General features: G+C 61.0%; 802 protein-coding genes, 8 tRNA genes, 1 other RNA gene and 5 pseudogenes (1 of these 816 running past the window's edge). 424 read left to right on the top strand and 392 right to left on the bottom strand.

Annotation, left to right across the window (positions count from 1 at the left end; all coding sequences use genetic code 11):
- Together ACYVM5_RS14870 and ACYVM5_RS14865 are read left to right on the top strand one after the other, a co-directional pair.
- Positions 1 to 196 carry the 3' portion of a PASTA domain-containing protein gene (locus ACYVM5_RS14870; protein ID WP_198075881.1) on the top strand. Its footprint begins 566 nt before the window's first position, so the window shows 196 of its 762 coding nt (coding positions 567–762); the start codon falls outside the window, past its left edge; its stop codon occupies positions 194 to 196.
- A 148-nt stretch (positions 197 to 344) separates the two neighbouring features.
- On the top strand, positions 345 to 2,333 hold the full coding sequence (locus ACYVM5_RS14865) for a T9SS type A sorting domain-containing protein (protein ID WP_460618893.1): 1,989 nt from the start codon (positions 345 to 347) through the stop codon (positions 2,331 to 2,333).
- 92 nt (positions 2,334 to 2,425) lie between these two features.
- Here ACYVM5_RS14865 and ACYVM5_RS14860 read toward each other — a convergent pair whose 3' ends face one another.
- Positions 2,426 to 2,929, bottom strand: coding sequence for a fasciclin domain-containing protein (locus ACYVM5_RS14860; protein WP_460620189.1), 504 nt, complete (start codon positions 2,927 to 2,929; stop codon positions 2,426 to 2,428).
- A gap of 570 nt (positions 2,930 to 3,499) precedes the next feature.
- Positions 3,500 to 4,108, bottom strand: a complete 609-nt coding sequence (locus tag ACYVM5_RS14855) for a helix-turn-helix domain-containing protein (protein ID WP_460618892.1) — start codon at positions 4,106 to 4,108, stop codon at positions 3,500 to 3,502.
- Between the two features lie 194 nt (positions 4,109 to 4,302).
- Here ACYVM5_RS14855 and ACYVM5_RS14850 point away from each other — a divergent pair, with 194 nt between their 5' ends.
- From ACYVM5_RS14850 to ACYVM5_RS14645, 42 genes are all read left to right on the top strand, one after another.
- Complete coding sequence (locus tag ACYVM5_RS14850; protein ID WP_460618891.1) at positions 4,303 to 4,491, top strand: hypothetical protein; 189 nt, start codon at positions 4,303 to 4,305, stop codon at positions 4,489 to 4,491.
- Positions 4,492 to 4,495: 4 nt separating this feature from the next.
- A complete protein-coding gene (locus ACYVM5_RS14845) occupies positions 4,496 to 5,290 on the top strand; it encodes a phage antirepressor KilAC domain-containing protein (protein ID WP_460618890.1) in 795 nt (264 codons plus the stop codon).
- 132 nt (positions 5,291 to 5,422) lie between these two features.
- Positions 5,423 to 5,869 carry a hypothetical protein gene (locus ACYVM5_RS14840; protein WP_460618889.1) on the top strand — a complete coding sequence of 149 codons (447 nt, stop codon included), beginning with the start codon at positions 5,423 to 5,425 and terminating at the stop codon, positions 5,867 to 5,869.
- Positions 5,870 to 5,928: 59 nt separating this feature from the next.
- Positions 5,929 to 6,306, top strand: coding sequence for a hypothetical protein (locus ACYVM5_RS14835; protein WP_460618888.1), 378 nt, complete (start codon positions 5,929 to 5,931; stop codon positions 6,304 to 6,306).
- Positions 6,307 to 6,397: 91 nt separating this feature from the next.
- Positions 6,398 to 6,637, top strand: coding sequence for a hypothetical protein (locus ACYVM5_RS14830; RefSeq protein WP_460618887.1), 240 nt, complete (start codon positions 6,398 to 6,400; stop codon positions 6,635 to 6,637).
- 12 nt (positions 6,638 to 6,649) lie between these two features.
- Positions 6,650 to 6,952 carry a hypothetical protein gene (locus ACYVM5_RS14825; protein WP_460618886.1) on the top strand — a complete coding sequence of 101 codons (303 nt, stop codon included), beginning with the start codon at positions 6,650 to 6,652 and terminating at the stop codon, positions 6,950 to 6,952.
- 2 nt (positions 6,953 to 6,954) lie between these two features.
- Complete coding sequence (locus tag ACYVM5_RS14820; RefSeq protein WP_460618885.1) at positions 6,955 to 7,281, top strand: hypothetical protein; 327 nt, start codon at positions 6,955 to 6,957, stop codon at positions 7,279 to 7,281.
- Entirely contained in the window at positions 7,278 to 7,406 is a 129-nt protein-coding gene (locus ACYVM5_RS14815) for a hypothetical protein (RefSeq protein ID WP_460618884.1), read from the top strand. Before ACYVM5_RS14820 ends, ACYVM5_RS14815 begins: the two co-directional genes overlap by 4 nt.
- Positions 7,407 to 7,411: 5 nt before the next feature.
- Positions 7,412 to 7,804, top strand: coding sequence for a hypothetical protein (locus ACYVM5_RS14810; RefSeq protein WP_460618883.1), 393 nt, complete (start codon positions 7,412 to 7,414; stop codon positions 7,802 to 7,804).
- Positions 7,805 to 7,807: 3 nt separating this feature from the next.
- Positions 7,808 to 7,945 carry a hypothetical protein gene (locus tag ACYVM5_RS14805; RefSeq protein ID WP_460618882.1) on the top strand — a complete coding sequence of 46 codons (138 nt, stop codon included), beginning with the start codon at positions 7,808 to 7,810 and terminating at the stop codon, positions 7,943 to 7,945.
- A 20-nt stretch (positions 7,946 to 7,965) separates the two neighbouring features.
- Positions 7,966 to 8,823, top strand: a complete 858-nt coding sequence (locus ACYVM5_RS14800) for an adenine nucleotide alpha hydrolase family protein (RefSeq protein WP_460618881.1) — start codon at positions 7,966 to 7,968, stop codon at positions 8,821 to 8,823.
- Between the two features lie 84 nt (positions 8,824 to 8,907).
- Positions 8,908 to 9,456, top strand: a complete 549-nt coding sequence (locus tag ACYVM5_RS14795; protein ID WP_460618880.1) for a hypothetical protein — start codon at positions 8,908 to 8,910, stop codon at positions 9,454 to 9,456.
- Positions 9,449 to 9,652, top strand: coding sequence for a hypothetical protein (locus tag ACYVM5_RS14790; protein WP_460618879.1), 204 nt, complete (start codon positions 9,449 to 9,451; stop codon positions 9,650 to 9,652). The genes ACYVM5_RS14795 and ACYVM5_RS14790 overlap by 8 nt, the downstream gene beginning before the upstream one ends.
- Entirely contained in the window at positions 9,649 to 9,867 is a 219-nt protein-coding gene (locus tag ACYVM5_RS14785; RefSeq protein WP_460618878.1) for a hypothetical protein, read from the top strand. Before ACYVM5_RS14790 ends, ACYVM5_RS14785 begins: the two co-directional genes overlap by 4 nt.
- Entirely contained in the window at positions 9,868 to 10,461 is a 594-nt protein-coding gene (locus tag ACYVM5_RS14780; protein WP_460618877.1) for an ERF family protein, read from the top strand.
- Entirely contained in the window at positions 10,458 to 10,724 is a 267-nt protein-coding gene (locus ACYVM5_RS14775; protein WP_460618876.1) for a hypothetical protein, read from the top strand. The genes ACYVM5_RS14780 and ACYVM5_RS14775 overlap by 4 nt, the downstream gene beginning before the upstream one ends.
- A gap of 7 nt (positions 10,725 to 10,731) precedes the next feature.
- Positions 10,732 to 11,100 carry a hypothetical protein gene (locus ACYVM5_RS14770; protein ID WP_460618875.1) on the top strand — a complete coding sequence of 123 codons (369 nt, stop codon included), beginning with the start codon at positions 10,732 to 10,734 and terminating at the stop codon, positions 11,098 to 11,100.
- Positions 11,100 to 11,306, top strand: coding sequence for a hypothetical protein (locus ACYVM5_RS14765; protein ID WP_460618874.1), 207 nt, complete (start codon positions 11,100 to 11,102; stop codon positions 11,304 to 11,306). Before ACYVM5_RS14770 ends, ACYVM5_RS14765 begins: the two co-directional genes overlap by 1 nt.
- Before the next feature lie 485 nt (positions 11,307 to 11,791).
- On the top strand, positions 11,792 to 12,325 hold the full coding sequence (locus ACYVM5_RS14760; protein ID WP_460618873.1) for an HNH endonuclease: 534 nt from the start codon (positions 11,792 to 11,794) through the stop codon (positions 12,323 to 12,325).
- A 51-nt stretch (positions 12,326 to 12,376) separates the two neighbouring features.
- Positions 12,377 to 13,111, top strand: coding sequence for a DNA-methyltransferase (locus tag ACYVM5_RS14755; RefSeq protein WP_460618872.1), 735 nt, complete (start codon positions 12,377 to 12,379; stop codon positions 13,109 to 13,111).
- Positions 13,108 to 13,509: a hypothetical protein gene (locus ACYVM5_RS14750; protein ID WP_460618871.1), complete on the top strand. Its 402-nt coding sequence runs from the start codon at positions 13,108 to 13,110 to the stop codon at positions 13,507 to 13,509. The genes ACYVM5_RS14755 and ACYVM5_RS14750 overlap by 4 nt, the downstream gene beginning before the upstream one ends.
- The gene (locus ACYVM5_RS14745; RefSeq protein ID WP_460618870.1) at positions 13,506 to 14,465 is read left to right on the top strand and encodes a hypothetical protein; all 960 of its coding nucleotides are present in this window, start codon (positions 13,506 to 13,508) and stop codon (positions 14,463 to 14,465) included. Before ACYVM5_RS14750 ends, ACYVM5_RS14745 begins: the two co-directional genes overlap by 4 nt.
- A 2-nt stretch (positions 14,466 to 14,467) precedes the next feature.
- Positions 14,468 to 14,797 (top strand): hypothetical protein, encoded by a 330-nt coding sequence (locus ACYVM5_RS14740; protein WP_460618869.1) that lies wholly within the window; start codon positions 14,468 to 14,470, stop codon positions 14,795 to 14,797.
- The gene (locus ACYVM5_RS14735) at positions 14,761 to 15,975 is read left to right on the top strand and encodes a hypothetical protein (protein WP_460618868.1); all 1,215 of its coding nucleotides are present in this window, start codon (positions 14,761 to 14,763) and stop codon (positions 15,973 to 15,975) included. The genes ACYVM5_RS14740 and ACYVM5_RS14735 overlap by 37 nt, the downstream gene beginning before the upstream one ends.
- Positions 15,976 to 16,105: 130 nt before the next feature.
- On the top strand, positions 16,106 to 16,798 hold the full coding sequence (locus ACYVM5_RS14730; protein ID WP_460618867.1) for a hypothetical protein: 693 nt from the start codon (positions 16,106 to 16,108) through the stop codon (positions 16,796 to 16,798).
- Positions 16,795 to 17,106: a hypothetical protein gene (locus tag ACYVM5_RS14725; protein ID WP_460618866.1), complete on the top strand. Its 312-nt coding sequence runs from the start codon at positions 16,795 to 16,797 to the stop codon at positions 17,104 to 17,106. Before ACYVM5_RS14730 ends, ACYVM5_RS14725 begins: the two co-directional genes overlap by 4 nt.
- Before the next feature lie 97 nt (positions 17,107 to 17,203).
- Positions 17,204 to 17,488 (top strand): hypothetical protein, encoded by a 285-nt coding sequence (locus ACYVM5_RS14720; protein ID WP_460618865.1) that lies wholly within the window; start codon positions 17,204 to 17,206, stop codon positions 17,486 to 17,488.
- A complete protein-coding gene (locus ACYVM5_RS14715; RefSeq protein ID WP_460618864.1) occupies positions 17,485 to 17,691 on the top strand; it encodes a hypothetical protein in 207 nt (68 codons plus the stop codon). The genes ACYVM5_RS14720 and ACYVM5_RS14715 overlap by 4 nt, the downstream gene beginning before the upstream one ends.
- 117 nt (positions 17,692 to 17,808) lie before the next feature.
- On the top strand, positions 17,809 to 17,985 hold the full coding sequence (locus ACYVM5_RS14710) for a hypothetical protein (RefSeq protein WP_460618863.1): 177 nt from the start codon (positions 17,809 to 17,811) through the stop codon (positions 17,983 to 17,985).
- Positions 17,986 to 18,133: 148 nt separating this feature from the next.
- Positions 18,134 to 18,325 (top strand): hypothetical protein, encoded by a 192-nt coding sequence (locus ACYVM5_RS14705; protein ID WP_460618862.1) that lies wholly within the window; start codon positions 18,134 to 18,136, stop codon positions 18,323 to 18,325.
- Between the two features lie 12 nt (positions 18,326 to 18,337).
- Positions 18,338 to 18,751: a hypothetical protein gene (locus ACYVM5_RS14700; protein ID WP_460618861.1), complete on the top strand. Its 414-nt coding sequence runs from the start codon at positions 18,338 to 18,340 to the stop codon at positions 18,749 to 18,751.
- A gap of 96 nt (positions 18,752 to 18,847) precedes the next feature.
- Entirely contained in the window at positions 18,848 to 19,534 is a 687-nt protein-coding gene (locus tag ACYVM5_RS14695) for a hypothetical protein (protein ID WP_460618860.1), read from the top strand.
- A 1-nt stretch (position 19,535) separates the two neighbouring features.
- The gene (locus ACYVM5_RS14690; protein WP_460618859.1) at positions 19,536 to 20,270 is read left to right on the top strand and encodes a hypothetical protein; all 735 of its coding nucleotides are present in this window, start codon (positions 19,536 to 19,538) and stop codon (positions 20,268 to 20,270) included.
- A 3-nt stretch (positions 20,271 to 20,273) separates the two neighbouring features.
- Positions 20,274 to 20,423, top strand: a complete 150-nt coding sequence (locus tag ACYVM5_RS14685; protein WP_460618858.1) for a hypothetical protein — start codon at positions 20,274 to 20,276, stop codon at positions 20,421 to 20,423.
- A gap of 24 nt (positions 20,424 to 20,447) precedes the next feature.
- Positions 20,448 to 20,828 carry a DUF5681 domain-containing protein gene (locus ACYVM5_RS14680; RefSeq protein ID WP_460618857.1) on the top strand — a complete coding sequence of 127 codons (381 nt, stop codon included), beginning with the start codon at positions 20,448 to 20,450 and terminating at the stop codon, positions 20,826 to 20,828.
- Positions 20,812 to 22,290 (top strand): phage terminase large subunit, encoded by a 1,479-nt coding sequence (locus tag ACYVM5_RS14675; protein WP_460618856.1) that lies wholly within the window; start codon positions 20,812 to 20,814, stop codon positions 22,288 to 22,290. Before ACYVM5_RS14680 ends, ACYVM5_RS14675 begins: the two co-directional genes overlap by 17 nt.
- A gap of 301 nt (positions 22,291 to 22,591) precedes the next feature.
- Positions 22,592 to 22,831, top strand: a complete 240-nt coding sequence (locus ACYVM5_RS14670; protein WP_460618855.1) for a hypothetical protein — start codon at positions 22,592 to 22,594, stop codon at positions 22,829 to 22,831.
- A 50-nt stretch (positions 22,832 to 22,881) separates the two neighbouring features.
- Positions 22,882 to 24,750, top strand: a complete 1,869-nt coding sequence (locus ACYVM5_RS14665; protein ID WP_460618854.1) for a hypothetical protein — start codon at positions 22,882 to 22,884, stop codon at positions 24,748 to 24,750.
- Positions 24,751 to 24,762: 12 nt separating this feature from the next.
- The gene (locus ACYVM5_RS14660; protein WP_460618853.1) at positions 24,763 to 25,002 is read left to right on the top strand and encodes a hypothetical protein; all 240 of its coding nucleotides are present in this window, start codon (positions 24,763 to 24,765) and stop codon (positions 25,000 to 25,002) included.
- A 12-nt stretch (positions 25,003 to 25,014) separates the two neighbouring features.
- Complete coding sequence (locus ACYVM5_RS14655) at positions 25,015 to 25,278, top strand: hypothetical protein (RefSeq protein WP_460618852.1); 264 nt, start codon at positions 25,015 to 25,017, stop codon at positions 25,276 to 25,278.
- Positions 25,278 to 26,198, top strand: a complete 921-nt coding sequence (locus ACYVM5_RS14650; RefSeq protein ID WP_460618851.1) for a hypothetical protein — start codon at positions 25,278 to 25,280, stop codon at positions 26,196 to 26,198. Before ACYVM5_RS14655 ends, ACYVM5_RS14650 begins: the two co-directional genes overlap by 1 nt.
- A gap of 4 nt (positions 26,199 to 26,202) precedes the next feature.
- On the top strand, positions 26,203 to 26,430 hold the full coding sequence (locus ACYVM5_RS14645) for a hypothetical protein (RefSeq protein WP_460618850.1): 228 nt from the start codon (positions 26,203 to 26,205) through the stop codon (positions 26,428 to 26,430).
- Between the two features lie 98 nt (positions 26,431 to 26,528).
- Here ACYVM5_RS14645 and ACYVM5_RS14640 read toward each other — a convergent pair whose 3' ends face one another.
- A complete protein-coding gene (locus tag ACYVM5_RS14640; RefSeq protein ID WP_460618849.1) occupies positions 26,529 to 26,834 on the bottom strand; it encodes a hypothetical protein in 306 nt (101 codons plus the stop codon).
- A gap of 60 nt (positions 26,835 to 26,894) precedes the next feature.
- Positions 26,895 to 27,053 carry a hypothetical protein gene (locus tag ACYVM5_RS14635; RefSeq protein ID WP_460618848.1) on the bottom strand — a complete coding sequence of 53 codons (159 nt, stop codon included), beginning with the start codon at positions 27,051 to 27,053 and terminating at the stop codon, positions 26,895 to 26,897.
- 74 nt (positions 27,054 to 27,127) lie between these two features.
- Here ACYVM5_RS14635 and ACYVM5_RS14630 point away from each other — a divergent pair, with 74 nt between their 5' ends.
- The 11 genes from ACYVM5_RS14630 (at position 27,128) to ACYVM5_RS14580 (ending at position 36,819) form a co-directional block, all read left to right on the top strand.
- Entirely contained in the window at positions 27,128 to 27,427 is a 300-nt protein-coding gene (locus ACYVM5_RS14630; protein WP_460618847.1) for a hypothetical protein, read from the top strand.
- A gap of 2 nt (positions 27,428 to 27,429) precedes the next feature.
- Positions 27,430 to 27,651 (top strand): hypothetical protein, encoded by a 222-nt coding sequence (locus ACYVM5_RS14625; RefSeq protein WP_460618846.1) that lies wholly within the window; start codon positions 27,430 to 27,432, stop codon positions 27,649 to 27,651.
- A gap of 80 nt (positions 27,652 to 27,731) precedes the next feature.
- Positions 27,732 to 28,637: a hypothetical protein gene (locus ACYVM5_RS14620; protein WP_460618845.1), complete on the top strand. Its 906-nt coding sequence runs from the start codon at positions 27,732 to 27,734 to the stop codon at positions 28,635 to 28,637.
- Between the two features lie 24 nt (positions 28,638 to 28,661).
- On the top strand, positions 28,662 to 29,711 hold the full coding sequence (locus ACYVM5_RS14615) for a hypothetical protein (RefSeq protein ID WP_460618844.1): 1,050 nt from the start codon (positions 28,662 to 28,664) through the stop codon (positions 29,709 to 29,711).
- Positions 29,712 to 29,811: 100 nt separating this feature from the next.
- Positions 29,812 to 30,828, top strand: a complete 1,017-nt coding sequence (locus ACYVM5_RS14610) for a hypothetical protein (RefSeq protein ID WP_460618843.1) — start codon at positions 29,812 to 29,814, stop codon at positions 30,826 to 30,828.
- Positions 30,829 to 31,344 (top strand): hypothetical protein, encoded by a 516-nt coding sequence (locus ACYVM5_RS14605; protein ID WP_460618842.1) that lies wholly within the window; start codon positions 30,829 to 30,831, stop codon positions 31,342 to 31,344. It abuts the gene before it with no gap.
- Positions 31,341 to 31,601 carry a hypothetical protein gene (locus ACYVM5_RS14600; protein ID WP_460618841.1) on the top strand — a complete coding sequence of 87 codons (261 nt, stop codon included), beginning with the start codon at positions 31,341 to 31,343 and terminating at the stop codon, positions 31,599 to 31,601. The genes ACYVM5_RS14605 and ACYVM5_RS14600 overlap by 4 nt, the downstream gene beginning before the upstream one ends.
- 2 nt (positions 31,602 to 31,603) lie before the next feature.
- A complete protein-coding gene (locus ACYVM5_RS14595) occupies positions 31,604 to 32,230 on the top strand; it encodes a hypothetical protein (RefSeq protein ID WP_460618840.1) in 627 nt (208 codons plus the stop codon).
- Positions 32,224 to 32,583 (top strand): hypothetical protein, encoded by a 360-nt coding sequence (locus ACYVM5_RS14590; protein WP_460618839.1) that lies wholly within the window; start codon positions 32,224 to 32,226, stop codon positions 32,581 to 32,583. Before ACYVM5_RS14595 ends, ACYVM5_RS14590 begins: the two co-directional genes overlap by 7 nt.
- Positions 32,571 to 33,071, top strand: a complete 501-nt coding sequence (locus ACYVM5_RS14585; protein ID WP_460618838.1) for a hypothetical protein — start codon at positions 32,571 to 32,573, stop codon at positions 33,069 to 33,071. The genes ACYVM5_RS14590 and ACYVM5_RS14585 overlap by 13 nt, the downstream gene beginning before the upstream one ends.
- Before the next feature lie 160 nt (positions 33,072 to 33,231).
- Complete coding sequence (locus ACYVM5_RS14580; RefSeq protein WP_460618837.1) at positions 33,232 to 36,819, top strand: coiled-coil domain-containing protein; 3,588 nt, start codon at positions 33,232 to 33,234, stop codon at positions 36,817 to 36,819.
- A 147-nt stretch (positions 36,820 to 36,966) separates the two neighbouring features.
- Here ACYVM5_RS14580 and ACYVM5_RS14575 read toward each other — a convergent pair whose 3' ends face one another.
- Together ACYVM5_RS14575 and ACYVM5_RS14570 are read right to left on the bottom strand one after the other, a co-directional pair.
- On the bottom strand, positions 36,967 to 37,701 hold the full coding sequence (locus ACYVM5_RS14575; RefSeq protein WP_460618836.1) for a KilA-N domain-containing protein: 735 nt from the start codon (positions 37,699 to 37,701) through the stop codon (positions 36,967 to 36,969).
- Complete coding sequence (locus ACYVM5_RS14570; RefSeq protein ID WP_460618835.1) at positions 37,676 to 38,215, bottom strand: hypothetical protein; 540 nt, start codon at positions 38,213 to 38,215, stop codon at positions 37,676 to 37,678. The genes ACYVM5_RS14575 and ACYVM5_RS14570 overlap by 26 nt, the downstream gene beginning before the upstream one ends.
- A gap of 223 nt (positions 38,216 to 38,438) precedes the next feature.
- Here ACYVM5_RS14570 and ACYVM5_RS14565 point away from each other — a divergent pair, with 223 nt between their 5' ends.
- From ACYVM5_RS14565 to ACYVM5_RS14475, 19 genes are all read left to right on the top strand, one after another.
- Positions 38,439 to 38,825, top strand: coding sequence for a helix-turn-helix domain-containing protein (locus tag ACYVM5_RS14565; RefSeq protein WP_460618834.1), 387 nt, complete (start codon positions 38,439 to 38,441; stop codon positions 38,823 to 38,825).
- Positions 38,826 to 38,864: 39 nt separating this feature from the next.
- Positions 38,865 to 39,440 (top strand): DUF4468 domain-containing protein, encoded by a 576-nt coding sequence (locus ACYVM5_RS14560; RefSeq protein ID WP_460618833.1) that lies wholly within the window; start codon positions 38,865 to 38,867, stop codon positions 39,438 to 39,440.
- Positions 39,441 to 39,484: 44 nt separating this feature from the next.
- The gene (locus ACYVM5_RS14555) at positions 39,485 to 41,647 is read left to right on the top strand and encodes a hypothetical protein (RefSeq protein WP_460618832.1); all 2,163 of its coding nucleotides are present in this window, start codon (positions 39,485 to 39,487) and stop codon (positions 41,645 to 41,647) included.
- 4 nt (positions 41,648 to 41,651) lie between these two features.
- Positions 41,652 to 41,921 (top strand): hypothetical protein, encoded by a 270-nt coding sequence (locus tag ACYVM5_RS14550; protein ID WP_460618831.1) that lies wholly within the window; start codon positions 41,652 to 41,654, stop codon positions 41,919 to 41,921.
- On the top strand, positions 41,922 to 43,355 hold the full coding sequence (locus ACYVM5_RS14545) for a DUF5977 domain-containing protein (RefSeq protein WP_460618830.1): 1,434 nt from the start codon (positions 41,922 to 41,924) through the stop codon (positions 43,353 to 43,355).
- A gap of 38 nt (positions 43,356 to 43,393) precedes the next feature.
- A complete protein-coding gene (locus ACYVM5_RS14540; protein WP_460618829.1) occupies positions 43,394 to 43,972 on the top strand; it encodes a hypothetical protein in 579 nt (192 codons plus the stop codon).
- A gap of 138 nt (positions 43,973 to 44,110) precedes the next feature.
- The gene (locus tag ACYVM5_RS14535; protein WP_460618828.1) at positions 44,111 to 45,805 is read left to right on the top strand and encodes a hypothetical protein; all 1,695 of its coding nucleotides are present in this window, start codon (positions 44,111 to 44,113) and stop codon (positions 45,803 to 45,805) included.
- A 2-nt stretch (positions 45,806 to 45,807) separates the two neighbouring features.
- Positions 45,808 to 46,569: a hypothetical protein gene (locus tag ACYVM5_RS14530; RefSeq protein WP_460618827.1), complete on the top strand. Its 762-nt coding sequence runs from the start codon at positions 45,808 to 45,810 to the stop codon at positions 46,567 to 46,569.
- 5 nt (positions 46,570 to 46,574) lie between these two features.
- A complete protein-coding gene (locus ACYVM5_RS14525) occupies positions 46,575 to 47,282 on the top strand; it encodes a LamG-like jellyroll fold domain-containing protein (RefSeq protein WP_460618826.1) in 708 nt (235 codons plus the stop codon).
- A complete protein-coding gene (locus ACYVM5_RS14520) occupies positions 47,279 to 47,410 on the top strand; it encodes a hypothetical protein (protein ID WP_460618825.1) in 132 nt (43 codons plus the stop codon). Before ACYVM5_RS14525 ends, ACYVM5_RS14520 begins: the two co-directional genes overlap by 4 nt.
- A 49-nt stretch (positions 47,411 to 47,459) precedes the next feature.
- On the top strand, positions 47,460 to 47,906 hold the full coding sequence (locus tag ACYVM5_RS14515; protein WP_460618824.1) for a hypothetical protein: 447 nt from the start codon (positions 47,460 to 47,462) through the stop codon (positions 47,904 to 47,906).
- Positions 47,903 to 48,238 (top strand): hypothetical protein, encoded by a 336-nt coding sequence (locus tag ACYVM5_RS14510; RefSeq protein ID WP_460618823.1) that lies wholly within the window; start codon positions 47,903 to 47,905, stop codon positions 48,236 to 48,238. The genes ACYVM5_RS14515 and ACYVM5_RS14510 overlap by 4 nt, the downstream gene beginning before the upstream one ends.
- 79 nt (positions 48,239 to 48,317) lie before the next feature.
- Complete coding sequence (locus tag ACYVM5_RS14505) at positions 48,318 to 48,473, top strand: hypothetical protein (RefSeq protein WP_460618822.1); 156 nt, start codon at positions 48,318 to 48,320, stop codon at positions 48,471 to 48,473.
- 6 nt (positions 48,474 to 48,479) lie between these two features.
- The gene (locus tag ACYVM5_RS14500; protein ID WP_460618821.1) at positions 48,480 to 49,088 is read left to right on the top strand and encodes a hypothetical protein; all 609 of its coding nucleotides are present in this window, start codon (positions 48,480 to 48,482) and stop codon (positions 49,086 to 49,088) included.
- On the top strand, positions 49,085 to 49,243 hold the full coding sequence (locus ACYVM5_RS14495; RefSeq protein WP_460618820.1) for a hypothetical protein: 159 nt from the start codon (positions 49,085 to 49,087) through the stop codon (positions 49,241 to 49,243). Before ACYVM5_RS14500 ends, ACYVM5_RS14495 begins: the two co-directional genes overlap by 4 nt.
- Positions 49,240 to 49,398: a hypothetical protein gene (locus tag ACYVM5_RS14490; protein WP_460618819.1), complete on the top strand. Its 159-nt coding sequence runs from the start codon at positions 49,240 to 49,242 to the stop codon at positions 49,396 to 49,398. Before ACYVM5_RS14495 ends, ACYVM5_RS14490 begins: the two co-directional genes overlap by 4 nt.
- Position 49,399: 1 nt before the next feature.
- The gene (locus tag ACYVM5_RS14485) at positions 49,400 to 49,879 is read left to right on the top strand and encodes a M15 family metallopeptidase domain-containing protein (protein ID WP_460618818.1); all 480 of its coding nucleotides are present in this window, start codon (positions 49,400 to 49,402) and stop codon (positions 49,877 to 49,879) included.
- 28 nt (positions 49,880 to 49,907) lie between these two features.
- Entirely contained in the window at positions 49,908 to 50,078 is a 171-nt protein-coding gene (locus ACYVM5_RS14480; protein WP_460618817.1) for a hypothetical protein, read from the top strand.
- Positions 50,078 to 50,629, top strand: a complete 552-nt coding sequence (locus tag ACYVM5_RS14475) for a hypothetical protein (RefSeq protein ID WP_460618816.1) — start codon at positions 50,078 to 50,080, stop codon at positions 50,627 to 50,629. The genes ACYVM5_RS14480 and ACYVM5_RS14475 overlap by 1 nt, the downstream gene beginning before the upstream one ends.
- A 111-nt stretch (positions 50,630 to 50,740) precedes the next feature.
- Here ACYVM5_RS14475 and ACYVM5_RS14470 read toward each other — a convergent pair whose 3' ends face one another.
- The 7 genes from ACYVM5_RS14470 to ACYVM5_RS14440 all read right to left on the bottom strand — a co-directional run bounded on the left by ACYVM5_RS14470 (position 50,741) and on the right by ACYVM5_RS14440 (position 56,822).
- Positions 50,741 to 50,920: a hypothetical protein gene (locus ACYVM5_RS14470; protein WP_460618815.1), complete on the bottom strand. Its 180-nt coding sequence runs from the start codon at positions 50,918 to 50,920 to the stop codon at positions 50,741 to 50,743.
- Positions 50,921 to 50,939: 19 nt separating this feature from the next.
- Positions 50,940 to 51,218, bottom strand: a complete 279-nt coding sequence (locus ACYVM5_RS14465) for a hypothetical protein (protein ID WP_460618814.1) — start codon at positions 51,216 to 51,218, stop codon at positions 50,940 to 50,942.
- Between the two features lie 60 nt (positions 51,219 to 51,278).
- Entirely contained in the window at positions 51,279 to 51,599 is a 321-nt protein-coding gene (locus ACYVM5_RS14460) for a hypothetical protein (RefSeq protein WP_460618813.1), read from the bottom strand.
- 702 nt (positions 51,600 to 52,301) lie between these two features.
- Entirely contained in the window at positions 52,302 to 53,648 is a 1,347-nt protein-coding gene (locus ACYVM5_RS14455) for a hypothetical protein (RefSeq protein ID WP_460618812.1), read from the bottom strand.
- Positions 53,649 to 54,114: 466 nt separating this feature from the next.
- Positions 54,115 to 54,186: transfer RNA gene (locus ACYVM5_RS14450), tRNA-Arg, on the bottom strand.
- A gap of 161 nt (positions 54,187 to 54,347) precedes the next feature.
- Positions 54,348 to 55,544 carry a succinate--CoA ligase subunit beta gene (sucC, locus tag ACYVM5_RS14445; RefSeq protein WP_460618811.1) on the bottom strand — a complete coding sequence of 399 codons (1,197 nt, stop codon included), beginning with the start codon at positions 55,542 to 55,544 and terminating at the stop codon, positions 54,348 to 54,350.
- 105 nt (positions 55,545 to 55,649) lie between these two features.
- A complete protein-coding gene (locus ACYVM5_RS14440; RefSeq protein ID WP_460618810.1) occupies positions 55,650 to 56,822 on the bottom strand; it encodes a glycoside hydrolase family 113 in 1,173 nt (390 codons plus the stop codon).
- A gap of 135 nt (positions 56,823 to 56,957) precedes the next feature.
- On the opposite strand from ACYVM5_RS14440, the gene ACYVM5_RS14435 reads away from it, so the two are divergent.
- Complete coding sequence (locus ACYVM5_RS14435) at positions 56,958 to 57,617, top strand: ABC transporter ATP-binding protein (protein WP_460618809.1); 660 nt, start codon at positions 56,958 to 56,960, stop codon at positions 57,615 to 57,617.
- 120 nt (positions 57,618 to 57,737) lie between these two features.
- Here the strand turns inward: ACYVM5_RS14435 and ACYVM5_RS14430 are convergent, their stop codons facing one another.
- Complete coding sequence (locus ACYVM5_RS14430; protein WP_460618808.1) at positions 57,738 to 58,643, bottom strand: hypothetical protein; 906 nt, start codon at positions 58,641 to 58,643, stop codon at positions 57,738 to 57,740.
- A 577-nt stretch (positions 58,644 to 59,220) separates the two neighbouring features.
- Here ACYVM5_RS14430 and ACYVM5_RS14425 point away from each other — a divergent pair.
- Entirely contained in the window at positions 59,221 to 60,006 is a 786-nt protein-coding gene (locus tag ACYVM5_RS14425; protein ID WP_460620188.1) for a hypothetical protein, read from the top strand.
- 108 nt (positions 60,007 to 60,114) lie between these two features.
- Here the strand turns inward: ACYVM5_RS14425 and ACYVM5_RS14420 are convergent, their stop codons facing one another.
- Complete coding sequence (locus ACYVM5_RS14420) at positions 60,115 to 60,720, bottom strand: GrpB family protein (RefSeq protein WP_460618807.1); 606 nt, start codon at positions 60,718 to 60,720, stop codon at positions 60,115 to 60,117.
- A gap of 936 nt (positions 60,721 to 61,656) precedes the next feature.
- Between ACYVM5_RS14420 and ACYVM5_RS14415 the strand changes: the two genes are divergently transcribed.
- Both ACYVM5_RS14415 and ACYVM5_RS14410 read left to right on the top strand, forming a co-directional pair.
- Positions 61,657 to 62,808, top strand: coding sequence for a glycosyltransferase family 4 protein (locus ACYVM5_RS14415; RefSeq protein ID WP_460618806.1), 1,152 nt, complete (start codon positions 61,657 to 61,659; stop codon positions 62,806 to 62,808).
- Between the two features lie 47 nt (positions 62,809 to 62,855).
- Complete coding sequence (locus ACYVM5_RS14410; protein WP_460618805.1) at positions 62,856 to 63,818, top strand: glycosyltransferase; 963 nt, start codon at positions 62,856 to 62,858, stop codon at positions 63,816 to 63,818.
- On the opposite strand, the gene ACYVM5_RS14405 is transcribed toward ACYVM5_RS14410, so the two are convergent.
- A complete protein-coding gene (locus tag ACYVM5_RS14405; RefSeq protein ID WP_460618804.1) occupies positions 63,800 to 64,816 on the bottom strand; it encodes a UbiA prenyltransferase family protein in 1,017 nt (338 codons plus the stop codon). The genes ACYVM5_RS14410 and ACYVM5_RS14405 overlap by 19 nt on opposite strands.
- A 95-nt stretch (positions 64,817 to 64,911) precedes the next feature.
- On the opposite strand from ACYVM5_RS14405, the gene ACYVM5_RS14400 reads away from it, so the two are divergent.
- From ACYVM5_RS14400 to ACYVM5_RS14360, 9 genes are all read left to right on the top strand, one after another.
- A complete protein-coding gene (locus tag ACYVM5_RS14400; protein ID WP_460618803.1) occupies positions 64,912 to 65,742 on the top strand; it encodes an ABC transporter permease in 831 nt (276 codons plus the stop codon).
- Entirely contained in the window at positions 65,742 to 68,006 is a 2,265-nt protein-coding gene (locus ACYVM5_RS14395; protein WP_460618802.1) for a cytochrome P450, read from the top strand. The genes ACYVM5_RS14400 and ACYVM5_RS14395 overlap by 1 nt, the downstream gene beginning before the upstream one ends.
- Complete coding sequence (locus ACYVM5_RS14390; protein ID WP_460618801.1) at positions 67,999 to 69,237, top strand: ABC transporter ATP-binding protein; 1,239 nt, start codon at positions 67,999 to 68,001, stop codon at positions 69,235 to 69,237. Before ACYVM5_RS14395 ends, ACYVM5_RS14390 begins: the two co-directional genes overlap by 8 nt.
- 26 nt (positions 69,238 to 69,263) lie before the next feature.
- Complete coding sequence (locus ACYVM5_RS14385; protein ID WP_460618800.1) at positions 69,264 to 70,295, top strand: hypothetical protein; 1,032 nt, start codon at positions 69,264 to 69,266, stop codon at positions 70,293 to 70,295.
- Positions 70,296 to 70,301: 6 nt separating this feature from the next.
- The gene (locus tag ACYVM5_RS14380; protein WP_460618799.1) at positions 70,302 to 71,462 is read left to right on the top strand and encodes an acyltransferase family protein; all 1,161 of its coding nucleotides are present in this window, start codon (positions 70,302 to 70,304) and stop codon (positions 71,460 to 71,462) included.
- 98 nt (positions 71,463 to 71,560) lie between these two features.
- The gene (locus tag ACYVM5_RS14375) at positions 71,561 to 72,955 is read left to right on the top strand and encodes an MBOAT family O-acyltransferase (protein WP_460618798.1); all 1,395 of its coding nucleotides are present in this window, start codon (positions 71,561 to 71,563) and stop codon (positions 72,953 to 72,955) included.
- Positions 72,956 to 72,964: 9 nt separating this feature from the next.
- Positions 72,965 to 74,041 (top strand): hypothetical protein, encoded by a 1,077-nt coding sequence (locus tag ACYVM5_RS14370; RefSeq protein WP_460618797.1) that lies wholly within the window; start codon positions 72,965 to 72,967, stop codon positions 74,039 to 74,041.
- A gap of 232 nt (positions 74,042 to 74,273) precedes the next feature.
- On the top strand, positions 74,274 to 76,211 hold the full coding sequence (locus tag ACYVM5_RS14365) for a RecQ family ATP-dependent DNA helicase (RefSeq protein WP_460618796.1): 1,938 nt from the start codon (positions 74,274 to 74,276) through the stop codon (positions 76,209 to 76,211).
- A gap of 104 nt (positions 76,212 to 76,315) precedes the next feature.
- Complete coding sequence (locus ACYVM5_RS14360; RefSeq protein WP_460618795.1) at positions 76,316 to 77,209, top strand: alpha/beta hydrolase; 894 nt, start codon at positions 76,316 to 76,318, stop codon at positions 77,207 to 77,209.
- Between the two features lie 115 nt (positions 77,210 to 77,324).
- Here ACYVM5_RS14360 and ACYVM5_RS14355 read toward each other — a convergent pair whose 3' ends face one another.
- Positions 77,325 to 77,624, bottom strand: a complete 300-nt coding sequence (locus ACYVM5_RS14355; protein ID WP_198066519.1) for a rhodanese-like domain-containing protein — start codon at positions 77,622 to 77,624, stop codon at positions 77,325 to 77,327.
- Between the two features lie 174 nt (positions 77,625 to 77,798).
- Here ACYVM5_RS14355 and ACYVM5_RS14350 point away from each other — a divergent pair, with 174 nt between their 5' ends.
- Entirely contained in the window at positions 77,799 to 80,141 is a 2,343-nt protein-coding gene (locus tag ACYVM5_RS14350) for an endonuclease (RefSeq protein ID WP_460618794.1), read from the top strand.
- A gap of 65 nt (positions 80,142 to 80,206) precedes the next feature.
- On the opposite strand, the gene ACYVM5_RS14345 is transcribed toward ACYVM5_RS14350, so the two are convergent.
- On the bottom strand, positions 80,207 to 80,482 hold the full coding sequence (locus ACYVM5_RS14345) for a GNAT family N-acetyltransferase (RefSeq protein ID WP_460618793.1): 276 nt from the start codon (positions 80,480 to 80,482) through the stop codon (positions 80,207 to 80,209).
- A gap of 132 nt (positions 80,483 to 80,614) precedes the next feature.
- Here ACYVM5_RS14345 and ACYVM5_RS14340 point away from each other — a divergent pair, with 132 nt between their 5' ends.
- From ACYVM5_RS14340 to ACYVM5_RS14330, 3 genes are all read left to right on the top strand, one after another.
- Positions 80,615 to 81,061 carry a hypothetical protein gene (locus tag ACYVM5_RS14340; RefSeq protein WP_460618792.1) on the top strand — a complete coding sequence of 149 codons (447 nt, stop codon included), beginning with the start codon at positions 80,615 to 80,617 and terminating at the stop codon, positions 81,059 to 81,061.
- Between the two features lie 68 nt (positions 81,062 to 81,129).
- Positions 81,130 to 81,408, top strand: a complete 279-nt coding sequence (locus ACYVM5_RS14335) for a hypothetical protein (protein WP_460618791.1) — start codon at positions 81,130 to 81,132, stop codon at positions 81,406 to 81,408.
- 323 nt (positions 81,409 to 81,731) lie between these two features.
- Positions 81,732 to 82,286 carry a hypothetical protein gene (locus ACYVM5_RS14330; protein WP_460618790.1) on the top strand — a complete coding sequence of 185 codons (555 nt, stop codon included), beginning with the start codon at positions 81,732 to 81,734 and terminating at the stop codon, positions 82,284 to 82,286.
- Between the two features lie 72 nt (positions 82,287 to 82,358).
- On the opposite strand, the gene ACYVM5_RS14325 is transcribed toward ACYVM5_RS14330, so the two are convergent.
- Together ACYVM5_RS14325 and ACYVM5_RS14320 are read right to left on the bottom strand one after the other, a co-directional pair.
- On the bottom strand, positions 82,359 to 84,473 hold the full coding sequence (locus tag ACYVM5_RS14325) for a TonB-dependent receptor family protein (protein ID WP_460618789.1): 2,115 nt from the start codon (positions 84,471 to 84,473) through the stop codon (positions 82,359 to 82,361).
- Between the two features lie 147 nt (positions 84,474 to 84,620).
- Positions 84,621 to 84,953 carry a hypothetical protein gene (locus ACYVM5_RS14320; RefSeq protein ID WP_460618788.1) on the bottom strand — a complete coding sequence of 111 codons (333 nt, stop codon included), beginning with the start codon at positions 84,951 to 84,953 and terminating at the stop codon, positions 84,621 to 84,623.
- Positions 84,954 to 85,108: 155 nt separating this feature from the next.
- Here ACYVM5_RS14320 and ACYVM5_RS14315 point away from each other — a divergent pair, with 155 nt between their 5' ends.
- Both ACYVM5_RS14315 and ACYVM5_RS14310 read left to right on the top strand, forming a co-directional pair.
- Positions 85,109 to 86,719, top strand: a complete 1,611-nt coding sequence (locus ACYVM5_RS14315; protein WP_460618787.1) for a sensor histidine kinase — start codon at positions 85,109 to 85,111, stop codon at positions 86,717 to 86,719.
- Positions 86,697 to 87,752, top strand: coding sequence for a response regulator (locus ACYVM5_RS14310; RefSeq protein ID WP_460618786.1), 1,056 nt, complete (start codon positions 86,697 to 86,699; stop codon positions 87,750 to 87,752). Before ACYVM5_RS14315 ends, ACYVM5_RS14310 begins: the two co-directional genes overlap by 23 nt.
- A gap of 16 nt (positions 87,753 to 87,768) precedes the next feature.
- On the opposite strand, the gene ACYVM5_RS14305 is transcribed toward ACYVM5_RS14310, so the two are convergent.
- Complete coding sequence (locus ACYVM5_RS14305) at positions 87,769 to 88,530, bottom strand: SDR family NAD(P)-dependent oxidoreductase (RefSeq protein ID WP_460618785.1); 762 nt, start codon at positions 88,528 to 88,530, stop codon at positions 87,769 to 87,771.
- A 208-nt stretch (positions 88,531 to 88,738) separates the two neighbouring features.
- Between ACYVM5_RS14305 and ACYVM5_RS14300 the strand changes: the two genes are divergently transcribed.
- The 11 genes from ACYVM5_RS14300 to hemF all read left to right on the top strand — a co-directional run bounded on the left by ACYVM5_RS14300 (position 88,739) and on the right by hemF (position 100,181).
- The gene (locus tag ACYVM5_RS14300) at positions 88,739 to 91,261 is read left to right on the top strand and encodes a heavy metal translocating P-type ATPase (RefSeq protein WP_460618784.1); all 2,523 of its coding nucleotides are present in this window, start codon (positions 88,739 to 88,741) and stop codon (positions 91,259 to 91,261) included.
- A gap of 166 nt (positions 91,262 to 91,427) precedes the next feature.
- Positions 91,428 to 91,604 (top strand): cbb3-type cytochrome oxidase assembly protein, encoded by a 177-nt coding sequence (gene ccoS / locus ACYVM5_RS14295; protein WP_460618783.1) that lies wholly within the window; start codon positions 91,428 to 91,430, stop codon positions 91,602 to 91,604.
- Between the two features lie 90 nt (positions 91,605 to 91,694).
- Entirely contained in the window at positions 91,695 to 93,881 is a 2,187-nt protein-coding gene (ccoN, locus tag ACYVM5_RS14290) for a bifunctional cbb3-type cytochrome c oxidase subunit I/II (RefSeq protein ID WP_460618782.1), read from the top strand.
- Positions 93,882 to 93,951: 70 nt separating this feature from the next.
- Complete coding sequence (locus ACYVM5_RS14285) at positions 93,952 to 94,155, top strand: hypothetical protein (protein ID WP_460618781.1); 204 nt, start codon at positions 93,952 to 93,954, stop codon at positions 94,153 to 94,155.
- Positions 94,149 to 94,493: a hypothetical protein gene (locus tag ACYVM5_RS14280; protein WP_460618780.1), complete on the top strand. Its 345-nt coding sequence runs from the start codon at positions 94,149 to 94,151 to the stop codon at positions 94,491 to 94,493. Before ACYVM5_RS14285 ends, ACYVM5_RS14280 begins: the two co-directional genes overlap by 7 nt.
- Entirely contained in the window at positions 94,490 to 95,362 is an 873-nt protein-coding gene (locus ACYVM5_RS14275) for a cytochrome c family protein (RefSeq protein ID WP_460618779.1), read from the top strand. Before ACYVM5_RS14280 ends, ACYVM5_RS14275 begins: the two co-directional genes overlap by 4 nt.
- Positions 95,363 to 95,513: 151 nt before the next feature.
- Positions 95,514 to 96,923, top strand: a complete 1,410-nt coding sequence (ccoG, locus tag ACYVM5_RS14270) for a CcoG/RdxA/FixG family protein (protein WP_460618778.1) — start codon at positions 95,514 to 95,516, stop codon at positions 96,921 to 96,923.
- A 29-nt stretch (positions 96,924 to 96,952) separates the two neighbouring features.
- Positions 96,953 to 97,414: a FixH family protein gene (locus tag ACYVM5_RS14265; RefSeq protein WP_460618777.1), complete on the top strand. Its 462-nt coding sequence runs from the start codon at positions 96,953 to 96,955 to the stop codon at positions 97,412 to 97,414.
- A gap of 4 nt (positions 97,415 to 97,418) precedes the next feature.
- Positions 97,419 to 98,144: a sulfite exporter TauE/SafE family protein gene (locus ACYVM5_RS14260; protein ID WP_460618776.1), complete on the top strand. Its 726-nt coding sequence runs from the start codon at positions 97,419 to 97,421 to the stop codon at positions 98,142 to 98,144.
- 93 nt (positions 98,145 to 98,237) lie between these two features.
- Positions 98,238 to 99,170, top strand: a complete 933-nt coding sequence (locus tag ACYVM5_RS14255) for a universal stress protein (protein WP_460618775.1) — start codon at positions 98,238 to 98,240, stop codon at positions 99,168 to 99,170.
- Between the two features lie 48 nt (positions 99,171 to 99,218).
- A complete protein-coding gene (gene hemF / locus ACYVM5_RS14250; RefSeq protein ID WP_460618774.1) occupies positions 99,219 to 100,181 on the top strand; it encodes an oxygen-dependent coproporphyrinogen-III oxidase in 963 nt (320 codons plus the stop codon).
- On the opposite strand, the gene ACYVM5_RS14245 is transcribed toward hemF, so the two are convergent.
- From ACYVM5_RS14245 to ACYVM5_RS14225, 5 genes are all read right to left on the bottom strand, one after another.
- Entirely contained in the window at positions 100,178 to 100,342 is a 165-nt protein-coding gene (locus ACYVM5_RS14245; RefSeq protein WP_460618773.1) for a hypothetical protein, read from the bottom strand. The two genes, hemF and ACYVM5_RS14245, sit on opposite strands and share 4 nt — an antisense overlap.
- Positions 100,343 to 100,604: 262 nt before the next feature.
- Positions 100,605 to 101,444, bottom strand: a complete 840-nt coding sequence (locus tag ACYVM5_RS14240) for a universal stress protein (protein WP_460618772.1) — start codon at positions 101,442 to 101,444, stop codon at positions 100,605 to 100,607.
- 76 nt (positions 101,445 to 101,520) lie between these two features.
- A complete protein-coding gene (locus tag ACYVM5_RS14235) occupies positions 101,521 to 102,384 on the bottom strand; it encodes a universal stress protein (RefSeq protein ID WP_460618771.1) in 864 nt (287 codons plus the stop codon).
- A gap of 53 nt (positions 102,385 to 102,437) precedes the next feature.
- Positions 102,438 to 103,259: a universal stress protein gene (locus ACYVM5_RS14230; protein ID WP_460618770.1), complete on the bottom strand. Its 822-nt coding sequence runs from the start codon at positions 103,257 to 103,259 to the stop codon at positions 102,438 to 102,440.
- A 348-nt stretch (positions 103,260 to 103,607) separates the two neighbouring features.
- A complete protein-coding gene (locus tag ACYVM5_RS14225) occupies positions 103,608 to 105,077 on the bottom strand; it encodes a L,D-transpeptidase family protein (protein ID WP_460618769.1) in 1,470 nt (489 codons plus the stop codon).
- Between the two features lie 221 nt (positions 105,078 to 105,298).
- On the opposite strand from ACYVM5_RS14225, the gene ACYVM5_RS14220 reads away from it, so the two are divergent.
- Together ACYVM5_RS14220 and ACYVM5_RS14215 are read left to right on the top strand one after the other, a co-directional pair.
- Positions 105,299 to 106,111 carry a universal stress protein gene (locus ACYVM5_RS14220; protein ID WP_460618768.1) on the top strand — a complete coding sequence of 271 codons (813 nt, stop codon included), beginning with the start codon at positions 105,299 to 105,301 and terminating at the stop codon, positions 106,109 to 106,111.
- A gap of 69 nt (positions 106,112 to 106,180) precedes the next feature.
- The gene (locus ACYVM5_RS14215; protein ID WP_460618767.1) at positions 106,181 to 106,735 is read left to right on the top strand and encodes a hypothetical protein; all 555 of its coding nucleotides are present in this window, start codon (positions 106,181 to 106,183) and stop codon (positions 106,733 to 106,735) included.
- 6 nt (positions 106,736 to 106,741) lie between these two features.
- On the opposite strand, the gene ACYVM5_RS14210 is transcribed toward ACYVM5_RS14215, so the two are convergent.
- Positions 106,742 to 107,185, bottom strand: coding sequence for an energy transducer TonB (locus tag ACYVM5_RS14210; RefSeq protein ID WP_460618766.1), 444 nt, complete (start codon positions 107,183 to 107,185; stop codon positions 106,742 to 106,744).
- 192 nt (positions 107,186 to 107,377) lie between these two features.
- Between ACYVM5_RS14210 and ACYVM5_RS14205 the strand changes: the two genes are divergently transcribed.
- The 3 genes from ACYVM5_RS14205 to ACYVM5_RS14195 all read left to right on the top strand — a co-directional run bounded on the left by ACYVM5_RS14205 (position 107,378) and on the right by ACYVM5_RS14195 (position 111,023).
- Positions 107,378 to 107,686 carry a hypothetical protein gene (locus ACYVM5_RS14205; RefSeq protein ID WP_460618765.1) on the top strand — a complete coding sequence of 103 codons (309 nt, stop codon included), beginning with the start codon at positions 107,378 to 107,380 and terminating at the stop codon, positions 107,684 to 107,686.
- An 89-nt stretch (positions 107,687 to 107,775) separates the two neighbouring features.
- Positions 107,776 to 108,033, top strand: coding sequence for a hypothetical protein (locus tag ACYVM5_RS14200; protein ID WP_460618764.1), 258 nt, complete (start codon positions 107,776 to 107,778; stop codon positions 108,031 to 108,033).
- 149 nt (positions 108,034 to 108,182) lie between these two features.
- Positions 108,183 to 111,023 carry a S8 family peptidase gene (locus ACYVM5_RS14195; RefSeq protein WP_460618763.1) on the top strand — a complete coding sequence of 947 codons (2,841 nt, stop codon included), beginning with the start codon at positions 108,183 to 108,185 and terminating at the stop codon, positions 111,021 to 111,023.
- Positions 111,024 to 111,075: 52 nt separating this feature from the next.
- Here the strand turns inward: ACYVM5_RS14195 and ACYVM5_RS14190 are convergent, their stop codons facing one another.
- Both ACYVM5_RS14190 and ACYVM5_RS14185 read right to left on the bottom strand, forming a co-directional pair.
- Entirely contained in the window at positions 111,076 to 112,410 is a 1,335-nt protein-coding gene (locus ACYVM5_RS14190) for a Y-family DNA polymerase (protein ID WP_460618762.1), read from the bottom strand.
- Positions 112,411 to 112,518: 108 nt separating this feature from the next.
- Positions 112,519 to 112,920: a LexA family protein gene (locus tag ACYVM5_RS14185; RefSeq protein WP_460618761.1), complete on the bottom strand. Its 402-nt coding sequence runs from the start codon at positions 112,918 to 112,920 to the stop codon at positions 112,519 to 112,521.
- Between the two features lie 292 nt (positions 112,921 to 113,212).
- On the opposite strand from ACYVM5_RS14185, the gene ACYVM5_RS14180 reads away from it, so the two are divergent.
- On the top strand, positions 113,213 to 113,461 hold the full coding sequence (locus ACYVM5_RS14180) for a hypothetical protein (protein ID WP_198066551.1): 249 nt from the start codon (positions 113,213 to 113,215) through the stop codon (positions 113,459 to 113,461).
- A gap of 163 nt (positions 113,462 to 113,624) precedes the next feature.
- Here the strand turns inward: ACYVM5_RS14180 and ACYVM5_RS14175 are convergent, their stop codons facing one another.
- Positions 113,625 to 114,314 (bottom strand): DUF2459 domain-containing protein, encoded by a 690-nt coding sequence (locus tag ACYVM5_RS14175; RefSeq protein WP_460618760.1) that lies wholly within the window; start codon positions 114,312 to 114,314, stop codon positions 113,625 to 113,627.
- 18 nt (positions 114,315 to 114,332) lie between these two features.
- Entirely contained in the window at positions 114,333 to 114,737 is a 405-nt protein-coding gene (gene yiaA / locus ACYVM5_RS14170; protein ID WP_342296703.1) for an inner membrane protein YiaA, read from the bottom strand.
- A gap of 136 nt (positions 114,738 to 114,873) precedes the next feature.
- On the opposite strand from yiaA, the gene ACYVM5_RS14165 reads away from it, so the two are divergent.
- The 4 genes from ACYVM5_RS14165 to ACYVM5_RS14150 all read left to right on the top strand — a co-directional run bounded on the left by ACYVM5_RS14165 (position 114,874) and on the right by ACYVM5_RS14150 (position 118,589).
- The gene (locus ACYVM5_RS14165) at positions 114,874 to 116,457 is read left to right on the top strand and encodes a P-loop NTPase family protein (protein ID WP_460618759.1); all 1,584 of its coding nucleotides are present in this window, start codon (positions 114,874 to 114,876) and stop codon (positions 116,455 to 116,457) included.
- A 65-nt stretch (positions 116,458 to 116,522) separates the two neighbouring features.
- Complete coding sequence (locus ACYVM5_RS14160) at positions 116,523 to 117,284, top strand: glycosyltransferase family 2 protein (protein WP_460618758.1); 762 nt, start codon at positions 116,523 to 116,525, stop codon at positions 117,282 to 117,284.
- Positions 117,285 to 117,317: 33 nt separating this feature from the next.
- Positions 117,318 to 117,740 (top strand): hypothetical protein, encoded by a 423-nt coding sequence (locus tag ACYVM5_RS14155; RefSeq protein ID WP_460618757.1) that lies wholly within the window; start codon positions 117,318 to 117,320, stop codon positions 117,738 to 117,740.
- A gap of 96 nt (positions 117,741 to 117,836) precedes the next feature.
- Positions 117,837 to 118,589, top strand: a complete 753-nt coding sequence (locus tag ACYVM5_RS14150) for an EcsC family protein (RefSeq protein ID WP_460618756.1) — start codon at positions 117,837 to 117,839, stop codon at positions 118,587 to 118,589.
- 580 nt (positions 118,590 to 119,169) lie between these two features.
- Here ACYVM5_RS14150 and ACYVM5_RS14145 read toward each other — a convergent pair.
- From ACYVM5_RS14145 to ACYVM5_RS14135, 3 genes are all read right to left on the bottom strand, one after another.
- The gene (locus tag ACYVM5_RS14145) at positions 119,170 to 119,994 is read right to left on the bottom strand and encodes an alpha/beta fold hydrolase (protein ID WP_460618755.1); all 825 of its coding nucleotides are present in this window, start codon (positions 119,992 to 119,994) and stop codon (positions 119,170 to 119,172) included.
- A gap of 41 nt (positions 119,995 to 120,035) precedes the next feature.
- On the bottom strand, positions 120,036 to 120,509 hold the full coding sequence (locus tag ACYVM5_RS14140) for an SMI1/KNR4 family protein (RefSeq protein ID WP_460618754.1): 474 nt from the start codon (positions 120,507 to 120,509) through the stop codon (positions 120,036 to 120,038).
- A 92-nt stretch (positions 120,510 to 120,601) separates the two neighbouring features.
- Positions 120,602 to 122,881, bottom strand: coding sequence for an aconitate hydratase (locus ACYVM5_RS14135; RefSeq protein ID WP_460618753.1), 2,280 nt, complete (start codon positions 122,879 to 122,881; stop codon positions 120,602 to 120,604).
- A 223-nt stretch (positions 122,882 to 123,104) separates the two neighbouring features.
- On the opposite strand from ACYVM5_RS14135, the gene ACYVM5_RS14130 reads away from it, so the two are divergent.
- Together ACYVM5_RS14130 and ACYVM5_RS14125 are read left to right on the top strand one after the other, a co-directional pair.
- Positions 123,105 to 124,427, top strand: coding sequence for a peroxiredoxin family protein (locus tag ACYVM5_RS14130; RefSeq protein ID WP_460618752.1), 1,323 nt, complete (start codon positions 123,105 to 123,107; stop codon positions 124,425 to 124,427).
- 240 nt (positions 124,428 to 124,667) lie between these two features.
- On the top strand, positions 124,668 to 125,522 hold the full coding sequence (locus ACYVM5_RS14125; protein WP_460618751.1) for a universal stress protein: 855 nt from the start codon (positions 124,668 to 124,670) through the stop codon (positions 125,520 to 125,522).
- Between the two features lie 36 nt (positions 125,523 to 125,558).
- On the opposite strand, the gene ACYVM5_RS14120 is transcribed toward ACYVM5_RS14125, so the two are convergent.
- Positions 125,559 to 126,974 (bottom strand): cytochrome P450 family protein, encoded by a 1,416-nt coding sequence (locus ACYVM5_RS14120; RefSeq protein ID WP_460618750.1) that lies wholly within the window; start codon positions 126,972 to 126,974, stop codon positions 125,559 to 125,561.
- 138 nt (positions 126,975 to 127,112) lie between these two features.
- Here ACYVM5_RS14120 and ACYVM5_RS14115 point away from each other — a divergent pair, with 138 nt between their 5' ends.
- Positions 127,113 to 127,415, top strand: a complete 303-nt coding sequence (locus ACYVM5_RS14115; protein ID WP_460618749.1) for a hypothetical protein — start codon at positions 127,113 to 127,115, stop codon at positions 127,413 to 127,415.
- A 206-nt stretch (positions 127,416 to 127,621) separates the two neighbouring features.
- Here ACYVM5_RS14115 and ACYVM5_RS14110 read toward each other — a convergent pair whose 3' ends face one another.
- Positions 127,622 to 128,629, bottom strand: coding sequence for a polyprenyl synthetase family protein (locus ACYVM5_RS14110; protein ID WP_460618748.1), 1,008 nt, complete (start codon positions 128,627 to 128,629; stop codon positions 127,622 to 127,624).
- A 125-nt stretch (positions 128,630 to 128,754) separates the two neighbouring features.
- On the opposite strand from ACYVM5_RS14110, the gene ACYVM5_RS14105 reads away from it, so the two are divergent.
- Together ACYVM5_RS14105 and folK are read left to right on the top strand one after the other, a co-directional pair.
- Positions 128,755 to 129,615, top strand: a complete 861-nt coding sequence (locus tag ACYVM5_RS14105) for an alpha/beta hydrolase family protein (RefSeq protein ID WP_460618747.1) — start codon at positions 128,755 to 128,757, stop codon at positions 129,613 to 129,615.
- Positions 129,612 to 130,112 carry a 2-amino-4-hydroxy-6-hydroxymethyldihydropteridine diphosphokinase gene (folK, locus tag ACYVM5_RS14100; RefSeq protein ID WP_460618746.1) on the top strand — a complete coding sequence of 167 codons (501 nt, stop codon included), beginning with the start codon at positions 129,612 to 129,614 and terminating at the stop codon, positions 130,110 to 130,112. Before ACYVM5_RS14105 ends, folK begins: the two co-directional genes overlap by 4 nt.
- Here folK and ACYVM5_RS14095 read toward each other — a convergent pair.
- From ACYVM5_RS14095 to ACYVM5_RS14080, 4 genes are all read right to left on the bottom strand, one after another.
- The gene (locus ACYVM5_RS14095) at positions 130,059 to 131,402 is read right to left on the bottom strand and encodes a hypothetical protein (protein ID WP_460618745.1); all 1,344 of its coding nucleotides are present in this window, start codon (positions 131,400 to 131,402) and stop codon (positions 130,059 to 130,061) included. The genes folK and ACYVM5_RS14095 overlap by 54 nt on opposite strands.
- A 100-nt stretch (positions 131,403 to 131,502) precedes the next feature.
- The gene (fabD, locus tag ACYVM5_RS14090; protein ID WP_460618744.1) at positions 131,503 to 132,393 is read right to left on the bottom strand and encodes an ACP S-malonyltransferase; all 891 of its coding nucleotides are present in this window, start codon (positions 132,391 to 132,393) and stop codon (positions 131,503 to 131,505) included.
- Positions 132,394 to 132,586: 193 nt separating this feature from the next.
- Positions 132,587 to 135,544: a T9SS type B sorting domain-containing protein gene (locus ACYVM5_RS14085; RefSeq protein ID WP_460618743.1), complete on the bottom strand. Its 2,958-nt coding sequence runs from the start codon at positions 135,542 to 135,544 to the stop codon at positions 132,587 to 132,589.
- Positions 135,545 to 135,790: 246 nt separating this feature from the next.
- Entirely contained in the window at positions 135,791 to 138,748 is a 2,958-nt protein-coding gene (locus ACYVM5_RS14080) for a T9SS type B sorting domain-containing protein (protein ID WP_460618742.1), read from the bottom strand.
- 283 nt (positions 138,749 to 139,031) lie between these two features.
- Between ACYVM5_RS14080 and ACYVM5_RS14075 the strand changes: the two genes are divergently transcribed.
- From ACYVM5_RS14075 to ACYVM5_RS14065, 3 genes are all read left to right on the top strand, one after another.
- Complete coding sequence (locus tag ACYVM5_RS14075) at positions 139,032 to 139,790, top strand: succinate dehydrogenase cytochrome b subunit (protein WP_342296729.1); 759 nt, start codon at positions 139,032 to 139,034, stop codon at positions 139,788 to 139,790.
- 102 nt (positions 139,791 to 139,892) lie between these two features.
- Positions 139,893 to 141,827 (top strand): fumarate reductase/succinate dehydrogenase flavoprotein subunit, encoded by a 1,935-nt coding sequence (locus ACYVM5_RS14070; protein ID WP_460618741.1) that lies wholly within the window; start codon positions 139,893 to 139,895, stop codon positions 141,825 to 141,827.
- Between the two features lie 129 nt (positions 141,828 to 141,956).
- A complete protein-coding gene (locus ACYVM5_RS14065; RefSeq protein WP_460620187.1) occupies positions 141,957 to 142,712 on the top strand; it encodes a succinate dehydrogenase/fumarate reductase iron-sulfur subunit in 756 nt (251 codons plus the stop codon).
- Positions 142,713 to 142,885: 173 nt separating this feature from the next.
- Here the strand turns inward: ACYVM5_RS14065 and ACYVM5_RS14060 are convergent, their stop codons facing one another.
- Complete coding sequence (locus ACYVM5_RS14060; protein ID WP_460618740.1) at positions 142,886 to 143,755, bottom strand: aldo/keto reductase; 870 nt, start codon at positions 143,753 to 143,755, stop codon at positions 142,886 to 142,888.
- Positions 143,756 to 143,940: 185 nt separating this feature from the next.
- On the opposite strand from ACYVM5_RS14060, the gene ACYVM5_RS14055 reads away from it, so the two are divergent.
- Both ACYVM5_RS14055 and ACYVM5_RS14050 read left to right on the top strand, forming a co-directional pair.
- Positions 143,941 to 145,191 carry an MFS transporter gene (locus tag ACYVM5_RS14055; RefSeq protein ID WP_460618739.1) on the top strand — a complete coding sequence of 417 codons (1,251 nt, stop codon included), beginning with the start codon at positions 143,941 to 143,943 and terminating at the stop codon, positions 145,189 to 145,191.
- Positions 145,192 to 145,263: 72 nt separating this feature from the next.
- Entirely contained in the window at positions 145,264 to 145,791 is a 528-nt protein-coding gene (locus tag ACYVM5_RS14050) for an NADPH-dependent FMN reductase (protein ID WP_198075053.1), read from the top strand.
- 50 nt (positions 145,792 to 145,841) lie between these two features.
- On the opposite strand, the gene ACYVM5_RS14045 is transcribed toward ACYVM5_RS14050, so the two are convergent.
- Entirely contained in the window at positions 145,842 to 146,387 is a 546-nt protein-coding gene (locus tag ACYVM5_RS14045) for a DUF2062 domain-containing protein (RefSeq protein ID WP_460618738.1), read from the bottom strand.
- A gap of 105 nt (positions 146,388 to 146,492) precedes the next feature.
- On the opposite strand from ACYVM5_RS14045, the gene ACYVM5_RS14040 reads away from it, so the two are divergent.
- From ACYVM5_RS14040 to ACYVM5_RS14025, 4 genes are all read left to right on the top strand, one after another.
- Positions 146,493 to 147,428, top strand: coding sequence for a YihY/virulence factor BrkB family protein (locus ACYVM5_RS14040; protein WP_460618737.1), 936 nt, complete (start codon positions 146,493 to 146,495; stop codon positions 147,426 to 147,428).
- 84 nt (positions 147,429 to 147,512) lie between these two features.
- Positions 147,513 to 148,964 (top strand): DEAD/DEAH box helicase, encoded by a 1,452-nt coding sequence (locus ACYVM5_RS14035; protein ID WP_460618736.1) that lies wholly within the window; start codon positions 147,513 to 147,515, stop codon positions 148,962 to 148,964.
- A 134-nt stretch (positions 148,965 to 149,098) separates the two neighbouring features.
- The gene (locus ACYVM5_RS14030; RefSeq protein WP_460618735.1) at positions 149,099 to 149,434 is read left to right on the top strand and encodes a low molecular weight protein tyrosine phosphatase family protein; all 336 of its coding nucleotides are present in this window, start codon (positions 149,099 to 149,101) and stop codon (positions 149,432 to 149,434) included.
- A gap of 52 nt (positions 149,435 to 149,486) precedes the next feature.
- A complete protein-coding gene (locus ACYVM5_RS14025; RefSeq protein WP_460618734.1) occupies positions 149,487 to 150,428 on the top strand; it encodes a zinc-dependent peptidase in 942 nt (313 codons plus the stop codon).
- Positions 150,429 to 150,437: 9 nt separating this feature from the next.
- Here ACYVM5_RS14025 and ACYVM5_RS14020 read toward each other — a convergent pair whose 3' ends face one another.
- Together ACYVM5_RS14020 and ACYVM5_RS14015 are read right to left on the bottom strand one after the other, a co-directional pair.
- Complete coding sequence (locus ACYVM5_RS14020) at positions 150,438 to 152,000, bottom strand: alpha/beta hydrolase (protein ID WP_460618733.1); 1,563 nt, start codon at positions 151,998 to 152,000, stop codon at positions 150,438 to 150,440.
- A 117-nt stretch (positions 152,001 to 152,117) separates the two neighbouring features.
- On the bottom strand, positions 152,118 to 153,113 hold the full coding sequence (locus ACYVM5_RS14015) for a fasciclin domain-containing protein (RefSeq protein ID WP_460618732.1): 996 nt from the start codon (positions 153,111 to 153,113) through the stop codon (positions 152,118 to 152,120).
- A 211-nt stretch (positions 153,114 to 153,324) separates the two neighbouring features.
- Here ACYVM5_RS14015 and ACYVM5_RS14010 point away from each other — a divergent pair, with 211 nt between their 5' ends.
- The gene (locus ACYVM5_RS14010; RefSeq protein ID WP_460618731.1) at positions 153,325 to 154,230 is read left to right on the top strand and encodes a hypothetical protein; all 906 of its coding nucleotides are present in this window, start codon (positions 153,325 to 153,327) and stop codon (positions 154,228 to 154,230) included.
- A gap of 91 nt (positions 154,231 to 154,321) precedes the next feature.
- Here ACYVM5_RS14010 and ACYVM5_RS14005 read toward each other — a convergent pair whose 3' ends face one another.
- From ACYVM5_RS14005 to ACYVM5_RS13970, 8 genes are all read right to left on the bottom strand, one after another.
- A complete protein-coding gene (locus ACYVM5_RS14005; RefSeq protein WP_460618730.1) occupies positions 154,322 to 155,044 on the bottom strand; it encodes a pirin family protein in 723 nt (240 codons plus the stop codon).
- Positions 155,045 to 155,175: 131 nt separating this feature from the next.
- Positions 155,176 to 156,009 carry a helix-turn-helix domain-containing protein gene (locus ACYVM5_RS14000; protein WP_460618729.1) on the bottom strand — a complete coding sequence of 278 codons (834 nt, stop codon included), beginning with the start codon at positions 156,007 to 156,009 and terminating at the stop codon, positions 155,176 to 155,178.
- A gap of 117 nt (positions 156,010 to 156,126) precedes the next feature.
- The gene (locus ACYVM5_RS13995; protein WP_460618728.1) at positions 156,127 to 156,933 is read right to left on the bottom strand and encodes a hypothetical protein; all 807 of its coding nucleotides are present in this window, start codon (positions 156,931 to 156,933) and stop codon (positions 156,127 to 156,129) included.
- A gap of 88 nt (positions 156,934 to 157,021) precedes the next feature.
- Positions 157,022 to 158,011 (bottom strand): hypothetical protein, encoded by a 990-nt coding sequence (locus ACYVM5_RS13990; protein ID WP_460618727.1) that lies wholly within the window; start codon positions 158,009 to 158,011, stop codon positions 157,022 to 157,024.
- Positions 158,012 to 158,057: 46 nt separating this feature from the next.
- Positions 158,058 to 158,948: a hypothetical protein gene (locus tag ACYVM5_RS13985; RefSeq protein ID WP_460618726.1), complete on the bottom strand. Its 891-nt coding sequence runs from the start codon at positions 158,946 to 158,948 to the stop codon at positions 158,058 to 158,060.
- On the bottom strand, positions 158,945 to 159,619 hold the full coding sequence (locus ACYVM5_RS13980; RefSeq protein WP_460618725.1) for a DUF2306 domain-containing protein: 675 nt from the start codon (positions 159,617 to 159,619) through the stop codon (positions 158,945 to 158,947). The genes ACYVM5_RS13985 and ACYVM5_RS13980 overlap by 4 nt, the downstream gene beginning before the upstream one ends.
- Before the next feature lie 87 nt (positions 159,620 to 159,706).
- Complete coding sequence (gene recQ / locus ACYVM5_RS13975; protein ID WP_460618724.1) at positions 159,707 to 161,944, bottom strand: RecQ family ATP-dependent DNA helicase; 2,238 nt, start codon at positions 161,942 to 161,944, stop codon at positions 159,707 to 159,709.
- Between the two features lie 57 nt (positions 161,945 to 162,001).
- Entirely contained in the window at positions 162,002 to 163,180 is a 1,179-nt protein-coding gene (locus tag ACYVM5_RS13970) for a THUMP domain-containing class I SAM-dependent RNA methyltransferase (protein WP_460618723.1), read from the bottom strand.
- A gap of 34 nt (positions 163,181 to 163,214) precedes the next feature.
- On the opposite strand from ACYVM5_RS13970, the gene ACYVM5_RS13965 reads away from it, so the two are divergent.
- From ACYVM5_RS13965 to ACYVM5_RS13940, 6 genes are all read left to right on the top strand, one after another.
- The gene (locus tag ACYVM5_RS13965) at positions 163,215 to 164,024 is read left to right on the top strand and encodes a TMEM175 family protein (RefSeq protein ID WP_460618722.1); all 810 of its coding nucleotides are present in this window, start codon (positions 163,215 to 163,217) and stop codon (positions 164,022 to 164,024) included.
- Between the two features lie 133 nt (positions 164,025 to 164,157).
- Positions 164,158 to 165,552, top strand: coding sequence for a sugar MFS transporter (locus tag ACYVM5_RS13960; protein WP_460618721.1), 1,395 nt, complete (start codon positions 164,158 to 164,160; stop codon positions 165,550 to 165,552).
- 48 nt (positions 165,553 to 165,600) lie between these two features.
- Positions 165,601 to 166,161, top strand: coding sequence for a hypothetical protein (locus tag ACYVM5_RS13955; protein WP_460618720.1), 561 nt, complete (start codon positions 165,601 to 165,603; stop codon positions 166,159 to 166,161).
- Between the two features lie 52 nt (positions 166,162 to 166,213).
- Positions 166,214 to 167,254, top strand: a complete 1,041-nt coding sequence (gene murB / locus ACYVM5_RS13950) for a UDP-N-acetylmuramate dehydrogenase (protein ID WP_460618719.1) — start codon at positions 166,214 to 166,216, stop codon at positions 167,252 to 167,254.
- 116 nt (positions 167,255 to 167,370) lie between these two features.
- Entirely contained in the window at positions 167,371 to 168,372 is a 1,002-nt protein-coding gene (locus tag ACYVM5_RS13945) for a fibronectin type III domain-containing protein (protein WP_460618718.1), read from the top strand.
- Between the two features lie 123 nt (positions 168,373 to 168,495).
- On the top strand, positions 168,496 to 170,868 hold the full coding sequence (locus ACYVM5_RS13940) for a phospholipase D-like domain-containing protein (RefSeq protein WP_460618717.1): 2,373 nt from the start codon (positions 168,496 to 168,498) through the stop codon (positions 170,866 to 170,868).
- Positions 170,869 to 171,002: 134 nt separating this feature from the next.
- Here the strand turns inward: ACYVM5_RS13940 and ACYVM5_RS13935 are convergent, their stop codons facing one another.
- A complete protein-coding gene (locus ACYVM5_RS13935; RefSeq protein WP_460618716.1) occupies positions 171,003 to 173,444 on the bottom strand; it encodes an endonuclease MutS2 in 2,442 nt (813 codons plus the stop codon).
- 188 nt (positions 173,445 to 173,632) lie between these two features.
- Here ACYVM5_RS13935 and ACYVM5_RS13930 point away from each other — a divergent pair, with 188 nt between their 5' ends.
- Together ACYVM5_RS13930 and hmpA are read left to right on the top strand one after the other, a co-directional pair.
- Positions 173,633 to 174,082 (top strand): RrF2 family transcriptional regulator, encoded by a 450-nt coding sequence (locus ACYVM5_RS13930; protein ID WP_211531806.1) that lies wholly within the window; start codon positions 173,633 to 173,635, stop codon positions 174,080 to 174,082.
- Between the two features lie 55 nt (positions 174,083 to 174,137).
- A complete protein-coding gene (hmpA, locus tag ACYVM5_RS13925) occupies positions 174,138 to 175,343 on the top strand; it encodes an NO-inducible flavohemoprotein (protein ID WP_460618715.1) in 1,206 nt (401 codons plus the stop codon).
- 111 nt (positions 175,344 to 175,454) lie between these two features.
- Here the strand turns inward: hmpA and ACYVM5_RS13920 are convergent, their stop codons facing one another.
- Complete coding sequence (locus tag ACYVM5_RS13920) at positions 175,455 to 176,036, bottom strand: HPP family protein (RefSeq protein WP_460618714.1); 582 nt, start codon at positions 176,034 to 176,036, stop codon at positions 175,455 to 175,457.
- 353 nt (positions 176,037 to 176,389) lie between these two features.
- Here ACYVM5_RS13920 and ACYVM5_RS13915 point away from each other — a divergent pair, with 353 nt between their 5' ends.
- Positions 176,390 to 176,812, top strand: a complete 423-nt coding sequence (locus ACYVM5_RS13915; protein WP_460618713.1) for a nuclear transport factor 2 family protein — start codon at positions 176,390 to 176,392, stop codon at positions 176,810 to 176,812.
- 37 nt (positions 176,813 to 176,849) lie between these two features.
- Here the strand turns inward: ACYVM5_RS13915 and ACYVM5_RS13910 are convergent, their stop codons facing one another.
- From ACYVM5_RS13910 to ACYVM5_RS13895, 4 genes are all read right to left on the bottom strand, one after another.
- A complete protein-coding gene (locus ACYVM5_RS13910; protein ID WP_460618712.1) occupies positions 176,850 to 177,542 on the bottom strand; it encodes a hypothetical protein in 693 nt (230 codons plus the stop codon).
- A gap of 165 nt (positions 177,543 to 177,707) precedes the next feature.
- Entirely contained in the window at positions 177,708 to 178,394 is a 687-nt protein-coding gene (locus tag ACYVM5_RS13905; RefSeq protein WP_460618711.1) for a hypothetical protein, read from the bottom strand.
- Between the two features lie 38 nt (positions 178,395 to 178,432).
- Positions 178,433 to 179,185 carry a DUF2400 domain-containing protein gene (locus tag ACYVM5_RS13900; RefSeq protein ID WP_460618710.1) on the bottom strand — a complete coding sequence of 251 codons (753 nt, stop codon included), beginning with the start codon at positions 179,183 to 179,185 and terminating at the stop codon, positions 178,433 to 178,435.
- A gap of 139 nt (positions 179,186 to 179,324) precedes the next feature.
- On the bottom strand, positions 179,325 to 180,263 hold the full coding sequence (locus tag ACYVM5_RS13895; RefSeq protein WP_460618709.1) for a LysM peptidoglycan-binding domain-containing protein: 939 nt from the start codon (positions 180,261 to 180,263) through the stop codon (positions 179,325 to 179,327).
- 190 nt (positions 180,264 to 180,453) lie between these two features.
- Here ACYVM5_RS13895 and kdsB point away from each other — a divergent pair, with 190 nt between their 5' ends.
- Entirely contained in the window at positions 180,454 to 181,203 is a 750-nt protein-coding gene (kdsB, locus tag ACYVM5_RS13890) for a 3-deoxy-manno-octulosonate cytidylyltransferase (protein WP_460618708.1), read from the top strand.
- Here the strand turns inward: kdsB and ACYVM5_RS13885 are convergent.
- The 4 genes from ACYVM5_RS13885 to gap form a co-directional block, all read right to left on the bottom strand.
- Complete coding sequence (locus tag ACYVM5_RS13885) at positions 181,200 to 181,640, bottom strand: DUF1622 domain-containing protein (protein WP_460618707.1); 441 nt, start codon at positions 181,638 to 181,640, stop codon at positions 181,200 to 181,202. The two genes, kdsB and ACYVM5_RS13885, sit on opposite strands and share 4 nt — an antisense overlap.
- 57 nt (positions 181,641 to 181,697) lie before the next feature.
- Positions 181,698 to 182,033: a translation initiation factor gene (locus ACYVM5_RS13880; RefSeq protein WP_460618706.1), complete on the bottom strand. Its 336-nt coding sequence runs from the start codon at positions 182,031 to 182,033 to the stop codon at positions 181,698 to 181,700.
- A gap of 146 nt (positions 182,034 to 182,179) precedes the next feature.
- Positions 182,180 to 183,049, bottom strand: coding sequence for a diacylglycerol/lipid kinase family protein (locus ACYVM5_RS13875; RefSeq protein ID WP_460618705.1), 870 nt, complete (start codon positions 183,047 to 183,049; stop codon positions 182,180 to 182,182).
- Positions 183,050 to 183,236: 187 nt separating this feature from the next.
- A complete protein-coding gene (gene gap, locus ACYVM5_RS13870) occupies positions 183,237 to 184,244 on the bottom strand; it encodes a type I glyceraldehyde-3-phosphate dehydrogenase (protein WP_342298406.1) in 1,008 nt (335 codons plus the stop codon).
- A gap of 316 nt (positions 184,245 to 184,560) precedes the next feature.
- On the opposite strand from gap, the gene ACYVM5_RS13865 reads away from it, so the two are divergent.
- Both ACYVM5_RS13865 and ACYVM5_RS13860 read left to right on the top strand, forming a co-directional pair.
- Positions 184,561 to 184,632, top strand: a tRNA-Glu gene (locus tag ACYVM5_RS13865).
- A gap of 346 nt (positions 184,633 to 184,978) precedes the next feature.
- Entirely contained in the window at positions 184,979 to 185,755 is a 777-nt protein-coding gene (locus ACYVM5_RS13860) for a porin family protein (protein ID WP_460618704.1), read from the top strand.
- A gap of 6 nt (positions 185,756 to 185,761) precedes the next feature.
- On the opposite strand, the gene ACYVM5_RS13855 is transcribed toward ACYVM5_RS13860, so the two are convergent.
- Positions 185,762 to 186,370 carry an HlyD family efflux transporter periplasmic adaptor subunit gene (locus ACYVM5_RS13855; protein WP_460618703.1) on the bottom strand — a complete coding sequence of 203 codons (609 nt, stop codon included), beginning with the start codon at positions 186,368 to 186,370 and terminating at the stop codon, positions 185,762 to 185,764.
- A gap of 170 nt (positions 186,371 to 186,540) precedes the next feature.
- A complete protein-coding gene (locus ACYVM5_RS13850) occupies positions 186,541 to 189,297 on the bottom strand; it encodes an MGH1-like glycoside hydrolase domain-containing protein (RefSeq protein WP_460618702.1) in 2,757 nt (918 codons plus the stop codon).
- Between the two features lie 96 nt (positions 189,298 to 189,393).
- Here ACYVM5_RS13850 and ACYVM5_RS13845 point away from each other — a divergent pair, with 96 nt between their 5' ends.
- Positions 189,394 to 189,840, top strand: coding sequence for a DUF4174 domain-containing protein (locus ACYVM5_RS13845; RefSeq protein ID WP_460618701.1), 447 nt, complete (start codon positions 189,394 to 189,396; stop codon positions 189,838 to 189,840).
- Positions 189,841 to 189,851: 11 nt separating this feature from the next.
- On the opposite strand, the gene ACYVM5_RS13840 is transcribed toward ACYVM5_RS13845, so the two are convergent.
- The 5 genes from ACYVM5_RS13840 to galK form a co-directional block, all read right to left on the bottom strand.
- A complete protein-coding gene (locus tag ACYVM5_RS13840) occupies positions 189,852 to 191,765 on the bottom strand; it encodes a DUF294 nucleotidyltransferase-like domain-containing protein (protein ID WP_460618700.1) in 1,914 nt (637 codons plus the stop codon).
- Positions 191,766 to 191,800: 35 nt separating this feature from the next.
- A complete protein-coding gene (locus tag ACYVM5_RS13835) occupies positions 191,801 to 192,529 on the bottom strand; it encodes a 3'-5' exonuclease (protein ID WP_460618699.1) in 729 nt (242 codons plus the stop codon).
- A 20-nt stretch (positions 192,530 to 192,549) separates the two neighbouring features.
- Positions 192,550 to 193,575, bottom strand: coding sequence for a LacI family DNA-binding transcriptional regulator (locus tag ACYVM5_RS13830; RefSeq protein WP_460618698.1), 1,026 nt, complete (start codon positions 193,573 to 193,575; stop codon positions 192,550 to 192,552).
- 108 nt (positions 193,576 to 193,683) lie between these two features.
- Positions 193,684 to 194,733, bottom strand: coding sequence for a UDP-glucose--hexose-1-phosphate uridylyltransferase (locus ACYVM5_RS13825; RefSeq protein WP_460618697.1), 1,050 nt, complete (start codon positions 194,731 to 194,733; stop codon positions 193,684 to 193,686).
- A gap of 141 nt (positions 194,734 to 194,874) precedes the next feature.
- Positions 194,875 to 196,041, bottom strand: coding sequence for a galactokinase (galK, locus tag ACYVM5_RS13820; protein ID WP_460618696.1), 1,167 nt, complete (start codon positions 196,039 to 196,041; stop codon positions 194,875 to 194,877).
- A gap of 300 nt (positions 196,042 to 196,341) precedes the next feature.
- Here galK and ACYVM5_RS13815 point away from each other — a divergent pair, with 300 nt between their 5' ends.
- The 3 genes from ACYVM5_RS13815 to ACYVM5_RS13805 all read left to right on the top strand — a co-directional run bounded on the left by ACYVM5_RS13815 (position 196,342) and on the right by ACYVM5_RS13805 (position 202,300).
- Positions 196,342 to 198,930, top strand: coding sequence for a glycoside hydrolase family 5 protein (locus tag ACYVM5_RS13815; RefSeq protein ID WP_460618695.1), 2,589 nt, complete (start codon positions 196,342 to 196,344; stop codon positions 198,928 to 198,930).
- Between the two features lie 197 nt (positions 198,931 to 199,127).
- Positions 199,128 to 200,870, top strand: a complete 1,743-nt coding sequence (locus ACYVM5_RS13810) for a glycosyl hydrolase 53 family protein (protein WP_460618694.1) — start codon at positions 199,128 to 199,130, stop codon at positions 200,868 to 200,870.
- A gap of 302 nt (positions 200,871 to 201,172) precedes the next feature.
- Positions 201,173 to 202,300 (top strand): T9SS type A sorting domain-containing protein, encoded by a 1,128-nt coding sequence (locus ACYVM5_RS13805; protein ID WP_460618693.1) that lies wholly within the window; start codon positions 201,173 to 201,175, stop codon positions 202,298 to 202,300.
- A gap of 78 nt (positions 202,301 to 202,378) precedes the next feature.
- Here ACYVM5_RS13805 and ACYVM5_RS13800 read toward each other — a convergent pair whose 3' ends face one another.
- The 6 genes from ACYVM5_RS13800 to ACYVM5_RS13775 all read right to left on the bottom strand — a co-directional run bounded on the left by ACYVM5_RS13800 (position 202,379) and on the right by ACYVM5_RS13775 (position 209,798).
- Complete coding sequence (locus tag ACYVM5_RS13800) at positions 202,379 to 202,594, bottom strand: heavy-metal-associated domain-containing protein (protein WP_460618692.1); 216 nt, start codon at positions 202,592 to 202,594, stop codon at positions 202,379 to 202,381.
- Positions 202,595 to 202,731: 137 nt separating this feature from the next.
- Positions 202,732 to 202,965, bottom strand: coding sequence for a heavy metal-binding domain-containing protein (locus ACYVM5_RS13795; protein ID WP_460618691.1), 234 nt, complete (start codon positions 202,963 to 202,965; stop codon positions 202,732 to 202,734).
- Positions 202,966 to 203,075: 110 nt separating this feature from the next.
- On the bottom strand, positions 203,076 to 205,565 hold the full coding sequence (locus ACYVM5_RS13790; RefSeq protein WP_460618690.1) for a TonB-dependent receptor: 2,490 nt from the start codon (positions 205,563 to 205,565) through the stop codon (positions 203,076 to 203,078).
- 195 nt (positions 205,566 to 205,760) lie between these two features.
- Complete coding sequence (locus ACYVM5_RS13785) at positions 205,761 to 206,876, bottom strand: cytochrome-c peroxidase (protein ID WP_460618689.1); 1,116 nt, start codon at positions 206,874 to 206,876, stop codon at positions 205,761 to 205,763.
- An 8-nt stretch (positions 206,877 to 206,884) separates the two neighbouring features.
- Positions 206,885 to 207,694 (bottom strand): MbnP family protein, encoded by an 810-nt coding sequence (locus ACYVM5_RS13780; protein WP_460618688.1) that lies wholly within the window; start codon positions 207,692 to 207,694, stop codon positions 206,885 to 206,887.
- Positions 207,695 to 207,812: 118 nt separating this feature from the next.
- Complete coding sequence (locus ACYVM5_RS13775) at positions 207,813 to 209,798, bottom strand: sensor histidine kinase (protein WP_460618687.1); 1,986 nt, start codon at positions 209,796 to 209,798, stop codon at positions 207,813 to 207,815.
- Between the two features lie 141 nt (positions 209,799 to 209,939).
- Here ACYVM5_RS13775 and ACYVM5_RS13770 point away from each other — a divergent pair, with 141 nt between their 5' ends.
- Entirely contained in the window at positions 209,940 to 210,419 is a 480-nt protein-coding gene (locus ACYVM5_RS13770; RefSeq protein WP_460618686.1) for a hypothetical protein, read from the top strand.
- A gap of 384 nt (positions 210,420 to 210,803) precedes the next feature.
- Here the strand turns inward: ACYVM5_RS13770 and ACYVM5_RS13765 are convergent, their stop codons facing one another.
- The 4 genes from ACYVM5_RS13765 to ACYVM5_RS13750 all read right to left on the bottom strand — a co-directional run bounded on the left by ACYVM5_RS13765 (position 210,804) and on the right by ACYVM5_RS13750 (position 217,287).
- Positions 210,804 to 212,108 (bottom strand): type IIL restriction-modification enzyme MmeI, encoded by a 1,305-nt coding sequence (locus ACYVM5_RS13765; RefSeq protein ID WP_460618685.1) that lies wholly within the window; start codon positions 212,106 to 212,108, stop codon positions 210,804 to 210,806.
- Positions 211,999 to 213,639 (bottom strand): type IIL restriction-modification enzyme MmeI, encoded by a 1,641-nt coding sequence (locus tag ACYVM5_RS13760; protein WP_460618684.1) that lies wholly within the window; start codon positions 213,637 to 213,639, stop codon positions 211,999 to 212,001. The genes ACYVM5_RS13765 and ACYVM5_RS13760 overlap by 110 nt, the downstream gene beginning before the upstream one ends.
- Positions 213,640 to 213,777: 138 nt before the next feature.
- Positions 213,778 to 214,212, bottom strand: coding sequence for a hypothetical protein (locus ACYVM5_RS13755; protein WP_460618683.1), 435 nt, complete (start codon positions 214,210 to 214,212; stop codon positions 213,778 to 213,780).
- Between the two features lie 51 nt (positions 214,213 to 214,263).
- Positions 214,264 to 217,287 carry a CheR family methyltransferase gene (locus ACYVM5_RS13750; protein ID WP_460618682.1) on the bottom strand — a complete coding sequence of 1,008 codons (3,024 nt, stop codon included), beginning with the start codon at positions 217,285 to 217,287 and terminating at the stop codon, positions 214,264 to 214,266.
- 126 nt (positions 217,288 to 217,413) lie between these two features.
- Between ACYVM5_RS13750 and ACYVM5_RS13745 the strand changes: the two genes are divergently transcribed.
- Positions 217,414 to 218,430, top strand: coding sequence for a chemotaxis protein CheB (locus ACYVM5_RS13745; protein ID WP_460618681.1), 1,017 nt, complete (start codon positions 217,414 to 217,416; stop codon positions 218,428 to 218,430).
- Between the two features lie 26 nt (positions 218,431 to 218,456).
- Here ACYVM5_RS13745 and ACYVM5_RS13740 read toward each other — a convergent pair whose 3' ends face one another.
- Positions 218,457 to 218,813: an STAS domain-containing protein gene (locus tag ACYVM5_RS13740; protein WP_460618680.1), complete on the bottom strand. Its 357-nt coding sequence runs from the start codon at positions 218,811 to 218,813 to the stop codon at positions 218,457 to 218,459.
- A 465-nt stretch (positions 218,814 to 219,278) separates the two neighbouring features.
- On the opposite strand from ACYVM5_RS13740, the gene ACYVM5_RS13735 reads away from it, so the two are divergent.
- Together ACYVM5_RS13735 and ACYVM5_RS13730 are read left to right on the top strand one after the other, a co-directional pair.
- Positions 219,279 to 219,650 carry a DoxX family protein gene (locus ACYVM5_RS13735; RefSeq protein WP_460618679.1) on the top strand — a complete coding sequence of 124 codons (372 nt, stop codon included), beginning with the start codon at positions 219,279 to 219,281 and terminating at the stop codon, positions 219,648 to 219,650.
- Between the two features lie 138 nt (positions 219,651 to 219,788).
- Positions 219,789 to 221,579, top strand: a complete 1,791-nt coding sequence (locus ACYVM5_RS13730) for an ABC transporter ATP-binding protein (RefSeq protein ID WP_460618678.1) — start codon at positions 219,789 to 219,791, stop codon at positions 221,577 to 221,579.
- A 47-nt stretch (positions 221,580 to 221,626) separates the two neighbouring features.
- On the opposite strand, the gene ACYVM5_RS13725 is transcribed toward ACYVM5_RS13730, so the two are convergent.
- Together ACYVM5_RS13725 and ACYVM5_RS13720 are read right to left on the bottom strand one after the other, a co-directional pair.
- Positions 221,627 to 222,457 carry a polyphosphate kinase 2 family protein gene (locus ACYVM5_RS13725; RefSeq protein WP_460618677.1) on the bottom strand — a complete coding sequence of 277 codons (831 nt, stop codon included), beginning with the start codon at positions 222,455 to 222,457 and terminating at the stop codon, positions 221,627 to 221,629.
- Positions 222,458 to 222,611: 154 nt separating this feature from the next.
- Entirely contained in the window at positions 222,612 to 223,340 is a 729-nt protein-coding gene (locus ACYVM5_RS13720) for a VIT1/CCC1 transporter family protein (RefSeq protein WP_460618676.1), read from the bottom strand.
- A gap of 117 nt (positions 223,341 to 223,457) precedes the next feature.
- Here ACYVM5_RS13720 and ACYVM5_RS13715 point away from each other — a divergent pair, with 117 nt between their 5' ends.
- Positions 223,458 to 224,171, top strand: coding sequence for a Dps family protein (locus ACYVM5_RS13715; protein ID WP_460618675.1), 714 nt, complete (start codon positions 223,458 to 223,460; stop codon positions 224,169 to 224,171).
- Positions 224,172 to 224,244: 73 nt separating this feature from the next.
- Here ACYVM5_RS13715 and ACYVM5_RS13710 read toward each other — a convergent pair whose 3' ends face one another.
- On the bottom strand, positions 224,245 to 224,709 hold the full coding sequence (locus ACYVM5_RS13710) for a low affinity iron permease family protein (protein WP_460618674.1): 465 nt from the start codon (positions 224,707 to 224,709) through the stop codon (positions 224,245 to 224,247).
- A gap of 198 nt (positions 224,710 to 224,907) precedes the next feature.
- On the opposite strand from ACYVM5_RS13710, the gene ACYVM5_RS13705 reads away from it, so the two are divergent.
- Positions 224,908 to 224,989 (top strand) — tRNA-Leu (locus ACYVM5_RS13705).
- A gap of 80 nt (positions 224,990 to 225,069) precedes the next feature.
- Here ACYVM5_RS13705 and ACYVM5_RS13700 read toward each other — a convergent pair.
- From ACYVM5_RS13700 to ACYVM5_RS13680, 5 genes are all read right to left on the bottom strand, one after another.
- On the bottom strand, positions 225,070 to 226,701 hold the full coding sequence (locus ACYVM5_RS13700; protein ID WP_460618673.1) for an NFACT RNA binding domain-containing protein: 1,632 nt from the start codon (positions 226,699 to 226,701) through the stop codon (positions 225,070 to 225,072).
- A 9-nt stretch (positions 226,702 to 226,710) separates the two neighbouring features.
- A complete protein-coding gene (locus ACYVM5_RS13695; protein WP_460618672.1) occupies positions 226,711 to 227,229 on the bottom strand; it encodes a hypothetical protein in 519 nt (172 codons plus the stop codon).
- Positions 227,230 to 227,239: 10 nt separating this feature from the next.
- Entirely contained in the window at positions 227,240 to 228,007 is a 768-nt protein-coding gene (locus ACYVM5_RS13690; RefSeq protein WP_460618671.1) for an MBL fold metallo-hydrolase, read from the bottom strand.
- Positions 228,008 to 228,092: 85 nt separating this feature from the next.
- Positions 228,093 to 228,479 carry a response regulator gene (locus ACYVM5_RS13685; RefSeq protein ID WP_198067298.1) on the bottom strand — a complete coding sequence of 129 codons (387 nt, stop codon included), beginning with the start codon at positions 228,477 to 228,479 and terminating at the stop codon, positions 228,093 to 228,095.
- A gap of 56 nt (positions 228,480 to 228,535) precedes the next feature.
- On the bottom strand, positions 228,536 to 232,186 hold the full coding sequence (locus ACYVM5_RS13680; RefSeq protein WP_460618670.1) for a PAS domain S-box protein: 3,651 nt from the start codon (positions 232,184 to 232,186) through the stop codon (positions 228,536 to 228,538).
- Positions 232,187 to 232,315: 129 nt separating this feature from the next.
- Between ACYVM5_RS13680 and ACYVM5_RS13675 the strand changes: the two genes are divergently transcribed.
- From ACYVM5_RS13675 to miaA, 3 genes are all read left to right on the top strand, one after another.
- A complete protein-coding gene (locus tag ACYVM5_RS13675) occupies positions 232,316 to 233,443 on the top strand; it encodes a glycosyltransferase family protein (protein ID WP_460618669.1) in 1,128 nt (375 codons plus the stop codon).
- A 182-nt stretch (positions 233,444 to 233,625) separates the two neighbouring features.
- Positions 233,626 to 235,596 carry an OmpA family protein gene (locus tag ACYVM5_RS13670; RefSeq protein WP_460618668.1) on the top strand — a complete coding sequence of 657 codons (1,971 nt, stop codon included), beginning with the start codon at positions 233,626 to 233,628 and terminating at the stop codon, positions 235,594 to 235,596.
- Between the two features lie 60 nt (positions 235,597 to 235,656).
- Positions 235,657 to 236,574 (top strand): tRNA (adenosine(37)-N6)-dimethylallyltransferase, encoded by a 918-nt coding sequence (gene miaA / locus ACYVM5_RS13665; protein ID WP_460618667.1) that lies wholly within the window; start codon positions 235,657 to 235,659, stop codon positions 236,572 to 236,574.
- A gap of 139 nt (positions 236,575 to 236,713) precedes the next feature.
- On the opposite strand, the gene pfkA is transcribed toward miaA, so the two are convergent.
- Positions 236,714 to 237,685 carry an ATP-dependent 6-phosphofructokinase gene (pfkA, locus tag ACYVM5_RS13660; RefSeq protein WP_460610388.1) on the bottom strand — a complete coding sequence of 324 codons (972 nt, stop codon included), beginning with the start codon at positions 237,683 to 237,685 and terminating at the stop codon, positions 236,714 to 236,716.
- Between the two features lie 231 nt (positions 237,686 to 237,916).
- Here pfkA and ACYVM5_RS13655 point away from each other — a divergent pair, with 231 nt between their 5' ends.
- Positions 237,917 to 238,375 (top strand): tellurite resistance TerB family protein, encoded by a 459-nt coding sequence (locus tag ACYVM5_RS13655; RefSeq protein ID WP_460618666.1) that lies wholly within the window; start codon positions 237,917 to 237,919, stop codon positions 238,373 to 238,375.
- A 116-nt stretch (positions 238,376 to 238,491) separates the two neighbouring features.
- Here ACYVM5_RS13655 and ACYVM5_RS13650 read toward each other — a convergent pair whose 3' ends face one another.
- The 5 genes from ACYVM5_RS13650 to ACYVM5_RS13630 form a co-directional block, all read right to left on the bottom strand.
- On the bottom strand, positions 238,492 to 239,703 hold the full coding sequence (locus tag ACYVM5_RS13650; protein ID WP_460618665.1) for an aspartate aminotransferase family protein: 1,212 nt from the start codon (positions 239,701 to 239,703) through the stop codon (positions 238,492 to 238,494).
- Between the two features lie 180 nt (positions 239,704 to 239,883).
- Complete coding sequence (locus tag ACYVM5_RS13645; protein ID WP_460618664.1) at positions 239,884 to 240,345, bottom strand: hypothetical protein; 462 nt, start codon at positions 240,343 to 240,345, stop codon at positions 239,884 to 239,886.
- Positions 240,346 to 240,386: 41 nt separating this feature from the next.
- Positions 240,387 to 240,854, bottom strand: coding sequence for a hypothetical protein (locus ACYVM5_RS13640; protein WP_460618663.1), 468 nt, complete (start codon positions 240,852 to 240,854; stop codon positions 240,387 to 240,389).
- 66 nt (positions 240,855 to 240,920) lie between these two features.
- Complete coding sequence (locus ACYVM5_RS13635) at positions 240,921 to 241,469, bottom strand: RNA polymerase sigma factor (RefSeq protein WP_460618662.1); 549 nt, start codon at positions 241,467 to 241,469, stop codon at positions 240,921 to 240,923.
- Positions 241,470 to 241,669: 200 nt separating this feature from the next.
- Complete coding sequence (locus tag ACYVM5_RS13630) at positions 241,670 to 242,050, bottom strand: hypothetical protein (RefSeq protein WP_460618661.1); 381 nt, start codon at positions 242,048 to 242,050, stop codon at positions 241,670 to 241,672.
- A gap of 505 nt (positions 242,051 to 242,555) precedes the next feature.
- Here ACYVM5_RS13630 and ACYVM5_RS13625 point away from each other — a divergent pair.
- Positions 242,556 to 244,343: a serine hydrolase gene (locus tag ACYVM5_RS13625; RefSeq protein ID WP_460618660.1), complete on the top strand. Its 1,788-nt coding sequence runs from the start codon at positions 242,556 to 242,558 to the stop codon at positions 244,341 to 244,343.
- Between the two features lie 104 nt (positions 244,344 to 244,447).
- Here ACYVM5_RS13625 and ACYVM5_RS13620 read toward each other — a convergent pair whose 3' ends face one another.
- The 7 genes from ACYVM5_RS13620 to ACYVM5_RS13590 form a co-directional block, all read right to left on the bottom strand.
- Positions 244,448 to 245,404, bottom strand: a complete 957-nt coding sequence (locus tag ACYVM5_RS13620; RefSeq protein WP_460618659.1) for a transketolase family protein — start codon at positions 245,402 to 245,404, stop codon at positions 244,448 to 244,450.
- An 18-nt stretch (positions 245,405 to 245,422) separates the two neighbouring features.
- Positions 245,423 to 245,995, bottom strand: a complete 573-nt coding sequence (locus ACYVM5_RS13615) for a hypothetical protein (protein WP_460618658.1) — start codon at positions 245,993 to 245,995, stop codon at positions 245,423 to 245,425.
- A 10-nt stretch (positions 245,996 to 246,005) separates the two neighbouring features.
- Complete coding sequence (locus tag ACYVM5_RS13610; protein WP_460618657.1) at positions 246,006 to 247,415, bottom strand: vWA domain-containing protein; 1,410 nt, start codon at positions 247,413 to 247,415, stop codon at positions 246,006 to 246,008.
- Positions 247,416 to 247,431: 16 nt separating this feature from the next.
- Positions 247,432 to 248,319 (bottom strand): transketolase, encoded by an 888-nt coding sequence (locus ACYVM5_RS13605; RefSeq protein WP_460618656.1) that lies wholly within the window; start codon positions 248,317 to 248,319, stop codon positions 247,432 to 247,434.
- A 92-nt stretch (positions 248,320 to 248,411) separates the two neighbouring features.
- Complete coding sequence (bcp, locus tag ACYVM5_RS13600) at positions 248,412 to 248,861, bottom strand: peroxiredoxin (RefSeq protein ID WP_460618655.1); 450 nt, start codon at positions 248,859 to 248,861, stop codon at positions 248,412 to 248,414.
- Between the two features lie 223 nt (positions 248,862 to 249,084).
- The gene (locus ACYVM5_RS13595; RefSeq protein ID WP_460618654.1) at positions 249,085 to 251,088 is read right to left on the bottom strand and encodes a M23 family metallopeptidase; all 2,004 of its coding nucleotides are present in this window, start codon (positions 251,086 to 251,088) and stop codon (positions 249,085 to 249,087) included.
- 155 nt (positions 251,089 to 251,243) lie between these two features.
- Positions 251,244 to 251,858, bottom strand: coding sequence for a fumarylacetoacetate hydrolase family protein (locus ACYVM5_RS13590; RefSeq protein WP_460618653.1), 615 nt, complete (start codon positions 251,856 to 251,858; stop codon positions 251,244 to 251,246).
- A 180-nt stretch (positions 251,859 to 252,038) separates the two neighbouring features.
- Here ACYVM5_RS13590 and ACYVM5_RS13585 point away from each other — a divergent pair, with 180 nt between their 5' ends.
- Complete coding sequence (locus ACYVM5_RS13585; protein WP_460618652.1) at positions 252,039 to 252,836, top strand: M48 family metallopeptidase; 798 nt, start codon at positions 252,039 to 252,041, stop codon at positions 252,834 to 252,836.
- 90 nt (positions 252,837 to 252,926) lie between these two features.
- Positions 252,927 to 253,487 (top strand): hypothetical protein, encoded by a 561-nt coding sequence (locus ACYVM5_RS13580; RefSeq protein WP_460618651.1) that lies wholly within the window; start codon positions 252,927 to 252,929, stop codon positions 253,485 to 253,487.
- Between the two features lie 123 nt (positions 253,488 to 253,610).
- On the opposite strand, the gene ACYVM5_RS13575 is transcribed toward ACYVM5_RS13580, so the two are convergent.
- Both ACYVM5_RS13575 and ACYVM5_RS13570 read right to left on the bottom strand, forming a co-directional pair.
- Positions 253,611 to 254,321, bottom strand: coding sequence for an alpha/beta fold hydrolase (locus ACYVM5_RS13575; RefSeq protein ID WP_460618650.1), 711 nt, complete (start codon positions 254,319 to 254,321; stop codon positions 253,611 to 253,613).
- A gap of 2 nt (positions 254,322 to 254,323) precedes the next feature.
- Complete coding sequence (locus ACYVM5_RS13570) at positions 254,324 to 255,718, bottom strand: UDP-N-acetylmuramate--L-alanine ligase (RefSeq protein ID WP_460618649.1); 1,395 nt, start codon at positions 255,716 to 255,718, stop codon at positions 254,324 to 254,326.
- Between the two features lie 396 nt (positions 255,719 to 256,114).
- Here ACYVM5_RS13570 and dnaB point away from each other — a divergent pair, with 396 nt between their 5' ends.
- From dnaB to ACYVM5_RS13555, 3 genes are read left to right on the top strand one after another with little or no spacing between them, the layout of a single operon-like run.
- Entirely contained in the window at positions 256,115 to 257,650 is a 1,536-nt protein-coding gene (gene dnaB / locus ACYVM5_RS13565; protein ID WP_460620186.1) for a replicative DNA helicase, read from the top strand.
- Positions 257,651 to 257,653: 3 nt separating this feature from the next.
- Positions 257,654 to 258,073, top strand: a complete 420-nt coding sequence (locus tag ACYVM5_RS13560; RefSeq protein ID WP_460618648.1) for a hypothetical protein — start codon at positions 257,654 to 257,656, stop codon at positions 258,071 to 258,073.
- 15 nt (positions 258,074 to 258,088) lie between these two features.
- A complete protein-coding gene (locus ACYVM5_RS13555) occupies positions 258,089 to 258,874 on the top strand; it encodes a sulfite exporter TauE/SafE family protein (protein ID WP_460618647.1) in 786 nt (261 codons plus the stop codon).
- A gap of 71 nt (positions 258,875 to 258,945) precedes the next feature.
- Here ACYVM5_RS13555 and ACYVM5_RS13550 read toward each other — a convergent pair whose 3' ends face one another.
- The 4 genes from ACYVM5_RS13550 to ACYVM5_RS13535 all read right to left on the bottom strand — a co-directional run bounded on the left by ACYVM5_RS13550 (position 258,946) and on the right by ACYVM5_RS13535 (position 265,373).
- Positions 258,946 to 259,893: a T9SS type A sorting domain-containing protein gene (locus ACYVM5_RS13550; protein ID WP_460618646.1), complete on the bottom strand. Its 948-nt coding sequence runs from the start codon at positions 259,891 to 259,893 to the stop codon at positions 258,946 to 258,948.
- Positions 259,894 to 260,285: 392 nt separating this feature from the next.
- Complete coding sequence (locus tag ACYVM5_RS13545; RefSeq protein ID WP_460618645.1) at positions 260,286 to 261,524, bottom strand: PepSY-associated TM helix domain-containing protein; 1,239 nt, start codon at positions 261,522 to 261,524, stop codon at positions 260,286 to 260,288.
- Positions 261,525 to 261,579: 55 nt separating this feature from the next.
- Positions 261,580 to 264,054: a TonB-dependent siderophore receptor gene (locus tag ACYVM5_RS13540; protein ID WP_460618644.1), complete on the bottom strand. Its 2,475-nt coding sequence runs from the start codon at positions 264,052 to 264,054 to the stop codon at positions 261,580 to 261,582.
- A gap of 266 nt (positions 264,055 to 264,320) precedes the next feature.
- Positions 264,321 to 265,373 carry an LLM class flavin-dependent oxidoreductase gene (locus ACYVM5_RS13535; protein WP_460618643.1) on the bottom strand — a complete coding sequence of 351 codons (1,053 nt, stop codon included), beginning with the start codon at positions 265,371 to 265,373 and terminating at the stop codon, positions 264,321 to 264,323.
- A gap of 135 nt (positions 265,374 to 265,508) precedes the next feature.
- Here ACYVM5_RS13535 and ACYVM5_RS13530 point away from each other — a divergent pair, with 135 nt between their 5' ends.
- Positions 265,509 to 266,222: a dienelactone hydrolase family protein gene (locus ACYVM5_RS13530; RefSeq protein WP_460618642.1), complete on the top strand. Its 714-nt coding sequence runs from the start codon at positions 265,509 to 265,511 to the stop codon at positions 266,220 to 266,222.
- Positions 266,223 to 266,298: 76 nt separating this feature from the next.
- Here ACYVM5_RS13530 and ACYVM5_RS13525 read toward each other — a convergent pair whose 3' ends face one another.
- A complete protein-coding gene (locus ACYVM5_RS13525) occupies positions 266,299 to 267,351 on the bottom strand; it encodes a bile acid:sodium symporter family protein (protein WP_460618641.1) in 1,053 nt (350 codons plus the stop codon).
- A 210-nt stretch (positions 267,352 to 267,561) separates the two neighbouring features.
- Positions 267,562 to 268,065 carry a hypothetical protein gene (locus tag ACYVM5_RS13520; RefSeq protein ID WP_460618640.1) on the bottom strand — a complete coding sequence of 168 codons (504 nt, stop codon included), beginning with the start codon at positions 268,063 to 268,065 and terminating at the stop codon, positions 267,562 to 267,564.
- A gap of 189 nt (positions 268,066 to 268,254) precedes the next feature.
- Here ACYVM5_RS13520 and ACYVM5_RS13515 point away from each other — a divergent pair, with 189 nt between their 5' ends.
- The 6 genes from ACYVM5_RS13515 (at position 268,255) to ACYVM5_RS13490 (ending at position 273,005) form a co-directional block, all read left to right on the top strand.
- On the top strand, positions 268,255 to 269,313 hold the full coding sequence (locus ACYVM5_RS13515; RefSeq protein WP_460618639.1) for an SDR family NAD(P)-dependent oxidoreductase: 1,059 nt from the start codon (positions 268,255 to 268,257) through the stop codon (positions 269,311 to 269,313).
- 94 nt (positions 269,314 to 269,407) lie between these two features.
- Entirely contained in the window at positions 269,408 to 270,157 is a 750-nt protein-coding gene (locus ACYVM5_RS13510) for a prolipoprotein diacylglyceryl transferase (protein ID WP_460618638.1), read from the top strand.
- A gap of 62 nt (positions 270,158 to 270,219) precedes the next feature.
- Complete coding sequence (locus tag ACYVM5_RS13505) at positions 270,220 to 270,819, top strand: tetratricopeptide repeat protein (RefSeq protein ID WP_460618637.1); 600 nt, start codon at positions 270,220 to 270,222, stop codon at positions 270,817 to 270,819.
- Between the two features lie 52 nt (positions 270,820 to 270,871).
- Positions 270,872 to 272,278, top strand: coding sequence for a radical SAM protein (locus tag ACYVM5_RS13500; protein ID WP_460618636.1), 1,407 nt, complete (start codon positions 270,872 to 270,874; stop codon positions 272,276 to 272,278).
- Positions 272,278 to 272,607 (top strand): hypothetical protein, encoded by a 330-nt coding sequence (locus tag ACYVM5_RS13495; RefSeq protein ID WP_460618635.1) that lies wholly within the window; start codon positions 272,278 to 272,280, stop codon positions 272,605 to 272,607. The genes ACYVM5_RS13500 and ACYVM5_RS13495 overlap by 1 nt, the downstream gene beginning before the upstream one ends.
- A gap of 101 nt (positions 272,608 to 272,708) precedes the next feature.
- A complete protein-coding gene (locus tag ACYVM5_RS13490) occupies positions 272,709 to 273,005 on the top strand; it encodes a hypothetical protein (RefSeq protein ID WP_460618634.1) in 297 nt (98 codons plus the stop codon).
- On the opposite strand, the gene mutM is transcribed toward ACYVM5_RS13490, so the two are convergent.
- The 3 genes from mutM to ACYVM5_RS13475 all read right to left on the bottom strand — a co-directional run bounded on the left by mutM (position 272,961) and on the right by ACYVM5_RS13475 (position 275,959).
- Complete coding sequence (gene mutM / locus ACYVM5_RS13485) at positions 272,961 to 273,827, bottom strand: Fpg/Nei family DNA glycosylase (protein WP_460618633.1); 867 nt, start codon at positions 273,825 to 273,827, stop codon at positions 272,961 to 272,963. The genes ACYVM5_RS13490 and mutM overlap by 45 nt on opposite strands.
- Before the next feature lie 129 nt (positions 273,828 to 273,956).
- Complete coding sequence (locus tag ACYVM5_RS13480; protein WP_460618632.1) at positions 273,957 to 274,871, bottom strand: PhzF family phenazine biosynthesis protein; 915 nt, start codon at positions 274,869 to 274,871, stop codon at positions 273,957 to 273,959.
- A 131-nt stretch (positions 274,872 to 275,002) separates the two neighbouring features.
- Positions 275,003 to 275,959 carry a M48 family metalloprotease gene (locus ACYVM5_RS13475; RefSeq protein ID WP_460618631.1) on the bottom strand — a complete coding sequence of 319 codons (957 nt, stop codon included), beginning with the start codon at positions 275,957 to 275,959 and terminating at the stop codon, positions 275,003 to 275,005.
- A 364-nt stretch (positions 275,960 to 276,323) separates the two neighbouring features.
- Between ACYVM5_RS13475 and ACYVM5_RS13470 the strand changes: the two genes are divergently transcribed.
- The 3 genes from ACYVM5_RS13470 to ACYVM5_RS13460 all read left to right on the top strand — a co-directional run bounded on the left by ACYVM5_RS13470 (position 276,324) and on the right by ACYVM5_RS13460 (position 281,799).
- A complete protein-coding gene (locus tag ACYVM5_RS13470; RefSeq protein WP_460618630.1) occupies positions 276,324 to 276,788 on the top strand; it encodes a hypothetical protein in 465 nt (154 codons plus the stop codon).
- A 115-nt stretch (positions 276,789 to 276,903) separates the two neighbouring features.
- Positions 276,904 to 277,419: an MOSC domain-containing protein gene (locus tag ACYVM5_RS13465; protein ID WP_460618629.1), complete on the top strand. Its 516-nt coding sequence runs from the start codon at positions 276,904 to 276,906 to the stop codon at positions 277,417 to 277,419.
- Positions 277,420 to 277,593: 174 nt separating this feature from the next.
- Complete coding sequence (locus ACYVM5_RS13460; RefSeq protein WP_460618628.1) at positions 277,594 to 281,799, top strand: DUF4394 domain-containing protein; 4,206 nt, start codon at positions 277,594 to 277,596, stop codon at positions 281,797 to 281,799.
- 208 nt (positions 281,800 to 282,007) lie between these two features.
- On the opposite strand, the gene ACYVM5_RS13455 is transcribed toward ACYVM5_RS13460, so the two are convergent.
- Entirely contained in the window at positions 282,008 to 283,408 is a 1,401-nt protein-coding gene (locus ACYVM5_RS13455) for an RtcB family protein (RefSeq protein WP_460618627.1), read from the bottom strand.
- A gap of 1,312 nt (positions 283,409 to 284,720) precedes the next feature.
- Entirely contained in the window at positions 284,721 to 286,244 is a 1,524-nt protein-coding gene (locus ACYVM5_RS13450; RefSeq protein WP_460618626.1) for a TROVE domain-containing protein, read from the bottom strand.
- Between the two features lie 739 nt (positions 286,245 to 286,983).
- On the opposite strand from ACYVM5_RS13450, the gene ACYVM5_RS13445 reads away from it, so the two are divergent.
- Together ACYVM5_RS13445 and ACYVM5_RS13440 are read left to right on the top strand one after the other, a co-directional pair.
- Positions 286,984 to 287,886 carry a histone deacetylase family protein gene (locus ACYVM5_RS13445; protein WP_460618625.1) on the top strand — a complete coding sequence of 301 codons (903 nt, stop codon included), beginning with the start codon at positions 286,984 to 286,986 and terminating at the stop codon, positions 287,884 to 287,886.
- 25 nt (positions 287,887 to 287,911) lie between these two features.
- Positions 287,912 to 288,922: a J domain-containing protein gene (locus ACYVM5_RS13440; RefSeq protein WP_460618624.1), complete on the top strand. Its 1,011-nt coding sequence runs from the start codon at positions 287,912 to 287,914 to the stop codon at positions 288,920 to 288,922.
- A gap of 7 nt (positions 288,923 to 288,929) precedes the next feature.
- Here the strand turns inward: ACYVM5_RS13440 and ACYVM5_RS13435 are convergent, their stop codons facing one another.
- The 3 genes from ACYVM5_RS13435 to ACYVM5_RS13425 all read right to left on the bottom strand — a co-directional run bounded on the left by ACYVM5_RS13435 (position 288,930) and on the right by ACYVM5_RS13425 (position 291,392).
- Positions 288,930 to 289,853, bottom strand: a complete 924-nt coding sequence (locus ACYVM5_RS13435) for an alpha/beta fold hydrolase (protein WP_460618623.1) — start codon at positions 289,851 to 289,853, stop codon at positions 288,930 to 288,932.
- 93 nt (positions 289,854 to 289,946) lie between these two features.
- Positions 289,947 to 290,540 (bottom strand): TetR/AcrR family transcriptional regulator, encoded by a 594-nt coding sequence (locus ACYVM5_RS13430; protein ID WP_460618622.1) that lies wholly within the window; start codon positions 290,538 to 290,540, stop codon positions 289,947 to 289,949.
- A 126-nt stretch (positions 290,541 to 290,666) separates the two neighbouring features.
- Complete coding sequence (locus ACYVM5_RS13425) at positions 290,667 to 291,392, bottom strand: exonuclease family protein (RefSeq protein WP_460618621.1); 726 nt, start codon at positions 291,390 to 291,392, stop codon at positions 290,667 to 290,669.
- A 160-nt stretch (positions 291,393 to 291,552) separates the two neighbouring features.
- Between ACYVM5_RS13425 and ACYVM5_RS13420 the strand changes: the two genes are divergently transcribed.
- Both ACYVM5_RS13420 and ACYVM5_RS13415 read left to right on the top strand, forming a co-directional pair.
- Entirely contained in the window at positions 291,553 to 291,975 is a 423-nt protein-coding gene (locus ACYVM5_RS13420; RefSeq protein WP_460618620.1) for an EamA family transporter, read from the top strand.
- Positions 291,976 to 292,374: 399 nt separating this feature from the next.
- Positions 292,375 to 293,775: a hypothetical protein gene (locus tag ACYVM5_RS13415; protein ID WP_460618619.1), complete on the top strand. Its 1,401-nt coding sequence runs from the start codon at positions 292,375 to 292,377 to the stop codon at positions 293,773 to 293,775.
- A 54-nt stretch (positions 293,776 to 293,829) separates the two neighbouring features.
- Here the strand turns inward: ACYVM5_RS13415 and ACYVM5_RS13410 are convergent, their stop codons facing one another.
- The 6 genes and pseudogenes from ACYVM5_RS13410 to argB all read right to left on the bottom strand — a co-directional run bounded on the left by ACYVM5_RS13410 (position 293,830) and on the right by argB (position 298,678).
- On the bottom strand, positions 293,830 to 294,693 hold the full coding sequence (locus ACYVM5_RS13410; RefSeq protein ID WP_460618618.1) for a hypothetical protein: 864 nt from the start codon (positions 294,691 to 294,693) through the stop codon (positions 293,830 to 293,832).
- A gap of 33 nt (positions 294,694 to 294,726) precedes the next feature.
- Positions 294,727 to 294,951, bottom strand: a pseudogene (locus tag ACYVM5_RS13405) (TonB-dependent receptor plug domain-containing protein); the annotation flags it as partial.
- A 91-nt stretch (positions 294,952 to 295,042) separates the two neighbouring features.
- Positions 295,043 to 295,339, bottom strand: a complete 297-nt coding sequence (locus ACYVM5_RS13400) for a hypothetical protein (RefSeq protein WP_460618617.1) — start codon at positions 295,337 to 295,339, stop codon at positions 295,043 to 295,045.
- A 184-nt stretch (positions 295,340 to 295,523) separates the two neighbouring features.
- Positions 295,524 to 296,825, bottom strand: coding sequence for an argininosuccinate lyase (gene argH, locus ACYVM5_RS13395; protein WP_460618616.1), 1,302 nt, complete (start codon positions 296,823 to 296,825; stop codon positions 295,524 to 295,526).
- A 15-nt stretch (positions 296,826 to 296,840) separates the two neighbouring features.
- Entirely contained in the window at positions 296,841 to 297,887 is a 1,047-nt protein-coding gene (locus tag ACYVM5_RS13390) for a M20 family metallo-hydrolase (protein WP_460618615.1), read from the bottom strand.
- 8 nt (positions 297,888 to 297,895) lie between these two features.
- The gene (gene argB / locus ACYVM5_RS13385; protein ID WP_460618614.1) at positions 297,896 to 298,678 is read right to left on the bottom strand and encodes an acetylglutamate kinase; all 783 of its coding nucleotides are present in this window, start codon (positions 298,676 to 298,678) and stop codon (positions 297,896 to 297,898) included.
- Positions 298,679 to 299,102: 424 nt separating this feature from the next.
- Here argB and ACYVM5_RS13380 point away from each other — a divergent pair, with 424 nt between their 5' ends.
- From ACYVM5_RS13380 to ACYVM5_RS13330, 11 genes are all read left to right on the top strand, one after another.
- Entirely contained in the window at positions 299,103 to 299,735 is a 633-nt protein-coding gene (locus tag ACYVM5_RS13380) for a GNAT family N-acetyltransferase (RefSeq protein WP_460618613.1), read from the top strand.
- A 2-nt stretch (positions 299,736 to 299,737) separates the two neighbouring features.
- Positions 299,738 to 300,928: an argininosuccinate synthase gene (argG, locus tag ACYVM5_RS13375; protein ID WP_460618612.1), complete on the top strand. Its 1,191-nt coding sequence runs from the start codon at positions 299,738 to 299,740 to the stop codon at positions 300,926 to 300,928.
- Positions 300,918 to 301,898, top strand: coding sequence for an N-acetyl-gamma-glutamyl-phosphate reductase (argC, locus tag ACYVM5_RS13370; protein WP_460618611.1), 981 nt, complete (start codon positions 300,918 to 300,920; stop codon positions 301,896 to 301,898). The genes argG and argC overlap by 11 nt, the downstream gene beginning before the upstream one ends.
- Before the next feature lie 18 nt (positions 301,899 to 301,916).
- Positions 301,917 to 302,300 carry a hypothetical protein gene (locus ACYVM5_RS13365; protein ID WP_460618610.1) on the top strand — a complete coding sequence of 128 codons (384 nt, stop codon included), beginning with the start codon at positions 301,917 to 301,919 and terminating at the stop codon, positions 302,298 to 302,300.
- A 4-nt stretch (positions 302,301 to 302,304) separates the two neighbouring features.
- Complete coding sequence (locus ACYVM5_RS13360) at positions 302,305 to 303,444, top strand: aspartate aminotransferase family protein (RefSeq protein WP_460618609.1); 1,140 nt, start codon at positions 302,305 to 302,307, stop codon at positions 303,442 to 303,444.
- A 472-nt stretch (positions 303,445 to 303,916) separates the two neighbouring features.
- Positions 303,917 to 304,993: a carbamoyl-phosphate synthase small subunit gene (carA, locus tag ACYVM5_RS13355; protein ID WP_460618608.1), complete on the top strand. Its 1,077-nt coding sequence runs from the start codon at positions 303,917 to 303,919 to the stop codon at positions 304,991 to 304,993.
- 50 nt (positions 304,994 to 305,043) lie between these two features.
- A complete protein-coding gene (locus tag ACYVM5_RS13350; protein WP_460618607.1) occupies positions 305,044 to 305,613 on the top strand; it encodes a hypothetical protein in 570 nt (189 codons plus the stop codon).
- Positions 305,614 to 305,696: 83 nt separating this feature from the next.
- Entirely contained in the window at positions 305,697 to 308,942 is a 3,246-nt protein-coding gene (gene carB / locus ACYVM5_RS13345) for a carbamoyl-phosphate synthase (glutamine-hydrolyzing) large subunit (RefSeq protein WP_460618606.1), read from the top strand.
- Between the two features lie 20 nt (positions 308,943 to 308,962).
- Positions 308,963 to 309,340: a hypothetical protein gene (locus ACYVM5_RS13340; protein WP_460618605.1), complete on the top strand. Its 378-nt coding sequence runs from the start codon at positions 308,963 to 308,965 to the stop codon at positions 309,338 to 309,340.
- Complete coding sequence (locus tag ACYVM5_RS13335; RefSeq protein ID WP_460618604.1) at positions 309,340 to 309,609, top strand: hypothetical protein; 270 nt, start codon at positions 309,340 to 309,342, stop codon at positions 309,607 to 309,609. Before ACYVM5_RS13340 ends, ACYVM5_RS13335 begins: the two co-directional genes overlap by 1 nt.
- Before the next feature lie 371 nt (positions 309,610 to 309,980).
- On the top strand, positions 309,981 to 310,925 hold the full coding sequence (locus ACYVM5_RS13330; protein WP_460618603.1) for a Rossmann-fold NAD(P)-binding domain-containing protein: 945 nt from the start codon (positions 309,981 to 309,983) through the stop codon (positions 310,923 to 310,925).
- A 232-nt stretch (positions 310,926 to 311,157) separates the two neighbouring features.
- Here the strand turns inward: ACYVM5_RS13330 and ACYVM5_RS13325 are convergent.
- Positions 311,158 to 311,230, bottom strand: a tRNA-Lys gene (locus tag ACYVM5_RS13325).
- 282 nt (positions 311,231 to 311,512) lie between these two features.
- On the opposite strand from ACYVM5_RS13325, the gene ACYVM5_RS13320 reads away from it, so the two are divergent.
- The 3 genes from ACYVM5_RS13320 (at position 311,513) to ACYVM5_RS13310 (ending at position 313,741) form a co-directional block, all read left to right on the top strand.
- Positions 311,513 to 312,073 (top strand): hypothetical protein, encoded by a 561-nt coding sequence (locus ACYVM5_RS13320; RefSeq protein WP_460618602.1) that lies wholly within the window; start codon positions 311,513 to 311,515, stop codon positions 312,071 to 312,073.
- A 76-nt stretch (positions 312,074 to 312,149) separates the two neighbouring features.
- Positions 312,150 to 312,974, top strand: a complete 825-nt coding sequence (locus ACYVM5_RS13315; protein ID WP_460618601.1) for an MOSC domain-containing protein — start codon at positions 312,150 to 312,152, stop codon at positions 312,972 to 312,974.
- 89 nt (positions 312,975 to 313,063) lie between these two features.
- Complete coding sequence (locus ACYVM5_RS13310) at positions 313,064 to 313,741, top strand: DUF2461 domain-containing protein (protein ID WP_460618600.1); 678 nt, start codon at positions 313,064 to 313,066, stop codon at positions 313,739 to 313,741.
- Between the two features lie 85 nt (positions 313,742 to 313,826).
- Here the strand turns inward: ACYVM5_RS13310 and ACYVM5_RS13305 are convergent, their stop codons facing one another.
- Positions 313,827 to 314,450 carry a deoxynucleoside kinase gene (locus ACYVM5_RS13305; protein ID WP_460610331.1) on the bottom strand — a complete coding sequence of 208 codons (624 nt, stop codon included), beginning with the start codon at positions 314,448 to 314,450 and terminating at the stop codon, positions 313,827 to 313,829.
- 126 nt (positions 314,451 to 314,576) lie between these two features.
- Between ACYVM5_RS13305 and ACYVM5_RS13300 the strand changes: the two genes are divergently transcribed.
- Positions 314,577 to 315,002 carry an STAS/SEC14 domain-containing protein gene (locus ACYVM5_RS13300; protein WP_460618599.1) on the top strand — a complete coding sequence of 142 codons (426 nt, stop codon included), beginning with the start codon at positions 314,577 to 314,579 and terminating at the stop codon, positions 315,000 to 315,002.
- An 83-nt stretch (positions 315,003 to 315,085) separates the two neighbouring features.
- On the opposite strand, the gene ACYVM5_RS13295 is transcribed toward ACYVM5_RS13300, so the two are convergent.
- Complete coding sequence (locus ACYVM5_RS13295) at positions 315,086 to 315,544, bottom strand: hypothetical protein (RefSeq protein ID WP_460618598.1); 459 nt, start codon at positions 315,542 to 315,544, stop codon at positions 315,086 to 315,088.
- Between the two features lie 117 nt (positions 315,545 to 315,661).
- Here ACYVM5_RS13295 and ACYVM5_RS13290 point away from each other — a divergent pair, with 117 nt between their 5' ends.
- Both ACYVM5_RS13290 and ACYVM5_RS13285 read left to right on the top strand, forming a co-directional pair.
- Positions 315,662 to 316,189, top strand: a complete 528-nt coding sequence (locus tag ACYVM5_RS13290; protein ID WP_460618597.1) for a GNAT family N-acetyltransferase — start codon at positions 315,662 to 315,664, stop codon at positions 316,187 to 316,189.
- 143 nt (positions 316,190 to 316,332) lie between these two features.
- Positions 316,333 to 316,563, top strand: coding sequence for a CDGSH iron-sulfur domain-containing protein (locus ACYVM5_RS13285; RefSeq protein WP_460618596.1), 231 nt, complete (start codon positions 316,333 to 316,335; stop codon positions 316,561 to 316,563).
- A 73-nt stretch (positions 316,564 to 316,636) separates the two neighbouring features.
- Here the strand turns inward: ACYVM5_RS13285 and ACYVM5_RS13280 are convergent, their stop codons facing one another.
- The 3 genes from ACYVM5_RS13280 to ACYVM5_RS13270 all read right to left on the bottom strand — a co-directional run bounded on the left by ACYVM5_RS13280 (position 316,637) and on the right by ACYVM5_RS13270 (position 320,892).
- Positions 316,637 to 319,312 (bottom strand): hypothetical protein, encoded by a 2,676-nt coding sequence (locus tag ACYVM5_RS13280; RefSeq protein WP_460618595.1) that lies wholly within the window; start codon positions 319,310 to 319,312, stop codon positions 316,637 to 316,639.
- Positions 319,313 to 319,500: 188 nt separating this feature from the next.
- On the bottom strand, positions 319,501 to 320,550 hold the full coding sequence (locus ACYVM5_RS13275; protein WP_460618594.1) for a hypothetical protein: 1,050 nt from the start codon (positions 320,548 to 320,550) through the stop codon (positions 319,501 to 319,503).
- A gap of 87 nt (positions 320,551 to 320,637) precedes the next feature.
- The gene (locus ACYVM5_RS13270) at positions 320,638 to 320,892 is read right to left on the bottom strand and encodes an acyl-CoA-binding protein (RefSeq protein ID WP_460618593.1); all 255 of its coding nucleotides are present in this window, start codon (positions 320,890 to 320,892) and stop codon (positions 320,638 to 320,640) included.
- A 73-nt stretch (positions 320,893 to 320,965) separates the two neighbouring features.
- Here ACYVM5_RS13270 and ACYVM5_RS13265 point away from each other — a divergent pair, with 73 nt between their 5' ends.
- Both ACYVM5_RS13265 and ACYVM5_RS13260 read left to right on the top strand, forming a co-directional pair.
- Entirely contained in the window at positions 320,966 to 322,264 is a 1,299-nt protein-coding gene (locus ACYVM5_RS13265; protein ID WP_460618592.1) for a metal-dependent hydrolase family protein, read from the top strand.
- 99 nt (positions 322,265 to 322,363) lie between these two features.
- Positions 322,364 to 322,888 carry a CinA family protein gene (locus ACYVM5_RS13260; protein WP_460618591.1) on the top strand — a complete coding sequence of 175 codons (525 nt, stop codon included), beginning with the start codon at positions 322,364 to 322,366 and terminating at the stop codon, positions 322,886 to 322,888.
- A gap of 20 nt (positions 322,889 to 322,908) precedes the next feature.
- On the opposite strand, the gene ACYVM5_RS13255 is transcribed toward ACYVM5_RS13260, so the two are convergent.
- Positions 322,909 to 323,523 carry a hypothetical protein gene (locus ACYVM5_RS13255; protein ID WP_460618590.1) on the bottom strand — a complete coding sequence of 205 codons (615 nt, stop codon included), beginning with the start codon at positions 323,521 to 323,523 and terminating at the stop codon, positions 322,909 to 322,911.
- Between the two features lie 133 nt (positions 323,524 to 323,656).
- On the opposite strand from ACYVM5_RS13255, the gene ACYVM5_RS13250 reads away from it, so the two are divergent.
- Together ACYVM5_RS13250 and ACYVM5_RS13245 are read left to right on the top strand one after the other, a co-directional pair.
- The gene (locus ACYVM5_RS13250) at positions 323,657 to 324,862 is read left to right on the top strand and encodes a zinc dependent phospholipase C family protein (protein WP_460618589.1); all 1,206 of its coding nucleotides are present in this window, start codon (positions 323,657 to 323,659) and stop codon (positions 324,860 to 324,862) included.
- A 124-nt stretch (positions 324,863 to 324,986) separates the two neighbouring features.
- Positions 324,987 to 325,730, top strand: coding sequence for a peptidylprolyl isomerase (locus ACYVM5_RS13245; protein WP_460618588.1), 744 nt, complete (start codon positions 324,987 to 324,989; stop codon positions 325,728 to 325,730).
- A 152-nt stretch (positions 325,731 to 325,882) separates the two neighbouring features.
- Here ACYVM5_RS13245 and ACYVM5_RS13240 read toward each other — a convergent pair whose 3' ends face one another.
- Both ACYVM5_RS13240 and ACYVM5_RS13235 read right to left on the bottom strand, forming a co-directional pair.
- Complete coding sequence (locus ACYVM5_RS13240) at positions 325,883 to 327,985, bottom strand: M13 family metallopeptidase (protein WP_460618587.1); 2,103 nt, start codon at positions 327,983 to 327,985, stop codon at positions 325,883 to 325,885.
- A gap of 158 nt (positions 327,986 to 328,143) precedes the next feature.
- The gene (locus tag ACYVM5_RS13235; protein WP_460618586.1) at positions 328,144 to 330,216 is read right to left on the bottom strand and encodes a M13 family metallopeptidase; all 2,073 of its coding nucleotides are present in this window, start codon (positions 330,214 to 330,216) and stop codon (positions 328,144 to 328,146) included.
- Positions 330,217 to 330,390: 174 nt separating this feature from the next.
- Here ACYVM5_RS13235 and xseA point away from each other — a divergent pair, with 174 nt between their 5' ends.
- From xseA to ACYVM5_RS13205, 6 genes are all read left to right on the top strand, one after another.
- Positions 330,391 to 331,782 carry an exodeoxyribonuclease VII large subunit gene (gene xseA / locus ACYVM5_RS13230; RefSeq protein ID WP_460618585.1) on the top strand — a complete coding sequence of 464 codons (1,392 nt, stop codon included), beginning with the start codon at positions 330,391 to 330,393 and terminating at the stop codon, positions 331,780 to 331,782.
- 25 nt (positions 331,783 to 331,807) lie between these two features.
- Positions 331,808 to 332,095 (top strand): exodeoxyribonuclease VII small subunit, encoded by a 288-nt coding sequence (xseB, locus tag ACYVM5_RS13225; protein WP_460618584.1) that lies wholly within the window; start codon positions 331,808 to 331,810, stop codon positions 332,093 to 332,095.
- A gap of 102 nt (positions 332,096 to 332,197) precedes the next feature.
- On the top strand, positions 332,198 to 332,512 hold the full coding sequence (locus tag ACYVM5_RS13220) for a hypothetical protein (RefSeq protein ID WP_460618583.1): 315 nt from the start codon (positions 332,198 to 332,200) through the stop codon (positions 332,510 to 332,512).
- Positions 332,513 to 332,545: 33 nt separating this feature from the next.
- Positions 332,546 to 333,250, top strand: a complete 705-nt coding sequence (locus tag ACYVM5_RS13215; RefSeq protein ID WP_460618582.1) for a hypothetical protein — start codon at positions 332,546 to 332,548, stop codon at positions 333,248 to 333,250.
- Between the two features lie 181 nt (positions 333,251 to 333,431).
- Positions 333,432 to 334,235 (top strand): sensor histidine kinase, encoded by an 804-nt coding sequence (locus tag ACYVM5_RS13210; protein WP_460618581.1) that lies wholly within the window; start codon positions 333,432 to 333,434, stop codon positions 334,233 to 334,235.
- Positions 334,232 to 334,642: a response regulator gene (locus ACYVM5_RS13205; RefSeq protein ID WP_460618580.1), complete on the top strand. Its 411-nt coding sequence runs from the start codon at positions 334,232 to 334,234 to the stop codon at positions 334,640 to 334,642. Before ACYVM5_RS13210 ends, ACYVM5_RS13205 begins: the two co-directional genes overlap by 4 nt.
- Before the next feature lie 95 nt (positions 334,643 to 334,737).
- Here the strand turns inward: ACYVM5_RS13205 and ACYVM5_RS13200 are convergent, their stop codons facing one another.
- On the bottom strand, positions 334,738 to 337,467 hold the full coding sequence (locus tag ACYVM5_RS13200; protein WP_460618579.1) for a TonB-dependent receptor: 2,730 nt from the start codon (positions 337,465 to 337,467) through the stop codon (positions 334,738 to 334,740).
- A gap of 299 nt (positions 337,468 to 337,766) precedes the next feature.
- Here ACYVM5_RS13200 and ACYVM5_RS13195 point away from each other — a divergent pair, with 299 nt between their 5' ends.
- Positions 337,767 to 339,137 carry a hypothetical protein gene (locus ACYVM5_RS13195; protein ID WP_460618578.1) on the top strand — a complete coding sequence of 457 codons (1,371 nt, stop codon included), beginning with the start codon at positions 337,767 to 337,769 and terminating at the stop codon, positions 339,135 to 339,137.
- Positions 339,138 to 339,140: 3 nt separating this feature from the next.
- Here ACYVM5_RS13195 and ACYVM5_RS13190 read toward each other — a convergent pair whose 3' ends face one another.
- Positions 339,141 to 339,497 (bottom strand): MGMT family protein, encoded by a 357-nt coding sequence (locus ACYVM5_RS13190; RefSeq protein WP_460618577.1) that lies wholly within the window; start codon positions 339,495 to 339,497, stop codon positions 339,141 to 339,143.
- A 199-nt stretch (positions 339,498 to 339,696) separates the two neighbouring features.
- On the opposite strand from ACYVM5_RS13190, the gene ACYVM5_RS13185 reads away from it, so the two are divergent.
- The 3 genes from ACYVM5_RS13185 (at position 339,697) to ACYVM5_RS13175 (ending at position 345,730) form a co-directional block, all read left to right on the top strand.
- Entirely contained in the window at positions 339,697 to 340,905 is a 1,209-nt protein-coding gene (locus ACYVM5_RS13185) for an efflux RND transporter periplasmic adaptor subunit (RefSeq protein WP_460618576.1), read from the top strand.
- Between the two features lie 157 nt (positions 340,906 to 341,062).
- A complete protein-coding gene (locus ACYVM5_RS13180) occupies positions 341,063 to 344,167 on the top strand; it encodes an efflux RND transporter permease subunit (RefSeq protein WP_460618575.1) in 3,105 nt (1,034 codons plus the stop codon).
- Between the two features lie 183 nt (positions 344,168 to 344,350).
- Positions 344,351 to 345,730, top strand: coding sequence for a TolC family protein (locus tag ACYVM5_RS13175; RefSeq protein WP_460618574.1), 1,380 nt, complete (start codon positions 344,351 to 344,353; stop codon positions 345,728 to 345,730).
- A gap of 217 nt (positions 345,731 to 345,947) precedes the next feature.
- On the opposite strand, the gene ACYVM5_RS13170 is transcribed toward ACYVM5_RS13175, so the two are convergent.
- On the bottom strand, positions 345,948 to 346,844 hold the full coding sequence (locus ACYVM5_RS13170; RefSeq protein WP_460618573.1) for a T9SS type A sorting domain-containing protein: 897 nt from the start codon (positions 346,842 to 346,844) through the stop codon (positions 345,948 to 345,950).
- Between the two features lie 196 nt (positions 346,845 to 347,040).
- The gene (locus ACYVM5_RS13165) at positions 347,041 to 350,349 is read right to left on the bottom strand and encodes a pectinesterase family protein (protein ID WP_460618572.1); all 3,309 of its coding nucleotides are present in this window, start codon (positions 350,347 to 350,349) and stop codon (positions 347,041 to 347,043) included.
- A 299-nt stretch (positions 350,350 to 350,648) separates the two neighbouring features.
- Between ACYVM5_RS13165 and ACYVM5_RS13160 the strand changes: the two genes are divergently transcribed.
- Positions 350,649 to 351,128 carry a cupin domain-containing protein gene (locus tag ACYVM5_RS13160; protein WP_460618571.1) on the top strand — a complete coding sequence of 160 codons (480 nt, stop codon included), beginning with the start codon at positions 350,649 to 350,651 and terminating at the stop codon, positions 351,126 to 351,128.
- Positions 351,129 to 351,276: 148 nt separating this feature from the next.
- Positions 351,277 to 353,052, top strand: a complete 1,776-nt coding sequence (locus ACYVM5_RS13155; RefSeq protein WP_460618570.1) for a T9SS type A sorting domain-containing protein — start codon at positions 351,277 to 351,279, stop codon at positions 353,050 to 353,052.
- Positions 353,053 to 353,109: 57 nt separating this feature from the next.
- Here ACYVM5_RS13155 and ACYVM5_RS13150 read toward each other — a convergent pair whose 3' ends face one another.
- The 3 genes from ACYVM5_RS13150 to ACYVM5_RS13140 form a co-directional block, all read right to left on the bottom strand.
- Positions 353,110 to 358,359 (bottom strand): IPT/TIG domain-containing protein, encoded by a 5,250-nt coding sequence (locus ACYVM5_RS13150; protein ID WP_460618569.1) that lies wholly within the window; start codon positions 358,357 to 358,359, stop codon positions 353,110 to 353,112.
- Between the two features lie 156 nt (positions 358,360 to 358,515).
- Complete coding sequence (locus ACYVM5_RS13145) at positions 358,516 to 359,778, bottom strand: zinc dependent phospholipase C family protein (protein ID WP_460618568.1); 1,263 nt, start codon at positions 359,776 to 359,778, stop codon at positions 358,516 to 358,518.
- A 78-nt stretch (positions 359,779 to 359,856) separates the two neighbouring features.
- Positions 359,857 to 360,939, bottom strand: coding sequence for a cellulase family glycosylhydrolase (locus tag ACYVM5_RS13140; RefSeq protein WP_460618567.1), 1,083 nt, complete (start codon positions 360,937 to 360,939; stop codon positions 359,857 to 359,859).
- A gap of 406 nt (positions 360,940 to 361,345) precedes the next feature.
- Here ACYVM5_RS13140 and ACYVM5_RS13135 point away from each other — a divergent pair, with 406 nt between their 5' ends.
- The 4 genes from ACYVM5_RS13135 to ACYVM5_RS13120 all read left to right on the top strand — a co-directional run bounded on the left by ACYVM5_RS13135 (position 361,346) and on the right by ACYVM5_RS13120 (position 364,791).
- Complete coding sequence (locus tag ACYVM5_RS13135) at positions 361,346 to 362,308, top strand: glycoside hydrolase family 43 protein (RefSeq protein ID WP_460618566.1); 963 nt, start codon at positions 361,346 to 361,348, stop codon at positions 362,306 to 362,308.
- A 151-nt stretch (positions 362,309 to 362,459) separates the two neighbouring features.
- Positions 362,460 to 362,900 (top strand): MarR family winged helix-turn-helix transcriptional regulator, encoded by a 441-nt coding sequence (locus tag ACYVM5_RS13130; RefSeq protein WP_460618565.1) that lies wholly within the window; start codon positions 362,460 to 362,462, stop codon positions 362,898 to 362,900.
- A gap of 20 nt (positions 362,901 to 362,920) precedes the next feature.
- The gene (locus ACYVM5_RS13125) at positions 362,921 to 364,180 is read left to right on the top strand and encodes an MFS transporter (protein WP_460618564.1); all 1,260 of its coding nucleotides are present in this window, start codon (positions 362,921 to 362,923) and stop codon (positions 364,178 to 364,180) included.
- Positions 364,181 to 364,215: 35 nt separating this feature from the next.
- Positions 364,216 to 364,791: a cysteine hydrolase family protein gene (locus tag ACYVM5_RS13120; RefSeq protein ID WP_460618563.1), complete on the top strand. Its 576-nt coding sequence runs from the start codon at positions 364,216 to 364,218 to the stop codon at positions 364,789 to 364,791.
- A gap of 25 nt (positions 364,792 to 364,816) precedes the next feature.
- Here the strand turns inward: ACYVM5_RS13120 and ACYVM5_RS13115 are convergent, their stop codons facing one another.
- The 7 genes from ACYVM5_RS13115 to ACYVM5_RS13085 all read right to left on the bottom strand — a co-directional run bounded on the left by ACYVM5_RS13115 (position 364,817) and on the right by ACYVM5_RS13085 (position 376,249).
- Positions 364,817 to 366,862: a glycoside hydrolase family 127 protein gene (locus ACYVM5_RS13115; RefSeq protein WP_460618562.1), complete on the bottom strand. Its 2,046-nt coding sequence runs from the start codon at positions 366,860 to 366,862 to the stop codon at positions 364,817 to 364,819.
- A gap of 11 nt (positions 366,863 to 366,873) precedes the next feature.
- The gene (locus tag ACYVM5_RS13110; RefSeq protein WP_460618561.1) at positions 366,874 to 368,709 is read right to left on the bottom strand and encodes an NPCBM/NEW2 domain-containing protein; all 1,836 of its coding nucleotides are present in this window, start codon (positions 368,707 to 368,709) and stop codon (positions 366,874 to 366,876) included.
- Between the two features lie 78 nt (positions 368,710 to 368,787).
- A complete protein-coding gene (locus ACYVM5_RS13105; RefSeq protein WP_460618560.1) occupies positions 368,788 to 370,860 on the bottom strand; it encodes an alpha-L-arabinofuranosidase C-terminal domain-containing protein in 2,073 nt (690 codons plus the stop codon).
- A gap of 91 nt (positions 370,861 to 370,951) precedes the next feature.
- Complete coding sequence (gene araA / locus ACYVM5_RS13100) at positions 370,952 to 372,439, bottom strand: L-arabinose isomerase (RefSeq protein ID WP_460618559.1); 1,488 nt, start codon at positions 372,437 to 372,439, stop codon at positions 370,952 to 370,954.
- Between the two features lie 79 nt (positions 372,440 to 372,518).
- Positions 372,519 to 373,220: an L-ribulose-5-phosphate 4-epimerase gene (locus ACYVM5_RS13095; protein ID WP_460618558.1), complete on the bottom strand. Its 702-nt coding sequence runs from the start codon at positions 373,218 to 373,220 to the stop codon at positions 372,519 to 372,521.
- A complete protein-coding gene (locus ACYVM5_RS13090; RefSeq protein ID WP_460618557.1) occupies positions 373,217 to 374,974 on the bottom strand; it encodes a ribulokinase in 1,758 nt (585 codons plus the stop codon). The genes ACYVM5_RS13095 and ACYVM5_RS13090 overlap by 4 nt, the downstream gene beginning before the upstream one ends.
- A 78-nt stretch (positions 374,975 to 375,052) precedes the next feature.
- Complete coding sequence (locus ACYVM5_RS13085) at positions 375,053 to 376,249, bottom strand: aldose epimerase family protein (RefSeq protein WP_460618556.1); 1,197 nt, start codon at positions 376,247 to 376,249, stop codon at positions 375,053 to 375,055.
- Positions 376,250 to 376,497: 248 nt separating this feature from the next.
- Between ACYVM5_RS13085 and ACYVM5_RS13080 the strand changes: the two genes are divergently transcribed.
- On the top strand, positions 376,498 to 377,730 hold the full coding sequence (locus tag ACYVM5_RS13080; RefSeq protein ID WP_460618555.1) for an NADP-dependent isocitrate dehydrogenase: 1,233 nt from the start codon (positions 376,498 to 376,500) through the stop codon (positions 377,728 to 377,730).
- Between the two features lie 155 nt (positions 377,731 to 377,885).
- Here ACYVM5_RS13080 and ACYVM5_RS13075 read toward each other — a convergent pair whose 3' ends face one another.
- From ACYVM5_RS13075 to mltG, 8 genes are all read right to left on the bottom strand, one after another.
- Positions 377,886 to 378,203, bottom strand: coding sequence for a hypothetical protein (locus ACYVM5_RS13075; RefSeq protein ID WP_460618554.1), 318 nt, complete (start codon positions 378,201 to 378,203; stop codon positions 377,886 to 377,888).
- Positions 378,204 to 378,403: 200 nt separating this feature from the next.
- Positions 378,404 to 378,886, bottom strand: a complete 483-nt coding sequence (locus tag ACYVM5_RS13070; protein ID WP_460618553.1) for a hypothetical protein — start codon at positions 378,884 to 378,886, stop codon at positions 378,404 to 378,406.
- A gap of 138 nt (positions 378,887 to 379,024) precedes the next feature.
- A tRNA-Ser gene (locus tag ACYVM5_RS13065) sits at positions 379,025 to 379,109 on the bottom strand.
- 74 nt (positions 379,110 to 379,183) lie between these two features.
- A tRNA-Ser gene (locus ACYVM5_RS13060) sits at positions 379,184 to 379,270 on the bottom strand.
- A gap of 106 nt (positions 379,271 to 379,376) precedes the next feature.
- Entirely contained in the window at positions 379,377 to 380,354 is a 978-nt protein-coding gene (locus ACYVM5_RS13055) for a YihY/virulence factor BrkB family protein (RefSeq protein WP_460618552.1), read from the bottom strand.
- A gap of 83 nt (positions 380,355 to 380,437) precedes the next feature.
- Positions 380,438 to 380,929 (bottom strand): acyl-CoA thioesterase, encoded by a 492-nt coding sequence (locus ACYVM5_RS13050; RefSeq protein ID WP_460618551.1) that lies wholly within the window; start codon positions 380,927 to 380,929, stop codon positions 380,438 to 380,440.
- A gap of 3 nt (positions 380,930 to 380,932) precedes the next feature.
- Positions 380,933 to 381,202 (bottom strand): hypothetical protein, encoded by a 270-nt coding sequence (locus ACYVM5_RS13045; protein WP_460618550.1) that lies wholly within the window; start codon positions 381,200 to 381,202, stop codon positions 380,933 to 380,935.
- A gap of 82 nt (positions 381,203 to 381,284) precedes the next feature.
- Entirely contained in the window at positions 381,285 to 382,373 is a 1,089-nt protein-coding gene (gene mltG / locus ACYVM5_RS13040; RefSeq protein WP_460618549.1) for an endolytic transglycosylase MltG, read from the bottom strand.
- Between the two features lie 205 nt (positions 382,374 to 382,578).
- Between mltG and ACYVM5_RS13035 the strand changes: the two genes are divergently transcribed.
- Positions 382,579 to 383,211: an L-threonylcarbamoyladenylate synthase gene (locus tag ACYVM5_RS13035; protein ID WP_460618548.1), complete on the top strand. Its 633-nt coding sequence runs from the start codon at positions 382,579 to 382,581 to the stop codon at positions 383,209 to 383,211.
- A 228-nt stretch (positions 383,212 to 383,439) separates the two neighbouring features.
- On the opposite strand, the gene ACYVM5_RS13030 is transcribed toward ACYVM5_RS13035, so the two are convergent.
- Together ACYVM5_RS13030 and ACYVM5_RS13025 are read right to left on the bottom strand one after the other, a co-directional pair.
- Positions 383,440 to 384,354, bottom strand: coding sequence for a lysophospholipid acyltransferase family protein (locus tag ACYVM5_RS13030; protein WP_460618547.1), 915 nt, complete (start codon positions 384,352 to 384,354; stop codon positions 383,440 to 383,442).
- A 2-nt stretch (positions 384,355 to 384,356) separates the two neighbouring features.
- Positions 384,357 to 385,226, bottom strand: coding sequence for a hypothetical protein (locus ACYVM5_RS13025; RefSeq protein ID WP_460618546.1), 870 nt, complete (start codon positions 385,224 to 385,226; stop codon positions 384,357 to 384,359).
- A gap of 180 nt (positions 385,227 to 385,406) precedes the next feature.
- Between ACYVM5_RS13025 and ACYVM5_RS13020 the strand changes: the two genes are divergently transcribed.
- The 10 genes from ACYVM5_RS13020 to ACYVM5_RS12975 all read left to right on the top strand — a co-directional run bounded on the left by ACYVM5_RS13020 (position 385,407) and on the right by ACYVM5_RS12975 (position 402,158).
- On the top strand, positions 385,407 to 385,823 hold the full coding sequence (locus ACYVM5_RS13020; protein ID WP_460618545.1) for a hypothetical protein: 417 nt from the start codon (positions 385,407 to 385,409) through the stop codon (positions 385,821 to 385,823).
- A 148-nt stretch (positions 385,824 to 385,971) separates the two neighbouring features.
- Positions 385,972 to 390,669, top strand: coding sequence for a CusA/CzcA family heavy metal efflux RND transporter (locus tag ACYVM5_RS13015; protein ID WP_460618544.1), 4,698 nt, complete (start codon positions 385,972 to 385,974; stop codon positions 390,667 to 390,669).
- 56 nt (positions 390,670 to 390,725) lie between these two features.
- Positions 390,726 to 391,910: an efflux RND transporter periplasmic adaptor subunit gene (locus ACYVM5_RS13010; RefSeq protein WP_460618543.1), complete on the top strand. Its 1,185-nt coding sequence runs from the start codon at positions 390,726 to 390,728 to the stop codon at positions 391,908 to 391,910.
- A 169-nt stretch (positions 391,911 to 392,079) separates the two neighbouring features.
- The gene (locus ACYVM5_RS13005) at positions 392,080 to 392,751 is read left to right on the top strand and encodes a WbqC family protein (RefSeq protein ID WP_460618542.1); all 672 of its coding nucleotides are present in this window, start codon (positions 392,080 to 392,082) and stop codon (positions 392,749 to 392,751) included.
- Positions 392,752 to 392,911: 160 nt separating this feature from the next.
- Entirely contained in the window at positions 392,912 to 395,521 is a 2,610-nt protein-coding gene (locus tag ACYVM5_RS13000; RefSeq protein WP_460618541.1) for an ATP-dependent Clp protease ATP-binding subunit, read from the top strand.
- A gap of 144 nt (positions 395,522 to 395,665) precedes the next feature.
- Positions 395,666 to 397,810 (top strand): S9 family peptidase, encoded by a 2,145-nt coding sequence (locus ACYVM5_RS12995; protein WP_460618540.1) that lies wholly within the window; start codon positions 395,666 to 395,668, stop codon positions 397,808 to 397,810.
- A 193-nt stretch (positions 397,811 to 398,003) separates the two neighbouring features.
- The gene (locus tag ACYVM5_RS12990) at positions 398,004 to 399,572 is read left to right on the top strand and encodes an acyl-CoA carboxylase subunit beta (RefSeq protein ID WP_460618539.1); all 1,569 of its coding nucleotides are present in this window, start codon (positions 398,004 to 398,006) and stop codon (positions 399,570 to 399,572) included.
- Positions 399,572 to 400,114: a GNAT family N-acetyltransferase gene (locus ACYVM5_RS12985; protein ID WP_460618538.1), complete on the top strand. Its 543-nt coding sequence runs from the start codon at positions 399,572 to 399,574 to the stop codon at positions 400,112 to 400,114. Before ACYVM5_RS12990 ends, ACYVM5_RS12985 begins: the two co-directional genes overlap by 1 nt.
- 39 nt (positions 400,115 to 400,153) lie before the next feature.
- Complete coding sequence (locus ACYVM5_RS12980) at positions 400,154 to 401,224, top strand: M42 family metallopeptidase (RefSeq protein ID WP_460618537.1); 1,071 nt, start codon at positions 400,154 to 400,156, stop codon at positions 401,222 to 401,224.
- A 124-nt stretch (positions 401,225 to 401,348) separates the two neighbouring features.
- A complete protein-coding gene (locus ACYVM5_RS12975) occupies positions 401,349 to 402,158 on the top strand; it encodes a TroA family protein (protein WP_460618536.1) in 810 nt (269 codons plus the stop codon).
- Here ACYVM5_RS12975 and ACYVM5_RS12970 read toward each other — a convergent pair.
- A complete protein-coding gene (locus ACYVM5_RS12970) occupies positions 402,142 to 403,386 on the bottom strand; it encodes a 3-phosphoshikimate 1-carboxyvinyltransferase (RefSeq protein ID WP_460618535.1) in 1,245 nt (414 codons plus the stop codon). The genes ACYVM5_RS12975 and ACYVM5_RS12970 overlap by 17 nt on opposite strands.
- A 111-nt stretch (positions 403,387 to 403,497) precedes the next feature.
- On the bottom strand, positions 403,498 to 404,544 hold the full coding sequence (aroB, locus tag ACYVM5_RS12965; protein ID WP_460618534.1) for a 3-dehydroquinate synthase: 1,047 nt from the start codon (positions 404,542 to 404,544) through the stop codon (positions 403,498 to 403,500).
- Between the two features lie 121 nt (positions 404,545 to 404,665).
- On the opposite strand from aroB, the gene ACYVM5_RS12960 reads away from it, so the two are divergent.
- Entirely contained in the window at positions 404,666 to 405,088 is a 423-nt protein-coding gene (locus ACYVM5_RS12960) for a hypothetical protein (protein ID WP_460618533.1), read from the top strand.
- Between the two features lie 11 nt (positions 405,089 to 405,099).
- Here ACYVM5_RS12960 and ACYVM5_RS12955 read toward each other — a convergent pair whose 3' ends face one another.
- A complete protein-coding gene (locus ACYVM5_RS12955; RefSeq protein ID WP_460618532.1) occupies positions 405,100 to 406,227 on the bottom strand; it encodes a chorismate mutase in 1,128 nt (375 codons plus the stop codon).
- 147 nt (positions 406,228 to 406,374) lie between these two features.
- On the opposite strand from ACYVM5_RS12955, the gene ACYVM5_RS12950 reads away from it, so the two are divergent.
- The 6 genes from ACYVM5_RS12950 (at position 406,375) to lysS (ending at position 414,815) form a co-directional block, all read left to right on the top strand.
- Positions 406,375 to 407,574, top strand: a complete 1,200-nt coding sequence (locus tag ACYVM5_RS12950) for a proline dehydrogenase family protein (RefSeq protein WP_460618531.1) — start codon at positions 406,375 to 406,377, stop codon at positions 407,572 to 407,574.
- Positions 407,575 to 407,833: 259 nt separating this feature from the next.
- Positions 407,834 to 408,202, top strand: coding sequence for a hypothetical protein (locus tag ACYVM5_RS12945; RefSeq protein WP_460618530.1), 369 nt, complete (start codon positions 407,834 to 407,836; stop codon positions 408,200 to 408,202).
- 208 nt (positions 408,203 to 408,410) lie between these two features.
- The gene (locus tag ACYVM5_RS12940) at positions 408,411 to 409,262 is read left to right on the top strand and encodes a hypothetical protein (protein ID WP_460618529.1); all 852 of its coding nucleotides are present in this window, start codon (positions 408,411 to 408,413) and stop codon (positions 409,260 to 409,262) included.
- A 243-nt stretch (positions 409,263 to 409,505) separates the two neighbouring features.
- A complete protein-coding gene (locus ACYVM5_RS12935) occupies positions 409,506 to 411,671 on the top strand; it encodes a carboxy terminal-processing peptidase (RefSeq protein WP_460618528.1) in 2,166 nt (721 codons plus the stop codon).
- 262 nt (positions 411,672 to 411,933) lie between these two features.
- Positions 411,934 to 413,022, top strand: a complete 1,089-nt coding sequence (locus ACYVM5_RS12930; protein WP_460618527.1) for a hypothetical protein — start codon at positions 411,934 to 411,936, stop codon at positions 413,020 to 413,022.
- Between the two features lie 242 nt (positions 413,023 to 413,264).
- On the top strand, positions 413,265 to 414,815 hold the full coding sequence (gene lysS, locus ACYVM5_RS12925) for a lysine--tRNA ligase (RefSeq protein WP_460618526.1): 1,551 nt from the start codon (positions 413,265 to 413,267) through the stop codon (positions 414,813 to 414,815).
- 277 nt (positions 414,816 to 415,092) lie between these two features.
- On the opposite strand, the gene ACYVM5_RS12920 is transcribed toward lysS, so the two are convergent.
- Together ACYVM5_RS12920 and ACYVM5_RS12915 are read right to left on the bottom strand one after the other, a co-directional pair.
- Positions 415,093 to 415,455, bottom strand: coding sequence for a YtxH domain-containing protein (locus tag ACYVM5_RS12920; protein ID WP_460618525.1), 363 nt, complete (start codon positions 415,453 to 415,455; stop codon positions 415,093 to 415,095).
- Between the two features lie 126 nt (positions 415,456 to 415,581).
- Positions 415,582 to 416,019: a CsbD family protein gene (locus ACYVM5_RS12915; protein WP_460618524.1), complete on the bottom strand. Its 438-nt coding sequence runs from the start codon at positions 416,017 to 416,019 to the stop codon at positions 415,582 to 415,584.
- Positions 416,020 to 416,268: 249 nt separating this feature from the next.
- On the opposite strand from ACYVM5_RS12915, the gene ACYVM5_RS12910 reads away from it, so the two are divergent.
- The 7 genes from ACYVM5_RS12910 (at position 416,269) to ACYVM5_RS12880 (ending at position 420,597) form a co-directional block, all read left to right on the top strand.
- Positions 416,269 to 416,520, top strand: a complete 252-nt coding sequence (locus tag ACYVM5_RS12910) for a Kazal-type serine protease inhibitor family protein (RefSeq protein WP_460618523.1) — start codon at positions 416,269 to 416,271, stop codon at positions 416,518 to 416,520.
- A gap of 12 nt (positions 416,521 to 416,532) precedes the next feature.
- Complete coding sequence (locus ACYVM5_RS12905; protein ID WP_460618522.1) at positions 416,533 to 417,471, top strand: GNAT family N-acetyltransferase; 939 nt, start codon at positions 416,533 to 416,535, stop codon at positions 417,469 to 417,471.
- Positions 417,472 to 417,653: 182 nt separating this feature from the next.
- On the top strand, positions 417,654 to 418,025 hold the full coding sequence (locus tag ACYVM5_RS12900; protein WP_460618521.1) for a cupin domain-containing protein: 372 nt from the start codon (positions 417,654 to 417,656) through the stop codon (positions 418,023 to 418,025).
- A gap of 31 nt (positions 418,026 to 418,056) precedes the next feature.
- Positions 418,057 to 418,914 carry a dienelactone hydrolase family protein gene (locus ACYVM5_RS12895; protein WP_460618520.1) on the top strand — a complete coding sequence of 286 codons (858 nt, stop codon included), beginning with the start codon at positions 418,057 to 418,059 and terminating at the stop codon, positions 418,912 to 418,914.
- A 53-nt stretch (positions 418,915 to 418,967) separates the two neighbouring features.
- Positions 418,968 to 419,270, top strand: a complete 303-nt coding sequence (locus tag ACYVM5_RS12890; RefSeq protein ID WP_460618519.1) for a hypothetical protein — start codon at positions 418,968 to 418,970, stop codon at positions 419,268 to 419,270.
- A 305-nt stretch (positions 419,271 to 419,575) separates the two neighbouring features.
- On the top strand, positions 419,576 to 419,977 hold the full coding sequence (locus tag ACYVM5_RS12885; RefSeq protein WP_460618518.1) for a hypothetical protein: 402 nt from the start codon (positions 419,576 to 419,578) through the stop codon (positions 419,975 to 419,977).
- A gap of 125 nt (positions 419,978 to 420,102) precedes the next feature.
- Entirely contained in the window at positions 420,103 to 420,597 is a 495-nt protein-coding gene (locus tag ACYVM5_RS12880; RefSeq protein WP_460618517.1) for a hypothetical protein, read from the top strand.
- A 94-nt stretch (positions 420,598 to 420,691) separates the two neighbouring features.
- Here the strand turns inward: ACYVM5_RS12880 and ACYVM5_RS12875 are convergent, their stop codons facing one another.
- Positions 420,692 to 422,917 (bottom strand): xanthine dehydrogenase family protein molybdopterin-binding subunit, encoded by a 2,226-nt coding sequence (locus ACYVM5_RS12875; protein WP_460618516.1) that lies wholly within the window; start codon positions 422,915 to 422,917, stop codon positions 420,692 to 420,694.
- A gap of 166 nt (positions 422,918 to 423,083) precedes the next feature.
- Positions 423,084 to 423,353, bottom strand: coding sequence for a hypothetical protein (locus ACYVM5_RS12870; protein ID WP_460618515.1), 270 nt, complete (start codon positions 423,351 to 423,353; stop codon positions 423,084 to 423,086).
- 399 nt (positions 423,354 to 423,752) lie between these two features.
- On the opposite strand from ACYVM5_RS12870, the gene ACYVM5_RS12865 reads away from it, so the two are divergent.
- The 6 genes from ACYVM5_RS12865 (at position 423,753) to ACYVM5_RS12840 (ending at position 429,115) form a co-directional block, all read left to right on the top strand.
- Positions 423,753 to 424,079: a ribonuclease E inhibitor RraB gene (locus ACYVM5_RS12865; RefSeq protein WP_460618514.1), complete on the top strand. Its 327-nt coding sequence runs from the start codon at positions 423,753 to 423,755 to the stop codon at positions 424,077 to 424,079.
- 143 nt (positions 424,080 to 424,222) lie between these two features.
- Positions 424,223 to 426,037, top strand: a complete 1,815-nt coding sequence (locus tag ACYVM5_RS12860; protein WP_460618513.1) for an ABC transporter ATP-binding protein — start codon at positions 424,223 to 424,225, stop codon at positions 426,035 to 426,037.
- An 18-nt stretch (positions 426,038 to 426,055) separates the two neighbouring features.
- Positions 426,056 to 426,808, top strand: a complete 753-nt coding sequence (locus tag ACYVM5_RS12855) for a hypothetical protein (RefSeq protein WP_460618512.1) — start codon at positions 426,056 to 426,058, stop codon at positions 426,806 to 426,808.
- Positions 426,805 to 427,071: a barstar family protein gene (locus ACYVM5_RS12850; RefSeq protein WP_460618511.1), complete on the top strand. Its 267-nt coding sequence runs from the start codon at positions 426,805 to 426,807 to the stop codon at positions 427,069 to 427,071. Before ACYVM5_RS12855 ends, ACYVM5_RS12850 begins: the two co-directional genes overlap by 4 nt.
- A gap of 105 nt (positions 427,072 to 427,176) precedes the next feature.
- Complete coding sequence (locus ACYVM5_RS12845) at positions 427,177 to 428,160, top strand: ABC transporter ATP-binding protein (RefSeq protein WP_460618510.1); 984 nt, start codon at positions 427,177 to 427,179, stop codon at positions 428,158 to 428,160.
- Between the two features lie 145 nt (positions 428,161 to 428,305).
- Positions 428,306 to 429,115, top strand: a complete 810-nt coding sequence (locus ACYVM5_RS12840) for an SDR family NAD(P)-dependent oxidoreductase (RefSeq protein WP_460618509.1) — start codon at positions 428,306 to 428,308, stop codon at positions 429,113 to 429,115.
- Between the two features lie 170 nt (positions 429,116 to 429,285).
- Here ACYVM5_RS12840 and ACYVM5_RS12835 read toward each other — a convergent pair whose 3' ends face one another.
- Complete coding sequence (locus tag ACYVM5_RS12835) at positions 429,286 to 430,332, bottom strand: hypothetical protein (RefSeq protein ID WP_460618508.1); 1,047 nt, start codon at positions 430,330 to 430,332, stop codon at positions 429,286 to 429,288.
- 359 nt (positions 430,333 to 430,691) lie between these two features.
- On the opposite strand from ACYVM5_RS12835, the gene ACYVM5_RS12830 reads away from it, so the two are divergent.
- Positions 430,692 to 431,630: a D-2-hydroxyacid dehydrogenase gene (locus tag ACYVM5_RS12830; protein ID WP_460618507.1), complete on the top strand. Its 939-nt coding sequence runs from the start codon at positions 430,692 to 430,694 to the stop codon at positions 431,628 to 431,630.
- 27 nt (positions 431,631 to 431,657) lie between these two features.
- Here ACYVM5_RS12830 and ACYVM5_RS12825 read toward each other — a convergent pair whose 3' ends face one another.
- Entirely contained in the window at positions 431,658 to 432,605 is a 948-nt protein-coding gene (locus tag ACYVM5_RS12825; RefSeq protein WP_460618506.1) for a pectinesterase, read from the bottom strand.
- Between the two features lie 101 nt (positions 432,606 to 432,706).
- Positions 432,707 to 433,654, bottom strand: coding sequence for a pectinesterase (locus tag ACYVM5_RS12820; protein ID WP_460618505.1), 948 nt, complete (start codon positions 433,652 to 433,654; stop codon positions 432,707 to 432,709).
- A gap of 163 nt (positions 433,655 to 433,817) precedes the next feature.
- On the opposite strand from ACYVM5_RS12820, the gene ACYVM5_RS12815 reads away from it, so the two are divergent.
- Positions 433,818 to 434,735 carry a carboxypeptidase-like regulatory domain-containing protein gene (locus tag ACYVM5_RS12815; RefSeq protein ID WP_460618504.1) on the top strand — a complete coding sequence of 306 codons (918 nt, stop codon included), beginning with the start codon at positions 433,818 to 433,820 and terminating at the stop codon, positions 434,733 to 434,735.
- A 63-nt stretch (positions 434,736 to 434,798) separates the two neighbouring features.
- Here the strand turns inward: ACYVM5_RS12815 and ACYVM5_RS12810 are convergent, their stop codons facing one another.
- The 8 genes from ACYVM5_RS12810 to ACYVM5_RS12775 all read right to left on the bottom strand — a co-directional run bounded on the left by ACYVM5_RS12810 (position 434,799) and on the right by ACYVM5_RS12775 (position 442,981).
- Positions 434,799 to 435,629: an enoyl-ACP reductase FabI gene (locus tag ACYVM5_RS12810; protein ID WP_460618503.1), complete on the bottom strand. Its 831-nt coding sequence runs from the start codon at positions 435,627 to 435,629 to the stop codon at positions 434,799 to 434,801.
- Positions 435,630 to 435,738: 109 nt separating this feature from the next.
- Positions 435,739 to 437,409, bottom strand: a complete 1,671-nt coding sequence (gene recN, locus ACYVM5_RS12805; RefSeq protein WP_460618502.1) for a DNA repair protein RecN — start codon at positions 437,407 to 437,409, stop codon at positions 435,739 to 435,741.
- Between the two features lie 89 nt (positions 437,410 to 437,498).
- On the bottom strand, positions 437,499 to 438,422 hold the full coding sequence (gene porD / locus ACYVM5_RS12800) for a DUF4835 family protein (RefSeq protein ID WP_460618501.1): 924 nt from the start codon (positions 438,420 to 438,422) through the stop codon (positions 437,499 to 437,501).
- Positions 438,419 to 439,069 carry a phosphopantothenoylcysteine synthetase/decarboxylase family protein gene (locus tag ACYVM5_RS12795; RefSeq protein ID WP_460618500.1) on the bottom strand — a complete coding sequence of 217 codons (651 nt, stop codon included), beginning with the start codon at positions 439,067 to 439,069 and terminating at the stop codon, positions 438,419 to 438,421. The genes porD and ACYVM5_RS12795 overlap by 4 nt, the downstream gene beginning before the upstream one ends.
- A 71-nt stretch (positions 439,070 to 439,140) precedes the next feature.
- On the bottom strand, positions 439,141 to 439,731 hold the full coding sequence (locus tag ACYVM5_RS12790; protein ID WP_460618499.1) for a phosphopantothenoylcysteine synthetase/decarboxylase family protein: 591 nt from the start codon (positions 439,729 to 439,731) through the stop codon (positions 439,141 to 439,143).
- 138 nt (positions 439,732 to 439,869) lie between these two features.
- Positions 439,870 to 440,217, bottom strand: coding sequence for a DNA-directed RNA polymerase subunit omega (locus tag ACYVM5_RS12785; RefSeq protein WP_460618498.1), 348 nt, complete (start codon positions 440,215 to 440,217; stop codon positions 439,870 to 439,872).
- A 19-nt stretch (positions 440,218 to 440,236) separates the two neighbouring features.
- On the bottom strand, positions 440,237 to 441,067 hold the full coding sequence (locus tag ACYVM5_RS12780; protein ID WP_460618497.1) for an outer membrane protein assembly factor BamD: 831 nt from the start codon (positions 441,065 to 441,067) through the stop codon (positions 440,237 to 440,239).
- A 105-nt stretch (positions 441,068 to 441,172) separates the two neighbouring features.
- The gene (locus tag ACYVM5_RS12775; protein WP_460618496.1) at positions 441,173 to 442,981 is read right to left on the bottom strand and encodes an OstA-like protein; all 1,809 of its coding nucleotides are present in this window, start codon (positions 442,979 to 442,981) and stop codon (positions 441,173 to 441,175) included.
- Between the two features lie 88 nt (positions 442,982 to 443,069).
- Here ACYVM5_RS12775 and tilS point away from each other — a divergent pair, with 88 nt between their 5' ends.
- From tilS to ACYVM5_RS12760, 3 genes are all read left to right on the top strand, one after another.
- The gene (gene tilS, locus ACYVM5_RS12770) at positions 443,070 to 444,401 is read left to right on the top strand and encodes a tRNA lysidine(34) synthetase (protein ID WP_460618495.1); all 1,332 of its coding nucleotides are present in this window, start codon (positions 443,070 to 443,072) and stop codon (positions 444,399 to 444,401) included.
- A 140-nt stretch (positions 444,402 to 444,541) separates the two neighbouring features.
- On the top strand, positions 444,542 to 445,486 hold the full coding sequence (gene mdh / locus ACYVM5_RS12765; protein ID WP_198066863.1) for a malate dehydrogenase: 945 nt from the start codon (positions 444,542 to 444,544) through the stop codon (positions 445,484 to 445,486).
- A 167-nt stretch (positions 445,487 to 445,653) separates the two neighbouring features.
- The gene (locus tag ACYVM5_RS12760) at positions 445,654 to 446,220 is read left to right on the top strand and encodes a macro domain-containing protein (RefSeq protein WP_460618494.1); all 567 of its coding nucleotides are present in this window, start codon (positions 445,654 to 445,656) and stop codon (positions 446,218 to 446,220) included.
- Between the two features lie 15 nt (positions 446,221 to 446,235).
- Here the strand turns inward: ACYVM5_RS12760 and ACYVM5_RS12755 are convergent, their stop codons facing one another.
- Together ACYVM5_RS12755 and ACYVM5_RS12750 are read right to left on the bottom strand one after the other, a co-directional pair.
- Positions 446,236 to 447,210 carry a hypothetical protein gene (locus ACYVM5_RS12755; RefSeq protein WP_460618493.1) on the bottom strand — a complete coding sequence of 325 codons (975 nt, stop codon included), beginning with the start codon at positions 447,208 to 447,210 and terminating at the stop codon, positions 446,236 to 446,238.
- Between the two features lie 133 nt (positions 447,211 to 447,343).
- Positions 447,344 to 448,006, bottom strand: a complete 663-nt coding sequence (locus ACYVM5_RS12750) for a helix-turn-helix domain-containing protein (protein ID WP_460618492.1) — start codon at positions 448,004 to 448,006, stop codon at positions 447,344 to 447,346.
- Between the two features lie 170 nt (positions 448,007 to 448,176).
- Between ACYVM5_RS12750 and ACYVM5_RS12745 the strand changes: the two genes are divergently transcribed.
- Positions 448,177 to 448,581: a hypothetical protein gene (locus ACYVM5_RS12745; RefSeq protein WP_460618491.1), complete on the top strand. Its 405-nt coding sequence runs from the start codon at positions 448,177 to 448,179 to the stop codon at positions 448,579 to 448,581.
- A 10-nt stretch (positions 448,582 to 448,591) separates the two neighbouring features.
- Here the strand turns inward: ACYVM5_RS12745 and ACYVM5_RS12740 are convergent, their stop codons facing one another.
- From ACYVM5_RS12740 to mutL, 3 genes are all read right to left on the bottom strand, one after another.
- On the bottom strand, positions 448,592 to 449,527 hold the full coding sequence (locus ACYVM5_RS12740; RefSeq protein ID WP_460618490.1) for a rhomboid family intramembrane serine protease: 936 nt from the start codon (positions 449,525 to 449,527) through the stop codon (positions 448,592 to 448,594).
- Between the two features lie 82 nt (positions 449,528 to 449,609).
- Complete coding sequence (locus ACYVM5_RS12735) at positions 449,610 to 450,404, bottom strand: rhomboid family intramembrane serine protease (RefSeq protein WP_460618489.1); 795 nt, start codon at positions 450,402 to 450,404, stop codon at positions 449,610 to 449,612.
- Positions 450,405 to 450,444: 40 nt separating this feature from the next.
- Entirely contained in the window at positions 450,445 to 452,517 is a 2,073-nt protein-coding gene (mutL, locus tag ACYVM5_RS12730; RefSeq protein WP_460618488.1) for a DNA mismatch repair endonuclease MutL, read from the bottom strand.
- A 289-nt stretch (positions 452,518 to 452,806) separates the two neighbouring features.
- Here mutL and ACYVM5_RS12725 point away from each other — a divergent pair, with 289 nt between their 5' ends.
- Positions 452,807 to 455,833: a glycoside hydrolase family 3 N-terminal domain-containing protein gene (locus ACYVM5_RS12725; RefSeq protein ID WP_460618487.1), complete on the top strand. Its 3,027-nt coding sequence runs from the start codon at positions 452,807 to 452,809 to the stop codon at positions 455,831 to 455,833.
- A gap of 96 nt (positions 455,834 to 455,929) precedes the next feature.
- Here the strand turns inward: ACYVM5_RS12725 and ACYVM5_RS12720 are convergent, their stop codons facing one another.
- On the bottom strand, positions 455,930 to 456,349 hold the full coding sequence (locus ACYVM5_RS12720; protein WP_460618486.1) for a VOC family protein: 420 nt from the start codon (positions 456,347 to 456,349) through the stop codon (positions 455,930 to 455,932).
- A 347-nt stretch (positions 456,350 to 456,696) separates the two neighbouring features.
- Between ACYVM5_RS12720 and bshA the strand changes: the two genes are divergently transcribed.
- A complete protein-coding gene (gene bshA, locus ACYVM5_RS12715) occupies positions 456,697 to 457,833 on the top strand; it encodes an N-acetyl-alpha-D-glucosaminyl L-malate synthase BshA (RefSeq protein ID WP_460618485.1) in 1,137 nt (378 codons plus the stop codon).
- Between the two features lie 202 nt (positions 457,834 to 458,035).
- Here bshA and ACYVM5_RS12710 read toward each other — a convergent pair whose 3' ends face one another.
- A complete protein-coding gene (locus tag ACYVM5_RS12710) occupies positions 458,036 to 458,572 on the bottom strand; it encodes a DUF7935 family protein (RefSeq protein ID WP_460618484.1) in 537 nt (178 codons plus the stop codon).
- A gap of 165 nt (positions 458,573 to 458,737) precedes the next feature.
- Between ACYVM5_RS12710 and ACYVM5_RS12705 the strand changes: the two genes are divergently transcribed.
- The 3 genes from ACYVM5_RS12705 to ACYVM5_RS12695 all read left to right on the top strand — a co-directional run bounded on the left by ACYVM5_RS12705 (position 458,738) and on the right by ACYVM5_RS12695 (position 461,616).
- Entirely contained in the window at positions 458,738 to 459,085 is a 348-nt protein-coding gene (locus tag ACYVM5_RS12705) for a HesB/IscA family protein (RefSeq protein WP_198066873.1), read from the top strand.
- A 93-nt stretch (positions 459,086 to 459,178) separates the two neighbouring features.
- Positions 459,179 to 461,374, top strand: a complete 2,196-nt coding sequence (locus tag ACYVM5_RS12700) for a penicillin acylase family protein (RefSeq protein ID WP_460618483.1) — start codon at positions 459,179 to 459,181, stop codon at positions 461,372 to 461,374.
- A gap of 53 nt (positions 461,375 to 461,427) precedes the next feature.
- On the top strand, positions 461,428 to 461,616 hold the full coding sequence (locus ACYVM5_RS12695) for a hypothetical protein (protein WP_342300892.1): 189 nt from the start codon (positions 461,428 to 461,430) through the stop codon (positions 461,614 to 461,616).
- Positions 461,617 to 461,766: 150 nt separating this feature from the next.
- Here the strand turns inward: ACYVM5_RS12695 and ACYVM5_RS12690 are convergent, their stop codons facing one another.
- The 9 genes from ACYVM5_RS12690 to ACYVM5_RS12650 all read right to left on the bottom strand — a co-directional run bounded on the left by ACYVM5_RS12690 (position 461,767) and on the right by ACYVM5_RS12650 (position 469,523).
- A complete protein-coding gene (locus tag ACYVM5_RS12690; RefSeq protein WP_460618482.1) occupies positions 461,767 to 462,273 on the bottom strand; it encodes a cupin domain-containing protein in 507 nt (168 codons plus the stop codon).
- A gap of 59 nt (positions 462,274 to 462,332) precedes the next feature.
- The gene (locus ACYVM5_RS12685; protein WP_460618481.1) at positions 462,333 to 462,758 is read right to left on the bottom strand and encodes a GNAT family N-acetyltransferase; all 426 of its coding nucleotides are present in this window, start codon (positions 462,756 to 462,758) and stop codon (positions 462,333 to 462,335) included.
- Positions 462,759 to 462,787: 29 nt separating this feature from the next.
- Positions 462,788 to 463,672 (bottom strand): ChaN family lipoprotein, encoded by an 885-nt coding sequence (locus ACYVM5_RS12680; protein ID WP_460618480.1) that lies wholly within the window; start codon positions 463,670 to 463,672, stop codon positions 462,788 to 462,790.
- A gap of 154 nt (positions 463,673 to 463,826) precedes the next feature.
- Positions 463,827 to 465,221 carry an ABC transporter permease gene (locus ACYVM5_RS12675; protein ID WP_460618479.1) on the bottom strand — a complete coding sequence of 465 codons (1,395 nt, stop codon included), beginning with the start codon at positions 465,219 to 465,221 and terminating at the stop codon, positions 463,827 to 463,829.
- Positions 465,222 to 465,230: 9 nt separating this feature from the next.
- A complete protein-coding gene (locus ACYVM5_RS12670) occupies positions 465,231 to 466,184 on the bottom strand; it encodes an ABC transporter ATP-binding protein (protein ID WP_460618478.1) in 954 nt (317 codons plus the stop codon).
- A 145-nt stretch (positions 466,185 to 466,329) separates the two neighbouring features.
- Positions 466,330 to 466,971 (bottom strand): hypothetical protein, encoded by a 642-nt coding sequence (locus ACYVM5_RS12665; RefSeq protein WP_460618477.1) that lies wholly within the window; start codon positions 466,969 to 466,971, stop codon positions 466,330 to 466,332.
- A complete protein-coding gene (locus tag ACYVM5_RS12660) occupies positions 466,971 to 467,480 on the bottom strand; it encodes an RNA polymerase sigma factor (RefSeq protein ID WP_460618476.1) in 510 nt (169 codons plus the stop codon). The genes ACYVM5_RS12665 and ACYVM5_RS12660 overlap by 1 nt, the downstream gene beginning before the upstream one ends.
- A gap of 163 nt (positions 467,481 to 467,643) precedes the next feature.
- On the bottom strand, positions 467,644 to 468,786 hold the full coding sequence (gene dnaJ, locus ACYVM5_RS12655; RefSeq protein WP_460618475.1) for a molecular chaperone DnaJ: 1,143 nt from the start codon (positions 468,784 to 468,786) through the stop codon (positions 467,644 to 467,646).
- A gap of 146 nt (positions 468,787 to 468,932) precedes the next feature.
- Positions 468,933 to 469,523, bottom strand: a complete 591-nt coding sequence (locus tag ACYVM5_RS12650; RefSeq protein WP_460618474.1) for a nucleotide exchange factor GrpE — start codon at positions 469,521 to 469,523, stop codon at positions 468,933 to 468,935.
- A gap of 150 nt (positions 469,524 to 469,673) precedes the next feature.
- Between ACYVM5_RS12650 and ACYVM5_RS12645 the strand changes: the two genes are divergently transcribed.
- Entirely contained in the window at positions 469,674 to 470,360 is a 687-nt protein-coding gene (locus ACYVM5_RS12645) for a GIY-YIG nuclease family protein (protein WP_460618473.1), read from the top strand.
- A 115-nt stretch (positions 470,361 to 470,475) separates the two neighbouring features.
- Here the strand turns inward: ACYVM5_RS12645 and obgE are convergent, their stop codons facing one another.
- The 6 genes from obgE to ACYVM5_RS12615 all read right to left on the bottom strand — a co-directional run bounded on the left by obgE (position 470,476) and on the right by ACYVM5_RS12615 (position 477,633).
- Complete coding sequence (gene obgE, locus ACYVM5_RS12640; RefSeq protein ID WP_460618472.1) at positions 470,476 to 471,540, bottom strand: Obg family GTPase; 1,065 nt, start codon at positions 471,538 to 471,540, stop codon at positions 470,476 to 470,478.
- A gap of 150 nt (positions 471,541 to 471,690) precedes the next feature.
- Positions 471,691 to 472,314: an adenylate kinase gene (locus ACYVM5_RS12635; protein ID WP_460620185.1), complete on the bottom strand. Its 624-nt coding sequence runs from the start codon at positions 472,312 to 472,314 to the stop codon at positions 471,691 to 471,693.
- A gap of 75 nt (positions 472,315 to 472,389) precedes the next feature.
- A complete protein-coding gene (locus ACYVM5_RS12630) occupies positions 472,390 to 472,929 on the bottom strand; it encodes a phosphoribosyltransferase (RefSeq protein ID WP_460618471.1) in 540 nt (179 codons plus the stop codon).
- Positions 472,930 to 473,157: 228 nt separating this feature from the next.
- Positions 473,158 to 475,398 carry a proton/sodium-translocating pyrophosphatase gene (locus ACYVM5_RS12625; RefSeq protein WP_460618470.1) on the bottom strand — a complete coding sequence of 747 codons (2,241 nt, stop codon included), beginning with the start codon at positions 475,396 to 475,398 and terminating at the stop codon, positions 473,158 to 473,160.
- 95 nt (positions 475,399 to 475,493) lie between these two features.
- A complete protein-coding gene (locus ACYVM5_RS12620) occupies positions 475,494 to 476,636 on the bottom strand; it encodes an acyltransferase family protein (RefSeq protein WP_460618469.1) in 1,143 nt (380 codons plus the stop codon).
- 82 nt (positions 476,637 to 476,718) lie between these two features.
- Positions 476,719 to 477,633 (bottom strand): M20/M25/M40 family metallo-hydrolase, encoded by a 915-nt coding sequence (locus tag ACYVM5_RS12615; protein WP_460618468.1) that lies wholly within the window; start codon positions 477,631 to 477,633, stop codon positions 476,719 to 476,721.
- 159 nt (positions 477,634 to 477,792) lie between these two features.
- On the opposite strand from ACYVM5_RS12615, the gene ACYVM5_RS12610 reads away from it, so the two are divergent.
- Together ACYVM5_RS12610 and ACYVM5_RS12605 are read left to right on the top strand one after the other, a co-directional pair.
- Entirely contained in the window at positions 477,793 to 479,007 is a 1,215-nt protein-coding gene (locus ACYVM5_RS12610) for a tol-pal system protein YbgF (protein WP_460618467.1), read from the top strand.
- A 10-nt stretch (positions 479,008 to 479,017) separates the two neighbouring features.
- Positions 479,018 to 480,379 (top strand): hypothetical protein, encoded by a 1,362-nt coding sequence (locus ACYVM5_RS12605; RefSeq protein ID WP_460618466.1) that lies wholly within the window; start codon positions 479,018 to 479,020, stop codon positions 480,377 to 480,379.
- Between the two features lie 11 nt (positions 480,380 to 480,390).
- Here ACYVM5_RS12605 and ACYVM5_RS12600 read toward each other — a convergent pair whose 3' ends face one another.
- The 27 genes from ACYVM5_RS12600 to asnB form a co-directional block, all read right to left on the bottom strand.
- Positions 480,391 to 481,461 (bottom strand): glycosyltransferase family 4 protein, encoded by a 1,071-nt coding sequence (locus ACYVM5_RS12600; RefSeq protein ID WP_460618465.1) that lies wholly within the window; start codon positions 481,459 to 481,461, stop codon positions 480,391 to 480,393.
- A gap of 160 nt (positions 481,462 to 481,621) precedes the next feature.
- Positions 481,622 to 482,473 (bottom strand): methionyl-tRNA formyltransferase, encoded by an 852-nt coding sequence (locus tag ACYVM5_RS12595; RefSeq protein ID WP_460618464.1) that lies wholly within the window; start codon positions 482,471 to 482,473, stop codon positions 481,622 to 481,624.
- A 60-nt stretch (positions 482,474 to 482,533) separates the two neighbouring features.
- Positions 482,534 to 483,460 carry a glycosyltransferase family 2 protein gene (locus tag ACYVM5_RS12590; protein ID WP_460618463.1) on the bottom strand — a complete coding sequence of 309 codons (927 nt, stop codon included), beginning with the start codon at positions 483,458 to 483,460 and terminating at the stop codon, positions 482,534 to 482,536.
- Between the two features lie 29 nt (positions 483,461 to 483,489).
- A complete protein-coding gene (locus tag ACYVM5_RS12585) occupies positions 483,490 to 485,010 on the bottom strand; it encodes a glycosyltransferase family 39 protein (RefSeq protein ID WP_460618462.1) in 1,521 nt (506 codons plus the stop codon).
- Positions 485,011 to 485,019: 9 nt separating this feature from the next.
- Complete coding sequence (locus ACYVM5_RS12580) at positions 485,020 to 486,120, bottom strand: glycosyltransferase family 4 protein (protein ID WP_460618461.1); 1,101 nt, start codon at positions 486,118 to 486,120, stop codon at positions 485,020 to 485,022.
- A 70-nt stretch (positions 486,121 to 486,190) separates the two neighbouring features.
- A complete protein-coding gene (locus tag ACYVM5_RS12575) occupies positions 486,191 to 487,459 on the bottom strand; it encodes a glycosyltransferase (RefSeq protein ID WP_460618460.1) in 1,269 nt (422 codons plus the stop codon).
- Between the two features lie 36 nt (positions 487,460 to 487,495).
- Positions 487,496 to 488,698, bottom strand: a complete 1,203-nt coding sequence (locus ACYVM5_RS12570; protein ID WP_460618459.1) for a glycosyltransferase family 4 protein — start codon at positions 488,696 to 488,698, stop codon at positions 487,496 to 487,498.
- 45 nt (positions 488,699 to 488,743) lie between these two features.
- Positions 488,744 to 489,550 carry a glycosyltransferase family 25 protein gene (locus ACYVM5_RS12565; RefSeq protein ID WP_198066901.1) on the bottom strand — a complete coding sequence of 269 codons (807 nt, stop codon included), beginning with the start codon at positions 489,548 to 489,550 and terminating at the stop codon, positions 488,744 to 488,746.
- A 249-nt stretch (positions 489,551 to 489,799) separates the two neighbouring features.
- Positions 489,800 to 490,945, bottom strand: coding sequence for an acyltransferase family protein (locus ACYVM5_RS12560; protein ID WP_460618457.1), 1,146 nt, complete (start codon positions 490,943 to 490,945; stop codon positions 489,800 to 489,802).
- A 6-nt stretch (positions 490,946 to 490,951) separates the two neighbouring features.
- Positions 490,952 to 491,950, bottom strand: a complete 999-nt coding sequence (locus ACYVM5_RS12555) for an NAD-dependent epimerase/dehydratase family protein (RefSeq protein WP_460618456.1) — start codon at positions 491,948 to 491,950, stop codon at positions 490,952 to 490,954.
- Between the two features lie 125 nt (positions 491,951 to 492,075).
- Complete coding sequence (locus ACYVM5_RS12550) at positions 492,076 to 493,047, bottom strand: glycosyltransferase family 2 protein (protein ID WP_460618455.1); 972 nt, start codon at positions 493,045 to 493,047, stop codon at positions 492,076 to 492,078.
- A gap of 142 nt (positions 493,048 to 493,189) precedes the next feature.
- Positions 493,190 to 493,819, bottom strand: coding sequence for an LbetaH domain-containing protein (locus tag ACYVM5_RS12545; protein WP_460618454.1), 630 nt, complete (start codon positions 493,817 to 493,819; stop codon positions 493,190 to 493,192).
- Between the two features lie 3 nt (positions 493,820 to 493,822).
- The gene (locus tag ACYVM5_RS12540) at positions 493,823 to 494,899 is read right to left on the bottom strand and encodes a DegT/DnrJ/EryC1/StrS family aminotransferase (RefSeq protein ID WP_460618453.1); all 1,077 of its coding nucleotides are present in this window, start codon (positions 494,897 to 494,899) and stop codon (positions 493,823 to 493,825) included.
- A gap of 33 nt (positions 494,900 to 494,932) precedes the next feature.
- A complete protein-coding gene (locus ACYVM5_RS12535; protein WP_460618452.1) occupies positions 494,933 to 496,708 on the bottom strand; it encodes an ABC transporter ATP-binding protein in 1,776 nt (591 codons plus the stop codon).
- Positions 496,709 to 496,867: 159 nt separating this feature from the next.
- Positions 496,868 to 498,652 (bottom strand): hypothetical protein, encoded by a 1,785-nt coding sequence (locus ACYVM5_RS12530; protein ID WP_460618451.1) that lies wholly within the window; start codon positions 498,650 to 498,652, stop codon positions 496,868 to 496,870.
- Between the two features lie 71 nt (positions 498,653 to 498,723).
- Positions 498,724 to 499,860 (bottom strand): dTDP-4-amino-4,6-dideoxygalactose transaminase, encoded by a 1,137-nt coding sequence (gene rffA, locus ACYVM5_RS12525; RefSeq protein ID WP_460618449.1) that lies wholly within the window; start codon positions 499,858 to 499,860, stop codon positions 498,724 to 498,726.
- 109 nt (positions 499,861 to 499,969) lie between these two features.
- The gene (locus tag ACYVM5_RS12520) at positions 499,970 to 500,644 is read right to left on the bottom strand and encodes an acetyltransferase (RefSeq protein WP_460618448.1); all 675 of its coding nucleotides are present in this window, start codon (positions 500,642 to 500,644) and stop codon (positions 499,970 to 499,972) included.
- Positions 500,637 to 501,578 carry a glycosyltransferase family 2 protein gene (locus ACYVM5_RS12515; protein ID WP_460618447.1) on the bottom strand — a complete coding sequence of 314 codons (942 nt, stop codon included), beginning with the start codon at positions 501,576 to 501,578 and terminating at the stop codon, positions 500,637 to 500,639. Before ACYVM5_RS12515 ends, ACYVM5_RS12520 begins: the two co-directional genes overlap by 8 nt.
- On the bottom strand, positions 501,575 to 502,309 hold the full coding sequence (locus tag ACYVM5_RS12510) for a WbqC family protein (protein ID WP_460618446.1): 735 nt from the start codon (positions 502,307 to 502,309) through the stop codon (positions 501,575 to 501,577). The genes ACYVM5_RS12515 and ACYVM5_RS12510 overlap by 4 nt, the downstream gene beginning before the upstream one ends.
- A 177-nt stretch (positions 502,310 to 502,486) precedes the next feature.
- Positions 502,487 to 503,416, bottom strand: coding sequence for a glycosyltransferase family 2 protein (locus tag ACYVM5_RS12505; RefSeq protein WP_460618445.1), 930 nt, complete (start codon positions 503,414 to 503,416; stop codon positions 502,487 to 502,489).
- A 60-nt stretch (positions 503,417 to 503,476) separates the two neighbouring features.
- Entirely contained in the window at positions 503,477 to 504,577 is a 1,101-nt protein-coding gene (locus ACYVM5_RS12500; RefSeq protein WP_460618444.1) for a DegT/DnrJ/EryC1/StrS family aminotransferase, read from the bottom strand.
- Positions 504,578 to 504,602: 25 nt separating this feature from the next.
- Complete coding sequence (locus ACYVM5_RS12495) at positions 504,603 to 505,562, bottom strand: GNAT family protein (protein WP_460618443.1); 960 nt, start codon at positions 505,560 to 505,562, stop codon at positions 504,603 to 504,605.
- Positions 505,544 to 505,966: a sugar 3,4-ketoisomerase gene (locus ACYVM5_RS12490; protein ID WP_460618441.1), complete on the bottom strand. Its 423-nt coding sequence runs from the start codon at positions 505,964 to 505,966 to the stop codon at positions 505,544 to 505,546. The genes ACYVM5_RS12495 and ACYVM5_RS12490 overlap by 19 nt, the downstream gene beginning before the upstream one ends.
- Positions 505,967 to 505,972: 6 nt before the next feature.
- Complete coding sequence (locus tag ACYVM5_RS12485; protein WP_460618440.1) at positions 505,973 to 506,929, bottom strand: UDP-glucuronic acid decarboxylase family protein; 957 nt, start codon at positions 506,927 to 506,929, stop codon at positions 505,973 to 505,975.
- Between the two features lie 121 nt (positions 506,930 to 507,050).
- Complete coding sequence (locus ACYVM5_RS12480) at positions 507,051 to 508,394, bottom strand: UDP-glucose dehydrogenase family protein (protein ID WP_460618439.1); 1,344 nt, start codon at positions 508,392 to 508,394, stop codon at positions 507,051 to 507,053.
- Positions 508,395 to 508,537: 143 nt separating this feature from the next.
- Positions 508,538 to 510,112: a hypothetical protein gene (locus ACYVM5_RS12475; protein WP_460618438.1), complete on the bottom strand. Its 1,575-nt coding sequence runs from the start codon at positions 510,110 to 510,112 to the stop codon at positions 508,538 to 508,540.
- A 4-nt stretch (positions 510,113 to 510,116) separates the two neighbouring features.
- Positions 510,117 to 512,021, bottom strand: a complete 1,905-nt coding sequence (gene asnB / locus ACYVM5_RS12470; RefSeq protein ID WP_460618437.1) for an asparagine synthetase B family protein — start codon at positions 512,019 to 512,021, stop codon at positions 510,117 to 510,119.
- 138 nt (positions 512,022 to 512,159) lie between these two features.
- On the opposite strand from asnB, the gene ACYVM5_RS12465 reads away from it, so the two are divergent.
- Both ACYVM5_RS12465 and ACYVM5_RS12460 read left to right on the top strand, forming a co-directional pair.
- Complete coding sequence (locus ACYVM5_RS12465; RefSeq protein ID WP_460618436.1) at positions 512,160 to 512,594, top strand: acyl-CoA-binding protein; 435 nt, start codon at positions 512,160 to 512,162, stop codon at positions 512,592 to 512,594.
- A 189-nt stretch (positions 512,595 to 512,783) separates the two neighbouring features.
- Positions 512,784 to 514,439 (top strand): amidase, encoded by a 1,656-nt coding sequence (locus ACYVM5_RS12460; RefSeq protein ID WP_460618435.1) that lies wholly within the window; start codon positions 512,784 to 512,786, stop codon positions 514,437 to 514,439.
- 56 nt (positions 514,440 to 514,495) lie between these two features.
- On the opposite strand, the gene ACYVM5_RS12455 is transcribed toward ACYVM5_RS12460, so the two are convergent.
- A complete protein-coding gene (locus tag ACYVM5_RS12455) occupies positions 514,496 to 515,917 on the bottom strand; it encodes an FAD-binding oxidoreductase (RefSeq protein WP_460618434.1) in 1,422 nt (473 codons plus the stop codon).
- A 53-nt stretch (positions 515,918 to 515,970) separates the two neighbouring features.
- Here ACYVM5_RS12455 and ACYVM5_RS12450 point away from each other — a divergent pair, with 53 nt between their 5' ends.
- The 3 genes from ACYVM5_RS12450 (at position 515,971) to ACYVM5_RS12440 (ending at position 520,514) form a co-directional block, all read left to right on the top strand.
- Positions 515,971 to 516,588 carry a C40 family peptidase gene (locus ACYVM5_RS12450; protein WP_460618433.1) on the top strand — a complete coding sequence of 206 codons (618 nt, stop codon included), beginning with the start codon at positions 515,971 to 515,973 and terminating at the stop codon, positions 516,586 to 516,588.
- 148 nt (positions 516,589 to 516,736) lie between these two features.
- The gene (locus ACYVM5_RS12445; RefSeq protein WP_460618432.1) at positions 516,737 to 520,255 is read left to right on the top strand and encodes a TonB-dependent receptor; all 3,519 of its coding nucleotides are present in this window, start codon (positions 516,737 to 516,739) and stop codon (positions 520,253 to 520,255) included.
- Positions 520,256 to 520,440: 185 nt separating this feature from the next.
- A tRNA-Ala gene (locus ACYVM5_RS12440) sits at positions 520,441 to 520,514 on the top strand.
- Positions 520,515 to 520,643: 129 nt separating this feature from the next.
- Here the strand turns inward: ACYVM5_RS12440 and cysK are convergent.
- Positions 520,644 to 521,567 (bottom strand): PLP-dependent cysteine synthase family protein, encoded by a 924-nt coding sequence (cysK, locus tag ACYVM5_RS12435; protein WP_460618431.1) that lies wholly within the window; start codon positions 521,565 to 521,567, stop codon positions 520,644 to 520,646.
- Between the two features lie 77 nt (positions 521,568 to 521,644).
- Entirely contained in the window at positions 521,645 to 522,493 is an 849-nt protein-coding gene (locus tag ACYVM5_RS12430) for a serine O-acetyltransferase (RefSeq protein ID WP_460618430.1), read from the bottom strand.
- 162 nt (positions 522,494 to 522,655) lie between these two features.
- Between ACYVM5_RS12430 and ACYVM5_RS12425 the strand changes: the two genes are divergently transcribed.
- On the top strand, positions 522,656 to 523,000 hold the full coding sequence (locus ACYVM5_RS12425) for a cupin domain-containing protein (RefSeq protein WP_460618429.1): 345 nt from the start codon (positions 522,656 to 522,658) through the stop codon (positions 522,998 to 523,000).
- 114 nt (positions 523,001 to 523,114) lie between these two features.
- Here the strand turns inward: ACYVM5_RS12425 and ACYVM5_RS12420 are convergent, their stop codons facing one another.
- The 6 genes from ACYVM5_RS12420 to ACYVM5_RS12395 all read right to left on the bottom strand — a co-directional run bounded on the left by ACYVM5_RS12420 (position 523,115) and on the right by ACYVM5_RS12395 (position 532,970).
- Entirely contained in the window at positions 523,115 to 526,309 is a 3,195-nt protein-coding gene (locus ACYVM5_RS12420) for a PAS domain S-box protein (RefSeq protein ID WP_460618428.1), read from the bottom strand.
- A gap of 208 nt (positions 526,310 to 526,517) precedes the next feature.
- Positions 526,518 to 527,333, bottom strand: a complete 816-nt coding sequence (locus tag ACYVM5_RS12415) for a mechanosensitive ion channel family protein (RefSeq protein WP_460618427.1) — start codon at positions 527,331 to 527,333, stop codon at positions 526,518 to 526,520.
- Positions 527,334 to 527,488: 155 nt separating this feature from the next.
- Positions 527,489 to 529,513, bottom strand: coding sequence for a peptidylprolyl isomerase (locus tag ACYVM5_RS12410; protein ID WP_460618426.1), 2,025 nt, complete (start codon positions 529,511 to 529,513; stop codon positions 527,489 to 527,491).
- A gap of 191 nt (positions 529,514 to 529,704) precedes the next feature.
- Positions 529,705 to 530,814, bottom strand: coding sequence for a glycosyltransferase family protein (locus tag ACYVM5_RS12405; RefSeq protein ID WP_460618425.1), 1,110 nt, complete (start codon positions 530,812 to 530,814; stop codon positions 529,705 to 529,707).
- 61 nt (positions 530,815 to 530,875) lie between these two features.
- On the bottom strand, positions 530,876 to 532,453 hold the full coding sequence (locus ACYVM5_RS12400; RefSeq protein ID WP_460618424.1) for a T9SS type A sorting domain-containing protein: 1,578 nt from the start codon (positions 532,451 to 532,453) through the stop codon (positions 530,876 to 530,878).
- A gap of 22 nt (positions 532,454 to 532,475) precedes the next feature.
- Positions 532,476 to 532,970 (bottom strand): thioredoxin domain-containing protein, encoded by a 495-nt coding sequence (locus ACYVM5_RS12395; RefSeq protein ID WP_460618423.1) that lies wholly within the window; start codon positions 532,968 to 532,970, stop codon positions 532,476 to 532,478.
- A gap of 201 nt (positions 532,971 to 533,171) precedes the next feature.
- Here ACYVM5_RS12395 and ACYVM5_RS12390 point away from each other — a divergent pair, with 201 nt between their 5' ends.
- The 7 genes from ACYVM5_RS12390 (at position 533,172) to ACYVM5_RS12360 (ending at position 540,329) form a co-directional block, all read left to right on the top strand.
- Positions 533,172 to 534,107, top strand: a complete 936-nt coding sequence (locus ACYVM5_RS12390) for a hypothetical protein (protein ID WP_460618422.1) — start codon at positions 533,172 to 533,174, stop codon at positions 534,105 to 534,107.
- Positions 534,108 to 534,290: 183 nt separating this feature from the next.
- A complete protein-coding gene (locus tag ACYVM5_RS12385; RefSeq protein ID WP_460618421.1) occupies positions 534,291 to 534,767 on the top strand; it encodes a nucleoside deaminase in 477 nt (158 codons plus the stop codon).
- A 131-nt stretch (positions 534,768 to 534,898) separates the two neighbouring features.
- Entirely contained in the window at positions 534,899 to 536,440 is a 1,542-nt protein-coding gene (locus ACYVM5_RS12380) for an FAD binding domain-containing protein (RefSeq protein WP_460618420.1), read from the top strand.
- A gap of 34 nt (positions 536,441 to 536,474) precedes the next feature.
- Positions 536,475 to 537,035, top strand: coding sequence for a hypothetical protein (locus ACYVM5_RS12375; protein ID WP_460618419.1), 561 nt, complete (start codon positions 536,475 to 536,477; stop codon positions 537,033 to 537,035).
- Positions 537,032 to 539,323: a xanthine dehydrogenase molybdopterin binding subunit gene (locus ACYVM5_RS12370; protein WP_460618418.1), complete on the top strand. Its 2,292-nt coding sequence runs from the start codon at positions 537,032 to 537,034 to the stop codon at positions 539,321 to 539,323. The genes ACYVM5_RS12375 and ACYVM5_RS12370 overlap by 4 nt, the downstream gene beginning before the upstream one ends.
- Positions 539,324 to 539,331: 8 nt before the next feature.
- On the top strand, positions 539,332 to 539,730 hold the full coding sequence (locus tag ACYVM5_RS12365) for an STAS domain-containing protein (RefSeq protein WP_460618417.1): 399 nt from the start codon (positions 539,332 to 539,334) through the stop codon (positions 539,728 to 539,730).
- Positions 539,731 to 539,777: 47 nt separating this feature from the next.
- Entirely contained in the window at positions 539,778 to 540,329 is a 552-nt protein-coding gene (locus tag ACYVM5_RS12360) for a hypothetical protein (protein WP_460618416.1), read from the top strand.
- A gap of 81 nt (positions 540,330 to 540,410) precedes the next feature.
- Here ACYVM5_RS12360 and ACYVM5_RS12355 read toward each other — a convergent pair whose 3' ends face one another.
- Positions 540,411 to 542,819, bottom strand: coding sequence for a glycoside hydrolase family 3 protein (locus tag ACYVM5_RS12355; protein WP_460618415.1), 2,409 nt, complete (start codon positions 542,817 to 542,819; stop codon positions 540,411 to 540,413).
- Between the two features lie 284 nt (positions 542,820 to 543,103).
- Here ACYVM5_RS12355 and ACYVM5_RS12350 point away from each other — a divergent pair, with 284 nt between their 5' ends.
- Positions 543,104 to 545,041 (top strand): hypothetical protein, encoded by a 1,938-nt coding sequence (locus ACYVM5_RS12350; protein WP_460618414.1) that lies wholly within the window; start codon positions 543,104 to 543,106, stop codon positions 545,039 to 545,041.
- Between the two features lie 166 nt (positions 545,042 to 545,207).
- Here the strand turns inward: ACYVM5_RS12350 and ACYVM5_RS12345 are convergent, their stop codons facing one another.
- From ACYVM5_RS12345 to allB, 7 genes are all read right to left on the bottom strand, one after another.
- Positions 545,208 to 546,641 (bottom strand): DUF6986 family protein, encoded by a 1,434-nt coding sequence (locus tag ACYVM5_RS12345; RefSeq protein WP_460618413.1) that lies wholly within the window; start codon positions 546,639 to 546,641, stop codon positions 545,208 to 545,210.
- Between the two features lie 147 nt (positions 546,642 to 546,788).
- Positions 546,789 to 547,127, bottom strand: a complete 339-nt coding sequence (gene uraH / locus ACYVM5_RS12340; RefSeq protein WP_460618412.1) for a hydroxyisourate hydrolase — start codon at positions 547,125 to 547,127, stop codon at positions 546,789 to 546,791.
- Positions 547,124 to 547,633 carry a 2-oxo-4-hydroxy-4-carboxy-5-ureidoimidazoline decarboxylase gene (gene uraD / locus ACYVM5_RS12335; RefSeq protein ID WP_460618411.1) on the bottom strand — a complete coding sequence of 170 codons (510 nt, stop codon included), beginning with the start codon at positions 547,631 to 547,633 and terminating at the stop codon, positions 547,124 to 547,126. Before uraD ends, uraH begins: the two co-directional genes overlap by 4 nt.
- Positions 547,620 to 547,889 (bottom strand): hypothetical protein, encoded by a 270-nt coding sequence (locus ACYVM5_RS12330; protein ID WP_460618410.1) that lies wholly within the window; start codon positions 547,887 to 547,889, stop codon positions 547,620 to 547,622. The genes uraD and ACYVM5_RS12330 overlap by 14 nt, the downstream gene beginning before the upstream one ends.
- Before the next feature lie 11 nt (positions 547,890 to 547,900).
- Positions 547,901 to 548,647, bottom strand: coding sequence for a (S)-ureidoglycine aminohydrolase (gene allE, locus ACYVM5_RS12325; RefSeq protein WP_460618409.1), 747 nt, complete (start codon positions 548,645 to 548,647; stop codon positions 547,901 to 547,903).
- A gap of 1 nt (position 548,648) precedes the next feature.
- On the bottom strand, positions 548,649 to 549,905 hold the full coding sequence (locus tag ACYVM5_RS12320; RefSeq protein WP_460618408.1) for a M20 family metallo-hydrolase: 1,257 nt from the start codon (positions 549,903 to 549,905) through the stop codon (positions 548,649 to 548,651).
- Between the two features lie 4 nt (positions 549,906 to 549,909).
- The gene (gene allB, locus ACYVM5_RS12315) at positions 549,910 to 551,247 is read right to left on the bottom strand and encodes an amidohydrolase family protein (protein WP_460618407.1); all 1,338 of its coding nucleotides are present in this window, start codon (positions 551,245 to 551,247) and stop codon (positions 549,910 to 549,912) included.
- Positions 551,248 to 551,424: 177 nt separating this feature from the next.
- Here allB and ACYVM5_RS12310 point away from each other — a divergent pair, with 177 nt between their 5' ends.
- Both ACYVM5_RS12310 and ACYVM5_RS12305 read left to right on the top strand, forming a co-directional pair.
- The gene (locus ACYVM5_RS12310) at positions 551,425 to 552,846 is read left to right on the top strand and encodes a urate hydroxylase PuuD (protein WP_460618406.1); all 1,422 of its coding nucleotides are present in this window, start codon (positions 551,425 to 551,427) and stop codon (positions 552,844 to 552,846) included.
- A gap of 1 nt (position 552,847) precedes the next feature.
- Complete coding sequence (locus ACYVM5_RS12305; RefSeq protein ID WP_460618405.1) at positions 552,848 to 553,846, top strand: XdhC family protein; 999 nt, start codon at positions 552,848 to 552,850, stop codon at positions 553,844 to 553,846.
- A 7-nt stretch (positions 553,847 to 553,853) separates the two neighbouring features.
- Here the strand turns inward: ACYVM5_RS12305 and ACYVM5_RS12300 are convergent, their stop codons facing one another.
- The gene (locus ACYVM5_RS12300; protein ID WP_460618404.1) at positions 553,854 to 554,468 is read right to left on the bottom strand and encodes a DUF4136 domain-containing protein; all 615 of its coding nucleotides are present in this window, start codon (positions 554,466 to 554,468) and stop codon (positions 553,854 to 553,856) included.
- A gap of 84 nt (positions 554,469 to 554,552) precedes the next feature.
- Here ACYVM5_RS12300 and ACYVM5_RS12295 point away from each other — a divergent pair, with 84 nt between their 5' ends.
- The gene (locus ACYVM5_RS12295; RefSeq protein WP_460618403.1) at positions 554,553 to 554,696 is read left to right on the top strand and encodes a hypothetical protein; all 144 of its coding nucleotides are present in this window, start codon (positions 554,553 to 554,555) and stop codon (positions 554,694 to 554,696) included.
- Here ACYVM5_RS12295 and ACYVM5_RS12290 read toward each other — a convergent pair.
- The 5 genes from ACYVM5_RS12290 to ACYVM5_RS12270 all read right to left on the bottom strand — a co-directional run bounded on the left by ACYVM5_RS12290 (position 554,693) and on the right by ACYVM5_RS12270 (position 559,517).
- The gene (locus ACYVM5_RS12290) at positions 554,693 to 555,295 is read right to left on the bottom strand and encodes a histidine phosphatase family protein (protein WP_460618402.1); all 603 of its coding nucleotides are present in this window, start codon (positions 555,293 to 555,295) and stop codon (positions 554,693 to 554,695) included. The genes ACYVM5_RS12295 and ACYVM5_RS12290 overlap by 4 nt on opposite strands.
- A 204-nt stretch (positions 555,296 to 555,499) precedes the next feature.
- Complete coding sequence (locus ACYVM5_RS12285) at positions 555,500 to 557,383, bottom strand: ABC transporter ATP-binding protein (RefSeq protein ID WP_460618401.1); 1,884 nt, start codon at positions 557,381 to 557,383, stop codon at positions 555,500 to 555,502.
- A gap of 149 nt (positions 557,384 to 557,532) precedes the next feature.
- Positions 557,533 to 558,159, bottom strand: coding sequence for a hypothetical protein (locus ACYVM5_RS12280; protein ID WP_460618400.1), 627 nt, complete (start codon positions 558,157 to 558,159; stop codon positions 557,533 to 557,535).
- Positions 558,160 to 558,351: 192 nt separating this feature from the next.
- A complete protein-coding gene (locus tag ACYVM5_RS12275) occupies positions 558,352 to 559,110 on the bottom strand; it encodes a DUF72 domain-containing protein (protein WP_460618399.1) in 759 nt (252 codons plus the stop codon).
- A gap of 128 nt (positions 559,111 to 559,238) precedes the next feature.
- Positions 559,239 to 559,517, bottom strand: coding sequence for a DUF1294 domain-containing protein (locus ACYVM5_RS12270; RefSeq protein WP_460618398.1), 279 nt, complete (start codon positions 559,515 to 559,517; stop codon positions 559,239 to 559,241).
- 463 nt (positions 559,518 to 559,980) lie between these two features.
- Here ACYVM5_RS12270 and ACYVM5_RS12265 point away from each other — a divergent pair, with 463 nt between their 5' ends.
- The 3 genes from ACYVM5_RS12265 (at position 559,981) to ACYVM5_RS12255 (ending at position 561,742) form a co-directional block, all read left to right on the top strand.
- Complete coding sequence (locus tag ACYVM5_RS12265) at positions 559,981 to 560,787, top strand: DUF4468 domain-containing protein (RefSeq protein WP_460618397.1); 807 nt, start codon at positions 559,981 to 559,983, stop codon at positions 560,785 to 560,787.
- A gap of 15 nt (positions 560,788 to 560,802) precedes the next feature.
- A complete protein-coding gene (locus ACYVM5_RS12260; protein WP_460618396.1) occupies positions 560,803 to 561,177 on the top strand; it encodes an eCIS core domain-containing protein in 375 nt (124 codons plus the stop codon).
- Positions 561,178 to 561,268: 91 nt separating this feature from the next.
- A complete protein-coding gene (locus ACYVM5_RS12255; RefSeq protein ID WP_460618395.1) occupies positions 561,269 to 561,742 on the top strand; it encodes a mercuric transporter MerT family protein in 474 nt (157 codons plus the stop codon).
- Here the strand turns inward: ACYVM5_RS12255 and ACYVM5_RS12250 are convergent.
- Positions 561,652 to 562,086, bottom strand: coding sequence for a hypothetical protein (locus ACYVM5_RS12250; protein ID WP_460618394.1), 435 nt, complete (start codon positions 562,084 to 562,086; stop codon positions 561,652 to 561,654). The two genes, ACYVM5_RS12255 and ACYVM5_RS12250, sit on opposite strands and share 91 nt — an antisense overlap.
- A gap of 515 nt (positions 562,087 to 562,601) precedes the next feature.
- On the opposite strand from ACYVM5_RS12250, the gene ACYVM5_RS12245 reads away from it, so the two are divergent.
- The 4 genes from ACYVM5_RS12245 to ACYVM5_RS12230 all read left to right on the top strand — a co-directional run bounded on the left by ACYVM5_RS12245 (position 562,602) and on the right by ACYVM5_RS12230 (position 570,226).
- Entirely contained in the window at positions 562,602 to 563,846 is a 1,245-nt protein-coding gene (locus ACYVM5_RS12245) for an MFS transporter (protein WP_460618393.1), read from the top strand.
- Between the two features lie 223 nt (positions 563,847 to 564,069).
- Entirely contained in the window at positions 564,070 to 566,133 is a 2,064-nt protein-coding gene (locus ACYVM5_RS12240) for a DUF3857 domain-containing protein (RefSeq protein WP_460618392.1), read from the top strand.
- Between the two features lie 59 nt (positions 566,134 to 566,192).
- A complete protein-coding gene (locus ACYVM5_RS12235) occupies positions 566,193 to 568,244 on the top strand; it encodes a DUF3857 domain-containing protein (protein WP_460618391.1) in 2,052 nt (683 codons plus the stop codon).
- A 41-nt stretch (positions 568,245 to 568,285) separates the two neighbouring features.
- The gene (locus tag ACYVM5_RS12230) at positions 568,286 to 570,226 is read left to right on the top strand and encodes a DUF3857 domain-containing transglutaminase family protein (RefSeq protein ID WP_460618390.1); all 1,941 of its coding nucleotides are present in this window, start codon (positions 568,286 to 568,288) and stop codon (positions 570,224 to 570,226) included.
- 217 nt (positions 570,227 to 570,443) lie between these two features.
- Here ACYVM5_RS12230 and ACYVM5_RS12225 read toward each other — a convergent pair whose 3' ends face one another.
- Both ACYVM5_RS12225 and ACYVM5_RS12220 read right to left on the bottom strand, forming a co-directional pair.
- On the bottom strand, positions 570,444 to 572,534 hold the full coding sequence (locus ACYVM5_RS12225) for a hypothetical protein (RefSeq protein WP_460618389.1): 2,091 nt from the start codon (positions 572,532 to 572,534) through the stop codon (positions 570,444 to 570,446).
- A gap of 77 nt (positions 572,535 to 572,611) precedes the next feature.
- On the bottom strand, positions 572,612 to 573,559 hold the full coding sequence (locus tag ACYVM5_RS12220; protein ID WP_460618388.1) for a hypothetical protein: 948 nt from the start codon (positions 573,557 to 573,559) through the stop codon (positions 572,612 to 572,614).
- Between the two features lie 106 nt (positions 573,560 to 573,665).
- Between ACYVM5_RS12220 and ACYVM5_RS12215 the strand changes: the two genes are divergently transcribed.
- The 3 genes from ACYVM5_RS12215 to ACYVM5_RS12205 are packed head-to-tail and all read left to right on the top strand — an operon-like array spanning position 573,666 to position 575,595.
- Positions 573,666 to 574,400: a M48 family metallopeptidase gene (locus ACYVM5_RS12215; protein WP_460618387.1), complete on the top strand. Its 735-nt coding sequence runs from the start codon at positions 573,666 to 573,668 to the stop codon at positions 574,398 to 574,400.
- A gap of 20 nt (positions 574,401 to 574,420) precedes the next feature.
- Entirely contained in the window at positions 574,421 to 574,645 is a 225-nt protein-coding gene (yidD, locus tag ACYVM5_RS12210; protein ID WP_198066967.1) for a membrane protein insertion efficiency factor YidD, read from the top strand.
- A gap of 44 nt (positions 574,646 to 574,689) precedes the next feature.
- Entirely contained in the window at positions 574,690 to 575,595 is a 906-nt protein-coding gene (locus tag ACYVM5_RS12205) for a hypothetical protein (protein ID WP_460618386.1), read from the top strand.
- 96 nt (positions 575,596 to 575,691) lie between these two features.
- Here ACYVM5_RS12205 and lgt read toward each other — a convergent pair whose 3' ends face one another.
- The 7 genes from lgt to ACYVM5_RS12170 all read right to left on the bottom strand — a co-directional run bounded on the left by lgt (position 575,692) and on the right by ACYVM5_RS12170 (position 582,591).
- On the bottom strand, positions 575,692 to 576,684 hold the full coding sequence (gene lgt, locus ACYVM5_RS12200) for a prolipoprotein diacylglyceryl transferase (RefSeq protein WP_460618385.1): 993 nt from the start codon (positions 576,682 to 576,684) through the stop codon (positions 575,692 to 575,694).
- A 98-nt stretch (positions 576,685 to 576,782) separates the two neighbouring features.
- Positions 576,783 to 577,061: a hypothetical protein gene (locus tag ACYVM5_RS12195; RefSeq protein WP_460618384.1), complete on the bottom strand. Its 279-nt coding sequence runs from the start codon at positions 577,059 to 577,061 to the stop codon at positions 576,783 to 576,785.
- Positions 577,054 to 577,695 carry an RNA polymerase sigma factor gene (locus tag ACYVM5_RS12190; RefSeq protein WP_460618383.1) on the bottom strand — a complete coding sequence of 214 codons (642 nt, stop codon included), beginning with the start codon at positions 577,693 to 577,695 and terminating at the stop codon, positions 577,054 to 577,056. Before ACYVM5_RS12190 ends, ACYVM5_RS12195 begins: the two co-directional genes overlap by 8 nt.
- Before the next feature lie 206 nt (positions 577,696 to 577,901).
- A complete protein-coding gene (gene nadE / locus ACYVM5_RS12185) occupies positions 577,902 to 579,818 on the bottom strand; it encodes an NAD(+) synthase (protein WP_460618382.1) in 1,917 nt (638 codons plus the stop codon).
- Positions 579,819 to 580,034: 216 nt separating this feature from the next.
- Positions 580,035 to 580,760, bottom strand: coding sequence for a ribonuclease III family protein (rnc, locus tag ACYVM5_RS12180; protein ID WP_460618381.1), 726 nt, complete (start codon positions 580,758 to 580,760; stop codon positions 580,035 to 580,037).
- 178 nt (positions 580,761 to 580,938) lie between these two features.
- A complete protein-coding gene (gene fabF / locus ACYVM5_RS12175) occupies positions 580,939 to 582,189 on the bottom strand; it encodes a beta-ketoacyl-[acyl-carrier-protein] synthase family protein (RefSeq protein ID WP_460618380.1) in 1,251 nt (416 codons plus the stop codon).
- A gap of 165 nt (positions 582,190 to 582,354) precedes the next feature.
- The gene (locus ACYVM5_RS12170) at positions 582,355 to 582,591 is read right to left on the bottom strand and encodes an acyl carrier protein (RefSeq protein ID WP_019948606.1); all 237 of its coding nucleotides are present in this window, start codon (positions 582,589 to 582,591) and stop codon (positions 582,355 to 582,357) included.
- A 162-nt stretch (positions 582,592 to 582,753) separates the two neighbouring features.
- Here ACYVM5_RS12170 and ACYVM5_RS12165 point away from each other — a divergent pair, with 162 nt between their 5' ends.
- Positions 582,754 to 583,182, top strand: coding sequence for an IPExxxVDY family protein (locus ACYVM5_RS12165; RefSeq protein ID WP_460618379.1), 429 nt, complete (start codon positions 582,754 to 582,756; stop codon positions 583,180 to 583,182).
- Between the two features lie 264 nt (positions 583,183 to 583,446).
- A complete protein-coding gene (pyk, locus tag ACYVM5_RS12160; protein ID WP_460618378.1) occupies positions 583,447 to 584,886 on the top strand; it encodes a pyruvate kinase in 1,440 nt (479 codons plus the stop codon).
- An 81-nt stretch (positions 584,887 to 584,967) separates the two neighbouring features.
- Here pyk and ACYVM5_RS12155 read toward each other — a convergent pair whose 3' ends face one another.
- Together ACYVM5_RS12155 and rpsT are read right to left on the bottom strand one after the other, a co-directional pair.
- On the bottom strand, positions 584,968 to 586,503 hold the full coding sequence (locus tag ACYVM5_RS12155) for a hypothetical protein (protein ID WP_460618377.1): 1,536 nt from the start codon (positions 586,501 to 586,503) through the stop codon (positions 584,968 to 584,970).
- A 200-nt stretch (positions 586,504 to 586,703) separates the two neighbouring features.
- Complete coding sequence (gene rpsT, locus ACYVM5_RS12150; RefSeq protein ID WP_168674786.1) at positions 586,704 to 586,955, bottom strand: 30S ribosomal protein S20; 252 nt, start codon at positions 586,953 to 586,955, stop codon at positions 586,704 to 586,706.
- Positions 586,956 to 587,231: 276 nt separating this feature from the next.
- Between rpsT and ACYVM5_RS12145 the strand changes: the two genes are divergently transcribed.
- Positions 587,232 to 588,212, top strand: a complete 981-nt coding sequence (locus ACYVM5_RS12145; RefSeq protein WP_460618376.1) for a YheT family hydrolase — start codon at positions 587,232 to 587,234, stop codon at positions 588,210 to 588,212.
- Positions 588,213 to 588,419: 207 nt separating this feature from the next.
- On the opposite strand, the gene rsmG is transcribed toward ACYVM5_RS12145, so the two are convergent.
- From rsmG to ACYVM5_RS12130, 3 genes are all read right to left on the bottom strand, one after another.
- Complete coding sequence (gene rsmG / locus ACYVM5_RS12140) at positions 588,420 to 589,037, bottom strand: 16S rRNA (guanine(527)-N(7))-methyltransferase RsmG (protein ID WP_460618375.1); 618 nt, start codon at positions 589,035 to 589,037, stop codon at positions 588,420 to 588,422.
- A 215-nt stretch (positions 589,038 to 589,252) separates the two neighbouring features.
- A complete protein-coding gene (locus tag ACYVM5_RS12135) occupies positions 589,253 to 589,876 on the bottom strand; it encodes an RNA polymerase sigma factor (RefSeq protein ID WP_070728736.1) in 624 nt (207 codons plus the stop codon).
- Positions 589,867 to 591,015 carry a glycosyltransferase gene (locus ACYVM5_RS12130; RefSeq protein ID WP_460618374.1) on the bottom strand — a complete coding sequence of 383 codons (1,149 nt, stop codon included), beginning with the start codon at positions 591,013 to 591,015 and terminating at the stop codon, positions 589,867 to 589,869. The genes ACYVM5_RS12135 and ACYVM5_RS12130 overlap by 10 nt, the downstream gene beginning before the upstream one ends.
- Before the next feature lie 171 nt (positions 591,016 to 591,186).
- On the opposite strand from ACYVM5_RS12130, the gene tgt reads away from it, so the two are divergent.
- The 3 genes from tgt to ACYVM5_RS12115 all read left to right on the top strand — a co-directional run bounded on the left by tgt (position 591,187) and on the right by ACYVM5_RS12115 (position 594,603).
- A complete protein-coding gene (gene tgt / locus ACYVM5_RS12125; protein WP_460618373.1) occupies positions 591,187 to 592,317 on the top strand; it encodes a tRNA guanosine(34) transglycosylase Tgt in 1,131 nt (376 codons plus the stop codon).
- A 134-nt stretch (positions 592,318 to 592,451) separates the two neighbouring features.
- A complete protein-coding gene (locus ACYVM5_RS12120) occupies positions 592,452 to 593,531 on the top strand; it encodes an LptF/LptG family permease (RefSeq protein ID WP_460618372.1) in 1,080 nt (359 codons plus the stop codon).
- Positions 593,532 to 593,655: 124 nt separating this feature from the next.
- Entirely contained in the window at positions 593,656 to 594,603 is a 948-nt protein-coding gene (locus ACYVM5_RS12115) for a DMT family transporter (protein WP_460618371.1), read from the top strand.
- Between the two features lie 84 nt (positions 594,604 to 594,687).
- Here the strand turns inward: ACYVM5_RS12115 and ispE are convergent, their stop codons facing one another.
- Positions 594,688 to 595,509 carry a 4-(cytidine 5'-diphospho)-2-C-methyl-D-erythritol kinase gene (ispE, locus tag ACYVM5_RS12110; protein ID WP_460618370.1) on the bottom strand — a complete coding sequence of 274 codons (822 nt, stop codon included), beginning with the start codon at positions 595,507 to 595,509 and terminating at the stop codon, positions 594,688 to 594,690.
- A 186-nt stretch (positions 595,510 to 595,695) separates the two neighbouring features.
- Here ispE and ACYVM5_RS12105 point away from each other — a divergent pair, with 186 nt between their 5' ends.
- From ACYVM5_RS12105 to ACYVM5_RS12090, 4 genes are all read left to right on the top strand, one after another.
- Entirely contained in the window at positions 595,696 to 596,337 is a 642-nt protein-coding gene (locus tag ACYVM5_RS12105) for a sugar transferase (protein ID WP_460618369.1), read from the top strand.
- A 9-nt stretch (positions 596,338 to 596,346) separates the two neighbouring features.
- A complete protein-coding gene (locus ACYVM5_RS12100) occupies positions 596,347 to 597,024 on the top strand; it encodes an acetyltransferase (RefSeq protein WP_460618368.1) in 678 nt (225 codons plus the stop codon).
- Positions 597,025 to 597,185: 161 nt separating this feature from the next.
- Positions 597,186 to 598,346 (top strand): DegT/DnrJ/EryC1/StrS family aminotransferase, encoded by a 1,161-nt coding sequence (locus tag ACYVM5_RS12095; RefSeq protein ID WP_460618367.1) that lies wholly within the window; start codon positions 597,186 to 597,188, stop codon positions 598,344 to 598,346.
- Positions 598,347 to 598,367: 21 nt separating this feature from the next.
- Complete coding sequence (locus ACYVM5_RS12090; RefSeq protein ID WP_460618366.1) at positions 598,368 to 598,607, top strand: hypothetical protein; 240 nt, start codon at positions 598,368 to 598,370, stop codon at positions 598,605 to 598,607.
- 116 nt (positions 598,608 to 598,723) lie between these two features.
- On the opposite strand, the gene ACYVM5_RS12085 is transcribed toward ACYVM5_RS12090, so the two are convergent.
- Positions 598,724 to 601,009 carry a pectate lyase family protein gene (locus ACYVM5_RS12085; RefSeq protein ID WP_460618365.1) on the bottom strand — a complete coding sequence of 762 codons (2,286 nt, stop codon included), beginning with the start codon at positions 601,007 to 601,009 and terminating at the stop codon, positions 598,724 to 598,726.
- 262 nt (positions 601,010 to 601,271) lie between these two features.
- On the opposite strand from ACYVM5_RS12085, the gene ACYVM5_RS12080 reads away from it, so the two are divergent.
- Positions 601,272 to 601,874 (top strand): hypothetical protein, encoded by a 603-nt coding sequence (locus ACYVM5_RS12080; protein WP_460618364.1) that lies wholly within the window; start codon positions 601,272 to 601,274, stop codon positions 601,872 to 601,874.
- On the opposite strand, the gene ACYVM5_RS12075 is transcribed toward ACYVM5_RS12080, so the two are convergent.
- Together ACYVM5_RS12075 and ACYVM5_RS12070 are read right to left on the bottom strand one after the other, a co-directional pair.
- Positions 601,869 to 603,017 carry a glycosyltransferase family protein gene (locus ACYVM5_RS12075; protein ID WP_460618363.1) on the bottom strand — a complete coding sequence of 383 codons (1,149 nt, stop codon included), beginning with the start codon at positions 603,015 to 603,017 and terminating at the stop codon, positions 601,869 to 601,871. The genes ACYVM5_RS12080 and ACYVM5_RS12075 overlap by 6 nt on opposite strands.
- A complete protein-coding gene (locus ACYVM5_RS12070) occupies positions 603,010 to 604,629 on the bottom strand; it encodes an MAC/perforin domain-containing protein (protein ID WP_460618362.1) in 1,620 nt (539 codons plus the stop codon). Before ACYVM5_RS12070 ends, ACYVM5_RS12075 begins: the two co-directional genes overlap by 8 nt.
- A 363-nt stretch (positions 604,630 to 604,992) precedes the next feature.
- On the opposite strand from ACYVM5_RS12070, the gene ACYVM5_RS12065 reads away from it, so the two are divergent.
- Entirely contained in the window at positions 604,993 to 606,780 is a 1,788-nt protein-coding gene (locus tag ACYVM5_RS12065) for a glycoside hydrolase family 15 protein (RefSeq protein WP_460618361.1), read from the top strand.
- A gap of 166 nt (positions 606,781 to 606,946) precedes the next feature.
- Here ACYVM5_RS12065 and ACYVM5_RS12060 read toward each other — a convergent pair whose 3' ends face one another.
- Positions 606,947 to 609,124 (bottom strand): bifunctional alpha,alpha-trehalose-phosphate synthase (UDP-forming)/trehalose-phosphatase, encoded by a 2,178-nt coding sequence (locus ACYVM5_RS12060; protein ID WP_460618360.1) that lies wholly within the window; start codon positions 609,122 to 609,124, stop codon positions 606,947 to 606,949.
- 288 nt (positions 609,125 to 609,412) lie between these two features.
- On the opposite strand from ACYVM5_RS12060, the gene ACYVM5_RS12055 reads away from it, so the two are divergent.
- Complete coding sequence (locus ACYVM5_RS12055) at positions 609,413 to 610,759, top strand: DUF389 domain-containing protein (protein ID WP_460618359.1); 1,347 nt, start codon at positions 609,413 to 609,415, stop codon at positions 610,757 to 610,759.
- A 12-nt stretch (positions 610,760 to 610,771) separates the two neighbouring features.
- Here ACYVM5_RS12055 and ACYVM5_RS12050 read toward each other — a convergent pair whose 3' ends face one another.
- From ACYVM5_RS12050 to atpD, 4 genes are all read right to left on the bottom strand, one after another.
- Positions 610,772 to 611,902 (bottom strand): trans-sulfuration enzyme family protein, encoded by a 1,131-nt coding sequence (locus tag ACYVM5_RS12050; protein WP_460618358.1) that lies wholly within the window; start codon positions 611,900 to 611,902, stop codon positions 610,772 to 610,774.
- 54 nt (positions 611,903 to 611,956) lie between these two features.
- On the bottom strand, positions 611,957 to 613,012 hold the full coding sequence (locus tag ACYVM5_RS12045; protein ID WP_460618357.1) for an AI-2E family transporter: 1,056 nt from the start codon (positions 613,010 to 613,012) through the stop codon (positions 611,957 to 611,959).
- A gap of 135 nt (positions 613,013 to 613,147) precedes the next feature.
- Positions 613,148 to 613,396, bottom strand: a complete 249-nt coding sequence (atpC, locus tag ACYVM5_RS12040) for a F0F1 ATP synthase subunit epsilon (protein ID WP_460618356.1) — start codon at positions 613,394 to 613,396, stop codon at positions 613,148 to 613,150.
- 93 nt (positions 613,397 to 613,489) lie between these two features.
- Positions 613,490 to 614,995 (bottom strand): F0F1 ATP synthase subunit beta, encoded by a 1,506-nt coding sequence (gene atpD / locus ACYVM5_RS12035; protein ID WP_460618355.1) that lies wholly within the window; start codon positions 614,993 to 614,995, stop codon positions 613,490 to 613,492.
- Positions 614,996 to 615,270: 275 nt separating this feature from the next.
- Between atpD and ACYVM5_RS12030 the strand changes: the two genes are divergently transcribed.
- From ACYVM5_RS12030 to pth, 6 genes are all read left to right on the top strand, one after another.
- Positions 615,271 to 615,343: transfer RNA gene (locus tag ACYVM5_RS12030), tRNA-Gln, on the top strand.
- Positions 615,344 to 615,489: 146 nt separating this feature from the next.
- Positions 615,490 to 616,416: a ribose-phosphate pyrophosphokinase gene (locus ACYVM5_RS12025; protein WP_460618354.1), complete on the top strand. Its 927-nt coding sequence runs from the start codon at positions 615,490 to 615,492 to the stop codon at positions 616,414 to 616,416.
- Between the two features lie 224 nt (positions 616,417 to 616,640).
- Complete coding sequence (locus ACYVM5_RS12020; protein ID WP_460618353.1) at positions 616,641 to 617,702, top strand: DUF6340 family protein; 1,062 nt, start codon at positions 616,641 to 616,643, stop codon at positions 617,700 to 617,702.
- Positions 617,703 to 617,845: 143 nt separating this feature from the next.
- A complete protein-coding gene (locus ACYVM5_RS12015; RefSeq protein ID WP_460618352.1) occupies positions 617,846 to 618,301 on the top strand; it encodes a hypothetical protein in 456 nt (151 codons plus the stop codon).
- Positions 618,302 to 618,393: 92 nt separating this feature from the next.
- Positions 618,394 to 618,966: a 50S ribosomal protein L25/general stress protein Ctc gene (locus ACYVM5_RS12010; RefSeq protein WP_460618351.1), complete on the top strand. Its 573-nt coding sequence runs from the start codon at positions 618,394 to 618,396 to the stop codon at positions 618,964 to 618,966.
- A gap of 213 nt (positions 618,967 to 619,179) precedes the next feature.
- Complete coding sequence (pth, locus tag ACYVM5_RS12005; protein ID WP_460618350.1) at positions 619,180 to 619,746, top strand: aminoacyl-tRNA hydrolase; 567 nt, start codon at positions 619,180 to 619,182, stop codon at positions 619,744 to 619,746.
- A 77-nt stretch (positions 619,747 to 619,823) separates the two neighbouring features.
- On the opposite strand, the gene metG is transcribed toward pth, so the two are convergent.
- The gene (gene metG / locus ACYVM5_RS12000) at positions 619,824 to 621,866 is read right to left on the bottom strand and encodes a methionine--tRNA ligase (protein ID WP_460618349.1); all 2,043 of its coding nucleotides are present in this window, start codon (positions 621,864 to 621,866) and stop codon (positions 619,824 to 619,826) included.
- Between the two features lie 236 nt (positions 621,867 to 622,102).
- Between metG and ACYVM5_RS11995 the strand changes: the two genes are divergently transcribed.
- Complete coding sequence (locus tag ACYVM5_RS11995; protein WP_460618348.1) at positions 622,103 to 622,843, top strand: hypothetical protein; 741 nt, start codon at positions 622,103 to 622,105, stop codon at positions 622,841 to 622,843.
- Positions 622,844 to 622,931: 88 nt separating this feature from the next.
- On the opposite strand, the gene ACYVM5_RS11990 is transcribed toward ACYVM5_RS11995, so the two are convergent.
- The 3 genes from ACYVM5_RS11990 to msrB all read right to left on the bottom strand — a co-directional run bounded on the left by ACYVM5_RS11990 (position 622,932) and on the right by msrB (position 624,874).
- The gene (locus tag ACYVM5_RS11990; protein ID WP_460618347.1) at positions 622,932 to 623,303 is read right to left on the bottom strand and encodes a hypothetical protein; all 372 of its coding nucleotides are present in this window, start codon (positions 623,301 to 623,303) and stop codon (positions 622,932 to 622,934) included.
- 72 nt (positions 623,304 to 623,375) lie between these two features.
- Positions 623,376 to 624,167 carry a DUF3050 domain-containing protein gene (locus ACYVM5_RS11985; protein ID WP_460618346.1) on the bottom strand — a complete coding sequence of 264 codons (792 nt, stop codon included), beginning with the start codon at positions 624,165 to 624,167 and terminating at the stop codon, positions 623,376 to 623,378.
- A 158-nt stretch (positions 624,168 to 624,325) separates the two neighbouring features.
- The gene (gene msrB, locus ACYVM5_RS11980; protein ID WP_460618345.1) at positions 624,326 to 624,874 is read right to left on the bottom strand and encodes a peptide-methionine (R)-S-oxide reductase; all 549 of its coding nucleotides are present in this window, start codon (positions 624,872 to 624,874) and stop codon (positions 624,326 to 624,328) included.
- 228 nt (positions 624,875 to 625,102) lie between these two features.
- Here msrB and typA point away from each other — a divergent pair, with 228 nt between their 5' ends.
- The 3 genes from typA (at position 625,103) to galB (ending at position 630,036) form a co-directional block, all read left to right on the top strand.
- Positions 625,103 to 626,914, top strand: coding sequence for a GTP-binding protein TypA/BipA (gene typA / locus ACYVM5_RS11975; RefSeq protein ID WP_460618344.1), 1,812 nt, complete (start codon positions 625,103 to 625,105; stop codon positions 626,912 to 626,914).
- Positions 626,915 to 626,996: 82 nt separating this feature from the next.
- Positions 626,997 to 627,512: a DUF6630 family protein gene (locus ACYVM5_RS11970; protein ID WP_460618343.1), complete on the top strand. Its 516-nt coding sequence runs from the start codon at positions 626,997 to 626,999 to the stop codon at positions 627,510 to 627,512.
- A 73-nt stretch (positions 627,513 to 627,585) separates the two neighbouring features.
- Positions 627,586 to 630,036, top strand: a complete 2,451-nt coding sequence (gene galB, locus ACYVM5_RS11965; RefSeq protein ID WP_460618342.1) for a beta-galactosidase GalB — start codon at positions 627,586 to 627,588, stop codon at positions 630,034 to 630,036.
- Positions 630,037 to 630,054: 18 nt separating this feature from the next.
- Here the strand turns inward: galB and ACYVM5_RS11960 are convergent, their stop codons facing one another.
- On the bottom strand, positions 630,055 to 630,882 hold the full coding sequence (locus tag ACYVM5_RS11960; protein WP_460618341.1) for a TrmH family RNA methyltransferase: 828 nt from the start codon (positions 630,880 to 630,882) through the stop codon (positions 630,055 to 630,057).
- Positions 630,883 to 630,963: 81 nt separating this feature from the next.
- On the opposite strand from ACYVM5_RS11960, the gene ACYVM5_RS11955 reads away from it, so the two are divergent.
- The 8 genes from ACYVM5_RS11955 (at position 630,964) to ACYVM5_RS11920 (ending at position 639,229) form a co-directional block, all read left to right on the top strand.
- A complete protein-coding gene (locus tag ACYVM5_RS11955) occupies positions 630,964 to 632,457 on the top strand; it encodes a sensor histidine kinase (protein ID WP_460618340.1) in 1,494 nt (497 codons plus the stop codon).
- A gap of 120 nt (positions 632,458 to 632,577) precedes the next feature.
- Complete coding sequence (locus ACYVM5_RS11950) at positions 632,578 to 632,988, top strand: response regulator (RefSeq protein WP_460618339.1); 411 nt, start codon at positions 632,578 to 632,580, stop codon at positions 632,986 to 632,988.
- 181 nt (positions 632,989 to 633,169) lie between these two features.
- On the top strand, positions 633,170 to 634,150 hold the full coding sequence (locus ACYVM5_RS11945; RefSeq protein ID WP_460618338.1) for a hypothetical protein: 981 nt from the start codon (positions 633,170 to 633,172) through the stop codon (positions 634,148 to 634,150).
- A 178-nt stretch (positions 634,151 to 634,328) separates the two neighbouring features.
- Positions 634,329 to 635,087 carry an endonuclease III domain-containing protein gene (locus ACYVM5_RS11940; protein WP_460618337.1) on the top strand — a complete coding sequence of 253 codons (759 nt, stop codon included), beginning with the start codon at positions 634,329 to 634,331 and terminating at the stop codon, positions 635,085 to 635,087.
- 125 nt (positions 635,088 to 635,212) lie between these two features.
- Complete coding sequence (locus tag ACYVM5_RS11935) at positions 635,213 to 635,479, top strand: DUF167 domain-containing protein (RefSeq protein ID WP_460618336.1); 267 nt, start codon at positions 635,213 to 635,215, stop codon at positions 635,477 to 635,479.
- A 57-nt stretch (positions 635,480 to 635,536) separates the two neighbouring features.
- Entirely contained in the window at positions 635,537 to 636,910 is a 1,374-nt protein-coding gene (locus ACYVM5_RS11930) for an ATP-binding protein (protein ID WP_460618335.1), read from the top strand.
- On the top strand, positions 636,910 to 638,154 hold the full coding sequence (locus ACYVM5_RS11925; protein ID WP_460618334.1) for a tetratricopeptide repeat protein: 1,245 nt from the start codon (positions 636,910 to 636,912) through the stop codon (positions 638,152 to 638,154). The genes ACYVM5_RS11930 and ACYVM5_RS11925 overlap by 1 nt, the downstream gene beginning before the upstream one ends.
- A gap of 37 nt (positions 638,155 to 638,191) precedes the next feature.
- The gene (locus ACYVM5_RS11920; RefSeq protein WP_460618333.1) at positions 638,192 to 639,229 is read left to right on the top strand and encodes a tetratricopeptide repeat protein; all 1,038 of its coding nucleotides are present in this window, start codon (positions 638,192 to 638,194) and stop codon (positions 639,227 to 639,229) included.
- A 68-nt stretch (positions 639,230 to 639,297) separates the two neighbouring features.
- Here the strand turns inward: ACYVM5_RS11920 and ACYVM5_RS11915 are convergent, their stop codons facing one another.
- The 3 genes from ACYVM5_RS11915 to ACYVM5_RS11905 all read right to left on the bottom strand — a co-directional run bounded on the left by ACYVM5_RS11915 (position 639,298) and on the right by ACYVM5_RS11905 (position 643,413).
- The gene (locus ACYVM5_RS11915; RefSeq protein ID WP_460618332.1) at positions 639,298 to 641,130 is read right to left on the bottom strand and encodes a polysaccharide deacetylase family protein; all 1,833 of its coding nucleotides are present in this window, start codon (positions 641,128 to 641,130) and stop codon (positions 639,298 to 639,300) included.
- Between the two features lie 111 nt (positions 641,131 to 641,241).
- Positions 641,242 to 642,444, bottom strand: coding sequence for a PALP domain-containing protein (locus ACYVM5_RS11910; RefSeq protein WP_460618331.1), 1,203 nt, complete (start codon positions 642,442 to 642,444; stop codon positions 641,242 to 641,244).
- A gap of 63 nt (positions 642,445 to 642,507) precedes the next feature.
- Entirely contained in the window at positions 642,508 to 643,413 is a 906-nt protein-coding gene (locus ACYVM5_RS11905; protein ID WP_460618330.1) for a LysR family transcriptional regulator, read from the bottom strand.
- Positions 643,414 to 643,506: 93 nt separating this feature from the next.
- Here ACYVM5_RS11905 and ACYVM5_RS11900 point away from each other — a divergent pair, with 93 nt between their 5' ends.
- Both ACYVM5_RS11900 and ACYVM5_RS11895 read left to right on the top strand, forming a co-directional pair.
- Positions 643,507 to 644,010, top strand: a complete 504-nt coding sequence (locus tag ACYVM5_RS11900; protein ID WP_460618329.1) for a hypothetical protein — start codon at positions 643,507 to 643,509, stop codon at positions 644,008 to 644,010.
- 10 nt (positions 644,011 to 644,020) lie between these two features.
- Positions 644,021 to 645,421: a M64 family metallopeptidase gene (locus ACYVM5_RS11895; protein WP_460618328.1), complete on the top strand. Its 1,401-nt coding sequence runs from the start codon at positions 644,021 to 644,023 to the stop codon at positions 645,419 to 645,421.
- Between the two features lie 74 nt (positions 645,422 to 645,495).
- Here the strand turns inward: ACYVM5_RS11895 and ACYVM5_RS11890 are convergent, their stop codons facing one another.
- Positions 645,496 to 646,125: a CatA-like O-acetyltransferase gene (locus ACYVM5_RS11890; RefSeq protein WP_460618327.1), complete on the bottom strand. Its 630-nt coding sequence runs from the start codon at positions 646,123 to 646,125 to the stop codon at positions 645,496 to 645,498.
- 43 nt (positions 646,126 to 646,168) lie between these two features.
- On the opposite strand from ACYVM5_RS11890, the gene ACYVM5_RS11885 reads away from it, so the two are divergent.
- The 5 genes from ACYVM5_RS11885 to pbpC all read left to right on the top strand — a co-directional run bounded on the left by ACYVM5_RS11885 (position 646,169) and on the right by pbpC (position 656,270).
- Positions 646,169 to 646,864 (top strand): HAD family hydrolase, encoded by a 696-nt coding sequence (locus tag ACYVM5_RS11885; RefSeq protein WP_460618326.1) that lies wholly within the window; start codon positions 646,169 to 646,171, stop codon positions 646,862 to 646,864.
- A gap of 74 nt (positions 646,865 to 646,938) precedes the next feature.
- The gene (locus ACYVM5_RS11880) at positions 646,939 to 647,565 is read left to right on the top strand and encodes a DUF4269 domain-containing protein (protein ID WP_460618325.1); all 627 of its coding nucleotides are present in this window, start codon (positions 646,939 to 646,941) and stop codon (positions 647,563 to 647,565) included.
- A 99-nt stretch (positions 647,566 to 647,664) separates the two neighbouring features.
- Positions 647,665 to 653,193 (top strand): alpha-2-macroglobulin family protein, encoded by a 5,529-nt coding sequence (locus tag ACYVM5_RS11875; protein ID WP_460618324.1) that lies wholly within the window; start codon positions 647,665 to 647,667, stop codon positions 653,191 to 653,193.
- 148 nt (positions 653,194 to 653,341) lie between these two features.
- Positions 653,342 to 653,899: a transposase gene (locus ACYVM5_RS11870; RefSeq protein ID WP_460618323.1), complete on the top strand. Its 558-nt coding sequence runs from the start codon at positions 653,342 to 653,344 to the stop codon at positions 653,897 to 653,899.
- 82 nt (positions 653,900 to 653,981) lie between these two features.
- On the top strand, positions 653,982 to 656,270 hold the full coding sequence (gene pbpC / locus ACYVM5_RS11865) for a penicillin-binding protein 1C (RefSeq protein WP_460618322.1): 2,289 nt from the start codon (positions 653,982 to 653,984) through the stop codon (positions 656,268 to 656,270).
- A gap of 57 nt (positions 656,271 to 656,327) precedes the next feature.
- Here the strand turns inward: pbpC and ACYVM5_RS11860 are convergent, their stop codons facing one another.
- The 4 genes from ACYVM5_RS11860 to ACYVM5_RS11845 all read right to left on the bottom strand — a co-directional run bounded on the left by ACYVM5_RS11860 (position 656,328) and on the right by ACYVM5_RS11845 (position 660,197).
- Complete coding sequence (locus ACYVM5_RS11860) at positions 656,328 to 657,200, bottom strand: SMP-30/gluconolactonase/LRE family protein (protein ID WP_460618321.1); 873 nt, start codon at positions 657,198 to 657,200, stop codon at positions 656,328 to 656,330.
- A gap of 10 nt (positions 657,201 to 657,210) precedes the next feature.
- A complete protein-coding gene (locus ACYVM5_RS11855) occupies positions 657,211 to 658,203 on the bottom strand; it encodes a 2-dehydro-3-deoxygalactonokinase (RefSeq protein ID WP_460618320.1) in 993 nt (330 codons plus the stop codon).
- Between the two features lie 93 nt (positions 658,204 to 658,296).
- Complete coding sequence (gene dgoD / locus ACYVM5_RS11850; protein ID WP_460618319.1) at positions 658,297 to 659,445, bottom strand: D-galactonate dehydratase; 1,149 nt, start codon at positions 659,443 to 659,445, stop codon at positions 658,297 to 658,299.
- A gap of 125 nt (positions 659,446 to 659,570) precedes the next feature.
- A complete protein-coding gene (locus ACYVM5_RS11845; RefSeq protein WP_460618318.1) occupies positions 659,571 to 660,197 on the bottom strand; it encodes a bifunctional 4-hydroxy-2-oxoglutarate aldolase/2-dehydro-3-deoxy-phosphogluconate aldolase in 627 nt (208 codons plus the stop codon).
- 105 nt (positions 660,198 to 660,302) lie between these two features.
- Here ACYVM5_RS11845 and ACYVM5_RS11840 point away from each other — a divergent pair, with 105 nt between their 5' ends.
- The 7 genes from ACYVM5_RS11840 to ACYVM5_RS11810 all read left to right on the top strand — a co-directional run bounded on the left by ACYVM5_RS11840 (position 660,303) and on the right by ACYVM5_RS11810 (position 668,059).
- Positions 660,303 to 660,908, top strand: a complete 606-nt coding sequence (locus ACYVM5_RS11840; protein ID WP_460618317.1) for a 2,3-bisphosphoglycerate-dependent phosphoglycerate mutase — start codon at positions 660,303 to 660,305, stop codon at positions 660,906 to 660,908.
- 112 nt (positions 660,909 to 661,020) lie between these two features.
- Positions 661,021 to 662,340 (top strand): glycoside hydrolase family 1 protein, encoded by a 1,320-nt coding sequence (locus ACYVM5_RS11835; protein ID WP_460618316.1) that lies wholly within the window; start codon positions 661,021 to 661,023, stop codon positions 662,338 to 662,340.
- Between the two features lie 161 nt (positions 662,341 to 662,501).
- Positions 662,502 to 663,245, top strand: coding sequence for an SDR family NAD(P)-dependent oxidoreductase (locus tag ACYVM5_RS11830; protein ID WP_460618315.1), 744 nt, complete (start codon positions 662,502 to 662,504; stop codon positions 663,243 to 663,245).
- Positions 663,246 to 663,380: 135 nt separating this feature from the next.
- Positions 663,381 to 664,127 carry a DUF4197 domain-containing protein gene (locus tag ACYVM5_RS11825; protein WP_460618314.1) on the top strand — a complete coding sequence of 249 codons (747 nt, stop codon included), beginning with the start codon at positions 663,381 to 663,383 and terminating at the stop codon, positions 664,125 to 664,127.
- A gap of 72 nt (positions 664,128 to 664,199) precedes the next feature.
- Complete coding sequence (locus tag ACYVM5_RS11820) at positions 664,200 to 664,670, top strand: MaoC family dehydratase (protein WP_460618313.1); 471 nt, start codon at positions 664,200 to 664,202, stop codon at positions 664,668 to 664,670.
- A gap of 117 nt (positions 664,671 to 664,787) precedes the next feature.
- The gene (locus ACYVM5_RS11815; RefSeq protein WP_460618312.1) at positions 664,788 to 666,830 is read left to right on the top strand and encodes an alpha/beta fold hydrolase; all 2,043 of its coding nucleotides are present in this window, start codon (positions 664,788 to 664,790) and stop codon (positions 666,828 to 666,830) included.
- Between the two features lie 158 nt (positions 666,831 to 666,988).
- Entirely contained in the window at positions 666,989 to 668,059 is a 1,071-nt protein-coding gene (locus ACYVM5_RS11810) for a WD40 repeat domain-containing protein (protein ID WP_460618311.1), read from the top strand.
- Here the strand turns inward: ACYVM5_RS11810 and ACYVM5_RS11805 are convergent.
- The 3 genes from ACYVM5_RS11805 to ACYVM5_RS11795 all read right to left on the bottom strand — a co-directional run bounded on the left by ACYVM5_RS11805 (position 668,056) and on the right by ACYVM5_RS11795 (position 670,592).
- On the bottom strand, positions 668,056 to 668,454 hold the full coding sequence (locus tag ACYVM5_RS11805; protein WP_460618310.1) for a DUF779 domain-containing protein: 399 nt from the start codon (positions 668,452 to 668,454) through the stop codon (positions 668,056 to 668,058). The genes ACYVM5_RS11810 and ACYVM5_RS11805 overlap by 4 nt on opposite strands.
- A 32-nt stretch (positions 668,455 to 668,486) precedes the next feature.
- Positions 668,487 to 668,834: a hypothetical protein gene (locus ACYVM5_RS11800; protein WP_460618309.1), complete on the bottom strand. Its 348-nt coding sequence runs from the start codon at positions 668,832 to 668,834 to the stop codon at positions 668,487 to 668,489.
- A gap of 228 nt (positions 668,835 to 669,062) precedes the next feature.
- Positions 669,063 to 670,592: an aldehyde dehydrogenase family protein gene (locus ACYVM5_RS11795; protein ID WP_460618308.1), complete on the bottom strand. Its 1,530-nt coding sequence runs from the start codon at positions 670,590 to 670,592 to the stop codon at positions 669,063 to 669,065.
- Between the two features lie 165 nt (positions 670,593 to 670,757).
- On the opposite strand from ACYVM5_RS11795, the gene ACYVM5_RS11790 reads away from it, so the two are divergent.
- Complete coding sequence (locus ACYVM5_RS11790; protein WP_460618307.1) at positions 670,758 to 671,693, top strand: helix-turn-helix transcriptional regulator; 936 nt, start codon at positions 670,758 to 670,760, stop codon at positions 671,691 to 671,693.
- Between the two features lie 53 nt (positions 671,694 to 671,746).
- Here the strand turns inward: ACYVM5_RS11790 and ACYVM5_RS11785 are convergent, their stop codons facing one another.
- Positions 671,747 to 672,673, bottom strand: a complete 927-nt coding sequence (locus ACYVM5_RS11785; RefSeq protein WP_460618306.1) for a bestrophin family protein — start codon at positions 672,671 to 672,673, stop codon at positions 671,747 to 671,749.
- Between the two features lie 43 nt (positions 672,674 to 672,716).
- Positions 672,717 to 673,241, bottom strand: coding sequence for a GreA/GreB family elongation factor (locus ACYVM5_RS11780; RefSeq protein ID WP_460618305.1), 525 nt, complete (start codon positions 673,239 to 673,241; stop codon positions 672,717 to 672,719).
- Positions 673,242 to 673,362: 121 nt separating this feature from the next.
- On the opposite strand from ACYVM5_RS11780, the gene ACYVM5_RS11775 reads away from it, so the two are divergent.
- Positions 673,363 to 674,574 carry an MFS transporter gene (locus tag ACYVM5_RS11775; RefSeq protein ID WP_460618304.1) on the top strand — a complete coding sequence of 404 codons (1,212 nt, stop codon included), beginning with the start codon at positions 673,363 to 673,365 and terminating at the stop codon, positions 674,572 to 674,574.
- 4 nt (positions 674,575 to 674,578) lie between these two features.
- On the opposite strand, the gene rfbD is transcribed toward ACYVM5_RS11775, so the two are convergent.
- The 4 genes from rfbD to ACYVM5_RS11755 form a co-directional block, all read right to left on the bottom strand.
- Positions 674,579 to 675,442: an SDR family oxidoreductase gene (gene rfbD / locus ACYVM5_RS11770; protein ID WP_460618303.1), complete on the bottom strand. Its 864-nt coding sequence runs from the start codon at positions 675,440 to 675,442 to the stop codon at positions 674,579 to 674,581.
- A gap of 42 nt (positions 675,443 to 675,484) precedes the next feature.
- Positions 675,485 to 676,375: a TIGR03915 family putative DNA repair protein gene (locus ACYVM5_RS11765; RefSeq protein ID WP_460618302.1), complete on the bottom strand. Its 891-nt coding sequence runs from the start codon at positions 676,373 to 676,375 to the stop codon at positions 675,485 to 675,487.
- 111 nt (positions 676,376 to 676,486) lie between these two features.
- A complete protein-coding gene (locus ACYVM5_RS11760) occupies positions 676,487 to 676,765 on the bottom strand; it encodes a hypothetical protein (protein WP_460618301.1) in 279 nt (92 codons plus the stop codon).
- 7 nt (positions 676,766 to 676,772) lie between these two features.
- Entirely contained in the window at positions 676,773 to 678,041 is a 1,269-nt protein-coding gene (locus tag ACYVM5_RS11755; RefSeq protein ID WP_460618300.1) for a putative DNA modification/repair radical SAM protein, read from the bottom strand.
- 219 nt (positions 678,042 to 678,260) lie between these two features.
- Here ACYVM5_RS11755 and ACYVM5_RS11750 point away from each other — a divergent pair, with 219 nt between their 5' ends.
- The gene (locus ACYVM5_RS11750) at positions 678,261 to 680,192 is read left to right on the top strand and encodes a BamA/TamA family outer membrane protein (RefSeq protein ID WP_460618299.1); all 1,932 of its coding nucleotides are present in this window, start codon (positions 678,261 to 678,263) and stop codon (positions 680,190 to 680,192) included.
- A 72-nt stretch (positions 680,193 to 680,264) separates the two neighbouring features.
- Here the strand turns inward: ACYVM5_RS11750 and ACYVM5_RS11745 are convergent, their stop codons facing one another.
- Positions 680,265 to 680,717 carry an energy transducer TonB gene (locus ACYVM5_RS11745; RefSeq protein ID WP_460618298.1) on the bottom strand — a complete coding sequence of 151 codons (453 nt, stop codon included), beginning with the start codon at positions 680,715 to 680,717 and terminating at the stop codon, positions 680,265 to 680,267.
- Between the two features lie 363 nt (positions 680,718 to 681,080).
- On the opposite strand from ACYVM5_RS11745, the gene ACYVM5_RS11740 reads away from it, so the two are divergent.
- From ACYVM5_RS11740 to ACYVM5_RS11720, 5 genes are all read left to right on the top strand, one after another.
- The gene (locus ACYVM5_RS11740; protein WP_460618297.1) at positions 681,081 to 681,422 is read left to right on the top strand and encodes an ArsR/SmtB family transcription factor; all 342 of its coding nucleotides are present in this window, start codon (positions 681,081 to 681,083) and stop codon (positions 681,420 to 681,422) included.
- A 52-nt stretch (positions 681,423 to 681,474) separates the two neighbouring features.
- Entirely contained in the window at positions 681,475 to 681,936 is a 462-nt protein-coding gene (locus ACYVM5_RS11735) for a DUF6428 family protein (RefSeq protein WP_460618296.1), read from the top strand.
- A gap of 42 nt (positions 681,937 to 681,978) precedes the next feature.
- Positions 681,979 to 682,401, top strand: coding sequence for an arsenate reductase ArsC (locus tag ACYVM5_RS11730; RefSeq protein WP_460618295.1), 423 nt, complete (start codon positions 681,979 to 681,981; stop codon positions 682,399 to 682,401).
- 103 nt (positions 682,402 to 682,504) lie between these two features.
- The gene (locus ACYVM5_RS11725; RefSeq protein WP_460618294.1) at positions 682,505 to 683,014 is read left to right on the top strand and encodes a GNAT family N-acetyltransferase; all 510 of its coding nucleotides are present in this window, start codon (positions 682,505 to 682,507) and stop codon (positions 683,012 to 683,014) included.
- Positions 683,014 to 683,709: an MIP/aquaporin family protein gene (locus tag ACYVM5_RS11720; protein WP_460618293.1), complete on the top strand. Its 696-nt coding sequence runs from the start codon at positions 683,014 to 683,016 to the stop codon at positions 683,707 to 683,709. The genes ACYVM5_RS11725 and ACYVM5_RS11720 overlap by 1 nt, the downstream gene beginning before the upstream one ends.
- 197 nt (positions 683,710 to 683,906) lie before the next feature.
- On the opposite strand, the gene ACYVM5_RS11715 is transcribed toward ACYVM5_RS11720, so the two are convergent.
- The gene (locus ACYVM5_RS11715) at positions 683,907 to 685,364 is read right to left on the bottom strand and encodes an OmpA family protein (protein WP_460618292.1); all 1,458 of its coding nucleotides are present in this window, start codon (positions 685,362 to 685,364) and stop codon (positions 683,907 to 683,909) included.
- Positions 685,365 to 685,613: 249 nt separating this feature from the next.
- On the opposite strand from ACYVM5_RS11715, the gene ACYVM5_RS11710 reads away from it, so the two are divergent.
- The 3 genes from ACYVM5_RS11710 (at position 685,614) to ACYVM5_RS11700 (ending at position 687,684) form a co-directional block, all read left to right on the top strand.
- Complete coding sequence (locus ACYVM5_RS11710) at positions 685,614 to 686,450, top strand: CvfB family protein (protein WP_460618291.1); 837 nt, start codon at positions 685,614 to 685,616, stop codon at positions 686,448 to 686,450.
- Positions 686,451 to 686,555: 105 nt separating this feature from the next.
- Positions 686,556 to 686,924: an endonuclease domain-containing protein gene (locus ACYVM5_RS11705; protein WP_460618290.1), complete on the top strand. Its 369-nt coding sequence runs from the start codon at positions 686,556 to 686,558 to the stop codon at positions 686,922 to 686,924.
- A gap of 106 nt (positions 686,925 to 687,030) precedes the next feature.
- A complete protein-coding gene (locus ACYVM5_RS11700; RefSeq protein ID WP_460618289.1) occupies positions 687,031 to 687,684 on the top strand; it encodes a Rossmann-fold NAD(P)-binding domain-containing protein in 654 nt (217 codons plus the stop codon).
- A 106-nt stretch (positions 687,685 to 687,790) separates the two neighbouring features.
- Here the strand turns inward: ACYVM5_RS11700 and ACYVM5_RS11695 are convergent, their stop codons facing one another.
- Together ACYVM5_RS11695 and ACYVM5_RS11690 are read right to left on the bottom strand one after the other, a co-directional pair.
- A complete protein-coding gene (locus ACYVM5_RS11695) occupies positions 687,791 to 688,396 on the bottom strand; it encodes an MAE_28990/MAE_18760 family HEPN-like nuclease (protein ID WP_460618288.1) in 606 nt (201 codons plus the stop codon).
- 32 nt (positions 688,397 to 688,428) lie between these two features.
- Positions 688,429 to 689,547: a GmrSD restriction endonuclease domain-containing protein gene (locus tag ACYVM5_RS11690; RefSeq protein WP_460618287.1), complete on the bottom strand. Its 1,119-nt coding sequence runs from the start codon at positions 689,545 to 689,547 to the stop codon at positions 688,429 to 688,431.
- Between the two features lie 361 nt (positions 689,548 to 689,908).
- On the opposite strand from ACYVM5_RS11690, the gene ACYVM5_RS11685 reads away from it, so the two are divergent.
- The 9 genes from ACYVM5_RS11685 to ACYVM5_RS11645 all read left to right on the top strand — a co-directional run bounded on the left by ACYVM5_RS11685 (position 689,909) and on the right by ACYVM5_RS11645 (position 698,933).
- Entirely contained in the window at positions 689,909 to 691,234 is a 1,326-nt protein-coding gene (locus tag ACYVM5_RS11685) for a glycoside hydrolase family 28 protein (RefSeq protein ID WP_460618286.1), read from the top strand.
- Positions 691,235 to 691,487: 253 nt separating this feature from the next.
- On the top strand, positions 691,488 to 692,090 hold the full coding sequence (locus ACYVM5_RS11680) for a peroxiredoxin-like family protein (RefSeq protein WP_460618285.1): 603 nt from the start codon (positions 691,488 to 691,490) through the stop codon (positions 692,088 to 692,090).
- A gap of 27 nt (positions 692,091 to 692,117) precedes the next feature.
- Entirely contained in the window at positions 692,118 to 692,804 is a 687-nt protein-coding gene (locus ACYVM5_RS11675) for a spondin domain-containing protein (RefSeq protein WP_460618284.1), read from the top strand.
- A 192-nt stretch (positions 692,805 to 692,996) separates the two neighbouring features.
- Positions 692,997 to 693,596: a hypothetical protein gene (locus tag ACYVM5_RS11670; protein WP_460618283.1), complete on the top strand. Its 600-nt coding sequence runs from the start codon at positions 692,997 to 692,999 to the stop codon at positions 693,594 to 693,596.
- A 145-nt stretch (positions 693,597 to 693,741) separates the two neighbouring features.
- Positions 693,742 to 694,389, top strand: coding sequence for a zinc ribbon domain-containing protein (locus tag ACYVM5_RS11665; protein ID WP_460618282.1), 648 nt, complete (start codon positions 693,742 to 693,744; stop codon positions 694,387 to 694,389).
- 104 nt (positions 694,390 to 694,493) lie between these two features.
- Positions 694,494 to 694,856: a glyoxalase superfamily protein gene (locus ACYVM5_RS11660; RefSeq protein WP_460618281.1), complete on the top strand. Its 363-nt coding sequence runs from the start codon at positions 694,494 to 694,496 to the stop codon at positions 694,854 to 694,856.
- Between the two features lie 64 nt (positions 694,857 to 694,920).
- The gene (locus ACYVM5_RS11655; RefSeq protein WP_460618280.1) at positions 694,921 to 697,509 is read left to right on the top strand and encodes a PAS domain-containing sensor histidine kinase; all 2,589 of its coding nucleotides are present in this window, start codon (positions 694,921 to 694,923) and stop codon (positions 697,507 to 697,509) included.
- Positions 697,510 to 697,539: 30 nt separating this feature from the next.
- A complete protein-coding gene (locus tag ACYVM5_RS11650) occupies positions 697,540 to 697,944 on the top strand; it encodes a response regulator (protein ID WP_460618279.1) in 405 nt (134 codons plus the stop codon).
- Positions 697,945 to 698,486: 542 nt separating this feature from the next.
- Entirely contained in the window at positions 698,487 to 698,933 is a 447-nt protein-coding gene (locus ACYVM5_RS11645; RefSeq protein ID WP_460618278.1) for a hypothetical protein, read from the top strand.
- Between the two features lie 102 nt (positions 698,934 to 699,035).
- Here the strand turns inward: ACYVM5_RS11645 and ACYVM5_RS11640 are convergent, their stop codons facing one another.
- Positions 699,036 to 700,025, bottom strand: coding sequence for a GlxA family transcriptional regulator (locus ACYVM5_RS11640; protein ID WP_460618277.1), 990 nt, complete (start codon positions 700,023 to 700,025; stop codon positions 699,036 to 699,038).
- A gap of 195 nt (positions 700,026 to 700,220) precedes the next feature.
- On the opposite strand from ACYVM5_RS11640, the gene ACYVM5_RS11635 reads away from it, so the two are divergent.
- Genes ACYVM5_RS11635 through ACYVM5_RS11620 form a run of 4 tightly spaced genes read left to right on the top strand, consistent with a single transcriptional unit; the run spans position 700,221 to position 702,050 of the window.
- Positions 700,221 to 700,643, top strand: a complete 423-nt coding sequence (locus ACYVM5_RS11635) for a DoxX family protein (protein WP_460618276.1) — start codon at positions 700,221 to 700,223, stop codon at positions 700,641 to 700,643.
- A 46-nt stretch (positions 700,644 to 700,689) separates the two neighbouring features.
- Positions 700,690 to 701,112, top strand: coding sequence for a VOC family protein (locus ACYVM5_RS11630; RefSeq protein WP_460618275.1), 423 nt, complete (start codon positions 700,690 to 700,692; stop codon positions 701,110 to 701,112).
- Positions 701,113 to 701,133: 21 nt separating this feature from the next.
- A complete protein-coding gene (locus ACYVM5_RS11625; RefSeq protein ID WP_460618274.1) occupies positions 701,134 to 701,667 on the top strand; it encodes a dihydrofolate reductase family protein in 534 nt (177 codons plus the stop codon).
- Between the two features lie 5 nt (positions 701,668 to 701,672).
- Positions 701,673 to 702,050 carry a VOC family protein gene (locus ACYVM5_RS11620; protein ID WP_460618273.1) on the top strand — a complete coding sequence of 126 codons (378 nt, stop codon included), beginning with the start codon at positions 701,673 to 701,675 and terminating at the stop codon, positions 702,048 to 702,050.
- Between the two features lie 66 nt (positions 702,051 to 702,116).
- On the opposite strand, the gene ACYVM5_RS11615 is transcribed toward ACYVM5_RS11620, so the two are convergent.
- From ACYVM5_RS11615 to ACYVM5_RS11515, 21 genes are all read right to left on the bottom strand, one after another.
- Complete coding sequence (locus ACYVM5_RS11615; RefSeq protein WP_460618272.1) at positions 702,117 to 703,913, bottom strand: HAMP domain-containing sensor histidine kinase; 1,797 nt, start codon at positions 703,911 to 703,913, stop codon at positions 702,117 to 702,119.
- A gap of 65 nt (positions 703,914 to 703,978) precedes the next feature.
- Positions 703,979 to 705,145, bottom strand: a complete 1,167-nt coding sequence (locus ACYVM5_RS11610; protein ID WP_460618271.1) for a sensor protein KdpD — start codon at positions 705,143 to 705,145, stop codon at positions 703,979 to 703,981.
- Positions 705,146 to 705,292: 147 nt separating this feature from the next.
- Positions 705,293 to 706,420, bottom strand: coding sequence for a porin (locus ACYVM5_RS11605; RefSeq protein ID WP_460618270.1), 1,128 nt, complete (start codon positions 706,418 to 706,420; stop codon positions 705,293 to 705,295).
- A gap of 23 nt (positions 706,421 to 706,443) precedes the next feature.
- A complete protein-coding gene (kdpC, locus tag ACYVM5_RS11600; protein WP_460618269.1) occupies positions 706,444 to 707,004 on the bottom strand; it encodes a potassium-transporting ATPase subunit C in 561 nt (186 codons plus the stop codon).
- Positions 707,005 to 707,038: 34 nt separating this feature from the next.
- The gene (gene kdpB / locus ACYVM5_RS11595) at positions 707,039 to 709,084 is read right to left on the bottom strand and encodes a potassium-transporting ATPase subunit KdpB (RefSeq protein ID WP_460618268.1); all 2,046 of its coding nucleotides are present in this window, start codon (positions 709,082 to 709,084) and stop codon (positions 707,039 to 707,041) included.
- A gap of 134 nt (positions 709,085 to 709,218) precedes the next feature.
- Positions 709,219 to 710,919, bottom strand: a complete 1,701-nt coding sequence (gene kdpA / locus ACYVM5_RS11590) for a potassium-transporting ATPase subunit KdpA (RefSeq protein WP_460618267.1) — start codon at positions 710,917 to 710,919, stop codon at positions 709,219 to 709,221.
- 51 nt (positions 710,920 to 710,970) lie between these two features.
- Positions 710,971 to 711,048, bottom strand: a complete 78-nt coding sequence (gene kdpF, locus ACYVM5_RS11585; RefSeq protein WP_460610562.1) for a K(+)-transporting ATPase subunit F — start codon at positions 711,046 to 711,048, stop codon at positions 710,971 to 710,973.
- A 358-nt stretch (positions 711,049 to 711,406) separates the two neighbouring features.
- The gene (locus ACYVM5_RS11580) at positions 711,407 to 712,537 is read right to left on the bottom strand and encodes a redoxin domain-containing protein (RefSeq protein WP_460618266.1); all 1,131 of its coding nucleotides are present in this window, start codon (positions 712,535 to 712,537) and stop codon (positions 711,407 to 711,409) included.
- A gap of 159 nt (positions 712,538 to 712,696) precedes the next feature.
- Complete coding sequence (locus tag ACYVM5_RS11575; protein ID WP_460618265.1) at positions 712,697 to 714,049, bottom strand: sigma-54-dependent transcriptional regulator; 1,353 nt, start codon at positions 714,047 to 714,049, stop codon at positions 712,697 to 712,699.
- Positions 714,050 to 714,133: 84 nt separating this feature from the next.
- Positions 714,134 to 714,511, bottom strand: coding sequence for a cupin domain-containing protein (locus tag ACYVM5_RS11570; RefSeq protein ID WP_460618264.1), 378 nt, complete (start codon positions 714,509 to 714,511; stop codon positions 714,134 to 714,136).
- Positions 714,512 to 714,533: 22 nt separating this feature from the next.
- Entirely contained in the window at positions 714,534 to 715,133 is a 600-nt protein-coding gene (locus ACYVM5_RS11565) for a hypothetical protein (protein ID WP_460618263.1), read from the bottom strand.
- A gap of 176 nt (positions 715,134 to 715,309) precedes the next feature.
- Entirely contained in the window at positions 715,310 to 715,600 is a 291-nt protein-coding gene (locus tag ACYVM5_RS11560) for a hypothetical protein (RefSeq protein ID WP_460618262.1), read from the bottom strand.
- 90 nt (positions 715,601 to 715,690) lie between these two features.
- Positions 715,691 to 716,671: a DUF4249 domain-containing protein gene (locus ACYVM5_RS11555; RefSeq protein WP_460618261.1), complete on the bottom strand. Its 981-nt coding sequence runs from the start codon at positions 716,669 to 716,671 to the stop codon at positions 715,691 to 715,693.
- A gap of 12 nt (positions 716,672 to 716,683) precedes the next feature.
- Positions 716,684 to 719,053 carry a TonB-dependent receptor gene (locus tag ACYVM5_RS11550; protein ID WP_460618260.1) on the bottom strand — a complete coding sequence of 790 codons (2,370 nt, stop codon included), beginning with the start codon at positions 719,051 to 719,053 and terminating at the stop codon, positions 716,684 to 716,686.
- A gap of 312 nt (positions 719,054 to 719,365) precedes the next feature.
- On the bottom strand, positions 719,366 to 720,061 hold the full coding sequence (locus ACYVM5_RS11545; protein ID WP_460618259.1) for an OmpH/Skp family outer membrane protein: 696 nt from the start codon (positions 720,059 to 720,061) through the stop codon (positions 719,366 to 719,368).
- Positions 720,062 to 720,311: 250 nt separating this feature from the next.
- Positions 720,312 to 721,274 (bottom strand): succinylglutamate desuccinylase/aspartoacylase family protein, encoded by a 963-nt coding sequence (locus tag ACYVM5_RS11540; protein ID WP_460618258.1) that lies wholly within the window; start codon positions 721,272 to 721,274, stop codon positions 720,312 to 720,314.
- Positions 721,275 to 721,518: 244 nt separating this feature from the next.
- A complete protein-coding gene (gene rimK, locus ACYVM5_RS11535; RefSeq protein WP_460618257.1) occupies positions 721,519 to 722,472 on the bottom strand; it encodes a 30S ribosomal protein S6--L-glutamate ligase in 954 nt (317 codons plus the stop codon).
- Between the two features lie 165 nt (positions 722,473 to 722,637).
- Entirely contained in the window at positions 722,638 to 723,114 is a 477-nt protein-coding gene (locus ACYVM5_RS11530; protein ID WP_460618256.1) for an ATP-dependent zinc protease family protein, read from the bottom strand.
- Between the two features lie 174 nt (positions 723,115 to 723,288).
- Positions 723,289 to 723,600, bottom strand: coding sequence for a 2TM domain-containing protein (locus ACYVM5_RS11525; RefSeq protein ID WP_460618255.1), 312 nt, complete (start codon positions 723,598 to 723,600; stop codon positions 723,289 to 723,291).
- A gap of 300 nt (positions 723,601 to 723,900) precedes the next feature.
- Positions 723,901 to 724,638 carry a hypothetical protein gene (locus ACYVM5_RS11520; protein ID WP_460618254.1) on the bottom strand — a complete coding sequence of 246 codons (738 nt, stop codon included), beginning with the start codon at positions 724,636 to 724,638 and terminating at the stop codon, positions 723,901 to 723,903.
- A 50-nt stretch (positions 724,639 to 724,688) separates the two neighbouring features.
- On the bottom strand, positions 724,689 to 725,744 hold the full coding sequence (locus tag ACYVM5_RS11515) for a hypothetical protein (protein WP_460618253.1): 1,056 nt from the start codon (positions 725,742 to 725,744) through the stop codon (positions 724,689 to 724,691).
- Positions 725,745 to 725,851: 107 nt separating this feature from the next.
- Here ACYVM5_RS11515 and ACYVM5_RS11510 point away from each other — a divergent pair, with 107 nt between their 5' ends.
- The 3 genes from ACYVM5_RS11510 to ACYVM5_RS11500 are packed head-to-tail and all read left to right on the top strand — an operon-like array spanning position 725,852 to position 727,694.
- Positions 725,852 to 726,472: a class I SAM-dependent methyltransferase gene (locus ACYVM5_RS11510; RefSeq protein WP_460618252.1), complete on the top strand. Its 621-nt coding sequence runs from the start codon at positions 725,852 to 725,854 to the stop codon at positions 726,470 to 726,472.
- On the top strand, positions 726,466 to 726,972 hold the full coding sequence (locus tag ACYVM5_RS11505) for a hypothetical protein (protein WP_460618251.1): 507 nt from the start codon (positions 726,466 to 726,468) through the stop codon (positions 726,970 to 726,972). The genes ACYVM5_RS11510 and ACYVM5_RS11505 overlap by 7 nt, the downstream gene beginning before the upstream one ends.
- Positions 726,969 to 727,694 carry a glycosyltransferase gene (locus ACYVM5_RS11500; protein WP_460618250.1) on the top strand — a complete coding sequence of 242 codons (726 nt, stop codon included), beginning with the start codon at positions 726,969 to 726,971 and terminating at the stop codon, positions 727,692 to 727,694. The genes ACYVM5_RS11505 and ACYVM5_RS11500 overlap by 4 nt, the downstream gene beginning before the upstream one ends.
- A 15-nt stretch (positions 727,695 to 727,709) precedes the next feature.
- On the opposite strand, the gene ACYVM5_RS11495 is transcribed toward ACYVM5_RS11500, so the two are convergent.
- The 5 genes from ACYVM5_RS11495 to ACYVM5_RS11475 form a co-directional block, all read right to left on the bottom strand.
- Positions 727,710 to 728,591: a 4-hydroxy-3-methylbut-2-enyl diphosphate reductase gene (locus tag ACYVM5_RS11495; RefSeq protein ID WP_460618249.1), complete on the bottom strand. Its 882-nt coding sequence runs from the start codon at positions 728,589 to 728,591 to the stop codon at positions 727,710 to 727,712.
- Between the two features lie 210 nt (positions 728,592 to 728,801).
- Complete coding sequence (gene cmk, locus ACYVM5_RS11490) at positions 728,802 to 729,494, bottom strand: (d)CMP kinase (protein WP_460618248.1); 693 nt, start codon at positions 729,492 to 729,494, stop codon at positions 728,802 to 728,804.
- Positions 729,495 to 729,525: 31 nt separating this feature from the next.
- Positions 729,526 to 729,930, bottom strand: a complete 405-nt coding sequence (locus ACYVM5_RS11485; protein ID WP_460618247.1) for a hypothetical protein — start codon at positions 729,928 to 729,930, stop codon at positions 729,526 to 729,528.
- Between the two features lie 32 nt (positions 729,931 to 729,962).
- Positions 729,963 to 730,772, bottom strand: a complete 810-nt coding sequence (locus tag ACYVM5_RS11480) for a hypothetical protein (protein WP_460618246.1) — start codon at positions 730,770 to 730,772, stop codon at positions 729,963 to 729,965.
- 34 nt (positions 730,773 to 730,806) lie between these two features.
- On the bottom strand, positions 730,807 to 730,956 hold the full coding sequence (locus ACYVM5_RS11475) for a hypothetical protein (RefSeq protein WP_460618245.1): 150 nt from the start codon (positions 730,954 to 730,956) through the stop codon (positions 730,807 to 730,809).
- Between the two features lie 87 nt (positions 730,957 to 731,043).
- Here ACYVM5_RS11475 and ade point away from each other — a divergent pair, with 87 nt between their 5' ends.
- Positions 731,044 to 732,711 (top strand): adenine deaminase, encoded by a 1,668-nt coding sequence (gene ade / locus ACYVM5_RS11470; RefSeq protein WP_460618244.1) that lies wholly within the window; start codon positions 731,044 to 731,046, stop codon positions 732,709 to 732,711.
- A gap of 85 nt (positions 732,712 to 732,796) precedes the next feature.
- On the top strand, positions 732,797 to 733,300 hold the full coding sequence (locus ACYVM5_RS11465) for a hypothetical protein (RefSeq protein WP_460618243.1): 504 nt from the start codon (positions 732,797 to 732,799) through the stop codon (positions 733,298 to 733,300).
- A 122-nt stretch (positions 733,301 to 733,422) separates the two neighbouring features.
- Here the strand turns inward: ACYVM5_RS11465 and ACYVM5_RS11460 are convergent, their stop codons facing one another.
- Positions 733,423 to 733,821: a response regulator gene (locus ACYVM5_RS11460; RefSeq protein ID WP_460618242.1), complete on the bottom strand. Its 399-nt coding sequence runs from the start codon at positions 733,819 to 733,821 to the stop codon at positions 733,423 to 733,425.
- An 86-nt stretch (positions 733,822 to 733,907) separates the two neighbouring features.
- A pseudogene (locus tag ACYVM5_RS11455) lies at positions 733,908 to 734,882 on the bottom strand (PLP-dependent cysteine synthase family protein); the annotation flags it as partial.
- 265 nt (positions 734,883 to 735,147) lie between these two features.
- On the opposite strand from ACYVM5_RS11455, the gene sucD reads away from it, so the two are divergent.
- From sucD to ACYVM5_RS11430, 5 genes and pseudogenes are all read left to right on the top strand, one after another.
- Positions 735,148 to 736,029 carry a succinate--CoA ligase subunit alpha gene (gene sucD, locus ACYVM5_RS11450; protein ID WP_460618241.1) on the top strand — a complete coding sequence of 294 codons (882 nt, stop codon included), beginning with the start codon at positions 735,148 to 735,150 and terminating at the stop codon, positions 736,027 to 736,029.
- A gap of 125 nt (positions 736,030 to 736,154) precedes the next feature.
- Positions 736,155 to 737,069, top strand: coding sequence for a glycosyltransferase family 2 protein (locus ACYVM5_RS11445; RefSeq protein ID WP_460618240.1), 915 nt, complete (start codon positions 736,155 to 736,157; stop codon positions 737,067 to 737,069).
- A 500-nt stretch (positions 737,070 to 737,569) separates the two neighbouring features.
- Positions 737,570 to 738,340 carry a hypothetical protein gene (locus ACYVM5_RS11440; protein WP_460618239.1) on the top strand — a complete coding sequence of 257 codons (771 nt, stop codon included), beginning with the start codon at positions 737,570 to 737,572 and terminating at the stop codon, positions 738,338 to 738,340.
- A 9-nt stretch (positions 738,341 to 738,349) separates the two neighbouring features.
- A pseudogene (locus tag ACYVM5_RS11435) lies at positions 738,350 to 738,493 on the top strand (succinate--CoA ligase subunit alpha); the annotation flags it as partial.
- Positions 738,494 to 738,608: 115 nt separating this feature from the next.
- Complete coding sequence (locus ACYVM5_RS11430; protein ID WP_460618238.1) at positions 738,609 to 740,294, top strand: IPT/TIG domain-containing protein; 1,686 nt, start codon at positions 738,609 to 738,611, stop codon at positions 740,292 to 740,294.
- A gap of 170 nt (positions 740,295 to 740,464) precedes the next feature.
- Here the strand turns inward: ACYVM5_RS11430 and ACYVM5_RS11425 are convergent, their stop codons facing one another.
- Both ACYVM5_RS11425 and ACYVM5_RS11420 read right to left on the bottom strand, forming a co-directional pair.
- Positions 740,465 to 741,244, bottom strand: coding sequence for a hypothetical protein (locus ACYVM5_RS11425; RefSeq protein WP_460618237.1), 780 nt, complete (start codon positions 741,242 to 741,244; stop codon positions 740,465 to 740,467).
- A gap of 206 nt (positions 741,245 to 741,450) precedes the next feature.
- The gene (locus ACYVM5_RS11420; protein ID WP_460618236.1) at positions 741,451 to 742,185 is read right to left on the bottom strand and encodes a hypothetical protein; all 735 of its coding nucleotides are present in this window, start codon (positions 742,183 to 742,185) and stop codon (positions 741,451 to 741,453) included.
- Positions 742,186 to 742,344: 159 nt separating this feature from the next.
- Here ACYVM5_RS11420 and ACYVM5_RS11415 point away from each other — a divergent pair, with 159 nt between their 5' ends.
- On the top strand, positions 742,345 to 743,745 hold the full coding sequence (locus ACYVM5_RS11415; protein ID WP_460618235.1) for a mercuric reductase: 1,401 nt from the start codon (positions 742,345 to 742,347) through the stop codon (positions 743,743 to 743,745).
- Between the two features lie 19 nt (positions 743,746 to 743,764).
- On the opposite strand, the gene ACYVM5_RS11410 is transcribed toward ACYVM5_RS11415, so the two are convergent.
- From ACYVM5_RS11410 to ACYVM5_RS11390, 5 genes are all read right to left on the bottom strand, one after another.
- Positions 743,765 to 744,166 carry a hypothetical protein gene (locus ACYVM5_RS11410; RefSeq protein ID WP_460618234.1) on the bottom strand — a complete coding sequence of 134 codons (402 nt, stop codon included), beginning with the start codon at positions 744,164 to 744,166 and terminating at the stop codon, positions 743,765 to 743,767.
- Between the two features lie 325 nt (positions 744,167 to 744,491).
- Positions 744,492 to 745,535, bottom strand: a complete 1,044-nt coding sequence (locus ACYVM5_RS11405; protein ID WP_460618233.1) for a hypothetical protein — start codon at positions 745,533 to 745,535, stop codon at positions 744,492 to 744,494.
- 69 nt (positions 745,536 to 745,604) lie between these two features.
- A complete protein-coding gene (gene icd, locus ACYVM5_RS11400) occupies positions 745,605 to 746,870 on the bottom strand; it encodes an isocitrate/isopropylmalate dehydrogenase family protein (RefSeq protein ID WP_460618232.1) in 1,266 nt (421 codons plus the stop codon).
- Positions 746,871 to 747,010: 140 nt separating this feature from the next.
- Positions 747,011 to 750,019, bottom strand: coding sequence for a M16 family metallopeptidase (locus tag ACYVM5_RS11395; RefSeq protein WP_460618231.1), 3,009 nt, complete (start codon positions 750,017 to 750,019; stop codon positions 747,011 to 747,013).
- 245 nt (positions 750,020 to 750,264) lie between these two features.
- Entirely contained in the window at positions 750,265 to 752,343 is a 2,079-nt protein-coding gene (locus tag ACYVM5_RS11390; RefSeq protein WP_460618230.1) for a DNA polymerase III subunit gamma/tau, read from the bottom strand.
- 334 nt (positions 752,344 to 752,677) lie between these two features.
- Here ACYVM5_RS11390 and ssrA point away from each other — a divergent pair.
- Positions 752,678 to 753,050, top strand: a transfer-messenger RNA (tmRNA) gene (ssrA, locus tag ACYVM5_RS11385).
- A 101-nt stretch (positions 753,051 to 753,151) separates the two neighbouring features.
- Complete coding sequence (locus tag ACYVM5_RS11380; protein WP_460618229.1) at positions 753,152 to 755,269, top strand: glycoside hydrolase family 97 protein; 2,118 nt, start codon at positions 753,152 to 753,154, stop codon at positions 755,267 to 755,269.
- Positions 755,270 to 755,357: 88 nt separating this feature from the next.
- On the opposite strand, the gene ACYVM5_RS11375 is transcribed toward ACYVM5_RS11380, so the two are convergent.
- The 3 genes from ACYVM5_RS11375 to ACYVM5_RS11365 all read right to left on the bottom strand — a co-directional run bounded on the left by ACYVM5_RS11375 (position 755,358) and on the right by ACYVM5_RS11365 (position 758,506).
- Complete coding sequence (locus ACYVM5_RS11375; protein WP_460618228.1) at positions 755,358 to 757,277, bottom strand: right-handed parallel beta-helix repeat-containing protein; 1,920 nt, start codon at positions 757,275 to 757,277, stop codon at positions 755,358 to 755,360.
- A 73-nt stretch (positions 757,278 to 757,350) separates the two neighbouring features.
- On the bottom strand, positions 757,351 to 757,734 hold the full coding sequence (locus ACYVM5_RS11370) for a DUF3037 domain-containing protein (protein WP_460618227.1): 384 nt from the start codon (positions 757,732 to 757,734) through the stop codon (positions 757,351 to 757,353).
- Positions 757,712 to 758,506: a HipA family kinase gene (locus ACYVM5_RS11365; protein WP_460618226.1), complete on the bottom strand. Its 795-nt coding sequence runs from the start codon at positions 758,504 to 758,506 to the stop codon at positions 757,712 to 757,714. The genes ACYVM5_RS11370 and ACYVM5_RS11365 overlap by 23 nt, the downstream gene beginning before the upstream one ends.
- Before the next feature lie 337 nt (positions 758,507 to 758,843).
- On the opposite strand from ACYVM5_RS11365, the gene ACYVM5_RS11360 reads away from it, so the two are divergent.
- Complete coding sequence (locus ACYVM5_RS11360; protein WP_460618225.1) at positions 758,844 to 761,546, top strand: T9SS type A sorting domain-containing protein; 2,703 nt, start codon at positions 758,844 to 758,846, stop codon at positions 761,544 to 761,546.
- A gap of 70 nt (positions 761,547 to 761,616) precedes the next feature.
- Here the strand turns inward: ACYVM5_RS11360 and ACYVM5_RS11355 are convergent, their stop codons facing one another.
- The 9 genes from ACYVM5_RS11355 to ACYVM5_RS11315 form a co-directional block, all read right to left on the bottom strand.
- Positions 761,617 to 764,190 carry a DUF5916 domain-containing protein gene (locus ACYVM5_RS11355; RefSeq protein WP_460618224.1) on the bottom strand — a complete coding sequence of 858 codons (2,574 nt, stop codon included), beginning with the start codon at positions 764,188 to 764,190 and terminating at the stop codon, positions 761,617 to 761,619.
- 315 nt (positions 764,191 to 764,505) lie between these two features.
- Complete coding sequence (locus tag ACYVM5_RS11350; RefSeq protein ID WP_460618223.1) at positions 764,506 to 765,204, bottom strand: DUF4097 family beta strand repeat-containing protein; 699 nt, start codon at positions 765,202 to 765,204, stop codon at positions 764,506 to 764,508.
- A gap of 82 nt (positions 765,205 to 765,286) precedes the next feature.
- Positions 765,287 to 766,054 carry a DUF4097 family beta strand repeat-containing protein gene (locus tag ACYVM5_RS11345; RefSeq protein WP_460618222.1) on the bottom strand — a complete coding sequence of 256 codons (768 nt, stop codon included), beginning with the start codon at positions 766,052 to 766,054 and terminating at the stop codon, positions 765,287 to 765,289.
- A 179-nt stretch (positions 766,055 to 766,233) separates the two neighbouring features.
- Entirely contained in the window at positions 766,234 to 767,082 is an 849-nt protein-coding gene (locus ACYVM5_RS11340; protein WP_460618221.1) for a HEAT repeat domain-containing protein, read from the bottom strand.
- A 4-nt stretch (positions 767,083 to 767,086) separates the two neighbouring features.
- Entirely contained in the window at positions 767,087 to 767,641 is a 555-nt protein-coding gene (locus tag ACYVM5_RS11335) for an RNA polymerase sigma factor (protein WP_460618220.1), read from the bottom strand.
- A gap of 252 nt (positions 767,642 to 767,893) precedes the next feature.
- Complete coding sequence (locus tag ACYVM5_RS11330; RefSeq protein WP_460618219.1) at positions 767,894 to 768,760, bottom strand: DUF4097 family beta strand repeat-containing protein; 867 nt, start codon at positions 768,758 to 768,760, stop codon at positions 767,894 to 767,896.
- Between the two features lie 21 nt (positions 768,761 to 768,781).
- Positions 768,782 to 769,663, bottom strand: a complete 882-nt coding sequence (locus ACYVM5_RS11325) for a DUF4097 family beta strand repeat-containing protein (protein WP_460618218.1) — start codon at positions 769,661 to 769,663, stop codon at positions 768,782 to 768,784.
- A complete protein-coding gene (locus ACYVM5_RS11320; protein ID WP_460618217.1) occupies positions 769,611 to 770,549 on the bottom strand; it encodes a HEAT repeat domain-containing protein in 939 nt (312 codons plus the stop codon). Before ACYVM5_RS11320 ends, ACYVM5_RS11325 begins: the two co-directional genes overlap by 53 nt.
- The gene (locus ACYVM5_RS11315) at positions 770,539 to 771,090 is read right to left on the bottom strand and encodes an RNA polymerase sigma factor (protein ID WP_460609926.1); all 552 of its coding nucleotides are present in this window, start codon (positions 771,088 to 771,090) and stop codon (positions 770,539 to 770,541) included. Before ACYVM5_RS11315 ends, ACYVM5_RS11320 begins: the two co-directional genes overlap by 11 nt.
- Before the next feature lie 286 nt (positions 771,091 to 771,376).
- On the opposite strand from ACYVM5_RS11315, the gene ACYVM5_RS11310 reads away from it, so the two are divergent.
- Both ACYVM5_RS11310 and ACYVM5_RS11305 read left to right on the top strand, forming a co-directional pair.
- Entirely contained in the window at positions 771,377 to 771,724 is a 348-nt protein-coding gene (locus ACYVM5_RS11310; RefSeq protein ID WP_460618216.1) for a hypothetical protein, read from the top strand.
- Positions 771,725 to 771,816: 92 nt separating this feature from the next.
- A complete protein-coding gene (locus ACYVM5_RS11305; RefSeq protein WP_198067146.1) occupies positions 771,817 to 772,197 on the top strand; it encodes a hypothetical protein in 381 nt (126 codons plus the stop codon).
- A 92-nt stretch (positions 772,198 to 772,289) separates the two neighbouring features.
- On the opposite strand, the gene ACYVM5_RS11300 is transcribed toward ACYVM5_RS11305, so the two are convergent.
- The 5 genes from ACYVM5_RS11300 to ACYVM5_RS11280 form a co-directional block, all read right to left on the bottom strand.
- Positions 772,290 to 772,643, bottom strand: a complete 354-nt coding sequence (locus ACYVM5_RS11300; RefSeq protein ID WP_460618215.1) for a hypothetical protein — start codon at positions 772,641 to 772,643, stop codon at positions 772,290 to 772,292.
- 49 nt (positions 772,644 to 772,692) lie between these two features.
- Positions 772,693 to 773,679, bottom strand: coding sequence for a UV DNA damage repair endonuclease UvsE (gene uvsE, locus ACYVM5_RS11295; RefSeq protein WP_460618214.1), 987 nt, complete (start codon positions 773,677 to 773,679; stop codon positions 772,693 to 772,695).
- 36 nt (positions 773,680 to 773,715) lie between these two features.
- Positions 773,716 to 774,390, bottom strand: a complete 675-nt coding sequence (locus tag ACYVM5_RS11290) for a carboxypeptidase-like regulatory domain-containing protein (protein WP_460618213.1) — start codon at positions 774,388 to 774,390, stop codon at positions 773,716 to 773,718.
- 140 nt (positions 774,391 to 774,530) lie between these two features.
- The gene (locus tag ACYVM5_RS11285) at positions 774,531 to 775,199 is read right to left on the bottom strand and encodes a hypothetical protein (protein WP_460618212.1); all 669 of its coding nucleotides are present in this window, start codon (positions 775,197 to 775,199) and stop codon (positions 774,531 to 774,533) included.
- Between the two features lie 150 nt (positions 775,200 to 775,349).
- Positions 775,350 to 776,588 (bottom strand): metallophosphoesterase, encoded by a 1,239-nt coding sequence (locus tag ACYVM5_RS11280; RefSeq protein ID WP_460618211.1) that lies wholly within the window; start codon positions 776,586 to 776,588, stop codon positions 775,350 to 775,352.
- Between the two features lie 126 nt (positions 776,589 to 776,714).
- On the opposite strand from ACYVM5_RS11280, the gene radC reads away from it, so the two are divergent.
- The 11 genes from radC to ACYVM5_RS11225 all read left to right on the top strand — a co-directional run bounded on the left by radC (position 776,715) and on the right by ACYVM5_RS11225 (position 791,293).
- Positions 776,715 to 777,446, top strand: a complete 732-nt coding sequence (gene radC / locus ACYVM5_RS11275; protein WP_198067153.1) for a RadC family protein — start codon at positions 776,715 to 776,717, stop codon at positions 777,444 to 777,446.
- An 11-nt stretch (positions 777,447 to 777,457) separates the two neighbouring features.
- On the top strand, positions 777,458 to 778,069 hold the full coding sequence (locus tag ACYVM5_RS11270) for a DUF1684 domain-containing protein (protein ID WP_460618210.1): 612 nt from the start codon (positions 777,458 to 777,460) through the stop codon (positions 778,067 to 778,069).
- Positions 778,070 to 778,174: 105 nt separating this feature from the next.
- The gene (gene pheT / locus ACYVM5_RS11265; protein WP_460618209.1) at positions 778,175 to 780,610 is read left to right on the top strand and encodes a phenylalanine--tRNA ligase subunit beta; all 2,436 of its coding nucleotides are present in this window, start codon (positions 778,175 to 778,177) and stop codon (positions 780,608 to 780,610) included.
- A 93-nt stretch (positions 780,611 to 780,703) separates the two neighbouring features.
- Entirely contained in the window at positions 780,704 to 783,715 is a 3,012-nt protein-coding gene (locus tag ACYVM5_RS11260; RefSeq protein ID WP_460618208.1) for a M16 family metallopeptidase, read from the top strand.
- Positions 783,716 to 783,911: 196 nt separating this feature from the next.
- Positions 783,912 to 785,471, top strand: coding sequence for a hypothetical protein (locus ACYVM5_RS11255; protein WP_460618207.1), 1,560 nt, complete (start codon positions 783,912 to 783,914; stop codon positions 785,469 to 785,471).
- A 276-nt stretch (positions 785,472 to 785,747) separates the two neighbouring features.
- Positions 785,748 to 786,044 carry a hypothetical protein gene (locus ACYVM5_RS11250; protein WP_342296880.1) on the top strand — a complete coding sequence of 99 codons (297 nt, stop codon included), beginning with the start codon at positions 785,748 to 785,750 and terminating at the stop codon, positions 786,042 to 786,044.
- A gap of 40 nt (positions 786,045 to 786,084) precedes the next feature.
- Positions 786,085 to 786,378 carry a cell division protein ZapA gene (locus ACYVM5_RS11245; RefSeq protein WP_190922794.1) on the top strand — a complete coding sequence of 98 codons (294 nt, stop codon included), beginning with the start codon at positions 786,085 to 786,087 and terminating at the stop codon, positions 786,376 to 786,378.
- Positions 786,379 to 786,525: 147 nt separating this feature from the next.
- Complete coding sequence (gene rny, locus ACYVM5_RS11240) at positions 786,526 to 788,196, top strand: ribonuclease Y (protein WP_460618206.1); 1,671 nt, start codon at positions 786,526 to 786,528, stop codon at positions 788,194 to 788,196.
- A 167-nt stretch (positions 788,197 to 788,363) separates the two neighbouring features.
- Entirely contained in the window at positions 788,364 to 789,287 is a 924-nt protein-coding gene (locus ACYVM5_RS11235; RefSeq protein WP_460618205.1) for an N-acetylmuramoyl-L-alanine amidase, read from the top strand.
- 79 nt (positions 789,288 to 789,366) lie between these two features.
- Positions 789,367 to 790,611 (top strand): pyridoxal phosphate-dependent aminotransferase, encoded by a 1,245-nt coding sequence (locus ACYVM5_RS11230; RefSeq protein ID WP_460618204.1) that lies wholly within the window; start codon positions 789,367 to 789,369, stop codon positions 790,609 to 790,611.
- 19 nt (positions 790,612 to 790,630) lie between these two features.
- Positions 790,631 to 791,293, top strand: a complete 663-nt coding sequence (locus ACYVM5_RS11225) for a cytochrome b/b6 domain-containing protein (RefSeq protein ID WP_460618203.1) — start codon at positions 790,631 to 790,633, stop codon at positions 791,291 to 791,293.
- Positions 791,294 to 791,517: 224 nt separating this feature from the next.
- On the opposite strand, the gene ACYVM5_RS11220 is transcribed toward ACYVM5_RS11225, so the two are convergent.
- A complete protein-coding gene (locus ACYVM5_RS11220; protein ID WP_460618202.1) occupies positions 791,518 to 793,881 on the bottom strand; it encodes a M1 family metallopeptidase in 2,364 nt (787 codons plus the stop codon).
- Between the two features lie 167 nt (positions 793,882 to 794,048).
- A complete protein-coding gene (locus ACYVM5_RS11215; RefSeq protein ID WP_460618201.1) occupies positions 794,049 to 794,645 on the bottom strand; it encodes a HupE/UreJ family protein in 597 nt (198 codons plus the stop codon).
- A 75-nt stretch (positions 794,646 to 794,720) separates the two neighbouring features.
- Here ACYVM5_RS11215 and ACYVM5_RS11210 point away from each other — a divergent pair, with 75 nt between their 5' ends.
- Positions 794,721 to 795,662 (top strand): hypothetical protein, encoded by a 942-nt coding sequence (locus ACYVM5_RS11210; RefSeq protein WP_460618200.1) that lies wholly within the window; start codon positions 794,721 to 794,723, stop codon positions 795,660 to 795,662.
- A gap of 68 nt (positions 795,663 to 795,730) precedes the next feature.
- Here ACYVM5_RS11210 and ACYVM5_RS11205 read toward each other — a convergent pair whose 3' ends face one another.
- The 7 genes from ACYVM5_RS11205 to ACYVM5_RS11175 all read right to left on the bottom strand — a co-directional run bounded on the left by ACYVM5_RS11205 (position 795,731) and on the right by ACYVM5_RS11175 (position 802,303).
- The gene (locus tag ACYVM5_RS11205; RefSeq protein WP_460618199.1) at positions 795,731 to 796,171 is read right to left on the bottom strand and encodes a hypothetical protein; all 441 of its coding nucleotides are present in this window, start codon (positions 796,169 to 796,171) and stop codon (positions 795,731 to 795,733) included.
- A gap of 126 nt (positions 796,172 to 796,297) precedes the next feature.
- Positions 796,298 to 798,907 (bottom strand): ATP-dependent Clp protease ATP-binding subunit, encoded by a 2,610-nt coding sequence (gene clpB / locus ACYVM5_RS11200; RefSeq protein ID WP_460618198.1) that lies wholly within the window; start codon positions 798,905 to 798,907, stop codon positions 796,298 to 796,300.
- A gap of 115 nt (positions 798,908 to 799,022) precedes the next feature.
- Positions 799,023 to 800,084: a DUF262 domain-containing protein gene (locus ACYVM5_RS11195; RefSeq protein WP_460618197.1), complete on the bottom strand. Its 1,062-nt coding sequence runs from the start codon at positions 800,082 to 800,084 to the stop codon at positions 799,023 to 799,025.
- 4 nt (positions 800,085 to 800,088) lie between these two features.
- Positions 800,089 to 800,673 carry a hypothetical protein gene (locus ACYVM5_RS11190; RefSeq protein WP_460618196.1) on the bottom strand — a complete coding sequence of 195 codons (585 nt, stop codon included), beginning with the start codon at positions 800,671 to 800,673 and terminating at the stop codon, positions 800,089 to 800,091.
- Between the two features lie 150 nt (positions 800,674 to 800,823).
- Positions 800,824 to 801,084 (bottom strand): type II toxin-antitoxin system YoeB family toxin, encoded by a 261-nt coding sequence (locus ACYVM5_RS11185; protein WP_460618195.1) that lies wholly within the window; start codon positions 801,082 to 801,084, stop codon positions 800,824 to 800,826.
- Positions 801,084 to 801,302, bottom strand: coding sequence for a hypothetical protein (locus ACYVM5_RS11180; RefSeq protein ID WP_460618194.1), 219 nt, complete (start codon positions 801,300 to 801,302; stop codon positions 801,084 to 801,086). Before ACYVM5_RS11180 ends, ACYVM5_RS11185 begins: the two co-directional genes overlap by 1 nt.
- 302 nt (positions 801,303 to 801,604) lie before the next feature.
- Positions 801,605 to 802,303 (bottom strand): DUF4142 domain-containing protein, encoded by a 699-nt coding sequence (locus ACYVM5_RS11175; protein ID WP_460618193.1) that lies wholly within the window; start codon positions 802,301 to 802,303, stop codon positions 801,605 to 801,607.
- Positions 802,304 to 802,812: 509 nt separating this feature from the next.
- Between ACYVM5_RS11175 and ACYVM5_RS11170 the strand changes: the two genes are divergently transcribed.
- The gene (locus tag ACYVM5_RS11170) at positions 802,813 to 803,454 is read left to right on the top strand and encodes a T9SS type A sorting domain-containing protein (protein ID WP_460618192.1); all 642 of its coding nucleotides are present in this window, start codon (positions 802,813 to 802,815) and stop codon (positions 803,452 to 803,454) included.
- 81 nt (positions 803,455 to 803,535) lie between these two features.
- Here ACYVM5_RS11170 and ACYVM5_RS11165 read toward each other — a convergent pair whose 3' ends face one another.
- Positions 803,536 to 804,465: an aromatic alcohol reductase gene (locus tag ACYVM5_RS11165; protein WP_460618191.1), complete on the bottom strand. Its 930-nt coding sequence runs from the start codon at positions 804,463 to 804,465 to the stop codon at positions 803,536 to 803,538.
- A 498-nt stretch (positions 804,466 to 804,963) separates the two neighbouring features.
- On the opposite strand from ACYVM5_RS11165, the gene ACYVM5_RS11160 reads away from it, so the two are divergent.
- Together ACYVM5_RS11160 and ACYVM5_RS11155 are read left to right on the top strand one after the other, a co-directional pair.
- Positions 804,964 to 810,357: a carbohydrate-binding protein gene (locus ACYVM5_RS11160; RefSeq protein ID WP_460618190.1), complete on the top strand. Its 5,394-nt coding sequence runs from the start codon at positions 804,964 to 804,966 to the stop codon at positions 810,355 to 810,357.
- A 242-nt stretch (positions 810,358 to 810,599) separates the two neighbouring features.
- On the top strand, positions 810,600 to 812,246 hold the full coding sequence (locus ACYVM5_RS11155) for a T9SS type A sorting domain-containing protein (RefSeq protein ID WP_460618189.1): 1,647 nt from the start codon (positions 810,600 to 810,602) through the stop codon (positions 812,244 to 812,246).
- 140 nt (positions 812,247 to 812,386) lie between these two features.
- Here ACYVM5_RS11155 and ACYVM5_RS11150 read toward each other — a convergent pair whose 3' ends face one another.
- Positions 812,387 to 813,403 (bottom strand): LacI family DNA-binding transcriptional regulator, encoded by a 1,017-nt coding sequence (locus ACYVM5_RS11150; protein WP_460618188.1) that lies wholly within the window; start codon positions 813,401 to 813,403, stop codon positions 812,387 to 812,389.
- A 307-nt stretch (positions 813,404 to 813,710) separates the two neighbouring features.
- On the opposite strand from ACYVM5_RS11150, the gene ACYVM5_RS11145 reads away from it, so the two are divergent.
- The 9 genes from ACYVM5_RS11145 to ACYVM5_RS11105 all read left to right on the top strand — a co-directional run bounded on the left by ACYVM5_RS11145 (position 813,711) and on the right by ACYVM5_RS11105 (position 829,177).
- Positions 813,711 to 816,935 carry a SusC/RagA family TonB-linked outer membrane protein gene (locus tag ACYVM5_RS11145; RefSeq protein ID WP_460618187.1) on the top strand — a complete coding sequence of 1,075 codons (3,225 nt, stop codon included), beginning with the start codon at positions 813,711 to 813,713 and terminating at the stop codon, positions 816,933 to 816,935.
- A 68-nt stretch (positions 816,936 to 817,003) separates the two neighbouring features.
- Positions 817,004 to 818,509, top strand: a complete 1,506-nt coding sequence (locus ACYVM5_RS11140) for a RagB/SusD family nutrient uptake outer membrane protein (protein ID WP_460618186.1) — start codon at positions 817,004 to 817,006, stop codon at positions 818,507 to 818,509.
- Between the two features lie 166 nt (positions 818,510 to 818,675).
- Positions 818,676 to 820,544: a glycoside hydrolase family 2 protein gene (locus ACYVM5_RS11135; RefSeq protein WP_460618185.1), complete on the top strand. Its 1,869-nt coding sequence runs from the start codon at positions 818,676 to 818,678 to the stop codon at positions 820,542 to 820,544.
- Entirely contained in the window at positions 820,544 to 821,986 is a 1,443-nt protein-coding gene (locus ACYVM5_RS11130) for a hypothetical protein (protein ID WP_460618184.1), read from the top strand. The genes ACYVM5_RS11135 and ACYVM5_RS11130 overlap by 1 nt, the downstream gene beginning before the upstream one ends.
- Positions 821,987 to 821,989: 3 nt before the next feature.
- Complete coding sequence (locus tag ACYVM5_RS11125) at positions 821,990 to 822,859, top strand: sialate O-acetylesterase (RefSeq protein WP_460618183.1); 870 nt, start codon at positions 821,990 to 821,992, stop codon at positions 822,857 to 822,859.
- Positions 822,860 to 823,113: 254 nt separating this feature from the next.
- A complete protein-coding gene (bglX, locus tag ACYVM5_RS11120) occupies positions 823,114 to 825,387 on the top strand; it encodes a glycoside hydrolase family 3 protein (RefSeq protein ID WP_460618182.1) in 2,274 nt (757 codons plus the stop codon).
- A gap of 92 nt (positions 825,388 to 825,479) precedes the next feature.
- Complete coding sequence (locus ACYVM5_RS11115) at positions 825,480 to 826,301, top strand: SDR family oxidoreductase (RefSeq protein WP_460618181.1); 822 nt, start codon at positions 825,480 to 825,482, stop codon at positions 826,299 to 826,301.
- 154 nt (positions 826,302 to 826,455) lie between these two features.
- Positions 826,456 to 827,622 (top strand): mannonate dehydratase, encoded by a 1,167-nt coding sequence (gene uxuA / locus ACYVM5_RS11110; protein WP_460618180.1) that lies wholly within the window; start codon positions 826,456 to 826,458, stop codon positions 827,620 to 827,622.
- An 88-nt stretch (positions 827,623 to 827,710) separates the two neighbouring features.
- Positions 827,711 to 829,177 carry a hypothetical protein gene (locus ACYVM5_RS11105; RefSeq protein ID WP_460618179.1) on the top strand — a complete coding sequence of 489 codons (1,467 nt, stop codon included), beginning with the start codon at positions 827,711 to 827,713 and terminating at the stop codon, positions 829,175 to 829,177.
- Positions 829,178 to 829,180: 3 nt separating this feature from the next.
- On the opposite strand, the gene ACYVM5_RS11100 is transcribed toward ACYVM5_RS11105, so the two are convergent.
- The 3 genes from ACYVM5_RS11100 to ACYVM5_RS11090 form a co-directional block, all read right to left on the bottom strand.
- Positions 829,181 to 830,518, bottom strand: coding sequence for a PQQ-dependent sugar dehydrogenase (locus tag ACYVM5_RS11100; protein WP_460620184.1), 1,338 nt, complete (start codon positions 830,516 to 830,518; stop codon positions 829,181 to 829,183).
- A 107-nt stretch (positions 830,519 to 830,625) separates the two neighbouring features.
- On the bottom strand, positions 830,626 to 831,027 hold the full coding sequence (locus ACYVM5_RS11095) for an NUDIX hydrolase (RefSeq protein WP_460618178.1): 402 nt from the start codon (positions 831,025 to 831,027) through the stop codon (positions 830,626 to 830,628).
- A 41-nt stretch (positions 831,028 to 831,068) separates the two neighbouring features.
- Positions 831,069 to 832,181 carry an acyltransferase family protein gene (locus tag ACYVM5_RS11090; protein WP_460618177.1) on the bottom strand — a complete coding sequence of 371 codons (1,113 nt, stop codon included), beginning with the start codon at positions 832,179 to 832,181 and terminating at the stop codon, positions 831,069 to 831,071.
- A 106-nt stretch (positions 832,182 to 832,287) separates the two neighbouring features.
- Between ACYVM5_RS11090 and ACYVM5_RS11085 the strand changes: the two are divergent.
- A pseudogene (locus ACYVM5_RS11085) lies at positions 832,288 to 833,025 on the top strand (DUF72 domain-containing protein).
- 29 nt (positions 833,026 to 833,054) lie between these two features.
- On the opposite strand, the gene ACYVM5_RS11080 reads toward ACYVM5_RS11085, so the two are convergent.
- Entirely contained in the window at positions 833,055 to 834,170 is a 1,116-nt protein-coding gene (locus ACYVM5_RS11080) for an extracellular catalytic domain type 1 short-chain-length polyhydroxyalkanoate depolymerase (RefSeq protein WP_460618176.1), read from the bottom strand.
- A gap of 223 nt (positions 834,171 to 834,393) precedes the next feature.
- Between ACYVM5_RS11080 and ACYVM5_RS11075 the strand changes: the two genes are divergently transcribed.
- The 3 genes from ACYVM5_RS11075 to ACYVM5_RS11065 all read left to right on the top strand — a co-directional run bounded on the left by ACYVM5_RS11075 (position 834,394) and on the right by ACYVM5_RS11065 (position 838,031).
- Positions 834,394 to 834,753, top strand: a complete 360-nt coding sequence (locus ACYVM5_RS11075; RefSeq protein WP_460618175.1) for a winged helix-turn-helix domain-containing protein — start codon at positions 834,394 to 834,396, stop codon at positions 834,751 to 834,753.
- 66 nt (positions 834,754 to 834,819) lie between these two features.
- Positions 834,820 to 835,353, top strand: coding sequence for a molybdopterin-dependent oxidoreductase (locus ACYVM5_RS11070; RefSeq protein ID WP_460618174.1), 534 nt, complete (start codon positions 834,820 to 834,822; stop codon positions 835,351 to 835,353).
- A 98-nt stretch (positions 835,354 to 835,451) separates the two neighbouring features.
- Positions 835,452 to 838,031 (top strand): TonB-dependent receptor, encoded by a 2,580-nt coding sequence (locus ACYVM5_RS11065; RefSeq protein WP_460618173.1) that lies wholly within the window; start codon positions 835,452 to 835,454, stop codon positions 838,029 to 838,031.
- Between the two features lie 204 nt (positions 838,032 to 838,235).
- Here the strand turns inward: ACYVM5_RS11065 and ACYVM5_RS11060 are convergent, their stop codons facing one another.
- From ACYVM5_RS11060 to nuoK, 3 genes are all read right to left on the bottom strand, one after another.
- The gene (locus tag ACYVM5_RS11060) at positions 838,236 to 839,819 is read right to left on the bottom strand and encodes an OmpA family protein (RefSeq protein WP_460618172.1); all 1,584 of its coding nucleotides are present in this window, start codon (positions 839,817 to 839,819) and stop codon (positions 838,236 to 838,238) included.
- Positions 839,820 to 840,131: 312 nt separating this feature from the next.
- Positions 840,132 to 842,084: an NADH-quinone oxidoreductase subunit L gene (nuoL, locus tag ACYVM5_RS11055; protein ID WP_460618171.1), complete on the bottom strand. Its 1,953-nt coding sequence runs from the start codon at positions 842,082 to 842,084 to the stop codon at positions 840,132 to 840,134.
- Positions 842,085 to 842,204: 120 nt separating this feature from the next.
- Positions 842,205 to 842,549 carry an NADH-quinone oxidoreductase subunit NuoK gene (gene nuoK / locus ACYVM5_RS11050; protein WP_460618170.1) on the bottom strand — a complete coding sequence of 115 codons (345 nt, stop codon included), beginning with the start codon at positions 842,547 to 842,549 and terminating at the stop codon, positions 842,205 to 842,207.
- A gap of 496 nt (positions 842,550 to 843,045) precedes the next feature.
- On the opposite strand from nuoK, the gene ACYVM5_RS11045 reads away from it, so the two are divergent.
- A complete protein-coding gene (locus tag ACYVM5_RS11045; protein WP_460618169.1) occupies positions 843,046 to 851,109 on the top strand; it encodes a beta strand repeat-containing protein in 8,064 nt (2,687 codons plus the stop codon).
- 495 nt (positions 851,110 to 851,604) lie between these two features.
- On the opposite strand, the gene ACYVM5_RS11040 is transcribed toward ACYVM5_RS11045, so the two are convergent.
- Entirely contained in the window at positions 851,605 to 853,719 is a 2,115-nt protein-coding gene (locus ACYVM5_RS11040) for an IPT/TIG domain-containing protein (RefSeq protein ID WP_460618168.1), read from the bottom strand.
- A 389-nt stretch (positions 853,720 to 854,108) separates the two neighbouring features.
- On the opposite strand from ACYVM5_RS11040, the gene ACYVM5_RS11035 reads away from it, so the two are divergent.
- The 6 genes from ACYVM5_RS11035 to ACYVM5_RS11010 all read left to right on the top strand — a co-directional run bounded on the left by ACYVM5_RS11035 (position 854,109) and on the right by ACYVM5_RS11010 (position 857,575).
- A complete protein-coding gene (locus tag ACYVM5_RS11035; RefSeq protein WP_460618167.1) occupies positions 854,109 to 854,678 on the top strand; it encodes an RNA polymerase sigma factor in 570 nt (189 codons plus the stop codon).
- A 104-nt stretch (positions 854,679 to 854,782) separates the two neighbouring features.
- Positions 854,783 to 855,160, top strand: a complete 378-nt coding sequence (locus ACYVM5_RS11030) for a hypothetical protein (RefSeq protein WP_460618166.1) — start codon at positions 854,783 to 854,785, stop codon at positions 855,158 to 855,160.
- Between the two features lie 106 nt (positions 855,161 to 855,266).
- A complete protein-coding gene (locus tag ACYVM5_RS11025) occupies positions 855,267 to 855,521 on the top strand; it encodes an autorepressor SdpR family transcription factor (protein ID WP_342295971.1) in 255 nt (84 codons plus the stop codon).
- Between the two features lie 27 nt (positions 855,522 to 855,548).
- Entirely contained in the window at positions 855,549 to 856,211 is a 663-nt protein-coding gene (locus ACYVM5_RS11020) for an SdpI family protein (RefSeq protein WP_460618165.1), read from the top strand.
- Between the two features lie 239 nt (positions 856,212 to 856,450).
- Positions 856,451 to 856,855 (top strand): peptidase associated/transthyretin-like domain-containing protein, encoded by a 405-nt coding sequence (locus ACYVM5_RS11015; protein ID WP_460618164.1) that lies wholly within the window; start codon positions 856,451 to 856,453, stop codon positions 856,853 to 856,855.
- Positions 856,856 to 857,098: 243 nt separating this feature from the next.
- Positions 857,099 to 857,575: a carboxypeptidase-like regulatory domain-containing protein gene (locus ACYVM5_RS11010; protein WP_460618163.1), complete on the top strand. Its 477-nt coding sequence runs from the start codon at positions 857,099 to 857,101 to the stop codon at positions 857,573 to 857,575.
- Between the two features lie 96 nt (positions 857,576 to 857,671).
- On the opposite strand, the gene ACYVM5_RS11005 is transcribed toward ACYVM5_RS11010, so the two are convergent.
- A complete protein-coding gene (locus tag ACYVM5_RS11005; RefSeq protein ID WP_460620183.1) occupies positions 857,672 to 859,366 on the bottom strand; it encodes an outer membrane beta-barrel family protein in 1,695 nt (564 codons plus the stop codon).
- Between the two features lie 96 nt (positions 859,367 to 859,462).
- Positions 859,463 to 860,161, bottom strand: a pseudogene (locus ACYVM5_RS11000) (carboxypeptidase-like regulatory domain-containing protein); the annotation flags it as partial.
- Between the two features lie 538 nt (positions 860,162 to 860,699).
- On the opposite strand from ACYVM5_RS11000, the gene ACYVM5_RS10995 reads away from it, so the two are divergent.
- The 4 genes from ACYVM5_RS10995 (at position 860,700) to ACYVM5_RS10980 (ending at position 866,514) form a co-directional block, all read left to right on the top strand.
- The gene (locus tag ACYVM5_RS10995) at positions 860,700 to 863,390 is read left to right on the top strand and encodes an RCC1 domain-containing protein (RefSeq protein ID WP_460618162.1); all 2,691 of its coding nucleotides are present in this window, start codon (positions 860,700 to 860,702) and stop codon (positions 863,388 to 863,390) included.
- A 91-nt stretch (positions 863,391 to 863,481) separates the two neighbouring features.
- Positions 863,482 to 864,279, top strand: coding sequence for a 3'-5' exonuclease (locus ACYVM5_RS10990; protein WP_460618161.1), 798 nt, complete (start codon positions 863,482 to 863,484; stop codon positions 864,277 to 864,279).
- A 39-nt stretch (positions 864,280 to 864,318) separates the two neighbouring features.
- The gene (locus ACYVM5_RS10985) at positions 864,319 to 864,843 is read left to right on the top strand and encodes a hypothetical protein (protein ID WP_460618160.1); all 525 of its coding nucleotides are present in this window, start codon (positions 864,319 to 864,321) and stop codon (positions 864,841 to 864,843) included.
- 117 nt (positions 864,844 to 864,960) lie between these two features.
- Positions 864,961 to 866,514: a serine hydrolase gene (locus tag ACYVM5_RS10980; RefSeq protein ID WP_460618159.1), complete on the top strand. Its 1,554-nt coding sequence runs from the start codon at positions 864,961 to 864,963 to the stop codon at positions 866,512 to 866,514.
- Between the two features lie 80 nt (positions 866,515 to 866,594).
- On the opposite strand, the gene ACYVM5_RS10975 is transcribed toward ACYVM5_RS10980, so the two are convergent.
- The 3 genes from ACYVM5_RS10975 to ACYVM5_RS10965 all read right to left on the bottom strand — a co-directional run bounded on the left by ACYVM5_RS10975 (position 866,595) and on the right by ACYVM5_RS10965 (position 869,100).
- On the bottom strand, positions 866,595 to 867,647 hold the full coding sequence (locus ACYVM5_RS10975; protein ID WP_460618158.1) for an NAD(P)-dependent alcohol dehydrogenase: 1,053 nt from the start codon (positions 867,645 to 867,647) through the stop codon (positions 866,595 to 866,597).
- 168 nt (positions 867,648 to 867,815) lie between these two features.
- Entirely contained in the window at positions 867,816 to 868,529 is a 714-nt protein-coding gene (locus ACYVM5_RS10970; RefSeq protein ID WP_460618157.1) for a DUF1990 domain-containing protein, read from the bottom strand.
- Positions 868,522 to 869,100 (bottom strand): DUF1990 domain-containing protein, encoded by a 579-nt coding sequence (locus ACYVM5_RS10965; protein WP_460618156.1) that lies wholly within the window; start codon positions 869,098 to 869,100, stop codon positions 868,522 to 868,524. The genes ACYVM5_RS10970 and ACYVM5_RS10965 overlap by 8 nt, the downstream gene beginning before the upstream one ends.
- Positions 869,101 to 869,200: 100 nt before the next feature.
- Here ACYVM5_RS10965 and nfi point away from each other — a divergent pair, with 100 nt between their 5' ends.
- Both nfi and ACYVM5_RS10955 read left to right on the top strand, forming a co-directional pair.
- The gene (gene nfi, locus ACYVM5_RS10960; protein ID WP_460618155.1) at positions 869,201 to 869,890 is read left to right on the top strand and encodes an endonuclease V; all 690 of its coding nucleotides are present in this window, start codon (positions 869,201 to 869,203) and stop codon (positions 869,888 to 869,890) included.
- 155 nt (positions 869,891 to 870,045) lie between these two features.
- On the top strand, positions 870,046 to 871,101 hold the full coding sequence (locus ACYVM5_RS10955) for a T9SS type A sorting domain-containing protein (RefSeq protein WP_460618154.1): 1,056 nt from the start codon (positions 870,046 to 870,048) through the stop codon (positions 871,099 to 871,101).
- A gap of 13 nt (positions 871,102 to 871,114) precedes the next feature.
- Here the strand turns inward: ACYVM5_RS10955 and ACYVM5_RS10950 are convergent, their stop codons facing one another.
- A complete protein-coding gene (locus tag ACYVM5_RS10950) occupies positions 871,115 to 872,023 on the bottom strand; it encodes a nucleotidyl transferase family protein (RefSeq protein WP_460618153.1) in 909 nt (302 codons plus the stop codon).
- Complete coding sequence (locus ACYVM5_RS10945; RefSeq protein WP_460618152.1) at positions 872,023 to 872,889, bottom strand: GNAT family N-acetyltransferase; 867 nt, start codon at positions 872,887 to 872,889, stop codon at positions 872,023 to 872,025. The genes ACYVM5_RS10950 and ACYVM5_RS10945 overlap by 1 nt, the downstream gene beginning before the upstream one ends.
- A gap of 106 nt (positions 872,890 to 872,995) precedes the next feature.
- Between ACYVM5_RS10945 and ACYVM5_RS10940 the strand changes: the two genes are divergently transcribed.
- The 5 genes from ACYVM5_RS10940 (at position 872,996) to ACYVM5_RS10920 (ending at position 879,514) form a co-directional block, all read left to right on the top strand.
- The gene (locus ACYVM5_RS10940) at positions 872,996 to 874,330 is read left to right on the top strand and encodes a serine hydrolase (RefSeq protein ID WP_460618151.1); all 1,335 of its coding nucleotides are present in this window, start codon (positions 872,996 to 872,998) and stop codon (positions 874,328 to 874,330) included.
- Positions 874,331 to 874,432: 102 nt separating this feature from the next.
- A complete protein-coding gene (locus ACYVM5_RS10935; RefSeq protein WP_460618150.1) occupies positions 874,433 to 875,899 on the top strand; it encodes a complex I subunit 4 family protein in 1,467 nt (488 codons plus the stop codon).
- A 171-nt stretch (positions 875,900 to 876,070) separates the two neighbouring features.
- Positions 876,071 to 877,471: an NADH-quinone oxidoreductase subunit N gene (locus tag ACYVM5_RS10930; RefSeq protein WP_460618149.1), complete on the top strand. Its 1,401-nt coding sequence runs from the start codon at positions 876,071 to 876,073 to the stop codon at positions 877,469 to 877,471.
- Between the two features lie 483 nt (positions 877,472 to 877,954).
- On the top strand, positions 877,955 to 878,761 hold the full coding sequence (locus ACYVM5_RS10925) for a T9SS type A sorting domain-containing protein (protein WP_460618148.1): 807 nt from the start codon (positions 877,955 to 877,957) through the stop codon (positions 878,759 to 878,761).
- 102 nt (positions 878,762 to 878,863) lie between these two features.
- Complete coding sequence (locus ACYVM5_RS10920) at positions 878,864 to 879,514, top strand: M15 family metallopeptidase (protein ID WP_460618147.1); 651 nt, start codon at positions 878,864 to 878,866, stop codon at positions 879,512 to 879,514.
- Between the two features lie 87 nt (positions 879,515 to 879,601).
- On the opposite strand, the gene ACYVM5_RS10915 is transcribed toward ACYVM5_RS10920, so the two are convergent.
- Positions 879,602 to 880,141, bottom strand: a complete 540-nt coding sequence (locus tag ACYVM5_RS10915; RefSeq protein ID WP_460618146.1) for a Riean_0653 family protein — start codon at positions 880,139 to 880,141, stop codon at positions 879,602 to 879,604.
- A gap of 190 nt (positions 880,142 to 880,331) precedes the next feature.
- On the opposite strand from ACYVM5_RS10915, the gene gndA reads away from it, so the two are divergent.
- Genes gndA through pgl form a run of 3 tightly spaced genes read left to right on the top strand, consistent with a single transcriptional unit; the run spans position 880,332 to position 884,114 of the window.
- The gene (gene gndA, locus ACYVM5_RS10910; RefSeq protein WP_460618145.1) at positions 880,332 to 881,834 is read left to right on the top strand and encodes an NADP(+)-dependent, decarboxylating phosphogluconate dehydrogenase; all 1,503 of its coding nucleotides are present in this window, start codon (positions 880,332 to 880,334) and stop codon (positions 881,832 to 881,834) included.
- Between the two features lie 37 nt (positions 881,835 to 881,871).
- The gene (zwf, locus tag ACYVM5_RS10905) at positions 881,872 to 883,389 is read left to right on the top strand and encodes a glucose-6-phosphate dehydrogenase (protein WP_460620182.1); all 1,518 of its coding nucleotides are present in this window, start codon (positions 881,872 to 881,874) and stop codon (positions 883,387 to 883,389) included.
- Between the two features lie 2 nt (positions 883,390 to 883,391).
- A complete protein-coding gene (gene pgl / locus ACYVM5_RS10900; protein ID WP_460618144.1) occupies positions 883,392 to 884,114 on the top strand; it encodes a 6-phosphogluconolactonase in 723 nt (240 codons plus the stop codon).
- A gap of 96 nt (positions 884,115 to 884,210) precedes the next feature.
- Here pgl and ACYVM5_RS10895 read toward each other — a convergent pair whose 3' ends face one another.
- From ACYVM5_RS10895 to purH, 8 genes are all read right to left on the bottom strand, one after another.
- On the bottom strand, positions 884,211 to 885,083 hold the full coding sequence (locus ACYVM5_RS10895) for an EamA family transporter (protein WP_460618143.1): 873 nt from the start codon (positions 885,081 to 885,083) through the stop codon (positions 884,211 to 884,213).
- Positions 885,083 to 885,832, bottom strand: a complete 750-nt coding sequence (gene rpiA / locus ACYVM5_RS10890; protein ID WP_460618142.1) for a ribose-5-phosphate isomerase A — start codon at positions 885,830 to 885,832, stop codon at positions 885,083 to 885,085. The genes ACYVM5_RS10895 and rpiA overlap by 1 nt, the downstream gene beginning before the upstream one ends.
- A gap of 83 nt (positions 885,833 to 885,915) precedes the next feature.
- Complete coding sequence (locus ACYVM5_RS10885) at positions 885,916 to 886,632, bottom strand: SDR family oxidoreductase (RefSeq protein WP_460618141.1); 717 nt, start codon at positions 886,630 to 886,632, stop codon at positions 885,916 to 885,918.
- A 157-nt stretch (positions 886,633 to 886,789) separates the two neighbouring features.
- Positions 886,790 to 888,649, bottom strand: a complete 1,860-nt coding sequence (mrdA, locus tag ACYVM5_RS10880) for a penicillin-binding protein 2 (protein ID WP_460618140.1) — start codon at positions 888,647 to 888,649, stop codon at positions 886,790 to 886,792.
- Positions 888,650 to 888,790: 141 nt separating this feature from the next.
- On the bottom strand, positions 888,791 to 889,177 hold the full coding sequence (locus ACYVM5_RS10875) for a hypothetical protein (protein WP_460618139.1): 387 nt from the start codon (positions 889,175 to 889,177) through the stop codon (positions 888,791 to 888,793).
- Positions 889,178 to 889,314: 137 nt separating this feature from the next.
- The gene (gene mreC / locus ACYVM5_RS10870) at positions 889,315 to 890,253 is read right to left on the bottom strand and encodes a rod shape-determining protein MreC (protein WP_460618138.1); all 939 of its coding nucleotides are present in this window, start codon (positions 890,251 to 890,253) and stop codon (positions 889,315 to 889,317) included.
- Between the two features lie 170 nt (positions 890,254 to 890,423).
- Positions 890,424 to 891,449 (bottom strand): rod shape-determining protein, encoded by a 1,026-nt coding sequence (locus tag ACYVM5_RS10865; protein ID WP_208177625.1) that lies wholly within the window; start codon positions 891,447 to 891,449, stop codon positions 890,424 to 890,426.
- Between the two features lie 298 nt (positions 891,450 to 891,747).
- Positions 891,748 to 893,283, bottom strand: coding sequence for a bifunctional phosphoribosylaminoimidazolecarboxamide formyltransferase/inosine monophosphate cyclohydrolase (gene purH / locus ACYVM5_RS10860; protein WP_460618137.1), 1,536 nt, complete (start codon positions 893,281 to 893,283; stop codon positions 891,748 to 891,750).
- A 184-nt stretch (positions 893,284 to 893,467) separates the two neighbouring features.
- On the opposite strand from purH, the gene ACYVM5_RS10855 reads away from it, so the two are divergent.
- Genes ACYVM5_RS10855 through ACYVM5_RS10845 form a run of 3 tightly spaced genes read left to right on the top strand, consistent with a single transcriptional unit; the run spans position 893,468 to position 896,018 of the window.
- On the top strand, positions 893,468 to 894,649 hold the full coding sequence (locus ACYVM5_RS10855; RefSeq protein ID WP_460618136.1) for an acyl-CoA dehydrogenase family protein: 1,182 nt from the start codon (positions 893,468 to 893,470) through the stop codon (positions 894,647 to 894,649).
- A gap of 32 nt (positions 894,650 to 894,681) precedes the next feature.
- A complete protein-coding gene (locus ACYVM5_RS10850) occupies positions 894,682 to 895,425 on the top strand; it encodes a PIG-L deacetylase family protein (protein WP_460618135.1) in 744 nt (247 codons plus the stop codon).
- A complete protein-coding gene (locus tag ACYVM5_RS10845; protein ID WP_460618134.1) occupies positions 895,422 to 896,018 on the top strand; it encodes a class I SAM-dependent DNA methyltransferase in 597 nt (198 codons plus the stop codon). The genes ACYVM5_RS10850 and ACYVM5_RS10845 overlap by 4 nt, the downstream gene beginning before the upstream one ends.
- Here the strand turns inward: ACYVM5_RS10845 and ACYVM5_RS10840 are convergent.
- The 4 genes from ACYVM5_RS10840 to ACYVM5_RS10825 all read right to left on the bottom strand — a co-directional run bounded on the left by ACYVM5_RS10840 (position 896,015) and on the right by ACYVM5_RS10825 (position 899,580).
- Positions 896,015 to 897,253: a glycosyltransferase family 2 protein gene (locus tag ACYVM5_RS10840; protein WP_460618133.1), complete on the bottom strand. Its 1,239-nt coding sequence runs from the start codon at positions 897,251 to 897,253 to the stop codon at positions 896,015 to 896,017. The genes ACYVM5_RS10845 and ACYVM5_RS10840 overlap by 4 nt on opposite strands.
- Before the next feature lie 215 nt (positions 897,254 to 897,468).
- A complete protein-coding gene (locus tag ACYVM5_RS10835; RefSeq protein WP_460618132.1) occupies positions 897,469 to 898,713 on the bottom strand; it encodes a BamA/TamA family outer membrane protein in 1,245 nt (414 codons plus the stop codon).
- A gap of 125 nt (positions 898,714 to 898,838) precedes the next feature.
- Positions 898,839 to 899,162 (bottom strand): (2Fe-2S) ferredoxin domain-containing protein, encoded by a 324-nt coding sequence (locus ACYVM5_RS10830; protein ID WP_460618131.1) that lies wholly within the window; start codon positions 899,160 to 899,162, stop codon positions 898,839 to 898,841.
- Positions 899,163 to 899,190: 28 nt separating this feature from the next.
- The gene (locus tag ACYVM5_RS10825; RefSeq protein ID WP_460618130.1) at positions 899,191 to 899,580 is read right to left on the bottom strand and encodes an ArsR/SmtB family transcription factor; all 390 of its coding nucleotides are present in this window, start codon (positions 899,578 to 899,580) and stop codon (positions 899,191 to 899,193) included.
- A gap of 102 nt (positions 899,581 to 899,682) precedes the next feature.
- On the opposite strand from ACYVM5_RS10825, the gene ACYVM5_RS10820 reads away from it, so the two are divergent.
- Together ACYVM5_RS10820 and ACYVM5_RS10815 are read left to right on the top strand one after the other, a co-directional pair.
- Positions 899,683 to 900,372: a carboxypeptidase-like regulatory domain-containing protein gene (locus ACYVM5_RS10820; RefSeq protein WP_460618129.1), complete on the top strand. Its 690-nt coding sequence runs from the start codon at positions 899,683 to 899,685 to the stop codon at positions 900,370 to 900,372.
- Positions 900,373 to 900,448: 76 nt separating this feature from the next.
- Complete coding sequence (locus tag ACYVM5_RS10815) at positions 900,449 to 901,822, top strand: NAD(P)/FAD-dependent oxidoreductase (RefSeq protein WP_460618128.1); 1,374 nt, start codon at positions 900,449 to 900,451, stop codon at positions 901,820 to 901,822.
- 74 nt (positions 901,823 to 901,896) lie between these two features.
- Here the strand turns inward: ACYVM5_RS10815 and ACYVM5_RS10810 are convergent, their stop codons facing one another.
- From ACYVM5_RS10810 to ACYVM5_RS10795, 4 genes are all read right to left on the bottom strand, one after another.
- On the bottom strand, positions 901,897 to 903,207 hold the full coding sequence (locus ACYVM5_RS10810) for a M16 family metallopeptidase (protein WP_460618127.1): 1,311 nt from the start codon (positions 903,205 to 903,207) through the stop codon (positions 901,897 to 901,899).
- A gap of 68 nt (positions 903,208 to 903,275) precedes the next feature.
- Entirely contained in the window at positions 903,276 to 904,499 is a 1,224-nt protein-coding gene (gene porV / locus ACYVM5_RS10805; RefSeq protein WP_460618126.1) for a type IX secretion system outer membrane channel protein PorV, read from the bottom strand.
- A 49-nt stretch (positions 904,500 to 904,548) separates the two neighbouring features.
- Positions 904,549 to 908,568 (bottom strand): type IX secretion system sortase PorU, encoded by a 4,020-nt coding sequence (porU, locus tag ACYVM5_RS10800; protein WP_460618125.1) that lies wholly within the window; start codon positions 908,566 to 908,568, stop codon positions 904,549 to 904,551.
- Positions 908,569 to 908,716: 148 nt separating this feature from the next.
- Positions 908,717 to 909,412 carry a CDP-alcohol phosphatidyltransferase family protein gene (locus ACYVM5_RS10795; RefSeq protein WP_460618124.1) on the bottom strand — a complete coding sequence of 232 codons (696 nt, stop codon included), beginning with the start codon at positions 909,410 to 909,412 and terminating at the stop codon, positions 908,717 to 908,719.
- Positions 909,413 to 909,465: the final 53 nt, after the last annotated feature.

Raw genomic sequence — 909,465 nt, 5'->3', positions numbered from 1 at the left:
GCCCAACCTCATCAACATGCCCGAGGATGAAGCCATCACGCTGCTCGTAGGCCAGGGCCTGCAAAAAGGCGAAGTATTTGAGCAGCCCGCCGAAGAAGGCCAGACGGCCGGCACGGTGGTGCGCCAGCGCCCCGTGGCCGGCCCCGATGCCACCATCCGGATGGGCCAGCTGGTGGATATCTGGGTGGCAAAATAAGCTGTTAATTTTCAGCGCAAAGCGGTGCTTTGCGTCGCCGCACCCGGGCAGCTTTTTTCGCCGGGACGGCGGCGCGGGGCACCGCTTCGTCGTAATGCACTTTTCCGGACGCTTTGGTCGTTAGGCTCTCAACCTTCTGCTAACTATTATGATGACACGATTCCACACGTTGTCCCGGCTTTTACTGCCGGCGCTGCTGCTGAGTGCGGGCACGGCTGCAGCCCAGCTTTCCCCATCCGAGCCCCTATCGGCCGACCCGGGCCGGGCCTCTTTCGCGCCCGCGGCCGCCACCCGCGCCCAGTTGCGCGGCACTGCGGCACTGACTCTGCCTTTCTTCGACGACTTTACCACGCCGCTCAACGGTGCGCCCAACCCGCTGAAATGGGTGCCCACCGGCGGCGCGTTTGTGAGCAACCGCCTGGCCATTCAGCCCCTTACCCGCGGGGCCGCTACCCTCGATGGCCTCCGTGCCAATGGCCAGAGCTACAGCGGCCAGGTCAATAGCGTGTATGGCCCCATCGACTCCCTGGTGTCGCAGCCCATTGGCCTGGGTGGCCTCACGGCCAACGACAAAGTGGCGCTCAGCTTTGCCTGGCAGGCCGGCAGCATCGTGAGCGCGCCCAACGCCAACGGCAGCACCACGCCCGTGCGGCTGGAGTTGTTTGTAAAAACCGATGCCAACGCCTGGGAGCAGGTCTGGGTGTACAATGCCCAGCGCGTGCGCACCGGCTTCCGGCAACAGGTGGTGCTGCTGGACCAGGCCAAATACCTGCACGGCAACTTCCAGTTCATGTTCGTTGCCAGCGGCAACAACTCCGATAATCACGACAACTGGAGCGTGGACTATATCCTGCTGGACCGGGGCCGCACGGCCGGCTTGGCCGATACCACATTTCTGGACTCGGGGGCCGGGGGTGGCCTCACGGGCGGCAATCCTTCGGGCGGAATGCGCAGCCCTCTGCGCCGGTTTGCCTCGATGCCGGTCTGGCAATTCAACGCCGCCTCGCCGCCCAGCAGCGAGTTGACCGCCAGCCTGGGCGTGAACTACAGCAACCTGCGCAGCAGCCTGGCCCCGCTCAACGTGAACGTGCTGGGCACCGTGCAGCAGTTGCCGGCCGGCCCGGTGCTGGGAAACTGGCTGCAACGCAGCCTACCGCTGGGTACGCTGCCCCGCCTCACGCCCGTGACCGGCGCGGCCAGCGCGGTGGCCCTGCCCGCTACCCCCGATGCCAAGCGCCTGCGCTATACCATGGCCCTGAACTCGCAGGAGCAAAACCCGCTCACGCTTTCCAACGACACGATTTATCGGGATGTGGAACTGGCTAATTACTACGCTTATGATGATGGCACCGCCGAAAGCTTCACCAACCTGCTGCCCTACCCCACCGGCCAGCAGTCGGCCTTCGCCTACCGCTTCGACCTGAACCAGCCCGACTACGTGCGCGGCCTGCGCCTGTACCCAGTGTACCCCGGCTCCACGGCGGCGGCCGGCAACCGGACGTTCGACTTTGATGCCCGCCCCGTCACCATCAGCGTGTGGGGCGATTTGAACGGCCGCCCCGACCCCACTCCCCGGGCGTCCAAAACGGCCACCATCCCGGCCGCGGCCACTATTTCGAGCGGCTGGCAGTACTATCAAATTGACTTCGACCAGCCCGTGCCGGTATCGGGTATCTTCTACGTCGGCTTTTCGCAGCCCTCCACTTCGGCCGGCCGCATCCTGCCCTACGGCCTCGACCTTAATAGCAGCTTCCCGGCCCAGCACTTGGTACGCCGCGACAACGCCGGCGTGTGGGACACCACCAATTTCGCCTCCGGCCGCGGCGCCCTCATGATGCGCCCCGTGATGACCAACAACGTGGCCACCGCTACCACCGCCGCCCGCACCGCCGCTGCCTACAGCCTTTACCCCAACCCCGCCTCTGCCGGGCACGGCCACGGTACCGTAAGCATCGCCGGGCCGGGATTTGCGCGGGCCGCGCTACTCGATGCGCTGGGCCGTGTGGTGTGGGAGCAGCCCGCGGCCCAGGCCGGCAACGCCACCCTGCCCCTGCCCGCACTGCCCGCCGGCCTCTACACCGTCCGCCTGACCCTGGCCGACGGCCGCACCATCGGACGAAAGCTGGTGCTGGAATAGCCCCGCCCGCATTTGTCAATCAACAAAAAAAAGCCGCCCGGACAATCCGGACGGCTTTTTTTGTTGGGGTGGAGAAAGCCGATTTGGCTGATTTATTTGGCCGGCATCAGCACGGTGTCAATTACATGGGTCACGCCGTTGCTCGACATTACGTTAGGGATGGTCACGGTGGCCATGCCGCCTTTGGCATCTTTCAGCATCACGCCGCTGCCGGATTTCATCACCGTCAGCTGCTCGCCTTCCACGGTGGTCAGCACCTGGCCATCTTTGAGGTCGGCGGCCGTGAGGCGACCGGGCACTACGTGGTAGGTTAGGATTTTGGTGAGCGTGGGCTTCATTTCGGGCGTCACCAGCGAGTTCACGGTGCCGGCGGGCAGCTTATCGAAAGCCGCATTGGTTGGAGCGAACACGGTGAAGGGGCCGGCACTTTTCAGGGTCTCAACCAGGCCGGCAGCTTTCACAGCGGCTACCAGCGTAGTGTGGTCGGCGCTGCCGCCGGCATTGTCCACGATGTCTTTGTCGGGGGTCATCATGGCCCCGCCCACCATCACGCCGCCGGTGCTGGTGGTGCTCATGGCGTCGCCGGTCATGGCCATATCGCCTTTGCGGGGCGTGGTTTTGGATTTCATCTTATCGCCGGCGTCCGATTTGCCTTTCACTTTCATCTTGCCATCGTCGGCCATTTTGGTCTTCGTCGTCATGCCGTCGGCTTTCGTCTTGGTCTTTTCGTCGTCGCTTTTGGTCTTCATGTCCTGCGCGAAGGCGGTGGCCGAGCAGGCCACGGTGAGGGCGAGGGCCGCAAAGAATGGTTTCGTGTTCATGGTGGTGGGAGTTGGAGTGAGAGAAATAGTTGTTATCCAGCCTATACGGCAGCGCAGCAGCATTGGGTTTTATACCTCTGAACTTACCCGCATTAATAATTTATATATAATATATAGAATAAATATCATTTACAAAGCACTCTTCTGCCCGATATTCACTGGTGCCTACATTTCCTTAATCCAGTACAAAGCCTGCCTAATGGCAGATGAAATAAAAAACCCCGTTTCCAGCTTGGAAACGGGGTTTTTGGTGGCCACGTTAGAACGAAGTCTTTTGGCCGTACCGGATTGGTCTTTAGCAGCTTAGCGCCCGCCTAACCAGCCAGGAACCCGAATTGGGACCCGTTAGGCTGTTTTTTTTAGGAGGTAGCCTTCCACGGTGAGCGGTTGGGCCAGCGCCTCATCGACCCACGCGTAGCGGTGGCCCGGGGCCACGCGCATGTGGGTGACTTGGCGGCCGGCTTGCTGGAACCCCACCTCGGGGCTCAGCGCAACCGCTGCGTACTCACCGTAGACGCTCTTTCCCGGCGCGTCGGCCAGGCCCGGAAACTGCGGGGTCAGCAGCTGCTTGAGCAACTCAATGGTTTCGGCCCGTTCGGCGGCTATCTGCTTCCAGTAGTTGCCGTCCTCCCCTTCGCGGTTGATGCGCAGGGTGCCGGGGGCGGGCTTGGCCTCGCTGGGCACGGCGGGCGGGAGTTGGGCGGCAGAATCCATCTTTGGATTTACGCCGGTGCGCGGCTCGCCTTTGCCGGTCAGCAGCCAAACGGCTGTGTCGGGGTAACGGTCCGCGATGGCCTCCAGCGTATCGAGGCTCGGGCGATTCTTCCCGGTCAGGACGTTGGAAATGGTTTGGTGGCTTAGCCCGGTCTGTTTGCCGAACTCATACGGGGTGATGTCCAGCTCCTCAATGAGCCGGGCCACCCGTTGCGCCGCAGTTAACGGTTGGGGTTCCATAAAGTGTGAGGTTGGTGAAGACAGTGTGAAAGTTCTTGCGCGTTCAAAACTTATTGCCTAGCTTTGCGTAGTCAGTAAGCAATAAGCTTACGCGATTGACGTTGCGAAGGTACAAGACTTTTTGAACATACAATAAACTTTTTCCTATAATGGCAATACCCAAAGCAGAAGGCCGCGATGAATTCAACGCTGTTATGGACAAACTGCTGCCCGACCTAAAGGCCGGAGGCCGCGACTATTCGCGTGAGGCTGCGCTACTTACGCCCAACATTGACCGGGCTAAGCTGCAAATGGCCGTCAACAAGCGCACGGTGTATTGGGAGGCAATTCCCGCCCTGAAAAAACTTCTTGAAAAGCGTCAGCAAACCTTTCAAACGGCATAATCTTATGGAATCACTCATCACCCTCGCCAACGGCGATGTGACCGCCCCCGACAAGCTGCGGCACTATTTTGATACGGTTTTCGCGGCGGAGGATAGCGGCGAAGAGTTCCCGGTTACCATGTCGGGCGGCATTTGGCGCATTGGCTACACGCGCAAGGACAATGCCGTGGCCGCGCTTCGCAAAACGTTTGTCGAAGGCGTTGATTATCAAGTTTCCCTGAAAGTTCAGGAAAACCCCGAAGGCGGCCGGCCCGAAGAAGAATACAGCCTCACCACCTCCTGTGCCGAATACTTTGCTGTGCGGGCCAACCGGGAGGTGTTTGAGGTGTACGTGAATTGCCGGAAGGCCATTAAGAACATCTTGCGGGGCAACATGCCCGATTTCTCCGACCCGGTAGCGGCTGCCCGCGCCTGGGCCGATGCCGAGGAAGGAAAGCGCAAGGCATTGGCAGAAGCCAGTGTATCGGCGGCCCAACTTGAGCAGGCCCGGCCAAAGATTGAATTTGCGGAGGCCGTAGCCATTGCCGCCAACTCCGTGCCCATGTCAGCCGCCGCCAAGTACCTAAAGCTGCCCGGCGTTGGCCGCAACAAGCTGTTTCGGATGCTGCGGGCCGATAGAATCCTGCAAGCCAACAACGAGCCGTACCAAAGCCAGATTGATGCGGGGCATTTCGAGGTTGAGCCGCAACATTATAAGGCTGGCGAAAAGGGCGAGCGAATTGCTGGCACCACGCGGGTAACCGGGAAGGGATTACAGTACCTGCAAAAGCGGTATAAGAAGCCCGTGGGAAACATTTGACCGTATATGCCCGAACTTTTGAATATCTTTCTTGCACGTTCAAAACTTCTTGCATAATATTGTCGTATCAAAAGGCACTCCCGCCACCCCCACCCCGCCGCCGCTCGTGCGGCACTAGCCCCAGAAGAAGCTATGAGTAACCAGACCGCTGCCGCCATCCCTGCCGAAATACTTGCGATTGCCCAGCAGGTGCAACAGCAGGATAATTCTTGGCACATAACCAGTCACCCGCAATATGAGGTGCGCCACAAGGAGCGTGTGTACGGGTCTGATTTTCAAGAGGAGGATGGGGTAGTGTGGATTGATAAGCGGATAAGCGAGCCAGCCGGCCAGAGCACGGCCAACCTAATGGAGGCGCGCTATCGGAAGGACTACACCACCGAGACGGAGAATTTTCGCCGCTGCCCTTACAAGGAGGTAGACCAAACCATTCAGGTATTCTTTTCCGAGGCTGCCGCGCGCCGATTCATGCAGCGCAACGCCCACAATTACAGCCCTATGCACCTCTACGTGGAATCAGGATGCCGCAACGAAGAGTGGCAAACTATCCGCAACTGGCTGCTTTCCCTCCCCGCCTAGCCTCCCCCATACACACGAAGCCCGCCAAAAATCACTGTTCACTTTTTCATTTCAACGCCATGCCCCAAGATACTCGCATTCAAGTCCCCATAGTTTACAGCGCTGGCCTTTCGCTGGAACAAATCATCAGCATGCCAGTGGCCCCGATGTATCGCCAGCCCGAAGCAGGCGAGCGGACGTGGTTCGTGAATAGCCCTGTCAAGTGCAAAGACGGCACGACGCTCAGCGTGCAGGCCAGCGAAGGCCACTACTGCACGCCGCGCGAAAACAACCCGCCTTACTCCGCCGTGGAGGTTGGCTTTCCGACTGCCGACCCCGGCGCGGACTGGCTGCAACACAAAGACAATCGGCACAGCGGCGATTTCAAAGACGTGTACGCCTACGTGCCCGTCTGGAAAGTGCGTGCCTTCATCGAAGCCCACGGCGGCCCCGCCTAGCCCCTCCTAAACGCACACAAGGCCCGCCGCGGACACGACGAGCCTTGTAAACCACTGTCAAAACTCTCATTTCAACAGCCGCAAAGTTACCATGAAAATCAACACTGACCCAATTGAAAAACCCCGCGTCAACCTCGCCGAACTCAATGAAGTAGTGGCCCGCTTGGCGGCTGCTGACTTCCCCGGCCGCAAAGAGCATCACGTCGAAGCTCAAGGCGCGGCCCTGGTGATGCAGGAGCCCCGCTACAAAGAGGAAGTGCCCTACTACCTCTACCACCGCCGCGCCCGCCTCACGCGCTTCACGCAGGCCGCCTCTTCCCTCTCTGCTTAATCACTGGAAGCCATGACCGAGCAAGAACGCCAAAAGCTGCAGGTAAAGGTAGCCAGTTGCCCCACCTGCAAGGGCTGGATTACACAGGCCGCCTTCCCGTGGTGCGAAGAAGATGCCGACAGCCAGCAGGGATTCGCCGCCCACATCAAAGACGGCGATACCGTCGAAGTAATGACCGTGGGCGAGGGAATGCTGCTTTCCTATTGCGAGTGCTACAAGCTGCGCAAAGCCGAAGCCGCCGCCTCTAAAGCAACCAAGAAAATGGGCAAGGCTGCTGCCAAAACAGCCAAGTTATTCAACTCATTCAGCCTGTAGCCATGCAGACGCCTTCCTATCCCATGATGCCCGCCATCCCCGCCGGCAACTACAGCCCCCTTTCGCCGCTCACCGATGCCGTGAAAGCCTACACCGAAGCCGCTATCAGCCTCTGCGCCCCGCACGGCCTGCGCCCGGTCTGCTTCATCGAATCCGACAATACCGGCCTGCACATGAACATCGAGGCCCGCGACAAAGAAGACAACGTGTACTGCACCGGCATGGGCACTGACCCGCTGGTGGACCTGCAGCGCCAGTTGCCTCAGTCGCACGCCGCCGCCTGCGACCGGCAGGAGCGCACCACGGGCTTCATGCAGCGGAAAGCATGAAAGTGCCCGCTGACTTCACCTACCACGGCCCTGTCTGGGGCCTGCGCCCCGCCCTGATAGCGGCCGTGAAAGCCGCCCATGCTGCCGCAACCGCCGCCGCCCTTCCCCACCCGCTTATCCGCTAACCGTCATGTCTGACTGCAACAACCTTCTTCGCCAAGCCGGGCTGGCCTTTATCGGCCTCACGGTAGAAGCCTCCATTTCCGGCAAAGCCAACGGGCTGCATCTGCCTGTGCTGCGCTACTCCCTCACCGTGTCGGGCAAAGGCCTGAGTGAGTCGATTACCACCACGGCCGCCACGGAAACGGACGCTATTGCCGAGGCCAAGCGCCGGGTGGCCATCAACAAGCGCAGCACGGCCACGCTTGACGTGTTGCGCCAGCTGCGGGGCGATTGGGATGCCGACGAGCGCGAAGATGCCCGGCACAAGATGCTCACCGCCCGCACCTACACCGACTTCTGCGAGGTCGTGAAGAAAGTCCAGATAGCCGACCAGCAGAAGCGCCAGCAGCAAACCGCCTGAGCCATGCCCGACTACGACGACTACACCCAGGCCGACCACGAAGCCGACACGGCCGGCGGGCGCTTCTGCGATGCCACCGAGGCGCTGGCCTATCACTGCTACGCCTGCCCGCTGCTTGATGAACCCGAGCTGCTTTTCTAAACCGCTTTTCACTTACTCCAATGATGCCCGAAACCCCACGAGTAATCAGCAACAGCGGTGGCCGCACGTCGGCTTACCTAACGCTGCGCGAAATGGAAAAAGGGCTAGGCCCGAACGATTACGTCATTTTCTGCAACACAAGTAAGGAGCGGGAAGAAACGTACGAGTTCCTACACCGCCAAGAAACGGAACTAGGGGTGCCGCTCATCTGGCTCGAATACTGCCGCTTCAACAAATGGAAGCGCGTCAGCTACGAAACGGCCAAGCGCAACGGAGAGGTATTTGAGGAAATGCTTCAGAACAGGCGACTTTTTAGTCGCCTGTTCCTCCCTCACGCGCTGGCCCGCTTTTGCACAGTTGACCTGAAAATTAAGGTAATCGAGGCCTTCATGCGCAGCCAGGGCCACGGACTTCAAACCGTGCGCAACGTCGGCAAGCGCAAGGCCATTATCAAGAAAACCGGCGACTACGAACAGTACGAAAACCTGGTGGGCATCCGGCATGATGAGCCCCACCGCTGGCACTTGCAGGATGAGGAAACCAATCGGATGTACAACGTGCTGCCGCTGGTTCGGGGTCGGGTAACCAAGCCCATGATACTCAATTTCTGGGCCAACCAGCCATTCGACTTAGCCCTGCCCCCCCACCAATCCAATTGCGACCTCTGCTTTCAGAAGGGCTATTTAGAAATCCTGGCCGACCTGCAACGGGAGCCCGAGCGCGGCCAGTGGTGGGCCGACGTGGAAGAAGTAGCCAAGGGCACTTTCCGCAAAGAACACCGCATGAAAGACCTGATGCACCGCGCCAAAACCCAAACGCTGATACCGCTGGACGTGCTCACCAAAGCGCCTAGCATAAGCTGCTTTTGCGGCGACTGACCCCGCCGCCGCCCACTAACCACACGGCCCGCCTGAATCAGAGGCGGGCCGCTCAATCACTTCACTTAAACAGCCGCAAAGAACATGGATTTACACGACTTAATTACCGCCCTCGAGAAGCAAGACCCCTCTATTGTTGTAAAGCACGGCTTTCACAACCCGCATTCGTGGCGCGGCATTTACAGTGAGCTGGCCTTTGAGCCGACCGAAAACATCAGCGTTGGCGACATGCTGGCTGCCGCTAAGTCGGCACTGGGCACAACCTATGAAGGCTGGAAAGGCGGTGACTTTGTAATGCAAGGCTATACCGAAGTTCACATTGCCAACGAAGGCGAAGGCAGCGACATGGCCCTGCGTCTACTGGTGCAATCATTTGCCAATCGGTCGGCCGCTCTCTCTGCTCCAGTAGGAGGAGACGTGGCAGGGCAGGCCGATGAGGCGCTGATGGATGCAGTTGCAGAGCTATTGGAAGTCGCAACCCTTCGGGGCGACAACGAATTGCCCCACCCAGGCGATGACCCGAAAACGTGGACTAGCCGAATGCAAGCTGCTTGGCATGGGTTGGCCGATGCCTATCAAGCCGCCCTGCCCACCGCCCCACTAACGGAGAAAGGAGCCGGCACCCATGCGTAGCATCTCCGAAGCCCGCGACCGCAACGACTACTACCAGCCCGCCCCCGAAGAACTGCCGGCTGCCCCGAAGCATCCCCGCCTGCTGGCCCTGGTGCTGCTGGCCCTGCTGGCGGCCGGCTGTGTCGCCAGCAAGCCCGAATCTCATTCCACTGCCGCCGAATCGGCCGTGCCTACTGTGTTAACTACTGCCAAATGACTGCTGACCAACTAACCATCGGCACTGTGCTGAAATCGCTCACCGAAAGCAAGGTGACCCGCACCATCGAGGACTTCCGCCCCGCCGAGGGCCGCCCGTTCCGGCAGTGGTTCATCAATAGCCAGTGGCTGAACTACGCGGAAATCGACGCCCGCTTCTCCCTTTTCAAGCCAAAGCAGAAGCCCGCCGCGCCTACTGTGTTAACTGCCCGCTAAATGGAAACGTCTGCCACCACCACCGAAATCACCGCTGCCCTACTCTGCTTCCATCAAAAGGCGCTGGTTATTGGTAAGAACAGCCAGAACCCGGCCTTTAAATCCGGCCCGAATGGCAGCGCCAGTAAATACGCCAGCCTCGCCCATATCCTGGAAGGCATTGCCGCCCCGCTGGGCGAGTGCGGCCTGGGCTTTGTGCAGTTCCCCGATGGGGACGGGCTTACCACCCGCCTGCTGCACAAGTCGGGCGAATGGATGCAGGCCAGTATGACCATGCGCCCGGTGCAGAACACCCCGCAGGCGTTGGGCAGCGCCATTACCTATTCAAAGCGGCAATCATTGGTCGCCATTTTGGGCCTGCGCATTGATGGGGACGATGACGGGAATGCGGCCAGCGCCGCCCCTGCCGTCGAAACAAAGCCGCCGGTTACGGAAGCCCAAAAGAGGGAGGTTATCACCTTGATAGCGCACCCCTGCTTCACGCATGAAGCCCGGGCCAACGTGCTCACGGCCCTGAATGGCTGGACGCAGGCCCGCGCCGACAAGGCATTGGCGCAGATAAAAGAGCGGATTGCTGAGTCCGAAGCCGCATGAAGCGCCCCGCCTACTCCAGCGCCACCCCCGGCGCACTGAACCGCTTCCCCACCCCCGAAGCCCGCGCCGAGCCACCGCCCGGCTTCTACACCGATTCCATCGGCACCCTCTACGAGGCCACCAAATCCAAAGCAATGGGGTGGATGCTGCAAAAAGTAGCCCGCCCCGGCCAGCTCTCCACACCCTCCCCCTTTGCCCGCGAAGACTTTCCAACCGCTGTAGCGCGGGGCCTTTTCACCTACCAGCCTAACCCTCTTACCTGAAGCCGTTATGAACCAGTATCATCCTGAAATCAACACCGCCGCCTACTCAGTTGAATGGCTGCAAACCCGCCGCGAACACTTGGCTAAAATTGGCCTGTACGGCTCCATCAACGAGAAGAAAAGCGCCCACCGCAAAGCCGAACTGGCCGCCATCGATACCGGCTTGAAGGCCCGGGGCGAAAAGGCCATGCAGGTACGCCGCCCCAACCGCGCCGCCCGCCGACTGCCCGATTCCGGCCCCGCCGATGTGGCCCGCCCGCGCCTTGACTGCTTCCCGCCCCCGGCCCAGCGGCCCCTGGTCAGCACCGGCTACTCCTCGGCCGTGAACGCGGTGAACAGCGACTATCAGCCCCGCAAAAACTCGGTCTACGCCTGATGCTGCCCGCTGCCACATATGCCGCCCGGCTCAGCGAAGCCGTTGCCACCTACGAAGCGGCCCCCTCGCCCGCTACTTACGCCCCGGTCGCCGCATTGGCTACGACGGTGCGCCGCCGCTGGCCGGAAGCCGTGCTGCTGTTGCCTCTGCCGCCAGCACCAACGGCTTACGGCAAACACGGGCCGCGCCTGCGCCTCAACCCGTAGCCGCTTCCCGCCCCGCTGCCTAGCCGGCTGCGCTGGTGTTCCCAGGAGCGGAAGGGGCGGCGTCAGATTGGTTCGGAGCCAGGGCCAGCACCACGAATTGGTGCCCGCGAATCTTCAAGCCTTCCGCCTTGCCCTCATTGATTCGGCGGTGGACTTGCACCACGCTAATGCCCTCTAATACAGCATACTCCTTAACGGTTCGCAAGCGGGCAAGAAAGGAGTTTATGGCTGGGGTCAGGCTGGGCATAGTGGACTGGCTGAAAAAATAATTTGGGCAAAGGTAAAGAATTGCCGTTAGTCGTATTACCGTTACATATATAACCGTTATATTTGTAACGTAGCAGGGAGGCAAACACGTCGCCCACGGTCGCCCACACGACCCGCACCGTCTTAACCCCGCCGGCTCTCTGTTGAGCACGGCTTTAGACACCCCGTTCTGTTCGGCCTGTGGGGGCTGGATGGACGGGGTTTGTCTTTTCTAAGCCATGCCGTACGATTCAGTTGCCGACTACCATAAGGCCGTGCTGGCCTTCGACCCCACCGACCTACTGGCCCGCCTGAAGGAGCGCGGCAAAATACGCCCGTTCAGCCGCCGACAGGATTTGGCAGCCGATGACGTTATCCCTGCCACCCCGCCCGGCTTCTGTGCCTGCGGGTGCGGGGAGGCGATTCGGCCGCCCCGCCGAAAATGGGCCTCTGAAGAATGCACTTGGTTCTGCTATGCTGTGCAAGGCATCCTGTTGGGCGACACAAAAAGCATTGGCAACTGGCTCAAGCGGCAACACCGCGCCGCTGGCGAGCCGATTTGCTGCCAACACTGCGGGGAGAAGGCCACGGCTTATGAAGTAGACCACAAGCTAGCAGTGGCGCTGGGCGGCGGCGGGCGCTGGTTAGACAACTACCAACTGCTTTGCCACGGCTGCCACGTCAAGAAAACGACCAACGACCTGCGGCTGATTTCAGCCCTTAGAAAGAGCCAGCAGCAAGCCCGGATTGTCCAAAAAAGCCTGTTCGCCTAGCCCTCCCCACCTACCGGGAGCCGCCCCTTCACCTCTTATTTTCTGGAAAGCATGACAACGAATATCATTCACCACGGCGATTGCCTCGACGAACTGCGAAAGATGCCCGATGCCTGCGTGGACTTCGTGATTACCAGCCCACCCTATAACAAGGCGGAAACCACCAACGGGGGCGGACTGCTGCCCCGCTTCATGGATGGTTACGAGGGCTACCACGATAACATGCCCTTTGCGAAGTACGTGGAATGGCAACAGGCCGTGCTCGTCGAGTGCTGGCGTGTCATCAAGCCGACCGGGGCTATTTTCTACAACCACAAGCCCCGCCCGTTTGAAAAGCAAATCCAGTTGCCGACGCTTTTCAACCCGGGCCTGCCACTGCGCCAAGTCGTTATCTGGCATACTACGTGGGGTGTAAATATGTCGCCCGCCCATTTCTGCCCCTCGCATGAATGGATAATGGTGTTTGCTGGCCCTGCTTTCAACCTGCGCAACCGCAATGCCAGCGCCTATACTGACGTGTGGCGCATCGCCCCGGAGCCTAGCAAGAATCATCCGGCTCCGTTCCCGCTGGCCCTGGCTCGTCGAATCCTGTGCAGCGTTGGCCCCGGCGGCATTGTCCTAGACCCGTTCATGGGCAGCGGCACTACCGCCATAGCCGCTGTACGGGAAGGATACCAGTACATCGGCATTGAGCAAAACGCCGGGTATATCAAGCTGGCCGAAGGCCGATTGCAGGCCGAAGCCGCTGCGCCTTCCCTGTTCACGCCCGATTTGGCAGCGGCATGAACCAGCATAACTCCCGCCTCAAGCGCGGCACCAAGCCCCTGCAGCGCCACTCCCGCTTAGCGCCTGTCTCCGCTACCCACCGGGCCGGACGGGTGGAACAAGCCAGGGTGTACAAGGCGGTGGATGCCGCCGAATCGCCCTGGTGTTTGGCCTGTGGCAGCCCCGGCCCGCTCGACCATTCCCATTGCCTGACCCAAAAGCAATGGCCCGCCCACAAGCTCAACCCGGCCAACATTCATTTAGAGTGCCGCCGGTGCCACGAAATGTGGGAGAACAACAAACACGCCTACGCCCGGCAATACCCGCTGGCCTGGGCCGCAAAAATGGCCGTGATGCGCCGGCTTGAACCTTCCTACTACGCCGCTTTTCGGATGAAGAATCCAACCCTTCCCACATGATAAAGAGCCCCGCATTTCAATGGTACCCGGCCGAATACCTGGCCGACGAGCGGGTAACGCTGCTCTCCCTCGAATCCGAAGCGGCCTACGTTCGGCTGCTCAACTACTGCTGGCGCGAGGGCAGCATCCCCGCCAACCCGGCTCTGCTTTCGGCCATGTGCAAGTACGCCGACGTGAAAGTGATTAAGCCCGCGCTGGCCTTGTTCATCAAGTCGCCCACGCAGCCGGGCCGTCTGATTCACAAGCGACTCGAAGAAGAACGAAGCAAGCAAGAAGCCTTCCGCACCAAACAGGCTGATAATGGGCGCAATGGCGGCCGACCAAAGAAAGCGGTGGGAAAGCCAAACGAAACCCAAACAAAAGGCCTGGGTTTTTCTGGCGAAACCCAAACCGAACCCAAAAAAAGCTCTTTATCTTCTACTTCATCTTCTAGTACTACTGACGTAGTACCGCACGAGGAGGCGACGACGGCGACACCACCTGAGGTGCCAGCCAAAACACCCAAAGAAGTAGCTGGGCTGCTCGCCGCCGACAACGACCAATTCACGGCGGCCACCGTGCCGATGCTCAATGACCCGCGCCTGTTCGCCATCGTGATTGACCGGCTGGGCTACACGCCGCACGACCTGGACATTGAATTTTACCGCAAGCAAATCCGCACGACGGCCGAATCGGCCGGGATGGAAGCCGGGGTGCTGCAGTTCCAGAACTTCGTGAAGAAGTACATCAACAACGACAAGGCCAGCAAAACCGGCCTTATCAAGCCTGCTGCCCGGGTCGTGCCCCTGGAACAGTCGGACAAGGCCATTCGGTTTGAGAAAACCCCCGAGGCGCTGGCCCGCGAACAAGCCGCCCAATCGCAGCTGCACGCGGACATGATAGCGCGGAACCTGGCTCGCCACGCCCGCAACGACGGCCAGATGCCTACCGGTCAGCACATCGGCCAAGTCAACTAGCCATGAGCGACTACGTCCAACGCGCCGCCCAATTCCGCGCCGCCCTGCTGCCCCTTCGGGATTACGCCCAACGGGAGCGTGGCAAAATCGACCTGGCCGACCCCAAGCAGTCCTTCCGCTTTCGCCATGTGCAGGCCCTGGAAACCGCCCTGGAAACCGCCGTCAGCTTCGGGGCCACCGTGCACCAGTTGCTCCACCCGCCGCCCACCCCTGCCTTCCTGGCCCTGCAAGCCCGCGTGCTGCGCTGCCACGCCATCCAGCAAAACCCTTCCCTGGCCCACAACCCCGCATTCCCATGCCCGCGCCCGAATCCAACCCCTTCGCTGACCTGAGCCCCGCCGCCGACTTCGCCGCGCAACCGGTGGAGCCCGCCCGCATCGACCCCATCCACGCGGTGCAATCGCTCGACGGGGCCACGTGGGACAAGATGGCGTTTTACTACGACTATCCCGAGCAGCGGCCCCGGGGCGCGACCACCTTCGTGCCCGAGCTCGACGCGCATTTCAAGTGGATGCCGGGCTATACCAACCTCTGGACGGGCTGGCCGGGGTCGGGCAAGTCGGAGTTTATGCGCCAGTTGCTGCTGCTGCAAGCCGTGTTTGGGGAACGCAAGTCACTGCTGTTTGCCCCCGAGGATATGCCCAAAGAATCGCTCTACGACGCGCTGATTCATTCCCTGACCGGGCAGAACCCCGACCCCGAAGTGCCGGGCCACCTGCCCCGGGCCTACTACCACCGGGCGGCTGAGTACATCCGCGAATTCATCTACGTGGTGGTGTGCCCCAAAACCTACGGAAAGACGCCGGGCCATATCCTCGATGTGTTCGAGTCGGCCCGGGCCCAGCGGGGCATTTCGCACTTCGTGCTCGACCCCTGGAACAAGTGCGACCATTCGGGGATGCAGGCCGCCGGCGGGTTCCAGCCCTACCTGGTGAAAGAGTTGGGGGCTTTCACCGACTGGAGCGTGGAAACCCAGGCCTACCTGAACATCGTGGCCCACCCCAAAGGCCAAATCCGCCCCCGGGGGGAAGCCCGGGCCGTGCCAGATAGCGACGGGGTATCGGGCGGGGCAACGTGGGACGACATGATGCACTGCATCAACGCCATCTACCGGCCCAACGTCCACAAGTCCCGCAACGACCCGGCCGTGGCTTTCTACAACCACAAAATCAAGTCCCACCGCCGCATGGGCGCCAAGCCCGGCAGCATCGGGCAGGACAGCGAGAACCCCGACGTGCTGATTGAATTCGACTGGAAAACCGCCCGCTACACCTTCAACGGTATCACCCCGCTATCCGCCCCCGCCGTGCAAAGCATCTACGCACCGGAGTTGGTGGCCCTCACGCAGGCCCCGCCCACGCCCACGCCCACCTGGAAAGAGCGCAGCATCCCGGCCGCCTCGCAGTTTGAACATGAGCCCAGCCCCTACAACATCGCTGCCGCCGCGCCTGCCGTGGGCATCCGGTTTGGCCCGACGCCGGTAGCCGAAACCGACCAAGCACCCTTCTAGCCCCCGCCCGCCCACTCCCTCCCAGTAGTACCAGACACCGCCCGAAGAATGGGCAAAAGCCGGGCTATTTTGTGGATAAATAGTTGTCTGATAATTTGTTAAATACCTAAACCCTTCGTAAATTCACAGCATGGAAGAGCCCGCCAACTATGCCGCCTCAGTAGACGGCCAAACCCACGCATTCACCCGAATCGCCACCCCTCTCCCGCCCCTGGCTGGTACAGGAGGAGGCGCCGTGACCGCAGCGAAGCATCTTTTGCACACCCGCCTGAATGAGCCGTTCTATGCCGCCTCTGGCGAAAACAGTGGGCAAGGCGGCTACGATGCCGACGACGTGGAAGGCCTTGTTGCCGAGCTATTGGCCGAATCCGCCACCCTCCGTCACCGCCTCGGGGAAGCCGAAGCCGCCTTAGCCCGTGCCGAGAAAGCCGAATCGTTGATCGCCACAGAAGACGAACAGGAGGTTGACAAGTTGGGCCTCCTGCTAGAGAATCAGAAGTTGTGTGAGGAACTGCGGGGGCTGCGGGCCCGACTTGTCGAATTGCAGGCTAAGTTCTGCCCCAACTGCGACCGCGCGAACTGGGAAGAAATGGTGCCCAACTACGGTTGCAACATCTGCAAGATTGACCTGTCTGGTGCCCCGGCCCCCGAACAATCCCCCATTGAAGAGCAATATTGGGCCAACGGCGACCACTGTAATCGATGCAAAACGCTTGACTGGCAGGCCCGTTATGAAGTAGGCTGCAACCTGTGTGCTGGGAAAGATGCCCCGGCGGCGGCCCCCATACAGGGAGAAGAAGCCGGGAAGGAGGTGCCATCATGAGCGGATTCAAAGTAACATGCCCCAAGTGCCGTGGGCTTGGCCAGCGTCGCTACGTGGTGCTGTCAGCCGACCGTCGCAGCCAGCGCGATGCTTGCACCTACTGCCGAACCTGTAAAGGCACAGGGCAGGCCAGCAGAAAGACCGTCTCGGTGAAACTGCCCGCTGATAGCGTGAACGTGTTGCTGAGTTGCCTGGATGAAATTGAATACCTCAACTCCTTTGGTGCGCATACGGCAGTGTTTTCCGAGTTGAAGCAGGCGCTTTGCGAACGGATGGGATTTGAGTACGAAAAAAACGCCGATGAATAGCCCCTCTCCCACCCCCGCCACCCCTATAGCGAAGACACCCCCAGCCGGGCGGCGTTCGTCGCTCCTGAGCGATAAAATCAACTAAATCCGCCCATCTATGCGAACCGTTGCCCGTGTTGACAGTAACCAGCCGGAGATTGTGAACGCCGTGCGCCGGATTGGGGCCAGTGTGTTGCACCTGCACCAGCTGAAGAACTGCTTCGACCTGCTGGTGGGCTATCGGGGCAAAACCTTCCTGATGGAGGTGAAAGACCCTTCGCAGCCACCGAGCAAGCGCCAGCTGACCGAGGGCGAGGCCGCCTTTCGGGATTCGTGGCGCGGCTCCGCTTACCACATTGTTCACACGGCTGATGAAGCCATTAAAATCCTGACTGCATCATGAAAATCATCGAACGCCGCGAATACACGCCCGCCACCGCCCGCCTCACTTGCGCTAAATGCCATTCGGTTATGGAGGTGACCAAAGCCGATGTTTCCAGCGACCGGGACGGCGACTATATCAAATGCCCGGTTTGCGACAAGTTTAACGGGGTGCCGTTGGATTTGAATCCCAGCAAGTTGGCCAAGGCTTATTACAACAAATAGCCCCGTCCAGCGCACCGTTATCCGCACACCGATTTACCAACCGGAACCCAGCCCGCCTAAATTATGCCCAACTACACCGACTACCTCCCCACCTACATCCCCCAGCGATTTCACCGAATGCTGGACAGCCAACTGTACGCGCGCATGAACGCCATCGAGCGGGAATGCAAACAAGCCTGCGACCCGCAGCGGCTGGCGGCCGCCCCGTGGCCGGAGCTGGGCCAGGAGTATGCCATCTGCAAGCATGTGGCCGCCTCCCGCCCCGGCTATGCCCACCCCGCCCCCACGTACTAGCCACCCTCACCGATATACCCGCCTAAGCCATGAGCCAAATCACCCAGTTTCTAGATTCCATCATTGAAGACTTTCCCGTTGTAGTCGCCCTGGTTATCGGGCTTACGACGGCCCTGTCCTGCACACTCGCTTATTTCGCCACTGCCCCATGAGCGAAACACCCGAAGCCCGGCCCGCTTGGCTCCCCTTTATCGGGGAATACGAAAAGGAATTCTATGATGTGCGCACCACAGATGGCAAGGAACATTTGGAGTGCTGGCCCAATGCGGGCTACTTCCATGCCCGCAATCACGACGTTATCCCGTCTGCCGATGTGACGCATATCCGCCTTGCCGAATAATAACCGCCTAACATGCAAACCCCCAACGCCTTCCACGGAGCCCCCAGCCTACACCCCCACCACCCCGCCCCAACCCCTGGGCAGGGATGGGAGCCGGGGCTGGTGCGGCGTGCCGTATTGCCGCGGGCGGTGCCCACGCTTACGGTGTACGCCGACGGCTTTAGCTGTTTGAATGCGGAGGGCTCGGGATTGGTGGCGGATTTCAAAGACGGGCTATGCCTGCATGCCCCGGCCCCGGTACGCACCGGCCGCCAGCCCAAGCTGTGGGAGGTGAGCGCGGGCAGCTGCGCGGTGCTGTCGGCGCACCCCGATAAGCTGGCTCAATTGCGCTTCCGCGTTCCCCCGTCTGAGGGTCCGCCGCCCGGCCGGTATGCGCTGCTGCCCATTGCCGGAGAACCCCACAGGTTCAGCCTGTGGCCCATCTGAGGGCTTCGTGTGCCTTTGGCAGGCGATTGATAGCTATTTCGTTTCGGGGCGGGCGGTGTTTTGCGTTGTCGAACGCACACCCCGAAGCCCGAAACCATGGCCGCTACCACCCTTGCCCCGCGCCGCGCCCCGCTGGCCGGCTGCCCTACCTCTGGCAGCGCGGCTGTGCTCGAATCCCGGTTGCTCAAAGCCTACCGCGCCCTGTTGCCGACCCTCACCCGCCGCGTGGCCCACATCGAAGCGTTGTGCCTGGCTGCCTTCGGCCCCGCCACGGACCGCTACGGCCGTGCCCTGGGCGAAGCCGCCGCCGACCGGCAAACCATCACCCGCCTCGAACGCCTCACCGACGTGGTGCCCGAGCTGCTGATGCTCCTCAGCCCCGAGGAACAACAAGCCATCGCCCCGCTGCTGCTCGACGCCCAGGACCTGCCCGCCTTCGCCAAAGCGGTAATGGCCTACAACGGCGCGGGCAATGCGCTCTACAACCGCGAGCCCGAGCCCAAGCTCAACGACGCCCGCACCTTCGACGTGCTGGCCAAAGTCATGGGCTTCGGCAAACTGGCCCAGGCCGATACCGCCAAAGCCACCGCCGCCAGCCGGGTACTGCGCGGACTGCTGCCCACCGGCGGGCCGCCCCTGGTGCTGGTGCCGCCGGTGTACACGGCCAAGCCCAAGCTGCGCACGGGCAAGCGCCGCCGGGGCCTGCACCCGCTGACGCTGCCGGGGCAGTTGGTATTCCAGTGGCCGGTTTCGGCTGCGCGGGCCATGGAGGGAGGTTTGTAGCATGGCCACAGGGTTCAAAGCCGACTTCACCTTCAACCAGGATGCCTTTTCGGGCCTTCACCCCGACACCATGCCCAGCATCTTCGACGAGCCGCGCTACAGTGCGCCCCGCGCCTGCAAGGACGTGCCGGAGGAGCTGACCAACTACGCGAAGGCGGAAGACATGGCCCGCGGCATGGCGCTTTCCCCCGGTTGCCGGCATTACCAGATGGTATCGGGCGGCTTCATCTTCGGCGACTTCATCGAGGCCCTGCTACGGGAGCAGCACATTCAGGCGGTCGAAATGACCATCAGCACCTACTCGCTGAGCCGCAACAACATCGACAGTCTGCGCGGGCTGATGGACTCGGGACACATCGAAAAGCTGAGCCTCATCATATCGGCCGGCCAGCACTCCCACGAGCTGCACGGCCTGGTTCCCTACGCGCTGGAGCAGCTGGACCTCGACAACCGGTTTCAGTACGCCGCCGCCGGGACGCACTGCAAGCTCTGCATCTTCGAGACGCTGCAGGGCAACAAGGTCGTGATGCACGGCAGCGCCAACCTGCGCAGTTCCGGCAACATTGAGCAGTTCATGCTGGAAGAGAACCCGGCCCTCTACGACTTCAATCACGCCTACCAGCAGCGCATCCTCACGCGCTACGGCGTTATCAATCACAACAAACCCCTGCGCGGCACCAAGCCCCTGCGTCATTCGGCGCTGTGGGCAGAAGTTGCCCCGGAATCAACCCCGTAACCCATGGCATCCGGCTCAGCAAAAGGCGGCACCAGCTCCGCCGGCACCAAAGAAACCCGCGCCGCACGGCGTAGCAGTCTGTTGCGCGCCGGCTCCGGCCGTAGCACGTTCCAGACCAGCAACCCCAACGCGGCCAACTACTCCCCCTTTTAATCACTACAGGGAATCTACAGCGAAATGCCAGAAGATGCAGTGGGCTACAAAAGCCCCCCGAAAGAGCACCAATGGAAGCCCGGCGAGTCAGGTAATCCCGACGGCCGGCCCGCCGGCGTGCCCAATCGTGGCACCGCGCTGAAGAAGTTTTTGAGTGCCCCGGCTAAATTCAAAACCCCGCCATCGGCTGGATTTCCCGAGGGAGAAGAAATTGAAGGCACGGCCGAGGAGATGATGGCCATGGCCATGATTGCCGCCGCCAGCATGGGCGACGTGAACGCCTTCAAGGCCGTGATGGATGACGTGTACGGTAAGCTGACGGACAAGGTGGAAACCACGACGGTGCGCAAGATTACCCGCAAAATCGGTGGCCGAACCGCCGCGCCCGATGAGCCCGGAGCTTGAGCTTGAGATTCACCCCGACGCGGTAAACGCCGCCTTCTGGCCGTACCTGGACAGCCGCGCCCGGTTTCTGCTGTTCTGGGGCGGCCGGGACAGCTCCAAAAGCGACTTTGTGGCCCTCAAGCTGCTACTCGACTGCCTCACGCTGCCGTACTTCAAGTGCGTGCTGGTGCGCAACGTGTTCAACACCATTGGCGGCTCCATGGTGGCCACGCTCAGGAAGGTGGCCGAGCGCGAGGGCATTGACGACTTGTTCACCTGGGGCGTGTCCCCGCTGGGCATTAAGTGCAAGGAAAACGGCAACAGCTTCGTGCCGCACGGCATGGACAACCCCGGCAAGCTCAAGTCCTTGTCAGACCCGACCCATGCGTGGTACGAGGAAGCCAACCAGATAGCCAAGGCCGATGCCGAGGTGCTGAGCAGCAGCTTGCGCACCTCCGAGCCCGGCACCTACCTGCAGGAAATCTATTCCTTCAACCCCGACCACGAAGGCGACTATAAGACGTTCTGGCTGTGGCAGAAGTTTTTCGAGGGCACCGGCCACGGCTCCGACCTGAGCTTTGGCGGCCGGCTGGCCATCGACGTGAGCGGCCAGCTTATTGAAATGCCGTTCGAGGTGCTGCACACCACCTACGCCGACAACCGCTGGTGCCCGCCGGAACGGGCTGCCCTGTACGAGTCCTACGCCGCCGCCGACCCCTACCGCCACCGCGTATGGGCGAAAGGCCTCTGGGCCACCAAGCAGACCGGCAACGAGTTCTATCCACAGTTCAGCCGAGCCAAGCACACGGCTAAGATTGACTACCTGCCTACCCTCCCCATCTGGCAAAGCTGGGACGCCAACAGCCTGCCCTACTGCGCCATGTTCTGCGGCCAGAACGACGACCAGCGCACCCAGGGCGGCAAGCGCACGCTCCGCATCTTCCGCGAGTACGCCATTGGCAGCCCCAACAGCGGCCTCCGGAACACCGGGCACGCCTTCCTGAAAGACCGCCGCACGTTCGGCTGGATGGATAGCGCCGTGATGCTGACGGGGGACGCGAGCATGCGCGCCCGCAAGCCCAGCGATGAGCGCAGTACCGCGCTAGGCGACGTGCTGGCCGCGCTCAATGGCTTCACCGATACCGACGGCAAGCCGGTGCCGGGCTGCCTCAATGGCCGGTCAGATAGCTTCTGGCCGAAACGCAACCCGGAGGTGGAGCGGCGGCGCGACTTTGTGAACTACGTGCTGGCGGGCGGGTTGCCCGAAGTGCAGGTGCTGATTGATGCATCTTGTACGAACCTGATTGCAGATATGGAGTTGGTGCAATTGGGTGTTGATGGGAAGCTGAAAGAGATGTACACCGATAAGGCGCTAGGTGTGCGTTACCAGATTCGGGGCCATTTTTCGGATATCTGTGAGTATTGGATAACCACTATATTACAACCCGAATACGAGGCCTTTAAGGCGGGGCGTGGCGGGTGACAATCATTTGCTAGTCTGGTGTTTATGTCGTATATTCGGGCATGAATGAGAAGCCCTTTACCCCTGCCGACTTGCCCAATTGGATAGCCTGTGTTCGGGCCGAAATACGCGTGGGCGTTGGCCATATAACATGCCCCGCCTACCCGTTGCTTGAGCTATTGCAGGAACTAGAGAAGCGGCGGGGCGCCGATGCGCCGGGCAAATGCCAAAATGAATTTGGGCCATGCGTTGAGCATTGCGGGCGGTGCAAGGATGCGCCAGTTGATAATTGCTGGCTAACCGCCGAAAACCGCTAACGCCCATGAAAAGCTACTACTGCTACCGGGGCGACAAGCACACCGATGAGGCGCTAAAAGGCAAGCCGTGCCGCGCCGTTAAGAATGTCGCTGGCAAGTGTATTCGTGGTAAAAACGCCAATATGCTGGTTGAGTTTGCGGGCGGCATTCGGCATGTTGTGCTGGCTCGACAGTTGCGCAAGATTTGGGAATGGGCACCGGACGGCACAGAAGAGGCATTCGGATTCGCGCCGATTCTGACCTAGTTTCCGGCCGGGCCGCTCCCCCCCGCTCCTTTGTGCTACGCCCGTAGCCCATGACGCCCGACCAAAGCATTCCCCTCATCTCCGCCATGCTGCTGCAAGGAAGCAGCGCCTGGCACCCCGACTACACCCGCGTGGTCGATTACGCCATTGAGTGCCGCAAGTTCGCCACCGGGGACGTCACGTCCCTGTTGCGCGTGTACTGGCAGGGCGAGTCCGAAGAAACGCTGCAACGGCTGTTTCGGCTCTACGTGGCGACCTGCGAGGCGGCCTGGGGCGAGCTGGCTACGCAGTTCTACAAGGTAGCCCGGCTGCGGGATGGGCAGGTCGAGCGCAAGATTGTGTACGATGAAGCCCTGGGCGAAGCCGAGCGCGCCCGCTTCACGGCGGCCGTGACGCAGGCCCTGAACGGCTACTACAACAACAAGCCGCTGCAGGACTACCTGGCCGAACACATCGCCCAGACGGTGGCCATGACCGACCCGAACGCCTGGCTACTCACCGCTTTCGACCCGTTCGACTACCGCATCCAGAAGGCCCGCCCGTACCCGGTGCTGCTGCCTTCGTCGGCCGTGGTACACTTTACCCGTTCGGCGGGAGAGGTAACCAGCATGACGGCCCGCTACGCCATCAGCAACGCCGACAACACCGAGGCCCTGCACCGCTACACGTCCTACCTGCCCGACCATGCGGTAGACTACTGGCCCGTCGATAGCGGCAACGTGCATACCATTCCCGGCGGCCCCGAAGCGGCTACCGGCGTGGTGATGGAGGCCGACAAAGTGAAGTACCACTACCAGGTATTCGAGCACGGGGCCGGCCGCGTCCCCGCCTCCCCGCTGGGCTACGTGCCCGACCAGGGCGCGCAGGGGCTGGTGTTCATTTCCCCACTCCATCGCGCCATTTCGTGGCTGAAGCTGGAGCTAAAGACCGGCCATGAGCTGCAGATTGTCATGCGCAACATGGCCATGCCCCGGCAGTTGCAGTACACGCAAGCCTGCACCGGCTACGACGAATACGGCGGCTGCGACAAGGGCCTGTGCCGCAACCCGGCCAGCAGCAACCCGAACGACTTCCGCTGCCCCAAGTGCCACGGCAGCGGCCTGGAGCGGCTGAGCAAGAGCGCGAGCGACGTGATTGAAATCCCGCTTTCGCCCAACCCCGAAGAAAACAAGCTCAAGCTGACCGACATGCTGGCCTTTGTCGGGCCGGATGCGAGCATCCCCGAGTTCCAGCTCAAGTTTCAGGACTGGCTGTCCGATAAGGTGTACAAGGCCGTCTTCGGCCGGCAGGTGCAGCAGAAAACCACCGGGCCAGCTACGGCCACGGAGGTAGCCGACATGGCCGACCAAATGGCCGTAGCCCTCACGCCGTTCGCGGATTGGTTCAGCGGGGCCTACGTGCACCACGGCACCGTGGCGGCTGCCTACGTGGATGCCGGCAAGGGCCTGACGCTGATTTACGACTTCCCCGACGGGCTCGACCTGAAAAGCGAGACGGACCTGTACAACCAGCTGGCCGCCGCCGTGGCCGCCGGGGTGCGGGCCGACGAGATTACGCGCATTCAGAACGCCATCATGCGCAAGACCCACGCCAACGACCCCGAGGGCTTGCGGCGCTACCTGGTGCGCAGCCGCTTCATTCCCACGCTGGGCATTCCGGACCAGTTGTTTATTCAGTACGTGGCCCTGGGCAAGATCCCTGAAGACGACCAGCTGATTCGCATCAACGCCGACCGCATCTTCTACGATGCCGAGCTGGCCGACAAGAACTTCTACAAACTTACCCCCGAAGCGCAGGCCGTGGCTGTGCAAGCCCAGATTGACATCATCAAGGGCAAGCTCACCGCCCCGGCGGCTGCTGGAAGCTTCGGCCGGCTCAATATGACGCCATCCGCGCAGGCAGCGGCGGTTCCCGCGTAAACAAACAACGCCATGAGCTTAATCAAGACCGAAGGGATAACGGTGTACTACATCGATTTTAAGCTGGCAAAAAACAAGGCGATGGCCATAAAAACCATTGCCCATAACAAGCGCGCCTATGTTCAGCAGCTTAACATCCACGAACGCATCAATCTAAAAAGCGCCTACGGGTTGATAGAAACCCCGCTTTTTGAAAAACTGCACTTGATTAACATGGTATTCGCGGAACAGCCTTACCATAATCGATTTTAAGCAACTGGCTCCATGACAACCGAAGAACTTGAACCACTGCGCGAAGCCCTCGGAAGCGACCAATGGCAGGCTGGAATGCTAGCGGATATTGAGAAAATGAACGTGGCAGCAGAGCGCGCTACGGAATCGCTGCATGACATGCGTCTCAACATACAAGAACGGCTAGAGCGCTCTAGGCAGTTCGATACGGCGGCCGGCAACAGGTACGCTGTGCTAGCTCAGGCTTACTGCAGGCTACAGGCTGCCGCGAAATTGCTCATGCAAAATACTGAGTAGTGAAAACGCCCGAAGAAGCCGCCCGCTCCCGTTCCGCCGCCATTCAGACGCTGGAGGACCTGCTGAACCAGCACGTCGAAGAGGCGCAGAAACTGCTGTGGGAAGGCCTGCTTGCCCGCCTGAAAGACCTGCACGCCGACGCGGCCCTGCTGCCCGCCCTGCTGGCCGAATACGCCAACACGGTGCTGGCTCCCCTGGCCGCCTTCTACGGCCAGTCGCTGCTGCATCTGCCGGGGCTTCAGCTCGATTACTTCGCCGCGCTGGGCCTCACGGATTACCAGCGGCTAAAAGCGCCCCTGACGGGCTTCCTCACGGCGCGGCTCGGGCTGGATTCGTCGGGCCAGCTGGTGCCCGGCGGCTACCTGTCGGCCACGATGGGCGCGGTGAAGGACGGACTCACCAAGCAGGTTTTAACCTACGCTTATTCCGCACAGGCTTCCGGCGTGGGGCTGAACGGCTACAGGGATGGGCTCAATGCACTGGTGTTGGGCAGTGGGCCAGGCTCGGGCAATGCGCTGGGCGTGGTGCAGGAGTTGTACCGCAGCGCACCAGAAGACTTTGCCAAAGCTGACCGGATGCTATCGGTTTTGTCTGGCAAAGAATTAGGATTAACTGCCTACCTCTACCAAGGAGGACTGATAGAATCAAGTCGCCCATTCTGCATTGCCCGCAATGGCAAAGTATTTCTAGATTGGGAAATAGAACTATTCGGGACTAGCAAGGATAAATACACGGGGTATACGAACAAAAAAGAAGGATTATTCGCAGGAAAGCCCGACCCTTACGATTCTTGGAGCGACCTAGGCGGCTACAATTGCCGGCACCACCTGCACGCCATTCCGGCCAACGTGGCTACGCGCATACGGCCCGAATTAGCAGAGGATAAAGACGGCAAATTGTACATCAAGCCAGTATCTTAGCAGCATGGAACTCACTCCCGACCAACAGGCCACGTTCATCTACGACACCTTCCTAAAAGCCAGTGGCGAGCCCGACTTACGGCCCGCCGATGAGGCCACGCTGTTGGCTCAGGTGACCGGCTGGAAGGATGGGCTCTTTCTCGACTCCATGCAGCACGTAGCCCAGCAGCGCGCCATCAAGGCCAAAGCGCCCACGAAAAAGAATCTGATGCAGAAGCTGTTTCGGAAGTAGTTGGGGCGCATTGCCGGCAGCGAAGCCCACGGGCCAGCATAAGGCCGGACCCCACGAAAAAGCCCCAGCAGCAATGCCGGGGCTTTTGTTTTGGCTGATTACGGAATCAATATAGCCTCTCGAATGTCACGCCACTCTGATTCGAACTTGTTTTCAAGCGAATAGACGATGTAAGACACCCGCGGAACAGGTCGGTCTTCGCGGAGTTCGCCCCAATGGGACTCGTTGTCTTTTGGAGCGATGGCCACACGAACCTTTGTGCCCCCGTTTCTGCCATCCCCCTCGGTTAGTTCGAGATAGTAGCGCTTGCCGACTTCGGGCAATTGGCAGAGGTCCTCTGGAGTGTATTCATGCTCGGTGAAGGGTCGGCCGGCGAATGTGGCAAATAGCTGCTTAACGGGCATTACGAATAGGTGTTGGTGAAACCCCAAGTAACGAAAAGAAACGGAAGCACCAACTGCAACCTACCCCATCCCCAACTCCTTTAGCGTCTCCTTTACCTCCAAGTCCCACAGCATACGGCCCAGGTCCAACGAGAAGCCGAGGCCCAACGGTAGCGCGGTAATGGTCAAGTCCAGCGGCAGGCGCGGGCGGTAGCGACGGCGAACAGCAGGATAGCGCATGGGCGTTTCGGGCAGCGTGTGGCCGCTGGGGAAGTTTGAGGAGCGAAAGATACTTCACCTCAACCCCTTGCCCTATGGATACCCCAAAGCCCGGCGCACCCGACTTCGACGTCGATAATGCGTCCGAGAAAGACTACGAGAAGCACCTTCAGATTCTCAAGCGCCGCGCCGATGTGGCGGCTCTCACGCCCACGGCGCTCACGGCCGAAACTACCACTGGCACGCCCTATATCCCCGCCCCCGATGACGTGTACGCTGTGCACCCCGAACTGGGCAACCGCTACTTCTCGAAGCTGGCCTGGGACACCCTCGAAACCAAAGGCGCGCACGGCGGCTGGGAAGTAGCCGTGGACAAGCCGGCTGACCTGAAATAGGCATGAGCACGAAGCCCGCCTATACCCACACGGTTCGCGTGAAAGGCAGCGATGCCACGCCCGAACACGCCACCGACGCTGACATCGAGGCCATGAAAAAAGGGTTCGGTGAGCGCACGTTCAAAACGAAATACGAGGTGGTGAAGCTGGCCGAGAAGCCCGCCGACCTGCCGACCACCGCCGAAAAACCCGCCAAAGCCGAGAAGGCCGAGGACAAGAAGTAGTCCCGAAGCCCGGGCCGGCTGCCCGGGCCTTTGGCCGCTCAAGTTGACGCGGTTGCTATCCTAATGGCTTAGGCCCCATCATGGAAGACCAATTTAAACGCCTTGTCGGGCAGGTAGCCCGAGCGCTGAACATTCCAGCCGAAACCGTTGCCGATTACGCTGAATCGGATGAAGCCATCAAAGGCTTGTCGAAAGCATTCAAAGACAACCGCGAAACCTTGGATACGGCCGGCTACCAGCGGGCCGAGGGCAAGATTAAGCAGGACGTGGAGAAGGCCCTGAAAACGCGTGGCGTTGAAGCCCCGTCGTTCGACAAGCTCAGCGAGGGTTTAGACCAACTCGAAACCGTAGCTGCCAGCAGGTCGGGCAATACCCTGACCGAAGACCAGGCCCGAGAGAATCCCATTGTGAAAAAACTCCTTACGGACGCTCACAACGAGAAGCTTTTGGCCGTGGCTCAAGCTGGCAAGGATGCGGAAACCGCGTTGGAAGCCAAGCGCACTGCCTTTTTGAAGGAGCAGGAAGATGCACAGTTAGAGACTCAGGCCCGCCGTTACATCACGGAAGAGCTGAACCCCAACCTGAACACTGACCCCGCCAAAGCAAAGAAGCAGGTGGACCGCATGGTAGCTGAGATTCTGGCCCACCCCCGCAAGAAAGAAGCCGACGGAAGCTTCGCCCCCATCGATGCTTCGGGCAAGTTGCTCGACAACGGAGCAGGCGGAAGCAAATCCTTCACTGAATTCATGCGCGACGTGGTGACCACTGATTTTGGCTTTGACCTCCCCGAGGCGAAGAAGCGTGACCATGTACCCAATGGCACTCCCGCCCCCGGCACGCCGGGCAAGTTCGAGTTCAAGGAGTACAAAGGCGCGCCCCCCACGACCGAGGCCGAAGTTTTGGCAATCCGCGCCGACCAGCGCCTGCCCCTTGCCCAGCGGCAGGAGGTGAAAGCCTACTGGGAGGGCCGGAACCCAACCACCTAACAACGAAACCCCCAACCCGCCACCATGGCTGATTTAAGTGCCCTTTATGTCCTGAACGTGCGCGAGCGCGCCGAGCAGGTTTACGCCGAAACCCTGCAGGGCCTGGCCTTCAATGAAGTAATGGCCGACACCGCCAACGCGGTAAAAGCCAACCAGCAGGCCGCCCGCGCCCAGGAGCTGCTCACCGCCTCGCCCACGGACAACGTGGACATCGTGTGGGAAACCGACGACAACGGCGCGACGCAGGATTGCACCAGCGACTGCTCGTTCACCGGCACGCCGGCCACTGGCAACGCCATCAACATTGCCGTGCCCAAGTGCATTGAAACCATCTTCTCGGTTTCGGCAGAATCGGCCCGCCGCATGGGCCGCACCATTGAGGAGGAAACGGCTTTTCTGTTGGCCCGCCGCATGATTGCGATGGACAACGCCGTGAACGCCTACACCCTGGCGCGCCTGCTGGCCCTCTCCGATGCCGCCGTCACCGGCACGCTGCCCGCCTACGCCACGCAAGCCGCTGGCGTTATCACCGTGCCGAGCGCCAATTGGGGCCTGAGCATGTACGCCGACCTGAAGCTCATGGGCGTAAAAAACCGCATGGGCATGCCCTACGTGATTGACGACGGCGCGCTGTACACCTACCTGGAAAATGCCCGCCTGAACCAGGGCAACGACACCGGCAAGGGCGACGCTGCCCGCGCTGCGGCCCTGGCTCCTTACGAGGATATTCTGGGCTTCACCGCTGCCGGCATCACCACCGCAGATGATTTTATCATCAAGCGCGGTGCCGTGGCCTTGTTTTACAAGACGTTCAACCCGTCGGCCCCTGAACTCATCGGCGGCACGGTGCAGCAGGTGCGCAGCACCATGGCGTCGCAGGCCATCACGGCCGGCGGCGGCATCAGCTACGACCTGTTTTCGACGCTCGGTTGCTCCGACATCGCCGGCGGGTTCTCCCACTCGGACATCGGCTACACCTACAAGCTGAAAGCCAACCTGGGCGTGTACAAAGCCCCTGGCGTTGGCACGTCGGTAGGCCGCCCCGGTATCCTGGCCGTGAAGCGCGGCGCGTAGGCCATCCTATCCGCTATGCTATGAAAGCCCCGGCCCGATACAGCCGGGGCTTTTTGCGTCAGGTTTCCGGCCGGGCGGCCCCTGCTGGCACCTTTGAGCCATGCCAACCGAGCCGCTCAACTGCCTAGAATCCCTTGTGGGCCTTGCCCCCGAGGCGCTGCCGTGCTTCCCATTCCCCAGCGGCGATACCGACTGGATTACCACCAGCAGCCGCACCGGCAGCGCGGCCGGGGGCGTGTTCGTCTCGCAGCTGGCCGGCCTGAGCTTCCAAGCCGCCAAGGGTGACCCAGGCACCGACCTGTACGACCGGCTGGCCAAAGCCCGCACCAGCGCCGCCTCCTACGTGCGGACAGCCATTCAGCAGGGCCCCAAATACGGCTTCGGACAAGCCCGTTTCACCGCTTCCGGCCAATTGGGCAAGCCCGGCAACGGCAGCGTGTACCAGGGCGCGCCGGCCCTCACGCTCACCACCGGCTACGCCGAGGGCGGGGCCTACCGGGTAACGGCGCTGGCCCTGCAAACCACCGTGGCCGTGGCCGACGTGGTGATTCAGTTGGACGGGGTACCGGTCGCCACCATCACCACCGGCGGCCCGCTTGCGCCCATCACCCCGTTTCTGATTCCCTTCGACGGTCAGGCGCACACGCTCACGGCCGTGCTGCCCGACGGCGTGCGGCCTCTAACCGGGCAGGTGTATTGCTTTTGCGGCGGCGGCCCCTTCACGCAGTCGATTCGTGCATACCTACCAGCCGTTACCAGCCAAACCAACAACGCGGGCTTCCTGCTGCGGGTAGAGGAAGTCTGCGGCACTAGCGAATCGGACATGCTCTGCTATGCCACCACGGCCAACGCGGAGCTAGCCGACTCGCTGGCCAAAGCCGTGCAGGCCATGAGCGGCTACTACTTCCTGATGGACTTGTTCAGCCAAGCCAACTACAGCCGCTACACGCTGCTTGACACCAAACAGATGGACTACCTGGCCAACAAGGAATTCAAGCCCTACGCCGACCAGATGATTGCCTGGCTCTCGCAGCCCGCCGGCCTGGGCCGCCTCACCCATCCCTGCTACACCTGCGCCCCGAACCCCTGCGGGCCGCGCATCACCAAAACCTACTAAGTGGAAACGCTGTCCTCCCGCATTGACAAGGCCCGCGAGGCGCTGACGCTGGCCGGCCCCCGGTTGGCGCTCCTCTACGCGTCTACCGTGCTGGCGCTGGTGACGCTGCGGGTGCAGTCGCAGGGCCTGACGGGCAAGCTCTACAGCTCGCGCCCGGTGCCCACATTCTTCTTCACCAAGGAAGCGCTGAACGCGGGCGGCCGGAACTACATCAAAAAGAACCGCACCGGCACCTGGGCGGGCCTGCGGGCTGCGGAAGGGCTGCCGGTTGATGCCGTGTACCTGACGCACAGCGGGCGCATGATTCGGGCGCTTACCACAACCGGCGCGGGCAACCAGGGCGCGGTGTTCTTCGCCCGCATCATCGCCGCCGATGCCGAAAGCGCGAGCAAGGTCGAGCACAACCTCAAGCGGTACGGGAACTGGCTGCTGCCGACTCCGAGCGAAGAGGCCGAGGCGCAGGCCGCGGTGCAAGCGGAAGTAGTGCGAATCCTAAAGACGGTCTTTCAAGCATGAGTATTCGGCAGGCTGTACGCATCGCAGAAGATGAAAACACCAAAGAGGTGACTGGTAGCCGCTGCGCATTTCTTTGGGCAGACGTGTATGCGGTTGAAGACGAAACCGGCCGGGCATTCCCGTGGCCCAGCGAGTTGACCTGGATTCGCACCGTGCACGGGTGCTACTACATTGAAGGCCCTTTTCTGCAAATACTAGCTGAGTGGGATGCCTTTCGCAAGGCCAATGATTTCACTTTATGCTTTAGCCGCTCCTAATCGTGACCACCGAACTAGCCGCCTTCCTCGCTGCCCGCCTGCGCCCGCTGTCCTTTCTCGAACGGGTGGTAGGCCTGGCGCGCCCCGTCGATGAGAACAAAGAGGAAACGTTTGGACCGGAAGCCCAGGCCCGGCGCATCAAAACGCCCGTAGCCCTGGCTTATCCCGATGATGCCGAGGAATGCGTGAAAGATGAGCGCTACCTGCTGCCCGACCAGAACACGGCCAGCATCGTGTTCTTCGAGGACCAGGGCACGACCGGCTACACGCTGCCGGGCACCAACATCAAGGGCAAGGAGTCCACGCTGCGCCTGTTGGGCTGGTTCAACCCGGCCCTGTTCAGCGCACCCCTGCCCGAGGCGGCCATGATTGACGCCATCAACAAGGCGCTGAACGTCGATTACCGCTACATGGCCGGCACGTCGGGCGAGTACGAGGGGCTGCTCATCACGGCTTCCATTCTACCCGCTGAGGCCGCCCTGTTCAGCAAGTACACCTACGCGGCCGACCTGAACCCCATGCTCTACCCGCCTTACCGGCTACTGGGCCTGGAGTTGAAATGCCGCTACGCCTACCGCCCGGCCTGCCCTGCCGATGAACTGCCCACCATTGTACCCCGCTCATGCTAACCGCACTCACGCCTGCTTATTGGATTTACGCCCTGCTACTGGCTTCGCTGGCCGTGTGCTGGGCCGATGTGCTGGTGCGGCCCGGGATGCTGCTGGCGCCGGTGCAGGCGTGGGCGCGGGCGAAGTATCGGCGCCTGCCCTCCGCGGCCAGTTGCGAGCATGACGGCCGCGAAATAGAAGACGCGTGGTGGTGGGGGCCCGCCTGGGGCTGCTTCAAGTGCTGTGCCGGGCAGTTCGCTTTCTGGGGTTACCTGCTACTGTTTCCGCTTTCCGCCTACCACCTGCTGGCCCATTTGGGCTTTACGGCCATCACCATCATTCTTTCAATCATCGTCAACAAGTGGAGCCAGTAACCCCGCCCGCCATCATCTCCCCGCCCCTGAACTGCGACAGCTTCGAGGCCGGCGGCGTGACCTACACCCGCACGCCCACGCTGGCCTTGGGCCGCGCCCGGCTGTTGCAGCGGTTCCAGACGGAGCTACAGTTCAACATGGGCATCCCCGCTGTGCAGCGCGCCCTGGTGGAAGTAGTAGCCGACCTGAACGGCTTGAAGCTGGTGGATGGGTGCGCCAAGCTGCGCCGCCTGATGGACGGGGCCGACCTGCTGGGGGCCAACCGGATGCGCGAGGCCGAGATTGTGGCCCTGTTCTACAACGCCCCCGACGAAGACCCCACCACCTACGACCACGCCGCCATCACCCGCAAAGTAGACACGGCATGGGGGGCTGTGGATGCTGATTTTTTTACGCGTCAAGCCTTCGCGCAACTGCTTCGTACCTCGACTCACTACCCAAGTCTGGAAGAAGTAGCAGCGGAAGCAGCCCAACCGGACCCCGCCTAGCCGATAAGCTGGCCGCCCTCGATGCCTATTGGGCCGATGTGCTTTTCCATGTGGGCGGCGGCCGGCCCGAAGCCTACGCCTCCCTGATGCAAATGCCCGCCCCTGATTTCTACGCACTTCTTGACGCTCACCGGCGCAACACCAAAACCACCCCGTAACCATGAGCGACCTGAGCACCGGAAGATTAGGCGTAGATATTCAGCCCTTTCTCGACCAGCTGGGGCTTGGGGAGAAGGCTGCCAACCAATTAGCCCAAGCCGCTCAGGCCGCCGGCGATGCCACCACCAAGAGCTTCGCCGCTGCCGCTGCTGAGGCCGTCAACTACTCCAACCGCATCGCCGCCGGGGCCGCCGAAGTACGCAACGCCCAGGCGGCCACCAAGTCGGCGGCTGATGAAGTGCGCCGCCTGGTTGATGCCAACCGCGAACTGGCCGCTGCCCAAAAAGCCAGCACCAGCACCGCCGAATACAACCGCCTGAAAGGGCTGATTGCCGAGAACACCCAGAAAATCAAGGAGGCCAAAGCGGCCATCTTAGAAAACAAGGCTGCCACCGACCAGGAGCGGGCCAGCGTGCAGGCCGTGCGCGATGCCCGCCGGGAGGAAACCAACCAGACCAAGCTGGTGGCCGCGGCTGCCCGCGATGCCGCCGCCGCCGCCAAACAGGAAGCCGCCGCCCAGAAAGAGGCGGGGGCGGCTACGGCCAGCGCAGGCAATTCAGGCGGCTTTTTGTCTACTGTACTAGGAAAGGTCGCGGGTGCATTTGCCGGGCTGTTTGCCGTCAATAAGCTCAAGGAGATTGGTGACGATATTATCGAAACCACGGCCGAATTTGAGCGGCTAGGGGCAGTCCTGACAACCATTGAGGGCGGCAACAAGGAGTTGGCCCAGGCGCGCTTTGCCCAGTTGCGGAATTTCGCACTGACGGCTCCCTTCGAGGTCAAGGAAGTAACAGAGGCATACACATTATTGCGAAACGTGGGCATCAACCCTACGATTCAGCAACTAAAGCAACTGGGCGACTTAGCCGCCGCCTCTGGCAAGGACTTTGATACGGCCGCCAATGGGCTCCTCGGGGCTACTACGGGCCGCTTCGTGCAGCTCAAGCAGTTTGGTATTACAGCCAAGCAACAAGGGGATTCTGTAGCCCTAACCTTTCGCGGTGTTACTACCGTAGTAGAGAAAAGCCAGCAGGCTATTTCGGATTACATCTTTGGGCTTGGCGAATTAAATGGCGTGCTGGGGGCCAGTGACCACATTGCGGCCACGACTGGCGGCAAAATATCCAACCTCAAGGACAGCTTTACAGAGCTTTTCAACACTATTGGCGAAGGCAATAGCGGTGTAATTCACAATTTTATCACGGGACTAACCCTTGTAAACAACAAGGTCAACGATTTCCTGAAAAGCAACGACCAGCGCGCACAGGATGCGGCCGGCCCTAGCGTTGATATTTTCGAGCGGGTTATTACCGAACGGTTTGCGAGAGTAGCGGCCAGCGCAAAAGCGGCAGGCGAAGATGTGGCGCTGGCTGTGAATGCCTTTGCGGCCGACCAAACCAAGCTACAGGAGCGGCTGCTGAAAAAAGCCGAAGACGACCTGATTGTCTACAACACCAAAAGGGCTGCTGCTGCAAATGTGGCACGCAATTTCCCGTTCATCCCAACAAACGCACAAGATGCGGCGCTGGTGCAGGCATATGGTGGGGACCGGGGACAACAAGAGGAGGTTGCGCTAAAATCTGTTGTTCAGCAACGCAAGGCTGCGCTGGGACTAATTCAACAGCAGAGTATTGCAGTTCGGCAGGCTATTAACGACGAAAGCGAACTAGGCCTACTGGCTGCCGCCCGCGCCAAGCTGGCGGCCGATGAAAAGCTGCGCGAGGAGAACACCGACAAAACCAAGTCGCACGCGCTGAATCTGCTCATCATTGCCGACCAGAAGGTGATTGATGACCTGCTGGAGAAGCAGACCAAAGCCCGGCAGAAGGCCGCCCTCTCTTACGAATCCCAACTGCGCGCCCTGCTACAGGAGCGCGCCACCCTGACCAGCCTCGCCGCCAAAGCCGCGGCCGAGTCGGCCGACGATGCCGCCGGGAAAGCCCGCGCCGTATTCGAGGAGTCGTTGCGCCAGGTGGACGCGGTAAAAGCCAAGCTGGAGCAGCGCGAGCTGGATTTGCGCAAGCAGGCGCTCAAAGCCGGGGGTAGCGCGGCCGTGGGCCGATTGGGCGAAAAGGCCGACGGCACCGTGGACGGGGTGCAGGCCCAGCAGCTAACCGCCCTCCGGCTGACTGCACTGGATAAGTACTACACCGACCTCTACAAGATTACCGCCGAGCGCGAACAACGCCTGTTCGACTTGCGGGCCGATAACGACGAGAAAGAGGTTGAAGCCATCGACCGCAAGTTTGACAAGCTCATCAAGGCCAACACCGACGGCATCGAACGGCAGGCCCTTGAGGAAGCCCGGCAGCGCGAGCAGTTGGCCCTGAAAGCCCAGCAGGAGCAAAACCGCATTCAGCGCACCGCTACCCTTGCCAGCAGCAACGCCCAGGCCGTCGGGCAGGTGTTCGGGGCCGGTACGGGTATTTCGGTGTTCGAGGCCGCCCGCGCCGAAAAGCAGGCCCTGCTGGACATTGAGAAGAAGGCCGCCGAGGACAGCCTGAACAACACGCTCAACAAAACCAACAAGGAGGGCGAGATTGAGCGGGCCGCGCTCCGGGCACAGTTGGCGCGCATTGCCAACCAGCAGAAGGAACTGGATGCCGAGCAGAAGCGCAGCACCTTCAGCATCTACAAGCTGGTACTGGGCGAGAACGACAGCCCCGCACTCCGGCAGGCCCTGGACGAAGTAGCCAGCAGCGTGCTTTCGTCGCTGGGCACCATCACGCAGGCCGAACAGCAGGCCGCCGCCACCAAAGCCGGCACCGCCACGCAGAACATCAACGAACTGCAAAGTTCGCTCAGTGCCGAAATCGCCCTCAACCGCGAAGGCAGCGCCAGCAACATCAAGGGCTTGCAGGACCAGATTGCCGAACAGAAGCGCGTGCGCAAGGAAGCGCTGGCTGACCAACGCAAGGCCGCCCAGGAGCAAGTCGTGATTGACACCATTACCCAGGCCAGCAGCATCGCCACGGCCGCGGCCAACGTGTTCGCGGCTTTCTCCGCCATCCCCTTTGTGGGCGTGCCGCTGGGCATCGGGGCCGCTGGTTTGTTGGTGGCCGCCTTCGTCGCCAGCAAAGCCAAGGCATTCCAGGCCGCCAGCCAGATTGGGGCCGGTGCTAATGGCAGCTTCTTTAAAGGCGGATTGGGTAGCACGGGGTACACCGGCGACGGCAACCCGCACGAAGAAAGCCAAGCATTGGGGCGCAAGGATTACACCTACCACAAGCGCGAGTTTATTGCCAATCACGAACTGACCGACCAGTATTACAAATCGCTGTTCGCCCCGCTTCATGCCGGCCGGCCGCAGGACATTGACTGGAGCGCGCCGGCCATGCAGCAACTGTTGCCCGACCATGCTTTGCCGGGCCAGTTGCGCCAAGAGCGAGCCGCTCATGTCGAACACAGCTACCGGCTGAGCATGGAGCCGCTACAGGCCAAATTCGACGGGCTGGAAAGCAAACTGGCAAACATCGAAAGGAGCAACCAGCAAATGGCCGATAAATGGGACAGCCACACGCTGCCCGACGGGCGCATTGCCCTGATTGACCCCACCACCAAAAGCATTCACATAATCACGCAAGCATGAAAAAGCCCACGAAACCCAAGCCCAGACAGGGCGTGTACGTCCCCGCCGGCATCCCCGCCGGACCACCCCCGAAAAACCCGTGGAAGAAATAAGAAAAAGCCCCGCCAGTCACGGCGGGGCTTTTTCGTGGCATCATTTCAAATAAGCTCAGGGGATAACCTGCCGCAATACGTCAATATGGTAGCTGTTCACGGCCCCGTAGCGCGCATCTGATACCTTGCCCACGTCGTAGCCCTGTGCTTTGCTGAGCGCCGCAGCCTTCCGGCCTAGCGCGTTAGCCGTGGACGTGGGCACTGACTTCTTTTGCAGGGAAGCCCACCCGGCCACCGTAAAGAAGTCGGTGTTGACCGTCGTAACGCGGGCCGTGACCTCTGCTACTTGCCGCTCAATCTGATTCACCTGCTGCTGCTGGCTGGCGCTGGCTTGCTCGACAGCCAGCAGGCGCTTTTCATTGGCAACATTCTGTTGGGCCAGCATCAGGATTAGCTCGCCCTGCGTTTGGGGAAGGGTTGGTGCCATCTCAACCTTGCCAGTGCGCAGTAGTTCAGCTACCCATTCGTCGCACTTAATCTCGAAGTCTACATTCAGCCACGCGGCCAGCTTCAAAATGAGGCGTTCGTTTATCCAAGTGCCTGGGTTGCTGCCGCCCTGCCGAGTTTCTACCAAAGCCGGAATTTCCGGCTTAGCTTCTAATGCGCTGATGTACCGCTTTGTCTGGCCCAAGTCAAGCCAGTGTTGAGCCCGCTTGCCGAAAGCTGTGCACATGGCCGTAGCATTCGCCATCAGCTGGCCGTCGATGAGTTCGAACTCAATTTCGAAGCCGTTCCAGTCTTTTTTGATTAGCTCTTGCATGGCCTTATCCTTGGGGTAGGTTGGTGGCACGGGCGACAGCATGGGCAGTGCTACCGCTGTTCATGGGAACCAGCAGGGCTGAATGCGCCACCTCTTCCGAGGTCACGCGGCATGGCAGGGCAGCAGATTTGCGGGGTCGGCCAACTTTGGGCATAGCAGCGGGCACAGCCGCAGCCGCTTGTTGGGCAAGCTCTGATTGAATGTATTCCCGCCGCTCAGCCTCGCGCTCTTTTTCGCGGGCAGTCCATTTTTTCGCCTCCTCTTCTCGTTCAGATACGAGGTTCTCCCCAACGTTGATAGTGTGGCGCTCAATGTCTGCCTCAATACGCGATAGTTTGTTGCTGATTGCTTCAATGGCAGCTTGCGAAGCATCCATGCCATCTAGCTGAATGGTTAGCTCAATATTCTGGCTGCGAATCGTAATCTCGAACACGCCTTCAACCTGGGCTAACAGTGCATCGGTGTATTGCTTCATCAGTTCCGCGTGACGTTTACGGAGAACATCGGCCTGAAGCGTGGGCCATAAATCTTGGTGGCTGTACATTTGTGTAGTGGAAATCAGGTTTGAAAAAATCTGGTTCGAGGGGGTTGGCCGTTACAGCGGTCAGCCCCCTTTTTCGTTGGGCAGGATTTGTGGAGGGGGTCTTGACATTTTATTTGTTAAAAAGGATTTTTGTTGCGTAACAACAGTATCTTTGTTGCGTTACGAATACAAATATACGCAATCAAAGCATATTGTGTTCGCATAAACGAAAAATTGCTTAAAAATGGAAAATCAACTTGGGTATAGGTTTCGGCAGATTGCCACGTTAAAGGGGCTTAGTATATCTGCTTTGAGCGACCATATCGGCGTTAGCAACAGCGCCCTTCATGCTGTCGTGACAGGCAGGACAAAACCCAGCTTTGATATGGTGTCAAAGGTGGCTGAGTCATTCCCAGATATTAGCATGGAATGGCTCATTCGGAACGATGCGTCAATGATTCGCGGCACCACCACAAGCGACCCCGCTTGCTGGGATTTGTTACAGCGCGAGGAGGAGCAACACAAGGTTTTACGAAACGACTACAATGAATTAAAGGCACAGTTAAGAAGAGCAAAGGCCGAGCTAGTACTTACTTCCCTAGAGCTTGAAGAATTGCGCGGCGGGAAGTAGTGACAGGCTGGCAATTTCTTAGCCGCTATATTGGCGGGTATGAAATGTATTCTACCCGCGCTCATATCTCTTTTCGCCTCATTTGCCCTTAAGGCACAAACAGCCCCGACTGTATCAACAGACGAAAGCGGGCGGGCGCAACTCGTGCTGGTTATGCCGGCAACAGGTTCCCAAGATGACCTTTTTATAAAGGGTAAGGACTGGGTATTCAAAACGTATAACTCTGGCAAAACCGTAGAGCAGTATGAAGACAAGACTGCTGGCCGGCTTGTTGTCCACGCGAGAGCCATTAGCCTGACGTGGAAAGCGGGGCTTGGCATTGTGAACGATGCTGGCGCATTCACCTATGACATGGCCCTTGATTTTAAGGACGGCAAGACCCGAATGCTAATTGATAATATCAAGTACAAGAAGGGAGAGCTGAACAATTCTATGGCCCTCCCATCTGGCGCAGACCTAGCAGATACATACCCCGCCAACTGGCCCACATTAGCACGTAAGGCTATGACAGCGCGCTGGAATGGGATGCAGGAAACAACTAAGGCCGACCTTATGGCACTTGCTTCTTCGTTCCAGTCGGCGATAATTGCGCAAAACAAAGGGAAAGACTGGTAACCGCCTGGTTTCCGGCCGGGCCGCCTCCCAAATGACTTTTGGGTATGGCATTGCCCATTCCCGCGCCCGACACCGCTACTATTCGCTTCTCCCTTATCCAAGGGAGTCGAACCCGTGTGTGCCAGCCCCGCCTAGCGACTGGCGGCGGGGGCACGTTGGTAATGGAGCCGGGCGAAAGCAGTAACGCAGGGCCGTTCTATTATCGGAAGAAGCTCAGCAAAGGCCTCATTTTCACCGGCAACGATTACCTGTTTTTACTAGGTATCGAACAAAGCAATGCCCGCTGTCAATCTATTGGCTTGCTGCTCGAAACCCGGCCGCACTCTTACGCCAACTTTGAGCACGAAGAACAGTTTGTCTTTACGTGCAACGAAATCGCTTGGGACTACAATGCTGGCACGGCGACAGTAACCCCTGCTACCGATGATGCTTACCGGGTTTTCCTAGAGAACTACGACCAGGAATACAACATTCTGGCGACGCCCAATGTGCTTCAACGCGCGCAGGTAACCGCCGAACTCGCCACGCTCGCCAGCTACATCTTTGTCGAGTTTCAGCGCATTGACATTGCCGACCAGGCCGATTACATCGGCACCGATGGGTGGGGCATTTTTCTGACCAACACCAGCTGGATAACCGGTACCCTCACGCAGGGCGGGCGGCACGACAGCACCATGTTGCTGTTTCGCTACCGGCTCAAAAACGTGCCCATGACGGCCGCCACGTCGGGCGGGGTCACCTCCTACACGATTGTAGACAAATCGGGCGCAGGCTGGCAGGTATTGCAGGAGAATACCACCCCCGCACACACCGTTGACTACGTTAAAAGTCCGTCAATCAGCGGGTTTAAGTCGTACAAAATCACCAACTACGGCAACTGGAACGACCCGGACAATCCGGCCTCCCTGCCGATTTATGGCGACCAGTTGCTGCTGTTGCCCTGCTACACCACGCCCAACGATTACGGCTACGACCAAAGCAAGTACCTTAAAATCACTGGCACCGGCGAAGGCCAAAGCCTGGGCGGGGCTTATAATAGTGAGGCTGATGGTGGGCTGTGCCTGAACGTGCGCCGCACCATTGACCAGGGCGGCAGCGCGCCTTCCAACTCGAAAAGCCTCTGGTGGAAGTTCGGCACGTTTGCGTTCGGAAGATGCTTCCCCCTGCTTGACGGCGTGCGCTACCTGCTCCAGCAAACGGCTATGCCCGTTATCAACGGCACCGCCCAGCCCATCCCGGCAGTAGCGGCCCTGATTCCCCCCACGGCGGCCCTGCTGAGCCAGTTCTATTCGGCCGACGCCAACCCGGCCACCGGCGAAACCGGCACCGCCAACGAGCTGCCGCGCCTGCTGCTTTCCGCCGCTTCCGACGTGAAGCGCTACGGGGCCAGCGAGGCGGCTACGCGCCTGCTGATAAGCCTGAAAACGTTGCTCTCGGACCTTTCGGCCCTGCACGACGTGGGCTGGTTCATCGACCCGGTGACCGGCTGGCTTCGATTAGAGCACCGCGCCTACGTGGACAACAGCCGCGCCGCCGGGGCCGTGCTCGACCTGACCGCTATTGAAACCGCGCAACTGCCCGCCGCCTACACCTACCGCACCGGCCAGCTGCCCCGCTACGAGGAACTGACCATTACGGCCGCCACCACGGAAGACCTGGACCGGGGCATCTTCTTTGGCAAGGCCAGCCTCGACTACGGCACGGGCGGCTGCGTGAACACCCGCGAGGGCCAGAACAAAACCACCCGCACCAGCACCCGCCTCACCGGCGATGTGGCGGCAGCCGTTTTATCCGGCGACACCATCCCCGACAGCGCCCTGGTGCTGCTGGCCCCTGATACTAACGGCGTGCTGACCGATGCCAACCGGCAGTTATCGGCCTCCGAGCTACTGCGCCGCTACCATGGCTTCGGGGCCGCAACCTACAGCGCTACCGTGGCCGGGCAGGCGGTGGACGTGCAATCCGTGCGCCCCGCCCGCGAGCAGGCCAGTTGTTCCGTGCCCATGTGCACGCTGCGCGGCCTGGACGGCACCACCCGGCTAACGACTTCGCTGGGCATCGGCGGGCAGATTGGCAAGGCCGAACTCGACCTGAACGGCGGCACCGTGAAGTTCACGCCCTGGATGCCCACCCCCGCCTACACCGCCGACGCGCCCGCGCTGCCCACCCGCGACTTTTCCGAGCAATTCACCGAGAAATTCAGCTAGTAATATGACCTCACGCGACTTTGCCTATTGGCTCCAAGGCTTCTTTGAAATCAGCGGCGAAAGCCTCGAAACGATTCAGAAACCACAGCTCGAACAGATTCAGAAACACCTCGCCATGGTCTTCGTGCATGAAATCGACCCTAGCCACGGCGGGCCGGAGGAACAGGCCAAATTAAATGCCATTCACAATCCCGGTGGGCTAACCCACATGGAAGCGATACAGGCCCACAATGCCACCGCTAAAGCCAACGGACAACCATTAATGCGCTGCTAAGTGCCCAACCCTCACGTATTCCCCCTGCTTGACTACCCCGGCCCCGCGCCGGAACTGGCCGCCCGCTCCGGGCAGGGCAATTGGGAGCCGTATGCGCTGGCGGCCCCGAACGATAGGCTGCTGCCGTTCGTGGTGACGCGCCTGCAGGTGCCCGGCCAAGCCTCCTGGCTGAACTGCGCGAGCATCGTGGACGCCGACACCGAGGAGCTGCTGTTCCCGCTCACGCCTACCGGCCCGACCGCCGGCAGCCCCCCCGCGTTGGGCCTGGTGTTCGACAAGATGCCCGACTCCGCCAACGGCGTGGACTACTTCATCTATTATGGCGCGCTGATTCCCGGCCTGACGCTGCCCTGTGGCCGCGCCCTGCGCCTGCTGGTGGATAACCAGTGGCAGAGCCCGCGCTTCTTCGCCGTTACTGACCTGAGCGGCTACCAGCGCCTGGAATGGAGCCACCCCGGCCCCTTCTCCGGCGTGCCCTACGGCACCGGCTTCACGCAGCGCCTGTACGTGGACAACGGCGGGCTGCAGTTCGCCGCGCCCCGCACCGTGGAAACCAGCACCCAGGACGCCGTGACCGGGGCGCTGCGCACCGACTCCTTCGCGGCCTACGCCGTGCGCACCGGCACCGTGGGCGTGGCCCCGCTGTACCTGGCCGATGCCTTATCCGTTGCCAAGGCCCATAAAACCTTCACCATCGACGGCGAGCTGTGGCGGCTGACGGAGGCCAAGCCCGACCCGGTAGGCCCCGACGGCGGGCGCTCCACCTTCACGCTGACCGTGGAGGGCTTGACCCCGATTCAATCCCGCGCTGCCTGTTCGGCCCCGCCGCTGGCCCCGGCGGCCTTTGACCCCGTGGCCGACGCCCCGCGCCCCTGGCGGTGCGGCGATGCGAGCGATACCGCGCCCGACTTCCAGCCCACCGGCGCGTTTACCTGCGACGTGGACGAGAACGGCAATACGGGCTATGCCGACCTGACGACACAGGACCTGAACCCGAACAGCGCCACCTACGGCGCAACGGCCACCCGGCCCGGGGCCTTCGACCCGGTGCGCTGCCCGATTCCGCCCACCTACTACTCGGCGGCCGTGAGCGGCACCGCCCCCCGCAACGACTGCCCGAGCGGGCAGACCGGCACCGAGGTGCTCTACACCGTGCCGGCCGGACAGTTCAGCAGCCGGCTTAGTCAAGCCGATGCCAACGACCAGGCCACGGCCTTCTACAACGACAACCGGCAAGCCTACGCCAATGCGCAGGGCAGTTGCTCCGGCGGCGGCGATACCGGGTATGGCCCGGTGTACGACGGCGGGGGCTGCTTCACCTGCCAGATGGAGAACCGGGCCGATGCGGGCGACGTGCGCGACGCGACACTAGCCGAAATCCGCGCCTACTTCCGCAACACCGACAACGACGGCGCGCCCTGCGCGCCCTGCTAATATTTTTCATTCACCCCAACCCCAACCCCTTTTTTATCATGGCTGTAAACCCCGATGACCCCACCATTCCAACGACCTGCGAGGACTTCGCATTCGACCCGGACCTGAACCCCGGCGATTGCTACACCCCCGCGGTAAACGTTGGCCCCGGCCTGAACGCCTACGCCTTCGATGAGCCGTTCGCCGCCGCGCCGACGGCAACTGAAATTGCCACCCGCCTCACGGCCGGCACCGGCATCGGGCCGCTGATTGGCACGTTCAGCAAAGCCGCCAACACGGCCTCGACCATTCGCGTGGATGGCCGTGACGTGACCATTCCCTCGAATCAGTCGTGGGCGGTGAAAATCACCAACACCAAGCCCGTGTACCGCGAGCTGGCCCGCCAAACCCAGAACGGCGGCATCTCGAAGCACTGGTACATTGTGGACGCCAACAACCAGTGGTTCGGCGGCCAGAACGGCATCTGCCCCCGTGCCGACGGCGGCCCGGCCAGCCTCGTGCTGAGCCAGGTTATCCCCACCGGCGAGCAGGAGCCCCAGACCATCGAGGGCACCATCTCCGCGTTCGGCAAATTCGACGCGAAGGTGATTGTTTCGCCCGTGGCCCTGGTGAACTAAGCGCCTACGCGCCAAGCAGCGCCCGCCCTCTGCCAGCCCTTCCGGCTGCGCGGGGGGCGGGCGTCTATTTGGGGCATGGCACAACGCACACGGGCACAACTTCAAGCACTTCGGGAATCGCTCATTCCTGACAACCCTTTGCACGTCATCACGCCCGCCAACGTGCGGGCCTACGAAAAGGAAGTAGTCGATTCAGCCTTGATTCTGGCCGATGACGGCCTGCCTGCCACCCCTGGCGCAGCTACTTACGGCACCATCGCCGGCTCCCCCTTCGACAGCGTGGCCTTGGCTGCTGCCTTGAACCGCTCGCCCAACCACCGCCCCGGCGGCCACTTTGAAGCCGTCTACGCCACCGACGCCGACGCCACGGCCTTCAACGATACGGGCGCTGTGAGTCTGGAATCATTGGTGCGCACCCGCGCCAGCCTATGCCACCTGCGCATGCCGCTCACGGCCGAGCTGACCCTGAACGGGGCCGGCCACGACTACACGCTGGTGTACGACGGCGCCCCCCGCCCGGCCGGTACGGGCCTGCAGGTGTTTAAAAACGGCGAAATGCTGCCCGGCGACCTCGTGCCCGCCGTGCTGGTGCCGATTGATTCGCCCCAAACCGTGGCCACGCCCTACGCCAGCGTCAACGGGGCCACCTACGCCTGGAAGCTGGGCCAGTACGCCAGCGCCTACGTGGGCAGCCCACTGAGCATTCAGTTCTTTCTGCCCCGCGCGGCCGGCGTCCACCCTGCCCCTGCGGAGGGCGGCGACGCGACCCATTGGGAACCCGTGAGCCCGCAGGGCGTGGTCGTGCCCGGCAGTGCGCCCGTTGGCCGCACCCTCCCCCTGGACGATGCCCGCGCCCTGCAAGCCGCCGCGCAGGACGGCACCGATTTGGGCAAAGACTGGCAGTTCTACACCATCATCCGCGCCGACGGCAACGTGACGGTGCAATGGCTGCCGGCTGACGGGGCCAACGACCGGCCGGCGGGGTTCTCCCCGGTGGGCATCTGGCAATCGGAAGCCGGGCCAACGTTCGCAACCTACGATGTGGACAGCGACGAGGTGCAGCCGCTGGACTTTGCCCGCCTCTCGCCCGTGGCCGTGGCCGCCAGCACCGGCGGGCTGTTTGGCTACCAAACCATTGCCGCCGCCGTAACCAGCGGGCAGCTGGTGGACGCCACGGCAACGCTCAACGCCAACTTTACGGCCCCCGACCAAGTACTCGACAGCCTGCTCGAACTGCGCGGCAACGGCAACGTGCTGGGCGGGGAATCCGGCCACCCGCTGGCCCTGACCGCCAGCAAGGTATCGGACGTGGTGCTTTACAACACCGTGCTGGCCGCCGGCAGGGTGTTTAACAGCCAGCTCAACCAGGTGGAATTTGCCCTTGGCGCGGACTGCCTGGCCTTTGACTGCGATTTTGGCGCGGGCTGCACGGCGAGCGCTGGTACGCTGCGCATTGGCGCGGGCTGCACGGGAGACATTGCCGGCATCGCCACCAGCGGGACCGGGCAGGTGGTGGACGAGCGCACGCCTGCTCTGTCCACCCGCGACCCCTACGCCGTGGCTACCGGCGTGCGCGACGCCGTGCGCGACCCCGGCAACACCTGGGCCTACGGGGACTTGACGGACTTCAACGACGCGGGCCGCCTGAGCGCGGGCGCACCGCCGGCCGTGTCCGGGCAGGCCACCGGCATTCTGGTGGGCACGGCCGACGTGAAGGCCGGCGACTGCTTCGACGCCTTTGAAACCGGCAGCACCGCCGTGGCCTGGTGCTACACCTACAAGCGCCGCAACGACGGCACTTCCGGCTGGACGCGCTTACCCAAAACCGCTTAGTCATGGCTACTGCTCCCGTACACCCCGCCCTGCAACCCGCCGTGAGCGCCGCCGTGGGCGAAACCAAAGGCGCGGACACCGCCCCCACCACGGCCGACCTTGACGCCAAGCTAACGGCCACCATCGGCCAATCTGCCCAGCCGCCCAAAACCGGGGCGTGGAAGATGAGCAACAACCAGCTCAGCAAGCGCGTGGATGCCTTAGAGGCCGCACAGCCCGTCATCGGGCCAGCGGGGCCGACTGGCCCAAAAGGGGATACCGGTCCCGCTGGAGCGGCGGGCGCACCGGGGCCAATTGGGCCAACCGGCCCGCAAGGCCCGAAGGGCGACCCCGGCGCAACGGGAGCCGCAGGGCCGCAGGGCGTGGCGGGCTCCGCCGGGGCGACCGGTCCGCAAGGCGCCAAAGGCGATACGGGCACGGCGGGGGCCACGGGTGCCACCGGGCCGAAAGGTGACGCCGGGGCAACGGGGGCAACCGGCGCGCCCGGCGTTGATGTAACCAACCCGAAAATCCGCACCAAGCGCGTGGCCACGCCGGCCATGCTCATCAGCGCCAACCCCGTCATCACAGCCGCTTGGGATACGCCTTTTGCCGACACCAACTACACCATTCAAGCTACGCTGGAAAGCGCCAATTCCGGCCTGCTTGGCCTCATCCCCACGGTAACCGCCAAAACCGCTACCGGCTGCACCGTCACGCTCAAGGTCCTCATTGCCCTGGCGGCTGGACAGGGCACGATTCACCTTTTCGCCCTTCACGACTAGCCGCCATGCTCGCCCCCTCCTACCTGCTGGCCCCCGGCGGCCAACTCAGCACACCGGGCGGCATCGCCCTGGCCCCGGCGGCCGTGTACGCGGCCTACGACGGCACGGCCCCGCTCCCCAACCGGGGCCTGCAGTTCGCGGCCGGCAGCCAGCAATACGCCGTGCTGCCCGACGCCGGCTCCGCCACCGCCCTGAGCGGCACGAGCTGGGGCCTGAAGGTACGGGACCGCCCCGACAGCGGCGCGGCCGGCTACGTGCTGAGCCGCAACAACGGCACGCTCAACGAATACGCCATCATCTACGGCTTTGCCACCAACACCTTCGAGTTCTACTCCTACCAGCAGAACAGCACCGGCGGCACCATTCGCCTGCCCTTGGGCACGGCCACCCCGCCCGGCTCCTTCTACGAGGTGGAGTTCACCTACGACGGCACCACGCTGCGGGGCTACCTCAACGGCGTGCTGAGCGCCAGCCTGACGGCCTCCTTTACCCTGAACTCGGCCGGCACGGCGGGCCTGCTGCTCTCGGCCACGATGGGCACGACGGCCACGGAATATCACCTCTCCCACACGTTGGACTACCTGCGCCTGACCCGCGATAGCGCGGCCATTGTGGCGCTGGAGCTGAACGAAGCCACCCCGCCCTACGCCAACACCGGCACGGCGGGCGGGGCCCTGGCCCTCTACAATAACCCCACCTCGCTACTGCTATGACCTACATCGTGCTGAAAGACTTTACCTGGCCGCCCGGCCCGCCCCACCACGCTGGCGAAACCATCATGACCACCCCCGAAGCCGCCGCCCCGCTGCTGGCCGCCGGCCTGCTGGCCCCGGCTTCCTAGTCCCGCCTTCCCCCTGCCTGCTACCAGCGCCCCTGCCTTTTCTGCCCCTATGGCCGCCACCCTGCTTCAAGCCGCTCCTAACGTTTCTACCATGCCCACTTGGCTGGCCTATGTGGGCCTGTTTTCCCTTATCGTCAGCCTTATCAGCATCCTGTTAAACGTGGTGCTGGCCCTGCGCAAAGAAAGCCGGGAAGATGGCCTCACCACCACGCAGCGACTCAAAAAGCTAGAGACGGCGGCGGGCCTGCACGACGCCAACACAACCCTGCTGCAACGACAAATCGAAGACTTTACCGGCAAGCTGCACACGGAACTGGAGCAACACGCCAAGGAGACTGACCGCCGGTGTGCCCTGTTGGAAAAGGAGGCCGACAAAGTACAAACCCTTAGCCAGGACGTGGCCGTGATGAAGCGCGACATCGAGCGCATCCCCATGATTGAGCGCAAGCTAGACGAGATGATTACCCTGCTTACCAAAACGCTGGCCGCCAAATGAGCCCCACTGAATTCTTCCGCAAGTCCTTCTGCGATGCCAAGGGCAACCCCGACGGGAAGCTGCTGACGCTGTTCGGCCTTTCGGCCATGCTGTTGGCCAGCTTCCCGATTGGCTGGGTTTGGGGCCGCTGGCTGCCCGATGGCGTGCTGAGCAACACCTACCTGTTTCTGGCCACCGGCTTTGGCATTGACGCTTTCGTGACCGGGAGGAAGATACTGGCCGATGCCAACGTGGCCACTGCCTCAATCACCGGTCAACAGCCCGGCGCGGCCCCCGCCGTGGGCTCTGCTGATAACGTCACCATCAATCCGCCGAACACCCCCACCGAATGAAGCCCACGCCCGCCAAAAAGCCCGAACCCGCCAGCAAGGCCAAACGCGCCGCTGCCACCAAAGCCAAAGCCCCGAAGAAATGAAGTACCTGGCTATCGCTCTAATCATCATCGCCCTACTGGCTGCCGGGGCATACGTGGCAGTTCGCTTAAATCAGCCTGACTACTTCGGTTATACGCTGCTGGCCCTGTTTGCCTGTGTGTTCTGGATAGCAATAGGCGACGGATTCAAATAACCCATCATGAGCTACCGCCTCTTACTCGCCTTCCTGCTGGCCGGCCACATCACCGGCTGCGCTTCCTCGAAAGTCGGCACCACCGATGACCGCTACAATGCCGAGCTGCAAGCCCCGGCGGTGAAGCTGGATAGCACGGCCATTCCCCGGTTGCCATCGGCAGTGTCCACGCCGCCGTCGACTGAAAAGTCCGGCCTGCTTCGTCGACTATTCCCCGCCAAGTCGACGGCCGCCGTTTCGTCGACGGGCTACAAGAAGTGCAAGGGGTGCACCATCAATTACGTGCAGGGCAACCAATCGAACTCTGTAGTTGGCAAAAAGTCGACAGCGGCCGTGGGCGACGGTGCTACGTCAACGGTCACCGGCAAGAAGTCTGGGCCAGCCGTGATAGCCTCCGATTCCGTCGACCAAAACACGGCTGGCCCCAACAGCCAGCAAACCACGACCACCGGCAACGGGAATCAGGTCGACGCCAAAAAGCAGGACACGACCAAAGAAGCCCCGGGCGTGCTGGCTACGATTGCCGACAACCTGACCGGCCCGCTTGGCTGGATTCTGGGCGGGGTCGTGGTGCTGGTGCTGATTTCGTGGTACGTCGAAAAGAAAGCCGCATGAACACCATCCAACAACGCCTTATCGACATCAACCGCCAAATCATGGCCCTGATGAACAAGCGCGACCGGCTACAGGCCCAACACGACCGCGCCCGCAGCCGCGCCCGCGCCAAAGCCAGTCAGTTGCCTTTGGCCTCTGGCCTTTACGACGCATGAGAGCCCCGCGCCTAAACGCCCTGGTGACGCTATCCAGTGGCCACCAGGTCTACTTTCTCGGGCTGTTGGCCGAAGGTCGGATGCGCGTGAAGTCGAAAAAGATGCTGATTGAATTTGAAACCGATTCCTCACGCCTGCCCTACATCCCCTGGTAATATGCCGACGCACAACGAAATCGAACTGCTGCACCCGCTGCTGGCGAAGGTGTACACGGAAGCCAAAGCGGCCTACATCGCCGCCCACCCCGGCGGGCTACGGCCCCGGCTTGGGGAAACCTACCGCCCCGCCAATGTGCAGTTGGCCTACCACGCACAGGGCCGTAAGCCACTGGCTGAAATCAACCAGTTGCGGCACATCGCCGGGCTTGCCCCTATCGGCCCAGTAGAGGCCAAGCGCATCATTACCCAAGCCCTGCCGGGCCAATCGGCCCACGGCTTCAACCCTTCGCGGGCCTTTGATGTGCAGTTGCTCAAGCCCACCGGGGAAATCGATTGGACGGATTCAGCCTACATGCAGTTCGCGGCCTACGTGAAAGTAGCGGCGGAAAAACTGCGTGTGGCCGTGAGCCAGGGCGCGTACTGGCCCAAATTCAAAGACTATCCACACTGCGAGCTAGTCGGCTGGCAGCGCATGTAATTCACTTTCACCTCTAAAAGCAAACGCCATGTTCACCCCCGCAATCCCCGCCGTTCTTGCCGTTCTGGTTTGGCTCGGCCTCTATTTCACCGGCAACGACACGCACACCGCCGATGGCATTGTCTTCGTGCTGGCCGTGCTGGCTACTGGCTGGCTGCTGTTTCGCAAGCAGTCGCTGAACGATAAAGCCGGCAAGTAGTGGCCTGGCTCCTGCTTACCCATGGGCTTGCGCTGGCCCTGCTGGCATATGCCCCGTTCTGGTGGATAAAGCGTGACGCGGCCGACTTTGCGCGCAACCCGGCCGATGATTCATACCATGGTGTTTTCCACCGGCAGCGCGCGACGTGGCGGGCAGCTTTTACCATGGTAGTAGCAGGGGCGGCATCACTGCCCATGGTATCGCACCCATGGTATTGCTTCGCCCTGTCCATGGGCGGGCTACTGGCTATTGGCACGGGCTGGTTCGCCTACGTCTTCAATCCGGGCATCAACCGCGCGCGCAATCTGCCCTATGTCGGCCCCTACTACGTGAGCCCCGACCCGCGCGCGGCCTTCTTTCCTGACCGGCTTATTTGGAACCGGAGCGCCGCGCGCGCCAAAGCCTTTCTGCATGGGTTCGGCACCGCGCGCGACAATCAATTACTGGCTGCCCAATACGCCGCCGCCACCTTGCGCCACCTGCTAATGGCTGCCCTCATTGCCGGCTGCCTCATCTACGCCGCCGCCGTGGCTGGGCTGCTCCTGCTATAGGAGTGGAGACGGCCAGCTGTGAGGCTTGGGATTCTAAAAACCAGCAGAACCGATAAGCCGCGACGCTTGCTTTCGCAGCGCACCAGCCCGGCAGCAAAAAGCCCCGACCATTCAAGGCCGGGGCTTTTTCGTGCTCAGTTCTATCTCCCGCGCCAACCGCTCATTGGTGGCCCGCGTCTGGGCCTGGCTGTCCCGCACCACCCGGTAGACGCCCACCGCCAGGGCCAGCAGCACGGCAAAGGCCAGCAGCTTCTTCAGGGCTTCGAGTAGGGTGTCGAGGTAGCGGGGCATGGCGGCGAAGGTAGCGGGGCTAGGCGGCAGCCCGCTCAGTAACCGGCCGAAGGGATAATTGACCGACTAGCGGCCTATATAGCTTGAAGCCGCTATCTCTTAGATTGCTCAGGTTCCACCATGCCGTGCCTGCCAGCCGACCATTGCGCGCATAGAGCTGGCAGTGGTTGACCACATTCAGGTTGACGTTCTTCTTTTTGGGTGGCCCCAAGCGATAAATGCGGCCTGTCTCGGTGGATTGCACCAGCGCGGCACTGGTCAGGTCTTCGGCGCGAAGGGTTTTGCGTTGCTTTGCCATAACTGGAAAATTTGTGGTGTCTCGCTCTCTATAGGTGGGGGGGGGTGGGGTGGGGAGGGGCTAGGCGGCAAGCCAACGGCGACGGTTGTAGCGGATAATGTTCGCCTGCATGTCCCGAACCAGCGGCATCTTTTGCTTACTGAGCGCCCGCACTTCGGGGAAGTTCAGCCGCAGCCCGCCTGCGAAATACCCTTTGCGGTACTTGTAATAGCCCAGCGCCCGCTTCACGTAATAGAAGGCCCAAGTGGTGGGCTGGTTGCGGATTTTGCTCAGCCACAATTCCCAAAGCAGGCCCGCCCCGAAGTATAGAACGAAGCCAGCAAGGGCCAACGCGGCGGCCCATGTCACGGCAAATCCGACCCAATGATATATCGTTTCCATAATTGCTGGCTGTGTCGCTCTGTGTAAGTTCGGCTAATCCTGTTCGCTGGTAATCTTTGGGCTCAAGGCCAGCAGGGCGGCCCGTGCCTCCATGAAACCCGGGGTTTGACTCGGCTTAATGGGCAAGCATTCCGGACCACCATACAGCAGGCAGCCCACGGCCTCAACGCCATATGTGCCCCACTGCTCTATAAATGGCACCGCCCAATGAAAGTCAGTGTCCTCCAGCTTCACCGTATCGCTGCTAGCATAGCAGAAGAAATCGCAGTAGTGCAGGTGGATATACGCCGCCCAATTCAATATGCGCCGGGGTGCAGTGGGGTACTCTTCGGGGTCTGTTCCTAACCATTTTACCATACGCGAATATACAACCGCCGATGGGGATTAACAACTTATCAACCAACTATTTAACACCCATTTCGACTATTCTTTTCAGCCGTTCCTCGCCCATCCAAACCGCTACCCCCAACCGCCGAACCGTCCACCCCCGGCACCCGCTTTTGGTCTTCATCCGCACCACCCGCCGCTTGTGCTGCCGATTGCAGCGGTCCCGGTGCGCCTCACACAGCAGTACCTGTCCCACGGCATCCCATACGTAGTGCTCGAACCCTGGCACGGGAAGCGTATCGGCCGGCCGGGGCAGGGACTGGCCGCGCGGCCAGGCTTGGGGGCGACTAGGGTCTGTGGTGAGCGGGAGCATGGTCAGGCAGCACGGTGTAGGGGCGAATCATCCGGGCCCAGCAGGTGCGCGCCCATCGCCTGCACGATTGTGGCCTCCCTGACCGAACTGTATTCCTTGTTCACCATTCGCTCAGTGTTGCCCATCATGGCCGCAATCACGGCGCTCGATACGCCCCGGTCCCGCCAATGCTGCGCGAAGGTGCTGCGGGCATCCTTAAACGTGAGGTCGGGCAACGAGAGGCCCAGCTCGGCGGCAATGTCTTTCAGGTAGCGGTTGGCGTTGGCGTTCAGGCGCACCGGCAGCCGCCCCCGCCGTTTCACCAGGATGCCGGCGGCCTCGTCAAAAAGCTGCACCGAAAAGCCGTCGGCCTTGCGCTTGCGCATCTTTTGGCGCGTCATGCGCAGCCACACCAGCGGCACCGGCCGGCCCTGAATCATGGTCGCTTCCTGGAACAGGTACTTGCCCGGGCTTTTGGTGAAGGCCACGTAGTCCACGTAGGACAGGCCGGTTGAGACGCAGAAGAGAAACATGTCCTTCACGGCATTTAAGTGGTCATCCACAAAGACGGCCGCGCGCAAGGCGCTCAAATCATCCGTCGTTAAGAAGCGCGGCACCGTAGGCTCGGGCGTGCTCTGGTACTTGTAGCCGTGCAGGGCGTTGGCCGGCACCAGGCCTTCCATTGCGGCATGCGAAACCACCATCTGCAGCATGTTGACTTGCTTGCGCATGGCGACGTGCCCGAAGCGCGGCTGCCCGGTGGCCGGGTTGTTGGCCAGGCACCACCGTTCCAGGGCCCTGCCCACCGGCAGTTTCACTTCCTCCAGCGGAAAGGCCGCCCCTTTCGGAATGCTCCGCCCCTGCTCAGCCGCCAGCTGCTTCGTGTAGTCAGCGAAGAACAGGCCCAGGTTGGTGGCCCGGGTGCGGTAGGTCAGGCGGGTGTTGGCGCTCTTGCCGATGCCCTGCCCATCCATGTGCTCCAGAAACAGGGCCAGGCCCTGCGCGACGGTCAGCGCCGGCCCGGCTTGCGCCGCCAGGGCGCGGGGCTTCAAGGCCAGCTTTACGTCTTCCGCCGTTACGTTGGGGTTGTCCTTCTTCAGGGTCCGGTAAAATTCATCGGCGGCCTGCTTCCAGTCGGTGAGCTGGCCGTTGCTCAGGGCGGCGCGGGCGCTGTTGCCCCGCACCTTCTGCGCGTCCTGGTCCCATTCGGCGGCTTTGGTCAGCACGCCCGTGGCGACCTCCCGGCGCATGCCCTCCCGGCGCTTGCCCGGCCGGTCCGGGCCAAAGCCCAGGGTGATGCGCAGGTAGATGGGGGCGGCCCCGGTCAGTGGATTTTCTTTGTGGCTCTCCCGCGTAAAGAGTATTTTCATACGGTACGGGGAGAAGAGGCGAACAGGGAAGGAAGGAGCAAACATGCAGCGCCGATTCCAGGGGAAAAACCTGAAACGGGATGCCAATGTAACGTACTAATTTTATTAGCCATATAACCGGGCAGTAATTGGCTCATCTATTGCCATCAGAAGAAGTTAAGAGGCAAATGGTTGACCGGAAAAGAAATTTTTGACCGCCGTTTTAAGCGTCGCCAATGCGAACCAGTTTAGCAACCTTATGGAACGACGACGGCCCGGGTTTCGTGTGGCAGGGACCCGAATAAAGTTGGGGAGTGGCCCCAGAACCCGAAAAAGGGGACCCGACCCGCCAAACGCCCCGGCCTGCGCCCCGAATCGGGTTCCGCCGCCCGCCCATCGGAAAGGGCCAACAAGAAGCCCCTGCCTACGTTTTGTAGACAGGGGCTGCTAAAAACCCCGGTACGGGGACCCTGGGCGGGTTTTCATGTGGCCACGTTAGGAATCGAACCTAAATCAAGAGCTTCGGAAACTCTCATACTATCCGTTGTACGACATGGCCAGTACTCGATAGGACTGCAAAAGTAGCCGCAAAAGCCTCGGCAGCCAAATACTGAGGCCGTTTTTCTATTCCGTCGCGGCATCTGTGCGGCGACGGGACCGCCCAAAAAAGCCTCGCCGACACAACATCGGCGAGGCTCTTAATTTCGAAGCGTCAGCAGCTTAAGCGTTAGCCAGCACTTCTTTCACGCGGGCAGCAGCGTCCTTCAGCAACGTGGCCGAATACACTTTCAGGCCGCTCTCATCAATGATGCGGGCACCTTCTTCGGCGTTGGTGCCTTGCAGGCGCACGATGATGGGCACGCGGATGTCGCCGATTTTCTTGTAGGCTTCCACCACGCCGTTAGCCACCCGGTCGCACCGCACGATGCCGCCGAAAATGTTAATCAGGATAGCCTTCACGTTCGGGTCCTTCAGGATGATGCGGAAACCCGCTTCTACCGTCTGGGCGTTGGCTCCCCCCCCTACGTCGAGGAAGTTGGCAGGCTCGCCACCCGAAAGCTTGATGATGTCCATAGTGGCCATGGCCAGGCCGGCGCCGTTCACCATGCAGCCCACGTTGCCGTCGAGCTTCACGTAGTTCAGGTTGCTGTTCGAAGCTTCCACTTCCAGCGGGTCTTCCTCGTTGAGGTCGCGCAGGGCCACGAAATCCTTGTGGCGGTACAGGGCGTTTTCGTCCAGCGTCACCTTGGCGTCAACGGCCAGGATTTTGTTGTCCGACGTTTTCAGCACCGGGTTGATTTCGAACATGCTGGAATCGGTTTCGTCGTAAGCCTTGTACAAAGCCGTTACGAACTTCACCATTTCCTTCTGCGCTTCGCCCTCGAGGCCGAGGTTGAAGGCAATTTTGCGGGCCTGGAAGCCCTGCAGGCCCACGGCGGGGTCCACGTGCTCGTGGTGGATTTTCTCGGGGTGCTGCTCGGCTACCTCCTCGATGTCCATGCCACCCTCGGTGGTGTAGATGATGACGTTTTTGCCTAATGCGCGGTCCAGAAGCACGCTCATGTAGTATTCCTTCGGCTCCGAAGCGCCGGGGTAGTACACGTCCTGCGCCACCAATACCTTGTGCACTTTGCGGCCTTCGGCGCCGGTCTGCTTGGTGATGAGCTGCATGCCGATGATGTCATTGGCAATGTCCTTCACCTTGTCGATGCCTTTGGCGAGCTTCACTCCGCCCCCTTTGCCCCGGCCCCCGGCGTGGATTTGCGCCTTGATGACGTACCAGCTGGTGCCGGTGTCGGCGGTCAGTTTTTCGGCGGCGGCCACGGCCTCCTCGGGAGTATCGGCCACGATGCCTTCCTGCACGCGGACGCCGTATTTTTTCAGGATTTCTTTGCCCTGATATTCGTGAATGTTCATAAAAACGGGTAAGGGGTGGTTTTGAGCTACGCGACCTTGCGGTTGGTGGCACGAAAGTACGGCGGCCGGCCCTGATTGTAGCAAACGAATGCGCGCCGGGCGAACTTACTGCCCGTACCAGCGGGCCAAAACGGCCTCGGCGGGCTTGTGCTGGGGCGTGAAGTCGGCGTGGCGGCGGGCCGGGCCGTCGGCCGCCAGGCCCGGGTACCACTTCCAGATAAACATGCCTTTGAGCCACGGTAGCCCCCAGCAGGCCCGGAACAGCGCCTCGTAGCAGCGGGCCTGGGTGGCTTCGTCGGGCGTTTGCAGAGCGGCCGTGCGCTCGGGCCATTCCCAAGGCCGGGCGGCAGCATCGGGCGTGGTTTTGTAGCCTACTTCGGTAAAGACTACCGGCTTTTTGATTTTTTTCTGCCACTGAGCAAGCTTTTGCAGGTGCGGCTGCCAGCCTATTAGTAACGCATCAAGCGAAGGACTCTCAGCCGAACTAAGCGGGAAATAGGCCTGAATGCCCACGTAGTCGAGCGCGTCCCAGAACCGGATTTGCTCGTACTCGCCGCTCCAGTTGGCGGCGTAGGTGAGCGGGCCGTGGTACACCCGCCGAACCTGGCGGATGAGGCTGCGCCAGGCCTTTTCATGCGCCGGCTCGGTGGCGTGCTGCAACTCGGTGCCGATGCACAAACCATCGAGATGCGCGGCCTCGGCCAGCGCGGCGTAGTGCAGAATGAACGTGGCGTAGCTGGCAAACCACGCATCCCAGGCCGCCGGGCTGGTCATATTAATATCGCCGGGCCAGGTGCTGCGGCCCCGCACCCACAGGTGCGGCTTGAGCAGCGTGCGGATGCCGTGCTGCCGCGCCAGCCGGGCGGTGTATTCGATGCCGGCGTCGCTTTCACCCCACAGGCCGAAGCGGCCACCGGGCCGGGTGGTGTGCATTTGCACGGCCGGCTCGGCGGGACCGGACTGCCAGCCGAAGGGCATCTGGGCAATCCACCCGATGTGGTCGCGCAGCAGCGGGGCCAGCTCGGCTTCAGTCACGGAATCGCCGCCCACCCAGTTTACCCCGCGCAACCGCGTGCTATCCGATAGTACCGCACCTTGGCTGAGCGGCGCGAACGCTGCCCCAAAGGCCGACGGCATTGTGGCTAAATCCTGCATTTGCCGGGCAGCTTCGGCGGGGCTGGCGGCGCGGCGCGGCCACTGCCAAAGCACCAGCAACGGCAGCAGGGCCAGCAACGCCAGCGGCCACCAGCGGCGCACCGAAGAAAAAGGTGGCGACATCGAAGAAAAATGCGTCAAGGCGGGGAATGGATTTGCGCTTAATCGGCTGGCTACGTATAGGGGGCGGCATGGCACCGCCCGGATTGTGCGTAGCTTTGCCACTACCGCATTACTCACGTCTATCGCTGCCCGCCGTTGCTGCAAGCTATCAACATTCACAAGAGCTACAATTCCCTGAACGTACTCAAGGGCATCGATTTGACGATTGAAAAGTCGGAAATCGTGAGCATTGTCGGTTCCTCGGGGGCCGGCAAGAGCACGCTGCTGCACATTCTGGGCACGCTGGACTCGCCGGATTCGGGCGATATCCTCTTCGATGGTGAGTCGGTGAGCTCGTTGGGGCGCAACGATTTGGCCCGGTTTCGCAACCGCCACATCGGCTTCATTTTCCAGTTTCACAACCTACTGCCCGAATTCACGGCCCTCGAAAACGTGTGCCTGCCCGCCTACCTGGCCGGCCGCTCCGAGAAAGAAGTGCGGGTGCGGGCCCGCGAATTGCTCGGCATGCTCAACCTGGAGCACCGCGCCGAGCACAAACCCAGCGAAATGAGCGGCGGCGAGCAGCAGCGCGTGTCCGTGGCCCGCGCCCTGATTAACTCGCCCGAAATCATCTTCGCCGACGAGCCCAGCGGCAACCTCGATACCAAAAACGCTCAGGAGCTGCACCAGATTTTCTTCCTGCTGCGCAAAGAGTTGGGCCAGACCTTCGTCATCGTGACGCACAACGACCAGTTGGCCGAAATGGCCGACCGCAAGATTGTGATGCGCGACGGCCACATTCTGGAAGGCGGCTAAGGTCCGTTTTCCAATCGTTAATTACCAAAAAAGAACGTCAGGCTGTGCCCGCCGTCGCCCTCCTGCAATAGGGCGGCCGGCAGGTTTGGCCTGACGTTCTGGTTTTATTCGGGGCGGGCCTTAGGGCGCAGCCACGTACCATTTATCGCCGGAATCGTCGAAATCATGGCCTTCGGCGTGGCCGCGGGTGGCGTTGTCGCCGGCGTAGTAATAGAGCGGGTGGCCTTTGTAGGTGAGCTGCTCGCGGGTGCCGGTGCTGTTGCCGTAGGGGCCGGTCGCAACGCTGGCTTCGCGGGTAATGGTAGCGAAATCAGTCGTTTTCAGGGATGAGGGCGCAACCGGCATGCTTAGGTATAAGGCGGGCCAGATGGTGGCGCAGCCCCCGGTGCAGTTGGTGGGCTGGGTGGTGGGGCTGCTATTGTCCTTGGCGAAGTAGTACAGCGTGCGGCCCTGCCCGTCCACGAGGAAGGTTTTGCTGGTTACCACGTGCGTAGTTTTGTCCTCCACGTTTTTGCTGGCCAGCAGCACGTTGTAGGCCGGGTTCACCACGTGCCAGATGCCGCCAATGGCATTGCCGCCGGTGAGGCCGGGGGCCTCGCGGGTGTTGGCGCCGCCACTGGTCGCCGGGGCATAGTAGTAGAGCGGCCAGCCCTTATAAGTGGTTTGCGGGCGGCCGTCGGGGGTGTTTTTGGTGGCGAAATCAGTTGCGTTCAAGGCTTTGGGCGCTTTCAGGCTGGCTTCGTAGTACACCGGCCACTGAGGGTTGCAGGTGGCGCTGGTGCAGGTGTTGGTGCCGTCGATGTCGCGGGCGAAAAAATAGAGCGTGTTGCCGTTGGCATCGGTGAGGTAGTTGCCGAGCGTGGCCGAGGTGGCCACTTTCACATTGGCCACGGCATCCGGGTCGTCGGGCGTGGTGGTGGAGTCCTTTTTGCAACTGATAACCGCTAAGCTCAGCAGGCACAAAAGAGCAAGACCAAGGCTAAGCGACCACAGACGCGACGACGGAAAATTCATTGATTTTTGCATGATGATTATGGGGTAAGCAGCTGTTGTAAAAGTGGTTGCAGTAAAAAATTCAAGAAAAAAACAGGCACAAAGAGCCGCTCACTTCGCCGGCTGGCAAAGCCGGGAAGCAGCCTCGGCAGCGCCGGGGTCAGGAAAGAGTCAGATGAAGGCGCTAGGCAGCACCGCGAGCAGCCGGGAACGTAGCGCCGGTTTCCCAGGCCGGGCGCTGTTTGGCGGGCTTCGCTGAGCGCATCTCCACGCGGGCTTGGGAATGGCCTGCGGGCGTCGGGGGTACAACCTCCTACTCGGAGTGGGTCGGCAAAAGGTTGTTTGAACGACGGTAAAATCAATTAGCCGGCCCCGATGACTCCCAATTTCGGGACGGCATGCCTGTGGACGGGCTGTTGGCAAAGCCTGTTTTTGCCAGCATGGCACACATCCCAAGTGTATTAGTCTCGCATAATTTTATTAATACCCGCAATCAACTGATATACAGTGATAAATTTTACTAAAAATTCTGGCTTTTTTGGCACGTTTCTTTCTAACTTTCGGTTATAAACCCGAACATCAGTTGGACACATTGCTAAAGAACAAAGCCATGAACGAGGCCCCTAAAACCACCAAGGACATTACCAAAAAAGTAAAAGTCGAGAGCTTCGATATCGCTCGCTCCGATGAAACGCTGGATTTGGCGAAGGACCTCGCTAAGTTCATCAAGGAGAATAAGCTCACAACCAACGTACAAGGCAAGGAATTTGTGAACGTAGAGGGCTGGCAGTATGCCGGTTCGCGCCTGGGCATCGTGCCCATCGTGGAGCACGTCATCAACGTGAGCAGCCCCGAGGAAATGAAGTACCAGGCAAAGGTGACGCTGTTTGACCTGCGCCACGGCGCCACGGTGGGCGCTGGCTTCGCGGTGTGCTCGAACAAAGAGAGCGGCAAGAAATTCTACCAGGAATTTGCCATCATGAGCATGGCCCAGACCCGCGCCATCGGCAAAGCCTACCGCAACTGCTTGGCCTGGATTATCCGCGCCGCCGGCTATGAGCCCACGCCCGCCGAGGAAATGGATTACAACACCAACACTCAAGCGGTGGCTGCCGCGCCGGTAGTGGCCCAGCCCGTACCTGCCATGCAGGTAGTTCCCGCCGAGGCTCCGGCTGTAACGGCTGAAGCGCCCGCTGCTGCGCCCGTGCAGTATGCCACGGCTTCGCAGAAGGAGGAAATCATCCGCCTGCTTAACCACCCGGTGATTACCCGCCCCGAGAAAACCAAGATGCTGCTCAACATCAACCGCCTCGATGAGGAGCGTGCGGTGCAGGCCATCGCCAAGCTGCGCAAGGCCATCGACGACCGTGAGAACGGCGAGAAAGTGGCTGCTTAATTATTGTTCTTTCTTTCTTCTGCCAGCCCGGTGCCGTGAGGTGCCGGGCTTTTTGTTGCATGTCTAGGTATACCACCGTTCCGCTGAATCCACTGTACCGGGCGTGGCCTAGCCTGACAAACCGGGGCACTGCCACCCGACGTGCCGGGCCCAGAACTCGGCGGCGGAATAGAGCAGATAGAAGGCCGGTTCTTTGAGGTAGAGGTACCCATCGATGCTGTGCGGGAAAAGGGCTGCGGCGCGCGCTTTGAGCAGGCCGTAGGCATGGCAGGCGCTGGGCTCGGCGCGCAGGTAATCTCGCATCAGCAGGGCGAAGCGGTGGTTAAAGCGGCCCGATTCGCGCACGTGCAGGTGCACGCGGCGCTCCCCGGCGGGCTCACGCCCGTAACACTTGCGCAGGTCGGGGGAATGGACCGGCAAGCCGGCAAACACGTCGTACGCGTACCCCTTCCGGACTTGGAACCCGCCCCGGGCCAGTCCATACGCCAGCTCGACGGTCTGCGTCACGTCCGCCACCGTGAGCTGCACATCGAGCACGTCTTTGGCCGCCAGCCCCGGCACGGCGGTGGACCCGATGTGGTCGAGGCGCAGTAGCGAGGGGCCAGCCCAGGCTGCCAGACGTGGGGCCAGGGACGCAAATTCGGCGGCCCAGCGCGGTTGGTGGGGCAGCAGAATGACGGGCCTGGAAAGCGAAAACGGTGGCGTATTGGCCATAGCGGCAAGGTAGTGAGTATGCACTCGAAACCGCGGGGTGTTTATCATTTTGCCGATGCTCCGTAAACACACATCCCACCGTTTCGCTGAATAGCAGGGAGTAAAGAATAATGGCTTGCGCTAGGCGGTTGTTATAATGCTACTTTACATGTTTATATGCACGCCCCCATGCACCTTCCGGCTCTTATTGCTTCTTTTATCCTGCCAGGCACAAGGGCTTGTCGCCCGCACAACCAGATTTCAACTTTACCGAATCCAACCCAGCGAGTGGCAATAACCCCAAATGTATTGTGCGCTACTGAGCTGTTATTGTGACCAAGCAGCAATCGCCTCAGATAGAAATTGCTGGGGTGCCAAATTGCTTCTAAGGACTCGATGGTCTTCTGGCAAGGTCGCGTATTTATCAGTTGGATAAGTCCACGCTATTCCCAGAAATCCGTGCGCTTTTTTCTGCGAAAGAGTCAATTGAACGACTCGGTTGATTGGCAACGCATATTTACCCCGCAGGTTCCTGTAGCGGCCCCGCCCTACGCCGTTCGCCTCTGCCACAATCGGTTGCGGGCCGTAGTGCACACCGACACCACGGCCCGCAATTTGCATAACCTATCCATCGTATCGGAGCCGGTCGCCTTGCGTTCCAAACAAAAGATTGTGTACTATAAGATGGGCAGTGCTCCACCAAAATGATAGCGGGAGTGTTGTTGCTGTGCGCCAAACTAGCTGGCAAGCATCGCTTGATTGCCGAACCAATGAGGTGAATTAACTAACTGGTGTAATAATAACGAGGACTGCCCAACAAACAGCTTCGATGAAATCCCTCATTTGTGTATTAAATAATCCTCAAAACAAATGAGAATTATTCTAGCATTTTTATGCGATATTGCCGCCTCGGTTTGTCCTGTACTTTTGACGCAATTAATACCTTAAACATTTTTCATGCGTTTCAGCATAATTAGTTCTTGTATTATTCCATGGGGTGGCAGCGAGGAATTATGGGCAGGAGCAGCACTTGCTTTGCGAGCAGCAGGGCATGAGATTACCGTTTTAAAAACAGCTTTTGATGCACAGCATCCCCGTATTCAACAACTGCAGGCGGCAGGTTGCACAGTTGTTGGACTAAGGTCATACCCCAAACTGGTTAAACGCATGCTCAATCGCATGCTGCCCACGCGCCGACAGTGGACGCTCAGCGAAAATCAGTTCACCCAAATTAGGCAGCATCTTCGGCAACAGCAGCCTCACTTGGTAATAGTAGCGCAAGGCTCAAATTTTGATGGCATTGAGTTCGCCGATGTCTGCCGCCGCGCTAACGTCCCTTTTGTATTAGTGTCCCAAAAAGCGGCTGAAATATTCTTTCCGCCGGTGCACCAGCGTGCCATGGCCCGTCTGGCCTACGGCGCGGCCCGCCATTGCTACTTCGTCTCACAGCATAATATGACGGTAACTCAGCACCAGTTGGGTTTGGCCTTAGACCACGCCAGCGTGGTTTACAACCCATTTAATGTGCCGTATGCGGGGGAATTACCTTGGCCCACCTCTCCCATCGGGATACGTTTGGCATGCGTGGCCCGGCTAGAGGTATTGGATAAAGGACAGGATATTTTACTGCAGGTGTTGGCGCAACCAAAGTGGCAGCAACGTGCCCTGCACGTCTCCTTTTTTGGAAGTGGAGGCGATGAGCCTGCCTTGCGAGCAATGGCAGAGTTGCTCGGCCTGAACGACCGCGTGACTTGGGCTGGCCAGGTGCCCGATATTACGGCAGTATGGGCCAACCACCATGCCTTGGTCCTACCATCTCGTTACGAAGGCTTGCCGCTGGCTCTAGTGGAAGCCATGCTATGCGGCCGACCGGCCATTGCCACGGCGGCCGGTGGAACGGCCGAGTTCCTCGGTGACAATGAAACGGGCTTTGTGGCCGCGGCGGCTACTGTCGCAGCGCTCGATGAAGCCCTTGAGCGCGCGTGGAGTAGCTACGCTGACTGGCCGGGCATTGGCAGTAGAGCCGCTGCCTATGCCCGAACCCACATTCCACCTGAGCCCGGCGCATTATTTAGCCAAAAACTAATGCAAATAGCTGATGATTATTGATTTGCATCACATAAAAAATATTGCTTTAATTAACGGTTAGCCACTACATGCAACTAGGTCTGGTTTCTATCATTATTCCAACGTACAACCGGGCACATCTACTTGCGGATGCCATTCGCAGCGTCCTAGCTCAGGATTATCCTTACAAGCAAATTATCGTTGTCGACGATGGCTCTCAGGACGATACGTGCCAGTTGGTAAGCACCTTTGCGGATGTAGAATACATCTACCAGACTAATCAAGGCCAAGCGGCGGCTCGCAACACCGGCCTGCGCCAGTGCCAGGGCGAGTATGTGGCTTCGCTTGATTCCGACGATATCTGGGACGCTGATTTTTTAAGCAGTGGCATCGAGCAACTGCTGCCCGCACTAAGCCTGGTGTTTATGAACTGGCGGTCCGACGAGCAGTACAACGGTATGGAAAATTTTTTTCGTCAAGTGGGGGCGCAGCAACGCTACTTGACGCAGGCGGTTGGCGACTGGTGGTACCTCAACGCGGCCCAATCACGGCGCTTGATGCTCGAAACCTGCCCGGCGCCTTCTTCTGCACTCATCATTCGGCGCACTGCTATGCAGGGAGGCTGGAATGAAAGGATGCTAATTGCTGACGATTGGTGCCTTTTGCTTGATATTGTGATGCAGCAGCCCGCCGCTGCGGCATTCACAATGGCTCCTCACTGGCTAAAGAGAGTGCATGGAGACAATATCTGCGATGGGCGCAACTATATAGCGCTGGCGAAAGAACTAAGCTTTCACGATGAACCGCTGCTACTGCAGCGTCATCAAGCGCAGTTGCAATGGTCAGAAGTAAATATTTTTCGGCAACGGCAGGCCAAGCATCATTTTCATTATGCGTATGCTAGCTATAAGCACGCTGAAAAAAAAGCCATGTTCCGCCATATGGCCACTGCCTTCCGGCTAGCCCCTTTGGCTACCAGCCGACTCATTGCTTTAGAGGTAGCCAATTACGCACGAAATTATTACGCCAAAAGCTATGCGCCGACCCGTTGAAGCAATTGCCGTACTTTGCCTCTAAATACAGCCATGGCTGGCCCCCACCAGTACAACTGCTCCCAGGTGTGCAAACCAAACAACACGCCGTGCAGTGCCAGCACCCACGCGTCGTTGGGGTAGCGCCATACCTGCGCCAGCAGCAGGGCCAGCGGATAGTATATCTCGTAGTATTCGTTGAGCAGGATGTGCTGGCCAGGGCGAGGCTGAGCTACCACCACTGGTTGCCGCCACACACGGATGCGCAGCAACGTGAGGCCGCCATACAGCCCCAGGGCCAGATAGGCCAGCGGTTGCCGGAGCAGGTAGAGCAGCAGCACCAGACCGGCTACTTCCAGCATCAGTGCGGCCATGGCCAAGCGCCGGCCGGCCGGCGCGCCGAAGCGCACCACAAAAGTGCCTACGCCCGCCTGCGCGTCGTTGGCCGCATCGCCCAGCTGGTGCCACAAAATGTTGCGCAGCCCGCATCCCAGGGCCCAGGTACCCACGGCCGCCAGCCACTGCCCCGAGGGCTCCGCGCCCGCCCACCGGCTAACCAAGGCAGCCGTGAGCAACTGCGGAAACAGATGGGCCCCGGCAGTGTCGGCCAACAGGCCCCAGATACTGCGCGCCTTAAGGCGCAACGGAGGCAGCGAATAAAGCGAATAGGCGACCCAAGCCCCCAGATAAAAGATTGCGGCCCAAGGAAAAAGTGTCCAAAAATATCTGCCAAGCGCAAGGCCAGCCATGGCGCACCCGACCAGAGCAACCAGCACCATACGGCCCGACTGCCCGGCCAGGCGATTGGCCTTGCCGGCGGTGGCATCGTCGGCGCGGTCGGTCCAATCGTTGAGCAGGCTGACGTAGGTAGCACCTACCGTCAGGGCCAGTAGCAACAGCAGCAACCGGAATAGCAGGGGCCACAAGGGTACTTGCGTAAAGGCCGCGGTAGCGTAAGCGGTGGCAAGAATTGGAGCGAACTTGTAGGCCCACCACTCGCTGGCGCGTGCCTTCTGCATCAGTGTAAACGTTGCCCCTGATTCTGACTGCACCATCTCATTTTTTGTTATTTAACGGCCTTGGCAGCAGCTCCGCCGTCGCAGCTTTACCCCAAATGAAAGAAACAATCTACACTTCGCAGTCGCCCCTGCAAACCCCGCGGGTATTCCTGCGTGGGGTGCGGGCCGATTTGGAAGTGGTGTACCGTATCGGCTGGCAGCTGTTTGTGCGCAACCTGAAGGTGCAGGTGCGCCAAAGTCTGCTGGGCTACGCCTGGCTGCTGCTGCCGCCGCTGGTGACCGGGCTGGTGTGGGTATTCCTGGGCCACAGCCGGGTGCTGAACGTGGCCTCCGGCAACGTGCCCTACCCGGCCTTCGTGCTGGCCGGCGTGTTTCTGTGGCAGGGCTTCGTGGAGGCGCTGAATTGCCCCTTGCAGCAGCTCTCCACCGCCAAAGCCACCCTGGCCAAGGTGCGCGTGCCGCACGAAGCCTTCGTGGCGGCCGGCGCGGCCGTGGTGGTGTTCAACAGCCTGCTGCGGCTGGGCGTGCTGCTGGGGCTGATGCTCTGGTTCGGAGTGCCGCTGACGGGCACGCTGGCCCTGGTGCCGCTGGGCCTGGCGGCGCTGCTGCTGCTGGGCCTGGCGCTAGGCTGGCTGCTGGCGCTGCTGGGGCTGCTGTACGCCGACGTGGCCCAGGGCCTGCCCGTGGCCCTGAACCTATGGTTCCTGATTACGCCCGTGGTGTATTCGCCGTCCGCCGCTTTTGCCTGGTGGTTTAACCTGAACCCGGTGACGCCACTGCTTACCACCACCCGCCACTGGCTGCTGGCCGGCCCGGTGGCTCCTGCTCCCGGCTTTGGGCTGGTGGCCGGGCTCAGCGGGGTTTTCTTTTTGCTCACCTGGCTGACCTACCGCCTGGCCCAGCCTCACCTCATTGCCCGCCTCTGATGCTTCGTATTCTCCGTCCGCTGCTGACCCGGTACGCCCCTGCTTCATTCAAGCAACTGGCGCGGCGCGGGCAGCAGCAGCTAAGGCAGCTACGCCACGGCCGGCCCGCCCCGCCCTGCTTGTTTGTATTCGGGGGCCGCACGAACACCTGGCCCGAGCTGGGCCGCGAGCTGTACGCCCGCGACCCGGCCTTCCGCGCCACCGTCGACGCCTGTGAGCTGTTCACCACCCAGACGCTCCAGGGCCCTTCCCTGAGTGCGCATTTTACCGGCGCAGCGGACCCGGATTTTCTCCGCGATGAGCCACGCCTTATGCACGGTGGCCTGGTGCTGCAGTTAGCTCTGGTCGATATGTGGCGGGCGCGGGGCATACAGGCTGATGCTGCGCTGGGCAGCAGCCTAGGGGAAATTGCCGCCGTGTATGCCTGCGGCGGCCTTAGCCTCTCCGATGCCCTGCGAGTGAGTGCGTGCGCCTACACCATCAGCCAGCGCACTACGCCCACCCACGGGGTGCTGCTAGTGCCCGGCAGCGAGGCCGCGCTGGCGGAGCTGATACCCAGCAGCCCGATTAAACTCTCGCTGCTGCTGGTGCGGGATGCAACCAGCTGCCTGCTGCTCTGCCGATTCGACGAGCTGGCCCAGGGCCAGGCCTACTTGTTGGCCCAGGGCCTGCCCAGCCAGGTGCTGAGCGACTCGCCCATCCGGCCCTACCATACGCTCCTGCCGACGCACCTGGCCGCCATGCGTCGGCCCCTGGCCGCACTGCAGCCCCTGCCCCTGGCGCGGCCCTGCTACCTGGCCACGCGGGGCGGCCGGGTAGCGGCCGGCTCCGTGCTGGGTGCTGAGTACTGGCTGGCGGTGTTCCAGGGTGCGGTGCAACTACATGGCGCGCTGACCAGCGCCCTCGCCGACGGCTACCAACTGCTGCTCCCGGTGGGCAGCCACCCGTTCCCGGTCTATAACAACGAGGAGCTGGTGGCCCGGTTGGGTGCGGCCCAGCTGCTGCCTGCCCTGCAGGCCGGTCAGTCGGAATGGGCCGTGGTGGAAGCTAACTTCGCTCATCTCCAGCGGCAGCGCGTGGTAGTGGCGCCCGGGGCACCCCGCCGGGAAATGACCTACGCCGAGTTCACGGCGCAGTTCCGGCTGCTGGACCCCGGCTTTACCAACGACCTCACCCCTGGCTTTGCGTACCTGCGGCGGCAGGGCCCGCTGCATTTTCTGACCGCCGAAAACAGCTGGCTGGTAGTCGACGCCGACCTCATCAACGAGGTGCTGCGCGACCCGCAGGTGTATTCCAGCAGCCCTAACGGCCCTATCGATACCCTGCTGTCGGGGGCCGACCCGCCCCTGCACACCGATACCAGGACCCTGATACAACCCTACTTTTCGCCCAAGAAGCTGGGGGCGCTAGCCGAATTTGCCAGCGACGGCATTGCCGAACTGGGGGCCACGCTGCTGGCTCGGGGCGCTTTCGACTTCGTAGATGACTTCGCCCTGCCCCTGACTCAGGCCATGAGCGGTGAGCTGCTGGGCCTGACGCCGGCCGAGCGACAGCGGCTGAGCAGCCGCTTGCCCAGCCACCTCTACCGGTTCGAGTACTTCAACGTGCTGACGACGTTCTTCGAGGAGTGCTTCGAGCAGCGGCAACCGGCGGCCGAGCCGGTGCTGATGGACCAGTTGGTGGCCCACTGGCGGGCGGGCCGGTTTTCGCTCGCCGACGCGGTTGATTTGGCCAAAACCGTCTGGCTGGCAGGCCTCACCACCACCAGCATGCTCATGAGCAGCGCCGCCTACCACCTGCTGGCGCGCCCCGAGGTGGCCGGGCAGCTGCGGGACGCCCCCGCGCTGGTGCCGGCCTTCGTGGAGGAAATGCTGCGCCTGGAGTCGCCGCTGCACACCTTCCCCCGGCGCACCACCCAGCCGGTGGTGCTGGGCGGCCAGGCCCTGCCCGCCGACGCGCTGATTCTCTGCTGCGTGGCGGCGGCCAACCGGGACCCGGTGCGCTTTCCCGCGCCCGAAGTGCTGGACTTGCAGCGCAAACCCACGCGCCACCTCGCGTTCGGGGGCGGCGTGCACGCCTGCATCGGGGCCCACCTGGCCCGGCTGCAGGCCCGGCTGATGGTGCAGTGGCTGCTGGCCCAGGGCCCGCGCCTGCGGCTGGCCAACGCCCGCGCCCTGCCCGAATACCTGCCGTCGCAAATCCTGCGGGTGCTGCACCGGCTGCCGCTGCTGGCTTCGCCCCTTCCCGCCGCGCCCCATGACTGATGCTGCCCCCGTGGTTACGGTGCGTAACCTGTCCAAGAAATTCTGCTCCCAACTGCGCACCTCGCTCTGGTACGGGCTGCGCGACATTGCCGCCGAAGCCTGGCCGGGCGCCGCGCCCGCGGCGGGGCTGCGCCGGGCCGAGTTCTGGAGCCTGCACGATTTGTCGTTTGAGCTGCGCCGGGGCGAGGCGCTGGCCATCATCGGAGCCAACGGAGCCGGCAAAAGCACCCTGCTCAAGCTGCTCAACGGCCTCATCAAGCCCGACGCCGGCTCCATCCACCTGCGGGGTAGGGTGGGGGCCCTCATCGAGCTGGGCGCGGGCCTCGACCCGGTGCTGACCGGCCGCGAAAACATCTTTATGCGGGCGGCGCTGCTGGGCGTGGGCCGGGCCCAGGTGCTGCCGCTGCTGCCCGCCATTATCGACTTCACGGGTCTGGGCACGGCCATTGAGATGCCCGTGCAGTTTTACAGCTCGGGCATGCTGGCGCGCCTGGCCTACGCCGTGGCCGCCCACCTGCACCCCGACGTGCTGCTGGTGGACGAAGTGCTGGCCGTGGGCGACATCGACTTTCAGCGCAAGTGCATCCACCACATGATGAGCTACCTGGCGGCGGGCGGCTCGCTCATTCTGGTGTCGCACCAGCCCCACCACATGCAGGCCGTGTGCCAGCGCGGCTTGGTGCTGGAAAAGGGCCGGCTGGCGTTTGCGGGTACCACCACGGAGGCGCTGGACTATTACTTCTCCCACCAGGCCGGGGCGGGCTCCCCGACGGGCCTGCCGGAACGGGTCACGCCCACCCTGAGCGAGGCGCGCCCGGTTGTTATCGAGCACCTGGAGCTGGCCGGGCCCGGGCCGGTTATTCAGTCCGGCGATGATGTGCTGATTACCATCACCTACCAGTCCCTGCGGCCGGTGCCTAGCGTGATATGGGGCTTCTTTATTTACACCGGCGACGGGAGCGTTTGCATCACGGCCGCATACCCGCCGGAGCCCCTGACGCTGGCCCCCGGCCGGCACCAGCTCAGCTGCCGCCTGCGCGGCCTGCCCCTTACGGCCGGCGACTACCTGGTGAAATCGGCCATTTCCGGTTTTGAGCATTTGAACTCCATTGCGCTCCGGGGCTGGGAAGACGCGCCCGGCCGGCTCCACGTAGAAGAGGCCTCCAGCGTCACGAAAAATGTTCAAAAAATGCTCCAGCAGCTCGTTACGGTTGAAGTAGAATGGAACTAGCTGCCAACCCAACCCTTCCGCTGGAAATGGCTGAGCTGACATCGGCCATTGCCCGGGGCCTCGATTACCTGCACCAGCACCAGTACCCCAACGGGGAGTTTTGCAGCTACTTCGCCCCCGATGCGGCCATGCAGCAGTGGTGCGTGCCCGACAGCTGCATATTCCCCACGGCGCTCATTGCCAGCAGCCTGCTCTTCTTGGCTGAACGCCCGCAGGCCGAGGAAATGCTGACGCGCACGGACGGCTTCCTGCAGTACCACATGAACCGCGGGGGGCTGTGGCACCACTTCACCGGGCTGCACCCGCTGCGGGGCCCGCTGCCGCTGGATATGGACGACACCGCCTGCGTGTCGGCCCTGCTGCGGGACCGGGGCGTGAACTGCCCCACGCCCACCAACGTGCCGCTGCTGCTGGCCAACCGCAACCGGCAGGGCCTGTTCTACACCTGGTTTGTGGCGCGGGGCTGGAACGCCAACCGCACCCACTGGCGCATCACGCTGCCCCGGCTGGTGCACCCGCTGCGCAACCTCATGCTCTGGCGCAGCGTCGAGGCCGAGCCGGGCGACGTCGACCCCGTGGTCAATGCCAACGCGCTCTACTACCTCGGCGACATCCCCGAAACGCAGCCCGTCGTTGCCTGGCTGCTGCGCCTCATTGCCGAACACCGGGAAGCAGGGTGCGACAAGTGGTACCCCGACCCGCACGTGGTCTACTACTTCATATCCCGCAACTACTTCCGCGGCATCACCGGGCTGGAGCCCGCCCGGCAGCCCGTCATCGACCGGATTGTGGCCGCCGCCCGGCCCGACGGCCGCCTGGGCGAAACCGTGCTCGACACGGCCCTAGCCATTTGCACCCTGCTCAACTGGGGGGCGCAGCCGCCGGAGCTGCGGTCGGCCGTGCAGTTTCTGCTGGATGCCCAGCGGCCGCACGGCGAATGGCCCCGCTGGCTAGTGTACTACGGCGGCGCCAAAAAACTAGTCGGCTGGGGCTCCGAGGAAATGACCACCGCTTTTTGCCTGGAAGCGCTGGTCCGCTACCAAACCACTTTTAGTTAATATGCCATGATTCTACTGCGCTCCCAATCGGCCGCCACCTCGCCTGTCCTGCTCCAGCACAATGTGAAGATTGATGTATTGCGCGGAGTGGCTATTATGCTGGTATTCAGCTGCCATGCCCTAGTGGCCATCTTTGGAGAGTACGAAATCATCGATTTCAGTCCTTCCGGGCTTTGGACAGACTTCAGCCGGTATGCGCCGGGGAGGGTGTTGCTGAACGTGACGCCCTGGGCCATGGGCGCGCATGGCGTGACGCTGTTTCTGGTTATTTCAGGCTTTCTCATTCACTGGGGCTTTCTGAAAAGCGGCGCAGCTTTTCGGCTTGGTGAGTTCTTCAATAAGCGTTTTTGGCGCATTTACCCGCCTTACCTGGTCGCGATGGCGGTGTTCGGCCTTGCCTTGGGCACGGGCGGCGTGTTCAGTGTGCTCACCCATCTCACGCTCACCCACAACTTATTCGGCCGTTCCATTTACACCATCAACCCCGACTTCTGGTCGCTGGGCCTGGAAATGCAGTTTTACCTGCTCTATCCGCTCTTTTTGCTGTTGCGCCGCTGGCTGGGCATTGGCAGGGCCACGCTGGCCGTGGCGGGGGGCACAGGCCTCGTGCTGGTGCTGTTGCTGAGTTTTCACGTGCGCTCCCCCGTTCTGTGGCTTTCTCCACCCAACCTTTGGCTGGTCTGGGTAATCGGGGCGTGGTTTGGCGAGCAGTATTTCCTGGGCCAGCGCGTTTTCACGCGCAGCCCCGGCTACTTGGTGGGCTTCTACGTGCTGCTCTCCCTCTCGAAGTTAACGCTGGTTTATTGGGTGCTGGGGCGAGTGCTGTTCAGTTTGTTTTTTGTGTGCCTGATGGACTGGTACCTGCACCAGAAGGCGCCGGGCACATCGGCAATAGTCAGGGCGCTGACGAGGTTCACGGCGCGAGTGGGCCTTTACAGCTACAGCATCTACCTGTTTCACCATCCCTTTTTGCATCGGGTCATCACTTTCCTCAGCTTCGGGCAGCATAATAAGCTGGTGCTGGGCCTGGCTGTGGTGCTTGCTTTCGGCATCGTGTTCGTCATCGCCCACATCACCTACCACTGGCTGGAGCTGCCGGCCATCCGCTGGGGCAAAGCGTTATACGCCCGGTGGCAGTACGCGCACCAACTGAGGAAGTCCAGTTAAGCGGAACCGCCCCACCGCGATAACCCTACGCTGAATGCATGCTTTTTAACTCGCTACAATTTCTTGTTTTTTTCCCGGTCGTCACCGCGCTGTTCTTCATGCTGCCGCACCGGTTCCGGTGGTTGCTGCTGTTGGGGGCCAGCTGTGGGTTTTACATGGCTTTTGTCCCGGCCTACATCCTCATCCTGCTCTTCACCATTGTCATCGATTACTGGGCTGGGCTGCTGATTGAAGCCGCGCGGGGTTCCCGGCGCCGGTTTTACCTCGCGCTGAGCCTGGTGGCCAACCTGGGCGTGCTGGGCGTTTTCAAATACTACAACTTCTTTATCGGCAACGTTGGGGCGCTGCTGCACTGGAGCGGCAGCACGGCGGCGCTGCCGCTGCTGCACCTTGTGCTGCCCATTGGCCTTTCGTTTCACACGTTTCAGGCCATGAGCTACACCATCGAGGTGTACCGCGGGCGCCAGAAAGCGGAGCGGCACTTCGGCCTGTACGCGCTCTACGTGCTGTTTTACCCGCAACTGGTGGCCGGGCCCATCGAGCGGCCGCAGAACATGCTGCCCCAGTTTCGCCAAAAACAGTATTTCGACTACGACCGGGTGGTGAGCGGGCTACGCCTGATGGCCTGGGGGCTGTTCAAGAAAGTGGTTATTGCCGACCGCCTGGCCCGGCTGGTCAACGAGGTGTACGACGCGCCCACTCACTACCGCGGCCTGCCGCTGCTGGTAGCCACCGTGTTCTTTTCCGTCCAGATTTACTGCGATTTTTCGGGCTACTCGGATATTGCCCGGGGCAGCGCCCGCGTGATGGGCTTCGAGCTGATGCGGAACTTCGACCGACCGTATTTTGCCCGGAGCCTGCCGGAGTTCTGGCGCCGCTGGCACATTTCGCTCTCCACCTGGTTTCGGGATTACCTTTACATTCCGCTGGGCGGCCGCCGGGTAGCGCTGCCGCGCGCCAGCTTCAACCTGTTTTTCGTGTTTCTGGTCAGCGGCCTGTGGCACGGGGCCAACTGGACGTTCCTCATCTGGGGAGCCTTGCACGGGACCTACCTGGTGGTGGGCATGCTCACCCGCACCAGCCGCCGACGGCTGGTGGAGCGGCTGCCGCTGCTGGGCAGCCCGGTGCTCAACGTGGCACTCACCTATGTGCTGGTGGCCTTCGCCTGGATTTTCTTCCGCGCCAACTCCGTGCCTGACGCCCTCTACGTCGTCCGGCACCTCTTCGACACAAGCACGGCACTGCGCGAGGGCACCCTTTCCCACGGGCTGGCCGCCGTGAAAGTATTCTACCAGCGCTACGAGTGGCTAGCGCTGGCCGGGGCGCTGCTGGGGCTGGGGCTGGTAGAAACCGCGCAGGCGCGGGTAGCTGTGGGCGGCTGGGTGGCCCGGCAGCCCACGCCGGTACGCTGGGCGCTATACTACGGCATCGTGCTGTGCATTGCCCTGCTCAGCCCCATGGAGCGCGTGCAGTTCATCTACTTCCAGTTTTAATTCGCCCCGATGCCGACGGTCACGACTACGCCTACCCCCGCGCTCCGGCCGCCCACGCGCGGCGTGGGCAAGCTGCTGCTCAACGTTTTCCTGCTGACGCTGCCCTTCAGCGCGGTGGTGGCCAGCTACCTGGTGCTGGACCCGTTTCAGGTGCTCTACCACTACGACGCCTTTGCCACGCAGGTGATTCCGAACCGGGACTACGTCAGCACCGAGATGTTTGTCAACAACTACCCGCGGCATCGGTACCAGTCCTTTATTCTGGGCAACTCGCGCACGCTGGCCTTTGCCGTGCGCGACTGGGTGAAATACACTCACGACCCGCTCAGCTTCCACTACGACGCGCTGGCCGAGTCGCTGTTCGGGGTGTGGAAGAAGCTGCAATTCCTCGAAAACCAGGGCGCCGGGCTCAACAACGTGCTCATCATCTGCGACCCGCAGCTGCTCGCGCAAACCCGGGACGTCGACTCTCACCTGTTTCGCAAAGACCCGCGCCTGACCGGGGAGTTGCCCTTCCGCTTCCAGCTGTCGTTTTTTCGGGCCTACCTCGCCCGGTTCTTCTTCTTTCATTTCTGGAAGCTGAAGCTGACCGGGCAGGTGACGCCGGGCATGGAGGACCTGTTCAACACGCGGGGCGGAGGTATTGCGCCGGTTACCAACGACATGCTCCTGACCGAGGCGGAGCAGCAGATTGCCACCGACTCGGTGGGGTTTTACGCGCACAACCCGGGCCTGCCGCCGCGCCCGGCCCGGCCACCGGTCAGCCCGGCGGTTATCGGGCCCGAAGCCAAGCAGCAGCTGGTGGCTATTCAGACCATTCTGGCACGCCACCATACCAAATACCACTTCATCATCAGCCCGCTGTACGACCAGGCGGCCCTCAACCCGGCCGACCTAGCCTACTTGGTTCGCATCTTCGGGCAAACGCATATTCATAATTTTAGCGGCGTAAATGAGTTCACCAGGTACCCCGGCTATTACTACGAATCCTCGCACTATCGTCCACTGGTGGGCCGCAAAATCATGCAACTGATTTACACCTTGCACTCGACGGACATCAGGCCAAGGAATGGGGAGGATAATTAAAAGCTCCTTGTTGGCAAACCACCACAAATAGGGCTTTGCGGCTTGGCGAATGTGCCCTGCTGTCAAGCTTAAGTTCAAGAAACTCATTCGCCTTTCCAAGTTTATGAAACTCGAAGTAGGCCTGTAATGTCATGAACTCCTTGCTAACGCGCTTCTCCGCTCCTTTTTCGGCGTACCAGGATGCTGGCCGGAAAGCAGCAGGTGCATAAAAACGAGGCAGTATCTTCGCCTCATGTCCTCCACCCCTACCAACACCTCGCCCCTGGCGCTGCTGCGCGAGCATTGGGGGCACACGGCGTTCCGGCCGGGGCAGGAGGAAATCATTGCTTCGGTGCTGGCGGGGCACGATACGCTGGCGCTGCTGCCCACGGGCGGCGGCAAGAGCATCTGCTTTCAGGTGCCGGCGCTGGCGCGGCCGGGCATCTGCATCGTGGTGTCGCCGCTGATTGCGCTGATGAAGGACCAGGTGGACAACCTGCGCCGGCGCGGGCTGAAAGCCGAGGCCATCTACGCGGGCATGAGCCACCAGGAAATCGACCACGCGCTGGACAACTGCGTGTACGGCCGCAGCGTGAAATTCCTGTATGTGAGCCCCGAGCGCCTGCTCACGGAGCTGTTCCAGGTGCGGGTGGCGAAGATGAACGTGGGCCTGCTGGCCGTGGACGAAGCGCACTGCCTTTCGCAGTGGGGCTATGATTTCCGGCCGCCCTACCTGCGCATTGCCGAGCTGCGCGAGAAGCTGCCGCCGGGCACGCCGGTCATCGCCCTCACGGCCACCGCCACGGCGCAGGTGCAGGCCGACATCGTGGAAAAGCTGAAGTTTGGGCCGGGCTCGGGCGTGTTCCGGCAGAGCTTTGCGCGGCCCAGGCTCTCGTACTCGGTGCTGCAAACCGAGGACAAGCTGCGCCGGCTGCTGGAAGTGGTGCGCGGCGTGGGACCCAACAAAACAGCCATCGTGTACGCCCGCACCCGGCGGCAAACGGAGGACACGGCCACGTTTCTGCAGCAGCACCGGTTTGCGGCGGCGGCCTACCACGCGGGCCTGCCCTCGGAGAAGCGCACCCAGGTGCAGCAGGACTGGATTGCCGACAAAGTGCGCCTGATTGTGGCCACCAACGCTTTCGGCATGGGCATCGACAAGCCCGACGTGCGCCTCGTGGCCCACCTCGACGCGCCCGACACGCTGGAAGCCTACTACCAGGAGGCCGGCCGCGCCGGGCGCGACGGCCAGTACGCCTTCGCCGTGCTACTGGCCGGCCCGAACGATGCCGACGAGCTGCGTCGCCGCACCAACCAGTCGTTTCCGCCCCTCGATACCGTGCGGCGCGTGTACCAGGCGCTGGCAAATTATTCGCAAACGGCGGTGGGCGGCGGCGAGCTGGCGGCGTTTGAGTTTGATATGCAGCAGTTTGCCGAAACCTACCGCATCAAGGCCGTGGACGCGCACAACTCGCTGAAAATTTTGCAGCGCGAAGGCTTTGTGCAATTGAACGAAGCCGTGAACCAGCCGGCGCGGGTACACCTGATTATGAACCACCAGGATTTGTATGCTTTTCAGGTGGCCAATGCGCAGCACGACTTGCTGATAAAGGCGTTGCTGCGGCTGCACGGCGGCGAGCTGTTTTCCGATTTTCAGACTATTTCGGAGAATGCCCTGGCTACGCACCTGCGCCGCAGCGTGGTAGAAGTGCGCCAGCAGCTGCGCTACCTGCACACGGCCGGCATTCTGCACTACCAGCCCAAGCAGGAATCGCCGCAGGCCATGTTCACCACGCCGCGCTTCGACTCGTCCAAGCTGCCCATCGACCAGGTACGCATGACGGCCGCCCGCGACCTGGCCCGCGCCAAAACCCACGCCGTGGGCCAGTACCTGAGTGGCACTCGCTGCCGCCAGGTTCTGCTGCTCACGTACTTCGACGAAGCCGACCCGGCCCGCTGCGGCGTGTGCGACATCTGCCTGGCCGAGAAGAAAGCCGCGCAGGCCGCCGCCCAGGTGCCGTCGCTGCGCGAGCCGCTGCTGGCGCACATTCGGCAGGCGGCGGTTTCGCCGCGCGAGCTGCTGGCGGCTTTTCCGCCCGCGCAGGCAGGCGCCATCACGGCAGCGGTGCGCGAGATGGTGGACCGGGGCGAGCTGACCTACGCGGCCGATGGCAGGCTGATGGTGCCATAGAGACGCATATTTGCGTCTCGTCGGCTGCGCCGCGTGGCCGGTCGTTCATCAATACCGTTCAACGACGAGACGCAAATATGCGTCTCTACAATTGTTCTATTCCCATGGCTTTTCTTCATTGGCTGGCCGCACTGCCGCTTTTCGCCGCCCTCATTGGTGCCGATGTGCCCAGCCCAGCCAACCCCGGCCGGCTGGAGCACCTGGCCGATTTCCCCTCCAAATTTGTGAAGGCCCGCCACGTGGATGTGTGGCTGCCCAAGGGCTACCCGCAGCCCGGCACCCGCTACGCCGTGGTGTACATGCAGGACGGCCAGAACCTGTTCGACCCCAAAAACGCCTACGGCGGCGTGGCCTGGGAAGTAGACAGCACGCTGGCCGCCCTGGGGCCGGCCGTGCGCCCCTGCATCGTGGTGGGCATCTGGAATACCGAGCGGCGCTTTCCCGAATACACCCCGGCCAAGCCCTACGCAACGATGAGCGCCGCCCGCCGCGCCCAGATTGAGCAGGAGCGGCCGGGCGCACCGCTCTCCGATGCCTACCTGAAATTTGTGGTGCAGGAGCTGAAGCCCTACGTGGATAAGCACTTCCAGACCTCGCCCCGGCGGGCCGATACGTTCGTGGCCGGCTCCAGCATGGGCGGGCTGATTTCGCTGTACGCGGCGCTGGAGTACCCCAAAGTTTTTGGTGGAGCGGCGTGTTTCTCCACGCACTGGCCGCTGAGTTTGAAGGAAAACATGCCGGATTTCACCACGGCGATGGTGCAGTACCTGGATAAGCAACTGCCCCGCAGTGGTAAACCCAAAATCTATTTCGACCACGGCTCAGCGACGCTGGATGCGTGGTATGAGCCGCACCAATTGCGCATCGATAGCGTGATGCGTGCGCACGGCTACAATGCCAGCAACTGGCTGAGCCGGAGCTTTCCCGGCGCGGCGCACAACGAGGCCGCTTGGAAAAAGCGCGTGGGGCCAGCGCTGCAGTTTATGCTGGGGCGGTAGAAATGAATGTCCTGTCATCCTGAGCGCAGCGAAGGACCTTACCACGCGCGAACAATTAAATTTCTGGCGTGATAAGGTCCTTCGCTGCGCTCAGGATGACGGGGTTTTTCGTCCGCTAACCGGCCGAATACTCGGTGAAGCCGCCGAGCAAATTCCGCACGTTGGTGAAGCCTTGCTGGGTGAGGTAGGCTTTGGCCTGCGAAGAGCGGCCGCCGCTTTTGCAATGCACAATGACCTCCTGGTCCTTCCAGGCGTCGAGGTCGTCGAGCTTGTCGGGCAGGGAGCTGAGGGGGATGTTCTGGGCGGTGTCGATGCGGCCTTCTTCGTGCTCCCAGGGCTCGCGCACGTCGATGAGGTGGGGGGTTTCGCCGGCTTGCAGGCGCTGGCGCAGTTCGGTGGTGGTGATGTCGGCCATGGAATTAGGGCGGAGTGAAATTGGAGGAAATTGGTGCGGCAAAAGTACGGCCCAAGTCTTCTTGGTTTCGTAATGGCCGGGCGGTCAGCCACCCGGCCCGAATCCGTTATATTTGTTGCTTCCCTCTGCCCCCGCGCTTATTCTCCATCCCAATATCTCTTTCTTCAGTTTCGTATGAAACAATTCTTCGCTTCGCTGCTGGTGGGGCTGGCCCTGGTGCCCGCCGCGCTGCAGGCCCAAACCTTCCCGGCCATGCCGGCGGCTCCGCCCACCAATTTGCAGGGCCAGGCCCTGCGCGACTGGCTCCGCACCAACTGGTACGACGGCAAGCGCACGGTGCTTTCCTACGCCGGAGCCCGGGCCAAAATGTATAACTACGCCGACAACTACAACAACTCGGTGACGTGCGTGTACTCGGGCTACAACACCCCGGTGCCGCTCAATTTCAACAGCTCGAACTCGTCGCCGGCGGCCAACATCAACTGCGAGCACAGCATTCCGCAGTCGTGGTTCAGCTCGGCCAACCGCATGGTGTCGGACATGCACCACCTCTACCCTACTTACATTCAGTGGAACTCGAACCGGGGCAACAACCCCTATGCCGACATTCCGGACGCCACCACCACCCTCTGGATGCGCAACACCAGCAGCCAGACCACCATCCCCACCACCAACATCGACGAGTACAGCGAGGACACCAACTCGCAGTTTGAGCCCCGCGAAGACCACAAGGGCAACGTGGCCCGCACGGCCTTCTACTTCTACACGATGCACGACACCCAGCCGGAGCTAATTGCCACCGGCCACCAGAGCATCACCTCGCTGGCCCCGCTGGCCACCCTCTACGCCTGGCACCTGGCCGACCCGGTGGATGCCCACGAGATTGAGCGCAACCGCCGCGTGGCCGCCAGCCAGGGCAACTACAACCCCTACATCGAGCACCCCGAGCTGGTGGCCCTGGCCTACGGCCTGGCGCCTCCCGGCCCGGTGTTCACGTTTGCCAGCGCCACGGGTACCATCACCGAAGGCAACACCGGTACCAGCACCTACACGTTTACCGTGAACCTGGCCCCGGCCGCCACCACGGCCACCACCGTGCAGGTAAACTTTGATGCCATGAACTCGACCGCCACCAGCGGCACCGACTTCACCTTCGCCTCGCCCGCTACCGTGACCTTCCCGGCCGGCAGCACCAGCCAGACCGTGACCCTGACCGTAACCGGCGACACCCAGCCCGAAGCCGATGAAACCGTCGTGCTGAACCTGAGCAACCCGGCCACCGGCACCAGCCTGGGCGGCCCCAACGTGCACACCCTCACCATCACCAACGACGACGGTACGCCTTCCACCGTGAGCTTTGCCTCGGCTACCGGCGCCATCGCCGAAGGCAATACCGGCACCAGCACCTACACCGTGAACGTGGCCTTGACCGGCGCGGCCATCACCAGCGCCCTCACGGTGCCGGTGAACGTAGACGTGGCCAGCAGCACCGCCACTTCGCCCTCGGACTACACCCTGAACACCACCAGCGTGACCTTCGCCGTGGGCGGGGCCACCACCCAGGCCGTGACCGTAACCGTGAACGGCGACGTGACCTTCGAGCCCAACGAAACCGTGCGCTTGCGCCTGGGCACGCCCTCCACGGCCACCGTGCTGGTGGGCCAGCCCAACGCCCACATCCTCACCATCACCAACGACGACGCGGCCCCGGTGGGTGCGCCCTGCACCAAGCCGTACTTCTCGCAGTACACCGAGTCGAACACGGGCAACACCAAGGTGCTCGAAATCTACAACCCCACCAACGCGCCCATGCCCCTGGCCGGCAAGAGCGTGGTGCTGTACGCCAACGGCGCTACCACCCCCACCACCACCCAGGCCCTCACCGGCACCATTGCCCCCTACGATGTGTACGTGATTGCTAACACCGGCGTGACCGATGCCGGCGTGGCGGCCCAGACCGACCTGCAAAGCGGTGTGGCCTTCTTCAACGGCGATGACGCCATTGCCCTCTTCAATGGCACCGATACCCTCGACGTGATTGGCGTGATTGGCCAGCGCCCCACCGAATGGACGGTGGCCGGCGGCGGCTCGACCCTGAACAACACCATGGTGCGCCTGCCCAACACCAACCAGGGCGGCCGCTGGAACGGCCCCTACGGCGCTGCCACCTGGACCGGCAACGGCGTCGACGTCTTCACCGGCGTGGGCAGCTACACCAGCACGGCCTGCGGCACCACCACGGCCACCCGCACCGCCGCCGGCCTGCGCACGGCCCTCGAAATCTATCCCAACCCGGCCTCCAGCAGCGTGCAGCTTCGCCTGCCCGGCCAGTCGGCGGCCCTCTCTGCCACGGTGGAAGTGCGCGACATGCTGGGCCGCACCGTGCGCCAGCGCACCGCTCTGCTCAGCGCCACCGAGGCCGCCTCGGTGGACCTGCGCGGCCTGCCCGCCGGCCTCTACGCCGTGCGCGTGCTCTCTGCTGGCGTGGAGTATGCTGGCCGCGTGGTGGTGCAGTAAACTGCCTCGCTTCGCTCAACAAAAAAGCCCCCGGCCGGTTGGTCGGGGGCTTTTTTGTTGCGGTTTCAGGCCAGGATATCAGCGTATTCGGCGTGGTGCTTTTTCACGAAACCCTTCATGAAGGTGCAGCTGGTTTTCACCTTGAGTTTTTGCTCGCGGGCGAAGGCCAGGGCGGTGCGGGCCAGCTCATCGGCCAGGCCCTGGCCGCGCAGGGCCTCGTCCACGAAGGTGTGGGTGAAGTCGATAATGCCCTCGGCGGGGCGGGCGTAGGCCAGCTCGCCGTCGTGGCCGTCCTGGCTGATGGTGAATTCCTGATTTTCGGGGTCGTGCTTGATGGGCATGGGGTTGGGCGAATGAAGGGGTAAAAGCTGCGGCCTATACGCAAAAGCCAACGGCCGCCGCCGAATTGCGTACAGGGATACCAAAGCGGGCCCGGCCCGTTTGGTTTTCAAATCCCCTTCATTTTCTTCTGCATGGATACGCCCACCTCCTCCCTCCCGCCCGACAACGACCACCGTCCCCTCGACCAGCAGGACCGCGCCGCTGCCGCCCGCCTCAACCCCAACGACCCGGCCGTGACGGCTGGCAGTCCCGGCTACGGTAGCTTTGGCCACGCCGCCAACACCCCCACCAACGAAGGCCCCGGCCGCAGCGGGGCCAACGACAACCCCGACGAGTTCAGCGAATTTGCGGACCGCGAAGAGGAGGCCCTGAACGCCCCCGACAACCCCGAAGACCAGCCCGGCCACGTCACCCAAAACCAAAACCCGGAACTGGTGCGCCAAGTACAGGCCGAAGGCGGCGACAACGAGGAGCTGCGCAAGGCCTGGGCCGAAGACGACCCCCGCTACGCCGGCGGCGGCACCCACAACACCCGCGAGGAACCCGCCGACGCCAACTACCCCACCAAAGACGAGTAAATAGTTACTCGGTGAGCAGTTATTGTTGTTCACCGATGGCTGCTCACAATTCACTGAATAACTGCCCCATGCCTACTAATCCCAACGACACGTTCGACCAGGAGCCTTCGGAAGACGGCGCTTCGACCCCCATGCTCAATGCGGCCACCTACGGCCAGCAGCTCGACGACAACAACGCCTCGGGCCAGGAGAAGGCCGACGAGATGGACGACTCCCTCCGCTCCGACACCGCCGAGATGCGCGCTGCCAACGGCCCCGCCCCTGCCTCGTCCGACAACCTCCCCAAGGAGCTTACCGACCCCAGCGACCGCGCCTTCACCCTGCCCGAAGAGCAGGAGCCGAAGTAACCAGCTTCCCTTTCCAAAAAAGGCTTTCATCAAACGATGAAAGCCTTTTTTTATGCCCGTTCAGCGGCACGGCCAGCAGTTTGGCCCTGCCTGCAAGCTCAACTTTATGCGCTTCTTCCTATCTGATGAACTTTTGATTACTACCACTTGCTTAGAATATAAATAATATTGTATATTTATTATATTCAGAACACGTCAGAAATAATCCCGCATCCTGGAATTGGATGGGGGCACACAGCATAGCCACAGTGCTGAGCCGGATGTATGCGCAGCCACAAACCCAAGCCCGTTCGTTTGTTTTTCACCCTTTTTCTCTCCTCCCAATGGACACGCCAGAAGCCCCCACCCCGGCACCCCTCCCCACCAACCAAGCCACCGCAAACCAAACGCCGGCCGCTCAAGCCGCTGCTCCCGCTGCCGAAGCCAACCCCGCTCCTGCTGCTCCGACGGCCGCAACAGCCGCTGCTGACGCTACTGCGGACGCCCCAGCGCCAGCGGCTATCATTATCAATGCTACCGCTGCGCCGGCCACAGCCGCTACGCCCGCGCCGGCAGCGGCCGTAGCGGCGGCGGCCCCAGCCGCGGCTGCTATTCCGGCCACAGAGGTCACCGCCCTTAACCACCTGGAGGTAGGGACCGCCGCGGCAGAGGCCGCCACGCGGCTCACGTTTTCCATCCCGATAGAAATATCCGTGAGTACCCCGCTGCAACACCCGGCCAACTCGCTGGAGCAACCCACTAACGTCGCCCCTACCGCTGCGCCCGAGGTGCCAGCCCCCGAAAAAGGAGCCATCGGTTTCCAATACGCTGCCGCCCGCGACGATGAGCCCGACACCCCGAACGACCAGGTAGCACCTGCCGAGCCAGCGCCCCTGTAAATACTTGTCCCTAACCGCAAAAAAGGCTTTCACCCACTGGTGAAAGCCTTTTTTGCGCCTGTCTACCAACTGCTACCACCGCCAACCCACCTGCACGCCACCGTACCATGCCCGCCCCGGCGCGGGCTGGAAATACCGCCCGCCAAAGGCATTTAAGTCATTGCCCAGGCTGTAGCGGCGGTCCGTGGCATTATCAATACCCGCGTAAATATTGGTTTCGAGATGCCGGCCCAGCGTGCGCCGCCAGCCGCCCCGCGCCCCAAACACCCAGTAGCCCGCCGCTTCCTCCGTATTGGCATCGTTGAGCACGATACGCGCCTGGTGGCTCAAGCTGGGGCTGAGGTAGAAACCCCACCGCTGGTTGAAATTCAGTCCTGCGCTGAGCGTACGCGGCGTGGTGCCGGTGAGGCGGTTGCCGCTCAGGTCGGCCCCGCCGCTGGTGTAGCTGCCGAAACGGAAGTCGTTGTAGGCGTAGCTGGCCCAGGCGCGGAGGCCGGTTCCGGTCGTCTGCACGTCGTCGGGAGCGTTGGGCACGGGCTCTACTTCGCGCCACAGCCAGCCGCTCAGGGCCGCTTCGAGGCCGCGCTGATGGGTGCTGCCGGTATTGCGGAAGACGACCGTGCCTTGGTCGGCGGTGCTGCTAACGATGGTTTGGCGCAGTTCCAGGTCGAAGAGGTTGACTTCATAAGTCAGGTGCTGATGGAAGAAATTGCCCCGCGCGCCCACCTCGTAGCTGGTGCCGCGCTCGGCCTGCAGGTCGCCGTTCAGGCTGCCATCCGAAGGCCGGATTTCATCCACCGTGGGCGGCGAGAAGCCGGTGCTCACGCTGGCATATACAGATAAAATGGGGCTAAACTCGCGCAGCAGCGCCACGCGGGGCGAGATTTCGGGCCGGAAATCGCGGCTGAGCTGGTAGCCGGTGGGGTTGGTCGCGGCGTTGCTCACCCGCGCAATGCGGTGGCGCAGGCGGTTGTAGCTGGCAGCCACGGTCAGCTGGAAATTGGCCGGCAGTTCATAATCGGCCTGGGCAAAAGCGAAGCCGGTGGTAATCGTGATTTCGTCGTCGTAGCGCAGTGCGCCGGGCGTGCCGCCGTTGTTCTGGTAGCTGCGTCCGTCGGTGAAGCCGGCCTGGAACTCGCCGCCGCCCTGCAGTCGCAGCACCCGGCCGGCCAGCGCGGTGCGGTAGCTCAAAGCCGTGCGCCCGCCCAGGCCTACGCCGGTATTGCTTTCGTAGTCGACCAAATAAGGCGTCCGAATCACAGTGCCGCTGCCGTACAGCGTGGTTTGCAGTTCCAGCTTCTCGGTGAAGCGATACTCGTGCGTCAGGCCCAGCAAGCCCGTGCGCGAGGCATAAAACGCCTGCTGCGCCACGGTGCCGGGCGCGGCAGCCGTGCCCGGCCGCGCCTGCCGGGGGTCGGCTGCAAACTGGGCGCGGGTGAGGCCGCCGGGCAGTTGGTAGCTGATGTCGGTATAGAGCAGATGGGCGGCCAGCGTAGTTTTGGGGCCGGCCACGGTGCGGGCATCAAGGGCCAAAACGTCGCGCTGCAGGGCGCTTTGCTGGCGGTATCCTTCCAGGCTTTGGTGGGCGTATTGGGCGCGGATGCTGCTGGTGGCGCTGCCTGTTTCGGCCGTGATGGTGCTGCGGCGCAGGCCGTAGCTACCCACCGTGGCCCCGGCTGCCACCCGGCTCACACCTGCCTCTACCGTCGGCGTGCCGAACAGTGCCACGCCACCCGTGCCCGCGCCGTACACGCTGCCGGCCGGCCCCTTCAGCACCTCGAGCCGCCCAATGATGGCCGGGTCGAGCAGGTTGAGCGGCGTGCTGCCGCCGGCCTCGGTGAAGGGGATGCCGTTGTAGTACACCTTCACGTTGCGCACCCCAAATGGCGAGCGCAGCGTACTGCCCCGAATGCTGAGCCGGTAACTGGCCGTGGCGCGCTCTTCCAGCCGCACGCCAGGTAGCGTATTCACGGCCTGCGTGAGAGCCACAGGGCTGAAGTGCTCAATCACATGGGCATCAATCACGCCCACGGCGGCGGCCGTGCGGCGCAGTGGCAGCCGCTGGCCGTAGCCGGTTACGGTAGCTTCGGGCAGGGCCACGGCGCGAGCGGTATCGGGCCGGGTTTGAGCGCGGGCGGGTAGAAGCGGCAGCCAAAGCAGCAATGGGAAGGTGTATCGAAAGGGCATAAGGGTTAGGTCAAACGGCACGACGCAGACCAGCGGAGTACGCGAATTGTTGCCGGCTGACGAATTGTAGCGCGAACTTTTAGTTCGCGTCCCCGCGCCGTTCGCATCGTTTAGGTTTCTGCCGGGGACGCGAAGTAAAAGTTCGCGCTACGCCCCCGCCGTACCGTTCCTATCCCCCAGCAGCGCGTCAATTTCGGCCGCGTCGGGCAGGCCGGGGCGACGCCAGAGCTCTACGCCGTGATGCATGAGCACGCTGGTGGGCAGTTGGGCCGGCGCGAAGCTGCGCAGGATGGCGGGGTAGCTGGCTTCGTCGATTTGCAGCACCTGCACGGCGGCCCCCAGGCGGTTTTGCAGCATGGCGAGTTCGGCCGCAAAAATGCCTTGGGACGGCGCCAGCGAATGCCGGGCTGGCGGCGGCAGCATCACCAGCAGCACGGCCGCCGCCGGGCGCTCGGTCTCAACGGCGTGAAAGCCAGTCATGGCAAAAGGGCAAAGCTTGAGGTAAAAAGTGTGCTCCAAAACTAGCCGGGCTCCGGAACCCCGCACATGACGGCCGTCAGACCGGGGCGCTGACATCCATCAGGGCGCTGTGCAGGCCGCGTTCCGGTGTTACTTTACCGCATCAATTGCCCGCCATGCCACTCGACTTTTACCGCAACCCACTCACCGACATTCTGTTTGAGCAGACCAGCAGCTTTGTGGGCCTGTACGACGTGAGCGCGGCCTGGTTTACGCGCGTGAACACCGCCGGCTACCGCCAGCTGGGCTACCCCTCGGCCCAGGCCCTCTACGACGACCCCGTCCGGACCCTGCTGCTGCACCGCCTCAGCCCGGCCGAGTGGGAGCGGCTGCGCGATGAAACACTAGCCGCCGGGCACTACGAGCAGGAAGTGGAAATCCGGCGGCACATGGGCACCCCGTTCTGGGCCTACCTCGAACTCACCAGCCTGGCCCTGGAAGGAAAAGATTATTTCCTCGTGCGCCTCACCGATACCGGCCGGCTGCACGAGGCCGAGCGCAACCTGGCCCAGAGCGTGCGGCGCTTCGAAGCCGTGTTCACCCACGCCACCATCGGCATCATTGTGGCCACGCGGCAGGGAAATATCGTGCTGGCCAACGAAAAATCGCACCAGCTGTTCGGCTATCCGGCCGGGGCATTGGCCGAGCAGTCCATCGAGGTATTGGTGCCCGATGCCGTGCGGGGCCGCCACGAGCACCTGCGCGAGTCCTTCAACGCGCACCCGGCGGTGCGGGCCATGGGCTCGAACCGGGCGCTGCTGGCCCGCCGCCGCGATGGCTCGGTGTTTCCCGTCGAAATCAGCCTGAGCTATTTCCACCTCGATGAGGAGCTGTACGTGGTGGCTTACGTGGTCGACATCAGCGCCAAGCAGGAAGCCGAGCAGGCCCTGCAGGCCGAGCGCCAGCGCGTGGACCGCCTCAACGCCGAGCTGGAGCAGAAAGTGGCCGACCGCACCCACGCCCTCATGACCACCCTGGCCCAGCTGGAGCACCGCTCCGAAGAGCTGGCCCAGGCCCTGGCCGCCGAGCAGGAGCTGGGCGAGCTCAAGTCGCGCTTCGTGGCCATGGCCTCGCACGAGTTCCGCACGCCGCTCACGGCCGTGCTCACCTCGGCCACGCTGGTGGAGAAATACCCGGCCGCCGAGCAGCAGCCCCAGCGCCTGCGTCATTTGGACCGCATCCGGGCCTCGGTGAAGCATTTGACCGATATTCTGGAGGAGTTTCTGTCGGTGGGCAAAATTGAGGAAGGGAAGATTGAGGCCCACCCGGCCCAGCTGGCCGTGCCCGCCCTGCTGCGCGAAGCCGTGGCCGAAGTGCAGGGCCTGCGCAAGCCCGGCCAGCACATCGAGCTCAGCACCGACGGCCCTGAACTGGTGTGGCTCGACGCCTCGCTGCTGCGCAAAGTCCTCGTCAACCTACTTTCCAACGCGCTGAAATATTCGGCCGAAAACACCACCGTCCGGCTCAGTGCTACCGGCCGGCCCGGCCGCCTCACGCTGCAGGTGCAGGACCAGGGCGTGGGCATTTCGGCCGAAGACCAGGAGCATTTATTCCAGCGTTTTTACCGGGCCCGCAACGTGGCCAACACGCCCGGCACCGGCCTGGGCCTCTACATCATCACCAAATACCTGGAGCTGATGGGGGGCACCATTGCGCTGCACAGCGAGCTGCACGTGGGCACCACCGTCACCATTACCCTTCCCTATGAAAACCATTCTGCTGATTGAGGACAACGACGTTATCCGCGAAAACACGGCCGAGATTCTGGAGTTGGCCGGCTACGCCGTGCTCACGGCCGAGAACGGCAAAGTAGGCGTGGAAAAAGCCCTGGCCACCAAGCCCGATTTGGTGGTGTGCGACATCATGATGCCCGTGCTCGACGGCTACGGCGTGCTGCACATCTTCAACCAGAACCCGCACCTGGCGGGGGTGCCATTCATCTTTCTCACCGCCAAAACCGAGCGTACCGACCTGCGCCGCGGCATGGAGCTGGGAGCCGACGACTACCTCACCAAGCCCTTCGAGGAAACCGAGCTGCTGAGCGCCATCAGTAGCCGCCTCCACCGCTTCGGCAAGCTGCAGGCCGACTACGACCTGCGCGTCCCCGAAGGCCTGGGCAATTTCCTGGACGATGCCGCCGCCGCCGGCCAGCTCAGCGACCTCACCATCGACCGCCGCCCGCACTCGCTACGCAAAAAGCAGGAAGTGTACGCCGAAGGCGACGAGCCCACGCGGCTATACTTCGTGCAAACCGGCCGCGTGAAAACCGTGCGCCGCACCCCCGGCGGCAAGGAATTAATCACGGGCGTGTACGGCCCCGGCGAGTTCTTCGGCTACCTGCCCCTGCTGGAGCAAGTGCCGCACGCCGACACCGCCCTGGTGCTGGACGACGCCACGTTGCTCTACATTCCGAAGGCTGATTTCATGGCCCTGCTGCACCGCAACGCGGCCGTGGGCCAGCAGTTTGTGCGCCTGCTGGCGGGGCGGGTGAGCGAGCGCGAGGAGCAGCTGCTGGGCATGGCCTACGGCTCCATCCGGCGGCGCGTGGCCGATACGCTGCTGCGCCTGCACGAGCAGGCCGGGGCCGCGCCGGAAGCCCTCATTCAGCTCTCGCGCGACGATATGGCCGCCGTGGTGGGCACCGCCCCGGAGTCGCTCATCCGTACCCTGAGCGAGTTCAAGCAAAGCGGCCTGATTGAACTGAGCACGCATGGCATCAAGCTATTGCACCCCGAAAAGCTGCGCCAACCCAACTGGTAGGCGGCGCGGCAGCGTTTTACTGTGCCAGGTAGCCGCCATCGACCACAATGGCCTGGCCCGTGACGAAGGAAGCCTGCTCCGAGGCCAGCCACAGCAGCGCGCCCGTTATTTCCTCGGGCCGGCCCAGGCGGTGCAGGGCGTGCCTGGCGGCAATCTGCTCGTGCATCTCGTTGTGGCCCTCGATTCCGGCCTTGGTGAGCATGGGCGTTTCGATGAAGCCGGGGCACACGGCGTTAATGCGGATGCCCTGCGGGCCGTATTCGAGGGCGGCGGTTTCGGTGAGGCCGATGAGGCCGTGCTTGGCGGCCACGTAGGCACAGGCCCCAGGAAAGCCGACTTTGCCCAGAATGGAGGCCATGTTGATGATGCTGCCGCGCCCGGCGGCCACCATGGCTTGCAGCTCGTATTTCTGGCAATACCACACGCCACTCAGGTTGATGCCGAGCACGCGCTGCCATTCCTCGTCGGGGTAGTCGGCGCTGGGGGCCGAGGCACCGCCCACGCCCGCGTTGTTGATGGCCACATCGAGCCGTCCAAACTTGGCCAAGGTGCGCTGTACCAGCTGCTGCACGCTGGCCGGTGAGGCCACGTCGCAGGCTACAAACAGGCTTTCCGGGCCGGTTTCGCTGAGCTCCTGGGCCAGCGCCTGGCCGGCGGCTTCGTCCACATCGGCCACCACCACGTGCGCGCCGGCCTGCGAAAAAGCCTCGGCCGCCGCCTTGCCAATACCGGACGAAGCGCCCGTGATGAGCACTACCTGGTTGTCAAATGTTTTCATATCGTGCAAAAGGGAAAGGAAGCGGGGACTGAAGCCGGGAGCGCGCCGAAGGAAAAGCCCCCGTTTCTTAAGCTACTCAGCGACACAAAATTGCCGCCCACCCGCTGCCAGCCCGCTGAGATTAATCAGGCTCTTGGGCTGACATTCATCAGGCGGGCGGCGGGCGGCGGGCCGGAGCTTTGGGGTTGCCATCAGCCCCTTTTTGCCCGTGCCTTTTGCGCCTGCCCTTGCCCCTCCCCCGCCATACGCTGACGTTGCTTGCACGCACTGCGGCGATGCTTGCCCCGACACCCCCATCCGCCTGCCGGCCGAGCCGGAGCTGGCCTTTTGCTGCCAGGGTTGCCGCGCCGTGTACGAGCTGCTGGCCGCCAACCGCCTCTGCACCTACTACCGCCTCGACGAGCATCCCGGCCAGAAAATGAAGGCCGTGGAGCTGCCCGGCCGCTTCGACTACCTCGACGCCGAGGCAGTGCAGGCGCAGCTGCTGTCCTTCCGCTCGCCCACGTTGGCGCGGCTCACCTTCAGCATTCCCCAGATGCACTGCGCCTCGTGCATCTGGCTGCTGGAGAACCTGTTCAAGCTAAACCCGGGCATCTCGGCATCGCGAGTCAATTTCCTGCGCAAAGAGCTGACGGTAAGCTACCAGCCCGCCACCACGACCCTAAAAGAAATAGTGAAGCTGCTGGCCTCGGTGGGCTACGAGCCGCAGATTACGCTGGCCGAGCTGGGCGCGCAGCCCCACGCCGCCAGCCGCACGCTGTACTACCAGCTGGGCATCGCGGCCTTCGGCTTTGGCAACGTGATGCTGCTGGCTTTTCCCGAATATTTTTCCTTCACCGAGCAGCTGCAAAGCACGTTTGGGCAGTTTTTTGGCGGGCTGAGCTTGCTGCTGGCCTTGCCGGTGCTGCTGGTGAGCGCGCGCGGCTTCTACCGCTCAGCCTGGCAGGGGCTGCGGCAGCGCTACATCAACCTCGATTTTCCCATCAGCCTGGGCCTCACGGCGCTGTTTGTGACCAGCGTGTTTGAAGTGCTGACTCAGCGCGGGCCGGGCTATTTCGATTCCTTCACCGGGCTGGTGTTTTTCATGCTCATCGGCAAATGGGTGCAGCAGCGCAGCTACGACGCCCTGCGCTTCGACCGCGACTTCACCTCCTACTTCCCAGTGGCCGTGACGCGGCTCACGCCCGCCGGCGAAGAATCGGTGTCGGTGAAAGAGCTGCGGGCCGGGCAGCGCATCCGGGTGCTGCACCAGGAAATCATTCCGGCCGATGCCGTGCTGCGGCGCGGCGCGGGCCAGATTGACTACAGCTTCGTATCGGGCGAGAGCGAGCCGGTGGCCCGCCAGGCCGGCGACCTGCTGTATGCCGGCGGCCGCCAAATGGGCGAGGCCGTGGAGCTGGAAGTGGTGCGCGAGGTGTCGCAGGGCTACCTCACCCAACTCTGGAACAACCCCGCCTTTCAGAAGGAAAAGCAGCCTTCGCTGGAAACCTACGCCGATAAAGTGGGCCGCTATTTCGTGGGCCTCACCCTCACGCTGGCGCTGGGCGCGGTGGCCTATTGGTACCCGCAAAGCCCGGCCATGGCGCTGCGGGCCTTCACCTCGGTGCTCGTCATTGCCTGCCCGTGCGCGCTGTCGCTGGCCACGCCGTTTGCGCTGGGGGCCGCGCTGCGGGTGCTGGGCCGCCGCAAGTTCTACCTCAAAAACTCCGCCGTGGTAGAAACCCTGGGCCGCGCCGACACCATCGTATTCGACAAAACCGGCACCCTCACGGATGTTAAAAAATCGGGGGTGGAATACCTAGGGCCGCCGCTCAGCCCCGGTCAGCAGCAAGCCGTGGCGGCCGTGGTGCGCCAGTCCACGCACCCGCTCAGCCAGCGCCTGGCGGCAGAGTTGCCCGCTAGTTCATTGGCCGTAGCGGATTTTGTGGAAGTACCCGGCCAGGGCGTGCGCGGCACCGTGGCCGGCGTGGTGGTGCGGGTGGGCACGGCGGCATTTGCCGCGTTGAACAATTGTAGAGGCGCGACACTTCGCGTCTCCGCGTTGAACGAGGCGATAACGGACGATGCCAACGGTGCGGACGCAGAGACGCGAAGTGTCGCGTCTCTACACCAAACGGCCAACCTGCAATCCTGCGTGTACATCAGTCTCGACAATCGCCTGCATGGTCACTATCGGTTTCGCAACGTGTACCGCGACAGCCTGCGGCCGGTGCTGGCCGCGCTGGGCACGCGCTACCGCTTAGCGGTGCTCTCAGGCGACAACGACACCGAGCAGGCCCGGCTGCGCGAATTATTCGGCCCGACGGCCGAAATCCACTTCCGTCAAACCCCGCAAAACAAACTCGATTACATCGCCAAGCTCAAGCACGAAGGCCGCACCGTAGTAATGATAGGCGACGGCCTGAACGACGCCGGTGCCCTCCAGCGTGCCGATGCCGGCATCGCCCTCACCGACACGCTCACCAACTTTTCCCCCGCCTGCGACGCCATTCTCGAAGCCGGCAATTTCGGGCAACTGGCCACCATGCTGGGCTTCTCGCGGGCCTGCCTGCGCATTGTGCTGGCCACGTTCGCGCTGTCATTCATCTACAACGGCATTGGGCTCACGCTGGCAGTGCAGGGCCGGTTCACGCCCATTGTGTCGGCCATTCTTATGCCCATCAGCTCGCTGAGCGTGATGGTTTTTGCCACGCTGCTGGTGCGGCTGGCCGCGTGGCGGCGAGGGCTTTGAAAGGATGCCAGAACGGTCTAGAGACGCAATATTTTGCGTCTCGTCGTTGAACGACCGGCACTGCGCCAAACCACCTGCGACCGTGCAGCTATAACAACATCAGCAACGACGAGACGCAAAATATTGCGTCTCTACATCATTCAAACCGCGTCCGTCATTTCTACTTATGTCCATCATCTTCCTGCTTATCGGTATCAGCCTGCTGGTGGCGCTCACTTTTCTGGCGGCGTTTTTCTGGGCGGTGCGCTCGGGACAATACGAGGACGACTACACGCCCGCCGTGCGGATGCTGTTTGAGGATGAAACGGAGCCGGATATTCCGCCCGGCGGTTCGGCCGCCTGACATCAATCACGCCGTCGGCCTGACTTTTGTCAGCTTTTCGACACCAGCCGGCCGGGACCTTTGGGGTAATAATAATTCAATTCCCCCTTTATGCAGGCCGAACCGCTAGCTCCCGTTGCTGCCCCCCGAGCGCCCCTGATTCCAAGCGCTGTGAACCGGGCCGTTGACACCTTTTTCTACGATAATCAGATTGTCCGCGACTTCGGCATTGCCACCGTTATCTGGGGCATTATCGGCATGGCAGTGGGCGTGCTGGCCGCTTTTGAGCTGGCCCGGCCCGAGGTGAACATGGGTACGGCCTACACCACCTTCGGCCGCATCCGGCCGCTGCACACCAACGCGGTGATTTTCGCATTCGTCGGCAACGGCATTTTTACCGGCGTTTACTACTCGCTGCAGCGCCTGTGCAAGGCCAGGATGTTTTCCGACGTCCTTAGCAAAATCCATTTCTGGGGCTGGCAGCTGATTATCCTGTCGGCGGTGGCGACGCTGCCGCTGGGCTTCACCACCAGCAAGGAATACGCCGAGCTGGAATGGCCGATTGACATCGCCATTACTGTGGTGTGGGTGGTGTTTGGCTGGAATATGTTCGGTACCATTGCCAGGCGGCGCGAGCGGCACCTGTACGTGGGCATCTGGTTTTACATCGCCACGTTCATCACGGTGGCCGTTTTGCACCTCGTCAACTCGGCCGAAGTGCCCGTGAGCTGGCTCAAAAGCTACTCGGCCTACGCCGGCGTGCAGGACGCGCTGGTGCAGTGGTGGTACGGCCACAATGCGGTGGCTTTCTTCCTCACCACGCCTTACCTGGGCCTGATGTACTACTTCATGCCGAAGGCGGCCGAGCGGCCCATCTACTCCTACCGCCTGAGCATCATTCACTTCTGGTCGCTTATTTTCATTTACATCTGGGCCGGGCCGCACCACTTGCTCTACACCGCCCTGCCCGATTGGGCTCAGAGCCTGGGTGTGGCCTTCAGCATCATGCTGATTGCGCCGAGCTGGGGCGGCATGATAAACGGCCTGCTGACATTGCGCGGCGCCTGGGACAAAGTGCGCGAGGAGCCCGTGCTCAAGTTCTTCGTGGTGGCCATCACGGCCTACGGCATGGCCACTTTTGAAGGCCCCATGCTCTCGCTGAAAAACGTAAATGCCATTGCGCACTTCACCGACTGGATTGTGGCGCACGTGCACGTGGGGGCCCTGGGCTGGAACGGTTTCCTCACCTTCGGGATGCTGTACTGGTTGTGGCCGCGCCTTTATAAAACGCCGCTGTCCTCGAAGAAACTGGCCACTACGCACTTTTGGCTGGGCACGCTGGGCATCCTCTTCTACGCCATTCCGATGTACTGGGCGGGCTTCACGCAGGGCCTGATGTGGAAGCAGTTCAACGCCGAGGGCATGCTGCAATACCCCAACTTCCTCGAAACCGTGATTCAGCTGGTGCCCATGTATTACCTGCGCGGCATCGGCGGGGTGCTCTACCTCAGCGGCGTGTTTTTGCTGATGTACAACCTGTATAAAACGGCCCAGGCCGGCACGCTGCTGGCCAACGAAAAGGCCCAGGCTCCGGCGCTGCTGCCCGAAGCCCAGGACCCGCACGTGCAGGCCGGCCACTGGCACCGCTGGCTCGAGCGCCGGCCCTTTCAGCTGGCCGTGGGCGCCACGGTGGCCATTGCCATCGGCGGGGCAGTGGAGATGATTCCGACCTTTTTGGTGAAGTCGAACGTGCCCACCATTGCCTCGGTGAAGCCCTACCGGCCGCTCGAATTGCAGGGCCGCGACCTCTACATCAAGGAAGGCTGCTCGAACTGCCACACCCAGATGGTGCGCCCCTTCCGCTCGGAAACCGAGCGCTATGGCGAGTACAGCAAAGCCGGCGAATACGTGTACGACCGGCCCTTCCTGTGGGGCAGCAAGCGCACCGGGCCCGATTTGCAGCGCGTGGGCCAGAAATACCCCAACTCCTGGCACTACAACCACATGATGGACCCCACCAGCATGTCGCCTGGCTCCATCATGCCGCCCTACCCGTGGCTGTTTGAGAATGAGATTGATTACAGTACGCTGCCCAACAAAATCCGGGTGTTGCAAGGCCTGAACACGCCCTACCCCGCTGGCTTCGATAAGCTAGCCGTGGCCGATGCGCAGAACCAGGCCCGCGGCATCGTGGCCGAGCTGAAAAAGGAGGACATCGAGGTGAAATCGGACAAGGAAATAGTGGCCCTGATTGCCTACCTCCAGCGCCTGGGCACGGACATCAAGGTGAAACAGTAGCGCGGACTTTGTAGTTCGCGACCTCCCTACAACCTCATTACTCGCGGACTACAAAGTCCGCGCTACAACTATGGACAAGAACGTTTTGCAATCCATCGCCGGGGTAGAAATCTATCCGCTTATCTCGCTGGGCATCTTCGTGCTCTTCTTCCTGGGGCTGCTGGTGTACGTGCTGCTGAGCAGCCGCCAGCACCTGCGCACCATGAGCGAGCTGCCCCTGCTCGACGACGAGGCAACCATCCAATCATCCCTAAACCACGACGTGTTATGTTAACCACTCGCACCTTCTTGCTGACTTTCCTGGGCCTGCTCACCAACTTCGCGGCCGCCGCCCAATCTGCTACCCCCAACGAGGCTCCCAATTCAACTACCGTGCTGAGCTGGGTGGTGTGGTGGGCCGCCGGCGTGGTGCTGCTGATGGCCGTCGTAACTGCCGGTTCGGTGACTTCGGCCGCCAGGTACCGGTACGAGGCGCAGCAGGCCGAGCCAGAAGCGGCTGTCGCCACTGAAGCCGCTCCCGCCATCGCGCCCAGCCAGGCCGTGCCCGTTGCAGCGGCGCCGGTTGAGGCCGCGCCGGTCAGAATTGCCACCCAGGAAGAGGTTTACGCATGATACGCCCCCACCAATTGCTACTGGGGGTTGGGGCGGCGCTATTGGCTGCCCGCCCCGCCCTGGCCCAGGCGGCCGAAACCGGCGCGCTGGCAAGCCCCGATTCGCAACGGGCCATGCTCTGGTTTGTGCTGAGCACGCTGGTGCTGGTGCTGATGGTGTTTTTGCTGCTCTTCGTGGCCGTAATTGCCTGGCTGCGGCCGCAGCTGCGCCAGCTCTACGCCCTGCCCACGGTGCACGACACCTGGAGTGGCCGCGTGCTGGGCCTGCTGGTGGGCGATGCTCGCCTGGTGCAGGGCGACGTGCGCGACGAGCTGATGGACCACGAATACGACGGCATCCACGAGTTCGACAACGACCTGCCGCCGTGGTGGAAGTACGGCTTTTATGCCACCATCGTCTTTGCTATCGGCTACCTCACGTACTACCACGTCCTCAAAACCGGCCAGCTCCAGGGTGCCGAATACGCCACCGAAATGCAGCAGGCCGCCCTGCTCATCGCCGCCACCCCCGACGACCCCAACCAGCTCACCACCTACCAGCCCCTGCTGGTGCCGGCCGAGCTGAGCAGCGGCAAAAGCATCTTCGCCACCAACTGCGCACCGTGCCACGGGGCCAGCGGCGAGGGCAAAGTCGGACCCAACCTGACCGACGAATTCTGGCTGCACGGCGGCGAAGTGAACCACGTCTACAAAACCATCAAGTTCGGCGTGAACGGCAAGGGCATGGTGGCCTGGAAAGGCAAGCTCTCGGGCAAGCAGATTCTGCAAGTGGCCTCTTACGTGCTGAGTTTGCAAGGTACCAAGCCAGCTAATGCCAAGCCGCCGCAGGGCGAGAAAGAAACGCCGGGCAAGACGGTGGCAAAGCTGTAGCCCAGACACTCACACCGCCGGGCCCTCTCCCGCGGAGAGGGGAGCATAACGATTGTAGCGCGGACTTTCAGTCCGCGAGTGACCTGTTCAAAACAACTTATGCGCGGACTAAAAGTCCGCGCTACTCCCGCACCGCTTCCCAACCAGCAAAATGCCCGCCACTCAATTCAAGCCCGACGATTCGTACCGCGATTCGCTCTCCACGATAAGTGCGGCGGGCGAACGGGTGTGGCTCTACCCCAAAAAGCCCGCCGGCCGCCTCTACCGTTACCGTAAGGCGCTGAGCTACGGCTTTCTGGCGCTGCTGTTTGCCGGACCGTGGCTGCGCATTCAGGGGCTGCCGGTGCTGCTGCTCAACCTGCCAGCCCGGCGCTTCATCATCTTCGGGCAGATTTTCTGGCCCCAGGATTTTTTTATTCTGCTGCTGGCCACGCTCACGTTTCTGGTGTTCATCATCGTGTTCACGGTGGTGTACGGGCGCGTGTTTTGCGGCTGGGTTTGCCCGCAGACCATCTTTTTGGAGATGGTTTTCCGCCGCATTGAGTACTGGCTGGAAGGCGACGCGCCCCAGCAAAAAGCCCTCGACCGCCGCGCGCTGGACTGGGACAAATTCTGGCGCAAAGCCACCAAGCACGCGCTGTTTCTCGGCATCTCGTTTCTGATTGCCAATACCTTCCTGGCCTACATCATCGGCACCGAGGAGCTGCTAAAAATCGTAACCGATTCGCCCACGGCCCACCTGGGCGGGCTGGCGGCGCTTACGGTTTTCACCGGCCTGTTCTACGCCGTGTTTGCGCGGTTTCGGGAGCAGGTGTGCACCATTGTGTGCCCATATGGGCGGTTGCAGGGTGTTTTACTGGATAAGGACAGCTTGGTGGTAGCTTATGACTACCATCGCGGCGAACCCCGCGAAAAGCTGCGCAAAACCCAGCTGCGCACCGCCGGCGACTGCATCGACTGCCACCAGTGCGTGCAGGTCTGCCCCACGGGCATCGACATCCGCAACGGCGCTACCCAGCTCGAATGCACCAACTGCACGGCCTGCATTGATGCCTGCAACAACATCATGGCCCTGATTGAGAAGCCCCCGGGCCTCATCCGCCACGCTTCGGTGAATGGCATTGCCGAGGGCACCAAATTCCGCCTCACCGGCCGCGTGAAGGCGCTTTCCGGCGTGCTGGCCGGGCTGCTGATTGTGCTCACTGGCCTGCTGGTGTCGCGCTCCAACGTGGCGGCCACCGTGCTGCGCACACCCGGCCAGCTCTTCCAGAAAACCGACCACGGCACCATCACCAACCTCTACAACATCTCGGTCATCAACAAAACCAACCAGCCCTACCCCCTCACCCTGCGCCTGCTGGAACCGGCGCAGGGCACCATTTCCCTGGTCAGCACCTCCACCCTCACCCTGCCCGCCCAGGGCATTGCCGAGGGCGTGTTTTTCGCCGAGCTGCCCCGCACCGCCCTCCACCACACCAACCAGAAAATCCGCATCGGCCTGTTCAGCGGCCCCACGCTGGTGGCCGAGACAAGCACGAAATTCCTCGGGCCAGTGCAGTGAGCCGCATGATGTTCCAGCAAACAACCCCCATGACAACCACTTCCAAACCCCGCACCATCTGGCCTTATGCCATCATTGCCGTGTTCGTGGTCTTCGCCGGCTACATCGGTTTTATGGTGCAGCAGGCCATGCGGACCACCGTCGACCTCGTCAGCCCCGACTATTACAAGCAGGAGCTGGCCTACCAGCAGCGCATGGAATCGGTGGCGCGCACCGCCGCCTTGCCCGCGCCCGTGCAGCTGCACCACGAGCCCGCCGCCCAGCGCCTCACCCTGCAGCTGCCCGCCACCCTGGCCGGCCAAACCGTGCGCGGCAACATCCACTTCTTCCGCCCTTCCGACCAGAAGCTGGACTTCGCCCTGCCGCTGAAAACCGGCACCCAGCAACAGTTCAACACCGCCAAAATGCGGCCCGGCTACTGGCGCGTGCGGGTCGATTTCACGGCCGACAATCAGGCTTATTTCGTCGAGAAAGAACTAATTATCCGCTAAAACCATGCTGTGGGCCGGCTTTTTATTCGGGTTGCTGGGCAGTTTCCACTGTGTGGGCATGTGCGGGGCCATTGCGCTGGCGCTGCCCGGGCCGGCGGCCGGCACCAGCCGGCTTCGCTACGTGGGCAGCCGCCTGCTCTACAACCTGGGCCGGGCCGCCACCTACGCCACGCTGGGCGCGGGCGCGGGCCTTTTGGGCCAGGGGCTGCGGCTGGCGGGCGTGCAGCGGGGCCTGTCGATTGCCTCGGGCGTGCTGATTTTGCTGCTGGTGGCCGTGCCCGAGCGCCACACGGCGCGCGTGGCCAGCCTGTTGGGTTTCAGTCGGCCGCTGGCTTGGGTGAAGAATACGCTGGGGCGGTTATTCCAGAAGTCGTCAGGGCCGGCGCTGTTTGCCACCGGGTTGCTCAACGGCTTGCTGCCCTGCGGCCTGGTGTACTTGGCCTTGGCTGGCGCGCTGAGCGCGCCAGGGGTGGCGGGCGCGGCGGGCTATATGGCCCTATTTGGCCTGGGCACGCTGCCGCTCATGCTGGGCCTTTCGCTGAGCGGGCAGCTGGTGCCGCTGGTCTGGCGCGGGCGCATGCGGCAGGCCGTGCCCTACGCGGCTTCGGTGCTGGCGGTGCTGTTCATCGTGCGGGGGCTGGGGCTGGGCATTCCTTATCTGAGCCCGCAATTGCAGGCCTCGGCCGTAGTGGCCGGGCATCAGCCAACCACCGTGCATTACTGTCATTGAAGCATTTACAAACACCCTTCAACTGCTTAAGAAGCAGCTTTTCAGTCATTTAACCCGGCATTCTGCGCCGCCAAAACCGCTTCCCGCTGCTCCATGAAAACCATTCTCGTCCCCCTCGACCACACCGCCGCCACCGAAGCCACCCTCGCCTACGCCAACAAGCTGGCCGTGCGCTGGCCGGCCGAGATTGTGCTGCTCTACTGCCAGCCCGCGGATGTCGTGACCACCCTCGAAGCCCAGGAGCAGCACCTCCAGAGCCTGGTGGAGCGTCTGCGCTACCAGCAGCTCACGCGGCAGGACGGCCGCCGCATCCGCTACCACTACCGGGTGCTGGCCGGCTGCCTGCACGACCACATCCGCGCCGAGGCCACCCGCTGCGCCGCCGACCTCGTGGTGATGGGCCTGGAGCACATCGACTGCGGCCGGCAGGAAGCCCCCGGCAACCACGCCGCCGCCCTCACCGAGCTCGTGGCCTGCCCCGTGCTGGTGGTGCCGCCCGGCCGCCGCGCCCTGCCCCAGCGCCTGGTGTTCCTGGCCGATTTCGGCACCCTCAACCCCACCGTGCTGCCCCGCCTGGCCGCCCTGGAAAGCGCCTTCCCCACCGCCCCGCTCGACCTAGTGCAGTTCTACGCGCCGGCCCAGCGGCCGCAGCGGCGCAGCCTGCGCCAGGGCCTGGCCAAAGCCGCCGCCCAGCTGGCCTGGGCGGCCCCCAGCGCCCTGCACCTGCTCGAAGACGACGCCCCGCTGGAAGGCATCAGCGAGTTCTGCGCCCACATTCAGGCCCAGCTTTTAGTGATTGCGCCCGCCAGTCCGGCCCAGCTGCTGCGCTATTTCGATGCCTGCTACACCACCACGCGGGCCTACCACACCCAGATTCCGGTGCTGGTGCTGCGCGCCGCCGAGCGCCCGCCCGCCGTGCAGTGCTGCGACAAATGCGCCGAGCGCCTGGCCCGGCAGGCGGCACCGGCCCGGGCCACGGCCACCGCCGGCAGCCGCGCCGCCTACCACGGCGTGAATTGGGTGTAGCCGCCGCGCCCGCCTGTTTTCTCTTCTTGTTTTTTGCTGATTTCACTTATGGAACCCTCCGTTTTACAACCACCAACCCTCTCCGCCACCACGCCGCGCATCATGGTCGAGCAGTGGATGCGGCAGTTTCAGGACTGGCTGTGCCACCGCCTCGAAACCGCCGACGGCAGCGGCCACCGCTTCACGCCCGAAGACTGGACCCACGCGGGCGGGGGCGGCGGCATCACCCGCGTGCTCCAGCACGGCAATATTCTGGAGAAGGGCGGCGTGGCCTTCTCGGCCGTGTGGGGCGAGATGAGCGAAGCCGCCGCCCGCCAGCTGCTCATGCCCGACCGCCGCTACTTCGCCACCGGCGTGAGCGTGGTGCAGCACCCGCGCAGCCCGCGCGTACCCATCTCGCACATGAACGTGCGCTACTTCGAGGCCGGCAACGGCGAAGCCTGGTTTGGCGGCGGGCTCGACTTGACCCCGATTTACGTGGATGCGCAGCAGGCCCGCTGGTTTCATGAGCAGATTCGGGAAGTGTGCCAGCGGCACAACCCCGACTACTACCCCCGCTTCAAGGCCTGGGCCGATGACTACTTCTACCTGCCCCACCGCCAGGAAACGCGCGGCGTGGGCGGCCTTTTTTTCGACCGCCTCACGGTGGGGCGCGACGGCTTGTTTGAGGAATTGTTCGCCTTCGTGCAGGACGTGGGCGAGGTGTACGGCCGCACCTACAGCGCCATCATGCGGCAAAACGCCTCCCTGCCCTACACCGAGCGCGAGCAGCAGTGGCAGCGCGTGCGCCGGGGCCGCTACGCCGAGTTCAACCTGGCCATCGACCGGGGCACGCGCTTCGGCCTCGAAACCGGCGGCCGCACCGAATCCATCCTCATGAGTCTGCCCCCACAGGCCGACTGGCACTACAACCTCACGCCCGCGCCCGCCTCGCCCGAAGCCGCCTCGCAGCAGTGGCTGCGCCAGGGCATCGACTGGCTGGGCGTGGATGCGGACGGAGCAGCGGCTTAGGCGGGCACCACCGTCAGGCGCACCGTCACTGGCGTGGGGGGGATGGAGAGCTGGCCCACACGCGGGGCTGGCACCGTGGTGGCCACCCACCCCACGCCCCATGCCGCCGAAACCGTGGACGCCACAAAAACCAGTTGCAAATGGTCGGCAGAAACTTGCATACGCCTGGCAGGAAGCCCTCCCGGAATTCCTGCATTAATGGATAAAACAGCCCGATTTAGCGCAGCCCCAACCCGTCAGCTGACTGGGCCCTCAGGGTGCGCAACCCGCCTCGTGAGCACAGCCCTAAAACTGCCTTATCCACCTTTAATATTCCATAACCAGCATCACATCAAAAGCTGATTTTTATCACTTTCTCCAGTCGATGACCGTTTGGAGCTGGGCGGTAACGGCAGTGGTTCAGCTGGTCACACCGTCCCGCGCTCAGCCACGCGGGTGGGCCGAGAGCAGCAGCACCGGCACCTTGGTATAGCGCAGCACGTGGTCAATCACGCTGCCGCTGACCAGCTTGTGCATCCAGCCGTGGCCCTGGTCGAGCAGCACCAGCAGGTCGGCGTTCAGGTCGTGCACCGCTTGCAGCACGCCCGACGCGGGCAGCTCGCTCCGCACCGGGTGCAACTCGCTGCCGGGTGCGGCAGCCGCCAGCCCGCACGCCTGCGCCGCCGCATAGCCAGCCCCGGTGCCGGCCGGAGCCCCTGGCGGCTGCACCGTTACGGGCAGGATTTCGCATTCCAGGGCATGAAGCACCGGGATTACGGCCGTGGCCGCTGGCTCCAGCAGAAAGGCCTGGTCGGCCTCCAGGGCCAGCACCACGCGGCGGGGCGGGTGCATGGCGGCATCGGGCAGGTGCTCGGGCACGAGCAGCAGCGGAAAGTTGGTTTGGCGCACCAGGGGCAGGGTGCGGTTGCTCAGCCACTCGTCGATGTAGCCGCTGGTGGCCGTGAGGCCGGCCACCAGCAGCAGCGGGTGGTGCTGGCTGAGGGCTTGCTCGATGGCGCTGGGCCAATCGGCCTCCAGCAGCTCGGCGGTGGTGTGCACGGGCATGGCATTGGCCACCTGCTGGAGGCTGCGGCGGGTGGCGGGCACGTACTGCTCGTCGAGCACGGGCAATACCGTTCCGTATTCGCTGACGATGGGCTGCGGCAGGAAAACGTGTATCAGGTGCAGGTCGGCCTTGAGGGGCGTGGCCAGGGCCGCTGCGTACACCCGGGCGCGCTCGGCCGCGAGCGAAAAATCGGTGAGGACAACGAAGTTGGGTTGCATGGCGAAGGGAAGAAAAGAGAGCAGAGCAGCTTGGTCATCAGTTCAGCAGTAATGTCTTGGCCTAGGCCGAAACGCCTTAGCTCATGCTGGGCATCCAGTCGGGCAGTTCGGGGGCTTCGGCGGGCAGCAGCAGCACCGGCACGGGGCTGTGGCGCAGCACCTGGGCCGAAACGCTGCGATGAAACAGCCGCCCCAAAAAGCTGCGCGTGCGGGCGATGAGCACCAGCAGGTCGATGCGCGGGCCATACAGTGCCTCCACAATGCCGGTGGCCGGAATGGGGTGGTGCGACTCCTGCAGCACCAGCGACGTGGCGGGCGGCAGCAGCTGGCTGGCCCGCACATCGGCCAGGGCCATGCGGCTGGACAGGGCCAACGGCTCGGGAGCGGCCGTGACGTGCACCACCGTGTAGGAAGCATGCCAGGCGGCCATGAGCGGAGCCAGGGCCCTGGCAGCGGCGTTGAGCCGGAAGGGCTCGGCATCGACGGCGATGACCACCCGGCGCGGCAGCCGGGGCTCGGGCGCGTCTTCGGGCACCAGCAGCAGCGGGCGGTGGGTGGCGCGCAGCGCGGGCAGGGCGCGGTTGTGCAGCAGGTGGTCGAGCAGGGTGTGCTCCTCGCTCAGGCCCAGGGCCAGCAGCAGCGGGTGGTGCCGGTGCACGGCCGCGGCCACCGCTTCGGCCAGGGGCTCCTGGGTGATGGTGACCCCGGTGGGCGTGGCCAGCTGGTGGCCCAGGGCTTCCAGGGCCTGCGCCGTTTCGGCCTGGCTACTGTAGGCGTGGATTCCGGCCAGCGTGGCCGGCTCGGGGTCCGACTCCGGGCCCTGGTAGAGGTGCAGCAGCTCGAGCCGGGCCTGGAGCGGGGCCCCCAACACGGCCGCCCACCGCGTGGCCTGCGCTGCCGAGTCCGACAGATTGGCGAGTACCAGAACAGAAGGATTCATGGCCGTGAACCGAAAAAAATGACGTTGAAATGTGCCGCACGCCCCTGCCCGGGCTACTCCTCGGCGGGCAGCACCAGCACCGGAATGGGGCTTTCCTGAATGAGCTGCGCCGTGACGCTGCGATGGAACAAGCCGCCCAGCAGGCTGTGCCGCCGGGCCACCACCACCAGCATATCGGCCTCCATGTCGGCGGCCTGCTGCAGCACGCCCCCCACCACGGTGGGCTGCTGGATGTGGTGCATCCGGTGGGCGTCTACCTCCTTCAGCATGCCGCGCTGATAAACGCTGGCCAGCACGTCCGGCGCATCGTCCGGCGCGGCTTCGGTGGCCACATGCACCACGTCGAGCGTGCCCTGGTTGGCCCGCAGCAGGCGCGACAGCAGGTGGTGGGTTTCGGGCAGCTGGAAGGGTTGCCCATCCACGGCCAGCAGCAACCGGCGCGGCGGGCGCACGTCCCAGCTCACGGTGGGCACCACCAGAAGCGGAAAGGGCGCGTGCCGCAGCAGGTCCATGGCCGTGTTGGTCACAATTTCGGCCGGCATGGTGGCCGAGCCGGGACGGCCCAGCACCAGCAGCAGCGGATGGTGGCGGCGCACCACGTCCTCCACCGCTTCGGGCAGAAAGTCCTCCGAGATATCTACTTCGGTGGGCACGTCCTGGCCGGCGGCCAGGTGCTGCAGCTGCTTGGCCGTTTGCCGCTCGGTGCTGGTGGTGTGGTGGCTGTATTCGGCCGGGGCCAGCAGGCCGTCGCGGCGCACGTGCAGCAGCACCAAGTGGGCGTGCAGCGGCACCGCCAGCCCGGCCGCATACGAGAGCGTGCGGTTGGAAACTGCAAAAAAATCGGTGAGGACGACGAGGGCGGGCGAATGATTCATGGCCAGAAAAAAAGCAAACGGAGCAAGTGAAAAGCAGGGAGCGCCCGGCCAGCGAAGGCCACCGCCGGAAACGAGCCGGCAGACCGGAACCGGTAGCAGCTCGGGGGCGCTAAGCCGAACGGCGGGCGTTGGCTTCCAGGCGCCAGCCCAGCAGGGTTAGCACCCCGGCCAGCAGCACCGAACACAGGAGAAGCAGCGGTTGCATAAGCAGCATTATGGGGGCGGAGAGAACGAGTTGGCGTTGAGCAGGTGTCCATTCAAATATCGAGAAGTCACCCCCTCGCCGCCGTGATGTTAATCGCCTTACTGTATGATTTTCATCATAAAGCAGCCGGTGGCAAAACCAGGCTAGGGCCGCAGGCCGAACAGCGCCTGCCGCAGGGATTCGTCGCGGTGGTACACATCGGCCATGAAGCGGAGCCGGCCGTTTTCGGCGGTGCAGGTGGCGTAGCGCACGTACAGGGGCAGGGGGCGGTTCAGGCGCACGTCGCGCGGGCGCGGCATCTCGGCGCACTCGTCTTCGGTGGGCAGCTGCACGGGGCGGCCTTCGCGGCGCAGCAGGTAGGCGGCCAGCTGCATGGGGTTCTGCAGCCGGATGCAGCCGTGGCTGAGAGCCCGACCGGCCGACTTGAACAGCGCACGCGCCGGCGTGTCGTGCAGGTACACGGAGTAGGGGTTAGCAAAGCGAAACACGATGTTGCCCAAGGCATTATCGCAGCAAGCCGACTGGCGAACGGTGTAATTGAAATTCTCTTCCGTGACCTTGGCCCAGTTGATGTGCCAGGGGTTGCGGCCCCGGCCCTGGGCATCGGTGAGGCGGTAGTTGTTGCGGTACAGGTAGCCGGGGTCTTTCTTGAGGCGGGGCAGGATTTCCTTGGTGGCAATGGACTGCGGCACGTGCCAGTCGGGGGCCAGCGTGAAGTAGCTGAGGCGGCTGCTGAGCGTGGGCGTGGGGGTTTCAGGCTTGCCCACCACCACGCGGTGGCGGCGCTGCACCGAGTCGCGGGCCACCACTTCCAGCTCGTAGGCGGGCAGGTTTATCAGGATGTATTCGGCTTCGGGGATGTCGTCCCAGCGCCAGCGTTCCAGGTTCAGGGCCACCTGCTCGTACTGCGCCCGCCGCCGGGCCGCCGAGTCGGGCAGCACCGGGGCGGCCAGCCACTGCGCCAGCGCCTGCTGCAGCTGGCGGTACTCGCGGTTGGCGGGCTGGCTGGCTTGCAGGGCGGCGGGCACATTGTGGCTGGCCAGGGCAGCACGCAGCACCGGGGCCGGCTGTGCGGCTGGCCCGGCCGCTTTCTCCCCCGCCGATGCCGTGTAGGGCCGCAGCCGCCCGCGCCGCAAATCGCGCAGGAAGGCCAGCACCGCGTCGCTGAGGTACACCTCGAGGCGGGCCTGCTGGGCGGCGGCCGGGTGCCGGGCGCGGCCCACCGAATCGCGCAGGGCCCGCAGTTGGTTGAGGCGGTAGTCGTCGGCGCTCAGGCCGTGCTCGGCGGCGCGGGCCAGCAGGGCCAGGGCGTCGCGGGTGTTGAGGCTATCGGGGGTGATGCCCCAGGCCGGCGCATAGTCGGCCCCGAAGAATGCCCGCACGGCAGCCCCGGCCTGCAAGCCCCGGGACTCGTCGGCGGCGCGCAGGCTGCCGGCGGCCGTGGTGTCGAGCAGGGCCTGAATGTAGTGGGCCACGGATTCGGTGGGTGGTGGGCTGGCGGGTTTGGTAACGGCCGGAGCTGGCCGCAGCACCTCCCAACCGGGCACAAAGTTGCCCCCCGGGGCCGTCAGGGCCAGGCACAGACAAACCGGCAGGAAGCGGAGGGCAGCCATCGGAAACAGCAGGCGTAATTCTTTATAATAGTAATTAATATATATTACTTAAACAAATTAGGCGGCCGGGCTTTCGGGCCGGAGCCGGAGATGCAGTATAAGGTCAGCTTCGCCCTGCGGAACATGATAAAAATCAGGCGTTTTCACTAACTTATTATAGCTGACCGGCATAACGCAGGCCGGTTCTTTGTCCTGCTCACTTTCACCAGCCTTTCCCGCTCATGACGGCCTCCCTGCTCATCCTCACCGACTTTTTTCAGGCCGCCAACCAAGCCCTGGACTACGCCACCAACCTGGCCCGCCCGCTTCATGCGCGCCTGGTGTTACTGCACGTGCGCCGCGATTCTGCACTCGACCCGGAAGCCCTTACGGGCAATTTTTCGAACCTGAGCAAGGAAGCCGTGGCGCTGGCCCTCAACAGCGTGGCGCGCGGCCTCCCCGTGCCCGTGGTGGCCGAAGTGGGCTACGGCCGCGTGGAAGTGGCAGTGGCCGATGCCGTGGCCCGGCACCACCCTGCCCTGATAGTGCTGGGCCGCCCCGACCACTCGGACCTGCCCGATGAGCTGGTGCAAACCACCTCACTGGAGCTGTTGCGTCACAGCCCCTACCCCATGCTGGTGGTGCCCCACCTGATGACCAGCACCGCCCCGCCCCGGCGCGTGCTGATGGCCGTGGACGGGGAGCCCTTTAGCCTGGGCGCGCACGCCGGCACCATGCAGGAAATCTTCACAAATCTGAAGGCCGAAGTGACCGTGCTGAACGTATCGGCCGGCCGCCACGAGCTGGACCCCGCCGCCCTGGAATCGGTGCGGCAAACCGGCCTGCTGCTCGACCTGCCTCCGGCGCACGCCCGCAGCGTGACCAACGCCAATCCGGTTCGGGGCATTCTGCAGGTGGCCCAGCCCCACGACTTCGATTTGCTGGTGGTAGTGGCCCGCGAGCGCAGCTTCCTGGGCAAGCTGTTTCACCACAGCGTGACGGCGCAGCTGCTGCTGGACAGCGCATTGCCCGTGCTGGTGCTGCCGGCGAAGTAGCCACCGCGGCACCTTCCGGGCGCGGGGCGCGTAGTTTGCGGCTGAACCCCGCCCGTGTAGCGCCTGCCCATGCCCGCCCTTTCGCCCGACCTCCGCAAAGCCCTTCTTCAGCTGCCGCAAAAAGAAAAAGACCAGCTCCTGGCCCGCCTCGTGGCCCAGGATGCAGTGCTGACCGAACAGCTGGCCTTTCGATTGCTCGAAGGCCCTGAGGCGCTGGAAACCCGCCGCACAGCCCTACGTGCTCAGGTCGACGACCCGGTGCGGGGTTTCCACCAAACCCCTAATGACCTGCTCGTTATCCTGCGGCAACTGCAGGCCCGGCTGGCCTACCACGCCAAAATCACCGACGATGCCTTTGGCGAAGCCGAGCTCAGCTGGCGCTTGCTGGCCAACGTGTTTCGGCACCAGGCCGCCAGCACGGCCCGGCTGCACGGCCCCACCCAGCCCCTGCTGCAGCACCTGGCCAAGCGTACCCAGGAAGCCCTGCGCCAAACCATGCGCCTGCACGAAGACTTCCACCTGGAACTGGCCGAAACTGCCAACGCTGTGCTGGCCGCGTTGTGGGAGTCGGGCGCGGCCCCGCTGGCACGGGAACTGGGCCTGCCGCGGGCTTTTGGCGGCTGAGAAATGTTAGAGCGCCCGAAACACGATGGGCATGGTCACGCTCACCCACACGGGCTGGCCGTGGACTTTGCCGGGCGTCCACCAAGGCATGAGGCGCACGAGGCGCAGGGCTTCTTCGTCGAGGCCGCTGCCCAGGCCGCGCACCACGCGCGGGTCGTGCAAATGGCCAGCGGGGTCCACGGTGAAGGTGACGTGGACTTTGCCCGACAGGCTGCGGTCGAGGGCGGCGGCGGGGTATTGCACCCTGCTGCTCAGGAACTTCACCAGCGCCGCATCGCCGCCGGGGAAGGCCGGCATTTCTTCGGCGGTGAAATAAACCGTGGGAGCCGCCGGCGGGGCGGCCGTACCGCCCTCGGTTTGGGCCGGCACATCTGCCGAAGCCGTCTGGGCCTGAGCCAAACTACTGGCCGCTGCACTCAATCCAGCAACCAGAGCGAAACGGCAAAGCATAAGGTGGTCTGGCTAAAGTTCTATGGCACAAAGCTACAGGTCCTCGCTACCGGCTTAGAAGCCTCAGAATTATCCTTTTGTTGTGGTAATGTTGGCAACATGGCCAAGTGCCGGGCCGCAGCCTTGGGCAGCATCCTTTCAGAGCCAAACTCAGTACAATACCCTGCTAGCCCGCCCCTTACTCCGCCGCTTATGGTCCCCTCCCCTACTTCCGACGCGTCCGCTCCGCGCGACCCGCAGCTTTCGGCCACCAACCTGCGCCTGGCCCTTGATGAGCTGGACGCCAAAATCAAGACCCTGCACAACCGCGCCCACGCCACGGCCGCTGGCTCGGCCAATACTTACGAGGCCCACGCCGCCACCCTCGAAGCCAAGCGCGCCCGCCTGGCGACGCAGCTCGCGCAAGCCGGCACTCCGGCCACCGGCTCCGAGCCCGGCCCCTGGCAGCAGCTGCGGCAAGACATCGAAAACCTGGGGCACGACGTACAGGCCTTATTGTAGCTGATTGCGGTTGATTAACGGCTTCATTCTCTTCAAAAGCATTTCCCAAACGCGTTTCCTCCCTTCAGTCCCTTGTCTTTTTTACCGTTATGCACAAGATTTTCTCCCTGCTCCTTCTGGGCTTCGGCCTGAGCCTAGCTCTGCCGGCCACCGCGCAGTCGCGTCCCAAGCTGAAAAAGCGCGCATTTTCCCATACTTCAGAATCAAGCAAGGGTAAAAATAACAAGGCCCACTTCCGCCCTGAAAACGGCGGCAGCCGCCCGGTTATCGACCTGAAGCCCCACAAGCTGGAATCCTTCAAAACCACTAAATCGCCCAAGCCTTACAAATACTACAATCCCAAGTAAGGTCCGTCTCGCGGTCATTGTCAGCCAAAGCCGTCGCTTCTGCCGAAGCGGCGGCTTTGCTTTTTCATTTCCCACCAATAATCCGAACCGCGTAGTAAGTCCGTAAGCACTTATCTTTAACTACAATATCCACGCGACGCTTCTGTCTGATGAAAAACACATTACGCGCACTATTTTTCCTATTGGTAATAGGAGTTGGGCAGTCGGTCAGCGTTTGGGCTGCGCCACCTACCATCCCCGGCCGCGTGGTGCTGAAGCTACGGTCCGGCCAGACTCCGGCCGTCCTGGAGGCCGCGCTTAACGCCTTGAATGCCCAAGGCCTGCGGCAGAAATTCCCGCACACCCAGGCCCCCAGCGCCGAGCGGCCCGGCAGCGTGGATTTGCGCGGCATTTATCAGGTTGAGCTGCCCGCCACCATGTCGCTCGACCGCGCCCGAACCGTGCTGCTGGGCACCGGCGCCGTGGAGTACGTGGAGCCGCTCTACATTCGCCGGCCGATGTACCAGCCCAACGACCCCCGGGCCGACTCCACGCTCACCAGCCTCACGGCCAGCCAGTTCTACCTCAAGCAAATCCGGGCCTACCGCGCCTGGGACGTAACCCGCGGCGACAGCAGCATCGTCATCGGCATCACCGACGGCGGCGTGCGCCTCACCCACGAGGATTTGCGCCAGCAAATCAAGCATAACTACGCCGACCCCGTGAACGGGCGCGACGACGACGGCGACGGCTACGTAGACAATTTCACCGGCTGGGACCTGGCCAACAACGACAACGACTGCGGCTACGACATCAACATCATCCACGGCTCGCTGGTGGCCGGCGTGGCCACCGCCCGCACCGACAACGGCCTCGGCATTGCCGGCCTGGGCAACCAGTGCCGGTTTCTGCCCCTGAATATTTACCCCAACACGCCCACGGGCAGCTTTGCCGGCTACGAGGCCATTGTGTACGCCGCCGACCACGGCTGCCAGATTATCAATATGAGCTGGGGCGCGCCGGGCGGCTACTCGCGCTTCGAGCAGGACGCCATCACCTACGCCGCCGTGAACCGCGACGCCGTGGTAGTGGCCGCCGCCGGCAACACCAGCGCCGATATCCTGTTCTACCCCGCCTCCTACGACCATGTGCTGTCGGTGTCGGGCGTGAGCAGCACCGACCAGAAAAGCCCCGCCGCCACCTTCAACCACCGCGTGGATATGGTGGCGCCGGGCCTGAGCATCCTCACCACGCAGGGCTACCACACGGTATCGGCCGGCGGCGTGGCCGATGCTGACTACGTTGCGGTGGGCGGCACCTCGTTTGCCGCGCCATTGGCGGCAGCAGCGGCGGCGCTGGTGCGCTGGCGCTTTCCGCAGCTCACGGCGGCCCAGGTGATGGCCCGCCTGCGCCAGACCACCGACAACATCGACGCCCTGCCCGCCAATGCAGCCTGGGCCGGCCGCCTTGGCACGGGCCGCCTCAACGTGCTGCGCGCCCTCACCGCCAACCCCAAGGAAGCGCGCGTAGTCGCCAGTACCTTCCTGCCCGCCCGGCCCGCCTATGCCCCCGGCGACACCCTGCGCCTGGCCGTGGACGTGCAGAACCTGCTGCAGCCGGTGGCCGGACTCACGGTTACGCTCACCTCGCTGTCGCCCTACGTCACGGTGCGGCAGGGCAGCTTTGCGGTGGGCAACATGGCCACGCTGGCCCGCGCCACCAACTTCACCGTGCCCTTCCGCCTGGCCGTGGCCGCCACCGGCATTCCGCTCAACACCACCGCCACGCTGCGCTACCACATTACCGATACCGGCGGCTTTCAATACGACCAGTACGTGGACCTGATGCTGAACCCCGACTACGTCATTCTCAATGCCAACGACCTGGCCCTCACGCTTACCAGCCGGGGCAATCTGGCTTTCGATAACCTGGCCGGTACTGTGGGCGCGGGCCTGAGCTACCGCACCAGCGGCAACATTCTGAGCGAGGGCGGCCTGCTACTGGCCACCACGCCCACCCGCGTGTCGGACCGGCTGCGCACCAGCGGCGGGCAGTCGCGGCAGTCGTTTTTCAGCCTGCGCCAGGCCACCCGCCAGCAGCCCGGCCCCCGCGCCGACCAGGAAGCCCGCGTAGCTTTTCAGGACACTATTCCGGTAGCGGGCAGCCGCGTGCGGAGCGTGGGCGTGGCCGTGCGCCAGCGTGCCTACGCCTGGGCCACGCCCGGCCGCCGCGATTTCGTGGTGCTGGAATATTCGCTCAAAAACCTCACCGCCGACACCCTCAAACCGTTCTACGTCGGCATTTTCACCGATTGGGACCTGCCCAACCCCGACGGCGCGGCCCGCAACGCCGCCGCCTACGATACCGCCCGCGCCCTGGGCTACTGCTACGCGCTGGGCGGCCCGGCCGGCACCACGCCCCCAGTGGCCTATGCGGGCGTCCGGCTGCTGCGCGGTGGCGCACTGGCCGTGTATTCCATTGATGGTGGTGCGCCCGCCGGCTCCCCCATCCGCCTGGCCGACGGCTTTTCATTGGCCGAAAAATTCCTGGCCCTGAGCAGCGGCACCGCCCGCGCCCAGCGCACCGCCGGCCTGCCCAATGGCGCCGATGTATCGCAGGTGGTGGGCACCCGCCTGGCCCGGCTGGCCCCCGGCGACTCCACCACGGTGGCCTTCGCCGTGCTGGCCGCCCCCACGCTGGCCCAGCTGCAAGCCTCGGCCGATGCGGCGGCGACGGTTTACGGCGCGGTTTTGCCCACGCGCCCGGCCGCTTTGGCAGCAGGCTTTAATGTTTACCCTAACCCTACTACTGGCTTGCTGCGGGTTGAACTAGCGGCAGGATTGGGCTTGCGCGAGTTGCTGCTCTGCAACGCGCTGGGGCAAGTGGTGCGCCAGCAGGCGGCTAGCGGCACGGCTGCCACCCTCGACCTGGCGGGGCTGGCGCCGGGGCTGTACGTGCTGCGGGAGCAGGGCACCGGCGGCGTCCTTACCCGGACGGTGGTGCTGCGCTAGCAGGCTGCCACTCGCGTCAGCAATGTCACGACCCAGGTCATTTATCGACCGGTTAATGCACCATCCAAAGCTCGTTCCAGCCGGTGGTGTAGCGGGGCGACCGATGTGCGGAGCGCCCCGCCCAGGCCGGTGCCAGCGGCTGGCCCGACGACGATTTAACCCCAACGGCTGCCGCCAACTGCACCAGTGGCCGGCCGTAGCGGTTGTTCAGCGCATCCAAAGTTGTCATCAATTGTTGGCGTCGCTGCTGGTCGGCTGCCGGGGCGCTGAACAGCCCCAGCTGCGCCTGCCCCATCGGCTCCAGACCACTGAGCAGGATGCCCGCCCGGTGGTAGGCCACGCCGGGCCGGGCCAGCTGGCGCAGGCCGCGCAGGGCTGCCTGCGTGAGCACGGCAGTGTCGCTGGTGGCATCGGGTAAATTGACCACTGCGGTGCGGGTGGCCGGGCCGGCCGTGGGCGCGTAGCGGTCGGTGCCCAGAACAATGGTTACCAAGTACGCAGCCAGGCCGTGGCGGCGCAGCTTCACGGCCGCTTTGGCGGCGAAGGTGGCCATTGCCTCGGCCAGCACGGCGGCCTCGTGCTGCGGCCGGCCGAAGGAACGGGTGCAGGTGACGCTGTGGCGGCTGGCCGTGCCAGAGTTCAGCGGTTCGCCGTCGTCGTCCCATTCGGCAGGGTTCCAGCCGAGGCAGGGCTGGCCGTGCAACTCACGCCATAGCCGCTGGCCCACCACGCCACCCAAGTGGCGGCGCAGCCAGTGCTCGGGCAGGGCCGCCAGGGCCGCGCCCGTATCAACATTCATTTCCAGCAATTTGCGCGCGTAGCGCCGGCCGATGCCCCACACGTCGGCAATGGCGGTTTGGGCCAGGGCGGCCTCGCACTCGGGGGGCGTGGCCAGCACCAGTACGCCCGTAGTGCGCTGGCGGCGGGCCAGGCGGTTGGCCAGCTTGGCCAGGGTTTTGGTAGGGCCGATGCCCACGCAGACCGGAATACCAGTGTGCTTTATCACCGTTTTGCGCAGCTTCCGGCCGTATTGCAGTAAGTCAGGCGCCAGCATGCTCATTCCCCGAAAATCCAGGAAGGCCTCGTCAATCGAATAGACTTCCACGCCCGCCGCGAAGTGGCTCAGTACCTGCACCACCCGTCGGCTCATGTCGCCATACAGGGCATAATTGGAGGAAAACACGCGCACCTGGTGCTGCTCCAGCAGCGGGCGCACGAGGTGGTAGGGCTCGCCTATTTTCAGGCCCAGGGCCTTGGCTTCGTCGGAGCGCGAAATTAGGCAGCCGTCGTTATTGGAAAGCACCACCACGGGCCGGCCCTCCAGCTGCGGCGCAAACACCCGCTCGCAGGAAACATAGAAGTTGTTGCAGTCGACGAGAGCGTACATAGACCTGAAGGCTTGATTCGGCGGGAAAATCCCCCCATCTATCGGTTTATAACCATGCATGAGAATGCGGGCTCTACGTTTGTAGTGCACCCGGGCGGCGGTGCCTGGCTACTGTCGGCCAGCCCCCGCCCCGTTATTGCCCAGCGAATGAATGACGTGCGTGACCACTCCCCACACCACCAGGCCCATGTCGCGGCTCACGGCCAGGGGCGGGTAGCGGGCGTTTTCGGCCACCAGCCAGGGCTGCCCGGCCCGCAACTGCAAGCGCTTGAGGGTGTGCTCGCCCTCCACCACGGCCACCACAATGCTGCCGTGGGCCGGGCGCAGGGCGCGGTCCACGGCCACAAGGTCGCCGGGCTGGATGCCGGCCCCGGTCATCGAGTCGCCGCTGACGCGGGCCAGGAAAGTAGAGGCCGGATTTCGGAACAGGAGTTGCGTGAGGTCAAACGGCGCGTCGAGTTGGTCGTCGGCGGGCGAAGGGAAGCCGGCCGGCACCGGGCAACTAAACATTGGCAACTCCCGAGTGCTAAAATGAGAAGCAGCGATAAAATCGCCAATACATGCAGTCATAACAATATTTAGGATATTCAGCAGCACCGTACCGCGGCCCTAATTACTAAATAAATTAGCTAATTGTTTCACCTCACCCTCCCCATTGCACAACAAAATTTTATTAGCCGATTTAAAACCTTCATGGTATAATCATGTTGTAAATACTAAATTCATCAACTAATCCCCAAAAAAGCATAAATAAAATTCTTTCCAATTTTTTTAGTTTACCGTAATAATTGTATCTTTGGGTATGTCAAACGTCAAGCTCCCTACGCCGCTGCCCGTGCAGCAATTTGCCCGTTGCGTGAACGACGCGCAACGTCCGGCCGACTACGTTGGCGACTGGCCCGAGGCCGGCCGCGTGTATGCCGTGCGCGTGTTGCCGCACGTGCGCACCGGCCATCCGCAGGTCCACGTCCTTGGTTTCTATGCCGAGCGTCCCTACGGGGCTTTTGCCGCCCACCGCTTCGAGCAAGTGGCGGACGTATGGTTGAACTAGGCCGCGCCGGCCGTTCGCCCGATGGTTTCATCCCTTAAGACCCCGCTGGTTTCATCGCCGGCGGGGTCGGTTTGTTTTAGGGGGGTGGATAATCACGGATAAAAGAACGTCATGCTTCGCTGCGCTCTGCATGACGTTCATTATGTCTATTCCAACACCCCGGCTACCGGCCGTAGATGTGGAAAATCCCTTTATCCGAAGGCGTCCAGAGGCAGGCGCGCTGGCCGCTGGCTTTCAGGGCGTTGTTGGTCCAGGTGTTGCAGGTGTAAAGGAAGCTGTAGACGCGGTGGGCCTCGTAGAAAGCATCGTCCTGCCCGTAGCTGTGGCCTTTGATGTGCTGGGCGCGGCCGGCCGCATCGAGGGCGAAGCTGCGCTGGATGTAGGCAATCAGGCGGGCGTATTCGGCGCGGCTGAGGTGAAGCGGGATGGTTTCGGGGCCGGGCGCGAGGCTGTGGAAGTAGGTGGTGTGCATGGCCGAGGAGCCCAGCCAGAACGCCGCCACTAAGGCAGTGCTGAACTTGAGGTCGGCCCAGGTGGGCGTGTCGAGGTAAAAGCCCTTATCGCCCCAACCGAAGGCGATGTAACGCATGGTACTGTCCTGCGAGGGAATGTTGGCGATGGGCAGCGACTGGTTCCAGTCAATCTGGTCGGTTTTGATGGGCAGCACGATGTCGGTGTGCACGCCGTTGGTGTGCAGGAAAACGGTGACATCGGCCGGGGCGTTGGGGTCGGTTTTGGCTACCGGGATGGCGGACAGCACCAGGGCCGTGCCCACGTAGAGCGCCGCCACGCCGATGATGCCGCCAATGGTATATCCAGTGAATTTTAGGGTTTTGCGAAGCGTAAGCGGCATGGATTGGGGTAAGCGGATTTATTGAGCGACACCCGAACGCTGGCTGTCGCGGGTGTTCTTCTGCACGGCAATGGCCGCGAACATGCTCAGCAGAAACGACATGGCGTAGAAGCCTTTTTCGCTCAGGGTAAGCGTGGCGTTCCAAAGCCCGACGGTGAGCAGCAGAATGCACAGTACGGTAGAAAACCAGCTCAGGCCGTAATAAATATTGGTGACGGGGATGCCTTCGAGGCGGTCGCGCACACTTTTTTGCAGGGAAATGGCCGAAAACAGGCCGTACATGAGCACTGTGAAGTAGTAGCCTTTCTCGTTCAGGGGCATGGCGGCGTTCCAGAGGCCGATGATGAAGGCGGCCAGGCCGGCCAGCAGGGCCACCCAGGAAGCAGCGATAAAGGCATTGGACGGTTGCGGTTGGGGGTTCATAGGGCGTGGAAATGGTTGAGTTTAACGCCGCCAAGTACGGCATAAACCGGGGAAGCCCCGGGCTGGGGCCAACCGGCCGCCGCCTGTACTTTTGCCCGGCTGCTGCCAGTTGCGGCGGCCTCTCCCTCCCCTTTCCATGTGGACTTCGACCTCCGAGCGGCTGGCTGCCCTCGATGCCGAATGGCGGCAGCCCACGGCCCGCTTTCGCAACTTCCCGCTCATTGCCCGCTACCACGCGGCGGTGCAAGCCGAGCCCGCCTACCACCGCCTCGACCAGCAAACCTGGACCGACCTGAACGGCGACGAGCTATTCACGCTCCTCGACGGCACCGTGAGCCGCGTGGGCCAGCAGTGCCTCTACCACCGCCTGCGCAGCCCGCTGAATGATGCGGCGGCCCTGCAAGAGTTCGACAAAGCAGTTGGGTTCTTTGCCGCCCACCCCACCGAGCGCGGCCAGGTGCAGCTGGCACTCAGCCGCCTCACCTCCACCGAAGCCTATTACCTGACGGACCTGCTGGCCGGCGAGGCCCTACCCGAACTGCCCTGGGCGGCCACCGCCCCGGTGCTGGTATTGCTATTGCTGGCCACGGCGGTGGGCGGTTTTTGGGAGCCGGCGCTGTGGCTGCTCACGGCGGGGCAGTTGCTGGTGCACACGCTGCTGCACTTCTGGAACCGGGCGCGGGTGGTGGCCGGGGTGCGGCCCATGCTACAGCTGGGCAGCCTCTACCGCGCCGGGCGCGACCTGAGCCGCCTGGGCCTGCCGCTGCCTGCGCTAAGCGGGCTGGCCGCGCCGCTGGGCCGGCTGGGCTCCATCGTGAACAAGGTGGCTTTTTTGCAGTTTGAGGGCCAGCTGCAATCGGACCTGGCCGCCCTGCCGTGGCTGATATTGCAGTACATCAAGATTGTGCTGCTGCTCGATTTCATCGTGTACCACCGCTGCCGGCGCGACGTGGAGCAGCACGCCGACGCCATCCGGGCCGTATTCAAAGCGGTGGGCTACGCCGATTGCGCGGTGGCGGTGGCCGGGTTTCGGGCCAGGTTTCCGCACTGCGCCCCGGTTTTTACAACCGAAGAAACCGGCCTGCGCCTCACCGCTGCCTACAACCCGCTGGTGCCCGGCTGCGTGCCCAACAACCTGACCGTAACCGGGGCCAGCGTGCTGCTCACGGGCTCCAATATGTCGGGCAAAACCACGTTTATGCGCACCACTGGGCTCAATACGCTGCTGGCCCAGACCATTGCCACCTGCCCGGCGGCGGCCTACGCGGCCCCGTTCCGGCGGGTGGTGTCCAGCATCAACCTGGCCGACAACCTGCCCGAGGGCAAGAGCTACTACTTTGCGGAGGCCGAGGCCGTGCTGGGCTTCATCCGGCAGGCCGAGGCGGGCGGCTACCTGTTCATTCTCGATGAGCTGTTCAAAGGGACCAATACGGTGGAGCGCATTGCGGCCACGCAGGCGGTGCTGGCGCACCTGCAAATGCGCAGCCTGGTGGTGGCCTCCACGCACGACGGCGAATTGGGCGCGCTCCTGGCCCCGGCCTTCACCGAGTACCACTTCTCCGAAACCGTGACCGAGACCGACTGGTACTTCGACTACCAGCTCAAGCCCGGCCCGCTCACCACCCGCAACGCCATCCGGCTGCTGGCCCGGGCCGGCTACCCGGCCGGCATCGTGCAGCAGGCCCTGGCCCTGAGCCACACGCTGGATGCGGCCGGATGAGCGAGTTACGCCCTGCAACGGTTGAAACGGCAACTTTTTAGCCATGCAGACCGAACAAGCAGGCTATGAACTTTGCCGTTATCACCCCCACCCATCAGCGCCGCGAGCTGCTGCCCGAAGCCGTGGCCAGCGTGAGCGCCAGCATCAGTGCCCCGCTTAATTTCTCCTTCGAGCACCTGATTTACGACAACGGCTCGCGCGATGGCACGGCCGCCTACCTGCGCGAAGCCGCCGCCCAGCCCGGTGCGCCGCTGCGCCACTGGCACTCGACCGGCCGCCAGCTGGCTGGCGCGGCCCGCAACCGCCTCATCGCGGAAGCCGCGCCCGAGGCCTGGATTGTGCCCCTCGACGACGACGACATCCTGCTCCAACGCACGCTGCATAATTACGCCGCCCAAATCCAGGCCCACCCCGGCCGGCCGTGGTTCGTGGCCGATTTTCTGCGCGTGGACGAAACCGGCCGCTACCTGCCCAACGAGGATTACTACGCCTGGCAGTTTGAGTCGCCCACGGCCATGCTGCAAGCCATTTTCCGGGCCGAGCATTTTATTCAGGGCAACGTGTGCTACCGCCGGGCTTTGGTGGATGAGGTAGGCGGCTACGACGGCGAGCTAAAGATGGCCGAGGACCTCGACCTCTACGTACGCTTTTTGCTGGCCGGGAAGCTGCCCGTGGTGTGCCCGCACATCAGCCACCTGCACCGCTTTCATACCCGCAACGTGAGCATTGGGGTGGATGCCGAGACGCACAACGCCGATTTGCGGGTGATTTATCAGAAATACGCCAAGCAGCTAAAAGCCCTGGGCGTAGCTGCGCCCGGAAAGTAGCGCGCGCCTTATTTTTGGGCTTTTGCCCGCCCCATGTCCGCTCCCGCGCCCCAGGTTCAAGAAGAAGTATACGCCATCCCGGCCGCTTACCGGAAAATGGAGAATACCCACATCCTGTTCTGGCTGCTCAAGGACATTGCCTGGTGCATGGTGTGGCGGCCGCTGGGCCTGCTCATGGTGCTGCCCACGCTGGGCATTGCCCTGGTCATTGCCTGGCGCACCCGTGCCTACGCATCGGAGCTGGCCCACAACCTAGCCATCGTGTTCTGGATTACGGCCAACTCCTACTGGATGACCAGCGAATTTTTTGGGTTCGATACCGTGCAGGTGGCCCCGCACGTCACGGGCAAGCACCTAGCGCTGGTGCCGTTTCTCATCGGGCTGGGCATTTTGCTGTACTATTATCTGGTGACGAAGCCCCGCGAAACGCGCGCCAGCCAAGTAGCCACGCTCTAAGTAGCGCGGACTTTGTAGTCCGCGTCACCGCGCCGTTACGGTTGTTCGGATTTCCGTCGGAAACGCGGACTACAAAGTCCGCGCTACATTTCACCCATGAATTCCGACGACGAACAACAAGCCCGTATCGAGCTCCGTGCCTGGCAGCTGAGAATGCAGCGGGCGCCCTCGTTTCTCAACAACTTTGCCCGGCGCGTACAAGTGCGCCTCAATGCCTTCCTGCCCGAAAAGGTGCACCAGGCCATCACGGCCGCCATCAAGCAGATGGTGCGCGGCGTGCTCTTCGGCTCGCAGCACACCACCGGCAAGGTGCTGGCCGATGCCACCTTCGCACAGCGCGAAACGGCCGTGCGCGCCCAGATTCGCAACTACCGCACCATGGCCACCGCCGAAGGGGCCATGACCGGCGCGGGCGGCTTCCTGCTCGGCCTGGCCGATTTCCCGCTGCTGCTCGGCATCAAGCTTAAGCTGCTGTTCGACGTGGCCGCCGCCTACGGCTACGACGTGCACGACTATACCGAGCGCCTCTACCTGCTCTACGTGTTCCAGCTGGCCTTCAGCAGCCAGCACACCCGCAACGCCACCTACCACCGCCTCGCCAACTGGGACGCCTACCGCCTCACCCTGCCCCTGAAACCGGAGGAGTTCGACTGGCGCACCTTCCAGCAGGAGTACCGCGACTACATCGACCTCGCCAAAATGGCCCAGCTCCTGCCCTTCGTGGGTGCAGCCGTGGGCGCCGTGGCCAACTACAAGCTCATCGAACAGTTGGGCCACACGGCCCAGAACTGCTATCGGATGCGGCACTTTGCGGCTACCGCCGAGCAAGCCTGGCACTTGCCCGAATAATCCATTCGGCAAGCTGCTGCAGCAGAGCCGTGCTTCTCACAGGCCTTGCTCATCGAGATACAAGCCACAGTGCGAACACGCCCTGATGGTGTAATGCCGGCCCTTTCCCCGGCGCATCTTCTTCCCGCAAGCAGAGCAATGGGGCGATGAGAACCACCCGCCGGGCTCCAGGCCGGCACTGCCGCACTCGGGGCAGTATTCGCCAATCTTCTCCATGTTTTGCAGGCAGCCCGGGCAAACGAGCATATTGGCCATCCGTACCGCTGATACCACCAACACGCCCATAGTAACCATCCCGCCGATGGCTAGCAGAGGCCCTAATGCCTCGCTAAACCGTTCCGGCACGACGGAACTCAGCAACATTGCCCCAATCAAGCCGCCAACGCACCAAAACACAAGGCGCTTTTGCCGGCGAAACCTGGCAGCTACCAGCGCAAACTCTGCCCGCAGCCGAATTTGCTCGTCGGCAGTGTAAGGCGCGTTGGTTATGGGGTTGAAAGGTGGTTTAAACACGGGGATACAGCTGGGGTGTGATGCAAAATCAATTTTTTACGGGTTGAAATTATGAGTTGGCCCGCCCTTACTCTTTCGCTCGAATCGTTTTCGACCGAAAAAACTCGTCGGTTTTGTGGTTGAATTCCTCCGCGTGCTCCTGCAAGGTGGCGTGGCCGCTGTTGGGCACTATCCACAGCCACGCGTGGGGCAGGTGGCGGTAGATGGCCACCGTATGCTCGGGCACTATCACGTCGCGGTCGCCGGCAATGATGAAGGCCGGCACCCGGATGCGCTGCAAGGCCGCAAGCGGAATATTGGGCTGAAACACATCCAAGCAGAATATTTTCCAGTCATTTCGGCGTTTCGGGTCGGTGATTTTGGTGTTACGGTTCTCCTGGTAGCCGCGCTGCTGCTGGCGCCACAGGCTGGGCATGAGGGCCGTGGAATCGGGCGAGAGGTTGGCCCCGGTAGCCACCAGCTTCTTCACCTTTTCGGGGTGGCGCAGGGCCAGCACCAGCGCGTTGATGCCGCCGTCGCTCCACCCCAGCACATAGGCCGAATCAATTCGCAAACTCGTAAGCAGGCCGGCAAAATCATCGGCCATCATCTCGAAGCTCAGCGAGTCGCCGGGGTCAACGGATTTGCCGTGGGCCCGGCTATCCACCGCAATTACCCGGTAGCGCTGGGCGAAATAGGGAATGTTCTTCGCAAAGGCCGAGATGTTGTCGCCGTTGCCATGAATCAGGAGCAGCGGCGGGCCCTGGCCGTAGGTTTCGTAGTACAGCTTCACGCCACGTACCAGCTGGTAGTGCCCGGCGGCGGGGTTTTGGCCGTAGGGCGGGGCGAGTGTTTGGGCAGAGGCGGTGAAGTTGTATAGAAGGACGGCAAACAGTAAGAGTTGTGCTTTCATAGTTAGGTGAGATTGGTCGCGCCAATTCAATTAATATATCCCTACTCAGTAATTTCCTCCTGCCACTTATAAAGTCCTCCATCATTGAATACTCCCCCTTCTAAAAATTTGCTTAAAAACTCCGCCAGAGAGTTGGTCAGCATTATTCCGGGCTCACCACTGATATTTGGCCCTGCATAGATTCTATAACTGTTCGGATGGTGCGAATCGATTTCAATTTTCCACGAGTCGCAGTAAATCAAATACTCAGCGAAATAAAGTTGATTGGACTGAGTACCATAGTGCGCTCTATCATAATCTACCCGTTCTAATATTTCATCAGTTGGCACTATCCGGAATAAATCCTCAGCCGATTCAAAACCATTGCAGAACTGGTAGAAAACTTTTAAATCGGCAGGCAAATTGAATCCCATCCGCTTCTCGAAGTCATCAATTAAGCTTTGTTCAGCTCCGGGATATAGCGTAATATCATTTGGACCGGCTTTAATGGCGGCAATTATTCCATGTATATTCATTTGCTGTCGAATTAGACAACTAAATATAACCAAAACGGCCGCCCCAGTTTCCTGAGGCGGCCGTTGCAATTTAAGCTGCTAGTTGGCGGAAATTATACCGTCTGGCCAGCTTCTTTCAAGCGAATCAAGTTCAGAGCCGAGCCGGCTTTGAACCACTCAATCTGACCTTCGTTGTAGGTGTGGTTGAGGGTAATGAGGTCGGTGTCGCCGTCGGCGTGGTGCAGGCGGGCCTGCAGGGGCTGGCCTTCGGTGAAGGTGGTCAGGCCGAGGATGTCGATGGTATCGCCTTCCTCAATCAGGTCGTAGTCGGCCTTGTTGGCGAAGGTGAGGCCGAGCATGCCCTGCTTCTTCAGGTTGGTTTCGTGGATGCGGGCGAAGCTCTTCACAATCACGGCGCGCACGCCGAGGTGGCGGGGCTCCATGGCGGCGTGCTCGCGCGAGCTTCCTTCGCCGTAGTTCTCATCCCCAATCACCACGGTGCCGATGCCGGCGCTCTTGTAGGCGCGGGCCGACTGCGGCACGGTGGTGTAGCCGTCGCCCTGCACCGCGAAGTTGCGCACCGAGTTGGCCTCGCCGTTGAAGGCGTTGGTGGCCCCGATGAGCATGTTGTTCGAGATGTTGTCGAGGTGGCCGCGGTATTTCAGCCACGGGCCGGCCATCGAAATGTGGTCGGTGGTGCACTTGCCCTGGGCCTTGATGAGCAGGCGCAGACCCAGCAAATCGGTGCCTTCCCAAGCCTTGAAGGGCTCCAGGAGTTCGAGACGGTCCGAAGTCGGGCTCACCAGCACCTGCACCGTGCTGCCATCGGCGGCGGGAGCCTGGAAACCGGCATCCTCCACGGCGAAGCCCTGCGGGGGCATTTCCACACCTTGGGGCTCGTCGAGCTTCACGGGGCCGTTTTTGCCGGGCAGCGTGTCGGTGAGGGGGTTGAAGGTCAAGTCACCGGCGATGGCGAAGGCCGTCACAATTTCGGGCGAAGCCACGAAGGCGTGGGTGTTGGGGTTGCCGTCGTTGCGCTTGGCGAAGTTGCGGTTGAAGCTCGTGATGATGGAGTTCTTGCGCTTGGGGTCGTCGGTGTGGCGGGCCCACTGGCCGATGCACGGACCGCATGCATTGGCGAGCACCACACCGCCCATGTCGGCGAAGGTGTCGAGGAGGCCGTCGCGGGCCACCGTGTAGCGCACCAGCTCCGAGCCAGGCGTGATGGTAAACTCAGCGTTCACGGTCAGTCCTTTGTCAACAGCCTGCTTGGCAATGCTGGCGGCGCGGGTGATGTCTTCGTAGCTCGAATTGGTGCACGAGCCGATGAGGCCCACTTCCAGCTTCTCGGGCCAGCCGTGCTCCTTTACAGCGGCGGCGAATTCCGAGATGGGCCAGGCGGCATCCGGCGTGAACGGGCCGTTCACGTAAGGCTCCAGCGTGTTGAGGTCGATTTCGATGAGCTGGTCGTAAAACTTGCCCGGGTCTGCGTACACTTCGTCGTCGGCGCGCAGGTGCTGGCGCACGGCGGCGGCAGCTTCCGCGATTTCGGCACGGCCGGTGCCGCGCAGGTAGTCGCCCATTTTCTCGTCGTAGGAGAACACCGACGTCGTGGCACCGATTTCAGCGCCCATGTTGCAGATGGTGCCCTTACCGGTAGCGCTCAGCGCCTCCGCGCCATCGCCGAAGTACTCGATGATAGCGCCAGTGCCGCCCTTCACGGTCAAGATGCCGGCCACTTTCAGAATCACGTCTTTGGCCGAAGTCCAGCCGTTCATTTTGCCGGTCAGCTTCACGCCGATGACTTTCGGGAACTTCAGCTCCCAGGCCATGCCAGCCATTACGTCCACGGCATCAGCACCACCTACACCGATGGCAATCATGCCCAGGCCGCCCGCGTTGGGCGTGTGCGAATCGGTGCCAATCATCATGCCGCCGGGGAAGGCGTAGTTTTCGAGCACTACCTGGTGGATGATGCCCGCGCCGGGTTTCCAGAAGCCGATGCCGTATTTATTGGAAACCGAGGCCAGGAAATCGTACACTTCCTTGTTTTCGGTGTTGGCTTCGGCCAAGTCAGCCGTGGCGCCGTCTTTAGCCTGAATAAGGTGGTCGCAGTGTACCGTGGAGGGCACGGCAGCCGTGGGCTTGCCGGCCTGCATGAACTGGAGCAGGGCCATTTGGGCGGTAGCGTCCTGCATGGCCACGCGGTCGGGGGCGAAATCGACGTAGGAAACGCCGCGCTCATAGGCCTGCTTTACTTCGCCGCCGTAGAGGTGGGCGTAGAGGATTTTCTCGGTGAGGGTGAGCGGGCGCGCCACGGCGGCGCGGGCCGCCTCGATGCGGGAACCCATGCCGGCGTACACCGTGCGAATCATTTCCAGGTCGAAAGCCATAGGATGCGTGTTATATAAAGAGTGGTGGCGCAAATGTAGCACCTGCTGTAGGTTATGCCTAATTTGGCGCGCAGATGCCGTTTTTAAGTGGTAAACGTAGGGGCGGCACCCGTCGTTTTGATGAAGTTGGTCTGGCTCGGCCCAAAAGTGCGGCCGGGTGGGCGGCAACCTATCGGGCCAGCTGGTGGTTGTGGAGCTTCTGTTCGCATTTTTGCGCTTACTTATGAATAACAATCTTTTCCGCCTAATGGCTACGGCCACGCTGGGCCTGGGCCTTTTCGGCTGCTCTTCCAACACTTCTACTTCCGAAACGGCCGCTACCAGCGGCGCGGCGGCTCCGGTGCTCACACCCGGCCCCTGGCGCGGCGTGCTGGCCACGCAAGGCCAGGAAATCCCCTTCCTGTTCGAGGTGAAAGAAGAAGCTGGCCAACCGGTGGTTTACCTCATTAATAAAGGCTTGAACGGCGAGGAGCGGCTGCGCTGCGAGGACATCAAATCGGCCGGCGACTCCACTACCATCCGCATGCACGCCTTCGATGCCGCGCTGGTGGTGCGCGTCGATGGTGCGGGCAAGCTGAAAGGCACCTGGGTGAAGTACGACTCGAAGACGCCTTACCGGGTGCCGGTGACGGCCACGGCTGGCGCGCAGGAGCTGTTCTCAACTGCTAAATCAGCCGAAAAGCCGGGCAATTTTGGCGGCACCTGGCGGGCCAACTTCGGCGAAGGCAAGGACAGCTACCCGGCCACGGGCGTTTTCACGCAGCAAGGCAACCACCTCACGGGTACTTTCCTCACCACCACCGGCGACTACCGCTACCTCAGCGGCACCGTGAGCGGGCAGAAAATGGCCGTTAGCACCTTCGATGGCAGCCACGCCTTCCTGTTCACGGCCCAGAACGGGCCGAAGGAGCCTATTGACATCACCAAAGAGTACGCGCCCAACACGCTGTTCGGCGACTTCTACTCCGGCAAATCCGGCCACGAAACCTGGACGGCTGTGCCCGACCCCAAGGCTAAGCTGCCCGACGCCGATACCCTCACCTACCTCAAAAAAGGCGAGAGCCGGCTGAATTTCAAGTTTCCGAACGTGATTGAAGGCAGCAGCATCTCCCCCACCGATGCCAAATACCGGGGCAAGGTGGTGGTGCTGCAAATCCTGGGCTCGTGGTGCCCCAACTGCATGGACGAGACCAATTTCCTGGCCCCGTGGTACGAGAAGAACAAGGCGCGCGGCGTCGAAATCATCGGCCTGGGCTACGAGCGCAAGCCTGACTACGAGGTATCGGCGGCCAAGCTGCGCAGCATGCGCGAGCGGTTCAAGATGGGCTACGACGTGGCCTTTGCGGGCGTGGCCGACAAAGATTCGGTGGCGAAGTCGCTGCCGCAGCTGGCAAAGTTTCTGGCCTTCCCGACCACCATTTTCCTCGATAAAAAAGGCAATGTGCGGAAGATTCATACCGGCTTCTCGGGGCCGGGCACGGGCAAGTATTACCAGGAAGAAATCGACGGCTTCAACAAGACCGTGGATAAACTGCTGAAAGAATAAGCTGGGCTGAATAAGTATAGCCTACCTGAAAGGGGCTTGTCATTCCGACGCAGGAGGAATCTGGATAAAATCACCGGATTCCTCCTGCGTCGGAATGACAAGCCCTATTTTTTTATGCGTGGCCGAGAATAATTCGGGGAAAATGCGTAGTATATTGTGATATAACATTATTTCTCCAGCCGTCGCCCGGCGCGGCGGCCGGAGAGGCGGCAATTTTCCCTCACCTCATTTATTCCGGCCATGAAAAACATCCTGGTTTGCACCGATTTTTCACCCGAAGCCCACAATGCTTTTGAGGTAGCCTTGCAGTTGGCCAAGCGCACGGATGGCCGCATCATGCTGCTGCACGTGCTGGAAGAAGCCGAGGGCGTGTCGGGCGGTTTCAGCACGATGGGCTCGTCGGCAAGCGGCCACAGCGTCGACCGGATTTTCACCATCAAACTGCTGGAAACGACCAAGCGGCGCATGCACCTCCTGCGCGATGAAGCGGCCATGCTGGCCCCTGAGGTACCGGTGCAGGACGAAGTGGAAATTGCCCGCGTCGGCGACGGGATTCTGCACGCCATCCACCGCGACCACCCCGACCTGGTGGTAATGGGTGCGCGCGGCCACGGCGCGGTAGAGCACTTTTTTGTGAGCTCCACCACCGAGCGCGTCATTCGGCTGGCGCCCTGTCCGGTGCTCACGGTGAAGCACCCGCACACCGATTTCGACGTGCAGAACATCGTGTTTCCGTCCGATTTTGCTGCCGATGCCGCCAGCGCCCTGGAGGGCCTGCGCCAGGTGCAGGCCGACTTCCCCAACGCCACGCTGCACCTGCTGCACGTGGCGGCCGGTGGCAGCGGCCACGTGGCTCAGCAGCAAATGGAGGCTTTTGCCCAGCAGCACCACCTCCTCAACTGCCAGACGGCCGAAGTAGATGCGGAGCGCACCAGCGTCGGCATTGAGGAATACGCCCAGAATGTGGGGGCCGATATGGTGGTCATTCCTACCCACGCCCGCTCGGGCCTGAGCCGCTTCCTGCGCACCAGCATTGCCGAAACCGTGGCTACCCACGCCTTCCCGCCGGTACTGACGTACCACTTGGCGGCATAGGAACCGGCAGTTTAGTAGTTGCGTCTATTCGCTTTTCTATCCCCGCACCTGCAGCCGGACCTGGAAATCGTGCTTCGGGCGGAGGGTGATGAGCGGCTGCACGGCCACGGGCGGCTGGCCGGCCACCCACTCGATGTCGAACTGCCGCAGCAACTCCAGCGTCACGAGCTGCATTTCGGTGAGGGCGAACTGCATGCCGATGCACAGGCGCGGCCCGCCGCCGAAGGGCACGTAGGCATTGGCCTGCACCGGCCGCGCCTGGCCGGGCGCAAAGCGGCCAGGCCGAAATTCTTCGGGTGCGGACCAATACTTCGGGTCGTGGTGGAGGCCGTGGAAATAGAGCGAAAACAGCGTGCCCTGTGGGATGCGCAGGCCCTGGTATTCATCATCGGCCAGGGCCACCCGGTCCACCATCCAAGCGGGCGGGTAGTGGCGCATGGCCTCCTGCACGGCATTCAGGGCGGTGCTGAGGCGCGGCAGGTCCTCAAACGCGGGGGCGCGGCCGGCCAGTACGGCGGCCATTTCCTGCTGAATGACCACGGCCTCGGCCGGGTGGTGGGCCAGCAGGTAGGTGAGCCAGGTGAGGGCGTTGGCGCTGGTTTCGTGGCCGGCCACGAGCAGAATGAGGGATTCGTCGATGAGCCGGTCGGTTGGCATGGGCTCGCCGGTGTCCTCGTAGCGCACGTCGAGCAGCATTTGCAGCAGGTCGTCGGGCGGGGTGCTGCCGGGGCGGGCGTTGGCCTGCTGGCGCTGGGCAATGAGGCCGCCCAGCAGCGCGCGCAGCTCGGCGGCCAGTGCATCATGATATGTAAACTGCCCCCGCAGCCGGAACCATGGCTTGAGGTAGGGCTGCCGGATGGAGCGCACGAAAAACGCCTGAATCTCGGTAATCAGCCCCGCCAGCCGGTCCAACTCGGCCTCCGGAAAATTGGTACTGAACACCGAGCGGGCGATGATGCGAAAGGTGAGCCGCGTCATCAGCTCGTGCACGGCCACGGGGGTAGCGCCGCCCGTCCCCGTGGCCTGCGCCACCAACGGGGCCAACGTTTCGGCCGTTATTTCCTGCATCAGGCCGGTGAGGCCAGCCACCCGCTGCCGGTGAAAACCGGGCTGAATGAGCCGGCGCTGCCGCAGCCAGTCGGGGCCGTCATTCGTGAGCAGGCCGTGGCCGATGTAGCGCGAAAAGCCCCGCGTGAACTTTGACTTGGCGTAGTTCCGGTTGTTTTTCTGCAGCACGTGCTGAATCAGGCCGGGGTCACGGGTGAGGATGCTTTTTTCGACGCCGCCGATGAATAGCTCCACCGTGTCGCCGTAGCGCGCCAGCGTGTCGTTCAGCACCGGCAGCGGGTCCTTGGCCAGCGCAAATGAGCGCAGCAACGAGCGCCAGCGCGGCAGCCGGGGCAGCCGAAACGCATTTCCCGGAGCTTTTTCAGATGCGGGCAGCTCAATCATAACACCGGGCCACACTAGGATGCGGCCCCCAAAAATAACCCGGCGCGGCGGGCAGCTCATCTTTTTTCAAACCAGCCGCGTACAGCCAGATAAGGCCCCGTGCCAATACACTTTCTTTCTCCAAACCTCCCGCTCCTTATGTGGATTCATCAGCAACCCAACGCCCCCGCCCCGCTCGCCGACCTGCAAGGCCGCACCGTCGGCCTCAAGTTTGAGTGCAACAAGTGCCACACCGAAGTCTTCACCGACCTCATCGGTGTGCCCGCCCCCAACGACCAGGCCGACTCGCCCGCCCATGCCGACAACCACGAAATCGAGGAGGTGAAGTGCCCCGGCTGCAACATGACCCACACCCTGGAAGTCGACAGCACTTTCGATGGCGTTACCTTCAAAGTGAGCGAAGTGAAGCCCGGCAGCGTGAGCTATCAGGTGTCAAAATAGGACCACGGATTCGCTCGGATTTTTCGGATTTCCCGGATTTTGTAGTCGACTGCTGACTTTAATCGACGACATTCACTACAATAAAAAAGCCTCTCGTACAAGAAGCTTTTTTATTGTTCTTTTTTCTCAATTCAGGACCCAGAATAACTACAGGCGGTCGACTACAAAATCCGGGAAATCCGAAAAATCCGAGCGAATCCGTGGTCTTATTTCTCCCGCTCAATCGTGTAATTAATCAGCGCTTCCAACGACGTGCGGCTGGGCGATTCCGGGAAAGTATGCAGAATGGCGAGGGCCTCGTCGCGGTAGCGTTTCATGGTTTGCACGGCATAGTCCAGGCCACCCGATTTTTTCACAAATTCAATGACCTGCTGCACCCGGTCGCGGTGGCCGTCGTTGTTTTTTACGTTGAAAATAACTTTGCGCTTTTCCAGCCAGGAAGCCTGTTGCAGGGCATAAATGAGCGGCAGCGTCATCTTCTTTTCCTTGATGTCGATGCCCACGGGCTTGCCAATTTCGGTGGTGCCGTAATCGAACAAATCGTCTTTAATCTGGAAGGCAACACCAACTTTTTCGCCGAATAAGCGGGCGCGTTCAATCACCTCTTTATCGGCCCCGACGGAGGCCGCGCCCACGGCCGTGCAGGATGCAATTAACGAAGCGGTTTTTTGCCGAATTATTTCGAAATAAACATCTTCGGTGATGTCTAATTTGCGGGCTTTTTCGATTTGCAATAATTCGCCTTCGCTCAATTCGCGCACGGCGTTGCTCACGATTTTCAGCAGGTCGAAATCGTCGTTTTCGAGGGCCAGCAGCAGGCCGCGCGAGAGCAGATAGTCGCCGACCAGCACCGCGATTTTATTTTTCCAGAGCGCGTTGATGGAGAAGAAACCGCGCCGGTAGTTGCTCTCGTCCACCACGTCGTCGTGCACGAGGGTGGCGGTGTGCAGCAGCTCGATGAGGGCGGCGCCCCGGAAGCTGGCATCGGGCAGCGGGTCGCCGGTGGCGGGCTCGGGGCGGGTGGCGCGGGCCGTGAGAAACACGAACATGGGCCGAATCTGCTTGCCCTTTCGCTTCACGATGTAGCCCATTATCTTGTCGAGCAGCAGCGCTTTGGTGCGCATCGACTGGCGGAATTTGTGCTCAAACTCTTCCATTTCGGCCGCGATGGGGGCCTGAATCTGGTCGAGGGACAAGGAGGAGTACTGGGGCATTGCGGCGACAATGATACGGCAGAACGGCGGAGAGGCCACCAGCGCGGCCCCAACCTTTTGGCCCGGCTACGAATTATAACTGCGTCGGCGGCCATTTGGCTGCGCTTCGCTCCTACCTTCGCCGTATGCTCACTCACGCCTCCTTCCTGCTCTCGGGCACTGCCCACGGCCGGCCCTTCGAGGCCGATGCCACGTATCAAGCCACCGGCCACGCCAAGCCCGTGCTGCTGTTCGTGCACGGCTTCAAGGGGTTTAAGGACTGGGGGCACTTTCCGCTGCTGGCCGATTATTTCGCTAAGCAGGGTTTTGTATTCGTGAAGCTGAACCTGTCGCACAACGGCATCGTGGTGGGCGGCACCGGCGATTTGGAGGATTTGGACGCTTTCGGCCGCAATAATTTCAGTATTGAGCTCGATGATATCGGGCAGGTTATCGATGCGCTTTTTACGCCGGGGGCCACGCCTGTGCCAGCGGCCGAGATGGATTTGCAGCGGTTTTTCCTGGCCGGCCACAGCCGGGGCGGCGGCCTGGCGCTGCTGAAAGCCGCCGAAGACCCGCGCGTGCGGGCCGTGGCGACGTGGGCCGCCATTGCCGAAGTGCATCCGCAGTGGCCGCAGGCGGTGTTTGATGAGTGGCAGCGCACGGGCGTGCTGCACGTGCCCAACACGCGCACCGGCGTGGAGCTGCCCATGCACTACCAGATTGTGGAGAATTACCACGCCAACCGCCCGCGCCTCGACATTCCGCACAATGTGCGCCGCAAGCTGAAACAGCCGCTGCTCATCATCCACGGCGACCAGGACGAGACGGTATCGGTGGATGCGGCCCACAAGCTACAGCAGCTCAAGCCCAATGCCGAGCTGCTGCTAGTGCCGGATGCCACGCATATGTTCGGCGGCGCGCACCCCTGGCCCGAAACTGACCTGCCGGCCCCCGCCCGCCACGTAGCGGAGGCCACGGCAGCCTTTTTCAAGCGGCAGAAATGAGCCGCCAACCCGTGCTGGCCTACCTGCTGCTGGGCTCTAACCTGGGCGACCGCGCCGCGCTGCTGGCGCAGGCCCGCGCCCGGCTGGCGGCCACGGCCGGGGTCCTCGTGGCCGAATCCGGCATTTATGAAACGGCCGCCTGGGGGCGCGAAGACCAGCCAGCGTTTCTGAATCAGGCACTGGCGTTGCGCACTGCTTTATCGGCTGAAGAGTTGCTGACGGCGTGCCTGGACACGGAGCGGGCCGCTGGTCGCGAGCGGCGCGAGCATTGGGGCAGCCGCACGCTGGATGTCGATATCCTGTTTTTGGGGCCGGAAATAATTGCGACGCCGGCGCTGAGCGTGCCACACCCGCGCCTGGCTGAGCGCCGCTTCGCACTGGTGCCGCTGGCCGAAATCGCCGGTTCGCTGGTTCATCCGCAGCTGGGCGAAACGGTGGCGGCCCTACTCGCCCGCTGCCCCGACCCCTTGCCCGTGCGGCGCTGGAATGCCGAATGAGCCGGCTGGCAGCGGTGGCACTCGGCGCAGCTCCTGCGCTACGTGCCCCACCCGCACCGCTGCGCCCAGCAGCCAGATGGCCACCAGCCCTGCCCCCAGCCAGCGCGGCGCCCGGGCCGGCCACGCCGCCAGCACCAGCACCACCACGGGCGCAAACAGTACGCTGGCGTACCGCTCGGCATCATGAGTGCCGGCGGCGCTTTGGGCAAATACCGTGAGGCCCGCCACGAGCAGAATAAGGGTTACGCTGGCGCACCAAAGCGTTTTCAGCATCAGGTGAAGGCGGGAATCAGACTCAGTTTGTGAGCTGGGAACCGTAGTTGGGCGGCGTAACGAAGCCGTCATTGGAGCAGCTTCGGGAAGGGTGTCCGCACCATGAGCAGCGGCCGTTTTGGCCGTAACAGCTCTGCGATTCGGCCACAATAGCCAACCCAGCAGCAGCAGCCCGACCGCCCACACCATCACAGGCAGCAGAGTCCGGCCCGAGACCGGTAGCGGCAGTAGCCAGCGCGTCAGCACAAAACCGTAGTCGGCCGCCGAGCTCAGCAGCTGGCCTCCGCCCCGGCTGGGATGATAGCGGCTGGGGCCGGCCACCAGCAGCGCGTACCACTGCCACAGCACGCCGGCGGCTCCACTTATCAACAAGTGTAAAAAAAGCATTGCCCGGTCACGCACCGAAAGCCTGCGCCACCCGCCCATCAGCAGCCCCGCTCCCACCCCGGCCAATAGAAAAAGGCCCAAAGTGCGCTGCAAAGGCATCAAAATCCCAGCGGCTGTGAGCAAGCCCCACCACTGCCATTGGGCCGTGCGCAGCCATTGCCACAGCACCACCGCATAGGCCGCGAACAGCAGCAGAAAGACACTTTCGGCCCATACAAATTTGCTCACCAGCAGCCACGGCGTGCTCAGGGCCAGTAGCATGGGCAAGACCAGCGCCCGGCGGGCCGGCAGGAGCTGCCGGCCCAGCCAGCTCCACAGCAGCAGGCTGCCCAGCAGGCACACACCGTGCAAAAGCCGCAAATCCGCCAGTGAGCTGCAGACGCTCAGCAGCAGTGGGAATAACGGCGGCCAGTAGCGGTACGGCGTGCCGTCGGGATTGAGCAGGTGGCCGGTTTCGCGCAGCGTGTGGGCGGCGTAGAGGTAATAGTGCGAGTCGCCGGTGCCAGCCAGGCCGGGCGCGGTGGTGTAGGCAAACAGGGCTAATTGCAACAGCCCGGCCGCCAGCAGCCCCGCAAAGGGCCACCAGTAGCGCCGGGCTGCGGCAGAATCAGAGAGAACAGTTTGGGCCATCGGAAGCGGAATGTAGCGCGAACTTTTAGTTCGCGCCCCCGCGCCGTTATAATTGTTTGGGTATCGTTCGGGGGGCGCGGACTAAAAGTTCGCGCTACAGCTAGAAGCTACCGACTGTCGCAGTGGGCACAATTTTCTTCACCAGGCCTTGCAGCACTTTGCCGGGGCCGCACTCCACGAAATCGGTGGCACCGTCGGCGGCCATGCGCTGCACCAGCTGCGTCCAGCGCACAGGGGCAGTGAGTTGGGCCAGCAGGTTGGCTTTGATTTCGGCCGGGTCGGTGTGAGGCAGCGCGTCCACGTTCTGATACACGGGGCAGCGGGCGGGGCTGAAGGTGGTTTTCTCGATGGCCTCGGCCAGGGCGGCGGCGGCGCTTTGCATCAGGGGCGAATGAAAGGCTCCGCCCACGGGCAGCGGCAGGGCACGCTTGGCGCCGGCGGCTTTCAGGGCTTCGCAGGCCTGGGCCACGCCTTCCGTTGAGCCGGAAATGACGAGCTGGCCGGGGCAATTGTAATTGGCGGCCACCACTACATTGCCGGCGGTGGTGATTTCCTGGCAGATGCGCTCCACGGTGGCATCGTCGAGGCCGAGGATGGCGGCCATGGTGCCGGGCTGCTCCTCGCAGGCGGCCTGCATGGCTTGGGCGCGGCGGGCCACCAGCGGCAGCGCGTCTTCAAATTTCAACACGCCCGCGGCTACCAGGGCCGAGAATTCGCCTAGCGAATGGCCCGCCGTGCTAGCTGGCTGGAAATCGGGCCGCGCCACAAACTGCGCCACCGAATGCACAAAAATGGCAGGCTGCGTAACGTCGGTGCGGCGCAGGTCCTCTTCGGAACCGCTGAACATAATGTCGGTGAGGCTGAAGCCCAGGATGTCGTTGGCGCGGGTGAGCAGGGCACGGGCGTCGAGGTTCTGGTCGAACAGCTCGCGGGCCATGCCGGGAAACTGGCTGCCCTGGCCGGGAAAAAGCACGGATTGAGTCGGATTCATCGGAAGTCGCGGATTGGCGGTTTTTCGGGTGGTGGGAATTGGCAAATGGCGGCCCGCCGCCACCTCGGCAGCGGCAAAGCGGGCGCAAGCTGCACAAAAAGCGGCATTGCCCAAAAAAAGCGGAGCCGACCACCGGGCCGGCTCCGCTCAATTCACAATTTACAGCAACTGGATATTTCGGCTAATTCCGTGATTAGCGGACAATTTCGACCCAGCCTTTATAGGTGCGCTTGGTGTTGGCGAAATCGGCAAACTCGACCTCAGCCAGGTAGAAATACACGCCGTCCACGGTTTTCACTTTCGTGTTTTTCTCGCCGGTGGGGCCGCCGCCGTCCCAATTGATGAGGATGGGGTCATCGGCCGTGGTGGTGTTTTCGAATACCTTGGTGCCCCAGCGGTTGAAGGCCTGGAAGTGGACGCGCTGCACCGGGCTGCTGTTTTTGGGCCGGAACTGGTCGTTGGAGCCATCGCCGTTGGGCGTGAAGATGTTGGGCAGCTTGAAGAACACACAGTTGTCCTGGCAGGCCACGTTGCTCGTGTCGCTCACCGCGCCGCTGCTGGCCACGGCCTGGATGGCGTAGCAGCCACCCGAAAAGGCGAGGTTGCCGTGCACGTAGCTGGTGGTAGTGGTGGTGCCCAGCAGGGTGAAGCGCCCCGTGGGCGTGGGCCGATAATACACGCGGTAGCTGGCCGGGGCCGCGTCGCAGCCGGCCGGGGTGTTGCCCACCGTCCAGCGCAGGCGGTTGCTGTACTTCTCGCCCTGGCGCGGAAATTCATTCAGGCTGGCCAGGCTGTCGCAGTTGGTGGTCAGCAGTTTGAGCACCGGCGTGCAGGGCGGCGAGATGAGCGTGAGGCAGCGCTCCTGGCTGCGGTTCAGCAGCGAGCTCAGGAAGCCGAAACCAGGGTAGCGCCCATTCGTTTCCACATAGTAGCAGTAGTCCTGGCCTTTCACCAGCGCGGGGTCGCGGTCGGCGTAGGTGCCGCCGGCAGCCGTTGAAGGTGCCGTGCCGATGCGCACATAGGGCCCGGCATTGCCGGTGCGGCGGTAGATGGTGGTGGGCTGCGTGGCGTTGTCCCAGGGCACATTATATGTCCAGTTCACCGTGATGGCCGTGGCGGCCACGTTGGCGGGCAGGGCGCTCACGCGCACACTGCTGGCCGTAGGCGAAAACTCGCTGATGGGCGTGGCCAAGACCTGCACAAACTCCAGCTTGTAGGTGTACTGTTTGTTCTGGGTGTCGAGGTTCTGGTCGACATAGCTCGTGTCGGCCAGGGCCGTGAAGGGGCCGTGGGCCACCGCCACAAAGTCGGCGGCAGCCGGAGTCAGCCCTTCGGCGCGCGACAGGTTATAGCGCACCGGGCTGGTAAAGGTGCCGCTCACCGGGCGGGGCTGGGTCCAGCGCACGTTTATCTGGCCGGTGGTGGCGCTGGTGGTGGCCACGTCCACGTTGGTGAGCATAGCACCCCGGCCGGCCACTTGGGCGCAGGCTTCGTTGGAGGCCAGGCTCTCGCCGCCGGCCGGCAGCGGGAAATCGGCATAAATGCGGTAGCAATAGTTCTGGCCGCGGTCCAGGCCGCGATTTACTTTCGTCACCGGGTCCGTATTCAGGTCCGTGAAGGTGGTCACGTTGGGGCCCACCGTGCCGATGCGCACGTAGCCCGACGATGCCGGAATGCCCGTTTCGCACCCGCCCGGCACAGGGCCGGGGTTCACTTTGCGGTAGATGTAGAAGTTGGCCGCATTGGCGCAGGTGTAGGTATCCCAGTTCAGCACCATGCTGTTGAGGCCACCCGCTGCCACGGCGGGCGTGGCGCGCAGATTCTGCGGGGCCGGGCCCACCACCGTAATGCGCCAGGTTTTTTCGTCTATCAGCGCCGGGTTGGTGGTAGAAGAGCCCGCCGGATTGTCCTGGGCCTTAAACACAACCAGGTACGGGACCTTGGCCACGTTGCTGCACGTTGTTTGCCAGCTGAACGTACCCGTGGCCTGCGGCGGGCCGGTCGTGGTTTGGCGGAACGTAGCAGGCGGAATAATGCCACTATAGGCAAAGAGCGTGATGGGCGACTGCGGGCTACTGGGCGAAGCCGCGTCCACGGCCGTCACGGCACCCGTAATACGTGCTCCGGCCACCACGCAAATATCCTGCGGAATGGTAATGGTAGGACGCAGGTTGGTCGAGGCCGTCACGATTATCTGCATGTCCCGAATCACTTTACCGATGAGCCGCCGCCCCAGCGGTACGCGCCGCCATTCTTCTACCTCAAACGCGACGTTGTAGAAGCCCACCGCCACGGGCGCGTTCCAGGTAATCTGGCCGGTGTTCACGTCCTGCTCAAAAATGGCATCAGCCCCAGGCACCCCTAGGGGCACGCCCCCGTAAGCCACCTGTACGGCCCGGGGGTTTCCGGCGGTGATGGCCTGGTCGTTGGGGAAGCGAAAATTGGGCACGGATTGTGGTACAGGGGTATTGTTGCCCGTGCCAGCCCCCTGCCCCGAACAGGGAAAGCCGCCCACTGACCCGCGAATGCCTGCGGGCACCTGCTGGCTGGCCCGCAGGTGGAAAGCCAGCGAATCCTGGTCCGCATCATATGCCCCGGGATTATGCAGAAACACCTGGCTTGTGGCCGCTTTGTCAACAGCCGGGGCCGTGAAGACGGGCGAATGGTTCAGCCCCAGCGCCGGGTCGATGTAAACATAAGTTCGGATGTAGAATGACTGGTTTTTTGAGTCGGTCATGTTTATCACGCCGTCGTTGCGGTTTTCGCCGATAAACTCAACGTTGTAGCCCCCGGTAGCCGGGTAAATATGCTCGAAATAGTAGATATTGACGCTGGTATCCGAGTTGCCCGGAATGGCCCGCTTCACGGCCCGCGGTATGCCATCGATGCAACTGGAAGTTCCGTCGCCAAAAAAGATGGTGGCCGATGGCTGGTCTACCGGCGAGCTGTTATCCGTATAGAGCACCATCTTGAAGAAAATGCGGCGCGGGTTAGGAGGCGTTGTAGTATCCACCTTGGCCTGAATATCGCCGGCGCGCAGGTGCGACGCCTGAGCCACGTTTGGGCGCAGACTCAGCCCGGTTAGCATCAGTACCAGCAACAGCGCCAGCCGTGCGCCGGCTCCACCCCGGAGTAGAAGAAATTGTATCATATAATGTCGAACAGAGGAAAGAAAAACCGTTGGCCTTACGCTGATTCGGGCCCCAAAGGCTGGCCCGGCAACGCGAAGCTATACGAGAAGTAATGGGAGAAGGAAAAGTTACGCCGCCTGCAGCCGAAAGCCAACCACAACCCGTCGCCTTCAGCGCCCGGATTGCACTAAGCAGCCCCGCAAAAACCGCTCCGAGCAGGGCGTTTTTGCGGGGCTACCGATATAATTAAGCTGAAAAAGCGGGCGCTAGCGAATGATTTCAACCCAGCCCTTGTAGGTGCGCTTGGTATTGGCAAAGTCCGCAAACTCGACGTCGGCCAGGTAGAAGTACACGCCGTCGCTAACTTTGGCGCTGGTGCCGTTGCCCGATTCGCCCGTGGGCCCGCCGCCGTCCCAGTTGATGAGCACGGGGTCGTCGGCGGTGGTCGTATTCTCGAAGACTTTAACCCCCCAACGGTTGAAGGCCTGGAAATGGATGCGCCGCACCGGGCTATTGTTCTTGGGCCGGAACACCGAGTTCTGGCCGTCGCCGTTGGGCGTGAAGATGTTGGGCAGCTTAAAAAACAGGCAGTTATCCTGGCAGGCTACGTTGCTCGTGTCGCTCACCGCGCCGCTGGCCACCACGGCCTGCAGGGCGTAGCACCCGCCCGAAAAAGACAGGTCCGAATGCACGAAGCTGGTAGAGGAGGTGGTGCCCAGCAGGGTGAAATGCCCCGTGGGCGTGGGCCGGTAATACACGCGGTAGCTGATGATGTTGGCATCGCAGCCAGCGGGCGTGGTGCCCACCGTCCAGCGCAGGCGGTTGGTGTAGCGCTCCCGCAGGCCCGGGAACTCGGGCAGGTTGGCCAGGCTGTCGCAGTTGGTGGGCAGCAGGGTGAGCACCGGCGTGCAGGGCGGCGAGTTGAGGGTGAGGCACTGCACCTGGCTGCGGTTCAGCAGCGAGCTCAGGAAGTCGAAGCCGGCGTAACTGCCCTCCGTCTGCACGTAGTAGCAGTAGCTCTGGCCCTTCACCAGCGTGGGGTCGCGGTCGGTGAATGTGCCACCGGTAGCTCCCGTCGGGGCAGTGCCAATCTGCGCCAGTGCGCCCGTGGCGCCGGTGCGGCGATAGATGGTAACCGGCTTGCCCGAGTTATCCCACGGCACCTGGTACGTCCAGTTCAGGGTGATGGCCGTGGGCGGGTTGTTGGCCAGTGCCGTGAGACGGACGCTGCTAGCCGTGGGCGAGGCTTCCGTGAGCGTGGTGCCCTGGCCCGGGGCGAAGGTGCGCACAAATTCCAGCTTATAAGTGTATTGCTTGTTCTGGGTATCGAGGCCTAAGTCGACATAGCTCGTGTCGGTGAGGGCCGTGAATGGGCCGTGCGCCACCGGCACAAAAGCGGTGGCGGCCGGCGTCAGCCCCTCGGCCCGCGACAGCACATACGACGGAGTGCCCGTGAATGTGCCTCCGCCAGTTGGGCGGGGCTGGGTCCATCGCACGTTTATCTGGCCGGTGGTGGCACTGGTGGTGGCCACGTCCACGTTGGTCAGCATGGCACCGCGTCCGCCCACTAGGGCGCACGCCTCGTTCGAGGCCAGGCTTTCGCCGCCGGCCGGCAGCGGGAAATCGGCATAAATGCGGTAACAATAGTTCTGGCCCCGGCTCAGGCCGATGGTGGTGCCAGTGGCGGGGTCAACGTTCAAGTCCGTGAAGGTGGTCGCGTTGGGTGCTACCGTGCCAATGCGCACGTAGCCCGCCGAGGCCGGAATGCCGGTATCGCACGGCCCCGGCGTGAACGTGGAGGGGTTCACCTTGCGGTAGATGTAGATGTGGGCCGCGTTGGCGCAGGTATACGCATCCCAGTTCAGCACCATGCCGTTGTAGCCGCCCGGCGCGGCGGTAGGCGCAGCCCGCAGGTTTTGGGGCGGCGGCCCCACCACGGTGATGCGCCAGGTCTTCTCATCAATCAGAATCGGCGTTGGGGCATTGGGGCTGTCCTGGGCTTTGAACACCACCTGATACGGCAGGCCAGCCACGTTGCTGCAATTGGTTTGCCACTGAAAGGTGCCGGTGGCCTGCGGCGGGCCAGCCGCCGTTTGGCGAAAGGTAGCGGGCGGAAAAATTCCCCCGTAGGCAAACAGCGTAATCGGGGTTTGGGGGCTGCCGGCGGTCACGCCGTCCACGGCAGTCACGCTGCCGGTCACCGTTTCCCCGGCCACCACGCAAATGTCGGGCGGAATGGTCAGGGTGGGCCGCAGGTTGTTGGTGGCCGTAATGGCTATCTGCATGTCCCGAATTACCTCCCCAATAAGCCGACGGCCGAGGGGCGTGCGCCGCCATTCCTCCACCACCATCGCCACGTTGTATAAACCCACCGCTCCAGGGGCGTTCCAGGTAATCTGACCGGTATGCACGTCCTGCACGAAGATGGCCGGAGTTCCCCCTGAGCTCGATGGTACACCACCGTAGGGCACCGTCTGACTACTTCCAAGGGCCGGGTCGTTGGGGTACTTGAAATCGGGCACCGTCACGGGCCGGGGCGAATTGTCGCCGGTGGCACCGGGGCAGGGCGGGCCCACGATAGTAGACGCCAGCCGGGGCTCCTTCTGGCTGGTGCGCAGGTGAAAGGCCAACGAGTCGTGGTCGGCATCATATGCTGCCGGATTGTGCAGAAACACCTGCCCCATAGCACCTTTATCAATGGCCGGGGCCGTCAGCACCGGCGAATGGTTCAGCCCCAGCGCCGGGTCGATGGTGATTTTGGTGCTGATGTAAAATGACTGGTCGAGCGGGTTGCTCATGTTGATGACGCCCCCGTTGCGGTTTTCGCCCACAAAGCTCACCGTATAGCTACCAGTAGCCGGGTAGGTATGCTCGAAGTAATAGATACTGAGCGCCGTATCGGAGTTGCCGGGAATGGGCAGCCGCCCACCCGGCCGGGCAATGCCGGGGTTGCAACTCGACGTACCGTCGCCAAAAAAGATAATCGCATTCGGCTGGTCCACCGAAGTTGGCCCCCGGCTGATGTCGAGGTATAGAATCATCTTGAAAAAGATGCGGCGCGGGTTCGGGTTGGCCGTGGTATCCACCTTGGCCTGAATGTCGCCCGCCCGGATGTGGGTGGCCTGCGCCACCTCGGGCCGCAGGCCCAGGCCTGCCAGTAGCACCATCAACAGCAGCGCAGCCCGCGCCAGCGTTCCAGCCCGCGGAAGAGTAAACTGTACCATACCAACTCAGTTACTAAGAAAGGAAAACCGTGATGCAGGCCCGGGCGCCCGGCAGAGGGGCCGGCTTTCGAAACCGTACTCTGGCAGCCTTCGCTATGTGCTAAGCCACACGCCCATGCGTGTTAACGATGCCAGCCGCGGATAGATTCACCACGTCCCTGCAATGTTTTTTTGGAAGGGGCGCGCTTGCAAGAATCGGGCCCGCCCGTTGCCCGGTTAGCGGGTGGGGGCTACCTTTGGGCGACCTAAACACACCTCTTCACTTCCCTAGTTTGGCTACTTTATGAGTTGGATAACAAAAACATTAACCAGCAGCATCGGCCGGAAGATAATAATGGCCGTTACCGGCCTGTTTCTGTGCTCGTTCCTGGTGGTTCACCTGATTGGTAACCTGCAGTTATTCAAACACGACCAGGGCGCGGCCTTCAACACCTACTCCCACTTCATGGGCACCAACCCCATCATCCGCACCATCGAGTGGGGCCTGGTGCTGGGTTTCGGCTTCCATATTTTTGAAGCCCTCGTGCTCACCCGCCGCAACAAAGCGGCCCGGGGCGCGCAAGGCTACGTGAGCAACCACTCGGAGCAGAACTCGGAATGGACCTCGCGCAACATGGGCATTCTGGGCAGCATCATCCTGATTTTCCTGATTGTCCACCTCTACAATTTCTTCTGGCGCGCCCGCTTCGCCGGCGACCTGCCCAAAATGGGCGGTGCCGACCCGCTGACCAGCGACTACGACAACCTGTACATGGCCGTGGTGTCGTCGTTCCACATCTGGTGGTACGTGCTACTGTACGTGGCTGCCCAAATCAGCCTCGGCTACCACTTGTGGCACGGCTTCCGCTCGGGCTTCCAGACGCTGGGCCTGAACCACCGCAAGTACACCCCGCTCATCAAATACGTGGGTTACACCTTCGCGGTAGTGGTGTCGGCGGGCTTTGCCTCTATGCCACTCTACTTCTTCCTGTTCACCAATGCGCAGGGAGAAATGGCCGCCAACGCCCCAGCCTTCCTGCACACCGTGGCCTCGGCTTTTTAATTGATTAGGAGCAATAAAACCGGCTGGCTGCGCTAACACCTGCGGCGTTCGGCGGTTATCTTATTGCTCTATCACTCAGTCATTCCATCACTCCGTCGCTCTATGCTGTTGGATTCCAAAATTCCCGAAGGCTCCCTCGCCGAAAAATGGGACAAGCACAAGTTTAACGTCAAGCTCGTGAACCCCGCCAACAAGCGGAAATACGACGTGATTGTGGTCGGCACGGGCCTGGCCGGCGGTGCCGCCGCCGCCTCGCTGGCCGAGCTGGGCTACAACGTAAAAGCCTTCACCTACCACGATTCGCCCCGCCGCGCGCACTCCATCGCCGCGCAGGGCGGCATCAATGCTGCTAAAAACTACCAGAACGACGGCGACTCCGTGTTCCGCCTGTTCTACGATACCATCAAGGGCGGCGACTACCGCGCCCGCGAAGCCAACGTGTACCGTCTGGCCCAGGTATCGGTCAACATCATCGACCAGTGCGTGGCCCAGGGCGTGCCCTTCGCCCGCGAATACGGCGGCCTGCTGGCCAACCGCTCCTTCGGCGGTGCCCAGGTGAGCCGAACCTTCTACGCCCGGGGCCAGACCGGCCAGCAACTGCTGCTGGGGGCCTACTCGGCCCTGAGCCGTCAGATTGCTTACGGCAAGGTGAAGATGTACACCCGCTCGGAAATGCTCGACGTGGTGATTGTGGACGGACAGGCGCGCGGCATTGTGACGCGCAACCTGGTGACCGGCGAAATTGAAACCCATGCCGCCCACGCGGTGGTGCTGGCCACCGGCGGCTACGGCAACGTGTTCTACCTGAGCACTAACGCCAAGTATTGCAACGTGACGGCCGCCTGGCGCGCCCACAAAAAAGGCGCGTTCTTCGCCAACCCCTGCTTCACCCAGATTCACCCCACCTGCATCCCCGTGAGCGGCGACTATCAGTCAAAGCTCACGCTGATGTCGGAATCGCTCCGTAACGACGGCCGCGTGTGGGTGCCCAAAACGGTAGAAATGGCTGAGCGCGTGCGCAAAGGCCAAATCAAGCCCCAAGACATTGCCGAGGATGACCGCGACTACTTCCTGGAGCGCAAGTACCCTGCCTTCGGCAACCTGGTGCCGCGCGACGTGGCTTCGCGCAACGCCAAGATGATGTGCGACGAAAACCGCGGCGTAGGCAGCACCGGTCTGGCCGTGTACCTTGATTTCTCCGATATCATCAAGCGCACGGGCGCGGAGGCGGTAAGCCAGAAGTACGGCAACCTCTTCGACATGTACGCCAAAATCACCGACGAGAATCCGTATGAGATGCCCATGCGCATCTACCCGGCGGTGCACTACACCATGGGCGGCCTATGGGTCGACTACAACCTGCAAACCACCGTGCCCGGCCTGTACGCTACCGGCGAGTGCAACTTCTCGGACCACGGCGCCAACCGCCTCGGCGCGTCGGCCCTGATGCAGGGTCTGGCCGATGGTTACTTCGTAATCCCCTACACCATTGGTGATTACCTGGCCAACACGCCTCCAAAGCCGGTGGATACCAACCACCCCGCCTTCGCTGAGTCGAAAGCCTATGTGCAGGCCCGCACCGAGCAGCTGCTCGGCATCAAAGGCAACCGCACACCTGATGAATTCCACAAGGCGCTGGGCCACTTGATGTGGGAATACTGCGGCATGGCCCGCACGGCCGAAGGCCTGAAGTTTGCCAAAGAAGCCATTGCGCAGCTGCGCAAGGAGTTCTGGCAGGATGTGAAGGTGGTGGGCACTGGCGAGGAAATGAACCAGGCGCTGGAAAAAGCCGGCCGCGTGGCCGACTTCCTGGAGTTGGGCGAGCTGATGGTGGACGACGCCCTGAACCGCAACGAAAGCTGCGGCGGCCACTTCCGCGAAGAGTACCAGACCCCCGAAGGCGAGGCCCTGCGCGACGACGAAAACTACGCCTACGTGGCGGCATGGGAGTATCAAGGCGACAACCAGCCCGAGAAGCTCAACAAGGAAGAGCTTGTATTTGAAAACGTGAAGCTGACCCAGCGCAGCTACAAATAGATAATAGACATGAGACCTTAGATATGAGACTGAAGAATGCCATGGCTTTGGCCGCTTTCTCCAATCTCATATCTCGTGTCTCTCACTTCTCATAAAAAAATGGCCGGTTCCAACCCCAACGCTAAACCGATGAACCTGACCCTGAAAGTGTGGCGGCAGCCCAACCGCCAGGCCCAGGGGAATATTGTGGAGTACCACGTGAAGGACATTTCGCCTGATATGTCGTTCCTGGAGATGCTCGACGTGCTGAACGAAGACCTGCTGCACGCCGGACAAGACCCGGTGGCCTTCGACCACGACTGCCGCGAAGGCATCTGCGGCTCGTGCGACTTGTTCATCAACGGCCGCAGCCACGGCCCGGAGAAGGGCACTACCACCTGCCAGTTGCACATGCGCAAGTTCTCGGACGGTGACACCATTACCATCGAGCCCTGGCGCGCCAACGCCTTCCCGGTGAATAAGGACCTGAGCGTGGACCGCTCGGCGTTCGACCGCATCATTCAGGCCGGCGGTTACGTGAGCGTGAACACCGGCGGCGCCCCCGACGGCAACGAAATTCCAATTCCGAAGGAGATTTCGGACCGCGCTTTCGAGGCCGCTACCTGCATCGGTTGCGGCGCTTGCGTGGCGGCTTGCAAAAATGCTTCCGCAATGCTGTTCGTATCGGCCAAGGTTTCGCAGTTGGCCTTGCTGCCCCAGGGCAACGTGGAACGTAAAACCCGGGTTGAAAACATGGTGGCCCAAATGGACAAGGAGGGCTTTGGCGCCTGCACCAATATTGGCTCATGCGCAGCGGAGTGCCCGGTAGGCATCTCGCTGGAGAACATTGCTATTCTGAACCGTGAGTTCCTGGCGGCTAAAGCTACTTCGAACAACCTAGCGTAATTCAGTTGAAACACTAGTAACAGAAAGCCCCGGCAGTAACTACTGCCGGGGCTTTCTGTTACTGAACGGTGTAAAGACGCATACTTACATCTCGTCGTTGAACAGTGTTAACTGAAAGAAACCTAGATAGTACAGACGATGAGACGCAGCTATGCGCCTCTACACCGTTCTGACTACGCCGGCTGGACGGCATCCAGCGCCTTCATGTCTTCAGTTGACAGGTGAATGTCGGCTGTTTTCATGTTCTCTTCCAGATGCTTCACTTTGGAGGTGCCGGGGATTAGCAGGATGTTGGGCGAGTGGTGCAGGAGCCAGCTCAGGGCAATTTGCTGGGGCTTCACGCCGTGCCGGGCGGCAATCTGGTCCAGCGCTTTGAGGGCATCGGCATTGCCGCCGCCGAGCGGGAACCACGGAATGAATGCGATATTTTGCTCGCGGGTGTAATTAAGTTCGGCCTCCCACTTGCGGTTTTCGACGCTGTACATGTTCTGCACCGACACGATGGGCACAAATTCCTGCGCCTTTTTGATGTCGGCCACGCTCACTTCGGACAGGCCGATGTGCTTGATACGGCCATCCTGTTGCGCTTTTTGCAGGAATTTCAGCGTATCCTCGAAAGGTACTTTAGGGTCGATGCGGTGGAGCTGATAGAGGTCGATTTGCTCCACTTTCAGACGCTTGAGGCTGCCATTGAGAGCTTCTTCGAGGTGCTTGGGGCTGGCATCGATGGGCCATTCGTTGGGGCCGGTGCGGAGTAGACCGCCCTTGGTGGCAATTACGAGACCTTTGGCGTAGGGGTGCAGGGCTTCGGCAATCAGCTCTTCCGACACATTGGGGCCGTAGCTATCGGCGGTGTCGATGAAGTTGACGCCCAGCTCCACGGCCCGCTTCAGCACGCGGATGGATTCGTCGTGGTCGGCGGGCGGGCCCCAGATGCCTTCGCCGGTAATGCGCATGGCTCCGTAGCCGAGACGGTTGACGGCAAGGTCGCCGCCGATGGTGAAGGTGGCGGGGTAGGTAGCGGCAGTGGTTTTATCGGACATAAGAAATGACTTGGAATAGGAATCCCCGATGCAAATAGTGCGGGGCGCATTCTAGGACTATTGAGACGCGGAATTGTTTGAAGAGAGCCGTAGCGTGGTCTGTGCGAATCCGCGCTTTTAGGCAACGAAACTTGACTAGGCACGGACTCGCAGAGTACGCGCTGCTCCTCCCCTACTTTTGCGCCGTGCCCCTTTTGCCCACCGACCGTCGCCTGCCGCTGCTCTATGCTATAATTCTGGTTGATGTGATTGTAGGGGCGGCGGTGGGGCCGGTGCTGCCGGAATTTGTGCGGGGGCTGCGGCAGCCGCAGTTGTGGCTGAGCGTGGGCACGGGCATATTTCTGGGTGTACAACTGTTTTCGGCCCCGCTGCTGGGGCGGCTGAGCGACGGCTACGGGCGGCGGCCCATTTTTATCGTTTCGGCGGTGGGCACGCTGCTGGCCAATGCGCTGCTGCTGCCGGTGCGGGCGGGGCTGTACTTCGTAAATCGCGTGTCGGACGGCCTCACCAACGGCATGTATGCCACAGTGCGCTCGGCCATTACCGATATTTCATCGCCCGGGCGGCTGTTTCGCAACCTCGGCATCGAGGGGGCAATCATCTCGCTGGGCTTCGTGCTGGGGCCAATGGCGGCCGGGGTGTTGCTCACGGTGCTGCAAGTGCCGCCGGCCCAACAGGCCACTTATGTGGTGCGGTTGGCCGTGGCCTTGGCGGCTCTCAACATCCTGCTCAGCCTGTGGCTGCCCGAAACCCACGCCGGACGTGGCGGAGTGCGCGGGGCCGAGCTACGCGCCGAACTAGCCCGCAGTGTCAATCCGCTCACGCTCTGGGCCCGGCTACGTGAGAAAGATGAGCAGAACCCCGGCGTGCGGCGCATCGTGCTTACCCAAGTGGCCCTCACCCTCAGTACGGGCTATTATTTCTACTTTGTGCCCTTCGCCAGCCTGGGGCCACTGCACCTGGATGCGCGGCAGATTTCTTATTTCTTCATGTTTTTCGGGGCGCTGAGCGTGGGGCTTAATTACGTGTTCTACAGCTATTTTGCCGACCGGATAAACCAGCGCCGGGCTATTGTGTGCCTGGCCGCGCTAGGGGTGCCGGTGCTGGCCGGCTATGGCCTGATGGGCGCGTCGAAAGTAGCGCTGTACGTGCTGGTCACGCTGGACTGCCTTACGCTCTCGCTCATCCAGGGCTTGCTGGAAGGCCGGCTGGCCCACCGCACCACCGAGGCCGACCGGGGCGAAATCTTTGGCCTGAACCAGGCCTTTCAGTCACTGGCCAGCTTCGGCACGGCGCTGGTATTCGGGGGCTTGTCGGTATTGGATTTGCGGCTGCCGTGGGCGTGGTTTGCGCTGTGCCTAGCGGCGGTAGCAGGACTGGCGGCTACGGATAGGGACCCTAAATACCCACACAAGGTGCAGGACCGAGAAGTGTAGGAGTTACTAACCCGTAACCAACGGCCGCCCCAACCAGTTAGCAGCACGGTTTCCATCGTTAGCCCTCTTGTTTTGATTACCATCCTTGCCGGCACCAACCGGCCCCACTCGCGCGCCCGCCGCATTGCCGATTACTACCGCGCCCTGCTTGCGGAGCTGGGGGCCGAAAGCCATATACTGGACCTGGCCGAGCTGCCGGTTGACTTCATTACCACCGCGCTCTACGCCAACGTGGGCACGCACCCGGAATTCAACCGCCTGGCCACCATGCTCGATGCAAGCGACAAGGTGGTTATCGTGGTGCCCGAGTACAACGCCTCGTTCCCCGGCGTGCTGAAGGCGTTTATCGACGGCCTCTCCTATCCCGGCGGCATCCAGGGCAAAAAGGCGGCACTGGTGGGCCTGAGCAGCGGCGGCCAGGGCGGCCTGCTGGCCATGGCCCACCTCACCGATGTGCTCATGTACCTCGGCACCACGGTGCTTCCCCAGCGGGTGCGCCTGCCCTTCATCAACCAGGATTTGAACGCCGAGCACGGGCTGAACCACGACCTGTCGCGGCAGTTGCTGCGCGAGCAGGCTACCGCGCTGCTGGCATTTTGACGCTTCGCTTAATGAAGAGTGGCGGACCCATCCGGTCATTTCCCAATTCCTCATTCTTCATTAAGCGAAGCGTTTTTAGCCAGCACGCGCCGGAACACTACGCGCAACACGAAATACAGCAAGACCACCAGCGGCACCATGGCCCCTGCCCACAGCAGCAGTGCGCCCAGTTCGGCCCGCCACAATAGTTTGCCCACCGCCGACCAGCCTTCGTGGTCGATGAGTTGGCGCAGGCTGGCCACGGTGAGGTGCGCCACCTTATCGCCCTGGCCCATGAGGCCGGCCCCGGCGCGCAGAAACGGAATGAGCAGCGCCAGCTGAAAAAACGTCATCAGATGAGTGGCCAGCTGCATGGCGGCCACGTTGAGGCGCAGACGCAGGGCCACGGCGGCGCTCAGGATGGTGGTGATGCCCAGGGCAGGAATCAGCCCGATGGCCACGCCCAAGCCCACGGTGAGGGCCAGCTTTTCGGGCGAGAGGCCGGTTTTGAGCAGGTCCAGCAGCGGGTCGGCCACGCGACGGCGCAGCCAGGAGCGCGGCGGCAGCGGGGCGGGCGGGGCTACCGGCGGCGTCAATTGGGTTTCGGAAGGCGACATACAGAAAAATAACGGGGCCGAAAGCCGGGCCGCACGGCAGCCCGTACCTTCGTTGGGGGCCTGCTTCTTACGGCTACGCGCCAGAATGTTGCCCCTCGGGTATTTATGACAAAGTTAGATTCCCCGGCCGAGTTGCCGGGTCCGTGGTGGCGCGAGCTGCCCATCTTGCTGCACCGCGCCGGCCGCGAATTAGGCCAAAACGACCCGCTGCGGCTGGGCGCGGCCACGGCGTTTTTCACCTCGTTTGCCCTGCCGCCCATCCTCATCATTCTGGTGCAGCTGCTGAGCTCGCTCTACCCTTCGTCTATTGTGCGGATGATGCTGCTGGCCAAGGTGAGCAACTTGGTAGGAGCCCCGGCCGCTGGGCTGGTGTCGCAGATTGTGATGAACGTGGCCGACCCCAGCCGCAGCCGGCTGGTGACGGTGGTGGGCTTTGCTTTCCTGCTGTTTGTGGCCACCACGCTGTTCACCATCATTCAGCATTCGCTCAATCAGCTCTGGCAAATCCGGCCCAAGCGGGGCACAGGCAAGGTGTCGCAGGCCGTGCGCGAGCGGGTGCGCTCGGGCGGCATTCTGCTGGCCACGGCGGGGCTGTCGGTGCTGGCCTTCGGGGCCGATGCTGCCCTGAGTCTGTTTGCCGAAAGCATCCGGGACTTCGACGCCACCTTCGCCTATTTCGTGGTGCGAGGGTTGAATGCCGTCATTGCCTGGCTGATTCTGGCAGCGTGGTTTGGCGTCACCTTCCGCACCCTGAGCCTGGCCAAAGTGCCGTGGCGGGCCGTCACACGCGGGGCAGCGCTCACGGCCCTGCTCATCAGCCTGGGCGAAGTGGTGCTGGGGCAATTGCTGGTGGCGCGGGATTTGGGGCCGGTGTACGGGCCGGCATCCAGCCTGGTGCTGGTGCTGCTGTTCGTATTTTATTGCGCCATGATATTCTACTTCGGGGCGGCCTTCACGAAGGCTTATGCCCATCGAATCGGGTTGGATATCCGGCCCAAAAAGTCGGCCGTGCGCTACCGGCTGGTGAACGTGGAGGAGTAATGGGGTGCGGCAAGAAAATGCTCGGCGCTTGCGGGCTTGCCTACCAAAACAAGCGGCTCTTGCCCCAAGCCGTACCTTTGTCCCGTGCAAACTCCTGATACCTCCGCCGCTGCCGGTGCTTCGCCGGCCCAGCCCACCGCCAAGCCCACCCTGCAATTCGCCGATTTCGGCCTCTCCCCCGCCCTGCTGGCTGGCGTGGCCGAGCTGAATTTTACCCAGCCCACCCCCGTGCAGCAGCTGGTGCTGGCTCCCGCCCTCGAAGGCCAGGACGTGGCCGGACAGGCCCCCACCGGCTCGGGCAAAACCGCTGCCTACGGCCTGGCCGTGTTGCAGCAGATTGACGTGACCTCGGCTACCATGCAGGCGCTGGTGCTGGTGCCCGCCCGCGAGCTGGTGATGCAGGTGCGCGATGCCCTGCGCAGCCTCGGCAAGCACATGCCCAACCTGCGCGTGGCCGGCTACTATGGCGGCCACGCCATGCGCGAAGAAGTGAAAGGCCTCCAGCAAATGCCCCACGTAGTAGTGGCCACCCCCGGCCGCATGCTCGACCACCTCGAACGCCGCACCATCGTGCCGAACCGCCTGAAAGTGCTGGTGCTGGATGAGGCCGACAAGCTGCTGGAGCTGGGTTTTCAGGAAGAAATGGCCACCATCATCAGCCGGCTGCCCCAGCGCCGCCAGACGCTGCTATTCTCGGCCACCATGCCCGACAAGGTGCTGAACCTGGTGCGCGAGTACCTCACCCGCCCCCGCGTGATGAACGTGGGCGGCTCCAACGCCACCACCCTGCCTGAGACACTGGTGCTGCGCGGCCACGTGGTGAGCGCCGCCGACCAGAAGCCCGCCGCCCTCTACCACCTCATCAGCCAGCCCGCCGCCGGCCGCTCCCTGGTATTTGCCAACACCCGCGACCGGGTGGAGGAGCTCACCCGCTTCCTGCGCGGCCGGGGCCTGGCCGCCGAGGCCCTGCACGGCAAGATGCTGCAGCCCGAGCGCGACAAGAGCATGATGAAGCTGCGCAACGGCTCGGCCACCGTGCTGGTAGCTACCGACGTGGCCGCCCGCGGCCTCGACGTGAATGAGCTCGACACGGTGGTGCAGTTCGACCCGCCCCACGAAACCGACACTTTCCAGCACCGCGCCGGCCGCACAGCCCGCGCCGGGGCCACCGGCACGGCTCACCTCATCGTAACGCCCTTCGAGCAGGAAAAAATCAAGAACTGGCCCACGGCCAAGAACGTGCAGTGGGCCGGCCTGCGCCCGCCCGCGCTGCCCGCCGCTGCGCCCAAAGCCCCGCGTCCGAGCACAGTCACGCTGCACGTATCGGCGGGCAAGAGCGAGAAAATCAGCCGGGGCGACTTGGCCGGGGCCTTCGTGAGCGTGGGCGGCCTGGAGCGCGACGCCGTGGGCCGCATCGAAGTATTCGACCACCACAGCTTCGTGGCCGTGCCCGAGGCCCAGGCCGAAGAAGTCTTGGCCCGTATGCAGGGCGCGAAGGTGAAAGGCAAAAAGGTGAAAGTGGCGCTGATTCGGTAGTAGCATATTCGACTGTCATCCTGAGCGCAGCGAAGGACCTTATCACCGCAGAACAATTAATGCTCAAACGTGATAAGGTCCTTCGCTGCGCTCAGGATGACAGTCGAATTCGTTTCAAGTAACCGCCCCTACCCTTGCGCCTCCTCTTCATCTGCAGCCAGAACAAGTGGCGCAGCCTCACCGCCGAGCGGCTGTTTGACGACCATCCGCACCACGAAGCCCGTTCGGCCGGTACCGAGGCGGGGGCTCGGGTGCGCGTCACGGCCGGGCACCTGGGCTGGGCCGAACTCATCTTCGTGATGGAGCGCCGCCACGCCGACCGCCTGCGCGAGAAATTTGCCGATGAGTTGCGGGACAAAACCATGGTCACGCTGCGCATTCCCGATAAATACCCGTTTCAGGACCCCATGCTGGTGGCGCTGCTGCGCGAGAAGCTGATGGCACATTTAGGGCCGGAAGTATTGAAGTAGTCTTTGCTACCACGATGCCCAACCCGAACGGGACCAAGCCGTTTAACCGGCCATGCCCTATCTGATTTCCCTGGCCGTTCTGGTGGCCATTATTTATGCGTTTTACCAATACGCTACCGCCGACTCGCGCCGCCGCACGGCCGCGTTGGCCGAGGAATTTCCCGCCGCCTGGCGACAGATTTTATCTGAGCAGGTAGCCTTCTACCTGGCCCTGACGAATGATGAAAAGGTCCGCTTTGAGAAGCAGACACAGGTTTTTCTGGCCAGCACGCGCATTACCGGTGTGCAAACGGAAGTGGACGACACCACGCGCCTGCTGGTAGCCGCCTCGGCCATCATTCCAGTGTTTGGCTTTCCCGATTGGGAATATCGCAACCTGGGCGAAGTCCTCATTGTGCCCGATGCCTGGCAGCTGGGAAATGACCCTACCAAGGAAGTAAAGCCTTTGCAGGGAACTCTACTGGGCTCGGTGCAGGGATTCCAGAACCAACACTACATGCGCCTGTCCAAGGTTTCCCTGGAACAAGGCTTCCGCGACGCGGTAGACCGTCAGAACGTGGGCATCCACGAATTCGCGCACCTGCTCGACGAGGCCGATGGCGTGATTGACGGCCTGCCCAAAGCCGCTATGCCGCCCGAGCTACTCCAGTCCTGGGCGGCGGTGATGCAGCGCGAAATTGCGGCCATTCAGGCCGGCAAGTCCGAAATCAACCCTTACGCCGCCACCAACGAGGCCGAGTTTTTCGCGGTGGTCACGGAATACTTTTTCGAGAAGCCCGAAAAGCTCCAGGAGCACCATCCCGAACTATACGAACTGCTCAACCAAGCCTTTCGGCAGAACCCCAAAAAGCGCTTTCTCCGCTTCGCCACCGACCCGCGCGAGTGGCTGAAAACCCTGCGCAGCCGCCGCAAATTCGGCCGCAACGCGCCCTGCCCCTGCGGCAGCGGCCGGAAGTACAAGGACTGCCATTTGGCGGCCCAGGCGGCGGCCTAAAACCGGCTGCTACTTGCTTCCCTGCTGCAACACCCAGTCGCGCACCGTGGTCAGCAGCACCGGGGCAATCAATGGGTCAACCGTTCCATCATCGGTAGCAATGAGTTCGGCGGCGGGCGTCTGAAACCAGTGGTTGAGGCCCGGCAGCCGGCGCACGCTCACGCGCTTGTTGCCTTTGAGGCCTTTTTCGAGGGCCGTCAGATTAGTGGCGGCATTCACCTCGGCATCGTCGGTACCATTGAGCAGCAGCACGGGACACTGAACATCGGCGAGGCTGGCCTGGGGGTCGAATTTGAGGTAGTAACGGTACCAGGGCGTGAGCAGGTCGGTGGCACGGGCTCGGGCCAGGGCGGGGTCCTGGTCGGGGTAGCGCTGGCGTAGCATGTTCATCACAATGGCCTGGGCCTGGTCGTTGCTGGCCGTCTGGCGCACAATCTCCAGCATGGTCCGCCGGAATTTGAGGGTGGCCTCGGCCTGTTTGCGCTCCTCACTCTTGATTTTGAGGCGCTGCTGTGCCACATAGGTTTCCACCTGCGCCGAATTGGAGCCGCTGGTGCGCAGCTTGGCGGCCTTGGCCATTACCTCGGCCCAGGCCCGGCGGCGGGCTTCGCCAATGCGGGTCGTGTCGGCGGCGCTCAAGGGCTCGGCCTGGTTGGCCAGCAGGTCCAATCCCACTAACCCAGATGCCGCCAGCGCCACCACAAAGCCGGGCGGCACGGGCTGGGCTGCCGCCAGCAGGGCCACATTGCCACCCTCGCCGTGCCCGATGAGACCGGTGCGGGCCGGGTCAATACTTGGCCGGACGCGCAGGAAACTCAGACCGGCCTCGGCATCACGCACCAGACTGGCCGTGGTGGCCTGGGTACCATTGCCGCCCGACTGGCCCACGCCCCGGTCATCGAGCCGCAGCACGGCAATACCCTGACGCGCCAGCGCGGCGGCGATATCGGCAAAAAACCGGTAGCTCCCCTGCCGCGAGTCGCGGTCCTGGCTGCCCATATCGCTGAGCAGCACGGCGGCCGGAAACGGGCCGGCCCCGTCCGGAATGCTGAGCGTGCCGGCCAGCGCTACATTGTCAGGCTGGCTGGTCAGGGTCACGGTTTCGATGTGGTAGGTGGTGGCTTTCACGGCCACCGTCTTCTCCGCGCTTGCCGTACTGGCGCTACCAAGGTCGGCACGTTGCAGCACCAGCGGTACCCGCAGCCCGGGCTGCGACCACACGCCGCGCAGCTCCTGCCCAGCCTCGCCGGCCTGCCTACACACAAAGCGGCAGTCCACGGTGGCGGCGTAGAAGATAAGGGTATCGCCCCGCAGCGTGAGCGAAGCCGGCACTTTATTCAGGCGCTTAGCGGGCAGGTCGAGCGTGGCAATCAGCTTGTTGGCTGCTGGCTGAATGATGCTGATTTGGACTGGCAGTGCCCCTCCGGGAATGGACAGCGGCCCCTTCCAAATACCGGCCGGGCCGGGCATTCCCACCACCGTCACCGGATGTTGCGCCGCCGAATCGGGGCGGATGGGCGTGTTGGTTTGCCCCAGCGCCATCGCCGGCCACAGTCCTATGCCAACTATCAATTTTCCCGCACTGCGGAGAAACAACCTTATCATATCAATCTTAAACAACCTTCTTGCCGCCCCCACTGCGATTGTTAGGGGCACGCCGGGCAAACCCAACCCCGAACTATGGGCCTATTACGGCAGCAGAACCCGGTCAATCACGTGCACCACGCCATTGGTGCACTGCACGTCCGGAATCACCATGTTGGCGGGCACAGTGTTGCCGCTTCCTTTCACAGTTATCACCCCGCTTTTAAAGGCTCCCAACACGACGGGCGCGCCACCAGCCGAAGCTATCGAAGTATTTTCGGGCAACTCCGGCGTGAATTTTCCGCCCTGCGTTCCCCCCACCACATGGTTGAGGAGCACCGCCGTTACCGTGGCCACGGGCAGCTTGCGGATGTCGCTGGGCTGGTTCAGGGGGACACCCAGCAACACGCCCAGGTCCTTGAAAGCCTGGTCGGTGGGTGCAAATACGGTCAGAGGCGCGCTACCGGGAGTGGCTTTGAGTGCATCCTGCAGGTTGCAGTACACCACGGCTTCAACCAGAAAAGTCAGCTCCGGCTTCACAAAAACATTGCCGCCCTGCAGGGCCAGCGCCGAATTGAGCACATCGGCTTTGGTAGCCAGCAACACTTTATCAATGGGATGAACCAGCCCGTTGGCCGCCTTCACATCGGTGCTCACAATCTGCGAGCCGTTGACGTAGAGCGTGCCATCGGCCCGCCGGATGATGCGCCGCGTCACGCCCAGCGCAGAGTTCGACGTGCTGCCCGACGTGAGCGCACTGCCCGCTAATGAGCCGCTATAGACATGATAGTAAAGTGTATTCTGCAAAAATGACTGTTGCAGCACAGCCAGGTCCTGAGCCGTGTTGAGGCCCAGGCGGCTGAAGGCAGCATTGGTAGGAGCGAAAACCGTGTAGTTGCCCTGCGGGTCGTTCGGGTTTTTGTTGCCGAGCAACACAGCCACGTCGCCACGAATGGCCGCATCTTCCAGTTCCTGAAAGTCGGGATTGGTAACGGCAATATTGGTGATGGACGGGTCGACTTCTTTATTCTTAGCGCAGCCATTTAAAGCCAAGAGGCCCAATGCCAGCAAACCGGCTTTAATGGGAAAATATTTTTTCATCGGGCGAATTATTGTGTTTATCGTGCTGACGAGTGCGTTCAACTCAAATCGTTGAATATAAACGGATTTATAAAGCCAGCGGATTGCGCTAAGGTAAATCCGCTCCCCCAAACTCACCCGTAGATTGCGATAAAATAGACGGTTTAGCTGTTTTTGATTGGCCGTGCCGAACCCGTCTGTTCCGTGTGATAATTCCTTATTTATTGCTTTTATGCAAAATCTTTCTACACTGTTTTGTAGTGCTCTTTTAGTTGTTGGTGTTGCCACTACCGGGCAGGCCCAGAGCCTGGTAAGCGGTTTTATGGCGGGCAAGGGCCACGGTTCGGTGGTGGTATCGGGCACGGCCGAGCGCTACGACGATGTGTACCTGGCCCCCGAGAAAATTTCGGGCGTTCCGATTTTTCAGGAGGTGCGCGTCAATTCCCTCAACCTCTATGGCACCTACGGCCTCTCCGATAAGATTGACGCCGTCATCAGCCTGCCCTACATCCAGTCGAAAGGCCGGGCGCCGGGGGCGGTGATTGATAACCTGAACTCCTATTACTCCACGCAGGGCTACACCAATGTGCGCCAGGGCCTGCAGGACCTTACTGCGCTGTTCAAATTCAAGTCCTACAGCCGCGAAATCGGCAGCAGCATTCTGGATTTGTTGGGCGTGGTCAGCTTCAGCACCCCGGTGAGCGACTACCAGACCAACACCGGCTACGGCTATATCATCGCCATCGGCAACCGGGCCACCAAGTACACGGCAGCCGGCGTGGCACACCTCAAAACCAGCTCGGGGGTGTTTGCCACGGGCCAGGTGGGCTACAGCCTGCGCACCGGCCCCGTGCCCGACGCTCTGGTGGGCGAGGTCAAGCTGGGTTACGCCGGCCCCAAAGTCTATCTGGAAGGCAATGCCTCCTTCCAGGAATCGAACGGCGGCACCGACATCGCGGCCCAGAATTTCACCGGCTTTTTCCCGTCCACGCGGGTCAACTACATCCGCTTGGGAGCCAGCGCCTACCGGCCCATCACCAACGGCTTCGGCCTGACGCTGGGGGCCAGCACCTACGTGGCCGGCCGCAACATTGGCAAATCCACCGGCTATTCGGCCGGCATCACCTATAACTTCTAATTCGTTAGTAGTCTTTATTTTAAAATAATGAAAAGCGCGCCCAAACCCGGAAACTATCCAGGTTTGGGGGCGCTTTCTTGTTTGACTTAATTTAATAATTCGACTCCGAAGAAGGCAGGTCAATCAGGATGAACTGAGCGTCTTTGGCGGCGCGGATTTGCACCACGTCGTCATCGGTCATGCGGGCCTGGTCGTTGGGGCCGAGTTCGGTACCGTTCACGAAAATGGTGCCCTGCTTCACGTAAATGAAGGTGAGGCGGATGGGGAAGGTCTTAAATTCAATTTCCTCACCCTCATCCAGATTAGACCAGTAAACTGTGCTGTTGGAATTCATGTACACCACGTCTTCCAGCACTTTCTGGCCAGTCACGAGGGGCACCAGCTCGTTCTTGTTGCCGCTGATGAAGCCCAGGTCTTTTTGCTCGTAGCTGGGGGCCAGGCCCTTTTGGCCGGGAATGAACCACAGCTGGTAGAGGTGCAGGGGCTTGTCTTGGCGGTTAAACTCCGAGTGGGCCAGGCCGGTGCCGGCGGTCATGCGCTGCACTTCGCCGGCCTTGATGGTTGTTTTGTTGCCCATCGTGTCCTGGTGCGTGATTTCGCCGTCGAGCACCAGCGTCACGATTTCCATTTCGGAATGCGGATGCTGCGGAAACCCTGACTGCGCGGCCACATTATCGTCGTTGAACACGCGCAACGGCCCGAAGTGCATGTTGGTGCGGTCGAAGTAATCGGCAAACGAAAACAGGAAGTAGCTGCTGAGCCAAGCTGCGGGAGCAGCGTGGTGGCGGTCGGCGGCGGAAATGTACTTGAGCATAGCTTGGGAACGAGAGAATATGGCGTGCCTCCCATACGCGCAGGGCGGGCCGGAAGTTGGCCCCACCCCGCACAGCAAAGCCCTTCCGGAGTGCGGAAGGGCTTGCGGCATTTTCAAACAGGAGTTCCGGGCTACGCTTTCTTCAGCAGCGCCACCTGCTGTTGCAGGTCGAGCACGAGGCTGGCCACGCGCTCCAGCGAGAGCTCGGCAATGGGGAACGTGCTGCTGATGTAGCTTTTAGCTTCCCAGATTTCGAGCACGTCATCGGCCTTCACGTCGTAGGGCGAGAAGTTCGGGTTGTCGGAGTGCAGCACGAACATGGCCCCGGAGCGCATCTTATTGAAGACGCGCTTGAACACGATGCCGTCGCGCGAGCTCACCACGATGCAGGGCGTGCCGTCCTTGATGCTGGTCCACTCCTCCACGTAGCGGCCCACGATGACGGTGCCGCTGGCAATGGGCAGCATCGAGTCGCCGGCAATTTCGAAGGCGCGGTAGGTGCCCGTCTGCGAGAGCATGGGCAGGCGGAACTTGGGCAGCACCTCCAGGTATTCGCGGTCGGCGTAGCCGTTGAGGTAGCCGGCGGCGGCTTTCTGGGGCACCAGCTCGATGTTCTCGTTCTGGTCCTTGTCCACGGTGAAGGCCAGCACGCGGAGCTTGCCGCCGGCGGCCGGCGTGGGCGGCTCGGGGTTGTCGTCGGCATCGGCACCGGGCGCGTTGGGGTCGGGCGCGGGCAGAGAACCGATGATTTTGGTGTTCTTTTTCTTGCTAAAGTCGGTGGTTACGAGCTGGTCGAGCGTGATGCCGAACAGGCGGGCCATGTTGACGAGCGTGGCGAGGCGGGGCTCGGCGCGGCCCTCTTCGTAGGCACCCACCAGGGAACGTTTGATGCCGAGCTTCTCGGCCATCTGGGCCTGCGTGAGGGCGAGCTCGCGCCGGCAAAACTTGAGGTTGGTATTAATCATCGGTGGGGGGCAGCAGCCGGGAGCGGCGTTGGACTTAACGCAGATTCGGCTGGTGAAGTTAGCAACGCAAGCGCGAAGTTACTAATTCACTTAGCTAATAAATTTCTGCCCACCACTTTAGCGTTGAGCAATTTGTCTTTCGGCCCACCATTCGTCGTTTTTCCAGAAATTATTCCATCCCACGCGGGCGTATTTGGGGTTGATGTGGGAGTCCCGCTCGCCGATTTCAAAGCGCGTGAGCACTTCGTGCGTCACGGCAATGCCCTGTTTCCAGAGCACGGGCGTGGTTTCGCTGCCCGGCCCATCGGCCCAGCTCCCCTCGAAGAGCAGCCCACCGTTGCGGGTGTCCGGGTTGGCGGTGTTTTCCATCAGCACGGCGCGGCGGCTGGGCGTGAGCTGAAAATCCAATGCGATGCGGCCCGTGAACTGCCCGCCCAAGCCGTGGCGGCTGGTGGCCTGCAGCGCAAAACCGCCCGTAGCGCAGTACGTGGGCGCAGCCGACTCTTCATAACCCGGCGAATACACCTTAATAGCCGCCGGCAGGCGCTGCACCTGCTGCAACTCGATGCTGCCGCGAAAGGGCGTGACGTCGCCGTAGCAGCGGAATTTGCCGGCCACGAGATAGCGGCCGGGGCTATGGGCGTCGGGCTGCACGGTGGTGAACACGAACTCCAGCCGCCGCCCGTCATAGCCGAAGCAGCCGTTGAGCACGTCTTCGGTGCCGCTTTGGGGCTGGTGCTGCCATAGTTTCCCTAAGTTGGTGCGGGCCAGCAGGGCCGTGCGGGTTGCGTTGGGGAGCACCGCGCCGGGGGCGGCCAGCGGAGCCGCCGGGCTGGCCGTTGGCCCCGAAAAGCTGGGCAGGTGCTGGGGTTGGGGCGCAGCAAAGAGCAGCGCAGGCGCTGTGAGAAGCAGGAAGTACCGCATACAACCGGAATAGAGGGGATTTTTAAGGCCAGCTATATTGCTAGATGGCGCTTATGAATTCTCAACGGTGGCAGTGGTCGGTTTAGTATCAGAGGTTGAGTTTTGGTTTGGGGGATTTGGCCCACCATTCGTCGTTCTGCCAAATGGTGTTCCAGCCCTGCCGGGCATACTTCGGGTTGATATCCACGTCCCGTTCGCCAATCATCAGGTCAGAATAAATAAACGGGCTGTAGCCAGTAATGTCCTTCACCCACACGGTAGGGGTTACCTGCCGGGTTTGATAGGTGGTCCAGGCTCCGGTATATTTCTGCGCGCCGCCCTGCGAAGGCCCGTGCAGAAAGGGCGCGCTGCTGTCAAGCCGGCCTTTGTTGCTCAGGTCCAGCTCCATCACGCAGCGCCCTTCAAATGCGGCCCCCTGAGGGGCATTTTTGTCTTCGGCCAGCCGAACGTGGCCAGCCACGGCATAACGCTTCACTGTAAAGTCGTTGTCGAGCCGGACCGTCTGAAGCATGGTCCATTCATCAATGTCCTTTTTGTCCTGTGCCGTCAGCATGGGCTCCGCTGAAAGCGAATCGAACACGACCTCTCCCTGAAAGCGCTGGATGCGCCGCCGGGTGCGCGTGAGGCCCCGCAGCAGATAGGCGGCGGGATTGCGAGGGTTGCGGCGCACGGCGGTGATGGCCGTTTCGGTGCGGTAACGGTCGGCGCCGCGGAATCCATTCATTGCGTAATCATACGATTGGCCCGTCACAGTTTGCAGGAGTGATGCCAGGTTGTGCGCGGCAAAAAAGCGCCTGATTTCGGCTGTGTCCAATACGGGCTGTGACCGGATATCGGCCCGCAGCACTTTGCCGAACCGCACCGGAATTGGAGGCGCTGCTTCGGGAGGCAATTTGGCAATTTGGGCTGCAATAGCTTCGTGCGCCGCCAGCGAATCGGGCAGCTTGGCAGCTGTGTTGTGAATATCCGGCGACTGAGCTTCGGAATTACCTCTACCCGCTGTAACGGGTTGTTTTTCGTGGTATTGGCAAGCAAAAACAGCCGTCGCCAACGCGAGCATGAGGAAAACATTTTTCATACAGACGTCACGAATACTTTAGCTAAAAATTGCCTGTAGCTTATCCTCAAAGGCTGAGCTTGGGTTTGGGCGAATCGGCCCACCATTCGTCGTTTTCCCACAGCTCGTTCCAGCCCAGCTTGGCGTATTTGGGGTTGATTTCGCCGCCCCGGTCGCCGATGCCAAAGTCTTTGTAAACATCGGCCGCAGCGGCAATTGCCCACGGTGCTACCACAAATCCCTTCACTTCCCGGGTGGAAAGATTGCGCCGACTTCCGCGCACCAGCACGCCGCTGCCCCGCGTGGGGGTCGATTCGTTGATGCCGTCGGCTAGGGAGGTAACATAGCCCATTTTGGCCGGGGGCGCTACGTAAAAATCCAGTAATGCTTCCCCTTCAAAAACGCCACTATTGGTTTGCTTGTCTTCCTGAAAGCGCAACTGCGCGCGAGCCGTGTACATCCGCCCATCCACCGAATCGGCGGCGGTGGAATCGTTCATGGCCATTACCTGCAGAAAGTAAGGATAATCAAGGTCGACCAACTGCCGGATGGTGAGGGTACCCGCAAACGGGCGAACATTCTTGCGGTAGTGGCATTTGCCCCGCACCATATACATTTCAGGGTGCTGCTGGTCGCGCTTCACCTCGTTAAACACCATCGCAAAACGATAGTGGTCAGGTCCAAAAAAGCCTTCCATGGTAGGATTAGTGCGCCGGATTCCCTCACTGCCCTCCCACAGCCGCGACAAGTCAGTGTGGCGCAGCAACTCACGGGCAGGCTGCGTCAGGGTATCGGCAGCGGTAAACAGGCTCGGTAATTCCGGCTCGGCAGCGGGCACTGCCGGAAAGGATGGTGCCGTCACCTCGACTGTAGCAGCAGTAGCTTGGGCAGTTGGCTTTTGCTGCTGGCAAGCGACAACCAAGAAAGCCAATAAAAACGGGTAGAACGTCTTTTTCATGCCGCCAATTTACGCCGCAAGTCCGGCATAAATTCCTGCAAAAAGTATCGTCCCAATCCCACTTCCAGCAGGATTTCCACCAGAATCAAATTGCCCACCCACGAGAGCCACGTCACCGTCAGATACGTTTCAATGGGCTTGGTTTCAAACACGTAGTACATCACGTAGCTCTCGCCGCGCAGGGCCAGGGCGGCCAGCGTCACGGCGAAGGAGCGCAGCATCCAATCCACGTGCAGGCTCCATTGGCGCTGGCGGGCGGCGCGGTAGGACTTCCAGGTGCACAGCCACCACACCAGGCATTGCAGCGTGAAGCCCACCTGCGCGGCCAGACCGCCATTGGCAAAGCGCGCCAGAATGAGGCCCGACGGCGCCGCCAGCGCCAGAATGCCTACCACGTAGCACTTGCCCAGCTGCCGGTGCAGCCCCGGCCCGCGCCGCGCCAGCACCGGCAGAAACTGCAGCAGCCCGGCCACCAGCACCAGCAAGCTGGTGGTGATGTGCACGTAGAAACCCAGCCGAAACACGGGGCTGTCGTTGGTTTCGTCGCTCTTGGTGGTAAGGAAATGGATGCCCTTCTCGAAGGTGTAGTAGGGCAGCGTTTTGGTAAGCATCAGGCCCGCGAAGGCGGCGATGATGAGGGCCACGAGGGCGAGTAAGAGTTTTCGGGCCATGCAGCGCAAGAGAATCAGGCGGGAACCTACAAATAAAAAAGCCCGCCGTTGCTAACGGCGGGCCTTCTCAGTTTATTGGCTGACACGCTACTGCCCCCGCAAGCGCTTATGATACAGCGCGGCCATACGCAACTGGAAGTAGTCGTACTTCTCGCGCAGGTGGTCGAACAGGTCGCGGAGCGTGGGGTCGCCGCCGAGCTGGGCGCGGGCGGTGAAAATTTCGGCTAGCTCCTTGTCGCTCACGAAATCGTGGATGCGCAGCTCGCGGCCCTTGGCGTAGGCGTTGTAGAGGTGGGTTTTCACGGTGCTCAGGGCCAGGCCGCGGCGCTCGGAAATGTCCTCGGGCGTGAGGCCCATCTGATGAAACTGGATGGTGGCGTCCTCGGAGTCGCTCACCGGCTTGTCGCCTTTGTCGGCGGCCGTCAGGCGCGGGCGGGGCTCGTTGAACATGCTGTCCGAATCGGAAGGCACATACTGGCCGCCCCCGCCGTGCTCCAGAATGAGGCGGATAAAGGCTTCGCCGTAGGTTTCGAACTTCTTCATGCCCACGCCCGAAATGCCCAGCATGCCCACGCGGCTCACGGGGCGCTCGGCGGCCATTTCCTGGAGCGTGGCATCGGAGAATACCACGTAGGGCGGTACGCCCTGCTCGTCGGCAATCTGCTTGCGGAGCTTGCGCAGCTTGTCGAACAGCTGCGCCTCGGGCGTGCCAATGGTGGCGGTGACGGCAGTCTTTTTGCCGGCGCGGGTGGGCTTTTCGGCCTTCTCGCTGGGCTGGAATTTCTTGAGCGGCAGCGTGAGCTGGCCTTTCAGCACTTCGTGGCCGCGCTCGGTGATTTTCAGGGCGTAGCCTTCTTCGTAGGCAATGTAGAACAGGCCGTCGTTCAGCATCTGGTGGATGTAGCTGTACCAGTCGAGGTAGGGCAGGTCGGAGCCCGCGCCGTAGGTCTTAATCTGGTCGTAGCCGCCTTGCAGCACGGCCTGGTTGCGCATGCCGCGCAGGATGTCAATCAGCAGGTTGATAGCCACTTTCTCCCGGCTGCGGAACACGGCGGAGAGAGCTTTCTGGGCAATCAACGTCCCGTCAAACGTGGTGGGCGGGTTGCGGCAGATATCGCAGTTGCCGCAGTCCTCCCGCAGGTTTTCGGAGAAGTAGTTGAGCAGGATTTTGCGGCGGCAGCTGGCGGCTTCGGCAAACTGCTGCATGCGCTCGAGCTTGGCGGTGTTGAGCTGGGCCTGGCGGGCGGGCACGTCTTTGGTCACCATCTCGCGCATCTGCATCACATCGGCGAAGCTGTAGAACAGGATGGCGGTGCTCGGCGCGCCGTCGCGGCCGGCGCGCCCGATTTCCTGGTAATAGCCCTCAATGTTTTTGGGCAAGTTGTAGTGCATCACCCAGCGCACGTTGCTCTTGTCGATGCCCATGCCAAAGGCAATGGTGGCCACAATCACCTGAATATCATCCTGCAAAAAAGCTTCCTGGGCCTTGCCGCGTTGCACGGGCGTCATGCCCGCGTGGTAGTGCGAGGCTTTAATGCCCTTGGCAATGAGCTTCTGCGAAATGGTTTCGCAGGTTTTGCGCGAAAGGCAGTAGATGATGCCGGGGTCCTGCGGGTGGCGGCCGATGTAGTCGATAATCGAGTTGATACGGTCCTGGCCGCCGCGCACAATCAGGTTGATGTTCGGCCGGTCGAAGCTGGACAGAAACACCCGGGGCTCGCTGAGGTTGAGCTGGGTAATGATGTCGCGCTTGGTGAGGCGGTCGGCCGTGGCCGTGAGGGCGATGATGGGCGTGCTGGGGAAGTGGTTCCGCAGCTGGCCCAGTTGGGTGTATTCGGGCCGGAAATCGTGGCCCCAACTCGAAATACAGTGCGCCTCATCAATGGCAAAAAGGCTGATATTTACCCGGGTCAGAAACTGCAGAAAGCCGTCGCTCAGCAACTTCTCGGGGCTCACGTAGAGCAGCTTGAGGTAGCCGCCGGTGGCGGCGCGGGCAATGTCGTTGGCTTCGGACTGGCCCACGCTGCTGTTGATGTAGGCCGCCGCAATGCCGTTGGCTTTCAGGGCTTCCACCTGGTCCTTCATCAGGGCGATGAGGGGCGAAACCACTACGCAGGTGCCTTCGCTCACCACGGCCGGAATCTGGAAGCAGACCGATTTGCCGCCCCCCGTGGGCATGAGCACCACGGTGTCCTTGCCGCCCAGGATGTGCTGAATAATGTCGCCCTGCATGGGGCGGAAGTTGTCGTAGCCGTAGTACCGTTTCAGGGCCTGGCGGGCGGCGGGCAGCAGGTCGGGAGTGGCGGTAGATAAGGTGTTGGACATGACTTGCGAATAGTAATCAGTTGAAATAACGTGACGGGGCCGGAAGTTCCAAGCAGCTTAGTTTTTGGCCGGCCCTTCATTCAGCTTAGGTTCCCGCCGGCTCCCCCGGTACAGCTCATACTTCAGTAGCCGGCAGTCAATCGGCCCGTTGAACAGCGGAATCCGCCGCGCCGGCTTCAGCCCGATGCTTTTGGCCGCTTCCAGATTGCCGGTGAACACAAAGGCATTGTAACCCTGGAAACCCGTTTTCAGCGTGTTGCCAATCGTCTTATACAGCGCCGCCATCTCGGCCTCCTCCCCTATTCGCTCCCCATACGGCGGGTTCATTAGCACGATGCCGGGTTCCTCCTTAGTGGGGGCCACGGCATCTTTTACATCGCGGACGGACAAGCGAATAAAGTCTTCCAGGCCGGCGGCGGTAATGTTGGCCGCAGCTAGGTCGATGGTTTTCGGGTCGAGGTCGGAGCCGGCGAGGTAGGCCTGTGGCTCTTCCAGGCGCTGGGCCTTGGCTTCTTCGCGCACCTGGTTCCAGAGCTCGGAGTCGAAGTCGTACCAGTTTTCGAAGCCGAACTTGCCCTGATGAAACAGGCCGGGCGCGATGCGCTGGCTGATGAGGCCCGCCTCGGTGAGGATGGTGCCCGAGCCGCACATGGGGTCGATAAGGGGCTTTTTGCCATCCCAGCCCGAAAGCAGGACCAAGCCAGCGGCCAGTACCTCGTTCAGAGGGGCCTCATTGGTGCCTTGGCGGTAGCCGCGGCGGTGCAGCGAGTCGCCGGCCGCGTCGAGGCTGAGGATGACTTCGTTTTCCGTCATGCGCAGGTGCAGGCGGATGTCGGGGTTGCGCGTATCGATGCTGGGCCGCTCGCCGGTGCGGGCCCGGAACTGGTCCACGATGGCGTCCTTGGTGAGCTGGGCCACGAAAAGCGAGTGCTCGAAGGTGGAGCGGTTCACCACCGGGGTGATGGCGAAGGTCTGGCCCGGGCCAATGAAATCCTGCCAGTCGATGCGGCTCACTTCGCGGTACAGCGCCTTTTCATCGGCGGCGTAAAAGGCGGCGAAGGGACGCAGCAGGCGCATGGAGAGGCGGCTCCAGAGGGCCACTTCATACAGCAGGCGGTGGTCGCCGATGAACTCGACGGCGCGGGAGCCAACGTGCGTGATGTCGGCCCCGAGGGCGTAGAGCTCGTCGGCGAGCAGTTCTTCCAGGCCGAACTGGGTGGTGGCGGTGAGGTGCATAGTCCCGCAAAGGTCGGGCACAGGGGCCTTAGGTTTGGCTTCACCCAGAAACCACCCGTCGAATTCCAGCAGCCGTGCTCCGGCCGGCTATATTTACGCAGCACCATCGCGGGCATCATCCCCTTTTAGCGGCTTTCTCGCAATTGGCTGTTTCGAGGCAAAGACCGACGGTTATTACAACAGCATGAGCGATATACAGAAAAAGGAAATTCCCTTTGAACGGGTCTTGTTTTTCAGCGATGCCATTGTTGCCATTGCCATCACCTTGCTGGCGCTGAATCTGAAGCTGGATTTGCCGGAAGGCCATCACCTTACGTTCCACGATTTGCTTTTGCCCTGGAAGAACTACCTCGCATTTCTGCTGTCATTCATCAACATTGCCAGTTTTTGGCGCATGCATCACCAGATGTACAGCTACATTCACAAGATGAATGGGTATGCAATGGGTTACAATATTTTGTGGCTCTTCTTTATCGTTATTCTTCCTTTTTCTACCAGTCTATTAAGCACGCATTTTGGCGACTCGGCGGCCATCTTTTTATACAGCTTAAATATTCTGGCCCTATCCATATTTCAAAATGCTATTTGGGATGGTGCTGATATAAAGCATAATTACATTGACACCGAGAAAATATCCGATGAAGAGCGCAAGCGCTTTCGGCTCATGTTCAATTTCGATATGGCAAATGGTTTAATCTGCACCGTGTTGAGTTTCTTCGTTCCTAAAATCGCATTCTTTCTGCTATTTTTTAAAATACCTGTCTTGTTTTTTGTCATGGTTTACATAGCCAGTCAAAAGCGAAAAGGTATTAGCCCTGGTAGGGTAAGGACAACTAATTTTTGATTGTCTGTTTTCCGCCAATCAGGCTACCGCCCAGCAGTTCCCCAATCGTACGAGGCGGCCCGGTATTGGTGGCGCGCGTGTTTCTTCACCTAACCGGCCCCTGTGGCCGGTTTTTTTGTACCTTCCGCCGCGTATGGCTATTCCTGTTTCTTCGGCGGCTACGACTGCTGCGCCCGCTCGCTCCTACGCCGGCCCCATGGTGCTGATGACCACCCTGTTCTTCCTATTTGGGGCGGTTACCAATTTCAACGACGTGCTCATGCCCTACCTCAAGGACGTGTGCCAGCTTACCGATTTGCAGTCCTCGGCGGTGCAGTCGGCTTTTTTCGGGGCTTACTTTCTGATGTCACTGCCGGCCGGCTGGGTCCTGAAAAAGCTGGGCTATCAGCGCGGCATCGTGGTGGGCCTGCTGGTGATGGCAGGCGGTGCACTATTGTTCATTCCGGCGGCCGACTCGCGGGCCTTCGCACTGTTTCTCACGGCATTGGCTACGCTGGGTGCGGGCATCACGCTGCTGCAAGTGGCGGCCAATCCTTACGTGAGCATCCTAGGGCCGGCACGCGGCGCGGCGGCGCGGGTGAGCGTGGTGGGCGTGGCCAACAACTTTGGCGGGGCCCTGTCGCCGCTGGTGGGCGGGCTGGTGCTCTTTGGCGGCTCGGTGGCGCTCAAGGCCCGGCTGGCCGCGCTGCCCCTGACGGAGCGGCTGGCCGAGGAATCGCAGCTCGTGAAAGGGCCGTATATCGGCTTGGCTGTGTTTCTGGTACTGCTGGCGGCGCTGTTTTTCTTCCTTGTCAAGCTACCCGACATCGAAGGCATTCCCGAAGAGGCGGCCGAAGAAGCACGGCCTATGGCGGCGGGACGTACTTCGGCGCTGGCGTTTCCGCACCTGGTGCTGGGCATCGCGGCCATTTTCGTGTACGTGGGCGTGGAGGTTGGGCTGGGCTCGTTTCTGATTCGCTACGGCGAATCGCAAGGCATTCGGCAGCTTTCGGCCTTCACCCAAAGCCTGGTGCAGGGCCTGAACGTGGCCACCAACTACGCGCTGGTGCTGTTCGGGAAGGAGCCCTCGGCCATCGATACCACGGCCGGCTTCACCAAAGCGGTGGGCGCGGTGCTGGTGTCGTCGTATTGGTTTGGCTCGCTCATTGGGCGGGTGGTGGGCATTCCGCTGCTGCTCAAATTCCACAACCGGGTGCTGCTGGTGGCAGTGTGCGCGGCCGGTACGGCGCTGGTAGGCGCGAGCATTCTGAGCACCGGCGAAACGGCCCTGTGGCTCATCGTGCTCTGCGGGCTGATGAACTCCATTATGTGGCCCGTCATTTTCCCGCTGGCCATCACCGGGCTGGGGCCGTTCACCAAGCAGGGTTCTTCTTATTTGATTATGGCCATTGTGGGCGGGGCGCTCATTCCGCCGCTCATGGGCTTCATTGCCACGCATGGCGGCGGGCTGCGGGTGGCCTTTGTAGTGCCGGCGCTGTGCTATTTGTACCTGCTGTTTTATGCACTAAGTGGCTACCGGGTACGTTAGCCCGCCAGCCGGTTCTACTATCACCATCTCCAAACCGGCTCTAATTCTATGAAAAGAAATATCCCTTTTTCCGCGCTTTTTCTGCTGGCCCTGCTGCTGGGCACTGTTGGCTGCAAAAAGATTCTGGACCTGCTGACCTTCCAGATTAACGACTCCTCTACCTTCCAGCTGCCGGCTACCGGCCCGCTGCCCATCGGCACTGCCGGGCCAGTTATTGCGTTGCCGGGCGTCACGGTCAACTCCACCGCCAACAGCACTTATCAGAACAACAACACGGCCGCCGACTACGTGAAGGACGTCACCCTCGACCGCCTGGCCCTGACGGTTACGGACCCAGCCGGGCAGAACTTTGACTTCGTAAAAAGCATCAGCATCTCGATTGCCTCCGATGCGGCCGGCACCAATAAAGTGCCGCTGGCCTCCCTCAGCCCCGTGCCCACCGGCCAGACCACCATCGAGCTCACGCCCTCGGGCCAGAAGCTGGATACCTACCTGCGCAGCGGCAGCTACACGCTGTTCACCACCGTGGAGATGACCCAGCTGGGCCTGAGCAAAGCCACCACCGTGCGCGCCGACTCGCGCTTCAACGTGAAGGCCGACCCGAAGTAAGGGAATCTGGGCGTGCTGCCCACGCTACGGTGCGGCCGCTACCTTTGCGGCCATGATGCCTACACTCGCAGAAAACTTTTCCCTCCGCCCCTACAACACTTTCGGCCTTGACGTGCAGGCCCGCTACTTTGCCCGCTTCGCCTCGGCCGATGAGCTGCGCCAGTTGCTGAAACTGCCCGCTGTGCAGACGGCCGACAAGCTCATCCTCGGCGGTGGCTCCAACCTGCTTTTCACCCAGGATTTTCCGGGTGTGGTGCTCAAGAATGAGATTCGCGGCCTGGAAATCATTTCGGAAGACGGCGACACCGGCACGGCCCTCGTCCGCGCCGGGGCCGGCGAAAGCTGGCACGGCCTCGTCGAATATGCCCTCGACCAGAACCTGAGCGGCATCGAAAACCTCTCCCTCATTCCCGGCACGGTGGGCGCGGCCCCACTCCAAAACATCGGGGCCTACGGGGCCGAGCTGCGCGACACCTTCGACCACCTGGAGGCCATTGAAATCAGTACCGGCGCGGGGCGCGTGTTCACGGCCGGCGAGTGCGGTTTCGGCTACCGCGAAAGTGTGTTCAAAAACGTGCTCAAAAACCAGTTTGTGGTCACGGCCGTGGTGCTGCGCCTGCACCGCCAGGCCCGGCCCAACGTGCGCTACGGGGCCATCGCCGAAACCCTGGCCGAGCTGGGCATCGAAGGCGAGCCCACCCCGCACGAGGTGAGCCGGGCCGTGGTGCACATCCGCCGCTCCAAACTGCCCGACCCCGCCGAAATCGGCAACGCCGGCTCCTTCTTCAAAAACCCCGAAATTTCTCAGGCCCGGTTCGACCACCTGCACCGCCAGTACCCCGACCTGCCCGGCTACCCCGTGCCCGGCGGCGTGAAGGTGCCCGCTGGCTGGCTCATCGAGCGGGCCGGCTGGAAAGGGCTGCGGCGCGGCCCCGGCGCGGGCACCCACGGCGTGCATGCCCGCCAAGCCCTCGTGCTCGTGAACCACGGCGGCGCCACCGGCAGCGAAGTGCGCCAGCTGGCCGAAGAGATAATCTCGTCCGTCCGCCAGCAGTTCGGCATCGAGCTGCACCCGGAAGTTAATATTTTGTGATTGAATAGCACACTGGCCAGCAATCTGTATATATTGCTGAGAATGCTAAATGATGCGTAATTTGTCCCACCATTTGCATCAGTCATTTCTTTGCCGGTCTGCTTATTCTTCAATTTATGAACTTCGCTTTGCTCTTTCTCGCCGGGGTGTTTTCCGGCCCGGCCCTGGCTTCTCCTCCCACGCCCCCCACTCCCCCGGTACTCACCCTGAAAGCAGCCCGCGCATTGGGTGCCGGCAGCACCGTCACGGTGCGGGCCGTGGTGCTGAACGGGGCCGAAATGGGCAACCTCCGCTTTGTGCAGGATGGCGAGGCCGGCCTGGCCCTCTACGCCCAGGCTGCCAAGCTGCCCGGCTACGGCGAGTTGCAGGCCGGCGACAGCATCCAGGTCACGGGCCAGCTCAAGGTTTACAATGGGCTGATGGAAATGGACCCCATCGCCTCGTTTCATAAGCTGGCCAGCGGCCAGCGGCTGCACCCGGTGCGTGTGCCCGTAGCCCAGGCCACCACCGCCTTCGTGGAGGCCAACGAGGGCCGGCTTATTGAAATTAAGGGCGTGACCCGCCTGCTCACCCCGGCCGGTGCCCCCGCTGAGGCGCTCGTCGGCAACGCCAACTACTTGCTCGACGGCACGGCCGGCGCGTTGCTGCGTGTGGGCGCGGCCAGCACCGGGCCTCAGGGCCTTATCGGGGCCACGGCCCCCACGGGCGAGCCGTTCGACGTGCGCGGCGTTATGAGCCAGTACTCGCCGGGCGGCACCGGCGGCTATCAGCTGCTGCCCCGCCTGGCCACCGATTTTGTGCGCGGCAGCGGCCTGCCCCGCCTCACCGAAGAGCCCGTGCCCGTAAACGTGAGCCCGACCGGCTTCACCGTTGTGTTCTCGACCCTGAACGCCGGCGATACCCGCGTGCGCTACGGCCTCGATGCCAAGCAGCTCAAGGAAAGCCGCGTCGACGATGCCCTCACCACCCACCACAGCCTCACCCTGAACGACCTGATTCCGGGCACCACCTACTACGTGGAAGTGAGTTCGCGCAACGCCGCGGGCACCGAAACGGCCACGCCCGTGCCGTTTATTACCACCGGCGGCAAGCGGGTGCGGGCGGGCGGCAAAAATTAAGTTTGCGTTACACGGCACTATTGAGGTCTGGAGGCGGTTCGTTTCGCTGAAATTCAGCATCTTTGTAATTCCGTCTCCCACCTAATCTTTAAAAATTAACCGTTTCGTAACTCTGTTTTTTTCATGAAGAAATTTACTCTGTTGGCGTTGCTGGCGTGTGCCACTTCCTGGCACGCGGCCTCGGCCCAAACCTCCATCACCATTGCGGCCGCACGGGCGCAGCAACCCACCACCAACGCCACGGCGGGGGCCACCGTCACGGTGCGCGGCATTGCCACCAACGGCAACGAGCTTGGTCCGATTCGCTACTTCCAGGACGGTACCGCCGGTATCGCAGCCTACGGCGGCACCACGGGCGCGGCCGGCACTTCGCCCGCTGTAGCCGCGGTGCTGAACTCGGTGCAGCCCGGCGACAGCATTCTAGTAACGGGCCAGCTGAAGCAATTTTACGGCTTCCTGGAAATCGACCCACTCACGAGCGTAACCATCCTGGCCGGCAACCGGCCGGTGGTGCCGGTGAGCTTCCCGGCCGGCAGCATCACCCCGGCATTTGCCGAGCAGTATGAGGGCCAACTGGTGCGCATCAACGGCATCACGTCCATCAACACCAGCACGGGCGCGCCCGTGACGGCATTTGCTTCGGTGTCGGCAGGCTACCGCATCAACAACAACGCAGCCACCCCGCTCTATATCAACGCGGCCAGCACCGGCCCGTACGGCCTCATTGGCAAGCCCGCTCCTACGGGCCAGTACGATGCCATCGGGCTGATTAGCCAGCACATGACGGCCAACACTGGTACCGTGAACACCACCACCGGCTACCAGCTGCTGCCCCGTCTCTACGCCGACTTCATTCAGGGCCTGACGCCTAACGTCATTGGCACTCCGACTACCTCTAACATCACCACCACGGGCTTCACCGTGAACTTCCTGACCCAGAACGCCGGCAATACCCAGCTGAGCTACGGCCTCACGCCTACCGGCCCGTTCACGACCGTGACCGATGCCGCCAGCGTGACTACCCACGCCTTGGCCCTGACCGGCCTGCAGCCCGCCACGGTGTACTACGTGCAAGCTATTTCGGTAAACAGCGTGGGCCAGTCGCAGTCGCGCGTGGTGCCAATGATTACCCAGTCGCTGTCGAGCGGCAAGATGCGCGTATACTTCAACAATCCGGTGGATAACACGCTGGCCCTGCCAAATAACAACGCCGTGTACCTGCCCAGCGGCCACATTGCCGACACGCTGGCCAGCTACATCAACAAGGCCCGCAAAACCGTCGACCTCGCCATCTACAACTGGAACAGCACCGTCATCCTGAACTCGGTGAACGCGGCTCGCGCCCGGGGCGTGAAGGTGCGTGTGATTTACGAAGATGACAACGCCAACGTGAGCATCAACTCGCTCAACGCCGCCATTCCGCGTGTGGGCCGCCCGGCCCAGGCCGGCAGCAGCGGCAGCGCCATCATGCACAACAAATTTGTGGTGATTGACGCCGACACCAACGTGGCCTCTACTCCCTGGGTGTGGACGGGCTCGACCAACTGGACTTCCGCCCAGCTCTCGACCGACCGCAACTCGGCCATTGCCATTCAGGACCAGGCGCTGGCCCGCGTGTACACCCTCGAGTTCAACGAGATGTGGGGTAGCACCACCCTGACGCCCGGCACGCTGCTCTTCGGCAACCGCAAAACCGACAACACGCCGCACTACCTGCGCATCGGCAACCGCGACGTGCAGTCTTACTTCTCGCCCACGGACAACGTGAACGGCCGCCTCATCGAAACCGTGCAAACGGCCGATAACGACCTGCACTTTGCTTCGATGCTCATCACCCGCGCCGACATTGCCCGCGCCATCCGCGACCGCGTGCAGCTGCGCGGCATTGCATCCTGCACCGAGGGCGTAACCAACGACACCAGCGCCACCGACGGCTCGGGCAACAACTTCCGCATCATCCGCTCGGCCATCGGCACGCGCATGATTAAGAAAGTGGGTTCCTACATCTTCCACCACAAGTACCTGATTGTGGACGCCGGCAACTCGCAGTCGGACCCCACCATCTTCCTGGGCTCGCACAACTGGACCAACTCGGCCGATAACGAGAACGATGAAAATACCCTCGTTATCCACGACGCCAAGATTGTGAACCAGTACTACCAAGAGTTCTCGACCCGTGTGTCGGAGCAGAACATCGCCGGTGTGGCCGTCTGCCGTCTCGTGCTTGCTACCAAAGCTGGCAGCATCCAGGCCAGCACCCTGCAAGTATATCCGAACCCCACCAGCGGCAGCTTCCAGTTGCACCTGGCCAGCACTTCGGCCCGCACTGCCACCATCGTGTTGCGCGACGTAACCGGCCGCGTGGTACTCACCCAGACCCAGCCCCTCACCGGCACCGACCTCAACATCGACGCCACGTCGCTGAAATCGGGCCTGTACATGGTGCAGGTAACCACCCCCGAGGCCGTGCAGACGAGCCGCGTAGTAGTGGAATAAGCTGAGTGAAACCAACGCAAAAAAGGCGGCTCCCGAATCGGGGGCCGCCTTTTTTATTGTGCACCATAAAGCTTTTAAAGGCCGTCATACTGAGCGCAGCCGAAGCATGACGGCCTTTATAAAACCATTCTCTGCTACTTCAACACGGCAATGGTAACGCCGTCGCCGCCGCGGTCGGCGTGCTCGTCGGCCACGCTGGCCACGGCGCGCTGCGAGCGCAGGTAGTCGCGCACCACTTGCCGCAGTACGCCGTTGCCGCGGCCGTGCAGGAATTTGATTTCGGGCATGCCCAGCATCACGGCGTCGTCTACGAAGCTCATGGTTTTGGTGAGGGCGTCTTCGGCGCGCTCGCCACGCAGGTCGAGCGTGGGGCTGAAGCCGGCCATGCGGTCGGTGATGTTCACGCCGTTGCCGCCGGAGCTGCCGCCGCTCAGCTTCGACCGCTGGGCTTTGGCGGCCTGCTCGCGCTCGCGGATTTCGGCGCGGCCCAGCTTTTCGAGCTGGCTGAGCTTGGTCAGCGTTTTCAGGCCGCCGAACATAACTTCGGCGGTCTGGCCTTTCACGCTCACCACTTCGCCGTGGCCTTCCTGGCCAAACAGCGCCACTTTATCGCCGGGCCGGAGGTCGCCGGCTTCGGCGCGCTCGCGGGTGGCTTTGGGCTTGGGCGGCTCAATTTGCAGCTCCTTCTTGACGAAGTTATCGAGCTTTTCGCGGGCGGCTTTGTTGGTTTCCTTCTCGGCATTGCCGCGCCGGATTTCGCCGATGGTGGCTTCGATTTGCTGGTTGGTATTCACCAACAGCGCCTTGGCCTGCTGCTTGGCCGTGCGCAGGGTTTCGATTTTGGTATCCTCAATGTGCTGCTTGAGGTCCTGGTATTCCTGGGCAGCGCGCTTGAGGCGCTTTTCGGCTTTGGCGGCTTCGGCGGTGCGGGTTTCGAGCTCGGTTTTCTCCTTTTCGAGGCCTTCGAGCAAACGGTCATAGCGGATTTTATCCTTGCCCACCAGTTGCGTGGCGCGCTCCACCACCTCCTTCGGCAAGCCGATTTTACGGGCAATTTCGATGGCGAACGATGAGCCCGGCTTGCCCACTTCCAGCCGGTAGAGCGGCTGCAATTTCTCCGGGTCGTAGCGCATGGCCCCGTTCACGAGGTGCGGGGTGCGCTCGGCGAAGTTCTTGAGGTTGGTGTAGTGGGTAGTGATGACGCCGTACACGCGGCTGCGGTTCAGCTGGTCGAGCACGGCCTCGGCGATGGCGCCGCCCAGGCTGGGCTCGGTGCCGGTGCCGAATTCGTCAATCAGCACCAGGCTTTTCTTACCGGCCAGCAGCATGAACTGCTTCATGGCCAACAGGTGCGACGAGTACGTCGAGAGGTCATTTTCCAGGCTTTGCTCGTCGCCGATATCCAGGAAAATGTCCTCGAATACGCCGGCTTCGGAGTTGTCGGCGCAGGGAATCAGCAGGCCCATTTGCAGCATGAACTGCACGAGGCCCACGGTTTTCAGGCTCACGGATTTGCCGCCGGCGTTGGGGCCGGAAATGACGAGGATGCGCTGCTCGTGGTTCAATTCCAGGTCCAGGGGCACCACTTCGCGGGGGTCGCCGTTGTCGCGCTTGTGCTGGGCAAAAGCCAGCTGCAGCAGCGGGTGGCGCACTTTCACCCACTTCAGCAGGGGCTTGTTGTGCAGCACGGGTAGGCGGCAATCGAGCGTGACGGCCAGCCGGGCTTTGGCCCGGATAAAGTCAATCAGCCCGAGGTAAGAATAGGCCTTGCGCAGGTCCGGGATGTGGGGCCGGAGCTGGTCGGTGAGGGCCGTCAGGATGCGAATCAGCTCGCGGTGGTAGGCGTTGTCGAGGTCCTTGATGTCGTTGTTGAGCTCAAAAACGGCTTCCGGCTCGATATACACCGTCTGGCCCGAAGCCGATTCGTCGTGAATCAGCCCCTTCACCTTGCGCTTATGCTCGGCGATGACGGGCAAAACCAGCCGCCCGCCGCGTATAGTGGGCTCGGAATCGGATGGAATCCAGCCCTCGTTTTTGGCGTGGCGCAGGATGCCGGCAATCTGCTTGCGCAGCTGCCCCTGGCGGGCAATCAGCTCCTGCCGAATCTGGCGCAGCAGCGGGCTCGCGTCGTCGCGCACGGCACCTTCATCGTCCACCACTTTGTCCAGCGCGGCCAGCAAATTGCGGTCGACCTGAATGCCAATGCCCAACAGGCGCAGCGTAGGGTACAGGCCGGGGTCGGCATCGGAGAAGAAGCTCAGGGCCTGCCGGATGGTGCGCAGGCTCATCTTCACCTCGAAGAAAGCCGCCACGTCCAGGTAGGCGCCCGGCAGGGCGGCGCGCTTGAGGTGGGCCTGGGCGTCGTGGTAGTGGGAGGCCGGAAAATCGGCCCCGGAGCGCAGCAGGTAAGTGAATTCGTCGGCTTGTTGCAGCAGTTTCAGCAGGGGCTCGTGCTTGGGTTGGAACTCCATGCGGGCCACGTACTGCCGGCCCAAGGCGGAAAGGCAGTTGGCCTCGAGCTGCTCGCGCAGGGTGGTGAAGCCGATTTTTTGTTCGAAGTGTTGGGGTAACAGCAAGTAGTTGAGCTTATCGGTAGTTGTAATTGGGTACGAAGGTAAACAGCTAAGCGGGCGGGAAGATTCGCAGAGCACCGGAGTTGTTTGCCCCCTTCGCTCCCCCTGCCCGGCATTAAACCCATCTTCTCTCAAAAAATATATCGGACAAAATTGTCCGATATAAAATCACTCCGTACCTTTGCTTCACCATGGCAATGTTCTCGAAGGCGTGTGAGTATGGGATTCGGGCCGCGATTTATATCGGGCAGCAGTCAACCGATTCCGGCCGTCGCGTGGGCCTGAAGGATATTGCCGCTGAAATCGGCTCGCCGGAAGCCTTCACGGCCAAAGTGCTCCAGCAGCTGGTCCGCGAGCAGCTCGTAACGTCGGTGAAAGGCCCCACCGGTGGCTTCGAGCTGACGGCGGAGCAGCTGCGCACCGTGACGCTCCGTCAGATTGTGGTGGCCATCGATGGAGGGGCCATGCTTCAGGGCTGTGCCCTGGGCCTGCCGCAGTGCTCGGCCAAGCAGCCCTGCCCCATGCACTACCAGTTTCTGCCCATCCGCGACCAGCTCAATGAGCTGCTGCGCACCCACACCATCGGCGAGCTGGCCAGCAAGGTGCACGACGGGCTGGGCTTTTTGAAGCAATTCGGTTAACCTTTTTTTATCTAAATACCGGACATATTTGTCCTTTACTAAATTCTTTTTACGCATGACCCCTGACCAGAAAGCCCTCGTCACGGCTACCGTGAGCACCCTCAAAGAGCACGGCGTGGCCCTCACCACCCACTTTTACCGCCGCATGTTCGAGCACAACCCCGAGCTGAAGAACGTCTTCAACATGGGCAACCAGCAGAACGGCAAGCAGCAAATGGCGCTGGCCATGGCCGTGCTGGCCTACGCCGAAAACATCGAAGACCCTTCGGTGTTGGTGCACGCCGTCACCAAAATCGGCCACAAGCACGTCAGCCTCGACATCCGGCCCGAACACTACGCCATTGTGGGCCGGCACCTCATCGCCTCCATTGGCGAGGTGCTGGGCGAGGCTGCCACGCCCGCGCTGCTCGATGCCTGGGCCACTGCCTATGGCGAGCTGGCCGGCCTGATGAGCGGCTTGGAAAGTGGCCTGTACCAGCACGCCGCCAATCAGGAAGGCGGCTGGACGGGCTGGCGCCCATTCACGGTGAAGCAGAAAGTGGCGGAGTCGGCCGAAATCACCTCGTTTTACCTCTACCCTGCCGACGGCGGCAAGGTGGCCGATTTCCAGCCCGGCCAGTACGTGAGCCTGCGCTTGTTTTTGCCCGAGTTGAACCTGTTCCAGCCGCGCCAATACAGCCTATCCAGTGCCCCCAATGGCAAATACTACCGCATTTCGGTGAAGAAAGAAGCCGGCAGCCAGCACCCCGATGGCATGATTAGCAACCGCCTGCACGACTTCGTGGCGGAGGGCGGCATCGTGGAATTGGCTGCCCCGGCCGGCGACTTCACCCTGGAAACCACCAAGCAAACGCCCGTGGTGCTGGTGAGCGGCGGCGTGGGCCAGACGCCCCTGCTGAGCATGTTGGAGTACCTGGTGGCCACGGGCAGCAGCCGCGAAGTGATGTGGGTGCACGGCAGCCGCAACTCCCAGGTACACGCCTTCCGCGAGCCAGTAGCGCAGCTGGCCGCCCACCACGAAAAGGTGCAACACCACATTTTCTACGACACACTGGCGCCGGGCTTGGAGCAGGAAGGCTACTACGAAGGCATCGTGGACCTGCACAAGCTGAATGGCGGCAGCCTGATGCCGGAAGCCGACTACTACGTGTGCGGCCCGGCCCCCTTCATCCGCAAGCAGGTACAGGACCTGTCGGCGCTGGGCGTGCCACGCGCTGCCATTCATTTTGAGGAGTTCGGCCCAGCGACGCTAAGCGTATAGCCAGCTGGGGTTGAACCCCAAGTGCCAGAAATCCTGGCTGGAAGGCAACTGCCTTTCAGCCAGGATTTCTGCTTTATAAGCCCTTATTCCCTGACGCTGGCCTACGCCAACCTACCTGTGGTATCGGCGTTGCCAGAACCGGTACCAATGCTTGTTGGCAGGATAGTGGCGCGTGGCGGTGAGGTTGTTGAAGAGCAAGGCGACCACCAGCAGAATCAGCACGCCGGAGAAGACGGGCATCAGCACATATCCGTAGCCCAGGGCCTTGAGCTGGGGCGAACCAATGACGGCGATGAGGGCAGTTGCCCCGCCCGGCGGGTGCAGGGTTTTGGTGATTTGCATGCCCACGATGGACAGCGCAACCGCCAGCGCCGCCGCCAGCCACAGCTCCTGCGGCAGCCAGCGGTACACCGTGACCCCGATGAAGGCGCTAAGCACGTGCCCGCCCAGCAGGTTGCGGGGCTGGGCCAACGGGCTGTTGATGACCCCATATATCAGCACTGCCGACGCCCCGAAAGACCCGATAAGCAGGGGCGCATCGGCGGGGAGGCGGGTGCGGTTGAGCAGGCCAATGAGGGCAATGCCCACAAACGCGCCTAAAAACGTCCAGCAGTGCTCTTTATAATCGAATAATGTCTCCTGATAGACAATCACCTTTATCCGGCGGGCGTGCCGGCGTAGCCTCGTGCGCATGGTTCCACAGCAGCGTTGGCGGCTGCTTTTAATTCGGACGCAAAGGTACAAGCGGTGGCCATGGGCACATAAATGGAAGGTCTACGGCAGATTAGTCATCAAAACCCTGTGGCCCAGCTGCAGTGAAAATCACTGATGAAAGCCGCTCAACCCTGTGAGGTTAATCATTTTCTCCCGCCTGCCCGACGGCTATTTTAGCTAAGCAGTCAAAGCCATGAGGAACGACAGCCAAGCTGCCCGCTGAACGGGCCTCACGAGTGTGGCTTATGCTGCAAAAAGCGTCTGTTGCCGATGGGGTTGCGGGAAGAGATGAGACGTGCAACAGCCCTTCATTAGTTATCAATCTAACGGCCATGAACGAGCAACAGAACACCCAGACGGTACAAGCCGGGTACGCCCTTTTCGGCAAAGGCGACATTCCTAACTTATTGAAATTGTACACCGAAGACATTGAGTTTGTTATTCCGGGGGCACCGCAGGCCATCCCGTATGCTGGCGTCTACCGCGGCAAGGAGGCGGTGGCCACGTTCTTCGCCAAGCTGCACGAGGCCGTGGAATTTGAGCGTTTTGAGCCCACGGAATACATCGCGCATGACGATAAACTGGTGGCACTGGGCTACGGCAAGGCCCGGGTGAGGGCCACGGGCCAGTCCGAAGAGGAAGAATGGGCGCACGTCTTTCAGATGCGGGACGGAAAGGTGTCGCGCTTCCAGGTGTACACGGATACGGCCGCGGTGGCGCAGGCATTCCAGCACAGCAGCCAGATGGCCATGTAAGGCGGCAACATAACTACCCTGCCCGTGCGGCAGCGGGCTACGCCGTTGGCGCGGCCCGCTGGTTGCGGCGGTACAGGCCCAGGTACAGCGCCGTGAAGGTGAATAGGCGCAGGCTCACCGTCCAGTCGATGCCGGGCACCAGCAGCAGCCCCACGGCCAGGGCCATTAGCGCGTAGCACAGCCAGGCCAGGGCGCGGCCGAAGCCGCCCTGGTAGAAATTGGGGCGGTGCAGGATTTCATCGGGTGTGCCTGCGGCGACCATCTGGCCCTGCAGGGTGCGGCCGAGGGTGAGGGCATCCACGAGCCCGGGTAGGCTGGCCTCTGCGGTGGGGATGCCCCGTTTGGGGCGGTCGGCCAGTTGCAGCATGGGGCCGTGACTGGGGTAGAGCTTGATGTGGGCGCCGCCCTGCGAGGCCAGCTCGCCGTAGCCCACGATTTCGCTCAGCGGGTAGTCGGTCGACGGTACGCCGTAGGTAATACTACGGTCGCGCGGCTCCAGGCGCAGGTTTTTGGGCGTGAGGGTGGCCAGCACGGGCAGCATGCTGCGCCGCAGCAAGGGCCAGGCCACGGCCAGCAGGAGCCCACTGGCCAGCAGCAGCCCGCCACCCCAGGTGCGGTCGCCGTCGCTCAGAAACAGGCAGGCGGCTACCAGCAGCACCAAGCCCAACGTGGGCAGCAGAATGCCGGCCAGCATCAGGCCCATGCGCACCTGCACCAGGTGGCTACGCAAGGTGACTGATGAATTAGCAGATGATTTGGCAGCTACAGATACCGGGGCGCTCATGCGATAAAGCATTGGGATAAAGGAGAAGCCAAATTATCAGTTTGCCATGGAAAATGGAAATCGGAATTACTTACACTCCGCTTCTACTACCGCTCGCCCGCGGCAGGCAATTTACTTTTCGTTTCGCTGCTCACGGGCGGCAAGCCACGCAACCAGATAGGCCCCAAAAATTCCCCATGCTGAGAAAAAACTACCAGAAATATGGTGGCGGTGCATCTGCTCCCAAGTCATCCAAACCATCGTTGCTGCAAATGGAGCAAGTAAAATCGTTGAAATAGGCTTTTCAAAGAGCGTCTTTTCGCGCAAGGCGACCGGTTGCTCATCCGAGGGTGACTGTTTCGCTATAGCCGTTTCAAGTGCCGTCACCATCGCAGCAAAATGCGGGCTCTGCCCCCCATGAAAGAAGTCGCTAATGACAAGCCTTGTGCGCGTACCATCACGCATTTTCAGGCGCAAAATATCGTCCGAATTATAAGTTGAATGACGGTAGGCAATAATAGAGGCCAATGGGATTTGCTTTTCCGTTCCCTCATCCGAACGAGCAATTACTACCTTATCCAACGAGATTGTAATTAATGCCTCTTCCCCGCTAAACTTCTTCAGCAGTCGATAAAGCAGGTACAAGCCTCCCGCCATCCATACAACAAATATCAGCAGCTTCACATCCTTGCTGATTGCCAACGGCACAGTTAGCGTGTCGGCAGCTTTCAGGCCAAACATCAGCAGCAATAGGCCCCCAAGCATTAGCCCGGCCAGTTTTATACGATTGGTCAGGGTGAAATGGAATTGCTCTTCCATGCTTGTTCAGTGGGCTACTTGTTCAGTGGGCTAATAAACTACTTATCAACCCCCGCCCCGAACAGGGCGAAGTCGTACTTCACCGGGTCCGTAGGGTCCAATAACCGCAGATTAGCCGTCAGTTCTTCGGCGGCTTCCCAGTCCACGAGCTTGCGGGTGAGCAGACCCAGGGGGCGGGCCTGACGCTCGACGTGCAGGTCGATGGGCATGATAAGGTCGGCGGGCGAGAGGCGGGTCCAGAGGCCGAAATCCACGCCGTGGGCGTCGCGGCGCACCAGCCAGCGCAGGTACATGTTCACCCGCTTGCAGGCCGACTTGCGGGCCGGCGTGGCCACGTGCTTGCGGGTGCGCTGGGGCGCATCGGGCAGGCTGAAGAAGTGCTGGTGGAAGTTTATCAGCCGCTCGCGCTGCGTGTGCCCCACCAGAAACGCGGTTTCCAGCGTCTTGTGCTGCCCGTACCAATGGCGCAGGAAATGCACGAAATACAGCAAGTCGGTATCGCAAAACGTGCGGTGGCAGAAGCCGAGGAGCTTTTTCAAATCCTCGTCCTGGTGCTGGGTGATGAATTGGTACGGCGCATCGTCCATCCGGCGCAGCAGCTCGTTGCACTTGTTGATGATGGTGGGCCGCTGCCCCCAGGCCAGCAGCGCCGCAAACAGGGCCGCGATTTCAATATCCTGCCGCTGAGTGAAGCGGTGCGGGATTTGGATGGGGTCGTTCTGAATGAACTCGGGGCGGTTGTAGCGCAGGTATTGCGCATCGAGCTGGCGGCGGAGCTGGGCGATGTTCATGGGATAGCTAATGGGCTAATAGAAACGCCTGTCATCCTGAGCGCAGCGAAGGACCTTATCAAGCCTGAACCAGTTGTTCAAACGTGATAAGGTCCTTCGCTGCGCTCAGGATGACAGGCGTGTTAAATTGTTCAACCGCCTACTGCGGAATGTAGTTCGTCTCCACCCGGAAGCGGGAGTCGGTGGTGCCGAGCTTTTGCACGGCGCGGGGCGAAAGGCGCACCAGAATGTTGTTGTTCTCGCCCGTATCAGGCAGCTTGCCAATGACGCGCACGTACACCGAGAGGCCGTTGCCGCTGTTTTTCACCTGCATGATGGTGCCCACAGGGGCCGTTTTGTGCAGGGCGAGGTACTTGTCGGTAATGCTTTTTTCGATGGGCGCACCGAGGCCGGACTCCACCACGCGGGCCAGCACCTCGCTGGCGCGGCTGGGGGTGTGGTCTTCTTTTTCCTCTTTCTCATCGGGCCGTTCGGTCACGGTCGCAATCTGAGCGGGCTTGTCGGGGGCCGGGGCTTTGGCGGGCGTGGCGGGCACGGCTTCCACCTCTACCGGGCGCACGGGGGCGGCTTTGGGCGCAGTGGTGGCGGCAACTTGGGTTTCAGCCGCGCCGCTGAGGATGAGTTGCTGGCCCACGCGCACGGTGCCGCCGGCCGGCAGCTTGTTGAGCCGAATCAGTTCATCGGGCGTGAGCTGAAACTTGCGGGCAATGCCGAACAGGGTTTCGCCCTTGGCCACGGTGTAGCGGGCAGGCACCGTTACGGGCGCGGCAGTTTTGTCGGGCGCGGCGGCGGCTGTGGCTTTGCCGGCAGCCGGACGGGGCACGTACACAATCTGGCCCACGCCGAGGCCATTTTTAATCTGCGGATTGGCCGCGTTGAGCTCGGCCAGAGTGACGTGGTAGCGGCGCGTGAGGGCGGTGAGGGTTTCGCCGGCGGCCACGCGGTGCTTCACGAAGCGCTGGCCGCCGCGCATTTCCTGGCCAATGGAGTCGGCCGGGGCGCTTTTGGTGTGGCCGGGTTTGCCCGGGCCGGGGCCGCCCAGGGCCAGCAGCGTCAGCAACGAAAGAATTACAGTCATATAAATAAGCCTTCCAAAATTCACTTTGCCCCCGCCCGGGAGCGCCGGCCAGGCAGCCCGCGGAGGCAAAATAACGCAATAACCGGCGGGAAATTGAGCCCGGCCGGTTTCAACCCCGCCCCGTTCCGTTATTTGGAGCTTCGTAGCGGGACTTTTCCCGTTTCCCGCTCCTCATTTCGCGCTTCCTGCTATGGTTCTCGGCCTGATTCCCGCCCGTTTCGCTTCCACCCGCCTGCCCCGCAAGCCGCTCGTCGATTTGGGCGGCCAGAGCATGATTCATCGCGTGGTACTGCAGGCCCGGCAGGCCAACCTGGCCCGCGTGGTGGTGGCTACGGATGATGAGCGCATCCTGCACCACGTCCAGGATTTCGGGGGCGAGGCCGTGCTTACCCGCCCCGACCATCCCAGCGGCACCGACCGCCTCTGGGAAGCCTTCCAGCAGCTCGGCAGCCCGGCCGATGTGCATTGCATCGTCAACATCCAGGGCGATGAGCCGTTCATCCACCCCGCCCAAATCAACGCCCTGGCCGATTTATTTGCCGATACTGCCACTGCGCCCGCCATCGCCACGCTGGTGAAGCCGGTGCTCACAGAGGAAGAATTATTTAGCCCGCACCTGCCCAAAGTGGTACTCAGCCAGCAGGGCCACGCCCTGTATTTCAGCCGCCACCCCCTGCCCTATCAGCGCGGCCGCGAGCCCGCCGAATGGCTGGCCCACCACCGCTACCTGCGCCACCTGGGCCTGTATGCCTACCAGCCGCAAGTGTTGCAGCAGCTCACGCGCCTCCCCGTGTCGCCCCTCGAAGCGGCAGAGAGCCTGGAGCAATTGCGCTGGCTGGAAGCGGGTTTTCAGATTCGCTGCGCGGAGACGGAGCTGGATGCGTTCGGCATCGACACGCCGGAGGACGTGGAACGGGCCCGGGCGCGTTTGCGCGGTTAGTCGGCGCGCTCCACTACAGGCTTTTCGGCGCTGGTCTGGTGGCGTTCGTCCCGCATCTCGCGGGAGAGAAAGTAGTTGAGGGCTGTACGAATGATGGCAATGGCCCCGAGCTTGCCCAGTTGCTCCCAAGTGGGCGAAATAGCCGTGGACAGGATATCGGCCCCGAGCTGAAACTCCAGGGCCAGCGCCAGGTAGCGGGCCAAAGTCAGGCGGATGGCCGTAAAATCGGCCGTCTGGCCCTTGCTCAAGGCTTTCAGCAGCAGCCAGCCCGCGCTGAGAATGCCCAGCGCGATGATAACCGCGCCCACCATTTCTACGCCCAGCTTCAGCCACAGCACCGCGTCGATGACCGTGCTTTCGGCTCGGCCGTGCAGGGAAGTCACGTCGCGGGCTGCTTCGGGCAGAATTGATAAAAAAGAGGTGAGCAGTACAAGCATAGGCGCATAGAAAGCAACAACGAGCGGGATACGGCCCAGGCCGACTCGTAGCCGGAATCAGCCGCCGGCTTTTTTGGCTTTGTAGCCTTCCTTCAGCAACACTTCCAGCACTTTGTCGCGGAAGTCGCCCTGCACCACAATTTCGCCGTCTTTGGCGCTGCCGCCCACGCCGCACTTGGTTTTGAGGAGCTTGCCGAGGGCCTGCAAATCCCCATCGGTGCCCACAAAGCCGGTTACGAGGGTGACCTGTTTGCCGCCGCGCTGCTTTTTGTCGAGTTGCACGCGCAGCTGTTGCTGCTGCGGGGGCAGGGTTACGGCAGCGGCCGGCTCATTGCTCTGGTAAGCGAAATCGGGGTTGGTGGAATAGACCACACCGGTGCGGTTCTGTTTCATCTTGATGGTTAGTTGTTTTCCTTGTCATCCTGAGCGCAGCGAAGGACCTTATCGTGCCTGAACAGCTTGCAGTAATTCAATCGGCGCAAACGTGATAAGGTCCTTCGCTGCGCTCAGGATGACAAGGAGTAATCAGATTATCTCTTCTAAACTGCCACCGCCAGCGCCAGCGGCATTAGCTCCACGTCGAATTCGGTGGCATGGCCCAGGTAGTCGCCATCGACGTGGAAGCCAATGGGTGCGGCGGCCACCACCCGGGCGCGCGGCACCCGGAAATACTCGGCCGCCTTGCTCTGGGGCAGGGTGCCGAGGGCCATGGCCAGGCTCACGCGAAAGGCCCGAAACACGGGCAGCGCATCAATCAAGCACACGTCGAGCAGGCCATCGCGTAAGTCGGCCAGGGGCGCGATGTAGGCGTTGTTGCCGTATTGTGAGGCGTTGGCGAAGGCCAGCACGTAGCAATCAGTGCCGATTTCCTGGCCGTCGAGGTTGGCCTGCACTGCTACCGGACGGTAGCGCCGGTACTCGCGCAGCGTCACCTGCAAGTAGGTGCTCAGGCCCCGCGAGCCGGCCTGGGCGAAGTGCTGGCTCACGTGCGCATCGAATCCCAGCCCGGCCGTGCAGAAAAACGGGTGGCCGTTTATTACGCCTACGTCCATGCGGCTGAAGTCGGGCGCGGCCAGCCGGCGCAGCGCGTCGGGCAGGCCCAGCGGCACTTTCAGGTGGCGGGCCAGGCCATTGCCCGAGCCCTGGGGGATGATGCCCAAGGCAGTTTCAGTGCCCAGCAGGCCCCGGCCCACCTCGTTCACGGTGCCATCGCCGCCCACGGCCGCCACCACTGCAAAGCCTTCGGCTGCTGCCTTTTGGGCCAGTTCCACGGCGTGGCCGGCGTACTCCGTCGGGCGGATTTCATAGTCTTGCTCCCGCGCGCCGAAATACCGCGCAATCAGGGCAGGCATGTCGTGGCGCTGGCTGGGGCCGGCCTTGGGGTTCAGGATGAAGCAGGTTTTGGGCATGGGAGACGCCCAGCAAAGGCTTGGCGGAATATCGTAGAAAGCAGTGCGTATTCGCTGGGGCGCAAGAAGATTAAAATCTGCTGATTTCTCACCACCTAACTCCCATTACGCTTTACGTACAAATAAAAACGCCGCCCGCTCCGCCACAAATGGCAAAGCGGACGGCGCTTATTTACGGGAGCGACAATTAGCCGTTCATCTTCTCGCCCAGCTTCTGAATCAAATCAGCCGTGCGGGTCGAGTAGCCGGTTTCGTTGTCGTACCAGCCAATGACCTTGGCCAGCGTGCCGTTGGCCGACGTCAGCTCCGAATCGAAGATGCAGCTGTGGGGGTTGCCCACGATGTCGATGCTCACAATCGGGTCGGTGGTGTATTCGATGATGCCTTTCAGGGGGCCTTCAGCGGCAGCTTTCAGGGCAGCGTTGATTTGCTCCTTGGTCGCCTCCTTTTTCAGGATAACGGTCAGGTCGGTCATCGAGCCATCCGGCACGGGCACGCGCATGGCGAGGCCGTCGAGCTTGCCCTTCAGCGTGGGCAGCACCAGGCCCACGGCCTTGGCCGCACCGGTGCTGGTGGGGATGATGCTGTAGGCAGCGGCGCGGGCGCGGCGCAGGTCCTTATGTGGAGCATCTTGTAGGTTCTGGTCCGAGGTGTAGGCGTGCACCGTGGTGATGTAGCCTTTCTCGATGCCGAACGCGTCGTCCAGCACTTTGGCCATGGGGGCCAGGCAGTTGGTGGTGCAGCTGGCGTTCGAGATGATGGTTTCCGAACCGGTGAGGATGTCCTCGTTCACACCCAACACTACGGTAGGGATGTTGCCGGTAGCGGGAGCCGAAATCACAACTTTCTTGGCACCAGCGGTGATGTGCTGGCCAGCACCGGCCTCGTCCACGAAGCGGCCGGTCGATTCGAGCACCACGTCAACGCCCATTTTGCCCCAGGGCAGCAGCTTGGGGTCGCGCTCGGCGAGGGCGGCGATTTTCACGCCGTTTACCGTCAGGCTTTCCTCGTCGTAGCTCACGGTGCCGTCGAAGCGGCCGTGTACGGAGTCGTACTTCAGCAGGTGGGCCAGCGTTTTGTTGTCGGTCAGGTCGTTGATAGCAACGATTTCCACATTGTCGCGGCCAAGCAGCGACTTGAAGGTGAGGCGGCCAATGCGGCCGAAGCCGTTGATGGCGACTTTAATTTTTGCCATTGTACAAACAGGTGGGGATTAGTGGCCAGCCGCCACGCTGGCGGCCGGTTGAAACACGGGGCGAAGATAGCAGGCGGGCGCGGGTTGGCCCACATTCAATTCCGACCTTAATGAGAGTTCGACTCCCCTACGGACTACAGCACGGTTCAGCGAATAATTGTTAGGGCACAACCGTTTCAGCAAACGGGCAATAGCACCTTGCGGAAATTTTTCAGCCTGAAAAACAGGATACTTTGGTCTCAGTAGCACTTTTTTTTCTCCCAGGACTTGCACGAAACGAAGCGCGCCGTACCTTTGCATCATCAAAACGAACAACGGTCCGTTCGTCTAGGGGTTAGGACAGTAGATTTTCATTCTACCAACAGGGGTTCGATTCCCCTACGGACTACACAAAAGGCCCTCACAGCAATGTGATGGCCTTTTTTTATTGCACTGTTTTATTCTCACACTCCGCATTTGCTCCAGGCCGGGAGCTGTGCCCAGCGTGGGAGCAAGGTAGCTATACGGCATCTGTCGTCTTTTATCACTTGGGTCCGCCCTGTATTGCGCTGAACGCTGCAGGGTGAATTGTGACGCGGCAACTCGCGCGACATTCAAACGGCCACCTTCACCCCAACTACTTGCTAAGGCAAAGTAGGGCTGTCGGCAAACATTGTCGGCTTACTTATCTTGGAGTACCGAATCGGTTTTTAGATGCGCGCCCGCTCGCGCTACGACCTCGTTTCTGCCTTGCTATGAAGTCTTTTCAACTCCTTGCGACGGCCATAGCTGCGGCCGGGGCATTTCAGTCCGGCACAGTCCAGGCACAGGTACGGGTTAGCATTGGCCCCCAGCTGGGAGTTAACATTTCATCTACGCCCTACGCTACCCATTACCGCCCCGATGGCTTCCATACCGCGGCCCGCATCGGCATTGAGGTGGGTGCGGTGGCTTCTGTTAGCACAGGGCATTGGGCCTTGCAGCCCGCGTTGCTTTTCTCGCAAAGAGGTTTCAAAATCGACGACGAGTACACCCAGGAAAGCAATGGCTATTACAGTTGGAACAGCACTAAAAATGACTACTGTTTCAACTACCTGACCCTGCCGCTCAGCCTGGCTTACCTCCAGCGGGCCGATGGCCAGGGCTTGCAGGCGTTTGCCGGCCCTTACCTGAGTTTATTGCTGGGTGGGCATTACACATCCACGCTGGGTTACTCTTACCGAACGCCCCATTCTGGCGGCGGCAATTCTTCGCAAACGAGCGGGGCCGTTGTGGCTTATGCAAACCCATGGCCCAACACCGTCAACAACGACGTATTCTACACCCAGCGCTTCGATGCCGGCGTGCAAGGCGGGCTGGGGTATGGTTATGGCCGGGCGCTCCTCCACATCGGCTATAGCTTGGGATTGCGCAACTTAGGCAAGGAATACACGGTGAGCGGCAACGCTGGCAGCGCCACTATTTCCGCATCAATTTACCACAACAGTGCATTTCAGGCTACGCTGGCTTACTGGCTGTTTGCGAAGCCATAACCCTGTCTAGCGTTTCAACTGCACGCTGGCGGCCTCGCCCAGACGCAGCGGGGCGCGCGAGGTGAGCTGAATTTCGAGAGTGATGCCGCCGGTGGTGTCTTTGGCGGGGGCGACTACGCCGGTTACCACGCGAGTGGGGCGGCTGGTGGCCCACACGCGCACCGAGTCGCCGGGTTGCACACGGGCGGGGCTGCCGGCGGGCACGGCAACGGGCACCAGCAGGTAGCCGCGTTTCGTGATGGAGGTGACCACGGTACCGGGCTTCACGTACTCGCCTAGCGAAATCTGGCGCTCGCCCAGGAACCCGTCGTGCGGGGCAATCACGAAGTTGTAATCGGCCAGCTTGGCGATGATGGTACCGCGCCGCACGTACTTGCCCGCATCGAAATAGATGCTGCGAATGCGGCCGGGCTTGTTGGCAAGTACCGGTTCGGTGCCACCGGCTCCTACCCGGCCGCTCAGCACTACCGTGGTCGAGTCGGGGATTAGGGCGGCAGGTGTGGGACCGGCGGCCAGCGCGGCCACTTCATCGGTGGATTTCCACCACCAGCGGCGCCCCATCACGGCCACTCCAATCAGCAATAAGGTAATGGCAACGAGGAGTGGTTTTTTCATATAAAAAAGCATCGCGAAAACAGCTGGCCGAAACGCCCGCCCGGCCGACCAGTGAGGCCGGCAGATTCCTATACGGCAAAGCAGAACATAACAGCTAACCGGTTTTCCGGCGGCTTTCTGCTCTTGTGAAGTGCAACTCAGATGGAGCAATCAGGCCAATCTACCAAACCTTACTCCACCCGGCGCACGCGCAGGTAGTCCAGCATGGCCTGGTTCGTGGTGCCGTTCATGTTCTGGTTGGCGGGCTCGTAGGCCAGCGTGAGGGAGTGGGAGCCTTTGTCGAGGCGCACCCGGATGGGGTTCGAGAAACCCCAGTTGCTCCACTCGGCCACGCCGCGCTGGGGCAGCACCACGGTGCCCAGCAGTTCCGGGCCGCGCCGCAGCGTGCGAATGGCGCACTGGTTGTTGGTGTTGATGGGGCCGTTGCCGTTGGCATAGCGGAAATCGAGGGCGTACACGCCGCTTTCGGGCACCGTGACGGGGATGGTGAGGGTGGTGTTTTTGGTGGTCGAGGTTTCCACGAAGCCCTTGCCGGCGTAGCCTTTGTAGGGCTGGGTGGCCTTGGGGGCTACGGTTTCGAGTTGTATCTGCTGGATGAACAGGCCGGGGCCAACGGCTATGGGCTCACTGGCAAAGGACTGTAGCCCCTGCCGGTTCACAGCAATGACTTGATAATCATTGTATCCATCAAAGTCCGGAGCAGGAAAAACCTTAACCCCTATGCTGTCGGCAGGATTACTGCTACCATCGCCCTTACCATTTCGCAGGATTAAGTAGAAATTGCTCCCTTTAGTTGACTCCCAGCGCAAATAACCGTTGCTATAGGTCACGATGGGCGTTTCGGGCGAAACGGCATCGGCCACGTGGTTCACCGGTTGGGCAGCCGGGGCTTCGCTGCTGAGCACGATTTTTACAGAGTGCCGCCCGCTGATGCTGGCCGGAATGGCGGCATCGGCCAGCGGCTGGCCATCGAGCGTGATGCTTTTGAGGACGTTGCCGAAGCCGGTCATCTCCACATCAAGCACCGCCCGGCGGTAGTTGAAACCGGTGAGGCGGCGTGCCCCCGCAAACGCCTGCGGCACGAAGGGCCGGAACACCAGCCGCTCATCCTCATACCGCAGCCCAAACAGCACCTTATACACCAGGCTCAGGCTGCCGGAAAGGCTCCAGAGCATGTTGCTGCTATTGATTTGGGTGCCGGCGTAGTCGCCGGTGCGGGCCACGAAATTCTCCTTATTGGTCAGGAACAGCGCCGCCGGCCGGTAGATGGCGGCCATGCTCTCCGTCAGCGATGCCTCGTTGCCGACCTGTGCCGCCGCCAGTGCCCAGAAGCTCTGCACAAAGGGCCACACGGCATCGTTATGGTACGGCGGGATGCCCGGAATCTGGGGGTAAATGCACGGCACGCCGAAGGGCACGGTGGGCGTTTTGCTCACCACCTCCCGCGCCCGCTCGCCCTCGGCCACGCCGAAGAGTACGCACAGGGCCTCGCCCAGCGCCTCGGCTTTCGGGGAGAGAATCAGTGCAGTGCGGCCGTACAGAAACTGGCCGTAGTAGCCCTTTTGGGCCTGCCAGAGGTGCTGGTTGATGGCATCTTTAATGCCGGCGGCCCGGCGCTGGTGCTGCGCGGCGGTGCCGGGGTCGCCGAGGCGGGCGGCCATGCGGGCCAGCACCAGGTTGGCCTGATAATGCACGGCGTTGGTGCCCAGGTTTTCGGACTGGTAGATGTCGACGGGCTGCATCCAGCGCGGATAAGTCTGCTCGCGCCAGTCCAGAAACGACGACTCGCCGCGCACCAGGCCGGTGGCGGGGTCGTAGGCGTTCTGCACGTCGTCGGCCAGGCTTTGCTTGATGATGGGGTACACCTTGCGCAGCCAGGCCTCGTCGCCGGTGGCTTGGTATACTTCCCAGGCCGCCGTGGCCCAGATAACGCGGTCCGTCGAGCACGGGTAGGCCCCGCCCGTGCCGGTGTCCTGAATGATGCGCCCGGTGGGGCTCACCTTGCGCAGGAGGCTATTTATGGCCACTTTCGGCTGCAAGCTGGCCTGCGCCAGAATGATGCTGTAGCTCACATCGCGCGTCCAGACGCCGGCCCACTCCTTGCCGGTGCGGAAGGTGCTATCCGGCTCCACGGCGCGGCGGGCTTCCTCCAGGGCCAGGTTGTAGAGGGCATCGGCGAGGGGGTAATCGGAGGAATATTGCGGGAAGTCGTCAGTGTTGATGGTCTTTTTCCAGCTCGCGGCGGTGGTTTTGGCAGCGGTGGGCTGGTTCAGGGTCAGCGTGGCTTCGTAGATGCCGTCGCCGTCCGGGTCCTTCATTTCCAGCTCCGGCTTGTTGGTCAGGTTGTCGAAATCCCAGCTCAGCGGCGCGGTGCCCCCGGCAATATAAACGTGCTTGAAATCCTGCTGATACAGCTTCTCGCCCTTGAAGGTGGTGTAGAAACCCTGCTTCTTGAACGCTGCCAGCACCGGCCGCAAATCCAGCCGGATGCGCACTGGCGTGTTGGGGGCCAGGTAAGTATCGGCGGCGGCCGGCGTGGCATCCGCGTAGCGCTGCCCGAATACGATGGGCGGCGTTTCGATGGGTCCGCCGCCGGGCCGGGGCACGGCCACCAGCAGGTGGTTGAGGCCCGGGGCCATCTCATTGTCCTTGCCGTTGATGCTGAACTTGAACTCGACGCGCGGGCTCTGCCGGTCGTTGGCCGGGCTCACGTAATTCGAAACCAGTTCGGTGGCGGAGAGGGCGCGGGCCTCGTGTGGGCCCTGCACCACCCGGTCGCGGTACAGACTGTAAGCGTCGGATTGCCAGATGGGAGTTTGCACGGCGGGGGTAGTTGCGGTGGCAGGAGCGGCCGGCTTGCTGGTCTGACAGGCGGTGAGCAGGCCGAGCGTGAGCAGAAAGCCGGTGGCGAGGTGAGTGGATTTCATCGGGGAAGGGCGGCGAAAGTGGCGGGAACGTGCAAATTACAGCACGTTTCACGCGCTCTACCGTTACTACTAACGTGTCACTTTTGCTCAATGCTCATGAAACGACTGCGCTTTTTGCTCCTCGCTTCGCTCCTCTTGCTGGGCCTCTTGCTGGGCCTCTTGTTCACCGCCCAAACATCCAAACCCATGCCGCTGGAACAAACCCTGCGCGAATATCGCTGGAAGAAACGCGTGCTCCTACTAGCCGCCCCCACGGCCGAACAAGCCGATTTCAAAACCCAAAAAGCCCTGCTGAACGCCGAAAAGGCCGACATGACGGCCCGCGATTTCATCGTGCTGGAAGTGCTTTACAACCAGCTTACCGCTGCCGACCAGCAGTTCCTGGCGAAGAAAATCGGGGTTTCGCACCCGCAGTTCGCGGCCGTGCTCATCGGCAAAGACGGCGGCGTGAAGGAGAAAAGCAGCCGCCCAATTCCCCCCGCCGATTTGTTCGGCACCGTGGATAAAATGCCCATGCGCCAAGCCGAAATGCGAAAGAAATAGCCACCGGTTTCCTACCCCAACGACTTCGTGAACCCGACCTTAATCTTCAGCTGAAAATCAGCAATGACCTTGAAAATCTCCTTCAGCGTCACCTGTTCCACCTTCGTCAGCGTCTTCGGGTCGAGGTAGTTGTCGGGGGTCACGTTGTCGTTGATAATCTGGGCGGCCTGCTTTTTCAGGCGCACGCCCATGAGGTAGTAGTAGGATTGAAGCAGCTCGTGGGCCTCGCGCTCGGTGAACACGCCGAGCGCCTTGAGGGCCTCCAGCCGCTCGCCGGTGTTGGTGGCGAAAATGCGGTGCTTGAGGGCGTACATGCGCACCAAATCGACGATGGGCGACATGGTTTTCTTGAGGTTAAACACCTTATGCGCGCCGTGGGCGAAGGTGCGGATGTTGTTGAAAAACGTGAGCGGCGGCTCGTATTGCAGCGCGTTCACAGCCATGTGGTGATAGAAGCGCTCCACCGGCTTTTGCAGCTCCACGGCCAGGAAATCGTGCAGCTCGTCCATGATGGCGGGGTCGCCGTAGATGTAGCGGCAATCGAACGAGGCGGCGAACTGCATCCCGGTTTCGGGGTTCGATTCGGTCATCCACTCCACGTAGTTGCGCTTCCAGTGCGAGAGCGAGTGCGTCCACTTCGGGTTTTTGGCCATGAAGCCGCCTTCGCAGTAGCTGAACCCGATTTCGTTGAGCTGGTCGCTCACCATCTCGGCAAATTTCAGGAAGTAGTCGCGCACCAGTTCGCGCTGCTCGTTGGCCTTGTCCTCGTAGATAATGGCGTTGTCCTGGTCCGTGAGCAGGGTTTGTTCCTTGCGCCCCTCGCTGCCCAGCACCATGTACACGAACTTAGCCGGCGGCGGCCCCAGCTCGGCAATGGCCCCTTCAATCAGCTTCAGCGCAATGGCATCCGACACGGTGGTGATGACCTGGTTCACGATTTCGGGCTTCACGCCGCGGTTCAGGAGCTGGTACACCATTTCCGGCACCTGCTCCCAGCGGCGCTTCAACTCGGGCACGGCCTGGGCCTGCTTCACCGACTGAATGAAGATGAACGGCGACTGCGCCTGGTCGTCGGTCAGCAGCTTGTTGCGGCTCAGGAAGCCTACGTATTCACCATCGGTTTCGACCAGCAAATAGCGCGTCTTGGTCCTGAACATCAACAAAATAGCCTCGTACACAAACGCCCGCGAGCTGATGCTGACCACCGGCGCATCCACAATGGTTTCGACGGGCAGATTGGCATCGGCGCAGGTGGCTACCACCTTATCGCGCAGCGTAATGTCCGTTACGTAGCCGATGATGTGGCCGTCCACGTCGGCATTGGTGATGAAGTAGCAGCTGGTGCGGGCGGCGGCCATGCGCCGGGCCACTTCGTGGATGGGCGTGTAGGCGGCGCACACGTCGAGCGGGCGCAATTCCAACGTTTCAATACGACGCGAAAACAGCTGGTCCGAAGCCAGGTAGCTGGAGCCGGAGCTGGTGGCGGGCCGCACAAAGTGGGCGTATTCCTCATTCAGCATCCGCTGCCCGTAGCGCGTGGTGAAGAAGTGGAAGAAGCTCTCGTAGCCCTGGCACAGCGCCAGAAACTCGCGCCGGTGCAGGAAATACACGCGGGTATGGCGCTTGGCCACCACCGTGCGCAAGGATTTTTTCTTGTTGAGCAGCAGCGAAATACCGCCGTAGCACTCGCCGCGCCGGGTGAGTTCCACTACGCGCCGGTTCTGCTGGCTGTCGTAGAAAAACGTCTCGTACTCGCCTTCCACGATGATGTCGAGGCCCCGCAACTTCGTCTCATCCTGGTAGTAGATAACGCCCTCACGGGGGTGGCGCACTTCTTCCAGGCCCTCGGCCACTTCGGCCAGCACGTCTTCGGGCAGCCGGTCGAAGGGCTTCACGGTGCGGAGGAAATCGAGTTTTTCGCTCATGGGGCAGGGCAGCTTGGGGAGTTAAAAGGAGAACATCACATCAGTAGAAACACGGCCAGCAGCACCAGCGCCACACCGGCCAGCAGCAGCCACGGTGCCACCCCAATGCGCAGCTTACGCCGCCGACGGCGTGCCAGCCGGGCCTGCGGCGTGGGCAGCCCGATGGGCACTTGCTGGGCAATGATTTCGTCGGTAATCACGCCCTGCTCCCGCATGCGGAAGTAGCAGCGGGCCGTGGCGCGGGCATCCACCAGGGCATCGTGCTCACGCAGCAGGGGCTCCTGGAACAGGCGCTGGTGCAGCTCGCCGAGCCGCAAGAAGCCCTGGGTGCTGTGGCGCAACAGCGGACCAGTGGCCCGCATGGTGCAGAACTGAGGTAATTCCGGCAAGGGGTTTTTCAGGCCAGCCCGGTGGAAACCCACGCCCAGCATGTGGAAATCGAGCTGCATGAAATGGGCCACCACGCGGGGCTTGTAATGCAGCAGGTCGCGCTGCAGGCGCTGCATCACAGCGTGGCGCGAGCGGCCGTTAGCCTGCAAAAACTCCGGCGTGAGGCCGTGAATTTTGCCCGACTCCGGGCTCATGTCGTAGTCGTTGGGGCGGATGTAGTGGTTTTCGGCCTTCACTTCCTGGCCATCGGGCGTGCATATCACCCAGGCCAACTGCACGATGTGCGGCCAATTGTCGCGGCTGGTGTACGGCTGCGTCCAGTCGCGCGGAATACCCGTGGTTTCGGTATCGACGAACAGCAGGTAGTCGTTCACGGGGCCGGGCGCGGCGTTTATTAGGGCTGCTGGTGCCAGAGCGACGACTCCCGCTTTATCAGCCGGGGCTGAATCACGATTTTGCGGGGAGCCTGCTCGTGCTCCTGCACCATTTCCAGCAGCAGGCGCATGGCGGCCAGGCCCATTTCCTCGCAGCATTGGTCCACCGAACTCAGGTTGGGCTCGGTGAGGGAGCAGAAGCTTTCGTTGCTGAAACCCGACAGTGCAATGTCCTCGGGGATGCGCAGCTTGCGCTCCTTAAGCACGCGCATAGCGCCCACAATGGAAAAGTCGCTGGCCGAAAACACGGCCTCGGGCGGCTTGGGCAGGGCCAGCAGCTGCTCCATGCCGGCGCGACCATCGGCCTCCCACATCTCGCTGAACAGCACCAACTCTTCCTCAATCGGAATGCCGTACTCCTGCAAGGCCTGCCGGTAGCCACCGAAACGGTTGATGTAAATATTAAGGTGCTGCGGCCCGCCAAAGTGGGCAATGCGACGGCAGCCCTGCTCCAGCAGGTGCTTGGTAGACTGGTAACCGCCCTGGAAATCGTCGAGCTCCACGGCATTCACCTCCGGGCTGTCCAGAATCCGGTCGAAGAACACCAGCGGAATATCGCGCTTCTTAATCTTGTCGAAGTGCTTGTAATCGTGCGTGGTACGGGCCACCGACACCATGATGCCGTCGACCTGCGCGTTAATCATCGTGTCCACGTTCTTCTGCTCCTGGCCGTAGTCTTCGTTCGACTGGCACAGCAGCACGTTGAAGCCGGCGCGGTTGGCCACGGCCTCGGCCCCCTTCATCACCTGCGAAAAGAAGTGCCCGTCGATGTGGGGCACAATGACGCCCAGCGTGTTGCTACGTCCCTTGCGCAGGGCCGCCGCCAGGGCGTTGGGTTGGTAATTGAGCTGTTCGGCCAGTTTCCACACGCGCTTGCGGGTGGCTTCGCTGATGCGCGAATGGCCGCTCAGCGCCCGCGAAACAGTAGAAACGGCCAGGTTAAGCTCCTTGGCAATGTCCGAAATAGAGGCGCGTTTTTGAGCCAAAGCGGAAACGAAAAAAGTGAGTACGGGGCTAAATGTAACCCCGTGCGCCTATAACACCAGTGAAACGCGGAACGTTGGCCGCATTTATTATTTCTGCCGCTGGCCCGGCTACTGCGCGGCGTTGTAGTGCACTTCGGACTGCTCGCGCAGCCGCCCGGCGCTGAATTCGGGCGTGATGTCGCGCTGCGGGTCGCCCAGCATCTCGTAGCCCACCATGAACTTGCGCACCGTGGCCGAGCGCAACAGCGGCGGGAAAAAGTGCATATGCAGGTGCCATTCGGGGTGCTCCTGCCCATCGGTAGGCCGCTGGTGTAGGCCGGCCGAGTACGGGAAGGAGATGCTGAACAGGTTGTCGTAGCGAATGGTAAGGCGGCGCAGAATGTCGGCCAGCGCGTCGCGCTCATCAGGCGTGAGTTGGGTCACGTCCTGCACCGGACGGCGGGCAATGACGATGGTTTCGAACGGCCACACGGCCCAGAACGGCACCAGCACCACGAAATGCTCGTTTTCGATGACGACCCGCTCCTTTTTTTCCAGCTCGATTTTGAGGTAGTCGCTCAGCAGCGTGCGGCCGTGTTCCTGGAAGTAGGCCAGTTGCTGCACCGTTTCCTTGGCGGGCTCGCCGGGCACAGTGCGCTGCGCCCAAATCTGGCCGTGCGGGTGCGGGTTCGAGCAGCCCATCATCGGGCCCTTGTTCTCGAAAATCTGCACGTAGTTGATGTCCGGCCGTGCCCCGAGCGTGGTAAATTCCTCCACCCACAAATCCACCACCTTGCGAATGGCGGAGGTTTCCATCTGCGGCAACGTCAAGTCGTGGCGCGGCGAGAAGCAGATGACGCGGCACACGCCCGACTCGGCCTCAGCCCGCAGCAGGCCGCCCTCGTTGATGCCGCCGGTGGGCACGTCGGCAGTCAGCGCGCCAAAGTCGTTGTTGAAAACGAACGTGTCGGTGTACTTCGGGTTCACCTCGCCGCCCACGCGCACGTTGCCGGGGCAGAGGTAGCAGGTGGGGTCGTAGGCGGGGCGCTGGTCCTGCTCGGTTTCTTCCTGCTGGCCCTGCCAGGGGCGCTTGGAGCGGTGCGGCGACACCAGCACCCATTCGCCCGAAAGGGCATTGAAACGGCGGTGCGGGTGTTCAGTGGAATCGAAGGAAGACATAACGAGTATTTTTAGAACGGGGTAGAGACGCAATATTTTGCGTCTCGTCGTTGCTGATGTTGTTTAGTTGTTTGTGAGAACGGCACGGCTCCGGCCGTTCAACGCGGGTCGTTCAACGACGAGACGCAAAATATTGCGTCTCTACACGACCACCGCCCCTACCCCGCCCACAATCGTAGTCTGGTAGGTTTCCAGCTTCATCCCGAACTTCTCCTGATACGCCGCGCTCACGCTGGCGATGAAATCGTCCACCTTGTCGGGTGCCACCAGGTTGATGGTGCAGCCGCCGAAACCGCCGCCCATCATGCGCGAGCCGAACACGCCGGGCGCTTTCTGCGCTGCTTCCACCAGCACGTCGAGCTCTACGCAGCTCACTTCATAATCGTCGCGCAGGCCAGCGTGGCTGGCGTACATCTCTTTGCCGAAGGCGGTGAGGTCGCCGGCTTCGAGGTGGCGGCAGGCGTCTACTACGCGAGTGTTTTCCTGTACCACGTAGGCGCAGCGGCGGAAAACCGTGGGGCCGAGCTCGTCGCGGTGGGCTTCGAGTTGGGCCAGCGTGGCATCGCGCAGGGCCGCGATGTGGGGGTAGTGCTGCTGGAGCACCGACACGCCGCGCTCGCACTCCTGGCGGCGGGTGTTGTAGGCCGAGCTGGCCAGGCTGTGCTTCACGCCCGAGTTGCAGAGTACAATGCGACAGGCCGTGGTATCGAAGGGAAAGTACTCGTAATCAAGCGAGCGGCAGTCGAGGCGCACGACGTGGCCTGCCCGACCGAACGTGCTGGCAAACTGGTCCATGATGCCGCACTGCACGCCGGCGTAGGTGTGCTCGGCCAGCTGCGCGATGCGGGCCAGCTCCATCTTGTCGAGGTTGGTGCCGAGGAAATGATTGAGCGCGAAGGCCAGCCCGCACTCCACGGCGGCCGACGACGACATGCCCGCGCCCATGGGCACGGTGCCGGCAAACACGCAGTCGAAGCCCGGCACGGCGTGGCCGCGCAGCTGGAACTGGGCTGCCACGCCCAGCAGATAATTGGCCCAATGCACGTCGCTGGGACTGATTTCGGCGGCGTTGGCCAGCTCAAAACTTTCGCCCAAATCATAGGCCACGAGGCGGATTTTCTCGCCCCCGTTCAGGCCCACGGCGAAGCTCATTTCCTTATCCACGGCCGCGGGCAGCACGAAGCCGGCGTTGTAGTCGGTGTGCTCGCCGATGAGGTTGACGCGGCCCGGCGCGCGCACCAGCAGCGGCGCGTAGCCAAAGCGTTGTTGAAAATCAGCTTGAACGGCTTGGATGAGCGGAGTGGGCATAGAAAAATTCAGAGACGAAATAACCGGACGAAAACCACCTGCAAACGGCGTTACAACACTACGCAACTTTGGGCCGGGTGGCCAAACCATCACATTTGCGGGCCGAAAAGTACGGCAGAAGAGTTACATTTGCGCAATCGTTTGTCTTAAAATAACAGTCAAAACCCTTTAATTACGCTGGCTGTGACAACAAACTGTGGAGGTACAAGGCGGTTCACAACCATAATTTAGATAAACGATGGCCTGATTTCGGCGTCTATCCATCTCATCCGTATTCTTACGGCTTTCTCGCTTCCAATTATGTCCTTCCGGTATTCATTTCTGCTGTTCCTCGGTTTCTTTTGTCAGGTGCTCATCACCTCCCCGGTTTACGCGCAAAAAGCCGCCAAAGAGCCTTCGGGCGACGTTTTCGTGGACAAAAAAGGCGTGCTGCGCTGGCAGAAAACCCAGCAGGAAGTGGCGCTATTTGGGGTGAACTACACCGCGCCCTTCGCCTACTCCTACCGGGCGCACCAGAAGCTGGGCGTGAACCTGGAGCACGCCATCCGGCAGGACGTGTACCACCTGGCCCGGCTGGGCGTCGATGCGTTTCGGGTGCACGTCTGGGATGTGGAAATCACCGACACCACCGGAAATCTGCTTGATAATGAGCACCTGCGCCTGTTTGATTTTCTGGTGAATGAGCTAAAGCAACGCGGCATCAAGCTCATCCTCACGCCCATTGCCTACTGGAACAACGGCTATCCGGAGAAGGACAGCGGCACCGGTTTTTCCAGCATCTATTCCAAGGGCGAGGCCTACACCAACCCGCGCGCCATCGCGGCTCAGGAGCGGTACCTCACGCAGTTCCTCAACCACCGCAACCCCTATACCAAAAACCTCAACCGTGAGGACCCGGACATTCTGGCTTTTGAGGTGTGTAACGAGCCGCGCTACCACAAGCCCGAAGCACAGGTGACCAGCTTTGCCGACCGCATGGCCGCCGCCATCCGGGCCACGGGCTGCCGCAAGCCGGTGTTCTACAACGTGTCGGAAAACCCCGACGTGTACCAGGCCGTGCTCAACGCCAAAGTCGATGGCCTGACCTACCAGTGGTACCCGCAGGGCCTGGTGAGCAACCACACGCTGCGCGGCAATTTCCTACCCTACGTGGACCAGTACCCCATTCCGTACCGCACGGATGCGCGCTTTTTGAGCAAGGCGAAAATGGTGTATGAGTTCGAATCGGCCGATATTATTCAGCCGGTGATGTACCCGTTTATGGCCCGCAGCTTCCGCGAGGCCGGGTTTCAGTGGGCCACGCAGTTTGCCTACGACCCGCTGGCCATTGCCTACGCCAACACAGAATATCAAACTCATTACCTGAACCTGGCCTACACGCCGGCCAAGGCAATAAGCTTACTCATTGCGGGCAAAGCGTTTCGGAGCGTGGGGCGCGGGCAGTCGTTCGGGCGCTACCCACAGGATTCGGTTTTTGGCAATTTCCACGTCAGCTACCGGCTGGGGCTGAGCGAAATGAATTCACCCGAGGAATTTTACTACACCGCCAACACCTACACTGCACCCCGGCAGCCGGCCAAGCTGCAGCACCTGGCGGGCGTGGGCTCCTCCCCGGCCGTGAGCTACGGCGGCACCGGCGCGTACTTTCTGGATAAGCTGGCCTCCGGCGTGTGGCGGCTGGAAGTATTGCCCGACGCCGTAGCCATCCGCGACCCGTTCGAAAAAGCCTCGCTGAGCAAGCCGGTGACGCAGATTTTGTGGAACAATCAGCCGCTGTTTGTGTCGCTGGATGAGCTCGGCCATAACTTTTCAATCAAGGGCTTAAACGAAGGCAATACCGTTCAAACCAAAGCCGCTGGCAGCTACGCCACCGTGCGCCCGGGCGTGTACCTGCTGGCCGCCGCTGGCAAATCCACGGCCGCCTTCACCGCCCAAACGGCCTTCAACCATATCAAGCTAGGCGAGTTCGTGGCCCCGAAACCCAGCGACCTCGGCCCGCAGGTGCGGCACACCGCGCCGGCCCAGGCTGCCGCCGGTCAGCCCCTTCGCATTACCGCTACCATCAGCGGCCTCACGCTGACAGACAGCGTATTCCTCGTGGCGCAGCATTACTACGGCCAGACGCGCACCCTGCCCATGAGGACCCGCAGCTACGCCACGCTGGAAGCCACCGTGCCCGCCGAGCTGCTCTATCCCGGCCAGCTACGCTACTGGTTGGTGGTGCGGAAAGGCACGCAAACGCTCACCTTCCCCGGCGGCTTCAGCGGCCAGCCGCGCGACTGGGACTTTGCCCACGCCGAGCATTACGAAGTGCCCATTGTGGCAGCCGGCGCGCCGTTGCCCCTCTTCCAGGCCAGCCGCGACCAAGAGCGCATCGAAGCCCACGGCATGGCCCCCATGACCTGGACCGACTACGTGACCCTGCCCGACGGAGCCTTAGCCCTGCGCCTCGTGCAAGGACCGCCCCGGCCCAACCAGCCCATCGCCACTGGGCCAGCCGTCAGCCTGCGGGCATTTTTTGGCGATAAGTTGGCCGGCCGTGCCACCGATTTGGCCGGTTTCAGTACCGTGGTGGTGCGGGCCCGCAGCAGCCAGCCCGATGCCAAAATCAGCCTCACCCTCACTACTAAAGATGCCGTGGCCTACGCCGCGCCGCTGGCACTGGGCCCGGAAGTTCGGGAAATTCGCCTGCCGCTCAGCGCCTTCCGGCCGGCCGCGCTGCTGCTGATGCCCCGGCCCTACCCGGGCTTCCTGCCTCTACAATACCAGGCCCCGGCCGCAGGTGGTTTGAAAATCGCGGAGGCCGAAGTGCTGCATCTGACCTGGGAAGCCACTACTGTTACGGGCAGCCCGGTGAGTGTGGATGTTGAGTCGATTTCGCTGCAATAAGCGGGAGTCGGTGTTTGATTCTCTTTCCCGTAGTGGTCCGCCATATTTTCCGTTGAACAACACTGCGAGCCACTGCTTTACCACTGCGAACACTGCGGGAAATATTTCCTGTGGCACAAAACGCTCTGACCAAATACTTTTTCCATAGAACCCCGTAAAAATCTTCCCATTAGCCGCCGATGTTTCCTTCCCCAATAATGAAAAATTTACTACTGCTACTGCTAATGGGAGCCTTCCTCGGGCTGCCGCGCTACACCGTGGCCCAAACCACTACGCCCTTTGCCAAAGGGGCCGATGTGAGCTGGGTGACCCAGATGGAAGCCTCCAACTACCGCTTCTACAACGAGGCTGGTACGCAGCAGGACCTGTTTCAGCTGCTGCACGACCACGACATGAACACCATCCGGCTGCGGGTGTGGGTGAACCCCGCCGGCGGCTGGAACGGCAAAAACGATGTCATCGCCAAGGCCATCCGGGCGCACAACCTGGGCTTCCGGCTCATGATTGACTTCCACTACAGCGACTCCTGGGCCGACCCCGGCCAGCAAACCAAGCCTGCCGCCTGGGTGGGCCACACCCTGGCCCAGCTGCAAAACGACGTGTACAACCACACCTACGACGTCCTCGACTCGCTGAAAGACAACAACATCGTGCCCGAATGGGTGCAGGTGGGCAACGAAACCAACGACGGCATGCTCTGGCCCGAAGGCCGCGCCTCGACCAACATGGCCAACTTCGCCAGCCTCGTCGACCGGGGCTATGCGGCCGTGAAAGCCGTGAACCCCACCAGCAAGGTCATCGTGCACGTTTCCAACGGCTTCAACAACAGCCTCTTTCGCTACCTGTTTGACGGGCTGCGGACCAACGGAGCCCGGTACGATGTCATTGGCATGTCGCTCTACCCCACGGCCGCTAACTGGCCCACGCTCACGGCTCAGTGCCTCGCCAACATGAACGACATGGTGGCCCGCTACCCCGGCAAGGAGGTGATGGTGGTGGAAACCGGCATCGCGGCCAACGTGCCCATCCCCGCCCAGCAAATGCTGCTGGACCTGATGGCCAAAACCCGCTCGGTGCCCAACAACAAGGGCCTGGGCGTGCTCTATTGGGAGCCGCAGGCGTATAACTGGATGGGTTACGGCCTGGGCATCTGGGACAGCAACGGGCGGCCCACGGTGGCCATCAATGCCTTTCTGAACAACCCACCCAGTTCCGGTCTGGTCTACAACCCCGGCTTTGAGTACACCGCCGCCACCCAAACGCCGCTGGGCTGGAGCACCGCCTCCACCACCGATGCCGACGCCGACCTGACGCAGAACCCCGGCTACGCCAGCTCCTACCAGTTGGGCCACCAGAAGGCCACCGCCTACCAGGTCCGCACCTACCAGCTGCTCACCAACGTGCCCAACGGCACCTACACCCTACGCGCCTGGGCCCAAAGCAGCGGCGGCCAGACCCAGTGCCAGCTCTATGCCAACGGTTTCGGCGGCACCGAGCTGGCCACTACCCTGCCCACTAGCAGCACCTGGACGCGGGTGCAGGTCAGCGGCATCGTGGTGAGCAACGGGCAGTGCGAAATCGGGCTGCGCTCCACCGCCCACGCCGGCGAAACCGCCAGTCTTGATGACGTAGAATTCGTATCCTCATCCGCAACTTCTTCTGTTTCTGCCACTACCGATATTGGCTTCTCGGCTCAGGTGTTCCCGAACCCGGCTGCCGGTGCCCGCACCGTGGCTCTGGTGCTCGACCGTGACGAAACCGTGCAACTCACCTTGTACACCCTCACGGGGCAGCTGGTGCGCACCCTGGCCCCGGCCCAGCGCCTCACGCGGGGCCCCCATCAGCTTGCGACCGACGCAACCGGCATTGCGCCCGGCACTTACCTGCTGAAAATCACTCATGGCGACCAGGTTGCGATGCGACAATACGTGCAGCTGTAGCCGTCTACATCTCCCACTGTTTTCCATCGTTTCATTCTCAAACCCGTTTTGCCGCCCACCATCGCGGCCCATTTTACACTCGCCATGGTACGGCACCGCCCAAAGGTGGTAATACAGTAGTCTACTCCCGAACCTTGCTCAGAAGGGCGGCTCCAGCGTGGAGCCGCCTTTTTTTTATTTCTAACAAATGGTTTTTTTGCAATATGCAATGATATTTATGCACATCTTAATTAAAAATTCATTTTTAAAGACGAGGTTTTACATATATTTATAAATGATTTTAACCTTTTATCTCCCACCTCATGAAACAGTTTTCGACACTTGCTGCGATTGGTATCCTTACCATCGCCTCGCTCACGGCCAGGGCCCAGTTCGTTGTAGACGGCAGGGCGACAGCGGCTGAAATTGGTACCGGCATGGGCAAGTATCAATTGGCCGCCACCTACACTGGCTCCCATCTCGATGCCGACCGGGGCATCCAGTCACTCTATGTGGGCTACACCGCCACCACGCTGAATATCATGCTGGTGGGTTCGGCCGAGGCGGCCAACAGTACCACGTCATCGGGCGGGTACCGTTCCCTCATTGTGTACCTGAATACGCCCGCCCGGCCGGGCGCACCGGCCGGTACGGCCCTGCCCGGCGGCAGCGACCCACAGTCGCCGCTCAAGCACCATCCCACCATGGACAACCCCACCGACTATGGCTTTCGGGTATCGGTGGGCCCCGCCTCTGCGACGGCTAACGATGTGTATTTCAGCCGGGTTTCCTACGTGACCGGCACAACCGTGACGCCCGGCACCGATACGTTTATTGCCGCCGGCACCAAGGCCGGCGGGCAGGTGACGTGCACCACTGCGATGGATTTGGGAGGCAGCAAATTTGCTTACAATAACACCGCCACCCTCAGCGGCAATACCACCAATTCGGGGTTTGAGCTGGAAATCCCATTAGCCGACCTGGGCACTGCGACGGTCCCCATCACGACGGGCACAAACATTGAGCTGGTAGCGGCCTACACCGACGGCGACGGCATTTTCTTCTCCGATGTGATTCCCCAGATTGCCGGCCGGACCACCGCCCTGGGCAGCAACCCGGATTTTTCAGCTATTCCGGGCAATCAGTTTCTCACGGATGCATTGGGCACGGGCGTGCTGGCCAGCCGCAGCGCCGTGGCCAGCAGTTTTGATTTCCAGGTGTATCCCAACCCGGCCTCGGCCACTTCCACCATTGCCTACACCGTGCCGGCCGGCCGGCAGCCCGTTTCGCTGGCCGTGTACAACGCCCTGGGCCAGCGCGTGCGCTCGCTGGCTAGCGCCGAGCAGGCCGGCAGCCAGCAGTTTGCCCTCGGCAGCCTGCCCGCCGGCGCCTACCTCGTCAAGCTCCAAATCGGTGACCAGCTCACCAGCCGAAAGGTCGTCGTGCAATAGCTGGGCTGGCGCTGAAATGGCACAAAAAAGGCGGTTCCAGTATGGAACCGCCTTTTTTATTGGTTTTGACTGAACGCCTTACGCCACCAGCGGCTGAATCTCGAATCCGGCGTCCTGCACGGCTTTCACTACCTGAGCGGCGGTGGCGGTGGGCGAGCTCACGGTCAGGATTTTGTCGGCGTTGGCGGTGTCGACCTGCCAGTTATTGGCCCCAACTTCCTGGTTGAGCGCGGGCGTGACGGCCTTGATGCAGCCGCCGCAGTTGATGGTGGTTTTGAAACGAAGCGTTGACATGGAATTGACCAGTGAAGTAGCGGGAAAGCGCCCGGCTGCAAACAGGGGGCGACACAGTAAAATTACCACCGTGCCCGCTGCTCGCCATCATAGAATTTTCGCGCAAAGCTGTAGAATCCTGATGCTGGCGGCTTTTGCTACGTTTTTTTGACCAGTTCCATCTCGCAGGTGGGGCACTTGCCGGGCTTGCTGCTTTGGCTGCCGGCGCAGCCCATCGGGCACTCGTAGCGGGCCTCGGCCACGGGCGTGGCGGCGGGCTTGGCAGCCGGCGCGGCGGTGGCGGCAGCAGGCTTCTGGCCTTCGCAGCTGCTCAGCAGCAGGGTAGCGGTGCACAGGGCAGTCAGCAGGAAAGCGGGAATTTTCGGAAACATGAGCAAATCAGAAACAAGAGGCAATGGAACAACGGCCGCGCCAGCGGCGGCAGCCGAACGGCAAATTTAACGCCGAAGGTTCCGGATGGCACGCTTGCGCCCGCGGCACTTTACTCGAAGCCGCCCCGGCCGCTGTCGTCGGCCTGGTCGTCTTTGCGCTTGGGGCGGGGGCTTTCGCCCGCGTTGCCGAAGCGGTAGGTGAAACCCAAGTACAGGATGCGCGACTCGCGCTTGTTGCGGGCCAGTGACTCGAAACCGGGGCCGTAGGCGTTGAAATTGAATTGCAGCGTGTTGAAGATATCGGACACCCGCAGCGTGATGCTGCCTTTGTCCTTGAGCACGCTTTGCTTGGCGGCAAAGTCGGCATTGAACTGCGTGAGGCGCTGGCCCTGCGCCGATACCACCGGCGAGCGGTAGTTGGCCGAGAGCTGCAAATCGAGCTTTTTGGTGGGCGACACCGTGGTATTGAGCCGGCCCGTGTACACGATGTTGCTGTTGTTGAAATCCAGATTCGTCGGCACCGAGCCTTTGATGATGCGCCGGAACGCCGAGGCATTGGCACTCACCTTCCAGATGCTGGTGACCGGGGCTGTGGCCACCAGCTCCAGGCCGTAGTTGGTTTCCTGGCCCACGTTGAGGCGCGTGGTGTTCGTGACGAGGGCGTTGGTGACGGGGTCGCGGAAAAACGGGTCGCGGATGTTGGTAATCGTGTTTTCTTCGAGCCGGTAAAATGCCGTGGCGCTCACCGAGCTGCTGGCTCCGAAAAACCGCTGGTTGCCCAGCTCCAGCGAGTGCACGAACTCGGGGAACAGCAATGGGTTACCGGTGCGCAGGTTCAGCGGGTCCGAGCGGTCGGTGAAGGGGTTCAGCTCGTCGGCGCTGGGGCGCTGCACGCGGCGCGAGTAGCTGAGCTGCACGCGGTTTTCCTTGCTCACATCGTAGGCCAGCACGGCGCTGGGGAACAGGCTCAGGTAGCTGCGCGTGAAGTGGGCGTTGGGCACGTCCGTCGACTGGTCACCGCGGGTGTTGGTTTGCTCCAGGCGCAGGCCAAACTGGTAGCTGAACGCGCCGGCCGCGTTGGCATACGTGCCGTAGGCCGCCTGAATGAACTCGTGGTAAATGAAGCGGTTCGAGGGGTCGAAGGCCAGTGTGGGGCGGCTGGTGTACTGGTAGTCGTTGTCGGAGCGGCGCGAAATGCTTTTGGCCCCCAGCTCGTAGCGGCCCTTGTCCCCCACCGGCATCACGTAGTCGATTTGGGCCGAGGCCAAGTCGTTCTGCGTGTCGAACTGCTGGTGCTGGTTGCCATTGGTCTGGTCGCGGTAGTTCACGTCTGAATTCACCCCAATGCTGTTTTGCACGGGTGTGTAAATGGCATTGGCCGTCAGTTCGCGGCCCTTCTGGGCAGGCCAGAGGTGGCGGTAATCGAGGCTGAAATCGGCCTGCCTGGCGGTGCCGGCGTTGGTCACGTAGCGGGTGCTGTTGCCCAACGGCGGCGCGAAGCCGGTTATCAGGTTGGTCTGGGTCGAGATGATATTTTCCTGGTTGTCCTGGCTGTTGTAGCGCGGCTGCACGGTCAGCGTCAGCGTCTGGTCGGGTGTGAGGGCGTAGTCCAGCCCCAGGCGCAGGGCGTGCGAGGTGCCCTGAAACACGCCGGTGCGGTCCTGGTTCAGCACCACGGTGGTGTCGAGGCGGGTGGTGCGCTGGCGCACCGAGCCATAGCCCGTGCGCCGGTCATCGCGGAAATCGTAGGAGCCGAACACGTTGAACTTGCCCTTGTGGTAGTTCAGGTTCAGCGAGGTGTTGTATTTATCGCCGGTGCCGGCGGTGGCGGTGGCCTGGCCGTTCCAGCCGTCCTGGCGCTCTTTTTTCAGCACAATGTTGATGATGCCGGCCGAGCCCTCCGCGTCGTAGCGCGAGGAGGGATTGGTCACTACTTCAATGTTCTGGATGGAGCTGGCCGGCAGCTGGTCCAGCGTCACGCCGGTGGGCTTGCCATCCACGAAGATGCGCACGTTGGTCGAGCCGCGCAGGCTCACCGCGCCGCTCTGGTCCACGGTCACGGAGGGCACGTTCTGGAGTACGTCCACGGCCGTGCCGCCGGTGGCGGTCAGGTCCTTGGTCACGTCGATGACCTTCTTGTCGAGGTTATCGGTCACGATGGCGCGCTGGCCTTTCACCACTACTTCGGCCAGCTTGGTGGCGGCCACGCGCAGCCGCAGCGGCCCCAGCTGGAGCGCGGGCGCAGCGGCCGTGAGGGCCACGGCGCGCTGCCCCGTGCGGTAGCCCACCACCGAGGCCCGCAACACGTAATTCCCAAACGGTACTTTTTCGATGGCAAACGCGCCGCTTTCCAGCGTCTGCGCGCCGGCCACGAAGCTCGAATCCGTGGCGCGCAATAGCACCACGCCGGCAAAGGGCAGCGGCTCGTTATTGGCCGCGTCGAGCAGCTTGCCGCTTATGCTGCCGCCGGTTTGGGCCTGCGCCCCCAGCGGGCCGGCCAGCCCGGCTACCAACATTACCCCGCCTACCAGTTGCTGCTGCCCAAACCCAACGGCGCGGGCACTAAAAAACCGCACGAGGGCGGTGAGTAAAACTTTCATATCCCTAAAAATCATTCATCAACTGCGGCCAACAGACACTATCCGCCCTGGTTTAGCTGCTTGCTTTCGATACAAAATTGCAGCACGAACCTGTGATAATTCTGTGCCAGGACCATTTCCATCCGCCAGAAAAAAGCCGTCGCGGCTACGAATATCGCAGCCGCGACGGCTCAGCATTTTACTACTCGGCCCGTGCTATGGCTTGGCGAAGCGCCGGTCGTGGGTGAAAGTGGTATCGGTGAGGGTTTGCAGGAAGGCTACGATTTTGGCCTTCTCGTCCTTAGTCAGGCCCAGGGGGTGGCCGGCGCCGAGCTTGTTGTTGCTGCCGTTGAGGATGAGCGGGTCGAGGTTGGGGCTGGCCGTGGCAATGTGCTCGTTGTAATGGCTCAGCACGCTGTCGAGGTTGGGAAAGCGGCCATCGTGCATGTAGGGGGCCGTGAGGGCAATGTTGCGCAGCGAGGGCACCCGAAACTTGCCGTTGTCGGTGGGCTTGCCGGTTTGCAGGCCCAGGCCCAGGTCGGTGAGCGTGGCGTCGAGGCCGTTGTTGCGGAAGGCGTTATCGGTTTGCAGGCTACCGTCGTGGCAGTCCTTGCAGTTGCCGCCCCGGATGCCGGCCGGGCCGTCCGGGTGCGTCACGAACAGTACCAGGCCCTGCTGCTCGTAGCTGGTGAGGGCGGCCCGGTTGCCGGCCAGGAATTTATCATAGCGCGAGTTGCTGGAAACCAGGGTGCGCTCGAACTGGGCCAGGGCCTTGAGGGTATTCTCCTCGGTGATGGTGCTGCTGCCAAACGCTTTGCGAAACAGCGGCGGATACGTGCTGGTGGCTTGCAAGCGGGCCACGCCGGCGGCCAGCGTCTGGTGCATCTCGGCCGGGTTTTCGATGGGAATGCGGGCCTGGGCTTCGAGGCTGCTGGCGGCCCCGTCCCAGGTGAGCTTGGGCTCCCAGGCCAGGTTGGCCAATGACATGGCGCTGCGCGGCGTGGTGCTGCCGTTCACGCCCTGGGCGTGGGCCAGCCCGTCGGTGAAGGCCAGCTCCTGGCGGTGGCAGCTGGCACAGGAAATCGTGCTGTTCACCGACAGGCCTTTCTCGTAGAACAGCTGCCGGCCCAGCGCCACGCCCTCCACCGTCAGGGGGTTGTCGGCGGGCTGGGCGGGCAGGGCTGGGAAGTTGTCGGGCACCACAAAGTTGTAGGCCGTGGGCGCTACTACCGGGCCTTCGGGGTCCACGGTGTCGCTGTCGTGCTTGCAGCTGGCCAGGGCCAGCAGGCCGGCTCCCAGCCAGGCCAATGTCGTCTTTGGAATCCTCCGCATACCGGCGCTTAGTTGGCGTGAATGTGCTCGACCGTGAACATGCCGGCCGCGTAGTTGTCGGCCATCACGGTTTTCCAGGGGCTGCTGGTGTCCACGATGTAGGTGGTGGCAAAGTTGATGTTATTGGCCGGCGTGGCGCTTTCGAATAAGCTCTGCACGTTCATACTCAGGTGGATGGCGGGCACGTGGCCGGCCACCACGGGCAGCACCACGCCTTTGTCGAACGCGGGCGACACCACCCGCAGGGCGTTGCTGCCGTTGATGTCGTAGGTCAGGAAATGGCTGCTGCTGGCCGGGGCCTGGGGCGAAGTGCCGGCCATGGTCAGAAACACGTATTCGCCGCCCCACTCCCAGTACATCTCGCTGGTGTGCACCAGGGCGCCGCCCTTGGCGGTGGCGTTGTTGTGGGCGTCGTCCACGCCCACCGCGAAGCTAATGCCGGTGTAGTCGCCCACGGGCACCTTGTCAATCAAAATCTGATACGACTTGGGGTCGGCGGCGTCGAAGAGGTAGTAGCCATCGGGCACGGCGAAGGCCGAGCCGTCGGCCTTGGTCAGCTTCACGTTCGAGAGCATCACCAGGAACTTCGACACGGTGAAGGCCTGGCCGTCGGCTTTGGTGTAGGTTTTGGTGTTGAGCTCCAGGTCGGCGGTGCCCACCACGGGCTCCAGCTGAATGGCGAAGCTGCTGGTGGGCGCTTCGGGCTCCACGGTTTTTTTGCCGCAGCTGCCCAGCACGGTGGCGGCCAGCAGCGGGGCCAGCAGCAAGTGGGTAAACGTCGACGATTTCATCTTCTTCCGGGGTAAAGTATTGGTCATGTGCAGGGGTTGTTTGCAGAAGCGCGGAAGCCGCGCATAGGTTCCGGCGGCCCGAAAATACGGGAGCGGGGCTGGCGAACGGCTGCGCAATAATCAGGCCGCAAGCCGCTTCTCGTCCTCACACGTCCAGCTCGAAGCTGATGATGGTGCCCCGGCCCAGGCGCGAGTTGATGGCCAGCCGGCCGCCCAGCAGGGCCACGCGGTTGCGCACCCCGGCCAGGCCAATGCCGGCCAGCGGCTGCCCCGCCAGTGCGGCCGGCTCGAAGCCGCAGCCGTTGTCCTCCACGCTCACCTCGAGGCGGCCGTTTTCGTGGGCCACGTGCACCACGGCTTCGGTGGCGTGGGCGTGCTTCATCACGTTATTCAGCAGCTCCTGCACCGTGCGGTACACCCCGATTTCGACCGGCGGGCTGAAGCGGTGGCCCAGGCCCAGCAGGTGCAGCCGAATGGGCAGGCCGGCCGGCGCAATGCGCTTCACCAGCTCCTGCAGGGCCGTTTGCAGGCCAAAGTCCTCCAGCACGCCGGGCGTGAGCTCGAAGGAGATGGTGCGCGTGGCCCGGATGGCTTCCTGCAGCAGATTCAGCGCCCCATCGGGTGCCCCCGCCACCCCGGCCCGGCCCGCCAGGCTGAGCTTGGCGGCGTAGAGGAGCTGGCCCAGGCCGTTGTGCAGGGCCTCGGCAATGCGCTTGCGCTCGGTTTCCTGGGTGGCCAGAATGGCGGCCAGCACTTCCTGCTGCTGGCGCAGGCGCATCTGGGTGGCTTCCTCGGCCAGGCGGTCGCGCTCGGTCACGTCGCGCACCACCGTGAGCACGCCGCTGGGCCGGCTTTCGCCGCTGTGGTAGAGGGGCACCACGTGGGCATCGTAGCGGCCGGGACGCGCCTGAAACCCGCGGCTGAACAGGTCGATGCGCTCGCCGGCCAGCGCCCGCCTCACCATCCCGTGCGATTCGTCGTCGAGGTAGGGCAGCACCTCTGCTAAAGGGCGGCCCAAAACCGCGGCGGCATCGTGCCCAAAATAGGTGGTGGCCTGGGCGTTCCAGGCCGTGATGCGGCGCTGGTTGTCGACGGCAATGATGCCGTCGACGGTGTTATCCAGTAGGCTTTCGGTGAATTCCTTGCTGCGTTGCGCCTGCTGCAGGGCCTGCTTGGCGGCCGTGATGTCGCGCCACAGAATGTGCACCACCGGCGCGGCCCCGTCCAGCTCGATGGGCGTGAGCACGGCCTCAATCCACACCAGCTCGCCCGTGAGCCGCTGCATCTGGGCCTCGCAGCGTTTCGAGCCGTTGCGCAGGGCGTCTGCCATGGCTTCCTGAATCAGGTCGACGGTGCGGCGGCCGTCGGGCTGCCGCTCGGGGGCGTGGGCCCAGGCCGGCTGGCCCACCAGCTGCTGCCGGTCGGCGGTGCCCAGCAGGCGCAGGGCGGCGGCGTTGCAGTCCACCACCTGGTAGCCCTGCAGCAGCACCACGGCCGTGTAGCTCTCGCTGAACAGCTTGCGGAAGCGGGCCTCGCTGGCGGCCAGGGCGGCCGTGGCCCGCTGGCGGGCGGTGGTGTCGAGCACGGCCAGGCGGCACTGCGGGCCGGCCGGCGTGTCTACCCGCAGGCCTTCGAGCTGGCCGAAAAACGGGGTGCCGTCTTCCTGCTGCAAGGGCAGCTCCAGGCTCTGGGTGCTGTCGGCGCCAAACACGCGGGCCAGAAACTGCCCAAACGCCAGGCGCTGGGCCGGCTCCACAAACAGGGCAAAGCGCCGCCCCGCCAGCCGCTGGCGCACGGTGCCCAGCAGCTTGGCCCCGCAAAAGTTGAGCTGCTCGATGAGGCCGGCTTCGGTGAGGGTGAAGTAGCCCACCGGGGCGTAGTCGTAGAGGTCGGCGTACTGGCTGCGGGCGGCCTGGGCTTCGGCCTGGGTCAGCAGCAGCTCTTCGTACTGCATTTCCAGCTCTATCTGCTGCACTTGCAGCTCCTGCACCAGGCGCTGCATTTCCTGGGGCGTTTGCTGGGCGGTGGTCTGGGTGACGAGCTGCCGGCGCTGCTCGGCGCGGGCGCGCAGCTCCAGCAGCGAGGCGTGCAGGTCGACGGGGGGCGGGGCGGGCGGGGTGGTGGGCAGCATGAGCAGAAAGGCGAGGAACGCAGTGAAGATAAGCAGGCCGCGGCGGAAGGCCGGCCCCCGGCCGCCAACCCCACAAAAACGCCTACCTTCCGGCCGCCAAGTGGCACCCGTATTTCACGCTTACCCAAAACCCCTAGTCGCATGCCCAACGAGTTCCATTCCGACATTCCTGCCAAGGTGCTGACCGACGTGCAGGCCCACTTCGACGCCATCCGCACGGCCCTGGCCCCCTACCTCCTTTCCCTCACCCCCGACGAGCGCAAAACCATGCTGCGCATGGCCGACAAAACGGTGGCCTTCGTGAGCAAAACCACCGACTACGCCACCGCCACCCCCGCCTTCGTGCCCGCCTTCGTCGACCTGGCCGAGCTCAAGCAGGACACCGCCGGCATGGCCGCCCTCACGCCCCTGCGCCAGCAGTGCGAGCAGCTTGCCCTCGACCTGGATTCCACGGTGATGGTGGCCGGCTCCGAAGCCTACGCCAACGCCCTCACCGTGTATGGCAACATCAAGTTTCTGGCCAAGAACAAGCAGCCCGGCGCCCAAACCGCCTACGACGACCTGAGCGTGCGCTTCCCCGGCAACGCCAACGCCGGCCGCAAACCCACCGTCAAAGGCTAGTTTCCGCCCCGGCAGGTAGGGGCGGGGCTTGCCCCCGCCCGGACGTTTGCATCGTGGCCACGATTCCGTGCAACGACGGGCGGGGACAAGCCCCGCCCCTACCCAATCGGGCTGCCGTGGGCCGATTTCGTTCAACGGCCGGGCGGGAACAAGCCCCGCCCCTACCCAATCGGCCCACAGTGGGCCGATTCCGAGCCAAAAAGGCCCGATTTTGAGGAAATAGCCCTCGAAATCGGGCCTTTTTGGCTCGATTTCGGGCCAACGTGGACGGCAATCGGGCCAGGTTGGGTCGAAATCGGGCCAATGTGGACGGAAATCGAGGGTCCGACCCTCGAAATCGGGGGTCCGACCCTCGATTTCGGCCCCCGGCGGCGGGGGGCGGGGCTAGGCGGCCGGGCCGGCGGGCCGCCGCCGGGCCTTGGGCGGGGGCGGCAGCAGGGGGGCCTGCAAGGCCCGGTAGGCGGCAAACAGAAACTCGAGCCGCGCCAGCTCGGTGGCGAAGGCGGCCGGGCGGTAGCACAGGTCCACGGCCTTGTCGAGGGTGGCGTGGGCGCGCACCAGGGCCGGCGGCATGGTGAGGGGGTCGTAGAGGGTGGCCAGGCTCTCGGCGGGGAACTCGGCCCGGGCCGCCAGCACCTGCGCGGCGGCGGCTTCCACGGCGGCGGTTTGCTTCGGGCTGGGCGCGGGCGGGAAGGGGAACGTGTTATAAACAACGTTGCCCGAATAGCTGTACCGACTTTCTAATCGCCCTGCAACTACTCTCATCCAAGCCATGTGCATGGTCGAAGTAAGAACGCCGAACAAGTAAGGTGTCGCATTTGCAATCAATCGTAGCTTGTCACCACACATAAATTCCGGCGTAAGAAACGCAATTGGAATAAACCTACGGCGTTCCGAAGAAACTTGGGGAATTGCTAGAAACGGTTTGTCAGCAACGAATGAAGTATGAAACAAGGTGGGTGTGGCAGCCAGCTTTTTAGTCGGGAGACTGTTGCTCGAAGCCCGAAAATCACGCACTGCTTCAATCAGTTTCTTAGCCTCTGGCAGCTTCGAGAGTTCCGAAGGCGAAGTATCTCCCAGCCACAAGCACCACCGCTCGGTTCCGTTTATAAATTCCTCGCCACCCAACCAGCGCTTGAAATAAGGGGCAGCTTGAGGTTCTTTTTGCAGAAATTCAGCTTTCCGCTCCGGTGTGAACAGATAGTTGCCGCCATCAATTGGCTTGTTTCCCGAAACCATTGCGGGCACATCACAAAGCGGCATGCTCCTACTTCTAACCAAAACGTTTTCGGCATCAATCAAATAAGGATTGATGTTTTTCACCTTCAGCTCGTGCGGCTCGCTTTTGGGCGTGGCGTAGTCGAATAGCCGACGCGTGGGCGGGGCTTCCAGCCCAAAACCCACAATCACGCAGAACACGTTGGCATTGCCGCGCGCCTCATTGCTCCACTTAAAGGTGCGGTGCGCGAACTGAATGTGAATGTGGTAGCGGTTCAGCATCTCGCCCCACAAAATGCTCACCTGCTCGCCCTGCGTGATGCTGTTGGTGCTCACGAAAGCCGTTCGTACAGCATATTCATCAGCCAATTGAGCTGCTTTCAGGTACCATGCAGCCACGTAATCCAATACTCCAGCGCCTTGCAGATTTCCAGCAACTGCTAACAATTCTCGCCGCTGCGCCTCGCTCATCATCTTTGAACCAATGAACGGCGGATTGCCCAAGACATAGGTATCTCCCGCGTTCCCGCGTTCCCGCGTTCCCGCGTTCCCGCGTTCCCGCGTTTTTATCATCAGTCCTTAAAAAACTATGCAAATTGAGCACATCAGCCCAATTCTCCAACAACGCATTACCATAAATAATCTTGGCCGTGCGCGTGAGCGGGAAGCGCATATATAAGTTGCCAAAGGCTTCGGAGAGGCGCAGGTTGAGCTGGTGGTCCATGAGCCACATGGCTACCTCGGCAATGCGGGCCGGGAATTCTTCCACCTCGATGCCGTAGGCCTGGTCCACCTGCACGCGGGCATAGAGGGCCAGGTCGATGGTTTGGCCGGTGGCGCGCTGGCTCACAAAGAGGCGTTCGAGGATTTCCTGCTCCAGCAGGCGCAGCTCGCGGTAGGTCACCACCAGGAAGTTGCCGCAGCCGCAGCTCGGGTCCAGAAACCGGAGCTGCTCGAGCCGCCGGTGCAGGGCATCGAGCCTGGGGCGGCTCTGGCCCGCCGTGGCCAGCTCCTGGCGCAGCTCGTCCAGAAACAGCCCCTGAATCACCTTCAGAATGTTGGCCTCCGAGGTGTAGTGCGCCCCCAGGTTGCGCCGCTTCACGGGGTCGGTGACGGACTGAAACAGCGAGCCGAAGATGGCCGGCGAAATCCGCGACCAGTCGAAGTACGTGCACCGGATGAGCCGCTCGCGCAGGGCCGCGTCGAAGCTCGGGAAGGGGAAGTATTCCGTGAACAAGGCCCCGTTCACGTAGGGCAGCTGGGCCAGGTAGTCGGGCAGGTGGCGCTGGCGCTCGGCGGGCGGCTGGTCGAGTATCGAAAACCATTCGGCCAGGCGGGTGCCCACGTCGGCGCCGTCGGGCCGGGTCTGGGCCTCCAGAAATTCCTGAAAGGCATTCTTCTCGAAGATGGCCGTGTCCTCGGCAAACAGGCAGAACAGGATGCGCACCAGCAGCACTTCCAGCTTGTGGCCGTGGTAGCCGCCGGCAAGCAGGGCGTCGTGCAGCTCGCCCATCAGCTCGGCCGCCCGGATGTTGGCGGGGTCTTCGGGGCGGTACTCGCGCTTCTGGTAGCCCGTGAGGAAGGCAAACAGGTGCAGGTGCTGGTGCAGCTCGGCCAGCCCGAATTCGTGCTCCGTGCCCTCGTCGAGGTCGTAGAGGCGGAAGCGGGCGAAGTCCGACACCAGAATGTACTTGGGCAGCTCGTGGTCTTTGAGGCCGGGGAAGTAGTCGCGGGCCTGCTGGCCGGCGCGGTCTAGGTCGCGGCCCCGGCTTTTGTGCTCCACTAGCAGAGTGCCCTTCCAGAGCAGGTCGATGAAGCCCTGCCGCCCGTCGGCCTTCTTGATGGGCACCTCGAAGGAGGCCACCCGGCGGCGCTTCACGTCGAAAACGTGGAAGAAATCAATCCAGAACGCCTGGGCGTCGGCGCGCTCGTCGGCGGCGGTCTGCCACTCCTGGGCAAAGCGAATGGCGCGGTCTTTTAATTCGGAAAGGGAAAGGGGCATACGGAACCAACCGGGGTAGAAATGAAGCCGGAAGATAGGGCCCGCCCGGCGGTGGGCCGCGCAATCCCGCCACTGGCCCCGCCGCTGGCGCGCGCCAGCCGTTGGACGGCGGCAGAAACCGCGCCGCCCGCCCCCGCCCTACCCTGGCTGGCTCATCAGCCAGGCCATGGCCGCCCCTTCGTCATAAAACAGGCCCGCCTGGTAGGGGCGCTCATCGGCCAGGGCCTGGCACACGGCGCTGGCCACGGTGTCGTCGGTTTGCAGCTGCTGAAAGCGGGCAGCGGAGCAGATGACGCCCAGCCGCAGCGGGTGCGGGGCCAGCCCGACCGCCACCGCTGGCAAAAATTTATAGGTGAGCCACTCCGCCACCTCCAGGTTGAGCGGGCCGGTGTGGCGGGCATCGAGCAGCCAGCGGGCGCAGCCGTACCGCAGGGCCAGCGCCAGCGTCGCCTGGTACGATTTGCGGGCCTCGGCTACGGTGTACGGCTTGAGCCAGCGCAGCACCACCACCTGGAGGCTCTCCTGGTAGGCCAGTGTATAGGCGGGTACAGAAAGGACGGGGACGGTTTGCATGCCCCAATATAGACAAACAATTATATTACCACCTATTCCACCCCCGGCCACCTACGCGCCCACCTCTTCCACGCCCAGCAGCAGGCGGCCGGTGCGCGCCCCGCCGCTGGTAAGGGGCCGCCCAAACAGCCGCAGCGTGCGCAGCCCGGCCGTCGGAAACTCGGCCGTGTAGATAAAGTCGGTGAAGGACTGCTCCGGGTGGCGCAGGGTGGTTTCGAGGCGCTCGCGCAGGGCGGGCTGCTGCCAGGCGCCGCCATCCAGCTCGCGCAGCAGCTGGCCCAGGCTGCGCTCGCGGTCGAGCCCAAACAGCGTGGCAAAGGCTTCGCTAATGGCCAGCACCCGCTGCTTGGCATCGAGCACGAGCAGGGGTTCGCGCAGGGTTTCGGCAATGCTTTCGGCAAAGCGGGCGCTTTCCTGCAGCTGGGCCTCCAGGGTTTTGAGGTGGGTGATGTCGGTGAAGGTGATGACGGCCCCGCTGATGTAGTTGTCGAGGGTGCGGTAGGGCAGGATGCGCATCACGTACCACTGGCCCTGGGTGGTCTGGATGTTGGCCTCCACGGTCACCAGCTTGTCGAGCACCTGGCGCACGTCCTGGGCCAGGCTTTCGTGGCGCAGGGTGGTGGCAAAGTGCAGGATGGGGCGGCCCACGTCGCCGGGCAGCAGGTTCACGATGCGGTGCACGGCCGGCGTGAAGCGCTTTATCACCATGTCGTTGTCCAGGAAAATGGTGGCGATTTCCGTGGCATCGAGCAGGTTTTTCATGTCGTTGGCGGCCTGGCTCAGCTCCTCGGTTTTGGTGAGGTACTGCATGTTGAGGGTCATGAGCTCCTCGTTCAGGCTCTGCATTTCCTCTTTGTTGGTCATGGCCTCCTCGTTGGTGCTTTGCAGCTCCTCGTTGGCGCTTTGCAGCTCCTCGTTGGTGCTCTTGAGCTCTTCCACGCTGCTTTCCATCTCCTCGATGGTGGTCTGGAGGCGGTGCTTGGTGTAGTGCAGCTCCTTTTCTAGGGCTTGCACCTGGGCGTCGTGGTCGGGGGCCAGGGTGGCCTTGCCCAGGCGCACCTTGCGGGGCGTGGGCTGCTCCTCAAACACCACCAGCAGCAGGCCGGCCAGGGGCTCGCCTTCTTCCAGCACCTTCACCGTGAGGCGCAGCAGCTGCACGCCGGCGTCGAGGCGCAGCTTCACGCCCTCGGCCACCACGTCCTGGCGGGTGGCCACGGCCTTGTGCACGGCCTCGCTCAGCTCGTAGTTGAGCTCTTCGCGGGCCATGTCAAACACGTTCATGGCCCCCAGGCCGGGGGCGGGCTCCAGGTAGCGGCCGGTGCGGCCGTTCACGTACAGAATTTCACCCTTGGGGTTGATGACCACGGCGGGCGGCGTGTATTGGCGCAGCAGCACGCGCTGAACCAGCGCGGCAAACGGGCCTTCTTTGCGGTTATTATGGGATGTCATGGGGCCAGTGGTAGAAACGGGCGCGGCCTGGGCATGCTGCCGGGCCAGCGCAAAAGGGAAATTGGCCAGCCGCGTGAGCGACGACGGCACATCGGAGCGGCGCGAAATCTTCCACTTCACATCCAGCGGCAAAAACAAATCCTGGAAGCCCGTGAGGTTTTCGCTGGGCCCGAGAAACAGCAGCCCGCCCGCGTTCAGGGCGTAGTGGAAGATGGGAATGAGGTTTTTCTGGAGCTCGGCGCTGAGGTAGATGAGCAGGTTGCGGCACACCAGCAGGTCGAGCTTGGTGAAGGGCGCGTCCTTGTTCAGGTCGTGCACGGCAAACACCACCACGTCGCGCACCTCCTTCTTGATGCGGTAGCCGTCCTCGGTTTTGGTGAAGAAGCGCCGCAGCCGCTCGGGGCTCACGTCGGCCGTCACGTTTTCGGGGTACAGCCCCACGCGGGCATAGTCGATGGCGTCGGGGTTGATGTCGGTGGCAAAAATCTGGAGCTTGAGGTAGCTGGTGGGCGTCATCTCGCCCAGGCATTCGAGCAGGGTGATGGCCAGGCTGTAGGCTTCCTCGCCCGTGGAACAGCCGGGGGCCCACACCCGCACGGTGCTGTCGGCGGGCTTGGCGCGCAGCAGCGGCAGCAGGCGCACCCGGAGTTGCTCAAATGCCTCGCGGTCGCGGAAAAACTTGGTCACGCCGATAAGCAGCTCCTTAAAGAGGGCATCCACCTCGGCCGGGTTCTCCTGCAGGTAGCGCACGTACTGCGTAAACTCCCGAATCTGGTGCGAGTTCATGCGCCGGTCGATGCGCCGAAACACCGTGTTGCGCTTATAAAAGCTGAAGTCGTGCCCGGTTTTGGCCCGGATGAGGTGAAAAATCTTTTGCAGGGCGTGGGCCGGGCGGCTGCTGCTGTCCATTTCCTCGCGGCGGGGGCGGGTGTCGGGGTGGCGCACGTAGTCCAGCAGCTTGGCCGGCAGCTGCTCGGCGGGCAGCACAAAATCCACAAACTCAGTGGCCAGCGCCGAGCGCGGCATCGAGTCGAACTCGGCCGTTTCAGGGGCCTGCACCATCACCATCCCAAAGTTTTCCATCACCATTTTCAGGCCCAGCGTGCCATCCGAGCCCAGCCCCGAGCAGATGATGCACACCGCCCGGTCGCGCGCGTCCTTGGCCAGGCTCTGGAAAAAGAAGTCGATGGGCAGCCGGTGGCCCGCCGGCTGCGTGGGCGCAAACAGCAGCAGCATGCCGTGCAGAATGCTCATGTCGCGGCCGGGCGGAATCACGTACACCTGGTTGGGGCGCACCCGCTGGCCGTCGCTGGCCTCGCACACCGGCATTTTGGTGAAGTGCTGGAGCACCTGCGCCAGCTCCGAGGGCTGGTCGGGCAGCAGGTGCGTCACCACCATAAAGGCCATCCCGCTATCGGCCGGCATGGCCCGAAAAAACCCTTCAAACGCCGCCAGCGACCCCGCCGAGCCGCCCAGCGCCACCAGCGGAAACTTTTCGGCCGCGTGTTCGGGGTGCCGGGCCAGGGCGCCGGCAATGGGCTCGTCGCCATCTCGGGAAATTTCGCCGGACGGGGTGGTGTGGATGCCGGGTTCGTCGGGCGCGGACGCCGAATGGGTGGGATTCATAAAACAGCGGGCGTGAAAGCCCCCGCTCCCTTTGGAGCTGGGCCAAAACAAATTTACCGTAAAAAGCCCGGGGCCTTCGCCACGCCCAGGCTTTTGCCGTAGTAAATCCTATTTCCCCCACTCCTCATGGCAGCTCCGACTTATCTTATTGTGGTGGGCGCTTCGGCCGGCGGCATGCCCGCCCTGGTCGAATTTGTGGCCTACCTCCCGGCTGCCATTCCCGCTGCCATCCTGGTGGTGCAGCACTTTGCTCCCGATTTCGACGGCCAGCACCTCGTAGACCGGCTGGGCCGCCACACCGCCCTGCCCTGCCGCCTGCCCGCCGACGGCGAATCCCTGAAGGCCGGCACCCTCTACCTGGCCCCGCCCGACCGCCACCTGCTGGCCAAAGACGGCAGTGTGCCCCACCTGCTCGTAACCAAAGGCCCGCGCGAAAACCACTACCGCCCCGCCGTCGATGCCCTGTTCCGCTCGGCGGCCGTGGCCTATGGGGCGCGCACGGTGGGCGTGGTGCTCACGGGCATGCTGCACGACGGCACCGCCGGCCTGGAGTTTATCAAGCGCTGCGGCGGCGTAACCATCGTGCAGGACCCCGGCGAAGCCGAATTCCCCAGCATGCCCGAAACGGCCCTGCTCAACGTGGACGTGGATTACGTGGTGCCCCTGGGCCAGATGGCGGCCCTGCTCGACGAAATCACCCACAGTCCCGTGCCCCAGCACCAGCCCGCCATCCCCGACGACCTGAAGCAGGAAGCCGCCATTGCGGAAAGGGTGGTGGGCGATACCGTCGCCGTCGACAGCATTGCCCACTTGGTGCCCCTCACCTGCCCCGACTGCGGCGGCAACCTCTGGGAAGTGAACGAGGGCAAAGTGCTGCGCTACCGCTGCCACACCGGCCACGCCTACACCGCCGACAGCCTGCTCCACAACTCTCAGCAGCACCTCGAAGAAACCCTCTGGGTGGCCCTGCGCATGATGGAAGAGCGCAAAAACCTGCTCACCGGCATGGCCGCGCGCAACGAGGGCTCCTACTCGGTGCAGCGAAAAGAAAGGCTGGAAGAAATCAAAAAGCACATCAACCGGCTGCGCGAGTTTCTGCTGGCCGGCAGCAGCCCCACCACCATTACCACGCCCGAAGACTAAGGGCACGGGGATAGGCGGGCGCGGGCTTAGGCTTCCAGGCTCCAGTCGTGCCAGTGGGCCTGGCGGGCGGCGTCCAGCAGCGTGGGCACCATGCAGGGTGCGGGACCCAGCTCCTGCTCCAGCAGTTCGCGCTTCACCCGCTCGGGCACGTGCACCAGCACCAGCTGGGCGTGCTTTTCCTGCAGCTGAAAGTGCGAGTTCCACAACAGCCGGGCGGCTTCGGCCGACAGCGATTCCAACATGCCGCAATCGACCCACACGGAGTGCTTGCCGCTGCGCTGCGCCCGGCGCAGCCAGCGCGCCAGCACCGCTTCCGATTTGCCCTGCCGGCCGGGTGCTAGAATAAGCAGGTAGCTTTCCGGCAGCATTTCATGGTATATCACGTGCATAACGAATAGAACTTAGGCATCAACCAAAGAGACATAAACAAGATATTCCAATACAATGCGGTAAGACATCATGTAATGTTGCTACAAATTTCACCAATAAGATAAGTTAACAACAGGTTAAAAATACGGGTTTTGCTATGTATAACTACTTAACTATTGCGGGGATAAATCTCATTTCCGCTCGTTCCTCCCACATGATACTGCCTGACCCGGAAAACTATTGGCTCAGTGCGTTGCAGCAAAGAGAAGCAGAGAAGCCAACCGAAATAAAGTTAAACATATATTTATTACAATACAATGATTAAAATTTGGATTTCCATGTCGGCCCCGGACTGCTAAAACATTGGGGCACCAAAATCATCTCCATTCTGCCGACCTTGGCGGCGGAACCAGTGCTAACACGCCGCATCGCCGGCCAAAATCCTCACATCACCCTTTTTCACCTTTTCCCATTTCACTATGAGCCCTTCTGTACGCAACATCATTGCCTGGATTTTGCAGGCCCTGCTGGCCGCCATGTTCATCTTTGGCGGCTTCAGCAAGCTGAAAGACCTGGATGGCACTATGAAAATGTTTGAGGGCCTGGGCCTGCCGGGCTGGTTCGGCGGCTTCATTGGCGGGGCCGAATTGCTGGGCGGCATCGGCCTGTTGGTGCCGCGCACGGTGCGCCCGGCGGCCATGGGCCTCATCATCATCATGATTGGGGCCGTGTTTATGCACGCCACCAAAATCCCCGGCGGCCTGGCCAAGGGCGTGCCGGCCATTGTGGCGCTGGTGCTGCTGGTGGTGGTGCTGGTGCTGCGCAGCCGCCCCGCCGTCCGGACGGTGTAATCGGCCACGCAGACCGTCATGCAGTGCGCAGCGCAGCATGACGGTCTGTTTGATTGCAGTCTTCCAAACCATTGCCGCCCGGCCGGGTTGCTTGCCTTCTGGCCGGCCCGGCCGGGCTACTTGCGTGTTCTCGTCATCATGAAAATCCTTTATAGCTACCTGCGCAACTACTGGCCGCTGCTGGTGCTGGCCCTCGGGCTGGCCGCCGTCAACCAAGTATTTTCGCTGCTCGACCCGTATTTCTTCCGCCAACTGGTGGACCACTTCACCGCCAAATACCCGGATATTTCGGGCGTGCGGCTGGTACAGTTCTGGCCATTTTTTTGGGAGGCGATTCCGCTGGTAGGCATTATGCTGGGGGTGGCCATGGTGTCGCGCATCGCCAAAAACTTCCAGGACTATTACGTCAACGTCATCACCCAGCGGCTGGGGGCCAAGATGTATTCTGACGGCCTGCGCCACTCATTGGAGCTACCCTACCAGGTGTTCGAAGACCAGCGCTCCGGCGAGACGCTGGGCAAGCTCCAGAAGGTCCGCATCGACGTAGAAAAGCTGATTCAGGCTTTCGTAAACGTGGTGTTTACGGCGCTGGTGGGCATCACCTTCGTGATGTGGTACGCCATTACGGTGTACTGGCCCATTGCCCTGGGCTACTTCCTCACCATTCCGCTGCTGGGCATTCTGAGCTTTTTCCTAAGCAAGCGCATCAAGGTCATTCAGAAAACCATTGTGGCCGAAACCACGGCCCTGGCCGGCTCCACCACCGAGAGCCTGCGCAACATCGAGCTCATCAAAAGCCTGGGCCTGGCCCAGCAGGAAACCGAGCGCCTGAACGGCACCACCGCCAAAATCCTGAAACTGGAGCTGCGCAAGGTGCGCTACCTGCGCTCGCTGAGCTTCGTGCAGGGCACTTTTGTGAACCTGCTACGCAACATCATCATCATGCTGTTGCTGTACCTGCGGGTGCAGAATCACATCAGCCTGGGCGAATTTTTCTCGTTCTTCATCTACTCGTTCTCCATTTTCGGGCCGTTGCAGGAGCTGGGTTCCATCATCGGGGTGTACCGCGAAACGGAGATTTCGCTGGGCAACTTCCAGACGATTCTCGACACGCCCAAGGACGTGAAGCCGGCCCATCCCAAGTCGGTGGCCCACATCGACAACCTGGCGTTCGACCACGTCAGTTTCCAGCACCTCACGGCCAAGGGCAAGGCGCTCACCAACATTTCCTTCGGGGTGAAGCTCGGCGAAACCATTGCCTTCGTGGGGCCGTCGGGCTCGGGCAAAACCACGCTGGTAAAGCTGCTGGTGGGCCTCTACCCGCCCCTCTCGGGCGAGATTCGCTACAACGGCATCCCCGGCAATGAAATCGACCTCGACGAATTGCGCGAGCAAATCGGCTTCGTGACGCAGGACACCCAGCTGTTTGCCGGCACCATCCGCGAAAACCTGCGCTTCGTGGCCCCCAACGCGACGGACGAGGAATGCCTCACGGCCCTGCGCCAGGCGGCGGCCGATACGCTGCTGGCCCGCGCCCCGCTGGGCCTCGACACCGTGATTGGCGAGGGCGGCGTGAAGGTGAGCGGCGGCGAAAAGCAGCGCCTCAGCATTGCCCGCGCCCTGCTGCGCAAGCCCACGCTCATGGTGTTCGACGAAGCCACCTCGGCCCTCGATTCACTCACCGAAGAGGAAATCGGCAAGACGGTGCGGGAACTCTCGGGCTCGCGCCAGCACATGACCATCCTCATTGCCCACCGCCTCAGCACCATCCTGCACGCCGACCGCATCTTCGTGCTCGAACGCGGCCATATTGCCGAGCAGGGCGGCCACGCCGAGCTGCTGGCCCAAAAAGGCCTCTACTACGCCATGTGGCGCCAGCAGATTGGCGAGCGCAAGGAGGCCGAAGCCACCAGCGCCGTGGCCGTTTAGGCCCCCTGTCATTGCGAGGCCTGCGGCCTCGCAATGACAGGGGGCTGCTATTCAATCACCTGCGCTTTGGGGTCGAAATCGACGGTGGGCGGCTGGGGGTTCATGTCCTCCAGGGCGGCCACCACGATTTCGGTGATGGCCAGGTCGCGGCCCCACTTGTGGTTGGCGGGGATGACGAACCACGGCGCATCGGCCGGCGAGCACCGGCGCAGGGCCTCCTGATAGGCAGCCTGGTAATCGTCCCAATAGGCGCGCTCCTTAAGGTCGTTGGGGTCGAATTTCCAGTTTTTGCTGGGGTCGTCGAGGCGGGCTTGTAGGCGCCGGGCCTGCTCCTCTTTGCTGATGTGCAGGAAGAATTTGAGGATACGCGTGCCGTTGTTCAGCAGCAGCTGCTCAAAATTGTTGATGTCGGCGTAGTGCTGTTCGCAGGTTTTCTCGTCAATCATGCCGTGCACGCGGGTGATGAGCACGTCCTCGTAGTGCGAGCGGTTGAACACGCCGATGTGGCCTTTTTTGGGCGTCTGGGCGTGAATGCGCCACAAAAAATCGTGCTTCAGCTCCTCCGACGTAGGCGCTTTGAAAGTGGCCACCTGCACGCCGGCCGGGTTCACCCCCGTGAGCAGGTTCTGGATGGCCCCGTCCTTGCCACCCGTGTCCATGGCCTGCAGCACGATGAGCAGGCTGCGCGAATGCTCGGCATAGAGCAGCTCCTGCAATTCGCTCAGGCGCTGACGCAGCTTGAGCAGGCGCGGGCTGGCCTCCAGCTTGTCGTCGGGCTGGTTCTTGAAGGGCGTGATATCGGCCGGGTCCACGTCGGCCAGGCGGAAGGACTTGCTGGTGACGGGAACGGCGGGGGTTTCGGGGAGCTTGAATTTCATGCTTGGGGAGGGTGTTTTTACTGATTTGGATATGGTCCAATTCGTCATCCTGAGCGCAGCGAAGGACCTTTTCACGCCAGAATAGTTTGCAGTAATTCTAATCGGCGCAGCCGTGATAAGGTCCTTCGCTGCGCTCAGGATGACAGGCGAAACCCTACGCCCCGCTCACCAGCCGCGCAATGCCGAAGGCGGCGGCCGCCGCCAGCGCGCCCACCACGGCCATTTTCACGGCGCCGGCCACGGGCGGCTGCCCGGTCATGCGGCTCTTGAAGTAGCCAAAGATGAGCAGGCACACCAGCGTAATGGCCGCCGACCACGCCAGTCCTCGCTGAGGCGAATCGGTGACGAAATAGGCGCTGAGCGGAATCAGCCCGCCCACGGCATAGGCTACGCTGATGGTGGCTGCGCTTTTGGGGGCCTGTTTGGGGTCGGGCTCCTCCAGGCCCAGTTCGTACTTCATCATAAACTTCACCCACTGCTCGGGGTCAGCGGTGAGCTCGGCCACGGCCTGGCGGCGGGTGGCTTCCGAAAGGCCCATGTCGGCCAGTAGTTCGTCGACTTCGGCGCGCTCCTTATCAGGTACTTCCTGCACTTCGCGGTGCTCGCGGCCCAACTCGGAGGCGTAGTGCTCTACCTCAGTGCGGCCGGCCAGGTAGCCGCCCAGGCCCATCGCAATGCTGCCAGCCACGATTTCGGCCAAGCCCGCCGTGATGACCAGGCCGGACGACGAAACGGCTCCGCTCAGGCCCGCCGCCAATGCAAAGGGCACGGTGAGGCCATCGGAGAGGCCAATCACCACATCCTGCAGCATGGCCGAGCTGGTAAGGTGGTCTTCGGGGTGCACGTCGTGCGGCAATTGGGTGGTCGTGGTTGGCTCGGTCATAAAGCAGAATTTAAGAATGCGGCCTGAACCCGGCAGGGTGCTTTACGTACGCAGAAATAGAATTTTCGCTGTCGAAATGTTTCGGCCGCCTCCCTCACCTCACTCGTTTTTATCATTATGGCTGCTCCCGCCAAAACTGCCGCTCCCAAAACCGCTGCACCCAAAAAAGCTGCCGCCCCGGCCGCCAAAAAAGCCCCCGCCAAAGCCCCCGCCAAAGCCGCTGCCACCAACACCGGCAAAGGGGCCGGCACCAATGCCGCCGTCGACATTCAGCCCATCCTCAACCAGCAGAACCACGCCCCCTCGCCCACCCAGCGCTACGGCACCGTGAGCCAGCGCCTGCCCATCGGCCTCGACGAGCAGACCCGTCAGAGCAGCGTAACCATGCTCAACCAGCTCTTGGCCGATACCATCACGCTGCGCGACATGTACAAAAAGCACCATTGGCAGGTAGTAGGCCCCACCTTTTACCAGCTGCACCTGCTGTTCGATAAGCACTACGAAGAGCAGGCAGTGCTGGTCGATGCCATTGCCGAGCGCATTCAGATTCTGGGTGGCGTGGCCGTGGCCATGGCCCACGACGTGGCCGAGCTCAGCAGCATCCCCCGCGTGCCCCGCGACCGCGAAGAAGCGCCCGTGCAGGTGTCGCGCCTGCTCGATGGCCACCAGCGCCTCCTCAAAAACTGCCACGATTACGCCAGCAAATCCGACGAAAGCGGCGACGACGGCACCAACGACCTCATCGTGAGCCAGCTCATCCGCACCAACGAAATGCAGGTATGGTTCGTCTCGGAGCACGTGGTCGAGTCGCCCCTCACCCGGGCCGAATAGTCGGCTCAAATTGAGCCAGTAAAAAAGGCTGCCGCATCATCTGCGGCAGCCTTTTTTCTGTTGATTCCAGTCGTTAGTCGACTTGCGCGGCCAGCTTTTCGCTGTGGTTGTCCTCGGCTTCTTCTATCGAATGGGTTTTGCCCAGGTCGTTGTCCTTTTTGGCCAGCTCGGCCAACAGGCAATAGAAATCGTGCAGGGTCTTGATTTCTTCTTCCGAAAAATCCTGGGCGTTGATAAGGCGGTTGCTGGCCCCCTGCTGGGCGGCAATCAACTCGTTCAGCTTGAGGTGTAGCACCAGCGAATCCTTGTTTTGCGCCCGCTGAATGAGAAACACCATCAGAAAGGTGATGATGGTGGTGCCCGTGTTGATGACCAGCTGCCAGGTTTCGGAATAATGAAACAGCGGCCCCGTGACGCCCCACACCAGCACAATGCCCGCCGCACTCACAAAGGCCGCCGTAGAGCCCGAAAACTTGGTGATACTCTCGGCCATCCGGCCGAAAAAGGAGTTTTTGGTGGGCAATGGGGAGGTATTCATGGCGTATTTTCTGAAAAAAGGACGAAAAGCACCCTAATGTTATTACGAAACCACAAGATAACCAGTTCAATGGTGGACGGCGGATGAAAAAGGGTGCTAAAAGGTTGTGTGGCCCAAATCCTCCGGCTATCTTTGCACCCGCTTCGCCACCTCAGCGACGCCGGCTTCGGCCGAATACCCGGTTTAGTTGCTCTATTTGCGCACGTGGTGAAACTGGTAGACACGCCATCTTGAGGGGGTGGTGCCTTCGGGTGTGGGAGTTCGAATCTCCCCGCGCGCACGCAAATCAAAAGCCCGCTGCAAGCAATTGCAGCGGGCTTTTTCGTGCTGTAGCGTGAACTAAAAGTTCGCGCTACGGTGCTACTCCCGCTCGAACGGGTTGCCGGGCTTCACCAGCACCACCCGCTCGCGCTCTACCACTACTTGGCCCGGCAGCGCCCCTTTGGGCTTGCGCACAAACTTCTTGGGCGTGACCGTGACCGGGCACAGCGTGTCATGCTGCCGGCGCGAGTACCAGCCGGCCAGCATGGCGGCATGCTCCACCACGGGCTCAGGAATGGTCTGGCCAGACTTGTGGCGGATGACGACGTGCGAACCCGTCACGTCCTTGGCGTGTAGCCAGAGGTCGTCTTTGTGGGCATATTTCTGGGTAAGCAGGTCGTTATTCACCGCGTTGCGGCCCACCAGAATGGTGAAGCCCCGGTCCTCAAAAACCTTGAAGGGAAGCTCCGTGGCCGCTTTGGTGGCCGTGGGCGTGGGGTCGAGGCTGTGCTGCTTGCGCCAGGTGCGCAGGCCGCGCAGCTCGGCCAGGGCGGGCTGGGTGTCCATTTCTTCGAGGCGCTCCAGGGCGGTGAGGGCTTCGGCCTCGCGGCGGGCGATGCGCTCGGCGAGCTGGCGCTCTTCGATTTGCTGGTTTTTGCCCTTGCGGTAGAGGTTTTCGGCCGTGAGCTGGGGCTTTTCGGTGCGCTTCAGCTTGATGGTTTTGGGCTGGTTGGTGTAGAAATCCAGCACTTCGATTTGGGTGGCCCCGGCCGGAATCTCGTGCAGGTGCGCCATGATGAGGTCGGCGGTGTGGCGGTAGCCGGCCTCATGGGCCAGGGCGTGGAGGCGCTGGCGGGCGTGAGCGGCGGCGGTGCCGGCCTCGTCGGCGCGGCGCTCCAGCAGTTGGCGCAGCTGCTTGGTTTCCATTTCGAGGGCGCGGCGGCCCAGCGCCATGGGCACGAAGCGGCGCAGCGCGACCACAGGGTCGTCGCCGGCGAAGGTTTCGAGCACCTCCCCCAGCGGCAGCAGGCTGAGGCGCGTGCGGCCGTCGAGCTGGATGATGTAGTAATGGGCCGGCCTTTCAAGCTGGGCCAGCACCTGGTTTACCTGGCGGGTTTTGGCTTCGGGTGTGGCTTCGTCATAGCCATGCTGGCGCAGGTAGCGCAGGGGCAGGTCGGCCAGCGGCGGGGGGAGTTTTTGGACCGCAGATTTAATGGATTTGACGGATTGGCTACCGCCCCCCTTCGGTTCCGCAGATTCAGACGGGGCTGAAGTTTCGACTGGCGACGGCATGGATGCAGGTTGCGGACGCAGGTCGGCATCAGCCAGCAGCTTTTGATGGAAAAGCTGAGCTTTGCCATCGGGCGACGTGCGGAAAATGGCGTTTGGGCGCGGGCCGTAGAGCTTGAACACGAGGCGGGCACCGCTGCGGAAATTCACTTGCAGCACTCGGTCCTGGGGCCAGGCAACCACGGTTTCGACCTGCTGGCCCAGCATGTCCGGGAACAAATCGACGGAGTTGGCGCGGGCGCGTTGGAAGGTTTCGGGCAGGGCCAGGGCGGGGAAATTGGCCCCCAGTTGCGCTTTCAGCCAGAACTCAGCTGTGCCGTTGGTGATGGCGATGACCAGCTCATCCTTCTCCTGGGTGAAGCACACGGCCACGCGGTAGCCCCGCAGCCGCTCGGTGAGCGCGGGGGCCAACTGGCGTAGGAAATAGTAGTTGGTGTGCATGGGAAGAATTTATACGGCAGTTTCTTTCAGTGCCAACAGTCGCGCTAGCAACGGCTGAACCGTATCAAGTTCACCCTTGAGTTGTAAATACTGTCCCACAATCGCGCAAACTGGCAATACAAAATAAATCAGGCCCAATGGGTTGACTGTCCCCATCCGCTGCCAGTCCTGCACAATGCTTGCCACCGCCAAGCCGGCAGCCATCAAACTTAATCCCCCAATTAGCCTCAGCATGGCCGGATTGTAGTATCGAACTCGAATTTCGCTGCCCTCACGGCCCGGTGCCGTGCTTACCCAACCCTTGATTTTTGGTGGCGTGGCATGGCGCACCTGAAAAACGCTGAGACGCACTATTTCAAATGAATCGGCCCCAACTACGCCCTGAAAAGGCTGGCTTTGGTCAACTTGGTAATCATCACGCCAACTGTCATTAGCCAGTGGCAGCGTACTGGCTTGCACCCGCCGCATTATTTCAGCCGGGGCCAGCGGCGAACTATATTCTTGGCTGATGTAGGAAAAAACACGCATTGCCACAGGGCTACACTTCCACTTTCAGCCCATCATACGCCAGCCGAATCCAGCTGGGCAACTCGGCTTCTACCTCGCGGTGCAGGCCCAGCTGGTGGCTGATGTGGGTGAGGTAGGCGCGTTTGGGCGCGGCTTCTTCGAGCACGGCCACGGCCTGGGCCAGGGTGAAGTGCGAGATGTGTTCCTCGCGGCGCAGGGCGTTGAGCACGATAACGTCGGCATCTCGAAGCTGGGCGCGGGTTTCGGGGCCGAGGTGGTTGGCATCCGTCAGATAACAGAAGCCGCCGATGCGGAAGCCCAGCACCGGCAGGCGGTGGTGCATGGCCCGGAGGGGCAGCACGGGTACGCCCAACACGTCAAACGGCTCATCATCGCGCACGATGGGGTGCAGCACCACGCGGGGCACGCCGGGGTACTTGTGCTCAGCAAAAATGTAGGCGAACTCCTGCCGGAGCTGCTGCAGCACGCGGGGCTCGGCAAAAACCGGCATGTCGGTCTGCTGCCGGAAGTTGAAGGCCCGGATGTCGTCGAGGCCGGCGGTGTGGTCCTTGTGCTCGTGGGTGAAGAGCAGGGCGTCGAGGTGGGTGACGCGGGCGCGCAGCATCTGCTGGCGGAAATCGGGGCCGGAATCGACCACGAAGCTGCGGCCGTCCACTTCCAGGTGCACGGACACGCGCAGGCGGTGGTCGCGGTGGTCGAGCGAGCGGCACACCACGCAGGTGCAGCCAATCATCGGCACGCCCGAAGACGTGCCCGTACCTAAGAACGTTACAACCATTTTAATGAGGAATGAGGAATGAGGGATGAAGAATTAGAAGCCGCAGAAGCAATTCCTCATTCCTCATTCTTCATTCCTCATTTTACTACCCTACGTACTGCTTCACTACGCGCACCAGGGCGTCGAAATCGAGCGGCTTGGGCAGGTAGTCGGTCACGCCGGCCTCGCGGAACTGGTCCATCGAGTAGTTGTTGGCGTTGCCGGTGATGGCGATGATGGGCAGCTTGTTGATTTTGGGGTCGGCGTGGGCGCGGATTTCGCGGGTGCACTGCATGCCGTCTTTCACGGGAATGTTGATGTCCATCAGCACGCAATCCACCGGGTTGCTTTCCAGTTGCTTCAGCACTTCGCCACCGTTTTTAGCCAGCACGATTTTATACTTCTGCAATTCCAGGATTTTGCGGGTAAGATTGAGAATTACCGAGCTGTCTTCGGCAATCAGGATGGTTTTGGTTGAAGGGTCGGCGGACATTGGCGAAGGGGTTTGAGTTGGGTTCATAGGGTAGAGCAATAGGGAATTTGCCGCGCTCAAGCGGCCGAGGGGTCAGCGGCGCGCTCCACTGCGCCGGGATATTCGGCAACGAACTGCGCAAAGTAATGTTCCAGAAGTTGAAAACCCACGGAACCTTCATCCAGCCGGCCCTCTTTGAACTGATGCTCAAGGTGCCGGGCCTGCGCGGCCAGCGCCACCCCGCCCAGCGTAGCGGCCGTGCCCTTGAGCTGGTGCAGCATGGGCAGCAGCTCGCGGAAATTGGCCTCGGCCACCACGGGGGCAGCATCGCGCAGCAAGTCGCCGGCCTCCTGCTCGAATTCTTTGTAGAGGTCAGACGTGAATTCGGCTCCGCCCAGCTCTATCAGCTGGTGCATGATGTTCACGTCGAGCGTGGGTTCGTGCGTTTCGGCCGGTATTGGCGTAGTCGGCGTGGCCGGGGCGGTGCCACTGGTCCCGACGGCCGCGGCCGGAGACGTAGCGGCGGGAGTGGCACGTGGCCGGAGCCAGCGGTGAAGAACTTCGTAGAGGTGGCGGCTTTTCACGGGCTTGCCCACGTAGTCGTCGAGGCCCTGGCTCATGAAGCGGCCCGCATCTTCCTGCATGGAATAGGCCGTCATGGCCACTACGGGCGGGCAGGCGCTGCCCAGCAAGCGCCGGATTTCGGCGGTGGCGGCCACCCCGTCCATATCCGGCATCTGGATGTCCATGAAAATAATGTTGTAGCTGGCCCCCGGCTTGCTCACCAGGGCAATGGCTTCGGGGCCGCCGCCGGCAATGGTCACATCGCAGCCCAGCTTGGTGAGCAGGCGCTGCCCCACCTTCTGGTTGATGGCATTGTCATCGACCAGCAGCACCCTCGGGGCAGCCTCAAAGGGCTGAAACGCCGCCTCGCGCAATGGGGCCATTGCGGGCAGGTCGATGTGCTGGGCCTCGCGGGCGCTGATGGTGAACCAGAACACCGAGCCCTCGCCTTCGTCCGATAGCACGCCGATTTCGCCGCCCAGCAGCTCGGCCAGCTGCCGGCTGATGCTCAGGCCCAGGCCCGTGCCGCCGTAGGCCTTACTGGGCGTGGTGTCGAGCTGGGTGAAATTGGTGAAGAGCAGGCTGGCGTTGTCGCTCGAAATGCCAATGCCCGAGTCCTGCACCGCGAAGCGCAGGGTGTGCAGCTCGCCGTCGGTACTCACGCTGCTCACCACGATGCCCACAGTGCCTTCGTTGGTGAACTTGATGGCGTTGGCCACCAGGTTGCTCAGGATTTGGAGCAGGCGCACCTCGTCGGTTATCACGTAGCGGGGGGTGTGCGGCGTGATGTGGTAGGTGAAGCGGATGTGCTTCTGCTCGGCCCGGTAGATGAACAGGGCGCGAATGCGCTCCATCACGGCCTGCAGCTCAATGGGCGTTTCGTGAATCTGGAGCTTGCCGGCCTGGATTTTCGACAGGTCCAGAATGTCGTTGAGGATGGTGAGCAGGGCATCGGAGCTCTTGCGCAGCGTGTCCACGTAGTCGAGCTGCTCGTCGGTTTCCACGGTCTGGTCGAGCAGGTCAATCATGCCGATGATGCCGTTCATGGGCGTGCGCAGCTCGTGGCTCATGTTGGCCAGGAACTGGGTTTTGGCCTCCAGGGCGGCTTCGGCTTCGTCCTTGGCCAGGCGCAGGTCGTCCTGCATCTGCTTGATTTCGGTCACGTCGCGGGCAATGCCCTGGGTGCCGGCATCGCCGCCGCCCACGATGCGCGCATTCACCAGCACGCTCACCGGGTAGCCGTCCTTGTGCCAGAGCTGGGTTTCGAAGTTGCGCAGCCCGCCGCTGCGGTCCACCTCCTCGGTGGCGCGGGGCCGGTCGGCGGGCTCGACGTAGAAATTCACGATGGGCTGCCCCACCACTTCTTCGGGCTCGTAGCCCAGCACGTCGCGCACCGAAGGGCTAACGATGGTGAGGATGCCTTCCTCGTCGGTGCGATAATAAATGTCCTGGAACGACTCGAAAATGGAGCGAAACTTCTCCTCCTGCCCTTCCAGGGCCAATTGGGCGCGCTTTTGCTCGGTGATGTCGTGGGCAATGGCCGAAATCTCCTCAAACGAGCCGTCACCCAGGTAAATCGGGTTCAGGTAAATATCGGTCCACACGTCGTGGCCGCGAGAATCGCGCAGGCGCATCTCGAAGCGCTGGGCCTGGCCCTTGGCGGCCGCGTCGTAATGCTGCACGAAGGTGTCGCGCTCGTGGGCGGGCATGTTTGCCAGGTCGGCCTTCCACAGGTTGAGGCCGCGCACCGGGTAGGTGCCGTTGCGCCGCAGGAACAGGGCCGCGTAGTTGCGGTTGAAGTTCATGAGGTTGGCGCGGGTGTCCACCGTCCACATCACGTGCGAGCCGCTCTCGAAAATGGCATTGAGGCGGGCCGTTTGCTTGCCAATCTGCTCCTCGTTGCGCTTGCGCTCGATGGCCAGCGCCACCTGGTTCGAGATGAAGTGCAGCACGTCAAGGTCACCGGGCGTGTAGGCGTCGGCGCGGCTGTAGTCCTGCACGGCCAGCACGCCAATAATGCGGTCACCGATGCTGAGCGGCGAGGCCAGCATCACCTCCGGGGCCTGCCCGAAGGCCGTGACGGCCCCGCTGCGCACCAGCTGCTGGTAGTCGGTGTGGGTGAGGTAGCGCGGCTGCCCGCCGGCAATGATATATTCCGACACGCCCGCCGAAAACGGCCGCGTGCCCTGCGGCCGAGCCTGCGGGTGCTGGTCGACGTGGTACACGAACTGCAGCTGCGTGCGAGCATCGTCGCAGAGGGCGATGAACAAGTTGCTGGTTTCAATAATCTTGCTCAGCTCGCGGTGAATGGCCCCGTAGAGGCTGGGCAAGTCCTTGGCCGAGATGGCCAGGTTGGCGATGCTGTAGTAGACTTTCTGGAGCCGCTCAGCTTTGATGCGGTCCGTGATGTCGTGCAGAATGGCGCGACTGCTCACCGGCTGGCCTTCCTCGCGCACCACGTTCATGCTCCCGATAAGGTGCACGGGCTTGCCCTGACTGGTCAGAAACACGGTTTCAACCTTGTTCACCGGCTCGCCATCATACAGGTTGCGCAGCTGGTAGAGCAGCTTGGCCTTGTAATAGGGGTGCACCACATCGGCCAGGGTGCGGGTGGCCAGTTCGGCATCGGTGTAGCCCAGCTTTTCCTTCCAGGCCTTATTCACAAACAGGAAGCCGTTGTCGGCCCCGAGGTGCTGCACCAGGTCCTGGGCGTTGTCGAGAAAGTCCTGGAGGTGGGTGCTGTCGCCGGCCAGGGCCGGACTAACCACGCTGTTACTGGCCACTTCCTGGCCGGCCATCCACAGGCCCGTCACGCCCCCGGCGGCATCGTGCGCGAAACCGGCCTGCCAGTTCAGGTAGCGCAGCTGGCCCGTGCGCGTACTTACCGACCGTTCATAACTGGCCGCCACATTCTGATGCTCAATTATTTCCAGAAACTCGCGCCGCCGTGCTTCGCGCTCAGTGGGCGGGGCAAAAAGCTGGTAGCAGTGCTGGCCCAACACCTTATCGCGGGTGTAGCCCGTGAGGGCCAGCAGGGCCTCATTGACCTCAACGATGGTCCCCTTCAAATCGGCCAGCATGTACACCTGGCCAAGCTGGTCGAGCAGCGCCGCCAAGGGCGGCGCTACGGGGCGGGCAGTGGAAGTAGCCGAGAAAGGAGCCATAAACGACACGAACTACCGGTTGATATTTCCGGCTAAGATAAGCCAGCGCGCTGCGAGGCGGCGGTGTAAATTTGGCAAAATATAATTACTCCCGGCCGTCCCCGCGCGGCTGCCCCTCGCTCCCTGCCATTGCCGCTCCCATCCAAGCCGCTGCTTTTCACCGTCACCACCGATTTGTGCTTCGACCAGCGGATGCAGCGCATCTGCGGCAGCCTGGCCGCCGCCGGCTACCGGGTGCAGCTGGTGGGCTGGCAGCGGCCCACGTCGCCCCCGCTCACGGCGCAGCCCTACCAGCAGCACCGGCTGCGCGGCTGGTTTCAGAAAGGCAAGCTGTTTTATCTGGAGTACAACCTGCGGCTGTTCATCTACCTGCTGGGCCAGCGCGCCGCCGCCTGGTGCGCCTGCGACCTCGACACCGCCCTGCCCGTGTGGCTGCGCGCCAAGCTCGGCGGGCAGCCCTTTGTGTACGATGCCCACGAGCTGTTCACGGAAGTGCCCGAGGTGGTGGCCCGGCCGGCGGTGCAGCGCATCTGGCGGCGGATAGAGCGCTTTATAGTGCCGCGCGCCCGGCTGGCCTACACCGTGGGCCCGGCCCTGGCGCGGGTGTTTGAGCAGCGCTCCGGCCGGCCTTTCGCCGTGGTGCGCAACGTGAGCCGCCTGCGCACCGGCGAGGTGCTGCCGCCGGTCCCCACCGCTGCCCCGCCTTCCGCCTACATCCTCTACCAGGGCGCGCTGAACATGGGCCGGGGCCTGGAGCAGCTCATCGATGCCATGCCGCAGGTGGCGGGCCGGCTGGTGATTTGCGGCGAGGGCGACCTCTCGGCCGCGCTGCGCCAGCGCGCCGAAAAACTGGGTTTGCTGGCTTCCGGCAAAGTTGAATTTCGGGGCTTCGTGCTGCCCGAAGCGCTGCGCGATGTGACACGGCACGCGGCCGTAGGCATCATGCTGCTGGAAAATATCGGCCTGAGCTACTACTATTCGTTGGCCAATAAATTCTTCGATTACGTGCACGCTGGCATCCCGCAGGTGCTCATCGACTTCCCCGAATACCGCGCCCTCAACGACCAGTTCGACGTGGCCGAGCTGGTGACCAATCTGGAGCCCGCCACCCTGGCCGCCGCCCTCAACCGCCTGCTGCGTGATGAGCCCGCCCGCTACCAGCACCTGGCCGCAAACTGCCGCCGCGCCGCGCCCCAGCTCAGCTGGCAGCACGAAGAGCAAGTGCTGCTGGAACTGTTCGAGGGTCTGTTCGCGTAGCCTGACTTGCGCCTGAATACCGGGTCAATGCCTTAAATCACGGGCTTGCTTGCGCCAACGCTCCGGCCGCTTGCGGCCCGGAAGGCGGCTGTGGGCGTTATCTTGTCGGCCCAATGGATGGCACTACGCGCCGAAATTATTGTTTTGTAGCTGCTTACCTTGGTTTCCCGTTGCTCCGGCCTATGAAGATTTTTCTGACGCTGGTCTTGTTGGTTTGCCGGTTGGGGCTGAAGGCGCAACCCACGCCGCCCGCCGCCATCCCATACACTGACGCGCAAGCCCGCTACCAGCTGGCCTATGCGCCGGGCTGGGTGCCGCCCCGGGCCACGGGCGGGCAGGTGGCCACGTTTACAGCCGGCGCACCCGCCATCGTCGCGATGGTGAAAGTCAACCAGCAACCCCTGCCCGATGACCGGCGCGACCTGCGCTTGCTGGGCGCGGGCCGACCCGATTCGGTCTACCAACGCATCCAGCGGCTGCCCCGCGTACAGGTGCTGCGCCTCGACCAGCACAGCGCCGGCCCCACCGATGAAGTTGATTACGAATACACTTACGCCCCGCCCGCCCCGGCTCCGCGCACTCATGTAGTGGGCCGGCAGCTCTGGCGCGGCGGTTACGAGTTTCGGGTGGAATACCGCGCCCACACCGACCAGGACGGCCGCTACCTGGCCGAGGGCCGGCAGCTGGTCGAATCATTCGCTTTCACCACCGCGCCCTGGCCCAGCCGCCGCTACGCCGACCAGATTTGCGACGGCAAAATGTACGGCATCGCCGCCCTGCGCTACCACGACGGTCAGTGGGAAGACGACTGCCGCACCATCCACGAGTTTTCGAATTCTGACCCCACAGCCAAACCCCGTGCCCACCGCCGGGTGCTGCCCTTCCAGTCCTACGCCCTGGCCAAGGGGTTCGACAACTGCCTGTATTCCGTCACGAAAGCCCCCACCAACGCCCCCGAGCGCGTATACCGCTACGACCCCGCCGCCCGCCGCGGGGACTACACTAAATGGCAGCTCCCGGCCCAGGGCCCCGAAAACGTCTGGATATCCGCCGCCACCGACGACCACGGCGACCTATATTTCATGACTTCCGACGCCAACCTGCTGGTGCGCGTGAGCCCCCACGAGGGCCGCGTGAGCGTGGTGTGGGCCACCGACCCCATTCGCAAAGCGCCCTATTACCCCCTCATCGGCTTCGCCAGCGCGGGCACGCACGGCAATTTTTGCCTCGACGATGCGAATACGATGTACATGGTGTACAGCACCGATGGCTCCTTGCTGAAAGTAAACCTCAACACCAAGCAGCCCGCCCCCGAGCGCATTCAACTAGACGGTCTACCCGTGCGCGGCGGCTACAGCGACCTGCTGATGCAGAACGATGCCGCCGGCCGCCGCCGCATGTACCTGGCCGGCCCGCACGGGCTTTATCAAGTCGATTTGGCCCGCCGCCAGGCCACCCGCGTGCGCGGCGGCACCTACACCGATTTGGCCGGCTGCAACCTGTTTGGCGTGGTGCAACCGGCCCCGCCCGCGCCGCCCCCCACGCCCACCACCGCCATCTGGGAAGGCCGCGTGCTCGACGCCACTACTTCGCTGCCCCTACCGCAGGCCCAGTTGCGCCTCGACCACGACGAGGTGGGCACGGCCGTGCTGCTGTCGGTGCGGGGTAATTTCACTTATACCTCGAAGCCGGGCATTCCTTACCAATACCACGCCCAGCACCCCGGCTATTTCTCCACCGATAGCACTTGGGCCGCCGCGCCCGGCCCGCTGGTGCGCGACATTCTGCTTCGCCCGCTGGCCGTGGGAGCTACTGAACAGCTCGCCAACGTGCAGTTTGAGCAGGGCAAAGCCGCTATGCTGCCCTCGTCGGCCGCCGCTCTCAATAAGCTGGTGCGCCTGATGATTGACAACCCCGGCCTGACCATCGAGCTGCGCGGCCACACCGACAACGTGGGCCCGCCCGAGAAAAACGTGGTGCTCAGCCAGCAGCGCGTGGCCGCTGTGAAAGCCTACCTGGCCGACCACGGCGTGGCCGGCAGCCGCATCACCGGCCTGGGACTGGGAGGGGCCGAGCCCATTGCCAGCAACGACCAGGAAGCCACCCGCCGCCTCAACCGCCGCGTCGAATTCCGCATCGTGGGGCTGCAATAGCGCGGGCGGCGCGAACTTTGCGACCCGCGCTGCCGGTTTTGGCCGTGCGTTATTTCCGCCGTGTCCGCACTTCCTCCCGAAATCCTCGCCCAGCTGGCGCCCACCGCCGCCGACCCGCGCCCCGTGCTGCTCACCATTGCCGGCCCCACGGCCGTGGGCAAAACGGCCCTGTGCGTGCAGCTGGCCCAGCAATTCCACACCGAAATTGTCTCGGCCGACTCGCGCCAGTTTTTCCGCGAGCTCAGCATCGGCACGGCCAAACCCACGCCCGCCGAAATGGATGGCGTACCCCACCATTTCATCGACAGCCACAGCATCACGGAGGATTACAGCGCCGGCCGCTTCGCCACCGATTGCTTGGCCGTGCTCACCGACTTATTCCAAAAACACCCGTTGGTCATCCTTACCGGCGGCTCGGGGCTTTACGTGCAGGCCGTAACTGATGGGCTGGACGAGCTGCCCAGCGTGCCGCCCGAAGTGCGGGCCCAGCTCCACGCCGAGCTGGCCGCCCACGGCCTCCCCCACCTCGTGGCCGAGCTGGCCGAAACCGACCCCGTGGCCCACGCCCGCATCGACCAGCAAAATCCCCAGCGCGTGGTACGCGCCCTCGAGATTACCCGTGCCACCGGCCGGCCGTTTTCCAGCTTTCATACCGCCGGCCCGCCGCCCGAAAACCCACTGTTCCGCAACGTGAAAGTGGCCCTCACCCGCGAGCGGGAAGAATTGTACCAGCGCATCAACCTTCGCGTGGAGCATATGCTTGAAGCCGGCTTGCTCGATGAGGTCAAATCCGTCCTGCCCTATCGCCACCACCACGCCCTGCAAACCGTGGGCTACCAGGAAATTTTCGGCTTTCTGGACGGCGAGTATGACTGGGCCGAAGCCGTGCGCCTGCTCCAGCGCAACACCCGCCGCTACGCCAAGCGCCAAATGACCTGGCTGCGGCGGGACCCGGCGTATCAGTGGGTGCAGTTGTAACCAGCTCATTTTACCAGAAAGCCCCGGCACTACGCGGTACCGGGGCTTTTTCACATTATAGAGCTGGACGCTGAGAACAGGACGGATTGCTTCGTCGCCGCTTGATGCGCGGAATGCTCGCTATGACAGCTGTCGAAGACTACACGCTCAGAATCTCCACCATCCGCATAAAGCTCTGGTTGATGAGCTTCTTCTTGTTAATGGTATCGGTGAACGGTGTGTACACCAGCTTCTTATCCACGATTCCGGCCATTACGTTGCGCATGCCGTTCATGAGGCCTTCCACGGCGGCGATGCCGATTTGGGAGCCCAGCAGGCGGTCGGCCGCCGTGGGCGAGCCACCGCGCTGAATGTGGCCGATAACCGTGACGCGGGTGTCGAGCTGCGGGATGGCTTCCTTCACGCGGGCGGCCGTGTTGGTGGCGTTGCCCTCTTCCTCGCCCTCGGCCACGATGACAATGAACGAGGTTTTGGAGCGCTGCCAACCCGCCTGCAGCGTGTCAATCACCACATCGGCGCTCATCTGCGTTTCCGGAATCATCACGATTTCGGCCCCGCCGCCAATGGCGCACGGAATGGCGATGTAGCCCGAGTCGCGGCCCATCACTTCCACGAAGAAGCAGCGGTCGTGCGAGTCGGCCGTGTCCCGGATTTTGTCGATGCACTCCAGGGCCGTGTTCACGGCCGTATCGTAGCCGATGGTGTAGTCCGTGCCGTAGAGGTCATTATCAATCGTGCCCGGCGCGCCCACCGTTGGAATGCCGAATTCTTCCTCAAAAATCATGGCGCCGGTGAAGGTGCCGTTGCCGCCAATGGCCACCAGGCCTTCAATGCCATTGTTTACCAGTTGGTCGAAGGCCTGCTGGCGGCCTTCCTTGGTCATAAACTTCTGGCTGCGCGCCGATTTCAGTATGGTGCCGCCCTTCTGAACCGTGTTGGATACTGAAGCCGAATCGAGGCGCACAAACTCGCCCTTAATCATGCCACTGTAGCCCCGCATAATGCCGTAAACCTCAATGCCGTGGTAAGTGGCCGTGCGTACCACCGCCCGGATGGCAGCATTCATGCCCGGCGAATCGCCTCCACTCGTAAAAACCGCTATTCTCTTCATCTTGCCTATCAAAAATGCGACGGAGCGCGCAAATGGCGTCCAAACCTCGCAAAGTTGGCGAAATGAATGCAAACCCTCAACCCAGGCCCAGAAATTGCCGTTATGGAAACGTTTGTATTTCTCTTAGCAGAACAATAATTTGCTAACAAAAAGACGATTTTTCGTGTATCTTACCCCGAAAATCGCGGTTTCACGCACAAAATCATCTCCCACTTCTTAATTCCCACGTTTATGTTCGGTTTTTTCGAAAATGAGCAGGCTAAAAAAATCAAAAGCCACCTGTTGAACCTCGCGGCGCTGGCTAAAGCCGATGGCCACATCGACGCCCGGGAGATGAATTTCATCCTTGCGGTGGGCAAAAAGAACGGCATCAGCAGCTCCGAAGTACAGGCACTGGTGTCGGGCTCCAAAGGCAGCAGCAATGACCTGCCCACCACCGATTCGGAGCGGTTCGACCAGATTTTCGACCTCGTGGACATGATGCTGGCCGATGGCATCGTGGACGAAACCGAGATGGATTTCTGCATCATGATGGCCGAGAAGCTGGGCTTCCGCAAGGCCATTGTGGGCGTGCTGGTTCGCAAGATTTCGCAGGGCGTGAAAGACGGCCTGCCCAAGGACCGCATCAAAGAAGAAAGCACGTCTTTCTTGAATTACAATGAGTTGCCCCGTCCCAACGTGACGGTGTAATGACTTTTTCATCGGGTAGCCCGAAACAAAAGCGGCCCTTTAGCAGCCCCACTGCGGGTTGCCAAAGGGCCGATTCTTGTTGATACACCGAATCGGCTGCTGGTTCGTTAGTCGCCTCAATCCGTTCCGCCCCCACCGGCAATGTGCTCGATGGCCCGCAGCAGCGCGGCGCAGGCTTCGTCAATCTCGGCCTCGCTGATGGTGAGCGGCGGGGCCAGGCGCAGGGAGTTGTCGCAGAACAGGAACCAGTCGGTGAGGATGCCTTCATGCGCCAGGGCGTGGTCGATAATGGGTTTGAGCACGGCGAAAGAGTCAAACTCCACAGCCATCATCAGGCCGCGGCCGCGCACCGCCCGGATGGCCGGGTGCCGCAGCTGCGCCCGAAACCGCTCCGCTTTCGCAGCTATGCCTTCCGCCAGCCGCTCATCCTGAATAATTTGCAGCGTGGCCAGGGCCGCCGCGCAACTCACCGGGTGCCCGCCGAAAGTGGTGCAATGGCCCAGAATGGGGTTGGTTTTGAAGCCCGACATGATTTCGGTGCTCGAAATAAACGCGCCGATGGGCATGCCGCCGCCCATGCCCTTGGCGCACACCAAGATGTCAGGCTCGATGCCGAACTGCTCGAAGGCCCACATGGTGCCGGTGCGCCCGTAGCCGCACTGGATTTCGTCGAGAATGAGCAGCGCGCCTACTTCGGAGCAGCGGGCGCGCAGGGCGGGCAGGTAGCCGGGGCTGGGCACGCGCACGCCGGCTTCGCCCTGCACGGTTTCGATGACCACGGCGGCGGTGCGCTCGGTGATGAACTCCAGGTCGGCCAGCTCGTTGTGGCGGATGTGGCGCACGTCGGGCAGCAGCGGGCGGAAGCTGTTTTTGAAGCCCTCGGAACCGGTGATGGACAGCGCACCGTGCGTGGAGCCGTGGTAGGCGTTGAGGCAGGAAATGAGCTCGGTGCGGCCGGTATGGCGCTTGGCCAGCTTCAGCGCGCCCTCGATGGCCTCGGTGCCGGAATTGGTGAAAAACACCGAATCCAGGTGCGCGGGCAGGGTTTTGTGGATGGCCTCGGCCAGCTGGGCGGGCACGGCCTGCACCAGCTCGCCGTACACCATCAGGTGCAGGTATTTGTCGAGCTGAGCCTGAATGCCGGCCAGCACGCGCGGGTGGCGGTGGCCCACGTTGCTCACACCGATGCCCGAGATGAGGTCGAGGTAGCGGCGGCCGTCGGGGCCGTACATGTACACGCCTTCGGCCCGCTCAATTTCCAGCAGCAGCGGAAAATCGGATGTTTGGGCCTGGTGGCGCAGGAATAATTGGCGGGGTGTTAGGACCACGGATTTATCGGATTTGACTGATTTTGTAGTCGATTTCGCGTCTGTCATCCTGAGCGGAGCGAAGGATGACAAATGGAAGCAAGTGCTAAACCAACAGCCGCTGGTTTCGATTATCCCGCAAAAATAAAGAAGCCGCTGCGAGGGCAGCGGCTTCTTGGTATAGCTCAGAAAGAATCGGCCTCAGTTGGTATCAATGGCGGGCTGAGCACCGGTGCCAGCCACGCGCTTGATAACTTCTTTGGTGAAGTCGCGCTCGGCCTGAAACAGCTGGGCGACCTGGCGCAGAGAAATGACTTTCTGGAATTTATCGAAATACTCCTTTTCCAGGTTCAGCTCCTGCTGGCGCATGTTGAAGGCTTGGGTGAAGTTGTCGCGGATTTGCTGGTCGGTCATGCCCTCGGTCACGTCGCGGCGCAGCAGGCGGCCGTTGCGGTTGAGCTCACGGCGGTGGTCGGAGAATTCATTGTAAATCGGCCAGAACTTCTGGGCCTGGTCCTGAGTGAGCGATACGCGGTTGGTGATGAAGGCAATTTTGGCGTTTTCGAGCTGGCCGAGGCGTTGGCCCCGGCGGCCACCGCCCTGGGCGTGCGCGGCAGGTGCCAGCACCAGCAGCAAGGCTGCTATGCTTAGTAAACGAAGCATGGATGATAAAACGGACATGATAGCAAAGTAGGAATACAGAATTAGAGGTACGTGGATTCGTCGGAAGGTTGCGCGTCCAGTGCATCGTTTAGCTCCTCTTCCGAGGCCTGCAGGAAGCCCTTGGTGATGGCCGGATGCGCGGCGGCGAGCACGGCCAGGTCGGAGTTTTCGACGCGGGCCCCGCTCGTGAGCAGGTAGCCCACTAGTTCGGTGCGCGGCACGGCATCGAGCGAGGCCGTGGCGGCCGTGGCGGGCACCAACGGCGCGCTGCCGCTCATGTAAAACGAGGCGGCAAACCCGCCCAGCACGGCCACCGAGGCCAGGCCAGTGCGCAGCGCCGGCGACAGGAAGCTGAGCCAGCCCCGGCCCAGCGCAGTTTCGCGGGCATCGGCCTGGGGCAGCCGGGCCATTATTTGGGTCGGCAGTTTATCGAAGTAGCCCGCGGGCGGCTCACTCAGCAGCGGGCGGGGCCGCCGGGGATGCGCGTCGAGCTTGAAAGCAGTTTTCATGATGGTTGGATGAAAAGGCGGGGGCAGCGTTTAATTCCGCCAGTAAAAAATTGTGCGGGGGCGGGGTTAGTCGTCGGTGGTGCGGGTCACGTACTCTTCCACTTTCTTCACGGCGTGGTGGTAGCTAGCTTTCAAGGCCCCTACGCTGGTGCCCGTTACTTCGGCCATTTGCTCGTAGGGCATCTCGTCATAGTAACGCAGGTTGAAGACGAGGCGCTGCTTATCGGGCAGGCGCAGAATGGCTTTTTGCAGCTTTAGCTCAATCTCGTCGCCAGCAATGGCGGGGTCGGCTACGATTTTGGCGGCCAGCTCGGCTCCCACATCGGTGAGGGGCAGCAGGAACTTGCGCCGCTTGCTGCTAAGGAAATTCAGGCACTCGTTGGTGGCAATGCGGTAAATCCAGGTGAAGAGCTGGGCATCCTGGCGGAAGTTTTCGAGGTGCTTCCAGACCTTTACAAATACGTCCTGGGTGAGGTCGTCGGCGTCGTCGTGGTCCACCACCATCTTGCGCACGTGCCAGTACACCTTGCTCTGGTACTTGCGCACGAGCTGGTTGAACGCCAGATTGCGCGAGGCCGGGTCTTGAAACTTGAGCAGGATTTCGTGGTCTTCCAAACGCGAAGGGATACTTGCCAGGGCGGCAAAAGCAGGGGTTGGATGGCAAAGCCGGGACTCAGTTTAATGCCTACCCGCGAAAAGGGAGCGGCAAGCACCAGAAATCAGGGCCGACCAGGATGCCAACTCGTTCGCCACGCCCGCAATAATAAGCCCGATACGTCCTTCAGGTCAGGCTTTTTACTGGCTTATTCAAGCGCCTATTTCTCAACGCATGTGCACGTCCACCGATAATCGGGAATGGTGGGAAACACCAGAAAAAACTTATTGGGACGGTCTATTTTTGTCGCCTTGCCCTTGTCGAGATAACCGCCGGTGAACAGCAGGTTGCCTTCTTTATCAACGCTGAATTTGCCTTTGCTGGGCGTTTTAAACCCTGAATAGAAATAGGTGCCGTCCGGGTTTATCGTGAACGAGCCGTGGGGAGTGAATTCGTAGAAGCCCCCGTGGTATTTCGTGGAAGTGCAGCCGTATTTCCCGTATTTGAGCGTGGTTTTTGGCGCGTTCTGCGCCGTAGCGTCAACTGCAAGCGCCGACAATACCGCGCAGCTGATTCCTACGATTAAGGTTCTTTTTTTCATCTCAAATAGCAGCAGTTTTTAAAAGGCCCAGGTGCGAACCAAAAATAAGTATAGCCCCATAAAACGCAACAGGCAGCTCATTTTTATGCGCCAATCAAGCATCAAAAGCCCCCGCAGCTTCTGAAGCTGCGGGGGCTTTTGATAAAACTGAACTGAGATTAATTCCTTACGCTTCATTATGGCTTCCACGGCGGCTACGCTGAAGGCTGCTCATCAGCTTGTGGAATGCATTTCCGCTTCCTTGCTCAGGAAATCGAGGCAGTCACTGAATCAGTTATTCAATAGCCACAACCAAGCGCATTCCCTCAATGGCGCGGGTATCCCCGCTACCTAGCTGCCCGTCACTGTCACCTAGCGTTATTACCGGCTATTGAGATGGTATCTGACAAGACATTTCGCCAGTGAAATAAAAGCAATAAATTATTGATATTATACAATATTAATGAAATATATGGCTACATTTGAACGCTTGGCATAAGTCAGGTTCAACTCATTTACTAGCTGCATGAAAGTAAGACTACACTTCTACTTGTTGGGGCTGCTGCTCCTGACGGGTGGCCAGGCCAGCGCCCAGCAAAAGCTGGACGTCAAGAAATCGCTCAACGGATTCGACAAAACCGTGGCGCAGCTGCTCAAGGACTGGAATGTGCCGGGCTGCGGCGTGGCGGTGGTGGTAAAAAACAAGCTGGTTTTTGCCCAGGGCTACGGCTACCGCGACTTAGAAAAAAAGCTGCCCGTAACGCCCAATACGTTGTTCCCCATTGGGTCGAACACCAAGCTTTTCACCGCCACCGCGGTGGGGCTGCTGGTGGAAGAAGGCAAACTGGACTGGGACAAACCGGTGAAAAACTACGTGCCGCAAATTCAGTTCTACAACGACGAGCTGACGGCCAACATCACCATTCGGGACATGCTTTCGCACCGCACCGGCATGTCGCGGCACGACAATATTTGGTACAACTCGGACTTTAGCCGGCAGCAGTTGTTCGAGCGGCTGAAGTACTTGGAACCCAACCTGCCACTACGCCAGGGGTATTTGTACAACAACATGATGTATGCCGCGGCCGGGCACATTGTGGAGCAGCTATCGGGGCAAAGTTGGGAAGAATATGTCCGCACCAAGTTCTTCGAGCCGCTGGGCATGTCCCGAACTGTTTCATCTACTGAAGCAATGCTGAAACAGCCGGATTTTCTCACTGCCTATTATGAAAAGCACGACACGACCACCCTGTTGCCGTACTCTTTTTACACCCGCTGGCAAGGCCTGGGGCCAGCGGGGTCTATCATTTCCGACCTCGGCGACATGTCGCATTGGTTGATTGTGCAAATGCACGGCGGCAAATACAACAGCAAGGTGGTTGTGCCGAACGCCATCGTTCAGGCCACGATGCAGCCAGCGGCGCTTGCCGCCACCGTTCCACAAAAAGAATTCGAATCTATTAATTCGATGTATGGGATGGGCCGGTCAACTTCCAGTTACAAAGGACACTACCGGACTGAGCACGGCGGGGCAATAAACGGCGTTTATTCACGCGTATCTTTTTTGCCCGCCGATAGCATCGGAATTATTGTATTTGTTAACGGAGCCCACGGGAGCCCGATGACGAATATTCTGACCAACATCGTCTACGACCGGGTGCTGGGCCTGCCGCCCACGCCCTGGAACGAGCGAAACCTGAAAAACTACCGCCTTGGCAAGGCCACGGCCCGCGCCGCCCGCAAGAAGCCCGACACCGACCGGGTGCCTAACACCACGCCCTCGCACCCGCTCGCCGACTATGTGGGCCAATACGAAGACCCGGCCTACGGCGTGCTGGACATCAGCCTGGATGCCGGCAAGCTGCGCTTCACCTTCAACCACCAGAGCCTGCCGCTGGAACATTATCACTACGACCGTTTTTCCTCCGCCGACGATGAATTTTTTGGCACCAGTTCCTTCACGTTTGCTGCCGATGCCCAGGGCAACATTCAGCAGGCCAAAATCAGCATGGATGAAAAGGAAGTGGTGTTCATTAAAAAAGCCGATGCCCACCTACTTGACCCCAACTTTCTAAAAACCCTGGCCGGCCAGTATGAGCTAAACGGCAACACCACAAACGTAATGTTTGGCAACAAAGAACTGACCTTAAGCACCTCGCCCATGATTCACCTGGATGCTTACAAAAACAATACCTTCCGCATGCGCGAGTTTTCTGACCAAACCGTGCAGTTTTCGCTGGATGCTAGTGGCAACCCCACAGGTTTCAATGTGACACAGGACGGTATTACCACCCGCTTCAGTCGCAAGAAATAACCGTTCGCAGTTTCTTTTTCTGCTTATGATTGGCATCCTTTCCCATCAAAAAAGCCCCTGCAGCCAAGTTGCTGCAGGGGCTTTTTTGATGTACTCAGACCACGTTATTTCTTCCGCTTCATAACCGCTTCCACGGCTTCCACAATGGCCTTATCGGTGAGGCCGTATTTCTCCATTAGCTGGTCGGGGGTGCCGCTTTCGCCGAAGCTGTCGTGCACGGCCACCATTTCCAGAGGCAGAGGCTCTTCGCGGGCCAGCAGCTGGGCGATGCTGTCGCCGAGGCCGCCGTTCATCTGGTGCTCTTCGGCGGTTACCACGCAGCCGGTTTTGCGGGCCGAGGCTAGGATGGCTTCGGCATCAAGCGGCTTGATGGTGTGGATGTTGATGATTTCGGCATTGATGCCCTTCTCGGCCAGGAGCTTGCCGGCGAGCACGGCTTTCCACACGAGGTGGCCGGTGGCGAAAATGCTCACGTCGGTGCCTTCGTTCATCAGCCAGGCTTTGCCGATTTCAAATTTCTGGTCAGGGGCCGTGAAGTTGGGCACCACGGGGCGGCCGAAGCGCAGGTACACGGGGCCTTCGTGGTCGGCAATGGCGATGGTGGCGGCTTTGGTCTGGTTGTAATCGCAGGGGTTGATGACGGTCATGCCGGGCAGCATTTTCATCATGCCGAGGTCTTCCAGAATCTGGTGGGTGGCGCCGTCTTCGCCCAGTGTGAGGCCGGCGTGCGAGGCACAGATTTTCACGTTTTTGCCGGAGTAAGCAATGCTCTGGCGAATCTGGTCGTAGACGCGGCCGGTGCTGAAGTTGGCAAAGGTGCCCGTGAAGGGGATTTTGCCGCCAATGGTCATGCCGGCGGCTACGCCCATCATGTTGGCCTCGGCAATGCCAACCTGGAAAAATCGGTCGGGGAAAGCCTTTTTGAAGGCGTCCATCTTGAGCGAGCCGGTGAGGTCGGCGCAGAGGGCCACAACGTTGGGGTTGCTGGCGCCCAGCTCAGCCAGACCAGCGCCGAAGCCGCTGCGGGTGTCTTTGGATTCGGTGTAGGGGAAGTCTTTCATTGGGAAATTAGAAATCAGTTATTGCGTGTGTTGTTGGGCTTGCTGCTGACGCCGGTAGTCGTCGAAATCTGCCTGATAAATTGGGTCGCCAGGGTGAGCCTCTTTGGCGCGAAATTTATCAATCATAACGGAATCGTTCGGATGATGAATTTCGAATAAGGTGGTCGTATTGGTCAAGAAAAGCACCACTCCTAAACCCACCCATATGGCAATACGCCGTAGAACACTAACCATGCTGTATTCTGCAAAAGTCAAGGCAATAGCAGCAATAGCCACTATTGCTGTACTGCCTAAGCCAGCTAAGAGCATAATGGCCGCCCCATTCCACAGCATGAATTTGAATAGGAGCCCGATTACTAAAATTGAGAGGGTAAAGCCGCTCGCTATTTTGACCAAAGCCAATTTGGCTGAGTTCTTCTGCCCCGCTTTAGCTGGCTGAAAATAGCCGCCAACGAAATACAGGAGCGACAGAAAAGCTAACCCGAGTACCACCATGATGGGGCCACCTGTGGTAGAGAAAAGAATTAGCACGAAACCGATGGCAGCTACGCCAACCAATACCCGCTCTAGCCATGTAAATGCTTTCTGCATAGTCGTACTACTACTTTCCAAAAATGGCTACTGAAGTCGTTTGCCCGCTGCGGATACTGAAATTGCGCACGTCCGTGTACTTGCTGCCGTTGCTAGTGGCGGTACGGAATACTAAGCGGTAAGCCCCGGGCTGCATAGGCAGGTTTATTTTGCTACTCCCACCCTGCGACAGGTCATAAATCCAGGTTTGCGACTCATCATCGTTCAATTGATAGATGCTGCCGTAGCCTTTCAGGTCGGAGGTGATGTTGAGGGTGCCGGGGGCGTCGTAGGTGAAGGTGTATTCCTGACCTTGCTTGATGGTGAGGCGGCGCACGGTGCGCGGTAGCGTGAGAGCTTCCACTTCGTAGTTGCCGGCCAGCAGCTTCTGGCGGGTGCCGAAGGTGCCAGCCGTGACGGTAGCGCCATTCGGGCTGCGCACTACGGCGCGGATGGTGCCGTAGGGGTTGGGCGAGAGCGGCGGGTTTTGCAGCCAGAGGGTGCCCTGCGGAGTTTTGTAGGTGAGCACGTTGGCCTTGCCGGGAGTGATGGGAATGTTGGCCTGGCGCACGGGCGGGACGGTGTTTATCACGAGGTCGTAGCTCTGGAGGGCGTCGATGTCGAGCACGTCGGCCTTGCCCTGGGCGTCGCGGTAGTGCACGTAGTTGTACTCCGGCTGCTCGGTCACGTTGTTCACGAAGGTCATGTTGACGTTCGTTTCCACAGGCTTGCCGTTGGCGTCGGTGAGGTTCACCGAGACGGTGGTTTTGCTCAGCGTTTTGGCGATGACGTCGTTCATCACCGTGCGGAAGGTCTTCACCTCGGCGGCGTTGTAGTACTGGCCGAGGCATTCGAGCTGCTTGCCGAAATCCCGCTCAGCCCCGATGCCGATGACGAACGGCTTGAGAAAAACGTGCTTGCGCTGCAGGGCCAGGGAGGCCGCGCAGGGGTCGCGGTTGCACGATTCGAGGCCGTCCGTAATCAGCAGCAACACATTGCGCGACTGCTTATCGGTGGGGAAATCGTTGGCCGACTGCTCCAGCGAGTACGTGATGGGCGTGTTGCCTTGCGCCTTGAGCGTAGTTAGCTTCTTCTTGATGGCGGCGGCGTTGCGGGGTGCGAAGGCCACTTCGAGCTTCGAGTCCTGGCAGTTTTTCTCCGAGTTCGGGTACTGGTGGCCGTACACGCGCAGGCCCAACTCCAGGTTGGGATAGGCGTTGAGCGAGTCGACCATTTTGCTGAGCATGCGCTTGGCCACCTCCCAGCGGGGCTGGCCTTCCCAGGGCGCCATCATCGAGCCCGAGGCATCGAGCAGGAACAGAATGCGGGTAACCTTGGGCTTTTCGGGCGGGGCATTTTGGGCATGGGCGTCCTGTACTGGCAGCCCCAGAGGGGCCACCAGCAACAGGAAACACAAGGCCCGGAGCAAGCGCGGCAGCATGAGCAACAGCCGCGACCTAGTAATCGCCTTCGGTGCCTACTTTCAGCTCATCGAGGGCCGTGGCCAGCTGGGCATCATTCGGAGCGACGCCGTGCCACTTGTGGCCGTCCATCATAAAATCGACGCCGAAGCCCATTTTCGTGTCCATTACGAACATGACGGGCTTGGCTTTGCCGGTGGCGGCTACGCAGTTTTCGAGGCTGGGGATGAGGGATTCAAAATGGTTGCCGTCGCCTTCGATGACGTGCCAGCCGAAGGCTTTGAACTTCTCAGCCACGTCGCCAAGGCCGCCGATTTCGTCGGTCGAGCCGTCAATCTGCTGGCCGTTGCGGTCCACGATGGCCACGAGGTTGTCGATTTTGTGGTGGCTGGCGTAGAGGGCGGCCTCCCAGTTCTGGCCTTCTTCGAGTTCGCCGTCGCCCATGAGCACGAACACGCGCTGCTTGTCGCCGTTCATTTTTTTGGCCTGGGCCGCGCCGCAGGCCACGCTCAGGCCCTGGCCCAACGAGCCGGAGGCCACGCGGATGCCGGGCAAACCCTCGTGGGTGGTGGGATGGCCCTGGAGCCGCGAATTGAGCTTGCGAAACGTGCTCAGCTCGCTGACGGGGAAGTAGCCGGAGCGGGCCAGCACCGAGTACCAGGTGGCCGAAATGTGGCCGTTGGACAGGAAGAAAATGTCCTGGTCCTTGCCGTCCATGTCGAAGGGCTCGGGGTGGTGCTTCATCACCTTGAAGAAGAGGGCCACGAACAAATCGGTGCAGCCGAGCGAGCCGCCGGGGTGGCCCGAGTTCACGGCGTGCACCATGCGCACGATGTCGCGGCGCACCTGGGTGGCAATTTCCTTCAGCTCTTCGTTCGATTTCTCGGGCTGCTCAACGGTTTTGGTGGTGGTGGTATCGGCCATGTGGGAATAGTTGGGTTCGGTGGGTAAAGGTAGTAAATGGCGGGATGGGCTAACCGCCCTGTTCCGGGGCGAAGCACTGCCACTTATCAGGGCTACTTCAGCAGTTGGGCGGCGTGCTCTTTGGTGTCGACTTTCTTGATAATCTTCTCAATCAGGCCGTTTTCGTCAATCAGGAACGTGGCGCGGACGGTGCCCATGTAGGTCTTGCCGTAGTTTTTCTTTTCCTGCCACACGCCGTAGGCCTGCACGATGGTCTTGTCGGTATCGACGAGCAGCGGAAAGGGCAGGTCGTACTTGAGAGCGAATTTCTTATGCGCGGCCTCGCCGTCAATGCTCACGCCGATAACCTGGATGTTGTGGGCTTTGAGCTCTTCCTGATGGTCGCGCAGGTTGCAGGCCTGGGCGGTGCAGCCGGGGGTGTCATCCTTGGGATAAAAGTAGAGGGCGACTTTCTGACCGTGGAAATCCTTCAGGGAAACAGTGTTGCCGTCCTGGTCCTGGGCGGTGAAATCGGGGGCGGGTTGGCCGGGTTCGAGGGGCATGGTGTAGGTGGTTGATTAACGAAGACGAAAGAACGGAAAACTCCCCTCCTTACCAAGGAGGGGATGTTTCAGCGAAGCTGAAACGGGGGTGGTTGTGGGCGTTGAATGGCGGTACTGGACTGGTTCGGGCGCTGTTCAACGCCACAACCACCCCAGCCAGCGCTTTGCGCCGGCATCCCCTCCTTGGTAAGGAGGGGAGTATTCCGCTTACTCCTCTCCGCCCCTACAAGCTCAGGGGAATCACCCGCTCGTTGCCGGCCTGGTCCGTCAGGCGTAATTCGGCGGGACCTTTCAAACGGGCACCAAGCGTATCCGTCGCCACCGAAAACAGCGTGGAATGCTTGTGCTCGAAGCGTAGCAAACGGAACTTGCCACCCACCAACAGGCGGTAGCTGGCCAGGCCGGAAAGGTCGTCGCCGACGCGGAAAAGCACCTGCCCGCCGGGCCGCCCGATGAGGCTGCCTTTGGGGGCCACGGTATCGGTGAGAATGCGGTAGGAGCCGAACTGGCGGATATTGGCCGTGATGTTGCCCTGCTCGTCCCACTTGCCGCCGAGGTAAGCCTTGCCGCCGGCCGCGGTAGCCGCGTAGATAGCGGTGCGGGCCGGGTCGGCGGGCGGGGCGACGGGCTTGAGCGTGAGCACGGCCGTGTGGTAGAGCGGCAGCAGCGGCGAGCCCACCGTCCAGAAGCCGCTGCCAGTGGGCTCGGGCTTGTAGCTGGTGCCCAGGTAAATGTTGCCAAACAGCGTTTCCTTGCCAAACATGACGTTGAGCTTGGCCGTGGCGTAGTTGGTTTCCTTGCCGGCCGGAATCATCACCTGCCGGTCGAATTTCTTCGTGATGCTGCCGAAGCGCAGGGAGTCGGGCAGGCCGGCGCGCAGGTCGTACAGGTACACGTTTTCGCTGTTCTGGGTGTAGCTGGGCTTTATTTCGAGGCGGCGGTTGCCGCGCAGCAGCACCAGGTTGGCCCCCACGGAGTCGGTGCTCGGGTCGGCGGCCACGGCTTTTAGCAAGTTGCGCGTCACCTCGAAGCGCAGAGCCGTCTTCTTCACCGTGCCGGAGCGGGTTTTGAAGTATTCGGGCTGCTCGCCGCGCAGCACCAGATGCAGGGGCGTCTGGTTGTTGTAGGAGTCGGCCAGGGTGATGTCGACGTTGTAGATTTTGCCGGCTTCCACGTTCAGGCGGCCCTTGCCGGGGCTGGTGGTGGCGTACATCAGCAGGTCGTTGCCGTCGTCGACCCACAGCTTTTGCAGGGTGCGGCCCTGGGTGTTCTGGTACAGGAAATCGACGAAGTTGCCCACCTGCCGGGTGCCCGTCGGGAAGGGTATCGCGTCGATGTTGTGCTGGTAAAACGGCTGTCCGTTCACCTTCACCGCCACTCGCTGGATGCCGTTCTTATTCCAGGCATTGTCAAATCTATCAAAGCCCTGAATCAGCAAGCCCACCGTGCCGAAACAGCTGATGGTATCTGCCCAGTTGGTGGCCACGCCCGGCCCCGGCTGCACCTTGGGCACAAACAGCGCCTTGGCAAACACATTCTTTACCCGCGCCTCAATGCCGAGCGGCTCCAGCGCAAACGCCTGCATGGTGGGCGCCACGTGGTCCTGAATCTCAGGGAAGCCGCCCCATTGCAGCGGGTTGTACTGCCGGTCCTGGGCGTCGCGCACTTCCCAGTGCAGGTGCGGGCCGGCCGAGCCGCCCGTATTACCGCTCAGCGCCACCAGTTCGCCCTTCTTCACCGGAAACCGGTCCTTCTCGAAGAAGCATTCCAGCTCGTAGCTCTGCTTGTCGTACTGCCGGCGCAGCAGCTCTGCCGCAAACGCGCCCTTGAACTCGTTCAGGTGCCCGTACACGGTGGTCAGGCCATTCGGGTGCGTGATGTAGAGCACGTTGCCGTAGCCGAAAGACGACTGCTTGAGGCGCGACACGTAGCCATCGGCGGCGGCGTACACGGGCTGGTTCACCCCGCCGCCGGTCTTGATGTCGAGGCCGCCGTGGAAGTGGTTGGGCCGAAGCTCGCCCATGCTCCCGGCCAGGAAGCCCGGCTTGCCCGGCGCAATGGGAAACATGAAATACCCCGGAGCCACGGTGGGCCGCCCGGCATTCAGCAGCTCGGTCAGGCTGTGGTCGTGGTCGGAAGAATCGGCCTCCTGCCCCCCTACCCGCCACGCCAGCAGCACCAAAAACACACTTACTATCAACCGCACACTCAGCTTTCCCTTTTGCACAATAACGCTTCTTTTAATTCAGCTAATTCTTGATGTCGATGAACGGGTGTAGAGACGCATACTGGCGTCTCGGCGTTCGCGCCGTCTGAACGCGCCTGGCGCCCCCATTCAACGCCGAGACGCCAGTATGCGTCTCTACACCCGTCCCTAATATTCTAACGAATCCCCAGTTCCAGCAGCTTCTCCCCTTCCAGAAACCCTTCCAGCTGGTCGCCCATTTTCACGGGCCCCACGCCGGCGGGCGTGCCGGTGAATATCAGGTCGCCCATTTTCAGGGAGATATATTTCGACACGAAGGCGATGATTTTGGCGAAGGGGTGCAGCATCAGGCCGGAGTTGCCGGTCTGGCGGGTCTCGCCATTCACCGTGAGATGAAAATTGATGTTGGCCAGGTCAGCAAACTCGGCCACGGGCTTGAAGGTGGGCGAAATCGGGGCTGAGCCATCAAAGGCTTTTGCCAGTTCCCAAGGCAGGCCTTTCTTCTTGAGCTCGGCCTGCAGGTCGCGGGCCGTGAAGTCGATGCCCAGGCCGATGGCGTCGAAGTAATTGAGGGCAAATTGCTCGTCGATGTGGCGGCCGTTCTTGCTCACGCGCAGCACCAGCTCCAATTCGTGGTGAATGTCCTGCGAGAATTCGGGGATGAAAAACGGCTGGCCGCGTTGCAGCAGCGCCGTTTCGGGCTTCATAAAGATGACCGGGGCGCTGGGCACCTCGTTGTGCAGCTCGGCAATGTGGTCGGCGTAGTTGCGGCCGATGCAGATGATTTTCATGGCGACGGGAAAGGCGGGTCGTAGATATGTCAAAACTACGGCTCCCCGTTGGCTTACGGCAATCGGACGGCTGGTTTTTCCGGCCCGGTAGCCGGATAAAGCCAAAACTTTACCCCGCCCTGCTGCCGTATAGGCCGCAACGGCAGCCCGCGCTGCCACCCATCTTTCTTTCTCACTCCCATGCTTAGAAAACTCACCCTCGTAGCCAGCCTAGCCTTTCTGGCTGCCTGCTCCACGGTGCCCATCACGGGCCGCCGCCAGCTCAGCCTCGTAAGCGACAGCGAAATCAACACCCTGGCCGCCACGCAGTATCGCGACGTCATCGCCAAAGGCCCGCTCTCCAATAACTCGCAGCAGGTGGCCATGGTACGGAACGTAGGCCAGCGCATTCAGGCGGCCGTGGAAAGCTATTTCCGCCAGCAAAACGCCTCCGACCAGCTGGCCGGCTATCAGTGGGAATTCAATGTAATTCAGGACGATGCCCAGCAGAATGCCTGGTGCATGCCCGGCGGCAAAGTGGCCGTGTACACCGGCATTCTGCCCATCACGCAGGACGAGAACGGCCTGGCCGTGGTGATGTCGCACGAAATTGCGCATGCCGTGGCCAAGCACGGTTCCGAGCGCATGAGCCAGGGCCTTGTGCAGCAGCTGGGCGGGCAGGCCCTATCGGCCGCGCTCTCCACCAACAGCGCCGCCACGCAGCAATTGGCGTTACAGGCCTTCGGTGTGGGCTCTCAGGTGGGCTTGCTGAAATACGGCCGCAACCAGGAATCGGAAGCCGACCACTTGGGGCTGATTTTCATGGCCATGGCCGGGTACAATCCCGACGGCGCCATTACGTTCTGGCAGCGCATGGATGCCCGCGAGAACCAGGCTTCGCCGCCCGAATTCCTTTCCACTCACCCTTCCAATGGCACCCGCATCGCGGATATTCAGCGCGAATTGCCGGAAGCCCGTAAGTACTACAAGCCCCGCTAGCACGCGGCACTCAATCAGCACTGAGGAATGAGGAATTGCCGTTCAACCAATTAATTCTTCATTCCTCATGCTTCATTCCTCATTGCCTTTATGAAATATCTGCCTCGTCTACTCGGTTTGAGCCTGTTGAGCATTTTAGTAATGCTGCTGGCCATGTCGTGCGAAAGCACCAAACCAGCCGAGTTCGGCAGTCCCAACCGCATCAAGGGCGAGGCCATTGCCAAACCCGAAAGCCGGCAAATCGTGCATTTCACCGACAGCTCCACGGAGTACACCACGCCCCGCAGCGAGCTGGCCAAAGCCTTCATCCGGCAGTTCGGCGACGGCACGGTGGTCGATAAAATTCAGGTGCGCAAAGCCCCCGCCGGCCCCGACGAGCCGGTGAGCTACTACCTCATTGGCATGGGCCTGCGCAATGGCATGTTCCGGGCAATGGCCCTGCCCCTCACTGCCGGCGGCGACAACACTTACTACCTGCGGCCCACCGCCGAGCGCTACACCATCACCGGCCAGGGCTGCCCCATGTGCTTCTTCAATTTTGAAAACGGTCGCATCGTGGGCAGCACCTGCGGCGAGAAAGTGGGCGGCAGCACCTGCGACCTGAAAGTGGACACCAACAATTCTCTCTTTTCCTCGGCCGCTGCAAAATGAACACGCGCAACAAATGGCTGCTACGGGCCGCCCTCACGGCACTGGCACTGCTCATTACCACCGATAAGAAACGGCCGCCTGCACCCATCGAACCAAAAAAGCCCGCTGAATAGCGGGCTTTTTTTATCCTTTCTGCCCCGGATTTCCCAAGGCAAAATTCCGGATGCAAGCCGCCAGCAGCTCCGGATTAGCCTGCTCCAGCGGATGCCCAGTGTCGGGCAGTAGCTCGAAGCGGGCCCGGGGCAGCCTCGCCGCCAATGCCCGGCCCGTCGGGCTGCCGGCCGTGTGGTCGGCATCGCCCACCAGCAGCTGCAGCGGCACGGGCAGCGCCGCCAGCGCCTCGGTGGAGAGCGGCGGACTGGCCCCGGCGGCCGTCATCAGGGCGGCAGTGGCGCGTAGCACGGCGGCCCAGTCAGCGGGCGCATGGCGCTGACGCAGGGCTTCGGCGAAGGCCGGGACCTTGGCCAGTATCTTTTCGGGGTCGAGAAAACGGGTTTCGGCAGCGGCTGATTCCGGCGACCAGTCCAGTTTGGTGCCCAGTGTGCTGACGCTGGCGAACCGGGCGGGCTCCTGCGTGGCGCCCAGCAGGGCTGCATAGCCGCCCATGCTATAGCCGAATACGTGCGCCGGACCGGCTTCGTGCTCCGCTAAAAACGTCAGCACTTCATCGGCAAAGTGCTGCAGCTTGAACGTATCGGGCTGGACCTCCCTCCCACCGTGGCCCGCAAACGCCAGCATTTTCACATCGAAGTCGGCCGCCAACAGCCCGGCCAACGGCTTCAGGGTTTCGGGGCTGCCCAGCGCCCCGTGCAGCAGTAGCAGCGTTGGTTTCATGCTTAGCCGGTGATTTCGGCGGCCAGCCCGGCCAAGTCCAGCCCGTCGAACGTGCCCGAGGACATGAGCAGCAGGTTGGCATTGTCCCAGGACTGGCTTTTCAAAAACGCGGCCAGCTCGGCGCTATTGGTAATAACTTTGATATCAGGTCGCTGGAAGGCTTCGGCCACGGTAGCGGCAGCCAGCGGCGGCAGGCGCTTGTGCTCCAGCACGTGCGGGTTGAAGTACACCACCGCCACGTCGGGCGCATCGAAGCAGTGCGCATACTGCGGCAAAAAGGCCGGGTTGAGGCTGCTGAAGGTGTGCAGTTCCAGACAGGCCACCAGGCGGCGCTGCGGAAACTGCTTTTTCAGGGCCGTGGCGGTGGCTTTGAGCTTGCTGGGCGCGTGGGCGAAATCTTTGTAGACCACCGAGGTAGCACCTTCACGCACCAGTTCCAGCCGCCGCGCCGCGCCGGGGAACGTGGCCACCGCCCGGAAGAAATCCTTGCCTTTGATGCCCAGCTGCTTGCACACTTCCTTCGCGGCCGAAATATTACGCAGGTTGTGCTCGCCAAATACCTGCACGGGCACCTCTTCGTCCTTTTTGGTGATGAGGAACGTGCGGCCGTCGCGGATAACGTGCTCGTGCGGCCCGTAGCCGATGTAGGTGACGTCGGGGTTGGTGGGCACGCTCACGAGTTGCACCTGCTCGTCGTCGCGGTCGTAGATAAGGACGCCGGCTTTGGGCGTCATATCGGCAAAAATGCGGAACTGCTCGCGGTAGATTTCCTCGGTCGGAAACACGTTGATGTGGTCCCAGCTGATGCCCGAAATCACGCCAATGTGGTGCTGATAGAGATGAAACTTGGGCCGCCGGTCCACCGGCGACGACAGGTATTCGTCGCCTTCGATGATGATGATGGGCGCATCGTCGGTCAGTTGCACCATCAAATCGAAGCCCGCCAGCTGCGCGCCCACCGCATAGTCGAACTTGCGATTGTGGAACCGCAACACGTGCAGAATGCAGGCCGTGATGCTGGTTTTGCCATGCGAGCCGCCGATGACGATGCGCTGCTTGTCGCGGCTGGCCTCGTAAATGTATTCGGGGAAAGAGTAGATTTTCAGGCCCAATTCCTGAGCCCGGAGCAGCTCGGGGTTGTCGGGGCGGGCGTGCATGCCCACGATAACGGCCGTGAGGTCGGGCGTGATGCGGGCCGGGTCCCATCCTTCCTGGGCCGGCAGCAGGCCGGCGGCGGCGAGGCGGCCTTTGGCGGGCTCGAAAATTTCATCGTCGGAGCCCGTGACGCGGGCGCCGCGGCGGTGCAGGGCCAGCGCCAGGTTGTGCATGATGCTGCCGCCCACTGCGATGAGGTGAATGGCTTCGGGGGAGGTGGCGGGGCTGGAGGAGGATTCCAAATCAGGGTTGTCGTTAGTTGTCTTTTGCTCGTTGTCGGTTGTTAGTCAGGGTTTGGCGGGGAACAATATTCCGGCGCGGCGCGGGCCAACGCACAAAACGGCCACCGCCAACGAGCCCCTGACAATCAGAAAGCAAGGGCGCGAAAGTACAAAGGCCGGGCCGCCGCCGCCATTCCCGGCCCGAAAGAATAGCGGGCGCGAGCCAATCTTTTCCGTATCGTCGGGGTTAACTTTGTGTATATCGTGGCCGGCTCGGTTTTATTTCCCGGGCCGGCCTCGTTGTCCCCGCTATTTCGTTACCTTAGCTAGCCACCTTTCCCTATGCCCGACCAAATGGATGACCGCCTGAAGCAATCCGCCGCCCGTGCCAAGGCGGCTTGGACCAATCGGGGCGGCATGGTGGTCCCCCAGAATGCCAGTGCGGCCGGCAAGCTGCCGCCCCAGGCCCCCGAGCTCGAAATGGCCGTGCTCGGCGCCCTGATGCTGGAAAAGGATGCCCTCACCTCGGTGATTGACCTGCTCAAGCCCGAGAGCTTTTATAAAGACAGCCACCAGCGCATTTACCGCGCCGTCATTCGGCTGTTCGATAAGTCGGAGCCCATCGACCAGCTCACCGTGGTGCACGAGTTGCGCGAGATGGGCGAACTCGAGGCCGCCGGCGGCCCCTTCTACGTGGCCAACCTGACGCTGAAAGTGAACTCGGCCGCCAACGTCGAATACCACGCCCGCATCATCACCGAAACCGCCATCAAGCGCGAGCTGATTCGGATTTCGAGCGAAATTCAGCGCGATGCTTTCGAGGACACGACGGATGTGTTCAAGCTGCTCGATGATACCGAGTCGGCCCTGTTTGAGGTATCGGAATCGAACATCCGCAAGAACTTTGATGACATGCGGAGCCTGATGGGCAAGGCCATCAAAGAGCTTGAGGAAAAGAAAAACCAGTCGGATGGTTTGACCGGGGTACCCACCGGCTTCTCGGCCCTGGACCGCGTCACGAGCGGCTGGCAACCGTCTGACCTTGTGATTATTGCCGCCCGCCCGGGCATGGGCAAAACCGCCTTCGTGGTATCGGCCATGCGCAACGCGGCGGTCGATTTTAAGAAAGCCGTGGCCATTTTCTCGCTGGAAATGTCCTCGCTCCAGCTTGTCAATCGTCTGATTTCGGCCGAAGCAGAGCTGGATTCTGAGAAAATCAAGAAAGGCAGCCTCGCCGACCACGAATGGCAGCAGCTCAACCACAAAATCACGGCCCTCTCGGCCGCGCCCATCTACATTGATGATACGCCGGGCCTGAGCATCCGCGAGCTGCGCACCAAGTGCCGCCGCCTGCGCTCGCAGAAGGACGTGCAGATGATTATCGTCGACTACCTGCAGCTGATGAGTGGCAACACCGACGGCCGCGGCGGCAACCGTGAGCAGGAAATCGCCAGCATATCGCGGGCCCTCAAGGGCATTGCCAAGGAGCTGAACGTGCCCGTACTGGCGCTGTCGCAGCTTTCGCGCTCGGTGGAAACGCGGGGCGGCGACAAGAAGCCGCAACTGAGTGACCTGCGTGAATCGGGCTCCATCGAGCAGGATGCCGACATGGTAATCTTCCTCTACCGCCCCGAATACTACGGCCTCGACCAGGACGCCGAGGGCAACTCGACCCAGGGCGTGGGCGAAGTCATCATCGCCAAGCACCGGAACGGCTCACTCGAAACCGTGCAGCTCAAGTTCATCGGCAAGTTCACCAAGTTCGCCGACCTCGACGGTGTGGGCGGCGGCTTCGACCCCAGCGGCTACCAGCCCATGGGCCTGCCCGCCAGCAACTTCGACAACGAGCCGAGCCCCTTCGCCCCCACGACCATTCGTCTGGGCTCGAAGATTAACGAGTCGCCGGTGCCTTTCCCGAAGAGCAACAGCTTCGGCGAGGAGCCACCGTTCTAGGCCATGCAGTTTGGCAGCGCAGTAACGGCGCATCCCCCACGCCGTCCTCTTTATTCGGCGGGGGGCATTCGGCTTTTATCGCTGCTGTTCAACCCCGTAGTGGGCGGAGCAATGACCGCGCGGAACCTGAAAGATGTGCAGCAGCCGGGAACTGCCCGTATGGCTTTGGTCTGCTGCATCCTTTACACGGTGCTCACAATGTACCTGTTTGCCCGCTTTTTGCCATTGCTGTTTATGCCGTGGTTTTCTTGGCTCACCAGCATACTGGCTGGGCTGGCGCTGGAGACTTACGCCAAGCGTTTTATCACTGATTGGCACACACTTCCAGTGAAAAGCAACTTTAAGCCAATAGTTATTTGCTTGCTTGTACCCGGGCTGCTATTCGGGCTGGCTTTTATTGCCGCGCCGCAACATGCTCGTTAGTTTACTTACCATTATATGACTGATAGCATTGCCGTGCCCGTGTTGGCACTGTTAAGCTTTTTCGCCTTTCTGGCCGGTTTTATCGACTCGATGGTGGGTGGCGGTGGGCTGATTCAGCTGCCGGCCCTGCTATTGCTACTTCCCAACGTGCCCGTTCCCACCGTGTTGGGCACTGGCAAGGTGGCCAGTCTGGCGGGCACGTCGGCCTCGGCATTTCGCTATTTAAAAGGCCTCACAGACGTACCCATTCGTTGGCGCACGGTGGCGGTGGCGGCCGTGGTGGCGGGCTGCTTCGCGCTGCTGGGGGCCCGCGCCGTGAGCGGCCTCAACAAAGAACTGGTGAAGCCGCTGGTACTGGCGCTGCTGGTGCTCATGGCCGCTTACACCTTCTGGCGCAAGGACTTTGGCAGTTTGCACGCACCGCGCCTGCACGGCCGCCGCGAGTTGTGGACGGGCGTGGCCCTGGGGGCGAGCATCGGGTTTTACGACGGTTTTTTTGGGCCGGGCACGGGCAGTCTGCTGCTGTTTGCCTTCGTGGGGCTGTTTGGCTACGACTTTCTGGCGGCTTCGGCCTCGGCCAAAGTGGTGAACGTGGCCACCAACATTGCCGGGCTGGCCTACTTCGTCTCAACCGGGCAGGTGCTGTACCAGGTGGCGCTGCCCATGGCGGTGTGCAACGTGCTGGGCTCCATGCTGGGCACGCGGCTGGCCATGCAGCGCGGCACAGGCTTTGTGCGCGTGCTGTTTCTGGTGGTAGTCAGCGTGTTTATCCTGAAATTGGGTTGGGAGACGTTGGCCTGAAACAGCAAGTGCCCCGAATTGCGATATTCGGGGCACTCGGTTAAGCAGTTAGCCGGCGGTTCTGGCCGGTTCTATTCAGCAGCGGCCCTCACGAAGCGGGTGCTGCTGCCGGTGCTCAGGTCACGGACAAAGTACACGCCACCGGGCAGGGCACGCACATCGAGCACTGGGCCGGCGCCATTTTGCACCTCCCCCGCCTGCAACTGTCGGCCCAGCTGGTCAAATAAGGCGTAGCGAGTGCCAACGGCTCCCGTAATCACCACGTTTTCAGTGGCCGGGCTGGGATACACGGCCAGCGGCTGGCTGAAAGCGCTGCTCTTCACCACCACCACGGGGCTGAAGCTGGTGATGCCGTCGCGGTCTACCTGCCGCAGCCGGTAGTAGCTGAGCGCCGCCGGACGGGCATCCACAAAATCGTACTGGGTGCGCTGCGACGTGGTGCCCGCCCCCTGCACCTGGCCAATGGCCCGGAAATTCTCCGGCGAATCGGCGGCCCGCTCCACAACGAAATGGTCGCTGTTGCGCTCCGAGGCCGTGCTCCAGGCCAATGCCACACCGCCCGCCGTGCTTTTGCCCTGAAAAGTTGCCAGCTCTACCGGCAGCGGCGTGAATGTACCGTAGGCCGAATACACATCGACATCGAAGCTCGCGTTTAGCAAACCCGAGATGCGCAACTCAACCTGATTGAAGGCTTTGTTCACCGGAAACTCCACGGTGGTCTTGCCCGCGCCCGCGCTTAGCGCACTTAGGCTGATGATGCTATTGAGCGGCATGCTCTCCTCATACGACGCATTCGAGCCCATATAAGTACGAATGGTCATGTTGCTCAACAGCGATAAATCCAGATTAGAGCCGGCCTGGATGATGAGGCCGGCCACGCCGCCCTGCGGCACCACCGAACCAAAACCCAGACGCAAACGGGCACTGCCAAGCAGTGCTGGAGCCGTCAGAGTGGCCGCCGTCATTGCTGAGTTGTCGATGGCATGCGCTGTATTGGCCGTATTCAGCGAGGAAGCCACGGCGCTAACGTATTGAAATTGAGCAGCCTGTGCTTGCCAAGCTGCGCAACATAGCAGAAGTGCCAATAAAATGATTCGAATAGAAGCGTATAGATTGAACATAAGCAGATGATTTAGTGAATCTTCTACCCGCGATGCAATCCATTTGCCAACTCATTCTTTTCATGGCAACTATTTGATTACCAATTATATAATATTATATAATTATTTTATAATCAGTACCAAAACTGGAAACCTGCTCCAAAATGGGAAGCCATTTTTATAATTATTCGTTTTACGCAACCTTTCTACTAATGGTTACAACAATCTATTCATCAGTAAATAGCGTAGGCAAAACCAAAGGCTTATAATATAATTAATTTAATAATTTTAATTCACAAAGCATTTCTTGCTCATCCTGCTACGTTTAGCGCCACAGTTTTTGGCTGCATTTTGCGGCGGCTTTTGCGCCGCCGGTTCAGCCACATGATGGTGCCGGTGATGGGGAACGTGGCCCCCAGCAGGCCAATAACAAAAGCCAGAATTTTGGTGGGCAAGCCAAAGATGGCCCCGGTGTGCACCGGCTTGAACAGGCCGCGAATGCGCTGGCCTACCGGGCGCTGCGCATACGTCTGACTGCTGATGACGCGCCCGGAATACTGGTCGAGGTACACTTCATCGGCGGCGTTTTCGGTGATGGCGCCGGGGCGCAGAATGGCTACGCGAATGCTGCCGGCAGGCTCTTTGGGCATCTGCACGGAGAATGACTCGGCATCCGGGGCTTGCTGGCGGGCCAGGGCCAGCACGGCATCAGCCGCGAAGGGGGCCGTGCCGGCCACAGCGGGCGCGGTTGAAGCAGGCGGCTCGGGGCGCTTCAGGGGCGAATGGGTGAGCTTGTTGATGCCCGCGCCCACCCAATCGAACGACATGCCCACGCCCGTGAGGGCCATGATGAACAGGAATACGGAAGCATAGAAGCCCAGCGAGATGTGAAAATCGTGGTTCAGGCGCTTCCAGCCACTGCCCCACTTCACCTTCAGGCGCGGCGTGAGGGCTTTGCGGGCGGTGGGCCACCACAGCACCAGCCCGGTGCCGAGAATGAACAGAAACACCGTGGCGCTCACACCCATCACGAGCTTGCCGATTTTGCCGGCCACCAGGCCGCGGTGCAACTGCTCCACGGTTTTGAAGAAGTTGTCGCGGGGGTTCAGCTCGCCGGTGATGGCGGCCGTGTAAGGGTTCACGAATATGCGGGGGCCACCGCCATCGCCTTTGCCGCCCTTGCCGCCTTTCTCAGGGCCTTTGCCAGGCATCCGGCTCTGGCTGCCGCGCTGGCCACCTTTGCCGTTCTTGCCCCCGGCATCGCCGCCGGCCAGGCTCACTTCCACGGTGCGGGCGGGGTCGGCGTAGAGCTTGAAGCCGCCGATTTTGGCTTTGGGCTTGTGGGCTTTCACGGCCTCAGCCAGTTGCGCCAGCGACAGGCGCGGCGTGGTAGCAGGAGCCACGAAGTAGCGCGCCGGGTGCCAGGCCTGCTCGATTTCCTGCTCGAAAGCCAGCACACTGCCCGTGAGGCATACAAACACAATAATGAGCCCCGAGGCCAGGCCCAGCCAAAGGTGAACGGTACGGAAAGCGGATTTAACCGGGGTCATAAGCTTGGGCAGGCGAGTTGTTTTGAAAGCGCGGCAATGCTGACAATGCGACCGATTACAGCTTGTAGGTGAGCGTGGTGGAGAAGGTGCGGGGCGCAATGGGGTTGGCGCTGTTGTCGTCGTGCAGGTTGTAGCTCAGCTGGTTGAGCAGGTTGGCCATTTTAAAGCGCACCGAGAACCGCTCGTAGGCGTAGCCCACCGAGGCATCGAACAGGAAGTAGTTGGGCAGGGCCAGGTACTTGTTGGTGTCCGTCACGGGGTTGCCTTTGGCGTCGTAGATGAGGCGCGGGTTGCGGCCGGCCAGGCGGTCGCCCACGTAGTAGCCGGTGGCGCCGGCACTCAGGCCGCGCAGGAACACATTGTCCCCAAACACCTTACCAAAGGAATAGAACAAGCTCAGGTTGGCGGTGTGGGCGGGGTTGTAGCGCAGGCGGCTGCCGTCCACGTAGAGCGTGCTATGGGTGTAGGCGGTGTTGTTGTAGCTGTAGCCGGCGATGAGCGAGATGCCGTTCACGGGGCGGCTCTGCACGTCTACTTCCACGCCCTTGCTCGTGACTTCGCCAGCCAGCTCCTGGGCACTGGGGAAGTTGGCGTTGTAGTTCGGGTTCAGGCCGCTGCCGAGATACTGCTGAATGGTTTGGGCCTGGTTGTTATTCACAATGTAATAAGCCGTTACATTGGCCGACAACGCGCCTTTGAACAAGTCATTTTTGATGCCGGCCTCAAACTGGTCAATCATTGAGGGGGGCAGGCTGCCGCCCTGGTTATCGGTCACGGTGTTGGCCTGGGGCGCGAAGGAATTGGAATAGGAAGCGAAGATGGCCGTGGTTTTGACGGGCTGGTACACCAGGCCCAGGCGCGGCGAGAAGGCGTTGTCGTAGCGGCGGTTTTCCTTCACCGTGGCCGGGTTGGTGGCGGGAGCAGTGAGGGCGGGGTAAGTGTACACGTCGCTGGGGGTTTCCTGGTAGCTCCAGCGCAGGCCGGCCAGCAGCTTCACGTTGTCGGTCAGGCTGATGAGGTCCTGGGCGTAGAAACCGGCGCGGCGGGTGTTGCCCAGCGTGCGGGTGTTGTAGCGCAGGGCATTGTAGCCGGTGGTGGTGCCTTTGGGCTGGCCCAGGCGGCGGCTGGGGTTCAGGATGTTGACCGAGTCAAACGCCTGGGTGGTGTATGCCAGCGTATTGGTGTTGTACTGGTCGGCATCGGCCCCCACCAGCAGCGTGTGGCCAATGCGGCCGGTACGGAAATTCCCCGTCAGGTCCACCTGGGCGAGGTAGTAGTTTTCGCCGGTTTCGGTGCGTTGCAGGCTGCGGAGCCAGTTGCCGTAGCTCTGACCGGGCTTGATGACGTTGGCGGTGGGCCGGCTGGCACTTTTCAACTCGTTGGCGTAGCGCTGGAACGCGCCCACGGCCCGCACCTGCCAGGTGCTGTTGAGGCGGGTGGTGAGGGTGGCGGTGGCGCTGGTCTGGTTGGTGGCGTTGGTGGCGTCGGCCGTGTTCAGGAAGCGGCTGCGCGAGTCCGAAATCTGGTAATCGACGGTGCCGATACCGAAATCCGGCGTGCGGTTGTCGCGCAGGTAGTCGCCTTCAATCACCAAATCGGTTTTGGGGCTGAGGCGGAACAACAGCGAAGGGTTGACGTACACGCGGTTACTCTTCACGCCGTCGCGGTAGCTGTCGGCCCGCTCCCAGGTGCCGTTCAGGCGGAAGGCTACTTTCTGGCTCTCTCCCACCGCGCCGTACACATCAAACTGGGGCTTCACGAAGCCGAAGCTGCCCACCCGCAGCCCTACCGAGCCGCCGCGCTCAAACTGCGGCTTCTTGGTCACCAGGTTCAGGATGCCACCCGCTGCCACGTTGCCGTATAGGATGGCCGCGCTGCCCTTCAGCACCTCCATGCGCTCCAGGGAGCTTACTTCCGGCATGATGCCGTTGTTGAAGCGCACCCCGTTTTTGAAGGTATTGGCGCTGGTATATGCAAAGCCGCGACTGGCGATTTCCTCCTGGGTGCCGCCGGTGGCGCCCATGACGTACACGCCGGCCACGTTGGCCAGCACGTCGCTCAGGCGCAGGGCCTGCTGCTGCTCCAGCACCGGCCGCTCGATGGTGAGCGTGGCCTGCGGGTTGTCGAGGGGCGCGATGGGCATTTTGCCCACGCTGGGGGTGCGCTGGTTCAGGCTTTTGGCACCGGTCACGGTTACTTCCTGAAGCTGCTGCTCGCCGCGGGCCAGCGTGAAGGGCGGCAGCGTGGCCGTCTGGCCGGGCTGCACTTCTACTGCTACTTCCTGGGCCTGGCAGCCCAGGCAGCTTACCACAAACGCCTGCCAGCCGGCCGGCACTTTCAGGGTGAAGGTGCCATCGGCGGCGGTCACGGTGCCGCGCTCGCTGCCTTTGAGGCGCACCGAAACCTGCTCGGCGGGCTGGCCATCGGCCAGCAGCACGCGGCCCGTCACGCTACCGTTGTTCTCACTGCTATGCTGCTGCTTATGATGCCGCATCGGCATATTCTGGGCAAACCCGGTGGCAGGCAACAAAGCAACAGAAAGCGACAGGAGCGGGACGAAGTACCTCATGAAGTTATTTAGACAGATTCAAAATAGAGCACAAAGGTGCAGCCTATTTAGAATCATTCCAAACTCTATTTAGAGTCATTCTAAATAATAATGTTGAGTTATTCGCGGCAAACCGGCCGATTTCATCAATACTATTTTGGAATATTCTAAAAATCAGATGACTACCAACAAAAACACCCGGCTGATGAGCCGGGTGTTTCACAACCATAAATCGATGGTAGGGCTGGCTATACCAGAGCGGCTTCCCGCTCCGCCGCCACCGGAGCGGGCAATTCGAAGACTTCAGCCAGCAACTCATAGGAGCGCAGACGGTCCTGGAAATCGGCGGTGATGGTGACGGCCGTGATTTCGTCCACACCATATTCGGCCGCCATTTGGGTGAACTGGGCGTGCACCTGCTCGGGGGTACCGCTCACCACGCGGTTGCGGTTGAAGGCGAGATGGGCCTGGTCTTCGGTAGAGAAGCGGTGGCTGCGCACCTCCTCAGTAGAAGGGAAGGTGCGGAATTCGCCCTTATTGAAACGAATCAGCTGCATGTCCATGGCTTTGCGCAGCTCGTCGGCCTTCTCCTCGGTATCGGCACAGAAGGTGAACACGGCCACGTTGGCCAGCGGTGCGGCCAGCTCGCGGCTGGGCCGGAACCGCTCGCGGTACTGGCGCACGGCCGCCGGGCCGCCGGCCCCGTTGATGAACTGGGCAAAGGAAAACGCCATGCCCAGGTGCGCGGCAAACAGGCCGCTCTGGCCGCTGGAGCTCAGCAGCCACAGCTCCGGTGCGGTGGCAGTGGAGGGAATGGCCATCACGCGCTCGTGAATGGTGTCGGGCACTTTCTCGTCGCGCAGGTAGGCTTGCAGGTCCATTAGCTGCTCCACGAAGTCCTGCTCGCTGAAAGTGTTGCTGGGGTTGAGGGCGTGGGCGGTGAGGCGGTCGCCGCCGGGAGCGCGGCCCATGCCCAGGTCGATGCGGCCGGGAAACAGGTTTTCGAGCAGGCGGAAGTTCTCGGCCACTTTCAGGGCCGAGTAGTGGGGCAGCATCACGCCGCCCGAGCCCAGGCGCAGGTGCTGCGTCTGGCTGCCGAGGTGGGCAATGAGGACTTCGGGCGTGGAGCCGGCCAGCGTGTTGGTGTTGTGGTGCTCGCTCACCCAGAAGCGGGTGTAGCCGAGGCGGTCGGCCAATTGGGCCAGCTGCACGGTTTCGAGCAGGGCCTCGCGGGCGGTGCTGCCGGGCCGGATGGGCGACTGGTCGAGGACGTTGAGACGGATTTTGGAAGTGGATTTCATAGCCGGGATATTTGAACAAGGAGGTAAACCGCTCCCAGCCTCATACGGTTTGGAACGGCGCACTGGATGGGCCGGGCGATGAACAATTGCCCGCTCAGCTGTTAAGGGCCGAAACAATTCTTTCCCCTTTATATAATGAGCGACCAAAACTTCGTCACCCTCACCGTGGCCGACGGTACCGAAATGCGCGCCTACACGGCTTTCCCCAGCAGCACCGGCCCCGTGCCGGGCATCATTCTGCTTCAGGAAGCCTTTGGTGTGAACCACCACATTCGCAGCGTGGCCGACCGGCTGGCGGCGGCCGGCTACGCCGTGGTAGCGCCCGAGTTATTCCACCGCACCGCCGCGCCGGGCCTGGAAATTGCCTATTCCGATTTCGGCACCGTGGCCATGCCCCACTACAGCGCCATCAACAACACCGACCTGACCTCGGACCTGCAGGCGGCCTACGACTGGCTCACATCGCAGCCGCTGGTGAAGGCCGATAAAATTGGCAGCATCGGCTTTTGCCTGGGCGGCCGGGTATCGTTTCTGGCCAATGCGGTGCTGCCGCTGGCGGCGGGCGTGTCGTACTACGGCGGCGGCACCCACACTATTGCCGACCGCGCCAAAGACCTGCACGGCACGCACCTCTTCTTTTGGGGCGGGCTCGATGCGCACATCGGCAAAGAGCAGATTAATCAGGTTATCGAGGCCGTGGAAGCAGCGAAGAAACCTTACATCAACACCGTCATCTCCTACGCCGACCACGGCTTCAACTGCGATGAGCGGCCCAGCTACCACCCCGAAGCTGCCAAGGAAGCCTGGGCGCTGACGCTGGCGTTTTTTGGCGAGAAGCTGGGCGCGTAGCTTCTGTAGGGAACAAAGAAGACCCGTCATGCTCATCGGGCGTCCGCGCAGTCGAAGCATGACGGGCTTTTTGGTGTTATCGAACTCTGACTACTGCCGCAGGCTCAGGCTCAATAACCACCGCCTGCCGGCCCAGGTACTGCGCCATGCTGCTGGCCAGAATAATCTGCAAGGCATGATAGAGCATCAGCGGCAATAGAATAAGGCCGGTGGCCGCGCTGGCCGGAAACAACAGGCTGGCCATGACGCTGCCGTGCACTAATGACTTTTTCGAGCCGCAGAACACGGCCACCACTTGGTCGGCGCGGGGGAAACTCAGGGCGCGGCTCAGGCCCCAGATGATGGCGAATACTAATAAGTACAGTACCACCATGCCCGCCCCCAGCTTGAAGACATCGGCCGGGCGGTAGCGGCTGAAAATGCCATCAGCGAAGGAATCGCAGAAGGCGGTGAAGACGATGAGCAAGATGGTGACTTGGTCGAAGATGCGCAGGGCAGCCTTGTGGCGGTCGGCGAAGGCGTGGAAGCGCGAGTTGAGCAGTACCCCCGCCCCTACCGGCAGCACCACCTGCCACAGCAGCTGCACCGCCAGGCTCCAGAGTTGGCCGCCGCCCGTGCCGGTGTGCAGAAACAAGCTGCACAGCAGCGGCGTGAGCACGATGCCCAACAGGCTGGAAATACTGGCGTTGAAAATGGCCGCCGGCAGGTTGCCACCCGCAATGCTCACCATCACCACCGACGTGGAAACCGTGCTGGGCAGCGCGCACAGAAAGAAAATGCTTTGCCAGAGCATCTCGCCGCCCTCGGCCCCGAAAAACGGCCGCACCAGCAGCGCCAGCGCCGGAAACAGCACAAACGTGCTGAGCTGTACCAATGTGTGCAGCTTCCAGTTGCGCATGCCATCGCGCAGCTTTTCAAAGCTCAGCTTGAGGCCATAAAAGAAGAAAACCAGCGCTACGCCCACCGTGGTGATGCTGTGCCAGGGCACTGGACTGGCCTTGCTGCCCAGGCCGGGCGCGAAATAAGCCAGCGCCACCACGCCCAGCAGCGCCAGCAGGAACCAGTCGAGCCCGGCGCGGGCTAAAAGGGCAACGAGGCGGTTTGGGGCTGGCGGCGGGGCTGGAGTCATGGGCAGGGATACGCCGGGAGCGGCGGTTGTGATGCGGGTGAGACAACGAAAAAGCGTCAGCCTCCTGAGAGCCTGACGCTTTTTCGGCATTGAATGATGAATCTGCTGTCATCCTGAGCGGAGCGAAGGACCTTATCACTGCTAAACAGTTTATTCTGATGTGATAGGGTCCTTCGCTCTGCTCAGGATGACAGTTTGAAGGCTAGGCTATTACTCGCCGGGTACGCCGCTGCCCAGGCCAGGGGCGGCGTTGCCCTGCACGCCCTGCACATTGGGTACGCCCATTTTCTCTTCGCGCTTGCGCTGATACTTGCCAAACTGAGCGGGGTTGAGCACGTCTTTCAGGGCTTCGAGGCGCGAGCGGCCGGCGCTTTCTACCACGCCAGCCAGCTTGCGCGGGTCGGCTTTGTAGCGCAAGCGGCCGGTTTCGACCTGCTCCACGGCCCGGCGGTTGATGACGCGCACCTTCTCGGTTTGCTGGGGGGTGAGGCCCAGGTTCTGCTGCATGTTGGCGGTGAGGGCATTGGCCTTGGCATCAACAACGGCATCAGGCGGTGCCACTATGGGGGGCTCGTCGGGTACGGTGGTTTTGGTTTTCACGCTGGGCTGGCCGGCGGGCTTCACCTTGGTTTTGACGGTGGCCTGCGCGTGGGCGGCCGGAGCCGCCGACAACACGGCCAGGGCCAGCAGCGGCGAGAGCAACAAGAGTTTCATAGAAAAGCGAAAAATCAAAAAACAGCGCCCGGAAACATAGCGCTATGACGGAGTAAATATCGGCCAAAAAGCCGGCTCATTTCATCCCGAACGCAGTGTTAACCACCTTTCGTGCCAGCCTGGGTTTAAAATTCGGGCCTCCGCTTCCGGCCTTGCAACCTTTCAGCCGCTTTTTCCATACTATTGACCATGAAACACGTGACCATGAAACACGCCAAACGCTCCAAATCCAACTGGCTGCTGGCCGCCGGCCTCGGCGCGGCTACCCTGGCCCTCACCATGTGGGGCAACCGGCGCGGCTCCTACGACCTGAGCGGCCGCGTGGTGCTCATCACTGGCGGCTCGCGGGGGCTGGGCCTGGTGCTGGCCCGCCAGGCCGTAGCCGAAGGGGCCCGCGTGGCCATCTGCGCCCGCGACGAGGCCGAGCTGGCCCGCGCCCGCCAGGACCTGCTCATGGCCGGCGCGGCCGAAGCCGACGTGCTGACCCTGGCCCGCGACATCACCAACGAAATAGAAGTGCGCACCATGGTGGCCGAAGTTGAAACCCGCCTCGGCCCGGTCGACGTGCTCATCAACAACGCCGGCATCATCACGGCCGGCCCGCTGGACAACATGGACGCGCGCGATTTCGAAGACTCGATGGCCGTGCATTTCTGGGCCCCGCTGCACGCCATGCAGGCCGTACTGCCCAGCATGCGGCGCCGGAGCGCGGGTCGCATCGTAAATATTTCGTCGCTGGGGGGCAAGGTGGCGCTGCCACACATGGCCCCGTACAGCGCCAGCAAGTTTGCGCTGGTGGGCCTTTCCGAAGGCTTTCGGGCCGAGCTGCACCAGCACGGCATTTCGGTAACCACCGTGTGCCCCGGCTTGCTGCGCACCGGCAGCCCCGACCATGGCGAGTTCAAGGGCCAGCAGCAGAAGGAGTTTGCCTGGTTCAGCATTGCCGATTCGCTGCCTGGCTTCACGCTCAGCGCCGAGCAGGCCGGCCGCCAAATCTGGAACGCCTGCCGCCGCGGCGACGGCGAGGTCATTCTCTCGCTGCCCGCCAAGTTTCTGGCCGCCTTCCACGGCTTGCTGCCCGGCACCACCACCGACATCTTGAGCTGGATGAACCGCGCCCTGCCCGCCACCGGCGAAAGCCCCGCCGCCAACGTGCGCCGCACCGGTTTCGAGAGCGAATCGGACATCACCCGCTCGCCGCTTACGGCCCTCACCCGCAAAGCCGCCGCGAAGAATAACGAGCTGTAGAGACGCATCTTTGCGTCTCGTCGTTTGCGCCGCGTGCTTTCCATCGTGCCGGGGCCTCGTTCAACGACGAGACGCAAACATGCGTCTCTACCTCATGCATTTCCCCGTCGAGCTAGCCCTGGGTCCTGCCCGCCTGCCCGTGCACCTGTTGTGCGAGGTGCTGGCCTACACCCTCGGCTTCCGCCTCTACCAGCACCTGCGCACCGGCACTCGCGACCGCATCAGCGACGCGCACCGACAATGGATTTTTGTAGGCGCCGCCGCCGGGGCCCTGCTCGGCTCGCGCCTATTGGGCCTGCTCGAGCACCCCGAGCTGCTGGCGCACCCGCCCGGCGGCTGGCTCTACTACTTCACCAACAAAACCATTGTGGGCGGCTTCCTGGGCGGCCTCATCGGCGTGGAGCTCACCAAAAAGCGCCTGGGCGTGAAGGCCAGTAGCGGCGACCTCATGGTGTTTCCTATCCTACTGGGCCTCGCCATTGGCCGGCTCGGCTGCTTTTTCAGCGGCCTGGAAGACGGTACCTACGGCACGGCCACCACTCTGCCCTGGGGTATCAACTTCGGCGATGGCGTGCGCCGCCACCCCACCAACATCTACGAAATCCTGTTTCTGGGGGCGCTGGCGCTGCTGCTGTGGCTGCTGGAACGGCGCACTTCTTTGGCCGATGGCCGGCGGTTTCAGCTGTTTCTGAGCGGCTATTTGCTGTTCCGGCTGCTGGTGGAGTTTATCAAGCCCACCGCGGCACTGCCGGGGCTGGGACTTACGGCGATACAGTGGGCATGTGTGGCGGGGCTGGGGTATTATGTTTGGGGGTGGAGTGTACTGAGGAGCAGTAGGTATTGAAATTCAAGCTGCATGTTCACGTAGTCGCATTGAAAAAACCTATAATTTGAAAGCAGACAAAAATGAAACAGATAATAACTTTAATTGCCTTATTAACGGCTTCATTTTCACAGACTGTATTTGGGCAGACAAACTACTTAGCTAACGGCAACAAATACCTTGCAAACGAGAAATACTCTGCTGCTGAAAGGGTTTTTAGAGAAGCTGTTAAAGCAGACAGCTCAAATTTAATTTATCAGTGCCAGCTTGCTTTATCATTGACACAACAAAGCAAATACGAGGAAGCAAATCATGTAATTGACAAAGTTCTTTCAAAGGACCCATCAAATATCGGGGCTTTGTGGTATGGCGGAGTAAATGGTTTCTCAAACGAGAAAGCAGAGTTCAGAAAGACAATAAGTTATTTCGAGAGAGTATTGCCCTTGCTTAAGGAAAACCAAGGTCAATTTTACTCTGCTAATTGGTTTATCGGCAAATCTTATCAAAACCTGCTTCAAACTACTGGAATCAGTTATGATGAAGCTTCTAGAATGCTGGAATGCTACGCTCTATATGTGCGACTACAACCAAATGCTGAAGACGCTTCTAAAATAGCAGCATTCGTCCAACACATAAAAGAGATTAGACCTCCAAATAATGTAAAGCTGTGGGTTAATAAGTAAGTTTTTAATTCATTCTGACCAATTGGCACACTACTGAATCAATAACATTCCCATGCCTGAACGTCCCTACACCTACTACGATTTCACGCTGAGCCTGTGCCCACAGTGCCTGCGCCGCATCGAGGCCAAAATTGTCTTTGAGGACGGGAACGTGTTCATGCTCAAGCGCTGCCCCGAGCACGGGCGGCAAAAGGTGCGTATTGCCACCGATATTGAGTATTACAAAAGCATCCGCAACTACGTGAAGCCCAGCGAAACGCCGCGCCGCTTCAACATGGCCACGCATTTCGGCTGCCCGTATGACTGCGGCCTGTGCACCGACCACGAGCAGCACAGCTGCCTCACCGTCATTGAGATAACCGACCGCTGCAACCTCACCTGCCCCACCTGCTACGCCGAAAGCAGCCCCACCCACGGCCGGCATCGCACCCTGGAAGAAGTGGAAGCCATGGTGGACCTGGTGGTGTCCAACGAAGGCGAGCCCGACGTGGTGCAGATATCCGGCGGCGAGCCCACGCTGCACCCGCAGTTCTGGGAAATTCTGGATATGTGCAAGCGCAAGCCCATCAAGCACCTGATGGTGAACACCAACGGCGTGCGCTTGGCCAAAGACGAGGCTTTCGTGGCGCGGCTGGCCACATATGCGGGCGCGTTTGAGGTGTATCTGCAGTTCGATTCCTTCCGCGAAAACGTGCTGATGACCATGCGCGGCCGCGACCTGCGCGAGGTGCGCCGGCAGGCTATTGAACATCTCAATAAGTACAACCTCAGCACCACGCTGGTCGTGACGCTGCAAAAGGGCCTGAACGACGATGAGATGGGCGAAATCATTGACTACGCGCTGAAGCAGAAGTGCATTCGCGGCGTCACGTTTCAGCCCACGCAGGCGGCCGGGCGGCTCGACAATTTCAACCCCGAAACCGACTCGTTTTCGCTCACCGAAGTGCGTCAGGGCATCATCGACCAAAGCCCGGTTTTCTCGGCCGAAGACCTGCTGCCCGTGCCCTGCAACCCCGACGCGCTGGCCATGGCTTACGCGCTGAAGCTTGATGGCGAGGTATTCCCCCTCACCCGCTACGTGGACCCCGCCGAGCTGCTCCAGAGCGGCGGCAATACCATTGTGTATGAGCGCGACCCGCGCCTGCGCCAGCACATGCTCAAGCTCTTCAGCACCGCCAATACGGTGGATACGGTGGTGCCCGAAATCAACCAATTGCTGTGCTGCCTGCCGCAGGTTTCGGCGCCCAATCTAGGCTATGATAATTTGTTCCGAATTATCATTCTGCAATTCATGGATGCGTATAATTTCGACGTGCGGGCGGTGAAAAAATCCTGCGTGCACATCGTGAGCAAGGATTTGAAAATTATTCCGTTTGAAACAATGAACATCTTCTACCGCGACCAGGAGAAACTGGCGCGGCTGGAAGAATTACGGACCGAGCGCACGGGAATTATCTAATGGCACCGAACCAGGAACCCGGACCACCGCCCGAACGCCCACGAGGCAGCGTAAGAGGCCCGCTGCTGCTCAATGCGGGCCTGATGCTGGTGCTCTATGTGGTAGCTTTTGCCGCAACCAGTGGCCGGCCCAGTGAAACGGCATATGCTTATTTCTTCGCGTTGACGGGTTTGTTTTGCCTCAACGTTTTGGCGGCCATCGGGCTGGCGTTTACGGGCCGCAGCCAGACGGTGATGGGCTGCATTTATTCCAGCATCGGCATTTTCCTAATTGGGCTGGGAAGCTGCGCCTACTCGCTGTCCCACATGCACATGGGAAGCATGCAGTGAGCAACAGGGGCACGCAGCCGTGCCCTGCCAATCGGCTGGCCCAAACACAGGATTTGCGGCATATCTTGTAGCATCAATTGCCAATCAACAAGCCGCTTATCATGCCTCCTACCTTTGGCAGCATTGTGCGCAACAACTTGCTGGCTGTGCTGGCAGCGGCCGTAGTATTCGGGCTGGCCGCGAAGCTCGTCAACCAGGCAGCGGCTTTCATTTTCGCGCTGGTCTATTTGGGGCAGGCATTGTTCAATCTGATTCTGGGGTTCACACACCTCGGCAGCAAGCCCGGTGAGCCCGGGGCCGCGCCCTATTTCCTGAGCATGCTGCTGGTGCTGATTATTGGGTTTGGGGCGTGCTCAGGCATTTTTGCGCTCGGTGGCGGGCTCGGCAATATGCACTGAGGCCGGCGCGGGCTGGCACTTGGGGCAGGTATAAGTTGCCCGGCCGCCCACGTATTCTTTCTCGATTTTCACCTTGGCATGGCGCGGGCAGAAGGTATGTGCATCAGAACCAGGCGTGGCCGATTCGTCCCACTCACGGGCGTGGATGAGGAAGGATTTGGGGAAATACTTATAGTTGGCTTCGTGTTCGATGGCCGTGGTCAGCACCAACTGAATGGCGGCGTGCAGGGCCTTGAATTCCTTCTCGGTGAGCGAGGAACCCAGCCGCTCCGGGTTGATTTTGGCTTGGAACAGCACCTCGTCCACAATCCAGTTGCCGAGGCCGGCAGTGATGCTTTGGTCGAGCAACAGGGGTTTCAGCAGCGTTTTGCGGCGGCTAAGCTTCTGGTGCAGTTCGGCCGTGGTGATGGCGAGGGCGTCGGGGCCAATTTTCTTAGCGGCCTGGTGGGCGGCAGCGCTATCGGCCAGCCGGATGCGGCCGAATTTGCGCGGGTCGATGAAGGCCAGGCGCAGGCCGGAATCGTCCAGGTGCAGGGCCACGCGGGTGAAGCGCGGGGCGTCGGGCTCGTCGCGGTAGGCCCCGATGTCGCCGGTCATCCCGAAATGCAGGACGAGAACTTTGCCGTTATCCAGCTCCAGAAAGCAGTTTTTGCCCAGCCGGCTGGTGCCCGTAATTGTGCGGCCCACGAGGCCGGCGCGGAGCTGGTCTTCGGGAGTGGCCAGCACGTGGGCATCGTTTACCTGCACGGCGGCAATGGTTTGGCCCACGGCGATTTCATCAATAAAGCGGCGGTAGGTTTCGACTTCGGGTAGTTCGGGCACAGAGGGAAGTGTTGAGTTTTGAGGGTTGACTGTTGAGTTTAATTGACCCTCATGCTTCGACTGCGCTCTGCATGATGGCCTTTTCGTTACGTTCTAACACCCCAAATCCAACTCCGGTTGCCTTTCCGGTTATAATTCCCCGCGCAGCCCGCCTTCCAGCAACACCACGCCGGTGCCACCAATCTGCACCGATTCAATGGCCTCGCGCACGCCCTGAATCCGCACCTGCACGGCGCCGGCGCGGCCCATGTCATGGCCCTGCTCAGCGATAAACTCGGGCGATTCGATGTAGCCGTGGTGCCAGAGGTAGGCCGCCATGCCGCCCGTGGCCGAACCCGTGACGGGGTCTTCCGACACATCGGGCGGGGTGCCGAAGTGGCGGGCGAAGGTGTGGCCGGCCGCGGTCGCGCCGCCCAAGCAAAACAGGTGCGGGCTGAAAAAGTCGCTTTCGGCGCGGTAGCGGCCTAGGGCGGCGGCATCGGCTACGTGGGCGCGGCGCAAAGCAGCGTGGTCGCGCAGCAGAATCATGAGCTGCGGCGTGCCGGTGCTCACCGTTTGGATGGGCGCGCCGGGCAGCAGGTCATCGGGCGTGAGGCCGAAGAGCGGCAGTACTACTTCCGGCACATGCGTAGCCCCGAAAACAGGCCGACGCTGCGTCATCCAGACCATGGCCGGGGTACCGGCCGCCCCCGGCAGCACATCCACCCGAATGGGGCCGTGCAGCAGGTTCAGCGTAAGCGTAAGGGCTTCGCCGGAAGTGGGCAGCACCACCCGGCCGGCGTGTAGCAACGCGGTGACGGTGGCAATGGTGGGATGCCCGGCCAGCGGAATTTCCTCTGCCGGTGTGAAGAAGCGCACCGTGAATTCGGTGCTGCCAGGCGCGGCACGGTTCACAAAAGCCGTTTCCGACTGGTTGAACTCGCGGGCCAGGCGTTGGCGCAACTTGGGGTCGAGGTCATCGGCATCGAGCACCACGGCGCAGGGGTTGCCACGCAGGGGCTCGGTGGTGAAAGCATCAATCAGCAGAAATGGCAGCGAAGACATAAGCAATGAAATGGTGGGGTGGGAAACCGGCCACGAAGGAACAACAGTCCATTGGAACCCGGCCCGCCAGCCCACAAAAAAGCCGGTCCGCTAACGTGCGAACCGGCTTTTCATTGATTGCAAATGGCGTTTTACATCGTATCGTGCAGCTTGGCTACGCGCTGGCCGGCCTTGTCGTACACATCGCCGCGGGCGGTGATGAACAGGCGGCGCTGCTGGCCGTCGGTGAGCACGAAGGGGAAGGTCTGGCTGGTGGTGCGGGTGACGCGGCCTACCACTTCGGCGTTGTCGTCGTCATCCACGCGCACCACTTTCAGGGCGTTGGTGAGGTAGTAGCGCTGGCTGGGGTCGTTGCGGAAGGTAAGCTGGCCTACCAGGCGCACGGCATCGCCGGTGTTCTGGCTCACGGCCACCATTTCGCCGGCATCGTCCGGCACCGAGGGATATTGACGGGCCTGGCGGGCAGGAAGTTCGCGGGTCGGCTGGGCCATGGGTGCGGCGGCAATCACAGCAGGAGCGGCCGAGGGTGCGGCAGTGCGGGCACTGGCCACAATCTGACCATTGGCCCGCTGCCAGCCCTGGCTGATGGCCGTGAGGCGCGGCGTGCGGCCGGGGTGCGTACTCGAGCCTTCGTCGTCGGCCACGGTAGCCATGGCGGCCTGGGCCTGGGCCAGACTGGCCCCCAGCTTGCGCAGCACAAAGCCGGAAAACTCATCGGCCTCCAGCTCATCGGCGGGTTGCGAGCCGCCGGCGCGCAGGGTGTGGCCGTTGAGGTGGTGGCCCATTTCGTGGGCCAGGATGCTGATGCCGGCCCAGTCGGTGTGGCCGGCGCGGTTCACGGCATTCAGAAAATCGGGGTTGTAGAGCAGGTAGCGCTGGCCGTCGTAAACCACAGCGGCGGCGTTGTCGACCTCCCGCGTGGCCCGCAGCTGGAAGCGGGCCTTGAGGCCCACGGCATCGGTGATTTCGCGGATAACGTCGGTGGGCGCGGGGGCGGTTTGGGCCTGCGCGGGCGCGGCCAGGGCCAGCGGCAACGCGAGCAGCAGCGGGGCCGCCAGGCGGCTGATGAAACGAGGAAGGAAAGCCATATCGGGGAAGAAGAAAGGAAATGACTGTTAATTCAACCCCAAAGGCAAGCGCAATGCCAGCTTTTCGGGCAAAAAACCAACTGCAGTGCCTGTTTGCAACCGGGGGAGCTACGGCAGTAAACCAATTTTAGCGCAACAGAAATTGAGCTGGTAATCAAGCAACGGCAGAGCTCATTTTTATTGCTTTGCCGCTACCGCCAGCCCATCCGCGAGCGGGGTGCCAGGCTATTGAAACAACGATTCTGCCCTGCTGGCAGTTCACTAAACGAGAGTCGGGGACCGGCAAAAAGGGTTGCGTGATTCCGACCCGAAGTAGCTTTGCGCCCCGGCCGCCGTAGCCCCGCCAGTTTTCCGTTTCGCGTTGATGAATCAAGCCCACCTGCACCTCATTGTCAACCATGTGCCCATTGTGGGCAGCCTTTTTGCCGCCGTGCTACTGGGGGCGGGCGTGCCCAAGCACAATCTCGACCTGACCAAAGCCGGCCTAGTGGCCGTGCTGGCCGCCGGCCTGCTGTGCCTACCGGCTCAGCTCACCGGCGAGGGCGCGGCCGCCATTGCCCAAAACCTGCCCCGCGTGAGCCGCGCCCTCATTCACAACCACGAAGAAGCAGCCGAGCTGGGTTTCTGGGTGCTGGAAACAGCGGCGGCGCTGGCGCTGTTCGGGCTGCTGTTGCTGAAAAACAATTCGCCCAAATCCCGCCTGGTAGCCCTGCTGGCACTGGCGGCCACCGTGCTCAGCTTCGGCCTGCTGGCCCGGGCCGGCAACCTCGGCGGGCAGATTCGGCACACCGAAATCCGCGAGGGTTACGGCACGGCCGATGAATTGTAACTATAGTAGTTAGTGGTCAACGGTGAGTGGTTAATAACCATCCATCAACCATTAACAATCAACCACTAAACATTGGCAATTAACCGTTGACAACTAATCGTTAACCACTAATACTATGCCCTTTCCCTTTTTTGGCGACGATAAATCGACCGTGGCGCGCCTGCTGGCCACTTTGCCCCAAACCGGCACCCTAGAATGGATTGGCCAGCGCCCGGTGCGCCGCGAGCCGCTGGTGTCAGTGTCCGAGGCAGAGCTGAAAACCGACTCCCACATGCTCGGCGACCACGCCCGGCCCAAAGCCGGTGGCAAGCGGCAGGTCACGCTCATTCAGCAGGAGCACTTGGTGGCTGTGGCCGGCTACTTGGGGCTGGATGCGCCGCTGGACCCGGCCCGCCTGCGCCGCAACCTGGTGGTGCGCGGCCTGAACCTGCTGGCCCTGAAAAACCGCCAGATTCGTATCGGCGAGGACGTCATTCTCGACATCACCGGCGAGTGCCACCCCTGCTCGCGCATGGAGGAAGAGCTGGGCCCCGGCGGCTACAACGCCATGCGCGGGCACGGCGGCCTCACGGCGCACATCGCGCAGGGCGGCATCATCCGGGTGGGCGACGTAGTGCGGGTAGTGAGTTGATTTTCTCGAATATTTTATTATTTTTAAGTGCGTCGCAGGCGTCGAGCAAACGGCTCAGGCATACTTTTTAAACTCGTTTTCATCCGGGCACCGGGCTGCAATCGTATGTGCCGCCAACGGCGGCGCTGCCAGCCTGTTCTTGTTGGTTTTAACCCCTCCATTTTCTCTTACCCTATGTCCAAACTCCTACTTTCGCGGTCTGCTTTGGGCCAGCGACTAAGTCGCTTTCTGCGCCTTGCTCTGAGTGCGGTGCTATTGCTGACTGGCTTGGCGGCTCAGGCGCAAACCACCATTTACGGCATCGGCACGGTCACCCATACTTTTGCCTACTCGCCCATTTATCCGGCCGGTGCCACGGCGGGCTCGCAGGGCCTGGCGGCATTCGACCCGGCAACCGGAGGCCCTAACAACAACTTATTCTTAATCACGGGCGTGGTGGGCAACCAGAAACTGGTAGGCATTGATTTTCGCCCCCTGACGGGGCAACTTTATGCTTTAGGCTACGACCCGGCCCTGACAACCAATAACGCCCAGCTTTATACCCTTAACCCCAGAACCGGGGTGGCCACGGCCGTGAGCGCCTCGCCGATTTCCCTGATGCTTGGCGACGCCACAGAGCGCATTGGCTTCAATTTCAATCCAGTAGCCGACCTGGTGCGGGTGGTGAGCTCCAACGATGCCAACTACCGGATTAGCCCGGCGACGGGCCTGGTCGTCACCACCGGCGGCGTTGATGGGCCGCTGGCCTACGCTGCTGGCGACCCCAACGCCGGGCTCAACCCGCGGGTGGGCGGTGCGGCTTACACCAATTCGTTCGCCGGCGCGACCAGCACCATTCTCTACGATGCCGAGAACAAAAACGACTTCTCTGCTCCTTCCGGCATTTTGTCGACGCAGTCGCCGCCTAATGACGGCACGCTCAATACGCAGGCCGATATCAGACTGGGCTCGAACAGCGGCCCGTTTTTCGGCATCGACGCGGCGGCCCGCATCAACCTTGATATTTTCTGGACTGGCACTTATAATAAGGGCTATTTGCTGGAACTAACGGCTCCTAACGGTTCGGGCTATTCGAGCAGCAACCTCTACGATTTGTCGCTGCCGGCCAGCGCAACCAGCCCGCCCGACCCCACCAACGCCAACCCGGTCGGCTACGGCAGCAACAAGCGCACCCTGGTGCCCGCCAACTTCCTGACGCCGTTCAACCTGCTGTCGATTGCCGTGGCCCCCACGCCCACCATCACCAGCCTGTCGCCCCCCTCGGCCGAGGTGGGCACGCCCGGCCTGACGCTGACTATTAACGGCACGGGCTTCGTGAACTCGACTACGGTGCAGTTCAACGGTTCGGACCGGACGGCCACCTACGTATCGGCCACGCAGCTGACGGCGGTGTTGACGGCTGCCGACCTGGCCACGGTGGGTGCTTACAACGTGACCGTTACCAACCCGCCTTTCCCAAACACGCCGCCCTCGGCCCCGGCCACGTTTACGGTGACGCCCACCTGCGCGGCGCCGACCAACCTGACGGCGGGCAGCATCACCAGCAGCTCGGCCACGGTGTCGTTCACCGGCAACGGCTCGGCCACGAGCTATACCATGACGACCTCGCCGACGACCACCACGCAAACCCTGCCCGGTACGGCCACTTCGGTAACCCTTACAGGCCTGACGCCTAATACCAGCTACACGGTCAGCATCACCACCACCTGCCCGAGCGGCACCACCGGCCCGGCCACCGTCACCTTCACCACCAGCCCGGCGGCCGCCACCCTGGCCGTGAGCCAGGGCGCCACCAGCTACCCCAGCGGCGGCACGGCCTATGGCTTCGGCAACCAGACGGTGAACACGACCAGCACGGCCGTATCCTTCACCCTCACCAATGGCGGCACCGACCCGCTGACCATCAGCAGCATCACCACCACCGGCAACTTCGCCGTGAGTGGCACGGCCCCGACCAGCGTGCCCGCTGGCGGCACGGCCACCGTGAACGTGACGTTTACCCCCACGGCGACCGGCACCCGCACCGGCACGTTGGTTATCAACTCAAACGCCACCAACGGTGCCACGTACACTGTGAACCTAACCGGTAACGGCCAGGCCGCCACCCCCAACCCGCAGATTGCTGTCAGCCAGAGCGGGACGGGCATTGCTAACGGCGGCACCTTTACAGGGTTTGCCAGCACGCAGCAGGGCAGCACGTCGGCCCCGGTTACGTTCACCATCAGCAACGGCAGCGCCACGGATGCCCTTACGCTGGGGGCTTTCACCTTCAGCGGGCCGTATGCCCTGAGCGGCACGGCCCCAACCAACGTGGCCCCGGGCGGCACGGCCACGTTCGGCGTCACGTTCTCGCCCACAGCCACCGGCACCAACACTGGCGCGGTGAGCATCGCTAACAACAGTCAGGCGAATAACCCCTACGTTATTAACTTCAGCGGCCAGGGCACTTCGCAGGATTTGGTGGTGAGCACGCCGCAGGCCGTGCAGGGCAGCTACCGCAACGTGACCATTGTGGGTCCCAACGGCGTCGCTACGCTGAGCGGCCCGCTAACCGTAAGCGGTACGCTGGCCGTGCAGGCGGGCGGCTCGCTCATTCAGAACTGCCAGACCATTACGGGTGGAGGTAATTTTGACCTGCAAGCCGGTGGCGCCATTGCCATCTGCGACGCAGCCGGGATTGCAACCAGCGGCGCCGTAGGCGCGGTGCAGGTAACGGGCTCGCGCAGTTTTAGCCCGCAGGCCAGCTACCTCTACAACGGCACCGTGGCCCAGGCAACGGGTACGGGCCTGCCCGCGCAGGTGCTGAACCTGGGCGTGCTGAACACCGCAAACGTGACGTTGACCCAGGCCGTGGCCGTGGCCGGCGTGGTGCGCCTGCAAAGCGGCAACCTGAACACCGGCGGCCGCACGCTGACGCTGCTGTCGTCGGCAGCCGGCACGGCACTGGTTGATAATACGGGCGGTGCAGTGGTTGGCACGGCCACGGTGCAGCGCTACATCACGCCCACCTTCAACGGCACGGGCTACCGCCACTACTCCCCGCCCGTGAGCGGCAGCAACGTGAACGACCTGACCACGGCCGGCTACACGCCGGTTATCAACCCGAGCTTCAATACCATTGGCAAATCGGTACGGCCCTTCCCCACGGTGTTTAGCTACGACGAGACGCGCGTGAACAGCAGCGGCAGCGCCGGCTCCATCGATTTCGACAAGGGCTACCTCTCGCCCGGCTCGCTCTCGGATGCGCTCAACCCTACGCAGGGCTACACGGTGAACATTTCGGCGGCGGCCAACGTGGACTTTGTAGGCACGCTCAACAACGGCAACTACACGGCCAGCAACCTTACCCGCGGCCCGTACACCGATGCCGGCTGGCACTTCCGGGGCAACCCCTACCCCGCCCCGCTCGACTGGCAGGCGATGGTGAGCGCCGGCCGTCTGACGAACATGGAAAACGCCCTGTACGTGTTCAAAAGCAATGGCTTGTACACCGGCACGTATGCCAGCTACATCAACGGAGTAAGCGCCAATGGCGGCACCAATATTCTGCCGTCGTCGCAGGGCTTTGTCGTGCGCACCATTGCAGCCGGGCAAGTGGGCAGCATTGCCTTCACCAATGCTGAGCGCCTCACCACCACCAACAACACGCCCTTCCAGCGCGGCACCGCCGACACCCGTACCCAGCTCACCCTAAGCCTGCGCAATGCTACTGCCGCCACCCAAACGGCCATTTATTTCGACCAGGGCGCTACGGCTGGGTATGATGCCGCCTTCGATGCCGTGGCGTTGCCCTCCTCCAATGGCCTGACCCTGGCCACCGATGCCAATGGCCAGACGGCCTCCATCAACGGGATGCCCACCCTGGCCGGCACTACCGATGTGATTTTGCCCATGTACTTGAGCGCGGCCACTGCCGGCACGTATACGCTCGGTGTTGATAACCTCGCCAACCTGCCTACCGGCTACCACGCCTACCTGCGCGATGCCCTCACCGGCGCATACACCGACCTGGCTACCACGCCCACCGTCAGCCTGACGCTGGCGGCCAATACCGCCGCTGCCGGCCGCTATGCTGTACTCTTCACAACGCAGTCCCGCGTGCTGGCTACCGCGCCCGCCGCCTTGGCCCGTCTGGCCAGCGTGTACCCCAACCCGGCCCACGCCTCGGCCACGCTGCTGCTGCCCGTGGCCTTACGCGGCACCGCCGCCACGGTCGTAGCGGTGGTCGACAACCTGGGCCGCACGGTGCTCACGCGTACCCTGGCCGCCGGCACCGCCGAAACCCTGGACCTGCCGCTGACGGGCCTGGCTCCCGGCGTGTATTCGGTGCAGGCCCGCACGGCCGCCGGTCTCGTGGCTAAGCGCCTGGTAGTGCAGTAGGGCCGCGACCTGTTCCGGGATAAAAACACAAAGCCCCGGCCGCAATGGCCGGGGCTTTGTGTTGCGGGGCAACCCTTCTTCCCCAAATTTAAAAAACCTCCCGCCAAGGGCGAGAGGCTTTCCAAGCTATGAAAACAACTGTCCCCTGTAAGAGACACGTAGTTATGTACGAACGGCACCAGACATTTGGATTGACTTTCGGCAGTAATTAAGCGCCGTCCATCCGCACAATTTTGGGGGTGAAGGAGCCAAGTACGTCCACCAGCTCGCGCTGGCTGGCCATCACGGTGCGGATGTCTTTGTAGGCCATCGGCGCTTCATCCAGCCCGCCACCGATGAGCTCGATGCCGTGGTCGGCGAGGTACTTGCGCACCTGCGCTTCGCCCAGCTCGGCCTTGGCGCGGGTACGCGACATGAGCCGGCCCGCCCCGTGCGAAGCCGAAGCCAACGACTCGGCCACGCCCCGCCCCCGCACAATGAAGCCGGGAGCCGTCATCGAGCCGGGGATGATGCCGAGCACGCCCGCGCCGGCCGGCGTGGCGCCTTTGCGGTGGGTGATGACCTCGCGGCCATCGGCCAGCCGCTCCTTCCAGGCGAAGTTGTGGTGGTTTTCCACTTTTGCCAAGGGCTTTTCGCCGAGGGCGCGGGCCAGGCGGCGGTGAATCTGCTCGTGGCAGGCCGAGGCGTAGTCGCCGGCCAGCGTCATGGCGGCCCAGTATTCCTGGCCGGCTTCGGTGTCGAGCCCGAGCCAGGCGAGGTGCTGGGCTTCGCCGGGCAGCTGACACACGTCCTTGGCGAGCTTGGTGTAGCGCTCGGCAATGCCCGCGCCCAGCCCCCGCGAGCCGGAGTGCGAAAGCACGCCCAAATACTGCCCCACGGGCACGCCCAGCTCGTTTTCCGCGTCGGTAATTTCGACGATGCCGAACTCCACAAAGTGGTTGCCGGAGCCGGAAGTGCCGACTTGCTCGGCAGCTTTATCGAGCTTGTTTTTCAGGAATGGGATTTCCTGAAATTCGGCCCGGTCGAGCACGGCGTGGTCCATGCGCTGGCCCCGCTCGAAGCCCCGGCCGCTACCGAAACGCGTGTTTTCGAGTAGCAGGCTGCGCAACTCCTGGGTGCGTTGGGTGAGGTATTTGGGCGGCAAATCGAACACCGACAACGCCATGCGGCAGCCGATGTCCACGCCCACGGCGTAGGGAATCACCGCATTATCAGTAGCCAGCACGCCGCCGATGGGCAGGCCGTAGCCGTGGTGGGCATCGGGCATGAGGGCTCCGGCCACGGTCACGGGCAGTTTCATGGCCGTTTCCATCTGATGGATGGCGCCCGGCTCAATGTGCTCAGCCCCGAACACGGCGTATTCCTTGCGCTCAACCAAAGCAATGTGGCGGTTGGGCGGAGGCAGCAAAGCGGCGGCCGTGTGGCTCCAGTCGAGGTGGGTGAGGAAGTCGGTGGGGTTGGCAATAAGTTGACCTAGCAAAGCAAGCTGGTCGGTTTGGGAGAGTTTTTTGAGGTGCTTGCGCTGCAATTGAGCCAGCGCAAGCCCGATGGCCCGACCTTCGGGAAACCCGAGGGCACGAAGGTCGTTGCCGCGTAATATGTTGGCCATAAAAATGGTTGTTGCACGGTGTAGAGACGCGACACTTCGCGTCTCCATCGTTGATGAAAAGAAAGATAAAACGGGGCCGGGCAACAGGCGCATCACCTACGTAATGTGCTCTAACCAGCTGAGCTACTGCGGGCCAAAACCCACAGGCCGGCCTCGAACCGGCGACCCCATCGTCCCTAACGAAGTATGGCGGTGCTACGGCACCAGCCCGTTTTATCAGCAAAAAACCTGTTCGGGGCAACAAGCGCCTGGCCTTCTGGTCCTGCTCTAACCAACTGAGCTACGGTGACTGCTTTGGGGCAGCTTCCGGCGGGGCTCGAACCCGCGACCTGGGCATTAAAAGTGCGAAGTATGGCCGGGCTACGACACCCGAATAGGAGTTGAATAAAAATGTATCGGGGCAAAAAGCAGCGGGTGACTTTAATTTATTGTGCTTTCGACCACTCAGCCACTTCAACTCTTACCAATTGAAGGAGGGATTCGAACCCCCGGTTCCTAACGGAACAGACGAAGTAACACCAGCTTACGGCACCCAATACACATTTTTGTTTCCGGCTGGGGCAACAGGCGCCCGGCCAACTGGCGCGGCTCTACCAATTCGTATTTGCCCTGCCTCACGGCAGCACTTCGGGAGTCGAACCCGCAACCGCACCTATTAGGGACGAAGTAAGGCCCGGCTACGGCACCCATCCGGAAACGTATTTCACTCGGCTTTCTCCGAAAATTCGGGGCAACAGGCGGCAGGCGTGTCAACCGCAGCCGAAGCTGCGGAAGGGGAGTCGAACCCTAAGCGGAGCCTCCGAAGAAGCCCCCTTTCACCAACGAAGTAACGCCGGCCTACGGCACCCGAACCATGCGGAGCTGGCCGAGGTGGGATGCGCCCTCGCAAGCGAAAGGCAGCATCCCGGTCGGCGACTGCCCCAAGTGGGCAGCCGTCTTCCTCATGTCGGCAATTTTTAAACGTGAGTCATGTCGTTTTTATTTTAAAAAATCTGTAAGCTGGAGCAACAAGCGGCTGGCGCAATGTTTTCGTCCTCCGCCCGAAGCGGAAACGGGATTCGAACCCGCGAGATGGAAAAAATTCCACCCGAAAACTTTACCACGAAGTAGCGCCGGCCTACGGCACCCAACTCAGACAGCAACAACCGGGCAATAAGCGCTGGACTAACGGATTCCGGGCCATTACACCCGGCGAGACACTTAAGCCTCTAGCGTGTTTTCAGGACGAAGTATGCCGCAGCTACGGCACCGGTTATTTCATTTTTTTTAGCGGCCGGGGGTTCCGCTTTACTGCCCGGCCGTTCCGCAGTTCTTACAGGTCAATTTTCTCAATTTCGGTGAGGGCCGAGCCGCCGTTATCCAGCGCGCTCAGCACGTCGAACACCTTATCGGACCAGCCGGCGATGAGGGCCACGCCCGTTTCGGGGCGCACCTCCAGCGGGGCGGTGCCGTGCCCGGCCAGGTCGAAGAGGTAGAGGCGGGCATTGGGGGCCACGGTGCGGCGGTAATCGGCCCAGATTCGGCCGAATACGCCCCCATCGCCGGTGCTGTTCCAGAGCTGGCAGTCGGTGAAAATCATCACCTTATCCACTACCTCACGGCGCAGCAACAGCTCCTGCACTACCAGGTGGCCGTTGGTGGAGTAGCCCACTTCGCCTTCGCGCTGGTAGAGCTCGTCCACGTTGCGCAGCACCGGGCCGCGGGGCAGGCTTATGCGCTTCCAGACGTTGCCGAACATGCCGGTAACCACGTTCTGACAGCGGCTCTGCAGCAACATGCTCAGCACCAGGCCCACGTCGTAGAGCAGCACTTTGCTGCGGGCCGAAATGGGCTGTTGCATCGAGCCTGATACGTCGCAGGCCAGCACCACGCGGGTGTCGTGCCCGAAACCGCGCAGGTTCACGGCGCTGTGCGCAATGGCCGTTTCCAGGGCCGACAGCACGCCGGCCACATGGCCGCTCGGCAAGGCTTTCACCTCACGGTAGGCGGCCAGGAAGCGGAACGGCAGCTGCTTGCTGCGCGCCACCGCAAACCGGTCGGCCAGCGTATCACACACTTTCTCCATCGTGGCCGCCGAAACGTTGGCTTCGAGGATGTTGCGCAGGTTACGCAGCAAGGCCATATAGCCGAGCTTGCCGCTGGTAATCAGCGTTTCCCACGTCTGGCGGACAGCCGTTTGCCGGTCCGCATCGGTGGCGTAGCTCCCCTGCCCGACCGCCGACAGCTCGGTTTCCCAGGTGTAGGGCGTGGGCAATTCGCCGCGCACCAGCTGGTTGAACAGCGCTTGCTGGGCCTCATCCTTGGCATTGGGGTGCACGAGGAAGAGGGCATCGCGCAGGCGCACCGCGCCGTCGCGGTCGTACTTGGCCAGCTGGTAGCCGTCGAAACGGTTGAAGCTGAGGGCCAGCCCTTTTTGCAGCTGCTTGGAGAGGCGGTTGAGGACTTTGGTCCCGCTCCGGCCGTTGGCCTGGGCGTAGAAGGCCAGCAATTCCGTGATTTCGTCGGGGCGTTGCACCACGCGGGCCACCAGGCGGCTCACGAGGCTGTCGCCGCGGTGCAGCTGGGCCAGTTCCACGCACAGCACCAGCGGCACCGAGCGCAAATTCAGCACTTCGCGGGCATACACCGCCAGCTGGGCCACGAACCGGGGCTCGTTTTTCGCCACCAAATCGCGCAAACGCTGCAGGCGGGTGTCGGCCGTTTCGTAGAACTGGTCGCTGAGTGCGGCCGTAGCCACGGCGGCGTACAGTTCCAGCTGAGGCGTGAGGGTGAAGGCGGGCGCCCCTTCGTGGTTGACGGTGGGCGCAGTGTTTCGGGAGAAGAAGTTGAAGCGCATAATGAGGGAAATTTGGAAAGTGGAAGGGAAGGAATTAAGCAGATTGGTTAATTCAGAAATTAATTCACTGGCAATTATTATCTCAATAATTAATTCCCGAATTGAATTAGACGCACCTCTTCCAGTCAAATAAAAGCTTGTTTTTATTTGGGAATTAATGACACGAAAAAGCCCGGCTTTTGTGGGCCGGGCTTTTCTTTTTCGCGGGAATTACGCCGATTTTATCGACGCATCCAACCAAGAAAAAAAGCACGGCCGCGCCGATTCAGCGAGCCGCCATCGAGGCGGAGCTGGAACTGTTTAGGCAGGTATTCGGGGCGGATACTGTGCATGGGGGAACTGAGCTAAGCGGTTGATAAACCGCAAAAAACAAAAAAACCCGAGCGTTATGGGCTCGGGCGTGGCGGGTTTCAGGCGAAGCTGAAATCAGGCAAACATACCGAGCGGAGACAGCCGTTCTGGCTGTTTCTTATCCGAATTGCTGGTGAATGTGAAGTGGCGGTACATGGCTGTTTGCTTTTGGTGTGACAAAGGTTGAGCATTAATTTTAATTGCGCAAATAATTTTTGAAAATATTTATTAATTATTTTTACAAAGTTCAATTCCGTGAAAATTATCGACTTTTTACGGATAATTAATTTCGTTGATTGGCAAGCTGGCACGCATTCCAAATGATAGTACCAGGTACTATCGAGGGATTTCTTGCGTATTGCTATTTGCTGCCTGCGCCTTTCCGTATATGCCCCGCCTCGCTACTTCCGACCATTATACCCTCGACCTGCCGGCCGGCCACCGCTTCCCCATCGCCAAATACGCCATGATTCGGGAGCAACTCCTGTGGCAGGGCATCGCCGAGCCGGCCGATTTCTACGAGCCCGGCCTGTGCGCCGAGGAAGATGTGCTGCGCGTGCACACGCTCGCCTACTGGCACCGCGTGCGCGACCTGCAGCTCACGCCCCGCGAAGTGCGCAACCTGGGCCTGCCGCAAAGCCCGCAGCTGGTGCGCCGCTCGCTGAGCAGCAGCGCCGGCACGCTGCAATCGGCCCGGAATGCCCTGCGCGACGGCATTGGCCTGAACCTCGCCGGCGGCACCCACCACGCCTTTGCCGACCGGGGCGAAGGCTTCTGCGTGCTAAACGACCAGGCCATTGCCGCCGCGTACCTGCTGGCGCACGGGTTGGCAAAACAGATTTTGATTGTGGATTTGGACGTGCACCAGGGCGATGGCACGGCGGCCATTTTCCGGAATGAGCCGCGTGTATTTACGTTTTCAATGCACGCGGGGGCCAATTATCCCCTGCGCAAAGAGCAGTCGGACCTGGATATTCCGCTGGCGCTGGGCACCGGCGATGCGGAGTATCTGGCGCAGCTATCGGCCACTCTGGAGCCGCTGGTGGAGCGGGTGCGGCCGGATTTTATCTTCTACCAGGCTGGTGTGGATGTACTGGCTACCGATAAGCTGGGCAAGCTGGCGCTCACGCCTGCCGGCTGCCGGCGACGTGACGAACTGGTGCTGGGCCTGTGCCGGGCACGGGGCCTGCCGGTAGCCGTGAGCATGGGCGGCGGCTATTCAGAAAAGCTAGCCGACATCGTGGACGCGCATTGCAACACGTTTCGGGTGGCGTTTGAGCTTTGGCCGTAGCGCCAGGCCGTACCTTTGCTATCAAATGAAAAGAGCTGATTCTGCGCACCCTGACCGTATTACCGTCCCGGTGCTAACCGCTGAGCAGCCCGCCGGGACGCTCGCCCAGCAAGCTTTCCGGCAGGCAATTCTCGACGTGGAAAACCTGCGTGAGCGGCTGCGCGACCTGCGCGCCGAGCAGGCCGAAGCCCGGCGGCGCTACTGGCAGCAGGTAGGGCCAGCCGCCACCGCCGTGGTGGCGGCGCGCCACGCGCTGTATGCGCCGCTGGAAGAAGCGCTGCTGCTGAGCTACTTCAGCCGGTTGGAGGAAGCTCAGATTACGAACGTAATTCTGGGCAACGCCCGCACGTTGGAAGACCGGTTCGGAGAAGACGAGACGGCCATCATCCGCAAATACGCCCCGGCCGGGCACCGCTCCGCAGCGGCTAAAACCACTACTGAGCGCGAAAAAACAGCAGGTTCGGCACCGGATTTTATCCCCGACCCTGCCCTGCCGCCGCACGAGCAGGCCGCCGCCGCCCGTGCCCGCCGCAAAACCAAGGCCCAGCGCCAGCAGGAAGCCGCCGCGCAGGCCGACCAGAAACAGCTCGAAAGCAACGCCAAAACCATCTACCGCCAGCTGGCCCGCACCCACCACCCCGACCTAGAGCGCGACCCCGAAAAGCACGCCGACAAAACCGCCCGGATGCAGCGCATCACCGAGGCCTACGAGGCCGATGACCTCTACACGCTGCTCCAACTGCTGGCCGAATCTGGCCCCGCCGACGCGGCCGCCGACGATGTACTGGCCCGTTACACCCGCGCCCTGCTCCAGCAGCAAGTCCAACTGAAGCAGGAAATGAACGAGCTGAAATACGGGCCCAACGGCTTCGTCACGGCCTCAGGCAAAAAGCAGGAGTTGGAGTTGCGCCAACTCAAGCGCGACCTGCGGGCCGAGGCCGAGTACGTAGCGCACGTCGGTCGCGTGATAAGCGAAGCTGATGGACTGCGCGAAGTGCTGCGGCAGCTGGCAGCTGAAGGGTTGGAAACTATCTGAGCCGGGCTCAGCCAATAAAATCCACGGCCAACTGCACCACGTCGGCATCGCGCAGAATACGGTTGTGGCCCAGGCCGCGCGTGGCGTGCAGCCGGGCGCCGGGCCAGGCCGCGGCAATGTGCTGGCCTTCGGCGAAGGGGATGATTTCGTCTTCTTCATCGTGAAGCACCAGCACCTGCTCGGCCCCAATGCCCGGCCCGGCCGCGGCCACCGCAAACGAATCGGCCGTCCGGCCGGTGCTGCGCTCAATGTGCCCGGCAAAGCGCAGTACCAAATCAGCGGGCAAGTGCAGGAAATCGGCAAACCGTTCGGCCACCGGCCGCGGCCCTTCCGGCGCGCTGATGAGCACCAGGCGCGGCAAGACCGCGCCTGCCGGCAGCCGTACCGGCAGCCCCGCCACCGACGCTGCTCCAAACGAATGCGCCACAATGGCGCGCACCTTCCCTATGGTATCCACCACCGCCTGCACGGCCCCGCCGAAGTCGGTGAGCGTGGTGCGCCGGCCAGCCGAAGCCCCATGTGCAGGCCCATCCAGGGCTACCACGCGGTAGCCGGCCGCCAGCAATGGCCCCACCCAGGCCCGCCAAAAGCTCGCCCGGTGTTCCCAGCCGTGCACGAGCAGCACGGCGGGCGCGGCTGCCGGTCCCCATTCGTACACGGCGATTGGGCCGGTGGCGGTGGCCACGGTCCGACGGCGGGCGTCGGCCAGCGCGGGTGCTTCCCAGGCTTTAATGGGCAACTTGCGCGGTGTGGTAAACACCCGCCACGCCTGCCGGAAGCCCAACGCCGGCGACAACGCCCACAGCGCACCCAACTGCCAGCGGAGCCACCGCAGGCCCGCCGGCTCGGGGTAGCGTATGGCCAGCGCTGGTGGCGCGGCGGGCGTTTCTTCAGCGCACAAAAAATAAACGGGCGAATAGGTATTGGTCATGAGGCAGGTTGGGTTGGTGCGGGCAGAGACTTATGCAATAGCCAGAGATGGATGGAGATAACGGCTGGGCAAGTGGCGAAAAAAGGCTCCCGGTTACGCCAGCAGCTCCAGTCGCAGCTGGCCCACTATCACCTGAAAAGGCGTTTCGTCGTGCACGCGGGCTACTTGCAGCGCCCCGGTCAGCGTGGTGAGCACCTGCGCCGCTTTGGCCGCTGGGCTGCCCACAAAACGCAGGGTGCCCGTGGCCCGGCCCACGGCCAGCACCTGGGCCAGCCACTCGGTCAGCTCGCGGTTGAAGGTGCGCAGCTCGGCCTGCATGGGCGCGGGCAGGGTCCGGAAATCGGCCGCCAAGGCCCCGAACAGGCACACGCGGCGCTCGTGGCCGAGGTGCGTATCGTACACCGCCAGCAGGGCTTCGAACTGAGCGACGGGCGGCAGGTCGGCCACGCGGGGCAGGTCGCGCCACTTGCGCAGGCGGCGCAGCTGCCGGGCCACAATGGCCGTCCCCAGGTCGTCCTTACTCGGATAATGGTAATGGATGGCGGCCGGCTTCACCCCCAGCTCCTTGGCCAGGTGCTGGTAGCTAAAGGCATTGAAACCACGCTCTAACAACAGCCCTTCCGCCAGGTCGAGGATGCGGGTGCGCGTATCGGGAGGTAATGTGATGGGCAGAGGTGGTGTTGTCATAAGTAGGACAAATATACATTTTTCAAACTTACTAACTAGTAAGTAAGTAGAAATACATCTGTTTCCACAAAAAAAATCCCCGCCTGAATTGGGCGGGGATTCTTGTTGTCTTGACTTAGCGCGGGCTTATTCGTCGTCCGAATGCTGCCCCAGCGCGTCCACGGCGGCTTGCACAGCTTCGGCGCGGTAGGCGGGCGCGGTGCCGGGGGCTTTCAGCAAACGTAACAGGCGCTGATACTTCTGGCGGCCCTCGGCCAGCATCTGCTCGCTCACTTCGATGGTGAACACCCCGAAGGGCTCGTTTTTCTGCACCCCTACTAATAGGAACCGTTCAGCGCGCAGCGCATCGGTGTAGAAAGCGGCTTGGCGGTCATAGTCGTAGGCTGAGCACTGCCAGAGAAAATGGTCGGCATCGCGGGCGTTGGTGGTTTTGAAGTCGATGATGGTGAACGGCTCCTCCGGGTGGGCTACTACGAGGTCGGCCCGCAGCTTGCAGAGCGTATCGGTGGCAGGTTCGGTGAAGAGCACGCTCACTTCGGGGGTACCACGCTCCAGCAGCCCGGCCAGTTGAGTGTTGAGTTTGACGCCCTCCACCAACCACCACACCAGGGTGTCGTTGAGGCCGGGCTGACCGGCTACGTAGTCGGCAGGCTCCAGCAGGGCGGTGTGGAAGGCCGTGCCAAAGCTTAGCGCGCCTTCGTTGGCGCTGGTTTGGGGGCGGGGCGGGCGACCGTCGAGGGCATCGCGCAGGCGCGAGAGGTCGGAATTGGCAATGGCCGGCAGGGCGCGGTAGGTGTCGTAGTCGAGGCGCAGCAGGTCGGGCCGGCGGAAGTCAGGGGCAGATTCGGGCACAGGATTCGGGATGGGTCGAAAAGGTAACAGAAAAACCTGCGAAATGGCTTCACCGACCGGCAATTTTGCCCGGCCATCAGCGCTGGCAAGTCGGCTTACGTACCCGTGAAATGGGCGGTTATTTCCGGCCCCGTTCGCGTCGATTTCTTCCCCCTTGCTTATGGCCTCCTGGATTCCCTACGCCCTGCTTTCGGCCCTGTTTGCGGCCCTCACCGCCATTTTTGCTAAAATCGGCATCAAGGGCGTCGATTCGGATTTGGCTACCGCGATTCGCACCGTGGTGATTTTGCTGCTGGCCTGGGGCATTGCCATCGCACGCGGGGCCACGGCCGGACTGCCGGCCCTCACGGGGCGCACCTGGCTGTTTCTGGTGCTGTCGGGGGTGGCCACGGGGGCGTCGTGGCTGTGCTACTTCCGAGCCCTCAAGCTGGGGCCGGTAGCCAAAGTGGCCCCGGTCGATAAGCTGAGCGTGGCGCTGGCGCTGCTGCTGGCGGTGGCATTTCTGGGCGAAACCATCAGCCTGAAAGGTGCGCTGGGCGCGGGACTGATTCTGGCCGGGACCGTGGTTCTGGTATGGAGCTGAGGCGCAAAAAATGAACAGAAAAAGCAGGCAATGCTGCCATCGGCATGAGGCCTAACGATTTAGCAATGTAATAAAACAAAGTATTTTCATTATATAAGCCGATTCTCATCTGCTCGCAGTAGGGCCAATGCTGCGTTTAGGGCACATTGGGAGTTGGAAGCTTCAGCTTATAATAAATGCTTCTTACCTGAGTCAGATTGCCACATAGGTCTAAAAAACAATCATTTAACCTCAATATTATGCTTAATAATATTTAATAATTTGAATAATAATATAAAATACCTGAACAAATTCACCTACGCATAATTATTGCATTTTTCAAATTATATTTTTTATTTATCACATAATTTAGTATATTTAGTAATGTCTTAAAGCTTATCATTCTTTTTCCCATGCGCCATGAAAAAGTCATCACTCATTGCATTGATTGTCAGCGCATTTTTTTCGGGAATGCAGATGCAGGCAACAGCGCAATGCACATACCGCGTAACTCAGGACGGCTCCCTGACCGACCCTAACACCTTTGCAGCGCAAACCACGGGCTCGGGTTGCTCGGCCCTGCCAGCCTCGGGCAGCAATGCCAGAATCGTTATTGGCAATCACAACGTGACGCTGTCGAGTGCCTACTCGGTGGGCAACGGGGGAAGCATTTCGGTGGATGACGGGGCGCTAACCATTCTCAGCGGCGGCTCCATTACCGTAGCAACCGGCGGCAATATTACTGTATCGAGCCGAGCATCACTTAATTTGTCCAATGGGGGCACTATCAATGGCAATGCCATTTTTACTCTGGGCGACGGCACTAGTTCGCTAAGAGCGACCAACCTCCTCGTAGGCGCGGGGAGCAGCGTTCGAGTCGACAAGATGACCGTTGACAAAGCGACCGTTAGCATTGCTGCCGGGGGCTCGGTCACTACTGGCTGCAACTTGGTGCTGCTCAGTTCCAACATTGTTTCCGACGGTTCCCTGAATATTGGAGGCAACCTGGACCTATCGGTTGGTGGTGCCAATAACACCCTGTGCGGCAGCAATAACCAATTCTCCGGCTCCTTGGTAGTGACGGGGTGCGTGTATGGAGGCAATGGTGCTACTACGCACCTCTTGAATAACTGCGCGGCCGCGGCCATATCGGTCTGCGTGCAACGCACTCCTTCCGCTGGGTGCGGGGGGGCGCTGGCCGCGGCAAATACCAACGAAGCCAATTGCGATGCGGAAGCGCCCAGCATCCGCTGCAAAGCCCTCCCGGTTGAGCTGGTGCTTTTTAACGCTCAGGTTTTGGATGACCAGAAAGTAGGCCTGGACTGGGTGACGGCGTCGGAAAAAAACAGCCGGGCCTTTGTAGTTGAACGCTCGTCGGACGGTAAAGTATTCCGTGAGCTGAGTTCGGTAGCGGCCGCCGGCACCACCCAGCAGCAGACTACCTACCACGCCACGGATGAACAGCCGCTGCCAGGAACCAGTTACTACCGCCTGCGGCAGATAGATTTAGATGGCACATACGATTTCTCGCCGGTGCGCGCCGTGAAGGTTGGCCGTTTTGGCAGCGGTTTCGCCGTGTACCCGGGCTACTCGGCCCAGGAATGGGTGGTCAGCACTTCGCTGCCCGTCGAAACCCTGGCGCAGGGCCCCGCCACCGTGCGGGTATTGGATGCGCTGGGACGCCTGCTCCAGGTGCCCTGCGCTGGCGATGCGGCCCAGCCCGGCCAGTGGGTACTGGACCTGCGCTCGCTGCCCACGGGCGTGTACGTTGTGCGGCTGCTGACGGCGGCCGGCTCCTTCAGCCAGCGCATCGCGCAGTAGCCCCCAATCAACAAGTTAAAAAAGGTCGCCTGAGCTTTCGAGCGCGGGCGGCCTTCATGTTTTTGCCCAGCGCCACGTCAGCGACACGTTGAAGACGCCGCCTTCTACGGGCGCCCACAACTCGCGGAAAACAGGGTTATCCAGCGGGGACAGTACTGCTTTTTCTCGACGGGTTTGGCGGTAATCGAGCACATTTTCGCCGTTCAGAGCCAGGGTAAAATTGTCTAAACGGTAGCGCAGCAGCGCGGCAAATAGCGGGTAGCCGGGCGTAGCGCTACCATCGGAGCGGTATTGCTGGCCGATGTAGGAGGCTTCGAGGCCCGCGCTAAAATTGTCCGTGAATTCGACCAATCCCACGGCGGCAAACTTGCGGCGCAGGCCGGCCGCGTGCAGGTAGCTGGCCTCGGTGTAGTAGGTGGTTTGGTAGGCGGTGAAGGCATCGGAATTGGTGTTCACGTCGCGCACAAAGTCCGTAATGGTGCCCTTGACGGTGAGGCGGCCGTCGGCCAGCTCGTCGCTGGTGTAGAGCAGGTCGGCGGTGTTGCGCAGGCTGGTGTTATCGACGTAGAAAACGTGCCCGCTCACGGGGTCGAAGCCTTTTTTAAGAACCTCCAAATCGCCGGCCCGGCGGCTTTCCAGGGTGCCGGTGTAGCCCAGCGCCTCCTGGCTGTGGGCATTGGGGTAGAAGAACAGGCGCGGGTGCAGGTTGAGGCTACGCACCCGGGGCACGTCCACGAAACCGTCGCCGTCCACGTCCTTTTCCTTTTGATTGACCAGCCCCACGAAGGCCGAATAGCACCAGCGCTGCCCGCGCCGGGCCACAAATCCGTTCAAATCCGTCTCGCGCAGCGTAGTCTGGTTATAGCTGGCGGCGTACTGCGGCGTGCCCAGCGTGGGCGTTTTGCTCACCAGGTTCACCAAGCCGGCAATGGCCCCGCCGCCATACAGCGTCTAGTTTGAGCCTTTAATGACTTCGACCTGCCGCAAATCGAGCGGTGGCACTGTGAGCAGCCCAAACGAGCCCGCGAAGCCACCGTAAAGCGGCACCCCGTCGCGCAGAATCTGGGTGTACTGGCCCGGCAGGCCCTGCAGGCGCAGGTCCAGGTTGCTGGTAGTGGGCGAAGTAGGCTGAATCTGGGTGCCCGCAATGTCGCCAAACAGACTGGCAATGCTGGCTTGATGCTGCTTTCCTCTTCCATTTCCTCGGCCCCCAGCACCTCCACCCGCGTGGACAGGTCCTCGATGCGCGAATTGGTGCGCGTGGCCGTCACCAGCACTTCTTCTTCAATTTCAAGCCCGCCCGGCGCGAGCAACAGCGCCAGCCCTGCCCCCACCGCCGGGGCCGCCACCAGCCGCGGCCGGTAGCGGCAGTGCCCGTGGCATCGGTAGCCGCCCCAATGCTGGTGCCCGGCACCACCACGCTGGCCCCAATCAGCGCTTCGTGCCGCAACGAGTCGCGCACCTGCACGTGCAGCGTCTGGGCATGGCTGGCCGTGGGCACCAGGACCAGCAGCAATGCCAGCCAACCGCTATTAACCTCCCGCACAATAAATCGAGCAACCATACCAGAATTATCAACCCAATAATCTGTAAAAGTATGGTGTGCTATTACGCCTATTCTGTGCAGAATCTGTTGCAATCTGGCTTAAAAGCAACAGCTCCAGCACGGCTTCGCACTGGAGCTGCATAGAAATTCACTAATTATACCAAAAACAACGGATGCACTTCATTCATAAATATTTACCTGCTTATTTAAACAACTCGCTTCCCTGTTTCCACTGCTGCACCTTGGCCGCAATTTCGGCCAGCCCCAGGTTGTGAATACTGCCCAGGTGCGTGGTCTGAAACGCGCGGTGTGGCACGTAGCTGCCGTCTTCCACGGCCCGCCCCACCTGCTGGTAGGCATCCCGAAACGGTACGCCGGCAATAATGAGCTGATTGATATTTTCGACCGAAAATATCGGGTCATATTTCGCCTGTTCAATCACGCCGGATTTAATCTTGATTTCGGGCAGCGCAAACAGCAGAATGTCCAGCAAATCGGCAAACTGCATCATAGGGCCAAAGAGCAATTCTTTCAGCAGTTGAAAATCGCGGTGGTAACCGCTGGGCAGGTTGCTGGTGGCCAGAATAATGTCGTTGGGCAGTGCCTGGAGACGGTTGGCGTGGCCGCGCACCAGCTCAAACACGTCGGGGTTTTTCTTGTGCGGCATAATGCTGGAGCCCGTGGTGAACTCCTTCGGCAGCGTCACAAAACCCAAATCCTGGCTGTTATACATCACCAGGTCATACGCCAGCTTGCCCAGCGTACCCGCCGCGCCCGCAATGGCAAAAGCCAGGGTTTTCTCGGTTTTGCCGCGCAGCATCTGCGCGCCCACACTGCTCACCGCCACGCTGCCAAAACCCATTTCCCGGGTCGTCATTTTGCGGTCAATCGGGAAGCTGCTGCCAAAGCCTGCCCCCGAGCCCAATGGGTTCTGGTCGGCTACCCGGTGCGCCGCCTCAAACAGAGCCAAATCCAATAGCAAATGCTCGGCATACGCCGAAAACCACAGGCCGAAGCTGCTGGGCATGGCCGCCTGAAAGTGCGTGTAGCCCGGCAGCAGGTCGTTTTTGTGTGCCTCGGCTTTTTGCAGCATTACCTCCACCAGCGCCAGCATCTGGGCGGAAATCCGCTCGGTGTAGTCCTTCAAAAAAAGCTGAATTGCCGTCAAAACCTGGTCATTGCGTGAGCGAGCCGTGTGAATTTTCTTGCCCGCGTCGCCAAACTTCTCCGTCAGGTAAGACTCTATTTTGGAATGAACATCCTCAAAGTCATCCTCAATTTGGAACGTGCCCGCCGCCACCTGCGCCAGCAGCTCATCAAGGCCGGCAACCAGCTGTTGCCGTTCTACTTCCGAAATCAGGCCCACTTTGGCCAGCATATTGGCCTGGGCTTTCGAGGCCCGCATATCGAACGGGGCTAGGTACATATCGAGCACCCGGTCGTGGCCCACAGTGAATTTTTCGATGGTATCATTAACCGAAAATCCTTTTTCCCAAATTTTCATAGCGTACTCCGGTAATTAAAATCTAAAATCAGTCAGCAGTTCAATGTAATCCCGAATACCCGCCCGAATTTCACTTACCAGAATGAATTCGTCTGGCGTGTGCGAGCGCGCACTTTCGCCGGGTCCCATTTTCAGGGTTTCAAATGGCATCATCGACTGGTCCGACAGCGTTGGCGAGCCGTAAGCCGTCTTCCGCATCGCCAAGCCCCGCTTAATTAGCGGGTGATTTTCGCTGATGCGCGAGGAATTTAAATGCGTGGAGCGCGGCACAATTTCGGACTGCAGCTTCGAGCGCAAAAAATCAATAATTTCCTGGTTCTGGTACAGCTCATTTGTGCGCACATCAATCACAAACTGGCACCGGTCCGGCACCACATTGTGCTGCGTGCCGGCGCTAATCTGTGTCACGGTCATTTTTACCGGCCCCAATAGTGGCGAAACTTTCGGAAACTGGAAGCTGCGCAGCCACTGAATGTCGTCCAACGCCTTGTACAAGGCATTTTCGCCTTCATCGCGCGCGGCATGCCCCGTTTTGCCATAGGCGGTGCAGTCCAGTACAATCAAGCCTTTTTCGGCAATAGCCAGGTTCATGCCCGTAGGCTCGCCAACAATTCCGAGGTCAATTTTTCCGAATTCCGGCAGCACGCTTCTGATTCCGTTCGCCCCCGAAACTTCTTCCTCTGCCGTGATGGCGCAGATTAAATTAAACGGGTTTTTGCTGCGCTGAAAATACAAAAAAGCAGCCAGCAAGCTCACGGCCGAAGCACCTGCATCATTACTCCCCAAGCCGGTCAATTTATCGCCTTCCAGCACCGCCCCGAACGGGTCGTGCGTCCAGCCGGCCCCGGCTTTCACCGTATCGTGGTGCGAATTGAGCAGTACCGTTGGTTTGCTTGCGTCGAAATGCGCTGAAATAGCCCACACGTTATTCTGTTGGCGCTTCGATGTTACGCCGTGCGCCGTAAGAAACTCCTGAATCAGCGTAGCCGTACCGCCCTCTTCGCGGGAGAAAGAAGGAGTTTGAATTAGCCGAATTAATAATTCAACGGCTTCGTCGCTCAATTGAGTTATCAAGTCAGGCATAGCGTTGTTTTCATAACGTCGTTGATGTGCAGTGCGTGTTCAATAATTACTTTATCAACCCCGAACTGCAACGCGTCAAATGCATTTTCCAATTTAGGCAACATGCCGTCAGCAATTATTCCGCTTTCCTTCAATTCGGCGTAATCCATCAAACTAATTTTGGATATTACCGAATTATCATCATTCACATCAGCCAATACACCGCGTTTTTCAAAGCAGAAATGCAATGCCACCGCGTATTCCTTACTCAACGCCTTCGCTACAGAAGCCGCAATGGTATCGGCATTGGTATTTAATAACTGGCCGTGCCCGTCATGGTTAATTGGGCAGAAAACCGGCATCAAACCCAGGCCCAGGAATTGACATATCAGTTCACTGTTCACGCTGGCCTCGCTCAAATCACCCACGAAACCGTAATCTATCTCGCGCACCGGGCGCTTCACGGCCCGAATCACGTTGCCATCGGCCCCGCTGAGGCCCAATGCGTTGACGCCCCGGCTTTGCAGGGCCACCACAATTTGCTTGTTGGTTTTGCCGGCGTAGAACATGGTCACCAAATCCAGCGCCACGGCATCCGTAATTCGGCGGCCGTTTACCATGCGCGGTGCAATGCCCAGGTTTTTCATCATTTCGCTGGCGCCTTTCCCACCACCATGTACGAGGATTTTCGGGCCACTGACTTCGGAAAGTAGTCGCACGAATTCCAATAAATCGGATTCGCTGTCAATTATACCGCCGCCTATCTTAAATATTTTTAACTCGGGCTTCATCACTGCTTCACATACGCGCAAACCCAGTATTGGGCCAGCGTCATTTCAAAAAAACCACGGGAAATGTTGCAGGCAAAAGTAGGGGCTTTTACCTTTGCGGCAGAATTGAACCTCTTGGTTCGCTGCTTCGTTAAAGCGCCGAATCGACTTAGTTTTCGCCATGTCCCTCCCCGTTTCCACGTCTTCGATGCTTACTCTGGCCAACCGGCCGGGTATGGCTGGCGTGCGCCAAACGACGTGCGCGCTGGTGCGACGACCCTAGCGGCTTCAGCAGCCGCATGTTGGCCCCTTGGCCAGCCCCTTTGAGCCGGGCTAGTATCCGCTCAACTTACAGACAGGTTTGGGCTTTAGCAGGAATTTCCCGTACACAATACTTCGGGTTTTCCGGACAGCCACGCATCTATCCCTAAGTTTCTAATAATCAATGACAATTCGGGTTGCAACGGCAGCGGACGCTCAGTACGCTGAACAATTATGCCAATGGTACGTCGAGTCGGCCAAAACGCGGGGCACCGGCATCGCCAAACGCGAGCCGGACTACGTGGCCAAAAAGATGGCCAGCGGCGACGGCATCATCGCCTTCGTCGATGACGAGCTGGCCGGCTTCTGCTACATCGAAACCTTTGACGATAAGACCTTTGTCGTTAATTCAGGTCTGATTGTGAACGCCGAAATCCGCAAGGGCGGTGTAGGCCGGGCCATCAAGCAGGCCGTGTTCGAGCTGTCGCGCACCAAGTATCCGCAGGCCAAGATTTTCGGCATCACGACCAGCCTGGCCGTGATGAAAATCAACACCGACCTGGGCTACGAACCCGTCACGTTTTCGGAGCTGACCACCAGCGAAGACTTCTGGAAAGGCTGTAAAAGTTGCAAAAACTACAGCATCCTGATGGAGAACGAGCGCAAGATGTGCCTCTGCACCGGTATGCTATACGACACGCACGAGAAGCAACTTGTGCAGGTGCAAGTGCCTGACTTTGCCGCGCACATTACGCCGCCGCTGCCCATTGGCGCCGACCCCGCCCCTACTCCTTCTGAAACCGATTCTGCTCAGTAATAATGAAGAAAAAAGCCATTCTCGCCTATAGCGGCGGCCTCGACACCTCGTTTTGCGCCGTATATCTGTCGCGCGAGCTTGATTTGGAAGTGCACACCGTCATCGTCAATTCCGGCGGCTTCACGGCCGAGGAGCTGGCCGCCATCGAAAAGCGTGCCTACGAATTGGGTTCGGTGAAGCACGAGGTGATTGACGTGACCACGCGCTTTTATCAGGATTGCCTGCGCTACCTGCTGTTTGGCAATGTGTTGAAGAACGACACTTACCCGCTGAGCGTGAGCGCCGAGCGCATGTTCCAGTCGCTGGCCATTGCCGAGTATGCTCGTGCTAATGAGGCCGATTACATCGTGCACGGCAGCACCGGTGCTGGCAACGACCAGGTGCGTTTCGATGTGGCTTTCTCTGTTATTGCCCCTAAAACGGAAATTCTGACGCCCATCCGCGACCTAAAACTCTCGCGCCAGGCTGAGATTGAATACCTGCAGAAACAGGGCTTCGAAATGAGCTGGGAGAAGGCGAAGTATTCCATTAACAAAGGCATCTGGGGCACCAGCGTGGGCGGCGTCGAAACGCTGACCTCGCACGAGGCCCTGCCGGAAAGCGCCTACCCCTCGCAATTGCAGCGACATGATTCGGAGCGTGTGGAAATCACCTTCGATAAAGGCGAGCCCGTGGCGCTGAATGGCGAAACGCTGGCCCCGGTGGCCCTGATTCAGAAGCTAAACGAGTTGGGCTCGGCCTTCGCCATCGGCCGCGACACGCACGTGGGTGATACCATTCTCGGCATCAAGGGCCGCGTGGGTTTTGAGGCGCCCGCGCCGCTCATGCTCATCAAGGCGCACCACCTGCTGGAGAAGCACACCAGCACCCGCTGGCAGCTGCTGCACAAGGACTACATCGCCAACTGGTACGGCACACTATTGCATGAAGCTCAATACCTTGACCCGGTGATGCGCGACATGGAAGCCTTCCTGGAATCGTCGCAAAACCACGTTTCGGGCAAGGTGTTCGTGCAGCTCAAACCTTACCAGTTCGACCTGCTCGGCGTGGAGTCGAAGTACGACATGATGCAGTCGAAAGTGGCCACCTACGGCGAGGAAAACAACGCATGGGATTCCCGCGACGCCCGCGGTTTCATCAAAATTTTCGGCAACCAGCTGAAAATTAGCGCCAGCCTGCACGATGAAAATTAAGGCCGGCATCGTGGGCGGGGCCGGCTACACGGCCGGCGAGCTTATCCGCATTCTGCTGCACCACGAGTTTGTGGAGCTGGGCGGCATCGTCAGCTCGTCGAACGCGGGCAACCCCGTGTACCAAGTGCACGACGACCTAGTGGGCGAGACTGACCTGGCTTTCACCTCCGAATTGAACGGCGATGAGGACGTGGTGTTTCTGTGCCTCGGCCACGGCAATTCCAAAGCATGGCTTCAAAAAAACACCCTACCCGAAACCACGCACATCATTGACCTGAGCAACGACTTCCGCCTGAACGCGGATGCCGAGTTTGAAGGCCGCGAGTTTGTGTACGGCCTGCCGGAACTGAACAAAGCCCGCATCCAGCAGGCCCAGAGTATTGCCAACCCCGGCTGCTTCGCCACGGCCATTCAGTTGGCGCTGCTGCCGCTGGCCAAGGCCGGCAAGCTTACCGACGACATTCACGTGTCGGCCATCACCGGCTCGACCGGCGCGGGGCAGAGCTTGTCGGAAACGGTGCATTTCTCGTGGCGCACCAACAACGTGTCCATCTACAAGCCCTTCACGCACCAGCACCTCGGCGAAATCGGCGAGAGCCTGGCGCAGCTGCAGCCGCAGTCGGAGGCCGAGATGCACTTCATTCCCTACCGCGGCAATTTCTCGCGGGGCATTTTCGCCAGCGTCTACACGCCGTCGGATTTGACGCAGGACGAGGCGCGGGCGCTGTACCGGCAGTTTTACGCCGACGCGCCGTTCACCACGGTTTCGGACAAGGAAATTCACCTCAAGCAGGTGGTGAACACCAACAAATGCTTGCTGCACGTGCAGAAACAGGGCAAGCAGTTGCTCATTACCTCGGTTATTGATAATCTGGTAAAAGGTGCCTCGGGCCAGGCCGTGCAGAATATGAACCTATTGTTCGGGCTGCCTGAAACGACGGGGTTGAATTTGAAGGCAGTTTTATTCTAATTCTCTTTCTAGCTGCTCATGTTTGAAGAATTATTTATTTCAGCAGGCAAGATTCGGCTAGGCAGATTAGTAGGATTAATATCTTTTATCCTTTTAATGATTTGGTTTGAATTTAGCATTCCAAATTCAATCGGTGTAATGAAGCAGGCATTTGACCAGTTCAACGGTGCTTCAATCTGTGGGCGAATCACAGAAATCCATTTGACAAAAACAGGTATTGGACTAAGCGTTAATGGTAGTGCTTTTGAATTTACTCCGGTACTAAATGGACGCTCAAATGATTTCAAATCATTTGATGCTATAGCTGCAATAAATGATTCTATTGTGAAACCGTCTTACGCCGACACGGTACACCTTTTCACAAAAAATCGAGTGTATAAGTGCACTTTCAGAAAATACTAGCCTTATGGAGCTTTTCAACGTTTATCCCCTCGTCAACATCACGCCCGTGAAAGCGCTGGGCGCCAAGCTGTGGGACGACCAGGGCCAGGAATACCTGGATTTCTACGGTGGTCACGCCGTTATTTCCATCGGCCACAGCCACCCGCACTACGTGCAGCGCCTCACCGAGCAGCTGCAGAACATCGGCTTCTACTCCAACTCGGTGCAGATTCCGATTCAGACGCAGCTGGCGCACAAGTTGGGCCAGGTGTCGGGCTACGAAGACTACGCGCTGTTTCTGTGTAACTCCGGGGCCGAGGCCAACGAGAATGCGCTGAAGCTAGCCTCCTTCCACACCGGCAAAACCCGCGTGGTGGCGTTTAAAGGTGCGTTTCACGGCCGCACAAGCGGCGCGGTAGCGGCCACGGACAACCCAAAAATCGTCGCGCCCTTCAACGCGGGCCACGCCATCAGCTTCCTGGAATACGACTTGGCGGCGGTAGAAACCACGCTGCAAGGCGGCGACGTGTGCGCCGTAATCATCGAGCCGATTCAGGGTGTGGGCGGCATCATCATGCCCTCCGATGAGTTCCTGCAAGGTTTGGCAGCACTGTGCAAGCAATATGGCGTCATCCTGATTGCCGACGAGGTGCAGAGCGGCTACGGCCGCAGCGGCAGGTTTTTCGCGCACCAGCACGCCGGCATCCGGCCCGATATTATTTCCGTGGCTAAGGGCATGGGCAACGGCTTCCCCATCGGCGGCATCCTAATTGCGCCGGAGCTGAAGGCCTCCTATGGCCTGCTCGGCACTACCTTCGGCGGCAACCACCTAGCCTGCGCCGCCGCCCTGGCTGTGCTCGAAGTCATCGAGGACGAACACCTGCTGGCCCACACCACCGAAATGGGCGACTACCTCCGCACCGAGCTGCTGGCCCACGCCGGTGCCGAAGAAATCCGCGGCCGCGGCCTGATGGTGGGCATCAAGTACGACTTCCCCATCAAGGACGTGCGCGACAAGCTGCTCTCGGAACACCACATTTTCGTGGGCAACGCCTCCGACCCCACGGTGCTTCGCCTGCTGCCGCCGCTCAACATCACGAAGGCCGAAATCGACCGGTTTTTGCAGGCCCTGTACACACTTATTCCGGCCGAGGCAAGGAAGTAAGCGGCTTGAGAACTAACTTGCAGCCCCAATGAGTAGCACGATGAAGTTTACGAGCCTAGCTCCCCTTCTGATTAGCTGCACGCTGCCATTGGCCTCCGTTGCGCAGCCGCCGGCTGGCTCTTTCCCCGAAGGAGCAGCCTCCCCTTTTTCTTTCCAGCAGTTGTGCCCGCCCGACTTCCCGATGCCTGACATCTGGAATCGGCAGTGCGCGGAGCCGATTGATTTACTCGCCTTCGCTCCCGTTCGGCATCCCTCCTGCATCGGCTGGAACAGACCCCTGATTAATGGTCCTGTTCCAGCCGAAATTGTATCGGACCGGCTGCAAAAGTCGCGTAATGAACTACGAGCGCGATGTAGAGACGCGACACTTCGCGTCTCGTCGATGAACGGCTTATGCCAAAACGACCCAGAATAAACAATGTCAGCAACGATTGAGACGCAAAATATTACGTCTCTACAATCACAACGATAGATGTCTCAAATAGTAAAACTCATCCTCGAAGACGGCACCGAAATCCAGGGCGAATCATTCGGCACCTTCACTTCCGCCGCGGGCGAAGTGGTGTTCAGTACGGCCATGACCGGCTACCCCGAAAACCTCACCGACCCGTCCTTCGCCGGCCAGATTCTGGTGCTCACCTACCCCATGGTGGGCAACTACGGCGTGCCCGGCGAGGAGCTGTACGAGTCAATTTCGAAGATTTTCGAGTCCGATAAAATTCACATTGCCGGGCTGGTGGTGAACTACTACTCCGAGGAGCACAGCCACTGGAACGCCGCCAAAAGCCTCGGCGACTGGCTTAAAGAGTATAACATCCCTGGCATTTTCGGCGTCGATACCCGCATGCTCACCAAGAAGCTGCGCGAGAAAGGCGCCATGCTGGGCAAAATCGTGGCCGAAGAGGACGTGCCCCTGCACGACCCCAACCTCGACAATTTGGTGGCTCAGGTGAGCCCGGCCGGCGTGCAGCACTACGGCCACGGCCAACACAAAATCGTGCTCGTGGACTGCGGCACCAAAACCAACATCATCCGCTGCTTTCTGGAGCGCGATGTGGAGCTGATTCGGGTGCCCTGGGACTACGATTTTACGACCCTCGATTACGACGGCCTGTTCCTCAGCAACGGTCCCGGCGACCCTAAAATGTGCGAAGCCACCATCCAGAACCTCCACAAAGCGCTGCAACAGGACAAGCCGATTTTCGGCATCTGCCTGGGCAGCCAGCTCATGGGCCTGGCCGCGGGCGGCGACACCTTCAAGCTGAAATACGGCCACCGCAGCCACAACCAGCCCGTGAAGCTCACCGGCACTCAGCACTGCTACATCACCAGCCAAAACCACGGCTTCGCGGTGGATACCGAAACCCTGCCCGCCGAGTGGGACATGCTGTTCGAGAACCTGAACGACGGCACCTGCGAAGGCATCAAGCACAAAACCAAGCCGTTCTTCTCCACTCAGTTTCACCCCGAAGCCGCCGGCGGCCCGCAGGATACGGAGTTTCTGTTTGATGATTTTTTGAAAGCGGTGGTGGAGTATAAGTCGAAGTAGAGACGCATAATTGCGTCTTGTCGTTGAACGACTTTTAAGCCTGATTCTCCATGAAACTTAAGCGGCTATTGTTTCTCTCGCTGATTGTTTGTTCGGCCTATTCTTTTGTAGGTCAAAACACTCGGCATTTGAAAAAAGCAGCCGTCGGCTCTAATTTTTGCTTAGCAGATTCACTAAAGCAAATACTGGCTTCTCTGCATCACAAAGCAGATGCTGTCATGACGTTTCAATATTACTACGACAATGGAGTACCGGAGTCTGCAACAGTATTTTGGCAAGCATCAGGCAAGACGTATTCTAAGTCTCTTCAAAATTGCCAGCCGTCCATTTTGGTAAAATATCAGCACGCTGATACGCTGTTTTCATTTTATCGAAAACAGCGAATTGCTGACTTACCCAAAATGGAAATTCCAGATAGCGCGCCTTCGCATGGCATGGCATACTTCATCGGGGTTTATTCCCCAGGAAACACGCGCTTTTACAACATTAAAGAATGTCAGCGGCATCTTCTCATGTACCCAAATCAAACTGATTTGTTGCCTGGAGAAAAACCAGTTGAAGCCAAAGAAGACCCACGCAGCATTTGGGTCGATTTATTTGAAAAGGTAACGAAGCGGTAGAGATGTTTCGACTTCGCTGCGCTTCGCTCAACATGACGTGCTGATTGTTCCGCCAGACGCTCAAAAAGAATACAACTCTTAGAATGAACAAACCCAACAAAGTTCTCATCCTTGGTTCCGGCGCCCTCAAAATCGGCGAGGCCGGGGAGTTCGATTATTCCGGCTCGCAGGCCCTCAAGGCGCTGAAGGAGGAAGGCATCCGCACCATCCTCATCAACCCCAACATTGCCACCGTGCAGACGTCGGACAACATTGCCGATGACGTGTACTTCCTGCCCGTGACGCCCTACTTCGTGGAGGAAGTCATCAAAAAAGAGCAGCCCGATGGCATTCTGGTGGCCTTTGGCGGCCAAACGGCGCTGAACTGCGCCGTGGCCCTGTACCGCGCCGGCGTGTTCGAGAAGTATAACGTGAAGGTGCTGGGCACGCCCGTACAGAGCATCATCGACACCGAGGACCGGGATATTTTCAAGGAAAAGCTGGAGCAGATTGGCGTGCTCTCGGCCCGCAGCGTGGCTGTAACGACTATGGATGACGCGCTGGCGGCGGCCGAGAAAATTGGTTTCCCCATCATCGTGCGGGCGGCGTTTGCGCTGGGCGGGCTGGGCAGCGGCTTCGCCAACAACATGGACGAGCTGCGGGCGCTGGCCCAAAAATCCTTCACTACCTCCGACCAGATTCTGGTGGAAGAATCGCTGAAGGGCTGGAAGGAAGTGGAGTACGAAGTGGTGCGTGATGCTTACGATAACTGCATCACGGTCTGCAACATGGAGAACTTCGACCCTATCGGCATTCACACCGGCGAGAGCATCGTGGTGGCCCCGTCGCAGACGCTGAGCAACCGCGAGTACCACAAGCTGCGCAGCATCGGCATCAAGACCATCCGCCACCTGGGCATCGTGGGCGAGTGCAACATTCAGTACGCGCTGGACCCGGTTTCGGAGGATTACCGCGTGATTGAGGTGAACGCGCGCCTGTCGCGCTCCTCGGCGCTGGCCTCCAAGGCCACGGGCTACCCGCTGGCTTTCGTGGCCGCCAAGCTAAGTTTGGGCTACTCGCTGGCCGAGCTAAAAAACAGCGTGACACAGACGACTTCGGCCTTCTTTGAGCCAGCCCTCGACTACGTGGTGGTGAAGCTGCCACGCTGGGACTTGGGCAAGTTCGCAGGCGTTAACCGCCAGATTGGCAGCGCTATGAAGAGCGTAGGCGAGGTCATGGCCATCGGCAAATCCTTCGAGGAAGCCATCCAGAAAGGCCTGCGGATGCTGGACACCGGCAAGCGCGGCTTCGTGGCCAACCGCCCCGAGGAGGACTTGGATAACGCCGCCATCGACCAGCTCCTGAGCGAGCCGAACGAGGAGCGCATCTTCGCCATCAACAGCGCCTTCGAGGCCGGCTACACGCTGGAGCAAGTGCACGAATTGACCAAGATTGACCACTGGTTTTTGCAGCGCCTCTACGGCATTTTTGAATTGGGCAATCAGCTCGCCGCCGGCCGCAGCGTGGGCCTTGACGGTCTGGAAACCAAGCTACTGCGCGACGTGAAGAAAGCCGGTTTCTCGGACCAGCAGATTGCGGTGAAGCTGCTGGGCGAGGGCGACGACACACACGGCACCAAAGCCGACGAGCTGCTGGTACGCGCCCGCCGCAAGGCCCTGGGCGTGCTGCCCGTGGTGAAGCAGATTGACACGCTGGCGGCCGAATTCCCGGCCAAAACCAACTACCTCTACACCACTTACCACGGCACCGAAAACGACCTGGCGCGCGAAACCGCGCAGTCGGTGGTGGTGCTGGGCTCGGGCGTGTACCGCATCGGTTCGTCGGTGGAGTTCGACTGGTGCGGCGTGCAGGCCGTGCAAACGGCAGCGGCCGAGGGCTACAAAACCATCATTATCAACTACAACCCCGAAACCGTTTCGACCGACTACGACGTGTCGGACCGGCTGTACTTTGAGGAGCTGAGCTTTGAGCGGGTGATGGACATCCTGGATTTTGAGCAGCCCGGCGGCGTGATTCTGAGCACCGGCGGTCAGATTCCCAACAACCTCGCCACCCGTTTGGCCGATGCCGACGCGCCCATCTTGGGCACCGCGCCGGCCCGCATCGACGAGGCCGAGAACCGCCACAAGTTCTCCAGCATCATGGACGAGCTGGGCATCGCGCAGCCGCGCTGGAAGGAGCTGACCTCGCTGGCCGCCATGCAGGAATTCGTGCGCGAAGTCGGTTTCCCGGTACTCATCCGGCCGAGCTACGTGCTGTCGGGCGCGGCTATGAACGTGGTTTCCAACAACTTCGAGCTGGAAGAATTCCTGAAAACAGCCGCCGAGGTCAGTGCTGAATACCCGGTGGTGGTGTCCGAGTTCATCCAGGAAGCCAAGGAAATTGAACTGGACGCGGTGGCCGACCACGGCGACATTGTGAGCTATGCCATCTCGGAGCACGTGGAGTTTGCCGGCGTGCACTCCGGCGACGCCACCATGTACTACCCGCCCCAACGGGTGTACGTGGGCACCATTCGCAAGCTGAAAATCATCGCCGAAAAGATTGCCAAGCGCTACGAAATCAGCGGCCCGTTCAACATTCAGTTTCTGGAAAAGAACGGCGAAATCCGCGTGATTGAGTGCAACATCCGGGCCTCGCGCAGCTATCCGTTCGTGTCAAAAATCTCGGGCAATAACCTTATCAAGAAGGCCACCCAGGTGCTGCTGGGCAAACACGTAGACCGTGACGAAAGCGAGCGGGTTTACGACCTGCCCTTCGTGGGCGTGAAGGCTCCGCAGTTCTCCTTCACCCGCCTGCCCGGCGCCGACCCGGTCCTGCGCGTCGACATGGTGAGCACCGGCGAAGTAGGCTGCCTGGGCGACACCGCCGAGGAAGCCCTGCTGAAATCGATGCTGAGCGTGGGCTACAAAATCCCGCAAAAATCGGTGCTGATTTCCGGCGGCCCCATCATCTCCAAAGTGGCGCTGCTCGCGCCCGCCGCGCTGCTCATTAAAAAGGGTTATACCGTGTACGCCACCCAGGGCACGCACCGCTTCTTCGCCGAAAACGGCATCCCCAGCAGCCTCCTCTTCTGGCCCGATGAGCTGCAGGAGCCCAACGTGCTGACGTATCTGAAGGAAAAGAAAATCGACCTGGTCATTAATATTCCCAAAAACCTGTCGAAAGGCGAGCTGGATAACGACTACAAAATCCGCCGCACGTCCGTGGATTTCGGCGTCGGTTTGCTGACGAATGCGCGGCTGGCGAAGGCGTTTATTCAGGCCTTCTGCACACTGGAAATGAAGGATTTGAAGATTAAGAGCTGGAACGAGTATAAGGCGATGTAAATCGTTGAACGACAAACAGAATGGCCTTACATCTTTCGCTTCAGGAATTAATTGCTCGTGTTCATCTTGGAAAGCAAGTTGAACAATGGCTTTCCCATTACAATGAAGCTGATTACACAGTCATTAGATGGATATCTGTAGCGAAAGAAGAAGGGAAATTCGGCGTGACTTATTTTGAGTCATTCGATGAAGGTGACGAAGAATTTCACGACGTCCATGAATTCAGCGTAATTGACCCAGAGGATGAGCAGTATGGCACCACGCATCTTTTTGATTCTGTAGAAGCAGCAGTTGCTTTTGCTATTGAGAATTATGGCGCTTCTGCGGAAAAATTTGTCGCTAGTGGAATGATTGTGGAAGAATACAGAGCATATCTACAAGAAAAATCCCAGTCATAGTGCGTCCCGACGATTTACCTGAGCGCTGGAAATTGAAGCTTCAAGAGCATCTGATTGCCAAAGGAAGCACTAAGCCCGAAAAGCTTAGTGCTTCTGAGTTTCCATCAGAAACTACTGTTAGTATTCGGTTTGAAGATGGTTCGCACGTCGAATTCAAATATGCTTCTGTAATTGAAGCGTCTGAGTTTCGGGAATTAGCCGTTTTCACGGAACACTGCGGTTATCATCTATTTCCGCTTTATGATGGACTATCGCTGATAGTAGAATAGCTCTATTGGCCTTTTACTTTTGCCGTACCGCACGGTTTTTCCACCTCACCACACGGCTACCCCTGAAAAGGTGAAGCCCTCGGTACGGGAATACCAAGGGCTTCGAGGAAGAAGGTGGAATCGCACCTAACTTCTCGGTCAGATGAGCAAGAAACGTGCGGCGAAGATACGGAAGAAACCCGTGCTTCGTAAACCCATACCATCGGCGGCCGAAAAAGGTTTCTGGTGGTGGCTGGTTCTGGAAACGGTCAAGGTGGCGCTAGCCGCTGCGGCCCGACACTGGATAAGCTAACGGGTTGGCAAGGGGCGGGGCCGAAAGGCTCGGCCCCTTGTTTTTTTTACTCTAACATTCTCGACACAACAGTTTTAAAATGAAAAACTTCACCTCCTTCGCCGATGCCGGCGACTACAAAGCCCTGCTGCAGCAAGCACTGGAAATCAAAGTCAACCCCTACGGCTACCAGCACATCGGACGCAACAAAACCGTCGGGCTGATTTTCTTTAACCCCAGCCTGCGCACCCGGCTCAGCTCGGTGAAGGCGGCGTACAACCTGGGCGCGCAAGCTTGGGTGCTCAACGCTGGAGCCGACTCCTGGACCCTGGAGATGGCCGATGGCGCGGTGATGAACGGCGGCACCCAGGAGCACATCAAGGATGCCATCGCGGTGATGAGCCAGTACTGCGACGTGCTGGGTGTGCGCACCTTCCCCACCCTCAAGGACAAGGCCGAGGATTACGGCGAAGTCGTGTTCAACAAGATTCTGCAATACGCCACGGTGCCCGTCATCAGCCTGGAAAGCGCCACGCTGCACCCGCTGCAGTCGTTTGCCGACCTGATTACGGTGGCCGAAACCAAGCAGAAGGAGCGTGTGAAAGTGGTGCTTACCTGGGCCCCGCACGTGCGCGCCCTGCCCCAGTGCGTGCCCAATTCCTTCTGCGACTGGTTCTCGGAAATCGATTGGGTTGATTTCGTTATCACCCATCCCGAAGGCTACGAGCTGGACCCCAAATTTACCAAAGGTGCCCGCATCGAGTACGACCAGAAAAAAGCCCTGGAAGGCGCCGACTACGTGCAGGCCAAAAACTGGAGCAGCTACCTCGACTACGGCCAAGTGCTGGGCAACGACCCCGCCTGGATGCTCACCCCCGAGCACATGGCCCTCACGGACAGCGCCAAATTCCTACACTGCCTGCCCGTGCGCCGCAACGTGGAAGTGTCCGATGCCGTGCTCGACGCGCCCGGCTCGCTCATCATTCAGGAAGCCGGCAACCGGACCATTTCCATGCAAACGGTGCTGCACGAGTTGCTGAAGTAACAGAAGCACCTTAGCAAAAAGCAGACTGATGCTCAAAAAACGGTTATCCGCCGTATGGCAATCTGCTATTAGTCCAAAGTAAAGGCCCACGGTTATTAGCTCACCGCTAATGGCAGTGGGCCTTTTTGTGCTCTAGCCTATACATTAGCAAGCTCTCATTCCGAAGCAGTTGCAGCTTGACCAAGCCCAATGAAAAAGCCCCATCCTGTTTCCAGAATGGGGCTTTTTGCTGTGATCCCGCTGGGATTCGAACCCAGGACCCGTACATTAAAAGTGTACTGCTCTACCAGCTGAGCTACAGAATCGGTACCTTTACCTTGGAAGGGCGTTTCCTTCTTTGGTGGCACAAAAGTACTATAGCCTCCGGAACTACACAACCCTGACTTTAAAAAAAAGTCACCCTCATTGCTGTGCGCATCCTTTTCTGCTTTCTAATCTTCCTGCCTATCTGTGCCTTGAGTGCAAATTCACCGGCAAAAAAAAATTTAGCAAGTAACCTTTCCAGTGCGCCTGCTGACCTGCGGCGGGCTGATTCCCTCTTCGCAGCGGGGCAATACGAAGCTTCTTTTCCTGATTATCGGCAGCAGGTGTGGCAGCAGCGGCGCGTTTCGCCCGAGTTGCTGCTGAAAATGGCTTATGCGCAGCAGCAACTCGGGCACTACCCGGCGGCGCTGCTCTACCTGAGCATGGCGCAGGCACGGCAGCCCCGGGTGCGCACGTGGCGGCAACTAGTGGCATTGGCCACCCAGCACCGACTGGTGGGCTACCCGGCTACCTGGCAGCAGGAACTGCGGGTGCAGGCGCAACGGTATTTTTATCCGGGGTTGCAGGCATTGCTGGCGGGCGCAGTGTTGGGTGCAATGGCCCTGCTGTGGCGCCGCAGCCCGCGCGGCGCGTGGGTGGGCTATGCCGCCTACGTCGCGTTGCTGGGCGCCTACCTGCACTTTCTGCGACCAACGCCAACGGGACTGGTGGCACGCTCCGGGGCGGCGCTGATGGATGGGCCGGGGGCCAGCGCGGCCTGGCTGAGCACGGCTGCCATGGGCGACCGGCTGCCCGTGCTGGGCCGCCAGGATATCTGGTACCGGGTGCAGTGGCAGCAGCGCGTGGCGTTTGTGCGGGCCGCCGACTTGCTGGTGGTAGAGTAGCGCAATGGCGGGTTGGTGGGCAGGTGGAATCCTTTTTTTACTCCATCACTCCAACAACCCGCCTACTTTTGTGGCTATGTCTGCTTCCCTTTCCCTCACCGGCCTTTTCCTGTACCCTGTCAAATCCCTCGGCGGGTATGCTGTGGCCGAAGCCGAGGTAACGGCCCGTGGCCTGCGCCACGACCGTCGCTGGCTGCTGGTAGACGAGCGCAACCGCTTCATGACGCAGCGGCAGCAGCCGGAGCTGGCCCTGCTGGCCGTGGCTCCGGCCTACAATGGTTTTCTGATTTCGCATCGCCAGCGGCCCGATTTGCTGCCGCTGTTCATTCCCTTCGAGGCCACGCCCGACCGGACGCTGTTTGTGACCGTGTGGGACGATATTCTGTGGGCCTGGCGTGGCACGCCCGAGGCCGATAAGTGGCTGGCGGAGGCGCTGGGCCGCCCCTGCCGGCTGATGTATATGTCGGACATGGTGCGGCGCGAGGTGGAGCCGGAACTCAACCCTGAGGGCAAGCTGGTGAGCTTCGCCGATGGCTACCCCTACCTGCTGGCGGGTGAGGCGGCGCTGGCCGACCTGAATACGCGCCTGGCCGAGCCGGTACCGATGAATCGGTTTCGGCCCAACCTGGTGTTTGGGGGCGGCGAGGCCTATGAGGACGATGCCTGGGAGCAGTTTCAGATTGGCGAGGTGCCGTTTCGGGCAGTGCGGGGCTGCGGGCGCTGCGTGCTCACGACCATCGACCAAGCGACGGCCCTCAAAAGCCCGGTGGGCGACCCGCTGCGTACGCTGGCTACCTATCGGAAAGCCGAGAACAGTACGTTATTCGGACAGAACGTGACCGGGCCAGCCCGAGGCTACTTGCGCGTGGGGGATGCCGTGACGGTACTCAGCCGGAAATAATGCCGGTGGGGTTCGCAGGCTGACTGTTTTGCAACTCCTGCCCTTGCGGGTGCGTTGGGGAAAGCCGGGCCTGATGCCCGGCTTTTTTTATGGAACTGGAGTATCTGTTGAATTTCATGGCCCGGCTGGCGGCCAACAACACCACGGCCTGGATGGCCGAGCACCGCCCCGAGTACCAGCGCGCCCGCGCTGCCTGCACCGAGCTGGTGAATCAGGTATTGACCCGCGTGGCGGCCACAGACCCCGATTTGGCCAACCTCACCACAACCGACGTGATGTTTCGGCTGCACAAGAACGACCGGGCGCACCGCGACCCCGAGCCCTACAAGCGCCGCATGGGCGCGGGCCTAAAACGCGGCGGCCGCCACGCACCCCGGGCGGGCTATTTCCTGGCCATTCAGCCGGAGGGGCGCAGCTGGCTGGGGGCGGGCACCTTCCACCCTACTCCGGAGCTGCTGGCCGCCATCCGGCAGGAAATCCACTACAGTAGCGACGAGTTTCATCGGCTGCGGCGGGCGCCGGAGCTGCTGCGCTACTTCCCGGACGGCCTCGACACCACCGGGCCGCAGCTGACGCGCCCGCCGCGCGGCTACGCCGCCACCGACCCGGACGTAGCGTGGCTGCGGCTCAAGACCTTTGGGGTGGGCCGCTTCTATACCGATGCCGAGGTGCTGGCCCCCGGCTTTGTGGACGAACTGGTGGCCGGCATTGCAGCGGCCCGGCCGCTGGTCGATTTTTTCAACGCGGCTATCCCGGAGCCGGCTTAGAGCCTACGGATTGCGGCACACCAAAACGCCCCGCTCTCCGTGATGGAAAGCGGGGCGTTTTGCTTGGGCTGGCTTGGCGTATGCCTTAAAACAGGCCGAACAGCGTGTTATCAATCTTCTCAATGATGGTACCCAGGTCTTCGGGACGACGCACGTAGTCGAGCTCGTTCACGTCCACGATGAGGGAGCGGCCGGCGTCGTAGGTGCTAATCCACTTCTCGTAGTGTTCGTTGAGGTTTTTGAGGTATTCGATGCTGATGGTGTTTTCGTAGTCGCGGCCGCGCTTCTCAATCTGGCCGATGAGTTTGGGCAGGTCGGCGCGGAGGTAGAGCAGCAGGTCGGGCGGGGCCACCAGGTCCACCATCGACTCGAACAGGGCGTAGTAGTTGTTGTAGTCGCGGGTTTCGAGCAGGCCCGACTGGTGCAGGTTGGCCGCGAAGATGTGGGCATCCTCGTAGATGGTGCGGTCCTGGATGATGCCGCGCCCGGCTTTTTGCAGCTCCTTGATGTGCTGCGTCTGGCGGAAGCGGCCGTTGAGGAAATACACCTGCAGGTGAAAAGCCCAGCGGGGCATGTCGTGGTAAAAATCCTTCAGGTAAGGATTGTCGTCCACATCTTCCAGAAATACTTCCCAGCGGAAATGCTGGGCCAACTTATGGGCCAGCGTGGTTTTACCGGCTCCAATGTTGCCGACGATGGCAATGTGCATGCGCTACGAACGAAAAAGACGAGTGATAAGCAGAACCCCAAAGGTAGTAGCGCGGCCCGCATTGGCTCAACGATTTAGGCCCGTTATTATGTAGTATGTTTGATATCCAATATTAGTTTACCTGCCATGTTAACCGCCGAAGCCGTTCACCTGAGCACCATCGCCGACAGCTACGGAGCACCGTTGGCCGAATATTATTTTTTTCCGGACCATGCCTTGCTCTACATTCGCTGGCACGGCCAGCTCACGGCCGCCGAAGTCATTCGCGGGGTGCTGGAAGGCACGCGCCTCATCGAAGACCACCGTTTTGAGCGGGTGCTCAACGACAAGCGCGACACCGGCGGCGACTGGAGCGAAGCGCTGCCCTGGCTCGAATACGAATGGCTCCCCAAGGCCGTAGCCGCGGGCTTGCGGGCCGTTGCCTACATTCTGTCGCCCAACCCAGAGGCCCAGATTGTGAGCCAGGAATTTGTGGCTGCCGTGCGGGGCCAACTCGATATTTCACTATTTACCAGCGAGGAAGACGCCCGGGAGTGGCTGGAAACGAAGTAGCTAACGGTTGTCATTCCGACGCAGGAGCAACCGGAGGGATTTAATTTTATCCGATTCCTCCTGCGTCGGAATGAAAATTTGCGCTAATCGAGCTTTTCCTTCACCTGCCGGGCACCGCGCAGGGTGTGAAACTCGCCTTGGAAGGAGCGGATGCGGATGCGCTCTTCGAGCGGCAGCGTGGTCCGCACCTGCTCGTAGCGCTGGTTGAGGCGGGCCAGGACCTGGCCGGCACCGTCCCACTGCTCGTAGGTCCAGGTGCGGCGCTCGTCGCGGGTGGTGGCGATGAACCGCTCGTAGAGGTTGGGGAGCTGGTCGGCGCTGGCCTGGGCCAGGTTCACGTCGGTTTGCAGCAGGTGCTGCTGCACGGGGTCGGAGGAAGTATTGGCGGCGCGGGCGGCAGTTTGGCGGGCCTGGCTGCGGGCAGTGGTGGAGGGGCGGGAGCCGGTGAGTTCGCCGCGGCGCAGCAGCTCGGCCTGGGTGGTGGCTTGGGCCCGGCTGGCGAAGGGCAGGCCGGCAAGGAGCAGAACGAATGCAGATTTCATGGTCAGAACGAAGAAAAAACGAAGGTTTGCGGGCTTAAACGCAAGGAACGGGCCAACCGTATGCTTGAGGACGGGCCGGTTTCGGTTTTTTCGCCGCAATTTCGTGTTTTACCGCTTATGACTTCTGACGCCCCTGCCGCGCCGCCGCGCATTGAGCCCGCCACGCTCAACGACATTCCGACCATTATTCAACTGGCCGAGGCTACCTGGGAGCCTACCTACCGCTTCATCATTTCGGAGGAGCAGCTGGAATACATGTACCGGGTAATCTACTCGCCGGCTGCGCTGAAACGGCAGATGGTGGAGCAACACCACGTATTCCTGCTGGCGCGGGTGGAGGGCGAGCCGGCTGGCTTTGCCTCCTTCGGCCCGCTGCCGGCCGAAGACGGCAGCGGCACCGGCTATAAGCTGCACAAGATTTACGTGCTGCCCACGCGCCAGGGCCAGGGCTTGGGGGTGCACCTCATCGAGGCGGTGGAAAACGCGGCCCGCGTCGCCGGCGGCCAGTTCCTAGACCTGAACGTGAACCGCTACAACCCCGCCATTGCTTTCTACGAGCGGCGCGGCTTTGTGCGCCAACGCGAGGTAGACGTGCCCATCGGCCCGTATTTCATGAACGATTACATCATGCGCAAGGCGCTATAATTTCCGTTTGTCATCCTGAGCGTAGCGAAGGACCTTATCAGGTTAGCGCACTTTATGTGAGCGTGATAAGGTCCTTTGCTGCGCTCAGGATGACAGTTACCAACTAACTCAACCTTCAACCCTTAAAACTCAACCCTCCCAAAATGGCCACCAAACTCACCGTCCTTTCCAACGGCTCCCTCCGCGTAGAGGGCGAAGACATCGAACTCGTGGATGCCCAGGGCCAGCCCTATGGCCTCGGCGGCCGCCAGCGCATCAGCATCTGCCGCTGCGGGCTTTCCAAGCAGAAGCCTTTCTGCGACGGCTCGCACAAAGGCCACTTCGAGCACGCCGCCGTGGCGTTCGATTTGCCCGCGCCCAAGCCAGCCGTATAATCCGGCATCTGCATCATAAAAAAGCCCGCTGACCAATTGGCCAGCGGGCTTTTTGCTGTTGAATGAGTTTTGTTTACTCCACCACCAGGCGCTGGGAAAGCTCGCCGCAGCGCACCACGTAGGTGCCAGCGGGCAGGCCGCGCAGGTCCAGCTCGGCCTCGGCAGCGGTTGGGGCGGGGTAGCGGCGCACGGGGCGGCCCAGCGCGTCGGTGAGCAGCAGGGGCTGGCGGGGCGCACCGGTGGGCAGGCGCAGCGTGGTCGTGCTGTGCGCCGGGTTGGGGAAGAGCTGCGCGGCGGGTGTGGCGCGGGCGGCCGGCACTGTGCCTAGTGTCGCGGCAGGGTCGTAGATAGCAAAGTAGGGAGTGGCTTTGCGACCGTCGCCGGTGGTGGTGAAGATGCCCCCAGCATAGAGCTTTCCATTGGCCCCCACCACCAACTTTGTGGGCGTGTTGTTTAGCCCGGTGCCGAGGGCACTCCAGGCCGTGCCATTCCACCGGGCGATGTAGTTGGTGGCAACGCCTCCGCTTTGGGTAAACTGGCCCGCCGCATAAAGGTCGCCGTTGGGGGCTACGTCCAGCGCCAAACCGGCATCGGACACCAAGGTGCCCAAGCCGGTGCCGAGGGGGCTCCAGGTGCTACCATTCCAGCGGGCCACCCGATTGGCCGTGATGCCGCCGGCCTGGTTGAAGGAACCAGCGGCGTAGATGTCGCCATTGGTCGCCACGGCCAGGGCAATGATGTTGCTGTTGGTGCCATTGGTGGCTCCCGTGCCAAGGGCGCTCCACGCCGTGCCATTCCACTTGGCTATGTAGTTGATGGCCATGCCGCCGGCCTGGTTGATGTAGCCCGCCACATACACGTCGGCATTGGGAGCGAGGGCAATGGCCTGGGTTGTTCCGAACACGCCATTGGCGGTGCCTGTGCCCAGCGAGTTCCAGGCGGTACCGTTCCAGCGGGCCACGAAGTTGGCCGTTACGCCTCCTATCTGCACAAAGTTGCCGCCGGCGTAGATGTCGCCGTTCGGGGCCGCGGTCAGGACCGTGACAAAGGCCGCACTGGCATTATTGGTGGCCATGCCCGTGCCGAGGGCGCTCCATGCCGTGCCATTCCACTTGGCCACGTTGCTCACCGCCACGCCTCCGGCCCGGGTAAAGCTGCCCCCGGCGTATACGTCGCCATTGGCGGCCACGGCCAGCGCCGACACCCGAGGCGCGGTGGTTCCACTGGTGGCCATGCCCGTACCGAGCGCGCTCCAGGCCGTGCCGTTCCACTTGGCAATGGCATTGGCGGCCACCCCACCGGCCCGGCTAAAGAGCCCGCCCACGTACACGTCGCCATTGGGAGCTATGGCCAAGGCCGAAACCGACGCATTTACTCCGCTAATCTGGTTGGTGCCGGGTGCGGAGGTCCAGGCCGCGCCGGTCCAGCGGGACAGGTTTTCGGACGGTACCCCGCCGGCCTGGCCAAACTGCCCGCCCGCGTACACATCGCCGTTGGCCGCTACGGCCAGGGCTTCCACGCCCAGGCCCGTGCCCACGCCGGTGCCCAAGGCTACCCAGGTCGTACCGGTCCAGCGAGCCACGCGGCTAACCGCCGTCAGGCCGGCCTGGGTAAAAATGCCTCCCACGTAAAGGTCACCGTTAGGAGCCAGGGCCAGCGAATACACGTTACTGTTCACCCCATTGCCCTGGCCGGTGCCGGGGTTGGCAATTAGGGCACTCCACGTCGTGCCGTTCCACTTGGCAATGGCATTGGCGGTGACACTGCCCGCCCGAACAAAGCTACCCGCCGCGTAAAGGTCGCCGTTGGCCGCTACGGCCAGGGCGGCCACGACGTCGCTGCCCACACTGCCGATGCCCGCGCCAAGGGCGCTCCACGCCGTGCCGTTCCAGCGGGCAATGCGATTGGCATTAACCGCCCCGGCTTGAGTAAACTGCCCACCTACGTACAGGTCGCCGTTGGCCGCCAACGCCAGAGAGTTGACGTTGCTGTTTACGCCGTTGTAGGTAGTGGTGCCGAGAAAGCCCCAGGTCGTGCCATTCCATTGGGCAATGCCTTGGGTAGCCACCCCACCAGCCTGGGTAAAATTTCCACCCGCATACATGGCCCCGCCGGGGCCAGCCAGCAGGGCGTAAACGGCCGAAGCCCCCCCTCCATTCCGGTACAGGCCCGCACCAAGGGCACTCCAGGCCGTACCGTTCCACCGGGCCACGTTGGTCGCAGGTAACCCGCTGGCTTGGGTAAACTTGCCGCCCGCGTACACATCGCCGTTGGCCGCTACGGCCAAGGCATACACACCTCCATCCACGCCTCCATATACGCTTAAGTCGCCTACCCCCGCTCCCAGGCCACTCCACGTCGTGCCGTCCCATTTTGCCACGCACCGGGCCGGCACCGTTCCCACCACCGTGAAGGAACCCCCAATGTAGATATTGGTGCCAACCGATAGCACAGCCAGAACTTCTGCATCGGTCCCATTCGGCAGTCCAAATCCGTCCTGCCACCGCTCATCGCCGGCCCCGGCCACGCCGGCTGGCCGGAACACTGGCCGCCCATCCGGCGCAGTCTGCATCCGAAAAGCGCGGGCGTCAAATGAGCCATTCATTCCGGCCTTTAGGGTGCCGTCAGGGTTGAGGGCTTCGGCCAGAGGGCGGCCAGTAGTAGGCGGCGGGGTAGCGCTGCGGGCCGGGCCGTACAGGGTCAGCAACAAGAGCAGCGAAAGCAACGCGGGCAGTAGAGGTTGTTTCATCAGGAATAAAAGGTGGAAAGGAATTGAAATAAAGAGGGAAGATACACCACCCGAACAGCAAAACGCCTCCGGCTGCGGAGCCGGAGGCGCTAGCGGGCCATTCCTTTTTCGGCCCGTGACAGGCTTTCTGATACTGCGCCACCAGCCTGCACCAGTCGGTCGTCCGTTATCAGAAGCGCCCACGCCCCCTACCCCGCCGCCCGAAACGCGCCGCTGGCCCCCAGCATCAGCCACAGGTTCTGGCGCACCACGTCGCCCATCGAGTCGCACTTCTCGAAGGCATCGGTGTGGTGGTAGCGGTTGAGCTCGGCCTTGAGCTGGGCCACTTTGTCGGGCGGGGCCAGGTCGTGGCGGCGCATGGCTTCCAGCAGGTCGCGCAGGCGGTGGCGCTCGGCGCGGGCGCGGCGGGCCATCAGGGCACGCTCCTCGGTCTGGTACTGGCGCAGGGTTTCGGGCTTGAGGTGGCGGGCGCACATGGCCACCACCTCGGCGTTGTCCTTGAAAAACTGGGGCAGGTACATCACCCGGCGGCCCTCGTAGCTCTGCTGGTCGAAGTCGATGGCCCGCACCCGGTACTGCTCGTCTTCGAAGTCGGGCGTCACGGCAATGACGTAGTTATACGCCCGCATGTCGCCCAGCAGCCGCACAAAGCAGCGCTCGTTAAACTTCACAAACTCCTTGGCAATGCGCACCTGGTTGAGGTGCGGCTGGCTGAGGTGGTGCCGGATGAAGTCATCGCCCGGAATGCCCACGATGTGCTCCTCAATGAGCGTGTCGCCGCTCACCAGAAACGTGAGCGAGTTGGGCGAGAGCAGGTGCTCCAGCTCCAGGCCGTAGAGGCGCGAGGCGTCGGCCTGCTTCACGTAGAAGTAGTCGTAGTTGTCGTTGAGCTGGTTCACGATGCGCACCCGGAACGGCCGCGAGTTGCCAAACTCGCAGTAGTCAATCCGGTCGGCCACGAGGTGCTCGGAGAAGGACAGGTCGCCGGCCGTTTTCAGCAGCGCGTACACCTCCGTCAGGCCCTGGCTGAGCTCGCGCAGGGTTTGTGGCTCGAAGTACACCGTTTGCCAGAGCGTGTCCTTCCCGGTCCGGTCCAGCAGCGGAAATGAGCCCGTGAACTGCCGCAAATCGGCGTAGGTCACGGGCAACTGGGTGTCGCGGTCGTAGGCGCGCAGGTAGCGGCGCAGGGCCGGCGTGATGGGGTACGGTGGCTTTTTGCGGGAAATGTCCACTTGCATTAGTGGTTAATGGTGAGTGATTAGTGGTTAATGTTTTCGAGCCAATTAGCCACTAACCGTTAACCACTAATCACTCAGCGCTAAAACCTACCCCGCAAGCTCGCTCACCAGCTCCACGTATTGCTGGCGGGCGGCGTCTTTGCTGGTGCCTTTCAGGCTGTTCCAGGCATCGAATTTGGCAATGGCTTTGAAGTCGAAGCCACCGGGGCGGTCGCCGGTTACATCGCCGTCGGTGGCCTGCTTGTAGAGGGCGTAGAGCTGCAGCAGAATCATGTTGGAAGGCTTGGTGGGCAACTGCTGGGCGCGCTGGCTGGCCGCGTCGAATTCTTCTTGCGTGGTCATAATAAAAAGGGGAAATGCGGTGGGTTTATGGGGAACGCGCCGTTGTACCTTGGCGGCTCATTTACACAAACGTATGACGCGCAAATCTATTCCCGCTTTCGCCACGGCCGTGTTTCTGCTGGCCGCCCCGGCCGCTTTCGCCCAGAAAACCTACCTGCACTGCGGCCACCTGCTGGACGTGCGCAGCGGCAAGCTGCTGGCCCAGCAAACGATTGTGGTTGAGCGCGACCGGATTACGGCCGTGCAAGCCGGCTACACCGCCGCCAGCAGCCCCCAGGACAAAGTAATCAACCTCGAAAGCCGCACCGTGCTGCCCGGCCTCATCGACTGCCACGTGCACCTCGAATCGGAATCGAGCCGCAATAATTTCCGCGAGCAGTTCACCCTCAACCCCGCCGATGTCGCCTACCGCGCCCAGGGCTACGCCCTCACCACGCTGCGGGCCGGCTTCACCACGGTGCGCGACTGCGGCGGCTCGGGGGTGAACACCAGCCTGCGCAATGCCGTGGCCCAGGGCCTGGTACCGGGGCCACGCATCTTCTCGGCGGGCACGGCCATTTCGGCCACCGGCGGGCACATGGACGAAACCGACGGCCTCAACGAAGACCAGCTCATCAAAGCCGGCCACCCCATTTACCTCGCCAATGGCCCCGACCAGTGCCGCCAGGCCGTGCGCGAGCAGTTCAAGCGCGGGGCCGACCTCATCAAAATTGCCAGCACCGGCGGCGTGCTCGACCTGAGCAAGGACGGCACCGGCGCGCAGTACACCGAAGAAGAAATCCGCGCCGTGGTGGAAACCGCCCACGATTTGGGCCTGCGCGTGGCCTGCCACGCGCACGGCGCCGAGGGCATCAAGCGGGCCGTGCGGGCCGGCGTGACCAGCATCGACCACGGCTCGCTGATGGACGACGAAGCCATCCGGCTCATGGCCAAAAGCCGCACCTGGTACGTGCCCACGCTCATCGCCGGCAAGTCGGTGGCTGATACTGCGCGGCTGCGGCCCGGCTACTTTCCGCCCGTTATTGCCCGCAAAGCCCTCGATGTGGGCACCAAGATGCAGGGCACGTTCAGCCGCGCCACCAAGGCGGGCGTGCGGGTAGCGTTTGGCACTGATGCCGGCGTGTACCGCCACGGCCAGAACGCCCGGGAGTTCGGCTACATGACGGAGGCCGGCATGAGCCCGCTTGAGGCCATCCGCACGGCCACCCTCAACGCCGCCGAGCTGCTGGGCGAAACCACCGATTTGGGGGCCATCGAAGCCGGCAAGATGGCCGACATCGTGGCGCTGGATGGCGACCCGTTGCAGGATATTTCGGCCCTGATGCGGCCGAAGTTTGTGATGAAAGCCGGCGTGGCTTATCGGCAGGAATAGCCCGCCGGTGGCGCAGGTTCAGGCCCTGCCAAAGGTAAGCTCGGCCGCAACCTGGTCCGCCCAGGGGGGCGTATGCAGAGGCATTACCTCTCGCTCCTTATGAAAACCTCCGATTTGAATGACCTGGTGGAGCTGTTCTTACAGCAAAAGCTAACCCTGGCCCTGGCCGAGAGCTGCACCTGTGGCCTGGCGGCTTCGCAGCTGGCGGCAGCTACCGGAGTGAGCGACGTGCTGCTGGGCTCCATCGTCACCTACCACACCGAGGCCAAGCAGCGCCTGCTGGGCGTGAAAAAATTCACGCTTGCCACCTACTCGGCCGAAAGCCAGCAAACCACCAACGAAATGGCGCTGGGCCTGCACCGTCACCTTCCGGCCGATGTGTGCGTGGCCGTGACCGGCCTGTGCGGCCCCGGAGCTTCGGCCACGCCCGACAAACCCGTGGGCACCATCTTCATCACCATTTTGCTCGATGGCCACGCCCACGAATACCGCACCCACGTCACCGGCAGCGCCGAAAAACTGCGGGCGCAGGCCGTGGACTTCATTTTCGAGAAGCTGACCGAACTGCTCCAACGCCGGCAGGCGGCCGCTACGGCAGCAAAGACCCGGGCCGTGGTTGATTAGAGCTGCCGCAGCAGCTGGCGCTATTTGCCGGCCCCGTCGCGATACAGCGTGGTCACGCGGAACAGGCCGGTTCTGCGGTCGAAATCCACCAGGCTCTGGCCAATATTCAGCTTGCCGATGGCGGTGATAAAGCCGGGGTTGCTGGCCCCGTAGGCTTCGCGCAGGTAGCGCGTGTTGAGCGGGAAAATGAGCCCGTTGAGGCCCCGGCTGAAGAAATAGCGCGGTGCCGTGTATGGCCCCAGAGCATTGGCGCCGGGCGTGCGCAGGTTGTTGCCATCACGGTCGCTGCCAGCCATGATGTTGCTGCTGCTGTAGATGCAGAGCGTGTCGGCGTATTCGAGGCGGTATTCCTCGCTGCGAAACAGGCGGAAGGTGCGGCCTTTGCCCGACACGTAGCCCCACACGCTGTCGGGGGCCACGCGCAGCTTAGCGGTTTTGGTGCCGCGCGGCACCACTACCACCAGCTGGCCGCGCTTGTCGGGGTAAGTGGCGTCGAGGCCGGCGGGCTGGGGCTGCTTGCGATGGTAGGCCGCGCCCGTGCGGTAGGCCCCGGGCGGAATGGTGAATATCTGGGCTGCGGCCGGGCCGGCCAACAAACTCAATACTCCGATTAACAAGCGACGCGTGTAGTTCATATCAGCTATTTGAGCCGCGAAGGTACGGGACGCCCCAGTGGCGCACCCCAGGGCCAGGGCTTCTGAATGTGGCGGCCATTGCCGAACTTTGGCCAGGGGAACTATCCCGGGTCCCGTAATCATTCCCGCATTCATGAAAAAAACGTTGTTGCCGCTGCTGCTCGCGGCCCTCATCCTGGCCCACGGCACCGCGAGCGGCTGGGGCTTCTTCGGCCACCGCACCATCACGCAGATTGCTGTGTACGAGCTGCCGGCCACCATGCAGGCTTTCTACTTCCGCCACATGGCCGAAGTGGTGCGCCTGAGCACGGCCCCCGACGAGCGCCGCAACGACGACCCCACCGAGGCCCCCAAGCACTACATCGACATGGACCATTATTCCGAAAGCAACCCTTTCGGTAAGATGCCGCGCCAGTACGACGAGGCCGTGGCCAAGTTCTCGGCCGATACGCTCAAGAAGTACGGCACCGTGCCGTGGGTGATTATGGAGATGAAGGACAACCTGACCGAGGCCTTCCGCCAGCGCGACACGCTGAACATCGTGAAGTACTCGGCCGAGCTGAGCCACTACGTGGGCGACTCGTTTGTGCCGCTGCACACCACCATCAACTACGACGGCCAGCTCACCGACCAGAAAGGCCTGCACAGCCTCTGGGAAAGCCAGCTGCCCGAGAAATACATCAACGACTACAACCTCACGGCCGAGGATGCCAAGTACATCAAAGACCCGCTGAATGCCGTCTGGACCACGCTGCAGCGCAGCTACGGCTTTTTGGGCGAAACCTTTGACCGGGCCAGCAAAATTGAGAAGGTGATGAAGCCCGACGTGCGCTTCACGTTCTCGCACAAGTACGGCAAAACCTCGCGCCGCTACTCCGACGCCTTCGCAGCCGAGTACGAAAAAGAGGTGGGCGGCATGGTCGATAACCGCATGAAGGAGGCCACCACCATGGTGGCCTCGCTCTGGCTCACGGCCTGGCAGGACGCGGGCAAGCCCGACCTCGGCAGTATGATGACGCCCAACAAGCCCACCAAAGAGGAAAAAGAAAAGCTCAGCACCGAAGTTTCGGCCTGGAAAAAGAACACCCTGGCCCAGGACCAGCTCCTGCTGGCCCAGCAAAAGGTGAAAAAGGTGGAAGCGGTGGACGAAATCAAATCGGCCAAAGACATGGCCGAGCCGCCCGCCGAAGCCGAAGCGACACCTGCGCCCACGCCCGCCGAGCCCGTTCCAGCCGCCGCCGCCACTCCCACCGCCCCCGTGGAAAAAGTGAAGGTGAAGGTAAAAACCAAGGCCGGCAGCGAAAAAGCCAAGCAGAAAGCCAGCACGCCGTCCTGGTAAGCTCGCCTGAGTAATAGTTTCGACCTCAAAGCCCGCGCCCCATAGCGCGGGCTTTTTTGGGTTTGAGCCAACCGACAGGGCCGGCTCCTCGTCTTACCTTGGGCCACTTTTCGGCCCCACCGCTATGCGCATATCTGTTTCTTCTGCTGGCCGGCTGCTGCTCGGCCTGGGCCTGCTGGCCGCCTGCAACCAGGCCCCGCCAGCCACCGCCCCCACCGCCACCAAACCCGTGGTGCCCGGCCCCGACCTCGCTACGCTCACCGACAGCGCCGCGCCGGCTGCGCTGCTCGCCTACGGCAAGCAATACCCCGGCTCCGAGGTGCTGGTGAAGACGCGCCTGGGCAATATCCGGGTGCGCTTGTACGACGACACGCCCATCCACAAGGCCAATTTCCTGCTGCTGGCTCGCAAGGGCGTGTTCGACGAAACCATGTTCAACCGCGTGGTGAAGAACTTCGCCGTGCAGGGCGGCCAGACCTACAACGCCCGCACCATCCGGCTGAAGCGCTACCGCCTGCCGCCCGAAATTCGCCCCGAGCACTTCCACCACAAAGGGGCCCTCGGCATGGCCCGCTACGACGACGAGCAGAACCCCGGCCGCCTGTCCTCCAACACCGACTTTTACTTTGTGGTGGGCGAAAAGATGGCCCCGTTCCAATCGCAGGCCATGGCCGGGCGCAAGCTCACCCCCGCCCAAGTGAAAGCCTACGCCACCGTGGGCGGCGTGCCCTCGCTCGATGGCCAGTACACGGTTTTCGGCGAAGTAATAGAAGGCCAGGACGTGGTGGACAAGATTTCCAACGAGCCCGTGGAGTCCGACAAGTGGCCCGTTAAGGACATCACTATGAAGGTGGAAGTGGTGAAATAAGTCGGTCGCCTGTCATTGCGAGTGGAGCGCAGCGCACCACGGCAATGACAGACAGCCATTAAAAAGGCCCGCCCCCAGGGGGAGCGGACCTTTTCGTATCGGGCGCGGAAACAGTTTTCCGTGCGTGATTCGCAATCACCTATGCAAACAGCTTACCAGATTTTGGCGCGGTCGGCAGCCGAGCGCACCATCTTGTCGCCTTCCTTGCAGCCGAAAGCCGCGTGGAATTCCGGCATGTTCTGCAGCGGGCCGTTGGTGCGGTACTGGCCGGGCGAGTGCGGGTCGGTCTGAATCTGCTGGCGCAGGGCTTCCGGGCGCTGGTTTGAGCGCCAGATTTGGGCGTAGCCCAGGAAGAAGCGCTGCTCCGGCGTGAAGCCGTCAATTGACTTGCCGGCCTTGGCCTGGGCCGTTTTCTGGAAGGCCTGGTGCGCGATGGTGAGGCCGCCGAGGTCGGCCAGGTTCTCGCCCATCGTCAGGTTGCCGTTCACGTGCACCGAGTCGAGCGGCGAGAAGGCATCGAACTGCTTGCCCACCACGGCCGCTTTGGCCATGAATTTTTCGCCGTCTTCCTTGGTCCACCAGTCGCGCAGGTTGCCGCTGGCGTCCGACTTGCGGCCCTGGTCGTCGAAGCCGTGGGTCATTTCGTGGCCAATGACCGCGCCAATGCCGCCGTAGTTCACCGCGTCATCCGCCTTGGGGTCGTAGAACGGGGGCTGCAGAATGCCGGCCGGAAACACAATTTCGTTCATGCTGGAGTTGTAGTAAGCATTCACCGTGGGCGGGGTCATGCCCCACTCGGTGCGGTCAATCGGCTTGCCAAACTTGCTCAGGTTGTCTTTCGAAGCCCATTCGGCCGTGGCAAACAGGTTATTGAGCGCGCTTTCGCGCGAGATTTTCAGCGCCGAATAATCCTTCCATTTGTCGGGGTAGCCGATTTTCACGGCGAAGGCGTTGAGCTTTTTCAACGCCTCGGCTTTGGTGGCGGCGCTCATCCACTCGGTGGCCTGAATGCGCTCGGCGTAGGCCTGGCGCAGGTTTTCCACCATCACCTTGGCGCGGGCCTTGGCGGCGGGGCTAAAGGCTTCGTCAACATACAGCTGGCCAAAAGCCTCGCCCAACGCACCGTCGGTGGCGCGGAGGGCGCGCTTCCAGCGGGGCTGCTGCTGCTTGGCGCCCGTAAGCACCTGGCTGAATTTAAAGGCTTCGTCGCCGTAAGCTTTGGGCAGGGCCGAGGTCACGCCGCTCACCAAGTGCCAGCGCAGATACTGCTTCTGGTCGGCCAACGGCTCTTCCTTGAACATGGTGCTCACCTCGGTCAGGAACTCGGGCTGGCCCACGATGATTTCCTTCACGTTGTTCAACCCGCTGTCCTTGAGCAGCAGCGGGATGTTTAGGTTCGGGTAGTCGGCCGTGGCCTGCTCCACCGTCATCTTGTTGTAGTTCTTCTCGCGCTCGCGCAGGGCCACGCGGCTGCGGGATGCTTTGGCGAGGCGGGTTTCGATGCGGGTGACGGCGGCGGCATTTTTCTCGGCCGTGGCCTGGTCGTCGCCCAGCATCTTAAACACGTTCACCTGATAGGTCTGGTAGGCGGCGCGAATGGCTTTCGAGCGCGCATCGTCCTTCAGGTAGTAGTCGCGGTCGGGCAGCGTGAGGCCGCCCTGGCCCATGCGCACGGCGTATTGCGTGCTGTTTTTGCTGTCCTGGCTCACGCCGAAGCCGTACCAGCCGGTCCCGAACGAGCGGGGGTCGGCCAGGTAATGCTGCATGGTGGGCAGGTCGTTGATGGCCGCAATCTGGTTGAGGCGCGGCTGCAGATACTTCAGGCCGGCTTTCTCGATGCCCATCGAATCCATGGCGGCGGCGTAGAAGTCGCCCACTTTCTGGAGGTTGGTGCCGGGCTTGGCCATCCGGTCGTTAGCGGCTTTTTCCAGAATCCGGCGCTCGATGGCCTGGTTGTGGTCGGCCAGCTCGTTGAAAGCGCCCCAACGGGTTTCAGCGGCCGGGATGGGGTTGTTTTTCAGCCAGGTACCCGAAGCAAACTGGAAGAAGTTGTCGCAGGGCGACACCGACTTGTCCATGTTGGCCAGCGAAATGCCGGTGCCCGTTTGGCCCACAGTGGCCGGCACGGTGGTCTTCTGCTTGCCGTCGCTGCTGCTCTTGGTTTTGATTTTGGTCTGGGCCTGCGCCGCGCCGGCGGCCAAGGCCAGTACCGCCGCCGACAGCGCCACGCGGCCGGCAAAGGAATGGTTAGACATAATTGATTGGGAAGAAAAAGATTAGAAACAAAAAAGAACGTCATGCTGAGCTTGCCGAAGCATCTCCACTGCGCAAGTAAACAATTTTACTCTTGCGGTAGCGATGCTTCGACTTTGCTCAGCATGACGTTCTAAGGTTTTCGCTTAAACCAACCGGACTACCAGATTTTGGAGCGTTCGGCCGTGGGGCGCATCATCTTGTTGCCGTCCTGGCAGCCGAAGGCTTTGTAGAACTCGGGCATGTTCATCAGCGGGCCGTTGGTGCGGTACATGGCGGGCGAGTGCGGGTCGGTCTGCACCTGCTGGCGGATGTACTCGTCGCGCGTGTTGGTGCGCCAAATCTGGCCGTAGGCGAGGAAGAAGCGCTGCTCGGGCGTGAAGCCGTCGATTTTCTGGCCGCCTTTGGCCTGCGCCGTCTTCTCAAATGCCTGGTAGGCGATGGTGAGGCCGCCGAGGTCGGCCAGGTTCTCGCCCATGGTCAGCTTGCCGTTCACGTGTACCGAATCCAGCGGCGTGAAGGCATCGAACTGCTTGCCTACGATGGCCGCTTTAGCGTTGAACTTGTCGGCGTCTTCTTTGGTCCACCAGTCTTTCAAATTGCCTTTGGCGTCGTACTGGCGGCCCTGGTCGTCGAAGCCGTGGGTCATTTCGTGGCCAATCACGGCGCCGATGCCGCCGTAGTTCACCGCGTCGTCGGCCTTGGCGTCGAAGAAGGGCGGCTGCAGAATGCCGGCCGGGAACACAATCTCGTTCATCGGCGGGTTGTAGTAGGCGTTCACCGTGGGCGGGGTCATGCCCCACTCGGTGCGGTCAATAGGCTTGCCAAACTTGCTGATTTCCTCCTGGTTGGCCCACTCCTGAGCGGCAAACAGGTTGTTGAGGTAGCTTTCGCGGCTGATGTTCAGCTTCGAATAGTCCTTCCACTTGTCGGGGTAGCCGATTTTTACGGTGAAGGCGTTTAGCTTGGTCAGGGCCTCCTTTTTGGTGGCGGCGCTCATCCAATCAGTGGCCTGAATGCGCTCGGCGTAGGCCACGCGCAGGTTTTCAATCATCTGCTTGGCGCGGGCCTTGGCAGCGGGCGAAAACGCCTTGTCCACGTAGAGCTGGCCGAAAGCCTCGCCCAGGGCGCGGTCCGTCGAGCCCAGCATGCGCTTCCAGCGGGGCTGCTGCTTTTTGGCCCCGCTCAGCACCTGCTGGTACTTGAAGGCTTCGTCGCCGTAGGCCTTGGGCAGGGCGGCGGTGGAGCTGCTCACCAGGTGCCAGCGCAGGTACTGCTTCTGGTCGGCCAAGGGCTCGTCCTTCAGCATCACGCTCACTTCCTTCAGGAAATCGGGCTGGCCCACAATCACTTCCTTGGCCGCGCCCAGGCCGCCGTCCTTCAGCAGCATGGGCAGGGCCAGGTTGGGGTAAGCGGCGCTGGCGTCGGCCACCGTCATTTTGTTGTAGTTGGCGTAGGGGTCGCGCAGGTCCACGCGGCTCTTGCTGGCCTTGGCCAGGCGGGTTTCGATGCGGGTAACGGCGGCGGCGTTTTTCTCGGCCGTGGCCTGGTCGTCGCCCAGCATCTTGAAGATGTTGACCTGGTAAGTCTGGTAGGCGGCGCGAATGGCTTTCGAGCGGGCGTCGTCCTTCAGGTAGTAGTCGCGGTCGGGCAGCGAAAGGCCGCCCTGGCCGAGGTACACGGCGTACTGGGTGCTGATTTTCTCGTCCTGCCCCACGCCCGAGCCAAACCACACGCTGCCGGCGTGGGCTTTGGGGTCGGCCAGGAATTTCTGCTCGTCGGCCAGGCTGTTGATGGCCATGATGCGGTCGAGGTGCGGCTTGAGGTATTTCAGGCCGGCGGCTTCGATAGCCGCCGAGTCCATAGCCGAGGCGTAGAAGTCGCCTACTTTCTGGGCGTTCGAGCCTTTAGTAGCTTTCGGGGCATTCTTGGCCGCCTGCTCCAGAATGGCGCGCAGCGTGGCGTTGTTGTTGTTGGCCAGTTCGTTGAACGAACCCCAGCGCGACTCAGCGGCCGGAATCGGGTTGTTTTTGAGCCAGTTGCCCGAGGCGTAGTGGAAGAAGTCCTCGCAGGGCTTCACCGAAGGGTCGATGTTGGCGATGTTGATGCCGACGCCTTTCTGAGGGGGCGTGGGACCGGTTTTGGTGGGCGGGCCGGCGGCTACCGTAGCAGCCAGACTGCCCAGGCCGAGGGCGGCCAGACTCAGCCGGCGCACAAGAGAAGTTGCAAACATGAAGATGGAAATTGTTGGGTTGGGAGTTGAAGCCGTGAAGGTACAGACGCGAGGCAAAAGAGGCAGTTGCACCCGCGCCGCAAAGATTGGCATAGGTGGCGAAATATTAGCACGGTCCGCGTGCAGCCCGGCCAATTGTCGCGTCGCACCCTCCCCTGCCCGTAACTTGCGCCCATGCCGCTCTACAACCGCCGTCCCGAACTAGCCCCCCAGCCTGCCCCTGCCCCCCTGGGCCTGGCCGAGCTACTGAGCTACGTGCGCCTAGCCCTGCAGCAGCAGCTGGCCGACTCCTACTGGGTAGTGGCCGAAGTTTCTGACCTCACCCTGCCCCGCTTTGCCGGCGCGCACTGCTACCTCACCCTCACCGAGCAGGGCACCGACAGCCGCGGCATGCCCATGAAGGCCCAGGCCCGCGCCACGCTCTGGAGCCAGCGCTACCAGCAACTGGCCCCCGCGTTTGAGCGCGCCACCGGCCAGCCGCTGCGCACCGGCCTCAAGCTGCTGCTGCGGGTGCAGGTGCGCTTTCACGAGCAGTATGGCCTGAGCCTCGACGTGGTGGCCATCGACCCGAGCTACACCGTGGGCGAGCTGGCCCTGCTCCGCCTCAAGACCCTGCGCCAACTGGAAGAAAAGGGCCTGCTGGAACGCCAGAAGCAACTGCAACTGCCGCTGGCCCCGCAACGACTGGCCGTCATTTCGTCGCCCACGGCGGCGGGCTTTCAGGATTTTGTGCAGCAACTACAGGAAGCGCCCTATGACTTTGCGCTCACGCTGTTCCCGGCCATCATGCAGGGCAATGAATCCCCGGCCAGCATCCGGGCGGCGCTGGATGGCGTGCGGGCGCGGCGCGGGCAGTTTGATGCCGTGGTGATTATCCGGGGCGGGGGCAGCCGCACCGATTTATTGGCGTTTGATGAATACGGCCTCGCGGCGGCCGTGGGCGCGTTTCCGCTGCCGGTGCTCACGGGCATCGGGCACGAGCGCGACGAAGCCCTGGTGGACCTCACCGCCCACCGCGCCCTGAAAACGCCCACCGCCGTGGCCGCCTTCCTCGTCGAGCGCCTGGCTCGCCTCGAAGCGGCCGTGTTGGGCCTGGGCGAGCAGGTAGTGGCCCTGGCCCGCCGCCAGCTCAGCCAGGGCCACGCCCGCCTCGACCAACTCAGCGGCCGAAGCCGCTACGCCGCCCACCGCCAGCTCGATGCCGCCCGCGATGCCCTGCGCGCCCGGGCCCACCAGGCCACCCTGGCCCCGCGCGAGCAGCTGCGGCAACTGGCCGCGGGCCTCGGGCGCTTCCGGCACCAGCTGCCCCGCGCCGCTCGCCGCACCCTAGCCCGCGAGCAACGCGGCCTGCGCCAGCGCGGCCGGCTGCTGCTGCGACGCTTTGGGCGGCACCACCAGCGGCGGCGCGAGGCCCTGCTGCGCCAGCGCTACCAGTTGCAGCTGGCCCTGGAGCGCCAGCTGCACCGCGCCGAACTGCGCCTCTGCCAGCTGGCTGCTCATCACGAGCTGTCAGCCCCACCAAAGCGCCCCATTAAGCCCGCAACCGGCCAAGCCAACAATCAATAAATTTTTCTACAGATAACTGAAATACATGACTTACCGCGAAGCCATCGAGGAGCTTGAAACCATTCTCCGCGCTTTGGAAACCGACGCCGTGGACGTGGACGACCTCACCACGCGCGTGGAGCGCTCGGCCGAACTTATCCGTCTGTGCCGCCATAAGTTACGTCACGCCGAAGCCTCGTTAGACCGCGTGTTTGACACGCTGGACGAAGAGGAAGAAACCGAAGAGGATGTCGACCCGGAGGAAGAGGAGGACGACGACGACGATGAAGACGACCACGACCACCTGCCCGGTGGCCCCGGACGGGGCTGGTAAATATTTTCGGGTGGTGATGTCATTCTTCGGGCATACCGCTATATTTGACACCTCCATCCAATACAAACTTCTTTTTTTTCAATTTCTTCAAAACGACACTTTATGCCCTTTAATGGAAGCGAAAGCCGTGCGATTGACCCCAGCAAAGCCAGCGAATGGACCAAGAGCTTTCGCGAAAAGAACCCGGGGAAAATCATCGCGCATTTTTTTGGTCGCGACATCCTGACGGACATTCTCAACCAGGAAGGCTGCCAGGGCATTCGTTTTTACTACGGTTCGGACGGCGGCGTACCGCAGTTAATAGCTGTGGGAGCCGATGGCGACGAAAACGACCAACTGGGCGAAAACCGCATCGTGGCCGATGAAGCCTGCACTTGCCCAGACCGTTGCAGCCAACCCAACATTCTCAATAGCTAGTTCTGATTTTTATTTCACCGGCCGCTGCATACCATGAGTTTTGAACAGTTTGACGCATTTGTGTTTCGGCTGGTAACGGTAATGCAATTCAGTATTCTGGTGCCGATGGTGGTGGTATGGTGGCGGCGGCGCAATTTTTCGCCCCCGGTTAAAGTACTGAGTCTGTATGTGTACATATCAGCCTTTTTCTCACTCAGCGCCCGGTTATCTGCCATTTACCTGCACAACAACCTCCCCTTTCTAATCGGGTTCAACGTCACCAAGGTGTTACTGCTTGCGGCAGTGTACCGGCTGGTCCTAACGGCTCCCCGCACGCGGCGAATGCTGGCAGTGGCCACGCTGGTGGCGCTTGGCATCGTAGGGGCATCCTTCGTCCTGGGCCTCCCGCGCGCCGTAACGGTGAGCCGGGTGGTGCAATGTGCGCTACTGGCAGGTTTTGCGCTGGCGTATCTGGAGCAAGGGTTAAATCGCACCGACAACCGCAAGTTCAGCCGCGACCCCATCTGGCTTTTGAGTGTGGGCCAGCTCATTTATTCGGCCACTACCGTTTCGGCTTTTAGCATTGAAATAGTCACGCTTTTTAAGGGGTCAATCTTTGACACGTTTTCAGCCCTCTCTTTTTCGCTTGCTTCCTTAGTATTCAACTATTTTCTTACGCTGGCTTTTCTACGGGCCACACCCGGGGTGCCGGTTTCGAATGTAGCTGACGGCGTCGAGAGCCGGTTGGTTGCTTCCTGAACTGGCCCCTACCAAAGCGTGGCGATACCCTACAACTGCCTGCCACAACTTTCACCGTAACCTGAACCGTCTGCCCTACGCTACCCCCCTGCTGCCCTTGGACCTCTGACCAAGGATATCCTTTTTCCTTCTTTTGCGCACCCACTCTGCCGGGTGCCTTCACGTGACAAATCTTTTACCGTTGTTACTCCTCACTCCTACTTTGCTCCTGCTGGTGCTTGGGCTGGTGTGGTTTGTGGTACGGTACCAACGGGGACAGCTGCGGCAGCAGCAGGAGCTGGCCCAGGTGCAGGAGGCGGCCCAGCAGCAGGCACTAGCCGCCGCCCTGGTGGCCCAGGAAGACGAACGCCAGCGCATTGCCGCCGAGCTGCACGACGGCGTGGGCACCATTCTGGCTTTGGCCAAGCTGCACCTGTATGCGCCCGGCAGCCAGCCCTCGCCCGAGGCCAGCGCGCTTATTGACCAGGCCGTGGCCGAAGTGCGCCGCATTTCGCGCAACCTCCAGCCGGCCACGCTGCAGCAGCTGGGCCTGGCACAGGCGCTACGGGCGCTGGTGCAGGCCGTGCCCACCGACAATGGCCCCGAAGTACGTCTGGAGCAGGAAGGCCCGCTGGGCCGGCTCATTCCGCCGCATGAGCTGATGGTGTACCGCATTGCTCAGGAGTTGCTCACCAACGGCCTGCTGCACGCCGAGGCGGCCCACATCGTGGTGCACGTAGCAACAGTGCCCGGTCTGCTTACCCTCACTTATTCCGACGACGGCCAGGGTTTCGACCTCGCGGCCCTGGAAGAGCTGCCGCCCCCCGGCCCCCACGGCCAGCCCGTGGGCATGGGCCTCATCAACCTGCGCAGCCGTGTGGCAGTGCTGGGCGGCCAGCTGCATTATCATTCTGAGCCTGGCGTGGGTACTCGCGTCGAGGCTGTACTGCCCGTCACGCTGTTGCCGGCAGGCACGCCAAATCCTTCTTTTTCCCTTAACTCATGACCGCCATCTCCGCTTCCCCAACCGGGGCAATTCCCGTGCGCCTGGCCATTGTCGACGACCACATCCTCTTCCGAAAAGGCCTACGGGCCTTGCTCAGCGGCTACGCGGGCATTGAAGTAGTATGCGAAGCCGGCAACGGCCAGGAACTGCTCGAACTTCTGGACCAAGGCAGCAATCCTAACGTGATTCTGATGGACATGCAAATGCCCATTCTCGACGGCCTGCAAACCACCCGCCTGCTGCGCACCCAGTTCCCGGGGGTGCGCGTGGTCATCATCTCCATGCACGACGACCCCTCGCTGGTGAGCACCGTGCTGGCCGAGGGCGCGCACAGCTACCTGGTCAAAAACACCTCGCCCGAGGAAATGCGCAGCGCCGTGCTGGCCGCTGCCGCTGCCGGCCGATAAGCTCGAATCACTGTTCCTCGCCAACAAAAAACGCGCATCCTGCCTGGCAGGATGCGCGTTTTTTGTTGGCGAGGAACAGTGATTCCTTGTGAGAATTACAGCGTGGCCGAGAGGCCCACGGTGAAGGTCCGGCCGCGGTTGAAGAAGCCCTGCAGCAGCGACGGGTTGGTGGCCGACGTGCTGGCGGGTACGTCCGTGATATAGAACTCATTGAGCACGTTGAGCACGGAGCCTTTGAGACCCAGGCGAACTTTGTCACCGAACAGGCGCTTAGGCAGGTCGTAGCCAAGATGTATGTCGAGGTTGCGCGAGGTAGGCACGCGGTAGGTATCGGTGCGGCTGGCTTCGTTGATGAGAGTAACCGGGTCGAAACCAGCGTAATACTTGGTAAAGAGCAGGAACGAGGGCCGGATGTAGAAGTTGTTCACCGGCTCGTAGCGCAGGCCAATCTGGAACTGATTCTGGGCGGCATCGCCCACGTGCACGCCTTTGAGGTAGATGGGGGTATCGGGGGTGCCAATTATCTGGTTGTTGTCGTCGGTCTGGTTCAATACGCCGTTGCCGGCCCAGCGCCAGTCGCCGAGGCTGATAGCAGCGTTGAGCTGCAGGCGGCGGCTGATTTCCTGGGCCACGCTCATCTCAATGCCCATGTGGCGGGCATCCACGTTGCGCACGTTATTGTAGATGCTACCACCAGCCGGGTTGGCGCTGATGGAGTTGCTGCTTTTGTTGGCCCAGTAGGTATAGTAGGCATTCAGGCTCACTTTCAGGCTGGGGTAGCTGATGCCGTAGCCCAACTCAAACGAGGTTATGCCTTCGTTGCGGATGTCGTTGAATTTCTGGCCGCTGTTGTTGAATACAAATTGATAAAACGGCACCTTGCTATTGTAGCCAATGTTGGCAAACAGGTTATCGTGCTCGGTCAGGTTGTAGTTGGCTCCGCCTTTGATGCTGTAGCCGGTGATGTTCACCCAGTCATTTTCGAGGTAGTGGCCGTCGGCGTTGGTGTAGCTCTGGCCGTTTATCACCAGGGGAGTTGCGCCGTAGGGCACATCGTAGCTCTTGCCATCCACGGTCACCTGCTTGGAGCGGAAGTAGTCGATGCGGGCGTAGCTGATGCGCGAAACCGTGCCGCTAACTACCGCGGAAAGTAGCGGGGTTTTGTATTCGAGCTGGCCGTAGCCGCCCAGCCAGCCGGTTTTGCTATCGTTGTAGAAACCGAACTTGTCGCCCACTTTCAGGCGGGTGTTAATGTCGGCGTTGCGGTTGATGGCCGAGCCGGAACCCAAGGCGTAATTGCCACCCAGCAGGTCCCGGATTTCGCGGTAGTGGATGCCGTAGTAATAACGGGCATCCACGCCGGCCGACAGCGTGAGGCTGGGTTTGAGCAGGTAGTCGAACCCGGAAACCAAGCCATACCAACGGTGAGAGTTCACGTTGTTTACCAAGTACTGCGTGGACAGACGCTGGCCGTCGGTACCCACGTTTTTGTAGTTGGTGTCATAGGCCCGCTGAAAATCGTCCTGGCCCGCGGCATCAACCGACAACGTGCTGCCGGCCGCCTGGGAGCCGCCGCCCGTACCTTTGGAAGCGTACAATACGGTGGAGACGAACAGCCGGTCGGTTACATTCCAGAAGTGGTTGAGGTTGACCTGGGGCTTGAAGAAATAGTTTACCCGCTCGTTCACTACTTCCTGGCCGTGGCTGATACGGTTGCCGCTGCCATCTAGCGTGTAGCGGTCAAGGTAGCCCCAGCCCTTGTTGTACTTGAAGCCCTTGTCGCCGCCAGGTTGGGGCGTAGCGCCCAGTTCCTGTGCTTTCTCGTTGGAATACACCCCAATGCGCTCGCCAAACGGAATGCGCTGGCCGTGGCTCTGGGGCGAGCCCATGCCCGTGAGCGAAAAAGTGTGCTTGCCCACGCGCTTGCTCACGGTGCCGAAGAAGGTCCAGGCATCGTCAAACGTCTTGTCGACCCAGCCGTCTTGGGTGCGGCGTGCGCCGTAGGCCGTCACGGCCCAGTCGCCCTTGAGCTGGCCGCTGCTGAGCATGAGTGAGTACTTCTGGTAGTTGTTCGAGCCGGTTTCGGCGCGGGCCACTACCGAGCGTTTGTCATCGAAGCCCTTCGTAAGCACGTTAATGGTGCCACCTACCGAAGGGACGGTAATTTTGGAAGCGGAGAGGCCGCGCTGCACCTGCAGGGACTTTGTCACGTCGCCCAGGTCCCAGTTTGACCAGTACACCTGGCCGTTCTCCATGTCGTTTACGGGCACGCCGTTGATGAGTACGGCCACGTTGCGCTGGTCGAAGCCGCGCACGTTGATGCGCGAGTCGCCGGTGCCGCCGCCCGCGCCCTGGGTGGCATACACGCCGGGCGTCTCGTTGAGAATCATCGGCAGGTCGCGGTTGGAGAGGGTTTCGCGCAGTTTCACCTCGTTCACGGCCGCGAAGGCCACGGGCGTTTCGCGCTCCTGGGCCTGGCTGGCCACCACCTGCACCTCGTCGAGGCTGGCGTTGTCGGAGGCCAGGGTAAAGGAGGCCACCACGCTTTGGGTCGATATTTTGACCGTTTGGGTGGTCGGCTTGTAGCCGATGAAGCTGGCCTGCACTGTGTAGGTGCCGGCGGGCAGGTTGCTTACTTTGTAGCTGCCGTCGGCATCGGCCCCGGCGCCGGTGCTTTTGCCGTTGCCGGTAACTTGCACGGTAGCTCCGGGCAGGGTTTCGCCGGTCACCTTATCGAGCACGCGCCCACGAATGGAAAACGTGGTTTGGGCTAGCGCGGGCAGGGTAAACAGAATGACTAAAAAAGCAGTAACGAAGTGCTTCATACTTATTTAAATACTCCCCGGCACATTCCGGGACAACAAATATACAGATTAGCCGGGGTCGACAGTAGTGTACCGCCTGTAAAGGTTTGGTGAAGAAAAAAAAGGACGTCCCTGACCCGAATCCGGCCGGGGCCGTCACCGCTCCGCAGAGTCATTACTTCGGATTACTCACCGGGAGCCCTAGGTTTGCATTCTACTGCTTCCTTCGCGTTATCCTTCCTTTCCATATGTCCTTTTCACTTTCATTCCATGGCCGGCCTCGGCCTATTTGGTTTTGCCAAGGGCTGTGCCTGCTGCTATTGGCCCTTTGCAATCGACCGGCGCTGGCCCAGGTTTATTACCTCGACCTCAGCAAGCAGACGCTGGCTCTGCCTGAGCGCGCCGTGTATGTGGAGCAGGTACTGGACGGCCGGCCCGGCAAGCCCGCCATTGGCACGGTGTATCGGGGCCTGCAAACCCAGCCGCAAGCCGTGGTTTTCCAAAAAGGAATAGAGCCGGAGCTAACCGTATATCTCCAGCGCCAGCTTCCCCGCCGGCCCGGCGACCACGATGCCGTGCTGTGCGTGCGGCAACTGGTGGTGAATGAAGTCATGCGTGCCTTCTCTGAAACGGCCACGGCTGATTTATCGGCCGACGTGTACACCCACCTGCCCGATGGCTACCATTTTGTGCGCACTGTGGCCAGCCATATTGATGAGCGGGCGCTTGAAACCACGGCCCGCCACGCACCCCACGTTGCGCTGCTGCTACAAAAGTGTCTGGCACAGCTAGCCGATGCCGACTGGGCGCAGGCCGCGCAACGCCCGGCCCGCACCTTGGCGCAGCTGCCCACCGAGCAGCCGACGGCCGCCACCAAGCCCGCTATTTTGCGAACGGCTACGCCAAAGGCCGGCCCCTACAACACCTTCGAGCAATTTTTGGCCAACCAGCCCGAGGCCATTCCGCTGGCTTTCGATACGGTGCGCGCCCACACGGCCGGCTGGGAAGGCACCGTACTGATTCGGCCCAGTGTGCGCAACCTCAACGGGGGCCACACCGCATTGCCCAAAGTTTGGGGATTTTCGGATGGGCAGCAGCTCTACGTGCGCTACCACAACCACTACCGACCGTTGCACCGGCAAGGCAGCTTTTTCACCTTTGTGGGTCCGGCCCCGCGGGATATGGCGGCGGCCAGCCAGCGCGCCTTGGGCTACAACGTGCCGCGCGCCAACGGTATGGGCATGCGCACGCCGGCCACCGGCGGCGCTTTGACATCAAATGGCACCGAAGACACCAGCGGCCTGCCCATGGTTTTTGCGCTTGATATGCACTCGGGTGAGCCCATCCCCTACCCGCTGCCCGGCCAGGCTCAGCGAGCCGACACAGCGTTTATGTACGTGTACCGGCCTTTGGGCGGCAGCCCGGAAGCATTGCGCATTTTTATGAATGACCGCGAGGTAGGCCAGTTGCGGCCCGGCCAGTACCTGGAGCTTTATTCGCCCCACTTTGTGCACGCTGTGCGCCTGAGCGCGGGCACGGCCGGCGGCCCGGCCTTTTATTTTGTACCCAATACGGCCACCGCTAACTATCTCAAGCTGGTATCGTCGGGCACGGCGCTTACCCCCTGGCAGGCTATGCCCACGCGCCAGGGCGAAGCCGAAGTAGATGCGCTGGAAAAGTCGCGACGGTAGGCGCTACGCCAGCTCCACAGCCGGGTCCCAGAGCAGCTTATCGAAATCGACCACCCGGTCTTCCACCACGCGCACGCCTTCGGCTTCCAGGGCTTCCTGCATGGCGGTGGGCGTGGCGAAGTGCATGCGTCCGGTGAGGTGGCCCAGGCGGTTGACCACGCGGTGGGCGGGCACGTACTGGTCGGCGGTGTGGGCGGCCATCATGGCATAGCCCACGGTGCGGGCCCCGTGGCGCGCGCCGAGGTAGTGGGCAATGGTGCCGTAGGTGCTCACGCGGCCGGCCGGAATGAGGCGCACCACTTCGTGCACGTCCTGGAAAAAATTGCGCGGCTCGGGCACGGCGGGGGCGGTTGGCTTCATCGGGACGAAGATAGTTTCGGTCAGGGTGATGCTGGGCTACGTCTATTTATAGGGCAGCAAAGCAACCTTTTGGCCGAAATTTGCACTATGTCCTTTCGGGGCGGCCGGGGCACACCCGCTAAGTGAACGCCTAACGGGTTGATTTCAGGTCATTGACCGTCCCCGAACATCTACCCATCGCCGCACGTTCTTGCTTACTATGCCATTGGAAACCAACACCGCTGCCCCGCCCAAAACCTGGGATACCACTACCACCACGCCCCCGCAGGCCCCGGCTCCTGAGCCCGCCCCCCGCCCCGCCCCCTCGGGCAAGCGCGGCTGGTTGGGCTGGTTGATAGCAGCCCTCATTATCGGCGGCATGGCCTGGGCCAAAATGAAGTATTTCCCCAGCCCCACGGCCGGCGAAAAGGGCGGCGGCAAAGGCGGTGCGGCCGGAGCCAAAGGCGGCAAGGGTGGAGCGGGCGGCCCCGGGGCCAAAGTACCGGTGCAGGTGTATGTGGTAGCCGCCACGCGCCTCTCCGACCAGGTGGCCGCCACCGGCTCCATCATCGCCGACGAGTCGGTAACCATCCAGAGCGAGATTTCGGGCAAGATTACCAGCCTCAATATTCAGGAAGGCAAGCCGGTACGCAAGGGCCAGCTGCTGTTCACCATCAATGCGGCAGACGTGCAGGCCCAGCTGCAAAAGCAGGAATACAACATCAAGCTTTACCAGGACCAGGAGAAGCGCCAGCGCACCCTCCTAGCCAAGGAGTACATTAGCCGGCAGGAATATGAGCAGTCGCAAAACGCCCTGCTTACGGCCCAGGCCGACCTCGCCGCCCTGCGTGTGACGCTGCAAAAAGCTTACGTGCGGGCACCATTCGATGGTATTCTGGGGCTGCGCAATACCTCGGTGGGGGCATATGTGTCGCCGGGCACGGCCATCACCACGCTCTCGCGGGTACAGCCGGTGAAGGTCGACTTCAACGTACCAAGCCGCTTCGCCCAATCGGTGCGGGTGGGCGACCCGGTGCTGGTAACGGACGAGGCCACAACCCAGAAAATCGAAGCCAAAGTGTATGCCATCAACCCGCAGATTGACCCGGTATCGCGCACGCTGCCGGTGCGGGCCATCTATGCCAACAAAAACATGGAGCTGCGCCCCGGCGGCTTCGTAAAAGTGAACCTGGAGCTGGGCGAAACCGCTGAGGCTCTGCAAATTCCGACCGAGGCCGTGGTGCCGGTGGCCAGCGGCTACACCGTGTTCACGGTGAAGAACGGCAAGGCCGCCATCCAGCCCGTGAATATCGGCGTGCGCTCGGACAAGGTTATTCAGATTACCAAGGGCCTGGCCGTGGGCGATACCATTATCCGCACCGGTATTCTGTCGGTGAAAGCCGGTGACCGGGTGAGTGTTCAGAAGTAAGGATTTATTAGTGGCCGCCTGTCATCCTGAGCGCAGCGAAGGACCTTATCACCGCTGAACGATTTGCAGTAATCAAACTAAGCAAATGCGATAAGGTCCTTCGCTGCGCTCAGGATGACAAGCGAAAAAACACTTTCTAAACAGTCCAGATTAAAAAATGAGCCTTTCCTCCGTCAGTATCAACCGGCCGGTGCTTGCCATCGTGATGAGCCTGCTCATTGTGATTTTCGGTGCCATCGGCTTCCGCTCGCTCGCCATCCGCGAGTACCCGAGCGTCGACCCGCCCATCATTACGGTGCAGACCAGCTACACCGGGGCCTCGGCCGATGTGATTCAAAGCCAGATAACCGAGCCGCTGGAAGAAGGCATCAACGGCATCGCGGGCATTCGGAACCTGTCGAGCACCAGCCGCGACGGGGCATCTACCATTACGGTCGAGTTTGACCTTGGCGTGGACCTGGAGGCCGCCGCCAACGACGTGCGCGACAAGGTATCGAGCGCCCAGGGCCGCCTGCCGCGCGACGTGGACCCGCCCACCGTGAGCAAGGCCAACGCCGACTCCTCCCCTATCATCCTCAGCTACCTGAGCAGTTCCTCGCGCACCCTGCTGGAGCTGACCGACTACGCCAACAACGTGCTCAAGGAGCGCCTGCAGACTATTCCCGGCGTGAGCGAAATCCGAGTCTGGGGCGAACGCAAATACTCGATGCGCCTCTGGCTCGACCCCGTGAAAATGGCTGCCCTCGGCATCTCGCCCGTGGACGTGCAGCAGGCCCTGGCCCGCGAAAACGTGGAGCTCCCCAGCGGCGCGGTGCAGGGCCAGAGCACACAGCTCTCGCTCCGCACCATGGGCCGCCTGGCCTCGGTGGAGGACTTTAACAACCTGATTATCCGCAACGACCCTACCTCGCTGGTGCGCCTGACGGATGTGGGCTACGCCGAGCTGTACCCTGAAAATGACCAGACCATCCTGCGCCGCAACGGCATTCCGATGGTGGCCGTGATGGCCATTCCGCAGCCCGGCGTGAACCAGATTGCCATCACCGACGAGTTTAACAAGCGGATGAAGCAATACCAGAACGACTTGCCTAAAGACCTGAAGGTCAGCACTGGTTTTGACAACTCCGTATTCATTCGGGCCTCGATTGCGGAGGTGGAGGACACCATTATTGAGGCCTTCGTGCTGGTGGTCGTCGTGATTTTCCTGTTTTTGCGCGACTGGCGCTCCACCATCATCCCGGTGGTGGCCATCCCGGTTTCGCTGATTGGCATTTTCTTCGTGATGGACGTGATGGGATTCACCATCAACGTGCTGACTTTGCTGGCCATCGTGCTGGCCATCAGCCTGGTGGTCGATGATGCCATTGTGGTGCTGGAAAATATTTACAGCCGAATTGAGGAGGGAGAAACCCCGCTCGAAGCGGCTAAAAACGGCTCGGAAGAAATTCTGATGGCCGTAATTTCCACCACCATTGTGCTGGCGGCGGTGTTTCTGCCGGTGGTGTTTCTGTCGGGCATCACGGGCAAGCTGTTCCGCGAGTTCGGCATCGTGCTGGCCGGTTCGGTGCTGATTTCGGCCTTCGTGTCGCTCACGCTCACGCCCATGATGTGCTCGAAGCTGCTGAAGCGCGAAGGCGGTCACAACTGGCTGTACCGCAAGACCGAGCCCTTCTTCCAGAGCCTCACCAACGGCTACCGCAACGCCCTCATCGCCTTCCTCGACCGTCGCTGGCTGGCTTGGGGCCTGGTGGCGCTCACGGGCGTGGGTATTTGGTTTTTCATGAAAACCCTGCCCACCGAGCTGGCCCCGGTGGAAGACCGCAACCGTCTCAGCATCAACGCCACGGCTCCGGAAGGAGCGTCGTTCGAGTATATGGACGACTACATCAACCAGTTGACCAAGGTGCTGCAGGACAGCTCGCGGGAGGACGCCGACAACATCCTGACCGTGACCTCGCCCGGCGGCGGCAGCAGCGGCGGCGCGGCCAACTCGGCCATTGCCCGCGTGCTGCTAAAGGACCCTACCGACAGGCCGCACTCGCAGCAGCAGCTAGCCGATATCCTCACGGCCAGCGTGAAGAAATACACCGGCGCCCGCGTATCGGTGGCTCAGGACCAGAGCATTAGCTCCGGCGGGGGCGGCAAAGGCGGCGGCCTGCCGGTGCAGTTCGTGGTGCAAACCCAGGATTTTGAGAAGCTCACCGCCGCTGTACCGAAATTTCTGGAAGCCGCCCTAGCTGATAAAACCTTCAGCTTCGTGGACGTGAACCTGAAGTTCAACAAGCCCGAGCTGCGCGTGGTGATTGACCGCGAGAAGGCCCAAAGCCTGGGCGTGAGCGTGCAGGACATCAGCCAGACCCTGCAGGCGGGTCTCAGCGGGCAACGCTACGGCTACTTTATCCGCAACGGCAAGCAGTATCAGATTATCGGCCAGGTGGCCCGCGAAGACCGCAACCAGCCCCTCGACGTGCGCACCCTGAACGTGAAAAACCGCAGCGGCAAGCTCGTGCAGCTCGACAACGTGATTCGGCTCGAAGAAAAGAGCACGCCGCCCCAGCTCTACCGCTTCAACCGCTACAACGCGGCCACGTTCTCGGCCTCGCTCGCCAAGGGCAAGACGCTGGGCGAAGGCATCGCCGCTATGCAGGCCATTGCCGATAAGCAGCTGGACGACTCGTTCTCCACCTCGCTTTCGGGCCAGTCGCGCGACTTTGCCGAAAGCTCGTCGTCGGTGCTGTTCGCCTTCGGGCTGGCGCTGGTGCTCATTTACCTGATTCTGGCCGCGCAGTTCGAGAGCTTCCGCGACCCCGGCATCATCATGGTGACGGTGCCGCTGGCCCTTTCGGGCGCATTGTTCAGCCTGTGGTATTTCAACCAAACCATGAACCTGTTCTCGCAAATTGGCATCATCATGCTGGTGGGCTTGGTGACGAAAAATGGTATTCTCATCGTAGAATTCGCCAACCAAAGTGTGGAGAAAGGCGCCGATTACATGACTGGTCTGATTGAAGGCTCAGCCGCTCGTTTCCGGCCCATTCTCATGACCAGCCTGTGCGCCGTGCTTGGCATTCTGCCCATTGCGATGGCGCAGGGGGCGGGCGCACTGGGCCGCCGGGCCATGGGCATTGGCGTGGTGGGCGGGCTGCTGTTTGCCACGGGCCTCACGCTGTTTGTGGTGCCGGTGATGTACTCGTATTTCGCCACGGCTAAGAAACATAAGCCGAAAGTGGCCGAAGCTGAGCCGGCAGCGGTAACAGCTTAACTCCCCTCCTTACCAAGGAGGGGATGTTTCAGCGCAGCTGAAACGGGGGTGGTTGTGGGCGTTGAACGGTGTTACGTGCTTCGTTCAGTCAACTTCAAACGCCAACAACCACCCCAGCTGCCGCTTCGCGCCAGCGTCCCCTCCTTGGTAAGGAGGGGAGTTTGATGTTCTGATTTTCCTTTCATGAAATTCCCCCAGCTTCTTTTCCTTTCCCTCCTCCCCTTCGCCGCTGTGGCGCAACAGGTGCCCAAGGCCCGGCCCAACCAGCTGGCGCGACCGGCTTCGGTGGCCACAGCCCCGGCGCTGTCGCTGCAGCAGGCCATTGCCGAGGCCTTGCAGCACAACTACGGCATCCTGCTTTCGCGGCAGGATGTGCAGATTGCGGAGAACAACGTGACCCGGGGCAACGCTGGCCAGCTGCCCAGCCTCACCGGCAACCTGACCCGGACGTTCAACAACAACAACATTAACCAGCGCTTTGGCGAGGCCGACCCGCGCATTGTGAACGGGGCCAGCTCCAACGCCTTCAACACGAACGTGACGCTGGGCTGGACGATTTTTGACGGCCTGGGCATGTTCATAGCCTACGACCGACTGAAAACCCTGCGCCAGCAGCAGCAGCAAATCACCCGCGCCACGGTGGAGGAAACCGTGGAAACCGTGACCAACGCCTACTACGACGTGGTGCGCCAGGCCGGCAAAATCACCTCGCTCGAAGAAGCCCTGAAAATCGGCCAGGCTCGCATCGACCTCACTCAGGCGCAGGTGGATGTGGGCGTGAGCGCCAAGGTAGAGGTGCTGACCGCCCGCGTGGACTACAACGCCGACCGCAGCCTGTTTCTGCAGCAGCAGCAGGCACTGACGGCGGCCAAAATCACCCTCAACAATCTGTTGGGCCGCACACCGCGCCAGGATTTCGAGCCCAGCGACAGCCTGACCGTGACCCGCGACCTGCGCGAGGACGTGATTACGGCCGGCATTAAGGCCAATAATCCGCGCCTGGCGCAGGCCAAGCTGGGCGTTGATGTGGCCACGTATGACCGCCGCCTCATTCGGGCCTCGCGCTTCCCGCAAATTGGGCTGGTATCGGGCTACGGCCTCACCCGCAATATCAATAACGCGGCGTTTGCCGGCACGGTGCTTACCACCAGCACCAACTCCGTGCAGGGCCTGAACTACGGCGTAACGGCCTCGGTGCCCATCTTCAACGGCTTCAACATCCGCCGGCAGGAACAGAATGCCCGCGTGGTAGAAGAGCAGAGCAAGCTCAGCCTGGCCCAAACCGACCTGCAGCTCGACGCTGATGCGGCCACGGCCTTCGCTCAATACCAGAACTTTATCCAGCTACTCGACCTCGAAGAAACCAACATCCAACTGGCCCGCCAGAACGTGGACATTGCCCTGGAGCGCTACCGCCTGGGCCTGCTCACGCCCCTGGCCCTGCGCGAAGCCCAACGCAACCAGCTCGATGCCGAAACCCGCCTGCTGGACATCCGCTATTCGGCCAAGCAGGCCGAAATTGCGCTGCAGCGGCTGAGCGGCGGGCTGGTGCAGGCCCAGTAGCTGTCATTGCGAGTGAAGCCGAGCAGAACGCGGCAAACGAAGGTCAGTGGAACGAATCTGGCCTCTTGTCTCATAAGCAACCAGCCCTGAGATATGACAACGACTTCGTTGATACCAGAAAGCCCCAATACTTCACAGTATTGGGGCTTTCTGGTAAAAGCAAGTGCTTGGTTTTGACAGGACGGATTGCTTCGGCTACGCCTCGCAATAATAGGCGTTACTCCTTCACAAAGCGCTTGGTTTGGGTGCCGCCTTTGGTGGTGATTTTGTAGAAATACGTGCCAGCCGGTACATCATGCAAATCGAGCTGCTGGGTTTGCGGGCCTTTTTCCTGGCTGGCTTCCGATACCAGCGTGCGCAGCTTGTTGCCATCCTTGTCGAGCAGGTCGATGGTGACGGGGCCGGTTTTCTTCACCTCGTAATCGAGCTGGCTGGTGGGGGCGGCCGGGTTCGGGTAGAAGTTGGTGTTGCCCACGCCAGGCTCCATTTTGTTGGCAGCGGGGGCATTGGGGTCCATTAGCAGGAACATGGCAGGCTTGAAGAAGCGACGCAAACCGCTCCGCTCGTGCTGGCGGCCCTGCATGGCGGCCAGTTTCTGCTGCTGTTCGGGTGTGGCATTTTTCGCCACGATGGCCTTGATATCGGTGGCCCATTTTTCCTTTTGCGGGGCTACTTCCTGGGTGAGCTGCGCGATGGGCGCGTCGTATTTTCGGGCCATCTGGGCCACGTTCAGCATGATGCCCCGAGCCTGGAAGCGCAGGTCGTGGGCCTGCTTCTGCTGGGCTTCGCTGAGCGCGGGGCGAGTGGCGGGAGCAGCGGTGCCCTCGGGCGCCACGCTGTGGCGCAGGGCCTGGCCCTGCTCCTTCAGGGCTTTGAGCTGGATGCGGTAGGCGGCCAGTTGGGTGCGGTCGGCGGCGGTGAGCTGGGGCTCCAGCTTCTGGCGCTGCTGCTGCAGCACGGGCAGCACGTTGGCCTGGAAGTAGGCGCGGACTTCACGGCGAATGGGCCGGTCTCCGGGCTGGCGGTGCCGGCCGCCGCGCGCCACACCCGCTACCGTAGCCGACAGAACAACCAGCAGCAGCAAAGCCAGAATTTTAGGTACGTTCGATTTCATAATGATTCAGGAAGGAATGATTAACAGGTTTTACTCTCAATAGACCAAATGGTCGTGGTGGGGTTTAAGCCTGCCTCTATCTTTCTTACCGGCAGTACGAAAAGTCTGTTTTGCACATTCCTACACCGGGCAACAAGCAAAAAGAGCCGGCCCATTCGGGCCGGCTCTCTTCTGGTTTCGAGGCAGGTATTCTAATCTACTCAACCACCACCTTGCGCGTGATGGGCGTGCCTGCCACGTCGAGGCGCAGGTTGTAGATGCCGGGGGCCAGGCTGTGCACGTCAACCTCGGTTTCTACGGCGCGGCCGGCGGTGGCGGGCATATTGCGCGTGAGCACCTGTTGTCCAACATTATTGAACAGGCGCAGCGTGATGGGCAGCTGGGCGGCCGCGCCACTCAGCTGCGGCAGTTGCAGGTAGAAGCGGCCAGCGGCCGGGTTTGGGTACAGCTGCACCTGGGCCGCCAGGGCCTGGGCGGGCGTGGTGGCCAGCACAGCCTGCGCCGCGCCTTTAAAGCGCACGTTTTTCAGGAAAGCGTAGCGCGGGGTGCCGGTGCTGCCGCAGGCGAAGTACAGACGCACGGTCAGGGTCTGGCCGCTGCCCAGGGTTACGCCGCCGTTGCGCAGGGCCACGCGGTAGAGGTCGGTGTTGGCTGCCGTGCGGTTCAGCAGCGGGAACGAGTTAGTAAAATTGCCGCTGGCGCTGAGCACGAGCGCGCCGTTGGGGCCGGTGCCACCCACGATTTCCGTCGAGTCGGCGGGCGTGGTGAAGCCGTTTAGCGAGTACACCACGGCCATTTTGGTATTGGAACTGGTGTTATAGAACGCCGAGTTGAACAGCAGCGAATCGACCCGCGCCGACGAGCCGGTGGCCATGGTCAGGGTGAACTGCTCGTAGTACATGCGGTTCAAGGTGCCGCCTACCGTGGTCCAGGTCCCGTCGCCGTTGGCCGAAGGCCCGAAGGCCTGACCGTAGAGGTTGGAATAAGCAGGGATGGAAGCCATAGTGGTGCCGTTGGACAGGTACAAACGTTTGAGCGTGGGCGTGGTGGGTACCACGCGGCTGCTGCGGGCCTGGGTGCTGTCGGCGTTGTTCACACGTAGGGGCCAGTGCTCCAGCACCGTCGACACGATGGGGGCGGCTACTACATCGCCCTTCACGCGGAAGTTTTTCAGGAAGGCATAGCGCGGGGTGCCGGTGCTGCCGCAGGCGAAGTACAGGCGGATGGTCAGCGTCTGGCCGCCGGCCACCGATACGCCGCCGCTGGGGTTGGTGGTACTGGGGCCGTTCAGGGCCACGCGGTACAGGTTGGTGTTGGCGGCCGTCTCGTTCAGCAGCGGGAACGAGCGGTTGAAGGTGCCGCTGGCGGTGAGGGCCAGCGCCCCGCCGGGACCGGTTGCACCCGAAATCTCGGTGGAGTCGGCGGGCGTGGTGAAGCCGTTCAGCGAGTACACGATGCCCATTTTGGTGTTGGAACTGGTGTTGTAAAAGCCCGAGTTAAAAATCAACGAATCGACGCGCACCGTGGAAGCACCAGCGGGCACGTTCACCGTGAACTGCTCGTAGTACATGCGGTTGAGCGTGCCGCCTACCAAGGTCCAGGTCCCGTCGCCATTAACCGAAGGCCCAAAGGCCTGACCGTACAGGTTGGAGTAGGCCGGAATAGTGGCCATGGTAGTGCCGTTGGACAAATACAGGCGCTTGAGCGTGGGCGTGGTGGCGGCCAGGCGGGCGTTGCGGGCCTGGGTGCTATCCGAAGCATTCACGCGCAAAGGCCAGTACTGCAAGATGTTCGACGTAACCGTGGGCGCTACAATGGCCGTGCCGTTCAGTGTCAGGCGCACGGTGGTGGCGTTGGTGCTGGTGAGGGTGAGCGTGCCGGGATAGGTGCCGGCCGTGGTGGCGTTCAGGCGCACGTAGACCGGGGTGCTGGCTACCGCGCCGGTGGCGGGGTTCAGGCTCACGCTGCTGGCATAGGTACCGCCCGAAGTCAGCGAAACCTGGTAGTTGGCCGATGCCGTGACCACGATGGGCGCAGTCAAATCGGAGCCCGAAACGGCCACGCTCTGGGCGGGCGAGCCGGTGCCCAGCTGCTGGGTAAAATTGCCCAGCGTGCCTGTGGCCACGATGGTGGGGGCGCTGGTGATGGTCACGGTGTCCGACGAAATCTGGTTCGGGGTGACGCTGCCGCGCACGAAGTACTTATACAGGCTGCCGGAAGCCGGAATGGCATCGGAATACGAGTAGTTGAAAACCGTGTCGCTGGGCTCGGTCTGGGTGCTCACCACGGCAAATGCGCCGAGGACAGCGGGGGGCGTAGCTGTGGCGCGGTACACGCTCAGTACGTCGCCGCTGATGGGCCAGCTCGTATTCCAGGTGAAGGCCGACGTGGTCGCGCCTTTCACGCCCCGAAAGTTGTTGACGATGACCGATTTCACAAACGGCGTGGCGCAGTCAATCAGCGTGCAGGGGTCCCAGGTGCCCAGGATGTTGGCTTTGGTGTAGGTGGCAGCTTCGGCGGCGGTGAGCTGCGAGGAAGGCTGCACGGGCGTGAGGCCCTGGCCCGAGAGCACGCGGCTGCTCACGTTGATGGCCTTGCCGTTGAAGTGCGTGTTCTGGTACTCCACAAAATACGAGTCGCGGATGGTGGCCGTGCCGGCCGAGCTGGTGGGCGACCAACCCTCGTCCAGAATGATGGGCGTGGACAGGTTGCAGTTCAGGAACGCCGCTTTGGGGTTGGCCTGCCAGGGGCGGCCCAGGTCGTAGCGGGTGCCGCCGGCCACCGAGTGCCCGGTCACGTTGCAGTTCTTGAACACGAGGCCAAACGCCTGGCCGGCCGGCGTGTTGGGCACGGCAATGTAGGAGGTGCTGGTAGTGGTTTTGTTCTTCGCGTAGATGTTGCAGTTCTCGAACAAGGCAATGGCGCTGCCGAAAATGAAGTCGGTATTGCCCTCGATGTAGCAGTTCACGAAATACTGACGCGGCGTGCCATTGCCCTTGAGGTACATGGTGTCTTGGTTGCCCAGGAAGCGGCAGTTGCGGAAGGCCGCCCGGTCGTTGTTCACCAGAATAGCCACGGCCTGCCCGCCCGAGGAGGCTTCGCCAAACGAGTTTTCGAAGGTGATGTTGAGGGCCGAGAAATCGGTGGCGCTGATGGTAACCGAGGCCGAGTTCTGGGTGCCCAGCGCCACGCCATTCACGAGCGTGCCGGCCGAGTTGTTGTAGGTGAGGATGGTGTTGCCCACGCTCTCGCCCACCAGCTGGATGAAGGGCTTGGTGGCCGGCACCACAATCAACTCCTTGTACTTGCCATTCTTAATGAAAATGGTGAACGGCGCGGTGCGGCCGGTGGGAGCCGCGTCGATGGCGGCCTGCACGGTGGTGTAGTTGCCGGTGCCGTCTTTGGCCACCGTCAGGTCGTAGGCGTACAGCCGGGGGCACAGGGCCAACAGCAGCAGCACGAGAGCACCGGTAAACGCGGTGCGCAGGGTAAGTAATCGATTCATGAATGAAGGGTTGGTGTTGGGCAGGAATTCCGTGAATTAGCGGTAAGAAAGGTAGGCTCCAACCTGCCCGTACTGTACCGAATCAGGCGATTAAATCCTCGCAATCGATGCCGGGAACGTTCCCAGCGCGTCAGTTGGGGCAGCACACCAGCACCAAAGTCGCCCCCTTCGGCAGTGGGGCACTTCGTGCGAAAGCAGACCATTGGGGGCCGTTGTTCAACCCCTTCTGCCGGGTGTAGAAGCGTCGGCTACAGTAGTATCCCTCCTACTCTGCGCAACCGCTGTTTACTTTCGCCACCATGACTACCGCCCACGACCTCATTCAGCAGCTGCACCTGCAGCCCCACCCCGAAGGCGGCTACTACCGCGAAACCTACCGGGCCCGCCTCCACACCACGGCCGCGAGCGGGGCGCAGCGCAGCGCAAGCACCGCCATTTATTACCTGTTGGAAAACGAAAATAAGTCGCACTTCCATCGCATTCAGTCGGATGAGCTGTGGTTTTTTCATCAGGGCCAACCTCTGGAAGTGTTGCTGCTGGAAAACAACCAGCTTACCGTCCTCACGCTGGGCCACGACGTAGGGCGGGGCGAAATGCCCCAGGCCGTGGTGCCGGCCCATACGTGGTTTGGCGCCCGGGTGCAGGGCGGCGTTGGCTTTTCGCTGGTGAGCTGCACAGTAGCGCCGGGCTTCGATTTTGCGGATTTCGAGCTGGCCGACCGCGCCCAACTAACCCACGAGTTTCCAGCGCAGGCCGCAGTTATCGAACAATTCACTTAGCGCCATGCTCACGGCTCCTGCGGGGCTGGCGCATCCGGCGGCGGGCGTGGGGCCGAGGGATGCATTGGACTTTGTGCTTGCATAGCTGAAGGGCCAGCCTAATTGCGTCAGTACCTTTAGGGCCTCCTTTTCACCTTCCCTACCGGCTATGATTTCTGTGGTACTTCCGGGCGTTTCCCGCCGGGGCCTGCTGCTGCGTTCACTTCTGCTACTCTTTGTCGTACTGCTGGCTTGCTCCGGTGCCCGGGCTCAGTCGCCCACCTGGCAGTCGGCCATTGCCGTGACAGAGTCGGCCAGCGGCTCCAATTCGTCCAGAGTAGCAGCTACGGCCACCGACGTCAGCGGCAATGTGTACCTGGCCGGCACCTTTTCGGGCACGGTGTATTTTGGCGCTTTCATGCTGACCACTGCGCGGGGCGAAAGCGTGTTTGTGGCCAAATGGAGCCCTACCACCGGCAATTTTGTGTGGGCCGAACCAGCGCCGGCTTACGCCAATAGTGTGAACGGAATAGCCGTGAGCGGCAGCAGCGTGTACGTGTGCGGCACATTTTACGGGCCGGCTACTTTCGGAAACACCACGCTCATCAGTTCCACCCCGAATACCAGCGAAGTCGATATTTTTCTGGCCAAGCTCACCGACGCGGGCAGCTCCGCCAGCTTTACTTGGGCGAAGCAAGTCGGCGGCCTGGATAGCGACTATGCGTCGGGCCTGGCCGCCAGCGGCAGCAGCGTGTACCTCACTGGCTATTTCCAGAGCCCAACAGTGGCCTTCGGGGCCACCACCCTTACCAAAGCCAGCCCCCAGAATTTTTCCGCCGATGGCTTCCTGACCAAGCTCACCGACACGGGCAGCACCAGCAGCTTTGCCTGGACCCAGCACCTGAGCGGCACCGCCAGCGACAACTGCCGCGCCGTGGCCGTGAGCGGCCCCAACGTGTACCTGACCGGCAGCTTCAATAGCCCCACGCTGAGCCTCGGCAACCTGAGCTTGCCCAAGGTGGGTAGCAGCTACAGCGTGTACGTGGCCAAGCTTACCGATACGGGCGCGACACCGGACTTTGCCTGGGCGCGAAACCTTGGCGAGGGCACGGGTGAATACGTTAGCGCACTGGCCGTCAGCGCATCTGGTATTTACGTGGCCGGAGGCTTCGATGCTGCGACGTTGCGCATTGGGGGCGCCACCCTTGCCAACGCCGGCCCGGCCGCGACGCTTGATGTGTACCTGACTAAGCTCACCGACGCGGGCAGCACCGGCACCGTGGCCTGGGCACAGCGGCTGGGCGGCGCCGAAAACGACTATGCCACCGCCCTGGCCGTGAGCGGCGCGCAGCTGTACCTGACGGGGTATTTCAACAGTGCAGATGCTGATTTTGGCCCCCTTTCGCTCAACAACTACGGCGGCGGCAACGGCTACCCCGACATCTTTGCCACCCGTGTCACCGACCTCGGCGGCAGCGCTCGGTTCGATTGGGCACAGCAGGCCGGCGGGCGTCTCACCGACCAAGCCTATGCAGTTACGCTCAGCGGCACCACGCTCTACATTGCCGGTGCGGTGTACACTCCGGCCAGCTTTGGCACCATCCCCTTTGTGTACCCGGCCACCAGCTACGTGCCATTTCTGGCGGCGCTCGACGATGCGGCCGTGCTGGCCACTGCAGCCGCTGCGCCGCTGGCGGGCCTGAGCCTGGCTCCCAACCCGGCCCATACCGCCACCACCGTGCACATCCCGCCGGTGTTAGGTGCCACCGAGGCCATACTCACGCTTTCCGACGGCCTCGGCCGGCAAGTCCGCACCCAACGTCTGCTGATTTCCGCCACCGGTGCCCGCGCCGAGCTACCGCTAACCGGTCTGGTTCCCGGCCTTTATCACCTGCAAATCCGGGCCGGAACGCAGCGTACCAGCCGCCCGCTCACGGTAGACTAAGACAACAAAAAGGCCGCCCCTGGTAGGGGCGGCCTTTTTGTTGTTAGTGAATGTGATTTATTCCACCACCACCTTGCGCACCAGCAGGGTGCTGTCCACGGTCAGGCGCAGGGTATAAACGCCGGCCGCCAGGGCGTGCACATCAAACTCCGCGTCGATGGCCTGGCCGGCGGGTGCGCTCAGCGAGCGGCTCAGCACGGTTTGGCCGAGGGCGTTGGTGAGCGTGGCCGCTACTACGGCCTTGCTGCCCAGCACCGGCAGCTGCACCCGGAACGAGGACGAAGCCGGGTTCGGGAATAGCTGAACCTGGGCCGCCAGCGCCTGGGCCGACGTGGTAGCCAGCACACCGGCAGGCCGGAACTCCACGGCAAAGCGCCCGGTGGTGGCAGTGCCGGCTACGGTGAAGGCGTAGGTAGTGCCCGGCGTCAGCACCGTGCGGGTGTTGCTGAGGGCATCGAGCAAGGTCACGGTCCCGGTGAAATTGGCCACCTCGGCGGCACTGAAGCTGTAGCTGCCAGCCTGCGGTACGCCCACCGTGAGCGGCACCACCACGGCCGCACTGCCCAACAGTGGCAGTCCGTTGATGGCTGTAGAATTCGCGCCAACCACCGAAGACAGGTTCAGGCCGGTGGGATTAGCCAGCTTCACGGCATCAAAATCGGCATCGAGGCCCGCTGTGGCCCCAGCCTGGAAGTACACGTAAGCATCGTCGAGGCCGGTGGTGCCGCGCAGCTGCAGCTGTAGCTGAGGGCGGGTATCGGCGAGGCCGCGCCCGAAGGCCGGCTGCGCCCCGAAGGTGAGGACGCGGTTGGTGTTGGTGAGGTTCACGGCGCCAGCCGTGCCAGCAGTGGTCACGCGGGTGAAGTAGCCCGAGGCCGCGTCAATCAACGGCGAGGTGCCCATGCCATTGGTGTAGGTGCGGTAGCTGCCGCCGTACTGGCCGCTGCTTTGGAAGACGTACATGGCGGCATCCATGCCGGGGCGCTGGGCAACGGTCACCGTGCTCCAGTCCAGCGGGGCCGGGTACGGGTTGCCGAGGAACTGCCAGCCGGCATCCGCATCGGGGCCGCGGCTGAGCACACCGGAGCTCTGCACGCCATTATTCAACGTGCCCACAAAATCGACGAGGGCGGTGTTGGGCGCGTTCACGGTGTAGCCGCGGTTTACCGTCATGGCATCATTGGCGGAGGGTGAGAACCAGCCTTTATCGAAGGCGCTGGCATTCGATGTCACCGTGGCAATGCGGCTCTGGTCGTAGCCAAACACCGTGGGGAAAGGCCGGACGGCTCCCGGCGTGGGGCTGCTGTTATAAGCCGTGTTGAAGGTGGGCGTGAAGCCTGCCGTGGCCAGGTCGCTGAGCGTGGTGTTGCTCACCGGAGCCGAATAGTGGCGGTAGCCCACGGGGTTGGCATTGTCGATGTAGCGCTGCACGGTAGCTGTGCCATTCACCACGCCGCCGGTGTTATCGACCACCGCCGTGCCCGCGGCCGATGACAGCAGCGTGAACGGCAGGCCGCCGGTGTTGAGGTTGCCGCGCTGCAGGGTCACCTGCTGGGCCACAGCCACGCCCTGGCTCAGGGTCACGCCAGCGGGGTTATCCACGCCCAGGCCGAAGATTTGGGCGGGCAGGCCCGGGCCGGTTACCTGAGCCGCGGCCGGATTATTATAAGCATAGCCCGCCGCGGGGCTGAACGTGCGCAGGCCCGTAACCTGCACCGCGCCCACCGCGCCCGTAGTGTAGATACCGGCCGGGTCGCAGATGCCCAGCAACGCGCCGGCCTGCACCTCAAAGCTACCGGGGCCGCTGATGGTCTGGCAGTTCTGCGACAGCACGCCGCCCGCCTGAATCACCAGCGCCCCGCTCACGACCAGCGGGCCTACCACCAGTGCCCGGCCCGTGCCGGTCACGGTCACGTTGCGGTAGCTGCCCGCGATGGGCTGCGTGGTGCTCACCGTGAGGTCGGTCGGGGTGGCAGAGGTGCCCAGGCCGCCCAGGTTGATGACATAGGGGTTGTTGGTCTGGCTGTTGTTCGGAATGGTGAGCGTGCCAATATTGGCCCCCGTGGCCGTGGGCGTAAAGGTGAGGCTGAACGTAGCCGTGCCATTTGCGGCCACGGCCACGGGCTGGGTGCCGCTCAGGGCGAAGGGGCCCGTCAGCACGAAGGTGCCGAGGGTCAGATTATCAGTAGCGCTGGCATTGGCAATGCTGAACGTGACCGGGGCCGATGTGCTGCCCACCGCCGTACTGGCAAAGCCGCTGTAGCTGCCGCCGTTGGCGATGCCCGTGCCGCCCTGGCTCACCGCAATCTGCGGATTGGCCACCACCGGCACGCCCGTACCCGTGAGCGTGAGCTGGAAGCTGGCGTTGCCATTCGTGGCATCGCTGGTAATGCTGATGGTGCCCGACTGCGGCCCGGTGCCCACCGTGTACGTTACGGTGAGGGTGGTGGTGCCGCCGTTGGCTGCCAGCGTGGCTGGGGTGGTGAAGGGCTGGAAGTTGAACACCGTCGCATTGGTGGCACTGATGCCGCTGATGGTGAGCGGGTCGGGGCCAGAGTTGGTCAGCGTGAAGGTGGCCGTTTGGGTAGTGCCGGTGGGCTGATTGCCGAAGCCGTAGCTCGGGCTGCCGTTGTTGGCCACGGGCGAGCCACCCTGCGTCACGACCAGTGCCGGCGCGGCGGCCGACGTGCTGAAGCCTACCGTAGCCGCGCTGGACGTAGCGCCGCCCGCGCAGTTGCTCACGATGCTCACCGTGTAGCCCGTGCCCGGCGTCAGCCCGGTGAAGCTCACCGAAGTAGCCGTGCCAGCCAGCGTCTGGGTAGTAGAAACCGGCACCGTGGTCACGGTATAACCCGTGGCCGTGCCGCTGCCCGTGAAGCTGACCGTAGCGCCCGTGCTGCTGATGCCGCTGGTGCCCAGGGCCGTGGGCGCATTGCAGGGCGCTACCGGATTGGCAGTCAGCGAGAAGTCATCCACGGCCAGGCCGTCATCGTTGCCGCTGATGTCCGAATCAACCCAATGGATGTAGAACGTGGCCCCGGGCGCGATGCTCAGGCCGGAGATGGTAGCGGCCAGGGCCGCCTGGTTGGTGGTCTGGTTGCCGTCGCGAGTGCCGGCGGTGCCGGTGGTGTTGGGCGTGGTGAAATCCAGCGCCGGGAAGGCCGTGTAAGTAGCCGTGGCAAACGTGCCGCCGCCCGTGCTATAGCCAAAAGCCAGATTATCAGTCCGACCGCCGGTCGCACCGAGTCGCCACAGCTCGCCGGTGTAGGCAATGCGCAGCGACGTGATGGTGGTGCCGGTGTTGTTGGTGTACGCCGCGCCCAGAGTGCTCTGCAGGCTGCCGGTAGCCAGCGAGCCAAATGCCCGCTCGGTGCCGCCGGTAGCGCCGTAGCTGTAGGTGTCGCCGGTGGTGGAGCTGCCGGTGTTGGCCGTGTACTGAGCATCGGCGTTGGTGTCATTCTCTACGAAAGCCCAGCCGCCGGGCAGCACGTTGCTGCTGCTGGTACTGGCCAGGGAGTTGAAATCTTCGGCATAAGGCGTATTCACCGCCGTGATGCTGGTGGGCACCACTGGCAGCGCCGTGCCGGTCACGGTGAGGGTGCGGGTGCCGCTGGTGCCGCCCGGCACAGTCACTGATACGGGGAACGTAGCATTGGCACTCGAAAAAGGGGCCGCAATATCAGCCGTCAGGCTGGTGCTGCTCACGAAGGTGGTAGCCACGCTGCCGCCGTTAAAATTCACCGTGGCCCCGCTCACGAAATTGGTGCCCGTGAACGTAACCGTGGTGGTTTGTCCGGCCGGAATGCTGGTGGGGTTGATGCCGGTGAGCGTGGGCGCGGGTGGGTTAACGGTGAAAGTGGCTGGGGCCGTGGTGCCGCCGCCGGGGGCGGGGTTGGTCACGGTCACGTTGTAAGCGCCCGCCGTGGCCTGGTCGGCGGCCGTGAGTTGAATGGTCAGCTGCGTGCCCGACACGACGGTAGTGGCACGGGCAGTCCCGTTGAAATTCACCACCGAGGTACTAATGAAGTTCGTGCCGTTCACGGTTAGCGTCTGGCTGGCGGCCCCAGCCGTGGCCGAGTTGGGCGACAAGCTGCTGATAGTCGGCACCGGATTGCTGGTGACCGGGCTCACGGTGAAAGTGGTAGCCGCCGTGGTACCGCCGCCCGGCGTGGGGTTCGCCACGGTAACATCATAGGAGCCAGCCGTGGCCAGGTCGGCCGTCGTGAGCTGAATAGTGAGCTGCGTGCCCGACACATACGTGGTGGTGCGGGCCGTGCCGTTGAAATTCACCACCGATGCGCTGATGAAATTCGTGCCGTTCACGGTCAGCGTTTGGGCAGGGTCGCCGGCCGTAGCCGAGCTGGGCGACAGGCTGGTAATGGTGGGCACCGGGTTGTTGGTCGCGGCCGGATTCACCGTGAAGGTGGCCGGGGTCGTGGTGCCACCGCCGGGCGTGGGGTTGGTCACGGTCACGTTATAAGACCCCGCCGTGGCTTGGTCGGCGGCCGTGAGCTGAATGGTGAGCTGCGTGCCCGACACATACGTGGTGGTGCGGGCCGTGCCGTTGAAATTCACCACCGAAGTGCTGATGAAATTTGTGCCGTTCACGGTCAGCGTCTGGGCGGCCGCGCCGGCCGTCACCGAGCTGGGCGAGATGGTGCCGATGGTGGGCACCGGGGTCGGGCACAGAGATGCCGGGCTGGAGAGGTTGCGTGGGTTCGGGGCGCCGGTAGCGAAATCAGTATTGTTAGCGTTGTTATCGGTGCAGCCGCCAGCTCCCCGAATGTCGGCGGTGGTGTTGCTGGGTGCGGGCGCAACGGCCCCCTCAAAACAGTTCGCGGTTGAGCCGTAGCCAATCAAATCAAGAATAGCCGCCGATGTGGGGCAGGCGCCCGACAAAGCGGTGGTATTATTCACCAGGGCTACTTTGCCCGCCGTGGCGCTCATGGCAATGGAGCCGGTGGCATTGGCAGTCACGGGCAGCGGAGCCAGACCGGCGCTGGTAGACTCCGCCACCAGGTAGTAGCCCCCGGCCGGAATGCTGACTGCTGTCAGCGCCGTTGGGGTCCAGGTAGTGCCGGCAGCCGATGCGTACTGCACCGAATACCCGGTGAGCAGCACGGGCGCGCTGGAGTTGTTGTGCAACTCAATGTAATCCGTAGTATAGGTGCCGGAGGCGCTGCCCCCGCCGCCATATACCTGGCTGATGACCACCTGCGCGCGCCCGGCCAGGGGCAGCAGCACCAATAACGCCAGCAGCCACGTCCAGCGCAGCAATGGCATTTCCCTCGAGTAGCGTTTCAACATAGAAAAGGACTGGTAAGTGAGCGGATGAAATTAGGTGAGCGAAAGCAATAAAAGCAGGCCGAACAGGCTTAAAAAAAGAAAGGTATGTAAAAAAGCCAGCCTTACAAGCACTGGCTTTTTTACATACCCCTATTCGCGGCAATGCGCTTTTTTCTCTTAGTGTAGCGTGCGAAGCTGCTCCAGCGCGGTCTGGGTTTCCTGCTGCTTGCTGCCCTCTTTTTCCTCCTGCGAGGCCGGGGTTTTGGGCTGGGTGCCGTAGAAGGCGAGGATGTTTTGGCGGGCCACGGGGCTGAGGTTTTCGAACTTCTTGCCGGCCAGCTTGCGCAGCCATTCGCCGTAGGTTTCGTCGGCCAGGCCGTACTCACCGGCGCGGGTGGGGTGGCCGGTATCGAAGTCGGCGTTGGCCAGGGTGAGGGGCGCGGCGGTGGTATCGGCGGGCTGGCGGGCCACGTTGGCGCAGTAGCTGGCCATCACCTTGCGGAAGCTGGCCCGGAAAATCTGCTCAGCTTCCGGCGTGGGTAGCTTGAAGGCAAAGGGCTTCAGCGGCCCAATCTTGGGCAGCACCCGAATGAAATACGATATGATGCGGGCCCCAAAACCCGGCCTATGGTATTCCTTTCCATACTCCTGCTCAAACTTCTTGGGCTGGTTGCGTTTCATATAGTCGCGCCGCCGGGCCCCGGGGCTTAGCTTCATGATGTCCTTGCGCTTGTAGTGCCAGGCGGCCCGCGCCGCTGTGGGAATGAGCTGGCTCACGGCAAAGCGGTAGCTGGCAATGCTCAGGTCCACGTTCACAATTACCTGGCCCAGCTCTAGGCCGTAGGTTTTCAGGAAGGCCCGCTCCAGTGGCGCTTTGCTCACCTTAAAGCCGATTTTCTGGTGGTAGTCCTGGCTGTGGTACTTGCCGCTGGCCAGCTGCACCACATCAAAGGAAAACTCCAGCTGCCCGTGCTGCTTGCGTCCCTGCTCGTAGGTCACCACGTCGCCATATTTTGCTTTCAGGTCGGGATACACCAGGGGCACGGCGCGGTTGGTGCCCTCGGCATGGCCGTTGAGGTCGGCCGAATAATGGGCCAGCGCGCCCAGGGCGAAGGCGTAATCGTTCAGGTCGCGGGACTCGTCGATGAGGTTGCGGATGAAGTCGCCGGAGCGCACGTAGTGCGTCAGGTTCGTGAACAGCACCGAGCCGAAGGGATAGTAGCCCATGTCCTGGATAATGGCCCCGCCGTAGGCATACGCCTTGGCATCAACCAGTTGCTCGGGCGTCGAGCCGGGGTAGCGCTTCAGAATGGCCGGTACCAGGCAGCGCTCCCAAGTCGAGTCGATGTTGGCCTGGTGGGTGAGCACGGCGTAGCCGGCCGCCGGACGGCTGGTCAGGGCCAGCAGCACAACCAGCACGAATGAATAAAAGCGAAGCATGGGGGAAATAACGGTAAGCACAACGTTGGGTGCTTGCAACGGCAAACGGGCCGACCGCGTTGCCGCCCCCGGCGGCCGCTATTTGCTATTCAACTTTTTAATCAGCTCCGTTTCGTCGCACCGATACGGGGTGCCATCGCGGCGAAACACTTCATGAAACCATTCCACCGGCTCGCTGCCGTCGGCCAGGGGCGTGTCCCAGGCGTACTTAGTGTTGGTTTTGCCCTCCACCAGGCCCCAGCTGATGGCGCCCACATTCTCACGTTTCAGCAGCGGCATGATGGTGGAAAAGCGGCTGTTGCGGGGGCGGGCCATGTATTCGGTGCACACCAGCGGCCGGCCCGTGGTGTGCAGCAGCTGAATCACGCGCCGGTGCCAGGCCTCGTCCTCGTAGTCGTGGTACGTCACCACGTCGGAGTTGCCAACCTGCAAGGCGTTGAGGGCGGTGAAATCCCAGGCCCAGATGCCTGACGTGAGGGGCTGGGTGGGGTTCACCTCCCGGGCCCAGGCAAATACGTTGCGCACCAGCGGCAGTGAGGCCGTGCGCTTATCGGAGTTGCCGGGCTCGTTATACAGGTCCCAGAGCAAAATGCGCGGGTCGTTCCGGAAAGCCGTCAACACGTCGTGCACATATGGTTTCAGCTGGCTGAAGGCGGCCGAATCGCGTGAGATGGGCTCGCCGGGGTCCTGCACCCAGCCCGAGTTGTGCACCCCGATGCGGGGCGCAGGCTGCAGGCCGGCCTGGGGCACTTTGTTCCAGCAGTCGTCGAAAAACACAAAAATGGTCTGAATGTGGTGCTTATCGGCCAGGGCCAGGTAGTCGTTCACTCGTTTCTTAAAGCCAGCCGGGTCCTCCTTCCAGGTCAGGCTGTGCAGAAATACCCGCATGGTGTTGAAACCAATGCCTTCGGCCCAGCCCAGCTCCCGGTCAATAGTGGTGGGGTCGAAGGTGGCGGCCTGCCACATTTCCAGCTGGTTGATGGCCGTGCTCGGGATAAAATTGACCCCGCTAATCCACGGATGAGCCCGGTACCAGGCCTGCGCGCGCGCCACCGGCCACACCTGCCCCGCCCCGGCCCGGGCTTTGGAGCACACGGCAACGGGCTGCGCAAAACCACTGCTACCGACCAGCAAAAACCACAGGACGAGTATTCTTTTCATGAGTCGGAATAGGAAAAGCATGATTTAGCAATGACGCCGAAAATGAGATTATTGCCCCCTTTTCCCGATGTGCTCGCTCACTGAAGCCTAATCCGGCTGGCACTAAAATACGGTACACACAGAAGCATCATATACAGTCAATGTGCACACAAACGATTGTGCGAAGGAATTTAAGTTAATTGCAAACAGAAGCCAATGCTTTGCTGCTTCCAGAACAAAAGCAGCAGGTGAAATGACAAACTCATGCTGACTTACACAATCGTTCGTGCAATGCATCGGCATCGCACAACTCACCTTTTGCCTGGTCCTCCAGCTTCTACGGGGGGGCCACCTGAAGCTGCATACCAAACGCACATGCCAAATGGCCGCACGTCTTCGCCCAAAGTACTTCACCCTCTATTTTGACATGAAACCGATACTCTCCGCGCTGCTCCTGATGGCTGCCCCGGTCGCCGCCCAAATGGCCCCCGCTCCCACCCCGGCCGGCAACCCCATCATCCGCAATAAGTACACGGCCGACCCCAGCGCCCTGGTGCAAAAGGGCACCGTGTACCTTTACACCGGCCACGACGAAGCCCCCGCCCGCCAGGAGCGCTACGTGATGCACGAGTGGCTCTGCTATTCCAGCACCGATATGGTGAACTGGACCGAGCACCCGGTGCCGCTCAAGGTGTCGGATTTTGCCTGGGCCAAGGACGATGCCTGGGCCTCGCAGGTGATTGCCCGCAACGGCAAGTTCTACTGGTACGCGGCCGTGGAGCACGGCAGCATTCACGGCAAGGCCATTGGTGTGGCGGTGGCGGACAGCCCCACCGGGCCGTTCAAAGATGCGCGGGGCTCGGCCCTGATTGCGCCCGACGCGACGCCCGACGACAAAATCAGTTGGGCCGATATCGACCCCACGGTTTTTATCGACAGCAAGGGCCAGGGCTACTTGTTCTGGGGCAACACCACCTGCTACTACGCCAAACTCAAGCCCAGCATGACGGAGCTGGACGGCCCCATTCAAACCGTGAAAGGCTTGCCGCGCTACACCGAAGCCCCGTGGGTGCACGAGCACAACGGCTGGTACTACCTCAGCTACGCTTCCGAATTCCCCGAAAAAATAGTGTACGCCATGAGCCGCAGCCTCGAAGGGCCATGGGAATACAAGGGCATTCTGAACGAGTTGGCCGGCAATTCCAACACCAACCACCAGGCAATCATCGACTTCAAAGGCCATTCCTACTTCATCTACCACAACGGCGGCGCCAATACCGACGGCGGCAGCTACCGCCGCTCGGTATGCATCGACAACCTGTATTACAACAAGGACGGCACGATGAAGCGCGTGGTGATGACCACAGAAGGCGTGAAAGCGGCAAAATAATCCGGACCAAAACGAAGATGGAACGCCCTGTTGCCCACGGCCTAAGCGCAATGCTTGGGTTGTACGCAGCAGGGCGTTCTGCATTGGTGCGAACTACACTGGGCGGGCAATTGTCTATTTGTTAAGTAAACTAACAAGTTTACCTGTTGATATGCCCGACCAATCCGACACCCTGCACCTGGCCGCCGAACTGCGCACCGTTGTTTCCAGGCTGGTGAAAAAGCTGCGCAGCCACTCCCAAACGCATTCTTCCCTGTCGCTCACCGAGCGGTCGGTAGTGAAGCTGCTGGCTCAAAACGGGCAAATGTTGCCCAGTGAGTTGGCCGCGCAGGAGAAGGTCACCACCCAATCCATGTCGCAGATACTGAGCCACCTGGCAGAGCTGGGCTACATCACGCGCCAGCCTTCGGCCACCGATAAGCGCAAGGTGCTGATTGGCCTGTCGGCGGCGGGCGAAGCGCTGATTCCTGCCGTGCAGCAGGAAACGAATGAGTGGCTGCACCAGGCCCTGCAAAAAACCTGCTCGGCCCAGGAGCTGGCCAGCCTGCGTCAGGCGCTCCCCGCCCTCACCAAACTGGTTGATTTTGAATAGACACCCCACGCCTACTCTGCATGAATTCGGACATTTTTCGCGCCTTCCGCAGCCGCAACTACCGCTATTTTTTCGCCGGGCAATCCCTGTCGCTGCTGGGCACCTGGATGCAGAAAACTGCCGTGAGCTGGGTGGTGTATGCCCAAACGCAGTCCAAGTTTATGCTGGGCGTGAGCGTGTTTGCCACGCTGTTTCCGTCGGCCGTGTTCTCGCTGCTGGGCGGGGTGGTGTCGGACCGCTACAACCGCTACCGCGTGCTGCTGCTCACGCAGGTGCTATCCATGGCACAGGCCCTGCTGCTCACGCTGGCGGTCTATTTCAAGCAGGACGCGGTGTGGGAAATCATTGCCCTGAGTGGCGTGCTGGGCATTATCAATGCCTTCGACGTGCCGGCCCGGCAGGCGCTGGTGTACGACCTGGTGGACGATAAGCAGGACCTGCCCAACGCCGTGGCCATGAACTCAACCATGCTGAACCTGACCAAGCTGCTGGGGCCGGCCGTGGCCGGCTTCGCCATCGAGCAGTTGGGGGCGGTGGCCTGCTTTGGGCTGAATGCGCTCAGTTTCGTGGCCGTCATCGGCTCGCTGCTGGCGCTGCGGCTACCGGCGTATGTGGCCCGGGTACGCACCAAAAACATCATGGGCGAGCTGGCAGAAGGATTTCAGTACGTGAAGGGTACGCCCACCATTCGCTTTCTCATCATCATGCTGGGCATCACCGGCCTGCTGGTGCTGCCCTTCACCAACCTGATGCCGGTGTATGCCAAGGACATCTTTCGGGGCACCGCCACCACGTTTGGTCTGCTCGATGGGGCCATTGGCCTGGGCGGCCTGATAGCGGCGCTCTACCTGGCCGCCCTGAAGCCTAGCCAGGACCTGAACAAGGTTCTGATGACAAATATGTTCGTATTCGGCGGGGGGCTGGTGCTGTTTTCCTACACGCCGTGGTTCTGGCTGGCGCTGCCGTTTCTGGTGGTGGGCGCGTTTGGCATGATGTCGCAAACCACCATCAGCATTACGCTGCTCCAGACGCTGATGCTGCCGACCATGCGCGGCCGGGTCATCAGCATTTACGTGCTGGTTTATACGGCGTCAGTGCCGTTGGGCAGCCTGCTGGTGGGGGCGGTGTCAGAGCGCATTGGCGTGCAGCCCACGGTGCTGGCCGAAGGCCTGCTGGCCCTGCTGATTGCGCTGCTGTACGTCCGGAATCTGCGCCAGGTGGCAGCGGCCCGGTCGGCCGTTGCCGAGCCGCCTGCCGCTGAAGTAGCAGCAGCCGCTTAATCTTTTCTTATTCACCTTCTTCAATTCTTGCTGATATGGTTACCGCCCTCGACCCCAACACCGCCCTCGTTCTGATTGACTTGCAAAACGGCATTATGCAGTTTCCCGTCATCGGCTCTACCAGCGACGTTCTGGCCAATGCCGCCAAGCTTGTGGCTGCCTTCCGGCAGGCCGGTCAGCCCATTGTGCTGGTGAGCGTGAACCCTAGCGCCAACCCGAACCCGGACGTGCGCAACGATGCCAAACGGCCACGTCCCAGCGCTTTACCCGCCGAATGGCTGGCGCTGGCGCCGGAAATTCAGGCCCAGCCGGAGGATATCCGCATCACGAAGTACGCTTGGGGCGCGTTCCACAACACCGATACCGACCTGCATGCGGAACTGCAGAAGCGCAACATCACCGGCACTGTGCTGGCGGGCGTGAGCACCAGCATTGGGGTGGAAAGCACGGCCCGGGCCGCCTTCGAGCGGGGCTACAACCTCACCTTCGCCCAGGATGCCATGACCGATACGGTAGCCAGCGCCCAGGAAAACAGCCTGAAGGTCATTTTCCCGCGCATCGGCGAAATTGACACCACAGATAATATCATCAAAGTGTTGGCAGCCCGCTGAGAATCTACCGGGAGTGATTGCACGCTTATTTTCCCACCGTTGCCTCCTGAGCGGTGGGCTGGCTGAGCAGGTCTACGGCGGTGACGCGCTCGGGAAACCAGACAGTCATTTCGCCCTTGCCGCGGTTGGCCCAGGCATAGTACGGGATGGCCATGAATGCTTGCGGCACAGTGCGCACGGATGTGGCCTCCACTTCCACGGCCGGCACGGTGGCCGTTAGCGTCATCACGCCGTTGAGCAGGGCGGGCTGGAAGGCGGTGCTGAAGGCCGCGCCGGCGGGCACGATGAGGTTGCTGGTTTTGCCATTGTTGTCCTTCCACTCGGCGCAATAGATGACCGGGCCGCGCTGCAAAGCCACTTTGCCCAGGTCATCCTTCACCTGGGCGTTGGCCAGCACGCGGCGCACTTCCATGGGCAGCATCAGGTCGACAACGTCGCCCTTGCGCCACTTGCGGGCCAGCACGGCGTAGCCGTTTTGCAGGGTATAAGCCACGGGCCGGCCGTTGATTTTGACGGTGGCCACCTGGCTGGAGGGCGTGGCAAACGTGTATAGGCTGGAGGGCATGGCCTGGTTGCGGGCCCAGCCGGGAATGCGCAGCCGCAGGGTGAAATCGGTGGCGGTGGCAGGGTTCACGGTGAATTGCAGGCCGCCGTCCCAGGGGTAATTGTTTTGCTGGGTGATGCCGACGCTTTGCTTGCCGATGCGCAGCGTGGTGGTGCCGCTCACAAACAGATTCACATACAAATCCCTGTCTTTCTGCGCGTACACGTAGCCGGGCAGCGCGGGCATGAGGCGGGCCAGGTTGGTGGGGCAGCACGAGCACTCAAACCAGCCCGCCCGCGCCGGCTCGGTGTCGTGGTAGCCCATGGCATTCTTAATCTGCATCGCATTCGAGTAGAAAAAGCTTTTGCCATCGAGGCCCACGCCCGAAATCAGGCCGTTGTAGAGCACCTTTTCCATCACGTCCACATACTTGGCATCGCCGTGGAGCTGGAACATGCGCTGGTTCCAGTACACGTCGGCCACCGAGGCGCAGGTTTCGTTGTAAGCCGTGGTGTTGGGCAGCTCGTAGTTGGCTCCGAACCGCTCGCCACCGGGCACCGCGCCGGTGCCGCCCTGCACATACATCTTCTTGCCCACCATGTTCTGCCAAATGGTGTCCACGGCGGCCAGCAGCTTTTTATCGCCGGTGAGGGCGGCCACGTCGGCCATGGCAGCGTACAGGTATTCGGCGCGCACGGCGTGGCCTTCGGCTTCGGTTTGGGCCGTCACAGGCTTGTCGTCCTGCCAGTACTGGCCATTTTTGAAGGGGTCGGCGCTCTTGGGGTCGTAGCCGTTGTACTGGCCGCGGGCTTCGATGAAAAACTTCGCCGTGCTGAGGTATTCGGGCTTGCCCGTGGCGCGGTAAAGCTTCACCAGGCCCATTTCCACGATTTCGTGGCCCGGGGCCACGGTGCGCTTGCCGGGGCCGAAGACCGAGCACACCAGGTCGGCATTCCGGAGGGCAATAGTGAGCAGGGTTTTCTTGCCGGTGGCCTCGTAGTGGGCCACGGCGGCCTCGTAGAGGTGGCCGGCGTTGTAGAGCTCGTGGCTCAGCTCGCGCTCCTTTACCCAGCGCTCCGGGCCGGCCCAGGGGTGCGGGTGGGCGGGGTCGATGGTGCGGGCGGTGTAGAGGTAGCCGTCGGGCTCCTGGGCCGCGCCCACTTTCTTGATTAGCTCGTCGACGTAGGCATCCAGCCTGGCATCGGGGTACACACTCATGGAGTACGACGCGCCTTCGATGGTCTTGTAAATGTCGGTGTCATCGAAGGGGTAAACCGTGGCAAACTTGCCCGATTTCGCCGCCGCCATCTCGAAGTTTTTCACCCGGTTGGTGGCTTCGCAGCGGGCGAAAGACGCGGGAATGGTGACGTCGGTGTTGGTTTTGAGGCGCAGCAGCCAGAAGCTGTCGGTCAGCTTCACTTTGGTGAAGGGCACGGCCTGGATGGGGTAGTCGGCGGTCTGCTGGGCCTGGGCACGCATGGTGGTACCCAATCCCAGAACCAGCAGGAATATATTCGAAGTAGTCATGAGAAATTTCGTTATTTCCTGGGGATTGAAATGCGGTACAGGGCCGCACCGTGCCGCCGGACGTAAGGCGCAAACTCGTTTGTGAATTTACCAATTGGCCGGCCAGTCCACAGGTCGGTCACCGTCGCTTCGGCAGCCACTCCCAGTTCCTGCCGCGTCACCGGCACCCGTACCGAATCGGCAGGTGCGGGCCGGTAGGGCGACTTGGTGAATACCAGAAAATCAAGCGTACCGCCGGTGTTCTGCACAGCTGCCGCGTTGTCGAGCCCCACCGTGGTGCTGAGGCGGGTGGTGCCAGCCGGCAAGTCGTATTCAATAATGGAATTGGCATGGGTGCCGATGCCAGCTTCGTAGGTTTTGCCGGCCACCAGCAGCGACGCGCCCGATACGCTATTGTTGAGCGTGGGCTTGCCCCAGCCGGCGGTGGCGCTGCGCCACGACTGCTGGCCGAGCGGAATGGATTTGCCGTCGCTGGTCAGCAGTACCGGGTTTAGCCAGTCGGCATGGTCCCAGGCGGTGCCGTCACCGCCGTCGCGCACGTTCAGGTAGAGCTTGGTAGCGCCTTTAAGGTTGATTTCGGCCGTCTGGGTGGGATTCTGGCGATTGATGGGGCCACTGGCCCAGGCGGCTTCGCCGGCGGGAGCCAGTTCCTGGTCCTGGGCGTTGAAAAGGGCCAGGAATTTATCGCCGGTGACGGGGTCGTCGGCCGTCCAGGCCACGAGGTCGCCGCGGCGAAACAGCTGGCGGTTGTGGGTGCTGCGTTGGTTCACGGCCAGCACGCGGGGGTTGGTAATCAGGGCCAGCGTGGCCGCGTCGTTGCTGGGTAGGTCGCCGCCGAACATGAGCGGCGAGCGGAAGATGCTCCAGAGTGTCATCAGGGTGCGCTGCTCGTCGGGAGTGAAGCGGGTCATACGGTCGTCGCCCCGCTCGGCCCGAATGCCCAGACGGCCCAGCGGCAGCATATCCGCATCAGGGAAAGCGCCGGGCTGAATGTGCGGAGCCCAGCGGTTGCAGACCTCAAAATGCTCCTTCAGTTGCTCCCAGCTGTCCCAGAAGTCGCCCACGGTGCGCCACATATTGGCATTGGCGGCCACGTGCGCGGCCTCCGCAATCGGCGTTTCGCCGGGCGAAGTGCTGAACACAATCCGGCGGCCCGACTTATCAATGGCCCGCCGAATCATCTCCACTTCCGGCTTGTGGTAGGGCTCTGAAAGGTCATCGACTTTCACAAAATCCAGCCCCCACGAAGCGTAGAGCTTGAACAGCGAGTCGTAGTATTCCTGCGCGCCCGGCCCGGTTTTCACCGTGTACATATCGTGCAGCCAACGCGCCTGACCCTCCTTGCTGTAAATGTCGGCGGCCGTGAGCTTGGTACCGAGGATGGGCAGCCGGCGCTGCACCGCCACCACCGGTACGCCGCGCATGATGTGAATGCCGAATTTCAGGCCCTTCCCATGCAGGTAATCGGCCAGTGGCTTAAAACCTTTGCCGCCGGCCGCCGAGGGAAACCGGTTCACGGCCGGGACGAAGCGGCCGTATTCATCGATGTTCCAATCGGGGTTTTTCTCGTTGTAGCCATGAGCCGTGTCGTTGCCCACGTACCAGCGGATATCCACCACCACGTACTCCCAGCCGCTGCTTTTGAGGTTTTTCGCCATGTAATCGGCATTGGCGCGCACCTCGGCTTCGGTCACGGTAGGGCCGTAGCAGTCCCAGCTGTTCCAGCCCATGGGCGGCGTGGCGGCCCACTGATGGAAGTCGGGTTTTGGGGCGGCTTTTTGGGCGTGAGCGGCGGGATTGCCGTTGAGTAGAACGGTTAGGGCCAGTAGGCGGCGGGCGATGTTCATGGGTCGACTTTTGTTTGAAAAACAGAACGTCATGCCTCGGCTGCGCTCGGCATGACGTTCAGAATCTGTCCGTGGCCCCTACCGCTGGCCCGGAATACGCAGCACCGTGAGCGAGTTCGGAGCCAGCGTATAATTCACCACTGACCCGGCCACAGCGAATTTCGACTCCTGCGGCGTGAGCTTCTTCGGTTCCTGGAGGCTGTTCTGGGTGTTCAAATCGTCGGAGGCCATCACCAGGGCGCGGCCGGTTTTGCCGAGCTTTTTGGCCCCGGCCAGGCTCACTTTCACGGCACGGGGGGCGGCGGAGTAGTTCACCAGCTTCACCACGAGGTCGCCGGCCGCGTCGTCGGCCACGGCGCTGGCGAAGAGGTTGTCGGTGCCGTTTTTGGCGTTGGCGGGCAGCTGCACGGGCAGCATGGTGGTGCCTTTATTCTGGCTGAAAAGCTGCTGCACGTAGTAGTTCACCGTGCCGTAGGCGTTCAGATTGTCGAACCAAATGAGGTTCGGAGTCCATTGCCAGGCATCGACGTGGGCAAACAGCGGCGCGTAGGACGCCATGGCCACCACGTCGGCGTTGCGCTCCAGACCGGTCATGAAGGCGGCTTCGGAAAGGGCGCAGTCCCAGTTGTTCTTGTTTTCCTGGCTGGCAATGCCGGCGCTCTGGGCGGCGTACTCGCCGGCGAAGATTTTAGAGCCGGTGCGCGGGTAGTTGTCGTAGCGGTCCACGTGCTGCCGGAACCACTCCGGCCTGGCGTAATAATGCTCGTCGATAAAGTCGGCCTTCTGCGCCCGCAGCGTGGCCGTGGCTTTGTCGAACAGCTCACCCTCCGGCGAAGGACCAGCACTGCTCACAATCTGGATGGCCGGGTATTTGGCTTTCAGCGCCTTGGCAAATGGCTCGTAGCGCTCCAGGTACTGCGGCCCCCACTGCTCGTTGCCGATGCCAATCATCTTGAGGTTGAAGGGCGCAGGATGGCCCATGGCTACGCGTTTGGCCCCCCAGGTGGAGGTAGCGGGGCCGTTGGCAAATTCCACCAAATCCAGCGCGTCCTGAATGAAGGTATCGAGCGTGGGCTCGTCGCCCGCGCCAGCCGCGTTCGGCCCCTTGGCCGTGCTGCCCAACGGGGCCAGCTCGGCTGAGTTGAACTGGCAGGCCATGCCCACGTTCAGAATCGGCAGCGGCTCGGCCCCAATGTCTTCCGCCAGCTGGAAATACTCAAAGAAGCCCAGCCCGAACGACTGGTAATAATCGGGCGTGTAGCGCTGCTTGAATTCTTTGTTCCAGCGGTTTATCATTGGTTGGCGGCTGGCCACCTCGCCAATGGTTTCCTTCCACTGGTAGCGGTTATCTAGCGTCATGCCCTCCACAATGCAGCCGCCGGGGAAGCGCAGAAAACCGGGCTTCATGTCCTTGAGCAGCTGCACGAGGTCGGGCCGCAGGCCGTTTTCGCGCTTCAAATACGTGTCCTTCGGGAACAGGGAAACCACGTCAATATCGGCCGTGCCGGTGCCTTCCACAGTCAGCTTGAGGCGCGCTTTGGCCGCCGTGGCTGTAGGCCGGAGCACCACGCTATACTTCTTCCACTCGCCGGTGAGGCCCGTGATTTGGGCCTGGGCCAGCACTTGGCCCGAGGCGGCCGTTTCCGGGCCACCGGCGCGGCGGCCGGGCTCTTCCAGCGTCACATTCAGGGCCGAGATGCTGCCGGCACCGCGCCGCAGATACACCGAAAACGTGTATTCCGCGCCCTGTTTCACGCCCATACCCCGGAAGCCTTCGTTCACGAAGCCGGCATCGGGGCCGGCGGTTTTCACGCTCAGGCGCAGAAAGTGGCGGTTAGTGTTGCCAATGGGCTGGTCGCCCGACACGCGGTAGTCGGCCAGGCCGGCCGCGCCCCGAATGGCCTTCCAGCCGATGAGGTGGTCGTCGTATTCAAACGATTTGTTCTTCACCAGCTCAGGATACAGCCCGCCGTCGGCCGCGAAGTTGATGTCCTCGAAAAACAGGCCGAACATATTTTTCGGCACCGGCGCGCCGGGCTTGCCCACCTGCACAATGATGGTGGCGGGGGCCGTTTGGGCCAGAGCAGCCGGGCTGGGCAGCAGCCTCAGCAGGACTAGAAATGCGGGCAGGCCAGCGTTGGGAATTCGCATGATGAGGGGAAGAGCAGCAGGAAATTGGAAGTAGTAAAAAGCTCGTCATGCTGAGCGAAGTCGAAGCATGACCGTTCATTATCCACAACTACTAGTCGCGAAAGGCTACTTCATTGTACCGCAGCTCGTTCTTGAAGGTCCGCAACTTGGTATCCGCATCGATAATCACAAATTCAATCCCGGCCATTTCGGCGAAATCTTCGAGGTATTCGGCGGTCAGGTTCTGGCTGTAGCCGGTGTGGTGGGCGCCGCCGGCCATAATCCAGGCGGCCGCGCCCACGGTCAGGCTGGGCTGCACTTTCCAGAGCACGCGGGCCACGGGCAGCTTGGGCAGGTCGGCGGCGGGCACCACAGCTTCCACCTCGTTCACAATCATGCGGAAGCGGTTACCGAGGTCTACAATAGTCGCGTTCAGTGCCGGGCCGGCGGGGCAGTTGAAGACGAGGCGGGCCGGGTCGGCCTTGCCGCCGATGCCCAGCGGGTGCACCTCCACTTTCACCTTGCCAGTGGCGATGCTGGGGCAGATTTCCAGCATGTGCGAACCCAAAACCTGCTCGTTACCGGGCTCGAAGTGGTAGGTGTAGTCCTCCATGAAGGAGTTGCCGCCGGGCAGGCCCGCGCCCATCACCTTCATGGCGCGCACCAAGGCCGCCGTTTTCCAGTCGCCCTCGCCGCCGAAGCCGTAGCCCTCGGCCATCAGCCGCTGGGTGGCAATGCCGGGCAGTTGGGCCATGCCGTGCAGGTCCTCGAAGGTATCGGTGAAGCCCTTGGCGCCCTTGTCCTGCAGGAATTTGCGCATCCCGGCCTCAATGCGGGCGGCCTCGCGCAAAGAATCCCGCTTCGCACCGCCGGCTTTCAGGTCGTCGGCCAGCTCGTATTCTTTTTCATAAGTGGCCAGTAGCTCGTCAATCTGCGCGTCGCTCACCTCATTCACCACGGCTACCAAATCACCGATGCCGTAGGTATTCACCTCGTAGCCAAACTTGATTTCAGCTTCTACTTTGTCACCTTCGGTCACGGCCACGTAACGCATGTTGTCGCCGAAGCGGATGAATTTCGCGCCCTGCCAGTCGGCCCAGGCGGCAGCCACGCGGCTCCAGATGCTCAGGCGCTCGTGCACGGCGGCACTCTGCCAGTGGCCCACCACCACCTTGCGCTTCAGGCGCATCCGGGCCCCGATGAATCCAAACTCCCGGTCGCCGTGCGCCGATTGGTTGGTGTTCATGAAGTCCATGTCGATGTCGGCCCACGGAATGTCGCGGTTGAACTGGGTGTGCAAATGCGCCAGCGGCTTTTGCAGGATTTTCAGGCCGTTAATCCACATTTTGGCCGGCGAGAAGGTATGCATCCAGGCAATCAGCCCCACGCAGTTTTCGGCGGTGTTGGCCTCCTGCATGAGCTTGTAAATCTCCTGCGGGGTTTTCAGAATGGGCTTGTAGACGATTTTGATGGACAGCCTGGTGCCCAGCTCTTTCGCGATTTCCTCCGAGTGGCGGGCCACTTCTTCGAGGGTTTCGGGGCCGTAGAGGTGCTGGGTACCGGTGATGAACCAGGCTTCGTAGTGCGAAATGTCAATCATAGAAGTAGCGCGGACTTTGTAGTCCGCGAGTGAAATAGATAAAAGGTATGGGGGTGCTTTCGCGGACTAAAAGTCCGCGCTACTGCTGCCCGTAGTAGGAATTCACGCCATGCTTGCGCTCGTAGTGCTTGCGAATGAGGGCATCTTTCAGGCGCGGCACATCCGGCCGTAGGGTGCAGCTCAGGTAGGCCATGCGGGCAATTTCTTCGAGCACAGCGCTGTTGTACACGGCTTTATCCACGGTTTTGCCCCAGGTGAAGGGGGCGTGGTTGGCCAGCAGCATCATTTCCACTTCGGTGGGCGAAAGGCCGCGGCGTTGGAATTCGTTAAGGATTTGCCAGCCGGTCTGGTGCTCATAGTCGCCGACAATCATGGCGTCGTCCATGGGCGGGGCGCAGGGTATGTCGGTAGTAAGGTGGTCGGCGTGGGTGGTCCCTAAAATCGGAATATCCAGCTGGGCCTGGGCCCAGGCGGTGGCGTAGGTGCTGTGCGTGTGCACAATGCCGCCGATGTGCTCCCAGTGGCTATAGAGCACGGCGTGAGTTTTGGTGTCGGACGAGGGCCGCTTCTCCCCTTCCAGCACGTTGTTGGCGAAATCGAGAATAACGATGTCCTCGGGCTTTAGCAACTCGTAAGGCACGCCACTGGGCTTGATGGCAAACACGCGCTTTTCGCGGTCGACCACGCTGGCGTTGCCGAAGGTGAAGAGCACCAGCCCGAGCTTGGGCAGTTGCATATTGGCCTCGTAGCAGGCTTGTTTCAGGGCTTGATATTGGCTCATTGGGCGGTCTGTAGCGTGGACTCTGCGAGTCCGCGCATGGTGGAAGTCGTTTGGGTGTCGTTCATGCGCGGACTCGCAGAGTCCACGCTACGGGCCTCCACAAACCGACCAAATGCTTGGTACTGTGCGTAGCGGGCGGCGTAGTCGGTCACGCGGGCGGGGTTGGGCAGGTAGGTTTCGGCGAAGCCGGAGCCCATGGCCTTCTGGGCCGTCTGCACATCGGGCTGAATGCCAGCAGCCACGGCGGCGTACATGGCCGCGCCCAGCGCCGGAGCCTGCTCCGATACCGCGATTTTGATGGGCCGGTCGAGCACATCGGCCAGCGTCTGCATCACAAACTGCGACTTCTTGGCCACTCCACCAATGCCGATAACCTGCTTCACGGGAATACCTTCGGCCTCAAACCGCTCCACAATCTGCTTCGAGCCGTAGCAGATGGCCTCCACCAGCGCCCGGAAAATCTGGGGAGCATTGGTGCCCATCGTGAGGTTCATGATGGCGCCTTTCAGCGCCTGGTTGGCATCCGGCGTGCGGCGGCCGTTCACCCAGTCGAGGGCCAGGACGGCGCTTTCGGCGGGGTCTACGGCGGCAGCGGCTTCGCTGAGCTGCACCAGCAGTGCGTCGCTCATTTCGTCGCGCAGGGCAGCTTGCAGCTCCGGCGTGAGGACTTTGGAATGCGGCAGCACGTTGTGCAGCGGCCACTCTACGATGTTGCGGAACCAGGCCAGCAAGTCGCCGAAGGCCGACTGCCCGGCTTCCAGCCCCAGCATGCCCGGAATCACGGAACCATCTACCTGTCCGCAGATGCCGGCCACGAGGTGGTCGCCGACTTCGGCCGTGGGCGCAACCACGATGTCGCAGGTCGAAGTGCCCATCACCTTCACCATCGAATAGGCTTCGATTTCGCCCGCAATGGCCCCGGCGTGGGCATCAAAAGAACCTACCGCTACCACGGTGTCAGTAGTCAGGCCCAGACGCTGCGCCCACTCTTCCGAAAGGTGCCCAGCCACCTCATCAGCAGTATAGGTTTTGGTGAATAATCGATTGTGTAAACCGGCCAGTTTTGGTTCGAGGTGCTGGAGAAACTGCTCGGAGGGCAGGCCACCCCAGCTCGCGTGCCACATGGCCTTGTGGCCGGCGGCGCAGCGGCTGCGCTTGAAGGTGGCCAGGTCGCCGCCCGTCAGCAGCAGGGTCAGCCAGTCGCAGTGCTCCATCCAGGAGTGCGCGGCGGCAGCCACGGCCTCATCCTCGCGCAGAATGTGCGTGATTTTGGCCCAGAACCACTCCGAGGAGTAGATGCCGCCCTCGTATTTGGTGTAATCCTCGCCGCCCCAGGTGCGGGCTTTGTGGTTGATTTCGGCGGCTTCGGCCAGGGCCGTGTGGTCTTTCCAGAGCACGAACATGGCGTTCGGATTATTCTCAAAGCCGGGCGTGAGCGCTAGGGCCACACCCTGCGCGTTCACGGGGCCGGGCGTGGAGCCGGTGGTATCCATGGCCAGGCCTACCACCTGGGCGGCCGGTACGTGCCCGGCCACGCGGCGCACCACGGCCTCCAGTCCTTCGATGTGGTCGAGCGGGTGCTGGCGGAACTGGTTGCGCGTGGGGTTGCAGAACTGCCCGGTTTTCCAGCGGGCGTAGTGGTGCACGGCCTGGGCTATTTCGGTGCCGGTGCGGGCGTCCACGAGCAGGGCCCGGACGGAGTCGGTACCGTAGTCGATGCCGATGACGTAGGCGGGGGTTGGGGTGGGTTGCATTGGGATAGTAGCGCGGACTTTTAGTCCGCGATAGAGGAGTCTGGTTAATCAGTCGCGGACTAAAAGTTCGCGCTACACCTACTTCCGCACGCCGAACGTGTAGGTGCTGGTGGTGCGATAAGTCTCACCCGGATGCAGGATGGTGCTCGGGAATTTCGCCTGATTGGGCGAGTCGGGGAAGTGCTGGGTTTCGAGGCAGAAGCCGGCGTGCAGGCCGTACACAGTGCCGCCTTTGCCTTTGAGGCTGCCATCTAGGAAGTTGCCGGTATAGAACTGGATGCCAGGTTGGTCGGTGGTCACCTCCAGGGTGCGGCCCGAGGCGGGGTCGTACACGGTGGCGGCGGGGTGCTGGCCAGTTTCGGCGTTCAGCACCCAGTTGTGGTCGTAGCCGCCGGGCACCTGCGCAATGCGCTCGCCGATGGCGTGGGGCGTGGTGAAATCGAAGGGCGTGCCCTTCACCGAGCGTAGCTCGCCGGTCGGAATCAGGCCCGCATCCACCACGGTGTAGCGGTCGGCGGGCAGGGTTACTTCGTGCTTGAGAATGTCCTTGCTCACGCCGTGGCTCAGGTTAAAATAGGCGTGATTGGTGAGGTTGACCGGCGTAGCCTTGTCGGTGGTAGCGGTGTAGTCGATGCGTAGGGCGTTGGCGTCGGTCAGGGTGTAGACCACCGTAATCTGCAGGTTGCCGGGGTAGCCTTCCTCGCCGTCCTTGCTCAGGTATTTCAGGGTCAGGGTCTGGCCATCGGACGAGGTGCCGGGCGTGGCTTCCCATACTTTCTGGTCGTAGCCCACTTTGCCGCCGTGCAGCGAGTTGGGGCCGTTGTTCACGCCCACCTGGCAGGTTTTGCCGTCGATGGTGAATTTGCCCTTGGCAATGCGGTTGCCGTACCGGCCGATGAGCGCGCCAATGTAGGGGTTGGCCTTGCGGAAGGCCGGGCTCTGGTAGTCGCTCACATTATCGAAACCGAGCACCACGTCACCCATTTTGCCGTCCCGGTCGGGCATCATCAGGCCCACGAGGGTACCGCCGTAGTTACTGATAGTGGCTTGGGCGCCCTGCTTGTTGGTGAGGGTGTAGAGCTGGATTTCGGTACCGTCGAGGGCTTTGCCGAAGGAGGCGGAAGTGGGCATGGCAGCGGCTTTCGTTTGGGTGGAGTCGGCGGCCGAAGCCGTCGTGGTGGTTTGCTCTGCGGGTTGATTGGACCCGCAGGCGGCCAGCAACAGCAGGCCGGGCAATGTTACGGCCAGCAGCCCGGAACGACGAAATGACATCATGGATTGAAGGAAAAGTTACTCACTCACACAATCGATTGTGCATCCAAAGATAAACAAAGCTCGCCAAGACCAAAATCTAAATTTTCGAAGCCTCCCGAAATCCCTGAAAATGCGCTAAAGGGCGCCCTCCGCTACCATTTGCAAACCACTGGTGTGCGGCAAGCCCGCTTTCCTCCCTTAATATTGTTGTCGAACTGGAAAACCCAGCGTACCCATTGCCCCAAATCAAACGATAAACCATAGCGGAAATGACCAAAATTAAAGTAGCCAACCCCGTAGTAGAACTCGACGGCGACGAGATGACGCGCATCATCTGGAAATTCATCAAGGACAAGCTCATCACGCCCTACCTCGACCTCGACATCAAGTACTACGACCTCGGCATCGAGTACCGCGACGAGACCAACGACCAGGTAACCATTGACTCGGCCAACGCCATCAAGCAGTACGGCGTGGGCATCAAGTGCGCCACCATCACCCCCGACGAGGAGCGCGTGAAGGAGTTCGGCCTGAAGCAGATGTGGAAGTCGCCCAACGGCACCATCCGCAACATCCTGGACGGCACGGTGTTTCGCGAGCCCATCGTGATGAGCAACGTGCCCCGTCTGGTGCCGAACTGGACGGCCCCGATTTGCATCGGCCGCCACGCTTTCGGTGACCAGTACCGCGCCACCGATTTCGTGACCAAGGGCAAAGGCAAGCTGACCATCACCTTCCAGCCCGAGGACGGCGGCGAAACCCAGTCATTTGAGGTCTACAATTTCAAGAGCGACGGTGTGGCCCTGGCCATGTACAACACCGACGAAAGCATCCGCGGCTTCGCCCACGCCTGCTTCAACCAGGCTCTGAGCAAGGGCTGGCCGCTGTACCTGAGCACCAAAAACACCATCCTGAAGAAATACGATGGCCGCTTCAAGGACATCTTCCAGGAGATTTATGAGCAGGATTACCTGGCTAAGTTCAAGGAAGCCGGCATCACCTACGAGCACCGTCTGATTGACGACATGGTGGCCTCAGCCCTGAAATGGAACGGCAACTTTGTGTGGGCCTGCAAAAACTACGATGGTGACGTGCAGAGCGACACCGTAGCCCAGGGCTTCGGCTCGCTCGGCCTGATGACCTCCGTGCTCGTGACGCCCGACGGCGGCACCATGGAAGCCGAAGCCGCCCACGGCACCGTGACGCGCCACTACCGCGACCACCAGGCCGGCAAACCCACTAGCACCAACCCCATCGCCAGCATCTTTGCCTGGACGCGCGGCCTGGAGTTCCGCGGCAAGCTCGACGGCAACCAGGAGCTCATCGACTTCTGCCACGCGCTGGAGCAAGTCTGCATCGAAACCGTGGAAAGCGGCAAGATGACCAAGGACCTCGCCGTCTGCATCCACGGCAACAAAGTGGAGCACGGCCGCGACTACCTCTACACCGAGGAATTCCTGGCTGCGCTGGACGAGAACCTGAAAGCCAAGCTGGCCAAGTAGGTTTTTGACTGCTTTGCAAGAAAAATCCCCGCCTAACCGGCGGGGATTTTTTTGTGGGCAAACGGCAGCGATGGTCGGACCGGTGCAAACGAAACGCAAACAGCCCCGGACTTCTGGCGAAATCCGGGACTGCTTCAGAAGCTAAGCGCACTCAATTAGTGGTGGTTGTAGCCGTAGCTGTGGCCGCGGTCGTTGCGGTGCTGGGCTTCCCAACGAGCGCGCTCGGCGGCTTCGCGCTGGGCGGCGAGGCGGGCGCGGTCCTGCTCGAGGCGGCGTTGGTTGGCTTCGTAGCGGGCCCGTTCCAGGGCAATGCGGCGTTGTTCCTGTTGGCGTTGGGCGGCTTCGTAGCGGGCCCTTTCGATGGGCGACAGGCGGCGCGGGTCTTTGTCGTGGTCGAAAGCGGGAGCGGCCGAGGCAGCAGTGGCAACAAAGAGCAGGCCGGTGGCGAGGAGCGAAAGCAAGGAGGTTTTCATGACGAAAAAAGAAGTTGAAGTGTGAATGGAGATTGTGACGGCGTCTGTCTCTCCAAACGCAAGCGCTGTGCCAGGGCCATAAATGGCCAAAAACCGCATTTTCATCAATCAATTATTCCCCAGCAACTTACCCCAATACCGCCCCTCTTAACCGTCGACCAAGCCGCCGAGTCTGCCGACCAACTCCTTCGCGGCCGGCCTCAGATACCACCCAATAAGCCCGCAATTCCTTTGATATTGAGCCGGGCAAATTTCTGCACCCGCGCAAATCGGTCGGTGGTTTCGTCCAGGTCCTCGTCCTTGGGCTGGCGCACGGGCACCTGGGTGTGCAGCCGCGCGAAAATCGTGGCGGCAATGTCCATGTAGCCCAGCAACAGCAGGTACAGCTGTTTTTTCTCGTCCTCGGCGTAGCCTTTCAGGCGAATGGCTTTGACGAGGGTATCGAGCTGCGTGGTTTCGTCGGTGAAGAGGTCGCGCAGGGCGCGGCGCTGCTGCTCGTAGTCGTACAGTTGCTGCTCGCTGCCCGCCGAAGCCGGAAAAGGGAAACTATCGGTGAAGGCCACGGCCTTGACGAAGGCGCTTTCGGCGGCGTACACCGTGGTCAGGTGCTTCTGGAGGCTGGTCCAGAGCCCGGTGCGGGCTTTATCGAAAGCGCTGGGGCTGGCCGGTTCGGTACCGTTCATCGGGAGGGCGGACTGGGGTAAGAAAGCGGCAAAGGTACTCCGGCTGCCGGGCTGGGCGCCACGTTGGACCAGATAGTAGTGGTCATCACCGCCGGAAAAGCAAAAACCCCGTTTCCATTGCGGAAACGGGGTTTTTCGCAGAGAAGGAGGGATTCGAACCCCCGGACCTGTTACAGTCAGCGGTTTTCAAGACCGCCGCAATCGACCACTCTGCCACTTCTCTGGGTCAATTACTCGCGCGCTGTGGGTATGAAACCAACAAAAAAGGCTTTTTCCAGCGCAGAAAAAGCCTTTTTGTAGAGAAGGGGGGATTCGAACCCCCGATACCGTTGCCGGTATAACGGTTTTCGAAACCGTCGCATTCGACCACTCTGCCACCTCTCTATAAGGCCCCCGAGTGATTGGGGAGTGCAAAAGTAAAAAGGAATCTGCTACGGTGCAGCCTCCGCGCAGATTTTTTTTTTCGGGCGGCCGTTTTTTTGATTCTCCCCTACTGGGTTTTGGTGGCCAGCTGCTCCTGCAGCATCTGGCGGCGGCGGCCGGTCACGGCATCCATGCTCACGTTCACTTCGAACCCGATAATCAAGGTCATACATACAAATTCGAGCCAGACCATGAAGCCCACCAGTGCCCCGATGGAGCCGTAGAAATGGTTGTACGAATCGAAAATCCGGACGTAGAGCGTGAAGAGAAACGACACCAAAAAAATGAGGAGCGTGGCCACAATGGCCCCGGCCGATACCAGCGGCCACTTGTCATGCACGGGCGGTACGAAGTAATAAATGACGCAGGTGGTACTCAAAAACAGTCCAATCAGTGAGCCGTAGCGGATGAGCGTGAGCACCAAGTCGGTGAACCGTTCGGGCACGATTTCATAGAACACCAACCCATCGATGAGGTAAGTGCCGAAGAAAATACCCGCGATGGAGAGCAGTAGTATCAGGGCCAGCACGAACGTCAGCCCCGTAGCAATCATACGCTTACGAAGGTAGCTGCGGTGCTTGAACCACGGATATTTCTTCTCGAAGGCATCGAGCAGGGCCATGATGCCGTTGGAGCTGAGCACCAGCGCCGTGCCGAAACCGAAGGATAGCAGGCCGCCGTGCGGAATGTTCACAATGTCCTCGATGGTGCTGGCGGTGGCCGCGTACAACTCGCGGGGCATGAAATCGGCCAGGAACTGGAGAATATCCACGTTCAGGTTCGGCACGGGGATGTACGGAATGAGCGTGAACAGGAAAATGATGGTGGGGAACAGGGCCACCGTGAGGTTAAAGGCCATGTAAGCGGCGCGCTTCTCCAGCGAGTCGAGCCGCAGCTCGTGCAGGATGCGGTCGAGCACGTCGTAGAGCGAGGCGTGGCCGCCGGGCAGCCGCAGCCGCTTCAGGCCCACAATGGCCCGCCGGTACGGCCGTTGCTGGCGCACATCGGGGAAGCGGGCACGGCGGATGGCGGCGGGGGCTTTCACAAGGAGTTTTGAATGTTGAGGGTCGAGTTTTGAGTGAATCAGCCGGGTTAAACTCAGCCCTTAGCATTCAAAACTCAACCCTTTTATTTTCTAAACGCGGCCGGTGCGGGCGCATCAGGCAGGATGGCCCCGGGCTTGGGCAACACCGGGCTTTCCAGGTCGTCTTCACTAAAATACGGCAGCAGCTGCTGCTGGATGCTTTCGGGGATGGGTACGGGCCGGCCAGTGGTGGTTTTCACGAACACCATGAGCGTGTGGCCCTCGGTGAGCAGCTCCTGGGCTTCGTTGTAAATCTCGTACTCGAACAGCACCCGCGTGCCTTCGGGCGGCTGGCGCAGCAGCAGGCGCACGGTCAGCAGGTCGTCGTAGCGGGCAGGGCGGCGGAAACGGGTGCGCAGTTCCCCTACTGGCATGCCCACGCCGTCGGCCTCCAGCTCTTTGTAGCTGATGCCAAGCTTGCGAAAGGCTTCGGTGCGAGCCACTTCAAAATACGCCGCGTAGTTGCCGTGATAGACATAGCCCATCTGGTCGGTTTCGGCGTAGCGGACGCGGATTTGGATGTCGGATTGGTACATGGGTTATTCCGCTTCTTCGTCCAAGCCATACAGCTTGACTAAATCAAGTAGATGGTGGCCATAAATTTTAGGAGTACTTGTTTCTATTACAACTACTAAAACAACATTTTTATCTTCTGTTGCAATAAGTACGTGTAGATAGTTACCATCTGGGTTCAGATATACGTAGGCTACATCTCTCAATGTGAAGCCTTCTAAATCTTCCTGTGGGATTGCATCTACATAAGGCCAGATGTCTACTATTTCCTCAGCCGTATCAGTCACATTTTGCATGGGTGGCTGGAACGTCTGATTGAAAATGTCTTCGCTTAGCCTTTCTGTCTTCATAAAAAAACGCCGAGTCAGATACCCTTTCCTACTTGATTCCCGCCCGGTTTAGTGCCGCCTGATAGCGACGTGCATTGGCAATATGCTCGGCTTCATTAGTAGCAAAAGCGTGGTAGCCGCTGAAATCCTCTTTAGCGCAGAAATACAGGTAGTTATTACTCTCCGGTTTCAGCACGGCGTCGATGCTGGCGATGCTGGGCAGGTTGATGGGGCCGGGCGGCAAGCCGGCGTACTTATAGGTGTTGTAGGGCGAATCCTTTTGCAGGTGCACGTTGAGTACGCGCTTGATGGTGAAGTCGTGGTTGGCGTAGACCACCGTCGGGTCGGCCTGCAGCTTCATGCCGCGCTTGAGGCGGTTGAGGTACACGCCGGCAATGCGGGGCCGCTCATCGGCGTGCTGTTGCTGCTCGGCTTCCACGATGCTGGCCAGGGTGCTCACCTGGGCACGGGTGAGGTGGAGCTTTTCGCGCTCGGCATCGCGGGCAGGCGTCCAGAACTGTTCGTAGGACGTTTTCAGGCGCTGCATCAGGCGCTTGGCCGAGGTGTTCCAGTACACGTCGTAGGTGTTCGGGATAAACATGGTGAGCACCGTAGTGGTGTCGAAGCCCAGGCTCTTGGTATAAGCCGGGTCGCGCAGCAACGAATCGAGCCGGGCGGCGGGCACGTCGACCTGGCTGGCGAGTTTGGTCACCAGTTCATTGCGCAGACGCACCGTGTTGAAAGTCAGTTTTACCGGCGACTGGGCCCCGCTCTTGAGCACGTTGATGAGCTGACGATTGGTGAAGCCATTTTTGAGCTCGTAGTTGCCGGGCTTCACGGCGCCGGGCTTGTCGTATTTCATAAGGCGGGCCACGAAATGCAGCGAGAGCTTATCGACCACGGTGCCGGTTTTGTCGATGGCCGCGAGGGCCGATTTCCAGGTGGCGCCGCGGGGGATTACCACGTAGGTCGGCTTGCCCTTGGTTTCGATGTTGGCGGTGAAGAACACCTGGTAGAAATAATAGGAGAAGCAGACCAGCGCGAGCGTGAAAACAACGCTCGCGGCCCCCCAACGTTTGCGGCGTTTGAGGGCATCGTCGCGGCGTTCGAGGATGGACTTTTGGGCAGGTTTGGCCATGATATATAAAGCGGAGGTCAGAGGAGCGGCGCCAAAAGTACGAACGCCGGCAACCGCACGGCGCAGACGGCGGTTGAGTTGTTTCGTTTCGGCCGGGCGTAGTACCTTGCCCGCGCCTTTGGCCCGGCGGGTTGCCCGCCGCCGTGGGCCGTGGCCGTAGCAACGCCCCATTTTGCATCTAATTTATTAACCTTCAGCTGTATCTATGCCCGCCACCCTTCTCCGCATCCACCCCGAAAATCCGCCGCAGAGCCGCATTCAGCAAGCCGTTGACGTATTGCGCAAGGGGGGAGTCATTATTTACCCCACCGATACCGTCTATGGAATCGGCTGCGACGTGACCAATGCCAAAGCCGTGGAAAAAGTCTGCCGCATCAAAAAACTGCTGCCCGAAAAGGCCAATCTGAGCTTTATCTGCTACGACCTGTCGCACATTTCCGACTATGCCCACGGCATCACCACGGAAACGTACAAGGTCATCAAAAAAGCCCTGCCCGGCCCGTTCACTTTCCTGTTCGAGGCCAGCGCTAACGCGCCCCGCTTCGGTGGCACCAAGCGCAAAACCGTAGGTATCCGCGTGCCCGACAACCAGATTATCCGCCAGCTGGTGAAGGAGCTCGGCAACCCCATCGTGAGCACCTCGGTGCGCGAGGACGAGAACACGCTAGAAGAATACGTGACCGACCCGGACCTGATTTTTGAGAAATACCGCCTGCTGGTCGACCTCGTTATTGACGGTGGCTTCGGCGGCAACGTCCCCAGCACCATCGTGGACTGCACGAACGACGATTTCGAACTCGTGCGTCAGGGTGCCGGCGACATTGAACAGTATTTGTAGAAGCACCCGTCCATCATTGCGAGGCTGCAGGCTGTAGCAAACGAAGTTCGGCGTAGCTAAGCCGTCCTGTACTAACCAGACACCTCCTTTTACCAGAAAGCCCCGGCACTTCGCAGTGTTGGGGCTTTTTGTTGTTGAAAGGGGCTTTGTCACATCTTAGACTTGGTCCCATCGGGAGGAAGGATTGCCGCGTTCCGCTGCGCTCCACTCGCAATGACAGACGAATGTCTACCGCTTATGCTTCCAGCGTCGGTGCGTCCACAAATACTGTTCCGGGGAGGCGCGCATGTCCGTTTCCAGCTGCCGGGCAAAGGCTTCGGTGATGGGAAACGTGCCGGCGGGCGCGTCTTTCGCGGCCCGGCCAGCGGGCAGTTCGGTGAAAGTGACTTCGTAGTAGCCGCGCCGCACGCGGCGGATGCCCACGTAGAGCACGGCGCAATCGAGCTGCACGGCCAAACGGTCGGCGCTGGTGTAGAAGCTGGTATCCTGGTTGAGGAACTGGGTCCAGTAGGGCCGGTCTTCGGGGCCGGCGGCCTGGTCGGTGAGCAGACTGAGGGTGCGGCCCTCGCCGCGATGCGCCACCAGGTAGCGCAACGTGGCCAGCATGGGCACGGCATCGGCCCCGAAACGGGTGCGCAGGCGGCGCATCAGGGTTTCAAAAAACAGGTTGTTGAGCGGCTTGTACACGCCGGCGGCCCGGCCGGGAAACTCCAGCGCCGCGCCGTTTAGAATCCATTCCCAGTTGCCCATGTGCGAACCCAGCGAGAGCACCAGCCGGTTTTCGGCGAAGTGGCGCGTCATCAGCTCCGGGTTGGTGAAGCGCATGCGCTGCTGCAATTCCATCGGCGAAATGGCGGCCAGCTTCAAAATCTCCACCACCACTTGGGCAAAATGACGGTAGAAGGCTTTGCCGGTGCGCTCGATTTCGGCCGGCGTTTTCTCCGGGAAAGAGTTGCGCAGGTTTTCCGTGACCACGCGCCAGCGGTAGCGCACCACGTAGGCCAGCAGAAAATAAATTGCCTCGGCGAATAAATACAGCGCCGCCAGCGGCAGGTGCGCCAGGCCCAGCAGCAGCCACCACAGCGGCTCGAAGTACCAGGCGTAGGGCCGGCCGGTGGTAGCGATGGTTCCTTTGGTGGCCATGCTTAGCGGGGCACGGCAGCGCCGGCGGGCGCGTATTCGGCGGCGGAGTGCTCGCCAATGGCGCGGTGGCCGGCTATCAGCTTCTTATTGCCGGGGCCGCCGTACACTTCCACAAACAGCGTGAACGGGCCATCGGGCAGCGGGCCCATCGGTAGCTGCCCGGCAATGCTGGTGGGGCGACCGGATTGGGGCGTGAGGGTGGCATCGGCATCGGCGGCCGAGCCGTCGGGCGTGGTGAGGTGGTAGTGCACGCGCAGGGCCTGGCCCACGGGCGCGTTGTGCAATTCGGTGTAGAAGAATACATTGTCCGCCCCCCGGCCGTAGCTGCCGCCGGGCGCGCGGGTGAGGCGAAAGCCACCCCGGGCGAAATTATCGTCGCCCCCGCTCTTGGCGGCCGGGCGCGAAAGCAGCACTACATCACTCAGGAATGGGCCAGTGGGGGCTTCCAGCACCAGCGGTTTTTCGACGGTGGTTTCGCCGCCCGTGCTGCGGTACTGGTCCTTCACGGTGCCGCGCAGAGTGTATTTGCCATCGGGCAGCATAATTCTTTTCAGGAAGCTCTGCGGGTTTTTGATGGCAATGGTGGTGTCGGTAAGCACCGGCGGCTTCAGGGTGATGACTTCGTGGTAGGCGGAAGTGCCGTCGGCTTTCAGAATATCAAGCGTGACAAGGGCCGACGATTGAAACGCCTTGGGCGCGCGCTGTCGGTACTGCAGCGACTGCGTGGGCACAGTGACATAGATTTCGACTTCGGCACCCTTTTCCACCTTGTTCAGGTTGCGGAAGCGGGCCACATCGAGCAGTAGCTGCGGCGGTCCGGCTTGGGCGGCCAGCGTGGCAAAAGTGGCAAGTAGGGTGATGAGGTAGCGCATGGGGCAAAAGTACGGCGGGAGAAAAGGAAGGATTTGCGAATAGGCGCTGGTGGCTGTCGCGAGTCGCGGATGCGCGCCAGCTCCAGGTTGTTCGGCAGAACGCTCTTCCGGCTTGACAATCTATTTTTGTGCCAGCAACACGCCAAACATTTACCGCACCCGCTTCGTTTACCCGCCGCTATGCGTGCCACCTTTGCCTTCTTTCTGGGAATACTGATGCTGCTGGGCAGCTTCGTGCCCGAGAATGACCTGGGCGAACTGGCCAAGCTACCGCAGCTGGTCGAGCATTATGAATACCATCACTCGGCGGCGGGCGGCGGGTTGAATTTCGGCCAGTTCATTGCCGAGCACTACGGCGCGGGTACCAAGCACTACGACGGCTTCAGTCTTTCGCCGCGCCACCAGCAAGACCACCACAACCTCCCCCTGCGCTGCCACCACGGCTGCGTTACGCTGAGCTTTGTGGTGGCTCCGGTCACGCGGCTACTGTTCGTGGCCCGGCCGGAAATAGTGGCTGCGCCGGCGTACCGTGCCGCTGCTGCTCCGCGCTACGCCTTCGTTTTTATTGCTTCGCTGGGCCAGCCACCCCGAGCCTAACCCCGTTGCGCCCCCGGACGCAGTGTGCCCGCGCTATTGGTAGCACCGGCCCTGAATATCCGGCCCCTCCCCTCTCTTATTGGATTGATAGCGCCTCCCCGGCTGGCCAATGGCCGCGTCCGGGCCGCGCCACATTGCACCGTATCGCATGATTTCGGCAATTATTAATTTCAGCATCCGCAACAAGCTGCTGGTGGGGCTGATGCTGGCCGGGCTGATTGCCTGGGGCGGATTTTCGGCCGCCAGCCTGCCGCTCGACGCCATTCCCGACGTTACCAACAACCAGGTTCAGGTCATCACCCAAAGCCCCGCGCTGGCCGCGCAGGAAGTCGAGCAGCTCATCACCGTGCCGCTCGAACTACAGCTGCGCACCATCCCGGGCGTCACGGAAATCCGGTCGATTTCCCGCTTCGGGCTGTCGGTGATTACCGTGGTGTTTGAGGAAGACGTGGACACCTACCACACCCGGCAGCTGGTGGCCGAGAAGCTGAAAGTAGCGGAGGCCGACCTCGGCCAGGGCCTGGGCGCGCCGGGCATGGCGCCCATTACCACCGGCCTGGGCGAGATTTACCAGTACACCATCAAAGTCAAAAAGGGCTACGAGAAGCAGTACGGCCTGGCTCAGCTGCGCGAAATCCAGGACTGGCTGGTGAAGCGCCGCTTGGCCGGCGTGAACGGCGTGGTCGACGTAAGCAGCTTCGGCGGCTACGTGCGGCAGTACGAGGTGAGCGTGGACCCCGCCCGCCTGGCCGGCGCGGGCGTGAGCATGGCCGAGCTCTACGAGGCCCTGCAGGCCAACAACGGCAACGCCGGCGGCAGCTACCTCGAGCGCGGCCCACGGGCGTTTTTCATCCGGGGCGAGGGCCGGGCTACGTCGTTGCAGGACATCGGCAACATTGTGGTGAAGCCCGTGGGCACGCCCGGCCGGGGCGGCGCGCCGCTGCTGGTGCGCGATGTGGCGGCCGTGCGCTTCGGGCACGCCGTGCGCTACGGGGCCATGGACCGCGACGGCCTGGGCGAAACCGTGGGCGGCGTGGTGCTCATGCTCAAAGGCGCCAGCTCCGAAGCCACCATCAAAAACGTGAAAGCTCGGGTAGCCGAAATCCAGCAAACGCTGCCCAAAGGACTGGAAATCGACCCGTTTCTGGACCGCACCAAGCTGGTGGATAAGGCCATTCACACAGTAGTAAAAAACCTGATTGAAGGTGGCGTTATCGTGGTGGTGGTGCTGCTGCTGCTGCTCGGCAACCTGCGGGCCGGGCTGGTGGTGGCGGGCATGATTCCGCTGTGCATGCTCTTTGCGCTGGGCATGATGCGGACTTTCGGTGTGTCGGCTAACCTGATGAGCCTGGGCGCGTTGGACTTCGGTCTCATCGTCGACGGGGCCGTGATTATCGTGGAAGCCGTCATCGCCCACCTGCTGCATGAGCGCCTCAAAGCCGCCCACGAAACCATGGACGACATCACCGAGGGCGTCACCAACCGGCTCATGAAATCGGCCCTGTTTGGCCAGCTCATTATCCTGATTGTGTACCTGCCCATCCTTTCGCTCACCGGCGTGGAGGGCAAGATGTTCCGGCCGATGGCGCTGACGGTGAGCTTCGCCATTCTGGGCGCCATGATAATGTGCCTGACCTACGTGCCGGCCGTCACGGCCTGGGCCCTGAAGAAGAATATCAGCGAAAAGCCTAACCTAGCCGACCGCATCGTGGGCTTCCTGCACAAGTTGTACGACCCCATTATTCGGGCGGCGCTGGGCGCCCGTTGGCTGGTGGTAGGCGTGGCCGTGGCGCTCCTGGCGCTGGGTGGCTTCGTGTTTTCGCGGCTCGGCGGCGAGTTCATTCCACAGCTTGACGAAGGCGATTTTGCCATGAACGTGACGCTTGCGCCGGGTTCTTCTTTGGATGAAAGCATCCTGCTCACATCCCGGATTCAGCGCATCCTGAAAAGCCAATTCCCAGAAGTCATTCAGGTGGTGGGCAAAATCGGCACCTCGGAAATCCCCACCGACCCCATGTCGCTGGAAGACAGTGACCAGATGATTATCCTGAAAGACCACGCCGGGTGGACCAGTGCCAGCACCCGCGAGGAACTGGCCAACAAGATGCAGACTGCCCTGGCCGGCGTGCCCGGCGTGAGCCTGGAATTCCAGCAGCCCATCCAGATGCGATTTAACGAGCTGATTTCGGGCGTGAAGTCGGACGTGTCGGTGAAGATTTACGGCGACGACCTCGACGTGCTCAAAGCCAAAGCCGATGAGGCCGCCGCGCTTATTCGCCCCTTACAGGGCGTGGGCGACATTAAGGTGGAGCAAATCATTGGCCTGCCGCAGCTGCGCGTAAGCTACGACCGCGCCAGGCTGGCCCAGTACGGCCTGCGCGTGACGGACCTCAACACGCTGCTGCAAACCGCTTTTGCCGGCCAAACCACCGGCCAGGTGTACGAAGGCGAACGCCGCTTCGACCTCGTGCTGCGCCTCGACTCGCTGCACCGCCGCGGCCCCGACGACCTCAACCAACTCCTTGTATCGCTACCCGACGGCAACCAGATTCCGCTGGCCGAGGTAGCTACCGTGGCTCTGAAACCCGCTCCCGCGCAAATCTCGCGCGACGATGCCCGCCGCCGCGTCAACATCGGCGTGAACGTGCGCGGCCGCGACGTGCAAAGCCTCGTGCAGGACATTCAGGGCAAGCTAAAAGCCGGCCTGCGACTGCCGCCCGGCTACAGCATCACCTACGGCGGCCAGTTCGAAAACCTGAACCATGCCAAGGCCCGGCTGGCCATCGCCGTGCCGGTGTCGTTGGTCTTGATTTTCATGCTCTTGTTCCTGGCCTTTCGGTCAGTGAAGGAGGCACTGCTGATTTTCACCGGTATTCCGTTGGCAGCTATCGGCGGTGTGCTGGCGCTGGGTATCCGGGGAATGCCGTTCAGTATTTCAGCCGGCGTGGGCTTTATCGCGCTGTTTGGCGTGGCGGTTTTGAATGGCATTGTGCTGGTGGCCAGCCTGAATGAACTGGCCACGGCCGGCGTGCGCAAAATCCGTGAGCGGGTGCTGCGGGCTACCGAGGAGCGGTTCCGGCCGGTACTGCTCACGGCTTCGGTGGCCTCGCTGGGCTTTTTGCCGATGGCACTGTCCAACTCGGCCGGCGCGGAGGTACAAAAGCCGCTGGCCACGGTGGTTATTGGCGGGCTGATTACGGCCACGCTGCTCACGCTGGTGGTACTGCCGGTGCTTTATACCTTCTTTATGAAAGATGACGAGCCCAGCCCTGAAGTAGCCGCCGAGGAAGCGGAAGAGGCGAAAATCAAGGCTGAAACCGGCGGCGAGCCGGCGAAGGAATCTGATAATAAATCGGATTCGCCGAAAGACAAATCGAATCCGGCCAACCAACCCAAAACCAAAGCCTCAAAATCCAATATCCCTGATGCAGACGAAAAGGGTTCTGGAGATGCTGCTGCTTCCGGCGGTGCGACAGTATCGTTCAACGGTTTTGTAAACTGGCTTGAACGGGGTAGAGACGCAATATTCTGCGTCTCGTCGTTGAACGACTGGTACCGCGCCGTGCGCACGTTTTTCACCGCGCAGCCTAAACAACATCAGCAACGACGAGACGCAAAATATTGCGTCTCTACCCCGTTCTGGCTTCTCCTAACAGCCGCCCTGCTGCCTGCCACCGCCCGCGCCCAGAAGGCTCCGACTGACGCACCGCTTAGCATTTCGCAGGCCCTGACTACCGGCCTGGCGCAAAGCCCGCTGGTGCAGGCGGCCACTCTGCAGGCCCAGCAACAACAGGCCCTCACCCGTACCGGCTACGACCTGCCGCGCCTCGTGTTCGACTATCAGTACGGCCAGATTTCCGGGCCGCTGGCCGACCACAGCTTCAACGTGATGCAGCAGTCGGCCTTCCCTACTGTGTATGGTGCTCAACGTAAAGTTCTGCAAACCAGCGCTGAGGCCGGCACCATCCGGGCCCGCGCCCAGCGCCGTGAGTTGAGCCGCAGCATCCGCTCGGGCTACTATAATCTGCTGGTGACCTACCGCCTCGTGGCCCTGCTGCGCCGGCAGGACAGCCTCTACCAGCGCGCTGCCTGGGCTGCCCGCATCCGCTATCAGGTGGGCGAAACCAACCGCCTGGAGCAGGTTTCGGCCGAAGCTCGGGCCCGCGAATTGCAAAACCGCCTCGCCACCCTGCGCTCCGAGCTGCTGGTGCAGCGCCGGCAGCTGGCCCTGTTGCTGGGCCAGCCCAACCTGGCCAGCATCGACACCACCGCCAGCCCCCGCGCCGTGCTGCTGCCCGCCGATACGGCCGCCCTCACGCCTGCTACCAACCCCACACTGGCCCTCTACCAGCAACAGCTTACCCTCAGCCAGCAGCAGACCAAGCTCGAAAAGCTCCGCCGCCTGCCCGACCTCCGTGCCGGCTACTTCAATCAGACAATCAACCAGGAAAGAGGCTTTAATGTAGCCCAGGCCGGCATTGCCGTGCCGCTACTGGGCGGCGCCCAGCGTGCGCGCATTGCTGCCGCCAAAATCGGCGAGGAAGCTGCGCAGGTACAGTTGAACTACGCCAACACGCAGTTCGGCACCCAGCTCAGCACTTTGCGCCAGCAGCTGACCCGTGCCCAAGCATCGCTACTCTACTACGAAAACTACGCCCTACCGCAAGCTCGCCTCATCCTCGACACCGCCGAAAAAAGCCGCCGCGCCGGCGATATCGAGTACGTGGAATACGTGGTGAATACGCAGCCCGCCTGGCAGATTCAAGAGGCGTATTTCGAACAGCTGCGGCAGTACAATGAACTGGTGGCCAATATCCAGGCTTTGGCCGGGGCAGATAATCAATAAGCCGTCGTGCAGCAAACCGCGAGCTACAAAGGCAAAAAATATCACAAAACCGTCTTATGAAATTCCTCCCCTACAGTGCCCTGCTTCCATTTCTCATCGCCTGTGGCGGCAAAGCCGAAAAGGCTGCTGATACACCCGCCACTCCCCCACCTCGCGCTCCAAACGAAGTTTTTCTCAGCCGAGCCCAGATGCAAGCCGCCGGTATTGAGCTTGGCACCTTCACCCGGCGCGACCTCGGTACCGAGGTACAGGCTACCGGCCAGATTGACGTGCCGCCCAGCCACAAAGTATCCATCACGGCCGTGATGGGCGGCTACGTGCAGCAGCTCCCGGTACTACCCGGCCAGCACGTATCACAAGGCAGTGTGCTGGCCACCCTGCGCAATCCCGACTACCTCAAACTGCAGCAGGACTACCTCCAAAGCCAGGCCCGCATCGTGTTTCTGAAGCAGGAAACCGCCCGCCAACAAGTCCTCAACGACGAAGATGTGGGCGCCCGCCGCAAGCTCCAGCAGGCCACGTCCGAGCTGCGCACCGAGCAGGCTGCGGCCGGTAGCCTCGCCGCCCAACTCCGCCTCATCGGCCTGAAACCGGAGCGCATCTCCGCCACAAACATTCAGGCCAGCGTGCCGCTCATCGCGCCCATCAGTGGCTTCGTGAAGGCCGTGCTGGTAAACCCCGGCCAGTTTGTCAATCCGCAGGACGTGCTGATTGAACTCGTCGACCGCTCCGATTTGCATCTGGAGCTCAAGGTTTTTGAGCGCGACATTGCGAAAGTAAAAGTGGGCCAAGACATCCTGTTCCGCGTGCCGGCCCAGGGAGCCAGCGCCCAGCCACTACCCGCTACGGTATTTCTGGTTGGCAAATCGTTCGACGACGACGGCCGCACCGTGCCCGTGCATGCCCACCTGCACGAAACCGGCCCCGATGCCGCTGCCACCGCCGCCCTGCTGCCCGGCCAATACGTCAGTGCCCGCATCCTCACCGGCCGCACCCCGCAGCGCACCCTGCCCGAAGATGCGCTGGTGCCCGGCGGCGAAGTCAGCTACGGCTACTATCAAATAAAAACGGACGGCAAAGGCAGCACCTTCCGCCGCTTCAGCCTGCGTCCTGGCGCCACCGACCAGGGCCAGGTAGCCGTGCGCCCACTGGATAAGCTGAGCGACACTACGCAACTAGTTATTAAAGGAGCGTATTTTTTGGATGCCGAGCGCAGCAAAGGCCAAGGCGGCGATGAGTAGCGCGCATAGCAGGTTGTAGCGTGGACTCTGCGAGTCCGCGTATCGTTAGGGCCGCCTCGCCCGGGCGCGGACTCGCAGAGTCCACGCTACAACCTGCGCCAGACCGGTGCCCCCTCTCCGCGGGTCAGGGCGTGAGGTTTCGTCTGGTCGATTCCGTTATTTGCGCCCCATGATTCTCCTCACCGAACTCCACTACCATCCGCCGGCCGCCCTTTTCGCCGAGCTGCTCCGTGCCGACAGCATCCTGCTCGAAGCCCACGAGCACTACCGCAAGCAAACGTTCCGCAACCGCTGCCTCATCCGCACCGCGCAGGGCGTGCAGCCGCTCACAGTGCCGGTTATCGATGGCAACCGGGCCGAAAAGGTCAGCGTTTCCGAAATCGAAATCGACTACCGGCAGAACTGGATTCACCGGCACTGGCGCACGCTGCAAACGGCCTACGGCAACAGCCCTTATTTTGAATTTTATGCCGACTATCTGCGTGATATTTACGTAAGTAAACCAGCATTGCTTTTCGACCTAAATCAGCAGTTTTTACGTTTACTGTTGAGGTGTTTCCGCATCACCCTGCCCCTGCACCTCACCACCGAATACCACGCCCACTACCCCGCGCAACCTTCTGTCGGGAATTCCGGTCTTCTTGCTACCCAGCCCATCGCCGACCGGCGCGACTGGCTGACACCCAAAGCCGCTACCAAAACGCCTGAACCTGACACTCCGGCAGCCTCTGCGCTGGTGCGGCCCTATCCGCAGGTGTTTGGCCCAGGTTTTGAGCCCGGCCTGAGTGTGCTGGACCTGCTGTTTTCGCAAGGCCCGGCCGCCGGCCGCTATTTGCAGTAACCCGTAGATTTCGGCCGACGTTAGGTTAATAATGCCGGGCCGCAACTTAGTCCGAACCTTCGCCCGAACCGGCTTGTTTTCAAGTCACATCGGCCCAACCCGTTATTCGTGTTACTTGCCCGACGCGGGGCTTATCTGATTTTTCACTACGTTTATTGGCATGGAAGCTAAATTCTCAAACCGCGTCAAAGAGGTTATTTCCCTCAGTCGGGAAGAGGCCATTCGTCTCGGCCACGACTACATTGGTACCGAGCACCTGTTGCTCGGGATGATTCGGGAGGCCGAAGGCACCGCCCTTGGCCTCTTGCGCAAGCTGGGCGTGAGCATCGATGAGCTGAAGTTCTCATTGGAGCAAGCCACCCGCAACACCGCCACCCAGGGCACCAGCATCACGGGCTCGATTCCGCTTACCAAGCAGACCGAGAAGGTGTTGAAAATAACGTATTTGGAGGCCAAAATCTTCAAATCCGAAATCATTGGTACCGAACACCTGCTGTTGTCCATCCTGCGGGACGAAGACAACATTTCTTCCCAAATTCTCAGCAAATTCAACGTGAACTACGAAACTGTGCGCGACTCGCTGGATTACCACGGTAACGCCGGCGCGGCCCCGCAAAACCGCACGCCCGATACGGACGACGACGACAACGACAAACTCTTTGGCTCGTCGGGCCCCGGCGGGCGCGGTGCCGGCACCGGCGCCGGTGCCAAGAAACCCGGCGAAAAATCGCGCACCCCGGTGCTCGATAACTTCGGCCGCGACCTCACCAAGCTGGCCGAGGAAGACAAGCTCGACCCTATTGTGGGCCGCGAAAAAGAGATTGAGCGCGTAGCTCAAATCCTGAGCCGCCGCAAAAAGAACAACCCTATCCTCATCGGTGAGCCCGGCGTGGGCAAAACGGCCATCGCCGAAGGCCTCGCCCTGCGCATCATCCAGAAAAAGGTAAGCCGCGTGTTGTTCAATAAGCGCGTCGTTACGCTTGACCTCGCGTCGCTGGTAGCCGGCACCAAGTACCGCGGCCAGTTCGAAGAGCGCATGAAGGCCGTGATGAACGAGCTGGAAAAGTCGCCCGACGTAATTCTGTTCATTGACGAACTGCACACCATCGTGGGTGCCGGTGGGGCTTCGGGTTCACTCGATGCCTCGAACATGTTCAAGCCGGCTTTGGCTCGCGGCGAGATTCAATGCATCGGCGCTACCACGCTGGACGAGTACCGTCAGTACATCGAGAAAGACGGCGCCCTGGCCCGTCGTTTCCAGATGGTGATGGTGGACCCCACCACGCCCGAGGAGACTATCGAAATCCTGCACAACATCAAGGACAAGTATCAGGACCACCACCACGTGGTGTATACCGATAAGGCCATTGAACAGTGCGTGATGTTGTCGGACCGTTACATGTCCGACCGTTTCCTGCCGGACAAGGCCATTGATATTCTCGATGAGGCTGGTGCTCGCGTGCACATCAACAACATCGTGGTGCCCGAGGACATTCTCACGCTCGAAGAGCAGATTGAGAACATCAAAGGCGAGAAAAACCGCGTGGTGAAATCGCAGAAATACGAGGAAGCCGCCAAGCTCCGCGACACCGAAAAGAAACTTCTGGACCAACTCGAAACGGCCAAAAAGAGCTGGGAAGAGGAAACCAAGAAGAAGCGCTACACGGTGAAAGAGGAAAATGTGGCCGAGGTTATCGCCATGATGACCGGCATCCCCGTTTCGCGCGTGGCCCAGAACGAAAGCCAGAAACTCCTCAACATGAACGAGGAATTGCAAGGCAAAGTAATTGGCCAGGAAAAAGCCATCAAGCAGCTGGTGAAAGCCATTCAGCGCACCCGCGTTGGCTTGAAGGACCCCAAGAAGCCCATTGGCTCGTTCGTATTCCTCGGCCCGACGGGCGTAGGTAAGACGGAACTGGCCAAGGTGCTGGCTACCTACCTCTTCGACAAGGAAGATGCGCTGGTGCGTGTCGATATGTCGGAGTATATGGAGAAGTTCAGCGTATCGCGCTTGGTGGGCGCGCCTCCCGGCTACGTGGGCTACGAAGAGGGCGGCCAGTTGACGGAGAAAATCCGCCGCAAGCCGTACTCGGTAATCCTGCTGGATGAGATTGAGAAGGCGCACCCAGATGTGTACAACCTACTCCTGCAAGTGCTGGACGATGGTATCCTGACCGACGGCCTCGGCCGTAAGGTGGACTTCCGCAACACCATCATCATCATGACCTCGAACATCGGGGCGCGTGACCTGCAGGACTTTGGCGCCGGCATCGGCTTCGGCACGAAGGCTCGCCAGGACAACATGGACGAGCTGACCAAAGGCACTATCACCAATGCCTTGAAGAAGACCTTCTCGCCCGAATTCCTCAACCGTTTGGATGACGTCATCGTCTTCAACTCGCTGGAGAAAAAGGACATTCACCGCATCATCGACATCAGCCTCAGCAAGCTTCTCTCGCGGGTGCAGGCGCTGGGCTACCGTGTCGAGCTGACCGAAGCCGCCAAGGACTTCGTGGCCGACAAAGGCTACGACCCCAAATACGGTGCCCGTCCGCTGAACCGTGCCATCCAGAAGTACATCGAAGACCCGATTGCTGAGGAAATCCTCAAAGCCCAGGTTGTGCACGGCGACGTTATTACTGCCGACTATACCGAAGGTGCCGAGGAGCTGACCTTCGCCGTGAGCAAGAGCGGCGAGGCCCAGAACCTGGCCAGCGACGAGCGCCCCGCCGAAACGCCGGAAGCGCCCGATACGGACGCGAAGAAGTAAGTTTTAGTACAAGCATTGGCTTGTGCGTAGTTTGAGAAGGCCGGCTCCTGAAAAGGGGCCGGCCTTTTTTGCTATATGCCTAGTAACTTGCACCTTGATTTCGACCACGATTGTTGAAATTTTGGCAGTCTTACTCCCTTCTTCATGAATTTTCTGCAAAGAGCGGCCCTTGCCGGAGCTGGAGCGGCTATTTCCAGCGGCGCGCTGGCCCAGTCGGCCCCGGTGGCCCCCATCAAGCCCAAGGTTTTTACGGATTTTGGCATCACCCGCACCGACAATTACTACTGGCTGAACCAACCGACCGACCCGGCCGTCCTCAAGTACCTCAACGCGGAAAACGCCTACTACGACCAGCAAATGGCCGGGGCTAAGGAAAACCAGAAGAAGCTGGCCCAGGAAATCAAGAACCGCATCAAGCAGGAAGACGCCTCGGAGCCGTATCGCGACAACGGCTACTATTACTATTCGCGCTACGAGTTTGCGTCGGAATATCCGGTGTATTGCCGCAAGAAAGGCAGCGTCATCAACCCGGAGGAAATCCTGCTGAACGGCGATGAAATGGGCACGGGCCAGGCCTACTTCCAGATTGGCGACTGGGCGGTGAGCGACAACAACCAGCTGCTGGCTTTCTCGGTGGATACCGTGAGCCGCCGCCTCTACACGCTGCGCTTCAAGAACCTGGCTACCGGCAAGAATTACCCGGAGCGCATTGCCAACACCGGCGGTGAAGTGGTGTGGGCGGCCGACAACAAAACGGTTTTCTACACCAAAAAGAACGTGACCACGCTCCTGCCCTACCAGGTGTACCGGCACGTGCTGGGCACCGACCCCAAAGGCGACGCGCTAGTATATGAGGAGCGCGACAACACGTTCAATGTGCATGTGAACCGTTCGAAATCACGCAAATACATTGGCATCGAGCTGGTCAGCTCGTTGTCGTCGGAGTACCGCTATGTGGAGGCCAATGCACCTACTGAGCAGCCCAAAATATTTGCGCGGCGCGAGAAGGACCACCTCTACCAGGTGGAGCACCTGGGTGATAAGTTCTACATCCGGACCAACTGGCAGGCCCCGAACTACCGTCTGATGACCACGCCCGTGGCCACCACCGGCAAAGCCACCTGGACCGACGCCCTGACCCGCCACCCCGAAATCTTCCTCGATAATTTCGAGCTGTTCAAGGATTACCTCGTGCTGAATGAGCGCAAAGGTGGCCTGCGCCAGCTGCGCGTAGTGAGCATGAAGGACAAACAGGAGCATTACCTGCAATTCGAAGAGCCGGCCTACACCGCCACCATCGGGGTGAACCGTGAGATGGACACGCCCGTGCTGCGCTACAACTACACTTCGCTCACCACGCCACCGTCCATTTTTGAGTACGACATGGGCACGCGCACCAGCACTCTGCTGAAGGAGCAGCCGGTGCTCGGCAACTACAATAAATTCGACTACGTGACAGAGCGCGTGTTCGTAAAATCGCGCGACAACAAGTTTATTCCCATGTCCCTCGTGTACAAGAAGGGCACGAAGCTGGACGGGAGCGCACCGCTGCTGCAGTACGCCTACGGTTCCTATGGTTTCTCGCAGGACCCCACCTTCAGCGCCGCCCGCCTGAGCTTGCTGAACCGGGGTTTTGTGTACGCGCTGTGCAACATTCGCGGGGGGCAGGAAATGGGGCGACAGTGGTTTGAGGACGGCCGGATGCTGCACAAAATCAATAGCTTCAACGATTTCATCGACTGCTCGGATTATCTGACCAAACCGCACGATGCCACCGTTGGCAGTGCCAAAGTCAAGCAGCAATACACTTCGCCGGCCACGCTTTTTGCGATGGGCGGTAGCGCCGGGGGCCTGCTCATGGGGGTGGTGCTCAATATGCGGCCCGACCTCTACAAAGGCGTCATTGCGGCCGTGCCGTTCGTGGACGTGGTCACGACGATGTCAGACCCCAGCATCCCGCTTACCACCAGCGAGTACGACCAGTGGGGCAACCCTGCCGAGGAAGATTATTTCAAGTACATGCTCTCGTACTCGCCCTACGACAACGTGAAGCGCCAGGCCTACCCCAACATTCTTGTTACCACGGGCTTGCACGACTCGCAGGTGCAGTATTTCGAGCCGGCCAAATGGGTAGCCAAGCTGCGCGCCATGAAAACCGACAAGAACCTGCTACTGCTGCATACCGACATGGCTGCCGGCCACGGCGGGGCCTCGGGCCGCTTCAAGTCGATTGACGACACGGCGCGGCAGTACGCGTTTATGATGATGTTGCTGGGCAAGAATTTGTAGCGTACCTGTCATGCTGAACGCAGTGAAGCACCTTATCACGTCCGAACATCTCGTTCAGCAGTGATAAGGTGCTTCACGGCGTTCAGCGTGACAGATGATTGTAATTCCAACCTGCCGCCCGTAATCTGCCCGTAACCTACCTTTGGCCTCCCATTCCCGCGCACCCATCCCACCCGCGCGCTAACCCCTGCTCATGCCCGACCCGCACGCCCACGCCCACCTTTCCAAAACCGAACTGCTGGCCCGCAAAAACGAAGAAGCCCTCCTTGGGGGCGGCCAGGCCCGCATCGATGCTCAACACAAAAAAGGCAAGCTCACCGCCCGCGAACGGGTTGATTTGCTGCTGGACGAAGGCTCCTTCGAGGAAATCGGCAAGTTTGTGATGCACCGCTCCAAGGACTTTGGCTTGGACAAGGAACATTATCTCGGTGATGGCGTGATAACCGGCTACGGCACCGTGAACGGCCGCTTGGTGTACGTTTTCTCGCAGGATTTTACGGTTTTCGGGGGCTCGCTGAGCGAAACCCACGCCGAGAAAATCGTGAAAATCATGGACCTCGCCATGAAGAACGGCGCACCCGTAATTGGTCTCAACGACTCGGGCGGGGCCCGCATTCAGGAAGGTGTGGTGAGCCTTGGTGGCTACGCCGATATCTTCTATAAAAATACCCTGGCCTCGGGTGTGGTGCCGCAGCTTTCGGCCATCATGGGGCCGTGCGCGGGCGGCGCGGTGTATTCGCCCGCCATCACCGACTTCATTCTGATGGTGGAGCACACGAGCTACATGTTCGTGACCGGCCCCAACGTGGTGAAAACCGTGACCCACGAGGAAGTAACCAGCGAAGAGCTTGGTGGGGCCAGCACCCACTCGGCAAAGAGCGGCGTGACGCATTTCTCGTGCGCCAACGAAGTGGTGGCCATCAACCACATCAAGCAGCTGCTGAGCTATATGCCGCAGAACTGCGAGGAAACTGCGCCCGCACAGCCCTACGAGGCCAACGGCAACGAAAGCCGCCCGGCACTGGATAAGTTGATTCCAGAGAATGCTAACCAGCCCTACGACATCCGCGAGGTGATTGAGGGCATTATCGACACCGATTCTTTCCTCGAAGTCCATCAGAATTTCGCCGAGAATATTGTAGTGGGCTTTGCGCGGCTGGCGGGCCGCAGCATTGGCATTGTGGGCAACCAGCCGGCCGTGCTGGCCGGCGTGCTCGACATCAACGCCAGTACCAAAGCCGCCCGTTTCGTGCGTTTCTGCGACGCCTTCAACATTCCGCTGCTGGTGCTGGAGGACGTGCCCGGCTTCCTGCCCGGCACCGACCAGGAGTGGCGCGGCATCATCACCAACGGCGCTAAGTTGCTCTACGCCTTCTGCGAAGCCACCGTGCCGCGCATCACCGTGATTACCCGCAAAGCCTACGGCGGGGCGTATGACGTGATGAACTCCAAGCACATCGGGGCCGACATGAACTACGCCTGGCCCACCGCCGAAATTGCGGTGATGGGTGCTAAGGGCGCGGCCGAAATCATCTTTAAGCGTGAAATTGCTCAGGCTGAAGACCCCGAAGCCAAACTCCAGGAAAAAGTAGACGAATACCAGGAGAAATTCGCCACGCCTTACCGCGCTGCCCACCGCGGCTTCGTGGACGAGGTGATTCTGCCTTCGCAGACGCGCCAGAAGCTGATTCGCGCCTTCAAGATGCTGGAAAACAAAGTGGACACCATGCCCCGTAAGAAGCACGGGAATATTCCGCTGTAATGGTTGCTGAAAATTTCATCACCATTCGCCCGTCGACACCCGCTGATGCGCCGGCCGTGCGCTCCCTCTACCAACGGGTAGCCCGCGAAAGTGGTGGTATTGCCCGGCAGGCCGACGAAGTAACCGACGACTACGTGCAGCACTTCCTAAGCCATGCGCAGGCGCAGGGCATTGGCCTGGTGGCCGAGCAAGATGGGCAGGTAGTAGCGGAAATCCATACCTACGCCGCTGGGTTGCGGATTTTTGCCCACGTACTAGGCGACCTTACGGTGGCAGTTGCGGCCCCGGTGCAGGGCATGGGCGTGGGACATCGGCTATTCGAGGCATTGCTGATGGAGGTGCAAACGCGGTTCCCGCATGTCAGCCGCGTCGAGCTGACGGTGCGCGAAAGCAATGTCCGCGCCATTGCGCTGTACGAGAAATTGGGTTTTCGGCAGGAAGGGCGCTTCGAAGGCCGCGTTGCCGGTATGCACGGCTTGGAGGCCGATATTCCGATGGCTTGGCATGCGCCGCCCCCAACACAATCACTTCAAACCTCGTAGCTTGCTGATTAAATTATCGTCTTTGTATTTATTCTGCTAATGCGTCCCGAATCCTTCACTTTCCTCCAGAACTACCTCAACAATCCCTCCCCCACCGGCTTTGAGAAAGAAGGCCAAAAACTGTGGCTGGAATACCTCAAGCCCTACATCGACGAGTATTTCGTGGATACCTACGGTACGGTAGTGGGTGTGATTAACCCGGAAGCGAAATACAAAGTCGTTATTGAGGCCCACGCCGATGAGATTTCCTACTTCGTGAACTACATCACCAAGGAAGGCTACCTCTACCTGCGCCGCAACGGCGGCTCCGACCCACTAGTGGCCCCGAGCAAGCGCGTCAACATTTTCGGCGAAAAAGGCATTGTGAAGGGCATTTTCGGCTGGCCCGCCATTCACGTGCGCAAGGTGGAGCAGGACAAGGCTCCGACCATTGAAACTGTGTTTCTGGATTGCGGCGCGAGCAGCGCCGACGAGGTGGCCGAAATGGGCATCCACGTGGGGTCGGTGGTGACGTTTGAGGACGAGTTCACGGTGCTGAACGACAAGTTTTACGTGGGCCGCGCGCTCGACAACCGCGTGGGCGGCTTCATGATTGCCGAGGTGGCCCGCATGCTGAAGGAGAACAACAAAAAGCTGCCCTTCGGCCTCTACATCGTGAACGCGGTGCAGGAGGAAATCGGCCTGCGCGGGGCCGAGATGGTGGCCCACCGCATCAACCCCGATGTGGCCATCATCACGGATGTGACGCACGACAGCCAGTCGCCGATGTATGAGAAAAAGACGGCCGGCGACATCAGCTGCGGCAAAGGCCCGGTGATTACCTACGGCCCGGCCGTGCAGAACAACCTGCGCGACCTCATCATCGATACGGCCAAGCAGGCCGACATTCCCTTCCAGCGTGCTGCTGCTACCCGTGCCACCGGCACCGATACAGATGCATTTGCCTATTCCGGCTCGGGCGTGGCTTCGGCCCTTATTTCGCTACCACTCAAGTATATGCACACTACTGTAGAAACAGTGCATAAAGACGACGTGGACAGCGTGACGCGCCTGATTTACGAGACGCTGCTGCGCATTGAGGACGGCCACGATTTCCGATATTTCAAATAAGCCCTTTCCGTTTGTCATCCCAAGCATTCTGCGCATCAAGCAGAGACGAAGGACCTTAGCACGGCTGAACAAATAGCTTCACCGTACTAAGGTCCTTCACTGCGTTCAGGGCAGTGCTTTTTATATGGAATTACCAATTATTCCTTCGCTCCCGCTCAATGTAACCGACCAGATGGGCCGGCGCGTGGCAGTGCCGTTTCCGCCGCAGCGCATTGTGTCGCTGGTGCCTTCGCAGACGGAATTATTGTTCGATTTGGGGTTGGGAGAGAAGGTAGTGGGCGTTACTAAATTCTGCATTCACCCCGCCGAGGCGCGTACAAAGGCTACGGTAATTGGCGGCACCAAAAATTTTGATTTCGATAAAATAGCCGTGCTGAAACCTGATTTAATTATCGGTAATAAGGAGGAAAATTATCAGGACGGCGTTGCCCAATTAGTCGCTAAATATCCGGTTTGGATGAGCGACATTAGCAATTTATCGGAAGCGCTGGACATGATTCGGCGCGTTGGTTTCATTACCGGCGCGAAAGAAAAATCCGCCGCGCTGGCAAATGAGATTGAGGTTTCTTTTGCTTCTTTGGCAGCTTCCGTTGCTACGGCTACGCCCATTTCGGCCGCTTATTTCATCTGGCGCAAACCTTACATGGTGGCTGCTGAAGGCACTTTTATCGACGACATGCTGCGCCGAGCGGGCTTTGCCAATGTGTTTGCCAACCAAGCACGCTACCCGGAGATAACGGCTGAGCAATTAGCCGCGGCTGCGCCGCAACGCATATTGTTATCTTCCGAGCCGTACCCGTTTGGCGAAAAACATCTGGCCGAGTTTCAGGCAATTTGTCCTGCCGCAAAAATTGAGATTGTCGACGGCGAATTATTCAGCTGGTATGGCAGCCGCCTGCTGGAATTCGCGGCGTATTTCAGTCAGCTTCGCTAACGGCGAAACCACTTTTTGCTAATTCCTTCCAGAACTGCGGGTACGATTTCCTCACTACCGTAGGCGACTCTATGGTGAGCGGGCCACGCATGGCCAGCGGCGCGAAGGCCATGGCCATGCGGTGGTCGTGGTAGGTGGCTACCGATTGATTATTGACATCGAAATCTGTTGACTCGGCTCGGAAACGGCCTTCGCCCAGGTCACGCAAATCGCCGCCGAATTTGGCCAGCTCGGTTTGCAGCGCCGCAATGCGGTCGGTTTCCTTGATGCGCAGGCTTTCGAGGCCGGTCATGTCTACCGGGCGGGCCAGAGCGGCCGCCACTACGGCCACGGTCTGGGCCAGGTCGGGGCAATCGGTGAAATCGAAGGTCTGGATTTCGGTTTGGGGCGCGAGGTAAACCTGGCGCAGGTGCACGCCGTCGGGTAGGAAGGTAGTTTCAACGCCGAATTGCGTCATCATTTCGGCAATGGCCTGGTCGCCTTGCAGCGACTCCTGGCGCAGGCCGGGCAACGTGATTTCGGAGCCAGCCGGAGCCAGCGCCACCAAGGCATACCAATAGCTGGCCGCCGACCAGTCCGACTCAATCGTATAATCAGTAGGCCGATACCCCCCCGGGCGCACTGTCAGCACGTCGCCCTTGGCTGAATAATCGGCTCCGAAGCGCTGCATCAGGGCCACCGTCATGTTGATATAGGGGCGCGAGCCGATGTGGCCGGTGAGCGTGAGGCGCAGGCCGCCGGGCAGGCGCGGGCCGACCATCAGCAAGGCCGATATGTACTGGCTGCTGATATCGCCGCGCACGGATAATTCGGTGGGCTCGGTCGTTTCAGGTGCCGCCGTGAAGCCGGCGATTTCCAGCGGCGGGTAACCGTCGTTGTTCAAATAGCTGATGCTGGCGCCGGTTTGGCGCAGGGCATCAACGAGTACCTTGATGGGCCGCTCCTGCATGCGCGCGGTGCCAGTGAGGCGGCCGCGCCAGTTCGTAACGGCCAGGTAGGCCGTGAGGAAGCGCATAACGGTACCGGCATCTTCGGCGCTGAGCGCAGTAGTGCCGGGCGCGGCGGCCAGCAGGCGCTGCATCAACTGCGTGTCGTTGGCATCGGATAGGTTGCTAAGGATGCCACCGCCGGCTAAGGCTTGCAGAATGAGGGCGCGGTTGGCTTCGCTTTTGGAAGCCGGGAGTTGGGCGGTGCCGCGCAGCGGGCCGCCGGGCCAGGATAATTGCATATGACTCGTAGCGCACGCTTCAGCTTGCGCCAGTAATGAGGGCACTTGCATCGCAAGCGCTATTGGAGGATGGTTTTCGACCAAGCGCAAGCTAAAGCGTGCGCTACAAGTCTAGGCTTGCAGCCGATGATAATAGCGGAGCGACTCGGCAATTTCGGCCACCGTCACCGCTTGGTCATATATACCGTGGCCGATGCCGCTGAGCAGCGTGCAGTTGATGGTGGCACCCGCATTTTTCTTGTCCTGGAGCGTGAATTCGGCAATGGCGTTGGTTTCCAGCGTCACAAAATCCAGCTTGTCGAACACCGAAAACACGAAGGTTTCGATTTTGTCCAGCTCCTCGGCGCTTAGCAGGCCGCGCTGCACCGAGAGCCAGCTTTCGCAGACGAGGCCGGCGGCCACGGCCTCGCCGTGCAGGGCCTCGCGGCCGGGCTGGGTGAGCAGGTAGCTTTCCAGCGCGTGGCCCACGGTGTGGCCAAAGTTTAGCAGCTTGCGTGGGCCGGCTTCGAGCGGGTCTTCGGCCACGATGCGCTGCTTGAGCGCCACCGATTCGCGGATGATGTCGGTCCAGTCGTCGGTCAGCCAGCCCAGGCGGCGATTGGTATTGAAGGCTTCGGCATCGGCAATGACCCAGTGCTTGATGACTTCGGCATAGCCTGATTTGAGCTGGCGCGGGTCGAGGGTTTGCAAAAATCGCGGGTCGACAAACACGCCGGCCGGCTCCTGAAACACGCCCAGCTGGTTTTTGTAACCCTGAAAGTCAACCCCGGTTTTGCCGCCCACGCTGGCATCTACCTGCGCCAGCAGCGTGGTGGGCACCTGCGCAAACCGGATGCCGCGCTTGTACAGCGCCGCCGCGAAGCCACCCAAATCGGTGACCACGCCGCCGCCCAGGTTCACGAGCACGGCGTGGCGGTCGGCGCGCTGCGCGGTGAGTTCGCTCCACACGGTATCGCAGCTGGCCAGGGTTTTGTATTCCTCGCCAGCGGGGATTTCGATGAGCTTATAATCGGCTGGCAGGTGGCTTTCGAGCAGCGGCAGGCAGAGGCGGGCGGTGTTGCTGTCGGCCAGCACAAACACGCGGCTCACGGCGGGGCGATGCAGCAGCTCGGCCAGGGCAGGCATGGCCTGGGGGCCAATGATGACGGAATTATCCATGGGGCAAAAGTCGGCACAAAAAATTGTGGGTTGGCCACTGCCTACGCAACCCTGGCGGTGGCTGGCCGGTCAGGGCAGTATTCAGCGAGCTTCTTCCTTTCTCACTTTAAACTTAATTGCCATGCGCTTCGCCACTTCCATCCTATTGCTGCTGGTGTCGGCCAGCTGCAGCAGCTGCAAAAAAGACACTGACCCGCAAGCCGATACCGGACTCATCGGTACCTGGCGCCTGGTCAGTCGCCAATGCTACTGCGCCCCTACGCCTTTGCCCAATGAAACCCTGACGCTTACGGCCACCACATTTGCGTTCAACCGCGTAGGGCCACAACCGGGGGCCGGGCCTTACACCAACGGTTCGTATCAACCCGCCGCCGTGGCCTTGTGCGGCCTCCCTAATACAAGCGCGGGCATACGCCTGACCGACGCAGTGGCCAACATCGGGCCGCGCGACGTGCAATACACACTTCAGGCCGATACACTGAACCTGGACTACGGCAGCCCCTGCGATGCCCCGCGCGACACCTACGTGCGGGTGCAGCCGTAGTTCCAGCCCGCCTACAGCCCCGGCCCGAGGTGCTCCACGCCGTCCACTTGCGGGCGGCCGTTGAGCACCTCGGTTTGCTTGCGGATGCTTTCGAGGTGAATGAGCTTGTAGAGCTCAGCCACGAATTTGTCGTTTACGTTCAGCTTGCTGGCCCAGTCGGTGCGGGTGCGGAAAATCTCCTGCCAGCGGTCGAATTGCAGGATTTTTACGTTGTTTTCCTTTTTGTATTCGGCCAGTTCCTCTACCAGCGCCATGCGGCGGGCCAGGGCTTCCACAATCTCGCGGTCGGCCACGTCCATTTTCTGGCGCAGTTCCTCGGCTTTGTTCAGGTAGTCGGCGTTGTTGCTGGAGCGGTAGCGGTATTTTAATTCGTTGAGGATTTCGCCCAGGCGCTGGGGCGTCACCTGCTGCTCGGCATCGCTCAGGGCGTGGTCGGGGTCGGGGTGGGTTTCGATGATGAGGCCATCGTAGTCCAAATCCAGAGCCTTCTGGGCAATGGGCAGCAGCAAATCGCGCCGGCCGCCAATGTGGCTGGGGTCGCAGATGAGCGGAATGTGCGGAAACCGCGTTTTCAGCTCAATGGGCAGAATCCAGGTGGGCGCATTGCGGTAGCGACTGGGCGCAAACGTGCTGAAGCCCCGATGAATAGCTGCCAAATCGGTAATTCCGGCCCGCTCCATGCGCTCCAGCGCACCGGCCCAGAGGGCCACGTCGGGGTTCACGGGGTTTTTCACCATCACGGGCACGCCGGTACCGGCCAGCGCGTCGGCCAGTTCCTGCACGGCAAATGGGTTGACGGTGGTGCGCGCGCCAATCCAAAGCACGTCGATGCCATGCTGCAGGGCTTCCTCTACGTGGCGCGGTGTGGCTACTTCTATGGCCGTCGGGATGCCGGTTTCGGCCTTCACGCGCTGCAGCCACGGCAGTGCCACCGCCCCCATGCCCTCGAACGAGCCCGGCCGGGTGCGCGGCTTCCAGATGCCGGCCCGGAACAAATCAATCTTCCCCAACGCTTTCAGGCCGTGAGCGGTGGCCATCACCTGCTCTTCGGTCTCGGCCGAGCACGGCCCGGCAATCAGTAACGGCTGACCTTTCTGGGCCAATAAACGGGTGAAATACGTATCAGTATCGGGAAGCATTCTGCGAAAGGACAAATAATAGCCGGCGGCCAGCCAGCCACCGAAAAGTCCGGCAAACGTAACTCGTTTCCCCGAAACGTTGTTTGCTTTCTACCTTCGCGCCCCATTCCCACCCCGCCCAATTCCCACGCTTTTAAGTTGCAGCTTATGTCCATTGCCCCCCCTACCCAGGCCCCGCCCGTTTCCTTCGAAGATACCCGCGTCGCCTTCGCGTCCAAGTCCGATGCGCAGCTGCGCAAGGTGTATGCCCTGTTCGCCGCCATGAACAACGGCAGCCTCGTGAAAACCGGCAGCGGCCTCATGAAAGCGGCCCTCAAGTGGGGAATTCCCGGCACCAAATTCCTCATCAAGCACAGCATTTTCGAGCAGTTCTGCGGCGGTGAAACCATTGCCGAATGCCGCCCCGTGACCGCAGAATTGGGCAAATACAACATCGGTACCATCCTCGACTACTCGGTGGAAGGCGAAGGCAGCGACCAGAGCTACGACCGCACCCGCGACGAAATCCTGGCCACCATCGACGAGGCCCACCGCTCCAGCCACATCCCGTTCTCCGTCTTCAAAGTAACGGGCGTGGCCGATGTGGCCATTCTCGAAAAAATCCAGGCCGGCCAGCTCCTCACCCCTGCCGAGGAAGCCGCCCATACCCGCGCCGTGGCCCGCGTAGAGGCCCTGTGCGCCCGCGCCCACCAGCACGGCGTGCGCCTGTTTGTCGATGCAGAAGAAAGCTGGTTCCAGCACACCATCGACCTGCTGGCTTACGACATGATGGCCAAGTACAACCGCGAGAAAGCCATTGTGTGGAATACGTACCAACTCTACCGGCGCGACCGGCTCGAGGCCCTGCAAGCTGCCCATGACCACGCCGCCGAAGCCGGCTACTATATGGGCGCCAAGCTGGTACGCGGCGCCTACATGGAAAAAGAAGCCCGCGTGGCCAAGCAGCGCGGCTATCAAAACCCCATCAACCCCACCAAGCAGGCCACCGACGACCTCTACGACGAAAGCCTGCGCTACTGCATCGACCACATCGACCGCATCAGCATTTGCGCCGGCACGCACAACGAGGCCAGCTCGCTGCTGCTCACCCAGCTCATGCAGCAGGCCCACATCGCGCCCAACGACCCGCGCGTGTGGTTTGCCCAGCTCTACGGCATGAGCGACAACCTCACCTACAACCTGGCCAACGCCGGCTACAACACCGCCAAGTACCTGCCCTACGGCCCCGTAGCCGCCGTGATGCCCTACCTGCTGCGCCGTGCCGACGAAAATACTGCCATCGCGGGCCAGAGCAGCCGGGAATTTTTGCTCATTCAAAAGGAAATTCGTCGCCGCAAAGGGCAGTAATTCTGAAGGAAATCTGTAGTTGCAAAAAGCAATAATTTTGTAAGTCGCGCACTTGATTTTTGCGTCTGGAAGCAGTCTAAAAAAGCCTGTCTGTGGGGTCTGAAAGGGCGTCTTAAGAATTTAGGAACGATTGTGGCATGAGAAAAGCCGCGGGGTTGGAAATTATTGGTTAGTAACATTGCCAGCGGCTTGCATTAGGCAGTTAAAAATCGTTAATTTTCAGCCCCAAAACGGTTTTTTGTTCACTTGTAACCCTGCCATGATTGGTCGTATTCGCACGTATTTAATTCGTTATTCCCGGCTTCAAACCGGCACCGTGAGCTACCTTACACTGGTACAGGAAGCCGAATTGGGACTCAATCTGGATATTTCACACGAAAAATCCCGGCTCAACGAAATGCTGGCCGAAATCTCCGCCACCGAGCACGAAGCCGGCCGCCCGCCCCTGAGCGCGCTAGTGAAAGTGCAGGGCTCGAAAGGCCAGGGCGACAACTTTTACAAGCTCTGCGAGAAGCTGGGGATGGGCGAATGGCGCAGCCTAAAACAGGACGAGGATTTCCTTAAAAATCTCATCCGCGACTGCCGGGAATTCTGGCGTGACGAGGCAAATTTTCAGAAATTTTCCTGATTTGCCCTAAAAAATAATTCAACGGCAGTGCATTCATTATGAGCACCTTGCTCTATGAGTGCACTGTTTTCTTATGCCCGGTAGTTAGTATAGAAAGAAGAAGGAATAGAATTCGGGCTTGCCGCAACCCCCGTCAAGGTGCCCCCGTTGAAGGGACATATTCCAGCCGCTATGACTGGTTTTCACTCTCACATTCCATTCCCTTCCCATGAACACCAACGATTCGAACAACCCGCAAAACACTGGCACCGGCGCAGGCTCTAACTACGGCACTCAGAACACCGGCACCGGCATGGGCAATAGCACCGGCCTGAGCAACGAAGGCACCAGCTACAATGCAGGTACCGGCTCTACGTCGGGCACGGGCGTTTCTTCTTCTTCGGGAGCCAGCGTTTCCAACGCCGTTGACGGCGACGATTTCAGCGCTACTGCCAAAGGCGCGGCCATTGCCGGCACCCCCGGAGCTGTAGTAGGCCGCGCCATTGATGGCGTGCAGAACACGGCCGACAGCGCTGCCCACGCCGTAACCGGCGAGCCTTACCGCGATGGCAGCACGATGAGCGGCATGTTCCGCGACCGGACCAGCGCCGAGAAAGCCTACAGCGCCCTGCATTCGCGCGGCTACGGCAAAGACGACGTGAACCTGCTCATGTCGGACGAAACCCGCAAAACCCACTTCGGTGACGACACCGCGCATACCGACCTCGGCGACAAAGCCATGGAAGGTGCCGGCGTAGGCTCGGCCATCGGTGGCACGGCTGGTGCTATCATCGGCGCCATTGCCGCCATCGGTACTTCGGTAGCTCTGCCCGGCCTGGGCCTGATTATTGCCGGCCCGCTGGCTGCTGCTCTGGCTGGTGCTGGTGCTGGTGGCCTCACGGGTGGCTTGGTAGGTGCCCTGGTAGGCTCGGGCATCCCCGAGGAGCACGCTGCTGAGTACGAAACCGGCATTAAAAACGGTGGCATTGTGATGGGTGTGAAGCCCCGCAACGCCGAGGATGCCAAATACTTCGAAGACGAGTTCCGCCGCAACAACGGCGACAAGATTTACAAGTACTAGTCTCGTCGCAGGTTCCGGCCTGTTAGTCATCAAAAAAGCCTTTCCCGTCTGGGAAAGGCTTTTTTATTGCAACCTTAGGTCAGTTTAGTGAGTTTGTAGACTGGTAGGAGCTTATTGGCAACCATTTACAAAACCGGGCACTTATTCCCCCCGCAAGGGCGTTTTTGCGGCAGGGATTTCGGGCTCGCGTTGCCTGGCAATCTCCGTATATTTGATTTTCATCCCGTTTTTTATTTTTAGCAGATGTCATTTCCCCGCTTGAAGGTCGGGCTGTACGCTTTTTTGGTGGCAGCTGTGTTTGTTCTGGCTTCGTACCGGCTGTTCCGCCGGGCCGACTCGGCGGCACCGAGCAAGGACCAGGTGCTCATCGGCACCATGTTGCAGGGCTTATCGGCGGCCCATTACCAGCCCGAAAAAGTTGACGACGCTTTCTCCAAGCGCGTGTTCGACCTGTACTTGAAGCACCTCGACTACCGCAAGCAGTTCCTGCTGGCCAGCGACGTGGACCAGTTGCGCCGCTATCAGACGCAGATTGATGACGAGGTGAAGAACGGCACCCACGAATTTCTCGACCTCAGCACCAAGCTGATGGCCGAGCGTACCAAGGAAATGCAGGGCCTGTACCGCGACATTCTGGCCAAGCCCTTCGATTTCACGACGGACGAAACCTTCCAGACTGATTTTGAGAAAGCTGCCTTTCCGGCCGACAAGGCAGCCCAGCGCGAGCTGTGGCGCAAGCTGCTGAAGTACGAAACCCTAACCCGCGTTTCGGAGATGATGGAAGCGCAGGAAAAAGCCAAGGAAGCCAAGCCCAGCGGCGCTACCGCCGCGCCCGCCGCCGCCGATGCCTCGGCCCCCACTGCCGCCGAGCCTGTGCGCACCCCCGCCCAGATGGAAGCCGAAGCACGCAAACGCGTGCTGAAATACTACGACGACCAGTTCGACGAAATCAACGACACCGACGCTAATGAGCGGCTGGCGACTTACGCCAACACCATTGCCAATACTTACGACCCGCACACGGAGTATTTCGCCCCCAAAGCCAAAGAGGATTTCGACTACGAAATGACCGGCCGCTTTGAAGGCATCGGGGCTACGCTGCGCGAAAAGGACGGCCTGATTTATATTGAGGAAATCATGCCCGGCTCGGCTTCGGCCCGGCAGGGTGATTTGAAAAAGGGCGACGCCATTCTGCGCGTGGCCCAGGGCGCGGCCGAGCCGGTAAGCATCGAAGGCTGGCACACGACCAAAGCGGTGACCTTGATTCGGGGCAAAAAAGGTTCGGAAGTGCGTCTGACGGTGAAAAAGCCGGACGGCAGCACCAAGATTATTCCGATTATCCGTGACATCGTGGTGGTGGAAGACAAGTATGCGCAGTCGTCGATTATCACCGACAAAGGCCAGAAAATCGGCTACCTGCGTCTGCCCGGCTTCTATGCCGACTTCAACGACAACGGCGGCCGTAGCTCGTCGGATGATGTGAAGAAGGAGCTGGCCAAGCTGAATGCCGAAGGTGTGAAAGGCATCGTGATGGACCTGCGCTTCAACGGCGGCGGTTCGTTGAGCGACGCCGTTTCAATGGCGGGCTTATTTATGCCCAGCGGCCCCATGGTGCAGGTGCGCGACGGCCAGGGCCACACCCAGGTGCTGACCGACAACGACCCCCGCGTGCAGTACAGCGGCCCGCTGGTGCTGCTGGTGAACAAGTACAGCGCCTCGGCTTCCGAGATTCTGGCGGCAGCCATTCAGGACTACCACCGTGGTGTAATTATGGGCTCGACCAGCACTTACGGCAAGGGCACGGTGCAGCGTATCTTCGACCTTGACGAAGCCCTGCCTTCCGAACTCAATAGCGTGAAGCCCATTGGCTCGCTCAAACTCACCACTCAGAAATTCTACCGTGTGAATGGGGGCTCGACTCAGTTCAAAGGCGTGGCTTCTGACATTGTGGTGCCGGACTTGTATTCGTACCTCGATGAGGGCGAAAAAGAGTCGGACTATCCGCTGAAATGGGATGAGATTCAGCCCGCTCGTTACCGCACCTGGGATGCCGCACCGTCGCTTGACAAGCTGCGTGCCGACAGCAAGGCCCGCGTAGCCACTAATCCTAGCTTTAAAGTGATGGATGAGATGGTGAAGAGCATGCGCAAGCGCAAGGACGAAACCACGGTTTCGCTCAAACTCAGCGCCTACCGCGCCGAGCAACAGGAGTCGAAAGCTATTTCGGACCGCTACGAAGCTGCACAAAAGACCAGCACCGCCCTGGCTTTCTCGCCTCTGGCCGCCGATGTGCGCGCTGTGGGAGGCGATACGGTGAAAGTGAACCGGGCCGCCCGCTTCACCAAGAGCCTGAAGAAGGATATTACCATCGGCGAGGCCGTAGCGGTGATTCAGGACGAGATAAAGTAGTGTCTGATGATGGAGCGGTTCTGCCGCTACCAGCTTTAGCAATAGCCCGAGAAGCCTCCGCCTCACTTGAAGCGGAGGCTTTTTTAGGTCTTGATTTCGGCTGGTCAACCCTGTTAGTAAACATCCTATCATAATGCACTTGAAAAAATCTCATACATAGCCCAATAACTGATTGATTATCAATGCAAATTACTTTAGTAAATTTTGTCAAAAAAATTAGCAAACAGGCAACTAAAAGCATGCCTCTTGCTGTTTATCTGGCATGACTACTCAAGAGGAAACCCGCATCATCCCGCTCAACCCGTCGGTAGCTGCTATCGTCGATGAGCAACAGCAGAAGCTAGCTGATGAAACCTGGCGCAAATCAATCCCGGCGCAGGTTTTCCTCAACTACTTCTTCGCCATCAACTATCACATTCAGGAAAACGACGACGCCCTCGGCGGCTTGCAGAACCTGCCGTTCTTCCGCAGCCACTCGGCTGAGTTGAACGACGCCGACGTGGCTGCACTCACCAAGCTGCTGCACACCAGCTGGAGCACCGAGTACGCGCTGCGTGCCACGGCCGAGCTGGGTGACGACAACTTCCTGCGCAATGCCCTGCACTGGACGTTCCCGCAGGCGTACCACGCCATCTGGTCGGGCCTGCAGGCATTCCTGTACACCACCGGGGTGCGCTCGAACAACGGCCAGCTAATGCGCCGCGAGGTGGGCCGGCTGGTGGTGAAGAATGCCTACCCGCGCCCGGTTTCATTTTACGCGGCCGGGGCTTACGGCGACTTCAGCATTCACCGCTTGCCGCTGGCGGGCTACAAGGCCGGGCTGCACATTGCCAGTAAGGAGATTGACGCTCAGGCTCAGGTAGGCCAGTTCCTGCGCACCACGCGCAAGATGAAGGCGCAGTGGACCCGCGCTCAGGTGCAGGCCAACCCCAACACGGCCATTCGCAGCCAGAAAACCGGCCGCCCGCTGGACAAGTGGACGGCGTCGCACTGGCAGCAGATTACTTGGCGCCTGGGCTATACCACCATTTTCGACCTGCTGGGCCGCCTGCGCATTTCGCAAACCAGCCGCGAGATTGAGCGCTACGTGGAGGCCGATATCGACTTCCGGCTCTTCCACGCTTCATTGCTCAACATTGTGAGCTACCTCAACGGCGTGCACGAAACTTATGTAGCCAAGGCTCTGGGCCTGGAGCGTTACCGCCAGCTGGTGGCCGAGCTGCCGCTGCATTTGCAGTCTGGCTTCGTGCAGGAGCGGTTGCGTACCCGCGTCGAGCCGGTGCTGGCCCCTACCCCGCCCAGCGCCCCGGCCATTGCCGCCGAAGCCACGCAATACCGTATGGCTGCCTAAACCACAGATTGGCTTCGCCGACCTTCGGTTCGCTCGGATTTTTCGGATTCCTCGGATTTTGTAGATGTAAATAATAGCGGAAAGCCGCTCCGGTTTCGGAGCGGCTTTTTCGCGCCGTACTTTTGTGGTTCACTTTTTACTTACCGCGTCTGAGCACTTGGCCTCTAAGTGTTCCGATTGGCTCGCTGGAATCGTCCACAAAGTCCGTGGAATCCGAGCCAATCCGTGGTTCAGAATACTTTATGCAACACCTCAGCGAACAAGAAATCCTGCGCCGTCAGAAACTCGAAGAACTGGAAAAGCTGGGCATCGAAGCGTACCCGTCGGCTCTGGTGGACGTGACGTTTTACGCCAAGGAAATCCACGACAACTATCATCCCGAGCTTAATAACTTCCAGGACGTGACGCTGGCCGGGCGGCTGATGTCGTCGCGGGTGATGGGCAAAGCCTCGTTCGCCGAGCTGATGGACACCACCGGCCGCATTCAGCTCTACATCAACCGGGACGAAATCTGCCCCGGCGAGGACAAGACGCTGTACAACGTGGTGTTCAAGAAGCTGCTCGATTTGGGCGACTTCATCAGCGTGAAAGGCCACGTGTTCAAGACGCAGGTGGGCGAAACCTCGGTGCACGTGACGGAGCTGAAACTGCTCTCGAAAGCCCTGCGCCCGCTGCCCGTGGTGAAAACCCAGAAGGACGAAGCCACCGGCGAAACCGTAACCTACGACGCCTTCACCGACCCCGAGCAGCGCTACCGCCAGCGCTACGTGGACCTGGCCGTGAACCCGCAGGTGCGCGACACCTTCATCAAGCGCACGCAGCTGGTGCAGTCGATGCGCAATTTCCTGAACGACAAGGGCTATCTGGAGGTCGAAACCCCGATTCTGCAGCCGCTGTACGGCGGCGCGGCGGCGCGGCCCTTCACCACGCACCACAACACGCTGGACATGACGCTGTACCTGCGCATTGCCAACGAGCTGTACCTCAAGCGCCTGATTGTGGGCGGGTTCGATGGCGTGTACGAGTTCAGCAAGGACTTCCGCAACGAAGGCATGTCGCGCTTCCACAACCCGGAGTTCACCCAGATGGAACTCTACGTGGCCTACAAGGACTACGCTTGGATGATGGACCTGGTTGAAGAAATGGTGGAGCGCGTGGCCCTGGCCCTGCACGGCAAAACCGAGGTACAGGTGGGTCCGAACGTCATCAACTTCCAGCGGCCCTGGCAGCGCTACACCATGTTCGAGGCCATTGAGAAGTACACCGGCAAGGCCATTGGCGAGATGGACGAAGCAGCCCTGCGCGCCACCGCCCAGGAGCTGAACGTACACGTGGACCCCAGCATGGGCAAATCCAAGCTCATCGACGAGATTTTTGGTGAGCATGTGGAGCCCAAGCTCATCCAACCCACGTTCATCACCGACTATCCGGTGGAAATGTCGCCGCTGGCCAAGAAGCACCGCGACCGTCCGGGTCTGGTAGAGCGTTTCGAGGCCGTGTGCAACGGCAAGGAAATCTGCAACGCTTTCTCCGAGCTCAACGACCCCATCGACCAGCGCCAGCGCTTCGAGGACCAGCTGGAGCTGGGCAAGCGCGGCGATACCGAGGCCATGGTGCTGGATGAGGACTTCCTGCGCGCCATCGAGTACGGCATGCCGCCCACGGCCGGCCTGGGCATCGGCATCGACCGCCTGAGCATGATTATGACCAACTCGCCCTCGATTCAGGACGTGCTGTTTTTCCCGCAGATGAAGCCGGAAAACGTGCAAAAAGAGAAGCACGAGGAGAAGTAAGCCAGAAACGGCCTAAAATCGGAAAAGCCCCGCACGAAATGTCGTGCGGGGCTTTTCTTTTTACAATCTCCCTACCCTTCAAACCGCTTTTCTTGCCAGAAATTTGCGATGGAACGTCTGATTTTACTACCGAGTTGTTTGACCAATTTCAGTAGAAGCTCCTACGGCCGGCAATCTTACTGTCAATATTTTCGGCCTTCTTTCAAGGCGATTGTAGGGAGTTTTACGAAGCTGAATGGGAGCGGGTTACGCTGCGCTCAAATAAAATTCGGGCATCTTACAGGTTGGGCTGATGGCGGGTGTCGTCGCCAAAACCGTCGTAGTCGGGGTTATCCTCGTTATGGGTGTGGGCGGTGGAGGGCGTGCCGGTGCTCAGACCTTGCAGCAGGCGGTCGGCGGTCTGCTTGTCTTCGCTCACAGCGGCGTCGGGGTTGGTGTGGCCGGCGGTGGGCTGGCCCTGCACTTTGGCCAGGGTGTCGGTGGCCAGCTTGCTGAGGTCGCCGGCCCATTTGGCGGCTGATTTGCGCAGGTTGGAGCGGGTATCGTCGCCGGTTTCGGGGGCCAGCAGCAGGCCGGCCACGATGCCGGCGGTAGCCCCGGCGATGAGCGAGAAAATGACTTTGCCTTTGTCGTCTTTCATGGGTTTTGCAGGAAAATGGAAGTAATTGATTATTCGCTAACGGGAAAGCGGCCCGGGTGGTTGGGGCCGCAAAAAAGCCCCGCACCTTGCGGCACGGGGCTTTAAATAATCGGGCTGAAAGCCAGATTACATGTCGTTCAGCATTTTGGTGATTTCGGCTTTGCCTTTGCCAAGCTTGTCCTGCAGTTTGCCAACCAGCTCGTCGCCTTTGCCTTCGGCGTAGGTCAGGTCCTCATCGGTCAGCTGCGCATACTGCTGCTTCAGCTTGCCTTTGATGTCGTCCCAGTTGCCTTTGATTTTCAGGCTGCTGCCGGGCAGGGTCACGCCCATGTCTTCCAGCTTGCCAGCGTATTCTTTGAATTTATTTTCGAGGTCGGAGCCCAGCTTGGTGGCTTGCTCGCCGAGCTGGCCGCTGTATTTGGAGGCCACGCCTTTCCAATTTTCACGGGTGGCCGAACCTTTATCGGGAGCCAGCAGCATACCGGCAATAATGCCAGCACCGGCACCGGCGAGAGCAGCTAAAAGGATTTTACCGGCGTTGTTGTCTTCTTCGTGGTACGACATGGTGTAGGGTAATGAAGGGTGAATGGGGGTGAAAGTTCGTTTAGAGCAACGCGGGGCCGAATTCAAAACCAAGTGTTTTGTTTGCGGCGGCGTTTGGTTCTGGCTGACTATACGAAACGCTCCGTCGGGGGTTGAGCTTGGCGGCAAATTTTCCTGCGGACATTCGGATTCCTCGATATCCGGCTTTACGGGCGGGGCCAAATCCCCGGCGGGCGGTGTAGCTTCGCCCCTTTCCTAGTTTCTGGCACTATGATAAAGCATTGGATTTGGGGTACGGCCCTGCTGCTGAGCGCGGCTTCCTGCCAGCGCCACGCCGTGCCCACGGCCACCGCTGCCGACTGCATCGACGCGAGCAAAATCAACCCGCAGGGCATCTGTCCCATGAACTATGACCCCGTGTGTGGCTGCGACGGCAAGACCTACCCCAACCTCTGTGCGGCCACCAACGCGGGCGTCCGCACCACCACGCCCGGCCCCTGCGCCACCGCTCCGGTCAAGTAAATCAGTCCGTTGATGTCCGCCAAAGCCCGCTACCACGATTTCTGCCGCACCGCGCCCGACGTGCCGGTGTTTGCGCAGCCGTGGTACCTGGATGCCTGCGCCGAGGGTGGCACCTGGGACGTGGTGCTGGCCGAGGAAAAAGGCCGCGTGGTGGCGGCGTTGCCGTTTTTCATTAAGCAGAAAGGCCCATTTCGGTACGTCACGATGCCGCCCTTCGTGAAATGGCTGGGACCGTATGTACTGCCCGAGTTCCGGGGCCGGCTGCCGAAGGAGCATGAACTGCTACAGGCGCTGATGGCGCAGCTGCCGGACGTTGCAGCGTTCAAGCAGAACTTCTACCCGACGGCCACCAACTGGCTGCCCTTCTACTGGGAGCAGTATAAGCAGACTACTTTTTACACCTACCGTCTGCACCAGCTGCGCGATTTGCAGCGCGTGGAAGCGGGCTTGAGTACTGGTATCCGGCGCGATATCCGGCTGGCCCGCCAGAAAGTGCGTTTGGTCCACGATTTGTCGCTGGACGAGTTTTACCGCGTCAACCTGCTCAGCTTTACCCGCCAGGGCTTGCCTGCGCCGTATTCGGCTGCACAGTTCCGGCGGCTCGATGCGGCGCTGGCGGCGGCCGAGGCCCGGCAGCTGTTTTTTGCCGTGGATGAAGGCGGCCGGGTGCATTCGGTGGCGTATTTGATTTGGGATGCCACCACGGCGTATTTCCTGCTGGCCGGCGACGACCCGGCCCTGCGCGCCAGCGGCGCGGGCGTGCTGCTGGCCTGGGAGTGCATTCGCTACGCCAGCGAGGTGCTCAAGCTGGATTGCTTCGACTTTGAAGGCAGCATGCTACCGGGCGTGGAGCGCATCCGCGTGCGCTTCGGGGCGGTGCAGACGCCTTACTTCTTTGTCTGGAAATACAATTCGCGGCTTTTTGAGTTGCTGGAGAGGCTGAAGCCGTAAAAGTTGACGGCACTTAGCACAAAAAGACGGTCATGCTGAGCGTAGCCGAAGCATCTTGCGTGCTACCACTAAATCCTTTTTTCACGATTGAATTACTATTGCGGTAGAGATGCTTCGGCTGCGCTCAGCATGACGTTTTTCAATAATCTTAATTCCAACTTACTTCTCCCCATTCCCCAACCATGTCCGAAAAACGCTACGTCCTCAACCCCGCTCCTTTTGTAGTGCCCACCACCGACGGCAAGCTCATTGAAGAGCACGTGGGCGGGGCCAGCACCGGCACCTCCGCTTACAGCTTGGCCCACATGGTGGCCCCGCCGCACTGGAGCGAGCCCCACCAGACGCCCACGTTCGATGAAATCACGATTGTGGTGCGCGGCCGCAAGCGGTTTGAAATCGACGGCGACGTGGTGGAGCTGCAAGCCGGCCAGGCGCTGCTGATTAAGGGCGGGGCGCGGGTGCGCTACTCCAATCCGTTTGATGCGGAGGTAGAATACTGGTCGATTTGTGTGCCGGCTTTCAGCCCCGACACGGTGCACCGCGAAGAAGAATAAATCAGGCCATAAACCTCCTACATTTAGCCTCATGGACCAGCGCATCATTAATCTTTTCGACGAGTACACCCACGCCCCGCTCACCCGCAAGGAGTTTATGGACCGGCTGATAAAGCTGGCCGGCGGTACGGCGCTGGCCCTCACGGCGCTTTCGGTGCTGGAGCCGGGCTATGCAGCGGCGGCCACCATCGCGCCTGAGGCCGATGATTTGGAAGCCGAGGAAGTGACCTGGATTGGCGATGGCAGCCCCGTGCGCGGCTACCTGGTGCACCCCAAGGGCCGGCAAAAACGCGGCGCGGTGGTCGTCATCCACGAGAACCGGGGGCTGACGCCGCACATCAAGGACGTGACGCGGCGCGTGGCCCAGGCTGGCTACCTGGCCCTGGGCGTGGATGCGCTGTCGGTAGTGGGCGGCACGCCGACCGATGAGGACAAAGGCCGCGAGCTCATTGGGCAGCTCGACCCGGTGAAAAACCTCAATAACTACCTCAAGGCGCTGGATTACCTGCGCGCCCGGCCCGACTGCAACGGCCGCACGGGCGCGGTGGGTTTCTGCTGGGGCGGCGGCCTGGTGAACCAGTTGGCCGTGCACGACCCCAAGCTGAATGCTGCCGTGGCCTACTACGGCCAGCAACCCAAGCCCGAGGAGGTGCCCCAGATAAAAGCGGCCGTGATGCTGCACTACGGCGGCCTCGACCAGCGCATCAACGCCGGCATTCCGGCCTACGAAGCGGCCCTGAAAGCGGCCGGCACTAAGTACGAGCTGTACGTGTACGAGGGCGTGAACCACGCCTTCAACAACGACACTTCGCCCGCCCGCTACAACGCCGAAGCCGCCAAGCTGGCCTGGGACCGTACTCTGCGATTATTCAAGGAAAAACTGGGGTAGCTGGGCAACGGCGCGGCATTTTGCGGCATCTTTGCAGTGTCCATCCGCTGCCCATGTCGCTCAGGAAATTACCCTTTCTGCTTCCGTTTCTGCTACTGCGGGCTGGCGGGGCGCTGGCCCAAACCCAGCCCCCGCCGCCGCCTGACCCTGACTATGAGCAGGTAAGCGTGCCGGTGCCGCGCGCCGTGTCGCTGATTGCGGACGCGGCCAGCGTGTTGTTTTCGCGCAACGAGGACGAAAACAAGGTGCAGGCGCTGGTGGACCGCCGCCGCGAACGGTCGAGAAAAGGCGACCAGAGCCTGCGTTTTACCATTCCGAAGAATAAGCTGACCCGCACGCTCGGGCTGGTGGAGTAATACAGGCTGTCATTCCGACGCCGGAGGAAGCTGAATAAACCCGTTGAAAGACGGAATTCAGCTTCCTCCGGCGTCGGAATGACCATTTTCGGCCTGTTCAAATAGGGGTTTCAGTCCGCGAAGTGGGCGTTCTGGTCGGGGTTTCCGGCCCGTCCGTCCACCTTTTTATTTCCGGGCGTGATGTGGCCGGTGGTTTGCAAATACCCTGGCAGGATGAGTCGATTCTCACATTCCGGAGCCCGCTGCCTGCAGCAACCGAGCCCACTGCTTCCACCCCATTTTCCACTCCCCCTCACTCAGAAATCATGAAAGCTTCCTTGTTTTCCATCATCGCCGCCGCTGCCCTCTTTACTTCAACCGCTTCGTTTGCTGCAGCCGGCCCCTTCGACCACCGCTACGACGACCGCAACAGCAAAGACTTTAACTACGGCTACGACCGCAACCACCGCGTAACGGCTTCCGAACGGGCACGCTGGGAAGCCGCCCACCGCGACAACAAAGACGACCGCCGCGACGCCAAAGACGATATCCGCGAAGCCAAAGCTGACTTGCGGGATGCCAAAGGCGACCTGCGAGACGCCCGCCGCGATGCCCGGGACGACCGCAACAGCAAAGATTTCAACTACGGCTACGACCGCAACCACCGCGTATCGCCCCAGGAGCGGGCCCGTTGGGAAGCCGCCCACCGCTACGACGGCCGCCGCTAAACCTTAGCCACTAACCATGGTCCGAAAAGCCCCGTTCAACCTCTATGGAACGGGGCTTTTTCGCGCCAACTCTTTTCCTATTTCTGTTTTCTTTTCGTTTTAACAACCTTCCCTAAATCATTGCCATGAAAAAGTTTCTGTTTCCCTTGCTGGCTGTTTGTGCGCTCACCGTAGGCACCGCCGCCGCCCAAACCACCACGACCTCCCCCGACGCCGGTGCCATGCAGGGCCGCGGCCGTATGCAAGGCAACCCCGATGAAATGGCTAAGCGCCAAGCCGACCGCATGACCCAAGAGCTGGGCCTGAATGCCGACCAGACCGCCAAAGTGCAGCAAATTCTGCTGGCCCGCGGCCAGGAAATGCAGGCCAGGCGCGGCCAGGCCCGCGACGCTGGCAACCGCGAGCAAATGCGCGAGCAAATGCAGGCTGGCCGCGCCAAGTACGACGCCCAGTTCAAGGAAGTGCTGACCGCCGACCAGTACACCAAATACACCACCATGCAGGCCGACCGCATGAACCGCGGCGGTGGCCCCGGCATGGGCATGGATGCTTCGGACGTGAAGAAAATGAAAGCCAAATCGACCGACGGAGATAAAATCAAAGTGAAAGCCGACAAATAAGCCAGCTTCAATAGAGGAAAAAACACCGCCCCGGCCAGATGGTCGGGGCGGTGTTTTTTTAGGGGTAGAAAAATAGCAAACTGCCCTTACTCTATCACACCAGCTTATCCGCGGTAATGGGCAGCTCACGCACGCGACGGCCGGTGGCGTGGTACACGGCGTTGGCCACGGCGGCAGCAAAGCCCACCAAGCCGATTTCGCCCAGCCCTTTGGCTCCCATGGGGTCGAGCGTGGGGTCGGGCTGGTTAATGAATTCAACCTCAATCTGAGGAATGTCGGCGTTCACGGGGATGTGGTACTCGGCCAAATCGCGGTTCACGATGCGGCCGTAGCGGTGGTCGAGGCGGGCATCCTCCATCAGGGCCATGCCTATTCCCCATACCACCGAGCCCAGCACCTGGCTGCGGGCCGTTTTGGCGTTCAGCACCCGGCCCGCATCTACCACCGCTACCACGCGGCTCACGCGCACGGCCCGCGTGAGCGGGTGCACCTCTACTTCCACAAAACTGGCGCAAAACGACTTGCCCGAGTAGTTTTTCATTTCCGGCGACTCTTCCGCTTTGTGCATCACTTCCAAAGCCGGCAATTGATGCTGCTTCAGTACCTCGCCATAGCTCAGGCGACGACCACCCTTGCGGCTGGAATGAATAAAGCCGTTTTCGGTGGTTAAATCCGGCTTTTCTACTTTGCCCAGAACCTTGCCGGGCAGGTGCAGCGCCAAATCCAGCAATTGCTGCTTCAGCGCGGCGCACACCTCGTGTACGGCCGAGCCCACCGACGTCGCGGTGTGAGAGCCGGCCTGTAGCGGCGCTTCGGGCAGGGCCGAGTCGCCCAACTCAAACCGGATGTTGGCCGGAGCCACACCGCTGGCGTCAGCCGCAATCTGGGTCATGATGGTGGCGGTGCCGGGGCCGGTATCGGCGGTGGCGCTTTGCACCAGCAGGGTACCGTCGGGCAGCAGGCGGGCGCGGGCGGTGGCGGCGCTCCGTTCGGCTTTGTAGATGCCCGTGCTCATGCCCCAGCCCAGCAGGTGGCCATCGGGCGTGCGCATGGAGCGCGGAGCGGGAGTACGCCTACTCCAGCCGAACAGGGCGGCCCCGCGCTCATAGCACTCGCGCAGGTGCTTGCTGCTCCAGGGCTTGTCGTTCTCGGGGTCGCGGTCGGCGTAGTTTTTCAGGCGCAGGGCCAGCGGGTCCATTTCCAGAGCTTCGGCCAGTTCGTCCATAGCACATTCGAGGGCAAAGGAGCCGCTGGTTTCGCCGGGGCCGCGCGTCCAGCAGGGCGTGCTCACATCGAGCGGCACAAGGCGGTAGCGAGTGTTGAGGTTGGGCACTGCGTAGGCCGACTTGCTGGGGTGCACGATGCGCTCCTCGAACTGCTCGTGCTGTGAAGTCATGCCGTAGGCCTGGTGCGTGATGCCCACCAGCGTGCCATCGGGCGTAGCACCCAGGCTTATTTTCTGAATGGACTGCGGCCGGTAGCCCACCATGTTGAACTCCTGGTCGCGGCGGCCCATCACCTTCACCGGCCGGCCCACTTTTTTGGCCGCGATAATGGCCGCCATTTCCGGCGGCCAGATGCGCGACGAGCCCCCAAACGCCCCGCCCACGAACGGCGAATGCACCTGCACGCGCTCGGCCGGCAGCTGCCACATCCGCATCAAGTCCTGCTGCGCCAGCTTCGGCCCCTGCGTTTTGTTGTACACGGTCAGCTTGTCGCCCTCCCACAGGGCAATAGCGGCGTGCATTTCCATGGGGTTGTGCACGTGGACGGGCGTGCGGTACTCCTGCTCCACGCGCACGGGGGCCGTTTTGTAAGCATCGGGCTGGCCCCGGCGGTACTCGGCTTCTTTCTTGGGGGCAAGGTTGGCGGCCAGGTTCTGGGCCAGGTTGGTGTGGTGCGCGGCGGCTTCGTATTCGACCCGAATCAGTGACGCGGCAAACTGTGCCTGCTCCAGCGTTTCGGCCACGGCCAGCGCCACGGGCTGGTTGCTGAAATGCACCTGGTCGTCGAAGAACACCCGAAACTCCTGGCCTTCCACGCGGGGGTTGTGGTTGGTTTCGGCGCTTTGGTAGCCGGGCACTTGGGGCGCGTTCAGGTGCGAGACAATGGCTAGTACGCCGGGAGCTTTCCCCGCTGCCGCCACATCCAAGCGCTTGATACGGCCCTTGGCGATGGCACTGCACACCAGTACACCGTGCACGCAACCCGGCACAACGTGCTCAGCGGCGTAGCGGGCCTGGCCGGTCACTTTCAGGCGGCCATCGACGCGGCTGAGCGGCTCGCCGGTGCTGGGCGGCAGGGGCAGATTATCATCCATAGCAATTGCGGCAAAAGGCCGACGGCTCTACGGCCGCCACGATGGCCACGTTTCAACGGCTTGGGCATAACCGCTTTGGGTCCTGTTCATTTCCCCGAAAAGCAAAAGGCTACTCCTGTAAACAGGAGTAGCCTTTTGCATCAGTAGTTCTCGGGAAAGCCACGCGCTACATGGTGCGGTGCGGACGGCCGCCCCGCATCACCCGCGGAGCCGAGGCGTGCCGCTTGGCGGCCTTGGAACGATGCTTGAACAGGCCAAAGAAGCCGCTTTTCTGGCTGCTGTGGCCGCGGTAGTAGCGGTACACCGGCACGTAATTACCGGCAGTAGGCTTGCGCCGGTGGATGGGCCGCGACGTGGCCGAAACGGCCGGCGCAGCGTAAGATTCGGAGGCTAAGAACCCCAACATGCAGAAAAATAACAGAGCGGTACGCAGCATAAAAAAAGGTGGTAATGGTGGTACGTGCACCTGGCGTTTTGCGCCAGCGGTAGCGGTTTGCTACTGGCTTACTAACCTCGAAAACGGGAGAATTATTACCCGCGTTGCTCATTTTATCGACCAGCCAACGTTTTGAATCGACAGATTCAGCGCCTGAATGGCTGAAAATGAGTGGCTAATAGCTTATATTATTTTTCTTTATTTTCAATAACAATCAACAGATTATGTGATAGTTGATATTTTTTACGAGTTATATTGGCACTCAATTAATTATTTATTGAACATTAAGTACTTGTATTCCGTGATAAATAATCCTTTGCTGGCGCAATTTTAACGCAACGAAACTCGCGCCAGCAAAGCGTCACAGGATGTTCTTCAAATTGAGAAGTAATAGAAAGAATGAATGCTCTGCTGGGACCCATAAAGAATATGTTTCGCAAAATGACTGCGGAAGGATGGGACGTTAACTCAGCTTTGAAGTGGGGATTCTTTTTTATTGACAAAGACAAGAATAAACTTCTGGAAATATTTACAGAGTTAGAAGACCATTCTTATAGCATTGAAGAATTCCACCAAGCAGATGATGGTAACTGGGTACTCCAAGTTTCCAAAATAGATACCCTCACTCCCGAGAAGCTCCATAGGCGCAATCTTGCTTTTAATGAATTAGCCATCCAATATGGTGTTGATTTATACGATGGCTGGGACGTGGGAAAAGTAGAATAGCCCAACCCCACCCCCGCCCCGCTCGTCTAACCGGCTCCACTGTAGGGTGCGGGGCTTGCCCCCGCCCGTCGTTTGGGTCGAAAAACGGTTCTGTGCAACGGCGGGCGGGGGCAAGCCCCGCACCCTACAAAAAGCCCAATTAGATGAGCCTCTGGCAGATTATCCAACGCCTGCTGCCTTTTGTGCGGCCCTACCGCCGCCTGGTGATTGCCACGCTGCTGCTCACGCTGGTGGGCTCGCTGGCCGCGCAGGTCAACCCCTTCGTGCTGCGCTACACCGTGGACACCGTGCAGGGGATGCTGGACAAGGGCCAGGGCCTGGCCGAGGGCTGGACGCTGCTGGCCTGGGTGAGCGGGCTGCTGCTGGGCAAGGAAATCATCAACACCTTCATCCAGTTCGGGCAGAAATATTACGGCGAAAAAATCCGCATCCAGATTTCGGGCGTGCTGGCCCAGACGGCCGTGAGTAAAATCCTGAGCTACCAACTCGGCTTTTTCTCCGACGACGGCAACCAGACCGGCAAGCTCCAGACCCGCATCGACCGGGGCGTGGAGAGCCTCATGAAGCTGGTGCAAAACTTCTTCATCGACATCATGCCGCTCTTCGCCAACGCCATCGTGGCGCTGGTGGTCATTTTCCTCAACAACAAGTGGGTGGGACTGGTGGCGCTGGCGGTGTTGCCGGTCTATTTCTGGCTCAGCTACGCGCAGGCCGAGAAGTTGCAGGGTGTACGGCGCGGCCTCCAGCGCCTGCGCGAGGAGAAAAACCACGGCCTCATCAGCATCATCGACAGCATTGTGGTCATCAAAAGCTTCGTGCGCGAGCAGTACGAAGGCCAGAAGCAGGCCAGCGTGCAAAGCCGCCTCGAAGGCGCCCAGCTCCTGACCCGCAAAACCAACTTCCGCTTCGACGGCCTCAAAACCTTCGTCGAGCAGATTGGCGTGGTGGCCATCATCGTACTCACGGCATACCTCGTGCTCGGCCGCCAGATTTCCATCGGGGCCATCATGTTCCACATCCTGCTGTTCAACAACGTGTCGGCGCCCATCCGGCAGCTCCACCGCATCTACGACGAGATGAACGAGGCCCTCACCTACTCCGAAGGCTTCTTCGCCATCCTCGACGCCGACGACCAGCGCGAGCGCCCCGGCCAGCTCGAACCCGGCGACAACCTGCGCGGCCAGTTCGAGCTGCACAACGTCAACTTCACCTACCCCAGCGGCACGGCCGCCCTGCACGACGTGAGCCTGACCATTCAGGCTGGCAAAACCACCGCGCTGGTGGGCCTCAGCGGCGCGGGCAAAAGCACCATCATCAACCTGCTCTGCCAGTTCTACCGCCCCGACAGCGGCGAAATCCGGCTCGACGGCCACCCGCTGGCCCAGTACGACACCTTCGCCCTGCGCCAGGAAATCGGCCTGGTGCTCCAAAAAAACCACATTTTCAAGGGCACCATCGAAGAAAACATCCGCTACGGCGACTTTACCGCTACCCAGGCTCAGATTGAGGCCGCCGCCCGCCAGGCCTACCTCCACGACCAGATTCTGGACCTGCCGCGCCAGTACGAGTCCGATGCCCAGCAGCTCAGCGGCGGCCAGCAGCAGCGCATCGCCATCGCCCGGCTCTTCCTCAAAAACCCGCCCATCATCTTCCTCGACGAGCCCACCGCCAGCCTCGACGCCATCGCCACCGAGCAAATCAAAAACTCGCTCGACGCCATCAAGCAGGGCCGCACGGTGGTCATCATCTCCCACAGCCTCGCCCAAATCGTGGATTCGGACTGCATCTACGTCATGAAAAAAGGCCACATGGTGGAAAGCGGCACCCACAACGAGCTCTACGACCTGAAAGGCACCTACCGCGAGATTTTCGACGCCTCGGCCCGCAGCTTAAATATCGAGAAGCTGGCCAAAACCATGGCCGATGACGGCGACGACGTGCTGGATACGGCTTCGTGAGGGCAGTACATTTGAGTTATGGCTCTACGATATACCAGCAAACTCTTTCGCGCGCTCTGGCTCTGCGTTTTAATTTTCGCTTCTTCCTGCGAGATTAAATATTCCAGTGAGGTTACAAACACCGACAAAAAGGAGAAATCAATTGCAGAGATGAGCCAAGAAGCTTGCGATTGTTTTAGCAAGCAAAAAGGTGATATTGATGCCCGTATGGCACCGTGTATAGAGAATGTATCTTATTCTCAGACAGTCAATCTCCCTGAAGGTTATAGCCTGCAAGATTCAGTTTTAGCAGTGGGCAAAATAAAATCTAAGATGGATTCTATTAATGCTAAGAAAGTAGCTGACTTATCCACTATGACGCGGTATATGGCTGTTTCATGTGATGCTTTTGGCTCAGAATTAGAAATACTGTACGACAAATGGTATCCTATCGACAGTTCAGCAGCTAATCTGGATTCAATCAAAAGTTTAGACAGCAAATTCCGAATGCTGGCAGTCTCAGACACGGCAAAAAAAACGGTATTGCACAAACTAATTTCAAAAAATATTGAAGCCAGAAGATTAGAGGAAGGATTGCGGAGATGTCAACAAATGAAACAGCTCTTCAAGAATGAGGGAGGCGCATATTATGCAAGCGCGTTCATATACAACTTGCAAAAAAAATATCCCGAGGCAATCAGTGAATTGAAGCAAGAAATATCTATCAGTGGCGATAAGAACCTTGAGCTAATTGTCGCTGTAATTAAAAGGAAAGCACAGCGTAATAAATGACCATCGACCTCACCGGCATCGACACCAAAGCAGCTTTTCACCAGACGATGAAACGCGAGCTGGGCTTTCCGGACTGGTACGGCGTGAGCTGGGACGCTTTCTGGGATGCCATCATCGCCGTGGTCGAAATGCCGGATACCGTGATGTTGCAGCACTGGCAAGCCTTCGCCCAAGCCTGCCCCCACGACATGGCCATCCTGCGCGACATCATCGCCAACTACCCCCACGAGAAGCCCGGCAAGCAGCTACTGCTCGCTCCGTAAGCCGCTGTCAGAGGCTGCAAATCGACTTACATACGCTGCGCGGTCAAATGACGATGTTCTGACCGCTGCTGACGCGCGGCGGCCAGCCCCGTTCTTTGCGGCCGCATGGACATCCTCACCGTCACCAACCTCAACCTCACCGAAAACGGCTTTACCGCGCTCCAGCCCATCAGCTTCACCCAAAAAGCCGGGCAAAAGCTGGCCTTGGCCGGCGAAAGCGGGGCCGGCAAAAGCACCCTGCTGCAACTCGTGGCCGGCCTCATCCAGCCCAGTACCGGCGTGGTGCACGCCAATGGCAGCCGCGTGCGCGGCCCGCAGGATGTATTGGTGCCCGGCCACCCCGGCGTGGCCTACCTCTCGCAAAAGTCAGATTTGCCGCAGTTCCTGCGCGTCGAGCAGGTGCTGCGCTACGCCAACAAGCGCCCCGAGGCCGAGGCCCAGGCCGTGTACGCCCTCTGCCGCATTGCCCACCTCATGCCGCGCCGCACCGACCAGCTTTCCGGCGGCGAGCAGCAGCGGGTGGCGCTGGCCCGGCTGCTACTGGGCGCGCCCCAGCTGCTCCTCCTCGATGAGCCGTTCTCGAACCTCGACCGCACGCACAAACGCCTGCTGCAGAGCATCATCGAAGACCTGGGCACGCGGCTGGGCATCACATGCCTGCTCGTCTCGCACGACGCGGCCGATGTGCTGGGCTGGGCCGATGAAATCCTGGTGCTGCACCGGGGCCGGCTGGTGCAGCAGGGCACGCCCCAGCAGCTCTACCACCAGCCCGTGGACGAGGCCACGGCCGCGCTGTTCGGCGACTACAACCTGGTGCACGGGGCGGGCCGCCGCGCCCTGCTCCCCGGCAAGCGCTTCAAGAAAGATACCGCGCTGCTGGTGCGTCCCGAGCAGCTACGGCTGGAGCCAGCGGCTGGCGGGGCCGTGGGCACGGTGCGGGCCGTGCGGTTTCTGGGCAGCTATTACGAAGTAGAACTGACGCTGGCGGAGAATATTTTGCGCGCCCGAACGGACAAATCGGACTGGCAGCCGGGCGAGAAAATAAGCGTAGCGCTAGCCACTGGCGGGGGCTGGAATATCAGCGTGTAGCGGGGGCATTGCGCGGCGGCGCGGGAGTACAAAACCTGCCGCTACGGACTCGCGAAGCGTGTGCTACGAGGCTAAGCCCGACAATAACCCGGTTTTGGTGGGTTGCGTTAGGATTTATTCCAACCTAATCAAACCACCCTTTCTCATGGCAGACCAAACCCAAACCGCCCTTATCACGGGCGCCAGCAGCGGCATCGGCCGCGAGCTCGCCAACTGCTTCGCGCAGGACAAATACAACCTCATTCTCGTGGCCCTGGAGCCCGATTTGCTCGACAAAGCTGCGTCGGAAATCCGCCAGCAATTTGGCGTTCAGGTCACCACCATCGCCAAAGACTTGTTCAAACGCGACGCGCCGTTTGAGGTGTACAACGAAATCAAGGCCAAGGGCACTCGGATTGACGTGCTGGTGAACGACGCCGGCCAAGGCCAGTACGGCACCTTCGACACCACTGACATCAACCGCGAGCTGGACATTATTCAGCTGAATATTGGGGCGTACGTGGTGTTTACGAAGCTGTATCTGCAGGAATTCAAGGCCCGGAACGAGGGCAAAATCCTGCTGGTGGGCAGCATCGCGGGCGAGCTGCCCGGCCCGCTGCAAGCCGTGTACCACGGCACCAAAGCCTTCGTAAACTCCTTTGCTGAGTCGATTCAGGAGGAGAACAAGGACAGCAACGTCACCATCACCAACCTGCTGCCCGGCGTCACCAAAACCGACTTCTTCAACAAAGCCCACATGACGCAGGCTAAAAACGTGGCCGACGGCCAGGGCATGGAGCCCGCCGACGTGGCCCGCGACGGCTACAAAGCCCTGATGGCCGGCGAGCATCGCGTCATTTCCGGCATCATGAACAACGTGCAGGTGGGCGCGAGCAAGGTAATGCCCGACCCGTTGGTAGCGGCCCAGGTGCACAAGCAGAGCGCCCCCGTCGACGGCGACGAAAGCGCCCGCTAGATTACGGGAATGCGTATAAAAGCAAAGCCCGGCCGTATTGGCCGGGCTTTTTGTTGTTTTCAGAACGAGGTAGAGACGCAATATTTTGCGTCTCGTCGTTGAACGGCTCGCGCTGAACGGTGCCGCCTTACGCTAACGGCGCGAACGCCGAGACGCAAAATATTGCGTCTCTACATGCGGGGGTGCACCTTGGTCTTCAAGGGGCCAGCCTTGGCCTTGCCCGGGGCAGCCTTATCGGCGAAGGCCGTGGGGCGCGCCTCAAGAATCTGTTCGGCGGCCACGCGCTGCAAGCTGATGGCCTCGGCCGGGCTAACGCCCAGGGCGGCGGCGGCCTGCTCGGCCCCGCCGAGGGCGCGGGGGTCGTGGCCGGTGATTTCGCCAAACAGCACGCAGGCCGTGAGGTAGGCTCCCCAGTTGCTGGGGTGGTAATGGTCTTCGGCCCAGAGGTCGAATTTGCCGGGCTCGGGCGCGTAAGGGTTGCGCTGGGCCACGCCGGTTTGCACGGCGCGCAGCCAGGCATCGCCGGCCGGCGCAATGCTTTTGAAGCCCGAGTTTTGGGCCAGCAGGCCGTAATAAGAGGCGTGCAACTCTTGGGCCATCGAGTCGATGGGCAGGCCGGCGAAGGGCTTGCCAGCCTGGTAGGTGAGGTCGGCACGGGGCCAGGTCTGGAAGAGGAACACGCTGGCGGCGGGGTTGGCCGCGTGCACGGCGCGCTCCAGCCGGGTAGCGTAGTCGCGGAACAGGTCGGGGTGGCCGCCGTGGCGCGGGGGCAGCGCCCACTGGCTGTGCTCCTGCAGCACCACCGTGTGCCAGCGCGGCTGCTGAATGATGCTGAGCGCGTGCTCGTAATGGTATTGCAGCGGCCGGGCGTTGATTTCCTCGAAGTGCACTTCGTAGCTCAGGCCGGCTTCTTCGGTGAACTGCTGGAAGATGCCGGGGATGCCGCCCCACACCACGGGCTCGCCGGTGGTGGTTTCGCAGCGCGGGTCGGTGGCGGGCAGGCCGTAGTTTTCGTCGGTGACGTGGGCGGCGTTGTAGGCCAGCACGGGCTGGTACTTGCCGTGAAAAAAGCTGTTGCCGACGAACAGAATGGTCTTGACGGGCGGAGCTGCCGCCGGAGTGCGGACGGGCCGTGCCTGCGCCCCAGCCGGGACGGGCAGGACCGGCAGCAGGCCCGCCACAGCCACCACCAGCAGCTTTCGTAACGTTTGAATCACAGAATAGAAGTAAGTAACAGGGGCCATTGCAGCAGCCCACCCCACAAGGCCGGCTGTCGCAATTACCCCGAAGAGCGGGAATTTGGGGGCGCAAGAAACGGCTTTTTTAGCACACAGCCCCCGTTTCCATGCATTCGCTCCCTCACAGCAGCTTCTGCACCTGGGCCACTTCGGAGCGCGCGGGCATCCAGGCTCTGGGGTCAGCCGGGTACGGAGGCCGGCCCGGACACGTCTACCCCCACCCGCATTCGGACCATTCCTTCATAAAAAGTACGCCGTCCGGGCAGCAATTTTGTTCATCATTCCGTTTCAGGCACTCACGCTTGCCAACTACCCGCGGCCGTACCGGCTGCTCCCCCATGCATCTTTTCGTTTATTCTCCCCTCAGCGCCTCAGCCCGCGCCTACCTTCAGCAACAGCTTCCCGCCGACGTAGAAGTCACTTTCAGCCACGATTTAGCCCCCGAAGACCAATTCCCCGCTTTCCAGGAAGCCGAGGTGCTGCTTGGCAATCCGCCGCCCGTGTGGCTGGCAGCCGGCCCCTCGCCCCGGCTGCGCTTCTGGCAGATAGATTCGGCCGGCTTTGAGCGCTACCGCCACCTGCATTTGTCGCTGCCCGTGGCCAACATGGGCGACTTCTTCGCCTGGCCCTGCGCCGAAACCATGGTGGGCGGCCTGCTGGCCCTCTACCGCCACCTGGGCGAGCTGGCTGTGCTGCAGGCCGAGAAAAAGTGGGTGGGCGGGGCCTATGTGCGCAACCGCGCCGGCCTGTTGCGCGGCAAGCGCGTGGTGGTGCTGGGCGCGGGTGCCATCGCGCTGGCTGTGCGCCAGCAGCTCAGCGGCTTCGAGTGCCCGGTGCAGCTGCTGGCCCGCACCCACCCCGAGGCGCAGCTCCATTCCAAAGAAGACCTGAAAGCCGTGCTGCCCGAAACCGACATCGTGATAAATACCCTCCCTGGTAGTGCCGAGGGCTTTTTCTCGGCCGATTTGGTAGCGGCCATGCGCCCGGGCAGCATCTACGCCAGCGTGGGCCGCGGCAACACTACCGACGAGCCCGCCCTCATCCGCCTGCTGCAGGCCGGCTACCTCGGCGGGGCCGTGCTCGATGTGACAGCCATCGAGCCCCTGCCCGCCGACAACCCGCTCTGGACCCTGCCCAATGTGCTGCTCACCCAGCACACCGGCGGCGGCCAGCACCACGAAGACGAAAGCAAAGTCGACGTACTGCTGCGCAACCTAGAGCACCTACGCCACGGCCAGCAACTGGATAACCTGGTGGATTTGAGCCGGGGGTATTAGCCGGAATTCCAGCAATCCATTACCCTACTACTTGCCCGGCACCCACGGCACCTCCGCCGCAAAAACGGCCTTTAACGTGTAGCCCTTCGCCTCCTTCGCCGTGAGCTGGTGCGACCACGGCACCCGGGCCGCCGGGTTAGCGCCCGGCCCGGTGGAGCGGTATTCGGCGAAATAAGCCGTCTTTTCATTGGCCGGATTCTTCCAGTTGTCCCAGCCGGCGGGCACGATGTGGCCACCCATTTCGGTATTCAGATACGCGACTTTGGCATTGGGCCGCCAGGGCCGGCCGAGGTGCACTTTTTTCGCCAGGGCGGTATCAGCCGTGAGCTTGCAGTTCATAAACACGAAGCCGAAGGGTTGCTGCTCGGGCGTGGAAGCGGCCGTGATGAAGGAGTTTTTCTTGCTTTTGATAACGCAGTGGTCGAACACGGCCGTGCTGGCCCCGAAGATGAAATCCGTCGTGCCTTCGAGGTAGCAATCCTGGAAATACTGGCGGGTGTGGCCAGCGGCCAGAAACAGAATGTCCTGATTGCCCACCACGCGGCAGTTTTTAAACGCGCAGCGGTCGCCCTCCACGTGCAGGGCCACGGCCTGGCCGGCGGTGTAGCCGGCGTTGTTTTCGAAGGTGAGGTTTTCGGCGACGAAATCGTTGGCCTGCACCAGCGCCGAATACGAGGTATAGGTGTTGTGCCCGCCCGCGTCGCCGGTGTGGTCGTTGAAAGTGAGGATGGTGGTTTCGGCGTTTTCGCCCACCAGTTTGATGTGCGTTTTGAGCGTATTCACCACCAGTTTTTCGCGGTAAGTGCCCGGCTTGATACGGATGGTCACCGTGGCTTGCGACTGGTTGGGCACGGCATCCACGGCGGCCTGCACGGTGCGGTAGGTGCCGGTGCCATCCTGCGCCACGGTGATGGGGTCGGCGGGCGTTTGGGCGAAAGAGGGGGCGGCGAGGAGCGCGAGGAGCAGAAGTTTCATAGAAATGTAGCGCGGACTTTGTAGTCCGCGTCCGCCGCGGAAACCTAAATAAAATAATACCCGAACAGCGCGGGGACGCGGACTACAAAGTCCGCGCTACATCACTCTGCCGGCTGCCAGCCGTGCAGCACGTTGTCGCGGGTATACAGCCGTGACTCCGCCTCCGTCAATTGATGCGACCACGGTACCCGCTTGGTAGGTGCGGCCCCCGGCCCATTCGACTTATACTCGGCGTAGTAAGCTGTTTTCTTGTTTGATTGCTTGTCCCACGGGTCCCAGCCTTCGGGCCGAATCATGGCCCCCAGCTCGCAGTTCAGGTACACGGTTTTGGCGTAAGGCCGCCAGGGCCGGCCCAGCCCGAAACTGCCCGCCGGCGCATCGCCGGTTATGCGGCAACGGCTGAACACGTAGCCAAACCGGGCCGTGTCGGGCGTGCTACCCGCCGTGACGAACCCACCGCGCTTGCAGAAAATCTCGCAGTCCTCAAACCACGCTGTGCTCGAACCGAAGATGAAATCCACCGTGCCCTCGATGTAGCAGCTCTTGTAAAATTGCCGGCTGCCGCGCCCATACGTGTAGAGTGTGTCCTGAAAGCCCAAAAATCGGCAGTTCACAAACGCTGCTTTGTCACCATCCACCCACACCGCCACCGCCTGCCCTACCGGCCCCGACGAGTTCTGGAACGTCAGGTTCTCGGCCGAAAAATCCGACCCATAGATATAGCAGCTCGCTGAGCCCGACGTGCCTTTGTCTTCGCCAAAAATGTTCTTCTTCTGGTTATAGTCGTCGTAGGTCAGGATGGTCAGGTCCCGGTCTTCGCCAATGAGCTTCACCAACTGCTTCGAGCCAGCCAGCACCAGCTTTTCCTTGTAAATGCCCTTTTTGATGAAGATGGTGGTGACTTTTTTCCGAAAATCGGGCACCGCATTAAAGGCTTCCTGCACGGTGCGGAACCGGCCGCTGCCGTCCTGCGCCACCACAAAATCGTAGCCCCAGGCGCGGCCCAGCCCGCCAAAAACCAAGAGCACCAGCAGCAATAGATTCTTCATGATTCAGCGCTAAGTATGCCGCAAACCTAGCGGCTGGCCGGGCCGAAAGCACGGACTTTCTGCGCAATCGTTGCCGGCCATATCGCGGCATTTCTTATTTCCACATGTGCAATCAGGCCACTGCGGGCATCGGAAAGGCACTGCTACACTTCAATAGGCATTTATGCGACTACTCTTACTTCTCTGCATCTGCCTGTGGTCCTCCCTTGCCTTCAGCCAAACCACTATTTCCGGCCGGGTGCTGGACGCGAAATCCGGTGATGGGCTACCCGGCGTCACCGTGCTGCAAACGGCCACTATCAATGGGACATCTTCCGACGCCCAGGGCTATTTCTCCTTCACAGTACCCGAGCAGTCCGACAGCGTGGCGCTCACGGTTTCATCCATTGGCTACGTCACGCGGCGTTTCCGCGTAGCGGCGGGCAACGCCCCCGTCACAGTCCGGCTGGCAGTCGACCTGAAGCCTGCGCCCGTTTGCTGCTTTGCCCCAGCCTGGCTGCAACTGTCCTTACTCAGCGGCGTGCGCTATGCTCCCGTTGGCGCGAGTGTGTTGCTGGACGGTTCCGCTTGCATTCGCGTGCCGCTCACGGCCACCGCCAGTTACCAAACGAATTTTGCCCGCAACCACGCTCTGCACATTGGCCTGGGCCTGCCATCTATTCGGCGTTTCCGCGCCCCTAGCATCACCGAAAACCTGGATTACCAACAACTGCGCGTACCCGCCGCCAACACAGTATTTGACAGCTACACCGCCGACCTGGGCTTCTACCTCGGCTACCTTGGTGGCGTGCGGCTCCCCACCTTTGTGCTGGGCACGGGCTATGCACGCTGGCGCCAAAACGAGGCCGACCTTTCGTCCACAAGCACGGGCTATGGCTACACGTTTGGGCTGCGGTTCAGTGCGTTTCCGGCACCATTCAACGTATATGCATCAGCCAAAGCCACTCATTGGCCAACTTATTGGCAGTGGCAAGGAAGCCTCACGCACGGCCTGCCCCGCAATTTTCAAGCCGGCGTCGCATTGAATCAGGTGCGCAATTATACTGAATTGTCTCTCCTGCTGACCCGCTATTTCTACTAAGTCAACCACAAAAAAGCCCGGCCAATTGGCCGGGCTCTTTTGGCAAGAAATTAAGCCGAAGAATTATTCCTGCATGCCCGACACCTTCGTCAGCACGTCCACAATCTCGGCCGAGATGCCGGTGGTGCTGAAGCCGCCGTCGTGCATCAGGTTCTGCATGGTCACGTAGCGCGTCAGGTCCGAAAACAGCGAGATGCAGTAGTCGGCGCAGGCTTCGGCCGGGGCGTTGCCCAGCGGCGACATCATGTCGGCGAAGTTATAGAAGGCATCGAAGCCGGTGATGCCGGTGCCGGCCGTGGTTTTGGTGGGCGACTGCGACACCGTGTTCACGCGCACCTTTTTCAGCTTGCCAAAGCGCTGGCCATAGCTGCGGGCAATGCTTTCGAGCATGGCCTTGGCCTGCGTCATGTCGGTGTAGTCGAGGAAGGCGCGCTGCGAGGCGATGTAGCTCAAGGCCACGATGCTGCCCCACTCGTTCATGGCGTCCTGCTTCTCAGCCACGGCCATCATCTTATGAAACGACATGGCCGACACGTCAATCGTCTGCTGGAAGAATTTGTAGTCCAGCTCGCCGTAGTGCTTCTTTTTACGGATGTTGGCGCTCATGCCAATGCTGTGCAGCACGAAGTCAATCTTACCGCCCAACTTCTCCTGCGCCCCCGAAAACAGAGCATCCAATTCCTCCGTCGACGTGGCATCGGCCGGGATGATGGGCGCGTTGCACTCCTCGCTCAGCTTGTTGATTTCGCCCATCCGCATGGCCAGCGGCGCATTGGTGAGCACGAAGCGCGCCCCTTCGGCGTATGCCCGCTGGGCCACTTTCCAGGCAATGGAATGTTCGTTGAGCGCGCCGGAAATGATGCCGACTTTGCCGGCGAGGAGGTTGTTAGCCATTGAGTGACTGAGTAATGGAGTGACTGAGTGAAGGCAGCAGACCGTTGGCCCGGCTGGGATTACGGCGCAAGTTAGCAATTCACTCAGTCACTCAGCCAATCAGTCACTCTTATGCCGCCACCTCGCCCCGCAGCGCCAGCAGTTCGCGGGCGCTCTGGAAGGCGTTTTCGCTGGGCTTGGCGCCCGCAATCATGTGCGCGATTTCCTTGATGCGGTCGTCCTGGTTCAGCTCGCGAATGCGGCTCACGGTGCGGTCGGCGCGGTCTTCCTTGTACACGAAGTAGTGCACGTCGCCGGCCGCTGCCATTTGCGGCAGGTGCGAAATGGCCACAAGCTGGTGCTTCTGTGCCATTTGCTGCATCATGCGGCCCACTTTCACCGCGATTTCGCCCGAAATACCGGTATCAATCTCATCGAATACAATCGTGGGCAAAGCCGTCTTATCGGCCAGCATATATTTGATGCACAGCATCAAACGCGAAAACTCGCCACCCGAAGCAGCCTTGCTCAGCGTCTGGGGCTGCGCGCCCTTATTGGCCGTGAAGAGGATGCTCACCACGTCAATGCCGCTGGTAGCTGGCGCGCCGGTGCTGTGCTGCACCACAATGCGGGCGTTGGGCATGCCCAAATCGGCCAGCAGCAAGCCCAACTGCTTCTCGAAATGCGGAAACGACTTGCGCCGGCTCTCCGACAGCTTGTTGCCCTGTTTGGTCACGGCCGCCAGCGCGGCATCTGAATCTTTGCGCAGGCGGGCAATTTCCTTGTCCAGGTTCAGCACCGAGCTCACCTTCTGGCGCAGGCTGTCGCGCACCTCTATCAGTGCGGGCAGGTCGCGGGCCTGGTGCTTGCGCTGCAGGGTGTAGAGCACGTTCAGGCGGTCCTGGAGCTCCTCGGCGCGGGCGGGGTCACCCTCGGTGCGGCGCTCAGCAGTTTCTACCTCGTCGGCGATGTCGTGGAGCTCAATCAGGCAGCTGTTCAACCGCTCGCGCAGCTCTTTAAAGGTATCGGCGTAGCTCGACACCTGGCCCAGCAGGCCCACGGCCTCCTTGAGGTTGCCGGTGGCGCAGGTTTCGCTGTCGCGCAGCCCGTGCAACGCCTGGCTCAGCTTGTACTTGATTTCTTCGGCATGCTCCAGTTGCTTGATTTCCTGCTCCAGCGCGTCCTGGTCTTCGGTATCGAGGCGGGCTTCCTCCAGCTCATTCAGCAGAAAGCTGTTGTAATCCAGCTCTTTGCTGGCCTGGGCCGCTTGGCTTTCCAGCGCCTGCAAGTCCGTTTCCAGCTTGCGGTACTGCCGGAACGCGTGGCTGTACATGGTGCGCTGCGGCACCAAGCCGGCGTACAAATCCAACAAATTCAGCTGAAAAACGCCGTCACCCAGCAGCAGTGTATCGTGCTGCGAGTGGATATCCATCAAATTGGCCCCGATTTTCCGCAGTGCTTCCAGCGTCACCGGGGTGTCATTTACAAAGGCGCGTGATTTACCATTTGGGCTGATTTCGCGCCGCAGAATGCAGTGCGTATCATAGTCCAAATCCTCAGCCTCGAAAATATCCTGGAGCTGATAATTCGCAATATCAAACTGTCCCTCAATCACGCACTTGCGCTCGGTATCGAACAGCATCCGCGAATCGGCCCGGTTGCCCAGTAGCAGGCCGATAGCGCCCAGCATAATGGATTTACCGGCCCCGGTTTCACCCGTAATAATGTTTAACAGTGGCGAAGGGCGCAATTCTAATTGCTCAATCAGCGCGTAATTATTAATCCGTAAATCGACTAACATTATAATTAATTATGAATGTTGAATTATGAATTATGAATTAGAAAATCACCCAAACGGCAACTCATGATTCATAATTAATAACTCATAATTTACTTGAGTACTGTTTGATATTTCGCAGAATTGGTCGGGTCTACTTCTGTGAGCATGGTCACAAGCTGCTGCTTCTGCTGCTGGTCCTGACTAGTGCGGAAAATATTGGCAATTTCATCCGACTTCGCATCGAAAAAAGCGCGGGCAAATAAGGTTCCGGGGCGCGTGAGGGCAGCTTTTTGCACGCCCGTCAGGGCCGCCATCACCGAGGTGCGGGCTTCTTCGGGCTTCTCGATGAAGATGTCCATGCCCTGGCGATAGTAGCCGTAGAGCCCCGTGCGGAAGGCTTCGAGCTGCGGGTCGGTCAGGTTATCGAGGATGAAATGGCGCTCGCGTGAGCCGCTGCCGCGCCAGCCTTCGTCGGTTTCGTTGGTCTGGGTTTGGTTGGCCGAATAGTTGACCACGTTGCGGGCCAGCTCATAATACGGCGTGCCGCCCAGCCGGGCATACGTGTCGCGGTCAATCCCGATGACGAGGTAGGCGTAATACCCCAGCAGCGACGACAGATTGGAAACGAAGCTGTTGGGCGAAAAATCCAGCGGGTTTTGCGGCGAGTAATTGAAGTTAAAGCTGCGGTCTACAATGCTCACCACGTTGGTTTCGTAGCCGGTGCCGTACACCGGGCGAGTCGAAATCAGGCGCATGGTAGTGTTATAAGTACCGTTCTGCGGGATGGCCGTGATGCCAACAAAAATCTTCAGCCGAATCCGTTCCTCGGGACGGTAAGTTTGAGTGGTCCACGCCCGGTTGTTGAGGAAGGTGCGGATGTCGTTCTGCATCTGCGTGACGATGGTGGGGTCCGAAATCGTCACGTTTTCAGTCGACACGCGCACTTCGGCCAGCAGCTCCTGGGCGCGGGCAGTGGGGCCGGCCAGCAGTAGCAGGGCAAATACGGGCAGCGCCACGAGGAATTTTCGCATCATGAGGAAGGGGCCAGACGGGCCAGAATCAGGCTAACCAGTCCGCGGGCCACGTCGGCTTTGGACTGCAACTCAAAATTAACGATTTGGCCGGCCGCATCCAGCACAGTCACTTTGTTGGTGTCGTGGCCGAAACCCGCGCCCGCGTCGCGCAGGGAATTCAGCACGATGAGGTCGAAGTTTTTTCGGTGCAGCTTGTCCTGGGCGTGGGCCAGCTCGTTCGTTGTCTCCAACGCAAAACCGACGGCAAATTGTTCAGCCCGCTTACGCTGGCCGAGCGTGGCGGCAATGTCCACGTTTTTCACCAGCTCCAGCGTCAGCGTTTCGCCCGATTTCTTGATTTTATCAACCGCGACGTGGGCCGGTCGGTAGTCGGCCACGGCCGCCGCGAACACCCACACGTCGGCCTTATCCGCCACTTCGGCCGCCGCAGCAAACATCTCCGCCGCCGTTTCCACCCGCACCGTGCGAATGCGCGGATTGGCAGGGTCTGGTAACTGGCTGGGGCCGCTCACCAGCGTCACGTTAGCACCGTGCGCGGCAAAGGCTTCGGCCAGCGCGTAGCCCATTTTGCCCGTTGAGCGGTTGCCGAGAAAACGGACGGGGTCGAGCGGTTCGTAGGTTGGGCCGGCCGTGAGGAGAACGTGCATCAACTATCTAAGTGGATTGAGGGAAAACGAACTCAAAGAACGTCACGCTTTGGCTACGCTCCGCACGACATTCATTTAGCCCCAGTATTAGCAAAATGCTGCTCCATTTCCGCCACAATATCTTCCGGCTCCAGCATACGGCCCTGGCCGCTGAGGCCACTGGCCAACTCGCCGCTGGGCGAATCAAAAACGTGGTTGCCGAAGGAGCGCAGCCGCGTCAGGTTTTGCGTCACGGCCGGGTGAGCGAACATATCCAAATCCATGGCCGGGGCCAGAAACACCGGGCAACGGGCCGACAGATACACAGCGCACAGTAAATTGGGGCACAGGCCATTGGCCAACTGCCCAATAGTATTGGCGCTGGCGGGCGCAATCAGCAGCGCATCGGCCCAGAGGCCCAGCTCGACGTGGTTATGCCATTCGCCGGCGGCCGCATCACGCAAAAAACCCGTCAGGACGGGCTTTTTGGAGAGGGTTCCCAGCGTGAGGGGCGTCACGAAAGCCGTGGCGGCTTCGGTGAGGATAACCTGCACTTCGGCTCCGGCTTTGATGAGCAGGCGCGTGAGCGGAGCGGCTTTGTAGGCAGCAATGCTACCGCTGACACCCAACAGGATGCGCCGACCGGCCAGAGAAGAAGATTGCAGGTTACTGATTTCAGGCATCACCGAGTAAAATCAAAAAACGTCATGCTGAGCGCAGCCGAAGCATCTCGCGTGTGGTAGTAAATAAATTACTTACACGGTAGAGATGCTTCGGCTGCGCTCAGCATGACGTTCTATTATTGAACTACCGTAGTTCGTTTAGAACAGCTCACGGGGCACCGGAACTTCTTCGGGTGCGGGCGTGGAGTAGTAGATTTTGCCTTGCAGGAACTCCTCAATAGCCAGGCTGGTAGGCTTGGGCATGCGCTCGTACTGCTTGGAAACCTCGATTTGCTCGCGGTTTTCGAACACTTCTTCCAGGTTGTCAACCGTGGAGGCGAACTCGGCGAGGCGGTCGTTCAGCTCTTCTTTCAGCTTCACCGACAGTTGGTTGGCGCGCTTCGAAATCACGGCAATGGCCTCGTACACGTTGCCGTTGTCGCCGGTGATGTCGGCTACGTTGCGCGTGATGATGGAGCTCGACGTGGTGTTGGGATTAGGTTTCATGGGCTGATTTAGTGACTAATTAGTTGGCGGCGGCCGTGGGCACGGCCTTCAGGCGAACAATCTCGGCCTGGCTGAAATCGTACATATCCTGCGCGGCTTTCAGGCTCTTGCTTTTGGGGTATGTATCAAGGAACTGCTGGTAGAAGTTCACCGCGTCGAGGAAACGTTCCCGCTGCTTCGATTCGATGCTTTCCTTGGCCCAGGCGTATTGGGCGCTCAGGCGCAGAAAGGAGGCCTGCTCGGCGTAAGCCGAAGCCGGATAATTGAGCTGAAAATTGGTGAGGGCCACCACGGCCGCCTGGTTGTAGCGCAGCTGATAGTAGAGGCGGGCACTCTCAAACGCTTTGTTTTCCAGCTTGCGCTGGAGTTCCTGCGACATGTTCTCGGTTTCGGCCTTGAACTTGCTTTCGGGGTAGCGGTTCAGGAAATCCTGGATGGATTCGAGGGCCGAAACGGTGTTGGTCTGGTCGAGTTCGTAGCCCGGCGAATCAAGAAACAGCGACTTGGCGTGCAGATATGCGGCTTCTTCGGCGTACTCGGAGTTGGGGTACGTGTCGGTGAACGACTTGAAATAGAACGCGCTCAACACGTAGTTGCGCTGCTTGTAGTTGGTGTTGGCAAAGTAGAACTGGGCTTTTTCGGCCTCGGGGCGGCCTTTCAGCAGCGGAATGAGGTCTTCGAGCAGCGTGCCGGCCCGGAAGAAGTCGCCCTTGTCATAGTACTTGACGGCGGCTTCGTACTTTTTATTGACGTCGGTGCTTTTCAGCAGGCGTTGGTAGCCACTGGCGCAGGAGCCCAGAATGAGCGTACTAACGAGCAGAAACAGAACCGTGAGGCGGGAAATCGGCATAAGGGGTGCAAAGGTAACGATTTGAGCCGGCGGAGGCAAGCCGGCCGGCGGCCCGGGCAGGCCCGGCTGCCAGCAAGAGGCCCGGCAGTGGGCCAAAGGTTGCAGCTAGCGCTGCCTGGGAGTAGCCACGGCGGCCGGCTTGGCCGGTGCAGAAATGGCGGGTTTGGTGACCGGCCTGGCGGGTTGGGCCGGGGCAGCGGGCTTGGGGCTGGTGGTTTTGGCGGGTGTTTTCGCCTTGGGTTTGGTGGTTTTAGTGGCGGGAGCGGTGGTTTTCTTTACCACTTTTTTCTTGACGACCTTCTTTTTGGGGCGGTCGTCGAACTGCTTGCCCAACACCTGGCGGCGGGTGGGCCGTTCCTTGGCGCGCCACTGGTAGCCTTTCAGGCGCTCATCGTCGGGCTTGAGTTCGTGGGGCGGGATGAACTTGGCCTCGGGATTGGAGAGGACGGAGATTTTATTGAGCTTGTTATCAAGGAATAATAGGCGCATGTTGGCCGAGAGCACGCGATTCATGCCGGTGGTGGCGGTGTCGCCATCGAGGGCGTAGAAGATGCTTTCGGCATTGCCGAGCACGTCCACGCGGCGCATTTTATTGTCGCGGAAGTAGGCCATCATGTTGCGGCCCTTGGTTTGGTTGAAGTTCAGGAGCGTGTCCTGATTCACGGCAAACGCATTGGAATAGAGCCGCATCTCGTCTACTTTGCCGCGCTTCGAGCGAATCTGGATGGAGTCGGCGGTGAGCTGGTTTTTGGCCTGCCACAGCACCGGGTCGCGGTTCATGTAGATGATGCTATCCTGCCGGTCGTAGGTCAGCGAGTCGCAGATTCCCTGCATGTTACCCCGAAAAATCTGCACCTTCGGGTAGGCGTAGAGGATGGTGCGCGTGGTGGTCTGGCCGGGCCGGGCCTCAATGCTGATGAGCGTATCGGCGGCCATATACAGCGTGTCTTTCTGGCTGCCGATGTTGCGCACCACCGGCCGGCCGCCGTAGAGTTTGGTGCGGCCCAGGGCGCGCCAGTATCTGCCGGCGTCGCCGCGCAGTACCAGGTTGTCCTTCTTGGAGGTGAGCGAGACGTGGCCCCGTGCTACGCCATACTGCTTCACCTCGTCATACACCAGTTGGTCGCCGCCCAGCAGGTAGTTGGGCGTGTCGATTTTGGCGTTGCGCTTGAAGTCGGAAACGCGGGTCTTGGTGTTGTAATTGCCGCCCTCGGCGTACAGATTCCCCTGCTTGCCCTTGATGCGCGTGGGGCCGTTGAAGTAAGCAATTTTACTGACGGTGTTGTAGCGCAGCGTGTCGTTGTTCAGCTCCGAATCGGGCGTCACGAGGTGCACGTTTTGCTTGAAAACGAATACCTTGGAGTTGGTGTCGTAGAAACCCTGCTGGCTGTCGAGGGTGTTCTGGGGGTCGGTGAGGTGGCCGGTTTCGGAGTAAGAGGCCGTTTTGCGGTTCAGGTCGTAGTCGAGGCTGGGCGTGGTCAGGGTCATGCGCGGGTCGCGCATCACCACGTTGCCGGTCATGCGAGCTGTGCGCAGGGCACCGTCGTAAAAGCCGTGGTCGCCGGTGATGGTCATGGTGTCGCTCTGCACCACACGCACGTTACTAAACGCCTCTACCTGATTGCGCTCCAGGTATTGATAAGCCGAATCGCAGTACAGAAACACGTCGTCCTGCTGAAAGCTGACGTTGGTAATCAGCTTGCGGATTTTCACCCCTTCAAAGTCGCCGCCCACCAGCGCGCCGGCCGTGAGCAGCTTGATGGGCGAGCCCTTGGCCGCGGGCGGATTGGTGCCAGCACGCGGACCCGCCGGGGCAGTTTGCGGCGGCCGGGCGGCCGGCGGCGCGGGGCGCTGGGCCTGCCCCAGCAGCGGCACCAGCAGGCACAGAAGTAAAAAAACGCGAAAGACGGCCATTGAGGGCGCAAAGGTACGGACGGAGGCCGCGCTAACGGCCATCTTTGCACCGTAGTACATACTGGCCCATGGGGCTGCCCGTTGCATCATGCTGGAATCCGTTCGCCGCTTCATTGAAGAAAACAATCTATTTTCCATCGAAAACGACCCCATTCTGGTCGCGGTCAGCGGCGGGCTCGATTCGGTGGTGATGCTGGACGTGCTGCACAAGCTGGGCGCGCAGGTGGCGGTGGCGCATTGCCACTTCGGGCTGCGGGGCGAAGATGCCGACGCCGACGAGCAATTTGTGCGCAAGCTGGCCAAACAGTACGGCCTCCCCTACTTCGCCGAATTTTTCCAGACCAAGGCCTACGCCGAGCAGGAAGGCATTTCGACCCAGATGGCCGCCCGCTTCCTGCGCTACCGCTGGTTTGAGCAGGTGCGGCAGGCGCAGGGCCTGGCTTACATCGCCACGGCCCACCACCAGCGCGACGAGGCCGAAACCATGATTCTGAACCTCACGCACGGCACCGGACTGGCCGGCCTGCACGGTATTCAGGTGAAAAACGGCCACATCATCCGGCCGCTGCTGGGCCTGGGGCGCGACGACCTGCACGAATACCTAGTGGAGCGCGGCCTGCGCTGGCGCGAAGACGACAGCAACGACAGCCCCGTGTACCAGCGCAACCTGCTCCGCCACGAGGTGCTGCCCGTGCTGCGCGAAATCAACCCCAACCTCGACCAGACCATGCACGCCACCGCCGAGCGCGTGGGAGGGGCCGAGGAAATCGTGCGCCGCTACGTGGAGGAAACCGCCGCCCAGGCCCGCCGCGACGAGGCCGAAGTGACGTACCTGAACATCAGAACCCTGCAAAAAACGGCGGCCACGGCCCTTGTGCTGCACGAGATTTTGCGGCCATTTGGCTTTTCGTGGTTGGTGGTGAAGGACATTGTGGCGGCTTTCGACGGCGAGAGTGGCCGGCGGTTTGACTCGCCCACGCACCGGCTGGTGAAAGACCGGGAAAACCTAGTTATCACGCCGCGCCGCACTTCGCAGTTTGGCACGTTCCAGTTGGCAGCGGGCCAGACGGACCTACTAGCCGACGGCATGCGCCTGAAAGCCGAGTTGCACGACGATGCCCGACACTTCATCATTCCGCGCTCGAAAAGCACGGCCGCGCTCGATGCCGATAAAATTAAATTTCCCCTCACGCTGCGCAAATGGCAGGAAGGCGACTGGTTTATGCCCCTCGGCATGAAAGGCAAAAAGCTGCTCAGCGATTTTCTTATCGACCAGAAAGTGCCGCTCAACTTAAAAGATGACGTGCGCGTACTCACCTCCGCCGATGGCAAAATCTGCTGGGTGGTGGGCTGGCGTGTGGATGACCGGTTTAAGGTGGAAGAAACCTCTGAGCGCGTGCTAACCGTTCAGCGCATGTAGCGTGGACTCTGCGAGTCCGCGCCCGGACCACACGCGGACCACGCGCTGCGCGGACTCGCAGAGTCCACGCTACGGGTGCGGTAGTTGCGAGTCGTGCCGTACTTTTACCCGCGAAACTCCAACCCCCCAATTCTTTTTCTATGAAAGTTACCGTAGTCGGAGCCGGCAACGTAGGCGCAACCTGCGCCGATGTGCTCGCCACCCGTGAAATTGCCAACGAAATTATTCTGGTTGACATTAAGGAAGGCATCGCCGAAGGCAAAGCCCTCGATATCTGGCAGAAAGCTCCGATTATCGGCTACGATTCCCGCACCGTGGGCGTGACCAACGACTACGCCCGCACCGCTGGTTCGGATGTGGTGGTGATTACCTCGGGCCTGCCCCGCAAGCCCGGCATGAGCCGCGACGACCTGATTGCGACCAACGCTGGCATCGTAAAATCGGTGACCGAGCAGGTGGTGGCCCACTCCCCCAACGCCATCATCATCGTGGTGAGCAACCCGCTCGACGTGATGACCTACCAAGCCCACCTCACCGCCAAGCTGCCCCGCGAAAAAGTATTCGGCATGGCCGGCATCCTTGACACGGCCCGCTACCGCGCCTTCCTGGCCGAAGCCCTGAACGTGAGTCCGAAAGACATTCAGGCCGTCCTCATGGGTGGCCACGGCGACACCATGGTGCCCCTGCCCCGCTACACCACCGTGGGCGGCATCCCGGTTACCGAACTGATTTCCAAAGAGAAGCTTGACGCCATCGTGCAGCGTACCGCCGTGGGCGGCGGCGAGCTGGTGAAGCTGATGGGCACTTCTGCTTGGTACGCGCCCGGCGCAGCGGCGGCCCAAATGGTGGAAGCCATCGTGCGCGACCAGCGCCGCGTGTTCCCCGTGTGCCTGGAGCTGCAAGGCGAGTACGGCATCAACGGCGTGTACCTCGGTGCCCCGGTTATCCTCGGCAAAAACGGCGTGGAGCGCGTGATTGAACTGCAGCTCAACGACGAAGAGAAAGCGCTGCTCGAAACCTCGCGCGGCCACGTGAAAGAGGTGATGGACGCGCTCGACAAAATGAGCGCTGCCCCAGCCGCTTAAGGCCTGCTGGTTAAGAATTGAAAAGCCCCGCTGGATATTCTGGCGGGGCTTTTTGTTTGGATATCAATGTAAGCCAGTATCTTGCTGGCTAAATTCTATTCAAGCACCTAAACCTGATTGATACAAACCCAGAAGTAACCGACGCCTGGGGAAAAGTTTTTTCCGACGTGCCGCAGGTCACCGTTCGTCTCGGTTCCATCTTCGACTACCCGGCTGATGCGCTCATCAGCCCCGCAAACAGCTTCGGCTACATGAATGGCGGGCTGGACTTCGCCATCTCTAAAAACCTGGGATGGCACTTGGAAAAAGACCTGCAGCGTATTATCAGAGAGAAACACTATGGGGAGTTGCTGGTCGGACAGGCCGAAGTCATACCGACTGGCAGCACGAACTTCCCATACCTGATTGCCGCTCCCACGATGCGCACCCCTATGACCATTACGCGCGGTCCCAACGTGTATCTGGCCATGAAAGCCATTTTACAGTTACTCCGCTACGGTCGGCTGGCCACTGGCGAACTGATACAGGAAAAAATACAAGGTGTTGCAGTGCCGGGACTGGGGACAGGTGTGGGACAGGTCAGGCCGTTGGTATGTGCCCGGCAGATGCGACTGGCTTGGGAAGATGTGATGCGGGAGAAGTTTGCTACCGAAGCGGGCTGGGAGGAAATGTGTGCGAATTATGCCTACTTCTATACTCATAACCGCTCCGATATCAAGTATGACATCTACTGAGAAAAGTATTCAACCCTAACGCGATATCACCCCAAACCGCCCAGCCTTCGCATCCAGAATAATGGTGTGCTGGCTGAAAGGTGCGTTGCCCAGCATGCCGCCCATGCCCGAAAAACGTGTTAGCGTGCGCTGCATGAATGTGGTGCCGTCGATGTAAGTGACTGTGCCCAGCGGCACGGTAGCCGCGCCAAACTGCATGGCGGCGGTGGTAGCTATAGTGTGCGCGGTCAGGGTTTTGCCCCAGGAATTCACCGGAACCGACTGAGCCGTGGCGGCCGGCTGGGCCATTTGCTGCCAGTTGGCGGGCGCGGTGAGCAGGGCGAAGGCACTGCTACCCGAGTCGAACATCAACTCCTGTGGCTGGCCCTGCAAGCCCACACGCAGCAACACCCGCCGCTCTTTGAAGCTCATGGGCACGAAGGCGGCGCGGCGCAATAGGCTGTCGGGGACACTATCGCTCAGCGAGAAGCGCTGTCGGGCGTAGTCGATGACCAATACGCGGCCATCGAAAATGTCCGTGCCGAGGGTGCCGATAATAAAGGGCTCGTTGGGGTTGGAGGGCAGTTGGGTAGCGTTGGCATAGGGCCGCACCCAGATTTTGCGGGCCAGCACTTGGCCCTGACCTAGAGCAAACTGCAAGTTGTGAACGGTATCAGCTTGAGCCTGCAGTGCGGCGCGGGTAGCGGGAAAGTTCGCTCGCAGAACTTCCAGCGCGTTAGACTTGAGCAGGGTGTACGGAGCGCCGGTATCGAACTGCAGGTAGCAGGTGCGCGGACAGCCGGGCACGCTGACGGGCACCAGCAGCGCCGCGTGGGCCAAGTGGTGGGTAGTATCGGCTTCCCAAACGAAGGCAGTGGTGGCAGGCAGCTGCGAAACCGCTAGCTGATTGGCCGGGGCCTGGAACTGCTTGCGGAAGTAGAAGTAACCACCGACGCCGCTTAAAGCGAACAGGGCGAAGATGGCCAGCAGGGTTTTGGCAAGGACTTTCATGAGGCAGGAGTTGGCGGTGGTTGACGGGTCAAACCTACCATGGCCCCTCCCTGGGCTCCTGCGTCATTGGGGCGTCATTTTGCCGCCATTTCGTTTAACTAATTGATAATAAGCAAGTATTGTTCACCTCAAACTATAGCCGGATAGGGTATATGTCGAGCCGGCCTTGGCGCAGCCGCAACTGGTTGTAGCCTACTGTTCCAATATTGACCAAGTAGGTAAGTACGAAGACGGCGAGAAATACTCCTTTCAATGCTACGCCGAAATAGAAGAACATGGCCGCTTGCAGCAGCAGCACCATCAGGTAGCTGAAGAAGCTGGCCGCCTGCCACAGCACCTGAAACCCGACGACCCGCCGGCCCACTTCGGCGGCGTGCGCGGTGTCGTGGCGATGCTTGCGCCAGAGCAGATAAGGCACTAGCAGGTTGAGAAATGGAAATATCAGCAGGCACAGCGCGCTCAGGTTGAGCAGTTCCAGTACTTGCGGGTCGGCGGGCAACGAGGGGGTCGCGGGGGACGCAGGCGTAGCAGGTGGCGGTGACTCAGGCCACTTGGACGAAAGCATATGCGCAAGCGCAATGGCCGGCTCAGCAACGAGCGTGGGCGCAGTTAACAGGGCATTAAGTGGGACCTCGAGAGCGGTGGCGAGGGCTTGAATGGTGTGGCCGCGCGGCACGGTTTCGCCCTGCTCGACCCGTTGAATGGTGCGCAGGCTAACGCCCGATTGCTCGGCCAGCAGTTCCTGCGAGAAACCTTTGCTTTTGCGAATGGCCAGAATACGAGCGGCAGAAAACATGAATGCAGGCGAAATCAGGGGTAGCTAATCAGGAGCTGGTAAATATATGGCAATGAAGCCCAAGCCCTCTTACCTCCAAATACCGCCACCGAGCATACCCAAATCAACCTCGAATTTGCTTTAAAATATTCTTACCTTGCAATATTCTCACTCACCCGGCCGGCTACCCCATGAAGAAATCCCTGACCAATTCGTTCGACAAGGTATTCTTAACCATCGAATTCGATGCGGCCAATCAGTGGATTTACAATAACTGGACGGGCGTACTACCCACCGAAAAGGTCATTCAGGGCTGTCAGGCGACCATTGATTTTCTGCGGGAAAACCGGTGCGCCCACATGCTGAACGACAACCGCGAAGTCATCGGCTCATGGAGTTCGGCTAATGATTGGATTGCCGAGAATTGGATGCCGCAGGTGATGGTGCTGGGCTTGAAGCGTTTCGCGCACATTGTCTCGCCGGGCATTTTCGGCCAGGCCTCGGCCGCCGAAATGGTGACGCGGGTGGGCCACCAATTCGAAATACGGCTGTTTCAGGACGTAGAACTAGCCAAAGCCTGGTTGCGTAGCGCGTAAGCTCCGCCGGTTACTGCTGGCTGGCGCGGAAGAGCTTTTGCTTTTCCTCTTTACTCAGGCTCTCGTAGCCGGAACGCGAAATCTTGTCCAGAATGCTGTCGATTTCGTCCTGCATGGGCTGGCCGGGGGCGTTGGGCTTCTTGCTGCTGCTCATGGAGGAAGCAGCCACGGGCTCGGGGCGGCGCGTGCTGCTGCTCACGCGCATGGCCGGCCGCGGGCTGCTTAGACGGCTAAACCAATTGCCGACGGCCTGCACCGGCCGGCCCAAATCGCGCCCGCTTTGCAACTGCTTGATGAATACGAAGCCCAGCAAGGCTCCGCCCAGGTGGGCCATCATGCCGCCCGGATTACCACCGCTGAGGCCGGCGAGCGAGAGCAGAATCACGACGGCCGCAATCCACTTGATTTTGACCGGGCCGATGAGAATGACCATGAACGTATAGTCGGGCAGCAGCGTGGCCGCGGCTACGATGATGGCCGAAACCGCCGCCGAGGCCCCGTTCATGGGGCTGCCCAGGCCGGGCTGGAAAGCCGGAATCAGGTTGAAGCTGAGCAGGAAGAAGGCCGCACCGGCCAGCGCCCCCAGAATGTAGATGCTCACAAGCCGGCGGTTACCGAGATATTCGCGGATGAGCTGCCCGAACCAGTACAGATTCAACATGTTGAACAGGATGTGCAGCAGGCCGTCGAAGAAGCTTTTCTGGTAGGTGGTGTGCGTGAAAGCGTAGGTGAGGACGGTCCAGGGGTGGCGGATGAACTCCGGCAGCGCCGACGACAGCTCGAACTGGCGCAGCAACAGCGGAAAATAGCCGCTGCTGCTGGTGATGGTCATCACGGCCTGCACCACAATCAGGCCCGCAAACACCAGCACATTGAGCATAATGAGCTGCATGAGGGCATTGTCGCGCTGGCTGAAGGCGGTGCGGATGTCTTGAACGATGCTCATGGCACGTATCGGGAAGTAAACTGATGCTACGAATTAAACGGATTTGCCGCTCGCGCGGCCCGGTCATTTTAACAACCAATCCTTAGTAAAACCGTTCCCGGCCGCGCTCCCAGAATTTGAGGACGATGAAGCCAATCAGCAACCCGCCAAGATGCGCAAAGTGGGCCACGTTGTCGCCGGGGGTGCGGTGCACCCCATTGTAGAGCTCATACACGGCGTACAGGAACACAAAATACTTCGCTTTGATGGGAAACGGAAAGAGAAGTAGCATCAACTCCGTGTTGGGAAAGAGGTAGGCGAAAGCGAACAGGATGCCGAACAAAGCCCCCGAAGCACCCAGCATGCCTCCGTTGCGCGATTCAATTGTTTCGATTACGGCACCGTCCACGGCCTTAGTGGCGGCATTGATGTATTCCTGGTTTTGCGGGTTGCGCTCCAGCGCGCCGGCGAGGCTTTCGTAGCCGGTGGCATCAGGAAAATAAGAGCGGAAAAAGTTGGCAAAATCCCCACCGGTGGGCGACTGGTGAAACTCCTGCCGCGCCACTTCCATCTTGTGCATTTCGTAGCCACGCACTCCTTCGTAGAGCAGGCCAGCCCCCACGCCACAAATCAGCCAGAAGGTGAGAAAACGCGACGCCCCCCAGCGCTGCTCCAGCAGCGGCCCGAAGGAAATCAGGCCGAACATATTGGAAATCAAGTGCCCCCAGCCGGCGTGCAGGAACATATAGGTAAAGAACTGCCAGGGGAAAAAGTACGGCGAGCCGATAGGGTACAAACTGCCGACCTGAGTGATGAGCGGCAACAGACTTTGCTGGGCAACGAGAAACAGAACGTTCGCAATCAACAAATTGCGAACCGTGGGAGTGAGATTGAACATGCAGCGAAAGTAGGTACCGCGAGAGCTTCGCGGTCGAGCCTTATTTACGGAAGAAGTCGGCCAGCTGCTGGCCATCGAGGAGTACGAGGGTTTTGCGGCCGTCGGGGGTGTAGCCGGGGGTTTGGCAGGCGAAGAGGCGGTCGGCCAGCGCGTTGAGTTCGGATTCGGGTAGACGGGTGGCGGCGGTGCCGGCGGCTACGCGGCGGGCCAGGGCGCGGGCCAGGCTTTCACTCTGGTCGAGCTTGAGCGGGCCGGCCGTAGTCCGGAACTGCTCAATAAGGCTTTCCAGCAGTTCCTTTTCATCCTGCGCGGGCATCCCGGCCGGGATGGCTTCCACGGCAATGGTGCTTGGCCCAAACTCATTAAAGATGAAGCCCAGCGCGTGCAGCGGTTCGGTAAGCTCGCGCAACACGGCGAAGTCGGCCGGCGAAAACGTGACCGTGCGCGGAAACAGCAGCGTTTGCGACGTGCCCACGGCCCGGCCCAGCTCCTGCCGGTATTGCTCATAAAGAATACGCTCGCGGGCCGCCTCCTGGTCAATCAGCAGCACACCTGATTTTACCGGCACCAGCACGAAGCGCTGTTGCACCTGCACGGCACGGCTGCCCGCGCCGCTCTCACGGGCCGGCGTGGTCCGGCTGGCCGGTACTTCAGGCAGATTCAGCCCCAGCGAAAGTTCGGCTGGACTGCTCGCCGCAACGTCTCGCACGGGAAAACCAGCGGCGAAAGTTTCGCTAGGCACCGCCGGCGCGGGTGTTTCAAAGCTGCGAACCGTGACGGCGTCGATGCTCGCGTTGTCGCGCACGGGCTGGCCCAGCTCGCGGTAGAAGGCTTCGAGCTCGCGGCGGGCCTGTTCGGTGGGGCGCGGCGGCGCTTGACGCTCGAAGCCGTCGCGGCGGGTTTCGGCGTTGAAGCTGGAGAAACCGGAATTGCTGGAGGTGCGGGCAGCGGCGGCCAGGTCGTCGGGGCGGTAGCCGTCGGAGCTGGCGGCGCGGGCCAGCGGGGTGGCGGCGGGCAGGTGGTCGTCGGCTTCGGTGGGGACGCCGCCGGTGCCCTTGCCGGCCCGCAGCGGGCGGATGGGTGCAAAGTTGACGTCGCCATCGAAGTCCAGCGAGGGCGCGATGTTGTGCAGGCCCAGGCTCTGCTTCACGGCAGCGCGCACCACGGCATACACGGTTTTTTCGTCCTCGAACTTGATTTCTGTCTTGGTAGGGTGCACGTTGATGTCAATCGCCTTGGGGTCGAGCTCCAGAAACAGCACGTAGAACGGGTGCGTGTCGCGGGCCAGCAAGCCTTCGTAAGCCGCCAGCACGGCGTGGTTGAGGTAAGCCGAACGAATAAACCGGTTGTTCACGAAGAAAAACTGGTCGCCCCGGCTTTTCTTGCTCGACTCCGGCTTGCCCACGAAACCGCGCACCGAAATGGAATGCGTCACCTCCTCGCAGGCCGCTAGCTGCTCCTTGTAGCCGTTGCCCAGCAGCGCCACAATGCGCTGGCTCAGCTTGCCGGCCGGCAGGCCAAACACTTCCAATTCATTTTGATACAGCGAAAAGGCAATCTGCGGATTGGCCAACGCCACGTGCTGAAACTCGTCCAGAATGTGGCGCATTTCCACGGCGTTGCTCTTGAGGAAGTTGCGCCGGGCGGGCACGTTAAAGAACAGATTTTTGACCGCGATGCTGGTGCCATCCGGGCAGGCGGTGGGCTGCTGGCTGGTGATTTGTGAGCCTTCTACCAGAATCAAGGTGCCGGTATCCTGCTCGGGCTGCTTGGTGCGGATTTCGACCTGGGCCACGGCGGCGATGCTGGCCAGCGCCTCGCCCCGGAAGCCGAGCGTGCGAATTTTGAACAGGTCTTCGGTCGAGCGGATTTTACTGGTAGCGTGGCGCTCCAGGCTCATGCGGGCATCGGTGGGGCTCATGCCCGCCCCGTTATCCACTACCTGAACCAGCTGCTTGCCGGCCTCTTTCACAATGAGTTGAACTTGGGTGGCACCGGCGTCGACGGCATTTTCCAACAACTCCTTCACCACCGAGGCGGGACGCTGCACCACCTCGCCGGCCGCAATCTGGTTGGCGAGGTATTCGGGAAGTAGGTGAATGATATCGGGCATAAGCAGTAGCGCGGGCGATGACGCGCGCCGAAGAAACGAAAAGAGCTAATCAGCACGTAAACAAGCGGAAACGTGCCCAACAATAACCACAAAATGGCCGCGTTATGAACCCGCGCGGGGGTTTGTTGCGTACCTTTGCGGCTAAATAGCGGAGTTCCAAAGCGAAATTTTACGGCTCGCACCGTTGAGTTTCGCGCCGGAGCTGCCCAGGTTTGGAACCTCCAAACCCGGCCGGCGGGTTCCGTTGTTACTCACGACAAAAGTACGGCCCCCGCGGCCCGTTTGCCCCTTGAACCAACACACCAACCCTACGGGGCTGATGCGCATCCCTTTCCAGCTTACCATGGCAGCCCTGCTGTTGGCGGCGGGACTGTTGCTGTCGTTTGCCGAAGTAAAAAAACTGCCCGCCGACCCGCTGCCATCCGGCCCGGTCGAGACGGCCTGGGTCGATAGCGTTTTCAACGCCCTCACGCCCGACCAGCGCCTGGGCCAGTTGTTCATGGTGGCCGCGTATTCCAACAAAGACCGCAGCCACGTTGAGCGTATTGAGCGGCTAGTACGCAACCAGGGCATTGGCGGCGTAATGTTTATGCAGGGCGGCCCCAAGCGCCAGGCCCTGATGGCCAACCGCCTGCAAGCCGCCGCCAAGGTGCCGCTGCTCATCGCCATGGACGCCGAGTGGGGCCTCGACATGCGTCTCGACTCTTCGGCCCACTTCGCCAAGCAGATGACGCTGGGCGCCATGGACGACCCCAAGTACGTGTACCAGATGGGCCGCGACATTGCCCGCAAAATGCGGGCCCTGGGCGTGCATATCGACTTCGCCCCGGTACTCGACGTGAACTCCAACCCCGGCAACCCCGTCATTGGCAACCGCTCGTTTGGCGAGGACCAGAACCGCGTGGCATCACTGGGCATCCAGTATATCAAGGGCTTGCAGGACAATAACGTGATGGCCGTGGCCAAGCACTTCCCCGGCCACGGCGATACTGACACTGACTCGCACGTTTCGCTGCCGGTCATCAATACGGACATGGCCCGCCTCACGAAGGTGGATTTGGTGCCGTTCCAACGGTCGTTCGAGGCGGGCGTGATGGGCGTGATTGTGGCCCACCTTTATATGCCGCTGTTTGATACGACGGATGCCAAAACCACCACCCTTTCGCACGCGCTGGTAACGGACCTGCTGAAGGATAAAATGGGCTTTAAAGGCTTGGTGTTCACCGATGCGCTTAACATGAAGAGTGTGAGCAAGCTCTACAAAGACGGTGAACTAGACGCCTTGGCTCTGGCTGCGGGCAACGACGTACTGCTGTTTTCGGAAGACGTGCCTTCGGCCTTGCTGCGCATCCGCGAGGCAGTGGCGGCTGGCAAGCTCACGCAGAATGATTTGGACTTCCGCGTGAAGAAAATACTGCGGGCCAAATACTGGGCCGGCCTGAACCACTACCAACCCGTGAACCTGCGCACCATGCGCGACAGCCTGAACCTGCCGGCCTCGAAAGTATTATCGCAGAGCATTTTTGAGCACGCGGTGACCGTTGCCAAAAACGACGATAAGCTACTCCCCTTCCAACGGCTCGATACGTTGCGGATTGCGGCCATCACCATCGGCACGCAGGCGGAGGGTCCGTATGCTACCATTTTCAATAAGTACCAGCCCGGCCCGGTGTACGCTGTGCCCGACCGATACGCGCCCGATAGCACATTTGCCCGCATCAGCAGCCGTTTGCAAGGGTATAACGTGGTGGTGGTGAGCCTGCACGCCATGAATAACACGCCCAGCCATAATTATGGCATCGGTGATGGAGCACTGAAATTTATCAAACAGCTGGAGGCCAACAAGCGCATCAAAACGGTGGTAGTGGCAATGGGCAATGCCTATTCGCTGAAGTTTCTGGAAGATGCCCGCACGCTGGTTTGTGGCTACGAAGACCATTACGCGGCGCAACTGGTGGTACCACAGGTGCTGTTTGGCGCATTGCCGGCGCGGGGCAAACTGCCCGTTACGGTGTCCCCCACCCTCAAAACCAACCTCGGCATTGCCACCTCCGACCTGCACCGCCTGCGCTACGCCGTGCCCGAAAGCCAGGGCCTGAGCTCGCGGGTGCTGGCTCAGATTGACAACATTGCCCTCGAAAGCCAGACCTACGCTGCCGCCCCCGGCTGCCAGGTTTTGGTAGCGAAAAATGGCACTGTGGTGTTCGACCAGAGCTACGGCTACTGCACCTATGACCAGTCGCAGCCCGTGACCAGTAGCACATTGTACGATTTGGCTTCGGTGACCAAAGTAGCCGGCACGCTGCAAGCCGTGATGTACCTCAAGGACCAGGGCAAGCTGAATATCGAAGAAAAGGTTGCTACCTATCTGCCCGAGTTGGCTCGCACCAACAAGCGCGACATGACCGTGCGCGACGTACTGCTGCACCAAGCCGGCCTCAAGCCCGGCATTCCAACGTGGGAGCGCACCCTGCGCGACGGACAGTTCAAGTCTGCGTTCTATGCCAGCGCCCGCTCCGACGATTTCCCCAACGAAGTGGCGCCTGGCGAATACAGTACCAAAGCCGCCGACGATTCCGTCTGGGCCTGGACCATGCGCTCCGGCCTGCTGCCGAAAATCAAAAACCGGTATCCGACGGAATATTCGGACCTGAGCTTTATTGTAATGAAGCGGGTGTGCGAAAAGATTCTGCAACAGCCGATTGAGAACTTTTTGGAAGACAATTTCTACCGTCCGCTGGGCTTGGGCAGTATGACGTACAACCCTTTGCAACGCTTTCCCAAAAGCTGCATCGCGCCCACTGAGAATGATACTTACTACCGCCGCGAGCAACTGCAAGGCACGGTGCACGACCAAACGGCGGCCCTTGTAGGTGGCGTGGGTGGCCACGCCGGTCTCTTCGCCACCGCCAACGACCTGGCCGTGCTGATGCAGATGAACCTGCAAAACGGCAACTACGGCGGCACCCGCTACTTCCAGTCGCCGGTGGTGACGGAGTTTGCGCGGCCCCAAACGGCGGGCAGCCGGCGCGGCCTGGGTTGGGACCACGGCGACCCCAGCAAGCCCGAAGGACCTACCAGCAACCTCTCCCCTGCCAGCACGTTCGGCCACACCGGCTTCACGGGCACCTGCGTGTGGATGGACCCGGATAATAATATTCTTTACATCTTTCTCTCGAACCGTGTGTACCCCGATGCCGGTAACAACAAACTGCGCCAGTACAACATCCGCACGCGTATTCAGGAGGTTATTTACAAATCCCTGGCTGCTGAGAATGCCAAGAAACTAGCTTCGGCAGAGGCTTCACAGAAATAGTTTTTAAGGAAAAGAAACGGACCGCTGACTTTGCAGTCAGCGGTCCGTTTTGTTTTAAACCTTGGCTATCAAACAACTGAATGCATCTGCATCCGGCTATTGCTGCGGCTGCACACGGTCGTAGTTAAACATCCAGCTTTTGCCGAACCGGTCGGTGAGCATGCCGAATTTGGCTCCCCAAAACTGGTCGGCCAGCGGCATGGTCACTTGTCCGCCTTCGCCCAGCTTGGCAAATAGCTGGTCGATTTCTTCTTCGCTGTGGCAATTGAGCGAGAGGTTGTTGCCATTCCCATCCTGCACCGGCTGAAACGGGGAATCGGAAGCCATCAGGACCAGGTCGCCGCTGTGTAGCGTGGCGTGCATCACGCCATTCTGGGCAGCGGCTGGCACGTGCTCGGCGGCGGGAGTGCCAGCGAAAGGCATCATGTTCAGTTCGCCTCCCAGGCACTGCTGGTAAAAGGTCATGGCTTCGCGGCAATTGCCCGAAAAGTTGAGGTAAGGAACGAGTTGGGGCATGGTAATAAAGGGGTTGAAATGAAAAAGTGATGCCCGGTCTTGCCCATTGAGGTTAGCTACTTCTCCATTATATGGGCTGACCGGAACGCCACAAAGATATAAAATAGCTCATTTAATTAGCAATATTATTTTACTAATTTTTTTAACATCACGATTTTATTATTTAGGCCTTTTGTCAGGCTCCTTATGTTTAAAATATGAGCATCGCATCAACAGCAGACAATAAATAGGCACCAAAAGAGCGGGCGTCGACCAACGAATAGCAAAGCCAACGCTGTCACGTTCCAACATCCGGCCCAATTTCCGGTTAGGCAGAACGCGCGGCTCTTTTTCGCGTTAGCTCTTCTATGAACATTGGCATCGTTTGTTATCCCACGTTTGGCGGCTCCGGCGTGGTGGCCACGGAACTGGGCAAAGCCCTGGCCCAGCGCGGCCACCGCGTGCATTTTATCACCTACAGCCAGCCGGTGCGGCTCGATTTCTTCAACGAGAACCTCTTCTACCACGAGGTGTATGTGCCGGCCTACCCGCTGTTCCAGTTCCCGCCCTATGAGCTGGCGCTGACCAGCAAGATGGTCGACATTGTGCAGAACGAAAAGCTTGATGTACTGCACGTTCACTACGCCATTCCGCACGCCTCGGCGGCCTACATGGCCAAGCAGATTCTGCGCTCGCGCGGCATCCAGATTCCGGTGGTGACCACGCTGCACGGCACCGATATTACCCTCGTGGGCAAGGACTCCAGCTTTGAGCCGGTGGTAACCTTCAGTATTAACCAGAGCGACGGGGTGACATCGGTGTCGGCCGATTTGCGGCGCGAAACCTACCAGTATTTCGCCGTCGAAAAGGACATTATGGTCATCCCGAACTTCATTGACCTGCACCGCTTCAAGAAGCAGGAGAAAAGCCACTTCCGGGCCGCCATCGCGCCGGAGGGCGAGAAATTATTGATACACACCAGCAACTTCCGCACCGTGAAGCGTGTAGAAGACGTGCTCCGGATTTTTGTGGGCGTGCGCGAGAAAATTCCGGCCAAGCTGCTGCTCGTGGGCGACGGCCCCGACCGTAACCGTATGGAAAAGCTGGCTCGCGACCTCGACGTGCACCGCGACCTGCGTTTTCTGGGCAAGCTCGAAGCGGTGGAAGAAGTGCTAAGTGTGGGCGACCTGTTTCTAATGCCTTCGGAAAACGAGAGCTTCGGCCTTGCCGCTTTGGAGGCTATGGCCTGCGAAGTACCCGTGGTGAGCACCAACGCCGGCGGCATTCCCGAGCTAAACGTACACGGCGTGACGGGCATGATTAGCGACATCGGCGATGTGGCCGATATGGTAAAAAATGCCCTCTACGTGCTCGATGATGAGAACCTACCCCGCTTCAAAGCTGCCGCCCGTGCCCGCGCCGAGGAGTTTGCGGTGGAAAATATTGTGCCGCGGTATGAGGAATGCTACCGCAATGCCATTGAGGCAGTGAGCGTAACGGCCTAGGCCCTGATTGTCATTGCGAGTGGAGCGCAGCGGAACGCGGCAATCCGTCCTCTCAAACCCAGACACCTGATAATGTGACAAAGTCTTTTTCAATAGAAAGCCCCGACTCTTTGTAGAGCCGGGGCTTTTCACATCTCAGGGTTTATCACATTCAGAGGACGGATTGCCGCGTTCCGCTGCGCTCCACTCGCAATGACAGGCGTTAAAACAAGCCGGATGCCTCGTTCTTCACCACCGCCAGCGCTTGGGCCGTGGGCTCGGCCCCGTCCATCATCAGGCCTTCGAGGATGCGCTTGGCGAGTTCGGTGCCACGGGCCTGGGCTGGGTTCTGGATGCCGTGAAAGGCGCGGTTGACCATCGTGAGGACGTTTTCTTTGGCTTCCTTTACCAGCGTCCAGGCATCAGCTGAGATGTAGACCTGCTGGGAGAGGTTGTGCTCGTACTCGGCCCGGATTTCCTGTTGCAGCAGGCGGTGAAATTCAGGCGCGGTGGAGCCGGCGCTGCTCAGGCGCACGAGGATGTTGTTGGGCGAGATGCGCTCCAGAAACAGCACCACCCGCTCGTAGGCTTGCAGGCGCAGGGGCAGTGTGGTTTTGTTGCTTTCGAGGCGCAGCTCAATCAGGCGGCGCTGCTGCTCTTTTTCCAGAAACTGTTTAAATAACAAATAAATGGCCGCAGCCACAATGATGGCGGGCAGGATGATTTTGAGCAGTTCGTAGAAATAGGTGGTTGAATCCATAGCGTTAGGCCAGACTTCAGAGCCGGCGAATAATAAACGAAGCGGTTTGTAAAAGCTGTGCGTGGGGCCGCAAAACTACGCCGTGAACCGCCGGGCCCCAACTGCTGTTTACGCTCCGATACTGCCGTATCTTTGCCATTCATCTCTCTAAATCGCCTTTTCATTATGGCTGCTGTTGCCACCCTCGCCCCCATTTCCCTCACCGACCGCGCCGTAGTGGAGGTGAAAAACATCATCCAGGAGAAGAACGTCCCGGCCGATTACGGCCTGCGCATCGGTGTGCAGGGCGGCGGCTGCTCGGGCATGAGCTACCTGCTCGGCTTCGACAAAGCCAAGGATGCCGACGAAACCTACGACCTCGACGGCCTGAAGCTCATCATGGATAAAAAGCACGCCATGTACGTGCTGGGCATGGAAGTTGACTTCCAGGACGGCCTCAACGCCCGTGGCTTCGTTTTCAACAACCCCCAGGCCAAGAGCACCTGCGGCTGTGGCTCGTCGTTCTCGGCGTAGTTTCTTCCGATTTTAATAGCACAAAGCCCTGGCCTACCGGCCGGGGCTTTTTCGTTTACTTTCGCGCCGATTGTTTCATCTGTTCCCAGCCCGATGCGTCTGTTGTTTTCGCTGCTGTTGCTACTTACCGGCCTGACAGCTCAGGCGCAAAAATTTAGTCCCGCCGAGCTGGCACGCTGGCAGCAGCAGGCCCGGCAGGTGAGCATCATCCGCGATACGTATGGGGTGCCACACATTTATGGCAAGACCGATGCTGATGCGGTTTTCGGCCTGCTTTATACCCAATGCGAGGACGATTTCGACCGCGTGGAGGCCAATTACCTCGATGCCATTGGCCGGCAGGCTGAGGTGGATGGCGAAGCCGCGCTGTACCACGACCTGCGCGCCCGCCTGTTTATGGACAGCACGCAGGCCCTGGCCATCTACCAGAAGTGCCCGGCGGAGATGAAGAAGCTGCTCGATGCTTTCGCCGCCGGCACCAACTACTACCTGGCCACCCACCCCACCGTGCAGCCCCGGCTGCTGCGCCGCTTCCAGCCCTGGATGCCGCTGATGTTTAGCGAGGGCAGCATTGGGGGCAATATCAGCGTGGTGAGCATTGAGCGACTAAAGGCGTTCTACAGCCAGAAAAAGTCGAGCTCGTGGATTGATACCGACTTCGGCCGGGCCGACCGTGAGCCGGTGGGCTCCAATGGCTTTGCCATTGCCCCCGGCAAAAGCGCCAGCGGCCACGCATTGCTGCTTATTAATCCGCACACCTCGTTTTATTTCCGCTCCGAAGTGCAGATAGTGAGCCAGCAGGGCCTGAATGCCTACGGCGCCGTAACGTGGGGGCAGTTTTTTATTTATCAAGGCTTTAATGAGCATTGCGGCTGGATGCACACTTCCAGCCAGGCTGATTCGATGGACGAATACCTCGAAACGGTGGAAGAAAAGGGCGGCAACTTTTTCTATAAATACGGCACGAAGCTCAGGGCCGTAACGGCGCAGCAAGTGTCGCTGCCCTACAAATCGGGCGATAAAATCCTGCGCAGAACCTTCACCATCTACCGCACGCACCACGGCCCCATTGTGGGCCAGAAATCGGACGGGCAATGGGTGGCGGTGCGCATGATGAACGCGCCGCTGGCCGCCCTACAACAGTCCTACCTGCGCACCAAGGCCACCGACTACGCCAGCTTTCAGACGGTGATGAAGCTGAACGGCAACGCCACCAACAACACCGTTTTTGCCGACACCAAGGGCAGTATCGCCTACTGGCACGGCAACTTCATGCCAAAGCGCGACCCGAAATTTGACTGGAGCCAGCCTGTGGACGGCAGCAACCCGGCTACCGAGTGGCAAGGCTTTCACCCGGTGAGCGACTTGGTGCAGGTGCACAACCCAGCCAGCGGCTTTATCCAGAACTGTAATTCCACGCCCTACACCGTGGCCGGCCCCAGCAGCCCGCTGGCGGCCAGATACCCCAAATACCTGGCTCCCGATGCCGAAAACTACCGGGGCCTCAACGCCGTGCGTGTATTAAGCCGCAAAGCCGTGTTCACGCTCGACACGCTGATTGCGGCAGCCGGCGACCCGCACCTAACGGCCTTCGACGACATGCTGCCGCCGCTGCTGGCTGCCTACCAGCCCACCTCGGCCGAAAAAGCCGCCGCTCCCGCCGTGGCCGAAGCCATCGAGTTACTGCGCGCCTGGAATCATGATTATGCCCAAAACTCCGTGGCCCAAACCGTGGCCATTTATTGGGCCGAGCGGCTGCTGGCCAAAGCCCGCGCCCGCGTGCCCGCCGCCCAGCCGCAACTCGACTACATCAGCTTCACCCGCTTCGCGCTGGCCAATACCACGCCCACCGAAAAAATGGCTACCCTCACCGAAACGCTCGACGACCTCACCCGCGACTTCGGCACCTGGAAAATGCCCTGGGGGGACGTAAACCGCTACCAACGCCTTACCGGCCGCATCGAGGAAAAGTATGATGACCAGCAGCCCAGTCGGCCGGTGGCGTTCACGTCGTCGGCCTGGGGCTCGCTGGCCGCGTTTGGGGCGCGGGCTTATCCTGGCACTAAAAAACGCTACGGCAACGTAGGCAACAGCTTCGTGGCCGTGGTGGAATTCGGGCCGCGCATCGTGGCGCGCTCCGTGGTTACGGGCGGGCAGACCAGCCGGCCCGGCACGCCGCACTTCACCGACCAAGCCGATTTATACTGCAACGGCCGCTTCAAGGAGGTGCGTTTTTATCCCGAAGACGTGAAGGCCCACGCCGAAAGAACCTATCATCCCGGCCAGTAAGCCCGCGCCGGGCTTACCTTCAACGCCATCCAACTACGCTAACCCCACCACGCATGGACGTTAAATATCTCTCCGACGACAAAGGCAAAATCACCGGCGTTTTCATCGCCATTGAGGAATGGGAACGGCTGCAAAAGCAGTACAACATCAGCGAAAAAGCGCCGGCTGACTCCGGCGCCAAGCTTCAGCAGTCGCTGGCTGAAGCCATGAAAAAGGTAAAACCCAGCGAGGAGGCCGAGTAAAGGAGACGCAATAAAGTAAAACGTCATGCTGAGCGCAGCCGAAGCATCTCTACCGCAGCAGTAAACCCAATTGAAAGGATTACCATTGCAGTAGAGATGCTTCGGCTGCGCTCAGCATGACGTGCTTTTTTCTTTCTGATTCGCCGACCCCTAGCGACCAAAATCATCCTGCACGCGCACGATGTCATCCTCATCCGATGGGTTATGCGCGTCGGTGTGCTGCCAGATTTCGGCCAGGATGCCCCAGTCTTTCAGGCCCACGAGGCGGTGGCGCTCGCCCTGGCGCAGGATGATGCGCTCGCCCACCTGCAGGCTTTTCACTTCGCCTTGCTCATCGGTTTCGCTGGTGGCCACGCCCACGGGGCCCTGCACCACCTGCCAGATTTCGGCGCGGCGGTGATGGTACTGCCAACTGAGCCGCTGGTGCGGGGCCACCACGAGGATTTTCGGGCTCAAGCGGCCCGAAATCCGCAGGCTGTCCACCAACAGGCCGTCGAAATAGGTATTGGCAAATTCCTGGGCCTGGGCTTCATCAATCACGAAAAACCCGCCCCACGGGCGCGTCGGGTCTTCCTTGTCAATTGTGAAACCTTGCTGCTTTAGCGTCTCGGCCACTTGCTGAAACAGGGCACTTTTTTGGGGGTCAGTATTGGGCATAAGAGTTAGGTTTCTTAATCAGGCAAACATAATAAAATATCTATTATTTTTTATACTTGCTACTTCCATTCGATTAGCTCAAACCGCACTTCGCCGCTGGCAGTACGGTTGGTTTCGCGCCATCCGGCCCGGCGGTAGAAGCCTTCGGCGCGCGTGCCCGGTGCGGTGCTTAGCCACACGGGCTCGGTGGTTTGGCCAAAATACCAGGCCAGCATAGTGTCGTGCAGGGCGCGGCCAATGCCTTTCCGGTCAAAATTGGGATGGACAAACAACGCCCAGACGCTGTGGCCCTGCAAATCGGCAATGGCGAAGCCCGCCAACTGCCCGTCTACTTCGGCCACCCAGCCTTTGCCGCGCCGCGTGAGGTATTCCACGTAGTCGTCATACGTCACGAGTGCCGGATTACTGAGCGCATTTTCCCTTACCGACAGCCGGATTTCAGACATCTGCGAAATATCGGCTACTTGGGCTTCGCGAATTTTCATGGGCCAATGAGTACTGGGCTCCCTGTTTTTTAGTAAGTTTTGGCGGCATCGGCCGGCACCACCACCACGTAGTCGGCCACGTTCATCTGCTCCTTTTCCAGCGTCAGCAGCTGCTCCTGGGTAACTACGCTGATGGTTTTCACGCGGAGCTTGGGCGCGTTCTGGTGCAACCAGGCCACGATGCCGTCGTGGTGGTCGGAGTGGTAGCTGCCGTTGAGGTGCAGCATGGTTTGGCCAGGCGCGAGGCTGGTCTGGATGAAGTGAGCCATGGTGGCGTCCTTCAGCGCCTGGGCCTGAATGATGTTCTGGGCTCCGCCACCGTGGGCTTTGCCATCGCCGCCAAACATGGCGGCCATGTTTTTGTAGCCGGGCAGGTCGTAATCAACTTTCAGCGGCAGCGGCGCGAGCAGGGCGCGGTCATTGGCAGGCAGCTTGTCGAGGGCAGTGAGGCTGCGCTGGGCCACGACTTTGGCGAAAGGGCGCGGGGCGTTGGTGCCGACGACGGGCAGGTGGTTTTCGCGGGCGAAGAGCAGCAGCGGGCGGTAGTCGGTGGCGTAGTTGGGCCACGGGCGGGCCTGGCGCTCGAAGGCCGTATCGGCCAGCGTGCCGGCGGCGTACTGGGCCACCAGCGGCTGCACGTCGCGCTCAAACATCTCCAGGCCCAGCACCAGCTGGCCGGGCTTTTTCAGCTTCAGCAGGTCCTTGGCTACTTGCAGCTCCAGCCAGTGGGCGAGGGCGTCGTTGTGTTGCTCGCCGAAAAGCACCACATCGGCCTGAGCCAGCTCCTGCATCATTTGGTCGTAGTCGGCGGGCGAGCCGGCGGCGGTGAAAAGCCGGTAGGCGGGCCGGTCGCTAACGAAGCTGGCGAGGCTAAAGAGCAGTAAAAAGAGACTGGCAAGGCGAAGGAAACGCATGAAACAAGGCATAGACGATAATAACAAAGAACGTCATGCTGAGCGCAGTCGAAGCATCTCTACAGAGGAAGTAAATCCTGTTGATTGGATTACCATTGCGGTAGAGGTGCTTCGACTGCGCTCAGCATGACGTTCTTTAATTTCCCCCAGCGCTCTACCCCTTATAAAACATCCACTTACCCAGCTCCTTGTACGTCACCTTCTTACCGTACATCAGAATACCCACGCGGTAGATGCGGGCCGCCACCCACACCGTGCCCAGAAAGCCCAGAATGAGCAGGAAAATGGACAGCCCCAGCTGCCACATTGGCACGCCAAACGGCAGGCGGATGACCATGGCAATGGGCGAAGTCAGCGGGAACATCGACATCCAGAAAGCCACCGGCCCGTCGGGATTGCGCAGGATAACCGACACGCCCACAATGTAGCTCAGGATAAGCGGCATGGTGATGGGAAACATGAACTGCTGGGTGTCGGTCTGGTCGTCTACGGCCGCGCCCACGGCCCCGAACAGCGCCCCGTACAGCAGGTAGCCGCCCAGGAAGTAGACGATGAAGCCGAACAGAATGGTGCCCAGCGGCAGCTCGGCCAGGGTGTTGAAGAAGCTGAAACGGCCGGCCGGGTTGGCCTGGGCCGCCCCTTGCTGGGTGCCCTGGTCGAAGCGCTGGGTGGCCGAGCGCGGCTCGTCGTCGGCAACCACCGTGGCGGTAGCGCCGGCGGCCGAGGTACCGGCAGCCACTTCGGTCTTGGGCTTGTCCTTGCCCGTCAGCAGGGGCATCACCACCGAGCTTACCCCGAACGAGAGCACGCCCCACAGCAGAAACTGCGTGAGGCCCACCGCCGCGATGCCCACAATCTTGCCCATCATCAAATCAAACGGCTTCACCGACGACAGCATCACTTCCATGATGCGGCTCGACTTCTCCTCCCCCACCCCGCGCATAATCTGCACGCCGTAGATGAAGATGAACATATAAATAGCCAGCGCCAGCGCGTAGGACATGCCCGAGGTGGCCAGCGCGTTGCTGTTGGCCTCCTTGCCGGTCTCATCAAGGCTCACGGCCTGCAAGTCCACCTGCGAGCGCAGGCGGTCGAGCTGGTCCTGGGTGAGGCCGGACTTCTGCATTTTCAGGTCCGAAAACGCCTTATTGAGCGCCGATTCCACGGCCGACTGCTTTTTCAGGCTGATGTTGCCTTTGCCGAAAAACTGCACGCCCACGGGCTTTTCCACGTCGAGGCCGGCGGGCAGGTACACCAAGCCGTCGTGCTTGGCTTTCTGGAAGCCCTTTTTGGCATCGGCCAGCGTGCCGGTGGTGGTTTCGAAGCGTAGCTGTGGGGTGCTCACCAGGCGGCTGGCCACGTTCAGGCCGGAGTCGTCGCGCACTTCTATCACATCGGTGGTGTCGTTGTCGGAGCTCGCCATTTTGGCGATGACGAAGCCGAACCCTGCCAGCAGCAGCGGCACGGCCAGCGTGAGAACGATAAAGGCTTTTTTGCGAACGCGGCTCAGGTACTCGCGTTGGGCAATGAGTAAGAATTTGGAGGCCATGACGAATGATTAAAGCAGTGCGTTAGCAGTTTCGAGGAGGGTTTCGGGCATGGTTTCGCTCACGCGCCGGATGAAAATCTCGTTGATGCTCGGGATTTTCTCGCGGAAGGCTTCCACTTCAATTCCCGCCGAGCCAATGAGGTAGCGCAACAGGTCGTTCGGCCGCACGCCGTCCTGCAATTGCACCCGCAGGTAGAAATGGTCGTTTTCCCGCTTTTTCTGTTCCACCACCTCAAAATCGGGGCTCGACAACACGGGATGCCCCGTGCCCTCCACCTCGTAGGTATTGGTCTTGAACTGGTTTCGAATCACGCCAATCGGCCCGTCCAGCACCTTGCGCGAGCGGTTGATGAGGGCAATATTGTCGCACATTTCCTCCACCGATTCCATGCGGTGCGTTGAGAAAATGATGGTGGCACCCTGGTTGCGCAGCTCCAGAATCTCGTCCTTAATCAGGTTGGCATTGATGGGGTCGAAGCCTGAGAACGGCTCGTCCAGAATAATCAGCTTGGGGTCGTGCAGCACCGTGGCAATGAACTGCACCTTCTGCTGCATGCCCTTGCTGAGGTCTTCCACGTTTTTACCGGCCCACTCCTTTATATCGAAACGATTCAGCCACTGCTTGATGCGCGCCGTGGCATCGGCCCGGCTCAGGCCGCGCAGCTGGGCCAGGTAGAGCAGCTGCTCGCCCACTTTCATCTTTTTGTAGAGGCCGCGCTCCTCGGGCAGGTAGCCGATTTGGGCAATGTGGCTCGGGTTCAGCCGCTCGCCGCGGAAGCGGATTTCGCCCTCATCGGCCCCCGTAATCTGAGTGATGATGCGGATGAGCGAGGTTTTGCCCGCGCCGTTGGGCCCGAGCAAGCCGAAGATGCTGCCCTCGGGAATTTCCAGGCTCACGCCCGAGAGGGCGACGTGGTTGGCGTAGGCCTTCCGCACGTCAATGGCTTCCAGTATTGGTTTCACAGAAAGAAGGGTTGGTGGGTTAAATTTAGAAGAATGAAGCTGGGCAAATGTATTGCGGGCTTCAGCTACTTGCCAGAAGCCGGGAGCCAAACGGCTGCAAACCGTCCCCAAGCGGTGAATAAGGCGGATGAATGGGCCCGGCGGTTTAGGTAGTGGCAGCGGGCCCGGGTTCGGCCAGCTCGTGCAGGCTCGCTTCGAGACGGTCGAGGTGCTGGCCGTAGAGACGTTGCAGGTAACGGCGCGTCAGGCTGGCCACCGGCAGGTAGAGCAACGCCGGCAGCACCACCACCAAGCCCAGCACCAGCGCAATGCCGAACCCGGAAGTCAGCCCGATTTCGCGCTTCGAAGTCGACACCACCATCAGCACGTTCAGCAGCCCGCCCACCGGCAGCATGGCCAGCGTGAAGCGGTAGTAGAAGCGAATGAGCGCGCGCAGGCCCCCGTCGAGGCGCAGCAGGTGGGCGCGCAGGTCGGCGGCGGGGTCGTCCATGCGGCGCAGCAGGTGCAACTTCCGGTACAGGTACACGATGCACACGGCCCCGATGGCCGCCAGCACGCCACCTGCTACTTGCAGCCAGAGCGCCTGCGCCAGCCCGGCCAAGGCCAGCGCCCCTGCCACGATGCCAATGTTGGCCCACAGCTCCAGCCGGGCACTCCGGCGCAATTTGTCAAGAATGCCATCGGACTGCCGGGCCAGCAGCCGCGTCAGGGCCGCCGCGTCGAGCGGGGCGGGCGCATCGGCTGGCGCGGGCTGCTGCCACTGGCGGCGAAGGTCATCGAGTTCCATCAGGCGGCGGGGACTAAAAGCGAGCGAAGTTTTTCCTGCACGCGGTGCATTTTCACGCGCACATTATTTTGGGTAATACCAAGAATGTCAGCCATTTCTTCATAAGTCCGGTCTTCAAGATAAAGCAGCACAAATGCTTTATCGACCTCCGACAAGCGGCCAATAGCCCGGTAGAGCTGGGCACGGTCGTCGGCATCGAAGCCCGTTTCCGGGGCCTGGGCCACGGCCAGCGCTTCGGCATCCAGCTCGCTCGGGGCCGGACGGCGGGTGCGCTGGCGCAGGTTCGAGATAGCCACGTTCAGCGCAATGCGGTAGAGCCAGGTGCTGAGCTTGGCCCCCGGCTGGGGCACGTAGCGCGGCCACGCCCGCCACAGCTGCAGCACCATTTCCTGGAACAAGTCCTGGCGGTCGTCGGCATCCTGGCAATACAGCCGGGCCACGCGCCGCAGCAGCGGCTGGTACTCGTGCAGCGCGGCAACAAAATCAGCAGACGGGGTGGCGGCGGCCATGCTTGGGGTAGGAGTTTTTCAGGGAGTGAATCGTCACTTGCGGCATAGCATTACAGCCGTCAGTGAAAATTTCCGCAAGAACTACAATTGTCCCATATAGCAAATAAAAAACCCCGCCTGACCAACGGCCAGACGGGGTTTTTAAAAACTCTCTAATCAAGTATTACGCGAAATATTCCTTCACTTTTTCGAAGAAGCCTTTCTCGTTCTTGCCGGGATGCGGCGTAAAGTTGTCCGAATCGCGCAGCTTCTCCAGCAGCTCGCGCTCCTGGTTGCTCACGTTTTTGGGCGTCCAGACATTGAGGTGAATGAGTTGGTCGCCGCGGCCGTATCCATTCAGGTCCTTGATACCCTTACCGCGCAGGCGCAGGATTTTGCCGGGCTGGGTGCCGGGGTCCACCTTTATTTTCACTTTGCCCTCGATGGTGGGCACTTCCAGGCTCGCGCCCAGCGCGGCATCCACGAACGAGATGTACTGCTCGAACATGATGTTGTTGCCGTCGCGCTTCAGGAATTCGTGCGGCTCCTCCTCAATCTGGATGAGTAGGTCGCCGGGCACGCCGCCGCGCTCGGGGAAGTTGCCTTTGCCATTCATGCTCAGCTGCATGTCGTTGGCCACGCCGGCAGGAATATTGATGGGAATTACTTCCTCGTGCAGCTGGCGGCCTTCGCCTTTGCACACGTCGCAGGTGCTCACAATGGTTTTGCCCTCGCCGTTGCAGGTAGGGCAGGTGCTGCTGCTCACCATCTGGCCGAGCATGGTGTTCACCACGCGCTTAGTCTGGCCCGAACCCTGGCAAGTGGCGCAGGTTTTGAGGTCGGTGCCGTTTTTAGCGCCAGTGCTACTGCACGGCGTGCAAGCCACGTAGCGCTTCACCTTGATTTTCTTCTCGACGCCGTTGGCAATTTCCTCCAAATCAAGCTTCAGCTTGATGCGCAGGTTCGAGCCTTTCTTCTGGCGCCGGCCACCGCCCTGGCGCCCGCCCCCAAAGAAGCCCTCGAAGCCCCCGCCACCGCCGAAAATATCGCCGAACTGCGAGAAGATGTCCTCCATGTTCTGGGCACCGCCGCCACCGCCGCCCATGCCCTGATGGCCGTATCGGTCGTAGCGCGCCCGCTTGTCGGCGTTGCTAAGGACTTCATACGCCTCGGCGGCTTCCTTGAATTTGTCCTCGGCCGTGGGGTCGTCGGGGTTTTTATCGGGGTGGTACTTGATGGCCATCTTGCGGTAAGCCGACTTGATAACGTCGCCTTCCGCCGTTTTGGTAATGCCTAATACCTCGTAATAATCGCGCTTCGTAGCCATCTTCTTTTGTATGAATCGCCTGTCATCCTGAGCGGAGCGAAGGACCTTATCACGCACCAACGACTTGCTCAGCCGCGATAAGGTCCTTCGCTCCGCTCAGGATGACAGACGTTTTTATTCTTTCAGCCTCCAATCAAACCCTAAAATTACTGCCCAAGCACCACTTTGGCGTGGCGAATAACCTTGTCACCCAAATAATAGCCCTGCTCCACCACGTCCACGATTTTCCCTTTCAGGTCGTCGCTGGGCGCGGGAATCTGGGTGATGGCCTCGTGCAGCTCGGCATCGAAGTCGCCACCCTTGGCTTCCATCAACGTCAAACCCTTTTGCTGGAGCGTTTTGTTCAGCTTGTTCTGCACAATGTCGAGGGCATCGCGCACGGCGGTGGCATCGGTGGTGGTGGCAGTGGCGGTGCGAGCGCGCTCTACGTCATCGAGCACGGGCAGCAGGGCCGTCATCAGTTCCTGATTGGCGGTTTTGAATAGCTCGATGCGCTCCTTGGTGGTGCGGCGCTTGTAGTTCTCAAACTCGGCAGCCAGGCGCAGGTATTTGTCTTTAAGGTCGGCCAGTTCGGCATCGGTGCGGGAGCCCTCGGCTTTCGGCGCGGCCGAAGCGGAGGCTTCTGCGGCGGCGGCAGTGTCGGTGGTTTCACCGTCGGCATCGGCCATTTCGCCAGCTACGTGGTTGGGGTCGGCGGTCAGGTTGTCGTCCTGCGGCAGGTTATTTTCGTTAGCCATTTGCGGAAATATTCGTCGAAAGGGGTTTTTCACGGGGTTAGCCGGTTAGTCAGGTGGCGGGCGCAAGGAGTGGGCCAAAGGGGCGCGGGCTGCCATAGTGGCATTGGCACTAACTTCGTCATTACACTTCCATAACAGTCAATAATCTGTATGAATCCCTTAGGCCAACAATTGATAGCTCAATCATTAAATCATTTTGCCCAAATGGCTCCTCAATTGAGTGTTGTCTATGTTCTAACGAATCCAGCAATGCCAGGAATGGTAAAGATTGGGCGTACAAGTCATGATGACGCAAAAACTAGGATTGACCAACTTTATACAACCGGTGTTCCAGTTCCATTTAACTTGGAATTTGTTTGCAAAGTCCCTAACTCAGAAGAAGTTGAAAAAGCACTGCATCTTGCGTTCGCCCCTCATCGAGTGAATCCTAAACGCGAGTTTTTTACGATAGAGTCTAGTCAAGCAATTGCAATCTTAAAGTTGCTTCATGTTCAAGATGCGACGAACGAGATTGAAAGTCAATTAACTACTAGCAACATCGCTCAATCAGAAGTTGATGCAGGCACACAACTCAAGAAAAAGCGCCCTCCTCTCAACTTCACCGAGATGCAGATACCGCCACATTCAGAGCTTGTTTGCAAAGTCAATGCAGCGATAGTAGTTGTAATAGACTCGAAAAGAGTTCAGCTAAATGGAGAAGAAATGTCTTTAACAGCAGCTACTCGTAAAGTTTTGAATATTGATTATAGCGTTGCTCCAAACCCTTATTGGTCCTTTGAAGGACAACTACTCCAAGAAATTTATAACAACACTTATGGACAGCTAAACGACGATTAACTACTCATGCACGCCTCCTAAATCATTTTTCTCATCTGCTGATTTGTCCCATTTGCAAATCTGAAATCGAGAATGAAATGACCCTCACCCGGGAGCATCCGTTATATCGAATCCGCTAGGAAGGCCACTCCTCACCACCCTCCTCTTCGCCAAGGCCTTGGCGTTTTACTGGCGCAGCGTCGCGACGAGTTTCTTCCAGCGCCTTCCAAATCATGTCCTTCAGCGGCACAATATTCTTATTGGTGAGGCTGGAGATGAAGATGGAGGGCACGTCGGCCGGGAGCGTGGCGCGGATTTCGGCCTCCAGTTCCTCGTCAATCATGTCGGACTTGGTGATGGCCAGCAGGCGCTTTTTTTCCAGCAGTTCGGGGTTGAACTGCTCCAACTCGCCCACCAGCACGTCGTATTCGGCGTTGATATCGGGCGAGTCGCAGCTTATCATAAAGAGCAGCATGGAGTTGCGCTCGATGTGGCGCAGGAAGCGGGTGCCCAGACCCTTGCCCTCGGCCGCGCCCTCGATGATGCCGGGAATATCGGCCATCACGAAGGATTTGTAGTCGCGGTAGGCTACCACACCTAGGTTGGGCACCAGGGTGGTAAAGGCGTAGTCGGCAATCTTGGGCTTGGCCGCACTCACCACCGAGAGCAGCGTGCTCTTGCCCGCGTTGGGGAAGCCCACGAGGCCCACGTCGGCCAACAGCTTAAGCTCCAGGATAATGATGGCCTCAATGGCTGGCTCGCCGGGCTGCGCGTACTGCGGGGCCTGGTTGATGGAATTCTTGAAATGGTCGTTGCCCCAGCCGCCGCGCCCGCCGGGCACGAGGATGAGCCGCTGCCCGTGCTCCGTGATTTCGAGCATCTGCTCGCCAGTTGCGGCGTCGCGGGCCACGGTACCGAGGGGCACTTGCAGCACAATGTCTTCGCCCTGCGCGCCGCTGCGCAGGTTTTCGCCCCCACCCTCGCCGTCTTTGGCAAACACGTGCTTCTGGTACTGCAGGTGCAGCAGCGTCCAGAGCTGCGAGTTGCCTTCGAGGATGATGTGGCCGCCGCGGCCGCCGTCGCCGCCATCGGGACCGCCGTTGGGCAGGCCCTTGGCCCGGAAAAAGTGGTGCGAGCCGGCACCGCCCTTGCCCGAGCGGCAGATGAGTTTGACGTAGTCGATGAAGTTATTGGAGGCCACGGGGATTGGGGTATTAAGGTAAAAAAACGGTCATCCTGAGCGTAGCGAAGGACCTTAGCACGACCGGACGATTTGCAGTAACGCTAAACCGTGCAAGCGTGATAAGGTCCTTCGCTACGCTCAGGATGACAGTCGTATTGAAACGTAAAGTTACGCTTTTACTTCGTTGGTCGCCTCGGCCGGTGCTTCGGGCTTGGCGGCCTGGTGCTGGTCAATCAGGCCACAGATTTGGCCAAAGATGTCGTCAATCGGGCCAATGCCGTTGAGGGCGTGAAATTTATTCTGGGCGGCGTAGTAGCCGGCCACCTGGGCAGTTTCGGTGTTGTACACCGTAACGCGGCGTCGGATTTTGGTTTCGTCCTGGTCATCGGGGCGGTTGCTGGTTTTGCCGCGCTCCAACAAGCGCTTCACCAGTTCTTCCTCCTGCACTTCCAGCGCAATCATGCAGCCAATGTGCGTGTTATGCGCAGCCATGAGCTGGTCGAGGCTTTCGGCCTGGGCCACGGTGCGGGGGAAACCATCAAAAATAAAACCGCCGGCCTGGGGGTTATCCTTCAGGGCGCTGCCAATCATCCCGATAACCACGGCATCGGGCACAAGCAGGCCTTCGTCCATCAGCTTTTTGGCGGTGAGGCCCAGCTCGGTGCCTTGGGCAATCTGGGCGCGCAGCAGGTCGCCGGTGCTTAGGTGCACGAGGTTATACTTGGTGATGAGCTTCTGGCTCTGGGTTCCTTTGCCGGCGCCGGGGGGGCCGAACAGCACGATATTCAACATGTAGAAGACGCGTTGCGCGAGGGAGGTGATTTTGGTGGGTTTGGGCAAGTTACTCAATCGTGACCAGAAACGTTGCTATACGGCGACGTACACATCGGGCAGATTGCGGCCCAGGCCGTCGTAGTCAAGGCCGTATCCGACCACGAAGTCATTGGGGATTTCCTTGGCTACGTAGCGCACCGTGAGCTCGTGCTTCAGGCTGGCGGGCTTGAAAAACAGCGCAGCAATCTCGACCGAAGCCGGGCCTTTTTCCAGTAGCGTGGGCATGAGGTGGTGCATGGTGGTACCTGTGTCCACGATGTCCTCCACGATGATGAGGTGGCGGTCCTGCACTTCTTCGCGCAAGCCCAGAATTTCCTGCACCACGCCGGTGCTGCCGGTGCCATCGTAGGAGGCCACCCGGATGAAGACAATTTCGCATTCGCCCACGAAGCGCTTCAACAAATCGGCGGCAAACATGAACCCGCCGGTAAGCACAACGACAAACAGCGGCTTCTGCCCGGCATAGTCGGCGCTGAGGCGGGTAGCCAGGGCGGCCACTACTTCATCCAGCTGAGCAGCCGACAGATACGGCCGAAATTCCTTGTTGTGGATGGTAATGTGGGGATGGCCCATGCGGCGCGGGGAGGGTGTAATGAGGGTACAAAGCTACTCACGGAATCGGCCGCGACATTCATGCCTTCCCTGTCTTGCTTCCCACCAAGCAGGTAAACGGGTTCCATCAATAGGCGGAAGACACAACAGAAAACATGAAAAAAGCCGCGACAATTGTCGCGGCTTTTCATCCTTTAATAACCAATACGTTGAATTCCCCTGGGGATAGGTGCCTAAGTCAGCCCTCCCCTACCGCACCTCGTGCAGCACCGTGTAAATCACGCGAAATACGGCTGGTGCAAAGGCTTCGGCGTAGCGAACGTGGGGCTGCATGGTGGCTTCGATGCGCTCCTTCTCCAGCTGCACGGGGGCCATGCCGCGTTCGCCGCCTTTCTCAGCAATGTGGGGCGCGATGACCAGCGACACGATGCTCATCAGTTTGATGAGGATGTTCATGCTCGGGCCGGAAGTGTCTTTGAAAGGGTCGCCGACGGTGTCGCCCGTCACCGAAGCTTTATGCGCGTCGGAGCCTTTGTACTGCATCACGCCGTTCACCATCACGCCTTTCTCGAAAGACTTTTTGGCGTTGTCCCAAGCCCCACCGGCGTTGCTCTGGAACATGGCCATGAGCACGCCGCTCACGGTGACGCCGGCCAGCAGGCCGCCCAATACTTTCGGACCGAACAAAAACCCGATGATAATAGGCGTAAGTAGCGCAATGGCACCCGGCAGAATCATCTCCCGGATGGCGGCGGTGGTCGAAATAGCTACACACTTCTCGTACTCGGGACGACCGGTGCCTTCCATAATGCCCGGGATTTCGCGGAATTGTCGACGCACCTCCTGCACCATGGCCATGGCCGCGCGGCCCACCGCCGCAATGGCCAGCGCCGAGAAGATGAACGGAATCATAGCACCCACAAACAGGCCGGCCAGCACTTCGGCATTCGAGATGTCGATGGTGTCGATGTGGGCCGTGCCCATGAAGGCGGCAAATAGAGCCAGCGACGTGAGGGCAGCCGAGGCGATGGCGAAGCCTTTGCCGGTAGCGGCGGTGGTATTGCCCACAGCATCCAGTATGTCGGTGCGCTCACGTACTTCCTTGGGCAACTCGCTCATTTCGGCGATGCCGCCGGCGTTGTCGGCGATGGGACCGAAGGCGTCGATGGCCAGTTGCATGGCGGTGGTGGCCATCATGCCCGCGGCGGCAATGGCCACCCCGTAGAGGCCGGCCGCCTTGAAACTAAGTACGATGCCGGCCGCCAGCACCAGAATGGGCAGTACCGTCGATTCCATGCCCACAGCCAGGCCGCCGATGACGGTGGTGGCGTGGCCAGTGCTGCTTTGCTGCACGATGCTCATCACCGGGCGCTTGCCCATGGCGGTGTAATACTCGGTGATGATGCTCATCAGCGTGCCCACAATCAGGCCCACTACCACGGCGTAAAAGACGTGCATGGCATCGAAGCTAATGCCGCGAATGGTGAAAGTACCAGCCGGCAAAATCCACATAATCAATCCATATGCTCCAGCTGCCGATACTAAAACCGAAATATAATTGCCGGTATTGAGTGCGCCTTGCACATTCCCACCTTCCTTCACCCGCACACACAGAATGCCAATGAGCGAGGCCAGAATGCCCATGCCCGCAATGGCCATCGGCAGGAAGATGGGCGAGAGCCCGCCAAACTGGTCGTTGGTCACGGTTACTTCGCGGCCCAGCACCATGGTGGCCAGGATGGTGGCTACGTAGGAGCCGAACAAGTCGGCGCCCATGCCGGCCACATCGCCCACGTTGTCGCCCACGTTGTCGGCGATGGTGGCGGGGTTGCGGGGGTCGTCTTCGGGAATGCCGGCTTCGACTTTGCCCACGAGGTCGGCCCCTACGTCGGCCGCTTTGGTATAAATGCCGCCGCCCACACGGGCAAACAGCGCAATGCTTTCGGCCCCGAGCGAGAAGCCCGTTAGAACTTCGAGGGCTTTTTCCATTTCCGTACCATTGGTGAGGCCACTGGGAACGAACATTTTATAGAAGACAATAAACAACGAACCCAAGCCCAGCACGGCCAGGCCGGCCACGCCCATGCCCATCACCGAGCCACCCGAGAACGACACGTTGAGCGCGGTGCTGAGGCTGGTTTTGGCAGCCTGGGCGGTGCGCACGTTGGCTTTGGTGGCGATTTTCATCCCGATGAAGCCCGCCAGCGCCGAAAACACGGCCCCAATCAAAAACGCGATGACGATGACGGGGCTGGAGTTGCCGCTCGTAGTGCCCAGGTAGAAAAGAAATGCCCCCGCAATGAGCCCGAACAGGGCCAACACCTTGTACTCGGCCTTGAGGAAGGCGATGGCACCATCGGCAATATAGCCCGCAATGGTGGTCATGCGCGCATCACCAGCATCTTGTCTGGTTACCCAACCGGCACGCAGCCAGGTGTAGAGCAAGGCAAAAATGCCCAAGGCAGGCACGGCGTAGAGGTATGGGGTCATAAAAATGAAATGGGTGGGAAAAGTGAGTTAAGCGGTTTTCGGCTCGCAAAATAGCGGAAATTGCTGCGAAAACTACTTTCCCATCCACTTCATAATCAAGTGCCTCGAAAAAAACGCACTGCGGCCCGCTCTGTGATGTAATAGAGGGCGAAACAACCGGCCGTTATCAGCGGCAGCATTACCCAATAGTAGCGGGTGTAGCTCACTAATTCGCCCGTAAGAGCGACAATGCCAACATAGCCCAGGATGAGCAGCGGGAAGTGATACAGATAGAGCGAAAAGCTGAAAATGCCGACTTCATGGAATACCCGCACCAGTATGTTTTGCCGGCTGACGCGCCCTGCCAGTAACGCCGACACACTGAGCACGGCCAACACAGAAGCCACTGGCCCCGACAACAGCCGCAGGTGCAACGCGGCCATGGCAATGAGCAGCAGCAACAGCGCGCCGATGCCCAGCGCCAGCCAGAAACCAGAAACCTGCCGGAAGGACGGCAGCCAGTTAGAATGCGTTACGACTACATCATAAAGACCTACGCCCAAAGCAAAATAGCCGTTGAAAAGGAACAGGAAATCACCAAAAAAGCCGGTATCCAGATGCAGCACACTGGCCACCACGCCGAACGCATAGAAGGCCGCCGATAGCGCGTAGTAGTATCGAATACGCCAGAAAGCCAGGGGCACTGCCAGGTAAAAAAGTGCCTCGGGCAACAACGACCAATACACACCATTGTAGCCGAAGTAGTGTTCGCCGGGCTTCAGAAATAGGATGGCGCGGCCCACGGCCTGCAGCGTAAGCGGGTGCAGCTCGTGCCACGCTCCGAGCAGCCCCGCATTGAGCTCGCGGCCGATGGAGTTGGTCATCAGCGCCGGATGCGATGAGGCCACGTAAGCTAGCACCAGGCCTCCCAGCGCCAGCGAGGCCAGATAAGGCGGGTAAATGCGCACAATGCGGTTGAGGTAGAACCGGAAAGCCGGGCGGTGCTTCTTGAGCTGCGCATACCGGATGAAAAACCCCGAAAGCACAAAAAAGAAAATCACCATTTCGTAGCCTGCCGAGCTGAGCATATCGCCGATAAAGGCAATGTACTGCAGCGGACTCCAGCCCGCCCGGGGAAAGGCCCGCAGGTACTCAGTACCACCCGACCACAACAGAAACTTGGCGTGAAAAACGACGACGTAGAAGGCACAAAATCCCCGCAACGCGTGGAGAATATCCAGTTCCTGATAGCTAAGCAACCGAGGAACGACGGGTTTGTCTTTTAATGAAGGGGACGCAGGTGCTATTAGAGACATATAGGGTAAAGGTACAGCCGTGCTCCTATAGTTCGCGCAGCAAAACCTGGTATAGCGCCAGCATGCTCTCAATATCTTTCTTGACTACCAGCTCATTAGGAGTATGCACATAGTCTTCGGGCGCGCCCACGAAGCACCAGTCCCAAGGCGCGGCGGCGTGCTGCAGTTCCTTGGCATCGGAGCCGCCGCTGCCCTCTACCTCTAGCTGGTGCGGAATGCCCGAATCGGCCGCGATGGCCCGGATGCGGTCGACATAAGCCCGGCGCGGAATGAGCGAATCACGCAGCGAGATGGCGCAGCCCTGGCCGGCGTGCACGCCCTCAGTCACCCAGGTGATGTCCGAAATCAGGGCTTGGCGCACACCGTAGGTTTCGTAGATGTAGTGGGCCAGGTAGGCCACCGAGCCGCCGCCGTGCTCTTCCCAGCACGAGAAGGCGATGATGCCATGCTCCAGGGTTTCGCACAGGCGCAGGGCATTCCACACGCCGAGGCGGTTGTCGAGGTAGCAGCTTTGCACGGTGGTGGCCGTTTCGCGGAAGTCGCAGTAGAACGTCAGTTCGGTGCCCCGGTCAATATCGCGGTGGAACGCGTAGCCCAGTTCACCCGTTTCCTCGTCAACGGTTAACGTACAGTCTACTTCTCCTTGCGAATCCTTTCCTACCAAGCGATACCCCGCTTCGGCCTGCGGGCCGCCAATCCGGACCAGCTGCCGGCCGTAGCGCACCGTGAAGCCGATGCTATCGAGGTGGGCAAAAACGGCCGTGCGCGGCTGCCCGAAGACCAGCAGAATGCAGTCCTGAAACCGCTCATCGGCGATAATCTGGGGCTGGTGCTGCCAAGTATGTTGCTGTTGCCGAACGTAATTGAGTACAAATTGGGTGAGCGCGGCTTCATTGCCGGCGGGGGCCGGCAGGCGGCAAAGCGAGTGGAGCAGGTGCATAAGCGAGAGGAAGTACGGCCAAAGCTAGGGCAAACTCCGTACTTTAGCAGGCCCGTTCCCTGCTCTTCCCAATTCGTGCCGGAAGAACAAGGGTTTGGGGCTGCTATCTACTCTCATTCTATGCTGCGTTCGCTGTTTTGTGTCTGCTTGGGGTTGCTCATGCTGCCATTCCTGGGCAGGGCCCAAACGCCCGATACAATCCGCACCCCGCCCCCGATGAAGACGGTGGCCCTCGACTCGGTGGGCGTATTGCCCTCGGCCATCGATACCAAAGGCTGGCTGTTGATGGACAAGGACATCCAGATGGAGCTGGATGGGGCTGTCTATAATATTTACAACTTCAAGTTCGACAAGGCCGAAAAGCAATTCCGCTCGCTGCGCCGCCGCTACCCGAACCATCCCATGGCGTATTTTATGCTGGGGCTGAGCACCTGGTGGAAAATTCGTCCCACCAACTTCCAGAGCACGCAGTACGACAAGCCCTTTTTCGCCTACATGGACACGGCCATCACCAAGGCCCAGGCGCTCTACGACGCGGATAATCACAACTACGAAGCCAGTTTCTTTCTCTCGGCCGCCTACGGCTTCGATGCCCGCCTGCACGCCGAACGGCACGACTGGCGCAAGGCCACTGTGGGGGCCCGACGCTCGCTCAACTACCTAAAAAAGAGCCAGGAAGCGAATGGATTGAGCCCGGAATTCCAGTTCGGCCAGGCTCTGTTCAACTATTACGCCGTTTGGATTCCGGATAATTACCCGCTGCTCAAACCCGTGCTGCTATTCTTCCCGAAGGGCGACAAGAAGCTGGGACTGGAGCAATTGCGGAGCGTGGCTACCAACGGTTTTTATACGGCCACCGAGGCGCGGGTATTTCTTATGGGCATCCTCAAAAACGAGGAAAATAATGCCGAAGAAGCCATGCCCGTGGCCAAATACCTAGCCAATAAGTTTCCGGATAACGGTTACTTTCAGCGGTTTTATGCCTTGCTGGCTTACGACCAGGGCGAGTTCACAGACTGCGAGCGGGTGAGCCGTGAAATCCTGGATAAGATTAACAAAGGCATGCCGGGCTATGAGGGCATCAGCGGGCGCTATGCCAGCTATTTCCTGGGCTACCTGATGCAGAACCGCTACCGCGACATTGCCAAAGCCAAGGACTACTACCAGCGGTGCATCGTATTTGCCGAAAGCACGGGCGACACTTCCGGCGGATTTTATTTGTTTGCCAATGCCAACCTGGCCCGCCTTGCGGTGAAAGAAAAGGACCTGGCAGCAGCCAAGCGCTATTATGCAGTAGTGGCCGACAAAGCCGACCACAAATCGGAACAATACAAAGAGGCAAAGGCGTGGCTGAAAAAGAACGGCAAAGCCTAGCCAGCGAATTATGGAGCTAAAGGATTTATATATTACCCCGTTTTACTTGGCGCTTATTTATGGCATAGCCTACGGGCTGCGCGGTTCGGTGACGAACGTGTACACCAAAAAGTATTTTATTCCTGCTCTGACTGTCAAAGTAGTAGGTGCCATTGCGCTCGGCATTCTGTACCACACCCTATACGGCGGAGATACTAATAATTACTACAAGCAGGCCAGCGTTGTCTATCACGCCTTCGGCGACTCCTTTGCGGCTGGCTTAGAACTGGTTACCAGTTCTGGCGATATAACTCCGGCTATTGCTAAATATACCGGCCAGCTATACTGGTTTGGTCACGGTAGTAATGAGTACTTCGTGATTCGGGTAGCAGCTGTATTAGCCTTATTAAGCTTTGATACTTATACGGTTATCGCTGTACTGTTTGCAGCAATAACTTTCAGCGGTATGTGGATGATGTACATGACGTTTGCCAAAATTCGGCCGCAGGTGTACAAGGAATTAGCCATTTCCGTATTTTTTCTGCCTTCTGTTTTTTTCTGGGGGTCGGGGCTGCTGAAAGACTCTCTATGCCTGGGGGCATTAGGCTGGCTTTTCTACTGCTTTTACCGGGGGGCCATTGAGCGTAAGAATATCCTGCGCTGCTTGTTAGTAGGCCTACTTATGGGCGCAGTTATTCTGTCGATGAAGACTTATATTCTTCTCGCTTTTATGCCGCCAGCTCTATTGTGGGTATTCAATGAGAACACGCGCAACATCAAAAGCGCAGCGGTGCGCTGGGTGGCCAAGCCGTTGTTCTTAGGCGTGGGAGCAGTGGTAGCCGTTTTTGCAATGTCGCAACTGGCCGCTGCCGATGAGCGTTTTAATCTGGATAAGATAGGTGAACAAAGCAAAGTCACCGCTGACTATCTCCAACGCGTTAGTAAAACAGAACAGGGTTCCGGCTACAACATCGGTGCCCAGGACGGTACTCTTGGGGGCATGGCTAAGCTCGCGCCTCAGGCCATTATTGTGGCGCTGTTCCGCCCCTTCCTGTGGGAAGCCCGCAACCCAACCATGCTGCTATCGGCCCTCGAAGCCACGTACTTTCTACTGCTCACGATACGCATCTTCTGGCGCGTAGGCTTCTTCAAGACCATTGGCGCAATAGGCAGCGTGCCCGTACTCACACTCTGCTTTGTATTCAGCCTGATTTTCGCTATTTCCGTGGGTATTTCCAGCGGCAATTTTGGCACGCTGGTGCGCTACAAGATTCCGCTGATGCCATTTTATCTCAGCGGCTTGTACATTCTGCAGAGCATCACGGTGCCGCAAGCGACCGCCCGGGCAGGGCAACGTCGCATAGCGGGTGTGCCGCGCTTGGCGCAAGCCTAATCTCGACCGGTTTAGCTAAATAAATTCAGGAAGTTGGGGGTATTGGCCCGCACCGAATAGCGCTGCTCAATGGTAGCACGGGCGGCAGCGCCAAGGTGTTGCCGCAAGCTGGCATTGGCCAGAAGTTGGCGCAGGCTGGCTTCCCATTCGGCGGGGTTGGCGCACACAAAACCATTATAGCCGTGCTGTACCACTTCGGTGTTCATCCCGACGGGTGATACTAGCGCGGGTACACCCAAAGCCATGTATTGCAGGGCCTTGAAAGCGCATTTACCTTTGGCCCATGGGTCATCTTCCAGCGGCATCAGCCCCACATGGAACCCCAACAGGTCAGCTATTTCGGTATCTTTCCGCCAAGGGAGGTACACCAACGAGCTTAACGGGAAGGCCGGCGGCTGGTTGGAAATAACGCGAAATTCAAAGTCCAATCCCTCGGCTTCCAACTTGGCCAGCACCGGTACCACTTGGTCGAGGTACTTGAGGGTGGAGTGCGTGCCGGTCCAGCCAATAACGAGGCGGCCGGGCGCAGCCTGGTCGCGCACTTGGTTGTGAAGGTGAACGGTGTCGATAGTGGTGGGGTTGACCACAGCACGGGGGTTGAACTGGAGAGCATAATCAGCCAGATAGCCGTTGCCACAGCTGTTTTTGTAGGCCCAGCGGCAGATATCGGCCACCTTATGATGCCACTTCACACCAGCAGCAATTTTGTTGGCTTCGGAAGTATTGGCCAGCCAAATGGCATCGTCAAAATCGTATATTACCCTTTTGCGCAACAATTTGCTAATAATCCATTCAAATATGGGCGGCCCCACGGGTGCGGCCTCGCGGTGGATGAAGACAAAATCGTAATTGGGCACGCGAAACATCAGCCCGAGCCGACGGGCAAACCCGCCCAAAATACCTAATGCCTTGGCTCCGGCCCGGCCCGGTTGATACAAAATGTTCCAGGTAGCGACGGAAATGAACGGGGCCAAGTGGTAGGTATGCCCAGCGGCCGTCAGCGCATCCAGGTATTGCTCGAAGCGGAAGCGTTGAGACGGTGCCCGACCGGGTGGATAGGGCACAAGAAATAAAATGCGCATACAATGGATAATACGTCGGATAAGAGTCCGGCACCTCAAACGGGAGCGGTGTTGGTCGGCCTCACAAACGTGACGCGGGCTTTCCTAACACAAGCTATTAGAGGGAATGGAAGAGGAATAAGCCGCCGGAGAGCCTGCAAAGGTACGGCCAGCGCGCCCCCTATTCGAAGCGCGAACGAAACTGAGACAGCGGTAGGGCCTCGTTTCCGTCGTGAGTGCGCAACGCCGTGAGGCGAATCAGGCCCGTGCCGCACACCACCACCGGCTGTCCATCGCGCACGAAAATGACCTTGCCTGGTGTCCGGTTTTCAATGTGTACGTCGGCTTCGGGGGTAGCGGCCAGCACCCGGAGCAACTGGCCGTTGAGCAAAGTGCTGGCTCCTTGGTACGGCCAGCCCAGCGCATCGACGAAGCGGCTAATGGCGGCGCTATCGGTCTGCCAGTCAATCCGGTAATCCTGCTCGTCGCGCCATAGACTGTAGGTGGCGTCAGCCTCAAGCTGACGCTGACCGGGAGGCAATTTGCCCGTCCGCAGCCCTTCCCATAGTTGCGTTACCAACTCTAAGTAGCACTCCACCGCCAGCTGAATCGCATCAGCGATACGCATGGGGTAGTGCACAGAACGGGCTGCCTGCCCCAGTATAGGCCCTTCATCGTATTCGGTTCCACCGTATAAGGCGGTCACACCAATAGCAGACTCACCATTAATCAGGCTATTGACCAGAGGTGCAAAGCCTCGGTAACGCGGTAACAGACTATCGTGCAGCACAATGAGCGTACTTGCATCGGAGATAAGCCACCGCCACGACACTGCCAGCGAGTAGGCCGTGGGCGCAGCACGGGGCGCGGTGCGGCTCTGGAACGGAATACCGAACTCAGCGCATAAGTTCTTGATATCGACGAAGAAATCATTTACCAAATGGGGGTCCGGTGTGCTCACTACCAGCACCACCGCCGAAAAATCGAGGTGAGTTACGATGTGCTGAAGCACGCGGTAACCTTTTTCGGTCATCAGAAACAGGGTTACTCCCGGCATTGTCGTCATGGTTGCTATTGGCCTAGGTCAGCGCGTTTATTCGTCGACAATATAGAGGGGGCGGTTTTTTACTTGCTCGAACGTTTTACCCAAGTATAGGCCCACCAGTCCGAGTGCTGCCATCAGCATCCCGGCTAGAAACCAACTGGAAATAATAAGGCTGGCATAACCCGGACGATATACTTTCCCTACCCAGCAGCGAGCCAATAGTACACCCGCGCACAGGAGTGCCCCGCCTGAAAGCAGCATCCCTGACTTCACGAGGAGACGCAAGGGTTTATCGGTATTAACCATGATAACTTCCAGGGCTTGGCTTAGGCGGCGACTAAGGCTGTAGCTGCTGCGGCCGGCAGCGCGACTGGCGTGCTGAACGGGAAGGTAGGCGCGCCGAAACCCCACCCAGCGTACCATAGTAGGGAAATATTGGATACTTTCGCGCATGGCCAGCACGGCGGCAATCACCTTGCGGTGGTAGATGCCGAAGTTGGCCACCGTGGGGTCTTGCGGGGTTTCGGTGAGGTAAGTAAGGATGCGGTAGAAGGTACGCGAGAGCATTTTTTTGCTCCAGGAATCTTGGCGGTTGGTGCGCTGGGCCAGCACCAGGTCGTAGCCTTGGCGGGCGAGGGCCAGCAGGGCCGGTATTTCCTCGGGAAGGTCCTGCAGGTCGCAATCCATCACCACTACCCACTCGCCCCGGCTGCGGTCGAGCCCAGCCGTGATGGCCGCGTGTTGGCCAAAGTTGCGACTCAGACGCAGGCCGTGCACCCGCGGGTCGCGGGCTATTTCGGTTTGAATCCGCTGCCAGGATTCGTCGGGACTGCGGTCGTCGACTAGAATAATTTCAAAATCGACCGCAAGGGACTCCAGCACCTGTACCAGCCGTTGCACCAGTTCGGCCACCAGCACGTCGGCCCGATACACTGGGCTTACGACGGAAAGCAGTAGAGGGGCAACGGGCGTCATGGACAGCAATCCTTCATGCGTAGCAAATATTAGTCAGAGAGCACTAGCCCCGACGAGCGGCCTGCGTTGGCAAGCCCAGCCGGCAGCCAGCGCCCCAACCAAAGGGCCGCGGGTACGAGCAATAGCACATCTGCCTGCAAGAGATAGCGCATTTCCAGCCCCCGGTATAGGAAGCAAATGTACAGGTATATAAGCGCAGCCACCGCCGCAACCAGCCCCAAGGCCGGTTGCCGCCGTATTCCTACGAGTATCCCGCCCCATCCTAGCAGCACTAACACGGTGCGATAGCCAAATAACAATTGCATCAGGCCAACACGAGACGGAGCAGCCCGTTTTTCCAGGACCGGGGCCTTAGCCATGGTCGATTTAAATAAGGCCTTTTGAACATTCTGTAACGGAACATCCAACCAAAACCGGAACGGGTGCTCCGCCGCAAACCGCAGCCGCAAACGCTGGAAGCCCGCTCCTATTTCTTCATTACAGGCCCGAAAATGATGATTCTGGTAGGCGGTATCAGCTAATACAGCAGCGGTATCACGATAGTAGCTGGCACTATTGCTAATGCCTCTGCGCAACACCCAGAACCCAGACCCGCACTGCCGGGCGCGCGCCACCAGCCGCTGAGCCTGCCCTTCTTCCTCTGCTGAGCTAAAGGCCGAAGCCGGGAAATGAATGCGACCTTTACCAATGAGCACCGAATCAAGCCACGGGTTCTCGTTGGTTGTCCAGCAGTGTACCCACTGGTAAAATTCGTCTACGTCCACGGTCTGATTGGCATAGCCAGCTGTCTTCGGTTTAAGAAGTACCAGGCGGTGGGCCAGCAGATAGTTGCGTACCGGCCATCCGCCGTAGAGCAGCCCAAAACCCAGTATGGCCAGCCCAACGTTACGCGCTATCGAATGCCAAGCGGCCTTGCGGGTTTGCCACAGCACCCACAATACAGTGATGGGTAGCAATACTCCCATGTATGCCCTCACCAGTAATACCAGCGCAGCCAGAGCACCTATCCCCAATAGGTAAAGCGGCGTGGGTCGCCATTGCAGCATTACCCAGAACCACAACAGTGTGAGGTCAGTACCAAGAATTTCAGTACCAATGATGGGTACCCAAACAATAATAAACGGATAGGTTGCGTACAGCAGCGCCCCTAAGTATGCAGTGCGGGGCTGATTTGGCTCCAGCCGCCGCAGAATGGCAAATACTACTGCAATGGCTCCAGTATCCAGCAGCACCTGGCTCCAAGCAGTAGCTGCCGCTGCCCGCGCACCGCCAAATAATATCCAGTGTGCTCCATAAAAAAACGGGTAGCCTGGCAGGCGCCCAAAGGACGCGTCAGGCTCCAAGAAATCAAACGTATAGTGTCCTTTGAGCCATAGGTTTTCGAACGCCAGTGTATAGGAAAAGGAGTCGCCATTCAGCACAAATGGACCGGGACTGTGATAGAACGCCGCCGTGCCTTTGAGGACAAATGCGATGCGCAGCACCAGCCCCAGCAGCATAATTCCGAACAACCAGCTGAAAGCAAAGCGAGTAGAAGCAGTTGTTTCCATGAAGGGTAGTTACACGCGGGCCAACGCCTGTTGGTAGCACCCTGCCAGCAATTCATAGGTGCGTGCCGGCGCAAATTTCTGTCGTACGAAAGCGCGGCTGGCTAATGAAAACTGCTGCCGCAAGGTTTCATTGCCGGCCAGCGCTACTATTGCGTCGGCCATGGCGGGTGCGTCGCGGTTGGGCACCAGGAGGCCCGATTTTCCGTTTTCGAAAAGCTCAGCCGGGCCGCCGCAATCGGTGGCAATCAGCGGGACGCCGTAGTACAGGGCATCGAGGCAAGTGAGAGAGAAGGACTCGGCCTCGGAGAAATTCAACACGATGTCGTGCGCTTTCATGGCCGCTTCTGTGTTAGCCGCGAAACCGTCGAAATGTACCACCTCTACCAGGCCGGCTGCTTTGGCGGCGTCTTCAAGCTCCTGCCGGAACTCCTGGTTTTTCACCATGCCCATATCGCCGCCCACAAAGTGCAGGTGCAGATTGGGGTTGCGGGCGTGGGCAAGTTGAAAAGCTTCCAATGCAAAATTCTGCCCCTTGCCCCGAATATAGTTGCTGAGGTACAACAACCGCACTGCCCTGTTAGCAGCAGCAGTTACTGCATAAGCCGGCATTTCCTCGCCACGCGCCGGTAAAGGGTCGTACACGGTGCGAACACCGGCGTTGCCGGGCGCAAAGTAGCCCCGTACGGCTTCCGACACACACAGCACCTGTTGGGCGGCATTTTCGGCCAGCCAGCGCCACGGCCGGGCAAATAGCTGTGGCAGCACCTGCGGCAGAAACCGCACATGTGTGAGCACCGGCAGCCGGCCTAAGCTCAGCCAGCGAGCCACGTAGCCGGTCAGGTTATAGAAGTCATTCAGATGCAGCATCTTCGCCCGCTCGCGTCGAGCCAGTTGCCGGAGCCGCCAGCCGTTCAGCAGCAGCATGGGCAGGTAGAGCAGCAGGTCGGCCGGCCGGCGGCTTATTTCCACAAAGGGTAACTCGTGCACGCGGTAGCCATCAGCTTCCAGCACGGCCCGGCCGGTGCTGCCAGTGGGCAGCACATAGGCAAATTCGAACCGGTCGCGCAGCGGACTGGTCGCGTGGCGCAAGGCATTGAGTGCCCCGGTCACGGCCCGGGAATTGTCTACCAGCAGAATAAGAGGACGGCTACTTGTAGCGGTAGGTAGCCCCCGCGTTTCGCTAAGCACGTGCTTTGCGGTTCAGCAGCCCATCAATCAACTCCTTCCATTGCCCAAAAATGCGCTTATGTGTGAAGTCGTTAGACCGCAGGCGGGCAGCTTCGCCCAGGCGTTGCCGGGCGGGGGCGTCATTCAGCAGTTGCTCCAGTGTATCAGTCCAGCATGCGATATCAGCGGTGAGGCTAGCGGGTTCGGTTAGCATGGGCATCAGGATGCCGAATTCGGCCCATTCGGCCTGCCGCAGGGCTGTTTTGGGGGCTTCCACGGTGGGAGCCAGCATTTCGCGCGGGCCGGTCGGGCAGTCGGTTGATACCACGGGCACTCCACAGGTCATGGCCTCGCCCAGCGCCAGCGGGAACCCCTCCCAAGCCGAGGGAAATACAAAAGCCGTGGCTGGCCGGATGAATTTGAATGGGTTCTGCTGCAAACCCACGAAGTACACGTCGAAATCCGGCGTGAGCGGGGCGGGCTGGTCCATGGCTTGGTACACGCGCAGGCCAAGCTTACGGGCATGGTCTAACAGGTCCTGGCGCAGTTCACCATCGCCGATGAATACCAGCTTGGCCGGTTGGCGTTTGAGCAGGGCCGCAAATACGTCGAGCAACGGGGCCTGATTTTTCTGAATGGCCAGCCGGCCTGAAGTCACCAATACCGGCGCGGATTCGTACACCGCCTGCATAGCAGCATCCAACGGCTCCAGGCTAAGTTGGCGCACATGTTCTACCTCAAACGAGTTGTTGATGGCCGACAGCTTGTGGCGCGGGACGCCAAACGTCTCGGTCATTTCCGGTATAATGTCGCGGCTCACGGTCACCATCTTATCGGCCCGCTGGTAAAGCCAGGGCATAAGCACCTTTTTACGCAGCATCCCCACGGCCCCATTGATATTGCGGTCGTGCACTTTCGAGCCCTGAATGAGCACAATGGCCTTTTCCCGGCCTTTGCTCAGCAGGTTGATGTAATCGGCTCCTTCCAGATGGCTCACCGATACATCACAGTTCAACTCCTTTTTCAGCTCGCGTAGCCGCGTCACGCGCTGCCAGAAGTTCTGAATTTTGGCCAGCGCCGAGCCGCCGCCCGGCACCCCAAGGCTGCGCACAGGGTTGCCGCTGGGGTACATGTCGGCCTCGTCTTCATTGAAAATAACTTCCGTTACCTGGTAATATTTACCCAGTTCCACACTGTGGTCATGAAACGCACGTTGGGCACCGCCCATGCCCCGGTTCGGGATAACAATCAGCAGCCGGGGCCGCGAATCAGAATTAGTCATACGGTATTCAATATCAGAATTAATACGTGGGCCGGACTATAGCGCCTCCGTAAAAATGGCTTCGTAGGCCGCCACGCAGCGCTCCATGCGGAATTTATCGAAGCAAAGGGCCGCACGAGCCTTGTGGGCTGTCAGCAAAGCCGGGTCGGTGAGATACGCCAGCAGGGCGGCCGTCAGGGCCTCGGGGTTGGTAAGGCCGTGCCCGTTCTGCTCCAGCAGTACACCAGCCAAGCCCTGCCCGGGCACGTCCAGCATCTGCGGAATCTCGCCGATGCGGGTGGCTATGACCGGGGCCCCGCAGAACAGGTACTCGGCAATGGAATTGGGCAGGCTTTCGGAGGCGAAGTAGCTCGGCAGCAGGCCCACATCAAACAGCCGCACCCAGTCGATCGGATTGGAGGCAAAGCCTACAAAATGAATGTGCGGGTTGGTATTGGCTGCTTTCAGGCCGGTAAGGTAGTCGCTGCTACCAACTAACACTAGGTGCGCGTTGGGGTGGGCTGCGCTGATTTCGGCAAACGAGCGCAGGGCGTAAGCCCAGCCTTTCTCGGCAATGCCGCGGGCCACCATCCCAAACACGATGTCCTGCTCGCCAATGCCCAACTGCGCCCGCGTGGGCAGCTTATCGGGCGCGGAGAAATGGCCGTCGAACCCATTGTAAATCTGTGCGTGCGGAATATCATCGAACGACCGCACGCCGGGCACCGAAAAAATCTCTAAGTTTTTCTGTGTCAGATACACCACTGCAGCTGCCTGCCGCAGTGCCTCGCGCGATTTCATTGTCACTTCCGGCTCCGTGGTCTTGTGCAGGAAGTCTTCGTAGCAGCCATGCATCGTAATCACGAGTGGCACCTTTGGCCGGGCGGCGGCACCAGCCGCCGCAGCCACGTAATCCGACTTAATCATGTGCGAGTTAATCAGCTGCACACCTAGCTGCTCCATGGTCTGGCGCAGGTGGCGTTCTACCAACTGCTCGCGTAGCGGAAACGGCTTACCAAACCGGCGGAGCACGCCCTGCATCTTGCGGCTGAGCCACTCCAGGCCAGGCATGCCGGCCTCAAAGCCCAGAACCGGTACATCTGGCGCCACCTGCTTCACCAGTGGGTGGTTGGTGTAGCTGGGGTAATGGCTGTATAGCCATACCTGATGCCCGCGCTGGTGTAGCGCCTGGGCCAGCCGCATGCCAAACACCTGAGCTCCTCCGGTGCGCAAATCCTCAATGGCCAGCAGTATTTTCATAGATAGCAGCGCATTCGACACTAATTAACACTCCTTACTTTCAGCCTATTGGGCCTTATTGAAAGGCGGACGGTCGACAAACCGGAAATGATATTTTTCGCCCTGAATCTTGCTGGCCCGTTTTTCCAGATACGACATTAGTACAGGCACTTTGTACTTCCGCACCAGCGAAGCCACCCGGCTGGTCAACGTCTTGGCCGTGTCGTATTCGATGGAGGAACGGATGGGCGCGGCCAGCACCTGCACCGGATACAAACAGCGGAACGAGCTAAACCCATGCTTGTCGTAATAGTCGCCCCAGTAATCCGTCTGCACCCAGATGGGCATCAGCACGTCAATCATTCGTTCGGCCACCTTTTTGGTGATGACATAGGCCATCGACGAAGCAATTTCGTGCAAATCAACGGGGTACACCAGCTCGCACCCCTCACCCACCGGCTTGCGCTCGTACTTGCTCATGTCGGTGGTATCCTTGGCTTGGTGGTGATTGAAATATGACAGCGAGATAATCTCGTCGTCCTTAATCTCACGCTCCACGATGTCCAGAATCTTCTTGATGTTTTTGGGCAGCGCGGCGTCGTCCTCAATCACAAGGCTCACGCCCACGTTGTTGGCTACGATATGCTTGTAAATCTTCACGTGTGAAAGCGAGCACGCGATAACGCCTTTGGTCAAGTAAGGGTTTTTGCTCACCGCCTCCTGGTCGGATAGCACGTCGAAGTCGGCCGGGGTAAGATTGATGTAGTCAACCGCGTCAATCAACTCATAATCAACTTTTAGAGAATCCAGATGAGCTTTTATGTACTTGGTTCTCGCTTCTACCCTCGACAGGCTTACAACAAAAATTTTCATCAGTTAGGAATACGTGAATTTAACTTGCTGGCAATAGACATTGGCCAAACCAATAGCGTCCAATACTGCCGGCCCAAGGGAAAGCTAGTGGCACATTATTAATCCAAAGGATTGAATATCATTATCATCCCCGAATTAATTGGGCCAGTATCTTAAGCAGGTGTCACTCGCCAGCGCCCGGCAAAGGTACAATGGCCCTGTCACTAACGTATTTGCCCATAATTGGGCGGTCCGTAGAACTGGCCAGCGCTAACGGCGATTTTGAGAAGCCAAGCGCATAAAGGGTTTTTCTACTATCAGGTAGAATACATACGCACCTGCAATCGCCAGGCCCAGGCATATAACCGTTAGCAAAAGCTTACGTGCGTCCGAAGTCGGTGGCAACAGCTTCACCAAGGCAAATTCGGCCGTAGTGCCGATAAGGCCATGCAGCAGATACAGTGAGTAGGATATTTTACCCAAAAACGAAAAGCCCGGGATGCTCGCTTTAATTGTGTTGATGGCCACCGCCGTACCCACCCCCACTAAGGCTGCGTACAGGCCCAGTTGCCAAAACGCAAGCCCGCCAAACGTCACCAACCCGGCCACATACAGCCACACCGGAACCCGCTGCTGCTGCCACAACAGCGCCACGCCGCCCAGCGCAAACAATGTACTGTAGTGAAAGAACTCGGCCGCTGCAAGTGCCGGCACGAACTGCGCCAGCCCCATTAGCACATAGAGCGTCACGAACCAAACCAGATTCCTGCCGAACAAGACATTGAATAAAAGGCCGATAAACAGGTAAAACTGAAATTCAATAGCCAGCGTCCAGAAGATGCCGCTTATCCATTTATAGTTAGTGAAAGGAATAGTAAACAAAAGGTTGTGCACCACTTGGCCCAGACTCAAGTCCTTGGTATAAAAGGAAGTCTTGTTGATAAACTTATCGATGAAAAACCACTGCCCCAACACCAGTAACAGGGATACATAAGCAGGCGGGTTAATGCGCATGACACGCTTTTTCAGGTAAGCAAAGAAGCCGGCAACCCGGTGGTTTTTGCCCACCAAGCTGTAGGGAATGATAAAACCCGAGATAACGAAAAAGATATCAACCCCTAGATAACCCTGCGAAAATGCGCTTTTCGCGGCGGGTACTACCAACTTGGGCATCATGCCGCCACTGAAGTGAAAAAAGCAGACACTCAGTGCAGCCACGGCCCGGAGTGTATCGAGCCCGGGCAAATAGCTCTTGCGGGGCTTCGCTTCGCCGGCAACTGGCGCGGCAGCTGAAACAGACAATGCTACCGGGGCTGCTAAATGACCTTCTGCGGGTATTGTATGCATCATTAACAATAATAAATCAGATAAGACTATGTACTTGAAGCAACTGTCATTGCTTGCGAAGTAACGCATTGGGAGTTAGACCGTAGTTCGGGCGGCGGCTGTTTGGTAATGGGCGGCGTACCAAGCCCAAGTGCGTGCTAGTCCTTCGGCGAAGTCCAGTTGCGGGTGCCACTGCGTGTGTGCGGTCAGCTTTTCGCTATTGAGCACGTTGAGTGGTACGTCGAACGGACGCACGGGCAACACCCGGAGCTTAATGGCGTGTCCTGTGGACGCAGCCAACGGTGCCAGGGCATCCAGCACCTGTCGGTTGGTAAGGCCGTGGCCACTGCCAAGGTTGTACACCTGCCCGGGCTGGCCATTGATGAGAGAGGCTACAATGCCTCGGGCCACATCCTGCACATAAAGATAATCGCGCACGGTGCCCTCCTCGCCGTACAAGCTCAGTTCACGCCCATCTAGGATGGAGGCAATGGCCGTGGCGATGAAGCCCTGCCCCGAGTATGTGCGTTGGCCCTCGCCAAAGGCGTTGGAAGGCCTTACGCATACCACCGGCAGGCCCTGCGACTCGAAATACATGTGCGCGTATTTCTCGATGGCCAGCTTGGTAATGCCATAGGGCGAAATCGGTTCGGTCAGGTGCTCTTCGGTAAGAAAAGGCGCTTTGGTGCGACCGTACACCGTGCCGCCCGACGATATCCATACAAACTTGCGAATCGGCAGCGAGGCTGCCAGTTCAAACAGGCGCACAGCTGTGGGCAGGTTCACCAGAATGTCGTGTACCGGGTCCTGAAAGCTGGTTTTGGGCACCGTGGCGTAGGCCAGGTCTATCACCTCGTTCACTTTACTTAACACCCGGCGCAGCAATTCATCGTCGTTGCCGGTTGGATTGGCTACGTACTCCACCCCGGCCGGCAGCGCGGGCGCAGGCGTGGCCTCGCGGCCCACCACCACCACCCGACGCCCTTGCTGCAAAAGCTCATCGACCACTGCCCGGCCAATAAATCCTGCTCCGCCTATCACACAGGTGACTGCTACGGAGCCCATAAGAGTGCTGGTAGTTAGGATATCGGCCACGATTAAAAAAGGAAAATACTTTTGAGAATTGCCACACTGTCAGCGTTTCACAATGTGGTAAATATAAGTGGATTCTGCCCGCTGCCGAGCTGAGTTCAGGGTTTCCAACACTCCAAACCCTGCCGCTATATGCCGGTCCGCTGCGGATAAAACCGATTATACAGCCCCGGCAATAAACTAATGGCAAGCGCCTTGAAAGAATTGCTACGCGGTACCACCCCCACCGACACACGGCTGCGCAGCGAACGCAACAGATACCTGCGGGCTTCGGCGTGGCGTTGTTGCGTGTTTAGAGAGCTGGCCAGGGCCAGGTAGGCATCAGCCGTTTTCACCATAAAATTGCGGTGCTGCCCGTAGCCCAGGTGCTCGTCTAGGCGGGCATACATCCGCACGAGGCCCAGCAAGTAAGCTTCCTTTTTAGCAGTTTGGGACACGCCGCCGGCATTCACGCGGTACACGCCCATTTCTTCGTTCAGGAAGCCCACCCGGCCGGCTTTGGCCAGCGAGGCCAGCAGGGGCAGGTCCACCACCACCGAATCGTGTACCCAAGCTGGCAGTTCCGGCAGCATGGCTCGGCGGTACATCACCGAGCCAGTGGCAATGTGCCAGTCGCGGGTCACCTCGTCAAGGGTAAGTTCGGCCTTTTGAATCTGCGTCATCAGGTGGCTGGCAGGCGGGTTGGCTCCGCCTTCATACAGTACCCGAGCATTGTGGAAACACATGCTGAAGTCCGGATGCGACTCCATAAAGTCGACCTGCTTTTGCAGCTTGTGCGGGTTCGTCCAATAATCATCGCCTTCCAGCAAGGCTACGTATTTACCCCGGCATTGGGCCGCCGTAAACTCCCAATTGCGTGAAACCCCGAGGTTTTTCTCGTGAAACAGCGGCCGTATCCGGCTGCCATAGCGCTGCTGGTATTCCGAAATAATGGCGCGGGTGCGGTCCGTGGAGTAGTCCTCGCCAATGACAATTTCGTAATCAAAATCAACTTCTTGATTAAGAATGCTATCCAGCGCCGTAGCCACGTACGCTTCCTGGTTATAAGTCACCATCATCACGCTCACGAGCGGTGGGTTGGAAGCAGATTCTTGCGACATGGCAACGGGGTAAAAAATAGATGAGCAGTTAATTCACTTGCAAATAGCCGGCAGCATATGAAAACCCGCTGGCAGCTTGTTTAAAACACTTGGCTTCGAAACGGGCAGTTAATGGGCGTTGCGTTTTTCAGCCAATGCCCAACTATGCTTTGCGTAGCAGAGGCCGCGCCGGCACCCCGGCCACTATCTCATTATCGGACACGTAGCGGGTAACCACCGCGCCGGCTCCCACCGTGGCCCCCTGCCCAATAGTGATGCGCGGCAGCACCACGGCTCCGGCTCCTATCTGCGAGTAGTCGCCTATCCGCACGTGGCCCAGCAGTTGGGCTCCGGGCGATACCTCACAGTAGCGTCCTACCACTACGTTGTGGTGCAATGCGGCGCGGGCATTTATCAGGCTCCCCTCTCCAACAAATACTTCATTGCTAACCATCACATTCTGCATCACGTTGAGGCCAGGCTCCAGCACCACCGAGTGCCGCCCGACGTTGGCCGAAGGAGCAACTACGGAGTGTAGCTGCCCCCCCCACTGCCGTACCCGGTCGGCCAACTGTGCGCGCAGCCGCCCGCCACCGATGCCCAGCGCTGCGCGGGGGTCGTGGCGCAGATGCTGCATGGCTTCGGCCGGCGACCGGAGCACCGGGTAGCAGCCAAACAGCTGGGCAGGGGCATCCGGGCTCACATCGTCGTAGAAGCACAAGTTCGTTTCGCCAATGTCTTCCAGCACTTGCAGCAGTTCAATGGCATGGCCCCGGGCACCCAATACCAACATGGTTTAGAGCACTTCGTTGATGAGTTGGGCCACCTGCTCTACCTGACTGATTTGCAAGTCGTAGTACAACGGCAGACACAGCACGCGCCGTGAGATATCTTCCGAAACCGGCGCTTCCTGAGGGGCCACGTAATTGAGCGTGTTCAGCGAAGGATAGAAATAGCGGCGCGGCGTGATTTCATGAGCATTGAGGTTATCGCGTACTTTCAGCAGTACTTCCTCAGAAGGCAATACGATGGGGTGGTACGAGAAATTGTAGGCCGTGTGGGGCTGAATGGTGGGCCGCACGCATTTCGTGCCATCCAGCAATGCGTCGTAGCGCTCGCTCAAAATGCGGCGCTTGGCAATCAGTTCCGGCACTTTGGGCAGCACACACAAGCCCATGGCGGCGTGTAGTTCCGAGCTTTTACCGTTGACACCCACCCCCCAGAAGGCTTCGGGGCCGTTGTGGCCGAAGTTGCGCATGTAGGCAATACGATGGGCCAGTTCGTCGTCGTTGGTGACAATGGCTCCGCCCTCGCCCGTGTGGAACAGTTTGGTGGCATGGAAGCTAAGCGTAGAAATATCGCCGTAGTTCAGCACCGAACTATTCTTATAGGTCACACCAAATGCGTGCGCGGCGTCATAAATCACCTTCAGGTTGTGGCGCTTGGCAATGGCCTCAATGGCTTCCAGGTCGCAAGGGTTGCCGTAGACGTGGGTGGCCATGATGCCCACCGTACGCGGCGTGATAGCGGCTTCCAACAGCGCTGGGTTAATACAGAGCGTGGCAGGGTCAATGTCGACAAATACCGGGGTGCAACCCTCCCATACCAAGCTGGACGTGGTGGCCACGTACGAAAATGGTGTAGTCAGCACCTCTCCCTTCAGGTCAAGCGCCTTGATGGCAATCTGCAGGGCAATGGTGCCGTTGTTGACGAAAAAGAGGTGTTTCACGCCCAACTCGTCCTTCAGGCGCTGCTCCAGTTCCACAACCAGAGGTCCGGCATTTGTCAGGTAAACCCGTTCCCAGATTCCGGTCAGGTATTTAACATAGTCTTCCAGCGGCGGCAGATAGGATTGGGTTACGTTTATCGGCATTGGATTTTGGTGTCTTTCGGTACGCTGGTTGGGTTAGGCTTGCACAATTTGCTGCATCAAGCTTTCGTATTGATGCTCAGCAATAACATTGCCCTGGCTAAGCTCATAAATCCGGTCACACTCGCGCAGCGTGGTGATGCGGTGAGCAATAATAAGGATGGTGATGTCGGTTTCGGAGAGCTTGTTGATGGCTTCGTTTACTTCGCGCTCGGTTTCATTGTCGAGGGCGCTGGTAGCCTCATCAAGCACCAGCACCTGCGTGCGCTTGTAGAGCGCACGGGCAATGCCGATGCGCTGACGCTGTCCCCCCGAGAGTTTCGACCCTCGCTCGCCAATGTGTGTGTTTACTCCCTCGGGCAGACCGGCGATGAAGTTGCGCAGCGATGCCTGCTCCACGGCATAATCCAGCCGGGCCGCATCCACATTGGCATCGCCGAGGGTGATATTGTCCTGAATGGAGGCTTCCATAAGGAAAGTATCCTGCTTCACGTAGCCCACAATACGATGCCAGGCTTCGATATGCTGCGAGGTGAGCGGCTGGCCATCAATAAGAATGTGGCCATGCTGCTCGATATAGAAACGCAGCAGCACGTTCATCAGCGTGGTTTTGCCCGAGCCGGAACTACCGATGAAGCCAATTTTTTCGCCTTTGCGGATTTCCAGGTTGATGCCACGCAACGTGGGCGTTTCCACGCCCGGGAAGCTGAACGTGACGTTGGAGAACGAAAGACTGTGCTCAAACGACAGCGGCAACTGCTTGGGGTCGGGCCGCTCGTTGTACTTAGGCTCGCGGTAGGTTTCCAGATTCTCGATGCTGGACTGCGCCTGCTTCACCTGCATCAGGGCCGTAAGCATCCGGTTTACCGAAGGCATGAGGCGGTAAGCGGCGGCGGCGAACAGACCCACCAGCGCAATCAGGCTGTTGGAAGCGCTGGGGACAAAAATGGCGTAGAGGAAGATGGTCAGCACGCCCAAAATAGCCACCATTTCAATCACCTTCAACGGAAGCAGCGAGTAGAGGTAGCTTTCTGAGTCGAGGGTTTGGAGCTCGCGCTGGTTTTCAAGCAGGCGGTCGCGGAAGCGGTACTGCTTATTAGCGAGCTTCAGCTCAACAAAACCAGTAAACAGGTCGCCGATGATGCCGTAAGAAATGGGACGCAACTCATTTACCCGGTTGCCGATGGCCTGCGAGCGAGCGCGCAGGGCGCGGTAAGTGAGCAAAGTGGTAGGCACCAGCACAAACGCCAGCAAGGCCAGCAGCAAGGGCTTGTAGATGAGGATGCTAATTACAATCACCACTACCACGGCCAGTTCAGAAAACAGCACAAACAAAGGCCGCACCACCATCGAAACGTAGTAGCGCGGCACCTCCAATGCACTGTTAATCAGATTTGAAGACCCCAAGTGGTTGAAATCCCAGAAGGGAAAGTGAAGGTATTTATCAAGCTGCGTCTTTACAATATTCAGGCCGAGCTTGGTGGTAAAATCGGTCTGTAAGTAGTTAACCCAAGTGGAAAACAGGTTTTTAATCAGGAAAAAGACAAACACGGCCACAATAAGCATCAGCAAAAAGCTACGCTCCGACTCGAAGTTCATGCCGTGGTAGATGGGCGCAAAAAACTTGCTTTTCTGCACGCCACCGGGCTCGGCGGCCACTACCATTACGGGTACCAGCGACGCCAAGCCAATAACGTCAAGAAACGACGTAACCAGCAGCAGCACGAACATGATAACTGCTCGACGCTTCTCCGACCGGTTTAGGTAATAGCGGATGCTATCGAGTGAATAGCCTATAATTCCTTTATTCATACAAGATATCTTTTACACTTTGGCCATCTCCCCAAACGCGAGGAAGGTGCCAGAGGTCCACCGCGACTCATACGCGCCTGAACACACAAAGGTAGGGCGCGGGAGCTAGAGGTAGTATTCAGCACATGCAGGGCTATAATTGAATAACGGAAACGTGATTTAATTGGGTCGGGAACTGGTATCCCGCGGCGCATATACTTGTATCTGTCGGTGCTCGGATTGGTAGCTGCTGAGAACGGTGCCCACCAGCCGATAGTTTTCGGGAAAAGCGAGGCCGTGCTCGTGCAGACAGGCCTTTAGCTCGTCGCCCAAGGGCTGATTGAGCAGGATACAGGCTCTGCTAAGGGGTTGTGTTGTGATATCGAGGGCATGGCAGTTGCGCGCGTCGCGGCCCGGAAAATACCAAGCCGCTCCCGGCGACATGCCCCCGCAGAGGTACACCAAGCCTGGCAGGTCGTAGAAAGCCAACAAAGGGTCGCCGGGCTGGAAGCCGCCGTCGGCCAGCAGCTTCTCAAGCTGAGTGACGAATGCCACGGTACCCGGGTCGACCTGTAATGGTCCCGTTACGCCCGCGGCGTGCAGGGGTTCGGTCTGCGCAGCCATGGTGGCAGCCAGGTTGTAGGGCGTCCATAGCACGCCCCAGATAGTTTGTTCGGCAGCATAGCCAGCGGGAGCTAGTATCAGGGCAGCCGGCACCCAGGCCGGTAGCAAGGCCAGCCGGACCTGTGAAACCAAAATCAGCAGCAGGCCAAACCACGGGGCCATATCGACGAGCAGGTTCAGCCGGAGGTCGTTGATGGTGCCAGCAGCAGCCAAGAGCGGCAGCGATAGCAGCCATAGCCCCACAGGCCACTGCTGGGCCGGAGCGGCAGGCACGGACGTGGCGGGAGTTTCGCGGCCTCTGGGCTGGGCAACTACTATGAGCAAGGTTATCACGACCAAAGCCAACAGCAGCGGCAGGGTTTCCAAGCCGTTGGAAATGGCGTTGGAGTACCAACGCCGCCGCAGGGCTTCCATCAATAAGAAAGCACCCAGTCCCCCTCCTAGTGCCAGTATGGCCAACCGGTGCCAGGCGGCCGGTACACGACGTGGCCACCACCAAGCCAGGCCCGCCACCACCACTACCACCGGTCCGAGCGGGAATACGAGAAAAAGCAGCGTCCTGAAAGCACTGCTGATATATTTGGGCAATAGGTCGGCCATGCCGTAGCGGCCTTGCGATTGCAAGGCGGTCATTTCCTGCACGAAATTGCGATGCCATAGCCCAAAAGGTTCTACCATCACAAAATAGAGCCCGAGACCCAAAGCCAGGCCCACGCCCAGCAGCACTGCTATCCGCAACAGTGACCGCCAGCCGGAATTGCGCCAGTACCAGGCCAGCACCACCACGGCTCCGCCAAATAGCAGCGCTGCCGACGAAGCTTTCACGAAAATATCGATGCCCAGAACGAAGCCTATGCCCAACAGCTGCCAAGTGGCTGCTACAGGACCGCGCCGCAAGGCGGCCAGTACGGCAGCAGCCGACAGCAGCAGCGACAAGCTGGTGATGCCATTGTAGGAAATAGCCCGTGGGAAAATAGAAAACACCAGCAGTGAACCCAGCACCACAAAGCCTACCACCAAGCCCGGCCGGCTCACCCAACGCCGAGTGCCAGTGGCTGAGGTAGCTTGCAGCCAAGCAGCCAGGCTCAAGCCGAATATGACGGCCCCAAGCACTGCGGCTCCTAATCCTACTGCCCGGGCAGTGAATACCGAGGCATTGGCGAGGCCCAGCATACGGGCCACAACCAAATGGAAGGTAGAAAAGCTGGCTTCGTACTCGGCCGGGTAGCGGAAGTTCAGCAGGTAAAAGCCTTCATCAGTGATATCGAAGCCGCGAGGCAAAGCCCATACCATCACGGCCAGTACCGCCAGAGCTAATAACCCTACAACTACCTGAACCACTGGACCAAGCCATCGCGAAGCCGCGCCAGCGATGCGGCCCTGTTCGCCTGATGCGTGCATGAGGACTTGGCTTAACGCCCTTTGTAAAAGCTCAGTACGCCATCAATCACGCGCTGTTGCAGGCTTTCGTTGAGCTCGTGGTAGAGGGGCAGGCGCACAAGGCAATCGGTGTAGTGGTCGGACCAAGGCAACTCACGGCCATCGTGCTTATCGGCGTAGAATGGGCTTTTGTGCAACGAGAGGTAGTGGAATACCGGCGAGATTTGCAGCTGACGCATGTGCGTGATGAGGGCACTTCGCTCGGCCAAGTCGCGGCACACAAGGTAAAACATGTGGCCGTTGTTGGTGGCGTAGTCGGGCACGATGGGTAAGCCCACGCCCTGTGCCACCAACGGCTGCAGCGCGGCATAGTACCGCTCCCAGATGTCTTTACGACGCTGCTGAATGATGGCCATGTTCTCAATCTGAGCCCACAGGAATGCCGCAATAATATCGGAAGGCAAGAAGCTGGAACCTACCTCAACCCAGCCGTATTTGTCGACTTCGCCCCGGAAAAACGACGAACGGTTGGTGCCCTTCTCGCGGATGATTTCGGCGCGATTAGCGTACCGCTTGTCGTTGATGGCCAGCATACCGCCCTCGCCCGAGGTAATGTTCTTGGTTTCGTGGAAGGAGAAAGCCCCCAGCGCGCCAATGGTGCCCAGCGGCCGGCCCTTATAAAAACTGTCGATGGCCTGGGCCGCATCTTCCACCACAGTAAGGTTGTGGCGGGCAGCTACGGCCTGAATGGCATCCATGTCGCAGGCAATGCCGGCATAGTGCACCGGCACAATGGCGCGGGTGCGCGGCGTAACCAGGCTTTCAAGCGCGGCCACGTCCATGTTTGGGTTCTCGGCCGTGCTGTCGGCAAACACAATTTTGGCTCCGCGCAGGACGAAGGCGTTGGGCGTGCTCACAAATGTGAACGACGGCATAATTACCTCATCTCCAGGCTGCAAGTCGAGCAATAGCGCTGCCAGCTCCAGGGCGTCGGTGCAGGAAGTCGTCAACAGCACCTTCTGAAACCCCAGCTGCTGCTCGAAGAACGTGTGGCAGCGCTTGGTGAAAATGCCGTCGCCGGAAATCTTACCGGAACGAACTGCTTCTTCAATGTACCGGGCTTCGTTCCCGGAAAGGTAGGGCTTGTTGAAAGGGATGGCGTATTGCATTAGCTAAGCTTGAATTCAGGCAAAGTTACACCCGTTGCTTTTAAACCGGCGGAAAACATAGAGTCTCCAAGATGTTGCTGTAGTGCCAACTTCGCCTTTTAAAAGTGAATTATTTACCGACAGAGGGTATTTTCTTGGCTGGGGTGCCTACGTAGGTACCAGCCCCAGTGAGATTGTGCACGACGGTTGCTCCCCCACCCGTCCGGATATCTTCTCCTAGTTCCAGGCTATCAATCACGGTGGTGCCGATGCCCAGAAAGCACCGGGGCTGCACCGTCACGTGCCCTGCCAAACGCACCGACGGAGCCAGAAACGAATGCCCAACAACCGTGGTATCATGCGCCAGCACACACCCCGGATATAAAAAGGTATTCGGACCGAGGTGGACGTTCAAATCCAGAATGCAGCCCGGAGACACGAAACAGCCGGGGCCGACTACCGCGCTTTTGTCGAGGTAGGAAGCTGGATGCACGAAAGCAGCAAAAGGAACCCGCGGCGCGAGCCGTTCGAATAATTGCTGCCTGAAAGCGAGATGATTATAGCCAATGCCCATGAGCATCGCGTCGAAGGTGCCCTCCGTGTACGCGGCTTCAATTGCGTCGACCCGGCCCAGTACCGGTCCATATGGGGTAACAGTAGTGGGGGCAGCAAAATCGTCGAAAAAACCGACCACGGTCCAGCCAGCGGTTTGCTGCAAGTGCTGCGCTATTTGTTGCCCCAGGCCCCCGGCCCCAATAATGGCAACCCGAACGTCGGCACCGGGCGTGGAAACGGGCCTATTCATTTTCAGCTTCGGCCTCAACAAAGATGGGGCGACGGGTGGTTTTCAGGTTGATGCGGTGAATGTATTCACCCAAAATGCCCATGCCTAACAGGATTATGCCCACTCCAAATCCCAGCAAAATGGCCAGTGTGGGAAACCCCGCGCTCAGGTCGTTGAAAAGCAGCTTCCGGCCCAGAACGTAGAGCGCATAGCACGTTGTCAGGAAGAATATTGCCACCGAAGTCAGCGAGAATATTCGCACTGGTAAGTCGGAGAATGTAACAAAAATATTGATGGAATGCTCGATGAGCTTGCGCACCGTATATGAGCTTTCACCCGCGGCCCGCTCGCCGTGCGTTACCACCACGCTGGCCACGTTGTTCGTAATCCAAGTGAGGTAGCCGTCCAGAAACGTGTAGGAATTGCTCATTTGCAGGCAATGCCGGGCAATGCTGGTGCGAATGAGCCGAAAAGCAGTATAGTCGGGGTGCAGGTCGGGAATGCTGGCGCGCAGCAGCTTTTTGAGCAGCGTCGAAGTAACGTTGCGAAAGCCCGAGTGCTGCAATGTTTCGTACTTGCCGTACACCACATCGTAGTTACCGGTGGCCTGGGTTGCAATCAGCCGGCCGATATCGGCGGGACTGTGCTGCAGGTCTTCGTCCATAGTAATGATGAACCGTCCCCGGGCATGGGCAAAGCCACAAATCAGGGCGTTGTGCTGGCCAAAGTTCCGGGCCAAACGCACTGTTTTCACTAGGGTTTCCCCCATCTCCTGCTGCAAGGCTTGCATCACCGACCACGACTGGTCGGGCCCGCAGTCATTGACGAAAATAAGCTCATACGTTAGGTTGGCGCTCCGAAAAAATGTATCAATCTGCTGGGCCAACGGGCGAATGGTGTCCTGTCCCCGATACGTAGGCACGACCACCGAGTATTGCGGCGCAATAACCATCATGATGCGAGCACAGCAGCCTGCGTCCCAAAGGTTTTCATGTATTGAGGCGCATCAGGACCGGTATTAAACACTAGGTCCAATGCCGTTACTCCGTGTTCGAAGGGTGCTGGCCCCACCTGGCGATATTCTGGATAACCGCTGTAATCCATCCAGTTAACCGCGATGCCGGCCTGGTCGAACAAGGACGTATCCAAGTAACCTTGAGCAGCCGGCCCCGAAAGGTAGCTGCTGCCTCCGGCATCGCGCACCAACTGCACCAGCCGTTCCGTTTTGCCTTCGATAAGCTTGTAGTCCGTTGACCAGCTAATCTTTGTTGTAATGCCGAGCCAGCCACAGATGGCCCGAATAAAAGCGGCGTTTATCTGGCTCAGGTTAGTAAAATCAGCCGTGTTATAGATGGCTTCCAATTCGGCCTTGTAATGCGAGAAGTAAGGCGCTTTTGCATAAGTCTGAGCCAGCGTACGCCAATGTTTAATAGCCCACTTGGGGTCAAACACTTCGGTCTCGTTAATTTTTTGGTGCAGATGCTCTTGCCGCACTGGTATCGTCAGCCAGGCAGTTCCTTGCGGCGTCTTTATTTTATTACGGTTGCGCCAGTCATTTTTGGTGTATTGCATCTCGTCGTAGAAAATGAATTCATCGACTGCATTAATCATATCAAAGTAGCCTTTCCAAGGGATATAATTCGACTGGAGAATAGCAACTTTTTTGGGCAAGGTCGTCTCGGACAAAACAGCAACAGATTGGTATAACGGAGGCAAAGTTAGGCAGGAATGACGGGTTAAAGCCTGTAGCAGAGCACTGAAGAAGCCGCATTAGTAAGTTAATACCTCTTGGATATCAGTTACTCAACCACCCAATACGTTTGGCAGTCAGCTAATAACCAAATATATCGGCTTATTCCTTGCTCACGGATACACCTCCCGCACCACATACAATGGCCGCTTCCGGGCTGCATCCAGCCCGCGCCATACGTACTCGCCGATGACCCCCAGCGCAATCATCTGGAAGGCCGACACGAACAGCATGACCACCATGAGTGTCGTCCAGCCGGCAGGCTCATCAGGACGGGCTACCTTGAGGGCAATCACGTAAAGGCCGTAAATGAGCGCAACCAATCCAAGCCCCAGCCCCAGTACCGAAATAGCGCGGATAGGCACGAAGGAGAAGGCCATCAACGAGTCGATGAGCAGCTTGATTTTCTTGTTCAACGTCCAGCGCGACTTGCCAATTTCGCGCTTGCGGCGGGTGTAGGGAATGTTGACGTAGGCAAAGCCCAGCCACACCATGAGGTAGAACACATTGGAATTGCGTTCATGCAGCTTCAGCACCTCAGTGGCTACCTGGCGGTCGAAAAACACGAAATCGAATCCGCCATCGGGAATATTGCGCAGGGCCAGGTTCTTCATCAGCCAATGAAACAGCTTGGCCATGGCCACGGAAAGGCCTTTCTCTTCGCGGTCCTGACGGTTGCCAATGACCAGCTTGTAGCCCTGCTGCCAATGGGTGTACATCTGCACCATCAGCTCGGGCGGGTCCTGCAGGTCGGCGGTGATGACGGACAGGCAGTCGCCAGTGGCATAGGCCATGCCGGCCACAATGGCGTTGTAGGAGCCCACGTTGCCCGCTAAGTCCACGATGCGGATGCGGCCGGGGTACAGGCCCTGGGCCCGGCGCAGAGCCCCGAGAGTGTCGTCGCCGGAACCATCGTTCACGAAGACGTATTCAAATGTGACTTCGGGCGGGAAATTAGCCTCGTTCGCAATCAGCTCACGGGTCGTCACCGGGATATTATCCTCGTTGAAGTAGCAGGGAACGATGACGGAGAGCTTGGGCATGGGCTGCTTGCTTGAATCAGGGTAGCGCGAGTGCGTTCAGGAAGAACGGTGAAAGGCAGTTTAAATGAAAGCCCGGATGGCATCGGCCACGGCAGCTACGTGGGCTTCGGTCATGCCCGGCCACATGGGCAGGCTCAGGCAGGTATTGGCTAGTTCCTCAGCAATGGGAAAGCTACCGGGCCCAAAGCCAAGTCCCTGGTAGGCTTGCTGCAAGTGCGGGGGCACCGGGTAATGAATCAGACTACCGATGCCCTGGGCCGTGAGGTGCTCTTGCAGGGCAGCTCGCCGAGGCGTGTGCACCACGTAGAGGTGGTAGACGTGCGTGGCGCCCTCGGCTACGGCTGGCAAGCGTAGGTTGGCAATACCGGCCAGGTGCTGGTCGTACCAGGCGGCTACTTGCTGGCGCTGGCGCGTCCATTCTGACAGGTGCGGCAGCTTCACGCGGAGCAAGGCAGCCTGTAGCTCGTCCAAACGGGAGTTGTAGCCTACCACTTCGTTGTAGTATTTCTGCTGCGAGCCGTAGTTGCGCAGCACCTGCACTTTGTGGGCCAGGTCGGCATCGTTGGTTGTCACGGCCCCGGCATCGCCGAGGGCACCCAGGTTTTTGCCGGGGTAGAAGCTGGTGCCATTGGCGTGCCCGAAGCTGCCAGTGAGCCCGCCCTCGAAGGCCGCGCCCTGCGATTGAGCATTGTCCTCCACCACATACAGGTTGTGCCGCGCGGCCAAGGCCATGATTTCCGTCATGCGGCATGCCTGCCCGTAGAGGTGCACTGGCATGATGGCGCGGGTGCGCGGCGTGAGGGCGGCAGCGATGAGGGTTGGGTCGAGGTTGCTGGTGGCAGGGTCGGGTTCTACGGGAACGGGCGTGGCCCCTACCTGCGTCACGGCCAGCCAGGTAGCGATGTACGTGTTGGAAGGCACGATTACCTCATCGCCGGGGCCAACGCCCAGTACACGCAGAGCCAGCACCAAGGCGTCGAGGCCATTGGCCACACCCACAGTGTGCGCCACCCGGTTGAAGGCCGCGTACTCCTGCTCAAACTGCTTCACTTCTCCGCCCAGCACGTACCAGTAAGAATCGTAGACCCGGCTGAAAGCGGCGGTCATGGCGTCGCGCAATGGGGCATGTTGTGGCTCAAAGCTCAGGAATGGGATGTTCATCGGAGTACTTGGTAGCGGGTAAAAATTAAGCATTCAGGCCATTACAGGCCAGCACATGGCTGGTGGCTCCCAGCCGGAAGCCCAGCTTCTCGCAGGTGCGAAACACGGCGTGGTTGGTGGCTTGGGTGGTCATCAGCACGGCTTCGTGCTCCAGCTCTTTGGCGCGGTGCAGGGTTTCGGCTACCAGTCTCACATGCCAGCCCCGGTTGGCGGGGCCAACCGCGGTGAGCAATACCCGCGACAACTGTGTGCCCAGGGCAACAGCATCACCCTTCAAGTCACTGATGGCCAGAAACGAATCAACCGACAACTCTGGCGAATCAGGTACCAACACAGTGGCCGCCAAGCCGGCCGCAACAGTGTTTTCGGCGTAGCGGGCCAAGTACGCATCGGCTCGGGCATCGCCAAACCATGAGTCGGCATGAAACCGGTCGTAGGCATTGCGCGCCATAGCAGCCACCTGACCAATATGCGCAGCCTCGTCAATTCTGGCAGCCCGTACCGGATGGCGGGGATGGTCGAAGGAAGTCAACTGGTCGCGGTAATACGTCAGGCGGGTTTCCACCAATTGCCAGCCGGCCCCGGTCAGGGCCTTCAACAGCCGAATGTCCTCAGCTGGCACTACACTGAACGCATAGTAGGCGGCTCCGTGCCGGGTTACTAATTCTTGGCGCAGTTCAGCCGCCGCCTGCATCAGTTGAGCCGGGCTGGTCAGTCCATCAAACAATGCGGTGAATAGCCGGTACATCGGTGCACCAAAATAGCCGGAATCCCAAGACAAATGCTGAAGAAGCCATTTCACTTCTGCCGAGGCGGCTGCCACAATTTCGGCCCCGGCCTCCTGCTCCCACCGGGTGGCTGCCCCGGTGCCAAACAGTTCCTGTTGCCGCTCAATAGGAAACTGCCGGAGAAAGTAGTAGGGCGAATAATATGCTAGCTCCGCGCGGCGGGCGGCCACCAGCGGGCTCAGGCTTTGGGCGCCCATAGCTGACGAAACACTTCGTAATCACGAATATAATCCCCTTCCTCATAAGCCTGAGAGGCCAGCACCAGTTGCACCGCAGTGTGCGAATATTGCATGGTGTGCCACGCGGAAGGCGGCACGTACAGCCCCACATTTGGGTCTTCGAGGCGGAAAAGTTGAATATCCCCGTTGGCTGTTTCTGTAGTTACAGTGATGCGTCCTGCCACGGCAACCAATATCTGCTCGGTGCGGTGATGGGCGTGGCGGCCCCGCACAATGCTTTCAGGCGTGTAGTACGTCCAGAAAACCCGCTGCACAGTGAAAGGCAGCGGGTCTTTGGCATTTTCACCCACGGAAATATAGCCAATACCCGGTGCTCCAAGCTTGGGGAACTCAATAAGGTATGGAGCGGGATAATCGGCCATTGGAAACTATTTAACGTGTTCTTTGAAATATTCTAGCGTGCGGCGCAGGCCTTCGGCACGGTCCACTTTGGGCTCCCAGCCCAGGATTTCCTTGGCTTTGGTGATGTCCGGGCGGCGCTTCATGGGGTCGTTTTCGGGCAGCGCCTGGAAGGTGGGCTTGAACTCGACGCCGGTGAGGCGCGCGATTTCCTCGCCGAACTCTTTGATGGTGATTTCGTCGGGGTTACCGATGTTCACGGGCAGGTGGTAGTCGCTCAGCAGCAGGCGGTAAATGCCTTCCACGAGGTCATCCACGTAGCAGAACGAGCGGGTCTGCGAGCCGTCGCCGAATACGGTCAGGTTCTCGCCGCGCAGGGCCTGCGAGAGGAAAGCTGGCAGCACGCGGCCGTCGTCGAGGCGCATGCGCGGGCCGTAGGTGTTGAAAATGCGAATGATGCGCGTTTCCAGGCCGTGGTGGTTGTGGTAGGCCATCGTAATGGCTTCCTGGAAGCGCTTGGCCTCGTCGTAGCAGCCACGCGGGCCTACGGGGTTCACGTTGCCGAAATACTCCTCAACCTGCGGATGAATTTCCGGGTCGCCGTACACTTCCGAGGTGCTGGCAATCAGCATGCGGGCGCCTTTCACGCGGGCCAGGCCCAGCAGGTTGTGCGTGCCGAGCGAGCCCACTTTCAGGGTCTGAATCGGAATTTTCAGGTAGTCAATCGGCGAAGCGGGCGAAGCAAAGTGCAGGATGTAATCGAGCTTGCCGGGCACGAACACGAACTTACTCACGTCGGATTGGTGGAACTCGAAATCGGGCCGCCCAAACAGGTGCTCGATGTTCTGGAGCGAACCCGTAATCAGGTTGTCCATCGCGATGACGTGGTAGCCCTCTTTCAGGAACCGGTCGCAAAGGTGCGAGCCCAGAAAACCGGCCCCGCCGGTAATAAGGACGCGTTTTTTATCGTCGGAAGTGTTGGTCATAGTATCGTTATTGAGTCGTTAGAACGTCATGCAGAGCGCAGCATCTCGCTCGCATCGTTTAACGGTGGAATTACTGCTGCACACCAGATGCCTCGGCAAGCTCAGCATGACGCTCTTTAGGTTAAGCTTGCGCCGGCTCCTGGTGGTCGGTTTTGATGCCGATGCAGTGGTAGGTGAAGCCCAATTCCTTCAGCTCCTTGGCGTCGTAGATGTTGCGGCCGTCGAAAATAGCCTTTTGCTTCATCAGACGGCTTACCACGGCAAAGTTGGGCACCCGGAACTCGGGCCATTCCGTCACCACTAGCAGGGCGTCGGCGTCAATCAGCGCGTCAAACTCGTCCTTGGCGTAGGTGATGGAGTTGCCCAGCGTGTGCTCGGCCTCCTTCATCGCCACGGGGTCGTAGGCCGTTACGGTGCAGCCGGCGGCCAGCAGCTTCTCGATAATAACCAACGAGGGCGCCTCACGCATGTCGTCGGTCTTTGGTTTGAAAGACAGGCCCCAGAGGGCAATTTTCAGGCCCTTGAGGTTGCCGCCGAAGTGCTTGCTCACTTTGTTGAAAAGCACCGACTTCTGGTCGTCGTTCACGCTCTCCACGGCGCGCAGCACCTGCATATCGTAGCCGTTTTCCTGAGCGGTTTTGATAAGGGCCTTTACGTCCTTCGGGAAGCAGGAGCCGCCGTAACCGATGCCGGGATAGATGAACTTGGTGCCAATGCGCGCATCGGAGCCGATGCCGCGCCGCACCATGTTCACGTCGGCCCCCATGATTTCGCACAGGTTGGCGATGTCGTTCATGAAGCTGATTTTCGTGGCCAGCATCGAGTTAGCCGCGTATTTCGTCATTTCGGCCGACGGAATATCCATGAAGATAATCGGGTGGCCGTTCAGCAAAAAGGGCTTGTAGAGCTTGGTCATCACCTCCTCGGCACGTTCCGACGAAATGCCCACCACAATGCGGTCGGGCTTCAGGAAGTCGTCGATGGCTGCGCCTTCCTTCAGGAACTCGGGGTTCGAAGCCACGTCGAACTCGATGCTTTCGCCGCGCTTTTCCAAGGCTTTCTCGATTTCGGCGCGCACCTTGGCGGCGGTGCCCACGGGCACGGTGCTTTTGGTCACAATCACGCCGTAGCTGCTCATGTGCTCGCCGATGCCGCGGGCCACGGCCAACACATATTTCAGGTCGGCCGAACCGTCTTCGCCGGGGGGGGTGCCTACGGCGATAAAAGCTACGTCGCAGTCTTTGATGGCTTCGGCAAGATTGGTGGAGAAGTGCAGACGCCCTTTTTCCACGTTGCGGGTTACCATTTCTTCCAGGCCCGGCTCATAAATCGGCAAAATGCCTTTGTGCAGATTATCGATTTTTTTCTGGTCGATATCAATACACGTCACATCGATGCCAACTTCGGCAAAGCACGTGCCCGTGACCAAACCGACGTAGCCGGTGCCTACAACTGCTATTTTCATAAGATGCGGAATGCGCGAAGACTAGTAATTAATAGAGCAAATTTAGTCCTTTACGGCCCACTCTATCGACACTCGCGGCCGGCCCTTACCACCGCGTCACCATACAAGCGACAGCGCGCCAGTGCATATCAATTGATTATAAGCTAATTACCATTGGTGACAATCTGAAAATCAACTTCATGATTTTGCAGAATAGCCCGCTCTCGAGCGCTGTGGCCTTCAAACTGATAGGCGGGATACTTCATGAAGTAAGGAACATCGGCCACCACTTTGCCGGGCCGCAGATGAGCAGGCTGGTAACAGCTAACTGGATACAGGTAGGCAAAATTCAGTAATTGAACGGTAGACGTTGGGGGCTTTTGCGCCAGTTGGCGGCGCAGGCGCGGGCCGAATAACCGGTACGCCATGAGGTGTTCGTCGCATACGCTCACCTGGCTGGCGGCAATTTGCGGATAATCGTATATGCCGGCGCGGTAGGCCACGTCGCACGGGTAATCGACGGGGAGGTAGCCGGTCAGGAATATTCCGAAATGAGCAAGGGCGCCCCCCCCAAGGCCCAGGTAAAGCCAGGAGCGCGCCCCCCTGGCTCGACTAAACGCACGTACCGCTACCAGCGCGCCCATAATGATAAAGGGTACGAAAAAGTGTAAGGTGCGCCCGTAAAAAACCAGCTTGTGCCCCATCTGGACCACTAAGGCGTAGCCCAGCCACATCAGAAAACTAACTGTGAGTAGGCGCACAAGCATTTGTTCGGTTCCAGAACCGGCCATTAAGCCCGTTCGCCAGCTGAACCCCAGCCCTATCCCGAAAAGCAGCAACAGGCTGACTCCAAGCCAACCTTCTACCTGCCAGAAATTGCTGCCGATAAAGCTAAATCCCTCGGCAAAGCTGCCCTGCGTGACGGTAGTGGCAATGTAGCGGCTGCTAGCCCAGTACGAAGTATGGCCCAGGCGAGCCAGGGCTTCGAAAGCCAGAAGCACCATCAGCAAGCCGGCCAGTTGGGCGGCGGCGGGCTTCAGAGCTGCCAATAAGCTGCTACGTGTGGTATCGAGCTCTACCAGCAGCGTCACGGCCAGCAGCAGCATGGGGGCCATGAAGTAGCCAGGATAAATAGCGTAGCTGAGCCCAGCCAATAACCCCACTACCGCTTGCAATTTCAGGCTGGTCGTTGTTTTAGGCCGGAGCAGCACCGTGAGCGCCAGGAAAAAGAAGAACAGCGAGTGGTCGTAGGGCAGCAGGTGGCGCAGGTAGAGGTTGGTGTTTACCAAGCTCGAATAGAGCGCGAGGCCCAGCAGTGCCATGCCGACGCTGAAGAAGCGCCGGTAGATGTGGTATAGCAGCAACGCATTCAGGCTCACGATGAGCACGTTGAAGGCTTGCGGGACTTGCAGTGAGGGCGGGGCGTTGGGGTTCAGGTCGAAGACTAGCAGCAGGATGGCCTGGCCCAGCCCGGGGATGGCCCGCCAGATACCGTCGCCCGGGCGGGCACCCATGGAATTGATGTAGCGCAGAAATTCCTGCCCGTGGCCTTCGCTGAGGGCACGCAGGCCCAGCATGGCATTCACGTAGCGCGACTCATCCACGAAGGCCATGGTGCCTTTGCCAATCAGGCTAAGGCGCGCCAGCGTGACCAATACGCCAACCAAAAGGGCCAGCCGTTGCGGCCGGCCCACCTGGTGCCACCAATGGCGCAAGCGCCAGAGTCTATTCGAAGTCAAGAGCTTAGGCCATGTACTGCTTCCACCACGTCTGGAAGACGATGAGGCCCCAGATGCGGGCGTGCACATCGCCCGGGCTGCGCGAAAACAGCTGCGCTTTGAGGGCACGGATGGCTTGCACGTCGAAAATGCCCTGGGCTTCGATGAAGTCGTCGCGCAGCAGGTCATCTTCGATAAGGCTGCGCAGCTCGCCGCGCATCCACTTCAGCAGAGGCACTTCGAAGCCGTGTTTGGGGCGGTCGTAGAGCTCGACGGGCAGCTCGGAGCGGAAGGCGTCCTGCACAATTTTCTTCTTCATCGTAGCGTCGACCTTGCTGGTGACGGGGATGGAGAAGGCGAAGTTGACCACTTTGTAGTCGAGGAAGGGCGTGCGCACTTCCAGCGAGTTGGCCATGCTCATCATGTCCACTTTCGTGAGCATGTCGTAGGGCAGCACCAGGTTCATGTCGGTGAGCAGTACCTCGTTGAGGTCGCCGTCGGCATGCAGGTGCTCCAAAATGTCTTTGCGGCGCTTGGCGGCGGCTTTCTTGCCCACTTTGCGGCGGCTGGCGGCGCTGAGCAGGGTGTTGGCGTCACTGGCCGAGGCGAAGCTGGCCCAGTCCCAGTACCGGTCTTTCACGCCGGCCGTCATGCCGCGCGAGAAACGCTGGAGCTGCCGCACGCGGTTGCCAAAGAAGCTGTTGCGCGACTTGGGCAGGGCGTCCCACACGAAGCCGAGGGCCGTCACGGCCTCCGCCTTCACGCCCCCCTGGCGCACCTTGAACTCGCCCATGTGCTTGTTGTAGCCGCCGAACATTTCGTCGGCCCCGTCGCCGCTCAGGGCCACGGTGACGTGCTGGCGGGTGCGCTGGCTGAGGATGTACACGGCCAGGGCCGAAGAATCGGCAAACGGCTCATCGAGGTAATCCAACATGCTGTGGATGTGCTCGTAGAGGTCGTCGTTGGTGAGCGAGAAAACCGTGTGGTTGGTCTTGTGGCGGGCGGCCACGAGATTGGCGTACTTGGTTTCGTCGAAGAAGGGCTCGTCTTTGAAACCGATGCTGAACGTGTTGAGGTGCGGCGTGTGGCGGGCGGCCAGCGCGGTAATCACGCTGGAGTCGATGCCGCCGCTGAGGAAGGCGCCGAGGGGCACGTCGGCCACGAGGCGGCGCTGCACGGCCCCGTCCATGAGGTCGACCAGCTTTTTCTGCTGCTGCTCGTAGCTGAGCTTGTTTTTGGCGACTTTCTTGGGGTCGTAGGGGATTTTATACCAGGCCTTGCCCACTACCTTATTGTTCTTGATGTACAGGTAGTGGCCGGGCAGCATCTTCTTCACGCCCTTGAAAATGCTGGCGGGACCGGGAATGTAGTTGAGTTGCAAATACTGGCTCAGGGCCACGTAATCGAGCTTGCGCGGCACGCCTAGGGCCATGATGGACTTCATCTCGGAAGCCAAAAACAGCTTGTCCTCGTCGCGGTAGATGAGCAGGGGCTTCACGCCAAACCGGTCGCGGGCGATAAGCAGCGAGTTCTCTTCCTTATCGTAGATGGAGAAGGCGAAAAAGCCGTTCAGCTTCTTGATAAAGCTGCGGCCCTCGGTGATGTAAAGCTGGAGAATAACCTCCGTATCGGTCTGCGAATGAAACTTACAGCCGCGCTTGATGAGCTTTTCGCGCAGCTCGCGGTAGTTGAAGATTTCGCCGTTGAAGACGATGGTGTAGCGTCCTGATTCGTCGGTCATCGGCTGGTTGCCGTCGGCCGAAAGGTCGAGGATGGCCAGCCGGCGAAAGCCCAGACCGCATTGGTCGTAGACGAAATGGCCCTGCGAGTCGGGTCCGCGGCGAATGATGGCGTCGGTGGACGCTTGCAGGTTGGCCAGCGACTGACGACCTGTTTCCGTAAAGGCAAATACTCCAGTTATTCCACACATAGTCGGCCGCAAAAGTACGACTCCGCAACCTAAAGGCCCACCACGGGGTATTGTCATTAGCGTAAATGGCACCGAATTTCTACCAAGAACCGGCTGTAGCGCCCCTGCTGCTCTTTTTCCATCCCTGCTTTTATCATCATGAACATCAACGAACAATTTCAGGCGGCGGCCCAGCAAGTGAACAACCTGCCCAGCGACGTGGCCGCCAAGCACATGACCGAGCTTTACGGCCTTTACAAACAGGCTACCGAGGGCGACGTAAACATGAAAAGCGACGAGGTAGACGCCTCCGCTGCTGACCAGGCCAACGGCCCAGCCGGCCTCTCACAGGCCCAGTGGGACTCGTGGAACCAGTTCAAGGGTGTGTCGGAAGAAGAAGCCAAGCGGCGCTACGTAGCAAAAGCGGCCGAAATTACCGGCGGCACCAAATCGGCTACCGAAGCCAGCGAAGTGCCCACCGACGGCCAGACCGGAGCCCCCAAAACCACAGACCACGGCGGGCTGCGGGGTGATATCACGGCCGGCGCGCCTTATGGGGGCGAAGACAAGCTGAAAGGCCAGCAGGCACAATAAGCAGGACCATTCCAGCGCCATTGCGTTCATTAAGTTGGCACCATAAAAGCCAGTCCTTCGCGGGGCTGGCTTTTGTTTTTATCCGACAGCCAACGGCCAAAAAGTTATTGGCATTGCGGTAGTTGTCGAAGTTCTGGCGGGCAGTATCATTGCCAGCCAACGACAGTTACCCCTTCTTTCCTCCTTTTTATGGACCGCCGCCTTTTCCTGAACCAAAGTACTCGCGTGTCGCTCACGGCCGCCCTCCTACCCGCCGTGGCCTGCCAAACCACTCCCGGCAAGCCCGTAACGGATGTGCCGACGGGAGCTCCGGAGGCGGAAGAAACAGCGCCGGCCAGCGCGGCCGACAACTTCGAGCTGCACGAACTCACCGTGACCGACTTACAGGACCGCATGGCCAAAGGCACCGAAACCGCCCGCAGCCTGAGCGAGAAATACCTGGCCCGCATCAAGGCGCTGAACGAGGCCGGGCCGATGCTGCGTGCCGTCATAGAAACCAACCCCGATGCCCTGACCATTGCCGACGGCCTGGACCGAGAGCGCAAGGCCGGCAAGCTGCGCGGGCCGCTGCACGGCATTCCGGTCCTTATTAAAGACAACATTGACAGCGGCGACCAGATGATGACCACGGCTGGGGCCTCGGCACTGGTGGGGCACAAGGCGAAGCAGGATGCCTTCATCGTGCAGAAGCTGCGGGCCGCTGGGGCCGTGCTGCTGGGCAAAACCAACCTGAGCGAATGGGCCAACTTCCGGTCGTCGCACGCGGTGAGCGGCTGGAGCAGCCGGGGCCGCCAAAGCCGCAACCCCTACGCCCTGGACCGCAGCACCAGCGGCAGCAGCTCGGGCTCGGGGGCGGCGGTGGCGGCCAATTTGTGCGCCGTGGCCATTGGCACCGAGACGGACGGCTCGGTGGTGTCGCCGTCGTCGTGCAACGGGCTGGTGGGCCTCAAGCCCACGGTGGGCCTGCTGAGCCGCAGCGGCATCATCCCCATTTCGAGCACCCAGGACACGGCTGGCCCCATGGCCCGCACCGTGCGCGACGCGGCCATTCTGCTGGGCGCACTGGCCGGCCCCGACCCGGCCGACCCGGCCAAACTGCCCATTCCCAAAGGCGCGCTGACCGATTACACAACGTTTCTCAAGTCGGATGCCCTGCAGGGCCAGCGGCTGGGCGTGGAAAAAGCCCACCTCAACGGCCCGCCGGCCGTGGCCGCGCTCCTCAAGCAAGCCGTGGCCGCGCTGAAGGCGCGGGGCGCGACCATCGTGGAAGTGGAGTTGAACAAACTGGTCAATCCGCTCGGCGAGGCGGAGTTTGACGTGCTGCTCTACGAGTTCAAGGAAGGCGTGAATGCGTATCTGGCTAATGCGGGTGCGACGGTGAAGAATCTGGCCGACGTCATCGCCTTCAACAAGGCCCACGCGGCCGAAGCCATGCCGTTTTTCCAGCAGGAAACCCTTATCCGGGCCGAAACCACCGACGGGCTGAACAACGCCAACTACAAGGCCGCCGTGCAAAAGACCGTGGCCGGCGCCCGCCAGGCCATCGACGGCCTGCTGAAAACGCACCAACTTGCGGCCATCATCGGTGTGACCACCGGCCCGGCCTGGTGCATCGACTGGGCAAACGGCGACTACTCGACGGGCGTGGATTTTTCGTCGCCGGCGGCCATGGCGGGCTATCCGCACCTCACCGTGCCCATGGGGCAGGTGCTGGGGTTGCCGGTGGGTCTGTCCTTTGTGAGCTCGGCGTACCACGAGAGGCTGCTACTGGCTCTGGGCTATGCGTATGAGCAAGCGACGCACAAGAGGGAAGCGCCAAAAATGCTGCCTACAGTGCAAGCGTAAGTTCATTTGTCATTGCACGTGGAGCATCGCGTTCCACGCGCAATGACAGGCAAACCCTAGAAAATCTTTCCGGGGTTCAGAATTCCATTCGGGTCGAATACGCCTTTGATGCCGCGCATTAAGTTCAGGTTGGTTTCGGCCAGGGCAATGCCGATGTAGCCTTTCTGCACCAGCCCGATGCCGTGCTCGCCGGAAATGGTGCCACCCAGCTTCACGCAGAGCTCGAAAATCTCGGAGATGGGCTGGCGCAGGCCCACGTTCCACATCTCGTCGTCCAGCTCGCCGCGGATGATGTTGACGTGCAGGTTACCGTCGCCGGCGTGGCCGTAGCACACGCTCTTGAAGCCGTAGCGGGCGCCTATTTCCTTCACGCCTTTGAGCAGCGTGGGCAACTCGGCGCGGGGCACTACAGTGTCCTCTTCCTTATACACGGAGTTGTAGCGCACCGAATTGCCGATGTTGCGGCGGATGCGCCACAGGTCGTCCTTCTGGCCGGCGGTGTCGGCGAGGAGGATTTCGCCCACGTCGTAGTGCTCCAGCACGCCGTACACCTGCCCGGCCTCCTTATAAAGCTGGTCCAAATCCTGGCCATCGAGCTCGATGAGCAGATGGGCTTTGATATCCTCGGGCAGCGTGAGCGGGATTTTCAGGTAATCGGAAGACCAGGCAATGGCCTCGCGCTCCATAAACTCCATGCCCGACGGGATGATGCCCGCCCGGAACACCGCCGAAACCGCATCGGCCGCCTGGGCCTCCTGCCGGAAGGGCACCAGCATCAGGATATTATGCTGCGGGAAGGGCAATAGCCGAAACACCACTTTGGTGATGATGCCCAATGTACCCTCCGAGCCCACCATGAGCTGGGTGAGGTTGTAGCCGGTGGAGTTTTTGAGGGTGTTGGCGGCCGTCCAGATGATTTCGCCGGTGGGCAGCACCACCTGCAAATTCAGCACGTAGTCCTTGGTAGTGCCGTATTTCACGGCCTTGGGGCCGCCGCTGCTGTGGGCCAGGTTGCCGCCCAAAAAGCAGCTGCCCTTGCTGGCCGGGTCGGGTGGGTAGAACAGGCCCACCTCCTTCACGGCGTTCTGAAACGTCTCGTTCACCACGCCCGGCTCCACGGTGGCCTGCAGGTTGCGCTCGTCAATCTGGATGATTTTATTGAGCCGCTCGGTGCTCAGCACCACGCCGTGGTGGATGGGAAGCGCCCCGCCGCTCAGGCCCGTGCCCGCCCCGCGCGGCGTGACGGGAATGCGGTGCGCGTGGCACAGCTGCATAATCCGGCTGATTTCCTCGGCATCGGCCGGGCGCAGCACCACATCGGGCGCAAAATGGAAGTCTTCGGTGTGGTCGCGGCCGTAGTCGGCGTAGGCATCGGCGGCAGCGGCGGCCTCGGCGCGCTGCGCGGTGAGGACGTGCGCCGGGCCGACGATGGCCTCGAAAGAAACAAGTATTTCGGGGGGCAGGGCGTTAAAATTCATGAGCGGTTCAGCTGAGAAGGCCGCGTAAACTATCTTTGCGGCCGATGGGTAGGGTGACAACGAAGATACTACCGCTGCTGCTGCTGACTTTGGTCCTGCTAGCCAGCTGCCACCGCAAGCTTAACTACCGCGACGGCCAGTACCGCTCGGCCCGCGAAATGGTGCGCCTGAAAAAGGGCGGCCGGGTGAGCCCGACCGGCAAATCCAAGGTTGTGGTGGGCGCCGCCAACGGCGCCAAAACCAAAGTAGTGACCAAGCGCCCCGCCCGCATGGGCACCGCTACCGGCACCCTGGCCTCGGTGATTGAGGCCGCCCGCTCCTATCAGGGTACCCCTTACCTATACGGCGGCACCACGCGCCTGGGCCTGGATTGCTCGGGGCTGCTGCAATTATCTTTTGGCGAAGCCGGTGTCACTATTCCGCGTTCGTCCAATGAGCAGGCCGTGTGGGGCGACCCCGTGAAATCCACCGACTTACGGCCCGGCGATTTAGTATTTTTTGGAGCTTCGCCCGGCAGCCGCACCATCACACACGTGGGTTTGGTGACGGTGGCCGATGAAGAAGGGGTGGATTTTATTCACGCGTCAACCTCATTAGGCGTGGTTGAAAACAGCTTAGAATCAGATTACTACCTCAGTCGGTTCATTCGGGCCGTGCGGCCCCGCCTGTGAGGTACCGGCCCATTACCTTTACCTGACAAATACCTGATTCCGGCGATATTAATCAATGGTAAAATTTACGTAATATTGGCCCTTTCGGCACCGTCGTACCTTTGTCCCGCTTTTACCAAGCTCACTGTTTCCACCAACCTTTTTCAACATGAATAATTTACGTTTACGCCACCTGCTACTGCTGGCGCTGATGCTCCTGACGGCCCGCCTGGGCTGGAGCCAAGGCGCAACCACAGCAGCAATGAGCGGAGTCATCTCCGATAAGAACGGCGCGGGCCTGCCCGGCGCTACCGTAATTGCCATTCATACCCCCACCAACACACAGTACGTGGCGCCCACCAACTCCGATGGTCGCTTCAACATCCAGAACATGCGCGTGGGTGGTCCTTACACGGTTCGGGTCACGTTTGTGGGTTACAAGGATATCACCCGTGAGGGCATTTCCCTGACCCTAGGTCAGAGCCTGCGTTTCGACCAGACCCTGAGCGATGCCACGACGGAGCTGGCCGAAGTAACGGTAAGTGGCCGGCGCGACCCCATCATGAGTGCCGACCATACCGGGGCCAGCACCACGGTGCAGCGCGAAACCATTGAGCGCCTGCCCACCCTGAACCGTTCGTTGAACGACTTCACCCGCCTCACGCCCCAGGCCAACGGCCAGAGCTTCGGCGGCCGCAACAGCGGCTACAACAACATCACGGTGGATGGCGCTATCTTCAACAACGCCTTCGGCTTGTCGTCGACGGTAGGTGGCCAGGCCGGTGCCCAGCCCATTTCGCTGGACGCCATCGACCAGATTCAGGTTAGCATCGCTCCTTTCGACGTTCGTCAGGGCTCGTTCACGGGTGCTGGCATCAACGTGGTGACGCGTTCGGGCTCGAACAAGGTATCGGCTTCCATCTATGACTTCTTCCGCAACCAGAACCTGGTAGGCAGCAAAGTAGGCGACGTAACCAGCGACTACCCCAAGTTCAACCTGAACAACATCGGCTTCCGCGTGGGCGGTCCGATTATCAAGGATAAGCTGTTCTTCTTCATCAACGCCGAGTCGGAGCGCCGCAACGACCCGCCCACGGGCAACTTCACGGCCAACCGCGAAACCACGGCTCCCGCAACGGGCAGCACCGTGTCGAACGCCTCGGCCCGTGACCTTGATGCCCTCAGCAACTTCCTGCAGCAGCAGTACGGCTACAACCCCGGCCCGTACGAGAACTACAGCCTGAAGTCGAACAGCGACAAGGCGACCATCAAGCTCGACTGGAACATCAACAACAACAACCGTTTCAACATCAAGTACAACTACCTGAAGTCGTACAGCGACATTCCGCCGAGCACTTCGGGCGCTATCAACGCGCAGCGCTCGCAGTCGCAGTTCGGCTTGCCTTACTTGTCGTCGTACTACCGCATCAACAACAACCTGAACTCGATTATTGCCGAACTGAACAGCACCATCGGCGGTGGCAAATACTCGAACAACCTGACGGCCGGCTACTCGGCATTCCGCGACTTCCGCGAAAGCAGCGGCGGCATTTTCCCGCTGGTTGACATCGGTACCAGCATTGGCCGCAGCACGGGTGCAGCCCTCAACAGCATCAACGCTTCGAACTCCCTGACGACGTTTGGCTACGAGCCTTTCTCGGCTTTCAACATTCTGAACTCGGACGTGTACCAGTTCGGCGACAACTTCACGGCTTACCTCGGCAAGCACAACGTGACGGTGGGTACTTACAACGAGTACTACAAGTTCCGCAACGGTTTCGCCCCGAACTACTACGGCAACTACTCCTTCAACTCGCTGGAGGACTTCTATGCCTCGGCTGGCTTCAACTACGACCGCGCCACCGCTACCTACTCGCCTTTTGCCGCTGGCACCACCCGCCCCGGCCCGCAGCGCTACAACCTGCAGTACTCGGCCATCCCCGGCGGTGCCTTCCCCTTCGCCGACATCACGGCGGCCCAGCTGGGCCTGTACCTGCAAGACGAATGGTCGCCCCGCAGCAACCTGAAAGTAACCTACGGCCTGCGTGCTGACCTGCCCTTCCTGACCTCGGATTTGCAGCAGAACACCAACGCCGCCAACCTTACCTTCCGCGATGGCGTGCAACTCAACACGGGTTCGGTGCCGAAGAAATCGGTGTTGTTCTCGCCGCGTGCCGGCTTCAACTGGGACGTGAACGACGACCGTAAGACGCAGCTGCGTGGCGGTACGGGCATCTTCACCGGCCGTGTGCCCTTCGTGTGGCTCTCCAACCAAGCCAGCAACAACGGCGTGCAGTTCGGCTCGTTCAGCACGGCGGGTGCAGTACCGACGACGACGACTGTTAATGGCCAGCCCGTTACCAACCCGAACGCCTCTATCTATCCGTTCAGCCCCAACGTGGATGCCTACCGTCCGCAGAATGCCACGGCTAACACGGCCTACAACCTGGCCGTAACGGACAAGGATTTCAAATTCCCGCAGGTATGGCGCACGAACCTGGCCGTTGACCAGGAGCTGCCCGGTGGCGTAATCGGTACGCTGGAAGCTTTCTATACGAAAGACATCAACTCGGTGTATCACCAGAACGTGAACTTGCCCGGCACGGAGGCAAACCCCTACAACCGCGCCAACGGTGTTGATAACCGTCCTATCTTCTACACGATTAACAGCCCCTTGGTAGTGACCAACGGTCTGGCTGCTACTTCCTTTAACCGCCAGATTTACGCCGGTCGTGGTGGTGCTTCGGCTGTCAACCCCAACATCAGCGACGCCATTCTGATGCGGAACACGAACAAGGGCTACTCCTACGCCGTGACGGCGCAGCTGCAGAAGTCTTTCGCCAGCGGTTTCTATGCCAGCGCGGCCTACACCTACACCGACTCGCGCTCGGTGAACGACGGCGGCTCGATTGCCCAGTCCATCTGGCGCGACCGTTCGATTTCGGGTGACCCGAACGCTGATGTTCTGGGCTACTCGAGCTACCTGCAGCAGCACCGCGTTATCGTTTCGGCTTCGTACCGTAAGGAATATGTTGGCCATCTGGGCACGACGCTCTCGATGTTCTACGAAGGTGCTCCGGCGGTTAGCGCTGGCACGGCTCGCTTCTCCTACGTGTACTCGGGCGACATGAACGGCGACGGCCAGACTGCCAACGACCTGATGTACATCCCCCGTACCCAGAGCGAAATCAACCTGCAGCCCATCACCCTCACGGCGGCTCAGGGCGGTGGTGTGTACTCATCGGCTGACCAGTGGACCGACCTGAACAACTTCATCAACCAGGACAGCTACCTCAGCAAGCACCGCGGCGAGTACGCCGAGCGCAACGGCGCGGCCCGTCCGTGGCTGAACCGTCTGGATTTCCGCTTGCTTCAGGATATCTTCACCAACATCGGCAGCAACCGCAACACCCTGCAGCTGAGCCTGGATATCTTCAACATCGGTAACCTGCTGAACAGCAACTGGGGCGTAGTTCAGACGCCTGTTCGCACCAACCCGCTCAAGTTTGACGGCTACAATGCTGCCGGCCAGCCCGTGTTTGAGTACAGCTACCTGGTGAGCCCAGTGAAAAATGCTGACAACACCGTAACCCCCGGCACGAAACTGACCGACACCTTCCGTAACGACACGGGCGGCCTCGGTTCGCGCTGGCAGGGCCAGGTGGGCATCCGCTACATCTTCAACTAAGCTTTTCCGCTTAGCGTAGCCTCGAAGAGGGCAGGAAGAAATTCCTGCCCTCTTTTTTTGTGGCTGATTGTTTGAGGCTTGCGTCTTTTTAACAAAAAAGATGCGCCCAGCACTTGTCAAACCAATATTCGCCCGTACTTTTGTCGAACCAAAGCGCAAATGGCACGGCGGTAAAGAACAAATCAGGGGGATTAGCTCAGCTGGCTAGAGCGCTTGCATGGCATGCAAGAGGTCATCGGTTCGACTCCGATATTCTCCACTGAAGAAGTGAATAAAGAAAAAGCCCGTTCAGGAAACTGAACGGGCTTTTTCTTTATTCACAGCCTGATTCAATAAATAGAAAAATGCCCCTGGATAATATTATCCAGGGGCATTTCCATTGGTAGCGCTATACAAACAGGCCTTCGACCGAAAGGTACCGCTCGCCGGTGTCGTAGCAGAAGGTGAGCACGCGGCTGCCCTGGGGCATATCGGGCAGCTTTTTGGCAATGGCGGCCAGCGAGGCCCCCGACGATACGCCCACGAAAATGCCTTCCTCGCGGGCGGCGCGGCGGGTCATCTCGTAGGCTTCCTGCTGCGATACCTGAATGGTGCCGTCGAGGACATCGACGTGCAGGTTGTCGGGGATGAAGCCGGCGCCGATGCCCTGAATGGGATGCGGCCCTGGCGCACCGCCGCTGATGACGGGTGACGCCTCGGGCTCCACGGCGAAAGTCTGCATGCTGGGGAAATGTGGCTTTAGCACTTCCGTCACGGCCGTGATGTGGCCGCCGGTACCCACGCCGGTGATGTGGAAGTCGAAGCCCTCGGGAGCATCGCGCAGAATTTCCTGAGCGGTGGTTTCGGCGTGAATCTTGGGGTTGGCGGGGTTAGAAAACTGCATGGGCATCCAGGCGCCGGGCGTACTGGCCACCATTTCGCGGGCTTTCTCGATGGCTCCCTTCATGCCCTTTTCGCGGGGCGTGAGCTCCAGGGTAGCCCCATAGGCGGCCATGAGGCGGCGGCGCTCGATGCTCATGCTTTCGGGCATCACGAGGGTGAGCTTGTAGCCTTTCACGGCAGCCACCAAGGCTAGGCCCACGCCGGTATTGCCGGAGGTAGGCTCTACAATCAGGCTGTCTTTGGTGATGGTGCCGTCCTTCTCGGCCTGCTCAATCATGCTCAGGGCAATGCGGTCTTTGATGGACCCGCCGGGGTTGGCGCGCTCCAGCTTCACCCACACCTCCACATCGGGGCGGGTGGCGGCAAAAATGCGGTTGAGGCGCACCAGCGGCGTGTTGCCGATGGTATCAAGAATAGAATTGGCTTTCATGCGGAGAACTGGTGATGTGTGAGATACTGAGTTGAAAGACGGTTATGCAGAGCGCCGCGAAGCATAACCGCCAATGCCTAAATGGAAAAAACCAGCTCGGCCGCCGGGTCGACGTTGCGCGAAATCTGGATGTGGGCCCGGTGATACACCCGCGAATGCGAGGGTACGCTTTCGGTCAGCCACACGTTGCCGCCGATGATGCTGTGCGCGCCCACCACCGTGCTGCCCCCCAGGATGGTAGCACCGGCGTAGATAACCACATGGTCCTCAATGGTGGGGTGGCGCTTGGTGCCCTGCAAGCCCTTGGTCACGCTGAGCGCGCCCAGCGTGACGCCCTGGTATATCTGCACGTTGGCCCCGATGATGGCCGTTTCGCCGATAACCAGGCCGGTGCCGTGGTCGATGCAGAAGGCCGGCCCAATGTGCGCGCCGGGGTGAATATCGACCCCAGTGCGCTGGTGGGCATACTCGCTCAGCAGGCGCGGCAGGCGCGGCAGGCCCCGCTGGTACAGGGCGTGGGCCAGCCGGTAGAGCGCCGTGGCGTAGAACCCCGGATAAGAGCTGATAATTTCGGCCAAGCCCTGGGCGGCGGGGTCGCTGGCCAGAATGGCGCTGGCATCGCGCAGCAAGGCCGCACGCAGCGCCGGCAGCTGGGCAGTGAACTCATCGGCCAGAGCAGCCGGCGAGGCGGGCAAGGCCGGCACCCCGGCCAGCAGCGCGGCCAACTCGGCCCGGAAATACTGTAGTTCGGCCTCTACAGCATCGGCGTTGGCCAGGGGCCGCTCGGCGCGCTGCGGAAAGAGCAGGGCGAGCAGGCCATCGGCGAGGGCACAAAAGGCCGCGCCGGGCAGGGCGTCGGGGGCCACGGAGTGGGCGTGAGCCAGCTCTTCGGCAAAGGAATGGGGAAGCACGGGGGCTGAAAACATAAGCAAAAGAACCAGCGGAATTAACCGGCAGGGCCGGGGAAGGTTTTGAGCGGGAGGCAACGGCGGCGCGGCCTTCGCCGTTTAGCCAGTGTCGCACCGCCGTTGTGGCCGCGGCCCAAAAGATACTCTTCTTTTCCTCTGCTTCACTTTTTCAACACGATTATGGCAGCCGATACCTCCATCACTAAAATCGATTCGCAGCACTCTCCTACCGGCCCCGACGGCGAGAAATACCTGGCCTCGGGCACGCACATTGCCATGCGGATGTGGGAAAACGAGCAACCCGGCGAGCCCAAAGCCCCGGCTACCCGGCCCTACGAAACGGTGGGCTACGTGCTCAGCGGCCGCGCCGAGCTACACCTAGCCGGCCAAATGGTTATTCTGGAGCCCGGCAACTCGTGGGTAGTGCCAAAGAATACGGAGCACACCTATAAAATTCTGGAGAGCTTTTCGGCTGTGGAAGCTACCTCGCCACCAGCACAGGTACACGGCCGCGAAGGCAAATAAACAGCAGCGTTGCCCCAATGACAACCAGCGAGTTGGGGCGTACCGGCCAGTACGTTTCGGGGCCCAACGATGAGCGCGAGGCCGTGGCTACGCTGAACTACGGCCCTTTCGGGTTCAGCTGATAAAGTCGCGCGGGGCGGCCACGGCCCAGTCGTGCACCATTTTCAGGAGGGAGAATTCCTGAAAGGGCTTGGTCAGGTAGTCGTTCATGCCGGCGGCGAGGCATTTGGCCCGCTCGCCGGTGATGGCATTGGCGGTAAGGGCAATAATGGGCACGGCAAGGCCCAACTCCTGGCGCAGAATACGGGTGGCTTCGTAGCCATTTTTGATGGGCATCTGCACGTCCATCAGAATCAGGTCGAAAACATCGGTGCGGGCCAGCTCCACGGCGGCCTGGCCGTTGGTGGCCTCCGTTACGCTCATGCCAGCGTTGGTGAGGAAACTGGTGGCTAGCATGCGGTTGAATAGGTTGTCTTCGACCAGCAGAATATGCTTGCCGTGCAACTCCTGCTGCATGCCTTCGAGGTCGCCCGTGTCTTTCTGCGAGAGGTGGTGGGCGTTGCCCACGGGCAGACGCAGGGTGAAACGGCTGATGGTGCCGTGGTTTTTTTGGCTTTCAATACGCAGCTCGCCGCCCAGCAGGTGCACCAACTTTTTGCTGATGCCCAGGCCCAGGCCAGTACCACCAAACCGCCGCGTCACGGTCGAATCTTCCTGGCTGAAATCATCAAAAATATGGCTCAGGTACTCCGCTTCAATGCCAATGCCGGTATCCTCCACCGTAAATTCAACCAGCACTTCGTCCGGGCTTGGATGCCCAAGCAATTGACACCTAACGCTTACCGTGCCTCGCTCAGTGAATTTCACGGAATTACCAACCAGATTCAGTAGCACCTGGGTGAGACGGAAGGGGTCGCCGAGCACAACTTCGGGCATCGCGGGGTCGAGGTAGACAAGGAAGCTGAGCCCTTTTTCCTCGGCTTTGTATTGCAGGGTTTTTTTGACCTGCGCACAGACGCTGCCGGGGCTGAACCCAATGTGCTCGATGGCCAGCTGGCCGGCATCAATCTTAGAGAGGTCGAGAATGTCGTTGATGATGACGAGCAGGTTTTCGGCCGAGGCCGTAATGGCGTGCAGGTAGCTGGCCTGCGGGGCCGCCAGCGGGGTTTTGGCCAGCAGCTGGCTCATGCCCAGAATGGCGTTCATGGGCGTGCGAATTTCGTGGCTCATGTTGGCCAGGAAGTCCTGCTTGGCGCGGGTGCTGCTTTCGGCCTGCATTTTGGCTTCGCGCAGGCTGGTTTCGAGGTGCTTCTGGGGGGTCACGTCGAGGTAGATGCCAATGGAGCCGATATGCCGTTGATGCTCGTCGTAGAGCGGGGCGCCGCTCACCAGCAGCCACTTACGCTCGCCGCCTTTGGTGGTCACCACAATTTCGTAGGAGTCGGAAACGCCGTGTTCGCGGGTGCGGAGCTTGCCCTCTGCCAGTGCCAGGTCGAGGCCGGTGAGCAACAGCGGCGACAGGCGCTGGCCGGCCAGCTCGTCGGTGCAGTAGCCGGTCATGTCGCAAAAACTCTGATTGGCGTAGAGCAAATGGTCGTTCAAATCGGCCTCCACCAGTCCCAGCGACATGTTTTCGATGATGCCCCGGTACTTTTCCTCGCGGCGCTTCAGGTCTTCTTCGGCCTTGATGCGGGCCGTGACGTCTTCGTACTTCCAGAGGTGGCCGATGTAGCGAGTGCCGTCGAAAATGGGCGTGAAGGCCCGCTCCAGGGTGCGACCGTCGCGCAACGGGATAATGTCGCCGGTGGCGGGCTGGCGGCGGCGCAGCAGGGCCGCAATGCGGGCCACGTACTGGTGCGGCTTTTTCACATATTTGCGGGAACCTTCGGTGAGCCAGGCCCCATTGCGGCCGTGGAACCGGGCGGGGGCCACGGGCAACTCCAGCAGCTGGCAAAAGGCCTCGTTGGTGAACACAATGCGGCGGTTTTCATCTTCCAGCACCAAGCCGTCCTGGAAGTGCGCAATCACGGTAGCCAGCTGCTGGTTAGAGGTACCGAGGGCTTTTTCAGCATCTTTCTGGGCTGAAATGTCGCTGTGCAGCCCACTGAGCATCAATGGGATGCTATTGGCACCCCAGGCCGTGATGACGGCGCGGCTCAGCACCCACTTGTAGTTGCCGTCGTGGCAGCGCATCCGGTATTCAGCGGTGGACATTTTGCCGCCGGTTTGTACGTATTTGCGCAGCAGCTCCAGTACCTGCGGCAGGTCGTCGGGGTGCACGTGGGCGAGCCAGGTTTCGTAGTCGTTCGAAAAGTCGCCCTCCTCATAGCCCAGCATGGCTTTATATTCCGACGAAAACGACATTTGGTGGGTGCGCAGATTCAGCTCCCATGCCCCGTCGCCGAAGCCTTCCATGGCCAGCCCCAGGCGCAGGTCGCTTTCGCGCAGGGCACTTTCGGCCAGCTTCAGGGGCGTCACATCGAGCAGAATCCCGCTGTATGTCACCCAATCGGGGCCGAAGCTAGTGACGTTGGAGCTGCCCCGCAGCCAGCGAATGGGCTGCCCCGGCACCACAATCCGGCCCTCATACACCCACGGGGTGTGGTTGCGGGTGGCGTCGTCGAGCGACTCGAGAAAGCCCTCCAGCTCTTCCGGATGGATAAAGTCGTTCATGCGCACCAGCTCGTGCGGCGCTATCCCAAACAGCTCCTCCACCTTGGGACTCACGTAATCGAAGTTGAAAGTGCCATCGGCGTTTTTACGCCACTCGTAGAGCACACCGGGCACGTTTTCGGCCAGGTTGCGGAAGCGCTGCTCGCTGTGCACCAGCCGCAGCTGGGCCTGTTTCCACTCCGTAATGTCCTCAATCAGGCCCACAAAGTGGACCACGCCATCGGCCGCCTTCACCGGCCGTACGCTCACGCGCAGCCAGCCGTCGGAGCCGGGCCGCGGATTCGCCACTTCGTAATGAAACGCTTCCTGCCGCTGCAAGCTGTCCCGAATATAAGCCAGCGTGGCCGCGTCTTGCAGCCGGGGGCGCAGCACCGCCGCTGGCTGCCGGCCTATTATCTCGTGCGGGCCCACTCCGCACAGCTTCGTAAAGCCTTTGTTTACCCATTGCACGAAACCTTCGCCGTTGGCCAGCACCACGGCCGTGTCCTGCTTTTCGAGCAAATACCCCAGCAGGCTGGACGGCACGAAGGCGGGAGTTGGCGCGGCCGGATTCTCCAGTGCCGCTAGCTGGGCGCGTAAGGCCGTATTCGCAGCTTTTTGCTCGGCTAACGCCACTTCAAGCTCGGCACGGGTCATAGAATGCAACAGCTAAACGTTACTCAATGGTAGAATGAACACTGCCTGGCAAACGAGGCCCCTGCTCCGGACCGACTAACAGACGGGCCGGTTCGCGGAAGCACATCTCGGCTTCGTTCAGCGCGTTCGCCCTAATTAATAATTAGTTAGGCATACGAAGCAAATGCTGCCGGGGGCGTGAACGGCCGGTTTTTTTCGGTGTAGTGCCCTACTCGGGCAGGGTGCGCACGTAGCTGTGCTGCACCGGCACCGGGCTGCCCACCCCCTGCTGAGCCAGGGCCCGCTGGAGCTGCTCGATGAGGCGCCCCTGGGCTGAGCCATTGCGCCCGGCTGGCGTGTAGGCCCGGAAGGCCACCGTCATGCCGCCGGGCTTGAGGGCCGTAACGGCCACCTGCGGCGCGGGGGCTTGCAGTACGTCTTCGTCGGCCTGCAGCAGCGGGATGGCCCAGGCGCGCAGGGCGGCCAGGTCGGTGGCGTTGTCGAGGTCGGCTACGATTTCGACCAGGGCCTTGTTCTGGGCCGTTTTGTTGATAATGACGTTGTTGGATGTGGCCCCGTTGGGCAGGATGATGGTGTCGCCCTGCGGCGTGACGAGGATGGTATTGAAAATCTGAATTTCCTTCACCTCGCCCGATTTGCCCTGCGACTCAATGGTATCGCCCACCACGTAGGGCTTGAAAATAAGGATGAGCACCCCACCCGCGAAATTGGCCAGCGTGCCCTGCAAGGCCAGCCCCACCGCCAGCCCCGCCGCCCCCAGAATGGCCACAAACGACGTGGTTTCGAAACCCACCATGCCGGCCACCGATATCAGCAGCAGCACTTTGAGCACAATATTGACCAGGCTAGTCAGGAACGAGGCCAGCGACACATCGAGACGCGTGGCGGCGGCGGCGATAATGCGGCTGGCCCAGCCAATGAGCCACCAGCCCACCACCAGCGCCACCCCGGCCATGAGCACGCGGGGCAGGTAGAGGACAACGAGGGCTTGAAGCTGCTGGGCGTAAGTGCTGACTTGGTTCATAGCGGAAAGGAGGAAAGGGAAAAGCTAAATATAGCATCTGCCGTCCTGAGCTTGCGAATGACCTTATCACGTCTAAACATTTTGCAATAACCCACTCTATGCAAACGTGACAACGTCCTTCGTAAGCTCAGGATGACAGGCGTGACCGAAATCACCTACGGCAGCGCCACCAGTTCCACACCCAGAATCTGGTCGCCGATGTCGAGCTTGTGCACCACGTCCATTCCGCCCACCACCACGGCAAAAATGGGATAGCGGCCATCCAGGTGCGGCGTGGGCGTGTGCGTGATAAAGAACTGGCAGCTCTCGGTGTCCTTGCCGGCCGAGGCCAGGCCCACGCTGCCTTCCTCATAGCGCAGGTCGCCAAACTCGGAGCGCAGGTTGTAGGGGGCGCTGCCGTTGCCGTCGCCGCGCGGGTCGCCGCCCTGGGCCACAAAATTGGGCACCACGCGGTGGAAATACAGGTTATCGTAGAAATGCTGGCCGATGAGCGTGACGAAGCTGGCCACCGCGCCGGGCGCTTCCTCGGGCTTCAATTCCAGCAGAATAATGCCCTTGCTGGTGCGTAGCCGCACCTGCTGGCCCAGCGGCACGCCCTGCACCACCGTCCAATCTATCGGGTGCTGCGCGGCCGTAGCCAGCGGCGAGGGTGTGGGTTTCGGGGCTTTGGTTAGTTTGTCGAGGGCTTGCTGGATTCCTTGCCAGGCTTCGATTTCGGTGGGCAGCTGCAATTTGGCCTGCGCGGCACGCAGAGCGGCAAGGTCGGCCGGCTGTGCTTCGGGGTAGAGTTTGGCATCGGCCAGCGCCTCAGCGGCGGTGCCAAGCTGGGCCACGTCGCCGCCGCCCAGGGCCTGACGCATGGCGGCGGCAAAATCGGCCTGGCGGCCGGCTGGGAAATCCGCGTTACGGCGCATGGTGAGCAGCGCACCCAGCGCGTAGCCCCCCACCACCGGCGACTGCCCCGCCGCAAACGCCTCCGTCCGCACGAAGTCGAACGCGGCCGGGTCCTCGCTCAGCGCTTCCAGCAAAAAGCCTTTTTCGTACACCGTAGGCGCAGCCGAGTAGCGCTTTTCAATGGTTTCGACCAGGCTGGGGCGAGCCGCCGGGCTGGCATGATGCACGGCAGCCCGCAGCAAAGCGGCCCGCACCCGCACCGAGGCTTGCTTGTTGCCATCGGCCAGGGCCGCCAGCGCCGCGCCCGACTCGCCTTTGGCGTGAGCCAGCAGCCACTCGGCCGCCGTGAGGGCCACCGGGGCACGGTCGTGCGCAAGCGCAAAAAAGACGGCTTTGCGGCTGGCCGGGTAATTTTCAGCATCAAACGGCAAAGCCCGAATGGCGCTGAGTCGCACCCGGTAGTCGGGGTCTTTGGTAGCAAGGCGAGCGAGCACGGTGGCCGAACTGCCAGCTCCTTTCTCAGGCAGTAAATCAGCTGGGCGCGGCAGGGCTGCTATTTTGCCAAGTGTGCTGGCCGCCGCTGCCCGCACGGCATAGTTCCGGTCTTTCTGGGCCACGCGCAGCAGCGTGCTTTCGGCCAGCCGCTTCAAATCAGCATCGAGCCCGCGCGTGCGCGAAAGCGCCACCACGGCCGCCAGCCGGCCGCGCCCGGGCAGCTTGGGCGAGTTCAGCACCGCCACCGTGCGCCGGATGGTTTCGGGCGAGGTCAGGCCGCGCAGGGCAGCGCGGCTCAGGCCCCAGGCCAGCGCGGCGGCGCGGGAAGTGTCGTTCAGGGTTTCGACGCGCCAGAGCTCGGGCAGGCTGTGGCGCGTGACGGTGCGGCCCAGGGCTTCGTGCACGTAGCGGCGCACGAAGCCATCGTTTTCCTTGAGGACGCGCACGCGCAGGCTATCTACGGCGGTGCTGTCGCCGGTCTGGCCCAGGGCGTAGGCGGCGGCGCGGCGCACGCCGGGGTCGGCATCGCGCAGCAAGGGGATGAGGCCGGGCACGGCCGCCGGGGCCTGCACCGAGGCCAGCGCCAGGGCGGCTTCGCGCCGGTAGGTGGGGTTTGAATTCGTCAGAAAAGGCAGAATGGCGGCGGTGTTGCGCTCGTCCTGCGCCGTGCCGATTTGCCGGATGGTGGCGTCGTGGTATTTGTTGGCGAGGCCGGTGCTGGGGCGTGGCGTGCGGGCGCAGGCTGCCGCCAGCAACAGCAGCGGCCAGAAACGAGAGGAGCGGAAGGTCATAGGCGGAAAGGTAGCGCGGGGTTCAGGTTGCGCTTACGTGCCCAGCGTGGTTTGGGCTGGGGTACGGGGCGCAAGCTAAAGCACGTGCTACTTACAAGCCCGGATTGTCATTCCGACGCCGAAGGAATCTGAGGAGAGTCGTTTACCGGTCTTGCGCAGATTCCTCCGGCGTCGGAATGATAGTTCTGCCCCTACTCGCCGCCCCAGGAGTCGTTCTGTGGCCCGGCTTCGCTGGGCAGATGTTCCATCGCAATGTCTTTCAGCAGCGCATCCAGCCCGGCAAATAGCACGGCATTGCCTTCCTGCTGGTAGCCGGCCAGGGCCGACTCAAAATTGCTCAGGCCATAGAGAAATGCTCGCAGATTGTCGGCCGTGATGGCCTCGAAATGCCGGCCGTAGCCCATTTGCTGCACTTCGGCCGCGTTCAGCCATTGCTCGAACTGGGCCGGAATGGGAATGGCACAAATGGGCTTGTGCAGAAACACGGCCTCCGAAATCAGCGAGAAGCCGCCGTTGGTGACCACGGCGCGGGCGCTGGCCAGGTCGGCAATGAAGCCGGCTTCGGAAAAGGCGCAGAGCTGCACGTTGCCGTGGCTTTCCTGCTTGTTGAAACCGTAGACGCGGAATTCCTGGTCAGGCAGCTGTTGCAACAGCGGCACCAGGTTTTGCTGCGTGGTGGCCGACTGGTAGACCAATACGTGCTGGCCTCTGGTGGGCGCGGCGGCCAGAATCTCGGGCCGGATGATGGGCGGCACCAGCGTGGTGCGCTGCTTGGCCAGCGGCAAATCGAAAAACGTGGTGACGAAGTAGTGACGGCTGTGCGGCAGCTTGGCCCGCACAATACTTTTGGCCACCCGGTAGTTTTCACGCTCGGCTTTCGGCACGGTCACATTGAGCTTGGCGCGGCTGATAATCTGCATATTATCAATACTGACAACAGGCAAACGGCGCAGTTTCGCAAACAAAAAACTGAACGATTCAAAATCCGAGACCACCACTTCCGGCTCGAAACCACCCAGCAGCTCGCGGTAGCGGGCAAAGTTGACGCGCAGGTCCTCAGGCGCGGTGCGCAGCGTGAGCACGGCCGTGCGCAGCTTACTCACGGCTAATCCATTATAAGCCAGATGAAAGCCCCGAATTTCGTATACCCGGCCGGGGAAAGCCGCCGCCAGCATGGTGTAGGCCCGGCTGCTGCTCACCACGCGCACCTCGTGCCCCTGCGCCAGCAGGTGGCCGATAACAACTTTGCTGCGGGTGGCGTGGCCCAGGCCCTCGCCGGGCACTCCGTATAGAATTTTCATGAGCGCAAAGATGGGTGGTAAAAACCTGTCATTGCTGCGCTACGCTCGCAATAACAGGTTTTTACTCGGTCACCACCAGCTTCTCGCTGCGCGTGCCTTCATTTGATTCGAGCCGCACGATGTAGATGCCGGGCGCCACGCCCGCCAGCGGCAAGGGCAGCTGCTGCGGCCCGGCCGGATAGGCTTTCTGACGCACCACAGCGCGCACCAGTCGGCCGGTGGCATCGAGCAGCGAAACGGTGACGGGGCCGGCCCGCTCCTGCTGGAAGCTGATGCTACCCGTGCCGCTGGCGGGGTTGGGGTACACGGCCATTTGCACGGTGCCGGGGGTGGTGGCCACGCCGGGCGCGGTGCTGAGCACGATGTTTTCGTCGCCGGCGCGGTAGGGCAGCAGGTCGAAATAGGTGAGCAGCATTTCGGCCGTGGTGCTTTCGCCCCACTGCGTGGTGAGGGGCGGGTTGTTGGGATTGCGCGGGTTCTGGGCGGTGTTGTCGTACACGGCATCGGCCATGAGGCGCGAGCCGGCCGGGATTTTGAGCGGCGCGGTGAAGCGGAATATGCCCTGCCAGCGGAAATCCCAGTCGTTGATTTTTACCAGCTTGATGGTGTCGCCATTGGGCTGCACCACCCACACTTTCCAGCTTTTGCTGAGCAGGTGAGCATGAGGCGCGGCGCTGAGAATGGTGACGTCGGCCGGCACGTTGAGCTGGGCGTGGAAGGTGCTCACCTGGTTGGCCGGAATGATGAACGGCCCGTTGCTGAGCGTGACCGGCGAGATGGCCGGCACCGTCTGGATGTAGCGCGTGACGGGCTGGCGGGCAAAAAACACGTTCACCACCGATGAGTCTTTCTGCGTCACGTAGTTGGGGCCGTAGTGCACCTGCACCAGCAGCGAGGCGTGGCGGTAGAGCTTCTTGCCCATACCCGTCGGGTAAAACCGCGACTGCATCCCCGGCACCCAGGCCGCAAAGTTGGTTTCCAGGGGGTTGAAGCCAAAGCCGCCAAACTGCGTGTAGCCGTAGCCGGGCGCGGCCGCGTCCAGCGCCTGGGCCTGCTGCGTGGTATCCATGCCGATGATGACGTGGTGCACGATGCCCTTATTACCCGGCCGAAACTCGATGGCCGCGATGTCGCGGTCGGCCGGCATATTCACGGGCAGCACGAAAATGCGGTACATATCCTGGCCGTTGCCCTGGTGGGTGAAGGCCTGAGCCATCGGAATCACCATATCGGGCGTGCCCAGCTGCGAGCCGCTGGGATACGTGGGCAGGGCAGGCGTGAGGGCCGGGTTGCCCTGCGGCGTACCGGCATCGACCCAGGTTCGGATTTTGGTGATTTCCGCGTTGGTCAGCGTATTTTCGTCGAGGTAGTGGCGGTAGTTGGGGTCGGGCTTCCACGGCGGCATGTAGCGCGTACCAGTCACGTACTTGATAGTCTGGGCGTGGCTCACCACCTCGGCGTAAGTGGTGAGCGGAAATGGGGCTACTTCGCCGGTACGGTGGCAGGGCGTGCAGTGCTGGTACACCAGCGGCGCAATGTCCTGGCTGAAGGTGTATTGCGGGGTGGTCTGGGCCTGCGCCACCGGAGCCGCGCCCAAGCAGCTCAGGCCCAGGAGTAAAATGGAGAAGTAGTGCTTCATAAGGAGCAGGTTGATTTCAACTCTATTCAATAAAACAGCCCACCGGCTCGGTGCGCGGCACGGCTACGGGCCGGCCGGCAGCCACGGCCGCAAGCGCATCGGCCAGTTCGTGCTGGCGCGTCACGGCGCGGTGCTGGCCCAGGCCGGCGTAGGCATCATCGAGGCGGCCCTGGTAGAGGACGGTGCGGCCATCGGCAGCCACCACCACGGCCTCGGGCGTGACGCGGGCGTGCAGCTTCTTGGTGAGCTGGTGCCCGGCATCGGCTTGCAGCGGAAAGGCCAGCTGATAGGTCTTGGCGAAGGCCGCCAGCCCGGCCGCATTGGTTTCCCTGGCCGGAAACACGCCCACGAACTGCACGCCCTGCGCCCCGTAGCGGCCGTGTAACTCCCGCAGTGGCAGGGTAGCCGCCTGGCTGATGGGGCAGGTTTCGGCCAGAAAAACGTAGACCGTGGCGCGTGGAACGGGTGCCAAACCTAGCCCGAAACAATGCAGCAGCAAGAGTAGCAAAAGCGGCATAAGCAGATTTAAAGGAAGAAATTTGTCATTCCGACGCAGGAGGAATCTGAGTAAAGCGGCTAAACGGTTTATCTCAGATTTCTCCTGCGTCGGAATGACAATCACTGCAATTAAGCAATTACCAGACACCAGCCTTACGGCTCGGGTTCCGACTTTTCGGCCCGGTTTTCGTTTATGCCGCTACAACTTCCCAACTCAACTATGAACACTGCTTTTTTACGCTCCAGCCGGCGGCCGTGGGGCGCGGCTTTGGCCGCGGCCTCCCTCCTGCTGGCTACGTCCTGCTCGGCCCCGCGTGCCATCATCGCCACCGGTAAAGTCACGCCTCAGGGCGAGTTTCGGGTGGGCTACAACCAGGGTTTCAACCTGGCCACCGCGCCCCTGGCCAAAGCCGGCAGCGCCGTGAAGGAAGCCGCCAGCCAAGCCGCCAGCCAGCAAAAAGTGGACTATACCGATGCCACTACGCAGCTGCAAGCCGCCGCCCTGGCTTACATCCTCGACCCGGTGCAGCCCACCGCCGACCTCAACATCCGCTACGGTATCGTGCCGCGTCTTGATGCCGGCTTCAAGTACGCTTTCGGCTCCTATGTATTTGATACGCAGTACCAGCTGCTCGGCCCCACCGGCTCACCCGAAAACCCCGACCGGGGCGCGGCCAGCGGCACCACCTACGCCAGCATCGGCCTGCAGTTTGCCACCCAGCGGGCTAAGCTGCCCAGCCTGCCCTTCCTGTCCGACATCAACTCGGTGCTGAATTTTCGGGCCACGCGCAACGACTTGCTCGTGCCGCTCACGTTCAGCCAGTCTTTTGGGCCGGAGGAGGAAATCGGGGCCATCAGCTACGGCCTGGTGTACGCCCACAGTTGGGTGAGCTACGGCTTCGCGCCCACCAAAATATACAACGGCTCGGTGCAGGTGCCAGAGCTGCCGCTGCAAAGCCGCAACTTCTCTTCCTTCGGCGGCTTTGTCAACCTCAAGCTGGGCTACCGGTATTTGTACGTCATCCCGGCCATATCGGTGTTTTACCAGAACTACGGCGACTACGCCCTGCTGAACGGGGCCAGCACCTCGCTGAGCGGCGTCACGTTTGTGCCCTCCATCGGCCTGCAGCTGCGCATTCCGAATTTGATGAAATAGTTTCCTTTCATCAGTACCAAATGGCCCGAGTGGCGTGTCCTGAGTGGGTACGCCGCTCGGGCTTTGCTTTTGAGCCTGCTTCAAAAACCGGATGGCGGCGAATGTGGCATTCCGTCGCTTTCTTTGTTGCCCGTTTTTCAAAACTTTACGCCACCGCGGCCGCCCACCTTTTCCGCCCCACCCATGGAAGCTCCCAACCCCGAATTCATGCGCGAAGCTATTCGCCTGTCCATCGACCAAATGAAGGCCGGCTTCGGCGGCCCCTTCGGCGCGGTGGTGGTGAAAGACGGTAAAATCATTGCCCGCGGCTTCAACCAAGTCACCACCACCCACGACCCCACCTGCCACGCCGAAGTCGATGCCATCCGCAAAGCCTGCAAAGAGCTCGGCACTTTCCAGCTCGACGGCTGCGACCTCTACACCAGCTGCGAGCCCTGCCCGATGTGCTTGGGCGCCATTTATTGGGCTCGCCCGCGCCGGGTATTCTACGGCAACACCAAGGCCGATGCCGCTGCCATTGGCTTCGACGACCAGTTCATCTACGAAGAGCTGGACCGCCCCATGGAAAACCGTAAATTGCCCATGACACAGCTACTGCGCGACGAGGCCCTGGCCGGTTTCCGGGCCTGGACGGAACTGGAAGGCAAGACGGAGTATTAATAAATCGCCTGTCATCCTGAGCGCAGCGAAGGACCTTCTCACGCTTGCGCCAGTTGATATTACTGCGAATTGTTCAGCGGTGAGAAGCTCCTTCGCTGCGCTCAGGATGACAGACGTGTTCAGTATCAATCATGATTGAATTTCTCCTTAACAACCAGCCCATTCGCACCAGCGAGGCCCCGGCCAGCGCCCTGCTCGATTTCGTGCGCTACCACGAGCAGCTGAAGGGCACCAAAATCGGCTGCCGCGAGGGCGACTGCGGCGCCTGCACCGTGCTGGTGGGCGAGCTGGCTGCCGACGGCCAGACCGTGAACTACCAGAGCATGACCAGCTGCCTCACGCCGCTGGGCAACGCCCACGGCAAGCACATCGTGACGGTGGAAGGCATCAACGCAGCCGGCAGCCAGCTCACGCCCGTGCAACGCGCCATTGTGGATGAGGGCGGCTCGCAGTGCGGGTTCTGCACGGTGGGCTTCGTGATGTCGCTCACGGGTCACAGCCTCAGCAGCGCGCCAGCCACCGAAAAAAGCACCATTGCGGCCATCGACGGTAACATCTGCCGCTGCACCGGCTACAAATCACTGGAGCGCGCCGCCGCCAAGCTCACCGCTGAACTGGCCGACCGCCCGGCTGAAAACGCCCTGGCCTGGCTCAGCGAAAAGCAGTTTGTGCCCGGCTACTTTGCCGAAATTCCGGCCAAGCTGGCGAAACTGCGGCTCGATGAAGCCGCAGCAATTGAAGCTTCGGCAGAGGCAATAGCCGCTTCAGCTACAACCCACGCCAACGGTGGAAGCGCGGTTTCGACCTCGCCCAACGGCCACGCCCAAAACCAGAACGACCACGGCCACTCCGCTACTCCCCCATTCACTCATCCCCTCGTGGGTGGCGGTACCGACCTCATGGTGCAGCGCCTCGAAGAGCTGCGCGAGCAGCCCGGTGTGCGCCTGATTTTTGACCAGCCCGGCCGGCGCGGCATCCGCCACGAAATGTCTGGCCGAGTGGTGCTGGGCGCCGCCACCACCGCCAGCCAGCTGCTCGAATCGGACCTCATGCGCAGCCTGTTGCCCAACCTGCCGCAGTACCTGAAACTGGTATCGAGTACGCCCATCCGCAACATGGGCACGGTGGCCGGCAACTTCATCAACGGCTCCCCAATTGGCGACCTTACCATTATGTTCCTGGCCCTGGGCGCGTCCATCACGCTGCTCGATGCCGCCGGTGCCACCCGCGAGCTGGCCCTGCCCGACCTCTACCTCGGCTACAAAAAGCTGGCGAAAGCCGCCGATGAGCAGGTTATCGAAATCAGCTTCCCCGCCCCGCTGCCCGGCGACTTCTTCCACTTCGAGAAAGTATCCAAGCGCACCCACCTCGACATTGCCAGCGTGAACTCCGCTGCCTGGCTGCGGGTTGAAAACGGCGTTATTAAAGCCGCCCGCGTATCGGCCGGCGGCGTTGGCCCGGTGCCGCTGTACCTGGCCCGCACCAGCGAGTTTCTGCAGGGCCGCGAGTTGACGGCTGATACTGTTGTGGGTGCCAACGAGGTTATGCAATCGGAAATCAGCCCGATTTCGGACGTGCGCGGCACCGCCGACTACAAGCGCCTGCTATTGCGCCAGTTGCTGTGGGCGCACTTCCTGGAGTTCGCGCCGGAACTGGAATTCACCAATTCATAGCCTCTGTCCGGCGATTTGCTAAAAAGCTCTTTTGATGTCTGACAAGCAGCAATTTTTCGATAGCCTGAATCTGCTTGAGCAGTTGCCGTTATTTCTGACGGAAAATATCAACCAGCTTTCCGAAGAAATTCAGGCAAACTGCATTCAGATTTCTATCCCTGCCGGACTGCAAATTGACACACTGGAAATCATTGAATTTCTGAATAAGGTCAAGCTAAACCGACAGGCACAATTACAGAACAGCAGCCTGAAAATCAATCTCATATATTACCTCTGGCATGACGAACAAGCCGGGCAGCTTCGCTTCAACTTTATGAATTCGGCACATCAAATGCTGCCTTTTGGCTGTGCTGTTTCTTTGATTGAAAGCGAAGAGGAAATTGTGGCAGATTTTCTAAGCTCAAATTATCTACATGGAATTTCCTGGGAAGATTTGACTGATATCTCTGCAATGCCTGAAGTAGCTGGAGTGGCAACAGAAGCCGCTTTTACTTTGAAGGTTTATCAGGAAATCATCTTCCGTTCATACTGCCCATTATACCCAAACACTCCGTTAGGCGCGGCACGGAGCCCTAGAACGAAACCCCACCCATGAACCACCTCGACCCCAACCGCCACGTGCGCGGCGAATCGCAGTACCTCGACGACGTGCCCGTGCAGCAGGGCACCCTGTACGCGGCCGTGTTTGAAAGCCCGCTGGCCCACGGCGTGCTCCGCAGCCTCGATTTCAGCGCGGCGCTGACGGCGCCCGGCGTGGCCCGCGTGCTCACGGCAGCCGATATCCCCGGCGAAAACCAGATTGGCGGCATTGTGGCCGATGAGCCGCTGCTGGCCGAGGGGCACGTACATTTCCGGGGGCAGCCGGTGGCGCTGGTGCTGGCCCGCACCGAGGCGCAGGCCCATGCTGCCCTCAAGCTCATCAAGGTTGAAATCGACCCGCTGCCCATCATCACCGACCCGCGGGTGGCGGCGGCGCAGGGCGAACTGATTGTGCCGCCGCGCACCTTCAAAATCGGCGATTCTCAGGCGGCCTGGGCTTCGTGCGCGCACGTGTTTGAGGGCGTGGCCGAGAACGGCGGGCAGGAGCATTTGTACATCGAAACCCAGGGCGCTTATGCCTTCCCCACGGAGATGGGCGGCGTACGGATGATTTCCTCGACGCAGGGGCCCACGGCCGTGCAACGCCACACGGCTGTGGTGCTGGGCCTGGGCATGCACCAGGTGGAAGTGGACGTGACGCGCCTCGGCGGCGGCTTCGGGGGCAAGGAAGACCAGGCCACGCCCTGGGGCGCGCTGGCCGCGCTGGGCGCCTTCATCACCAAGAAGCCGGTGAAGCTGGTGCTCGACCGCATGGCCGATATGCGCATGACCGGCAAGCGCCACCCCTACTCGTCCGATTTCAAAATCGGCTTCGATAAGGACCTCAAAATCGTGGCCTACGAAGTCACCTTCTACCAGAACGCGGGCGCGGCGGCCGACCTCTCGCCGGCCGTGATGGAGCGCACGCTCTTCCACGCCACCAACGCCTATTTCGTGCCCAACGTGACGGCTACGGCCTTTTCGTGCCGCACCAACCTGCCGCCCAACACGGCCTTCCGGGGCTTCGGCGGGCCGCAGGGCATGTTCGTGATAGAATCGGCCCTGGCTAAAGCGGCTGAGGAATTGGGCCTGCCCACCCACGAGCTGCAGCGGCGCAATTTGCTGCGCGAGGGCGACCTGTTCTCGTACCGGCAGGCGGCCGAGCTGTGCCACGCCGAGCAGGCCTGGGACACGGCCGCCCGCGAGTTTGATCTGGCCGGCATGCGGGCCGAAGTAGAGCAGTTCAACCAAACCAACAAGTTGAAGAAGAAGGGTTTCGCGGTGATGCCGATTTGCTTCGGCATCTCGTTCACCAAAACGCCCATGAACCAGACGCGGGCGCTGGTGCACATCTACTCCGACGGCTCGGTAGGCATCAGCACGGGCGCGGTGGAGATGGGCCAAGGCGTGAACACGAAAATCGCGCAGGTGGCGGCCCGCACGTTGGGCATTTCGATTTCGCGCATCAAAATCGAAACCACCAACACCACCCGCGTGGCCAACACCTCGCCCAGCGCCGCCAGCGCCACCGCCGACCTCAACGGCAAGGCCACCGAAATGGCCTGCGCCGCCCTACGGAAGCGCCTGCTGGAGCACGCCAGCACTGAGTACACGCTCAACTACGAGGGCCTCGAAATCCACGACGAGCAGGTGCTGGCTGCCGGCGTGCCCGCTGAAACTAACTGGGAAAAGCTGGTATCATCGGCCTTCTGGAAGCGCGTGGCCCTCACCGAAAACGCCCACTACGCCACCCCCGACCTGCATTTCGACGCCACCGTGAACCAGGGCCACCCCTTCGCCTACCACGTGTACGGCACGGCCCTCACCAGCGTGACGGTGGACTGCCTGCGCGGCACCTACACCGTGGATGCCCTGCGCATTGCCCACGATTTCGGCCAGAGCTTCAACGAAGTCATCGACCGGGGCCAGATTGAGGGCGGTGCGGTGCAGGGCATCGGCTGGATGACCATGGAAGAAGTGGCCTACAACGCCGAGGGCCGCCTGCTCAGCAACTCGCTCAACAGCTACAAAATCCCCGACATCTACGCCGCCCCCCGGGTGCTCGACGTGCATTTCCTCGACACGCCGGGCCACCCCAAGGCCATCCTGCGCTCCAAGGCCGTGGGCGAGCCGCCGCTCATGTACGGCATCGGCACCTACTTCGCCCTGCGCGACGCGGTGCGGGCCTTCCAGGGGCACACGGCGCTGCCCTTCTCCGCGCCGATGACGCCGGAAAAGGTGCTGGTGAGCTTGTACCCGGAGTTTTCTCATGAACCCACGCCTGCGGTGGCATCTGTTAATTAACCAGCTTAATGTGGCGCTGGTTAACAGAATGGATGCGGCCTTCGCCCCGTAAATCGTCCATTGAATGGAGAGGCAATGTCATCATTCTTACGATTGGCAAGGAATACGACATAGAAAAGCTCTCCGAAATTATGGCGCTTTATAATTCGAAAACCATTAAAAGAGCGACCAATATTATCGTCGATATTGGTGAGTTGACCTCCATCAATGTGATGGGTCTGGAGATTTTAATGTTCAAGGAAAAGCTGGCCAATCAAGGACCTTTCAGCGTGATTTTTTGCGGACTCAAGCCTGAAACAAGGACCATATTTGAAGCCATTGGTTCTGAACAAGCATTTGGAGAATTGGTCAGTTTCAATTCTACTGCCGAAGCGCTTGATTTCTTACGCGACAATCAGGAGCATTAGCTACAGTACTGTTGACGTCTTGGACCTACTCAAAAAAACTAGTAACTATGACTGAATATACCCTTGATTATCAATATTCAATGGATATTACTTGGTTTTTCCTGGGGAACGACGGTTATATATCCACATTTAATTCGGGTGGAGCAATAGTCCCGGAAATAATTTCCAACGATGCTAAAGCTAACCAAATACTAATCGAATATTTTGATAACCTGACGCCATTTAGTGACGTCACTATAAATCCTTTTTTGGACAAATACTTTGATGTAAAGAGTTTGAGAAGCCCTTTATCTCAATACAGTTATTATGCACAAAGAGGACTGATATCATTCGACAAGATAAACCCAGGGCCTGGGCAAAGTGACATTAACTATCACTTGATTGCTTATCCTGTTAATAAATTGAATGTTGATGCTTTGCCCGAAGAGATTAAAAGCATTCTATTGCGCACAAAGCAACCGATTAGTTTTAAAGACTTTTACAAAATAGATGAGGGGTATATTCCTTGGGCATCATTGTTCAAGGATTTTTATGTACCAACATCTCTTGAACAGACCACTTCAAAGAGAAAACGGTGGTTTGATTTTTTGTGGTTTTAATTACTGGTAGAGTTGTAGCTTCAGCCTCTTGCTGTTTCCGCGCAGCTCAGGGCTTTGGGGAAGGAGTTGGGCAGCTCTGAGTTACTCCGCCTTGCTCACGAACGTCTGCTTCGCCCGAATATCCGTCGAGGAACTGCCCACCAGCACTTCGAATTCGCCGGGCTCGACTACCCAATTCATGTTGCGGTCGAGCAGGGCCAAATCGTCGGGGCGGAGGGTGAAATGGATGGTTTTCTTCTCGCCGGGGGCCAGGCTCACGCGCTCGAAACCGCGCAGCTGGCTGTCGTAGGTGATGACGGTGCTGAGCTTGTCGCGCAGGTAGAGCTGGACTACTTCGTCGCCTTTTACCGGGCCGGTGTTGGCCACGTCCACCGCAATGTCGATGGGGGCTTTGGGGGCGGCTTCGCGGGGCGTTACCTGGAGGTTGGAATAGGCGAAGGTGGTGTAGCTCAGGCCGAAGCCGAAGGGATAGAGGGGGCCGTTGGTGGCGGTTTTGCCGCCGCCGTTGGGGTCGCCGCCAATGGGCTGGTCGGCCTGGGAGGCGGGCTTGAAGGGGAAGTTAAACTCAATCTGACCGGTGCTTTTGGGGAAGGTCATGGTGAGCTTGCCGCCGGGGTTGTAGTCGCCAAACAGCGCCTCGGCGATGGCCGTGCCGCCCGACGGACTCGGGAACCACGCCTCCAGAATGGCCGGCACCTGGCGCGCCGCCCAGTTGATGGTGAGCGGCTGGCCGTTGATGAGCACCAGCACCACGGGCTTGCCGGTGGCGTGCAGGGCCTCCAGCAGCTGTTGCTGGCGGCCGGGCAGCTCCAGCGAGGTGCGCGAGAGGCTTTCGCCCACGGTTTTGTCGTCCTCGCCCAGCACGGCCACGATGACGTCGGCGGCCTGGGCTTTGGCCACGGCGTCGGCGATGCCCTGCTGCTCGGGGGCGCTCAGGGGCGTGGGCACCAGCTCGGTATCGGGCCAGCCGGGGCACACCACGTCGCAGCCCTTGGCGTACTGCACCGTGAGGCCGGGGCCGGCGGCGGCTTGCAGGCCCTTGAGCACGGTGGTGACGGGGTTGTTCGAGGGGCCGTAGCGGCTGATGGCGGGGTCGGGATTATCGGCCAGCGGGCCCACTACGAGCAGGTTTTTGAGCTGGCTTTTTTGCAGCGGCAGGCGGGCGTTTTCGTTTTTCAGCAGGACCAGTGATTCGCGGTTGGCTTGCAGGGCGAAGGCCTCATCGGCGGGCGTATGCACGGTTTTGTCGGCCTGTTTGGGGTCGGGCACGTAGGGCTGGTCGAAGAGGCCGAGGCGGAATTTCACGCGCAGCACCTCGCGCACCCGCGCATCGACGGTGGCCTGGGCCAGGCGGCCGGTTTTCACCAGCTCGCGCACGTTGTTGATGTAGGTGGCGGGCGTATAGAAGTTGGTCCACACGTTCAGGCCGGCCTCCACGGCCTGGCGGGTGCCGTCGAGGAAATCGGGCGCGACGTGGTGCTTTTCGGAGATGAATTCCACCGCCCGGCTGTCGGACACCACGTAGCCATCGAAGCCGTATTGCTGGCGCAGCAGCTCCGTGAGGAAGTAATGGCTGCCGGTGATGGGCACGCCGTCCCAGTCGTTGTAGCTGCTCATCACGCCCAGCGGGTGGGCCTCCTGAATGACGCGCCGGAACGGGTAGAGGAACAGCTGGTGCAGCTCGCGGGGCGCCACGTGCGGGTCGGTGCGGGCGTTGCCGTCGCGCCCGCCCTTGGGCACGCTGTACACGGCAAAGTGCTTGAGCGTGGCCGCCACGCCTTGGCCCTGCACGCCGAGGACCATCTGCTTGCCCAGCTCCGCGATGAGGAAGGGGTCTTCGCCGTAGCATTCCACCACGCGGCCCCAGCGCGGGTCGCGGGCGGGGTCCAGAATGGGCACGTACACGTTAGTGTAGCCCAGGGCTTTGGCTTCGCGGCCCACGGTTTCGCCGGCGCGGCGCACCAGGGCCTTGTCCCAAGTGCTGCCGATGCCAATGGGGGCCGGCAAGGGCGTGGCGCGGTCGTGGTTCAGCCCGTGGATGCCTTCGTTGGTGAAATCGACGGGGATGCCCAGCCGCGTTTCCTCCACGAACCAGCGCTGCACGTTGTTGATGCCCACGGCGTGCTGGCTGAAGGGGAAGGTGTATTTGCTGGCGGCTTTCGGGGTGTTGCGCACGCCGTTCAGCTCCTCGTCGATGTTGGCAATGCCGTCTTTCCAGACTTCATTCTTCCAGCCGGGCGTGGGCATCTCGTCCTTCAGCACCCGCCCGAAACCGTAGAGCGTGGCCATCTGGCAGGTTTTTTCGTCGAGGGTCATCTGGGCCAGCAGGTCGTCGACGCGCTTTTCCAGCGGCTGGGTAACGTCCTCATACACGTCGCGCCGGCCGTTTTTGTTGAAGTCAACCCAGCCTTTGTGGTAGAGGTTTTTCTGGGAGTGCGCCGTGGTGGCGAAGAGGCAGCCCAAAGCCAGCAGCAGGGTTTTTCGATTCATCATGAAGGCGGTCGGGTGGGATTTGGTCAAGCTGGAAACGTCCGTAAACTTCCCGCCGGAATGCGCTGAAACCAACGCTTATCTACGCAAACGTTTACAGGTGGTCCCTTCCAAAATCGCACTGCAACTCCCTGCTTCGCGGAAGCAAGCGAATATGTCCCATACGGTAGTGTCAGCATTGTCAACCCATGCTAACTTGCTGAAGCATATCGGCTGCGCAATTCACTTCTTACTCAGTCAGTCCCAATGTGCTCAATACTATTCCTGTCCTACAGCTTCGATATATGCGGCATTACTACGCGCTTTTCCTAGCCGGCCTGGGCCTGCTGCTGAACCTGACGGCCTGCTCGCCGGACACCAAATCCGAAACCCACACCAGCCGAAAAAGCCCAGCGGTTGCCCAGAACGACACCGCCGCAACCAGTTCCGAAGCCGGTGTTGGACGAGCGCAGCCCAGTGCCGACCAACAGCCAGCAGCCGAAGCCCGTTCGGGACGCAATACGGTGCTGGCCCCCGCCGATGATGTACCAGTCGAAGCAGCACCCGCCATCCTGCCGCCATCGCGCCGCCAGCTGGCCCGGCTCGTCCGTCGGCAACGGCGCGCGGTGATGGCGGCTCCCGCTCCTACCCCACCGGCCGAGCTGGCCCGCCCGACCGCCGGCCCAGCCAGTATGCCAGCATCGCCAGCCGCTAGCACCAGTGCTGCCGACACGACTCCGGTCCCGGCCGACGGTCCCAAAATGGCCCAGGTTTTCCACATTCGGCCCGACCGCGACACGGTGCTGTATGGCACCGAGGGCACCGTGATGCGCATTCCGGCGGGCACTTTCGTGCAGGGCAAGGATGCCGACGTGAAGGATGTGGTGGAAATCCGGCTGCGCGAGTTTTACTCGATGGCCGACATTCTGCTGGAGCGCCTGAGCACGATGGCCGGCCCCAAGCTGCTTGAAACCGGCGGCATGGTGCAGCTAAGCGCCACTACCGCCGACGGCCGCGAATGCAAGCTGAAGCCCGGCAGCGAGTTTGAGTTAGGCTTCCCGGCCACCCGGCCCATTGACGGGATGCAGCTCTACAACGGGCAGAACACGGGCGGACACGGCCTGAACTGGAAGCTGGCCCCGCAAGCCAAAGTGGCCAAACGCAAGGAATGGAAAGCCTCGCAGCATTGGAGCAAGCCGCGCTTCAAGGGCGGCTATGCCAACGCCCGCCACCGCTTGAGCAAGGCCATTGTGTACGACCAGGCCACGGCCATGCGCCTCAACGGCTACCAGGCACCCGGCCGGCTGCGCCGCCAGCTCCGGCGCGATGGCCAGCGCGCGCCACTGGTAGGCACGGTGCAGGCCAGCTTCGAGCTGTCGGAAACCGGCCGGGTCAACGACGTCTATTTCCGCAACGGCAACCAAGCCGACTCGGCGCTGCAAGCGGCCGTGGTGCAGGCCCTGCGCCGCCTCAAAGCCAGCCCCACCTACTTAGGCATGCGCCGCAACAGCCAAGCCACCCGCAGCCTGATGAAAGTGGACGTCCGCTTCACCGCCGACCGCCGCGTGCTGGTCGACCACCTGCGCTGGGACCGCGCCAGCACCGTGGCCCTTTACAAAGCCGACGTCGAGCGCAAAGCCACCGGCAAGGGCCGTCTCAGTGATGCTCAGCTGCGAGCCGCGCCCCTCGAAGCCGTCACCGACGAGCTGTTCAAAAAGCGCCAGGCCAATGCCAAGCGCTATACGGTGGGCACCCTGCTAAGCGAGCAGTTGAACTACGTGAAGGAGCTGGCCGTGTTCCGCATCAAGGTAGTGGCCTCGGCCCAGCCCTTGGGCGCTTACAACTGCGACCGGCCCTTGTCGGAGCGCCTGATTGCCCGCGCCCGGGGTATGGCCCGGAGCGTGACCCAAGCCAGCAACATTCGCGCGCCCAAAGGCGGCCTGGATAAGCTGGCCCTGGTGCACCTGGGCCTGGAGCACCCCGCCACCCAGCCGGCCGACATCAGCCTGGTCCTGCGCGAGCGGCGCTGCGTGATTCGCGGCGATGCCCAGAACGGCCGCGTCACGTTCGAGCAGCTGGCCGACAGCACCGCGGCCACGCTAATAGCCATTCGTCGCGAGCAGGGCCAGCTCTACCTGGGCCTGCGCGACGTGGTGGTGAGCCAGCGTGTGGAGCCGCCGCTACAGTTTCGGCCCGTCACGGTAGCCGAGCTGCGGGCTGCCGTGGCCCGATTCGATTTGTAGCCGCTCGCCATCCCTGCTGGGAAAGGAACCTGTTTCGTCCTAGCCATTCAACCTATCATTAACTAAAAGAGCCCATTGCTTTCTGCAATGGGCTCTTTTAGTTAAAACTCGTCATGCTCCCCTCTCCCCAGGGAGAGGGGCCGGGGGTGAGATTCCCAGCGTACGGTTAGGCTTTCGCCCGCCGCCCTTGCAGGATGCGGTAGAACGAGCGGGTCTGCACCTCCTCCAGTGTGAGGCCGGTGGCGAGAATTTCCTCTTCCGAAATCGCGCCGCAGTTCAGGGCTTTGAGGAAGAAGTTGAGCAGGCCCTGGCCGGTGGCGGCATCGTCGAAGATGTCGCCGGTAAGGGTGGAAATGGCGGCGCGCTCCACAAAGGTTTTCAGGCGAAAAACCGCGTCGTCGTAGCTGCTGAGGAAGAAATTGTAGGTGGCGGCGTAGCGCATCGGCAGCTGCGCGGGGTTCAGGTCCCAGCCCTGGTAGAAGCCGTTGATGAGCGAGTGCGTGCTGTGGTGGTAGGCCTGGCGCCAGGCATTGTGCACCGATTCGCGGTTTTCGCGCAGCTGGGCATAAGTCAGGTTGTCGCCGCGGTGCGGACCGATGGGCATTACGTTGGTGGCCCCGTCGGAAAGGAAGATGCCGGTACCGCCCAGCGCCACTTTGGTCATGTGGTGGGCAAAGTCGCACACCGGGTGCGCCATCGTCTGGTACCGGGCCGTGATGCCGCAGCTGGCCGTGTAGTCGTAGGTGCCGAAGTGGGCCGCAATGCAGCGCCCCTCGCTGGCCCGGATGATGCGCATAAGCGGGTTACGCCCCTCCTCGTCCATGATGATTTGCGTGGCCTCCACCATCGTCTCCATTTTGAGGGTGCCGGGGGCCAGGCCGTTGGCCTTTTCCAGCAGCTCAAACAGGCGCACCATCGTCGTCATCTGCTCCGGGATGGTCACCTTGGGCAGCATCACCACGAAGTTGTCGGGCAGCTTGCCGCCGGTTTCGGTCAGCAGCGTGGTCAGGAAAATATCGAGCGTGCGCACGCCGCGCTGCTTCAAATCCTCGGTAAAGGGCTTGATGCGGATACCGATAAACGGCGAGAGCGTGCCCTGCTGCATGCCTTTGGCCACTTCCTTGGCGGCGCGCACGGCGGTTTCGTCCTCCTCCGCATCGGGCCGGTTGCCGAAACCATCTTCAAAATCGACGCGGAAATCTTCCACGGCCTCACGCTTCAGCTTCGCCACAATCTTGTTGTACACCGAATACGCCAGCCAGGCGGGCTCCTGCTTGCGGTCCTCCGGGCTCATGGCGTCGAGCTTGGCCGTTAGCGCTGCCACGTCGGCTTCGAGGTGCGGCAGTTGCTCGTGGTTTTTGAACTGCAGCGCACGGGCCAGCTCCACGAAATTGGGCGCGTAGGTGAGCAGGTTGTTGAGGGCGATTTCGCCCATCTTCACGCAGGTATCGGCCTTGAAGAGGTTGGCGCCGCCGTACACGGTGTGTACGGGCTGGCGGTCGGGCCGGTCGCCGGGGTAAGTGTGCTGGAATTTAATGTTGGCTTCGCCGAGCTGGTCGAGCAGGGCGGCTTTGTCGGAATCTTGTAAGCTGAGTTTCATGGTGGGAATTGATATTGCGATGTAGAGACGCGACACTTCGCGTCTTGGCGTTGCTGATGTTGTTATTGCGGCGCGTTCGGTGCGTAATTGTTGTTCAACGAGGAGACGCGAAGTGTCGCGTCTCTACAATCGTTCACGTGCGCCAAATCACGACCCGCGATAGGTGGAATACCCGAACGGGTTCAGCAGCAGCGGCACGTGGTAATGCGCGTTTTCGGCCACGTTAAACACGATTTCTACGAAGGGATAAAAATTGGCGGTGCCATCCTGCGCGAAATATTCCTGGGTGTAGAATTTCATTTTATATACGCCCAATTCTACCTGTTTTTCCTTCGGCAATAAATCAGGAATACGGCCGTCAGAATTCGTCTTGCCGCGCGCTATTTCCTGCCAATTATCACCGATTTGCTGCAGCAGCGCAATGCTGACATCTGCCGCCGGCTTGCCCTTGGTCGTGTCGAGAATGTGGGTAGTTATTTGGCTCATGCGGCAAGGAGTTTTTCGAGGCGAAGGCGGGTGATTTTGTTCTGTTCGCCGGCGGCAATCAGGATTTCGTCGGCAGGGTCATTGGTCAGGCGGGCTTGCAGCAGGGCCAGCATTTCGTCGGCCGTTTTGCCGGTGGCGCACACGATGAAGATGTAGCCAAACTTGCGCTCGTAGTCTTCATTGCCCGTTGCCAGCGCCTCTAATGTTTCCTGCGAAGCCTGTTTCACCGAGGCCTGTTCGCCCTCAGCCCAGGTGCTGGTGCTGGCGAATTTGGCGCGCAGCGCTTCCACGTCGCCGCCAATTTTGGGGTGGTGGGTGAAGGCTTCGCGCCAGTCGGCTTCGTCCAGTTTATTCCACGCGGTGTTGGCCTCGTCCATCAGCGTTTCGGCATCAGATACGGGGAAGGCGGCGAGCATACTTTCCACCCATTTGGTCGAGCCACAGCACTTTTGTAGCGCTTCGGCAAGGTCTGGTTTTGGGAGGTGGTTGAGTTCAGAGAGGGTCATTTATTCCGTTGTAAAATTTTAGCAATTCTTTTTTTGCTTTCTCCAGAATAATCATGAATTCATCTAAGGTGAAACTCACAGATTCCATATTCCAATTGATTTTAGCATCATTATAAAAACTGACAGTAAAATCACCTTTATCAGTATCAATAAGACATATGAAAAAATCTCCGCAATACACTTCGGCATGCAGGTATTTAAACTCATCGTCACTTGCCAAATAGAAATACAAACCCTCAGGCTGTTTATTCTCCATAATGGCTTAGTTTAAATCACCGTCGGAAAGCGGTTCACGTTCTTGTAGTAGATGTACACCGACGGCTCTTGGCCCATGGCCGTAGCCCACTGCTGGCAATACGGGGCCATCCAGATGGAATCGCCTTTTTTCACCGGGTACCAGCACTGGTCGAGCATGTAGATGGCCTGGCCTTCGAGGTACATTAGGCCGTGTTCCATAATGTGGGTTTCCACCATCGGCAGGTTGCCGCCGATGCCGTAGGTGAAGATGTTCACGGCCATATCGAAGCCCGGCACGTTCGGCAGCAGCTCCTGAATGCGCAGGGCCTCGTCGTTCATGTAGATGGGCGCTTTGCTGTAGTCGCGCTCGCCCCAGAAGATGCCCGGCGTGGCGTGCCCCGCCAGCGGCTCGTACACTTTATGGAAAGTCAAAAGCTGCGTACCGGCCTCGGGCTGGTTGAAATCATACGACTGATTAATAGGCACATACACGTACTCGCCCACTTTCAGCGCCCGGGTTTCGCCGCCCACGGTGGCCGTGCAGCCGCCCTGCACCACATAAAAGAAAATCTGCGACGCCTCGGTCTGGCCTTTTACCTGGCCAGCCTCGGTGAGGGTGATGAGCGTCTGGCAGAGGCGGGCACCCATCTGCTCGTTGATGATGACGTTGGTGGTGCAGCCGGTCCAGCCGGGCACGTTGCTGTTGATGTAGCCATCGGGGGCAATGATGGCGTGGTTGCGCTTCACAACGGAGCGCGTCAGGGCGGACATTTCCATATTAACGGGTGGGATTTTGAGTGCGGAGAAGGGTGATGAACTGGTCGGCCACCGCAATGGCGGCGGCCAAATCAGGCAGTTCCACGTTCTCCAATGGGTTGTGGCTGATGCCTTTGTAGCAGCGAATGAACAGCATGGTGGCCGGGGCCACGAACGAAACGGGCACGGCATCGTGGCCCGCGCCGCTCACCAGCGGAATGGTTTCGTAGCCGCTGTCGGCAATGGCCTGGGCCAACAGAGTATTCAGGCTGGCATCGCAGGCAACGGGAGCCGTGGCCTGAATCAGGTTCCAGTCGAGGTGAATATCCCGGTAGCGAGCAATGGATTCGGCTTGGGTGCGTAGCTCGGCATAGGCCGTGGCTAGCTGAGCAGCATCGGGGTGGCGCAGGTCGAGGCTGCAGGTTACTTCGCCAGGAATGACATTGCTGGCCGCGTGGCTCACCTGAAGCTTGCCCACCGTGGCCACCATACCACTTAACGTGTGCGCCAGCCCAAATTGCTCGGCGGCCAGCACAAAATCGGCGGCGGCGCAGAGGGCATCCTGCCGCATAGTCATGGGCACGGTGCCGGCGTGGCCGGCCATGCCTTTAAACGTCAACTCTACGCGTTGCTGGCCGGCAATGGCCGTCACCAGCGCCACCGGCACGTTGCGCTCCCACAGCACCGGGCCCTGCTCGATGTGCATTTCGAAGTAGCCCAGCCACTCGGCGGCCGGAATGGCGTCCAGGGTGAGCTGCGAGGCATCGGCGTCCATAGCCACCAGCGCTTGGTCGAGGGAAATTCCCGCTTCGTCGCACCGGGCCAGTAGGGCCTGGTCGAAAGCGCCGGTCACCACTTTGCTGCCTAAATAAGTGGTATGGAAGCGCACACCTTCCTCGTCGCTGAAGGCAATCAGTTCGATATGAAAGGGCAGCTCGGCTTTCTGCCCAATCAGATTTTCCAGCAAATCGAGCCCCATGAGCACGCCCAGCGGGCCGTCGAATTTGCCGGCATTCACCACGGTATCAATATGCGAGGCCAGCACGAAGGTTTTGGCGTCGGGATTGGAGCTTTCCAGGCGGGCGCGCAGGTTGCCGATGCCGTCGACGCGGGTGAGCAGGCCGGCGGCTTCGAGCCAGCTTTGCACCAGGTCGCGGCCTTCGAGGAAGGCGGGCGTGCCGAAGGTGCGCGTCACACCATCGGTGTCCTCGCTGATGGACGCCAACTCGTTGATGCGCTGCATAATTCGTTCAGCGCGTACCGTGTATTCCTGCTGCATTCCGTTACCGGGTTAAAAATTCGCCGTGGTTGAGTTGGGTGAAATTCGGGCGCTGGAAAACCTGTTCGCCTTTGAGAAAAGTTAATTCCACCACACCCGCCAATTCCTGGCAAATGTAAGGCGACACTTTGTGTTTATGTTGAATTAGCGCTTCGGTAACTTCAAAGGTCTTTTCAGGGTCAAAAACGATTAAATCAGCATCGAAGCCGGGCGCAATCCGGCCTTTTTTCGCACTTTGGCCCGCTAGTTTTGCGGGGTTGGCACTCAGCCATTTCACAATGTCGCACAAGCTGGCCCCGCGCTGGCGGGCGGCTGTCCACAGCACCGGCAGGGCAAATTGCAGCGAGGCAATGCCGCCCCAGGCCGTCGTGAAATCACCGTTTTCAAGCTGCTTCAAATCGGGCGGCGCGGGCGAGTGGTCGGTAGCCACGAAGTCGATGATGCCGCTCTGCAAGGCCGCCCACAGCTGGTCGTTGTTGGCCTTTTCGCGGATGGGCGGGGCGCACTTGAACTGCGTCTGGCCGTCGGCAATGTCCTCGGCGTTGAAATAGAGGTAGTGCTGGCCGGTTTCCACGGTCAGCGGCAGGCCTTTGGCCTTGGCAGCGGCGATGGGCGCAATGGAATCGGCCGACGACAAGTGCACAATGTGCACCCAGCAGTTGAACTCCTCGCACAGGCGAATCATCATCGCAATGGCATCATCTTCCCACTTTTTGGGGCGCGAAGCCAGGTAATTCGGGTACGAGCGGTGGTCGTTTTTTTTCCACTCGTCGTTTTCTTCCGATAACTCGCAATGCACCAGGAGCGGCAACTTGTGCCGCGCCAGAATCGGCATCACGCGCCGCAAATCCTCCTCCGTCGCATTCGGAAAATCATCAATGCCCGAGTGCGCGAGAAAGGCTTTGAAGCCGAGCACGCCGGCCGCAATCAGTGGTTCAATCTCAGCGGCATTGCCCGGCACCACGCCGCCCCAGAAGCCCACGTTGGTGTGCAGCTGGCCCTTGGTGGCGGCCTTTTTCAGCTCCAGGTTGGCCACCGAGGTGGTGACGGGCGCGGAGTTCAGCGGCATATCGACCAGGCTGGTGAGGCCGCCGGCCAGCGCGGCGCGGGTGGCCGTGTCGAAGCCCTCCCAGTCGGTACGGCCGGGCTCGTTGATGTGGACGTGCGGGTCAATCACGCCGGGCAGGATGGCGTGGTGGCCCACATCGACAACCTCAGTTGTCACGGCTTCGGCCTCATAAGGCATAAGGGCACTGATGCGGCCGTTTTCGATGAGAATGGTGGCGGCGCACTCGCCCTCGGGCGTGACCACGCGCTGGCTGCGCAAAGCAAGAGTTGACATGAGTAGGGAATTTGGCGCTAAATTGGGGGCTTTTTCCCGGTTTAATTAATTGGCGGGAAGAAGAACTCCGTCGCTCGTCGTGTTGAGCGCAGTCGAAACATGACAGGCTGAATAATCTACCCGTTCCTCCTGCCCTATCCCCTCTACTCCAAAATTCCCCCATTACCCGCTTACCCTATGCTTCAATACATTACCCTGCTCTCCCTGATACTGGCCTTTGTGCTGCTGCTGGGCGTCATTTTCGTGCTGCAGCGCGTGGCCAAAACCCGGCCCAGCGGCGGCGTGGTGGGCGATAACGGCTTTACTCTTGAAGGCTATTCTTATGCGCTGATTCTGCTGGCTGTCATTGCGGCGGTGGGCATTGGCTACGTGCTGGCGCGCGATTCGCCCTGGGCCGGGCACATTCTGGAGTGGCTCAACATTGTGGTGCGCCTCATGCACATCACCTTCGGCATTGCCTGGATTGGCGCGTCGTTCTATTTCGTGTTCCTCGAAAACGCCCTCAACCGCACCGAGAATGTGCGCGAGGAGCTGGCCGGCAACCTCTGGGCCGTGCACGGCGGCGGCTTTTATTATCTGGAGAAGTATAAGTCGGCCCCGAAAGTCATTCCCAAAAGCCTGCACTGGTTCAAGTACGAGGCGTATTTCACCTGGTTGTCGGGGTTCAGCCTGCTGTTTGTGGTGTACTATTTCAACGCCAGTTCCATGCTGATTGACCCGCGCGTGCTGGACATTTCGCCGCTGGCGGGCGTGGGCATCGGGGTGGGCTCGTTTGTGGCGGCCTGGCTGATTTATGACGGGCTGTGCCGCACGGCGCTGGTGCGCAGCAAGTGGTTCATGGTCATTGGATTTATCATTGCTACGGCATTTGCGTTTTTTTATGCGCAGGTATTCAGCGCGCGGGCAGCCTACATCCATTTCGGGGCCATGCTGGGCACGCTGATGGTGGGCAACGTGTTTTTCACCATCATCCCGGCCCAAAAGGCCATGGTCAAGGCCGCCACCGAGGGCACACCGCTCGACCCCACGCTGGGCAAAAATGCCCTGGCGCGCTCGCTGCACAACAACTACTTCACGCTGCCGGTGCTGTTTGTAATGGTCAGCAACCACTTTCCCAGCACGTTTGGGCACTCGTATCCGTGGGCCATTCTGGCGGCCATCACGCTGGGCACGGCCGGCGTGAAGCACTGGCTGAACCTGCGCGAAAAACACCAGACCGATACCGCGGTGTGGGTATTGCCCGCCGCCGTGGCCCTGCTGTTGGGCGTAGTATTCGTGACGGCCCCGCCCGTGCAGTCGGGCAGCGCGGCAGCCGGCGGCGCGGCCTGCACCCAGCAGGTGACCATGAGCCAGGTGAACATGATTGTGCAGAAGCGCTGCATTCAGTGCCACTCGGCGCACCCCACGGACGACGTGTTCAAGTCGCCGCCCAACGGCGTGGTGTATGACACGCCGGAGGACATTATCCGCCTGAAAGACAAAATCATGCAGCGCGTGGTCGTCACCAAAACGATGCCGCAGAATAACAAAACCCAGATTACCCAGGAAGAGCGCGACCTCATCGCGTGCTGGATTAATCAGGGCGCCCAGAACAAGTAAGATGCCCGCCGCCCCCCGCGACCTGCCCGTTTGGACTCTCGCTGCTGCCAGCCTGCGGGCCGGTACGCCCGTGGCCCTGCTGTGCGTGTTGCGCAGCGAAGGCAGCAGCCCCGGCCGCCAGGGCTTCAAGATGGCCGTGACGGCCGATGCCGTGGCCGGCTCCATCGGCGGGGGCATTATGGAGCACAAGTTTGTGGAGCTGGCCCGCCAACGCCTGCAAACCAACGATGCCACGCCCCTGCTGCGCCCCCAGATTCATCGGCGGGAGGCTCCAACTGACCGCTCCGGCATGATGTGCTCGGGCGAGCAGGACGTGCTGCTCTGGCCGCTAACGGCAGGCGATTCAGCGACCGTGGCGGCTATCGAAAATTCGCTACAAACACTCAGCGGCGGCTTTTTAGAATTGAGCATGGCCGGTGGGCTACGGTTCGGGCCGCCTGCCGGGATTTCTGAAGCTGACGCTGCAACGGATACGGCATCACCCGATTTTTACAACTACCAGCCGGGCGCGGCGTGGCACTACCGCGAGCGGCTGGGCTTCCGCGACCAGCTTACCATCGTGGGCGGCGGGCACGTCAGCCTAGCCTTGTCCAACGTGGCGGCGGCCCTCGATTTTGAGCTCACCGTGCTGGACGACCGGCCCGACCTGCCCACTCTGGCAAGCAACCAGGCGGCCCACCATCGCCACGTCATCGACTACGAAAAGGTGGCCGCCGAAATCCCCGCCGGTCCGCACCGATACGTGGTGGTGATGACCGTGGGCTACCGCACCGATGCCGTGGTGCTGCGCCACTTGCTGGGCCGCTCCTTCCGCTACCTGGGCGTGATGGGCAGCGTAGCCAAAATAGCGGAACTGCGCCGGGGCCTGCGGGAAGAAGGCTTTTCGGAAGCCGAGATTGCGCGACTGCGCGGCCCCATCGGCCTGCCCATCCAGAGCCAGACTCCGGAAGAAATTGCCATCAGCATCGCGGCCGAGCTGATTCAGGCGCGGCGGGCGTAGTGCGGGCTTATCGTTCCGTGTCGCTGGCCTCGGTAGCGGGCACAGTGCCATTGGCAAACTCCTCGGTGAAGATGCGGTAGCGGTCCAGGATGGAGCGCACGGAGCGGCGGAGCACCACTTCGCCCATGGGGCCTTCGGGCACGGTCACGCCCGAAGCGTAACCGTTCCAGACGGCGCGGTTGGTTTTCACGTCGATGAGGGTGACCAGCAGCGTGCCTTCGGCCAGGAGCAGGCGGATGGGCTCGTAGCCCTGGCGCTCTTCCTTGGGCGTGTCGTCGGTTTCCTCGATGTTGCGCTTAATCCACTGGCTGAGGTCTTCCTGTTGGAAACCGTGGAATTTCATGTCGCCCTGGTACACCCGAAAGTTCACCAGCATATCGGGCCGGCGCTTGGCCCGGCGGTAGCCCTGGGCCAGGAAGCGCTGCTGGATGGCTTCGCGCACCGACTGGCCCAGGGCGCTGCTATCGGAGGTGAGGCCGGTGCCGGTTACGAAGTCGTAGGTGCGGTAGTGGCGAAAATTGCCCCGATAGCTATAATCCGAATCCACCCGGGCTTCGCGGGTGGCCATGCAGCCCGTCAGGGCCAGCAAAGCGAGTACCAATAACGTAATAGTAGGCTTCATGACTAAGGGAATTCTCGTTAGACGATGGAATTACCAATTTACGAAACCTTAGGCACTTAGGCGCTTACACCGGGCGAAAAAATTATGAGCATCCGCTCCACGGTCTGCCAGCCCCGATTACTCCGGCACTCGGCCGCTGGCAGCGCAACTAATCTGGTGTGGCTGGCGCCCGACCGGGCCACCGGCGCTCCGCGCAAGCCCCGGCAGCGGGCACCTCAGCCACGCTAGCCCGGGCAAATTGTGGAGGGGCGGATGTGCTGCTGGCTTTGGGCCAGCACCGGGCGCTTGGCTTTGCCCCGGGCCCCGCCGCCGCTGAAGCTAATGTCCCAGATGCTGTCGAAATCCTCGTCGGGCCAGTCGGGTACGTTTTCGAGGCCCAGGTCTTTGGCGATTTCCACGATGTTGTCGTGCTCCCAGACCACCAGCACGGTGCCCCGTAGCCGGCGCAGTTGCTTGGCAAAGGCCTTGGTGTTTTCCACCATGAAGTTGCTGTTGATGGTGAGGTTGTGCTGCACGGCGTAGGGCATCACGGTTTGCAGCATGCGCACGCGGGTGGTGTCTTTGCCGCCGGTATTGATGACGGGCACAAAGGCCAGGTTGGGCGGCGTGGGCATTAGCTGGTTGAGCACGGCGGGCAGGGCCAGCGCCCGGTTTAGGCCAGCGCAGGACAGGTTGTCGCCTTCGGGCGGCTTTTCGCCGTGCCGGATGATGACAATGCGCAGCACGGGCGCGGGCGGCACGGTTGGGGCTTGCGGGGCCAGCGGACTGAGCAGGTACAGCAGGTAAAGTTTGGCGCGGTCGGCTTCGGGGAGTTGGGGGAGCGTCATGGGGGCGATACGGGAAAACGGCCGGGGCGGCGGGCTTTGTGCCGGAATAGGCGAAGTAATTCAAAACGCCTGTCATCCTGAGCGGAGCGAAGGACCTTATCACGCTAGCAATAGTGATTACTGCAAATGTTCATACGTGATAAGGTCCTTCGCTCCGCTCAGGATGACAGGCGTTATTCGGTCAACGGTAGCAAACAGCACCTACTACCTATACCCGGCCGCCTGCAACTGGAACAGCTCGGCGTAGCGCCCGCCCCTGGCCAGCAGCTCCTCGTGCGAGCCGATTTCCACGAACTGGCCGTTCTCGATGACCAGGATGCGGTCGGCCATGCGGACGGTGCTGAAGCGGTGGCTGATGAGGACGGCGGTTTTGCCCTGGGTGAGCTCCTTGAAGCGCTCGAAGACTTCGAACTCGGCGCGGGCGTCTAGTGCTGCCGTGGGCTCGTCGAGGATGAGGAGTTGGGCGTCGCGCATGTAGGCGCGGCCGAGGGCGATTTTTTGCCACTCGCCGCCGCTCAGGTCCACGCCGCCGTTGAAGCGGCGGCCAATCATTTGGTCGTAGCCGCCGGGGAGCTTGGCGATGACCGTATCGGCGAGGCTTTGCTGGGCGGCGGTTTCGATGCGAGGCTGGTTGTGGCGCTCGTCGATGCGGCCCACGGCGAGGTTCTGGCCGGCGGGGAGCTGGAAGCGCACAAAATCCTGGAAGATGACGCCGATTTCCTGGCGCAGCTCGGCGGGGTCGTACTCGCGCAGGTCGTAGCCATCGAGCAGGATGCGGCCTTCGGTGGGGTCGTAGAGGCGGGCCAGGAGCTTGACGAGGGTGGTTTTGCCGGCGCCGTTTTCGCCCACGAGGGCCAGCTTTTCGCCGGCTTGCAGCTTAAAACTCAGGTTGCGGATGGCCCATTTTGTACCATTCTTGTACTGAAACCCGACGTTTTCAAACTCGAAACCCTGCTGAATGGGGCGGGGGAAGGGAATCGGTCTTTCGCCCGTCAATTCCTGGCGCACAATGCGCGGCCGCAGCGCAAAGAAGTCGAAGAAATCCTGCAGATACAAGGCCCCGTCGGCCACGGAGCTGAAGCGGCTGAGGATGCCTTCGAGCAGGCCGCGCAGGCGGGCGAAGGAGCCGGCCAGGAAGGTGAGCTGGCCCAGCGAGATGCTGCCCGCTACGGTGCGGGCGATGATGTAGACGTAGGCGCCGTAGTAGCCGGCCGCGCCGATGGCGGCGAAGAGCGTGCCCCAGCCGGCGCGGCGCAGCACGAGGCTTTTGTTTTGGCGGTAGAAGTCGTCGGAGAGCTCGCGGAAGCGGTTGATGAGGAAATCGGAGAGGCCGAAAATCTTGACTTCCTTGGCGGTTTCGTCGGAGGCGCCGGTTTGGCGGAGGTAGTCGAGCTCGCGGCGCTCGGGCGTCCAGGAGTGCGAGAGGGAGTAGCTGCGCTCGTTGAAGTGCGACTCGCCGAGGAAGGCGGGCACCACGGCCAGCAGCAGCAGCCCCAGCAGCCAGGGCTGGAAGGCCACGAGGCCGCCGGCCAGCAGCACGAGCGTCACGATGTCCTGGCCCTGGCTGAGCACCTGGCTCATGAGCACGGTACGGGAGAGGGTTTGGCGGCGGGCGCGCTCCAGCTTGTCGTAGAAGGTGCTGTCTTCGAACTGGTCGAGGTCGAGGCGGGCGGCGTGCTCCATGAGGCGGATGGACGACTGGTTGGCGAACAGGTCGCCGAGCAGCGAATCGAGCAGGGCCACGGCGCGGCCCAGGGCATCGGTGAGCAGCACGAGGCCGAACTCCAGGGCCACGAGGGTGAGCACGGGCGTGAGCTGGCGCTCGGGGGCGGGCAGCCGGGTGAGGTGCACGATGGCGTCGAGCAGCAGGCGGGCCACGTAGAGCTGGGCCAGCGGCAGGCCGGCGCGCACGAGGCGCAGGGCGATGTTGGCCAGGGCCAGGCGGGGGCTGGTGGCCCAGATGAGTTTCAGGAAGGCGGGCAGGTGGCGCAGGGCCGATACCCGCTCGCGCACGCTCACGGCGGGCTGCTCGGGGCCGCGCCGGCCGTTGGGGTTCTTGGCGGAGATGGATTTCAGGAATTCAAACATTGCCGGGGTGCGGGCAAGGTTGGGGCCGGGTTTGGGGGGCGGCCGTTTTGGCAGGGGGTGGGCTTATTGCGGTAGTTTGATGGCCGCTTGATTTTGAGGCGCTGCAAGCAGTTTACCAAAAGGAGGATTCAGGTTACTAGCTTTTACTTCTACGGCCGTTTCTCAACCAATTCAAAAATCTCCCCGTCTTGAGCTTCGTAGCGAATCAGACCGTCGGTTTGGTCCCAATCAAAAGATTGCAAGTACCCTTTTCCAATGTTCGTAGCGTTGAAACCGGCCGCAAAAAAGTAGGCATTGGGGTATGTCTTGTGTGTGGTTGTCAGGGTAAGGGACCGCACCATCGTGGTTACATTAGCCGCAGTGCCGTACTCCAGCCCCAAAAAATCAAAATACGGCAAGCTCGGCCTTTCGGGGCGGTCTTTGCGGATGTTCACCGCCATGCTGCATGTCACATGCGGCCGGCAATGAACCGGACGTAAATCCAAGCTAATAGAGTGTTGTTTAAAGGGCCCAATTTCAAACCAATTGCAGCCCTCATTCGTGTAAAACTCTTCCTTACGTGTCACTAGCAGGGTGTCGACCGTGCCGCGGTTGCTGCGAAACACTACCCGCTCGCCGGTAGAATAGGGCCGTAGCCACGCACGCTCCGAAGGGGCCAGCACGGTGCGCGTACAGCAGGACCCCAACACGAAGCAGAACAGGCACGGCGCAAATCGAAAAATCATGTGGCTGGGGTTGGCCCAACTAAGCGTAGCATGAAAGGCAAAAGTGTTCACTTAAACAGTAAGTTTTCTGAGGACGTCGAAATTACTACCTGAAAAATGGCTCCCCACCAACGCGCATCTGCAAAGGGTCCCCATTTATCCAACAGAATAGCTTAAGCAGCCCCAGCCCCGCCAGCGGCTGGGGCTGCTTTATGTCACCGCCCACCGGAAACCTCGGCCGGGCCGTGCTACGAGTCGTACGGCTCATGCCCGCTCCGCTACCAGCCGGTACAGGTCTTGGGCATTTTCAAACGCGGCGCCCATGGTGTTGTTGAAATAGGCATACACGTCTTTCCCCTCCTGGAGGTAGTCGTGTATCTGCTCGGCCGTGTCATGCAGAAAGTCGCGCTCGTAGGATTCGCGGTAGTTGCCCTTAGGGCCGTGGAAGCGCATGTACACAAAGTCGGCCCCCTCGTTGAGTTGGGCGTTTCGGGCGGGGCCTTTGTCGTGCAGCACGAGGCTGGCGCCGTGGTGGTCCAGCATGTCAAACGCATCATCGGTATACCAGCTTGGGTGGCGAAACTCCACCGCTTTGCGCCACTCGTGGGCGGGGTCGGTCGCGGCAAGCGCAGTCAAGAGGGTATCGACTGTCTTTAGCTGGCGAATGGTGTTGCTGGGCGGGAACTGAATGAGCAGGCAGCCCTTTTTGGGGCCCAACTCCCGGGCGGCATCCAGAAAGCGGGCAATGCCGGAGAGGTCCTCGGCCAGCGCCCTGGTGTGCGTGATATCGCGCCACAGCTTAATGGTAAAGGCAAAATCAGGGCCGGTTTCCGCGGCCCAGGCCGCAAACGTTCTGGGCTGGGGGATGCGGTAGAAGGTGCTGTTAATCTCCACCGAGTTGAACAGGGTGGCGTAGTAGGTGAGGCGGCTCGTGGCCTGGTAGGCCTCCGGAAAGGTGGCCTTGGGGCCGGGCACGACGATGCCGCTGGTGCCGGTGCGCAGGGTGCCAAGGTGGGCTGGCATGGGAAGGGGTAAGGCGGGAGTTTCGGGGTATAACGGGCCATGCGGCCTCGGCGTTTTACCCTAGGCGCAGCTTCACGGCGTCCCGACGTATCACCTGCTGCTTTGGCCGCGGCAGGCGTTTGGCCCGGTTACAACGGTACCGGCAAATAGGGCCACGTGAAATAGAGCACTGCCCCTTGCAGCAGCGTCAGCACCAGGGTAATGCCCCAGAAAGCGGCTTTGCGGTTTTTATGGTGCAGCAGTAAAATTGCGGCCCACGCGCCGGGGGCCGCACCCGGCAGTGTGGCGAAGTGTAGTGTTTTTTCGGCAATGCGCCGCTGCCCCCGTCGGGCTTTGCTTTTATCCAGGGCGAAGAGCATGAAACACAATATATTAAGAAACAACAGGCAACTCAGGAGGATGGTCATGGGGCGGGCGGCGGACCTGGCTGGTGGCCGTTCGGGGTTTGGGCCGGGGTGGGTATGGTGCGCGTCTGAACCGGTTAGCCGGGTTCAAAACGGGCGAGAATGACGCGGCACCGGTACCCCGGCAGATGCGGCCGGCACCAGCGGGGCCGCAAGTTATGGCGCTGCGGTTAAGGTACGATGGAGTATCTCCCAGCAGCCCCAGTTCCACCAGCGGCTGGGGCTGCTGCCTGTCAAGGCCCGCCCGAAACCCCGCTAGCGCCACAATAATGAGCAGGATGGCATCGGCCCGGACGCTGCGGCGCGAGTACGCCGCGCAAGCCGCTACCCTGGCTTATCTTGCTCCATCATTTCCAGCGGCAACCTTTTAGGCCGGCGCGCAAAGCAACCCCTTGCTTTTTATACCCCTGCCCCATCGGCCGGAGCGCGCCGCTATCAGCAGCCCTGCCCCATCGTCTTTCCCTGCATGAACCGATTGCTACTCATCGGGCTGCTGGTAGCCCTGCTGCTGCCCGCAGCCGTGGCTGCCCAGAAACTTCCCGCCTCCGACCCGCCCAAAACCTACCGGGCGGGCAGCGAGCGGGTGCCGCTCTACCGCAGCCCGGCCGATACCGCGCGCGCCGCCAGCACCTCCCTGGCCCCCAACGAAACGGCCACGGTGGTGGGCCGCTACTCGCCGCGCTGGCTGGTGGTGAAGCGCACCGGGTTCCTGTTTCTGGCCGCCAGCGGGCAGCTTATCGACCCCGACGCACAGGTACCAAACCTGCAGCCCCGGCTGGCCGATGGCACACTGCTGCCGCTCGATGAGCAAACGCACCGCGTCACCTACGAGGGCGTGGTGGAAGTACCCGGCGCCACCCAAAACCAGCTCTACGACCGCGCCCTGGAGTGGATGGCCAAAACCTACCAATCGGCCAACGACGTGGTGCAAATCAAGGACAAGGAGCAGGGCAAGCTGCTGGCCAAGGGCGGCATCCTGTTTTTTTCGCACGGCACGCCCATGGGCTTCGTGGTGCACACCCAAACCATTTACGTGAAGGATGGCCGCTACAAGTACCTCATGACCGGTTTCAAGCACCAAAACATCCTGACCAACGGCCCCGTAGCCCGCGACGGCTCGATGGGCGCGCTGGAACAACCTACCCCGCCCGAAGGCTTCCGCGACAAGCTCTGGTTTGAGATGCTGGCCGGCACCAATGCCAAGGTGAAGGCCATGATTGCCGACCTGGAACAGGCCATGCTGGCCAAGGGCAAAGACCCCAGCAAGTTTTAACCAGCTCCGGACAACATGAAGAAGCCCAGGCAGCCAAAACGCAATACCACGGGCCTGCCCGACCAGCTCAAGGCGGGCGTCGAAAGCCTCTCCGGCCAGTCCCTGGATGAGGTGCGGGTGCATTACAACTCGGCCAAACCCGCGCAACTGGAGGCGCTGGCCTATGCGCAGGGCACGGATATTCACGTAGCGCCGGGGCCGGAGCAGCATCTGCCGCACGAAGCCTGGCATGTGGTGCAACAGCAGCAGGGCCGCGTTAAGCCAACCGAGCAGCTGGCTGGGCTGAAAGTCAATGATGACGCCGCCCTGGAACGGGCAGCCGATGACATGGGCGCAAAAGCGGCACATCTGCCAACAAACACCAGTTTGGCTCCGGACGCGTCACAATAAGCAGCAACCTTCGGCGACGGCATCAGTGCTGTTTTCTGCCGAGCTTTGCCTGTGTCAGGCCGCGGTTGGTGGCTGAACGCATTCAGTTCTGATGAACAACGCTTCCGTCGCTACCTCTAAATCTGTTTTTGGTGCTGGCTTGCTGGCCGCCGCGGCTTCGCTCTGCTGCATTACGCCGCTGCTGGCGGTGGTTGGTGGTTTGAGCGGGGCCGCCGGAGCCTTCGCCTGGGTCGAGCCTTATCGGCCCTACCTGGTGGGACTCACTGTGGTCGCGTTTGCTGTGGCTTGGTATCAGCAGCTCCGGCCAAAGCCGGCGGCCGACTGTTGCGCAGCCCCGCAAAAACCGACCTTTATGCAGTCGCGGGGCTTCCTGGGACTGGCGACGGTACTGAAAAGGCATTCGACTCACAAAAAAGGCCTTGGCATGATTGCCAAAGCCTTTTTTATTACACATCATCTTAGAACCCGAAAGGATTATTTTTTTCCCTTGCCGTTTCCTTTGCCATTGTCGGTGAGGGTGAGCTTGATAGTACCGTCGGGCATGGTCACAGCCTCGGTGTTGTAGCTGTGGGGCACACCACGCTGGTCGGTTTCATTCCAAGTCGAGTTGTACACCACTCGCTGGCTTGGACGCGCGGTGGTGGGCACCGTGCCTTGCCACACCGACATGGCATTGTCCGAAGGCGTAAGCACGAATTTCGACTGCGACATGGTAAGGCAGCCATTTAAGCCGGATACGCCCAGCAGCGAATTTGGGATGCAATCCGTGTAGTCAACCTTGCGCACAAAGGCACCTTTGCCTTTGGCGCCGCCTTCCTGGTTTCCGGTTTGTGCGTGGGCGACCGGTCCACTCAAGATGAGGCCAGCGACGAAAAGAGTCAACGGAATTTTTTTAACGAGGTGGTTCATCGTTTTTTTAGAAGTGAGAACGGAGCATGTTGCTCCAGCCAAACGCCAGCCAAATAAGGTGCCACGATTTGGAGCTGGGCCGGATGAGTGGCTCATTACAGGAGCGTTAGCCGGGTAGTTATACCAATGACATACTATCGGGCATCTAGTGCCTGCAATGCGATTGCTCCCAACTCCTACTGAGCCGGAGTCATTAGCGCCTTGCCGTATGCGAACCCAGCTGCGCTAACACGTTCGCCGGATAAAAGTCATTGTTTATCGATTAGCTCAGTATTAATTACAACGTGCGCCCCTAAGCATTTGTGAAAGCTACGGCTATGTGCTTACGGGCATGCTGCTGCTGTTGCTGATGGCGTTGGTGTTCAGCAACGTGACCGCCACCCGACACTACCCAGCCAACAAGCGCTGGTATCATATCCGGCGCCGCCGATAAATAGGAACCGGGAGCGAGTGCGTCCGCTCGCCGCCGCGCGACCGCCACTGCCACTCCATTCCTGCCGACCTTTGCGGCACCCATGCCCGCAACTGCTGCCCCCGCTTCCCGCCCCTACTCCGCCGGCTTCTGGCTGATGTGCCTGTCGTCTTTCCTGTTTTTTCTCAGCTTCAACCTGCTGCTGCCCGAGCTGCCCGACCACCTCACCCGCCTGGGCGGGGGCGACTACAAGGGCTTCATCATTGCCCTGTTTACCCTCACGGCGGGGCTCAGCCGGCCGTTTTCGGGCAAGCTGGCCGATACCGTGGGCCGCATTCCGGTGATGGTGTTTGGCTCACTGGTGTGCTTCGTGTGCGGGTTTTTCTACCCGTGGGCGCTCACGGTCACAGGGTTTCTGGGGCTGCGGCTGCTGCACGGGTTCAGCACGGGCTTCAAGCCCACGGGTACGGCCGCTTTCATTGCCGACATTGTGCCTGTGGAGCGGCGCGGCGAGGCCATGGGCCTGCTGGGCGTGACGGGCAGCTTGGGCATGGCCGCCGGGCCGGCCTTCGGCTCGTGGGTGGCGGCCACGTTCTCGCTCAACACCATGTTTTACTGCTCCAGCGCGGCGGCGTTGCTCTCGCTGGTGGTGCAAGGCACACTGACCGAAACGCTGCCGGTGGCCCAGCGGGAGAAATTCAGATTCAAATTGCTGAAGCTGGACTGGAGCGAAGTGCTGGAGCCCAAGGTACTGCCGGCGGCCCTCACCACGCTGCTGTGTCTGTTTCCGTTCGGGGCGGTGCTCACCGTTATACCCGACCAAAGCCGGCTGCTGGGCCTCACGGGCTCGCACAAGGGCTGGTTTTACCTGTGCTACACCATCGCCTCGCTGGCAGTGCGGCTGGTGGCAGGCAAGTCATCGGACAAATACGGGCGGGTGCCGGTGCTGCGCTGGTCCACGGCAATGCTAGCCGGCGGACTAGTCCTGCTGGTTTTCACGCCCTCAGTACCGTTATTTTTGCTGGGCGCGGTAATATTTGGGCTGGGCACGGGCCTGAACTCGCCCACCCTCTACGCCTGGACCATCGACCTGAGCGAGCCCGCCCGCCGGGGCCGGGCCGTGGCCACCATGTACATCGCCCTCGAAGCCGGCATTGGGCTGGGCGCGCTGGCGGCGGGCTGGATTTTCAGCAACCACGCCACCCACCTGCCCTACGTGCACGGCCTGAGCCTGCTGTGCGTGCTGGCGGCGCTGGTGTACCTGCTGCGCGTGCCCGCTGATGGCCCCATCGGCCATTCGGTGGCGGCCGATGAAGTGCCCGAGCCCTCGGCGGAGGAGGTGGTGTAGCGCCACACTGCCCGCAAATTAAGTAGTTCGCAATGTAGGACAGGGCTTGTCCCCGGTCGGTCGTTAGCACCCGCCAGAACGATTCTGTTCAACTCCTTGGTAGTGCTAAGCCTCACCCCTACCCCGCTTAATCCAGAGAAACAAGATGAAAAATTGATGATTTTTGACTGAATTTCAGTAGTTTTAGCAGTTCAAAGACTGTCTATCCCTTTCTTTTTTCTGCATGCTATCATCTCTACTTCCTGGCCGTTGGCCGGGCTTACTGTCGGCGTTTTTACTGGTAATCAGCTATTCGGCGCGGGCCCAGAACGAGCCTATTAAGTTTGGGGTGATTGACAGCCGCGAGCTCACGGCCGCGCCGTTCGTGGGCGATTCGGCGGCCTCGGCCGTGGTGCTGTGCGACTTTGGCCGCTCGCGCCTGAAGGGACAGGCCGGCAATTTCCAAGTGGTTTTTGAGCGGGTGACGCGCATCAAAATCCTTAAAAAACCCGGCTACGAGTACGCTACCGTCGAAATCCCGCTCTACCACCGCGACGACAACCAGGAAAAAGTGTCGAACCTGCGCGGCTGCACCTACAACCTGGTGAACAATGCCGTAGAAAAAACCCGGCTCGAAACCAGCGGCGCGTTTCTGGAAAAGCGCACACCCACCATCAACGTGCAGAAGTTTACGATGCCCAACGTGCGGGTGGGCTCGGTGGTGGAATTTGCCTACACCCTGACGTCGGATTTCCTGTTCAATTTTCAGGACTGGACGTTTCAGCGCGACATTCCGGTGCGCTGGAGCGAGTACCGGGTGAGTATTCCGTCGTTTTACCGTTACAAAATTGTTTACCAGGGCGCGGAGGCTTTCGCCGTGAATAGCAGCACGGTGGGCACGACCAACTTGGTGCTCGATAATAAAATACCCTCGAACGCGGGTGTCGCCGGAGGGCAGACGGTGGGGACCATCAACATAAGCGCGCCTACTGAGGAGCACACCTGGGCGCTGAAGGACGTGCCGGCTTTCAGCGAGGAGCCGTTTATGACCACGGCCGGGGACTACGTGGCCCGGCTCGATTTTGAGCTCACCGGCGAGCAGTGGCCCGACTCGCCCTACCACGACCTGACCGGCACCTGGGAGAAAATCAACGCCCGCCTGCTGACCGACGATGAATTTGGCGGCCGCCTAAGCAGCCACATCGGTTTTATGCAGGACCAGCTGCAGGGCCTGGCCGCCAAATACCCGGCCATCACAGACCGTGCCGCGGCCGTGCGCCAGTTGGTGATGGCCGCCGTGCGCTACGACGGCACCGACCACTATTTTGCCGCCGAGCCGCTGCGCAAGGCCTTTGATGCCCACCACGGCACCTCGGCCGATGTAAATATGCTGCTCATCGCGGCCCTGCGCGAAACCGGCATCGTAGCCCACCCGCTGCTGCTGAGCACCCGCGACCACGGCGCCGTAAGCAAGGAATACCCGCTGCTGGAGCGCTTCAACTACGTGGCGGCGCTGGTGCCGCTGGCCGATGGCAAAGACCTGCTGCTGGACGCCACCGAGCCGCTGCTGCCCTGCGGCGTGCTGCCCCCGCGCTGCCTCAACCGGGTGGCTCGCCTCATCACCAAAAAGCCCGAAGACAGCCGCTGGGTGGACCTGGCACCCGCCCTGCGCCGCGTGCGCTACCAGCAGGTGGCCCTCACGCTGGATGCCCAGGGTGGCTTCACGGGCAAGGTGCACGACGAGCACGGCGGCTACGCAGCGGCCGAAGCCCGCGCCCGGCTGGCTGGCCAGGGCGAGAAAAAATACCTGGCCGCCGCCACGCAGCGCCACGACAACTGGACCCTGACCAAGCCCGTCCTGACCCACGCCGATAACGTGGACAAGCCCCTGGTGCTGGACTACGAATTCACGCAGCCCGCCGAAAGCGCCACGGCCACCGGCCCGCTTTACCTGAGCCCGCTGGCCGAATTTGGCATTGGCCAAAACCCGTTTCGGCGCGAGCAGCGGGACTTTCCCGTCGATTTCGGCATTCCCCAGGACGAAACGCTGGTCGTCAACCTGACGCTGCCGGCGGGCTACGAGCTGGCCGCCGTGCCCAAGCCCGCCGTGGTGGAGCTGCCCGACGGTGGCGGCCGCTTCGTGTGCAGCGTAGCGGCCACGCCGGGCGCGGTGATGCTCACCAGCCGCCTCAGCCTGCGCCAGGCCGTGTACAGCGCCGCGCAGTACCCCAACCTGCGCGAACTGTACCGCCTGCTGCTCGAAAAGCAGGGCGAAAAGCTCATCATTCAAAAGAAAGCCGGCAGCTAAACGGCGGGCCTTTTCGGCAACCAATCAATACTAATTAACCTTTCCCACGCTCTTTATTTATGAAGAACTCGTTACGTTACCCGGTGGCATTGGCCGCCCTGGTGCTGGCCAGCCTCACGGCCCAGGCCCAGACCGACCCCATCAAATTTGGCAAGCCCGACCCCAAGGATTTTACGGCGGCGCCGTTTGTGGGCGATAGCGCCGCGGCTGCCGTGGTGCTCTGCGACTACGGCACCACCAGTTTCCAGTACAACAACAACGACTTTCAGCTGATATCGGAGCGCACCACGCGCATCAAAATTCTGAAAAAGGCTGGCTACGACGCGGCCACGGTGGAAATCCCCCTCTTCCACCGCGACGAAAACCAGGAGAAGATTACCGGCCTGCGCGGTACCACCTACAACTTGGTAAACGGCCAGGTGGTGAAAACCAAGCTGGACGGCAGCAACACCTTCACCGAGGACCAGACGGCCAATGTGCGGGTGCGCAAGTTCACGATGCCCGACGTGCGCGAGGGCTCGGTGATTGAGTACAACTACACGGTGATTTCCGACTTCCTGTTCAATTTTCAGGACTGGACGTTTCAGCGTGACATTCCGGTGCGCTGGAGCGAGTTTCGGGCCACTATTCCGGAGTATTTCCACTACAAAATGCTGCAACAGGGTTACCACGCCTTGGCCGTGCAAACCCAGAGTGAGAGCGCGGCACAGTTTACGGTGCGCACGGCGGGTGGCTTCACCGGGGGCGGCTTGTCAACCAACCGTGAGGCGGCTACGAATGATGCCGTTACGGCGCACGCCACCCACTACGTGTGGGCAATGAAAGATGTGCCTGCTTTCCGCGACGAGCCCTACATGACCACCTCGGAAGACTACCTGGACCGCATTACCTTCCAGATGGCCGGCCAGCAATTTCCAAACCAGCCCTACCTGAACGTGTCCGGCACCTGGGCCAAAATCGACATGGAGCTGCTGAGCAGCGACAACTTTGGCGGGCAGCTTGACCGAGGCGGTTTTTTGAAGGACCAGATTATGCCGCTGGTGGCCAAATACCCCGATGTGCAGGCCCGCGCCGCTGCCGTGCGTGAGGTGGTGATGGCCGCCGTGCGCTACGATGGCACCAACCACTACGCCACCACGGCGTCGCTGCGCAAAGCCTTCGATGCCCACCACGGCACGGCCGCCGACGTAAACCTGCTGCTCATCTCGGGCCTGCGCATGGCTGGCATTCCCGCCAATCCGCTGATACTGAGCACCCGCAACCACGGCCGCGTGGACCAGTCGCAGCCCATGATTTCCCGCTTCAACTACGTGCTGGCGCTGGTGCCGCTGGCCGATGGCAAGGACCTGCTGGTGGATGCTACCGAGCCGATGCTGCCCTGCGGCGTGCTGCCCAAACGCTGCCTGAACCAGGCCGGCCGCCTCATCATGAAAAAATCCGAAGAAGGCCGCTGGGTGGAGCTGGCCCCGGCCCAGCGCTACGTGCACTACCAGCAGGTAGCCCTCACCATGGACGCTAAGGGCGGCCTTACGGGCAAGGTGCACGAGGAGCACGGCGGCTACGCCGGGGCCGATGCCCGCGAAGAGCTGAGCAGCCTGGGCGAAAAGAAATACCTGGCCCGGATGACCCGCCCGCACAGTGGCTGGACCGTGCCCAAGCTGACCGTAGGCGAACGCGAAAACGTAGCCAAGCCCCTGGCCCTGGACTACGAGTTTACCCAGCCCGCCGACGACAACGCCACCGCCGACCTGCTCTATCTGAGTCCGTTGCGCGAGTTCGGCACCGAGCAGAACCCCTTCCGGCACGACGACCGGCTGTTTCCCGTGGACTTTGGCGCGCCGCAGGACGAAACCACGATGGTGACCCTGACGTTGCCCGCCGGCTACGAGTTGGCCGAAATACCCAAACCATCCATTGTGGACCTGCCCGAGGGCGGCGGGCGCTTCATCTGCACCGTCACGGCCGGCGCGCCCGGCGTGGTGCAGCTTATGAGCCGCATGAGCCTGCGCAAGCCCGTGTACGCGGCCGAGGAATACGCCCAGCTACGTGAGTTCTACCGCCTGATGCTGGAAAAGCAAAACGAGCGGCTGATTATCAAGAAGAAGGCCTAGTCGGCAATTAAGGCCATTTTAGCTACCCTGTTTTTTATCTGATGAAAGCCCTGCTTCCTTTCCTGGCTGTGCTGCCGCTCGGCGGCTTCCTGACGCCCCCCGCCGCGTCCGCGCCCAAATACGCGGTGGCTGATATTCCATCGTCCCTGCGCGAAGGCGCCAGCGCCGTGCTACGGGCCGATGACGAGGTGGTGACCGTGAAATCGGCCGGGCGGCTGGTGCACACCGTGCACCGCGTCATTACCGTGCTGGATGCAGCGGGCGACGACTTTGGTCGGCACGGTGAATATTATTCCGACCTCGAATCGTTGAGCTACCTGCGCGGGGCCGTGTACGATGCCGACGGCCGCCTGCTGCACCAGCTGCGGGCCGCCGAAATCCACGACCAGGGCGTGAGCGACAATAATTTCATGACCGATGTCCGGATTCGCTACGCCGACCTGCGCCAGCCCCAAACGCCCTACACGGTAGAGTTTGACTACGAAACCGTGTCGGACAATACCTTATTCTACCCGCATTGGCAGCCGCAGGAAGCCGAAGGCCTGGCCGTGGAAAGCGCGACCCTGCTCGTGACCACGCCCACCGCCCTGCCCCTGCGCTACCAGGAGCGGCAGCTGCCCGTGGGCACCGCCGTGGCCCACACCAGCACCAATGGCCAGGAAACCTACGAGTGGCAGCTGACCAACCTGCCGGCCGTGGACGAGGAAGAAGCCGCGCCGCCGCTGGCCGACCTAACCCCGTCCGTGGCAATGGCTCCCGGCACCTTTGAGGTGCAGGGCCACAAAGGCTCAGCCACTTCCTGGCAAAACCTGGGGAGCTGGAGCTACGAACTGAATGCCGGCCGGGACGTGCTGCCGCCCGCCACCACGGCCAAAGTAGCCGCGCTGGTCAGCGGCATCACCGACCCGCGCATCCGGGCCCAGCGCGTGTACGAGATGCTGCAGGGCAGCACCCGCTACATCTCGGTGCAGCTGGGCCTGGGCGGCTGGCAAACGTTTCCGGCCAGCTCGGTGGCCAGCAATGGCTACGGCGACTGCAAAGCCCTAAGCAACTACACCGTGGCCCTGCTGAATGCGGCCGGCGTGCCGGCCTGCGTGGCCCTAGTAAAAGCCGGCTCCGACGAGCCCGACATTCGGGCCGACTTCCCCAGCACCCAGTTCAACCACGTCATTGTGTGCGTGCCTCCGGCCAAGGGCAGCAAGGCCGATACCCTGTGGCTGGAATGCACCAGCCAGACCGAATCCTTCGGCTACATGGGCAGCTTCACGGGCAACCGCCACGCGCTGCTGCTCACGCCCGAGGGCGGCAAGCTGGTGGCTACGCCCCGCTACAGCACCGCCGAAAACCGCCAGTTGCGTCGCCTCGACCTGTTTCTGGACGCCACGGGCAGCGCCACGGCCACGGCCCGCACCCTGCGCACCGGCCAGGAGCAGGACCTCTACGCCATGCTGATGCACGAGCGCGGGCCGGTGGAACAGAAAAAATACATCACCGACCGCCTCAAGCTACCCACTTTCACCCTCACCAAATTCAACCTGACGGCAGCCCCGGCCGGCCCACTACCGGGCGTGGTCGAGAACCTGGCGCTGGCGCTGCCGGGCTTTGCCCCGCCCAGCGGCAAGCGCGTGTTCATCAACCCCAACCTGCTGAGCCGCCTGCCCGCTCTGCCCGCGCAGGTAGGCGAGCGCCAGACCGACCTGTGGCTCGACCACGCCAGCCTGCACGCCGACACCGTGCGGCTGCACCTGCCCGCCGGCTTCCACCCCGAAACTCTGCCCGCCCCCGTGCAGCTTAGCACCGCCTACGGCACCTATGCCAGCCAGTACGCCGCCCTGCCCGATGGCACCATCCAATACATCCGCCGGCTGGAGCTGAAACGCGGCCACCTGCCCAAAACCGCTTACGCCGGCTACCTCGACTTCCGCCGCAAAATCAGCGTGGCAGATAAAACAGCGGTGGTATTGCTGAAAACGGAGAGCTAGCCATTAGCTCCACCTGTCATTGCGAGTGAAGCGTAGCGCAACGCGGCAATCCGTCCTGTCAAAACCAGACATTTTCTAATAACAGAAAGCCCCGGCGCATAGCAGCGTCGGGGCTTTTTATACTAAAAAAGGCTTGTCACACTTCAGGGCTTCTCACATTATACGGGACGGATTGCCGCGTTCCGCTGCGCTTCACTCGCAATGACAGACGGGCCTGCTAAAACTTTACCCGCAGCTGCGCTTTTACCTCGCCGCGTAGCGAGCCCTGGATGGATTCCAGCCCCGTGCCCACCACATCCTGATGGCGGTAGCGGGTTTCGGCGTAGCGCAGCCAGAGCGTCATGGCGCGGTTAACGCGGATTTCGGCAATGCCGTACACCCGCGTGCCCTGGCCGTAGAGGGCCGGCACTGATACCGCTAATAACACGTCCTGCTCATACACATACTGGCGCGAGTCGTAGTCGTCGGCGTCGAAGATGGAGTAGCGGGCCGTGAGCTTGAGGGTGCGGTTGAACTGGTAGCCCACGTCCTGGGCCAGCACGTAGCCGCTGCGCCAGGCCAGGCCGTCGTCGTCGCGCAGGCGCAGGGCCTGCATGCGGGTGCGCAGTTCCAATTGCGGCGAAATGGCCGTGTTGTAGTACACCAGAATGCTCTGGCGCAGCTGCTCGCCGGGTAGCGGCAGGGCGCGGTTGGGGTCGAGGTTGAGGAGGTCGGCGCTGGCCAGGTCGCGGGGCTTGAGGCGCTGGCGCAGCTGCACGTAGAGCAGGCTGGTTTTGGTGGGCGAGTAGGCGACGCGAACGAGAGCATCGTGGCCGTCGGTGGGGGCGCTGGCGCGGTAGCGCAGCCACGGGAAGCGGAACTGGTCGTAGTAGGCCGAGATTTCCCAGCGGGCCACGGGCCGCACCTTCAGGCCGATATAAACACCAGTTTCGTTGATGTTGCGGGTATTTTCGCTGAAGGCGTTGCCGTAGAGGGTGTGAAAATCGGCATCGTAGTGCCGCACCAGCAAGGCCGCGTCCACGCTGGAGCCGAGGCTGGCCAACAGGCCGTTTACGGTGCCCAGGCCGCCGCCGGTGCTGCGCGCCGTTTCGCCAAACAGCAGGAAGTTGCGGTAGACGTAGCTGTAGTTCAGGCTCAGGGCCAGGTTTTCGCGGCCGCTGAACTCGAAATAGTTGTACGGCTCGGGCCGCTTGAGAATGGGCGTGCCATAGTGCGTGAACACGCCGGTGGCTCCGATGGCCAGGTTGCCGTCGCGGCTGGTGTAGGTGGCGTTACCGCCCCCAACGGTTTCGGCCAGCCGGTGTCGGTTGGCAATTTCCGAGGCCGTGCGGTGGAAGCCGGTATACAGCAGGCCCGAGGTAAATTCGTCGTACTGCGCCAGCGAATCCTGGCTTTGCTGCAGGTTGGCATCCACGTTCTTGTGCGACACAAAACCCGTGACCTGCACCGTGGGCGCCACCTGGTACGTGGCCGCCCCGCCCCGGAAAAATGCGTTTTCAAGCAGCGACGAATACGCCCGCACACCCACCGACGAGCGCCGCAGCGTGGTAATCGTCTCCGCGCCCTTGCCCACGCCCAAGCCCGACGACAGCAGCAAACCCTGCCCAAATTGTAACTGGTAGTCGCCCAACGCCAACGATTTCAACTTGCCCCGCTCCTGAATGAGCAGGTGCGCCGACACGTAATCGGCCCCGAATTGCCCGTTCTTAGGGTTCCATACCAAGGGCTCACCAGCGTCCTTTTCCATCGAAAAGCCCACGCTGAAATCCTTGGTGTGGCTCACGCGGTAGCGAATCAGCATCTTATCAGCCGAACCTAGGTAGCGCGTGGTGGGCTGGCCCTGGTAGAGGGTGGGCGGCGTGTAGCCCTGGCGCTGCTGCAACACCCGCTCGTAGCGCAGGTAAAGGGCGTTATTATCCTCGCGGGCAATGCGTTGCCACAGGGTGCCCCGGCTGGCATTGCCTCCGCCAGCCTGCACGCTCACGAAGGGCAAAATCCGATTTATCGTGCGCAGGTCGTAGCCCTCAATGCTTTGCAACTCATACACGCTCAGCAGGTCGCCATTGGCCTGGCGGTGGTTGAGCAGCGTGGTTATCTGGTTTTCATTGAGTAGCAGCAGCGAGCGCAGCTCCTCGCGGGTGGCGGTGTTGAGGTTGATGGGCGTCTGATAATACTGGAGCAGCGTCTCGTAAAGGTCCTCGTAGGGCACTTCATCCGATTGAATTTCGGCGAATAGCTCCTGCGTCAGGCGGTCCAGGTCGGGCGCACGACGCACGTAGTCCTGGGCATTGGCAGCTTGTCCTATCAATAAGACCCCGCAAACCGTGAGCCCGGCCAACCCATTCCGCAGGTTGAAACCAGCGCGTAAGCGTAGATTTTTTCTCATTACTTCCCGCCCCACGATTTACTCACGCTCAGGTGTTGGCTAAAACCCAGTGCCTGCTGAAACGCCGCCGCGTAGTCAATCTGAAACGCGCCGGCCAGCACGCCAATGCCCGCACTGGCCTGCTCGGTGAGCGAGGCCAGGCCCAGGCGCGCGGCCAGCACCGGCACCGGCCGGTATTCCAGCCCCACCTTGAAATTGGCGGCGCGCTCCACGTCTTTTTCCGTCTCCACCAGCAGCAGCACCTGGCTGCCGGGGCGGTAGGCCAGGCCGGCCTTGAGGATGGTGGGCACCCGCTCGTCCTGGTAGCTGGCCAGCTTGGTCTGGCTGATATTATAGAGCGAAGCGCCGAAGCTGAGCCGACGGGGCACAATTTCAATCTGGCCGCCCAGCGTACCCAGCACCACGCGCCGGCTGCCCAAGCCTTCGATGCTTACTTGCAGCATATCGGCCCGCGCCCCCAGGCTAATTTGGCCGAAGCGGTAGGCGTAGCCCGCGCCCACGCGGGTTTCATTATATAGTACGCCGCCGAAGCGCTGCACCTCCAGCGCCACCACCCCGTTGCGCGCCCAGGTAGGCGCAGCCGCAGGGCTAAGCGACGGCGCGGCGCCCTCGGCCCCGGGCATTACGCCGCCTGCATCAGGAGCGGTGGTGTGGCCCAGCGGCAGGGCCACCGTGAGCGCGCCCACGTTCAGGGCCGAACTGAAATAGCGGTTTTCAGCGTAGAAGCCCACGCTGGGCCGTTGGATTTCGCTGATTCCGGCCACGTTGTTGCCCATGCTCCACACCTCGCCCGCTAGCGCCACCGAGGCGTTGCTGAGCGCGGCGGCGCGGGCCCCGCGCACCCCGGGGCCGTTGCCCTGCGCCTGCGCCACTGCCACCGGCCAAAGGGCCGAGACAACGATAAAAAAGCAGAAAGTAGAAATATATTTAGGTAGACAGTGTTTCATAACGGTAAGGTAGCAACTCGACTGCGATTGCCCCGATTCGAACCGAAATTATTTTGCCGGCCCGTGCGGTTAAGCATTCCGGCACCGCTGCCGAACTTGCCGTCCCATGCCCCGCTCCTTCTCTGCCGCGCCGCGCCGCGAAACCATTGCGTACCGAAATCAATCCCTCAGCTACACGCTCGTGTTCCGGTCGCGGCGCACCATCGGCTTTGCCGTGCGGCCCGATGGCAGCGTGCACATCAGCGCCCCGGCCGGCACCTCGCCCGAGTGGGTAGCCCAGCAAGTTCTGAAAAAAGCCGACTGGATTCTCAAGCACCAGGAAGCCTTTGCCAACCGGCCCGCCCCCGCGCCCACCCGCCATTTTGAGGCTGGCAGCACGCATTATTATCAAGGCCAGGCCTATCAATTGCGCTTTGCCGAAGCCCGCCGGGCTGCGGTGACGGTGGAAGGCGACGAGCTAGTCATGGCCGCGCCCGCGCCCCTCACTCCCGCGCAGGCCGAAGCATTGCTCCACGCCTGGTATGCCCGCCAGGCCGGGCCACTTTTTGCCGAATCGTTGGAGCGGGTGTGGCCGCGCTTCGCCGAGTTCAACCTGACCCGCCCTACCCTCTCCGTGCGCCAGATGCGGACGCGCTGGGGCAGCTGCACGCCACGCTCGGCCCGCATTCGCCTGAGCCCGGAGCTGGTGCGCGCCCGCCCCGAGTGCCTCGACTACGTGCTGCTGCATGAGTGCTGCCACCTGCTGGTGGGCGACCATTCCAAGGCCTTCTACGACCTGCAAACGCGGCTGCTGCCCGACTGGCAACGGTGGAAAGCGGAGCTGAACGCGCTGCCGAAGTAGTTCCTGTTTTCTTCTCCACTATGCTGTCCCGCTTCTTCCGCGCCCTTTTTCTCGGCCTCGTCTGGTTCTACCAGCGCTTCATTTCGCCGCTCACCGCGCCGAGCTGCCGCTACGCGCCCACGTGCTCGGTGTATGCGGTGCAGGCCATCAACAAGTATGGGCCGTGGCGGGGCGGGTGGCTGGCGTTGCGGCGCATTGCTAGCTGCCACCCCTGGGGCGGCCACGGCTACGACCCCGTACCCTAAACGGCGGCCTGCGTATAGGTAAGCTCACCTGTTGCTCTACGTTAATGCGCTTTATTCCCCTTGTGCCGGCCGCGCTGGCCCTAATGTTCACTGCAGCCTGCTCCCAGGCCCAATCCGATAAAACCACCGATTCGCCGCAGAACGCGGGGGCTGACATGCCCAAAGGCGGCGACCGCCGCAAGGATAAAAACGCGGCTGCCGAAATCGCGGGCCTCAGCAAAGTGGGCTCGCTCAAGGGCAAAGTGCCCGAAAGCTCGGGACTGGCCCCGGCCCCGGAAAGCAGCCATTATTTCAGCTTCGGCGACGACGGCAACTCGCCCACGCTCTACGAAATCAGCGGCGTGGGCCAGCTCATTCGCACCATCGACGTGCCGGCCACCAACACCGACTGGGAAAGCCTGAGCCGCGACGGCAGCGGCAACTACTACATCGGCGACTGCGGCAACAACGAAAGCACGCGCCGCGACCTCAAAATCTTCAAATTCCGGCCCGACAGTCCTAAGTCCGTTGGCACCATTGCCTTTAGTTACCCCGACCAACGTGAGTTTCCACCCAAGAAAAAGCAACGCAATTTCGATTGCGAGGCCAGCCTCTGGCACGACGGCCAGGTATGGCTTTTCACCAAAGACCGGGGCCAGGACCGCACCAGCAACGTGTACACCGTGCCCGACCAGCCCGGCACCTACACCGCCAAGAAAGTAACGTCGCTGGCCATTCCCGGTCAGGTAACCGATGCCGCCCTGCGCGCCGATGGGCACCGCTTGGTGCTGCTGGGCCGGGGCGAGCTGTTCGTTCTCGACGGCAATTCGTGGGCTGAAATCCTGAAGGCCACGCCGCGGCAGGTCTCACTATCCGGCGCCGGGCAGACGGAAGGTGCCGTTTTCAAGGACGACAATACGCTGCTTATCAGCACCGAGCAAGGCGGTCTGTTTGAGTACACGCTGCCGTAAGGGCGCAATGTTTTGGGAAATAGAAAGAGGCTTCGCAAGGTTGACATTGAATGTCACCTTGCGAAGCCTCTTTTTACGTTGCGAAGCCTGACGGCCTTAAACGTTAAGCGTCGTATGCTGCGCGTCGCCTTCTTTGCCCAGGTCACGCGGAGCGTAGCCGTAGGGGTTTTCGGGGTCTTTGCCGGCCCGCCACAGCACCCAGATGCCAATGAAAATCAGCGGAATGCTCAGCAGCTGGCCCTGGTTGAACATATGGCCGTTTTCAAACGCTACCTGATTCTCCTTCAGGTACTCGCCGAGAAACCGCTGGATGAACAGCAACACCACAAACAGCCCGAACAGCTGCCCGCGCGGCGTGCGCTCTTTGGTGCGGTTCCACATCGAATAGAGCAGGATGAGCAGGAAAATGCAGAACAGTGCCTCGTAAATCTGAGTGGGGTGGCGTGGTACGGCCATCAGCGTATCGGCCGTAACCGGCTGGCCGGCAGCATGTATTGGGTAAGCATAAGTACCGTTAGGCTGAACAACACGGTCAACCAGCTCCGCGCCAACGGGTAAGGGCTGAGTGGCGGGCAGCAGGTGCTCGGTATCGCGCGGGAAGGTGAAAGCCCACGGCGCGCTGCTGGGCTTGCCCACAATTTCGGAGTTCATCAGGTTGCCGGTGCGGATGCAGGCCCCGCCCAGCGCCACCACAATCACAATGCGGTCGAGCACCCACAGGTAGTCGAACTTATTGTTGCGGGCAAACAGCCAGCAGGCGAACAGGATGCCAATGGTAGCGCCGTGGCTGGCCAGCCCGCCCTGCCAGATTTTGAACACCACTATGGGGTCGGCCATCAGCGCATCGAAATCATAAAACAGCATGTGCCCCAGCCGCGCCCCCACAATGGTGCCGATGAGCATGTAAATCGTAATCACGTCGACCCACTGCGGCGACACCCGCTCCGAGCGGTAGATGTGCGTGAGAATGAACGTGCCCACCACAAAGGGCAGCATGAAAAACAGCCCGTACCAGCGCAGCGTGACCGGCCCGAGGTGAGCAATAATGGGGTTGACGTTCCAGAGAATGGCGTCGAGAGAAGGAAGCATGCGGGCGAAAATGAAATAGAAGGCCAAAGGTACTCAGCCCCCGGCTTGGCACCGGGCAGCAAAAAATGTAATTCAATACATGGGAAACGCCGGCACAATCAGCGCGGGGCGGGCACGCTGGCCGCCACCGGCACTCCGCCCGACGCGAGAGCCGCGTCGTCGCCGCCCAGAAGCAACACCAGTGCGCCGAGCAACAGGGCAAATGCGGGGCGGCGCACCCAACTTGGCCGCCAGGCGGGGCGGGTTTGGGCACTCAGCCGGGCCTGCACACGGCTGTAAAAAAACGGACGGGGCTGCGCCTGGGGCTGGGTACGCAGCTGGCCCAGCAGGTCCTCCCATTCCTGGTCGGGTTCAGGACGGTTGTCAGCGTTAGACATGGCGAAAAGACGGTTGAACGTGTTTGCGAAGGGTTTGCCGGGCACGAAATAACAGGGATTCGACGGCGGCCACGGTGGTATCGAGCACGGCGGCAATCTGTTCGTAGCTCAGCTCCTGCTCGTGGCGCAGGGTGAAGGCCACCTGCTGCTGGTCGGGCAGCCGGGCTATGTGGGCCAGCAGCAGCTCGAACTGTTGCTGGCCCTCCAATAGCGTGAGCGGGTGGGCGTGGTCGGGCGGCTCGTGCAACACCTCGTTGCCGAACCCCAGCAGGCTGGTGAAAAATGCCAGGCGCTTTTTGGCCTGGGCCCGGCGGCGATTTTTCAGCGCTCGTGAGGTAGTCAGGCGATAGAGCCACGTGCTCAGCGCCGCCTCGCCCCGGAACCGGCCGATGGTTTGGTAAACTTCTACAAAAACCTCCTGGGCCACGTCCTCCGCTTCTTCCGGGTTTCGGAGCAACGAAAACGCGGTGCGATACACGCGGTTCTGGTAACGGTCGACCAGGGTGCGAAACGCGGCCTCGTCCCCGCGTTGCAGCTGTGCTACCAGCTCTACTTCAGCATCCAGCGGCGGCGCAACCGCTTCGGCGCAAGCCGACGGCTCAAGGGTTGAAAACAGGGGAATAGCGCAAGTCACAGAGCCCGGACTGAATATTGGTAAGTTGTTTTTGCAGCTTCCGTCGCGACTCAATGTCACGCTTGATAAGGTTGCATAGCGTTAGGGCCGCTCAATGCAGAAAACTTGCGCCAACCGTTGCAAAACATCCGTAACCCAATGTCTATCAGAAGCTAATTTAGCAAAATACGTTTCGCTACTTCCGATATCCCACATCAGCGCCGACGCTACAGCGCCGCCAGCTCCGCGCTGAACCCGCCGCTCAGAATCGGAAACCGCAGCCAGGAGCGCGGGTCCACATTGTAATCATCGAGGTGAAACGAGGGCGCGTACCGTTCGCGCTTCCATTGATTACGGCTCCAGAGGGTATAGAAGCGACGCACGAAGGCCTTCAACTGCTCGTGGTCGAAGCCGGTGGCTTCTGTGTCCAGAGTATCCAGCACCTGCTTCGGGCTGAGGCGGTCGTAGAAAGCCAGCCGCTCGATGCGGTTGAGCAGGGTGTAGGGCATGAGGTCGCGTTCGTCGGTCTGCTTGTCTTCCAGGGGGCGCAGCTCGGCGGTGGGCTGCAGGGCGTTCACGTGGCGTAGGGCCGCGTAGCTCAGCTCGGTTTCGGCCCAGCGCAGCCACTTTTTCACGAAATCCTTGTCCACGCCCGCAATGGGCGAAATGCTACCGGCCGTGTCGCCGTCCATGGTGCAGTAGCCCACGCTGGCCTCCGAGCGGTTGGAAGTGGTGATGAGCAGGCAATTCTGCACATTGGCCAGCAGCCAGATGCCGGGGGCCCGCACCCGCGCCTGAATGTTCTGCAGCGCCAAATCGTCGGTTTGCCAGGTCAAATCCCGGCCCAGCGCACCTTGGATTTTGCCCACGTAGCCGGCCACCTCCTCGTCTATTTCCCAATTAAAAAACCGCGCCCCGATGCTATCGGCCAAATCCTTGGCGGAGTTGAAGGTGTCATCCGAAGAATTAACGGTGCCCTGGTAAGCACACGTAAGCAACTGTCGTACGAGCTGCTGATTGGTGCTAAAGTCACGCTCAGTCGTGGGCGTTTCCACCACTTGTGTGGCACTACCGCCGGCCCCGGCCTGCTGCACCACCGTTTCACTCGCCGCCGGAAAGCAGCCGCTGCGCCACTTGAACTCCTCCAAACCCAACTCTTCCACCCCCAGCCGCACCATTTCGGCCACGCCCACGGCACAGAAACAGGAGTCGGCCCCGCCGCTCAAACTCAGCACGAAGCCTTTGCTGCGGGCCTTGCGCAGGTAGTCGAACAGCGCCAGGCTCATGGCCTGGTTCAGCTCCTTGTACTCATCAGGCGCGGGCAGCGGCACAATTTCGGCGGCCGGCTCCGGCCTGGTCGTGAAATCCACGTCCACCCATTCCAAATCCACTTCCTTGAAGCTCAGCAGCTGGTTGCGCTTCAGCAAATGGCCGTTGCGCGCCACCAGAATTTCCCCATCGAAGATGATGCGGCCGGCCTCGTTGCCCAGCAGATTAGCGTAGAGGTAGGTGCAATCAAACGTGCGCGACGCCTTCATTACCAATTGGTAGCGCACGTCGGTTTTGCTCATGGCAAAGTGGCTGGCCGAGGGATTTACAATCAAATCCACCCGGCCCATGAGCCGGCAGGCCGGCCGCACATTATCGGCCCGCCAGGCATCCTCGCAAATCTCGAAGCCAAAACGCACGCCCTGGTGCTCGAAAATCAGGTCACCCAGCGGCCACGTCTCCCCTTCCCAACTCACGGTACCGGTTTCGCCCGCCACCCAGGGCGCAAAAAACCGCGTCTCGTAATGCACGCCGTCATTGGCCAGAAATTGCTTGGCCGCGAAGCCCAGAATCTGGCCGTCGCGCAGCACGGCGGCCGTGTTGTAAGTGCGGCCCGGCAGGCGCACCGGCAGGCCCACCACCACGCAGATACCCTGCGTCCACGGCCGCACCGCTTGCAGGTGGGCCAGTGCAGCCTCAGGCATCCAGTCGCTCAGAAACAGGTCCTCGCAGGCGTAGCCGGTCAGGCACAGCTCGGGCAGGCACAGCAGTTCCACGCCTGCACTTTTGGCCTGTTCAATGGCCGTCTGAATATTACGCAGGTTGTTTTCCCAATCAATGGGAATCTGGTTGAGGGCTGCTCCAGCGATGCGCATGCTAGTTGAATATTAAAGGCGAGAATGTAGAATATGAAAGCCGCAGTGCGGCGACATGTTGGTAGAAACCGACATGTGTTTAACGGAAAAAGCCCCATCGGGGCGACACCCATCGGACGAGTGTCGCCCCGATGGGGCTCTAATAATTCCAGGAGGACTATTTACTACCAATATGCCGCCCCACTGGGGCTATTCAGTAAGTTGATAATTAAATCCTTACGCCACCCCAAGCTCGGTCAGCGCCCGCTCGGCGGCGAGCTGCTCGGCCTGTTTCTTGCTCAGGCCCATGCCGGTGGCTACTACTTCCTCGTCCAGCAACACATTGGCGGTAAATTCCATCATGCCGCCCGGCCGGGCCTCGCCCGTGATGTCGTAGCGCAACACTTTGCCTTGGCGCTGCGCCCACTCCACCAGTTTGCTCTTGAAATTGGCCGTGGTGGTGGTGAGCGTGTGCACGTCCACAAACCCCTTCACGAGGCGCGTCAGAATGAATTTACGGGCCGATTTATAGCCCAAATCCAGGTACACGGCCCCTACCAGGGCCTCCAGCGCGTTGCCGTTCACGGAGCGCGAGCGGGCGGCGCGGCCCTGCGCGGCGTCCAGCTGCACCAGCTTGTCGAGGCCCAGCTTGAGGGCAATGCCATTCAGGCTTTCGCGGTTCACGATGCGCGAGCGCACCTCCGTCAGGAAACCCTCCTGCTCATAGGGGTACTTTTTAAACAGGTATTCGGCCACCACCGTGCCCAGCACGGCATCGCCGAGGAACTCTAGCCGCTCATTGGTCTGGTGCCGGCCAATGGCGGGCTGCTGCCGCACCGCCGACGAGTGCGTGAACGCCAGCCGGTAGAGCCGGGCATTCTTGGGCGTCTGGCCCGTCACGGTAGCTACGGCCTGCCGAAAGGCCTTATCAGAAGCAAAAAAACGGGAAACGAAACCGAGCAAAGGAAAGGGTTTTAAAGGTTCGGCAGAAAAAAAGCCTAAAAAAGAACGTCATGCTAAGCGCCGCCGAAGCATCTCACGTGCAATAGTAATTCAATCGAAAGAATTACCTGCGCGGTAGAGATGCTTCGGCAAGCTCAGCATGACGTTCTACTACTATTCAACCAATGTAACCAGCCGCTTACAGCTTGCGGAAAATCACCGACGTGTTGTGGCCGCCAAAACCAAACGTGTTGCTCATGGCCACGCGCACGTCGCGCTCCTGCGCCACGTTCGGCGTGAAGTTCAGCGCCTGGTTGATTTCCGGGTCGGGCGTGTGCAGGTTAATGGTGGGCGGCACCAGGCCGTTTTGCATGGCCATGATGCAGGCCACCGCCTCAATGCCGCCGGCCCCGCCCAGCAGGTGGCCGGTCATGCTTTTGGTCGAAGAAATGTTCAGCTTCTCGGCGTGCGCGCCAAATACTTTCTCGATGGCCTTGATTTCGGCGCCATCGCCCAGCGGCGTGCTCGTGCCGTGGGTGTTGATGTAATCCACTTCCTCGGGCTGAATGCCGGCGTCGCGCAGGGCATTTTTCATCACCAGCACCACGCCTTCGCCGCTTGGGTCGGGCGCGGTGATGTGGTAGGCGTCCGACGACATACCGCCGCCAATCAGCTCGCAGTAAATCTTGGCACCGCGCGCTTTGGCGTGCTCGTATTCTTCCAGCACCAGCGCGCCGGCACCTTCGCCCAGCACAAAGCCGTCACGGTCCTTGTCGTAGGGTCGCGAGGCCGAGGCCGCGTCGTCGTTGCGCTCGCTCATGGCCTTGAGGGCATTGAAGCCGCCCACCCCCGATTCGGTGATGGCCGCTTCGGAACCGCCCGTCACCACGGCATCGGCGAGGCCGAGGCGGATGTTGTTGAAAGCGGCAATGATGGCATCGTTCGACGAGGCACAGGCCGACGTCGTCACGAAATTCGGGCCACGGAAACCGTTTTTGATGCTGATGTTGCCCGACGAGGAGTCGGCAATCATGCGCGGGATGAAGAAGGGCGAGTAGCGGGGCGTTCCGTCGCCGCGCTCAAACTGGAAACATTCTTCCTGCAATGATTTCAGGCCGCCGATGCCGGAGCCCCAAATCACGCCCACCCGGTCTTTGTCCACGCCGCTTTCCAGCAGGCCCGAGTCGGCAATGGCTTCGTCGGAGGCAATCACCGCAAACTGGGTGAAAAGGTCCATTTTGCGGCCTTCCTTGCGGTCGAAATACGTGTCGGGATTATAGTCCTTGACTTCGCAGGCGAAGCGGGTTTTGAACTTGGTGGGGTCGAAGCGCGTGATAGTGGCCGCGCCGCTGGTGCCAGTGCGCAGGCCTTCCCAGTAAGCCGGGGCCGTATTGCCCAGCGGTGTGATGGCCCCAAGGCCGGTAACGACAACCCGTCGGATGGACGACATAAGTCAGGCGCCAGAGGCGCGAAAGGTGAAGCGGGATGAAACAGCAAAACCGGCCGGCGGCTAGCCGGCCGGTATGCGCAGAACTTAGGTATTCATTCCTGGCAAAACGCGGAAATCGGGTAATTATTTACGCAAATTGCTCGTCGTGCTCAGAATGAGGGAAAACTACTTAGCGTGCTCTTCGAGGTAGCTGATGGCCTGGCCCACGGTACCGATGTTCTCGGCCTGGTCGTCGGGGATGCTCACGTTGAATTCCTTTTCGAACTCCATAATCAGCTCGACGGTATCCAGCGAGTCAGCACCCAGGTCGTTGGTGAAGCTTGCCTCGGGGGTAACCTCGGAGGCTTCAACGCCCAGTTTATCAATAATAATGGCCTTTACTTTTTCTGCGATTTCAGACATTTCCGTGGGGGTTTAGGGAAAACTACGGCGCAAAGTAACGAGAGAATTTTCATCTAACCCACGGCCGCGCTTCCGAAATGCGGGTACAACATTATGGCGACGGCCCGTTGCGGGCCGTAGCTTTGCCGCTTCCCGCCCGCGGGTGCCCTTTTTGTGGCCGCTATGAAAACTTTCACCCTGGATGTTGACTACGAGTGCGACTTCGCCCTGTTCGGGCTGGTGAGCAGCACCCGCGACTATACATTGGCCTGGACGCTGAACCGCGCCCTGCGCCTGCGCCTCGTCAAGCAGCCCGAATTGCTGTTAAATCTGTTCAGCCAGGGCCGGCTGATGTTCACGCATTACCTGTACACCACGGAGAGCCTCACGCTGCGGCTGCTGCGTAATCGTTCCATTGCTCCGTCCAGCCTCAAAAAGCCTTATCTGGCCCCGGACATCAAGGAATACGACTATCTACTGGCCGTAACCAACGGCAGCGGTCACCTGGCCGACGATGAGTTGCTCCAGCGCCTCACCGCCCTTGATGCCGTGCAGTATGCCTGCCAGTTCGACCCAAATTCGCTTAAGTACAAGGAAAATCTGATTCTCTGATTGCCGGGGCTGGCACCACGCTTTGCCGAACCGAAATAAATCAGTGGCTAAGGTGCCCAACAAGGCCGTAAACAAACGTTTGCCCCGAAAAAGTGCGGGAAAGTGCGGCGGCAAATGGTAGGCTTTTCGATTAAATTAAACGACTTTTGCGGCGACGGGTGCCGTCGCCTGCCCCGCCAAAGGCCCAGGCTTGCGCGCCGCGCCAGCGTCCCCTTCTACATTTAAGGAGGGGAGTTTTTTTGTTCCGACATTTCATCCCAACGCATGGAAACCCCCAGTTCATTTAACAAAACCAAAATCGTGGCCACCGTCGGCCCCGCTTCCAACACGTATGAGCGCCTCGGCATTCTCATGCGCGAAGGCGTGGACGTGTTCCGGCTCAACTTCTCGCACGGTGCTTACGAAGAGCACCTGGCGGTTATCAACACGGTGCGGCGACTGAACAAGGACATGCGCACCTCGGTGGGCCTGTTGCAGGACTTGCAGGGGCCCAAAATTCGCCTGGGCGAGGTAGAAGGCGGCGGCGTTGAAATCAAAGCCGGCGACAAGCTGAAGCTGGTGTGCGGCGAGAAGGAAATCAGCACCGCTACGCGCCTGAGCACCATCTACATGGGCCTGGCCCGCGACGTGAAGGCCGGCGACCAGATTCTGATTGACGATGGCAAAATTGAGCTGAAAGTGCTGGCCACCGACCGCGACAAGGAAGTGGACGTGGAAGTGATTTACGGCGGCCTGGTGAAGCCTCGCAAAGGCATCAACCTGCCCGACTCCGAAGTATCGGCCCCTAGCATGACCGAGAAAGACATCGAGGACCTGAAGTTCGGCCTGGAGCACGACGTGGACTGGGTGGCGCTGAGCTTCGCCCGCAAGGCCGACGACATTCGCTTCATCAAGAACCTGATTGCCGAGGCCGGCAAGACCACCCGCGTGGTAGCCAAGATTGAGACGCCCGACGGCCTACGCAACATCGACGAAATCATTGCCATCACCGATGCCGTGATGGTGGCCCGCGGCGACCTCGGCGTGGAAGTGAAGATGGAAGAGGTGCCGATGGCCCAGAAGATGATTATCGCCAAGTGCAACGCGGCCGGCAAGCCCGTCATCGTGGCTACTCAGATGATGGAGTCGATGATTACGGCTCCTCGCCCCACCCGCGCCGAAACCAGCGACGTAGCCAACGCCGTGCTCGACGGTGCCGATGCCGTGATGCTCTCGGCCGAAACCGCCGTGGGGGCCTACCCCGCCGAGGTAATTCGCTCGATGGTGGGCACCATCCTGAGCGTGGAAAGCCGCAGCCCGCAGCTGTTCCACAAGTGGTGGCCCGTCGACCCCAAAGGCACCAACTTCATGGCCGACAGCATCCTGTCGGCCTCGTGCCACCTGGCCAAAAACACCGGCGCGAAAGCCATTACCGGCATGACGCACCGTGGCTACACGGCCTTCCAGCTGGCCAAGTACCGCCCCAAAGCCAACATCTTCATCTTCACGGACAACCGCCCCCTGCTCACGGCCCTGAGCCTGGTGTGGGGCGTGCGCGGCTTCTACTACGACCGCCTCGTGAGCACCGACAGCACCGTAGCCGACATCCGCTACGTTCTCACTACCACCGGCCACCTGGAGGCTGGTGACGTGTACATCACCACCGGCTCGATGCCCATTCAGGACAAAGGCAAAGCCAACATGGTAAAGGTGAGCATCGCCTAAATCATCCCGCCGGCCGCTTGGCCGGATACGAAAAGAGCCCGCTGCGAAAGTAGCGGGCTCTTTTTTGGGGTGATAATCGGGCTATTCGTGGGTCAGTTTCCAAGTGGCATTAGCGCCATCAAGATTGGTGAGGTGCAGCAGGTAGAGGCCGACGGGCTGCCCGGCCAATGGCACGGTCACGGCCGATTGGCCGGCGGGCACGGGCGCAGCCCACACGGCGCGGCCCAGTGCATCGGTGAGACGTAGGGAGGCACCAGGGCGGGCGGGCTGGGCCAGCGTGAGCGTAGCGGCTTCGGGGGCGGGGTTGGGGTGCAGCGTGGCCACGGCGGCTGCTTGGGCGGCGCGGGTGGGCAGCAGATTAACAAAGTTGGTGGGGCTGCCGCAAGTGGTGGTTGTACCGTTCCGGGTGCGGCGATAGTAGGTGATGGTAACACTTCTGTTTCTGACATCTCCCAAACCAAGAGAGGGCGAGAAACATATCAGGGGGTCAATGTCGGGAAGCCGCCCAAAGGTGTTGTCATTGGCTCCATAAGTAAAAAGCTGGTCGTAGACTATTTGTTGGTTTCCGGTACAGCCGCTGCCACCCGGCTGCAACTGCACAATTCCCCGGCTCAGGAAAACACCACCACTGCTCATGCGGTACTCTCCTGTCAGCATGGGAGTGTCTGTAAACTGCCTTGATTTACCCGTACTCAGCGAAAAGGCCCAGCGGTAGGTTGCGATGCCACTGTAGTAAGTACCTGGAGTGGCAGAACAACCGGGAGCTCCAACACTAAGATTTTCCGTTCGGGTTTGCTCCTGAAACGTGTAAATGAGCGAATCGCCCACTTGGCTGCGTGCTGAAAACCGACGCAGGCTACGTACTTGTGAGCATTCGAAGGGTGTGATGACAATAGGAAAAGCCTGATAGCCTATTTCGTCGCCTGGCTGCAAATCGAACAAGCGCAAAGGGCTGTAGGGAGATTGCGCCACCGTAGCGGGCAGCTGCGTAGCCACCCATTGCCGCGGGCTGCCGTTGAGTGTCAGCCATTGCGGTCCTTCTATCAACCCGTAATTCTGGCTTAACCGTATCACCGGCCCCGTGCTCAGGGTTATGGTGGCCACCATGTCAGATTGGCCATTGACCGTTTGCAGGCCCCGGCTGGTCAGCGTAGCAGTAATATTTGATGCCGCATTGGCGACCCAGGTGCTGGCCACGGCAGCTTGCGGGCGCAATAGCAGCGACGTAGCCATTTGCGCAGTTCCTTCCGTTACGGTTTCCAAGGTGTATTCCGTCGAGCCCGGCTGCCAGCGCAGGCGCTGACCAAACAAGTTGTTGCGGCTCTTGCGGAATCGGCCGTAAAGCCCTTCGGCGGGCACCTGACCCGTCGTTTCTCGCAGCACCCGGTTGAATGCCCAAGCTGAGTCGCCCGTCGCTGTCACGTAAGCCGAATCGAGTCGTAAGGTGTAAGTACCAACCGTGGCGTAAGGGCCGGTGCTGGTGCTGCCCGGCACTTCATACGTATAAATCAATCCTGGCCGAAATGGCCGCCACGCCTGCTGCGCACTGGCACCCAAGGCGATAAACGAGAGTAGCGCGGCCAGCAAAAGCCGCGCCCAAGGGTAGGCGTGTTTCATGGTTGGGGGGGTAGTTGATGTGGAATACTGCCCGTAAGGTAAACACCCGACCCAAATACTCCCGGATAAACCAATATTGACCTATCAAAAACCTGTTTACACGCAAAAAGCCCTGCTCAATTATGAGCAGGGCTTTTTGTAAGGAGCGCGAGACCAGACCTTGGGGCGGCGCAGTCTGGCCTCGCTAGGCTCGTCTCGCACTAGAGCGCGTTGACGAGCTTTGTCAGCTTGCTTTTGTTGTTAGCAGCTTTGTTCTTGTGGATGATGTTCTTCTTGGCCAGACGGTCCAGCATCGAAGTCACTTTTTTCAACAGTTCCTGGGCGGCCGTTTTGTCGGTCGTCGTACGGAGCTTTTTGATGGCCGTGCGGGTGGATTTGTGCTGGTAACGGTTCAACACGCGCTTGGCTTCGTTACTGCGGATGCGTTTGAGGGCCGACTTATGGTTTGCCATGAGCAGGAAATATATAGGAGCGTTATGCTTGAGTTCTGTGTTTGGGAGGGCAAAGGTACGAATCCGCCTGACAAATTCAAACCCTGCCGTCAAAAATCTTGAGGCCAAGCTCATTCTGTTCAGAGGGAAGGATTATTGTCATCCACAAAACCGCCAATACTCATTCCAAATTCACTTTGGGCAATCTAAATTAGTATGCATGCCGATTAGGTGCGAACTTTACCTGTACTCCCCTCCCACCCAGCGCGCCCTGCCACTTCTTAGCCCCTCCGTGCCATGCCGCTCGTTGCCCTATCTCACTATCAGGCGCCGTTTTACCTGTTCAACGGCCATTTGCAGACCATTGTGCCCAGCCTCTGGCGCACCGTGCCCGATGTGGCCTACCAACGCGAGCGCCTGGAACTGCCCGACGGCGACTTTCTGAACCTGGACTGGAGCCGCCTGCCCGAAAACCGGCCCACCAACGGCCTGGCCATTGTATCGCACGGCCTCGAAGGCGATGCTTCGCGGCCCTACGTGCGGGGGATGGTGCGCGCCCTCAACCGCGCCGGCCTCGACGCGCTGGCGTGGAACTACCGCAGCTGCGGCGGCGAGATGAACCGCCTGCTCCGCTCCTACCACCTCGGCGACACGGAGGATTTGGACCTGGTGCTGCGCCATGCGCTGGCTACCGGCCGCTACCAGCGGGCCTACTTACTCGGTTTCTCGGCGGGCGGCAACGTGACGCTGAAGTACCTGGGGGAGGATGCGGCCCGCGTGCCGAGCGAAGTGCAACGGGCGGCCGTGTTCTCGGTACCAACGGATTTGAAAGCCAGTTCGGTGCACATCGGCCGGCTGCAGAATCAGGTGTATATGCGCCGCTTTTTGAAGACGTTACGCCAGAAAATTCGTGACAAAGCCGCACTCATGCCGGGGCAGGTTGATTTGGAAGGCCTGGAAGAGTTGAGCAATTTTCCGCAGTTCGACGACAAATACACCGCGCCCATGCACGGGTTCGATTCGGCCGAAGCCTACTACCAATACGCCAGCTCCGGCCGCTACCTCAGCGGCATTCGGGTGCCCACGCTGCTGGTGAATGCCCAGAACGACCCGTTTCTGCCGGCTTCCTGCTACCCGCGGGAGACGGCGGCTGATTCGCCCTTCGTGTTCCTCGAAACGCCACCGGAAGGCGGGCACGTTGGCTTTGCCGAGAGCAGCGGGGAGTATTATTCGGAGCGGCGGGCAGTGGAGTTTCTGACGGCGGAAGTACCGGCGTAGGGGTCAGTTGTCCTTGCGAGTGGAGCGCAACGGAATGCGGCAATCCGTCCTCGCGATGCGACCAGCCTTGAGAAGTGACTAAGTTTTCTTTACCAACAGAAAGCCCCGGCACTACGTAGTGCCGGGGCTTTCTGGTAAAAGACAGTTTCTGGTTTTGAGAGGACGGATTGCCGCGTTGCGTTCCGCTCCACTCGCAATGACAGGCGACTACTTTGCGGGTACAAAAACCACCTTTTTCGTCTCGTAGAATTCTTCACTGAAGAAGTCGCTCAAGTCTGTGACTTTGGTTTTGAGGCCGGATTCCGCAATTTCTTCGGTCAGGTCGCCGCCTTTCAGGTAATAGAGGCCGGAGCCGGGCGCGCCCTGGGGCTTGAAGCGGTGGGCAATCCAGGGGTGAAAGGTGGCGAGGCGGGCCACGGCGCGGCTCACCACGAAATCGAATTTCTGGCGCACCTGCTCGGCGCGGGTTTGCTCGGCCGTCACGTTGTGCAGGCCCAGGGCGGCGGCCATGAACTGCACAGCCCGAATTTTCTTACCAATGCTGTCCACGAGGTGGAAATGCACTTCGGGGAACATGATGGCCAGCGGCAGGCCGGGCAGGCCGCCGCCGGTGCCCACGTCGAGCACGGCGCTGCCTTTGGGGAATTGGATAACCTTGGCAATGCCCAGCGAGTGCAGCACGTGGCGCTCGGTGAAGTTCTCCATGTCGGGGCGCGACACAAGGTTGATGGCTTCGTTGGTGGCGCGGAACTCGGTTTCGAGCTGCTGAAAAAGCTGGAGCTGCTGCGGAGTGAGTTCGGGGAAGTAGTGCTGCAAGAGGTTCATGGGTGCAAAGGTGCATGGTTTGGGCGGTTTGCATCGCCAAGGCAAACACCAAAATGTCATGCAGAGCGCAGCGAAGCATCTTTACCGCTTCGTTGCAACGGCGTTAATTACTCTCTAGGTAAAGATGCTTCGCTGCGCTCTGCATGACATTCTTTTTTCCTTTCGGCCAACCAAAACGCAACGAAAAAGCCCCGACTTGCGCCGGGGCTTTTTGCTTAAATAATCTGCTTGGTGTGCTTCACCATGTCATAGAGCAACTCGCGGGCACGGTGCAGCTGGGCTTTCACGGTGCCAAGCGGGGCCTTGAGCTCGGTGGCGATTTCTTCGTAGCTAAGCTCGTCGAAATAGCGCAGCGATACGAGACGCTGGTACTTATCGGGCAGGCGTGACACGACGTGGCGCATGATTTCGATTTTCTGATTGCGCACGGCGTGCTCGGCCGGGTTCAGGTCGTTGTCGCGGAAATCGATGGTGATTTCGTCGCCATTATCAACCTTGATGGCCGAGTCAATCGACATGGTTTTGATTTTATTCTTGCGGATAAAATCGATGCAATTATTGGTGGCAATGCGGAACAGCCAGGTGCTGAACGCATACTCGGGGTTGAACTTGTGCAGGTTGCGGAAGGCCTTGGCAAAAGCCTCGATGGTGAGGTCTTCGGCGTCGTCCTGGTTGCGCACCATCTTGAGCACCACGTGATAGACGGGCTTTTTGTAAATGTGCATCAGCTCGGCGTAGGCTTTCTCGTCACCGTGGTCCACGGCGGCGCGAATTAGCTTAAAGTCGTGCTTGGCTTTGGCTGAAAACTGCTTTTGAATGTCTTGGTTGTTTACTTCCATCGAAGGGTGCGGTTAAGGAACAGCGAGATTCCCAGAGCCAGGTATTGAATAAAATAGACCACATCGAGCACCGGCAGGAGCCCGACGATTACGGGCTGAGCGAGCCGCCGGCTCAGACGTGCATACACGGCGCTCACGAACAACGTTCGGAGAACCCATACCACTGCCAAAGGTACCCAATTGTTTGGCGAAAAAACTAGCACGGCAGTGGCCAGATAGAACAACATGTTGGCTAACACAAACGTGCCCACCCGCAAACGGTCGGCCAGACGGTAGGCGCGGCCAGCGGATAGGTGCCGCCGCTTCTGCCGCCACCAGGCGGCCCAGGTTTCGGCGGGCTCGCTCAGGGTGTGGGCCGAGGGGTCGGCCACCACGGCCACGCGCTGGCCGTGGCGCACGGCATCCTGCACCAGCAGGTCGTCATCGCCACTCAGCTGGCGGATGTGCGAGGCGAAGCCCTTGGTAGCCGTGAAACAGGCGCGGGTATAGGCCAGATTGCGGCCCACGCCCATGTAGGGCCAGCCGCGCCAGGCAAAGCTGAGGTATTGCGCCGCCGTGAGCAGCGTTTCGTAGCGAATGAGCTGGTTGAGAAAGCCAGGCGCTTCGGTGTAGGATGAGAAGCCGAGGACCACATCAGCCCCGTCATTTACCGAAAAGCCGCGCTGCATGAGGCGCAGCCACTGGTTGGTGGCGGGGATGCAGTCGGCATCGATGAAGAGCAGGCGGGCGTAGCGGGTGGCTTTGATGCCGAGGGTCAGGGCGTATTTCTTGGGGGCGAAGCCGTCGGGGGTGCGGTCGATGGTGACGAGGCGCACGGTGGTGGGGTAATATTGGGCGAGCTGCTGGGCGTATAAATAAGTATCGTCGTCGCTGCGGTCGTCGATGAGGACGATTTCGAAGGCGGCGGGGTAATCCTGTTTCAGCAGCAGCGGCAACAGGCGGCGCAGGTTGTCGAGCTCGTTGCGGGCACAGACGACGATGGACACGGGCTCCGTGTCGGGGCCGGGCGCATCGGCCGGGGCTTCGGGCGCGCGGCGCGCGAAGGGCCAGAAGAAATACGCGGCGTAGAAGAGCTGCACCAGCACGCACGCCAACAAAAGCCAGAAAAACGGGGACGCGGGTACGGGTGGAAGCAACAAAGCAGCGGAACGAATGAGCCCGCAAAAGTACGGGGCGCGAAACGAGCGGGTTACCTTTGTGGGAAGTAGCGCGGACTTTGTAGTCCGCGTCCCCACGCCATTTCAACGATTCGATAATAGCGCGGGGACGCGGACTACAAAGTCCGCGCTACAATTCTCCCCCGCTCCCGCATGACCTTCGACCTCCTCGCCCAAGACCCCGCCACCAAAGCCCGCGCCGGCCGCCTCGAAACAGCCCACGGCACCATCGAAACGCCCATTTTCATGCCCGTGGGCACAGCCGGCACCGTGAAGGCCGTGAGCCAGGCCACGCTGAAGGACGACGTGCAGGCCCAGATTATCCTCGGCAACACCTACCACCTCTACCTGCGTCCGGGCCTGGACGTGCTGAAAGCGGCCGGCGGCCTGCACAAATTCAACGGCTGGGACCGGCCGATTCTGACGGACTCGGGTGGGTACCAGGTGTACTCGCTCAGCAACACCCGGAAGATTAAGGAGGAGGGCGTGAAATTCCGCTCGCACATCGATGGCAGCCAGCATTTGTTTTCGCCGGAGGGCGTGATGGACATTCAGCGCGTGATTGGGGCCGATATTATCATGGCGTTTGACGAGTGCACGCCCTGGCCCTGCGAGTACGACTACGCCGCCCGCTCCCTCGACATGACGCACCGCTGGCTGAAGCGCTGCATCCAGCGCTTCGACAGCACCGAGGGGCTTTACGGGTATCAGCAGGCACTATTTCCGATTGTGCAGGGCAGCACGTTTAAGGATTTGCGGGTGCGTTCGGCGGAGTTTATCGCGGAGCAGGGCCGTGAGGGCAATGCCATCGGCGGGCTGAGTGTGGGCGAGCCGGCCGAGCTGATGTACGAGATGACCGAAATAGTCTGCGACATTCTGCCCAAGGACAAGCCGCGCTACCTGATGGGCGTGGGCACGCCGGCCAACATCCTCGAAAATATTGCGTTGGGCGTGGATATGTTCGACTGCGTGATGCCGACCCGCAACGCCCGCAACGGCATGCTGTTCACCACGCAGGGCATCATGAACGTGACGAACCTGAAATTCGCCACCGATTTCACGCCCATCGACCCCGTGCTGGAAGGCGCGGCCAGCAACTTCTACACCCGCGCCTACGTGCGCCACCTCTTCCAGTGTCAGGAGATGCTGGGGCCGCAAATTGCCTCGGCCCACAACCTCACGTTTTACCTGTGGCTGGTGAAAGAGGCCCGCAAGGAAATCATCGCCGGCACGTTTGGTCCCTGGAAAGAGCGCATGGTGAAGCAGCTAATGACGCGGTTGTAAGCAATTGTGAATTACGAGAACGTCATGCAGAGCGCAGCGAAGCATCTCGCGTGTTTCAACGAATCAGTGGTGGCGGGCAAGATGCTTCGCTGCGCTCTGCATGACGTGCTATTATTAAATACGGAATTCCAACTATGAATATCCTCGACAAATACATCATTAAGAAATTTCTCGCCGCGTTTTTTTTCTCGGTGGTAATTCTGGTGACGGTGATTTGCGTGATTGATTTCACGGAGAAGAACGACGACTTTATTCAGCATAATTTGTCGATGTCGAAAATTATTTTCGGCTATTACATTTATCTGTTTCCGTATTTCGCCAACCTCCTTTCGCCGATTACCATATTTATTGCCGTTGTATTTGTGACGGCGCAATTAGCGGCCCGAACGGAAATTGTGGCTATTCTGGCCAGTGGAGTAAGTTTTCGGCGGCTGATGCTACCCTACGCCATGGGCGGCGCGGTGGTGGGGCTGATGATATTCGGGCTGATTGGCTGGGTGCTGCCCATTGGCAATAAGTCGCGGGTGGCGTTTGAGCGGGCGTATATCAAATTGCCGTACCGGTTCCAGGGGCGCAACGTGCACATCAAAATCGGGCCGCGCAGCTACGTGTACATGGAGAGCTATGATAACATCAGCAACATCGGCTTCCATTTCGCCCTCGAAACCGTGGACAGCACCGTGCTGCGCCGCCGCCTCACGGCCGATGCCATCAACTGGGATTCGACCAAGCACGTCTGGCATTTATCGCCGCAATTGATACGCACTTTCAAAGGCCCGCAGGATGAAACGCTGAAATCTGTGCCCGCCCGCGACACTACGCTGAACCTGTTTCCCAAGGACTTCGCCAGTACCTACAAGCTGGCCGAAACCCTCACCCTGCCGGAGCTGAATGCCTATATCCGCACCAAGATTGAGCGCGGGGCCGATGATACCCAGCTTTACCTGAGCGAGAAATACGAGCGGTATGCTTACCCGTTTTCCATCGTCATTCTCACGCTGATTGGCGTTATTCTCAGCGCCCGAAAGTCGCGGGCCGGCGTGGGCGGGCAGATTGCGCTGGGCTTCGTGCTGGCGTTTGTGTTCATCATTTTCGTGATGTTGAGCCGAAATCTGGCGCAGGTGGGCAGCCTCTCGCCCCTGGTGGCGGCGTGGATACCCAGCACCATTTTCTCGGTGATTGGGCTGGCGTTGTACCGGTTTGTGCCGAAGTAGCGCGAACTTTTAGTTCGCGTATTGCTGCACCACAACAAACTGGCGTTGTACGACACCGCAGATTTTCTCATGCGATTCTCGCCGCGCTGCGGCGATACGCGAACTAAAAGTTCGCGCTACTATTATGCTCCGCGACTACCTCAAGCTTCATTTTATTGTGCTCCTGTGGGGCTTCACGGCCATATTGGGCAAGCTGCTGACGGTGCCACCGGTGGAGCTGGTGTTCTGGCGCACGCTGCTGGCGGCCACAGGGCTGGCGGTGCTGCTGGTGGCGCGGCGCATGCCCTGGCGCGTGTCATGGGGGCAGGCAGCGCGGCTGCTGGCGGTGGGCGCACTGGTAGCGGCGCATTGGATTACCTTTTTTTTGGCGGCGCGGCTGTCGTCGGTGAGCGTGTGCCTGGCGGGCCTGGCTACGCTGGCGTTGTGGACCTCGCTGCTGGAGCCGCTGCTGCTGTGGCGACGGGTACGCGGCTACGAGGTGGGGTTGGGTTTAATTACGATGGTGGGCCTCTACCTGGTAAGCCAGGCCGAGCTGGACCAGCTGCTGGGCCTGGGCGTGGCGGTGCTCTCGGCGGGGTTGTCGGCGCTATTTAGCGTGTTAAATTCGAAGCTGATTAAGACGCACCCGCCGCTGCGGCTCACGTTTTACGAGATGCTGGGCGCGTGTTTGAGCATCGTGCTGTTCTTCCCGATTTACAGCCAATATTTCACGCAGGGGCAGGGTTTGCAGCTGGCGTGGCACGGCTACGACTGGCTCTGGCTGCTGCTGCTGGCTGGCGTTTGCACAGTATATGCCTTCTCCACCTCGGTGGAATTGATGAAGCGGATTTCGCCCTTCGCCGTGAACCTGACCATCAATCTGGAGCCGGTGTATGGCATTTCGATGGCGGCGGCCATCTACTGGCTGCACACCAAAGGGCTGCTGCACGCCCCGCAATTCAACGGCGAACGCATGAGCACGGGCTTTTACATTGGTACGCTGCTCATCGTGCTCAGCGTGCTCATTCACCCGCTGGTGGCGCGGCTGATGAAGGACAAGGAGCCTGATTTGGAGCCGGCGATGCCGGTGTAGAGACGCATAATTGCGTCTCGTCGTTTGCGCTTTTTAAGCTCTATTTACTTAAACCGTCTAACGACGAGACGCAATTATGCGTCTCTACAGCACGCCCTGCCATACCGTGTACTCCGCCGGCCACGGCATTGCGGCGGGCTCCCCGCTCTCCCACAAGCCGTACACAGCCGAGCCGGAGCCCGACAAACTCGCATAAGCAGCCCCAGCATCATAAAGCTGCTGCTTGATTTCGGCCAGCACGGGGTGGCTGGGCGTGAGAGCCGTCTCAAAATCGTTGCTGACCGTGGCGCGCCAGGTGCTCATGGGCCGGGCCAGGGCCGCACGCAACAGGTGTTTCGGTGGCTGAGGAGTAATGCGGGCATACGCCTCGGCGGTGCTGATGTGAAGGTTGGGATAAACCACCACACAGGACACACCTTTCAGATTCAACTCAATTTCCTCGAACACATCGCCTTTTTCCACGGCCAGCACGGGCTTGTTTTGGATGAAGAAGGCACAGTCGGAGCCGAGGCGGCGGGCGTAGCTTTCCAGTGTTTCAAAAGAAAGATTCAGGCTGAACAGGTCGTTGGCGGCTTTGAGGGCGAAGGCAGCATCGGCCGAGCCGCCGCCCAGGCCGGCCCCGATGGGCACTATTTTGTGCAGGTAAATCTGCACGGGCGGCAGCGCGGGGAAATCAGCTTGCAGCAGCTCGTAGGCTTTTAGGCAGAGGTTGGTGGCCGGGTCGCCGGGGATGGGGCGGCCGGTGAGCGTGAGGCTGGTGGCGGCCCCGGCGGGTGCGGGCAGCAGTTCCAACGCATCGGTCCAGGGCAGGGGCACAAACACCGATTCGAGGGTGTGGAAGCCATCGGGGCGGCGCTGGGTGACGTAGAGGCCGAGGTTGAGCTTGGCGTTGGGGAAGGTGAGCATGGAGCGCTGCGCTTGAGGAATGAACAACAAAAGAACGTCATGCTGAGCGCAGCCGAAGCATCTCTACCGCTTCGTTGTAGTCGATTGGATTGCATTGCGCGGTAGAGATGCTTCGGCTGCGCTCAGCATGACGTTCTTCTACATGACGTTCTTCCACGACCTTTGCCCACCCGTTCATTCAACCCAGTGCCCACCCCCACCACCTTCTACGCCCGCCACGGCAAGCGCCTGCTCGACCTCGCGCTGGCCGGGCCGCTGCTGCTGCTCACGCTGCCGCTGCTGGCGGGCGCGGCAGCGCTGGCGGCCGTGCAGAACCGGGGGCGTTGGCTGTTTCGACAGGCGCGGCCGGGGTGGCACGGGCAGCTGTTCACCCTGTACAAACTGCAAACCATGACCGACGCCCGCGATGCCGCCGGCCAGCCGCTGCCCGATGCCCAGCGCCTGCCGCCGCTGGGCCGCTGGCTGCGCGCCACCTCGCTCGATGAACTGCCCCAGCTCTGGAACATTGTGCGCGGCGACCTCAGCCTGGTGGGGCCGCGCCCGCTGCTGCCGGAGTATCTGCCGCTGTACTCGCCGGAGCAGGCCCGCCGCCACGCGGTACGTCCCGGCCTCACCGGCTGGGCGCAGGTAAACGGCCGCAACGCCATCAGTTGGGAAGAAAAATTTGCTTTCGATGTGTGGTACGTCGACCACTTGTCGCTGCGGCTCGACCTGCTGATATTGTGGCGCACCGCCGGGCGGGTGCTGGGCGCGCGTGGCATCACGGCGGCCGGTGAGGCCACTACGACAGCGTTTCGGGGCAGTCCCCCGCTGCCGCCTTCTTCGTAATACTTATTTATGACGCAACTCTTCTTTTCTGACTACGACGTGAGCGAGGCGCTGCCGTCGCTCGTCATCTTCGGGGCGGGCGGCCTGGGGCGTGAGGTGCTGGTGCTCCTCCAACAGCTGAATGAGACCCAGCCGACGTGGCTGCTACGCGGCTTCTACGACGACCACGCGCCCGATACGCCCACCGTGGGCGGCCTCCCCTACCTCGGCACCAGTGCCGACCTCAATGCCACCCCCGAGCCGCTGGCGGTGGCCGTGGCCGTGGGCAACTCGGCCAGCCGGGCGGCCGTGGTGGCACGGCTCACGTCGGCGCAGCTCAGCTTTCCGAGCATCGTGCATCCGGCGGTGGCGCTGGGACCGGGGCAGCGCATTGCGCTAGGCGCGGGCTGCATCATTCAGCAGGGCTGCATTCTGACTTGTGACATTTTGCTGGGCCGTTTTGTGCTGCTCAACCTGGGCTGCACCGTGGGCCACGATGCGGACCTGGCCGATTTTTGCTCCCTGATGCCGCATGCCAACGTGAGTGGCGCGGCCCGGCTGGGCCGAGGCGTATACCTTGGCACCAATGCCACCGTTATCCAAGGGGTGCACATCGGGGAGAATACCATCCTTGGCGCCGGCGCGGTAGCTGTGCGCGATTTGCCGGCGAATGTGACGGCGGTGGGTGTGCCGGCACGGGCAATTTGACACTAAAAATCGTCTGTCATCCTGAGCGCAGCGAAGGACCTTATCACGTCGAAGCAGTTTGCAGTAGTCCAATCGGCACAAACGCGATAAGGTCCTTCGCTGCGCTCAGGATGACAGGTAGAATCTATATCCAACAGTATTAATTTGCTCTCATTCCTTCCATGCGTAGCCAGGATTACGACCGTCTCTACCTCTCCCCTCCCCACCTCGGCCGGCACGAGCTCAACTATGTGCACAAGGCCATTGAGGACAACTGGGTGGCTCCGGCCGGCCCCAACATCACGGGCTTCGAGGCCGACATCTGCGCGGCGGTGGGGGTGCCGCATGCGGTGGCGCTCACGTCGGGCACGGCGGCTATTCATTTGGGGTTGATTTTGCTGGGCGTGGGACCGGGCGACGAGGTGCTGTGCCCTTCCTTCACCTTTGTGGCTACGGCTAACCCGATTGTGTACCTCGGGGCCACGCCGGTGTTTGTGGACAGCGAGGCCGAAACCTGGAACATCTGCCCCGAGCGCCTGCGCGAGGCCATCGTGGACCGCATCGCGAAGGGCAAAAAGCCCAAAGCCCTCATCCTGGTGCACCTCTATGGGATGCCGGCCAAGCTGCCCGAAGTCCTGGCCCTGGCGCGGGAATTCGACATTCCGATTCTGGAAGATGCGGCCGAAGCGCTGGGCTCGGAGTGGCAGCAGCAGCCGCTGGGCGGCTTCGGGCGGGTGGGCGTGTTTTCCTTCAACGGCAACAAGATTCTGACCACCAGCGGCGGCGGTGCGCTCGTGACTTACGACAAAGCCCTGGCCGAGCGCGCCCGCTTCCTGGCCACCCAGGCCAAGGACGACGCCCCCTACTACCAGCATTCCGAAACCGGCTACAACTACCGCCTGAGCAACATCCTGGCCGGCATCGGGCGGGGCCAGATGGAACTGCTGCCCGAGCGCGTGAAGCGCCGCCGCCAGATTTTTGACTGGTACCGCGAGCACCTCGCCGCCGTGCCCGGCCTCACGGTGGCCCTGGCCCCGGAGCCGGCCGGCAGCCGCTCCAACCGCTGGCTCACCACCGTCCTCCTGTCCTCGCCCGACCCCGACAACGCCGCCCCTACCCTCACGCCCGAGGCCCTGCGCCAGCACCTCGAAACCCACAACATCGAGAGCCGGCCGCTGTGGAAGCCACTGCACCTGCAGCCCCTGTTCGTGGCCGCGCCCATGTACGGCGGCGCGGTGTGCGAAGACCTTTTTGCCCGGGGCCTGTGCCTGCCCAGCGGCTCGGCCATGGGCGATGCCGAGCTACGCCGCGTAAAAGACGCCGTGCGCGAGGCGTTGGGCTAATTTTTCATTGCCAAAACTCACATGAGCCCCCTGCTCATTACTGTACCACTACTGGCTGCCGGCCGGGCGCAGGCGCAGTTTCTTTCGCTGAAAGAACTGCTGCTGGCCAAAAAAGCCAATCAAGAGCATTCTATTCACGGTGGCGGCACGCAAACCATTGGGGGTAGGAAAGATGCTGCGGAAAGGAGGATTTGCGGGCGTGCGGTGGCAGTAAGACGACCCGAACTTAGCAGAGTATTAAACGAAGAAAGCGCCCCCTGATGCTAGCATCAGGGGGCGCTTTCTTCGTTTAACGGCCCTCCGGAGAACCTGGCAAGCTGGTTTGTACACTGCCAGCTAATGGGCGCAGGGGCCGCGCAACGCGCAACGTCAGAAACTTATTGCTTCAGCAGTTGGCTGGTGCGCAGGTAGCCATCTTCGTCGCGCATCCGGATGAGGTACACACCGGGCTTCACGTCTTTCAGGTCGAACGACTGGTTGGTAACGCCGGTTTTCACCAGGCTGCCCGTGATGCTGTAGAGCGAAAACGCCTGCTGGGTCTTCCAGGCTACCGTCACTTCATCGGCGGCCGGGTTCGGGTACACCTTAATGGCCAGGCCATCCAATGGGTTGCGCGTGCTCAGCGCATAGGCAGTGCTCATGTAGTAAATGTTCGCGGTTACGCCTTTGGTGATTTGGTGAGCACCGGCTGCGAGGGACATCGTGAGCCGGCCCGCATTTACCGTCTGGTTCACATTATCGATTTTAACCGCGCCGCTGAAGGCATCGTTGAATACCAGCGTGAGGGTAGCCGGGGCGGTGGTGGTGAAGGCCACGTTCGTGGACGACTCCAGCTTGAGGCACTGCGTCAGGTTCAGGCCATTGTAGACCACCGTGCCTTGCGAAGTGGAAAGGTTGCCGGTGATGGTGTAGAAGGTGCTGGTGGTGCCGGATACCGTGAAGTTGTGCACCATAGCCGAGGCGTTGCTGCCTCCGCCCGTGCCGCCACCGCCGGTGCCACCACCCGTGCCGCCGCCGCCCGTGGTGGGGGGCACAATGCCCTGCACCGAAACCAGACCGGTGGTGTAGCCCGTCAGCGCGGCCTTCAGCGGCACATTGACGGCGTAGGAGGCGTCATCCACTGCGTTGTTGAAGGTCCACTGGAAGTCGCCACCCTTCACGCGGCCCGCATACAGCATAGCATTGGTGCGGGCCGTTGCGGGGGCATCCGGCGTGTAAGTGTACATGACGGCTGCGTTGGTGTCGAAGTTGTTGTAAGTGTTGTTGCCATACGCCGAGTGAACGGTGGCGGGCACGGTTTGCGTGCGAGTGGTCACCACGTAGGCATCGAAATCAACCGTGGGGTTGGGGTAGCCGGTGGCGCCGTAGGGCACGAAGCGCGTCTGGCCGGTCATGTAGTTATCGAAGGCCTTGATGGTGCCGCCGTCCTCGTTCGAGAAGATGGGCATGTTGGTGTAGTCGTTGCGCTGCGTGGCCGGGTTGAACACGTCCGTGCCCTGCATCGACGTCAGCATGGGGTATTTGCAGTTGCGGAAGTAGTTGCTTTCCATGAACACCGAGGAGCCTTCCGTCGAGCCCGACCCGTACTTGGCGTTGCCGTCGTAGTAGTTATTGTACACGTGGGCCGAGTAGAAACGCACGCGGGGGTGGCGCGAGTCGGAGTGGTCGTACCAGTTGTGGTGGTAAGTGATGTAGAGGTCCTGCGTGGTGTTTTCGCTCAGGCCAAGCAGGTTGCACTTGCCCGAATCCCAGAAGTGGTTGTAGGAGAAGGTAACGTAAGTCGATTTTTTGCAATCCAGGGCGCCGTCGCCCTTCACCTGGTCGGGGTCGGAGCCGGCATCGCCGTAGAAGTAATCGCAGTTGTGCACCCAAATGTGGTCGTTGTCCTGTTGCAGGCCAATGTTGTCGCCTTCGTCGCTGTTGCAGTTCATCAGGCCAATGTTGCGGATTTCGATGTTGGCCGCGCCCTTTACCCGAATGCCGAAGCCATCGGCCACGGCATCGTTGCCCACGCCTTCCAGGGTGATGGCGCCAGTGGCCAGGTTGTTGTTTTCGATGACGATGTCGCCGGCCAGCATGTAAGTCAGGTCGGTGATTTGGCCAATGAAGCGCACCACCAGCGGCCGGGAATCGCGACCCTTTTTAAAACCGTCGAGGATGGTTTGCAGGCCCACGCAGGGGTTGGTGGTAGCCCCGGTCACGTTTAGCGAAACGGTGTTCTTGGTGCTTTGGGTGATGTAAATGATGACGGCATTGGCCTTCAGGGTGCCGTCGAGGTTGTAGGCGCCCGGTACGCGGGCACCGCTGAAGGCAAAGCCGGTGCGGTCCTGGGCCAACACCGTAAGGGAGCTGGTTGTGGTAGCGGCGCCCTCGACGCCCCCAATCACGGGAGCCACTTTGAGCGTGTAGGTGCCGGGCGTGAGGCCCATGGCATCGGCCCGGTAGAAGGTGCCGTAGTTGCGGATGAGCTGGTCGTCGAGCTTCTGGTTGACCAGGCCGCCGCCGGTGTAGTACACATTATAGCTTTGCGCATTGGTCACCGGCTGCCACCGCACGTAGGCCGATTCCAGCCAGCCGGACGATTCTACGACGGTGGGCGCCTGGGCCCGCAGCGCCAGCGGCGCCAGCAACAGCAATAAGAGTAAGGAGAACAAGTGCTTCATAGTCTGAGCAGTTTTGGGTGGGTAATGGCAGTTGCCATTGGTGAGAGGTCTGCACAAACCTACCCGCTAAGCGTCAGCAAATGAGTATATAGCAAGAAAGAAGCCCGAGTATAGTTGCGCAAACGTTCCCGGCATCGTTGCCGCCGGCCGTAGGCAGGCAGCGGGCGGGCGGGTTTTCATCGAAACTTCCCGCAATCGGCGCGTTTGCGTACCATGGCCCGGACTTTGCCGTTAAAGGCAAACCTCATTTCTTAATTGCCCCATGAAAACCTCCCGTCTCCTCGCGCTGCTGTTGCTGGCCTCGCCTCTTGCTGCCCTGGCCCAGACCAAACCCACCACCACGACTACGCCCTCCAAAACCACCACAACTACCACCACCAAACCCACCACCGCCCCGGCCGGCACCCAGCAGCAAACCGAAGTAACCGAGGACCTGGACCCCGAAACCGGCAAGGTTATCCGCCGCACCACGCGCACCATCAACGTGCCGGTGGGCACCACTACCAGCCCGCCCTCGACCTCCCCATCCAGCACCACCACGATGGATGCCCCCGTGGGCCCCGCCACCGATGCCCAGGTCACGGCCTTCCTGCGCAAGAAAACCACCGTGAGCACCCTCACCACCACCGGCCTGCTCTCGGCCTACGAACTGTTTATGGAGCGCGTGCGCTCCGACCGCGCCAACTGGACGCCCACCAACTGGGCCAATGCCGCCGCCATCATGAGCGCCCTCAACGACCGGTACCAGCAGCTGCGCAGCAGCTTTTCGCTCGATGATAAGCTGACCATCCGCTCGCAGCAGGGCGAGTTTCAGGCCCTGCGCACGGCCAAGCAGATTTCCACCCAGGTATCGGACAAGCTATAGCAGCGCCCCGAACAACGCCCGCCACTGCCCGCTAACCGCCGCGAACGAATAGGCCGGTTGGTGGGCATTGGCCTGAGCACGGGCGGCCAGGGTAGCACGGTATCCGGCATCGGTGTAGAGCTTTTCGAGCGCTGCCGCCACTGCTGCAGGCGTAGTAATGGCCTCGGCAAAGTAGTGGTTGGTGGTGCGCTCGTGGTCGATGGACAAGAGTTCGGCCCGGTCCTGCCACAGTTCGGCCAGCACCCCGAGGGCCGGCATTGCCTGGGCCCGGCGGGTAGCGCCGTGCTCGAAGGCCAGCAGTCCCCAGCCCTCGGCATTGGCCGTGTTCAGGCCCACGTCGCAGGCGTTATACAGCAGGTTGAGGATGGACGTGGGCACTTTGTCGGTGGTCAGCAGCACCCGCTCGCGCAGGCCGTGCTCGTCCACCAGGGCTATTATGTGCGTGTTGCCGCACATGGGGTTGGTGTGCAGCCAGAGCTTCACCGTCGGGGGCTTGCCCTCGGCAAATTGCCGGAAGCCCGCCAGCGTCAGCCCCATTTCCTTGCGCTCCTGAAAGAAATTGGCATTGAGCACCACGAAGTCTTCGGCGGCAAGGCCGTAATCGGCCGGCAGCGCGGCGCGGGCGGCGGCCTGGTTTATTTCATAAAACGCCGCCTGCTCCACACAATGCGGAATGAGGTGCAGCCGGGCCAGCAACTCGGGGCGGCCCAGCGCGTGGCAGGCCGCCGCGTACTGGTCGTAGGCAAACCGGGTGGGCACCACCAGGGCCGCCACGCGGGCCAGGTCTTCGGCCCAGTGCGGGGCCAGCAGGCGGCCGGGCACCGTGCAGTAGTACACCAGCCGGGGCCGGCGCGGGCTGCTTTCCAGGAAGTGCAGGCAGCGGGGCAGCTCGAAGAAATCGTGGTTGATGAGTACCACGTCAATGGCCTCCTGCTCGATGAGCCGGGCCATTTCCACGCCCGCTACCACGTCCCAGGCGTGGGGGTTGGCGTGCAGGCGCACACCCGCCGGGCCGGCCCCCACGCCATCAATCCCCACTACCTGCACCTCATGGGCCGGCAGCAGGGATTGCACCAGGGTATCGACCACCCGGCCCAGGCCGGTTCCGCCATTGGCGAAACCGACCACCAGGACCTTAGGCAATGGTTTTTTGTTCGGCCGCGGCCTTTTCCTCAACGCGTTTGGCCGGAGCCTTCACCTTGAAGGGCGGCAGGCCCATTTCCGATACTTCGTAGCTCAGCTTGCCCTGCCCGTTCACGTGGGGGTTCAGGAAGGCGTACAGGGTCAGCGGCTTGGGGAAGCTCAGCATAGTGCCGCCGCGCAGCTTGGGCGGCTCAGCGTAGCGCTCAATGCCAGGGTGCGAAGCGCCGAAACTGCTAATCAGGCCGTAGTTGGTGCGGGCGTTGGGCGGCCCGTCGCTGCCGAAGGGCCGCTCGTGGAAGTAGTTGGTCAGGCCCTCGCCTGCGCCGCAGTTGGCCCGCAGGAAATCGGCGAAGGCGGTGCCGCCGTTCAGCATCAGCGCCCGGGCGCTGAATATGCCGGCCATGCCCACCATCAGGATGTTGTTGGTGCTCTGATAAGGCTTGAGCGCCGCCAGGGCGGGCGCGAAAAAGTCCTCCCTGCCCAGGTTGGCAAATACCGGCGACCAGCTGTTGGCGTAGATGACGTCCAGGTTTTCGGGGTTCAGCACCGCCACTTCCAGGCGGCCGAGGCCATCGTAGCGGGGGGCCTCCACCACGGGCTGGCTGAACAGCTCGGGGCGTACTTCCTTGCCCGCCACCCGCAGCCGTCCGGTGACGTCGGAAAGGTTGAATTCGATGTACTGCTTCGCGTAATCCTTCAGCGCATCGCGCACGGCCGCTTGCTTATCGCCCTCAAAAATATTGTCAATCGACCGCACCTGCACGCTCAGCACGGCAGTTATCCCGGAGTTCACGCTGTCGAGCCACTGCTCGAAGGCATCGTTGTGGTTTTCGTTCACGGTGGGCAGCACCGAGGCCAGAATCCGGCTGCTGCCGCCCTTCACGCTCACGTGCCGCTGGGTGCTGTCGAACCATTTCTTATCGGCGGTTTTGAACTCGGCGCTGGCGCTGGCCGAGCCCTTCGCAAATACCCCTTTGTATTCGGCATCCAGCTTGGCTTTCATTTCCTCGCTCGTAATGCTGGAGCTTGAATGCACGGCGACGCTGTATTTCAGGTGCGCGCCCATTTTCACCCCAGACACAAAATGCGTCCCGAACCGGCGGAAGAACTGCAGGAACGCCTTGGGGTGGTTGGGGTCGTAGGTATCGGGGATGGCCTTGTACTCCGCGCTGTTTTTCAGGTCGGTCGTCAGCGACGCTGCCGAGTCGTTCTTCAGCTCCAGGTCGTAGGGCTGCGTGTAAAAGGTCAACACGCCAAAGGAGCTGGACGTTTTGTTGTTGACGTCCCGCTTAAAGGACGCATCGGCCGAGGCGCTAAAACCCAGGTAGCTGCCCTTGACGTTGGCGCTGGCCGCAAAGTGCGAGTCGTATTCCTCGCGGGTGTTGTAAGTGTCCGAGTACGAATTCGAGTCCGTCGTTTCCTTGAAGCGGGCGTTGGCGGGGATGGTGTAGCGCACCGCCGTGGTTTTGGATGGAAACTGCTTCGTCTCCGTCCCGGAAGACATGTCATAGACCTGGTTGAGCAGCGTCCCATCGAAAGGGCCGTACATGTTGATGCCCGCTCCCAGCACGCCGGAGCCGTTAATCATGGTGGTTTCGTTTGAATTCGGCATAAAAAGCAAGGATGAAATGGGTGGGTCAAACGCCAGCATTCAAGACCAATCCCGTTGGAAATCTTGCCACTTGACTCTGCAAAACACGAGGTTGACCGGCAGTGCTCTCAGCGTAGAAATACCTGCCTCCCAATTCAGGTATTTCTACTTGAATGGGTGCTTTGAACCGATTATTCAGCAGCCCGGGGCTTCGTCGGGGCATGGCACCGGTTCCTTAAAATCGCACTGATTACCACAGGCAGGCGACGGTGGCTGAACCCTGCCGGGTAACCTCCACCGTCGGAACCGGGTATTAGCTGAAGCCCCTCACGCGGGTTCCTCACGTGGCCGGCTTCCGGGCCACCCACACCCCTCCCCCTGACTATGACCAAACACACCTATGACCTTGGCCTGATTGGCAACTGCGCCTTTCTCGGCCTCATCGGCACCGATACGGCCGTGCGCTGGCTCTGCTGGCCGCGCTTTGACAGCAGCTTCGTGTTCGGCAGCCTGCTCGATGACGACAAGGGCGGCGAGTTCAGCATCCGGCCCACGGCGGCGGGCGGCTTCACCTCCAGCCAGCATTACCTGTCCAACACCAACGTGCTGCGCACCGAAATCACGGCCACCGATGGCAGCTACCGCGTCACCGATTTTGCGCCCCGCTTCGCGCAGTACGACCGGTACTACAAGCCGCTCATGTTCATCAGGAAGCTGGAGCCACTGGCCGGCACGCCCCGCGTGCGCGTCGCCTGCCGCCCCATGGGCCAGTACGGCGAGCTGGAGCTGCAGCGCCGCCGCAGCTCCAACCACATTGCCTTTCTGGGGCTGGAAGAGGAAATCCGCCTCACCACCAACATCCCCCTCACCTACATTCTGGATGAGGAAGACTTCGTGCTGAACGAAACCAAATACCTCGTGCTCACCTACGGTGCGCCGCTTGAAGCGCCGCTGGAAAGCACCAGCGAGCGGTTTCTGAGCAGCACCGTGGACTACTGGCACCGTTGGGTGAAGAGCACCAGCATCGGCACCTTCCATCAGGATGCCGTCATTCGCTCGGCGCTGGCCCTCAAGATTCACCAGTACGAAGACACCGGGGCCATCATCGCGGCCAGCACTACCAGCCTGCCCGAGGCCCCCGGCAGCACCCGCAACTGGGACTACCGCTACTGCTGGATGCGCGACACCTACTACATCCTCACGGCCTTCAACAACATCGGCCACTTTGAGGAGATGGAGCGCTACTTCCACTTCATCGCCAACATCAGCACCAAGGTGCAGGACAAGTACCAGCCGCTCTACGGCATTAGCGGCAAGGCCGATTTGGTGGAAACCGAGCTGCCCCTGGCCGGCTACCTCGGCAACCAGCCCGTGCGCATCGGCAACGACGCCTACACCCACATCCAAAACGACGTGTACGGGCAGGTGCTGGTGGCTTTGCTGCCGCTTTACGTCGACTGCCGCTTCGCCCACCCCGACCAGCTCCCGCCCGAAAAGCTGGCCACCGAAGCCCTCCGCCTCATGGAAACCACCCTCGACCAGCCCGATGCCGGCCTCTGGGAGTTTCGCCACATTGCCCAGCAGCACTGCTACACCTTCCTGTTTCATTGGGCTGGAGGCCACGCCGCGCAGCAGGTGGCTCGCTCCCTCGGCAATAAGGAGATGGAGGCCCGTGCCACTCGCCTCATCGAAGCCGTCACCGACCGCATCGAGCAGTGCTACGACGCCGAGCGCGGCGTGTACACCAACGCCATCGGCTCCGCTAACCTCGACGCCAGCACGCTCCAGCTCATCCTCATGGGCTACCTCGATGGCAACTCCGAGAAAGCCAAAAAGCACCTGATAGAGCTGGAAAAGGAGCTAAAAACCCCCGAAGGCCTCTTCTACCGCTACCGCCACCCCGACGATTTCGGCACACCCGAAACCACGTTCCTCATCTGCTCCTTCTGGTACGTGGAGGCCCTGGCCTGCGTCGGCCGCCTCGAAGAAGCCGCCGCCGAGTTTGAGAAGCTTATCAAGTATGCCAATCATCTGGGGCTTTTGTCCGAGGACGTGGATGCCAAAACCGGCTCGCAGTGGGGCAATTTCCCGCAGGCCTACAGCCACGTTGGGCTGGTGAATGCCGCGTATCGCATCGCGCAGCGGCAGGACAAGCCGCGGTTTGTGGGGTGAGATGCCTTTGGCTTAATGAAGAATGAGGAGTTGTCATCCTGAGCGGAGCGAAGGACCTTATAACAGCAGTAGAGCTTGCAGTAATATCAAGCTTACATACAGCCGTAATAAGGTCCTTCGCTCCGCTCAGGATGACAATTCCTCATTCTTCATTAAGCGCAACGCCCTACCCAATCAACTTCCGCAGCAGTTGCCGAACCTCCGTGGGCGACTCCACATGGAACCGCGCCGACGAATGCGGAGCCGACCCCACCCGCACCGTAAACGCCTCCGCCGGCAGCGCCCGGAAGGTGTCTTCATCGGTCCGGTCGTCGCCCAGGGCCAGAATGAAATCGGGGCTGTAGTAGCTCAACCAGCGCGTGGCCGCCGTGCCTTTGTTGATGCCGGCGTTTTTGATTTCCAGCACTTTGTTGCCCTCCATCACCTGTAGGTCGGTGTTCGAGGTCATAAAGGTGAGGTGGTTGAGCAACTCGCGGGCGCGCACGGCTCCCAGTTCTTCGTCCACACTGCGGTAGTGCCACACCAGCGAATAGTCCTTCTCCTCAATGAAGGAGCCGGCGGTGCGGGCCACGTACAGCTCCAGCACCGGCAGCAGCTCGCGCTTCCAGTCGTTGCGCATGGCCTGGAAGAGGCTCCACTCGTCGCCGGCGGCCCGCAGCCACACGCCGTGCTCGGCAATGAAGTCAACGTGCAGGTCGCCCAGCCATTTTTCCAGCGTGTTACGGTCGCGGCCACTGATGATGACCACACGGTTTTGGGGGTTGTCGCTCAGGGCGCGCAGCAGCAGGCGCAGTTCCTGGTCGGGCTGGGCGCGCTGCGGGTTGGCGTGGAAATTCACCAGCGTACCATCATAATCCAGCAGCAGCAGCCGCTGCTTGCTGGCGTGGTAGGCTTCGAGCAGCTGGCCGGTGGGCGCGGGCGTGAGGGTTTCGGTGGCCAGGGTTTGCTGCTTCATTTTGGTGTAGGCAAGCTGATTGAGAAAGAGTTTGGTCCAGGAAAACACGTTGTAGCGCTTCACCAGGGCCTGCATGGCCGTCATGCGCTGGATTTGCTCGTCTTCGGGCATCACCAGGGCTTCGTGCATGGCCTCGGCCAGCTGGTTGATGTCGGTGGGGTTGATGATGAGGGCATCGGACAGCTCCCGCGCCGCGCCGGCCCGCTCGCTCAGGATGAGCACGCCCTTGTGGTCGGCCTTGCTGGCCACGAATTCCTTGGCCACGAGGTTCATGCCATCGCGCATGGGCGTGACGAGCGCCACTTCCGCCAAGCGGTAGAGCGAGGCCAATTCCTCCAACGGCAGCGAGCGGTAGAAATAGTGGATGGGATTCCAGGCAATGGTGCGGTAGGAGGCATTGATGCGCCCCACCAGCTCGTCGATTTCCACCTTTAGGTCGGCGTATTGGGCCACCTGGTCGCGCGAGGGCACTACCAGCATAATCAGGCTCACCTGCTCGCGCCACTCGGGGTAGTTCTGGAGCAGCAGCTCAAACGCCCGCAGGCGCTGGGCAATGCCCTTGGTATAGTCGAGCCGGTCGATGCTCAGGATGACGCGGGTATCGCGCAGGGCTTCGCGGTAGGTAGCCTCGTGCTGAATGGCGGCTTCCGATACGGCCGCATCGGCATAGCGCTGGTAGTCGATGCCCATCGGGAAAGCATCGACGCGCACGGCGCGGTGCGCCACCTCAATCTGGCCATTTACGGCCGACAGCCCTAGCACCTGCGACACCGAGCTGAGAAAGTGCCGCATATAGCCGAAGGTATGGAAGCCAATCAGGTCGGCCCCCAGCATGCCACGCAGCAATTCGGCCCGCCACGGCAGCACCCGAATCAGCTCATAGCTCGGAAACGGAATGTGCAGGAAAAAGCCGATGGTGGCTTCGGGCCGGGCTTTGCGCAGCAGCTCGGGCAGCAGCAGCAGCTGGTAGTCGTGCACCCAAATCGTGTCCTCCGGACCGGCCTGGGCCAGTACGGCGGCGCAGAATTTCTCGTTCACGGCCACGTAGGCATCCCAATGGGCCTGCTCGTAGGTGGCGAATTGCGTGAAATAGTGGAAGGTGGGCCAGAGCGTGGAATTGCTGAACCCCTCGTAGAAATCCCGGATTTCAGCCTCCGTCAGAAATACCGGCGACATGCTATCGGCCTGGAGCTGTTCGGTGACGTATTTTTCTTCCGCTTCGTCGGTCACGAACAGTCCCGGCCAGCCCACCCACACGTTGCCATCGGCCCGATAGATAGAGCCCAGACCCGTGGCCAACCCGCCTTCGCTGGGCTGAAACGTGAGGCTTTCTTCGGAACGAATGACTTTAGTGGGCAGGCGGTTAGAGACGATTATCGTGCGGGACATAGGCAATGGGATTGGTTGAACAACCTTATGGTTTACGGTAGTTAACCAGATTCAGCCCATATCCTCCCGCGCCAGCTCGGCCGTAGCCCGGCCCGCCCGGCTCCCAAACACCTCAATTGCGGCCGGCTCCAGCGTCGATTTTCAGGCCGCTTTTTGGGTGAATACTACGCGCCAAAAGCCCTACCGTGGCAGGCTTTTTCGGCACCCATGGTCGTGCTTTCGTATGTCCGTCTGTTCGCTGCTCCTTTGCCCAGATGCGCGGCCGGCCATTCACCTTTCTTTTTGCCAATGCCTTTTTCGCTTACCCATTTCCTGCGCGACCGTTTCACCCTCACCGCCGACATGGCCGAGCCGGACGAAATCCGGACCGATGTCGAAGCGGGTATTAAGTTTCGGGGGACCAACCTGTGGGTGCTCATGTTTGCCATCCTTATTGCCTCGGTCGGGCTCAACGTCAACTCCACGGCCGTTATCATCGGGGCCATGCTCATTTCGCCGCTGATGGGTCCCATCGTGGGCATTGGCTTCGGGGCGGCCACCATGGAAGTACCGCTGATGCGCCGCGGCCTGAAAAACCTGCTGCTGGCCGCCAGCATCAGCCTCGCAGCTTCTACGCTTTACTTCTACCTCACGCCCCTCACCGATGCGGGCTCGGAGCTGCTGGCCCGCACCACGCCCACGACCTGGGATGTGCTCATTGCCTTGTTTGGCGGGGCGGCGGGGGCCGTGGGCCTCACCCGGCGCGGGCGCGGCAACGTCATTCCGGGGGTGGCCATTGCCACGGCGCTTATGCCGCCCCTGTGCACGGCCGGCTATGGGTTGGCCTCGGGCCACTGGGCTTATTTTGGCGGGGCGCTGTACCTGTTTTCCATCAACTGCGTGTTCATTTGCCTGGCTACTTTTTTGGTGGTGCAGCTGCTGCCCCTGCCCCGCCACATGTTTGTGGATGAGGCCACCACGCGCCGGGTGCGTTATTTTATTTGGGGCGTGGCGTTGCTTACGGCCGCGCCCAGCGTGTACCTGGCCGTGGGCATCGTGCGTGATACGGCTTTCAACCACAACGCCCAGCAATTCATTGAGCAGGAGCTTATCCGGCTGCCTGGCACCTACGTTCTCACCCGCCACATTCGGCCCGAAGAACGCAGCCTCAACCTGCTGCTGGCCGGGAAGTACCTCGACCGCGCCGCCGTGGCCGCTCTCACCCGCAAGCTCCCGCAATACGGCCTGCGCCGCGCCATCCTTACCATCCGGCAAGGCATGACGCAGCTCGATTCGGCCACGGCCCAGGCCCTGCGCACCAACGTGCTCGAAGACATGCGCAACCGCGACCAACAGGCCTATACCGAATACGAAGCCCGTTTCGCCCAGCTCCAGCAGCAGATGGCCAACCAGCAGACCGCCCCCGCCCTACCCGCCGCCACCCAGGTGCTGCGCGAAGCCCAAATCAATTTTCCTCAGGTGCGTCAGCTCGGCCTTAGCCAACTCGTTCGCCCCGCCACCGACTCGCTCCGCGCCGATACTGCCGTTGTGGTAGCGGTGCGCTATCAGCAAGTACTCAAGCCCGCCGAGCAGCAGCGTTTCAATAAGTGGCTGCAAGCCCGGCTAGGGCCGCGCCCGGTGCTGGTTGCGAAGTGACCCACCGCAGGTTTAGTCCAGCGCCTGGGCCAGGTCGGCTAGCAACTCCTCCACTGGCTCAATGCCTACGCTCAGCCGCACCAGCCCCACGGTGATGCCTAGTTCGGCCCGTTGCGCATCCGTCAAGGCCCGGTGTGAGGTATAAAGCGGGTGCGAGCACGACGAATCCACACCCGCCAGCGAAGGGGCAAATGGAAACCGCTCGCTCCGCTGCATGAAGCGGTTCACGGCCGCCGCCTCATCCGGCAGCCGGAACGAGAGCATGCCACCGAAGCGGCCCGCGCCCTGTGCCACCGCCAGTGCGTGTTGCGGGTGCGTGGCCAGGCCGGGGTAATACACGGCCGACACGGCCGGATGCTCGTCCAGAAACTCGGCTATCACCAGTGCGTTTTCGCTGTGCGCGGCCACGCGCAGGCGCATGGTTTTCATACCGCGCACGGCTAGCCAGCTTTCCATCGGGCTCAGCGTAAGGCCGAATACGATGCCGATTTGGCGCAGTCGGGCCACATCCTCGGGCGTGCGGGCCACCACGGCCCCAGCCGTCACGTCGGAATGGCCGGCCAGGTATTTGGTCACGCTGTGCAGCACAAGGTCGGCCCCGTAGGCCAGCGGCCGGGTCAGCACGGGGGTCGAAAACGTGTTATCCACCACCAGTTTCACGCCGTGGCGGTGGCACTCTTCGGCGGCGGCGCGCAGGTCTACCACGCGCAGCAGCGGGTTGCTCATCGTTTCGCACAGCAGCACTTTGGTATTGGGCTGCACGTAGGCCGCTAGGTCATACAGGCTTTCAAACGGCACATACGTCACCGTGATGCCGAGCCGCGACAGCTCCAGATTCAGCAGCGCCGCCGAACCGCCGTAGATGTCGGCCGCGCACAACACATGGTCGCCGGCCTGGCAGTAAGTAAGCAGCCCCGCAAAAATGGCCGCCATGCCCGAGCCCGTAGCTACCGCACCCGCGCCGCCTTCCCAACGGGCCACGGCAGTGGCTAATTCATCAGAATTAGGGTTGCCGTTGCGTGAGTATAAGTAGCGGCTGCCTGGCTCGTCAAAGTATTGCTGCACCGCGTCGAGGTCCTCAAATTTGAAAACCGACGTTTGGTAGATAGGCGTGATTTTGGGCTGAATATTCGGATGGTCCATGAGCGCGAAAACGGAGCGTGAGGCGCAAAGGTCGGCACGCGCCGGGCTTTGGCACTACTTCACCGGAGTCTGCATGTGCTGGCGGTTTTCGCGCCGGAACACCTCCATCAGCACCATGAAATACGACACCAGCAGCGGCCCCACCACCAGCCCGATGATGCCAAATATCTCCACCCCCAGCACGATGCCCACGAGCGTTATCAGCGGGTGGATATTGCCCATGCGCTTGGCCAGCACGATGCGCAACACATTGTCAATGTTCATAATCAGGATGAACCCCACCAGCAAAATCCCGATGGCCTGCCCCTTATTCCCCTGCGAAAACTGATAAAGCGCGGCCGGCCCCCACACCAGCGGCGTGCCCAGCACCGGCAGGAATGCCGCAAAAAATGCCACCACACCCCAGAACACGGCATCGGGCACCCCAAAAATTAACAGCGCCACGCCCGTCAATACGCCCTGCACCACCGACACCAGTACCTGCCCCAGCACGTTGGCATTCACGTTGTTTTTCAGCGATTCGCCCAGTTCCTGGAGCGTCTCGTTGCGGAACGGCAGGTAGCGGTGCAATCCCAGCAGAAAAAACGTCTCCTGCATAAACATGTAGTACATCGTGAACAGCATCAGGCCCACAATCACCAGGAAATTGAGGGCGCTGCTGGCCAGCGAAGGCAGCCAGCTCGTCACCTTCGCGCCGCCCTGTAACAGCAGCTGGCGGATGTTCACCTGCTCGGTCAGCTTGAAGCCAGTGGCTCTTTCCAGTTTGTGAATCACCTCCAATAGCCGGTCGGGGTTTTGCGCAAAGGCAATGAGGCGGTCGAGCAGCAGCGAAGTCAGGGCATAAAACGGTATCACAAGCACCACCACTGTCACCAGCAGAATGCCCACCGCCACCACTTGCCGGTTCCAGCGCCGCTCGTGCACCAGCGTTATCCACCACGGCCGAAACACCACGAACAGGATGCCCGCCGCCAGAAACGCCGTGAGGTACTGTGCCAGCCCAAACACCATGAGCGCCGCAATGCCTACCAGCGAGGCCACCAGCAGCACATATCGTTGCCGGGGAGTATAAATATTTTCAACGGCAACGAACGGGTCCGAAGATTTCATAACAACAAGAGCAATTAATTCTGCGCGCAGTATAGCTATACGGCATTCTACCGCTTGGGCCGACTAATATCACAAAAAAGCCGCTCCTGCCAGGCAGAAGCGGCTTTCAGCCAGCTACTAAAGATTGCGGCGGCGTTAGGCCACCGCGCCTTCAGCCAGCACAATCACGTTGTTGCGCAGCACTTCCACCACGCCGCCTTCGATGCGGATAACCTCGCGGCCACCAGCACCGCCAGACAGCGTCACGTCGCCGGCCCTGAGGGCGGCGATGAGCGGGGCGTGGTTGTTCAGCACTTCAAACGAGCCATCGGCCCCCGGAAACTGGGCCGACGTCACTTCGCCTTCAAATACCTTGCGGTCGGGGGTGATGATTTCTAAATGCATATTTTTTTGGTGCTTGGAGCTTGGTGCTTAGTGCTTGGCATCCGGGATTGCGCAAACAATCCAAGCACCAAGCACTAAGCTCCAAGCACTATATTACTTGGCTTCGGCAATCAGGCGCTCGCCTTTGGCCACGGCATCCTCGATGTTACCAACGAGGTTGAACGCTGCCTCGGGGAGGTGGTCGTACTTGCCGTCGATGATTTCGTTGAAGCCTTTGATGGTGTCTTTAATATCAACGAGCACGCCTTTGAGGCCGGTGAACTGCTCGGCCACGAAGAAGGGCTGCGACAGGAAGCGCTGCACGCGACGGGCGCGGTTTACCACCTGCTTATCCTCTTCCGACAGTTCGTCCATACCGAGGATGGCGATGATGTCCTGGAGTTCTTTGTAGCGCTGGAGCAGCTCCTTCACGCGCTGGGCGGTGTTGTAGTGGTCAGCACCAAGCACGTCGGCCGACAGGATGCGCGAGGTCGAGTCCAGCGGGTCAACGGCCGGGTAGATGCCCAGTTCGGCGATTTTGCGGCTCAGTACCGTCGTGGCATCCAAGTGGGCAAAGGTGTTGGCCGGAGCCGGGTCAGTCAAGTCATCGGCCGGCACGTAAACGGCCTGTACCGAGGTGATGGAACCGCGCTTGGTCGAGGTGATGCGCTCCTGCATGGCACCCATTTCGGTAGCCAGCGTGGGCTGGTAACCTACGGCCGAAGGCATACGACCCAAGAGAGCCGATACTTCCGAACCAGCTTGGGTGAAGCGGAAAATGTTGTCGATGAAGAACAGGATGTCGCGGCCGGCACCGGTGCCGTCGCCATCGCGGAAGCTCTCGGCAATGGTCAGACCCGACAGGGCCACGCGGGCGCGGGCTCCGGGGGGCTCGTTCATCTGGCCGAACACGAGGGTAGCCTGCGATTTTTCCATCGCCGCCATGTCTACTTTCGTGAGGTCCCAACCACCTTCTTCCATCGAATGCTTGAAGGCATCGCCGTACAGAATGATGTTGGATTCGATGAATTCGCGCAGCAAGTCATTGCCCTCGCGGGTACGCTCGCCCACGCCGGCAAACACCGACAGACCTTCGTAAGCCTTGGCCACGTTGTTGATAAGCTCCTGAATCAGTACGGTTTTGCCCACGCCGGCACCACCGAACAGACCAATCTTGCCACCCTTCACATAAGGAGCGAGCAAGTCAATCACCTTGATGCCGGTGAAGAATACTTCCGATGAAGTAGCCAGTTCCTCAAACGCCGGAGCGTTGCGGTGAATGGACAACCGCTGGCCACTCTTGGGCTGCGCAATGCCGTCAATGGCCTGACCGATAACGTTGAACAGACGGCCTTTCACGCCGTCGCCGGTGGGCATCGAGATGGGCGTACCCATGTCGCGTACCTCGGCACCGCGGGCCAGGCCCTCGGTCGAGTCCATGGCAATGGTCCGAACCCGGTCCTCGCCCAAGTGCTGCTGGCACTCCAGTACCACTACCTGACCGTTCTCTTTGGTTACTTCGAGGGCGTCGAGGATGTTAGGCAGCTTCGTGTTTTCACCCGCGAAGCTTACGTCCACGACGGGTCCGATAACCTGGGTGATTTTGCCGGTATTGGCCATTTGGTTGTATTTATGATGAAGTTGATGCTCTTTTCAGGCCGCAAAATTACGCTAGGGCCGCCGGTTTTCCAACCATAACGTTTGCGGCGACCGGCACAATCAGGAACGAACCTGAAATCCCCTATCCTATGAAAATCAGGCACCAATGAACGGAAACCGGCTTTCCGGGTCAATGTCGCAGATTTTTTCTGCAAAAATTTTTCAAAAAATCCTTGCGCCGAATTTTTCCGGTAGTACATTTGCACTCCCAAACGGCACGTAGCCCACTGGAAAATTGTCCGATGGTGTAACTGGCAACACGCTTGATTTTGATTCAAGAAAGTCCAGGTTCGAGCCCTGGTCGGACAACGACAAAGCTCGAGTAAATCGAAAAGGCGCTGGCTTCTCCAATTTCCGGAGTGGTCAGCGCCTTTCGCTTTTCTATCCTTCCCGGTTTTCATGGCCGCCACCCTGGCAGGCTTCTGCGCATCAACTCATTCTTAGCACCTTCCCCTATGAAACAGGTCAAAATATTCGCCGGCAGCGCTTCGCGTGAGCTCGGCGAAAAGATTGCCGCCGCTTACGGCACCACCCTCGGCGACCTCAGCCTCCAGCGCTTCGCCGACAACGAAATGGGGCCGAGCTTCAATGAAAGTGTGCGCGGCTGCGAGGTGTTCCTCGTGCAAAGCACCTTCCCGCCCGCCGAGCACCTCATGGAACTCATGCTGATGGTGGACGCGGCCAAGCGCGCCTCGGCCCATAAAGTCGTCATCGTGATGCCTTACATGGGCTATGCCCGGCAAGACCGCAAAGACAAGCCCCGCGTGAGCATCGGGGCCAAGGTAGTGGCCAACATTATCCAGAGCGTGGGCACCGACCGCCTGATGACCTGCGACCTGCACGCCGGCCAAATCCAGGGCTTCTTCGATATCCCGGTTGACCATCTCGACGGCGCGACCGTAACGGCCCCCTACATCAAGTCGCTGAACCTGAAAAACCTGATTTTCGCCTCGCCCGACGTGGGCGGCGTGGTGCGCACCCGCGCCTTCGCCAAGAAGTTCGGGGCCGAAATCGTGGTCTGCGACAAAATGCGGATACGGGCCAATGAAATCGCCTCGATGCAGGTGATTGGCGACGTGAAGGGCATGGACGTGGTGTTTGTGGATGACATGGTGGACACCGCCGGCACCATCTGCAAAGCCGCCGACCTGGTGATGGAACGCGGGGCCAACTCGGTGCGGGCCGTCATCACGCACCCACTGTTGAGCGGGCCGGCCCACGAGCGCATTCGCGCCTCGCAACTCACCGAGCTAATTACTACCGACACGATTCCGCAGCGCCAGGAAAACGAGAAAATCCGGGTGATTTCGCTGGCTCCGCTGTTTGCGGCGGCTATTCGGAATGTGGTGACGCACGAGAGCATCAGTTCGCTGTTCGTGTAAGCAAGAGTCTCCGAACTACACATAGAACGTCATGCTGAGCGCCGCCGAAGCATCTCTACCGTCATACTAAATCCTATCGATTGGGTTAGTTGAACGGTAGAGATGCTTCGGCGGCGTTCAGCATGACGCTCTTTTTTCTGCTTGTTGCATCACCACCGTTTACTCAACTTTGGCACAATTTTGTAGAAACAACTTCCCATCTGGAACCTTTTTCTGCAAACGTGATGAACAAGCTTTACACCTCCGCGTCCACCCTTTTAGCCGCGCTGCTGCTTAGTGCCTGCGCCTCCTCGGTCCACATTCGGGCGCTGGCCCCGGCGGCGGTGCCCATGCCGGCTAACCTGCAAAGCGTGGCCACTGCCAACCGCATTATCCCGGAATCGCGCCGCGACAAATTCTTCGACGCGCTGGAAGGAGCCTTTACCGGCGAAGGCATTGGCGTGGACCGCGCTGGGGCGGACGAGTGTGTGAACGTGGTAGGTCAAGCCCTGGCCAATAACAGCTACCGTTTCAAGGTGACGCAGGCGCAGCTGCAGCTGCTGGGCCGCAGCCGGGAGTTTTTTCTGCCGCCGCTGGCCCCGCGCTACGTGCAGGACTTGTGCCGCCGCACACAGGTGGACGGTCTGGTGGTGCTCGAAGCCTTCGATTCGGATATGGCGCTGACGCATACCAACGGATTCCGCACCTACAAAGACAAGGAAGGCAAGGAGCATCAGGTGCCCACCGTGCACGTAGAAATGGTGATGAAAATTGTGAGCGGCTTCCGCACCTACGGCGCGGCTCAGGGCTTCGTGCTCGACCAGGCCCGGCAGGAAGACCAGCTGGTATTCCGGGGCGATGGCGACACGTATCAATACGCCCTGCGCCAGCTGCCACCGCCCGAGGAGTGCATCCGCCGGGTGGCCCAGCGGGCCGGCGATGGCTACGCCCGCCGCATTGCGCCTTCCTATATCGACCTGAACCGGGACTATTACACCCAGGCCAAAAAAGACGTCCGCATGAAAGAAGCCGCCCAGCGCGCCGAGGCCGGCGACTGGGCCGGGGCCGCCACGCTCTGGCAGCAGTCGGCCCGCCACCTCAACCCCAAAATTGCGGGCCGGGCCTTCTACAATCTGGCGGTGGCCAGCGAGGTGCGCGGCGACCTGCCGGGGGCCATCGACTGGGCCAAAAAGGCGGCTTTCACCTGCAACAACGCCCAGGCCCGCCAGTACCTGCGCGTGCTGAACGACCGGGTGCAGGCCCAAGCCGTGGTGCAGGAGCAGCTGAAGAGCGTGCCCGTCAATTGATTATACGTTTAACTACTTCACCATTGAAATCCACACTTCTATCGTTACCAGGGCTCCTGTTTTGGCTTGCCTTAGCTCCCGTACATGCCCAGTCGGCTCCGCCCTGGCAAATCACTCGGCTCGACTCGGTAGCTTCAGTCCGGATGCCGTATGCAGGCACTCTTGACGATGAGCTAAGCGCTTCGGGTGTCATCGTATTCGCTACCGCTACTTCGGATAATGAGTTCGACGCCATTGTTTTCAATCCCGTACCTGACCCGGCTCACCCATTGAAGCCAGGCCAGGCATGGGTGCCGGATGTTGACCGGTTTCTAGCCCAGATAATGCGCTTGCCGGACAAATCATTTGCTAAGGCCAAGCTCAAAACCAGTTTTCCGGTTACGCTGCCATCGGCTCCGGGCGGCAAAGCCATGCATCAGGTGTACAGCGGTTTCGATGAGTTTCATCAGATACCGGCGACGCTGGAGCTGACCTGGGTGGTGGTGGGCACCACGCTTTATGTGTTTCGGTGCTCGTACTCAATGCCCCAGGAAAAGGGTGCCGCCGAAGATGCCCAGCATTTCTTCAGCACCATTGCCTTCAAACCGAGTCAGCCCTAGGATTTTGCTCACGTAATCCGTACCTTTGCGGCCCGTTTGCCCCCGACGTTGGGAGCGAACGGGCCATTTTTACATCCCCAAAAACCACTTTTATGAAAAGCCTCGAGATTGTAGGGTTTAAAAGAGCGAATCTCGGTAAAACGGACGCCAAGGCATTGCGCCTCGACGCTCAAGTACCGTGCGTATTGTATGGCGGCACCGATACCGTGCACTTTTCCGTGCCCGCTATCCTGTTCCGCGAATTGTTGTACACGCCGGAGGCTCACATCGTGGACCTGAACGTGGAAGGCACCCTGTACCGCGCCATCGTGCAGGACGCTCAGTTCCACCCCGTAAACGAAATGCTGCTGCACGTTGACTTCCTGGAGCTGCAGGAAGGCAAAGAAGTGAAAATGGAAATCCCCGTGAAATACGTGGGTGTTTCGCCCGGCGTACTGGCCGGCGGCAAGCTGGTGAGCAAGCTGCGCAAAGTGAAAGTGCGCGCCACCGCCGAAAACCTGCCCGACTTCGTGGAGGTGAACATCAGCGGCATGGAGCTCGGCAAATCCATCAAGGTGGGTGCTGTTGAGGCTAAGAACTACACCATCCTCACCAACGCGGCGGCTCCTATTGCCACCATCACCATCCCGCGTGCCCTGAAAGGCGAAATGGCCGCCAACAAGTAATTCTGGACCGCAGATTTAACGGATTAGACGGACTTCATAGATTCTTCTATCCAGTTAGTTTGCGATTCAATCAAAAAGCCGCTCCAATCTTGGGGCGGCTTTTTATTTGCGCAACGAAAACTTTGCGCTTTGCTACGCTTCAGTAGCAGCAGCTTCTGAGAATTGACGCCGGAATCTGTGAAATCCGTTTAATCCGTTAAATCTGCGGTTCAGATGAAATTTTTGGTTCTCTGCCTGGGCAACATTGGCCCCGAATACGCCGACACGCGCCACAACATCGGCTTTATGGTGGCCGATTACCTGGCCGCGAAATTCGATGCGCCGCGCTTCGAAATCGGCCGTCATGCCTTCACCACCGAGTTCAAGCACAAAGGCCACACCTACGTGCTGGTAAAACCCACCACCTACATGAACCTGAGCGGCAAAGCGGCGGCCCACTGGCTGGCCACGCTCAAAATCACTGCCGAAAACATGGTTGTGGTGACCGATGACCTCGCCCTCCCTTTCGGCAAATTGCGCCTGAAAGGCCAGGGCTCGGCCGGCGGCCACAACGGGCTAAAGGACATTCAGGCCACGCTGGGCACGGATGTGTACGCCCGCCTGCGCTTCGGCGTAGACGCGAATTTCCCCAAAGGCCGGCAGGTAGACTATGTGCTGAATCCGTTTTCGGCCGATGAATTAATTGAATTGCCCACGCGCATTGAAAAAGCTGGCGAGGCTGTTTTAGCCTTCGGCGCAATGGGAATAGAACGGGCCATGAATATTGTGAACGTGAAGTAATTCGTGCGCTAAATCCCATAAAAAAGGCTCGTTCGCATTGCGCGAACGAGCCTTTTTTTAGCAGGCAAACGCGCGGTTTATGCCACGCCGCTGCCGTTGCGCACGGGCTTGCTGGGTTGCATGAGGGCGAGGCTGCCGTCGGCATTTTCGGCCATCAGCAGCATGCCCTGGCTCTTGATACCTTTAATTTCGCGGGGCGCGAGGTTGAGCAATACCTGCACCTGCTGGCCAATAAGGGCTTCGGGAATAAAATACTCCGCAATTCCGCTCACGATGGTGCGTTCCTCCAAGCCCAGGTCGACGGTGAGCTTGAGTAGCTTTTTGGTTTTGGCTACTTTCTCGGCGGCGGTGATAGTACCGATGCGCAAATCCATTTGGCCGAAATCATCAAACGAAATATCGTCTTTGGCCGGCGTAACGGGCGTGTTGGCGAGCTGATTTTCCTTTTTGGTATCGAGTAGTTTCTGCACCTGCGTTTCGACCACGGCATCTTCAATTTTACCGAAGAGCAGCGCGGCTTCGCGCAGTTGATGGCCGGCGGCAAGGGCGTCGGAACGGCCGGCGCTGGCCCAGCTGCCTAGCTCCAGATTGAGCATGGTGGCAAGTTTCTGGGCCGATTCAGGCAAAAAAGGCTCCAGCAGTGGGGCCAGGCTGGCCGCAATTTGCAGCGACACATTCAGCACGGTACCGGTGCGGGCGGCATCGGTTTTGATGAGGTGCCAGGGCTGAGTTTCGGCCAGGTATTTATTGCCGAGGCGCGCCAGATTAATTACTTCGGCCAGCGCATCGCGGAAGCGGTAATTTTCAATCAGCTCGCCAATTTTACCAGGGAATTCGGCCGCCTGGGCTAATGTAACCCGGTCAATATCCTGCAATTCGCTTATTGCTGGCACTTTGCCCTCGAAAAATTTGTGCGTGAGCACGGCGGCACGATTCACAAAATTGCCGAGCGTGGCAACTAATTCGTTGTTGTTGCGCGCCTGGAAATCTTTCCAGGTGAAGTCATTGTCTTTGGTTTCGGGAGCATTGGCGCACAGCACGTAGCGCAATACATCGGCCTGACCGGGGAAATCGGCTAAGTATTCGTGCAGCCACACGGCCCAGTTGCGCGAGGTGCTGATTTTATCACCTTCGAGGTTCAGGAATTCGTTGGCGGGCACGTTATCTGGCAGAATAAATTCGCCGTGCGCCTTCAGCATCGTCGGGAAAATGATGCAGTGGAAAACGATGTTATCCTTGCCGATAAAATGCACCAGCTTCGAGCCGGCATCTTTCCAGTATAATTCCCACTCCTCCGGAAAGGCTTCTTTGGTGGCCGAAATGTAGCCAATTGGTGCATCAAACCACACGTAGAGCACTTTTCCTTCGGCTCCGGGCACGGGCACAGGCACGCCCCAGTCGAGGTCGCGCGTGACGGCGCGGGGGTGCAAGCCTTGGTCAATCCAGGATTTGCACTGGCCGTACACGTTGGTTTTCCAGTCGTTTTTGTGGCCTTCAATTATCCATTCGCGCAGCCAGGGCTCGTATTGGTCGAGGGGCAAAAACCAGTGCTTGGTATCGCGCAGAATGGGCTGCGCACCGCTGAGCATGGAGCGCGGATTAATTAATTCCGTCGGGCTGAGCGAAGTGCCGCAGCGCTCGCACTGGTCACCGTAGGCATTTTCGTTGCCGCAATTGGGGCAAGTGCCCACGATGTAGCGGTCGGCCAGAAATTGCTGGGCTTTTTCGTCGAAATACTGCTGTGTGGTTTGCTCGATGAATTTGCCTTCGTTGTTCAGCTTGGTAAAAAAGCCGCTGGAAACCTCGGCGTGCGTGGCCGATGACGTGCGCGAATACACATCAAAAGACACGTTAAAATCTTTGAACGAATCGCGAATCAGCGCATGGTATTTATTCACCACCTGCTGCGGCGTAACGCCTTCTTTCTGGGCGCGAATGGTGATGGGAACGCCGTGTTCATCGGAACCACAAATAAATTTCACATCCCGGCCGGCTGAGCGCAGATAGCGCACATAAATGTCGGCGGGCAAATAAACCCCGGCCAAATGCCCGATGTGTACCGGCCCGTTGGCATACGGCAAAGCAGCGGTAACGGTGTAGCGCTTAGGAAGAAGTGACATAAAAAATCAGAAGTAAAAAGGCGGGGACGCGAGGGTTATTTTTCGCAGAAAATCAGGGCAATTATTCCCCTCCACAAAGAAACGATTAAAAAAAGTACGGACTTAAATCAACAAAAAAACCGGGCAAACCGTTTGACGCTTAAATGATTTTATATTTGAGCGCGCTTAATTAAAATATAGCGCCATCCAATCGACTTCTTTCCGCCTCTTTCACCCTTCACCAACCATTTTTTCACATGAAAAAACCTGCTTCTCCGCTTAAAACGGAAAAACGTGCGAAACGCACGCCGGAAGAAAAGTCGGCCCGTAAATCGGCCAAAAGCGCGAGCCGTGCTTCGGCTGACCTGAACGACGACCGCGCCAGCAAAAAAGCCAGCCAGAAGAAGTCGCTCAAGTCGGCCGCCAAGCAATTGCAAAAGGAGCTGAACGCCCGCATGAATGAAGTGGTGACACGCATTCGCAAAGAAACGAAGGCCAAGCTGAAGGAAGTGGTGAAAGAGGCCACGCGCCGCCTCGACGGCGACACGGAGCGCATGTTTGAGCAGGCCCTGCACACGATAGTGCGCCACTACGATTCGGTGTCCGGCCCCGCTGCGGCCGATAATGACCAAAATGCCGCTCCTGCTACTACCGCCGGCAAATCTGCCCGAGGCAGCAAAAAAGGCCCCACGCTGAATAAGGACGGCACGCCGCGCAAGCCCCGTGCCCCCCGCATCGGCGATGAAGCCGCCACCGAAACCGCTGCCGCTCCGGCTGCCAGCGGCCGGGGCCGCAAGCCCGCTGCCAAGGCTGCTACGGCTGCCAAAGCCACCGGGGCCAAGCGCGGCCCCAAGCCGGCTGCCGCTACGGCCGCTGCCAGCACAGGCGCCAAGCGTGGCCCCAAGCCGCGCGTTCAAGCCACACCCGCACCGGAGCCCGAAGCAACCGGCGTCATGAACTCGGCCGATAGCCCCAGCACCGGCGAAGTAAGCGAATAGCCTGCCTCGCCCACTGCCTGGCTAGTGGCAGAAAGCCCGCTCCGATTAATTCGGAGCGGGCTTTTTTATTGATATCGCCGCAGGCTTTTCAGGGACGGCGAGCGGTATCCAGCGGCGTGGGGGCGTTGGTATTGAGGCGTTGCAAGCGGGTTTCGGGCGTGGTATTATTAGGGTCGTTGGTGTTCACGTTTTCGATGCGCTTCTGGCGGTTGATGTCGGCGGCCTGCTCGCCGAGGCGCACGCGGTTGGGCGTGGCATCGGGCACCGCGTAGCCATTGCTGGTGCCCGCGCCGTTGCTGTTGTAGATGGCGCGGCGGTCGGCATCGGTGCGGACTTCGGTGGGCACGGCCGTGGGCGCGGCATTTTCGGAGGTTTGCTCCGAGACCGAGCAAGCCGAGAGCAGAGCCGCCGCTCCAAATGACAGCCAGGGCCGGGTAGTAAATAGTTGAGAAGTCAGCATGACCAGGTAAATTAAAGAGGAGGCAGCCATCTGGCTGCCTCCTTCAAACGGTAAGCGAAGCTCAGTAGTTTACTACGCCAGCGTGGGACTGGCTTGGGTGGGCTTGATTCCATCCCAGAGGGCCATGCGCGCTTCCAAGCATTCGATGGTCACCTGCTGGGCTTCCTGCCAGCACTGCGGGTCGTCGGCGCACAGCTCGCGCACCATCTGCTGGGCCAGCGGGGCATGTACGTCCTCATCGAGCTCGATATGGCGGTCGAGGTAATACACAAATGTGTCGAGCTGGCCGGGAAACCGGTCGCGCAGCTCGCCCACCAACTGGCGAAACATGGCCGGAATCAAGTCTTCGCGCCCGAAGGTGAAAGCAGCAGCTACGGAATGCGTCTTGCCGGACTGGATGACACGGAACGTGGTTTCCACAAACTGGCGCACCGAATCCGGGGCCTGCGCAGCGGCGAGTGCCTGAGCAACCGAATGGCCGGCTCCTAAAGCCGCTAGCAGGCGGCGAATGGGCAACGTATTGGCGCCGCATTCCTCCATGGCCCGCACGTACAGTTCGAAATGGCTGATGGGCTGGCCCTGCGGGTCGACGTCGGTTTCCTCGCCCAGCACGATTTCGTTGATGAGGCGGCGCGTGGCGGGGTTGGCGGTGGGCACCCACGGCACGTCTACACAGGTCAAATCGCGTTGCAGGGCTTTGAGCAGCGACATAAAATCCCACACGGCGAAGACGTGGTGCTCCATAAATTGGCGCAGGTCGGCCATGGTCTGGAGTCGGTAGTAGAGCCCATTGTTGAGCAATAGCTGACGGGTGTGAGCCACTTCCTGCTGCAAAAATTCGATAGGGTCCAGAACTGCTTCCATAACGCAATTTATATTATAACTATTTAAATACAGCAAATTCACTATTATTGCTGCCGACAAGCCGTCAAAAATGGTTCGTATAAACGAGAAACCCTTTGGCCTGGATTGCCAAAGGGTTTCGTTTTATTGATTTTCCCAGAAAAGCACCAGGTCTTCCTTTATTTCTTCTCAAACACCAGCGCATTGCCGTCCATGCAGTAGCGTTGGCCGGTGGGCTTGGGGCCGTCGTTGAAAACGTGGCCGAGGTGGCCGCCGCACTTGGCGCACACAATCTCGTCGCGGCTCATGCCGAAGCTGTTGTCGGAGGCCACTTTTACGCTGGTGGCGGTAGCTGGGGCGTAGAAGCTAGGCCAGCCGGTGCCCGACTCAAACTTGGTATCGGAGGTGAAGAGCAGGTTGTGGTCGGCGGCGCAGTAATAATTGCCGGCGGCGTGGTTGTCGTGGTATTTGCCGGTGAAGGGCCGCTCGGTGCCCTGCTCGCGCAGGATGTAGTACTGGTCGGGCGTGAGAATTTTCTTCCATTCGGCATCGGTGTGGCGCACCGGAAATTCGTCGGGCTTGCCGGTCACGGGCTGGGGCTGGAAGTAGGTTTTGCCGCCCACGGTGCGGGTGGGCGGGGCTGTGTTGGCGGCCACGTCGCGCTTCTGCGAGCAAGCCGAATTGAGCGAAAGCACCGAAACAAGTAATATCAGCAGGGAAAAACGCATGGCGGGGATGGGGTTGAATGACGGTTGACCAACATACGGCGGCGGGGCCCGGTTCGGTCGGCCGGGTAGACGAAAGCAGGCCGGGAACCTTACGCCCCAGCTAATCGATTTAGGGCGACGAGCTTGGCTGCGCGGCGGGGTGCGGCGGCGGGGCTCGTGTTAATAGTTGAGTACCACAAGGCTTTGCGCTATTTTATCCGTACCTTTGCACCCGCAAAACCAACCCATATGGCCAACAATATTCGGAACATTGCCATCATCGCTCACGTTGACCACGGCAAGACGACCCTAGTGGATAAGATTATCCACGCATCCAAGATTTTCGACGCGCACCAGCACTTCGACGACCTGATTCTTGACAACAACGACCTGGAGCGCGAGCGTGGCATTACCATCGTTTCCAAAAACGTATCGGTGCGCTACAACGGCACCAAAATCAACATCATCGACACCCCTGGTCACGCCGACTTCGGCGGTGAGGTAGAGCGCGTGTTGAAGCTGGCCGACGGCGTGCTGCTGCTCGTGGATGCCTTCGAAGGCGCCATGCCGCAGACCCGTTTCGTGCTCGGCAAAGCCATTGCCCTGGGCCTGAAGCCCATCGTGGTGGTGAACAAAGTGGACAAGGAAAACTGCCGCCCCGACGAGGTGCACGAGCAGGTTTTCGACCTCATGTTCAACCTCGGCGCTACCGAAGACCAGCTCGATTTCGTGACTTTGTACGGCTCCTCGAAGCAGGGCTGGATGAGCACCGACTGGAAGCACAAAACCGACAACCTGATTCCGCTGCTCGACGCCGTTATTGAGTCGATTCCGCCGGCGCCGACCCTGGAAGGCACGCCCCAGATGCAGATTACCTCGCTCGACTACTCGTCGTTCGTGGGCCGCATCGCCATCGGCCGCGTGCACCGCGGCACGCTGAAAGAAGGCGCCAACATGAGCCTGATGAAGGCCGACGGCACCATTAAGAAAGTAAAAATCCGCGAGCTGCACGTATTTGAAGGCCTCGGCCGCGTGAAAGTGAGCGAAGTGAGCAGCGGCGAAATCTGCGCCGTATCGGGCATCGAAGGCTTCGACATCGGCGATACGCTGGCCGACTTCGAAAACCCGGAGGCCCTGGAGCGCATCAGCATCGACGAGCCGACGATGAACATGCTGTTTACCATCAACAACTCGCCGTTCTTCGGCAAGGAAGGCAAGTTCGTGACCTCGCGCCACCTGCGCGACCGTCTGTTCAAGGAAACTGAGAAAAACCTCGCTCTGCGCGTTCAGGCCACCGACAAGGAGGACTCGTTCCTGGTGTTCGGCCGCGGTATTCTGCACTTGTCGGTACTCATCGAAACGATGCGCCGCGAGGGCTACGAGCTGCAAGTAGGTCAGCCCCAGGTCATTTTCAAGGAAGACGAGAACGGCAAGCGTCAGGAGCCCATTGAGCTGCTGGTGGTGGACGTGCCCGAGGAAACCGCTGGCAAGGTGATTGAGCTGGTGAGCATGCGCAAAGGCGAAATGACCATCATGGAGCCTAAGGGTGACCTGCAGCACCTGGAGTTCATGATTCCGAGCCGCGGCCTGATTGGCTTGCGCAACAACGTGCTGACCGCCACCGGCGGCGAGGCCATCATGAACCACCGCTTCGTGGATTATGAGGACCACAAAGGCACCATCCCCGGCCGCATCGCCGGCTCGCTGATTTCGCTGGAAACCGGCGCTGGCACGGCCTACACCATCGATAAGATGCAGGACCGCGGCGCGTTCTTCGTGGACCCGGGCGAAGAAGTGTATGCCGGCCAGGTTATCGGCGAGCACACCCGCCCCAACGACCTGACCATCAACATTCAGAAAGGCAAGAAGCTGACCAACATGCGCGCTTCGGGCTCGGACGACAACGCCAAGATTGTGCCCAAGCGCCAGTTCTCGCTGGAAGAAGCCATGGAATACATCCAGAAGGATGAGTACCTGGAGGTGACGCCGAAGTCGATTCGGATGCGCAAGATTCTGCTCGACGAGAACGAGCGTCTGCGCTACGCCAAGCAGGCTGACTAATTATTCTGAATGGAATGATTTTGAAGAGGGCGCGGCTTTGGTCGCGCCCTTTTTCATTTCCCAAACGCTACATTTTCATTTTATGAATCACGAGAATCTGAGCCGCTTCGTGCAGCTCTTTACCCTGAATAATGCGGCGGCCACCAAGCGCGTGAGCGAGCGGCTGGCGTTGGTGTTGCGTGACCCGGCCGTTTATCAGGAAAAATTTGCGGAGGAACTAGAGGAGCGCGGCATTGTGGCGGCACTGCCGGCGCAGGAGCTGCGCGATTTGGCGCTGATTGATGCGTTGCTAGCCGAGGAATTGCTCTGGGAAAGCGACTGGAAAGACTCGGCAGCTGACTTGGTTTACGGCATTAATGAAACGCTGACGCAGCAAAAACGCGCTTTGCGGCTGAATGAGCCGGCCAGCGGACGTGATACCGTAACCGGGCCCGAAGCGCTCGACATCGTGCAGGATTTGGCCGAGCCGGTTGGGCTGGCGGTAGTGCTGTTTACGCTGGACAGCGATTCGTATGCCCTAAGCGTGGTAGCCGATGCGCAAGCAGAGGAAACGCGCCAGTTGGCTCAGGAACTGGGCTTCGGAATAACGGTGTATTAGCCCGCAACGCTGGATAATCGATTGTGTAAAGTTGGTAGCTCGTACCTTGCAGGTCCATTCTCCTTGCTTGCTTATGCTGCTGAAAAACCTGCTGAGTGCTACGCTGCTGCTGGCCGCCACCGCCGCCACGGCCCAGAACCGGCACGAATACCTACTGGATTCCAACTGGAAATTCTCGAAAGGCGACGTGCCGAATGCGGCCAAAACGGATTTTGCCGACGCCAAATGGCAGACGGTGAGCGTGCCGCACGACTGGGCTATTACGGGGCCATTTGATGGGAATAACGACCTGCAGGTCGTGAAGATTGAGCAAAACCAGGAGCAGAAGGCCACCCAGAAATCGGGACGCACGGGCGGGCTGCCGTTCATCGGCACGGGCTGGTACCGGCGCAAGCTGGCGGTGCCGGGCTTCGGGCCGGGCCAGCGAGCGGTGCTGGTATTTGATGGCGCAATGAGCGACCCACACGTGTTTGTGAACGGCAAGGCGGCCGGCCACTGGGCCTACGGATACAACTCGTTTTCGCTCGACATCACCTCGCTGCTGAAGCCCGGCGATGGCAACGTGCTGGCCGTACGCCTGCAAAACCAGTCGGAAGCCTCGCGCTGGTACCCCGGCGCGGGCCTCTACCGCAACGTGCATCTGGTGGTGACGGATGATGTGCACATCCCGGTGTGGGGCACTTACCTGACCACACCCGAAATCACGGCGGCACAAGCCAAAGTCAACCTTAAAACGACAGTGGAAACGCCGGGCGGCAAGCTGCAGCCGCTGCGGCTGGACACCGAAATCCGCGATGCGGCGGGCAAGGTGGTGGCGACGACCAGCACGGAACTAGCCAATGGGCTGACGTTTGAGCAGAACCTGACGGTGCCGACGCCGCAGCTGTGGTCGCCGGAGACGCCGGTGCTGTACACCGCTTCCTCGAAGCTGTATGCGGGCAAGACGCTGAAGGATGCTTACAAAACCACGTTCGGCATTCGCTCCTTCAAGTTTGAGAAGGGCGTGGGCTTTTCGCTGAACGGGCAGCCGCGCAAGTTCAAGGGCGTATGCAACCACCACGATTTAGGGCCGCTGGGTGCGGCGATTAATACAGCCGCTTTGCGCCGACAGCTGACTTTGCTGAAGGATTTGGGCTGCGATGCCATCCGGACTTCGCACAACATGCCCGCGCCGGAGCTGGTGCAGCTGTGCGACGAAATGGGCCTGATGCTGATGGTGGAGTCGTTTGACGAGTGGAAAGCGCCGAAGGTGAAGAATGGCTACAGCCAGTATTTTGATGAGTGGGCCGAGAAGGATTTGGTGAACATGGTGCACCATTACCGCAACAATGTGTCGGTGATTATGTGGAGCATCGGCAACGAAGTGCCCGACCAGAGCAACGCCAACGGCCCCATCATTGCGAAGCGTTTACAGGACATCGTGCACCGCGAAGACCCCACCCGCCCCGTGACGATGGGCCTGGACCGGTTTGACGACGATTTCAAATATGGCATCGTGAACGTGGTCGACATTCCCGGCTTCAACTACAAGCCTCACCGCTACCCCGAGGCGCTGGGCAAGCTACCGCAGGGCTTCCTGCTGGGCTCCGAAACGGCTTCAACGGTGAGTTCGCGCGAGGTGTACAAGTTTCCGGTCGAGAAGGCCAAGCAGAAGCAGTACCCAGATAATCAGTCGTCGAGCTACGACCTGGAGGCCTGCGTGTGGTCGCAGACGCCGGACGAGGAATTTGCCGCGCAGGATGATATTCCGAACGTGATGGGCGAGTTTGTATGGACGGGGTTCGATTACCTAGGCGAACCCACGCCTTACGATGAAAAGTGGCCTTCGCACAGCTCTTACTTCGGGATTCTGGATTTAGCGGGTATGCCTAAGGACCGGTACTACCTCTACCGCACCCGCTGGAATACGGCTAAGCCCACGTTGCACCTCCTGCCACACTGGACCTGGCCCGGCCGCGAAGGACAAACCACGCCGGTTTTTGCCTACACGAGCTACCCTTCGGCCGAGCTGTTTGTGAACGGCCAAAGCCAGGGCCGCCAAACCAAAGGCCCGTCGGCTGAGCCCCAATCGCGCTACCGCCTGATGTGGAAGGACGTGAAATACGCGCCCGGCAGCATCAAAGTGGTGGCCTACGATGCACAAGGCAAAGCCGTAGCCACCGAAGAAGTACGCACCGCTGGCGCACCGCACCACATCAAGCTGGTGGCCGACCGCACGGCCCTCACGGCCGATGGCAAGGACCTCGCCTTCATCACCGCCCGCGTGGAGGACGCGCAGGGCAACCTCTGCCCCGATGCGGCGCAGTCGCTCAGCTTCGCGGTGAGCGGCGCGGGCAGCTTCCGGGCCATCGGCAATGGCGATGCGACCAGTTTGGAACCGTTCCAGAAGCCGCAGATGCGGGTGTTTCAGGGGCAGTTGGTGGCCATTGTGCAGGCGGGCGAAAAGGCCGGCGCGGTGCAGGTGAAAGCCAGCAGCGTGGGGCTGCAAGCCGGTACCGTGACTCTGCAAACCAAAGCTCAGTAGTTGTGATAACCCGGTGATTTACGAGGCCGTGCGCTGGCGCACGGCCTCAAAGGCCAGCACGGCGCCGGCCACGCTCACGTTGAGCGAGTCGATGCGGCCCATCATGGGGATGATGATGGTCTCGTCGCATGCTGCCAGGGCGGCGGGGGTCAGGCCGTCGGCTTCGGTGCCGAGCACGAGGGCCGTGGGCTGGCGGAAGTCGCAGTCCAGATAAGAATGCGCTTTGGGCGTGAGGGCAGCGGCGTAGCTACGAATGCCTTTCTCGCGCAGGAAAGCGGTGATTTCGGCCATTGGCGCGGCGATAACGGGCACGGAGAACACGCATCCGATGCTGGACCGGATGGTGTTGGGGTTGTAGAGGTCGGTGCGCGGGTCACCGATGAGCACAGCGTCGACCGGGGCGGCATCGGCGGTGCGGAGGATGGCGCCGAGGTTGCCGGGTTTCTCCACGGCTTCGAGCACCAAGAGGAGCGGGTTGGCGGGCAGGCGGAGGTCAGCGAGGCTGCGGGCGGGAGTGCGGAGGACGGCCAGCAGACCATCGGAGCCCTCGCGGTAGGCTACTTTTTCGAAGACCGGGCGCGTGACCTCGAACCATTCGGGAGCGTCTTTCTTGCCGAAAAACAGGCTTCGCAATTCCGTTTCGCCGGTTTCACCGGCCAGCTCGGGACAGGTGTAGATGGTGGCTACCGGTACGCCCGCTTCCACGGCAACGGTGAGCTCACGCAGGCCTTCGACCAACGTAAGACCCAGCGCCCGGCGCTCAGCGGACTTCTGCTGCAGCTTCAATAGCTGCTTGATGCGCGGGTTTTGAGGGCTGCTGAGGCGGTCGGAGGGGGCAAAAGGCATGGGGCAAAGATACCGGCCCAGCCGCCGGCCCCAACCATACCCCGGCCGGCCGCGTAGGGCGGCCCAGTACCTTCGCAACTGATGACCTTAAAATCCAACACCAAAATCATTGCGGGCTTTGCCCTGGCCGTGGGCGTGCTGCTGCTTACGGCGGCGGCCTCGTTCTGGAGCATTCGCGGCCTGAGCGTGCAAACCATGAACGTGGAGCACACCTACCAGGTGATGCAGGAGGCCGAAACCATTACATCGGTGCTCAAGGACGCTCAGGCGGGTACGCGCGGCTACCTCCTCACCGGCGACACTGTGTACCTGCGGCCCTACAGTATGGCTACCGGCCAGTTGCCCGCCGCCCTGGAGCGCGTGCAGGCCCTGACCGTGGACAACCCCGCCCAGCGCGCCCGGCTCGACTCGCTGCGCGACCTGGTGGAGCAGGAATTCCGCATCCTGCGGCCCCTCACGGAGATAAAAAAATCCATGAGCCAGTCGGCCATGCAAACCCTGCTCGATACCGACCGGCAGACCCTGCGCCAGGTGCGAATGCTGTACGCCCGTATTAAAAGCAGCGAAATGGCTTTGCTCGCCCAGCGCAGCGCCTTGCAGGATGTTTTTGAGAAAGCCACGCCTATTGTGGTGCTGATTTCGGCCGTGCTGGCCGTGCTCATCGTGGTGTGGCTGGTGATTAAAATCGTGAAAGAGCTGGACGACAACCGCCGTCTGCAAAGCGAGCTGGCCGACGTGAACGCGCAGGTAGCCCGCCGCATTGCCCAGATTCGGGAATTGGCCGAGCAGGTGGTGCAGGGCGATTACACCGTTAAAATCACGGATGAGGCGGAGGATAACCTCGGCGGGCTGGCCGCGTCGCTCAACCGCATGACGCAGACGTTGGAAGGCAGCTTCACCGCCCTGGAGAAGCGCAACCGCGAACTCGACCAGTTTGCCTACGTGGCCTCGCACGATTTGAAAGCGCCGCTGCGGGGCGTGACCACCATTGTGAAGTGGATTGAGGACGAGCTGGCCGCCGAGCTTTCGCCCCAGCTCCGCACCTACCTCGACCAGATGAAGGGCCGTCTGGCCCGCCTCGAAGACCTGATAAACGGCCTGCTGGCCTATGCCCGCGTGGGCCGCACAGCCGCCCAATCGCGCGAGACGGTGAGCGTGCACCAACTGCTGACCGAAGTAGCCGACCTGGTGGTGCCGCCCGATTTCACGCTCCGCATCGGCCCCGACATGCCCACCTTCGAAACCGACCGGCTGAGCCTGCAACAGGTCTTCACCAACCTGCTCTCGAACGCCGTGAAATACCACCAGCGCGGGGCCGGTCACCTCGAGGTGACGTGCCAGGACATTGGCCGCTGCTACGAGTTTCGGGTGCAGGACGACGGCCCGGGCATCGCGCCGGAGTATCACCAAAAGATTTTTCTGCTCTTCCAAACCCTGCGCGACCGGCACACGGCCGAAAGCACGGGCATCGGCCTGAGCATCGTGCAGAAAATTATCAACGAGCAGCAAGGCACTATTCGCGTCGAATCGGCGGTGGGGCAAGGGGCCGGTTTTATCTTTACGTGGCCGAAATAAACCCCGGCCCTTGCTGCCGGGTCTGACCGGTTTGGGCGCCCTTTTAACTACCGGCTTTTTATTCGGGCGCGCTACGCGGCCGGGCCTTCTATTGCTTACTTATTTCAGCTACCCACCACTATGCGTTCTGTTTTACTAGTTGAAGACGATATTTTTGATACGATGACGGCGGAGAAGTCCTTCGCCAAGTTCAACGTGCCGCACCAGCTGCACACGGCCTTCAACGGCGAAGAAGCCCTGGACCTGCTACTGGGGCGGAATGGCGCGGAGGCCCTGCGCCCGCTGCCCGAGGTTATCCTGCTCGACCTGAACATGCCCCGCATGAATGGCGTCGAGTTCCTGACCGAGCTGCGCGCCAACCCCGAATTTCAGCACATTCCGGTGTTCATCACCACCACTTCCAGCATGGAAGAAGACCGTGCCGACGCCGAAAGCCTGGGCGTGAGCGGCTATATCCTCAAGCCGCTGGATTTCGAAACCGGCACCGACCTCTCGGACAGCCTGAGCCTGCTGGAGAAGCTGCTTAAATAGGCCCGGGCAGCGCCGGGTTCACTTGCGCTTCACAATAAAAGTGCGGAATTTACCGCTGTTTACCAACGTTCAATCTTCGCGCTCCGTCAGTCCGTTTGTGGGGGTTTGCGTGGGGTTCGGTATTATTGGCGGGGCAAGGCTACCTTGTTCGGCCCGTTGGTCTTAATTGCTGTCCTTCCGTATGAAAATTCCCGTTTTATACCCGGCCCTGCTGCTGATTCTGCTTGGGGGGCGCACGGCGCAAGCGCAGGATGACGGCCCGCGCCAGCTGGGCGCGCCGCCGACCATGCCCACGCCCGCCCGGCCACGCCCGGCCCCGGCCCCGCGCCAACTGGAAACCGTGCCCGTGGCGCCGGCCGATTCTTCGCGCCGCGCCGCCGTGACGGCCCCACAACCCGGCCCCATGGCCGCGCCCGCACCGGTGTATGCGCCCACGCCGCCCGGCCAACTGCCGGGCAACAACGCCCGCCCCGCCCGCTTTCAGGTGGGCCTGAAAAACGGCATGGTTTACTCAGCCAACGACGTGGAAACGAAGAATCCGCTCTTCGGCCGCTCCTACCTGCTGCTGGACGGGCGGCAGAAGTTTGAGCTGGCGGAAATCGGATTTTATGAGGATGAAACCGGCCACTACGTTCGCACCACGCTGCCCAATTCCTCGCGGGAAACCACGCTGCGCCGCGAAAAAACCGGGCGCATTAGCCTCTATTCCATCACCACTTCGCAGTATAGCTCGGGGCCGGGCGGTTTCGGCGGCTATCCGGGCTACGGTTACGGTGGGTATGGGGTGGGTTACGGTGGATTTGGCGGCTATCCCTACGGCGGCTACCGCACGGTAAAAACCGAATACTTTTCCAAAGACAACGGCCCCATTCAGAACCTGACCACCAACAACCTGATGCTGGCCACCCGCGACAATGCCGGGGCGCAGGAACTGCTTCTGGATTCGCGCCGGTACCAGCGGCTCACGCTGGGCAGCTACGTGGTGGGCGGCGGACTGCTCGTGGCCGGGCTGTTTCAGTCGCTACAGCCCGGCGATGGCCGGGTCGGGATTTCGCCGTTGGTTTATGCGGCTATTCCGGTACTCATTGTGCCCATCGTGCTGCAAAGCAAACAGGCCAACAACCAGCGCCAGGCCATTGCCCTGTATAATTCGACGCGGTAGCGCCCCCCAAAGCTGTCATCCGGAGCGTAACGAAGGGCCTTATCACCACTGATTTCGACAGAATTACTGTAGATTATACAAGCGTGACACGGTCCTTCGCTACGCTCAGGATGACAAACTTCTCCAATCCTCGTCAAGCGCAGCGTAACGCCGCTTGGCCTCACCGCGTAGGCCGGGCATGAAACCTACCGCTCCTGCCGCAACTACCGAAGCCCAGGCCGCCGACTTTGCCGCCCGCCAGGCGAAGGCGCTACTGGTGCACGAGCGGCTCTGTGCTGAATACGGGGCTCCGTTCCGGTTCTTCAGCACGAAGGACCCGCTGAGCGAACTGGTGAGTGCCCTGCTCTCGCACCGCACCAAAAACGCCGAATCGCACCGCGCCTACCAGGAATTGCGCGCCACTTTTCCCACCTGGGAGGCCGTGCGCGACGCGCCCACCGAGGCCGTGCAGCATGCCATTCGGGCCTGCACCTGGCCCGAGCAGAAAGCCCCGCGTATCCAGGCCGTGCTGCGCGAAATCAGCCAGCGCTGCGGCACTGATGCCCCTTGCGCCCTGGATTTCCTGGCCGATATGCCCATTCCCGAGGCCCGCGCCTGGCTGGAAAGCATCAGCGGAGTGGGCCCGAAAACCAGCGCGGCTACCCTCCTGTTCAGTACGCTGCGCATCCCGGCCATGCCCGTGGATAGCCACCACCACCGCGTGGCCCAGCGCCTGGGCCTCATCGGGCCGAAGGTGGGCGAAGGCCCGGCCCACAAGCTGCTCGAAGCCCTGCTCCCGCCCGGCTGGGACGCCCAGCAGGTGTACGACCACCACGAGGCGCTCATGTTTCACGGGCAGAAGTGCTGCTACTTCAGCGGGCCGGCCTGCGGGCGCTGCGTGGTGCTGGACCAGTGCCCGTTTGGGCAAGCGCGCATGGGTGGGCAGGCTACCGTATAATGCAAGACGTCATGCAGAGCGCAGCGAAGCATCTTTACCGCAATAGTAAACCTCTTGCTGCAGTAAAGATGCTTCGCTGCGCTCTGCATGACGTTCTTTGAAGAAATCGACACCAATCCGACCTAATGATTCTGCACCTGCGGGCCAAGCCCAACGCCCGCCAAACCCAGCTGCTGCGCGCGCCCGACGGCACCCTGACCGTGCGCCTGCAAGCGCCGCCCCAAGAAGGCCAGGCCAATGCCGTGCTGCTGGCCTTTCTGGCCACGGTATTTGCCGTGCCCAAGAGCCGCGTGCTGCTGCTAAGCGGCCACACGGCCCTGTTCAAAAAGCTCGAAATTGAAGGCGTGAGCGAGGAAGACGGCCAACGGCTACTGGCCGCGCTGCTGGCCTGAGCGGCCGGCCGGGCTTAACTTCCGGGCCGGTTTCCACTGCCCTCCTCCCCCGCCGCCATGCCTGCCGACTTCCAGCCGCTGCTCGATGCCCTGCGATTTTCGCCCGATAACCTGCCGCTGCGCCAGCACCTGGCCCGCCAGCTCAACGCCGCCGGCCAGCCGCACGAGGCCGAAGCCCTGTGCCGCGAAGGCCTGCGCCAGTACCCCGCCGACGATGCCCTGCGCCTAAGCCTGGCCGAAGCCTATCTGGCCACCGGCAAGCACTCGGCCGCTTTTGTGGTGGTGGAAGAACTGCTGGACCAGCACCCCGACCACGCCCCCGCACACCGCCTGCATGCCCGCCTGCTGCTAGCCACCGGCCAGCCCGCCGAGGCGCGCACCGCCTACGACCACGCCGTTGAACTCGACCCGGACGTAGCTGATTCTGACCTCGACCACGCCCTGACCACCGCCCTGCCCGCCCCACGCGTGCCCGCCGCTACTGGCAGCAGCCATGCCGCGCCCGCCGACACCGCCACCGATGCTTTCAACGTGCAGGCCCAGCTGCTGGGGCTGGAAAAGCCCAAAATCAACTTCGCCGACGTGGGCGGAATGGAGGCGGTAAAGGACGAAATCCGCCTCAAAATCATTCATCCGCTGCAATTCCCGGACCTGTACAAGGCCTACGGCAAGGCCAGCGGCGGCGGGCTGCTGTTGTATGGCCCGCCCGGCTGCGGCAAAACCCACCTGGCCCGCGCCACGGCCGGCGAGGTGCAGGCCAGCTTCATCAGCGTGGGCATTTCGGATATTCTGGACATGTGGCTCGGCAATAGCGAAAAAAACCTGCACAAGGTGTTTGCGCTGGCCCGGGCGCAGGCCCCGTGCGTGCTGTTTTTTGACGAAGTGGATGCCCTGGCCGCCAACCGCCACGACCTGCGCCAGAGCGCCGGCCGCACCGTGATAAACCAGTTTCTGGAAGAGCTGGACGGGGCCACGCACTCCAACGAGGGCGTGCTCATTATGGCCGCCACCAATGCGCCCTGGCACCTCGACCCCGCCTTCCGTCGCCCCGGCCGGTTCGACCGCATCACCCTCGTAACGCCGCCCGACGAGCCGGCCCGCGCCGCCATTCTCGACATCCTGCTGCGCGGCAAGCCCCTGGCCCCCGGCCTGAACGTGGCCGCCGTGGCCGCCCGCACCGCCGGCCTCAGCGGGGCCGACCTGATGGCCCTCGTGGACGGGGCCGTGGACGTGTGCCTGCGCGCCTCGATGCGCAGCGGCCGCCCCCTGCCCATCGAGCAAAGCCACCTGCTGGATGCCGCCAAACTGGTAAAACCCAGCACCAAGGAGTGGTTTGCCACGGCCCGCAACTACGCACTGTACTCCAACGAAGGCGGGCTCTACGACGACATTCTGGTGTATCTGGGGGTGAAAAAGCCGGGCGGACTGTAATGGCACAGGTGCAAGGGCAAGCGGTGCGGGGGCAGCCCGGCTGGTTTGCGCAGGTCGAAAACCTGGTCGCGGTGCATCGCTACGCCCTGGCCGAGGAGCTGACCCGCCGCGAGCTGGCCCAGAACCCACGCTCGGGCTTTGGGCTGGTGGTCTTGAGCATGGTGCTGAACGGCCAGGACCGGCACCCCGAAGCCGAAGAGGCGGCCCGCAACGCGGTGGCCGCGCAGCCCAACTATGCCGAGGCGTACTACTTCCTGGCCCTCAGCATTGCCAACCAGCGCCGCAACAAGGAGGCTGGGGAAGCCCTTGCTACCGCCCTGGCGCTGGACCCCGGCAAGCCGAAATTCTACGCCCTGCGCAGCTACCTGGAGCTGGCGGGCAACCACCCGGCGCAAAGCCGGGCCACGGCCGAAGCCGGCCTGCGCTGGGACCCCACCAACCTGGATTGCCTGTATCGCCGGCTGCAGGCGCTGCGCCAGCTCGATGAAAACGACCTAGCCGAAACCACAGCCCGCACCATGCTTAGCCTCGACCCAGGCCACTGGCGGGCGCACCTGGCCCTGGGGCAGCTGCTGTTGCCGCGCGAAGCCTATTCCGAAGCCGAAGCACATTTCCGCACGGCCCTGCAACACCAGCCCGATTCGCGGGAAGCCCGCGAGGGCCTGTCGGTGAGTTGGAAGCAGCGCTACTGGCTGCCGCGCCAGATGGAGCGGCTGGACGGATATATTGTGGCCTACAACGAGTGGTTTGCGGCCCGGCTGGGCACCGCCGGCCACGCAGTAGCAATGCTGGGCCTGACGGTGGCTATCTCGCTGCTGTGCGTGCCCCTGCTGCTGCTCTACGGCTGGGCCTACCTGCGCTGGCGCCTGGCCCCCGTGGTGATGCAGCTACGCGGCCGCCCCCTGGCCTGGCTGGGGCCGCTGAACTGGCGATTGGTAACGGCCGGCCTGGGCTGCGTGGGCGCGGCCGTATTGGCCGTGCTCATTCCGGCCCGGCTGCCGGTATTGGCCGCCACGCTGGCCGGGCTGGCCGCCATGGGCGTGTGGCGCGAGGTATGGGGCGAGCCCGAACCCGAGCCCGAGCGCCAGTACGCGGAATGGGGCTGGGTGGGTGGGGCCGCCGTTATCCTGTTTCTTTTCTGGCTCGATGATGCCCCACCCTCCTTCCGGGCTCGCTTGTTGTTGTTTGCTTACGGTGGGCTGCTCAGCGCCATGGTATTCCTCCGACCACCTGCTGCCCGGTAGGTAGTTGGATGGTTCATTTTGCTTTTCCCGCTTGCTCATGGCTCATTTCCCTGCTGGCTCCTCTGCCCTGGCGCGTGTCTGGCTGCTGCTGGAGCACCACCGGCCGCAGCAAGCCGTCCAGCTGGCCCGCCAGTGCCTGGCCGCCGACCCCGCCCACGCGCCCACCCACCTGGCCCTGGCCGAAGCCCTGCGCCAGCTCGGCCGGCTCGACGAGGCCCGCGAAGTTGCGCAAACGGCCATCGGCTTAGCCCCGGAAGCCGCCCGGAGCCACCACCTGCTGGCCCTCATCCTGGGCCAGCAAGGCCACCTGCGCAAAGCCGAGCTGGTGATACTGGATGCCATTCGGCTGAATCCGGTCAGCGCGGTTTTTTTCGGGTTTCTGGCCCAGGTGCGGTATTTGCTGCACCGGCCCGCCGAAGCCCTTGCCAGCGCCAACAACGGCCTTGCCCTGGATGCCCAAAACGTGGAATGCCTGCTGTGGCGGGCCCTGGCCCAGGAGCAGCGTGACCGCCCCGAGGCCGCCGACGAAGATTTCCACCGCTTGCTGCGCGTGGCCCCAACCAACCACCTGGTGCACGCCCGGCGTGGACTGGTGCTGCTTAACCGCTTCGAGCCTGCCGCCGCCGAGCCCCACCTCGCCGAGGCTCTGCGCCAGGCTCCCGACCGCGCTGCCCAGCTGCTGCCGCTGCTGCAACGGGCCCGACGCGAGCAGCACTGGCCCACCTGGTTTTTGCGCAGCGAGCGGCAGGCGGCCGAGCGCCGGGCCCTGGGCTTCGACCCCGGGCTGAGCGTGCTGTTCTACCGGATTTGTGGTACCGGAGCCGTGGTCCGGGCGTGGTGGCGCACGCGCCACGACCCGCTGTTCCGGCTATCGCCCAAGCAGGTTTGGCAACGCCGACTCGGCTTCTGGCTAGCAAGCATTTTGCTGCTGCCGCCGCTGATACTTTTGGGAGATTATTTCGGGCTAGTCGATGCCAGCGCTCCATTGACCCAGCCCCAATCACTTGCACTGGCCGTCGGAGTAACGGCATTCGCCCTCATCCCCGTGCTGGTTATGAAGAAGCTGAACCAGTAACCCTTTTCGCGGCCCCCAGCCACAACAGGTATCACCGGCGAGCAACCCGACACTCAACCTGTAATTAGCTATTTCCCGCGCTTCCAGCGGTAGTATTTGCGGTACCAGGGCGAGGTTTTCTTGAATAAGCTGTTGGTCGATTCGTTCGGAAACATATTCACCCGGAACACCTGCATGCGGTCGTCTTCAATGGTCATTCCGCCCGTGTCGGTGGCTACGCCGAGGGCGAAACCGGCTTCGCGCACCGCCATTTTCACGTCCTCATTCAAGTCGCCATACGGGTAGGCGAAACTCACGACTTCGGTTTCCAGCGCAGTTTCCAGCGCCGTTTTGCTGCGCCGGATTTCGGCAGCGGCTTCGGGCAGCGGCAGCGTGGTGAGGCGGGGGTGCGACATGGTGTGCGCGCCAATTTCCCAGCCGGCGGCCACAAAAGCGCGTTTCTGAACCAGGTCCATTATCTCGGAGCGTGGCTCATCGGGGTCGAAATCCGCGTCCCATTGATTGTAGCGGATGTTGGCATCGCCCAGCAGGTAGAGCACGCCCCGGTAGCCGTATTGCTGCATAAGCGGCAGCAGGTTGGTGTAGTTATCGGTGTAGCCATCGTCAAAAGTCAGGATGATGGGACGACTCGGGAATTCGCGTAGCGGCAGCTCGCCGCTGGCGTATTTCAGGTAATCGGCGAAGGTGATAGGCGTTAGCTTCTGCTGCTTGAAATAGGCCAAGTGCTTTTCGAAATTCTCCTTCGTGACGTAAATCTGGTGTTTGGTGGCCAGCGGCGCATTGGGAATTTTGTGGTACATGAGCACCGGAATGAAGCCCGGGACGGCCTTCTGCATGCGCGCCGCCTGGTACACCTCCAGCACCCGCGCCGCCACGGTAGCCAAGCTGTAATGCCCCCGCACCTGCTGCCGCAGCACAGCCGGCACCGCTTGCGGCTGCCGCAAAAATCCCTGCGCATCGGCCAGCAGCGCGGCAAAATCGACTTCCGAGGAACCTTGCCGGGCCGAGATATCACCGAAATTGGAAGCCGCCGCCGAGGCAAAAGTTTCTTCCGTGACGAGGCCCGCGTAGCTGGCTTCGCCCAGCGCCAATACCGGCCGGCCGGCACCCAGCGCTTCAATGGCCACCCGGCCGGCCCCAACCACCAGCGTGGTGCGGGCCAGCCAGCCGGGCACGTCATCGGTGAAACCCACCACCTCAATGCGCTCGCCAAAATCGGCTTGCAGCTGCGCCAGAGCCGTTTTGCCCGCCGCCGGCAGGTGTTGCAGTTCCCCACCAATAAGCGCCACCCGCAACGCCGGAAACTCGTGCAGCAAGGCCGGAAACACCTGTGCCAGCAGGGCCGCCGCCCGCTCGCCCTTACCCCCATTAAAGCGGCCAATAAAGGAGATTCTCAAAGCAGTATTCTCACTTACTAACTCCCCGCTGCCAAAGGCCACACCGTTGGGAATAGCCACGATTTTGGCGGCCTCCATCTTCACTTCGGTGATGAGGTGCTCGCGCAGATTGGCGCAAATGGCAATGACTTTATCGCCGTACACATCGAGCAACGACGTGGAGGTGTGGAGGTGCTGGCGGCCGTGCACGGTGCTCACCAGCGGCACGGCCAGGCCGCGCAGGGCGAAATAGCTAACCCAACTGGCCGCCCGCGAGTGGCAATGCACCACATCAATCTGTTCTTTTTTAACAACTTGCCGGATAATGCGCACGTTGCGCAGCCGCTGCCGGTAGCTGCGGTTGCTGATGCCCGCCCACACCAGCGTGGCCCCGGTGGGCAGGCTGTCGGCATCGGCCACCACCCATACCTGGTGGCCCTGGGCCCGGTGGGCCTCGGCCAATTGCACGGCATAGGCCACGGAGCCTGCAAAAAATTCCGCCGAAAGAACGTGGAGAATGCGCATGGCGCAAAGGTATTGCCGGGCGCGCGGGGCTGCGGTGTCGGTTGGTCGCCTGTCATCAACCGGAGAAGCGTGATAAGGTCCTTCGCTACGCTCAGGATGACAGACAAACCCTTACCCCCGTGCCCGGCCGGCCACGTTGTCCATGTATTTCTGGCCGTTGCCGGTGTTGAGGAGCAGGATTTTCTCGTCGGGGTGCAGCCAGCTGGTGGCCAGCAGCTGGCGGGCGGCCGTCCAGACCGCGCCGCCTTCGGGGGCCACGAACAGGCCTTCCTGCTGGCCGAGGTCGCGCATGCCGGCCAGCATGCCTTCTTCGCTCACGCTCACTACCGTGCCGTTTGACTCGTGGAGGACGCGCAGCATCATGGCCTCCCCCAGCGGGTGGGGCACGGCCAGGCCGTTGGCCAGCGTGGCACGGCCCTGGTAGGCGTGGCAGTTGGGCTGGCGGCCTTCGTAGGTTTCGAGCAGCGGGCAGCAGTTTTCGGCCTGCACGGCCACCATGCGGGGCAATTTCACGTCGGGTGCGAGCCAGCCGAGCTGCTTCATTTCCTGAAATGCTTTCCAGATGCCAATGAGGCCGGTGCCGCCGCCAGCCGGATAGAGCAGCACGTCGGGCAGCGTCCAGTTGAGCTGTTCGGCAATTTCATAGCCCATGGTTTTCTTGCCTTCGAGGCGGTAGGGCTCTTTCAGGGTCGAGATGTCGAGCAGGGCGCCGTCGGCGTTGCGCTGGCGCACCCGCGCCCCGCAGTCGCTGATGAGGCCGTCGACCAGCTCCACTTCGGCTCCGTACCAGAGGCATTCTTCCTGAAACGCCTGCGGCGTGTGGCGGGGCATCACCACCACGGCCCGCAGGCCGGCGCGGGCGCAGTAGGCCGCCAAGGCCACGCCCGCATTACCCGCCGTGGGAATAATGCAGCCGTCCACGCCCAGTTCCTTGGCTTTGGATATGGCCATGCTCAGCCCCCGCGCCTTGAAGGAGCCGGTGGGGTTCTGGCCTTCGTCTTTGAGCAGCAGGTGGGCCAGCTCGTGGCGGGCGGCCAGGCGCGGCAGGCGCAATATTGGTGTGAGGCCTTCGCCGAGGGTCACTTTGTTTTCCTCGTGCAGCAGCGGCAGCAGCGCACCGTAGCGCCACATGGAGGCGTCGGCCTGGTCGATAACGGCACGGCTGAGATGCTCACGCAGGTCGTAGTCGGCCACCAGCGGCACACAGCAGCAGGCCGAAATCCGTTGCAAATCGAAGGCGGAATATTCGGTACCGCAGGCGGAGCAGTGCAGCGCAGCCAAGCGGGAAAAGGACTCAGAGGCAACCATTTTCATGGGGCAAAGTACGGAATGGCTTTGCCTCGGGTATGCCCGTTTGGGATGGAGGTTTGGAATAGGCTATGCCCTGTTGGAATAATATCGCCGCGTGAATTGCAGAAAATCCTTGTAGGGCGCGTTGTTCTCGGTGCCCTTGCGCTGGATGAAATTGAACTCGCGCTTGAGGGGGAAATTATTGATTTTGACCTCCGAAAACTCGCCCGAGGCCAGTTCCTTCACCACCGCTTGGCGCGGCAGGAAGGCCAGGCAGGTATCCACGCGCACGAAGTTTTTGAGGGCTTCGGTGCCGCCCAGGCGCACGCGTACCGGCAGCGCGGCCAGCTTGATGCGATGCAGGGCCAGGGCTTCTTCCAGCACGGCCAGGGTGCCGGAGCCGTCCTCGCGCAGAGCCAGCGGCGTGGTAAGCAGGTCGTGGACTTCGAGGGTACGCTTTTCGAGCGGATTATTGGCGGCGCATACTGCCACCACGTCGTCGGTGAGCAAGGGGGTATAGGTCACGTTGCTCACTTTGTGGATGCCTTCGATGATGCCCAACTCGATTTCGTGGTCGAGCAGGGCGCGCAGGATGTTGTCGGAGTTGCGGTTTTTGAGGCTGAGCTGGCGGTTGGGGTGCAGGCGCAGGTAGGCCGACACCACGGGCGGCAGCACGTAGAGCGAAATGGTGGTGCTGGCCCCGATGAGCAGGTGCTGGCTGGGCGCGAAATCCGGGCTTAGCGCGCTCATTTCCTGGTGCAGCTCCTGCTGCAGCTGCTTGGCCTGCAGCAGCTTTTCGTAGAGCTTGCGGCCGGCCGGCGTGAGCTGGATGCTGCTGCCCAACCGCTCAAACAGGCCTGTTTTGTAGTGTTCCTCCAGCGCCTTCACCTGCTTGCTCACCGCCGACTGACTGGTGAACAGTGCCTGGCTGGCTTTGGTGAAGCTCAGGCGCTGGGCCACTTCGAGAAAGACTTCGTGCGGGTGCGAAAGCATGGCGCAAAGATGCACTTGGGGCTTTGAGGTTTCTTCGGGGCAGGCGACTACACCAAGCCCAATTAATTATAAACCAAACCCTATATTCAGCCCGTGAATTTCCCATCCAAGACTTTGCCGCTGCTGTTGCTGCTGAGCAGCCTGGCCGGTTGCGCCCGCCGCCCGGCGGCTACCTACCAGCCACTAGCCACGGCCACCGCTGAGCCGGAGGCCGCCAGTCGGCTACTGTTCCTTAGCGGCCGGCTGACGGCCACGCCCGCTGGCACGCAGTTGGAAGTGCTGCAAGCCAAGGCCTTGCCCGGCGACCTCAAAATCCCGGAAGCCGACGCCGACACGCCCGATTTCCTGCGCGTGCTCCAACTCGATGGCCAGGGCCGGGTGCTAAACCAGGTGCGGGTACCGCACCCGCTACGCCGCAGCGTGGAGCATGTGGCCGACGACCACCGCACCTTCCAGCGCAGCGAGGTGGTGCTGCCCACAGCCGAGTTTTTTGTGCGGCTGGCCCTGCGCCCCACCACCGCCGCCATTCGGGTAGAAGAGGTGGTGGCGGGTACCACGACCAAGCTTTCCGAATTTCCTATTCCTTCGAAATCCTAACCCTGAATCCATGAAAAAACTCGCTACTTTCTGGCTGCTGTTGCTTTGCGCCGCGCTGGCCACGCCCGGCCGGGCGCAGACTTTTCCGGTTGATACGCTGGTGAAAACCGGGCCGCTGGCCAAGCGCATCAACCTGGTTTTCATTCCCGACGGCTACCAAGCCAGCGAAATGGCGCTGTTCCGCACACGGGCCACAGCGGTGATTAACAGCCTGTTTGCGCAGTCGCCGTTTCTGGAATACCGGCCTTATTTCAACGTATTTGCCATTGAAGTGCCGTCGGCCCAGAGCGGCTCGACGCACCCGCGCACGGCCTCGGACTGCGGCACCACGGCCGCATTTTCAGCCAGCACTTACTTCAACAGCACCTTCGATTACGGCGGCATTCACCGCCTGCTGGTGCCACAGGCCAACGCAGCCGTGGGCACTGTGCTGGCCAATAACTTTCCGCGCTACGACCAGGTGTTTGTGCTGGTGAACTCCACCGAGTACGGCGGCTCGGGTGGGGCGCTGGCCACGGCCTCGGCCAATACCAGCGCCACCGAAATCATGGTGCACGAAATCGGCCACTCCATGGCCGCGCTGGCCGATGAATATTGGGCCGGCTCCCAATACGCCCGCGAAGCCTTCAACATGACCCAAACCACCAACCCCGCCACCGTGCGCTGGGCCCCGTGGGTGGGCACCAGCGGCATCGGTATCTACCCCTACTCCACCGACCCCAGCTGGCAGAAGCCCCACCAGAACTGCAAGATGCAGTTTCTGGGCGTGCCGTTCTGCGCCGTGTGCCGCGAGGCGTTCGTGGAGAAATTCCACACGCTGGTGTCGCCGCTGCAAGCCTATTCGCCGGCCACGCTGGCCATCAATGCGCCCACGCAGAACCTGTCGTTTGCCCTCACGCTGCTGCCGCCCACGCCCAACACCCTGCGCGTGACCTGGACCCGCGACGGGACCGTGTTTGCCCGCAACACCGCCACGGCCACCGCCACGCTGGCCCAGCTGCCGGTGGGCACCCACGTAGTGCGCGCCGTGGTAGTCGACACCACCGCCCTCACGCGCCGCGCCACCCACCTCACCCAGCACACCTACACCGTAGACTGGACCATCAACCGGACCAGCACCGGCGTGAGCATGGCCTCCACCACCGCCGAATACGAGGTGGAAACTTACCCCAACCCTGTGGGCGATGTGCTGAACCTGAGCTATACCCTGCCCCGCCCCGCGCCCGTGGTCTTTACGGTGCTCGACGCGGCCGGGCGGGTCGTGAAAACCATTCGCTACGGCCGTCAGGCCCCGGGTCGCTACCAATATGCACTCCGGCCCGAGGAGCTGGACCTGCGCGCCGCCGGGGTTTATACCCTGCTCATTGAGGTGGACGGCATTGTGCTGAACCGCCAACTGGTGAAGGAATAACCCGCTTTATAGCTAATGCAAAAGGCCCGGGGCATGATGCTCCGGGCCTTTTCTGCTTATGCGAGAACAAGCATTCAGCTGCTCAGCCGCCGCTGAAATGCGGCCAGAAACAGCCCGGCGTGGTAGCCATCGCCGAGGCCGTGGTGCAGGTTGATGGATACGGGCATTTGCCGGGTATCGCCTTCGCTGAACACCTGGCCGAAGGAGATTTTGGGGCAGCTGTCCGGGTGCGAGAAGCTGCGGGCGTGCGAGAGCGCCGTGAAGCGCACCCACGGCAGGGCCGAGCAGTGCACCACATCGGGCCGGGCGGTGGCGTCGCTCAGGCGCAGGCCGGTGCTGGCTTGCACGGCCGCAATTTCGGCCTCGGCGGCAGCGATGAAGCCTTTGAGCGAATCATTCTGCTCGATGAAGGAGAAGGCGAACGTGTGGTCGGGCCGGCCGAGGGTGGCGGAGGCGTGAATGCGGTCGTAGAGGTACACCTGGCCGTTTTCGATGCGGTAGCGGAAGGCTTCGACTTCGTTGGCGGCTTCGAGCGCGTGGTAGAGGTAGTAGAGGAAAAACGACACGCCCAGCCGCTTGGCTTCGGCTTGAGCATTGGTGCAGTCCACGTTGGCAGTGAGGCCGAAGAATGGTTCTTCGAAAGCCGAGAAGAAGGCAAAATGCTCGCGGCGGAGCCAGGTTTCGAGGTCAATCAGGTGCTTCATGGCGGGCAAAGGTCGGTAGCTTTGCGGCGCTAATCCCCATGTTATGCCCACGCAAACCTTTATCGCCTTCGACGCCGACGACACGCTCTGGCCCAACCAGCCGCACTTCGACCATGTTGAGGCGCAATTGCTCGATATTCTGGCCCCGTATGCCGACCACGCCACCATCAACGCGCGGCTGTATGAAGTGCAACGGGCCAATATGCAGCTGTTTGGCTACGGCGCCAAATCGTTTATGCTGTCGATGATTGAAACCACCATTCAGCTCTCGGGCGGGGCGGTGGTGGGAGCCGAAATCCAGGGGATTCTGGACTTGGGCAAGGATTTGCTGCGCTTCGCCATCGAGCCGCTGCCCGATGTAGTGGAGGTGCTGACCGAACTGAAGGAGCGCGGCCACAAGCTGATACTCCTCACCAAAGGCGACCTGTTCGACCAGGAAAGCAAAATTGCCCGCTCCGGCCTGGGCGACTTTTTCGATTACGTCGAAATCGTGAGCGAGAAGGACGAGCCGACCTACCACCGGCTTTTTACTCGACTAGGTGCCACGCCGGAAAACTTCATGATGATTGGCAATTCGCTGAAATCGGATATTCTGCCGGTGGCGAAGTTGGGCTTTCTGGCCGTGCACGTCCCCTACCACGCCAACTGGATACACGAGCACGTGCCGGCCGAGCTGCTGGCGGGCGTGGAGTTTCGGGCGGTGGAGCGGCTGCGGGAAGTGCTGGAATTGGTGCGTTAAGCTGTAGAGACGCGACACTTCGCGTCTCGGCGCCCGCACCGGATTTACAGCCTCGTTCAACGCCGAGACGCGAAGTGTCGCGTCTCTACAATTCTAGACCTGCTATTTCCACAATGCCAGACTGGGCCGACCTGCGTTATCTATTAACCGGCAACCAGCGGCAGCAACGCGCCCATTCGTTGCTGCAAGCGCTAAACCTCTGGCTCGTCCTGACCGATTTCAAGCCCGTGCTGGCCGGCACCATTCCGCTCGGCATCGACATTGCGGGCAGCGATTTGGACGTTTTGTGCGAAGTACCTCCCGCAGAAATGCCCCGTTTCGTAGAGCTGCTGCAGCAACACTACGGCCACCGCCACAGCTTCAAATTGATGCAGCACACCATTAACGGCTACCCATCCATCGTCGGCAGCTTTCGCTACCGGAGCCGCGAGGTGGAAGTATTTGGGCAGGCATTGCCGACGGCGCAGCAAAACGGTTTCCGCCATTTGCTGGTAGAAGCTGCCGTGCTGGAAGCTGGCGGTGAGCCGTGGCGGTGGGCTGTACGGCAGTTGAAAAAGCAAGGGCTGAAGACGGAGCCCGCGTTTGCACAGTTGCTGCAATTACCGGGTAATCCATACGAAGCGCTATTGCAATTAGAAGGAAAACCCAGTGCCGAATTGCAGGCTTTGGTGGCGAGTTGCCCAATTGCGCGCAACGCCTAATAAAACAAGTAGCCCCGCCCAATACGGCGCAGCTTTTCGCGTTGCAATTAAATCCGGGCTTCTTCCTACCTTCCGGCCATATTTCCACTCGCCCTCCCCATGCTGGCCCGTTACCGCTTTTTGCCCCTGCTGCTGATGCTGCTGGCGGCTTCGTCGTGCTCGAAAAAAACCGCTCAGGAACAGGCCGCTGAAACGGCCCAGACCGACGGTGACGAAATCGACCCATATTCTAACCTCGTCTTCACCTTCGATGAAAAGGTGGTGGACGAAGCGCGGCAAAACCGCTGGGACACCACGCGCTACGTCACATTCTCGCCCAATATTCGCGGCAAGTTCAAGTGGACCGGCGACCGGGAGCTGACGTTTTCGCCGCTGGAGCCTTTCCGGCCCAGCACGGTTTTCTCAGCCTCATTACGGCCTGAAACGCTGCCCAGCGACAAGCAGAAGCTGGCTTTGAACCGGCCCAAATTCCACACGCCCTACCTGGATATGGCCGCGCCGCAAGTGTTCTACGGCAGCTCGAAGCGGGCAGCGGGCACTGCTGAATTGCGCGCCAACCTCGTGTTCAACTACCCCGTGCGGCCTGCCGATGTGAAGTCCCGCCTGAAGGTGACGCAGGACGGCAAGCCCGTGGCCGTGGAAGTGAATTCGGCTGAGCCGGATGCGCTGGTGGCCGTGACGTTTATGCAGGACGTGCGCCAGGGCTCGCCGGTGCAGATTGACATTGCGCCCGGCCTGTGCCCCGCCACTGGCACCAAAGCCACTGACAAAGTCCTCACCGCCCAGGCCGAAATCCCCGACCAAAGCCTGCTGGAAGTGCGCGAGCTAACCGGCTCCCTGCTCAACGGCCAGCCGGTGGTGACGCTGCTGCTCAACCAGCCGGTGAATGCATCCGACGTGCAGCCCAACCTCACGGTGAAGCCCGCCGTGGCGTTTTCGGTGGAGGCGCTGGAAAGTGGCTTTGCGCTACGTGGCGGGTTTGAAGTGGGCAAAACCTACCAAATTTCGCTGGCGGCCGGCACGCGCGGCGCGCTGGGCGGCAGCTTGAATCAAGAGTTTAGCCAGGCGGTTTCGTTTGGCGACGAGCGGCCGAGCCTGAGCTTTACCAGCAGCGAAAAGGCTATGTATCTGGACGCGCTGGGGAACCGGAATCTGGGTTTGCGCATCAACGAAGTGGCCAAGGTAAAGGTGACCATTGCGAAGGTCTACGCCAACAACATTCAGCAGCTGCTGCGCGGCGAAAAGCAGTACGGCTACCCCGAATACGACGAGGACGAGCCCCGCGAATCGAACACCGACGAAAACGGCGACTACATCGACCGCAGCTTTCAGTACTACGACACCGAGAGCATCGGCAACGTGCTGTCGGAACGCACCATTTCGGTGGATGGCTTAGCAAAGGAAAACGGCCTGCGCCTGCTCAATCTCAACCTGAAAGACCTTGAATTTCAAGGGCCGATGAAGGGCATGTACGTCATCCGTGTGCAGGATACCGAGCGGCAGTGGCTGCAAGTGAGCAAGCTGGTGGCCGTGACGGACCTCGGCCTCATCGTGAAGCAGGGCGCGACGGGCGGCACGGTGGTGTTCGCCAATTCCATCCGCACGGCCGAGCCGTTGAGCGGCGTGACGGTGAACCTCGTGAGTTCGAATAACCAAGTCATTGGCACGACGACGACCGACAAGTCCGGCGTGGCGCAGTTCGACTCGGCCGCCAGCATGAAGCGCTTCACGCTGGGCATGATTACGGCGGTGAAGGATGCCGATTTTTCCTTTCTGGATTTAACCAAAAGCCGGGTTGAAACCTCGCGCTTTGAGGTGGGTGGGCTGACCTCGAACGCGGCGCATTACCAGGCGTTTTTGTACGGCGACCGCAACCTGTACCGGCCCGGCGACACGGTGCGGACCAACACCGTCATCCGCACCGAGGACTGGAAAAGCCCGCCCTCGGGCTTACCCATGAAAATCCGGCTGCTGCTGCCCAGCGGCAAGGAGTACAGCAGCTTGCAGCAGAAACTAAGCGCGACGGGCAGCTTCGAAAGCCGCTTCATTCTGCCGCCCACCATCATGACGGGCCTCTACACGATGGAGGTGCTGACCGGCAACGACGTGCTGCTGACCTCGCGCCAAATCAGCGTCGAAGAATTCATCCCCGACCGGATGAAGGTGACCGTGACGGCCGCGCCCAAAACCGTAAAACCGGGCCAGGACGTGACGGCCAGCATCACGGCCGTAAACCTGTTCGGCCCGCCCGCCGCCGACCGCAAGTTTGAGGTCGAATTCTCGCTCAAGCAGAAGTATTTCTCGGCCCCGAAATACCCCGATTACAACTTCACCATCAACAGCGGCGAAAAGCGCCGGACCACCAACGACGACGGCGAAGCCAGCGACAATGCCCTCACCGCGCGCTTCGAGAAAACGGTGCGCGAAGGCATGACCGACGCCGCCGGCCGCGGCACCGCCACCTACACCGTGCCCGACTACCGCGACCTCGGCACGCTGGAGGGCGTGGCCTTCGCCACGGTGTTCGACGAAACCGGCCGGCCCGTGAACCGCCTCGCCACCTTCGACGTGCAAACCCAGGCCACGATGTTCGGCATCGCCAACCTGCCCGACCTCATCAGCACCAAGCAGGCCCTCACGGTGAAGCTGCTGGCCCTCACGCCGGCCGGCAAGCCCACGTCGGCGCAGGCCGATATCAAGGTGGTGCGCAAGCTCTGGGAAACCGTGCTGGAGCGCCAGGGCGGCCGCTACGTGTACAATTCGCAGCAGCGCGACCAGGTGATTCTGAGCCAAAGCCGCGCCGTGGGGGCCGAAACCAGCTTCAGCTTCACCCCCATCTACTCGGGCGAATACGAGGTGCGCGTGAGCCGGCCGGGCGCCAGCAGCTACGTCACGCAGCGGTTTTACGCCTACGGCTACGGCGATACCCAGGCCAATTCCTTCGAGGTGAACAACGAGGGCGAGGTGACCATCGAGGCCGACAAGCCCAAGTACGCGCCCGGCGAAACGGCCAATCTGCTGCTGAAATCGCCCTTCGCCGGCCGCATCCTGGTGACGGTGGAGCGGGCCAACGTGCTCGACCATTTCTACGTGACCACCGACGGCAAGGCGGCCGAGGTCAAAATCCCCATCAAAGCCGAGCACGTGCCCAACGTGTACGTGACCGCCACCGCCGTGCGCGCCCACACCGCCCAGGACCGCCTGCCCCTCACCGTGGCCCGCGGCTTCCTACCCCTGACCGTGGAAAAGGCCGATTCGCGCCTCGCCGTGGCCATTGCCGCGCCCACCGCCAGCCGCTCCCAGACCTGGCAAACCGTGGAAATCACCACCGCGCCCCGCGCCCAGCTCACCCTGGCCGTGGTGGACGAGGGCATTCTCCAACTCAAAAACTACCAGACGCCCGACCCGCACGCCTACTTCTACCAGAAACGGGCCCTGGAAGTATCGGCCTTCGACGTGTATCCCTTCCTCCTCCCGGAACTCGGCACCAGCAGCAGCGGCGGCGACGCGGCCGACATGCGCAACCGCACCAACCCCGTGCCCAACCGCCGCGTGAAACTGGTCTCGAAATGGAGCGGCGTGCTCACCGCCGATGGCGACGGCAAAGTGCGCTACCGGGTGCGCGTGCCGCAGTTCAGCGGGGCGCTCCGCATCATGGCCGTGGCCTACAAAGACGATGCCTTCGGCTCGGCTGAATTCACGATGAAAGTAGCCGACCCGGTGGTGATTTCCACGGCGCTGCCGCGGTTTATGAGCCCAGGCGACACGATTGACGTGCCGGTGACGCTGACGAATACGACCAAGCAAACTCTTAGCGGAATAGCCGGAATTCGATTAGAACGAGGCAATGATAATGCGAAGGTCATTCCTGTCAACTTCGATACTCCAGCTCCTAAAATTTCTTTGGCACCGAATACGGAGCGGAGAGTGGTATTCCATTTAGTGGCTCAAAAAATTGGTAACGCCAGAATTGAGAGTGCATTCATCGTAGATAAAAAGCTTGATGGCAGAGACGGGTTCAGTGAAATAATTGACCTCCCCATCCGCCCCGCCGCCTCGCTCGAAAAGCGCACCGGCAGCGGCGTGATTGCCGGCGGGGCCACGCTCCCGCTCAACCTGAAAACCGATTTCCTGCCCACCTCGCTCAGCAGCAGGCTTGTCGTGAGCCGCTCGCCGCTCACGGAGTTCAGCAAGGATTTGCGCTACCTGCTGCAATACCCCTACGGCTGCCTGGAGCAAACCGTGTCGGCCGCCTTCCCGCAGCTCTACTACGCCGATTTGGCGGCCACTTTGCAGCAGAAAACCGGCGCCGCCGCCAAAGCGCAGCGCTACAACCCGAACTACCACGTCCAGGAAGCCATCCGCAAGATTGAGGCAATGCAGCTCTACAACGGCAGCCTGAGCTACTGGCCGGGCGGCGACTACGACAACTGGTGGGCCACCGCCTACGCCGCCCATTTCCTGCAGGAAGCCCAGCAGGCCGGCTTCGCGGTGAATAAATCCGTCCTCGACAAGGTGCTGAAATACCTGGCCTTCCGCCTCAAAAAGCGCGAAACCGAGCCCTACCAATACTTCGACGTCAGCAACATTGCCCGCCAGCGCACCATCGCCAGCAAGGAAATCGCCTACTCGCTCTACGTCCTCGCCCTGGCCGGCCGCCAGGACCCCGTGGCCATGAACTACTACCGCGCCAACCGCCCCCTGCTCACAGAAGACTCCCGCTTCCTCCTCGCCTGCACCCAGAGCCTGCTCGGCAATCAGCGCGCCTTCCGCGAGCTGCTGCCCACCAGGTTCGGCAGCGAACGCGCCGCCCGGCGCGCCCTCGACGGCTCGTTCTACTCCCCCATCCGCGACGAAGGCCTCATCCTCAACGCCCTCGTCAGCACCGACCCCAACAACCCGCAAATCCCCGGCATCGCCCGCCAGCTCAGCCGCCAGATGAAGCAGGCCTACTGGCTCAGCACCCAGGAAAGCGCCTTCGCCCTCCTCGCCCTCGGCAAAATAGCCCGCCAAAACGCCCGCAGCACCGCCACCGCCAGCCTGTTCATCGACGGCAAACCCGCCGGCAAATTCGATGGCAAAGACCTCACAGTACGCAACGTAGCCAACCGCAACGTCAGCATCCGCACCGCCGGCAAAGGCAGCCTCTACTACTTCTGGGAAACCGAAGGCATTTCGGCCAGCGGCCAGGTGAAGGAAGAGGACGCCTACCTGAAAGTCCGCCGCCAGTTCCTGAACCGCGACGGCGTGCCGCTGGGCACCTCCACCTTCCGCCAGAACGACTTGGTGGTGGTGCGCATCACCATCGAAGCGGGCGACGCGGCCGGTGAAATCAAGAACGTGGCCATCACCGACCTGCTTCCCGCCGGCCTGGAAATCGAGAATCCCCGCATCGGCGCGCTCCGTGAACTAGCTTGGGCAAAGGATGCTTCAACGCCCGATTACCTGGACGTGCGCGATGACCGGATTAACATGTTCACGACGGCTACAGGTGCGCCAAAGCACTTTTATTACCTCTGCCGTGCCGTAAGCAAAGGCACGTTCAAGCTGGGGCCGGTGAATGCGGATGCGATGTATAACGCGGACTACCACAGCTATAACGGAGCCGGCGTGGTGCGCGTGAAATGATGAACGAGGTAGAGACGCAATATTTTGCGTCTCGTCGTTGAACGGCTTGCGTTGAACGGCTATAACCGCGCCGTTCGCACAAACAACTAAACAACATCAGCAACGACGAGACGCAAAATATTGCGTCTCTACCTCGTTCAACCTCGTCATGAAAGACACGAATGGCCTTTACAATGAGCGGTATCGCATCAAATCGGCCCGGCGCGCAGGGTATGATTATGGTCAGGCCGGCGGCTATTTCATCACCATCTGCACCAAAACCCGCGAACATTCTTTCGGCAAAATCCACCCCGCTACCGATGCCCTTACCGACGCTTATCTAATTGGCAACGAACTAGCCGTGCAGGCCTGGAATTGCTGGAAGGAAATACCGCAGTATTTTCCCAGTGTTGAAGCAGATGCTTTTGTCGTGATGCCGGACCACGTTCACGGCATCCTTTTTATTAACCGGCTGGCTAATTATGCGGAGCGGCCGGAAACACACTTTGGCCCGCAATCCGATAATCTGGCTTCCATTATTCGCGGCTTCAAAGTGGGCGTGAAAGCCTGGGCCACGCGGCAGGGAATTACCTTTAACTGGCAACCGCGCTACTACGACCGGATTATCCGCAATGAACTGGAGTTGGAGAAAATTCGCGCCTACATTCAGGGCAACCCCAATCGGTGGGAGGCTGAGCAGCAGAATGAGCTTAGCCTCTTCCGGTGAGGCGGGCGGCGCGGGGCCGGTTGTTCAACGGCATCGTTCAACGACGAGACGCAAAATATTGCGTCTCTACACCGTTCTGGCGTTGCCTATTCTCGCCTTCACCCTCGACCGCCTCTTCCCGCTGCCGCCCGCGCCGCGCTACTCCCCCATCGTGCTGGCCGCCGATGGCTCTGTGCTCCACGCCTTCCTGAACCCCACGCAGAAATGGCGCATGAAAACCGAGTTGGCCGAGATAACACCCGCTTTGCAGCAGGCTATTATTAATAAGGAAGACCGGTATTTCCGCTACCACTTTGGGGTGAATCCAATTGCAATAGCTCAGGCCGCTGGCCGCAACATTTTCCGCAAGGGCCGCACCACCGGGGCCAGTACCATCACCATGCAGGTGGCCCGGCTGTTGGAACCCAAGGAGCGCACCTTCGGCAACAAGCTGCTGGAAATGCTGCGCGCCGTGCAACTGGAAGCACATTACAGCAAAGCTGAAATTCTGCAGCTTTACCTCAATCTGGTGCCCTACGGCGGCAATATCGAAGGCGTGAAATCGGCCGCGCTGCTCTATTTCCAGCAGCCGCCCGACTACCTCTCCCTGGCCCAGACGGTGACGCTGGCCATCATTCCCAACCAGCCCTGCGTGCTGGTTTTGGGTAAGAACAACGACCGGATTCTAGCCGAACGCAACCGCTGGCTGCGTCAGTTTCAGCAGCAGCACCTGTTTCCTAACCAGGATATTGAAGATGCTATCAATGAGCCGTTGGACGTGCAGCGCCACGCCGCGCCCACGTTGGCCCCGCACCTGGCGCGGCAACTCGTGACGCAGCTTCCCGGCCGGCCCATCATTCACTCCACGCTCCGGCGCGCACCCCAGGCCAAGGCCGAAGGCCTGACTAAAAACTACGTGCGCCGCCTGCGCGAGTTGGGTATCACCCAAGCCGCCGTGCTGGTCGTGAACAACCGCACCCGCGCTGTGGAAGCCTACGTGGGCTCGGCCGATTTTGCTGATGCGGCCAGCAGTGGGCAGGTCGATGGCGTGCGGGCCATTCGCTCGCCGGGCAGCACGTTGAAGCCATTTTTATATGCGCTGGCCGTCGACCGCGGCATCGTGACGCCCAAGCTGAAGCTGCCCGACGTGCCCACCAACTTCAGCGGCTTCCGGCCCGAGAATTTCGACAAAAGCTGCGCCGGTGAAGTGACCGTGGAACGGGCGCTGACTTACTCGCTCAACATCCCCGCGGTGCGCGTGCTGGCCGACGTGGGCGTACCCGTTTTCACGGATAAGTTGAAGGCGGCCGGCTTCAAAAGCGTAGCCAAAGCAGCCCCACGCCTGGGCCTGAGCACCATTCTCGGCGGCTGCGGCGCGACGCTGGAGGAACTAACGGGGTTGTACGCGGCGCTGGCCGATGGCGGAAAGTATCAGTCGCTCCACACCACCGCGCCCTTTGAAAAGAAAAACTCAACCCTCAAAACCCAACCCTCAAAACTCCTTTTCTCTCCCGCCGCCGCCTTCCTCATCACCGACATTCTCGCCCAGCGCACCCGGCCCGACCTACCGATGGGCTACCAAAACAGCCGCCACCTACCCAAAATTGCCTGGAAAACCGGCACAAGCTACGGCCGCCGCGACGCCTGGAGCATCGGCTATAATGCGGACTACACCATCGGAGTGTGGGTGGGCAATTTCAGCGGTCAGGGCAGCCCGGCCCTAACCGGAGCCGACGTAGCCTCGCCCCTGCTCTTCGACCTGTTCAACACCCTCGCCTACAACTCGCCCAACCGCTGGGCCGTGCCGCCCGCCACCCTCGATTTCCGCCTCGTGTGCGCCGAAACCGGCCTCGTGCCCGGCGAGCACTGCCCCAACCAGCTCATCGATTACTACTTGCCCGGCACCTCCTCGGCCCGCCGCTGCGAGCACCAAAAAGAAGCCCTCGTATCGGCCGATGGTACGATGGCCTACTGCCGCGCCTGCGTGCCGGCGGCCGGGTTCAAGCGCCAGCTTTTCCCCAACCCGCTGCCCGAAGTGCTGGCTTTCCGCGAAACGCAGGGATTACCCGCCACCCGCCTGCCCCCGCACAACCCCGCCTGCCGCCTCGTGCGCACCGCCGAAACCGGGGCCGGTGCGCCCCTGTCCATCACCTCCCCCCTCGACCACGCCGAGTACGTACTCGACCGCCACGACAAGCAGCAAATGCTGCTGAGCTGTGCGGCCGGCAGCGAGGTGCGCCAAGTGTTCTGGTACGTGAACGACCGGTTCCTACGCGCCGCTTCGGCGACCGAGCGGGTGTTTTTCCGCCCGCCCGGCGGCACGGTCAAAATTTCCTGCGCCGACGACCACGGCCGCAACGTGGACATTCAACTGCAGGTGCAGGAATTGTAGTTCGGACTTTGCAGTCCGCGAATCCAGCGTAGCCACTCGCGGACTGCAAAGTCCGAGCTACACTGCACCAAAAAAACAGGCCGGCACCCCGGCCACGCCCGGCCGCACGGCAAAGACGTCGCCACTGAGCGGAAACTCCGCCACTTGCTGGGGCGAGAGGCCGCCCCGGGCCGTGGTGATGAACAGGGTTTCGAGCCCCGGCCCGCCGAATGCGCACGAGGAGGTGAACGGCGCAGGCACGGTAATTACTTGCAATAATGCGCCCGTGGTGGGGTCGTAGCGGTGCACGCGGCCAGCGCCCCACAGCGCCACCCAAAGCCGGCCTTCGGCGTCGATGGTCATGCCGTCGGGCCCGCCGCTGCCTTCCGGAATGCGGATGATGACGCGCGGGTTGGCGATGTGGCCTGTGGCGTTGTCGTAGTCGAAGGCCTGCACGGCGAGGGTGGGCGTGTCGATGTAGTACATCGTGCGGCGGTCCAGCGACCACGCGATGCCGTTGGAATTGGTGATGCGGCGCAGCATGACGTGGGTGCTGCCGTCAGGGTCGAAGCGGTAGAGGGTACCGGCGTGGGGCCGTAGCATCAGGTCGAAGGTGCCCACCCAGAAGCGGCCCGCCGGGTCGCACTTGCCGTCGTTGAAGCGCAGGTATTGGTCGGTCACGGGGTCGGCCAGGCGGGTGAGGAGGCCGGTATTCAGGTCGATTTCGTGGATGCCGGTTTGCAGGGCCACCAGGGCCCGGCCGCCGCGCCGGGGCACCACCGTGCCAATGCGCTTGCCCACCGGGTAGTGCCGGTCGTGCCCCGTGGCGGGGTCGAACACGTGCAGCGCCCGTCCCTCGATGTCGACCCAGTACAGCTCGGCCGTTTCCGGGTTCCAGAGGGCGCCCTCGCCCAAAGATGCCTGCGCGTGAAGGATGGATTCGGCCTGCATGATGGTCTGGCTACGCGGTGGGCAGGGAGGCGAGGTGCTGCTTCAGCACGGCCCACTGGCCGTTTAGGGTGGTTTCCTGGGCGGTTTTGGTGGTCACCGGGCACTTGTGGGCAATGCCCAGCACGCGCAGCGCCGCGCCGTAGAGGTCCACCAGCACCGCCTCGCCGGCCAGCACGATGTGGGCCGGCAGGTGGGCCAGCAGCTCGTGGCATTCGCTGCCGATGAGCAGGCCGCTGAGGTAGAAGTAGTTTTCCGGCTTGCTGTTTTTATGAAACAAGTCGTTGGTCCGCACCAGAAAAGCGTTGTGCAGCAGGTTGGCCTGCTGGCTTTCCAACACCCCTTGCGCAAACCACTGCTGGTGCCGGCCCTCGGCCAGCTTACCGCCTTCCTCCACCGAGGCCGCCAGAATGCTTTTGGTCGAAAGCAGCGCAAAGAACTCGCCGGTCATGTAGGTTTTCAGGGCCGTGGCCTGGCCATTTTGCACCGTGACGTGCTTGGCGTGGGTGCCGGGATGCAGGAAAAGCTGCTCCTCCGGCGTGTTTTCAAAGCCGCAGCCCACCAGCTGCACTTCCTCGCCACGCATCACGTCATCGTCACTTTGCACGCCTGAAATCAGCAGCACCGGGTGCGGAAAATCAGCCGTCGGGACAATGGTTTTGGTGAGCAAATCCGAGCCATCCACCGCAAAGGGCAGCGGCTTATACGGCAGCTCCGCCATGCCAATGGTGGACGAGGCCATGCCCGAAATCACCACCGGCACGCCCGCCAGCGGGCTTTTGGCCGCTGCTTCCAGCTGCTGAATATGCTGCCGCACCACGGCCAAATAAAACGCCACGCGCTGCTCCGGCGGCTGCCCGGTCTGTTGCCAGCGTTCGGCCGTGGCCGCGTTGCCCTCCTTCGAGCTTTCCTCGGCGATGATATTGAGTGTGTCGCGTTCCACCAGCCGCAGGCGGAAGGCGGTGGTGCCCCAGTCGCAGCTGAGGAAGGTGGTGGGTGGGGTCATGGGTGGGAGATTTAACGAGCGTGTTTTTGTCAGGCCGTCATGCTGAGCGCAGTCGAAGCATGACGGCCTTATTCTTTCTTAATTCCAACGCCCTTACCATTCTGCCACGCTGCCATCCTCATTCCGCCAAATCGGGTTGTGCCAGTTGTGCCCGATAGCTGCGCGGCTGCGCACGTATTCTTCGTTGATTTCAATGCCCAGCCCCGGCCCGCCGGGAATCCGGCAATGCCCGGCCTCGTAGTCGAACACCGATTTATCGACCAGATAATCGAGCAAATCATTCTCCTTGTTGTAGTGAATGCCCAGGCTCTGCTCCTGAATGAAAGCGTTGTGGCAGCTGGCATCCACCTGCAGGCAGGCGGCCAGCGCAATGGGCCCTAGCGGGCAGTGCGGCGCGGCCGCCACATCGAACGCCTCGGCCATGCTGATAATTTTCTTGCACTCCGTGATGCCGCCGGCGTGCGAAAGGTCGGGCTGAATAATGTCGACGTAGCCATCAATGAGCAGCTGCTTGAAATCCCAGCGCGAAAACATGCGCTCGCCGGTGGCAATGGGGATGCTGGTGTGCCGGGCAATCTCGCGCAGGGCCTCGTTGTTCTGCGGCAGCACGGGCTCCTCGATGAACATAGGCCGGTAGGGTTCCAGCTCGTGGGCCAGCACCTTGGCCATCGACTTATGCACCCGCCCATGGAAATCGATGCCAATGCCCAGGCCCGGGCCACCGGCCGCCCGCACCGCCGCCACGCGGGCCAGCACGGCGTCAATCTTCACGTAGGAGTCGATGTAGGCCATTTCATCGGTGCCGTTCATCTTGATGGCGTTGAAGCCCCGGGCCACCATATCGGCCGCCGCCGCGCCCACGTGCTCGGGCCGGTCGCCCCCAATCCAAGAGTAGACACGCATTTTGTCGCGCACCGGCCCGCCCAGCAGCTGATGAATCGGCGCATTGTGGTACTTGCCTTTGATATCCCATAGCGCCTGGTCGATGCCGGCGATGGCCGACATCAGAATCGGCCCGCCCCGGTAAAAGCCGCCCCGGTACATCACCTGCCAGTGGTCTTCGATGTTCAGGGGGTTTTGGCCGATGAGTGTTTCCATCAATTCCGTCACGGCGGCGGCCACCGTTGCGGCCTTGCCCTCAATCACCGGCTCGCCCCAGCCGATGAAGCCGGTGTCGGTTTCAATTTTGAGAAACAGCCAGCGCGGCGGCACCTGGAAGAGTTCGAAGCGGGTGATTTTCATGGGGCGAGAATATGAACGATGTAGAGACGCGACACTTCGCGTCTCGGCGTTGCTGATGTTGAACTGGATGCGTGGCGCGGGCCTTTCTGACGGGAGACGCGAAGTGTCGCGTCTCTACACCGTTCTTACACCACGGCCGCCACAAACCGCCGCGCCTTTTCCGTGAGTTGCGTCAGGTACTCATCCGTCACCGCCTGCTTGGTATCCACCAGCGCGCTGCCGAGGCCGAATGCCTTCGCCCCGGCCTCCTTGAAGCCCGCGATGTTATCCAGCGAAACGCCGCCCGTGGGCATGAGCGGAATAAACGGCAGCGGCCCGGCAATGTCCTTGAAGTAGCTGGCTCCGCTGGCCCCGGCCGGGAATACCTTGATGATGTCGCCGCCAAACTCGTAGGCTTTCAGAATCTCGGTGGCGGTGTAAGCCCCGGGAATGCTGACGGCCCCGTAGCGCTTGGTCATGCGGATGGTTTTCCTACTGAGCGTGGGCGAGATGATGAATTTGGCCCCGGCCAGCAGGGCGGCGCGCGCCGATTCGGGGTCGAGCACGGTGCCGGCGCCGATGAGCATTTTGCTTTCCATCGCCCCGGAAATCTCTTCGATGGAAGCCAGCGCGCCGGGCGAGTTCAGCGTCACTTCCATCATGCGCACGCCGCCGGCGTGCAGGGCCTGGGCGATGCGCAGCAGGTTCTTAGGGTCGGCCCCGCGCACGATGGCGACTACTTTGTGTTCGAGAATGTGGGCTAGCGGGTTCATGGGAGCTTCAGGCGGGCGGCCGCATCATTGCAGCTTCCTGGCAACGTAGAACCGTGAGAACGGGTTAGGCCCAGCAATGTCCGGCTGCGCATTTAATTGAATATTATGGCCAACCTTGTGCTCGTCCGGCACGGCGAATCAACCTCCAACCTGGCCAATATTTTCACTGGCTGGCTCGATGTGCCCCTCAGCCCCAAAGGTGAGGAAGAAGCCCACACCGTGGCCGAAAAGCTGCGCGGCTACCACTTCGACGCCGCCTACAGCTCCGACCTGATTCGGGCCGAGCGCACGCTCGATATCATCGTGGCGCGGCCGGCCTGGGCCACCATTCCAGTGCACCACGTGGCGGCCCTGCGGGAGCGGATGTACGGCGACCTGCAAGGCCTCAACAAGGCCGAAACAGCCCTGAAATACGGCCAGGCCCAGGTTGATATCTGGCGGCGCAGCTACGCTGTGCCCCCGCCCGGCGGCGAAAGCCTGCAACAGACGCAGACGCGGGTGGTGAAATTCTTCGAGGCCGAGATTGCCCCAAAACTGCGCGCCGGGCAGGACATTCTCATCGTGGCGCACGGCAACACGCTGCGGGCGCTGCGCATGTATCTGGAGCACCTCACGCCGGAGCAGGTCGAGGGGCTGGAAATCGTGACGGGTGGCGTTTGCGTCTATCATTTTGATGCGCAGCTGAATATTCAGGAGCTGCGGACGCTGTAGCCGCGCCGGACCTGACTTTTCGTGAACGTAACGTGAACCCGGCGAAAGGAGTAAGCAGAAATGGCTGACCGTAGCCTTGGCTCGGCTGCTTTGTATCACCTTTCCCTTGCTCATGGGTCCTCAGTTCCTTTTCGCCACCGGCATCGAAAACAGCAACCCCACCATCCAGAACGGCAAGCACCGCGTGGATGAGCTGGAAAAATGCAACCACTACAAGCTCTGGCAGAAGGATTTCGACCTTGTCGACGAGCTGGGCATCAAGTTTCTGCGCTACGGGCCGCCCATCCACACCACGTTTCTGGGGCCGGGCAAGTACGACTGGAGCTTTGCCGATGTGACGTTTCAGGACCTGCTGCGGCGCAACATCGCGCCCATTGTCGACCTGTGCCATTTCGGCGTGCCCGACTGGATTGGCAATTTCCAGAACCCTGATTTTCCGGAGCTGTTTGCGCAGTACGCCAAGGCGTTTGCCCAGCGGTTTCCGTGGGTGCAGCTCTACACGCCGGTAAACGAGATGTACATCTGCGCGCAGTTTTCGGCCCGCTACGGCTGGTGGAACGAACAATTGAGCGGCGACCGGCCCTTCGTCAACGCCCTCAAGTACATTGTGAAAGCCAACGTGCTGGCCATGGAAGCCATTCTGGAGGTGCGGCCCGACGCAGTTTTCATCCAAAGCGAGTCGTCGGAATATTTCCACGCCGAAAACCCGGCCGCTATCGGCCCGGCTGAAACCATGAACTCCGAGCGGTTTCTGTCGCTGGATTTGAACTACGGCCGCCGCGTGAATTCGAGCATGTACGAATTCCTGATGGACAACGGCATGACCCGCGAGGAGTACCACTTCTTCCTGAAAACCAAGATGAAGCGGCACTGCATCATGGGCAATGACTACTATTATACCAACGAGCACCGCGTATCGGCCGACGGCAGCACCCGCGCCTCGGGCGAGATTTTTGGTTACCACGTCATCACCACGCAGTACCACGACCGCTACCGTCTGCCCGTGATGCACACCGAAACCAACATCTGGCAGGGCCAGAACGGCGACGAGGCCGTGAACTGGCTTTGGAAAGAGTGGGCCAACGTGCTGCGCGTGCGCAACGACGGCGTGCCCATGGTGGGCTTCACCTGGTATTCCCTCACTGACCAGGTGGATTGGGATACCGCCCTGCGCGAAAACAACGGCCGCATGAACCCTGTGGGCCTTTACGACCTCGACCGCAACATCCGCCCCGTTGGCGAGGCCTACAAGCAGCTTATCACCGACTGGAGCCAGGTATTACCTGCCCAAAGCGTGTGCCTGCAGGTGCCCATCGTGATGCCCCAGGAAAGCAACGAAGCCTGGGCCAAGGAGCAAAAAGCCGACGTGAAAGCCGCTAATGCTGATAAATCCACCGCCCAGGCCAATGCCACGAATGTAGACGCGGCGTAGCTCCACATTGTCACTTTAAGCACGGCTGTCATCCTGAGCGCAGCGAAGGACCTTCTCACGCCAGCACAGCTTGCAGTAATTCAACAGCTGCGAACATGATAAGGTCCTTCGCTGCGCTCAGGATGACAGACGATTTTAATCAACTCCTCTCCCCCTCCCCTATGTCTCCTCGCTTCCAGGATAAAGTCGTTCTCATTACCGGCGGTGCCAGCGGCATCGGCCTGGCTGCCGCCAAACGTTTCGCTTCCGAAGGCGCCCGCGTAGTGCTCGCCGATTACAATCAGGCCAACCTCGCCGCCGCCGTGCCCGAAGTGAAAGCCGCCGGGGCGCCCGATGTGCTGGCCAGCCTCTGCAACGTGGCCATCGAAGCGCAGGTAGAAGCCACCGTGGCCGCCACCCTGGCCCAGTTCGGCCGCCTAGATGCGGTGGTGAACAACGCCGGCCTCATGCAGTTTAAAGCCCTCGAAGAACTGACCGGCGACGACTGGCTGCGCATCCTGAACGTGGATTTGCTGGGCGCTTTCTACTTCACCAAGCAGGCGTTTCTGCACATGAAGCCGGGTGGCAGCATCGTGAATGTGGCCAGCATTCACGCCATCGAAACCAGCCCGCTGGTGGCGCCCTATGCGGCCGCTAAGGCAGCAATGCTTTCCCTCACCCGCTCCTCGTCACTCGAAGGCAAACCGAAAGGCATCCGCACCAACGTCATCCTGCCGGGGGCCATCGACACGCCCATGCTCTGGGACAACCCGAACGTAAAATCCGGCGTCGAAATCATCGACAAAGCCGACGTGGGCAAGCCCGAAGACGTGGCCGCCATCATCGCCTACCTCGCTTCGGATGATGCCGCATTCGTGCAGGGCGCTGAAGTGCGCGTAGACGGCGGCCGGCTCGACCGGCTGTAGCGTGGACGCTGCGAGTCCGCGCTTGCGTGGGGTTCGTGCAAACAGGCGCGGACTCGCAGAGGCCACGCTACAACTGCTTGGCGGAACTCGGCACGGCGCTTGTATTACCACCGCTGTCACCCGCCATTCGCTCCTATGAAACGCTTCGCCTTCGCTGCTCTTTTCCTTCTTTTCGCCTTCAACGCCTCGGCTCAGTTTCGCCTGTCCGACCTCAAAAACATTCTCACGAAGCCAGCTGGCAGCACCAGTTCCAGCAGTGCCGGTATCGGCGGACTCAGCAACGCCGACGCGGCCAACGGCCTCAAAGAAGCGCTACTGCAAGGCATTGGCAAAGGAGCCGACCAGGCTTCGCAGACCGACGGTTTCTACCTCAACCGTCTCATCCGCATCCCCTTCCCTCCCGATGCCCAGCGCGTGGCCACCACCTTGCGCAGCATCGGCCTGGGCAGCCAGGTCGATAAGTTCGAGCTGAGCCTGAACCGGGGCGCGGAGGATGCTGCCCGCAGCGCCAAGCCCATTTTCATCTCGGCCATCAAAAGCCTCACGTTTTCGGACGTATGGAATATTCTGACCGGTCAGAAAGATGCCGCCACGCAGTTTCTGAAGCGCACCACTTCCACGCAGCTTGTCTCGGCCTTCTCGCCCATTATGCAGAAAAGCCTCGACCAAGTAGGGGCCACGCGCTACTACACCCAGCTGGCCACCACCTACAACCAGCTGCCCCTGGTGCAGAAAGTGCAGCCCGACCTGAACCAATACGCCACCGGTAAAGCCGTGGACGGCCTGTTCACGCTCATCGCCCAGGAGGAAGCCAACATCCGCGAAAACCCGGTGGCCCGTACTACCGAGCTGCTGCGCCGCGTGTTTGGCAGCCGCAGCTAAGGGCTGATTGTCCGACATAGTTGGTGGCGTATGTTTGCGGCCCTTAATCCGCATTCATACGCCACTTTTTTTATGCCCACCCTCACCATTGGCAGCCTTGCCGAACTCGAAGCGCACACCGGCCAGGAGCTGGGCGTGTCCGGCTACCACACCATCACGCAGGCCCAAATAGACCAGTTTGCGGCCGCCACGCTCGATTTTCAGTGGATTCATACCGACGCGGCGCGGGCCGAAACCGAGTCGCCGTTTAAGGCTACCATTGCCCACGGCTACCTCACGGTGGCGCTGCTGCCCTACCTCTGGCAGCAAATCGTAACCATCGAGAACCTGAAAATGCAGGTGAACTACGAAATCGAAAGCCTGCGCTTCAACCAGGCCGTGACCGTGAACAGCGCCGTGCGCCTGCGCGCCAAAATGCTTTCGGTAACCAACCTGCGCGGCATCGCCAAAACCCGCATCGAAGTCACACTGGAAATTGAGAACGTTAAAAAGCCCGCCTATACTGGTGTGGTGACGTTCCTTTATCATTTTCAGGAGCAATAGATTGACTCCATTTTAGCAGCGTTCTACTGAACGCTGCTAACTCGCCCCGGCCACTTTTGTGACCGGGGCTTTTTTGTGTACTTTGGCGCCAACATCCACCTTTTTCTACTTTTTATTATGAAACACTTTTTCCTGGGCTTGGGCTTAGTGCTGAGCCTGGCCGCGCCCCAAACCGGCTTTGCGCAAGCGGCCAAACCGGGCGCGCAGCCCCCGCTTATTGACCGCGAACTACTCTTCGGCGACCCGGAGATTTCGGGCGCGCAGCTCTCGCCTGATGGCAAGTTCCTGTCCTTCATCAAGCCCTACAATGGCACCCGCAACATCTGGGTGAAGGGCCTGAACGAGCCCTTCGATAAGGCCCGGCCCATGACCAACGACCAGGCCCGCCCCGTGCGCGGCTACTTCTGGAGCCGCGACGGTAAATACCTGCTTTACAGCCAGGACAAAGGCGGCGACGAAAACTTCAACATCTACGCCGTGAACCCGGCCGAGGCCCTGCCCGCCGGCCAGGCCGTGCCCACCGCCCGCGACCTCACCGGCCTGAAGGGCGTGCGGGTGCAGGTTATCAACGTGCCCCTCACCGACCCCAACACGCTCTACATCGGCCTGAATGACCGCGACAAGGCCTGGCACGACCTGTATAAGCTGAACCTGACCACCGGCGAAAAAACCCTGGTGCGCCAGAACAATGACCGCATCGGCGACTGGGTGTTTGACTGGAACGACCAGCTGCGCCTCGCCGCCCGTTCGAACCCCGATGGCAGCACCGAATGGCTGCGCATGGAGGGTGAGCAGATGACGCCCTTCTACAAAACCACCATTGACGAGCAGAGCGCCGTGGAGGGCTTCGCCAAAGACAACCAGCACGTGTACCTGGCCACCAACAAAGGCACGCGCAACCTGGCCGAAATCGTGCTTCTGGACCCCACCACCGGTCAGGAGCAGCCCTATCAGGCCGACCCAATGAAGCGTGTGGACGTGGGCAGCCTCGCGCTGTCGGAGAAAACCCACGAGCCGGTGTTCGTGAGCTTTGAGGACGACCGGATGCGCCGCGTGTGGAAGGACAAGGCCTTTGAACAGGATTTTGCCGCCGTGAGTAAGCAGCTGCCGGGCCTGGACGTGTACCCCGTGTCGCACACCACCGATGAGCGACTGTGGCTGCTCTCGGCCAGTTCGGCTACTCAGCCCAGCGTGGCGTATTTGTTTGACCGCCAAACCAAACAGCTCACCAAGCAATACGAAACCCGCCCCAAGCTGAAACCCGCCGACCTAGCCGACATGAAAGTGGTGCGCTACAAATCATCGGACGGTTTGGAAATCCCGGCTTACCTGACTCTGCCCAAGGGCGTGGCCGCGAAGAACCTGCCCGTTATCATTCTACCGCACGGCGGGCCGTGGGCGCGCGATACTTATGGCTTCAACACCATGGCCCAGTTTCTGGCCAATCGGGGCTATGCCGTGCTTTCGCCCAATTTCCGGGCCAGCACCGGCTACGGCAAGCAGTTCCTGAACGCTGGCAATGGCGAGTGGGGCCGCAAAATGCAGGACGACCTGACCTGGGGCGTGAAATACCTGGTGGCCCAGGGCATTGCCGACCCCAAGCGCGTGGGCATCATGGGCGGCTCGTATGGCGGCTACGCCACGCTGGCTGGGGTGGCTTTCACGCCCGATTTGTACAGCGCCGCCGTGGCCATTGTGGCTCCTTCCAACCTGACTACGCTGCTCAATGCCATCCCGCCCTACTGGGAGGCCGGCCGCAAGCAGATGTACGCCCGCATGGCCGACCCCGGCACGCCGGAAGGCCGCGCGGCCCTCGACCGCATGTCGCCGCTGGGCTCGGCCAACAAAATCAAAACCCCGCTCATGGTGGTGCAGGGCGCTAATGACCCGCGCGTGAACAAGGCCGAAGCCGACCAGATTGTGGTGGCCCTGCGCGACCGCAACTACCCCGTGCAATACCTGCTGGCCCCCGACGAAGGCCACGGCTTCGCCCGCCCCGTGAATAACATGGCCATGTTTGCCGCCTCCGAGAAGTTCCTGGCCAACCAGCTCCACGGCCGCTACCAGGAAAGCATGAGCCCGGCCGTAGCCAAGCGCCTGCAGGAAATCACCGTCGACCCAAAAACCGTGCAGTTGGTGACAAAAACGAACATCAAATAAATTGACGTTGCCCTTCTGATGAAAAAAGCCCTGCCTGACCGGCAGGGCTTTTTTATTGCTGCGTTTTGCGTCGCCGTCAGGGCCGGCCGCAATGATGCGGGCAGGTGCTAGCTTCGCTCCTTACACGCTCTCTTTTCTGCAAGAAAATTCTCATTCCAATGTCATACGCACCCACAAAGCCTGTTTTTTCTAAACGGGTTACCATTGTTTCGGCCCTTTTTATATTATTCGCCGGGGCCCTGGCGTATGTGCAGTGGTGGCAAAAGCCCCGGCAGGTAGACGGCGGCCTGGCCCAGTTGCACACCGTATTCACGGCCCACAAGGCACATGTCTGGGAAGTAAAATTCAGTCCGAACGGCGAGTTATTGGCTAGCTGCGGCATCGACAGCACCGTGAAGCTGTGGAATAAGCAGGGGCAGGTATTGTACACGCTTAAACATCCTATTGGAGTAACCACCATCGAATTCAGCCCCGATGGTAAGCTGCTGGCCAGCGCGGGCTACGACCACCTCATTCGTCTGTGGCGGGTGGCCGATGGCCGGCTCAGCAAAACCCTGCCCGGCCACGACGGCACGGTCTGGGCCGTTGCATTCAGCCCCGACGGGCACACGTTGGCCAGCTCCGGCGAAGACAAGCTGATTCGACTATGGAACTTGGAAACCGGCGCACTTATTCGCAGCCTGCCGGGCCACCACCTCAACGTGTGGGACGTGAAATTCAGCCCCGACGGCCGCCTGCTGGCCAGCGGAAGCTTCGATAACGACATTAGGATTTGGAATGCCGCCGATGGACGCCTGCTCCGCACCCTGCAAGGCCATACCCAAGCCGTTCTGAAAGTAGACTTCACGGCCGACGGCCAGCAACTGGCTAGCGCAAGCGACGACAAAACCATTCGCCTCTGGAATGTAGCCACCGGACAATTGCTGCGCACGTTTGGCGGCGACTCGGAGTGCGTGTATTCGCTCGACTTCAGTCCCGACAACAAGCAACTGGCCGGCGCTTACCGCGACAAAACGGCCGTGGGCGAAATCCTGCAGCACTTTTTTGGCGATGCTACCACCAACAAAGGCGTCACCGTGCGAATTTGGGACGTGGGCACCGGGCAGCTTCTCCAAACCTTCGCTCAGCACGCCGATGATGCCTACGACGTAGCCTACAGCCCCGACGGCCAGTGGCTGGCCAGCGCCAGCTCCGACAAAACGGTGGACCTGTGGCGGCTCCGGCGCTAGGCGGGCTCGGCTTCCGGGTATTCATCGCCGGCGTACACCGGCTCCATATCCTTTTCTTCGTCCTCGGTAAATAGCCGTGAGCGAATCAGAAACCGCACGCCGAGCGGGATTTCCAGCGAGAAGCTAGCGCCCCGGCCTTTCACCACATCTACCGTGAGCTGGGTGTGCTTCCAGTACTCGAACTGGCTGGCACTCATGAAGAAGTCGCAGCCGTGAATACGTCCCAGCCACACGTCATTCCCGCCCACTCGAAACTCGCCCTTGGCGAAGCACATGGGCGAGGAGCCGTCGCAGCACCCGCCGCTCTGGTGAAACATGAGCGGGCCGTGCTCGTCGCGGAGCAGGTCGATGGTGGCTTCGGCGGCGGCGGTGACGAGGACGCGGGGCGTGGGCATGGGTGGGATGTTATGATGGAAACAGAACGGCGCTATTTGGTTTTCCTGGCGCGACGGTAGATATAGGCAATGTCGCTTCGTTGCTCGCGCACATTTACGGTGTCCAGCGGGGCCATCATGCCAGCAGCACTCACCCAATCGTAAACCAGCTGCTGGCTGGCGTCCCAATGGTAATGGTGGTTGCCTTTGCTGATAATGCTTTTTTCGGCGGCATTCGGCATTTTATCGGTCCCCGGAGAGAATAACAACCGATTATCGGAATGCCGCTTTTCGGTTTTCAGCAAGACCCAATCCGGGTTTTTACTGTTTGGCACCGGTAGCAGCTGGGCATTGGCCGCAAGACCTGACAACAGGAATAAGCATAGCAAACCGCTTTTCATACTAGCTGAGTTTTGATGTAGCCGATAGGACGCAAACCAACGTTGGAAGTTGTTCTGCGCTAATGCTCTTCAACGAAAAACCGTCATGAGTAGAAGCACGTCATGCTGAGCGGAGCCGAAGCATCTCTATCGCGCAACTAATTAATTTTAGTATTGCGGTAGAGATGCTTCGGCTCCGCTCAGCATGACGGTCCAACCTCTACATCAGCCAGTTGCTACCGGCCGGGCCTAGAAGAAACCGAGTTTCTGCTGGCTGTAGCTGATGAGCATGTTCTTGTTCTGGCGGTAGTGGCTCAGCATCATCTTGTGGTTTTCGCGGCCGAAACCGGAGGCTTTGTAGCCGCCGAAGGGCGCGCCGGCGGGGTAGTCGTGGTAGCAGTTCACCCACACGCGGCCGGCCTGGATAGCGCGGGGCACTTCGTACAGCTCGTGCGCGTCGCGGGTCCACACGCCGGCCCCGAGGCCGTAGAGCGTGTCGTTGGCAATTTCGATGGCTTCTTCCATGGTTTTGAAGGTGGTCACGGACACCACCGGGCCGAAGATTTCCTCCTGGAAAATGCGCATCTTGTTGTGGCCCCGGAACATGGTGGGCTGGATGTAGTAGCCATCGGCCAGTTCGGGGTGCTCCTGCGAATGGGCTTCACCGCCCACCAGCACTTCGGCTCCTTCTGCCTTGCCGATTTCGAGGTAGCTCAGGATTTTCTCGAACTGGTCGTTCGAGGCCTGGGCACCCATCATCGTGTTCATATCGAGCGGATTGCCGAGCTTGATAGCTTTCACGCGCTCAATGACGCGAGCAATAAACTCGTCGTAGATGTCTTCGTGCACGAGCATCCGCGAGGGGCAGGTGCAGATTTCGCCCTGATTCAGGGCAAACATCACGGCCCCTTCAATGGCCTTGTCGAGGAAGTCGTCATCGGCATCCAGCACGCTCTTGAAGAAGATGTTGGGCGACTTGCCGCCCAGCTCCATCGTCACCGGAATCAGGTTTTCCGAAGCGTATTGCATGATGAGGCGGCCGGTGGTCGTCTCGCCCGTGAAGCTGGCCTTCTGAATGCGCGGCGACGAGGCCAGCGGCTTGCCGGCTTCGAGGCCGAAGCCGTTCACCACGTTAATCACGCCGGCGGGCACCAGGTCCTGAATTAACTCCATGAGCACCATGATGCTGGCGGGAGTTTGCTCGGCGGGCTTCATCACCACGGTGCAGCCGGCCGCGATGGCGGGCGCCAGCTTCCAGGTGGCCATCAGCAGCGGGAAGTTCCAGGGAATAATTTGGCCAATCACGCCCAGCGGCTCCTGAATGTTGAGCGACAGCGTGGTGCTGTTCAGCTCGGTAGCGCCGCCTTCCTCGGCCCGAATCACGCTGGCGAAGTAGCGGAAGTGGTCCACCACCAGCGGCATGTCGGCGTAGGTCGTTTCGCGGATGGGCTTGCCGTTCTCGACGCATTCCACGGCGGCGAGATGGGGCAGGTTTTCCTCGATGCGGTTGGCAATTTTGTTGAGGATGTTGCTGCGCTCGGTGGCCGAGGTTTTGCCCCAGGTTTTGAAGGCTTCGTGGGCGGCATCAAGGGCCAGCTCAATATCTTCCTTGGTGCTGCGGGCCACTTTGGTGAAGGCCTTGCCGTCAATCGGCGAGGGGTTTTCAAAATACTGGCCCTTCACCGGGGCCACCCATTTGCCGCCGATAAAGTTGTCGTAGTGCGATTTGAACTGGGGGCGGGCCACCACGGTGGTGGTTTCTTCGAGGGTTTCAGCCATGGCTTTGTTGGGATGGGAATTAGGTGAAATAGAGATGTTGTAAAGGTCCCTTTTTCCCGGGCCGCCGGGTTGTGGTATTATCGCAAAGAGTGCTAAAATTGTCGCAACTTGCCAGGCTTGCTCCATGTTGGGAGTGGGTACTCCCTCACCTCATCTGTCTGCGCCATGTCCACTCGCGTCCATTTGCCCGCCGCCGTTGCCCCGCTTGCATTGGAACGCCTGCATTCCCTGGTCGAAAACCGGACGGTTTACAACTTGGAAGGCTTCGAGTTGAACGTGTTTGAGACGCACCGCGCTGCCCATCGCGTGCCCCTGCGCCTCGACGGCCTGGCCCTGACCACCATGCTGCGCGGCAAAAAGGTGATGCACCTGCCCGGCCGCGAGGCGTTCGACTACCTCCCCGGCGAGTCGGTGGTGGTAGACAAGGACGAGCTGATGGAAATCGACTTCCCCGACGCCTGCCTATGCCAGCCCACGCAATGCCTGGCCGTGGCCATCGCGCCCGATACCATTCGCCACACCGTGGATTTATTGAACGAGCGGTACCCCAAAGCCGAACCGCAGCAGCCCTGGGCCATCGAAGGCCCCGAGTACGCCCACCTCACCAACACCCCTGAGCTCACCGACACGCTGGGCCGCTTGGTGGCCGTATCGCGCGCTTCAGATATCAATAAAGACGTGCTGGCCGGCTTCACGCTCCAGGAATTACTAGTGCGCCTGATGCAGACGCAGGCCCGGCAGCTTATTTTCCACGACTACGCCCGGCACCTCACCACGCACCGTTTCGCGGCGGTGGTGGGCTACATCAAGGACCATCTTTCGGAGAATCTGACCATTGACAAGCTGAGCGCGCTGGCCTGCATGAGCAAGGCCACATTCTTCCGCGTGTTCAAACGCGAGTTTGGCATTACGCCGGTCGAGTACATCATCCGGGAGCGGCTGGGCGAGGCCAAGCGCCTGCTGCGCCACCCGCTGGCCAGCGTGGCAGAAGTGTGTATGCGGGCCGGATTTAATAATCTGTCGTACTTCCAGGCGCTGTTCAAAAAGTACGAGGGCGTGACGCCAGGGGCGTATAAACGAGATGTAGCGCGGACTTTGTAGTCCGCGAGTGAGCAAAACTGAACACTCGCGGACTACAAAGTCCGCGCTACAACTTAAAACACCACGCTGTACGGCGCATCGGCCAGGCCGCGAATGTCTTCGTGCAAATCCACACCCAGGATTTCGTGGACGTTGGCCCGGATGCGATTTGACATTTGCGTCAAGGGCAAATCATTACTGTCTTTGCCGAAGGGGTCTTCAATTTCGTCGCCAATCATTTCCACGCCCAGCAGCGCGTAGGCCCCAAACATGGTGATGGGCACCGTGAGCCACTCGTAGGTATCGAGCAGGTTGAAGGGCATGGTGAGGATGAACACCGTGACGAAACCCTTGATGAAATAGCTGTAGGAAAAGGGAATGGGCGTGTTTTTGATGCGCTCGCAGCCGCCGGCTACGTCGAGAAGCGCCTCGTGGTGGCGCTGGATGGTGATGAGGTGCGTGGGTAGAATAACCTCTTCGCGCAGCAGTTGCTCATAGAATTCCTGCAGCATGGCTGACAGACGGGAAGGCACGTGGCGGATGGTTTGCAAGTGGTCGATGAAACCGGGTTCGACGGGTTCGAGCTTCTCGAACCGGACGCCATTGCGTAGGTGGCCATCCAGGGCAATGGGGAAGTTGGAAAGCAGCCGGGCGAGGTAGGTGCGGGTGGCGTAGTCGTCGGCCGGCAAGCGGGCGTGGAGCAGGGCGGCCAGGTTGCGGCAGTTGTTGGTGAGCTGGCCCCAGAGGCGGCGGCCTTCGTAGAATCGGTCGTAGGCGGTGTTAGTGCGGAAGGCCAGCAATAAGCTGAGCAGGATGCCCAGAAACGAGAAAAATTCCTTGTCAACGGCCACGTTCATGCGCTCGAAGCGGATGACGAGGGCCGTGACCAAGGTGGCGTAGAGGCCCACGAAAAGCACCCGTTTCAGTAGCAGGCGGATGATGCCCGAGGAGCGCAGGTGGCGCAGGGCCTCCCACCAGTCGGTTGATTTATAGACAATCATGAGCAAAATAGAAGCGGCTTGGTGACGCCCCGACGCCGCCAAATTACGCTTCGGAATATTGGATGGCCGTCACTTCTACCGTTTCCTCCTGCGGCCCCAGCTTCAGCGGTACCTGCTGTTTCAGCCTGGCACCCAGCACGGCCCGGGCAATGGGTGCCACGAAGGCCACTTTGCCCCGCGATATATCGGCTTCGTCGACGCCAACAATCGTGAACTTGCGCTCCAAACCCACTTTACTGCCGTGTACCGTGCGCAGCGTAACCGTGGCCCCAAAACGTACCTCTTTGGGCGGCTGGCCTGCGGGGTCCACCACTTTGGCGCTGCCGAGGCGCTCCAGTAGCAGGGCAATGCGGCCGTTGTAGAGGGAGAGCCGGTGGGTGCGGTCGGTGTCGTTGTCGTGGTTGGCCTCAGCCTGGGCGCGCTCAGCTTCGAGGGTGGCCAGCTCGGCGCGGAGCAGCTCCAGGCCGGCGGGTGTGACGTAGTTGGTCGTGCCTGGCGGCAGGGCCGCCCGGGGCGGAATAATGGGTGGCGTCTGCGCGTCGTCTTCCTTGGTAAATCCTCGGCTCATGTGGGAGCAAACGCAGGTACTGCGGGCAGGTTGCGGGTGTCCGACGCAACCATCGGCGCCGCAAAGCGGTTACCCTACGCTATTTCGCTGCTACCCTGTCCCGATTCGTTCGCGCTATTTAATGTCAGAATTGCTTGTTGATACCGCTGATTCGGCGGTTACTTCTCCCCTACCCACCCGCCGGCTCGATGGCGCGCTCGTCTGGCTCATGGCCCTCACCTGCGGGCTGGTGGTGGCTAATATCTACTACAACCAGCCGCTGCTGGCCGCCATCGGCCGCACCTTTCACCTGAGCGACAGCAGTGCCAGCCTGGTAGCCACAGCCACGCAGGTGGGTTACACGCTGGGCATGCTGTTTGTGGTGCCGCTGGGCGATATGCTGGAGCGCAAGCGCCTGATGCTGCTGATGCTGCTGGGTGCGGCGGCCTGCCTGGGGCTGGCGGCGTTTGCGCCCAGCTTTGCGCTGCTGGCGGGGGCCAGCATCCTGTTGGGCATTTGCTCGGCGGTGCCGCAACTGCTGCTGCCCATGGCCGCGCACCTGGCTCCGGAGGCCGACCGGGGCCGCATCGTGGGCCGCATCATGAGCGGCTTGCTGATTGGCATTTTGGCCTCGCGCACCGTGAGCGGCTACGTGGGCGCGCACTTGGGCTGGCGGGCCATGTTCGAAATCGCGGCCGGGCTGATGCTAGCGCTGCTGGGCCTGCTGGCCTGGCGCCTGCCGCAGGACCGGCCTAATTTCAGCGGCTCCTACGGCTCCCTCATGAAGTCGCTGCTGACCCTCACGGCTACGCTGCCGGCCCTGCGCCGCTCGGCATTGGTGGGCGGGCTGTTGTTTGCAGCCTTCAGCGTGTTCTGGACCACGCTGGCGTTTTTTCTGGAAGGTCCGGCTTACCATTACGGTAGTGATGTGGCCGGTTTTTTCGGAGTGATTGGGGCCGTGGGCGCGCTGGCCGCGCCGCTGGCCGGCAAGGCTGCTGATACGCGCGGGCCGGACTTTGCCATTGGTGTGGGCATTCTGCTGGCGCTGGCTTCCTACTTATTTATGGGCCTCACCGGCTACCACCTGGCCGGGCTGGTGCTGGGCGTGATTCTGCTGGATGTGGGCGTGCAATCGGCCCACATCTCCAACCAAACCAAGATTTTTTCGCTGGTCCCCGAGGCCCGCAGCCGCCTCAACACCGTGTACATGACCGGGTATTTCACAGGCGGCTCCCTCGGCTCGGTGGCCGGCGGGCTGGCGTGGGTGCACGGCGGCTGGCCCGGCGTGTGCGTGCTGGGGGCAGCATTCGCCGGCACGGCATATCTGGTGAGCCGATTCTACGGACGGCCTTAACGCATTATTCGGCCGCTTCCAGCCGCTCCAAACACACTTTCAGGCTCTCGCGCCAGTGCGGAATGGCCACGCCCAGCTGGGTTTTGATTTTGGTTTTGTCCATCACCGAAAACGGCGGGCGCGTAGCCTTGGTGGGGTATTCGCTGGTGCGAATAGGCGTGGTTTTCACCGAAATCGCGCTCAACTCGAAGATGGCCGTGGCGAAGTCGTACCACGAAGTCAGGCCCTCGTTGCTGTAGTGGTAGAGGCCGTAGGCGGAGCTGCCGCTTTCAATGATATCGAGGATGACGCCGGCCAGGTCGATGGCGTAGGTGGGCGTGCCAACCTGGTCCCAGATGACGCGCAACTCGTCGCGCTCGCGGCCCAGCTTGCGCATGGTTTTCACAAAGTTGCCAGCATATTCCGAGTACAGCCAGCTGGTGCGTAGCGTAAAATACTTCTCGGTGAGGCCCGGAATCACCTGCTCGCCTTCGAGCTTGGTGAGGCCGTAGATGCCCAGCGGCGCGGTTTCGTCGGTTTCGAGCAGCGGCTCGTTGCCCGCGCCGGCAAACACAAAATCGGTTGAAATCTGGATAAGCACGCTGCCGTGTTCGGCACAGAGGCGGGCCAGGTTTTCCACCCCGTCGCGGTTGATTTTGCGGGCCAGGTCCACGTCATCTTCCGCCTTGTCCACAGCCGTATAGGCGGCGCAATTGATGACGTGAGTAGGCTGATGCGCGGCAAAAAGGGCAGCCAGCGCGGCCGGGTCGAGAATATTGCCCTCAGCCTCGGACAGAAACACCAGGCCCGGCGTGTTCCGCTCCTGAGCCACGTGCGCCAGGCATTGCCCCAATTGCCCGAGGGCCCCGAAAACCAAAATCTTACCCATAAACTGTCCGGCTTAATGCTCTTATTCGAGCCGCAAGTTAGCTTAGCCGGGCGGGCGCTTGTTGTTGATGGGCACGAAACGCTGCTCGCGGGGCTGCTTTTCGCTGAGGTATTTCCAGTAGCGCAGCGGCATGTGGCGGCGGTGCAGCTTCAGGTTTTTGCGCTCGGGAATGTTGACGTGGTCGAAATACGTCTGCCAGAGGTGCCTGAACAGCGGCTCCCGCTCATCAAGCACGGTGGCCGAAATATCGGTAGCATTGCGGCCCTTCGGGTTTTCGAACTGCACGATGTCGGTGCGCGTGAGGTCGTAGTACAGCCCGTAATGGCGGCGGCGGTCGTAAATCAGCCAGCGCTGGTCGGCGTAGCGCTTGGTGAAGTGCGCGGCAATGAGCGGCAGCACGTCCATATCCGGCTCGATGGTGGCGTGGAAAAGCTCGTCGCCGGTTTTTTCGAAGCGCACGAAGGCCTCCATGCGGTGCTTTTCGCGGAACATCATCTGGGCCAGGCGCTGCACGCGGCGCACGTCGGCGTTGGCGTAGTTCTCCGAAATGTCCACGGGCGAGCGCAGCGCCAAATCCACGTAGCGGAAAATCAACAACTCCCGGTCGGCATCCTCGCTGAGAAACACGTGGTAAAGGCGGGCGCGGGCCTCGTTATCCATCGTTTTCAGGAGCCCTTCCCACACGCGGGCAGCCTGCGCTTCGTCGGTTGCGCGGTGGGCGGGCTGGGAAAAAAGGCCACTTTGGGCCGTGGCTTCGGGCTGAATGCTATTGGGGGCGGCTCGCCAGTCGTACACCGTGAAGACCACCGTGAGCAGGCCCTCAAACGTGCCGTCGTAGGTATAGTCCAACGGCGGGGCGGTGAGCGCGGGGGCACCCGGCCGGCGCGGGGCGGCAGGGGCAATGGCGGTGAATGGGCGGCGAACGGGTTTCAATAGGGAGTAGCTTGATGAAATGTAGCGCGGACTCTGTAGTCCGCGTCCCTGCGCCGTTAGAGCCGTTCGGCTATCGTTCGGGGACGCGAACTAAAAGTTCGCGCTACAACCTTACGCCGCTTGCTGGCGCTGCTCGTTTTGGCGGCCGGCTTCGTAGCGGGCGCGGGCATCGCTGTGCAGCTGGCGCACCAGTGGCATCAGCTCGCTGAGGCGGCAGCAGCACGAGAGGCGGTCAACTTTATCGGAAGATGCGGTGACGGGCCGGACGGTGTTTTCGGGCTGGCGATGAATGACTTTCATGACAGAAAAGAGGATGTCGTGCTGCACACCGCCCAATTGGCCGGGGTGCAGCTGCGTGGTGGAAGTAAGAGGGTTGAAATCAGCTTGCATGGCAGAATCAGGAGGCTTGGGCGAACAAATCGAGTTGCTGGGTGACAAGGGCCGAACGCACCGAGCCAGCGCCGAACAGAATCTGGCGGCGCACCTGCTGCTCGCTCAGCTCGCCGATGATGGGCTGGTGTTCGCCCTGGCAGGTGAGGAAGTATTTGGCGCGCTTGAGCACCACGCCCAGCTGGCGGAGGGTTTCCATGTTGAGCGTGGTAAAGCGGCGGGCGGCCACAATGCGCTTGGCCGAGCGCGCGCCCACGCCGGGAATGCGCAGTATCATTTCGTAATCGGCCACGTTCACGTCGATGGGGAAAACGTGGCGGTTGCGCAGGGCCCAGGCCAGCTTCGGGTCGATTTCGAGGTCGAGGTGCGGGTGCGCGGGGTCGAGTATTTCGTCGGCCTGGAAGCCATAGAAGCGCATCAGCCAGTCGGTCTGGTACAGGCGGTGCTCGCGGATGACGGGCGGCTGCGTCACCTGCGGCAGACGGGCGTCGTCGGTCACGGGGATGTAGCCGGAGTAGTATACGCGCTTCAGGCCGTAGCCCTGGTAAAGGCTGTCGGTCAGCTTGATGATTTGCAGGTCGGTTTCGGCGCTGGCACCCACGATGAGCTGGGTGCTTTGGCCAGCAGTGGCAAAGCCGGGCACTTTCTTGAACAAGGCCTTCTCCTCCTTATTCTGGATGATGCCGTCCCGAATCTGGGCCATCGGGGTCAGGATTTCCTGGTAGTTTTTCTCCGGGGCCAGCGTAGTGAGGGCCAGCTCCGAGGGCAACTCGATGTTCACACTGAGACGGTCGGCATACAAACCAGCTTCCTGAATCAGCTCCTCGCTCGCCCCGGGGATGGTTTTGACGTGGATGTAGCCATTGAACCGGTGCTCGGTGCGCAGCTTTTTCACGATGCGCACCAGGCGCTCCATCGTGTAGTCGGGGCTGCTGAAAATGCCGGAGCTCAAAAACAGACCCTCGATGTAGTTGCGGCGGTAAAAGTTGATGGTGAGGTCCACAACTTCCTCCACGGTGAAGGCGGCGCGCTTCACGTCGTTGCTCCGGCGCGAGACGCAGTAGGCGCAGTCGAAAATGCAGTGGTTGGTGAGCAGGATTTTCAGCAGGCTCACGCAGCGGCCGTCCTCGGTATAGCTGTGGCAAATGCCCATGCCCTCGGCGTTGCCGAGGCCTTTGCTTTCGTTTTTGCGCTTGCCGCCGCTGCTGCTGCACGACGCATCGTACTTGGCCGCATCGGCTAATATGCTTAGTTTCTCCTGAATGCGTTCGTTCATGCGGCGGGACGTTGCTTTCGGCCTTAAAATTAATAATCAGCGCCCAATTGAGCACTATCGTTTAAGCTAATTTTTTTGGGAATAGTTTCTTTTTTCGGGAAAAACACCTGGCTATTATTTCGCAACGACTTAGTAAAACCGCTGCGAAATACTACTGGTGAGCAAGCAAGGCACCAATGCCGCGGCTCCTTTTTGTAATTTGCGGCGTTGCGTCCCCAAATGAGCTTTCGCGGTCTGGTTCTGCTTGTGTTTTTGCTGCTGGGCCTGCTGGCCCGGCCGGCGCGCGCGCAGACGTTTGACCCGCGCTCGGCCGTGCCGCCCGACTCGCTGAAAGCCAAGCTGGAGATACTTCCCCAGCGCCCCGACTCCCTGCGCCAGCGCTTCGACGAGCAGCGGCTGCTGAACCGGCTGCAGGCCTACTCGCGCCGCAAAACCATTGCCGGCCGGGCGGCGTCGGCCTTGTTCAATTTCACGCGGCGGCAGGAGGAGCAGGCCGGGCTCGATGCCGTGCTGCTGGACCGGCAGTTCGACCGGCACAACTTCAAAATCGTGCGGCACATCAACATCCGCACACTCGACGCCTTCGGCTACAACCTGTCCGATTCAACCCGGGTGCCGCGCACGGCCATTGAAAAAGCGGGTAATGCGCTGCATATCAAAACGTCGCGTTCGCGTATTCGGCAGGTGCTGCTGTTCCGGCCCGGTCAGCCGCTGGAGCCCCAGGCCCTGGCCGAATCGGAACGCCTGCTGCGTCAGACGCCCGAAATCCTGGATGCCCGTGTGCTGGTGAACGAGCGCACCACCACCCGCGACAGCGTGGATATTGAGGTGCTGACCAAGGACGTGTTCAGCATCACGGCGGGCGTGGAGGTGGGCACGCCCACGTCGGGCGTCATCACGGCCGGCGACGACAATTTCCTGGGCCAGGGCCACCAACTGGCCAACTCCTACCGCTACGGCCGCGAGCTGCCCCAATCCTGGGCCTACGAAGGCAGCTACACGGCTCCGTTTCGGCATTTTTTGTATGCCCAGGCCCGCTACCGCAACGAATATAACTACCGCTCAGGAGGGGTGTCGCTCACCCGCGACTTCTATTCGCCCAGCACGCGTTACGCCGGGGCCATCAACCTGAACGCCTACGACCAGAACATTCCCTTGCAGGCCCCACCCGAGGGGCAGCCATATGTGTTTTACCCCTTGCGCTACCTGGTGCAGGATGCCTGGGTGGGCCGCGCCCTGCGCCTGCGCTCCTACGACCTGGGCTACGAGAATCCGGGCCGCATCATTGTGGCAGCCCGGGTCATCAACACCAATTATACGGCCACGCCGCAGCCCACCGACATTCCGCCGCCGGCCTACCACAACGGCGCGCTGCTGTTGGGCACGGTGGGTTATTCGGTGCGCCGCTATTATAAGGCCCGGTACCTGTTCGGCTTTGGCCGCACCGAGGACGTGCCCACGGGCACGCTGCTCAGCTTCACGGCGGGCTATGAGTTGAACAGTGTGCTGCCGCGCCGCTATTTTGATGTTCGCATTGCGGCGGCCAGCTTCAGCGCCAACAGCGGCTACCTCTACGGAGCCGTTGATTTTGGCTCATTCCAGACCGTCAACCAGCCCCGCGTATGGCAACAGGGCCTGCTGGGCACCGAGCTCACGGCCTTCACCAAGCTCTACCACGCGGGCAACTGGCAGTACCGGCACTTTCTCAGCAGCCGGGGCACCATCGGGCTGAACCGCAACCCCGGCGATATCCTCCAGGGCATCACCAACGACCGGGGCCTGCGCGGGTTTTCGCCGGGGCAGCCCATCATTGCCACCAGCCGCTTCGTGGTCAACTACGAAACCACGCTCTTTACTCCGCTCTCACTGCTGGGGTTCCGGCTGGCGGGCATCGCCTTTGCCGATGCCGCCTGGGTGAGCGACCAGCCCCGGGGCGGCACGCCCTTCGGCGGCTCGCCCTACACGGCCTTTGGGCTGGGCCTGCGCTTCCGCAATGAGTTCACGGCCCTGCGCACGTTCCAGCTGCTCATCGGCTATTACCCGCGCGGGCTGGCCACGCCCAATGGCATCAAAATGTTTGAGTCGACCCGCGAAACGGTGACGTTCAACGATTTCGGCCTCGGGGCCCCTGGCACAGCCCCGTTTCAATAAAGTAAATTGGTAGCGGTATGACTGAGTGAAAGCAACTCACTACGCCGCTCAGTCATACCGCTACTCAGTCGCTCAATTGCCCGAATTGAAGGAAATGGGCACGGTGCAGGCCGTGCGCACGGGCTGGCCGTTGGAGCGGCCGGGCTCCCAGGGCGGCATCAGCCACACCAGGCGCAGGGCCTCGTCGTTGAGGCCGGAGCCGGGGCCACTCACCACGTGGGCATCCTGCACTTTCCCCTGGGCACTGAGAATAAAATTGACAAGCACCCGGCCCGATATGCGCCGTTGCAAGGCCTGCTGCGGGTAGCGGATGTTCTTGCTGAGGTAGGCCATAAAGGCTTTGTCGCCGCCCGTAAACTGCGGGCGTACCTCCGGGTTGATGAATACCGAATCGGGCTTGATGGCGGCCTGGGCCATCGGGCTGGCAGGGGCAGCCGGGTTGGGGCCGGTTTGGGCCAGGCTCTGGCCGGTAGCCAGCAGGCCCAGCAGACCAACACCTAACAGGAAGCGTAGAGGATTTATCACGTCGCGAGGGAATAAGGAGTAGATGATAAACGCAAGGCCAGAAAGTCTAGCAACAGCCTAAGCTACGAAAGTTTTACGGAATTGGCTTTTCTAAATAAAATAAATGCGCTGTCAAGTGCAGAAAACTATTTAGAAAAGGTACTATCGGCCAATCCCATATTCAGCGAAGCTAGCGCAATAGCGGTTTGAGCGGATATTCCTATGACACAAAAATATTATCCATTTGCATTTTTTTATAACACCTTAATTATTGTTAGCAATTATTTAATTTAACTATTCTAATAACGATTCGAACAACTGAAGTGAGTAGTAGAAAATCAGCTATGTTTGTAATCGTAAATCGACGATAAACAAAAACATTGTATGGCTACTCACAAGCGGGCCGAATTCACCGAAGCAGAGCAACGACTGGCGGTCATAGCAAAGGCGCTAGGGCATCCGGCGCGGGTGGCCATTGTGCGGCTGCTGGCCCAGCGCCGGGCCTGCGTGTGCGGCGAACTGGTGCTGGAACTGCCACTGTCGCAAAGCACCGTGTCGCAGCACCTCAAGGAGCTGAAAGCGGCCGGGCTGGTGCAGGGCGAAGTAGATGGCCCCCGCGTGTGCTACTGCCTCGACCCGGCCGGCTGGGCCGTGGCCCGGCAGCTACTCGGCGATTTGCTGACGGAAATGCCCACTCCTGGGACTGCCACTCCCGGCTGCTGCTGAGCTGATTAATGCCCTCCCCTCCTTCCAGAATCACTTTTAACCAAGCAATACCATGAAAATCTCCGAGATGAAAGAAGTGCTGAACGGGCTGAGCGCCGTGAGCTTCCGGCTGCCCGATGGCACGCAACTGCCGGCCCATTTCCATGTGACGGAGGTGGGACTGGTGAGCAAGCATTTTATCGACTGCGGCGGCGTGGAGCGGCGCGAAACGGTGGCCAACTTCCAGCTCTGGGAGGCCGGCGACTACGACCACCGGCTGGCCCCGCAGAAATTCCTGCACATCCTGCAATTGTCGGAGAAAATCCTGGGGCGCGAGGATTTGGACATTGAGGTGGAGTACCAGCAGGCCACCATCGGCAAGTTCGGGCTGGCCTTTGATGGCACTGATTTCCTGCTCACGGCCAAGCACACGGCCTGCCTGGCGCAGGATGCCTGCGGCATTCCGGCCGACCAGCAGTTTGCCCTGCCCCAGCTGCAAGTGGCGGGCTGCGCGCCGGGCAGCGGGTGCTGCTAGATGACTATAACCAACGCTTTTCAACTGCTTCCCCAACCCCTTATGCCTGCTAAAAAGAACATTCTGGTGCTATGCACCGGCAACTCCTGCCGCAGCCAGCTGCTGCACGGCTACCTGGCGCAGGCGCTGGGCGACCGCGCCACCGTGTACAGCGCCGGCGTCGAAGTGCACGGCCTAAACCCCCGCGCCGTGCGCGTGATGGCCGAGGACGGCGTGGACATCTCAGCCCACACCAGCAACCACGTCGATGAGTACGCCGCCGTGCCTTTCGACTACATCATCACCGTGTGCGACCATGCCAATGAGGTGTGCCCGGTGTTTCCCTCCACGGCTAAAAAGCTGCACCACAACTTCCCCGACCCCGCTAAGGCCACCGGCAGCGAGGAGGAAATAATGGCCCAGTTCCGCAGCGTGCGCGATGAGGTGAAGGCTTATGCGCAGGGCTTTGTGCGGGCCGAGTTTTAGGGGTGGGGTGCGGGGCTTGCCCCCGCCCGTGGAATAGGCACTGTTCTAACGATTTTGTTCAACGACGGGCGGGGGCAAGTCCCGCCCCTACCCCATTTACTCCATGACCATACTTCCTCTCACGGCCGCGCACTGGCCGGCCGTGCGCGCCATTTACGCCGAGGGCATGGCCACCGGCACCGCCACCTTCGCCACCGAGCCGCCTACCTGGGAAGCCTGGGATACCGGCCACCTGGCTTCCTGCCGCTTGGTAGCCACCGACGAAACGGGTCGGGTGCTGGGCTGGGCGGCCCTCTCGCCGGTTTCGGGGCGCTGCGTGTACGCGGGCGTGGCCGAGGTGAGCGTGTATGTGGGGGCCGCCGCCCGGGGGCGCGGCGTGGGGCTGGCCCTAATGAAAGCGCTGGTAACAGAATCGGAACAAAAAGGCCTATGGACCTTACAGGCGGGCATTTTTCCTGAAAATACAGCCAGCGTGCGGCTGCATGAGGCGGTGGGCTTCCGGCAGGTGGGGCGGCGCGAACGCATCGGCCAGCTGCGCGGTGTGTGGCACGATACCCTGCTGCTGGAACGCCGCAGCGCGGTGGTGGGCACTGCCAACACCGCCGGGGCCTGATGCAACCAAGCCTGCGAACCTGCCTGCTGGCCGAGGCGCTGGGCACGGCCATTCTGTTGATTTTTGGGACCGGCGCGGCGGTGGTCGATGCCCAGACGCACGCGCTGGGGCACGGCGGTGTGGCGGCGGCTTTCGGACTGGTGGTGTTCGTCATCATCCAGAGCCTGGGCGAAACCAGCGGCGCGCACGTGAACCCGGCCGTGACGGTGGCCTTCTGGGCGATGGGAAGGTTTCCCGGGACGCGGGTGCCGCCCTATGTGCTGGCGCAGCTGGCGGGCGCGGCGTTGGGCAGCGGGCTGGTGCTGGGCGTGGCCGGGCCGGGCTCCGACCTCGGGGCTACGCTGCCGGCCCACGGCCCCTGGCAGGCGCTCGGCATCGAAACGTTCCTCACCTTCTGGCTCATGCTGGTGATTCTGCGGGTCACCTCGGGCCCGAAGGAAATGGGCATGCTGGCGGGGTTGGCCATCAGCGTGGCGGTGGCGCTGGAGGCGCTGGTGGCGGGGCCGCTCACGGGTGCGAGCATGAACCCGGCCCGCTCGCTGGCCCCGGCCCTGTTTAGCGGCATCTGGACGGATTGGTGGGTGTATGTGGTGGGGCCGGTAGCCGGCGCACTGCTGGCCGTGGCGGTGGATAAGGGCTTGCAGCTGCACCCCGCGGCCGATGTAGAGACGCAACATTTTGCGTCTCGTCGTTGAACGATGACGTTGAATGACCGAAGCCGCGCCGTTCAAACAAACAGCTAAACAACATCAGCAACGACGAGACGCAAAATATTGCGTCTCTACCTCGTTTTGGCAGGCCAGACTATCACAAACACTCCCTAAAATATCCCACAAAAAAAGCGCCCCACCAATGCGGTGAGGCGCTTTTTCATTCTCCCAGGCCGTCCTTATCAGGGCTGCGGCGTGGTTGCGGGCGCGGGGGTGTACTCAAACTTGAATTCGACCCGCCGGTTTTTCGACATACCGGCCTTTGTGGTATTTGGGGCCACCGGCTCACTCTCGCCCCGGCCTTCGGTGATGACGCGCTCAGACTCGACGCCTTTGTTGGTGAAGTAGCGCTTCACGGCTTCGGCGCGGCGCAGGGACAGGGCTTGGTTGTACTCATCGGTGCCGCGGCTGTCGGCGTGGCCGATAATGCGGAGCTGATAGTCCGGGTGGGCTTTCATGGCGGCCGCAATGCTGTTGGCCTTAGGATAGGAGCTGCGCTCGATGATGGTGCTGTTGGTCCGGAACCGGATGGGAGACTGCAATTTCAGCGTGCCGGGGTCGATGGCCAGCGGGCAGCCCACCGAGTCGACGCGAGTGCCGGCGGGCGTGTCGGGGCACTTATCGGCGGGGTCGTTCACGCCGTCTTTATCCTGGTCGAGCACTACGGGGCAGCCGCTGGCGTCTACCTGGGTGCCGGTGGGCGTGCCGGGGCATTTGTCCACGTTGTCGGGGATGCCGTCGCCGTCGGTGTCGGGGCAGCCGCGCAGGGCGGCCGTACCGGGCTGGTCGGGGCAGGCGTCGTCGCCGTCGCGCACGCCGTCGCCGTCACGGTCGGGGCAGCCTTCGAGGGTGGCCAGGCCCTTCTCGGTGGGGCACTTGTCCTGGTAGTCGGGCACGCCGTCGGCGTCGCCGTCGAGGGGGCAGCCGGCGGGGTCCACGGCCACGCCGGTGGGTGTGTTGGGGCATTTGTCTTTGCGGTCGGGCACACCGTCGCCATCGGTATCCTTGGGCTTGCCCAGGGCGATGGTGACGCCGGCGGTGTGCTGCAGGTACCGGTCATCGAACTTGTCGGCGTCGCGGATGGGCTCGCCGTCGAAGTTCGCATTCAGCGGAATGTGCTGGCCGGTTTGGATGAAAATCCCGAGGCCCTCGCTGACCTGGAAGTTGATGCCAGCCGCTCCAAACAGGTCGAAATACGTGGTTTTGTCATTGACGGAAGTTCCGCGCACCACGCCTTCGCGGTTCGTGAAGGCCAGGCCCGGCGAGGCCAGCAGGTAGGGCTGCACCACGGCATCCTCCTTGATGGCCCAGCCGTTGTTGAGCTTTAGCTTCAGGGCTAGGTTCACGCTGGTTACCTTGGTGCTGAAGTTGGTGGCCGCGCTTTGGCTGCCTTCGAGCTTCACGTAGCTGCCCTGCAGGCCCAGGTCGAGGCCCGGGGTGAGGTAGCGGTTGATGCCCAGGCCGCCGCCGTAGCGGTTGCGGTCCCACTTCCAGAAATCTTCGCCCAGGCTGCCCTTGTACTGGGAAGCGCTGCCGAAGAGGCTGATGGCGGTTTTGCGGTCGGCGGTTTGGGCGTGGCCGCGCGGGGCCGCCACCAGTAGTACTCCCACGACCAGCAACGGAGTTAAAAAACGTCTCATGCGAATGGGGTTTGGAGTGAAGTATCGACCCGATGGCAAGGCACGGCAAGGCGCCGGGTCACACACATAGCCAATACGCTATACTTTGCAGATGACAGAAGGTTATGGATGAGGTAATGCCTTTTAAGCAGCTTCGGGGTCGAACGATGTAGGGACGGGGTCGTACCCGGCAGGGCTTGCCCCCACCCAGTTCTGAGGTCAGCATTTTCGCCCGACCTTTGCCCTTTCACCCCTAAACACTCCTCGAAAATGGCCAGCCTCCTCCTCGGCGATTACAACGACCTCGAAGTAGCCCGCGAAACCAGCATCGGCCTTTACCTCACCTCCGACGACGGCGACCTGCTGCTGCCCGAAAAGTACGTGGAGGCCGGCACCCGCGTGGGCGACATCGTGCGCGTGTTCGTGTACCGCGACTCGGAAGACCGCCTCATTGCCACCAACCTGCGCCCCCTGGCCCTGGTCGACAGCTTTGCCGCCCTCACCGTGAAGGACCATGGCCCAGCCGGCGCCTTCCTAGAATGGGGCCTGGAAAAAGACCTGCTCCTGCCCTACCGCAACCAGCGGCGCGACCTGCGTGTGGGCGAGCGGGTGTTCGTGTACGTGTACCTCGACGAGGAAAGCGACCGCCTCGTGGCCTCCACCAAGTGGAAGCAGTTCCTGAGCCAGGAGCCCTTCCGCGGCGAGCCCGGCGACGAGGTGCGCCTGCTGGTGGCCGACGAAACCGAGCTGGGCTACCCCGTCATCGTGAACGGCACGCACCAGGGGCTGCTGTTTCACAACGAAGTATTCCGCCCCCTGCGCCTGGGCGAGCAGCTGACCGGCTTCCTGCGCCAGGTGCGCGCCGATGGCAAGCTCGACGTGCGCCTGCAACGCGACGGCTACGGCGAAGTAGACTCGGCCACCGACACGCTGCTCAAGGCCCTGAAAGCCGCGCCCGGCGGCCGCCTGCCCCTGGGCGATAAGAGCCTGGCTGAAGACGTGTACCGCCGCGTGGGCATGAGTAAAAAGGTATTCAAAAAGGCGCTGGGCGCCCTGTTCCGGCAGGGCTTGGTGCTGCTGGAGCCGGAAGCCACGGTACTGAAGTAAGTAGAACGTCAAACTCCCCTCCTTACCAAGGAGGGGACGTTCGCGCTTCAGCGCGAACTGGGGTGGTTGGGGCGTAGGAGAATCGTTGAACAAAAGCAATCAGCCATGACCACCCTCAACAACCTCCCCCACAAAAAAGACGAACGCCGCACCCTCCGCAACAACCTAACCCCCGCCGAAGCCAAATTATGGAGCGTCCTGAAAAGCGGCCAATTATCCGGCCGCAAATTCCGACGCCAGCATAGCATCGGCGAATTCATCCTGGACTTCTATTGCCCACAGGAAAAGCTTGCCATTGAATTGGATGGTGCCGGCCATTTCACAACATCCGGTAATTTGCACGATGCGGCGCGTACTGCGTATCTGAACGCCGTTGGTATTCGGGTAATTAGATTTGAGAACGAGCTCATCTGGTCTGCCTTGGGAAGCGTGTTGCAAACCATTGAAAGCAGCTTTATTGGGATTGGGCGTTAACGCCCGGCATTCTACGCCCACAACCACCCCAGTTCGCGCTGAAGCGCGAACATCCCCTCCTTGGTAAGGAGGGGAGTTTGACCGCTAATCATCCCCCACCCTACCTATGCCAAAAACCGCTTTACTCGCCGGGGCCACGGGCCTCATCGGTTCGCAGCTGCTGCCGCTGCTGCTCGCTTCGGAGCGCTACGCCAAGGTGATTGTGGTGGGGCGCAAGGCCGTGCCCACTATCCACCCCAAGCTGGTGCAGGTGGTCACGGAGCTGGACAAGCTGGAAGAAGTGCGCCTCAAGCTCATCGCCGACGACGTGTTTTGCTGCCTGGGCACCACCATGGCGCAGGCGGGCTCGAAGGAGGCGTTTTTCAAGGTCGATTTCCTGTACGTGGTGCAGCTGGCGGCGCTGGCGGCCGGCAATTTTGCCTCGCAGTTCATGGTGGTGTCCAGCATGGGGGCCGATGCCGACAGCCGCATCTACTACAGCCGGGTGAAGGGCGAGATGGAAGCCGCCGTGCAGCAGGCCCCGTTTCGGGCCATCCATATTTTCCGGCCCTCGCTGCTGCTGGGCGAGCGGCCGCACCCCCGCCTGGGCGAGCGCCTGGGGGCCGTGGTGCTGAAACTGCTGCGCCCCCTGCTGCGGGGGCCGCTGCTGAAATACCGCCCGGTGCCCGGCGCGGCCGTGGCCGCCGCCATGTTGCGCGCCGCCGAAGAAGATGGCGGCGGGCTGCGGGTGCACTCGTCGGAAGAGTTTACGCCGCGCTAGGCCACCCCTACCCGCCCCGTGGCGAAACGCCCGACGCAGGAGCAGCCGCGCCGTAGCTTGAAGCAGCAAAAAGCCTCGCCAGTGTCTGGCGAGGCTTTTTTGGGCATTAGCGCTTATACTTTTCCTGTGTCATAGAATTATCAATCTGATTCCTGAATTCATTCATCAAAGCTAGAACATTATCCAGCAACTCAATATATTCATCCTCATCAATTAACACATCCCGACCATGTGCAATGGCGTTTCTTTTCTCCAATAATTTGACATCAATCAAATTACTCTTTGCAGCGAAGCTCTCATGCTCAAGGCCTAATGAAGAAATAATATTTTTTAGAACAGTTGAATTAAGATTTGACTTAGTATTAACCTCTTCCTTTGACAAGCCTGTACTTCTCTCACCCATGTCATTTTCAAAGAAACTAATAAGGTCAATCAAAGAAGTAATATTATCACTTTTAACAAATGATATTTTCTGTCTTAAAGACAGAGCCAAGAAGTTTGTTGAAAGTTCATTGTATTTAAATCTTCTCTTTCCTACAAAGTTTATGTATGCTTTGCCAGTGTTTTTTATAAAACCTTCCCAATGTGCATACAACATTGTTACCCCTGACCTAAGCAACACTCTGCGTTTTGAATCAATTTTAGAATTGATAAAAATCAGTCCTTTGATATCATCCAGCTCCTTTCTACGCCAAGAGATTTCAGCACTCATAAAATCGTAGAGTTCTTCGATTGTGCCGCCCTTCATTTCTTAACTAGAATTTTAGGAACGAACATCTGACGGCCTAATGGAATAATAGACGGTATGCGCGAAGATGCCCTTACACCGGAGCCGGAATTGGCAACAAAGACCTTGTTGGACCAAATTCCAGCAACTATCGGCATTAAATCGCCTTTGGTTTTCTCTAACACAGAGTAGTTGTAGCCTACACCCAAAGCTACTGCTTCAAAAGCAGACAGGAGAAATCCCCCTGTAAACTTTTGTTTATTATTATCATATTTACGCAGGCATTCTTCGCCTATTCTATCACGCAGCAATTTGAATGTTTTATCAAACGCCTCTTTTTCCTTTTTCATATCAATTGCTTTTGTTTCCAGAAGCTCTATCATTTTATTAGTTAAGAAATCATTGACATCGCCAACTTTTTTCAAATCCGTTTGATTTATGGTTCTAAATATTACAAAGCGCAGAGCTAAATCCATATCGTATTGTTCGTCTACTGCTCTATCACTAAGAGAAGTGCAGGCTTTAAAATCATCGTTATTCGCAAGTTTACGAAGCCATTCATAGAACCCTATATTCATCATAACAGCAATTGAATTCCTAACCTCTTGTGCTGACAAAGATGAGCCACCCGTATTCAGCCGTTGAAACAACTCATATTTACTTGTTTCGTTACTCTCGCGCAGTATTATACTAACCGTAATTTTTGTTCTCTTTATAATAAGCCTCTGAGCTGGAGTCAAAGACTTATCATCATCATCATCCTCCCACTTTTTACCTTCTAACCCCGGTAAATATTTAGTCCCTTGTAGTACCAGAGGAGATTCAAGCTCGCCATTAGTCTTTTTTAGCATCCCAACCAACTGGTATATAGTCGATAGCCTCTGTAAACCATCAACAACGTCCCACACACCATCAGGGCGCTGAGCAACGAAAACTTGCGGGATGGGAATACCCAGAAGTATAGATTCAATTAATCTTGTCTTTTGTGAAGCAGACCACCTAAAAAACCTCTGAAATTCTGGGTGAATATCTATTTCTTCAGACTCATAGATGCTAATCCACTCCCCGATTGACATTGAGTATCCATCGGTTTTTATCTCTTTTCTTGCTTTATCAATTTGTTGTTGCAGATTCATATGAATGAATTTAAAGGCATTTGATTAATTTTGGACAACGGCAAGGTACGAACATCAAATGAACGAAAAATATCGAGTTATCATGATTTGAACTTCCAAGCTTAGCTAGGATATTAGCTTCAATAATCCCCAATACTACAAAAAAGCCCCGCCAGCTACTGGCGGGGCTTTCTGTTTCTCGTCGCGGCTTAGGCGGCGGGCTTGGGGGCTACGTCGCCTTTCGGGCCGCCCCCGCCGAGGATGATGAGCTTGGTGTAGCCCTGGAAGCGCAGCCACACGTCCGCCCCCGGTCAGGTGACTACAGAACAGTCTCCCCCGCGCCCCCGCGCTTCTTTGCAGCCTCAACCAATTTTCCCGCCCTATGAAACTTCTTCTCGCGCCATTGGTCGCATGCCTGGCAGCCTTTTCGCTGCACGCCCCCGCGCCCCCCAAAAAGCCCGCCGCGCCCAAAGACTACGTCATCACCCAGTTCGGGGCCAGCCTCGACAGCACCAAGCTCAACACCCAGGCCATTCAAAAGGTCATCGACAAGGCCAGTGCCGCCGGCGGGGGCACCGTGGTGGTGCCGAAGGGCGTTTTCCTGAGCGGGGCGCTGTTTTTCAAGCCCAACACCCACCTGCGCCTGCAAGCCGGCGGCAAGCTCAAAGGCTCCGACAACATTGCCGACTACCCCCTCATCCCCTCCCGCATGGAGGGCCAGAAGCTCGATTACTACGCCGCCCTCGTCAACGCCACCAAGGTAAATGGCTTTACCATCACCGGCCCCGGCACCATCGACGGCAACGGCCTGCGCTTCTGGAAAACCTTCTGGGCGCACCGCGACTCCATGTCGAAAGCCCACCTGCCCTCCACCAACCTGGAAGTACACCGCCCCCGCCTGCTCTTCATCTGGGGCTGCGATAAGGTGACCATCAAAAACGTGAAGCTGCACAACTCCGGCTTCTGGACCACCCACCTCTACCAGTGCACCAACGTGCTGATGGACGGCTGCGACATCCGCTCGCCCTTCCGCCCCGTGAAGGCCCCCAGCACCGATGGCGTGGATATCGACGTGTGCAGCAAAGTCACCATCCGCAACTGCTACGTGTCCGTCAACGACGACGGCATCTGCATGAAGGGCGGCAAAGGCCCCACCGCCCAGAAACTGCCCGAAAACGGCCCCATCGAAGACGTGCTGGTCGAAAACTGCACCTTCGGCGAAGTCCACGCCGCCCTCACCTGCGGCAGCGAGTGCATCCACGCCAACCGCATCACCATGCGCAACTGCCGTGTGGACAACGAGCGCCCCATCCTGCTCTTCAAAATGCGCCCCGACACCTACCAGCTCTACGAAAACATCACCGTCGAAAACATCACCGGCAAGTGCGGCACCATCGTCACGCTCTCGCCCTGGATGCAGTTTTTCAACATGGCCGGCAGCACCGAAAAGCCCTTCGGCACCATCCGCAACATCCGCATTTCCAACGTCAACGTGAAGTGCAAGCAGTTTGCCGTGCTCAATGGCAACCCCACCGACAAGGTGTCCAACATCACCTTCAAAGACGTGACCGCCACCGCCGACAACGCCGCCTTCCCCAACCTGTACCCCGACGTGAAATTTGAAAACGTCACCCTCAACGGTGCCCCGCTGAAAGCCACGCCAGCCGCGCAGGCTGCCCCAGCCGCGACGCCCCTGAAGCCGGACTAATCCCGCACTATACCAAGTATGAAGCGGCAACTAGCCGTGGTTTGCTTGTGATTGGGCTGTGTTATCAAAAGTGATTTCCCGCAGTGTTCGCAGTGGTCAAACCGCAGTGGCCGCAGTGTCCGGCAAATAAAAACACTGCGGCCACTGCGGTTTGACCACTGCGAACACTGCGGGAAAATTATTTGCATAAGCCCTACTTGAAAAAAGCTGGCGGCGGGTGTAAGGGTAGTATCTGGTGAGCGTCTGGCCATCCATGAACACCCTTTCGAATCTCGTCGGCGCGCTGCTGCTGGCCGCCCCGGCGCTGGCCCAAACTGCCTCGGCCCCGCCGCTCACGGCCTCGGCCCTGGCAGTGGGCACCGCCGCTCCCGCTTTCAAAGGCCAGGATGCCACCGGGCACCCCATAGAGCTGCGCCAGCTCCTGAAAAAGGGGCCAGTGGTGCTGTATTTCTATCGCGGGCAGTGGTGCCCGTACTGCAACAAAGAGCTGAGCCAGCTCCAGGATTCGTTGCAGGTGCTCACGGACAAAGGCGCGCAAGTAGTGGTGGTAACGCCCGAAACCCCGGCCAACATCACCCAGACGGTGGCCAAAACCAGGGCCTCTTTCCCCATCGTACATGACCAGGATTTGACCATTATGAAGGCCTACAAAACCGCCTTCGTAGTGGACGATGCCACGGCGAAAAAATACCTGACCTACGGCATCGACCTGAAGCAGGCCAACGGGCTCGACCAGAATATCCTGCCCGTGCCCGCCACCTACGTCATCGGCCGCGACGGCAAAATCAGGTTTGCCTACTTCGATGCCGACTACCGCCACCGTGCCAGTGTGCGCCAAGTGGCGCAGGCGCTGTAATTCCCATCACCCTTATCAGCTTGCCTCATGCTTCGCTCGTTTCATCGCCTGGGCCTGTGGGCCATTTTGTTCGGGCTGGCAGCCTGCACCAGCAATAATTTGGAAGAGCAGCCGCCCGCGCCGGTCGTTGGGCCGGCGCTCTACCGCGTCACTTTTGAAGCCACTTGGAGCGCGGGCACGCACATAAATTTCCCGGCAGGGGCGCATTTCTCGGCCGTTATCGGGGCTTCGCACCGGGCCGATGGCCTCCTGTTCCGGCCCGGCCAGCCGGCCAGCACCGGCATCAAAAACATGGCCGAGCGCGGCAATAATACCGCGCTGCGAACCGAAATAATGGCCCTGCAAAGCAGCGGCGCGGCCTTCCGCACGCTGGAGGGGCGCGTCATCAGCTCGCCGGGCACGGTGGCCGACACCATTCGCCTGGATGCCGCCCACCCCCGCCTGAGCCTCGTTACGATGATTGCGCCCAGCCCGGACTGGTTTGTGGCGCTGGAAGACGAAAACCTGCTCGATGCCAACGGCCAATGGGTGGCCCAGCGCCGGGTATCTGCCCGCGCCTACGATGCCGGCACCGACAGCGGCCCCACCTTCACCGCCCCCGACCAGGCCACACTGCCAGCCGGCGTGGTGGCCCCGCTGCTGCTGCCGCCCGCCGTTGGCCCCGCGCCCGACGGCCCGCCTCTAGGCACCTGGCTCCTGGAGCGCATCAACTAAGCCGGCTCGGGTAAAGGGCGCTACCCTACCCAAAGCTTACAGCCAACGACCGTCTTAATTCACGCTAGAAAAGACCTGACAATACCCTGTTGCGAGGACCAGTAGCGACGGAACGCGCCCGAGCCACGGCGCACTTCCTGCCCTGCCGCTTACTTTTGTCCAAGTTTCATCATTCGCATACAGTGTTTTCCCATGAATTATTTACGTCTTACGGCCTTCCTATTGCTCCTGCTGCCCGGGCTGGCAGCTAATGCCCAATCAAAGAAAAAAAGCAGCGGTGGCGGCAGCAGCAGCGGTTCGGGATATAATACCGGCATTGGTTTGCGTGGCGGCGGCTGGTCGTCGGGCCTCACGCTGAAGCACTTTCTGGGCAGTGGCAAGGGCGTGGCCATTGAGGGCCTGCTCACGACGGAGTACAAAGCGCACGGTGGCCGCCTCACCATCCTTGGCGAAAAGCACATGGGCGTGGCCGATGTGAAGGGCCTGCAGTTTTACTACGGTGCGGGCTTCCACGCCGGGGCCTACCAGGGCCGCTACTACTTCGCCGACGACCGGTTTTACTACAACGGCCGCAACGGCGACGTGTATTTCCTGAAAGGCAACAAGTACGGCTACTACTACGACGAAACCACCTACCTCGCCATCGGCGCCGACCTCATCCTAGGCCTCGAATACAAGCTGCCCGACCTGCCCTTCGTGGTGGGCGTCGATTACAAGCCCTTCTTCGAGGTGTTCCACGGCTACACCGGCTTCTACAACGACGCGGCCGTGAGCCTGCGCGTCACGTTCTAGCCCCGCGCCCAAAAGCGCGCTGCAAAGGCCCCGTCAGGTATTGGCGGGGCCTTTTTTTGTTGCAGGGAGCAGCCCCGTAACGTGAGCGCCGGCCGGTATCATGGGCTTATCCCCATATTTGCATCTCACCTCTCCCCACCGCGCCATGAGCTCCCTGATACAATTCGTTGCCAACTACGACGACCTTTCCACCGATAAGGGCTTTCAGTTCAAGTTTCATTGCGACAAGTGCCATAACGGCTATATGTCGCGGTTTCAGCCCAACGCCATGGGCATTGCGGGCAGCCTGCTCAACGCGGCCAGTAGCCTGTTTGGCGGCCTGGGCGGGGTCGAGAACGCCGCTTACCAGATTCAGCAGGCCGTGGGCGGCAAGGCCCACGACTCGGCACTGGAAACGGCCGTGGCCGAGGGCAAGCAGCAGTTTAAGCAATGCACCCGCTGCGGCCACTGGGTGTGCCCCGATGCCTGCTGGAACCACAGCGCCGGCCTCTGCGAAGACTGCGCCCCCGACGAGCAGGAGGAACTGCGCGCCCAGCAGGCCCAGGCCACGCGCGAGCAAATCCGCACCCAGACCCGCGCCCAGGACTACACTAAAAACCTCGATTTCCTGAACCGCGACGCCCTGCTGCAGTGCCCCAACTGCCAGTCCAAGCTGGCTCCCGGCCAGAAATTCTGCCCCAGCTGCGGCACCGCCACCGCTGCCCAAACCCAGCCCCGCCACTGCACCAGTTGTGGCGAGGCGCTGAAACCCGAGCAGAAATTCTGCCCCAGCTGCGGCACGAAGGCGGGATAGCGGGAGGTGTTGAGTAAAGAGAACGTCATGCTTTGACTGTGTTCAGCATGACGTTCTTTTAATTTTCGTTGATTCTAGCTTCTTCGTCTCACCTTCCCAATTCCATGGCCACCGTCAAGCCCATTCTGCGCATTTTTGATTACGCCAAAGCCATTGAGTTTTACCTCGACTGGCTGGGTTTCCGCATCGACTGGGAGCACCGGCCGGAGGGCAGCCCGGGCTATCTGCAAATCACCCGGGAGGACGTGACGCTGCACCTCTCCGAGCACCACGGCGACTGCGCGCCGGGTGCGCGGGTGTTCATTGACGATTTTGAGCACCTCACGGCCTACCACGCGCAGCTGCTGGCCCGGCAGTACAAGCACAACAAGCCGGGCCTGGATATCCCCTTCTACGACCCCACGGCATTGGAAATGACGGTTATCGACCCGTTTCACAACCGCCTCACGTTTGTGCAGCGCCGGTAGCTTGCGCGGCGCGGGGAGCCCCGGGGCTTGTACCTTCGGGGACTACCGCCCTAGCTGATTCTCCATGCCCGTTCCTGCTGCCCCGACTCTCCCGGCCGACGTTCCCTACTCGCAGGAACTGTTGCAGGTGGTCCTCAACACGTCCCAAACCGGCTTCATGCTGCTGCGGCCCGTGTTCGACGCCGCCAAGACCACCATTATCGACCTGGCCTGGGTGTACCTCAACCCCACCGCTCAGCAGATGCTGCGGCTGCCCCAGCGCCCCACCGAGTCGTTTCTGACCCTGTTTCCGACGGCGGAAGCGGCCGGCGTGTTCGGCTTCTACCGCGACGCGTTTTTGAGCGGCCGGGTGGAGCGTCGCCAGAACAACTACCAGCACGACGGGCTCGACGGGTACTACCTGCTGGTGGCCCAGCGCCAGGGCGAGGTGCTGGTGGTGAATTTCGACGACACCAACGACCAGGCCCGCACGACCATGGAGCAGGAGTTGCGCGCCAGCCAGGCGCGCGAGTTGGAGGCCCGCGCCGAAGCCGAGTTGCAGCACCAGCACCTGGAGCTGCTGCTGCACGATGCCCCGGCCATGATTTGCGTGTTCGACGGGCCGCAGCACGTCTTTCAATTTGTGAATCCGCCCTACCAGGCGCTGGTCGGCGACCGGCCCATTGTGGGCAAACCCATTGCCGAAGCCATGCCCGAACTGGTGGGCCAGCCCATCTTCGGCCTGCTGGACAACGTGTACCGGACCGGCGAAACCTTTCGGGCGTCGGAAATGCTGGTGCAGCTCGACCACGACAACGAAGGCCGCCGGGAGCTGGAAAAACGTTATTACAATTTCATCTACCAGGCCCGGCATAATTCCAAAGGGGCCATCAATGGCATTTTCGTATTTGCCTACGACGTGACGCCACAGGTGCTGGCCCGCCAGGAAATTCAGGCGCTAAACGAGGAGCTGGCCGCTATCAACGAAGAGCTGCGGACCAGCAACGACGAGTTCCTGACCGCCAATGCTGCCCTGGCCCAATCGGAGCAGCAACTTTCTGCGCTCAACCAGGAACTGGAAAGCCGCGTGGCCGCCCGCACCCACGAGGCGCAAGCCGCCCGCGCCGAAGCCGAGGCCCGACGCACCGAGTTGCAGCAGGTGTTCGAACAGGCTCCGGTGGCCATTGCCCTGTTCCAGGGGCCGCGCTACGTCATCGAAATGGCCAATGCCCCCGTGTGCGCGCTGTGGGGCCGCACGCTTGAACAAGCCCTGCACACGCCGCTGTTTGAGCTGCTGCCCGAGGCGGCAGGCCAGGGCTTCGAGGAATTGCTCGATGGCGTGATGGCCACGGGGGTTCCCTTCGTGGCCCAGGAGCTGCCCTCGTTTATCGACCGGCACGGCCACCGCGATACCGTGTACTGGAACTTTGTGTACGAGCCCATGCGCGAGGCCGACGGCCAGATAACCGGGGTACTGGTGGTGGCCACCGAGGTAACGGCCCAAGTGCTGGCCCGCCAGGCTACCGAAGCTGGGGCCCAGCGCCTGCAACTGCTTACCGATGCCCTGCCGGTACTCATCTCCTACATCGACCGCAACGAGCACTACCAGTTCCTGAACCAAGCCTACCAGAACTGGTTCGACCGCCCCCCCACCGCCATGGTCGGGCTGCCGGTGCGGCAGGTGGTGGGCGAAGTTGCTTACGCTGCCGTGCGGGGCTATGTGGCCCGCGCCCTGGCCGGCGAACGCCTGGAATTTGAAGCCCGCATGCCTTACCGCGAAGACTTCGTGCGGCACATTCACACCGACTACATTCCCGATGTGCACCAGGGCGAGGTGCAGGGGTTTTACGCCCTCGTCACCGACATCACCGAGCAGGTGGAAGCCCGCCAGCAGGTGCAGGAGCTGAACGAAGAGCTGGCCGCCATCAACGAAGAAATGCTGGTGGCCAACGAAGATTTGCGCGACACCAACGACCGTCTCAGCCGCACCAACGTGGACCTGGACACCTTCGTCTACACCGCTTCGCACGACCTCAAAGCCCCCATCGCCAACATCGAAGGCCTGCTGCTGGCCCTCGGCGAGCAGCTGCCCGCCGCCGTGCGCCACACCCCCGACGTGACCCAGCTGCTGGCGCTGATGCACGGGGCCGTGCGCCGCTTCCAAAGCACTCTGGGCCACCTCACCGATGTATCGAAGCTGCAGCACGCCCACGCCGAGCCCGCCGAAGCCGTGGACCTGGCCACCCTGGCCGAGGCTGTGCGCCTCGACCTGCTGCCCGCCCTGGCTGCCGCCGGCGGCCACCTGGTGCTGGACGTGGCCGCCTGCCCCACCGTGCGCTTCTCGCCCAAAAACCTGCGCAGCATTCTCTACAATCTTCTCAGCAACGCCATCAAGTATCAGGTGCCGGGCCGGGCTCCGCAAGTGTTGCTGCGCGCCACTTGCACCCCGGGCCAGGTGCGGCTGGAAGTGCACGACAACGGCCTAGGTCTCACCGAAAACGAGCAAACCAAGCTGTTTGTGATGTTTCGCCGCTTGCATACCCACGTCGAGGGCACTGGCGTGGGACTCTACATGGTCAAGCGCATTGTCGAGAATGCAGGCGGCACCATTCAGGTGCAGAGCGCGGCGGGCGTGGGCTCTACCTTTACGGTGGTGCTGCCAGACCGCACCTAACTTAAAAGCCCTGCCTACGTAGGGTAGCCTATGCCTAAGCTGAGCAGTGTGCTGTTGGTCGACGATGACCCGACGAATAATTTCCTGAACGAGCGGCTGCTCAAGCGGCTAGCCGTGACGGAACAGATTTTGGTGGCCGAAAACGGGCAGGAGGCGCTGGCCGTTATCCAGGAGGCCAGCACTGCGGCCAAGCCCGCATATCCCGCCCTCATTTTGCTTGATATTCAGATGCCCATCATGAACGGCATTGAATTTTTGCAGGCCTACCAGGAGCTGCCGCCGGCCCAGCGGCGCGCCACCACCGTGGTGGTTCTCACCACGTCCATGGACCCGCGCGACCTCACGCGCCTCGAAGCCCTGCCCGCCGCCGGCCGCATCACCAAGCCCCTCACCCTGGAAAAGCTTGATGCCGTGCTGCAGCAGCATTTCCAGTAGCGGCTCCGCCCTGTTTCGGATTTAAGAAGTGCGTAGCAACAGGAGTCCACAGGCTCTTGCCGGTGCCCCATTGCCGGGGCTTTTCGTTGTGCCCCGCCGCCGTTGCAAAAAAAAGTTTGCACGAGCTGTAACGTCTGCTTCCGGCTGCGGTATCCACATTTGAAAGCTCTCCCGATTTCCTGCCGGCCAAGCCACACTCTCCCACCGCAGTCCTCCCCGTTCGGCATGTTCCAAGGCTGCTCTCCTTGCTGAAGCAGTTTCCGCTCCCGCCAAAAGCAACCCAGCGGCCCTCCTGCAACGACCATTAACCCGCCTCATCAACTAAAAAAGCAGGCTTTCAATCAAAAGATAAATTTTCCTTGTAAAATTTTATCATTGATAATCAACAAGTAAACGGGTAATATCAATGCAAAACGTATATTATTTGAAACAGTACCTTGCTTTACAAAGTACCTACCATACATTTGTACTGTTCCACGCCTAGTACTGTATCCGCCGAGAACGTCACGCTTTTTCCATTTCACCTTTTTTCTGTAAAAACCATGAAAACCTCCCTCACCTCCCGCCCCGCCACCACCCAAACCCGCACCGCTCCGTACCTGCGGGCCCTGCTGCTGGGCGGGTTGGCCATTGCTGGCAGCGCTGGCGCCGCCCTGGCCCAAAGTGCCCCGTCCGTGAAAGCCAAGCAGGCTGATGCCCAGGGCCTGTGGCTCACCGTTGAGAACCCCACGCAGCAACGGGTGCAAATGCAGGTTATGGCACTGGACCACAACGTTTGCCTGGTAAACGAAGTGAACCACCGCGCTTCCTACGGCAGCAAGCTGAATTTTGGCGGGGTGCCCACTGGCCAGTATGCCGTGCTGCTGCGCGTGGGCCAGGAGCAGTACCGCTACAGCGTGGACGTGCAAGGCAAGGCCCAAACCACCATTTCGGTGCGCGAACTGGCGCCCGCCAAATCGCCGGCAGCCGTGGCTGCCGTCATCCGCTAGCCCGCACCGGCAGCGGGGCCGGCAACCGTACCCGATGCAATGATTCGGCCCCTGACAGCACTAGCTATCAGGGGCCGAGTCGTGTACTATCCCCACTACCGCTTACGCGGCCAGCGGCAGGCTTTTGCGGCTGTACCGCTCCCGGTACGCCAGCGGCGACACGCCCGTAATGCGCTTGAATAGCGTCCGAAAAGCCTTGGTATCGGAATAGCCCACCGAGTACATCACCTCGTTCACGTTTTCGCGCGATGACTCAAGGCTCATCTTGGCGGCTTCGATTTTTACCCGCTGCACGTATTCGGCCACGGTGTTGCTGGTGGCTTTCTTGAAGCGGCGCTCAAAATTGCGGCGGCTCAGGCAGCTTTGGGCGGCCAGCTCATCCACCGCCAGCTTCTCGGCAAAGTGCTGCTCGATGAAGTCCTGGGCCTTTTTGATGGGCTCGTCGTCGTGGTCCTTCTGGCCCCGGAAAATGACAAACGGCGACTGGCTGCGCCGGCCAATATCAATCTGAAACACCTTGGCGCAGCACACGGCCATGTCGCGGCTCACGTATTTCTCCACCAGGTATAGTATCAGGTTGAGGTAGGAATAGGCCCCGCCGCTGCTGTAGAGGCCCTGCTCGTCGGTGATTACCTGCTCGGCCACGAGGTGCACGGCGGGGTACATGGCCGCAAACTGCGGCGCGCCCAGCCAGTGCGTGGCACACTGCCGGCCGTCCATCAGCCCCGTAGCGGCCAGCAGAAATGCGCCCAGGCACAGGCTGGCCACTTCGGCCCCGCGCGCATGCTGGTCGGCAATCCAGGCGATGAGGTCCTGGTTCAGGGCCACGGCTTCGGCCAGGTCGCCGTGCGGCGCGGGAATGATGATGAGGTCGGTGCGAAAATCTTCGTCAATCGTGCGGTGGGCGTGCAGCGTGAACAGGCCCCGGTTGAAGGTTTTGTGCTTGGTGAGGCCCACCAGCTCGATGTGGAAGGCGGGCGGCTGGCCCGCGCCCGCCAGCAAATCATTCACTTGGCTCAGCACCTTGTGCGGCCCTTCAATGCTGCCCACCACCGCATCGCCGGCCGGCACCAGAATAGATACGTGTTTCATAGCGGTCAAATATAGGTGATTCCGTGCCGCATTCAGCCCCCTAATTGGGCAGAATCGCCCCCTTGCACCGGCCATTTCTGCTAATACCTTTGCTAAACAAGTTAGCCGCCATAATTTTTAGCAAAAACCCGGCCTCACCCGCCCGTACTGCTTGCCACTGCCATTTCATTTTTCACTCATTCAATCTGCTTTGCCATGAAACCCCGCACCACCGCCCGCCTCTATTGGACACTCACCCTTCTCTTTTGCCTGATGATGCTGGCCGACGGCGTGGCCGGCCTGATGCTGGAGAAAAACGGCCAGGAAGCCATGCGCCAGCTCGGCTATCCGCTCTACATCATGACCATCACGGGCGCGGCCAAAATCCTGGGCGCGCTGGCCCTGCTCCAGAACAAGTACCGCACCCTGAAGGAATGGGCTTTCGCTGGCTTCGCCATCGATTTTATCGGGGCGGCCGCATCGGTGGCATTTGCCGGCATGGGCTTCGTGGGTACAGTGCCGGCGTTGGTGATGACGGCGGTATTGTTCGGCATTTATTTCCTCTGGAAACAGTACCTCGCCACCGCCCGGCCAACGGTCCCGGCGGCCCAGCACGCCGGTGTTACTTACGCCATTTAGCCTACCATTTCTACTTGTTTTTCACACTTTTAACCCGCCTCTCCCCATGATGCATCTCAGCCCCTACCTCTTTTTCGACGGCAACTGCCGCGAGGTCCTCGCCTTTTACCAAAGCTGCCTGGGCGGCGAGCTCAACCTGATACGGTATGGCGATTCGCCGGCGGCGGCTCACATGCCGGCCGATGCCCAAAACAACATCATGCACGGCACGCTCACGGCCCACGGCTTCACCATCATGGCCTCCGATACGGGCAGAACGGACCGGACCCTTGCCACGGGCAACAATGTGCGCCTGAGCCTGCACTTCGACAACGACGCCGAAATTGAAACCACCTTTGCCCGGCTGGGCGAGGGTGGACAGGTCGTCGACCCGCTGGCCGATATGCCCTGGGGCGGTAAGTTCGGGACGCTTACCGACCAGTTTGGCATCAAATGGCTGTTCAATTTTCAGCGCACAGCAGCCGAATAACCAACTCCTAACTCCTGCATTATGAGCAAAGTAATTGCCGCCGAATACCTCACCCTGGATGGCGTGATGGAAAACCCCGCCTGGACGGCCCCTTATTTCAACGACGAGCTGGGCGAATTTCAGGGCGAGCTGATGGCTTCCAGCGACGCCCTGCTGCTGGGCCGCGTCACCTACGAGGCGTTTGCCGGGGCCTGGCCCAACATGCCCGACGCCCCCGGGGCCGCCCGCATGAACAGCATGCCCAAATACGTGGCCTCGCACACGCTGCAAACAGCCGCATGGAACGCCAGCATTATTCAGGGCGACGTGGCCGCCGAAGTAGCCCGGCTGAAGCAGGAGCCCGGCCAGAACCTGCTCGTCTACGGCAGCGGCCAGCTGGTGGAATACCTGCGCCAACACGGCCTGATTGACGAATACCGCCTCATGATTTTTCCGGTAGTGCTGGGCAACGGCAAGCGCCTTTTTGCGGAAGCCCCCACCGATTTCAAGCTAAAATCGTCGCACACCACCAGCACGGGCGTGCTGGTGCTCACCTACCAGCCGGCCACCGCCTGATTTTCATGGACTTCAAACTGGAACTCATCCCCGTGCCGGTGGCCGATATCGACCGCGCCAAAGCCTTTTACGTGGAGCAGGTCGGCTTTAAGCTCGACCACGACGTGCGCCCTAGCCCCGCGGTGCGCGTGGTGCAGCTCACGCCGTCGGGCTCGGGCTGCTCCATCGTGCTGGCCGCAGGGCTGGCGGGGCTGGCCATGCCGGCCGGCTCGCTGCGCGGCCTGCACCTGGTGGTGGCCGACATTGCCGAAGCGCGGGCCGCGCTGGCCGGCCGGGGCGTGGTAATGGGCGAAATTCAGGACATGGACGGAATTAAATTCTCCGCTTTCCAGGACCCCGACGGCAATACCTGGACCTTGCAGGAGATTCCGGGGCGGAAGTAGCGTGGACTCTGCGAGTCCGCGCTGGAGCGGACAGTTCGTACGATACGCGGACTCGCAGAGTCCACGCTACATGGCCACCGGCAGCGTAAACGAAAACGTGCTGCCGCTGCCCAGCTCGCTCTCTACCCACAGCCGGCCGCCCTGCGTGGTGATGAACTCGCGGGCAATGCTCAGGCCCAGGCCCGAGCCGCCGCGGTAGCCGCTTTTGTCGGGTAATTGGGCGAAGCGTTGAAAAATTTTCTCGTGGTGCTCGGGCGCGATGCCGGGGCCGTGGTCCTGCACGCTCACCTGCACGAAGGCACCCGCCAGGGCGGCCCGCACCGTGAGGGGCGCCCCCACCGGCGAGTAGCGAATGGCATTGGCCAGCAGGTTGATGAGCACCCAGGTGGTTTTTTCCACGTCGGCGCGGGCGGCGGGCAGGTTGGCGGGCTGCTGGATTTCCAGGCGCAATTGCTTGTCGGCGAGCTGGGGCTGCACGGTGGCGGTGGCAAAGCCGATGACATCGGCCAGGCTGGTGGGGCGCACGTCGAGCTGAATGCCCGCGCCCGCGTCGAGGCGCGACACGTCGAGTAGCTCGGCCACCATGCGCTGGAGGCGCTGGGTTTCCTGCCGGATGTAGCCGGTCACGCGCTGGCGCTCGTCGGCGGGCAGGCGCTCATCCTGGAGCAGCTTGGTGTTGAGGTTGATGCTGGAAAGCGGCGTTTTCAGCTCGTGCGATACGGTGGCGAGGAAGTTCGATTTCACCTGGTCGAGCTTCTTGAAATCGGACACGTTGCGCAGGGTGAGGATGTGGCCCACGAATTCGGTTTTTTCGGTGGCTTCGTTGAAGGACACCAAATCCTGCACCGCCAGGCGGTAAAACGCTTCCTCGCCGCGCTGGGCAATGTGCAGCAGCGGCGCTTCGGCCAGGGCGGCTTCGCGGTTGGGCGCATCCAGCGGCCGGAGCATGGCCTGAAACAGGTCGTTTTCGAGGCGCACGGTGGCGGCGGGGCGGCCCACGAGTTTCTCGACGGGCATGCCCAGCAGCTCGCACAGCACGGGGTTGGCCAGCAGAATGTGGCGGGTTTCATCGAGCAGCAGCAGGCCCTCGTCCAGCGTGTTCACGATGCTGGCGGCGCGGTTGCGCTCGGTTATCAGCTCGGCGGCGGTGGAGGTGCGGTACTCGCGCAGCTGGTCCAGCATGCGGTTGAAGGCGCGGGCCACCTGCCCGAATTCGTCGTGGCTTTCCTGCGGGATGCTGGCCGAAAAATCCCGCTCGGTGGCGTGGTTGAGGGCGGCCGTGAGCTTGCGCAGGGGCTGCACGGCGGCCTCGGGCACGCTGCTGGCTAGGGCCAGGGCCAGCAGTGCGGCCAGCGTGATGAAGATGAGCAGGTTGCGGTTGGCCTGGTCGGCGCGCTGGTTAGCGGCTTCGGTTTTGCGGTCCAGCGCGTCAGCGTTCAGGGCCATCATCTGGTAGGTGTAGCCGCCGAGGGTGTAGGGCTCGGCCGTGATGCCCAGCGGACTGGCCGGCCCGGTGGCCGCCGTGTGCCGCGCCTGCTGCTGGTGCAGCCGGAGCTGCTGCGTCAGGTTTTGCAGGTTGTCCACGATTTGCTGCTCGCCGGGCTCGGTCACGTTGCGGGCTTCCGCGGCCAGGGCGGCCGTGAAGGCCGCCGTGCCCGCCGTATCGGCCAGCGGCTGGCGCGCCAGCTGGTCGAGGCTTTTGAGCATCCGCAGGCCCAGGTTCACGGAGTATAAGTTGGCCTTGAGCACATCGCGTGAGCTACGGTCGAGCTGCCGCAGCGAATAGTACGCGTAGCCCCCGATGCTGAGCACCAGCAGCAGCATGGCCAGGAAACCCAGGTTGATTTTGGTTTTGAGGTTCATTTCACTGATTAATAACGGCGAAAACGGCTGTCATCCTGAGCGCAGCGCAGGACGACAGGAGGAAATCAATACGTCACCAGGTACACATCTAAATCACTGCTACTACCGGCCACGGCGCGCAGCAAATCCGACGTCACGCCGCGCCGGCTCAGCTGGCCCCACCAGCCCTTTTCACTGGTGATGCCGCAGACCAGTAGCGTAGCGTTTTTTTCCTGCGCCACCCGCCGGATGGCCGCCACAATGTCGTCGTCCTTCACCCGCAGAATCTGCGCGCCCAGTTCGGTGGCCAGTTGCAGGTTATTGAGCAGATGCCGCTGCGTGGCCAGTCCGATGCGGTCGGCGGTTTCGCGGCCGGTTTGCACGTAGAGCACGTACCAGGCGGCGGCCGAAAATCGGTCGGCCAGCCGCGAGGTCTTGCGGATGATTTCGCGGGCGGCTTTGTCGTTCGAGTTGATGCAGGCCAGCAGGCGGTCGTCGTTGCGGCGCTGTGGGGCCACGGCGGGCGCGCCGCCGGCCTCGGATTCCACCTGCCGGCCCAGTAGCTGGGCCACTTCGCGCACGGCCAGCCGCCGCAGCTGGAGCAGGTTCTCGGCCTGAAAAAAATTGGCCAGCGCGGTGGGCACCTTGGCCGGGTCGTAGATTTTGCCTTCCTCCAGGCGGGCGCGCAGCTCGCCCACGGTCAGGTCCACGTTCACCACCTCATCGGCGGTTTTCAGGAGCTGGTCGGGGATGCGCTCGGTCACGTCGGTGCCGGTTATTTTCAGCACCTGGTCGTGCAGGCTTTCGAGGTGCTGCACGTTCACGGCGGTTATCACCGAAATGCCCTGCTGCACCAGAAATTCCACGTCCTGCCAGCGCTTTTCGTGGCGCGAGCCGGGCACGTTGCTGTGGGCCAGCTCATCCACCACCACCACCTGCGGCCGGCGCTGAATGATGGCTTCCACATCCATTTCCTCCACGGCGTGGCCTTTGTAAAAAACCTGCTTGCGGGGCAGCAGGGGCACGTTTTTTAGTTCGGCCACGGTGCCGGCGCGACCGTGGGTTTCCACGTAGCCGATGAGCACGTCCACGCCGTGCTGGTGCAGGTCGTGGGCTTCCTGGAGCAGGCGGTAGGTTTTGCCCACGCCGGCGGCCAGGCCCAGGTACACCTTGAGCGTGCCGCGCCGCCGGGCCTGCACCAGGCGCAGGAACCGTTCGGCAGATTGGTCGCGGGAGTCGGTGGCGGGAGTCATGGCGTGGTGGAATATTTCATTGCCCGTCATGCAGAGCGCAGCGAAGCATCTTGCCCGCAGTAAGTAAACCAATCGATAGGATTAGTGGCGGCGAGCAAGATGCTTCGCTGCGCTCTGCATGACGTTCTTTTACTGTTCAATCAGCCCCTAAAACGCCAGCGCGATGCTCGTCGTCACGTTGCCATAGCTGCGGTTATCCGCATTATCGCTCCGCGCAAACACGCCCTTCATGCCGTTCAGATACCGGCCTTCGACCCGGAACGCCACGTTGCTGGTGGGCAGGTAATCTAGGTTGAGCGAGCCGCCGGTCACGCGAAAATCACTGTCCAGCGCGGCAGGCATGATGCTGCGGATGATGACGCCGCGCTCGGCGTAGTAGTACTCGCCGCGCAGCGTGGTCGACCATTTATCCGCCAGCTTGTACTTGATGAAGGCCGCCGCCGTGTGCCAAGTGTCGTACCGGGCTTTCGTGGCGCTTTGCTGCTTGCCCACATCAAACACCAGGGCCAGATTGGTGCGCTCCGAAGCCGCGTAGGTGATGTAAAAATCGTGGAAATAGCGCCGCCGAATGAGCGAGTCGGTGGGCTGCTCGTTGCCGTAGAACGTGCTGCTGTTGATGAGAATTTTGTCCGAGGGTTTCCACTGAATCTGGGTGCCGAGGGCTTTGGCCTGGTTGGTTTCGCGGATGTTCTGCCAGCCGTTCAGCACCAGTCCAGTCAGGGTCAGCTTGGGGCCAACTTCGTAGGTAAATCGCGCTCCGGATTCATAATAGGGCGAATTCTCCGCCATCACGGAGCGCGTCAGCGTCCAGTTATCCTTCGAAATGGCCGACTCGAACCCAATGTGCGAACCAAAAATCCCCATATCGAGCCAGGCTTTGGCAAAAGGCCGGAAGCCCGCGTAAGCCTCGTACACGTGCCGCAGCACGGGGTCCTCGGCCGCGTAGTTGGCGCTCACGTAGGTGCCGGCGTGCAGGCCTACGGCCCCGCGCACCTTGCCGTCATCGTAGCGCACGCCAATAAGGCCTTGGTTGATGGTAAACTCGTTCTGGCGGCCGTGCGAGTAGAGGAAGGCTTGGCGGTTGTTGCCATTGGCGTGGTCGAAATCGTAGCCGTAATAGGCATCTACGAAGCCGTAGGTGGTGATGGGACTAGGCGCGGCGGCGAGGGGCGCGGCCGGCGGGGGCACGGCCAGGGCCGGGTCGTTGGTGGGGGCCGTTTGGGCAGTGGCGGCCAGCGGCAGGGCCGCCAGCAGCAGGAAAGCAGAAAATTTCATCGGGTGGCTTTAGACAAAAGAAGCTATTGGGCGGCCAGCGCATCCAGCGCCAGGTTTAGTTGGAGCACGTTCACGTGGTCGGGGCCGAGGGTACCGGGCTCAATTTGCTCCTGCACCAGCGCCCGCACGCGGGCCTCGCTTAGCCGGCGCGCATGGGCCACGCGGGCCACCTGCACCATCGCGCCGGCAGGCGAAAGGTGCGGGTCGAGGCCTGAGCCGCTGGCCGTAAGCAGCTCAGCAGGCACGTCGGCGGCTTGCACGCCTGGGTTTTCGAGCAGGAAGGTATCGAGCCGGGCCTTCACGGTAGCCAAGTATTCGGGGTTGCTCGGGCCTTTGTTCGAGCCGGCGCTGGCGTCGGCATGGTAGTCGGCAGCCGAGGGGCGGGAACTGAAGTAGCTGGGCTTGTCGAACTTCTGGCCTACGTTGGCGAAGCCCACCACGCGGCCGTTTTTCGTGATTTGTTCGCCCTCGCCGTGGCCGGGCGCAACCTGGGCCACGGCCCACACCAGGGCGGGATAAAGCACGCAGCACACGACCACCAGGGCGAGGGTGAGGCGCAGGGCGGGAAGGAGTTGGGTTTTCATTTCAGAGGAGTTAATTGGGGAGTTCTACTTTCGATTACAAAAAAGCACCCACCAGTAAGTCAATAATTTTTATTCCAATAAAGGGCACCACCACCCCACCGAGGCCATAAATCAGCAGGTTGCGGCGGAGCAGGGCTGATGCGCCGACGGGCTTGTACGTCACGCCTTTCAGCGCCAGCGGCACCAGGGCCGGGATGATGATGGCGTTGAAAATGACGGCCGAGAGAATGGCCGACTGCGGCGACTTCAGCCCCATCACATTCAGCGCGCTCAGGGCCGGAATGGCCACCATGAACAGCGCCGGCACGATGGCGAAGTACTTGGCCACGTCGTTGGCGATGGAGAACGTGGTGAGTGTGCCCCGCGTCATCAGCAATTGCTTGCCGATTTCCACCACCTCGATGAGCTTGGTGGGGTCGTTATCGAGGTCGACCATGTTGCCGGCCTCCTTGGCGGCCTGGGTGCCCGAGTTCATGGCTACTCCCACGTCGGCCTGGGCCAGGGCGGGGGCGTCGTTGGTGCCGTCGCCCATCATGGCCACCAGCTTGCCCTGCTGCTGCTCGGCGCGGATGTACTGCATTTTGTCCTCCGGCTTGGCTTCGGCGATGAAGTCGTCGACGCCGGCTTTCTCCGCGATGAACTTTGCCGTGAGCGGGTTGTCGCCGGTCACCATCACCGTCTTGATGCCCATGGCGCGCAGCCGCGCAAACCGCTCCTGGATACCGGGCTTGATGATGTCCTGCAACTCGACCACGCCCAGCACCCGGTCGTTTTCGCTCAGCACCAGCGGGGTGCCGCCGTTGCTGGCCACCGTTTTCACGCGCTCGGCCACGTCGTCGTGGTAGGCGTGGCCGGCGGCTTCGGCCAGCTTGCGGATGGCATCGGCCGCGCCCTTGCGAATGCGGGTGCCGCCGGCCAGCGTGACGCCGCTACTGCGGGTTTCGGCCGTGAACTTGATGAGCTCGGCCCCATCTAAGCGACTTTTCAATTGCGCGGGGTCCACCTTGTTGTCGCGGGCCAGCTCCACAATGCTCTTGCCCTCCGGCGTTTCGTCGGTAAGGGAACTCACGGTGGCTTGCTCGATGAACTCCTGCATCGCCACGCCCGGCGCGGGCCAGAAGTGCGTGGCCTTGCGATTGCCGATGGTGATGGTACCGGTTTTGTCGAGCAGCAGTACATCGATGTCGCCGGCCGTTTCCACGGCTTTGCCGCTTTTGGTGATGACGTTGGCCCGCAAAGCCCGGTCCATGCCCGCGATGCCGATGGCCGAGAGCAGCCCGCCAATCGTGGTCGGAATCAAACACACGAACAGCGCGATAAACGAGGCCACGGCAATGGGCGTTTTCGAGTATTCGGCGAAGGGCTGCAGGGTGACGCACACAATCACGAACACCAGCGTGAAGCCCGCCAGCAGGATGGTGAGGGCAATTTCATTCGGCGTTTTCTGCCGCGAGGCGCCCTCCACCAGCGCAATCATCTTGTCGAGAAACGACTCGCCGGGGGCGGTGGTCACCTGCACCACGATGCGGTCGGAAAGCACCTTCGTGCCGCCCGTCACCGACGATTTGTCGCCGCCGGCTTCCCGAATCACCGGAGCCGACTCGCCGGTAATGGCCGACTCGTCGATGGTCGCCAGGCCCTCGATAATCTCGCCGTCGGTGGGAATAATCTCCCCGGCCTCGACCACGAAAACTTGCCCCTTTTGCAGCTGAGCCGATGAAACGGCCTGCATCTGACCGTTTTCAAGGCGCACGTTGGCGGGCGTGTCCTGCCGGGTTTTGCGGAGCGAATCGGCCTGGGCTTTGCCCCTCGCTTCGGCAATGGCCTCGGCGAAGTTGGCGAAAAGCAAGGTCAGGAACAGCACCACGAACACCGTGCAGTTGTAGCCGAAGCTGCCCTGCGCCGCATCGGGCTTGAACAACAGCCCGAGGGTGACGAAGAGCATCACCACCGTGCCGATTTCCACGGTGAACATCACCGGGTTGCGGAACATGGTGCGCGGGTTGAGCTTGACGAAGGCCTGGCCGACGGCTTCGCGAACCAGCGCGGGTTGAAAGAGGGATTGGGATTGAGTTGCCATTATTAGAAGTAGCAAATGGGAAGACCAGCGGGCAGTAGCGCGGACTTTGTAGTCCGCGTCCCCGCGCCGTTGAGTTTGTTCGGGTTTCCGCCGGGGACGCGGACTACAAAGTCCGCGCTACTGCCCGCCGGCCGCTAGTACAGCGTGAAATGCTCGGCCAGCGGCCCCAGCGCCAGGGCCGGGAAGAAGGCCAGCGCCGCGATAATCCAAATCACGAAGAAGACCATCACACCGAAGGTGGCGGTGTCGACGCGCAGGGTACCGGCGCTTTCGGGGATGAATTTCTTACGGGCCAGCAGGCCAGCAATGGCCACCGGGCCGATGATGGGCAGGTAGCGCGCCAGTATCATCACCACGCCGGTGCTGATGTTCCACCACGGCGTGTTGTCGCCCAGGCCCTCGAAGCCGGAGCCGTTGTTGGCGGCCGAGGACGTGAATTCGTAGAGCATTTCGGAGAAGCCGTGGTAGCCAGGGTTGGCCAGCCAGCCGGCGTATTCAGTAGGGTTGCCGGCGTAGAGATGGGCCGACATGGCCGTGCCCGTGAGGATGAGCAGCGGGTGCAATAGGGCCACGATGATGGCAATTTTCATCTCGCGGGCCTCAATCTTCTTACCCAGCAGCTCCGGGGTGCGCCCCACCATCAGCCCCGAGATGAACACGGCGATGATGACGAACACGAAGAAGTTGAGGAAGCCCACCCCCACGCCGCCGTAGAAGGCATTGGTCATCATGCCCAGCAGCTCGGCCATACCCGAGACGGGCATGTGCGAGTCGTGCATGGAGTTCACCGAGCCGCAGGAAATCACCGTGTTGGTGATGCCCCAGTAGGCCGAGGCCGCCGCGCCGAAGCGCACTTCCTTGCCCTCCATCGCGCCCAGGCGCTGGTCGGCGCCCATCTGCGTGATGGCGGGGTTGCCGTGCATCTCGTAGTACACCGTGGGCGCCAGCAGCATCAGGAAGCCCACCGTCATCACGCCCATCACCATGTACGACAGCCGGGGTCGCTTCAGGTAGTAGCCGAAGGCAAACACCATGGCCAGCGGAATGAGCACCAGCGCGAAGTTTTCCACCGCGTTGGTGAGGTAAGTGGGGTTTTCGAGCGGGTGGGCCGAGTTGGCCCCGAAGAAGCCGCCTCCGTTGGTGCCCAGCTCCTTGATGGCAATCATGGCGGCGGCCGGCCCGCGGCTCACGCTCACCGAGTCGCCCTGCACCGTTACGATGCTGGCCTTGCCACCCCAGTTCATGGGCGTGCCCTGGAATACGAGCACCAGCGCCACCGCCGTGGCAATGGGCAGCAGCACCCGAGTGATGCTCTTCACGAAGTAATTGTAGAAGTTGCCGAGCTTCTCAGTCGTGCCCTCCTGCAAGGCGTTGAACACCACCACGCAGGCGGCCATGCCGGTGGCGGCCGTCACGAATTGCAAAAAGGTGATGGCGAATAGCTGCGAGAAGTACGTCGCGCCCGACTCGCCCGAGTAGTGCTGCAGGTTGCAGTTCACTAGGAAGGAAATGGCCGTGTTGAAGGCCTGGTCGGGCGTCATGCTCGGGTTGTGGTCGGGGTTGAGCGGCAGACTGCCCTGGAAGCAGAACACCGCCATCGCCCAGATAAACCAGGCCAGGTTGATGGTGAGCAGCGCCCCCAGGTGCTGCTGCCAGGTCATGCCCCGGTTGGCGTCGATGCCGCCGGCCCGGAAGAGAAGCCGCTCCAGCGGGGCCAGGAAATCGGTCCAGCTCTTGTCGCCCCGGTAAATGGTGGCCAGGTAGCGGCCCAGCGGCAGCGCCAGCAGCATGGTGCTGCCGAAGATGACGAGGAGGCCGAGAAGTTCTTTGTTCATTGTGGTAAGGGGAATTGGGGAGCTCAGCATGACTGTTCCGGGGAGTTCAAATCAAAATTTCTCCGGTTTCAGCAGCACGTAGCAGAGGTAGCCAAACGTGGCCAGGGAAAGCAAAAGCAGGGCAAGCATCATGGCGATAGCGGCTAGGCGAGGGTGAGAAATCAGATGCGGTCGAAGAAATCGACCGAGCGATAGAAGAGCCAGAAGGCAGCCAGGCCTAAGGCGGAGAGTAGGACAATCAGCAGGAATGGATTCATCAGCGGGGATTTTGACAAGGTTGCCCAAGCCCTCTTGCCAATCGGAATCCACACTTAGCGAACAATGGATTGTTTTCTCACAACCAATTGATAATCAGCAAAAACTTTTACTTTCAATCCCAAATCCAAGTAGTTCAAACGCAAAAAACCGGGTCATTCTGACCCGGTGCGGCGGTCAGAATAACCCGGTTTTAAAAGCTGGGGCAGCGTGAGGGTCCGCCCACAACAGCTTACTTGATGTACTTCGCCAGAGCTGTTTTCAATTCTTCGCCGCGCAGGTTGGCGGCTACGATTTTACCGTTGGGGTCGACCAGGAAGTTCTGCGGGATGGCGCGCACGTGGTAGCGTTGGGCCGCGGCGTTTTGCCAACCTTGCAGGTCCGAAACCTGCGTCCAGGCCAACTGGTCATCCTGAATGGCTTTCAGCCACTTCTCGCGGCCATCTTCTTTATCAAGCGACACGCCCAGAATATCGAAGTTGCGGTTTTTATACTCGTTGTACACCTTTGTCACGGCCGGATTTTCGGCCCGGCAGGGGCCGCACCAGCTAGCCCAGAAATCAACCAGCACATACTTGCCCCGGTAGTCGGCCAAGCTCACGGTTTTGCCATCGGGCGTTTTCTGGCTGAAGGTTGGAGCCAGCTGGCCAACGGCTGTTTCTTTCAAGCCCTTCACCATTTCACCGTATTCGAGCCCTTGGGGGCTGTTTTTCAGGGCCGGACTGAATGCTTCGTAGAGTGGGGCCACAGTGGCGTACTGGGGCAGTTCCATCGACCGCATACCTGATAGAGCGTCCAAGCTGGCCCAGGAGTTGGGGTTGGCCTTGATGAAAGCGTAGTAGCCCTGCGCCATTTCCTTGTTGAAGCCCTCGAACTTGGCCTGCATGCGCGCACCAAACGCGGGGTCTTTTCGCTCCGCCTCGGTGGCTTTTTGAGCTTCAGCCCCGGCCGCACGCATTCTGTCCATCACCGGCTGCACGGCCGCCGTCAGCCGCAGGTAGTCGGCCATGGCCGGGCCGCCTTTGAAGGTGGCATGGGCCAGCGAATCCGGGCTGGTAATGGCCAGCGTGGTGGGTTCCAGAAAGATGCGGGCACGGTCGCCCATCGGCCCAAACAAGGTGGTCAGCCGGCCTTTGCGGCGAAACACCAGGGCGGCGGTACTGGGGGCGTCGACTGTGCCCTTTAACTCAAAAGCACCATTTTTCAAGGTTGCCGAGTCGGCAATCTGCAGGCCGCGCACCAAATAGATTTTGGCCGGCGCATTCAGGTTGCCGAGCTTTCCTTTGATGGTGTAGGCAAACGGCGTTTGGGCGACGGCCAGGCACGGCAGGGCCAATAGCGCAGCAAGTAGGTGCTTTCTCATAAAACTGACAGGGTAAAAGTGGAAGGAATCTCAGGCGGGAAGCCGGCCGAATATAGCCAACTTAATCACACTTATTTCCTAACGCTCAATGAGCTTCGATACGTATGCCAACCATGCATTAAATCCGTGCGACCCGAAATCTGCCGCTGGCTAGCCCACTCACAGCCCGTACTCCTGAATTTTACGATACAGCGTTTTAGTGCTGATGCCGAGCTGGCGGGCCGCTTCCATCTTATTGCCGCCGGTGTCGAGCAGCACCTGCCGAATCTGGCGTTTTTCCAAGGTGCGCAGGGTACGGTCGGCGGCCTCGTCGAGGCCGGGGGCGGACAGGATGTGGTGAAATTCGGGCGGCAGGTCGTCCACGGTCAGGGTGTCGCCATCGGCCAGGATGGCGGCGCGCTCCAGCACGTTCTTGAGTTCGCGCACGTTGCCGCGCCAGTCGTGGGCGCGCAGTTGGGCCAGCACCTCGGGGCCGAGGGCGCGCAGGCGGCGGCGCAGCTTGGCGGCGAAGAATTGCAGAAAATAGTTGGCCAGCTCGGGCACGTCGTCGCGCCGCTCGTTCAGGCCGGGCACGGGCACCGTGAACACGGCCAGGCGGTAGTACAAGTCGGGGCGGAAATGGCCGGCCTCGGCTTCCTGGCGCAGGTTGCGGTTGGTGGCGGCCACAATGCGGACATCGATGCTGGTGGGCCGGGTGTCGCCCAGCTTAGTAAACTGCCGCGTCTCCAGCACCCGCAGGAATTTGGCCTGCACGTTCAGCTCCAGCTCCCCTATCTCATCCAGGAAAATGGTGCCGCCGCTGGCTTCTTCCAGTAAACCCTTTTTATCGGCCAACGCCCCCGTAAAAGCCCCTTTTTTATAACCGAACAGCTCCGACTCCAGCAAATCCTTCGGGAAAGCCGAGCAGTTCACGGCCACAAACGGCTTGCTGCGACGCGCGCTGGCTTGGTGAATGGCTTGGGCAAATAGCTCCTTGCCCGCGCCGGTGGGGCCTTCCAGCAGCACGGTGCTGTCGGTGGGAGCGGCGCGCTGGGCCAGCTTTTTGGCCTGTTCCAAAGCGGGAGCGTGGCCAATCATGGAGTCGAAACTGTACTGGACGCCCACTTTTTTCTCCAAATCGGCCACGCGGCGTTGCAGGCGCGCTTTTTCGGCGGCGCGGTCTACTACCACGATGAGCTGGTCGTCGGAATCGCCTTTGGTGAGGTAGTCGAAGGCGCCTTCCTTCATGGCGCGCACACCGTCCGGAATCGTGCCGTAGGCCGTCATCAGCACTACTTCGGCCAGCGGGGCGAGGGCTTTGTAGCGGGGCAGCAGGTCGAGGCCGCGGCCGTCGGGCAGCTTCACGTCGCTCAGCACCACCAGGATTTCGTCGGCGTGCTCGCGCAGGGCTTCGAGGCCGCGCATGGCATCGGGGGCCTGGCGCACGGTGTAGCCCTCCAGCTCCAGGGTGCGAGCCACGGCCTGGCGCAGCATGGCTTCGTCGTCGATGAGTAGAATGGTGCCGGTGGGCATGGGCGGGGGCATAAAAGCGTGGGCGCAAAAGCCCGCCAAAGCTACGCCGGCCGGACTTTGCACCCTCCCGGTTTGGCCGGGCGGCTAGTGCCGGCTGGCCAGGCCCATGCGCTCCACGGTTTCGCCTTCGAAGTCAAACTCAATCAGAATGGCGGGCTCGTTGCCCACCACCCAGCCGTCGTGGCCGGGCGCGATGGCCACGGCCTGCGGGGCCACAAATTTTTCCATTGCGCCGTCGGCGTACTGAATATTTATCTGGCCGCTGGCCAAAAACCCCACGTGCGCGTGCATGCACAAGGACGTGCCTACGATGTCCTTCAGGTTTTTCGACCAGCGAAAGCCCACCGGGTACACAATGCGCTTGACGCGGGCGTTGCCGGTGGGCACTACATCAACGAGTACGCCGCCGACTTCGCGGTGCGTGGCGCCCTTCATCGGGCCGAGGAGCGGGTTATTTTCCATGCCCTAACCTACGCATTTCCAGCTATTTTTTCGGCGTCGGCGCGGCGACTACCAACGTGTTGGCGGGCAGCGGCACTTCGCGCGAGGTTTCGAATTTGGCGGCTTCGGGGTTGGTTTCGTCCACGCGGCGCTGCACCACGCGCAGGTGGCGGGCATCGGGGTGCAGCACGGCCAGGTCCTGGCTGATGCCGGAAGCAGCATCGTAGCTGCGGAAACCCATGAGCATACCGTCGGGGAAGTTGGCAGCCTTGGCTTTGTCGCCGGTCACCATGTCGGGCTGGTTGGGGAATTTGCCCAGGTCGATGTCGAGCGGCTGGCTACCCTGCACCAGCAGGTGGGCCAGCACGCGCGGGTGCTTGGGGTTGTCGGGGTTGTCGGTGGGCTTGAAGCTGAACGACACCTTCATGGTTTCGGCATCCTTGAGCACGGGCGCGACAGCCGGCGCAGGGGCCGTAGCCGCTGCATCGGGCGCCGTGCTGGTGGCCGCGTTGGCCGAGTCGACCGAAATGGGGGTGACGGGCGCGGTATCGGCAGTGGCGGTGGGCGTGGAGTTGACGGGGGCCGTCTGGTTGCAGCCGGCCAGCAGCAGGGCCGCGCTCAGGGTCAGAATCGAGGATTTCATGAAAATGGAATGACAGCAGTTGGGGCCGTAAGATTAAGCAAAATTGCTGAACCTGTGCTCCTACAACAGGCGCAATTAGTGAGAAACCGCTCTTTCCCCAAGAGCGCAGCAAAAAGCCCGGCCGCGTTTCCGCAGTCGGGCTTTTTTATCATTTGAATTTTTAGTCGAACCCTTGCTTACCAGCGGCGGCCACCACGGCCCCAGCCGCGGCCCCGGTAGCCATACGGCCGGGGAGCGTAGTACACGGGTCGCGGCGCGTAGTAGTACGGCGCGGGAGCGATAACCACGGGGGGCGGCGGGGCATACACCACTGCCGGCCGGGGCGGATAATAGTAGCGAGGGCCGTAATAGGCGCGCGGCGGCGGATAACCGATGCCGACGTTGACTCGAACCTGGGCGCTGGCCGTCTGGCTGCCCAGCAGCAGCAGGAACAGGCCCAGGGCAAAAAACACTGATTTAGTCCGCATAAGAATTCGCGCCGAAGCGCGCTGATTAATGATGGAAGGACAATTTATGGATTTTAGACGCAAACGCCGCCGTAAGGTTTAATGGTTCGGTTAAGGAAGTTGAATGCGGTAGGTGGCATCGGCCGCGCCGCCGAATAAGCCGTAGCCGGCGCGCACGTTGGAGGCCAGCGGGGCGGGCTCGGCAAAGGGGTTGCCGTCGGAATCGTAGTAGCGGCGGCGCGAGAGGTAGAAGTCGTAAGCCTCCTTGGTGATGCTGCTCACTGTGACTTCGATGAAGCCCGGCTGCGAGCAGCCGGGCTGGTAGCAGTAGTTATAAAACTGCACATCCGAAGCCAGCGCAATGCGCTGCCCGTTCACGTTGGTATCGGCAAACGGGTAGATGCTGTACCCCTGCCGGGGGCTCGACAGCTGGAACTGGCCGATGCTCACGGCACTGCTCTGGCTGTTGTAGTCCACCTGCAAGCTGCTGTTCCCGTTGCTGGGCTGGCCCTGCCGGTCGAGCAGGCGGGCGAAGGCCAGGTAGTAGTTGGTGGCGTTGGGGTCGTCGCGCAGCGCCACGTTCAGGCGACCCGTGTACTGGCCCGAGCCATTGGGGCCGGGCACGCTGCGGGGTTCGTAGCTGCCGCTTTCAATCACGGGCGCGGTGGGCATGGTGAGGGTGCTTTCGGCAGTTTCGAGGCCGGGCAGGCTGGCGCGCAGCGTGTACTGCTGGCCGGGCTGCGGCCGAAAACCCAGCACGGGCAGGTAGTAGCCCGGGTAATTGCCATAATTGGTGCCGCCGGGGGTAGAGCGGTAGCGCTCCACCACGCTGCCGGCGGCGTCGCGCAACTCCACGGTGGCATCGGTGCGGCCCGTCAGGTTGCTGGTGTCGAACACGCGCTGGCTGTTGCTGATGTAGAGCTTGCGCAGCTGAAACAGCTCGGCAAAGGACGAATCCAGCGGCGCAGTGGTGAGGGTATACATCAGGGCCACGCGGGGCGTGTGCGGCGGCTCGGGCAGGTCGGTGGCGCTTTCGCAGCCGGCCAGCACGGCAGTGGCGAGAAGCAGGGTCCGGAGAAGGTTCTTTTTCATCGGAAGAAGGCGTTAAAACCGGAACGTTTTGCTGAACGACGGCAGAATGGGAAACAGCGAAACCTGGCGGTAGCTCATCTGGGTGGCGCCCGGCGCACGGCCCAGGTAGATGAAATAGGGATTGTGCCGATTGTAGGCGTTGTACACGCTGAAACTGTTTACCACTTCGCCCCAGCGCTTCTTTTTGGTGTGGCTCAGGTCGAGGTCGAGGCGGTGGTAGGCGGCCATGCGGTAGCTGTTGCGGGTGCCGAAGTCCTCGAAGGGCGGCTCGAAGTTCGGCCCCAGCGAGTAGCGGCCCTGCGAGAGCGTCACGGCATTGCCGCTGCCGTACACGAACGTGCCCGAAAGCGTGAGTGTGGGGCTGAATTCATGAATGACAACCAGCTTGAAATCGTGCCGCCGGTCATACTTGTAGGGGTACAGCTGCCCTTGGTTCAGTTCCGGGAAGCGGCGGTTGCTCCAGGCGAGCGTGTAGCCAATCCAGCCGGTGGTTTTGCCGGATTTCTTTTGCAGAAACAGCTCGGCCCCGTAGGCCCAGCCCTGGCCGCTGGTGATTTTACTCTCGTAATTATCGTCCGTGGTCCCAATGAAATCAGCCCCCTCCCGAAACTCAATCAGGTTCTGCATGGGCTTGTAGTAGGTTTCCACGCTGAACTCAAAGTCCTCGTCGTGAAAGCGCAGGCTGCGGGCCGCGCCCACGCTGAACTGCTGCGCTTTCTGGGGCAGAATGTTGGCCGTGGCGGGCACCCACAGGTCAGTGGGCAGGCCGATGCCGCTGTTGGTAAGCAGGTGCACGTACTGCGTGGTACGGGCGTAGGCGGCTTTCAGGGCCCAGTCCTCTGTCAGCAGGAAGCGGGCCGCCAAGCGCGGTTCCACACTGGGGTACAACTTCTTATCCACCAGGAAGCTGTTCACTCGCAGGCCCACGTTCACCTTCAGGCGGTCGGTCAGTTTCACGTCGTCTTCGGCGTAAAGGCTGGCCTCGTTGGCCCCGATTTTGCGGCCGGTGGCTTTGTTCTCGGCGGGGTCGGTGCTGCCCTCGGTTTGCAGGGCGCCGGGCCGGAACTGGTGCCGGATGTACTGCCCCCCAAAGCGCACGTAGTGGTTGGGATTGGGCACGTAGTCGAAATCCGACTTTACGCTGATATCCTGAATATTGGACAGGTAGCTCAGTGCGTATTTGTTGCTTTGGGCCTGCCCGTTGCTGTCCGTAAACCGGTCTTCCTGCGTCGTGCCCACGTCGAACTGGTAGCGCGTGTAGGTGAGGTGGGTGTTCATGAACAGCCGGTCGTTCACGATGTGGTTCCAGCGCAGGGCCGCAATGCGGTTGCCCCAGCCCAGGGCGCTGTTCTGGCGGTTGTAGTCGCCGTTGTCGCGCTTGCTCTCGTCGTTGGCATAAAACTCGTCGTAGCCCAGGTAGCCGCTCAGGTAGAGGCGGTCGCGGGGGCTCAGCTTCCAGTTCAGCTTGCCGTTGAGGTCGTAGAAATAGTAGCCGGCCGTAGTCCCATTGGCCTGGGCCTTGATGAGTGGCCGGGCTAGAATATCGATGTAAGTGCGGCGGGCCGAGAAAATAAACGAGGCCGTGTCCTTCTTAATGGGCCCTTCCAGCGTGAAGCGCGAGGCAATGAGGCCGATGGCGCCCTCGCCGTGCAGCTTCTCCATGTTGCCCTCCTTCATCGTGATATCCACCACCGACGACAGCCGCCCGCCGTACCGCGCCGGAAATCCGCCCTTTATCATCTCCACGTTCTTAATGGCGTCGGCGTTGAAAATGGAGAAGAAGCCGAACAGGTGCGAGGCGTTGTAGATGGGCGTGCCGTCGAGCAGCAGCAGGTTCTGGTCGGGCGAGCCGCCGCGCACGTACAGGCCGCTGCTGCCCTCGCCGCCGGCCTGCACGCCGGGCAGTAGTTGGAGCACCTTCAGCACGTCGGTTTCGCCAAACAGCGCGGGCAGTAGCTTTATTTGGTTCACCGGGATGTTGATGGTGCCCATGCGCGTGCTTTCGGCAATTTTTTCCTCCTTGCTGCCCACCACTTCCACCCCTGCCAGCTCGGCCGAGGAGGTTTTCAGGCGGAAATCATGGGTGAAGCTGTGGTCTGCTTTGCGGGCCAGCCGCAGCTTCTCATAGCCCAGCGCCGACACCAGCAGCCGCACCGAATCGGAGCTGGCGGCCAGCGTGAGGGAGTAGAAGCCAAAGGTGTTAGTGGTGGTACCCTGGCCGCTGGCCGGGTGCACCACAGCCACGCCGGGCAGGCTTTCGCCAGTCGCCCCATCGCGCACGTAGCCGCTGATGGTGAACCGGTTATTTTGTTGCGCATGGGCGTTAGCGGCCCCCAACAACGCCACGCTACCCACGGCAGCCAGGCGGAAAAGTGGATTCATAGGTGCAGTAAAAAGGTGGAAAGGACCCGACCATAGCCGGCCGCGGTGCGGCCCAAACGGCAGCCGGGCATTTTTATTGGCAAAGGTGAGGGTTGGGTGAAGAGCAAATTTGGGGGGTTAGGGTTGCTTGGGGTAGTTGGGATTTTTTCCGGGGGATTGTACAAAAAAAAGGCCGTCATGCCGAGCGTAGCCGAGGCATCTCGCGTGCCGAAGTAATTCAATCGCAAGGAAAGATTTACTACCACACGCGAGATGCCTCGGCTACGCTCGGCATGACGGTCAGCTTAGCCTTGACCCCAGTGGGCCAACCGCTTACTTCTTCCGATACCCCGCGTTCAGGTAAGCCAGCACGGGCGTGGTGATGTCGAGGTTTTTCTCGCCGTAGGCGATGGTGCCGCTGGGTGCGGCGATGAGAATCAGCTTGTAGCCATGGGTTTTGCCGTAGGCTTCCAACTTCTTGTTCACGCTTTCGAGCACGGTTTGGGTAAGTTTGGCTTCCTCCTGCTGGGCCTGCCCCTGCAGCATCTGCTGCTGCTGGGCTATCTGCTGCTGCTGCTCCTGGAGCTTCTGCTCGGTGGCGGCGCGCTGCTCGGCGGTGAGGCTGGCGGCCTGCTTCTGGTAGGCTTCTACGTTGGCCTTAAAGCCGGCCAGCATGGTCTGGTTCTGCTTTTCCCAGCCCCGGGCCTTGCCTTCAAATGCCTTGCGGGCGTCCTTCATGCCCTGGTAGCCGTCCAGCATTTTGCCCGACTCTACGTAGGCCAGCTTGCCCGAAAAATCGCCGGTCATGTCCTGCACGGGGGCAGTGGCCACAGCGGGCTCGGTGGTAGTTTCGGAAGTAGCGGCAGCGGCAGTAGTGTCGGCGGCAGGCTCGGGGGTAGCCATTACGGCTGTGCTGCTGTCGGTAGCAATGGCGGGCGCTACGGGCTTGTGGTTGAAATGCAGGAAATACAAGCCGGCCACGGCCAGCGCCAGCACGATGTTAATGGTAAGCTGAAGAGGGTTTTTCATTGAAAACGAGTGATGAGGAAAGGACAAAAGTAGAGATGCGAGCGGGATGGGAAGCCTGTCATTGCGAGTGGAGCGCAGCGCAACGCGGCAATCCGTCCCGTACAATGTGAGAAGCCCTGAAGTGTGACAAGCTTTTTTTAGTATAAAAAGCCCCGACACTGCTGTGTATCGAGGCTTTCTGGTATAAGTAAAGTATCTGGTTTCGACAGGACGGATTGCTTCGTCTGCGCCTTGCAATGACAGATGCCCCTTACTGTGGCACGGCAATGTGCAGCAGGGCATCGCCCTGGTTCACTACGGGCATGTAGTTCAGTCCGATGACGTAACCGCTCAGGGTCGATTCCAGGCGCACCGACTGCGTGCCGTAAGGGTCGGCGATGGAACCGTAAATCTGGCCCTTCTCAATAAACTGCCCGTTCTCGACGTGCGCCCGGAACAGGCCCGCAAACCGCGCCCGCAGCCACGTATGCCGCCGGCAGATGATGCCCGGCCGGGCCGGCGCGGGTGCTTCAGGCCCCATGCCCAGGTGGTGCAGCACCCGCAGCGTGCCCGCCACGGCCTCCTCAATGCCGGGCTCATCGAGCCGCAGGCTTTCGCCGGTTTCGTACACGATGATGCGCTTGCCCAACTCCTGCGCCGCCTCGCGCAATGAGCCGCCCCGCAGCCCCGCATGCAACGTGAAGGGCGCGCCAAAGGCCGCCGCCATGGCATCCACCTCCGGGTCGATGCCCAGCAGGGCGCGCACCTGCGGGAAGTTGGACCGCGCCGCGCCGCCCGTATGAAAATCGATGCCGTAGTCAATCAGGGGCATGATTTCGCGCATGAAGCGGTGGGCCACGCGCCCGGCCAGCGACCCACGCGGGAAGCCCGGAAACGAGCGGTTCACGTCCTTGCCGTCGGGTACGTCGCGGCTGAAATTCAGGAAGCCGTAGATGTTGAGAATGGGAATGGCGATGACCGTGCCCCGCAGCGGCGTGAGCAGTTCGCGCCGCACCAGCCGCCGGATGGTTTCGATGCCATTCACTTCATCGCCGTGCATGCCGCCCATGAGCAGCAGCGTGGGGCCGGGCTCCACGGCCCGCAGCACGTGTACCGGCACGTCAATCACCGTGCCCGAAGGCAGCTTCGAAATCACCAGCCGCGTGAGCACCCGCTCGCCGGGCTGAATGGTGAGGCCGTTGAGATTAATGGCATTGGGGGCGGTGGGTGGCATAGGCGGAGGAGGAGGGCATTTAACCCCCCTCCTTACCAAGGAGGGGAGGTTTCAGCGAAGCTGAAACTGGGGTGGTTGTAGGCGTTAAGTGATAATCGCAAAGCCAGAACGATGCCAGAGCACATCAACCGCGAAATACAGCGGACCAACTGCGAGCCGTTCAACGCCCACAACCACCCCGATTTTCGCTGCGCGAAAATGCTCCCTCCTTACCAAGGAGGGGAGTTGTTCCCCTCCCCCGCTCCTACTTACCCGCGGGCACGTCCGATTGGGCATCCACCGCCTGCACGGAGCCTTTTTTGGGTTTGGGCTTCTCTTTTTTCTTCGTAGCAAGGTTGGCCGTGTACTCGATGATACGGCCGGCGATGTCCTGCTTAGTGGCTTTTTCGATGCCCTCCAGGCCAGGTGAGGAATTGACTTCGAGCACCAGCGGGCCGCGCTTGCTTTGCAGCATATCCACGCCGGCAATGCCGAGACCGAGGGCTTTGGTGGCCAGCAAAGCGGCGGCCTTTTCGGCCCGGCTGAGCTTGACGAGCGTGCCCGAGCCGCCCCGGTGCAGGTTTGAGCGGAACTCGCCTTCCTTGCCCTGCCGCTTCATGGCCCCCACCACTTCGCCATCCACCACAAAGGCGCGGAGGTCGGCCCCCTTGCTTTCGGCGATGAATTCCTGCACGATGATGCGGGCCTTGAGGTTGTGAAAGGCTTCGATAACCGATTGCGCGGCCTTGGCCGACTCAGCCAGTACCACGCCCAGGCCCTGGGTGCCTTCGAGAAGCTTGATGATGACCGGGGCACCGCCCACTTGGCTTATCATGGCGGGCACGTCTTCGGAGTGGTTGGTGAAGGCCGTTTTGGGCATGCCCACGCCGGCGCGGCTCAGAATTTGCATCGAGCGGAGCTTGTCGCGCGAACGCACAATGGCCTGGCTATCGACGGCGGTACGCACCTTCATCATCTCAAACTGCCGCACCACGGCCGTGCCGTAGAACGTGACCGAGGCCCCGATGCGCGGAATGATGGCATCGAAACCTTCCAGCGCCTCGCCCTTGTAGATGATGCCGGGATGGCCTTTTTCCAGCACCAGGTTGCAGTGCAGGTGGTCGATGACCACGGCTTCGTGGCCCTGCGCGACGGCGGCCTCCACCAGCCGCTGGGTGGAGTAGGATTTGGGCTCACGCGAGAGAATGGCCAGTTTCATCGTGGAGGGTTGGGTGAGGTGGGGGTGGTGGGGGCGTTTGTCATCCTGAGCTTGCGAAGGACCTTGTCACGTGTGCATCGTTTTGAAATTACTGCAAACCGGTCAGCCGTGATAAGGTCCTTCGCAAGCTCAGGATGACAATCGTAACCCTCACCACAAAATTAGTCAGGGACGGGCGCGCCGGGCGGTGGCGCGGGCCAGGAATTTGTACGAAAGGTTGCGCTTGGCCACATCTACCACAAACCGGCCCTGCCGCAACAGGCTGCGCCCCAGCAATACGGGATATTTCATGTCGGAGCGGTCAGAAAGCGAAAAATCGGCCTCAAAAGCTTCGCCGTAGAGCTGCACCACCGCCCGAATAACGTAGCGTTCCTGCACCTCGCCGTTGCTGGACCGGATATCGCGCAGGGCGAATTGCGTGAAAACCAGCGGGCGGCCGTCGGCTCCTTCGTGGCCGGGGTCGAGCAGGTTCACCATGAGCACGGGCGGCTGGCCGGCGAGGGCTTCGATGTGAATATTGGAGCAGTGAATGGCGCTGGTGTACGCGCCGGTATCCACCTTGGCCTCGATGCCACCAAGAGCGAAGGCCGGAAAATCAACCAGCTCGCGGCGGCCGAGGATGCGCTTAACGGGTCGGTTCATGCGGTGAGGGGCAGGCGGGATAAGTAAGCCAGTAGCATACGGGCCTAAAAAACGTCATGCTGAGCGGCGTCGACGCATCGCTACTGCAATAGTAAACCTAATCGATTGGATTACTACGGCAGTAGCGATGCGTTGACGCCGCTCAGCATGACGTTCTGTATGTGTTGCCCAGGCCTAGCGGTACTTGTCCAGCGGGTCGGGGCGGCCGTGCTCCTGGGTCAGGCGCTCGTACTCGCGCTGGGCGCGCTGCTCGTAGCTGAAGCCGCCGTAGGCTGCCACGCCGCGCGCAATCAGCCCAATGCCCCAGAATGCGGTGACCCACAGCGGCCAGGGAATTTCAGAATGACGCGAATGGTGCGACTCGGTGAGCGCCCAGATAACCCACAGCATCCCGTTCACCGACAGGTAGGACACCAGGTGCGCTTGAAATTTGGCGCGGGCTTTGGCCTTTTGCCACAGGTAGGGGTCGCGTTGCAGGGGTTCCATGAGCTTGGGGATGAGGTTGGTTGGAATTGATGATTTAAAGGTAATGACCGGCCGGATTCGGCCACAAGCCGCCGTTGCCGAACGGTTGGAAAAGGCTTCCCAAGCGTCGAAAGCGGGGGCTGAACTGCGGGCCGCCACCTACACAGTAACAGCGGCCGCAGTTGCAATGCCGGGAATGAATCGCAGTAATCTGTCTTTCATTACAGTCGTTTCCACATGTCATTCCTCTCCTCCCCTTTCCACTCGCTTACACAGCGCCACCCCGCTCGCCATCCGGCGGGCGCTGGCGGCGCAGACGCGCTATTTGGCCGCCGGCCGGGTGCGGTACTCGTTGTAGCCCTGCACCAGCTTCACCATATCGCGGTAGTGCAGCTGACCGGCATTGAGGACCGACAGCAGCTCGGGGTCGTCGTGAAAATAAGCCGTCATCTGGGCCACAAAATCGCCCCGGCCCACCTTCACCAGGTCCTCGCCGGCGCGACGCAAAAACCACTGCCGGTCGGGAAAGCCGCCCAGCCCGGTGGCCCCCATCAGCGCGCCGCCCGCCATGCCCGCCACCGGGGCCATGGCAGCGGCCGTATTCACAACTTCGGTGTAGTTGAAGAGTTCCACCGGGCCATTCACCACACGCGTGGCAATGAGGTGCTTGCGCTTGCCATTCAGTACCATGTGCTCCTGATACAATCCGTTGACTTTGATGGACTGCACTTTGTCTACATCAATGCTGAACGGTTCGCGGCCAAACCGGTCAAGGTCTTCCTTGTGCCGATGGAAAGGCAGGTACTTGTTGAAGCCCATCAGGTTCACCGGAATCCACACAAAGTGCGTCTTGCCATCGGGCCCCGTAATCTCGGCCTTTCCAAAACCGCGAATGGTGTTGTCGAGGTAATTGGTGCCCACGGCGGCAGCCAGCGAATCGTCGGCTATCGGGGCGGCAGCCACCACCGGCGCGGCCGGAACGGGTGCAGTTTGCTGGGCGTCGGCGCGGCCGGTGGTAGCCAGCCCAAGCACAGTTGCCAGGAGTAAATATGCTTTCATTGGTAAATAGAAAGGATTTTTACCAAAGTTAAGCACCTGCGCACGTTTGCTTAATCCTCGGGCGGGGGCGCAAAGGGGCTGGGCACGGCCGTCTGCCGGGCGTTCAGCGACGCTTTATCGGCCTGGTACTTCTCGTAGATGCGGGGGTCAATCTGCTTGCGGTCGATGAAGAACAGGCCGGCGTTGAAGCCCCGACGGCGCACCCACTCGTTCTCCACAAAAGCCACCAGGCGCTCCACGAAGTGCGAACCGGGCACCGGCTGGCCGTAGCTGGCCGCGAAATACTGCTCGGCCACCAGCGGCGGGCGCAGGAACGTGGGCCGCCCCCGGCGCAACGCGTCCACGTCGCGCACCCAGCTGCCGTTGATGATGTTCATGGCCGCGTAGGGCGCGGGGTTGCCCCACATCACCTTTTTACCCGGCCCGTTCACGTTGGCAAACCACGGGAAATTGGCCATGATGAAGCCCGAAAAATAGGCGTACTCCACGGGGTCATACTTGCGCTCGCGGAACACCAGCGTCACTTCGCGCCGCTCGCGCCGCACCAGCCGCACAAACTCGCGCCGGAAGCTGGCATCGGCAAAAAAGTGTTTAGCCTCGGCAAAGTCGTTAAACAGAAGCCACATGCCATTGAAGTGCACCGAGCCGTGCAGGTAGTTCACCACGTGGGGCATGCGGCGCTCGGGGCCGTGGGGGATTTCCGGCACCGGGGTCGACTTCTTCACCATGTCGGATAAGAAGCTGCCCACTTTGGATAGAATGGTTTCGTCGGGCTCGTAGCCCGCCCCCGGCGTGGGCGTGGTCCGAAACACCACGTTCTGGGGCCACACGGGCTGGCCGGTGGCGGGGTCGAGGCCGGTGGCCCAGGCGTGCTGCCGCCCCACCAGGCCGGAGGCGAGCTTCTGCACGTGCCACAACCGCAGCACGTGGAAGGCCCCGATGGTGTTGTGAATAATGTCGCCCCGAATGATGTTAATCAACCCTTTCACGTTGTAGAGGCCGGCCCGGACGCCCCGGCGGCGGCGGGCGGCGGGCAGCACGGCGGGCGTGGGGTGGCTGGCCTTCAGGGCCGGGCCAACATGCGAAGTTTCGGAGGAGACGGACATGTAGTTAAAGATAGGCGGAAATGCTTCACCGCCAGGGTCGCCACTTTGGGCGGCGGCCCGTAACTTGGTCGTTGCATCGCCGGGCGTTCCGGCCCCAACGCGCCGCCATGAGTACGCAGCTGAGTAATTTCCGCTATTTCTTTCTGGCGCGCATCTACGACGCGGCTCTGCTCTGGTTTTACCAGCCGCTGGTGCGCCGGCTGGTAGCCGCCGTGAATGCCGAAGCCGGCGACAACGTGCTGGAAGTGGGCGTGGGCACCGGCATTTCGCTGCCCTACTATGACCCGCGCAAGCAGGTCACGGCCATCGACTGCTCACTGCCCATGCTGCAGCGGGCCCGCAAAAAAGCCGCCGAGCACCCTGAAGTGCAGGTTGACTTGCAGCACGCCGCCGGCGAGGATTTCCAGCGCGAGGCCGGCCGGTTCGAGCACGTGGTGTTCTGCAACTCGCTGTCGGTAGTAGAGAATCCCGGCCAACTGCTCAACGCCTATTACGCGTCGCTGCGGCCCGGTGGACACATTTATTTGCTCAACCATTTCACGCCCGAGCGCGGCCCGCTCCGGCAACTCGACCGCCTGCTCACCCCGGCGGGCAAGCTCCTGGGCTTTAAGTCGTTCTTCCCGCTGAGTCCGCTATTGGCGCCCGATGCTACTGTGCGAATTCGCCACGGCCGGGCTGGCTACTGGCGCATCGTGCACATCCAAAAACCCCTTTCGCCCCCATGCTAACCACGCGCCGAACGCTGCTCTACTGCCTGCTGCCGCTGCTCATCAGCTTCACCATCTACGCCGTGTTCCGCTCCCCGGACACCATCGTGAACCAGGTGCTGCTGGCTTTCTGGCCCGCCAAGCCGCCCATGCTGCACCTGCCGCAGGCGGCGTGGTTTGTTTACAACCTGCCGGGCGCGCTCTGGCTATTTGCCTTCCTCTGGATTGGCACGCTCTCGGCCAGCCGCCGGCTCACGCTGCTGCCGCTGGCCCTGGCGCTGGGCATCGAAGCCGTGCAGCTACTGCATTTCACCGACGGCACCTTCGACCCGCTCGACGTCCTGTTCTATCTGCTGGCGCTGGGCGCGTTCGCCGCCCTCGGTGGCCTAGCCAAGCAAATGCCCGCCGCAGTGGCCGAAACCACCGCCGCGCCCATCATGCGGCACCTCTCGAAGCGCTACAAGCTGGCCATGGCCGTGTTCGTAGCCATGGTTTTGCTTTCTGATGTGTGGGTAAAATGAGCCCGTCGCCCCTCCTTTCCGTCGTCATTCCTACGCTGAATGAGGCGCACAGCATTGCCGCCACGCTGGCCCACGTGCACGCCACCGTGGGCGCGGGCATTGCCTACGAGGTGCTGGTGAGCGACGGCGGCAGCACCGACGACACCCTCGCGCTGGCCGCCGCTCACGGTGCCCGCGCCCTGCCCGCCCCCACGCCCGGGCGGGCCGCGCAGCTCAATTTCGGCGCCAGCCAGGCCCACGGCAGCATCCTCTATTTCCTGCACGCTGATACCCTGCCCCCGGCCGGTTTTGGGCGGCTCATCCGGCACTACCGGGCGCGGGGCTACCGCAGCGGCTGCTTCCGCCTGCGCTTCGATGTGCGCCACCCGGTGCTGCTGTTCAGTGGCTGGTGCTCGCGCTTCAATGCCCCGGCCTTCCAGTTCGGCGACCAAAGTTTATTTGTTGAAAAAGCCCTTTTCGACCAATTGGGCGGCTTCAACGAGCAAATGCTGCTGATGGAAGATGTCGAGCTGCCCATTCGCATCAAGCACAAAGCCCGCTTCGTGGTGATGCCGCAAAGCGTCGTCACCTCGGCCCGCAAATACGTGGTGCACGGCGTGTTGCGCACCGAGCTTACGCATTTGGCTGTGCAAACACTGTTTCTGGCCGGTACGCCGCAGCCCACGCTGTTGCGCGTGTACCGGCGGCTGCTTCAGCGCCGCCGGCCACGCCGGGTGCGCTAAGAATGGGTGCGGCTTTTACGCCGGCTCGCCCACGCCTTCCACGCGCTCGGCCACCTGCTTCATCAGCCACAGCGGGGTGCTGGTGGCCCCGCAAATGCCCACCGACTGCGCGCCCACCAGCCATTCTTCGTCGATTTCGGTTTCGTTTTCGATGAAGTAGCTGCGCGGGTTCACGGCATTCACCACCGAGAACAGGGCTTTGCCGTTGGAGCTTTTGCGGCCGCTCACGAAGAGCACCACGTCGTATTCGGCCGCGAATCTGGCCAGGGCCGGCTCGCGGTTGCTCACCTGCCGGCAGATGCTGTCGTTGGCATCGAAGCTATCCAGCTCGCCGCCGGCAGCCTGGATGCGGGCTTCCATCAGGGCCTTCATCTTGTAGAAGCCGGCCGTGCTTTTGGTGGTCTGGCTGAACAGCGTGACGGGGCGCGCGAAGTCAATCTGGTCGAGGTCGGCCTCGTTCATCACAATGATGGCGCGGTTGCCGGTCTGGCCCGTGAGACCGGCCACTTCGGCGTGCCCCGGCTGGCCGTATATCACAATCTGACCGTCCTGGCGCTGGCTCAGGTCGAAGGCGTGCTTCACGCGGTTTTGCAGCTTGAGCACCACCGGGCAGCTCGCGTCAATCAGCTCCAGGTTGTTTTGCAGGGCCAGCTGGTAGGTTTCCGGCGGCTCGCCGTGGGCCCGGATGAGGACTTTGCAGTCGTGCAGCTGAGCGAGCTGCTCGCGGTCGATGATGCGCAGGCCCTGCTGGTGCAGGCGCTCCACTTCCATGCTGTTGTGCACGATATCGCCGAGGCAATAGAGTGTTTTTTCGTGCGCCAATTCATCCTCCGCCATCTGAATGGCGAATTCTACGCCGAAGCAGTAGCCGGAATTTTTATCAATCGTGACCTTCATGCTGTGCCTTTAACATCACTGCGGCGGCGAGGAGTTCGCCGGGCGCAAAGGTACGGCGGCCGGGCGGTGTACGGTGTTGGTCGCGCAATTCTGTCATCCTGAGCGCAGCGAAGGACCTTATCACGCCAGAACAGTTCGCAATAATTTCAAACCGGCACAAGCGTAATTAGGTCCTTCGCTGCGCTCAGGATGACAGCCGATTTCTGGTGCTTAATCCCACCCCGCCGCAAACAGCGCCGACGACACCCGGTCCAGCACAAAATCGACCTGTTCGGTGATGGTGATGTGCGTCGTATCGAGCAGCACCGCATCGGCGGCGCGGCGCAAGGGGCTTTCGGCGCGGGTCGAGTCGAGGTAATCGCGCTTGCGCAGGTTCTCGATGATGTCTTCGAGCGGCACGTGCTCGCCTTTGGCGGCCAGCTCGTCCTGACGGCGGCGGGCGCGCAGCTCCACCTCGGCGGTCATGAAGATTTTCACTTCCGCATCGGGGAATACCGTAGTGCCGATGTCGCGGCCGTCCATTACCACGCCGCGCTTGCGGCCCATTTGCTGCTGCTGGGCCACCATGGCGTGCCGCACCATCGGGATGACCGACACTTCGCTCACGGAGTTGGAAATCCGCATCTGGCGGATGTCGTCTTCGCGGTTCGCGCCGTTCAGAAACAGCTCGTTGCGGCCCGTGCGGCGGTTGCGGCGGAAGCTGATGCTGATTTCGCGCAGGGCCTGCTCGATGCGGGCCAGGTCGGCAAAGTCGATGCCCTGCTCCAGCAGGTACAATGTGACGCCGCGGTACATGGCCCCGGTATCAACGTAGGCATAGTGCAGCAGGGCCGCCACGGCTTTGGCGGTGGTGCTTTTACCGCAGGAGGAGTAGCCGTCAATGGCGATAACGAGTTGTTTCATAACGACGCGGGCGGCCATTGGCCCCGCAAGATTACGAAATCCAAGCCTTACGAGCGGCGGGCGGGGTCTTCAACCGCTGCGGAACGGAGGCAAAAAAGGCCGCGACGGACGCGCTTTCTCCCTCATTCAGTTGCGCATCGACCAAATAAAAGGGGTTAAAAAAAAATCGACCGCCCAGCCCCACGCCGGTCGTGCCATCCTTGCCGGTGCCCCATTCGCCCCGGTACACCTCCACCAGGCACTGCCCCAGGAAGCAGCCCAGCGCCAGCACCACGCCCGGCCGCTCGGCCGCGCCCAAAATGCCCCGCTGCGCCTGAATAAAATTATCCAGATGGGCCACACTTTCGGCATCGAAAGCCTTTAAGTTCAACTGCTGCCGCACCTGTTCGGCGGCGGCATTAATAGAATCGAGGGGAGATGGCGTGGGTTCAGACATAAGGCAAAGTAAACCAGAAACGGCCGCCCGGGTTATTTGCGGGCCTGCAGCAGGGCCTCGCGGCGGTGCGCGGCATAAGCGGCTAGCAGTTGCGGTGCTTCCCGGCGCGTGGCCAGCTGGCCCGCCCGCAATTGGGCGCACACCGCCGGGTCATCGGCCAGCAAAGCCAGCATGAGCTGGCGGTAACGGCGTGTTTTGGCGGGCAGCTCCTGCACCTGGCCCGCGTGGCGCAGCAGCACGGTCTGGTAAGCCCGGGGGAAAATAAATAAATCCAGCAGCGCCCCGAAGAAGCTGTTGCTGTAAGCATCGGCCGGACTTACCGGCGTAGCCGGCAATGCGCCCGCCGATGATACCACCGGCCCATTGGGCACCGCCGGCGTGTTGAATGCCCGCAGAGTTTCGGGTGTGGGGGCCTGGTAAATCAGCACTTCGTAGCCCGCGTCGCGGTACATGCGTTGGGCATAGCTGGCGGGCACAAGCTGGTGGCCCTTGCGCCGCACAAAAGCCGGCGCCGTCACGAACGTATCGCCCCGCACCACGTAGGCGGGCACTTCGCTGGGCAGAAACAGGGCGTAATCGTGCAGGTTTTCGGGGCGCAGGCGCACGCGGTCGGGCATGTCGGGGCCGAATATTTCGGCCGGATGCCAGCTGCCGTCGGGCAGGCGGTAGCTGCCTGAGTGGCCACCAGTCGCGTAGCGCGGCGCGGGTGTGAGCGGGTAGTCGTGCGGCTGGCTGGTCGAGGGCGTGCCGCCGGGCGCCGGATAGCGCCGCGGTACCTGCGCCTGGGCAGCAGCGGCCGTTAGTAACAGCAGGGCCGCAATGCGGAACGAATAGGATTTCATACCAACGAGAGCCAACCGGGCCGCCAATGGTTGCCTAGTGCCCGCAGGGGCACGGCACCGACTTGCCGCCGCTGTGGTGCCGGTACCAAGAAGTTTTTTTCTGTTGGGCAGTGCGGCGGGCACAGCCGCCCTCGGCCAGCAACAGGGGCAGCACGAGCATCAAAAGGGCAAGGTTCTTTTTCACCGGAAGCGGTTTTTTGTCAAATATAAGGTTCTTTGCCGACGCAAAACCGGCAGTGGGCCGGTTTGCTTTTCGCTCCAGCCTCTTCCCATGCCTGTTGATTTCTCGCTCACGGCCAACGTCGTCGACATCTTCGCCCGTTCCATTCAGCCCGCCGTTGTTCAGATTGAAGGCGGCCGCATCGCCGCCATTGCCCCCATTAATGACGCCGAGGCCGACCCTGCCCTGCCTTACATAATGCCCGGCTTTGTAGATGCCCACGTGCACGTCGAAAGCTCGCTGCTGGTGCCCACCGAATTTGCCCGCCTGGCCGTAACGCACGGCACGGTGGCCACCGTGAGCGACCCGCACGAAATCGGCAACGTGCTGGGCGTGGCCGGCGTGGAGTTCATGCTGGAAAACGCGGCGCATTCGCCGTTCAAGTTCTGCTTTGGCGCGCCCAGCTGCGTGCCGGCCACGCCGTTTGAAACGGCCGGGGCCGAAATCACGGCCGCCGACATCAAAAAGCTGTTTGAAAACCCCAAAATCGGCTACCTGGCCGAGATGATGAACTGGCCCGGCGTGTTGCACCGCGACGCCGACGTGATGGCCAAAATTGCTCTGGCCCACGCCGCCGGCCGCCCCGTGGACGGCCACGCCCCCGGCCTGCGCGCCGACGACGCGGCCCACTACGCCAGCGCCGGCATCAGCACCGACCACGAGTGCTTCACCGCCGCCGAGGCGCTCGATAAGCTGGCCGTGGGCATGAAAATCCTCATCCGCGAGGGTTCGGCGGCCCGCAATTTCGATGCCCTCATCGAGCTGATGCCCGAGCATTACCACCACCTCATGTTCTGCTCCGACGACAAGCACCCCGATACGCTCGTGCTGGGCCACATCAACCAGCTCGTGCAACGGGCCGTGGCGTTGGGCAACGACGTGTTCAACGTGCTGCGCGTGGCCTGCATCAACCCCGTGAAGCACTACCACCTGCCCGTGGGCCTGCTGGGCGAAGGCGACCCCGCCGACTTCATCGTGGTGAAGGACCTGCGCGATTTCGAGGTGCTGCAAACCTACCTCAACGGCGAGCTGGTGGCTGAAAACGGCCAGTCGCTGCTGCCCGCCGCGCCCATTGCCGTGGTCAATAACTTCCACGCCCAACCCGTGACGGCGCAGGATTTTCGTATGATGGTACCCGAGCCGCAGACCGCAAAGGTTCCTACTGTACGCGTTATTGAGTGCTTCGACGGCCAGCTCATTACGGCCCGCGTGGACTTGCCGGCCACGGTCGAAAACGGACTGATAGTACCGAATGTGAGCGAGGATGTGCTCAAACTTGCCGTCATCAACCGCTACCAGCCGCACGTCGCGCCAGCCATTGCCTTCATCCGCGGCTTTGGGCTAAAGCATGGCGCGCTGGCCAGCAGCGTGGGCCACGACTCGCACAACATCACCGCCGTGGGCTGCGACGATGAAAGCCTGGCCCGCGCCGTGAACCTGGTTATCCAGGCAAAAGGCGGCCTGGCCGCCGTGGGGGCCGACGGCCAGGAAATACTGCTGCCGCTGCCGGTGGCCGGCCTTATGTCGGACCAGAGCGGGCTGACCGTAGCCAGCGCTTATAAGGCCGTCGATGCGCTTTCCCGGGAGTTGGGCTCGCCGCTGGGTGCGCCGTTTATGACGCTTTCGTTCATGGCGCTACTCGTTATTCCTAGTCTCAAGCTAAGCGACCTTGGTTTGTTCGATGGCCAACAGTTCGCGTTTGTGGACGCGGCGGAATAAGTGCGGCGCAATTTTTAGCGCGGTTTCTGCGTAGGGAGCGGGGGCAAGCCCTACTGGGTACACCCCCGCTCCCTACCTATTTGTTATGAAACTGCTGCCCATTCATTCTCCAGCTTTCATCGGCTGCCTGCTGCTGACCACGTTACTGGCCCAACCCGCCGCGGCCCAGAAGTACCGCACGGCGGCTGGCATCCGCAGCGACGGCAGCAGTTACGGCATCACTATTCAGCAGCTTGTTCTGCCCAAAACCACCATTGAAGGCCTGGGTATGTTTGCGCCCCGCGAGCGCAGCGCCACGGTGCTGGCCGAGCGTCACTTCGGCATCCTGGGCCCCAGCCTGAACTATTATTTTGGCGCGGGCGGCCACTACGGCAACAACCGCGACACCGGCAACTTCTGGGGCTTCGATGGCTTGGCGGGCGTCGAATACAAAATTGCCTTCATTCCCTTCGTCGTTTCCTTCGATTTCAAGCCCACCATCGAATACGGCTCGGCCGACTGGAACCGATTTCCCACGGCGGTTTCGGTGCGGTATATTTTCCTCAAAAAGAAGAAGACCGGGATTTTCCAGGTATTGGATGGATTGTAAAATAAAAAGCCCCGACACTGCGTAGTGCCGGGGCTTTTTTTATTGAAAAGGACTTTGTCACATCTCAAGGCTGGTCGCTGAGAACAGGACGGATTGCTTCGCTACGCTCGCAGTGACAGCGTTTACTGGAAACGCTTTTCCAGCAGCTTGCGCATCTTCTCCTCAGTGAGGGGCTTGGTGAGGTATTCCACGTTGGGGTATTGGGCCACGCGGGCGGTATCGGCCCCGTGCATGGACGTGGTGAGCACGGCCATTACGGTCTGGTCCTGCACGGGTTGGGGCAGGGCATTGTAGAGCTCCAGGAACTCAAAGCCGGACACGCCGGGCATTTTCAGGTCGACGAATATGAGGTCGGGCGCGGGCACGCTGCTCTCGGCGTTGTTGTCGCCCCAGAGCTGCTCGAAAGCCTCATCGGCCCGCGAAAACGTGCTCACGTGGTCGGCCACCGCCAGCCGGCCCAGCAGCCGGTTGTTGAGAAAGCTCGTGGTTTCGTTGTCGTCAACGAGTACAATGTGATTCAAATTAGTAGACATATTGTAGTGCTAATAAACAAGCTTTTACGAAGATAACAACCCGACTGCGCTCCCGCAATGGCCCGGCTGACTTATAGCCAGCCCTGGGCGCGCATCCAGTCGTCGTTGTAGATTTTGCCGAGGTAGCGGGTGCCGTGGTCGGGCAGAATAATCACCATCGTATCGCCCTCTTTCAGGTGCTCGCGAGCGTATTCCAAGGCTCCAAAAACGGCCGAACCGCAGCTCCAGCCCACAAACAAGCCTTCTTCCTTGGCCAGGCGGCGCGTCATCACGGCGGCGTCCTCGTCGGTTACTTTAATGAACAAATCGATAACATCGAAGTCTACATTTTTGGGCAAAATATCTTCGCCGATGCCCTCGGTTTTGTAGGGGTAGATTTCGTTCTCGTCGAAAATGCCCGTCTCCTTGTATTTCTTGAACACCGAGCCGTAGGTGTCGAGGCCGATGGCCACGATGGCCGGGTTCTGCTCCTTGAGGTACTTGCTCACGCCGCAGATGGTGCCGCCCGTGCCCACGCCGGCCGCCCAGTGCGTGATTTTGCCCTCGGTTTGCTCCCAGATTTCGGGGCCGGTGGTGTCGTAGTGCGCAGCGGCGTTCGAGAGGTTGTCGTACTGGTTCGGATAAAAGGAATTGGGCGTTTCCTCGCTGAGGCGCTTGGCCACCGAGTAGTAGCTGCGCGGGTCTTCGGGCGCTACATCCACGGGGCATACCACCACCTGGGCACCCACGGCCCGCAGGATGTCCTGCTTTTCCTTGCTCTGCTTGTCACTCATCACGAAGATGGTGTTGTAACCTTTGGCGATGGCGGCCAGGGCCAGGCCCATGCCGGTATTGCCGCTGGTGCCTTCGATGATGGTGCCGCCGGGCTTGAGGATGCCGGCTTTTTCGGCGTCCTCAATCATGCGGATGGCCATGCGGTCCTTCACCGAGTTGCCGGGGTTGAAATACTCGACCTTGGCCAGCACGGTGCCTTTAATGCCGTCGGTTACTTTGTTGAGCTTGACGAGGGGCGTGTGGCCGACGGCCTCAATGACGTGGTTGAAATACATCGAAAAATGATGGGTGGGGAGATGGGATGTGAGACTGCAAAGGTAAGGATTTCGGCGGCGGGGCGGGGTTGAGCCGGTTTGGGAACGCAAAAAGAATGGCGGGCCAATGACGCGCTGCACGTCCTGCTGGCAATGCCCGGCATGACGTTCAATGGATTGCACAGCTGCCACCTTGCCCTAGCCCCAAAATCCCCTACTTTTGCACCACCGTTGCCCGTCCGGGCTTCCCTCCCCCACTCCATCAATATCCCAAAAACACCTCCGAATGAGCGTTCTGGTCAATAAAGATTCCAAGGTTATCGTACAGGGCTTCACCGGCTCCGAGGGTTCGTTCCACGCCCAACAGATGATGGACTACGGCACCAACGTGGTGGGCGGCGTGACGCCCGGCAAAGGCGGCTCCGAGCACCTCGGCCGTCCCGTGTTCAACACCGTGGCCGAGGCCGTGGAGAAGGCTGGTGCCGACACCAGCATCATTTTCGTGCCGCCGGCTTTCGCCGCCGACGCCATCATGGAAGCCGCTGACGCGGGCATCAAGGTGATTATAACCATCACCGAAGGCATCCCGACCAAGGACATGATTGCTGTGAAGCATTACCTGAAGGACCGCAAGGGCATCACGATGATTGGGCCGAACTGCCCCGGCGTGATGACCGCCGGCGAGTGCAAAGTGGGCATCATGCCCGGCTTCATTTTCCAGAAAGGCAAAATCGGCATTGTGTCGAAGTCGGGCACGCTGACCTATGAAGCGGTGGACCAGCTCACCAAAGCCGGCCTGGGCCAGACCACGGCCATCGGCATCGGCGGCGACCCCATCATCGGCACCACCACCAAAGAAGCGGTGGAATTGTTGATGAACGACCCCGAGACGGAAGGCATCGTGATGATTGGCGAAATCGGCGGCGGCATGGAAGCCGAAGCGGCGCGTTGGATTAAAGAAACCGGCAACAAGAAGCCCGTGGTAGGCTTCATCGCCGGCCAGACGGCTCCTCCCGGCCGCCGCATGGGCCACGCCGGGGCCATCGTAGGTGGTGCCGACGATACGGCCGCTGCTAAAATGGCCATCATGCGCGAGTGCGGCATCCACGTGGTGGATTCGCCCGCCGAGATTGGCGATACCATGCTGCGCGTGTTGGGCGGTAAGTAATCAGCGCTTCCTCATATTGCGAAAAAGGAAGCTCCGGCCAAGGCTGGGGCTTCCTTTTTCGCTTTTGTTGTACTGTTAAGTTCAGATAAGTGGCACCTTTGGAAAGCAACCCACCATTTTTTTCCGTGGTAATCCCAGTTTACGGCTGCGCGGCGGCTCTACCAGAGTTGCACCGCCAACTAACGGCAGCTTTGGAAAGGATTACGGATGATTATGAAGTTATATTGGTGAATGACCACAGTCCCGATGCGAGTTGGGCACTGATTGAAGAATTGGCCGCTAATGATGCTCGGCTGCTGGGCTTGAATCTGAGCCGCAATTTTGGACAGCACACGGCCATTACGGCGGGCCTTGACCGTGCGACGGGCGAGTGGGTAGCTGTGATGGACTGTGACTTGCAGGACATACCCGCCGAAATTCCTAAAATGTATGCCTACGCCCAGCAACACGGGCTGGATGTTGTTTTTGGCCGCCGGGCCAATCGGCAGGACACCGCTACCAAGCAGTTGCTGGGCCGCTCGTTTTATTGGCTGCTGGAGTGGCTTGGAGGACCGGTGAGTGACCCCACAACGGGAAATTTCGGGGTCTTTCACCGCCGAGTAGTGGCGGCATTGCGACAAGTGCGTGAGCCCACACGGGCTTTTCCGCTGCAGGTGCGGTGGCTTGGTTTTCGGCAGGGTGCCTTGGATGTACAGCACGCCGCGCGAAAACATGGCACCAGCGGCTACCGTCTGGGCCAACTGGTACGCTTAGCCATTGCGGTAATACTGGCCTACAGCGACAAGCCACTGCGACTCTTGGTGAAGCTGGGTGCAATTATTGTTGCGGGGGCACTGGTGGGGGCGGTCTGGCTCGCGGGTCAAGGCTTACTAGGTCATTCGGGGCTTCTGCTGGCAGTGTTGGTGGTCAGCGTTTGGCTTTGGGGGGGGCTGAGCCTGACGGCGCTTGGCATCGTGGGGCTATATGTATCCCGCGTTTTTGATAGTGTCAAAAACCGTCCTTTATACGTGGTGCGCAATGAGGCACGCAAAACACCCTAAACCACTTATGACTTGTTTTCTGGACTACATTAGACCCATTTTATAAGACGGCATCAGTAGGCAAATCGGCTTTGTGTATCCCACACCGTTGCTCCACCAAATTGCCCTGTTTATATACCCTGCTATACCTAGTTATAGTGCTCAGCCACAATATGACCGCGCAGGTAGCACTAGCTTACGGCCAGTACACCGTAGCACCGGCCCTCTTGGCTGTTTCCTCCGCTTGCGCTAGCTGCATTCATACCCTTAGCCGAATGGAGAATTCACTTTCGGTTTAACTCGCTATGCAGCGGTATGGCCGGATACCCTGCTAGCCTTCAGTACTTGCTCAATCAGCACTCGCTCAATCTATCACCCAACCAGAACTATATTTTTTTCAAACTTATCATAATCGAATACTTACAAGAATACAAAGTTGTTCTCTATATCGCATGAATATGCGATACCGCGGTGTCAACCTGACACCGTTATTTGCTGGATATCTTTTCTTATTTCAACGAATGAACATATCCTACAGTCCACTTGAGAGCGCACGTTTCAACTTACGTATTTTGCGGGGCACGGCCAGTGAATTAGTTCCTGAAGCATTGCTGCGCACTATTGCAGATGAGCAGGTTGATGTAGCTATCCTGCGTGTTCCAACGAGCAAGCCGCATAAGTTGGCGCAGTTGAGCGCCTTACTCCCCTATCCGCTGGTGATGGCCGATACGGTCCTCACTTTTAAGTGTGATATGCGCACCTCTCCGCCGCAGCCCCTGCGCAACCCGCGGCTGGTAGTGCGTCGGGCTACAGCCGATGACCAACCGGAATTAGAGGAATTGGTGGAAGTAATATTTAACAATTACCACACCCACTACAACACTAATCCTCTCTTCGACCCGCAATTGGTATTGGCTGGCTACCAGGAGTGGGCCCTGAGCTTCCTGCGTTCTACTACTCCGGATAAAGCGTGCTTTCTGTTTTACCTTGACAATCGAGCCATAGCTCTCACTACCATTGCGTTGCATGATAATTATGGCGATGGTATGCTGATGGGGGCGCGGCCGGGTGCTGCCAGCCCTGGTCTTGGTGGCGACCTAGTACGCCACATTAAGCAATACACGCAGAGCCACGGGCGTAAGTGGGTTCATGGCACTACTCAAGTGCAGAATCATGGTGTGCAGCGGATGTTGATACAAGAAGGCTTTTTGCCTGCCGAATCACACTACACCATCCACATCAACTCGCTACTCAGCCAACAAAATCAGCCACTTGTTGCTGGTTTACAGTAGCGCTCCGCCGGCCGCCGCATGGGCCACGCCGGGGCCATCGTAGGCGGTGCCGACGATACGGCCGCTGCTAAAATGGCCATCATGCGCGAGTGCGGCATCCACGTGGTGGACTCGCCCGCCGAGATTGGCGATACCATGCTGCGCGTGCTGGGCGGCAAACAGGTCCCTACCACTTTCAGTATTAGCTCCTTGAAAAAGCTCTGGCCATTGCGGCCGGAGCTTTTTTATTTACCTTCATCTATCCTTCACCTTCTTTTCCAGCAGCAGTATGCGCCAAATTTTTACCTGTTTTTTCCAGCTACTGGCGCTATTGCTCACCAGTTTGGTGGCTAGCGGCCAAGCTACTCTGACGGCATCCCCCGGCACCTTGGCGGGCTTTACTACGGGGGTAGGTACGCCCTCGGCCCAGCAAAGCGTGTTGGTGAATGGAACCAGCCTGACTGGCAATGTGACAGCTACTGCGCCTGCCGGCTTTGAAGTGTCGTGGACCTCCGGCTTTAATTTCGCCGCCAGCCAAATTCTGACCCAATCGAATGGCAGCGTCGCCAACATTCCGCTGTATGTGCGCATGACCGGGGCCGCGCTGGGCACAGCAAGCGGAATGGTTACCATTGCAAGCACCGGGGCCACTACCCAGAATGTGGCCGTATCCGGCACGGTGACAGCGGCCCCCACCCCCAATCCGGCCAGTATGCTTACAAGCATTTCCCCCACCTCCGTCCCCGGTGGCACGCAAGTACTCATCACCTTTTTTGGCAGCGGATTTGTGCCGGGAGCTTCCGTTAGTTTTCAGGCCGGCTCCAGCAACATCACCGCCAACTACGTTTCCTCTACGCAGCTCACGGCGCTGGTTACGCTGCCCAGCGTGGCAGCTCCGGTGGTTTCGTATTTCTATGCTGGCAACCCACCACCGGGCGGCGGTGGCGGTGGCGGCATGAAGTTTTTTACCATTAACCCCAGCCCTCCGGTTATCACGAGCTTTTCGCCTACCAGCGGTGCCCCGGGTACGCTTGTCACCATCATGGGCCGGAACCTGGACGTACCGGGTGGCACAGGCAGCGTAATTGCCTTTAATGGCACACCCGTAACCATCGTGCCGCAGACGCCAAGCATGGGCGCGTATTATGTGCAGGTACCAGCCGGGGCTACCTCCGGCTTCATCACGCTTACGAATGGCAACGGTGGGGCCGTGAGCCCTACGCAATTTGTAGTGCCGCCCGCCCGGCCGCCGTTCTTCGAGGACTTTGAAACCGGCACCAAGACGGCCTATACGCCGGCCTCGGTGCAGCTCCAGAGCGGTGGCTGGACAATGAGCGAAGCCCTGATTGGCACCTCCGCCGGAATCGATAAGTTTAACGGCCTCAAATCGGCGCGGCTGCGCGGGGCCGGGCTCCTTGAAATGGACACCGACAAACCCAACGGCGCGGGCGTGGTGACGGTGAGCGCTGCCACCTACGCCACGGAAACCGGCGCTTCGTTCGTGCCTGAAATCTCGACCGATGGCGGCGTGACCTACACCAGCCTGCTGGGCAGCAATCCGGCGCCAACGCTTACCAGCACCCTCACGCCGTACTCCTTTATCGTCAACCGCGCCGGCAATGTGCGCCTGCGTTTCAGCAGCACCAACACGGCAGCCGCCACCAACCCGCGCATCAATCTGGACGACGTTGGCATCACCGATTACCGCGTGGGAACCGCTACGCAGACCGCGCAGGCGTTGCCCGAACTGACCATTTTCCCCAATCCGGCCCACGACCAAATCACGGTTCGGGGCGTTGAAATGGGGCTAGCGAAGACGAGTTTATACGACCTGACTGGCCGGCTGCTGCTGCCTGCGACCGTGCTGCCGGCGAGTGGGATGCTGTCGATTCCGTCACGCTTGCCAGCAGGGCTCTACTTGCTCCAGTGCGAAACGCCGACTGGCGCACGTACCCTGCGGCTACTCATTCAATAAGTGTCACGCTGGGTGCGCGAGCGGTACTCAGTTCGTAGGCTCGGTCGCCAAGATTGGCACTAATGTGCTGCGCATGCTGGGCGGCATGTCCGTCCTGGCAACTGGCAACAAAAAGGCCCCGATACATCGCCGGGGCCTTTTTGTTGCCAATTGCCTGGACGTTGCTTAGCCTAATCGTCGGCGCGGTGCCGGAACAGTTGGGGCCGCAGCACCACGCCGGCACTAATGAGCATGGACACGGGCGACAGGTTGCGCTGGCTTTCACTGCCGGCATCGACGTGCGTGGGAATGGAAAACCCGAGGGTGCCCTGAAATTGCAGCGGCCCACGGCCCGCCCGCAGAAATAAGGTAGGCTCGATAAAGAAATTGGTGGGCGAGGCAATGGCTTCGTAGTTGCGCTGGAGCTGGCTGTAGTGCACAAATGTGCCGCGGGCCGAAGCCCCGTAGCTCACCACTTCGCCCAGGTGGGCGGCGTAGAGCTGGCCGTAGTAGCGCTGATACGTGGCCTCGAAGTAGGTAGTGGGCCGCTTGCCGAAGATGGGGATGATGAGGTCGTCGGCGTGCGGGTCGTACACGTTGGCCTTGGCGAGCCCGAAACCGCCGATGGCCCCCAAATAGCCCTTCTGCTCAGCGCCCACCAGCCGATAGGTGCCCACGCCTACCCCGGCCTGCTTGTGCACACTGGTGTATTTCCAGGTGCTGCCGTTGACGGTTTCACTGCCGTTGCTCACCATGAGGGCCGTTTCGCCGGTGACCACGACGTGCGCGGCCGGCGACCACGCACCGCCCACTTCCAGACTGGAAAGCCCCCGGACGGCGGCGGTTACTTCAACGTCACCGGCTTTGGTGACCAACGGCGTGCTGGGCACAGTGGGCACATACACGGCGCAGCTGGTGAGAAAGGCTGCCCCAACGACGGGCAGCAGGGCAAAAGAGTAGCGGAGCTTCATGGACTTTAGCGAAAATGGAAACGTGGACTTATGCCTCAAAGGAAGCAGCAGCCAGTCACCTTCGGCAAGTCAATTATTTCGCTAAACAGACTTTTCAAACATTAAACATTTAACCATATCAGCTTATAATCACCTGTATTTCAAATGAATAATTATCCCGAAAAGGACTTTACAAATAGTCTTTTCAGCCTCAAAAAGTGCCCGTGCTAATCATCCAGCGTGGTGTTCTTATCCAGGTTGATGACAATCCCGACCTGAAACACCGAATTCGCGGCTTTCAGATACTTGTTGCTGCGGAAGCCAAAAATCTGGCCGCTGATGAGCTGCAACTGCACCGGGCCGAATAGTTGGGTGCGGGTGAAGGTAATGGGCTCGAAGAAGACGTTGCTTTCGCCGGGGGCGGCCAGGCCGTCGATTTTGAAGTTGTTGAGCTGCATGTAGCTCAGGCGCATGGCCGCGCCGTAGGTGAGCGGGAAGTCGTGGTTGAAGAGGTGCAGGCTTTTTTGCTTCTTCTTGGCGTAGTTCACCTGGGCGAAGACCTTGGACAGGCTGCCGTCGAGGGTGCGGGTGGTGATTTGGGCTTCGTTGCGCTCGATGCGCTCGGTGCTGCCGCCGCCGCCGCCCACGTACACTTCCAGCACGCGCTTGTCGGGCAGGCGGGTGAAGTAGCCGAGGCTGGCTTCGCCGAAGTCAATGTTTTCCGTTTTATCGGATTTTTTGCGGTGCAGGGAGGAGAAGGTGCCGGCCACCGCGAGGTGGTTGGTGAGGCCGTAGGCCCCTTGCAGGGCATAATTGGTGTGCTGGTTGGTGCTCACGGTGCCGTAGAACTCGCCCTGGTGCGTGAGCATGGGCGCGTGCGGCGGTGGCGGAAAATACAGCGAGGCGCAGCCCGTGAGGCCCGATGAAACCAATAAGAAAGTCAGACGCAACAAATGCTTCATACAGCGGGGCGAGGCGGGGCAAAGAATGGGGCAGGCAACGCCCGACGCGGCAATTTCGTGTTTCTGTCCGACATTCTGCTGCATTTGCCGGGCCGGGCTCAGTCACTGAGGTAAGCCGGGCCGTATGTAGGGGCAATCAATCCCTTCACCAAGCGCGCTATGCCTGCCGATTCATTTGATGCCATTATTATTGGGGCCGGTCAGGCCGGTACGCCGCTTTCTTATGCGCTAGCCGCTGCTGGCCGCCGCGTGGCCTTCATTGAAAGCGACTTTCTGGGCGGCTCCTGCATCAACTACGGCTGTGCGCCCACCAAGGCGCTGCTGGCCTCGGCCCAGCGGGCGCACCATGTGCGCACGGCCGGCGAACTGGGCATCGAAGCGCCGGAGCCGGTGGTAAACTTTGGAGCCGTAATTGAGCGAATGCACACCCTACGCCAGAACTCGCGCGACAGCCTGCACCGCAAGATTACGGAGGACCGCGACGGCATCACGCTCGTTCGGGGGCGGGCGCAGTTCACGGCCCCGCACTCGCTGCAAGTGGTGCTGGTGGGCGGGGGCGAGCAGCAGCTCACGGCCCCGCTCATCTTCATTAATACCGGCACCTCGGCCGCCGTGCCCGACATTGAGGGGCTGGCCGACAGCGGTTACCTCACCAGCGACTCGCTGCTGCTGAACCTCAAGGAACAGCCGGCGCACCTGCTTATTTTGGGCGGCAGCTACATTGGGGTGGAATTCAGCCAGATGTTTCGGCGGCTGGGCAGCCGCGTGACGGTCATCGACAGCAAGCCCCGCCTGATGTCCCGCGAAGACCCCGACGTGAGCCACCCGCTGGAAGAATGCCTCACCGAAGCCGGCGTGGAACTGGTGCTAAGCGCCGAAACCCGCCGCGTATCCCGCGCTGCCGACGGCACCATCACCCTCACCGTGACCACCAAGGACGGCGAGCGCCGCCTGCGCGGCAGCCACCTGCTGGTGGCCGTGGGACGCGTGCCGAACACGAAAGACCTCGGCCTGGAGCACACCGGCATCACCCTCGACAAAAAAGGCTACATCGAAGTAAACGAGCACCTGCAAACCGGCACGCGCGGCGTGTACGCGCTGGGCGACGTGAAGGGCGGCCCGCAATTCACCCACGTCAGCTACGATGATTACCGCATTGTGCGCGATGCGCTGCTGCACGGCAGCAAGCGCACCACCGCGCACCGGCCCCTCCCCTACGTGGTGTTCACGGAGCCGCAACTGGGCCGCATCGGCCTCTCGAAGAACCAGGCCAAGGAACAAGGTATTGCCTACCGGGTGAGCCGGCTGCCGGCCCGTACCATTGGGCGGGCGGTGCAGACGGGCGAAACCGAAGGGTTCGTGGAGGTAATGGTGGGCGAGGATGACCGGCTGCTGGGCGCGGCCGTGTTCTGCGAGCAGGGCGGCGAAATCATGAGCATGTTCCAGCTGGCGATGGCGGGCAACTTGCGCTACCAGGACTTGCAGGACATGATTCTGGCCCACCCTACTTGGGCCGAGGTGCTAAATAATGCCTTCCAGCGGCTAAAGCCGGGGGAATAATGCGGCCGCCGAAGCGGCATTAAGTAGCTGGCTGGTTCAGCGTATTGGCCGGCTTGTCCAGGAAGGCACGCACCGACTGGGAATCATTCAGCACCTTGAGCACCACGAGGTGCAACAGGGCTACCAGGCTGTAGCCGACGTAGGGCGCGGGGGCGTATTTTTCGCCGGTTTTCCAGACCCAGGCCATTATCAGGAGGGCGAATAGGAATTGGCAGCCACTCAGCAACAGCGTGAGCGTGCGGGCCGGCCGCCACCGCGCAAAGAGCAGGATAATGAGCACCACGTTCAGCGTTTGGCTGTGGCCGACATGGCCGGTTTCGCTCACGAAGAGTAGCTTGTGATGAGCGGGCAGCCAAGCGGTGAGCAGCAGGCAGCCCGAGGCAAGAGCCAGTAGCCAGAAACCTTTGTCGCGGAGGCGCATGAGGGCAAAAAATGCGGTGGAAGAAATGACAGCAGTACGCAAAGAAAGGCCGGCGGTTTAGCAGAAGCAAGCCCTAATCACAACCCCATAAATCACCTGCTCGACGGCGGTAGAAGCCTCTACAAAACCGCCGACAAGGGCAACGCCAAGAATACACGCTGCGCAAAATCCACCAGCAAGTGCGCCGCGAGCAGGGCGGCAGCGACTCCGAAGCGAAAGGCCCGAAAGCGGCTTAGGTTTCGGGGCGTTATTTGGACATGGAAAAGGGCACCCGCGCATGGCGTAGGTGCCCTTTTTAAATATGTGCTCTACAAGCACACATTATTTACCTTCTATCATGCCTTTCAGCCAATCCAGATTGGATTATGTTCTTAATCATAAAATAATAGTTAGACTTATTGATGGGGTTGGTAATGCCAGGATTTTCCCTGAGCAAGGCCCACGTATTAAATCCAATAACAATATATACTATAACATAAAGCAATTTCTTTAATGCCTCCCAAACTGGATGCTCAATAAAAGGTCTGTCAAAATAGTGCTTGGCCTTTTGCTGTATTTCTTTTATATATTGTTCGGATATTTGATTAAATTTAGCCTTGTCTTGAGAATAGGTATCGAATAATTGTTTAAATATCTCACTATCTCGTTTACCTTCTACTGTATAAACTTCAGCTTTTTCCAATTGGTTTTTATCTAGATAGTAATAGAAGTCATCCACGTATCTGTCTTTGTATGTTACGTAAACATATAAAGTAAATAGTTTCACAGCTAACATAATAGCTAGCGTTGCCAATGCACAAAGAGCTATTGTTATGCTAGCGAATTCAAGGACGCTAACATTAGGATTATCGAACCCTTTAACACCTTTAATGGCCCCATTTATTATTAGCTCACTATTTGGATTGCCTTCAAAGATAGTTTGACAAGTAAAACCGTCTCCTTCGTCAAGAATAGCGAAATTTATTAAAACCTTTTTTTGGCTTTTATCTAGAGCAAGATTTACTCTAGTAATGTCCAACCTAGATACTTTATTTATTTTGATATCAATAAACTTAGCCGATGTATCACTGAGAGATATGTAAAGTGGTTTTAACACATCTATAGAATCTATTGCCTCTCCACCTCTATTCCATAAATGAAATGTAACAGCAGATAAGTCATTTTTTATTGCTCTAGAATTTGGGCCTATAACCTGAATAGGTGCACTTGCAATGGTACTCGCATCAATTATCCTTGTCTTTAAAGGCTCCGCGGTAAATACAGGTATACGGTCTTTAATTGATATCAAGTAGAATACATAAGAAATTACTATTGATAGTATAAGCGGCAAATAAAACGATTTGAAATCTTCTTTAATTTTGTCTAGCATAACACTCGTCATTTTTAGCAAAAAAAAGGAGGCTATTTATATAGCCTCCTTTTTTTTGCTAAAATTTTATTACATATTCTTGATAATCTCCTGGCCGAATTCGCTCGTTTTGAGGAGGGTGGCGCCTTCCATCTGGCGTTCGAAGTCGTAGGTCACGCGCTTGCTGGCGATGGCGGCTTCGAGGCCTTTGTTGATGAGGGCAGCGGCTTCTTTCCAGCCCATGTATTCGAGCATCATCACGCCGGAGAGGATAACCGAGCCGGGGTTCACCTTGTCCTGGTTGGCGTATTTGGGGGCCGTGCCGTGGGTGGCTTCGAAGATGGCGTGGCCGGTCACGTAGTTGATGTTGGCACCCGGCGCGATGCCGATGCCGCCCACGATGGCCGCCAGCGCATCGGAGATGTAGTCGCCGTTCAGGTTCAGGGTGGCGACCACCGAGTACTCCGAGGGGCGCAGCAGAATCTGCTGTAGGAAGGCATCGGCGATGCTGTCCTTCACGATGAGCTTGCCCTGTTCCACGGCCTGCTTTTGCAGCGCATCGGCCACGGCCACGCCCTGCTTGGCCACGATTTTATCGTACTGCGCCCAGGTGAACACCTTGGCACCAAATTCCTTTTCGGCCAGCTCGTAGCCCCAGGTTTTGAATGCGCCTTCGGTGAATTTCATGATGTTGCCCTTGTGCACGATGGTCACCGACGGCTTCTTGTTGTCGAGGGCGTACTTGATGGCCGCGCGCACGAGGCGCTCGGTGCCCTCCTTGCTCACAGGCTTGATGCCGAACGAGGACGACTCGGGGAAGCGGATTTTCTTCACGCCCATCTCGTCCTGCAGGAATTCGAGCATTTTCTGGGCTTGGGGCGTGCCGTTCATGTACTCGATGCCGGCGTAGATGTCCTCCGTGTTTTCGCGGAAGATGACCATGTCGGTCAGCTCCGGGTGCTTCACGGGCGAGGGTACGCCGTCGTAGTAGCGCACGGGGCGCACGCAGGCGTAGAGGTCCAGTTCTTGGCGCAGGGCCACGTTGAGCGAGCGGATGCCGCCGCCCACGGGCGTGGTCAGCGGGCCTTTGATGCCCACGAGGTATTCGCGGAAGGCATCGAGGGTTTCGGTGGGCAGCCAGTTGGTGGTGGCTTTGTAGGCTTTCTCACCGGCCAGCACTTCTTTCCACACCAGCTGCTTTTTGCCGCCGTAGGCTTTTTCCACTGCGGCGTCGAACACCAGCTTGGAGGCGCGCCAAATGTCCGGCCCCGTCCCGTCGCCCTCGATGAAGGGAATGGTGGGTTTGTCCGGAACGGTCAGCTTGCCGTTTTTAATGGTGATTTTTTGCTCTGCCATGTGGGGTGTTCGTTTATGTAAATCTGTCATCCTGAGCGCAGCGAAGACCTTATCGCGTCAGGGTCGTGGGGAATAATTCAACTGAGCGCAGGCGGGATAAGGTGCTTCGCTGCGCTCAGCATGACAATCGTCGGGTTGGTTTAGTACCCGAAAATCTCCTTCAGCGTGAGCTGCTGCACCTGGCCGTACTTGGCCAGCTCCTTGAAGTTCAGCCGGTCTTTCGAGCCGATAACCAGAATAACCTGGTTCTGGCCGTGCACTTTGGCCAGTTGAAACTTCTTCAATTCATCAAAAGTCATTTTCTGAGTGCTGGCGTACACGTCGCGGCGGATGTCGTAATCGAGGCCGAGGCGCTTGGCGCGCTCGTAGCTCATCAGGATGTTGCCTTTGGTGATGCGCTCGGTGCTGATGCTGTTGCGGATGGCGTTTTTGGCGATTTCCAGGTTGGCTTCGGCCACGGGCATGTCGGTGAGGAGGGCTTCCATGCCGGCCATGGCCTCGGGCAGCTTGTCGCTCTGCGTGCCGATGTAGCTCAGGTTGTAGTTGGAGCGGCCCACCTTGTCGGCGTTGTTGTAGCCGGAGTAGGCCGAGTAAGCCAGCGCCTTGCTCTCGCGCAAATCCTGGAACACAATGCTGCCCATGCCGCCGCCAAAATACTCGTTGTAGAGCGCCACTGTGGGGGCAAGTTCCTTGCTGTACAGGTCGCCTTTGGTCAGGAACAGGATTTCGGCCTGCACCATGTTGTAATCCACCCAATAGACCTTTTTATCCTTCAACGGCTGCTCGGCGAAGTCTTTGGCCGCCGGGGCGGGCGTGAGCTTGGCGGGCGTGCGGTGCAGACTCCTAATTACTTCTATTATACCATTAGTCGTTGGAAAATGCGCATGAACTGTGGGAGTTTCACGCGGCCCATAGTACAGAACACGGTGCTGGTACGTCGGCAGCTTCTGAATCATCGCCGTGAGCTGCGCCGGTTTCAGAGCCTTTAGCTCTTTCTCACTGAGAACATTCGTGAAAGGATTTTTCGGGCCATACTTCACGTAGTTCACCATCGCCTGATTCAGAATCACGCGCTTTTCGAGCTTGGCATCCTGACGCTGCTTGAGCACGCCGGCCACCATGTCTTTCAGGGCCACGGCGTCGGGCTTGGGTGCATTCAGCAATTGCTCAAACAGCTTCAGCGCGGGCTCCAGATTGGCGTCAAGGCCGTTCAGGGTCACAAAAATGCGGTCGGGGCCGCTGCTCACGTTGAAAGAGCAGCCCAGCTTGTAGAATTCCTGCTGCAGCTGCGCGGCGGTGTACTGGCCGGTGCCGAGGTATTGCAGGTAATCGGAAGCGAGGCTCCAGCGCGGGTCGTTGTTCTTGCCCAGGTCGAAGACGTAGGACAGGTTGAACAGGCCGTTTTCGTCGTTGTGGGTGTAGTACAACGGCAAGCCGGGCTTGATTTCCGTTTCTTGAATGTCCTTCTTGTAGTCCACGAATACCGGCTGCAGCTCCGTGCTCGGCATGGCCGTGAGCTGCTTGTAGTAGGCCGAAGCCACGTCGCGGTTGGCCGGCACGGGCGTGATGGCGGGCTTCACCACCTTCACCTTGTTGGGGTCGACGCCGGTGCGCTTGAACACGGTCACGACGTTCGGACCGTAGTTGTCGTTGGCAAATTTTACGATTTCGGCCTTCGTGATTTTCCCGAAATCATCCTGCTGCTGCAGGTAGTCTTTCCAGTCGATGCGCTCAATAAACGCCTCGTACATGGCACTGGCGCGGGCCTCGTTGCTTTCGTAGCTCTTGGTGCGCGTCAGCTTCTCGTTGTTGATGATGGCCGGAATCAGCCAGTCGGGGAAGTTGCCTTTTTTGACTTTGTCGAGTTCGCCCAGCAGCAGGCTTTTCACGTCTTCCAGCTTCTGCCCCTGGCGCGGCGTGCCGTAGATGACGTGCGTGGAGTAGTCGTCGTTCATGTCGGTGAACGAGGCGGCTTCCAGTACCTTCTGTTGCTGGTTCAGGTCGAGGTCGATGAGGCCAGCCTGGCCGTTGGTCAGGATTTTATCGAGCATGCGCAGGCGCACGGCATCTTTCGAGGCCTTGCCCGGCAGGCGGTAGCCCAGCATCACGTTCTCCGACTGCGGGCCGAGGATTTCCTTGGTAATTGGGGCCGTAATCGGCTGCTCCACCGGTGCGTTAAAAGCCGGCACCGGCTTGCTCGGCATCGCGCCAAAATACTTGTCGATAACGCGAATGGTCTGGTCGAAATCCAAGTCGCCGCTCAGGCAGAGTGCCACGTTGTTGGGCACGTAGTACTGGCCGAAATACTTCTTAATCTCCGTGATGGACGGGTTTTGCAGGTGCTCAATCGTGCCGATGGTCGTCTGCGTGCCGTAGGGGTGCGTGGGGTAGAGCGAGGCATTCAGCGCCTCAAACTCTTTGTTGAAGTCGGAATCGAGCCCGCGATTTTTCTCCTCGTACACGGCCTCCAGTTCGGTGTGGAAGAGGCGCGGCACCATCTCGCGCAGCCGCTCGGCCTGGATAGCGGCCCACTTCTCGAGCTGGTTGCTGGGAATGTCTTCCTGATAAACCGTTTCCTCGTTCGAGGTGTGCGCATTAGAGCCTTTCGCGCCGATGGCGCCCATCACCTTGTCGTACTCATTCGGCACGGCGTACTTGGCGGCTACGCCCGAAATCGAGTCAATCTGGTGGTAGGTGCGCTTGCGAGCGGCAGCGTCGTTGCGCTGGCCGCGGTACACTTCGTACAGCGCCTCTATTTTGTCGAGCTCTACTTTTTCTTTGGCCCAATCCTGTGTGCCCAATTGCGAGGTGCCCTTGAACACCATGTGCTCGAGATAATGCGCCAGGCCGGTGGCGGTGGCAGGGTCGTTTTTGGAACCCGCGCGCACAGCCAAGTACGTCTGAATGCGCGGCGCGTCCTTGTAATCCGACAGGTAGACGGTCAGCCCGTTATCCAGCTTATAAATGCGAACGCCCAGCGGGTCGCCGGGCACCGATTCGTAGCGGTATTCTTTGGGCGCTACTGCTGCCGAAACGGGCGCAGCCGCAGCTGTTGCCGAGGCTGCAACAGCCGGCTTGCTAGATTGGCATTGCGTGGTGAGGCCCAGTACCGCCAGGGCAGGAAACAGCAGCAAAAAATTCTTTTTCACGAAGGGCGCAGGCGGGTAGCTGGGGGATTCAAAAAACAAAGGTAGCTGGCTGATAGGGGAATAAAAAACAAAATTTCGTCTTATCTTGCAAGGTTGTGCCGCTCCCAAACTGGCTGTTTAGCCTAAGGTAAATTCTTTCCCAATCGTTTGCAGGATTGTAGCGCGGACTTTGTAGTCCGCGTCCACGCATAGTCAAAACCGTTCGGGTAACGTTTGGGGACGAGGACTACAAAGTCCACGCTACCTTAATAGTCGGCTTCCAAGCCCAGACGTTGCTTGGCATCGCGCAGGGCGGGAAAACGCTCGGCCAGATACTCGAACTTGTCCGAGGTGGTGTAGAGGCGTTTGGCCGTGGGGGCAGCCTCCGTCAGTACGGGCTGCACGTTGAGGCGGGGGTGGCCGGTGCGGCGGCGCAGGTCGGCCAGGAATTCCACCCGCATGTCGTTGAACTGGTCAATCTGAATGGGGTTATCCACGGCCAGCTCGATGCTGTGCTCGGCGTTGGCCGTCACGGGCCGGTTCAGCACCCAATACTCGCTCATGCGGTCCTGGGCGCGGCGCTCCTCGGCGATTTCCTTCCACACGCGCTGCAGTAGCGCAGGGTCGATGGGCGCAACCGGGCCGCTAGCAAGTTGCGGCTCGGCCAAAGCGGCGGCGTCCTGAGCCGATTTACTGGCGGCAGCGGCAGTGCGGCTGCTCAGGTCTTTCAGGCTCGGGATTTTGCTGGCCAAGCTGGGGATTTTGGCGAAAGCCGCGGCCGGCGATGGACGCGGCGCGGGTTCAATCCCCTCGAAGCTGGGCACGCCGATTTCGACGTGCGGCAGCGTATCGCGCATCTGGTGGCGCTCGGTGATGGCAGCATCCGGGTCAGCCTCGATGCTTGGGGTATCGTGCAATTCCTCCACGCCGTTTTCCACGGGCAGCGGGTCGGGGCCGTCGGCGGGAGCCGGGCCAGTGGTTACGGGCGCGCCGGCCGGCATAGGCAGCGGCGCGGGCGCGGCGGCCGGACGCGGCGCGGCTACGTAAGGCGCGGCCGGCGACTCGGTGGCGTAAGTAGCAGGCGCAGCGTGAGAAACTGCCGGAGCCGGAGCGACTGCTGCCTGCTGAGCGTGACCGTTGCTACTAGAGGCGACTGCCGGCGCGGCAGCGTCTTCCCCATCGTTTAGGCCACTAGTTTTTTTTTTAGCCTCGCCGTTGGTGGCAGGGCTTAGCTCACGGACAAACTGAACGGCCCCATTCAGATAAGCCAGTTTCATCAGCGCTAATTCGACGTGGAGGCGCTGGTTTTTGGCCTGCTTAAACTCGCGGTCGCACTGGCTGATGAGGTTGAGGGCCGAGAGCAGGAAGGCAAGCGGTGCGGCCTGAGCCTGCTGCACGTACTTCTGCTTGATGCCGTCGGACACTTCCAGCAGTTGCACGGTCACGGCATCCTTGCACACGAGCAGGCCACGCAGGTGCTCGGCAGTGCCCACCACGAAATTGTGGAGGTCGAAGCCGTTCTGCATCACTTCATCGAGCAGCAATAGCGCGACCGAAAGGTTTTCGGTCAGCAGGCTATCTACTAAGCGGAAGTAATAGTCGTAGTCGAGGATGTGCAGGTTTTGCACCACCTCTTTGTAGGTGAGGTTGTTGCCACCAAAGGTGACCATCTGGTCGAACATCGACAGGGCGTCGCGCAGGCCACCGTCGGCCTTCTGGGCCAGCAGGTGCAAGGCGTCGTCTTCGGCCGTGATGCCTTCCTGGGTGGCCACGTAGCGCAGGTGCCCGCGCATGTCTTCCACCTTGATGCGACTGAAATCGAAAATCTGGCAGCGCGACAGGATGGTGGGGATAATCTTGTGGCGCTCGGTGGTGGCGAGGATGAAAATGGCGTAGCTCGGCGGCTCCTCCAATGTCTTCAGGAAGGCATTAAAGGCCGCATTCGAGAGCATGTGCACCTCGTCAATAATATAAATCTTGTACTTGCCAGCCTGCGGGGCGTAGCGCACCTGCTCCACTAGCGAGCGGATGTCTTCGACCGAGTTATTTGAGGCCGCATCCAACTCGTGCACGTTGAAGGAGGCATTTTCCTGGAAGGCCACGCACGACGCGCAGGTACCGCAAGCCTCGGTTTCGGGGCTGAGGTTGGTGCAGTTGATGGTTTTGGCCAGAATGCGGGCGCAGGTGGTTTTGCCTACCCCGCGGGGGCCGCAAAACAGGAATGCCTGGGCCAGGTGCTGGCTCTGAATAGCATTCTGCAGCGTGGTGGTGACGTGCTGCTGCCCCACCACGCTGCGAAACGTGGAAGGACGGTACTTGCGGGCCGAAACGACGAAATTATCCATAAGTTCTGTCTACAAAGTTACCCAGAAATGGGCGGCTTTGGAAGCGGGCGGAAGGGAGGTTTGGCTTATCGGCAGGTTATCAAAACGTCATGCTGAGCGCAGTCGAAGCATCTGCACCGCGTAACTAATTCACTGCTTGTAACGAAGCAGTAGAGATGCTTCGACTGCGCTCAGCATGACCCTTCATTTTATTGCCGCACCCTTCTTCTGCCCATCTTTCAAACACCCAAACCGCCGGAAACCTTCCCTTCTCCCCCATCGTTTCAACTTCACCGCGTACCTTCGCGGCCCGCTTGGCCCTAACCGGCCGTTCGGGACTCGTTCTTTACCATTTGGGGATGACCGGAATTGACAGCTTGCGCAAATTGCGGGTAAGCGTGCCAGGAGTTGATGGAAGCTCTCCTGTCAAAAAATCTATCAACAATCAACTGGCGACTATTCGTACGCCATGGCTGCCTAGTTCAGAATTAGGTAATTGCCATCGTTCCGCCCGGGTAAGTTTCTACACCTGGGAGTTCGGAGCGTCGTAAGTAGAAAATAGCCTTCGAGGAGCTGTGACTCGGGGGCGAAACCCAACTGCAGCTAGGGGCGGTGCAAAGGCCTGATGTGCGCCTGTACCGCCATGAAAATCCAAGCATAGATACGCACGTAGAAAGCACGTTGATTTCCTTGTCTGGACCAGGGTTCGAATCCCTGCATCTCCACTTTAAACCCCGTTTGCCTGGTGCAAACGGGGTTTTTTGGTTTTCGGCTTGCGCCAAAATCAACCGTTTGCACACTTTATCCTTACTTCTTTTTCCCATCTGTGATGCTGAACTATACCCGCCGGCTGCTGGCGTTTTGCTGCCTGGCCCTGCTTTGGAGCAATGTCCAAGCCCAGACCATCAAGTCGCCCAACGGGCAGCTGACGCTGCAATTCGCGCTGCAGGCCGACGGCGTACCCACCTATCACCTCACCTACAAGGGCCGCGACGTCATTAAAACCAGTAAGCTGGGATTGGACCTGAAAAACGCGCCCGGCCTCAGCAGCGGCTTTGCCGTGGCCGACAGCAAGCAGCGCAGTTTTGATGAAACCTGGACGCCGGTGTGGGGCGAAGTAAAAACCATCCGCAACCACTACAACGAATTGGCCGTGACGCTCGCGCAAGCCGCCACCGGCCGTAGCATCCGGGTGCGGTTCCGGGTGTTTGATGACGGGCTGGGCTTCCGCTACGAGTTTCCGCGCCAGCCCAAGCTTGACTACTTCACCATTAAGGAGGAGCGCACGCAGTTTGCGCTGGCCGGCGACCACAAGGCCTTCTGGCTGCCCGGCGACTACGACACGCAGGAGTATAGCACCGTGACCTCGAAGCTTTCGGAAGTGCGCGGATTGATGAAATCGGCCGTGACGGGCAATGCTTCGCAGACTACTTTCTCGCCTACCGGTCTGCAAACGCCGCTTATGCTCAAGAGCCAGGACGGGCTGTACATCAACATCCACGAGGCGGCACTGATTGATTACTCGTGCATGTCGCTGGAGTTGGACGACAAGAATTTCGTTCTGGAATCGCACCTCACGCCCGACGCGGTGGGTGATAAAGGACTGATTCAAACGCCGGCACTCTCGCCCTGGCGCACGGTGATTGTGAGTGATAAGGCCGGGGACATTCTGGAATCGAAGCTGGTGCTGAATCTGAACGAGCCCACCAAATTCAAGGACACCTCTTGGATTAAGCCGGTGAAGTACGTGGGCGTGTGGTGGGAGATGATTACGGGCAAAAGCACGTGGTCGTACACCAACATGGACAACATCAAGCTCGATTCCGTTGATTACAAGACGGTGAAGCCGAATGGCATGCACGGCGCCAACACGGCCCACGTGAAGGAGTATATCGACTTCGCCTCTAAACACGGTTTCGACGCGGTGCTGGTGGAGGGCTGGAACACCGGCTGGGAAGACTGGTTCGGCAAGCACAAGGACTACGTGTTCGATTTCGTGACGCCCTACCCCGATTTCAACGTGCCGGAATTGCAGCAGTACGCCGCCAGCAAGCACGTGAAGATGATAATGCACCACGAAACCTCGGGCTCGGTGCGCAACTATGAGCGGCACCTGGATTCGGCCTTTACCTTCATGAACAAGTACGGCTACGACGCCGTGAAAACCGGCTACGTGGGCGACATCGTGCCGCTGGGCCACCACCACTACGACCAGTGGCTGATTAACCACTACAACTACGTGCTGGAAACCGCCGCCAAGCACCATATCATGGTGAACGGCCACGAGGCCGTGCGCCCCACCGGCCTGGCCCGCACCTACCCCAATCTCATCGGCAACGAGGCGGCCCGGGGCACCGAGTACGAATCCTTCGGCGGCAACAATGCCGACCACACCACCATCCTGCCCTTCACCCGCCTCATCGGCGGGCCGATGGACTACACGCCCGGCATTTTCCAGACGAAAATCAGCGTCCTCAACCCCAACAACAAGTCCTTCGTGCACAGCACGCTGGTGCGCCAGATGGCCCTGTACGTGACCATGTACTCGCCCTTGCAAATGGCCGCCGACCTGCCCGAAAACTACAACCAGCACCTCGACGCCTTCCAGTTCATCAAGGACGTGGCTGTGGATTGGGACGACACTCACGTGCTCGAAGCCGAGCCCGGCGATTACATCACCATCGCCCGCAAGGCCAAGGGCAAGAGCAGCTGGTTTATCGGCAGCACTTGTGATGAGAATGGCCGCACGTCGAACATTAACCTGAGCTTCCTCGACCCCGGCAAGAAGTACGTGGCCACCATCTACGCCGACGCCAAGGACGCGCACTACGAGAAGAACCCGCAGGCCTACACCATCCGCAAGCTGAACGTGACCCGCAAAACCAAGCTGACGCAATACTGCGCGCCGGGCGGCGGCTACGCCATTAGTGTAATGGAGGCGCGGTAGCGGCCGAGGCTACACAACAAAAACACTCCGGTGGGGCCTGTTCGTCAGGCTCCACCGGAGTGTTTTTGTTGATACCTATCTGGTGGTATCAATAGTAAGTGGAGTATAGCCGGGGGTGCTTGGTGAGCAGCGCCTTGGGGCTGACGCGCAGCCTGCCCTTGCCGGCGATGACAAACTGGGCCTGCGGGTCGCGGAAGAAATACGCGCCGTCTTCTATCACCAATTGCCCGGCGATGGTGACTTTGGTGTTGCGCAGAATTTCCAGTGCGCCGCCTTTCTTAACTATCAGCCGCGAGGTGGGACCAATGTATATCTCAGGCACTTTGCCTGGCGTTTCATTGATAACCAACGCATTGTTGTTGGCTACCAGCACCAGGGCTGAGTCGCGGGAGTGGGCCGGCTGCCGGCCGATATCGAGGCCGCTCTGTACGAGGCAATAGGTGTTGGGAGCCAGCAGTTGCAGGCTGCCGGGCGCGCGCAGAACGGTGGTGCCCACCACGCCGCTGCTGCCCAGCATCAGGGCGCTGCGGTGGGCGCTGGTGCGGTGTGGGCCATCCCGAAACGCGTTGTTGCCGCTGAACACAGCCCCCAGAATCTTGTCGTAGGAACCCTGCGGTGGCTGGGTATAATCGAACAGAAACGTGCAACCGCGCAAGTGGAACAGGCTAGCCGTGTCGGTCGCAGCCGGAACGGCGTGAATAAGGTAGCCGTGCGTGCCGATAAACCGGCAATTGGTGAAGCTCATGCTGCGGGCGTAGGACTCGGAATGCAGCGTGAAAGGCCCATACGCGGGCTTGCCGTGGTAGGGCCGGTCCTCGAAGGTGCAGCCCATGAAGCGTGTGGCGTCGGCGGGGGTAGCGGCTTTGCAGCCGTGCACAAAGGCCCCGTAGAAGCGACAGTCGCGAAACAGCACGCCGGGCTGCGAAATCCACGCCGACCAGTTGGTGATGCCCCAGGCCAAGCTGTTGGAAATCACAATATTTTTGGTGGAAGTCGGGTAATTGCCCTCGGGCCGGTCCGATACAATGCCTTGGCCGGCATTATCCACGAAGCGGCAGTTTTCCAGGTTTACATTGGTTACAAAGCCGTCCTGCGGCTCCAGGTCGACACCCGCAGCAGGACTGGATACCAGCGCCTTACCTATTGATGGCACTATCACTTGGCCGGTGTGGCTAAAGCTACAGTTCACGGCCCGAAAACCGTTGACCCCAGTGAGCGACAAGCCCTGCCGGCCGTTGTAGTTGCAGGTCGAGTTTTCGAGCACAATGCCTTCGCGTTGGGGGTCGTCGAGGCTTTTGGCTAATTGGTTGAGAACCTGAATGCCATCGCGACCAAAGTGGTGCAGCGCCAACTGGCTTAGAACAACGCGGCGCGAGTTGCGCACAAAAATTCCGTCGAAATTCAGCTGAATGCCCGTATCGCCCCAATGGCCGCCCACCACCGTATGCGGGCTGTTGCCGTTGATATTCAGCTTGGCCACCCGCACGTTGTCGCACTCCTGGAGCACCATACAAAGGCCCACCGAGACGGCGTATTTGCCATCGGTGAAGTACGCGTTGGGAGCATCGAAGCGGCGCTTGGTGGCGGGGTCGAAGGAGCCGTAGCGCTGGTTGTCGACATAGCGGATTTCGGTGGTAGCGCTGTCGTCGCCCATCACCGTAAGATTGCGGCAGCCCACCAGATGCAGCACGTTCACGCCTTGGTTTGCAGCGTCCTGCCGGCCCACCAGGTACACGCCTTTGGGAATACGCAACACGGCCGGGGCCGTGGGCGCAGGATTCTCTTTGGCGCGCTTGTTGAAGAATTCGGCGGCGCGCTCAAAAGCCAACTGGTCGTTGGTTTTACCGTCGCCGACGGCACCAAAGTCGGTTTTAAGGTCTTTGCGCAGCACGCTGGGGCCTTGCCCGTAGGCGAGGCCAACAGATAGCAACAGCACCAAGCCAACGAGCAACAGGCGCAGCAGCGGCGCAGCAGACGCGGTATTGACAAGTTTCAATGTATTCCTCATTCTGATATTAACGGTGATACCTCAGGAATAGCACGCGCAGCGGTCATATAACCCGCGCCACATTTGGCGACGCTTACAACACCAAATCTGCAAACAGCCGCGCCAGCGTCGCGCCCGCGTCCAGGCAGCGGCCGGGGTGCACCGCCGACGACTGCACTACCGTGCTGCGCGTGGCCGTGAGCCAGCGAAACCGCTCGGCAATGGGCAGCTGGCCGATGGTGCCACCGGTGGCTTTACCCTGGCAAATGCGCTCGAAAGCCTGCAGGCGGGCGGTGATTTCGGCCAAATCTAGGTCCGGGGCCACGGCCAGCAGGCGGGCTTCGGGCAGCGCAAACCGGGTTTCGAGGAAGCCCAGCGAGCGGCAGTACACGATGACGCCCACGTTCAGGAATTCTTCGCGCTCCACGCGGGGCACCACGCGCAGCACGGCGTACTCAAATAAGTGCATTGCGGGCATCTTGGGCTTCCTGAACAAAGGTTTCTGAGGCGGCCAGACGGGCTTCGAGGAAGACCACGTAGGCGGCGCGCTGGTCGTCGGCAGTGCCGTGGCCGTTGGTCAGCCACGCATCGGGTACCAGGGCCACGATGGCGCGGAGGATTTCGGGCGTGAGGCGGGCGCGGCTTTCCACGTCTACCGTCGCCAACTCGCTGGCCTGGGGCAGCAGGACGTGGGTTTTAATCTGGAGAAATGGGCGGGGACGCGGCGCGGCCCACTCGGGGCCAGCGTGGTGCACGTAGAGGGCCGCGCCGTGGTCGATGAGCCACAGCTCCTTGTGCCACATCAGCATATTAGTGTTGCGGGCGGTACGGTCCACGTTCAGCGTGAGCATGTCCAGCCACACGATTTGGGAAGCGAGGTGCGGTTCCACGGTGGTCACCAGCGCATCGTAGGTGATGGCGCCGGAGAGGTAGTGTAGGGCCAGGTTCTGGCCGGTGCTGGCTTGCAGCAGGTCCTGGATTTCTTCGTCGGGTTCGGTGCGGCCGAAGGATTCGTCGAGCTCGCAGAACACCAGCTCGGGCACGCGCAGACCCAGCACGCGGGCAATTTCGCCCACAATCAGCTCGGCAATCAGCGCCTTCACGCCCTGGCCCGCGCCCCGAAATTTCACCACGTAGAGGAAGTTGTCGTCGGCCTCCATCAGGGCCGGCAGCGAGCCGCCCTCGCGGAGCGGCGTCACGTAGCGCGTGAGCTCTACGGTGCGGAGTTCAAGAATACTGGGGGCCGGCATACAGCAGATAGGGAGGAAATAACCCGGCAAAGGACGGTCAATTCCGGGCTTTGGGCCAGCGGCCAGAACGGTCGGGGTGCGCGGACACCGCTATCCGAAGGCTGATTCTGGTAATACCGCCGGATTCCATAAAAATAGCTTATCAATATTTCACATTTATTTGGATGGACATAAAAATCTCCTACATTTGAACTATATCATTCACAATAAGCCTAATTATCATTTCAATAATATTACCGTATAACAATTACAATAATTCGCCTTTCGGCTCATCCAATTTTTGATTGCTAAATTCTTTAAAAATTCACATTTTCTTCTCACCCTAAATTTCTTACCCATGAAACAACTCGACTTTGCTAAAAACAACCTGGGTTCGGCGCTTTCTCCGCCCAGGGTAGCACCCCGGCCGGCCGGCCGGCTCGTGCTTTGGACGCTGCTCTTGCTGGGCTTCCTGCTCGGAGCCAGCGCACCGGCGCAGGCCAGCCACTTCCGCTACGGCACCCTGACCTGGCGCACCGTGCCCACCGACCCCAGCAAGCTGACGGTGCAGTTTAAGGTGAGCCAGGCGTGGCGGCTCAGCTTCGGGGCTTTCGCCAATAATGTCCCGGTGCCCGGCGCGGTGTTTACCGACGTGATGAATTTCGGCGATGGCACCACCGGCAACATGAACCTGGTGGTGACGTCTGTGGACGTGCCGGGCGACAGCTTCTACGCCGAAGCCGTGGTGACGCACACCTACGCGGCGGCCGGCAACTACCGGGCTTTTTTCTCGGACTGCTGCCGCATTTATACGCTGTCGAACAACGCCAACAGCACCTGGTACGTGAGCAGTCTGGTGAATGCCGGCTCGGGCAACAACTCGCCCGTGTCGACGCTGGCTCCGGTGGTGAACCTAGCCGTGGGCCAAGCGGCCGCCACGTTCCAGCTGCCCGCCAGCGACCCTGACGGCGACGCGCTGACCTACTCGCTGGCCACCTCGGCCGACATCAACAACGAGCCTTTTGTCAATGCCCCGACTCTGGCCGTGAACCCGGCGACGGGCGCGGCTACCTTCAGCACAGTGGGGCGCACGGTGGGCGAACTGTTCAATGGCGTGATTAAGGTGAGCGACGGGCGCACTAGCATCCTGGTCGATTTTCTGATTAACATCACGGCGGCCTCCACGGCCCCGGTGTTCGATTACAGCATCACGCCCCCCAACGGCTACGTGTACCGGGTATCGCCGGGGCAGGCGGTCACGTTTGGCGTGCGCGCTACGGATAGCGACCCCAACGACGTGGTGAACCTGAAAGCCTTCGGGCTGCCGGCGGCGGCCACCACCGCCCCCACCCTGCCCCTGAACGGCAACCCCGTCCAAACCGCCTTCACCTGGACGCCCACGGCGGCGAACCTGGGTACGGTCATCATCAACTTTGTGGCCCAGGACCTGGCCGGCGTGCAAACTTCCACGTCCGTCACCATTGAGGTGAGTCAGAAGCCGCGCTTCGACGTGCCCCCCACGCCGGCCAACACCAGCGTGGTGCAGGTGACGCCCGGCACGGCTCTTAGCTATACTATTCAGGCGTCGTCGCCGGTGGCGACCAACCGGGTGAGCATTGCGAGCGCAACCGGTCTGCCGGCTTCGGCCAGCTTTGCGCCCGCGCTGCCTACGGCTGCTGCCAACCCCACCAGCACCCAGCTGAACTGGACGCCCGTGCTGGCCGACTGGGGCCCGCACGCCGCCACCTTCGTGGCGCGCGACAACAACAACGAGCAGGCCACCCACGCGCTGAGTTTCATCATCAACTCAGCCCCAGCCTTCACCTCGCAGCCCAGCGGCCTGACCCGCACGGTGGGCCAGCCGTTCACGTACAACATCACCGCCACCGACCCCGACCTGCCCTACGGCGACCGGCTCAACATCACAGCCTCGGTGCTACCCAGCTGGCTGCGGCTAATATACCCCGGCAACGGCACGGCCACGCTCAGCGGCACGCCCACACTGGCCCAGGTGGGCACCCACCGCGTGACGCTGGAAGCCGAGGATATTTACCACCACGGCAACAGCTACGGCACCATTTCGCAGACGTTTGTTATCACCGTGATGGCGTGCAACGTGGCCGCCATGCCCACCGCCACCAACCCGACTTGCGCGGGCAGTAGCACCGGCAGCATTGCGCTGGCCGTGACGGGCGCCCTGGCTCCCGCCACCTATTCCTGGACCGGCCCCAACCGCTTCCAGGCCACTACCCAGAACCTCTCGCAGCTGGGCGCGGGCACCTACACTGTGGTCGTGACCGGCGCCAACGGCTGCACCGCCACCGCCCAGGCTACCCTGAAAGACCCCGCACCGGCCACGCCGCCCACCATTACGGTTTCACTCCTTAACCCCGTAATAGTGCAGCAGCCCACCACCATTTTCCTCGGCTACGGCCCCCAGACGGCTACTCTGACCGCCACCGGCGGCGTGAGCTACCGCTGGAGCCCGGCCACCAACCTGAGCAACGCCAACATCGCCAACCCGGTATTCGCCCCCACGGCGGCCGGCCAGTACACCTACACCGTGACGGCCACCAACGCCACCGGCTGCCAGACTTCGGCCTCCGTGACGCTGGGCGTGATTGATGCCAGCTGCGGCAATAACCCCAAGAACCCCAAGGTACTGGTGTGCCACAACGGCCACGAAATATGCATTTCGCCCAACGCCGTGCCGGCGCACATCGGCCCCGGCTCGACGCACAACGACTATCTGGGCAGCTGCACGGGCGTGTCGATGCCCGGCATCGCGAGTGCTGCGGAGCAGGTAGTACTCGAAGCCTACCCCAACCCCGTAGCCAAAAGCACGGTGGTTAACTTCCGCGTGCCTGTTACGGCGGCGGCTACGGTACAGGTTTACAACCAGATGGGCGTGCTCGTCGCTACATTATTTGAAGGCGAGGCCCAGGCTGGCCGCGACTACCCGCTAGAAGTGGATGCCAGCCGCTGGCCCACCGGCATCTACCTGTGCCGCTTCGTGAGCAAAGGCCAAAGCAGCACCCAGCAGTTGATGGTGACAAAATAGCTTTTGCTACTTTATCAAAAAAAGCCCCTGTCGTGTCGACAGGGGCTTTTTTTGTGTCAAACAACTCCACTTAGCGTGCCAGGCGGCTGTGCTTCAGCGTGAGGTAATCGAGGTAATACAGCACCTTCACCGACAGCGAGTTATTGTGCGGCGTATTGATGGTGTTGTTGAAATTATCGAAGAATTGCGGCGTGGCCTCGTTGGCCTGCAAGTAGGTAGAGCCGGCGTTTTTCCAGACCACGCTGATTTGCGAGCCGGGCGCAAACCACCACGAGTACACCGCGTCCACGTTGAAGGCGTTGTAGGTGTTGTCGCGGTTGCGCTGGTAGGCGGCGAATTGCTCCTCGCCGTTCTTGCCGAGGGTGGTGAAATCGAGGTAACGCACGTTGCTGGTGTAGTGCCGCAGGCGTAGCGTAAACGACATGCGGTTGGTGAACGTGTAGGCCACCGAGGCCACGTTGGCCACCGTGGCCACGTTGCGGCGGCCAAGCAGAATCTGGCCTATGAAGGGCTGGTCGAGGGTTTCGGCCGCATCGAGGCCGCCGTTTACGTAGCCGATTTGGTTCTGGCGCAGGCTCCAGTCCACGCTGTAGCGGAAGGTGAGGTGGGTGTTCACGCGGTAGCGCGGGTAGAAGCCCAGGCTATAGCCGGTGCGGCGGGCGCGGGGCAGCCGGTCGTCGTGGCCGTAGCTCTGGAAGCCGGCGTTCCAGTTGATGGCCACCGGCTTGCGCGAGTCGGAATTGAAGAAGAAGGTGAAGCGGGTGTTTTCGGGCACCCGCACGTAGTATTCGCCCAGCGTGGCGGTGCGCGGCTCGTAGAAGTCATGCGTTACGGGGTCCACGTTCAGGTCGAAGCCCAGCTGGTTGAAGCTTTTGGTGAAGGTGGTGTTGGCACCGAGGTAAAAGTTGAGCGCTTGGTATAAGGTCGGCTTATAGAGGAGTGAATGCGTCACGTTGCCAAACAGATACAGGTTATTCACCTTCCAGAAAGGCTGGTACTTGCCGTAGCTCAAATCCAAGGATTCAGTGATGTTATTATTGCCGAACAGGATGCCCAAATCGTTCGGGTTGTAGGTATCGGATTCGATGCCGTGGCTCAGGTTCCAGGTGAAATTGCCCGATATTTTTCCCACGCCCACGCGGTATTTATAGCCGTCTTGGTCGTTGATTTGGTCGGTGTTTCCGAATTCCGTGCCCCGGCGGCGCGAATAGATGGCGCGGCCATCAATGGCGTAGCGGTTGGCCTTGTTGGCGAAGCGGAACAGGCCGCCGGTCACGTTGGCATCGTAGGTACTGCCGGCCCGCGTCACGTTGGTGTTGATGAGGCTGAGGTAGGAATTGTTTTTCAGGCTCTGGTCGAGCACGGCGATGTTGTAGTTGGAAAACGGCTGGGTTAGTATCTGGCGCTCCTGTCCGGTTTCGGTGTTGCGGATGGTGGCGTAGGTGTCATTGCTCAGGGCATTGAAAATGCCCACGCCCAGCCCTTTGCTGGTGCGGCCCGACACTTTGGTAGCGTTCAGCAGCGGCGTTTCCGAAGGGTTGCTGGTGATGATTTCGTTAGTGCCTGCCGTCACATTATAGAAGCCCACCGGCGTGGCTCCTACCCTTCTCGAATAGAACAGGTTGCCCTTGTTGAACAGCTCGGTACCCTCCGTAAAAAACGGCCGGTTCTCGTTGAACTGCACCTCAAACGGCGAAAGGTTGAGCACCTGATTGTCGCTCTGCACCTGCCCAAAATCCGGTACCAGCGTGGCGTCCAGGGTGAAGCTCTCGTTGATGCCCCACTTTATGTCGGCCCCGCCGTTGAAGCGGGTGGTCAGGCGCTTGGTGCCGTCGGCGCTCAGCGGGTTGTGGTTCACGTAGCCCGACACGTAGGGCGTGAGCGAGAGGCGCAGCGGCGGTTTCACGCCCTGCACGCCCGTGAGGTTGCCCCACTGGTTCACAAAACCGTCCACCTGCGGCTTCACCTCGTTCCAGAAATACGCCGCGTTGTCGCGCTTGCGCTGCCGCATGAAGTTCAGCCCCCAATGCTGCACATCGGCCGTGCTGAAACGGATGGCAGAGTACGGAATCCGCATCTCGGCCACCCAATCGGTGCCACGCAGGGTGGTGCGGCTTTCCCACACAGCGTTCCAGTTGAAGTCTTCGCCGCCAGCCGGCGAGTAGCGGGCATCCATCTGCACGCCGCCGGTAGTCACGAAAAAGGCGTAGCCGTTGAGCTGGTCGTGGTAAGTATCGAGGAAAATCCCGATAAAATCGGTATTGCCGAAGTTGTCGCGCGCCGTCAGCTCACGGGGGATAGAGTCGGCGGCCACATCGTGCATGATGGCCCCCACGTAAATCGCGGCATCGTCATACAGCACGCGCACTTCGGTGGGGTATTTTTCGTGCGGGCCGGGCTTGGGTCGGTTCTGGATGAAGTCGGTGGCCGGCAGGGCTTCGCGCCACACGGCCTCGTCCAACACGCCATCGAGCTTGATGGGCTGCGCAATGCGCAGGGCGGCCAACTGACGCTTGGGGGCGGCCGTGGCGGCGTCTTTGGTATCGGCAGGAGCCGTCGGCGTTTGGGCCAGGGCCGGCGCAAGGGCCAGCCCCAGCACAACAAACAACAGGAAAAAAGCGCGCAGAAAGAAGGTGTGTGGCATGGGAAAGGGTAGTTAAGTGCGGGTCTGTATTCGACGGGGGCTTGCCGTCTGATTGGCACTTCAAGGCAATGGACCGGGGCCGGGCGTAGCAGGCGCACACTCACCAGATGGCTGCGCTATGCCTCTCCTGCCCGGGCCGGCTTGCAGACCGGCGCGGGCAGTGCCCCAGCTCCATTGCTTCAGGAATCCGGCGCGGTTTTCCGACCGATATAAAGCCAGACTATTTGCGGCAAACCATTTAAATCAGGCAACAAGCATTCCATTGGCAGCCTTTGTGGCGCCATTTCGCGTGGAAACTCCGCATGTTGGGATTGGTTACTTCCGCTTGCGGAAATAAACGTCGTTGCTGATGGACTCGAGCTTGACGAGCGGGCCGCTGCCACTGAGCGTGCCGTGGAGCTGGTAGCCCACGATGGGATTTTTGCGCATCTCGTTATTGAAGGCAATATCCTGGTCGGTATACACCTCGCCCGTGATGGTTTTGAGCGACAGCTCCGCGCCTTTCGACTCGGGCCAGGCCACGTCCACAAAGCCGCTCAACGACTTGGCTTCAATGGAGTTATTAATGCCCACAATGTCCACATTGCCGCTGTAGGTGTACACGCGCAGGGCCACGTCGGCGGGCAGCGTGACTTCGTAGGTAATGTCGTCGCATACCTGCTGCCCGTACCACATGTTGCGGTCGCCATTGGTGCCGGGGCAGTCGCCGGGCTGAGCTTTGCGCAGCATTTCCTTGTCGAAATCGGCGGTTATTTTCAGCTCGTCGCCGGTCTGGTTCAGGTCAATTTGCAGGGCATCGTTCAGCCGGTTCGAGTTGATGCTGACGGTGGCCTTCATGGTCATTTTGCCCGCCGCTCCGGGCCGGATGCGGATGTTGCTGGCCTGCTTCAAATTCAGAAACACGCGCTGCCCGGCAATCAGATTAGCGGATTTCTCGATGATTTTCTGGGCCGAAACCGACTGGCGGGCGGCCGTGGCGCACACCAGCAAAAGGAGGAATAGGAACTGGCGCATGGCGTTGAAAGAATGGAGGTTGGAAATGGGCTAATACTTAGTGAAGCAGTTCGCTGGCGGGGTTTCCCGCCAGCCAACCGTTCTACTTCGCTTTCCGCACGTAGATATCGCCGCTCACCGTCTTGAACGACACGGTGTTGCCGCCGCCGTTGATGTTGCCATCCACCACCTGCCCGCCGATGTGGTTCAGGTTGTCCTGGCTTTTCAGGTTCAGGTCGAAATCGGTGTAGATTTCGCCCGATACGGAGCGTAGCTTCAGGGTGGCTTTGGTGTTGGTGGGCATGCTCACGTCCACGTCGCCGCTCACGGTGGAGATGGAGCTGGGACCCTGGCGCATGGGCGCGAAACGCACCTGAATATCGCCGCTCACGGCGTTGGCCACCACGGGGCCGGCCACGTTTTTCAGGCTGATGTCGCCGCTGGTCATACTCACTTCGATGTCGCCGTTCAGGTCGCGCATCACCAGGTCGCCGCTGCCGTTCCAGCCGGCCTGTTTGTACTGCACCGAGGCATTGCGCGGCACCCGGATGACGTAGCTGGCTTCCTTGCGCGAGGCCCGCGAAATGCGCACCGTATTACCGTCCTGCGTCACGGCAAGGCCGATTTTGGTGTTGTCTACCGCCGAGTTATAGATGGGACGCAGGCCTTTGGCGCGCTCGGGGGCCTCTTCAAAGCCGTCGCCTTTTATCACCAGCTCGCTGCCGTCGATGCCTTCCACCGTCACTTCGCTGCCCTGCATGTCGATGACGACTTTGGGGTCTTTGGCGTTGAGCTTGGTTTTGAATTCCTGGGCGTGGCCGGAGTAGGAAAGTAGTAGGCCCGAAAAGGCGAGTAATAGGAGCTTATTCATGGGATTTGAGGGAATTATCGAGGAGGATTAGCAGAATCACAGAACGCCATGCTGAGCATAGCCGAAGCATCTCTGCCGCGTGACTAATCAAGGCCGTTGCAACGAAGCGGTAGAAATGCTTCGGCTGCGCGCAGCATCACGTTCATTTCTGAATGGATTGCCCGATTGAGCAAGGTTATTTAAATCAGTTTGCCGATGCCGGCTTCGGCCTGCTCCCGCACTACGGGCAGGGCATCAGCCTTTTTGGCAAGGCGCTGGAGCTGGGGCACGGCCCGATGAACTCGGAGCGATACCACCATGTCAATCAGCGCAATCTGCACGTTGGGGTCAGTTTGGATGGGCAGCGAGTTGGCCAGACCTTCGCGCACACCGGGGGCATCGCGGAGGCGGTAGAGGGCTTCGCAGGCCGCCAAGCGCACGTTGGGATTGGGGTCGAAATTGAGGGTATTGAGCAGCACCTGTACCGTGGCATCGTCAGGGGCGGCGGTGGCTTTGGTAGCGTTGGTCACCAGCCGAATCCGGTCGCTGGCCGACACGGGGCGGCCGTTGTCGTTGGTCAGCGCGTTGGCCAAGGTGGTGGGGGCGTTTTTATCGGTGGTCGTTGCCACGCTGTTGGCATTGCTGCCCCAGTGCAGGTTGCGGCCAAGGAACACGCCGGCGGCAATCAGAACAATGCTGGCGGCGATGCGCAGCCAATTATTAGCCAGTGCTGTTGGCCACATCGAAACCACTTTGGCCTCGGGCTGAGCTTGGATGGGAGCGGCGGCCGTTTCGGGATTCAGCAGCTGCTTTTGCTGCTCCAGCATGGCCATAAAGTTGGCGCGGAGGGCCGTGCGGGGCACTTCGGGCAGGGCTGCGTCGAGGTCATCGGAGAGGGCGCGGAGCTGGGTTACCTGCAACTGGCAAGCGGGGCAGGTGGCCAGGTGGGCGGCCACGCGGTCGGCCTCGGCGGCCGATAGGCTGCGCTCGACGTAGGCCGGCAGCAGGGCTTCGAGCTCGTGGCAGGCAGAAAGTTCGGGCGTTTTCATTTGCTTAATTGGCGAAATAGATTTTGCGCAGCGCTTGCAGAGCGCGGTGCGCTTTCACGCGGGCGGCTTCGGCGGTGCAGCCCAGCAGCTTCCCGATTTCCTCGTAGCCAAACCCCTGGAAGCGGTTCAGGACCAGGATTTCGCGCTGCGGCACGGGCAGCATGTCGAGGGCTTCGTGCAGGTCGTCGTGGTGGTTGTTCACCCGCATTTGGGAGAAGGCCGCGCCGCGCAGGCCGCCGGTGCGCTCCACTTCGTCCACGTCCACATCGGCGGCGCGGAGCTTTTGCTGGCGCTGCCAGTAGTCGGCGTGCACGTTGCGGGCCATCTGGTACACCCAGGCCTTGAAGGGCTGGGTGGGCTGGTAGCTGCTGCGGTATTTGAGGATGCGCTCGAACACGGTTTGGGTGAGGTCTTCGCTGGTTTCGCGGTCGTTGGTGAGACGGGTGAGGTAGTTGAACAAAGGGCCGTGGTAGCGCTCGAACAACGGCACAAGCTGGTCCAGGTCGTCGGCCCGGACGGCTGCCATCAGTTCTTCGTCGCTCGTACTCGTGAGGGTCACGGGTGGGGGTTTTGGAGGTGAGTTGAAAGGAGTACCCAGACTTGGCCCAGACGTTACAGCGGGGTCCAACTTTTTTTTCGGGAAGGTCAGCATTAGCCTGGGGAAAGGACCAAGAGAGTTCCGATAGGGGCCATTTTTAACAGCGCAATCAGCTGACGAAGCAAACCATTAAAAACGAAAAAAGCCCCAGTGGGGCGGCACTCGTTGGCGCAAGTGCCGCCCCACTGGGGTCTAAAAATTTGCAGTGCGGCTTTACTTTGCTTTCCGCAGGAAAATGTCGCCGTTGAAGGTTTTCAGCATCACTTCGGGGCCGCCGCCGTTCACTTTGCCGTAGGTCCAGTCGTCGGTGCTGAGGCGGGAGAGGCCGTTTTGGCTGGTGCGGGTCACTTTGGCGCTGCCTTTGTCCACGGCCACGTCGAAGTCACTGTACACGTCGCCGCGCTCCGATTTCATTTTGAGCGCCGCCTTGATGGAGCCCGGGAAGGTCACATCAACCTTGCCGTTGAGGGTGGAAAAGGCCATGGGCGCGCCCGCCGTCACGCTTTTGAAGGTGACAATCAGATTGCCGTTCACCGTGTTGGCCACGGCCGAGCCGGCCACCTGGCTGAGCTGAATGGCCCCGTTCACGTTAGTTATTTCCAGCTCGCCGGTCACGTTGTCCACGGTGATGTCGCCATTGTTCACGGTGCTGAGCTTGAGCGAGAAGTTCTGCGGCACCTTGATGGTCAGGTCGACGGGGTGCTGGTAGGAATCGGTGGTGATTTCGACGTGGTTGTTCTTTTCCTCGGCCGTCAGGTTGAGGTTGTTGGCGGACGAGAGGCGCTTCATGCCGTTGGTTTCGGCCTTGCTGGTGGGGCGGCGGTCACCTTGGCGGGCGCGGGCCACAGCGTCAATCACCACATCTTTACCGCTGTAGCCGGTTACGTGGATGAAGCCGTTCACGAGGCTCAAATCCAGCGAGCCGGGCTTGCCGGGCGAGCTCAGGGCCACGGAGAGCTGCTCTTTGGCGTCTTTTTCGGAATCCTGAGCGCGGCCGGGCAGGGCGCTGCCGAGCAGCAGCAGGCTCAAAGCCAGGAAGCGGGAAAAGCGCGGTGGGGATAATCGGAATGAAGTATTCATTGGGAGGTATGGATTGGCTAATTAAAGTTTGGTGACGGTCACGTCGCCGTTGAGGGTTTCGAAATGCAGGTCGGGGCCGCCTTTGCCGATGCGGACGGCAGTGTCCTTGGTCAGCTTGTACACGGTGCCGCCACCGTGGCCTTCCCGGTTTTTGGTGACTTGCACCGGCAACATTTCCGCGTTGGGGAAATCGGTGTAAAACTCGCCGTGCATGCTCTTGAAGTGCATATCGGCCGCAAAACTGGCTGGGTACTTCACCCGAATCTGGCCGTTGATGGTGTGGTACGATGACGCGCCGGGCGGATTGGCGGCGTAGCTGGCGTCCACGTTGCCGTTCACGGTGCGGGCCTCCGTGCTGCCCTTCACATTGGTGAGGGCGATGGGGCCATTCACGTTGAAAACGTGCAGCGGGCCGGTCACGTCCTGCACCTTCACGTCGCCGTGGTTGACAGTCGAAACGTGCAGGTTGAGCTGGTAGGGCACTTTCACCACGAAGTCGAAATCGTAGCGGTAGTCGATATCCTTGTGGTTCCAGTTGCGGCGGTCGTTGTTGTGGGGCCGCGAGTCGTAGGGGCCGGTCAGGTACACCACCACGCTGTCGCCACGCTGCGTGAATCCTAATTGTGCCTCCGTTTTGCCGATTTCCAGCGTTTTGGCATCGTCAGCCGTGATGGTTTTGGTGGTTTCCACCAGCACCTTGTTGCCGGCGTAGCCCTGCACCGTCACCGAGCCGCTGATGTTGTACAGGGCCAGCGTGCTGCGCCCGGCATCGGCCGTGAGCGTGAACTCCTTGGTAATTTGCTCTTTGAACTGCGGGTGCAGGCTGGTTTGAGCGTGGCAGGCCGTGGCGCTACACAGCAAGAGCAGCGCGGGCAGGCTGGGGAGAAAGTTGGGTTTGGTCATGGCGTTGGGGGGTTGCGGGGGCGGCGGGCTGGCCGTCGCTCAGGGTTTGGATGCTTTGCTCGATTTTGCTTTTCACCATATCGTCCAGGTTGGCCTGTTTCAGCAGGCGGCGCAGCGGCTGCACCGAACGGCGCTCCTGCAGCTGCACCATGGCATCGGCCAGGGCCGCCTGCACCAGCGGCGATTCCTGCTGGGCCAGGGCGTGCACCAGGCCCAGGCGCACGGTGGCATCGTTCTGGGCCAGCGGCGTGAGGGCTTCCAAGGTGGCTAGCCGCACGTTCACGTTGTCGTCGTGGTTGAGGGTGCTCAGCAGGGCATTCACGACCTTGGCGTTGGGGTCGGACAGCTCCTTGGTGTAACCCACGGCCCGCAGCCGCTCGGTGGCCGAGGGGTTGTCGATAAGCGACAGCAGCATCACCTGGCGCATTTCGCCCACCTGAGCGGACAGCGCGGCCAACTGTTGCTGGTCGGCGGCCGCAGCGACTGGCTTATTGCCGCTGTTCAGCCAGTAACCGCCCAGCAGTCCTACGCCCAGCAGGCACAGGCTGTAGGCCAGCCGTAACGCCGGGCGCGGAATAGGTAGGGCCCGCAACCACGCCAACAGGCCCCGGGGCGAATAATCGGGCGTGGTTTCCAGCTCTTCCTTGAAGGAAGCTAGCATGGCATAGAACTCGGGCCGCACCTGCGGGCCGGGCGCGGGCACCGGCACGCGGCCCAGGGTGTGCCACACGCGCTCCACGGCTTGTAGCTCGTCGCGGCACTCGGCGCACTCGGCCAGGTGGGCGGCCAGGGCTTCATGTTCGGGGGCCGACAGCTGGCGGCTCAGGTAGTCGACCAGCTGCCCTTTGGTTTCTTCGCAGTTCATGGGCGATGGGTCAGTTTTCAATGCGGAGGAAAGTGGTTTTCAATTCGTTCATGGCGCGGTGCACGCGCACTTTCACGGCACCTTCGGTGGTGCCCAGCACGCGGGCTATTTCGGCGTATTTCAATTCCTGAAACCGGCTCAGGACCAGAATTTCGCGGTCTTCGGGCCGCAGGCGGTCCAGGGCCTCGTGCAGTTGGGCCACGTCCTGGGCCTGCTCCAGGCCGGCATCGGCGCTGAGGCCGCCGGGCAGGTGCTCGGCCATCTCGGCCACGTCGGTGTGGTGGGCGGCGTGGCGGTTTTTCTTCACGAAATCGGCCAGCACGTTGCGGGCCAGGTGGTACATCCAGGTGCGGAATTCGCCGTCGCCGGTGAAGGTGTGGCGGTATTTCAGCATGCGGTAGAACACGGTTTGCACGAGGTCGTCGCAGCTGGCGGCCCGGCCCAGCATGTGGTAGAGGAAGCCGAATAGCGGCCGATGGTAGCGCTCGAAGAGCAGGCCCATTCGGTCCACGTCGCCGGCTTTCACCCGCAGCATCAGCGCATTATCCGTTAGCGAGTCCAACCTGATAAAAGGGGTTTTTTGAGGGTATTTGGATGTGGACACCGCGCCCGTGGCGGAAGGTTACAACGGGCGGCCAATATTTTTCAGCTCCGACCCTCAATCATCCCCAATCATGCAAGCAATTCCACATATAACTCTAGCCCTATTCCAATTGTAAACGGTTGAGCTTAAAATAATTGCCCGAATTATTTTGTAACCAAAGCCGCCCCCCGGTTCGTAGAGGCTGTGTTAATAAACGGTGCTTTGCAAGCAGCGCCTCCTCACTCCCACAATATCAACTGACACCATGAAAACCAGCAAAATCCTTTTCGCCGCATTATTGACTTTTGGCTTGAGCAATGCTGCCTTCGCGCAGACGACGACCGGCACCATGGGTTCCACTAGCGGCACTACCACCACCGGCACGATGGGAACCACCACGGGTACTACTACCGGCAGCACTACGGCTAGTGGCGCAATGACATCGGGCTCAACGGGCGGCTCCACCACTGGCACGATGAATACCAGCACCAGCGGCACCATGAGCACCACATCCGGCACCACTTCGGGGAGCTCCACGTCGGGCCGCCGCATGAAAACCAAAGGCACTATGCCCAATGGCAAAGGCAAGATGAAAGGCAAGACCACCATGTAATAACTTTTTGCCGCTCAGTGCCGTAACAAGTTGTCAGCCGGCTGTTTCTAACCGAAGCAGCCGGCTTTTTTTGGCTCCTCTCCCCCACCACCATGAAATACTCCCTCTTACTAGCCGGCCTGCTATTTGCCGCCACCGCCCAGGCCCAAACCGTGCCTTTCGACCCCTCGGCCCCCGTGCGCGGCGGCAGTCAGGGCCAGACCACCGTGCCCCCCGTGAACCCCGCCCTCAACCAAAGCACCATTCAGGGGCCGCCCGATATGCAGCGCACGCCCACCAACCGCGACGCGCAGCCCACCCGCCAACTCGACGACCGCGGCTTCTCGCCGGCCGCTACGCCGGAAATGTCGCCCACTGCCGTGCCCGATACCCGCGAACAGCCCATCATCAAGGATGGCCGCCGCCGGCAGTCCACCGAGGTGACGCCCAGCCGCTCGCGCCGCAGCTCCAGCAGCAATAACATCCAGAATTAGGTTTTCTGGCTTTTCAGCAGCCTTAAAAAAGCCCCGCCCGATGTTTCGGACGGGGCTTTTTTTTAAAACTGATTCTGAATCAGGCCCAGTGGCTATTTCTTGCTCTTTTCGGCGTGGGCCAGCAGGTCGCCGCCGTGGCGGCGCAGCAGGTCGGCCAGCTCGGTGAGGGGCTTTTTCAGGTCGTCCGGGGCCTGGGCACTGATTTCGCTGGTCTGGTCTCCCAGCATCGAAAGCGAGTTGCCGATGGCGTGCGCGCTCAAGGCCCCGCTGGTGAGCAACGATTGCAGGTTGCCGATTTCGCGAGCAATGTCCTGCAGGCCGGGCTCGCCGCTTTGCAGAAACTGGTGCTGCCAGGTTTCGGTGTTATCCATGGCCGAGCCCAAGGGCAGGCTGGTGAGGCCGTTGCGCAGGGCACTGATGGTGGCGAGGAGGTGGTCGGTATTCATGTGGTGGGTTGGTGGACTAGTGAATGAGTGGGTTGGCGCGGGCAATTAATTATTTACTCACGGCTTTCTTGGCGCGCTGGGCTTTGGCGGGGGCGTTAGGGTCGGGGGGCAGGTTCAGGGGCGGCACGGGCATGTTGGGCGCGGCGGCGCTCAGGCCCAGCTCGCGCAGGATGGCTACGGCGCGCAGGGCACTGGCTTCCTTGTTTTTTATTTCCAGCATGACATCGAAATCAAGGCCGTGCAGGTGGGTGAGGAACTCGCGGAACCGCTCATCTACCAGGTCATCCGTGTGCTTGCCTTTGCGTTCGCCTAGGGCTTGGGAGCTGTAGTCCATCATGGGCACGCCGTCGGCGGTGGGGTGCCAGGTGGCGGCGGCCAGCCTTAGCGCTTCGGCCATGGGCTCGCCGTGGTTGAGACATTCGTGGTGGAAATTATCGAACAGGATGGGCACACCGGTAAGCTGGTGCAACTCCAGGCAGTCGCGCAGGGGAAACAGCCGGTCGTCGTTTTCGACCACCACACGGGCTTTCACGGCATCGGGCAACGTGGCATGCACCTGGGCAAAGCGAATCATCGCCGATTCCCGCTCCCCATACAACCCGCCCACGTGAATCTGGAGCTTGGCCGTGCCATCGAGCCCCATTAAATCCAGCATCGAGCCCTGGTAAACCAGCTCCTGAATGCTGCGCTGCACAATGTCGGGGCTGGGCGAGTTGAGTACCACAAACTGGTCGGGGTGAAAGCTCACCCGCAGGTTGTTGGACTTGATGTAGTCGCCAATGGCCCGAAAATCGGCCGCAAAATGCGCCTGCCAGGAATAGGTATTGATGGGGTGCGAGCCAAACGGCACAATGCTGGAGCCGATGCGAAAAAAGAGCAGGCCCTGGGCCACGTTCCATTCCAGCATGCGGCGCAGGCAGGCCAGGTTGGCCGTCACGGCCGCAATCAGCCGCTCTTCCGAATAGGAGGCCAGCCGGAAGGTATTGCCAGAGCTGCAATCCATCGCCTCGTTCACGCAGGGATACCCAATTCTCATATCCCGGGCTTACGCGGATGCCAAGCCCGGGGTTCTTTACGGCTGATACCCGCGATTGTCCAGAAACGCCTTGTTGTACTCGGCGCGGGCCTTGCGGGCTTTTTCGGCGCGCTGCTCGGCTTCTATCTGCTCCATTTTGCGGCGCTGCTTGCCCTCGCGCGAGAACTGGTCGTAGAGCAGGCTCACGGGGCTGGCAATGGTGGGAACAGGCGCTTTAGGAGCCGTGGAATCCACGGCAAACAGCGGTTTGGGCTTGGGCGGACGCTTCACGCCACTCACGACCGGCGGCGCGGGCCGCTTGATGTTGCGTAGCGCCCGGTTGATGATGGCGCGGTCGGGCCGGTCACCCACCACCTGCACATCGCCCAGCCGCACGCTGTCGCGGGCCAGTTGAATCCGCACCACCAGCTGCGACAACCCCGTGCCGCCCAATGCCATGCGTTGCGCCTTGTAGCCCAGCGCCCGAAACAAAACAGTATCCGTCGGCAGCGCGTCGATGCTGAAATCGCCGGTAGTTGTGGTCACCACGCCGCGCTTGGTGCGCACCACCTGCACCGTAGCGCCGGGGATGGGCAGCCGCGTGCGGGCTTCCGAAACGCTGCCGCTGACGCGCACCGTGGGGGCCTGCTGGGCCTGGGCCCGGCCGGCCAGCAGCCACAGCGCCAGCAGCAAGCCCAGCGCCCGGCCCAGCTTTGGCCAAACGGCCGGCATACAATGCTTTACTTCGAAACCCATTAATCCTTAAACGCAACGCTACTACAAAGTAGCAACCCAACGAGCCAAAAAAAGCCCGCACCGTTGCAGGTGCGGGCTTTTCAGCGATGATTTGGCCGATTGCGTCGACCAAACCCTTAGTTTTTTACTTTGGTGCCGTCGGCGTCTTTGGTTTTCACCTTGCCGTTTTCCTTCACCTTGATTTTGCTGCCATCATCGGCTTTGGCCTTCATCTTCGACACGTCGGTGGCCATGCCGCTGCCCGTGCTGTTGTCGGTCGTGGTAGTGGTGGTGCTTTCCGTAGTCGTCATCGACGACGAGGGGGCCATCGAGCTGGAAGCGGTGTCGCTCATAGACGAAGCGGAATTATCGTCCGCGTAGTTGCTGTCGTCGTAAGTCGAGCGGCTCGACTCGTAGGCCTGGTACTGCGTGGGGTCCACAAAAATCACCTTGAATTCCTGGTCCTCGCTCGCACGGGCATCGCGCATGGCGGCGGCCATGCCGGTGGTGTCGGTGGTGTATTTGGTACGCATTTCATTCATGCGCTTGTAGCGGTTCACGTACACGGTGCGGATTTTGGTTTTCGTGGCCTCGTCCGTGATTTTCATGTTGGCCGCCATCTTATCGGCAATTTGCTGGGCGCGGGCCTCAATCTGGGCATCCGTCAGCGGGCCGGTGGTCGTGGTGGTCGTCGTGGTCGTGGTACCGTCGGCGGGCGCGGTGGTCACCTCAGTGGTTTTTTCCTGCGAGCAGGAAGCCAGGGAAAGGGCGGCAGCGCCGGCGAGAATCAGCAGGGAATTTTTCATAAATTCAGAAAGAGAGGATTGAAAAGCAAACCGAAAATGGTTTGGGGGCGCTTTACGGCAATGGTGGCGTGGATGTTACCGCCGCTAAAAAAGAAACATCCTGCTTCGGCGCGGCGCAGCAGGACGTTTAGCGTTTTTATATAGCGTTGGTTAAGTACGCCGCAATTCAAACACCGTGATTTCCGGCAGGAACCCCACCCGCCCCGGGTAGCCCAAAAAGCCCAAACCCACGTTCACGTACAGCTTCTGGCGGCCCTGCTCGTACAGGCCGGCCCACTGCTTGTACACGTATTGCACGGGGCTCCATTTCATGAAAGGCAGGTTCACGCCAAACTGCATGCCGTGGGTGTGGCCGCTGAGGGTCAGGTCGATATCGGTGTACTTCAGAATGTGCGTTTCCCAGTACGACGGGTCGTGCGAGAGCAGAATTTTGAACGGCGCATCGCCGCTGGTGGCGTGGGCTTTGGGCAGGTTGCCGTAGGTGTGAAAGTTGGCGTGCGAGCTGCTGTTCTGAATGCCCAGGATGCAGATTTTGTCGCCGCCGCGCTCAATGGTGTGGCTGGTGTCGTTGAGCAGCGTCCAGCCCATTTTGGCGTGGTTCTGCATCAGGCGTTCCAGGTTGGCGCGCTTCTCGGCGGGGCTTTCCCAGGCCACGTAGTCGCCGTAGTCGTGGTTGCCGAGGCTGGAGAAAATGGGCAGTTCAGATTTGATACCCGCCAGGGCCGGAATGTGCGGCTCCACCTCGGTGGCGCGGTTGTTCACCAGGTCGCCGGTCATCAGAATCAGGTCGGCGCCCTGGCGGTTTATCATGGCCACGGCCCGTTCCAGCGGCTCCGTCGAGTTGAAGCTGCCGGTGTGCAGGTCCGAAATTTGCAGCAGTTTGAAGCCATCGAAGGCCGGCGGCAGGTTGGGGTAGCGCAGCGTCACGCGGCGCACGGTGTAGTCGGTGCCGCCCTTCACCATGCCCCACAGCAGCGCCGCAAACGGGATGGCCCCGATGCCCAGCGCCAGCTTGGCCAGAAACTCGCTGCGCGGAATGGCCACCGCCTCCGTGCCCGCCGGGCGGCTGGCCGCGCTCACGGCCCAGCGGCCCAGGCGCGTCAGGTCTTCCAGCAGCAGCGGGATGAACATTATCAGCTTGGCCCCCAGTAGCAGCACGGGCAGGCTCATGAGGTAGCTTTTGAGCTGAATATTACCCGATTGCCGGGTCGAGCCCGCCCAGCCGGCAATCATCCAGCTGCCCACCGTGACCAGCCAGTACCCGATGGCCGCTGCCCGCCGCGCCCCCGGCGACAGGTGCTGCGTCACCGTGCGCACCGCCTGATATCCATACCATTCGGCCAGCACCACCACGGCCAGCACCAACCATAAAACCAACGGATTCCGCATAAAAACCTTCGCTTCGAAATTACGCCGTCGCGCCACAATGCAGCCACGGCCTCGGAGCTTAAACGCGCCCGGCCGGCTTTTGCTTTACATTTAATGCACTTTTTACATTCTACCGCCAATCGCCGCATGGAACCCGCTGACAATCTACCAGAATCCCAGGCACTCTACCCCGCCCCTGCCACCGGCATCAAGAGTTGGGCCGAGGACGACCGACCCCGCGAAAAGCTGATGGCCAAAGGCCGCGCCACCCTCTCCGATGCCGAGTTGCTGGCCATCCTCATCGGCTCGGGCACCACCAAGCTCACGGCCGTGGATGTGGGCAAAATCATGCTGCAAGGCGTGGGCAACGACCTCAATGCCCTGGCCCGCGAAAGCGTGAAGCAGCTCTGCCGGCACCCCGGCATCGGCCCGGCCAAGGCCATTACCGTGGTGGCCGCGCTGGAGCTGGGCCGCCGCCGCAAAGAAGCCGACGCGGCCCCGCGCACCACCATCACCTGCTCGCGCGACATCTACAATTTGATTCGACCCAATTTGATGGATTTGCCGCACGAGGAATTCTGGGTAATTCTGCTGAACCGCGCCAACGTGGTGATGCGCAAAACGGCCATCAGCCGGGGCGGCGTGGCCGGCACCGTGGCCGACCCCAAAATGATTTTCAAGGAAGCTCTCGAACAATTGGCCAGCAGCATTATTCTGGTGCACAACCACCCCAGCGGCAACCGCAACCCCAGCGCCGCCGACATTCAGCTCACCAAGAAGCTGAAAGAGGCCGGTAATTTCCTGGATTTACCTATTCTCGACCACCTCATTTATTCCGACCAGGGCTACTACAGCTTCGCCGATGAAGGCATGTTGTAACACAAATAAATATGATTAAGAAAATAGCTTTGGCCGCCGCCATTATCGGCATAATTCTCTATTCGCTGAATGACGCAAAACCAAATAATAGCGCCTATTTAGCGCAGTTAAATAAATTTCGCAGCGAGAAAAATCGCAGCTTTCGCCAATCAGCAGAATCACCCATTGCCGCCGCACAAAAGCCGCAATTTGATAGCCTCAAATACTATCCCGGCGATTTAGTTTTCGTGCCACACGCCGATATAGCGCGCACCGAAAACCCCGATACCACGCTTATTCAAATGAGCGATAATAAGGCCGAGAAATACCTGAATTGGGGCGTGGTGAAATTCAATATTAATAATGCGCCGCAGCAGTTACGGGTTTATTTGAAAGCCAACGGCCGCGATTCCACGCTGTTTATTCCCTTCACTGACCTCACCAATGGACACGAAACCTACGGCGGCGGCCGCTACCTCGATGCGCCCATCCCGCGGCTGAACGAAACGGAAATCGAACTCGATTTCAATCGCGCCTATAATCCGTACTGCGCTTATAATAACGAGTACAGCTGCCCGGTGCCGCCGGCCGAAAACCGGCTGCAAGTCGCCATTCCGGCCGGCGAAAAGTCCTTTCACGAGTAAAAACCGGCTTGGGCGGCAGCATTTTCGGGCGGCTTGCCGGGGTTTGTACCTTTGTGGCAGTGCCCGCCGAGCGGGCCATCGGCTCCGAATAACTGAATCCTCCCCATGCGCATTTCCCTCGACTGGCTTAAAACCCTCATTCCTACCGATAAACCCGCTGCCGAGATTGGCGCGCTTCTCACCGGCTCGGGCCTGGAAGTGGAGAGCGCCGAGGAGCTGGAAAGCATTCCCGGCGGGTTGCGTGGCGTGGTGCTGGGCACCGTGCTCACCTGCGAGCGCCACCCCGACGCCGACAAGCTCAGCCTGACCACCGTGGACGTGGGCGACGGCACCCCGCGCCAGATTGTGTGCGGCGCGCCCAACGTGGCGGCTGGCCAGCGCGTGGTGGTGGCGCTGGAAGGCGCTGAGCTGCACCCCGCGCAGGGCGAACCGTTCAAAATCAAGAAAAGCAAAATCCGCGGTGCGGCCTCCGAAGGCATGATTTGCGCCGAGGACGAAATCGGCTTGGGCCAGTCGCACGCCGGCATCATGGTGCTCGATACCGAGTTGCCCAACGGTACGCCCGCCGCCGACTACTTCGGCTTGGGTTCCGATACGGTGTACGAAATCGGCCTCACGCCCAACCGGGCCGATGCGGCCTCGCACTATGGCGTGGCCCGCGAGCTGCGCGCCCTGCTGCGCCAGCCCTGCCACTTGCCGGATGTGAGCGGTTTCGCGTCTCCCGCTTCGGCGGCGTCTAATATTAAGGTGACGATTGAGGATGTGGAAGCCAGCCCGCGCTACGCTGGTTTGCTGTTGGAAAATGTTCAGGTCGGCCCGTCGCCGGAGTGGCTGCAGCGTCGCCTGCGCAGCATCGGCCTCTCTCCTATCAATAATGTGGTGGACGTGACCAACTTTGTGTTGCACGAGCTGGGCCAGCCGCTGCATGCTTTTGACGCCGACCAGATTACCGGCGGCCAGATTCGTGTGAAGCGGGCCGAAGCCAGCGAGAAATTCGTGACACTCGATGGCATTGAGCGCAGCTTGAAAGCCGAGGATTTGGTGATTGCCGATGCCAATGGCGCGCCGATGGCGCTGGCCGGTGTGTTCGGCGGCAAAACCTCGGGCGTGAGCGAAAGCACCACCCGCGTGTTTCTGGAAAGCGCCTACTTCGGCCCCGCCGCCGTGCGCCGCACCTCCCAGACGCATAACCTGAAAACCGACGCCTCGTTCCGCTTCGAGCGCGGCACCGACCCGAATATGGTGCTGGTGGCCCTGAAACGGGCGGCGCTGCTGTTGCAGGAAGTGGCTGGCGCCACCATCGCCGCGCCCGTAGTGGACGAGTACCCCGCGCCCGTGCCGCCCGCCACCGTGCGCCTGCGCCTGCCCCGCGTGGAGCGGCTGGTGGGCCAGTACATCGCGCCCGAGCGCATTCGTCAGATTCTAACGGATTTGGACATTGAAATCAGCGCAGAGAACCCCGACGCCGGCGACCAGGACACCTGGACGCTGACTGTGCCGCCCCATAAAGTGGACGTGACCCGTGAGGTCGATGTGATTGAGGAAATCCTGCGCATCTACGGTTATAACAACGTGGCGCTGCGGCCGAATAACTCGGCTTCCTTCCTGGCCAAATTCCCGAACCCCGACCCCGAGGTGACGCGCGTGAAAATTGCCGCGCTGCTCAGCGGCCAGGGCTTTTCGGAGATTCTGACCAACTCGCTGACTAACTCGCTTTATTTCGAGAAAGAGGGCGAAGCGAATAATGCGCTGGTCCGCATTCTCAACTACAACAGCGTTGATTTGAACGTGATGCGGCCCACGCTGCTGCACTCGGGCCTGGAGATTATTCGGCACAACATCAACCGCCGGCAGCGCGATTTGAAGCTGTACGAATTCGGCAAAACCTATTCGCAGAACGAGAACGGCAAGTATCAGGAGAAGAACAAGCTGGTGATTTACCTGACGGGCAACGCCGCTGGCGAAACCTGGCAGCACAAGTCCGAAAAAGCGGCCTTTCACGACCTGGCGGGCGCGGTGCAGCAGGTGCTAGCGGCGCTGGGCTTCGGCGGGGCGGCCTCGCAGCCGGTGCAGCACGAGTACCTGGCCGGCGGCCTCGCGCTGCTGGTGCACAACCAGCCGCTGGCGCAACTGGGCGCGGTGTCGGCCTCGGTGCTGAAGAAGATGGACATATCGCAGCCGGTGTGGTACGCCGAGCTGGACTGGGACGCGCTGAGCAAGAAATACAAGCCCACGCTGGTGGCCCGCGAGCTGTCGAAATTCCCGGAAGTGCGCCGCGATTTGAGCATCGTGGTGGATTCGGCCGTGACTTTTGACCAGCTCCAGCAGATTGCCCGGCGCACCGAGAAGAAGCTGTTGCAAAGCATCAATGTGTTCGACGTGTACGCCGGCGAGAACCTGGGCGCGGGCAAAAAGTCCTACTCGGTGAGCTTCACCCTGCAGGATTTCAGCCAGACGCTCAGCGAGCAGGCCATCGACCAGGTGATGCAGAAGCTGATTCAGCAGTTCGAGAAGCAAGCTGGCGCGCTGATTCGGAAATAATCGGGCAAGCCTACCTTTCGGCCGGCAATGGTGTGCAACTGCGCAGCATTGCCGGCCTCTTTGTTTCTATTCTTACCCACTTTTTTCCGCAGAATGAACCTTCGTTTCCTGTCCACTTTGGGCTTAGCGCTGATGACTACCGCCGGCTTTGCCCAGCAAAAACCGGCGGCCAAAGCGCCCGCTACCAAAACGACCCTGGCCACCACGCCCGGCGGCACCCGCCTCGTGGAGAAAGTGACCAAGCAGCCCGGCCAGCTCGTCATTCCCTACGAGAAATATGTGCTGCCCAATGGCCTCACGCTCATCGTGAGCGAAGACCATTCCGACCCGCTGGTGCACGTGGACGTGACCTATCACGTCGGCTCGGCCCGCGAGCAGATTGGCAAGTCGGGCTTCGCGCACTTCTTTGAGCACATGATGTTTGAGGGCTCCGACCACGCGCCGAAGGGCACCTTCGACAAGGTGATTCTGGGCTCTGGCGGCACCAACAACGGCAGCACCACGCAGGACCGCACCAACTACTACGAAACTGTGCCCAACAACCAACTGGAGCGCGCCCTCTGGCTGGAAGCCGACCGCATGGGCTTCCTGCTCGATGCCGTGACGCAGCAGCGCTTTGAGGTGCAGCGCGCCACCGTGAAAAACGAGCGCGGCCAGAACTACGACAACCGCCCTTACGGCTTGGCCAGCGAGTACGTGAGCAAAACGCTCTATCCCTACGGCCACCCCTACTCCTGGCTCACCATCGGTTACCTCGAAGACCTGGACCGCTCCAACGTGGACGACCTCAAGAACTTCTTCCTGCGCTGGTACGGGCCTAACAATGCCACTCTCACCATCGGCGGCGACGTGCAGCCGGCCCAGGTGGTGAAGCTGGTGGAGCAGTATTTCGGCCCCATCAAGCGCGGGCCGGCCGTGCCCAAAACCAAACTGCCGGCCCCCGTGCTGACTGCCGACCGCTACGTGAGCTACACCGACAACGTGCGCTTCCCGATGCTGCAAATGGTGTTCCCGACCGTGCCACAGGGCCACCCCGACGAGGTAGCCATTGATGCATTGGCCGAGATTCTGGGCGGCGGCAAAACGTCGTTGCTCTACAAAAACCTGGTGAAAAACCAGAAAGCCGTGCAGGCCAGCGCCTCCCATCCCACCGCGGAACTCGGCGGCCAACTCACCATCACCGCGCTGCCTTTCCCCGGCAAAGGCCTCGACAGCCTCGAAACCATCGTGCGCAACACCTTCGCAGAGTTCGAGAAGCGCGGCGTGACCGACGACGACCTGCTGCGCTTCAAGGCCCAGCGGGAAGCCCAGCAGGTGAATGGCCTGGCCAGCGTGGCCGGCAAAGTGAGCCAGTTGGCCGCCAACCAAACCTTCTACGCCAACCCCAACCACATCACCGTGGAAGCCCGCGAGCTGAAGGCCCTGACCAAGGCCGACGTGCAGCGCGTCTACGACAAGTACCTGCGCGGCAAGCACGCCGTGATTCTGAGCGTGTTGCCTAAAACGGGCGGTGTGGCCGCCGCTAAGCCCGATAATTACACCATCGACAAATCTGGCTACAAGGCTCCTGACTACGGTTACGCCGGCCTGAAATACGTGAAGCCGACGGACACCTTTGACCGAGCCAAGCAGCCCGGCGCGGGTGCCAACCCTGTGGTGAAAGTGCCCGCCCTATACCAGGAAACCCTGCCCAACGGCCTGAAAGTGGTGGGCACCCGCAACACCGAAATCCCCACGGTCACGATGCGTCTCACCATCCGGGGCGGGCATCGGCTGGAGCAGAGCATGCCCGGCAAAGCCGGCATCGCCCAGCTCACGGCCAGCATGCTGAACGAAGGCTCGCAGAAATATACCGGCGAGCAGTTCGCGGCGGCCCTCGATAAACTGGGCTCCACGGTAGCCGTGAGTGCGGGTGACATCGAAACCACGGTTTATGTGCAGAGCCTGACCAAAAACCTGCCCGCCACCATGGCCCTGCTCGACCAGCGCCTGCTGCACCCGCGCTTTGATGCTCAGGATTTCGCCCGCGTGAAAAAGCAGCAGCTGGAGTCGATTGCCGACTTCGTCAACCGGCCCGCTGTCATCGCCGACCAGACCTATAACCGCCTTCTCTACGGCACCAGCAACATTGCCGGCACTGCCATCGCCGGCACTACCGCCTCGGTGGGCAGCCTCACGCTCGACGACGTGAAGGGCTTTTACAACACCTACTACGCGCCCAACGTGAGCTACCTCGTGGCCGTGGGCGACGTGGACCAGGCCACGCTGGACAAGCAGCTCGGCTTCCTGAAAAACTGGGCCAAGAAGGACGTGACCATCCCAGCCGACGTAGCCGGCGCGCAGCCCGACAAAACGACCATCTACTTCGTGAACAAGCCCGGCGCGGCCCAATCCGAAATCCGCGTGGGCTACCTCACCGATATGAAGTACGATGCCACCGGTCCCTACTACCGCGCCTACCTGGCCAACTACCTGCTTGGCGGCGCCTTCAACTCGCGCATCAACCTGAACCTGCGCGAGAACAAGGGCTACACCTACGGCGCCCGTTCGGGCTTTGCCGGCACGCGCTACGCGGGCCCGTTCACGGCCCAGGCCGGCGTACGCGCCGATGCCACGGCCCCTTCGGTGAAGGAATTCATGAGCGAAATTCAGAACTACCCGAACGGCATTTCCGACGAGGAGCTGGCCTTCGTGCAGTCGTCGGTAGGCCAGAGCGATGCCCTGCGCTACGAAACCGGCCAGCAGAAAGCCGGCTTCCTGGCGCGCCTCGTCGAGTACAACCTCGACCCCAGCTACGTGCAGCAGCAGACCGACATCCTGAAAAATCTGAAGAAGGAAGACGTGCAGGCCATCGCGAAGCAGTACCTCCCGGCCGACAAAATGGCCATCGTGGTGGTGGGCGACAACAAGCAACTGCCCGCCCTGCAAGCTCTCGGCTACCCCGTGGTGGAACTGGACACGGAAGGCAAGCCCGTGGCCGCCGAAATGATGAAAATGCCCACGCCCGCGCCCACCCAAATGGCCGTGCCAACGGATGAAAAGATGAAGAAGCAAACCGACGACGGCGGTAAAATCAAAACCAAGACCAAGAAGGGCAAGAGCTAGGCCGGCAGGCCAAAACCAGTCCGGAGTAACAGAAACGTCGTGTGGAGCATTGCTCTGCACGACGTTTCTGTTTCATCAAGTCAGCAAGTATTAATCAGAACTTTATCCTTTATAAAAATCACGTATTTCTACCTTATTCCAGCAACGAAATTTACCGGAGCTTTGGCTGCATGAATTCTAACATTTTCAGCAGCTTATGAAAAAGCAATACCTTCTACCGGCCGTGTTAGGCCTCAGCTTGGGGCTGAGCGGATGCTCCACCAACAACTCGAAGTCGGAAGACGCTACCACGGCCACCAGCCCGGAACCGGACACCGCCGCCAACAAGCTGGCCGGCCGGCCCGGCCCCAACGTGCAGGCCGTTACCATGCCCAACCCGGGTATTCCCGGCTATAAATTCCCGGAAGACAGCAGCACCATCAATGGCTGGGTGCAGCGGCACGACGCCGCTAGCATCGACCGTCACGGCTGGGGCATCTGGACGGCTTTGTCCTCCGCCACGCCCCAGCGGCTGGGCCCGGATACCCTGCGCGTGTATGAAACCTGGCCCACCCTGGCTGAGGTTGATGCCGCGCAGCAGCCCACGCCCAAAGCCAATTCCCGGGCCATGCTCCTGCAACGGCCCCAGCCCAAGCGCCAGCTCAACCGGCCGCGCCAGCTGTTCCGCGACCCGGATTTCCGGCGGAGCCTGTCGCAGAAGCGCCGGCTGATGGCCAGCGCCCACGCCATGGTGCCCGATACGGCCCAGGATGTGTTCGAATCAGTAAGCTACGACCCGGTGGCCGCGTCCTTCATCGTGCAGAACAAGCTGTTCTGGGCTTCCACGCTCCAGGGCATGATTGACAAGGGCCAGGGCGCCATCCCGGAGTTCCCCCGCGAGGCCATTGCCATCAAGCCCGTGTATGAAGTGGTACCGGCTAAACAAGGCCGCACGCCCTACCAGATGAAAGTGTGGACCGGCACCACTTCGGCCCACATCAAATACGGCCAGGGCCGGTGGGGCAGCATTGTTTACGTCGACATCAACAACCGGGGCCAGGGCAACGGCCAGGTAGGCAAAGCCGGCGCGCCGCCCACCGCCGCTACCACCTACAACCTGCGCGACTTTGTCCACTTCACGCTCACCCAGGCCGAGGCCGACGCCATGAACGCCGAGCTGCTGCCCGACACCACCAAGGTGGCCCACGCCGGCGACTACGCCATTCTGGTGGCCATGCACATTTCCACCAAGGAAACCAAGCGCTGGACCTGGCAAACTATGTGGTGGGCCCCCGACCCCAATCGCGCGCCGCTGCCCAGCAACCCCGCCGTAGTGGCTCACCGACCGGCCCAGCTCGTGGGCGCCCCGCGCCACTACGCCATGGCCATTGCCTACCAGATGGTGGACCCCGTGCAGCCGTTCGCGGGCGGCAAGAGCGTGGGCCAGTCCGTCTACGTCTTCAATCCCTACCTGGAAGCCGGCTTTGGTCCCAAAACCTTCTGGAACCCCGGCCACTTCCAGGAGCCGTCCATCGTGCTCACCAAGGGCCTGGTGGTGAAAAACGACGTGGGCGTGCGCACCAATTGCATGAGCTGCCACGCGCAGGCCAGCTTCACATCCATTGCCGAAATCAACGCCAAAAAGAAGCTGCCGCTCGGCTACCTCGGCAATACCTACGTCGACATGGGCAGCCCCAAATTCAAAGGCCGCCTGAAAACGGATTTTCTGTGGTCGATTGCCGATATAGCTTCTTCAAAGCCTGACTCGCTGAAGTAGGCGCGCCGGGGGCCGGCAAGGCACATCTGGTTTTTCGCCTGACAATCATCTGAACGTCAGGCCGAAGTTATCGAAGCCCCGCTACTGTTCTGTTAATCCTAACCAGCGGATTACAACGGCAGTAGCGGGGCTTCGATAACTTCGGCCTGACGTTCTTGTTTTCTTTCGCATCCGTGCCCAACTTCAAACCGCGCTGAGTAGCAAGCTGCGAGCAAGCCCGGGATAAAGCGTAGCTTTCGGCCCGCCGCTTTATCTTCACCCAAAATTTATTCGCCCGTGGCCTCTTCCCAACAGCTTGCGCAACTCGACCGCCTGGAGCGGCAGATTACCACCTTAGTGGCTGCCTATCAGCAATTGCGTGAGGAACTGGCCGATGCCAACACCACCGTGCAGCAGCTCCGGGCCGACGTGCGCGAGAAGGACCGCCTGCTGAAAGAGCGCCAAAACCAGGAAAATATCGTTAAACTTGTACACACCATAGCTGGGGAACCCACCCACGCCAACGAACTTAAACTGCGCCTCAACGAATACATCCGCGAACTGGACAAGTGTCTTGCCTATTTGAGAGACTAAACCGAACGACCCCTCACCCCACTGCCTTAATTTTCGCCCTATGAGCGAATTAGCCATCAAAATTCGTATTGCTGACCGGGACTATCCCATGCGCGTTGACGTGCAGGATGAGGAACGGCTGCGCCTGGCGGGCCGCCTGCTGGGCGACAAGCTGCGCGAATTCAGAGAAGGCTACGGCATTCAGGACAAGCAGGACTTGCTGGCCATGGTTGCGTTGGCCACGATGGCCGACCAATTGAAAGTGAGCAAGGAAAAGGATGGCACCGATGCGGCGCTAACCGAACGGTTGGCTCGTTTCGACGAGCTACTATCCGGCGTGGTGCTGGCGGGGTAATACCCCCGACCGGCACGCACACAACTCGTTGGCCCGGCAGGGCGGCGCGGCAATCGGCCGCTTCCGCCCGGCCCGGGCAAAATCGTTCTACCCGGTTATGGTTTTTACCCCACCCCAAAAACCATAATCTATATGTCCCCTTTGATAATGTGTCTGCTCACCGCGGTGGCTGCCCTTGTGGTAGGCTACGTGGTAGGCAGGCAGCTGGCCGGCAAAGCCCGGCTGGACCACGAGGGCGAGGCCCAGGCCCGCGCCCAACAAATCCTCCGCGACGCGGAGGAGAAAGGCAACCGTCTTCGCGACGAGAAAATCAAGCAGGCCGATGAGCGCCTGGAGCAGTCGAAGAACAAGTTCAAGACGCTGCGCAACGAGTTTGACCAGGAAAGCCGCCGCCTCAAAAACGAGCTGGAAGGCGAACTAACCCAGCGCCGCCAGGGCGTGGTGGAGCAAGAGCAGAGCATCAAAATGCTCACCGAAACCACTCAGCGCCAGCTCGAACAACTCCAGAAAAAGGAAGCCGACCTGGAGCGCCAGCGCGAGAAAAACCAGACCGACACCCAGCAGCTGCGCGATAAGCTGGAAGCCCAGGCCGAAAAGCGCCGCCTCGAACACGAGGAAACGATGGCCGAGCTGGAAGAAAAGCAGCGCGAAGCCGAGGAGCAGCTGCACTCGGTGCAGCGTCAGCTCGAAACCATTGCCAACTTAACCGCCGCCGAAGCCCGCGAGCAGCTGGTGGAATCGCTGAAAAACGAGGCTCAGATTCAGGCCAGCTCCTACGTGAAAGACACCGTGGCCCAGGCCAAGCTGACCGCCACCAAGGACGCCAAGAAGATTGTGCTGGAAACCATTCAGCGCACCGCCTCGGAACACGCCATTGAGAACTGCGTGTCGATTTTCAACATTGAAAGCGACGACGTGAAGGGCAAAATCATCGGCCGCGAGGGCCGCAACATCCGGGCGCTGGAAGCCGCCACAGGCGTTGAAATCATCGTGGACGACACCCCCGAGGCCATCATCATCTCGGGCTTCGACCCGGTGCGCCGCGAAATTGCCCGCCTCTCGCTACACTTGCTGGTGAAGGACGGCCGCATTCACCCGGCCCGCGTGGAGGAAATTGTAGCCAAAACCCGCAAGAACATCGAGGAAGAAATCGTTGAGATTGGTGAGAAAACCATCATCGACCTCGGCATTCACGGCCTGCACCCCGAGCTTATTAAGATGGTGGGCCGCATGCGTTTCCGCTCCTCCTACGGCCAGAACCTGTTGCAACACAGCCGCGAAGTGGCCAACCTCTGCGCCACCATGGCGGCCGAGATGGGCCTCGACGTAAAGAAAGCCAAACGCGCCGGCCTGCTGCACGACATCGGCAAGGTGAGCACTGAGGAGCCGGAACTGCCTCACGCCATTCTGGGCATGGAGATGGCCAAAAAGTGGAAAGAGCACCCCGACGTAGTAAACGCCATCGGCGCCCACCACGACGAGATTGAGATGACGGCCATGATTTCGCCGCTGGTGCAGGCCTGCGACGCCATTTCGGGCTCGCGCCCCGGTGCCCGCCGCGAGATGATGGAAAGCTACATCAAGCGCCTCAAGCAGCTGGAAGAAACCGCCAACGGCTTCAAGGGCGTGAACCAGTGCTTCGCCATTCAGGCCGGCCGCGAGCTGCGCGTGATGGTGGACGCCGAGAACGTGACCGACGAGCGCGCCGCCGAGCTGAGCTTCGAGATTTCGCAGAAAATCGAGAAGGAAATGCAGTACCCCGGCCAGATTAAAATCACCGTGATTCGGGAGATGCGCGCCGTGGCCTACGCCAAGTAGCCTGAAGCGCATGATTTAGCTTGCGCTTTGAATTAAGAGGAATGAAGCCCCCATAGCGAAAGTTGTGGGGGCTTTTTTCATGGTTTCTGCAAGGCAGAGGCCGTACTTTCACGGCGATGAAAATTTGCTTTCCCTATCGTAGCCTGGGCCTGTTAACTATTGGAACCTTGGCTGCCTGCGCCGCTTCCAAGAACCCCTACGCTGCCACCAACAAGTCCTATAAAGCGCAGGTAAAGGCCTATGCTGAAGCCTTGCGCGCCACGCCGGTCATCACGCCGGGGGCCGACAGCCTGCTGGGCAAATACTGGGTGGGCACCACCAATTTCAACCTGCGCAAGCCCAATTACGTCGTGATTCACCACACGGCGCAGGACTCCACGGCCCAGACCCTCAAGACGTTTACCCTGCCGAGCACACAGGTGAGCGCACACTACGTCATCGGGCGCGACGGCCGGGTGTACCACATGCTGAACGACTACCTGCGGGCCTGGCACGGCGGCGTGGCCCGCTGGGGCAACACCACCGATATTAATTCCTCGTCCATCGGCATCGAGCTGGATAACAACGGCGTTGAGCCGTTTGCCGAAGCGCAGATTACCAGCCTGATGCACATCCTGGCCGGGCTGAAAAAGGCTTACGGCATTCCCACGGCCAACTTTATCGGCCACGCCGACATTGCGCCCAGCCGCAAGAATGACCCCAGCGCACTATTTCCTTGGAAGCGACTGGCAGATAACGGGTTCGGATTGTGGTACGATGCCGGGCCGTTGCCTAGTCCCTTTGTGGCCGACAGCGCCATTGCCCTAGCCGGCCGTCTGCTCGCCCCGCCGCTACCGGCTGCCGACGATGTGCCAACGGCCACCATTCAGCCTGTGGATACTGGCCGAGTAGATGCCCAGCTGGCCCGATTGAATGGGCCAATTACGGTGTTCAGCCCGCGCGAGGCGCTGCGGATTATTGGGTACGACACGCGGGATTTACCGGCGGCCATCCGGGCGTTTAAGCTGCATTTTATTCAGCAAAATGTGAGCGCGCCGCTGACCGATGCCGACAACCGGATTCTGTATAATCTGTACAAGAAGTGCTTATAACGGCCGGTGGGCCGTTATATTTAGCCAATTGAGGGGGCCGGCGGCTAATGCGGCACCGGCCGGGAATTAACTTTATTGTATGCCAGAAGTATCCAAGCGCGGGCAGGATATGCCCGTTTCGCCGTTTCGCAAGCTGCTGCCTTATGCCGACGCCGCCCGCCAACAGGGCAAAATCGTTTATCCCCTCAACATCGGCCAGCCCGATGTGCTGACGCCGCCCGAAATGCTGGCCGCCGTGCGCGAGGCCGACATCGCAGTGCTGGGCTATGCCCCCGGCGCGGGAACCGACAGCTACCGCCGCAAGCTGGAAACCTACTACCAGCGCGCCGGCATTCCGGCTCGATTTGAGCATATCATGGTGACCACGGCGGGCAGCGAGGCCATCCTTTTCGCCATGCTCACCTGCCTGAACCCGGGCGATGAAGTGATTGTGGCCGAGCCGTTTTACGGTACTTACACGGCCTTTGCCATTGCCGCCGGGGTGAATATTGTGGCCGTGACGGCGCACATTGAGGACGGGTTTGCGCTACCGCCGCTGGCCGATTTCGAGGCGGTGATTACGCCCCGCACCCGGGCCATTCTCATCTGCAACCCCAGCAACCCGACGGGCTACGTGTACCGGCGCGACGAACTGGACGCGCTGCTGGGCCTGTGCAAGCAACACGACTTGTACCTGCTGTCGGACGAAGCCTACCGCGAATATTGCTACGACGGTGCTCAGGCCACCAGCGCCCTGAGCCTGGTGGGTGGCGAGCGGCACGTGGTGGTGCTCGATACCATCTCGAAGCGGTACAGCGCCTGCGGGGCGCGGGTGGGGGCACTGGTTACGCGCAACCCCGACGTGTGGCTGGCGGCCTTCCACTTCGGCCAGATGCGGATTTGCCCACCAGTGCTGGAAATGGTGGCCGCCGAAGCCGCCGCCGACCTACCCCCCTCCTACTTCGACGGTACCCGGGCCGAATACCAAGCCCGGCGAGACCTTACGGTGAACGCGCTGCGCGCCATGCCGGGCGTGGTGTGCCCGGTGCCGGGCGGGGCCTTCTACGTGGTGGCCCGCCTGCCCGTGGACGATGCCGAGAAGTTCGGCCAGTGGCTATTGGAGGATTTTACCCTTGATAACCAGACGCTGATGCTGTCGCCGGCCAACGGCTTCTACCACACGCCGGGTCTGGGCCGGCAGGAAGTGCGCCTGGCCTACGTCATCAACCAGACCGATTTGGCGGCGGCCATGCACTGCTTGGCGCACGCGCTGCTGGTGTATCCGGGCCGCATCGAACCCGTGCCCGCTGCTGCCGTAGAAGCCGGCATTGCCCTCCCCGTTTGACCTTTTGTTAATCAACTCCATGAATCAAGCCATTGCCCCCGCCGTCGAAGTACCCGTCAAGGATTACCGGGGCTCCATCCGGCTCTGGCACTGGGCCAATGCGTTGCTGATTAGCCTGCAATTGATGACCATTCTGTTTCAGAAGGTGATTGTGAAGGCCAAGACGGCGGTACCGGAGCTGCAGTCGTCGGGCAAGGAGGTTTCGGTGCCGCAGGCGCGCGAGCTGGCCCATATCATCAGCGAGCGCATCTGGGCCTGGCACATCTATTTCGGCTGGACGCTGGTAGCCTTATGGGTATTCCGGCTGGGCCTGCAACTTACTGGGCCTTCCAATTTGCGCTTCTCGGCGCGGCTGATGGAGATTCTGCGCCGCTACCGCCTGGCCCCGCCGGCGGATAAGAGCCAAGCCGGCAAGATTCTATTCGCCAAAACTACTTACGCCCTGTTCTACCTTTTCATCACCATCATGGTGGTTACCGGGCTGATTCTGATATTCGAGGATGTGTCCTGGCTGAAAGGGGTTCATCACCTGGCCGAGGAAACGCACAACGTGACCATGTTCCTGATTATCGGCTTCATTCTCATTCACGTAGTGGGCGTGGTGTGGGCCGAGAGCAAGGAAGACCACGGGCTGATTTCGCGCATGGTGGGCGGCGAGGCACCGAATATTAAGAAGGCGTAACTGAGCCGTTTGTCATTGCGAGTGGAGCGCAGCGGAACGCGGCAATCCGTCCTCTGAATGCGACCAGCACTGAGATGTGACAAGGATTTTTATTGAAAGCAAAAAGCCCCGGCTCTAATCCAGAGCCGGGGCTTTTCACATTATTAGGCTGGTCGCTTAGAGAGGAAGGATTGCCACGGCCTGCGGCCTCGCAATGACAGGCGACTTCCTTTCCTCATCAGTGCCTAGTTCCCGCTGCTGCCGGGCTTCTGCTCCAGCTTCTGCATGGGGCTGGCCGAGGCCTTGGCAGCCTGTTGCATGGGATTGGCGGGAGCCTGCGGGCGCTGCTGCTCAAACAGCTCGAAGCGCGAGGCGGCGGGCTGGCGCGGGAAGGCGTTGTTGCTCAAATCCGTGTCGGCCGTTTGCTGGAAAGGGTCGATAACGAAGCTGATGACGGGCTTTTTGGTCACGACGACTTTCGTCACCTGGGCGTTGTTCTTGCGCCAGATTTCGGCCGGGATGGTCTGGATTTCCTGGGTGTTGTCGGCGTAGGTCATTTGCAGCACGATAGGCATCACCAGGCCGCCCACGTTGCGGAAGCTCAGCTCGTAGAAGTTGCTCTGCGAGTCGTTCAGGCGCTGCTGCTGCTCGGGCGTGAGGCTGCTGAGCATGGCGGTGTAGCGCTGCTGGTCGGCGGGCGTCACGGCCAGCGGGTCGTAGCTGTTGTAGAAGTCCTTCAACTCGGGCTTCTCTTCCACCAGCGTTTGCTTGATGTCGTTGGCGTTGCGCTGGGCCGTGATGGACTGCGGCGCAGCGGCTTTTTGCTGCTGCAGGCGGGCATTTTCCACCTGCGGGTTGCGGGTACTAGCGTTGTAGGATTTCACCGACTCCAGGGCCAAATCCGTGTGCTCGGTGGTGTAGAACCAGCCGCGCCAGAACCAGTCGAGGTCCACGGCCGAAGCGTCTTCCATGGTGCGGAAGAAGTCGGCGGGCGTGGGGTGCTTGTAGGCCCAGCGCTGGGCGTAGGTTTTGAAGGCGTAGTCGAACAGCTCGCGGCCCATCACCGTTTCGCGCAGGATGTTGAGGGCCGTGGCGGGCTTGCCGTAGGCGTTGTTGCCGAATTGCAGGGCCGACTCCGAGTTAATCATAATTGGCGACTGCAGGTTGTCGGCCGTAGCCATGTAGGCGGCGATGTTGCGCGGCTCGCCGCGGCGCGAAGGGTAGTTGCGCTCCCACTCCTGCTCGGTGAGGAACTGCACGAAGGAGTTCAGGCCCTCGTCCATCCACGTCCACTGCCGCTCGTCGGAGTTGATAATCATGGGGAAGAAGTTGTGGCCCACTTCGTGGATAATCACCGAAATCATCCCGTATTTCACCTGTTGCGAGTAGGTGCCGTCCTTCTCGGGGCGGCCGCCGTTGAAGCAAATCATCGGGTACTCCATGCCGCCCACCGGGCCGTGCACCGAAATGGCCACGGGGTAGGCGTAGGGAATCGTGAATTTCGAATAGGTTTTGATGGTGTGGGCCACCACCTGCGTCGAGTACTGGCCCCAGAGCGGGTTGCCCTCTTTCGGGTAGTAGCTCATGCACATCACGGGCTTGCCGTTTTGCTTAATCTGCATGGCGTCCCAGATGAACTTGCGCGAGCTGGCCCAGGCGAAGTCGCGCACGTTTTTGGCGGCGAAGGTCCAGGTTTTGGTGCCGGTGGCGCGGCTGCTTTCGTTTTTCACGGCCTCGTCCTGGGTCACCATCAGCACAGGCTTGGTGGCAGATTTGGCCTGCTCCCAGCGCTTGAGCTGCGTGCCGGTGAGAACCTGAGCGGCGTTCTGCAAGGTGCCGGTGGCGCCCACAATGTGGTCGGCGGGCGCGGTGATGCTCACTTTGTAGTCGCCGAAGGGCAGCGTGAATTCGCCATTGCCGAGGAACTGCTTGTGCTGCCAGCCTTGGTTGTCCGAGTAAACGGCCATGCGCGGGTAGAACTGGGCCATCTCGTAGAGGTAGTTCTTGTCGTCGGCGAAGTACTCGAAACCGCTGCGGCCGCCCTGCTTGTACTGGTCGGTGATGTTGTAGTGCCACTTCACGCTGAACGACACGGACTGGCGCGGCAGCAGCGGCGCGGGCAGGTCCACGCGCATCATGGTGTTGTTCGTGACGGTGTGCAGGGCGCGGCCATCCTTGCCGGTCACGGCCTCAATCTTGAAGCCGCCATCGAAATTCGACATCATTCCATCTACTGATTGGAACGACATCTTATCCTGCAGCTGGCCCACCTGGGTGACGTTGGCAATGGAGTTTTTCTCGAAGATGTTCTGGTCGAGCTGCACCCAGAGGTAGGGCAGCGCATCGGGCGAGAGGTTGGTGTAGGTGATGGTTTCGCGGCCGGTGAGGGCCTGCTTGGCATCATCCAGGGTGACTTTGATGTCGTAGTCGGCGCGCTGCTGCCAATAGTCGGAGCCGGGCGCGCCGCTGGCGGTGCGGTAGCTGTTGGGCGTGGGCAGCATCGTTTCGAGCTGCGCAAATTTGTCGGTGCCGGAGTTGGTAGTCTGGGCAGTGGCAGCCTGCTGGCCCGTCACCGCCAGCACCAGGCCAGCCAATAGAATACGACGCATAGAAAAACCGTAAGTGGGAAAAATCAGAAAAAGCGAAAGCCGAGAAAGTCGTTAAAGTTACGTCAGGGTTGCGTGAGGAATGCTGATATGCGAGGCTCGATAATGAACGGTCATGCTTCGGCTGCACTCAGCATGACCGTTTTGGTGCTGTTCCTCTTCCCCCGTTCCTACGGCCACAGCTGTTGCAATAGCAGCACTGTGGCAATGCCCAGGGCCGCGCCGCTGATGGTCAGCAGCCAGTCGCGGCGGGCCACGCGCAGGCTGCCCAGCAGCACCGCTCCGGCCAGCAAAATGGCCGATACGATGAGGAGTTGGCCCAACTCTACGCCGATGTTAAAAGCCAGCAGCTCCTCCACTGGCCGGCTGTTTGGCCCGAGCAAGGCCCGCAGGTAGTTAGAAAATCCCAGCCCGTGAATCAGTCCAAAGCCCAGCGCCAGGGCATTGGGGGCTGCCGCCAGCATGGGGGCCCGGCGCGTAATGAGCCGGCCCGCCCCGCGCAGGTTCCACAGCGCCGTGACCATGATGGTGATGGGAATCAGCGCCTCAATAACGGCCGGCTTGAAAGCCACCAGGCCCAGCGTGGCCAGGGCCAGCGTGAGCGAGTGCCCCACCGTGAAACTGGTGACCAGCGCCAGCACGCGCCGCCAGTCGGCCAGCACGTAAGGCGCGCACAGGGCCAGCAAAAACGTGAGGTGGTCGGCCGCGCGCGGCGTGCAGATGTGCAGAAAGCCGAGTTGCAGGTAGGTCTGAAAAACGGAAGCCATGGGGCAAAGCTAGCGGCTTCAGATTTAGGGTCCGCCTTTCTAACTTGTGCCGTTTTTCCACTTCCTTTTCTAATTATGCTGAAACGCTACCTGCTGCTTTCTCTCCTGCTTCCCCTCGGCGCGGCCCGGGCCCAGGCCCCGGCCAATCCCGCCCCGGGCACGTTCTACCTCACGCGCCAGGACACGGCCCGCGCCGTGCACGAATTATTCAAGAGCCGGCGCGGCGGCGGGTTTGGCTGGTTGGCCTTTGGCACGGCGGGAATGGCGGCCTCCATCATTCCCGCGCAGCAGGCCACCAGCGCCGGCGTCTGGACGCCCGGCGTCGTCATCGGTTCGGCCATGGCGGTGCTGGGCACCAAAAAATTCATCCAATTCGGGTGGGGGCGCGAGCGGCGCGTACTACGAAACCTGGCCGCCACCGGCCACCTGCCCACCAACGTGCAACGCCGCCTGCACGGCAACTTCGCCCCCCTGCACGGCACAGCCTCCGCACCCAATCCGCTGCTGGCCTACAGCACGCCCCCCGTTGGTGCGCCGGCGGCAAATGATGCGGCTCCGGCTGCAGCTACCGGCACAGCACTGGCCGCAGCACCGGTTCAGGCCCCGGCCCAAACCCTGGCCGATGCCCGGCAGGATACGCTGGATGCCGTGCAGGGCCTGTTCAATGCCAGGCGGCTGGTCGGGCAGCTGCCCATCCTGCTTGCCCTGCCCGGTCTACGCCTCATGACCGGGGCCACCAAAACCGGGGTTTCGTCGTCGCCCTACGGCCAAACCCAGAGCAGCGACCCGCCGGCAGGTCAGGTAGCCCTAGGGCTGCTGCTGGCAGCAGGCGGCGTTACGTACATGTTCGTGCATAATGCGCCTTATTCCGACGCGAAGTTTAAGCTGTTGCACGACGACTACCTGGCCGGCCACCCGCTCCCGCCTGGCCTGCGCGCCCAACTCAAGCCCAAGCATATCGAAGCCGGCCGCACTTACCGAGAAAAAATGGAGCGACGCGCCAGCCGCCGTCGATAATTCGCCCCGCCGCCGTGGCTGCCGCGGCCGGGGTAGCGGGAGTTTCTCGCGGACGTGAAACAGCAAGACTATTTCGCAGCAGAGAAATGCTTCAAGAGCTTACCCTGTTTAGTATAGATATTCTGCACCTTGAAATAGGGAATTGGGTCACACGCATACAGGCCCCCGCCCCCGCCATAAGCGCCTCCTTCTCCGACGCTCATTGTCTCTCCGAAGTAACCACTTACAATAACAGTGTCCTCTTGCCCTGACTTTACTAAATGAGCATAGTACCGATGAAAATGAGTTGTGTCTCGATAATGCCCAGCTGGATAAGGCACAATAAATTTCTCGTTACCATGAAATAATCTAATAAAACTATTGGACGGACTCACGCGGATTACTGGATAGGCTTCATGAAATTCATCACAGCCCCAATTACTAGGCCAGGTAATAACTACACGGCTCGGTCCTGAAAGCTTGTAGGCAATATCAAAAGAGCCTGAATAGAGCACATAAACTAAAGCCAAGGCAGTTATTACTAATGCGCACCCATGCCGCCTTGAAAGTTTCATGATTTAAACCTACGATTGATAAATGAAAAGCCCCGTCAGCACAACGCTGACGGGGCTTTCCCATTCAAAACCGCTCGGCAATTATACCGCCGGCATTTCCACGTTCTCAAACTTCACCTGTCCGTCTTCTAATACTGCCTCAACAACAGCATCCTTGCTCACGCGGCCCGAGAGGATGTCCTTCGACAGCTCGTTCAGAATTACGCGCTGCAATACACGCTTGAGCGGACGGGCGCCGAACTGCGGGTCGAAGCCCTGCTCGCCGAGGAAGTCGAGCACCTCGTCGGTGGCTTCGAGGCTGATGCCGGCTTCTTTCAGCCGCTGCTGAATCTGGCGGAACTGGATGTCGACAATCTTGCGGATTTCCTTGCGCTTGAGGGGCTGGAACATCACGATTTCGTCGATGCGGTTCAGAAACTCGGGGCGCATGTGCTGCTTGAGGCGCTCCACCACTTCGTCGCGGGTGCGGTCGACGACCTCCTCGTGGTTGAACTCGTTGAGGTCCTTGAAGTTCTTCTGGATGATGTCGGCCCCGGTGTTCGAGGTCATGATGATGATGGTGTTCTTGAAGTTCGCCACCCGGCCTTTGTTGTCGGTGAGGCGGCCGTCGTCGAGCACTTGCAGCAGGATGTTGAACACGTCGGGGTGCGCTTTCTCGATTTCATCGAGCAGCACCACCGAGTAGGGCTTGCGGCGCACGGCCTCGGTGAGCTGGCCGCCTTCGTCGTAGCCCACGTAGCCGGGAGGCGCGCCGATGAGCCGCGACACGGCGTGGCGCTCCTGAAACTCGCTCATGTCGATGCGCACCATCGCATTCTCGTCGTTGAACAAATACTCGGCTAATGCCTTGGCCAGCTCGGTTTTGCCCACGCCGGTGGTGCCCAGGAAAATGAACGAGCCGATGGGCCGCTTGGGGTCTTGCAGGCCGGCGCGGGAGCGGCGCACGGCGTCGGAGATGGCCGCGATGGCTTCGGCCTGGCCGGCTACGCGCTTGCCCAGTTCGGCTTCGAGGTTGAGCAGCTTCTCGCGGTCCGATTGCAGCATTTTGCTCACCGGGATGCCCGTCCACTTGGCCACCACTTCGGCAATGGACTCGCTCGTGACGACTTCCTGGAGCATGGCGCCGCCGTCTTTGTTGGCTGCGGCTTCTTCCTGCAGGGCTTTCAGCTTGGCTTCGGCTTCCTGAATCTTGCCGTAGCGCAGCTCGGCCACGCGGGCGTAATCGCCCTGGCGCTCGGCCTGCTCAGCTTCGAGCTTGAATTGCTCGATGGCTTCCTTCTGGGTTTGAATGCCGGTGAGGACGCCTTTTTCGCTTTCCCAGCGGGCTTTGAGGGTGTCGCGGCGGTCGTTCAGCTCGGCCAGCTCCTTGCTGAGGATGGCTTCGCGGTCGCGGTTGTCTTCGCGGCGGATGGCTTCGCGCTCAATTTCCAGCTGCATGATGCGGCGCTGAATCTCATCCAGCTCCACGGGCATGGAATTCAGCTCGATGCGGAGCTTGGCGGCGGCTTCGTCCATGAGGTCGATGGCCTTGTCGGGCAGGAAGCGGTCGGTGATGTAGCGGGCGCTCAGCTCCACGGCCGCAATCACGGCGTCGTCGGTGATGCGCACGCCGTGGTGCAGCTCGTACTTTTCCTTGATGCCGCGCATGATGCTGATGGCGTCCTCAATGGTGGGCTCGTCCACCATCACGGCCTGGAAACGGCGTTCGAGGGCCTTGTCCTTCTCGATGTATTTCTGGTATTCCTTGAGCGTGGTGGCCCCGATGGCGTGCAACTCGCCGCGCGCCAGGGCGGGCTTGAGCAGGTTGGCGGCGTCCATGGCGCCCTCGCCCCCGCCGCCGGCCCCGATGAGGGTGTGCATCTCGTCAATGAAGAGCACAATCTGGCCGTCGGAGTCGGTCACTTCCTTGATAACGGCCTTGAGGCGCTCCTCAAACTCGCCCTTGTACTTGGCCCCGGCCACGAGCAGGCCCATGTCGAGGCTCATGATGACTTTGTCGCGCAGGTTTTCGGGCACGTCGCCGGCCACGATGCGCTGGGCCAGGCCCTCCACGATGGCGGTTTTGCCCACGCCGGGCTCGCCGAGCAGCACGGGGTTGTTTTTGGTGCGGCGCGAGAGGATTTGCAGCACGCGGCGGATTTCCTCGTCGCGGCCAATCACGGGGTCCATCTTGCCGGCGCGCACCTGCTCGTTGAGGTTGCGGGCGTAGCGGTTCAGGCTCTGGTACTGGTCTTCGGCGCTTTGGCTGGTGACTTTGCGCCCGCCGCGCAGCTCCTTGATGGCGGCCTTCAAGTCCTTGTCGTTGAAGCCGGTGTCTTTGAGCAGCGTGGCCACGGCATCGCGCCCGCCGAGGATGCCCAGCAGCAGGTGCTCGACGGACACGAACTCGTCGCCCATGTCCTTCATGGCCGTGTTGGCGCGCTGCACGGCAGCGGCGGCCTCGTTGGCGAAGTAGGGCGAGCCGCCGCTCACTTTGGGATAGGCGGCCACCAGGGCATCGAGCCGCGGCGTGAGAATGTTGAGGTTGGCGCCCAGCTTATTGGCCAGAAACGAGAAGACGCTTTCGTCGCTCTGGAAGAGGCCCTTCAGCAAATGGCCCGTCTCGACGGCCTGCTGCTGGTTGCCCCCGGCTATTTCGGTGGCCTTCTGCACGGCCTCCTGTGCCTTGATGGTGAAGTTTTTAAAGTCCATGTTGGGTTGTCTCTAAGTAGGTGCTTCGGGTTAGGAAGTTTGTACGAAGGGACTAGCAAACGGGGTGCGAGAAGGCTTTTTCGGACTTTTTGGCGGGAAATAGATTCCTAAATCGCTAAAACAATGTCAATTTTGCAGCAGGCCGTTGCTGGGTTTGGCTCATAAGTAGCTTGTTAATTATTTCACCGCGAGTTATTCTATTATTTCTGTCGGTAGTAGCGTGTATAGCTGCTTTACGATAGTTAGCTACTTCTTCATAAGAAAGAGGGAAACCGTCAAGTGAATTTGCGTTAATGTTGTTGAAATTATCAACATGTTTGTAAAAGTCAATAAGTAAAGCACTTGCTATGCTTGATTCAATGTCCAAATTCTGCTTGTACATAATCTTATGCAATTCGATGATAAGCGTAAAAATGTCAGACTGCTTCCACACCCGTATGTTACCAGGTATATTTAAAGAGTCTATCTTATCTAGAACTACCTGAAGCTCGCGGTTAATTCTGTCTTTATCAGGAAATGTATCATTGTACTTTTCCAAATAAGGTTCAATTTGAGCATTACGATTAAAGTAAGTAGACATAATCGTAACAGTTAACGACAACATGAATTGCATGTCCAACATCCGTCTAACTTCGTTAGAACTGAATACACGATGCTCTTCCCAAAACATTAGAGACGATATTTTTTCCGCAAATGTGATTAACTCCCCGTGAAATTGCGAGTTATGCACCTCCATAGGATTCAGCGCATAATTTGTCGAGTTTATTCTCTGGAATATTTCTTTTACCTCCTCGATAGGTATGTTCCCAAGGTCTCTCACAACTACCTCATAGTCGAGAAACAGATTTTTCTCCTCAATACTTAAATCCTTGTAAGGCTTAACCGTTTTTGGTAAAACCAATGTCTCGGAGCCATTAAAGTATTGAAAAACCGTATCTAGCCTTTGTTGTCCGTCAACAAGAAGCTCAAAACTCATCCCCGTTTCTAAATTTACTTCACCTGCGGCAACATAAATCTCAGGAAAAGGAAAGTTTTCGAGTACGGTTTCTATGAAAGCAACTTTATGCTTCATACTCCAAACTAATCGACGCTGAAAATCAGGACGCGGAATCAGCGTCCTATCCTTTATTGACGTAATTAGTACTCTAAGTCTGCGGTTTGTTGCGGATGTTCTCATGTTGCTAAATAGGATTTTGACAGAGCTGTACAGTTTCTGCGTGATAGGCTTCCAAGAAGTCAAAAGAGTGAAATAAGCCTGCCCTTATTTTATAAGGACCGTATTTATTTGATGAAGTTATTGATTCAAAAAAATTCCACCACTCTTCACGACGAGGAAAAACATTGGAAACCGGAAGCTTATCGGGTCTTATCCAACCTTTCATGTGTGATAAAGCAAACCTGATTCTCTCTCTTTCGGGCCAACTTCTTACGAGGGCATCATATTTAAAAACTTCTTTCCAAATAGCCTCATAAATTTCTTTAGAAACAATTGCTAAATCAATATCTGACTCGTCGCCAAAAGGAGAATAGCGCTTTCTAGGTGCAATACTGAAGCCCAACTTGCCAGACCCCACCATATAAACATCAGTGGGATGAACATTAAAATGCTCAGCAACATCCATTCTTAAACTATCGAACATACCACCGCTAATAGCGAATGGCTCTCCCATAATTATATATTTTCTAACCAACTGCAGCGTTGAAAGTAACGGGCAATCGGCTTGAAACGCGGCTATTCGAGCATGTGCTTCTACTTCGTTAGGCATCTATGGTAGTTGTAGAAGTAACAAGGCCTCAATCAATGGACAGCAAGCTACACAGAAGCTCCTGTTTCTTCAGCGGCGGGGGCAGCGGGCGGGGGGGTGGGGCGGTTGGGGAGAAGCTGTGGTATCGTTCTGGTGGCGGGGGCAGCGAGGCTACTTCTCGTAGTGGAAGCGGCAGGCGGCGATAAACAGGGTTTCGCCTTGCACCTGATACACCAAACGGTGTTCGTGATTGATGCGCCGCGACCAGAAGCCGCGCAAATCGTTTTTCAACGCCTCCGGCTTGCCCGTGCCTTTGTAGGGCGTGCGGGTGCATTCTTTGATGAGGTCGTTGATTTTGTGCAGGATATCACGGTCGGTTTCCTGCCAGTACAGGTAATGTGCCCACGCCTTTTGAGAGAAGCTGACCAGCATTAGCTCAACTCTTTCATCGGCACGGTCTGGCCCTGCCGGATTTGCTCAATGGACTCCAGCAGTTCGCGGGCATTGGCTGGGTTGCTCAGCAGATACTCTGTTTCGTCCTGCGGTTTGGCTTTCGTGCGGGCCGGGGTAGCTTTCACAAACGGCAGGCTTTGCAGCAACTCCATCATGAAGGCCGCTTTGTTATCAGGAATTTCCAGCGTGATTTTCATACTATCCAAAACTACGAAGATTCCACATAGTTCCTGACGCCTGCCCAAGAAGCTCCCGTTCCTTCAGCGGCGGGGGCAGCGGGCAGCGGGGTGATGGAATAGATTGCCAGCGACTCAAGAAGCTGCCGTTGCTTCCGTAACGGGAGCCTGGGGCGGGAATGGGGCACTGTTAGTGTGTAGCCGGGCTCCCCTGCTGCAACGCTTCGCCCGGGCTAATGCGAAAGCATCGGCTTGGGCGAAGCGGTAGAATAGCCAGTATTCAGTTTTGGTTCCGGCGTGGACGCGGGTGCTCCTACACTGGTTCAGTCGACCTTTTTCTCGATTTTATCGGCCAGCGCTCTGCGGGAGTGCAGGATGGGCAGGTTTTTGGTGGCATAGCTTTTCACGGCCGGGGTTTCGGCGTTTTTGCTTTTCACCTCAAACATGGCGATGTCCAGCTTGTGGGCTTTTTCCATCAGGTCCATGTAAGACTCGTCGAAGCTTTTGCCCGTTTTGTCCAGCATGCGGTCGGCTAGGTGCTGATGCACCGGCAGCATGGTGGTGGGAAGTGTGGCATTGAGCTGCCGGGCCAGGGCTTTCAGCTCCTGGTCGTTCTGCGAGTGGAGGGCCACCATGGATTGCGCGAATTTCCGTACATCGGGGCTGGCAGCCTTTTCCGCAGCCAGCTGGCCCACCTGAATCTCCAGGATGTTGCTGCTGCCCGCATCAATCAGAAACACGGGGTCGGTCATGGTGGCGAAGGTGCCCATGAAGACCGCCAAATCACCGGCCGGAACGTCGCCCGCTGCTACGCGCGCCATGCTGCCGGCATCAGTATCGCCGGTGCTGGCCGTCGCGGCTCCATTGGCAGCGCTGGCGGGCGGGTTGCTGGCCACGTCAGCACTGGATGGCGTAGCGCCCACGCCACTATCGGCCGTGGCATCCGAGCTGGTTTTGGAGGAGCTACAGGCTTCCCCAACCAGCAGGGTACCCATTACCAGAAAAAGAGGAAGAGCTTTCATAGGATTGAGGTTTAATTTATATCATTAAATATACTTATTAATATATTAATTAGACCAAAACCGGCTCCGCCTGTTTGCTTTTCCGGAAGCGAATCTCTTGACAGCGAATCCTGATTCCGGCTTCATGGGGCTGCAGGTATTGAGCTGCCGGACTTACTTATCGAAGGGCAAATGGCCGCTGGTGGGGGAATAATTCTGGCCGGGCACGACGGCAAGCTGCGCCACGAGCAAAAAGTCAGTAAAAAGCGTTAAATTTATTTTGCTAAATGGCAGTATTTTTTTGGCCTGAGCCCGTCTAAAGTGCAAACGTTTGTGCCTAACTAAAACGGCCCCAAGAACGTATGTATGCCAACTACTTTCGGGCTATTGAGGAGGTTGGCGGAATATATTCCAGCATAACCATCCTCGTTAAGGGCGAAAAATTTGCCCTGAGCCGGGTACAATAAAACACAATTCACCCGTACTTTTGAGTCACAATTCCCAACCAACATTTTCAAACAATCCGCATTATGAAAAATTCTACACTTAAGCTTAGCTTCCTGCTGGCTTTCCTGTTCTCGGCCACCGTGTCGATGGCTCAAATTACCACCGTTGGCATCATCGGCTCGGCAACCACCCCTAACGGCTGGAACGCCTCCACTCCCATGACGCTGACTACCGCCGGCGGCCACGACTGGACGATTACCGTGACACTCATCGTGGGTGAAGCAAAATTCCGTGCTAACGATGCCTGGACGGTAAACTGGGGCGCTACGGGCTTCCCAACGGGTACCGGCGTACAGGACGGCCCAAACATTCCGATTGCCACGGCTGGCCGCTACACCGTGCGCTTCAACGACGCAACGGGCGCTTACTCGTTCACGACCGTAACGGCTACCAAAGCTGCCAGCGCCGCCATCCTGCAACTGGCAGTAGCTCCGAACCCTGCTTCGGGCTCGGCCAGCGTATCATATGAGTTGCCCGCCACGGCTACGGCCGCCATCACGGTGCAGAACCTGATGGGCCAGTCGGTTCGTCAGTTCCCGGCCGTGCGCCAGAACGCTGGCCTGCAAAGCCAGAACCTGCCCCTGCAAGGCCTCGCCTCGGGTATCTACTTGGTGAAGCTGGAAACCGGTGCCCTGACCCAGACCACCCGCCTGGTGGTAGAATAGTGCTTGCCGCCCGGGCCTGAAAAGTCCCGGCGCTTTTGGCCGCCCCCGCCCCGCCCGGAAACGGATGGAGCGGGGGCGGTTTCATTTGCGGGCAGCCAGCACTTCGCGCACCGGCGTCCAGCGGATTTCGGGGTAGCGGGCGTTGTCGAGCGGGCTGAGCTTGGGGCGGCCTGTGAACATGTTGTGCAGGTATTGCATACCCTGCCAGGGCGGAAATACGTCGTCGGAGGCGGGCATGAGGGTTTTGGTCACTTTTATCATCGTAGCCAGCACCCACAGGCCACCCACGCGCAACAGCTTGAAGGGCGTGCCGGTGGCGGCGGTGGCGGCTTGTTGGAGGCCGCGAATGCTGGCTACTTCGCCGGCCACGCGCAGGTAGCGGGGCGTGGTGGGGTCGAGGGCGGCGGCGGCCGTGAATTCGGCCGTGTTGGCAATAGTGGTGAAGTCGAGCGGCTGGTCGGCATCGCCGTAGTAGAGCACCCGCTTCATGCCGAAGAGCACCACCGGGGCCTGGCCGGTAAGCAGGTCGGTGAACATGCCGTTGAGAATGGACGTGGCCTGGATGGGGGCCTGGTCGAGCCGCTGATTGAATTCGCGGCGCAGGTCGAGGTTGCGGTTGGAGCCGGCGGGGAGCTTGGTGTAGTCGATGCAGTAGTCGGACGGGATAAAGCGGGGCACGCCGGCGGCCACGGCCGCGTCGAGCAGGCGCTTTTGGGTGTCCACAATCACCTCGCGCAGGCCCGAGAGGGCCGATACCACGCAGGCCGCGCCCGCGCAGGCTTTGGTGAGAGCCGTGACGCTGTTGAAATCGACAGTTAGGATTTCGGCGCCGAGGTCCTGCAGTTCAGTTACTTCGGGCTTGATGTTGCCCGGGCGCACCAGCGCCCGCACGGCCGCGCCGCGTTTCAGCAGCTCCCGGGCAATGCGGGAGCCAAGGTCGCCGGTGGCCCCGGCCAGCACGATGGGGGCAGTACTGGATTGGGGCGGCGGAGTTGATTGATTAGTTGCCAAAACGAAGTTGTGGGGTTGCTGGGTGAAACCTCCTGGCGGGAGGCTGGGCGTTGCCAGCACGCCGAGGGCAAGCTGTGCCCGAGCCGAAGGTTTCTATCAGTACTCATTTCCCGCGAGGCGGTTGCCTGCGGGCCGCGCGGCGCAGTATTTGAGGCCGCTGCCAACCGCTTCGGATTATTCGGAATAGCGGGATTTTACCGCAAACGTTTTCGTAGATAAATCTGCTAAAGCCCTAGCTTTTAGGCTTGACAGTCCAATACCTTTAGCCACCTGTTCGCCTCACCAGGTCGGTTTCTGCCCGGCCACGATGCTGCAGCCGGACCGAAGCGGCACTAAGCCGGCCGGTTGCGGCTGATGCGGGCTGCGCTGGTTTCAGCCCCTGCTTTTTCTGGTTTCTGTTCGCCGCCGATGTTTTTCGGCTGGCCGGCTGGCTGCACCCTTTTCGGGATGGTCGCCCCTGCCCTACCCTTCGCTACAATCAACCAAACTCCCACCCTGATGAAGAAACTGCTATCGATTTTACTGCTGAGCTGGCTGGCGCTGAGCACCGGCCACGGCCAGGCTATTTCGCCCTACCTCGCCGGCCAGAATGCCTGGCTGCCCACCGCCCTGGGCACGCAGGTGTACAACGGGCTGCTCGACCGGCTGTGGCCGGTGGTGAAGCAGTCGAAGGTGCGCATGGTGCGCATCGGCGGCAACGGCGTGAACTCCAACCTGGTGACCAACGCGCAGTACATCGCCCTGATTGACTCTATCCGCCGCATCGGGGCCGAGCCGATGGTGACGGTTTCGGAGGGGCGCGGGCGCTTCACGGCAGCCCAGGCGGCGCAGGTGGTGCAGTACGTGAACATCACAATGGGCCGCAACATCCGGTACTGGATTATCGGCAACGAGCCGGATTTGAACAATACTTCGCAACCCAACCCCGTGCCGGTGGCCGGCGTGGCGGCTTATATCAAGTCCTTCGCCTCGGCGATGAAAGCCGTGGACCCGACCATCCTGACCGTAGGACCGGAAAACGCCTCTTACGGCGGTAGCTACATGCCCTCGCTGGTGGGCGGGGCCAACGACATCACCGGCACCGATGCCAACGGGCGCTACTACATCGACGTTATTTCCTTCCACAGCTACGCCTTCAATGGCACGCAAACCCGCGCCGCGGTGCTGGGAGCCGCCCAGACGCTCACCAACAACGTGAACAACCTGCTGGGCCTCATGGCGGCCGCGAACACCAAAAACAACCGCACCGGGGCCAACGCCCTGCGCTGGGCCCTCACCGAATTCAACATCGACTACGCCAACCCCACCGCCAATACCGTGGAGGGCGTGGGCGTGCATTCGTTTCTGAACGGGCAGTACTGGGCCGAAGTGTTTGGCGTGGGCATGAAGTACGAGGGCGTGTCGATGCAGCCGTGGTCCATTCATGAGGGCAGCGGGGCGCGCGGAACCGGCGATTTGGGCTACCTGGACGGCAGCACCGTGGCGGCTATCAAGCCGCGCTCGGCCTACTGGCACGAGATGCTGATGTCGGAAAACCTGCACGGCACCAATCTCAACGCCACCGACAACCAGGCCACGGTGAAAGTGCTCAGCAGCACCGATAACGGGACCACCGCCGTGATGGTGCTGAACGAGAGCGACGTGACGGACTATGACTTCACGGTGCAGCTGGACGGGGCCACGGTGCCCGGCACGGCGGCCCTGAAAATCAACGTGCCGGCCGGCATTAACGCGGCTTACAATGACAAGATTTACGCGCAGTCGACGCTGGTTTTGCTATTCAACAGCCAGGGCGCACTTACGCGCAAAATCGTGTACTCGCTGCAGCACGCGCAGCAAACGCTGCCGCCGACTTATCTCAGCCCCGGCCACAACGTGACGCTGGCCTCGTTTTCGTCGGATAAAACTTTCACCTGCGTGGCGCCCGAGGCGGTGAATTTCACGGCCTCGGTGCTGGGCGAGGCTACTTCGCTGACCTGGGATTTTGGCGCGGGGGCCACGCCGGCCACCGGCACCGGCCGCGGGCCGATTGCGGTGACGTATGCCACAGCCGGCAACAAAACCATTGCGCTGACGCTGGTGAATGCCGACACGACGATTGTGAATACCAAGGTTAACTACCTGCCCGTGAGCAGCTGCATCCGCACGCCCTACCCCACCACCGTGCCCGTGATTCCGGGCGTGGTGAAGGCTATTGAGTACGACAACGGTGGCGAGAACGTGGCTTACCACGACACCGAAACGGCCAACCGCGGCGCGGCCGCCGACCCCAACGTGCCCCGCCCCACCGAAGGCGTGGACACGAGCAACAGCGGCGAGGGCATCGGCGAAGTGGGCTACACGGCCAGCGGCGAGTGGCTGAAATACACGGTGAACGTGCTGCGCACCGGCCTCTACCAGCTGCGCGTGCGAGTGTCGACGGGGGCCACGTCCACCGGCTCGCTACGGCTGTCGGTGAACGATGTGGACCGCACCGGCGTGGTGGCCGTGCCCGCTACGGGCAGCTTCGGGACGTACCAGGATGTGGTTATCAGCAACGTGTATTTAGAGGCTGCGGCCACCACCACGCTCAAGTTCGACATCGTGAGCGGCGGCTTCAACTTCTCGAAGCTGACGTTTGCCGAGCAGCCGCTCACGGGCATTGTGGTGAACCGGATGTACAACGGCAGCTCGACATCGGACGGCTCGACGGATGCCGTGGAGCTTCTTGTGACGCAGGACCACCTCGACATTCGCGGGCTGATTGTGAAGGATTTCGAAACCAACCTGACCAGCGACACCGGCGGCAAAATCCAGTTCAAGGACAACGCGCTGTGGAAGGATTTGCGCATCGGCACCACCATCGTGCTGCGCCGTTTGACTTCGGGCATTACGGGCTACGCGACGGACGTGGACGCATCGGATTTCACGGTGGATATGCTGATGGAAAACACCACGTACCTGGCCGATTTGTCGAATTCCGGCCAGAATTTCAACCTGACTAATACCGACATGGTGCTGCTGAAAACCGGCGCGGCCAGCGGCATCGATAACCCGGTACACGCGCTGGTATCGAACAACGGCAGCACCAACGCCCTCTACACCGGCCTCACCGGGCCGAAGCTGGTCTTCAACGCCGTCCTCAACACCGGCGCGTTCCTCTACCCGACTAACCCGGCCCAAAGCACGGCCGACTACAACGGCACCGCCGTAGCCAGCAGCACCAGCACCACCCGCAACTGGGGCTACGGCTTCGGCACCGGCAACACCAGCTACATCAACACCCTGCGCGGGCTGGCCGTCACGCCGCCCTCTATCGTGGTGAACCGGATTTACAACGGCTCGAACGACGGCACGGGCAACCTCGACGCCGTAGAGCTGCTAGTGGTGCAAGACCACCTGGACGTGCGCGGCATGATTGTGAAGGATTTTGAAACCAACGGCACGGCCGACAACGGCGGCAAATACCAGTTCACGAACAACGCTTTTTGGTCGGATTTGCGCAGCGGCACCACCATCGTGCTGCGCCAGCTGGCCGGCCCCGCCGGCTACGTGCCCGACTACGATGCCTCGGATTTCACGCTGGATATGCTGCTGGGCAACACTGCGTACCTGACCAACGTGGGCGGCACCAGCATCTTCAACATCACGCAGTACGACATGGTGATGGTGAAGGCGGCGGGCTCGCCGGCGGCGGGCGTGACGGGGGCCATCCACACGTTTGCCACGCGCCTGGCGCTTGGTGGCTCGGTGGCGGCCGGCACCTCGGCCAACTACACGGCCACGCCCAACTACAAAATGGCCGCGCCGAACCTGGACAACGGCGGCAGCCCCAGCAAGTTTGTTTACCCGCTGAACCCCACCCAGACCCTGGCCGACTACACCGGCACCGGCAAAGCCGACGCCTCGGGCAGCACGGCCCTGAACTGGGGCTACGGCTTCGGCCAGCCCAACATCGACTACATCCAAAGCCTGCGCAATGCCGTGACCGGCCCCGATTTGGTGGTGGCCAGCGGCCAGCGCCTCACGGCCGGCGGCAGCTACAACAGCATCACGGTGCAGCCTGGCGGGCTGCTCACGCTGCTGGGAGCTACCAGCGTGTCCAGCGCCGTGCAGGTGCAGGCGGGCGGCGTGTTCGTGAGCAACTGCCAGGCGCTGGGCGGCGCGGCTAGCTTCCAGCTGCAGGCCGGCGCGGAGCTGCAAATCTGTGACCCGGCCGGCATCGCGGCCAGCGGCACTACGGGCGCTATTCAGGTTACCGGTAGTCGCACGTTTGATGCGGATGCGACTTACACTTACAACGGCACGGCAGCCCAGCTTACCGGCGCGGGCCTGCCCGCCCAGGTGCGCAACCTCACGGTGAATAATACCCTCGGCCTCACGCTAAGCCAGGGCGTGAGCGTGGCTCAGATGGCCCGCCTGCAAAGCGGCAACCTGAACACCAGCGGCCAGTCGTTCGTGCTGCTTTCCACAGCCGATGGCACGGCGTTGATTGATAATACCGGCGGCGTGGTGACGGGTAGCGGCACCATGCAGCGGGCCATCACCGGCGGCGCGACGGGGCTGGGCTACCGCCACTTCAGCTCGCCGGTAGCCGGGGCCACGTTTGGCAGTTTGGCCACGACGGGCTTTGCGCCCACGTTCAATTCGGCCTACAACACCAGCGCCACGCCCGGCGCGGTGTCGCCCTTCCCCACGGTGTTTGGGTACGATGAAAGCCGGATTGCGACTGTTACTTCGAATTATGGAGCTTTTGATAAAGGCTGGTTTTCCCCCGCTGCGGCTACTGATGTGATGCAGCCCACGCGCGGCTACACCGTGAATATGCCCGTCACGACTGCGCCCGTGGCCTTCACCGGCACCTTCAACAACGCCGCACAGAACTCGGGCGCGTTGAACCGGGGCACCGATGCCGATGCCGGCTGGCAGCTGCTGGGCAACCCCTACCCCAGCCCGCTGGACTGGAACACCGTGACCGCCGCCCAGCGCCCGGGCCTCGATGCCGCCATGTACGTGTACCAGAGTACCGGCCGCTACGCCGGCACCTACCGCAGCTACGCCAACGGCGTGGGCACCTCGCCGCTGGTGGTGGCCGGCTCGGGCTACTTCGTGCGGGTGAGCACCCCCGGCACGCCCGGCGCCGTGAACCTGACCAACGCTAACCGCGTCACCAGCTTCGCGGCGCAGCCCGTATTTGGGCGCGGCATGGCTGATAGCCGGCCGATGCTGCACCTGCAGCTGGCCGGTGCCGGCCTAAGCGACGATACCTTCCTCTACCTGCAAGCCGGCGCCACGGCTGGCGTTGATACCGAATTCGACGCTACCAAGCTGCCCAACCCCGCCGGCCTCGACTTGGCCACGCTGAGCGGAACCCGCCCGCTGGCCATCAACGGCCTGCCCCTGTTGGGCACCACTGAGGTAGTGGTGCCGCTGCACCTGCGCGTGCCGCAGGCGGGCAGCTTCACCTTTGAAGTGGCGGATTTGGTCAACTTCGGCAGCAACCCCGTCTACCTGCGCGATGCCCTGACGGGCACCCAGCAACTGCTGGCTACCGGCACTGCTTACACTTTAGCCCTGGCCACGGCTGCGAGCGGCACCGGACGCTTTAGCCTCGTGCTGCGCCCGGCCACGGTGACGGCGGCGCGGGCCGAGCTGAATGCGGCCACGGTGAGCCTGTACCCAAACCCGGCGCACGGTAGCTTCACGGTGCTGCTGCCGCCGCTGGCGGGGCCGCGCGAGGTGCGTGCCACGCTGTTCAATGCGCTGGGGCAGGCCGTGCTCACGCGCACCATTGGGCTGAATGCGGCCGGTGCTACGGCGGAGTTTCAGACAGCGGCGCTGGCCGTGGGCGTGTACACGCTGCGGCTACAGGCCGCCGGGCAGGTGCTCACGAAGCGCGTGGTGCTGGAGTAAGCAGGAATTAGGCTAATCAGCCAAAAGGAACGGTCATGCTGAGCACAGTCGCAGCATCGCTACCGCATTAGTAAACCCCATCGGTTGGATTACTCACGCAGTAGCGGTGCTTCGGCTGCACCGGCATGACCGTTCTTTTTCACTCCATTACCAAATCGTTCCGAGGACATTTTTTCATCAGCCAGGGCGGAGTTGCGCGCTGATTTTTCTCTCTTTTTTCCATTCCCAAATTCCCACATCCTATGAAAAAACTACTTCGCAACTCTTTCCAAATCCTGCTGGCCGCACTGATGCTTGGCACGGCAGCACAGCCGGCCGCAGCCCAGGGCGTGCCCGTGAGCACCAATTTCTTCGGCATCAACTACTGGAATAACCAGCTCAATGCCGCCATCACGGCCGACCTGAAAACGGCCCAGATGAAATTCTACCGCATTGGCGGCAACGAGCGCAACCGCAACACCAACCCGGCCCGCGACTGGAGCGTGAAGGAAAACTGGCTGCCGCTGGTGAATTACATCAAGACGAATCTGAATGGCGAGCCGCTGGTGCAGTTGTCCATCAACCTGACCGATGCGCAGGTGACTACCTGTGTGAACTACTTCACGAGCAACGGCGTGAGCTACTTCGCCATCGGCAACGAGGCCGACCCGGCCCCCGACCAGATGAGCATGACCGATTGGGTGACCAACAACCAGCCCTATCTGGGCCTGAGCTACTACGGCTTCCGCGACCGGTTCAAGGCCATGGCGCGGCTGGTGAAGCAAGCCAACAACAATTGCAAAATCGTGGGTGGCGACTTCCGCCTGTTTTACGACCAGCCGATTTCACTCTACTATTCCAACTTCATCACCGACGTGGGCGACGAGTACGTGACGGTGGGCACCCGCAAAATCCCCCTGCTCGACACGTTTTCGTTTCATTACTACGACAGCGCGGGCAACCGCGAGCAAGTACTGGCCAGCCGTTTCGACACCATTCAGGGCTACCTCGACAACGTGAACACCACCCGCCACGGCCTCGACGCGACGTGGACCGACCTGCGCCTGGCCGTGACCGAAGTGAACACCGAAGCCAAATCGACCAGCACCTGGAAACCCTACGGCTTCACCGCCGGGCAGTTTGTGGCCACCATGACCAAACTAGCACTGGCCCACCGGGCCTTCTGCGTCACGCCGTGGAGTATTGCGGAAAGCAACAGCGACCAGGGCAGCACCGATTTTTCGCTCTACAATGCCAACAATTCGCGCCGCTCCACCATGCACCACTTCGCGCTGCTAAGCCAGAACCAACGCGCCAATTACATGCCCGGCGACCAGGAAACCAACGCCAGCTACGCCAAAGACGACCTAGTGTTTTTGGGCCTGCGCGATGCCACCGGCTACACCGTGCTGCTGATGAACAACTCCGGCACCGCCCGCACCTACAGCATCTCGCTCGACAACACCTACCGCGGCTCGGCCTCGGCCCGCATCAAACTGGAAGGCTACAGCGGCGTCTCAACCGACCTGCGCACGGGCACCATCAACGGCCACATGAGCATTCTCTACCGCCTCACCCCGTCGGGCACCTTCGAATCGAAAACCTACTACGACGACAACGACACGGCCCCGGTGCTGCAACGCACCGCCACCGTGACGGCCACCGCCGGGACCGCCGCCGCGCCCGCCGTAGCCATCTACCCCAACCCGACCACCGTCAGCTTCGCCCTCGACGGCCTGGCCGGCCCGGTGGACGTAGTGCTGCGCAGCCTCACGGGGCAGGTGGTGCTACGGCAGCAGCAAGTTGCCACCGCGCCGGTTGATGTCAGCCGGCTGGCAGCGGGCACGTACCTGCTCACGGTGACCACCGAAACGGGCCAGGTGCTGCGCCGCAAGGTGACGCGGGAGTAAAAAATAAGACGCCTGTCATCCTGAGCGCAGCGAAGGACCTTATCACGTTCGCATTGGCTGGTTACGACCAATCATTCAACGTGGTAAGGTCCTTCGCTGCGCTCAGGATGACAAGTAAATTCGCCGATGACAGATAAATCTCAGCCCTGCGCGGTGGAGCGCCGCTGAAACAGCGTCGACTCCAGCACTACGCTTTGGCTGGGGAGCACGGCTTTCTTCTTTTCTACGGCGCGGAGGAGGATTTTGGCGGCTTCGCGGCCGATGTCGTAGGCGGGCTGGGTGATGGTGGATAGCGGCGGGTCGAGCAGGGCGGCGGCTTCGAGGTTGGAGAAGCCAATGACTTTGATATCCTGGGGAATGCGGCGGCCCAGCTCGTTGCACACTTGGTAGGTGCTGATGGCCAGCCGCTCGACGGACGCAAACACGCCGTCGATATCGGGCCGGCGCAGCAGCAGCTCGCGGATGAGCGCCACGTTTTGCTGGTTGTCCATCACACCGTGTAGGATGAGGTCGGGGTCGGCCGCGCGGCCGTGGGCAGCCAGGGCATCCAGGTAGCCTTGCAGCCGGAACTGACCGATGGACAGGTTGTTGGAAATGAGCAGGTGCGCGATGTGCTTGCACCCCGCTTGGATGAGGTGCTCGGTGGCCTGGTAGCCGCTTTCGTAGTCGTTAGTGGTGACTTTGGCGGTGGCCACTTCGGCGCACACACGGTCAAAAAACACAATGGGAATGTTGGCTTCGCGCAGGCTCTTGATGTGGGCGAAGTCCTCGGTCCCGCTGGCCACGGACATCAGCAGGCCATCGACCCGGCCGCCTTTGAGGTGCTGCACGATGGACACTTCGCGGGTGTAGTCGTCGTGGGTGAGGTAGATGAGGACGTGGTAGCCGGCCTGGCGGGCAGCCTCTTCTATCCCGTTGATGGCCAAGGCAAAGAAGTGATTGGCGACTTTGGGTATCACCACGCCGATGGTCTTGCTGATGTTGCGGCGCAGGCTGCTGGCGTAGGCGTTGGGCTCATAGTGGCGGGCGGCGGCCAGGGCGCGCACCCGCTGCTTGGTGGCTTCGGATACTTCGTGGCTGTCGCGCAACGCCCGCGAAACCGTGGCGATGGACATGTTCAGCTCTTCGGCCAGCGACTTCAGGTTCACGGGCGTCATGGGGGAGGGGCGGCTTTCGGACAGAAAAAAGAGGAGACAGCCTTTTTCGGGGCTGATGAATGTCGGGCAAGTTACAAACCCCGGCCGCTAAGCACCCAAAACGGCCCGATTTGCTGCAAACGTTTACGTAAATAAAGGCCTGCTATTGCATTAGATAGCAGATTACAATCCGGTAATTCGCAGAGCCAAGCCCGGTTTTCAGGCCCCAACATTGGGCTCCGGGCTGGCCACCCCCGATGAGCCCGCCCCTTGCGCGGTGCGCCGGCCGGCTTCGTCTCTCTCTGTCACCAAACTCCCACCCCAAAATATGATGGTCACTTTACGACTTGATTTCCGGCGCTGCCTGCGGCCCCTGGTGCTGCTCCCGGCCCTGAGCCTGGGCCTCGGCCTGCACCTGGCCTCGGCCGCCGACCTGGCCCCCGCCGCCCGCGCCGTGCGGGCCGACATCACGATTACGGGCCGCGTAGTGGACGAAAAAGGCGCGGGCCTGCCCGGCGTCAACGTCATCGTGAAGGGCACCAGCAACGGCACCCAGACCGATGCCGACGGCAAATACACCATCAAGGCCGCCGATGATGCCACGCTGATTTTCACCTTCGTGGGCTACGTGCTCAAGGAAGAGGCCGTGAACGGCCGCACCAGCATCGGCGCTTCGCTGACGCCCGATGCCAAGAGCCTCGACGAGGTAGTGGTGGTGGGCTACGGCGTGCAGGAAAAGAAAATGCTGGCCACGTCCATCTCCACCATCTCGGCCAAGCAGGTGGAGCTGATTCCGGTGGCCTCGCCCGCCGAGGCGCTGGTGGGCCTGGTGGCCGGGGCCCAGATTACGGAGCCCTCGGGCGAGCCGGGGGCCAGCGCGGTTATCCGCGTGCGCGGTCTGGGCTCGATTTCGGCCGGCAACAACCCGCTCTACGTGGTGGACGGCTACCCACTCAACAACGCCGACAGCTTCTCGCAGATTGCGCCCAGCGACATTCAGAGCGTGCAAATTCTGAAGGATGCGGCGGCCTGCGCCATCTACGGCTCGCGCGGCGGCAACGGCATCGTGATTGTGACCACCAAGCGCGGGTCTGCCGACGGCAACACCCGCTTCAACTTCACGGCCAACACCGGCATTCAGCAGGTGGCCAAGCGCCTGAAGCTGATGAACCGGGACCAGTTCATGGATTATTTCCGGGAGTCGGTCACCGCCGGCAACCCCACCATCACCAACCCCGATGTGCTGGCGCTGCTGAACGCCGACCCCAAAACCCTGCCCGATACCGACTGGCAGAACGAGATTTTCCAGACCGGCGTGCAGCAGCAGTACCAGCTGAGCGCCACCGGCGGCACCGATAAGTCGCGCTTCTACATCTCGGGCGGGTATTTCAAGCAGAGCGGCATCGTGAAAGGCTCGGGCCTGGAGCGCTTCGCGCTGCGCGCCAACTACGATGCCCAGCTGAGCAAGAAACTGAAGCTGGGCCTGAGCCTGGCCCCCAACTTCACCCGCACCGACGTGGTGCCGATTTCGGGCAGCTACAACGGCGGCAACATCACGGGCGGCGGCCCGGGGGGCGAAACCGGGGCCGTGACGGCTGCCATCATCATGCCGCCCATTGTGCCGGTGCACCTGGCCAACGGCGACTACGCCAGCTTGAAAACGGGTACCCGGAATGGCATCACCAACCCCGGCGACCTGCTGAGCCCCGTGGCCCCGCTGGACCTGTACAAGGACCGCAACAACGTGGCCCGCATTCTGGGCTCTTCCTTCCTCGATTTTGAGGTGCTGAGCGGGCTGCACCTGCGCACCAACCTCGGGGCCGAGCTGGTGAATGGCCGCCGCGCCATTTACGTGCCCGCCACGCTGCCCACCGCCGGCAACCAGCTCGCCAACCTGTCGAACCCTATCCTGAAGAACATCGACGCCCGGCGCATGAACAGCACCAACATGAACTGGGTATGGGAAAATACGGCTACCTACAACCGCACCTTCGCCACCAACCACAACCTGACCCTGCTGGCCGGCTACGCTGCCCAGTACAACACGGCGGAAGGCAGCACGGTAGCGGGCCAGACGGACACCTACATCAACGCCACCGTGGAGTACCCCACCGCCGCCGGCCAGGTGCTGGGGTCGGGCCTGTTCAACACGTCCAACGCGCTGACGTCTGTATTCGGCCGCCTCGACTACGCGTTTAAGGAGCGCTACATTCTGACCGCCGCGCTGCGCACGGACGGCTCGTCGCGCTTCGGCCCCGACAACCGCTACGCCACCTTCCCCTCGCTGGCCCTGGCCTGGCGCGTGGCCGAAGAGCCCTTCATCAAGCAGTTTACGGCCATCAGCGAGCTGAAGCTGCGCGCCAGCTACGGCGTGACCGGCAACAACAACATCGGCGACTACAACTTCCAGAGCTACCAGCAGCAGGGCGCCAACTACGTGTTCGGCACCGGCAACGGCATCCGCTCCTTCGGTGTGGCGGCCAACGGCGTGGCCGTGCGCGACCTGGGCTGGGAAACCAACACGCAGTACGACGCGGGCTTCGACCTGGGCCTGTTCCGCGACCGCATTTACCTGACCGTGGCCGCCTACCAGCGCAACACCACCGACCTGCTGCTCAACCGCAACATCCCCGCTATTCTGGGCTTCTCGCGGGCGCTATCCAACGTGGGCGAGGTGCGCAACCGCGGCCTGGAGTTCCAGCTGAACACGGTCAACGTCCAGGGCGGCAACTTTACATGGAGCACTTCGGCCAACCTTTCGGTCAACCGCAACCAGGTAATTGCCTTGTCCGGGGCCAACGAGCAGCTCACGTATGACGCTGTGTTTGGCTACGGCAGCTCCATCCGGGTGGTGCCGGGCCAGCCGCTGGGCGTGTTCTACGGCTACCAGCAGGAAGGCATTTACCTGAACCAGGCCGACATCGACGCCAGCCCGAAATGGACCGGCAGCGGCACCGTGGTCCGGCCCGGCGACTTCAAGTTTAAGGACGTGAACGGCGACGGCCAGATTAACACGCTCGACATCGGTGTTATCGGCAACCCGTTTCCGAAATTCACCTACGGCCTGCAAAACACCTTCGGCTACAAGGCCTTGTCGCTGGCCATTTCGCTGCAAGGCTCGCAGGGCAACGACGTGCTGTACGGCGCCGACCGCTACACCGTGAACGGGGCCGGCGGCACCAACGGCCGCATTGAGCTGCTGAACCGCTGGCGCTCGCCGGAAAGCCCCGGCGACGGCAAAACGCCCTTTGCCACCTACCGCGGCTCCCTCAAGTCGGTGTTCAACTCCTATTACGTGAACGACGCCTCGTTCCTGCGCATTCGCAACGTGACGCTGCGCTACCAGGTGCCCGGCGAGTGGATTAAGAAGGCCAGCCTGCAAAGCCTGGGCGTGTACACCAGCATCCAGAACCTGTACACGTTCACGAAATACTTCGGCTACAACCCCGAAGCCAACAACTACGGCAACACCACCGCGCCCACTTACGGCGTGGACCAGGGAGCCTACCCCATGGCCCGCACCATCACGCTGGGCGTGCAGCTGGGCTTCTAGAATGCTCTGCATGATGGCCTAACAGCCCAGTGCTCAGCCTGAAAAAACCTCTTAGACTAATTCCCACCATGACTTTCAATAAATTTTTCTCGGGCACGGCCGTGGCCACGCTGCTGGGCCTGGCCACGCTGGGCACCACGTCGTGCAGCAAGGACTTCATCGACCTGAACGACCCCACCCGCCTGCCCAGCTCCATGGGCTACACCGACTCGCTGAGCATCGTGACCGGCGTGACGGCGGCCTACTCCTCGCTGCAGGACATCTACGGCAATGGCAGCAACCGCGGCTTGTTCGTTTTTGCCGAAATTCCGTCGGACAACAGCTTCGCCGTAACGTCGGGCGAAGCCCTCAACGAGTTCAACGATTTCAGCCTCTCCGGCCTCAACCCGCGCCTGCCCAGCCAGTGGCTGGTGACCTACCGGGCCATTGCCCGCTGCAACATCATCCTGAGCCGGGCCGGCGGCGTGAAGCTCACCGATGCCACCCGCAACCGCCTCTACGGCGAGGTGCGCTTTATTCGGGCGCTGGCGTATTTCAACGCCGTGCAAATCTGGGGCGATATACCGCTGGTGACCAGTGAAATTACGTCTATTGCCGACGCCTACCAGTTTGGCCGCGCGTCCAAAGCGCAGGTGTATGACCAGATTGAAAAGGACCTGGCGTTTGCCGAACTCAACCTGCCCGCCACCCAAACCGGGGCCAACCTGGGCCGCGCCACCAAAGGAGCCGCACAGGGCCTGCTGGGCAAGGTGCTGCTGACCGAGAAGAAATACACCGACGCCGCCACCTCCCTCAAAAAGGTCATCGACGGCAACAACTACGCGTTGCAAGCCAACTACGCCAACATCTTCCTGACCAGCAATGAGATGAACACGGAGATTCTGGCCGCCGCCCGCTACACCAAGGGCGGCCTGGGCGTGGGCAGCTCGTTCAGCACCTGGTTTATGCCCGTGCTGCCCGCCGCGGTAGCCGTCACCGTGAACAACAACATCGGCCAGGGCCAGCAGTTCAATTCCGTGGACCCCGACCTCGTGGCCGCCTTCGCCGCCAGCGGGCCCACCGATGTGCGGGCCGCCGCCTCGTTCGGGTCGTCGGGCACCGGCGCGTCCATCCTCTACTACACCAAGAAGTACAACGACACGCCCACCACCACCACCGATTCCGAAAACGACTGGATTATCCTGCGCTACGCCGATGTGCTGCTCATGTACGCCGAAGCCGTGAACGAAGCGGGCGGCACCATCACCCCCGCCGCCCTCGATGCCGTGAACCGCGTCATCCGCCGCTCGCGCGGCCTGCCCGTGGCCACGCCCGCCCCGGCCGTGGACCTGCCCGCCACCATTAGCCAGACCGACCTGCGCACCCGCCTGGAGCTGGAGCGTCGCCTGGAGCTGAATTTTGAAGGCCACCGCTGGTTCGACCTCGTGCGCACCGACCGCGCCCTGCCCGTGATGAATGCCTTGTTCACGCGCTTGGGCATCAAAAACATCACTGCCAATAACCTGGTGTTCCCCCTGCCGATTCAGGAAACCCAGACCAACCCGATTCTGACCCAGAACCCGGGCTACAACTAGGGTTTGGCCGGGAAAACCGCCCGTCATGCAGAGCGCAGCGAAGCATCTTGCCCGCCACCACTATCCTGTCGATTGAATTATTACTGCGGTAAAGATGCTTCGCTGCGCTCTGCATAACGTTCCGTTTTCCCAGCTTTCTCCCAACATCCTCCTCTCCTCCCTGCACATGACCCCACCCACCCCGCTGAAGCTGCTGCTGGCCCTCGTGCTGGGCTTGGCCGGCCTCTTCACTGGCTCGTCGGCGCTTGCCCAAACCAGCCTGATTCAGAATGCGCCGGCCCGCCGCGTGCTCAGCCTCAACGGCAGCTGGAACTACATCATCGACCCCTACGAAAACGGCTTTTATGACTACCGCCGCGAGGCGTTTGATAAGTCGGCCACTGGCAAAGGCGGCTACTACGACAACCAGAAGCCCAGCAACAGTCAGGAACCTGAGCTGATTGAGTACGATTTCGACCACTCGGCCGCCCTGCAAATCCCCGGCGACTGGAACTCGCAGGACCCCAAGCTGCTGTACTACGAAGGCACAATTTGGCTGAAAAAGAGCTTTAAAATCACGCCCACGGCCGGCAAACGCTACTTTCTCTACTTCGGGGCGATTAACTACGAGTCGCACATTTACCTGAACGGCAAGAAGCTGGGCATGCACCAGGGCGGTTTCACGCCCATCCAATACGAAGTAACCGGCAAGCTCAACAGCGGCGACAATTTCGTGGTGGTGAAGGCCGACAACACCCGCCACCTCGACGCCGTGCCCACCATCAACACCGACTGGTGGAACTACGGCGGCATCACCCGCGACGTGTTTATCGCCGAAGCGCCCGAGACGTTTATCGTCGACTATAAAGTGCAGCTGGCGAAGGACAACATGAGCCAACTGGCCGGCTACGTGCAGCTTGATGGCGCTGGCAAAGCCGGCCAGTCGGTCACCCTGAACATCGCCGAAGCCGGCATCAAACAAACCCTGAAAACCGACGGCGAAGGCCGCGCCACCTTCAGCATCCCGGCGAAGAAGCTGAAACTATGGTCGCCGCTGAGCCCCAAGCTCTACGCCGTGTCGCTCACCAACGGCGCGGAAACGGTGCAGGACAAAATCGGCTTCCGCACCATCCAGACCCGCGGGCAGGACATTCTGCTGAACGGCAAATCCACGTTTATGCGCGGCATTTCCATTCACGATGAAAACCCGCTGATTCCCGGCCGGGCGCGCGGCGAGGGCGACCTCCGCATGCTGCTCACCTGGGCCAAAGAGCTGGGCTGCAACTACGTGCGCCTCGCCCATTACCCGCACAACGAAGCCATGCTGAAGCTGGCCGACGAAATGGGCCTGCTTGTCTGGGCCGAAGTACCCGTGTACTGGACCATTGCCTGGCAAAACCCCGCCACCTACCAAAACGCCGAAACCCAGCTTTCGGACCTCATTTCGATGGGGAAAAACCGGGCCAGCATCGTGGTGTGGTCCGTCGGCAACGAAACCCCGCTGAGCGACCCGCGCCTCACCTTCATGACCAACCTCGTGAAGAAAGCCCGCGCTCTTGACGATACCCGCCTCATCGCCGCCGCCCTGGAGCTGCACCGCACGCCGGATAACGTCATCCACGTCGACGACCAGCTGGGCGAATTCCTGGACCTGACCAGCTTCAACGAGTACGCTGGCTGGTACTGGGGCGGCAAGCCGAGTGAAATCACGAAGTACACCTTCGATATCAAATACAACAAGCCGGTGATGATTAGCGAGTTTGGCGGCGATGCGCTGGCCGGCTACCACGGCGACGCCGACACCCGCTGGAGCGAGGAATACCAGGAGGCGCTGTACGTGAACCAGCTGAAGATGCTGAGCACCATCCCGGGCCTGCGCGGCATGACGCCCTGGATTCTGGCTGACTTCCGCGCCACGCGGCGGCAGCACCCGGTGTATCAGAACGGGTTCAACCGCAAGGGGTTGATTTCGAGCACGGGGGTTAAGAAGAAGGCATTTTTCGTGCTACAGGAATACTACCGGCAGCAGGCGGCGAAATACGATACCGGGAAATAATGACTGCTAACTCATCCCAGCGGCTGACTGCCGCGCTCTTCCTGTGCACCCTCACGGCCCACGCGCAGTCCCGCGACAGCGCCGGATACACTCTGCGCGTCGCCGCCAAAAAGACCATCAACAACTCCACCGTCGACGGCAAAGCTGGCTTCTCGGAGTATAAGAATTACCCCACGCGCACCATCGCCACGCTGCAAGGCTTCAAGCCCGCCACCGTGAAGCTGGACAAATACGGCGGGCGGCTCGACAAGAAAACCAAAGCCACCGGCTTCTTCCACGTTGAGAAAATAGCCGGCCGCTGGTGGGCGGTGGACCCCGACGGCTACTACTTCCTGCACAACGCCCCGAACGACGTGCAGCCCGGCGGCTCCGAGCGCACTCAGAAAGCTCTGAAAGACAAGTATGGCGACCGCGCCGGCTGGATGGCGGCCACCCGCAAGTTCTTCTTTGCGAATGGCTTTAATGGCGCCGGCGCATGGTCGGCCACCAAAGAAATTCAGGCGGAAAATGCCAGGTCCGACCAGCCGCTGGCCTACACCATCAACCTGGATTTCATGAGCAAGTACGGCGACAAGCGCGGCGGCACCTACGTGCAGCCCGGCCACAAAGGCTACCCCAATGACGTGATTTTCGCGTTTGACCCCGGCTTTGAGGAATTTGCCGAGCAGCACGCCAAACAGCTGGCCCAGAACAAGAACGACAAGAACCTATTCGGCTATTTCTCCGATAACGAGATGCCGCTGCTGCGCAAAAACCTCGACGGCTACCTGAAGCTGCCCGTGACCGAACCCGGCTACGTGGCTGCCAAAAAGTGGGCCGACGAACGCAACATCACCCTCGAAACCATCACCGACCAGAACCGGGCTGATTTCCTGGCCTACGCGGCCGACCATTACTTCAGCATCGTGGCCAAGGCCATGAAGAAGTACGACCCCAATCACATGTACCTGGGCTGCCGTTTCCACGGCGCGCAGCGCTACTACCCCGAGCTGATGAAGGTGGCAGGCAAGTACCTCGATGCCGTGAGCATCAACTACTACAACAACTGGACACCCGAGAAAACCTGGGTGCGCGACTGGGAGGTTTTCGCCGGCAAGCCGTTCATCGTAACGGAATGGTACGTGAAGGGCGAGGATGCTCCCGGCCTGGCCAATACCGCCGGGGCCGGCTGGGTGGTGAAAACCCAGGCCGACCGAGGCCTCTTCTACCAGAATTTCACGCTGGGCCTGCTCGAATCGAAGAATTGCGTGGGCTGGCACTGGTTCAAATACCAAGACAACGACCCCACGCTGGTGGGTGCCGAACCTTCGAACACCAACGCCAACAAAGGCATCGTGGACAACAACCTGGAGCCCTACCAGCCCCTGCTGGACAAGATGAAGGAGCTGAACCAGCAGATGTATCACCTGGCCGATTTCTTCGACCAGCGCCAGCCACAGTAAGCCATGAAAATCACGCGCTTGTTCCTGCTGCACCTCCTGCTCCTGGCCCTGCTGCCAGCGGCCGGCCTGCGGGCGCAAGCGCTGAAACCCCGCCTCCGCCAAGTGGTAAGCCCGCCAGCCCGCCAGGAGAAATTCCAGCTCTACCTGCTCATTGGGCAGTCGAACATGGCCGGGCGCGGCCTCGTGGAAGCTCAGGATACCGTGCCCAACCGCCATGTGCTGCGCCTGAACCCGGCCGGGCAGTGGGAAGTCGCCAAAGACCCGATTCATTTCGATAAAACCATTGCCGGCGTGGGGCCGGGGCTGACGTTCGGCCGCCTCATGGCCGCGCCGGACACCAGCGTTTCCATAGGATTGATTCCGTGCGCGGTGGGCGGCTCGGGCATTGATGCCTGGACGCCCGGGGCCTACTTCGCCGACACCAAAACCCACCCTTACGACGATGCGCTGGCCCGCACCCGCACGGCCCTGCAAGCAGGTATGCTGGCCGGCATCATCTGGCACCAGGGCGAGTCGGACAGCAGCCCCGAAAAAAGCGCCCTGTATCAGCAGAAACTGAAGATTCTCATCAAGCAGCTGCGCGAGGATTTGCAGGCTCCCAACGTGCCTTTCGTGGCCGGGCAGCTGCCGGCTTTTCAGCTTAACAAAACCGGCCCCGACGGCCGGCCCCAAATCAACGAATCGGCCGTGCGCATCAACCAAGCCGTGGCCGGGCTGCAAAAACAGGTGCCGCACTACGCCTTCATCACCGCCGAGGGCACGGCTGATATCGGCGACCACACCCATTTCAACGCCGTTTCGGCCCGGCAGCTGGGCCAGCGCTACGCGGCGGCCATGCAGCAGCTGCAACGCCCGGCCCGGCGCATGCACTAAGCCCATTATCCTTTCGCAAAACCTACTCTTTCCCCATTTCCTGATTCCTCGGGTCCGCCCGGAAATCCCTGTGCTTATCTGGTGGCCGCTGGCCGTACCGGAGTCCGAAAAACAGCCCTCCCGGCCGGAACTGCGCCTCACGAGAATGGTGGGAACGTATGACTGAGGCCCCGGCCGGGGCGGCTGTGGCCGGTGGTCGCCAGAATGCACAAACCCTTTTTCCAGCTGCTGCGGCGGCTTTTCATCGTACCTAAATGACTCTTTCGTTTCCTAAGCCCCTGTTGCCGCTGCTGTTGCTGGGCCTGTTGCCCGGCACCGTCGCGGTGGCGCAAAAGAAAAAACCGGTGCCAGCGGCCACCACCGCCAGCCCTGCCGACGTTGAGCGGCGCGTGTCCGATTTGCTCGCCCAGATGACGCTGGAGGAAAAAGTGGGCCAGCTCAACCAATACTCGGGCCGCGAGGTGACCGGCCCGGCCAGCGACCGTAAGAACACGCTGCTCAGCAGCATCCGCGCCGGACAAGTGGGCTCAATGCTGAACGTGAAGGGCGTGAAGGACACCCGCGAAATCCAGGCCGTGGCGCTGGAATCGCGCCTGCATATCCCGCTGCTGTTCAGCCTCGACGTCATTCACGGCTACCAAACCACCTTCCCCATCCCGCTGGGTGAGTCGGCCTCCTGGGACCTGGACGCTATTCGGCTGGGCGCGCACGTAGCCGCCAAGGAGGCCGCCGCGTCCGGCATTCACTGGACCTTCGCGCCGATGGTGGACGTGGGCCGCGACCCGCGCTGGGGCCGCGTGATGGAGGGAGCCGGCGAAGACACCTACCTCGGCTCTCAGATTGCCAAAGCCCGCGTGCTGGGCTTCCAGGGCGAAAAACTGGGCGGCACCGATGCCATAATGGCCTGCGCCAAGCACTTTGCGGCCTACGGGGCCGCCACCGCCGGCCGCGAATACAACGCCGTGGACATCAGCGAGCAGCAGCTTTGGGAGACCTACCTGCCGCCCTTCCGCGCCGCCGCCGAAGCCGGCGTGGCCACGTTCATGAACTCCTTCAACACCCTGAACGGCATCCCGGCCACCGGCAACGCTTATTTGCAGCGCGACATTCTGAAAGGCCAGTGGAGATATCCCGGCTTCGTGGTGAGCGACTGGGGCTCCATTGGCGAGCTGGCCAACTGGGGCTACGCGGCCGACAAAACCGACGCCGCCCAAAAGGCCATCACTGCCGGTTCCGACATGGACATGGAAAGCGACGCCTACCATCAGAAACTGGCAAAGCTGGTAACGGACGGCAAGGTGAATATCGGCTTGGTGGATGACGCCGTGCGCCGCATTCTGCGCAAGAAATTCGAGCTCGGCCTGTTCGACGACCCCTACAAATTCTCAGACGAGAAACGCGAAAAGCAAGTCTTGGGCGACCCGCAAAACCGCGCCGCCGCCCGCCAGATGGCCCAGAAATCCCTGGTCCTGCTGAAGAACGAAAACGCCACCCTGCCGCTCACCAAAACGCTGCGCAAAATTGCGCTCATCGGCCCCATCGCCAAATCCCGGCGCGACCTCAACGGCAGCTGGGCCGTGGACAGCGACACCACCCGCATTACCTCGCTCTACGACGGCCTGCGCCAGCGTGCGGGCAAAACCACCGAGCTGCTCTACGCCAAGGGCTGCAACGTTGCGGGAGATTCCCGCGCCGGTTTCGAGCAGGCCATTGCCACCGCCAAAAACGCCGACGTAATTGTGCTGGCCGTGGGCGAAACCTGGGACATGAGCGGCGAAGCCAAGTCGCGCACCGACATCCACCTCCCCGGCGTGCAGGAAGAGCTTTTCAAAGCCCTGAAAGCCACTGGCAAGCCCGTGGCCGTGGTCGTCTTCGGCGGCCGGCCGCTGATTTTCGACGCCATATCCGAGCAGGCCGATGCCATTCTCTACGCCTGGTGGCCCGGCTCGGAAGGCGGCACCGCGCTGGCCGATGTGCTCTACGGCGACTACAATCCCGCCGGCAAGCTGCCCATCACCTTCCCTCGCGCCGTGGGCCAGATTCCCATTGCCTACAACCAGCAGTACAACACCGGCCGCCCCATCACCAAGCCCGGCGATATCCGCTACAAATCGGCCTACATCGACGCGCCCAACACGCCGCGCTACGCCTTCGGCTACGGCCTGAGCTACACCACGTTCAAGTATTCAGACCTGAAAATCAGCCAGTCCCAATTGAAAGCGGGCGAGGCGGCCCAAGTGACTTTCACGCTCACCAACACCGGCAAAGTGGCCGGCGAAGAAGTCACCCAGCTCTACCTCCGCGACCCCGTGGCCTCCGTGGCCCGGCCGCTCAAAGAGCTCAAGGATTTCCGCAAAATCAGCCTCAAGCCCGGCGAAAGCAAAACCGTGACGTTCACCATCGACAAGGACAAGCTGGCCTTCTACAACTCCAGACTGGAGTGGGCGGCCGAGCCCGGCAAATTCAACCTCATGGTCGGCAGCGCTTCGGACGATATCCGGCTCGAAGGAAACCTGGAACTGCTGTAGGGGTAGGGCTTGTCCCCGCCCGCACGGTCGCGCCAAAATAACAGTTCCGTTCAACGACGGGCGGGGACAAGCCCCGCTCCTACCCCTATTTTATGCCTTCCCTTTCCCAGTTCTCATTAAAAGATAAAGTCGTCATCATCACCGGGGCCACTGGCGTGCTGGGCGCATCCATGTCGCTGGCCGTAGCGGAGGCCGGGGCCAAAGTGGCCATCTTGGGCCGCAACACCGAGCGGGCCGAAGCCCGCGCCGCCGCCATCCGCGCCATTGGCGGCGAGGCGCTGGTGGTGCTGGCCGACGTGCTCGACGTGGCCCAGATGAACGCGGCCTGCGATAAAATAATGAGCACCTGGGGCCGCATTGACGGACTGGTAAACGCCGCTGGCGGCAATATGCCGGGTGCCACGGTTGGGCCCGCCCAAAACCTATTCGACGTGGGCATTGAGGACACCCGCCGGGCCGTTGATTTGAACCTGTTCGGCACCGTGATTCCGACCACCGTATTCGGGCGCGTGATGGCCGACCAGGGCACGGGCTCCATTGTCAATATTTCCTCGCTCACGGCTCAGCGGCCCCTCACCCGCGTGATGGGCTACACAATGGCCAAAACTGCCATCGAGGGCTACACCCGCTGGATGGCCACCGAGTTGGGCCTGCGCTATGGGGGCGGCATCCGCATGAATGCCATCGCGCCGGGCGTGTTCCTCACCGAGCAAAACCGCGACCTGCTCATCGCCGCCGACGGCTCGCCCACCGAGCGGGCCACCAAATTCATTAGCCACACGCCCTTCCAGCGCTTCGGCGAGCCGGAGGAACTGACGGGTACGCTGATTTACCTGCTCAGCAACGCCTCGCGGTTTGTGAACGGCGAAACGGTGGTGGTCGATGGCGGTTTCAATGCTTACAGCGGCGTGTAATAGGTTCATTTATGAACAATAACAGGCCGTCATGCAGAGCGTAGCGAAGCATCTTTACCTCATTATTAACTCAATCGAAAGGATTGGTGGCGGCGGTAAAGATGCTTCGCTGCGCTCTGCATAACGTTCCAATAAACAATACCCTCAACCAACAATGCCCATTATCCAAAGCTGGCGCTGGTACGGCCCCAACGACCCTGTGAGCCTCGCCGACATCCGCCAGGCCGGCGCTACCGATGTGGTGACGGCCCTGCACCACATCCCCAACGGCGAGGTCTGGACGGTGGCGGAAATCAAAAAACGCCAGGAAATCGTGCGCGCCGCCGGCCTCACGTGGAGCGTGGTGGAAAGCGTGCCCGTGCACGAAAACATTAAAACCCGCACCGGCAATTTTCCGCATTATATCACCAATTATCAGGAGTCGCTGCGCAACCTGGCGGCCTGCGGCATCTTCACGGTGACATATAATTTCATGCCCGTACTGGACTGGACGCGCACCGATTTAGCCTACGAAGTGGAGGACGGCTCCAAAGCCTTGCGCTTCGAAAAAGCCGCTTTCGTAGCCTTCGATACGCAGCTGCTGAAGCGCCGGAATGCTGCCCAGGACTACACGCCCGAGGAATTAAGCAACGCCGAAGCCCGCTTCGCCGCCATGAGCGCCGAGGAGAAACAGCTGCTTCAGCGCAACATCATCGCCGGCCTGCCGGGCAGCGAGGAGAGCTTTACCCTGGAAAAATTCCAGCAGGCGCTCGATGCCTACGAGGGTATTGACGCTGCTAAGCTGCGCGAGCATCTGATTCTATTTTTGCAGGCCGTGGTGCCGGTAGCCGAGCGGGTTGGAATTAACCTCGCCATTCACCCCGACGACCCGCCCTACCCCATCCTGGGCCTGCCGCGTGTGGTGAGCACCGCCGAGGACGTAGCCGCACTGGCAGCGGCCGTGCCTTCGCCGGCCAACGGCCTGTGCTTTTGCACCGGCTCTTTCGGGGTGCGGGCCGATAACGACCTGCCGGCCATGGTGCGGCAGTTTGCCGGGCGCATTCACTTCATCCACCTGCGCAGCACCCAGCGCGACGCGGAGGGCAATTTCTACGAAGCCAACCACCTTGAAGGCGATGTGGACATGTACGCCGTGATGCGCGAGCTCATCCTGGTCATGCGCCAGCGCAATGTGAGCCTGCCCATGCGCCCCGACCACGGCCACCAGATGCTCGACGACCTCCACAAGAAAACCAACCCCGGCTACTCGGCCATCGGCCGCCTGCGCGGGCTGGCCGAATTGCGCGGCCTGGAAATGGGCATCACGCGCGGCCTGGCGTAGGGTTTGGGGGCTTCCCGGCGCAGGCTGCCGTAATTTGGCCGGCCCGGGCCGCGGTGGCCGGTCACCTTCTACCCCCAACTTGCGCTATATGCTGAAACGAAACTGGCATTATCTCCTGCTCCTTTTTCTGATTGGCGATTTAGCGTACTCCGGCTGGCAGTATTTTCAGTTTCCTCTTGATGGCGACCTAGCCCCCATCGTAGCTCCCGGTAAAGCCTACAGTACCGTGCTGCACGACCCGTTTGGGCTGCGGGCCCTGCTGGGGCACGAAATTTACCCGGCCCCGAACCGGTTTTTCGCGCACCTTTTTTTGCACGAATATTTCCGGCACGTGCCCCGGCTGCTACAAGGCGTGCTGAGCCCTCTCGATAGCGTGTACGCGGCCTGCGCCCTGCTGAAACTGGTTGTGCACATGCTGCTGGTGTACGTGCTGGCCGTGGCCATCAGCAATTCACGCAACGTGCTGGGCCGGAAATTCCTGCTGGCGGCGGCATTAATTACGCCGCTGCTCCAGGCCGAGGGCTACGGCGGCCAGATGGGCGTCATCGACTGGTCGGTGACGTATGCGGCCTTCTACGCGCTGCCCATGAGCTTGCTGCTGCTGTTTTTCCTGCCGTTTTTGCGAGCGGCGCTGCACGGCACGCCGTTGCGCTTGTCGGCGCTGGAGTACGCGGGGCTGCTGGGGCTGGTGGTGGTGCTGGCGCTGAATGGGCCAGTTATTCCGGCCGTGGTGCTGCTGGTGTGCCCCACGGCGCTGCTGCTGGCCTGGCGCGGGCACTTCGCGGGGCTGGCCAATGGCATGAACTGGTTCCGGCGGGCGGCGGTGGCCGTGGGGGCGCTGCCCTGGCGCACGCTCAGCCTGTTTGCCTTGTTCAGCGTCCTGAGCCTGTACTCGCTCTACATCGGCCGGAATAACTCCGAAAATCTATGGGCGGGCATCCCGATGCCCGAGCGCTACGCCCGGTTGCCGTTTGGGGTCTACGATGAACTCACGGGCAAGCTGGGCTTGCCGCTGCTGCTCATCATGTTGCTGGTGAATGCCTGGTTGATAGCGCGTTCAGTGCGCACCCCCCTGGGGGCCAAGGCCCAGCAGGCCCTGCAATGGCTGGGGGTGTTTGCACTGGTGTATATGCTGCTGCTGCCGCTGGGCGGCTACCGCGCCTACCGGGAAAACGTCATCCGGCGCGACAGTATTCTGCCCATTCTGGTCGGCATGATTGGCTGTTTTGCCTTTTCGAGCTACTACCTGCTCACGCACCTGCCGGCCGGGGCCCGGCGGCGCTACGCGGCGGCTATAGCCGTTTTTGCGGCTCTTTTCACGGTGGCCGACAAGCCCCGCGCCCGCGACTTCAACACCTGCGAACGGCAGCTTTTCACCACGCTGGCCCAGTCAACCGAGCCGGTGGTGCTCCTACCCTCCGACTGTAACCTCATGAGTTGGGAGCCGCTCACCGACTATCACAACTCGGACATTAATACCGCGATGATGCAACAATGGGGCATCATCAAAACGCCCCGGCTGTACTACCAGCAGCCCGTGCCGGCCGTAAAGTGAAGCTTATTTAGCAACGCTCACGCGCCATATTTTGTCGGCCGCGTCGTCGGCCACCAGCAGGGAGCCGTCGGGTAGCGTGGTCACGCCCACGGGGCGGCCATAGGCGTCCTTCGTATCGCCGCCGGCCAGGAAGCCGGTGAGGAAGTCCTCCGGTTTGCCGGGCTTGCCGTTGGCGAAAGGCACAAAAACTACTTTGTAACCCGAAAACTGCGTGCGGTTCCAGGAGCCGTGCTCGCCAATAAAAGCGCCGTTGCGGTACTTGGCGGGGAAAGCGTCTTTATCATAAAATGTGAGGCCGAGGGCGGCTACATGCGCCCCCAACGGTACATCGGGAACCAGGGCTTTTTTGACTAGGTCGGGCCGCTCGTTTTTGCGGCGGGGCTCCTCGTTCTGGCCGTAGTACGAGTAGGGCCAGCCGTAGAAACCGCCCTCCGTTACGCTGGTGAAGTAATCAGGCACTAGCTCATCGCCCAGCTCGTCGCGCTCATTCACCACGGCCCAGAGCTTGCCGGTGCCGGGCTGCCACTGCAGGCCAATGGGATTGCGCAGGCCGCTGGCGAATACTTTCTCGCCCGTGCCGTCGGGGTTAAACTGGAGAATATTGGCGCGGCGCACCTCGTTCTCGGCCCCGTGCTCCTGCACGTTGCTGCCCGAGCCCACCGTCACGTAGATTTTAGAGCCGTCGGGCGCGGCCAGCAGGTTGCGGGTCCAGTGGTTGTTGTAGCCGCCCTTGGGCAGGTCGAGAATGCGCTGGCCCGAGCCCGTGATTTTGGTAGCGCCGGGCTGGTAGGGGAAGCGCAGCACGCCATTGGTGTTGGCCACGTAGAAATTATTGCCCATAATCAGCATCCCAAACGGCTGGCTGAGGCCTGCCAGAAAGGTGGTGCGGAGGTCGGGCGTACCGTCGTGATTGGTGTCGCGCAGCAGCGTGATGCGGTTGGCGCTGTGGTCGCGCAGCGAGCGGGACTTGTCCAATTTGAGCTCGGCGGCCACTTTTTTGGTCATGCTCATGGGCACGGTGCTGGCTTCGGCCACCAGTACGTCGCCGTTGGGGGCCACGTACATCCAACGTGGGCTGTCCAGCTTGCCGGCATACTCGGCCACCGTGAAGCCGGCGGGAGCCACGGGCGTTTTGCCGGCCGGCCAGGGCTGGATGTTCACCCGATTGGTGACGGATTTAGTGGCGTAGGGCGCGGGCAGTCTCACCGAATCGGCGGCGGGCGTGGCCACGGTTTGGGCCGGCGTGTTGGCGGCGGCCTCCTGTTTTTCCTGTTTGCTGGGGCCACCGCAGGCAGCCAGTAGGCCCAGGCCGGCCAACAGGAACGGAACGTTTTTCGACATCATAGCGCGGAGAAGTGGATGAGCCCGCGCAGCCGGTGGGGCCGTGCAGGGGCAGTCATTTTTACTTCCGGATGGCGAATTGGTTGCGACTCAGCTTGCCACCGGCTTCAGTCGGCTAGCATGCCCTGTTTCTTCAGCCAGTCAAAAATCAGTTGGTCCACGGCTGATACCTGCGCCCGGTGCCGGTAGGTCAGCCACGTCACTTCCGCAATTTCGGCGGCCGGCTGCAGCGTGCCGGTGTAGCGGGCGTAGTAGCAGGCCATGCGTACCTGCACGCCCGCCGGATGCCCATGGGCGGGCGCCTCAAACGTGCCGGCGTGCGCCAGGCTGGCCGGGTCGAGGGCCACGGTCAGCTCCTCTTCGATTTCGCGCAGCAGGGTTTGGGCATCGGTTTCGCCGGGCTCGCGCTTGCCGCCGGGGAAGTAGTACCGGTCTTTGCCGTGGCTGCGGGTGCTCAGCACTTCGCCGTTGCGCAGGTGCAGCCAGGCTATTTTGTCGATGATGGACATAAGAAGTGAAGTCAGTTCAGGCCCGTTAAACTTCGCCTTTATCAGGCCAGCGCGGCCACGGACCGGGCCGGCTGGCGCAGCACACGCCGCAGCCAGTGGTTGAGCGGCTCCTCCACCAGCCAGTACAGGACAATGGATACCGCGTACAGCGCCAGCACGGTCAGCACATCGCTCTGCAACGCATTATGAACCAGATGCTGCAGCACGCCCATGTGCAGCAAGTAGAATACGTAGGAGCTTTTGCCCAGCACCAGCAGCGGCGGGCTGCTGAGCAGGCGGCTCAGCCAGGTGGTTTCCCGCACCAATCCCCACAGCAGCGGCCCGATGCCCAGCAGCGGCAGCAGGACGTTGTTGAGCAGCATGCCCACCGGCTGCATCACCCCGAACGCCCCGATTGCCGGGCCGTGCAGCAGACTCAGCCCCCCCAGGCACAGCGCGCAGCCGGCCAGCCCGTAGTACGTGAGAAAGCGCGGCGCCGCGTGCGTGCCCGGCCGCCGCAGCCACCACGCCAGCGCCACGCCCACAAAAAACTCCACCGCCCGGCCCAGGTAGGTGAACTGAAACAGAAAATCGAATGAGCCGAAAAACCCGTGCCACGCCTGCCCCCGGCATACCAGCACCAGCCCCACCCCCAGCAGCCCCAGCCCCAGCGGCAGCGCCCCCAGCCACCGCGCGTTGCGCCGGATGAGCCAGAAAGCCAGCGGCGCCGATACGTAGAACATTTCCTCCACCGTCAGCGACCAGCCCTGCTTGATGCCGGTGTACAAAAACTCCTCAAACAGCCCCCGCAGGAAGGTAATGTTAAGTAGGTAGGTTTTGAAATCGCCCAGATTGCTGGCCGGGTCGGCCTGGTGAATGATGAGAAACGTGGCCGTGGTCAGCAGGAAATACATGGGGTAGATGCGCGCAAACCGATTGGCGAAGTAGGTGCGCAGCGGCACCCGCTCCTGGCCCAGGTAGCGGTAGCCAATCAGGAAGCCGCTCAGCACAAAAAACACCGTCACGCCTATGTGCATTTCGGCCACCAGGCTGTGCAGCCGCCAGCCCACTCTTTCCGGATTCAGCGGGTTGAAATGGTGGGCCAGCACCAGCGCGGCAGCCACCGCTCGCAAGCCGGTCAGGGCCGGAAAATACTGCTTACTTGTTTCGTTCATACTTGCTCGGACTGACGGCTTCCGAAAGGTAGTACGTGCCTCCTTCAGTCGCGGGGGCACGGCCCTGCGTAGAACCTGATGCGGGCATCTTTGCCCAGTCTCTCCTATGAATTCCACGCCTTACACCGGTTGTTCCGGCTTTTCTTTCCGCGACTGGAAGGGCATCTTTTATCCCGAAGGCCTGCCGCCGCGCAAGTGGTTCGCATACTACTGCACCCAATTCAACACCCTGGAGCTGAACGTGACCTTCTACCGAATGCCCGCACTGAAGGCCTTCGAAACCTGGTACACCCAAAGCCCGCCCGACTTCCGGTTTGCGGTGAAAGCGCCGCGCCAGGTCACGCACTACAAGAAATTCAACGCCGAGGCGCAGGCCATTCTAGCCGATTTTTATGGCACCGTCGCCGAAGGCCTGAAAGAAAAGCTCGGCCCCGTACTCTTCCAGCTACCGCCCAAAGCCGCCTACACCTAGGAGCTGCTCCAACGACTGCTCGACAGCCTCGACCCGGTTTTTCAGAACGTGGTCGAATTCCGCCACCCCAACTGGTGGGACGGTGAGGTGCAGCGCACACTTGCCCGGCACCACATTGCTTTTGTAGGCCAGAGCTACCCGCCGCCCCTGGAGCTACCCGACGAAGTAGTGGCCAACACCGATGTCATCTACTACCGCTTCCACGGGGTGCCGGAGTTGTATAAATCGCCCTACAGTCCGGAGTTTCTGGCGCGCATTGCTGCCGAAATCAAAGCGCCCCAAAGCGTGCGCGAAGTGTACCTCTATTTCAACAATGGCATCGGGGCGGTGGGCGTGGAAAATGCCCGGCAGATGCAGGCACTTTTCGCCTGATTACGCCTTGGCCCCAAGGCTCAGGCCGCTTATCTAATCACCTTCCGGCGGTACACCTGTTTATCAGCCGTCACTTGCAGGTAATAGGTTCCTTTGGCCCACTGGTGCGCATCCAGCACCAAGCTGCCCCCTACGCTGGAGGCCCGCACCGGCACCGCCCGGCCCAGCACGTCGAACAACACGACATCGGCCGGCTGAATTGGCACGTTTGCACGCAGGTACAGCAAGGCCGCATCATCGGCAGGAATGGGCCACACCTCCAGCGCGCGGCCGGCCGTTAGCACCGGCGGCTCAGCGGCCGTGAGTTTGTCGAGGCTATAGCGGCGCAGGAAACGCCATATTTCGACGCTCGCACTGATATCAAAGTTGGTTACCCCAGCAATGTAAGGGGCGCTGGGCCAGGTGTGCTCCCCGCCCAGCACCCGAAAATGCTCGACGACACTACCATTGCGGCCATTTGCCCACACCAGATGCTCAACCGTCGAATTATCGGTCTGAGAAATATTCGGCATCGCGGTGACTTTGGGCGTGGGCGTACAGCCGTTGTACTGTATCCAAAAGTTGAGAATGGAAGAAACTGATGCCCAATGATTAATCTGGTTTGTTCCCTCATACGGCACCGCACCGTCGGCAGTGCCATGAATGGCTAGAATGGGCGTTGGATGCTGGGGCGCGCACCCCGCCAGGCGGGTTACGTTTTGCGTGCCCGCCACGGAGGCAATAGCGGCAATGCGCCCGTTTAGCTGGCAAGCCAGCTCGTAGCTCATGAAGCCGCCGTTGCTCATGCCGGTGCTATAAATCCGGTTCTTGTCGACGCTGTAGCGCGCGCAGATGGTGTCGATAAGCGCCGACAGATACGCTACATCGTCTATGCCACCAGCACTGGGCGCCTCAAACACATTCCACATGCGGTTGCCGGCGCTATTCACCTCTCCGTTGGGGTGGAGGATGAGGAAATTCGCCGTATCGGCAATTGGCCGAAAATCACCGTAGTATTCCTGAAAGGCGTCATTGGAAGACAAGGCATGAATATTCAGCAAAAGCGGCACCGGCTTGCCCGGCTGGTATGAAGCCGGTATATACAGCCGGTAATGACGCAATAGATTGCCGCTATGAACCTGACTATCTACTGTTTGCTGAGCCATCGCCGACCCAAATCCAAGCAGGAATATGGCAATGAATAACGCAGTAGAACACCGTATAAAGGCACCCATAACAAGTCGATACTGAACCCGCTTTTGGGAAGGCAAAAGCTTAAATCAAATGTACTTGATTTTAAACGCTTGCGGCAGATGAAACAGTTGGTTTCACGCTCATTCCTTAACTTGAGAAGCTAGCCTATATCTGAGAAGCCCCCATCATTGCCCCATGAAACCCCTCTTGCTGCCCACCCGCTCCTACCGCCTCAACGGCCGCCTCTGGCTCGAAACCGACGACGGCCGCTTCCTCGGCATCGGCCGGCTGGAGCTGCTGGAACAGATTGCGGCGCTGGGCTCCATCTCGAAGGCTGCGCAGGCCATGGGCATGTCCTACAAGCGCGCCTGGGATTTGGTGAGTTCCATGAATGCGCAGGCCGCCACGCCGCTGGTGAGCACCCAAACCGGCGGCACCAAAGGCGGCGGGGCCGTTGTGACGGAGGCCGGTCAAGAAGCCATTGTGGCGTTTAAAGCCCTGCAAGCCCGTTTTCAGGAATTCATGGCCCTCGAAACAAACCGGTTGCAGGCGTAGTTGCCGAGGAGCGGGTCGTTATATCTTTGCAAACACAACGACCTTGCTACTCTCCGGCTCGCCTCTATGCTCCTCACTGCTACGTTTGCTTCCCGCTTTCGCTTGTTGCTCACCGCCACTGCATTGAGCGGTGGCTTACAGCTGACAGCAGCGGCCCAAACGGTTCCTGCGTCGGTGGGCATCCGGGTAATCGGCAACAACCTCGCCCAGTCCGTGCTATTGAGCCCGGCACAGCTGGCCAAGCTCCCGCGCCAGCAAGTGACGCGGCCCGACCACGACGGTAAAAAACGCACCTACTCCGGCGTGGCGCTCTACGCCTTGCTCACGGCGGCCGGTACCAAACGCGGCCCCGACCTGCCCCGCAAGGGCATGGCCCACTACGTGCTGGTGAGCGCCGCCGATGGCTACCAGGCCGTATTCGCCCTGGCAGAGCTGGACCCCGCTTTCGCCCAAAGCTCTGTGCTGCTGGCCGACCGCTGCGACGGCCAGCCTCTGCCCGCCACCGCCGGCCCCTACCAAATCATCGTGCCCGACGACAAGAAAATGGGCCGCTGCGTGCGCCAGGTGCAAAGCCTGCGCGTGGTAGCCGCCCAGCCCTAAGCCTGATACCACCCCGTTTCCCCTCCCCCTGCTGCATGTTTGCATGTCTACCGCGTCGCGCCCGCCCAGCGCTGCTTGCGGCCGTCGCCCTCCCGGCGATGGCCGCCCATAGCCAAACCGTGGCCCCGGCCGATACAACCCGTAAAAAAGTCGATTTGGAGGAAGTAGTCGTGTCTGCTTCCAAAATTGAAGAGAGTTTTTTGCAGTCGCCGGTGACGGTGGAAAAGCTGAACGCGCGTGCGCTGCGCCTCACGCCCGCACCGTCGTTTTTCGATGCCATTGAATACCTCAAAGGCGTGCAGGTGATTACGCCCAGCCTGGCTTTTAAGGTGATAAATGCCCGGGGCTTCACCAATACCACCAACGTGCGCTTCGCCCAACTCGTGGATGGCGTGGACAACCAGGCCCCGCACATCGGTGGGCCGATTGGAAATGTGTTGGGGCCGAACGATTTGGATATCATGTCGGTGGAAGTCGTGCCCGGCACGGCCTCCGCGCTCTACGGGCTGAACGCCATCAACGGGCTGGCCAACTTCCGGACGAAAAATCCCTTCAATTCCGAAGGCCTGAGCGTGCAGCAGAAAACGGGTGTTAACCACGTCAGCGACCCGTATAGCGGGGCCAAAATTTTCTCCGAAACCAGCCTGCGCTACGCCAAGGTATGGGTGCCCGATAAGCTGGCCTTCAAGGTGAACTGCACCTACCTGCGCGGCTACGACTGGGTGGCCAACGACCAGACCGACATCAACCCCAACGGCAACGCCAGCACCGGCCTGTTTGGCGCCAACAACCCGGCCGCCGACCAGGTGAACCGCTACGGCAACGAGTCGTCGGACCGCCGCAACCTCACCCTGGGCGGCAAGAGCTACTCGGTGGCCCGCACTGGCTACGACGAGCGGGATTTGGTCGATTACAATCTCAAAACCCTGAAGGCCGACGCGGCTTTGCACTACCGCTTCCGGCCCGGCACGGAGCTGGCCTACACCTACCGCGTGGCCGGTTTCGACAACGTGTATCAGCGCTCGAACCGCTTCCAGCTGCAGGATTACCGCCTGCAGCAGCACGCCCTGAGCCTGACCACGCCCGTAGTGCAGACCCGCGCCTACTTCACCCAGGAAAACACCGGCCGCAGCTACAACCTGCGCTCGATGGGCGAGAACATCGACCGCAGCTACAAGCCGGATAACACCTGGTACGGCGACTTCACCACAGCCTGGAACGCGGCTACAGCCGCCGGCCAGCCCGTGCCCCAGGCCCTGGCCAGCGCCCGCGCTGCCGCCGATGCCGGCCGCCTCCAGCCCGGCACCGACGCCTTCAACCAGCGCCTGAACCAGCTACAGGACGTGAACAACTGGGACGTGGGCGCGGCCCTGCGCGTGCGCGCCAGCCTGCTGCACGCTGAGGCCCAGGCCAACCTGGCCGAGGCCCTGCGGCGTGGCGGCTCCCACCTGCCCGCCAACCTCGACCTGCTGGTCGGGGCCGACCACCGCACCTACATCGTAGTGCCGGATGGCAACTATTTCATCAACCCCAACCCCGGCAAAGACCCGCTCCGCGACAACCTGACCTACTCCAAAACGGGCGGTTTCGTGCAGGCCGGCGGGCGGTTTTTTGCCGAAAAGCTGCGCCTCACGGCCACGCTACGGGCCGATAAGAACGACTACTTTGATGTGAAATTTAACCCGCGATTCACGGCCGTGGTGTCGCCCACACCGCGCCAGAATTTCCGCCTCAGCTACCAGAGCGGCTATCGGTTTCCGAGCCTCTTCGAGGGTTTCAGCAACGTGAACAGCGGGCAGGTAAAGCGCATTGGTGGGCTGCGGGTGATGTCGGACGGCGTGTTTGAGAACAGCTATTTGCGCAGCAGCATCGACCGCTTCAACACGGCCGTAACGGCGGGCATCAACGGTACGCCGGCCCAGACGCGCGCCCAGGCCATTGCCGCTAACCAAAGCCTGCTGGTGAAAAACCCCTACACCTACATCAAGCCCGAATACATCCGCTCGCTTGAAGCGGGCTACAAGGCCACTTTCGGGCCGGGCGGGCGGCTGCTGGTCGATGTAGATTTTTACTACAATTCCTACCGCGATTTCATCGCACAAGTGGAAGCCTACGTGCCGGTAGCCACGGGCAGCGGCACGCCCCTGCCGGCCGATGCCAGCCTCACGGCCGTAGCCACGTCCCTCAACAACACCAACCTGACCGGCACTACGCCCACTCAGGCCCGCTACCGCCTCTGGACCAATTCGCAGAGCCTGGTGTATAACTACGGCGGCTCGCTGGGCCTGCGCTACGAGCTGGACCATGGCTACCTCGCGGGAGCCAACAGCACCTACACCCGCCTCGACCGCACCGAAAACGGCGACGGCCTCGAAGACGGCTTCAACACCCCGCGCTGGTCCTACAATCTGAGCCTGGGCAACGAAAACGCCTACAAAAACCTCGGTTTCGGCTTCAACTACCGCTGGCAGCAGGGCTATTATTCCCAAACCTTCCTGGTGAATGGCACTGTGGCCGCCTATCATACCCTCGATGCCCAACTCAGCTACACCGTGCCCGCGCCCAACCTGCGCTTCAAGCTGGGCGCCAGCAACGTGCTCAACGATTACTACGTGACCTATCTCGGCGGACCAAGCGTGGGCGGGCTGTATTATCTGGCCATCACCTATTCAATGTAGCCTACCTAATTCTCATCAAAAGCAAAACCCTTCAGCAGAACGTCCTGACGGGCGGCTTGAATCAGGAATCAATCAGCAGGGACTCCTCACAAGCAATTACAATTTTGTGAAAGCCCAGCGAATAGCCAACAGCCACAAAAAAAGGCCCGCTCGATGAGAGCGGGCCTTTTTCATTCATCAGCCACTTGGGCTGAGCCTTGTCGGCTACTTGCGCTTGGCCGGAGCCTTACGGGCAGGAGCTTTCTTGGCGGGAGCCTTCTTCACCGGAGCGGCTTTCGGCGGAGCAGGCGTGATGGTCGGGGCTGGGCCGTACTTCACCTCGGCGGCATTGGGGTCGCCGGTGAGGTAGAGGTCGAACTCAACGCGGCGGTTCAGGGCCTGACCAGCTTTGGTGGCGTTGTCAGCAATCGGCTTGGTTTCGCCAAAGCCGTGCGACACGATACGGTCGGCGGGCACAGCCTGGCTCAGCATGTAGGCGCGGGCCGAAGCAGCGCGGTCATCCGAGAGGCGCAGGTTGTAGTCGTCGGCACCTTTGCTATCGGTGTGGCCGGCAATGCTCAGCGTGTAGTCGGGATACTCTTCCATTATTTTGGCGAGGTCCTTCAGCGTGGGGTACGAGCTGGGCAGCAACACGGCTTTGTCGAATTCGAAGTTGATGTACTTCGTAGCCTCCTGCAGGCGCTTCTTGGTCTCAGCTTTCACCTCGGGGCAGCCTTTGTTGCTGGCCGGGCCGGGGCGGTTGGGGCAGCGGTCCTGGTAATCCGGAACACCGTCGCCGTCGCGGTCAAGCGGGCAGCCATTGGCATCTACCTGCACACCGGAAGGTGTGTTGGGGCACTTGTCGTTCTGGTCAATCACGCCGTCGTTGTCGGCATCGGGGCAGCCTTTCAGCTCAGGTTTGCCGGGGGTGTCGGGGCAAGCATCGTCGGCATCGGTCACGCCGTCGCCGTCACGGTCGGGGCAGCCTTGCAGAGCGGCCACGCCTTTCACGTCGGGGCACTTATCTTGGTAATCCGGAACGCCGTCGCCGTCTTTGTCGAGCGGGCAGCCGTTGGGGTCAACGGCTACGCCGGCCGGGGTGCCGGGGCACTTATCCTTCTTGTCCGACACGCCGTCCTTGTCTTCGTCCTTCATCTTGCCCAGGGCCACCGTGATGCCAACCTGGTGCAGCAGGAACCGGTCGTACAGCTTGTCGCTGGCGGCGCTGAGGTGGTCGACCCGGTCGGTAAAGGGGTAGTGCTGGCTGGTAGTCAGGTCCAGGAACACGGCATCGCTGAGGCGGAACCGCAGGCCGGCCAAGCCAAATACCTCTGGGCGGCGAATCTGGTCAACACCAAAACCTACGCCGCGCACATTACCGGACGTATTGGACAGGAACATGCCACCGCCACCCATCAGGTAAGGCTGAATGAAGGCATCTTCTTTCAGAATCTTGCCGTTGTTGAGCTTGAGCTTGATGCCAAGGTCCACCATGCCGATGCGGGCATCGAAGTTGCTACCCGAATAGATTTCGCTGCTGTACTTGTAGGTCTCATAGTAGCCGAGCAAGGCCAAGTCGAACGTGGGCGACAGGTAGCGGCTTATGGCTCCGCCGCCGCCCACCATCAGGTCGTTACCGGAACGGTTCCAGAAGTCGGAACCCATGTTGCCGTTGTACTGCAGCAAGCCAATGTTGGCACTGAGCGCCGTTTTGCGGTCGGCGGTTTGGGCCTGAGCACGCGGAGCGGCCATGCCAAGCACGACTGCTCCCAGGGCGAGGCCACGTAGGAGATTAGGTTTTGAGACCATAAATTTTAGGTGTGGGGATAGATGCGAAATCCGCCGCAAGCCATTTGGCCCATCATCGCGTTGGATGAGCAGCTATACCTCTTCCAGCTAAAAAAGTTGCTCGCTTATTGGCGAAGGCATTTAGTAGAAAAATAAAATAATTTTAAAAATCAGTCACTTATAAAATAAAATGTTTGGCTTTCTTCTGCTTCCAACAGCTTAATCTGCCTCGCCAGCGCTACTTTCAAAGCGGCCATTTGGCGGGTACTGACACAAAAAAACCGCTTGTTTTCACAAGCGGCTTTTCCAATTATTATCCTAAAAATTCAGGCTCTAGAACCGGCCAAAATTTAGTCCCAGAATCAACACAATCCCGATAACCATCAGTATCAGATAGGTCTCCACGGCCCCGGTCTGCACGTAGCGCAGCAGCGCCCCGCCACCGTTCACTGCGCGGCCGAAAATGCCCACCACAGGGTTGATAACGCCGTTTTCCACGAACTTGTACAGGCCCGTCGAAAGCGCCATAATGGGCTGCGTGAACACGTTGTTGTACAACTCGTCGATGTAGTATTTGTGGTACACCAGGCTTTCGGGACCCGAGCGGTGGGCCTCATCTTCGGCCGGACGCTGGGCGCGGGCCACGTACATCACATAGGCCAGAATGATGCCCAGCAAGCCAACAGCTACCGAGGCAATCATGAGCATCAGTTCGGTGTGCTCATCGGGCTTGGCCGAGAATGCCTCGGGCAGAATACGCTGCGAATAGGTAAAAATCGGGGCCAGATATTCGGCCAGGTAGTGGTGCCCGCCGGTGAACATGGGCGCGCCCATAAAGCCGCCCACGGCCGCCAGAATGGCCAACACGATGAGCGGAAACGTCATCGAAGCCGGCGACTCGTGCAGGTGGTGCTTCTGCTCCTCGGTGCCCCGGAACTCGCCAAAGAAAGCCAGGAACAGCAGGCGGAACATATAGAAAGCCGTCAGGAAAGCGGTGAGCAGGCCCATGGCCCACAGCACTTTGTTGTGCTCAAAAGCGTGCGCCAGGATTTCATCTTTGGAGAAGAAGCCCGAGAACGGCGGAATGCCTGAAATGGCCAAGCAGCCGATGAGGAAGGTGAGGAAGGTGATGGGCAATGCCTTGCGCAGGCCGCCCATGCGGCGCAGGTCCTGCTCGTTGCTCATGGCATGAATCACAGAGCCAGCTCCGAGGAACATCAGCGCCTTGAAGAAAGCGTGCGTGAGGACGTGGAACAGAGCCGTAGAGTAACCCATCACGCCCAGCGCCAGGAACATATAGCCCAGCTGCGACACCGTGGAGTAAGCCAATACCTTCTTTATATCGTTCTGGGCCAGGCCAATAGTAGCGGCAAACAGCGCCGTGGCCGTACCCACAATGGCCACCACCTGCAACGTATCGGGCGAGAGGGTGAACAGCACGTTGGCCCGCAACACCATGTAGATGCCGGCCGTTACCATGGTAGCGGCGTGAATGAGGGCCGAAACCGGCGTGGGGCCGGCCATGGCATCGGGCAGCCAAGTGTAGAGTGGCAACTGGGCCGACTTGCCCATCGCGCCCACAAACAGCAGCAGCGTAATGGCCGTGCAGATGCCCACGCCATAGGTGCCGAACTGGCCGAGGCTGGCCTTCTGAAACACCTCGGCGTACTGCACCGAGTTGAAGGTGAGGTAAATCAGGAAGATGCCGAGCAGGAAACCTAGGTCACCGATGCGGTTGATGATGAAGGCTTTCTTAGCGGCGTTGTTGTAGCTGGTGTTCTTGTTCCAGAAGCCGATGAGCAGGTAGGAGCACAAGCCCACGCCTTCCCAACCGATGAAGAGGATAACGAAGTTGGCCCCCATCACCAGCAGCAGCATGCTGAATATGAACAAGTTCAGAAAGCTGAAGAACTTGCCCACGTTCTCGTCGTGGTGCATGTAGCCGATGCTGTAGACATGGATAAGAAAGCCCACGCCTGTCACGAGCAGCAGCATAATCAGGCTGAGCTGGTCAATCTGGTACTGAAAGGGAATCTGGAGCGAGCCCACCGAAATCCAGTCGAACAGCTGCACGGTGTACTGATACTGGAAATTCAGGAACAGCATCACCGAAATCAGGAACGAGCCCAGCACGGTCGCGCTGCCGATAAGGCCGGCCACGGTGCCGGAAAGCTTCTTGTTCAACAGTCCATTCAGCAGAAAGCCCAGAAACGGCAACAGCGGAATCAGGACGTAGATGAGCGTAGAATAAGGGGCGTTGGCGCCGGGGAGAACGGTTTCTTGCATGGGGTGTTGGCTATGCTAAAGAACTGTCATCCTGAGCGCAGCGAAGGACCTTATCAAGCAAGAACAGTTCGTGCACCAGTGATAAGGTCCTTCGCTGCGCTCAGGATGACAGACGTTTTTTTACCACTTCAAGCGGCTCAATAAATTGACGTCAGTGGTCTGGAAGTTGCGGTAAATCATGACAATGATGCCCAGCCCCACCGAGACTTCGGCGGCGGCCACGGCCATGATGAAAAACACGAAAATCTGGCCGTGGGGGTCGGCGCGGTAGGCCGAAAAGGCGGTCAGCAGAATATTCACCGCGTTGAGCATCAGCTCGACGCACATGAAGATGATGATGGCGTTGCGCCGCACCAGCACGCCTGTGACGCCGATGGCAAACAGGGCCGAGGCGAAGAAAACGTAGTACTGAAGCGGAACGGTCCGAATGACTTCGGGGATGGTCTGGGAAACGGTTGGGTCCATACAGGAAGAACCGGCGAATGGGCAACGTGCAGCCGGCCGGCCGGCAAAGGTACCCGAAAAACCACCAGTCCAAAAATCACAAGGCAACCCATACCACTTCTGAGCGGGACAAAGGATGGATTCCTCCTGCGAAGGCATTTCAGAACGATGAATCCGCCCCGTCCGCCCAACTACCTATCACGAGTAGAAAGGCTTAGTGTACAAATAGGTGACTATTCAAATTAGTATATGGGCATTGAGACCCTATTAGCCCTGCTTGAAATAATTTATTGAAAAAGTTAAATTATTTATGCGAAACAAATATTGCCGAATATTGAACTTATCCATGATGAAGATAACTCCATTTAAGATAATCGGGCTTTACCTTTCCTGAATGCGAAAGTGGCTTTTTCTAATGAATTAATTCAGCGAACTTTGTATTATGTAGGATTATAGCCACATTTCTTCTGTCACTCCTAACTTTTTTTTACCGACTTATTCACCATTTCTCCTTTTCATGAAATCATTCTTACTTGGATTATTATCCATATTCTGGAGTACGTTAGCAATGGGTCAGACCTTGTATACGTTCAATGGAGGCGGAACCAGTGGCGACTGGGATGCCGCATACTCCTGGACGACTGACCCTACGGGCTCTACCAGCATCAATCCCCGGGTGCCAAACAATAACGACAACGTGGTCATTACCAACAGCTTTGTGTTGTCGGTAAAGAACCCGGTGGCGGCTACGGGCCTGAACGTGACGGTGCAAAAGGGCGGGGTACTCGACCTCACCAACCCCACCACCAACCAGCTGCCCACACTGGCCAGCCTATCTGGCCAAGGCACATTGCGCATCGCAGGCGCCTATTTCCCTACAATTGGCACCAACAACTTCGACGATGCCAACACGGGTACCGTCGAGTTTTATAACTGGCCGGCCGGCACTGCCACGCTGCCGCAGCCAGCCTCGAACCAATACAATAACCTGCGCCTGCTCAACACGGGAGGCACGGGCACCGCTTATACCGCGCAGCTCGGCAGCAGCCTGACACTGGCCGGTAACCTGACCCTGACGCGTACCAACTCGACGGTTTTCCTCGATAGCAAAGTAGGCAACCCTTACGCCACTCCGGCGTTGGCGGCAGCCGGGGCGGGCGTTTCGCTCACATTGGGAAAAACGGCTGGCACTAACGTTACGCTGACGGCCCTGGGCGACCTGAACATCGGCGCGGGCACGTTTCTGGGCGTGACAGCGGTGACTGGCTCGCACGTTATTAACGTGAGCGGCAGCTTTATCAACAACGGCACCGTGAACCTGCACAACGGCGCGGCAAACGACAACCAGATAGCGGGCCTCACCTTTACGGGGGGCACGGATGCCAATTTTGCCTGCAACGGTGATACGGACCTGGATATCATGACCGTTGATAAGGGAATCGACAGCCAAGTGTTGCTGAATGTTACGTCGACGGTAAACATCCGCAACAATGCGTTTGGCAACCTGCGCCTCTTCCACGTGACCAGCTACGTAGCTACTATCCCGGTGCGGCTTCTGGCCCTGGTGAACGGCAATTGCAAACTGGGCCAGAACATCTATCTGCCCAAAGTACTGGTCCCCGCCAATGAATACGGCGTTGGCTCTACCACCACCAGCCCGACGCTGTGGATTGCGGGTGCTTCGATTAATAACGACAATGCCCTGCTGATTGCGGTGTATGGCACTTTCCGCATCAGCGGCGGCAGCTTCTCGGGAATTACCGACGGCGGCATGGTAATACGCGAAGACGGCCAGGTAATTGTGGAAGGCGGCACCGTGACGGTCAACAAGTTCCGGCCTTCGCGTACCACGCCGAACCACCGTGGCTCGTTCATCATGTCGGGCGGCACGTTTGATTGCACAGGTGTCAATACCACTTCGGTAGACGATAAGTATGCCCGGTTTTCGGTGCCTTACCTGACGCAAAGCTTCCGCATGACGGGTGGCACCATTCGGGTGCAACGCCCCAATCCCGCCAATTCCGGTGCGGACGGCTTGTTCCATATTGGCGTAAATCCCAATAACGCCATTGTATCGGGCGGTACGATTGAGTTGGTGCTGCCGAACTCCAACGTGAACGGCAAAGTGCTGACCACGGCCCCATTGTGGAACCTGACGGTGAAAAAGACTGCCGGGGGCGGCACGAGCAAGGCTATTCTGGCGAACGTCAACGTGGACCCGCTGTACCAGTCTTATTCAAACCCAACTGCGCAGCCGCTCACGGTTCTCAATGCGCTGACGCTGGACGCGGCCACCCCTACCACCTTCGACGCGGCGGGCCTGAACCTGACCGTGCAGGGCACGTTCACCATCGGGACGGGCTGCACCTACCTGCCGGGCACCAACACCACGATTTTTAGTGGCACGCAGGACAAGCAGTTCCTGGCCAACAGCGGCACCATCGGGACCACGGCCGGCGAAGGCACTTTCTACAACTGGACCATTGACAAGGCGGCCGGCACCCTGATTCTGAGCGGTACCGTGGCCACCTACAACGTACCGGCCGCGGCTAAGCTGAGCCTGCTGCAAGGCGTGCTGGACGATGGCGGCAAAACCGTGCGGGTGTATGGCGACATGGTTAACTCGGCTTCGCACACCAGCGGCGGCGGCTCGGGTAGCATCGTGCTGTCGGGCGCGGCGCTGCAAACCCTGAGCGGCGACGGCACGGGCGTATTCGGCAACCTGAAGCTGAACAGCACGATGGCTGCCGGCTCGGTAGCCGCTCAGTTCACGGCCAGCATGAGCGTATCGAACCAGCTCACCCTGCAAAGCAACCACATCCTAGGCATCGGGGCCTATCGGCTGGCGCTGACCAGCATTAGCGCGAATGCGGTAACGGCCCCCAGCAACAACTTTTCGGACACGCGCTTTATCCAGACGGCGGGCAACCAGAGCGACTTGGGCCTGCAGCGGACGTATGGTGGTACCAATACCTTCCTCTTCCCAGTGGGTACGGGCGCGAAGTACACGCCCGCCAGCATCACGCTAAGCTCGGCCACGGCGCTGGGCAAATACGGTCAGGTGAGCGTGAGCCCCGCCAACATGCGCAACCCCTTCATGACCGGCAGCAACAACGGCCTGAAGTACTACTGGAAAGTGCGTAGCGTGGGCTTCGGCACCATTCCCGCCAATTCGATTTCGGCCACCTTTACGATGAAGACGGCCGACGCGGCTACGGCCGGAAACACGACGGGCTACATCCCCGGCTTCTACACGGCCAGCACGGTGAAGTGGAAAAGCTTTAACGATACTAACCTGGTGTCGGCGAGCCCGCCCACGGCCGATATCAGCTTCAACAATGTGCTGAGTGCATTTGATGGCGAATACACGGCAGGCGTAGCCGCTACGGCTTTCGGCGCGGTGACGGCCTACTACTCGCGTGGTACCGGCAACTGGGAAACCCCGGCCACTTGGAGCACCGACCAAACGCTGAAGTTCACGGGTGCTGCCGCTAGTGTAAAACCCGGCCCCGGCAACCCGGTGTTCATCGGCTCCGCAGCTGGCAGCCTGAACCACTACATCACCGTGACGGCCAACGCCGCCACGGCCGGCTCGCTGGTGATTGAAAACGGCTCGACGCTGGACGTGAAAGAAACCACGGGCCACAATTTCGGGGCTTTGCCCGATGCGAAGGTGAACGGCTCGGGCCTGCTGCGCGTGAGCTCCAGCGGCGCTACTCCCACCTTCCCCGGCGGCGACTTCGGCTCCTTCCTACTGCCCGGCGGCGGCACGGTGGAGTACTACACCAACAGTACCCAGAACTTCACCCTGCCCACGGCTTCGGGCTCGCTCTCGCTGGTATCGTACCGCAACCTGATGCTAAGCCCGGCGGCGGGCCGCACCATTACGCTGCCCGACGTGAACCTGCGCGTGTACGAGAACATGCTCACGGGCATTTCGACCGGCACCACCGGCATCGTTTCGCTCAACGGGGCCAGCGCCCGCACCCTACAGGTGGATAGCTTGCTGAACGTGCAATACGGCACGCTGCGCTTCGCCAACGGCACGGCCCAGACCCTGGTGTTCAACAAGAATGTGCAAGTAGACGCCAACGCGACCTTCGACATGAGCGGCGCGGGTGCTACCGTGACGAACAATAGCGTGACCATCGCCCGCTCGCTGACCAACAATGGCAAGCTGGACTTCAACGCCACGAGCAAAGCCACCCTGACCTTCAACGGCACCCGCAACGCGAAACTGACCGGCACCAACTCTACGGCGCCGGCCGCCACCAACCTCTACACCCTGACGGTGAACAAGGGCACCAGCCGCACCCCCACCCTGACCGTGGACGTGGCCAGTCCCCTGACTACTCCGACCAACAGCTGGCTCACGCTGACCAACGGTACTCTGAGCTTTGAAAAAGCCGGCGGCACGCTCAACATCCACGATGCCGATACACCCTTCGTGCTTACCGACAACGCTGGCCTGACGGTGAACCACCCCACGGCTATCGTGAACGTGGCCACCGGCAACGGCTCGGTGACGGATAACACGACCCCGGCCAACAATACCAGCGCCACTTCCGACCTGAAACTGGCCGGCGAGCTGCGCGCCCTGCAGGGCACGCTGAACGTGGGCACCACCAGTGGCCTGGGCAACGACATCGAATACGCTGCGGCCGGCGCGCCCACCATTCGGGTGGCCACGGGCGGCACGCTGAACGTGAACGGCCAGATTCGCCGCAACGTGACCAACCTCGACGGCTCGCTCCGCTATGAGCAGACCGGCGGCACAGTGGACATTGCCGGCATCCGGGCCAATGTGTACCAGAGCAATGAGCGCGGCCTGTTTGAAGTACAGGGCCCCGGCAGCGTGTTCCGCATGAGCGGCGGCGACCTGAAGCTGCGCCGCTCGAACCAGAAGCCCCTCATCACCACGGCCGACCTGTACCTGGCTCCTGACTCGACGGTGATAACCGGCGGCACGGTGCGCCTAGGCAACACGACCGCCGGCGTGGGCAACGTAAAAATCAGCGTGAACTCGGCCGTGCCCATCTACGACCTGGTGGTGGAGAGTGGCGCCGATGCCAGCAACACCAACACCGGTTTCCTGACCGGCACCAACCAGCTGAGCCTGAAAGGTTCGCTCACCATTGGCAACGTGAACTCCTTCTTCAACGCCAACGGTATTGGGCTGAACATCGACCAGAACCTCATCAACAACAACACGCTGACCAATGCGACCCTGAACACGGGTGGCTTCCAGCCTTTCACCACGACCCAGACCACGACCTTCACGGGCAAAGGCCCTGCGCTGCAGCTGCTGACCAGCGCGGCAGGCAACCTCACCGTGTTTGGTAGCCTAGTGGTGAACAATGCCCAGACCAACGGCACCCTGCAGTTGGGCGGCAACGCCCAGGTAGCCGGCACCCTGACCCTGACCAAAGGCACCCTGGCCGACAATGGCAAAACCATCACGGTGCTCGGCGATGTGCTGAACTCGGCCACGCACACCAGCACCGGCACCGGCAGCCTGACCCTGGGCGGCAGCGCCAACCAGAACGTGGGCGGCAGCGGCCTGGGCAAATTCGGCAACCTGACCCTCAACAACACTGCCGGGGCCACCACCACGGCCGACCAGGAAGTGACCAATAAGCTCACGCTGACCAATGGCGTGCTCTCTATCGGCTCGAACCTGCTGGCGCTGAGCAACACGGCTTCTGATGCCATTGCGGGCACGTTCAGCAACACCCGCTGCATCCGCACCAACGGCATTGTGGCCGACCTGGGCGTGCGCAAGAGCTTCCCCTCGGGGGCCAGCACCATCTTCACCTTCCCGGTGGGCGCGGCCGTGGTGACCAAATACACCCCCGTGCAGATGACCATTGCGAGCAGCTCGTCGGCCGGCACCATCACGGTGCAGCCCATCGACATTCCTCACCCCTCCACCACCGACGTGGCCGCCAAGGAGCTGAGCTACTACTGGAAAGTAAGCAGCACGGGCCTGACCTCGCCCACGGTGACGCAGGTGTTTACCTACTACGACAACGGCGCCGGCAACGACGTGAACGGCACCGAAGCCAACTACAAGCTGGGCCGCTTCCTGAACGGGGCCTGGGTGCCCGTAGGCGGCATCGCCAACACCGTAGACATCAACGCCAATACGCTCACGAACACGAACGCCACCTACATCGACGGCGACTACACCGGCGGCGAGACGTCGGAATTCGGCACGGTGCCCACCTTCTACAGCCGCAACTCGACGGCCGGCAAGCCCGGCGGCGCCAGCTGGACCGACCCCCTGGCCTGGACCATCAACCCGGACGGCTCGAACCCTACCACGGTGCCCACGGCCACGCCTACCCTGGCCAACCCAGTAGTAATTTTTCCCGGCCACCTCATCACCAGCACCACGGCTGGCCGTGGTGCGGCTACGCTGAAGCTGGACGGCACCCTCGACCTGGGCGCTAACCTGGCCAACAACTTCAACACGGTGAGCGGCACGGGTACGCTGCGCATTGGCTCGGCCATCTTCCCGGCCGGCAACTACGCCAACTTCGTGGCCCCCACAACCGGCACCGTAGAATTCACGCAAGCCGTGCAGCTGCCGGCCCGCGATACCTACAACAACCTGACTCTCTCCGGGGTGGATGCCGTGAACACCACGCGCCTCACCAACCTCGACCTGACCATCAACGGCACCCTGAACATTGCGGCCAACACCAAGGTCGACAACCTCACCAGCCAGAACATTACCCTGACCTCGGCCACCAGCGGCGCCACCATCAACGGCACGCTGAACCTGAACGACGGCCAGCTGAACACCGGTGCCACGGTAGTCACCGGCAGTAGCAGCGTGGTGACCCTGGGCGCGAGCCCCGTGGTTATCGGCACGTCGCTGACTAACGGCGGCACCATCAACCAGGGCAGCGGCCTCGTGACGGTGAACACCTCGCTCACCAACGCGGCCACCGGCACCTACAACGCCAAGGCCGGCACGGGCAGCATCAGCGTGGGCACAGCCTTCAGCAACAGCGGCACCTACACGGCCGGCGTGGGCAACCTGAACGTGGCCACCACCCTCACCAACACCAGCACCGGCCGCTTCAAGGCCGGCAGCGGCGAGGTGAACGCGGGCACCAACTTTCTGAACACCGGCTCTTACACCGCCACCACCAACAACCTGGTGCACGTGAACGGGGACTTCAGCAACCTGACCACCGGCAGCTTCGACGCTGCCAACTCGAACATCATCCTGCGCGGCAACTTCAACAACACTGGCACCTTTACGGCTGGTACCAGCCTGGTGCAGTTCCTCACCGATGTGAACCGTCTGCTCACGGGCACTACCTATTTCTACGACCTGCAGAAATTTGGCGGCAGCTCCCTGACCTTCGGCCCCAACACCGACGTGCACGTAGCCGATGTGCTGACCATTCAGAACAGCATCATCTACACCGGCTCGGCCAACACGAACATCCTGTACCTCGACAACGCGGCCATCCAGCCGATTGTGGGCAACACGCTGACCTCATACGTGTCGGGCCGCCTGGCCATGGCCCTGCCCAACGAGGTGGGCAGCCTGCGCGTGTTCCCGGTGGGAGCCGGCCAGCGCTACCGCCCCGTTACCATCAAGCAGCTGGGCACGGGCTCGTCCGACCCAGTGGTGCTGGTAGAAGTCATCAACGGCAAGCCGGCGGGCAACGTCGACGCTTCGCTCTCCAACCTGTCGGCCAACCGCTACTACCGCATCCAGCTCCTGGGCGGGGTCATCGACCAGCCTTCGGTGCAGCTCAGCTTCAACACCGATGTGAAGGACGAAGACGTGAACGTGCCCGGCAACCTGCGGGTAGCTTACGCGACCGGTCCGATTACCTCCTCCACCGTGTGGGCTTCGGCCGGTGGGTCAGGCGTGTTCTCGCCCGATTACCCCAAGGGTTATACCACCTCGGGGCAGTTCAGCACTACCATCGACGGCAATTCGTTCTTCGCTCTCGGCTCGACCAACTCGGTGGACAACCCCCTCACCGGCGTTGCGCCGCTGCCGGTTGAATTGACGCAGTTCTCGGCGGTTCGCCAGGGCTCGAACGTGCAGGTGACCTGGGCCACGGCTTCGGAGAAAAACAGCGACTACTTCGCGGTCGAACGCTCTGCCAACGGCCAGTTCTTCGCCGAAATCGCACGAGTGAACGGCCAAGGCAGCACCACCGCCCGCCACGACTACGCCACGCTCGACACGGCTCCCCTGGCTGGCCTGAACTATTACCGCCTGCGCCAGGTGGACCTGGACGGCAAGTTTGCCTACTCGCCCGTGGCCACCGTGCGCTTCGATGGCAAAGCAGCGGCACCGTCCCTGCTGGCCTACCCCAACCCGGCTACGGGCTCCGGCTTCCAGCTGGCCGCCCTCAACCTGGGCGGCACGGGCGGCACCGTTCGCCTGCTCGACGGTGTGGGCCGCGTGGTGCTCACCCAGACGGTGGCCGCCGGCTCCGCTGAAACCACCATTCAGCCCGCCCAGGCGCTGGCCCGTGGCCTGTATATCGCCACCTGGACCACCCCGGAAGGCCTGAAGCTGACCACCAAAGTAGCAGTGGACTAACCCCCGCTGCTCGCTCATAAAAGCCCCGGCTGCACTTGCGGCCGGGGCTTTTTTTGTGGGTTTTTGAGGGATTGTTGACTTACTGCTGTGACCGGGCAGGCACTGTGGTAACCACTCTCATAAGCGCGAGACGTGTGGGTCAAACCTTGGCCAATAGCCAAAACATGGCAAACCCGCGCAAAATGGCCCATCGAGCGGTTTGCAGGCTATACAAAGCGGTTTGCGGGCCGCATAAGGTGATTTGCGGGTTGTATGAAGCGGTTTGCATGCCGTGTATAGCGGTTTGCGGGGTGCACGAATGGGTTTGCGGGCCACATGCATGGGTTCGCACGCTGTATGAATGGATTTGCATGGTACTTGCAGTAGTTGCTCCCGCTGGCAGGAAATACTGCGCTGGATAGTGAGGCAGCAGTTCAAAGCCTTTTACCTAAAAAAGCCCTTCCCGGAAACCGGAAAGGGCTTTTTTGATAGCAAACGGCTAACAACGCCTAGCGGCTATTGCTTCTGAATGCGGCGCACGGCGGTGGCTGGGCCCTGCTGCACTTCGAGCAGGTAAACACCGGGGGCCAGCGAGGTCGGCAGCAACAGCTGGTGGTCGGCACCGAGGGCGGCGGGGGCCAGCACCAGGCGGCCGGTCAGGTCGCGCAGGGTCACCGTGGCCGGGGCCGCCGTGGGCAGTGCCACCGTGAGGCGGTCGGTGGCCGGGTTCGGGAACACCGAGAGGCCGGGCAGGGCATTGGCCGCAACGGTGGCCGACACCAGGTTGAACAGGGCCGTGCTGGTGGCCGTGCCGCCGGGCGTGGTTACCGACAGGTAGCCGCTCACGCTGCCCGTGCCAGCCGGCAGGGTGAGGGTGATGCTGGTGGCCGACGCAACGTTGAACGCCGGCACATTGAAGCTGCCGATGCGCACCACCGTGGCCCCCGTGAAGTTGGTGCCGGTGATGGTGACCGGGGTGCCCGGCCCGCCCGTGGTGGGCGTGAAGCTGACGATGGTGGGCGCGGCGACCGTGACCGTGAAGGCTACGGCGGCCGACATGCCCCCGCCTGGGGCAGGGCTCATCACCGTCACGCCGTAACTGCCCGCGGTGGTGAGGGCCGAAGCCGGCACCGTGGCGGTGAGTTGCGTAGCCGAAACGTAGGTGGTGGTAAGGGCGGTATTATTGAAGCTAATCACGGAGCCGCTCACGAAGCCCGTACCGGTGACGGTGAGCAACTGGCTGGTGCTACCGGCCACGGCCGTATTGGGTGCCAAGCTGGTGATGGTGGGCACCGGGTTGGGAGCCAGCACCGTGAAGGTGCCCGCGCTGGTGGCCGTGCCGCCGGGCGTGGTCACGGCCACGGTGCCCGAGGTAGCGCCCACCGGCACCTCAAAGGTGATGGTGTTGGCATCGACCACGGTGAAGGTGGTAACGGCCGCGCCGTTGAGCTTCACCACCGAAGCCTCGGTGAAGAACGAACCCGTGACGGTCACCGTCGCGCCCTCCAGGCCGCTGCCGGGGCTGATGCTGGCAATGGCCGGGGCCGGGGCCACCGGCGCAAAGGCAATGCCGCGAAAGGCCGTGTTGGTGGCCGCCCGGGCTGCCGGGGTGGGCAGCGCGGTTTGGGTGGGGGCCACGTTGTAGCCGGTGTTATCGGCCAGAATGTAGAGGCTGGCGGGGCTGCTGGCCACCAGCGACACGCCGGTACCGGCGGCATTGGTATTGCCGTCGATGCCGCTCAGGCCCGTGGATGTGCTGCCCGCGATGGTGCCGTTCAGCACCCAGCTGCCCGCCACCAGGCTCCATTTCTGGATGCCGTTGCCGGGGCCGGTGCGGCCATCGGCCACGTATACCACGTCCACGCCCGGCACGGCCGGGCTGAGGTCGGCGAAGAAAAAGCCGTTGGGGCTGGAGCCCGCCGTGGCCGCCGGAAAGCCCGGCAGTACGGTCACGGCCTGGCCGGCCGTGGTGGGCAGGCCGGTGCCCACCTTGCTCAGGCCGAAGTTGGGGCTGGTATTAGCCGAAACATATAAGTCGCCACCCGCGATGCGAACCCCGCGCAGGCTGGTCGGGCCGGTATCGATGCGGGTGGGGCTGAACGCGCCGAGGGTGGTGTACTGCACCCCGGCGTCGCTGCCCACCACGTAAAAGCTCACGCCATCGGGCGAAGCCACGGCGCGCACGTTGGCGCCGTCGAACGCGCCGCCCAGGCCCGTGCTGGTATCAATGTTGCCGCCGGGCGACACCACGCCCACCACGCGGGCCACGTCGGTGGCCAGCGAAGTGGCCACGGCCGGCGTGCCGGGCACCGCGCCATAGCCGGCCAGCACCAGGTTGCGGCCATTGGTGGTGCGGGCCAGGCCCAGTTCGGTGGGGGCATTGCCGGCGGCGGTGAGGCTGCGGCCGGAGCTGCTCACGGACGTGGGCAGGGCTACCGACTGCACCAGCACGCCGGCCGAGGTGTATTCGTCCAGAAAAACGGCCGTCGCGGCCGAGTTGGCAATGGACGCCGAGCCATCGCCCACGCGGGCAATCACAATGTTGCCGGGCGTGAACGGGTTGGCCAAAGCCGAGGCGGCTTGCAGGGCCACCAAGCCCGCCGTGAGGCCCAGATGATAGAAATATCTCATACGGTAACTGAATAATGATGAATGGTGGAAAGGACCGTGGGCAGAGTGCCCATTTCAGGGCCAAAGATACCGCTTTACGGCCTAATTAAGAGGCATTTCGCGGGTTTTGGGCGTTGGTTTTCGAGTAGCTGGCGGGAGCAGCCTGGCGGGGCGGGCGATGGTTACCGCCTGTCATCCTGAGCGCAGCGAAGGACCTTATCACCGATGAACGGCTTGCAGTAATTTCAATCGACAGCGCACGTGATGAGGTCCTTCGCAAGCTCAGGATGACAGAAGAAGACCAGCGGATTAAATTCTGCTGTCGCTTCTTAAAGTAATTTCACCGGGCCAGCGTCTGTTTATTCAGAATGACAACCATGGCACTTTCGCTCCCCTCTCCCCTCCTGCCGATGACGGCTTCGCAGCAAGACCGCCAGATTGCCGAAGCCGTGCGCCAGCAGCGCCCGCGCCTGCTGCAATTCATCCGGCGGCGCATTCCCGACGAAGCCGAGGCCGAAGACCTCCTGCAGGACGTCTTCGCCGAGCTCGTGGAAAGCTACCGGCTGCTCAAACCCGTGGAACAGGCGGCGGCCTGGCTCTTTCGGGTGGCCCGCAACCGCATCACCGACCTCTACCGCCGCAAGCGGCCGGTGAGCCTGGAAGCGGCCTTCGGTGCAGCCGAGGCGTCCGATGACGGCGAGGGCCTGCTGCTGGCCGACCTGCTGCCCGCCCCAGACGACTCGCCCGAAAACCGCCTACTGCGCGAAACCCTTATGGATGCCCTTAGCGAGGCCTTGGCCGAGCTGCCGGCGGCTCAGCGCGAAGTATTTGTGTGGCACGAGCTGGAAGACAAAACCTTCCGTGAAATGGAGGAAGAAACCGGCGTACCGCTCAAAACCCTCATTTCGCGCAAGCACTACGCCGTGCTGCACCTGCGCAAGCGCCTGCAAAAGCTCTACACCGAATTATTCACCGACTAATTAGTTAGTGGTTAGCGGTCAGTGGTTGGTGGTTAGTTTTTCTTGATTAATCACCGCCTATTGCCAACTAACCCCTAATCACTGACCGTTAACCACTGATTATCATGGACCGTAAATTCTGGCTGCTGCGCGGCCTCCGTTTCTTTTTCTTCGCGGCGCTGTTTCTCGTCGTTATCGGCTTTGCCACCCAGGCTCTCTGGAACTGGCTGATGCCCTCCCTGTTTCACCTACCGGCCATCACGCTGGGCCAAACCTACGGCCTATTGTTGCTGAGCCGCATTTTGTTCGGCTTCAAACCCGGCGGGCGGCCCGGCGGCTGGGCCCGCAAGCGCCGCGAGTGGAAGCTGCGCATGGCCGGCCGCATGGAGCACCTCAGCCCCGAAGCCCGCGAAAAATTCCGCCAGCAGATGCAAAACCGCTGCGCCGCCTGGGGCCGTCGCCCCGAAACTGCCGCCGAAACCACGGCGCAGCAGCCGGCCTAGCGCCCAACTCAGCGAAAATAGTTTAGCCGCGCGGCTCCTTTCGAGGGGCCGCGCTTTTTTATTTCGAATTTATTTAGACATTTGCCTAATCATTGAAGCATCCCGTATGAATGCACTCTTCAAAGCCCTCAACGACCCCACGCGCCGTGCCATCCTGGAGCGGCTGCGAGGTGGGCCAGCCACCGCCGGGGCCATTGCCGAGCAGTTCCAGTTCTCGGCCCCCACCATCAGCCACCACCTCGACCTGCTGCGCCAGGCCGACCTCGTCACCAGCCAGAAGCAGGGCCAGTTCGTGGTTTACACCCTCAACATGACCGTGTTTGATGAATTGCTGGGCTGGCTGTATCAGTTCAAATCCTAATTTCCACTTCCTCTTTTTGCGGTACTCATGAAAAAGAATCTGCTCCTGTGGCAATTGCTCACGCTCGTGGCCGTGCTGGCCCCGTCGCTGTACCTGCTCTATGTGTGGCCGCAGCTGCCCGCGCAGGTGCCCTCGCACTTCGACGGCAGTGGGCAGGCCAACGGCTACACCAGCCGCAACCACATGTGGCTGCTCACGCTGGGTGCGCCTTTGGGTATGGCCGTGTTTTTCAGCGTCCTGCCCTACCTGGACCCCAAGCACCGGCTCGACAGCAACAGTGTAAACTTTCAGAAGCTGCGCCTGGCCATGGTGGTCATGCTGGGCGGGCTGGCCTGCTACGGCCTGTACATGGCCCTGCACCCCGGCACTCAGGGCCGCGGCCTGATGGTGCTGCTGGGCCTGTTTCTGGCCTTTATGGGCAATTACCTCACCACCGTGCAGCCCAATTATTTTGTGGGCATCCGCACGCCCTGGACGCTGGAAAGCCCCACCGTGTGGGCACGCACGCATCGGGTGGGCGGCATCGGTTTCTGCCTGGTTGGGCTGCTCATTGCCGGGCTGGCGCTGGTGCTGCCCACCCAGCACATGCATCTGGTGATGGTGGGGCTGCTGTTGCTCACGGCGGCATTTTGCTACGGCTATTCCTATTTCATTTTCCGGCAGGAAGAAAGGCAGCGCAACATAGCTTAAGGGGCACTCGTTGCAACAAGCTTAGCGAGCCAGCCATTTGCTTGCTATACTGCTCTTATTCAAAAGCCTCTGCGCTCACATCGCGGAGGCTTTTTTATTAATTATAAATTAGCCAACAGCCATTAATTGCGCTTATCCAATAATAAAAGTGAATTTATTATTACAAAAACTTGCAACATGCTATGATTTTATTGTACGTTTGTATCCTCCAATAAATAATAACATTAGTGCAATACGCTATGAAATCCGGCCTCACCTCCGCTGTTGCAGCCATTGTTTTTTTGCTGGCGGCCATGCCCAGCCAAGCGCAATATGCTTACACCCAGTCGGGTGGCAAGCCGGAAGAAACCACCAGCACCGACCCGGAGGAAGGCGCCAAAACCGCTACTACCAAGGTTATTCACGGCGTGGTGCAGGGCCGGAAAGGCGCACTGCCTGGGGCTACGGTATGGCTGCACGGCACCCGCACTATTGTGGTAACCAACTCGGAAGGCGAGTTTGAGCTGCGCGTGCCCAGCAACGTGAAAGAAGTGGAGCTGACCTGCGGCTACGGCGGCCTGCACGAAGAAGTGGTGCGGCTGGGAGCCGTGCAGGCGCTGGGCTCGGTGTACCTGCTTCGCGAAATGACACCGCCGGCCAACTGATTCTTTCCCACCCACTTTCCGCTTACTACGGTTTACCATACTTTTTTCTGCAACTCTTTTTTTGAAAAAGCCCTGGTCCTTCGAGACCGGGGCTTTTTGGTTTTGGACAGCCGGCAAATCCACTGATTTGGCAAATTCAGTCATTCGCCGGGAGTTTGGCGTTGTTGAACGAGACGAGCATTTACCCCATAAATACAATACGACATTTGTATCATTCAAAAACACCTGATACTTCCTATTGCAATGCGCTTCTTCTCTGTACTCGCCGCCACCGTTTTCACTTGTGTTGTCAACCTGACTTCGTTTTCGGCACAGGCCCATCAGCGTTTTACCAGCACGGCATCTTATGCCATGGCAAACACTGATAATGATGGAGATACCAAACCGGAAAAAACGCTGCTCATTGGCAAAATCACCAATCCGGCGGGTCCGCTGCCGGGCGCGGTGGTTATCCTCACCGGCAGCAAGCAGATGGCCGTGACCAATGCCGACGGCGAGTTCGAGTTTGAAGTGCCGGCCAATGCCGGAGCCCTCGATGCCGTGGTGACCTACGCCGGCTATGCCGACGAGAAAATGACCCTGAACGCCGCCGCCACCGAGTCGACGGTGAGCCTGACCAATGCCCGCGTTATCGTGGTATCGCGCAAGCAGCAGCTAAAGCGCTACCTCAAAACGGCTCACAAACAAGTGAAACACGACCTGCGCCTGGCCCGCCAATAGGAAGCGGAGAACATGCTGAAATGCAAAAATCCCCGGCCAGAGCGGCCGGGGATTTTTTTGTGTATTCGGTATTTGCTTGGCCACGCCTGATGCCGGCTATTGGCCGCCCTGCTTGCTGCCGCCGCCCTTCACATCGTCGTTCGAGATGGACTTGCGCTGCTTGGTTTGTTGGGCCTGGCCGAAGCGGTAGTTGAAACTGAGGCGGAACGAGCGTTGATAGGCGTAGTTGCGGTTGGTTTCGGTGAAGGTGGGCGTGTCGGTGGTGTTGTGGTAGAGCCAGTAGTCATTAAAGGGCGCGGCGAAATTCAGCACCAGGTCGGCCTTGTCCTTGAGGAAGGTCTTCTTGGCCCCCATCTGGTAATAGAGGTTGGCCGAGCCACGGCCCTGCAAGTCGGGCGAGGGCAGCGAGCCGAACATGAACCCCTGCAAGGTGAAGTTTTTGGGCAGTTTATAGGAGGTGTTAAAGTTCAGGCTCGCCGTGAAGCCGCGCCGCTCGATGCCCAACGAAGGGCTGCGGCGCACGATGTACTGAATATCGGGCCCGCCGCTGATGTCCCAGCCCTTGGCTGGCTTGGCCGAGCCGTAGAAGTTCAGCTGGTAATAGGCGTTCGAGGCCACGTTGGCGTAGGTCTGGCGGGTTACGCCATTAGCGTCAGGGCCGAGGCGAATGGATTCAATGGCATTGCCGGTGCGGCGCATAGAGGCCGCGATGTTGAGCGAGCCGCCCTTGCCGTTGGTGTTGAAGCTCAGCTCGTAGGAATCGGTCAGTTCGGGGTTCAGGCCGGGGTTGCCGTACACGAGGTTCTTCGGGTCGGAGCGGTCTACGAAGGGGTTGAGGTAGTCGATGTAGGGCCGGGTGATGCGGCGCGAGTAGGCAGCGCGCACGCTGTTGTTGTCGCTGAAAGCATACTGGGCGTTGCCGTTGGGCAGCAGCGTCAGGTAGCTGCGCACGAAACTGGTGTCGTTGGTGCGGAAATCGGCGGAAAGGGCGGTGCGCTCCAGGCGACTGCCCACGCTCAGTGTCAGCTTCTTGGTCAACTTATTGGTGTAAGTGGCATAGGCCGACTGCACGTTCTGGTCGTAGCTGAAATCGGTGGAGCGGCCGGGCAGGCGCACGAAATCGTCGGTCACGCCCCGGGTCAGGCCGTCCACGTTGGCCACCGAGCCGGTGCTGCGAAAAATGCCTTTCAGGCCAGTTTCGAGGGTTTGCTTCTCGCCGAAGGGCTGGGTGAGGTCGGTTTGCAGGGTTACTTCTGAGCCCGGGGTGCGGCCCCGGCTGCGCTCGCGGTAGCTGGCGCTGCCCACTTCCAGGTTAGTATAAGAGTTGAGGTACTGGTCGAAATCGTAGCCAAAAGTGCCGTCGTTGCGAGCGTACTGGCCCAGCACGCTCCATTCCTTGCGGGGCAGGGCGAAGGTTTTGGTATAAGTGCCGGTGAGTTCGCCGTTGAAGCCGCTGAACTTGCTGTTGGTGGCGCGGGTGAAGAGTTGATTGGTCTGCGGCTGCGTGGGCGACACGTAGTCGTTCAGCATGTTGTTGTAGTCGTGGCCGGCGTAGCGGTTCACGGAGGCGGCCAGTGACAAGCTTTGCTTGTCGGTCAAATCATAGTCGAGGCCCACCGAGCCGAACATCCACTGGCCGCCATAGTTGCCCACGCCCTCCTGCGTCAGGGTCGAGCCATCCGTCTTGCCGAAGCGCACCCGCTCCGACTTATTCGGCCCGTACCAGCCGCCCGTGCCACCCGAGGATGTGAAACCCAGCTTCTTGGTCTTGAAGTTCAGCGAGCCATTCACGCCCGAGTTCCGGCTGCCAAGCGAGGTGCCGATGCGGCCGTTCAGGCCCTGCTCCACGCCTTTCTTCAGCACGATGTTGATGATGCCGGCGGTGCCCTCGCCATCGTATTTGGCCGGAGGCGTGGTAATAACCTCCACCGACTTAATCTGCTCAGCGGGGATGCCCTTCAGGGCTTCGGCCAGGTTGCTGGCCAGCGTGGGCGAGGGCTTGTTGTTCACCAGTACCTTGAAGTTGCTGGAGCCCCGCATTTTCACGTTGCCGTCGCCGTCCACGGCCAGCAAGGGGGCTTTGCGCAGCACATCGGCGGCGGTGCCGCCGGCATTGGTGGCGTCCTGGTCGGCGTTATACACCATGCGGTCAGGGCGGATTTCCACCACCGGCTTCTGGCCGATAATGACGGCCTCGGCCAGCGCGGTGCCGGCCGTGGGCAGGCGGAAGGTGCCCGCGTCGGTGGCCCCGGCCGTCACGGTCACGGGGCGCGTCTGAGTGCCGTAGCCCACGTAGCTCACCCGCAGCCGAAACGTGCCGGGCGTGAGTTTGGTGAGCGAAAACTTGCCGGCGTCATCGGCGGCCACGCCGGTGATGGGCTTGTCGCCGCTGGCCGGCAGCAGCACCACCGTGGCATAGGGCACGGGCTCTTTCTTGAGGGAATCGAGCACAGTGCCGGTCAGCGAGCCGGTGCCGGCGGGCAGCACTGGGGCGGCCGCCGGGGCCTGAGCAGCGGCAGGCCGGACGGTTGCGGTCAGGAGCAGGCACAGCAAGCCCGCCGCAAAGCAATGCGTAGATAGTTTCATCGGTGCAGGAAGGAAAGGCAAGGAATGGTTGTGCCCTAACAGATGGTCATGCCGGGGCTGGGGTTGCCTGTTGGCGGTGTTAAATTGAGGTGAAGCCGCGGGGAGTATCGGCCCCGAGGCCCAAACGTTACATGGTCCCATATTATTTGTTGGGGAAGTGCTGCCCTCGGCGCGGGGCCGTCAGGCGGGCTATGATTGGGCTCAAAGGTCCGGCCAGGCAGGAGGGCCCGCGCCCCACATCCTAAGTTGGGACGTGCCAATAGCGGATTTGGGACGGGTTAGACAGGTGCTACAGGAGTACAACAGCTACTACCGCAAACAAGCTAATCTTGATATATTCACAATGCAACAACCTGCGGTAAGCTGCAATAGCTTGCAAGTTCACAGCATGTATGATTTTGGCATATAAGCCATTTAGTTAGTCGACAGGTCGTAACTTTACCGGTGCCAAGCCCGCGCGTTGCCGGCAGATAATTCAATTGACTACGTGAAGCACTTCTTTCGTACCACTGCAGGTATGGCCGCGGCCGGGCTTTTCATGCTTGTTATTTTGTTGATGGCTCCGGGCCGGGCCGGGGCGCAGGCGCTACGCGGCACCATCGCAGCGGGCAGCAGCTACTCGCTCAGCATTCACGCCGACGGCAGCCTCTGGGCCACCGGCCGCAACACCAACGGCCAGCTTGGCACGGGCACCACCGCCAGCAGCACCGTCTGGGTACAGGTGGGCCACGATACCGACTGGGTGCAGGTGGCAGTGGGCACCAACCACAGCCTGGGCCTGAAGGCTAACGGCACGGTCTACGCCTGGGGCGTGAACACCTACGGCCAGCTCGGCGACGGCACCACCACCCAGCACCTGGTGCCTACGCCCGTAAGCGGGGGCGGGGGCTACACCCAGATAGCGGCGGGCACCTACCATAGTTTGGGACTAAAAGCCGACGGCACGGCCACCGCCTGGGGCTATAACGGCGACGGCGAGCTCGGCGACGGCACCGTTACCAACCGACTGATACCCACCCAGGTGAGTGGTGGAGGCCTGTACACCCAATTGGCAGCGGGCACCTACCATAGTTTGGGACTAAAAGCCGACGGCACGGCCACCGCCTGGGGCTATAACGGCGATGGCGCGCTCGGAGACGGTACTACGACCCTGCGCAACAAGCCCACGCCGGTGAGTGGGGGCTACCTGTATGTCCAGCTGGCGGCGGGCGCCTCCCACACCCTGGGCCTGCGGGCCGATGGCACGGCCTACGCCTGGGGCCGCAACATCACGGGCGAGCTCGGCGACGGCACTACGACCCAACACCTGGTGCCCACCCCGGTGAGCGGGAGCGACCTGTACACGCAAGTAGCGGCAGGTGCCAACTACAGCCTGGGGCTGCGCGCCGACGGCACCGCCACCGCCTGGGGCCATAATGCCGGCGGCGCGCTGGGCGATGGTACTACCAACCAGCGCCGGGTGCCCACACCGGTAACCGGGGGTGGTCTGTACACCCAGTTAGCGGCGGGCCAGTACCACAGCCTGGGGCTGATGGCCGACGGCACCGCTTACGCCTGGGGCTACAACGGCAGCGGCGAGCTGGGGTGTGGCAACACCACACAGCGCAACACGCCCACCGCCACGGGCACGGCCTTGCCCACTCGCAGCACGGCCGCGGGCGGCTCCTTTGGCTTGGCCGTGCGGGCCGACGGCACGCTCTGGGCCTGGGGTGATAATACTTACGGGCAGCTGGGCATCGGGACTGAGGGCTCCACCATCAACAGGAACAGCCCCGTGCAGGTGGGCACCGATAAAGATTGGGTGCAGGTGGCCGCCGGGGCTTACCACAGTATGGGCCTAAAAGCCGACGGCACGGCCTACGCCTGGGGCGACAACCGCAACGGCCAGCTCGGCGACGGCACCACCACCAACCACAGCGTGCCCACGCTGGTGGGCACGGCCACCGACCGCTACACCCAGCTGGCAGCCGGCTCCTTTCACAGCCTGGGCCGGCGGACCGATGGCACGGCCTATGCCTGGGGCCAGAACAGCTTCGGCCAGCTCGGCGACGGTACCACCACCGGCCGCACCACGCCTACCCTGGTGGGGGCAGCCACCAACCGCTTCATCCACCTGGCGGCCGGGGCTTACCACAGCCTGGGCCTGATGGCCGACGGCACGGCCTATGCCTGGGGCGACAATGGTTCCGGCCGTCTCGGTGACGAAACGACTACCGACCACAACGTCCCCATGCTGGTGAGCGGAGGCGGTATTTACACCCAGTTGGTAGCGGGCCAGTACCACAGCCTGGGGCTGATGGCCGACGGCACCGCTTACGCCTGGGGCTGCAACGTCAACGGCCAGCTCGGCGACGGTACCACCACCGACCGCGGCGTGCCCACGCTGGTGGGCACAGCCACCGACCACTACACCCAGCTTACGGCGGGCGGTGCCCACAGCCTCGGCCTGCGGGCCGACGGCACCGCCTATGCCTGGGGCCGCAACGCCGAAGGCCAGCTTGGCGACGGCTCCACTGCCAACCGCAGCACTCCTACTCAGGAAGCCACCTTGGGCACCAGCTGGACCACCCTGGCACCAGGCCCAGCAGCCTATTTCTCGCTGGTTCGCACCCCCTCGGGCTACAACTTCGCCAGCACCGGCCAGAACCCCAGTGGCCAGCTTGGCGATGGCACCACCACCAGCGCCAGCCGCTTCGACCGGCTGAATCCGCTGCGCTCCTTGCAGCCCCTGCCCGTGGAGTTGGTCAGCTTCACCGCCCGCCGCACCAGCCCTACTACCGTGGCCCTGGCCTGGGCCACCGCCTCGGAGAAGAATAATGCCGGCTTCGCGGTGGAGAAATCCACCGACGGCCTGGCCTTCGCCCGTTGGGGCTTCGTGGCCGGAGCCGGCAGCAGCACAGCCCCCCACGCCTATGCCTTCGCCGATGCCAATGCCCCCGCCGCCGCTTACTACCGCCTGGCCCAGACCGACGCCAACGGTGCGGTGACGTACTCGCCCGTGCAGTTCGTGCCCGCTCCCGATGCACCGGCCACGCTGGTGCTGGTGCCCAACCCCGCTCACGGCGCGGTGCAGGCGCTGGGCGTGCCGGCCGGCACTCAGCTGGTGGTGTACAACAGCCTGGGCCAGCTGGTGCGTCCTGCCACCCCGGCCCTCGATGTGGCCTGCCTGCCCGCCGGGGTGTACGTGGTGCGCGCTGGGGCCCAGGCCACCCGCCTCGTAGTGGAGTAGCACGGCTTCGGCCTTGCACCCAGCCCCTGCTATGCCGTAGCTTTGAGATAAGCCGGTTGCCGGCTGGCTCTATCCCGCTCCTTCCGCCCTCATGCAGCACCTCCACCGCACCCCGCTCGACCAGCTTTTCGTCATCGACATCGAAACAGTGCCCTGCGTGGACTGCCATGACAGCCTCGATGAGATGCTGCGCCAGCTTTGGGAGCACAAGAGCGAGAGCCTGCGCCGCCAGCAGGGTTACACCGGCCGCCCCCAGGCCGCCGAGCCTTTCCCCGACCACCTCACCGCCGCCAGCCTGTTTGAGCAGGCCGGCATTTATGCCGAATTCGGCAAAGTGGTGTGCATATCGGTGGGCTATTTCGTGTTTGACAAGGAAGACGAATTGTGGCGCTTCCGCGTGAAAAGCTACGCCGACCACGACGAGAAGCAGCTGCTACGCGACTTCGCCGGGCTGCTCGCCAACAAGCCCAAATTCCTGCTCTGCGCCCACAACGGCAAGGAGTTCGACTTTCCCTACCTCGGCCGCCGGCTGCTCGTGAACGGCCTGCCCCTGCCCCCACAGCTGGACATGGCCGGCAAAAAGCCCTGGGAAATTCCCCATCACGACACCATGGAGCTCTGGAAATTCGGCGACCGCAAATCCTACACCTCGCTGAATCTGCTGGCCGCCCTGTTCGGCATTCCCACGCCCAAGGACGACATTACCGGGGCCGATGTGGCGCGGGTGTACTGGGAAGAAAACGACCTGCCCCGCATTGCCCACTATTGCCAGAAGGACATCATCACCACGGCCCGCATCCTGCAAAAATTCCGGGGCGAAGAACCCGTGCGCGACGAACATATTGTGTACGCCGACGCAACCCCGGTCCCCATGCGACGGGTCATCTGAGGGCGAAGCATTTTTCAACCGTCCTCAACCCGTTTGCACATGAATTTCTCTTTCTCGTTGGCCCGCCGGGCGGTGGTGCTGGCCACGCTGGCCCTGCCCGCCTGCCAGCAAGCCTGCCCCCTCAACATGAGCCCGCCGCCCACGTTCATGCTGGCTTTCAGCACCGATACCATCGCGAGCAGCGGCCTCGGCTTTCGCCGGGCCGAGGTGCGTTCGGCCTACCTGGTGCATTACCGCACGGCCGATTTTCAGCAGCCGCTCGATACGCTCCGCCAGCCCGGTGCCAGTGTTTCGCCGGGCAGCACGAAGCCGGTTTTGGCCATTTATTATCCGGCCGGGCACCCGCCGCAGTTTGCCGTGCCCGACTATGCCATCGCACAGGCCGGGCAGAGCTGCCGCCTGGTAGTGCCGGCGGCCAACCGCACCTACGACATCAGCAACGTGGTGCTGAAGCAGGAGCCCGGCGAAACCCGCTGCGCCGGCTACCGCATCACCCGCCGCGAGGCCACCGTGAACGGCCAGCTGCGCGACGGCCTGAATACTCCCCCCGAACTCAGCCGGTAATCGGGCTGCTGGCCGCCGGTGGCATCGGCCGTCATTCCGGGCTTGCTTAGCTTTGAGCCGGCTGCAATATCCTGGGGTATTGCAGCCGGCTCTTTTTTCGACTTTTCCTGATTCCTGATGCGTCTTCCCGTTCTTATGGCTGCCCTGGCTTCGGCCGCCGCCTTCGTTTCTCCCGCTCGCGCCCAAACTGCCGGACACGGCCCCAGCGCCGCCGCTGGCAATGCTTTTGTGCGCGACAGCCTGGCCAGCTACGTGCAGCGCGGCCTCAAGCTTTGGAACATCCCCGGCCTGGCCGTGACGGTGGTGAAAGACGGACAGGTGGTGGTGTCGCAGGGTTTCGGCGTAAAAGCCGTGGGCAAGCCCGAGCCGGTGGACGGCAACACACTCTTCCTCATCGCCTCCAACTCCAAGCTGTTCACCGGCACCGCCATTTCGCAGTTGGTAGAGGAGAAAAAGCTGAAGCTGGACGACCCGGTGCGCCAGTACCTACCCGATTTTCGGCTCTACGACTCCACCAGCACCCGGCTGGTTACCATCCGCGACGTGCTGGGCCACCACATGGGTACCAAAACCTTCCAGGGCGATTTTACTTTCTGGGATTCCAACCTGAGCCGGGCCGAAATCCTGCAAAAGGTACGCTACCTGAAGCCTACGGGCCTGTTTCGGCAGCAGTACGGCTACAGCAACTACGGCTTCCTGACGGCGGGCGAAATCATTCCCGTGGCCACCGGCGGCACCACTTGGCAGGACTTCGTGCAGCAGCGCCTGCTCACCCCTCTGGGAATGACCAATACCTATCCCCTCTCGGCCGGGGCTGGCCAGCGAGCCAATGTGGCGCTGCCCTACACCACGGCCTTCGGGCCGCTCACGCGGGTGCCGTTTGATGAGGTGGACAATTTCGGGCCGGCCGCCAGCCTGGTTTCCAACGTGAATGACCTCGGCCACTGGCTGCGTTTCCAGCTCGATAGCGGCAAATACAACGGCCAGCGCATCATGCCCTGGGCCACGCTGCGCCGCACCCGCGAGGGCAACACGCTGGTGAGCGCCAGCCGGTCGCCCATTTTCCCCATGCACTTTCGGACCTATGGCCTGGGCGTGTTCTCGGCCGACTACAATGCCCGCCAGATTTACTGGCACACGGGCGGGGCCAACGGCTTCGTAACCAACGTGTGCTTTGTGCCCGAAGAAAACCTGGGCCTCGCCGTGCTCACCAACCAGGACAACCAGAGCTTTTTCGAGGCGCTGCGCTACCAGCTGCTCGACGCCTACCTGGGCGTGCCCTACGTAGACCGCAGCCGCCAGCTCTACGCCCTCGCCAAGAATGGCAATGCTGAAACCGCCAAAAGCGTGGCCGAGCTGGCCGCCCGCGTGGCGAAAAAAAACAAGCCCGCCCGCAACCTCAAGGCCTACGCCGGCACCTACACGCACCCGGTCTACGGCACCATCACGGTAGAGCCCAAGGGCAAGCAACTGCTCGTGCGCTTCTCGCACCACCCCGCCCTTACCACCACCCTGGATTATATGGACGGCGACACCTTCCGCAGCACCTTTTCCAATGCCGCTTACGGCATTTTCGCGGCCCCTTTCACCGTGGAAAACGGGCAGGTGAAAACCCTGGAAATCCGTGTGAATGACGGGCTAGAGCAGGACCCGTATGTGTTCACGAAGTAGTAGCCCTAGGTAAATTTCGAAACAAAAAAGGCCCCTGCAATCAGCAGGGGCCTTTTTTGTTTGTCGGCAGTTGAAATTCGCTAGTTATTCAACGTGGCCAAATCAATCACGAAACGGTACTTCACGTCGCCTTTCAGCATACGCTCATACGACTCGTTGATGTCCTTGATATCAATGACTTCGATATCGGACATGATGTTGTGCTCGGCGCAGAAATCCAGCATTTCCTGCGTCTCGGCGATGCCGCCGATGAGCGAGCCGGCGATGCGGCGGCGCTTGCTGATGAGGTTGAAGGCGTGGATGTGCGGGGCTTCGGTGGGCACGCCCAGCAGAATCATGGTGCCGTCGCGGCGCAGCAGGTTCACGTAGGTGGCCAGGTCGAGCTGGGCCGATACGGTGTTGATGATGAAGTCGAAGTAGTTGCGCACCGACTTCAGCTGCGCCTCGTCTTTGGTCACCACAAACTTGTGGGCACCCAGCTCTTTGGCGTCAGCCTCCTTGTTGGGCGAGGTGCTGAGCACGGTTACTTCGGCGCCCATGGCGGCGGCAAGCTTCACGGCCATGTGGCCCAGGCCGCCGAGGCCCATCACGGCTACGCGGTGGCCGGGGCCCACTTTCCACTGGCGCAAAGGCGAGTAAGTGGTGATGCCGGCACAGAGCAGCGGGGCCACGCGGGCCAGGTCCAGCTTCTCCGAAACCTTGAGGGTGTACTTTTCATCCACCACAATCTGGCTGGAGTAGCCGCCGTAGGTGGGCGCGCCGCTGCCGATTTCGCGGCTGTTGTAGGTGCCCACCATGCCGGTGGTTTCGCAGTACTGCTCCAGGCCTTCCTGGCAGCTGGGGCAGGTGCGGCAGGAGTCCACCATGCAGCCCACGCCGGCCAGGTCACCCACTTTGAAGTTCTTTACATGGGCCCCCACCTGCGTAATGCGGCCCACGATTTCGTGGCCCGGCACCATTGGAAAGATGGAGCCACCCCACTCGTCACGCACCTGGTGCAGGTCGGAGTGGCACACACCACAGAATTGAATGTCAATCAGCACATCGTGCGGCCCGACTTCGCGGCGCTCAAAGTTGAATGGTTCGAGAGGAATATTTACGGCCGGAGCGGCGTAGGCTTTCGTTGGAAGCATCTTGGAGAATGTTTGGGGTTGAATGTTGAGGATTGAGTGAAAACAGAACGTCATGCGGAGCGCAGTCGAAGCATCTCCACCGCAGCAGTAAATCCAGACGAATGGATTCCGTTGCGCGGTAGAGATGCTTCGACTGCGCTCCGCATGACGTTCTACTTGCCTAGTTTCTTAACCAGTCGGGGCGTTCAAGGTTTGCGGCAGCGGCTGCCCAGCCAGCGCTTTGGCCACCAGCTCCTTCATGCGGCGCTGTGACTCGCGGGCAAACTTGCGCTGGAGTATGCGTCCAAACAGCTTGAAACCAATCCAATAGAACGGGTTACGAATCTGGCCGGGCTGCGACACGGCGTGGATGCGAAATTGCACCGCGCCGGTGCCAAGGTTTTTGTGAATGGTGAAGTCAATCTGGCCTTTTTCGAAATGGCCTTCGAGGGTACGGTAGCCGTAGCCCCACACCCGCTCGGGGCCGCCGGGGGTGTGACGGGCGGCCTCGTCGGTCACTTCGCTCACGCGCACCCCGAAGTAGAAATTGAACACCAGAAAATGCGCCCGCAGCACCATGATGCGCTTTTCGAGCGGGATGCTGGGGTCGAAGTAGCCGGTGATGAGGTCGGGCGGTGGGAAGGCGTAGCGGCGCAACACGTCCTGCGCCGCGGCGAAGGAACCGGCCGCTTCGGGCGGGCCGGGGGCTTCGGCGGGCAGGTCGGTTTCGTAGTCGTCGAGGCGCCAGCCGGTGGCGCTGGTGTACTCGTTCTGGCGCGAGAAGTCGTAGTTAACTTTAGCGTTGGCGTAGGAATCGAGGCGGGCGCGGTATTGCTCCCAGGCGGGTGGTTTGGTCGTATCCGGCAGGACCGAGGCCGGCACGGCGGCAACTTGGTTACTCATGGCGGGTGTGCTGAACGTGGCCGGACTCGTCGTGCCGGAAGGTTTCGACTACTACGTCGCTCAGCGCCTGGCCGCCGCTGGCCGCCGCCACGCGCCGGCAAAACTCAACCCAGGTGGCTTCCTGCAGCAGCTTGCCGCCGCCCAGCGTGTCGTAGGCAAAGGCCACCAGCCCGTCGCGCGAGCGGGCCGAGGAGCGGATTTCAAACCGCAGCACGTCGGGCGACTCGTCCAGATAATGCGTTTCGAAGCGAATGCGGCCGGCCTCGGGGTGGCCTTCGAGGGTGATGAACTCGAACGACGTGGCGCTGACTTCAGTAACGCGCACGCAGCCGTCCCAGGGCCCGAGGATGGTAATGCTGAACTCGTCGCCAACCTGTAGCGCATTGTCGTTGCCCTCCTTCTTCTTGAAATTGGCCAGCGCATCGGGCGAGAAGCGGGGCACGTCGGCCTGCACTTCAGCCATAAGCTGGGCCGGCGATTTTCGGGCGCGCGCCACATCAATAAAATAGCGGCGCTCCAGCAGTGGGCCGGAGCCGGTGGAAGCGGGTTGTTCGGAAGTGGAATCAGACATAGCCGACGAGGAAACGTATGGCCCTCATACGCCCCGCATCGCCGTAAGATGCTACGGTTGAGCTATTCCAATTCTTTCACGCTGGTTTTCAACTTCCCCAATGGCTTATTACCGCCCGCCCGGCCCCCCACCCGACCCCGCCCTCGTCAAAAGCCTCACCGAGCAGCAGCACGAAATGCGCCAGCGCGTGCGCAATGAACCACTGGCCCGGGAGCCGCGCCTCATTGCCGGCTGCGACTCCTCGTTTCCTACTCCCGACACGATTCTCTCGGTGTTCGTGGTGCTGAAATTTCCCTCGCTGGAGCTGGTGGAGAAGGTGTACAACTACGGCCCCGTCGACATGCCCTACGTGCCCGGCTTCCTCTCCTTCCGCGAAGCCCCGAACGTGATTCACGCCTTCGCCAAGCTCAAAAACAAGCCCGATGTCATCATGGTCGACGGCCACGGCATTGCGCACCCGCGCCGCATGGGCATTGCCGCGCACCTCGGCGTGCTGCTCGACATGCCCACCTTCGGCGTAGCCAAGCAGAAGCTGACGGGCATTTTCACCGAGCCCGGCCTGGAGCGCGGCAGCATTGAGCCGCTGCTGGATGCGAAATCCGGCGAGCTCATCGGCGAAGTTATCCGCAGCAAAGACAAGGTGTTGCCGCTGTTTGTGAGCCCCGGCCACCGCTGCGACCACGCCACCGCCACGCGCCTCACGCTGGCCTGCCTGCGCGGCTACAAGCTACCCGAACCTACCCGCCTGGCCGACTACTGGGCCGAACAGTTCAAAAAAGAGGTGCGGTAAATATTCGCACCCCGACGACACCACAGCGGCTTTTCTCTGTATTTATTTAAATTCAATAAAATAATTATTTTAATTCAACATAATTCAATAAAAAGACGCTATGTTTATAAAAATAATAAATTTATCAATAAAAACTTGTTCTTTTCTCCCTCCACATGAGAAAAACCTCTATCCTCCTCGTGCTGGCTCTTGCCATTGCACCTGGCAGCTGGGCCCAGCAGCTGTTCACTAATGGCCCGATTGTCACGGGAATGGCCAGCAGTAGCGAAGTGCCCGCGCCGGCCGGCATGCACTGGAGCGAAGTGCAGAACGACCTGGGCAACACAACTGTGGCGAATAGCATTGCCGGCCTGGGGTACGACGGCGCGCTAAGCACCGAATTGGCCGACGACTTCATGGTGCCCGCCGGCCAAAGCTGGACGGTGCGCAGCTTTAGCTTTTTTGGCTACCAGGCCGGGGCGAAGGATGATTCGCCATTTACCGGGCTGTACGTGCAGGTGTGGCGGGGGCAGCCGGGCACGGCGGGCGCCACCGTTGTTAGCGGCAGTGCCATGGCCAACTGCCTCGGCCACTCAACCGATGCCCTCGTCTACCGGTTGCTCAACAGCCGCTACCCCACCGGCAGCGCCCACGCACCGGACATCACCCGCAAAGTCTGGGAAATAGAAGCGCTGGTGACACCGGACCTGGTGCTGCCCGCCGGCACATATTGGGTGAGCTGGACGGCTTGGGCCCCCTCCGGCACGGGCACCAACTGTTTCGTGCCCGTGACCACCGTGGGTGCCCGCACCCAGACCGGGGCCAACGCCCTGCAACAGACCACGGATGGTGCCGACATCGGCCCCTGGCTGCCGCTCCTTGACGCAGGCATCGGCACCAACCCTGCCCCGGTCGGCCTCGACATGGCGTTTAAAATATTCGGCACCAATCGCCCGCTGGCCACCCGCGTGGGCCAGCCCGGCCCCGATGGTCTGCGCATGCAGGCCCACCCGGTACCCGCCACCGAGGCCGTCCAAATCACCCTCGACCACCTGCACAGCAGTGCCCAGCTGCTGCTCACCGACCTCAAGGGCCGGCTGGTATGGTCGGGCCAGCTGCCGGCCGGCAGCACCTCGGCCACGGTGCCCGTGGCCGCCTGCGCCAGCGGCCTCTATGTGCTGGAGGCCCGCACCGCCACCGGCAGCACCCGCATTCGCATTGTGAAAAACTAGGCGGCGGCGGTGCTCATGGGCGCATATTTCCTCCAATAGCAGGGACATTGCCATTGATTGCCTGCTGCAGCGTCGCCAATGATTCTGCGGCGGCGATTGGAAGCGCCAGTAGCTGCGCCACCGCCACCAATACCGCCGCCCGGCCGCCTGCCGAGGCCAGCACTCCCGCATCGAGCGGCAGCTGCTGCGACTTGGAGAGTTTCTGGCCCGCCGCATCCGTGAGCAGTGGGTGGTGAAAAAACTGCACCCGTTCCGCATTGAATGCTGCGGTTTCCGAAAGCTGACTGGCCAGCCAGAGCTGCGCGGCCGTGCTGGCTTGCAGGTCCAGCCCGCGCACAATCAGGTTGGTACCGAGCCGCAAATCATCCCCCACCGAAGCCACCTGGTAGGCAGCCACACCGTCTTTTTTACGAATTACAAAATCCGGCATCAGTGCGCCGAGCGGCACGTTGGTTTCGCCCTGCCAGGCATCGGGGAAAGCTATTTTGGTGGTTGGCGGCACGTGCGCCCGCCAGGCCGCGCCCGGCGTTTCGAGCACAACACTAGTTTCGGTTCCATTGGTGCGCGAGCGGGTGCTGGCCTGCACCAGGCCCGGCACCAGGGCCAGCCGGCGCAGCACGCGGTTGTAGTCGGGCAGGTGCAGCAGCTGCGAATGGTGGCGCAGGAAATCATCGGGGCCGCTGGGGCCGTGGTCATAATCAATGCCCAGCCAGTCGATGACGCGGAAGATATTATCCAGATAGGCCGGGCGCAGGCGGGCACGGTCCAGGTCGTCGATTCTTAGATGCAGCGTGCCGCCGGCTTTTCGCGTGAGCAGCCAGGTGAGCACAAAATTCACGGCATTGCCGAGGTGCAGGAAGCCGCTGGGCGTGGGCGCAAGGCGCGAAACCACCGGCGATTTTGGAATCAAAGCACTGGACATCAATGCAGCAACAATTCCATCTGCACGTCGGCCCGGGCATAGGGCGAGGGGTTGGGCTCGGCCAAATCCTGAAAACCGAGCTTGCGATACAGCGCCAGCGCCGGGGCCAGCTTCGAGTTGCTTTCCAGATAGACGCGGGCACCGCCCAGGTCGCGCACCCGCTGCACGGCCGCCTGGCCCAACAAATAGCCAATCTGCCGCCCCTGCGCGGCGGGTGAGACGGCCATTTTGGCCAGCTCGTAGCTGCGGCCATCGTCCATCTTAATCAGGGCGCAGGTGCCCACTACCTGCCCGCCTACTTCGGCCAATAGAATGCAGCCGCCCGGCCCCAGAATGTACTCTTCGGGATGGTCGAGCGCCTTCAAGTCGGCGGGCTCCAGGGTGAAGTAGTGCGAAATCCACTCCTCATTGAGCTGCCGGAAAATGGGCTGGTCGCCGGGCCGGAATTCGCGCAGGGTCACCGGCGACGCTTCGCGCGGTGCCCAGGCCGCTTGCTGCAGCACCACGCGGTAGCCGTCGGGGTCTTCAAAAGTGCGGCCGTGCTCGTCCCAATACGGGTTATATGACGGCACCGGCGCGAAGCCAGCGGCAGCCATGCGCTGCACGGCCGCCTGCCACTCCTCGGCATCGGGCAGGTAGAAGACGAGCAGATTATCAGCCGTAGGAGCGCGGCCTACAACGTGGCCGGGCTGGTGCGTAAATTCCAGATGGTACGGGGCATGCGGGTGGCCCAGCATAAGGCCGTCGAAGCCGTTGTGGGCGGTGAAGGAGCCGATTTGTAGCAAGCCCAAGCCGTCGCAGTAGAAACGGCGCAGGGCGGGCAGGTTGTCGGTGGGCCGGGCCACGCGCAGGGTTGGGGTATTCATGGCGATAGCAACAAGAGCGGCAAATGTAAATCAGGACCTTACCCGGCCCAATTAAACTGCAGCCGTAGCCGCGGGTCTAGCTATATATTGTAAGACCTTCGCGCCGATGAAAAACCTGCTACTTCTATTCGCACTCATCGCCATTGCAGTGCTACCATCGGGCAGCGCCAAAGCCCAGACATCCAGCCTATACTTTCCACCCACTGCGGGCAGCACCTGGGCCAGTACCACGCCCGCCAGCCTGGGCTGGTGCCAGCCGCAATTGGATTCGCTGATTGCCTTTGCGGGGCGCAAAAGCAGCAAGTCATTATTAATACTGAAAGACGGCCGCCTGGTGGTGGAGCATTATTACGGGACTTACACCGCCGATTCGGCTTGGTACTGGGCCTCGGCTGGCAAGTCGCTCACGGCTACGCTCGTTGGCCTGGCCCGGCAGGACGGGATTTTGAGCCTGACTGACAGCACCTCCCAATACCTCGGCCGCTGGACCAGTGCCACCCGCCCGCAGCAGCGCCAGATTCAGCTGCTGCACCAGCTCACCATGACCACCGGGCTCGACGACAGTCCGCCCGCGCCCTGCGACAACGAAAGCTCTACGCCCGGTTGCCTGCTTTACCTCGCGCCGCCCGCCACCCGCTGGGCCTACCACACCGGTGCCTACCGCACCCTGCAAAACGTATTGGTGCAAGCCAGCGGCGTTGCCAACATGACCACCTACACCAGCCAACGCCTGGGCACGCGCATTGGCATGACGGGCCTGTGGGCCAACGACGTATTCTACAGCAAAGCCCGCAGCATGGCCCGTTTCGGCCTGTTCATCCTGGCGCGCGGCTCCTGGAGCGGCACCCAAATCCTGACCGACACGGCCTATTTCCGCCGCATGACCACCCCCAGCCAGACCCTGAACCGCAGCTACGGCTACCTCTGGTGGCTCAATGGCCAACCCAGCTACAAGCTGCCCGGCGCCCAAATCACACTGCCCGGCCCGCTCATCCCCTCCGCCCCCGCCGACCTCATTGCCGCCCTCGGTAAAAACGACCAGAAGATTTACGTGGTGCCCAGCCTGGGCCTCGTGGTAGTGCGCCAGGGCAACACCGCCGGGGCCAGCCGCCTGGCCGCGTCCTCCTTCGACACCGAGCTGTGGACGAAAATCATGGCCGCTGTGTCTTGCCGGCCCACGGCCACGGCGGCGGCGGCCGAAGCCGCCGGTTTCCTCGCCTTTCCCAACCCCGTCACCGAAATTCTCACCCTGCGCCAGCCGGCCCGGTCCGCTGCTGCCGTGCGCCTGCTCGATGCCCTGGGCCGCGAAGTGCTGCGCCAGCCCACGGCCGGAGCCGAGATGTCGGTTTCCGTCGCGGCCCTAGCTCCGGGGCTCTACGCGGCGCAGTGGCTCGATGCCAGCGGGCGCGTGCTGATGAGCCGCAAAGTGGCCCGACAGTAGAAGTTGCACAAAAACGGTGGTGCCTTCCTAGTCCGTGCGTAAGTTTGCGGTCAATTTGCGGGTGGGTTCCCCCACCCTGCAACGCGCCCAACCCGCCTGCTGATGCTGACTGCTGTACTGCTTTTTCTCCCTTTAGCCGCCGCCCTGCTGCTGCTCGTCGTGAAGGGAGCCGCCGCCCGCGCCCTCGCCTTCGGGGCCTCGCTCCTCGAATTCGTCCTCGCCGCCTACGCCGCGTTCGACTTCACCCGCCACGGCTCGGCCAGTTTCAACCTCAATTACAACTGGATTCCTTCCGCCGGCATCAACTTCCACATCGGGCTCGATGGCCTGAGTTTGTTGATGGTGTTGCTCACCACTTTCCTGGTGCCGCTCATTTTGCTGAGCGCCTTCAAGCGGGATTACGACAACCCGTCCACGTTCTACGCCCTCGTGCTATTTATGCAGACGGGCCTGCTCGGCGTGTTCGTTTCGCTCGATGCCTTCCTATTTTACTTCTTCTGGGAAGTCGCCCTCATTCCGATTTACCTGCTGGCCGGGGCCTGGGGCGGCGAGCGTCGCATTGCCATCACCCTCAAGTTTTTCCTCTACACCGTGGTCGGCTCGCTGCTGATGCTGGCCGGCTTCGTATACCTCTACCTGCAAACTGGCCCCGCCGCCGGCTCACTGGCCCAGCACTCCTCGGAGCTCACCGCGTTCTATAACCTGAAGCTCAGCGCCTCGGAGCAGTCGTGGCTGTTCTGGCTGATTTTCGCGGCCTTTGCCGTGAAGATGCCCATCTTCCCCTTCCACACCTGGCAGCCCGACACCTACACCGAAGCCCCCGCTCCCGCCACCATGCTGCTTTCGGGCATCATGCTGAAAATGGGCATCTACGGCACCATGCGCTGGCTGCTTCCTGTCGTGCCGCTCGGTGTGAGCCAGTGGCAGAAGCCGGTTATCATCCTCTCCGTCATCGGCATTATCTACGGCGCTATCATCGCAATTCGCCAGCGCGATGTGAAGCGCCTCATCGCCTACTCCTCGCTCAGCCACGTGGGACTGATGGCGGCCGGCGTGTTCTCGCTCACCCAAATCGGCCTGCAAGGTGCGGTGGTCCAGATGCTGGCCCACGGCGTGAACGTGGTCGGGATGTTCTTCATCGCCGATGCCATCGAGCGCCGCACCGGCACCCGCTTCATCCCCAACCTCGGCGGCCTCACGCGCCGTACGCCCGTCCTCTCGGTGTGCTTTCTGATAATGCTTCTGAGCACGGTGGCACTGCCCCTCACGGGCGGGTTTGTGGGCGAGTTCCTGCTGCTGGCCGGCGTGTACCAGTACAACGCCTGGGTAGGCGCGGTGGCCGGCCTCACCATCATTTTCTCGGCGGTGTACCTGTTGCGCATGTTCCAGCGCGTGATGCTCGGCCCCGACTCGTCCTTCTCCGAAACCATCACCGACCTGACCGGCGGCGAACTGCTGATTCTGGTACCGCTCATCGCGCTGGTATTCTGGATTGGCTTGTTCCCGAATACGTTCCTGCACATCTCGGAGCCAGCCGTTACCAATCTTCTGTCGCTGGTTGGCCGATAGTTTTTTTGTGGGGTGACGGATTTGTCATCCTTTATCTAGCGTCCGCGCAGCGAAGGACCTTATCACGCTCGCATAGATTTGAAGTAGTAATCCAACGAAGCGACCGTGATAAGGTCCTTCGCAAGCTCAGGATGACAGTTCGTAGCTGTTGTTCCGACTCCCAGAAAGCCCATGACATCCATCATTCTCCTCTCCGTCTTCGGCATCCTCAACCTGTTCCTGGGCTTTCTGCGCTCGAACAAGGTGCTGCTGCCCGGCGCCATGCTGCTGCTGCTGGCCGTGTTCGGGGCCAACTTCGCCGACTGGAACGTGGCGCACGCGCCCTACTTCAATCACATGCTGGTGGTGGACAACTACACGGTCGCCTTCACCGGCATCGTACTGCTGACTACCATTCTGCTCCTGCCCTTCTCACGCAGCTACGTAACCTCGGGCGAGCCGAACCTGGCTGAATACTACGCCTTGTTGCTCTTTTCGCTGGTGGGCGCCATCATGATGATTGGCTACGACCACCTCCTCATGCTGTTTGTGGGCATTGAAATCCTGAGCATCAGCATGTACGTGCTGGCCGGCAGCAGCAAGCGCGACTCGCGCTCGAACGAAGCGGCCCTGAAATACTTTTTGATGGGCGCGTTTGCTACGGGCATTCTGCTGTTTGGGATTGCGCTGCTGTATGGCGCTACGGGCACCTTCGCCCTCTCGCAATTGGGTGCGGCCGTGGCCAACCCCGCCAACGCCAGCCTGCAGCCGATGCTCTACATCGGCATTCTGATGATGATTATCGGCATCGGATTCAAGGTATCAGCCGCGCCGTTCCACTTCTGGACGCCCGACGTGTACGAAGGCACGCCCACCTTCTTCACTGCCTTCATGAGCACGGTGGTGAAGACGGCCGGTTTCGCGGCGTTCCTCAAGCTGCTGGCCGTGGCCCTGCCCGCCGCCCAAGGCTTCTGGATGCCGACCATTCAGGCCATGTGCGCCCTCACGCTGCTGCTCGGCAACGTTGGCGCGGCGGCCCAGACCAACACCAAGCGCATGCTGGCCTACTCCAGCGTGAGCCACGCCGGCTACTTGCTCATCGGCCTCGTAGCCAGCAAAGGCATTCTGACGGGCGATGCCGCCAGCGGCATTTTCTTCTACTCACTGGCCTATTCCATCGCCACGGTGGCCGCCTTCGGGGTACTGAAACTGGTGGCGGAGCACCGCCAGGAAGACCGGTATTCCGGCCTCAACGGCCTAGGCAAGACCAACCCGCTGCTGGCTTTCAGCATGACGGTGGCGATGCTCTCGCTGGCCGGCATTCCGCTCACGGGGGGCTTCTTTGGCAAGTTTTTCCTGCTGGCGGCGGCCGTGGGCCAGGGCTACATCGGCCTCGTGGTGTTCGCGGTTATCATGAGCATGGTGGGCCTGTATTATTACTTACGTCCGATTATCGCCATGTACATGCAGCCGGCCCCCGAGGGTGCCACGCCCGTGCCGGTGGATGGCATCCAAACGGTGACGCTGGTGGTGCTGGCGCTGCTGAGCATCTTGCTGGGCGTGGTGCCGGGCTTTATGAGCGGCATTTTGTAATCGAAACTTCAGATGATTTGACGGAGAAAGCGGCCTGCGGGCCGCTTTTTTTGTACCCGGCGGCGGCGCGGAGGTTGGCCCACTGCCTCGAAAGCGTGGCCCATTGCCTCGCGGTGCTGGCCAGACAAGCCACAACAGCGAGATAGCGCAAGGCATTGCATTTCTGAATACTCGCACTTTGGGCTCATCATTTCTACCTTCCATATGGAAGAGAAACGTTTACGCCCTATTCTCCGCTGCCGCTTCAATAAAGTGGTGCCCCTGGCCCGCTTCGTGTAGGCCAGCTACCAACGCGACAAGGCTGATTTTGTGGACCTGCTGCCCGACGACTACACGGCAGCTTTCGACGCGGATTTTACTAAGAAGCTGGGCGCGGTGGAGAAGCTGGTGCGGCGGAAACAAAAGGGGGACGAGGCGGTGGGGAAATAGGCAGCGGCGTAGCTTTGCGGCCGTTAACCCGTCTTTTTTCACTTATTTCTTCGCATGAAATTCTTTTTTTACGCGCTTTCCCTCACGGCCCTGCTGGGTGCTCCGGCGGCCCACGCCCAGATTACCCCCGAAAAGGTGTATACGGGCGAAGGCGAGATGATTCGGCTCAGTACCGGTGATTACAAGTACCAGATGACGGTGCATAATTCGGCCGCGGTCATCACCCGAGTGATGGTGTACAACCTGAACCACTCCGTCTACAAGCAGTTGAACGTGCCCGTCATTGGCACGACCTACGAGGCGCAGGGGGTGCAGTACGTGTCGGATGCCCTGTTCGACACCAACCCGGCCACGCTGGAATACATGGTTGACTACGGCACCACCCAGCAGGGCCTGATGCGCAAGTCGATTATTTTCTCGGAAACGGGCAGCCAACTGGCCGTATTCGACTCGACCAACTACTACATGTCGGTGTATAACACGCCGGCCGGCGCCAAGCTCGTGTCGAACATTCAGGTATACAACAGCGCCACCAACAGCATTACGCGCCAGTATAGCCGCGTGTATGGCTTGCCGGGCCGGCTGGCGCTGCGCGCGGCCACGCCGGTGCTGCCCGATGCCGCCGGGGCCTACCCCAACCCCGCGCAAAGCACGGTGGCCCTGCCCTACGTGGTGCCCACCAACACCACCGGCACCCTGCAGGTGTTTGACGCGAGCGGCCGGCTGGCGGCCTCCTACCAGGTAGACGGGCACGTAGACCACCTGGCGCTCAGCACGCGGGACCTGCGGCCGGGCGTGTACGTGTACCGGGTGGCCACTGCGGCAGGTACCACGGCTGGGCGGCGGTTCACGATTGAGTAAGCCGGCGTGGCCCGCTGGGGCATCGGCGGGACGGATACCGAAAAAGCAGCCCATTGGGCTGCTTTTTCTGTTTATTTGGCTTTCCGCTAGTCAGTTTTCGTTATGATTCGTGCCCTGCGTCACCTGTGGCTGGTCTGGGTTCTCAGCATCTTCAGCAGCTGCGCCGCCCGGCCGCCACACGAAGCCGGCCCGTTCCGCCCCGGCGAGCTGGTTGAGCTGACCCGGCTCGACCCGACTATTCGGCTGGATATTCGCTACGCCACCAGTCACAACTTCATGGGCCGGGTGCTTTATCCGCAGGCGCGGGCGTTTTTGCAGCGCCCCGCCGCCGAGGCGTTAGTGCAGGTAAATGCTGAGCTAAAACCGTTGGGCTATTGCCTGCTGGTGTTCGATGGCTACCGGCCCTGGCGCATCACCAAACAGATGTGGGACCACACGCCGGCCGATAAAAAGGAGTTTGTGGCCGACCCGCGCAAAGGCTCCCGCCACAACCGCGGCTGCGCCGTCGACCTCAGCCTGTGGGATATCGCGGCCAACAAAGAAGTGGCCATGCCCGGCGAGTACGATGAAATGAGCCTTCGCTCCTACGCCGCCTACACCGGTGGCACCACCGAGCAACGGTCCCGCCGCGACCTGCTTCGCAGTGTGATGGAGCGGAATGGCTTCGCGGTGTTGCCTGCTGAGTGGTGGCATTTTGATTATCAGGATTGGAAATCTTATCCAATTGAGAACGTGCCGTTTGAGAAGCTGTAAATGTTGATAATGCGCTTCCGCTGGCGCGTACCCACGAAAAAAAATCTTTAGCAGAAAAGCCCATTTTTGAGCGATGGAATTAACCCACTAATAGCGAACATCGAACCGACCGTCGATGATGTGCACTCGCTTGGTGGAGTCATTACCTTGAGATAAATCCCCCGTAAATGTACCGGCAATGATGTGCTCGGCAGTATCAAGCTTGGTGATGGTAATGGTAGCGTTGCTGCCTTTGTAGAGGTAGCTGTAAACGGTTTGTGTTTCTTTATTATTAAAGACAAACCCACGCTCGGCCCGGACATTAGCTCCCGGCAGGGGCATTTTGGTGGCTTGGTAAGTCCCGGCATGGGTCAGGCTGTCGATGGACAAGTAGAATTCCTCGTATACATCACGGGCAATCTGGCCGGCGCTTATGCTGAAGTTCTTCGACCCGTAGCGAGGAGAATACGTGGCCCGCAGGTTGTCGCTTGCACCGGCGGTATAAGGCAGCCAGCCGTAATTCTGCCACACCCGGCCATCAATCATAAACCCGAACGTATTGGCCCCGGACTGAGTGGCTGCCGGGAGCTTAAAGGCTGGCACAGGCTCCCTTTCGCACTTGCGCATGCCCAGCAGTGGCAGCAGCAACAGCAGATGGTAGGCTTTAATGGGCGTATTTGTCTGGAATGAAGGATACTTATGTACGAATATAATCTTTCTGGCGCCCCAGCAAGGTAGTCAGTTGCTTCTCCCGCCAAAACTTTCGCGCCGGTTTCGCCTTTTTCTGGCGTAACTCGTTTCCCTGACCTGAACCCTGCTTCTTAACCCCTCTTTTCTGATGAGCGCAACTCCCGCTTCCAAGCCTTCTTTTGGCATGATTGGCCTCGGTACCATGGGCCGCAACCTGCTGCTGAACCTGGCCGACCACGACTTTCCCGTGGCCGGCTACGACAAGGACGCCACCAAAATCGACCTGCTGGCCAAGGAAGGCGCGGGCAAGCCGGTGGAAGGCTTCACTGACCTCGCCACGTTCCTCAACGGCCTGCAAACGCCGCGCGCGGTGATGATGCTGGTGCCCGCCGGCCCCATCGTGGATAGCGTGATTGCCGAGCTACAGCCCCTGCTGGCCCCCGGCGACATCATCATCGACGGCGGCAACTCCCACTTTACCGACACCGAGCGGCGCGCCAAGGCCGTGGAAGCGGCCGGTTTCCACTTCTTCGGCATGGGCGTGAGCGGCGGCGAGGAAGGCGCCCGCTTCGGCCCCAGCATGATGCCCGGCGGCGACAAAGCGGCTTATGCAGTGATGCAGCCCATGTTTGAAGCCATCGCGGCGCAGGTCGACGGCCAGCCGTGCGTGACGTACATCGGCCCCGGCGCGGCCGGCCACTTCGTGAAGATGGTCCACAACGGCATCGAGTACGGCCTGATGCAGCTCATCGCGGAAACCTATGCGGTATTGAAAACAGGTCTGGGTATGGACAACGCGGCCATCGGGCAGGTATTTGCCAAGTGGAATGCGGGCCGCCTGCAGTCCTTCCTGCTGGATATCACGAAGGACATTTTCGGCTTTATCGCCCCGAATACCGACCATCTGCTGCTCGACGACATCAAGGACGAGGCCCGGGCGAAGGGCACCGGCAAGTGGACCTCGCAGGTAGCCATGGATTTGGAAACGCCGCTGCCCACCGTGGACACGGCCGTGGCCATGCGCGATTTGTCGAAGTACAAAGCCCTGCGCGAGCAGTTGGCGGGGCTGTATGGCCCGGCGGCCGGTGCGCTGCCGGTGGAGCGCGAAGCCTTCCTGGCGCAGCTGGAGCAGGCCTTCTACTTCAGCATGGTCATCACCTACGCCCAGGGCATGCAACTGCTTTCGAAGGCGTCGAAAGACTATTCTTACGACCTGAACCTGGCTAACATTGCCAAAATCTGGCGCGGAGGGTGCATCATCCGCTCGGGCTTTCTGAATGACATTTTCAACGCTTACCAGCACACGCCCGACCTGGCCCACTTGCTGCTCGATGGCCAAGTACAGAAACTGGTGAGCGAAGCCGTGCCCGGCAGCCGTGCCGTGGTGGCCGCCGCGGCCACCGCCGGCCTGGCCCTGCCCGGCTACATGGCTTCGCTAAGCTACTTCGATACGTTCCGCACGGCGCGGATGCCTTCTAACCTCATTCAGGCCCAGCGCGACTACTTCGGCGCGCACACTTACGAGCTCATTGGCAAGGAAGGCGTATTCCACACGCAATGGACGCCGGAGCATGAAGACGCGGCCAATAAAAAAGATACGAAGGTGGAAGAGCATGGCCCCGAGAAGGAGCCGGTGAAACCCAACAACTAGCCCCGTTCCTTTTTTCTGCTTCCCCACGTCAATGGCAATGAATAACAACACCAGCATCAAGCCCACGGTCTTCGTCATTTTCGGCGGTACGGGCGATTTGAACGCCCGCAAGCTCTCGCCGGCGCTGTACAACCTGTTCCTCGACGGCTGGCTGCCCGAGCAGTTTGCCATCATTGGCACGGGCCGCACCAAGCTCACCGACGAAGAATTCCGCACCAACCTGCTGGCCGACCTCAACCAGTTTTCGCGCAGCGGCAAGGCCAAAAAAGACTCTTGGGACAAGTTTGCGCCGCACATTTTCTATCAGGTTTCCGACGTGAAAACGCCGGCCGCCTACGAGGAATTCGGCCAGCGCATTGCCGCCTTCGAGAAGGAATGGAACGCGACGGCCAACGTGATTTACTATTTGGCGGTGGCGCCCGAGTTCTTTCCCATCATCGCCACGGGCATTGCCCAGAGCCACGCCGATGATGACCCCACGCGGGTTCGCATTGTGATTGAAAAGCCGTTTGGGCACGATTTGGAATCGGCCCGGGCGCTGAACAAGCTGCTAGCCCAGCACTTCCAGGAAAGCCAGATTTACCGCATCGACCACTACCTGGGCAAGGAAACGGTGCAGAACATCATGGCCTTCCGCTTCGCCAACGCCATCATGGAGCCGCTCTGGAACCGCAATAGCATCGAGCACGTCCAGATTTCGGTGACCGAGCAGTTGGGCGTGGGCGAGCGCACGGGTTATTACGACGGCTCCGGCGCGCTGCGCGACATGATTCAGAACCACCTGCTGCAGCTGCTGTGCCTGGTGGCCATGGAGCCGCCCGTGAATTTCACGGCCGACGAAGTGCGCAACCGCAAGGTGGACGTGCTGCGCGCCATGCGCCGCTTCACGCCCGAGGAAGTGCGCGAGTCGGCGGTGCGCGGGCAGTACGGCGCGGGCTGGATTGAAGGCAAGGAAGTGCCCGGTTACCGCGAGGAGAAGGACGGCAACCCCACGTCCAACACCGAAACCTTCGCGGCCGTGAAATTTTTCGTGGACAACTGGCGCTGGCAGGGCGTGCCGTTCTACGTGCGCACCGGCAAGCGCTTGCACCGCTCGGCGTCCATCATCAGCATCCAGTTCAAGGACGTGCCACACGTCATTTTTCCGCCCGAAACGGGCGAGAGCTGGCAGCAGAACCGACTCGTTATCAGCATTCAGCCTGAGATGAGCATTCGCCTGCAAGTGCAGGCCAAGCGCCCCGGCCTCGACATGATGCTGAACACCGTGGACATGGTGTTCGACTACCAGGGCACGTACTCGGCCGAAGCACCCGAGGCCTACGAAACCCTGCTACTCGACACCATGCTCGGCGACCAAACCCTGTTCATGCGCGGCGACCAAGTGGAGGAAGCCTGGGATTTGGTGATGCCCATTCTCAACGCCTGGCAGGGCCGCGCCAGCCTGAATTTCCCCAACTATTCGGCCGATTCGTGGGGCCCGGAAGTAGCCGAGGCCCTCATTGCCCGCGACGGTTTCCACTGGTTCACGCTGCCCCTCAACGGCAAGAAGAAATAGCCATGCCCCAGCACGTTTTCGCTTCTGTAGAGGAGGTTTTGCACAGTCTGGCCGACTTTTTTGTGGAGAAAGCCACGCAGGCCGTGGCGGCGCGGGGCCGGTTTTCGGTGGCGCTATCGGGCGGCAGCTCGCCTAGGAAATTGTACGAGCTGCTAGCTTCGCCCGCCTATCGTGAGCAAGTGCCGTGGGCCGATACTTTTTTTTTCTTCGGCGATGAGCGCAACGTGCCGCCCACTGATGCGCAGAGCAACTACCTCATGGCTAAAACGGCCCTGCTGGCCCCGCTAAACATCGCCGACAGCCATGTTTTTGCCGTGAATACCCTGCTGCCGCCTGCCGAGGCGGCGCAGGCGTACACCCAAACAATCAACAGCTTTTTCGGTGACGAAACCGCGCAGTTTGATTTGGTGCTGCTGGGTTTGGGCGACAATTCCCATACGGCTTCGCTATTCCCGCACACGCCTGTGCTGCATGCCACTACGGCCGATGTGCAAGCCGTTTTCGTGGCTGAGGTTGATGCCTACCGCATCACACTTACGGCTCCGCTTATCAACCAGGCCCGCGCCGTGGCATTTTTAGTTTTCGGGGCCGATAAGGCGGCGGCTGTGCAGCGGGTGTTGCTGGGCGAGCAGGATATTGAAGAATATCCCGCGCAACTCATCGCCCCAGCTGCGGGGGAAGCAGACTGGTTTATGGATGAAGCAGCGGCAAAGGAGTTGCAGTAGTGCACACGTAGCGCGGACTTTGTAGTCCGCGAGTTGATTGGTTGACTCGCGGACTACAAAGTCCGCGCTACGTGTGTGTGTGTGTGTGTGGGTGTGCTAGTCTCCCACCATAGCCGGCGCGTCGCGGCGGGCCGTGAGCGTGGCCCCCACGCTGGCTACTACAATGAAGCCCACAGCCAGCCACTGGCCGAACAGCAGCCGCTCGCCCAGCAGCAGCCAACCGGATATAGCTGCCGCTACCGGTTCCAGACTCATCAGAATACTGAACGTGCGCGTGGGCAAGGAGCGCAATGCCTGCATTTCCAGCGAAAACGGCAGTACGCTGGAAAACAGCGCCAATAGCCCGCCCAGCAGCAGCAGGTGCGGCGTGAGCCCCAGCAAGCTGCCACTGGCCACCCCAAAAGGCAGCACCGGCAAGGCCGCAAACAGCATCCCGATGGCCACCGCCTGCTGGCCCGGCAGCACGGCGGCCGTGCGCTGGCCCAGCACGATGTACACGGCCCAGCACCCACCGGCCGCCAGCGCAAAGGCCAGTCCCAGCAAATCAACTCCGTGCCCATGCCACGGCGCAATCAGCGCGATGCCGGCAGCGGCCAGCAGCGCCCACACGGCATCGCCCCAGCGCCGCGAGCCCACCAGCGCCAGCCCCAGCGGCCCCACAAATTCCAGTGTGACGGCCAGCCCGAGCGGAATACGGGCCAGCGCGCAGTAAAACAGGAAATTCATGAGGCCCAATGCCAGGCCGTAGGGCACCACCGCCCGCCACTGCGCCGCCCGTAGCTGCCCCAGCTTGGGACGCACCACCAGGAGCAATATCAGCGCTGACAGCCCAATGCGCATACTGGTAGTCCCGGCCGCACCCAGCAATGGGAACAAGCCTTTGGCAATGGCCGCCCCGCCCTGCACGCTCACAATAGAAAGCAGTACGGCGGGCACCGCCGGGAGCGTAAATCGGCCGGAATCAGGCATTAGGGAAGAGTCGAAAATGCAGCGGTGGGTACCGCCACTTGGCTTGGGCGCAGCACGTGTACTTCGCCACTTTGTACGATAATGGCGGCCCGCGCCAAGCCCAGAAACAGGCCGTGTTCCACTAAGCCGGGAATGGTTTTCAGCTCCCGGGCCAACTCAGTCGGGTTCTCAATTTTCTCGAAATGGCAGTCCAGTAGCAGGTTGCCCTGGTCGGATTGGGCCAGTTCGGCAGGGTTCAGCTTATCTACGCGCACCACCGGCGCACCGCCCAGGGCCGCTACGGCGTCCATCACCCAGGGCAGGGCGAAGGGTACCACTTCCAACGGCAGCGGAAACCGGCCCAGCTGCGCCACGGCCTTCGACGAATCGGCCACGATGAGCAGGTAATCCGAAGCCGTAGCAATAACTTTTTCGCGCAGCAAAGCCCCTCCCCCACCTTTGATGAGTTGCAGCTGTGGGTCGAGCTCGTCGGCCCCGTCCACGGTCAGGTCGAAGCGCAGGCCGCGCCGGGGCTCCAGCATCGGGATGCCCACGCGGCGCGCCAATTCGTCGCTGGCCCGCGACGTGGCCGTGGCCTGAATACGCAAGCCCTCCTCGCGCACCCGCTGGCCGAGCAGCTCAATGAATGGCGCGGCCGTGCTTCCGGTGCCCAGCCCCACCACCATGCCATCGCGCACCCAACCGGCGGCGGTGGCGGCAACGAGTTGTTTTTCCTGAGCGAGCTGCAACTGAATTTCGGGGCTTGACATGGGATTCGGAGCGTTTAATTACAATGAAAAACGCCCTCACAGCATTGCTGCGAGGGCGCTTCGCCAACAATTCAAGGCCCGAATTACGGGTTTGTCGACCACATGCCGGCCTCCTTAATAAAAATGCGGCGGTTCAGCTTCAGTTGCGCCACCATGAACTCGGCCAAATCCTCGGGCTGCATCACCTTCTCGGGGTTGCCGTCGGTGAGCTTGTTTTCGAGGGCCAGCGGCGTGGCTACGGTGCTGGGCGTGAGGGCCGACACGCGGATATTGTGCTTGCGCACCTCCTGCATCAGCGCCTCAGTGAGACCCAGCACGGCAAACTTGGAGGCGCTGTAGGCGCTGCTGCCAGCAGCAGCCCGCTGCCCCGAAGTCGACGAAATATTGATAATATCGCCGGTCTGGCGCGCAATCATCACCGGCAGCACGGCGCGGGTCACGTAGTACGTGCCCAGCACGTTCACCTGAATGATGTGCTCCCACTGCTCGGGCTCCATCTCCAGAAACTTGGCAAACGTGCCAATGCCGGCGTTGTTAATGAGGATGTCAATCGGGCCCAGCTCCTGGTGGATTTTGGCCACGGCAATGTTCACGGCGGTGCGGTCGGCTACATCGGCCACGGCCGTAACCACAGTACCACCGGCGGCAATAATCTCAGCCGCCACGGCTTGCAGGTCGCTTTCGGTGCGGGCCAGCAGGCCCACATGCACGCCTTCGGCGGCTAGCGCCAGGGCCACCGAACGGCCAATGCCTTTGCCCGCGCCCGTAACGAGGGCAACTTTTCCTTGCAGGGATTCCATATGTGTTGAAACGTTGGTTGGGGAGGTGCTACAACCCGGAAAGTGGACGTAATGTTGAAAGAACGGTGTAGAGACGCATAATTGCGCCTCGGCGTTGAACGGCAATGTCCCCGAACGGGGTGCACGACCAGACGCAATTCTGCGTCTTTACACCGAATTACATCCCGTGCAGGTGCTTGGTGAAGTCACCGTACATCACCCAATCTTCCCAACGCTTGCGGTGCGGGGCCACTTTACCGCGCAGGTATTTCTCAATCATCAAGCCCGCGGCCGGTGCCGCGCTGGTGCCCCCGAAGCCGCTGTTTTCGATAAATACCGCGATGGCGATTTTGGGGTCCTGCACCGGGGCGAAGGCGGCGAAAGTGGCGTGGTCGAAGCCGTGGGGGTTTTGCACGGTACCGGTTTTGCCGGCCATCGTGATGCCGTATTGCGAGAGCGAAGCCAGGTTACCGGTGCCGCCGTTGCCGTCCACCACCATCTCCATGCCGGGAATGATGTACTTGAACAACGTCGTATCCACGGCCGTGTAGTGCTTCTGCTGGAATTCCGGCAGCGGGCCGCCGTTGCCGATGCCGCGCACGAAATGCGGCGTGTAGTACCAGCCCCGGTTGGCAATGGTGGCCAGCACGTTAGCCATTTGCAGGCCCGTAATGCCGATTTCGCCCTGCCCGATGCTGAGCGAGTACACGTTGCGGAAGCTCCAGCGGTGCTGGCGGTTTTCCTTCTTATTGAAGAACTTGTGGTCGTAGAATTCCGGCGACGGAATCAGGCCGCGCTTTTCCTGGCTCATGTCCACGCCCAGCTTTTCGCCTAAGCCAAAGGATTTCACCATCTTCTGCCACTGCGCCAGGCCAATGTGGGCATCGTCGTACTTATTCGGAGCCTGCCCGCGCTGCACCACCGCCCGCAACACTTGGTAGAAATAAGGATTACAACTGTTCTTGATGGCAATGCTCACGTTGCCGGGGTATTCGTGGCGGTGGGTGCAGCGCACCAACTTCTGGTTACATTCGAAGCCGGTGCTGGGCTGCACCACCCCCAACTGCAAGGCTACCAGCTCATTCACCAACTTAAAAACCGAGCCGGGCGGGTACGTCGCCATCAGCGGACGGTCGAACAGCGGCCGGTCGGGGTTGTTCAGCAGCGCCATGTAGCGGTTGCCCGAACCCTTACCCGTGAGCAGCTTGGGGTCGTAGTGCGGAGCCGACACGAAGGCCAGAATCTCGCCCGTCTTGGGGTCGATGGCCACAATGGAGCCACGCCGGCCGGCCAGCAATTGCTCGCCGTAGGCCTGCAACTCCGCATCAATGCTCAGGTGCAAGTCCTGCCCGGCCACCGACAGCGTATCGAACTCCCCGCCCCGAAACTTGCCTTTCTCGATGCCGCGCACGTTCACCATCTTGTACTGCACACCGCGCCGGCCCATCAGCGTTTGCTCGTAGTAGGACTCCAGCCCCGAAATCCCCACATTTTCGCCCGGCTGATACTTGGCATACTTGGGTTTTTCCAGAAAAGCCGGCGTGATGGCACCTACGTAGCCTAAGGCGTGGGCCAGGTTGGGTGTGCGGTAGGCTCGCGCCATGCGCGTCTGGGTGCGAAAGCCCGGAAAGTCGCCTAGCTTATCCAGAATAATGGCCAAATCGGCCGTCGTCAGGTTTTGCAGGATGGGCGAGGCCTTCACGCGCGAGTACTTCTTGGCCGTTACCAGACTTGCGCGCAGGTCCTCCAGCGGAATTTGCAGCAGTTCGGCGAGGCGAAGCGTGTCGAGCTGCTTTACTTCGCGGGGCACCACCATCAGGTCGTACACCGGCGTATTTTGCACCAGCGGCACGTTTTTACGGTCGTATATCAGGCCGCGGTACGGCGTCTGCACTAGGCGCTGCAAGGTGTTTTTGTCGGCGGCCAGCTTGTACGTTCCGTCCAGCACCTGCATAAAAAACAGGCGGGTGAGGAAGATGAGCGCCACCACCAGAAAGATGCCCTGCACTACGTACTTACGGCCTTCGAGGTACTGCATTTTATATTCGAGTAACTTTTAAAACGGTCATGCTGAGCGCAGTCGAAGCATCTCTACCGCTTCGTTGCAGAAGCAATTGATTTACTCTCACGGCAGAGATGCTTCGACTGCGCTCAGCATGACCGTTTTATAATTCTATAATTAACTCCTGCCTCTTCTTACCGGGAAGAACAATAACTGCACAATCAACAGCGAAAGGCCGGTAAAGAGTGCGCTCACCAGCATTTTTCCTAGTGTGGTGCCGAAGTGCCGGAAGCTGCCCAGCTCCAGCAGGAAAAAGGCGGCGTGGTGCAGCAGCACCAGCAGCGTCAGGTACACGCCAAACCACTGCCAGCCCATCTGGTGCACGTTCACCGAGTCGGCGCTGTCGTAGCCGTCGCGCGGGGTGAGCAGGCGCAGCACCCACGGCCGCAGGAAGCCCAGCAGCACCGCTGCCGCCGCGTGCAGCCCGCCGGTATCATAAAAAATATCCATGGTAAGGCCCATGCCAAAAGCCAGCAGCAGCTGCACCACAATGGGGGTGGCCAAAGGCAAGAACAGCAGGAAGCCCAGGTAGAAGAAGCACCAACCCAAGTCGAACAACACTAGCCGGCTTATGAGCATGATGTGCACGCCTGCATACAGCAGAAAGCGCAGCGTTTGTACAAAAATGAACCGCAGGCCGTTCATGGTCGCGCCCCTCCTTTCGGCAAGATGCCCGTGTGGGTTTCCACGGTATCGCGCTCGGGCTTGTTGCGGTTGGTCACGATGTAGACATAGGTCAGGTTGGCAAAATTGACGCCCAGTTTCACCCGGATGGTCCAGAAATTCTTATCCGGCTCCTTCACGAAGGACTCGATGGTGCCAATGAAAATGCCCTCTGGAAATACCGAGTTGTAGCTCGACGTCACCACCGTGTCGCCTTTCACCAGCTTGGTTTCCCGTAGCACGTTGTCCAGCAGCGCATGGGTCGGGGCGTCGCCCTGCCACTTGATGGTGCCAAACGTGCCATCGCGCTTGATTTTGGAGGCAATGCGGGTTTGGGAGTGCAGCAGGCTGGTCACGGTGGCGTAATGCTCGCTCACCACTTTCACGCGGCCTACTACGCCGCCGGCGGCTATTACGCCCTTGCCGGGCACCACGCCATCGGCGCTGCCCACGTTTAGCGTGAGGTAGTTGTCCACATTATGCAGCATGTTGTTGATAACTCGGGCCGGAATAAGTGGATAACTCGGGTCGCGGGCCGCCACGAGCTGCTGCCCGAGCAATAAGGTATCGGGCTTGGTGGCCGGCCGCTGGTAGCGCACGCGCTTCAGCGAATCGGTGCGGGCCGGCGGCAGCGCCACCGAATCGGCCTCGCGCCGCACCGAATCGGCGGGATACAGCTGCTGGCGGAGCGCGGCGTTCTCGGCAGCCAACTGCTGGTTCATTTCGGCCAGATGGAAGTAATCCAGAATCTGGGTGCGGCGGGCCAGCACCGTGCCCGCGTAGGTATTCGCCGAATTAAAAAACGCCGCCCGCTGATACGAATTACTGGTAATAAATAAATACAGACTTATTATTTCCAATAAGCCAAATACCAGCGCCCCGCGAAAGCGAAATAGGAAAAGAAATAAATTCCGCACGGGGTTACACCGAGTTAATTAATTGGCAATTGAACGACTAGCAAAAGAACGTCATGCTGAGCGTAATCGAAGCATCTCTACTGCGAAGAGTAATCCAATCGAAAGGGATTAATTACGCGGTAGAGATGCTTCGACTACACTCAGCATGACGTTCAATTACTATCCTATAATTACGTCAGCAGCACACCTTTAAATGCCTGAATATCCTTGATAGCCTTGCCGGTACCACGCACCACGGCGCGCAACGGGTCTTCAGCGATGTGAATCGGCAGCTTGGTTTTGGCGGCCAAACGCTTGTCCAAACCGCGCAGCAACGCTCCGCCGCCGGTGAGGTGAATACCGTTTTCGTAAATATCGGCCGACAATTCGGGCGGCGAAATTTCGAGGGCTTTCAATACGGCTTCTTCAATTTTCGCCACCGATTTATCGAGGGCAATGGCGATTTCCGAGAAGGTCACTTTAATAACTTTCGGAATGCCCGTCATCAGGTCGCGGCCGCGCACTTCGTGGTCGGGCGGCGGCACGTCGAGTTCGGTAAGGGCCGCGCCCACTTCAATTTTGATACGCTCGGCCGACCGTTCGCCGATGAGCAGGTTGTGCTGGCGGCGCATGTAGTCGAGGATGTCCTGGTTGAACACGTCGCCGGCCGTTTTAATCGACTGGTCGCACACAATGCCCGACAGCGCGATGACTGCGATTTCCGTCGTGCCACCACCGATGTCGATAATCATCGAGCCTACGGGCTGCTCTACATCGATGCCGATGCCGATGGCAGCGGCCATGGGCTCCTGAATCATCCAGACTTCCTTGGCTCCGGCGTGCTCGGCGGAGTCCCGCACAGCGCGTTTTTCTACTTCGGTGATGCCCGAAGGGATGCAGATAACCATGCGGTGCGAGGGCTGAAACAGCCGGTTCCGCGTGTCAATCATCTTAATCATGCCCTTAATCATTTCCTCGGCGGCGTGGAAATCGGCAATTACGCCATCCTTCAGCGGGCGGATGGTGCGGATGTTATCGTGCGTTTTTTCGTGCATCTGCTGGGCCTGGCGGCCCACGGCGATGACTTTATTGGTGGTGCGGTCTTTGGCGATGATGCTCGGCTCGTCCACCACGATTTTATCGTTGTGAATGATGAGCGTATTGGCCGTACCCAGGTCGATGGCGATGTCGCTGGTCAGGAAATTAAAGAAACCCATTGAGTTAGCTGCAATAAGGCGGAGCCCGGGTATAGGGTCGGGCAGAATAATGCGCAAAGGTACGGAAGGTTTGCGCGGGCTTTGTGCACGGAGTTATGGCATTTGTGGAAAAGGTCAGCCCGGTCATTGCGGGCGGAGCGCAGCGCAACGTAGCAATCCAGTTTCCAATTGTGCTAACCTTGAATTGTGATAAATTTTCCTCAGAGCGCAAAAAGCCCCGGCAACGTTGCGGTCGCCGGGGCCTTTTGCTAATGCAGTAGGGTGCCGGGCTTGCCCCGCACCCTACTGCAATCCAATCTTAGTGCTTGAAGTGCCGCACACCAGTCAGCACCATAGCCATGCCCAACTCGTCGCAGGCCTTCACGGTGTCGGCGTCCTTGATGGAGCCGCCGGGCTGCACCACGGCGCGGATGCCGGCCGCGCCGGCAATTTCCACGCAGTCGGGGAAGGGGAAGAAGGCATCCGAAGCCATTACGGCCCCGTGCAGGTCGAAACCGAAGGTGCGGGCTTTCTCAATGGCCTGACGCAGGGCATCGACGCGGCTGGTCTGGCCCACGCCGGAGGCCAGCAGCTGGCCGGCGCGGGCCAGCACGATGGTGTTGCTCTTGGTGTGCTTGCAGATTTTGCCAGCGAAAACCAGGGCAGCCGTTTCCTCTTCGGTGGGAGCTGATTGGGTCACGGTGCGGAAATCTTCGGCGGTTTCCGTCTGGCGGTCAGCGTCCTGCTCGATGATGCCGTTGAGCAGGGTTTTGATTTGCTTCTTCGGAAACTCTACCGGCTTTTGCAGCAGCAGAATGCGGTTTTTCTTGCTCTGGAGCACGGGCAGCGCATCGGCGGCGAAGCTAGGGGCAATCAGCACTTCAAAGAACAGCTGATTGAGCTCGGCGGCGGTGGCCGCGTCCACTTCCTTGTTCACAATGATGACGCCACCGAAAGCAGAAGTCGGGTCACAGCTCAGGGCGTTTACGTAGGCCTCATGCAGGGTGGCGGCCTGGGCTACACCGCAGGCATTGGTGTGCTTGAGGATGGCGCAGGCCGGCTCGCCGTCGGTGAATTCGGCCATGAGGGCCACGGCGGCATCCACATCTACCAGGTTATTGTAGCTGAGCTGCTTGCCGTGGAGCTGGTCGAATAGCGCCGTCAGGTCGCCGTAAAACGTGCCGGCCTGGTGGGGGTTTTCGCCGTAGCGCAGCGGCGTGGCGGGCTGGGCGCTGAGGCGCAGGGCTGTGCCGGCCACAGCCGTGCCCTGGCTCATGTACTGGAAAATCTCGGTGTCGTAGTGCGAGGTGGTGGCGAAGGCGGCGGCGGCGTAGTGGCGACGGTCTTCGAGGTCGGTAGCGCCGTTTTTGGCGGTGAGCAGCTCGGTCACGGCCGCGTACTGGTCGCGGCTGCTGATAACGAGCACGTCGCGGAAGTTTTTAGCGGCGGCGCGCAGCAGGGAAATGCCGCCGATGTCAATTTTTTCGATGATGTCCTGTTCCTCGGCGCCGCTGGCTACGGTTTCTTCGAATGGATACAGGTCAACCACCACCAAATCGATGGGCGGAATGGCGTGGTGCTCGGCTTCGGCGAGGTCGCCTACGTCGTGGCGACGGTGCAGAATGCCGCCGAACACCTTGGGGTGCAGCGTTTTGACGCGGCCGCCGAATACTTCGGGAAAACCGGTGAGGTCTTCCACGGCGGTTACTTCGGCTCCTTCATCTTCGAGGAATTTCTGGGTGCCACCGGTGGAATACAGCGTGACGCCGTGCTGGCGCAAAACCTGCACCAGCGGAGCCAGTCGGCCTTTGTGATACACGGAAAGCAACGCGGCGCGAATGGGACGGGACGACATAAAACGGGCGAAAAAGCTGGGCACAATTGCCGCCACGAAGGTACGCCCGGGCTCAGCCCGCAGCCCGCCGGCTGTGTTACCGAATTGTTACCACCACGCCGGGCGGCAACCAAATCAGCCCCGCCCGAACACTGCGCCGCTTTGGGAAGTATAGCAAGCTCCGCTGCTTTTTCCATCCTCGCATATGCCCACCTCCGTTGCTCCTTTGCCCGCTACCGAATCCGAAATTGTTGAAACCGCTAACCCGTTGATAACGCCTGCCGAAGCTGAAAAGGCCGCCGCGCAGCTGGCCTCGCGCCTGTTTGCCCAAGCCGCTGCTACCGATGTAGAGGGCGGTTTTCCCACCCAGGAATTTGGCTGGCTGCATGCGGCCGGACTGCTCACGGCGGTGCTGCCAGCGGCCCTCGGCGGGGCTGGGCTTCACACACCAGCGGCCACGCTGCCCTTACTGCGGGTGTTGCAGCATATTGGACGCGGTAATTTGGCCGTGGGCCGCGTGTACGAAGGCCACGCAAATGCGCTGCTGCTTATTCAGCAATTGGCTTCAGCTGAACAGGTGGCCCGCTACGCCGCCGACGCCCGCGCCGGGCACTTATTTGGCGTTTGGAACACCGAAAACCCGGCCGATGGGGTGCACCTGGAGGCCTTGCCCAACGGCCGCTACCGCCTGCGCGGAGCCAAAACGTTTGCCTCCGGTGCCGGGCATCTGGCGCGGCCACTCATCACCGGGGCGCTGCCCGATGGGCAGGGCTGGCAGCTGTTTGTGCTGCCGGCCGATGCGCAGCCGCCCGCGCTGGACCGCTCCTTCTGGCAACCGTTGGGGATGCGGGCCACGGCCAGCTTCCGGGCCGATTTGACCGGGCTGGAAATCGGCCCGGAGGACCTCATCGGCCCGCCCGATGCCTACTACCGCCAGCCGGCATTCAGCGGCGGGGCCATCCGGTTTGCCGCCGTGCAGCTGGGCGGGGCCGAAGCCGTTTTTGACGAAACCGTGAGTTTCCTGCGCGGCCTGGGCCGCACCGACGACCCTTACCAGCGCCAGCGCCTCGGCGAAATGGCCATTTTGCTGGAAAGCGGCCGCCAGTGGCTGCGCGGGGCCGCTGAAAACGCCGGCCGCCCCAATGCGGCTACTGCGGAAGGTGCCGAGGCCACCGTGGCCTATGCTAACATGACGCGTACTGCCATCGAAACCATTAGCCTGGATATGCTGCGCCTGGCCGAGCGCTGCGTAGGTGCGCGTGGCCTGCTGCGCCCCCAGCCGTTCGAGCGCCTGCACCGTGACCTCACCCACTACCTGCGCCAGCCCGCGCCCGATGGCGCGCTGGCCGATGTGGGCCGTTTCGTGCTCGAAGGCAAGACGTTTTAGTTTTTCATTGTCAGTTATCAGGATTTTCCCGCGTGCTTCCTTTTTCCGAATATCCAGTTCGCGCCGCCAGCTTTGTAGCTGAGCTGGGCTCCACCGTAGTTATCGCCCCGCACCCCGATGATGAGGCGCTGGGCTGCGGGGGCCTGCTGGCCCTGCTGCACCAGGCCGGGCAGCCCGTAGCGGCCGTGCTGGTGAGCGACGGCACAATGTCGCACCCCAATTCTACCTTGTTTTCGGCACCGGCGCGGCAGGCGGTGCGAGAGGCCGAATTTCGCCACGCTCTCACCATTCTGGGGGCATCTGAAAAGGAGCCGCTGCTGCTTGGCCTGCCCGATGGCCGCGTACCCACCAGCCCAACCGAGCCCAGCTTTACCGCAGCCGTAGCGCAGCTACAGGATTTTCTGGAGCACCAGCAAGCAGCCACGGTACTGGTGCCCTGGCGACGCGACCCGCACCCCGACCACCGCGCCACCGCCCAACTGGTGCAAGCCACGCTGGCCGCCATGCCGCACCCGCCGCGCCGCCTCGAATACGTGGTGTGGGCCTGGGAGCGTGCCGCACCGGAAGACCTGCCCACGGCGGTCGATACCGTGCAGGGATTCCGGCTGGACATTGCGGCGGGCCTGGAGCAAAAACAGCGGGCCATTGCGGCGCACCGCTCGCAGGTAGCGCCCGGGGTGTTTACTGATGATGCCGAAGGTTTTTTATTGTCGTCGGAAATGCTGGCCCACTTTGCCGGACCCTACGAAGTCTATTTTGAAGCGCTTGAATCATGAACGAGAACCAGCCCAATACCCTGCCGCCGGAGTATTTCGACCACGTTTATCAAGCCAACCGCGACCCGTGGAATTTCGAGGCCAGCCCCTATGAGCGGGAAAAATACGCCGCTACGCTCGCCGCACTGCCCCATCCACACTACGCTGAGGTATTTGAAATCGGCTGTTCGCTGGGCGTGCTCACGGCGCAGCTGGCCCCGCGTTGTGGCCGCCTGCTGGCAGTGGACGTGAGCGAGGCGGCTCTGGCCCAGGCCCGGGCGCGGTGCGCCGACTTGCCACAGGTCGAAATCCGGCAGCTGCGGGTGCCCGAGGAATTTCCTAATCAGTCGTTCGATTTAATCGTGCTTTCGGAAGTTGGCTACTATTGGTCGCCGGCCGACTTAGCCCGCGCGGCAGATTTATTAATAGCCGGCCTAAAACCCGGCGGCCAGCTGCTGCTGGTGCACTGGACGCCGCCCGTGCACGACTATCCTTTGACCGGCGACGACGTGCACGAATTCTTTCTGGCCAAAACCGCTGAAAACAACCCGCTGCGCCACCTCGCCGGCCAGCGGCATGAAACCTACCGGCTCGACTTGCTGGAAAAGCGCTAGACCACCGGCTGCCGCTCCGCCACCACGCCACTCCGAATGAGCCGGGGCAGCACCAGCAGCGCCCGCGACAGCGGCACCAACGCCGTAGTCAGGCTGGGACTGTGGGCCAGCGCCCATTCCCACAATGTCCCGAATGTAGCCGCCCGTTGCATCTGGGCCAGCACGGTGGCCACGGGCAGGCCGAGGCGGGCCATTGTAGCGTCCAGCTCGGCCCCCGGGCTACCAGCCCAGCAGGCGCGTAGCTGGCGGCGCAGCTGCCACCGCCGCATCAGTTGCACGGGGTTTTCTACGTGCGGCTCGCGCTGCTGCTGGCTCATGCGCAGCCATTCGCTCAATTGCCAGGACAGGCCTACTTCTACCCGGCCCTGGCGGCGGGCCGAGGTGAGAACGCGCACCTGGGGGCTGTGGCGCAGGGCCAAATCGTGCCGGCGTAGCTCCTGACACAAGGCTTCATCTTCCAGAAACCGGACCTCGGGCAAACCGCCCACCCGGCGGTAGGCCCGGGCCGTGAGCGCCAGGCTGGCCCCAAAATGCTGGTGATGGCGCGGCCAGCGGTCCAGTGGCGCGGGGTCAATCAGGTCTTCGAGGCGGGCGCAAAGCAGACGGTAAGCCGCGTCGTGCGCCTGGATGCGTTGGAGCGCGTCCGGACCGGCTTCTTCATTACTGGTAATAATGCGGCCGCCCACGGCGTCGGCCCCGGCCGCTATTTCGGCCTGAATGGCGGCCAGCCAGGCAGAATCTACCCGGGTATCGGCATCGGTGCTGGCAATGATGCCGGCAGGCTGGCCCACCTGCTCCAGCCGGGCACAGGCCTCATCCATCAGCAGGCGGCGGGCGCGGCCTACATGGGCCGTGTCGCCGGCCAGGCACAGCTCGGCTACGTGCACCACCAGCGCAGGAAACTGCCGGGCCTGATGGCGCACCACGGCGGCCGTGGCATCCTGGCAATTATTGGCCAGAATAATTACCTCGAAACTATCCGGCGGCAAAGGCTGGCCACACTCGGTGACCTGAGCGGCGAGCGCGGCCAGCGCGGCGGGCAACGTGGCGGCCTCGTCTTTGGCCGGAATGATGACGCTGATACGCAGGCCGGCGCGGGGCGGCGCCAACTGCTGGCGCAGGCGCGCGGCGCAGTGGTCACGCGGCGGCGTGGGCTGCCTCAGCAACGAAGAAACGGGGGCGGTAGCGGTGGCTTCGTGGGCCGCCAGGAAGCGCGCGGGAGTAGCGTGGTCCATCGAGCCGGGTGTACGCCGGGCCGTGGCGAAAGGATAAGGCTCAGCTTATTCCGTGAGAAGCTGGCGCAGCCAATGACGAGCTTTCAGCGCAGCCATTTATCAGCCAGCCAGCCCAATAGTCCAAGCTGTTGTTTTGGTTATAAATCCCGGTTGAATTTCACAAAAAAGGCTTCTCCTGAAATCAGGAGAAGCCTTTCCAGAACAATCAGCAGCGCTTAGAACGCTTCGCCGATAGCGAACAGGATGCCCGGCGAGCTGCCGGTACCGGCGGCATAGTCAAGGCGCAGGTTCACGCGGTCGCGGCGGATAAAGTTGAAACGGATGCCCGCTCCGCCGGCATACTTCGTGTCGCTGAGGTTGAACTTGTCGATGTAGTTGTTCACGTTGCCAACGCCGCCAAAAACAGCCCCGTCGATGCGCCAGAACAGTTTCTGACGAATTTCGGCTTGGAACATAATCATCTGGCGGTCGCGGAAGCGCTGCTCGTAGATGCCGCGCAGTAGGTTGGCGTTGTTGTAGAGCGTGCCGCCCAGGTTGGCGCCCAGGCCGGCCAGCTCGCGGAACGGCACATCGCCGGTATGGAACTGCCCGAGGAACTGCGCGGCCAGAATGGTGCGGTTGGACCCAATGGGCTGGAAGTGGCGGGCGTCGAGCTGGTAGCGCACAAAGCGGTAGTCCGAGCCCAGGCCCGTGCCGTTGAACGTGGCCCCAAAATCAAGCAAGTTGCCGTGGAAAGCGGCCAGCGGCACATCGCGCGTGTCGTAGGTGATAACCGGGCCGAGGCCGGAAATCTGCGTATTCTGCCGCTCGCGAGCCGTCATGCGCCCCTCGTTGTAGAATATGCTGGCGGTCTTATCATCGGTAGCGGTGGCTGGGCCGTGCACGTCCGTAATTTTGGTGAAGCGGTACTGCGCGCCAAAAAATAGCTTGGGCGCAATCTGTTTCTGAATCCGCTGGTTGATAATGAACAGCTTATAGTCGGTTTCCGACTCATTGGCGCTGGTGGTATTGGGCCCTTTGCCGTAGTAGTACAGCAGAATATCGTAGGCGCTGATTTCACCGTTCAGGTAGAATTTCTCGCCCGGCGTATACACCGAGTGCACCAGTTGAATGAGCGATTGGCCTTCGGTGGTGGTCCAGTACTGCACGCGGGCGTTGGATGGCCGGGTGAGGGTATCGGCCGAAAACCGGCCGCTGAGCAGCGCGCCCAGGCCGTAGCCAAGGCCGGTTTCGGCCTGATAAAACAGCACCGGAATGGGCAACAGGCTTAAGTTTCCATTCTTACCCAACTGCCCGAATGACTTCGTGCTGCGGACCTGCTGCCCGGCCATTGGCACGAGGCCAACGGGGCGCGGCGCGGCCGGGGGCGTGGTGTAAACCGAATCGGGGGGGGCAGCCGGCTGGGCGGCAGCGGTAAGGCTCAGCCCGGCAAGGGCCAGGGCTGCGAGAGAAAAACGCATGGGAGCGAGAATGAAAAGCAAATGAATTGCTCTATCAACGGATTATACAGCTCCACGGTTGGCAGCGCCAGCTTCTGGGTCGGCCAAAGGCCTTTTCTCCCCCGCAAATGCCGGCTTTTGCCGTCTTACTGGTCGCGTAGCAGCAGGCGTTCCACCACCTGCCCCTGACCCAGGTGCCGGGCCACCAGCTCGGCCGCGTCGGCGGGGCGCACTTTGCCGTAAGCCGTGCCTTCGGGATACACGATGAGGGCCGCACCAGGGCCTTTTTTGCAGTGTTTGCAGAGGTCGAGGCAGTTGCAGGTCTGCACGCGCACGCGCTCCCGTTCTCCGCCTGTCAGGAGCTTTTTCAGGCCCTGAATCTTCAACTCTTTTTTCAGGGCTTTGGCAACATCCTCCCCTACTCCGGATTTCTGATTGGTGCACACAAAAAGGCGGCGAACGGAGCTCATAAACGAAAGAAATTAACCAGGCCCAATGCTAAGCCGGGCCGTGCCAGTGACGGTTCTGGAGCTTATACGCGGCCAGCTCGCGGTTCGACCACAGGGTTTGGTACACTTGCTGGTCGTGCAGCAGCTGGGGGTCTTTTTCCATGAAGGCCAGCAACTGCTGGAGCAGCTCGGCCGTCTCTTCTTTCAGGAAGTAGTACATCCAGTTATCCAGCCGGCGCACGTTCACCAAACCTGCATTCTTTAAGTACGATAATTGCCTACTGGTTTTGGTCTGGGTGAAATCCAGCACCTGCTCCAGGTCGGCCACCACCATTTCCTGATTGCGCCACAGCAAATGCAGGATGCGCACGCGGCTTTCGTCGCCCAGAGATTTAAAAAGTTGCTGACCAAAAGCAACCGTGAAATGTTTCAAGCGCATCTGCTGTCTGGGAAGCGGGAAGTTCGCCCGTCGTTCTTTCCGCCCAAAGTTACCATCGGCCCTGAACGTGGCGCCGTATATTTGTTCTTCCGCTATCTGAATATGCCTGATTTCTTGCGCCTTCGTCGCTTTTCCTTCTTTCTGGCTGCCGCCCTGCTGGTGCTGCTGCTGGCCACGCCGGGCGCGCACGCCCAGGGCAAGCGCAAGGTGATTCAGTTCACCGGCATCGTGGCCACCGGCGACAGCCTGCTGGGGGTGCCCGGCGCGACCATCTACGTGCCCAAAGCCGGCCGCGGCACGGCCTCGAACATCTACGGCTACTTCTCGATGGCCGTGCTGGCCGGCGACAGCATCGTGATTCGTTCGCTGGGCTACGCTAACCAAACCATCGTCATTCCGAAAGACTTCCAGCGCCAGAGCTACTCCGTTATTGTGCAGCTCAAGGAGGACGCCACCGTGCTGCCCGAGGTGCGGGTGTTTCCCTACACCACCGAGCGCGACTTCAAAAAGGCCTTCTTGGCCCTGCGGCTGCCCACCGAGCGCGGCAGCGCGGCGGCCGACAACCTGAACCAGGAGTTGATGAACCGCATTTTCCGGACCCAGCCTATGGGCGCGGTGGCCAACTTCCGCCAGACCATGAGCAACCAGCAGCTCGACTACGACCGCCACATGGGCATGGCCCCGAACCAATACTCTAACAACCCGCTGCTCAACCCTTTCAGCTGGCTCCAGCTGATTCAGCAGGTGAAAAAAGGCGAGTTCAAGAAGAAGAACACCGACGACGACTATTAATCGGCGCGGCCACCGGTTTCGGTAACCAAAGGCCCTGTTTTTCGGTTTACCTAGGGTTTGACCTTTCCTCAACTCTATGGATACCAACCTCCCCGTTTCGGATAAGCCGCGCGTAGTTATTGTCGGCTGTGGCTTTGGTGGCCTGCGCCTGGCCCAGGCCCTGCGAAAAGCGCCGTTGCAGGTCGTCGTCGTCGACCGCAACAACTACCACAACTTTCAGCCGCTGCTGTATCAGGTAGCTACCGGCGCGCTGGAAGCCGACAGCATTGCATATCCGATTCGGAAGATTTTTGCGGGACAGACCAATTTCTTCTACCGCATGGCCGATGTGCAGCGCATAATGCCTGCTACCAATACATTGATAACCAGCGTAGGTCATATTCATTATGACTACCTGGTGCTAGCTACGGGCTCGCTCACCAATTTTTTCGGGCTGGAAAGCATCGAGCGCAACGCGATGCAAATCAAGAGCATCCCGAACGCGCTGAACCTCCGCAGCTTCATTTTCCAGAATTTTGAGAAAGCCCTGCTCACCAGCGACCCGGCCGAAAAGCAGGCCCTGCTGAACATTGTGGTGGTAGGCGGCGGCCCCACGGGCGTTGAAATCAGTGGCTCGCTGGCCGAAATGCGCAAGCACGTGCTGCCCAAGGACTACCCGGAACTGGACCTGCGGGCCATGCAGATTTTCTTGGTGGAAGCCGGTCCGGCGCTGCTCGGCCCCATGTCGCCGGCCTCGCAGGCCGATGCCAAGCGCTACATGGACGGCCTGGGCGTGCTGGTGCGGCTCAACACGTCCATCAAGCGCTACGAGGACGGCAAGGCATATTTCTCAGATACTGAGTTTATCCCGACCGAAAACCTGGTGTGGGCCGCCGGCGTGAACGGCGCCGAAGTGCCCGGCCTGCCCGCCGAAACGGTGACGCGCAACAAGCGCATCACCGTGAACGCCTGGAACCTGGTACAGGGCCAGTCCAACATCTTCGCCATTGGCGACGTGGCCAACATGGTGACCGAAGATATGCCCAAAGGCCTGCCCATGCTCGCGCCCGTAGCCCAGCAGCACGCCGACCACCTGGCCGCCAACCTGCAGCGTCTGCTGCGCGGTGAAACTCCCCGTGACTTTGTGTACAACAACAAAGGCTCGATGGCCATCGTGAGCCGCAACAAGGCCGTGGTCGACCTACCCAAAAATATCCATTTCAATGGATTCTTCGGCTGGCTTACCTGGCTGTTTGTGCACCTGATGACGCTGGTCGGCTTCCGCAACAAAGTGGTGGCCCTCGTGGACTGGGCCTTCAGCTACTTCAGCTCCGACCAGGCGTTGCGGCTTATCATCCGCCCCTTCAGCCGCCGCGATGTGAAGGACGACCAGGGCAAGAAAAGCGCGGAGCACCGCACCGCTACCACCGAATACAACGCCACGCCGCCCGCTATTCAGGAACCAGCGTAACACATTTCATATAAAAAGCAGGGCCCCCAAACAAGTTGTTTGGGGGCCCTGCTTTTTATGGGGAACAATTGAGTTTATACCCCGACTGGGCCGGCGATGACCACCTGCATGGCTTCCGGCGCGAAATAGACGCGGGCCAGTGCTTGCAGCGTTTGGGCATCGGCGGTTTCAACCTGCTGCACAAACTGGGTGTAGTAATCGGCGGGCAGATTCAGGAACACGATGTTCTTGTACTTGTCGCACTGCTCGAAAACGGTGGACAGTTCGTTGGCAAACTTGCCCAAGATGTAGTTTTTCACTGTTTCCAGCTCTTCTTCCGGAATCAATTCATCCTGCAGACGGCGCAGTTCCAGCACAATCTCGCTCACGGCGAAGTCGGCGCTTTCGCCCTTCACATCGGTGCCGATGACGAGCGACGTGCCGAACTCGCGCGGGGCCACGCTGGCATAGATGCCGTAGGTCAGGCCTTTGTCTTCGCGGATATTGCGCATCAAGCGCGAGCCAAAGTAGCCGCCGAACACGTTCACCAGCAGCTTGAGGCGGTGGGTGTCGGGGTGCGTGGGCGCGGGCCAGTGCCGGCCCATCCGAATGGAAGCCTGCAAGCTGCCGGCCACGGCCACGCGGTCGGGCAGCGAGGAAATAATCGGCTCGTCAATAGCAGGCGCGGCGGCTGGGGGGATTTCGCTGGCGTGCGCCGGGCCAAAGGCGGCGGCCACCAATTCCTGTTCGGCCGCCACGTCGCCGCACAGGAAGATTTCGGCGTTGCCAAACGAATACATCGCCTGATGAAACGCCTGGGCTTCGGCGGCCGTCAGGGCCTGGTAGGCGTCGGCATCGAAGGGCCGGCCATAGGCTGTGTGCGCCCCGAAGAGCAACTCGTTGAACCGCTCCGAAGCCAGGTAGCTGGTCTTTTTGCGCTCGACGCGCACGTTCTGAATGGTGCGGGTTTTGAGCTGCTCCAGCTCGGCCGCCGGGAAGGCGGGGTTGCTGAGCACGTCAATCACCAAGGGCAGCAGCGTGGGCAAGTGGCGGGTGAGGCAGTAGAGCGTGAGCGTGGAGCGGTCAAAACCGGAGTCGCACTCCAGCGACGCGCCGTAGAAGGCCACTTCGTCGGCAATCTGGCGGGCGGTGCGGGTGGTGGTGCCTTCCAGCAGCATGCGGGCGGTGAGGGAAGCCAGACCGGGGCGGTTTTCGGCCAGCTTGCCGGCCCGGAATACGGCCTGCAGGCGCACCACGGGCTGGGCATCGTTGGCCAGCACGTGCAGGCGGGCCCCGCTGGGCAAGGTGCGCACCTCAGCATCGGGCAGCACAACGCGGGCCAGGGGCTGAACGGGAGGGGCTACGGTACGGTCGAGCACCGAAGCGGGAATTGAAGAAGTAGGCATATGCAATAATAACAAACTCCCCTTCCCGGCCGGGAAGAGGAGTTGTAGGGTAACTAAAAAAGCGCGGGTTAGTTCGAAGGCGTTTCGCCGCTGGTGCCACCGGCCCCATTCTCGTCGAAGGCATCGGCGAGCTTGTTCAGGTTGAAGTGCAGCGACACCCGGATGGTCTGAGCCAGGGGGTTGGCCTGCGAGTTGGCCCCTGTGGGTACTAGGTAGGTACCATCGATACCAAATACCTGGTAGCGCACGCCCAGGCCCAGGCTCACGTACTGACGGCCGCCCTTCTCGGGGTTTTCGTAGAAATACCCGCCCCGAGCGTACAGCAGGTCATTGTAGTTGTACTCCAGGCCGGTTGAGAGGTTGATTTCGCGCAGCTCCTCCTTGAAGCCGCCGGGCGCATCGCTGAACGAGTTGAACATGGCGCTCACGATGTTCTGGTTGTTACGCCGGGTGTTTTCGTCCATAATATCCTGGCGGTTATCCTCCACGCCGGGAATGTAGTACGGCGAGGGCACCAGCAGCTTGCTGGCATCAAACGCCAGCGTGATTTTGTTGTACTGGTCGATTTCGCGGGTAATGGCCGTACCCAGCTTCAGCGTGGTGGGCAGGAAGCTCGGGTTGGTCGGGTCCTTGTAGGTGATTTTGTTCCCGATGTTAGTAATCGTGCCCCCGAAGGAGAAGTTGTAGATGCCCGTGCCAATGGTGGCATCTTTGGTATAATAAGCGCCGAGGTCGACGGCGGCGGCATTGCCGGGCTTGGCGTCGTTGCCACTGTAGGCCCCCACCAAGTTAGAGCGGATGTAGCGGGCCGAAGCGCCCACGCCGAAGTGGTCGGTCAGTTGCAAGCCGTAGGATACCGACAGCGCGTATTCTTTCGGGTTGAAGGAGCCGGCCGGCAGGTTGGTGCCGGTGCGGTAGTCAATCTGGCCCAAATCGAAGTACATCAGCGAGCCGCTGAAGGCCGACCGCTGCCCCACTTTGGCATAGCCCGACAGGTACGACAGGCTCATATCGTCGGTGATGTTGCGCAGCCAGGGCGAGTACGAGATGGAAGCCGCGTATTTGTAGGGCACAAAACCCAGCTTCCCGGCATTGAAATAGCCCGAGTTCGCGTCGGGCGAGGTGGCCACCCCGGCCTCCCCCATCGACGATGCCCGCGAGTCGGGGCTGAGCGTGAGAATGGGCACGGCCGTGGTGATGGCGTGGGGAGTGACTTGGCCCTGAGCAGTGGCCGCGATAGCCAGCAAGCCGGCTGAAAGCGCCACGCGCGAACGGAAAAAGAGAGGCTGCATAGAGTGGGAAAAGGGAGCCAGGCGGAACCCGGGCGCAAATAAAAGCGGATTAATTGAGGATGACGAGTTTTTCGTATTTCGAAGCCACTGAGTTGTTGCGCTGCGAACGCACGGTGAGGCGGTAAACGTACACACCGCGCGCCAGCTGGTCGTCGTAGTCGTCGCGGCCGTTCCAGGTAATGCTCTGCTGGTGGGCTACGGTGCTGGGCACAATGGCATTGAGGGTGCGCACCAAGTGGCCGGCCACGGTGAAAATCTGCACTTGTACGTCCAGGTTGTCGGGTTCGCTGCCGGCCTGGTTGTGGTCGAAGAAGAACGTAGTGGAGTGGGCAAACGGATTGGGATAATTGAGGACGTGGTCGAGCGCCAGCTTGACGTCCTGCGCCACTACAAATTCAATTTCCTTCTCGGACGAGTTGTTGTAAGTGTCCCAAGCTTTGACGGTGAGCGAGTGCGGTCCCGTCGACAGGTCCTTGAACAAATTCTTCACGCTGCCCGAGGTGAAATCGCCAACGTTGGCCACGTAGCTCTCGTTCAGCACCAGCAATTTATTGGGGTCGTGGTCGAGAATGGCCGTAATGTCGTGACCAATGCCGGTGCCCGTGGTGTTGATGCCGTTTTCATCGGCCAAATCGGCCAGCAACGTGGTGGTCTGGCCCGTGAGGCCGCCAAACGCAAACGCCTTGCTGTCCATGAACAAGCTGATGCGCGGCGGCTGGTTATCCTCGGGCGCATTGCGGGCCGCGCCGCCCATCAACCGGGGCTGGTAGCCGTTGGCATCGATGCTGTGCGTGCCATCGGAAGCGTAGAGGCTGATTTTGCCCATGCCCACCTGATAGTTGATGTCTTTGGGCACCACGAATACCAGGCTGAACTTGCCATTCACCACATCGGCCTGCCCGCCGTAAATCACGCTTTCCTGAATGCTGACCGGCGACGGAGTATCGCCGGGCTCGTTGCCCAGGGTCATCACGGTAGTGGGCTTGTCGTAAATCGTAACCTGCGCCCGGCCGGTGAAGGTCGAGTTCAGCGTGCCGTTGTTCAATAGCTGGCCGTGCAGGCGAATGCGGGCGAGGGCGTGCAGGGTATCGGCATTCACCCAATCTTTGCCCACGCGCTGGCGCACGCTGTCGAGCATCACGGTTTGCTTGGGGTAAGCCAGCACCATGCTGGGGTCAGCCAGCAGCGTGTAGTTGCGGTTGTTGATGCCGCCGGCCTGGTAGTCGTTCTTGCTCATCATCACAATGGTGCCGATGTTTGGCATCTTGCCATTGATGGGCTGGAGCACCCGGTTGAAGTAGCGCTGGTTGAGGCCGGCGTTGAGGCCGGCTTCGACCACGCGGGTAGTGGTGAAGAGCCCCACGGCACCGCCCGTGGCATTATCGGTGAGCGACTGCTCGCCGGCCGAGGTAAAATCGGGGTTGTCGTAGGTGCTGAAATCGCAGGTGCCGGTGGTGAAGAACGTGAGGTTGTTGGGGTTGCGCAGGGCCAGCACCGAGGCATTGGTCACAATCTGCTCATCGGCCAGGCCTTTGGGGCCGCCGTGGCCCAGGTAGTTCACAATCAGCGAGCCCTGCTCCACCGACTGGTCGATGGCGCGGTTGGCATCGGGCGAGCGTTGGCCGGCGGCCACAACCTGCTGGGCATACAGGTCAAGGTACACTTTGTGCACGTTGTAGACCGGCGCGGTGGACTGGATGATGTTGGCAATGCCATCAGACCCAATGCTGTTGTCAATGAAGATGTTGTTGTTGCCATCGTCCGACACCAGCGTAATGCGGTTGCGCCACTTGCCGTAAGCGGCGGTGGCATCGTAGCCAATCACCTTATCCACCACCTGCTGGGCCTGGGTGGTATTATGCAGGTCGCCCTTGGGCATGCGTACCGGCAAGCGACCTACGCCGATATCAAACAGCTCGCTGCCAATATTTTGCTCGTCCCATTCGCCTTCGTTGTCATCCAGCAGGGCGTAGAAATCATCGGAAGAATAGCTGGCCTGACCGTAAAACCCGGAGGAGAAATACGGCGCCTGCGACTCCCGCGACTCATAAGTAGGCACGTAATTCTGGTTGAAAGCATCGAAATCCGCATCGGTTTTGAAGGGCACCCGCTGGTCTTTCCACCATTTTGGCTCAGCCGTCTTGTCGTTGTAAGGGTCTGATTTGTAGTCATACGAGGCATCACCCAACAGCAGCAGCTGCATGTTTTTGCCGGCCGGGGCACGGTCGTACAGCATCTTCATAAAGTCGCGAATGGCCGATACATCCTGTCCGCCCGAGCCGAACTCGTTATATATCTGGCTGGGAGTCACCACCTGCACTTTCAAATTATCGTGCGTAGTGCGGTGAGCAGCCAGTTGGTTGGCCTGCGCCATGAAGGCCGGATGCGTCACAATAACCAGGTCCAGCATGGGTGCTCCCGCGGTGGCATTGAGCGCGTGCAGGTCCTGGTTGGCTACTTTACCGAAGGCCCGCACCGGGTGGTCATTGAAGTCGCCGCCGGGTTGCAGGGCCACAAACTCGCGCACCGTATCGGCCGCCGCGATGAAACTGCTGCTGCCGGCTTCGAACGTCACGGCTTGCGGGTGGCGCGGATTGGTTACGTCCCACACCACTGCTCCGGTGGGCAGGCCGGCAAATACGTAACGGTTCTGTGCCCGGGGCCCAACGTTGGTCAGCGTCCGGAACTCCATTTGCGCGCCGTTGAGTTTGAGCAGGCGCTCGGCGTTGATTTCAAAATAATCGAGGTAGCCACTGGCGCTGGGGTCGCCGCTGTTGTAGGTCAACGCCAGACGCAGTTCAGTACCCGGCGCGCTCAGGCTCACCTGGTTGGTTTCAGAAGTGATAATTGCGTCGGGCGTGTACTGCTGGCCGGAGCGGGCGGGGATAGACTGCGTGGCCAGCGACTGTCCGTTCAGCGTAAGCTGAAAAGCGCTGGCTATTGAGGAGCTGGCCAACAGATTCGTGGTAACGCGCACGGGGCTATTGGCCACCAAATCGCTGATGCCGCCCAGCACGAACTCCTGCCGGCCGCCCACCTGGAAGCCCTCGCCCACCCAGTTGCGGCCCGAGTGCAGCAGGTTCACCAGGTCGTGCTCGTAGAAGTCGCGGTAGGTGAAGCTAGTGATGCTCGCGGGCGAGCCCGTGGCCGGCACGGCCGCCTTAGTAGCTACGCGCAAGCCCGGCCGCGCATCTACTTTCACGAAGTAGTAAGCCGTATCGGTGTAAACGTTGTTGCGATGCCGGAACATGTTGTCCTGCGCCGCCCAGGTGTGCGCCCCGGGCGAATAGAACAGGAAATATTCGTTGTCCTGAAGCACCGCATCATTATCACCAACGAACAGGATGTTGTTTTCCGCCAGGTCATCGGGCCGGTACACGGCGTTGGCCTGGGGCAGGATGCCCATGGCATTCCCGTACAGGTGCAGGTTGTTGGGATTAAGGCTCGATGGCAGGCCCAGCTTAATCAGGGCGGCTTTGTCTAGCTTGTAGATGCCACTTTTGGAGTTGCCGCTTTCGGCCACGCCCAGCTTGTACCAGTCGCCGCTTTGCAGCACCGAATGGCTGGCGTAGTTCCGCGTGGAGGCGGTGCCCCGGGCGGCCACGCCGGCGCCGGTGGGCGTGTAGCGGTAGTCGAACGAAACCAGCCGCTCGGGCTGGCCGCTCTGGGGGCCGCGCCGCACGGGCCGCAGCCGCAGGAACGTGACGGCCTGCTTCATCTCAATGCCGGTGATGAGCTGAGCTTCGGGGCCGGCCGGCAGCTTGCTGACGTTGTATAGCTTGGCATCGGCGGCCGAAAAAGGCTCGTACACCATATTGAGGAATTCGCCCTGGCGCACGGCCCCGCTCAGGCGCATGCTGAACCAGCCTACCTGGTCATCCAGCACCAGCTGGGCTTCGCTGAAGCCAGGCACTTTCTGCTTGCGGGAGTTCAGGGTGGGTACCTCAATGTAGCCGCCCCACTTCACTACGCCGTGGGCCGTGGCAGCATCCGACTGGGCCCGCGCTGCCGGAGCCGCTGCCCCCACGATGATTCCCACGAATGCAACCAAGAGGAAAGAAAGACGCATACACCTTTATAAATTGAGACCTGTTCTCTGCCTGCCCCGCCCGTCACGTAGTGGCTCCCGCAACAGTACCACCGGGCGGCAGGTTCACCCAGTAGTGGCTTCTTAACAACCAAATAATCTATTTATTGCGTCCCTGCATCCAACAATACTACCGAACGGCCGTTTTCGGCACCGAGAGCAGCACGTAGAGCAACACTACCAGCGGCACGGCGGCGGCTTTGAGCACCAGCAATAATCCTGCCGCCAACAGCAGAAAAATGAACCGCCGCCGGTTATCGGCCCAGCGGAAGGTCTTAAACTTGAGCGCGAACAACGGCAACTCGGCCACCAGCAGCCCCGAGAGCAGCGCCGTGAGGCCCAGCAACAACCAGGGATTCAGAATAACCGGGGCAATGCCAAACTGGTCGTAAGCCAGAATGAGGGGCAGCGACGCTACCACCAGCGTGCAGGCCGGCGTGGGCAGGCCAATGAAGGAAGTAGTCTGCCGGGTGTCGTTGTTGAACTTGGCCAGCCGCAGGGCCGAGAAGATGCTGACCAGGAAGCCGAAATAAGGTGCCCATTCCGGCAGCCCTCCTGCCCCTACGCTCCGCGTGAGCAGTTGGAAGAAAATAGCGCCCGGCACCACGCCAAACGACACCATATCGGCCAGCGAATCAAGGTCTTTGCCAATGGCAGAAGATACGCGCAAGGCCCGGGCCAGCAGGCCGTCGGCAAAGTCGGCGGCGGCGGCGGCGGCCACAAACCAGGCTCCGATTTCCAGCCGGCCGGCAAAAATATTGGTCAGCGCCAGGCAGCCGCACAGTAGGTTGAGGCAGGTTACGGCGTTGGGCAGATGTCGTTTCAATGAGGAATGAGGAATAAAAAATGAAGAATATTTTGAACGAAGCATGAGGCGCT

The organism is Hymenobacter ruber, from assembly GCF_054783255.1.
This window is presented reverse-complemented; position numbering and strand designations above follow the sequence as displayed.

What these genes read in the sequence shown, in the direction of transcription:
- ACYVM5_RS13755 (WP_460618683.1), bottom strand. Translation starts at nt 214,212, where the DNA reads ATGCAAACCGTCCCCGTCCTTTCTGTACCCGCCTATACACTGGCCTAC.
- argG (WP_460618612.1), top strand. Translation starts at nt 299,738, where the DNA reads ATGAAGAAAAAAGCCATTCTCGCCTATAGCGGCGGCCTCGACACCTCG.
- ACYVM5_RS14410 (WP_460618805.1), top strand. Translation starts at nt 62,856, where the DNA reads ATGCAACTAGGTCTGGTTTCTATCATTATTCCAACGTACAACCGGGCA.
- ACYVM5_RS11800 (WP_460618309.1), bottom strand. Translation starts at nt 668,834, where the DNA reads ATGAAAAGCGGTTTGCTATGCTTATTCCTGTTGTCAGGTCTTGCGGCC.
- ACYVM5_RS13130 (WP_460618565.1), top strand. Translation starts at nt 362,460, where the DNA reads ATGCCCGACCAATCCGACACCCTGCACCTGGCCGCCGAACTGCGCACC.
- ACYVM5_RS14005 (WP_460618730.1), bottom strand. Translation starts at nt 155,044, where the DNA reads ATGCTCAAGTACATTTCCGCCGCCGACCGCCACCACGCTGCTCCCGCA.
- ACYVM5_RS14485 (WP_460618818.1), top strand. Translation starts at nt 49,400, where the DNA reads ATGCCGACGCACAACGAAATCGAACTGCTGCACCCGCTGCTGGCGAAG.
- ACYVM5_RS13745 (WP_460618681.1), top strand. Translation starts at nt 217,414, where the DNA reads ATGGCAGCTCCGACTTATCTTATTGTGGTGGGCGCTTCGGCCGGCGGC.
- ACYVM5_RS13880 (WP_460618706.1), bottom strand. Translation starts at nt 182,033, where the DNA reads ATGAAACAGAACCGCACCGGTGTGGTCTATTCCACCAACCCCGATTTC.
- ACYVM5_RS12775 (WP_460618496.1), bottom strand. Translation starts at nt 442,981, where the DNA reads ATGGCCGTCTTTCGCGTTTTTTTACTTCTGTGCCTGCTGGTGCCGCTG.
- ACYVM5_RS13270 (WP_460618593.1), bottom strand. Translation starts at nt 320,892, where the DNA reads ATGACCACGCAAGAAGAATTCGACGCGGCCAGCCAGCGCGCCCAGCAG.
- ACYVM5_RS11070 (WP_460618174.1), top strand. Translation starts at nt 834,820, where the DNA reads ATGCTCCTCACTGCTACGTTTGCTTCCCGCTTTCGCTTGTTGCTCACC.
- murB (WP_460618719.1), top strand. Translation starts at nt 166,214, where the DNA reads ATGATGCCTACACTCGCAGAAAACTTTTCCCTCCGCCCCTACAACACT.
- ACYVM5_RS11270 (WP_460618210.1), top strand. Translation starts at nt 777,458, where the DNA reads ATGATTAAGAAAATAGCTTTGGCCGCCGCCATTATCGGCATAATTCTC.
- ACYVM5_RS13430 (WP_460618622.1), bottom strand. Translation starts at nt 290,540, where the DNA reads ATGACAACACCACCTCTGCCCATCACATTACCTCCCGATACGCGCACC.
- ACYVM5_RS14370 (WP_460618797.1), top strand. Translation starts at nt 72,965, where the DNA reads ATGCCGACGGTCACGACTACGCCTACCCCCGCGCTCCGGCCGCCCACG.
- ACYVM5_RS13765 (WP_460618685.1), bottom strand. Translation starts at nt 212,108, where the DNA reads ATGAGCGAGGCGCAGCGGCGAGAATTGTTAGCAGTTGCTGGAAATCTG.
- ACYVM5_RS13460 (WP_460618628.1), top strand. Translation starts at nt 277,594, where the DNA reads ATGTCCAAACTCCTACTTTCGCGGTCTGCTTTGGGCCAGCGACTAAGT.
- mdh (WP_198066863.1), top strand. Translation starts at nt 444,542, where the DNA reads ATGAAAGTTACCGTAGTCGGAGCCGGCAACGTAGGCGCAACCTGCGCC.
- ACYVM5_RS14120 (WP_460618750.1), bottom strand. Translation starts at nt 126,974, where the DNA reads ATGATTGAGCTGCCCGCATCTGAAAAAGCTCCGGGAAATGCGTTTCGG.
- ACYVM5_RS14705 (WP_460618862.1), top strand. Translation starts at nt 18,134, where the DNA reads ATGAGCGAAACACCCGAAGCCCGGCCCGCTTGGCTCCCCTTTATCGGG.
- ACYVM5_RS14330 (WP_460618790.1), top strand. Translation starts at nt 81,732, where the DNA reads ATGGACACGCCAGAAGCCCCCACCCCGGCACCCCTCCCCACCAACCAA.
- ACYVM5_RS14810 (WP_460618883.1), top strand. Translation starts at nt 7,412, where the DNA reads ATGTCTGACTGCAACAACCTTCTTCGCCAAGCCGGGCTGGCCTTTATC.
- galB (WP_460618342.1), top strand. Translation starts at nt 627,586, where the DNA reads ATGCTGCTGAAAAACCTGCTGAGTGCTACGCTGCTGCTGGCCGCCACC.
- folK (WP_460618746.1), top strand. Translation starts at nt 129,612, where the DNA reads ATGAGCCGCCAACCCGTGCTGGCCTACCTGCTGCTGGGCTCTAACCTG.
- ACYVM5_RS12920 (WP_460618525.1), bottom strand. Translation starts at nt 415,455, where the DNA reads ATGAAAGACGACAAAGGCAAAGTCATTTTCTCGCTCATCGCCGGGGCT.
- ACYVM5_RS13655 (WP_460618666.1), top strand. Translation starts at nt 237,917, where the DNA reads ATGTTCGGTTTTTTCGAAAATGAGCAGGCTAAAAAAATCAAAAGCCAC.
- ACYVM5_RS10975 (WP_460618158.1), bottom strand. Translation starts at nt 867,647, where the DNA reads ATGCTTCCAACGAAAGCCTACGCCGCTCCGGCCGTAAATATTCCTCTC.
- ACYVM5_RS13285 (WP_460618596.1), top strand. Translation starts at nt 316,333, where the DNA reads ATGGCCACCAAACTCACCGTCCTTTCCAACGGCTCCCTCCGCGTAGAG.
- ACYVM5_RS14695 (WP_460618860.1), top strand. Translation starts at nt 18,848, where the DNA reads ATGGCCGCTACCACCCTTGCCCCGCGCCGCGCCCCGCTGGCCGGCTGC.
- porD (WP_460618501.1), bottom strand. Translation starts at nt 438,422, where the DNA reads ATGATGCGAAAATTCCTCGTGGCGCTGCCCGTATTTGCCCTGCTACTG.
- ACYVM5_RS13490 (WP_460618634.1), top strand. Translation starts at nt 272,709, where the DNA reads ATGCCTCCTACCTTTGGCAGCATTGTGCGCAACAACTTGCTGGCTGTG.
- ACYVM5_RS14540 (WP_460618829.1), top strand. Translation starts at nt 43,394, where the DNA reads ATGGCTGTAAACCCCGATGACCCCACCATTCCAACGACCTGCGAGGAC.
- ACYVM5_RS11785 (WP_460618306.1), bottom strand. Translation starts at nt 672,673, where the DNA reads ATGATTGTCTATAAATCAACCGACTGGTGGGAGGCCCTGCGCCACCTG.
- ACYVM5_RS13365 (WP_460618610.1), top strand. Translation starts at nt 301,917, where the DNA reads ATGTTTGAAGAATTATTTATTTCAGCAGGCAAGATTCGGCTAGGCAGA.
- porV (WP_460618126.1), bottom strand. Translation starts at nt 904,499, where the DNA reads ATGCAGCCTCTCTTTTTCCGTTCGCGCGTGGCGCTTTCAGCCGGCTTG.
- ACYVM5_RS14080 (WP_460618742.1), bottom strand. Translation starts at nt 138,748, where the DNA reads ATGGTACAGTTTACTCTTCCGCGGGCTGGAACGCTGGCGCGGGCTGCG.
- ACYVM5_RS11700 (WP_460618289.1), top strand. Translation starts at nt 687,031, where the DNA reads ATGCCAAAAACCGCTTTACTCGCCGGGGCCACGGGCCTCATCGGTTCG.
- ACYVM5_RS13200 (WP_460618579.1), bottom strand. Translation starts at nt 337,467, where the DNA reads ATGAAGCACTTCGTTACTGCTTTTTTAGTCATTCTGTTTACCCTGCCC.
- hmpA (WP_460618715.1), top strand. Translation starts at nt 174,138, where the DNA reads ATGACCCCTGACCAGAAAGCCCTCGTCACGGCTACCGTGAGCACCCTC.
- ACYVM5_RS12940 (WP_460618529.1), top strand. Translation starts at nt 408,411, where the DNA reads ATGAACACCAACGATTCGAACAACCCGCAAAACACTGGCACCGGCGCA.
- ACYVM5_RS11350 (WP_460618223.1), bottom strand. Translation starts at nt 765,204, where the DNA reads ATGCGCCAGTTCCTATTCCTCCTTTTGCTGGTGTGCGCCACGGCCGCC.
- ACYVM5_RS10965 (WP_460618156.1), bottom strand. Translation starts at nt 869,100, where the DNA reads ATGTCTGATTCCACTTCCGAACAACCCGCTTCCACCGGCTCCGGCCCA.
- ACYVM5_RS13095 (WP_460618558.1), bottom strand. Translation starts at nt 373,220, where the DNA reads ATGAGCCAATATCAAGCCCTGAAACAAGCCTGCTACGAGGCCAATATG.
- ACYVM5_RS11810 (WP_460618311.1), top strand. Translation starts at nt 666,989, where the DNA reads ATGTCATACGCACCCACAAAGCCTGTTTTTTCTAAACGGGTTACCATT.
- ACYVM5_RS13855 (WP_460618703.1), bottom strand. Translation starts at nt 186,370, where the DNA reads ATGAAAAAACCACTCCTCGTTGCCATTACCTTATTGCTGATTGGAGTG.
- ACYVM5_RS13300 (WP_460618599.1), top strand. Translation starts at nt 314,577, where the DNA reads ATGTTAACCGCCGAAGCCGTTCACCTGAGCACCATCGCCGACAGCTAC.
- ACYVM5_RS13860 (WP_460618704.1), top strand. Translation starts at nt 184,979, where the DNA reads ATGAAGTCTTTTCAACTCCTTGCGACGGCCATAGCTGCGGCCGGGGCA.
- ACYVM5_RS12815 (WP_460618504.1), top strand. Translation starts at nt 433,818, where the DNA reads ATGCGACTACTCTTACTTCTCTGCATCTGCCTGTGGTCCTCCCTTGCC.
- ACYVM5_RS12260 (WP_460618396.1), top strand. Translation starts at nt 560,803, where the DNA reads ATGAAGAAGCCCAGGCAGCCAAAACGCAATACCACGGGCCTGCCCGAC.
- ACYVM5_RS12675 (WP_460618479.1), bottom strand. Translation starts at nt 465,221, where the DNA reads ATGGCCTCCAAATTCTTACTCATTGCCCAACGCGAGTACCTGAGCCGC.
- ACYVM5_RS11605 (WP_460618270.1), bottom strand. Translation starts at nt 706,420, where the DNA reads ATGAAATTTTCTGCTTTCCTGCTGCTGGCGGCCCTGCCGCTGGCCGCC.
- ACYVM5_RS13690 (WP_460618671.1), bottom strand. Translation starts at nt 228,007, where the DNA reads ATGGTTGTAACGTTCTTAGGTACGGGCACGTCTTCGGGCGTGCCGATG.
- tilS (WP_460618495.1), top strand. Translation starts at nt 443,070, where the DNA reads ATGCTGGAATCCGTTCGCCGCTTCATTGAAGAAAACAATCTATTTTCC.
- ACYVM5_RS12265 (WP_460618397.1), top strand. Translation starts at nt 559,981, where the DNA reads ATGAACCGATTGCTACTCATCGGGCTGCTGGTAGCCCTGCTGCTGCCC.
- ACYVM5_RS12870 (WP_460618515.1), bottom strand. Translation starts at nt 423,353, where the DNA reads ATGCTGCGTACCGCTCTGTTATTTTTCTGCATGTTGGGGTTCTTAGCC.
- ACYVM5_RS11360 (WP_460618225.1), top strand. Translation starts at nt 758,844, where the DNA reads ATGAAACAACTCGACTTTGCTAAAAACAACCTGGGTTCGGCGCTTTCT.
- ACYVM5_RS12985 (WP_460618538.1), top strand. Translation starts at nt 399,572, where the DNA reads ATGGTTGCTGAAAATTTCATCACCATTCGCCCGTCGACACCCGCTGAT.
- ACYVM5_RS12070 (WP_460618362.1), bottom strand. Translation starts at nt 604,629, where the DNA reads ATGCCGAATTCAAACGAAACCACCATGATTAACGGCTCCGGCGTGCTG.
- ACYVM5_RS12010 (WP_460618351.1), top strand. Translation starts at nt 618,394, where the DNA reads ATGAAAAGCCTCGAGATTGTAGGGTTTAAAAGAGCGAATCTCGGTAAA.
- purH (WP_460618137.1), bottom strand. Translation starts at nt 893,283, where the DNA reads ATGTCGTCCCGTCCCATTCGCGCCGCGTTGCTTTCCGTGTATCACAAA.
- ACYVM5_RS12495 (WP_460618443.1), bottom strand. Translation starts at nt 505,562, where the DNA reads ATGGGCGCCCAAAGCCTGAGCCCGCTGGTGGCCGCCCGCCGCGCGGAG.
- ACYVM5_RS11225 (WP_460618203.1), top strand. Translation starts at nt 790,631, where the DNA reads ATGAATCAAGCCATTGCCCCCGCCGTCGAAGTACCCGTCAAGGATTAC.
- fabF (WP_460618380.1), bottom strand. Translation starts at nt 582,189, where the DNA reads ATGTCGTCCATCCGACGGGTTGTCGTTACCGGCCTTGGGGCCATCACA.
- ACYVM5_RS11045 (WP_460618169.1), top strand. Translation starts at nt 843,046, where the DNA reads ATGAAATCATTCTTACTTGGATTATTATCCATATTCTGGAGTACGTTA.
- xseA (WP_460618585.1), top strand. Translation starts at nt 330,391, where the DNA reads ATGCCGCTCTACAACCGCCGTCCCGAACTAGCCCCCCAGCCTGCCCCT.
- ACYVM5_RS13350 (WP_460618607.1), top strand. Translation starts at nt 305,044, where the DNA reads ATGAAACTTAAGCGGCTATTGTTTCTCTCGCTGATTGTTTGTTCGGCC.
- ACYVM5_RS12355 (WP_460618415.1), bottom strand. Translation starts at nt 542,819, where the DNA reads ATGAATCGAAAAACCCTGCTGCTGGCTTTGGGCTGCCTCTTCGCCACC.
- ACYVM5_RS12345 (WP_460618413.1), bottom strand. Translation starts at nt 546,641, where the DNA reads ATGAAACTCAGCTTACAAGATTCCGACAAAGCCGCCCTGCTCGACCAG.
- ACYVM5_RS11730 (WP_460618295.1), top strand. Translation starts at nt 681,979, where the DNA reads ATGCCTGCTAAAAAGAACATTCTGGTGCTATGCACCGGCAACTCCTGC.
- ACYVM5_RS11115 (WP_460618181.1), top strand. Translation starts at nt 825,480, where the DNA reads ATGCCTTCCCTTTCCCAGTTCTCATTAAAAGATAAAGTCGTCATCATC.
- ACYVM5_RS13685 (WP_198067298.1), bottom strand. Translation starts at nt 228,479, where the DNA reads ATGTCCGCCGACCCTTCAACCAAAACCATCCTGATTGCCGAAGACAGC.
- bglX (WP_460618182.1), top strand. Translation starts at nt 823,114, where the DNA reads ATGACTCTTTCGTTTCCTAAGCCCCTGTTGCCGCTGCTGTTGCTGGGC.
- ACYVM5_RS12365 (WP_460618417.1), top strand. Translation starts at nt 539,332, where the DNA reads ATGTGGCGCTGGTTAACAGAATGGATGCGGCCTTCGCCCCGTAAATCG.
- ACYVM5_RS11755 (WP_460618300.1), bottom strand. Translation starts at nt 678,041, where the DNA reads ATGAACGAACGCATTCAGGAGAAACTAAGCATATTAGCCGATGCGGCC.
- argB (WP_460618614.1), bottom strand. Translation starts at nt 298,678, where the DNA reads ATGAAGCCCGAGTTAAAAATATTTAAGATAGGCGGCGGTATAATTGAC.
- ACYVM5_RS12585 (WP_460618462.1), bottom strand. Translation starts at nt 485,010, where the DNA reads ATGGAAACAACTGCTTCTACTCGCTTTGCTTTCAGCTGGTTGTTCGGA.
- aroB (WP_460618534.1), bottom strand. Translation starts at nt 404,544, where the DNA reads ATGGATAATTCCGTCATCATTGGCCCCCAGGCCATGCCTGCCCTGGCC.
- ACYVM5_RS13420 (WP_460618620.1), top strand. Translation starts at nt 291,553, where the DNA reads ATGGCCTCCTGGATTCCCTACGCCCTGCTTTCGGCCCTGTTTGCGGCC.
- ACYVM5_RS13245 (WP_460618588.1), top strand. Translation starts at nt 324,987, where the DNA reads ATGCGCATATCTGTTTCTTCTGCTGGCCGGCTGCTGCTCGGCCTGGGC.
- ACYVM5_RS14820 (WP_460618885.1), top strand. Translation starts at nt 6,955, where the DNA reads ATGCAGACGCCTTCCTATCCCATGATGCCCGCCATCCCCGCCGGCAAC.
- ACYVM5_RS13535 (WP_460618643.1), bottom strand. Translation starts at nt 265,373, where the DNA reads ATGAAATCCACTTCCAAAATCCGTCTCAACGTCCTCGACCAGTCGCCC.
- ACYVM5_RS13030 (WP_460618547.1), bottom strand. Translation starts at nt 384,354, where the DNA reads ATGGCCACCAAAGGAACCATCGCTACCACCGGCCGGCCCTACGCCTGG.
- ACYVM5_RS13920 (WP_460618714.1), bottom strand. Translation starts at nt 176,036, where the DNA reads ATGCGCACGAGGCTACGCCGGCACGCCCGCCGGATAAAGGTGATTGTC.
- ACYVM5_RS13295 (WP_460618598.1), bottom strand. Translation starts at nt 315,544, where the DNA reads ATGAAATCTGCATTCGTTCTGCTCCTTGCCGGCCTGCCCTTCGCCAGC.
- araA (WP_460618559.1), bottom strand. Translation starts at nt 372,439, where the DNA reads ATGATTGACATTTCGCACTACGAAGCCTGGTTCATCACCGGTACCCAG.
- ACYVM5_RS11160 (WP_460618190.1), top strand. Translation starts at nt 804,964, where the DNA reads ATGAAGAAACTGCTATCGATTTTACTGCTGAGCTGGCTGGCGCTGAGC.
- ACYVM5_RS13455 (WP_460618627.1), bottom strand. Translation starts at nt 283,408, where the DNA reads ATGGCCAACATATTACGCGGCAACGACCTTCGTGCCCTCGGGTTTCCC.
- ACYVM5_RS12745 (WP_460618491.1), top strand. Translation starts at nt 448,177, where the DNA reads ATGAAGAAATCCCTGACCAATTCGTTCGACAAGGTATTCTTAACCATC.
- ACYVM5_RS13905 (WP_460618711.1), bottom strand. Translation starts at nt 178,394, where the DNA reads ATGGAAGAGCAATTCCATTTCACCCTGACCAATCGTATAAAACTGGCC.
- ACYVM5_RS12885 (WP_460618518.1), top strand. Translation starts at nt 419,576, where the DNA reads ATGAAAGCTTCCTTGTTTTCCATCATCGCCGCCGCTGCCCTCTTTACT.
- ACYVM5_RS14110 (WP_460618748.1), bottom strand. Translation starts at nt 128,629, where the DNA reads ATGCCCCAGTACTCCTCCTTGTCCCTCGACCAGATTCAGGCCCCCATC.
- ACYVM5_RS14830 (WP_460618887.1), top strand. Translation starts at nt 6,398, where the DNA reads ATGAAAATCAACACTGACCCAATTGAAAAACCCCGCGTCAACCTCGCC.
- ACYVM5_RS13710 (WP_460618674.1), bottom strand. Translation starts at nt 224,709, where the DNA reads ATGAATACCTCCCCATTGCCCACCAAAAACTCCTTTTTCGGCCGGATG.
- ACYVM5_RS13555 (WP_460618647.1), top strand. Translation starts at nt 258,089, where the DNA reads ATGACTGATAGCATTGCCGTGCCCGTGTTGGCACTGTTAAGCTTTTTC.
- ACYVM5_RS14670 (WP_460618855.1), top strand. Translation starts at nt 22,592, where the DNA reads ATGAAAAGCTACTACTGCTACCGGGGCGACAAGCACACCGATGAGGCG.
- ACYVM5_RS14600 (WP_460618841.1), top strand. Translation starts at nt 31,341, where the DNA reads ATGAGTATTCGGCAGGCTGTACGCATCGCAGAAGATGAAAACACCAAA.
- ACYVM5_RS13645 (WP_460618664.1), bottom strand. Translation starts at nt 240,345, where the DNA reads ATGCTTCGTTTACTAAGCATAGCAGCCTTGCTGCTGGTGCTGGCACCT.
- ACYVM5_RS14310 (WP_460618786.1), top strand. Translation starts at nt 86,697, where the DNA reads ATGAAAACCATTCTGCTGATTGAGGACAACGACGTTATCCGCGAAAAC.
- ACYVM5_RS11685 (WP_460618286.1), top strand. Translation starts at nt 689,909, where the DNA reads ATGAAACTTCTTCTCGCGCCATTGGTCGCATGCCTGGCAGCCTTTTCG.
- ACYVM5_RS12300 (WP_460618404.1), bottom strand. Translation starts at nt 554,468, where the DNA reads ATGAAGCCTACTATTACGTTATTGGTACTCGCTTTGCTGGCCCTGACG.
- ACYVM5_RS11440 (WP_460618239.1), top strand. Translation starts at nt 737,570, where the DNA reads ATGAACATATCCTACAGTCCACTTGAGAGCGCACGTTTCAACTTACGT.
- carA (WP_460618608.1), top strand. Translation starts at nt 303,917, where the DNA reads ATGTCTCAAATAGTAAAACTCATCCTCGAAGACGGCACCGAAATCCAG.
- ACYVM5_RS13990 (WP_460618727.1), bottom strand. Translation starts at nt 158,011, where the DNA reads ATGAAAAATGTTTTCCTCATGCTCGCGTTGGCGACGGCTGTTTTTGCT.
- ACYVM5_RS13770 (WP_460618686.1), top strand. Translation starts at nt 209,940, where the DNA reads ATGCCCAACGAGTTCCATTCCGACATTCCTGCCAAGGTGCTGACCGAC.
- ccoS (WP_460618783.1), top strand. Translation starts at nt 91,428, where the DNA reads ATGTCCATCATCTTCCTGCTTATCGGTATCAGCCTGCTGGTGGCGCTC.
- atpC (WP_460618356.1), bottom strand. Translation starts at nt 613,396, where the DNA reads ATGCATTTAGAAATCATCACCCCCGACCGCAAGGTATTTGAAGGCGAA.
- ACYVM5_RS14095 (WP_460618745.1), bottom strand. Translation starts at nt 131,402, where the DNA reads ATGGCCCAAACTGTTCTCTCTGATTCTGCCGCAGCCCGGCGCTACTGG.
- ACYVM5_RS12145 (WP_460618376.1), top strand. Translation starts at nt 587,232, where the DNA reads ATGCCGCTCGTTGCCCTATCTCACTATCAGGCGCCGTTTTACCTGTTC.
- dnaB (WP_460620186.1), top strand. Translation starts at nt 256,115, where the DNA reads ATGGTGGTCCCCCAGAATGCCAGTGCGGCCGGCAAGCTGCCGCCCCAG.
- ACYVM5_RS14615 (WP_460618844.1), top strand. Translation starts at nt 28,662, where the DNA reads ATGGCTGATTTAAGTGCCCTTTATGTCCTGAACGTGCGCGAGCGCGCC.
- ACYVM5_RS14220 (WP_460618768.1), top strand. Translation starts at nt 105,299, where the DNA reads ATGACGGCCTCCCTGCTCATCCTCACCGACTTTTTTCAGGCCGCCAAC.
- ACYVM5_RS12990 (WP_460618539.1), top strand. Translation starts at nt 398,004, where the DNA reads ATGCCCGACCCGCACGCCCACGCCCACCTTTCCAAAACCGAACTGCTG.
- ACYVM5_RS13900 (WP_460618710.1), bottom strand. Translation starts at nt 179,185, where the DNA reads ATGAACATCGCCCAGCTCCGCCGCCAGCTCGATGCGCAATACCTGCGC.
- rpiA (WP_460618142.1), bottom strand. Translation starts at nt 885,832, where the DNA reads ATGTCAAGCCCCGAAATTCAGTTGCAGCTCGCTCAGGAAAAACAACTC.
- ACYVM5_RS11825 (WP_460618314.1), top strand. Translation starts at nt 663,381, where the DNA reads ATGAAACGCTTCGCCTTCGCTGCTCTTTTCCTTCTTTTCGCCTTCAAC.
- ACYVM5_RS14315 (WP_460618787.1), top strand. Translation starts at nt 85,109, where the DNA reads ATGCCACTCGACTTTTACCGCAACCCACTCACCGACATTCTGTTTGAG.
- ACYVM5_RS12705 (WP_198066873.1), top strand. Translation starts at nt 458,738, where the DNA reads ATGGCTGCTGTTGCCACCCTCGCCCCCATTTCCCTCACCGACCGCGCC.
- ACYVM5_RS12320 (WP_460618408.1), bottom strand. Translation starts at nt 549,905, where the DNA reads ATGCAGCAGGAATACACGGTACGCGCTGAACGAATTATGCAGCGCATC.
- ACYVM5_RS13725 (WP_460618677.1), bottom strand. Translation starts at nt 222,457, where the DNA reads ATGAAATTCAAGCTCCCCGAAACCCCCGCCGTTCCCGTCACCAGCAAG.
- ACYVM5_RS13250 (WP_460618589.1), top strand. Translation starts at nt 323,657, where the DNA reads ATGAAAAAAACGTTGTTGCCGCTGCTGCTCGCGGCCCTCATCCTGGCC.
- ACYVM5_RS11890 (WP_460618327.1), bottom strand. Translation starts at nt 646,125, where the DNA reads ATGAAGCACCTGATTGACCTCGAAACCTGGCTCCGCCGCGAGCATTTT.
- ACYVM5_RS14285 (WP_460618781.1), top strand. Translation starts at nt 93,952, where the DNA reads ATGGACAAGAACGTTTTGCAATCCATCGCCGGGGTAGAAATCTATCCG.
- ACYVM5_RS14345 (WP_460618793.1), bottom strand. Translation starts at nt 80,482, where the DNA reads ATGCCCATCAAGCACGACCCCGAAAATCAGGAATTCACCATCAGCCAG.
- ACYVM5_RS10925 (WP_460618148.1), top strand. Translation starts at nt 877,955, where the DNA reads ATGAAATTCTTTTTTTACGCGCTTTCCCTCACGGCCCTGCTGGGTGCT.
- argH (WP_460618616.1), bottom strand. Translation starts at nt 296,825, where the DNA reads ATGAAAATTTGGGAAAAAGGATTTTCGGTTAATGATACCATCGAAAAA.
- ACYVM5_RS13720 (WP_460618676.1), bottom strand. Translation starts at nt 223,340, where the DNA reads ATGACCGAGCCAACCACGACCACCCAATTGCCGCACGACGTGCACCCC.
- ACYVM5_RS14620 (WP_460618845.1), top strand. Translation starts at nt 27,732, where the DNA reads ATGGAAGACCAATTTAAACGCCTTGTCGGGCAGGTAGCCCGAGCGCTG.
- ACYVM5_RS13885 (WP_460618707.1), bottom strand. Translation starts at nt 181,640, where the DNA reads ATGCTTGTACTGCTCACCTCTTTTTTATCAATTCTGCCCGAAGCAGCC.
- ACYVM5_RS14800 (WP_460618881.1), top strand. Translation starts at nt 7,966, where the DNA reads ATGATGCCCGAAACCCCACGAGTAATCAGCAACAGCGGTGGCCGCACG.
- ACYVM5_RS13695 (WP_460618672.1), bottom strand. Translation starts at nt 227,229, where the DNA reads ATGCGTGTTTTTTCCTACATCAGCCAAGAATATAGTTCGCCGCTGGCC.
- ACYVM5_RS11740 (WP_460618297.1), top strand. Translation starts at nt 681,081, where the DNA reads ATGGCTACTCACAAGCGGGCCGAATTCACCGAAGCAGAGCAACGACTG.
- ACYVM5_RS14190 (WP_460618762.1), bottom strand. Translation starts at nt 112,410, where the DNA reads ATGTACGCTCTCGTCGACTGCAACAACTTCTATGTTTCCTGCGAGCGG.
- kdsB (WP_460618708.1), top strand. Translation starts at nt 180,454, where the DNA reads ATGGTTCTCGGCCTGATTCCCGCCCGTTTCGCTTCCACCCGCCTGCCC.
- ACYVM5_RS12535 (WP_460618452.1), bottom strand. Translation starts at nt 496,708, where the DNA reads ATGAATAAAGGAATTATAGGCTATTCACTCGATAGCATCCGCTATTAC.
- ade (WP_460618244.1), top strand. Translation starts at nt 731,044, where the DNA reads ATGCCTGTTGATTTCTCGCTCACGGCCAACGTCGTCGACATCTTCGCC.
- ACYVM5_RS11150 (WP_460618188.1), bottom strand. Translation starts at nt 813,403, where the DNA reads ATGACGCCCGTGAACCTGAAGTCGCTGGCCGAAGAGCTGAACATGTCC.
- ACYVM5_RS11515 (WP_460618253.1), bottom strand. Translation starts at nt 725,744, where the DNA reads ATGTCCGTCTCCTCCGAAACTTCGCATGTTGGCCCGGCCCTGAAGGCC.
- ACYVM5_RS14505 (WP_460618822.1), top strand. Translation starts at nt 48,318, where the DNA reads ATGAAGTACCTGGCTATCGCTCTAATCATCATCGCCCTACTGGCTGCC.
- ACYVM5_RS14340 (WP_460618792.1), top strand. Translation starts at nt 80,615, where the DNA reads ATGGATACGCCCACCTCCTCCCTCCCGCCCGACAACGACCACCGTCCC.
- ACYVM5_RS14185 (WP_460618761.1), bottom strand. Translation starts at nt 112,920, where the DNA reads ATGTTTAGTTGCCCGGTGCCGGCCGGCTTCCCTTCGCCCGCCGACGAC.
- ACYVM5_RS14350 (WP_460618794.1), top strand. Translation starts at nt 77,799, where the DNA reads ATGAAACAATTCTTCGCTTCGCTGCTGGTGGGGCTGGCCCTGGTGCCC.
- ACYVM5_RS10895 (WP_460618143.1), bottom strand. Translation starts at nt 885,083, where the DNA reads ATGCCTGATTCCGGCCGATTTACGCTCCCGGCGGTGCCCGCCGTACTG.
- dnaJ (WP_460618475.1), bottom strand. Translation starts at nt 468,786, where the DNA reads ATGGCTACGAAGCGCGATTATTACGAGGTATTAGGCATTACCAAAACG.
- ACYVM5_RS12255 (WP_460618395.1), top strand. Translation starts at nt 561,269, where the DNA reads ATGAACAACGCTTCCGTCGCTACCTCTAAATCTGTTTTTGGTGCTGGC.
- ACYVM5_RS14205 (WP_460618765.1), top strand. Translation starts at nt 107,378, where the DNA reads ATGGTCCCCTCCCCTACTTCCGACGCGTCCGCTCCGCGCGACCCGCAG.
- ACYVM5_RS12595 (WP_460618464.1), bottom strand. Translation starts at nt 482,473, where the DNA reads ATGACCGAAAAAGGTTACCGCGTGCTTCAGCACATCGTAACTCACCTC.
- ACYVM5_RS14280 (WP_460618780.1), top strand. Translation starts at nt 94,149, where the DNA reads ATGTTAACCACTCGCACCTTCTTGCTGACTTTCCTGGGCCTGCTCACC.
- ACYVM5_RS12100 (WP_460618368.1), top strand. Translation starts at nt 596,347, where the DNA reads ATGACGCAACTCTTCTTTTCTGACTACGACGTGAGCGAGGCGCTGCCG.
- ACYVM5_RS11725 (WP_460618294.1), top strand. Translation starts at nt 682,505, where the DNA reads ATGACCATACTTCCTCTCACGGCCGCGCACTGGCCGGCCGTGCGCGCC.
- ACYVM5_RS12545 (WP_460618454.1), bottom strand. Translation starts at nt 493,819, where the DNA reads ATGTTGGTATTGGGTGCCCGGGGCCATGCCATTGAACTGCTGCAAGTG.
- ACYVM5_RS14840 (WP_460618889.1), top strand. Translation starts at nt 5,423, where the DNA reads ATGAGTAACCAGACCGCTGCCGCCATCCCTGCCGAAATACTTGCGATT.
- radC (WP_198067153.1), top strand. Translation starts at nt 776,715, where the DNA reads ATGGAACCCGCTGACAATCTACCAGAATCCCAGGCACTCTACCCCGCC.
- ACYVM5_RS11105 (WP_460618179.1), top strand. Translation starts at nt 827,711, where the DNA reads ATGCTGAAACGAAACTGGCATTATCTCCTGCTCCTTTTTCTGATTGGC.
- pgl (WP_460618144.1), top strand. Translation starts at nt 883,392, where the DNA reads ATGCCCCAGCACGTTTTCGCTTCTGTAGAGGAGGTTTTGCACAGTCTG.
- ACYVM5_RS12205 (WP_460618386.1), top strand. Translation starts at nt 574,690, where the DNA reads ATGCGCTTTATTCCCCTTGTGCCGGCCGCGCTGGCCCTAATGTTCACT.
- ACYVM5_RS14685 (WP_460618858.1), top strand. Translation starts at nt 20,274, where the DNA reads ATGGCATCCGGCTCAGCAAAAGGCGGCACCAGCTCCGCCGGCACCAAA.
- ACYVM5_RS13380 (WP_460618613.1), top strand. Translation starts at nt 299,103, where the DNA reads ATGACAATTCGGGTTGCAACGGCAGCGGACGCTCAGTACGCTGAACAA.
- fabD (WP_460618744.1), bottom strand. Translation starts at nt 132,393, where the DNA reads ATGAATCCGACTCAATCCGTGCTTTTTCCCGGCCAGGGCAGCCAGTTT.
- ispE (WP_460618370.1), bottom strand. Translation starts at nt 595,509, where the DNA reads ATGCTCACCTTCCCCAACGCCAAGCTCAACCTCGGCCTCTACGTCACC.
- ACYVM5_RS11215 (WP_460618201.1), bottom strand. Translation starts at nt 794,645, where the DNA reads ATGGCTTCCGTTTTTCAGACCTACCTGCAACTCGGCTTTCTGCACATC.
- ACYVM5_RS14065 (WP_460620187.1), top strand. Translation starts at nt 141,957, where the DNA reads ATGAACCTGACCCTGAAAGTGTGGCGGCAGCCCAACCGCCAGGCCCAG.
- ACYVM5_RS13505 (WP_460618637.1), top strand. Translation starts at nt 270,220, where the DNA reads ATGAAACAGATAATAACTTTAATTGCCTTATTAACGGCTTCATTTTCA.
- ACYVM5_RS13960 (WP_460618721.1), top strand. Translation starts at nt 164,158, where the DNA reads ATGGCTATTCCTGTTTCTTCGGCGGCTACGACTGCTGCGCCCGCTCGC.
- ACYVM5_RS13895 (WP_460618709.1), bottom strand. Translation starts at nt 180,263, where the DNA reads ATGACTGTAATTCTTTCGTTGCTGACGCTGCTGGCCCTGGGCGGCCCC.
- ACYVM5_RS14400 (WP_460618803.1), top strand. Translation starts at nt 64,912, where the DNA reads ATGAAAGAAACAATCTACACTTCGCAGTCGCCCCTGCAAACCCCGCGG.
- ACYVM5_RS11570 (WP_460618264.1), bottom strand. Translation starts at nt 714,511, where the DNA reads ATGGAAAATAACCCGCTCCTCGGCCCGATGAAGGGCGCCACGCACCGC.
- ACYVM5_RS14025 (WP_460618734.1), top strand. Translation starts at nt 149,487, where the DNA reads ATGCCCTATCTGATTTCCCTGGCCGTTCTGGTGGCCATTATTTATGCG.
- ACYVM5_RS13440 (WP_460618624.1), top strand. Translation starts at nt 287,912, where the DNA reads ATGAAAAGAGCTGATTCTGCGCACCCTGACCGTATTACCGTCCCGGTG.
- ACYVM5_RS12460 (WP_460618435.1), top strand. Translation starts at nt 512,784, where the DNA reads ATGGACCGCCGCCTTTTCCTGAACCAAAGTACTCGCGTGTCGCTCACG.
- porU (WP_460618125.1), bottom strand. Translation starts at nt 908,568, where the DNA reads ATGCGTCTTTCTTTCCTCTTGGTTGCATTCGTGGGAATCATCGTGGGG.
- ACYVM5_RS11645 (WP_460618278.1), top strand. Translation starts at nt 698,487, where the DNA reads ATGAAAACCTCCCTCACCTCCCGCCCCGCCACCACCCAAACCCGCACC.
- ACYVM5_RS11330 (WP_460618219.1), bottom strand. Translation starts at nt 768,760, where the DNA reads ATGAATACTTCATTCCGATTATCCCCACCGCGCTTTTCCCGCTTCCTG.
- ACYVM5_RS13520 (WP_460618640.1), bottom strand. Translation starts at nt 268,065, where the DNA reads ATGAAACTCTTGTTGCTCTCGCCGCTGCTGGCCCTGGCCGTGTTGTCG.
- ACYVM5_RS12425 (WP_460618429.1), top strand. Translation starts at nt 522,656, where the DNA reads ATGGCAGCCGATACCTCCATCACTAAAATCGATTCGCAGCACTCTCCT.
- ACYVM5_RS13305 (WP_460610331.1), bottom strand. Translation starts at nt 314,450, where the DNA reads ATGCACATTGCCATCGTCGGCAACATTGGAGCCGGTAAAACCACGCTG.
- ACYVM5_RS12560 (WP_460618457.1), bottom strand. Translation starts at nt 490,945, where the DNA reads ATGCGTTACTTCGCAAGCAATGACAGTTGCTTCAAGTACATAGTCTTA.
- ACYVM5_RS14775 (WP_460618876.1), top strand. Translation starts at nt 10,458, where the DNA reads ATGAAGCGCCCCGCCTACTCCAGCGCCACCCCCGGCGCACTGAACCGC.
- ACYVM5_RS11945 (WP_460618338.1), top strand. Translation starts at nt 633,170, where the DNA reads ATGAAAATTCCCGTTTTATACCCGGCCCTGCTGCTGATTCTGCTTGGG.
- ACYVM5_RS13495 (WP_460618635.1), top strand. Translation starts at nt 272,278, where the DNA reads ATGGCACCGAACCAGGAACCCGGACCACCGCCCGAACGCCCACGAGGC.
- ACYVM5_RS14335 (WP_460618791.1), top strand. Translation starts at nt 81,130, where the DNA reads ATGCCTACTAATCCCAACGACACGTTCGACCAGGAGCCTTCGGAAGAC.
- ACYVM5_RS12350 (WP_460618414.1), top strand. Translation starts at nt 543,104, where the DNA reads ATGCGGCATTACTACGCGCTTTTCCTAGCCGGCCTGGGCCTGCTGCTG.
- ACYVM5_RS11130 (WP_460618184.1), top strand. Translation starts at nt 820,544, where the DNA reads ATGACTGCTAACTCATCCCAGCGGCTGACTGCCGCGCTCTTCCTGTGC.
- yiaA (WP_342296703.1), bottom strand. Translation starts at nt 114,737, where the DNA reads ATGAACCCCCAACCGCAACCGTCCAATGCCTTTATCGCTGCTTCCTGG.
- ACYVM5_RS12025 (WP_460618354.1), top strand. Translation starts at nt 615,490, where the DNA reads ATGAAACAGGTCAAAATATTCGCCGGCAGCGCTTCGCGTGAGCTCGGC.
- ACYVM5_RS12215 (WP_460618387.1), top strand. Translation starts at nt 573,666, where the DNA reads ATGCCCCGCTCCTTCTCTGCCGCGCCGCGCCGCGAAACCATTGCGTAC.
- ACYVM5_RS12490 (WP_460618441.1), bottom strand. Translation starts at nt 505,966, where the DNA reads ATGGCCGATTATCCCGCTCCATACCTTATTGAGTTCCCCAAGCTTGGA.
- ACYVM5_RS12480 (WP_460618439.1), bottom strand. Translation starts at nt 508,394, where the DNA reads ATGAAAATAGCAGTTGTAGGCACCGGCTACGTCGGTTTGGTCACGGGC.
- ACYVM5_RS12165 (WP_460618379.1), top strand. Translation starts at nt 582,754, where the DNA reads ATGAAAACTTTCACCCTGGATGTTGACTACGAGTGCGACTTCGCCCTG.
- ACYVM5_RS13475 (WP_460618631.1), bottom strand. Translation starts at nt 275,959, where the DNA reads ATGGCTTTCCTTCCTCGTTTCATCAGCCGCCTGGCGGCCCCGCTGCTG.
- allB (WP_460618407.1), bottom strand. Translation starts at nt 551,247, where the DNA reads ATGTCAACTCTTGCTTTGCGCAGCCAGCGCGTGGTCACGCCCGAGGGC.
- ACYVM5_RS14470 (WP_460618815.1), bottom strand. Translation starts at nt 50,920, where the DNA reads ATGCCCCGCTACCTCGACACCCTACTCGAAGCCCTGAAGAAGCTGCTG.
- ACYVM5_RS14735 (WP_460618868.1), top strand. Translation starts at nt 14,761, where the DNA reads ATGCCCGCGCCCGAATCCAACCCCTTCGCTGACCTGAGCCCCGCCGCC.
- ACYVM5_RS13290 (WP_460618597.1), top strand. Translation starts at nt 315,662, where the DNA reads ATGACTTCTGACGCCCCTGCCGCGCCGCCGCGCATTGAGCCCGCCACG.
- ACYVM5_RS12515 (WP_460618447.1), bottom strand. Translation starts at nt 501,578, where the DNA reads ATGATGGTTATTGCGCCGCAATACTCGGTGGTCGTGCCTACGTATCGG.
- ACYVM5_RS12785 (WP_460618498.1), bottom strand. Translation starts at nt 440,217, where the DNA reads ATGAAACCTAATCCCAACACCACGTCGAGCTCCATCATCACGCGCAAC.
- ACYVM5_RS12420 (WP_460618428.1), bottom strand. Translation starts at nt 526,309, where the DNA reads ATGACCCGTGCCGAGCTTGAAGTGGCGTTAGCCGAGCAAAAAGCTGCG.
- ACYVM5_RS14210 (WP_460618766.1), bottom strand. Translation starts at nt 107,185, where the DNA reads ATGCTTTGCCGTTTCGCTCTGGTTGCTGGATTGAGTGCAGCGGCCAGT.
- ACYVM5_RS11375 (WP_460618228.1), bottom strand. Translation starts at nt 757,277, where the DNA reads ATGAGGAATACATTGAAACTTGTCAATACCGCGTCTGCTGCGCCGCTG.
- ACYVM5_RS12235 (WP_460618391.1), top strand. Translation starts at nt 566,193, where the DNA reads ATGAAGAACTCGTTACGTTACCCGGTGGCATTGGCCGCCCTGGTGCTG.
- ACYVM5_RS14815 (WP_460618884.1), top strand. Translation starts at nt 7,278, where the DNA reads ATGAAAGTGCCCGCTGACTTCACCTACCACGGCCCTGTCTGGGGCCTG.
- ACYVM5_RS12575 (WP_460618460.1), bottom strand. Translation starts at nt 487,459, where the DNA reads ATGACTAATTCTGATTCGCGGCCCCGGCTGCTGATTGTTATCCCGAAC.
- ACYVM5_RS13730 (WP_460618678.1), top strand. Translation starts at nt 219,789, where the DNA reads ATGAAAATCCTTTATAGCTACCTGCGCAACTACTGGCCGCTGCTGGTG.
- kdpA (WP_460618267.1), bottom strand. Translation starts at nt 710,919, where the DNA reads ATGAACAAAGAACTTCTCGGCCTCCTCGTCATCTTCGGCAGCACCATG.
- ACYVM5_RS13310 (WP_460618600.1), top strand. Translation starts at nt 313,064, where the DNA reads ATGGAACTGGAGTATCTGTTGAATTTCATGGCCCGGCTGGCGGCCAAC.
- ACYVM5_RS11925 (WP_460618334.1), top strand. Translation starts at nt 636,910, where the DNA reads ATGGCACAGGTGCAAGGGCAAGCGGTGCGGGGGCAGCCCGGCTGGTTT.
- msrB (WP_460618345.1), bottom strand. Translation starts at nt 624,874, where the DNA reads ATGCGTTTTTCCCTGCTGATATTACTTGTTTCGGTGCTTTCGCTCAAT.
- ACYVM5_RS14130 (WP_460618752.1), top strand. Translation starts at nt 123,105, where the DNA reads ATGAATAACAATCTTTTCCGCCTAATGGCTACGGCCACGCTGGGCCTG.
- ACYVM5_RS13955 (WP_460618720.1), top strand. Translation starts at nt 165,601, where the DNA reads ATGAAAAGAAATATCCCTTTTTCCGCGCTTTTTCTGCTGGCCCTGCTG.
- ACYVM5_RS14785 (WP_460618878.1), top strand. Translation starts at nt 9,649, where the DNA reads ATGACTGCTGACCAACTAACCATCGGCACTGTGCTGAAATCGCTCACC.
- ACYVM5_RS12810 (WP_460618503.1), bottom strand. Translation starts at nt 435,629, where the DNA reads ATGGCTAACAACCTCCTCGCCGGCAAAGTCGGCATCATTTCCGGCGCG.
- ACYVM5_RS13590 (WP_460618653.1), bottom strand. Translation starts at nt 251,858, where the DNA reads ATGAAAATCATCTGCATCGGCCGCAACTACGCCGACCACATTGCCGAG.
- ACYVM5_RS11340 (WP_460618221.1), bottom strand. Translation starts at nt 767,082, where the DNA reads ATGAAAACGCCCGAACTTTCTGCCTGCCACGAGCTCGAAGCCCTGCTG.
- ACYVM5_RS13470 (WP_460618630.1), top strand. Translation starts at nt 276,324, where the DNA reads ATGAATCAAGCCCACCTGCACCTCATTGTCAACCATGTGCCCATTGTG.
- dgoD (WP_460618319.1), bottom strand. Translation starts at nt 659,445, where the DNA reads ATGAAAATCACCCGCTTCGAACTCTTCCAGGTGCCGCCGCGCTGGCTG.
- ACYVM5_RS11970 (WP_460618343.1), top strand. Translation starts at nt 626,997, where the DNA reads ATGAATCACGAGAATCTGAGCCGCTTCGTGCAGCTCTTTACCCTGAAT.
- ACYVM5_RS10920 (WP_460618147.1), top strand. Translation starts at nt 878,864, where the DNA reads ATGATTCGTGCCCTGCGTCACCTGTGGCTGGTCTGGGTTCTCAGCATC.
- ACYVM5_RS13215 (WP_460618582.1), top strand. Translation starts at nt 332,546, where the DNA reads ATGAGTTTTGAACAGTTTGACGCATTTGTGTTTCGGCTGGTAACGGTA.
- ACYVM5_RS13625 (WP_460618660.1), top strand. Translation starts at nt 242,556, where the DNA reads ATGAAAGTAAGACTACACTTCTACTTGTTGGGGCTGCTGCTCCTGACG.
- ACYVM5_RS14655 (WP_460618852.1), top strand. Translation starts at nt 25,015, where the DNA reads ATGACAACCGAAGAACTTGAACCACTGCGCGAAGCCCTCGGAAGCGAC.
- ACYVM5_RS13825 (WP_460618697.1), bottom strand. Translation starts at nt 194,733, where the DNA reads ATGTCTTCCTTCGATTCCACTGAACACCCGCACCGCCGTTTCAATGCC.
- ACYVM5_RS14530 (WP_460618827.1), top strand. Translation starts at nt 45,808, where the DNA reads ATGGCTACTGCTCCCGTACACCCCGCCCTGCAACCCGCCGTGAGCGCC.
- ACYVM5_RS12935 (WP_460618528.1), top strand. Translation starts at nt 409,506, where the DNA reads ATGTCATTTCCCCGCTTGAAGGTCGGGCTGTACGCTTTTTTGGTGGCA.
- ACYVM5_RS11525 (WP_460618255.1), bottom strand. Translation starts at nt 723,600, where the DNA reads ATGGAACCCCTGCAACGCGACCCCTACCTGTGGCAAAAGGCCAAAGCC.
- ACYVM5_RS11410 (WP_460618234.1), bottom strand. Translation starts at nt 744,166, where the DNA reads ATGCGCCTCCGCGACAAAGGTTTCTGGCTACTGGCTCTTGCCTCGGGC.
- ACYVM5_RS11090 (WP_460618177.1), bottom strand. Translation starts at nt 832,181, where the DNA reads ATGAACGAAACAAGTAAGCAGTATTTTCCGGCCCTGACCGGCTTGCGA.
- ACYVM5_RS12880 (WP_460618517.1), top strand. Translation starts at nt 420,103, where the DNA reads ATGAAAAAGTTTCTGTTTCCCTTGCTGGCTGTTTGTGCGCTCACCGTA.
- ACYVM5_RS11640 (WP_460618277.1), bottom strand. Translation starts at nt 700,025, where the DNA reads ATGAAACACGTATCTATTCTGGTGCCGGCCGGCGATGCGGTGGTGGGC.
- lgt (WP_460618385.1), bottom strand. Translation starts at nt 576,684, where the DNA reads ATGCTTCCTTCTCTCGACGCCATTCTCTGGAACGTCAACCCCATTATT.
- ACYVM5_RS12270 (WP_460618398.1), bottom strand. Translation starts at nt 559,517, where the DNA reads ATGACCATCCTCCTGAGTTGCCTGTTGTTTCTTAATATATTGTGTTTC.
- ACYVM5_RS14565 (WP_460618834.1), top strand. Translation starts at nt 38,439, where the DNA reads ATGGAAAATCAACTTGGGTATAGGTTTCGGCAGATTGCCACGTTAAAG.
- carB (WP_460618606.1), top strand. Translation starts at nt 305,697, where the DNA reads ATGAACAAACCCAACAAAGTTCTCATCCTTGGTTCCGGCGCCCTCAAA.
- ACYVM5_RS12400 (WP_460618424.1), bottom strand. Translation starts at nt 532,453, where the DNA reads ATGAAGCACTACTTCTCCATTTTACTCCTGGGCCTGAGCTGCTTGGGC.
- ACYVM5_RS13575 (WP_460618650.1), bottom strand. Translation starts at nt 254,321, where the DNA reads ATGAAACCAACGCTGCTACTGCTGCACGGGGCGCTGGGCAGCCCCGAA.
- ACYVM5_RS11930 (WP_460618335.1), top strand. Translation starts at nt 635,537, where the DNA reads ATGCCTGCCGACTTCCAGCCGCTGCTCGATGCCCTGCGATTTTCGCCC.
- ACYVM5_RS14680 (WP_460618857.1), top strand. Translation starts at nt 20,448, where the DNA reads ATGCCAGAAGATGCAGTGGGCTACAAAAGCCCCCCGAAAGAGCACCAA.
- ACYVM5_RS12905 (WP_460618522.1), top strand. Translation starts at nt 416,533, where the DNA reads ATGTCCGCCAAAGCCCGCTACCACGATTTCTGCCGCACCGCGCCCGAC.
- ACYVM5_RS11190 (WP_460618196.1), bottom strand. Translation starts at nt 800,673, where the DNA reads ATGCCTAACGAAGTAGAAGCACATGCTCGAATAGCCGCGTTTCAAGCC.
- ACYVM5_RS13110 (WP_460618561.1), bottom strand. Translation starts at nt 368,709, where the DNA reads ATGAACATCGCCCGCCGCCTACTGGCCCTAACCGTTCTACTCAACGGC.
- ACYVM5_RS13165 (WP_460618572.1), bottom strand. Translation starts at nt 350,349, where the DNA reads ATGAATCGATTACTTACCCTGCGCACCGCGTTTACCGGTGCTCTCGTG.
- ACYVM5_RS11610 (WP_460618271.1), bottom strand. Translation starts at nt 705,145, where the DNA reads ATGACTCCCGCCACCGACTCCCGCGACCAATCTGCCGAACGGTTCCTG.
- ACYVM5_RS14690 (WP_460618859.1), top strand. Translation starts at nt 19,536, where the DNA reads ATGGCCACAGGGTTCAAAGCCGACTTCACCTTCAACCAGGATGCCTTT.
- kdpC (WP_460618269.1), bottom strand. Translation starts at nt 707,004, where the DNA reads ATGAAAACCCAACTCCTTCCCGCCCTGCGCCTCACCCTCGCCCTGGTG.
- ACYVM5_RS11935 (WP_460618336.1), top strand. Translation starts at nt 635,213, where the DNA reads ATGATTCTGCACCTGCGGGCCAAGCCCAACGCCCGCCAAACCCAGCTG.
- ACYVM5_RS14360 (WP_460618795.1), top strand. Translation starts at nt 76,316, where the DNA reads ATGGCTTTTCTTCATTGGCTGGCCGCACTGCCGCTTTTCGCCGCCCTC.
- ACYVM5_RS14660 (WP_460618853.1), top strand. Translation starts at nt 24,763, where the DNA reads ATGAGCTTAATCAAGACCGAAGGGATAACGGTGTACTACATCGATTTT.
- ACYVM5_RS13180 (WP_460618575.1), top strand. Translation starts at nt 341,063, where the DNA reads ATGAGCCTTTCCTCCGTCAGTATCAACCGGCCGGTGCTTGCCATCGTG.
- ACYVM5_RS11615 (WP_460618272.1), bottom strand. Translation starts at nt 703,913, where the DNA reads ATGAACCTCAAAACCAAAATCAACCTGGGTTTCCTGGCCATGCTGCTG.
- ACYVM5_RS13670 (WP_460618668.1), top strand. Translation starts at nt 233,626, where the DNA reads ATGAAGATTTTTCTGACGCTGGTCTTGTTGGTTTGCCGGTTGGGGCTG.
- ACYVM5_RS11720 (WP_460618293.1), top strand. Translation starts at nt 683,014, where the DNA reads ATGCAACCAAGCCTGCGAACCTGCCTGCTGGCCGAGGCGCTGGGCACG.
- ACYVM5_RS11125 (WP_460618183.1), top strand. Translation starts at nt 821,990, where the DNA reads ATGAAAATCACGCGCTTGTTCCTGCTGCACCTCCTGCTCCTGGCCCTG.
- ACYVM5_RS14155 (WP_460618757.1), top strand. Translation starts at nt 117,318, where the DNA reads ATGTCCGCTCCCGCGCCCCAGGTTCAAGAAGAAGTATACGCCATCCCG.
- pfkA (WP_460610388.1), bottom strand. Translation starts at nt 237,685, where the DNA reads ATGAAGAGAATAGCGGTTTTTACGAGTGGAGGCGATTCGCCGGGCATG.
- ACYVM5_RS12135 (WP_070728736.1), bottom strand. Translation starts at nt 589,876, where the DNA reads ATGGAAGTAAACAACCAAGACATTCAAAAGCAGTTTTCAGCCAAAGCC.
- ACYVM5_RS14515 (WP_460618824.1), top strand. Translation starts at nt 47,460, where the DNA reads ATGGCCGCCACCCTGCTTCAAGCCGCTCCTAACGTTTCTACCATGCCC.
- ACYVM5_RS14590 (WP_460618839.1), top strand. Translation starts at nt 32,224, where the DNA reads ATGCTAACCGCACTCACGCCTGCTTATTGGATTTACGCCCTGCTACTG.
- ACYVM5_RS14455 (WP_460618812.1), bottom strand. Translation starts at nt 53,648, where the DNA reads ATGAAAATACTCTTTACGCGGGAGAGCCACAAAGAAAATCCACTGACC.
- ACYVM5_RS12635 (WP_460620185.1), bottom strand. Translation starts at nt 472,314, where the DNA reads ATGTTGAATATCGTGCTGTTCGGCCCCCCCGGCGCCGGCAAAGGAACC.
- ACYVM5_RS13190 (WP_460618577.1), bottom strand. Translation starts at nt 339,497, where the DNA reads ATGAAGCCAACCGCCCCCGCCGTGCCCGAGCCGCGCAATTTTTTCCAG.
- ACYVM5_RS14750 (WP_460618871.1), top strand. Translation starts at nt 13,108, where the DNA reads ATGAACCAGCATAACTCCCGCCTCAAGCGCGGCACCAAGCCCCTGCAG.
- ACYVM5_RS14175 (WP_460618760.1), bottom strand. Translation starts at nt 114,314, where the DNA reads ATGCCGCTTACGCTTCGCAAAACCCTAAAATTCACTGGATATACCATT.
- ACYVM5_RS13805 (WP_460618693.1), top strand. Translation starts at nt 201,173, where the DNA reads ATGAAACAGTTTTCGACACTTGCTGCGATTGGTATCCTTACCATCGCC.
- ACYVM5_RS11290 (WP_460618213.1), bottom strand. Translation starts at nt 774,390, where the DNA reads ATGCCGGCCGTTTGGCCAAAGCTGGGCCGGGCGCTGGGCTTGCTGCTG.
- ACYVM5_RS14010 (WP_460618731.1), top strand. Translation starts at nt 153,325, where the DNA reads ATGCAAAATCTTTCTACACTGTTTTGTAGTGCTCTTTTAGTTGTTGGT.
- ACYVM5_RS11355 (WP_460618224.1), bottom strand. Translation starts at nt 764,190, where the DNA reads ATGCCACACACCTTCTTTCTGCGCGCTTTTTTCCTGTTGTTTGTTGTG.
- ACYVM5_RS13235 (WP_460618586.1), bottom strand. Translation starts at nt 330,216, where the DNA reads ATGTTTGCAACTTCTCTTGTGCGCCGGCTGAGTCTGGCCGCCCTCGGC.
- ACYVM5_RS13995 (WP_460618728.1), bottom strand. Translation starts at nt 156,933, where the DNA reads ATGCGGTACTTCCTGCTTCTCACAGCGCCTGCGCTGCTCTTTGCTGCG.
- ACYVM5_RS14125 (WP_460618751.1), top strand. Translation starts at nt 124,668, where the DNA reads ATGAAAAACATCCTGGTTTGCACCGATTTTTCACCCGAAGCCCACAAT.
- ACYVM5_RS12790 (WP_460618499.1), bottom strand. Translation starts at nt 439,731, where the DNA reads ATGCCTGAAATCAGTAACCTGCAATCTTCTTCTCTGGCCGGTCGGCGC.
- ACYVM5_RS11780 (WP_460618305.1), bottom strand. Translation starts at nt 673,241, where the DNA reads ATGAGCCGAGGATTTACCAAGGAAGACGACGCGCAGACGCCACCCATT.
- ACYVM5_RS13140 (WP_460618567.1), bottom strand. Translation starts at nt 360,939, where the DNA reads ATGAAAAGAATACTCGTCCTGTGGTTTTTGCTGGTCGGTAGCAGTGGT.
- ACYVM5_RS11495 (WP_460618249.1), bottom strand. Translation starts at nt 728,591, where the DNA reads ATGAAGGTCACGATTGATAAAAATTCCGGCTACTGCTTCGGCGTAGAA.
- ACYVM5_RS11985 (WP_460618346.1), bottom strand. Translation starts at nt 624,167, where the DNA reads ATGGAAGCAGTTCTGGACCCTATCGAATTTTTGCAGCAGGAAGTGGCT.
- ACYVM5_RS12795 (WP_460618500.1), bottom strand. Translation starts at nt 439,069, where the DNA reads ATGCACGTTCTCCTCACGGCCGGCCCAACCTACGAACCGCTCGACCCC.
- ACYVM5_RS12750 (WP_460618492.1), bottom strand. Translation starts at nt 448,006, where the DNA reads ATGTTTTCTGCCGCTCGTATTCTGGCCATTCGCAAAAGCAAAGGTTTC.
- ACYVM5_RS11835 (WP_460618316.1), top strand. Translation starts at nt 661,021, where the DNA reads ATGGGTCCTCAGTTCCTTTTCGCCACCGGCATCGAAAACAGCAACCCC.
- ACYVM5_RS11520 (WP_460618254.1), bottom strand. Translation starts at nt 724,638, where the DNA reads ATGAAAGCATATTTACTCCTGGCAACTGTGCTTGGGCTGGCTACCACC.
- ACYVM5_RS14835 (WP_460618888.1), top strand. Translation starts at nt 5,929, where the DNA reads ATGCCCCAAGATACTCGCATTCAAGTCCCCATAGTTTACAGCGCTGGC.
- ACYVM5_RS12455 (WP_460618434.1), bottom strand. Translation starts at nt 515,917, where the DNA reads ATGAATTTTAACGCCCTGCCCCCCGAAATACTTGTTTCTTTCGAGGCC.
- ACYVM5_RS13775 (WP_460618687.1), bottom strand. Translation starts at nt 209,798, where the DNA reads ATGCTGCCCACCACCCCGCCCGCCCCGCCCCCCGTCGACCTGCACGCC.
- ACYVM5_RS12330 (WP_460618410.1), bottom strand. Translation starts at nt 547,889, where the DNA reads ATGGAGAATAAACAGCCTGAGGGTTTGTATTTCTATTTGGCAAGTGAC.
- ACYVM5_RS12720 (WP_460618486.1), bottom strand. Translation starts at nt 456,349, where the DNA reads ATGCCCCAACTCGTTCCTTACCTCAACTTTTCGGGCAATTGCCGCGAA.
- ACYVM5_RS13930 (WP_211531806.1), top strand. Translation starts at nt 173,633, where the DNA reads ATGGCAATGTTCTCGAAGGCGTGTGAGTATGGGATTCGGGCCGCGATT.
- ACYVM5_RS12445 (WP_460618432.1), top strand. Translation starts at nt 516,737, where the DNA reads ATGAATAATTTACGTTTACGCCACCTGCTACTGCTGGCGCTGATGCTC.
- ACYVM5_RS13985 (WP_460618726.1), bottom strand. Translation starts at nt 158,948, where the DNA reads ATGAAAAAGACGTTCTACCCGTTTTTATTGGCTTTCTTGGTTGTCGCT.
- ACYVM5_RS12045 (WP_460618357.1), bottom strand. Translation starts at nt 613,012, where the DNA reads ATGAAATCTTCGGACCCGTTCGTTGCCGTTGAAAATATTTATACTCCC.
- ACYVM5_RS12610 (WP_460618467.1), top strand. Translation starts at nt 477,793, where the DNA reads ATGCTGCCATTCCTGGGCAGGGCCCAAACGCCCGATACAATCCGCACC.
- nuoL (WP_460618171.1), bottom strand. Translation starts at nt 842,084, where the DNA reads ATGCAAGAAACCGTTCTCCCCGGCGCCAACGCCCCTTATTCTACGCTC.
- ACYVM5_RS12385 (WP_460618421.1), top strand. Translation starts at nt 534,291, where the DNA reads ATGGAAGCTCCCAACCCCGAATTCATGCGCGAAGCTATTCGCCTGTCC.
- ACYVM5_RS12590 (WP_460618463.1), bottom strand. Translation starts at nt 483,460, where the DNA reads ATGACGCCCGTTGCCCCTCTACTGCTTTCCGTCGTAAGCCCAGTGTAT.
- ACYVM5_RS13120 (WP_460618563.1), top strand. Translation starts at nt 364,216, where the DNA reads ATGGTTACCGCCCTCGACCCCAACACCGCCCTCGTTCTGATTGACTTG.
- ACYVM5_RS11580 (WP_460618266.1), bottom strand. Translation starts at nt 712,537, where the DNA reads ATGAGAAAGCACCTACTTGCTGCGCTATTGGCCCTGCCGTGCCTGGCC.
- ACYVM5_RS12015 (WP_460618352.1), top strand. Translation starts at nt 617,846, where the DNA reads ATGCCGTATGCAGGCACTCTTGACGATGAGCTAAGCGCTTCGGGTGTC.
- ACYVM5_RS13255 (WP_460618590.1), bottom strand. Translation starts at nt 323,523, where the DNA reads ATGAACTACACGCGTCGCTTGTTAATCGGAGTATTGAGTTTGTTGGCC.
- ACYVM5_RS14165 (WP_460618759.1), top strand. Translation starts at nt 114,874, where the DNA reads ATGTGGACTTCGACCTCCGAGCGGCTGGCTGCCCTCGATGCCGAATGG.
- ACYVM5_RS11220 (WP_460618202.1), bottom strand. Translation starts at nt 793,881, where the DNA reads ATGCGTCGTATTCTATTGGCTGGCCTGGTGCTGGCGGTGACGGGCCAG.
- ACYVM5_RS11795 (WP_460618308.1), bottom strand. Translation starts at nt 670,592, where the DNA reads ATGGCTGAAACCCTCGAAGAAACCACCACCGTGGTGGCCCGCCCCCAG.
- ACYVM5_RS13610 (WP_460618657.1), bottom strand. Translation starts at nt 247,415, where the DNA reads ATGCTGCCGCGCTTGCTCCGGGCCTTGTGTTTCCTGTTGCTGGTGGCC.
- ACYVM5_RS13125 (WP_460618564.1), top strand. Translation starts at nt 362,921, where the DNA reads ATGAATTCGGACATTTTTCGCGCCTTCCGCAGCCGCAACTACCGCTAT.
- ACYVM5_RS11565 (WP_460618263.1), bottom strand. Translation starts at nt 715,133, where the DNA reads ATGAAATCCTCGATTCTGACCCTGAGCGCGGCCCTGCTGCTGGCCGGC.
- ACYVM5_RS11950 (WP_460618339.1), top strand. Translation starts at nt 632,578, where the DNA reads ATGCGTTCTGTTTTACTAGTTGAAGACGATATTTTTGATACGATGACG.
- allE (WP_460618409.1), bottom strand. Translation starts at nt 548,647, where the DNA reads ATGGAAATGTCCGCCCTGACGCGCTCCGTTGTGAAGCGCAACCACGCC.
- ACYVM5_RS13260 (WP_460618591.1), top strand. Translation starts at nt 322,364, where the DNA reads ATGAAAACCTCCGATTTGAATGACCTGGTGGAGCTGTTCTTACAGCAA.
- ACYVM5_RS14630 (WP_460618847.1), top strand. Translation starts at nt 27,128, where the DNA reads ATGGATACCCCAAAGCCCGGCGCACCCGACTTCGACGTCGATAATGCG.
- ACYVM5_RS12370 (WP_460618418.1), top strand. Translation starts at nt 537,032, where the DNA reads ATGAACCACCTCGACCCCAACCGCCACGTGCGCGGCGAATCGCAGTAC.
- ACYVM5_RS14235 (WP_460618771.1), bottom strand. Translation starts at nt 102,384, where the DNA reads ATGAATCCTTCTGTTCTGGTACTCGCCAATCTGTCGGACTCGGCAGCG.
- ACYVM5_RS11380 (WP_460618229.1), top strand. Translation starts at nt 753,152, where the DNA reads ATGCTGAACTATACCCGCCGGCTGCTGGCGTTTTGCTGCCTGGCCCTG.
- ACYVM5_RS12660 (WP_460618476.1), bottom strand. Translation starts at nt 467,480, where the DNA reads ATGGCCGCCGCCACCCCGTCTGCTGATTTTGTTGCCGCGCTGCACGAG.
- ACYVM5_RS13240 (WP_460618587.1), bottom strand. Translation starts at nt 327,985, where the DNA reads ATGTCTAACCATTCCTTTGCCGGCCGCGTGGCGCTGTCGGCGGCGGTA.
- ACYVM5_RS13315 (WP_460618601.1), top strand. Translation starts at nt 312,150, where the DNA reads ATGTCTGCTTCCCTTTCCCTCACCGGCCTTTTCCTGTACCCTGTCAAA.
- ACYVM5_RS13795 (WP_460618691.1), bottom strand. Translation starts at nt 202,965, where the DNA reads ATGTTTCCGAAAATTCCCGCTTTCCTGCTGACTGCCCTGTGCACCGCT.
- ACYVM5_RS13075 (WP_460618554.1), bottom strand. Translation starts at nt 378,203, where the DNA reads ATGAAAACCTCCTTGCTTTCGCTCCTCGCCACCGGCCTGCTCTTTGTT.
- ACYVM5_RS10940 (WP_460618151.1), top strand. Translation starts at nt 872,996, where the DNA reads ATGAAAAACCTGCTACTTCTATTCGCACTCATCGCCATTGCAGTGCTA.
- mltG (WP_460618549.1), bottom strand. Translation starts at nt 382,373, where the DNA reads ATGGCCAAACCTGCCCAAAAGTCCATCCTCGAACGCCGCGACGATGCC.
- ACYVM5_RS10825 (WP_460618130.1), bottom strand. Translation starts at nt 899,580, where the DNA reads ATGCGCTTGAAACATTTCACGGTTGCTTTTGGTCAGCAACTTTTTAAA.
- ACYVM5_RS13800 (WP_460618692.1), bottom strand. Translation starts at nt 202,594, where the DNA reads ATGTCAACGCTTCGTTTCAAAACCACCATCAACTGCGGCGGCTGCATC.
- ACYVM5_RS14425 (WP_460620188.1), top strand. Translation starts at nt 59,221, where the DNA reads ATGAACGAGGCCCCTAAAACCACCAAGGACATTACCAAAAAAGTAAAA.
- ACYVM5_RS12055 (WP_460618359.1), top strand. Translation starts at nt 609,413, where the DNA reads ATGCCTTTTTCGCTTACCCATTTCCTGCGCGACCGTTTCACCCTCACC.
- ACYVM5_RS12195 (WP_460618384.1), bottom strand. Translation starts at nt 577,061, where the DNA reads ATGTCTAACGCTGACAACCGTCCTGAACCCGACCAGGAATGGGAGGAC.
- ACYVM5_RS14365 (WP_460618796.1), top strand. Translation starts at nt 74,274, where the DNA reads ATGTCCTCCACCCCTACCAACACCTCGCCCCTGGCGCTGCTGCGCGAG.
- ACYVM5_RS14625 (WP_460618846.1), top strand. Translation starts at nt 27,430, where the DNA reads ATGAGCACGAAGCCCGCCTATACCCACACGGTTCGCGTGAAAGGCAGC.
- ACYVM5_RS11905 (WP_460618330.1), bottom strand. Translation starts at nt 643,413, where the DNA reads ATGCTTTCGCACCCGCACGAAGTCTTTCTCGAAGTGGCCCAGCGCCTG.
- ACYVM5_RS11775 (WP_460618304.1), top strand. Translation starts at nt 673,363, where the DNA reads ATGTCAGAATTGCTTGTTGATACCGCTGATTCGGCGGTTACTTCTCCC.
- ACYVM5_RS11485 (WP_460618247.1), bottom strand. Translation starts at nt 729,930, where the DNA reads ATGTCTGAACCCACGCCATCTCCCCTCGATTCTATTAATGCCGCCGCC.
- ACYVM5_RS11075 (WP_460618175.1), top strand. Translation starts at nt 834,394, where the DNA reads ATGAAACCCCTCTTGCTGCCCACCCGCTCCTACCGCCTCAACGGCCGC.
- ACYVM5_RS13615 (WP_460618658.1), bottom strand. Translation starts at nt 245,995, where the DNA reads ATGCAGAAAGCATTTACATGGCTAGAGCGGGTATTGGTTGGCGTAGCT.
- ACYVM5_RS14245 (WP_460618773.1), bottom strand. Translation starts at nt 100,342, where the DNA reads ATGCAAGTTTCTGCCGACCATTTGCAACTGGTTTTTGTGGCGTCCACG.
- ACYVM5_RS14075 (WP_342296729.1), top strand. Translation starts at nt 139,032, where the DNA reads ATGAGTTGGATAACAAAAACATTAACCAGCAGCATCGGCCGGAAGATA.
- ACYVM5_RS12375 (WP_460618419.1), top strand. Translation starts at nt 536,475, where the DNA reads ATGTCTGACAAGCAGCAATTTTTCGATAGCCTGAATCTGCTTGAGCAG.
- ACYVM5_RS14230 (WP_460618770.1), bottom strand. Translation starts at nt 103,259, where the DNA reads ATGAATCATTCGCCCGCCCTCGTCGTCCTCACCGATTTTTTTGCAGTT.
- ACYVM5_RS11230 (WP_460618204.1), top strand. Translation starts at nt 789,367, where the DNA reads ATGCCAGAAGTATCCAAGCGCGGGCAGGATATGCCCGTTTCGCCGTTT.
- ACYVM5_RS13735 (WP_460618679.1), top strand. Translation starts at nt 219,279, where the DNA reads ATGAGCCCTTCTGTACGCAACATCATTGCCTGGATTTTGCAGGCCCTG.
- ACYVM5_RS13105 (WP_460618560.1), bottom strand. Translation starts at nt 370,860, where the DNA reads ATGCGAATTCCCAACGCTGGCCTGCCCGCATTTCTAGTCCTGCTGAGG.
- rimK (WP_460618257.1), bottom strand. Translation starts at nt 722,472, where the DNA reads ATGAAACTGGCCATTCTCTCGCGTGAGCCCAAATCCTACTCCACCCAG.
- pheT (WP_460618209.1), top strand. Translation starts at nt 778,175, where the DNA reads ATGCGCATTTCCCTCGACTGGCTTAAAACCCTCATTCCTACCGATAAA.
- ACYVM5_RS13340 (WP_460618605.1), top strand. Translation starts at nt 308,963, where the DNA reads ATGGCCTTACATCTTTCGCTTCAGGAATTAATTGCTCGTGTTCATCTT.
- ACYVM5_RS14060 (WP_460618740.1), bottom strand. Translation starts at nt 143,755, where the DNA reads ATGTCCGATAAAACCACTGCCGCTACCTACCCCGCCACCTTCACCATC.
- pyk (WP_460618378.1), top strand. Translation starts at nt 583,447, where the DNA reads ATGGAAACCCCCAGTTCATTTAACAAAACCAAAATCGTGGCCACCGTC.
- ACYVM5_RS12605 (WP_460618466.1), top strand. Translation starts at nt 479,018, where the DNA reads ATGGAGCTAAAGGATTTATATATTACCCCGTTTTACTTGGCGCTTATT.
- ACYVM5_RS11170 (WP_460618192.1), top strand. Translation starts at nt 802,813, where the DNA reads ATGAAAAATTCTACACTTAAGCTTAGCTTCCTGCTGGCTTTCCTGTTC.
- ACYVM5_RS10985 (WP_460618160.1), top strand. Translation starts at nt 864,319, where the DNA reads ATGAATTTCTCTTTCTCGTTGGCCCGCCGGGCGGTGGTGCTGGCCACG.
- ACYVM5_RS12995 (WP_460618540.1), top strand. Translation starts at nt 395,666, where the DNA reads ATGAATTTTCTGCAAAGAGCGGCCCTTGCCGGAGCTGGAGCGGCTATT.
- ACYVM5_RS12755 (WP_460618493.1), bottom strand. Translation starts at nt 447,210, where the DNA reads ATGAAAGTCCTTGCCAAAACCCTGCTGGCCATCTTCGCCCTGTTCGCT.
- ACYVM5_RS12900 (WP_460618521.1), top strand. Translation starts at nt 417,654, where the DNA reads ATGTCCGAAAAACGCTACGTCCTCAACCCCGCTCCTTTTGTAGTGCCC.
- ACYVM5_RS12395 (WP_460618423.1), bottom strand. Translation starts at nt 532,970, where the DNA reads ATGCCGCTTTTGCTACTCTTGCTGCTGCATTGTTTCGGGCTAGGTTTG.
- ACYVM5_RS12945 (WP_460618530.1), top strand. Translation starts at nt 407,834, where the DNA reads ATGATTGGTCGTATTCGCACGTATTTAATTCGTTATTCCCGGCTTCAA.
- ACYVM5_RS11560 (WP_460618262.1), bottom strand. Translation starts at nt 715,600, where the DNA reads ATGCGGACTAAATCAGTGTTTTTTGCCCTGGGCCTGTTCCTGCTGCTG.
- ACYVM5_RS13785 (WP_460618689.1), bottom strand. Translation starts at nt 206,876, where the DNA reads ATGCGGAGGATTCCAAAGACGACATTGGCCTGGCTGGGAGCCGGCCTG.
- ACYVM5_RS11840 (WP_460618317.1), top strand. Translation starts at nt 660,303, where the DNA reads ATGGCCAACCTTGTGCTCGTCCGGCACGGCGAATCAACCTCCAACCTG.
- ACYVM5_RS12155 (WP_460618377.1), bottom strand. Translation starts at nt 586,503, where the DNA reads ATGAAACACGCCTACCCTTGGGCGCGGCTTTTGCTGGCCGCGCTACTC.
- ACYVM5_RS12095 (WP_460618367.1), top strand. Translation starts at nt 597,186, where the DNA reads ATGCGTAGCCAGGATTACGACCGTCTCTACCTCTCCCCTCCCCACCTC.
- cysK (WP_460618431.1), bottom strand. Translation starts at nt 521,567, where the DNA reads ATGAAAGCCAATTCTATTCTTGATACCATCGGCAACACGCCGCTGGTG.
- ACYVM5_RS14745 (WP_460618870.1), top strand. Translation starts at nt 13,506, where the DNA reads ATGATAAAGAGCCCCGCATTTCAATGGTACCCGGCCGAATACCTGGCC.
- ACYVM5_RS10810 (WP_460618127.1), bottom strand. Translation starts at nt 903,207, where the DNA reads ATGCCTACTTCTTCAATTCCCGCTTCGGTGCTCGACCGTACCGTAGCC.
- ACYVM5_RS10955 (WP_460618154.1), top strand. Translation starts at nt 870,046, where the DNA reads ATGAGAAAAACCTCTATCCTCCTCGTGCTGGCTCTTGCCATTGCACCT.
- ACYVM5_RS12170 (WP_019948606.1), bottom strand. Translation starts at nt 582,591, where the DNA reads ATGTCTGAAATCGCAGAAAAAGTAAAGGCCATTATTATTGATAAACTG.
- ACYVM5_RS12955 (WP_460618532.1), bottom strand. Translation starts at nt 406,227, where the DNA reads ATGCTTCCCGATACTGATACGTATTTCACCCGTTTATTGGCCCAGAAA.
- ACYVM5_RS14720 (WP_460618865.1), top strand. Translation starts at nt 17,204, where the DNA reads ATGCGAACCGTTGCCCGTGTTGACAGTAACCAGCCGGAGATTGTGAAC.
- ACYVM5_RS13450 (WP_460618626.1), bottom strand. Translation starts at nt 286,244, where the DNA reads ATGCGCTTCAACTTCTTCTCCCGAAACACTGCGCCCACCGTCAACCAC.
- ACYVM5_RS11405 (WP_460618233.1), bottom strand. Translation starts at nt 745,535, where the DNA reads ATGCTAGACAAAATTAAAGAAGATTTCAAATCGTTTTATTTGCCGCTT.
- ACYVM5_RS12975 (WP_460618536.1), top strand. Translation starts at nt 401,349, where the DNA reads ATGGAATTACCAATTATTCCTTCGCTCCCGCTCAATGTAACCGACCAG.
- ACYVM5_RS11790 (WP_460618307.1), top strand. Translation starts at nt 670,758, where the DNA reads ATGTCCACTCGCGTCCATTTGCCCGCCGCCGTTGCCCCGCTTGCATTG.
- ACYVM5_RS14865 (WP_460618893.1), top strand. Translation starts at nt 345, where the DNA reads ATGATGACACGATTCCACACGTTGTCCCGGCTTTTACTGCCGGCGCTG.
- ACYVM5_RS12310 (WP_460618406.1), top strand. Translation starts at nt 551,425, where the DNA reads ATGCTTCAATACATTACCCTGCTCTCCCTGATACTGGCCTTTGTGCTG.
- ACYVM5_RS12505 (WP_460618445.1), bottom strand. Translation starts at nt 503,416, where the DNA reads ATGCCCAAGCTCTCCGTCATCGTTCCCTGCTACTTCAACGAGGATAAT.
- ACYVM5_RS11705 (WP_460618290.1), top strand. Translation starts at nt 686,556, where the DNA reads ATGACCACCCTCAACAACCTCCCCCACAAAAAAGACGAACGCCGCACC.
- ACYVM5_RS10855 (WP_460618136.1), top strand. Translation starts at nt 893,468, where the DNA reads ATGCCCACCTCCGTTGCTCCTTTGCCCGCTACCGAATCCGAAATTGTT.
- ACYVM5_RS11955 (WP_460618340.1), top strand. Translation starts at nt 630,964, where the DNA reads ATGACCTTAAAATCCAACACCAAAATCATTGCGGGCTTTGCCCTGGCC.
- ACYVM5_RS14500 (WP_460618821.1), top strand. Translation starts at nt 48,480, where the DNA reads ATGAGCTACCGCCTCTTACTCGCCTTCCTGCTGGCCGGCCACATCACC.
- ACYVM5_RS11690 (WP_460618287.1), bottom strand. Translation starts at nt 689,547, where the DNA reads ATGAATCTGCAACAACAAATTGATAAAGCAAGAAAAGAGATAAAAACC.
- ACYVM5_RS12570 (WP_460618459.1), bottom strand. Translation starts at nt 488,698, where the DNA reads ATGAAAATACTGCTGGCCATTGAGGATTTGCGCACCGGAGGAGCTCAG.
- ACYVM5_RS12050 (WP_460618358.1), bottom strand. Translation starts at nt 611,902, where the DNA reads ATGGACCATCCGAATATTCAGCCCAAAATCACGCCTATCTACCAAACG.
- ACYVM5_RS12410 (WP_460618426.1), bottom strand. Translation starts at nt 529,513, where the DNA reads ATGACCTTCCGCTCCTCTCGTTTCTGGCCGCTGCTGTTGCTGGCGGCA.
- ACYVM5_RS14550 (WP_460618831.1), top strand. Translation starts at nt 41,652, where the DNA reads ATGACCTCACGCGACTTTGCCTATTGGCTCCAAGGCTTCTTTGAAATC.
- ACYVM5_RS14850 (WP_460618891.1), top strand. Translation starts at nt 4,303, where the DNA reads ATGGACAAACTGCTGCCCGACCTAAAGGCCGGAGGCCGCGACTATTCG.
- ACYVM5_RS13155 (WP_460618570.1), top strand. Translation starts at nt 351,277, where the DNA reads ATGATTTCTGTGGTACTTCCGGGCGTTTCCCGCCGGGGCCTGCTGCTG.
- ACYVM5_RS13530 (WP_460618642.1), top strand. Translation starts at nt 265,509, where the DNA reads ATGAGCGACCAAAACTTCGTCACCCTCACCGTGGCCGACGGTACCGAA.
- ACYVM5_RS13280 (WP_460618595.1), bottom strand. Translation starts at nt 319,312, where the DNA reads ATGAAACAACCTCTACTGCCCGCGTTGCTTTCGCTGCTCTTGTTGCTG.
- ACYVM5_RS12850 (WP_460618511.1), top strand. Translation starts at nt 426,805, where the DNA reads ATGACCATCGACCTCACCGGCATCGACACCAAAGCAGCTTTTCACCAG.
- ACYVM5_RS13220 (WP_460618583.1), top strand. Translation starts at nt 332,198, where the DNA reads ATGCCCTTTAATGGAAGCGAAAGCCGTGCGATTGACCCCAGCAAAGCC.
- ACYVM5_RS13815 (WP_460618695.1), top strand. Translation starts at nt 196,342, where the DNA reads ATGTCCTTCCGGTATTCATTTCTGCTGTTCCTCGGTTTCTTTTGTCAG.
- ACYVM5_RS12625 (WP_460618470.1), bottom strand. Translation starts at nt 475,398, where the DNA reads ATGACCCCATACCTCTACGCCGTGCCTGCCTTGGGCATTTTTGCCTTG.
- ccoG (WP_460618778.1), top strand. Translation starts at nt 95,514, where the DNA reads ATGCCCGCCACTCAATTCAAGCCCGACGATTCGTACCGCGATTCGCTC.
- ACYVM5_RS12695 (WP_342300892.1), top strand. Translation starts at nt 461,428, where the DNA reads ATGGACGTTAAATATCTCTCCGACGACAAAGGCAAAATCACCGGCGTT.
- ACYVM5_RS14640 (WP_460618849.1), bottom strand. Translation starts at nt 26,834, where the DNA reads ATGCCCGTTAAGCAGCTATTTGCCACATTCGCCGGCCGACCCTTCACC.
- ACYVM5_RS14675 (WP_460618856.1), top strand. Translation starts at nt 20,812, where the DNA reads ATGAGCCCGGAGCTTGAGCTTGAGATTCACCCCGACGCGGTAAACGCC.
- ACYVM5_RS13400 (WP_460618617.1), bottom strand. Translation starts at nt 295,339, where the DNA reads ATGGTTGCTCGATTTATTGTGCGGGAGGTTAATAGCGGTTGGCTGGCA.
- ACYVM5_RS12690 (WP_460618482.1), bottom strand. Translation starts at nt 462,273, where the DNA reads ATGCCCAATACTGACCCCCAAAAAAGTGCCCTGTTTCAGCAAGTGGCC.
- ACYVM5_RS11750 (WP_460618299.1), top strand. Translation starts at nt 678,261, where the DNA reads ATGAGCTTTCGCGGTCTGGTTCTGCTTGTGTTTTTGCTGCTGGGCCTG.
- ACYVM5_RS10945 (WP_460618152.1), bottom strand. Translation starts at nt 872,889, where the DNA reads ATGAATACCCCAACCCTGCGCGTGGCCCGGCCCACCGACAACCTGCCC.
- ACYVM5_RS11625 (WP_460618274.1), top strand. Translation starts at nt 701,134, where the DNA reads ATGAGCAAAGTAATTGCCGCCGAATACCTCACCCTGGATGGCGTGATG.
- ACYVM5_RS13160 (WP_460618571.1), top strand. Translation starts at nt 350,649, where the DNA reads ATGACTACCGCCCACGACCTCATTCAGCAGCTGCACCTGCAGCCCCAC.
- ACYVM5_RS14570 (WP_460618835.1), bottom strand. Translation starts at nt 38,215, where the DNA reads ATGTACAGCCACCAAGATTTATGGCCCACGCTTCAGGCCGATGTTCTC.
- ACYVM5_RS11500 (WP_460618250.1), top strand. Translation starts at nt 726,969, where the DNA reads ATGAGCCCGTCGCCCCTCCTTTCCGTCGTCATTCCTACGCTGAATGAG.
- ACYVM5_RS11545 (WP_460618259.1), bottom strand. Translation starts at nt 720,061, where the DNA reads ATGAAAAACCCTCTTCAGCTTACCATTAACATCGTGCTGGCGCTGGCC.
- ACYVM5_RS14520 (WP_460618825.1), top strand. Translation starts at nt 47,279, where the DNA reads ATGACCTACATCGTGCTGAAAGACTTTACCTGGCCGCCCGGCCCGCCC.
- ACYVM5_RS11100 (WP_460620184.1), bottom strand. Translation starts at nt 830,518, where the DNA reads ATGTCGAAAAACGTTCCGTTCCTGTTGGCCGGCCTGGGCCTACTGGCT.
- ACYVM5_RS14240 (WP_460618772.1), bottom strand. Translation starts at nt 101,444, where the DNA reads ATGCAACCCAACTTCGTTGTCCTCACCGATTTTTCGCTCGCGGCCGAG.
- ACYVM5_RS11175 (WP_460618193.1), bottom strand. Translation starts at nt 802,303, where the DNA reads ATGAAAGCTCTTCCTCTTTTTCTGGTAATGGGTACCCTGCTGGTTGGG.
- ACYVM5_RS11425 (WP_460618237.1), bottom strand. Translation starts at nt 741,244, where the DNA reads ATGAAGCTCCGCTACTCTTTTGCCCTGCTGCCCGTCGTTGGGGCAGCC.
- ACYVM5_RS12065 (WP_460618361.1), top strand. Translation starts at nt 604,993, where the DNA reads ATGACCAAACACACCTATGACCTTGGCCTGATTGGCAACTGCGCCTTT.
- ACYVM5_RS13435 (WP_460618623.1), bottom strand. Translation starts at nt 289,853, where the DNA reads ATGACCAATACCTATTCGCCCGTTTATTTTTTGTGCGCTGAAGAAACG.
- ACYVM5_RS10815 (WP_460618128.1), top strand. Translation starts at nt 900,449, where the DNA reads ATGGATACCAACCTCCCCGTTTCGGATAAGCCGCGCGTAGTTATTGTC.
- ACYVM5_RS13015 (WP_460618544.1), top strand. Translation starts at nt 385,972, where the DNA reads ATGATTTCGGCAATTATTAATTTCAGCATCCGCAACAAGCTGCTGGTG.
- ACYVM5_RS14015 (WP_460618732.1), bottom strand. Translation starts at nt 153,113, where the DNA reads ATGAAAAAATATTTTCCCATTAAAGCCGGTTTGCTGGCATTGGGCCTC.
- metG (WP_460618349.1), bottom strand. Translation starts at nt 621,866, where the DNA reads ATGTCACTTCTTCCTAAGCGCTACACCGTTACCGCTGCTTTGCCGTAT.
- ACYVM5_RS14215 (WP_460618767.1), top strand. Translation starts at nt 106,181, where the DNA reads ATGCCCGCCCTTTCGCCCGACCTCCGCAAAGCCCTTCTTCAGCTGCCG.
- ACYVM5_RS11365 (WP_460618226.1), bottom strand. Translation starts at nt 758,506, where the DNA reads ATGCCGGCCCCCAGTATTCTTGAACTCCGCACCGTAGAGCTCACGCGC.
- ACYVM5_RS13780 (WP_460618688.1), bottom strand. Translation starts at nt 207,694, where the DNA reads ATGACCAATACTTTACCCCGGAAGAAGATGAAATCGTCGACGTTTACC.
- ACYVM5_RS10840 (WP_460618133.1), bottom strand. Translation starts at nt 897,253, where the DNA reads ATGGACCACGCTACTCCCGCGCGCTTCCTGGCGGCCCACGAAGCCACC.
- ACYVM5_RS14645 (WP_460618850.1), top strand. Translation starts at nt 26,203, where the DNA reads ATGGAACTCACTCCCGACCAACAGGCCACGTTCATCTACGACACCTTC.
- ACYVM5_RS10935 (WP_460618150.1), top strand. Translation starts at nt 874,433, where the DNA reads ATGCTGACTGCTGTACTGCTTTTTCTCCCTTTAGCCGCCGCCCTGCTG.
- ACYVM5_RS11140 (WP_460618186.1), top strand. Translation starts at nt 817,004, where the DNA reads ATGACTTTCAATAAATTTTTCTCGGGCACGGCCGTGGCCACGCTGCTG.
- ACYVM5_RS12305 (WP_460618405.1), top strand. Translation starts at nt 552,848, where the DNA reads ATGCCCGCCGCCCCCCGCGACCTGCCCGTTTGGACTCTCGCTGCTGCC.
- ACYVM5_RS14740 (WP_460618869.1), top strand. Translation starts at nt 14,468, where the DNA reads ATGAGCGACTACGTCCAACGCGCCGCCCAATTCCGCGCCGCCCTGCTG.
- pth (WP_460618350.1), top strand. Translation starts at nt 619,180, where the DNA reads ATGAAATTTTTGGTTCTCTGCCTGGGCAACATTGGCCCCGAATACGCC.
- ACYVM5_RS13185 (WP_460618576.1), top strand. Translation starts at nt 339,697, where the DNA reads ATGCCATTGGAAACCAACACCGCTGCCCCGCCCAAAACCTGGGATACC.
- nuoK (WP_460618170.1), bottom strand. Translation starts at nt 842,549, where the DNA reads ATGGACCCAACCGTTTCCCAGACCATCCCCGAAGTCATTCGGACCGTT.
- ACYVM5_RS11915 (WP_460618332.1), bottom strand. Translation starts at nt 641,130, where the DNA reads ATGCGCATTCTCCACGTTCTTTCGGCGGAATTTTTTGCAGGCTCCGTG.
- zwf (WP_460620182.1), top strand. Translation starts at nt 881,872, where the DNA reads ATGAATAACAACACCAGCATCAAGCCCACGGTCTTCGTCATTTTCGGC.
- ACYVM5_RS12405 (WP_460618425.1), bottom strand. Translation starts at nt 530,814, where the DNA reads ATGAAAATTCTATACGGAGTGCCCGGCGAGGGCCTGGGCCACGCCACC.
- ACYVM5_RS12285 (WP_460618401.1), bottom strand. Translation starts at nt 557,383, where the DNA reads ATGTTTGAATTCCTGAAATCCATCTCCGCCAAGAACCCCAACGGCCGG.
- ACYVM5_RS13640 (WP_460618663.1), bottom strand. Translation starts at nt 240,854, where the DNA reads ATGAAAACTGCTTTCAAGCTCGACGCGCATCCCCGGCGGCCCCGCCCG.
- ACYVM5_RS12875 (WP_460618516.1), bottom strand. Translation starts at nt 422,917, where the DNA reads ATGGATGATAATCTGCCCCTGCCGCCCAGCACCGGCGAGCCGCTCAGC.
- rpsT (WP_168674786.1), bottom strand. Translation starts at nt 586,955, where the DNA reads ATGGCAAACCATAAGTCGGCCCTCAAACGCATCCGCAGTAACGAAGCC.
- ACYVM5_RS14180 (WP_198066551.1), top strand. Translation starts at nt 113,213, where the DNA reads ATGTCAAACGTCAAGCTCCCTACGCCGCTGCCCGTGCAGCAATTTGCC.
- ACYVM5_RS11370 (WP_460618227.1), bottom strand. Translation starts at nt 757,734, where the DNA reads ATGCCCGCAATGCACTTATTTGAGTACGCCGTGCTGCGCGTGGTGCCC.
- ACYVM5_RS12090 (WP_460618366.1), top strand. Translation starts at nt 598,368, where the DNA reads ATGAGCCCCCTGCTCATTACTGTACCACTACTGGCTGCCGGCCGGGCG.
- ACYVM5_RS11885 (WP_460618326.1), top strand. Translation starts at nt 646,169, where the DNA reads ATGCCCACGCAAACCTTTATCGCCTTCGACGCCGACGACACGCTCTGG.
- ACYVM5_RS13850 (WP_460618702.1), bottom strand. Translation starts at nt 189,297, where the DNA reads ATGAAATCCACTCACCTCGCCACCGGCTTTCTGCTCACGCTCGGCCTG.
- ACYVM5_RS12020 (WP_460618353.1), top strand. Translation starts at nt 616,641, where the DNA reads ATGAACAAGCTTTACACCTCCGCGTCCACCCTTTTAGCCGCGCTGCTG.
- rsmG (WP_460618375.1), bottom strand. Translation starts at nt 589,037, where the DNA reads ATGAACCTCTTGCAGCACTACTTCCCCGAACTCACTCCGCAGCAGCTC.
- ACYVM5_RS11280 (WP_460618211.1), bottom strand. Translation starts at nt 776,588, where the DNA reads ATGCGGAATCCGTTGGTTTTATGGTTGGTGCTGGCCGTGGTGGTGCTG.
- ACYVM5_RS12380 (WP_460618420.1), top strand. Translation starts at nt 534,899, where the DNA reads ATGATTGAATTTCTCCTTAACAACCAGCCCATTCGCACCAGCGAGGCC.
- ACYVM5_RS13515 (WP_460618639.1), top strand. Translation starts at nt 268,255, where the DNA reads ATGAAACACGTGACCATGAAACACGCCAAACGCTCCAAATCCAACTGG.
- ACYVM5_RS11095 (WP_460618178.1), bottom strand. Translation starts at nt 831,027, where the DNA reads ATGTCCATCATCGACAAAATAGCCTGGCTGCACCTGCGCAACGGCGAA.
- sucD (WP_460618241.1), top strand. Translation starts at nt 735,148, where the DNA reads ATGAGCGTTCTGGTCAATAAAGATTCCAAGGTTATCGTACAGGGCTTC.
- ACYVM5_RS14415 (WP_460618806.1), top strand. Translation starts at nt 61,657, where the DNA reads ATGCGTTTCAGCATAATTAGTTCTTGTATTATTCCATGGGGTGGCAGC.
- xseB (WP_460618584.1), top strand. Translation starts at nt 331,808, where the DNA reads ATGACTTACCGCGAAGCCATCGAGGAGCTTGAAACCATTCTCCGCGCT.
- ACYVM5_RS11635 (WP_460618276.1), top strand. Translation starts at nt 700,221, where the DNA reads ATGAAACCCCGCACCACCGCCCGCCTCTATTGGACACTCACCCTTCTC.
- ACYVM5_RS11650 (WP_460618279.1), top strand. Translation starts at nt 697,540, where the DNA reads ATGCCTAAGCTGAGCAGTGTGCTGTTGGTCGACGATGACCCGACGAAT.
- ACYVM5_RS11025 (WP_342295971.1), top strand. Translation starts at nt 855,267, where the DNA reads ATGAATGCACTCTTCAAAGCCCTCAACGACCCCACGCGCCGTGCCATC.
- ACYVM5_RS13875 (WP_460618705.1), bottom strand. Translation starts at nt 183,049, where the DNA reads ATGCCCAAAACCTGCTTCATCCTGAACCCCAAGGCCGGCCCCAGCCAG.
- ACYVM5_RS14760 (WP_460618873.1), top strand. Translation starts at nt 11,792, where the DNA reads ATGCCGTACGATTCAGTTGCCGACTACCATAAGGCCGTGCTGGCCTTC.
- ACYVM5_RS14525 (WP_460618826.1), top strand. Translation starts at nt 46,575, where the DNA reads ATGCTCGCCCCCTCCTACCTGCTGGCCCCCGGCGGCCAACTCAGCACA.
- ccoN (WP_460618782.1), top strand. Translation starts at nt 91,695, where the DNA reads ATGCAGGCCGAACCGCTAGCTCCCGTTGCTGCCCCCCGAGCGCCCCTG.
- ACYVM5_RS14845 (WP_460618890.1), top strand. Translation starts at nt 4,496, where the DNA reads ATGGAATCACTCATCACCCTCGCCAACGGCGATGTGACCGCCCCCGAC.
- ACYVM5_RS13620 (WP_460618659.1), bottom strand. Translation starts at nt 245,404, where the DNA reads ATGAAAGACTTCCCCTACACCGAATCCAAAGACACCCGCAGCGGCTTC.
- ACYVM5_RS14770 (WP_460618875.1), top strand. Translation starts at nt 10,732, where the DNA reads ATGAACCAGTATCATCCTGAAATCAACACCGCCGCCTACTCAGTTGAA.
- ACYVM5_RS11185 (WP_460618195.1), bottom strand. Translation starts at nt 801,084, where the DNA reads ATGCTGGTCAGCTTCTCTCAAAAGGCGTGGGCACATTACCTGTACTGG.
- ACYVM5_RS12960 (WP_460618533.1), top strand. Translation starts at nt 404,666, where the DNA reads ATGCGCTTCGCCACTTCCATCCTATTGCTGCTGGTGTCGGCCAGCTGC.
- ACYVM5_RS12970 (WP_460618535.1), bottom strand. Translation starts at nt 403,386, where the DNA reads ATGCAATTATCCTGGCCCGGCGGCCCGCTGCGCGGCACCGCCCAACTC.
- ACYVM5_RS13585 (WP_460618652.1), top strand. Translation starts at nt 252,039, where the DNA reads ATGCTTAGAAAACTCACCCTCGTAGCCAGCCTAGCCTTTCTGGCTGCC.
- ACYVM5_RS11805 (WP_460618310.1), bottom strand. Translation starts at nt 668,454, where the DNA reads ATGCCCACGCCCCGCGTCCTCGTCACCGCCGCCGCCGAAGCCACCATC.
- ACYVM5_RS11060 (WP_460618172.1), bottom strand. Translation starts at nt 839,819, where the DNA reads ATGGTCTCAAAACCTAATCTCCTACGTGGCCTCGCCCTGGGAGCAGTC.
- tgt (WP_460618373.1), top strand. Translation starts at nt 591,187, where the DNA reads ATGACCTTCGACCTCCTCGCCCAAGACCCCGCCACCAAAGCCCGCGCC.
- ACYVM5_RS11010 (WP_460618163.1), top strand. Translation starts at nt 857,099, where the DNA reads ATGCGCTTCTTCTCTGTACTCGCCGCCACCGTTTTCACTTGTGTTGTC.
- ACYVM5_RS13000 (WP_460618541.1), top strand. Translation starts at nt 392,912, where the DNA reads ATGGAAGCTAAATTCTCAAACCGCGTCAAAGAGGTTATTTCCCTCAGT.
- ACYVM5_RS10930 (WP_460618149.1), top strand. Translation starts at nt 876,071, where the DNA reads ATGACATCCATCATTCTCCTCTCCGTCTTCGGCATCCTCAACCTGTTC.
- ACYVM5_RS14700 (WP_460618861.1), top strand. Translation starts at nt 18,338, where the DNA reads ATGCAAACCCCCAACGCCTTCCACGGAGCCCCCAGCCTACACCCCCAC.
- ACYVM5_RS12930 (WP_460618527.1), top strand. Translation starts at nt 411,934, where the DNA reads ATGACTACTCAAGAGGAAACCCGCATCATCCCGCTCAACCCGTCGGTA.
- ACYVM5_RS12080 (WP_460618364.1), top strand. Translation starts at nt 601,272, where the DNA reads ATGAAAACCTCCCGTCTCCTCGCGCTGCTGTTGCTGGCCTCGCCTCTT.
- ACYVM5_RS13580 (WP_460618651.1), top strand. Translation starts at nt 252,927, where the DNA reads ATGAAATATCTGCCTCGTCTACTCGGTTTGAGCCTGTTGAGCATTTTA.
- ACYVM5_RS11420 (WP_460618236.1), bottom strand. Translation starts at nt 742,185, where the DNA reads ATGAAGCATTTGTTGCGTCTGACTTTCTTATTGGTTTCATCGGGCCTC.
- ACYVM5_RS10995 (WP_460618162.1), top strand. Translation starts at nt 860,700, where the DNA reads ATGCTTGTTATTTTGTTGATGGCTCCGGGCCGGGCCGGGGCGCAGGCG.
- nadE (WP_460618382.1), bottom strand. Translation starts at nt 579,818, where the DNA reads ATGCGCATCGCTGGAGCAGCCCTCAACCAGATTCCCATTGATTGGGAA.
- ACYVM5_RS14000 (WP_460618729.1), bottom strand. Translation starts at nt 156,009, where the DNA reads ATGATTAATACCAACCTCAAGTTTTGCCGGCGCGAGCTCGCCCTCACG.
- ACYVM5_RS14160 (WP_460618758.1), top strand. Translation starts at nt 116,523, where the DNA reads ATGAACTTTGCCGTTATCACCCCCACCCATCAGCGCCGCGAGCTGCTG.
- ACYVM5_RS11345 (WP_460618222.1), bottom strand. Translation starts at nt 766,054, where the DNA reads ATGAATAAGCTCCTATTACTCGCCTTTTCGGGCCTACTACTTTCCTAC.
- gap (WP_342298406.1), bottom strand. Translation starts at nt 184,244, where the DNA reads ATGGCAAAAATTAAAGTCGCCATCAACGGCTTCGGCCGCATTGGCCGC.
- ACYVM5_RS14430 (WP_460618808.1), bottom strand. Translation starts at nt 58,643, where the DNA reads ATGCAAAAATCAATGAATTTTCCGTCGTCGCGTCTGTGGTCGCTTAGC.
- ACYVM5_RS12115 (WP_460618371.1), top strand. Translation starts at nt 593,656, where the DNA reads ATGCTCCGCGACTACCTCAAGCTTCATTTTATTGTGCTCCTGTGGGGC.
- ACYVM5_RS14115 (WP_460618749.1), top strand. Translation starts at nt 127,113, where the DNA reads ATGTGGATTCATCAGCAACCCAACGCCCCCGCCCCGCTCGCCGACCTG.
- ACYVM5_RS12465 (WP_460618436.1), top strand. Translation starts at nt 512,160, where the DNA reads ATGAACATCAACGAACAATTTCAGGCGGCGGCCCAGCAAGTGAACAAC.
- argC (WP_460618611.1), top strand. Translation starts at nt 300,918, where the DNA reads ATGAAAATTAAGGCCGGCATCGTGGGCGGGGCCGGCTACACGGCCGGC.
- ACYVM5_RS14710 (WP_460618863.1), top strand. Translation starts at nt 17,809, where the DNA reads ATGCTGGACAGCCAACTGTACGCGCGCATGAACGCCATCGAGCGGGAA.
- ACYVM5_RS13175 (WP_460618574.1), top strand. Translation starts at nt 344,351, where the DNA reads ATGAAATTCCCCCAGCTTCTTTTCCTTTCCCTCCTCCCCTTCGCCGCT.
- ACYVM5_RS11325 (WP_460618218.1), bottom strand. Translation starts at nt 769,663, where the DNA reads ATGACCAAACCCAACTTTCTCCCCAGCCTGCCCGCGCTGCTCTTGCTG.
- uxuA (WP_460618180.1), top strand. Translation starts at nt 826,456, where the DNA reads ATGCCCATTATCCAAAGCTGGCGCTGGTACGGCCCCAACGACCCTGTG.
- mutL (WP_460618488.1), bottom strand. Translation starts at nt 452,517, where the DNA reads ATGCCCGATATCATTCACCTACTTCCCGAATACCTCGCCAACCAGATT.
- ACYVM5_RS13150 (WP_460618569.1), bottom strand. Translation starts at nt 358,359, where the DNA reads ATGTTGAAACGCTACTCGAGGGAAATGCCATTGCTGCGCTGGACGTGG.
- ACYVM5_RS13145 (WP_460618568.1), bottom strand. Translation starts at nt 359,778, where the DNA reads ATGCTTCGCTTTTATTCATTCGTGCTGGTTGTGCTGCTGGCCCTGACC.
- ACYVM5_RS14480 (WP_460618817.1), top strand. Translation starts at nt 49,908, where the DNA reads ATGTTCACCCCCGCAATCCCCGCCGTTCTTGCCGTTCTGGTTTGGCTC.
- ACYVM5_RS12735 (WP_460618489.1), bottom strand. Translation starts at nt 450,404, where the DNA reads ATGTTCAATCTCACTCCCACGGTTCGCAATTTGTTGATTGCGAACGTT.
- atpD (WP_460618355.1), bottom strand. Translation starts at nt 614,995, where the DNA reads ATGGCCAATACCGGCAAAATCACCCAGGTTATCGGACCCGTCGTGGAC.
- clpB (WP_460618198.1), bottom strand. Translation starts at nt 798,907, where the DNA reads ATGGACTTTAAAAACTTCACCATCAAGGCACAGGAGGCCGTGCAGAAG.
- ACYVM5_RS14490 (WP_460618819.1), top strand. Translation starts at nt 49,240, where the DNA reads ATGAGAGCCCCGCGCCTAAACGCCCTGGTGACGCTATCCAGTGGCCAC.
- ACYVM5_RS12910 (WP_460618523.1), top strand. Translation starts at nt 416,269, where the DNA reads ATGATAAAGCATTGGATTTGGGGTACGGCCCTGCTGCTGAGCGCGGCT.
- ACYVM5_RS14320 (WP_460618788.1), bottom strand. Translation starts at nt 84,953, where the DNA reads ATGACTGGCTTTCACGCCGTTGAGACCGAGCGCCCGGCGGCGGCCGTG.
- ACYVM5_RS13980 (WP_460618725.1), bottom strand. Translation starts at nt 159,619, where the DNA reads ATGGCCCGAAAACTCTTACTCGCCCTCGTGGCCCTCATCATCGCCGCC.
- ACYVM5_RS13170 (WP_460618573.1), bottom strand. Translation starts at nt 346,844, where the DNA reads ATGAAATCGAACGTACCTAAAATTCTGGCTTTGCTGCTGCTGGTTGTT.
- ACYVM5_RS12220 (WP_460618388.1), bottom strand. Translation starts at nt 573,559, where the DNA reads ATGAAACACTGTCTACCTAAATATATTTCTACTTTCTGCTTTTTTATC.
- mrdA (WP_460618140.1), bottom strand. Translation starts at nt 888,649, where the DNA reads ATGCAGTACCTCGAAGGCCGTAAGTACGTAGTGCAGGGCATCTTTCTG.
- ACYVM5_RS11920 (WP_460618333.1), top strand. Translation starts at nt 638,192, where the DNA reads ATGGCTCATTTCCCTGCTGGCTCCTCTGCCCTGGCGCGTGTCTGGCTG.
- ACYVM5_RS11040 (WP_460618168.1), bottom strand. Translation starts at nt 853,719, where the DNA reads ATGAGATATTTCTATCATCTGGGCCTCACGGCGGGCTTGGTGGCCCTG.
- ACYVM5_RS10980 (WP_460618159.1), top strand. Translation starts at nt 864,961, where the DNA reads ATGCGTCTTCCCGTTCTTATGGCTGCCCTGGCTTCGGCCGCCGCCTTC.
- uraH (WP_460618412.1), bottom strand. Translation starts at nt 547,127, where the DNA reads ATGAGCCAAATAACTACCCACATTCTCGACACGACCAAGGGCAAGCCG.
- ACYVM5_RS13970 (WP_460618723.1), bottom strand. Translation starts at nt 163,180, where the DNA reads ATGCACCTCACCGCCACCACCCAGTTCGGCCTGGAAGAACTGCTCGCC.
- ACYVM5_RS14665 (WP_460618854.1), top strand. Translation starts at nt 22,882, where the DNA reads ATGACGCCCGACCAAAGCATTCCCCTCATCTCCGCCATGCTGCTGCAA.
- recQ (WP_460618724.1), bottom strand. Translation starts at nt 161,944, where the DNA reads ATGTCCAACACCTTATCTACCGCCACTCCCGACCTGCTGCCCGCCGCC.
- ACYVM5_RS12865 (WP_460618514.1), top strand. Translation starts at nt 423,753, where the DNA reads ATGAATGCTCTGCTGGGACCCATAAAGAATATGTTTCGCAAAATGACT.
- ACYVM5_RS12665 (WP_460618477.1), bottom strand. Translation starts at nt 466,971, where the DNA reads ATGGAACTCGATGACCTTCGCCGCCAGTGGCAGCAGCCCGCGCCAGCC.
- ACYVM5_RS11960 (WP_460618341.1), bottom strand. Translation starts at nt 630,882, where the DNA reads ATGCCTTTTGCCCCCTCCGACCGCCTCAGCAGCCCTCAAAACCCGCGC.
- ACYVM5_RS10845 (WP_460618134.1), top strand. Translation starts at nt 895,422, where the DNA reads ATGAACGAGAACCAGCCCAATACCCTGCCGCCGGAGTATTTCGACCAC.
- ACYVM5_RS11620 (WP_460618273.1), top strand. Translation starts at nt 701,673, where the DNA reads ATGGACTTCAAACTGGAACTCATCCCCGTGCCGGTGGCCGATATCGAC.
- ACYVM5_RS14395 (WP_460618802.1), top strand. Translation starts at nt 65,742, where the DNA reads ATGCTTCGTATTCTCCGTCCGCTGCTGACCCGGTACGCCCCTGCTTCA.
- ACYVM5_RS13045 (WP_460618550.1), bottom strand. Translation starts at nt 381,202, where the DNA reads ATGCAAAATGTGACTGATACGGCTGAGGAAATAGTAGACATCTGGCCT.
- ACYVM5_RS14790 (WP_460618879.1), top strand. Translation starts at nt 9,449, where the DNA reads ATGCGTAGCATCTCCGAAGCCCGCGACCGCAACGACTACTACCAGCCC.
- bcp (WP_460618655.1), bottom strand. Translation starts at nt 248,861, where the DNA reads ATGCCCCTCGAACCCGGCCAACCCGCCCCCGATTTCACCGCCCAGGAC.
- ACYVM5_RS11875 (WP_460618324.1), top strand. Translation starts at nt 647,665, where the DNA reads ATGCTGGCCCGTTACCGCTTTTTGCCCCTGCTGCTGATGCTGCTGGCG.
- ACYVM5_RS13810 (WP_460618694.1), top strand. Translation starts at nt 199,128, where the DNA reads ATGAAAAATTTACTACTGCTACTGCTAATGGGAGCCTTCCTCGGGCTG.
- ACYVM5_RS14105 (WP_460618747.1), top strand. Translation starts at nt 128,755, where the DNA reads ATGCTCACTCACGCCTCCTTCCTGCTCTCGGGCACTGCCCACGGCCGG.
- ACYVM5_RS11530 (WP_460618256.1), bottom strand. Translation starts at nt 723,114, where the DNA reads ATGAACCGACCCGTTAAGCGCATCCTCGGCCGCCGCGAGCTGGTTGAT.
- ACYVM5_RS14510 (WP_460618823.1), top strand. Translation starts at nt 47,903, where the DNA reads ATGAGCCCCACTGAATTCTTCCGCAAGTCCTTCTGCGATGCCAAGGGC.
- ACYVM5_RS12780 (WP_460618497.1), bottom strand. Translation starts at nt 441,067, where the DNA reads ATGCCGATTTCCCGCCTCACGGTTCTGTTTCTGCTCGTTAGTACGCTC.
- ACYVM5_RS13605 (WP_460618656.1), bottom strand. Translation starts at nt 248,319, where the DNA reads ATGGCCGATACCACCACCACCAAAACCGTTGAGCAGCCCGAGAAATCG.
- ACYVM5_RS13680 (WP_460618670.1), bottom strand. Translation starts at nt 232,186, where the DNA reads ATGGCTCCTTTCTCGGCTACTTCCACTGCCCGCCCCGTAGCGCCGCCC.
- ACYVM5_RS11305 (WP_198067146.1), top strand. Translation starts at nt 771,817, where the DNA reads ATGAAATACTCCCTCTTACTAGCCGGCCTGCTATTTGCCGCCACCGCC.
- ACYVM5_RS11480 (WP_460618246.1), bottom strand. Translation starts at nt 730,772, where the DNA reads ATGAAATCCTATTCGTTCCGCATTGCGGCCCTGCTGTTACTAACGGCC.
- ACYVM5_RS13265 (WP_460618592.1), top strand. Translation starts at nt 320,966, where the DNA reads ATGACGCGCAAATCTATTCCCGCTTTCGCCACGGCCGTGTTTCTGCTG.
- ACYVM5_RS13085 (WP_460618556.1), bottom strand. Translation starts at nt 376,249, where the DNA reads ATGATGTCATTTCGTCGTTCCGGGCTGCTGGCCGTAACATTGCCCGGC.
- ACYVM5_RS14420 (WP_460618807.1), bottom strand. Translation starts at nt 60,720, where the DNA reads ATGGCCAATACGCCACCGTTTTCGCTTTCCAGGCCCGTCATTCTGCTG.
- hemF (WP_460618774.1), top strand. Translation starts at nt 99,219, where the DNA reads ATGGAACCCTCCGTTTTACAACCACCAACCCTCTCCGCCACCACGCCG.
- ACYVM5_RS13845 (WP_460618701.1), top strand. Translation starts at nt 189,394, where the DNA reads ATGAAACGACTGCGCTTTTTGCTCCTCGCTTCGCTCCTCTTGCTGGGC.
- ACYVM5_RS11630 (WP_460618275.1), top strand. Translation starts at nt 700,690, where the DNA reads ATGATGCATCTCAGCCCCTACCTCTTTTTCGACGGCAACTGCCGCGAG.
- ACYVM5_RS13330 (WP_460618603.1), top strand. Translation starts at nt 309,981, where the DNA reads ATGAAAAACTTCACCTCCTTCGCCGATGCCGGCGACTACAAAGCCCTG.
- ACYVM5_RS11505 (WP_460618251.1), top strand. Translation starts at nt 726,466, where the DNA reads ATGCTAACCACGCGCCGAACGCTGCTCTACTGCCTGCTGCCGCTGCTC.
- ACYVM5_RS10885 (WP_460618141.1), bottom strand. Translation starts at nt 886,632, where the DNA reads ATGGAATCCCTGCAAGGAAAAGTTGCCCTCGTTACGGGCGCGGGCAAA.
- ACYVM5_RS13205 (WP_460618580.1), top strand. Translation starts at nt 334,232, where the DNA reads ATGACCGCCATCTCCGCTTCCCCAACCGGGGCAATTCCCGTGCGCCTG.
- ACYVM5_RS13025 (WP_460618546.1), bottom strand. Translation starts at nt 385,226, where the DNA reads ATGCGCTACCTCATCACCCTACTTGCCACTTTTGCCACGCTGGCCGCC.
- ACYVM5_RS14495 (WP_460618820.1), top strand. Translation starts at nt 49,085, where the DNA reads ATGAACACCATCCAACAACGCCTTATCGACATCAACCGCCAAATCATG.
- ACYVM5_RS14070 (WP_460618741.1), top strand. Translation starts at nt 139,893, where the DNA reads ATGCTGTTGGATTCCAAAATTCCCGAAGGCTCCCTCGCCGAAAAATGG.
- ACYVM5_RS11860 (WP_460618321.1), bottom strand. Translation starts at nt 657,200, where the DNA reads ATGCAGGCCGAATCCATCCTTCACGCGCAGGCATCTTTGGGCGAGGGC.
- lysS (WP_460618526.1), top strand. Translation starts at nt 413,265, where the DNA reads ATGCAACACCTCAGCGAACAAGAAATCCTGCGCCGTCAGAAACTCGAA.
- ACYVM5_RS10970 (WP_460618157.1), bottom strand. Translation starts at nt 868,529, where the DNA reads ATGAGTAACCAAGTTGCCGCCGTGCCGGCCTCGGTCCTGCCGGATACG.
- ACYVM5_RS13465 (WP_460618629.1), top strand. Translation starts at nt 276,904, where the DNA reads ATGCCCTTTCCCTTTTTTGGCGACGATAAATCGACCGTGGCGCGCCTG.
- ACYVM5_RS13480 (WP_460618632.1), bottom strand. Translation starts at nt 274,871, where the DNA reads ATGTCTTCGCTGCCATTTCTGCTGATTGATGCTTTCACCACCGAGCCC.
- ACYVM5_RS11510 (WP_460618252.1), top strand. Translation starts at nt 725,852, where the DNA reads ATGAGTACGCAGCTGAGTAATTTCCGCTATTTCTTTCTGGCGCGCATC.
- ACYVM5_RS11540 (WP_460618258.1), bottom strand. Translation starts at nt 721,274, where the DNA reads ATGCCACCCACCGCCCCCAATGCCATTAATCTCAACGGCCTCACCATT.
- ACYVM5_RS12700 (WP_460618483.1), top strand. Translation starts at nt 459,179, where the DNA reads ATGCGTCTGTTGTTTTCGCTGCTGTTGCTACTTACCGGCCTGACAGCT.
- ACYVM5_RS12825 (WP_460618506.1), bottom strand. Translation starts at nt 432,605, where the DNA reads ATGAAACTTCTGCTCCTCGCGCTCCTCGCCGCCCCCTCTTTCGCCCAA.
- ACYVM5_RS12085 (WP_460618365.1), bottom strand. Translation starts at nt 601,009, where the DNA reads ATGAAGCACTTGTTCTCCTTACTCTTATTGCTGTTGCTGGCGCCGCTG.
- ACYVM5_RS11990 (WP_460618347.1), bottom strand. Translation starts at nt 623,303, where the DNA reads ATGCTGACTTCTCAACTATTTACTACCCGGCCCTGGCTGTCATTTGGA.
- kdpB (WP_460618268.1), bottom strand. Translation starts at nt 709,084, where the DNA reads ATGGCAACTCAATCCCAATCCCTCTTTCAACCCGCGCTGGTTCGCGAA.
- bshA (WP_460618485.1), top strand. Translation starts at nt 456,697, where the DNA reads ATGAACATTGGCATCGTTTGTTATCCCACGTTTGGCGGCTCCGGCGTG.
- typA (WP_460618344.1), top strand. Translation starts at nt 625,103, where the DNA reads ATGGCCAACAATATTCGGAACATTGCCATCATCGCTCACGTTGACCAC.
- uvsE (WP_460618214.1), bottom strand. Translation starts at nt 773,679, where the DNA reads ATGAGAATTGGGTATCCCTGCGTGAACGAGGCGATGGATTGCAGCTCT.
- ACYVM5_RS14275 (WP_460618779.1), top strand. Translation starts at nt 94,490, where the DNA reads ATGATACGCCCCCACCAATTGCTACTGGGGGTTGGGGCGGCGCTATTG.
- ACYVM5_RS12890 (WP_460618519.1), top strand. Translation starts at nt 418,968, where the DNA reads ATGTCGCTCAGGAAATTACCCTTTCTGCTTCCGTTTCTGCTACTGCGG.
- ACYVM5_RS11035 (WP_460618167.1), top strand. Translation starts at nt 854,109, where the DNA reads ATGACGGCTTCGCAGCAAGACCGCCAGATTGCCGAAGCCGTGCGCCAG.
- ACYVM5_RS11995 (WP_460618348.1), top strand. Translation starts at nt 622,103, where the DNA reads ATGAAAAAACCTGCTTCTCCGCTTAAAACGGAAAAACGTGCGAAACGC.
- ACYVM5_RS11065 (WP_460618173.1), top strand. Translation starts at nt 835,452, where the DNA reads ATGGCCGCCCATAGCCAAACCGTGGCCCCGGCCGATACAACCCGTAAA.
- ACYVM5_RS14560 (WP_460618833.1), top strand. Translation starts at nt 38,865, where the DNA reads ATGAAATGTATTCTACCCGCGCTCATATCTCTTTTCGCCTCATTTGCC.
- ACYVM5_RS13070 (WP_460618553.1), bottom strand. Translation starts at nt 378,886, where the DNA reads ATGAACGGTACCGAACCGGCCAGCCCCAGCGCTTTCGATAAAGCCCGC.
- galK (WP_460618696.1), bottom strand. Translation starts at nt 196,041, where the DNA reads ATGCCCACTCCGCTCATCCAAGCCGTTCAAGCTGATTTTCAACAACGC.
- sucC (WP_460618811.1), bottom strand. Translation starts at nt 55,544, where the DNA reads ATGAACATTCACGAATATCAGGGCAAAGAAATCCTGAAAAAATACGGC.
- rfbD (WP_460618303.1), bottom strand. Translation starts at nt 675,442, where the DNA reads ATGGGTAAGATTTTGGTTTTCGGGGCCCTCGGGCAATTGGGGCAATGC.
- ACYVM5_RS11195 (WP_460618197.1), bottom strand. Translation starts at nt 800,084, where the DNA reads ATGAGAACATCCGCAACAAACCGCAGACTTAGAGTACTAATTACGTCA.
- ACYVM5_RS11910 (WP_460618331.1), bottom strand. Translation starts at nt 642,444, where the DNA reads ATGAAAATGGTTGCCTCTGAGTCCTTTTCCCGCTTGGCTGCGCTGCAC.
- ACYVM5_RS11415 (WP_460618235.1), top strand. Translation starts at nt 742,345, where the DNA reads ATGCCTGCCGATTCATTTGATGCCATTATTATTGGGGCCGGTCAGGCC.
- ACYVM5_RS12685 (WP_460618481.1), bottom strand. Translation starts at nt 462,758, where the DNA reads ATGAAAATTCGCGAAGCCCAAGTAGCCGATATTTCGCAGATGTCTGAA.
- ACYVM5_RS12250 (WP_460618394.1), bottom strand. Translation starts at nt 562,086, where the DNA reads ATGAACCACCTCGTTAAAAAAATTCCGTTGACTCTTTTCGTCGCTGGC.
- ACYVM5_RS13135 (WP_460618566.1), top strand. Translation starts at nt 361,346, where the DNA reads ATGAAACCGATACTCTCCGCGCTGCTCCTGATGGCTGCCCCGGTCGCC.
- ACYVM5_RS14610 (WP_460618843.1), top strand. Translation starts at nt 29,812, where the DNA reads ATGCCAACCGAGCCGCTCAACTGCCTAGAATCCCTTGTGGGCCTTGCC.
- ACYVM5_RS13560 (WP_460618648.1), top strand. Translation starts at nt 257,654, where the DNA reads ATGCAGTTTGGCAGCGCAGTAACGGCGCATCCCCCACGCCGTCCTCTT.
- gndA (WP_460618145.1), top strand. Translation starts at nt 880,332, where the DNA reads ATGAGCGCAACTCCCGCTTCCAAGCCTTCTTTTGGCATGATTGGCCTC.
- ACYVM5_RS14855 (WP_460618892.1), bottom strand. Translation starts at nt 4,108, where the DNA reads ATGGAACCCCAACCGTTAACTGCGGCGCAACGGGTGGCCCGGCTCATT.
- ACYVM5_RS14140 (WP_460618754.1), bottom strand. Translation starts at nt 120,509, where the DNA reads ATGAATATACATGGAATAATTGCCGCCATTAAAGCCGGTCCAAATGAT.
- ACYVM5_RS14465 (WP_460618814.1), bottom strand. Translation starts at nt 51,218, where the DNA reads ATGGCAAAGCAACGCAAAACCCTTCGCGCCGAAGACCTGACCAGTGCC.
- ACYVM5_RS11180 (WP_460618194.1), bottom strand. Translation starts at nt 801,302, where the DNA reads ATGAAAATCACGCTGGAAATTCCTGATAACAAAGCGGCCTTCATGATG.
- ACYVM5_RS12630 (WP_460618471.1), bottom strand. Translation starts at nt 472,929, where the DNA reads ATGGGCCATCCCCACATTACCATCCACAACAAGGAATTTCGGCCGTAT.
- ACYVM5_RS14225 (WP_460618769.1), bottom strand. Translation starts at nt 105,077, where the DNA reads ATGGCTGCCCTCCGCTTCCTGCCGGTTTGTCTGTGCCTGGCCCTGACG.
- ACYVM5_RS12390 (WP_460618422.1), top strand. Translation starts at nt 533,172, where the DNA reads ATGAACACTGCTTTTTTACGCTCCAGCCGGCGGCCGTGGGGCGCGGCT.
- ACYVM5_RS14045 (WP_460618738.1), bottom strand. Translation starts at nt 146,387, where the DNA reads ATGTCGCCTTCCGAAACCCAATTGACGCCGCCGGTAGCCCCGCCCGCC.
- ACYVM5_RS14195 (WP_460618763.1), top strand. Translation starts at nt 108,183, where the DNA reads ATGAAAAACACATTACGCGCACTATTTTTCCTATTGGTAATAGGAGTT.
- ACYVM5_RS11670 (WP_460618283.1), top strand. Translation starts at nt 692,997, where the DNA reads ATGAATTATTTACGTCTTACGGCCTTCCTATTGCTCCTGCTGCCCGGG.
- ACYVM5_RS14305 (WP_460618785.1), bottom strand. Translation starts at nt 88,530, where the DNA reads ATGAAAACATTTGACAACCAGGTAGTGCTCATCACGGGCGCTTCGTCC.
- ACYVM5_RS12650 (WP_460618474.1), bottom strand. Translation starts at nt 469,523, where the DNA reads ATGGCTAACGAAAATAACCTGCCGCAGGACGACAACCTGACCGCCGAC.
- ACYVM5_RS12820 (WP_460618505.1), bottom strand. Translation starts at nt 433,654, where the DNA reads ATGAAGAATCTATTGCTGCTGGTGCTCTTGGTTTTTGGCGGGCTGGGC.
- ACYVM5_RS11830 (WP_460618315.1), top strand. Translation starts at nt 662,502, where the DNA reads ATGTCTCCTCGCTTCCAGGATAAAGTCGTTCTCATTACCGGCGGTGCC.
- ACYVM5_RS10830 (WP_460618131.1), bottom strand. Translation starts at nt 899,162, where the DNA reads ATGAGCTCCGTTCGCCGCCTTTTTGTGTGCACCAATCAGAAATCCGGA.
- asnB (WP_460618437.1), bottom strand. Translation starts at nt 512,021, where the DNA reads ATGTGTGGAATAACTGGAGTATTTGCCTTTACGGAAACAGGTCGTCAG.
- ACYVM5_RS13510 (WP_460618638.1), top strand. Translation starts at nt 269,408, where the DNA reads ATGCATTTCCCCGTCGAGCTAGCCCTGGGTCCTGCCCGCCTGCCCGTG.
- ACYVM5_RS11665 (WP_460618282.1), top strand. Translation starts at nt 693,742, where the DNA reads ATGAGCTCCCTGATACAATTCGTTGCCAACTACGACGACCTTTCCACC.
- ACYVM5_RS13445 (WP_460618625.1), top strand. Translation starts at nt 286,984, where the DNA reads ATGCCCCGCCTCGCTACTTCCGACCATTATACCCTCGACCTGCCGGCC.
- ACYVM5_RS14085 (WP_460618743.1), bottom strand. Translation starts at nt 135,544, where the DNA reads ATGATACAATTTCTTCTACTCCGGGGTGGAGCCGGCGCACGGCTGGCG.
- ACYVM5_RS13080 (WP_460618555.1), top strand. Translation starts at nt 376,498, where the DNA reads ATGACCAAAATTAAAGTAGCCAACCCCGTAGTAGAACTCGACGGCGAC.
- ACYVM5_RS11660 (WP_460618281.1), top strand. Translation starts at nt 694,494, where the DNA reads ATGGCCACCGTCAAGCCCATTCTGCGCATTTTTGATTACGCCAAAGCC.
- ACYVM5_RS14580 (WP_460618837.1), top strand. Translation starts at nt 33,232, where the DNA reads ATGAGCGACCTGAGCACCGGAAGATTAGGCGTAGATATTCAGCCCTTT.
- ACYVM5_RS10835 (WP_460618132.1), bottom strand. Translation starts at nt 898,713, where the DNA reads ATGCGTTTTTCTCTCGCAGCCCTGGCCCTTGCCGGGCTGAGCCTTACC.
- ACYVM5_RS12915 (WP_460618524.1), bottom strand. Translation starts at nt 416,019, where the DNA reads ATGTCGTACCACGAAGAAGACAACAACGCCGGTAAAATCCTTTTAGCT.
- ACYVM5_RS13750 (WP_460618682.1), bottom strand. Translation starts at nt 217,287, where the DNA reads ATGAATCCCACCCATTCGGCGTCCGCGCCCGACGAACCCGGCATCCAC.
- ACYVM5_RS11255 (WP_460618207.1), top strand. Translation starts at nt 783,912, where the DNA reads ATGAAAAAGCAATACCTTCTACCGGCCGTGTTAGGCCTCAGCTTGGGG.
- ACYVM5_RS13360 (WP_460618609.1), top strand. Translation starts at nt 302,305, where the DNA reads ATGGAGCTTTTCAACGTTTATCCCCTCGTCAACATCACGCCCGTGAAA.
- ACYVM5_RS11940 (WP_460618337.1), top strand. Translation starts at nt 634,329, where the DNA reads ATGAAACCTACCGCTCCTGCCGCAACTACCGAAGCCCAGGCCGCCGAC.
- ACYVM5_RS11465 (WP_460618243.1), top strand. Translation starts at nt 732,797, where the DNA reads ATGAAACTGCTGCCCATTCATTCTCCAGCTTTCATCGGCTGCCTGCTG.
- ACYVM5_RS11680 (WP_460618285.1), top strand. Translation starts at nt 691,488, where the DNA reads ATGAACACCCTTTCGAATCTCGTCGGCGCGCTGCTGCTGGCCGCCCCG.
- ACYVM5_RS13525 (WP_460618641.1), bottom strand. Translation starts at nt 267,351, where the DNA reads ATGACTCCAGCCCCGCCGCCAGCCCCAAACCGCCTCGTTGCCCTTTTA.
- ACYVM5_RS11815 (WP_460618312.1), top strand. Translation starts at nt 664,788, where the DNA reads ATGAAACACTTTTTCCTGGGCTTGGGCTTAGTGCTGAGCCTGGCCGCG.
- ACYVM5_RS14715 (WP_460618864.1), top strand. Translation starts at nt 17,485, where the DNA reads ATGAAAATCATCGAACGCCGCGAATACACGCCCGCCACCGCCCGCCTC.
- ACYVM5_RS11145 (WP_460618187.1), top strand. Translation starts at nt 813,711, where the DNA reads ATGATGGTCACTTTACGACTTGATTTCCGGCGCTGCCTGCGGCCCCTG.
- ACYVM5_RS12295 (WP_460618403.1), top strand. Translation starts at nt 554,553, where the DNA reads ATGAGCATCCGCTCCACGGTCTGCCAGCCCCGATTACTCCGGCACTCG.
- ACYVM5_RS14725 (WP_460618866.1), top strand. Translation starts at nt 16,795, where the DNA reads ATGAGCGGATTCAAAGTAACATGCCCCAAGTGCCGTGGGCTTGGCCAG.
- ACYVM5_RS11855 (WP_460618320.1), bottom strand. Translation starts at nt 658,203, where the DNA reads ATGACCCCACCCACCACCTTCCTCAGCTGCGACTGGGGCACCACCGCC.
- ACYVM5_RS14380 (WP_460618799.1), top strand. Translation starts at nt 70,302, where the DNA reads ATGATTCTACTGCGCTCCCAATCGGCCGCCACCTCGCCTGTCCTGCTC.
- ACYVM5_RS14355 (WP_198066519.1), bottom strand. Translation starts at nt 77,624, where the DNA reads ATGGCCGACATCACCACCACCGAACTGCGCCAGCGCCTGCAAGCCGGC.
- ACYVM5_RS14825 (WP_460618886.1), top strand. Translation starts at nt 6,650, where the DNA reads ATGACCGAGCAAGAACGCCAAAAGCTGCAGGTAAAGGTAGCCAGTTGC.
- ACYVM5_RS14795 (WP_460618880.1), top strand. Translation starts at nt 8,908, where the DNA reads ATGGATTTACACGACTTAATTACCGCCCTCGAGAAGCAAGACCCCTCT.
- ACYVM5_RS13790 (WP_460618690.1), bottom strand. Translation starts at nt 205,565, where the DNA reads ATGAAAGTTTTACTCACCGCCCTCGTGCGGTTTTTTAGTGCCCGCGCC.
- ACYVM5_RS12845 (WP_460618510.1), top strand. Translation starts at nt 427,177, where the DNA reads ATGGACATCCTCACCGTCACCAACCTCAACCTCACCGAAAACGGCTTT.
- ACYVM5_RS13275 (WP_460618594.1), bottom strand. Translation starts at nt 320,550, where the DNA reads ATGCAAGTGGACATTTCCCGCAAAAAGCCACCGTACCCCATCACGCCG.
- ACYVM5_RS13545 (WP_460618645.1), bottom strand. Translation starts at nt 261,524, where the DNA reads ATGACCCCGGTTAAATCCGCTTTCCGTACCGTTCACCTTTGGCTGGGC.
- ACYVM5_RS12600 (WP_460618465.1), bottom strand. Translation starts at nt 481,461, where the DNA reads ATGCGCATTTTATTTCTTGTGCCCTATCCACCCGGTCGGGCACCGTCT.
- ACYVM5_RS14755 (WP_460618872.1), top strand. Translation starts at nt 12,377, where the DNA reads ATGACAACGAATATCATTCACCACGGCGATTGCCTCGACGAACTGCGA.
- ACYVM5_RS13035 (WP_460618548.1), top strand. Translation starts at nt 382,579, where the DNA reads ATGCCCGCCACCCTTCTCCGCATCCACCCCGAAAATCCGCCGCAGAGC.
- ACYVM5_RS14440 (WP_460618810.1), bottom strand. Translation starts at nt 56,822, where the DNA reads ATGTCGCCACCTTTTTCTTCGGTGCGCCGCTGGTGGCCGCTGGCGTTG.
- ACYVM5_RS10865 (WP_208177625.1), bottom strand. Translation starts at nt 891,449, where the DNA reads ATGGGTTTCTTTAATTTCCTGACCAGCGACATCGCCATCGACCTGGGT.
- ACYVM5_RS11820 (WP_460618313.1), top strand. Translation starts at nt 664,200, where the DNA reads ATGCCCACCCTCACCATTGGCAGCCTTGCCGAACTCGAAGCGCACACC.
- ACYVM5_RS12895 (WP_460618520.1), top strand. Translation starts at nt 418,057, where the DNA reads ATGGACCAGCGCATCATTAATCTTTTCGACGAGTACACCCACGCCCCG.
- ACYVM5_RS11655 (WP_460618280.1), top strand. Translation starts at nt 694,921, where the DNA reads ATGCCCGTTCCTGCTGCCCCGACTCTCCCGGCCGACGTTCCCTACTCG.
- ACYVM5_RS10820 (WP_460618129.1), top strand. Translation starts at nt 899,683, where the DNA reads ATGCCTGATTTCTTGCGCCTTCGTCGCTTTTCCTTCTTTCTGGCTGCC.
- ACYVM5_RS14260 (WP_460618776.1), top strand. Translation starts at nt 97,419, where the DNA reads ATGCTGTGGGCCGGCTTTTTATTCGGGTTGCTGGGCAGTTTCCACTGT.
- ACYVM5_RS14135 (WP_460618753.1), bottom strand. Translation starts at nt 122,881, where the DNA reads ATGGCTTTCGACCTGGAAATGATTCGCACGGTGTACGCCGGCATGGGT.
- ACYVM5_RS11870 (WP_460618323.1), top strand. Translation starts at nt 653,342, where the DNA reads ATGAAAGACACGAATGGCCTTTACAATGAGCGGTATCGCATCAAATCG.
- ACYVM5_RS11155 (WP_460618189.1), top strand. Translation starts at nt 810,600, where the DNA reads ATGAAAAAACTACTTCGCAACTCTTTCCAAATCCTGCTGGCCGCACTG.
- ACYVM5_RS12550 (WP_460618455.1), bottom strand. Translation starts at nt 493,047, where the DNA reads ATGTCGCAAGAATCTGCTTCCAACCCACCGCTCGTGAGCGTGATGATG.
- ACYVM5_RS12950 (WP_460618531.1), top strand. Translation starts at nt 406,375, where the DNA reads ATGTCCATTGCCCCCCCTACCCAGGCCCCGCCCGTTTCCTTCGAAGAT.
- ACYVM5_RS12615 (WP_460618468.1), bottom strand. Translation starts at nt 477,633, where the DNA reads ATGCACCTGCTCCACTCGCTTTGCCGCCTGCCGGCCCCCGCCGGCAAT.
- ACYVM5_RS14265 (WP_460618777.1), top strand. Translation starts at nt 96,953, where the DNA reads ATGACAACCACTTCCAAACCCCGCACCATCTGGCCTTATGCCATCATT.
- ACYVM5_RS11845 (WP_460618318.1), bottom strand. Translation starts at nt 660,197, where the DNA reads ATGAACCCGCTAGCCCACATTCTCGAACACAAAGTAGTCGCCATCGTG.
- ACYVM5_RS11555 (WP_460618261.1), bottom strand. Translation starts at nt 716,671, where the DNA reads ATGAAAAAGAACCTTCTCCGGACCCTGCTTCTCGCCACTGCCGTGCTG.
- ACYVM5_RS12840 (WP_460618509.1), top strand. Translation starts at nt 428,306, where the DNA reads ATGGCAGACCAAACCCAAACCGCCCTTATCACGGGCGCCAGCAGCGGC.
- rffA (WP_460618449.1), bottom strand. Translation starts at nt 499,860, where the DNA reads ATGCAATACGCCATCCCTTTCAACAAGCCCTACCTTTCCGGGAACGAA.
- ACYVM5_RS11760 (WP_460618301.1), bottom strand. Translation starts at nt 676,765, where the DNA reads ATGCAAGCTGATTTCAACCCTCTTACTTCCACCACGCAGCTGCACCCC.
- ACYVM5_RS11300 (WP_460618215.1), bottom strand. Translation starts at nt 772,643, where the DNA reads ATGAATACCGACCACCTCCTCGCCACCATCAGTGCCCTGCGCAACGGC.
- ACYVM5_RS14200 (WP_460618764.1), top strand. Translation starts at nt 107,776, where the DNA reads ATGCACAAGATTTTCTCCCTGCTCCTTCTGGGCTTCGGCCTGAGCCTA.
- ACYVM5_RS13010 (WP_460618543.1), top strand. Translation starts at nt 390,726, where the DNA reads ATGAAATTCCTCCCCTACAGTGCCCTGCTTCCATTTCTCATCGCCTGT.
- ACYVM5_RS14765 (WP_460618874.1), top strand. Translation starts at nt 11,100, where the DNA reads ATGCTGCCCGCTGCCACATATGCCGCCCGGCTCAGCGAAGCCGTTGCC.
- ACYVM5_RS12740 (WP_460618490.1), bottom strand. Translation starts at nt 449,527, where the DNA reads ATGAGCATCGTTCAAGACATCCGCACCGCCTTCAGCCAGCGCGACAAT.
- ACYVM5_RS12415 (WP_460618427.1), bottom strand. Translation starts at nt 527,333, where the DNA reads ATGAACCAAGTCAGCACTTACGCCCAGCAGCTTCAAGCCCTCGTTGTC.
- recN (WP_460618502.1), bottom strand. Translation starts at nt 437,409, where the DNA reads ATGTTAGTCGATTTACGGATTAATAATTACGCGCTGATTGAGCAATTA.
- ACYVM5_RS13050 (WP_460618551.1), bottom strand. Translation starts at nt 380,929, where the DNA reads ATGTACCAATCCGACATCCAAATCCGCGTCCGCTACGCCGAAACCGAC.
- cmk (WP_460618248.1), bottom strand. Translation starts at nt 729,494, where the DNA reads ATGAAACAACTCGTTATCGCCATTGACGGCTACTCCTCCTGCGGTAAA.
- ACYVM5_RS11715 (WP_460618292.1), bottom strand. Translation starts at nt 685,364, where the DNA reads ATGAGACGTTTTTTAACTCCGTTGCTGGTCGTGGGAGTACTACTGGTG.
- ACYVM5_RS12830 (WP_460618507.1), top strand. Translation starts at nt 430,692, where the DNA reads ATGCATCTTTTCGTTTATTCTCCCCTCAGCGCCTCAGCCCGCGCCTAC.
- ACYVM5_RS11430 (WP_460618238.1), top strand. Translation starts at nt 738,609, where the DNA reads ATGCGCCAAATTTTTACCTGTTTTTTCCAGCTACTGGCGCTATTGCTC.
- ACYVM5_RS12230 (WP_460618390.1), top strand. Translation starts at nt 568,286, where the DNA reads ATGAAAGCCCTGCTTCCTTTCCTGGCTGTGCTGCCGCTCGGCGGCTTC.
- ACYVM5_RS14375 (WP_460618798.1), top strand. Translation starts at nt 71,561, where the DNA reads ATGCTGCCGCACCGGTTCCGGTGGTTGCTGCTGTTGGGGGCCAGCTGT.
- ACYVM5_RS14555 (WP_460618832.1), top strand. Translation starts at nt 39,485, where the DNA reads ATGGCATTGCCCATTCCCGCGCCCGACACCGCTACTATTCGCTTCTCC.
- ACYVM5_RS13700 (WP_460618673.1), bottom strand. Translation starts at nt 226,701, where the DNA reads ATGCACACCAACTACTATTTCCTACGCCAGTTGGCCCCCGCGCTCACC.
- ACYVM5_RS13115 (WP_460618562.1), bottom strand. Translation starts at nt 366,862, where the DNA reads ATGACTACTTCGAATATATTCCTGCTGGTTCTGGGATTGGGTACCACC.
- ACYVM5_RS12680 (WP_460618480.1), bottom strand. Translation starts at nt 463,672, where the DNA reads ATGCGTTTCCTTCGCCTTGCCAGTCTCTTTTTACTGCTCTTTAGCCTC.
- ACYVM5_RS11310 (WP_460618216.1), top strand. Translation starts at nt 771,377, where the DNA reads ATGAAAACCAGCAAAATCCTTTTCGCCGCATTATTGACTTTTGGCTTG.
- ACYVM5_RS13915 (WP_460618713.1), top strand. Translation starts at nt 176,390, where the DNA reads ATGAACGAGCAACAGAACACCCAGACGGTACAAGCCGGGTACGCCCTT.
- ACYVM5_RS14390 (WP_460618801.1), top strand. Translation starts at nt 67,999, where the DNA reads ATGACTGATGCTGCCCCCGTGGTTACGGTGCGTAACCTGTCCAAGAAA.
- nfi (WP_460618155.1), top strand. Translation starts at nt 869,201, where the DNA reads ATGGCTTATTACCGCCCGCCCGGCCCCCCACCCGACCCCGCCCTCGTC.
- ACYVM5_RS14860 (WP_460620189.1), bottom strand. Translation starts at nt 2,929, where the DNA reads ATGGCCATGACCGGCGACGCCATGAGCACCACCAGCACCGGCGGCGTG.
- ACYVM5_RS12710 (WP_460618484.1), bottom strand. Translation starts at nt 458,572, where the DNA reads ATGGATTCAACCACCTATTTCTACGAACTGCTCAAAATCATCCTGCCC.
- ACYVM5_RS11895 (WP_460618328.1), top strand. Translation starts at nt 644,021, where the DNA reads ATGAAAAAACTCGCTACTTTCTGGCTGCTGTTGCTTTGCGCCGCGCTG.
- ACYVM5_RS12855 (WP_460618512.1), top strand. Translation starts at nt 426,056, where the DNA reads ATGGCTCTACGATATACCAGCAAACTCTTTCGCGCGCTCTGGCTCTGC.
- ACYVM5_RS12430 (WP_460618430.1), bottom strand. Translation starts at nt 522,493, where the DNA reads ATGTTTTCAGCCCCCGTGCTTCCCCATTCCTTTGCCGAAGAGCTGGCT.
- ACYVM5_RS14325 (WP_460618789.1), bottom strand. Translation starts at nt 84,473, where the DNA reads ATGCCCTTTCGATACACCTTCCCATTGCTGCTTTGGCTGCCGCTTCTA.
- ACYVM5_RS11390 (WP_460618230.1), bottom strand. Translation starts at nt 752,343, where the DNA reads ATGGATAATTTCGTCGTTTCGGCCCGCAAGTACCGTCCTTCCACGTTT.
- ACYVM5_RS12360 (WP_460618416.1), top strand. Translation starts at nt 539,778, where the DNA reads ATGACTGAATATACCCTTGATTATCAATATTCAATGGATATTACTTGG.
- ACYVM5_RS12500 (WP_460618444.1), bottom strand. Translation starts at nt 504,577, where the DNA reads ATGAACATCCCATTCCTGAGCTTTGAGCCACAACATGCCCCATTGCGC.
- ACYVM5_RS12860 (WP_460618513.1), top strand. Translation starts at nt 424,223, where the DNA reads ATGAGCCTCTGGCAGATTATCCAACGCCTGCTGCCTTTTGTGCGGCCC.
- ACYVM5_RS14040 (WP_460618737.1), top strand. Translation starts at nt 146,493, where the DNA reads ATGACAAAGTTAGATTCCCCGGCCGAGTTGCCGGGTCCGTGGTGGCGC.
- ACYVM5_RS11080 (WP_460618176.1), bottom strand. Translation starts at nt 834,170, where the DNA reads ATGGCTCAGCAAACAGTAGATAGTCAGGTTCATAGCGGCAATCTATTG.
- ACYVM5_RS11245 (WP_190922794.1), top strand. Translation starts at nt 786,085, where the DNA reads ATGAGCGAATTAGCCATCAAAATTCGTATTGCTGACCGGGACTATCCC.
- ACYVM5_RS11020 (WP_460618165.1), top strand. Translation starts at nt 855,549, where the DNA reads ATGAAAAAGAATCTGCTCCTGTGGCAATTGCTCACGCTCGTGGCCGTG.
- ACYVM5_RS12485 (WP_460618440.1), bottom strand. Translation starts at nt 506,929, where the DNA reads ATGACCAACACTTCCGACGATAAAAAACGCGTCCTTATTACCGGCGGG.
- ACYVM5_RS13760 (WP_460618684.1), bottom strand. Translation starts at nt 213,639, where the DNA reads ATGCCCCTTTCCCTTTCCGAATTAAAAGACCGCGCCATTCGCTTTGCC.
- ACYVM5_RS13090 (WP_460618557.1), bottom strand. Translation starts at nt 374,974, where the DNA reads ATGCAACCCACCCCAACCCCCGCCTACGTCATCGGCATCGACTACGGT.
- ACYVM5_RS11735 (WP_460618296.1), top strand. Translation starts at nt 681,475, where the DNA reads ATGAAAATCTCCGAGATGAAAGAAGTGCTGAACGGGCTGAGCGCCGTG.
- ACYVM5_RS13630 (WP_460618661.1), bottom strand. Translation starts at nt 242,050, where the DNA reads ATGAAAAAAAGAACCTTAATCGTAGGAATCAGCTGCGCGGTATTGTCG.
- ACYVM5_RS14730 (WP_460618867.1), top strand. Translation starts at nt 16,106, where the DNA reads ATGGAAGAGCCCGCCAACTATGCCGCCTCAGTAGACGGCCAAACCCAC.
- ACYVM5_RS14145 (WP_460618755.1), bottom strand. Translation starts at nt 119,994, where the DNA reads ATGAAAGCACAACTCTTACTGTTTGCCGTCCTTCTATACAACTTCACC.
- ACYVM5_RS11015 (WP_460618164.1), top strand. Translation starts at nt 856,451, where the DNA reads ATGAAATCCGGCCTCACCTCCGCTGTTGCAGCCATTGTTTTTTTGCTG.
- ACYVM5_RS13840 (WP_460618700.1), bottom strand. Translation starts at nt 191,765, where the DNA reads ATGAGCGAAAAACTCGATTTCCTCCGCACCGTGAAGCCCTTCGACCGG.
- ACYVM5_RS11550 (WP_460618260.1), bottom strand. Translation starts at nt 719,053, where the DNA reads ATGAATCCACTTTTCCGCCTGGCTGCCGTGGGTAGCGTGGCGTTGTTG.
- uraD (WP_460618411.1), bottom strand. Translation starts at nt 547,633, where the DNA reads ATGACCCTCTCTGAACTCAACCACCTCCCAAAACCAGACCTTGCCGAA.
- ACYVM5_RS12240 (WP_460618392.1), top strand. Translation starts at nt 564,070, where the DNA reads ATGCTATCATCTCTACTTCCTGGCCGTTGGCCGGGCTTACTGTCGGCG.
- ACYVM5_RS12980 (WP_460618537.1), top strand. Translation starts at nt 400,154, where the DNA reads ATGCGTCCCGAATCCTTCACTTTCCTCCAGAACTACCTCAACAATCCC.
- ACYVM5_RS12120 (WP_460618372.1), top strand. Translation starts at nt 592,452, where the DNA reads ATGAATATCCTCGACAAATACATCATTAAGAAATTTCTCGCCGCGTTT.
- ACYVM5_RS14635 (WP_460618848.1), bottom strand. Translation starts at nt 27,053, where the DNA reads ATGCGCTATCCTGCTGTTCGCCGTCGCTACCGCCCGCGCCTGCCGCTG.
- ACYVM5_RS14150 (WP_460618756.1), top strand. Translation starts at nt 117,837, where the DNA reads ATGAATTCCGACGACGAACAACAAGCCCGTATCGAGCTCCGTGCCTGG.
- ACYVM5_RS13020 (WP_460618545.1), top strand. Translation starts at nt 385,407, where the DNA reads ATGCGTGCCACCTTTGCCTTCTTTCTGGGAATACTGATGCTGCTGGGC.
- ACYVM5_RS14405 (WP_460618804.1), bottom strand. Translation starts at nt 64,816, where the DNA reads ATGCAGAAGGCACGCGCCAGCGAGTGGTGGGCCTACAAGTTCGCTCCA.
- ACYVM5_RS11260 (WP_460618208.1), top strand. Translation starts at nt 780,704, where the DNA reads ATGAACCTTCGTTTCCTGTCCACTTTGGGCTTAGCGCTGATGACTACC.
- kdpF (WP_460610562.1), bottom strand. Translation starts at nt 711,048, where the DNA reads ATGCTTGCCCTGCTTTTGCTTTCCCTGGCCACGTTTGGCTACCTCTGC.
- rny (WP_460618206.1), top strand. Translation starts at nt 786,526, where the DNA reads ATGTGTCTGCTCACCGCGGTGGCTGCCCTTGTGGTAGGCTACGTGGTA.
- ACYVM5_RS13005 (WP_460618542.1), top strand. Translation starts at nt 392,080, where the DNA reads ATGATTCTCCTCACCGAACTCCACTACCATCCGCCGGCCGCCCTTTTC.
- ACYVM5_RS13940 (WP_460618717.1), top strand. Translation starts at nt 168,496, where the DNA reads ATGAAGAAATTTACTCTGTTGGCGTTGCTGGCGTGTGCCACTTCCTGG.
- ACYVM5_RS12565 (WP_198066901.1), bottom strand. Translation starts at nt 489,550, where the DNA reads ATGAAAATTTTTGTTGTAAGCCTGTCGAGGGTAGAAGCGAGAACCAAG.
- ACYVM5_RS12520 (WP_460618448.1), bottom strand. Translation starts at nt 500,644, where the DNA reads ATGAATAGGCCCGTTTCCACGCCCGGTGCCGACGTTCGGGTTGCCATT.
- ACYVM5_RS14385 (WP_460618800.1), top strand. Translation starts at nt 69,264, where the DNA reads ATGGCTGAGCTGACATCGGCCATTGCCCGGGGCCTCGATTACCTGCAC.
- ACYVM5_RS12275 (WP_460618399.1), bottom strand. Translation starts at nt 559,110, where the DNA reads ATGCCAGCCCACCTTGGCACCCTGCGCACCGGCACCAGCGGCATCGTC.
- ACYVM5_RS12540 (WP_460618453.1), bottom strand. Translation starts at nt 494,899, where the DNA reads ATGCCGATAAACGTAACCCAATCCTATCTGCCGCCGCTGGAAGACTAT.
- ACYVM5_RS13945 (WP_460618718.1), top strand. Translation starts at nt 167,371, where the DNA reads ATGAACTTCGCTTTGCTCTTTCTCGCCGGGGTGTTTTCCGGCCCGGCC.
- ACYVM5_RS12290 (WP_460618402.1), bottom strand. Translation starts at nt 555,295, where the DNA reads ATGACGCTCCCCCAACTCCCCGAAGCCGACCGCGCCAAACTTTACCTG.
- ACYVM5_RS12245 (WP_460618393.1), top strand. Translation starts at nt 562,602, where the DNA reads ATGCCCGCAACTGCTGCCCCCGCTTCCCGCCCCTACTCCGCCGGCTTC.
- ACYVM5_RS14805 (WP_460618882.1), top strand. Translation starts at nt 7,808, where the DNA reads ATGCCCGACTACGACGACTACACCCAGGCCGACCACGAAGCCGACACG.
- ACYVM5_RS13500 (WP_460618636.1), top strand. Translation starts at nt 270,872, where the DNA reads ATGCCTGAACGTCCCTACACCTACTACGATTTCACGCTGAGCCTGTGC.
- ACYVM5_RS13715 (WP_460618675.1), top strand. Translation starts at nt 223,458, where the DNA reads ATGGCTGCTCCCGCCAAAACTGCCGCTCCCAAAACCGCTGCACCCAAA.
- icd (WP_460618232.1), bottom strand. Translation starts at nt 746,870, where the DNA reads ATGGCAGAGCAAAAAATCACCATTAAAAACGGCAAGCTGACCGTTCCG.
- yidD (WP_198066967.1), top strand. Translation starts at nt 574,421, where the DNA reads ATGCTGTCCCGCTTCTTCCGCGCCCTTTTTCTCGGCCTCGTCTGGTTC.
- ACYVM5_RS14780 (WP_460618877.1), top strand. Translation starts at nt 9,868, where the DNA reads ATGGAAACGTCTGCCACCACCACCGAAATCACCGCTGCCCTACTCTGC.
- ACYVM5_RS12645 (WP_460618473.1), top strand. Translation starts at nt 469,674, where the DNA reads ATGAATCCCTTAGGCCAACAATTGATAGCTCAATCATTAAATCATTTT.
- ACYVM5_RS12060 (WP_460618360.1), bottom strand. Translation starts at nt 609,124, where the DNA reads ATGTCCCGCACGATAATCGTCTCTAACCGCCTGCCCACTAAAGTCATT.
- ACYVM5_RS14255 (WP_460618775.1), top strand. Translation starts at nt 98,238, where the DNA reads ATGAAAACCATTCTCGTCCCCCTCGACCACACCGCCGCCACCGAAGCC.
- ACYVM5_RS11285 (WP_460618212.1), bottom strand. Translation starts at nt 775,199, where the DNA reads ATGAAAAATTCCCTGCTGATTCTCGCCGGCGCTGCCGCCCTTTCCCTG.
- ACYVM5_RS11210 (WP_460618200.1), top strand. Translation starts at nt 794,721, where the DNA reads ATGCTGAAACGCTACCTGCTGCTTTCTCTCCTGCTTCCCCTCGGCGCG.
- ACYVM5_RS11710 (WP_460618291.1), top strand. Translation starts at nt 685,614, where the DNA reads ATGGCCAGCCTCCTCCTCGGCGATTACAACGACCTCGAAGTAGCCCGC.
- ACYVM5_RS13415 (WP_460618619.1), top strand. Translation starts at nt 292,375, where the DNA reads ATGAAAAAGTCATCACTCATTGCATTGATTGTCAGCGCATTTTTTTCG.
- ACYVM5_RS11675 (WP_460618284.1), top strand. Translation starts at nt 692,118, where the DNA reads ATGCTTCGCTCGTTTCATCGCCTGGGCCTGTGGGCCATTTTGTTCGGG.
- ACYVM5_RS11575 (WP_460618265.1), bottom strand. Translation starts at nt 714,049, where the DNA reads ATGCCCACCGGCACCATTCTACTCATCGACGACGAAGCCATGCTGCGC.
- ACYVM5_RS14460 (WP_460618813.1), bottom strand. Translation starts at nt 51,599, where the DNA reads ATGGAAACGATATATCATTGGGTCGGATTTGCCGTGACATGGGCCGCC.
- ACYVM5_RS11135 (WP_460618185.1), top strand. Translation starts at nt 818,676, where the DNA reads ATGACCCCACCCACCCCGCTGAAGCTGCTGCTGGCCCTCGTGCTGGGC.
- ACYVM5_RS11030 (WP_460618166.1), top strand. Translation starts at nt 854,783, where the DNA reads ATGGACCGTAAATTCTGGCTGCTGCGCGGCCTCCGTTTCTTTTTCTTC.
- ACYVM5_RS11695 (WP_460618288.1), bottom strand. Translation starts at nt 688,396, where the DNA reads ATGAGTGCTGAAATCTCTTGGCGTAGAAAGGAGCTGGATGATATCAAA.
- ACYVM5_RS10950 (WP_460618153.1), bottom strand. Translation starts at nt 872,023, where the DNA reads ATGTCCAGTGCTTTGATTCCAAAATCGCCGGTGGTTTCGCGCCTTGCG.
- ACYVM5_RS10990 (WP_460618161.1), top strand. Translation starts at nt 863,482, where the DNA reads ATGCAGCACCTCCACCGCACCCCGCTCGACCAGCTTTTCGTCATCGAC.